At 61.1% G+C, this 906252-nt stretch carries 827 protein-coding genes, 11 tRNA genes, 6 rRNA genes, 2 other RNA genes, 25 pseudogenes and 1 riboswitch (1 of these 872 cut by a window edge); of the genes and pseudogenes, 375 read left to right on the plus strand and 496 right to left on the minus strand.

From position 1 onward, the window contains the following. The 3 genes from ACZ0AI_RS11235 to ACZ0AI_RS11245 form a co-directional block, all read left to right on the plus strand. Nucleotides 1-11, plus strand: the 3' end of a protein-coding gene (locus ACZ0AI_RS11235) for a pilin assembly protein (RefSeq protein WP_463565811.1). It extends 334 nt beyond the left edge of the window; 11 of the gene's 345 nt are visible here — the last part of the coding sequence; the start codon falls outside the window, past its left edge; the stop codon is at nucleotides 9-11. Between the two features lie 251 nt (nucleotides 12-262). After that, the gene (locus ACZ0AI_RS11240) at nucleotides 263-697 is read left to right on the plus strand and encodes a DUF4398 domain-containing protein (RefSeq protein ID WP_463565812.1); all 435 of its coding nucleotides are present in this window, start codon (nucleotides 263-265) and stop codon (nucleotides 695-697) included. 43 nt (nucleotides 698-740) lie between these two features. Then, nucleotides 741-1526, plus strand: coding sequence for an OmpA family protein (locus tag ACZ0AI_RS11245; RefSeq protein ID WP_463565813.1), 786 nt, complete (start codon nucleotides 741-743; stop codon nucleotides 1524-1526). Between the two features lie 100 nt (nucleotides 1527-1626). Here the strand turns inward: ACZ0AI_RS11245 and ACZ0AI_RS11250 are convergent, their stop codons facing one another. From ACZ0AI_RS11250 to prfB, 5 genes are all read right to left on the minus strand, one after another. After that, the gene (locus tag ACZ0AI_RS11250; RefSeq protein WP_463565814.1) at nucleotides 1627-1926 is read right to left on the minus strand and encodes a hypothetical protein; all 300 of its coding nucleotides are present in this window, start codon (nucleotides 1924-1926) and stop codon (nucleotides 1627-1629) included. A gap of 97 nt (nucleotides 1927-2023) precedes the next feature. After that, nucleotides 2024-3319, minus strand: a complete 1296-nt coding sequence (locus ACZ0AI_RS11255; RefSeq protein WP_463565815.1) for a flavohemoglobin expression-modulating QEGLA motif protein — start codon at nucleotides 3317-3319, stop codon at nucleotides 2024-2026. 40 nt (nucleotides 3320-3359) lie between these two features. Continuing rightward, nucleotides 3360-3911 carry a hypothetical protein gene (locus tag ACZ0AI_RS11260; protein WP_042551820.1) on the minus strand — a complete coding sequence of 184 codons (552 nt, stop codon included), beginning with the start codon at nucleotides 3909-3911 and terminating at the stop codon, nucleotides 3360-3362. A 154-nt stretch (nucleotides 3912-4065) separates the two neighbouring features. Beyond that, nucleotides 4066-5568 carry a lysine--tRNA ligase gene (lysS, locus tag ACZ0AI_RS11265; RefSeq protein ID WP_463565816.1) on the minus strand — a complete coding sequence of 501 codons (1503 nt, stop codon included), beginning with the start codon at nucleotides 5566-5568 and terminating at the stop codon, nucleotides 4066-4068. A gap of 60 nt (nucleotides 5569-5628) precedes the next feature. Further along, nucleotides 5629-6724, minus strand: a protein-coding gene (gene prfB, locus ACZ0AI_RS11270) for a peptide chain release factor 2 (RefSeq protein ID WP_463565817.1) whose coding sequence is annotated in 2 segments (ribosomal slippage) — nucleotides 5629-6651 and nucleotides 6653-6724 — 1095 coding nt in all. Because the reading frame shifts where the segments join, the coding sequence is not laid out codon by codon here. Nucleotides 6725-6887: 163 nt separating this feature from the next. Between prfB and ACZ0AI_RS11275 the strand changes: the two genes are divergently transcribed. Further along, the gene (locus ACZ0AI_RS11275; protein WP_463565818.1) at nucleotides 6888-8540 is read left to right on the plus strand and encodes a sensor domain-containing diguanylate cyclase; all 1653 of its coding nucleotides are present in this window, start codon (nucleotides 6888-6890) and stop codon (nucleotides 8538-8540) included. A gap of 1 nt (nucleotide 8541) precedes the next feature. On the opposite strand, the gene ACZ0AI_RS11280 is transcribed toward ACZ0AI_RS11275, so the two are convergent. The 13 genes from ACZ0AI_RS11280 to ACZ0AI_RS11340 form a co-directional block, all read right to left on the minus strand. Further along, on the minus strand, nucleotides 8542-9573 hold the full coding sequence (locus ACZ0AI_RS11280) for a diguanylate cyclase (protein WP_463565819.1): 1032 nt from the start codon (nucleotides 9571-9573) through the stop codon (nucleotides 8542-8544). A 66-nt stretch (nucleotides 9574-9639) separates the two neighbouring features. Next, nucleotides 9640-10644 (minus strand): chemotaxis-specific protein-glutamate methyltransferase CheB, encoded by a 1005-nt coding sequence (gene cheB, locus ACZ0AI_RS11285; RefSeq protein WP_463565820.1) that lies wholly within the window; start codon nucleotides 10642-10644, stop codon nucleotides 9640-9642. Then, nucleotides 10641-12935, minus strand: coding sequence for a response regulator (locus tag ACZ0AI_RS11290; RefSeq protein ID WP_463565821.1), 2295 nt, complete (start codon nucleotides 12933-12935; stop codon nucleotides 10641-10643). The genes cheB and ACZ0AI_RS11290 overlap by 4 nt, the downstream gene beginning before the upstream one ends. Then, the gene (locus ACZ0AI_RS11295; protein WP_463565822.1) at nucleotides 12932-13612 is read right to left on the minus strand and encodes a chemotaxis protein CheW; all 681 of its coding nucleotides are present in this window, start codon (nucleotides 13610-13612) and stop codon (nucleotides 12932-12934) included. Before ACZ0AI_RS11295 ends, ACZ0AI_RS11290 begins: the two co-directional genes overlap by 4 nt. Continuing rightward, on the minus strand, nucleotides 13602-14855 hold the full coding sequence (locus tag ACZ0AI_RS11300) for a CheR family methyltransferase (protein ID WP_463565823.1): 1254 nt from the start codon (nucleotides 14853-14855) through the stop codon (nucleotides 13602-13604). The genes ACZ0AI_RS11295 and ACZ0AI_RS11300 overlap by 11 nt, the downstream gene beginning before the upstream one ends. After that, complete coding sequence (locus ACZ0AI_RS11305) at nucleotides 14852-15367, minus strand: chemotaxis protein CheW (protein ID WP_463565824.1); 516 nt, start codon at nucleotides 15365-15367, stop codon at nucleotides 14852-14854. The genes ACZ0AI_RS11300 and ACZ0AI_RS11305 overlap by 4 nt, the downstream gene beginning before the upstream one ends. A gap of 4 nt (nucleotides 15368-15371) precedes the next feature. Further along, on the minus strand, nucleotides 15372-16994 hold the full coding sequence (locus ACZ0AI_RS11310) for a methyl-accepting chemotaxis protein (RefSeq protein ID WP_463565825.1): 1623 nt from the start codon (nucleotides 16992-16994) through the stop codon (nucleotides 15372-15374). Nucleotides 16995-17195: 201 nt separating this feature from the next. Then, entirely contained in the window at nucleotides 17196-17924 is a 729-nt protein-coding gene (locus ACZ0AI_RS11315; protein ID WP_463565826.1) for a tellurite resistance TerB family protein, read from the minus strand. Nucleotides 17925-18085: 161 nt separating this feature from the next. Continuing rightward, nucleotides 18086-19798, minus strand: a complete 1713-nt coding sequence (recJ, locus tag ACZ0AI_RS11320; RefSeq protein WP_463565827.1) for a single-stranded-DNA-specific exonuclease RecJ — start codon at nucleotides 19796-19798, stop codon at nucleotides 18086-18088. Between the two features lie 70 nt (nucleotides 19799-19868). After that, complete coding sequence (locus tag ACZ0AI_RS11325) at nucleotides 19869-20420, minus strand: YaeQ family protein (protein WP_463565828.1); 552 nt, start codon at nucleotides 20418-20420, stop codon at nucleotides 19869-19871. 96 nt (nucleotides 20421-20516) lie between these two features. Beyond that, nucleotides 20517-22160 carry a glucan biosynthesis protein D gene (locus ACZ0AI_RS11330; RefSeq protein WP_463565829.1) on the minus strand — a complete coding sequence of 548 codons (1644 nt, stop codon included), beginning with the start codon at nucleotides 22158-22160 and terminating at the stop codon, nucleotides 20517-20519. 122 nt (nucleotides 22161-22282) lie between these two features. After that, a complete protein-coding gene (locus ACZ0AI_RS11335) occupies nucleotides 22283-22747 on the minus strand; it encodes a hypothetical protein (RefSeq protein ID WP_463565830.1) in 465 nt (154 codons plus the stop codon). Continuing rightward, entirely contained in the window at nucleotides 22737-26150 is a 3414-nt protein-coding gene (locus ACZ0AI_RS11340; RefSeq protein ID WP_463565831.1) for an AAA family ATPase, read from the minus strand. Before ACZ0AI_RS11340 ends, ACZ0AI_RS11335 begins: the two co-directional genes overlap by 11 nt. 173 nt (nucleotides 26151-26323) lie before the next feature. On the opposite strand from ACZ0AI_RS11340, the gene ACZ0AI_RS11345 reads away from it, so the two are divergent. Further along, entirely contained in the window at nucleotides 26324-27451 is a 1128-nt protein-coding gene (locus ACZ0AI_RS11345; RefSeq protein WP_463565832.1) for a PQQ-dependent sugar dehydrogenase, read from the plus strand. 114 nt (nucleotides 27452-27565) lie between these two features. Here ACZ0AI_RS11345 and ACZ0AI_RS11350 read toward each other — a convergent pair whose 3' ends face one another. After that, on the minus strand, nucleotides 27566-28867 hold the full coding sequence (locus tag ACZ0AI_RS11350; protein WP_463565833.1) for an SLC13 family permease: 1302 nt from the start codon (nucleotides 28865-28867) through the stop codon (nucleotides 27566-27568). A gap of 33 nt (nucleotides 28868-28900) precedes the next feature. After that, nucleotides 28901-29731: an amidohydrolase family protein gene (locus tag ACZ0AI_RS11355; RefSeq protein WP_463565834.1), complete on the minus strand. Its 831-nt coding sequence runs from the start codon at nucleotides 29729-29731 to the stop codon at nucleotides 28901-28903. Nucleotides 29732-29905: 174 nt separating this feature from the next. On the opposite strand from ACZ0AI_RS11355, the gene ACZ0AI_RS11360 reads away from it, so the two are divergent. The 4 genes and pseudogenes from ACZ0AI_RS11360 (at nucleotide 29906) to ACZ0AI_RS11375 (ending at nucleotide 34518) form a co-directional block, all read left to right on the plus strand. Then, complete coding sequence (locus ACZ0AI_RS11360) at nucleotides 29906-30643, plus strand: GntR family transcriptional regulator (RefSeq protein ID WP_463565835.1); 738 nt, start codon at nucleotides 29906-29908, stop codon at nucleotides 30641-30643. Nucleotides 30644-31045: 402 nt separating this feature from the next. Continuing rightward, nucleotides 31046-31732 (plus strand): annotated as a pseudogene (locus ACZ0AI_RS11365) (cache domain-containing protein); the annotation flags it as partial. 123 nt (nucleotides 31733-31855) lie between these two features. Beyond that, nucleotides 31856-32590, plus strand: coding sequence for a methyl-accepting chemotaxis protein (locus ACZ0AI_RS11370; RefSeq protein ID WP_463566104.1), 735 nt, complete (start codon nucleotides 31856-31858; stop codon nucleotides 32588-32590). A 290-nt stretch (nucleotides 32591-32880) separates the two neighbouring features. Then, a complete protein-coding gene (locus ACZ0AI_RS11375) occupies nucleotides 32881-34518 on the plus strand; it encodes a methyl-accepting chemotaxis protein (RefSeq protein ID WP_463565836.1) in 1638 nt (545 codons plus the stop codon). A 223-nt stretch (nucleotides 34519-34741) separates the two neighbouring features. Here ACZ0AI_RS11375 and sbcD read toward each other — a convergent pair whose 3' ends face one another. Then, nucleotides 34742-35959 (minus strand): exonuclease subunit SbcD, encoded by a 1218-nt coding sequence (gene sbcD / locus ACZ0AI_RS11380; RefSeq protein WP_463565837.1) that lies wholly within the window; start codon nucleotides 35957-35959, stop codon nucleotides 34742-34744. A gap of 234 nt (nucleotides 35960-36193) precedes the next feature. Here sbcD and ACZ0AI_RS11385 point away from each other — a divergent pair, with 234 nt between their 5' ends. The 3 genes from ACZ0AI_RS11385 to ACZ0AI_RS11395 are packed head-to-tail and all read left to right on the plus strand — an operon-like array spanning nucleotide 36194 to nucleotide 39093. Then, nucleotides 36194-36988, plus strand: a complete 795-nt coding sequence (locus ACZ0AI_RS11385; protein WP_463565838.1) for a methyltransferase domain-containing protein — start codon at nucleotides 36194-36196, stop codon at nucleotides 36986-36988. 3 nt (nucleotides 36989-36991) lie between these two features. Further along, nucleotides 36992-38356 (plus strand): APC family permease, encoded by a 1365-nt coding sequence (locus tag ACZ0AI_RS11390; protein ID WP_463565839.1) that lies wholly within the window; start codon nucleotides 36992-36994, stop codon nucleotides 38354-38356. A 50-nt stretch (nucleotides 38357-38406) separates the two neighbouring features. Next, nucleotides 38407-39093 carry an HAD family hydrolase gene (locus ACZ0AI_RS11395; RefSeq protein ID WP_463565840.1) on the plus strand — a complete coding sequence of 229 codons (687 nt, stop codon included), beginning with the start codon at nucleotides 38407-38409 and terminating at the stop codon, nucleotides 39091-39093. A 50-nt stretch (nucleotides 39094-39143) separates the two neighbouring features. Here the strand turns inward: ACZ0AI_RS11395 and ACZ0AI_RS11400 are convergent, their stop codons facing one another. From ACZ0AI_RS11400 to ACZ0AI_RS11425, 6 genes are all read right to left on the minus strand, one after another. After that, complete coding sequence (locus ACZ0AI_RS11400; protein WP_463565841.1) at nucleotides 39144-39350, minus strand: DUF6434 domain-containing protein; 207 nt, start codon at nucleotides 39348-39350, stop codon at nucleotides 39144-39146. A gap of 30 nt (nucleotides 39351-39380) precedes the next feature. Continuing rightward, nucleotides 39381-40577, minus strand: coding sequence for a chromate efflux transporter (chrA, locus tag ACZ0AI_RS11405; protein WP_463565842.1), 1197 nt, complete (start codon nucleotides 40575-40577; stop codon nucleotides 39381-39383). Between the two features lie 722 nt (nucleotides 40578-41299). After that, the gene (locus tag ACZ0AI_RS11410) at nucleotides 41300-41674 is read right to left on the minus strand and encodes a hypothetical protein (RefSeq protein ID WP_463565843.1); all 375 of its coding nucleotides are present in this window, start codon (nucleotides 41672-41674) and stop codon (nucleotides 41300-41302) included. A 10-nt stretch (nucleotides 41675-41684) separates the two neighbouring features. Beyond that, nucleotides 41685-42335 carry a dual specificity protein phosphatase family protein gene (locus ACZ0AI_RS11415; RefSeq protein ID WP_463565844.1) on the minus strand — a complete coding sequence of 217 codons (651 nt, stop codon included), beginning with the start codon at nucleotides 42333-42335 and terminating at the stop codon, nucleotides 41685-41687. After that, a complete protein-coding gene (locus ACZ0AI_RS11420) occupies nucleotides 42332-43099 on the minus strand; it encodes a phosphatase PAP2 family protein (RefSeq protein ID WP_463565845.1) in 768 nt (255 codons plus the stop codon). Before ACZ0AI_RS11420 ends, ACZ0AI_RS11415 begins: the two co-directional genes overlap by 4 nt. Before the next feature lie 27 nt (nucleotides 43100-43126). Then, nucleotides 43127-45082 (minus strand): LTA synthase family protein, encoded by a 1956-nt coding sequence (locus ACZ0AI_RS11425; RefSeq protein WP_463565846.1) that lies wholly within the window; start codon nucleotides 45080-45082, stop codon nucleotides 43127-43129. Between the two features lie 106 nt (nucleotides 45083-45188). Here ACZ0AI_RS11425 and ACZ0AI_RS11430 point away from each other — a divergent pair, with 106 nt between their 5' ends. From ACZ0AI_RS11430 to ACZ0AI_RS11445, 4 genes are all read left to right on the plus strand, one after another. Further along, the gene (locus ACZ0AI_RS11430; RefSeq protein ID WP_463565847.1) at nucleotides 45189-45872 is read left to right on the plus strand and encodes a response regulator transcription factor; all 684 of its coding nucleotides are present in this window, start codon (nucleotides 45189-45191) and stop codon (nucleotides 45870-45872) included. Further along, entirely contained in the window at nucleotides 45862-47133 is a 1272-nt protein-coding gene (locus ACZ0AI_RS11435) for a sensor histidine kinase (RefSeq protein ID WP_463565848.1), read from the plus strand. Before ACZ0AI_RS11430 ends, ACZ0AI_RS11435 begins: the two co-directional genes overlap by 11 nt. A gap of 79 nt (nucleotides 47134-47212) precedes the next feature. Continuing rightward, nucleotides 47213-47890 carry a class I SAM-dependent methyltransferase gene (locus ACZ0AI_RS11440; RefSeq protein ID WP_463565849.1) on the plus strand — a complete coding sequence of 226 codons (678 nt, stop codon included), beginning with the start codon at nucleotides 47213-47215 and terminating at the stop codon, nucleotides 47888-47890. Then, the gene (locus tag ACZ0AI_RS11445) at nucleotides 47890-48585 is read left to right on the plus strand and encodes a lipopolysaccharide kinase InaA family protein (protein WP_463565850.1); all 696 of its coding nucleotides are present in this window, start codon (nucleotides 47890-47892) and stop codon (nucleotides 48583-48585) included. The genes ACZ0AI_RS11440 and ACZ0AI_RS11445 overlap by 1 nt, the downstream gene beginning before the upstream one ends. A gap of 228 nt (nucleotides 48586-48813) precedes the next feature. Here ACZ0AI_RS11445 and ACZ0AI_RS11450 read toward each other — a convergent pair whose 3' ends face one another. The 15 genes from ACZ0AI_RS11450 to ACZ0AI_RS11520 all read right to left on the minus strand — a co-directional run bounded on the left by ACZ0AI_RS11450 (nucleotide 48814) and on the right by ACZ0AI_RS11520 (nucleotide 57066). Continuing rightward, a complete protein-coding gene (locus tag ACZ0AI_RS11450; RefSeq protein WP_463565851.1) occupies nucleotides 48814-49230 on the minus strand; it encodes a hypothetical protein in 417 nt (138 codons plus the stop codon). A gap of 94 nt (nucleotides 49231-49324) precedes the next feature. Beyond that, entirely contained in the window at nucleotides 49325-49675 is a 351-nt protein-coding gene (locus tag ACZ0AI_RS11455; protein ID WP_463565852.1) for a DUF3147 family protein, read from the minus strand. A 118-nt stretch (nucleotides 49676-49793) separates the two neighbouring features. Continuing rightward, nucleotides 49794-50243 carry a GNAT family N-acetyltransferase gene (locus ACZ0AI_RS11460; protein WP_463565853.1) on the minus strand — a complete coding sequence of 150 codons (450 nt, stop codon included), beginning with the start codon at nucleotides 50241-50243 and terminating at the stop codon, nucleotides 49794-49796. Between the two features lie 119 nt (nucleotides 50244-50362). Further along, on the minus strand, nucleotides 50363-50644 hold the full coding sequence (locus tag ACZ0AI_RS11465; protein WP_463565854.1) for a putative quinol monooxygenase: 282 nt from the start codon (nucleotides 50642-50644) through the stop codon (nucleotides 50363-50365). Nucleotides 50645-50731: 87 nt separating this feature from the next. After that, nucleotides 50732-51157, minus strand: a complete 426-nt coding sequence (locus ACZ0AI_RS11470) for a hypothetical protein (protein WP_463565855.1) — start codon at nucleotides 51155-51157, stop codon at nucleotides 50732-50734. 90 nt (nucleotides 51158-51247) lie between these two features. Continuing rightward, a complete protein-coding gene (locus ACZ0AI_RS11475; RefSeq protein WP_463565856.1) occupies nucleotides 51248-51973 on the minus strand; it encodes a hypothetical protein in 726 nt (241 codons plus the stop codon). A 76-nt stretch (nucleotides 51974-52049) separates the two neighbouring features. Further along, nucleotides 52050-52457, minus strand: coding sequence for a GFA family protein (locus ACZ0AI_RS11480; protein ID WP_463565857.1), 408 nt, complete (start codon nucleotides 52455-52457; stop codon nucleotides 52050-52052). A 98-nt stretch (nucleotides 52458-52555) separates the two neighbouring features. Beyond that, nucleotides 52556-52978, minus strand: a complete 423-nt coding sequence (locus ACZ0AI_RS11485) for a VOC family protein (RefSeq protein ID WP_463565858.1) — start codon at nucleotides 52976-52978, stop codon at nucleotides 52556-52558. 98 nt (nucleotides 52979-53076) lie between these two features. Continuing rightward, nucleotides 53077-54231, minus strand: coding sequence for a Shedu immune nuclease family protein (locus ACZ0AI_RS11490; protein WP_463565859.1), 1155 nt, complete (start codon nucleotides 54229-54231; stop codon nucleotides 53077-53079). Between the two features lie 93 nt (nucleotides 54232-54324). Continuing rightward, the gene (locus ACZ0AI_RS11495) at nucleotides 54325-54651 is read right to left on the minus strand and encodes a hypothetical protein (protein ID WP_463565860.1); all 327 of its coding nucleotides are present in this window, start codon (nucleotides 54649-54651) and stop codon (nucleotides 54325-54327) included. A gap of 80 nt (nucleotides 54652-54731) precedes the next feature. Then, a complete protein-coding gene (locus tag ACZ0AI_RS11500; RefSeq protein WP_463565861.1) occupies nucleotides 54732-55091 on the minus strand; it encodes a hypothetical protein in 360 nt (119 codons plus the stop codon). Nucleotides 55092-55201: 110 nt separating this feature from the next. After that, nucleotides 55202-55588, minus strand: a complete 387-nt coding sequence (locus ACZ0AI_RS11505; protein WP_463565862.1) for a DUF6896 domain-containing protein — start codon at nucleotides 55586-55588, stop codon at nucleotides 55202-55204. A gap of 79 nt (nucleotides 55589-55667) precedes the next feature. Then, entirely contained in the window at nucleotides 55668-56090 is a 423-nt protein-coding gene (locus ACZ0AI_RS11510; protein WP_463565858.1) for a VOC family protein, read from the minus strand. 97 nt (nucleotides 56091-56187) lie between these two features. Continuing rightward, the gene (locus tag ACZ0AI_RS11515) at nucleotides 56188-56565 is read right to left on the minus strand and encodes a hypothetical protein (protein ID WP_463565863.1); all 378 of its coding nucleotides are present in this window, start codon (nucleotides 56563-56565) and stop codon (nucleotides 56188-56190) included. 78 nt (nucleotides 56566-56643) lie between these two features. Beyond that, nucleotides 56644-57066, minus strand: coding sequence for a hypothetical protein (locus ACZ0AI_RS11520; RefSeq protein ID WP_463565864.1), 423 nt, complete (start codon nucleotides 57064-57066; stop codon nucleotides 56644-56646). 217 nt (nucleotides 57067-57283) lie between these two features. On the opposite strand from ACZ0AI_RS11520, the gene ACZ0AI_RS11525 reads away from it, so the two are divergent. Continuing rightward, a complete protein-coding gene (locus ACZ0AI_RS11525) occupies nucleotides 57284-58249 on the plus strand; it encodes an integron integrase (protein WP_463565865.1) in 966 nt (321 codons plus the stop codon). 58 nt (nucleotides 58250-58307) lie between these two features. Here ACZ0AI_RS11525 and ACZ0AI_RS11530 read toward each other — a convergent pair whose 3' ends face one another. After that, nucleotides 58308-58727, minus strand: a complete 420-nt coding sequence (locus tag ACZ0AI_RS11530) for an Lrp/AsnC family transcriptional regulator (protein WP_463565866.1) — start codon at nucleotides 58725-58727, stop codon at nucleotides 58308-58310. Nucleotides 58728-58906: 179 nt separating this feature from the next. Here ACZ0AI_RS11530 and yjeH point away from each other — a divergent pair, with 179 nt between their 5' ends. From yjeH to ACZ0AI_RS11550, 4 genes are all read left to right on the plus strand, one after another. After that, a complete protein-coding gene (gene yjeH, locus ACZ0AI_RS11535) occupies nucleotides 58907-60187 on the plus strand; it encodes an L-methionine/branched-chain amino acid transporter (RefSeq protein WP_463565867.1) in 1281 nt (426 codons plus the stop codon). Between the two features lie 53 nt (nucleotides 60188-60240). Beyond that, the gene (locus ACZ0AI_RS11540) at nucleotides 60241-61578 is read left to right on the plus strand and encodes a TAXI family TRAP transporter solute-binding subunit (RefSeq protein WP_463565868.1); all 1338 of its coding nucleotides are present in this window, start codon (nucleotides 60241-60243) and stop codon (nucleotides 61576-61578) included. Between the two features lie 63 nt (nucleotides 61579-61641). Next, nucleotides 61642-62649 carry a nucleoid-associated protein YejK gene (yejK, locus tag ACZ0AI_RS11545; protein ID WP_463565869.1) on the plus strand — a complete coding sequence of 336 codons (1008 nt, stop codon included), beginning with the start codon at nucleotides 61642-61644 and terminating at the stop codon, nucleotides 62647-62649. A gap of 41 nt (nucleotides 62650-62690) precedes the next feature. Then, nucleotides 62691-63014: a glutaredoxin family protein gene (locus tag ACZ0AI_RS11550; RefSeq protein ID WP_463565870.1), complete on the plus strand. Its 324-nt coding sequence runs from the start codon at nucleotides 62691-62693 to the stop codon at nucleotides 63012-63014. A 246-nt stretch (nucleotides 63015-63260) separates the two neighbouring features. On the opposite strand, the gene ACZ0AI_RS11555 is transcribed toward ACZ0AI_RS11550, so the two are convergent. Both ACZ0AI_RS11555 and ACZ0AI_RS11560 read right to left on the minus strand, forming a co-directional pair. Continuing rightward, nucleotides 63261-63650 carry a helix-turn-helix domain-containing protein gene (locus ACZ0AI_RS11555; protein WP_463565871.1) on the minus strand — a complete coding sequence of 130 codons (390 nt, stop codon included), beginning with the start codon at nucleotides 63648-63650 and terminating at the stop codon, nucleotides 63261-63263. 250 nt (nucleotides 63651-63900) lie between these two features. Then, a complete protein-coding gene (locus ACZ0AI_RS11560) occupies nucleotides 63901-64587 on the minus strand; it encodes a hydrolase (protein WP_463565872.1) in 687 nt (228 codons plus the stop codon). Nucleotides 64588-64862: 275 nt separating this feature from the next. On the opposite strand from ACZ0AI_RS11560, the gene ACZ0AI_RS11565 reads away from it, so the two are divergent. Next, nucleotides 64863-65324: a Rid family hydrolase gene (locus ACZ0AI_RS11565; RefSeq protein WP_463565873.1), complete on the plus strand. Its 462-nt coding sequence runs from the start codon at nucleotides 64863-64865 to the stop codon at nucleotides 65322-65324. Nucleotides 65325-65342: 18 nt separating this feature from the next. Here ACZ0AI_RS11565 and ACZ0AI_RS11570 read toward each other — a convergent pair whose 3' ends face one another. After that, nucleotides 65343-66353 carry a LysR family transcriptional regulator gene (locus tag ACZ0AI_RS11570; protein ID WP_463566105.1) on the minus strand — a complete coding sequence of 337 codons (1011 nt, stop codon included), beginning with the start codon at nucleotides 66351-66353 and terminating at the stop codon, nucleotides 65343-65345. 223 nt (nucleotides 66354-66576) lie between these two features. Between ACZ0AI_RS11570 and ACZ0AI_RS11575 the strand changes: the two genes are divergently transcribed. The 7 genes from ACZ0AI_RS11575 to ACZ0AI_RS11605 all read left to right on the plus strand — a co-directional run bounded on the left by ACZ0AI_RS11575 (nucleotide 66577) and on the right by ACZ0AI_RS11605 (nucleotide 71549). Beyond that, complete coding sequence (locus tag ACZ0AI_RS11575) at nucleotides 66577-67155, plus strand: TetR/AcrR family transcriptional regulator (protein ID WP_092367979.1); 579 nt, start codon at nucleotides 66577-66579, stop codon at nucleotides 67153-67155. Between the two features lie 54 nt (nucleotides 67156-67209). After that, complete coding sequence (locus tag ACZ0AI_RS11580; RefSeq protein WP_463565874.1) at nucleotides 67210-68313, plus strand: alkene reductase; 1104 nt, start codon at nucleotides 67210-67212, stop codon at nucleotides 68311-68313. A gap of 105 nt (nucleotides 68314-68418) precedes the next feature. Further along, nucleotides 68419-69162, plus strand: coding sequence for an SDR family oxidoreductase (locus ACZ0AI_RS11585; protein ID WP_463565875.1), 744 nt, complete (start codon nucleotides 68419-68421; stop codon nucleotides 69160-69162). Between the two features lie 98 nt (nucleotides 69163-69260). Next, nucleotides 69261-69647 carry a nuclear transport factor 2 family protein gene (locus ACZ0AI_RS11590; RefSeq protein ID WP_463565876.1) on the plus strand — a complete coding sequence of 129 codons (387 nt, stop codon included), beginning with the start codon at nucleotides 69261-69263 and terminating at the stop codon, nucleotides 69645-69647. A gap of 45 nt (nucleotides 69648-69692) precedes the next feature. Further along, the gene (locus ACZ0AI_RS11595; RefSeq protein ID WP_463565877.1) at nucleotides 69693-70079 is read left to right on the plus strand and encodes a nuclear transport factor 2 family protein; all 387 of its coding nucleotides are present in this window, start codon (nucleotides 69693-69695) and stop codon (nucleotides 70077-70079) included. A 104-nt stretch (nucleotides 70080-70183) separates the two neighbouring features. Continuing rightward, nucleotides 70184-70843, plus strand: coding sequence for an NAD(P)-binding oxidoreductase (locus ACZ0AI_RS11600; RefSeq protein WP_463565878.1), 660 nt, complete (start codon nucleotides 70184-70186; stop codon nucleotides 70841-70843). 268 nt (nucleotides 70844-71111) lie between these two features. Next, the gene (locus ACZ0AI_RS11605; protein ID WP_463565879.1) at nucleotides 71112-71549 is read left to right on the plus strand and encodes an SRPBCC family protein; all 438 of its coding nucleotides are present in this window, start codon (nucleotides 71112-71114) and stop codon (nucleotides 71547-71549) included. Nucleotides 71550-71627: 78 nt separating this feature from the next. Here ACZ0AI_RS11605 and qhpR read toward each other — a convergent pair whose 3' ends face one another. Then, nucleotides 71628-72719, minus strand: a complete 1092-nt coding sequence (gene qhpR, locus ACZ0AI_RS11610; protein ID WP_463565880.1) for an AraC-like transcriptional regulator QhpR — start codon at nucleotides 72717-72719, stop codon at nucleotides 71628-71630. A gap of 349 nt (nucleotides 72720-73068) precedes the next feature. Here qhpR and exaC point away from each other — a divergent pair, with 349 nt between their 5' ends. From exaC to eutC, 4 genes are all read left to right on the plus strand, one after another. Further along, a complete protein-coding gene (gene exaC, locus ACZ0AI_RS11615; RefSeq protein ID WP_463565881.1) occupies nucleotides 73069-74589 on the plus strand; it encodes an acetaldehyde dehydrogenase ExaC in 1521 nt (506 codons plus the stop codon). A 76-nt stretch (nucleotides 74590-74665) separates the two neighbouring features. Then, nucleotides 74666-76111, plus strand: a complete 1446-nt coding sequence (gene eat, locus ACZ0AI_RS11620) for an ethanolamine permease (protein WP_463565882.1) — start codon at nucleotides 74666-74668, stop codon at nucleotides 76109-76111. Nucleotides 76112-76301: 190 nt separating this feature from the next. Further along, a complete protein-coding gene (locus ACZ0AI_RS11625) occupies nucleotides 76302-77696 on the plus strand; it encodes an ethanolamine ammonia-lyase subunit EutB (RefSeq protein WP_463565883.1) in 1395 nt (464 codons plus the stop codon). A gap of 9 nt (nucleotides 77697-77705) precedes the next feature. Beyond that, nucleotides 77706-78515, plus strand: a complete 810-nt coding sequence (gene eutC, locus ACZ0AI_RS11630; protein ID WP_463565884.1) for an ethanolamine ammonia-lyase subunit EutC — start codon at nucleotides 77706-77708, stop codon at nucleotides 78513-78515. A gap of 331 nt (nucleotides 78516-78846) precedes the next feature. On the opposite strand, the gene ACZ0AI_RS11635 is transcribed toward eutC, so the two are convergent. From ACZ0AI_RS11635 to ACZ0AI_RS11670, 8 genes are all read right to left on the minus strand, one after another. Then, a complete protein-coding gene (locus ACZ0AI_RS11635) occupies nucleotides 78847-79782 on the minus strand; it encodes a glutathione S-transferase family protein (RefSeq protein WP_463565885.1) in 936 nt (311 codons plus the stop codon). A gap of 55 nt (nucleotides 79783-79837) precedes the next feature. Continuing rightward, nucleotides 79838-80152: a GIY-YIG nuclease family protein gene (locus tag ACZ0AI_RS11640; RefSeq protein ID WP_463565886.1), complete on the minus strand. Its 315-nt coding sequence runs from the start codon at nucleotides 80150-80152 to the stop codon at nucleotides 79838-79840. A gap of 9 nt (nucleotides 80153-80161) precedes the next feature. Next, a complete protein-coding gene (pcsA, locus tag ACZ0AI_RS11645; protein WP_463565887.1) occupies nucleotides 80162-80872 on the minus strand; it encodes a phosphatidylcholine synthase in 711 nt (236 codons plus the stop codon). A gap of 105 nt (nucleotides 80873-80977) precedes the next feature. After that, the gene (locus ACZ0AI_RS11650) at nucleotides 80978-81484 is read right to left on the minus strand and encodes a nuclear transport factor 2 family protein (RefSeq protein ID WP_463566132.1); all 507 of its coding nucleotides are present in this window, start codon (nucleotides 81482-81484) and stop codon (nucleotides 80978-80980) included. A gap of 276 nt (nucleotides 81485-81760) precedes the next feature. After that, on the minus strand, nucleotides 81761-82522 hold the full coding sequence (locus ACZ0AI_RS11655; protein WP_463565889.1) for an amino acid ABC transporter ATP-binding protein: 762 nt from the start codon (nucleotides 82520-82522) through the stop codon (nucleotides 81761-81763). Nucleotides 82523-82533: 11 nt separating this feature from the next. Further along, the gene (locus ACZ0AI_RS11660; protein ID WP_463565890.1) at nucleotides 82534-83634 is read right to left on the minus strand and encodes an amino acid ABC transporter permease; all 1101 of its coding nucleotides are present in this window, start codon (nucleotides 83632-83634) and stop codon (nucleotides 82534-82536) included. A gap of 13 nt (nucleotides 83635-83647) precedes the next feature. Next, entirely contained in the window at nucleotides 83648-84826 is a 1179-nt protein-coding gene (locus tag ACZ0AI_RS11665; RefSeq protein WP_463565891.1) for an amino acid ABC transporter permease, read from the minus strand. A 64-nt stretch (nucleotides 84827-84890) separates the two neighbouring features. Next, nucleotides 84891-85919, minus strand: coding sequence for an amino acid ABC transporter substrate-binding protein (locus tag ACZ0AI_RS11670; protein WP_225838937.1), 1029 nt, complete (start codon nucleotides 85917-85919; stop codon nucleotides 84891-84893). Nucleotides 85920-86398: 479 nt separating this feature from the next. Here ACZ0AI_RS11670 and ACZ0AI_RS11675 point away from each other — a divergent pair, with 479 nt between their 5' ends. The 5 genes from ACZ0AI_RS11675 to ACZ0AI_RS11695 all read left to right on the plus strand — a co-directional run bounded on the left by ACZ0AI_RS11675 (nucleotide 86399) and on the right by ACZ0AI_RS11695 (nucleotide 92117). After that, the gene (locus ACZ0AI_RS11675; RefSeq protein ID WP_463565892.1) at nucleotides 86399-87058 is read left to right on the plus strand and encodes an alpha/beta hydrolase; all 660 of its coding nucleotides are present in this window, start codon (nucleotides 86399-86401) and stop codon (nucleotides 87056-87058) included. 204 nt (nucleotides 87059-87262) lie between these two features. After that, nucleotides 87263-88201 (plus strand): GGDEF domain-containing protein, encoded by a 939-nt coding sequence (locus ACZ0AI_RS11680; protein WP_463565893.1) that lies wholly within the window; start codon nucleotides 87263-87265, stop codon nucleotides 88199-88201. A 57-nt stretch (nucleotides 88202-88258) separates the two neighbouring features. Then, nucleotides 88259-89422, plus strand: a complete 1164-nt coding sequence (locus ACZ0AI_RS11685) for a dipeptidase (RefSeq protein WP_463565894.1) — start codon at nucleotides 88259-88261, stop codon at nucleotides 89420-89422. A gap of 96 nt (nucleotides 89423-89518) precedes the next feature. After that, the gene (gene rhlB / locus ACZ0AI_RS11690; protein WP_463565895.1) at nucleotides 89519-90949 is read left to right on the plus strand and encodes an ATP-dependent RNA helicase RhlB; all 1431 of its coding nucleotides are present in this window, start codon (nucleotides 89519-89521) and stop codon (nucleotides 90947-90949) included. A gap of 127 nt (nucleotides 90950-91076) precedes the next feature. Beyond that, nucleotides 91077-92117 (plus strand): DUF2157 domain-containing protein, encoded by a 1041-nt coding sequence (locus ACZ0AI_RS11695; RefSeq protein WP_463565896.1) that lies wholly within the window; start codon nucleotides 91077-91079, stop codon nucleotides 92115-92117. A gap of 27 nt (nucleotides 92118-92144) precedes the next feature. On the opposite strand, the gene ACZ0AI_RS11700 is transcribed toward ACZ0AI_RS11695, so the two are convergent. The 9 genes from ACZ0AI_RS11700 to bacA all read right to left on the minus strand — a co-directional run bounded on the left by ACZ0AI_RS11700 (nucleotide 92145) and on the right by bacA (nucleotide 103761). Then, nucleotides 92145-92831, minus strand: a complete 687-nt coding sequence (locus ACZ0AI_RS11700; protein WP_463565897.1) for a phospholipase D-like domain-containing protein — start codon at nucleotides 92829-92831, stop codon at nucleotides 92145-92147. A gap of 9 nt (nucleotides 92832-92840) precedes the next feature. Then, a complete protein-coding gene (locus ACZ0AI_RS11705) occupies nucleotides 92841-93410 on the minus strand; it encodes a rhomboid family intramembrane serine protease (protein WP_463565898.1) in 570 nt (189 codons plus the stop codon). Then, nucleotides 93407-98638 (minus strand): DNA repair ATPase, encoded by a 5232-nt coding sequence (locus ACZ0AI_RS11710; RefSeq protein ID WP_463565899.1) that lies wholly within the window; start codon nucleotides 98636-98638, stop codon nucleotides 93407-93409. The genes ACZ0AI_RS11705 and ACZ0AI_RS11710 overlap by 4 nt, the downstream gene beginning before the upstream one ends. An 85-nt stretch (nucleotides 98639-98723) precedes the next feature. Further along, nucleotides 98724-98963, minus strand: coding sequence for a hypothetical protein (locus tag ACZ0AI_RS11715; protein WP_042555433.1), 240 nt, complete (start codon nucleotides 98961-98963; stop codon nucleotides 98724-98726). 71 nt (nucleotides 98964-99034) lie between these two features. After that, complete coding sequence (locus ACZ0AI_RS11720) at nucleotides 99035-99406, minus strand: TFIIB-type zinc ribbon-containing protein (protein WP_463565900.1); 372 nt, start codon at nucleotides 99404-99406, stop codon at nucleotides 99035-99037. Nucleotides 99407-99580: 174 nt separating this feature from the next. Next, entirely contained in the window at nucleotides 99581-101632 is a 2052-nt protein-coding gene (locus tag ACZ0AI_RS11725) for a flotillin family protein (RefSeq protein ID WP_463565901.1), read from the minus strand. A 90-nt stretch (nucleotides 101633-101722) separates the two neighbouring features. Beyond that, nucleotides 101723-102349 carry a hypothetical protein gene (locus tag ACZ0AI_RS11730; RefSeq protein WP_463565902.1) on the minus strand — a complete coding sequence of 209 codons (627 nt, stop codon included), beginning with the start codon at nucleotides 102347-102349 and terminating at the stop codon, nucleotides 101723-101725. Between the two features lie 89 nt (nucleotides 102350-102438). Beyond that, complete coding sequence (locus ACZ0AI_RS11735) at nucleotides 102439-103134, minus strand: PspA/IM30 family protein (protein ID WP_463565903.1); 696 nt, start codon at nucleotides 103132-103134, stop codon at nucleotides 102439-102441. Between the two features lie 12 nt (nucleotides 103135-103146). Then, complete coding sequence (bacA, locus tag ACZ0AI_RS11740; RefSeq protein ID WP_463565904.1) at nucleotides 103147-103761, minus strand: biofilm formation regulator BacA; 615 nt, start codon at nucleotides 103759-103761, stop codon at nucleotides 103147-103149. 262 nt (nucleotides 103762-104023) lie between these two features. Here bacA and ACZ0AI_RS11745 point away from each other — a divergent pair, with 262 nt between their 5' ends. Continuing rightward, nucleotides 104024-104746 carry an endonuclease gene (locus tag ACZ0AI_RS11745; protein ID WP_463565905.1) on the plus strand — a complete coding sequence of 241 codons (723 nt, stop codon included), beginning with the start codon at nucleotides 104024-104026 and terminating at the stop codon, nucleotides 104744-104746. 196 nt (nucleotides 104747-104942) lie between these two features. On the opposite strand, the gene thrC is transcribed toward ACZ0AI_RS11745, so the two are convergent. The 10 genes from thrC to ffh all read right to left on the minus strand — a co-directional run bounded on the left by thrC (nucleotide 104943) and on the right by ffh (nucleotide 113752). Next, entirely contained in the window at nucleotides 104943-106352 is a 1410-nt protein-coding gene (thrC, locus tag ACZ0AI_RS11750; RefSeq protein ID WP_463565906.1) for a threonine synthase, read from the minus strand. Between the two features lie 59 nt (nucleotides 106353-106411). Beyond that, nucleotides 106412-107716 (minus strand): homoserine dehydrogenase, encoded by a 1305-nt coding sequence (locus ACZ0AI_RS11755; protein WP_225838920.1) that lies wholly within the window; start codon nucleotides 107714-107716, stop codon nucleotides 106412-106414. A 112-nt stretch (nucleotides 107717-107828) separates the two neighbouring features. Continuing rightward, nucleotides 107829-108554: a DsbC family protein gene (locus ACZ0AI_RS11760; RefSeq protein WP_463565907.1), complete on the minus strand. Its 726-nt coding sequence runs from the start codon at nucleotides 108552-108554 to the stop codon at nucleotides 107829-107831. A gap of 107 nt (nucleotides 108555-108661) precedes the next feature. Then, the gene (xerD, locus tag ACZ0AI_RS11765) at nucleotides 108662-109558 is read right to left on the minus strand and encodes a site-specific tyrosine recombinase XerD (protein ID WP_463565908.1); all 897 of its coding nucleotides are present in this window, start codon (nucleotides 109556-109558) and stop codon (nucleotides 108662-108664) included. 52 nt (nucleotides 109559-109610) lie between these two features. Continuing rightward, the gene (locus ACZ0AI_RS11770) at nucleotides 109611-110018 is read right to left on the minus strand and encodes an acyl-CoA thioesterase (RefSeq protein ID WP_225838915.1); all 408 of its coding nucleotides are present in this window, start codon (nucleotides 110016-110018) and stop codon (nucleotides 109611-109613) included. A gap of 268 nt (nucleotides 110019-110286) precedes the next feature. Then, entirely contained in the window at nucleotides 110287-110637 is a 351-nt protein-coding gene (rplS, locus tag ACZ0AI_RS11775; RefSeq protein ID WP_225838913.1) for a 50S ribosomal protein L19, read from the minus strand. Between the two features lie 42 nt (nucleotides 110638-110679). After that, on the minus strand, nucleotides 110680-111432 hold the full coding sequence (gene trmD / locus ACZ0AI_RS11780) for a tRNA (guanosine(37)-N1)-methyltransferase TrmD (RefSeq protein ID WP_225838911.1): 753 nt from the start codon (nucleotides 111430-111432) through the stop codon (nucleotides 110680-110682). Nucleotides 111433-111436: 4 nt separating this feature from the next. Further along, a complete protein-coding gene (rimM, locus tag ACZ0AI_RS11785) occupies nucleotides 111437-111973 on the minus strand; it encodes a ribosome maturation factor RimM (RefSeq protein ID WP_463565909.1) in 537 nt (178 codons plus the stop codon). A 7-nt stretch (nucleotides 111974-111980) separates the two neighbouring features. Continuing rightward, complete coding sequence (gene rpsP, locus ACZ0AI_RS11790) at nucleotides 111981-112232, minus strand: 30S ribosomal protein S16 (RefSeq protein ID WP_042555419.1); 252 nt, start codon at nucleotides 112230-112232, stop codon at nucleotides 111981-111983. A gap of 143 nt (nucleotides 112233-112375) precedes the next feature. After that, nucleotides 112376-113752: a signal recognition particle protein gene (ffh, locus tag ACZ0AI_RS11795; RefSeq protein ID WP_463565910.1), complete on the minus strand. Its 1377-nt coding sequence runs from the start codon at nucleotides 113750-113752 to the stop codon at nucleotides 112376-112378. Nucleotides 113753-113936: 184 nt separating this feature from the next. On the opposite strand from ffh, the gene ACZ0AI_RS11800 reads away from it, so the two are divergent. Both ACZ0AI_RS11800 and ACZ0AI_RS11805 read left to right on the plus strand, forming a co-directional pair. Further along, on the plus strand, nucleotides 113937-114737 hold the full coding sequence (locus tag ACZ0AI_RS11800) for a cytochrome C assembly family protein (RefSeq protein WP_463565911.1): 801 nt from the start codon (nucleotides 113937-113939) through the stop codon (nucleotides 114735-114737). A 2-nt stretch (nucleotides 114738-114739) separates the two neighbouring features. Continuing rightward, a complete protein-coding gene (locus ACZ0AI_RS11805) occupies nucleotides 114740-115987 on the plus strand; it encodes a CNNM domain-containing protein (protein WP_463565912.1) in 1248 nt (415 codons plus the stop codon). 180 nt (nucleotides 115988-116167) lie between these two features. Here the strand turns inward: ACZ0AI_RS11805 and purT are convergent, their stop codons facing one another. Further along, entirely contained in the window at nucleotides 116168-117349 is a 1182-nt protein-coding gene (gene purT / locus ACZ0AI_RS11810; RefSeq protein ID WP_225838899.1) for a formate-dependent phosphoribosylglycinamide formyltransferase, read from the minus strand. 441 nt (nucleotides 117350-117790) lie between these two features. Here purT and ACZ0AI_RS11815 point away from each other — a divergent pair, with 441 nt between their 5' ends. Further along, on the plus strand, nucleotides 117791-117955 hold the full coding sequence (locus ACZ0AI_RS11815; RefSeq protein ID WP_225838897.1) for a hypothetical protein: 165 nt from the start codon (nucleotides 117791-117793) through the stop codon (nucleotides 117953-117955). A gap of 33 nt (nucleotides 117956-117988) precedes the next feature. On the opposite strand, the gene moaE is transcribed toward ACZ0AI_RS11815, so the two are convergent. From moaE to ACZ0AI_RS11835, 4 genes are all read right to left on the minus strand, one after another. Continuing rightward, on the minus strand, nucleotides 117989-118447 hold the full coding sequence (moaE, locus tag ACZ0AI_RS11820; protein ID WP_463565913.1) for a molybdopterin synthase catalytic subunit MoaE: 459 nt from the start codon (nucleotides 118445-118447) through the stop codon (nucleotides 117989-117991). 1 nt (nucleotide 118448) lies between these two features. Beyond that, nucleotides 118449-118691 carry a MoaD/ThiS family protein gene (locus ACZ0AI_RS11825; protein WP_225838894.1) on the minus strand — a complete coding sequence of 81 codons (243 nt, stop codon included), beginning with the start codon at nucleotides 118689-118691 and terminating at the stop codon, nucleotides 118449-118451. Continuing rightward, nucleotides 118688-119167, minus strand: a complete 480-nt coding sequence (gene moaC / locus ACZ0AI_RS11830) for a cyclic pyranopterin monophosphate synthase MoaC (RefSeq protein WP_225838892.1) — start codon at nucleotides 119165-119167, stop codon at nucleotides 118688-118690. The genes ACZ0AI_RS11825 and moaC overlap by 4 nt, the downstream gene beginning before the upstream one ends. Before the next feature lie 121 nt (nucleotides 119168-119288). Next, nucleotides 119289-120680 (minus strand): PhoH family protein, encoded by a 1392-nt coding sequence (locus ACZ0AI_RS11835; protein ID WP_463565914.1) that lies wholly within the window; start codon nucleotides 120678-120680, stop codon nucleotides 119289-119291. 420 nt (nucleotides 120681-121100) lie between these two features. Between ACZ0AI_RS11835 and yaaA the strand changes: the two genes are divergently transcribed. The 7 genes from yaaA (at nucleotide 121101) to ACZ0AI_RS11870 (ending at nucleotide 128349) form a co-directional block, all read left to right on the plus strand. Then, nucleotides 121101-121880, plus strand: coding sequence for a peroxide stress protein YaaA (yaaA, locus tag ACZ0AI_RS11840; protein ID WP_463565915.1), 780 nt, complete (start codon nucleotides 121101-121103; stop codon nucleotides 121878-121880). Between the two features lie 93 nt (nucleotides 121881-121973). Further along, nucleotides 121974-122438: a multidrug transporter gene (locus ACZ0AI_RS11845; RefSeq protein ID WP_225838886.1), complete on the plus strand. Its 465-nt coding sequence runs from the start codon at nucleotides 121974-121976 to the stop codon at nucleotides 122436-122438. Nucleotides 122439-122484: 46 nt separating this feature from the next. Beyond that, complete coding sequence (locus tag ACZ0AI_RS11850; protein WP_463565916.1) at nucleotides 122485-123315, plus strand: SDR family oxidoreductase; 831 nt, start codon at nucleotides 122485-122487, stop codon at nucleotides 123313-123315. Nucleotides 123316-123372: 57 nt separating this feature from the next. Then, nucleotides 123373-123759 (plus strand): hypothetical protein, encoded by a 387-nt coding sequence (locus ACZ0AI_RS11855; RefSeq protein ID WP_463565917.1) that lies wholly within the window; start codon nucleotides 123373-123375, stop codon nucleotides 123757-123759. Nucleotides 123760-123867: 108 nt separating this feature from the next. Next, nucleotides 123868-125247 carry a GGDEF domain-containing protein gene (locus ACZ0AI_RS11860; RefSeq protein ID WP_463565918.1) on the plus strand — a complete coding sequence of 460 codons (1380 nt, stop codon included), beginning with the start codon at nucleotides 123868-123870 and terminating at the stop codon, nucleotides 125245-125247. A gap of 65 nt (nucleotides 125248-125312) precedes the next feature. Next, on the plus strand, nucleotides 125313-125546 hold the full coding sequence (locus ACZ0AI_RS11865) for a hypothetical protein (protein WP_225838866.1): 234 nt from the start codon (nucleotides 125313-125315) through the stop codon (nucleotides 125544-125546). 169 nt (nucleotides 125547-125715) lie between these two features. Further along, nucleotides 125716-128349, plus strand: a complete 2634-nt coding sequence (locus ACZ0AI_RS11870) for a DEAD/DEAH box helicase (protein ID WP_463565919.1) — start codon at nucleotides 125716-125718, stop codon at nucleotides 128347-128349. Here the strand turns inward: ACZ0AI_RS11870 and ACZ0AI_RS11875 are convergent, their stop codons facing one another. Beyond that, nucleotides 128350-128823, minus strand: a complete 474-nt coding sequence (locus tag ACZ0AI_RS11875; protein WP_463565920.1) for a phosphate-starvation-inducible protein PsiE — start codon at nucleotides 128821-128823, stop codon at nucleotides 128350-128352. A gap of 298 nt (nucleotides 128824-129121) precedes the next feature. Here ACZ0AI_RS11875 and ACZ0AI_RS11880 point away from each other — a divergent pair, with 298 nt between their 5' ends. The 5 genes from ACZ0AI_RS11880 to gcvT (ACZ0AI_RS11900) all read left to right on the plus strand — a co-directional run bounded on the left by ACZ0AI_RS11880 (nucleotide 129122) and on the right by gcvT (ACZ0AI_RS11900) (nucleotide 135050). Continuing rightward, nucleotides 129122-129385, plus strand: a complete 264-nt coding sequence (locus ACZ0AI_RS11880) for a YebG family protein (RefSeq protein ID WP_463565921.1) — start codon at nucleotides 129122-129124, stop codon at nucleotides 129383-129385. A 106-nt stretch (nucleotides 129386-129491) separates the two neighbouring features. Next, nucleotides 129492-130295, plus strand: coding sequence for a SirB1 family protein (locus tag ACZ0AI_RS11885; protein ID WP_463565922.1), 804 nt, complete (start codon nucleotides 129492-129494; stop codon nucleotides 130293-130295). Nucleotides 130296-130591: 296 nt separating this feature from the next. Further along, nucleotides 130592-130975, plus strand: coding sequence for a glycine cleavage system protein GcvH (gcvH, locus tag ACZ0AI_RS11890; RefSeq protein ID WP_463565923.1), 384 nt, complete (start codon nucleotides 130592-130594; stop codon nucleotides 130973-130975). A 9-nt stretch (nucleotides 130976-130984) separates the two neighbouring features. After that, nucleotides 130985-133837, plus strand: a complete 2853-nt coding sequence (gene gcvP, locus ACZ0AI_RS11895) for an aminomethyl-transferring glycine dehydrogenase (RefSeq protein WP_463565924.1) — start codon at nucleotides 130985-130987, stop codon at nucleotides 133835-133837. A gap of 91 nt (nucleotides 133838-133928) precedes the next feature. After that, nucleotides 133929-135050 carry a glycine cleavage system aminomethyltransferase GcvT gene (gcvT, locus tag ACZ0AI_RS11900; protein WP_463565925.1) on the plus strand — a complete coding sequence of 374 codons (1122 nt, stop codon included), beginning with the start codon at nucleotides 133929-133931 and terminating at the stop codon, nucleotides 135048-135050. A 41-nt stretch (nucleotides 135051-135091) separates the two neighbouring features. Here the strand turns inward: gcvT (ACZ0AI_RS11900) and ACZ0AI_RS11905 are convergent, their stop codons facing one another. Beyond that, the gene (locus ACZ0AI_RS11905) at nucleotides 135092-135448 is read right to left on the minus strand and encodes a 5-carboxymethyl-2-hydroxymuconate Delta-isomerase (RefSeq protein ID WP_463565926.1); all 357 of its coding nucleotides are present in this window, start codon (nucleotides 135446-135448) and stop codon (nucleotides 135092-135094) included. Nucleotides 135449-135990: 542 nt separating this feature from the next. Here ACZ0AI_RS11905 and ACZ0AI_RS11910 point away from each other — a divergent pair. Next, nucleotides 135991-137253, plus strand: coding sequence for an OprD family porin (locus tag ACZ0AI_RS11910; RefSeq protein WP_463565927.1), 1263 nt, complete (start codon nucleotides 135991-135993; stop codon nucleotides 137251-137253). A gap of 150 nt (nucleotides 137254-137403) precedes the next feature. Beyond that, nucleotides 137404-138342 (plus strand): class I SAM-dependent methyltransferase, encoded by a 939-nt coding sequence (locus ACZ0AI_RS11915; protein ID WP_463562087.1) that lies wholly within the window; start codon nucleotides 137404-137406, stop codon nucleotides 138340-138342. Here ACZ0AI_RS11915 and ACZ0AI_RS11920 read toward each other — a convergent pair. The 8 genes and pseudogenes from ACZ0AI_RS11920 to ACZ0AI_RS11955 all read right to left on the minus strand — a co-directional run bounded on the left by ACZ0AI_RS11920 (nucleotide 138329) and on the right by ACZ0AI_RS11955 (nucleotide 144979). Beyond that, entirely contained in the window at nucleotides 138329-138745 is a 417-nt protein-coding gene (locus ACZ0AI_RS11920) for a 3-phosphoshikimate 1-carboxyvinyltransferase (protein ID WP_463562088.1), read from the minus strand. The two genes, ACZ0AI_RS11915 and ACZ0AI_RS11920, sit on opposite strands and share 14 nt — an antisense overlap. A gap of 80 nt (nucleotides 138746-138825) precedes the next feature. Further along, nucleotides 138826-139770, minus strand: a complete 945-nt coding sequence (gene cyoE, locus ACZ0AI_RS11925; protein WP_463565928.1) for a heme o synthase — start codon at nucleotides 139768-139770, stop codon at nucleotides 138826-138828. Between the two features lie 12 nt (nucleotides 139771-139782). After that, nucleotides 139783-140115, minus strand: a complete 333-nt coding sequence (locus ACZ0AI_RS11930) for a cytochrome o ubiquinol oxidase subunit IV (RefSeq protein ID WP_042555392.1) — start codon at nucleotides 140113-140115, stop codon at nucleotides 139783-139785. Continuing rightward, a pseudogene (gene cyoC / locus ACZ0AI_RS11935) lies at nucleotides 140115-140740 on the minus strand (cytochrome o ubiquinol oxidase subunit III). The gene ACZ0AI_RS11930 and the pseudogene cyoC overlap by 1 nt, the downstream one beginning before the upstream one ends. A gap of 3 nt (nucleotides 140741-140743) precedes the next feature. Further along, nucleotides 140744-142717, minus strand: coding sequence for a cytochrome o ubiquinol oxidase subunit I (gene cyoB, locus ACZ0AI_RS11940; protein ID WP_463562089.1), 1974 nt, complete (start codon nucleotides 142715-142717; stop codon nucleotides 140744-140746). Between the two features lie 3 nt (nucleotides 142718-142720). Beyond that, nucleotides 142721-143617: a ubiquinol oxidase subunit II gene (gene cyoA / locus ACZ0AI_RS11945; protein ID WP_463562090.1), complete on the minus strand. Its 897-nt coding sequence runs from the start codon at nucleotides 143615-143617 to the stop codon at nucleotides 142721-142723. A gap of 450 nt (nucleotides 143618-144067) precedes the next feature. Next, a complete protein-coding gene (locus ACZ0AI_RS11950) occupies nucleotides 144068-144676 on the minus strand; it encodes a DUF6436 domain-containing protein (protein ID WP_463562091.1) in 609 nt (202 codons plus the stop codon). Then, nucleotides 144677-144979: a hypothetical protein gene (locus tag ACZ0AI_RS11955; protein ID WP_463562092.1), complete on the minus strand. Its 303-nt coding sequence runs from the start codon at nucleotides 144977-144979 to the stop codon at nucleotides 144677-144679. Between the two features lie 432 nt (nucleotides 144980-145411). Between ACZ0AI_RS11955 and ACZ0AI_RS11960 the strand changes: the two genes are divergently transcribed. Further along, nucleotides 145412-146023, plus strand: a complete 612-nt coding sequence (locus ACZ0AI_RS11960; RefSeq protein WP_463562093.1) for a Yip1 family protein — start codon at nucleotides 145412-145414, stop codon at nucleotides 146021-146023. Between the two features lie 57 nt (nucleotides 146024-146080). On the opposite strand, the gene ACZ0AI_RS11965 is transcribed toward ACZ0AI_RS11960, so the two are convergent. Genes ACZ0AI_RS11965 through ACZ0AI_RS11975 form a run of 3 tightly spaced genes read right to left on the minus strand, consistent with a single transcriptional unit; the run spans nucleotide 146081 to nucleotide 149300 of the window. Next, a complete protein-coding gene (locus ACZ0AI_RS11965; protein WP_463562094.1) occupies nucleotides 146081-147421 on the minus strand; it encodes a glutamine synthetase family protein in 1341 nt (446 codons plus the stop codon). A 20-nt stretch (nucleotides 147422-147441) separates the two neighbouring features. Further along, on the minus strand, nucleotides 147442-147999 hold the full coding sequence (locus tag ACZ0AI_RS11970) for a helix-turn-helix domain-containing protein (RefSeq protein ID WP_463562095.1): 558 nt from the start codon (nucleotides 147997-147999) through the stop codon (nucleotides 147442-147444). 11 nt (nucleotides 148000-148010) lie between these two features. After that, nucleotides 148011-149300 (minus strand): NAD(P)/FAD-dependent oxidoreductase, encoded by a 1290-nt coding sequence (locus tag ACZ0AI_RS11975; RefSeq protein ID WP_463562096.1) that lies wholly within the window; start codon nucleotides 149298-149300, stop codon nucleotides 148011-148013. Between the two features lie 198 nt (nucleotides 149301-149498). Here ACZ0AI_RS11975 and ACZ0AI_RS11980 point away from each other — a divergent pair, with 198 nt between their 5' ends. After that, a complete protein-coding gene (locus ACZ0AI_RS11980; protein WP_463562097.1) occupies nucleotides 149499-150062 on the plus strand; it encodes a tetratricopeptide repeat protein in 564 nt (187 codons plus the stop codon). 6 nt (nucleotides 150063-150068) lie between these two features. Here ACZ0AI_RS11980 and ACZ0AI_RS11985 read toward each other — a convergent pair whose 3' ends face one another. The 4 genes from ACZ0AI_RS11985 to ACZ0AI_RS12000 all read right to left on the minus strand — a co-directional run bounded on the left by ACZ0AI_RS11985 (nucleotide 150069) and on the right by ACZ0AI_RS12000 (nucleotide 154116). Then, nucleotides 150069-150515, minus strand: a complete 447-nt coding sequence (locus ACZ0AI_RS11985; RefSeq protein WP_463562098.1) for a YybH family protein — start codon at nucleotides 150513-150515, stop codon at nucleotides 150069-150071. Nucleotides 150516-150629: 114 nt separating this feature from the next. Continuing rightward, on the minus strand, nucleotides 150630-151949 hold the full coding sequence (locus ACZ0AI_RS11990; RefSeq protein WP_463562099.1) for an aspartate aminotransferase family protein: 1320 nt from the start codon (nucleotides 151947-151949) through the stop codon (nucleotides 150630-150632). After that, on the minus strand, nucleotides 151946-153013 hold the full coding sequence (locus tag ACZ0AI_RS11995) for a phosphotransferase (RefSeq protein WP_463562100.1): 1068 nt from the start codon (nucleotides 153011-153013) through the stop codon (nucleotides 151946-151948). Before ACZ0AI_RS11995 ends, ACZ0AI_RS11990 begins: the two co-directional genes overlap by 4 nt. 71 nt (nucleotides 153014-153084) lie before the next feature. Next, nucleotides 153085-154116, minus strand: a complete 1032-nt coding sequence (locus tag ACZ0AI_RS12000; protein ID WP_463562101.1) for an ABC transporter substrate-binding protein — start codon at nucleotides 154114-154116, stop codon at nucleotides 153085-153087. A 289-nt stretch (nucleotides 154117-154405) separates the two neighbouring features. Between ACZ0AI_RS12000 and ACZ0AI_RS12005 the strand changes: the two genes are divergently transcribed. Both ACZ0AI_RS12005 and ACZ0AI_RS12010 read left to right on the plus strand, forming a co-directional pair. Further along, nucleotides 154406-155140 (plus strand): SDR family NAD(P)-dependent oxidoreductase, encoded by a 735-nt coding sequence (locus ACZ0AI_RS12005; protein WP_225838817.1) that lies wholly within the window; start codon nucleotides 154406-154408, stop codon nucleotides 155138-155140. 48 nt (nucleotides 155141-155188) lie between these two features. Next, a complete protein-coding gene (locus ACZ0AI_RS12010) occupies nucleotides 155189-155866 on the plus strand; it encodes a GntR family transcriptional regulator (RefSeq protein ID WP_463562102.1) in 678 nt (225 codons plus the stop codon). Nucleotides 155867-156146: 280 nt separating this feature from the next. Here the strand turns inward: ACZ0AI_RS12010 and ACZ0AI_RS12015 are convergent, their stop codons facing one another. The 5 genes from ACZ0AI_RS12015 to kdgD (ACZ0AI_RS12035) all read right to left on the minus strand — a co-directional run bounded on the left by ACZ0AI_RS12015 (nucleotide 156147) and on the right by kdgD (ACZ0AI_RS12035) (nucleotide 162835). After that, entirely contained in the window at nucleotides 156147-157079 is a 933-nt protein-coding gene (locus tag ACZ0AI_RS12015; RefSeq protein WP_463562103.1) for a 2-hydroxyacid dehydrogenase, read from the minus strand. A gap of 230 nt (nucleotides 157080-157309) precedes the next feature. After that, nucleotides 157310-158866, minus strand: a complete 1557-nt coding sequence (gene garD, locus ACZ0AI_RS12020; RefSeq protein ID WP_463562104.1) for a galactarate dehydratase — start codon at nucleotides 158864-158866, stop codon at nucleotides 157310-157312. A 77-nt stretch (nucleotides 158867-158943) separates the two neighbouring features. Then, nucleotides 158944-160296 carry an MFS transporter gene (locus ACZ0AI_RS12025; RefSeq protein WP_463570008.1) on the minus strand — a complete coding sequence of 451 codons (1353 nt, stop codon included), beginning with the start codon at nucleotides 160294-160296 and terminating at the stop codon, nucleotides 158944-158946. Between the two features lie 420 nt (nucleotides 160297-160716). Next, nucleotides 160717-161760, minus strand: a complete 1044-nt coding sequence (locus tag ACZ0AI_RS12030) for a LacI family DNA-binding transcriptional regulator (RefSeq protein WP_463562106.1) — start codon at nucleotides 161758-161760, stop codon at nucleotides 160717-160719. A gap of 163 nt (nucleotides 161761-161923) precedes the next feature. Next, complete coding sequence (kdgD, locus tag ACZ0AI_RS12035) at nucleotides 161924-162835, minus strand: 5-dehydro-4-deoxyglucarate dehydratase (protein ID WP_463562107.1); 912 nt, start codon at nucleotides 162833-162835, stop codon at nucleotides 161924-161926. Nucleotides 162836-163431: 596 nt separating this feature from the next. On the opposite strand from kdgD (ACZ0AI_RS12035), the gene ACZ0AI_RS12040 reads away from it, so the two are divergent. The 4 genes from ACZ0AI_RS12040 to ACZ0AI_RS12055 all read left to right on the plus strand — a co-directional run bounded on the left by ACZ0AI_RS12040 (nucleotide 163432) and on the right by ACZ0AI_RS12055 (nucleotide 167434). Continuing rightward, a complete protein-coding gene (locus tag ACZ0AI_RS12040) occupies nucleotides 163432-164400 on the plus strand; it encodes a tripartite tricarboxylate transporter substrate binding protein (protein WP_463562108.1) in 969 nt (322 codons plus the stop codon). Between the two features lie 63 nt (nucleotides 164401-164463). Further along, complete coding sequence (locus ACZ0AI_RS12045) at nucleotides 164464-164964, plus strand: tripartite tricarboxylate transporter TctB family protein (protein WP_463562109.1); 501 nt, start codon at nucleotides 164464-164466, stop codon at nucleotides 164962-164964. Between the two features lie 10 nt (nucleotides 164965-164974). Continuing rightward, complete coding sequence (locus tag ACZ0AI_RS12050; RefSeq protein ID WP_463566135.1) at nucleotides 164975-166480, plus strand: tripartite tricarboxylate transporter permease; 1506 nt, start codon at nucleotides 164975-164977, stop codon at nucleotides 166478-166480. A 15-nt stretch (nucleotides 166481-166495) separates the two neighbouring features. Next, on the plus strand, nucleotides 166496-167434 hold the full coding sequence (locus ACZ0AI_RS12055) for a 2-hydroxyacid dehydrogenase (RefSeq protein WP_463562110.1): 939 nt from the start codon (nucleotides 166496-166498) through the stop codon (nucleotides 167432-167434). A gap of 352 nt (nucleotides 167435-167786) precedes the next feature. On the opposite strand, the gene kdgD (ACZ0AI_RS12060) is transcribed toward ACZ0AI_RS12055, so the two are convergent. Next, complete coding sequence (gene kdgD, locus ACZ0AI_RS12060; protein ID WP_463562111.1) at nucleotides 167787-168698, minus strand: 5-dehydro-4-deoxyglucarate dehydratase; 912 nt, start codon at nucleotides 168696-168698, stop codon at nucleotides 167787-167789. A gap of 335 nt (nucleotides 168699-169033) precedes the next feature. On the opposite strand from kdgD (ACZ0AI_RS12060), the gene ACZ0AI_RS12065 reads away from it, so the two are divergent. The 9 genes from ACZ0AI_RS12065 (at nucleotide 169034) to ACZ0AI_RS12105 (ending at nucleotide 177894) form a co-directional block, all read left to right on the plus strand. Next, entirely contained in the window at nucleotides 169034-170005 is a 972-nt protein-coding gene (locus tag ACZ0AI_RS12065) for a TRAP transporter substrate-binding protein (protein WP_463562112.1), read from the plus strand. Between the two features lie 64 nt (nucleotides 170006-170069). Continuing rightward, the gene (locus ACZ0AI_RS12070; RefSeq protein WP_463562113.1) at nucleotides 170070-170885 is read left to right on the plus strand and encodes an amidohydrolase family protein; all 816 of its coding nucleotides are present in this window, start codon (nucleotides 170070-170072) and stop codon (nucleotides 170883-170885) included. A gap of 16 nt (nucleotides 170886-170901) precedes the next feature. After that, the gene (locus tag ACZ0AI_RS12075; RefSeq protein ID WP_463562114.1) at nucleotides 170902-171894 is read left to right on the plus strand and encodes an NAD(P)-dependent oxidoreductase; all 993 of its coding nucleotides are present in this window, start codon (nucleotides 170902-170904) and stop codon (nucleotides 171892-171894) included. A 278-nt stretch (nucleotides 171895-172172) separates the two neighbouring features. Further along, entirely contained in the window at nucleotides 172173-173000 is an 828-nt protein-coding gene (locus tag ACZ0AI_RS12080) for an NAD-dependent epimerase/dehydratase family protein (RefSeq protein WP_463562115.1), read from the plus strand. A 37-nt stretch (nucleotides 173001-173037) separates the two neighbouring features. Further along, a complete protein-coding gene (locus tag ACZ0AI_RS12085; RefSeq protein WP_463562116.1) occupies nucleotides 173038-173931 on the plus strand; it encodes an SMP-30/gluconolactonase/LRE family protein in 894 nt (297 codons plus the stop codon). 88 nt (nucleotides 173932-174019) lie between these two features. Further along, entirely contained in the window at nucleotides 174020-174988 is a 969-nt protein-coding gene (locus ACZ0AI_RS12090) for a TRAP transporter substrate-binding protein (RefSeq protein WP_463562117.1), read from the plus strand. A 60-nt stretch (nucleotides 174989-175048) separates the two neighbouring features. Then, complete coding sequence (locus ACZ0AI_RS12095) at nucleotides 175049-175576, plus strand: TRAP transporter small permease (protein ID WP_463562118.1); 528 nt, start codon at nucleotides 175049-175051, stop codon at nucleotides 175574-175576. Further along, nucleotides 175576-176856: a TRAP transporter large permease gene (locus tag ACZ0AI_RS12100; protein ID WP_463562119.1), complete on the plus strand. Its 1281-nt coding sequence runs from the start codon at nucleotides 175576-175578 to the stop codon at nucleotides 176854-176856. The genes ACZ0AI_RS12095 and ACZ0AI_RS12100 overlap by 1 nt, the downstream gene beginning before the upstream one ends. A gap of 126 nt (nucleotides 176857-176982) precedes the next feature. Then, nucleotides 176983-177894, plus strand: coding sequence for an EamA family transporter (locus ACZ0AI_RS12105; protein ID WP_463562120.1), 912 nt, complete (start codon nucleotides 176983-176985; stop codon nucleotides 177892-177894). A gap of 83 nt (nucleotides 177895-177977) precedes the next feature. Here ACZ0AI_RS12105 and ACZ0AI_RS12110 read toward each other — a convergent pair whose 3' ends face one another. Beyond that, the gene (locus ACZ0AI_RS12110) at nucleotides 177978-178733 is read right to left on the minus strand and encodes a FadR/GntR family transcriptional regulator (protein ID WP_463562121.1); all 756 of its coding nucleotides are present in this window, start codon (nucleotides 178731-178733) and stop codon (nucleotides 177978-177980) included. Nucleotides 178734-178847: 114 nt separating this feature from the next. On the opposite strand from ACZ0AI_RS12110, the gene ACZ0AI_RS12115 reads away from it, so the two are divergent. Further along, nucleotides 178848-179720 (plus strand): aldose 1-epimerase, encoded by an 873-nt coding sequence (locus ACZ0AI_RS12115; RefSeq protein WP_463562122.1) that lies wholly within the window; start codon nucleotides 178848-178850, stop codon nucleotides 179718-179720. A gap of 215 nt (nucleotides 179721-179935) precedes the next feature. Continuing rightward, nucleotides 179936-180154 carry a hypothetical protein gene (locus ACZ0AI_RS12120; protein WP_042556287.1) on the plus strand — a complete coding sequence of 73 codons (219 nt, stop codon included), beginning with the start codon at nucleotides 179936-179938 and terminating at the stop codon, nucleotides 180152-180154. A 54-nt stretch (nucleotides 180155-180208) separates the two neighbouring features. Here the strand turns inward: ACZ0AI_RS12120 and ACZ0AI_RS12125 are convergent, their stop codons facing one another. After that, nucleotides 180209-181693 carry a helicase HerA-like domain-containing protein gene (locus ACZ0AI_RS12125; RefSeq protein WP_463562123.1) on the minus strand — a complete coding sequence of 495 codons (1485 nt, stop codon included), beginning with the start codon at nucleotides 181691-181693 and terminating at the stop codon, nucleotides 180209-180211. Nucleotides 181694-181847: 154 nt separating this feature from the next. Here ACZ0AI_RS12125 and ACZ0AI_RS12130 point away from each other — a divergent pair, with 154 nt between their 5' ends. Further along, a complete protein-coding gene (locus ACZ0AI_RS12130) occupies nucleotides 181848-183743 on the plus strand; it encodes a methyl-accepting chemotaxis protein (RefSeq protein WP_463562124.1) in 1896 nt (631 codons plus the stop codon). A 53-nt stretch (nucleotides 183744-183796) separates the two neighbouring features. Here the strand turns inward: ACZ0AI_RS12130 and ACZ0AI_RS12135 are convergent, their stop codons facing one another. After that, the gene (locus ACZ0AI_RS12135; RefSeq protein ID WP_463562125.1) at nucleotides 183797-183976 is read right to left on the minus strand and encodes a hypothetical protein; all 180 of its coding nucleotides are present in this window, start codon (nucleotides 183974-183976) and stop codon (nucleotides 183797-183799) included. 91 nt (nucleotides 183977-184067) lie between these two features. Beyond that, entirely contained in the window at nucleotides 184068-184919 is an 852-nt protein-coding gene (gene purU, locus ACZ0AI_RS12140; protein ID WP_463562126.1) for a formyltetrahydrofolate deformylase, read from the minus strand. Between the two features lie 332 nt (nucleotides 184920-185251). Between purU and mvaT the strand changes: the two genes are divergently transcribed. After that, nucleotides 185252-185632, plus strand: a complete 381-nt coding sequence (gene mvaT, locus ACZ0AI_RS12145; RefSeq protein WP_225838763.1) for a histone-like nucleoid-structuring protein MvaT — start codon at nucleotides 185252-185254, stop codon at nucleotides 185630-185632. 175 nt (nucleotides 185633-185807) lie between these two features. Here the strand turns inward: mvaT and sbcB are convergent, their stop codons facing one another. Continuing rightward, nucleotides 185808-187238 carry an exodeoxyribonuclease I gene (gene sbcB / locus ACZ0AI_RS12150; protein WP_463562127.1) on the minus strand — a complete coding sequence of 477 codons (1431 nt, stop codon included), beginning with the start codon at nucleotides 187236-187238 and terminating at the stop codon, nucleotides 185808-185810. Nucleotides 187239-187427: 189 nt separating this feature from the next. Between sbcB and ACZ0AI_RS12155 the strand changes: the two are divergent. The 8 genes and pseudogenes from ACZ0AI_RS12155 to ACZ0AI_RS12190 all read left to right on the plus strand — a co-directional run bounded on the left by ACZ0AI_RS12155 (nucleotide 187428) and on the right by ACZ0AI_RS12190 (nucleotide 195622). Then, a pseudogene (locus ACZ0AI_RS12155) lies at nucleotides 187428-188189 on the plus strand (DUF2189 domain-containing protein). A gap of 90 nt (nucleotides 188190-188279) precedes the next feature. Beyond that, nucleotides 188280-189005, plus strand: coding sequence for an RDD family protein (locus tag ACZ0AI_RS12160; RefSeq protein WP_463562129.1), 726 nt, complete (start codon nucleotides 188280-188282; stop codon nucleotides 189003-189005). Next, nucleotides 189002-189982 carry a stage II sporulation protein M gene (locus ACZ0AI_RS12165; RefSeq protein WP_463562130.1) on the plus strand — a complete coding sequence of 327 codons (981 nt, stop codon included), beginning with the start codon at nucleotides 189002-189004 and terminating at the stop codon, nucleotides 189980-189982. Before ACZ0AI_RS12160 ends, ACZ0AI_RS12165 begins: the two co-directional genes overlap by 4 nt. Continuing rightward, nucleotides 189969-191537, plus strand: coding sequence for a DUF4129 domain-containing protein (locus ACZ0AI_RS12170; protein ID WP_463562131.1), 1569 nt, complete (start codon nucleotides 189969-189971; stop codon nucleotides 191535-191537). Before ACZ0AI_RS12165 ends, ACZ0AI_RS12170 begins: the two co-directional genes overlap by 14 nt. Beyond that, nucleotides 191534-192754, plus strand: a complete 1221-nt coding sequence (locus ACZ0AI_RS12175; protein WP_463562132.1) for a DUF4350 domain-containing protein — start codon at nucleotides 191534-191536, stop codon at nucleotides 192752-192754. Before ACZ0AI_RS12170 ends, ACZ0AI_RS12175 begins: the two co-directional genes overlap by 4 nt. Next, nucleotides 192751-193797, plus strand: a complete 1047-nt coding sequence (locus ACZ0AI_RS12180; protein ID WP_463562133.1) for an AAA family ATPase — start codon at nucleotides 192751-192753, stop codon at nucleotides 193795-193797. The genes ACZ0AI_RS12175 and ACZ0AI_RS12180 overlap by 4 nt, the downstream gene beginning before the upstream one ends. A 25-nt stretch (nucleotides 193798-193822) precedes the next feature. Continuing rightward, nucleotides 193823-195154 carry a DUF58 domain-containing protein gene (locus ACZ0AI_RS12185; RefSeq protein ID WP_463562134.1) on the plus strand — a complete coding sequence of 444 codons (1332 nt, stop codon included), beginning with the start codon at nucleotides 193823-193825 and terminating at the stop codon, nucleotides 195152-195154. Between the two features lie 174 nt (nucleotides 195155-195328). Further along, nucleotides 195329-195622, plus strand: coding sequence for a hypothetical protein (locus tag ACZ0AI_RS12190; RefSeq protein ID WP_225838744.1), 294 nt, complete (start codon nucleotides 195329-195331; stop codon nucleotides 195620-195622). A 34-nt stretch (nucleotides 195623-195656) separates the two neighbouring features. On the opposite strand, the gene ACZ0AI_RS12195 is transcribed toward ACZ0AI_RS12190, so the two are convergent. The 3 genes from ACZ0AI_RS12195 to ACZ0AI_RS12205 all read right to left on the minus strand — a co-directional run bounded on the left by ACZ0AI_RS12195 (nucleotide 195657) and on the right by ACZ0AI_RS12205 (nucleotide 202466). Then, nucleotides 195657-196553 (minus strand): transglutaminase family protein, encoded by an 897-nt coding sequence (locus tag ACZ0AI_RS12195; RefSeq protein WP_463562135.1) that lies wholly within the window; start codon nucleotides 196551-196553, stop codon nucleotides 195657-195659. Next, nucleotides 196550-199042 carry a circularly permuted type 2 ATP-grasp protein gene (locus ACZ0AI_RS12200; RefSeq protein WP_463562136.1) on the minus strand — a complete coding sequence of 831 codons (2493 nt, stop codon included), beginning with the start codon at nucleotides 199040-199042 and terminating at the stop codon, nucleotides 196550-196552. Before ACZ0AI_RS12200 ends, ACZ0AI_RS12195 begins: the two co-directional genes overlap by 4 nt. Before the next feature lie 133 nt (nucleotides 199043-199175). Then, nucleotides 199176-202466, minus strand: a complete 3291-nt coding sequence (locus ACZ0AI_RS12205; protein ID WP_463562137.1) for a transglutaminase family protein — start codon at nucleotides 202464-202466, stop codon at nucleotides 199176-199178. Nucleotides 202467-202676: 210 nt separating this feature from the next. Between ACZ0AI_RS12205 and ACZ0AI_RS12210 the strand changes: the two genes are divergently transcribed. From ACZ0AI_RS12210 to ACZ0AI_RS12275, 14 genes are all read left to right on the plus strand, one after another. Beyond that, nucleotides 202677-202853, plus strand: a complete 177-nt coding sequence (locus ACZ0AI_RS12210) for a hypothetical protein (protein WP_042556252.1) — start codon at nucleotides 202677-202679, stop codon at nucleotides 202851-202853. Further along, nucleotides 202837-205791 (plus strand): sensor histidine kinase, encoded by a 2955-nt coding sequence (locus ACZ0AI_RS12215; RefSeq protein ID WP_463562138.1) that lies wholly within the window; start codon nucleotides 202837-202839, stop codon nucleotides 205789-205791. The genes ACZ0AI_RS12210 and ACZ0AI_RS12215 overlap by 17 nt, the downstream gene beginning before the upstream one ends. 96 nt (nucleotides 205792-205887) lie before the next feature. Continuing rightward, nucleotides 205888-207312, plus strand: a complete 1425-nt coding sequence (locus tag ACZ0AI_RS12220; RefSeq protein ID WP_463562139.1) for a sigma-54-dependent transcriptional regulator — start codon at nucleotides 205888-205890, stop codon at nucleotides 207310-207312. Nucleotides 207313-207969: 657 nt separating this feature from the next. After that, nucleotides 207970-209367: a polynucleotide adenylyltransferase PcnB gene (locus ACZ0AI_RS12225; RefSeq protein WP_463562140.1), complete on the plus strand. Its 1398-nt coding sequence runs from the start codon at nucleotides 207970-207972 to the stop codon at nucleotides 209365-209367. A 2-nt stretch (nucleotides 209368-209369) separates the two neighbouring features. Next, nucleotides 209370-209849 carry a 2-amino-4-hydroxy-6-hydroxymethyldihydropteridine diphosphokinase gene (gene folK / locus ACZ0AI_RS12230; protein ID WP_463562141.1) on the plus strand — a complete coding sequence of 160 codons (480 nt, stop codon included), beginning with the start codon at nucleotides 209370-209372 and terminating at the stop codon, nucleotides 209847-209849. A 233-nt stretch (nucleotides 209850-210082) separates the two neighbouring features. Next, nucleotides 210083-210883: a 3-methyl-2-oxobutanoate hydroxymethyltransferase gene (gene panB / locus ACZ0AI_RS12235; RefSeq protein WP_225838728.1), complete on the plus strand. Its 801-nt coding sequence runs from the start codon at nucleotides 210083-210085 to the stop codon at nucleotides 210881-210883. Next, complete coding sequence (panC, locus tag ACZ0AI_RS12240) at nucleotides 210880-211740, plus strand: pantoate--beta-alanine ligase (RefSeq protein WP_463562142.1); 861 nt, start codon at nucleotides 210880-210882, stop codon at nucleotides 211738-211740. The genes panB and panC overlap by 4 nt, the downstream gene beginning before the upstream one ends. Before the next feature lie 121 nt (nucleotides 211741-211861). After that, complete coding sequence (gene pgi / locus ACZ0AI_RS12245) at nucleotides 211862-213526, plus strand: glucose-6-phosphate isomerase (protein ID WP_463562143.1); 1665 nt, start codon at nucleotides 211862-211864, stop codon at nucleotides 213524-213526. Between the two features lie 291 nt (nucleotides 213527-213817). Next, on the plus strand, nucleotides 213818-215755 hold the full coding sequence (gene acs, locus ACZ0AI_RS12250) for an acetate--CoA ligase (protein ID WP_463562144.1): 1938 nt from the start codon (nucleotides 213818-213820) through the stop codon (nucleotides 215753-215755). 141 nt (nucleotides 215756-215896) lie between these two features. Then, on the plus strand, nucleotides 215897-216772 hold the full coding sequence (locus tag ACZ0AI_RS12255) for an oxygenase MpaB family protein (RefSeq protein ID WP_463562145.1): 876 nt from the start codon (nucleotides 215897-215899) through the stop codon (nucleotides 216770-216772). Nucleotides 216773-216815: 43 nt separating this feature from the next. Then, nucleotides 216816-217832, plus strand: a complete 1017-nt coding sequence (locus ACZ0AI_RS12260; RefSeq protein ID WP_463562146.1) for a class I SAM-dependent rRNA methyltransferase — start codon at nucleotides 216816-216818, stop codon at nucleotides 217830-217832. Between the two features lie 77 nt (nucleotides 217833-217909). After that, nucleotides 217910-220852 carry a DUF748 domain-containing protein gene (locus ACZ0AI_RS12265; RefSeq protein ID WP_463562147.1) on the plus strand — a complete coding sequence of 981 codons (2943 nt, stop codon included), beginning with the start codon at nucleotides 217910-217912 and terminating at the stop codon, nucleotides 220850-220852. 4 nt (nucleotides 220853-220856) lie between these two features. Next, nucleotides 220857-221147: a DUF2845 domain-containing protein gene (locus ACZ0AI_RS12270; protein WP_042556240.1), complete on the plus strand. Its 291-nt coding sequence runs from the start codon at nucleotides 220857-220859 to the stop codon at nucleotides 221145-221147. After that, nucleotides 221144-221452, plus strand: a complete 309-nt coding sequence (locus ACZ0AI_RS12275) for a DUF2845 domain-containing protein (RefSeq protein WP_463562148.1) — start codon at nucleotides 221144-221146, stop codon at nucleotides 221450-221452. The genes ACZ0AI_RS12270 and ACZ0AI_RS12275 overlap by 4 nt, the downstream gene beginning before the upstream one ends. A gap of 51 nt (nucleotides 221453-221503) precedes the next feature. On the opposite strand, the gene ACZ0AI_RS12280 is transcribed toward ACZ0AI_RS12275, so the two are convergent. Beyond that, nucleotides 221504-221791 (minus strand): PA4642 family protein, encoded by a 288-nt coding sequence (locus tag ACZ0AI_RS12280; protein WP_463562149.1) that lies wholly within the window; start codon nucleotides 221789-221791, stop codon nucleotides 221504-221506. A gap of 196 nt (nucleotides 221792-221987) precedes the next feature. On the opposite strand from ACZ0AI_RS12280, the gene dauA reads away from it, so the two are divergent. Next, complete coding sequence (gene dauA, locus ACZ0AI_RS12285) at nucleotides 221988-223709, plus strand: C4-dicarboxylic acid transporter DauA (protein ID WP_463562150.1); 1722 nt, start codon at nucleotides 221988-221990, stop codon at nucleotides 223707-223709. Here the strand turns inward: dauA and ACZ0AI_RS12290 are convergent. Further along, nucleotides 223706-224263, minus strand: a complete 558-nt coding sequence (locus tag ACZ0AI_RS12290; protein ID WP_225838703.1) for a hypoxanthine-guanine phosphoribosyltransferase — start codon at nucleotides 224261-224263, stop codon at nucleotides 223706-223708. The genes dauA and ACZ0AI_RS12290 overlap by 4 nt on opposite strands. Nucleotides 224264-224543: 280 nt before the next feature. Between ACZ0AI_RS12290 and upp the strand changes: the two genes are divergently transcribed. Then, complete coding sequence (gene upp / locus ACZ0AI_RS12295) at nucleotides 224544-225182, plus strand: uracil phosphoribosyltransferase (RefSeq protein WP_225838701.1); 639 nt, start codon at nucleotides 224544-224546, stop codon at nucleotides 225180-225182. A gap of 3 nt (nucleotides 225183-225185) precedes the next feature. Beyond that, a complete protein-coding gene (locus ACZ0AI_RS12300) occupies nucleotides 225186-226463 on the plus strand; it encodes a uracil-xanthine permease family protein (RefSeq protein WP_463562151.1) in 1278 nt (425 codons plus the stop codon). 57 nt (nucleotides 226464-226520) lie between these two features. Here ACZ0AI_RS12300 and hemH read toward each other — a convergent pair whose 3' ends face one another. Next, nucleotides 226521-227546 carry a ferrochelatase gene (gene hemH, locus ACZ0AI_RS12305; protein WP_463562152.1) on the minus strand — a complete coding sequence of 342 codons (1026 nt, stop codon included), beginning with the start codon at nucleotides 227544-227546 and terminating at the stop codon, nucleotides 226521-226523. A 14-nt stretch (nucleotides 227547-227560) separates the two neighbouring features. Then, complete coding sequence (locus ACZ0AI_RS12310) at nucleotides 227561-228460, minus strand: TIGR01777 family oxidoreductase (protein ID WP_463570011.1); 900 nt, start codon at nucleotides 228458-228460, stop codon at nucleotides 227561-227563. Nucleotides 228461-228743: 283 nt separating this feature from the next. Here ACZ0AI_RS12310 and ACZ0AI_RS12315 point away from each other — a divergent pair, with 283 nt between their 5' ends. The 12 genes from ACZ0AI_RS12315 to ACZ0AI_RS12370 all read left to right on the plus strand — a co-directional run bounded on the left by ACZ0AI_RS12315 (nucleotide 228744) and on the right by ACZ0AI_RS12370 (nucleotide 238796). Beyond that, a complete protein-coding gene (locus ACZ0AI_RS12315; protein WP_463562153.1) occupies nucleotides 228744-229736 on the plus strand; it encodes an NAD(P)/FAD-dependent oxidoreductase in 993 nt (330 codons plus the stop codon). Next, entirely contained in the window at nucleotides 229733-229960 is a 228-nt protein-coding gene (locus ACZ0AI_RS12320) for a TIGR02450 family Trp-rich protein (RefSeq protein WP_463562154.1), read from the plus strand. The genes ACZ0AI_RS12315 and ACZ0AI_RS12320 overlap by 4 nt, the downstream gene beginning before the upstream one ends. A gap of 130 nt (nucleotides 229961-230090) precedes the next feature. Further along, complete coding sequence (locus tag ACZ0AI_RS12325; protein ID WP_463562155.1) at nucleotides 230091-231050, plus strand: YbgA family protein; 960 nt, start codon at nucleotides 230091-230093, stop codon at nucleotides 231048-231050. Then, nucleotides 231047-231991, plus strand: a complete 945-nt coding sequence (locus ACZ0AI_RS12330; protein ID WP_463562156.1) for a MerR family transcriptional regulator — start codon at nucleotides 231047-231049, stop codon at nucleotides 231989-231991. Before ACZ0AI_RS12325 ends, ACZ0AI_RS12330 begins: the two co-directional genes overlap by 4 nt. Before the next feature lie 11 nt (nucleotides 231992-232002). Next, on the plus strand, nucleotides 232003-233451 hold the full coding sequence (gene phrB / locus ACZ0AI_RS12335; RefSeq protein ID WP_463565930.1) for a deoxyribodipyrimidine photo-lyase: 1449 nt from the start codon (nucleotides 232003-232005) through the stop codon (nucleotides 233449-233451). Then, a complete protein-coding gene (locus ACZ0AI_RS12340; protein ID WP_463562157.1) occupies nucleotides 233448-233873 on the plus strand; it encodes a nuclear transport factor 2 family protein in 426 nt (141 codons plus the stop codon). Before phrB ends, ACZ0AI_RS12340 begins: the two co-directional genes overlap by 4 nt. Then, nucleotides 233870-234640 (plus strand): SDR family NAD(P)-dependent oxidoreductase, encoded by a 771-nt coding sequence (locus tag ACZ0AI_RS12345; protein ID WP_463562158.1) that lies wholly within the window; start codon nucleotides 233870-233872, stop codon nucleotides 234638-234640. The genes ACZ0AI_RS12340 and ACZ0AI_RS12345 overlap by 4 nt, the downstream gene beginning before the upstream one ends. Further along, complete coding sequence (locus tag ACZ0AI_RS12350) at nucleotides 234637-235884, plus strand: NAD(P)/FAD-dependent oxidoreductase (RefSeq protein WP_463562159.1); 1248 nt, start codon at nucleotides 234637-234639, stop codon at nucleotides 235882-235884. The genes ACZ0AI_RS12345 and ACZ0AI_RS12350 overlap by 4 nt, the downstream gene beginning before the upstream one ends. Beyond that, nucleotides 235884-236681: a DUF1365 domain-containing protein gene (locus ACZ0AI_RS12355; RefSeq protein WP_463562160.1), complete on the plus strand. Its 798-nt coding sequence runs from the start codon at nucleotides 235884-235886 to the stop codon at nucleotides 236679-236681. Before ACZ0AI_RS12350 ends, ACZ0AI_RS12355 begins: the two co-directional genes overlap by 1 nt. Further along, complete coding sequence (locus tag ACZ0AI_RS12360; RefSeq protein ID WP_463562161.1) at nucleotides 236668-237942, plus strand: class I SAM-dependent methyltransferase; 1275 nt, start codon at nucleotides 236668-236670, stop codon at nucleotides 237940-237942. The genes ACZ0AI_RS12355 and ACZ0AI_RS12360 overlap by 14 nt, the downstream gene beginning before the upstream one ends. Beyond that, nucleotides 237935-238438, plus strand: coding sequence for a DUF2878 domain-containing protein (locus ACZ0AI_RS12365; protein WP_463570013.1), 504 nt, complete (start codon nucleotides 237935-237937; stop codon nucleotides 238436-238438). The genes ACZ0AI_RS12360 and ACZ0AI_RS12365 overlap by 8 nt, the downstream gene beginning before the upstream one ends. Before the next feature lie 40 nt (nucleotides 238439-238478). Next, nucleotides 238479-238796 (plus strand): YkgJ family cysteine cluster protein, encoded by a 318-nt coding sequence (locus ACZ0AI_RS12370; RefSeq protein ID WP_463562162.1) that lies wholly within the window; start codon nucleotides 238479-238481, stop codon nucleotides 238794-238796. Nucleotides 238797-238891: 95 nt separating this feature from the next. Here ACZ0AI_RS12370 and ACZ0AI_RS12375 read toward each other — a convergent pair whose 3' ends face one another. The 6 genes from ACZ0AI_RS12375 to hemA form a co-directional block, all read right to left on the minus strand. Further along, complete coding sequence (locus ACZ0AI_RS12375; RefSeq protein WP_463562163.1) at nucleotides 238892-239410, minus strand: acyloxyacyl hydrolase; 519 nt, start codon at nucleotides 239408-239410, stop codon at nucleotides 238892-238894. Between the two features lie 125 nt (nucleotides 239411-239535). Beyond that, nucleotides 239536-240333: a glutamate racemase gene (murI, locus tag ACZ0AI_RS12380; RefSeq protein ID WP_463562164.1), complete on the minus strand. Its 798-nt coding sequence runs from the start codon at nucleotides 240331-240333 to the stop codon at nucleotides 239536-239538. After that, nucleotides 240326-241093 carry a molybdopterin-synthase adenylyltransferase MoeB gene (locus ACZ0AI_RS12385; RefSeq protein WP_463562165.1) on the minus strand — a complete coding sequence of 256 codons (768 nt, stop codon included), beginning with the start codon at nucleotides 241091-241093 and terminating at the stop codon, nucleotides 240326-240328. The genes murI and ACZ0AI_RS12385 overlap by 8 nt, the downstream gene beginning before the upstream one ends. Further along, nucleotides 241086-241919: a peptide chain release factor N(5)-glutamine methyltransferase gene (gene prmC, locus ACZ0AI_RS12390; protein WP_463565931.1), complete on the minus strand. Its 834-nt coding sequence runs from the start codon at nucleotides 241917-241919 to the stop codon at nucleotides 241086-241088. The genes ACZ0AI_RS12385 and prmC overlap by 8 nt, the downstream gene beginning before the upstream one ends. Before the next feature lie 166 nt (nucleotides 241920-242085). Then, nucleotides 242086-243168 carry a peptide chain release factor 1 gene (gene prfA, locus ACZ0AI_RS12395; RefSeq protein ID WP_463562166.1) on the minus strand — a complete coding sequence of 361 codons (1083 nt, stop codon included), beginning with the start codon at nucleotides 243166-243168 and terminating at the stop codon, nucleotides 242086-242088. Between the two features lie 10 nt (nucleotides 243169-243178). Continuing rightward, entirely contained in the window at nucleotides 243179-244459 is a 1281-nt protein-coding gene (gene hemA, locus ACZ0AI_RS12400) for a glutamyl-tRNA reductase (protein ID WP_463562167.1), read from the minus strand. A gap of 295 nt (nucleotides 244460-244754) precedes the next feature. Here hemA and ACZ0AI_RS12405 point away from each other — a divergent pair, with 295 nt between their 5' ends. The 11 genes from ACZ0AI_RS12405 to ACZ0AI_RS12455 all read left to right on the plus strand — a co-directional run bounded on the left by ACZ0AI_RS12405 (nucleotide 244755) and on the right by ACZ0AI_RS12455 (nucleotide 254061). After that, nucleotides 244755-246485, plus strand: coding sequence for a tetratricopeptide repeat protein (locus ACZ0AI_RS12405; RefSeq protein WP_463562168.1), 1731 nt, complete (start codon nucleotides 244755-244757; stop codon nucleotides 246483-246485). Further along, on the plus strand, nucleotides 246485-247105 hold the full coding sequence (gene lolB / locus ACZ0AI_RS12410) for a lipoprotein insertase outer membrane protein LolB (protein WP_463562169.1): 621 nt from the start codon (nucleotides 246485-246487) through the stop codon (nucleotides 247103-247105). The genes ACZ0AI_RS12405 and lolB overlap by 1 nt, the downstream gene beginning before the upstream one ends. A gap of 148 nt (nucleotides 247106-247253) precedes the next feature. Beyond that, complete coding sequence (gene ispE / locus ACZ0AI_RS12415) at nucleotides 247254-248129, plus strand: 4-(cytidine 5'-diphospho)-2-C-methyl-D-erythritol kinase (RefSeq protein ID WP_463565932.1); 876 nt, start codon at nucleotides 247254-247256, stop codon at nucleotides 248127-248129. A gap of 25 nt (nucleotides 248130-248154) precedes the next feature. Then, a tRNA-Gln gene (locus tag ACZ0AI_RS12420) sits at nucleotides 248155-248229 on the plus strand. 59 nt (nucleotides 248230-248288) lie between these two features. After that, nucleotides 248289-248363: transfer RNA gene (locus ACZ0AI_RS12425), tRNA-Gln, on the plus strand. A gap of 42 nt (nucleotides 248364-248405) precedes the next feature. Beyond that, complete coding sequence (locus ACZ0AI_RS12430) at nucleotides 248406-249347, plus strand: ribose-phosphate pyrophosphokinase (RefSeq protein WP_463562170.1); 942 nt, start codon at nucleotides 248406-248408, stop codon at nucleotides 249345-249347. Nucleotides 249348-249459: 112 nt separating this feature from the next. Then, nucleotides 249460-250080: a 50S ribosomal protein L25/general stress protein Ctc gene (locus ACZ0AI_RS12435; protein ID WP_463562171.1), complete on the plus strand. Its 621-nt coding sequence runs from the start codon at nucleotides 249460-249462 to the stop codon at nucleotides 250078-250080. A 53-nt stretch (nucleotides 250081-250133) separates the two neighbouring features. Further along, a complete protein-coding gene (gene pth / locus ACZ0AI_RS12440) occupies nucleotides 250134-250724 on the plus strand; it encodes an aminoacyl-tRNA hydrolase (protein WP_463562172.1) in 591 nt (196 codons plus the stop codon). 34 nt (nucleotides 250725-250758) lie between these two features. After that, nucleotides 250759-251859 (plus strand): redox-regulated ATPase YchF, encoded by a 1101-nt coding sequence (gene ychF / locus ACZ0AI_RS12445; protein ID WP_463562173.1) that lies wholly within the window; start codon nucleotides 250759-250761, stop codon nucleotides 251857-251859. Between the two features lie 243 nt (nucleotides 251860-252102). Continuing rightward, complete coding sequence (locus tag ACZ0AI_RS12450; RefSeq protein ID WP_463562174.1) at nucleotides 252103-253857, plus strand: sensor domain-containing diguanylate cyclase; 1755 nt, start codon at nucleotides 252103-252105, stop codon at nucleotides 253855-253857. A gap of 127 nt (nucleotides 253858-253984) precedes the next feature. Continuing rightward, nucleotides 253985-254061, plus strand: a tRNA-Met gene (locus ACZ0AI_RS12455). An 83-nt stretch (nucleotides 254062-254144) separates the two neighbouring features. Here the strand turns inward: ACZ0AI_RS12455 and ACZ0AI_RS12460 are convergent. The 9 genes and pseudogenes from ACZ0AI_RS12460 to ACZ0AI_RS12500 all read right to left on the minus strand — a co-directional run bounded on the left by ACZ0AI_RS12460 (nucleotide 254145) and on the right by ACZ0AI_RS12500 (nucleotide 258402). Further along, nucleotides 254145-254561, minus strand: a complete 417-nt coding sequence (locus tag ACZ0AI_RS12460; protein ID WP_463562175.1) for a PIN domain-containing protein — start codon at nucleotides 254559-254561, stop codon at nucleotides 254145-254147. Next, on the minus strand, nucleotides 254558-254803 hold the full coding sequence (locus ACZ0AI_RS12465; RefSeq protein WP_463562176.1) for a FitA-like ribbon-helix-helix domain-containing protein: 246 nt from the start codon (nucleotides 254801-254803) through the stop codon (nucleotides 254558-254560). The genes ACZ0AI_RS12460 and ACZ0AI_RS12465 overlap by 4 nt, the downstream gene beginning before the upstream one ends. Before the next feature lie 70 nt (nucleotides 254804-254873). Further along, nucleotides 254874-255070 (minus strand): annotated as a pseudogene (locus ACZ0AI_RS12470) (tyrosine-type recombinase/integrase); the annotation flags it as partial. 83 nt (nucleotides 255071-255153) lie between these two features. Further along, the gene (locus ACZ0AI_RS12475; protein WP_463562177.1) at nucleotides 255154-255366 is read right to left on the minus strand and encodes a hypothetical protein; all 213 of its coding nucleotides are present in this window, start codon (nucleotides 255364-255366) and stop codon (nucleotides 255154-255156) included. A gap of 42 nt (nucleotides 255367-255408) precedes the next feature. Further along, nucleotides 255409-255780, minus strand: coding sequence for an excalibur calcium-binding domain-containing protein (locus tag ACZ0AI_RS12480; RefSeq protein ID WP_463562178.1), 372 nt, complete (start codon nucleotides 255778-255780; stop codon nucleotides 255409-255411). Between the two features lie 296 nt (nucleotides 255781-256076). Then, nucleotides 256077-257222, minus strand: coding sequence for a hypothetical protein (locus ACZ0AI_RS12485; RefSeq protein ID WP_463562179.1), 1146 nt, complete (start codon nucleotides 257220-257222; stop codon nucleotides 256077-256079). 79 nt (nucleotides 257223-257301) lie between these two features. Next, nucleotides 257302-257589 carry a HigA family addiction module antitoxin gene (locus ACZ0AI_RS12490; RefSeq protein WP_463562180.1) on the minus strand — a complete coding sequence of 96 codons (288 nt, stop codon included), beginning with the start codon at nucleotides 257587-257589 and terminating at the stop codon, nucleotides 257302-257304. After that, nucleotides 257589-257867, minus strand: coding sequence for a type II toxin-antitoxin system RelE/ParE family toxin (locus ACZ0AI_RS12495; protein WP_463562181.1), 279 nt, complete (start codon nucleotides 257865-257867; stop codon nucleotides 257589-257591). The genes ACZ0AI_RS12490 and ACZ0AI_RS12495 overlap by 1 nt, the downstream gene beginning before the upstream one ends. A 247-nt stretch (nucleotides 257868-258114) precedes the next feature. Next, nucleotides 258115-258402: a hypothetical protein gene (locus ACZ0AI_RS12500; RefSeq protein ID WP_463562182.1), complete on the minus strand. Its 288-nt coding sequence runs from the start codon at nucleotides 258400-258402 to the stop codon at nucleotides 258115-258117. A 312-nt stretch (nucleotides 258403-258714) separates the two neighbouring features. On the opposite strand from ACZ0AI_RS12500, the gene ACZ0AI_RS12505 reads away from it, so the two are divergent. From ACZ0AI_RS12505 to ACZ0AI_RS12515, 3 genes are all read left to right on the plus strand, one after another. Further along, nucleotides 258715-261687 carry a sensor histidine kinase gene (locus ACZ0AI_RS12505; RefSeq protein WP_463562183.1) on the plus strand — a complete coding sequence of 991 codons (2973 nt, stop codon included), beginning with the start codon at nucleotides 258715-258717 and terminating at the stop codon, nucleotides 261685-261687. Further along, a complete protein-coding gene (locus ACZ0AI_RS12510; RefSeq protein ID WP_463562184.1) occupies nucleotides 261684-262322 on the plus strand; it encodes a response regulator in 639 nt (212 codons plus the stop codon). The genes ACZ0AI_RS12505 and ACZ0AI_RS12510 overlap by 4 nt, the downstream gene beginning before the upstream one ends. 158 nt (nucleotides 262323-262480) lie before the next feature. Then, nucleotides 262481-262912, plus strand: a complete 432-nt coding sequence (locus tag ACZ0AI_RS12515) for a helix-turn-helix domain-containing protein (RefSeq protein ID WP_463562185.1) — start codon at nucleotides 262481-262483, stop codon at nucleotides 262910-262912. Here the strand turns inward: ACZ0AI_RS12515 and ACZ0AI_RS12520 are convergent. From ACZ0AI_RS12520 to ACZ0AI_RS12560, 9 genes are all read right to left on the minus strand, one after another. After that, nucleotides 262909-264354: an ATP-binding protein gene (locus ACZ0AI_RS12520; RefSeq protein WP_463562186.1), complete on the minus strand. Its 1446-nt coding sequence runs from the start codon at nucleotides 264352-264354 to the stop codon at nucleotides 262909-262911. The genes ACZ0AI_RS12515 and ACZ0AI_RS12520 overlap by 4 nt on opposite strands. A gap of 285 nt (nucleotides 264355-264639) precedes the next feature. After that, entirely contained in the window at nucleotides 264640-265596 is a 957-nt protein-coding gene (locus ACZ0AI_RS12525) for a GlxA family transcriptional regulator (RefSeq protein ID WP_463562187.1), read from the minus strand. A 167-nt stretch (nucleotides 265597-265763) separates the two neighbouring features. Next, on the minus strand, nucleotides 265764-266666 hold the full coding sequence (locus tag ACZ0AI_RS12530) for a LysR family transcriptional regulator (RefSeq protein WP_463562188.1): 903 nt from the start codon (nucleotides 266664-266666) through the stop codon (nucleotides 265764-265766). 52 nt (nucleotides 266667-266718) lie between these two features. Next, nucleotides 266719-267345 (minus strand): isochorismate family cysteine hydrolase YcaC, encoded by a 627-nt coding sequence (gene ycaC, locus ACZ0AI_RS12535; RefSeq protein WP_225838612.1) that lies wholly within the window; start codon nucleotides 267343-267345, stop codon nucleotides 266719-266721. Next, on the minus strand, nucleotides 267342-268994 hold the full coding sequence (locus ACZ0AI_RS12540) for an MFS transporter (protein WP_463562189.1): 1653 nt from the start codon (nucleotides 268992-268994) through the stop codon (nucleotides 267342-267344). Before ACZ0AI_RS12540 ends, ycaC begins: the two co-directional genes overlap by 4 nt. A 700-nt stretch (nucleotides 268995-269694) precedes the next feature. Beyond that, on the minus strand, nucleotides 269695-271536 hold the full coding sequence (locus ACZ0AI_RS12545; RefSeq protein ID WP_463565933.1) for an amidohydrolase: 1842 nt from the start codon (nucleotides 271534-271536) through the stop codon (nucleotides 269695-269697). A gap of 148 nt (nucleotides 271537-271684) precedes the next feature. Next, nucleotides 271685-272503, minus strand: coding sequence for an alpha/beta fold hydrolase (locus ACZ0AI_RS12550; protein WP_463562190.1), 819 nt, complete (start codon nucleotides 272501-272503; stop codon nucleotides 271685-271687). A 37-nt stretch (nucleotides 272504-272540) separates the two neighbouring features. Next, the gene (locus tag ACZ0AI_RS12555) at nucleotides 272541-273104 is read right to left on the minus strand and encodes an antibiotic biosynthesis monooxygenase (protein ID WP_463562191.1); all 564 of its coding nucleotides are present in this window, start codon (nucleotides 273102-273104) and stop codon (nucleotides 272541-272543) included. Between the two features lie 268 nt (nucleotides 273105-273372). Further along, nucleotides 273373-273762 carry a DUF3592 domain-containing protein gene (locus tag ACZ0AI_RS12560; protein ID WP_463562192.1) on the minus strand — a complete coding sequence of 130 codons (390 nt, stop codon included), beginning with the start codon at nucleotides 273760-273762 and terminating at the stop codon, nucleotides 273373-273375. 219 nt (nucleotides 273763-273981) lie between these two features. Here ACZ0AI_RS12560 and ACZ0AI_RS12565 point away from each other — a divergent pair, with 219 nt between their 5' ends. The 3 genes from ACZ0AI_RS12565 to ACZ0AI_RS12575 all read left to right on the plus strand — a co-directional run bounded on the left by ACZ0AI_RS12565 (nucleotide 273982) and on the right by ACZ0AI_RS12575 (nucleotide 275761). Beyond that, a complete protein-coding gene (locus tag ACZ0AI_RS12565) occupies nucleotides 273982-274344 on the plus strand; it encodes an RcnB family protein (RefSeq protein ID WP_463562193.1) in 363 nt (120 codons plus the stop codon). Nucleotides 274345-274463: 119 nt separating this feature from the next. Next, nucleotides 274464-274907 (plus strand): hypothetical protein, encoded by a 444-nt coding sequence (locus ACZ0AI_RS12570; protein WP_463562194.1) that lies wholly within the window; start codon nucleotides 274464-274466, stop codon nucleotides 274905-274907. A 194-nt stretch (nucleotides 274908-275101) separates the two neighbouring features. After that, nucleotides 275102-275761: a DedA family protein gene (locus ACZ0AI_RS12575; RefSeq protein WP_463562195.1), complete on the plus strand. Its 660-nt coding sequence runs from the start codon at nucleotides 275102-275104 to the stop codon at nucleotides 275759-275761. Between the two features lie 66 nt (nucleotides 275762-275827). Here the strand turns inward: ACZ0AI_RS12575 and ACZ0AI_RS12580 are convergent, their stop codons facing one another. The 3 genes and pseudogenes from ACZ0AI_RS12580 to ACZ0AI_RS12590 all read right to left on the minus strand — a co-directional run bounded on the left by ACZ0AI_RS12580 (nucleotide 275828) and on the right by ACZ0AI_RS12590 (nucleotide 281579). Next, nucleotides 275828-277279 carry an AdeC/AdeK/OprM family multidrug efflux complex outer membrane factor gene (locus ACZ0AI_RS12580; protein WP_463562196.1) on the minus strand — a complete coding sequence of 484 codons (1452 nt, stop codon included), beginning with the start codon at nucleotides 277277-277279 and terminating at the stop codon, nucleotides 275828-275830. Further along, nucleotides 277276-280419: pseudogene (locus tag ACZ0AI_RS12585) on the minus strand (efflux RND transporter permease subunit). Before ACZ0AI_RS12585 ends, ACZ0AI_RS12580 begins: the two are co-directional and overlap by 4 nt. A gap of 14 nt (nucleotides 280420-280433) precedes the next feature. Continuing rightward, nucleotides 280434-281579 carry an efflux RND transporter periplasmic adaptor subunit gene (locus tag ACZ0AI_RS12590; protein ID WP_463562198.1) on the minus strand — a complete coding sequence of 382 codons (1146 nt, stop codon included), beginning with the start codon at nucleotides 281577-281579 and terminating at the stop codon, nucleotides 280434-280436. A 200-nt stretch (nucleotides 281580-281779) separates the two neighbouring features. Here ACZ0AI_RS12590 and ACZ0AI_RS12595 point away from each other — a divergent pair, with 200 nt between their 5' ends. The 3 genes from ACZ0AI_RS12595 to ACZ0AI_RS12605 all read left to right on the plus strand — a co-directional run bounded on the left by ACZ0AI_RS12595 (nucleotide 281780) and on the right by ACZ0AI_RS12605 (nucleotide 283958). Beyond that, on the plus strand, nucleotides 281780-282415 hold the full coding sequence (locus ACZ0AI_RS12595; protein ID WP_463562199.1) for a TetR family transcriptional regulator: 636 nt from the start codon (nucleotides 281780-281782) through the stop codon (nucleotides 282413-282415). Between the two features lie 157 nt (nucleotides 282416-282572). Continuing rightward, nucleotides 282573-283418 (plus strand): EamA family transporter, encoded by an 846-nt coding sequence (locus ACZ0AI_RS12600; protein ID WP_463562200.1) that lies wholly within the window; start codon nucleotides 282573-282575, stop codon nucleotides 283416-283418. A 57-nt stretch (nucleotides 283419-283475) separates the two neighbouring features. Next, nucleotides 283476-283958 carry an LEA/WHy family protein gene (locus ACZ0AI_RS12605; protein WP_463562201.1) on the plus strand — a complete coding sequence of 161 codons (483 nt, stop codon included), beginning with the start codon at nucleotides 283476-283478 and terminating at the stop codon, nucleotides 283956-283958. Here ACZ0AI_RS12605 and ACZ0AI_RS12610 read toward each other — a convergent pair. Further along, on the minus strand, nucleotides 283951-284844 hold the full coding sequence (locus tag ACZ0AI_RS12610) for a YihY/virulence factor BrkB family protein (protein ID WP_463562202.1): 894 nt from the start codon (nucleotides 284842-284844) through the stop codon (nucleotides 283951-283953). The two genes, ACZ0AI_RS12605 and ACZ0AI_RS12610, sit on opposite strands and share 8 nt — an antisense overlap. A gap of 228 nt (nucleotides 284845-285072) precedes the next feature. Here ACZ0AI_RS12610 and ACZ0AI_RS12615 point away from each other — a divergent pair, with 228 nt between their 5' ends. Both ACZ0AI_RS12615 and ACZ0AI_RS12620 read left to right on the plus strand, forming a co-directional pair. Then, nucleotides 285073-285477, plus strand: a complete 405-nt coding sequence (locus tag ACZ0AI_RS12615) for a RidA family protein (protein ID WP_463562203.1) — start codon at nucleotides 285073-285075, stop codon at nucleotides 285475-285477. 77 nt (nucleotides 285478-285554) lie between these two features. Next, nucleotides 285555-285893 carry a zinc ribbon domain-containing protein YjdM gene (locus ACZ0AI_RS12620; RefSeq protein ID WP_463562204.1) on the plus strand — a complete coding sequence of 113 codons (339 nt, stop codon included), beginning with the start codon at nucleotides 285555-285557 and terminating at the stop codon, nucleotides 285891-285893. Between the two features lie 29 nt (nucleotides 285894-285922). Here ACZ0AI_RS12620 and ACZ0AI_RS12625 read toward each other — a convergent pair whose 3' ends face one another. Continuing rightward, a complete protein-coding gene (locus ACZ0AI_RS12625) occupies nucleotides 285923-286720 on the minus strand; it encodes a hypothetical protein (RefSeq protein WP_463562205.1) in 798 nt (265 codons plus the stop codon). A 300-nt stretch (nucleotides 286721-287020) separates the two neighbouring features. On the opposite strand from ACZ0AI_RS12625, the gene ACZ0AI_RS12630 reads away from it, so the two are divergent. Continuing rightward, a complete protein-coding gene (locus tag ACZ0AI_RS12630; RefSeq protein WP_463562206.1) occupies nucleotides 287021-287938 on the plus strand; it encodes an ABC transporter substrate-binding protein in 918 nt (305 codons plus the stop codon). 30 nt (nucleotides 287939-287968) lie between these two features. Here the strand turns inward: ACZ0AI_RS12630 and ACZ0AI_RS12635 are convergent, their stop codons facing one another. Beyond that, nucleotides 287969-288895, minus strand: a complete 927-nt coding sequence (locus tag ACZ0AI_RS12635) for a DMT family transporter (RefSeq protein WP_463562207.1) — start codon at nucleotides 288893-288895, stop codon at nucleotides 287969-287971. Next, nucleotides 288892-289533 carry a carbonate dehydratase gene (can, locus tag ACZ0AI_RS12640; RefSeq protein ID WP_463562208.1) on the minus strand — a complete coding sequence of 214 codons (642 nt, stop codon included), beginning with the start codon at nucleotides 289531-289533 and terminating at the stop codon, nucleotides 288892-288894. Before can ends, ACZ0AI_RS12635 begins: the two co-directional genes overlap by 4 nt. 174 nt (nucleotides 289534-289707) lie before the next feature. Between can and ACZ0AI_RS12645 the strand changes: the two genes are divergently transcribed. Continuing rightward, complete coding sequence (locus ACZ0AI_RS12645) at nucleotides 289708-289983, plus strand: hypothetical protein (protein ID WP_463562209.1); 276 nt, start codon at nucleotides 289708-289710, stop codon at nucleotides 289981-289983. A gap of 1 nt (nucleotide 289984) precedes the next feature. Here the strand turns inward: ACZ0AI_RS12645 and rimI are convergent, their stop codons facing one another. From rimI to ACZ0AI_RS12660, 3 genes are all read right to left on the minus strand, one after another. Then, the gene (gene rimI, locus ACZ0AI_RS12650) at nucleotides 289985-290437 is read right to left on the minus strand and encodes a ribosomal protein S18-alanine N-acetyltransferase (protein ID WP_463565934.1); all 453 of its coding nucleotides are present in this window, start codon (nucleotides 290435-290437) and stop codon (nucleotides 289985-289987) included. Continuing rightward, a complete protein-coding gene (locus tag ACZ0AI_RS12655) occupies nucleotides 290437-291240 on the minus strand; it encodes an energy transducer TonB (RefSeq protein WP_463562210.1) in 804 nt (267 codons plus the stop codon). The genes rimI and ACZ0AI_RS12655 overlap by 1 nt, the downstream gene beginning before the upstream one ends. An 86-nt stretch (nucleotides 291241-291326) precedes the next feature. Further along, nucleotides 291327-292220 carry a LysR family transcriptional regulator gene (locus ACZ0AI_RS12660; protein ID WP_463562211.1) on the minus strand — a complete coding sequence of 298 codons (894 nt, stop codon included), beginning with the start codon at nucleotides 292218-292220 and terminating at the stop codon, nucleotides 291327-291329. A gap of 105 nt (nucleotides 292221-292325) precedes the next feature. Between ACZ0AI_RS12660 and ACZ0AI_RS12665 the strand changes: the two genes are divergently transcribed. Genes ACZ0AI_RS12665 through ACZ0AI_RS12675 form a run of 3 tightly spaced genes read left to right on the plus strand, consistent with a single transcriptional unit; the run spans nucleotide 292326 to nucleotide 295360 of the window. Beyond that, on the plus strand, nucleotides 292326-293675 hold the full coding sequence (locus ACZ0AI_RS12665) for an acyclic terpene utilization AtuA family protein (RefSeq protein WP_463562212.1): 1350 nt from the start codon (nucleotides 292326-292328) through the stop codon (nucleotides 293673-293675). After that, a complete protein-coding gene (locus ACZ0AI_RS12670; RefSeq protein ID WP_463562213.1) occupies nucleotides 293675-293995 on the plus strand; it encodes an AtuA-related protein in 321 nt (106 codons plus the stop codon). Before ACZ0AI_RS12665 ends, ACZ0AI_RS12670 begins: the two co-directional genes overlap by 1 nt. 57 nt (nucleotides 293996-294052) lie before the next feature. Further along, nucleotides 294053-295360, plus strand: coding sequence for a CitMHS family transporter (locus ACZ0AI_RS12675; protein ID WP_463562214.1), 1308 nt, complete (start codon nucleotides 294053-294055; stop codon nucleotides 295358-295360). A gap of 95 nt (nucleotides 295361-295455) precedes the next feature. On the opposite strand, the gene ACZ0AI_RS12680 is transcribed toward ACZ0AI_RS12675, so the two are convergent. After that, a complete protein-coding gene (locus ACZ0AI_RS12680; protein ID WP_463562215.1) occupies nucleotides 295456-296589 on the minus strand; it encodes a lactonase family protein in 1134 nt (377 codons plus the stop codon). A gap of 190 nt (nucleotides 296590-296779) precedes the next feature. Here ACZ0AI_RS12680 and ACZ0AI_RS12685 point away from each other — a divergent pair, with 190 nt between their 5' ends. Continuing rightward, entirely contained in the window at nucleotides 296780-298405 is a 1626-nt protein-coding gene (locus ACZ0AI_RS12685; protein ID WP_463562216.1) for a HAMP domain-containing methyl-accepting chemotaxis protein, read from the plus strand. Between the two features lie 62 nt (nucleotides 298406-298467). Here the strand turns inward: ACZ0AI_RS12685 and ACZ0AI_RS12690 are convergent, their stop codons facing one another. Then, complete coding sequence (locus ACZ0AI_RS12690; protein ID WP_463562217.1) at nucleotides 298468-299712, minus strand: saccharopine dehydrogenase family protein; 1245 nt, start codon at nucleotides 299710-299712, stop codon at nucleotides 298468-298470. A gap of 252 nt (nucleotides 299713-299964) precedes the next feature. Further along, entirely contained in the window at nucleotides 299965-301062 is a 1098-nt protein-coding gene (locus tag ACZ0AI_RS12695) for a carboxynorspermidine decarboxylase (protein ID WP_463562218.1), read from the minus strand. 270 nt (nucleotides 301063-301332) lie between these two features. Between ACZ0AI_RS12695 and mksB the strand changes: the two genes are divergently transcribed. The 3 genes from mksB to mksF all read left to right on the plus strand — a co-directional run bounded on the left by mksB (nucleotide 301333) and on the right by mksF (nucleotide 306176). Further along, nucleotides 301333-302577 (plus strand): Mks condensin complex protein MksB, encoded by a 1245-nt coding sequence (gene mksB, locus ACZ0AI_RS12700; protein WP_225838559.1) that lies wholly within the window; start codon nucleotides 301333-301335, stop codon nucleotides 302575-302577. Nucleotides 302578-302649: 72 nt separating this feature from the next. Further along, complete coding sequence (gene mksE / locus ACZ0AI_RS12705; protein ID WP_463562219.1) at nucleotides 302650-303345, plus strand: Mks condensin complex protein MksE; 696 nt, start codon at nucleotides 302650-302652, stop codon at nucleotides 303343-303345. Further along, entirely contained in the window at nucleotides 303342-306176 is a 2835-nt protein-coding gene (gene mksF / locus ACZ0AI_RS12710; RefSeq protein ID WP_463562220.1) for an Mks condensin complex protein MksF, read from the plus strand. Before mksE ends, mksF begins: the two co-directional genes overlap by 4 nt. 60 nt (nucleotides 306177-306236) lie before the next feature. Here the strand turns inward: mksF and ACZ0AI_RS12715 are convergent, their stop codons facing one another. The 12 genes from ACZ0AI_RS12715 to ilvC all read right to left on the minus strand — a co-directional run bounded on the left by ACZ0AI_RS12715 (nucleotide 306237) and on the right by ilvC (nucleotide 319710). After that, nucleotides 306237-308534 carry a PqiB family protein gene (locus ACZ0AI_RS12715; protein WP_463562221.1) on the minus strand — a complete coding sequence of 766 codons (2298 nt, stop codon included), beginning with the start codon at nucleotides 308532-308534 and terminating at the stop codon, nucleotides 306237-306239. Continuing rightward, nucleotides 308527-309150 carry a paraquat-inducible protein A gene (locus tag ACZ0AI_RS12720; protein ID WP_463562222.1) on the minus strand — a complete coding sequence of 208 codons (624 nt, stop codon included), beginning with the start codon at nucleotides 309148-309150 and terminating at the stop codon, nucleotides 308527-308529. The genes ACZ0AI_RS12715 and ACZ0AI_RS12720 overlap by 8 nt, the downstream gene beginning before the upstream one ends. Then, nucleotides 309137-309796, minus strand: coding sequence for a paraquat-inducible protein A (locus ACZ0AI_RS12725; protein ID WP_463562223.1), 660 nt, complete (start codon nucleotides 309794-309796; stop codon nucleotides 309137-309139). The genes ACZ0AI_RS12720 and ACZ0AI_RS12725 overlap by 14 nt, the downstream gene beginning before the upstream one ends. A gap of 480 nt (nucleotides 309797-310276) precedes the next feature. Beyond that, a 5S ribosomal RNA gene (gene rrf, locus ACZ0AI_RS12730) occupies nucleotides 310277-310392 on the minus strand. Nucleotides 310393-310532: 140 nt separating this feature from the next. Continuing rightward, a 23S ribosomal RNA gene (locus ACZ0AI_RS12735) occupies nucleotides 310533-313426 on the minus strand. 259 nt (nucleotides 313427-313685) lie between these two features. Next, nucleotides 313686-313761 (minus strand) — tRNA-Ala (locus tag ACZ0AI_RS12740). Nucleotides 313762-313791: 30 nt separating this feature from the next. Beyond that, nucleotides 313792-313868 (minus strand) — tRNA-Ile (locus ACZ0AI_RS12745). Between the two features lie 66 nt (nucleotides 313869-313934). Then, nucleotides 313935-315471, minus strand: a 16S ribosomal RNA gene (locus ACZ0AI_RS12750). Together the 16S, 23S and 5S rRNA genes with 2 tRNA genes alongside form the textbook arrangement of a ribosomal RNA operon. Before the next feature lie 553 nt (nucleotides 315472-316024). Further along, nucleotides 316025-316648: a protein-methionine-sulfoxide reductase heme-binding subunit MsrQ gene (gene msrQ, locus ACZ0AI_RS12755; protein ID WP_463562224.1), complete on the minus strand. Its 624-nt coding sequence runs from the start codon at nucleotides 316646-316648 to the stop codon at nucleotides 316025-316027. Next, nucleotides 316648-317661 (minus strand): protein-methionine-sulfoxide reductase catalytic subunit MsrP, encoded by a 1014-nt coding sequence (gene msrP, locus ACZ0AI_RS12760; protein WP_463562225.1) that lies wholly within the window; start codon nucleotides 317659-317661, stop codon nucleotides 316648-316650. The genes msrQ and msrP overlap by 1 nt, the downstream gene beginning before the upstream one ends. 62 nt (nucleotides 317662-317723) lie before the next feature. Then, nucleotides 317724-318539, minus strand: a complete 816-nt coding sequence (gene pssA, locus ACZ0AI_RS12765; protein ID WP_463562226.1) for a CDP-diacylglycerol--serine O-phosphatidyltransferase — start codon at nucleotides 318537-318539, stop codon at nucleotides 317724-317726. 154 nt (nucleotides 318540-318693) lie between these two features. Next, on the minus strand, nucleotides 318694-319710 hold the full coding sequence (gene ilvC, locus ACZ0AI_RS12770) for a ketol-acid reductoisomerase (protein ID WP_463562227.1): 1017 nt from the start codon (nucleotides 319708-319710) through the stop codon (nucleotides 318694-318696). A 125-nt stretch (nucleotides 319711-319835) separates the two neighbouring features. Between ilvC and ilvY the strand changes: the two genes are divergently transcribed. Beyond that, nucleotides 319836-320717: an HTH-type transcriptional activator IlvY gene (ilvY, locus tag ACZ0AI_RS12775; protein WP_463562228.1), complete on the plus strand. Its 882-nt coding sequence runs from the start codon at nucleotides 319836-319838 to the stop codon at nucleotides 320715-320717. 51 nt (nucleotides 320718-320768) lie between these two features. Here the strand turns inward: ilvY and ilvN are convergent, their stop codons facing one another. Next, entirely contained in the window at nucleotides 320769-321260 is a 492-nt protein-coding gene (ilvN, locus tag ACZ0AI_RS12780) for an acetolactate synthase small subunit (protein WP_463562229.1), read from the minus strand. Between the two features lies 1 nt (nucleotide 321261). Then, nucleotides 321262-322992 carry an acetolactate synthase 3 large subunit gene (locus ACZ0AI_RS12785; RefSeq protein ID WP_463562230.1) on the minus strand — a complete coding sequence of 577 codons (1731 nt, stop codon included), beginning with the start codon at nucleotides 322990-322992 and terminating at the stop codon, nucleotides 321262-321264. Nucleotides 322993-323535: 543 nt separating this feature from the next. Between ACZ0AI_RS12785 and ACZ0AI_RS12790 the strand changes: the two genes are divergently transcribed. Beyond that, complete coding sequence (locus ACZ0AI_RS12790) at nucleotides 323536-323970, plus strand: DUF4124 domain-containing protein (protein ID WP_463562231.1); 435 nt, start codon at nucleotides 323536-323538, stop codon at nucleotides 323968-323970. A gap of 18 nt (nucleotides 323971-323988) precedes the next feature. On the opposite strand, the gene ACZ0AI_RS12795 is transcribed toward ACZ0AI_RS12790, so the two are convergent. From ACZ0AI_RS12795 to mrcB, 3 genes are read right to left on the minus strand one after another with little or no spacing between them, the layout of a single operon-like run. After that, nucleotides 323989-324318, minus strand: a complete 330-nt coding sequence (locus ACZ0AI_RS12795; RefSeq protein ID WP_463562232.1) for a YqcC family protein — start codon at nucleotides 324316-324318, stop codon at nucleotides 323989-323991. Beyond that, complete coding sequence (locus tag ACZ0AI_RS12800; RefSeq protein ID WP_463562233.1) at nucleotides 324315-325058, minus strand: tetratricopeptide repeat protein; 744 nt, start codon at nucleotides 325056-325058, stop codon at nucleotides 324315-324317. The genes ACZ0AI_RS12795 and ACZ0AI_RS12800 overlap by 4 nt, the downstream gene beginning before the upstream one ends. A 13-nt stretch (nucleotides 325059-325071) precedes the next feature. Next, nucleotides 325072-327390 (minus strand): penicillin-binding protein 1B, encoded by a 2319-nt coding sequence (gene mrcB, locus ACZ0AI_RS12805; RefSeq protein ID WP_463562234.1) that lies wholly within the window; start codon nucleotides 327388-327390, stop codon nucleotides 325072-325074. Between the two features lie 178 nt (nucleotides 327391-327568). Between mrcB and ACZ0AI_RS12810 the strand changes: the two genes are divergently transcribed. From ACZ0AI_RS12810 to ACZ0AI_RS12830, 5 genes are all read left to right on the plus strand, one after another. Further along, nucleotides 327569-329131 carry a bifunctional aminoglycoside phosphotransferase/ATP-binding protein gene (locus ACZ0AI_RS12810; protein ID WP_463562235.1) on the plus strand — a complete coding sequence of 521 codons (1563 nt, stop codon included), beginning with the start codon at nucleotides 327569-327571 and terminating at the stop codon, nucleotides 329129-329131. 66 nt (nucleotides 329132-329197) lie between these two features. Continuing rightward, on the plus strand, nucleotides 329198-329554 hold the full coding sequence (locus ACZ0AI_RS12815) for a pentapeptide repeat-containing protein (RefSeq protein WP_463562236.1): 357 nt from the start codon (nucleotides 329198-329200) through the stop codon (nucleotides 329552-329554). A 109-nt stretch (nucleotides 329555-329663) separates the two neighbouring features. Next, on the plus strand, nucleotides 329664-329936 hold the full coding sequence (locus tag ACZ0AI_RS12820) for a TfoX/Sxy family protein (RefSeq protein WP_225838519.1): 273 nt from the start codon (nucleotides 329664-329666) through the stop codon (nucleotides 329934-329936). Nucleotides 329937-330194: 258 nt separating this feature from the next. Then, on the plus strand, nucleotides 330195-330986 hold the full coding sequence (locus tag ACZ0AI_RS12825; RefSeq protein ID WP_225838517.1) for a Crp/Fnr family transcriptional regulator: 792 nt from the start codon (nucleotides 330195-330197) through the stop codon (nucleotides 330984-330986). A 382-nt stretch (nucleotides 330987-331368) separates the two neighbouring features. Next, entirely contained in the window at nucleotides 331369-331545 is a 177-nt protein-coding gene (locus ACZ0AI_RS12830; protein ID WP_463562237.1) for a hypothetical protein, read from the plus strand. A gap of 8 nt (nucleotides 331546-331553) precedes the next feature. Here the strand turns inward: ACZ0AI_RS12830 and ACZ0AI_RS12835 are convergent, their stop codons facing one another. Further along, nucleotides 331554-332744 (minus strand): multidrug effflux MFS transporter, encoded by a 1191-nt coding sequence (locus tag ACZ0AI_RS12835; protein ID WP_463562238.1) that lies wholly within the window; start codon nucleotides 332742-332744, stop codon nucleotides 331554-331556. Between the two features lie 172 nt (nucleotides 332745-332916). On the opposite strand from ACZ0AI_RS12835, the gene ACZ0AI_RS12840 reads away from it, so the two are divergent. After that, a complete protein-coding gene (locus ACZ0AI_RS12840) occupies nucleotides 332917-333537 on the plus strand; it encodes a TetR family transcriptional regulator (protein ID WP_463562239.1) in 621 nt (206 codons plus the stop codon). 76 nt (nucleotides 333538-333613) lie between these two features. Here ACZ0AI_RS12840 and ACZ0AI_RS12845 read toward each other — a convergent pair whose 3' ends face one another. Continuing rightward, nucleotides 333614-333796, minus strand: coding sequence for a heavy-metal-associated domain-containing protein (locus ACZ0AI_RS12845; protein ID WP_463562240.1), 183 nt, complete (start codon nucleotides 333794-333796; stop codon nucleotides 333614-333616). A gap of 145 nt (nucleotides 333797-333941) precedes the next feature. On the opposite strand from ACZ0AI_RS12845, the gene ACZ0AI_RS12850 reads away from it, so the two are divergent. The 3 genes from ACZ0AI_RS12850 (at nucleotide 333942) to cueR (ending at nucleotide 337256) form a co-directional block, all read left to right on the plus strand. Continuing rightward, complete coding sequence (locus ACZ0AI_RS12850) at nucleotides 333942-334328, plus strand: hypothetical protein (protein ID WP_225838505.1); 387 nt, start codon at nucleotides 333942-333944, stop codon at nucleotides 334326-334328. A gap of 98 nt (nucleotides 334329-334426) precedes the next feature. Next, entirely contained in the window at nucleotides 334427-336820 is a 2394-nt protein-coding gene (locus ACZ0AI_RS12855; protein ID WP_463562241.1) for a heavy metal translocating P-type ATPase, read from the plus strand. 4 nt (nucleotides 336821-336824) lie between these two features. After that, complete coding sequence (gene cueR, locus ACZ0AI_RS12860; protein WP_463562242.1) at nucleotides 336825-337256, plus strand: Cu(I)-responsive transcriptional regulator; 432 nt, start codon at nucleotides 336825-336827, stop codon at nucleotides 337254-337256. On the opposite strand, the gene ACZ0AI_RS12865 is transcribed toward cueR, so the two are convergent. The 10 genes from ACZ0AI_RS12865 to ACZ0AI_RS12910 form a co-directional block, all read right to left on the minus strand. Further along, complete coding sequence (locus ACZ0AI_RS12865; protein ID WP_463562243.1) at nucleotides 337223-337828, minus strand: HAD family hydrolase; 606 nt, start codon at nucleotides 337826-337828, stop codon at nucleotides 337223-337225. The two genes, cueR and ACZ0AI_RS12865, sit on opposite strands and share 34 nt — an antisense overlap. Nucleotides 337829-337871: 43 nt before the next feature. Then, the gene (locus tag ACZ0AI_RS12870; protein WP_463562244.1) at nucleotides 337872-338831 is read right to left on the minus strand and encodes a Csu type fimbrial protein; all 960 of its coding nucleotides are present in this window, start codon (nucleotides 338829-338831) and stop codon (nucleotides 337872-337874) included. Between the two features lie 11 nt (nucleotides 338832-338842). After that, nucleotides 338843-341158 carry a fimbria/pilus outer membrane usher protein gene (locus ACZ0AI_RS12875; RefSeq protein ID WP_463562245.1) on the minus strand — a complete coding sequence of 772 codons (2316 nt, stop codon included), beginning with the start codon at nucleotides 341156-341158 and terminating at the stop codon, nucleotides 338843-338845. A gap of 38 nt (nucleotides 341159-341196) precedes the next feature. Further along, the gene (locus ACZ0AI_RS12880) at nucleotides 341197-341976 is read right to left on the minus strand and encodes a fimbrial biogenesis chaperone (protein WP_463562246.1); all 780 of its coding nucleotides are present in this window, start codon (nucleotides 341974-341976) and stop codon (nucleotides 341197-341199) included. 14 nt (nucleotides 341977-341990) lie between these two features. After that, a complete protein-coding gene (locus tag ACZ0AI_RS12885) occupies nucleotides 341991-342230 on the minus strand; it encodes a spore coat protein U domain-containing protein (RefSeq protein WP_463562247.1) in 240 nt (79 codons plus the stop codon). Beyond that, nucleotides 342172-342534 (minus strand): spore coat protein U domain-containing protein, encoded by a 363-nt coding sequence (locus tag ACZ0AI_RS12890; RefSeq protein WP_463570016.1) that lies wholly within the window; start codon nucleotides 342532-342534, stop codon nucleotides 342172-342174. The genes ACZ0AI_RS12885 and ACZ0AI_RS12890 overlap by 59 nt, the downstream gene beginning before the upstream one ends. 5 nt (nucleotides 342535-342539) lie before the next feature. Further along, complete coding sequence (locus ACZ0AI_RS12895) at nucleotides 342540-343052, minus strand: Csu type fimbrial protein (RefSeq protein WP_463562249.1); 513 nt, start codon at nucleotides 343050-343052, stop codon at nucleotides 342540-342542. Between the two features lie 58 nt (nucleotides 343053-343110). Continuing rightward, entirely contained in the window at nucleotides 343111-343644 is a 534-nt protein-coding gene (locus ACZ0AI_RS12900; protein WP_042553014.1) for a Csu type fimbrial protein, read from the minus strand. Nucleotides 343645-343956: 312 nt separating this feature from the next. Then, entirely contained in the window at nucleotides 343957-344826 is an 870-nt protein-coding gene (tesB, locus tag ACZ0AI_RS12905) for an acyl-CoA thioesterase II (RefSeq protein WP_225838489.1), read from the minus strand. Between the two features lie 122 nt (nucleotides 344827-344948). Continuing rightward, a complete protein-coding gene (locus ACZ0AI_RS12910; protein WP_463562250.1) occupies nucleotides 344949-345503 on the minus strand; it encodes a GNAT family N-acetyltransferase in 555 nt (184 codons plus the stop codon). Nucleotides 345504-345551: 48 nt separating this feature from the next. On the opposite strand from ACZ0AI_RS12910, the gene ACZ0AI_RS12915 reads away from it, so the two are divergent. The 4 genes from ACZ0AI_RS12915 to ACZ0AI_RS12930 are packed head-to-tail and all read left to right on the plus strand — an operon-like array spanning nucleotide 345552 to nucleotide 348735. After that, nucleotides 345552-346472, plus strand: coding sequence for a histone deacetylase family protein (locus ACZ0AI_RS12915; RefSeq protein WP_463562251.1), 921 nt, complete (start codon nucleotides 345552-345554; stop codon nucleotides 346470-346472). A gap of 29 nt (nucleotides 346473-346501) precedes the next feature. After that, nucleotides 346502-347746, plus strand: a complete 1245-nt coding sequence (locus tag ACZ0AI_RS12920; RefSeq protein ID WP_463562252.1) for a TIGR03862 family flavoprotein — start codon at nucleotides 346502-346504, stop codon at nucleotides 347744-347746. A 22-nt stretch (nucleotides 347747-347768) separates the two neighbouring features. After that, a complete protein-coding gene (locus tag ACZ0AI_RS12925) occupies nucleotides 347769-348131 on the plus strand; it encodes a VOC family protein (RefSeq protein ID WP_463562253.1) in 363 nt (120 codons plus the stop codon). Nucleotides 348132-348168: 37 nt separating this feature from the next. Further along, nucleotides 348169-348735, plus strand: a complete 567-nt coding sequence (locus ACZ0AI_RS12930) for a nucleotidyltransferase family protein (protein ID WP_463562254.1) — start codon at nucleotides 348169-348171, stop codon at nucleotides 348733-348735. Between the two features lie 56 nt (nucleotides 348736-348791). On the opposite strand, the gene ACZ0AI_RS12935 is transcribed toward ACZ0AI_RS12930, so the two are convergent. The 7 genes from ACZ0AI_RS12935 to ACZ0AI_RS12965 all read right to left on the minus strand — a co-directional run bounded on the left by ACZ0AI_RS12935 (nucleotide 348792) and on the right by ACZ0AI_RS12965 (nucleotide 355822). Further along, on the minus strand, nucleotides 348792-349250 hold the full coding sequence (locus ACZ0AI_RS12935) for a GNAT family N-acetyltransferase (RefSeq protein ID WP_463562255.1): 459 nt from the start codon (nucleotides 349248-349250) through the stop codon (nucleotides 348792-348794). Beyond that, the gene (locus ACZ0AI_RS12940) at nucleotides 349250-350578 is read right to left on the minus strand and encodes a DEAD/DEAH box helicase (RefSeq protein ID WP_463565935.1); all 1329 of its coding nucleotides are present in this window, start codon (nucleotides 350576-350578) and stop codon (nucleotides 349250-349252) included. Before ACZ0AI_RS12940 ends, ACZ0AI_RS12935 begins: the two co-directional genes overlap by 1 nt. A gap of 148 nt (nucleotides 350579-350726) precedes the next feature. Continuing rightward, nucleotides 350727-353108: a TonB-dependent siderophore receptor gene (locus ACZ0AI_RS12945; protein ID WP_463562256.1), complete on the minus strand. Its 2382-nt coding sequence runs from the start codon at nucleotides 353106-353108 to the stop codon at nucleotides 350727-350729. 76 nt (nucleotides 353109-353184) lie between these two features. Further along, nucleotides 353185-354102, minus strand: coding sequence for a FecR family protein (locus ACZ0AI_RS12950; protein WP_463562257.1), 918 nt, complete (start codon nucleotides 354100-354102; stop codon nucleotides 353185-353187). Beyond that, on the minus strand, nucleotides 354099-354590 hold the full coding sequence (locus ACZ0AI_RS12955; protein WP_463562258.1) for a sigma-70 family RNA polymerase sigma factor: 492 nt from the start codon (nucleotides 354588-354590) through the stop codon (nucleotides 354099-354101). Before ACZ0AI_RS12955 ends, ACZ0AI_RS12950 begins: the two co-directional genes overlap by 4 nt. 138 nt (nucleotides 354591-354728) lie before the next feature. Further along, entirely contained in the window at nucleotides 354729-355334 is a 606-nt protein-coding gene (locus tag ACZ0AI_RS12960; RefSeq protein WP_463562259.1) for a 3'-5' exonuclease, read from the minus strand. A gap of 8 nt (nucleotides 355335-355342) precedes the next feature. Then, complete coding sequence (locus ACZ0AI_RS12965; RefSeq protein WP_463562260.1) at nucleotides 355343-355822, minus strand: NYN domain-containing protein; 480 nt, start codon at nucleotides 355820-355822, stop codon at nucleotides 355343-355345. Nucleotides 355823-355981: 159 nt separating this feature from the next. On the opposite strand from ACZ0AI_RS12965, the gene ACZ0AI_RS12970 reads away from it, so the two are divergent. From ACZ0AI_RS12970 to gudD, 3 genes are all read left to right on the plus strand, one after another. Next, entirely contained in the window at nucleotides 355982-356641 is a 660-nt protein-coding gene (locus tag ACZ0AI_RS12970) for a YciC family protein (protein ID WP_463562261.1), read from the plus strand. Between the two features lie 39 nt (nucleotides 356642-356680). Beyond that, the gene (locus tag ACZ0AI_RS12975; RefSeq protein ID WP_463562262.1) at nucleotides 356681-357721 is read left to right on the plus strand and encodes a LacI family DNA-binding transcriptional regulator; all 1041 of its coding nucleotides are present in this window, start codon (nucleotides 356681-356683) and stop codon (nucleotides 357719-357721) included. Between the two features lie 239 nt (nucleotides 357722-357960). Continuing rightward, complete coding sequence (gene gudD, locus ACZ0AI_RS12980) at nucleotides 357961-359307, plus strand: glucarate dehydratase (protein WP_463566141.1); 1347 nt, start codon at nucleotides 357961-357963, stop codon at nucleotides 359305-359307. 195 nt (nucleotides 359308-359502) lie between these two features. On the opposite strand, the gene ACZ0AI_RS12985 is transcribed toward gudD, so the two are convergent. The 5 genes and pseudogenes from ACZ0AI_RS12985 to ACZ0AI_RS13005 all read right to left on the minus strand — a co-directional run bounded on the left by ACZ0AI_RS12985 (nucleotide 359503) and on the right by ACZ0AI_RS13005 (nucleotide 366004). Next, nucleotides 359503-360306 (minus strand): energy transducer TonB, encoded by an 804-nt coding sequence (locus tag ACZ0AI_RS12985; RefSeq protein WP_463562264.1) that lies wholly within the window; start codon nucleotides 360304-360306, stop codon nucleotides 359503-359505. A gap of 1 nt (nucleotide 360307) precedes the next feature. Beyond that, the gene (tolR, locus tag ACZ0AI_RS12990; RefSeq protein WP_463562265.1) at nucleotides 360308-360751 is read right to left on the minus strand and encodes a protein TolR; all 444 of its coding nucleotides are present in this window, start codon (nucleotides 360749-360751) and stop codon (nucleotides 360308-360310) included. Between the two features lie 14 nt (nucleotides 360752-360765). Beyond that, entirely contained in the window at nucleotides 360766-361482 is a 717-nt protein-coding gene (tolQ, locus tag ACZ0AI_RS12995) for a protein TolQ (protein WP_463562266.1), read from the minus strand. Nucleotides 361483-361570: 88 nt separating this feature from the next. Beyond that, complete coding sequence (locus ACZ0AI_RS13000; protein WP_463562267.1) at nucleotides 361571-363484, minus strand: phytase; 1914 nt, start codon at nucleotides 363482-363484, stop codon at nucleotides 361571-361573. Nucleotides 363485-363532: 48 nt separating this feature from the next. Then, nucleotides 363533-366004, minus strand: a pseudogene (locus tag ACZ0AI_RS13005) (TonB-dependent receptor). 486 nt (nucleotides 366005-366490) lie between these two features. On the opposite strand from ACZ0AI_RS13005, the gene ACZ0AI_RS13010 reads away from it, so the two are divergent. The 3 genes from ACZ0AI_RS13010 (at nucleotide 366491) to ACZ0AI_RS13020 (ending at nucleotide 369911) form a co-directional block, all read left to right on the plus strand. Beyond that, nucleotides 366491-367891: a purple acid phosphatase family protein gene (locus ACZ0AI_RS13010; RefSeq protein ID WP_463562268.1), complete on the plus strand. Its 1401-nt coding sequence runs from the start codon at nucleotides 366491-366493 to the stop codon at nucleotides 367889-367891. Between the two features lie 68 nt (nucleotides 367892-367959). Next, entirely contained in the window at nucleotides 367960-368874 is a 915-nt protein-coding gene (locus ACZ0AI_RS13015) for a GGDEF domain-containing protein (RefSeq protein ID WP_463562269.1), read from the plus strand. Then, nucleotides 368871-369911, plus strand: a complete 1041-nt coding sequence (locus ACZ0AI_RS13020) for an AraC family transcriptional regulator ligand-binding domain-containing protein (protein WP_463562270.1) — start codon at nucleotides 368871-368873, stop codon at nucleotides 369909-369911. The genes ACZ0AI_RS13015 and ACZ0AI_RS13020 overlap by 4 nt, the downstream gene beginning before the upstream one ends. A 216-nt stretch (nucleotides 369912-370127) precedes the next feature. Here ACZ0AI_RS13020 and hrpB read toward each other — a convergent pair whose 3' ends face one another. Continuing rightward, complete coding sequence (hrpB, locus tag ACZ0AI_RS13025) at nucleotides 370128-372665, minus strand: ATP-dependent helicase HrpB (RefSeq protein WP_463562271.1); 2538 nt, start codon at nucleotides 372663-372665, stop codon at nucleotides 370128-370130. Nucleotides 372666-372816: 151 nt separating this feature from the next. On the opposite strand from hrpB, the gene ACZ0AI_RS13030 reads away from it, so the two are divergent. The 7 genes and pseudogenes from ACZ0AI_RS13030 (at nucleotide 372817) to ACZ0AI_RS13060 (ending at nucleotide 378064) form a co-directional block, all read left to right on the plus strand. Beyond that, nucleotides 372817-373236 carry a polyribonucleotide nucleotidyltransferase gene (locus ACZ0AI_RS13030; protein ID WP_463562272.1) on the plus strand — a complete coding sequence of 140 codons (420 nt, stop codon included), beginning with the start codon at nucleotides 372817-372819 and terminating at the stop codon, nucleotides 373234-373236. A gap of 59 nt (nucleotides 373237-373295) precedes the next feature. After that, a complete protein-coding gene (locus tag ACZ0AI_RS13035; protein WP_463562273.1) occupies nucleotides 373296-374183 on the plus strand; it encodes a cation diffusion facilitator family transporter in 888 nt (295 codons plus the stop codon). 155 nt (nucleotides 374184-374338) lie between these two features. Beyond that, the gene (locus ACZ0AI_RS13040) at nucleotides 374339-374614 is read left to right on the plus strand and encodes a hypothetical protein (RefSeq protein ID WP_225838458.1); all 276 of its coding nucleotides are present in this window, start codon (nucleotides 374339-374341) and stop codon (nucleotides 374612-374614) included. A gap of 104 nt (nucleotides 374615-374718) precedes the next feature. Beyond that, nucleotides 374719-375110, plus strand: a transfer-messenger RNA (tmRNA) gene (gene ssrA, locus ACZ0AI_RS13045). 514 nt (nucleotides 375111-375624) lie between these two features. Then, nucleotides 375625-375891: a DUF4212 domain-containing protein gene (locus ACZ0AI_RS13050; protein ID WP_463562274.1), complete on the plus strand. Its 267-nt coding sequence runs from the start codon at nucleotides 375625-375627 to the stop codon at nucleotides 375889-375891. 10 nt (nucleotides 375892-375901) lie between these two features. Beyond that, a pseudogene (locus ACZ0AI_RS13055) lies at nucleotides 375902-377668 on the plus strand (sodium:solute symporter family protein). 171 nt (nucleotides 377669-377839) lie between these two features. Continuing rightward, nucleotides 377840-378064, plus strand: coding sequence for a hypothetical protein (locus ACZ0AI_RS13060; protein ID WP_463562276.1), 225 nt, complete (start codon nucleotides 377840-377842; stop codon nucleotides 378062-378064). A 42-nt stretch (nucleotides 378065-378106) separates the two neighbouring features. Here ACZ0AI_RS13060 and amn read toward each other — a convergent pair whose 3' ends face one another. Then, nucleotides 378107-379615 (minus strand): AMP nucleosidase, encoded by a 1509-nt coding sequence (amn, locus tag ACZ0AI_RS13065; protein ID WP_463562277.1) that lies wholly within the window; start codon nucleotides 379613-379615, stop codon nucleotides 378107-378109. A gap of 44 nt (nucleotides 379616-379659) precedes the next feature. Continuing rightward, nucleotides 379660-381000 carry an aminotransferase-like domain-containing protein gene (locus ACZ0AI_RS13070; protein WP_463562278.1) on the minus strand — a complete coding sequence of 447 codons (1341 nt, stop codon included), beginning with the start codon at nucleotides 380998-381000 and terminating at the stop codon, nucleotides 379660-379662. 80 nt (nucleotides 381001-381080) lie between these two features. Here ACZ0AI_RS13070 and ACZ0AI_RS13075 point away from each other — a divergent pair, with 80 nt between their 5' ends. Beyond that, the gene (locus ACZ0AI_RS13075) at nucleotides 381081-382031 is read left to right on the plus strand and encodes a threonine dehydratase (RefSeq protein ID WP_463562279.1); all 951 of its coding nucleotides are present in this window, start codon (nucleotides 381081-381083) and stop codon (nucleotides 382029-382031) included. Between the two features lie 31 nt (nucleotides 382032-382062). On the opposite strand, the gene ACZ0AI_RS13080 is transcribed toward ACZ0AI_RS13075, so the two are convergent. The 10 genes from ACZ0AI_RS13080 to rplM form a co-directional block, all read right to left on the minus strand. Next, complete coding sequence (locus ACZ0AI_RS13080) at nucleotides 382063-382929, minus strand: hypothetical protein (protein ID WP_463562280.1); 867 nt, start codon at nucleotides 382927-382929, stop codon at nucleotides 382063-382065. A gap of 170 nt (nucleotides 382930-383099) precedes the next feature. Continuing rightward, on the minus strand, nucleotides 383100-383297 hold the full coding sequence (locus ACZ0AI_RS13085; protein WP_042556357.1) for a CsbD family protein: 198 nt from the start codon (nucleotides 383295-383297) through the stop codon (nucleotides 383100-383102). 62 nt (nucleotides 383298-383359) lie between these two features. Further along, on the minus strand, nucleotides 383360-383725 hold the full coding sequence (locus ACZ0AI_RS13090; protein ID WP_463562281.1) for a BON domain-containing protein: 366 nt from the start codon (nucleotides 383723-383725) through the stop codon (nucleotides 383360-383362). Between the two features lie 294 nt (nucleotides 383726-384019). Further along, entirely contained in the window at nucleotides 384020-384433 is a 414-nt protein-coding gene (locus ACZ0AI_RS13095; RefSeq protein ID WP_463562282.1) for a ClpXP protease specificity-enhancing factor, read from the minus strand. Nucleotides 384434-384483: 50 nt separating this feature from the next. Next, nucleotides 384484-385101 carry a glutathione S-transferase N-terminal domain-containing protein gene (locus tag ACZ0AI_RS13100; protein ID WP_463562283.1) on the minus strand — a complete coding sequence of 206 codons (618 nt, stop codon included), beginning with the start codon at nucleotides 385099-385101 and terminating at the stop codon, nucleotides 384484-384486. Nucleotides 385102-385331: 230 nt separating this feature from the next. Further along, nucleotides 385332-386114 (minus strand): cytochrome c1, encoded by a 783-nt coding sequence (locus ACZ0AI_RS13105; protein WP_463562284.1) that lies wholly within the window; start codon nucleotides 386112-386114, stop codon nucleotides 385332-385334. Then, nucleotides 386114-387340 carry a cytochrome b gene (locus ACZ0AI_RS13110; protein WP_463565936.1) on the minus strand — a complete coding sequence of 409 codons (1227 nt, stop codon included), beginning with the start codon at nucleotides 387338-387340 and terminating at the stop codon, nucleotides 386114-386116. The genes ACZ0AI_RS13105 and ACZ0AI_RS13110 overlap by 1 nt, the downstream gene beginning before the upstream one ends. Continuing rightward, nucleotides 387340-387933 (minus strand): ubiquinol-cytochrome c reductase iron-sulfur subunit, encoded by a 594-nt coding sequence (petA, locus tag ACZ0AI_RS13115; RefSeq protein ID WP_225838390.1) that lies wholly within the window; start codon nucleotides 387931-387933, stop codon nucleotides 387340-387342. Before petA ends, ACZ0AI_RS13110 begins: the two co-directional genes overlap by 1 nt. A 479-nt stretch (nucleotides 387934-388412) precedes the next feature. Then, nucleotides 388413-388805: a 30S ribosomal protein S9 gene (gene rpsI / locus ACZ0AI_RS13120; protein ID WP_463562285.1), complete on the minus strand. Its 393-nt coding sequence runs from the start codon at nucleotides 388803-388805 to the stop codon at nucleotides 388413-388415. A gap of 14 nt (nucleotides 388806-388819) precedes the next feature. Continuing rightward, entirely contained in the window at nucleotides 388820-389248 is a 429-nt protein-coding gene (gene rplM / locus ACZ0AI_RS13125; RefSeq protein ID WP_225838386.1) for a 50S ribosomal protein L13, read from the minus strand. A gap of 246 nt (nucleotides 389249-389494) precedes the next feature. Here rplM and ACZ0AI_RS13130 point away from each other — a divergent pair, with 246 nt between their 5' ends. Beyond that, the gene (locus ACZ0AI_RS13130; protein WP_463562286.1) at nucleotides 389495-390532 is read left to right on the plus strand and encodes an NADP(H)-dependent aldo-keto reductase; all 1038 of its coding nucleotides are present in this window, start codon (nucleotides 389495-389497) and stop codon (nucleotides 390530-390532) included. Between the two features lie 150 nt (nucleotides 390533-390682). Here ACZ0AI_RS13130 and nfi read toward each other — a convergent pair whose 3' ends face one another. After that, a complete protein-coding gene (nfi, locus tag ACZ0AI_RS13135) occupies nucleotides 390683-391390 on the minus strand; it encodes a deoxyribonuclease V (RefSeq protein WP_463562287.1) in 708 nt (235 codons plus the stop codon). Between the two features lie 224 nt (nucleotides 391391-391614). On the opposite strand from nfi, the gene ACZ0AI_RS13140 reads away from it, so the two are divergent. Then, entirely contained in the window at nucleotides 391615-392532 is a 918-nt protein-coding gene (locus ACZ0AI_RS13140) for a GlxA family transcriptional regulator (protein ID WP_463565937.1), read from the plus strand. 71 nt (nucleotides 392533-392603) lie between these two features. Here the strand turns inward: ACZ0AI_RS13140 and zapE are convergent, their stop codons facing one another. From zapE to ACZ0AI_RS13155, 3 genes are all read right to left on the minus strand, one after another. Continuing rightward, nucleotides 392604-393698 carry a cell division protein ZapE gene (zapE, locus tag ACZ0AI_RS13145; protein WP_463562288.1) on the minus strand — a complete coding sequence of 365 codons (1095 nt, stop codon included), beginning with the start codon at nucleotides 393696-393698 and terminating at the stop codon, nucleotides 392604-392606. Between the two features lie 119 nt (nucleotides 393699-393817). Next, nucleotides 393818-395167 (minus strand): tryptophan--tRNA ligase, encoded by a 1350-nt coding sequence (locus ACZ0AI_RS13150; RefSeq protein WP_463562289.1) that lies wholly within the window; start codon nucleotides 395165-395167, stop codon nucleotides 393818-393820. A gap of 38 nt (nucleotides 395168-395205) precedes the next feature. Further along, nucleotides 395206-395835, minus strand: a complete 630-nt coding sequence (locus ACZ0AI_RS13155; protein ID WP_463562290.1) for an alpha/beta hydrolase — start codon at nucleotides 395833-395835, stop codon at nucleotides 395206-395208. Between the two features lie 130 nt (nucleotides 395836-395965). Between ACZ0AI_RS13155 and ACZ0AI_RS13160 the strand changes: the two genes are divergently transcribed. Both ACZ0AI_RS13160 and ACZ0AI_RS13165 read left to right on the plus strand, forming a co-directional pair. Further along, nucleotides 395966-396406 carry a Z-ring associated ZapG family protein gene (locus tag ACZ0AI_RS13160; protein WP_463562291.1) on the plus strand — a complete coding sequence of 147 codons (441 nt, stop codon included), beginning with the start codon at nucleotides 395966-395968 and terminating at the stop codon, nucleotides 396404-396406. Between the two features lie 85 nt (nucleotides 396407-396491). After that, entirely contained in the window at nucleotides 396492-397133 is a 642-nt protein-coding gene (locus ACZ0AI_RS13165) for a TetR family transcriptional regulator (RefSeq protein WP_225838376.1), read from the plus strand. A 559-nt stretch (nucleotides 397134-397692) separates the two neighbouring features. On the opposite strand, the gene azu is transcribed toward ACZ0AI_RS13165, so the two are convergent. The 7 genes from azu to ACZ0AI_RS13200 all read right to left on the minus strand — a co-directional run bounded on the left by azu (nucleotide 397693) and on the right by ACZ0AI_RS13200 (nucleotide 405189). Further along, a complete protein-coding gene (gene azu / locus ACZ0AI_RS13170) occupies nucleotides 397693-398142 on the minus strand; it encodes an azurin (RefSeq protein ID WP_463562292.1) in 450 nt (149 codons plus the stop codon). A 414-nt stretch (nucleotides 398143-398556) separates the two neighbouring features. Then, on the minus strand, nucleotides 398557-399285 hold the full coding sequence (locus ACZ0AI_RS13175; RefSeq protein WP_463562293.1) for an ABC transporter ATP-binding protein: 729 nt from the start codon (nucleotides 399283-399285) through the stop codon (nucleotides 398557-398559). After that, entirely contained in the window at nucleotides 399282-400154 is an 873-nt protein-coding gene (locus ACZ0AI_RS13180; RefSeq protein ID WP_463562294.1) for an ABC transporter ATP-binding protein, read from the minus strand. Before ACZ0AI_RS13180 ends, ACZ0AI_RS13175 begins: the two co-directional genes overlap by 4 nt. Then, a complete protein-coding gene (gene livM / locus ACZ0AI_RS13185) occupies nucleotides 400151-401428 on the minus strand; it encodes a high-affinity branched-chain amino acid ABC transporter permease LivM (protein ID WP_082045906.1) in 1278 nt (425 codons plus the stop codon). The genes ACZ0AI_RS13180 and livM overlap by 4 nt, the downstream gene beginning before the upstream one ends. Before the next feature lie 3 nt (nucleotides 401429-401431). Further along, nucleotides 401432-402346, minus strand: coding sequence for an ABC transporter permease subunit (locus ACZ0AI_RS13190; RefSeq protein ID WP_042556336.1), 915 nt, complete (start codon nucleotides 402344-402346; stop codon nucleotides 401432-401434). 389 nt (nucleotides 402347-402735) lie between these two features. After that, nucleotides 402736-403857: a branched-chain amino acid ABC transporter substrate-binding protein gene (locus tag ACZ0AI_RS13195; protein ID WP_463562295.1), complete on the minus strand. Its 1122-nt coding sequence runs from the start codon at nucleotides 403855-403857 to the stop codon at nucleotides 402736-402738. Between the two features lie 441 nt (nucleotides 403858-404298). Further along, nucleotides 404299-405189: an MBL fold metallo-hydrolase gene (locus ACZ0AI_RS13200; protein WP_463562296.1), complete on the minus strand. Its 891-nt coding sequence runs from the start codon at nucleotides 405187-405189 to the stop codon at nucleotides 404299-404301. 447 nt (nucleotides 405190-405636) lie between these two features. Between ACZ0AI_RS13200 and ACZ0AI_RS13205 the strand changes: the two genes are divergently transcribed. Beyond that, on the plus strand, nucleotides 405637-406392 hold the full coding sequence (locus tag ACZ0AI_RS13205; protein WP_463562297.1) for a hypothetical protein: 756 nt from the start codon (nucleotides 405637-405639) through the stop codon (nucleotides 406390-406392). A 615-nt stretch (nucleotides 406393-407007) separates the two neighbouring features. Further along, nucleotides 407008-407451: pseudogene (locus ACZ0AI_RS13210) on the plus strand (REP-associated tyrosine transposase); the annotation flags it as partial. 253 nt (nucleotides 407452-407704) lie between these two features. Here the strand turns inward: ACZ0AI_RS13210 and ACZ0AI_RS13215 are convergent. From ACZ0AI_RS13215 to aptA, 3 genes are all read right to left on the minus strand, one after another. Then, nucleotides 407705-409204, minus strand: coding sequence for a CoA-acylating methylmalonate-semialdehyde dehydrogenase (locus tag ACZ0AI_RS13215; protein WP_463562298.1), 1500 nt, complete (start codon nucleotides 409202-409204; stop codon nucleotides 407705-407707). 78 nt (nucleotides 409205-409282) lie between these two features. Continuing rightward, nucleotides 409283-409576, minus strand: coding sequence for a cupin domain-containing protein (locus ACZ0AI_RS13220; RefSeq protein ID WP_463562299.1), 294 nt, complete (start codon nucleotides 409574-409576; stop codon nucleotides 409283-409285). Next, nucleotides 409576-410922: an omega-aminotransferase AptA gene (aptA, locus tag ACZ0AI_RS13225; protein ID WP_463562300.1), complete on the minus strand. Its 1347-nt coding sequence runs from the start codon at nucleotides 410920-410922 to the stop codon at nucleotides 409576-409578. The genes ACZ0AI_RS13220 and aptA overlap by 1 nt, the downstream gene beginning before the upstream one ends. 188 nt (nucleotides 410923-411110) lie before the next feature. Here aptA and ACZ0AI_RS13230 point away from each other — a divergent pair, with 188 nt between their 5' ends. Then, on the plus strand, nucleotides 411111-412031 hold the full coding sequence (locus tag ACZ0AI_RS13230) for a LysR family transcriptional regulator (RefSeq protein ID WP_463562301.1): 921 nt from the start codon (nucleotides 411111-411113) through the stop codon (nucleotides 412029-412031). Between the two features lie 193 nt (nucleotides 412032-412224). On the opposite strand, the gene ACZ0AI_RS13235 is transcribed toward ACZ0AI_RS13230, so the two are convergent. Next, entirely contained in the window at nucleotides 412225-412581 is a 357-nt protein-coding gene (locus ACZ0AI_RS13235) for a hypothetical protein (protein WP_463562302.1), read from the minus strand. 221 nt (nucleotides 412582-412802) lie between these two features. Between ACZ0AI_RS13235 and ACZ0AI_RS13240 the strand changes: the two genes are divergently transcribed. From ACZ0AI_RS13240 to ACZ0AI_RS13265, 6 genes are all read left to right on the plus strand, one after another. Beyond that, a complete protein-coding gene (locus ACZ0AI_RS13240) occupies nucleotides 412803-413726 on the plus strand; it encodes an aldo/keto reductase (RefSeq protein ID WP_463562303.1) in 924 nt (307 codons plus the stop codon). A gap of 122 nt (nucleotides 413727-413848) precedes the next feature. After that, nucleotides 413849-414508 carry a TetR family transcriptional regulator C-terminal domain-containing protein gene (locus ACZ0AI_RS13245; RefSeq protein WP_463562304.1) on the plus strand — a complete coding sequence of 220 codons (660 nt, stop codon included), beginning with the start codon at nucleotides 413849-413851 and terminating at the stop codon, nucleotides 414506-414508. Further along, nucleotides 414508-415095: an IMPACT family protein gene (locus ACZ0AI_RS13250; RefSeq protein WP_463562305.1), complete on the plus strand. Its 588-nt coding sequence runs from the start codon at nucleotides 414508-414510 to the stop codon at nucleotides 415093-415095. Before ACZ0AI_RS13245 ends, ACZ0AI_RS13250 begins: the two co-directional genes overlap by 1 nt. Nucleotides 415096-415296: 201 nt before the next feature. Beyond that, nucleotides 415297-415791, plus strand: coding sequence for a YbaK/EbsC family protein (locus ACZ0AI_RS13255; RefSeq protein ID WP_463562306.1), 495 nt, complete (start codon nucleotides 415297-415299; stop codon nucleotides 415789-415791). Between the two features lie 13 nt (nucleotides 415792-415804). Continuing rightward, nucleotides 415805-416737: a 2-hydroxyacid dehydrogenase gene (locus ACZ0AI_RS13260; RefSeq protein ID WP_463562307.1), complete on the plus strand. Its 933-nt coding sequence runs from the start codon at nucleotides 415805-415807 to the stop codon at nucleotides 416735-416737. Between the two features lie 119 nt (nucleotides 416738-416856). Beyond that, nucleotides 416857-418287: an IS1182 family transposase gene (locus ACZ0AI_RS13265; RefSeq protein ID WP_463562308.1), complete on the plus strand. Its 1431-nt coding sequence runs from the start codon at nucleotides 416857-416859 to the stop codon at nucleotides 418285-418287. Nucleotides 418288-418644: 357 nt separating this feature from the next. Here the strand turns inward: ACZ0AI_RS13265 and ACZ0AI_RS13270 are convergent, their stop codons facing one another. The 3 genes from ACZ0AI_RS13270 to mpl are packed head-to-tail and all read right to left on the minus strand — an operon-like array spanning nucleotide 418645 to nucleotide 420918. Further along, nucleotides 418645-418938 carry a YceK/YidQ family lipoprotein gene (locus ACZ0AI_RS13270; RefSeq protein WP_463562309.1) on the minus strand — a complete coding sequence of 98 codons (294 nt, stop codon included), beginning with the start codon at nucleotides 418936-418938 and terminating at the stop codon, nucleotides 418645-418647. Next, on the minus strand, nucleotides 418931-419563 hold the full coding sequence (gene ubiX, locus ACZ0AI_RS13275) for a flavin prenyltransferase UbiX (protein WP_225839624.1): 633 nt from the start codon (nucleotides 419561-419563) through the stop codon (nucleotides 418931-418933). The genes ACZ0AI_RS13270 and ubiX overlap by 8 nt, the downstream gene beginning before the upstream one ends. Nucleotides 419564-419565: 2 nt before the next feature. Then, nucleotides 419566-420918 (minus strand): UDP-N-acetylmuramate:L-alanyl-gamma-D-glutamyl-meso-diaminopimelate ligase, encoded by a 1353-nt coding sequence (mpl, locus tag ACZ0AI_RS13280; RefSeq protein WP_463562310.1) that lies wholly within the window; start codon nucleotides 420916-420918, stop codon nucleotides 419566-419568. Nucleotides 420919-421173: 255 nt separating this feature from the next. Between mpl and ACZ0AI_RS13285 the strand changes: the two genes are divergently transcribed. After that, nucleotides 421174-422043, plus strand: coding sequence for a M90 family metallopeptidase (locus ACZ0AI_RS13285; protein ID WP_463562311.1), 870 nt, complete (start codon nucleotides 421174-421176; stop codon nucleotides 422041-422043). 38 nt (nucleotides 422044-422081) lie between these two features. Continuing rightward, on the plus strand, nucleotides 422082-422609 hold the full coding sequence (gene ppa / locus ACZ0AI_RS13290) for an inorganic diphosphatase (RefSeq protein ID WP_463562312.1): 528 nt from the start codon (nucleotides 422082-422084) through the stop codon (nucleotides 422607-422609). Nucleotides 422610-422669: 60 nt separating this feature from the next. On the opposite strand, the gene ACZ0AI_RS13295 is transcribed toward ppa, so the two are convergent. From ACZ0AI_RS13295 to murJ, 7 genes are all read right to left on the minus strand, one after another. Beyond that, nucleotides 422670-423404, minus strand: coding sequence for a dienelactone hydrolase family protein (locus tag ACZ0AI_RS13295; protein ID WP_463562313.1), 735 nt, complete (start codon nucleotides 423402-423404; stop codon nucleotides 422670-422672). A 276-nt stretch (nucleotides 423405-423680) separates the two neighbouring features. Next, nucleotides 423681-424625, minus strand: a complete 945-nt coding sequence (gene ispH / locus ACZ0AI_RS13300) for a 4-hydroxy-3-methylbut-2-enyl diphosphate reductase (protein WP_463566143.1) — start codon at nucleotides 424623-424625, stop codon at nucleotides 423681-423683. 112 nt (nucleotides 424626-424737) lie between these two features. Next, nucleotides 424738-425175 (minus strand): FKBP-type peptidyl-prolyl cis-trans isomerase, encoded by a 438-nt coding sequence (locus ACZ0AI_RS13305; protein ID WP_463562315.1) that lies wholly within the window; start codon nucleotides 425173-425175, stop codon nucleotides 424738-424740. Continuing rightward, entirely contained in the window at nucleotides 425168-425674 is a 507-nt protein-coding gene (gene lspA / locus ACZ0AI_RS13310; protein ID WP_463562316.1) for a signal peptidase II, read from the minus strand. Before lspA ends, ACZ0AI_RS13305 begins: the two co-directional genes overlap by 8 nt. A 30-nt stretch (nucleotides 425675-425704) precedes the next feature. Then, nucleotides 425705-428539, minus strand: coding sequence for an isoleucine--tRNA ligase (gene ileS / locus ACZ0AI_RS13315; protein WP_463562317.1), 2835 nt, complete (start codon nucleotides 428537-428539; stop codon nucleotides 425705-425707). Nucleotides 428540-428548: 9 nt separating this feature from the next. Then, entirely contained in the window at nucleotides 428549-429487 is a 939-nt protein-coding gene (gene ribF / locus ACZ0AI_RS13320; RefSeq protein ID WP_463562318.1) for a bifunctional riboflavin kinase/FAD synthetase, read from the minus strand. Nucleotides 429488-429596: 109 nt separating this feature from the next. Further along, nucleotides 429597-431141 carry a murein biosynthesis integral membrane protein MurJ gene (gene murJ, locus ACZ0AI_RS13325; RefSeq protein ID WP_463562319.1) on the minus strand — a complete coding sequence of 515 codons (1545 nt, stop codon included), beginning with the start codon at nucleotides 431139-431141 and terminating at the stop codon, nucleotides 429597-429599. 283 nt (nucleotides 431142-431424) lie between these two features. Here murJ and rpsT point away from each other — a divergent pair, with 283 nt between their 5' ends. Both rpsT and ACZ0AI_RS13335 read left to right on the plus strand, forming a co-directional pair. Continuing rightward, on the plus strand, nucleotides 431425-431700 hold the full coding sequence (rpsT, locus tag ACZ0AI_RS13330; RefSeq protein ID WP_042556309.1) for a 30S ribosomal protein S20: 276 nt from the start codon (nucleotides 431425-431427) through the stop codon (nucleotides 431698-431700). 161 nt (nucleotides 431701-431861) lie between these two features. Beyond that, entirely contained in the window at nucleotides 431862-433487 is a 1626-nt protein-coding gene (locus ACZ0AI_RS13335) for a methyl-accepting chemotaxis protein (RefSeq protein WP_463562320.1), read from the plus strand. A gap of 65 nt (nucleotides 433488-433552) precedes the next feature. Here ACZ0AI_RS13335 and ACZ0AI_RS13340 read toward each other — a convergent pair whose 3' ends face one another. From ACZ0AI_RS13340 to rplU, 5 genes and pseudogenes are all read right to left on the minus strand, one after another. Next, nucleotides 433553-434017: a CreA family protein gene (locus ACZ0AI_RS13340; protein ID WP_463562321.1), complete on the minus strand. Its 465-nt coding sequence runs from the start codon at nucleotides 434015-434017 to the stop codon at nucleotides 433553-433555. A 21-nt stretch (nucleotides 434018-434038) separates the two neighbouring features. After that, nucleotides 434039-435157, minus strand: coding sequence for a glutamate 5-kinase (gene proB / locus ACZ0AI_RS13345; protein WP_225838319.1), 1119 nt, complete (start codon nucleotides 435155-435157; stop codon nucleotides 434039-434041). Between the two features lie 100 nt (nucleotides 435158-435257). Continuing rightward, nucleotides 435258-436481 (minus strand): annotated as a pseudogene (cgtA, locus tag ACZ0AI_RS13350) (Obg family GTPase CgtA). Nucleotides 436482-436707: 226 nt separating this feature from the next. Continuing rightward, the gene (gene rpmA, locus ACZ0AI_RS13355) at nucleotides 436708-436965 is read right to left on the minus strand and encodes a 50S ribosomal protein L27 (protein WP_003176049.1); all 258 of its coding nucleotides are present in this window, start codon (nucleotides 436963-436965) and stop codon (nucleotides 436708-436710) included. 38 nt (nucleotides 436966-437003) lie between these two features. Beyond that, nucleotides 437004-437315 (minus strand): 50S ribosomal protein L21, encoded by a 312-nt coding sequence (gene rplU, locus ACZ0AI_RS13360; RefSeq protein WP_225838316.1) that lies wholly within the window; start codon nucleotides 437313-437315, stop codon nucleotides 437004-437006. 312 nt (nucleotides 437316-437627) lie between these two features. Between rplU and ACZ0AI_RS13365 the strand changes: the two genes are divergently transcribed. Both ACZ0AI_RS13365 and ACZ0AI_RS13370 read left to right on the plus strand, forming a co-directional pair. Further along, nucleotides 437628-438596, plus strand: coding sequence for a polyprenyl synthetase family protein (locus ACZ0AI_RS13365; RefSeq protein ID WP_463562322.1), 969 nt, complete (start codon nucleotides 437628-437630; stop codon nucleotides 438594-438596). Nucleotides 438597-438798: 202 nt separating this feature from the next. Next, a complete protein-coding gene (locus ACZ0AI_RS13370) occupies nucleotides 438799-439026 on the plus strand; it encodes a PA4570 family protein (protein WP_084306976.1) in 228 nt (75 codons plus the stop codon). A 114-nt stretch (nucleotides 439027-439140) separates the two neighbouring features. On the opposite strand, the gene ACZ0AI_RS13375 is transcribed toward ACZ0AI_RS13370, so the two are convergent. The 9 genes and pseudogenes from ACZ0AI_RS13375 to ACZ0AI_RS13415 form a co-directional block, all read right to left on the minus strand. Then, nucleotides 439141-439758, minus strand: coding sequence for an FKBP-type peptidyl-prolyl cis-trans isomerase (locus tag ACZ0AI_RS13375; protein ID WP_463570020.1), 618 nt, complete (start codon nucleotides 439756-439758; stop codon nucleotides 439141-439143). Between the two features lie 47 nt (nucleotides 439759-439805). After that, on the minus strand, nucleotides 439806-440111 hold the full coding sequence (locus ACZ0AI_RS13380) for a DUF6482 family protein (protein WP_463562323.1): 306 nt from the start codon (nucleotides 440109-440111) through the stop codon (nucleotides 439806-439808). A 107-nt stretch (nucleotides 440112-440218) separates the two neighbouring features. Further along, nucleotides 440219-440710, minus strand: coding sequence for a TIGR00645 family protein (locus ACZ0AI_RS13385; protein ID WP_463562324.1), 492 nt, complete (start codon nucleotides 440708-440710; stop codon nucleotides 440219-440221). Nucleotides 440711-440903: 193 nt separating this feature from the next. Further along, entirely contained in the window at nucleotides 440904-441245 is a 342-nt protein-coding gene (locus ACZ0AI_RS13390) for a PA4575 family protein (protein WP_463562325.1), read from the minus strand. 184 nt (nucleotides 441246-441429) lie between these two features. After that, nucleotides 441430-443901 (minus strand): Lon protease family protein, encoded by a 2472-nt coding sequence (locus ACZ0AI_RS13395; RefSeq protein ID WP_463562326.1) that lies wholly within the window; start codon nucleotides 443899-443901, stop codon nucleotides 441430-441432. A gap of 149 nt (nucleotides 443902-444050) precedes the next feature. Then, nucleotides 444051-445215: pseudogene (locus ACZ0AI_RS13400) on the minus strand (type III PLP-dependent enzyme). Between the two features lie 526 nt (nucleotides 445216-445741). Beyond that, nucleotides 445742-446602 carry a methyl-accepting chemotaxis protein gene (locus ACZ0AI_RS13405; protein WP_463565938.1) on the minus strand — a complete coding sequence of 287 codons (861 nt, stop codon included), beginning with the start codon at nucleotides 446600-446602 and terminating at the stop codon, nucleotides 445742-445744. Continuing rightward, a pseudogene (locus tag ACZ0AI_RS13410) lies at nucleotides 446597-447718 on the minus strand (Cache 3/Cache 2 fusion domain-containing protein); the annotation flags it as partial. The gene ACZ0AI_RS13405 and the pseudogene ACZ0AI_RS13410, both read right to left, overlap by 6 nt. A gap of 450 nt (nucleotides 447719-448168) precedes the next feature. Continuing rightward, the gene (locus ACZ0AI_RS13415) at nucleotides 448169-449089 is read right to left on the minus strand and encodes a LysR substrate-binding domain-containing protein (protein WP_463562327.1); all 921 of its coding nucleotides are present in this window, start codon (nucleotides 449087-449089) and stop codon (nucleotides 448169-448171) included. Nucleotides 449090-449228: 139 nt separating this feature from the next. On the opposite strand from ACZ0AI_RS13415, the gene ACZ0AI_RS13420 reads away from it, so the two are divergent. Then, nucleotides 449229-450605, plus strand: a complete 1377-nt coding sequence (locus ACZ0AI_RS13420) for a NorM family multidrug efflux MATE transporter (protein WP_463562328.1) — start codon at nucleotides 449229-449231, stop codon at nucleotides 450603-450605. Between the two features lie 30 nt (nucleotides 450606-450635). Here the strand turns inward: ACZ0AI_RS13420 and ACZ0AI_RS13425 are convergent, their stop codons facing one another. After that, nucleotides 450636-452306: a putative bifunctional diguanylate cyclase/phosphodiesterase gene (locus ACZ0AI_RS13425; RefSeq protein WP_463562329.1), complete on the minus strand. Its 1671-nt coding sequence runs from the start codon at nucleotides 452304-452306 to the stop codon at nucleotides 450636-450638. A gap of 288 nt (nucleotides 452307-452594) precedes the next feature. Here ACZ0AI_RS13425 and rep point away from each other — a divergent pair, with 288 nt between their 5' ends. The 3 genes from rep (at nucleotide 452595) to ACZ0AI_RS13440 (ending at nucleotide 455971) form a co-directional block, all read left to right on the plus strand. After that, nucleotides 452595-454604 (plus strand): DNA helicase Rep, encoded by a 2010-nt coding sequence (gene rep / locus ACZ0AI_RS13430; protein ID WP_463562330.1) that lies wholly within the window; start codon nucleotides 452595-452597, stop codon nucleotides 454602-454604. A gap of 194 nt (nucleotides 454605-454798) precedes the next feature. Beyond that, a complete protein-coding gene (locus ACZ0AI_RS13435) occupies nucleotides 454799-455281 on the plus strand; it encodes a UPF0158 family protein (protein ID WP_463562331.1) in 483 nt (160 codons plus the stop codon). A 117-nt stretch (nucleotides 455282-455398) separates the two neighbouring features. Next, complete coding sequence (locus tag ACZ0AI_RS13440) at nucleotides 455399-455971, plus strand: xanthine phosphoribosyltransferase (RefSeq protein ID WP_463562332.1); 573 nt, start codon at nucleotides 455399-455401, stop codon at nucleotides 455969-455971. Here ACZ0AI_RS13440 and ACZ0AI_RS13445 read toward each other — a convergent pair. The 6 genes and pseudogenes from ACZ0AI_RS13445 to dadA all read right to left on the minus strand — a co-directional run bounded on the left by ACZ0AI_RS13445 (nucleotide 455955) and on the right by dadA (nucleotide 462332). Then, a complete protein-coding gene (locus ACZ0AI_RS13445; protein WP_463562333.1) occupies nucleotides 455955-458093 on the minus strand; it encodes an acetyl-CoA hydrolase/transferase C-terminal domain-containing protein in 2139 nt (712 codons plus the stop codon). The genes ACZ0AI_RS13440 and ACZ0AI_RS13445 overlap by 17 nt on opposite strands. 131 nt (nucleotides 458094-458224) lie before the next feature. Further along, nucleotides 458225-458647, minus strand: a complete 423-nt coding sequence (locus tag ACZ0AI_RS13450) for a c-type cytochrome (RefSeq protein ID WP_463562334.1) — start codon at nucleotides 458645-458647, stop codon at nucleotides 458225-458227. Between the two features lie 167 nt (nucleotides 458648-458814). After that, the gene (locus ACZ0AI_RS13455) at nucleotides 458815-459363 is read right to left on the minus strand and encodes a cupin domain-containing protein (protein ID WP_225838279.1); all 549 of its coding nucleotides are present in this window, start codon (nucleotides 459361-459363) and stop codon (nucleotides 458815-458817) included. An 89-nt stretch (nucleotides 459364-459452) separates the two neighbouring features. Beyond that, a complete protein-coding gene (gene alr / locus ACZ0AI_RS13460; protein ID WP_463562335.1) occupies nucleotides 459453-460526 on the minus strand; it encodes an alanine racemase in 1074 nt (357 codons plus the stop codon). 182 nt (nucleotides 460527-460708) lie between these two features. After that, nucleotides 460709-461059 (minus strand): RidA family protein, encoded by a 351-nt coding sequence (locus tag ACZ0AI_RS13465; RefSeq protein WP_042553259.1) that lies wholly within the window; start codon nucleotides 461057-461059, stop codon nucleotides 460709-460711. Beyond that, a pseudogene (gene dadA, locus ACZ0AI_RS13470) lies at nucleotides 461034-462332 on the minus strand (D-amino acid dehydrogenase). Before dadA ends, ACZ0AI_RS13465 begins: the two are co-directional and overlap by 26 nt. Before the next feature lie 154 nt (nucleotides 462333-462486). Between dadA and ACZ0AI_RS13475 the strand changes: the two are divergent. Beyond that, nucleotides 462487-462975, plus strand: a complete 489-nt coding sequence (locus ACZ0AI_RS13475) for an Lrp/AsnC ligand binding domain-containing protein (RefSeq protein WP_070882667.1) — start codon at nucleotides 462487-462489, stop codon at nucleotides 462973-462975. 209 nt (nucleotides 462976-463184) lie between these two features. Here the strand turns inward: ACZ0AI_RS13475 and ACZ0AI_RS13480 are convergent, their stop codons facing one another. Next, on the minus strand, nucleotides 463185-463538 hold the full coding sequence (locus tag ACZ0AI_RS13480) for a YkgJ family cysteine cluster protein (protein WP_463562336.1): 354 nt from the start codon (nucleotides 463536-463538) through the stop codon (nucleotides 463185-463187). Nucleotides 463539-463701: 163 nt separating this feature from the next. Here ACZ0AI_RS13480 and ACZ0AI_RS13485 point away from each other — a divergent pair, with 163 nt between their 5' ends. Continuing rightward, nucleotides 463702-465015 (plus strand): NAD(P)/FAD-dependent oxidoreductase, encoded by a 1314-nt coding sequence (locus ACZ0AI_RS13485; protein WP_463562337.1) that lies wholly within the window; start codon nucleotides 463702-463704, stop codon nucleotides 465013-465015. Nucleotides 465016-465134: 119 nt separating this feature from the next. On the opposite strand, the gene ACZ0AI_RS13490 is transcribed toward ACZ0AI_RS13485, so the two are convergent. Further along, entirely contained in the window at nucleotides 465135-465377 is a 243-nt protein-coding gene (locus ACZ0AI_RS13490; RefSeq protein WP_463565939.1) for a DUF1127 domain-containing protein, read from the minus strand. Between the two features lie 178 nt (nucleotides 465378-465555). Here ACZ0AI_RS13490 and ACZ0AI_RS13495 point away from each other — a divergent pair, with 178 nt between their 5' ends. Both ACZ0AI_RS13495 and ACZ0AI_RS13500 read left to right on the plus strand, forming a co-directional pair. Beyond that, a complete protein-coding gene (locus tag ACZ0AI_RS13495; protein ID WP_225838269.1) occupies nucleotides 465556-466980 on the plus strand; it encodes an aminotransferase-like domain-containing protein in 1425 nt (474 codons plus the stop codon). A gap of 48 nt (nucleotides 466981-467028) precedes the next feature. Further along, a complete protein-coding gene (locus ACZ0AI_RS13500) occupies nucleotides 467029-468594 on the plus strand; it encodes a phospholipase D family protein (protein ID WP_463562338.1) in 1566 nt (521 codons plus the stop codon). Here ACZ0AI_RS13500 and ACZ0AI_RS13505 read toward each other — a convergent pair. Together ACZ0AI_RS13505 and ACZ0AI_RS13510 are read right to left on the minus strand one after the other, a co-directional pair. Beyond that, complete coding sequence (locus tag ACZ0AI_RS13505; RefSeq protein ID WP_225838266.1) at nucleotides 468589-469731, minus strand: MFS transporter; 1143 nt, start codon at nucleotides 469729-469731, stop codon at nucleotides 468589-468591. The two genes, ACZ0AI_RS13500 and ACZ0AI_RS13505, sit on opposite strands and share 6 nt — an antisense overlap. A 97-nt stretch (nucleotides 469732-469828) precedes the next feature. After that, nucleotides 469829-471322 carry an aldehyde dehydrogenase gene (locus tag ACZ0AI_RS13510; protein WP_463562339.1) on the minus strand — a complete coding sequence of 498 codons (1494 nt, stop codon included), beginning with the start codon at nucleotides 471320-471322 and terminating at the stop codon, nucleotides 469829-469831. Nucleotides 471323-471595: 273 nt separating this feature from the next. Between ACZ0AI_RS13510 and ACZ0AI_RS13515 the strand changes: the two genes are divergently transcribed. Beyond that, nucleotides 471596-471955, plus strand: a complete 360-nt coding sequence (locus tag ACZ0AI_RS13515) for a cupin domain-containing protein (protein WP_463562340.1) — start codon at nucleotides 471596-471598, stop codon at nucleotides 471953-471955. Between the two features lie 26 nt (nucleotides 471956-471981). On the opposite strand, the gene ACZ0AI_RS13520 is transcribed toward ACZ0AI_RS13515, so the two are convergent. The 10 genes from ACZ0AI_RS13520 to ACZ0AI_RS13565 all read right to left on the minus strand — a co-directional run bounded on the left by ACZ0AI_RS13520 (nucleotide 471982) and on the right by ACZ0AI_RS13565 (nucleotide 482764). Further along, the gene (locus tag ACZ0AI_RS13520) at nucleotides 471982-472749 is read right to left on the minus strand and encodes an ABC transporter ATP-binding protein (protein WP_463562341.1); all 768 of its coding nucleotides are present in this window, start codon (nucleotides 472747-472749) and stop codon (nucleotides 471982-471984) included. Continuing rightward, the gene (locus ACZ0AI_RS13525) at nucleotides 472746-473795 is read right to left on the minus strand and encodes a FecCD family ABC transporter permease (RefSeq protein ID WP_463562342.1); all 1050 of its coding nucleotides are present in this window, start codon (nucleotides 473793-473795) and stop codon (nucleotides 472746-472748) included. The genes ACZ0AI_RS13520 and ACZ0AI_RS13525 overlap by 4 nt, the downstream gene beginning before the upstream one ends. Continuing rightward, entirely contained in the window at nucleotides 473792-474922 is a 1131-nt protein-coding gene (locus ACZ0AI_RS13530; RefSeq protein ID WP_463562343.1) for an ABC transporter substrate-binding protein, read from the minus strand. The genes ACZ0AI_RS13525 and ACZ0AI_RS13530 overlap by 4 nt, the downstream gene beginning before the upstream one ends. Continuing rightward, nucleotides 474922-476877 (minus strand): TonB-dependent receptor domain-containing protein, encoded by a 1956-nt coding sequence (locus ACZ0AI_RS13535; RefSeq protein ID WP_463562344.1) that lies wholly within the window; start codon nucleotides 476875-476877, stop codon nucleotides 474922-474924. Before ACZ0AI_RS13535 ends, ACZ0AI_RS13530 begins: the two co-directional genes overlap by 1 nt. A gap of 90 nt (nucleotides 476878-476967) precedes the next feature. Further along, entirely contained in the window at nucleotides 476968-478308 is a 1341-nt protein-coding gene (locus ACZ0AI_RS13540; protein WP_463562345.1) for a sensor histidine kinase, read from the minus strand. Further along, nucleotides 478305-479003 (minus strand): response regulator, encoded by a 699-nt coding sequence (locus ACZ0AI_RS13545; protein ID WP_463562346.1) that lies wholly within the window; start codon nucleotides 479001-479003, stop codon nucleotides 478305-478307. Before ACZ0AI_RS13545 ends, ACZ0AI_RS13540 begins: the two co-directional genes overlap by 4 nt. Nucleotides 479004-479322: 319 nt before the next feature. Further along, on the minus strand, nucleotides 479323-480477 hold the full coding sequence (locus ACZ0AI_RS13550; protein WP_463562347.1) for an ABC transporter ATP-binding protein: 1155 nt from the start codon (nucleotides 480475-480477) through the stop codon (nucleotides 479323-479325). 10 nt (nucleotides 480478-480487) lie between these two features. Further along, a complete protein-coding gene (locus tag ACZ0AI_RS13555) occupies nucleotides 480488-481147 on the minus strand; it encodes an ABC transporter permease (RefSeq protein ID WP_463562348.1) in 660 nt (219 codons plus the stop codon). A 1-nt stretch (nucleotide 481148) separates the two neighbouring features. After that, nucleotides 481149-482039, minus strand: a complete 891-nt coding sequence (locus tag ACZ0AI_RS13560; protein ID WP_463562349.1) for a glycine betaine ABC transporter substrate-binding protein — start codon at nucleotides 482037-482039, stop codon at nucleotides 481149-481151. Between the two features lie 11 nt (nucleotides 482040-482050). Then, nucleotides 482051-482764, minus strand: coding sequence for an ABC transporter permease (locus ACZ0AI_RS13565; protein ID WP_463562350.1), 714 nt, complete (start codon nucleotides 482762-482764; stop codon nucleotides 482051-482053). Nucleotides 482765-483070: 306 nt separating this feature from the next. Here ACZ0AI_RS13565 and ACZ0AI_RS13570 point away from each other — a divergent pair, with 306 nt between their 5' ends. After that, on the plus strand, nucleotides 483071-484345 hold the full coding sequence (locus tag ACZ0AI_RS13570) for a cation:proton antiporter (protein ID WP_463562351.1): 1275 nt from the start codon (nucleotides 483071-483073) through the stop codon (nucleotides 484343-484345). Nucleotides 484346-484390: 45 nt separating this feature from the next. On the opposite strand, the gene ACZ0AI_RS13575 is transcribed toward ACZ0AI_RS13570, so the two are convergent. The 11 genes from ACZ0AI_RS13575 to nrdR all read right to left on the minus strand — a co-directional run bounded on the left by ACZ0AI_RS13575 (nucleotide 484391) and on the right by nrdR (nucleotide 492496). Next, nucleotides 484391-485035 (minus strand): retropepsin-like aspartic protease family protein, encoded by a 645-nt coding sequence (locus ACZ0AI_RS13575; RefSeq protein WP_463562352.1) that lies wholly within the window; start codon nucleotides 485033-485035, stop codon nucleotides 484391-484393. A 15-nt stretch (nucleotides 485036-485050) separates the two neighbouring features. Then, nucleotides 485051-485776 carry an ABC transporter substrate-binding protein gene (locus tag ACZ0AI_RS13580; protein WP_463562353.1) on the minus strand — a complete coding sequence of 242 codons (726 nt, stop codon included), beginning with the start codon at nucleotides 485774-485776 and terminating at the stop codon, nucleotides 485051-485053. Between the two features lie 13 nt (nucleotides 485777-485789). Then, entirely contained in the window at nucleotides 485790-486323 is a 534-nt protein-coding gene (locus ACZ0AI_RS13585; RefSeq protein WP_225838237.1) for a phosphatidylglycerophosphatase A family protein, read from the minus strand. Continuing rightward, a complete protein-coding gene (gene thiL, locus ACZ0AI_RS13590; RefSeq protein WP_463565940.1) occupies nucleotides 486316-487281 on the minus strand; it encodes a thiamine-phosphate kinase in 966 nt (321 codons plus the stop codon). Before thiL ends, ACZ0AI_RS13585 begins: the two co-directional genes overlap by 8 nt. 5 nt (nucleotides 487282-487286) lie before the next feature. Beyond that, nucleotides 487287-487769, minus strand: a complete 483-nt coding sequence (gene nusB / locus ACZ0AI_RS13595) for a transcription antitermination factor NusB (protein WP_463562354.1) — start codon at nucleotides 487767-487769, stop codon at nucleotides 487287-487289. Further along, the gene (gene ribH / locus ACZ0AI_RS13600) at nucleotides 487766-488242 is read right to left on the minus strand and encodes a 6,7-dimethyl-8-ribityllumazine synthase (RefSeq protein WP_225838233.1); all 477 of its coding nucleotides are present in this window, start codon (nucleotides 488240-488242) and stop codon (nucleotides 487766-487768) included. The genes nusB and ribH overlap by 4 nt, the downstream gene beginning before the upstream one ends. A gap of 100 nt (nucleotides 488243-488342) precedes the next feature. Beyond that, complete coding sequence (gene ribBA / locus ACZ0AI_RS13605) at nucleotides 488343-489431, minus strand: bifunctional 3,4-dihydroxy-2-butanone-4-phosphate synthase/GTP cyclohydrolase II (RefSeq protein WP_463562355.1); 1089 nt, start codon at nucleotides 489429-489431, stop codon at nucleotides 488343-488345. Between the two features lie 13 nt (nucleotides 489432-489444). Next, a complete protein-coding gene (locus ACZ0AI_RS13610) occupies nucleotides 489445-490107 on the minus strand; it encodes a riboflavin synthase (protein WP_463562356.1) in 663 nt (220 codons plus the stop codon). A 13-nt stretch (nucleotides 490108-490120) separates the two neighbouring features. Next, a complete protein-coding gene (locus ACZ0AI_RS13615; protein WP_463562357.1) occupies nucleotides 490121-490582 on the minus strand; it encodes a 6,7-dimethyl-8-ribityllumazine synthase in 462 nt (153 codons plus the stop codon). A 92-nt stretch (nucleotides 490583-490674) separates the two neighbouring features. Beyond that, nucleotides 490675-490832: riboswitch (FMN riboswitch) on the minus strand. A 79-nt stretch (nucleotides 490833-490911) separates the two neighbouring features. Beyond that, nucleotides 490912-492030, minus strand: a complete 1119-nt coding sequence (gene ribD, locus ACZ0AI_RS13620; protein ID WP_463562358.1) for a bifunctional diaminohydroxyphosphoribosylaminopyrimidine deaminase/5-amino-6-(5-phosphoribosylamino)uracil reductase RibD — start codon at nucleotides 492028-492030, stop codon at nucleotides 490912-490914. Between the two features lies 1 nt (nucleotide 492031). Further along, a complete protein-coding gene (gene nrdR, locus ACZ0AI_RS13625; protein ID WP_042553289.1) occupies nucleotides 492032-492496 on the minus strand; it encodes a transcriptional regulator NrdR in 465 nt (154 codons plus the stop codon). Between the two features lie 141 nt (nucleotides 492497-492637). Between nrdR and ACZ0AI_RS13630 the strand changes: the two genes are divergently transcribed. From ACZ0AI_RS13630 to trxA (ACZ0AI_RS13640), 3 genes are read left to right on the plus strand one after another with little or no spacing between them, the layout of a single operon-like run. Beyond that, on the plus strand, nucleotides 492638-493075 hold the full coding sequence (locus ACZ0AI_RS13630; protein ID WP_463562359.1) for a YbaY family lipoprotein: 438 nt from the start codon (nucleotides 492638-492640) through the stop codon (nucleotides 493073-493075). Continuing rightward, nucleotides 493072-493734 carry a class I SAM-dependent methyltransferase gene (locus ACZ0AI_RS13635; protein ID WP_463562360.1) on the plus strand — a complete coding sequence of 221 codons (663 nt, stop codon included), beginning with the start codon at nucleotides 493072-493074 and terminating at the stop codon, nucleotides 493732-493734. The genes ACZ0AI_RS13630 and ACZ0AI_RS13635 overlap by 4 nt, the downstream gene beginning before the upstream one ends. A 60-nt stretch (nucleotides 493735-493794) precedes the next feature. Further along, nucleotides 493795-494667 (plus strand): thioredoxin, encoded by an 873-nt coding sequence (gene trxA / locus ACZ0AI_RS13640; protein ID WP_463562361.1) that lies wholly within the window; start codon nucleotides 493795-493797, stop codon nucleotides 494665-494667. 143 nt (nucleotides 494668-494810) lie between these two features. Here trxA (ACZ0AI_RS13640) and ACZ0AI_RS13645 read toward each other — a convergent pair whose 3' ends face one another. Then, nucleotides 494811-495149: a hypothetical protein gene (locus ACZ0AI_RS13645; protein WP_463562362.1), complete on the minus strand. Its 339-nt coding sequence runs from the start codon at nucleotides 495147-495149 to the stop codon at nucleotides 494811-494813. A gap of 120 nt (nucleotides 495150-495269) precedes the next feature. Here ACZ0AI_RS13645 and ACZ0AI_RS13650 point away from each other — a divergent pair, with 120 nt between their 5' ends. From ACZ0AI_RS13650 to ACZ0AI_RS13670, 5 genes are all read left to right on the plus strand, one after another. Next, complete coding sequence (locus ACZ0AI_RS13650) at nucleotides 495270-495863, plus strand: DUF2796 domain-containing protein (RefSeq protein ID WP_463562363.1); 594 nt, start codon at nucleotides 495270-495272, stop codon at nucleotides 495861-495863. 128 nt (nucleotides 495864-495991) lie between these two features. Beyond that, a complete protein-coding gene (locus ACZ0AI_RS13655) occupies nucleotides 495992-496699 on the plus strand; it encodes an ABC transporter ATP-binding protein (RefSeq protein WP_042553295.1) in 708 nt (235 codons plus the stop codon). A 1-nt stretch (nucleotide 496700) separates the two neighbouring features. Beyond that, on the plus strand, nucleotides 496701-497963 hold the full coding sequence (locus ACZ0AI_RS13660) for an ABC transporter permease (RefSeq protein WP_463562364.1): 1263 nt from the start codon (nucleotides 496701-496703) through the stop codon (nucleotides 497961-497963). 49 nt (nucleotides 497964-498012) lie between these two features. Then, nucleotides 498013-498534: a DUF3299 domain-containing protein gene (locus ACZ0AI_RS13665; RefSeq protein ID WP_463562365.1), complete on the plus strand. Its 522-nt coding sequence runs from the start codon at nucleotides 498013-498015 to the stop codon at nucleotides 498532-498534. Between the two features lie 122 nt (nucleotides 498535-498656). Further along, the gene (locus ACZ0AI_RS13670) at nucleotides 498657-499349 is read left to right on the plus strand and encodes an OmpW/AlkL family protein (RefSeq protein WP_463562366.1); all 693 of its coding nucleotides are present in this window, start codon (nucleotides 498657-498659) and stop codon (nucleotides 499347-499349) included. A gap of 253 nt (nucleotides 499350-499602) precedes the next feature. Here ACZ0AI_RS13670 and ACZ0AI_RS13675 read toward each other — a convergent pair whose 3' ends face one another. Both ACZ0AI_RS13675 and ACZ0AI_RS13680 read right to left on the minus strand, forming a co-directional pair. Then, entirely contained in the window at nucleotides 499603-500532 is a 930-nt protein-coding gene (locus ACZ0AI_RS13675) for an NAD-dependent epimerase/dehydratase family protein (RefSeq protein ID WP_463562367.1), read from the minus strand. Then, a complete protein-coding gene (locus ACZ0AI_RS13680) occupies nucleotides 500525-501409 on the minus strand; it encodes a sugar nucleotide-binding protein (protein WP_463562368.1) in 885 nt (294 codons plus the stop codon). Before ACZ0AI_RS13680 ends, ACZ0AI_RS13675 begins: the two co-directional genes overlap by 8 nt. Nucleotides 501410-501673: 264 nt before the next feature. On the opposite strand from ACZ0AI_RS13680, the gene ACZ0AI_RS13685 reads away from it, so the two are divergent. Then, the gene (locus tag ACZ0AI_RS13685) at nucleotides 501674-502021 is read left to right on the plus strand and encodes a VanZ family protein (RefSeq protein ID WP_463562369.1); all 348 of its coding nucleotides are present in this window, start codon (nucleotides 501674-501676) and stop codon (nucleotides 502019-502021) included. A 66-nt stretch (nucleotides 502022-502087) separates the two neighbouring features. Here ACZ0AI_RS13685 and ACZ0AI_RS13690 read toward each other — a convergent pair whose 3' ends face one another. Further along, a complete protein-coding gene (locus ACZ0AI_RS13690) occupies nucleotides 502088-502591 on the minus strand; it encodes a single-stranded DNA-binding protein (RefSeq protein WP_463562370.1) in 504 nt (167 codons plus the stop codon). Between the two features lie 15 nt (nucleotides 502592-502606). Continuing rightward, complete coding sequence (locus tag ACZ0AI_RS13695) at nucleotides 502607-503995, minus strand: MFS transporter (protein WP_463562371.1); 1389 nt, start codon at nucleotides 503993-503995, stop codon at nucleotides 502607-502609. Nucleotides 503996-504127: 132 nt separating this feature from the next. Between ACZ0AI_RS13695 and uvrA the strand changes: the two genes are divergently transcribed. Then, nucleotides 504128-506962 carry an excinuclease ABC subunit UvrA gene (gene uvrA / locus ACZ0AI_RS13700; protein ID WP_463562372.1) on the plus strand — a complete coding sequence of 945 codons (2835 nt, stop codon included), beginning with the start codon at nucleotides 504128-504130 and terminating at the stop codon, nucleotides 506960-506962. Between the two features lie 55 nt (nucleotides 506963-507017). Here the strand turns inward: uvrA and bfr are convergent, their stop codons facing one another. The 56 genes and pseudogenes from bfr to tyrS all read right to left on the minus strand — a co-directional run bounded on the left by bfr (nucleotide 507018) and on the right by tyrS (nucleotide 551857). Continuing rightward, entirely contained in the window at nucleotides 507018-507482 is a 465-nt protein-coding gene (gene bfr / locus ACZ0AI_RS13705) for a bacterioferritin (RefSeq protein ID WP_225838200.1), read from the minus strand. A gap of 143 nt (nucleotides 507483-507625) precedes the next feature. Next, nucleotides 507626-509917 (minus strand): catalase/peroxidase HPI, encoded by a 2292-nt coding sequence (katG, locus tag ACZ0AI_RS13710; protein ID WP_463562373.1) that lies wholly within the window; start codon nucleotides 509915-509917, stop codon nucleotides 507626-507628. A gap of 172 nt (nucleotides 509918-510089) precedes the next feature. Further along, complete coding sequence (gene rplQ, locus ACZ0AI_RS13715) at nucleotides 510090-510476, minus strand: 50S ribosomal protein L17 (RefSeq protein ID WP_116549740.1); 387 nt, start codon at nucleotides 510474-510476, stop codon at nucleotides 510090-510092. 43 nt (nucleotides 510477-510519) lie between these two features. After that, entirely contained in the window at nucleotides 510520-511521 is a 1002-nt protein-coding gene (locus ACZ0AI_RS13720) for a DNA-directed RNA polymerase subunit alpha (RefSeq protein ID WP_131182235.1), read from the minus strand. A gap of 22 nt (nucleotides 511522-511543) precedes the next feature. Continuing rightward, nucleotides 511544-512164 carry a 30S ribosomal protein S4 gene (gene rpsD, locus ACZ0AI_RS13725; protein ID WP_070882618.1) on the minus strand — a complete coding sequence of 207 codons (621 nt, stop codon included), beginning with the start codon at nucleotides 512162-512164 and terminating at the stop codon, nucleotides 511544-511546. Between the two features lie 17 nt (nucleotides 512165-512181). Beyond that, complete coding sequence (rpsK, locus tag ACZ0AI_RS13730; protein ID WP_013789773.1) at nucleotides 512182-512571, minus strand: 30S ribosomal protein S11; 390 nt, start codon at nucleotides 512569-512571, stop codon at nucleotides 512182-512184. Between the two features lie 30 nt (nucleotides 512572-512601). Next, nucleotides 512602-512958: a 30S ribosomal protein S13 gene (rpsM, locus tag ACZ0AI_RS13735; RefSeq protein WP_010487012.1), complete on the minus strand. Its 357-nt coding sequence runs from the start codon at nucleotides 512956-512958 to the stop codon at nucleotides 512602-512604. A 131-nt stretch (nucleotides 512959-513089) separates the two neighbouring features. Continuing rightward, nucleotides 513090-513206, minus strand: coding sequence for a 50S ribosomal protein L36 (gene rpmJ, locus ACZ0AI_RS13740; RefSeq protein ID WP_046788135.1), 117 nt, complete (start codon nucleotides 513204-513206; stop codon nucleotides 513090-513092). Nucleotides 513207-513234: 28 nt separating this feature from the next. After that, nucleotides 513235-514562, minus strand: a pseudogene (gene secY, locus ACZ0AI_RS13745) (preprotein translocase subunit SecY). Next, nucleotides 514563-514997, minus strand: coding sequence for a 50S ribosomal protein L15 (gene rplO, locus ACZ0AI_RS13750; protein WP_013789770.1), 435 nt, complete (start codon nucleotides 514995-514997; stop codon nucleotides 514563-514565). Nucleotides 514998-515000: 3 nt separating this feature from the next. Then, a complete protein-coding gene (rpmD, locus tag ACZ0AI_RS13755; protein ID WP_013789769.1) occupies nucleotides 515001-515180 on the minus strand; it encodes a 50S ribosomal protein L30 in 180 nt (59 codons plus the stop codon). Nucleotides 515181-515182: 2 nt separating this feature from the next. Beyond that, entirely contained in the window at nucleotides 515183-515683 is a 501-nt protein-coding gene (rpsE, locus tag ACZ0AI_RS13760; RefSeq protein WP_225838194.1) for a 30S ribosomal protein S5, read from the minus strand. Nucleotides 515684-515686: 3 nt separating this feature from the next. Continuing rightward, entirely contained in the window at nucleotides 515687-516037 is a 351-nt protein-coding gene (gene rplR / locus ACZ0AI_RS13765; RefSeq protein ID WP_225838192.1) for a 50S ribosomal protein L18, read from the minus strand. A gap of 11 nt (nucleotides 516038-516048) precedes the next feature. Beyond that, a complete protein-coding gene (gene rplF / locus ACZ0AI_RS13770) occupies nucleotides 516049-516582 on the minus strand; it encodes a 50S ribosomal protein L6 (RefSeq protein ID WP_463562374.1) in 534 nt (177 codons plus the stop codon). Nucleotides 516583-516594: 12 nt separating this feature from the next. Then, complete coding sequence (rpsH, locus tag ACZ0AI_RS13775) at nucleotides 516595-516987, minus strand: 30S ribosomal protein S8 (RefSeq protein ID WP_463562375.1); 393 nt, start codon at nucleotides 516985-516987, stop codon at nucleotides 516595-516597. A 184-nt stretch (nucleotides 516988-517171) separates the two neighbouring features. Then, nucleotides 517172-517477, minus strand: coding sequence for a 30S ribosomal protein S14 (gene rpsN / locus ACZ0AI_RS13780; RefSeq protein ID WP_225838190.1), 306 nt, complete (start codon nucleotides 517475-517477; stop codon nucleotides 517172-517174). A 13-nt stretch (nucleotides 517478-517490) separates the two neighbouring features. Next, complete coding sequence (gene rplE / locus ACZ0AI_RS13785; protein ID WP_090243100.1) at nucleotides 517491-518030, minus strand: 50S ribosomal protein L5; 540 nt, start codon at nucleotides 518028-518030, stop codon at nucleotides 517491-517493. A gap of 19 nt (nucleotides 518031-518049) precedes the next feature. Beyond that, nucleotides 518050-518364, minus strand: a complete 315-nt coding sequence (rplX, locus tag ACZ0AI_RS13790) for a 50S ribosomal protein L24 (RefSeq protein ID WP_225838188.1) — start codon at nucleotides 518362-518364, stop codon at nucleotides 518050-518052. 11 nt (nucleotides 518365-518375) lie between these two features. Continuing rightward, nucleotides 518376-518744, minus strand: a complete 369-nt coding sequence (rplN, locus tag ACZ0AI_RS13795; protein WP_002555479.1) for a 50S ribosomal protein L14 — start codon at nucleotides 518742-518744, stop codon at nucleotides 518376-518378. 23 nt (nucleotides 518745-518767) lie between these two features. Next, nucleotides 518768-519034 (minus strand): 30S ribosomal protein S17, encoded by a 267-nt coding sequence (gene rpsQ, locus ACZ0AI_RS13800; protein WP_131182239.1) that lies wholly within the window; start codon nucleotides 519032-519034, stop codon nucleotides 518768-518770. Between the two features lie 2 nt (nucleotides 519035-519036). Then, nucleotides 519037-519228 (minus strand): 50S ribosomal protein L29, encoded by a 192-nt coding sequence (gene rpmC / locus ACZ0AI_RS13805; RefSeq protein WP_002555481.1) that lies wholly within the window; start codon nucleotides 519226-519228, stop codon nucleotides 519037-519039. Continuing rightward, on the minus strand, nucleotides 519228-519641 hold the full coding sequence (gene rplP / locus ACZ0AI_RS13810) for a 50S ribosomal protein L16 (RefSeq protein ID WP_090255798.1): 414 nt from the start codon (nucleotides 519639-519641) through the stop codon (nucleotides 519228-519230). Before rplP ends, rpmC begins: the two co-directional genes overlap by 1 nt. Nucleotides 519642-519653: 12 nt before the next feature. Then, entirely contained in the window at nucleotides 519654-520340 is a 687-nt protein-coding gene (gene rpsC, locus ACZ0AI_RS13815) for a 30S ribosomal protein S3 (protein ID WP_463562376.1), read from the minus strand. Nucleotides 520341-520353: 13 nt separating this feature from the next. Beyond that, entirely contained in the window at nucleotides 520354-520686 is a 333-nt protein-coding gene (gene rplV / locus ACZ0AI_RS13820) for a 50S ribosomal protein L22 (protein ID WP_003210077.1), read from the minus strand. Between the two features lie 11 nt (nucleotides 520687-520697). Beyond that, entirely contained in the window at nucleotides 520698-520973 is a 276-nt protein-coding gene (gene rpsS, locus ACZ0AI_RS13825) for a 30S ribosomal protein S19 (protein WP_463570023.1), read from the minus strand. A 16-nt stretch (nucleotides 520974-520989) separates the two neighbouring features. Next, nucleotides 520990-521814 carry a 50S ribosomal protein L2 gene (gene rplB, locus ACZ0AI_RS13830; RefSeq protein WP_042552941.1) on the minus strand — a complete coding sequence of 275 codons (825 nt, stop codon included), beginning with the start codon at nucleotides 521812-521814 and terminating at the stop codon, nucleotides 520990-520992. Nucleotides 521815-521828: 14 nt separating this feature from the next. Then, nucleotides 521829-522131, minus strand: coding sequence for a 50S ribosomal protein L23 (gene rplW, locus ACZ0AI_RS13835; RefSeq protein WP_013789759.1), 303 nt, complete (start codon nucleotides 522129-522131; stop codon nucleotides 521829-521831). Continuing rightward, entirely contained in the window at nucleotides 522128-522730 is a 603-nt protein-coding gene (gene rplD, locus ACZ0AI_RS13840) for a 50S ribosomal protein L4 (RefSeq protein WP_463562377.1), read from the minus strand. Before rplD ends, rplW begins: the two co-directional genes overlap by 4 nt. 12 nt (nucleotides 522731-522742) lie before the next feature. Continuing rightward, a complete protein-coding gene (rplC, locus tag ACZ0AI_RS13845; RefSeq protein ID WP_463562378.1) occupies nucleotides 522743-523378 on the minus strand; it encodes a 50S ribosomal protein L3 in 636 nt (211 codons plus the stop codon). 82 nt (nucleotides 523379-523460) lie between these two features. Continuing rightward, nucleotides 523461-523772 carry a 30S ribosomal protein S10 gene (gene rpsJ / locus ACZ0AI_RS13850; protein WP_010486970.1) on the minus strand — a complete coding sequence of 104 codons (312 nt, stop codon included), beginning with the start codon at nucleotides 523770-523772 and terminating at the stop codon, nucleotides 523461-523463. Between the two features lie 141 nt (nucleotides 523773-523913). Further along, complete coding sequence (gene tuf / locus ACZ0AI_RS13855; RefSeq protein ID WP_415754459.1) at nucleotides 523914-525107, minus strand: elongation factor Tu; 1194 nt, start codon at nucleotides 525105-525107, stop codon at nucleotides 523914-523916. A 30-nt stretch (nucleotides 525108-525137) separates the two neighbouring features. Continuing rightward, complete coding sequence (gene fusA / locus ACZ0AI_RS13860; protein ID WP_463566145.1) at nucleotides 525138-527243, minus strand: elongation factor G; 2106 nt, start codon at nucleotides 527241-527243, stop codon at nucleotides 525138-525140. 30 nt (nucleotides 527244-527273) lie between these two features. Then, a complete protein-coding gene (gene rpsG, locus ACZ0AI_RS13865; protein ID WP_002555493.1) occupies nucleotides 527274-527744 on the minus strand; it encodes a 30S ribosomal protein S7 in 471 nt (156 codons plus the stop codon). Nucleotides 527745-527861: 117 nt separating this feature from the next. Further along, nucleotides 527862-528233 (minus strand): 30S ribosomal protein S12, encoded by a 372-nt coding sequence (gene rpsL, locus ACZ0AI_RS13870; protein WP_003186084.1) that lies wholly within the window; start codon nucleotides 528231-528233, stop codon nucleotides 527862-527864. 158 nt (nucleotides 528234-528391) lie between these two features. After that, nucleotides 528392-532591 carry a DNA-directed RNA polymerase subunit beta' gene (gene rpoC / locus ACZ0AI_RS13875; RefSeq protein WP_463562379.1) on the minus strand — a complete coding sequence of 1400 codons (4200 nt, stop codon included), beginning with the start codon at nucleotides 532589-532591 and terminating at the stop codon, nucleotides 528392-528394. A 61-nt stretch (nucleotides 532592-532652) separates the two neighbouring features. Then, entirely contained in the window at nucleotides 532653-536726 is a 4074-nt protein-coding gene (rpoB, locus tag ACZ0AI_RS13880; protein ID WP_463562380.1) for a DNA-directed RNA polymerase subunit beta, read from the minus strand. Nucleotides 536727-536946: 220 nt separating this feature from the next. After that, nucleotides 536947-537312, minus strand: coding sequence for a 50S ribosomal protein L7/L12 (rplL, locus tag ACZ0AI_RS13885; protein WP_463562381.1), 366 nt, complete (start codon nucleotides 537310-537312; stop codon nucleotides 536947-536949). A gap of 77 nt (nucleotides 537313-537389) precedes the next feature. Beyond that, entirely contained in the window at nucleotides 537390-537890 is a 501-nt protein-coding gene (rplJ, locus tag ACZ0AI_RS13890; protein ID WP_225838159.1) for a 50S ribosomal protein L10, read from the minus strand. Nucleotides 537891-538103: 213 nt separating this feature from the next. Next, nucleotides 538104-538799, minus strand: coding sequence for a 50S ribosomal protein L1 (gene rplA / locus ACZ0AI_RS13895; protein WP_225838157.1), 696 nt, complete (start codon nucleotides 538797-538799; stop codon nucleotides 538104-538106). Then, nucleotides 538799-539230 (minus strand): 50S ribosomal protein L11, encoded by a 432-nt coding sequence (gene rplK / locus ACZ0AI_RS13900; RefSeq protein ID WP_025167734.1) that lies wholly within the window; start codon nucleotides 539228-539230, stop codon nucleotides 538799-538801. The genes rplA and rplK overlap by 1 nt, the downstream gene beginning before the upstream one ends. A gap of 116 nt (nucleotides 539231-539346) precedes the next feature. Then, on the minus strand, nucleotides 539347-539880 hold the full coding sequence (gene nusG / locus ACZ0AI_RS13905) for a transcription termination/antitermination protein NusG (protein ID WP_225838154.1): 534 nt from the start codon (nucleotides 539878-539880) through the stop codon (nucleotides 539347-539349). Nucleotides 539881-539893: 13 nt separating this feature from the next. Further along, nucleotides 539894-540263 (minus strand): annotated as a pseudogene (secE, locus tag ACZ0AI_RS13910) (preprotein translocase subunit SecE). 43 nt (nucleotides 540264-540306) lie between these two features. Then, nucleotides 540307-540382 (minus strand) — tRNA-Trp (locus tag ACZ0AI_RS13915). Between the two features lie 53 nt (nucleotides 540383-540435). After that, nucleotides 540436-541629 carry an elongation factor Tu gene (gene tuf, locus ACZ0AI_RS13920; protein WP_463562382.1) on the minus strand — a complete coding sequence of 398 codons (1194 nt, stop codon included), beginning with the start codon at nucleotides 541627-541629 and terminating at the stop codon, nucleotides 540436-540438. A gap of 84 nt (nucleotides 541630-541713) precedes the next feature. Further along, nucleotides 541714-541789, minus strand: a tRNA-Thr gene (locus tag ACZ0AI_RS13925). 25 nt (nucleotides 541790-541814) lie between these two features. Further along, nucleotides 541815-541888 (minus strand) — tRNA-Gly (locus tag ACZ0AI_RS13930). Nucleotides 541889-541913: 25 nt separating this feature from the next. Beyond that, a tRNA-Tyr gene (locus ACZ0AI_RS13935) sits at nucleotides 541914-541998 on the minus strand. Nucleotides 541999-542144: 146 nt separating this feature from the next. After that, nucleotides 542145-542822 carry an SPOR domain-containing protein gene (locus ACZ0AI_RS13940; RefSeq protein ID WP_463562383.1) on the minus strand — a complete coding sequence of 226 codons (678 nt, stop codon included), beginning with the start codon at nucleotides 542820-542822 and terminating at the stop codon, nucleotides 542145-542147. A gap of 3 nt (nucleotides 542823-542825) precedes the next feature. Next, complete coding sequence (locus tag ACZ0AI_RS13945) at nucleotides 542826-543584, minus strand: pantothenate kinase (RefSeq protein ID WP_463562384.1); 759 nt, start codon at nucleotides 543582-543584, stop codon at nucleotides 542826-542828. Further along, complete coding sequence (birA, locus tag ACZ0AI_RS13950; RefSeq protein ID WP_463566269.1) at nucleotides 543574-544530, minus strand: bifunctional biotin--[acetyl-CoA-carboxylase] ligase/biotin operon repressor BirA; 957 nt, start codon at nucleotides 544528-544530, stop codon at nucleotides 543574-543576. Before birA ends, ACZ0AI_RS13945 begins: the two co-directional genes overlap by 11 nt. Before the next feature lie 367 nt (nucleotides 544531-544897). Beyond that, nucleotides 544898-545013: ribosomal RNA gene (gene rrf, locus ACZ0AI_RS13955) — 5S ribosomal RNA — on the minus strand. Between the two features lie 140 nt (nucleotides 545014-545153). After that, nucleotides 545154-548048: ribosomal RNA gene (locus ACZ0AI_RS13960) — 23S ribosomal RNA — on the minus strand. A gap of 259 nt (nucleotides 548049-548307) precedes the next feature. Beyond that, nucleotides 548308-548383: transfer RNA gene (locus ACZ0AI_RS13965), tRNA-Ala, on the minus strand. Nucleotides 548384-548413: 30 nt separating this feature from the next. After that, nucleotides 548414-548490: transfer RNA gene (locus ACZ0AI_RS13970), tRNA-Ile, on the minus strand. Nucleotides 548491-548556: 66 nt separating this feature from the next. Beyond that, nucleotides 548557-550093: ribosomal RNA gene (locus ACZ0AI_RS13975) — 16S ribosomal RNA — on the minus strand. Between the two features lie 564 nt (nucleotides 550094-550657). Next, complete coding sequence (gene tyrS / locus ACZ0AI_RS13980) at nucleotides 550658-551857, minus strand: tyrosine--tRNA ligase (RefSeq protein ID WP_463562385.1); 1200 nt, start codon at nucleotides 551855-551857, stop codon at nucleotides 550658-550660. Between the two features lie 209 nt (nucleotides 551858-552066). Between tyrS and ACZ0AI_RS13985 the strand changes: the two genes are divergently transcribed. Further along, a complete protein-coding gene (locus ACZ0AI_RS13985; RefSeq protein WP_463562386.1) occupies nucleotides 552067-553485 on the plus strand; it encodes a peptidoglycan DD-metalloendopeptidase family protein in 1419 nt (472 codons plus the stop codon). Between the two features lie 4 nt (nucleotides 553486-553489). Then, nucleotides 553490-554578 carry an anhydro-N-acetylmuramic acid kinase gene (locus ACZ0AI_RS13990; RefSeq protein WP_463562387.1) on the plus strand — a complete coding sequence of 363 codons (1089 nt, stop codon included), beginning with the start codon at nucleotides 553490-553492 and terminating at the stop codon, nucleotides 554576-554578. 60 nt (nucleotides 554579-554638) lie between these two features. On the opposite strand, the gene erpA is transcribed toward ACZ0AI_RS13990, so the two are convergent. From erpA to ACZ0AI_RS14005, 3 genes are all read right to left on the minus strand, one after another. After that, nucleotides 554639-554992, minus strand: coding sequence for an iron-sulfur cluster insertion protein ErpA (gene erpA / locus ACZ0AI_RS13995; protein ID WP_463562388.1), 354 nt, complete (start codon nucleotides 554990-554992; stop codon nucleotides 554639-554641). A 74-nt stretch (nucleotides 554993-555066) separates the two neighbouring features. Continuing rightward, a complete protein-coding gene (locus ACZ0AI_RS14000; RefSeq protein WP_463562389.1) occupies nucleotides 555067-555477 on the minus strand; it encodes a bactofilin family protein in 411 nt (136 codons plus the stop codon). Nucleotides 555478-555493: 16 nt separating this feature from the next. Further along, nucleotides 555494-556219, minus strand: a complete 726-nt coding sequence (locus tag ACZ0AI_RS14005) for a DUF6776 family protein (RefSeq protein ID WP_463562390.1) — start codon at nucleotides 556217-556219, stop codon at nucleotides 555494-555496. A 196-nt stretch (nucleotides 556220-556415) separates the two neighbouring features. Between ACZ0AI_RS14005 and hemJ the strand changes: the two genes are divergently transcribed. From hemJ to ACZ0AI_RS14025, 4 genes are all read left to right on the plus strand, one after another. Next, entirely contained in the window at nucleotides 556416-556841 is a 426-nt protein-coding gene (gene hemJ / locus ACZ0AI_RS14010) for a protoporphyrinogen oxidase HemJ (protein WP_225838127.1), read from the plus strand. 24 nt (nucleotides 556842-556865) lie between these two features. Then, on the plus strand, nucleotides 556866-557804 hold the full coding sequence (locus ACZ0AI_RS14015; RefSeq protein WP_463562391.1) for an NAD(P)H-dependent flavin oxidoreductase: 939 nt from the start codon (nucleotides 556866-556868) through the stop codon (nucleotides 557802-557804). A gap of 106 nt (nucleotides 557805-557910) precedes the next feature. After that, nucleotides 557911-558906 (plus strand): DUF805 domain-containing protein, encoded by a 996-nt coding sequence (locus ACZ0AI_RS14020; protein WP_463562392.1) that lies wholly within the window; start codon nucleotides 557911-557913, stop codon nucleotides 558904-558906. Between the two features lie 106 nt (nucleotides 558907-559012). Further along, entirely contained in the window at nucleotides 559013-559801 is a 789-nt protein-coding gene (locus tag ACZ0AI_RS14025; RefSeq protein WP_463562393.1) for an SDR family NAD(P)-dependent oxidoreductase, read from the plus strand. Between the two features lie 9 nt (nucleotides 559802-559810). Here ACZ0AI_RS14025 and ACZ0AI_RS14030 read toward each other — a convergent pair whose 3' ends face one another. After that, a complete protein-coding gene (locus ACZ0AI_RS14030) occupies nucleotides 559811-561292 on the minus strand; it encodes an AAA family ATPase (RefSeq protein WP_225838117.1) in 1482 nt (493 codons plus the stop codon). Nucleotides 561293-561472: 180 nt separating this feature from the next. Here ACZ0AI_RS14030 and coq7 point away from each other — a divergent pair, with 180 nt between their 5' ends. After that, entirely contained in the window at nucleotides 561473-562120 is a 648-nt protein-coding gene (gene coq7 / locus ACZ0AI_RS14035; RefSeq protein ID WP_463562394.1) for a 2-polyprenyl-3-methyl-6-methoxy-1,4-benzoquinone monooxygenase, read from the plus strand. 39 nt (nucleotides 562121-562159) lie between these two features. Here coq7 and ACZ0AI_RS14040 read toward each other — a convergent pair whose 3' ends face one another. Continuing rightward, nucleotides 562160-562585, minus strand: coding sequence for an OsmC family protein (locus tag ACZ0AI_RS14040; RefSeq protein ID WP_463562395.1), 426 nt, complete (start codon nucleotides 562583-562585; stop codon nucleotides 562160-562162). A gap of 427 nt (nucleotides 562586-563012) precedes the next feature. Here ACZ0AI_RS14040 and crp point away from each other — a divergent pair, with 427 nt between their 5' ends. Then, nucleotides 563013-563657, plus strand: coding sequence for a cAMP-activated global transcriptional regulator CRP (crp, locus tag ACZ0AI_RS14045; protein WP_225838111.1), 645 nt, complete (start codon nucleotides 563013-563015; stop codon nucleotides 563655-563657). A gap of 38 nt (nucleotides 563658-563695) precedes the next feature. Here the strand turns inward: crp and ACZ0AI_RS14050 are convergent, their stop codons facing one another. From ACZ0AI_RS14050 to ptsP, 3 genes are read right to left on the minus strand one after another with little or no spacing between them, the layout of a single operon-like run. After that, nucleotides 563696-565435 (minus strand): PTS fructose-like transporter subunit IIB, encoded by a 1740-nt coding sequence (locus tag ACZ0AI_RS14050; protein ID WP_463562396.1) that lies wholly within the window; start codon nucleotides 565433-565435, stop codon nucleotides 563696-563698. Nucleotides 565436-565450: 15 nt separating this feature from the next. Next, nucleotides 565451-566386 carry a 1-phosphofructokinase gene (gene pfkB / locus ACZ0AI_RS14055; protein ID WP_225838100.1) on the minus strand — a complete coding sequence of 312 codons (936 nt, stop codon included), beginning with the start codon at nucleotides 566384-566386 and terminating at the stop codon, nucleotides 565451-565453. Then, nucleotides 566386-569262 (minus strand): phosphoenolpyruvate--protein phosphotransferase, encoded by a 2877-nt coding sequence (gene ptsP, locus ACZ0AI_RS14060; protein ID WP_463562397.1) that lies wholly within the window; start codon nucleotides 569260-569262, stop codon nucleotides 566386-566388. Before ptsP ends, pfkB begins: the two co-directional genes overlap by 1 nt. A 151-nt stretch (nucleotides 569263-569413) precedes the next feature. Between ptsP and cra the strand changes: the two genes are divergently transcribed. Continuing rightward, complete coding sequence (gene cra, locus ACZ0AI_RS14065) at nucleotides 569414-570403, plus strand: catabolite repressor/activator (protein ID WP_463562398.1); 990 nt, start codon at nucleotides 569414-569416, stop codon at nucleotides 570401-570403. Here the strand turns inward: cra and ACZ0AI_RS14070 are convergent. Beyond that, nucleotides 570393-572450, minus strand: a pseudogene (locus ACZ0AI_RS14070) (AsmA family protein). The gene cra and the pseudogene ACZ0AI_RS14070 sit on opposite strands and share 11 nt — an antisense overlap. A 147-nt stretch (nucleotides 572451-572597) precedes the next feature. Between ACZ0AI_RS14070 and ACZ0AI_RS14075 the strand changes: the two are divergent. Next, complete coding sequence (locus tag ACZ0AI_RS14075) at nucleotides 572598-573380, plus strand: TatD family hydrolase (RefSeq protein WP_463562399.1); 783 nt, start codon at nucleotides 572598-572600, stop codon at nucleotides 573378-573380. Here the strand turns inward: ACZ0AI_RS14075 and ampE are convergent. From ampE to ACZ0AI_RS14090, 3 genes are all read right to left on the minus strand, one after another. Next, nucleotides 573377-574213, minus strand: a complete 837-nt coding sequence (gene ampE, locus ACZ0AI_RS14080; protein WP_225838092.1) for a regulatory signaling modulator protein AmpE — start codon at nucleotides 574211-574213, stop codon at nucleotides 573377-573379. The two genes, ACZ0AI_RS14075 and ampE, sit on opposite strands and share 4 nt — an antisense overlap. Further along, complete coding sequence (gene ampD, locus ACZ0AI_RS14085; protein ID WP_463562400.1) at nucleotides 574210-574773, minus strand: 1,6-anhydro-N-acetylmuramyl-L-alanine amidase AmpD; 564 nt, start codon at nucleotides 574771-574773, stop codon at nucleotides 574210-574212. Before ampD ends, ampE begins: the two co-directional genes overlap by 4 nt. 147 nt (nucleotides 574774-574920) lie before the next feature. Continuing rightward, on the minus strand, nucleotides 574921-577218 hold the full coding sequence (locus tag ACZ0AI_RS14090) for a DUF1631 domain-containing protein (RefSeq protein ID WP_463562401.1): 2298 nt from the start codon (nucleotides 577216-577218) through the stop codon (nucleotides 574921-574923). A gap of 292 nt (nucleotides 577219-577510) precedes the next feature. On the opposite strand from ACZ0AI_RS14090, the gene nadC reads away from it, so the two are divergent. Then, nucleotides 577511-578359 (plus strand): carboxylating nicotinate-nucleotide diphosphorylase, encoded by an 849-nt coding sequence (gene nadC / locus ACZ0AI_RS14095; RefSeq protein ID WP_463562402.1) that lies wholly within the window; start codon nucleotides 577511-577513, stop codon nucleotides 578357-578359. Nucleotides 578360-578411: 52 nt separating this feature from the next. Here the strand turns inward: nadC and trpC are convergent, their stop codons facing one another. The 3 genes from trpC to ACZ0AI_RS14110 are packed head-to-tail and all read right to left on the minus strand — an operon-like array spanning nucleotide 578412 to nucleotide 580884. Further along, on the minus strand, nucleotides 578412-579248 hold the full coding sequence (gene trpC, locus ACZ0AI_RS14100; RefSeq protein ID WP_463562403.1) for an indole-3-glycerol phosphate synthase TrpC: 837 nt from the start codon (nucleotides 579246-579248) through the stop codon (nucleotides 578412-578414). Continuing rightward, nucleotides 579245-580291, minus strand: coding sequence for an anthranilate phosphoribosyltransferase (gene trpD / locus ACZ0AI_RS14105; protein ID WP_463562404.1), 1047 nt, complete (start codon nucleotides 580289-580291; stop codon nucleotides 579245-579247). The genes trpC and trpD overlap by 4 nt, the downstream gene beginning before the upstream one ends. Beyond that, nucleotides 580288-580884 (minus strand): aminodeoxychorismate/anthranilate synthase component II, encoded by a 597-nt coding sequence (locus ACZ0AI_RS14110; protein ID WP_463562405.1) that lies wholly within the window; start codon nucleotides 580882-580884, stop codon nucleotides 580288-580290. Before ACZ0AI_RS14110 ends, trpD begins: the two co-directional genes overlap by 4 nt. Nucleotides 580885-581241: 357 nt before the next feature. On the opposite strand from ACZ0AI_RS14110, the gene ACZ0AI_RS14115 reads away from it, so the two are divergent. Then, entirely contained in the window at nucleotides 581242-582510 is a 1269-nt protein-coding gene (locus tag ACZ0AI_RS14115) for a GAF domain-containing sensor histidine kinase (protein WP_463562406.1), read from the plus strand. A 16-nt stretch (nucleotides 582511-582526) separates the two neighbouring features. On the opposite strand, the gene ACZ0AI_RS14120 is transcribed toward ACZ0AI_RS14115, so the two are convergent. The 6 genes from ACZ0AI_RS14120 to ACZ0AI_RS14145 all read right to left on the minus strand — a co-directional run bounded on the left by ACZ0AI_RS14120 (nucleotide 582527) and on the right by ACZ0AI_RS14145 (nucleotide 586551). Then, a complete protein-coding gene (locus tag ACZ0AI_RS14120; RefSeq protein ID WP_463562407.1) occupies nucleotides 582527-583108 on the minus strand; it encodes a lysis protein in 582 nt (193 codons plus the stop codon). Further along, complete coding sequence (locus ACZ0AI_RS14125; protein ID WP_463562408.1) at nucleotides 583105-583644, minus strand: glycoside hydrolase family 24 protein; 540 nt, start codon at nucleotides 583642-583644, stop codon at nucleotides 583105-583107. Before ACZ0AI_RS14125 ends, ACZ0AI_RS14120 begins: the two co-directional genes overlap by 4 nt. A 51-nt stretch (nucleotides 583645-583695) precedes the next feature. Beyond that, nucleotides 583696-584832, minus strand: a complete 1137-nt coding sequence (locus tag ACZ0AI_RS14130; protein WP_463562409.1) for a glycoside hydrolase family 5 protein — start codon at nucleotides 584830-584832, stop codon at nucleotides 583696-583698. 177 nt (nucleotides 584833-585009) lie between these two features. Next, nucleotides 585010-585327: a phage holin family protein gene (locus ACZ0AI_RS14135; protein WP_463562410.1), complete on the minus strand. Its 318-nt coding sequence runs from the start codon at nucleotides 585325-585327 to the stop codon at nucleotides 585010-585012. Then, on the minus strand, nucleotides 585320-585679 hold the full coding sequence (locus ACZ0AI_RS14140) for a putative holin (RefSeq protein WP_463562411.1): 360 nt from the start codon (nucleotides 585677-585679) through the stop codon (nucleotides 585320-585322). Before ACZ0AI_RS14140 ends, ACZ0AI_RS14135 begins: the two co-directional genes overlap by 8 nt. 509 nt (nucleotides 585680-586188) lie before the next feature. Further along, nucleotides 586189-586551: a PA0613 family protein gene (locus ACZ0AI_RS14145; RefSeq protein ID WP_463562412.1), complete on the minus strand. Its 363-nt coding sequence runs from the start codon at nucleotides 586549-586551 to the stop codon at nucleotides 586189-586191. A gap of 187 nt (nucleotides 586552-586738) precedes the next feature. On the opposite strand from ACZ0AI_RS14145, the gene ACZ0AI_RS14150 reads away from it, so the two are divergent. Then, entirely contained in the window at nucleotides 586739-587401 is a 663-nt protein-coding gene (locus ACZ0AI_RS14150) for an XRE family transcriptional regulator (RefSeq protein WP_463562413.1), read from the plus strand. A 43-nt stretch (nucleotides 587402-587444) separates the two neighbouring features. Next, nucleotides 587445-587777, plus strand: coding sequence for a pyocin activator PrtN family protein (locus ACZ0AI_RS14155; protein ID WP_463562414.1), 333 nt, complete (start codon nucleotides 587445-587447; stop codon nucleotides 587775-587777). Here the strand turns inward: ACZ0AI_RS14155 and ACZ0AI_RS14160 are convergent. Continuing rightward, the gene (locus ACZ0AI_RS14160; RefSeq protein WP_463562415.1) at nucleotides 587759-588418 is read right to left on the minus strand and encodes a GntR family transcriptional regulator; all 660 of its coding nucleotides are present in this window, start codon (nucleotides 588416-588418) and stop codon (nucleotides 587759-587761) included. The two genes, ACZ0AI_RS14155 and ACZ0AI_RS14160, sit on opposite strands and share 19 nt — an antisense overlap. A 293-nt stretch (nucleotides 588419-588711) precedes the next feature. Here ACZ0AI_RS14160 and ACZ0AI_RS14165 point away from each other — a divergent pair, with 293 nt between their 5' ends. The 5 genes and pseudogenes from ACZ0AI_RS14165 (at nucleotide 588712) to ACZ0AI_RS14185 (ending at nucleotide 594890) form a co-directional block, all read left to right on the plus strand. Then, nucleotides 588712-589947 carry an NRAMP family divalent metal transporter gene (locus ACZ0AI_RS14165; protein WP_463562416.1) on the plus strand — a complete coding sequence of 412 codons (1236 nt, stop codon included), beginning with the start codon at nucleotides 588712-588714 and terminating at the stop codon, nucleotides 589945-589947. A 15-nt stretch (nucleotides 589948-589962) separates the two neighbouring features. Beyond that, nucleotides 589963-590733, plus strand: coding sequence for a LamB/YcsF family protein (locus tag ACZ0AI_RS14170; RefSeq protein ID WP_463562417.1), 771 nt, complete (start codon nucleotides 589963-589965; stop codon nucleotides 590731-590733). Beyond that, nucleotides 590730-591536, plus strand: a complete 807-nt coding sequence (locus ACZ0AI_RS14175; protein WP_463562418.1) for a putative hydro-lyase — start codon at nucleotides 590730-590732, stop codon at nucleotides 591534-591536. The genes ACZ0AI_RS14170 and ACZ0AI_RS14175 overlap by 4 nt, the downstream gene beginning before the upstream one ends. 9 nt (nucleotides 591537-591545) lie before the next feature. Beyond that, a pseudogene (locus ACZ0AI_RS14180) lies at nucleotides 591546-593160 on the plus strand (5-oxoprolinase subunit B/C family protein). Continuing rightward, nucleotides 593157-594890 (plus strand): acetyl/propionyl/methylcrotonyl-CoA carboxylase subunit alpha, encoded by a 1734-nt coding sequence (locus ACZ0AI_RS14185; protein ID WP_463562420.1) that lies wholly within the window; start codon nucleotides 593157-593159, stop codon nucleotides 594888-594890. Before ACZ0AI_RS14180 ends, ACZ0AI_RS14185 begins: the two are co-directional and overlap by 4 nt. Before the next feature lie 147 nt (nucleotides 594891-595037). Here ACZ0AI_RS14185 and trpE read toward each other — a convergent pair whose 3' ends face one another. From trpE to ACZ0AI_RS14250, 13 genes and pseudogenes are all read right to left on the minus strand, one after another. Then, nucleotides 595038-596516 (minus strand): anthranilate synthase component I, encoded by a 1479-nt coding sequence (gene trpE / locus ACZ0AI_RS14190; protein WP_463562421.1) that lies wholly within the window; start codon nucleotides 596514-596516, stop codon nucleotides 595038-595040. A gap of 64 nt (nucleotides 596517-596580) precedes the next feature. Next, a pseudogene (locus tag ACZ0AI_RS14195) lies at nucleotides 596581-597403 on the minus strand (phosphoglycolate phosphatase). Next, nucleotides 597400-598074: a ribulose-phosphate 3-epimerase gene (gene rpe, locus ACZ0AI_RS14200; protein WP_463562422.1), complete on the minus strand. Its 675-nt coding sequence runs from the start codon at nucleotides 598072-598074 to the stop codon at nucleotides 597400-597402. The pseudogene ACZ0AI_RS14195 and the gene rpe overlap by 4 nt, the downstream one beginning before the upstream one ends. A gap of 195 nt (nucleotides 598075-598269) precedes the next feature. Further along, nucleotides 598270-599721, minus strand: coding sequence for an NADP-dependent succinate-semialdehyde dehydrogenase (gene gabD, locus ACZ0AI_RS14205; protein ID WP_463562423.1), 1452 nt, complete (start codon nucleotides 599719-599721; stop codon nucleotides 598270-598272). Between the two features lie 47 nt (nucleotides 599722-599768). Continuing rightward, nucleotides 599769-601175, minus strand: coding sequence for a hypothetical protein (locus ACZ0AI_RS14210; RefSeq protein ID WP_463562424.1), 1407 nt, complete (start codon nucleotides 601173-601175; stop codon nucleotides 599769-599771). A gap of 79 nt (nucleotides 601176-601254) precedes the next feature. Beyond that, on the minus strand, nucleotides 601255-602403 hold the full coding sequence (locus ACZ0AI_RS14215) for an iron-containing alcohol dehydrogenase (RefSeq protein WP_463562425.1): 1149 nt from the start codon (nucleotides 602401-602403) through the stop codon (nucleotides 601255-601257). 177 nt (nucleotides 602404-602580) lie between these two features. Next, nucleotides 602581-603951: a sigma-54 interaction domain-containing protein gene (locus tag ACZ0AI_RS14220; RefSeq protein ID WP_463562426.1), complete on the minus strand. Its 1371-nt coding sequence runs from the start codon at nucleotides 603949-603951 to the stop codon at nucleotides 602581-602583. Nucleotides 603952-604110: 159 nt separating this feature from the next. Then, on the minus strand, nucleotides 604111-604935 hold the full coding sequence (locus ACZ0AI_RS14225) for an ABC transporter permease (protein WP_463562427.1): 825 nt from the start codon (nucleotides 604933-604935) through the stop codon (nucleotides 604111-604113). Nucleotides 604936-605016: 81 nt separating this feature from the next. Further along, nucleotides 605017-606264: an ABC transporter permease gene (locus ACZ0AI_RS14230; protein ID WP_463562428.1), complete on the minus strand. Its 1248-nt coding sequence runs from the start codon at nucleotides 606262-606264 to the stop codon at nucleotides 605017-605019. Nucleotides 606265-606368: 104 nt separating this feature from the next. Continuing rightward, complete coding sequence (locus ACZ0AI_RS14235) at nucleotides 606369-607403, minus strand: ABC transporter substrate-binding protein (RefSeq protein ID WP_463562429.1); 1035 nt, start codon at nucleotides 607401-607403, stop codon at nucleotides 606369-606371. A gap of 44 nt (nucleotides 607404-607447) precedes the next feature. Next, nucleotides 607448-608557 carry an ABC transporter ATP-binding protein gene (locus ACZ0AI_RS14240; protein ID WP_463562430.1) on the minus strand — a complete coding sequence of 370 codons (1110 nt, stop codon included), beginning with the start codon at nucleotides 608555-608557 and terminating at the stop codon, nucleotides 607448-607450. A 218-nt stretch (nucleotides 608558-608775) separates the two neighbouring features. After that, nucleotides 608776-609405, minus strand: coding sequence for a response regulator (locus ACZ0AI_RS14245; RefSeq protein WP_463562431.1), 630 nt, complete (start codon nucleotides 609403-609405; stop codon nucleotides 608776-608778). A gap of 15 nt (nucleotides 609406-609420) precedes the next feature. Beyond that, entirely contained in the window at nucleotides 609421-611823 is a 2403-nt protein-coding gene (locus tag ACZ0AI_RS14250; RefSeq protein ID WP_463562432.1) for a PAS domain-containing sensor histidine kinase, read from the minus strand. 189 nt (nucleotides 611824-612012) lie between these two features. Between ACZ0AI_RS14250 and ACZ0AI_RS14255 the strand changes: the two genes are divergently transcribed. After that, the gene (locus ACZ0AI_RS14255; RefSeq protein WP_463562433.1) at nucleotides 612013-612984 is read left to right on the plus strand and encodes an alpha/beta hydrolase family protein; all 972 of its coding nucleotides are present in this window, start codon (nucleotides 612013-612015) and stop codon (nucleotides 612982-612984) included. Nucleotides 612985-613052: 68 nt separating this feature from the next. Here ACZ0AI_RS14255 and ACZ0AI_RS14260 read toward each other — a convergent pair whose 3' ends face one another. From ACZ0AI_RS14260 to ACZ0AI_RS14270, 3 genes are read right to left on the minus strand one after another with little or no spacing between them, the layout of a single operon-like run. Next, nucleotides 613053-613811: a DnaJ domain-containing protein gene (locus ACZ0AI_RS14260; protein ID WP_463566149.1), complete on the minus strand. Its 759-nt coding sequence runs from the start codon at nucleotides 613809-613811 to the stop codon at nucleotides 613053-613055. A 1-nt stretch (nucleotide 613812) separates the two neighbouring features. Continuing rightward, on the minus strand, nucleotides 613813-614484 hold the full coding sequence (murU, locus tag ACZ0AI_RS14265; protein WP_463562434.1) for an N-acetylmuramate alpha-1-phosphate uridylyltransferase MurU: 672 nt from the start codon (nucleotides 614482-614484) through the stop codon (nucleotides 613813-613815). Continuing rightward, on the minus strand, nucleotides 614481-615506 hold the full coding sequence (locus ACZ0AI_RS14270) for an aminoglycoside phosphotransferase family protein (protein WP_463562435.1): 1026 nt from the start codon (nucleotides 615504-615506) through the stop codon (nucleotides 614481-614483). The genes murU and ACZ0AI_RS14270 overlap by 4 nt, the downstream gene beginning before the upstream one ends. A gap of 125 nt (nucleotides 615507-615631) precedes the next feature. Here ACZ0AI_RS14270 and ACZ0AI_RS14275 point away from each other — a divergent pair, with 125 nt between their 5' ends. The 11 genes and pseudogenes from ACZ0AI_RS14275 to ACZ0AI_RS14325 all read left to right on the plus strand — a co-directional run bounded on the left by ACZ0AI_RS14275 (nucleotide 615632) and on the right by ACZ0AI_RS14325 (nucleotide 629813). Then, nucleotides 615632-618397 (plus strand): LPS-assembly protein LptD, encoded by a 2766-nt coding sequence (locus tag ACZ0AI_RS14275; RefSeq protein WP_463562436.1) that lies wholly within the window; start codon nucleotides 615632-615634, stop codon nucleotides 618395-618397. Then, complete coding sequence (locus tag ACZ0AI_RS14280) at nucleotides 618378-619673, plus strand: peptidylprolyl isomerase (RefSeq protein ID WP_463562437.1); 1296 nt, start codon at nucleotides 618378-618380, stop codon at nucleotides 619671-619673. The genes ACZ0AI_RS14275 and ACZ0AI_RS14280 overlap by 20 nt, the downstream gene beginning before the upstream one ends. A gap of 99 nt (nucleotides 619674-619772) precedes the next feature. Further along, nucleotides 619773-620777, plus strand: coding sequence for a 4-hydroxythreonine-4-phosphate dehydrogenase PdxA (pdxA, locus tag ACZ0AI_RS14285; RefSeq protein WP_463562438.1), 1005 nt, complete (start codon nucleotides 619773-619775; stop codon nucleotides 620775-620777). A 121-nt stretch (nucleotides 620778-620898) separates the two neighbouring features. Continuing rightward, nucleotides 620899-621711, plus strand: coding sequence for a 16S rRNA (adenine(1518)-N(6)/adenine(1519)-N(6))-dimethyltransferase RsmA (gene rsmA, locus ACZ0AI_RS14290; RefSeq protein ID WP_463562439.1), 813 nt, complete (start codon nucleotides 620899-620901; stop codon nucleotides 621709-621711). 14 nt (nucleotides 621712-621725) lie between these two features. Beyond that, entirely contained in the window at nucleotides 621726-622106 is a 381-nt protein-coding gene (gene apaG, locus ACZ0AI_RS14295) for a Co2+/Mg2+ efflux protein ApaG (RefSeq protein WP_463562440.1), read from the plus strand. After that, a complete protein-coding gene (locus ACZ0AI_RS14300; protein ID WP_463562441.1) occupies nucleotides 622106-622930 on the plus strand; it encodes a symmetrical bis(5'-nucleosyl)-tetraphosphatase in 825 nt (274 codons plus the stop codon). The genes apaG and ACZ0AI_RS14300 overlap by 1 nt, the downstream gene beginning before the upstream one ends. After that, a complete protein-coding gene (glpE, locus tag ACZ0AI_RS14305; RefSeq protein WP_463562442.1) occupies nucleotides 622927-623256 on the plus strand; it encodes a thiosulfate sulfurtransferase GlpE in 330 nt (109 codons plus the stop codon). The genes ACZ0AI_RS14300 and glpE overlap by 4 nt, the downstream gene beginning before the upstream one ends. A 417-nt stretch (nucleotides 623257-623673) precedes the next feature. Beyond that, nucleotides 623674-625596, plus strand: coding sequence for a PrkA family serine protein kinase (locus tag ACZ0AI_RS14310; RefSeq protein WP_463562443.1), 1923 nt, complete (start codon nucleotides 623674-623676; stop codon nucleotides 625594-625596). A gap of 72 nt (nucleotides 625597-625668) precedes the next feature. Then, nucleotides 625669-626940 (plus strand): YeaH/YhbH family protein, encoded by a 1272-nt coding sequence (locus tag ACZ0AI_RS14315; RefSeq protein WP_463562444.1) that lies wholly within the window; start codon nucleotides 625669-625671, stop codon nucleotides 626938-626940. Next, nucleotides 626937-628506 (plus strand): annotated as a pseudogene (locus ACZ0AI_RS14320) (SpoVR family protein). Before ACZ0AI_RS14315 ends, ACZ0AI_RS14320 begins: the two are co-directional and overlap by 4 nt. 86 nt (nucleotides 628507-628592) lie before the next feature. Then, complete coding sequence (locus ACZ0AI_RS14325; protein ID WP_463562445.1) at nucleotides 628593-629813, plus strand: multifunctional CCA addition/repair protein; 1221 nt, start codon at nucleotides 628593-628595, stop codon at nucleotides 629811-629813. A 262-nt stretch (nucleotides 629814-630075) separates the two neighbouring features. Here ACZ0AI_RS14325 and folK (ACZ0AI_RS14330) read toward each other — a convergent pair whose 3' ends face one another. Then, entirely contained in the window at nucleotides 630076-630603 is a 528-nt protein-coding gene (gene folK / locus ACZ0AI_RS14330; protein ID WP_225838007.1) for a 2-amino-4-hydroxy-6-hydroxymethyldihydropteridine diphosphokinase, read from the minus strand. Then, nucleotides 630594-630950, minus strand: coding sequence for a dihydroneopterin aldolase (gene folB, locus ACZ0AI_RS14335; protein ID WP_225838005.1), 357 nt, complete (start codon nucleotides 630948-630950; stop codon nucleotides 630594-630596). The genes folK (ACZ0AI_RS14330) and folB overlap by 10 nt, the downstream gene beginning before the upstream one ends. A gap of 74 nt (nucleotides 630951-631024) precedes the next feature. Here folB and plsY point away from each other — a divergent pair, with 74 nt between their 5' ends. Then, nucleotides 631025-631594, plus strand: coding sequence for a glycerol-3-phosphate 1-O-acyltransferase PlsY (gene plsY, locus ACZ0AI_RS14340; protein ID WP_463565941.1), 570 nt, complete (start codon nucleotides 631025-631027; stop codon nucleotides 631592-631594). Between the two features lie 39 nt (nucleotides 631595-631633). Here plsY and tsaD read toward each other — a convergent pair whose 3' ends face one another. Beyond that, nucleotides 631634-632659, minus strand: coding sequence for a tRNA (adenosine(37)-N6)-threonylcarbamoyltransferase complex transferase subunit TsaD (gene tsaD / locus ACZ0AI_RS14345; RefSeq protein WP_463562446.1), 1026 nt, complete (start codon nucleotides 632657-632659; stop codon nucleotides 631634-631636). A 207-nt stretch (nucleotides 632660-632866) separates the two neighbouring features. On the opposite strand from tsaD, the gene rpsU reads away from it, so the two are divergent. The 3 genes from rpsU (at nucleotide 632867) to rpoD (ending at nucleotide 637119) form a co-directional block, all read left to right on the plus strand. Then, on the plus strand, nucleotides 632867-633082 hold the full coding sequence (rpsU, locus tag ACZ0AI_RS14350) for a 30S ribosomal protein S21 (protein WP_003296736.1): 216 nt from the start codon (nucleotides 632867-632869) through the stop codon (nucleotides 633080-633082). Between the two features lie 142 nt (nucleotides 633083-633224). Beyond that, nucleotides 633225-635204 carry a DNA primase gene (dnaG, locus tag ACZ0AI_RS14355; RefSeq protein ID WP_463562447.1) on the plus strand — a complete coding sequence of 660 codons (1980 nt, stop codon included), beginning with the start codon at nucleotides 633225-633227 and terminating at the stop codon, nucleotides 635202-635204. Between the two features lie 67 nt (nucleotides 635205-635271). Continuing rightward, nucleotides 635272-637119 (plus strand): RNA polymerase sigma factor RpoD, encoded by a 1848-nt coding sequence (gene rpoD / locus ACZ0AI_RS14360; protein WP_463566151.1) that lies wholly within the window; start codon nucleotides 635272-635274, stop codon nucleotides 637117-637119. Nucleotides 637120-637185: 66 nt separating this feature from the next. Here rpoD and yjiA read toward each other — a convergent pair whose 3' ends face one another. The 3 genes from yjiA to ACZ0AI_RS14375 form a co-directional block, all read right to left on the minus strand. Next, a complete protein-coding gene (yjiA, locus tag ACZ0AI_RS14365) occupies nucleotides 637186-638151 on the minus strand; it encodes a GTPase (protein WP_463562449.1) in 966 nt (321 codons plus the stop codon). 85 nt (nucleotides 638152-638236) lie between these two features. Continuing rightward, nucleotides 638237-638440: a YbdD/YjiX family protein gene (locus tag ACZ0AI_RS14370; RefSeq protein WP_042556574.1), complete on the minus strand. Its 204-nt coding sequence runs from the start codon at nucleotides 638438-638440 to the stop codon at nucleotides 638237-638239. Next, nucleotides 638430-640511 carry a carbon starvation CstA family protein gene (locus ACZ0AI_RS14375; protein ID WP_463562450.1) on the minus strand — a complete coding sequence of 694 codons (2082 nt, stop codon included), beginning with the start codon at nucleotides 640509-640511 and terminating at the stop codon, nucleotides 638430-638432. The genes ACZ0AI_RS14370 and ACZ0AI_RS14375 overlap by 11 nt, the downstream gene beginning before the upstream one ends. A gap of 270 nt (nucleotides 640512-640781) precedes the next feature. Here ACZ0AI_RS14375 and ACZ0AI_RS14380 point away from each other — a divergent pair, with 270 nt between their 5' ends. The 4 genes from ACZ0AI_RS14380 to ACZ0AI_RS14395 all read left to right on the plus strand — a co-directional run bounded on the left by ACZ0AI_RS14380 (nucleotide 640782) and on the right by ACZ0AI_RS14395 (nucleotide 643565). Continuing rightward, nucleotides 640782-642158: a cache domain-containing protein gene (locus ACZ0AI_RS14380; RefSeq protein ID WP_463562451.1), complete on the plus strand. Its 1377-nt coding sequence runs from the start codon at nucleotides 640782-640784 to the stop codon at nucleotides 642156-642158. Continuing rightward, on the plus strand, nucleotides 642155-642781 hold the full coding sequence (locus ACZ0AI_RS14385; protein WP_463562452.1) for a response regulator: 627 nt from the start codon (nucleotides 642155-642157) through the stop codon (nucleotides 642779-642781). Before ACZ0AI_RS14380 ends, ACZ0AI_RS14385 begins: the two co-directional genes overlap by 4 nt. Before the next feature lie 141 nt (nucleotides 642782-642922). Beyond that, a complete protein-coding gene (locus ACZ0AI_RS14390) occupies nucleotides 642923-643291 on the plus strand; it encodes a PilZ domain-containing protein (protein ID WP_463562453.1) in 369 nt (122 codons plus the stop codon). Between the two features lie 127 nt (nucleotides 643292-643418). Then, nucleotides 643419-643565 (plus strand): hypothetical protein, encoded by a 147-nt coding sequence (locus ACZ0AI_RS14395; RefSeq protein WP_463562454.1) that lies wholly within the window; start codon nucleotides 643419-643421, stop codon nucleotides 643563-643565. A 25-nt stretch (nucleotides 643566-643590) separates the two neighbouring features. Here the strand turns inward: ACZ0AI_RS14395 and radA are convergent, their stop codons facing one another. Beyond that, a complete protein-coding gene (gene radA / locus ACZ0AI_RS14400) occupies nucleotides 643591-644955 on the minus strand; it encodes a DNA repair protein RadA (RefSeq protein ID WP_463562455.1) in 1365 nt (454 codons plus the stop codon). Between the two features lie 135 nt (nucleotides 644956-645090). Between radA and ACZ0AI_RS14405 the strand changes: the two genes are divergently transcribed. Continuing rightward, complete coding sequence (locus tag ACZ0AI_RS14405; protein WP_463562456.1) at nucleotides 645091-645576, plus strand: GNAT family N-acetyltransferase; 486 nt, start codon at nucleotides 645091-645093, stop codon at nucleotides 645574-645576. An 82-nt stretch (nucleotides 645577-645658) separates the two neighbouring features. Here the strand turns inward: ACZ0AI_RS14405 and ACZ0AI_RS14410 are convergent, their stop codons facing one another. Further along, nucleotides 645659-645925: a DUF465 domain-containing protein gene (locus tag ACZ0AI_RS14410; protein WP_463562457.1), complete on the minus strand. Its 267-nt coding sequence runs from the start codon at nucleotides 645923-645925 to the stop codon at nucleotides 645659-645661. Nucleotides 645926-646214: 289 nt separating this feature from the next. Here ACZ0AI_RS14410 and mscL point away from each other — a divergent pair, with 289 nt between their 5' ends. After that, entirely contained in the window at nucleotides 646215-646628 is a 414-nt protein-coding gene (mscL, locus tag ACZ0AI_RS14415) for a large-conductance mechanosensitive channel protein MscL (protein WP_463562458.1), read from the plus strand. A gap of 60 nt (nucleotides 646629-646688) precedes the next feature. Here the strand turns inward: mscL and ACZ0AI_RS14420 are convergent, their stop codons facing one another. From ACZ0AI_RS14420 to araD1, 4 genes are all read right to left on the minus strand, one after another. Next, the gene (locus ACZ0AI_RS14420) at nucleotides 646689-648254 is read right to left on the minus strand and encodes a TerC family protein (RefSeq protein ID WP_463562459.1); all 1566 of its coding nucleotides are present in this window, start codon (nucleotides 648252-648254) and stop codon (nucleotides 646689-646691) included. Between the two features lie 282 nt (nucleotides 648255-648536). Further along, nucleotides 648537-649310 (minus strand): ferredoxin--NADP reductase, encoded by a 774-nt coding sequence (locus ACZ0AI_RS14425; RefSeq protein ID WP_463562460.1) that lies wholly within the window; start codon nucleotides 649308-649310, stop codon nucleotides 648537-648539. A 346-nt stretch (nucleotides 649311-649656) separates the two neighbouring features. Then, nucleotides 649657-651234, minus strand: a complete 1578-nt coding sequence (locus ACZ0AI_RS14430; RefSeq protein WP_463562461.1) for an aldehyde dehydrogenase (NADP(+)) — start codon at nucleotides 651232-651234, stop codon at nucleotides 649657-649659. A gap of 66 nt (nucleotides 651235-651300) precedes the next feature. Beyond that, complete coding sequence (gene araD1, locus ACZ0AI_RS14435; protein ID WP_463562462.1) at nucleotides 651301-652296, minus strand: AraD1 family protein; 996 nt, start codon at nucleotides 652294-652296, stop codon at nucleotides 651301-651303. Nucleotides 652297-652412: 116 nt separating this feature from the next. On the opposite strand from araD1, the gene ACZ0AI_RS14440 reads away from it, so the two are divergent. Next, nucleotides 652413-653333 carry a LysR family transcriptional regulator gene (locus ACZ0AI_RS14440; protein ID WP_463562463.1) on the plus strand — a complete coding sequence of 307 codons (921 nt, stop codon included), beginning with the start codon at nucleotides 652413-652415 and terminating at the stop codon, nucleotides 653331-653333. Nucleotides 653334-653501: 168 nt separating this feature from the next. Here the strand turns inward: ACZ0AI_RS14440 and ACZ0AI_RS14445 are convergent, their stop codons facing one another. Next, nucleotides 653502-654491: a DctP family TRAP transporter solute-binding subunit gene (locus ACZ0AI_RS14445; RefSeq protein ID WP_463562464.1), complete on the minus strand. Its 990-nt coding sequence runs from the start codon at nucleotides 654489-654491 to the stop codon at nucleotides 653502-653504. Between the two features lie 313 nt (nucleotides 654492-654804). Between ACZ0AI_RS14445 and ACZ0AI_RS14450 the strand changes: the two genes are divergently transcribed. Next, on the plus strand, nucleotides 654805-655926 hold the full coding sequence (locus tag ACZ0AI_RS14450) for a methyltransferase (protein WP_463562465.1): 1122 nt from the start codon (nucleotides 654805-654807) through the stop codon (nucleotides 655924-655926). A 101-nt stretch (nucleotides 655927-656027) separates the two neighbouring features. On the opposite strand, the gene ACZ0AI_RS14455 is transcribed toward ACZ0AI_RS14450, so the two are convergent. Together ACZ0AI_RS14455 and ACZ0AI_RS14460 are read right to left on the minus strand one after the other, a co-directional pair. Then, the gene (locus ACZ0AI_RS14455; RefSeq protein ID WP_463562466.1) at nucleotides 656028-657347 is read right to left on the minus strand and encodes a TldD/PmbA family protein; all 1320 of its coding nucleotides are present in this window, start codon (nucleotides 657345-657347) and stop codon (nucleotides 656028-656030) included. Further along, the gene (locus tag ACZ0AI_RS14460) at nucleotides 657347-658789 is read right to left on the minus strand and encodes a TldD/PmbA family protein (RefSeq protein ID WP_463562467.1); all 1443 of its coding nucleotides are present in this window, start codon (nucleotides 658787-658789) and stop codon (nucleotides 657347-657349) included. The genes ACZ0AI_RS14455 and ACZ0AI_RS14460 overlap by 1 nt, the downstream gene beginning before the upstream one ends. 356 nt (nucleotides 658790-659145) lie before the next feature. Here ACZ0AI_RS14460 and ACZ0AI_RS14465 point away from each other — a divergent pair, with 356 nt between their 5' ends. Next, the gene (locus ACZ0AI_RS14465; RefSeq protein WP_463565942.1) at nucleotides 659146-659934 is read left to right on the plus strand and encodes a transporter substrate-binding domain-containing protein; all 789 of its coding nucleotides are present in this window, start codon (nucleotides 659146-659148) and stop codon (nucleotides 659932-659934) included. Nucleotides 659935-660518: 584 nt separating this feature from the next. Here ACZ0AI_RS14465 and ACZ0AI_RS14470 read toward each other — a convergent pair. Genes ACZ0AI_RS14470 through ACZ0AI_RS14480 form a run of 3 tightly spaced genes read right to left on the minus strand, consistent with a single transcriptional unit; the run spans nucleotide 660519 to nucleotide 663117 of the window. Then, on the minus strand, nucleotides 660519-660662 hold the full coding sequence (locus ACZ0AI_RS14470) for a DUF2474 domain-containing protein (RefSeq protein ID WP_225837963.1): 144 nt from the start codon (nucleotides 660660-660662) through the stop codon (nucleotides 660519-660521). Next, entirely contained in the window at nucleotides 660662-661669 is a 1008-nt protein-coding gene (gene cydB / locus ACZ0AI_RS14475; RefSeq protein ID WP_463562468.1) for a cytochrome d ubiquinol oxidase subunit II, read from the minus strand. The genes ACZ0AI_RS14470 and cydB overlap by 1 nt, the downstream gene beginning before the upstream one ends. A gap of 2 nt (nucleotides 661670-661671) precedes the next feature. Then, complete coding sequence (locus tag ACZ0AI_RS14480) at nucleotides 661672-663117, minus strand: cytochrome ubiquinol oxidase subunit I (RefSeq protein ID WP_463562469.1); 1446 nt, start codon at nucleotides 663115-663117, stop codon at nucleotides 661672-661674. Nucleotides 663118-663616: 499 nt separating this feature from the next. Between ACZ0AI_RS14480 and ACZ0AI_RS14485 the strand changes: the two genes are divergently transcribed. The 4 genes from ACZ0AI_RS14485 to ACZ0AI_RS14500 all read left to right on the plus strand — a co-directional run bounded on the left by ACZ0AI_RS14485 (nucleotide 663617) and on the right by ACZ0AI_RS14500 (nucleotide 669963). Beyond that, nucleotides 663617-665776: a TonB-dependent receptor family protein gene (locus ACZ0AI_RS14485; RefSeq protein ID WP_463562470.1), complete on the plus strand. Its 2160-nt coding sequence runs from the start codon at nucleotides 663617-663619 to the stop codon at nucleotides 665774-665776. A 170-nt stretch (nucleotides 665777-665946) separates the two neighbouring features. Further along, complete coding sequence (locus ACZ0AI_RS14490) at nucleotides 665947-666501, plus strand: RNA polymerase sigma factor (protein WP_225837956.1); 555 nt, start codon at nucleotides 665947-665949, stop codon at nucleotides 666499-666501. After that, nucleotides 666498-667427 (plus strand): FecR family protein, encoded by a 930-nt coding sequence (locus tag ACZ0AI_RS14495; protein WP_463562471.1) that lies wholly within the window; start codon nucleotides 666498-666500, stop codon nucleotides 667425-667427. Before ACZ0AI_RS14490 ends, ACZ0AI_RS14495 begins: the two co-directional genes overlap by 4 nt. Before the next feature lie 133 nt (nucleotides 667428-667560). Next, the gene (locus ACZ0AI_RS14500; protein ID WP_463562472.1) at nucleotides 667561-669963 is read left to right on the plus strand and encodes a TonB-dependent siderophore receptor; all 2403 of its coding nucleotides are present in this window, start codon (nucleotides 667561-667563) and stop codon (nucleotides 669961-669963) included. Between the two features lie 44 nt (nucleotides 669964-670007). Here ACZ0AI_RS14500 and ACZ0AI_RS14505 read toward each other — a convergent pair whose 3' ends face one another. The 6 genes from ACZ0AI_RS14505 to ACZ0AI_RS14530 form a co-directional block, all read right to left on the minus strand. Next, complete coding sequence (locus ACZ0AI_RS14505) at nucleotides 670008-672404, minus strand: TonB-dependent receptor (RefSeq protein WP_463562473.1); 2397 nt, start codon at nucleotides 672402-672404, stop codon at nucleotides 670008-670010. Between the two features lie 180 nt (nucleotides 672405-672584). Then, nucleotides 672585-673529, minus strand: coding sequence for a FecR family protein (locus ACZ0AI_RS14510; RefSeq protein WP_463562474.1), 945 nt, complete (start codon nucleotides 673527-673529; stop codon nucleotides 672585-672587). After that, nucleotides 673526-674029, minus strand: a complete 504-nt coding sequence (locus ACZ0AI_RS14515; RefSeq protein ID WP_463562475.1) for an RNA polymerase sigma factor — start codon at nucleotides 674027-674029, stop codon at nucleotides 673526-673528. The genes ACZ0AI_RS14510 and ACZ0AI_RS14515 overlap by 4 nt, the downstream gene beginning before the upstream one ends. A 181-nt stretch (nucleotides 674030-674210) precedes the next feature. Then, nucleotides 674211-675509, minus strand: coding sequence for a TRAP transporter large permease (locus tag ACZ0AI_RS14520; protein ID WP_463562476.1), 1299 nt, complete (start codon nucleotides 675507-675509; stop codon nucleotides 674211-674213). Further along, nucleotides 675499-675975, minus strand: coding sequence for a TRAP transporter small permease (locus tag ACZ0AI_RS14525; RefSeq protein WP_463562477.1), 477 nt, complete (start codon nucleotides 675973-675975; stop codon nucleotides 675499-675501). The genes ACZ0AI_RS14520 and ACZ0AI_RS14525 overlap by 11 nt, the downstream gene beginning before the upstream one ends. Before the next feature lie 42 nt (nucleotides 675976-676017). Further along, a complete protein-coding gene (locus tag ACZ0AI_RS14530; RefSeq protein ID WP_463562478.1) occupies nucleotides 676018-677016 on the minus strand; it encodes a DctP family TRAP transporter solute-binding subunit in 999 nt (332 codons plus the stop codon). Nucleotides 677017-677351: 335 nt separating this feature from the next. Here ACZ0AI_RS14530 and ACZ0AI_RS14535 point away from each other — a divergent pair, with 335 nt between their 5' ends. The 13 genes from ACZ0AI_RS14535 to ACZ0AI_RS14595 all read left to right on the plus strand — a co-directional run bounded on the left by ACZ0AI_RS14535 (nucleotide 677352) and on the right by ACZ0AI_RS14595 (nucleotide 694315). Continuing rightward, the gene (locus tag ACZ0AI_RS14535; protein ID WP_463562479.1) at nucleotides 677352-678698 is read left to right on the plus strand and encodes an MATE family efflux transporter; all 1347 of its coding nucleotides are present in this window, start codon (nucleotides 677352-677354) and stop codon (nucleotides 678696-678698) included. A 270-nt stretch (nucleotides 678699-678968) separates the two neighbouring features. Continuing rightward, the gene (locus tag ACZ0AI_RS14540) at nucleotides 678969-680738 is read left to right on the plus strand and encodes a protein-disulfide reductase DsbD (protein WP_463562480.1); all 1770 of its coding nucleotides are present in this window, start codon (nucleotides 678969-678971) and stop codon (nucleotides 680736-680738) included. Between the two features lie 120 nt (nucleotides 680739-680858). Further along, a complete protein-coding gene (gene aroQ, locus ACZ0AI_RS14545) occupies nucleotides 680859-681308 on the plus strand; it encodes a type II 3-dehydroquinate dehydratase (RefSeq protein ID WP_225837939.1) in 450 nt (149 codons plus the stop codon). Nucleotides 681309-681380: 72 nt separating this feature from the next. After that, on the plus strand, nucleotides 681381-681830 hold the full coding sequence (gene accB / locus ACZ0AI_RS14550; RefSeq protein WP_225837937.1) for an acetyl-CoA carboxylase biotin carboxyl carrier protein: 450 nt from the start codon (nucleotides 681381-681383) through the stop codon (nucleotides 681828-681830). Nucleotides 681831-681847: 17 nt separating this feature from the next. Further along, on the plus strand, nucleotides 681848-683203 hold the full coding sequence (gene accC / locus ACZ0AI_RS14555) for an acetyl-CoA carboxylase biotin carboxylase subunit (protein ID WP_225837935.1): 1356 nt from the start codon (nucleotides 681848-681850) through the stop codon (nucleotides 683201-683203). Nucleotides 683204-683340: 137 nt separating this feature from the next. Continuing rightward, on the plus strand, nucleotides 683341-684219 hold the full coding sequence (prmA, locus tag ACZ0AI_RS14560) for a 50S ribosomal protein L11 methyltransferase (protein WP_463562481.1): 879 nt from the start codon (nucleotides 683341-683343) through the stop codon (nucleotides 684217-684219). Between the two features lie 165 nt (nucleotides 684220-684384). Further along, nucleotides 684385-685767, plus strand: coding sequence for a DUF3426 domain-containing protein (locus ACZ0AI_RS14565; protein ID WP_463566152.1), 1383 nt, complete (start codon nucleotides 684385-684387; stop codon nucleotides 685765-685767). Between the two features lie 203 nt (nucleotides 685768-685970). Then, nucleotides 685971-686969 carry a tRNA dihydrouridine synthase DusB gene (gene dusB, locus ACZ0AI_RS14570; protein ID WP_463562482.1) on the plus strand — a complete coding sequence of 333 codons (999 nt, stop codon included), beginning with the start codon at nucleotides 685971-685973 and terminating at the stop codon, nucleotides 686967-686969. Continuing rightward, nucleotides 686966-687286, plus strand: coding sequence for a DNA-binding transcriptional regulator Fis (fis, locus tag ACZ0AI_RS14575; RefSeq protein WP_131174301.1), 321 nt, complete (start codon nucleotides 686966-686968; stop codon nucleotides 687284-687286). The genes dusB and fis overlap by 4 nt, the downstream gene beginning before the upstream one ends. Before the next feature lie 73 nt (nucleotides 687287-687359). Beyond that, nucleotides 687360-688964, plus strand: a complete 1605-nt coding sequence (gene purH / locus ACZ0AI_RS14580; protein ID WP_463562483.1) for a bifunctional phosphoribosylaminoimidazolecarboxamide formyltransferase/IMP cyclohydrolase — start codon at nucleotides 687360-687362, stop codon at nucleotides 688962-688964. A gap of 138 nt (nucleotides 688965-689102) precedes the next feature. Beyond that, nucleotides 689103-690392: a phosphoribosylamine--glycine ligase gene (gene purD / locus ACZ0AI_RS14585; protein WP_463570028.1), complete on the plus strand. Its 1290-nt coding sequence runs from the start codon at nucleotides 689103-689105 to the stop codon at nucleotides 690390-690392. A gap of 160 nt (nucleotides 690393-690552) precedes the next feature. Further along, a complete protein-coding gene (locus ACZ0AI_RS14590; RefSeq protein ID WP_463562484.1) occupies nucleotides 690553-693342 on the plus strand; it encodes a hybrid sensor histidine kinase/response regulator in 2790 nt (929 codons plus the stop codon). Nucleotides 693343-693430: 88 nt separating this feature from the next. Beyond that, entirely contained in the window at nucleotides 693431-694315 is an 885-nt protein-coding gene (locus tag ACZ0AI_RS14595) for a LysR family transcriptional regulator (protein WP_463562485.1), read from the plus strand. Here the strand turns inward: ACZ0AI_RS14595 and ACZ0AI_RS14600 are convergent. The 4 genes and pseudogenes from ACZ0AI_RS14600 to hslO form a co-directional block, all read right to left on the minus strand. Then, the gene (locus ACZ0AI_RS14600; protein WP_463562486.1) at nucleotides 694305-695633 is read right to left on the minus strand and encodes an NTP/NDP exchange transporter; all 1329 of its coding nucleotides are present in this window, start codon (nucleotides 695631-695633) and stop codon (nucleotides 694305-694307) included. The two genes, ACZ0AI_RS14595 and ACZ0AI_RS14600, sit on opposite strands and share 11 nt — an antisense overlap. A 68-nt stretch (nucleotides 695634-695701) precedes the next feature. Beyond that, nucleotides 695702-697627: a RecQ family ATP-dependent DNA helicase gene (locus ACZ0AI_RS14605; protein ID WP_463562487.1), complete on the minus strand. Its 1926-nt coding sequence runs from the start codon at nucleotides 697625-697627 to the stop codon at nucleotides 695702-695704. Nucleotides 697628-697776: 149 nt separating this feature from the next. Continuing rightward, nucleotides 697777-699317: pseudogene (locus ACZ0AI_RS14610) on the minus strand (phosphoenolpyruvate carboxykinase). 152 nt (nucleotides 699318-699469) lie between these two features. After that, nucleotides 699470-700358: pseudogene (gene hslO, locus ACZ0AI_RS14615) on the minus strand (Hsp33 family molecular chaperone HslO). A gap of 218 nt (nucleotides 700359-700576) precedes the next feature. Here hslO and ACZ0AI_RS14620 point away from each other — a divergent pair. Further along, nucleotides 700577-701368 (plus strand): phosphatase PAP2 family protein, encoded by a 792-nt coding sequence (locus ACZ0AI_RS14620; RefSeq protein ID WP_463562490.1) that lies wholly within the window; start codon nucleotides 700577-700579, stop codon nucleotides 701366-701368. Between the two features lie 6 nt (nucleotides 701369-701374). Here ACZ0AI_RS14620 and ACZ0AI_RS14625 read toward each other — a convergent pair whose 3' ends face one another. Further along, nucleotides 701375-701788, minus strand: a complete 414-nt coding sequence (locus ACZ0AI_RS14625) for an RNA-binding S4 domain-containing protein (protein WP_463565943.1) — start codon at nucleotides 701786-701788, stop codon at nucleotides 701375-701377. Nucleotides 701789-701897: 109 nt separating this feature from the next. Here ACZ0AI_RS14625 and rimA point away from each other — a divergent pair, with 109 nt between their 5' ends. The 4 genes from rimA to ACZ0AI_RS14645 all read left to right on the plus strand — a co-directional run bounded on the left by rimA (nucleotide 701898) and on the right by ACZ0AI_RS14645 (nucleotide 705025). Next, nucleotides 701898-702680, plus strand: a complete 783-nt coding sequence (gene rimA, locus ACZ0AI_RS14630) for a S6 modification regulatory phosphodiesterase RimA (protein ID WP_463562491.1) — start codon at nucleotides 701898-701900, stop codon at nucleotides 702678-702680. Nucleotides 702681-702762: 82 nt separating this feature from the next. Beyond that, on the plus strand, nucleotides 702763-703230 hold the full coding sequence (gene rimB / locus ACZ0AI_RS14635; protein ID WP_442963975.1) for a retropepsin-like aspartic endopeptidase RimB: 468 nt from the start codon (nucleotides 702763-702765) through the stop codon (nucleotides 703228-703230). Next, nucleotides 703227-704132, plus strand: coding sequence for a 30S ribosomal protein S6--L-glutamate ligase (gene rimK / locus ACZ0AI_RS14640; RefSeq protein WP_042554499.1), 906 nt, complete (start codon nucleotides 703227-703229; stop codon nucleotides 704130-704132). The genes rimB and rimK overlap by 4 nt, the downstream gene beginning before the upstream one ends. Further along, nucleotides 704129-705025, plus strand: a complete 897-nt coding sequence (locus tag ACZ0AI_RS14645) for a S66 peptidase family protein (protein ID WP_463562492.1) — start codon at nucleotides 704129-704131, stop codon at nucleotides 705023-705025. Before rimK ends, ACZ0AI_RS14645 begins: the two co-directional genes overlap by 4 nt. Nucleotides 705026-705031: 6 nt before the next feature. Here ACZ0AI_RS14645 and ACZ0AI_RS14650 read toward each other — a convergent pair whose 3' ends face one another. From ACZ0AI_RS14650 to ompR, 3 genes are all read right to left on the minus strand, one after another. Continuing rightward, nucleotides 705032-708820, minus strand: coding sequence for a bifunctional diguanylate cyclase/phosphodiesterase (locus ACZ0AI_RS14650; RefSeq protein ID WP_463562493.1), 3789 nt, complete (start codon nucleotides 708818-708820; stop codon nucleotides 705032-705034). An 89-nt stretch (nucleotides 708821-708909) separates the two neighbouring features. Beyond that, nucleotides 708910-710223 (minus strand): ATP-binding protein, encoded by a 1314-nt coding sequence (locus ACZ0AI_RS14655; protein ID WP_463562494.1) that lies wholly within the window; start codon nucleotides 710221-710223, stop codon nucleotides 708910-708912. Nucleotides 710224-710319: 96 nt separating this feature from the next. Continuing rightward, nucleotides 710320-711057: an osmolarity response regulator transcription factor OmpR gene (ompR, locus tag ACZ0AI_RS14660; protein WP_131180899.1), complete on the minus strand. Its 738-nt coding sequence runs from the start codon at nucleotides 711055-711057 to the stop codon at nucleotides 710320-710322. Nucleotides 711058-711320: 263 nt separating this feature from the next. Between ompR and ACZ0AI_RS14665 the strand changes: the two genes are divergently transcribed. From ACZ0AI_RS14665 to rmf, 4 genes are all read left to right on the plus strand, one after another. After that, nucleotides 711321-713648, plus strand: coding sequence for a Tex family protein (locus ACZ0AI_RS14665; RefSeq protein WP_463566153.1), 2328 nt, complete (start codon nucleotides 711321-711323; stop codon nucleotides 713646-713648). Nucleotides 713649-713651: 3 nt separating this feature from the next. After that, nucleotides 713652-714041, plus strand: coding sequence for a PaaI family thioesterase (locus ACZ0AI_RS14670; RefSeq protein ID WP_463562495.1), 390 nt, complete (start codon nucleotides 713652-713654; stop codon nucleotides 714039-714041). Between the two features lie 217 nt (nucleotides 714042-714258). Further along, nucleotides 714259-715839 (plus strand): glutamate--cysteine ligase, encoded by a 1581-nt coding sequence (gshA, locus tag ACZ0AI_RS14675; protein ID WP_463562496.1) that lies wholly within the window; start codon nucleotides 714259-714261, stop codon nucleotides 715837-715839. A 132-nt stretch (nucleotides 715840-715971) separates the two neighbouring features. Further along, complete coding sequence (gene rmf, locus ACZ0AI_RS14680) at nucleotides 715972-716208, plus strand: ribosome modulation factor (protein WP_463562497.1); 237 nt, start codon at nucleotides 715972-715974, stop codon at nucleotides 716206-716208. A 58-nt stretch (nucleotides 716209-716266) separates the two neighbouring features. Here the strand turns inward: rmf and argA are convergent, their stop codons facing one another. From argA to ACZ0AI_RS14700, 4 genes are all read right to left on the minus strand, one after another. Next, the gene (gene argA, locus ACZ0AI_RS14685) at nucleotides 716267-717565 is read right to left on the minus strand and encodes an amino-acid N-acetyltransferase (RefSeq protein WP_463562498.1); all 1299 of its coding nucleotides are present in this window, start codon (nucleotides 717563-717565) and stop codon (nucleotides 716267-716269) included. Between the two features lie 118 nt (nucleotides 717566-717683). Next, nucleotides 717684-718829 carry an acetylornithine deacetylase gene (argE, locus tag ACZ0AI_RS14690; RefSeq protein ID WP_463562499.1) on the minus strand — a complete coding sequence of 382 codons (1146 nt, stop codon included), beginning with the start codon at nucleotides 718827-718829 and terminating at the stop codon, nucleotides 717684-717686. An 80-nt stretch (nucleotides 718830-718909) separates the two neighbouring features. Then, entirely contained in the window at nucleotides 718910-720175 is a 1266-nt protein-coding gene (locus ACZ0AI_RS14695; RefSeq protein WP_463562500.1) for an inorganic phosphate transporter, read from the minus strand. Between the two features lie 38 nt (nucleotides 720176-720213). Further along, the gene (locus ACZ0AI_RS14700; protein ID WP_463562501.1) at nucleotides 720214-720894 is read right to left on the minus strand and encodes a TIGR00153 family protein; all 681 of its coding nucleotides are present in this window, start codon (nucleotides 720892-720894) and stop codon (nucleotides 720214-720216) included. 299 nt (nucleotides 720895-721193) lie between these two features. On the opposite strand from ACZ0AI_RS14700, the gene ACZ0AI_RS14705 reads away from it, so the two are divergent. The 8 genes and pseudogenes from ACZ0AI_RS14705 (at nucleotide 721194) to ACZ0AI_RS14740 (ending at nucleotide 728882) form a co-directional block, all read left to right on the plus strand. Further along, nucleotides 721194-722564 carry a CYTH domain-containing protein gene (locus tag ACZ0AI_RS14705; RefSeq protein WP_463562502.1) on the plus strand — a complete coding sequence of 457 codons (1371 nt, stop codon included), beginning with the start codon at nucleotides 721194-721196 and terminating at the stop codon, nucleotides 722562-722564. A gap of 67 nt (nucleotides 722565-722631) precedes the next feature. Beyond that, nucleotides 722632-723372, plus strand: a complete 741-nt coding sequence (locus ACZ0AI_RS14710; RefSeq protein ID WP_463562503.1) for a DUF502 domain-containing protein — start codon at nucleotides 722632-722634, stop codon at nucleotides 723370-723372. Nucleotides 723373-723567: 195 nt separating this feature from the next. Further along, nucleotides 723568-725352: a type IV pilus assembly ATPase TfpB gene (gene tfpB / locus ACZ0AI_RS14715; protein ID WP_463562504.1), complete on the plus strand. Its 1785-nt coding sequence runs from the start codon at nucleotides 723568-723570 to the stop codon at nucleotides 725350-725352. A 579-nt stretch (nucleotides 725353-725931) separates the two neighbouring features. Continuing rightward, a pseudogene (locus ACZ0AI_RS14720) lies at nucleotides 725932-726150 on the plus strand (HAMP domain-containing protein); the annotation flags it as partial. A 144-nt stretch (nucleotides 726151-726294) separates the two neighbouring features. Continuing rightward, nucleotides 726295-727008 carry a methyl-accepting chemotaxis protein gene (locus tag ACZ0AI_RS14725; RefSeq protein WP_463565944.1) on the plus strand — a complete coding sequence of 238 codons (714 nt, stop codon included), beginning with the start codon at nucleotides 726295-726297 and terminating at the stop codon, nucleotides 727006-727008. Between the two features lie 76 nt (nucleotides 727009-727084). Continuing rightward, the gene (locus tag ACZ0AI_RS14730) at nucleotides 727085-728008 is read left to right on the plus strand and encodes an SPFH domain-containing protein (RefSeq protein WP_463562505.1); all 924 of its coding nucleotides are present in this window, start codon (nucleotides 727085-727087) and stop codon (nucleotides 728006-728008) included. A gap of 3 nt (nucleotides 728009-728011) precedes the next feature. Beyond that, entirely contained in the window at nucleotides 728012-728464 is a 453-nt protein-coding gene (locus tag ACZ0AI_RS14735; RefSeq protein WP_463562506.1) for an NfeD family protein, read from the plus strand. Between the two features lie 115 nt (nucleotides 728465-728579). Further along, the gene (locus tag ACZ0AI_RS14740) at nucleotides 728580-728882 is read left to right on the plus strand and encodes a DUF2388 domain-containing protein (RefSeq protein ID WP_463562507.1); all 303 of its coding nucleotides are present in this window, start codon (nucleotides 728580-728582) and stop codon (nucleotides 728880-728882) included. Between the two features lie 192 nt (nucleotides 728883-729074). Here ACZ0AI_RS14740 and gcvH (ACZ0AI_RS14745) read toward each other — a convergent pair whose 3' ends face one another. The 12 genes from gcvH (ACZ0AI_RS14745) to ACZ0AI_RS14800 form a co-directional block, all read right to left on the minus strand. Continuing rightward, on the minus strand, nucleotides 729075-729458 hold the full coding sequence (gene gcvH, locus ACZ0AI_RS14745; protein WP_463562508.1) for a glycine cleavage system protein GcvH: 384 nt from the start codon (nucleotides 729456-729458) through the stop codon (nucleotides 729075-729077). A 112-nt stretch (nucleotides 729459-729570) separates the two neighbouring features. Next, the gene (gene gcvT, locus ACZ0AI_RS14750; RefSeq protein ID WP_463562509.1) at nucleotides 729571-730665 is read right to left on the minus strand and encodes a glycine cleavage system aminomethyltransferase GcvT; all 1095 of its coding nucleotides are present in this window, start codon (nucleotides 730663-730665) and stop codon (nucleotides 729571-729573) included. 207 nt (nucleotides 730666-730872) lie between these two features. Continuing rightward, nucleotides 730873-732489, minus strand: coding sequence for an ABC transporter permease (locus ACZ0AI_RS14755; protein WP_463562510.1), 1617 nt, complete (start codon nucleotides 732487-732489; stop codon nucleotides 730873-730875). A 108-nt stretch (nucleotides 732490-732597) separates the two neighbouring features. After that, the gene (locus ACZ0AI_RS14760) at nucleotides 732598-733599 is read right to left on the minus strand and encodes an extracellular solute-binding protein (protein ID WP_463562511.1); all 1002 of its coding nucleotides are present in this window, start codon (nucleotides 733597-733599) and stop codon (nucleotides 732598-732600) included. A 138-nt stretch (nucleotides 733600-733737) separates the two neighbouring features. Beyond that, nucleotides 733738-736179 (minus strand): TonB-dependent siderophore receptor, encoded by a 2442-nt coding sequence (locus tag ACZ0AI_RS14765; RefSeq protein ID WP_463562512.1) that lies wholly within the window; start codon nucleotides 736177-736179, stop codon nucleotides 733738-733740. Between the two features lie 116 nt (nucleotides 736180-736295). After that, complete coding sequence (locus ACZ0AI_RS14770) at nucleotides 736296-737231, minus strand: FecR domain-containing protein (protein WP_463562513.1); 936 nt, start codon at nucleotides 737229-737231, stop codon at nucleotides 736296-736298. Nucleotides 737232-737234: 3 nt separating this feature from the next. Continuing rightward, nucleotides 737235-737735: a sigma-70 family RNA polymerase sigma factor gene (locus ACZ0AI_RS14775; protein WP_463562514.1), complete on the minus strand. Its 501-nt coding sequence runs from the start codon at nucleotides 737733-737735 to the stop codon at nucleotides 737235-737237. An 86-nt stretch (nucleotides 737736-737821) separates the two neighbouring features. Then, nucleotides 737822-739042, minus strand: coding sequence for a 2-octaprenyl-3-methyl-6-methoxy-1,4-benzoquinol hydroxylase (locus ACZ0AI_RS14780; protein WP_463562515.1), 1221 nt, complete (start codon nucleotides 739040-739042; stop codon nucleotides 737822-737824). Nucleotides 739043-739054: 12 nt separating this feature from the next. Next, nucleotides 739055-739537: a DUF4442 domain-containing protein gene (locus ACZ0AI_RS14785; RefSeq protein WP_225837843.1), complete on the minus strand. Its 483-nt coding sequence runs from the start codon at nucleotides 739535-739537 to the stop codon at nucleotides 739055-739057. Further along, nucleotides 739534-740724: a 2-octaprenyl-6-methoxyphenyl hydroxylase gene (gene ubiH, locus ACZ0AI_RS14790; RefSeq protein WP_463562516.1), complete on the minus strand. Its 1191-nt coding sequence runs from the start codon at nucleotides 740722-740724 to the stop codon at nucleotides 739534-739536. Before ubiH ends, ACZ0AI_RS14785 begins: the two co-directional genes overlap by 4 nt. A 4-nt stretch (nucleotides 740725-740728) precedes the next feature. Beyond that, the gene (gene pepP, locus ACZ0AI_RS14795) at nucleotides 740729-742063 is read right to left on the minus strand and encodes a Xaa-Pro aminopeptidase (RefSeq protein ID WP_463562517.1); all 1335 of its coding nucleotides are present in this window, start codon (nucleotides 742061-742063) and stop codon (nucleotides 740729-740731) included. Nucleotides 742064-742102: 39 nt separating this feature from the next. Continuing rightward, nucleotides 742103-742657: a YecA/YgfB family protein gene (locus tag ACZ0AI_RS14800; RefSeq protein ID WP_463562518.1), complete on the minus strand. Its 555-nt coding sequence runs from the start codon at nucleotides 742655-742657 to the stop codon at nucleotides 742103-742105. A gap of 141 nt (nucleotides 742658-742798) precedes the next feature. Between ACZ0AI_RS14800 and ACZ0AI_RS14805 the strand changes: the two genes are divergently transcribed. The 5 genes from ACZ0AI_RS14805 to ACZ0AI_RS14825 all read left to right on the plus strand — a co-directional run bounded on the left by ACZ0AI_RS14805 (nucleotide 742799) and on the right by ACZ0AI_RS14825 (nucleotide 744941). Beyond that, nucleotides 742799-743008 carry a TIGR02449 family protein gene (locus ACZ0AI_RS14805; RefSeq protein WP_027908823.1) on the plus strand — a complete coding sequence of 70 codons (210 nt, stop codon included), beginning with the start codon at nucleotides 742799-742801 and terminating at the stop codon, nucleotides 743006-743008. After that, nucleotides 743005-743319, plus strand: a complete 315-nt coding sequence (locus tag ACZ0AI_RS14810; RefSeq protein WP_225837836.1) for a cell division protein ZapA — start codon at nucleotides 743005-743007, stop codon at nucleotides 743317-743319. Before ACZ0AI_RS14805 ends, ACZ0AI_RS14810 begins: the two co-directional genes overlap by 4 nt. Before the next feature lie 33 nt (nucleotides 743320-743352). Beyond that, a non-coding RNA gene (gene ssrS / locus ACZ0AI_RS14815) (6S RNA) lies at nucleotides 743353-743531 on the plus strand. A 127-nt stretch (nucleotides 743532-743658) separates the two neighbouring features. Beyond that, a complete protein-coding gene (locus ACZ0AI_RS14820) occupies nucleotides 743659-744255 on the plus strand; it encodes a 5-formyltetrahydrofolate cyclo-ligase (RefSeq protein ID WP_463562519.1) in 597 nt (198 codons plus the stop codon). A gap of 236 nt (nucleotides 744256-744491) precedes the next feature. Next, on the plus strand, nucleotides 744492-744941 hold the full coding sequence (locus ACZ0AI_RS14825; RefSeq protein WP_463562520.1) for an EVE domain-containing protein: 450 nt from the start codon (nucleotides 744492-744494) through the stop codon (nucleotides 744939-744941). Here the strand turns inward: ACZ0AI_RS14825 and ACZ0AI_RS14830 are convergent, their stop codons facing one another. Then, nucleotides 744942-745361, minus strand: a complete 420-nt coding sequence (locus ACZ0AI_RS14830; RefSeq protein WP_463562521.1) for a flagellar basal body-associated protein FliL — start codon at nucleotides 745359-745361, stop codon at nucleotides 744942-744944. It lies immediately after the preceding gene. A gap of 150 nt (nucleotides 745362-745511) precedes the next feature. On the opposite strand from ACZ0AI_RS14830, the gene ACZ0AI_RS14835 reads away from it, so the two are divergent. The 4 genes and pseudogenes from ACZ0AI_RS14835 to fecA all read left to right on the plus strand — a co-directional run bounded on the left by ACZ0AI_RS14835 (nucleotide 745512) and on the right by fecA (nucleotide 750497). Then, on the plus strand, nucleotides 745512-746489 hold the full coding sequence (locus ACZ0AI_RS14835) for an NADPH:quinone oxidoreductase family protein (RefSeq protein WP_463562522.1): 978 nt from the start codon (nucleotides 745512-745514) through the stop codon (nucleotides 746487-746489). Nucleotides 746490-746573: 84 nt separating this feature from the next. Beyond that, the gene (locus ACZ0AI_RS14840) at nucleotides 746574-747086 is read left to right on the plus strand and encodes a sigma-70 family RNA polymerase sigma factor (protein ID WP_463562523.1); all 513 of its coding nucleotides are present in this window, start codon (nucleotides 746574-746576) and stop codon (nucleotides 747084-747086) included. A 2-nt stretch (nucleotides 747087-747088) separates the two neighbouring features. Next, entirely contained in the window at nucleotides 747089-748048 is a 960-nt protein-coding gene (locus tag ACZ0AI_RS14845) for a FecR domain-containing protein (RefSeq protein WP_463562524.1), read from the plus strand. Between the two features lie 127 nt (nucleotides 748049-748175). Further along, a pseudogene (gene fecA, locus ACZ0AI_RS14850) lies at nucleotides 748176-750497 on the plus strand (TonB-dependent Fe(3+) dicitrate receptor FecA). Nucleotides 750498-750640: 143 nt separating this feature from the next. Here fecA and ACZ0AI_RS14855 read toward each other — a convergent pair. The 4 genes from ACZ0AI_RS14855 to trxA (ACZ0AI_RS14870) all read right to left on the minus strand — a co-directional run bounded on the left by ACZ0AI_RS14855 (nucleotide 750641) and on the right by trxA (ACZ0AI_RS14870) (nucleotide 755142). After that, the gene (locus ACZ0AI_RS14855) at nucleotides 750641-751606 is read right to left on the minus strand and encodes a CDP-6-deoxy-delta-3,4-glucoseen reductase (protein WP_463562525.1); all 966 of its coding nucleotides are present in this window, start codon (nucleotides 751604-751606) and stop codon (nucleotides 750641-750643) included. Then, entirely contained in the window at nucleotides 751606-753072 is a 1467-nt protein-coding gene (gene ubiD / locus ACZ0AI_RS14860; RefSeq protein ID WP_463562526.1) for a 4-hydroxy-3-polyprenylbenzoate decarboxylase, read from the minus strand. Before ubiD ends, ACZ0AI_RS14855 begins: the two co-directional genes overlap by 1 nt. Nucleotides 753073-753316: 244 nt before the next feature. Further along, on the minus strand, nucleotides 753317-754576 hold the full coding sequence (gene rho / locus ACZ0AI_RS14865; RefSeq protein WP_042552300.1) for a transcription termination factor Rho: 1260 nt from the start codon (nucleotides 754574-754576) through the stop codon (nucleotides 753317-753319). Nucleotides 754577-754815: 239 nt separating this feature from the next. Continuing rightward, complete coding sequence (gene trxA, locus ACZ0AI_RS14870) at nucleotides 754816-755142, minus strand: thioredoxin TrxA (protein ID WP_073262724.1); 327 nt, start codon at nucleotides 755140-755142, stop codon at nucleotides 754816-754818. Between the two features lie 254 nt (nucleotides 755143-755396). On the opposite strand from trxA (ACZ0AI_RS14870), the gene ppx reads away from it, so the two are divergent. The 13 genes from ppx to ACZ0AI_RS14935 all read left to right on the plus strand — a co-directional run bounded on the left by ppx (nucleotide 755397) and on the right by ACZ0AI_RS14935 (nucleotide 771747). Beyond that, complete coding sequence (ppx, locus tag ACZ0AI_RS14875; protein WP_463562527.1) at nucleotides 755397-756902, plus strand: exopolyphosphatase; 1506 nt, start codon at nucleotides 755397-755399, stop codon at nucleotides 756900-756902. 283 nt (nucleotides 756903-757185) lie between these two features. Then, complete coding sequence (locus tag ACZ0AI_RS14880) at nucleotides 757186-758937, plus strand: potassium/proton antiporter (RefSeq protein WP_463562528.1); 1752 nt, start codon at nucleotides 757186-757188, stop codon at nucleotides 758935-758937. 147 nt (nucleotides 758938-759084) lie between these two features. Beyond that, a complete protein-coding gene (gene mscK, locus ACZ0AI_RS14885) occupies nucleotides 759085-762423 on the plus strand; it encodes a mechanosensitive channel MscK (RefSeq protein WP_463562529.1) in 3339 nt (1112 codons plus the stop codon). Then, nucleotides 762420-763883: a protein adenylyltransferase SelO gene (gene selO / locus ACZ0AI_RS14890; protein ID WP_463562530.1), complete on the plus strand. Its 1464-nt coding sequence runs from the start codon at nucleotides 762420-762422 to the stop codon at nucleotides 763881-763883. The genes mscK and selO overlap by 4 nt, the downstream gene beginning before the upstream one ends. Before the next feature lie 10 nt (nucleotides 763884-763893). Beyond that, a complete protein-coding gene (locus ACZ0AI_RS14895) occupies nucleotides 763894-764403 on the plus strand; it encodes a CbrC family protein (RefSeq protein ID WP_463562531.1) in 510 nt (169 codons plus the stop codon). A 428-nt stretch (nucleotides 764404-764831) separates the two neighbouring features. Continuing rightward, a complete protein-coding gene (locus ACZ0AI_RS14900) occupies nucleotides 764832-765173 on the plus strand; it encodes a hypothetical protein (RefSeq protein WP_042555651.1) in 342 nt (113 codons plus the stop codon). Between the two features lie 125 nt (nucleotides 765174-765298). Next, a complete protein-coding gene (locus tag ACZ0AI_RS14905; RefSeq protein ID WP_463562532.1) occupies nucleotides 765299-766117 on the plus strand; it encodes a hypothetical protein in 819 nt (272 codons plus the stop codon). Nucleotides 766118-766349: 232 nt separating this feature from the next. After that, the gene (locus ACZ0AI_RS14910) at nucleotides 766350-766505 is read left to right on the plus strand and encodes a hypothetical protein (RefSeq protein WP_463562533.1); all 156 of its coding nucleotides are present in this window, start codon (nucleotides 766350-766352) and stop codon (nucleotides 766503-766505) included. 528 nt (nucleotides 766506-767033) lie between these two features. Beyond that, on the plus strand, nucleotides 767034-767315 hold the full coding sequence (locus tag ACZ0AI_RS14915) for a hypothetical protein (protein WP_463562534.1): 282 nt from the start codon (nucleotides 767034-767036) through the stop codon (nucleotides 767313-767315). A gap of 160 nt (nucleotides 767316-767475) precedes the next feature. Beyond that, complete coding sequence (locus ACZ0AI_RS14920; RefSeq protein ID WP_463562535.1) at nucleotides 767476-768192, plus strand: hypothetical protein; 717 nt, start codon at nucleotides 767476-767478, stop codon at nucleotides 768190-768192. A 74-nt stretch (nucleotides 768193-768266) separates the two neighbouring features. Further along, nucleotides 768267-768809 carry a restriction endonuclease gene (locus ACZ0AI_RS14925; protein WP_463562536.1) on the plus strand — a complete coding sequence of 181 codons (543 nt, stop codon included), beginning with the start codon at nucleotides 768267-768269 and terminating at the stop codon, nucleotides 768807-768809. Between the two features lie 119 nt (nucleotides 768810-768928). Further along, complete coding sequence (locus ACZ0AI_RS14930) at nucleotides 768929-769393, plus strand: hypothetical protein (RefSeq protein WP_463562537.1); 465 nt, start codon at nucleotides 768929-768931, stop codon at nucleotides 769391-769393. 164 nt (nucleotides 769394-769557) lie between these two features. After that, nucleotides 769558-771747 (plus strand): OsmC domain/YcaO domain-containing protein, encoded by a 2190-nt coding sequence (locus tag ACZ0AI_RS14935; protein ID WP_463562538.1) that lies wholly within the window; start codon nucleotides 769558-769560, stop codon nucleotides 771745-771747. Between the two features lie 285 nt (nucleotides 771748-772032). Here the strand turns inward: ACZ0AI_RS14935 and ACZ0AI_RS14940 are convergent, their stop codons facing one another. After that, nucleotides 772033-773496, minus strand: coding sequence for an alpha/beta hydrolase (locus ACZ0AI_RS14940; RefSeq protein WP_463562539.1), 1464 nt, complete (start codon nucleotides 773494-773496; stop codon nucleotides 772033-772035). A gap of 221 nt (nucleotides 773497-773717) precedes the next feature. Between ACZ0AI_RS14940 and ACZ0AI_RS14945 the strand changes: the two genes are divergently transcribed. Together ACZ0AI_RS14945 and trxC are read left to right on the plus strand one after the other, a co-directional pair. Beyond that, a complete protein-coding gene (locus ACZ0AI_RS14945; protein WP_225837780.1) occupies nucleotides 773718-774695 on the plus strand; it encodes a sulfite exporter TauE/SafE family protein in 978 nt (325 codons plus the stop codon). A gap of 75 nt (nucleotides 774696-774770) precedes the next feature. Further along, on the plus strand, nucleotides 774771-775205 hold the full coding sequence (gene trxC / locus ACZ0AI_RS14950; RefSeq protein ID WP_463562540.1) for a thioredoxin TrxC: 435 nt from the start codon (nucleotides 774771-774773) through the stop codon (nucleotides 775203-775205). A gap of 111 nt (nucleotides 775206-775316) precedes the next feature. Here the strand turns inward: trxC and ACZ0AI_RS14955 are convergent, their stop codons facing one another. Next, nucleotides 775317-776087: a ParA family protein gene (locus ACZ0AI_RS14955; protein WP_463562541.1), complete on the minus strand. Its 771-nt coding sequence runs from the start codon at nucleotides 776085-776087 to the stop codon at nucleotides 775317-775319. Nucleotides 776088-776317: 230 nt separating this feature from the next. On the opposite strand from ACZ0AI_RS14955, the gene ACZ0AI_RS14960 reads away from it, so the two are divergent. The 23 genes from ACZ0AI_RS14960 (at nucleotide 776318) to ACZ0AI_RS15070 (ending at nucleotide 795875) form a co-directional block, all read left to right on the plus strand. Next, nucleotides 776318-777031, plus strand: a complete 714-nt coding sequence (locus ACZ0AI_RS14960) for a beta-ketoacyl synthase chain length factor (RefSeq protein ID WP_463562542.1) — start codon at nucleotides 776318-776320, stop codon at nucleotides 777029-777031. Further along, on the plus strand, nucleotides 777004-777813 hold the full coding sequence (locus ACZ0AI_RS14965; protein ID WP_463562543.1) for a lysophospholipid acyltransferase family protein: 810 nt from the start codon (nucleotides 777004-777006) through the stop codon (nucleotides 777811-777813). Before ACZ0AI_RS14960 ends, ACZ0AI_RS14965 begins: the two co-directional genes overlap by 28 nt. Beyond that, nucleotides 777794-778054, plus strand: coding sequence for a phosphopantetheine-binding protein (locus ACZ0AI_RS14970; protein ID WP_463562544.1), 261 nt, complete (start codon nucleotides 777794-777796; stop codon nucleotides 778052-778054). The genes ACZ0AI_RS14965 and ACZ0AI_RS14970 overlap by 20 nt, the downstream gene beginning before the upstream one ends. Nucleotides 778055-778065: 11 nt before the next feature. Next, on the plus strand, nucleotides 778066-778323 hold the full coding sequence (locus ACZ0AI_RS14975) for an acyl carrier protein (RefSeq protein ID WP_463562545.1): 258 nt from the start codon (nucleotides 778066-778068) through the stop codon (nucleotides 778321-778323). Continuing rightward, nucleotides 778320-778865 carry a COG4648 family protein gene (locus tag ACZ0AI_RS14980; RefSeq protein WP_463562546.1) on the plus strand — a complete coding sequence of 182 codons (546 nt, stop codon included), beginning with the start codon at nucleotides 778320-778322 and terminating at the stop codon, nucleotides 778863-778865. The genes ACZ0AI_RS14975 and ACZ0AI_RS14980 overlap by 4 nt, the downstream gene beginning before the upstream one ends. After that, on the plus strand, nucleotides 778862-780520 hold the full coding sequence (locus ACZ0AI_RS14985) for an AMP-binding protein (RefSeq protein ID WP_463562547.1): 1659 nt from the start codon (nucleotides 778862-778864) through the stop codon (nucleotides 780518-780520). The genes ACZ0AI_RS14980 and ACZ0AI_RS14985 overlap by 4 nt, the downstream gene beginning before the upstream one ends. Nucleotides 780521-780534: 14 nt before the next feature. Then, nucleotides 780535-781266 carry a glycosyltransferase family 2 protein gene (locus tag ACZ0AI_RS14990; protein ID WP_463565945.1) on the plus strand — a complete coding sequence of 244 codons (732 nt, stop codon included), beginning with the start codon at nucleotides 780535-780537 and terminating at the stop codon, nucleotides 781264-781266. Continuing rightward, on the plus strand, nucleotides 781266-782201 hold the full coding sequence (locus ACZ0AI_RS14995; RefSeq protein WP_463562548.1) for an LpxL/LpxP family acyltransferase: 936 nt from the start codon (nucleotides 781266-781268) through the stop codon (nucleotides 782199-782201). The genes ACZ0AI_RS14990 and ACZ0AI_RS14995 overlap by 1 nt, the downstream gene beginning before the upstream one ends. Continuing rightward, nucleotides 782182-783726: an HAL/PAL/TAL family ammonia-lyase gene (locus tag ACZ0AI_RS15000; RefSeq protein ID WP_463562549.1), complete on the plus strand. Its 1545-nt coding sequence runs from the start codon at nucleotides 782182-782184 to the stop codon at nucleotides 783724-783726. Before ACZ0AI_RS14995 ends, ACZ0AI_RS15000 begins: the two co-directional genes overlap by 20 nt. After that, nucleotides 783716-784141 carry an acyl-CoA thioesterase gene (locus ACZ0AI_RS15005; RefSeq protein WP_463562550.1) on the plus strand — a complete coding sequence of 142 codons (426 nt, stop codon included), beginning with the start codon at nucleotides 783716-783718 and terminating at the stop codon, nucleotides 784139-784141. The genes ACZ0AI_RS15000 and ACZ0AI_RS15005 overlap by 11 nt, the downstream gene beginning before the upstream one ends. Beyond that, nucleotides 784138-784746, plus strand: a complete 609-nt coding sequence (locus tag ACZ0AI_RS15010) for an outer membrane lipoprotein carrier protein LolA (protein WP_463562551.1) — start codon at nucleotides 784138-784140, stop codon at nucleotides 784744-784746. The genes ACZ0AI_RS15005 and ACZ0AI_RS15010 overlap by 4 nt, the downstream gene beginning before the upstream one ends. Further along, on the plus strand, nucleotides 784736-787078 hold the full coding sequence (locus tag ACZ0AI_RS15015) for an MMPL family transporter (RefSeq protein ID WP_463562552.1): 2343 nt from the start codon (nucleotides 784736-784738) through the stop codon (nucleotides 787076-787078). Before ACZ0AI_RS15010 ends, ACZ0AI_RS15015 begins: the two co-directional genes overlap by 11 nt. Next, nucleotides 787075-788223, plus strand: coding sequence for a cation:proton antiporter (locus ACZ0AI_RS15020; RefSeq protein ID WP_463562553.1), 1149 nt, complete (start codon nucleotides 787075-787077; stop codon nucleotides 788221-788223). Before ACZ0AI_RS15015 ends, ACZ0AI_RS15020 begins: the two co-directional genes overlap by 4 nt. Then, a complete protein-coding gene (locus ACZ0AI_RS15025; protein ID WP_463562554.1) occupies nucleotides 788210-789454 on the plus strand; it encodes an NAD(P)/FAD-dependent oxidoreductase in 1245 nt (414 codons plus the stop codon). Before ACZ0AI_RS15020 ends, ACZ0AI_RS15025 begins: the two co-directional genes overlap by 14 nt. A gap of 10 nt (nucleotides 789455-789464) precedes the next feature. Next, entirely contained in the window at nucleotides 789465-790193 is a 729-nt protein-coding gene (locus tag ACZ0AI_RS15030; protein ID WP_463562555.1) for a class I SAM-dependent methyltransferase, read from the plus strand. After that, entirely contained in the window at nucleotides 790190-790672 is a 483-nt protein-coding gene (locus tag ACZ0AI_RS15035) for a DUF3261 domain-containing protein (RefSeq protein ID WP_463562556.1), read from the plus strand. The genes ACZ0AI_RS15030 and ACZ0AI_RS15035 overlap by 4 nt, the downstream gene beginning before the upstream one ends. Next, nucleotides 790669-791877 (plus strand): beta-ketoacyl-[acyl-carrier-protein] synthase family protein, encoded by a 1209-nt coding sequence (locus ACZ0AI_RS15040; RefSeq protein WP_463562557.1) that lies wholly within the window; start codon nucleotides 790669-790671, stop codon nucleotides 791875-791877. The genes ACZ0AI_RS15035 and ACZ0AI_RS15040 overlap by 4 nt, the downstream gene beginning before the upstream one ends. Next, nucleotides 791874-792344, plus strand: a complete 471-nt coding sequence (locus tag ACZ0AI_RS15045; RefSeq protein WP_463562558.1) for an ApeP family dehydratase — start codon at nucleotides 791874-791876, stop codon at nucleotides 792342-792344. Before ACZ0AI_RS15040 ends, ACZ0AI_RS15045 begins: the two co-directional genes overlap by 4 nt. After that, nucleotides 792341-793069: a 3-oxoacyl-ACP reductase FabG gene (fabG, locus tag ACZ0AI_RS15050; RefSeq protein WP_463562559.1), complete on the plus strand. Its 729-nt coding sequence runs from the start codon at nucleotides 792341-792343 to the stop codon at nucleotides 793067-793069. Before ACZ0AI_RS15045 ends, fabG begins: the two co-directional genes overlap by 4 nt. A gap of 19 nt (nucleotides 793070-793088) precedes the next feature. Then, nucleotides 793089-794315, plus strand: a complete 1227-nt coding sequence (locus ACZ0AI_RS15055; RefSeq protein WP_225837734.1) for a beta-ketoacyl-ACP synthase — start codon at nucleotides 793089-793091, stop codon at nucleotides 794313-794315. A gap of 37 nt (nucleotides 794316-794352) precedes the next feature. Further along, nucleotides 794353-794754 (plus strand): hypothetical protein, encoded by a 402-nt coding sequence (locus ACZ0AI_RS15060; RefSeq protein WP_463562560.1) that lies wholly within the window; start codon nucleotides 794353-794355, stop codon nucleotides 794752-794754. A gap of 18 nt (nucleotides 794755-794772) precedes the next feature. Continuing rightward, nucleotides 794773-795213, plus strand: coding sequence for an excinuclease (locus tag ACZ0AI_RS15065; RefSeq protein ID WP_463562561.1), 441 nt, complete (start codon nucleotides 794773-794775; stop codon nucleotides 795211-795213). 68 nt (nucleotides 795214-795281) lie between these two features. Beyond that, entirely contained in the window at nucleotides 795282-795875 is a 594-nt protein-coding gene (locus ACZ0AI_RS15070) for an Sbal_3080 family lipoprotein (RefSeq protein WP_463562562.1), read from the plus strand. Between the two features lie 9 nt (nucleotides 795876-795884). Here ACZ0AI_RS15070 and ACZ0AI_RS15075 read toward each other — a convergent pair whose 3' ends face one another. Next, a complete protein-coding gene (locus ACZ0AI_RS15075) occupies nucleotides 795885-796574 on the minus strand; it encodes a methyltransferase family protein (RefSeq protein WP_463562563.1) in 690 nt (229 codons plus the stop codon). Here ACZ0AI_RS15075 and ACZ0AI_RS15080 point away from each other — a divergent pair. Genes ACZ0AI_RS15080 through ACZ0AI_RS15105 form a run of 6 tightly spaced genes read left to right on the plus strand, consistent with a single transcriptional unit; the run spans nucleotide 796554 to nucleotide 800864 of the window. Further along, nucleotides 796554-796907 (plus strand): beta-hydroxyacyl-ACP dehydratase, encoded by a 354-nt coding sequence (locus ACZ0AI_RS15080; protein WP_463562564.1) that lies wholly within the window; start codon nucleotides 796554-796556, stop codon nucleotides 796905-796907. The genes ACZ0AI_RS15075 and ACZ0AI_RS15080 overlap by 21 nt on opposite strands. After that, nucleotides 796900-797784 (plus strand): ABC transporter ATP-binding protein, encoded by an 885-nt coding sequence (locus ACZ0AI_RS15085; protein WP_463562565.1) that lies wholly within the window; start codon nucleotides 796900-796902, stop codon nucleotides 797782-797784. The genes ACZ0AI_RS15080 and ACZ0AI_RS15085 overlap by 8 nt, the downstream gene beginning before the upstream one ends. Further along, nucleotides 797781-798968: an ABC transporter permease gene (locus ACZ0AI_RS15090; protein WP_463562566.1), complete on the plus strand. Its 1188-nt coding sequence runs from the start codon at nucleotides 797781-797783 to the stop codon at nucleotides 798966-798968. Before ACZ0AI_RS15085 ends, ACZ0AI_RS15090 begins: the two co-directional genes overlap by 4 nt. After that, on the plus strand, nucleotides 798950-799216 hold the full coding sequence (locus ACZ0AI_RS15095) for an acyl carrier protein (protein ID WP_084304607.1): 267 nt from the start codon (nucleotides 798950-798952) through the stop codon (nucleotides 799214-799216). Before ACZ0AI_RS15090 ends, ACZ0AI_RS15095 begins: the two co-directional genes overlap by 19 nt. Continuing rightward, on the plus strand, nucleotides 799213-800316 hold the full coding sequence (locus ACZ0AI_RS15100) for a beta-ketoacyl synthase N-terminal-like domain-containing protein (RefSeq protein ID WP_463562567.1): 1104 nt from the start codon (nucleotides 799213-799215) through the stop codon (nucleotides 800314-800316). Before ACZ0AI_RS15095 ends, ACZ0AI_RS15100 begins: the two co-directional genes overlap by 4 nt. Next, nucleotides 800313-800864: a hypothetical protein gene (locus tag ACZ0AI_RS15105; protein ID WP_463562568.1), complete on the plus strand. Its 552-nt coding sequence runs from the start codon at nucleotides 800313-800315 to the stop codon at nucleotides 800862-800864. The genes ACZ0AI_RS15100 and ACZ0AI_RS15105 overlap by 4 nt, the downstream gene beginning before the upstream one ends. A gap of 165 nt (nucleotides 800865-801029) precedes the next feature. Here the strand turns inward: ACZ0AI_RS15105 and darH are convergent, their stop codons facing one another. The 4 genes from darH to ACZ0AI_RS15125 are packed head-to-tail and all read right to left on the minus strand — an operon-like array spanning nucleotide 801030 to nucleotide 804519. Then, nucleotides 801030-802031, minus strand: coding sequence for a BtrH-related acyltransferase DarH (gene darH, locus ACZ0AI_RS15110; protein WP_463562569.1), 1002 nt, complete (start codon nucleotides 802029-802031; stop codon nucleotides 801030-801032). Next, nucleotides 802028-802435 carry a DarG family dialkylresorcinol biosynthesis protein gene (locus ACZ0AI_RS15115; protein WP_463562570.1) on the minus strand — a complete coding sequence of 136 codons (408 nt, stop codon included), beginning with the start codon at nucleotides 802433-802435 and terminating at the stop codon, nucleotides 802028-802030. Before ACZ0AI_RS15115 ends, darH begins: the two co-directional genes overlap by 4 nt. Further along, a complete protein-coding gene (locus ACZ0AI_RS15120; RefSeq protein ID WP_463565946.1) occupies nucleotides 802425-803582 on the minus strand; it encodes a beta-ketoacyl-ACP synthase III in 1158 nt (385 codons plus the stop codon). Before ACZ0AI_RS15120 ends, ACZ0AI_RS15115 begins: the two co-directional genes overlap by 11 nt. Before the next feature lie 19 nt (nucleotides 803583-803601). After that, complete coding sequence (locus tag ACZ0AI_RS15125) at nucleotides 803602-804519, minus strand: dialkylrecorsinol condensing enzyme (RefSeq protein ID WP_463562571.1); 918 nt, start codon at nucleotides 804517-804519, stop codon at nucleotides 803602-803604. A gap of 82 nt (nucleotides 804520-804601) precedes the next feature. Between ACZ0AI_RS15125 and ACZ0AI_RS15130 the strand changes: the two genes are divergently transcribed. Beyond that, on the plus strand, nucleotides 804602-805003 hold the full coding sequence (locus ACZ0AI_RS15130) for a DUF2141 domain-containing protein (RefSeq protein WP_463562572.1): 402 nt from the start codon (nucleotides 804602-804604) through the stop codon (nucleotides 805001-805003). 6 nt (nucleotides 805004-805009) lie between these two features. On the opposite strand, the gene hemE is transcribed toward ACZ0AI_RS15130, so the two are convergent. The 11 genes from hemE to ACZ0AI_RS15185 all read right to left on the minus strand — a co-directional run bounded on the left by hemE (nucleotide 805010) and on the right by ACZ0AI_RS15185 (nucleotide 820741). After that, a complete protein-coding gene (hemE, locus tag ACZ0AI_RS15135; protein ID WP_463562573.1) occupies nucleotides 805010-806077 on the minus strand; it encodes a uroporphyrinogen decarboxylase in 1068 nt (355 codons plus the stop codon). Between the two features lie 199 nt (nucleotides 806078-806276). Beyond that, nucleotides 806277-807695: an FAD-dependent oxidoreductase gene (locus tag ACZ0AI_RS15140; protein ID WP_225837691.1), complete on the minus strand. Its 1419-nt coding sequence runs from the start codon at nucleotides 807693-807695 to the stop codon at nucleotides 806277-806279. A 115-nt stretch (nucleotides 807696-807810) separates the two neighbouring features. Beyond that, on the minus strand, nucleotides 807811-812259 hold the full coding sequence (gene gltB, locus ACZ0AI_RS15145; RefSeq protein ID WP_463562574.1) for a glutamate synthase large subunit: 4449 nt from the start codon (nucleotides 812257-812259) through the stop codon (nucleotides 807811-807813). Between the two features lie 222 nt (nucleotides 812260-812481). Beyond that, the gene (locus ACZ0AI_RS15150) at nucleotides 812482-814086 is read right to left on the minus strand and encodes an AAA family ATPase (protein WP_463562575.1); all 1605 of its coding nucleotides are present in this window, start codon (nucleotides 814084-814086) and stop codon (nucleotides 812482-812484) included. 7 nt (nucleotides 814087-814093) lie between these two features. Beyond that, entirely contained in the window at nucleotides 814094-815200 is a 1107-nt protein-coding gene (aroB, locus tag ACZ0AI_RS15155; protein WP_463562576.1) for a 3-dehydroquinate synthase, read from the minus strand. Between the two features lie 51 nt (nucleotides 815201-815251). Continuing rightward, nucleotides 815252-815770 carry a shikimate kinase AroK gene (aroK, locus tag ACZ0AI_RS15160; protein ID WP_463562577.1) on the minus strand — a complete coding sequence of 173 codons (519 nt, stop codon included), beginning with the start codon at nucleotides 815768-815770 and terminating at the stop codon, nucleotides 815252-815254. 3 nt (nucleotides 815771-815773) lie between these two features. After that, nucleotides 815774-817915, minus strand: a complete 2142-nt coding sequence (gene pilQ / locus ACZ0AI_RS15165) for a type IV pilus secretin PilQ (protein ID WP_463562578.1) — start codon at nucleotides 817913-817915, stop codon at nucleotides 815774-815776. A gap of 54 nt (nucleotides 817916-817969) precedes the next feature. Next, entirely contained in the window at nucleotides 817970-818488 is a 519-nt protein-coding gene (gene pilP, locus ACZ0AI_RS15170; RefSeq protein WP_463562579.1) for a type 4a pilus biogenesis lipoprotein PilP, read from the minus strand. Next, nucleotides 818485-819108: a type 4a pilus biogenesis protein PilO gene (pilO, locus tag ACZ0AI_RS15175; protein ID WP_463562580.1), complete on the minus strand. Its 624-nt coding sequence runs from the start codon at nucleotides 819106-819108 to the stop codon at nucleotides 818485-818487. The genes pilP and pilO overlap by 4 nt, the downstream gene beginning before the upstream one ends. Further along, on the minus strand, nucleotides 819105-819677 hold the full coding sequence (locus ACZ0AI_RS15180) for a PilN domain-containing protein (protein WP_463562581.1): 573 nt from the start codon (nucleotides 819675-819677) through the stop codon (nucleotides 819105-819107). Before ACZ0AI_RS15180 ends, pilO begins: the two co-directional genes overlap by 4 nt. After that, nucleotides 819677-820741, minus strand: a complete 1065-nt coding sequence (locus tag ACZ0AI_RS15185; RefSeq protein WP_463562582.1) for a pilus assembly protein PilM — start codon at nucleotides 820739-820741, stop codon at nucleotides 819677-819679. The genes ACZ0AI_RS15180 and ACZ0AI_RS15185 overlap by 1 nt, the downstream gene beginning before the upstream one ends. A gap of 181 nt (nucleotides 820742-820922) precedes the next feature. On the opposite strand from ACZ0AI_RS15185, the gene ACZ0AI_RS15190 reads away from it, so the two are divergent. Further along, nucleotides 820923-823361 (plus strand): penicillin-binding protein 1A, encoded by a 2439-nt coding sequence (locus ACZ0AI_RS15190; protein WP_463562583.1) that lies wholly within the window; start codon nucleotides 820923-820925, stop codon nucleotides 823359-823361. Nucleotides 823362-823591: 230 nt separating this feature from the next. On the opposite strand, the gene ACZ0AI_RS15195 is transcribed toward ACZ0AI_RS15190, so the two are convergent. From ACZ0AI_RS15195 to rpmE, 4 genes are all read right to left on the minus strand, one after another. Then, nucleotides 823592-824860 carry a malic enzyme-like NAD(P)-binding protein gene (locus ACZ0AI_RS15195; protein WP_463562584.1) on the minus strand — a complete coding sequence of 423 codons (1269 nt, stop codon included), beginning with the start codon at nucleotides 824858-824860 and terminating at the stop codon, nucleotides 823592-823594. A gap of 102 nt (nucleotides 824861-824962) precedes the next feature. After that, entirely contained in the window at nucleotides 824963-826399 is a 1437-nt protein-coding gene (locus ACZ0AI_RS15200; protein WP_463565947.1) for a M48 family metalloprotease, read from the minus strand. Beyond that, a complete protein-coding gene (locus tag ACZ0AI_RS15205; RefSeq protein WP_463562585.1) occupies nucleotides 826399-827196 on the minus strand; it encodes a thermonuclease family protein in 798 nt (265 codons plus the stop codon). Before ACZ0AI_RS15205 ends, ACZ0AI_RS15200 begins: the two co-directional genes overlap by 1 nt. 25 nt (nucleotides 827197-827221) lie before the next feature. Beyond that, nucleotides 827222-827437, minus strand: coding sequence for a 50S ribosomal protein L31 (rpmE, locus tag ACZ0AI_RS15210; RefSeq protein ID WP_463562586.1), 216 nt, complete (start codon nucleotides 827435-827437; stop codon nucleotides 827222-827224). A gap of 167 nt (nucleotides 827438-827604) precedes the next feature. Between rpmE and ACZ0AI_RS15215 the strand changes: the two genes are divergently transcribed. From ACZ0AI_RS15215 to ACZ0AI_RS15240, 6 genes are all read left to right on the plus strand, one after another. Then, nucleotides 827605-829824, plus strand: coding sequence for a primosomal protein N' (locus ACZ0AI_RS15215; RefSeq protein WP_463562587.1), 2220 nt, complete (start codon nucleotides 827605-827607; stop codon nucleotides 829822-829824). Nucleotides 829825-829976: 152 nt separating this feature from the next. Next, nucleotides 829977-831740 (plus strand): arginine--tRNA ligase, encoded by a 1764-nt coding sequence (gene argS / locus ACZ0AI_RS15220; protein WP_463562588.1) that lies wholly within the window; start codon nucleotides 829977-829979, stop codon nucleotides 831738-831740. Next, nucleotides 831741-832436 carry an SPOR domain-containing protein gene (locus ACZ0AI_RS15225; protein WP_463562589.1) on the plus strand — a complete coding sequence of 232 codons (696 nt, stop codon included), beginning with the start codon at nucleotides 831741-831743 and terminating at the stop codon, nucleotides 832434-832436. It begins immediately after the preceding gene. Nucleotides 832437-832656: 220 nt separating this feature from the next. After that, on the plus strand, nucleotides 832657-833193 hold the full coding sequence (hslV, locus tag ACZ0AI_RS15230) for an ATP-dependent protease subunit HslV (protein ID WP_225837659.1): 537 nt from the start codon (nucleotides 832657-832659) through the stop codon (nucleotides 833191-833193). A gap of 24 nt (nucleotides 833194-833217) precedes the next feature. Beyond that, nucleotides 833218-834558, plus strand: coding sequence for an HslU--HslV peptidase ATPase subunit (hslU, locus tag ACZ0AI_RS15235; protein WP_463562590.1), 1341 nt, complete (start codon nucleotides 833218-833220; stop codon nucleotides 834556-834558). A gap of 89 nt (nucleotides 834559-834647) precedes the next feature. Further along, nucleotides 834648-835019: a gamma-butyrobetaine hydroxylase family protein gene (locus tag ACZ0AI_RS15240; protein ID WP_463562591.1), complete on the plus strand. Its 372-nt coding sequence runs from the start codon at nucleotides 834648-834650 to the stop codon at nucleotides 835017-835019. A gap of 95 nt (nucleotides 835020-835114) precedes the next feature. Here the strand turns inward: ACZ0AI_RS15240 and ACZ0AI_RS15245 are convergent, their stop codons facing one another. The 9 genes and pseudogenes from ACZ0AI_RS15245 to ACZ0AI_RS15285 form a co-directional block, all read right to left on the minus strand. Beyond that, entirely contained in the window at nucleotides 835115-835894 is a 780-nt protein-coding gene (locus ACZ0AI_RS15245) for a phasin family protein (protein WP_463562592.1), read from the minus strand. Nucleotides 835895-836430: 536 nt separating this feature from the next. Next, the gene (locus ACZ0AI_RS15250; RefSeq protein WP_463562593.1) at nucleotides 836431-837543 is read right to left on the minus strand and encodes an AlgP family protein; all 1113 of its coding nucleotides are present in this window, start codon (nucleotides 837541-837543) and stop codon (nucleotides 836431-836433) included. 158 nt (nucleotides 837544-837701) lie between these two features. Next, nucleotides 837702-838163 carry a sigma D regulator gene (gene rsd / locus ACZ0AI_RS15255; protein WP_225837649.1) on the minus strand — a complete coding sequence of 154 codons (462 nt, stop codon included), beginning with the start codon at nucleotides 838161-838163 and terminating at the stop codon, nucleotides 837702-837704. Nucleotides 838164-838490: 327 nt separating this feature from the next. Beyond that, on the minus strand, nucleotides 838491-839765 hold the full coding sequence (locus ACZ0AI_RS15260; protein ID WP_463562594.1) for a heme biosynthesis HemY N-terminal domain-containing protein: 1275 nt from the start codon (nucleotides 839763-839765) through the stop codon (nucleotides 838491-838493). Further along, nucleotides 839762-840907 (minus strand): uroporphyrinogen-III C-methyltransferase, encoded by a 1146-nt coding sequence (locus tag ACZ0AI_RS15265; RefSeq protein ID WP_463562595.1) that lies wholly within the window; start codon nucleotides 840905-840907, stop codon nucleotides 839762-839764. Before ACZ0AI_RS15265 ends, ACZ0AI_RS15260 begins: the two co-directional genes overlap by 4 nt. Before the next feature lie 16 nt (nucleotides 840908-840923). Continuing rightward, nucleotides 840924-841697, minus strand: coding sequence for a uroporphyrinogen-III synthase (locus ACZ0AI_RS15270; RefSeq protein ID WP_463562596.1), 774 nt, complete (start codon nucleotides 841695-841697; stop codon nucleotides 840924-840926). Continuing rightward, nucleotides 841694-842633, minus strand: a pseudogene (hemC, locus tag ACZ0AI_RS15275) (hydroxymethylbilane synthase). Before hemC ends, ACZ0AI_RS15270 begins: the two are co-directional and overlap by 4 nt. 98 nt (nucleotides 842634-842731) lie before the next feature. Continuing rightward, complete coding sequence (locus ACZ0AI_RS15280; protein WP_463562598.1) at nucleotides 842732-843478, minus strand: LytR/AlgR family response regulator transcription factor; 747 nt, start codon at nucleotides 843476-843478, stop codon at nucleotides 842732-842734. Beyond that, complete coding sequence (locus tag ACZ0AI_RS15285) at nucleotides 843475-844551, minus strand: sensor histidine kinase (RefSeq protein WP_225839611.1); 1077 nt, start codon at nucleotides 844549-844551, stop codon at nucleotides 843475-843477. The genes ACZ0AI_RS15280 and ACZ0AI_RS15285 overlap by 4 nt, the downstream gene beginning before the upstream one ends. A gap of 217 nt (nucleotides 844552-844768) precedes the next feature. On the opposite strand from ACZ0AI_RS15285, the gene argH reads away from it, so the two are divergent. Genes argH through ACZ0AI_RS15300 form a run of 3 tightly spaced genes read left to right on the plus strand, consistent with a single transcriptional unit; the run spans nucleotide 844769 to nucleotide 847225 of the window. Further along, nucleotides 844769-846163, plus strand: coding sequence for an argininosuccinate lyase (gene argH, locus ACZ0AI_RS15290; protein WP_463562599.1), 1395 nt, complete (start codon nucleotides 844769-844771; stop codon nucleotides 846161-846163). Then, nucleotides 846163-846717, plus strand: a complete 555-nt coding sequence (locus ACZ0AI_RS15295; protein WP_463562600.1) for an AAA family ATPase — start codon at nucleotides 846163-846165, stop codon at nucleotides 846715-846717. Before argH ends, ACZ0AI_RS15295 begins: the two co-directional genes overlap by 1 nt. Before the next feature lie 28 nt (nucleotides 846718-846745). Continuing rightward, complete coding sequence (locus ACZ0AI_RS15300; protein ID WP_463562601.1) at nucleotides 846746-847225, plus strand: GNAT family N-acetyltransferase; 480 nt, start codon at nucleotides 846746-846748, stop codon at nucleotides 847223-847225. On the opposite strand, the gene ACZ0AI_RS15305 is transcribed toward ACZ0AI_RS15300, so the two are convergent. After that, nucleotides 847226-847891 (minus strand): glutathione S-transferase family protein, encoded by a 666-nt coding sequence (locus tag ACZ0AI_RS15305; protein ID WP_463562602.1) that lies wholly within the window; start codon nucleotides 847889-847891, stop codon nucleotides 847226-847228. Nucleotides 847892-848039: 148 nt separating this feature from the next. Between ACZ0AI_RS15305 and ACZ0AI_RS15310 the strand changes: the two genes are divergently transcribed. Then, nucleotides 848040-848300 (plus strand): DUF4282 domain-containing protein, encoded by a 261-nt coding sequence (locus tag ACZ0AI_RS15310; protein ID WP_463562603.1) that lies wholly within the window; start codon nucleotides 848040-848042, stop codon nucleotides 848298-848300. 41 nt (nucleotides 848301-848341) lie between these two features. On the opposite strand, the gene ACZ0AI_RS15315 is transcribed toward ACZ0AI_RS15310, so the two are convergent. The 8 genes and pseudogenes from ACZ0AI_RS15315 to ACZ0AI_RS15350 form a co-directional block, all read right to left on the minus strand. Beyond that, nucleotides 848342-848782, minus strand: coding sequence for a GlcG/HbpS family heme-binding protein (locus ACZ0AI_RS15315; RefSeq protein ID WP_463562604.1), 441 nt, complete (start codon nucleotides 848780-848782; stop codon nucleotides 848342-848344). Next, complete coding sequence (locus ACZ0AI_RS15320; RefSeq protein WP_463562605.1) at nucleotides 848779-849558, minus strand: SDR family NAD(P)-dependent oxidoreductase; 780 nt, start codon at nucleotides 849556-849558, stop codon at nucleotides 848779-848781. Before ACZ0AI_RS15320 ends, ACZ0AI_RS15315 begins: the two co-directional genes overlap by 4 nt. Then, a pseudogene (locus ACZ0AI_RS15325) lies at nucleotides 849555-851065 on the minus strand (tripartite tricarboxylate transporter permease). Before ACZ0AI_RS15325 ends, ACZ0AI_RS15320 begins: the two are co-directional and overlap by 4 nt. 29 nt (nucleotides 851066-851094) lie before the next feature. Continuing rightward, complete coding sequence (locus ACZ0AI_RS15330) at nucleotides 851095-851586, minus strand: tripartite tricarboxylate transporter TctB family protein (RefSeq protein ID WP_463562606.1); 492 nt, start codon at nucleotides 851584-851586, stop codon at nucleotides 851095-851097. A gap of 67 nt (nucleotides 851587-851653) precedes the next feature. Further along, the gene (locus ACZ0AI_RS15335) at nucleotides 851654-852670 is read right to left on the minus strand and encodes a Bug family tripartite tricarboxylate transporter substrate binding protein (protein ID WP_463562607.1); all 1017 of its coding nucleotides are present in this window, start codon (nucleotides 852668-852670) and stop codon (nucleotides 851654-851656) included. Nucleotides 852671-852731: 61 nt separating this feature from the next. After that, complete coding sequence (locus ACZ0AI_RS15340; RefSeq protein ID WP_463562608.1) at nucleotides 852732-853355, minus strand: 2-dehydro-3-deoxy-6-phosphogalactonate aldolase; 624 nt, start codon at nucleotides 853353-853355, stop codon at nucleotides 852732-852734. After that, nucleotides 853348-854325 (minus strand): 2-dehydro-3-deoxygalactonokinase, encoded by a 978-nt coding sequence (locus tag ACZ0AI_RS15345; RefSeq protein WP_463562609.1) that lies wholly within the window; start codon nucleotides 854323-854325, stop codon nucleotides 853348-853350. The genes ACZ0AI_RS15340 and ACZ0AI_RS15345 overlap by 8 nt, the downstream gene beginning before the upstream one ends. After that, nucleotides 854322-855119 (minus strand): IclR family transcriptional regulator, encoded by a 798-nt coding sequence (locus ACZ0AI_RS15350; protein ID WP_463562610.1) that lies wholly within the window; start codon nucleotides 855117-855119, stop codon nucleotides 854322-854324. The genes ACZ0AI_RS15345 and ACZ0AI_RS15350 overlap by 4 nt, the downstream gene beginning before the upstream one ends. A gap of 165 nt (nucleotides 855120-855284) precedes the next feature. Between ACZ0AI_RS15350 and ACZ0AI_RS15355 the strand changes: the two genes are divergently transcribed. The 4 genes from ACZ0AI_RS15355 (at nucleotide 855285) to ACZ0AI_RS15370 (ending at nucleotide 859747) form a co-directional block, all read left to right on the plus strand. Further along, on the plus strand, nucleotides 855285-855560 hold the full coding sequence (locus ACZ0AI_RS15355) for a hypothetical protein (RefSeq protein WP_463562611.1): 276 nt from the start codon (nucleotides 855285-855287) through the stop codon (nucleotides 855558-855560). Between the two features lie 83 nt (nucleotides 855561-855643). Next, on the plus strand, nucleotides 855644-856402 hold the full coding sequence (locus ACZ0AI_RS15360) for a substrate-binding periplasmic protein (protein WP_463562612.1): 759 nt from the start codon (nucleotides 855644-855646) through the stop codon (nucleotides 856400-856402). Between the two features lie 92 nt (nucleotides 856403-856494). Next, nucleotides 856495-856740: a TIGR02647 family protein gene (locus ACZ0AI_RS15365; protein WP_225837605.1), complete on the plus strand. Its 246-nt coding sequence runs from the start codon at nucleotides 856495-856497 to the stop codon at nucleotides 856738-856740. Between the two features lie 166 nt (nucleotides 856741-856906). Then, entirely contained in the window at nucleotides 856907-859747 is a 2841-nt protein-coding gene (locus ACZ0AI_RS15370) for a class I adenylate cyclase (RefSeq protein WP_463562613.1), read from the plus strand. A gap of 183 nt (nucleotides 859748-859930) precedes the next feature. Here the strand turns inward: ACZ0AI_RS15370 and rnk are convergent, their stop codons facing one another. The 3 genes from rnk to cyaY all read right to left on the minus strand — a co-directional run bounded on the left by rnk (nucleotide 859931) and on the right by cyaY (nucleotide 860983). Beyond that, nucleotides 859931-860338 (minus strand): nucleoside diphosphate kinase regulator, encoded by a 408-nt coding sequence (gene rnk, locus ACZ0AI_RS15375; RefSeq protein ID WP_463562614.1) that lies wholly within the window; start codon nucleotides 860336-860338, stop codon nucleotides 859931-859933. Between the two features lie 116 nt (nucleotides 860339-860454). Beyond that, nucleotides 860455-860661 (minus strand): DUF1289 domain-containing protein, encoded by a 207-nt coding sequence (locus tag ACZ0AI_RS15380; protein WP_463565948.1) that lies wholly within the window; start codon nucleotides 860659-860661, stop codon nucleotides 860455-860457. After that, on the minus strand, nucleotides 860651-860983 hold the full coding sequence (cyaY, locus tag ACZ0AI_RS15385; RefSeq protein ID WP_225837598.1) for an iron donor protein CyaY: 333 nt from the start codon (nucleotides 860981-860983) through the stop codon (nucleotides 860651-860653). The genes ACZ0AI_RS15380 and cyaY overlap by 11 nt, the downstream gene beginning before the upstream one ends. A gap of 168 nt (nucleotides 860984-861151) precedes the next feature. On the opposite strand from cyaY, the gene lptM reads away from it, so the two are divergent. The 6 genes from lptM (at nucleotide 861152) to ACZ0AI_RS15415 (ending at nucleotide 865799) form a co-directional block, all read left to right on the plus strand. After that, the gene (gene lptM, locus ACZ0AI_RS15390; protein ID WP_082045717.1) at nucleotides 861152-861277 is read left to right on the plus strand and encodes an LPS translocon maturation chaperone LptM; all 126 of its coding nucleotides are present in this window, start codon (nucleotides 861152-861154) and stop codon (nucleotides 861275-861277) included. A gap of 9 nt (nucleotides 861278-861286) precedes the next feature. Further along, nucleotides 861287-862534, plus strand: coding sequence for a diaminopimelate decarboxylase (lysA, locus tag ACZ0AI_RS15395; RefSeq protein WP_463562615.1), 1248 nt, complete (start codon nucleotides 861287-861289; stop codon nucleotides 862532-862534). A 5-nt stretch (nucleotides 862535-862539) separates the two neighbouring features. Next, nucleotides 862540-863370 (plus strand): diaminopimelate epimerase, encoded by an 831-nt coding sequence (gene dapF / locus ACZ0AI_RS15400; RefSeq protein WP_463562616.1) that lies wholly within the window; start codon nucleotides 862540-862542, stop codon nucleotides 863368-863370. Continuing rightward, on the plus strand, nucleotides 863367-864062 hold the full coding sequence (locus ACZ0AI_RS15405) for a DUF484 family protein (RefSeq protein WP_463562617.1): 696 nt from the start codon (nucleotides 863367-863369) through the stop codon (nucleotides 864060-864062). The genes dapF and ACZ0AI_RS15405 overlap by 4 nt, the downstream gene beginning before the upstream one ends. 139 nt (nucleotides 864063-864201) lie before the next feature. Then, on the plus strand, nucleotides 864202-865107 hold the full coding sequence (gene xerC, locus ACZ0AI_RS15410; RefSeq protein ID WP_463562618.1) for a tyrosine recombinase XerC: 906 nt from the start codon (nucleotides 864202-864204) through the stop codon (nucleotides 865105-865107). Next, the gene (locus ACZ0AI_RS15415) at nucleotides 865104-865799 is read left to right on the plus strand and encodes an HAD family hydrolase (protein WP_463562619.1); all 696 of its coding nucleotides are present in this window, start codon (nucleotides 865104-865106) and stop codon (nucleotides 865797-865799) included. Before xerC ends, ACZ0AI_RS15415 begins: the two co-directional genes overlap by 4 nt. A gap of 87 nt (nucleotides 865800-865886) precedes the next feature. Here the strand turns inward: ACZ0AI_RS15415 and sutA are convergent, their stop codons facing one another. The 5 genes from sutA to glnK all read right to left on the minus strand — a co-directional run bounded on the left by sutA (nucleotide 865887) and on the right by glnK (nucleotide 869918). Further along, nucleotides 865887-866207 carry a transcriptional regulator SutA gene (gene sutA, locus ACZ0AI_RS15420; protein WP_463562620.1) on the minus strand — a complete coding sequence of 107 codons (321 nt, stop codon included), beginning with the start codon at nucleotides 866205-866207 and terminating at the stop codon, nucleotides 865887-865889. A 76-nt stretch (nucleotides 866208-866283) separates the two neighbouring features. After that, nucleotides 866284-866709, minus strand: coding sequence for a secondary thiamine-phosphate synthase enzyme YjbQ (locus ACZ0AI_RS15425; RefSeq protein WP_463562621.1), 426 nt, complete (start codon nucleotides 866707-866709; stop codon nucleotides 866284-866286). A 148-nt stretch (nucleotides 866710-866857) separates the two neighbouring features. Beyond that, entirely contained in the window at nucleotides 866858-868108 is a 1251-nt protein-coding gene (locus ACZ0AI_RS15430) for an ammonium transporter (protein WP_463562622.1), read from the minus strand. A 114-nt stretch (nucleotides 868109-868222) separates the two neighbouring features. Beyond that, entirely contained in the window at nucleotides 868223-869539 is a 1317-nt protein-coding gene (locus ACZ0AI_RS15435; RefSeq protein WP_463562623.1) for an ammonium transporter, read from the minus strand. Nucleotides 869540-869579: 40 nt separating this feature from the next. After that, the gene (glnK, locus tag ACZ0AI_RS15440) at nucleotides 869580-869918 is read right to left on the minus strand and encodes a P-II family nitrogen regulator (RefSeq protein WP_003096476.1); all 339 of its coding nucleotides are present in this window, start codon (nucleotides 869916-869918) and stop codon (nucleotides 869580-869582) included. Nucleotides 869919-870318: 400 nt separating this feature from the next. On the opposite strand from glnK, the gene ACZ0AI_RS15445 reads away from it, so the two are divergent. The 3 genes from ACZ0AI_RS15445 (at nucleotide 870319) to ACZ0AI_RS15455 (ending at nucleotide 874364) form a co-directional block, all read left to right on the plus strand. Beyond that, the gene (locus ACZ0AI_RS15445; protein WP_463562624.1) at nucleotides 870319-870591 is read left to right on the plus strand and encodes an accessory factor UbiK family protein; all 273 of its coding nucleotides are present in this window, start codon (nucleotides 870319-870321) and stop codon (nucleotides 870589-870591) included. Nucleotides 870592-870677: 86 nt separating this feature from the next. Next, nucleotides 870678-872168, plus strand: coding sequence for a YifB family Mg chelatase-like AAA ATPase (locus ACZ0AI_RS15450; RefSeq protein ID WP_463562625.1), 1491 nt, complete (start codon nucleotides 870678-870680; stop codon nucleotides 872166-872168). 222 nt (nucleotides 872169-872390) lie between these two features. After that, the gene (locus ACZ0AI_RS15455; RefSeq protein WP_463562626.1) at nucleotides 872391-874364 is read left to right on the plus strand and encodes a BCCT family transporter; all 1974 of its coding nucleotides are present in this window, start codon (nucleotides 872391-872393) and stop codon (nucleotides 874362-874364) included. A 258-nt stretch (nucleotides 874365-874622) separates the two neighbouring features. Here the strand turns inward: ACZ0AI_RS15455 and ACZ0AI_RS15460 are convergent, their stop codons facing one another. From ACZ0AI_RS15460 to ACZ0AI_RS15490, 7 genes are all read right to left on the minus strand, one after another. Continuing rightward, the gene (locus ACZ0AI_RS15460) at nucleotides 874623-875498 is read right to left on the minus strand and encodes an ABC transporter permease subunit (protein ID WP_463562627.1); all 876 of its coding nucleotides are present in this window, start codon (nucleotides 875496-875498) and stop codon (nucleotides 874623-874625) included. Continuing rightward, the gene (locus ACZ0AI_RS15465) at nucleotides 875495-876376 is read right to left on the minus strand and encodes an ABC transporter permease subunit (RefSeq protein WP_463565949.1); all 882 of its coding nucleotides are present in this window, start codon (nucleotides 876374-876376) and stop codon (nucleotides 875495-875497) included. The genes ACZ0AI_RS15460 and ACZ0AI_RS15465 overlap by 4 nt, the downstream gene beginning before the upstream one ends. A gap of 23 nt (nucleotides 876377-876399) precedes the next feature. After that, nucleotides 876400-877554 (minus strand): polyamine ABC transporter ATP-binding protein, encoded by a 1155-nt coding sequence (gene potA / locus ACZ0AI_RS15470; protein WP_463562628.1) that lies wholly within the window; start codon nucleotides 877552-877554, stop codon nucleotides 876400-876402. Nucleotides 877555-877609: 55 nt separating this feature from the next. Beyond that, nucleotides 877610-878692: a polyamine ABC transporter substrate-binding protein gene (locus ACZ0AI_RS15475; RefSeq protein WP_463565950.1), complete on the minus strand. Its 1083-nt coding sequence runs from the start codon at nucleotides 878690-878692 to the stop codon at nucleotides 877610-877612. Between the two features lie 171 nt (nucleotides 878693-878863). Then, the gene (locus ACZ0AI_RS15480; protein ID WP_463562629.1) at nucleotides 878864-879964 is read right to left on the minus strand and encodes a polyamine ABC transporter substrate-binding protein; all 1101 of its coding nucleotides are present in this window, start codon (nucleotides 879962-879964) and stop codon (nucleotides 878864-878866) included. A 107-nt stretch (nucleotides 879965-880071) separates the two neighbouring features. After that, nucleotides 880072-881439: an aspartate aminotransferase family protein gene (locus ACZ0AI_RS15485; RefSeq protein WP_463562630.1), complete on the minus strand. Its 1368-nt coding sequence runs from the start codon at nucleotides 881437-881439 to the stop codon at nucleotides 880072-880074. A 55-nt stretch (nucleotides 881440-881494) separates the two neighbouring features. Then, nucleotides 881495-882853, minus strand: coding sequence for a glutamine synthetase family protein (locus ACZ0AI_RS15490; protein ID WP_463562631.1), 1359 nt, complete (start codon nucleotides 882851-882853; stop codon nucleotides 881495-881497). A 950-nt stretch (nucleotides 882854-883803) separates the two neighbouring features. Between ACZ0AI_RS15490 and aguA the strand changes: the two genes are divergently transcribed. Beyond that, nucleotides 883804-884913, plus strand: coding sequence for an agmatine deiminase (aguA, locus tag ACZ0AI_RS15495; protein WP_463562632.1), 1110 nt, complete (start codon nucleotides 883804-883806; stop codon nucleotides 884911-884913). A gap of 96 nt (nucleotides 884914-885009) precedes the next feature. Here the strand turns inward: aguA and ACZ0AI_RS15500 are convergent, their stop codons facing one another. The 3 genes and pseudogenes from ACZ0AI_RS15500 to desA form a co-directional block, all read right to left on the minus strand. Then, nucleotides 885010-886338, minus strand: coding sequence for an OprD family porin (locus ACZ0AI_RS15500; protein ID WP_463562633.1), 1329 nt, complete (start codon nucleotides 886336-886338; stop codon nucleotides 885010-885012). 428 nt (nucleotides 886339-886766) lie between these two features. Further along, nucleotides 886767-887732 carry a GGDEF domain-containing protein gene (locus tag ACZ0AI_RS15505; RefSeq protein WP_463562634.1) on the minus strand — a complete coding sequence of 322 codons (966 nt, stop codon included), beginning with the start codon at nucleotides 887730-887732 and terminating at the stop codon, nucleotides 886767-886769. A gap of 159 nt (nucleotides 887733-887891) precedes the next feature. Further along, nucleotides 887892-889077: pseudogene (gene desA, locus ACZ0AI_RS15510) on the minus strand (delta-9 fatty acid desaturase DesA). Between the two features lie 165 nt (nucleotides 889078-889242). Here desA and ACZ0AI_RS15515 point away from each other — a divergent pair. Beyond that, the gene (locus ACZ0AI_RS15515) at nucleotides 889243-891504 is read left to right on the plus strand and encodes a sensor domain-containing protein (RefSeq protein ID WP_463566155.1); all 2262 of its coding nucleotides are present in this window, start codon (nucleotides 889243-889245) and stop codon (nucleotides 891502-891504) included. 81 nt (nucleotides 891505-891585) lie between these two features. Here the strand turns inward: ACZ0AI_RS15515 and ACZ0AI_RS15520 are convergent, their stop codons facing one another. Beyond that, nucleotides 891586-892263, minus strand: coding sequence for a glutathione S-transferase N-terminal domain-containing protein (locus ACZ0AI_RS15520; protein ID WP_463562636.1), 678 nt, complete (start codon nucleotides 892261-892263; stop codon nucleotides 891586-891588). 276 nt (nucleotides 892264-892539) lie between these two features. On the opposite strand from ACZ0AI_RS15520, the gene yccS reads away from it, so the two are divergent. Continuing rightward, nucleotides 892540-894723, plus strand: coding sequence for a YccS family putative transporter (gene yccS / locus ACZ0AI_RS15525; protein ID WP_463570033.1), 2184 nt, complete (start codon nucleotides 892540-892542; stop codon nucleotides 894721-894723). Next, on the plus strand, nucleotides 894723-895205 hold the full coding sequence (locus tag ACZ0AI_RS15530) for a GreA/GreB family elongation factor (protein WP_463562638.1): 483 nt from the start codon (nucleotides 894723-894725) through the stop codon (nucleotides 895203-895205). Before yccS ends, ACZ0AI_RS15530 begins: the two co-directional genes overlap by 1 nt. A gap of 15 nt (nucleotides 895206-895220) precedes the next feature. On the opposite strand, the gene ACZ0AI_RS15535 is transcribed toward ACZ0AI_RS15530, so the two are convergent. The 9 genes from ACZ0AI_RS15535 to tkt all read right to left on the minus strand — a co-directional run bounded on the left by ACZ0AI_RS15535 (nucleotide 895221) and on the right by tkt (nucleotide 903698). Beyond that, a complete protein-coding gene (locus ACZ0AI_RS15535) occupies nucleotides 895221-895727 on the minus strand; it encodes a M48 metallopeptidase family protein (RefSeq protein WP_463562639.1) in 507 nt (168 codons plus the stop codon). Nucleotides 895728-895770: 43 nt separating this feature from the next. Beyond that, nucleotides 895771-896859 (minus strand): PQQ-dependent sugar dehydrogenase, encoded by a 1089-nt coding sequence (locus tag ACZ0AI_RS15540; RefSeq protein ID WP_463565951.1) that lies wholly within the window; start codon nucleotides 896857-896859, stop codon nucleotides 895771-895773. A 26-nt stretch (nucleotides 896860-896885) separates the two neighbouring features. Further along, the gene (locus ACZ0AI_RS15545; RefSeq protein WP_463562640.1) at nucleotides 896886-897329 is read right to left on the minus strand and encodes a hypothetical protein; all 444 of its coding nucleotides are present in this window, start codon (nucleotides 897327-897329) and stop codon (nucleotides 896886-896888) included. Between the two features lie 299 nt (nucleotides 897330-897628). Continuing rightward, entirely contained in the window at nucleotides 897629-898693 is a 1065-nt protein-coding gene (gene fba / locus ACZ0AI_RS15550) for a class II fructose-bisphosphate aldolase (protein WP_070880313.1), read from the minus strand. Nucleotides 898694-898768: 75 nt separating this feature from the next. Next, nucleotides 898769-899098, minus strand: a complete 330-nt coding sequence (locus tag ACZ0AI_RS15555; RefSeq protein ID WP_463562641.1) for an MliC family protein — start codon at nucleotides 899096-899098, stop codon at nucleotides 898769-898771. 17 nt (nucleotides 899099-899115) lie between these two features. Next, complete coding sequence (locus tag ACZ0AI_RS15560) at nucleotides 899116-899310, minus strand: hypothetical protein (RefSeq protein ID WP_463562642.1); 195 nt, start codon at nucleotides 899308-899310, stop codon at nucleotides 899116-899118. 75 nt (nucleotides 899311-899385) lie between these two features. Next, nucleotides 899386-900564 (minus strand): phosphoglycerate kinase, encoded by a 1179-nt coding sequence (locus ACZ0AI_RS15565; protein WP_463562643.1) that lies wholly within the window; start codon nucleotides 900562-900564, stop codon nucleotides 899386-899388. A 4-nt stretch (nucleotides 900565-900568) separates the two neighbouring features. After that, nucleotides 900569-901633: an erythrose-4-phosphate dehydrogenase gene (gene epd / locus ACZ0AI_RS15570; RefSeq protein WP_463562644.1), complete on the minus strand. Its 1065-nt coding sequence runs from the start codon at nucleotides 901631-901633 to the stop codon at nucleotides 900569-900571. Nucleotides 901634-901700: 67 nt separating this feature from the next. After that, on the minus strand, nucleotides 901701-903698 hold the full coding sequence (gene tkt / locus ACZ0AI_RS15575; RefSeq protein ID WP_463562645.1) for a transketolase: 1998 nt from the start codon (nucleotides 903696-903698) through the stop codon (nucleotides 901701-901703). Between the two features lie 269 nt (nucleotides 903699-903967). Here tkt and ACZ0AI_RS15580 point away from each other — a divergent pair, with 269 nt between their 5' ends. Together ACZ0AI_RS15580 and metK are read left to right on the plus strand one after the other, a co-directional pair. Next, on the plus strand, nucleotides 903968-904996 hold the full coding sequence (locus tag ACZ0AI_RS15580) for an ArsR/SmtB family transcription factor (protein ID WP_463562646.1): 1029 nt from the start codon (nucleotides 903968-903970) through the stop codon (nucleotides 904994-904996). Beyond that, the gene (gene metK, locus ACZ0AI_RS15585) at nucleotides 904993-906183 is read left to right on the plus strand and encodes a methionine adenosyltransferase (protein ID WP_463562647.1); all 1191 of its coding nucleotides are present in this window, start codon (nucleotides 904993-904995) and stop codon (nucleotides 906181-906183) included. Before ACZ0AI_RS15580 ends, metK begins: the two co-directional genes overlap by 4 nt. Nucleotides 906184-906252 lie beyond the last annotated feature (69 nt).

Consider the following 906252-nt stretch of genomic DNA (forward strand, 5'->3'; position numbering starts at 1 on the left):
CAGGTCATTAAGAGCCTGCCAGGATCTTGCGCTCTGGACACCGGAAAGCGCCGAATGACGAGGCATCCGACATTTTTCTGGCGACGCGATCCTGGCAACACGAACTTTTTTGCTGAACGTTTCCTGTCTAAGCCAACTCACAGGGTTATGCCGTGATGACCGCTGGTCGCCGGGGAAAAACTTACTCAGCTGCTATCGCTCCTGAGTTGCCCGAACGGCAGGTGACCATTGTGGGAACCGACTGTTTGCCAGGAATTTACCAATGGAGTTGCACACCATGACCACTAAAACTGCCCCAAACGCTCGTACTCAACTAGCCGGCTGGAAGGTTGCGGCACTGGCTATCGGCAGCAGCTTGCTGCTTGTCGGTTGCGCGGGCAATCCGCCCAGCGAGCAACTGGCTGTGACCAAGTCGGCCGTCAACGAAGCCGTAAGCTCCGGCGGTACCGAATTCGCCGCGGTGGAAACCAAGTCGGCTCAGGACAAGCTGAAGCAGGCTGAGCTCGAAGTCATCGAGAAGAACTACGAAGAAGCCAAGCGCCTGGCTGAACAAGCCGAGTGGGATGCACGCGTAGCCGTTCGTAAAACCCAAGCGGCCAAGGCCGACAAAGCGCTGAAAGATGCCCAACAAGGCATCGAGGAACTGCGTCAGGAAGGTATGCGCAGTGCTCAGCCGGCTCCGACCCAGGGCCAGTAACGGCCTCGTCAGACTTCGCCAATTGAATAAAGGATGAACGACCATGCGTAAACAAGTGATGATTCCCGCCCTGCTGGCTCTGAGCGTTGGCTTGGCTGCCTGCTCCTCTCAACCTAACGTGAACCTGGAACAGGCACGTAGCGGCTACTCCACCCTGCAAACTGACCCGCAAGCGGTGAAGGTTGCAGCACTGGAAACCAAGGATGCCGGTGAAGCGCTGGAGAAAGCCGAGCGCGCTTACCGTGAGAAGGAAGACGAGAAGAAAGTCGACCAGCTCTCCTACCTGGCCAACCAACGCATCGAAGTCGCGCGTCAGACCATTGCCCTGCGCACCACCGAGGCGAGTCTGGAACAAACTGGCGCCCAACGTGCTCAGGCTCGCCTGGAAGCCCGTGACGCGCAGATCAAGCAACTGCAGAACAGCCTCAACGCCAAGCAGACCGAGCGCGGCACACTGGTCACCTTTGGTGACGTGCTGTTCGACTTGGATCGCTCCGAGTTGAAGCCAGGTGGCATGCACAACATCACCAAGCTCGCCCAGTTCCTGCAGGAAAACCCTGATCGCAAGGTAATCGTCGAAGGCTACACCGACAGCACTGGTGCAGCTAGCTACAACCAGACCCTGTCGGAGCGCCGCGCAAATTCCGTACGTACTGCACTGGTACGTCAGGGCGTAGGCCCTGAGCGCATCGTCGCCCAAGGCTATGGTAAGGAATACCCGGTCGCCAGCAACGCCGACTCTGCCGGTCGTGCGATGAACCGTCGTGTGGAAGTCACCATTTCCAACGACAACAAGCCGGTTGCTCCACGTTCGTCGATGAGCAACTAAAGGCCCCGGCCTGCCTAGGACTCTCTGCGCTCCTCTCGAGGAACGCAGATTTTCTACCCAACAAACCCCGCTTTTGCGGGGTTTGTTGTTTCTCGGCTCCTCACTCGTTACAGCGCACGGCCCGTTTGCGGTCATCCACCAGCACGCCGCTGAGCCCCTTCTGCTGAAGATCGAACAGCACCAATACGCCGTCAATGCATTGGGCAACCTGATCGGCCGGTTTCAGACTCACCTTGTAGTCCTCGCCGGGAACGGTCTTGAGCATGGTGAACTCGGACAACAGCAAGGCATCCTCCGGTTTGGCGAAGTGCAGGTAGCCGTAGTAGCCAAGCACCATGACCGTAGCAGCGATGCTGCCGATGGCGGTGAGAATCAGGGGAATGGAGTTGCGCTCGCTCATGCACACATCTCGAAAAACACCCTGACAGAGGATGACAGGGAGCATTGAAGTGGGGATCGGCGAAGCGAAACGCCGCCAATCCCCCTCTGGCATGCAATCAGAGAATATTGGCGTAGTCGGCTTCGATCCGATCCAGGCTCAGGTGGTTGAGGAAGTTGGAGAAGCACATCCAGGCCGACAGCGAGTTGAGGTCACGGAACTGCTGCGGCAGGTATTTGGGTGGGCTCACCAGCCCCTCATCGACCAGTTGGCGTAGCGTACGCATATCTTCGAGCGTGGTCTTGCCACAGAACAATAAAGGGATCTGTTCCAGCTTGCCTTTGCGCACCGCGAGCTGGATGTAGTTGTAGACCATGATGAAACCCTTCAGATAAGACAGATCCTTGGTGAAGGGCAGACCGTTCGGGGCGGAGCCTCGGAAGGCGCGACTGGCGTTGCTGTAGCTGTCTTCCAGGCTGAAGCCCTGCTCCCGGTAAAAATCACAGACCTGCAAAAAGTCCGCACCCTGCTCGGCCATATGAATGGCACGAGTACGGTTGGTGAGCTTGCGCAGACGGCTGGGATAGGAGGCGAAGGCGATCACTTCCATGAGGATGGCCAGGCCTTCCTGGGTGACCGTCGACGAGGGCGGCCCCTTGGCCAGGAAGGTGCAGATCGGCTGGTTCTGGCCATTGAGCGTGGTGGCCACGTGCACCAGGCCTTCGTGTACTTCCAGCGCTTTGACGTCGCGCTCGTTGAACATGGCGTCGCTACGGATCTTGATGTAATCGGCACCGGCGGCCGCATCGGCAAGAATGCCGTCGGACTCGAACACGCGAATGGTGCTGTCGCTCTCCCCGAACACCAGGTTCAGTCGGTTCTGCAGCAGTGCGACGGCATCCTTGGCGTTCAGCGTCTTGGGTTCGTCCTTGAGGTCGCCACGGCTGTCGATGTTGTTCAGGTAACCGGAAAACATCAGCCCCAGATCGGCCAGGGTCGGGTCACCGGCATGGAAGGCGTCGGACGCCGCGCCGTACAGCTCCTGGGAAATCAGCCCGAAATCCGAGGTACCACGAGCCTCCAGCATGCGGATGACCATGCGGTACTCGCGGCACATGCGCCGCATGATCTGCCCCACCGGGTTGAACTGGCCGAGCTGACGGGTGATGTCGCGCTCGATGTTCTGCAGCTCCAGCTTCTTCGCGGCCGGGTCAAAGGCCAGCGGCCGGCTGTCGTAGTAGCTACGATCGATCGCCGGTAGCTCCTTGCCCTTGTGCTTGAGAAAGGTCTGCCGAATGGAGTCGTCCCATTTCACCGCATCGAGTACACGGATCGGCGTCTGCGCCTCGACGATACGATCGGACAGCGCGCGCACGACCAGTTGGTAACCGTCGAGCCCTGTGTGGCTGTTCATGAGAATCCTCTTTGCGTTGCTGGAATTGCCGAACCGGCTCTCATGGCCCGGTTCGCTGATAGCGCGCCACCTCGACAAACACATCGGAGTTAGCCGGATCATTGAGGTAGGCGAACACCTGTTCCAGGCCACTGGAGACCAGAACGCCATCGCCCTGCGGCATCTCCACGGTGCTGCCCTTCAGCTCACCGTTGTCGATGGCCTGGAGAATGCGTTCAACGTCGAGGTTGAACAGCACCAGTTCATTATTGTGGGTCAGCTCGAAACCGCCGATGGCGAAATTCGCGCCCATGCGCTTGGGCACACCCGCCGACAGGTACCAGCGCCGGCCATGGTGGGCGACGGTAAAGCTGTAGCTCTGCAGGCTGGCGACGTTGTCGATGCTGTCGGTATAGGCATCGGCCTTGTACAGATTGGAGCCCGAACGGCTGATGTCCAGAAAGCGCAGCTCGCCCCACTCGTCGGTGCGCGACCAGGTGCCAAGCAGCGGAATTGGCGCTGCTTCGTTAGCCGGGATCGGCTCCTTGAAGGTCACCAGGCAACCGCTCAACAATAGAAACGACAGCACCACCAGTGCGCGCCAGGCTTTCATCATGCTCTCCTTGAAACGATCGAGGGATCGCCACGCGCTGATAGTCCATTCCCTCGACGCAGCACGTCAAGCATCCAAACCAGTTGTCCATCAACAGGATAGGCGCTGAATCACAGGTAATAAAAAGCCGCCCGAAGGCGGCTCTGGTAAACCCTTAGAGTTCCGGACGCATGTGCGGGAACAGGATGACGTCGCGAATCGACGGTGAGTCCGTCAGCAACATCACCAGGCGGTCAATGCCGATGCCCTCACCGGCAGTGGGCGGCATGCCGTATTCGAGGGCGCGAACGAAGTCGGCGTCGAAATGCATGGCCTCGTCATCACCGGCGTCCTTGTCGGCCACCTGCTGCTGGAAGCGCTCGGCCTGATCTTGCGCGTCGTTCAACTCGGAATAGGCGTTGGCGATCTCGCGGCCACCGATGAACAGCTCAAAGCGATCGGTCACGCTAGGATCATCGTCGCTGCGACGGGCCAGTGGCGACACTTCGAACGGATAACGGGTAATGAAGTGCGGCTGCTCAAGCTTGTGCTCGACCAGCTCTTCGAAAATCATCACCTGCAGTTTGCCCAGTCCCTCGAAACCGAGCACCTTGGCGCCGGCTTTCTTGGCGATCTCGCGCGCCTTGTCCAGATCCTGCAGATCGGCGGCGGTGATGTCCGGGTTGTACTTGAGGATCGAGTCGAATACCGACAGGCGCACGAAAGGCTCACCGAAGTGGAACACCTTGTCGCCGTACGGCACGTCGGTGGTGCCCAGCACGCTCTGGGCCAGCTCGCGGAACAGTTCCTCGGTCAGGTCCATGTTGTCTTCGTAATCGGCATAGGCCTGGTAGAACTCGAGCATGGTGAACTCGGGGTTATGCCGGGTCGAAACGCCTTCGTTACGGAAGTTACGGTTGATCTCGAAGACTTTCTCAAACCCGCCAACAACAAGCCGCTTGAGGTACAGCTCCGGCGCGATACGCAGGAACATGCCCATGTCCAGCGCATTGTGGTGGGTTTCGAAAGGCTTGGCCGCGGCGCCGCCGGGAATGGTCTGCAGCATCGGCGTTTCCACTTCGAGGAAGTTGCGCTCGGCGAGGAAACGGCGGATGTGGGCGATCACCTGGGAACGCACGCGGAAGGTTTCGCGCACTTCCTCGTTGACGATCAGGTCAACGTAGCGCTGGCGATAGCGCTGCTCGGTGTCGGTCAGGCCGTGGTGCTTGTCCGGCAGCGGACGCAGCGACTTGGTCAGCAGACGCACGTCGGTCATCTCGACGTACAGGTCGCCCTTGCCGCTGCGGGCCAGGGTGCCGACAGCGGCGATGATGTCGCCCATGTCCCACGATTTGACCGCTGCCAGGGTTTCTTCAGGCAGGGTCTTGCGGTTGACGTAGACCTGGATGCGCCCGCTCATGTCCTGGATGACCATGAAGGAGCCACGGTTGAGCATGATGCGACCGGCAACCTTGACCGGAATGGCAGCGGCTTCGAGCTCTTCCTTGGTCTTGTCGACGTACTGTTTCTGCAGGTCGGCGCAGAGGTTGTCGCGACGAAAGTCGTTGGGGAAGGCGTTGCCCTGCTCACGGATGGCAGCAAGCTTTTCCTTGCGCTGGGCAATCAGCTTGTTCTCTTCCTGTTGCAGTTGCTGCTGGTCGGGTTGTTGGTCGCTCATGTTCGTCGGGATTCCATCACGGGATAGTCGCCGCCCCCACTGGGGCGGAACCAAAAGGTATTACAGGCCTTGTTTCAAGCTGGCTTCGAGGTACTGGTCGAGGTCGCCATCGAGAACCTTCTGGCAGTCGCTACGTTCGACGCCAGTACGCAGGTCCTTGATGCGCGAGTCATCGAGCACGTAGGAGCGGATCTGATGACCCCAGCCGATATCGGACTTGGTGTCTTCCAGCGCCTGGGAAGCCGCGTTGCGCTTCTGCATTTCCTGCTCGTACAACCGGGCCCGCAGCATTTTCATGGCGGTGTCCTTGTTGGCGTGCTGGGAACGTTCGTTCTGACACGCCACCACGGTATTGGTCGGCACGTGGGTGATACGTACCGCCGAGTCTGTGGTGTTGACGTGCTGACCACCCGCACCAGAGGAGCGGTAGGTATCGATGCGCAGATCGGACGGGTTGATGTCGATCTCGACCTTGTCGTCGATCTCGGGCGACACGAACACCGCCGAGAACGAAGTATGGCGACGGGCGCCAGAGTCGAACGGGCTTTTGCGTACCAGGCGGTGCACGCCGATTTCGGTGCGCAGCCAGCCAAAGGCGTACTCACCCTTGATGTGCACGGTGGCGCCCTTGATGCCGGCGACTTCACCTTCGGACAGCTCGACGATCTCGGCACTGAAGCCGCGCTTGTCAGCCCAACGCAGGTACATGCGCAGCAGGATATTGGCCCAATCCTGCGCCTCGGTACCACCGGAGCCAGCCTGGATATCCAGATAGGCGTTGTTGGGATCCATCTCGTGGCTGAACATGCGGCGGAATTCCAGCTTTTCGAGTATGCCGCGCAGGCGCTCAATCTCGCTGGCGACATCGTCGGCCGCGCCCTGATCGTCTTCTTCGACGGCCATGTCGAGCAGGTCGCGGGAATCGGCCAGGCTGCCGGTCAGGTCGTCGATGGTCTCGACGATCAGCGCCAGCGTGGCACGCTCACGGCCCAGGCTCTGGGCGTATTCCGGCTTGTTCCAGACGTTCGGGTCTTCGAGTTCGCGGTTTACTTCGACGAGACGATCATGCTTGTGATCGTAGTCAAAGATACCCCCGAATAGTCTGGGTGCGCTCGGACAGGTCCTTGATGCTGTTCAGGATCGGGTTGATTTCCATGGCTGTCGGCACTCGCAGGTAAAACTTCGGAAAAGCCGACGAGTATACCCGACTCGCTGTTCCCTGGCAGCATGCCGAGCGCTATCAATCGACCTGCGACAGACCAATGGCCATCTATACTCGAGAGGCTGCCCACTCAGCCGTTGAAGGATCATCGCGCACCATGTTTCGTGCCCAAAGCCTGCGTAGCCGTCTCGCCCTGTCGATCGCCCTGCTGGTGAGCCTGTTGAGCTGGCTGCTGGGCAGCCTGATCAGCCAGGATTCCGCACAGCGCATTCGCGAGGACGTGGGCCGCGACCTGGCTGAAGCGTCCTACATGATGATTGACCGCCTCGACCGCGACATGCAGAGCCGCGCCAGCATGCTGCAGGTCATCGGTAGCCTGCGCGTGCTGCGCCAGCCGGATGACATCGATGACGTACGCCGCCTGCTCGATCACCTGCAAGGCGAATTCCCCAGCATCGCGTGGATCGGCTTCACCGACCCCCAGGGCACGGTACTGGCCTCCAGCAACCGTATTCTGGAAGGCGCCAGCGTTGCTCAGCGCCCGGTATTCCTGGAGGGTAGCAAGGGCCTGTTCATAGGTGACGTGCACGAGGCTGTGCTGCTGGCCAAGCTGCTGCCCAACCCGACGGGCGAGGCGATGAAGTTCGTCGATATCAGCCTGCCGGTATACGCCCCGGACGGCAGTCTGGTCGGCGTACTGGCCTCGCACCTGTCATGGTCATGGGCCGACGAGGTGCGCCAGGCGATTCTCAAACCCATCGAAGATCGTCGGCAGATCGAGTTCTTCGTGGTCGGTCGCGACCGTACCCTGCTGCTGGCCCCCACGAAAATGATCGGCCAGCGCCTGCACCTTCCCGCCATGCAGGCTCTGCCGGGCAAAAACACCGACTGGGCCGTGCAGCAGTGGCCAGACGGCGACCAGTACCTGACCGGCCTAGCGCTCAGCCAAGGTTATCTCGACTATCAGGGCCTGGGCTGGATGGTCGTCGCCCGTCAGGCCGTGGCGCTGGCCGACGCACCGGTACGGGCGATCCACACCACCATCGTACTCTGGGGCAGCGCTCTAGCGCTGCTGTTCGCAGCCTGTGGCTGGTTGCTGGCGACTTACATCACCCGACCGCTACGCACCATCGCCAATGCTGCGGATAGCCTCGCCAATGGCGAGATCACCGTAATTCCGGAAATCGACAGTCCGCGGGAAATCGCTCAGCTCAGCCACTCCATCCGCCATCTGGTGGAAAGCCTGACCCATCAGCACGCCGAGCTCGGTGCCCTGGACAACCGTGCCCACCATGACCCGTTGACCGGCCTGCCGAACCGCGCAGCCCTGGCCAGGTACCTGCCGCGGGCTGAGCAGCGTAGCCAGGGCACGCCATACGGGCTGGCGGTGCTGTATCTGGATCTGGACGGTTTCAAGCCGGTCAACGATCAGCACGGCCACGCCGTGGGTGATCACGTTCTGCGTGAGTCGGCCTCACGTATGCGCGGCTGCCTGCGTGCAGGGGATCTGGTGGTGCGCCTGGGCGGTGACGAGTTTCTGATGATCCTGCAGGTACCGCTCGATGAAGCGGCCGGGCAAGCCCGCCAAGTTGCCGAGCGGGCGATTCAGACACTCGGCGCAGTGATCGAATTGGAGGGTCGCGAACTGCAGATCGGCTGCAGCATCGGTGGCGCGCTGTGGCCGCAGGATGATGCCGATCTGGAGCAGGTGGTAGAGCAGGCGGATCAGGCCCTGTATCGCGCCAAGCAGAATGGCCGCGGTCGTGCGGTGTTTCATGGTGAGCCGCAGATCGACAGCTCGCCTGCTTGATTCAGGCCAGGGAGCTGGTGTCGTTCACCAGACCAACCTGGTCGCGACCCGCTTGCTTCGCCATGTAAAGGCCGCGATCCGCCAGGTTGACCAGTTGCAGGGAGGTCTGCCCGGCACGCGGTACCAGGGTCGCAACGCCCAGACTGGTGGTCAACACCGAGCCCGGCTCAGGCTTGTCGTGGGCAATACCTAGATCGGTGACCGCACGACGAACCTTCTCGGCCAGCAGCCGTGCGCCCCCCGCCGACGTGCTAGGCAACACCATGGCGAACTCTTCGCCGCCGTAGCGGGCCGGCATATCGCTGGAACGGCTGCAGCAGCTGCGTAGCGCCTCGGCAACACGCCGCAGGGCATCATCGCCGGCGACATGGCCAAAGTTGTCGTTAAAGCTCTTGAAGAAGTCGACATCGATCATCAGCAACGACATCGGCGTCTGCTCGCGCAGAGCGCGGCGCCACTCCATCTCCAGGTATTCGTCGAAGTGCCGGCGGTTGGACAGTCCGGTCAGCCCATCAGAGTTCATCAGGCGCTGCAGCACCAGGTTGGTTTCCAGAAGCTGCTGCTGGCTTTCACGCAGGGCGCGGTAGGCTTCGTCGCGCTGCTGCAACGCGGTGTAAGAGCGAGAGTGATAGCGAATGCGCGCTACCAGCTCGATGGTGTCCGGCAACTTGACCAGATAATCATTGGCACCCGATGCGAAAGCGGTGCTCTTGACGGTCGCATCGTCCTTGGTCGACAGCACGATGATCGGCACATCACGCAGCGAGGGCCGCGCCCGATAGGCACCCAGCAGGGTCAGACCATCGACGCCAGGCATCACCAGATCCTGCAGGATCACCGTCGGACGTAGCTGTTCGGCCACCGCGACTGCCTGAGTGGGATCGGCGCAATAATGAAAGTCGATGCCGCCCTCGCCCAATAGCTCGCGGCGCACTGCCTCGCCGATCATCGCCTGATCGTCGACGAGCAGCACCATGACCGCGCCTTCCTTGGGTGAGCCAAGTTCTTCCGTGGAATTTGGGGGGGCTTGCATATTGGTCTCCAGACCCCACCCAGATTGAAGGCGAGTCTCTAAAAATTTAACCGCAGGGTAAATCTATCAGCCAAATAGCTCAACGATACGGGCCGCGATGCGCTCTAGCGCAAGTATTTCCTTCGCAGCATCGAGTTCCGCAGCCGCTTTTGGCATGCCATACACCGCACAACTGGCCTGGTTCTGGGCAATGGTGAGAAACCCTCGCGCGCGCATGTTCTTCAGGCCCAGAGCACCATCGCGCCCCATGCCGGTGAGCAAGACGCCAATGGCTTCACCCGTCCAGTGCTCGACCACGCTGTCGAAGAACACGTCGATGGAGGGCCGATAGACATAGCTGCTTGGCTCTTCGGTATAAGTCAGTTCGCCATTACGCTGCAGACGCATATGGTTGTTGGTTCCCGCCAGCAGCACCACGCCTGGCTGCGGCTGCTCACCGTCGCGGGCCAGGCGCACCGGCAGCGCCGACTCACTGGCCAGCCAATCGGCCATGCCGGCAGCGAACACTTCATCGACATGCTGCACCAGCATCACCGCGGCGTTGAAGTCGCCTGGTAGCTGTTTGAGCAGCGACGCCAACGCCGCCGGGCCACCTGCCGAGGCACCGATAGCTACCAGCCGACGAGTCACAGACCTGCCTGGCACCTGCGCAGGAACACTGCGCTTACGGCTGGTGTTCTGGCCGATAAGCCAGCCAATGTTCTGGATCTTGCGCAACAACGTAGCCGCATCCGCCGTTCTATCGCCACCCAGCGACGGCGTATTGACCGCGTCCAGGGCGCCGTAACCCATGGCTTCAAACACGCGGTTGACGTGCTGTTCGATATCCACCGAGACGATCAGGATCGCGCAAGGGCTCTGCGCCATGATGCGCCGAGTGGCCTCGACGCCGTCCATGACCGGCATCAGCAGATCCATCAGCAGCAGATCCGGCAGTTCGACTTCGCAGTGCTGCAGCGCTTCGGCGCCGTTGCCCGCGACCCAGACGATGCGATGCTCAGGCTCCAGAGCGAGGGCCCGGCGCAAGGCCTCCACCGCCAGCGGCATGTCGTTGACGATCCCTATCCTCATTCGTGCGGCTCTCCAACCAGATCGACCACGGCGTCGAGCAACGCCTCGTCATGGAAACTGGCCTTGGCAAGATAATAGTCGGCTCCGGCATCCAGACCACGCCGGCGGTCTTCTTCGCGATCCTTGTAGGACACCACCATCACCGGCAGCGACTGCAGACGGCTGTCGCGGCGCACCAGGGTGACCAGTTCGATACCGTCCATGCGCGGCATGTCGATATCGGTGATCAGCAGATCGAAGTGCTCGGCGCGCAGGGCGTTCCAGCCATCCATGCCGTCGACCGCCACCGCCACGTCATAACCACGACCAAGCAGCAGCTTGCGTTCCAGCTCGCGCACGGTCAGTGAGTCGTCGACCACCAGTACGCGCTTGCGCTGAACACCGGCGAGCTGGCGGACGCTACGGTCGACCCGCTCCAGGCGACCACTGCCGAGCAGTTTGGCCACCGACATCAGCATGTCCTCGACGTCGAGAATCAGCACCGGCGTACCGTCGTCCAGCAACGCGCCTGCCGACACATCCTGCACCTTGCCGAGCCGTGCATCCAACGGCATCACCACCAGCGTGCGCTCACCGACGAAACGCTCCACCACCAGACCGAACAGGTTGTCGCGATCACGGATCAGCACCACAGGGATGCCGTTGTCGCTGGGTTTGCCTTCGGGCCGCTGAAGAATCTGGCTGGCCGCGATCAAGCCGACATGCTGCCCCTCGCTCCAGAAATGCTGACGTCCTTCCAGTTGAACGATGTCCTCGGCCTGCAGGCGCGTCATTCTCTCGATATGCGCCAGCGGCAAGGCATAGGCCTCGCCACCGACCTCGACGACCAGACTGCGCACCACCGACAACGTCAGCGGCACCTCCAGGTGGAAGGTCGAACCCTGCCCCTGGCGTTGCTGCATGCGTACACCGCCGCGCAGTTGCCGCACCATATGCTGAACGGCATCCAGGCCAACACCACGGCCGGACACCTCGGTGACCTGATCACGCATGCTGAAGCCGGGCAGGAACAGGAAGGCCAGCAGCTCCTCCTCGGTCAGTTGCTCGCCGGTCTGCTCGGTGGCGAAACCTCGGCTGATCACCGCACTGCGCAGCTTGTCCAGATCAACGCCGCCACCATCGTCACTGAGTTCCAGCAATAGCATGCCGGCATGGTGGCGGGCGCGAATCAGTATCTGGCCGTCAGGGTCTTTACCGCGTGCCAGACGTAACTCGGGCGGCTCGATGCCATGATCCAGAGCATTGCGCAGCAAATGCGTCAGCGGTGCCTCGAGGCGCTCCAGCACGTCGCGGTCGACCTGAGTGCTTTCACCCTCGATCACCAACCTCACCTGCTTGCCGAGCGCGCGAGCAAGATCGCGCAACATGCGCTCATGGCCGGACAGCACATCGGCGAACGGTCGCATGCGTGAAGACAGCGCGGCGTCGTACAGGGACTGGGCACGCTGGCCGCCCTGCCAGCCGAAATCGTCCAGATCGGTCATGTGCTGGGCCAGCACCTGCTGGCACTCGGTGAGCGCCTGGCGGGTTTCCACCAGCATGGCTTCGGCCTGCGCATCGATGCTGCCTGCGGGGAGCGCTTCACGGGCGACATCGAGGGCACGGCGCGCGACGGTTTGCAGACGTTTGAGGCGCTGCAGGCCATCGCCGAGAGGTTTGATGCGCTGGAACTCGACCAGCGACTTGCTGGAGATATCCAGCAGATGATCGAGTCGCTCCGCGCTGACGCGCAGGATACGACTACGCCCCTCGCCCGATGCTTCGCTACTTTCGGGCCTGCTCTGCCTGGCAGGTGTCGCTTGCGGCTCCATCGGTACCTGAATAACGGGCTCCGGCTCCGGCTCTGGCGTAGTAGCGGATTGCGGCGGCACCAGCGGGCGGGGGCTCGACACGTACCCACCCCGTGCCAACGTACCGAGGCGTTCGACCAATGCGTCGACTTCGCCGTTCGCCCCGTTCGATACCCCTGATGGCGAGCCCAGGCTCAACAAAATGTCGGCCCCCTGCAACAGTGCATCGATATGTTCGGACTGCAGCAACAAGCGCCCTTCCTGGGCTTCGACCAGGCAATCCTCCATTACGTGGGCGACTTTCACCCCGGCGTCGAGACCGACGATGCGCGCTGCGCCCTTTAGGGAATGGGCTGCGCGCATGCAGGCCTCGAGGGAATCAGCGTGACGCGGATCGCGTTCGAGTACCAGCAAGCCGTTGTTGAGTACCTGGGTCTGGGCCTCGGCTTCGAGCTTGAACAACTCCAGCAGCGAAGCGTCGCGCATCTGATCGGGCGTCATCCAAGGCTCCTGGCGATGGTTTGCTGCAATATCTGCTCATCGAGCAGGGTCACGCTGCGACCTTTCCACTGCAGAACCCCGGAGGCGAAACGCCGTGCCATCGGCACACTGCCATTGCCCGCCTCGACCACCTGAATAACGGCGATGGCTTCGATGCCTTCCACCTCGTCGACCGGCATGACCACGGGGCCGTCCGTAAGGCTGAAAATCAGCATGCGCGGCACCACGCGACGCTCGGTAGCCATCTCGGCGCTGTCCAGCCCAAGCATTTCAGCCAATGAGACACAGGCCACCAGGGCGCCACGTACGTTGGTCACCCCCATCAAGCCCAGTGAGCGTTGGTGTGGTAAAGAGTGGATCGAGGTGCGCGTCGCCACCTCGCTCAATGCACGGGTCGGCAGCGCCAACCAGGCCTCGCCAACGCGAAAGATCAGAATCGAGCGGCGCTCGCAGCTGTCCTCCTCTACCCACTCACGCTCCGGCTCATCCTCGTTGCGCTGCAGAGCGAAGCGATCCAGCAGGCGGGTGGCCAGAGATGCGTGAACCTCGCAGTTGCGGCAGTGGATGTGCTGCACCAGGCGCTCGCAGGACTTGTCGCCCTGCACGCCAATACGGTTCCAGCAATCGTCGATATCCGCCCGTTCGATATCGCTCAGCGGCAGAAGACTATCGGTCATCGCGGCTCACTCCACGCCCGGCACGTTGCTGCAGGCGCTTGGCGCCAGCCAGATCACCACGGGAGGCGAGTAGCGCCGACAGGTGAGCAAGCGCCTCGGCGTGCTTGGGCGCCAGGTACAAGGTTTTACGATAATAGTCCTGGGCCTCGCTGCTACGCCCGGCCACATCACTGAGCAGGCCCAGCCAGTAGAACGCCTGGGCCGTCGGCCCGTACGCGGCGAGATAGCGTTCGCAGGCCGTGCGGGCTTCGGCGCTGCGCCCGGCGTTGGCAAGCGTGGCGATTTCAGCCAGGGCGGCATCGCCTGCGCCAGCAGCCACGGGCGGAGGTACTGCGGCAGGCACCCGGCGCACTGGCGGCTTGTTCGGGACAGCGACAGGTGCTGCGACCCTGGCACGCGCGGGTATGACCGGGGCGACTTGGCTCAGCGAGGCAGCGAGGCGCGGCGCCTTGTCACTGGCTCGGCGAAACACGAAGGCCAGCGGGATGTTCAAGGCCTGCATGCCGACTTGGCTGAACAGGCTGGCCTCGGCCGGGCCAATGAACAACGCACCGTCGTCACGCATCAGCCGTTGCAGCACGGCCGCCACGGCTTGCTGGGTCGGTCGGTCGAAGTAGATCAGCAGATTGCGACAGAACACGAAATCGTAGGGCGCCTCGCCGGCCAGCAGACCGGGGGCCAGCAGGTTGCCGGCGAGCAGACGCACCTTGCGACGTACTTCGTCCTTGAGCTGAAAGCCTTCCGGGGTCTCGACAAAGTGACGATCACGAAAGCTCAGGTTGTCGCCACGGAACGAATTGCGCCCGTACAGCGCTCGCTGTGCACGAACCAGTATCAGCTCGCTGATGTCCATGGCGTCGATGCGAAAGGTGTCGCCCGGCAGCCCGGCATCGAGCAGCGCCATGGCAATGGAATACGGTTCTTCGCCACTCGAACAGGGCAGGCTGAGTATGCGCAGTGGGCGAACGCCCATGATCTGCGCGACCCGCTCGCGGGCCAGTTGCGCGAGCGCGACGAAGGATTCCGGATAGCGAAAGAACCAGGTCTCTGGCACCACCACGGCTTCGACCAATGCCTGCTGCTCGATGGCGGAGGCCTGCAGTTGCAGCCAATAGGCCTCTTCGTCGGCACAGCCAAGGGCGGCGACGCGCTGGCGAACCGCACGCTCGATCACCACCTGGCCAACCGACTCGGCATCGAGGCCGATCAGGCCATGCAACAGGCGCTCGAAACGGCCGCTCATACACCGGCCTCCAGAGTCGCCGCGAACAGCAGATCACGCACCGGTTCGTCGAGCAGATCGGCCACGCGAACCCATTGCACCAGACCCTGTTCGGCCTTGAGCACCGGCCCCAGGTAACGGGCGTCCGGCAAGCTCACGCCTGAGTCGACAAACGCTTCGGCGGGGCTGCGCAAGGTATCGCTGGCCTGTTCCAGAATCAGCCCCAGCATGCGCGCAGGCTGGCTCGCCTGGGGTTGGTAGTTGACGATCACCAGACGTGTGCTGGTGCGCACGATGGCCGCCCGCCCGAGCGCCTGGAAAGACAGGTCGAGCACCGGCACCGGCTTGCCGCGATAGGCGAACAACCCAGCGACCCAATCCGGCGCTGCTGGAATCTGCTTGAAGCTGCGCAGCGGCATCACCTCGACGACCTCGCGAACATCCAAGGCGTAACGATCCGTGCCCATGCTGAACAACAGGAACAGCTGACCGGGGCTACGCCGCCCCGGCGATGGCCTGCCCGTTTCGCTCACCGGCTCAGACCTTGAATCGGCTGACGCCGGTACGCAAACCGTTCGCCACCAGATTGAGGTCATCGATCGATGCGCTGGCCTGGCGTAGCGACTCGACGGTCTGCGACGAGGCTTCGCTGAGCTGCACCAGCGCCTGATTGATCTGTTCGGCACCGGTGGACTGCGCCTGCATGCCTTCATTGACCATCAGCACACGCGGCGCCAAGGCCTGCACTTGATGAATGATCTGTGCGAGCTGCTCGCCAACCTGGCCGACTTCGCCGATGCCGCGGCGCACTTCCTCGGAGAACTTGTCCATGCCCATCACCCCGGCGGAAACCGCCGACTGGATTTCGCGCACCATCTGCTCGATATCGTAAGTGGCGACGGCAGTCTGGTCGGCCAGGCGACGCACTTCGGTGGCGACCACCGCGAAGCCACGGCCGTACTCGCCGGCCTTCTCCGCTTCGATGGCGGCGTTGAGCGACAGCAGGTTGGTCTGGTCGGCGACTTTGACGATGGTGGTGACCACGTGATTGATGTTGCCGGCCTTCTCGTTGAGGATCGCCAGCTTGGCGTTGACCAGCTCGGCGGCGCTCATCACCTGATGCATGGTGTCTTCCATGCGAGCCAGGCCCAACTGCCCTGCCCCGGCCAGTGTCGAGGTTTGTTCGGCGGCGCCGGATACCTCGGTCATGGTGCGCACCAGATCACGCGACGTGGCAGCGATTTCCCGGGACGTAGCACCGATCTCCGTGGTGGTGGCCGCGGTTTCCGTCGCGGTGGCCTGTTGCTGCTTCGAGGTAGCGGCGATCTCGGTCACCGAGGTGGTCACTTGTACCGACGAGCGCTGCGCCTGCGCGACCAGGGTTTTGATCTCTTCGGCCATGCCATTGAATCCGGTTTCGATGGCCCCGAACTCGTCGCGGCGCCCCAGGTTCAGGCGCGCGGTCAGATCCCCGCTGGCCAGCGCTTGCAGGGTGTGCACCACTTGCTGAACCGGACGGGTGATCGCCTGCATCAGAAAGTAACCACAGACGAATGCAGCGATGATCGCCAGCACCACCGAAATAGCCATGCTCAGCTCGGCGCGGTCGACTGCGGAGACGATGCCCTCGGCCGAGGAGTAGGCCACGTCGCGATTGAGTTCGATCATTGAAGTGAGCTGAGTACGCCCAACGTTCCAGGTATCGGTCAGTTGCCCAGCCAGCAGGGCTCTCGCTTCGACGGGACGCCCCTCGTCGTATACAGCCAGTACGCTGGCCTGCTGCTGAGCGAACAATTCGCGGGTCTGATTGAAAGCCTCGAGTGCACTACGATCGCTGTCATCGCGGATAGTGGCCCGGTAATCGGCAAGAGACGCGACCAGCTTGTCGCTGGCCACCTTGATCAGCTGACGGTCGGCGTCGCTGAGGGTGTGCTGCTCCCTGATGCTCACCTGCACGATGGTCTGGTGGAACATTTCCGTCCAAGCACTGCGCACCTGGGTGATGTGGAACATGCCGGGCATGGCATCGTCCAGCAGGCGAGTAGCCCCGCCTTCGACCTTGAGCAGACGCTCGAAGGATGCTGCGGCCATCAACAGCATGATCGCGATGATGATCGCAAAACTTGCCTGGATACGCTGGCGAACAGTCCAGTTCTTCACATTCAACCCCATCTGCCGAGACTCTAAATGAAGCCTGCGAGCAGCGCCCACAGGTCATGCGCCGGACTCTATGGGCGTTGCGCTTACAGCGCAAGCAAGACAGGCCTATTTACTGTAGCAACAGGCGCTTGAGTGTCAGGAGGGAGGAAGAAATATGGCTGCCGGACGGCTTGGAACCGCCGGCAGCATGATGCGGCGGGGTTACTGCAGATCCTGGCGAACCTGAGCTTCGAGTTCGGCCTTGAGGGCCGGGTCTAGCTTCAGTTGACGGGCCAGCTCTTCCAGATAAGCGCGCTCCATGAAGTGCTCTTCGTCGACCATCAGCACGCTGGCAACGTACATTTCCGCGGCCATTTCCGGCGTGGTGGCTGAACGTGCCACATCAGCGGGATCCAGCGGTTTGTTCAGCTCAGCCTGCAGCCAGCGCTGTGTTTCGGCGTCGCTGGCCAGTTTGCTGAACTCGCCTTCGATCAGTTCGCGCTCACGCTCGTCAACGTGGCCGTCGGCCTTGGCCGCGGCCACCAGCGCCTTGAGAATGCCCTGGCTGTGCAGCTCCACCTGAGGAGCAGGCAGACGGTCGAGGGTTTGCGGCTCGCCCTGTGGCGCACCGGCCTGCTTGGCCTGCCAGTTGCCATAGGCCTTGTAGGCGATCACGCCCAGCGCGGCGAGGCCACCATAGGTAATCACCTTGCCACCGATCTTGCGGGCACTCTTGTTGCCCAGCAGCATGGCCAGCGCGGCACCGCCACCGGCGCCCTTGAGCATCGAGCCGATGCCACCGTTGTCACCTTTGCCGGCGCCGCCACTGCTGCCGCCCAGCAATCCACCCAGCGCTCCGCCAAGCCCCGAAGAGGACTTGCCGCCGGTTTTCTGTTGCAGCAATTCCTGCCCGGACTTCAGCAGTTGATCGAGCAAGCCGCGCGTATTCATGGAGATCTCCAATGGTTCAAGAACGAACGAATCTACTGCGAAGCCTGGCCGCCGTTGGTTACAGATTGCGTCAAGATATTGCGCGTACGGCCGAGTCGCACAGGCAGATAGACAATCGGCCTGTGGGCAACGTTCAAGAGACGTGAAGAACCAGAGGCTGGTTAACGCGGCGCCAGATGAGAGATCAGCAACTGCACCGATTCCTGGCCACGGAATTCGTTGACGTCCAGTTTGTAGGCCAGCTCGACCCAGCGCACGGTCGGGTTGGGCCAGACCTCACGGTCGACACCAAAGGCGATGCCGTCCAGCTGCAGGCTGCCGCACTCGCTCTTGAGCACCACCTTGAGGTGGCGCTCACCGACGATGCGCTGCTGCACCAGCTGGAACGCGCCATGGAACAGCGGCTCGGGAAAGTGCTGCCCCCAGGGCCCGGCATTGCGCAGCTCGCGGGCCAGCGGCAGATTGAATTCGTCGATGCTCAGTACACCGTCGGACAGCAGCCGCCCGGTCAGGTCATCCTCGCAGAGCTGACGACGAACTTCTTCATCGAACGCCTTGGCGAAGGTCTCGAAGTGCTCGGCTGGCAGTGACAAACCAGCAGCCATGGCATGCCCACCGAACTTGCTGATCAGCCCCGGATGGCGCGAGGCCACGGCATCCAGCGCGTCGCGGATATGAAAGCCCGGCACCGAGCGCGCGGAGCCCTTGAACAGGCCCTCGCCGGCATCGGCGAAGGCGATGGTCGGGCGGTGATAGCGCTCTTTCAGGCGCGAGGCGAGGATGCCGATCACCCCCTGGTGCCAGTCGGCCTCGAACAGGCACAGCCCGAACGGCAGGTTTTCCAGGGGCAGATCCTTGAGCTGAGCCAGCGCCTCGCGCTGCATGCCCTGCTCGATGGCCTTGCGATCCTGGTTGAACTGATCGAGCTGCACGGCCATGTCACGGGCCAGGCCTTCGTCCTCGCAGAGCAGGCATTCGATACCCAGGCTCATGTCGTCGAGACGCCCGGCGGCGTTCAGGCGCGGGCCGAGAATGAAGCCCAGGTCGGTCGAGGTGATGCGCCCATGTTGCTTGCCGGCGACTTCCAACAACGCCCGCAACCCCGGCCGCGCGCGGCCGGCACGGATGCGAGCGAGGCCCTGGTGCACCAGAATGCGGTTGTTGGCGTCCAGCGGCACCACGTCGGCCACGCTGCCCAGGGCGACCAGATCGAGCAGCTCGCCCAGGTTGGGCTCGGGGCGCTCGGCGGTGAACCAGCCCAGTTCGCGCAGCCGCGCACGCAGCGCCAGCAGCACATAGAAAATCACCCCGACGCCGGCCAGCGACTTGCTCGGGAAAGTGCAGCCGGGCTGGTTGGGATTGACGATGGCATCCGCGTCAGGCAATTCGTGGCCCGGCAGGTGATGGTCGGTGACCAGCACCTTCAGCCCGGCCGCCTTGGCCGCCGCGACGCCCTCGATGCTGGAGATGCCGTTGTCCACGGTGATCAGCAGTTCTGGCTCGCGGGTCAGCGCCACGGCGACGATTTCCGGCGTCAGGCCATAGCCGTACTCGAAGCGGTTCGGCACCAGGTAATCGACATGGGCAGCGCCCAGCATGCGCAGCCCGAGCATGCCGACGGTGCTCGCGGTGGCGCCATCTGCATCGAAATCGCCGACGATCAACAGGCGCTGGCGCTCGCGCAGACCTTCGACCAGTAGCGCTACTGCCGCATCGATGCCCTTGAGCTGGGTGAACGGGATCAGCCGCGCCAGGCCTTTTTCCAGCTCCACTGCCGAGAGCACCCCTCGGGCCGCGTAAAGGCGGGTCAACAACGGTGGCAGATTACCCAGGTCGGGAAGAGAAGCAGGAAGCGGGCGGGACTCGATACGCATGGACGTCGGATTCTACTCTTGCGGTGAAACAGGGGGCCGCGCCAGGCCAAAAGACGTGTCGCGGCTCGGATCAGTTGCCCAGCGCTCGCTCGCCGGCCAGCCATTCCACGGGGATTTCGTGCTGGCCACGCTCGTCGGTGACGAACAGCTCGCCATCACTGATCATCACGCTCCAGCTCAGTGCGCGAGGCATATCCAGGCAAAGATCGGCCAATGCTTCCTGCCCCAGGGCGACCACGTTGATGTTCTTCAGGGTGCGCACCGGGTCGAGGCACTTGGTCTGCCACACGCGCAGGTTGCCGTAGGCCACCAGGCTGAACTTCTCGGTACGGCGCGAGCACCAGGTGATGCGCTCGCTGTCCGGCTGGCCGACTTCGATCCAGTGCAGCACGCGACCGTCCAGGCTTTTCTCCCACAGCGCCGGTTCGTCAACGTCGGACAGGCCGCGCCCGAAGGCCAGATGCTCCTGATAGAACAACGCATAGGCGATCAGCCGCGCCGCGAGACGCTCCTCGGTTTCCGAAGGATGGCGGGCCACGGTGAAACGCAGGTTTTCATAGATGCTGCGATCGATATCGGTCAGGTTGAGATCGATCTTGTAGGTCGTGGACGGCTGGGCCATTGCGCACTTCTTGGAATTCGGGAAAGTGCGCCAGTCTATCAGGCCAGCTGGAAGCGTGGGCAGAGCGCCGCCCAAAGGGGCGCCTGCCCTGACTCGTTAGGACTCGGCTTTCCAGTCCGGATAGCGACGCTCTGCTGGCGCCGGCGGGAAGTACTGGTACAGCCAGGTTTCGCTGAGCACCTCCTTGTTGTCGACGCGGCGCAGATAGGCACGCATGTTCACCGGCTCGACGCTGTCGCTGGTCGGGAACCAGTCGAACTGCGCGCGGAAACCTTCGACGTCCGGGTACAGGGCGAGAATGCTGTAATCCTTTACCTCGCCATGAGAGGCCTCGACCACCACCTCGACCTGCGCCTTGGCGTCCATCTTGGCCAGCGGGCCGCCGCCGAAGTCGATGGCGAAGCGTCGTGCCCACTCTTTCGGCCAGTGCTCGCCCGGCGCCCAGCCGAGGGTGAAACCGCCCATGCCGGAGCGGGTTGCATGCACTTGCGCCAGGGTCGGTTTGACCGGCGGCAGCGCAGCCCAATGCAGCTTGTAGCCGAAGTTCAGCGAGGTGCCGGGCTCGATGGCCTGCTTGGGGTTCCAGAAGCAGACGATGTTGTCCATGGTCTCGCCAGTGGTGGGAATCTCCAGCAGATCGATGCTGCCCTCGCCCCACGGGGTGGTCGGCTCGACCCACAGGCTTGGCCGGCGGCTGTACCAGACCACGGTGTCCTGGTAGGACTTGAAGTCATGGTCGAACTGCACCAGGCCGAAGCCTTTCGGGTTGGTATCGGCGAAGGCGTTGAACTGCAGTTTCTCCGGATTGTTCAGTGGTCGGCAGACCCACTCGCCGTTGCCACGCCACATGGACAGGCGGTCGCTGTCATGAATCGCCGTGGTGACGAAATCACACATGCGGCGTTCATGGCCGCCGCAGGAGAACATGCTGGTCATCGGCGAGATGCCCAGTTGCTTGATGGTCTTGCGGGCATTGATGTGGGCGTCGATGTCCATCACCACGCGGTCTTCCAGGCAATCGATATCGAAGCGGAAGGCGCCGGTCGCGCTCGGTGAGTCGAGCAGCGCGTAGAGCACGAAACGGGTGGCGTTCTTGTCCGGTGTTTCGAACCAGAACTCAGTGAAATCGGGGAATTCTTCCGGCGTGTCGGTGAAGGTATCGACTGCCAGGCCGCGAGCGGACAGGCCGTACTGGCCGGTGTTGTCTACGGCGCGGAAGTAGCTGGCACCGAGGAAGGACAAAATGTCGTACTTGGCGATGTTCGGCTGCTTGAACACCTTGAGGCCAGCGAAGCCCAGGTCACCCTTGAGCTGCGCTACGTCCACACCGCTCTTGCCGTATTCGAACAGGTCGGGGCGAAAATGCACTTCGCGGGCGACCCGGCTCTTGGCGTCGACGGCGTGCATGCGCACTGGCTGACGGAAGCCCATGCCGACGTGGAAGAACTGCACATCCAGTTGCCCGCCCAGTTCGTTCCACAGCGAATGCGCCGGGTCGTACTGGATGGCATTGAACTGCTGGGGCGTCAGCTCGGCGAGGGTCTTGGGCAACACCTCAGCGGTGCTCTTGTAGGCGCTGCCGGCCATGCTCTTGGCACGCCCCTGCAGTTGCTTGAAATCGAAAGGCTCGGCCTTGCCGTCAGCGGTTTCGGCGAAGCTGCGCAGGCTGAACAGCCCGGCTGGAAGTCCGGCACAAGCGGCCATCATCATGGAGGCTTTCAGGAGGTTACGTCTTTGCATGGGCGTACCCGAATAGGTGAGAAATATCTGCACGGAGGCGATTAAAAATACCTACAACAGATAGCCCTAGCCGCCACATGGTTCCGCGGAGAATTTGCAACCGCCGATGTCTTGCCAAACACTTACAAACGCTTGGCCTCTAGCAACGCCTTGATGGCTTTACGATCTCGCTTGCCGTCGCGCTTGCCGAGCAGCTCGAGAAAGGCAAAAGAATCGAGGCCATTGAGCGTGGTCTTCGGGCTGACGATCTTGCGCCGCGGATCGGCGCCGCCTTCGAGCAGCAGCTTCACCAGCTCAGGCTCGTCATAGAGGATGGCGCCATTGAGGGCGGACAGGCCCACCTGGTCAGGCTCATCGACCGGGCAGCCGGCCTCCAGGGCCTCTTTCATCTGCGACAACGCCATGGCCTTGCGCGCCTCCGACTCGCTATAGGCAGCGGCCATCAGGGTCAGGGTCGGCGCCTGCATGTTCGCGTTGCCAAGCACGCACCCTCGCTCGTCCATCACCTGCAAGCCATGATCCTTCTGTGCATCCTCGGCGTGGGCAAAGCCCGCCAGCAGGCACAGCAGCAGAACTTTAAACCGCATAACGTTTCTCCAGCGTGCTGTAACCCATCCCAACCCCCTTGCTGACTTTGAGCTGCACGGCGACACGCTCCTTGAGCGCTTCGACGTGGCTGATCACACCGATCATCTTGCCGCTGGCGTTGAGGTTATCCAGCGCATCGAGAGCCACTTCCAGGGTTTCTCCGTCCAGGGTACCGAAGCCTTCATCGAGAAACAGCGAATCGATGCGCGTCTTGTGGCTGACCAGATCGGACAGCGCCAGAGCCAGGGCCAGGCTGACCAGAAAACTTTCGCCGCCGGACAAGGTGCGAGTATCCCTGGCCACATCGCCCTGCCAGGTATCGATCACCTCCAGCTCCAGCTCGCCCAGAGACTTGCGCGCCAACTGGTAACGACCATGCAGACGCTGCAGTTGACCATTGGCCAGGTGCACCAGATGGCCGAGGGTCAGCCCCTGGGCGAAACGCCGGTACTTGGCGCCATCGGCCGAGCCGATCAGGCTATTGAGTTGCTGCCAGCTGTCGTACTCGCGGCGCTGTGCCTCGATGGCCTCGAACAACGCCTGCTGATTGAGGCGGCGCTGTTCGTCGCCCTGCAACTGCCCGCGAATTTCGCCCTGCCGCTGGCCGAGCTGTCTCAATGTCGCCTGCAAGGCCTGCAGCTGTTCGTCCAGATGCTCAGCACTATGCTCTGTCTGCGGCTCGGTACGCAGCACGGCCAACTGAGCCTGAGCCGATGCTTGCAGCGCGCGCGCTTCGGTCTGGGCTTTTTCCAGGCGCTGCCTGAGCGCGTGCAGTTGTTCGCGCTGGCTATCATCGAGCAAGGCGCCCAGAAACTCGCCTTCATCGCTGAATGGGCTGCCTGCCAGTGCTGCCTGCCAATGAGCCGCAGCGCTCTGCTCGGCCTCGTTCAGGGCGACCTGCCGCTGCGCGAAACCGTCCAGGGTGATGCGCAACTCCAGGCAGCGCCGCTCTGCACTCTGCCAGCTTGCCTGGGCAGATTCGAGGCTTGCAGCGGCCTGATCCAGCAACACGGCAACCAGCGGTTCGCCACCCACTTCCTGCCAGCGTGCCTGCCACTGATGTGCCTGTTTGTCCGCATCGGCGACCTGATGCTGCAAGCCTGGTTGCTGCTGTGCCAGCGCCTGACGCCGCTGCTGCGCCTCCTGCCAGCGCCCGGCGTCGGCCTTGCGATCGGCCAGCCAAGCGGCACCGTCATCGGGTAGCGCATGACCAAAGGCGGCCAATTGTGCCGTCAGTTCGGCTTCGACCTGGCCGTGATGCTCGCGCTGCACCCGGAGCTGTTCGTCCAGTGCCTGCGCCGCCGCCTGGGCGAGATCACGGTCGCGCTCGACGGCATTCAGTTGCTGCTGGGCAGCGGCATGTTTTTGGCTGCAGATATTGGCACCCTGACGAGCACGCTCCAGTTCCTGCTTGAGGCCATCGAGCCGTTTCAGGGTAGCGTCGACCTCGACGCGTTCGGCGATCTGCCGGGTTTGCGCGGCAGCGAGTGCCGGCTCGTCATCGGGCAATGGATCGAGCACCTCACCTTGACGTTGCCAGGCAGCCGCCAGCGCATCGAGCTGGCGCTGCAGTTCCTGCTCCTGCTCCCTGCTCTGCGCCACTTGGGCCTGCAGAGCGGCAAGCTGATTGCCGAGATTCTGCCCCTGCTCGGTCAGTGCCTCGAGCGTCTGCCGCGCCTCATCGCGCTCGCGCTGGGTCGCCGATACGTCCAGTGCCTGATAGGCGGCGATGGCCGGATGTTCGGTGGAGCCGCACAACGGGCAAGCCTCGCCAACCTGGAGCTGAGTGCGGTAGGCCTCCAGCGCCTGGATACGCTGCTCCTGCTCAAGCAACTTGTCCTGATCGGTCAGCCGCTGTTTCACCTCGCGGTAGCGCTCGCGCAGCGCCAATAGCTCGGCCTCGCGCTCGCTCAGGCCTTGCTGCTGGCGGGCAAGACCGGTCGCAACACGCTGCTGTTGCTGCCGGAGTTGGCTACGTCGCTCGGCCAGTTGGCCAAGCTGCTCCAGTGCGCTGCCGCGGGCGTGCACCTGCTGCCAGTGATTGCGCCAGTCGGTTTCACTGCGCCCGGCCAGGGCCTTCTGCCAACGCTCGTCCACCTCGGCCACACGCTGCTCGGCATCGGCCTTGGCCTGAGTGGCAGTCTGCACCGACCGGGAAAGATCGTCCAGGCTGAGTTGAAACCGCTGCAATTGATCGGCGCCAACCTGCTGCTTGACCTGCAGAGCGGCAATGGCCTGCTGTGCCTGATCGCGCGCTTCGAAGGCGTGTTGCCAGCCGCTGAGCTGGGCGCTCAGTCGTTCATGGTCGGCAGAGGCCTGCAACTGCACATCGAGGGCCCGGCATTCATCGCCCAGTTGCTGCAACGCCTCGTGCTTTTCCAGGGCAATCGCAGCACTGGCCTGCGCTGCCAGCTTCAGGTTGGCGTGCAGGCCTGCACTGGCCTCGGCAAGTTCCTGACGATGCGCTCGCTGTTGATCTTCACTGGCCGCCAACGCTTGGGCAGCCTCGCGCCGCGCCTGATACGCCGGCTGCAGCCGCTGCGCGGGTTCGCTCTTGTGCAAGCGCGTGAGCTCGCTGGCCACCTCGTGTTCGGCCTGGGTCGCGGCCTCGACCTGACTGGCAGCTGCTGTGACCTGCGCCTCGGCGCGCGCCAGATCGGTCAGCCACTGCCGCTGTCGGCCCGCTTCGGCGAACGCGCTCTGCGTCTCGCCCTCCGCGACCACCAGTTGCGCCGCCTCGTCACCAAGGGCTTGGCGCTGCTCGTCGCCAAGCAGCTCGACGCCCTCGGCACGGGCGCGCAATTGATCGAGATGGGTTTTCACATCGCGGGTCTGCTCGAACACCCGCTGGGAAATCAGCCCGTAGATGTCGGTACCGGTCAGCTCTTCCAGCAGCTCGGCGCGCTGGTTGGCGGAGGCTTCCAGAAAAGCGGCGAAGCCGCCTTGGGCCAGCAGCATCGATTTGGTGAAACGGCCGAAGTCGAGGCCAGTCAGGCGCTCCACTTCGCGAGGCTTCTCGCTGAGCTTGTCGGTGATGATCTCTCCATCCAGCCGCGCCAGCTCTGCCTTGGCGCCCTGCAACGCGCCATCGGATTTATCCCGCGCGCGCCGCTGACTCCAGAACGCGCGATAGCCCTGCCCCCTCACCTCGAACTCGACCTCGGCCAGGCACTCGGCCGTGTGCCGGGTCATCAGCTCGTTCTCGCCGCCGACCCGTTCCATGCGCGGCGTACGGTGATACAGCGCCAGGCAGATGGCATCGAGCAAGGTGGTCTTGCCCGCGCCAGTCGGCCCGGTGATGGCGAACAGGCCATTGCTGGCGAAGGGCTCGGCGGTGAAATCGATCTTCCACTCGCCCTTGAGCGAGTTGAGGTTTTTCAGGCGCAGGCTGAGGATTTTCATGGAAACGGTGCTTAGCTCGGATCAATGGCAGGCCTCTATTGTGGCACTGTTGCCGAGCTGCGGGGATCGGACTCGAACCAACGCGCTTGACGTGCGTCGTAACAAAAACGTCCGGCTACCCCCGCAAGGCGCGGGTAACGTGTGAGATCCGTCCTTAAGGAGAGAGATTCGCCATGGTTCGTCCCGTCCACCACCTGCTCGGTGGTATCGCACTCAGTCTCGCCACCCTCAGCGCCCAGGCTGCCGACGCCCTGCCCCAGGCACAATGGCCGTTCACCGCCGAACCCCGTGCCACCCTCGACGAGCCCTGGGCGATGACCTTCCTGCCCGACGGCACTTTGCTGGTCACCGAAAAGCGTGGCGCGCTCAAGCATGTCGACCCGAAAAGCGGCGCGACCCACGATATCGCCGGTGTACCGGAAGTCGCCTATGGCGGCCAAGGTGGCTTCGGTGACGTGATCCTGCACCCGGATTTCGCCAACAACGGCTGGGTCTACATCAGCTATGCCGAAGCCGGTGATGGCGATACCCGTGGCGCCGCCGTGGCCCGCGCCAAGCTGCAGCTCAACGACGACGGCAGCGGTGCGCTGACCGAGCTGAGCGTGATCTGGCAGCAGACGCCAAAAGTCAGCGGCAGCGGCCACTACGGCCATCGCCTGGCCTTCGGCCCGGACGGCAAGCTGTGGATCACCTCCAGCGAGCGGCAGAAATTCACCCCGGCCCAGGACATGAAAGCCAATCTCGGCAAATTGGTGCGCCTGAACGATGACGGCAGCCTACCTGGCGACAACCCGTTCGCCGATCAGGGCGGCGTCGCTGCCCAGATCTGGTCGCTGGGCCATCGCAACATGCTCGGCATTGCCTTCGACGCCCAGGACAAGCTGTGGGTACACGAAATGGGCCCGGCTGGCGGCGACGAACTGAACTTGATCGTACGTGGCGAAAACTACGGCTATCCGGAGGTTTCCAACGGCGATCACTACGGCGGCAAGCCAATCCCCGATCACGACACCCGCCCCGAGTTCGAAGCACCAAAGATCACCTGGAACCCGGTCATCTCGCCGGCTGGCTTCGTCATCTATCAAGGTGAGCACTTTCCGGGCTGGGACGGTGCGGGTCTGATCGGCGGGCTGTCCTCGCAGGCACTGGTGCGTGTCGCCTTCGACGGCGACAACGCCCGCGAGACCGAGCGTTACGACATGGGCGCACGCATCCGCGAAGTGCAGGAAGGCCCGGACGGCAGCATCTGGCTGCTGGAAGATGGCAGCGGCGGTCGTCTGCTGGAGCTGCAGCCCAAGTAGTCGAACGGCATTTAACCGTCCCTGGGTATCGCTTCGCTCAACACCAGGCTACGTAAATACGTCGCACACAAAAAACCGCAGCCTGGCTGCGGTTTTTTGTGTCTGGCGCTGGCCTCAGTAGACGAACGTCAGCAGCACGTTGAACACCAGAGCGGCGACGAAGCCGATGGGCGCGGCCTTGAACAGCAGTTGCGGGAACAGCGAGGCACGGCTCTGCTCCGACGTACAGGAGCCAAGAATCAGGCTGCCGCCCGACGAAAATGGCGAAATCGAGGTGGCTTGAGCGCCAACCACAATGGCGATGAACAGCACCATCGGCTCCAGCCCCAGAGCCGAGGCAATCGGCAGCACCATGGGAAACAATGCGGGGGTCACAACGCCCAGGGTGCTGGAGAACAGCGACATGAACGCCGCCACCACGCCAAACACCACAGGGACTAGCACCGGAGGGATGCTGCCGCCGATCCACGACGCCAGTACATCGATGGTGCCGGCCTTGATCGCCACCGAAATCAGCATGCCCACACCGCAGATCATGATCAGCGTGCCCCAGGGCACCGAAGCCATGGCCTTGCGTTCGTCACCCAGTTTCAACAGCAATGCGATCACCGAGAAGATGCTGGCGATCAGGCCAATATCCATCTTCGCGTTGATGAAGCTGATGGTGGTATTGCCAGGCAGTGCGATATGGGCAATCGGCGCAGCCAGGACGATGGCCATCATGGCCAGGGTCAGCCACAAGGTGATCTTCTGCTCACGATTCAGCGCCGTTGGCTCGCTAACATCGAACACGGCGGTTTTCATCGCGCGGCCCTGACGGGTCAGAAACACGAAGGCGGAAATCACCAGCAACGGAATGACCAGGGTACTGACGAAGATCCCGATCGCATTGATGAACGCATCGTTGTCGCTGATACCGGCGTTGGTCATAAGTCCGCGGAAGATGATGCCGCTCTGGCTGGACATGAAATTGGCGCCGCTCAAGGCACCATAGTTCACTGCCATGCCGCCGACGATCAGACTCATGCCGGTGCGCTGGCAGAGCAACAGGGTGATCGGCGCCATGAACGCCAACACCGTGTAATACCCTGCGCCCATTGCAGCGATCACGGTGGCGGTGAAGAACACCGCGAACGGCAGCAACTGCGGCACGCTACGGCAGCGATAAATCAAGTGCTCAGAGAGCTTCTCCAATGTGCCGTTGACCGTGGCGAAGCTGTAGAAGAGGCATACAGAAAAGATGATGAAGAAAATCTTCACCGGCCACATGCTGATGACCTCGGATGGGCTCAGACCCATGCCGAAACAACCGATCAGGTAGGCAAAGGCAATGGCGAACAGACCGATGTTGATCTTGGTCTTGTAGCCGAGGGCTACGGCAGCGACGATCGCCGCAACGACGAGCAGGCTCATCATGATGAAGGCTTCCTATTTGTTGTTCGAATGGGATCAGCAGGTACTGGTAAAGCCGAAAAGTTTGCCGGGGTTATGCACCAACACCTGATGACGCTCGGCCGCATCCGGCAACAGCGTCTTGATCAACTCGAACTGACCGGCATAGTTTGTCCGATCTTCGAACTGGGTGTTGGGCCAGTCGCTGCCCCACAGGAAGCGCTCGACGCCACCCGCCGCCTGGCGCACCTGGGCCAGTAGTGCAGTTGCCCTGAGCGGGTCGGATTTGCTGCGGTATGCGGCCGACAACTTGAGCCATACGCGCGAATCGCCCAGCAGTTGCAGGAAAACCTGGTGGCCGGGGTTATGCGGGTCGATGCCACCAGTCGGCAGGCCGAAGTGGTCGATCACTACGTTCCCACCGGTGGCGACGATGGCCGGCACGATCTGCGCAAGGTCATCGATGCCGCGCTGAATTTCCACCTGCCAGCCACGGCTCGCCAAGCGAACGAAAAGCGCCGTCCACTCAGGCCCGGTGTAGTCCTCCAGCGCCTTGCCAATCAGGTTCAAGCGAATGCCTACCACGCCGGCTGCAGCGAGCTCGTCCAACTGCGCGTCACTGACAGACGCATCAACCACCGCCACACCGCGCAGACGCTCCGGATGACGGCGCAGAGCCTCAAGCATGAAGCTATTGTCAGTGCCTAGAAAGCTCGGTTGGATCAACACCCCGTGGGACAGATCGTGGCTATTCAGATGCTCGAGGTACTGCTCGACCAACGCATCGTAATGCGGGCTGTAACGACGATTGGCAACCATGGGCAGATCTTGGCGAAAGATGTGCGCATGGGTGTCGACGCCGGTAATGGCAGGGCTGGGAATGCTCATGAAGGAAATACCTGATCGATTGTTGTAGAGGCCGGCATCAAGGCCGCCTGCTGTTATAACGACATCCAGTCATATATATGAATAGTTGACCATATATCTGACTCGGACATTCTGTCAATCGACCCGCCGGTGGTAGAGTGGCGCCAGCCTGTGGCAACCGGACAACAACACGCTATGAACGCCTCGACACTCGGATACGACCAACGCCTGCCGCTGTACCAACGTTTGCGTGAGGAGATGCTGGCCAAGATCGCTGCGGGCGAATGGTCGCCCGGTGCGCCGATTCCCACCGAAGCGGAACTGACCAAGCTGTATGGCGTGGCCATCGGCACGGTGCGCAAGGCGGTCGATACGCTGGTCAACGAAGGGCTGCTGCTGCGTAGCCAGGGGCGCGGCACCTTCGTGCGCCGACCGAATTTCGATTCGTCGCTGGCTCGCTTCTTTCGTCAGGTGAATGCCAGCGGCGGCCGGGAGACGCCCAGCAGCCAAATCCTCTCGAAGGAACTGCAGAAGCCCTCCAAGGAGGTTGCCAAGGCACTCGCCCTGAAAAGCGGCGAGCAGGTATTGCGCATGGAGCGTCTGCGGGTAATCGAAGACCGCACCCTGTTCCACGAGGAAATCTGGCTGCCCGCTTCACGTTTCATCGTGTTGCTGGATATCGACTCGAATACCTTCGGTGACCTGCTCTACCCCTTCTACGAAAGGCAGTGCGGCCAGTGCATCGCCTCGGCACGGGAAACGCTCACGGTTGGTTCGGCAAACGCCGAGATTGCCCAGACGCTGTCCATTGGCCAGGGTGACGCTATCGTGGTGATCGAGCGCACCGCCCTGGGCTACGACCGCAGCCCGCTGGAATACCGCCTGTCGCGGGCTGCGGCGGACAACTTTCGCTACCAGATCGATATCTGCTGACCTCCACGAGGCCCTGCTGAGCAGGCGCCTCGCAACTGTTCGTCGCCCTCCAGTCTCCCCCCTCCCGACAAGAGCCAGGCTCGGCCTGACAGCTGCGCCCTTTTCGCGGTCAGGCCAGTGCCTTCTGCTCCTTTCAAGCGCTCACCTGAATAGCCGCCAGAGCCTCTGCCATGGGGCTGCGGTCATTTTCTGACAGGAAAATCTCGGCCGCCCACTATTTAGATTTACGCGGTGCTGCCGAAGTGCTATCAGGTGCTGAAAGAAAGTGTCGCGCGGCAGAAAACAATAATTCCAACAATCAGGAATGCGCCCATGAACAGCTTACGTCGCTTGCCGATAAACCGTCGCCTGTGGCTCATCATGGTGCTGCCGATCCTGATGCTGGTGCTGCTTGGCGGCTACATGCTCAATCAGATCAGCATCGGTCTGTATGCGGGAAAGGCCGAGAAGACCCAGCACGTGGTACAGAGCGCCGTTGGCCTGCTCAAGTACTACCAGGGCCTGGAAGCCAACGGCAGCCTGAGCCGCGAACAGGCGCAGAAACAGGCGATGGAAGTTATTCGCGGGTTGCGCTACGGCGGCCAGGAGTACTTCTGGATCAACGACCAGACGCCGACCATGATCATGCACCCGACCAACCCCAAGCTCGAAGGGCAGAACCTCTCCGGGCTCAAGGATCCGGACGGCAAGGCGCTGTTCAACGACATGGTCGCCATCACCAGAAGCCAGGGCGCAGGCGCGGTCAACTACCGCTGGCCAAAACCAGGCAGCGTCGATCCGGTACCGAAGATTTCCTACGTCGAGCTGTTCCAGCCTTGGGGCTGGATCATTGGTTCCGGCGTGTATGTCGATGACGTGCAGGCCGAATTCAAATCCCAGGCCCTGCGCGCCCTGGCTATCGGCGTACCCGCTACCCTGCTGCTGATCGTTCTGGTGGTGATGATCTCGCGCAGTATCTCCCTGCCCTTGCAGCAAGCGGTAACCGCGATGTCCAACATCGCCAGCGGCGAAGGCGACCTGACCCATACCCTCGACGATCAGGGGCGCGACGAACTGGCCGCCCTGGCCGGACACTTCAACGCCTTCACCGGCAAGATGCGTCAGGTAATCCGCCAGTTGCTCGACTCTGCAGGCTCCCTGGATCAGGCCGCGCGCTCGCTGGGCGAAATTTCCAGCGCTGCGCAGCAGCACAGCCAGCAGCAGGCCCAGCAGATGGAACTGGTCGCCACCGCCGTCAACGAAGTGACCTACGGCGTACAGGACGTGGCGAAGAACGCCGAACACGCCTCCAGCGAAGTGCACACCGCCGAGGAGCAGGCCAAACAGGGCCAGCGCAATATCGACGCCAGCCTGAAGCAGATCGACCAGTTGTCCGGCACCATCGACAAGGCCGTGACGGTGATCCAGTCACTGGCCACGGAAAGCACGCAGATCGGTGGCGTACTGGAGGTCATCCGCTCGATCGCCGAACAGACCAATCTGCTGGCGCTCAACGCCGCCATCGAAGCGGCACGCGCCGGCGAACAGGGCCGTGGGTTTGCCGTGGTGGCCGACGAGGTTCGCCTGCTGGCCCAGCGCACGCAGAAATCCACCGCAGAAATCCAGGGCATGATCGAACGCCTGCAGGGCAACTCCGAGGCCGCGGTAAAAGCCATCAGCGACAGCAGCCGGGCGTCGCAGTTGACGGTCGAACAGGCCAGCCAGGCTGGCGAAAGCCTGGTGCTGATCGCCCAATCGCTGCGCAACCTGACTGGGCTCAACGCCTCCATCGCCAGCGCCACGCTGCAGCAGTCCCATGTGGTCGACGACATCAACCAGAACGTCACCCACACCGCCGGGCTGGCCCACAGCGCCGCCGAGTCGGCCGAGCAATCGAGTGCCGCCAGCCAGCATCTCAAGCAACTGGCCGAGCAGCTCAGCCGCCTGCTGGGGCAATTCCGCGTTTGATGGGAGCTGAATGATCAAGCCCGTATTCGGCCCGGCAGCGGGCCGAATACCTCACGCAGCGAAACCGCCTAAGAAGCTCGTCTCCCTCCCCGACGGAAATGCCGCCCCCTCGTTTGCAAACGTCGGCACCATGCACGATAGACGCCCGCTATAGCATCAATTAGCCATCATTAAACGCTTGCTTTCCCGTACAGAAACAATAGCCTCAGCGTCCTCAGGCCGCCCTTCAGCGCATGCACCTCACTCTGCTCGACGGGGATGGCCACACCCCTCCTAAAGGTACGCTGCACATGTCTCAACCGTTAACGATCGCCCAGCGTTTGGCAATGGGATTCGGTCTGGTGCTTTCGCTGATGATTCTGATCGCGCTGGTGGGCATTCAGCGTGTTCAAGTCATCGACAGCAGTCTTAGCGAGGTCAGCGAAGGTGCCAGCCTCAAACAGCGCTATGCCATCAATTTCCGGGGCAGTGTGCACGACCGCGCGATTGCCATTCGCGATCTGGTACTGGCCCGCGACGCCGCAGCGCTGGATAGCCAATTGCGGAACATCGAGCGGCTGAATGCCTTCTACCAAGAGTCCGCCGCGCCCCTCGACAAGCTGGTTGCGGCCAGCAATTCGAGCGCGGAAGAACAACGCCAGCTCACCCAGATCAAGGCCATCGAGGGCAGTACTCGCGAGCTTACCCAGCGCCTGATAAGCCTGCGCCAAACCGGTGATGTCGAGGGGGCGCAAACGCTGCTGTCCCGAGAGGTTGCAGCCGCCTACCTGGAATGGCTGAAGCGCATCAATACCTTCATCGACTTGCAGGAACGGGAAGTCACCACCAGCCTGGGTGGCGTGCGCGAAACGGCCGGCAGTTTCGCCCTGCTGATCGTGGCGGTGACCACCGTGGCAATTCTGCTCAGCGTGATCGTTTCGATGCTGATCATCCGCCAGATGCGCTCGACCCTCGGTGCCGAGCCCCACGAGGTGGCCCAGGTCATTCAGCGTCTGGCAGGCGGCGCCCTCGACCAGAAAATCGAAACCCGCTACGCCAATAGCGTGATGGGCGCGGTCAAGGACATGAGTGCACGTCTGAGCGATACCATCAGCCAGGTGCGTAGCGCTGCCAACGAGTTGAATCAGTCGTCGGATCAATTACGGGCCACCTCGGCCAGCAACAACCGGCAGTTGCAGGCTCAGTCCGAAGAGGCTGAACAGATGGCAGCGGCTATCAACCAGATGGCTGCAACGGTCAACGAAGTTGCCGGGTATGCCGGCACCGCTGCAGCGGCAACACGCGCCGCCGACACGGAAGTGGAGAATGGCAGCCACCTGGTGATGCAAGGTGGCCAGGCGATTCAGGAGCTGGCCAGCGTGCTCGATTCGGCCGCGGACAGGGTCGAGCAACTCGCCCGCGACAGCAGCAACATCGAAACCATCATCGCAGTGATTACCGCCATCGCCGACCAGACCAACCTGCTCGCGCTGAACGCCGCAATCGAAGCGGCGCGTGCCGGTGAACATGGCCGCGGCTTTGCCGTAGTGGCCGACGAGGTGCGCTCCCTGGCCAACCGAACCCAGGCCTCGACCCGAGAAATCAGCGCAATGATCGAAAAACTCCAGGCCGGCGCCAGCGGCGCCGCGCAGATCATGCAGACCAGCAGTCAGATGGCGCGCAAGACCGTCGAACAGACCACCGCGACCGAGCAGGCGCTAGAGCGCATTCGCCAGGAGGTCGGCGCGATCAAGGACATGAGCGCGCAGATCGCCAGCGCCGCACAGCAGCAAAGCCTGGTGGCCGAGGACGTCAACCAGAACATCAGTCGCATCCACGCCAGTACGGTGGAAACCACTGCCGGCTCCACTCAGGTGTCTGCGGCCAGCCAGGAGTTGTCTTCTCTGGCACGCCGCCTGATGGAGCGGGTGAGTTTCTTCAAGGCCTGATAGCCTGTTCATGACCTTTATGAGCATGAAGCGGCAGCTACAACTTGACGGCGGGCTTTGAGCGAATTCGTAGGAGGGGCTTTAGCCCCGAGCTCTTTACGCCTAGGCAGGCACAATCGCGGCTAAAGCCCCTCCCACTAAAACACGATCGCGACCGGCTGCTCTCGCCACCTAGCTGCCAAAATCGACGAACCTGGGCTAAAAGATCATAAACAGGTCTGAATCAGGCCGACTCGTCGCGCAGGTCAGCCACCACCTGGTTGTAGAGGCCATGCAGCCGCTGCGCCTGATCCGGCTCGAAGGTTTCGCCAAGCAGACGCTGCTCGAACACCTGCTCCGGCGTCAGCTCATCAAGGGTGCTCTGCTCACCGTGCAGGCTGGCCACCGCGGTGCCGCGGGCGCGACGGATACGCAGCACCTCCACCGGCAAGCCTTCGCATAACGCGGCGATACGCACCTGCAGGTCGCTGAGGTAATCGTCGCCTTCGACCTGCACTTCCAGCCAGACCGGGCGCTCGGGCGTGCCGTCGATGGCAGCTTCGGCGAGGGTGGCAGGTAGCGTTTTCAGGGAACCGCGTATCGATTGCAAGGCCTGGAAGCGCGGCACGGGCAGCGCACGCACCTCACGCAAGCCGCCTTCGCCCACGTCCACCAACAGCACCTCCTTCTGCTGGCGGGCTTCGTCGAAACTCAGGGGAATTGGCGAGCCGCTGTAGCGGATATGTTCGAGGCCGCCGACTTTCTGCGGCCGATGAATATGGCCAAGCGCGATGTAATCGGCGGCAGGAAAGGAGGACGTCGGGAAGGCTTCCAGCGCGCCGACGTAGATTTCCCGCACCGACTCGCTGGCACTGGCGCCAACGGTGGTCAGGTGCCCGGTGGCGATGATCGGCAAGGCCGCGCCCAGTTCGGCACGACGCGCCATGGCCAGCTCAAAGAGCGCCTGATAATGCCCGTGGATGGCCTGTTGCAGCGACAGTTGCTTGTCCGCCGCGCTCTGCCCCGCCTCGCTGCGCAACACATCACGCGGGCGGATGAAGGGAATGGCGCAGAGCAGCGCCGCCGGCTGGCCATCGGCGCCAGCGAGCACCAGCAACTGATCCTGCAGGTGAACGCCAACGCCGGGAATCACCCGGGTGCCGAGCTGAGCCAGCAAGGTACGGCTCTCACCGAGCATGGCCACCGAATCATGATTACCGCCGAGCACCACCAGCTGGCAGCCAGTGTCGCGCAAGGCCACGACGAAATGGTTGTACTGCTCACGGGCATAACTGGGTGGCGAGCCGGTGTCGAAAATGTCCCCGGCCACCAGCACCACCTGCACGTCGTGCTCGCGCACCTGGTCGATCAGCCAGGCGCAGAACGCCTGGTGCTCGGCCTGGCGCGTCTTGCCCATGAAGTGCTGGCCCAGGTGCCAGTCGGAGGTGTGCAGAAGGCGCATGAATGGCCCGATCCCGTGACTGAAAAATCCGGCCACCATGCCTTTTCGGCGCTGCCAAGGCAATGGTTTCACATCAGGTAACACACCCTGCAGCGACCGTACCACCTGCGCTGCGAGCCTATTTGCGGCGAATTGCCCGGCACGGGCCGGATCACGGGTCGAACCCTGGCGCCAAGACCTCGGTCGGAAAATCGTTCCCCTCCCCTTACCGATCCCGCTGAGGAGTATCCGCCGATGAGAACCGCGTCCGCCCGCCCCTTCTCCCTGTGCGCCACTGCACTGGCCCTGTTTGGTCTGCTGCACAGTGCCACCGCCCACGCCCAGACGATCGCCCTCGACGTGCCCTACGTGCCCACGCCCGAACCGGTAGTGGCGCGCATGCTGGAAATGGCCAATGTCGGCCCGGATGACTACGTGGTGGATCTCGGATCAGGTGACGGTCGCATCGCCATCTCGGCGGTGAAGGATCGCGGCGCCAAGGCTGCCTACGGTATCGACCTGAACCCGCAGCGCATCGAAGAGGCCGAAGCCAACGCGCAGCAAGCCGGTGTCGCGGACAAGGTGGTGTTCGAGCAAGGCGACCTGTTCAAGAAGGACATCGCCGATGCCGACGTGTTGACCATGTACCTGCTGAACTCCGTCAACATGCGCCTGCGCCCGGTGATCCTCGACACCCTGGAACCCGGAACTCGCGTGGTTTCCCACGCCTTCAGCATGGAGGATTGGGAGCCGGATCGCAGCGATATCGTCGAAGGCGCACGCATCTACCTGTGGATAGTCCCGGCCAAGATTGCCGGCAACTGGCAGATCGAGAGTGAAGGCGAAACCTTTCATGTCGACCTGCAGCAGCGCTTCCAGGAGATCAGCGGCACCACCCAACATCAGGAAAACCTGCGCGGCCGCCTGAATGGCACCGAGCTGCGCTTCGAGGTCGACGGCAAGCTGTACGTCGGCCAGGTCGAGGGTGATCGCATCGAACCGATTTCCGCCGAAGGCGCGGTGACCGGCTGGAGCGCACGACGGAGCTAAGTCATGAACGCACGCACAGCGGCACGACAACCCGGCCTGTCGGTCATCGACGGCGTCGCCATGCTGGTCGGCGTGGTGATCGGCGTCGGCATCTTCGGCTTCCCACCACTGGTGGCCCAGCACGCCGACAATGCCTTCGTGTATATCGGCCTGTGGCTGGCCGGTGGCCTGGTGATGCTGGTCGGCGCGCTGTGCTATGCGGAGCTTGGCGCCAGCTACCCGGATCGCGGCGGTGAATACCACTACCTCAACCTGGCCTGGGGCCGGCAGGTCAGCCTGTTGTTCGCCTGGGCCAGAGGCACGGTGATCCAGACCGGCGCAATCGCCGTGGTGGCGTTCATCTATGGCGATTACGCCCAGCGCCTGCTGCCGTTGGGTGAATATGGCAGCGCCTGGCACGCCACCTTGGTGGTGCTGGCGCTGACCGCACTGAATATCCTCGGCACCCATGAATCCAAACGCCTGCAGGTGCTGTTCACCAGCATCACGCTGGCGTCGCTGGTCACGGTGACCCTCGCCGGCCTGCTGCTGGCCGAGCCGGTTGCGGACATGACGGTCGCGGCCGTGCCTGCGGTAGCGACACAAGCCAGCGGCAACCTGGCGGGCATGCTCGGCATGGGCATGGTTTTCGTGCTGCTCACCTACGGCGGCTGGAACGAGGCGGCCTATCTCTCCGGCGAGCTGCGCAACCCGGCACGCAACATGAGCCGCGTGCTGCTGTTCGGCACGCTGGTGGTGACCGCCGTGTACCTGCTGGCCAATCTGGTGTTCATCAACATCTTCGGCCTCGAAGGCCTGCGCCAGTCGACCGCCATCGGTGCCGACCTGATGACCATCGTCGCCGGCCCCTGGGGCGGCGTGCTGCTCAGCGTGCTGATCTGCATCACCGCGATCAGCACGCTGAACGCCACCATTCTCACCGGCTCGCGGGTGTATTACGCGCTGGGGCGGGACGTACCGCAGTTGTCGATGCTCGGCGCCTGGAACGACCGCGCGGCAACGCCGGTACGGGCATTGCTGGTGCAGTGCCTGATTACCCTGCCGCTGATCCTCTTCGGTGCGTTGAGCGAGAACGGCGTGCAGAGCATGGTGGCCTACACCGCACCAGTGTTCTGGCTGTTCATGTGCCTGACCGCTCTTTCTCTGCTGCGCCTGCGCCGTCTACAGCCGAATCGCGAACGGCCGTTCAGTGTGCCGCTGTATCCACTGATGCCGGTGTTGTTCGCGGGTAGCTGCCTGGCGCTGTTCGTCTCCAGCGCGCTGTATGCGGGTGCGGGAGCGCTGCTTGGCTTGGTGGTGCTAGGCGTCGGGTTGCCGTTGCTGCTGTTGCAAAGGCCTGCTGAGGTGATGCCCAGCGGTTCGAACTGAGGTGGGATCTGTGTTACACAATCTTCCCGCCTTTTAGGAGACTGCTTGCCATGCAGCCGAAACTGCCCATCGAACTGCTGATCTGCGACTGCGACGGCGTACTGATCGACAGCGAGATCATCGCCGAGCGCCACCTGCACGCGGCACTGGCCGAACACTACCCGGCCCATGAGCTGGACGTAGTATTGGCCGGCACCTTCGGCCTGCAGAGCCGTGACATTCTCGCGCGGGTCGAGGCGCACTTCGGCAAACGCCTGCCCGAGGGTTTTCTGGAAGAAAACCGAACCCGCATCAAGGCGCTGATCCGCGCTGAAGTACAGCCGATCGAAGGCGTACGCGATGCCCTGCTGAAGATCGACCTGCCGCTGGCCGTGGCCTCCAACAGCTATGCAGACGCGGTGGCCTTTGCGCTGCAACGCTGCGAGCTGGTCGAACGGGTCAACCGTGGTGCGTTCAGCGCCGACCAGGTCGAGCGCCCTAAACCTGCACCGGACCTGTACCTGCTCGCTGCGGAAAGTGCTGGCGTCGATCCACGCAACTGCCTGGTCGTGGAAGACAGCGTCACCGGCGCGACCGCCGCATTGACGGCCGGCATGCAGGTAGTCGGCTTTCTGGGCGCCAGCCACATTCCACCAGAGCATGGCGTAACTCTGAGCCAGCTTGGCGTTGAGCACCTGATCGAACGTATGAGTGAACTACCGCCATTGGTACAGCGCCTGCAGAACGGCGGCACTTGAGGCGCTAACAGAGCCTGTGCAGCGTCTTACTGCAAGGCGCTCGCCCCGGTTTAGCCGTTAAGACGCTTCCACTCGTCCACCACATCGCCCATGGTGCGTGGCGCTCCGCTGCGAATCCAGGCCATGAACGGCCGGTCGAAACGGAAGCCTGCCCCGCACTGTTCAGACATGAAACGGCGTACTTTCTGGGTACTTCGATAATCGTCGCCAATGGGCGTATCGCGGGTGATGGTGCCGCCATGCCAGTCGAAAGCCATTGCTGCCTCTCTTATTGATCAAAGTCTACGCTACGTTACTAGCCAGGCGATCAGCGCGCCAGCCAGCACCACCAGCCAGGGCGGCAATTTGCCAGCCATGAGTGCGATCAGGGCAAGCAGCGCGAGCACGAAATCCACAGGGCTGAGAATCGTGCTGGTGCCGACCGGCTGGTACAGCGTGGCCAGCAGCAGACCAACCACACCGGCGTTAACGCCGAGCATCGCTGCCTGCACCCGCGGGCGGGTGCGCAGCCGAGCCCAGAACGGCAGCACGCCCGCCAGCAGCAGGAACGACGGCGCGAAGATCGCCAATAGGCATAGCAGGCCGCCGCCCCAACCCGATAGCGGCGCCGGTATGGCGCTGCCGAGAAACGCCGCGAAGGTGAACAACGGGCCAGGCACGGCCTGAGTGGCACCATAGCCGGCCAGGAACAGGTCGTTGCTCACCCAGCCGCTTGCCACCACGTCGGCCTGCAACAGCGGCAGCATCACGTGGCCACCGCCGAACACCAGTGATCCCGTGCGGTAGAACACGTCCACCACGCTCAGAATCGGGCTTTCCAGCGAGAGGGCCAGCACGGGCAAGCCGAACAGCAGCGCCACGAACACCAGCAACCAGAGGGCGCCCGCTTGTTTGCTGATGCTGATGGGCAACCCATCACCCGCGCTTTGCTTGGCGGGCTTGAACAGCACCGCACCCAGCAAGCCGGCGCTGATGATCACCGCCAGTTGCCCCACAACCCCAGGCACCAGCAATGCCAGGCCGGCCGCCGCCAGCATCAGCGCTCGGCGTGGGGTATCCGGGCAAAGCGTGCGGGCCATGCCCCATACGGCTTGGGCGACAACAGCCAGGGCGACGATCTTCAAACCCTGTAGCGCACCAGACGTCAGGGCATCGCCCTGCCCGGCAATGCCCTGAGCGAACAGAATTAGCAGCACCGCAGAGGGCAAGGTAAAGCCGAGCCAGGCGGCCAGCGCACCACGATAGCCGGCCTGGGACAAGCCAATCGCCATGCCCACCTGGCTACTGGCCGGGCCAGGCAAAAACTGACAAAGCGCGATCAACTCCGCATAGCTGCGCTCATCGAGCCAGCGGCGACGGCTGACGAACTCGTCGCGAAAATAACCGAGATGCGCAACCGGACCACCGAAGGACGTCAGCCCCAGGCGCAGAAAAATCAAGAAGATCGACCACGCCCGGCGGTCGTCACGGGAGGCATCAGGCATGCGCTATCTCAATACGAAGCTGCGGCATCAAGCGCTACGCATCGGCATAGCCGCGCTTCTGCGCCTAAATCGTGGGTAAATACGCGCTCCAATGTGCCCTGCCTGTGTGACTTTTTAAAGACACGCTGATCACCCAGAACCTGCTCACGATCTCGGCTGCCCCTCGAGCCAGCACGTTTTTTGAGCCGCACCCTCGCGGCGAATCGTGGTCACACCGCTGTAGCGCAGGATGGCCGCTATCGCTTCGCGCCGGGGGCGACGCTCCTACACGATTGGCGTCCGGCGCTCATCTTGCGTGTAACTCGAGATTGTAGGAGTCGCGCCCTCGCGGCGAATGGTGGTCACACCGCTGGAGCGCAGGATGGCCGCTATCGCTTCGCGTCGGGGGCGACGCTCCTACACGATTGGCGTCGGACGCTCATCTTGCGTGTAACTCGAGATTGTAGGAGTCGCGCCCCCGCGGCGAATGGTGGTCACACCGCTGGAGCGCAGGATGGCTGCTATCGCTTCGCGCCGGGGGCGACGCTCCTACACAATTGGCGTCGGACGCTCATCTTGCGTGTAACTCGAGATTGTAGGAGTCGCGACCCCGCGGCGAATGGTGGTCACACAGTTGTAGCGCAGGATGGCTGCTATCGCTTCGCGCCAGGGGCAACGCTTAGAGGCTGTTCATCATCTGCTGCGCGTCGGCCCTTGCAGAGAAAAGAATCGTGAACCGGTGCTCAGTCGTGCTTCAACGAGCGACTCAGTGCCTTGGCCATATCCTGATCCACGTGCCGGCGCCACTCACGGTCGTCGTCGCTGTCGGGCTGCAAACGCCGTTCGATTTCTGCGTTGGCGCTGGCCTGGCATTGGCGAAACCCGTCATCCCAGCCAGTGGCGTATTGAGGCTCTTTGAGATACACCGGCACGTTTTTGCGAAACGCGCCGAGCGCCTTGGCCGCACTGTTGCCGCTCACGCAACCGTCCTCATACCCGGTGGCGAAGGCCGCAGAGTAGCCCTGCGCCAGCATATAATCGCGGGTGCTCTGGCACGCACTCAGCAACAGCACGAGCAGCACCGCCAGTAACAGCCGGCTCGCGTTGTTCATCGTCATGGCTTCCTCCTTACCCGTTAAGGGCATCGAGCAGTTTTTCCTTCAGCGCGCAGTAGGCCCAGGGGCTGGTGCTGCACGCACCACTGTTCAAGGCAGTACGAAAGCGCAGCAGGTCGACCTGCTGCAGGTAACGCTCGGCGTCCTCGAAGCGCTCGCTGCCACCGAAGCCGCCCTCGCGCATTTCATCAATGGCCTGCTGCTTGCTCCAGCCCTGATAGACGATGCGGTACATGGCGGCTACCAGCCCCGTGCGGTTTTGCCCGTGCTTGCAGTGAATCAACACCGGGCCGTCAGCCTGGGCCTGACGAATGCTGCGCAGCGCCTGCAGCACATCGGCGTCGTCCATACGATCCGCGTGCAACGGTTGATGGATCTGGCGGATGCGCGGGTCGCTCAGCCACTCGGCATCGCTGCGCTGATAGAAGTTGATCACCGTGGCGATTTTCAACTGCTGCAGCTCGCCTTGCTGCGCGGCATTGGGCAAGGCACTGCGATACAGGTCGGGCTGCATGCGGTAGAGATTGAAGGTCTTGTCGACCGTCATCGCCCAACGTGGATCTGCCGGCTTGGCAACGCCCGACTGAACGCCACTCCAGGCAGACGTCAGCGGCAGGCAACAAACAATCGCGAGCAACAGTGCCCGAGGGCTGAAAAGGCTCATCGGCGCTCTCCTTCGCGGGTTGCCTGCAAGCGCATCGGCACTCGCCTCGGGGTCGAGGTTGCGAGGGCAGCCGGGCGATACAGCAGCGCGCGGTAACCGACCACGGCGATCACCCAGTCGAACAGCAGCGTCCACAGGTTGTGGGAGAGGAAGTGCGCGCCTTGCAGCATGCGCCCAAGCGATAACACGCAGCCCAACGTCAACGCGAAGGCGAGTGTCCACCGAGCCAAACGTGGGCGGCGATCACGCAGCGCGAAAAACAGCGCGAGCAGGGAAAAGCCCGAAGACGCATGCCCGCCCGGCCAGCAACGCCCTGGTTTGTCGGTCACGGGGCGCGCACCGATCAGCGGGCTGAACGCCTCTTTACCGCCAAACGCCGTAAGGCTCCACGGGCACTGCACACCGGTGAGGGTTTTCAGCGGCACAACGATGCTCGTCGCCAGGCTCAGCATGAGCACCAAGTACCCCAACTCACGGCGCCAGCTACGCAGTTTCACGGGTAACAGGCTGAACAGGAATGCAGCGATACACAGCACACCCAGAGCGATCACCAGGTTCTTGGCTTGATCGTGCAACACATCTTCCAGCCAGAAACTGCCCTTGCCGATAAACCCCATCGCGGGATCGTAGAAGAGCCTGGCCAAGGCGAAATCCAGCGGCGCGGGATCGATCACCAACAGCAAGGCCATCAAGCCAAGCGGAATGCCCAGCCACAGCTTGAAATCGAAGGGCCGCGAATCGGTTGGCTTAGCGGAAATCAGCATGGTGAAACTCCTCGGCAATCGACGCGATCAGGGATGCTTGGCAACGATTTGCGGCGTGCTCGCTTGCCAGCTCAGCAGGCCTTGGGTAAAGGCGTGACTGGCACCCTGGTAGTAGGCAATGTCGCGCGCCACCAGCGGGTCGTCAGCCTTGACCACGCTTTCGTGGCTGAGCCCCAGCGCATCGTCATGGCGGCGCATGGCTCGCTTGGGGCTGAGGATGGCCAGGTCATGACCGTCGAACAGCCCAAGGTGCTGGTAGTTGCCGATTAACGCCCGGCCCGCGCCAGCGTTGCCGCGCAACACGTTGCGGCCAAAGAAGGTCGAGGTGTAATCGAAGCCCAGCAGCCCTATCAGCGTGGGCGCAATATCGATCTGGCTGGTCAGCGTGGACACCTCGGCCGGCTTGATGATGCCGGGGGCGTAGATGAACAACGGGATGTGGTAATTGGCCACGGGCAGGTCTTCCTTGCCCGCACTGCCGGCGGTGTGGTCGGCGACGAACAGGAACACGGTGTCGGCAAACCAGGGCTTGTTCTTCGCCTCGGCGAGAAAGCGGCCAATGGCGTAATCGGTGTACTTCAGCGCGCCCTCGCGACCACTGCCGGAGGGAATGTCGACGCGGCCGTCCGGGTAGGTATAGGGGCGGTGGTTGGAGGTGGTCATCAATTGCAGGAAGAACGGCTTGCCGGCAGCGTGATCCGCATCGGCGGTGCGCAGGGTTTGCTCGTACAGATCCTCGTCACACATGCCCCAGGCGTTCTGGAAGGTCATGTCGGCAGCAGCCACGCTGCTCTGGTCGATGATCCGGTAACCGTTGCCACTGAAAAACGCGTTCATGTTGTCGAAGTAACCGCGGCCACCGTAGATGAACACGCTGTCATAGCCTTTGTCTTTGAACTGCTGCCCCAGACTGGCATAGCCAGACTCGCGGCCGATGCGCTTGACGATGGAACGCCCCGGTGTCGGCGGCACGGAAAGCGTAATCGCCTCCAGGCCCCGGTCGGTTCGCGTGCCGGTGGCGTAAAGGTTGTTGAAAAACAGGCTCTGGCTACGCAGCGCGTCCAGGTTGGGCGTCAGGCCACGGCTGTCGCCGAAGCTGCCCAGGTAACGGGCACTGAGGCTCTCGATGGTAACCAGCACGACATTGTGGTGCTGCTCAGCCCCCGGATTATCGATAACCCGGCGAATATCCTCCGGGTCTTGGGTGACGAAGCGCGCGTTGCCCTCCGCCACCTCGTTGCGTAACAGCGAACCCACCTGCTGATCAGGCTCGGTGGCATAAAACGTCAAGTAGTCGAGTTCGTTGTTGCGAAACGCGGCAAAGAACTGGAACGGGCCATTACTGGCAAGCTCGTTCTGGTAGGCATTACCGCCCAGGCCACGGGGGAAGCTCTGATTGATCGCCAGCGTCACCAGCAACGCACTGGCGAGCACCGCCCCCCAGGCGCCCAATGCAGCTTTCTTGGGCATTAGCGGTGCGGATACGGCGCGAGTCACGATCCTGTTCATGGCCAGAGTCAGCATCAAGGCCACCATCGCCAGGGCCGCGATCAGCGGATACACCGGATAGGACTCGAGAATGTTGTTGATCACCTCCTCCGAGTAAACCAGGTAATCCACGGCGATGAAGTTGAAGCGCACGCCGAACTCGTCCCAGAACAGCCACTCCGCAGTGGCCGTGAACAGCATGGCGAACAGGCTGACGCCCAGTAAAAGATGAAGAAAAACTACATGCCCGCGGCTGCGCCACACACGATGCGGGCACATCAGCAGATACAGCGAGATCGGCAGCGCCGCATACAACAGGAAGGCCGCGTCGTAGACCACACCGACCGCATAGAGCCGCAGGATCTCGGCGCCACTGGCACCCGCCTCGCCCCAATAGCCAATCAGCAGTGCGCTGCGGGTGAGCAGGAAGGTAACCGCCCAGGCGAGCAGAATAATCGACAGGTAGCGTAGTTGGGCATATCGGAGCTGTGGCATCGTATGATCCTGGCTGGATGAACGAGCGACAGTCTTGCGCTGACCCTGTGAGGGCCTCGTCAATGCCTCGTGAAGAAAACGTCAATTACGGTGAAGAGAACGTTGTATGCGCATTCTGGTAATCGAAGACAACCGTGACATCCTCGCCAATATCCTGGATTACCTGCAGCTCAAGGGTTACGCGGCAGATTGTGCCCAGGACGGATTATCCGGCCTGCACCTGGCCACGCAGGGCCATTACGACCTGATCGTGCTGGATATCATGCTACCCGGCCTGGATGGCTATCAGCTGTGCCGGCGCTTGCGCGAAGAAGCGCGCAGCAGCATTCCGATCCTGATGCTCACCGCACGCGACGCCCTGGAAGATCGCCTGCAAGGGCTGAGCGCCGGGGCCGACGACTACCTGGTCAAGCCCTTCGCGCTGTCCGAACTGGTCGCCCGCATCGAAGCCATCCTGCGCCGCTCCAATGGCAATCGCCAACGGATGCTGGAAGTTGCCGACCTCACCTACGACCTCGACACGTTGAACGTGACCCGCGCCGGTATCCCCATCAAGCTCAACCCACTGGGCATGAAACTGCTCGCCGTACTGATGCAGCGCTCGCCCGCCGTGGTGCGCCGCGAGGCGCTTGAAGAGGCCTTGTGGGGCGACGATTGCCCGGACAGCGACAGCTTGCGCAGCCACATCCACCAGCTACGCCAGGCCATCGACAAACCCTTTGCCACGCCGCTGCTGCAAACCCTGCACGGCGTGGGTTACCGCCTGGTGGCGAATCGCGATGGGCACTAAGCAACCGTTCCGGCGGCGCATTCTTATCGCCTTCGTGACCATGACCATACTGGTCAGCGGCATCTTTTCCCTGAGCATCGTGGCTATCGTTCACCTGATCGAAGAGCACCTGGTTTCCGAAGAACTTGCCCTCGAACTGGGCGCGGTTCTGGAGCAGGACTTGAAGAACGACCAGGCCCCACGCCTTGACGCTAAAACCCGCTTCTATGCCTCGGGCTATCCGCAATACGCTATCCCCAGCCGCTATGCCGACCTGCCGGAGGGCTTCAGCGAGCAGGTCGAGGGCGAGCGAGCGTTCTACATCTTCACCCAGTTCATCGGCGGCGGGCGTTATCTGCTGGTACAGGAACAGAGCGAGTTCGAAAAGCGCGAACAGGTGCTGTTCAACGTCGTGCTGGCCGGTTTTCTGCTCTCCGTACTCGGCGCCCTGGGCCTGGGCTGGATCATGTCCGAACGGGTAATGCGCCCGGTGAGCAAGCTGGCCAATCAGGTACGTCACCGCGACCAGTTGCTGCCACTGGCGCCCGCCCTGGCACCGGAATACCCGGACGACGAAGTCGGCCAGCTCGCGGCGGCCTTCGACAGCACCCTGGGGCGCCTGCGCCAATCTCTGGAGCGCGAACGCCTGTTCACCAGCGACGTCAGCCATGAGCTCCGCACGCCGTTGATGGTCATCGCCAGCTCGTGCGAGCTGCTCGCCCAAGTCGCCCTCGAACCCACCCAACGCAAACAACTGGAGCGCATCGAAAGAGCCAGCGCCGAAATGCAGGATCTGGTGCAGACCTTCCTGCAACTGGCTCGGGTCAAGGGCAACGAAAGCCTCTTCGCGGGCAGCGCCAGCCTGCGGCAGATCGCCGATGAGCAGGTCGATATCTGGTCACCGCTGATGCGCGAGAAAGGTCTCGATTTCCGCCTGGACGTGGAGGCGCAGAACGATGCCGTCTACAACCCGACCTTGCTGCGTACGGTGATGGCCAATCTGCTGCGCAATGCCCTGCACTACACCGAAACGGGCTTTGTGACGTTGACCCTGCACGCCAACGGATTTCGCGTCGAGGACAGCGGCGTGGGCATTCCAGAGCAGCATCATGAGCAGATTTTCGACCCCTTCGTGCGCGGCGAACAGGCCCGTGGCGAAGGGTTGGGCCTGGGCCTCTCGCTGGTCAAACGCATCTGCGCGCACCAGGGCTGGCACATATCGCTACACAGCCTGCCGGTTGCCGGCAGCTGTTTTCAGGTGTCGTTCAAGGTGCCGGCCTAACGCTTTTTTCACATCCTTTTAACGGGTTCATCAGAAGCCGCTTCATAAGATCGGGGCACAACCACCAAGGTGCCTCGCCATGTCCAAACCCAGATCCATCGATCTCGCCTTTTCCGGCAAATACGATCAGAAACATGCTCAGGGTTATCTGCACAAACACCAGGATGGGCTGGCCCGGCGCCTCTCTCACTGGCGCGACGTTCAGGTCGGTCGCAGTGCCTTGCGCCTGGCCAGCGACCCCAACCTGGTACTGGATCTGCCCTGTGGGGCGGGCCGCTTCTGGCCAATGCTCGCCGAACACCCGAACCGGGTGATCCTGGCAGCCGACAACTCCGCCGACATGCTCGCCACCGCCCTCGCCGCCCAGCCGCCAGAAGTGGTCGCCCGGGTGAAAACCTTCAAGACGTCAGCCTTCGATATCGGCCTTGGCAACAGCTCGGTCGACTGCGTGTTCTGCATTCGCCTGCTGCATCACTTCAAGTCGGCCGAGCATCGTCTGGCTGCACTCCGCGAGTTTCATCGGGTCACCCGCGACACGGTGATCGTCTCACTGTGGGTCGATGGCAACTACAAAGCCTGGCGGCGCAATCGCCTGGAACGTCGCCGTGGCGCTGGCGAAAACCGCTTCGTGGTAAGCCGCGACGAGATCGAGCGCGAGTTTCTCGACGCAGGCTTCCAGGTGCTCGGCCACCGCGACTTTCTGCCCGGTTATGCCATGTGGCGCACCTACGTACTGCGCAAGCGCGAGGTGCTGTGATGGCCACGCTACTCGGCTTTCAATCGGCCGTTCAGCCCAGCTCCACCTTCGAGCGCTGGTGGCAGCGCAGCGGCACCTGGGTGGAACCCCTAAACCAGCGCCGCGATGGCGAAAGCGGCGTGCAACTGCTGCAACCACGCAACCCGTCATCCCCAGCGCTGTACAGCAAACGCCAGACCGGCCACCTGTATCGCAGCCTGCGCCATCCCTGGGGCCGCCCGACCATCGCCCGTGAGCTGCTGGCCTACCAGGCGTTCGCTCGGCTGGGCGTCACCGTGCCCACACTGGTGTACGGCTCGGCAAGAAAACAAGCCGGGCAATGGCAGGCGCTGTTGATCACCCAGGCACTGCCAGGCTTTATCAGCCTCGACCAGTGGTACGCAGAGGAGCGAAGCGCCGAGCAGTCGATATGCATGCTGACGGCATTGGCCAACACCCTGAAGCGCCTGCATCAGGGCCGTTGGCAGCATGGTTGCTGTTATGCCAAGCATATCTTCGTGAAGGTCAGCGATCTTGAGGACAACTCACCCAGCGCAGAGATCGCCCTACTCGACCTGGAAAAAAGCCGTCGCCGCTGGCGCAAAAAGGATGCCTCACGCCACGACATGCGCCAGCTCAAACGCCATCGCGGGGCGATGCCCGACGAAGATTGGGATTTTCTGATGGAAGCCTATGCATCATTGATGCAGCGCTAAAGTGCGCTGCCGCGCCTGCCGGTAAACGTATTAGCCGAATCAGTGCATCCACGTCAGCGTCAATACTGTTAGAAAACATCGACTGTACGTTGCAAAGCTTCACCATTAACCCAACAAAGTCGTCGCTTCATATTATCTTTAGAGTGATGCACAGGGTCATTCATTGTGCACAACGGTTAATCAAGGGGCAGGCTTTAACGCGAGCCAGTGAGCGATTTGAACGAATGGCTACGCTTTAATGACCTCGATAAACCATTTGGGCTGCATGGCCTCAAAGTCTTGGCGAATATTGGAAGGCAGATAGCTAGCTGAATCCAGTACGAAAGGCTGATCATCCACACGTTTGAACACAACCCAATGCCAGAAATTTACACCCTTTTCTCGATGATGCTTGATGGACAACAACGCCAGATCAGGCAATGCCTCCCAAGATACAAAAGGAACTTCGCTTTTTGATGTTTGAACGCCAGCGCAGGCCAGCAGGCGACGAACATACTGCGTGTCAGACCACAACGCCTCATCTGACGCATGAATATTCATGCCGTTGGCTATGGCCTTCATTTCTGAATATGTTTTGCCGAGAATATTAGCCACCGATGCAATCCCACAACCACTGATTTCTTCTTGTACTACTGGCGCACTCATTGTCAGACCTTAATGAATAGTGCTTGGTTAAAAGGCAGACGCTAGTCCTGCCTACGGGAATGTAGGCGAACTACTTTAACCGCTTATCACGCTACTACAGAAGCACAATTCCAAAGCGGCGAACGGTAAAAGCCAGAAAACCGAAACAACCTACCGTAATGATGCAACAGGCAAACAAGGCAGGCCAAAACCCGATGCGTGGAAGCAATATGGGAAAAATCAAAAACATAGGTAGCGTCGGAAGCACATACCAAAACGTATACCATGCATGGTTTTCTATTTTTGCTGAGGGTTGGTTTTCGACGTACAACCATATCAGTGTTAACACTGTAGCCAATGGCATGGCCGCAACGAATCCGCCGAGCTTGTCACTACGTCTGGCTAGCTCTGAGACAAGCACCACAATACCTGCGGTGATAAGGTACTTCACGATCAGGTAGTACATAGTAAACGCCCGAGAGAGATAACGTTTGGTTAAGAGGCGGGATTTAGCCCGCCCCAGTGAGCCCAGCGAATGGTTTGAACTACTTGTTAGACGGTGCTAATTATAACCTAACTATTTATTAGGGGTAATATTCGAGTATCTCATCGCCGGCATCATCAAATAGACCAGTGGAACGCCAGCCTAGGTGTCGATAAAAGCCATATGACCGCGTTTTCGGATCGGATGAGCATCCGAGGAAAAGTCTTTCAAACCCTAAAGAGTGGAAAGACTCGATCATTTTATTTAATAGTGCTTTGCCAACACCTTTATTTTCATATGCTGGCAATAGTGCCAAGACAACGATTTCTCCAGTTTCGCTGTCACCGAAGCAATAGCCAATAATTTTCCCTTCACTAACACCAACGCAACCAGGCAAGGAGCCATCGCTAATTCCTGTTTTCCAGCTCTCTAAAGTAATACCGAGCTCTTCCAATTGTTCGACAGAGAAAGCATTTTCTCTCGTCTTTCCTCTCAAAGCGATGCATTCGGCCGTATCGTCAGGCGTTGCTATCCTGTATGCAACTTTCACTAGGAACTCCATATTTAATTATTGGTTGTAGATCTAACGTAGAGCTTTGCGGAAATTTTGTAGCCGCGAAACGGTGGAGAAACTTTCCGGTAAAAGCGACTGGTTATACGGCTGAGCTATCAAAGAGCTTCCGTCACTTTATAGTGCCTTTGAACATTCGCAGCGGCTTTACCCCAATCGGACGAACTGACGCGCTGCTGGTGCGCTTCAAACGCAACCCGGCCGGTGAATTCTTCATAGACATAAAAAATGTTCGCGACATCCGTGCTCTGGGTAACCTCGAAGCACAAACAGCCTTCCTCATCGCGTGTCAGCTCGATATGGGCAGGCAACTCCGCCATCACCTTTGCGAGGTCAGTGTCGGACACCACGATATAGCCTTCAAGAATGAGCTTAGACATGCCAGGCACCTTAAGCCGTATAACGTTTAGTTAAGGGGCGGGCTTTAGCCCGTCCCAGCGAGCACAGCGAGCGATTTGAACCAATTGTTAGAGAGTAATCCGCCGCTTATTGATCTGGTAACCAAAAGCAGCAGATATAGGGACAAGTATTGAATATTGGACTGTAAGAATTACTGCAAAACCCACCTGATCTAGTTTGCTATAAGATTCGTGAGTTTGTGAACTGGCAAGCGCCATATCAATTAGACTCATTGTCGCACCTGAGATTGCACCAGCATATAAGCCGTTTTTAATTGGATTTTTTGTGCAAAGAAAACCGACAACTACACCTGGAAGAAACCATGATAAAGAGTTTATTGGCTGGCTTGACATTGAGTAAAGCAGACGAATAAAACTTTCTGTTTCGGTATAAAAATATCCGGCTAACGCATCGTGCCATTTCAATAGAATTTCCGATGAGCGCTGTGAAATTACTGCAACTACAACTGATATGAAAATTGCGTGGCTTTCCATGATTCTCTCTAACGTTTTGTTAAGGGGCGGGCTTCAGCCCGTCCCAGTGAGCGGAGCGAACGGTTTGAACCAGTTGTTAGATGTTTAAACTTAATTGCTGGATGGTTCTGTGTTTTGAATGTTGAAAAACGTACTTCCAAACTCTGGATTATATTTTCGGGCTTCTTCTAGTGATACTGCTGGGATTTTAACTGTGGCTTTATGACGGCGACTAAATACATCGGTAATTTCTATTTTGACTTTTACTTGCTGTTTGTCGGATTTGGGGAAGCAACCGCCCCAGCTCTCGGGTTGCTCAAAGTAGACAACGCCATTTGTGGACTGTCCTACTTCGAGAAAGGTTTCTGACTTGGCGGGTGACAGATAATTTTTCTGTGTCAGGAATGGGTAGACTTTTATGCTACCTCCGATTCTTGCCTGAAAATCAGTAATTGCTACTGCTTGGTGCTCAATCCAAAACCAGCCAATGGTATTTTTCAACCAAATAAAACCCCATGGCGTTAGGTTCCAATGATAAGCAATTCTGATTTTGTGAATGCTTGATGGTGCAGCGCCAACATTTGAGATATACAAATATATAGCAATGGCTGTTTGATGTGCATCATATTCGTTGTGCTTGTTTCCAGTTAAATATGTGCAGCTGAACGTTGGGCCGGGAATAGTTTCTATTTTGAATTTTGGCTTCCGACGCAAAGCTGAAAAAATACCGCTAAACCAGCCAAAAATAATGGTGACTATAAAAAGTGCGACAGTGAGAACACCCTGATTCTCATTTGTCCAAGTCGACGCATTTGTGAACAATTCGATTATTGGCATAAATATCTAACGCCAACAACAGCGGGCGGCAAACGCGCTAGCGTTTGACGATCCACTGTTTGTTTTTGTTAGCTGCCTACGGCTGTTTTTCAAAAGCCACCACGCCTTCGGGAATGGTATACCAATCTTGTTTCTCGCTAGTCCAAACATGGATAGTTGGATTTATGATGGTGGGATCTGAAAGCGTTGAAGGCTTTAACATTAGATGTTGAGGATTGCTCGGGTTGTAATGATAAATGTGATTGGCACAGACGGGGCAGAATTTAGCTACACTAGTGTTTCCGCTGTCAGCAACTCTGCTCCATTCGCTCAACTCTCCATTAATTTCAATAGCATCAGAATCTACCATTGCAGTGATGCTGAATGCGCTAGTTGAAAGCTTCTGACATTGCTTGCAGTGGCATGCTGCTACCGCTATCGGCGGCTTATGGAGCTTGTATGTAACACGACCGCATTGACACGAGCCTGAAATTGGATACTTCATTCTGAGATTTCCTCACGTTTTGGTGTAGCTAACGTTTGGTTAAGGGGCGGGCTTTAGCCCGTCCAGAGTGAGCGAAGCGAACGATCTTGAACCACTTGTTAGACGCTGCTTACGAGGACATTAGCTGCGCCTTCAGGTGCGTGACAAGCAATGCAAATTTTGTTGCCATCAGGATCTCTGAAGTATGCGCCGTAATAATTTTCATGATACTCAGGGCGCAAGCCTGGTTTACCCTCGCAAATACCACTGTTGATTAGTGCTGTTTTATGGGCGGCATCAACTATTGCACGGTTATTGGCTTGAAAAGCCACCATGCTGCCGTTGCCACAATTATGCGGTTGTTCGTTGTATGGTTTCCCTATGAGGAAGAGGGGCTGAGTGCCGCCAGCGCTATGCCAGCCGGCCCAAGGCCTACTTCGATCACAGAAACGAGTTTCTAGGCCCAAGCAAGACATTAAAGGGTTATAGAAAACTAAAGCACGCTCAAAGTCAGTGACACCAAAAAATACATGCGAATACATGAGGGCTCCCTTCGGTGGCTGTGCAGCGTCTAACGATTAAGCTAAGGGGCGGGCTTTAGCCCGTCCCAGCGAACGAAGTGAGCGATTTGAGCGTCTTGTTAGCTTTCACCTGCATCAACTATGTGGAGGGCGCGTTCATAAAGCTCGTCGAATGTTATTACTTCAGGCTGGAAGGTATTCCGGCGATATAATTCAAAGGAGCGGAGCTGCTCTTGGTTGATGCCATTCTCACCAAAAAACTGTGAAAGGCTGCCAATGACGACGAAGGATTTTGGATGAAAATTGAATACTTCTTCGGCAGTGGGGAAACCATTCGAGTCTGTTAGTGAGAGTTTTCCAAATATGCTCTCGCCAGCGTAGGAAACAGTTCCCTGAACTTGTGATACAGCGCCACTTAGTTCATCTGAGGGGCTCCAGCAACCGCTACGGTAGGGAGTAGTGCTCAGTAGCGGTGTTTTGTGTGTTTTTATCTCAACGAAACAAAGTGTCGACGCGAGTGCTTTGGTTTTAAGCAGCGCATCAACGCGCTTCCCGCTTTGCGCCACGTGATAGCCACGCACCACCTGCTCCAATTTTTTATCATCTAGACCTGAGGAATACAGGTAACTCAAGCCGTAACCAAATATCCAAGGGTTTTTTTCAAAGAACTGTTGCCAGAGGGATTCATTTTTGCAATTTTTCTTTGCCTTTAGCTCATCGAAATATTCAGAGTCGTCAAGAAGTTTTCTGAAAATTGCAAGTTGTCGCTTACGGTATGCAATTGCAATAACATCTTTCTTGGTAATGGACTGACGTAGAACCTCTGCAAATAGCTCTTCGTTGTCTATAACTAGATTTTTGGCTTGGTTTGACGTAAGTGCAATTTTCCTGAGTTCTTCATCTGTAATGTTGATCGTGCCATTACTCTGAAAGCTTGCGGATTGGATGTTTGCTAAAAATTCGCAAAACTTTCCTATCTCGTCCCCTACGAAGGAAAAGCCGCTGCCATAAGGCATTCCGCTTTCTGAAATAAATTTTTGAACCGTAAGTACAAATATTTTTCTTGTGTCTTCTAAAAATTTGGCGGAAATGTAAGTGGCTGCATCTGGTTTTTCGCGCAAAACAATTTCGTCGCGTTCCTTTGCATAGTCATATCCATTGACAGATGCAAGTACCTTTGAGGCAATTCTTACTCGTCTTTCCTTGTTCCCAAATGCCGGTAGCGATGGGCTGATATAAGTCTTGCCTGGTTTGGGATTCTGGTAGTTGTCCATGGCCACACCGATTTTGTTGTGAGAGCTAACGTTTGGTTAAGGGGCCGGCTTTAGCCGGTCCCAGTGAGCGAAGCGAACGGTTTGAACCACTTGTTAGGCCGGTGGCAGGAAAACCGGGCTCTCACACCGCACAAATAAAACTTTACTGAGATTATTTGGTCGGGTCGATGCTGGAATTACTAAATATTCTTCTTCAATTTCGGCTAAGCGAAAGGAAACCCCGGCTTCGACTTCGGTGAGAACGCTAGACATATTTTCGAGAGCCATCTCGTGGGGTGATGACGCAAAATTTGTGCGAAATTTTAGCAGGCTCAGGGAGGGAATATAGTCGAAAGAGATTGACCGTATATCTGGGCTAATCATGCCGAGCAGGGCTATCTGAAATGCCGCGCGTAGCTCTAGCTCTTCGATGGTTCTCATATAAGGCCTAACGTTTGGTTAAGGGGCGGGCTGTAGCCCGTCCCAGTGAGCGAAGCGAACGATTTGAACCAATTGTTATGCTAGCTGGTGCTGCCAGTGCAAACTACGTAGCTTTTTGCAGTGGCAATTACCTGCTCTTTGGTGGTAAAGGTAGCAGGTGCATTATTGAAGATTCGAGATTCACAAATTTCGCGATAGTTATTGAGTTTACTCATGCAAGTACTAACGCTAGAGCCTCCGCTTTTTTGGAACTCGGCATCATTGCAGAAAAACTCAGCCAGCATGGTTGAGCCAGTTTTTACCTCTTGTAGGGTTACCTCTGTCGTCTCTACTTTTTTGAGTAGAGCCTGATAGCTGTCCACGGTGGTGTTTTCTACTGCATAGTTTGTGTATGCGTAGTAACCGCCGACAGCTAGCATTATGAGGATGATATATTTCATTTTCTTCCTTGAGGTTTGGGTGGATTGGATCTTGTTTCGAGCCTAACGTTTGGTTAAGGGGCGGGCTTTAGCCCGCCCCAGTGAGCGAAGCGAGCGATTTGAACCATTTGTTATAGGGCTTGCCCTTCAAGCGCCATTTTTATGAAGCACTGTAGCAAGTCTTCATTTTCATAAAGTTCTCGATACTCCACGAAAGGCAGATTTCCTTCGTTGTATTGCTTTTCAAAGAAGACTTGTAGGCGCCATGCATCTGGGTCTGCCCTATTAAAATCGAAATCAATTCCGCCTACACCTGCGGTTCGATATATATCCACGCCAACTCCGTGAGTTCGATACATCCAGTTTGTCCCGGGGATTGGGTTATTTCCTCGGTTTTCTGGGTTTAGTATTTCCTCAGCGGATTTCAAATCAAATACACGGATAAGAATTTCCTCGCCCCACTTTCTGTGGGCGTACCACAGCGGTATGAGCTTTCGAACCTTGTCGAGGTTATCCATGTTTGCCCTATAACGTTTGGTTAAGGGGCGGGCTTTAGCCCGTCCAGAGTGAGCGAAGCGAACGATCTTGAACCACTTGTTAGACGCTGCTTACGAGGACATTAGCTGCGCCTTCAGGTGCGTGACAAGCAATGCAAATTTTGTTGCCATCAGGATCTCTGAAGTATGCGCCGTAATAATTTTCATGATACTCAGGGCGCAAGCCTGGTTTACCCTCGCAAATACCACTGTTGATTAGTGCTGTTTTATGGGCGGCATCAACTATTGCACGGTTATTGGCTTGAAAAGCCACCATGCTGCCGTTGCCACAATTATGCGGTTGTTCGTTGTATGGTTTCCCTATGAGGAAGAGGGGCTGAGTGCCGCCAGCGCTATGCCAGCCGGCCCAAGGCCTACTTCGATCACAGAAACGAGTTTCTAGGCCCAAGCAAGACATTAAAGGGTTATAGAAAACTAAAGCACGCTCAAAGTCAGTGACACCAAAAAATACATGCGAATACATGAGGGCTCCCTTCGGTGGCTGTGCAGCGTCTAACGTTTGGCTAAGGGGCGGGCTTTAGCCCGTCCCAGTGAGCGGAGCGAACGACTTGAACCGCTAGTTAGGTGCTCGGGGCACAAGACTTAAACTCGTTGAGGTTTGAAAACAATCCTGAGATTTTTGGCAGATTTCTGATTGATAGAATTTCTAGCTTGAGTTGCTTAGTAATCTCATTACATGGACTTGCTTGTTTCTTGTACGGCCCACCAGGCAAGCACCAATCAAATACATAGAACCCGGCTGCCGCATAGTCTTGCCATATCTGTTTTGTACCATAATTTGGCGTACTTAAACTCTCAGAGAGTGCCGAATGATAGGTGTGATTATCTAGCACCGCAGAGGGGATAAAACCCTCGCCAGCCGTAGCAAAAAGTGCAACTTGACCATTGTCGTCAATCGCGAACCAGTCAAACTCATAACCTTCCAGTTCGTAGTACATGATTGGGCACCTAACGTTTGGTTAAGGGGCGGGCTTTAGCCCGTCCCGGTGAGCGAAGCGAACGATTTGAACCGTTTGTTAGGTGTTGCACCACTCGAATAGAAGTACTGTTTCTTGGTTTTCTAACCAATGTAATAATCTTTTGCTAAAGCTATTTATCGTTGCTGCTTCGCATGCCATGTAGAACGCGCCTTCAGCTTTAAGCGGTGGCGCTAACCTGTTGTTAAACCGCAACTCAAATGCTGAGTGCCCTTGGTTGTTGAGCATCACAGCTGAAAGGTAGAAGTGGCAATAATATTTTGGATCAGCGCCGTATTCTAGGCAGGCCTTATTGCTTTGTATGAAAGGAAATTCGGCTAGTGCTTTGCAAAACTGAATTATCGTTTCTGGATATGCAAAAAAATCTTGCTCGGCTACTTGAGCACCATTAGATGCCTGGATGTCAATTTGCACCATGCCGTTGTCATCAGTCCAGATGTGTTTGACGCGAATATACGGCATTGTTTACACCTAACAGTGATTAGATGGAATTCTTCGTTAAAGCAATAGTAGAGAATTCCGCATAATGCCGCACCACCCAGCACCATCATAATAAAAATACTTATTTATCAGTACCTTAAGCCCACACACCTCACCACCCACCGTACTCGCTTGACTTGTGTATTCCCCTTGCCGCCACTACTGTATATAAAACCAGCAACACCACAGTGGAGTCGACATGGATCGTTCACCCTCCAAGCCTCGCCTGCGAGAGCAGGTCAGCGCAGTGATGCGCGTGCATCACTACAGCATTCGCACCGAGCAATCTTACTGGTACTGGATTCGCTATTTCATCCGTTTCCATCGGTTGCGCCATCCGATGGAGATGGGGGCTGTGGAGGTCAGTGCTTTTCTTACGTGGCTGGCGGTAGATCGCAAGGTGGCTGCCGCGACCCAGAACCTGGCGCTGAACGCGCTGGTGTTTCTTTACAGCAAAGTGCTTGAAGTGCCACTGGGCCAACTAGGTGAGGTGGTGCGCGCCAAACGCTCGACACGCATTCCCTGTGTATTGACGCATGCTGAGGCAACGGCACTGATTGCCCTGCTTGGCCAGCCGTATCAGTTACTGGCCTCACTGATGTACGGTGCCGGTTTGCGCGTGGTGGAGGCTGCTCGCCTGCGTATCAAGGATGTGGATTTTGATCGGCAGGTGATCACCGTACATGACGGCAAGGGCGCCAAGGATCGGACGACCTTGTTACCTTCCTCGCTTATCACGATGCTGCAGGAGCGGCGGGCACGCATGCTCGCGGCTTGGGAGCGACAAGACACTTTTTACCAGGTACCGGTCAGCCTGCCTTTCGCCTTGCACCGCAAATACCCCAATGCGGGGCGCTCACTGGAATGGCAATGGCTGTTTCCTTCCCGAGGTGTGTGCATGGATGAACATGGCAACGTGGTGCGTCATCACATCCACGTCAGCTCGATTCAGAAAGCGGTCAGGCAGGTTGTGCGCCGCTCCGGGCTGCACAAGCCCGCAGGCTGCCATACATTTCGGCATACCTTTGCCACCGAGCTTTTACGCCGGGGCAGCGACATTCGTACCGTGCAGACTTTGCTCGGGCATGCCGATGTGCGAACCACGCAGATTTATACCCATGTATTGGGCCAGGGCTTTGCCGGGGTGGTCAGCCCGCTCGGATGAGCCTTTGCTTGTTCGGCATACCGCTGAGTTGGCAATGCATGGTCGTCACAGCCCTGACTCACATCAGCCAGTCTTTGACGACCATATGGGTTTTTACTTTGTGCACCCCTGGGAAGTTTTCGATCTCGCCACGCACTTGCGCCAGCCGCTCCATGGAGGCGGCTTCGAGGTAGATCAGCATGTCGGTTTCGCCGCTGATGCCAGAGCAGCGGCGCACTTCCGGGAATACGCGCATGCGCTCGACGTATTGTTCGCAGCGCCCGCCCGTATAGAACAGCTCCAGATAGGCCTGCACCACGATGTGGGTGGGCTCGGCAATGCGGGCGTGGTAACCCTGAATCACGCCGCCCGCTTCCAGTTGGCGGATGCGCTCGCTCACGGCGGTGCGTGACAGGTTGACCTGTCGGGCGACCTCGGTGACGGTCAGGCGCGCATCGGCGCGTAGCAAAGCGATGATGCCTTGGTCGAACTTATCCACTCGCGCTCTCTGCACCAATCTGCATAACAGGATGACGGGCATTGCCGCCGTTTCGTCGGTCGTCGCCGACGCTTCGCCAGCAGCGATCGAGGCCGCGCGGCTTTACCATAACTGCCTGGCGAATCAGCGCACCACAACTGGACGCAGCCGCCACTTCAGGACGAGCGAGAGCATACAACATGAGTCGATTGAACAAGGAATTGGGGCTGCTGCAAGGGATCGGCCTGCTGTCGACATCACTGCTCGGCACCGGAGTTTTCGTGATCCCCGCGTTGGCCGCCACGGCAGCCGGCGAAGTTTCCCTGTGGGCCTGGCTGCTGCTGATCGTGCTGATTCTGCCGATGGCATTCACCTTCGCCCAGCTCGGCCGCCACTATCCCCATGCAGGCGGTGCGCCGCACTTGATTGGCCGTGCGTTCGGCGCGCGCATGGAGCGCTTGAGCGCGTTTCTGTTCCTGGCAGTTTTACCCGTGGGCTTACCGGCCGCGCTGAACATTGCCAGTGGGTTCTGGCACGCGCTGTTCGCGCTCAGCGACCTGGCGGTTCTGGCCATTCAACTGGTCACCCTGGGCATCATCCTGCTGCTCGGCCAACGCCCGGCGCGTACCTCGGGTAGCGTGCAGATCGCTATCGCACTGGCCATCGTCGCCACCATCGCACTGATCTGGTGGAAAGCAGACTTGCCCCACACAGAACAACCGTTGCTGCCGCCACTGACGGGCAATTGGCAACTGATGCCAGTGGCGTTGGGCGTGATGTTCTGGTGCTTCGTCGGCATCGAGGCCTTCACCCATCTGGGTGAGGAGTTCAAGAACCCGCAACGCGACTTTCCCTTGGCACTGTTGCTCGGCGTGGTACTTGCCGGCCTGGTGTACTGGGCTTGCTCGGTGGCGGTGCTGAGTTTGCATGCCTACGGCGATGCCCGCACTGACGCCGCGTCCATGCCGCGCATGCTCGCTATGCTGTTCGGTGACCAGGCTCGCTGGCTCAGCGCGAGCATCGGCTACCTGGCGTGTTTCGCTTCCATGAACGTGTATATCCAGGGCTTCGCGCGGCTGATCTGGAGCCTGGCCGACGAAGGCAAGCTGCCGCGCCTGCTGGCTGCCCGTAATACCAATGGTGTGCCGGCCAGGGCGCTGCTGCTGGTGGTGCTCAGTTGCGCACTGAGCACCACGGTGATCTGGAGCCTGGGGCTGCCGCTGGATCAACTGATCCGCTATGCCAATGGCAACTTCATCGTCATCTACCTGCTCAGCATGGCCGCCGGCTGGATACTGCTCAAAGGCCTGTGGCGCTGGCTGGCCGGTATCAGCGCCTTACTCTGCGGCGGCATCCTGCTGATGCTCGGCATCGATGCGCTGTATGCCATTGGCCTGCTGGGTGTGCTGATGCTGCTCGATCGCAGGCGTCACGCGCGCCGTACCGGCATGCCGATGGCCGAAAGTGGCTCCCAGGGGTGACTGACAGCGCGGTAGGGTTCTATCCTTGAGCGGATTCGTCGAAAGGAAGCGCCATGCCACGTGTACTCAACGACCTGAAAATCATGCTGCTGGCCAATTTCTGGCTTATTCCGGTACTCGCGGCACTGGTCGCGGCACTCTTCTACTTCGTGGCGCCGCCGCCGCCCATGCACGCCAGCATGGCGACGGGCAGCGCCAGCGGTGGCTACCATGCCTTCGGCGAGAAACTGCGTGACGAACTGGCGAGGGAGGGGTTTACCCTCGCGCTGATCAACAGTGAAGGCTCGCGGGACAATCTCGACAAACTGCGCAGCAACGAGGTGCAACTGGCGCTGGTGCAGAGCGGCCAAGAGCTGACCCTAACAATGCCCGAGCGTGACGCGCTGCTCGGCCTCGGCGTGATGTACCAAGAGCCATTGTGGCTGTTCGTGCGCAACGCACAGAGCAGCGCCCACTTTAAGGATCTGCTCGGCCAGCGAGTCGCCATCGGCACACCCGGCAGTGGCTCAGGCGCAGTGATTTATGCGCTGCTAGAGGCCAATCGCATCACACCCGATCAGTATCCCGAACAATGGCAGGCCATCGGTGGCAACCGCGCTGCCGATGCACTGATCGCCGGCGAACTGGATGCCGGTTTCTTTCTCGGCCCGGCGGAGAACGCACTGATCCAGCGCCTGGCCAGCGACCCCAATCTGCACCTGATCGGCCTCGGCCGCAGCGCTGCTTATAAGGCACGCCTGCCCTACCTGAGCCGTCTGGAGGTGGGCGAAGGCCTGCTCGACCTGCCCAGCAATACCCCCGACCGCGATATCGTCACCCTGGGCCCTGCCGCCACCCTACTGGCCAATGGCGAGTTCCACGCGTCGCTGACCCCGCTGATTCTCGCCGCCGCTCGCGAAGTGCTGAAGGATGGCAACCTGCTCGACGCCCCTGATCAATACCCGGCGGCGCCACCACGCACCCTGAAGACGCTCGACGAAGCCGAGTATTTCTATAAGAACGGCCTGCCGATCTTGCAGCGCTACCTGCCGTTTCGCATCGCCTCTCTGGCCGACCGGTACATCATCCTTGCCATTCCGCTGCTGGTCTTGCTGTTTCCGCTCATCAAGGCCATCGGCCCGCTATACCGCTGGCGCATCCGAGCGCGCATCTACCGCTGGTACAAACACCTGCGTGAAATAGACCGGCAACTGCACGACGGCACCCTGCCTGCCGATCTCAACCAGGAAATTCAGCGCTTGGAGAACCTGGAGGCGGAAATGGACAAGATTGATGTGCCCCTCTCCTACTCCAGCGAACTGTACGAACTGCACATGCACCTGCGTTATGTCATCGAACGTCTGCAGGCATTACGGCAGTCACGGGCGACCGCTGCGGCAACAGTCGGGTAAACTTTGCATCACTTCGACCGCCTTGCAGCGGCCCCATTGCGTTAACGCCTGAAGAGATCCTCCATGCCGATCCGTCACTGTATCGTCCACCTGATCGACAAGAAGCCTGATGGCAGCCCTGCCGTGCTGCACGCCCGCGACAGCGAGTTGGGCGCCTCCCAGGCCATCGAGAACATGCTGGCCGACCTCAACGAAAGCTATAACGCCAAGCAGGGCAAAGCCTGGGGCTTTTTCCATGAAGAGTCCGGCGCTTACCCGTTCAGTGGCTGGCTGAAAACCTACCTCGATGAAGGTCAGGATTTCACCGCGTTCAGCCGCCAGGCCGTAGAGCATCTGCAGAAGCTGATGGAAGAATCCAACCTGTCCACCGGCGGCCATGTGCTATTCGCTCACTACCAGCAAGGCATGACCGACTACCTGGCCATCGCCCTGCTGCACCACAACGACGGCGTGGCAGTGAACGACGCGCTGGACGTGACCGCCGCCAAGCACCTGGATCTGAGCCAATTGCACCTGGCCGCACGGATCAACATCTCCGAATGGCGCAACAACGCCAACTCCAAGCAGTACATCTCCTTTATCAAGGGCAAGAACGGCAAGAAGGTCTCGGAATACTTCCGTGACTTCATCGGCTGCCAGGAGGGCGTCGACGGCCCTGGCGAAACCCGCACACTGCTCAAGGCGTTCAGCGATTTCGTCGAAAGCGAAGACCTGCCCGAAGAACAGGCCCGCGAGAAGACCAAGACACTGGTCGGCTATGCCTCCAGCCAGGCCAAGATGGGCGAGCCGATCACCCTGACTGAATTGTCAGGGCTGATCGACGAAGAGCGCCCCAAAGCGTTCTACGACCATATCCGCAACAAGGACTACGGCCTGTCACCTGAAATCCCAGCCGATAAGCGTACGCTGAGCCAGTTCCAGCGCTTCACCGGGCGCGCCGAAGGTCTGTCGATCAGCTTCGAAGCCCATCTGCTCGGCTCGAAAGTCGAATACGACGAAACGCAAGGCACCCTGATCATCCGCAACCTGCCGACCCAGCTGACCGACCAGTTGAAACGTCGCAAGGACTGAGCGACTGCATTAGCCGACCTGACAAAACAAAGGACTGCGCGATGAAAAGGATTTTGCTGATTCTCGCGGTACTGGCGACCTGGCAACAGTGGGATCGCATCGAGCCCATGCTGTTTGGCAACAGCCAGCAGGTCGCCGGCCAGGGTGAGGTGATTCTCTACGCCACCAGTTGGTGCGGCTACTGCGCCAAGACCCGGGAGTTTCTCGGCGAGCGCGGTATCGCCTATACCGAGTTGGATATCGAAGAGTCCCCCGAAGCCCGCCGCGCCTACGATGCCTTGGGCGGCCGCGGCGTGCCGGTGCTCAAGGTCAACGACACGGTGATCCACGGCTACAACCCGCAGGGGATTTTGGCGGCGTACTGAGCCCAAGTGACGGGTAAGCATTCAAAATGATTTCTTCTGTAAGGCCGCTCTCGGCATTAGCAGCCTCTATCGTCAACCTCCTCCTTAAGCAGCGCTTCGTCGAGCCCTATTGAAACTACCTGCATACCTTTCACAAATTCCAGGTTTGAAGCCTTCAATAGGAACAAAGTTGGGAACTACTACCTTCAGATTGGCAAACGCCTCGTGACACTGAAGCTGGTGGAGAATCCCGACCTTTGTCGATCGTCACGCAGCGGCCTGCACCCGCAGTTGCCAGGCCAGAGGTGTCATGCCTTCAGCCTTCATGAATACCCGACAGAAGTGCGATTGATCGTAGAACCCACACTCTACTGCAATCTCTATGAGGAGCATCGACGAGTTCTCTAGCAGTTCTTTGCTCCGATAGACGCGCTGTTGACGCAGCCATTCTTGAGGAGCCAAACCGGTGCTCTTTTTGAATTTTCGAGTGAAGTGACTGCGCGATATTGCGCATGCGTCAGCGAGCGTGGATACCGCAATACCAGCCTCTAAGTTGTCCAGCATCATCTGCTTGGCGAGCCTTTCCTGCCACGGTTTGAGCGGCCCAGCCGAAATGCAGGCGACGTTGGAGAGCACAGTGCACTTATCCCTGTTCATGGCGATACCTGTGTGAAGAGCAAATACGTAAAGACGTTGAATGAGGTCAGCGCTGAATACAGAGCGAGAAGTGAACGAAGATCGGTGTCTACCGCCTGGCGCTAACTCACAACAGGCAACTCGTTCTTCGTACTCCCCGCCGACGACTCATCAGCCGGTGCAACGCTACCGTGATGGCGTCGGCAGGGCGGACGACCCGGCGCAGCCGAAGCAGGCAGGTCAGACCCACGTGGTGGAGGCCAAGGCTGGCTCAGCGAGTTGCGGCAACCGGTGCCAGGGTCGGGCCGTGTTCGACGCGCTCAGGCGCGTTGTGCACCATGGTGTAGGCGTAGTCGACACCCATGCCGTAGGCGCCGGAGTGTTCCTTGACCAGATTCATGACCGCGTCATAGGTCTCACGGTTCTTCCAGTCACGCTGCCACTCCAGCAGCACTTGCTGCCATGTCACCGGTACAACGCCGGCCTGAATCATGCGCTGCATGGCGTAATCATGAGCTTCCTTCGTAGTGCCACCGGAGGCATCTGCCACCATGTAGATCTCATAATCGGCATCGTGCATGGCAGACAACGCGAAGGTGGTGTTGCACACCTCAGTCCACAGCCCGGAAACGATGATTTTTTTGCGACCGTTGCCCTTCAACGCGTCGCGCACCTTCTGGTCGTCCCAGGAGTTCATCGAGGTACGCTCTAGCAGCGGCGCATCAGGGAACACTGCAAGCAGTTCGGGGTACGTGTGACCGGAGAAACTTTCGGTCTCCACTGATGTGATGGTGGTGGGTACGTTGAAAATCTTCGCTGCCTTTGCCAGAGCCACGGTGTTGTTCTTCAACGTCTGCCGGTCGATGCTCTGCACACCAAAGGCCATCTGGGGCTGCTGGTCGATGAAAATCAGTTGGCTGTTCAGAGGCGTCAGAACTTCAGTCTTGGAATTGTTCATTGCGATTACCTTCCGGTGGAGTGAGGGTCTTTTCACGATTCCCGGCAGGGGTACTGATGTGTGTTCTGCCAGGGGGCATGCCGTGCTGTTCAAAGCAGCTGCAGCCCGAGTTCGAGTAAAAATCTAACCGAAAGATCGCGAAGCCTCTCGCGCATTATTGCGCTACCGATAGTGCAAAAATGCGCCATAAAGAATGCATCGATGCTGCTAGCCTTTGCCTCGTAATAACTCGCGAAGTCGCACTCCAGCGGCCCGTCACGTGCAAGGAGAATGCAATGGCAGCTTCACAACCGTTCAACGAGCAAACCGCTTACTGGGGCGTTTCATGGGAGGAAAGCTATGGCTATCCACAGGCAAGAAAGGTGGGGAACGAGATCTATATCTCAGGCCAGTTCAATCACGATGAAGACGGCAACCTGGTAGCCCCGGCGCCGCTGGATAGTAATGGCCGACCCAGCGATTTCTCATCGATGGGCGAACAGATGCGTACGTCTTACGAAAACATCGCCAAGCTGCTCGCGCTCTACGGCGCCACACTTGAAGATGTCGTTGAAGAAACGCTGTATGTATTGGACATGGACGCGGCATTCGCCGTCGTTGGTAATGTTCGCAAGGCCGCCTTTGGTACTGAACGTCCGCAGTGCGCGAGCAACATCATTGGTGTATCAAGACTGGCACAGCGCGCGCAGTTGATTGAAATCGTCTGCAAGGCCGTCACTGGCGCGCGGCAGGCGTGAGCAATACTCCCGGTCGAGCTACTCGACCGGGAGAGGCCGCTGCCCCTCGATCAGCGGTTTTAGTTCTGCGACGGCAGCGCCGCAAAAGGTCATGAATGCTTTCACTCGCGACGACTTGCGAATGTCCTGGTGAGTGAGCAGCCACAGCTCGTCCTGGAGTTCAGTCACTACAGGGCCGACGCGCACCAGACCGGGCGTGATATCGCCCAGCATGCAAGGCAGATACCCGAAACCCAGTCCCGCCACGATCGCAGCGCTTGCCGCCGCGACCGAGTCGGTGCGATACGAGATGCAGTGAGCGAGCACTCTGCTTTCCACGTAGCCTGTTGCCTTGAGCCCGCATAAGCCTCCGGAGTAAGACACCCAGGCTTGATCGTCAGCGAAAGGGTCAGACGTTGGCGAGTTTTTAACGCTGCCGTATGACGCCCAGGCGATGGTGGCGAGCTTGCGACCTACCAGGCTTTCGGACGGTTTCTTGGTCGCTCGTACCGCGATATCCGACTCATCACGAGCAAGGCTCAACGTCTGGTTGCCGACCAACACTTCGATCGCTATGCCCCCGTTGAGCGCCTTGAAGTCCGCGATGATGGGCGTTAGGAAATACAGCAGCAATGAGTCACTGGTAGTGATCCTGAGCTTGCCCAGTGGCCCCTCGCCTGCGCGTGATACGCGCCGTGCGACGCTGACGATATCCAGCTCGACGCGCTCGCCTAGTGCGCGCAACTCTTCGCCCTCAGCGGTGAGCATGTATCCCGAACGACGATGATCAAACAGAGCGACCCCAAGCGTTTTCTCGACTTGGGCCACTCGGCGCGACACGGTAGATACGTTGATACTCAGCTTCTTGGCCGTATCAGTGCGATTGCCACACTCGCTGAGCGTTTTGATGATGCGCAAATCGTCCCACGACAACTGACTCACAGCGCTGCTTAGATCCCACTTAGCGCCCGCCTGCAGAGCCGAGCCCGATGGAGCACTTTTAGGTAACGATTTCACGCCGGAAGACTCCAGTATCGGGGTGTCGATCATACGAAAAGCCGCAGGGGGAGCCAAGGCGATGCTGGTATGGGCCCGAGCATGATGACGACCTGAGGCGCCTTGAGGCCTTAGCGACCAGCTTTTCGCCCGGAGAACTACTTCTGACTTATCAGCAACGATCTCTGTGCCATGCAGAACGGCGCCACCCAGCATGATGACCATTGAGCCAAGCCTTATAGACGACTGGTCTAATTGCTGATAGGCTATTTTCACTATGAAGAAACCCGCTAACGAAATGCGCGAGCACATCCTTACTGTTGCCAGGGCGCTGATGACTCACAAAGGCTACACCGCAGTGGGCCTCAACGAAGTGTTGAGTACCGCAGGTGTGCCCAAGGGGTCGTTTTACTACTACTTCAAATCGAAGGAAGAATTCGGGCAGGCATTGCTAGACGAGTATTTCGATGAGTATCTGGCGCGTATAGCCCCGATTCTCAATCAACAGGCCAATGGAGCAGAGAGCCTTCTGGGTTACTTCCAGTACTGGATCGAAACCCAGCATGACGACTCGCTCTACAACAAATGCCTGGTGGTGAAACTGGGTGCGGAAGTTTGCGACCTCTCCGAGGTCATGCGTCAGGTGCTGGATAAAGGTACCGGCAGAATCGTCAAGCTGATTGCCGGGAGCATCGAGCGCGGTATCAGTGATGGCAGCGTCGTTACCACGGACAGCGTTGCGCTAGCCGAGGCCCTTTATCAGATGTGGCTCGGCGCCTCTCTGATGGCCAAAGTAAACCGCTCTACTCGGCCCTTCGAATCAGCACTAACCATGACGAAAAGCCTGCTCGGGTGAGCGGCTTTTTTTTACCTGAAAACTAGACGACTGGTCTACTAAATAGGATTTCACATGACTGACAATACCACTCGTACCGACCTGTTCGAGCCCACCCGCATGGGCGCCATCGAGCTCTCCAACCGCATCGTCATGGCCCCGATCACTCGCAGCCGCTATGCGGAAGACGGTATCCCCAACGAACTGCACGCCACCTACTACGCACAACGCGCTTCGGCTGGCCTGATCATCGCAGAGGCCACGAACATTTCCGCGCAAGGGCGTGGCTATGCCGCTACGCCAGGAATCTGGAGCGAGGAGCAAACCGCTGGCTGGAAGAAAGTGACCGACGCCGTGCATGCCGAGGGGGGCAAAATCGTGCTGCAGCTCTGGCACGTCGGCCGCTTCTCCAGCGTCGCGCTACAGCCTGATGGTCAGGCACCCGTTGCACCCTCGGCGATCAAAGCCGAAGGCGATACCTACACCACCGAGGGGTTCGTGCCAGTGTCCATGCCCCGCGCGCTGGAAACCGGCGAGATCCCCGGGATTATCGAGCAGTACCGCGTCGCAGCCAGCAACGCCAAGCGTGCCGGCTTCGACGGTGTGGAAGTTCATTCGGCCAACAGCTACCTGCTCGACCAGTTCCTGCGCGACTCAACCAACCAGCGCACCGACCAGTACGGCGGCTCTATCGAGAACCGGGCACGCCTGACCCTGGAGGTCACCCGCGCAGTGATCGAGATTTGGGGCAGCGAACGTGTCGGCATCCGCCTTTCCCCCGTGACGCCCGACGCCGGTAATACGCCGCCGGATAGCAACGTAATGGCCCTGTTCGGCTACCTGGTGCCTGAGCTCAATTCACTCAACCTGGCCTACCTGCATTTCGTCGAAGGCGCTACGGCGACCAGTCGCGACGTGCCTGAAGGTGTCGATATGGATGCCTTGAGCGGTCTGTTCGCGGGCCCTTACATCGGCAACAACAACTACGACCTGGACATGGCCATCGAACGCCGCGCCGAGAACAAGATCGACGCCGTCGCATTTGGCCGCCCGTTCATCGCCAACCCGGACCTGGTAAAGCGCCTGCGCAGCGGTGCAGAACTGACCATCGCGCCACGCGAGAGCTACTACGGCGGCGGAGCCAAGGGCTACACCGACTGGCCGGCTGGTAACTACTGAGAGGCGTCCGGCGCCACGCAGCCGGAGCCGTCCATGGCGAGTGCACGGCCATTCGCCACCACTCACGCGCTCGCTGTCGCGGGCGCAGGTATGAAGGGTCGATACATGAATTATCTGGATCAGAAAGTCGTGGTCATTACCGGCGCGTCGTCCGGTCTCGGCGCCGCCGCTGCAAGTGCGCTGGCCGCTTACAACGTGCGCATCGTCGCCGCCTCCATCGACGGTCCGGCGCTTGATTCCTTCGTCGCGGAGCTACGCGCCAACGGCGTTGAGGCGGTCGGCAAGGTAACTGACGTGACCAGCCTCGACGACGCCCATGCCCTGGCGCAATTCGCCAAGGACACATACGGCTCTATCGACATCCTGATCAATAACGCAGGCCTGATGCTGTTCTCCAACTGGGCCGACATCGCCGTCAACGACTGGAACAAGATGATCGACGTCAACATCAAGGGCTATCTCAACATGATCGCTGCGGTACTGCCGCAGATGCTGGCGCAGAAGTCGGGCCACGTACTCAACATGGCCTCCGTCGCGGGTCATCAGGTCGGTGAAGCTGCCGGGGTGTACAGCGCCAGCAAGTTCTTCGTGCAGGCCATGACCGAGTCGATGCGCAAGGAGCTGGGCGTCAAGCATGGCATTCGTGTGGGCACTATCAGCCCTGGCGTGATCGACACCGGCTGGGCAGACAAGGTTGAAGATCCCTCGGGGCGCAAGGCCGCCAAGGAACTCAACAAGATCGCCATCTCCCCTGACGACATCGGCAAAGCAGTGGTTTACGCACTCAACCAGCCGGCCAACGTAACCGTGAACGACCTGATTATCTCGCCAACCCGGCAGGACTGGTGAGGGTTCAAGACGTATTGCGCTGACGCCACGAAGAGGCGGTTTCTCGCACGCGAAGGCCTCACTGGCGTATTCACCAACTCCCAAGAAAGGACGACACCATGAACAAGCCCACCTACGTATATGAATACCAAGCCATTGTCGAAGTACTGAACCAGTACAACGAAGGCGGTAAGCAAGCCAAGAGCAGCATCATGAAACCTGCCTTCAGTGAGCAGGCAACCATCTTCGGCGTCGATGCCGACGGCAAGTTGGCTGGCGGCCCGATTCAGGGTCTGTTCGACACGATCGACAACCCGCCTTTCCGCCCCTCTCCTGAGGCTAAGGGAGTAATCGTCAATATCGATATCGTCGGCACTGCTGCCAGCGCCCGTATCGATACCAACGACATCTCGGGCTTCTGCTTCACCGACTTCTTCAACCTGCTGAAAGTCGAGGGCAGATGGATGGTCGTCAGCAAGATCTACCACACCCACGTCGCACCGTAATTTGTAGCCCGTGTAGGCACGCTCTCTTTGACCTGGAGAAAAGCTATGAGCAAGAACATCAAGGCCGTTGCCACCGGTGAGTACGATGCCGTGATCGCCGTGGCTCAGAAGTACGTCGATGGCCTGCGGGTCGGTAGCGCTGCACGCGTGGCAGAGGCTTTCCACAAGGATGCGGTGATGTACGGTTTCACCAACGGTGAACTCTTGGGTGGCCCGATTGCCAACCTATTCGACTTCATCGAAAAGAACGGCAAAGCCCCCGACATCAGCACCCGCCTGGATGTGCTGGCGATCACCCCGACCACCGCCGTCGTGCGCGTAGATATGGAGAACGATGCCATTGGTGCCGACTACAACGATTACCTGACGCTGATCCGCATCGACGGTGCGTGGAAGGTCATCGCCAAGGTCTATCACCAGTTCGAAGGCTGATTTCTCTGACCAGACGCTGGCCCCGGCAGAGCGGATCGAACTGCCGAGCCGGGGCCTTCACGACCGTGTGTCGCTCGAACCCCACCCCATGAAAGGAGACGAAGATGAGCCAGGTATTCATAGTCGGCGGCGCCGGCAAGATTGGCCGCCGCCTGTCCCAGCAACTGAGCAGGAACGGTCATCGGGCACTGGCCTTGTACCGCAACCCGGAACAGACCGAGGAGCTGAAGTCGCTCGGAGCGACCCCGGTACCGGGCAGCCTGCTGGAGCTGGATGTGGATGCGCTCGCAGCGCTCATGGCTGGCAGCGATGTGGTGGTGTTCAGCGCTGGCGCAGGCGGCAAGGGCGGCCCACAGATGACCAACGCCATCGACGGCCAGGGCCTGGAACTGGCGGTCGCGGCAGCGCGCAAGGCAGGTGTCCCGCGTTTCCTGCTGGTTTCCGCATTCCCCGAAGCCTCTCGCGGCAAGCAAGTATCGGAGACCTTCGAAAACTACATGGCGGTCAAGAAGCTGGCCGACGTGCATCTGGCCGAAAGCGATCTGGACTGGGTCATCCTGCGCCCCGGCACCCTGCTCGACACTGCGGGTACTGGCAAGGTGCGCACCGGCTTGGCGATCCCCTATGACGAAGTGTCACGCGACGACGTGGCTGCCACGCTGTTGGAGATCATCCTTCGCCCTACCGTAAGCAGAGTGATCATCGAACTGACCCAGGGAGACACGCCGATCGGCGAGTCCGTTCAACAGTTGGCGCGACCATAAGCGGCCAAGCCACAGCGGCTTTGAGGTCATGGCCGTAGCTCGCGGCCCGTTCCAGGGCCGCACTATCTGTGCTCGGTGGCCAACGGCTGTTGGCCACCGCCCTGCCCTCGGCGACCCAGTCAGGGACGGCTTAACTCGGCGATGAAAACACGGGCGCTGCTCGACGCAGCCCAGCCCGGCGCCCAGGTCGTGCCCGCAGAACGCGGCCCGGCCTTTATCAATCCCATTCTCAGCAGTTATGCAGGCCACAGCTTGCAGGAGCCCAGCAATGCCTTCAGTCCACTACAACGCACTGATCGACAGCAGCGCCAAACCGGTATGGAACCTGCTCAAGCAATTCGGTGGCATCAGCCAATGGCACCCGGCCATTTCCGAGAGTTCGATCGAGGACAACCAGCCAGACGGCGTGGTTGGCTGTATCCGCCGCCTTACCCTGGAAAACGGCGCCATTCTGCGCGAGCGACTGCTGGCGGTGGATGACAGTCAACTGAGTTTTTCCTACCGCTTCGAGCAAGCACCTTTACCGGTGGACAACTACGTGATGACCGTGAAACTGATCCCCATTTGCGGGCAGGAGCAGAGCTTGATCCAGTGGTTCGCGCGCTTCGATAACCGCGAACCCGATCCTCAGGGCCAGCAGTGCGATGTCATCCGTGACCTGATCATCGGCGGGCACGACAGCTTGCAGGCCTATCTGCGCCCCTGATCAGAACCGGGTGATTTGGTCTGCCCTCGCCATCATGCTCAAGCGGGCGAGCATTGCCGCAACGTACTGAACACGCACTCAGTGAGCACGCCCGCCGACACCATCGCTGTCGTGTCGCCACTGCCGTGGGCTGACGCCGAACCAGCGGCGGAAGGCGCGTGAGAAAGCACTGACTTCCGAGTAACCGAGCAGCGGTGCCAGGTTGGAGATGGGGAGCTGGTGCTGGCGTAGGTAGTGAGTGGCCAGCTCGCAGCGCAGCTTGTCCACCATCGTCGAAAAGCTCAGGCCCTGCTCGCGCAGCCGACGCTGCAGTGACCAACTGCTCATACCGAGCTGTTCGGCAGCCAATTCCAATACAGGCTCGCCCGTCAGCAACTGCTGGCGAATCTGCTCGCGAACGTCATCGGCAATATCCCGCTCTCCTCGCCCGCTCAGGTTGCTGAGCTGGCTGAGCGAGTCCTGCATGACCAGCAGCAACACCGGGTCGCTCTGCGGCATGGCGCGATCCAGGCCGCGTTTGGGAATGACCAGCGAGTTGAATGGCTGCTCGAAGTACACCGGCGCATCGAAGACTTTGCAGTGCTCATGCCAGTGCTCGGGTCGCGGGTGCTCGAAATGCACGGCCCGCGGCGCCCACTGATGGCCGAGTACGTGACGCACCAGATTGAGCACCATGCCCAGGGTCAACTCGGCGTCCTGACGGCGGCAGAGAATGGCGCCATGGCGCACCTGATAGTCGAAGCGGTAGCACTCTCCTTCATCCACCAGGCGAATCAGGCTATTGCGCTGATGCAGGGGGAAGGCACGGGAGAAATTGATTAGCGCCTGCTCGACCGTCGCGGAACAAAGCCCGATATAGCCAAGCAAGCCCAGCGCCTGAGGCTTGAACTGCTGCCCGTAGTAAAGGCCGAAATTGTCGCAGCCGGATTGCCGCGAGGCCTCCTCCAACACCTGACAGTAATTGGGCAAGGCCAGGCTTAGCGTCGGGTGGCGCAGCGACTCAGGGTCGATACCGGAGACGCCAAGAATGCGATCCGCATCGCCACCGTGCTTTGCGATAAAGCCGCACAGGCCGCTGGCTGCAGCCGCCAATACACCGTTATTGGCTTGTCCGCCTGCCAGCAACGACAAACCGGGGGACTGATCGAACTGGGCGATAACGGGGCTCATCAGTGTTTCCTTCGTGACAATTTATGTCTGGAAGCAAGAAGCACGCCGGCCCTTACTCAACAGCCGGGATGCCCGCTGACTAGACCTCTGCCACCGGTCGGTGAAAAAACGTCGATTGGAGAGAGCCCCAAAACGAGTCATTCGGAAACACCTGCACCAAAACGAGGCTCACCATTTGACCCATCACGACACGCTCCCGACGGTTCACGAAATTTGACTTTGCAGAACAGCCAGGCTCGCCTAGCGTCAAGTCGGCCACATGAATTCGTCTCATAGTTCAAGCGCGCTTCGGTTGCACTAGCGACCCGCCCCCTTACAACTACAAGAAACCGTCCTTGGGAGAACTGTCATGATCTACGCCAAACCCGGTACTGCAGGCGCAGTCATCACCCTCAAACCGCGCTACGGCAACTACATCGGTGGCGAATTCGTCGCCCCGGTCGGTGGCCAGTACTTCACCAACACCAGCCCGGTGGATGCCTCGGTGATCGGTGAATTCCCCCGTTCCGACGCCAAGGACATCGACAAGGCCCTGGACGCTGCCCATGCCGCCGCCGATGCCTGGGGCAAAACCTCGGTGCAGGATCGCGCGCTGGTTCTGCTGAAGATCGCCGACCGTATCGAAGCCAACCTCGAACTGCTCGCCGTGGCGGAAACCTGGGACAACGGCAAGGCCGTGCGCGAGACTCTCAACGCCGACGTGCCGCTAGCCGCCGACCACTTCCGTTATTTCGCCGGCTGCATCCGCGCTCAGGAAGGCAGCGCAGCGGAGATCAACGAACACACTGCTTCCTATCACTTCCACGAACCGCTGGGCGTGGTCGGGCAGATCATCCCCTGGAATTTCCCGCTGCTGATGGCCGCCTGGAAGCTCGCGCCAGCCCTGGCGGCCGGCAACTGCGTGGTACTCAAGCCTGCCGAGCAGACGCCGCTGTCGATCACTCTGTTCGCCGAAGTGGTCGGCGATCTGCTGCCGCCGGGCGTGCTCAACATCGTTCAGGGTTATGGTCGTGAAGCCGGCGAAGCGCTGGCCACCAGCACGCGCATCGCCAAGATCGCCTTCACCGGCTCCACGCCGGTTGGTTCGCACATCATGAAATGCGCCGCCGCCAACATCATCCCGAGCACCGTGGAGCTGGGCGGCAAGTCGCCGAACGTGTTCTTCGAAGACATCATGCAGGCCGAGCCGACGTTCATCGAGAAAGCCGCTGAAGGCCTGGTGCTGGCCTTCTTCAACCAGGGCGAGGTGTGTACCTGTCCGTCCCGCGCGCTGGTGCAGGAGTCGATTTTCGAGCCGTTCATGGTCGAGGTGATGAAGAAGATCAAGGTCATCAAGCGCGGCAACCCGCTGGATACCGAAACCATGGTCGGCGCCCAGGCGTCGCAGCAGCAGTACGACAAGATCCTCAGCTACCTGGAGATCGCCCAGCAGGAAGGTGCCGAGCTGCTCACCGGCGGTGCCACCGAGAAGCTCGAGGGTGACCTGGCGGGCGGTTATTACATCCAGCCGACCCTGCTCAAGGGCACCAACAAGATGCGCGTGTTCCAGGAAGAGATCTTCGGCCCGGTGGTCGGCGTGACCACCTTCAAGGACGAAGCCGAGGCCCTGGCCATCGCCAACGACACCGAGTTCGGCCTGGGCGCCGGCGTGTGGACGCGCGACATCAACCGCGCCTACCGCATGGGCCGTGGCATCAAGGCCGGCCGCGTATGGACCAACTGCTACCACCTGTACCCGGCGCACGCTGCCTTTGGCGGCTACAAAAAGTCCGGGGTCGGGCGTGAAACCCACAAAATGATGCTCGACCACTACCAGCAGACCAAGAACCTGCTGATCAGCTACGACATCAATCCGCTGGGCTTCTTCTGATCTGCCGATTTGCCATAGATAGCCAACCCATAAAGCAGCGCTCGCCGCACCGCGGCGGGCGTGAAGGAGTCCTAAAATGTCCAAAGAGACACTGTCCACACCCTCACAGAGTGGTGTGGAAACCGAAGCCGTTGGCGCCGAGTACTTCGCCAACCGACAATTGAAGCAAGGCGCTGCCGGCTGGATCCTGTTGATAGGCCTCGGCGTTGCCTACGTGATTTCCGGCGACTACGCCGGCTGGAACTTCGGCCTGGCGCAAGGCGGCTGGGGCGGCATGTTCATCGCCACGCTGCTGATGGCGACCATGTACTTGTGCATGTGCTTCTCGCTGGCCGAACTGTCCTCGATGATCCCTACCGCAGGCGGCGGCTACGGTTTCACGCGTACCGCCTTCGGCCCGTGGGGCGGCTTCCTCACCGGCACGGCGATCCTCATCGAATACGCCATCGCCCCCGCAGCCATCGCCTGCTTCATCGGCGCCTACTGCGAGTCGCTGTTCGGCATCGGTGGCTGGATCATCTACCTGGTGTTTTACGTGGTGTTCATCGGCATTCACATCCTCGGTGCCGGTGAGGCACTGAAGCTGATGTTCGTCATCACCGCCGTGGCGGCCATCGCCCTGGGCGTGTACATCGTGGCCATGGTGCCGCACTTCCAGGTCGCCAATCTGTTCGATATTCCCGCTACCGAAGCCACTGGCGCCAGCAGCTTCCTGCCGTTCGGCTACCTGGGCATCTGGGCCGCGCTGCCCTACGGCATCTGGTTCTTCCTGGCGGTAGAAGGCGTGCCGCTGGCCGCCGAGGAAACCAAGGATCCCAAGCGCGACCTGCCACGCGGCTTGATCGGCGCCGTACTGGTGCTGCTGGTGTTTGCCGGGCTGATCCTGCTGGTCGGCCCTGGCGCTGCCGGTGCGCAGTCGCTGGTGGCTTCGGGCAACCCGCTGGTCGAATCGCTGGTCAAGGTCTACGGCGGTTCCACCTGGATGAGCCAGTTCGTCAACCTAGTGGGCCTGGCCGGCCTGATCGCCAGCTTCTTCTCGATCATCTACGCCTATTCGCGGCAGATCTTCGCCCTGTCGCGCGCAGGCTATCTGCCACGTAGCCTGTCGCTGACCAACCGCAACAAGGCACCGGTGATGGCTCTGATCGTACCGGGCATCATCGGCTTCGGCCTGTCGCTGACCGGCCAGGGCGACCTGTTGATTCTGGTCGCGGTATTCGGCGCCACAGTGTCCTATGTGCTGATGATGGCGGCGCACATCACCCTGCGCACCCGTCGTCCTGACATGCCACGCCCCTATCGGACACCTGGTGGCGTGGTGACGTCTTCGGTGGCTCTGGTGCTGGCTGCCGTGGCGCTGGTGGCCTGCTTCCTGGTCGACCTGCGCGTCGTGATCGGCGCTGCCATCATCTACGCTCTGTTCATTGCCTACTTCGCCTTGTACAGCCGCCACCACCTGGTGTCCGGCACACCGGAGGAAGAGTTCGCCGCCATCCAGGCCGCCGAACGCTCCCTGCGCTGATTGACCCCAAGTGGCCGCTCCGGCGGCCACGACAATGAGGGCACTTCTAAAAACGTAGGCGAGGCAGTCAGCGCAAGGCGAAAACAGGCGAGGAAGCGGAGTTTACGAGTTGTAAATGAGCATTCCGAGCCTGTTTTCAACGCAGCGATGACAACGCAGGTAGTTTTTAGAGGTGCCCGGGAGAAAGGATATGGCTCGCTTCACTCATACCATCGGCAACATGACCTGGAGCTTCGACAGCCTGCGCGAGCTGATGGCCAAGGCCAGCCCGGCGCGCTCCGGCGACTATCTGGCAGAGGTCGCCGCGCAAAGCGATGCCGAACGCGCCGCGGCACAGATGGCCCTGGCCAACGTACCGCTCAAGCATTTCCTGCAGGAAGCGCTGATCCCCTACGAAAAGGACGAAGTCACCCGGCTGATTATCGACACCCACGATGCAGCCGCCTTCGCCCCGGTTAGCCACCTCACGGTTGGCGGCCTGCGCGACTGGCTGCTCGGTGAAGCCGCCGACGAAAACAGCCTGAGCGCCCTGGCGCCGGGGCTGACGCCGGAGATGGCGGCTGCCGTGTCGAAAATCATGCGTGTGCAGGATCTGGTTTTGGTCGCGCAAAAAATCCGTGTCGTGACGCGTTTTCGCAACACGGTGGGCCTGCGCGGGCGGATGTCCACCCGGCTGCAGCCCAACCACCCCACCGACGACCCGGCCGGCATCGCCGCCAGCATTCTCGACGGCCTGCTCTACGGCAATGGCGATGCGATGATCGGCATCAACCCGGCCACCGACAGCGCGAGTTCGATCCGCGCCCTGCTGGACATGCTCGATGCGATCATCCAGCGCTATGAAATCCCCACCCAATCCTGCGTGCTGACCCACGTCACCAGCTCCATCGCCGCCATCGAGCGCGGCGCACCGCTGGATCTGGTGTTCCAGTCGATCGCCGGCACCGAGGCGGCCAACGCCAGTTTCGGGGTCACCCTCAAGGTGCTGCAGGAAGGTTACGACGCCGGCCTGAGTCTCAAGCGCGGCACCCTGGGCAACAACCTGATGTACTTCGAAACCGGCCAGGGCAGCGCCCTGTCGGCCAACGCCAACCACGACGTCGACCAGCAGACGTGCGAAACCCGCGCCTACGCCGTCGCGCGGCACTTCAACCCGTTTCTGGTCAACACCGTGGTCGGCTTCATCGGCCCCGAGTACCTCTACAACGGCAAGCAGATCATCCGCGCGGGCCTGGAGGATCACTTCTGCGGCAAGCTGCTCGGCGTGCCCATGGGCTGCGACATCTGCTACACCAACCATGCCGAAGCCGATCAGGACGACATGGATACGCTGCTGACCCTGCTCGGCACCGCCGGTATCAACTTCATCATGGGCATTCCCGGCTCCGACGACGTGATGCTCAATTACCAGACCACCTCGTTCCACGATGCCCTCTACGCGCGCAAGGTGCTCGGCCTGCATGTAGCGCCGGAATTCGAACAGTGGCTGGCGCGCATGGGCATCTTCCAGCAACAGGGCGGTCAACTACGCATGGGCGACGAACTGCCGCCGGTGTTCCGCAAAGCCTTGGCGCAACTGGCTTAAGAGGACGTCATGTCAGACAAATCCCCCGCTACCGAAAACCCCTGGCAGCAGTTGCGGCAACTGACCCCGGCCCGTATCGCCCTCGGGCGGGCGGGCACCAGCCTGCCAACTGCCGCGCAGCTGGACTTCCAGTTCGCCCATGCGCAGGCCCGTGACGCCGTGCACCTGCCGTTTGACCATGAGGGCCTGCGTGAGGAGCTGCAGGGGCGTGGGCTCGACACCCTGCTGGTGCACAGTGCCGCGACGGATCGGCACACCTACCTGCAACGCCCGGATCTGGGCCGACGCCTCAACGAGGAGTCCGCCGCCGCGCTGGATGAGTACGCCGCAGAAAAGGGCCGTGGTTACGACCTGGCTATCGTCATCGCCGATGGCCTGTCGTCACTGGCCGTGCGCCGCCACAGCCTGCCGTTTCTGGAAAGGCTGCTCGATCAGCTCGGCGAAGAAGGCTGGACACTGGCGCCCATCACCCTGGTCGAACAGGGCCGGGTCGCGGTGGCGGACGAAGTGGGCGAACGCCTGGGGGCGAAGATGACGGTGATCCTGATCGGCGAACGCCCTGGCCTCAGCTCCCCCGACAGCCTGGGCCTGTACTTCACTTTCGCGCCGCGGGTAGGCCTCAATGACGCCTACCGCAACTGCATTTCCAACGTGCGCCTGGAAGGCCTGAGTTACGGCATGGCGACCTTCCGCCTGATGTACCTGATGCGTGAGGCCTGCCGACGCCAGCTATCGGGCGTCGACCTCAAGGACGAAGCCGAAGTGCCGACCCTGGAAAACGCCGGGCCGGGCAACTTCCTGCTCCCGGATCAGCGTTGAAGCAGTAGACCGATGGGTCAGGCCGACTGCCAAACCTCTCGCGGCTAAAACCGCTCCCACGGTTGATGCTGCTTGTGGGAGGGGCTTTAGCCGCGATCTTTATCGAATTCTCTACCGATCAACGCGCCCTGGTGAGGAAGCCCAGGATGGCAATGGGTTGCACCTACGCGGCCCGGCCCATCCTCCGCCCCGAAAGCTAAATGCGGCCATTGCACAGTACCTGTGGGAGCGGGCCATGCCCGCGAAAAAATCACGGCCATGGACTAGGCGTCCCCGCACGCTCCCACAGGGGAAAGTGGGTTACCGTCCCACCCTTCAGCAACCGCAACGACTAACGCCCTTCAATATGAAACCCAAGCCGTGGAAAATGCACGTGCACGATCCCGGCGCGGGGATCCTCGCGGCGCACAATCAGCTCTTCCACCCCGGCGAACAATAACTCGCCTTCTACGGCATCCACGCCGTAGTCGATGGCCGATATCGCCACGGCCTGACCGCTGGCGAAACCGTTGAGGTCACTGAACGTCTCTGCCGGCAAGGGTGCCGGAGTAGTCTCACGCGCCACCGTGATGGCCTCCTCACTGCTCAACGGCTCGGGCTTGCCGTGCCCACGTGCCAGCACCCGATCCAGCCAGGTCGCGACGGCCGGGTAGCCATCGACCAGTGGCGAGGTCACCGGCGTCGCGCGCAGGAACCACAGCGGGTGAGCCATGGCGATATCGGCCAGGCTCGCCTCACCGAACAGGAAGTCACCACCACCCGCCTCCAGTTGCGCCTGCAGACGTGCCATGAACGCCGGCCACTGGTGCTTGGCCTGCTCGGCGGGCAAACGGCTGGCCTGCCCACCGGCGAACAGCTTGGCGCGGTCAGCGATAAAGGCCTGGACGAACTCCGGGGGTGCCTTGGCAAAGCGCACGGCGATGGACTCGGGCTGGAACACCAGGCTGACCGCATGCTGGAACACCACCGAGTCGGCCCATTGGGCGAAGGCGGTGATGGCGAACGCCCGGTTGTCCGGCAACAGCGCCGGCTGCGGCTGAAAGACTTCCAAGCGGCGCGCGATCAATGCAGTGTCGCAGTAGATATCGGCACCGATCTGCAGCACCGGCGTCTTGCGGTAGCCGCCGGTAAGGGCGGTGAGGTCTGGCTTGGGCATTACCGGTGGAATCTGCACCGAGCGCCAGGCCAGGTCTTTGAAACCCAGCAACAGACGCGCCTTTTCGGCGAAGGGCGACGTGGGGTAATGGTGCAGGATGAGCTCAGACATTGGAGACCTCCGGGAACGGATGAGGCCTGCAGCTTAACTCAGCTTGCTGCTGGCACTAGGCAGAACCCATTGGGGCTGATGAGTGCTCATCAAGGACATGCATCAGGCTACCGGTGGCCACCAGCGCCTCCTTGGCGCCCTTGCCCAGCCGCTTGATCGCCCGCTCACGGCGCAGCGCGTCGCCCTTGCCGGTACAGCTTTCGCTGTAGACCAGGGCCACTGCCGGGCTGGAAAAGAAGAAGCGGGCGCCCTTGCCGCTCTGGTGCTGGGCGAAGCGGCGCAGTGGATCGTCACTGATGCCGCAATAGAGCGCGCCATTGGCGGCGCGCACCAGGTAGACGAACCAGACCTTATCCGGCGTGGCGCTCATTGCCGGCGATCAAGCGAACCATTCGCGGGCAGAGCGCCATACGCACATACCGACGAAGTACGCCGAAGACAGGCCCCACAGTGCCAGCAACCACAGCGGCTGGGTCGGGAACTGGATAATCAGTCCTGCACAGGCGAGCATCCAGATCATCGTCACCGCGATATTCAGCGCCATGAACTGCTTGACCCGGAACGGGTGCAGAAACTTCATGCGGGTCAGCGTCAGGCCCGCCAGTATCATGATGACGAGGAAGGTCACCCACGGCTGGAAGTCGAGCAGATAGAGATACACCACCACCACGTTCCACGCCGCCGGGAAGCCGACGAAGTAGTTGTCCTTGCTCTTCATGTTGACGTTGCAGAAGCAGAACAGCGACGACAGCAGAATGATGCCCACGGACAGCAGCAGCGTGTACTCGGGCAGCGGGATGAAGCGATAGACGAAGATCGCCGGGATGAACACGTAGGTGAGGTAATCGATCACCAGATCGAGGGTCGAACCGTCGAAGTGCGGCAGCACCACCTTGACGTCGTACTTACGTGCCAGCGTGCCGTCCAGGCCATCGACCAGCAGCGCTAATCCCAGCCACAGCAGGCAGCTTTCCGCCCTCCCCTCAATCAGCGCGAGCAGCGCCAACATGCCAAGGATTACCCCGCTGGCGGTTACCGCGTGAACGCTCCATGCCTTGGCTTTACTGGGTGATAGCGACATAACACTCATGATCGAAATACTCTGGTAGACGGACTTTCACGCAACGAACCGACCCTTTACATGCACAGGGCCATTCATCGATGAAGATTCAGACCGAGAAGCCTACCACTCCGTTCAGCTGCGCGCTTCTACACCTTGATGTTCGTCTGACGCACGGGAGGACTGAAACTGACGCAAACCGCTCCTGGCCTTTCGACGCACGGCGTTTTTTAACAACGGCGTCCAGCCGATCAGCATGCCCTGAAAACCCAGCGCCTGCGCGAACCAGCGCCACATATCGAAGTGATCGCGGTGCTCGACGATCAATCCGTCGCGAATCACGAACGACGCCTGGATACGGTTGACCACCGTGCGGCCGGTCTGGCTGAACAGGTAAGTGGCTACCCAGCTGGCGCTACCACCATTGGCATCGGCCTGCACATCACTGAAGGTCAGGGAGAACTTCTTGGCGCGGGTGGTCAGCATGCGCCACATGTCTGCGGCGTCGTCACCGGTCAGGGTGCCAAATGCCGGATCGCTGAAACGGACATCAGGCGCGTAGCAACTCACCATGCGCTCGGCATCCAGCTGCTGGAAGGCCTGGTAGAAACGGGTGATCACATCGGCATTCGGGTGAGACATGGTTGAGCTCCTTGGCGATACGCAGAGTATCGCCGCAAAACGCCAATCCGACGATGGGCATATCGGCCATTGATACGCCCTCATCAGAACGCAAAAGGGAGCCCTGAGGCTCCCTTCAAATACGCATCCACCATCAAGAACGCGCTTTCGATCTAGCGAGCTAGAGCCCTGCAAGGCAAAAACAGGCGAGGAAGCGGAGTGTACTTTTGTACATGAGCATTCCGAGCCTGTTTTTAACGCCGCAGGGCCGACGCGCAGCAGATCGTAAGCTCGTTCTCAGTGCAGGATCTGCCCGAGGAACAGCTTGGTACGCTCGTTCTGCGGATTATCGAAGAAGGCGTTTGGTTCGGCCTCTTCGACGATCTCGCCCTTGTCCATGAAGATCACCCGATCCGCCACGGTACGGGCAAAGCCCATTTCGTGGGTCACACAGAGCATGGTCATACCGTCCTGGGCCAGACCGATCATGGTGTCGAGTACTTCTTTGACCATTTCCGGGTCGAGTGCCGAGGTCGGCTCATCGAACAGCATGATCTTCGGCTTCATGCACAGGGCACGGGCGATGGCCACACGCTGTTGCTGCCCACCGGACAGTTGCCCCGGATACTTGTGGGCCTGCTCGGGAATACGCACGCGCTCGAGGAAGTGCATGGCGATTTCTTCGGCTTTGCGCTTGGGCATCTTGCGAACCCACATCGGCGCCAGCGTGCAGTTTTGCAGCACGGTAAGGTGCGGGAACAGGTTGAAGTGCTGGAACACCATGCCCACTTCGCGGCGCACGGTTTCAATGTGCTTGAGGTCGCGAGTCAGTTCGGTGCCATCGACCACGATGCGACCGGCCTGGTGTTCTTCCAGACGGTTGATGCAACGGATGGTCGTGGACTTGCCCGAGCCCGACGGCCCGCAGAGCACGATGCGCTCGCCCTGACGCACATCCAGGTTGATGTCCTTGAGTACGTGGAACTGCCCATACCACTTGTTCACGCCTTGCAACTGAATGATCGGCTCGGCGCTGGGTTGCTTGTTTGCTTCGCTCATCTAAGTGACTCCTAACGCTTGTGGCCAGTGTCCAGTTTCCTCTCCAGATGGAGGGAATAACGGGACATGCCGAAACAGAAAATCCAGAAAATCAGGGCGGCGAACACATAGCCCTCGGTCGCCATGCCCAGCCACGTCGGGTCGGCTGCTGCCTGTTTGACGCTGTTGAGCAAGTCGAACAGACCGATGATGATCACCAGACTGGTGTCCTTGAACAGGGCGATGAAGGTGTTGACGATGCCCGGGATCACCAGCTTGAGCGCTTGCGGCAGGATCACCAGACCCATCATCCGCCAGTAGCCCAGGCCCATGGCGCCAGCTGCTTCGTATTGCCCCTTGGGAATCGCCTGCAGACCACCACGTACCACTTCGGCGATGTAGGCCGACTGGAACAGAATCACTCCGATCAGCGCCCGCATCAGCTTGTCGAAGCTCATGCCTTCAGGCAGGAACAGCGGCAGCATCACCGAGGACATGAACAGGACGGTGATCAGTGGAACGCCACGCCAGAACTCAATGAACGTCACGCAAACCACTTTTACCGCAGGCAGATTGGAGCGACGCCCCAGGGCAAGCAGAATGCCCAGCGGCAGCGCACCGGCGATACCGACGGCGGCGATCACCAGCGTCAGCATAAGGCCGCCCCAACGGCTGGTCGGTACGGTTTCCAGACCAAACACACCACCGTGCAACAGGCACCAGGCGACGATCGGGTAGATCACCAGAAAACCAATGCCGTAGAAGGCCTTGCGCGGGAACTTGGAAATGAACAGCGGCGCAGCGCCAACGATTGCCAGCACCGCGGTCAGATCCACACGCCAGCGCAGCTCGCTAGGGTAGAAGCCGTACATGAACTGGCTGAAGCGCGCCTGGATGAACACCCAGCAAGCGCCTTCCTTGGTGCAGTCGGCGCGGGTGGTGCCCACCCAGTTGGCGTCGATGAACGCCCACTTGAGCAGCGGTGGCACCATCAGCCAGATGAGGTAGATGGCGAAGAAGGTCAGCAGCGTATTAAGCCAGCTGGAGAACAGGTTGCTACGCATCCAGGCCACCACACCAACGCTGGCGCTGGGTGGTGGCTGATCCGGTTTGAAAGTATGGGTCGTGCTCATTGCGCTAGGTCCATCACCGCTCGATCAGCGCGATGCGCTTGTTGTACCAGTTCATCAGCAGGGAAATGCTGATACTGATCGCCAGGTACACGCTCATGGTGATAGCAATCACCTCGATGGCCTGCCCCGTCTGGTTGAGTACCGTACCGGCAAACAGCGACACCATATCCGGATAGCCGATGCCGGCCGCCAGAGAGGAGTTCTTCGCCAGGTTCAGGTATTGGCTGGTCAGCGGCGGAATGATCACCCGCATGGCCTGGGGAATGATCACCTTGCGCAGGGTCGGGCCCGGGCGCAGGCCCAGAGAGCGAGCCGCTTCGGTCTGCCCGTGGCTGACCGCGTTGATCCCGGAGCGCACGTTTTCGGCGATGAAGGCCGCGGTGTAGACGGTCAGCGCGATGGTCAGCGCCAGCAGTTCCGGGATCATCACCCAGCCGCCAACGAAGTTGAATCCCTTGAGCTCAGGTAGCGACCAGTGCAGCGGGCTGCCGAAGATCAAGGCGAACAGCGTCGGGATGACAATCGCCAATCCCAAACCAACCCAGAACTTGTGGAACGGCACGCCTGTGGCTTCAAAGCGCTTGTTGGCCCAACGGGTCATTAGCACGATGGCAACAATGGTGATCAGCACGCCAACCATGAACGGCCAAAAGGCGCCAGTCGCTTCAGCGGCGGGCATGTTCAAACCACGGTTACTGAGGAAGAAGCTGTCGCCCAAGCTGATACTGGCGCGCGGACCAGGCAGTGGCAGCAGCACGGCGAAGTACCAGAAGAGAATCTGCAGCAACGGCGGAATGTTGCGGAAGATTTCGATGTAGACGGTCGCCAGCTTGCTGATCATCCAGTTCGGCGAAAGCCGCGCGATACCGATAAGGAAGCCGAGGAAGGTGGCCAGCACGATACCGATGATGGACACCAGCAGCGTGTTGAGCAGCCCGATAACGAAAACGCGGGCATAGCTGTCCGCTTCGGTGTAGCTGATCAGGTGTTGGGCGATGCCGAAGCCGGCACTGCGCTCAAGGAAATCGAAGCCGGAGGTAATGCCCCGGTGTTGCAGGTTGGTCTGTGTATTGCTGAACAGGAACCAGCCCATTGCGACCACGGCCACAACGGTAATGATCTGGAATAGCCAGGCACGCACACGTGGATCGCTGAGGGAGAACCCCTGCGGTGCGCCGATGTTTTTCTGCATGGGAATGCCCCAGGTATAACGGAACGAAAATCGCCCGGCAGCAGGCTGCCGGGCGACAGGTCAATCAACGCACTGGAGGAGCGTAGTGCAGACCGCCTTTGTTCCACAGAGCGTTGAGGCCACGCTCGATTTTCAGCTCGCTGCCTTTGCCGATGTTACGGTCGAAGACTTCACCGTAGTTACCGACCTGCTTGACGATCTGGACAACCCAGTCCTTCGGCAGCTTGAGATCTTTACCGTACTCACCATCGGCACCCAGCATACGGGCGACGTCAGGGTTCTTGGTTTCCTTGGCCAGGGCTTCGACGTTCTTCGAGTCGACACCCAGCTCTTCGGAGTTGAGCATGGCGAACAGAGTCCACTTGACGATAGCCATCCAGTCTTCGTCGCCACGACGAACCAGCGGGCCCAGCGGCTCCTTGGAGATCACTTCCGGCAGTACAACCCAATCACCTGGTGCGCCCAGCTTGATGCGCTGTGCGTAGAGTTGCGATTGGTCGGAGGTCAGCACGTCGCAACGGCCAGCTTCAAGAGACTTGGCGCTCTCGTCGGAGGTGTCGAACGTGATGGGGGTGTACTTCAGGCCGTTCGAGCGGAAGTAGTCGGAGACGTTCAGCTCGGTGGTGGTGCCTGCCTGGATACAGATGGTCGCGCCATCCAGTTCCTTGGCGCTGGCAACGCCCAGCTTCTTGTTAACCAGGAAGCCGATGCCGTCGTAGTAAGTCACGCCGGTGAAAACCAGGCCCATGCCGCCGTCGCGCGAGCTGGTCCAAGTGGTGTTACGCGAGAGCATGTCGACTTCACCGGACTGAATCGCGGTGAAACGCTCTTTGGCGGTCAGGGGGCTGTACTTGACCTTGGTCGCGTCACCGAATACCGCTGCGGCTACACCGCGGCAGATATCGACGTCGATACCCTGATAGTTGCCCTTCTCATCTGGTACCGAGAAGCCCGGCAGGCCATCGCTGACGCCGCACTGTACGAAACCTTTCTTTACCACAGCATCAAGGGTGGCACCGGCGTGGGCCATGCCTGCAGCGCCCAGAACGGCGGCGGCGGTCAACATCGCCAGGGTGGTTTTAACCATCTTCATTGAACATTCTCCGGTTGCTTTTGTTGTGTTGGAGTCTCAGTCGGATCGCCGTACCCTTTTGGGGCATGTCGACACTGTTGGCAGCAACGGTGTCGACCAGTGACCAGACCTCGGCGCGAGTGTAGGACCTGTTCGAGTGTGGGTCATCAACTCTCGCACCGGCCCATTGGTGAACGGGCCTGAGACGGATAGCAAATTTGCAAATCGCCTGGCATGCAGCGCCCTGCGAACCTTTTGGAAACCCCATCAAATCGGCTTTCCCGTCTGCTCCGTAACCGTAGGCGGTGTTACCGCATAAGGCCAACGACATCAGTCTTCAGGTTTATAGCAAAGCCCATACCATCCCTTGTTTTTTCCCATGGCATGGGCAGGTCAAGGGCGAAACTTGTAATCTTGCGACATCTTGTTCACGGATTAGCGTAGTGCCTAAAAAGTACATCGCACCAAAAAAGAGCGAAGGCCCCACAATGGAGCAACACATGAACACCACATTGGTACTTCAGTCCCCACTTCCCGCGGACGCCTGCGTCATCTGGCTACACGGTCTGGGTGCAGACCGCTTCGACTTCCAACCGGTAGCCGAAGCGCTGCAGCAGTCGCTACGCAGTACCCGCTTCGTATTGCCCCAGGCACCTACGCGAGCAGTGACCATTAATGGTGGCTGGGAGATGCCGAGTTGGTACGACATTCTCGCCATGAGTCCGGCCCGGGCGATCAATCGCGACCAACTCGAGCAATCGGCACAACAGGTCATCGACCTTATCGAAGCACAGCGCGACGACGGCATCGATCCAGCACGTATCTTCCTTGCCGGCTTTTCGCAGGGCGGTGCAGTGGTGCTACATACCGCGTTTTTGCGCTGGCAGGGCCCACTGGGTGGCGTATTGGCACTTTCCACCTACGCACCGACCTTTTCCGATCAAGTACCGCTGAGCGACCTGCAACGCGGCATACCGGTGCACTGCCTGCACGGCAATCAGGATGCTGTGGTGCTGCCTGATATGGGCCGCGCCGCCTACGATTGGCTTCGCGCGCGCGATGTCGCCGTAACGTGGCAGGAATATTCCATGGGCCATGAAGTGTTACAGGAAGAAATACGCGATATCGGCGCCTGGTTGGCAGCACGTCTGCAACGGTAATTTCCGCGAGACGCGGAGATGTGATGGATATCACAATCCGCACACTGACAACCCAGGCCATTACGCAAGTTCATTGTCAACCCCTCAGCCGCCGGATACTGTCGCTGAGATATGGCTCCTACCTTCGCCATGAATGGGGTCATCGACCCAGGGAGCGTTAGCGGTGCCAATCGTTAATCGTTGTCGAGCAAGGATGCTGATGCCATGAAGGCCGCCCATTGGCAGACCGATCTCCAGCAGATTCGTCATTTGCGATTGTTCAACAACGTCGCACTCAGTAGTTTGACGCGACTGCTCGACTCCTTTCGCCCCTGCGACTTGGATACCGGCGAAGTTCTGCTCTCGCCGTTCGAGCGCAATCAGTACCTCTATATCGTGGTCAACGGCGGCCTCAAGGTTTACCTGGGCTCTCTGGACAACCAGCCGGTCAACACCCTACGCCCAGGCGATTGCGCAGGCGAGATCAGCTTTATCGACAACGGGCACCCCAGCGCTTATGTGGTGGTCACCGAGCCTAGCAGCGTTCTGCGCCTACACCGTGACGCCCTGAGCACACTGTTCCAACAGTCACCGCAGATGATGCAGAATCTGCTGGAAGTGCTCTGCAGCCGTGTACGCCAGGGCAACCGGCAGTTGATCGACAGTGAGCAGAACGCCAATGTCGACAAGCTCACCGGCGCCTTCAATCGGCGCTGGCTTGAGCATATATTCGAACGCGAACGCACCCGCTGCCTATTCAGCTATCAGCCCCTGAACCTGCTGATGCTCGATGTCGACCACTTCAAGGACTACAACGATCAACACGGGCACCTGGCTGGCGACTATGCCCTGTGCCTGGTTACCCACACCCTACGCAAGCAGTTACGCGCACGCGACAGCCTGGTTCGCTTCGGTGGTGAAGAGTTCGTGGTTTTGCTGCCGGAGCTGTCGCTGCAGCAGGCCATTGACATAGCCGAACGCCTGCGTGAAAGCCTGGAGCAGATCAGCGCTTTCTACTCACCGCTCGGCGCCCAGCCGGGTGTAACCATTTCCCTTGGGCTAACGCAGATGACGCAAAAAGACAGCCTGAACAACCTGATCGAGCGCGCCGACCAAGCGCTGTACCGGGCCAAAGACGCAGGCCGCAACCGCCTCTGTCACTGAAATGCCGTCACCGCGTGGCATGCTGCCAGAACCCATATCTTTCTGCGGATGCTCCCGATGCGTAAACGCCTGTTGATCGTTCCGGTTGCCCTTATCGTTGCCGCAGGTATGTTCTTCACCTTGCCCAGCATCCTCGACCGGCGCATGAACAGCGTCGAATCACCAGCGCCTTACCCCGCCAGTGAGGCAGCCACCCGTTTGCATGACACCCTGTTCATCGCCGACTTGCACGACGACGCGCTGCTCTGGGAACGCGATCTGCTCAAGCGATACAGCTACGGGCACTCGGATCTGCCACGCATGCTGGAAGGCCGTGTCGGCCTGCAGGTGTTCTCCACCGTGACCCAATCGCCACGCGGTCTGAACTACGAGAGCAACGCTGCCGATAGCGACACCATCACCCTGCTCGCCATGGCCCAGCGCTGGCCTCGGGCGACCTGGAACAGCCTGCTGCAGCGCGCCCTGCACCAGGCCGAAAAGTTGCGGGAGGCGACGGCAGGCAGCGATGGCCACATGGTGCTGATCAGGACGAGGGCCGATCTGGCCGCCTTCCTGCAAGCCTGGAACCAGGATCCCCGCCGTGTTGCGACCCTGCTGGCCACCGAAGGTCTGCATCCGCTCGAGGGACAACTGGCTAACGTCGACCGTCTCTACGATGCCGGCTTTCGCATGGCTGGCTTGACCCACTTCTTCGACAACGAGATCGGCGGCTCGGCCCACGGCCTGGCAAAGGGTGGCCTGACGCCGCTAGGCAGGCAGGTGATCGCCCGCCTCGAAGAAAAATCCATGCTGATCGATCTGGCTCATGCCTCACGCCCGCTGATGGATGACGTGCTGGCCATCGCCACACGCCCGCTGCTGGTCTCCCACGGCGGCGTCGAAGGCACCTGCCCCGGTACCCGCAACCTGAGCGACCGGCACCTGCGCGCCATTGCTGCCACCGGCGGGGTGATTGGTATCGGCTATTGGGACACGGCCGTCTGCGCGACCTCGGTAGCCGCCATCGTCAAGGCGATTCGCTACACCGCTGATCTGGTCGGCATTCGGCATGTCGCGCTCGGCTCGGACTTCAACGGCACCATCCATGCACCTTTCGATGTCAGCGGCCTCGCACAACTGACCGAAGGCCTGCTCGGCGCCGGTTTCAGTCGGCAAGAGATAGCCGCAATCATGGGTGGCAACGTCCAGCGCCTGCTGCTTGCAAGCCTGCCGCCTGGTTGATCGCTAGCCCTGAAACGGCGCTATCGGTAGGGTACTTCGCCATGTACGCGTCTTGCTTTACACTGACCGCCGTTCATTCCTTAATCAACCGACGAGATGACCGTGCTCAAAGCACTCAAAAAAATATTCGGCAAAACCGAAAATGAGCCACACAGCTCAGTCTCCACGACCCTCGAGCCCTCCCCGCCGCCCGCCAGCCCTGCTCGCGAGGAACGCCAACCGCGGCACGCGAAAGACTCGGCCGCCGCTACGCAGCCCGCCCAGAGCAAGCCGGAAAAACCTCGCCGCGAACGCGTGACCAAGCCCGTCGATACGTGGAAGCTCGAAGACTTCAAGACCGAGCCTGCGCCTGGCAAGACTCGCTTCCACGACTTCAACCTGTCACCGGAGCTGATGCACGCCATCCACGACCTCGGGTTTCCTTATTGCACGCCAATCCAGGCTGGAGTATTGGGCTACACCCTCAAGGGCCAAGACGCCATCGGCCGCGCCCAGACCGGTACAGGCAAAACAGCGGCCTTCCTGATCTCGATCATCACCCAGTTGCAGCAGACCCCGCCGCCCAAAGACCGCTACATGGGTGAGCCACGGGCACTGATTATCGCGCCGACCCGCGAGCTGGTTGTGCAAATCGCCAAAGACGCCGCCGACCTGACCAAGTACAGCAACCTGAATGTGATGAGCTTCGTTGGTGGCATGGATTTCGACAAGCAGCTCAAGCTGCTCGAATCACGCTTCTGCGACATCCTGGTCGCCACCCCGGGCCGTCTGCTGGACTTCAACCAACGCGGTGAAGTGCACCTGGATATGGTCGAGGTGATGGTGCTCGACGAAGCCGACCGCATGCTCGATATGGGCTTTATTCCCCAGGTTCGCCAGATCATCCGCCAAACACCGATGAAGGGTGAGCGCCAGACCCTGCTGTTCTCTGCCACGTTCACCGAAGACGTGATGAACCTGGCCAAGCAGTGGACCACCGCCCCGGCCATCGTCGAGATCGAACCAGAGAACGTCGCCAGCGACACGGTCGAACAGCATGTTTATGCCGTGGCCGGCAGCGATAAATACAAGCTGCTGTACAACCTGATCACCCAGAACGACTGGATTCGCGTCATGGTCTTTGCCAACCGCAAGGACGAAGTGCGGCGCATCGAAGAACGCCTGACCCGCGACGGCATCAGCGCCGTGCAAATGTCTGGTGATGTGCCGCAACACAAACGCATCCGCGCGCTGGAAGGCTTCCGCGAAGGCAAGATCCGCGTGATGGTTGCCACCGACGTTGCCGGCCGTGGCATTCACGTGGATGCCATCAGCCACGTCATCAACTTCACCCTGCCGGAAACCCCGGACGACTACGTACACCGTATCGGTCGTACCGGCCGTGCCGGCAGCAGCGGCACCTCGATCAGCTTTGCTGGCGAAGACGACGCCTACGCACTGCCTGGCATCGAAGCGCTGCTGGGCCGCAAGATCGCCTGTGAAATGCCGCCCGAAGAGCTGCTCAAACCGGTACCGCGCAAGAACTGACAGCAGCCACCAAGCAGTGTCGGCCAGAGTGATTGATCGCTCTGGCCGCTCCATCTACCGCTTCATCGCGTAGCGCCCTGTGCCTGCACCGGCCGACAAGGTGTCACGCCAGTACAGGGATTCGTTCATGACACTCAAGATCGACAGCAGCGACCTGAGCCGCGCCGTCCAGGCCGGCGTTCTGCAGCCCGGCCAGGATCAGGCCCTGCTGGATTTTCTCCAGCACGACCCGCATAGCCGCCCCAGCTTTCAACTCTCCCACGTGGCCTATTACTTCGGTGCGCTGCTGATCATCGGCGCCATGGGCTGGCTGATGACCGAAGCCTGGATGAGTATCGGTGACACCGCTCTGTTGCTGATCAGCAGCACTTACCTACTGCTGTTTCTGCTCACCGGCCGCAGCCTGTGGCAGCGCGGCCAGCCGATTCCCGGCGGGCTGCTGGCAGCGGTGGCAGTGAGCATGACGCCGCTGGTGGTATTCGCCGGGCAGCGGGTATTCGGCTTCTGGCCGCTGGGCGACACGCAAACCGACTACGTCGATTACTACCGCTACATCCAAGGCGGTTGGCTGTTCATGGAGGCGGCGACCATCGTGGTGGGTCTGCTGGTACTTCGCCTGATGCCCTTCCCGTTCATCGTCATGCCGATTGCCGTGGCACTCTGGTTCATGTCGATGGATCTCAGCGAGCTGCTGCATGGCGAGTACTTCAGTTGGGAACAGCGCCGTGATGTCTCCCTGTGGTTCGGCCTGCTGATTCTGCTCGGCAGCCTGCTGGTCGACGGGCGCAGCAAACAGGATTTTGCCTTCTGGGGCTACCTGGCAGGGCTCACCGCCTTCTGGGGCGGTCTGAGCCTGATGGACAGCGGCAGCGAGTTTGGCAAGTTGCTCTACTGCCTGATCAATCTGGGCCTGATCGGCCTCGCCGTGTTGCTGCGTCGGCCGCTGTTCATGGTCTTCGGCGCCTTGGGCGTGGCGGGTTATCTCGGCTACCTGGCCCACGACGTGTTCGAGGACTCGCTGCTGTTCCCGGTGGTGGTCAGTCTGATCGGCCTGGCCGTCATCGGCCTGGGTCTGCTCTACCAGAAACGCCGTGAAGCGATGACCAGCGCCCTGCGCCGACACCTGCCAGACAGCTGGCAGGCGCTTCTGCCAGCGCTGCGTCGCTGATCTCGGAGGCCAACTCCTCGCTACCGCTCAACCGGGGCGGTAGCGCGTCCACAGCTTGTCGAATTCCCGCGCATACTCGACGACCAGATAAGGGTCGTCGGTCACCAGCAGGTTTTCCTCGTTGCTGGTGCTCGCGCTGCGCGTCCAGTTGAAACTACCATTGAGCAGCAGGCGGCGGTCGAACAGGGCGAACTTGTGGTGCATGTGGAAGGGGCTGTCATCGATGCGCAGCGGCACGCCCTGATCAATCAGTCGCTGGATATCGCTGCCCACGTCGAAGCGCTTTTCACTGTCACTGATGATTCGCACGGCCACGCCACGACGGTGCACGGCGATCAGTTCGTCGCTGAGTTGGTCGTCGGAAATGGTATAGACGCACACGTCCACCGACTCTCGGGCCTGCCGACAGAGGTCGCGAATGCGCTGACGGCAACTCTCCCCTGGGCTGAAATGCGCCGTGGCATGCCCGCGAACCGGCGAGCAGCGCACCTCCAGGGTCTTGATCACCTGCTCCAGCCACTTCAGCGCTGGCAGCGCATTCTCTGGGTTGCCGATCAGCTCGCGGGTAAGCGCAAAAGCGCGATTACGCAGGTATCGCACCTGATCGGCCGAGAGGTCGTTGCCAAGTTCGCGTAACTCGTCACGCTCCTCGTTGCTCAGTCTGAGATCGGCGAGGCTATCGCGCAGTTGTTGGTCAAGGCGATTGAAGTCCATTTTGCCCCCTTATCGAGTACGACGTGCGCGGCGCTTCTGCCCGCCACGCTGCCATGAAGCGTAAAGGCCGCCGCACAATGCGCCGGCCAGGTGATATTCGAACGACACGCCCTGCTGCGGCAGCAGGCCGAAGAAGAAGCCGCCATAGAGCACCAGGGCCAGGGCCGCCAGCAGCAGATCCGTGAAACTGCGACGGAACCAGGCGCGCCCCAACAGCAACCCCCACAGCCCGAACAACCAGCCGCTGGAGCCGACATGAATGCCCGGGCGGCCAAACAGCCAGACCAGCAGGCCGCTGGCGACGATGATGAACAGGCTGGCGCGAATGAACTCGCTGCGCGACTCCAGCAGCGCCAGCGCGCCCAGTACCAGGAAGCCGCTGAGATTGCCGAACAGGTGCAGCCAACTGCCGTGCAGCCAGGGCGCCAGAAGTACGCCGGGGAGCGCTTCCAGCACCCGTGGAATCAGCCCCCAGCGGTTCAGGCTATAGCCATCCAGACTGTTGACCAGTTGCAGCACGACCATCAGCGCGGCGATGCCGAGCAGCAGTTTAAGGCGCGGCAGCAGCCAGAGGGTCACGGCGTGTCGCCGCCCTGCCCCATCAGGCGAGCGATCTCACGCAACTGGCTGGCCATGTCGCCCATGCGTTTGTGGGTACCCAGGTCGATATCGATCTTCTTGTCCATGGCATTGATCAACGGCACCACGCCGTCCTGCAAGCCATCGGCGAGGCGTTCGAGCAACGCCTGTACGCCCGGCTGAGGCGCGGCCTGAACGGCGACCTTTACCGACGGTTTCACCTCGCGAAGGCGCTCAAGCCCAGCCAGCAATTCTTGCCACGGCACCTCGGCCGTAGCGGGCTTGCTCTCGCCCAGGCGGCTCAGGCCACGCACACCCTCGACCAGGTCGTTGAGTTGCGCCACCACGCGCCCGCCGATGTCGGAGTCGCTGCCGCCCATGGCTTTGTTGCGCATGAAATCGCGCTTGATCTGCGCCCAGCGCTCGAGCTGTTCAGGCGTCTGGTTGCCACGCAGCTCGGCGAGCTTGAGCAGGTTTTCCTCGGCGCCGGTGGTCAGCAGCTGCGATTCGCCCTGGTAGTGATCGGCGATCAGTTGCAGCAGCTCAGCGTCGTTCATCACCGAAGAGATCTTCTCGGCCATCTTGTTCATGTTGCGGTAGCTGCCCTGCAGCTTGAACGAGGGCTCGGTACGGTACTCGTTGGCCTGGGCAGCACTGGCGATGTACTGCTGATTGACCTTGAGCACCACGTCGCGCACCTGCATCAGGCGCTGCAAGGTGGAGACGATCTCGTTGACCTCGGCGCCGCTGTAACCGTGGCTCAGTTCGTTGCTGGAAAACGGCTTGCCTTCGGCCTTGGCGACGAAGCGATAGACATCGGCCATATCACGAGTGGCCAGCGGCGCCAGCACCGGATTGGAGGTCAGGCCGTTCTCGATGTAGCTGAGCGCGAAAGCCTCTTCCATGCCGCCCAGGGTATCGCCCAGGTTGTAGATATCCGCCCGGTTGGCCAGCATGTCAGGAATCTTGAATACGTCGCCGGACTCGGTATAGGGGTTGCCCGACATCACCACGCAGAACTTCTTGCCGCGCATGTCGTAGGTCTTGGTGCGGCCCTTCCACACGCCCTCGATGCGTCGGGTACCGTCGCACAGCGAGATGAATTTCTGCAGAAATTCCGGGTGGGTGTGCTGGATGTCGTCAACGTAGAGCATCACGTTGTTGCCCATTTCCAGCGCCAGGTTAAGCTTCTCCAGCTCCTGGCGGGAAGTGGCGTCAGGAGCCTGAGCCGGGTCGATGGAACGCACCTCGTGACCGAGGGCCGGGCCGTTGATCTTCATGAAGATCAGACCGAGACGGTGAGCCACATACTCCATCAGGGTGGTCTTGCCGTAGCCAGGCGGCGAGATGAGCATCAGCAGGCCCATCAGATCGGTGCGCTTGCTTTCGCCCGCGGTGCCCATCTGCTTGGTCAGGTTGTCGCCGATGACACCCAGGTATACATCGTTGATCAGCTTGTTACGCACGAAGGAGGACAGCGGCCGTGGCTTGAACTCGCTCAGGCGCAACGCATCGCGCTCGCGATTGACCACCTCCTGACGCAACGCCTGATAACGCTGCAGAGCCGGCAGGAAGGTCTCGCGGTGGTGACGCAGGCGCTGGAAGAAATCGTCCAGAGCGAACGCCAGGGTGCCTTGCTCGATACGTAGATGATCGCCGAGCAGGCCATCGACCCGCACCTGCAGATCCACCTCGGTGACACGAACCGGCAGCTCGGCATCAATCAGGCCGAGGGCCACGGCCTCGGGTACATAGGCCTGGGAGGCCGCACTCTGCTCGGCGCAATAGGCACGCAGCCAGTTCTCTGCCAGTGCCCAGCGCTGATCGGGCCTTCCGCGCAGGCGTTCCTGAGCCTGCAGATAGCCGTCCCACATGTGTGCGCTCTGCAGGTGCTGACGCAGGCCGTCGAGCAGATCGCGGGCGTACTTGCTGACCACGAACTCGACGCGCTCGGCAGCCAGCTCTTCGACCAGATACTCGGCAGCCTCACGCAACAGTGCCGCCTCGAGCTGCATTGGGTGGCGTGCCAGGAAACCCTGCATCGCCGCCAGCACTTCAGCACGCAACTGCACTAGGCCGTCATCGCGACCGAACAGCTTGCGGATGTTGGCGCAGGTGTGGGCGCGCTCGGCCCAGTGGGCGGCGTCCATGTCCTCGCGCCAGCGGTTCCAGAAGAACAGTGCGAAACCACGGGCCAGAGGCGTGTAGGTCAGCAGCCCGGCGCCTTCGCGCAACGCCAGCAACCTGAGCAGGATGGCCATGGCGTCCTGGTCGTGAATGCCCTTCTGGTAGCCTTCCTTGTAGCGCGGGGCCGCGAACTCGCGAATGCGCTTGATCAGTTCCTCGGGCTGGCTCATCTGCACCTTGAGCAGGTCGAGGCTGAGCCCCTCGGCGTTACGCACGGCGGCGTCGAGCACCAGACCGGCGAGGAACTCGCCGCGATACAGCGCGGCCGATTCCGACTCCAGCGCCACCTGCCAGTAATCGCGCAGCGACTCCAGTTCGCGGTCGTGGAGGGGTTCGAGAAAATCGGTGCCGGTCAGGTGCAGGAACAGCGCGTCGCCACGGGGCAGCAGGGTCAGATCCAGCTCCTGGGTGTTGACGGCGAAGCGGTGGCGCGGCCCCAACTTGATGACATCACCGCCCTCTTCGAACAGTTCGCTCTTGTCGCGCAGTGCACGCACGGCCTGATCCCGGGCGCCCTTCAGACGCGCCTCGACATCATCGGCCTTGACGCTGTCCTTGAGCTCGCGCAGGCGTTCGGCCAGTTCACGCAGCTTGAGAATCAGCGGGTCAGCGGCGAAGAACGCATTCAGCTCCTCGGCCTGGTCGAAACGTGCAGTGCGGCGGCCCAAGCTGTCGAGGATGCGCCGGGCGGCATCGAGCAAGGCCTGAGCCTTGCGCTGACGCTCGTCGAGCAGAGTCTGCTTGTGGGCCTCGAAGGTTTCCAGCAGCTCCTCGCGCTTGGCCAGGATGTCGCCGAGAAACTGCTCGTGGTCGCCGAACTGACTCTCCAGTTCTTCAAGCTGCACCAGCAGGCGCGACAGTTGCTCGTCGCAGCGCTCGGGATCCTGGGCCAGCGCCAGGGCGTTGGTGATGCTCTGGCTGAACAGCTTGAACTGGGCACCGAACTGCGCCACGGTTTCCGTCGAGCCAAGCCCCTTGCGGCGCTGCTCGGCTCGCGCCTTGGCCTGGTTGAGCTTGGCGTACACCTCGGAAATGGCGTCGACGATGCGAGTCCGCTCGGTAGCATCGTCGATCTGCAGCGAGGCCATCAGCCCGGAGAGCATGTCCAGGTTGGCGGCCATGCCGCCCAGCCCCGCCAGGGGTTCGGCCAGCTGCGCCACGGTCTCGGCTTTCTGCGCCTGGGCATCGAGTGCCTGCAGATTATCGTGGTACGGCTGTAGCGCGGCATCGCCTGCCAGGTAACGCGAAGTGGCGGCGGCGGTCTGCTCGCGGGCTTCGAGCAGAGCCTGCTCCATGGCGTCGATACGCGCCACGTCGATATAGCGATAATCGCGGATGGTCAGCAACTGGCCGCGCTGGGCGGTGATGGCGTTGAGTACCTCGACGTACTGCTCGACCTTGTCCCAGCTCTCCGAGCGTAGGCTCTCGAGCAGCGCTTTCTGGCGACTTTCCGCACTGGCCATGGCCGTGGCCGACTGCTGGCGAATGCTCTCGACCTTTTCGAACTCGTCGAGCACCAGCTCGCCGGTCGCGGCAATCTCGCGCAGCAACGGTGCCATGCCCGCGCACTGCGGATCGCTGAGCCAGTGATAGACGTCGAACAGCCGCCGGGTGTTCTGACACAGCAGGGTGTAGCGCGGCACCGAGACTTCGCGGCTGTCGATCTCGCGGCTGAGGTTGAACAGGTCGGAGACGCCGCGTACCAGCTCGGCATTGCCGATTCGCCCGAAGAAACCGCTACGTGCCGGCTGACGGGCGGCGTACTCCTCGCTGCAGAATGGCGTTTGCCAGATCTGCATGGGGTGGATGCGCGTCGGCTCAATGCCCTCGGCAGAAAAGATCACCATGCGCCCGTCTTCCAGGCGCGCGTAGCCGTGGCCGAAGATCGGGTTCTGCAGCTGCCGGGTGACCATGTTGTAGGTCAGCAGTACCGCCCGGCCTTCGCCCGGGTGGTAGAAGATGTACTGCACGTCCTCGCCATTGGGCGAACGCACCGAGCGCTTGAAGCGCATGCCGGCCATCGACTGCTCGAAGGTCTTGTGTTGACCGTTCTGCAGGTAATAACCGCCGGGGAAGATGATGCCGTGATCTTCGGGTAGCTGCACGCAGGCCAGGCCGATGGCATCGATGCGCTCGACCTTGCGGGTCAGGCGGTTGAACACCAGATAGCGCCACTGCTCCTCGCGGTACGGCAGGATCTTCAGCAGAATCAGGCTGCCCAGGGCAGCGAATTCGACCTGGGCATCGTCCAGCGACTGGGTCTTGTCCACCACCTCTTCGCGGTAGATGCCCTCGCCCTTCTCGGTGTTGTTCTCGACCTTGATCGTCAGGTCGCCACCGATGGTCTCGACGAATACCGTGTCGAGGATGTTCAGGTGCGGGAAGCGCCCGTTGACGGTCATGTCACGGGTGGTTTTCTGCCATTCGAAATCGAACGGCGCCGGCAGCGCGATATCGCGCTCGCCGCGGTTGTCGATGTAGCGCACGTCCTTGCCGTCGAGTGACAGTGACCAGCGAAACACGCGAATGTCGGTGATGCGCTCGCCGATCTGGAAGCTGGCTAGCAGCTTGCCGTCACGGATCGCCAGCTGCAGCAGCCGGGTGTTCTTGTAGTAGGTGTAGAGCTCGTTGAAGTCGTTGACGAAGCCGCTCTGCGCCAGGAAGGTGCCATCGAGAGCGATCGACTCGGCCTCGTAACCCTCCGGACCTTCCACCAGCCGATAAAGCGAGAACACGTCGGCGACTGCGGTTTCCTTCTTCAGGCCGAGGAACACGTTGTAGCCGAACAGCAGCCAGTCGCCGACCTGGACGATATCGCGGGCGATGCAGTTGTTCTCGGTACGGATGCGAACCCGACCGGTCACCTCCATCTGACTGCTGCCGAACTCCTGCAGACGCTGCTCGTTCAGTGCCTCGGTATTCTGCCGCAGGCGCAGCCCCTGCTCCTGCAGGCGCTTGTGCAGCACCTCATAGGCACCGCCTTCGGCAACGGCTTTGTCGAGAATGTCCTGCTGGGTGTTTTCGGCTTGGGCGTCCGACATCGTGGTCTTCCTGAATCTGCGCTGTCTGCAAGCAAAAGCGCGCCTACCGCGAGAGGGCGGCGCGAAAAGCGATTTCTAGCGGTGCTCAGGCACCGATCTTCCTGGCGACTTCGGCGAGCTTGTCGCGCATCGGCTGGTCGAGTTCTTCCGGCTTGATGCGGGCGATGATCCGCGTCAGCACACGAATCTCGTTGTCATCGATCACGCCGTCGCGCTCAGCGATCGCCAGCAGCGAGCCCAGTTCGTCTGCATCCAGGCGGCCATCGTCGGCAAAGCACTGGATCGAACGAAAGGTCATTTCCAGATGATCTCTTGGTTCTGACATACAAGCTTCCTAATCGGGGGAATACATTTCTTTAGCACTGGCGTGCGCCTGCGCACACAAAAAACGGACGCCTAGGGGCGTGCCGTTAACGAGAAGCGCTTGAAGAAGTCACTCAAGGTCGTCGATGCCAAATCGCGAAACTCGCCAGCGTCAAAAAAACTGCCAAAACAAGTTGGGCAACGCTCGAACCAAATATGCGGCTGGCCAGGGTCGACCATGCGCGTCATCGGGCTATTGGCACACTCCGGGCAATTGATACGGTCGTTCGTGTTCTGCGAGCGCCCCAATTCGGCGCTGCCTATATCAAGCTGCTTGGCGTAGGGCTTCAGGTCTTCGTGTTCGAGCATGTTGAACCACAGCCCTTTACAGGCAATGCAGCGGTCGATCACGCCATCCTGCGTCGGTACTTTTTCCATCGCGGCCTGGCATTTTGGACAGTCCATGTAATTTCCTTATTAAGTGAAGATGGGCATAGCGTCACTGGAAAGCACGACAGCAGCTCGCGTCGAGGAATCGCAGCGCCTAACCGCCCACTTTAGTTTCAGAGGGAGCCCCCTAGAATCCAATCGTGCCTCACTCGCACCCAGCAACATTCCGTACGCTGGGTGCGAGTTCGGTCAGGTATTGGAGCTGTCTACCGCATCCGCCGCTTTGCTTTCGCTGCCGCGACCGTTCAGCAGTCGTGCCAATACGTCCTGCACCACCGGGCTCTTGCCGACCACACCCTCGATGGCCTTGCCCACCGACAGCGACTTGGCGAACGAGTTGAAGAAGTCGCCTTCGCCGCCGACGATCTCGATCTTCGCCTTGGACAGCGCCGCCGAGAGCACCTCGGCCTGATCCTTGGCGATTTCCTTGTTCGCCGCGATGGCGGCCATGGCTTCCTCGAAGCTCTTCTCCAACTGCATGCGGAACTCTTCGTGCTGACGGGCGTTGTCGCTGAGCGCGTCGAGGGCACCGAACTTCTTGCCCAGGCCTTCCGCTTCGGCGTTCAGACGCTCCAGCAGTACCTGCGCCTCGGCCATGCCCAGATCCTGGGTCGCCTTGGCCTTGGCCACACCGAGCTGCTCTTCGCCTCGTGCCTGCGCGCCGAGCTTCTCTTCCAGCACCTTGGCATCGGCCAGGCCGTCCTTCTCTTTGGCTGCCGCCTGCGCTTCGGTCACACGAGCCTGGGCCAGGCCCTTCTCCTGCTCGCCCTTGGCTTCGGCAATCAGACGTTCGGCCTGCACACGAGCCTCGGCAAGACCTTCCTTCTCCTTGGCCGCAGCGGTGACTTCACGCACCCGCGCATCGGCCAGACCCGGCGCAGCGCGCTCGGCTTCGATACCTTCGGCGAGCTTCTTCTTCGCCTCGGCGCTCTTGGCAGCAGCCTCCAGCTCGGCCTGGGCGAGGTTGTTGATTTCCACCGCCTTGTGCTTGGAACGGGTTTCGTCCGCTTCGGCCTGCTTGACCTGGCGCACCAGCTCCTGCTCGGCTTCGGCCTGGGCATTGATCACGGTGACCTGCTTCATGCGCTCGGCTTCGGAAACCTCGCGGACTTCCTTGATGCGCTCTTCTTCCTGAGCCACGGTCTTCTCGACCGCAACCCGCTCGCGCACCACGCTGGCGATGTTCTTGCGCTCTTCTTCCAGCGCCTTTTCCTTCTCGATGCGCTGCAGCTCGACTTCGCGCTCGCGGGCCACCACCTCCAAATCCTTGGCGCGAGTGACTTTCTCCACCTCGATGACCACAGCACGCTGGCGGTTCTGCTGCGCCACTTCCACTTCGCGCTGATGATTCTCGGCGCGGATATCCAGCTCCTGCTGGGTCTGGATACGCGCCTGCTCGGCCTTCAGACGCTCTTCTTCCTTGACCTTGAGGGTCTCCGCCTGTTCACGGGCCTGGATGGTTTCGATCTCGCGTTTCTGGCGTGCTTCGGCATCGGCCTGCTGACGCTCGAGGGCCAGCGTCGCCTCGCGGGTTTCGACGTTCTTCTTCTTGATCGCCAATTCTTCGTTGCGCTCCAGGTCATTGGTGATGACGTTCTGCGCAGCGGTCAGCTGGGTGATCTTGCGGATACCCTCGGCGTCGAGAATGTTGCTCGGATCCAGAGAGCTCTTGGCGGTCTGCTCCAGGTAATCGATGGCCACGTCTTCGAGCACGTAACCATTGAGGTCGTTGCCGATCACTTCGACGATGCGATCACGAAATTCCTGGCGGTTCTCGAACAGCTGGACGAAGTCGAACTGCTTGCCGACGGTCTTCAGGGCTTCGGAGAACTTGGCGTTGAACAGCTCGTTCACCGCCGCGCGATCGGAGGCACGCTCCACGCCGATGGCCTTGGCGACCTTGAGCACGTCTTCCTGAGTCTCGTTGACGCGCAAGTAGAACGCCACGGTGATGTCCGCGCGCATGTTGTCGCGGCAGATCAGCCCGTCCTTGGCGCGGCGGTCGACTTCCAGGGTGATCAGGGAGATCTTCATGAACTCCTTGAGGTGGATGACCGGGTAAACCAACGCGCCGGTGAAGTGCACCTTGGGCGTCGACGACATGTCGTTGACGATCAGCGCGGTTCCCTGGGGAACCTTGATATAGAAGGCCTTGAACAAGGCCAGCAGCCCGACGATCAGCAGGACGACCAGGCCAACCCCGACCAGCACGGGAATCAACGACGGTGGAAGGTTATACATTGCGCTCAATCTCCTTTGAGGCGGATGGAACCGGCTGAAAGCTGGATCACGGCCTGCCGAACTGCTGCCCGGCAGACGCTGATCAGCGCATCAGATACCCCGGAACTCTTCTTCAGTTATCACCCGGTAAGCATGTTGGGCTTCCAGGTATTCCAGTAAAACGACACGGTCGCCACGCTTGAAGCCCAGCTGTTCGTCGGCCCGAACCCGCAGGATCAGCCCGGCACCACCATCTTCGAGTACGGCCTCGCCATGGCTGGCAGTCACCCGACCACTACGCACCACGGCGGTCTGACCGAGCACACTCTTGCTGCTGGTCACTTCCAGCTTGAGGAACAGCGGGCGCAGCGGCGCGCACAGCAGGCGAGTCGCAGGCACGGCAAGAAACAACGCGACCACTGCCACTAGCGCGCCCAGTGGGTAGCGCAGCCACTCCAGCGGCAACAGGCCGAGAAGCCAGAGGTCGGCGAAGTAGCTGATGAACCAGGCGAAGAAGAACAGCAGGGTCAGTACCAGGGTAAGCGGTACGTCACGCAGCTTGAGCTTGGACAGGAGTGCCGCAGCCGAACCTTCCAGTGCGGAGTCGGCTTCGATGTCGAGCACGTCGATCTCGATCAGGCCAAACGCGACGATGACCCAGTACACCACTGCCAGACACAGCAGGAAGCTGAAGATGACAGTGGGGAAAGCCAGCGAGATCTGCAGGAAGATTTCCATGATTTCCTATCCCTGAAAAACATGGCGGAGCCTGTTGGCCCCACCATTCATGACGTACCACAGCCACGTACCGTGGCTGGCCCGATGAATCAGGGCTTGGCCTTGTCCTTGAGACGCGCCAGCACGCTGTCGGCGCTGGTCTTGTCGGCGACGATACCTGCCGCACGCAACTTGGCATCCAGCGAGTCATCCGGGTTGGACGCCTCTGCCAGCTCGGCCGCGGCTTCCATCTTCGCCGCACGCTCGGCCTGCTGCTGTTTGATGCGCTCCAGCGACTCGACCGCAGTATGCAGCTTGGCCTGGGAACCACCGTAGCGCTGAGCCACGGCCATCTGCGCCTTCTGCACGCTTTCGGTCGCCTTGACCGTGTCCACCTGCTGCTTCAGGCGCTTGATGTTGGCCTCGGCCTGGCTCACGGCCTTGCGCAACTGCGCCACGCTGGCGGCATAGCCATCAGCCTGCTCACGATCGCTGGCCAGCTCGATTTCCAGGTTGGCGATCTTGCCGGCCACTTCGCCAGCCAGTGTCTCATTGCCCGCCTCCAGGGCCTTGAGCGCGTACTGCTCGTACTCGGTGACCTTGGCTGCGGATTTACCGGCACGTTCGGCGGCAAGCTTCTGCTTGGCCATGATCTCGGCAAGGGCTTCCTTGGATTTGCGCAGCTCGACATCGGCGTCGCGGATTTCCTGATCGAGAATGCGCAGAGCCTGCCCATCGACCAGCGTCTCACCCAATTCGTTGGCACCGCCACGCAGCGCCGTCAGCAATTTGCTCCAGACGTTCATCAGCGTTTCTCCTTATGCACTGGCCTTGAGGAAGTCTTCGTAGGCTTCGGTCGCCTTGATGACGTTGTCTGCCAGGGTTTCGATCTCCAGCACCACGTTGGGCAGGATCGAAGAGGCACTCAACGCACCGAACATGGTGTAGCAGGCCTGCCCGTCGGGCAGGGTTTCGAGGCCGACGCTGGAGAGCGGAAAAAGCTTGTGGCTACGCAGCACTTCCTCGTTGAAAGCGGCAGTATCGCGCACATCAGTGGCAGGCCAGAGCAGCGCCTCGACGATGATCTGATCACCGAATACCGCGATGAACAGCGGCAGATCACCATAGTCCTTCATGGTCACGTGCAAACTGGCATCGGCGCCCTGAATCAACTCGACGGCTGCGCGGCCATCAGCAAACGGCTCTGCCCCTGAAAGCGCATCCAACAACGTTTGTGCAGTCCAAACCTGAGGCATGCTCACCCCCTCCTCCATTGAAGCCAGCTCCGACTGAGACTGGCGCAGTTTCCGTTCGACCGCCGAGAGCCGCTGGGCATGCTCGGGCAGTATCCAGACTTCCTTTTTCACCAGACCCTGTTCGCGCAAACGCTGGCGAAAGAGACGCTGGTAATGAGCTGACGATTTGTTTTCCATGAAACGCAGACTAGATCATCACATGTGATATTTCAATCCATCACATGTGATTAATTTCAGTCTTGCCAAACAGGCCCGAAATCATAAGAAGGGAAAGACGACGCGGAGAAAATCCCAGCAATTAAATCGGCTCCACGAAGAAAAATCCGCCGACCCTTTCGCAGTTGCGCAAAAGCATGCAGACAAAGGGCGCGCCATCAATTGGCTAGCCTTGGCATCCGGCAGCGAACCGGTATGATTCGCCCCTTTTTCGGAAAGCCGCATGTCGTCCCGCAGCCTCCTCGCTCTGCTCTGCATCACCCTATCCACCCCTCTCCTCGCCGCACCGCCGCAAACCTTCAGCCAAGCCAAGAAGATTGGCTGGAAGCTCTACGAACGTCAGTCGGTGGAGTTCTACTGTGGCTGCAGCTTCAGCGGCAACCGCGTCGACCTGAAAAGCTGCGGCTACACCCCACGCAAGAATGCCAACCGCGCGTCCCGGATCGAGTGGGAGCATATCGTCTCAGCCTGGGAAATCGGCCATCAACGCCAGTGCTGGCAAAACGGCGGCCGCAAGAATTGCAGCAAGAACGACAACGTATTCCGCCGCGCCGAAGCCGACCTGCACAATCTGGTGCCGGCGATTGGCGAAGTGAATGGCGATCGCAGCAACTACGATTTCGGCTGGTTACCGCAACAACCCAGCCAGTACGGCGCCTGTCCGACAGTGGTCGACTTCAAGGCGCGCAAGGTCATGCCCCGCAAGGAAGTACGCGGCATGATCGCCCGCACCTACCTGTACATGAGCGACCGATACAAACTCAGGCTGTCGAAACAGAACCGCCAGCTGTTCAGCGCCTGGAACAAGACCTACCCCGCGCAACACTGGGAGCGCCAACGCAACCAACTGATGGGCTGCGTGATGGGCTGGGCCAACCCCTATGTCGGGCAACTCGACAAACGCGCCTGCCAAAAGGCACCGATCGCCGCAATCAACCGGCACTGAACGGCGTACCTGTAGCCTGGCGTAGAGCGAAGCGAAACCCGGGATCGGTCTAAATTTCAAGCACCCTCCTGGGTATCGCTTCGCTCAACCGCAGGCTACGAGAGCGTTCGCGCCGTCGCCCGCAAGCAGCGAAAACCAAGCACAAAAAAGGCCGGCACCCTGCGGTGGCCGGCCTTTCAAGCGGCAACGCTGTCGCTTAAAGCGGCTTGCCGCGATTACCGTGGGCGGCTACGAATTGCTGCACGGTCTTCAGGTCGTTGGCCAGCACAGTGCAACGCTCATCACGCTCGAACAGGTCAACCAGGTGCGGCGGCAGCTCCGGCGACTGATCGACGGCGGCCTTCTCCACCGCCTCCGGAAACTTGACCGGATGCGCCGTGCCCAGCACCACCATCGGCACAGCCAGGCTGCGACGGCATTCGCGAGCGGCACGCACGCCAATGGCGGTGTGCGGGTCGAGCAGCTCGCCAGTGGCGGCGTACACCTCAGCAATGGTTTCGCAGGTCTGCTCGTCGCTCACGGCGAGGGAGTCGAACAGCTTGCGGGCCTCGGTCCAGCGATCGTCCTCAACGGTAAAGCCGCCGGTCTGGCGGAACTCGGTCATCAGTGCAGCGATCGACGAACCATTGCGACCATGCAGATCGAACAGCAGGCGCTCGAAGTTCGACGACACCATGATGTCCATCGACGGCGATAGGGTCGGATACAGCTCGCCCTTGGCATACTGGTTGCCGCTCATGAAGCGATGCAGGATGTCGTTGCGGTTGGTGGCGACGATCAGCTGGCTGATCGGCAAGCCCATGTTGCGCGCCAGGTAACCGGCGAAGATGTCGCCGAAGTTGCCGGTCGGCACCGAGAAGGCCACCGAACGCGCCGGGCCACCGAGCTGCAGGGCCGCATGGAAGTAGTAAACGATCTGGGCCATGATCCGCGCCCAGTTGATCGAGTTGACCGCAACCAGGCGAGTGCCTTTGAGGAAGCCTTGATCGGCGAAGCTGGCCTTGACCATCTCCTGGCAGTCGTCGAAGTTGCCCTCGATGGCGATGTTGTGGATGTTATCGCCCAGGATGGTGGTCATCTGCCGACGCTGCACCTCAGATACCCGGTTGTGCGGGTGCATGATGAAGATGTCGACATTGTCGCAGGCCTTGCAGCCCTCGATGGCCGCCGAGCCGGTGTCACCCGAGGTGGCACCCATGATCACCACGCGCTCGTTGCGCTTGGCGAGCACGTAATCGAGCAGGCGACCGAGCAGCTGCAGAGCGAAATCCTTGAACGCCAGGGTCGGGCCATGGAACAGCTCAAGCACCCACTCGTTGCCATTCAACTGGCGCAGCGGCGCCACGGCGGAATGCTCGAACACGCCATAGGTGTCTTCGAGGATCTTCTTGAAATCGGCATCCGGAATGCTGCCGGTGACGAACGGGCGCATCACCCGGAACGCCAGCTCGTGGTACGGCAGGCCCGCCCAGGAAGCGATTTCCTCCTGAGTGAAGCGCGGCAGATTTTCCGGCACGTAGAGGCCGCCGTCAGTGGCCAGACCGGCCAGTAAAACATCTTCGAAATTCAGGGCCGGTGCCTGGCCGCGAGTGCTGATATAACGCATTGTCTGCAAACCTTCGGTTGAGCGTCACACCGCGATGCAAAGCGCGGCGTGCGGCTGAATTAGCTGAGTTGTTCGACGCGGATGCGCACGACGTTGCCGACCACATCGGTCAGCGCCTCCAGTGCCGAAATGGCGTCGTTCATGCGCTGCTCGGCAACGCGATGAGTGACCAGGATCATCGGCACCAGGCCATCCTGTTCTTCGACTTCTTTCTGCATGATCGATTCGATATTGATGCCGCGCTCCGACAGAATGCTCGCCACCTGAGCCAGAACGCCAGGGCGATCCTTGGCCTGAATACGCAGGTAATAGGCGCTTTCACATTCAGCGATGGGCAGGATCGGATGGTCGGACAGCGAATCCGGCTGGAAGGCCAGATGCGGTACGCGATTGGTCGGATCGGTGGTCAGGGCACGCACCACATCGACCAGATCCGCCACCACCGCCGAAGCGGTCGCCTCCATGCCAGCGCCAGCACCGTAGAACAGCGTGCTGCCAGCAGCGTCGCCATTGACCATTACCGCATTCATCACGCCATTGACGTTGGCGATCAGACGGTCGGCGGGAATCAGCGTCGGGTGCACGCGCAGCTCGATACCGGCCTCGGTACGGCGTGCAACGCCCAAATGCTTGATGCGATAGCCCAGCGCTTCGGCATAGTTGACGTCAGCGGTGGTCAGTTTGGTGATGCCCTCGGTATAGGCCTTGTCGAACTGCAGCGGAATACCGAACGCGATGGACGCCAGAATGGTCAGCTTATGGGCCGCATCGATACCCTCGACGTCGAAGGTCGGATCAGCTTCGGCATAACCCAGCGCCTGCGCCTCGGCCAGCACGTCTTCAAAGGTACGGCCCTTCTCGCGCATTTCACTGAGGATGAAGTTGCCGGTGCCGTTGATGATCCCCGCCAACCAGTTGATACGGTTGGCCGCCAGGCCTTCGCGAATCGCCTTGATCACCGGGATGCCGCCAGCCACCGCCGCTTCGAAGGCGACGATCACGCCCTTCTCGCGAGCGCGGGCGAAGATCTCGTTGCCGTGCACGGCGATAAGCGCCTTGTTGGCGGTCACCACGTGCTTGCCATTGTCGATGGCCTTGAGCACCAGCTCACGAGCGATGCTGTAGCCGCCGATCAGTTCTACGACGATGTCGATCTCGGGGTTGCTGGCCACCGCGAAGACATCGTCAGTAATTGTAATGCCGGTCGTTTGGTACTGAGGCTTGGGTGTACGGGTAGCGATCTGCGCCACCTCGATGCCACGCCCGGCACGACGCGCGATTTCCTCGGCGTTGCGCTTGAGCACATTAACGGTACCGCCACCGACGGTACCCAGCCCACAGATGCCTACTTTGACCGGATTCACACTAGACTCCCCAACTGCACTGCATAGAACGCCCGGAGCCTGCTCCAGGCGTGGAAAAAGAGCCGCACATTACGAAGCGGCCAATGGATAGTCAATCGACTAGCCCTTCAAATCACTTGGCTTCCAGCGCCAGTTTTGCCAACTGCGCTGCGGGCTGATAGCCCGGAATCATTTTGCCGTTTTCCAGGATGATCGCTGGCGTCCCATTGATGCCGATCATCTGCCCGAGCTGATACTGCTCGGCCACCGGATTCTCGCAGGTAGCCTCAGCCACCGACTGACGCGATTTGGCCTGATTCATCGCCGCCTGGCGATCCTTCGAGCACCAGACGCTGGCCAGATCCTTGGCACCTTTGCTGCCCAACCCCTGACGCGGGAAAGCCAGGTAACGCACTTCGATACCCTGCTTGTTGAGCTCGGATACTTCGCTGTGCAGCTTCTGGCAGTAACCACAGTCGGTGTCGGTGAACACGGTGATATGCGCTTTCGGCTCCTTGGGCGCGAACACCACCATGTCCTTGGCAGGAATGGCATTGATCTGCTTGGCGATGGCGCGGCTCTCTTCAGCCTCGGTCAGGTTGATGGCTTGCCCGTCCTTGAACTGGAACAGATAACCCTGCATGACGAACTGCCCGTCGGCGCTGGCATACAGCTGGCGACCGCCCTTGAGCTGTACCTGATAGACACCGGGCATCGGGCTTTCGGCAATGGCTTCGATCGGCAGATCAGGCTGGATCGACAACAGGTTCTTGCGGATCGTCTGATCCGGATCGGCGGCATGGCCGAGGGTGCTGACCAGGCCAAGGGCCATGGCCGCGAAAATGCGGGTCACACGCATGAATACTCCTATCGAGCGACGGGGTGACGAGGGAAGAACGAAGATTATCACAACCGCAGCTGCAGGCCGCAGAGCCAGGATGCAAAGCGCGAACCACCGCAACCGATTCATCCCCGCGGATGGTGCTGCGCATGCAACGCCTGCAAGCGAGCCCGCGCCACGTGGGTGTAGATTTGCGTGGTGGACAGATCACTGTGCCCCAGAAGCATCTGCACCACACGCAGATCCGCGCCATGGTTGAGCAGATGGGTCGCGAAAGCGTGGCGCAAGGTATGCGGCGACAGCGACTTGGCGATACCGGCCACCTTGGCCTGATGCTTGATGCGGTGCCAGAAGGTCTGCCGGGTCATCTGCTCGCCGCGCAGACTGGGAAACAGCACATCACCTGGTCGCCCGCCGAGCAAAACCGGCCGCGCCTCGCGACAATAACGCTCGACCCAGCGGATCGCTTCCTCACCCATGGGTACCAGGCGCTCTTTACTGCCCTTGCCGAACACACGCACCACCCCCTGACGCAGATTGACCTGCTCCAGGGTCAGGCCGATCAGCTCACTGACCCGCAGCCCACAGGCATACAGCACCTCGAGCATGGCGCGATCACGCAGCCCGATGGGATCACCCAGATCAGGCGCCGCCAGCAGTGCCTCGACATCTGCCTCGGACAGCGACTTGGGCAGCGGCCGACCGAGCTGCGGCATATCCACCTGCAAGGTCGGGTCGGTTTCGATCACACCCTCACGCAGCAGAAATCGGTAAAAACCGCGCATCCCGGAAATCAGCCGCGCCGTGGAGCGCGCCTTGTAGCCCTCATTCATGCGCCAGGCCAGATGATCGAGCAACACTTCGCGCCCCACTGCCTGCAGCTCGACGTCGCGACCTTGCAGCCAACCGTTGAGCAAAGCCAGATCACTGCGGTACGCCGACCGGGTGTGCACGGAAAGGCCTTTCTCCAGCCACAACGTCTCGATGAAACGCTCGATCAGCGGATGGTCGACTGCAGACATCGGTTACCCCTGAAACAGCAAAGGTTTGGCGGCGCCAGTGGCACGCGCACGATCAGAAACCCGGCAGCACCGGCACTGGCTTGCCGTCCTCGCCCATCGCCACGAAGCTGAAAGCACCACGAATGGCGAGCTCTCGACGGGCGCCGTACATGTCCTCGACGAACACGTCGACCTGCACCTTCATGCTGGTGTTACCAACCGCACTCACGCGGCCGACCAGCTCAACGATAGTACCGGCCGGAATCGGATGACTGAAGTCGATACGATCGGAGGACACCGTAACCAGCGGCAGCCGGCAGAAACGGGTAGCAGCGATGAACGAAACCTCGTCCATCCAGGCCATGGCCGTACCACCAAACAGGGTGTTGTGATGATTGGTAGTCGGCGGAAACACCGCCTTGGCCACGCGCGTTTCGGAAAGCTCGGTACGCCGCTGGATTTCCTGCTCTCTGGGGGTCATCACTCAGAACCTGCTCACGACTGTGGTGTGCGTAGTAGATACAAAAATCGCACCTAATAAGAAAGGCCTCTACAAGGCGAGAGCAGCCGTTCGTTGTGGGGCGCCAATTGGTGGGCTGAAGCCCACCCTACAGCCGTGCATCTAACCGTAGGGTGGGCTTCAGCCCACCAAATCGAACGGCGGCTACCGCCACTTTGCTGCCACTTCAACAAACGCCAGAAACGAAAAAAGCAGCCAACGGCTGCTTTTTTCGAGAGGGAAGCGTGGCTTAAGCCAGCTTCTCCTTGATACGTGCTGCCTTGCCGGACAGGTCGCGGAGGTAGTACAGCTTGGCCTTGCGAACGTCACCACGACGCTTGACAGACAGACTGTCAACCAGCGGGCTGTAAGTCTGGAAAGTACGCTCAACGCCTACGCCGCTGGAGATCTTGCGCACGGTGAAAGCGCTGTTCAGACCACGGTTACGCTTGGCGATTACTACACCTTCGAACGCCTGCAGACGCTGACGGTCACCTTCCTTTACTTTTACCTGGACGACTACGGTATCGCCCGGGGCAAAGGTAGGGATCTCTTTACCCATCTGCTCAGCTTCGAGTTGCTGAATGATTTTGTTGGTCATGCTGCGCTCCTAAGACGGGCCGTCAGGCCGGCCATCGATACATTAGTTATCGTCCTGCTGGCGGATGTATTCCTCCAGCAGCTTTTTCTCTTCCCCAGAAAGCGAGCGGCTATCCAGAAGATCGACACGACGTTCCCAGGTACGCCCCAGGGACTGCTGCAAACGCCAGCGCCGGATGTGTTCGTGGTTGCCGCCAAGCAGCACCTCAGGAACACGTTTATCCGCATACACCTCCGGACGGGTGTAATGCGGGCAGTCGAGCAAGCCATCCGTGAAGGAGTCTTCCTCGGCCGAATCTGCATGACCCAATGCACCAGGCAAAAGGCGCGTTACCGCATCGATCAGCACCATGGCCGGCAGCTCACCGCCGGACAGGACGTAGTCGCCAATCGACCATTCCTCGTCGACATGCGTTTCGATGAAACGCTCGTCGACGCCTTCGTAGCGGCCAGCGATAAGGATCAAACGCTCCTCCTTCGCCAGCTCGCGTACCGCCGCCTGCGTCAGCGGGCGGCCTTGTGGCGAAAGGTAGATCACCTTCGCCTGACCGCCGCTGGCCTGCCTGGCATCAGCCAAGGCATCTTCGAGCGGCTTGATCTTCATCACCATGCCAGGACCACCACCGAAGGGGCGGTCGTCAACGGTGTGATGACGATCCGTGGTGTAACTGCGTGGGTTCCAGCAGGTCAGCTGCAACAGCTCCTGCTTGACCGCACGGCTGGTAATGCCGTAATCGCCGATGGCGGCGAACATTTCCGGGAACAGCGTAATGACATCGACGCGCAAGCTAGGCATGGCGTCAGAAATCCGCATCCCAGTCGACCCGCATCTCGCCAGTCTCAAGACTGATCGACAACACACACTGCTGCGTATACGGCAACAGGCGCTCGCGATCATCGAGGCTGCCGATGCACGGCTTGACCGCCATCACATCATTGGCACCGGTCTCGAACAGATGATCGATCTTGCCGAGCAATTGCCCTTCTTGATCGATGACGCTAAGACCTTCCAGCTGATACCAGTAGAACTCGCCGTCTTCCAGTTCCGGTAGCTGGCTGCGGGGAACGCAGATCTCGAAGCCGGCGTAGGTACGCGCAACCTCACGATCATCGAGCCCTTTCAGCCTGGCGACCAGAACCTTGCCCTGCAAGCGTCCACCAGCCAGTTCAACCTGTTTCACCTCGCCATCGCGCCGCAGCGTCCAGCGAGGGTAGTCGAGCACGTTATCCAGAGGATCGGTAAAGGAAAACACCTTCACCTCACCCTTGACGCCATGCACCGAGACAATCTTGCCAAGAACCATCAGATCCTCGGCGGGAGCCGGCGTCGTGCTCATAAAGTGCTTAGGCAGCAGCCTTGGCAGCTTCTTTCAGCAGCTGAGCAACACGCTCAGACGGCTGCGCGCCCTGGCCCAGCCAGTAGGTAGCGCGTTCTTGATTCACGGACAGCTTGATTTCAGCACCCGAAGCGACCGGATTGAAGAAGCCAATACGCTCTACGAAGCGACCGTCGCGCGCATTGCGGCTGTTGGTCACGGTCAGGTGGTAGAAGGGGCGCTTTTTGGAGCCGCCACGAGCGAGACGAATAGTTACCATGTGAACATCGTTCCTGTAGTCGGTGCTAACTTGAGGCACACATCAAAATGGGCCTAGGCCCGAAAGGCCGCATATTCTAAGGATTATGCGGCTGTTTGCAAATCTCTTTTTCCGCCGGCCGTCGATAGACCGGCACAGAAGCTTCAGAACTTCGGCATACCGCCGCCCGGCATCATGCTGCCCATGCCGCGCATCATCTTGGCCATGCCGCCTTTGGCGGTGAATTTCTTCATCATTTTCTGCATTTGCTTATGCTGCTTGATCAGCCGACCAATGTCCTGCACCTGAGTGCCAGAACCCTGGGCAATGCGGCGCTTGCGCGAACCACTGATGATTTCTGGGTCACGGCGCTCGGCAGGCGTCATGGAGTTGATGATCGACTCCATCTGCTTGAATTGCTTTTCTGCCGCGCCCTGGGCGCCGCCCATCTGCGACAGGTTGACGCCACCCATCTGCGGCAGCTTGTCCATCAGGCCGCCAAGGCCGCCCATGTTCTTCATCTGCTGCAACTGGTCACGAAAATCTTCGAGATCAAAGCCCTTGCCCTTTTTCAGCTTCTTGGTGAGCTTCTCGGCCTTGTCACGATCGAGGGTCTGCTCGGCCTGCTCGATCAGACTGAGCACGTCGCCCATGCCGAGGATGCGCGAAGCGATCCGCTCGGGATGGAACGGCTCGAGCGCGTCACTCTTCTCGCCCATGCCGATGAACTTGATCGGTTTGCCGGTGATCGCGCGAACCGATAGTGCGGCACCACCCCGCGCATCACCGTCGACCTTGGTCAACACCACACCGGTGAGCGGCAGAGCGTCGTTGAAGGCCTTGGCGGTGTTGGCGGCATCCTGACCGGTCATGGCGTCGACCACGAACAGGGTTTCCACCGGTTTGACCGCCGCGTGCAACGCCTGGATCTCGGCCATCATCTCGGCATCGATGGCCAGACGACCGGCGGTATCCACCAGCACCACATCGATGTATTTGAGTTTGGCTTCGCGAATCGCCGCTTCAGCGATAGCGACCGGCTTCTGAGTGATATCGGACGGGAAGAACGTCACGCCGATGTCGCTGGCCAGGGTTTCCAGCTGCTTGATCGCGGCGGGACGGTAAACGTCCGCGGACACCACCATCACGCTCTTTTTCTTACGTTCTTTCAGGAACCGCGCCAGCTTGCCAACGGTGGTGGTCTTGCCCGCACCCTGCAGACCGGCCATCAGCACGACCGCTGGCGGCGTAGTGCTCAGGTCAAGATCTTCGTTGGCCGCACCCATGAGGCTTTCCAGCTCCAGGCGCACGATTTTCACAAACGCCTGGCCAGGCGTCAGGCTCTTCGACACCTCGGTGCCGACTGCACGATCCTTGACCCGAGCGACAAAATCCTTGACCACGGGCAGCGCGACGTCGGCCTCGAGTAGCGCCATGCGCACTTCGCGCAGGGTGTCCTTGATATTGTCCTCGGTCAGCTTGGCCTTGCCAGTGACGCTGCGCAGGGTCTGCGAGAGGCGATCTGTTAAATTTTCGAACATGCGCGTTCCTATCGGGCCGGATGTGCTGGCAGTAAACGCGGGATTATAACGGAGACTGCCCTGCTGTTGAGGCTTCTTTATCGGAGCCCCTGCGACATATGAGACCTGATACCACTTGCGGTCTTTTGACAACCACCGTTGTGTGCCACACTCAGCGCCTTTCAGGCCTTGTCATTCAGGATCTATGCACCCTCTGTTGCCCAGCCTCGCCGCAGCCATTTTCTATTTTGGCGCCGCCAGCTACCAAGGCTTGCACCTGACACGCCGCAGCACGCCCAGCAAACGCGTGCTGGCGCTTCTTGGCGTGATTGCCCTGTTCTTCCATGGCGGCAGTCTGTTCATGCAGATGCACAACAGCGCCGGCCTGACTCTGGACTTCTTCAATGCCGCCAGCCTGATCGCCTATACGGTGATCGTGCTCATCCTGCTAGCCTGCCAACGTATGCCGGTGGAAAACCTGCTGCTGTTCCTCTTCCCGCTCGGCGGCCTCACGGTACTGTGCGCTCAGTTCATGCCCAGCGGCACCACCCAGCCGCTCGAAGAAGGCCCCGGCATCCTCGCCCATATCCTGCTGTCGATCGTGGCCTACGGCATGCTGACCATCGCCATGTTCCAGTCGCTGCTGCTACTGGTGCAGGATCATCAGCTCAAGCACAAACATCCGTCCGGACTGATCCGCAACTTCCCCCCGCTGCAGACCATGGAGAGCTTGCTGTTCGGCTTCCTGTGGTGCGGCTGGGCACTGCTCTCGCTGTCGCTGCTGTCCGGGGTGATCTTCATTGATAACCTGTTCACCCAGCATCTGGTGCACAAGACCATTCTGTCCTGCTTTGCCTGGGTGGTGTTCGCTGTGCTGCTGTGGGGCCGTCACCAGCTTGGCTGGCGTGGGCACAAGGCGATCCGCTGGACGCTGGCCGGGTTCTGCCTGCTGATGCTGGCATTCTTCGGCAGCAAGCTGGTTCGCGAATTCATCCTCCACATCTGATCGTGGACACACCCTCTCCCCTACCCCAGCTAGCGCTGCTACTTGTGCTGCTGGGTTGCGCCGCGTTCTTTATCTGCGCGCGTACCGTGCTGTTCAGCCTCAATCGCTATCGCCTGCGCCACCGAGCCCGCCAAGGCCATCGTGCCGCTGCTCGGCTGATCCGCCTACTGGATCAACCACAGCGCCTCTCGGCCACCCTGCGTATCGGCACCATCTGTAGCACCATGGCCGCCTCGGTGGCCGCCACTCTGCTCGCGCTGAACCAGGGCGGCACCGCGACTCTGGCCATTTCACCGTTCCTGCTGACCCTGGCCGCCCTGATGCTGGCCCATCCGCTCGGGCGCGTACTGGCCATTCTGCCGGCGCCGCTGTTCGCCTACCCGGCAAGCCGCCCGCTGACGCTCTTCAGCACACTGCTGTCACCGCTGACCCGCCTGCTGCTGAGCATCAGCCAGGCGCTACGCAGCAGGATCGGCAAACCCGCGCCAGGCCAGCACGATGACCTCAGTCTCGAAGAGCTGCGCAGCGCACTGCAGGCCGACGACCTGCCACTGCCCAGCGAAAGACGCGCCATGCTGCTCGGTGTGCTCGAACTGGATCGGGTCAACGTCGACGACATCATGATTCCGCGCCACGAAGCCACCGGCATCGACCTGCACAGCAGCACGCCGTTGACCGAGCAGATCCGCAATGCCTCGCACACCCGCCTGCCGGTGTATCGCGACAGCCTCAACCAGACCGAAGGCATCCTGCACATGCGGCGCCTGGCGGGCCGTGGCGAGCTGAACGAAAGCAGCCTGCTGCAGGCCTGCGATGCGCCCTATTTCGTGCCGGAGGGGACGACGCTGGCCACCCAGCTGGTGAATTTCCAGCAGCACAAGTACCGCACCGGTATCGTCGTCGACGAGTACGGCGAAGCCATGGGCATCGTCACCGTGGAAGACATTTTGGAAGAGATCGTCGGCGACCTGAGCACCGTGGAAACCGCGCACCCGAGCGAATTTCATGCGCTAGGCGATGGTACCTGGTCGATCAAGGGCAGCGCCTACATACGCGAAGTGAACCGCGGCCTGGGCTGGAGCCTGCCGGTCGACGGACCGAAGACCGTCAATGGCCTGGTGACGGAAATATTGGAGAACATCCCGGACAGCGCCGTATGCCTGCAGGTCGGCCGCTACCGCCTGGAAATCCTCAAGGCCAGCGGCAGCCGGGTACTCGAGGTACGGGCCTGGGAGGCCCTGCAGAGGTGAAGCAGCCAGCAGGAGCAGTACTCCCGCTGACTCTAAGTTTTAGAACCTTTTGAAAGTCTCGCGAGCTAGAGCAATGCAAGGCAAAAACAGGCGAGGAAGCAGAGTGTACTTTTGTACATGAGCATTCCGAGCCTGTTTTTAACGCAGCAGTGCCGACTCGCAGCAGACTTGAACAGGTTCTTACAGCTCGACGTTCACCGCCTGCGCCGAACGCAGCGCCTTGGCGCGTGCAGCCTCCAGCGACTCATCACGGGCCAGCGCCACGCCCATGCGGCGCTGACCGCTGACTTCCGGCTTGCCGAACAGACGCAGTGCGGTATCCGGCTCGGTGAGCGCGGCGCCGAGGTTGCCGAAGCTGACCTGCTGCGACTCGCCTTCGACCAGAATCACCGCCGAGGCCGACGGGCCGAACTGGCGGATCGCCGGGATCGGCAAGCCGAGAATGGCCCGTGCATGCAGAGCGAACTCGGACAGATCCTGAGAAATCAGGGTCACCAGACCGGTGTCATGGGGGCGCGGGGAAATTTCGCAGAACCACACCTGATCACCCTTGACGAACAGCTCGACGCCGAACAGGCCACGGCCACCGAGAGAACCGGTCACGGCCAGGGCGATGCGCTCAGCCTCGGCGCGTGCGGCCGGGCTCATCGCCTGAGGCTGCCAGGACTCCTGATAGTCGCCCTTCTCCTGACGGTGACCGACCGGTGCACAGAAGGTGGTGCCGCCGACGTGGCGCACGGTCAGCAGGGTGATTTCGTAATCGAAGTCGATGAACCCTTCGACGATCACCCGGCCTTTGCCAGCACGACCGCCAGCCTGAGCGTAATCCCAGGCCTTCTGCACGTCATCGGCGCCCTTGAGCACCGACTGGCCCTTGCCCGACGAACTCATGATCGGCTTAACCACGCAGGGGAAACCGATGGCGCTGACCGCAGCCTGGAACTCCTCGAGGGAGTCGGCGAACTGATACGGCGAGGTCGGCACGCCCAGTTCTTCGGCGGCCAGGCGGCGGATGCCTTCACGGTTCATGGTCAATTGCGCGGCACGTGCGCTAGGGATCACCGTGTAGCCTTCGTTTTCCAGCTCGACCAGCGTAGCGGTGGCGATCGCCTCGATCTCCGGCACGATGTAATGCGGCTTCTCCAGCTCGATCACCGCGCGCAACGCCGCGCCATCGAGCATGCTGATCACGTGGCTGCGATGCGCCACCTGCATGGCCGGAGCGTTGGCATAACGGTCGACGGCGATGACTTCGACGCCGAGGCGCTGCAGCTCGATCACCACTTCCTTGCCGAGCTCACCCGAGCCACACAGCAACACACGGGTCGCGCTAGGCGACAGGGGGGTTCCGATACGGGGCATAACAGGATCCTTGGGTAGCAGGAGAATTCACAGGCTGTGTGAAAACTACTGCGCTCGGTCATGCGGCGTTAAAAACCAGCTCAAAATGCTCATTTACAACTCGTAAACTGCGCTTTTTCGCCGGTTTTTGCCTTGCCTGACCTTCGCTCGCTACGTTTTCACACGGCCTGTTCAGGCGGCGATTTTAATCACGGCAGGCGCCGACCGCGAACTAAATCGCTGCACCGTCAATCGGCAAGGCAGCGCAACGGCTCTGAATCGAGGTGTTTCGCCGGCGGCAGGCGGATGCTTGCCAGGGGCATTATTGATCTCGCGAATTGCCATGGATCAACGCGGCAAGATCACGCGTCAGCTACGCTCAAAGTGGATGCCGCCGCTGCGTCAGTAACACACGCAGCGGCGCAGCTCCTGGCAGGCAAGACTTCCAGAGGAGGCATCGCCATGGACGCGTTCCACATCATGATCGTGCTTTTGGTCAGCGGCTTTCTGCTGCTGGGAATCGGCTTCAACAACCGCGAGCAGGAATGGGGCATCTGGCTAACCGGCCTGGGCGCGCTGTCGATGTTTGCGCCACTGTTCTTCAAGGTGTTCATCGAGTTCGGCTGAGGCGTGCAGTTTCGAGCCTGCTCGAAAACCTGATCAGTCGCCGCTCTGCCAGCGTCGGGCGGATGCCTGGTCGCTCTCCCGTCCTTCGACCCAGCGCGGGCCGTCGGCGGTGTCCTCTTTCTTCCAGAACGGTGCCTGGGTCTTCAGGTAGTCCATGATGAACTCACAGGCCTCGAACGCCGCCTGTCGGTGCGCACTGGCTACGCCAACGAAGACGATTGGCTCGCCCGGCTCCAGCCGGCCGACACGGTGAATCACTTCGACGCCCAGCAGCGGCCAGCGCTCGCGCGCCTGGGACTCGATACCGACCAGAGCCTTTTCCGTCATGCCGGGGAAGTGCTCGAGATACATCCCCGCCACATCGCGGCCATCGTTGAAATCACGCACGTAGCCAACGAAACAGGCCACCGCACCGACACCGGTATTGGCCGCATGCACGGCATTGGTCTCCAGCCCCGGATCGAAAACCGCCTGCTGTACACGAATGCCCATCTCAGCCTCCGGTAACCGTGGGGAAGAACGCCACCGCGTCGCCATCGACCAGCGGTTCGCTCAGCGCGCAGAGCTCTTCATTGCGTGCGCACATCAAGCCGCGCTCGGCGAGCACTTCCCACACCCCGCCGCGCGCCAGCAGGTGCAGACGCAGCTCGTCGAGGGTGGCAAAGCCGGGTTGCAGTTGTTCGGCATCCAGACCGAGGGTTTCGCGGTAACGGGCGAAGTACTGCACGCTGATCATCGCTCGCCCTCGTCTGCCAGGAAGTGGCCGCTCTTGCCGCCGACCTTTTCCAGCAAACGCACCTGCTCGATGACCATGCCGCGATCCACCGCCTTGCACATGTCGTAGATGGTCAGCGCGGCGACGCTGGCAGCGGTGAGCGCTTCCATTTCCACCCCGGTCTGCCCGGTGAGTTTGCAGCGGGCGCGAATCAGCACGGCGTCATTACCGTCGGCCTGCAGCTCGACCTTGACGCTGGTCAGCATCAGCGGGTGGCACAGCGGAATCAGATCCGAGGTTTTCTTCGCGGCCTGAATGCCGGCAATGCGTGCTACGGCGAAAACGTCGCCCTTGGGATGCTCGCCGTCGACGATCATCTGCAGCGTCTCGGTACGCATGCGTACGCGAGCCTCGGCCACGGCCTCGCGTATGGTCTGCGCCTTGTCGCTGACGTCGACCATATTGGCGCGCCCCTGGGAGTCGAGATGGGTGAGCACGGGCAATCTCCGAATGAATGATGCGGAGATTGTAAGCCTCAACCCTCAGGCTTCAAGCCAAAAGAGCGTGACGAGGTTGCAGCTCTCGTCACGCTTGCCACTCGAGACAGGTTGCCTGCCGCTACATATGGCTTTCCGCGTACTCGGCGAGTATCGAGCGTGGAACGCCCTGCAGGGTGATGTGCACGCCGTGCTCGAAGCCTTTGAACCGCTCGGTGAGGTAGGTCAGGCCTGAGCTGGGTGCCGACAGATAGGGCGTGTCGATCTGCGCCAGGTTGCCCAGGCAGATCACCTTGGAGCCACTACCGGCGCGGGTGATGATGGTCTTCATCTGGTGCGGGGTGAGGTTCTGACACTCGTCGATGAGGATCAGGCTCTGCTGGAAGCTGCGCCCGCGAATGTAGTTCAGGGATTTGAACTGCAACGGCACCTTCTGCAGGATGTAGTCGACGCTGCCGTGGGTGTTCTCGTCGTCCATGTGCAGGGCTTCGAGGTTATCGGTGATGGCGCCCAGCCAGGGCTCCATCTTCTCGGCCTCGGTACCGGGCAGGAAACCGATCTCCTGATCCAGCCCCTGTACCGAACGAGTGGCGATGATGCGCCGGTAGCGCTTGTTGACCATGGTCTGCTCGATGGCCGCCGCCAGGGCCAGGATGGTCTTGCCGGAGCCTGCAGCGCCGGTCAGGTTGACCAGGTGGATATCGGGGTCGAGCAACGCATAGAGCGCCAGCGCCTGATAGATGTCCCGCGGCTTGAGGCCCCAAGCCTCCTGGTGCATCAGCGGCTCCTGATGCAGATCGAGAATCAGCAGTTCGCCGCCTTCAGCCTCTTTGACCCAGCCGACGAAACCCTGCTCGTCGATGATGAATTCGTTGACGTTGACACCCGGCAGCTCCTCGCTCAACTGCACGCGATGCCAGGTGCGTCCATGGCCCTGACGGGTATCGACCTTGGCGACACGATCCCAGAAGGCGCCTTCGACGTTGTGATAGCCCTTGGAGAGCAGCGAGATGTCGTCGACCAGTTGGTCGGTGTGATAGTCCTCGGAATCCAGACCGCAGCCACGCGCCTTCAGGCGCATGTTGATGTCCTTGGTCACCAGCACCACCGAGGTGCCCGGCCGGCGTGATTTCAGCTCGACCAGCTGGTTGATGATCTTGTTGTCGTTGAGGTCTTCCGGCAGCCAGGTAACCGGCGCCGCACTCTTACTCATGAGAATCGATAGAAAACCGCGGGGCTCGTTCTTGCCACGCTGAATCGGTACACCGTGCTCGACTTCCTCGGGGCTGGCGCCATCGAGGATCTTGTCGATCAGACGAATCGCCTGGCGACACTCGGCGGCGACCCCCTGCTTGCCGGTTTTCAGCTTGTCGAGTTCCTCCAGCACGGTCATCGGAATGGCAACGTGGTGTTCTTGGAAATTGAGTAGCGCGTTGGGATCGTGAATCAGGACATTGGTGTCGAGGGCATACAAGGTTGGGGCGGTGGGCTTGATGCGTCCGTGGTCATCCATACTCGTCACCTCTTGTCGGATCCAGTGACGGAATGCCAGGACGGCGCTCCGCCACACAGGGCCACCGACTCCCCCTTAAAGGAGAGATGCACACGGATGAGGGCCGATGGCCGCCACCTGTCTGCAGGGTTCGGCGGTCTTTCAAGGCGTGGCCTGCGACGGTGGATCATCATGATCGATTCGCGGCAAACCACAGTTCGTTGATACTCCAAAAAATGTGACAGGAAAATGATCTTTTCAGATTTTTGAAGTTTATTTTTCGGTTAGACGAATGACGCTTGGCGCTCGTGCAGCTCACCGCTAAAGTCATAAGTCCTGCTGCAGCGCTCCATTGGCGAACCCTGCCCCCTCTTCCCTGCCGGCTAACTGCTCTTGTCACCGAATCGGCTAGAATCGGCGCTCCGCTGAAGGAGACGACCTATGCTGATGGTGATTTCACCCGCCAAGACCCTGGATTACGACACCGCGCCGGTGACGTCACGCTTCACCCAACCCGAGTTCCTCGACCACTCCCAGGAACTCGTCGCCCAGCTGCGCGAATTCTCCCCCGCGCAAATCGCCGAGCTGATGCACCTGTCGGACAAACTCGCCGGCCTCAATGCCGCGCGCTTCGGCAGCTGGACGCCGGCCTTCGACACGCACAACGCCAAGCAGGCGCTGCTGGCATTCAAGGGCGATGTGTACACCGGCATGGATGCGCAAAGCTTCGCGGAGGCGGATTTCGATTTCGCCCAGCAGCACCTGCGCATGCTTTCCGGCCTGTACGGCCTGCTGCGCCCCCTGGATCTGATGATGCCCTACCGTCTGGAAATGGGTACCAAGCTGATCAACGCCCGCGGCAAGGATCTCTATGCTTTCTGGGGCGAGCACATCAGTGAGTGGCTGAACGAGGCACTGCAGGCTCAGGGCGACGATGTGCTGCTCAACTTGGCCTCCAACGAGTACTTTGGCGCGGTCAAGCGCAAGGTACTCAAGGCGCGCATCATCGATACCGAGTTCAAGGATCTGAAGAACGGCCAATACAAGATCATCAGCTTCTATGCCAAAAAGGCCCGCGGCCTGATGGCTCGCCACGTGATCAGGGAGCGACTGAAGAATCCGCAGGATCTCAAGGACTTCGACGCCCAGGGTTACCGCTTCTCGGCCAAGGACTCCAGCGTCGACAAGCTGGTGTTCCTGCGCGACCACGCCCCGGACTGATCGGCGCTGGAAACATCCGCCAACCCCTGCACGGGTGCCGAGGCAGCCGGGCTTGTGTAGGATTGGCACACATTCGACGTTCAAGGTTTAGCGATGATTTTCGGCGCGATTCTGGTGCTCAGCTGGTTCATCCTGCTGATCCGCTACCCGGCCAAAGCCCTGCCCATTTCCCTTGCCGCACTGGTTGGCCTGGGGCTGGTATCGAGCTGGGTGCTGTGGCAAGAGAGCCGCGAGAATCGCCACCTGGCTCACTTGGAGCTGCGCCTGAGCCATGCGCCGCAAAGCTGCCCGGCAGATCGCCCGCTGAGCGTGCACCTGCACAACGGTAGCCAAGCCGCACTGCTGGAGCTGCGTTGGCAGGTAGCCGCCTACCGCCCAGGCGACAGCGTCAACCTGGCGCAACGGCTTTACGAAACCCCGCGCTACAGCGGCCCTGGCGAATTGCTGCCGGGGGCCGACTGGCAAACCTGCCTGCCCCTGCCTACCCTGCGTAGCGGCTATCGCGCCAGCACCCTGGAGTTTCGTGCCGAACAGCTGCAAGGTACGTTCAGCCGCTGACCGGCGCCTGAAAAGATCCAGATAACAACAAACACAAGGATTGCCCATGAGCCACCCCACGGTTCTGATCACCGGCTGTTCCAGTGGCATCGGCCGCGCACTGGCGGACACCTTTCTGCAGCAGGGCTACCAAGTCTGGGCCAGCGCCCGCAAAGAGGAAGACGTGGCACGCCTGAGCGCAGCCGGCTTCAACGCCGTGCAACTGGACGTGGACGACGCCGACGCTGTCGAGCGACTGGCCGCGACGCTCAAGGAACGCATCGGCGGCCTTGACGTACTGATCAACAACGCCGGCTATGGCGCCATGGGCCCGCTGCTCGATGGCGGTGCCACAGCGATGCGTCGGCAGTTCGAAACCAATGTCTTCGCTATCGTCGACGTGACCCGGGCGCTGTTCCCGTTGCTGCGCTGCAACAAAGGGCTGGTGGTGAACATCGGCAGTGTCTCCGCCGTACTGGTCACCCCGTTCGCGGGCGCCTACTGCGCCTCCAAGGCTGCCGTCCACGCCCTCAGCGATGCCCTGCGCCTGGAGCTGGCGCCTTTCGGCGTCGGTGTGCTGGAAGTGCAGCCCGGCGCCATCGAGTCGAGTTTCGGCTCCCAAGCCAGTCGCCAGGCTGAACAGTTGATCGGCGAGCACTCGCCCTGGTGGCCCATGCGTGAAGGCATCCGCGCCCGCGCCATGGCGTCCCAGGACAATCCGACGCCTGCCAGCCACGTTGCCCGCAACGTGCTCGCGGCTGTGAACAGCGGCAAGCGACCACGAGTATTGCGCCTCGGCAATGGCAGCCGCGCATTGCCGCTGCTCGCTGCTCTGCTGCCCGGCGCACTGCTGGATCGCATACTGAGTCGCCGCTTCGGTCTGGATCGCACCTTGTAGAACCTGGCGCCAGCGGCGAGACTCAGAGCTCCACCTTTTGCACCGAGCCGTGCCGCCATGCCCCCATCCCATTCTTCCGTCGCCATGACTCGTTACGCTGTCATTGGCGTGGTCGCAGCCGTGCTGCTCAACCTGTTGCTGCGCAGCTTCGTCAAACTCGGCGGCGTGCTGGCCACACTGGTGATCGCCGCCAGCGTAGCGGCGCTGATGGCTTTGCTGTTCGCCTGGCAGCAACGCCGCCCGCCAACCCGCGGTGAACGTCGCCGCCTGGTGTGGCTGTACGGCGGCATGCTGGCGCTGCTGTATGTCGGCCTGCTGACCATGATGACGCTGCAGGATGAGCCCAGCCCGATGGGCGTGGTGATCTTCGCGCTGCACTATCTGAGCTATCCGCTGCTCGCCCAGATGCTGTTCTCCGAGCGGATATTCAAAAGAATGCCCTGAGCAAGCGGCACTTGCGGGGCGATCACTGCTCTACACTCGTTACCAATAAGCCTGATCGGAACGTCGATGAGAACCAGCCGGCACCTCAAAACCCAGGAGCGACGCATCATGTTTGCGCTGCTCGCTGCGCTATTGATCGTGCAGATCGTCATTTATCTGGTCAGTGTGCGTACCAATCGCGGCATCGTTGAAGACACCACTGCCACGCAGTTGGCAACCACCGCTCAAGTGGTCGACCAGTTGCTCGAACTACGCCACCGTCAGCTGACTCAGGGTGCGGCCGTGCTAGCGGCGGACTACGGCCTCAAGGAGGCCATCGCCATTGGCGAACGAGCGACTATCGAATCCATGCTGCAGAATCATGGCAGCCGCCTGCAGGCCGATATCGCCGTGCTCAATACCCTCGACCGGCAACTGATCGCCAGTGTCCCCAGCGAGCTGCAACAGGCCGATATCGTTCCCCTCCTCAAGGCCGCCGCACAATCCGGCAGCGCTGACGGGCAGATGCCTATCGCCATGCTGCGCAGCCAGAGCGGCGTGCTCTACCAGTTGATCCACAGCGTGGTAAATATGCCCACGCCACAGGCCGAACTCACCCTGGGCTTCGCCATCGACGACGGCCTGGCCGAGGATCTCAAGCGGGTCACCGACACCGAATTCGTATTCCTCTCCCGTGGCGAGAATGGCGCCTGGCAATTGCATGGCAACACCCTGAACAGTACGTTCGAGCGCTTGCTAGGCAATCCATCGGCACTGGTCGATGGCGCCACCTGGAGGCTGCAAGACGAAGGCAATGAATACCTGATGCGCTCGGTGTCGCTCGCCAACGTCAATGCCCAGGGCGCCAGTGAGGTACTGCTGATCATGGGCAAATCTCTGGGCCGGACCATGGCCGCCCACGCACGCATCGAGACCCTCCAGCTTTATCTGCTAGTAGCCAGCTTGCTGCTTTCTGCGTTGGTGGTGCTGCTGGTCAACCGACACCTGCTGCGCCCGCTCAACACCTTGGCCTACCTGGATGCACTGACCGACCTGCCAAATCGCCGCCTTTTCGACCACAGCGTCGCCAACGCACTGAATGCTAAAGGGCGACGGCGCACCTCTTTCGCGCTGATGATGATCGACCTCGATCATTTCAAACAGATCAACGATCGTTACGGTCACGCCGCCGGGGACGAGGTTCTCAAGGTCAGTGCCAAACGGCTGCGCGGCCTGCTAAGACGTGTCGACATGCCAGCGCGCCTCGGTGGCGACGAGTTTGCAGCGCTGCTGCCGGGCCTCGATCGCGCGGCGGCGATTCGCTTGGGGCAGCGCATTGAAGAGGCCCTCAGCGAGCCAATCGTCTTCAATCAGCAGACCTTGCAAATCGGTATCAGCATCGGTATCGCCATCGCGCCCCAGGACGGTGAAACCGCCAGCGATCTGCTACGCATGGCCGATGACGAGATGTACGCCGACAAGGCGCAGCGAGAGAGCGAGTCGGTCTGAAAAGTCGAACACCCACTCGATAGCCCGGTCGCACCTGAAGTCCTTCTCGGTAAACAGGCGCATTCATGGAGTACATCGACTGGCTGCAATGGCCGGCTATGTTGGTCACCGTCGTGGCGGCCTGGCTGATCGCTTCGAAACAGCGCCAGCGGCGCAACCTGGGCTTCTGGGTATTCATGGCCAGCAATCTGCTGTGGATCATCTGGGGTCTCTACAGCCACGCGTATGCGTTGATCGTGCTGCAATTGTGCCTGGCAGCCATGAACATTCGCGGCGCCATCAAGACCGAAGACAAATAAACGCGGCACCGCGATGACAACGCAGGTCAGTGTTAGACGTGCCTTGGTGCGGGCACGTCAGCCGCATCTGATCTGCCAATCCCGCTCAGGCTGTGAGACCATCGACGGCTTGCCATCGTATTCATCGCCCCATGCCGAAGCCTGCTTTTGACCTCCGAGACGTAGCCTGATGCCAGACATCCTGCACCTGCAGCAGGCCGACTGGCGCGGCGATTTCGATGACGGTGCGCTGCGCCGCGGCCAGGACTACGCCACCCGCGGGCTCAGCCGCCTGCTCAGCCTCAAGGATCACAGCCTGCTCGCCAGTTGCCTGGGCAGCGGCGAACGGCCGTACCAGCAACGCATCACCCTGCATCCCTACGGACAGGGCTGGGGAGTGACGGGTAACTGCAGTTGCCCAGTGGGTTTCAACTGCAAGCATGTCGCCGCCGCCCTGCTCACCCTCGAGGCGCGCCAGCGCTCCGGTGAGGATCTGGGCTCGTTGATCGTCGTCGAAAAGCCCATGGAAGAAACTCGCATCGACAATGTGCCGCCGATCCCCGTGCTGACCTTGGGCAGCCATGTACGCGTGCACTTCGATGCGCGCAAGGGCCGCATGCTGGAACAGACCCAGCACCGCGCAGCACTGGCCTTCGACTATCAGGGCCACAGCGCAGCGGGCAAGCCGGCCAAGGATCTGCTGTATCGCCTCGGCCCGACCCATCAGTTGCGCATCGTGCGTGATGGGGCCCGCGAAGCCGAGCTGCGTCATCGCCTGGAAGAAGGCGGCCTGCGCACGGCCCTGCGGCAGAGCGAGGCGCTCGCCCAGCATCCCGGCGAACACTTCGAACTGCAGGGCGACGCAGCCTGGCTGGCCTTCATGCAGCAGCAGGTACCGGCCCTGCGCGAAGAAGGCTGGCGGGTCGAGGTGCAACCTGATTTTCAGTACAACCTGGCACAGATCGACGACTGGTACGCCGATGTCGATGAGGTTCCCGAACAGGGCTGGTTCGACCTGGAGCTGGGGATCGAAGTGGAAGGCCAGCGCATCAGCCTGCTGCCTATCCTGCTCCAGGCCATTCGACGCACGCCCTGGCTGCTTTCCGGCGAAGCCCTGGCACAGCGCCAGGATGGAGAAATGCTGCTGGTCACCCTGCCCCACAGCCAGCGCCGCGTAGCCCTGCCCTATGCACGGCTCAAGCCGTTGCTGGCAGCGCTCGGTGAACTGTTCATCGGTGACGGCGAAGACATCGGCACCCGGGTGCGCCTGCCCCGCGCCGATGCGACGCGCCTCAACGTGCTGCAGCAGGAACCCGAGCTGAGCTGGCAGGGTGGCGCCGATCTGCGCGATTTCGCCCAGCGTCTGCAGCACACCACGCTGCAGCCGGTCAGCGCGCCGGACGGCCTGGCGGCACAACTGCGCCCCTATCAGCTGCAGGGGCTGGGCTGGATGCAAGCCCTGGCCGAACTCAAGGTAGGCGGCGTGCTGGCCGACGACATGGGCCTGGGCAAGACCCTGCAGACCCTGGCGCATATCCTCCTGGAAAAACAGAACGGCCGCCTGCAGCAACCGGCCCTGATCGTCATGCCCACCAGCCTGATCCCCAACTGGGAGGATGAAGCCGCCCGATTCGCCCCGAGCCTCAAGGTGCTGGCCTTGCACGGTGCCAAGCGCCGCAGCCAGTTCAAGCTGATCGCCGAACACGACATCGTGCTCACCACCTATGCCCTGCTGCCACGCGACCTCAAGACGCTGACCGCGCAACGCTTCCATCTGCTGATTCTCGACGAAGCCCAGAGCATCAAGAACCCGCGCAGCAAGGCCGCTCTCGCCGCCAGCCAGATCAACGCGCAACAACGCCTGTGCCTGAGCGGTACGCCGCTGGAAAACCACCTGGGCGAGCTCTGGTCGCTGTTCAACTTCCTGATGCCGGGCTGGCTCGGCGACAGTAAGAGCTTCACCCGCGACTACCGCACGCCCATCGAGAAGCATGGCAACGAGCAGCGCCTGGCGCATCTGCGTGGACGCATCAAACCCTTCGTGCTGCGCCGCAAGAAGGAACAGGTAGCGCGCGAGCTGCCACCGAAGACCGAGATCACCCAATGGGTGGAACTGACCCCGGCACAGCGCGACCGCTATGAAATTCTGCGCCTGGCCATGGATCGCAAGGTACGTGAGGAAATCACCCGGCAGGGCCTGGCCCGCAGCCAGATCGTCATCCTCGAAGCGTTGCTGCGTCTACGCCAGGTGTGTTGCGACCTGCGCCTGCTGGACGAAGCCCCGGAAGAACTGAGCAGCAGCGATTCCGGCAAGCTCGGCAGCCTGCTGGAAATGCTCGAAGCGCTTATCGGCGAAGGCCGTCGGGTGCTGCTGTTCTCCCAGTTCACCTCGATGCTGGCGCTGATCGAAGCCGAGCTGCAAACCCGCGGTATTGCCTATGCCAAGCTCACCGGCAGCACCCGTGATCGCCGCACGCCGGTACAGCAGTTCCAGGCTGGGCAGTTTCCGGTCTTCCTGATCAGCCTCAAGGCGGGCGGTTCGGGCCTAAACCTTACCGCCGCCGACACCGTGATCCACTTTGACCCCTGGTGGAACCCCGCAGCGGAAGCCCAGGCCAGCGACCGCGCCTACCGGATCGGCCAGGACAAGCCGGTGTTCGTCTACAAGCTGATCGCCCGTGGCAGCGTCGAGGAGAAGATCCAGCAACTGCAGCACGCCAAGGCCAGCCTGGCGCGCGGCCTGTTGGAAGAAGGCGGCAGCCAGGCGCAATGGCAACTCAGCGAAGACGACCTGCAGGCGCTGTTCGCCCCGCTGAATGACTGACTACTTCTCCGAGTAATTATCGCCGACCACGTCGCCAGTCGAATCGATGGCCTTGCTGGACGGAAACTTGTACGACGCGAAGCGTACCGCCAACACCGACAGCGCCAGGAAGAAGATACCGCCACACAGGTACAGTAGGCCGATATCCGGCGCCTTGTGGTGAGACACGTCGCCGATCAGGTAACGGGTCAACGCGGTGATGGCGATGTACAGCAGAAAGCGGATCGGCAGATGATTGGTCTTGAAGTAGATGCCGACCATCGCCCCCAGCTCCAGGTAGATGAACAGCAGCAGAATGTCGTCCACGCTGGCACTGCCCTTTTCCAGCATGCCCATAAAGGCTGCCACGGACGCCCAGGCAGTCGCCCCACCGATGACGAACAGGCCCAGGTAGTGGAAACCCTCGACGAACAGGTTGCCGATCGAATTCGCGCCCTTGTGCATCTGCTTGCGGCCGTTATCTACCCACTTCATACCCTTCCCCTTTAACTATTGATGCAGCCGAAACGTAGCCATCATGGCGCGTCTGCGTGACATTCCCATGCAGGAACAAGACCAGCGAAGCTGGCCCGGAGCGACTGCCTTGGCACAGAGAAGCCCGCCGTCGCCAAAAAGGCACGGATGCGGCAACCTGCAGCGCGTGACAAGATGCCGCGCACAGCAAGATTCACGTTTACCCTGTTCAAATGCAGCGCGGTTCATTATGCTTGCCACAACTGTATGCATACACAGTATATTTTCAACCATTAGCGTGAAGGCGTAGAGGTGATGAATGGCCGTCGAAGTGGTGTACCGCAGCAGTCGAGATCCGGAGCGTTTATTTATGGATAAAGCCGAAGCCGACCGTCACGACAAGATGCTGGAGCTGGCTGAACTACTCAGCGAAGTGCTGCAAAAGGCGGTGCCGTCTCTCAGCGATGAGCAGGGCGAAGAGCTGGGCATCTACATGGCCAGAAACCGCGATGTGTTCGCCAAGGCTTTCAAGAACCAGCCCGATGCCCTTGCCGAGCTGGGCAGTGAGGCACTGGCGGAATGATCACCAGCCGGCGGCGCACAAATCGCCGGCAACATATCCTCGGCCTTCAGCTCTAGACGTCAGGCGCGCGCACGGTTAAAACAGAGGTCACCCACGGGAGGTGACCATGAGTGCGCGTGACCACTGCCTTGCCTGTCTGAACACCGAGCAGCCGGCGCTCTTCGAAGCGGCCTTGTGGGTTGCTGCCGAACACGACATGGCCGTGCAACCCAAACTGATCGTCAGCGAGCTCGACGGCCTGAAACATCAGGTCGATGCAGGCCTCCCCAGCCTCCCCCCGCAGGAACTCGCGCAGCCCCTGTTGCGGCGCCTCAACGACCTGCACTTTTATGCAGACGACGACAACCCGGTTCGGCCGCAGGCAGCGCTGCTGCACAAGGTGCTGCTGCGCCGTCGTGGCCAGCCCCTGAGCATCGCGCTGATCGCTGTGGAGCTGGCAAGGCGCCTGGGCATCCCCCTGCAGGGTGTCAACTTCCCCGGCTACTTCCTGTTGCGTGTTCCCGGTGCCGACCACCTGCTCGATCCCTGTGGCGGGCGGCGGCTCTATACCCGCGACTGCCGTGAACTGCTGCTGCGCTATATCGGCCCCCAGGCACAGCTGAGCGCCGAACACATGTTGGGTTGCGATGCGCGGAGCATGATCGTACGGCTATCACGTAACCTGCGTTATCTGCACATGCAAGACGAGGACTATCTGGCCGCCCTAAAAGATGCCGAGCGCGTGTTACAGCTGGCGCCTCCCAACGTCAGTGATCATCTGGCCAGAGCCGACCTTTATCAGCGCCTCGACTGCCCACAGGCGGAGCGTTTCGATGTCCAGCGTGCCCTGCTGCTGTGCGACGACCCATCGCTGCATGTACGGCTTGGCGATCGACTGCGCCAGCTGAGTACGGGCACTGCGCTGCACTGATTGCGCCTTCCTGCCGCCCTGATTCAGCACTTCCCAGCCATTCGTATTGATTTAGACACAGCGTATTCAATACGACACGGAGTTTGCCAGCTGCGACATTCGGGGCCTTTAAGTGAACCCACATCGAAAGGCGGCGAACTTCGTATCGAAATCGATACAAAGCGCCTGATTTCACTCACTTAAAAACATTATGTCATTGATTTATATACAAAAAACAAACTGGCACCTAGTTTGCTAATGGCTTTACCCATTAACCGCGCCCGCACAGACGGGCCGAAAATCACCAAGGAGTCCCCATGAGCGAATTGCGTTTTACCGTCGAGCACGAATGGCTGCGTCAGGAGGCCGATGGGCTGGTCACCGTAGGGATCACCGCCTACGCTCAAGACGCACTGGGTGACGTGGTGTTCGTTCAACTGCCTGAGCTGCAGGCCTACACCGCCGGCGAAGAAGTAGCCGTGCTTGAGTCGGTAAAGGCAGCGAGCAATATCGGCATGCCGCTCGACGGTGAAGTGGTCGAAGTGAACGCCGACCTCGAAGCCAGCCCTGAGCTGATCAATGCCGAACCGCTGGGACAGGGCTGGTTCTTCCGCTTCCGTCCAACCGACGCCAATGCAGTGGCCGGCCTGCTCGATCAGAACGCCTACGAGCGCCTGCTCAACGCCAAAGCCGACGCTTGAGAGAAAACCATGACCGACTTGACCACCCGCAACGAGTTCATCGCACGCCACATCGGCCCACGTGACCAAGATACCGCTGCCATGCTGGAAACCCTTGGTTTCAGCGACCTCGATGCACTGACCGCCAGCGTCATCCCGGGCAGTATCAAGGGCACCAGCGTGCTACCCGCTGGCGATGGCCAGAGCGAAGCCGATGCGCTGGCAGCCATCAAGGCCATCGCCGCCAAGAACCAGCTGTTTCTCAACTACATCGGCCAGGGTTACTACGGTACTCACACGCCCTCGCCGATCCTGCGCAACCTGCTGGAGAACCCGGCCTGGTACACCGCCTACACGCCTTACCAGCCCGAGATATCCCAAGGCCGCCTGGAGTCGCTGCTGAACTTCCAGACCCTGATCAGCGACCTCACCGGCCTGCCGATCGCCAACGCCTCGCTGCTCGACGAAGGCACCGCCGCCGCCGAAGCCATGACCTTTTGCAAGCGTCTGTCGAAGAACAAGGCCGCCAACGCCTTCTTCGCCTCCCAGCACTGCCACCCGCAGACACTCGACGTACTGCGTACCCGCGCCGAGCCGCTGGGCATCGACGTGGTGGTCGGTGACGAAGCCGCCATCGACGACGCCAGCGCCTTCTTCGGCGCTCTGCTGCAGTACCCGGCGAGCAATGGCGACATCTTCGATTACCGCGAAGTGGTCGAGCGCTTCCACGGCGCCAACGCTCTGGTAGCCGTCGCGGCCGATCTGCTGTCCCTGACCCTGCTGCAAGCGCCAGGTGAATTCGGTGCCGATGTGGCGCTGGGCAGCGCTCAACGCTTTGGCGTGCCACTGGGTTTCGGTGGCCCACATGCCGCCTACTTCGCCACCCGTGACGCGTTCAAACGCGACATGCCGGGTCGCCTGGTCGGCCTTTCGGTGGATCGCTTCGGCAACCCGGCCCTGCGCCTGGCCATGCAGACCCGCGAACAACACATTCGCCGCGAGAAGGCCACCAGCAACATCTGTACCGCTCAGGTGCTGCTGGCCAATATCGCCGCCATGTACGCCGTCTACCATGGCCCGCAGGGGCTCACCCGTATCGCCCAGCGCGTTCACCAGTTGACGCTGATCTTCGCCCGCGGCCTGCAGGCGCTCGGTCTGCAGATCGAGCAACAGGCATTCTTCGATACCCTGACCCTGCGCAGCGGTGAGCAGACCGCAGCGCTGCACCAGAAAGCCCGTGCAGCCGGCATCAACCTGCGCGAAGTGGATGCCGAGCGTATCGGCCTGTCATTCGACGAAACCACCACTCAGGCGGATATCGAACAACTCTGGACACTGTTCGCAGACGGCAAGGCCCTGCCGGACTTCGCGGCCCTCGCCAAGACGGACGATACTGGCCTGCCTGCTGCACAACTGCGTCAGTCGGCGATTCTCGAGCACCCGGTATTCAATCGCTACCACTCGGAAACCGAGTTGATGCGCTACCTGCGCAAGCTCGCCGACAAAGACCTGGCCCTGGATCGCAGCATGATCCCGCTGGGCTCCTGCACCATGAAGCTGAACGCGGCCAGCGAGATGATTCCCGTCACCTGGGCTGAGTTCGGCAACCTGCATCCCTTCGCCCCTGCCGAACAGAGCGCCGGTTATCAGGAACTGACCGACGAGCTGGAAGCCATGCTTTGCGCTGCCACCGGCTATGACGCCGTGTCGCTGCAGCCCAACGCCGGCTCCCAGGGCGAATACGCTGGCCTGCTGGCGATCCGCGCCTATCACCAGAGCCGCGGCGACGATAAGCGCGACATCTGCCTGATCCCGCAATCGGCCCACGGCACCAACCCGGCCACCGCCCACATGGCCGGCATGCGCGTAGTAGTGACTGCCTGCGACGCCCGCGGCAACGTCGACATCGCCGATCTGCGCGCCAAGGCCGAGCAGCACCGCGATCAGTTGGCAGCAATCATGATCACCTACCCGTCCACCCACGGAGTGTTCGAGGAAGGCATTCGCGAGATCTGCGCCATCGTCCATGACAACGGCGGCCAGGTGTATATCGACGGCGCCAACATGAACGCCATGGTCGGCCTCTGTGCACCAGGCAAGTTCGGCGGTGACGTCTCCCACCTCAACCTGCACAAGACCTTCTGCATTCCCCATGGCGGTGGCGGCCCGGGCGTCGGCCCGATCGGCGTGAAATCACACCTGGCGCCGTTCCTCCCCGGCCACGCTCACATGCAACGCAAGGTCGGCGCGGTCAGCGCTGCGCCATTCGGCAGCGCCAGCATCCTGCCGATCACCTGGATGTACATCCGCATGATGGGCGGCAGCGGCCTGCGCCTGGCGTCGCAGATGGCGATCCTCAATGCCAACTACATCGCCCGTCGCCTGGAAGAGCACTACCCAGTGCTGTACAGCGGTGAAGGCGGCCTGGTGGCCCACGAGTGCATCCTTGATCTGCGACCGCTCAAGGACAGCAGCGGCATCAGCGTCGACGATGTAGCCAAGCGCCTGATCGACTTTGGCTTCCATGCCCCCACCATGTCCTTCCCGGTGGCTGGCACGCTGATGATCGAGCCGACCGAAAGTGAGTCCAAGCAAGAGCTGGATCGCTTCTGCGACGCCATGATCGCCATCCGCGAGGAAATTCGTGCGGTCGAGCGCGGCGAGCTGAATGTCGACGACAACCCGCTGAAGAATGCCCCGCACACCGCCGCTGAACTGGTGGGTGAGTGGACGCATCCGTACAGCCGCGAACAGGCGGTCTTCCCGACCCGCAGCCTGATCGACGGCAAATACTGGCCGCCGGTAGGCCGGGTCGACAACGTGTTCGGCGACCGCAATCTGGTCTGCGCCTGCCCGCCCATCGAGGCTTATCAGGACGCCTGATTGCGCCTGGGCTGCCGAGCGCTTCGGCAGCCCGATTCCTCTATGCCCGCACGCTGCTGCGGGCCGCTCACGACCTATACAGGAGAGTGCAATGAGCTCTGAAATTCTGGCGAAAACGCCCCTCCACGCACTGCACCTGGAGCTGGGCGCACGCATGGTGCCGTTCGCCGGCTACGAGATGCCGGTGCAATATCCGCTCGGCGTGATGAAGGAACACCAGCACACCCGCGAAGCCGCCGGCCTGTTCGACGTCTCGCACATGGGCCAGATCATCCTGCGTGGCACGGGCGCCGCCAAGGCCCTGGAAAGCCTGGTGCCGGTGGATATCGTCGACCTGCCGGTGGGTATGCAGCGCTACGCTATGTTCACTGACGAAAACGGCGGCATTCTTGACGACCTGATGGTCGCCAACCTCGGTGACGACACGTTGTTTCTGGTGGTCAATGCGGCCTGCAAGCATCAAGACCTGATGCACCTGCAGCAGCACATCGCCAACCAGTGCCAGATCGAATCGCGCTTCGAACGCGCTCTGCTCGCCCTGCAGGGCCCCAAGGCAGTTGACGTACTTACCCGCCTGGCACCGGAAGTCGCGAAAATGACTTTTATGCAATTCGCGGCAGTGCGCCTGCTCGGGGTCGATTGCTACGTCAGCCGCTCCGGCTATACCGGTGAAGACGGTTACGAAATCTCGGTACCTGCCGCCCATGCAGAAGCGCTGGCGCGCAGCCTGCTGGCCGAACCGGAAGTTCAGGCGATCGGCCTGGGCGCCCGCGATTCGCTGCGCCTGGAAGCCGGCCTGTGCCTGTATGGCCATGACATGAGTGCCGACACCACGCCGGTCGAGGCAAGCCTGCTCTGGGCAGTATCCAAGGCGCGGCGAGCCGATGGCACTCGCCCCGGCGGGTTCCCCGGTGCCGAGCGCATTTTCGCGCAACAGCGCGAAGGGGTCGCCCGCAAACGTGTCGGCCTGCTGCCTCAGGAGCGCACGCCGGTACGTGAGGGTGCGGAGCTGGTGAATGCCGATGGCGAGATCATCGGTCAGGTGTGCAGTGGCGGCTTCGGCCCAAGCCTGGGTGCGCCGCTGGCCATGGGTTACGTGCAGAGCAGTCACGTCGCCGTGGACAGCGATGTGTGGGCCTTGGTACGCGGCAAACGCGTTGCCATGAAGGTCGCCAAGACGCCGTTCGTGGCGCAGCGCTACTACCGCGGTTAAGTACCGCTGGGGCGGCAGTTTCTGCCGCCCTGCTCACTCGATCAGTCTGCGTCCAGGCAACTGCGCCGATTGCTGAAGGCTTCACGGCGCATGTCCCGCACATCCAGAGAAATGCTCTCCACCTCTGGCAGGCGCTCTACCAGCGAACGCACGATGGCCATAGACAAGGTTTTCTTCTGCTCGTCCGTGCGCCCCGCCAGCAGGTAGAAGATCACATGCAGGAAATCATTCTGGCTACCGCCGACACTGTAGTGATCGTAAAGACTCAGCCGCACCTTCACTTCGCCCTCCCTGAACAATCCTGTACCCATTGCGGCGTTATGAACCAGCGCGACCAGCTCACTGCCAGCGAGCGTTTTTTCCAGGGAGCGTGAGCCCTCGACAAGACAATGCGGCATGAGATTTCCTGCACTGATAAATATCGTCATACGTTATCACACAACATTTCTTATCAGTCTGTCTGCGGCCAAGGTCGTATACTCAAGCTCGCACAGATACCCAAGAATAAGCCGTAGCGATAACTGCAAAGCCACAGCCCATGCGGTATTGCTAACATTTAGGAATTGCTTTCTGCGTAAAAAACGTTCCGAACGGAACTTTTTTACAGAGTGCGTTGACAAGCCGATTGAGAGCTGCAGATAATCAGCGGCAATGTTGTATGACAACACAGCCTTATAAAAACAAAAAAGGTCGCACCATGAAGACTGAAGCATTCACGCTCTTCGCACGCCAAATCGACTCGGGTTTCTCTACCAGTCCGTCGCATTCATCTCAATATCTGCGCGCCACTTATTCGCCGACGGCTAGGGCCTGAGGCAGAGTCCTGCGTGTCCGCACGCGGGTCTGTCGCCCTGCACAGGGCTATCCACACCCTCCTCACGGCATGTTGATCACTGATCGACAGAGGATGGTTTGTTCAGAAAACGGGAGCACAACAACAATGAAAATCATCGCCGCACTACCACCTAGCCTCATCGCACTGGCTATCGCAGCAAGCGCCCTGCCAATGGCCGCCCAGGCCGAAGGCTTCGTTGAAGATGCCAAGGTCACCCTCGGCCTGCGCAACTACTACTTCAACCGTAACTATCTGAACGGCACCGATCCGGTGATCCGCGGCGAGCGTCAAGGCCAGGCTGAAGGCTGGACCCAGAGCTTCATTCTCGATGCCCGCTCCGGCTACACCGCCGGCACCATCGGCGTTGGTCTCGACGTACTGGGCCTGTACAGCATCAAGCTGGACGGCAACCGCGGCGCCGCCAACACCCAACTGATGCCGATCCACGGTGATGGCCAGGCCGCTGACAACTTCGGCCGCACCGCCGTTGCTGCCAAGGCCAAGCTCTCCAAGACCGAACTGAAAGTCGGTGAGTGGTTCGCCGTACTGCCAATTCTGCGTGCGGACGATGGTCGTTCCCTGCCGCAGACCTTCCAGGGTGCGCAACTCACCTCCAGCGAAATCGACGGCCTGACCCTGTATGGCGGTCAGTTCTGGAAGAACAGCCAGCGTAACGACGCCAGCCGTGAGGACATCTCCTACAACGGTATCGCCGGCGATGATTTCAACTTCGGTGGTGGTGAATTCAAATTCAACGGCAACAACACCATGGTCGGCGTCTGGCACGCACGACTGGAAGACATCTACCAACAAAGCTACCTGCAACTGACACACAGCCAACCGGTGGGCGACTGGGTACTGGGCGCCAACCTCGGTTATGTAGATGGCAAGGACGAAGGCGCTGCCAAAGCAGGCAAGCTGGACAACAAGGTCTATCAGGGCAGCTTCTCCGCCAAGACCGGCAGCAACACCTTCACCGTGGCGTACCAGAAGCTCAACGGTTCGACCAAGTTCATGCGTGTCGACGGCGCCAGTGGCGGCACCCTGGTCAACGACGGTTTCACCAACAGCTACGACGCTCCGAACGAGCGCTCCTGGCAGGTGCGTCATGACTTCAACTTCGCCGGTGTCGGCGTTCCGGGCCTGACCCTGATGAACCGCTACGTCAGCGGCGACAGCATCCACGCAGCCGATGGCCGCAAGGATGGCGAAGAGTGGGGTCGCGAATCCGAACTGGCCTACACCATCCAGGACGGCACCCTGAAGAACCTCAGCGTGCGCTGGCGTAACTCCGACGTCCGTCGTGACGTTGGCCAGGATCTTCACGAAAACCGCCTGATCTTCAACTACCCGCTGTCGATCCTGTAAGGCTTACACCGCATCGCTTTACTCCAGTGTCATGGCATATTTGGCCCGTCCTCGTGACGGGCTTTTTTATGACACCGCAAAAACGCTGCAACCATGAGCGAGCCACTGCTTTGCTTTAAACTGCTGCGCCCCGGCAAACGATAGAGCCCCATGACACCGGACAACCTTGCTTTTCTGCAGCAGCACCTGAACCACGCCCTGAATGAAGCGCCGACGGATACCAGGCGTCTGTTCCATGGCCGCGGCCGCTGCTGGGAAGGACTTGAACACATCACCGTCGATTGGCTGCAGGGCATCGTGCTGGTGTGCCTGTTCAGAGAGCCAGCAGAAGACCAACTCCAGACACTGCAGACGATGTTGCTGCAGTTGAGCCAGTCCGGCGAATGGCAGCGCAGCCAAGCTCACAGCCTGCTGCTGCAGCATCGTTATCAGACCGACAGCCCGATGCAGTGCCTGGTGGGTGAGTTGCCCGAGGAGTGGGTCATCGAAGAAGACGGCCTGCGCTATCTTCTCGACCTGGGTCGCAAGCAAAACACCGGCCTGTTTCTCGACATGCGCCTGGGACGACACTGGGTACGCGAGAATGCCAAAGACCAACGGGTGCTCAACCTGTTCGCCTACACCTGCGGCTTCTCCATCTCGGCGCTTGCCGGTGGCGCCGAGCATGTGGTCAATCTGGACATGGCCAAGGCGGCGCTGAGCCGTGGCCGCGATAATCATCGCCTCAACGGCCACGACCTGAGCCGAGTCAGCTTTCTTGGCCATGAGCTGTTCAAGTCATGGGGCAAGGTGAAACGCCATGGCCCCTATGATTTGATCATCATCGACCCACCGTCCTTCCAGAAGGGCAGCTTCGCCCTCACCCGCGACTACCAGAAAATCCTCCGTAAGCTCCCCGAACTGCTCAGTGCCGAAGGCCGCGTACTGGCCTGCGTCAACGACCCCAACATCGGCAGCGACTTCCTGATCACCGGCATGGCCGCCGAGGCCCCCGAACTGCGCTTCGATCAGCGTCTGGAAAACCCACCGGAATTTCCGGACGCCGAGCCCGAAGGCGGGCTGAAGGCGCTGCTGTTCAGCCGCTCTTGAACCAGTCCCACAGGCCCAGCGAAAACCCGGAAAACAGGTTGATGCCCAGGGCTGACTTGAGCAGGTAGAGAAACAGCAGACCAAGCGCCAGCGACACCAGCAGGAACAAGCTGATGCCTATCGCCTTGGCGGTCAGCGACAGATCCTGCTGGGCTCGACTGAGGTCGCGCTTGTTGCGACCGGCCAGCAGCACGAAGTAATAGCGCCAGCGCCACAGCTTGAGCGTCCATCGCAGATCCAGAGGATGGCGCCCCCACTGGCGTGCGCCAAAGGCAACCTTTAGCGCATCGAGCTGCTCGTCACTGAACGAATCCTTGAGATCATCGGGCAGGCGCTCCTTGAGCCCCTTGATGAAGGAGTCTTGCTCATTCACGGTCTTTCTCCAAATAGCTGAACCCTTCATGCCAGACACCTTATCAGCCCTGAACGAAAACGGGCCCCGTCATCGGTGATGACGGGGCCCGCTCGATTCACTTGCCGAATTCAGCGCGAGGCGAACGCCGCACAAAAACCACTGAGATTATCGGCGCCACAGATGTGGTTGACCGATGTCATCAGCATCTGGCTCGGCGTGGACTGGGAATCCACCGACATCATCACGCTCAGCGCAGTGATGGTGACGATCGAGAACACGAACAGCTTGCGTGCCCAGACCTTGTCATCGACAGCCTTGTAACCCGACACCCCCATCCACAACCAATAGGCGCCGCTGACCACTGCTACCACGAAGTAGCTGTAACCGGCGTAACCACTGATGGTCAGCATCAAGGTGGCGACCAGGAACGCGGCGATGTACAGGACGATGCTGCGCTTGGCAGCAGGAATGCCCTTGATCACTGGCAACACCGGAATGTTGGCGGCCTGGTAGTCATTGAAACGAAAGATGGCAATAGCGTACGAATGGGGCATCTGCCAGAGACTGAAGATCAGCAGCAGAATCGCTGCTCCCATATCGAACTCGTTGCTTACAGCGCAATAGCCCACAACGGGTGGAGCGGCGCCCGACAGACTGCCAACCAGCGTTCCATAAACCGAATTGCGCTTGAGGTACAGGCTGTAAAGCCCGACGTAGACGACGAAGCCCATCAGGACCAGGCCAACTGCAAGCAGATTCGTAGCTTTATAGAGCAAGGCAACGCCTGCAATCCCGAGGATGCAGGCGTAAATGATGGCATGTGTCGGCGGAACCAGGCCTTTAACTAGCACCCTGTTCTTGGTCCGCTCCATCTTTACATCGATGTCCCTATCGATGTAGTTGTTGAACACGCAACCGGAAGCAATCACCAGAGCGACGCCGAGTGCTGTTGCCAGGAACAGCATCAGGTCGATATCCCCCTTCGAAGCCAGGAAGAAGCCACCGGCGACGGAAATCATGTTTCCGAAGACGATGCCTGGCTTGGTCAGGAGCAGGTATTGCTTGAACATCAGGCTGCTCTCTTTTTAGTTGGCCATCATGTAGTAGTGCATGCTCCAGATGATCCAGATCGAGAGCGCTACGACGATGATGGTGATCAGGATGGTGAACGCGAACGCCACCGTGTTCCAACGCTGCTCGGACGAGGTGTTCATGTGCAGGAAGTACACCAGGTGTACGTAGATCTGCACGACCGCGAAAGCGACGATGGTGAACAGCGTGGCCGCTTTCGACATGACGGGATTCATCACGATCGCGAACGGGATCACGGTGAGGATTACCGACAGTACGAAACCGACGACGTAATCCTTGGTGCTGCCATGGCTCGCGCCTGCGGCAGAGTGGTGATCATGAGCCATTACAGAGCCCCCATCAGATAGACAACGGTAAACACGCAGATCCACACCACGTCGAGGAAGTGCCAGAACAGGCTCAGGCAGCTCAGGCGGGTCTGGGTGACCGGCGTCAGGCCGCGGCTAGCGACCTGATGCATCATCACCGCCATCCACACCAGGCCGGCACTGACGTGCAGACCGTGGGTGCCGACCAGGGTGAAGAACGCGGACCAGTAGGCACTGACCTGCGGAGCGGCACCTTCGTGGATCAGGTGATGGAACTCGTACAGCTCGATCGAGATGAACACCACACCGAACAGGAAGGTAGCTGCCAGCCAGGCCAGCACCTTGCTCTTGTCGCCACGGTACATGGCCAACATGGCCATGCCGTAGGTGATGCTCGAGAACAACAGAGCGAATGTTTCGACCAGAACGAGCTTCAGGTCGATCAGATCTGCCGGAGTTGCAGCACGCCGGCGTACGCGGTGCTGAGCACCGCGAAGCCTGCGAAGATACTCGCGAACAGGATGCAGTCGGTCATCAGGTAAATCCAGAACCCGAAGACCTTCATCTCACCCGCGTCGTGGTGATGTTCGTGCTCATGCTCATCGGCATGAGCAGCGTGGTTGCTGATCACTTCACTAGACATGGTTTAAGCCTGCTTAGCCTTTGCTTGAATGTGTGCCTTCTCGATGCGTTCGATTTCATCGGGCTGCACGTAGTAGTCGACGTCCGTGTTGTAGCTGTTGCGAATCAGAACGGCGAAGGTACCCACGAAGCTCAATGCAGCCAGCCACCAGATGTGCCAGATCAGTGCGAAACCGAAGACCAGAGCGCCTACGGACATGATCAGGCCAACGCCGGTGTTCTTCGGCATGTGGATCGGCGAGTACTTGCTTGGCGCAGCCGGCAGACCGTCACGCTTCATTTCGTGGAACTCGTCGATGCGATCGCCGCGCGGGGTTACCGCGAAGTTGTAGAACGGCGGTGGCGACGAGGTCGACCATTCCAGCGTACGAGCGTCCCATGGGTCGCCAGTTACATCGGCCAGTTCCTTGCGCTTGATGATCGACACAGCGAACTGGATCAAGGTGCACAGAATACCGATACCGATCAGCACGGCGCCTACTACGGCGATGTACAGCCACGGCTCCCACTCTGGGTTGGAAGTACTGTTCAGACGACGGGTCATGCCCATGAAGCCGAGGATGTACAGCGGCATGAACGCCAGGTAGAAACCGACGATCCAGAACCAGAAGGACGCCTTGCCCCAGCCTTCGTGCAGTTTGAAGCCGAACGCTTTCGGGAACCAGAAGGTGATACCGGCCATGTAGCCGAATACCGCACCACCGATGATCACGTTGTGGAAGTGGGCGATCAGGAACAGGCTGTTGTGCAGCAGGAAGTCAGCACCTGGAACGGCCAGCAGTACGCCGGTCATACCACCGATGGAGAAGGTAATGATGAAGCCCAGGGTCCACAGGATCGGCGAAGTGAACTCCAGACGACCGCGGTACATAGTGAACAGCCAGGTGAAAATCTTCACACCGGTCGGGATGGCGATGATCATCGTCGCGATACCGAAGAAGGCGTTGACGCTGGCGCCAGAGCCCATGGTGAAGAAGTGGTGCAGCCATACCACGAACGACAGCACGGTGATCGCCACGGTAGCCCAAACCATCGAGGCATAACCGAACAGACGCTTGCGAGCGAACACCGACGTCACTTCGGAGAACACACCGAAGGCCGGCAGGATCAGGATGTACACCTCAGGGTGGCCCCAGGCCCACAGGAGGTTGACGTACATCATCGGGTTGCCACCAGCTTCGTTAGTGAAGAAGTGGAAATCCAGGTAGCGATCCAGAGTCAGCATGCCGAGTACGGCGGTCAGAATCGGGAAGGCGCCGCAGATGATCACGCTGGTGCACAGAATGGTCCAGGTGAAGATCGGCATTTTCATCAGGGTCATGCCAGGGGCACGCATCTTGATGATGGTCACGAAGAAGTTCACACCGGTCAGCAGCGTACCAATACCGGATATCTGCAAGGCCCATATGTAATAGTCGACCCCGACTCCCGGACTGTACTCGATGCCTGACAACGGTGGATACGCAACCCAGCCGGTCATGGCGAACTCGCCCACGAACAGCGAAATGTTGGTCAGCAGCACACCCACCACGAACAGCCAGAAGCTCAACGAGTTGAGGAACGGGAAGGCAACGTCACGCGCACCGATCTGCAGTGGCGTCACGATGTTCATCAGGCCGACCACCATTGGCATGGCCACGAAGAAAATCATGATCGTACCGTGAGCGGTGAAGATCTGATCGTAGTGGTGCGGTGGCAGATACCCTTCAGAGCCGCCAGTGGCGATAGCCAGCTGGGTACGCATCATGATTGCGTCGGCGAAGCCACGCAGCAGCATGACCAGGGCGACGAGGATGTACATCACGCCGATTTTCTTGTGGTCGACCGAAGTCAGCCATTCATGCCACAGGTAGCCCCACTTCTTGAAGTAGGTCAGGGCGGCGAACAGCCCAAGACCACCCAAAACCACAGCAATCATCGTGATTACCAGGATGGGCTCGTGCAGCGGTATTGCGTCTAGCGTCAGCTTTCCGAACATCGTTTATTCCTCCGCACCTGAATCGTGCGCGGCTTCGCTCACGGGGTTGCTCTTGTAATCGATGTACTGGCCAAGGATCTGACGGAACAGACCTGGCTGAGCGTTGAAGTACTCGACTGGGTTGTTTTCACTCGCTTTGGATAGCAACTGATAGCTGCCATCGAAGGTCAGCGTGTCTGGCGACTGTTTTACCTTGGTCACCCACTGCTCGAACTCTTCGTTACTGGTCGAATGCACCTTGAACTTCATGCCCGAGAAACCATGACCGCTGTAGTTGCCAGACAGGCCGAAGAACTCGCCTGGCTCGTTGGCAATCAGGTGCAGTTGGGTGCGCATGCCGCCCATGGCGTAAACCATGCCGCCCAGCTGCGGGATGAAGAAGGTATTCATCACGCTCTGCGAGGTGATCTGGAAGCTCAGCGGGGTATTTTCTGGTATGTACAGTTCATTGACGGTAGCGATGCCCTGCTCCGGATAGATGAACAGCCATTTCCAGTCCAGCGAAACCACCTCAACGACCAGCGGTTTGACATCGGACTCGATTGGCTTGTACGGGTCGAGCTCGTGGGTAGTTTTCCAGGTGATGACTGCCAGCACGGCAACAATCACGCAGGGAACGCCCCAGACGATAACCTCGATCTTGTGCGAGTGAGCCCACTCAGGCGCGTAGGTCGCGTCCTTGTTCGAGGAGCGATAGCGCCAGGCGAACAGAATGGTCATGAAAATGACGGGTACCACCACGATCAGCATCAGCAGAGTGGCGGTAATGATGAGGTTGCGCTGCTCAATGCCGATCTGGCCTTTCGAATCGAAAAGAATCCAATCGCAGCCACTCAGGGAGACGGCCACGACAATCGTCAGAAGCGTGCGGAACAAGCGGTGGTACTTCTCTTCTCTCATTTCACGACCTTCAGCAAAGTGATATCCCACATAGCGTTCTGTTCAGCCTGATACCCAATACGGCAGGGCATGCCAGGAAAACGGTGCACAGGCGCACCGAAATCGTTTCAGCATCGAAACTACTAAACGGAGGGGGCGACATTTTCGGTTACGCAGCCAAAAAAACCAACCGCATAACGACGATGGGCCTACAAATAGTCGGGGTGTATAGCTCGCCCCGCAATGCCCCAGCCCTACACCGCCGGCCGCAACCCTGCGCCCGGTGACATCTCGCTTAACTCGCAAAGCCCCATATGACCGCACCTACAGCGCGAGACAAAACCGCGGCCCGCTGACGGGCTACGGATAAATGGATATGTTGCGACTCATAATAGTGGCTCATATCACCAGAATTGCGCGGCAATATGTCGCACAGCAATACCCCTTCAAAAGCCAGGGAATTGCCTGAAATCAGGATCCTTCTGCCGGTTTCCAGTCGCAGTAGCAACCTACTGCCATGGTATTGGCTGCGGAAACGCTACGATTGGCTGAAAGCGCGTCGAGGATCGGTTCTACGAAACTGTTCGAGGAGTTGCACACCAGCCCCTCGCTATAAGGGCCGGCATAGGCCAGACGGCCTTGCTGATCCCAGATGGCGATGGCCGGGCTGGCCGGAATCGACTCCATACCTTCCAGAGACTCCAGCGGCGTGAGCTTGCCGCGCAGGAACGGCAGCATTTCGCCCTCGCTCCCCGGCTTTTGCACGCTGTAGAACTCGACCCCGGAGAAACGGTAGAGGCTGATCAGATAATTGAGGTGAGCGTCGGTTTCCTTGTGGCACGGGCACTGGGGATCCCAGAAATGCACCACGCGAATCTTGCCAGGCCCGGCGAGCTCGGCCGGCAGTTTGAGCCCGCCGCCCTGAAAGAATACCGCCTGTTCCTGATCGCCGAAGGGGCGCAGGTACGCGACACCAAAACGCCCCCACACCCACGCGCCGATCGCCAGCACGATGGCCAGCAACAGCAGGCACAGAATCAGCAGAAAGCGCTTCGACGGAGCGGTCTGATCCTTGCTCATCTACTCGGGCTCACGACCGTATTTGATACGGAACTGCTTTTCCATTTCCTTGCAGCTATCGGTCGCGAAAGCGCGCGAGGTTGGCTTGGCCGTGGGGTCGTTTGCCTTGATCCAGCAAGCCTGAATAGCACTTAGTTCATTGGCTTGAATATCGGCAGTCTGCTCACGAGTGATGGCATAGATGATGATGCCGAAGACCAGCACGATAAAAGCCAGACCTAGCAGGGTCAGCCACAGGCAACCGCCGCGCTTGCCAGTATCCAGCTGCTCTGTGGATGGATTGCGTGCCTTATCGTCGCTCATGATCTACCCCTGCCGAAGAGGGTGCGGAACATAGCATTTTTACTCTGGCCGGGGCAGAGGCCAAAAAGCACACACAAAATGAAGGGCTAACACCCTCCCCTGTCTTAATAAGGCCTATAAAGCCTGCCATTGAAGGCCTCAGGGGCAAAGCACCACAAAGTCCATTACGCACAATCGACATACCTCGTTACGACCCATGGCCTAGTGCCGAGAACGCCTGGAGCATCCTGCCCACAGTGGCTATGGCAGGATCATCATGGCTCTCGACGAGGCGATGGCGGCAAACGGCAAATTTCTGGTCAAACCTATTGGGGTGAACTTCACTCATACCTTGTGAGGGCTGAATTGAATTGCGGAAGCCGCACGATCCAGACTGATCAGCTCTCGGATATCTCATACCGGCACGAATGCTGGAGCCAGAGGAGAAGAGTCATGATCAACCACATTTGGGGACTGCTGGCCAACCCAGGCAGCGAATGGCGCAACATCGACCGGGAAAAGGAGAGCATCACGCACCTTTACGCCCATCACGTACTGCTGATGGCGCTTATCCCGGTAATCAGTGCCTTTATCGGCACCACCCAAATCGGTTGGCAGTTGGGTGGAGAGGCTTACAAGGTAGCTGTGCCGACGGGAGCGGTACTGGGCCTCGTATTTTATATTCTGATGCTGTTCGGCGTCGCCATCATGGGTAATGTTATCCACTGGATGTCAGACTCTTTCGCCAGCCGCCCTAGTCGCCGCCGCTGCATCGTTTTTGCCGGCTACGTCGCTACGCCGCTGTTCATCGCCGGCATTGCACTGCTCTACCCGAAAGCCTGGTTGCTGCTGGTGGTTGGAATCATCGCTCTCGCCTACAGCGCTCGCCTCCTTTATATCGGCATGCCGGCATTCTTGCGCATCCCGGTTAATGAGGGGCTGACCATCTCTGGCGGTACCCTAGCCATCGGAGTGCTGCTGCTGGAGCTGATTCTGGCACTGACCGTAGCGCTCTGGGGGCTGGGCTTCAACGACTATGCAGTGAGCTGGTCACTGTTCCGTTAGGGCAGCGAAAAGCTTAGGGGCATGCGTAAAGCGTCAAGCTTGTGGCTTAGAACGTCTTCATAGAAACCAGCGATACTCGCGGGCACTGATGCTCTCCATGAACGCCAGGTGATCCTGGCGTTTGTTCTCGCAATAGACCATAACGAACTCCTCGCCCAACCCGGCGTTCACCGCCGGATGGTGACGCATGGCAGCGACCGCGGAAAGCATGTCCATGGGGAAGTCGATACCGCTCTGACGGTTCTCGTTCAATGGTGCGATGGGCTCAATGCGCTGCTCCAGACCATGTTCCATGGCCGCCAGAATCGCCGCCAGCACCAGATAGGGGTTGGCGTCGGCACCTGCCAAGCGGTGTTCGATGCGCAGGTTACGGGCGTCCGAATCGGGAATACGCACGCAGGCATCGCGGTCTTCATAACCCCAACTGGCACGACTCGCGGCATTCACCCGTGAGCCGTAGCGGCGATAGGCGTTGTGGTGCGCAGCGAAGATCGGCATGCAGTGCGGTAGCCACTCCAGGCAACCCGCCACCGCGTGACGTAGCGGGCGCTGCTCATCGACAGCCAGCAGGTTGTTGCCCTGCTCGTCATAGAGGCTGACGTGCACGTGCATGCCGCTGCCCGGAGCATCGAGGTAGGGCTTGCTCATGAAGCTGGCCCGATGGCCGTTCTTGAGCGCCACGCCGCGGGTAAGCCGCGTGAAGAGCGCCGCCCAGTCCGCCGCCTGCAGGCCATCATCACAATGGCCGAAGTTGATCTCGAACTGCCCGGGACCGATTTCCGCGGTGATCACGTTGGCATCGATGCCCTGCTCCTCGGCCGCCTCGACGATCTCGTGCAGCACTGTGGAAAACCGAGACAGCCGGTCGATGTGCAGAGTGGGCTGATCATCCTCATCGCCACACAGGGTGTCGCGCGGATACTGCGGCAAGCCGTCCTTGAGCGTACGGTCGAACAGATAGAACTCCAGCTCGAAGGCCACCACCGGGCGAATGCCCTTGACCGCCAGCCGTTGCAGCACCCGCGACAGCACCTCCCGTGGCTCGAACTCAATGGGCGATTCGGTGCCATCGGAGCTGATCAGCATCTGACCCAGCGGCTGGCTTTCCCAGCGTACCGGCTTGAGCGTGCCGGGAATCAGCCGGCGCGTTGCGTCGGGGTCGCCATCGTTGAAGCAGTAGTCGCCGATCACGTGCAGGCCGCCCTGGGCGCCGAGCAGCACGCAGTTCTGCGGCAGCTTGAGCAGGCTGCCGGCCGCGACTTTCTCCAGCATGTCGATGGGATAGCGCTTGCCGTAGAAATGCCCGGGAATGTCCAGACAGATCAGATCCACATAACGGACGTCAGGGTGAGCGGCGCGAAAGATACGGACTTCGTCGAGCAGGTTGTCGGTGGTCATGGCGAGGTTCCTGTGTCCGCTTAGCGGAACACCCAGAGTACCCGTGCGGGCTGATCAGTGAGGTTGGCGTAACGAAACTGGCTATGGGGCGGCAACTGGAAGCTGTCGTTGGGGCCCAGCGTGACGGGATCCGGCTGATCGTCCAGCCAGATACTCAACTGCCCTTCGAGCACGAAGCCGCCCTGCTCCGAACTGTCGTTCAGGTGCCCATCACCACTGGTGGCGCCGGGCGCCAGGTGACTTTCCAGCATTGCAAAACCAGCCGACATGCTTGGCGACACCAGCACGTCGGTGATCCCGCCTGCGTAATACAGCGTGCGACGCTCGTCAGGCCGGGTGACCCAAGGCAACACCCGCGGCTTGGCGAGGCTATAGAAATAGGTAGTCGGCACCCCCAGGGTCTCGCTGATGGCGGTGAGATCAGCCACGGTCGGCCGTGATAACCCGCGCTCGACCTGGGACAGAAAGCCCACCGAGCGACCGATACGTGCCGCCAGCTCACCCAGCGTCAGGTTCTTGTGCTTGCGCAGGTCGCGAATCAGGATCGCGAGCCCCTCGATTTCTTCTTGCATGTCCATGGCGCTGTCCTTCAGATGCTGTCGCGCAGCCGGTACCAGGCCTTGCCCGCCGCTTCGAGCGGCGCAGCCAGCCAGGAGCCGCCGGGAAAACGCGGATTGCCGATGCGTTGATAGAGCGCCAGCAACTGCTCATCGCCGAGAATAGAGTCGCTCACTGCCCGCGCCGCAGCCAGGGTCGGCAGCACGCCGTGCCCGGAAAATCCCTGCAGCCAGTAACGCTGGCCCTGGCGACCGATATCGGGTGTGCGCTTCATGGTGACGTCGATATGCCCGCCCCAGCCGAACTCGATATCCACACCGGCGAGCTGCGGAAACACCCGTTCCAGGTAGGGCCGGGTCGCCGCGGGCACGTCGCTGGGCAAGCCCCCCAGATAGGTGCAACCACCGCCGAACAGCAGGCGGTTGTCCGGCGTAAGGCGGAAATAGTCAGGGACGAACTGGTTGTCGATCACGCAGCTGTCATGGGGCAGCAGCGAACGCGCCAGCTGTGGATCGAGCACCGCCGTCGCCACCTGATAGGAGCCCACTGGCAGAATGCGCCGGGACAGGGATCTGTCCAGATCATCGAGATAGGCATTGCACGCCAGCACCAGCACATCGGCCCGCACTTCACCTCGAGCGGTACGCGCACGATAGCCGCCAGGCACCTCTCTGTAACCGAGCACCTGGCTCTGCTCGAAGATCAGCCCTCCAGCCTTTTCGATGGCCCTCGCCAGGCCCTGGGCCAATTTCAGAGGATTGAGATGAGCGCCCCGGGCGTCATGCAGCGCCGCGATGTAGCGTGGGCTATCGACCCACCCGCGTAGCTCCTCGCCCTCGATCAGGCGCAAGTCTTGATAACCCCACTTGTGCTGCGCGTCGCTCTGGGCATCGCGCAACTGAGCGACACGGCGCGCCTGTACGGCAGTCCACAAGCTGCCGACCCGATAATCCACGTCGAAACCATGGCGACCCGGTAGCTCGCGCATTTCTTCGGCTGCCCAGCACATGCTCTCCCAAAGCCGCTGCGCGCCATCGAGGCCAAGCGCCTTTTCCAGCGGCGGCATATCGCAGGACCAACCCAATAAAGCCTGCCCACCGTTACGCCCAGAGGCCGCCCAGGCGATACGGCTGGCCTCCAACAGCACCACACGTTTGCCGCTCAGCGCCAGCCGCAGGCCGGTATGCAACCCGCTGAAGCCGGCGCCGATGATCAGTACGTCACAATCGAGGCTAGCCTCCAGAGCAGGACGAAGTGGAATCGGGCCGGGGTAGGTGCCGGCATAGTAAGTACCGACATGCTGGGCGGATTGCTTGAACATAAAATGAAATTATCGAAATATATTTCATGAAAAAATACACGATTAATTTCACAACGCCAAGCCGATTCGACTTTTACCCAGATGAACGAACCGTTGAGCTGCAACCGGGTCGAACCCCCCACAACAATCGAAGCACTGGCGGCTGCGTGACCAGAACCGGTCACCGAGCACAGCCCGTCCTTGCCCTGGAGCCAAGCAATGAACCGACTTTCACACCTGACCACTCCCCTGTTGCTCGTATGCGGCATCCTGCTGATCGCCGGTTGTGCCAGCCGGGAAGATTCAGACAAGGCACCCGCCGCCACCCAGGATCCAGCCGCAGCGGTGACGCCCGAAAAGCAGGCAGGAGACGCCGACTTCCAGCGCCTGAGCAGCCTGGCGCAACGCGGCGACCTGGACAGCCAGTTCAAGCTCGGCAGTTTCTACTTCGTCGGCAACCCGAAAAAAGATCTCAAACAAGCTGAATATTGGTGGAAACAGGCAGCCGATCGCGGCCATGCCGAAGCGGCCGTCAGCCTCGCCTATCTGTACACCGGGCGCGACAACCCTGAGTTCGGCAACCCGCAGGCCATGCTCAAGTACCTGAACCAGTCCGCCAGTAGCGGCAATCCCATGGCTCAGCACATTCTCGGCAACCTCTATATGCGCGGCATCCAGGGTGTCGAACGTGACCCAAACCAAGCTCGTCGCCTGTTCCAGAGCGCTTGCCGACAGAACTACGCGGCCAGCTGCAAGGCACTGGACAGCAAACCGGGCGCCTGACTGCGCTTAAGGCTGCAGACCGAAAGCCGTCTGCCCGGTGAGCATGTCGAAGGGGATGGAGAAATGCTCATGGGCGATCAGCCAGTGATCGTTCTGCTTGCGATAGCACTGGCTGACCCGCATCCATGAAGACTGCATTTCCCCCTGCTCGTTGGTTCCCCCGCAGTGGCAAAGAAAATAGCCGAAGCCCAAATCCTGCCCCAACTCGATGTGCAACTGCTGCACATCGAACAAGGTAGGGCCTGGGCAGGCGGCCATGCAGGTTTGCCAGTGCGCCATGTAGGCATCGCGCCCTTTGAACTGCAATTGCCCTACCGCATCGAAAGCCACCACATCGTCGCAGTAATGTTCGCGGATACGCGGCAGATCCTTGTCGGTAACGGCCTGACTCCAGTGCTTCAACGTCTGTTCGATGCTGGCGTGATCCGCCGCGTTCTGGGTGATGGTATTCATCGCCTCCTCCACTCATCGTCCACATTCGAAGCGCCCGTGCGCCCCGACGTAGTCCTACTCTAGCCGGGTGATCAGCAGCGGTCGGAGAAGGCGACGAATGCCCTGCCTGGAGCGCTAAGCCAGCGCCTGCAACGCCTCGTCCAATGCCGAGACCAGCAGATCGGCATGCGCCTTCTCGAAGGCCAGCAGTGGGCGAATCTTCAGGATGTTCTCCAGCGGCCCGGCCGCGCTGATCAGCACACCACGTTCACGCATGCCGTTGACCACCCGCCGCGTCTGCTCCGCCGCCGGGGCTTTGCTTTGCCGGTTGCTCACCAGTTCCACGCCGAGGAACATTCCGGCGCCGCGTACATCGCCGATCAGCTCGTGACGCTCGCTGAGCTTGCCAAGCTCGTCGAGCAGATAGCCACCGACCTGCGCCGAACGCTGCTGCAGGCCTTCGTCGCGAATCACATTCAGCACGGCCTGGCCAGCGGCGCAGGACACCGGGTTGCCGCCGAAAGTATTGAAGTAGCGCATGCTGCGCCCGAAAGGCTCGAGCACTTCAGGGCGCACCACTACGCCGGCAATCGGCTGACCATTGCCCATCGGCTTGCCGAGGCTGACCAGGTCGGGCTGCACGGCGTGCCGCTGAAAACCCCACATGTGTTCGCCGGTACGGGCAAAGCCGCACTGCACTTCATCGGCGATATACAGCAGCCCTTCGGCCTGGGCGATGCCCACTGCTTCGCTGATGCAGCCCTTAGGGCCTGGAAATATCCCATCGCTGGCGAAGATGCCGTCGATCAGCAGTGCCGCAGGCTTGATGCCGTTGGCGCGCAGATCGGCGATGGCGGCGCGCACGTCCTCGGCGAACAGCTTGCCCGCCTGCTCGGCCCCCAGACGATAGGCGTCCGGCGCGCGCACGATGCGCGCATGGACGGGCAGCTGGATGCTCGCGCCGAGCGACGGCGACAGAGCGGAAATATCGCCGGTAACGCCATGGTAGGCGAACCGGGTGATGATCACCCCGGTGCCGCCGGTGTAATGGCGAGCAATGCGCAGGGCCAGGTCGTTGGCTTCGCTGCCGGTGCAGGTGAACATCACCTGCTGCAGGCCAGCGGGAAAGGTGGCGAGCAGGTTCTCGGCATAATCGAGAATGCCTTCCTGCAAATAGCGGGTGTGAGTATTCAGGCGCGCCGCCTGCTCGGCGATGGCCTGTACCACGCGCGGGTGGCAATGACCGATGGACGCAACGTTGTTGTAGGCATCCAGATAGGCGCGACCGTTCTCGTCGTACAGCCACACGCCCTCGCCGCGCACCGTGTGCAGCGGGCGTTCGTAGAACAGCCGGTAGGCAGGGCCAAGCAGCCGTTCACGACGCTCGATCAGGCTTTTTTCCCTGTCGCTCAAACGCGCCGCATCGGCGGCGCTGAAACCGTTGATCATGCTCATGGCTGCGACGCTCCCAGACAGGCCTGACGAATTCGATTGCGCGCCGTATCGCTGGAGATGGCCGCCAGGCCGCGTAGGCTGGCACTCGCCTGACGCACGTTGCGCAGGATGTAGTCGCGATTTTCCGGGTGCAGGCTGGCCCGCCAGGCGGTGATGCTGATGGTCATCACCAGCCGGGTGGAGATCAGTTCGGCGAGGATATCCAGCTCGGCATCGTGTAGCGGATTGAGGCGGTGATAAGCGGCGATGAAGGTCAGCGCCGGCGCCAGCACGTCGCCCTCACTGCCCAGCTGATAGGCGGCGGCCACGCCGACTTCATTGATCAGCGGCGCGTGCACCATATCGCCGAAGTCGAGGATGTTGAGCAGTTGCTCCGGACGCAGGGGGTCAACGATGACGTTGTGCGGGTTGAGATCGTTATGGATGACCTGCGCACGCAGCTGCGGGTAACGCGGCTGTGCCTGGCCCTCGAAGGCATCCAGCGCCCGCGTCACCAGATCGCGCAGTTCACCGTCATCGATGTGTTGCAGCAATGGCCGCAACCGCGTGGCTTGCTGCATGTCCCACAGCAGTTCATGGCTGGAGGCAGGATGGTGAAAGTCGCCTAGCGCGCGGTCGAGCCGCGCCATGACCTCGCCCAGGTTATGGCGAAGCGCCGAACTGCGCTGTGCCACCTGGTGCAGCGGCAAGCCCTCGACGAAGGAGAACAGACGCACCAGCATCTGCTGCCCGTCGATATCGACGGAGACCGCATAGCGCCCATCCCGTGCGGCATATACACGCTGCACAGGGAGTTCGGGATCGGCCCGCTGGATATGCAGCAAGGCCTGATTCTGGAAGTCCACCACCTGGGGATTCTCCAGGGGATGGGAAATTTTCAGCAGGTAGGATGAGCCGTCCGCACAGGACAGCTGGAAATTCAGATCGCGCTCTCCAGCCAACGGCCGGATCGCGCCCAGCACGCCAAAGCATTCACTGGCGATGGCGCCAGCTCGCACCGGGCTGACCCGGGCCGGCTGCGCCTGTAACAAGGGATCATGCACAACCAGGGTATTCAGCGACACATCCATACACTCCGCAATAGACTGCTTACTGGCGGTGCCCGGCTGCTTCTAGGCGGCCGGGCACCGCGCGTTTACTTGCTGGCCCAGGCGTTGAAACGCTGCTCCAGATCTTCGCCGTGGTCGATCCAGAACTCGATATCCATGGCCCGTGCGTTCTTCAGGTTCTGCGGCGCCGTTGGCAGGCTGCTCTGGATCGCCGGATCGATCATCGCAGTCGTATGGATATTAGTCGGGCCGTAGGGAATCCCCTCGGCGTAGACTTTCTGCAGTTCCGGCGTGCTGGCCATGGCGATGAATTTCTCGGCCAGCTCCTTGTTCTTGCTGCCTTTGACGATTGCCCAGTGATCGAGGTCGTAGAGGCTGCCGTTCCACTGCATGACGAAATCGCGGCCTTCATTCTGTGCGGTGGTAACCCGACCGTTGTAGGCCGAAGTCATCACCACGTCCCCGGCGGCCAGCCACTGCAACGGCTGCGCGCCGGCTTCCCACCACTGGATGTTCGACTTGATCTGATCGAGTTTGCGAAACGCCCGCTCGACACCTTCGTCGGTACCCAGCACCTTGTAGAGATCGGCCTGCGCCACGCCATCGGCGAGCAGGGCGAACTCGAGCGTGAACTTGGCGCCACGGCGCAGGCCACGCTTGCCGGGGAATTTCTCCACGTCCCAGAAATCCGCCCAACCCGCCGGCGTGCCCTTGAGCTTGCTGCTGTCGTAGGTCAGCACCGTCGACCAGATGAAAATGCCGGCGCCACATTCGCTCACCGCTTCCGGGATGAAATCCTCACGCTTGCCGATGCTTGCCCAGTTCAGCGGCTCGAACAGCCCTTCACTGCAACCACGGATCAGTTCCGGGGTCTCCACTTCTACGACATCCCAGGTGACCTGACCGGTATCGGCCATGACCTTGATCTTGGCCATCTCGCCATTGTACGCGGAGGCTTCGATACGCACCTTCTCGCGCTCTTCGAAGGGTTTGTAGAAGGCTTTTTCCTGAACCACCTTGTTATCACCGCCGAAGGAAACCACGGCGAGCTTTTCCGCCGCTTGCAAGGTCGCGGCGCTACAGGTGATGGCGATCAGTAATGCGGTTTTCTTGAACATTGAGGGTTGCTCCTGGCAGGGCCTCACTTGGCACTGATTGGGTAAGGGCAGCTTCAAGGAAGAAACACCGATGCTTTACCTACAAGAACCATTAGGTACCTGGGGGTGGAGCGGGAGCCTAGCGCTGGGAGGCTGACAACGTTCATCAGGCCATCTAATTGTTGTTATTGGCTTGCACGGCAGGGCCATTAAAACACCCAGAAAATTATGATGCATCATATTTTTAATTGAGCCATGATCCATCCAGGCAGTTGTGCCTGAGCACGCCTTCTATTCCGGGAGATACGCAATGAGCGATCAGAAAACGCTGCTGCTGACCGGCGCCAGCCGCGGCATCGGCCATGCCACGGTGAAGCATTTCAACGCGGCCGGTTGGCGGGTGTTCACCGCCTCGCGGCATGACTGGGTGGCTGAATGCCCGTGGGCGGAAGGCAAGCTCAACCATATCCACCTGGATCTGGAGGACATCGAGCACTTGGAGGAGAGCCTGCCGCTAATACGCGAAAAGCTTGGCGGGCGCCTGGATGCACTGGTCAACAATGCCGGCGTGTCGCCCAAGGGCGACGAAGGCCAGCGCCTCGGCGTGCTGGGCAGCGACTACGCGACCTGGATCCAGGTGTTCAACGTCAACCTGTTCTCCACGGCCCTGCTCGCCCGCGGCCTGTTCGAAGAGCTGAAGGCAGCCAAGGGCAGCATCATCAACGTCACCTCCATCGCCGGTTCACGGGTGCACCCATTCGCGGGCTCGGCCTACGCTGCGTCCAAGGCCGCCCTCTCCGCCCTGACCCGGGAGATGGCGCATGAGTTCGGCTGCCACGGCGTGCGGGTCAATGCCATCGCTCCCGGTGAGATCGACACCTCGATTCTGTCCTCGGGTACCGAGCTGATCGTCGAACGCGACATTCCCATGCATCGCCTGGGCAAACCCGAGGAGGTGGCGTCGCTGGTGCATTTTCTGTGTACCTCGGGCGCGGGTTACGTCAACGGCGCAGAAATTCACGTCAATGGCGGGCAGCACGTGTGACGTTCGCCGCGGTAGAATCCGCGCGCCCGCGCTCCGGAAGTCACTGCCATGAAGTACCCCATCGATGGTCTCAGCCATGCCTACCTGGGCAGTGGCGTTTATGCATTGCTGCGCGAGGCGCTGATCACCGGTCGCTTTCGGCCTGACGATCGCTTGCGCATCCGCGACCTGGCCGAGCAGCTAGGCACCAGCGTCACACCGGTGCGCGACGCCATTCTGCAACTGGCCAAGGAAAAGGCCCTGGTTCTCAAAACGCCGCGAGATATTCGCGTGCCGGTACTGAGCCAGGAGCAGTACGCCGAGATCCGCAGCATCCGTCTGGCGCTTGAAGGTCTGGCGGCGGAAACCGCAGCCGGCAAGGTGACAGCCGAGCAACTGCAGATGCTCGAAAGCAATATTCGCGACAACCTGCAAGCCGTGCACAGCGGTGAACTGGTCGCTGCGCTGAAGCTCAATCAGGCTTTTCATTTTGCCCTGGCCGATATTGCCGGCATGCCGCTGCTGCGCGACGTGCTCGATAGCCTGTGGATGCGTACCGGCCCACTGATCGCCCTGGCCTACGGCGACTTCAACGAACGCATGGCCATCGAACATCATTGGGAAGTGTTGCGCGCCTTGGAAAAAGGCGACGGCGCTGCGGCGCGCCAGGCGATCTGCACCGATATTCTCGATGGCAATCAGAAGATGATGGAATTCATCGCCAGGCGCGAGACCACGCTGGTCTGAGAACAGAGTTACCAACTTTATGCGGTAGTTCGGCGCTACTGGCCACAGAGATACCTGCCCTGGCCAAGACTGTGGGAGCGCGCCATGCGCGCGAAATCACGGGCATCGACTGGGCGTCCCCACTCATTCCCACAGGCGGTGTGCTAACAGGATCGTGAACAGGTTCTGAAGAGACCGGTGCGCTTGTGGCGCACCGGGTGACGCTCAAGGGTAAGAACCGCGGTCAGGCTTGTGGCCCGGCGCGTATAAGCGAGGCCGCCGAGGCGACCCGCCTATTCGGTCAGAGCGCAGTGACCAGCTCACCACGCTCGATAAAGGCATCGAGATTATCGAACACCAGGTTCTCCATGGCCAGCCGGGTTTCCTCGGTGGCGCTGCCAACGTGGGGTAACAGCACCACGTTGGGCATCTCGAACAGTACTTCGGGCACTCGCGGCTCATCTTCGAACACGTCCAGCCCTGCACCGCCAAGAGTACCGGCCTGCAATGCAGCGACCAGCGCCTGCTCATCTATCACGCTGCCCCGGGCGATATTCACGACGATGCCTTGCGGCCCAAGCGCCTCGAGCACCGCGGCATCGATCAGGTGATGGGTCGACGCCCCACCCGGACAGGCCAGCACCAGAAAATCGGCCCAGCCTGCCAGCGCCTTGAGATCGGCCTCGTAGCCATAGTCGGTGGTCGGATCGGGACGGCGATTATGGTAGCGGATGTCCATGTCGAAACCGGCAGCACGCTTGGCGATGTCCTTGCCGATCCGGCCAAAGCCGACGATACCCAGCTTCTTGCCACTGACCTTGCGGGTCAGCGGGTACTGGCCCTTGAGCCATTTGCCCTGCCGCACATGCTGATCGGAAGCGGAGAACTGCCGTGCGGTGTCGATGAGCAGACCGATGGCCGTGTCGGCGACACATTCGTTGAGTACGTCCGGCGTGGTGCTGATCGGGATGCCCCGCGCTTTCGCCTCATCGACGGCAATCGAATCGTAGCCGACACCGAAACTGCAGATGGCCCGCAGGTTGGGCATCTGCGCCAGTTGCTCGGCCGAGCAACCGTAGCGAGCCGAGGTGACCACGATGTCGATATCGGCACCGTGCTCGGCGAGATAATCCTTGGGCTGTTCCCAAAGGCGGGTCAGTTGATAGTCGCGCTGCAGACGCTCGTTGAAGCGACTAGGGAAACGACCGACCTGAAGCACGTTGGGGCGACTCATGCAGCTCTCCTCTGATTCTGGCTGAGAAGCAGATGATACCTGCCACTGCGCAAGCGAAAGCAACGCGGCAGTGATCATCGCGCTATAAAACGAACCGGCCTCAAGTCTTGCGAGCTAGAGCCCTGCAAGGCAAAAAGAGGCGAGGAAGCGGAGTGTACTTTTGTACATGAGCATTCCGAGCCTGTTTTTAACGCCGCAGGGCCGACGCGCAGCTGACTTTAGGCTGGTTCTCAGGTCACTGGAGCCGGATTGAAAAGCACCAAGTCGTTGTGCAGGCGATGCTTCTCCGCCCAGGTCTGCTTCCTGCCGCTGGCGACGTCCAGATAGAGCTGGAAAATGTGCCAGCCCATCTCGTCGAGGGTCATGCGCCCCGAGGTGATCTGCCCGGCATCGACGTCGATCAGATCCGGCCAGCGCTCCGCCAGTTGCGTGCGTGTGGCCACCTTGATCACCGGCACCATGGACAAGCCGTAAGGCGTGCCGCGACCGGTGGTGAAGATGTGCAGGTTCATGCCGGCCGCCAATTGCAGCGTGCCGCAGATGAAATCGCTGGCCGGGGTGGCGCAGAAGTACAGACCTTTGCCACGAATCCGCTCGCCCGGCGAAACCACGCCGACGATGGGGCTGTTGCCCGATTTGGCGATGGAGCCCATGGCCTTTTCGACGATGTTGTTCAGGCCGCCCTTCTTGTTACCTGGCGTGGTGTTGGCACTGCGATCGGCCATGCCGCGTTCCAGGTAACGGTCGTACCAATCCATCTCGCGGATCAGCGCATCGGCCACTTCGGTGGTCGAGGCGCGCGGAGTCAGCAGGTGGATGCCGTCACGCACTTCGGTGTTTTCCGAGAACATCACGGTGGCGCCAGCGCGCACCAGCAGATCCGAGGCTACGCCCAGCGCTGGGTTGGCGGTGATGCCGGAAAACGCGTCGCTACCGCCGCACTGCATGCCGACCACCAGCTCGGAAGCCGGTACGGTTTCGCGGCGACGTTGATCGAGCACCTTCAGGCGCGTCTCGATCATGGCCATGATCTCTTCGACCATGCCGACGAAGCCGGTGCTGGAATCCTGCAAGCGGAACAGCCACTCCTCCTCGTCCATGCCGTTGGTCAACTGGTCGCCATCCATCAACTGGTTGGCCTGCAGTTTTTCGCAACCCAGGCTGATCACCAGCGCCTGGCCGCCGAGGTTGGGATTGCGGCTGATGTTGTAGAGGGTGCGGATGGGCACCACGGCGTCCGGTGCATTGATCGCCACGCCACAGCCGTAGCTGTGCGACAGCGCCACCACGTCGTCGACGTTGGGGTATTTGGGAAGGATTTCCTTGCGCACGCGGTCGACGCAATGGTCGAGCACCCCGACCACACACTGCACCGTGGTGGTTACGCCCAGGATGTTGCGCGTGCCGACGGTGCCGTCCGGGTTACGGAAGCCTTCGAATGTGTAGCCTTCCAGCGGCGCCGGCGCAGGCGCCTTGAGCGTCGCCTTGGGCAGGTTGTCCAGCACTGGCGGTTCGGGCATGCGCAGCACCGCCTCGGTCACCCAGGTGCCGGCAGCGATAGGTTTCAGGGCATAGCCGATCACCTCACCGTAACGCACCACGTTGCCACCTTCGGGAATCGCCACCAGCGATACCTTGTGGCTTTGCGGTATGCCCTCCAGCGCCTCCAGGCCATCGGCGAAACGGCCACCGGCTGCCACACCCTGCTCGTTGACCACGACGCCGACGTTGTCGTCGGCGTGCAGGCGGATGTAACGCGGGGAGTCCAGATGTTGAATGAGTTCCATGAGGCTAATCCTTTTCTTGTTGTCTTAAACACGTTCAAGGCCTCACCTAGGGTTGCCAGGCAAGGCCATGAGCGGAGTCAGGTTGTCAGCGAGGGCGACGCCTGATCATTGATCGCCAGGCCGTTTTCATCCCTCAACACCACGCGCTGGATACGCCCGACGATGAACAGGTAACTGAATACCGCCACCAGTGCGTTGGCGCCTACGTACACCAGCGCCCATTTGAACGAGCCGGTGGCACTGATGATGTAACCAATGACGATCGGGGTGGTGATCGACGCGATATTGCCGAAGGTGTTGAACAACCCACCGGACAGGCCGGCGATCTGCTTGGGCGAAGTATCCGATACCACGGCCCAGCCAAGGGCGCCGAGACCTTTACCAAAGAATGCAAGGGTCATGAAACCGACGACCATCCACTCGGCCGACACGTAGTTGCACAGCACCATGCTGGTCGATAGCAGCAACCCGAAGATGATCGGCAGCTTGCGCGCCAGGGTCAGGCTGTAGCCGCGACGCAGCAGCCAGTCGGAGATCACCCCACCGAGCACACCACCAAAGAACCCCATGATGGCCGGCAAGGAAGCGATGAAGCCAGCCTTGAGAATGGTCATACCGCGCTCCTGCACCAGGTACACGGGGAACCAGGTGAGGAAGAAATAGGTGATGCCATTGATGCAGTACTGACCCAGGTAGACACCGACCATCATGCGATTGGTCAGCAGTTGGACGATGTAATTCCACTTCGGTCCGCCCCCGCTCTTTGCCTGATCCATGTCGACCAGACCACCGTTGCTGGCGATGTGCTCGACTTCAGCAGCACTGATACGCGGGTGTTCCTTGGGGTTGTAGATGGTCTTCATCCATACGCCGGCAAACATGATGCCCAGCACACCCATGACCACGAATACGTGCTCCCAGCCGTAGGTGTAGACGATCCAGCCCATCAACGGCGCGAACAATGCAGTGGCGAAATACTGCGCCGAGTTGAAGATCGCCGATGCCGTGCCCCGTTCCGCCGTTGGGAACCAGGCAGCGACGATGCGCGCGTTCCCCGGGAACGACGGTGCTTCGGCAAAGCCGACCATGAAACGCAGCACGAACAGTGTCACCACGGCCCAGGCCACCGGCATCATGCCGACGAACCCCTGCAACAGGGTGAACAGCGACCAGATGAAGATGCCTGCGGCATACACGCGCTTGGAGCCGAAGCGGTCAAGCAGCCAACCGCCTGGAATTTGACCGATCACGTAGGCCCAGCCGAACGCCGAGAATACATAGCCGAGGGTTACCGCATCGATGCCCAGATCCTTCTGCATACTGGAGCCCGCGATCGCAATGGTCGCTCGGTCCGCGTAGTTGATCGTCGTCACCAGAAACAGCATCAGCAGTATCAGGTAACGGACGTGGGTCTTCTTAGCGTCTCCCATGGAGATTTCACCTCAAGCGTTATTTTTATTACTGAACGGTTGCCACCAAGCACGTGCGGACGCGCCAGCCGCCCGCGGGCGGAATCAACGAAGTTTTGAAAAAGCGGTGCCTGGGCTGCTATCCCGTGGCAGCAGCCGTCATGAAACCCGGGCTGGGTCTCAAGACAATTGGCGCAGAGGCGCGCCGGTGGACATTGCCCGCTGCGGAGCATGGAGAAGGTGTGCGGATACTGATGTTCACGGTTTTATTATCCTTATTGGCTGACGGCGCCCCCCGCTCAGTGACCGGCAACTCTATGATTGCGCAATCAAAACAGCAGATAACAAGGCACCACGCAGTTCGCTACAGAGCCGACTTTACTATGATTGCGCAATCATTCAAGCAATTTCTTGTTACGTTGTCAGTTGTCTGATAAGAGGTTAGGTGGTGGCGCGATCGACCAGCGTGAAACCGGTATCAAGGCGTATCGGTTGCTGCTCGGTGTCGTCGCGAAAACGCTGAAGCAGCGCGCTGGCGACCAGCTTGCCCATGCGCGCGCCGTCGACATTCACCGTCGACAAAGACGGGTGAAAATGAGCGGCGCTGGACAGGTCGCCAAAGCCCATCACCGCCAACTGACCGGGAATTTCGATGCCCTGACACGCCGCTTCGGCCAATATGCCCTGGGCCACGGTGTCCGAACTGCAGACGATCACCTGCGGTGCATGCCCCGCGTCGAGCAACTGGCGCAGCCCTTCCCGGCCACTCTGCATGGTGGCAGGCGCCGCCAGAACGGACATGGGCACTTCATCGATACCCAGCGTGTTGAGTTGCGCGACAACGCTACTGCTACGCCGGAGGGCCCGGACGTCATCGACCGAGACGATGGCGAAACGGCGATAGCCCTTGTGATACAGATGATTGGCAATCGCCTGGCCAACCTTTTCGTGGGAGAACCCTACCTGCATGTCGATGGGCAATGCGCCCAAGTCCCAGGCCTCGACCACAGGAATACCGGCGGCCTGCAAGCGCAAGCGGCTTTCCTCGGTGTGCAGCGTGCCGGTCAGCACGATGCCGTCGGGCCGGCGGCCCAGTACCGCGCCAAGCAGGCGCTCTTCCTGCTCGGCGGAATAGCCGGTGAGGCCGATCATGGTCTGGTAGCCAGCGGCAGTCAGGTGATCCATCAACGACTGCACCGTCTCGGCGAAGATCGAGTGAGCGATGGTCGGCACGAAGATGGCAATCAGGCGGCTCTTGTTCGAGGCCAGGCCGCCGGCCAGCATGTTCGGCACGTAACCGGTCACCCGCACGGCTTCGAGCACTTTCTTGCGGGCATCCTCGCTGACCACCTCGGGCCGGTGCAGCGCCCGCGATACGGTGATCGGCGAAACGCCAGCCACCTTGGCCACATCGATCAGGGTAACGCTCGCGCCCTTGTTGGACGGGGCAAGAGAAGATGAGGAGCGAGAGGATTTCTTTGCCATGAAGGGCCGCAGACTGTGCAAGGGAAGCCGCATCTTAACCAGCGGATCGGACGGCAACTAGCGGCAAGCGTACATAGCACTGTAATCGGCTATTGCTCCCTAGAAACCAAAAAGCCCGGGCAATAGCGCCCGGGCTTTCAACACCTCAGCGAGGTGGTCGTACTTACTGCGGGCCTTGCTTCTTGATCAGTGCAGCCAACTGCTCGTACTCGGCCGGCAGCAGGTCGGTCAGCGGCGCGCGAACCGGACCTGCGTCGTAACCGGAGATTTTCGCGCCGGCCTTGACGATGCTGACCCCGTAACCGGCTGTCAGGTTGCGGATATCCAGGTACGGCAGGAAGAAGTCATCGATGATCTTGCCAACGGTGGCGTGGTCTTCACGGGCGATCGCGCTGTAGAAGTCCATCGCGGTTTTCGGAATGAAGTTGAACACCGCAGACGAGTAAACCGGTACGCCCAGTGCTTTGTAAGCAGCGGCATAGACTTCAGCAGTCGGCAGACCACCCAGGTAGGTGAGACGATCACCCAGACGACGGCGGATCGACACCATCAGTTCGATGTCACCCAGGCCATCCTTGTAACCGATCAGGTTCGGGCAGCGCTCGGCCAGTTGCTCCAGCAGCGGAGCGGTCAGGCGGCAGACGTTACGGTTGTAGACCACCACACCGATCTTCACCGACTTGCACACTTGCTCGACGTGCGCAGCAACACCTTCCTGCGAGGCCTCGGTCAGGTAATGCGGCAGCAGCAGCAGACCTTTGGCGCCCAGGCGCTCGGCTTCCTGTGCGTACTGGATGGCCTGGCGAGTGGAACCACCTACGCCAGCGAGGATTGGCACGCTACCGGAGCAGGTGTCGACGGCAGTTTTGATAATCGACGAGTACTCGTCGGCCGCCAGAGAGAAGAACTCACCGGTACCGCCAGCGGCGAACAGCGCGGTGGCGCCGTACGGGGCCAGCCACTCGAGGCGACGAACGTAGCCTGCCGGGTTGAATTCACCAGCGGCATCGAAGTCGGTCAGCGGGAAAGACAGCAGGCCGGAGGAGAGGACGGTTTTTAATTCTTGTGGAGTCATTCTTCTTACACCTTGGATGAGGACATGAAGGCCGTTACCGGCAACTGAAGTCATACGTTATCGTACAACTGTAAAAATTCAAAGTCCCCGGAAGCATTTTTCTACTAATTGCACCGTTTCAGGGCAATAACCGTAAAGTCCAACGAAATGTCCAAAAAACAGGAAAAACCTCGGTAAATCTCCAATTACATTGGAAATTCCATCCTTTAGATTGGCGAAAAGTCGCTTTCTGGCGAAAAATGTTCCTCCAGCGGGCATGGCTAAAGAACATCTGCAGCCAACCAGTCGTACGACAACACCAGCCAAAAAGCCGTTACGAAACGACAATGACAAAGGTGCGCGACATGACGACACCCATCCGCAATACCTACAGCATCGCCCTCCGTTACGCCGAATCGCGATGCTCCGCACGCAGCGTCTGTCCCACCACGACGCCTTCCCCCATCAACAACATGCAATCGCTCGCGAACTAGAACGCGGCTCTCCAGCTGTTCGATCACGTACCACACCGCTCCGGTGGCCCCATCGACTCAAATCGCTGGAGCCACTCGGCTTGCGCCCCCTTCGCGACACAATAACAAGAGAAGGAAATACCCATGCGAACCACCTCCCTACGCACCGCCATAAGCTTGCTGGCCGCCCTCACCTTCAGCACGGGCGCGGGACTCGCCCAGGCTGACGACAGTTACCCGGCCAAGACCATCCAGATCGTGGTGCCCGTATCACCGGGTGGCGACACCGATACCAATGCCCGCTTATTCAACAAATATCTGGAGAAAGAGCTGGGCCAATCGCTGGTCGTCGTCAACGTCGACGGCGGCGGTGGCACCATCGGTATGCGCCGCGTCATGTCGGCGAAGAAAGACGGTTACACCGCGATGTTCTTCCACGGCGAAGCCATGGTTCCCAAGCTCGCCGGGATTGTAGATGTCGGTATCGATTCGTTGGAAATGGTCGCCATCGCCCTGCTGGACAACACTACCGTGCTGGCGACCCACAAGGACGCGCCCTTCAAGACCATGCCCGAGCTGGTCGAGTACGCCAAAGCCACCCCCCGCAAGGTCGATTTCGGCATGCTCACCGGCGGTTATCCGCACCTGGTGGGGATTGCTGCGCAACAGCAATTGGGCATCGACATGAACCTGGTCGACGTCGGCGGTAACTCGGCGAAAATCGTTGCCCTGCGCGGGCACAAGGTCAACCTGATCAACGTTCAGTACGGCATCGCCAAGGACTATTTCAGCTCCGGCGACTTCATCAACCTGGGCCTGCTGTCCCCTGAACGCAACCCACTGATGCCTGATGTCGCCACCACTGGCGAAGCGGGCTTCCCCATGGAGTTCAACAAGTTCTTCTTCTTCGCCATGCCCAAAGGCACTCCTCAGCCAATCGTCGAGACGTTTTCTGCGGCGGTGAAACGCGTCGTGGAGAACCCCGAGTATCAGCAAGACGCGAAGAAGTTCTTCCTCACGCCCACCTACATGGCACCGGCTGCTGCGACTGATTATGCGCAAAAGCAGTACAGCTACTTCCAGCAGTTCCAGAAGCTGTTCACCGGGCAGTAACAGGTGCCAGGTCGCCCCGACGCTTTCAAGTACCGGGGCGACCGTCGTGACGAGGAAAAGACAATGCGTGTAGCGAAACGATTACCCAGCCCGGATCTGCTGACCGGGATTTTCTTCCTGGCCCTCAGCGCCCTGCTGTTCTGGGCCTGCATGAACATCAGGGAATTTGCCGCCATCGGTGTCGGCTCGGCGTTCGTGCCGCGCCTCACCGCGGCACTGCTGTTGGTCGTGGGCGTGATACTGATCATCGATGGCTGGCGCCAAAAATCCGCGCCAGACGTCCCGAGCGCAGACCAGCCAAGCACACCGACGCCCATGTTCGTAGGCCTGCCCGCCGCTGCAGCGAGCGCGGTCATCATGGGTATCTACCTGGCGTTGCTAGAGCCTCTGGGCTTTCTGCCGGCCTCCGCGCTGTATGGCTTTTTGCAGATGCTGATCCTGGCCAAGGACGCCAAGCGCACCTACCTGAAGTTCGCGGTCATCGCCCTGCTGCCGGCCGCCTGCTTCTACTACCTGTTCGTCAACATATTCGATATCAGCCTGCCCGCTGGAATTCTGGGCTGAGGAGCAACACATGCTTATAGAAGGCATTCTTTCCGTACTCAATATGCAAACGCTGCTATTAATTACCGGCGGCACCCTACTGGGTATCGTCATCGGCGCCATCCCTGGTTTGACGGTGACCATGGGCGTTGCGCTGTTTCTTCCGGTCACGTTCGCCATGTCCCCCGTGGATGGCCTTTCGCTGCTCATGGGCCTGTATATCGGCGGCACATCGGGTGGACTGATTTCAGCGATCTTGCTGAAGATTCCCGGCACACCCGCCTCAATCGCTACCACCTTCGACGGCCACCCCATGGCCTCGCGAGGTCAGGCCGGTAAAGCCTTGTCGGTGTCGATCATCTGTTCATTTCTGGGCGGTATCTTCAGCCTCGCCGTACTGTTCTTCGTCGCTCCCAAGCTGGCTGAAGTGGCGCTGCAGTTCGGCCCCTACGAATACTTCGCTATCGCGCTGTTCTCGCTGACACTGGTAGCAGGTCTCAGCGGTGGATCGCTGGCGCGCGGCCTGGGTGCTGCCGCCGTTGGCCTGGTGATCTCCTTCATTGGCATGGCGCCCATCACTGCATTCCCACGGTTCACTTTCAATTGGGCGGAGCTCGATGGCGGTATCGCCCTGCTCCCGGCACTGATCGGTCTGTTTGCCGTTTCTCAGGTGCTGGAAGAGGCGGAATCGCGAGACAGCAGCAAGCCACCGGCAGCGGCCAACTACAACCTGCGCCAGATGGGTTTTTCCGTACGCGCCGGCTTCAGCCATTTCGGCAACTGGTTGCGCTCTTCGTTAATCGGCACAGGCATCGGCATACTCCCCGGCCTGGGTGGCTCGGTGTGCAACCTGTTGGCGTATGGCGCCGCGAAAAAATACTCCAAGCACCCAGAGAAATTTGGCACGGGTATCACCGATGGATTGGTTGCCAGCGAGTCGTCCAACAACGCGTCGACAGGTGGTGCCCTGGTGCCGCTGATGACGCTCGGGATTCCCGGCGACAACACCGCAGCGATCCTGCTGGCCGGTTTCATGATTCACGGCATCACCCCGGGCCCGATGTTGTTCGAAACCCAGGGGCTGCTGGTGTATGGGATTTTCACCGCGCTGGTGATCGCTAACCTGGTGATGGTGGTGGGCCTGTTCAGCTTCATGCGCGGCTTTGTGCGCCTGTTGTCGGTGCCCAAGCACATCCTCCTGCCGCTGATCATGATGCTCTGCGTGATCGGCGCCTATGGCATCAACAATCGACTGTTCGATGTCGGCTGCATGCTGCTTTTCGGGCTGATTGGCTGGCTGATGAAAAAGGCCTCGATTCCCGTCACGCCCCTGCTGCTCGGCTTCATTCTGGGGCCAATCATCGAGGTCAACCTGCGCCGCGGCCTGATGAGCAGCCAAGGCGATCTGCTGCCCTTTATCACCGAACCGATTTCCGGCGTTGTACTCCTGGCCGCCCTGATCGTGGTGCTCGTGACCGCGTACAAAGAGTTTGCCAAATCGCGTCCCCCTCAAGCACGCCCAGTCACTGACGTCTGATCAGAGGAGCAAGCGATGACTGCTGAAGTTCTACAACTCTGCCCACTCTCACCCACGCTCGATACTGCATTGGCGAGCGACTTCCTGATTCACCGCCTGTGGGAGCAGGCGGATGCGCTGCGCTACCTTGAGGAACATGGCCAACGCATTAGCGGTATCGCCACCGCCGCCCCGACTGGAGTACCCGAGTCGATCATGGCGGCTCTGCCTGATCTTAAAGTGATCTCCTGCCGAGGCGTCGGCCTCGACAAAATCGACCTGCCCAGTGCACAGCAGCGTGGCATACAGGTGGCCGGAACCTTCGGCACCCTGAGCGATTGTGTCGCGGACATGGCCTTCGCCCTGCTGCTCGATTGCGCACGGCAACTCAGCGCAGCCGATCGTTACGTGCGTGCCGGCCAATGGCCGCAAGCCCGCTACCCGTTGACGACACGGCTGAGCGGCAAGCGCCTGGGCATTGTCGGCCTCGGTCAGATCGGCCGCCTGGTGGCCAAACGAGCCAGCGGCTTCGACATGCAGATCGCCTACACCAACCGTAAACGGATCGACGATCTGGATTATCGATTCGAAGCGCAGCTCGTGGAGCTCGCGCGCTGGAGCGATTTTCTGGTGATCACCGTGGCGGGCGGCGCCGAGACCCGTCACCTGATCGATGCGCAGGTACTCCAAGCGCTTGGTTCGAAGGGCTTTGTGATCAACGTTGCCCGTGGTTCAGTCATTGATGAAGCGGCTCTGATCGAGGCCTTGGCGCGGGGCACCATTGCCGGTGCCGGGCTCGATGTATTCGAGCATGAGCCGGATGTGCCCCAGGCATTGCTGACACTCGACAACGTCGTCTTGGCGCCGCATATGGGCAGCGGCACGCGAGAGACTCGCGAGGCCATGGAAGACCTCGTGCTGGAAAATTTGCGCGCGTTCTACACCAAAGGTCAGGTACAGACGCCAGCGTTCTGACCCTCGATGCTGCCAAGCTGCAGCCGCGCTATCCGGGACTGCATAGACATCGATAACTAACCGCAGCGCCGATCATTGAACACTCACCGTCTTCGACGGACGCGTTTACACCCTCCGCCAGTCGAAAAGGGAGTAGATGTCGACGCATTGATTGGTCATGTTCGGCTAACCCCCTGACGGGAGACGCGAGCACCGAAAAATGCAATACAAACACGCGCACCCGAAGGGCGGCATGCAGCGAGAAAGGAAGCATTGCGTACCCTGTTTGCATTTACAGGGCATTGAAAGAAACAACACCCGCTTGCTGCCGCAAAAGGGCAGCAAGCGGGTTTAAAGCATTGTCAAAGAAGGCTTACTGCGGGCCTTGAGCCTTGATCAGCGCTTCCAGCATCTGGTATTCGTTGGGCAGCAGGTCGGTCAGCGGCGCGCGAACCGGGCCTGCATCGTAGCCGGAGATCTTCGCGCCTGCCTTGACGATGCTCACGGCATAACCGGACTTGCGATTACGGATGTCCAGGTACGGCAGGAAGAAGTCGTCGATGATCTTGGCGACGGTGGCGTGATCGTCCTTGGCAATGGCGTGGTAGAAGTCCATCGCGGTTTTCGGGATGAAGTTGAACACCGCCGACGAGTAGACCGGTACGCCCAGTGCCTTGTAGGCAGCGGCATAGACTTCAGCGGTCGGCAGGCCGCCCAGGTAGCTGAAACGATCGCCGAGACGACGACGGATCGACACCATCAGCTCGATGTCGCCCAGACCGTCCTTGTAACCGATCAGGTTCGGGCAGCGCTCGGCCAGTTGCTCGAGCAGCGGAGCGGTCAGGCGGCAGACGTTACGGTTGTAGACGACTACGCCAATCTTCACCGATTTGCAGACCTGCTCAACGTGCGCGGCAACGCCTTCCTGCGACGCTTCGGTCAGGTAGTGCGGCAGCAGCAGCAGGCCTTTGGCACCCAGGCGCTCGGCTTCCTGCGCGTACTGGATAGCCTGGCGAGTGGAACCGCCTACACCAGCGAGAATTGGCACGCTGCCGGCGCAAGTGTCGACTGCAGTCTTGATGACAGACGAGTACTCGTCGGCAGCCAGGGAGAAGAATTCACCAGTACCGCCAGCGGCGAACAGAGCGGTAGCGCCGTACGGGGCCAGCCACTCGAGGCGACGTACATAGCCTTCTGGGTTGAATTCGCCTTGGGCATCGAAATCGGTCAGCGGGAAAGACAGCAGACCGGAGGAGAGGACAGTTTTTAATTCTTGTGGGGTCATTCTTCGAACACCTGTAAAGCGAGCTGAAATGGAGGGCAGCCTCGGCTGCTAGAGATACGTTATCGTACGACAAAAATGAAAGCGAATACTTTCTCCTGAACAACGCCGACCCACTCATGAGGCTTCGCAGAAGCCGGCCCCACGTTGTTGACAAGCTCAGAATTGGCTGAGCAAACTCCGTCATATGACGACCTACAACACGACAGGTACGCCACGCGTTAACGCCCCTTTCCCATTAACCCAAGGCACATGCCGCTCTCCTGCTAGAACCTGCGCTCATTTTGCTGAACACATCGTCATCCAGTTCCCTGACAACAACAAGAAAGGACATGACCATGAAACTCAGACGCACCCTGCTGTCGACCGCACTTCCCCTTGCCTTGCTGCTCCCCTCCCTGGCAAGCGCGATGACCTTGCAAGTTGCCGATACGCAACCCAAGGGCTACCCAGCCATTACAGCCATTGAGCATATGGGGGAAAAGCTCAGCGCCGCGACCAACGGTGAAATCACCATGAAGGTATTCGCCGGCGGCGTACTGGGCGGAGAAAAAGAAGCCATCGAACAGACCCAGATCAACGCCATCCAACTGACGCGTGTCTCCCTAGGTGTTGTGGGCCCCGTAGTACCGGACGTGAACGTCTTCAACATGCCCTTCGTGTTCCGCGACAGCGCACACATGCGTAAGGTCATCGATGGCGAAATCGGCCAAGAGATTCTCGACAAAATCACCAATTCCCAGTTCGAACTGGTTGGCCTGGCATGGATGGACGCCGGCTCGCGCAATTTCTACAGCAAATCTCCCGTCCGCTCGCTCGCCGACCTGAAAGGCAAGAAGATGCGCATGATGGAAAACCCACTGTTTCTCGACACCATGAATGCCCTAGGCGGCAGCGGCATTGCCATGGGCACCGGGGAAACCTTCAGCGCCTTGCAGGCAGGCGTGATCGATGGCGCCGAGAACAATCCTGCGGTCATGCTCGCGCAGAACCACCAACAGGTGGCCAAGTACTTCAGTGAAACCAGCCACCTGATAATTCCCGAACCCTTGGTGATGTCGAAGAAGGCCTGGGAAGCGCTCAGTGCCGAGCAGCAAGCGCTGGTGAAGAAGTTCGCCCGAGAGGCTCAGATCGAGCAACGCGCCCTCTGGGACAAGCAAGTGGCAGAAAGCGAAGAGAAGCTGAAGGCTGCGGGGGTCGAGTTCATCCAGGTGGATCGCAAGCCGTTCTATGACGCCACGGCAGCCGTCCGCGAGAAATACGGCGCACCTTACGCCGAGCTGATCGAGCGTATCGAAGCCGTTCAGTAAACCGGGCATCCGCTGCGGCCACTCGCCGCGGCGGGTCACTGCAGCACAGCAAGAGCCAAAGCCGATGACTCTCCCCATGGACATGATCTGTGATTGCCACGCGCATATTTTCGGTGATCACAGCCGTTACCCGCTGGCAAGCGGGGCTGACTACCGACCGCCTACCGCCACCGCAGACGACTACCAGGCGCAGCTCAACAGCCTGGGTGTAGAACGCTGCGTGCTGGTGCAGCCGAGCGTATACGGCACCGATAACCGTTGCATGCTCGATGCGCTCACCCAGCTTGGCCCCAAGGCGCGAGGCGTGGCGGTCATCGCCCGCGATACGCCACTCGAACAGCTACACGTCATGCACCAACTTGGCGTTCGCGGCGTACGCCTCAATACCCTTGCCGCCAATGGCCCCACACTGGAACAGCTTGCCGATGTCGAAGAGCAGATCAGCAGCCTGCAATGGCACCTGCAACTGCTCCTAAAGCCTGAAGCCCTGCCCAACGCCTTCGAGCACATCGAGCGCCTTGACGGCCCGGTGGTGCTGGATCACTTCGCATCCTGCTCACCCACAACAGATGCGGGCACCCTCGACGCGCTATTCGACTTGGCAAAGCACAAGAAAAATCTGTGGATAAAGCTCTCAGCACCCTATCTGTTCAGCGATTGCTCCGCGTCCGCGTTGGGCCATTATCAAGCCTTCACCGAACGCGCGGCAGCGCTCATGCCCGATCGGCTGCTATGGGCGACCGATTGGCCACATACCGCCCGCGGCGATGCCAGCCTCAGCACATATCAACTCCAGCAATTGCTTTTCGGTTGGCTCGCAAGTCACGAGATGCGAGAGAGAGTTGCCGTGCACAATCCGGCAGAACTTTACGGCTACTGAACCAGGGAGACCGCTAATGGCAAGAATTCTGCTCACCTACCCGCCGTCCAGCGTGAAGACGTGGTACGGCGAAAAAGCCATGAGCGAACTGGCGGAGCTCGGCGAGTTGGTGCTGAGTTCAAAAGAGGGGGTACTGAGCGAGAACGAATTGATCGAACTGGCCAACACCTGTGACCTGATCATCTCCGACAAACCGACCGCCGGGACAGAACGACTGTTTCGCGAAGTACCGAGCTTGCTGGCCTACATACGCTGTGCCATGGACACCAAGAGCATCGATATCGATGCCGCCTCCCGGCACGGCGTACTGGTCACCCAGGCCGGGCCGGGTTTCACTAATGCGGTCAGCGAATGGATCGTCGCCCAGATGATCAACCTCGCACGCCGGCTGCCACATTACTTCAGCGCGTATCAGCATGGCCAAATCCCCGCGCAGCACATGGGCCGCCAGTTAGCCGGTGCAACGGTCGGGATCATTGGCTTTGGCAATATCGCTATCGCCCTTGCACCGGTTCTCCAGGCGCTGGGCATGCAGATCCTTGCCTATGACCCTTACCTGACCAGCAGCCCGGAGGGTATCGAATGCGTTGGTCTCGACACCTTGCTTGAGCGCTCCGATCAGGTGATTTGCCTGGCGCGCTACAGCAAGGAAACTGACAACCTGGCCAACGCGGATTTCTTCGCAAAGATGAAGCCTGGTGCGTTTTTCATCAACGCCTCCCGTGGCGGTCTAGTCGACGAAGCGGCCCTCAGTGCAGCGCTGAGCAATGGTCATCTGGCGGGTGCAGCTATTGACGTAGGGCGGGGCCATGATGATCACCCCACCGCAACCCTGGCCCAACACAGTGAGGTCATTGCCACACCGCACATTGGCGGCATGGTGCCGGAAGCGATTATCTACCAAGTGCAGAGAACCGTGCAGCAGGCACGTGCGATTCTTGCCGGCCGCTTCCCTGAAGGCGCATTGAACCCTGAAACGGCCAGACGCCTGATCGCGCGCATGCGCTGACCCAGCGACTCACGAGCGTCGCATACAGACGCTAAGTTGTCTGACAACCTAGACTTAAGAAGGAGCACGCAATCAATTTGCCAGCAGCGCTGCAAAAACCTGCACAAGCCGCTCTACATCAGGCCAAACAGCCTCATAGAGCGCCTCGATCACACGATATCGTAGTTTTGTGACCGCGTTGACAAACGAATAGATGGATGCCGATAATCCAACCCATGTCATACGACAACAGATGACAATCTCTAAATAACAACAAGCAGAGAACAGGCCTCCCGCCCATGACTACGACTTCCAACGCCCAAGTACCCTTCAATCGTCTGCTGCTCACTGGCGCAGCTGGCGGGCTGGGCAAGGTACTGCGCGAACGTCTGCAGCCCCTGACCAAGATCCTGCGTCTCTCGGACATCGTCGAAATGGCGCCGGCCGAAGGTGAGCACATCGAGGTGCAGCTCTGCGATCTGGCCGACAAGCAGGCCGTTCATCAGCTCGTTGAAGGTGTCGATGCGATCCTGCACTTTGGCGGGGTGTCGGTTGAACGTCCATTCGAGGAAATCCTCGGCCCGAACATCAGCGGCGTTTTCCACATCTACGAAGCCGCACGTCGCCATGGCGTCAAACGTGTGATCTTCGCCAGCTCCAACCATGTCATAGGTTTCCACAAGCAGACCGACACCATCGACGCCAACGCCCCGCGCCGTCCCGATGGTTACTACGGACTGTCGAAGTCCTACGGCGAGGACATGGCCAGCTTCTACTTCGATCGCTACGGTATCGAAACCGTCAGCATCCGCATCGGTTCCTCGTTCACCGAGCCGCTCAACCGCCGCATGATGAGCACCTGGCTGAGCTACGACGACCTGGTGCAACTGATCGAACGTGGCCTCACCACGCCGAATGTCGGCCACACCGTGGTTTACGGCGCGTCGGCGAACAAGACCGTGTGGTGGGACAACAGCAAGGCCGCTCACCTGGGCTACGCGCCCAAGGACAACTCCGAAGTATTCCGCGACAAGGTCGAGACCCAGCCTGCAGTGGCGGCAGACGATCCCAACGCCCTCTACCATGGCGGCGCCTTCACGGCAGCCGGCCCGTTCGGCGACAACTGATACCTCGCATACTCGATAACAATAAAAGAGGTCGGACATGCCCAAGCAAGCCGAACTGATTCTCGATGCCCGCAACAGCGTGGGCGAAAGCCCGGTGTGGAGCGTGCAGGATCAGGCCCTTTACTGGACCGACATCCCCAACAAGCGCCTGTACCGCTGGAACCTGGCCGACGCCACCACACAAAGCTGGGAAGCCGACGAGATGCTCGCCTGCATCGCCCGGAGCGCTGACGGCAGCTGGATAGCTGGCATGGAAAGCGGCATCTTCCAGCTAAGCGCCGGTGACGATGGTCGGCTGACCGGCGAACGCCTGGTCGAAGTCAGCCATGCTCGCGAAGGCATGCGCTTCAACGATGGTCGTTGTGATCGTCAGGGCCGTTTCTGGGCAGGCAGCATGCTTCTGGACATGGCGGCAGGCGCCAACGTCGGCGCGTTGTATCGCTATGATGGTACGGGGCAAAGCACCCTCCCGGTGTTGCTCGATGACCTGATCGTTCCCAATGGCCTGGGCTTCAGCCCGGACGGCCGCACCATGTACCTGTCCGACTCGCACCCGTCGGCGCAGCTCATCTGGGCATTCGATTACGACATCGACAGCGGTACGCCGCACAACCGTCGCCTGTTCGTCGACATGAACGACTACCCCGGCCGCCCTGATGGCGCCGCAGTGGATGCCGATGGCTGCTACTGGATCTGCGGCAACGATGCCGGCCTGATTCACCGTTTCACGCCAGCTGGTCGCCTTGATCGCTCGCTGGAAGTGCCGGTGAAGAAGCCGACCATGTGCGCCTTTGGAGGCCCCAACCTCGATACCCTGTACGTCACTTCGATTCGCCCGGGCGGCAACCTGGACGATCAACCTCTGGCCGGTGGTGTTTTTGCGCTGCAGCCAGACGTTAGTGGCCTTGAAGAAACACCGTTGCGATTCTAATTTCCAACATCCGAGGAACCCGCACACGAAACGGGTCACCCCGGAGCTTCAATCCTGCACGCATACAACAACAAAACGGAGCTTCACAATGAACCTCAAACGCAAGTTTCTCCTCGCTGCACTTCCTCTGGCGCTTGGCCTGTCTAGCGTAGCCAACGCTCTTGAAATCAAGTTCGCCGAAGTCCATCCGGCCGGTTACCCGACCGTGGTCGCCGAAGAGAACATGGGCAAGAAACTGACCGCTAGCGATAGCGATATCACCTTCAAGATGTTCGCCGGTGGCGTGCTCGGCTCCGAGAAGGAAGTGGTTGAACAGGTGCAGATCGGCGCTGTACAGATGACTCGCGTCAGTCTGGGTATCGTCGGCCCGGTAGTACCGGATGTAAACGTGTTCAACATGCCGTTTGTGTTCCGTGACCAAGCCCACATGCGCAAAATCATCGATGGCGAAATCGGTCAGGAAATCCTCGACAAGATCACCAATTCCGAATTCAACCTGGTCGCCCTGGCCTGGATGGACGGCGGTACCCGTAACCTTTACACCAAGAAACCAGTACGCAAGATTGAAGACCTCAAGGGTATGAAGATCCGCGTACAAGGCAACCCGCTGTTCATCGACATGATGAGCGCCATGGGTGCCAACGGTATTGCCATGGATACCGGTGAAATCTTCAGCGCCCTGCAATCGGGCGTGATTGACGGTGCAGAAAACAACCCGCCAACCATGCTTGAGCACAACCACTTCCAGAACGCCAAGTACTACACCCTGACTGGCCACTTGATCCTGCCTGAGCCAATCGTCATGTCCAAGGCAACCTGGAACAAGCTGACGCCAGAACAGCAAGCCCTCGTGACCAAGGTCGCCAAGGAAGCCCAGCTGGAAGAGCGCCAACTGTGGGACGCCAAGTCCGCGGCCAGCGAAGAGAAGCTCAAGGCCGCCGGTGTTGAATTCATCACTGTCGACAAAAAGCCCTTCTATGATGCGACCGCCCCGGTACGTGCCAAATACGGCGCGCCGTATGCTGACCTGATGAAGCGCATTTCCGAAGTCCAGTAATCCCCCTCGCGAATGCGTGGTGCCGACATGCTGTCGGCACCACGCCACCGGTGAAGTCTCATGAAAAACCTGGTTCTAGGCGTCAATGACGCCATTTACCGTGCCTGTATCCTGACTGCCAGCCTGGCAATCGTGATCATGGCTACGATCATCCCCTGGGGCGTCTTCAGCCGTTACGTGCTGGGTCAAGGACTGGGCTGGCCCGAGCCCATCGCCGTGTTGCTAATGGCAATATTCACCTTCGTCGGTGCTGCTGCTGGCTTCCGCGCAGGTGCTCACATGGCTGTGACTTCACTAACCGATCGGCTGCCGGCAAACCTGGAATCGCTGATCACCCTGTTCGTTCGCCTGACCATGGGTGCCGTTGCCCTGTTCATGCTGATTTGGGGCTACAAATTGTGCGTGGCGACCTGGAACCAGTACCTGAGCACCTTGCCATCGGTTCGCGTGGGCATCAGCTACATGCCAATTCCAGTGGGCGGCTTTATCACGTTGCTGTTCGTTATTGAGCAACTGCTCTACGGCGATCAAAGCAAACGCCGCGTCGTTGATTTCGAAGCGGTCGAAGACTCCAAGGAGGCTGTGTAATGGATGCCGCCATTCTCGTAGGCAGTTTCATCGCACTGATCCTGCTACGCGTTCCCGTTGCTTATTCGCTCGGCATCTCGGCTCTGATTGGCGCCTGGTGGATCGATATCCCACTGCATGCCGTAATGATCCAAATCGCTGGTGGCGTGGGCAAATTTTCACTGCTAGCCATTCCCTTCTTCGTTTTGGCCGGTGCGATCATGGCTGAAGGTGGCATGGCTCGTCGCCTGGTCGCCTTTGCCGGCGTACTGGTTGGTTTCGTGCGCGGCGGTCTGTCACTGGTCAACATTACCGCGTCGACATTCTTCGGTGCCATTTCCGGCTCCTCGCTGGCCGATACCGCGTCGGTGGGCTCGGTGCTGATTCCTGAAATGGAGAAGAAGGGCTACCCACGTGAGTTCGCCACTGCCGTGACCGTTGCCGGTTCGGTGCAGGCGCTGCTCACTCCGCCCAGCCACAACTCGGTGATCTACTCGCTCGCCGCTGGCGGTACGGTGTCCATTGCCGCGCTGTTCATGGCCGGCATTGGCCCAGGCCTGCTGATGAGCGCCACCATGGCGGCGCTGTGCCTGTGGTTCGCCAAGAAGCGTAACTACCCGAAAGGTGAAGTGATCCCGCTGCGTCAGGCGATCAAGATCTGCGTCGAAGCCCTGTGGGGTCTGATGACCATGGTCATCATCCTTGGCGGCATCCTCTCTGGCGTGTTTACCGCCACCGAGTCGGCTGCCGTAGCGGTGATCTGGGCATTCTTCGTGACCATGTTCATCTATCGCGACTACAAGTGGCGTGAGGTGCCGAAGATGCTGCATCGCACCGTACGCACGCTGTCGATCGTGATGATCCTGATCGCCTTCGCCGCCGCGTTCGGCTACATCATGACCTTGATGCAAATTCCATCGAAGATCACCACCGCGTTCCTGGCCTTCTCGGACAACCGCTACGTGATCCTGATGTGCGTCAACTTCATGCTGCTGGTTCTGGGCACGCTGATGGACATGGCGCCGCTGATCCTGATCCTCACCCCGATCCTGCTGCCGGTGGTGACCTCGTTCGGCGTCGACCCGGTACACTTCGGCATGATCATGCTGGTCAACCTGGGTATCGGGCTGATCACACCGCCAGTGGGTGCGGTGCTGTTCGTCGGTGCGGCGATCGGCAAAGTGACCATCGAGAACACCGTGAAGGCTCTGCTGCCGTTCTACGCGGCTCTGTTCATGGTGCTGATGGCCGTGACCTACATCCCGGCAATCTCGCTGTGGCTGCCTAGCGTCGTACTCTGATACTGCTACACCCGCGGCGGGTCGCGTGCATAACGCGACCCGCCGTTTTTTTTAGCGAGGCAGAACGGTCACCAAGCCGTCACAACACCTCACTAACCGGCTCAATCAATATGGAAATTGCTGCCAATGACTGCCCCTGCCCTGTTTCCCCGCCATATCGCCGTGCTGTTGCTAGCCCTGCTGGCGTGCTCCTTCGCTGGTAACCACATCGCTGCACGCATCGCTTTCGACAACGACACTGGCCTGCTCCTGGCAATCCTGTGCCGTTCCGGTGTCACCATGCTGGTGCTGCTGGGCATCGTTCTCTGGCAGCGCCAAGCGCTGCAGATGCCACCTGGCGCCTGGCGCTGGCAACTGCTGCTGGGGTTGCTGATCGCCACCCAGAGCATCTGCCTGTACTCCGCCGTGGCGCGCATTCCAGTGGCGCTTGCGCTGCTGATCGGCAATACCTTCCCGATCCTGCTCGCCCTGCTCACCTGGGCGCTAGGTGGCTCGGCACCGACGCGCCGCACGGTGATGCTCATGGGCCTGATTCTGCTCGGCCTGGTGTTCGCCCTGGATCTTCCCGCACGCCTGAGCGCCAGCGAACCGGCCGGCCCGGAATGGGTAGTTGGAGTAAGCGTGTCGTTCCTCGCCGCCTGCGTATTCGCCTGCGCGCTGTGGATCACCGACCACAAGCTGTCGAGCCTGCGCGGCTCGGTGCGCAGCATGCTGACCCTGATGATCGTGTTCAGCAGCATGGCACTGGCTGGCAGCGCCGACCTGATCCCTGGCGGCATGAACCTGCCGGGCAACGAAACCGGCTGGATCGCGCTGGGCGCCTTGGTACTGCTCTACGGCATCGCCTTTTGCATGCTGTTCGTCACCGTGCCGCGCCTGAACATGGCCAAGAACGCACCGGTGATGAATATGGAGCCCATCGCCACGCTGCTGTTCGGCTGGCTGCTGCTGGATCAAGTATTGAGCGGTATACAGATGATCGGCGGCGCGATCGTGCTGGCGGGGATTGTTCTACTGACCTATCGCAAGGACGCCTGAATATCTACCTGCGATCAGTTGTGCGTCGGTACTGCGGTGCTGAAAACGGGCTGGATCACCAGCCCGCTTTTACCTTGCAGGGCTCACGCCTGCTTGACGACCACTTCCGCGGCCTCGTGGGCCTGACGCAGCCGCTCACGGCTGTTGGTCAGGTGCAGGCGCATGGCGGCACGTGCCGCATCGGAGTCCTGGCGGGCGATGGCCTCGAAAATCTGCTCATGCTCGCGCTCCAGGCGCGCCATGTAATGAGAGTGATCGTCATGGGCGATACGCGCCGAGTTCAACCGGGTGCGCGGAATGATGCTGGTGCCCAGATGGCTCATGATATCGGTGAAGTAGCGATTACCGGTGGCATGAGCGATCTGCAGGTGAAACTGGAAATCGGACGACACCGCATCACTTTCGTGGGCGGCGCCTTCATTCAGCGCATCGAGCGCCTGGCGCATGGAAGCCAGCTGCTCAGGGGTACGTCGTTGCGCAGCCAGGCCAGCCGACTCGACTTCCAGGCTGATGCGCAGTTCGAGAACGGCGAGTACTTCACGCAGGGTGACGATGGTCGCCGGATCGATGCGAAAGCCACCCGGATTGGGTGTATCCAGAACGAAGGTACCGATGCCATGGCGGGTTTCCACCAGCCCGGAAGCCTGCAAACGCGACAAGGCCTCGCGCACTACGGTGCGGCTGACGCCCTGCTCTTCCATGATCGCAGACTCGGTCGGCAACTTCTCGCCACGCTTGATCACTCCATCGCGAATGCGCTCGGACAACTCCGCGACCAGCTCCTGAGCCAGGCTGCGATGCTTACGGCGCGCACGTGGTGGTGTGTTCTGATTTTCCATAGCAATCGATATCGTCTGGATGGTCAAACCGCATCATATAACAGGCGGTTGTATGATGACACGTTCTTCGTTTATCTCCGGCAAATGACTCGTTAACTGCACAGGTACCGCACTATGCCGCTCGACACATTGCATCTGCAGGATCGCTTTACCCAGCTCACATTGGCGCCTCGGACTGGCGGCAGTATCGCCAACTGGATGGTCAAAGACAGCGCTCAGCCCCTACTGCGCCACAGCGATGAGCAAGCCCTGCAAGCCGGCACGCCTCGCCAGCTTGGCTGCTACCCGCTGGCACCCTGGTCGAACCGCATCACCGAGGGCGGTTTCGACAACCCCAAAGGCTGGCTCGCGCTGGAGGCCAATGCCGACAACTCGCCACTGCCGATCCACGGCAGCGCCTGGCAGCAACCTTGGCAAGTAGTCGAGCACAGTGAAGATTCGGCACTGCTGCGCCTGGAAAGCCAGACACCGTTCGCTTACATCGCAGAGCAACGCATCCGTCTGCACGAAGGCCGCCTGGACATCCAGCTGCAGGTCACCCACAGGGCCGACGCGCCAATGTGGCATGGGCTGGGCCTGCACCCGTATTTCCCCCGTACGCCGGCGACCCGCCTGCAGGCCCGCGCGAGGCAGGTCTGGAATTGCGACGCGAACAGCCTGCCAACGCAACTGAGCGACCTGCCGGAACATTGGGACTTCAACGAAGCGCGTGATCTCCCGGCGCAGCACACCGACAACGCTTTTATCGATTGGAACGGTCAGGCGCGCATCCTGCAGCCTGACGCCGGCTACAGCCTGGAAATAAGCGCCACAGGCAGCGACCTGTACTTACTGTTCTGCCCGGAGCAAAAGCCGTTCTTCTGCTTCGAACCAGTCAGCCACCCGGTCAACGCACACCATATGCCAGGCAAGCCCGGGCTGGTGCTGTTGCACAAGGGACAGAGCCACAGCCTGACGTTCAGCCTGCAGTACCGCACGCTGGCCTGACACAACATGGGTCACAACTCGCGGCGACTGCGCTGGACTTTCGCTGCACTTTGACGATAATCAGCCACTGTCCCCCTGACTTCCCGCTGCGCTTGATGCCAATAGCCGGAACTTTAGTAGGGGCAAGCGCTTCAAACAGATGTGGCGACCGTATCAGTAAGACCGCCCGGTCTTACGTTGTCGCCCTTCTCCTATCAGAAACCATGGGTACTATCGTGACGAAAGACGAACTGCGCGCCGAACTCGAGCGCCAGGCGCAGCGTTACAAGGATGTATACGGCGGAGAGGTCATTACTTACGCCGCCCAACCGGATCCGGAACGCAAGCCTTGGCGCAAACGAGCCAGCCTGCTCGATCAGGCATTCGATAAAGAAATCGAGAAGATCGAGAAAGACTTGTCCAGCAAGGAAGAAGCCAGAGCCGAAAGCGCCTGAGCCGCTGACCGGTGCCGGCTGGCGTGCCCGAGCACACCGCCGGCGGTGCAGTATTCAGCGTCGCTTGGACGTGGACTTGCTGCCCAGCAAAGACCCCAGCACACCGCGAACCAGCTGCCGACCGAGTTGATTGGCGACCTGGCGCATGGCGCTTTTCATTGCCTGACCAGCCAACCCGCCGAGGAACTCGCCAGCCACGCTGACAGTGGACGGCGGTGCCTTGCCCGCTTGCACCTGCTCACTCGCTTGAGTCGCACGGGCGGTCAGAATCTCGTAGGCCGACTCCCGGTCGAATGCCTTGTCATAGCGCCCTGCCTGCGGTGACTGGCGAATCAGGCCTGCGCGCTCGCTTGCCTCCAGCGGCCCGATACGCGATTGCGGCGGGGCGATGGCGACACGCTGCACCATCGCCGGCGTGCCTTTATCCTCTAGCGTCCCCACCAGGGCCTCACCGATACCCAGCTCGGTCAGCACCGACAGACAGTCGAACGCCGGATTGGGCCGAAAGCCGTCAGCCACTGCGCGCAGCGCCTTCTGCTCCCGGGTGGTGAATGCCCGCAGACCGTGCTGGATACGCAGCCCCAGTTGCGCCAGCACATCGTCCGGCAGGTCACTCGGCGACTGGGTGACGAAATACACGCCCACGCCTTTCGAACGAATCAGCCGCACGACCTGCTCCAGCCGCGCCTGCAGGGCCTTCGGAGTATCGGCGAAAAGCAGGTGGGCCTCGTCGAAGAACAACGCCAGAACCGGTTTGTCCGCATCTCCGCGCTCGGGCAGTTGCTCGAACAATTCCGCCAGCAGCCACAACAGGAAGGTCGCATAGACCTTGGGCGCTTCGTGAACCAGGCGGCTGGCATCGAGCAGGTGAATGCGCCCGCGACCATCACCATCCGGCTGCAGGATGTCCTCGAGCTGCAGCGCCGGCTCACCGAAAAGTGCCTCGCCACCCTGCTGTTCCAGGCTGGCCAGACGCCGCAACAACGCCTGCGCGGAGGTATTGGTGAACAGCGCGCTGTCGGCGCCCAGCACCTGCGGCTGTTCTTTCAGATGAGTCAGCAGGGCTTTGAGGTCTTTCAGGTCGAGCAGCAGCAAACCTTCACGATCGGCCACCTTGAACGCCGCATACAGCGCTGCCTGCTGGCTGTCGGTAAGTTCGAGCAGTGCGCCGAGCAGCAGCGGGCCCATTTCACTCAGGGTGGTACGCAGCGGATGACCGCTTTGCCCGTGCACATCCCACAGGGTGACCGGATAAGCCTTGGGGCTGTGCGCCAGCCAGGGCATGCTGGCGATACGTTCAGCGATCTTTCCTTGAGGAGCCCCGGCGGCGCCAAGACCACACAGATCCCCCTTCACATCCGCGGCGAAGACCGCGACGCCCGCATCACTGAAGTTCTCGATCAGGCGCTGCAGGGTCACCGTCTTGCCGGTTCCCGTGGCGCCTGCGATCAGGCCATGGCGGTTGGCCAGACGCAGTGACTGACCAACTGCCTGGCCATCGCCGCCATCACCCAAAATGAACTGCTGATTCAACGACATGATTCCGTCCTCTGGACTAAAGCTTTGCTACTTCAATGCCGACATAAACGCCGGGCGATGACCGATCAGCCTTCGCCGATCCTCCGCCCCGCTCCACTCGCCAGATGGCGACGCCCCCAAGACTGGTTCCAGTGACTTCCGGACGCAAGATGCCATGACGAGAAACCTGCAGTTCAGCCACAAGATTCTGCTGGCCGCCACCTTGGTGGTCACGCTCGCCTTCGCCTTGTTCAGCCTCTATAACGATAGCCGCCAGCGTAACAGCATCCAGCAGGCACTCCAGAACAACCTGAGCCAGGCCAGCAACGCTGCGGCAGGCAATATCGAAAGCTGGTTGTCGGGCCGTATTCTGCTGGTCGAGAGCCTCGCCCAGAACCTGGAATTGGCCATTGCCGGAGGCAACCTGCAGGAGGTCATCTCCCGCCCGGTGTACAAAAGCGCTTTTCTCTCCACGTATATCGGCCTGGAAAGTGATGGACGTTTCCTTTCCAGCCCGCCCACACAGATGGCCGCCGGCTACGACCCGCGTACACGTCCCTGGTACAAGGACACCGCCCAGGCCAGCCGTACAGTCCTCACCGCGCCCTACGTGGATCAGATCACCAACTCGCTGGTGATTTCGCCAATCGCACCCGTGCGCGGCCCGGACGGCAAACCGTTCGGCATGACCGGCGGCGATGTCAGCCTGGATACGCTGGTGAAGATCATCAACTCCATCGAGCTCGGTGATCTCGGTTACGCCTTCCTGGTCAGCAAGGACGGCACCGTACTGGTTCACCCCCAGGCCGATCTGGTAATGAAAAACCTGCGCGACCTCTACCCCAACACCAGCATCGGCCTCGACCGCAAACTGACCGAGGTCGAACAGGATGGTCAGGATCGGCTGCTGACATTCGCCCCGGTCAAGGGCCTGCCCGATGTGCAGTGGTATGTCGGCCTGTCCATCGACAAGAACCTGGCCTATGCGGAGCTGGATGAATTCCGCCTGTCAGCGGCCATCGCCACGCTGATTGCAGTGGCATTGATCATCGCTCTGCTCGGCGTGCTGATCCGTGTGCTGATGCAGCCGTTGACCACCATGGGCAAGGCCATGGAAGACATCGCCCGCGGCGAGGGCGACCTGACCAAACGCCTGGCCATTCAGTCCAACGATGAATTCGGCGCTCTAGCCAGTTCGTTCAACCGCTTCGTCGAACGTATCCATGCGTCCATTCGCGAGGTGTCCTCGGCCACTGCCCAGGTCAACGAAGTCGCCAAACTGGTGGTCAACGCCTCCAACTCGTCCATCGTCAATTCGGACGAACAGGCCAGCCGCACCAATAGCGTTGCAGCAGCGATCAACGAGCTCGGCGCCGCCGCCCAGGAGATCGCCCGCAACGCCGCAGACGCCTCCAATCAGGCGTCGGACGCCCGCCTGCAGGCCGAGGATGGTGGCAAGGTGGTGCAACAGGCGATCAAATCCATGACCGAGCTGTCGACCAAGGTCATCGACGCCCGCGCCAAGATCGAGATGCTCAACGGCAAGACAGTGGACATCGGGCAGATACTCGAAGTGATCAAGAGCATCTCCCAGCAGACCAACCTGCTCGCTCTCAACGCCGCCATCGAAGCGGCACGCGCCGGTGAGGCAGGTCGCGGTTTCGCAGTGGTCGCCGACGAAGTGCGCAACCTCGCCCACCGCACCCAGGAATCGGCGCAGGAAATCGAGAAGATGATCGCAGAACTGCAGATCGGCTCCCGCGAATCGGTCACTACCATGACCGAGAGCCAGCGCTACAGCGAGGAAAGCGTGGCGGTCGCCAACCAGGCTGGCGAGCGACTGGGCAGTGTTACCACGCGCATTGGCGAGATCGACGGCATGAACCAGTCAGTGGCAACCGCTACGGAAGAACAGACCTCGGTGATCGAGGCGCTGAACATGGACATCACCGAAATCAACACCCTCAATCAGGAAGGCGTGGAAAACCTCCAGGCCACCCTGCGGGCATGCGCGGATCTGGAGCAGCAAGCGGCTCGCCTGACACATCTGGTCGGCAGCTTCCGCATCTGATCGCTGAAAACGAAGAAGGGCGCCATTGGCGCCCTTCTTCGTTGATGTCCGACCTACTTGTCCGACGTAGCGTCATTCTCACGCTGCAAGCGCTGCCATAACGCCTCGGCACCTTCGAACTCGGTGCCATCCTCCTCGCTCAATGCCTCAGGATCGTAACGCCGCACGCATCCTTCACCCAGTGTGGGCGGTGGCGTTGCAGTACCGGGCTGGCGAGGCGTGTCGTCGCTCATGGCCGATCAGCAGTGCTGGTTGTCTTGCTCATACGAGAGCCTCATCACAGAGAGGCACCGATGCAGCACTGTTCGGCCACCTCGACATAGATCAATCGAACACAACGGTCTTGTTGTTGTGCACCAGTACCCGATCTTCCAAGTGATAGCGCAGACCACGGGAAAGCACCATCTTTTCGACATCTTTGCCGAGGCGCACCATCTCTTCGATGCTCTCGCGATGGCTGACGCGCACCACATCCTGCTCGATGATCGGGCCCGCATCCAGCTCTTCGGTCACATAGTGAGAGGTCGCACCGATCAGCTTGACGCCTCGCAGCGAGGCCTGATGGTAAGGCTTGGCTCCCACGAACGACGGCAGAAAGCTGTGGTGAATGTTGATCACCCGGTGGGCATAGTCCTGACACAATTTGGGCGGCAGGATCTGCATGTAGCGGGCCAGCACGATGGCATCGGCACGGTGCTCTTCCACCAGGCGCGCGACCTCATCGAAGGCCGGCTGCTTGTTCTGCGCATCCACCGGCACGTGGATGAACGGAATGCCGTGCCACTCGACCATGCTGCGCAGGTCGTCATGGTTGGAGATCACGCAGGGAATATCGCAATCGAGTTCGTTGCTGTGCCAGCGGTACAGCAGGTCGGCCAGGCAGTGTGACTCGCGGCTGGCCATCAGCACCACACGCTTCTTCTGCGCCGAATCGGTGATCCGCCACTCCATGGAGAATTCCCGAGCGATCGGCGAAAACGCCTGATTGAAGCCATCGAGATCGAAGGGCAACGAATCGGCGCGAATTTCATGACGCATGAAGAACCAGCCGCTCTGCGTATCCGAGTGGTGGCTCGCCTCGGTAATCCAGCCGTTGTAGGTCGCCAGAAAGTTACTGACCTTGGCGACGATGCCGGTACGGTCAGGGCAGGCGATGACCAGCCGAAAAGTGCGCATGAACAACTCCAGAGAAATAGCGAAGGCGCGCATTTTAGCCAGACTAACGAAAAACTGCAGTAGCCCTACTGCACTTACCGCAATCCCTTCGTCTGCATGCCCCACAGGCACTGAAAAAAACCTCGCAGATGGGAGTAATAATGCGCTCGCCGTGCGCTGAAAACAGGATTAATTCCCGCATCTTTCAAGTGCCAATAAACAGTGAATTCGTGCCGCAGTTTGCAACTTAATTTTTTATAACAACACGCTTTACTACAAAGCGGTTTACTTACAATTAACCGATGTCTACTATAAGCAACACTTGGCCACTCCCCTAGATTAAAGGTAAGCACATGTCGTTGATCACCGAATACCGCAGCCTCGAAGAAAACATCAAAGAACTGCAAGAGCGCCTGAAGAACCTGTCGCAAGACGACAAACTGAAAAAAGAACTGGAATTCGAAGGCAAGCTACGCACCTTGATGGGCGAATACCAGAAGTCGCTGCGCGACATCATCGCTCTGCTGGATCCAGATGCCAAAGCCGGCAAAACTACCCGTAATGCCAAAGCTGCAACAACTGGCACCAAGCGCGCTCGTAAAGTTAAGCAGTACAAAAATCCGAATACCGGCGAAGTCATCGAAACCAAAGGTGGCAACCACAAGACGCTGAAAGAGTGGAAAGCCAAGTGGGGCGCTGACGTCGTTGAAAGCTGGGTCACCCTGCTGGGCTGATGCCATGCCGGGGCGGTGAGTCCATGAAAAACGCCAGCACTGCTGGCGTTTTTTATGGGCGCGCTTAAGTTAATCCCGTAGCAAGGATCACCATGAACAGAGCCAGGTTAGCTCAGCGTGCGCTGATCCACAGCCCCATCCTGCCCTTTGCTCACCGCACTATCCATCTATAGATTTACAGCGTGTAACGCTGGCGCAAGTGTTCGGCATACTCTCTCCACCCCTGCAATACCACTCGCTGAGCATCTGTCGCCGTGGCCAGATACTGCACCATTTCCACCTCGAAACTCGCCAGCGTATTAGGTGCACCGAACTCAGGCTGACTCAGGCGCTGCTGACAGAGTTCGTGCCAGCGCTGCCGCTCCTCGTCATTCAAGGTCAGGGGAAAGTTGCGAGCCCGATAACGGAACAGCAATTCGGGCAACCGATGATCATCGAAAGGCCAGCGTTGAGTTGCTAGCTGTTGTGGATCGCAATTGCGCACTTGCTCACACAATCGTCGATCACGATCTCCGATAAAGCCGTCATACAACTGCTGTTCCGGATCAATCCCGGCGGCAAAATTTTCCTCCTCGTAGACCTGCGACAATTTGTCCTGCCACTCGAGCTGACAATCGATCAGACGCTGTGCGCGGGCCATGTAATCGGCTTTATCCAATTGCAGCCGCTGGCAATCCTCAGGGCGTAGCACGCTCAAGGGAGCAACCACCGGACAACGGTTGATATGGATAAGTTTGAGCGGCACCGGTTGCTGCCCTTCGGCCAGCTCGTCTCGACGGGTGTAAAGGCGGCGGCGCAACGTTTCGCCATCTTCGCTCAGCAACGGAGCGGCATCGAGGTGCAAGTCGCAGACGATCAGTGCATTGCGATTACGCGGATGCCAGGCCAGCGGCAATACGATTCCCAGATAGTGACGCGCCCCGGCAAACCTGCCGGACACGTGCACCAACGGCTGCAACAGGCGTATTTGATCCAGCACTTTCTGCTTACCGCGCAGCCCATACAGGTAATTGTAGAGTTTTGGCTGGCGCTCACGCACCAGGCGCGCCAGGGCAATGGTCGCGCGCACGTCGGACAGCGCATCGTGGGCCTGACCATGCGCGATACCGTTGGCAGCGGTCAGTTGCTCGAGTTTGAGACTGACCCCCGTTTCGCCCTGCGGCCACTCGATGCCCTCCGGGCGCAGTGCGTAGGCGGTTCGCACCATGTCGATCAGATCCCAGCGACTATTGCCGCCCTGCCATTCCCGCGCATAGGGATCGAAGAAGTTGCGATACAGGCTGTATCGCGTCACCTCGTCATCGAAACGCAGGCTGTTGTAGCCAACCCCGCAGGTGCCAGGGCGCGCCAGTTCGGCATGCACGCGCGTCATGAACTCGGCCTCGCCCAGCCCGTCATTGGCCAGCCGATCAGGGCCGATGCCGGTAATCAGGCAGGCGGCAGGGTGCGGCAGGATGTCATCACTGGGCTGGCAATATAGGTTGAGTGGTGCCTCTATTTCATTGAGCTGTTCATCGGTGCGGATACCAGCGACCTGCAGTGGCCGATCACGGCGCGGGTCGATGCCGGTGGTTTCATAGTCGTACCAGAAGAGGCTGGTGGGCACGAGGTGCTCCTATGGCGATTGAGCGCTGCAGTCTAGGTTCGTTACAGGTTCATCACAAACCACAAACACGATGAAAAGCTTGACCGACCTCACGCCTGAGCAAAGCGGCAGGGCGCTTGCCCTTGTGACGCTTTAGCCTAGCCATTAATATTACGAAACAATCTTACTCACACTCGCCAAGGATGAATCATGAGTGACACTCTCTCCACGAACCCCTACGCCGTTCCCACCAGTGAATTGCAGGAAACGCCCAACAGCGATCATGCGCCGAGCATCGAGCAGGCCCTGAGCCGTGGCTACGACTTCAGTATCAGCGCGCTGATCAGCGAAGCCTGGCAACTGACCAAGGGCACCAAAGGCATCATCGTCGGCGGCTTTCTGATCTTTTACGTGGTGATGTTTGTCGCCATGTTCGTGATTGGTGGCGCACTCGGCATTTTCACGGTATTCAGCAATAACCTGGCGCTGATCATCATCGGTCAGATCGTTACAACCGTTCTCGCGTCTGCGGTGACCTACCCCTTCATCGCCGGCCTGAACATGATCGGCATTCGCCGCGCTGCAGGCCAGCCATTCAGTTTCAATGAAATCTTCGCCCATTTCGGCCGCACCGTACCGCTGCTGATCGCAGCCGTACTGATGATGCTGCTTATCTACCTCGGCATGATCCTGCTGCTGATTCCGGGCATCTATCTGGCAGTCGCCTACATGCTGGCAATTCCGCTGATCGTCGAGCGTGGCCTGTCGCCCTGGCAGGCCATGGAAGTGTCGCGCAAGGCCATCACTCAGCACTGGTTCAAGGTATTCGGCCTGTTCCTGCTGCTCGGCCTGATCCTCGCCATCAGTGCCATCCCGGTGTTCATCGGCCTGATCTGAACCGTACCGTTGTTCGTAATGGCCATCGGCGTGTTGTACCGCACCATCTTCGGCGTGTTGCCAGCTACTCGCTAAGCCCCCCCTCACCTGGCCGCGTTTCTCGCGGCCAGGTTGCTTCCTGACTCGCTGCTGGCTAGCATCGGGCTTTGCTCATATGACGTGACGATGCCGCCCTCTTCTATTTCCCCTCTCACTCGACAACAGCACCCGGTGCTGGACACGCGCTATCAGGTGGAAACTCCGGAAGGCATCGACTTGGCATTGCGCCCAGCCGGCCTGGTACCACGGGCGCTGGCCTTTACCATCGACCTGCTGATCCGCGGCGCGATTCTCGCGGTCGTCTACCTGACGCTAGGTATGTTCGGCCAACTCGGCATGGGCCTCGCGACTATCGTGCTGTTTCTGGTGACCTGGTGGTACATGGTGCTGTTCGAAGTGCTCAACCAGGGCCGCTCACCCGGCAAGCAACTACTCGGCCTGCGCGTGGTACATGACGATGGCACACCAATCGGCTGGCCGGCCTCGCTGACCCGCAACCTGTTGCGCTTCGTCGACCTGCTGCCATTCGCCTATACCCTGGGCATCATCAGTTGCCTGAGCAATCGCGCTTTCAAACGTCTCGGCGACATTGCTGCCGGTACTCTTGTGGTCTATCGCGATCAGCCCATCGAACGCCCCAATCTGCCCGAGGCCGAAGCATTGCGTGCGCCCTTCCCTCTCGACTTCGCCGAGCAGCGCGCCATGCTCGCCTTCGCCGAACGCGGTGAAGGGCTATCGACTGCTCGGCGCACCGAGCTGGCGGCCATTCTCGCCGCGCCCCTGCAGGTGGATGCCGAGCAGGCGGAAGGCAGAATCAACGGCATCGCCCGCAGCTTGCTGGGTCCGACATGAAGCAGAGTCTTTTCGAATCCAGGCACCAGCCCCAGTGGCAGGCATTCAGCGAGCAGTTAGGTCGATTGGAAAAAGGCAGCGCCGAAGCGGAAAAAAGCCGTACCTTCGCCGCCGACTACCGGCGCCTCTGTCAGCACCTGGCGATGGCCAGGGAGCGCGGCTACAGCAACCACCTGATCGATGAGTTGCAGCAACTGGCGTTGCGCGGCCACCAACAGTTCTATCGTCACCGCAGCGCCATCGGGCCGCAATTGATCGGCTTCGTACTGGCTGGGTTTCCGCGCCTGGTACGTGAGGAATGGCGCCTGGTGACGATCGCCAGCCTGCTGTTCTTCGGCAGCCTGGCTGTCATGGGCACCCTCGTTTACCTGTTTCCGGATCTCGTCTACAGCGTCATGGATCCCGGCCGGGTCAGCGAGATGGAGAGCATGTACGACCCCGACACCTCGCGCCTCGGACGCTTCGGCGAACGCGACTCCGGGGATGACTGGATGATGTTCGGCTACTACATCATGAACAACATCGGCATCGCCTTTCAGACCTTTGCCAGCGGCCTGCTGTTCGGCGTCGGCAGCCTGTTCTTCCTGCTGTTCAACGGGCTGATGATCGGTGCTGTGGCCGGTTACCTGACGCAACTGGGCTACAGCGAAACCTTCTGGTCATTCGTGATCGGTCACGGTGCCTTCGAGCTGACCGCCATCGCCCTGGCCGGCGCCGCGGGCCTCAAGCTCGGTTGGGCGCTGCTCGCCCCCGGGCGCCTGCCGCGTGGCGAAGCCCTACGCCTGGCCGCGACGCGCGCGGTACGCCTGCTGGGCGGCGCTGCGCTGTTTCTGTTGATCGCCGCCTTTATCGAGGCTTATTGGTCGTCCATGACCTTCGCCACCGCGCATATAAAATACGCGGTGGGCGCCGGACTCTGGACGCTAGTGCTGGCTTACCTGTGCCTGGCCGGTCGGGGGCAGCATGCGCCTGACTGATGCCAGCGTGGCGATCCGCCCGCGCACGCCCTGGGAAGCCATCGATCTCGGTGTGCTCATGGCAGGCCGTCATCGCGGCCTGCTGATGGCCAGCTGGGCGGCCGTCACCGTACCGATTTTCGCCCTGCTCTGTGCGCTGCTGTGGCAGTACCCCACCTGGGCCATATTGGTGTTCTGGTGGCTGAAGCCGGCCTACGAACGGCTACCGCTGTACATTCTCTCGCGCGCGCTGTTTGGCGATACGCCGACCTTCAAGCAGGCACTCAAGGCTTTCCCCGGCCTGCTCAAACCGCAGTTGCTGGCCAGCCTGACCTGGCGACGCTTCAGCCCGTCGCGCAGCTTCGACCTGCCAGTACTGCAACTCGAAGGCCTCAAGGGCAAGGAACGTACGCAACGCCTCAACGTGTTGGCGCAACGTGATGCCGGCGCCGCAACCTGGCTGACCGTGGTTGGCGTGCACCTCGAGACGGCCCTGTGGATCGGGCTGGGCAGCCTGGTCTACCTGCTGATACCCACTCAGGTATCCACCGAGTGGGATTGGCAGAGCCTGATCAATGGCGACACCAGCGACTGGTTCTGGCTGGAGCACCTCTCCAACCTGGCCTACGTGCTGTTGCTGATTCTCTGGGAGCCGATCTACGTCGCCTGTGGTTTCAGCCTGTACCTGAACCGTCGCACTGCGCTGGAAGGCTGGGACATCGAACTGACCTTCCGTCGTCTGCGCCAGCGCCTCACCGGTGTCGCCTACGCACTGTTGCTGGGCTGCGGCATGTTGTTGATTAACGTGCCGACGCCAGCCCTGGCAGATACGCCGCACAGCTGCCCGCTGCCCAGCGAAGACCCGAACGGGCCACAGGCTCCGCGCATGCTCGCGCAGCCGCTGAGCAGCGAGGCCTCGCGCGAATCGGTGCTGGCGATTCTCGACGAACCACCCTTCGAGAACCGCGAGACGGTGACGCGCTGGCGCTTTGGCGACGAAGCCAAGCAGGAAGAACCCTCGGAAGACACCCGCAAGGCGCTGGAAAGCCTGTTCGAGATGCTCGAGAACTGGACGGCCTTGAAAGGCATCGCGCTGTTCTTCGAAGCCCTGTTGTGGGCCTTACTGATCGGCATCATCGGCCTGGTGCTCTGGCGCTACCGCGAATGGCTGAGCACCTTCGCTGGCCGTACTCGGCTGCGCATGCCGGTAAAAAATCAATCACCTGACCAACTGTTCGGCCTGGAAGTACTGCCACAGAGCCTGCCGGACGATGTCGCCAGCACCGCCGAACGTCTCTGGCAGGACGACCCACGGGCAGCCCTGGGCCTGCTTTACCGCGCCCTGCTCAGCCGCCTGATTCACGACCACAAGTTGCCGCTCAAGAGTTCTCATACCGAAGCCGAGGTGCTGCCCCTGGTCGACGGCCTCGACGATCCGGAACTCAGCAATTTCAGCCAGACCCTGACCCGTCACTGGCAGAACCTCGCCTACGGCCACCACCTGCCGCCGACAGAGGCGCGCCCGGCCCTATGCAATGACTGGCGACGCCTGATCGAACACGGTGGCCGGCCATGAACCGCACCGCACGTTTCGTCATCGGCGCCCTGCTGGTACTGGGCCTAGGCCTGCTCGGCAGCTACATGCTGAGCCGTGCCGAGCCCTACGAAGATGTAGTGAGCCACGGGCCATCTCCGGAGGCACGTGCCAACCCCTATCTGGCCGCCGAGCACTTTCTGCGCAAACAGGGCCTGGACGTGGCGCGTTCCGACAACCTTGCCGGCCTGGCCGAATTACCCAGCCGCGGCCATACCCTGCTGCTGCTCGGTAACCGCAGCAACCTGACGCCACGCCAGAACGAACGCCTGTTACAGTGGGCAGCACAGGGCGGTCACCTGTTATTTATCGCCGAACGCATGTGGGACGAAGAGCAAGGCAAGAGCGGCGACCTGCTGCTCGATGCCTTGAACGTGCAGCAATACCCGGTCGAGAAACTCGACGAAGACGAGGAAGAAGCAGACAGCGCTGCCGACGAGGAAACCGCGGAGCCCGCTAGTGAGGAAAGCCAGGAAGAGCCGACGGATGCTTATCCGCAGTTGACCAAGCTGTATCTAGAGAACGAGCAGGCACCCGCCTATGTCGATTTCGATACCGACTTCCACCTGTACGACGCCAACAACCTTGCCCATGTCTGGGCCAATAGCGGCGAAGCCACGCACCTGCTGCAGATCTATCACGGCGAAGGGCTGATCAGCATCGTCACCGACGCCTGGGTCTGGCAGAACGCCAACCTGGCCGATTACGACAACGCCTGGCTACTCTGGTACATGACCCAGGACAGCGCGGTGACCCTGGTCTACAACGCCGACCGCGAAAATCTGCTGACCCTCCTGCAGCGTCATTTCACTCCGGCTCTGCTGGCCCTCGGCCTCTTGCTGCTCCTGGGGCTGTGGCACGTCGGTCAGCGCCGCGGCCCACTGCTGCAGCCGCAACCGGCGAGCCGTAGGCAGTTGCAGGAACACCTGCGCGGTGCGGCCGACTTCCTGCTTCGTCACGGAGGCCAGCAGCGCCTGCTGAACAACCTGCAGCAGGACATCCTGCGTCGCGCCCGACGCCGGCATCCCGGCTTCGAGCGCCTGGGCGTCGCCGATCAGTGGCAGATTCTCGGCCGCCTCAGCCGCCAGCCTTCCACAGCCATCAGCCAGGCCATGCGCCCACTGAGCAAGAAACGCCTTTCCGCCAGCGACTTCACCCGTCAGGTCGCCCACCTGCAAACACTCAGGAATGCCCTATGAGCGAACATACGCCCGACCAGCCGAGCAGTCCGATCAGCGAGCCTGCCAGCACCACCGCCGCACCAGCCGCCAGCAATATCGCCCAGCAGCGTCAGCGTGCCAGCCAGTTGGCCCAGGCCTTGCGCCAGGAGCTGCAGAAGGCGGTGATCGGCCAGACGGCAGTCATCGACGACGTACTTACCGCGCTGATCGCTGGAGGTCACGTACTGCTCGAAGGCGTACCCGGCCTCGGCAAGACCCTGCTGGTGCGCGCCCTGGCCCGCTGCTTCGGCGGTGAGTTCGCACGCATCCAGTTCACCCCGGATCTGATGCCCAGCGACATCACCGGCCACGCCGTGTACGACCTGCAGAGCGAACAGTTCAAGCTGCGCAAAGGGCCGATCTTCACCAACCTGCTGCTCGCCGACGAGATCAACCGTGCTCCGGCCAAGACCCAGGCCGCGCTGCTGGAAGTCATGCAGGAGCGCCAGGTGACCCTGGAGGGCCGCGCTCTGGCAGTGCCGCTGCCGTTCATGGTGCTGGCCACTCAGAACCCCATCGAGCAGGAAGGCACCTACCCGCTACCGGAAGCCGAACTCGACCGCTTCATGCTCAAACTGCACATGGATTACCCCGAGCAGGACGAAGAGTTGAGCATGGTGCGGCAGGTATCGCGCTCGACCAAGGCCGACATGCTCGAAGTCACGCCCCTGCGCACCCTGCTGCAGGCCAAGGACGTGCTGATCATGCAGAAGATCGCCGGCGATCTACCGCTGGACGAACAGGTACTCGACTACGCTGTGCGCCTGGCCCGTGCGACCCGCAGCTGGCCAGGCCTGGCCATCGGTGCCGGTCCGCGCGCCTCCATCGCGCTGGTACGCGGCGCCCGCGCACGCGCCCTGCTGCGTGGCGGCGATTTCGTGCTGCCCGATGACGTCAAGGGCTGCGCTCTGGCCGTGTTGCGCCACCGCGTACGCCTGTCGCCGGAGCTGGATATCGAAGGGCTGTCCATCGATCAGGTGCTGCTGCAGTTGCTCGATCAGGTTCCCGCACCCCGTCTATGAACACCTCGACCCTGGATAGCGCGGCATGAAGCCCTCTTCCCTCCTGCTCCGCCTGCTGGCCGGGCTGCTGGTGGTCGCCATCTTCCTCGGCGCGCTGGACGCCCTGTCCATCGCCGTGCCGGAGCGCCTCGTCGCGCTGTGGTGGGGAGCCTTGCTGGTACTGACGGGCGCCGCGCTGATCGACGCCCTGCGCCTGTACCGCCAGGCGTCGCCGCGTCTGCAGCGGCACCTGCCGGGCAACCTGCCACTGGGTCGCTGGAGCGATGTGCAGTTGACCGTCCATCACGCCTACCCGCGTGCGCTGCACATCCAGGTATTCGATCATGTCCCGCAGGACATGGCTGTCGAGCATCTGCCGCAACAGGTCGAACTGCGCCCAGGCGAACAGACCACCTTCAGCTACCGGGTGCGCCCGCTGCTGCGTGGTCATTTCGTCTTTCCACGCTGCGAGGTCAGCCTGCCCAGCCCGCTGCGTCTTTGGCAGTCGCGGCGCTATCTGGACGTGCGCGACGAAGCACGCGTCTACCCGGATTTCGCCCGCCTGTACGGCGCTCAACTGATGGCCGTGGACGACTGGATCGCCCAGTTGGGCGTGCGCCAGCAACAACGTCGTGGCCTTGGGCAGGAATTCCATCAGCTACGCGAATTCCGCGATGGCGACACGCTACGGCAGATCGACTGGAAGGCCACTGCCCGCAAGCGCACGCCTATCGCCCGTGAGTATCAGGACGAACGTGACCAGCAGATCCTGTTCCTGATCGACTGCGGCCGGCGCATGCGCAGCCAGGACGGCGAGCTGTCGCATTTCGACCACGCGCTCAACGCCAGCCTGCTGCTCAGCTACGTGGCGCTGCGCCAGGGCGATGCCGTGGGGTTGATGACTTTCGCCGGCGAGCAAAGCCGCTACCTGGCGCCGGTCAAAGGGCAGGCTCAGGTCAATGTGCTGCTCAACACGGTCTACGACTTGCAGAGCACCCAGCGCCCGGCCGACTACGCCGCGGCGGCGGATACCCTGCTCAGCCGCCAGAGCCGACGCGCCCTGGTGGTACTGATCACCAACCTGCGTGACGAAGACGACGAGGAGTTGCTAGGCGCGGTGAAACGTCTGGAGCGTCGGCACCGGGTGCTGATCGCCAGCCTGCGCGAGGAAGTGCTCGACAGTCTTCGACATACCCAGGTGCGCGACTACGAGTCGGCCTTGAACTACTGCGGCGCCGTGGATTACCTCAACGCACGCAACACCCTGCACGAGCGCCTGGCCGCTCACAACGTCCCGGTGCTGGACGCCCGCCCGGGCGAACTCGGCCCCGAGCTGGTCAACCGTTATCTGGCGTGGAAAAAGGCCGGGGTGTTGTAAAGCACGCCCTTGGTAGCCAGTGTCGAGCGCAGCGATACCTGTAAGATCGCGCCCTGGGTATCGCTGCGCTCAACCGCAGGCTACGGGGGAGGGTTGTTTGTTTCTGGCTACTGCCCTGGAACTCGGCATTCCTTATACTGCGCTCCATCGATTTCGCCTGTGGAGCGTACGCCTGTGAATTTTTCTTCCTGGACACCCAAGGAGCGCCTGATTTCCGGGGCATTCTTCGCCGTGGCCATCGGTTGCCTGCTGTATGGCTTCACATCGGGCGTGCCGCCCATGAGCAGCGAGTTCTTTTCAATGTTCGCCGTGGTTTCGCTGGTCATTGGCCTGGCGCTGACGCCGCAGTTCATGCTCCAGCCGCTGCGCGAAAGCCTGGGCAGCAATCTGTCGAAGCCGATGCGCATCGCCTTGGGATTTTTCTGTGCTTTCCAGCTAATTGCGGTCATTCGTGTAATTCTCGGCTGAGCCCCACAGCCCGCCACTCAGCGGGCTGACACGCTCAGTTGGCTGGCAACGGCATGACCGTCACCTGCACCTCGGGATCATGATCACCGCCACCGAGAATCACCCCACGCAACGGGGAAACATCGGAGAAGTCGCGGCCCCAGGCCAGGGTGATGTGTTCCAGCGCCGGCAGGATGTTGTTGGTCGGGTCGAAGTCCACCCAGCCATTGCGCGGGCAATACACCGACACCCAGGCATGCGAGGCATCGGCACCGATCAGACGCGGCTGGCCGGGAGGCGGTTGGGTGAGCAGATAGCCGCTGACGTAACGCGCTGCCAGGCCTCGGGAGCGCAGGCAGGCGAGCATCAGGTGGGCGAAGTCCTGACAGACCCCGCGACGCTCCTCGAGCACCTTGAGCAACGGCGTCGCCACCTGAGTGGCTTCGGCATCGAAGGTGAACTCGTCGAAGATTTTCTGCATCAGCGCGCGCACCGACAGCAGCAGCGGCTGCTCGGGCAGGAAGCAATCATCAGCGAACAGGCTGAAGGCGCGCTTCAGACGCACGTAGGGTGACTGGAAACGGTAGCGCGTGGCATCCAGCAACTCTGGCTCCCACGGCCGTCCGTGATACCCCAGGGCTTCACAGGTGGACTCCCAGGACGGTGAATCCTGCAGATCCAGATATGCCCGCGGCAGCACTTCGACATTCAGCTTCGCACAGACCTTCAAGGCGTCATGGGGCCGCTCGAAGGCCAGGCGGGTCAACGGATTGCCGAATACATCGACGATATCGTGACGTTGACAGGGCTGCGGGGTGATCTGCAGATGGCGCTCCTCGCAACGTTGCCAGGCACAGTCACGCGGCCACAGGTGGGCCAACTGCTGGGCCAGGGATACCGGCGAAGCGTAGCGATAATGGGTGTCGTGCAACACCTGATAACGTGCACTCATGACGACCGGGTTCCCTGGCTGGCGGCAACGTGCACGAAAAAGCGCAGGCCCAGCTCATCCGATGCCTTGCCGGACGCCTGCCCAATGGCCTCGAGCAGATCGGCCAGGCCGTCGAGTACCGCGCGAATGCCCCGAGCGCCGAACAGCGGGTTTTCCAGGCTGTGCAGATCGACAGCACTCAATTGCCGTTCGAGCTGTGCCAGCGCCGGCGCCTCAGGCAGATGGAAGCGTTCGGCCAGGCGCTCCAGGGAGCGCAACAGCGTACGCACCTGAAACAGTACTGCGTGGGGGTTCTGCTCATCGAGCAGTAGCAGGTCGAGTACCGGAATCAGTTGTGCCGACGCCATGTAGCGGGTGCGGTAGGTGATGCTGCTGTTACCCAGTTCCAGCAGCCACTCCAGAGCCGATTGATCATCCGGCGTACTGCTACGCAGGAAGCTGCCGACGCTGTCGCAGAGGAACTGCAGGCGTTCGATGCAGCGGCCGATCATCAGGAAGCGCCAGCCATCGTCACGGGTCATGTCGTCCAGCGCGAAACCGGAGAGCGCCGCCAGCGACATCAGCAGTCGATTGAGAAAATCCAGCAACTGCCCAAAGTCGCCGCCACGGGCTTCCAGATTCTGCGCATCGCGCTGTAGCTCCACCAGCGCTTGCCAGTTGGCCTGGGACAGCTTGCCACGCACGCTGCCGGCGGTCCATTGTAGGCGTTGCAGATTGGTACGCAGGCTGGCCGGCCATTCGTCCCCAAGCACCGCCTCAAGCAGCCGGGCATCCAGCGCGCCGTGCTCTTCATCCGGCAGCAAGCCGAGACTTTCGCCCAGATCCAGCGCAGCCTCCAAGGCCTGCGGGTCATCATCGTCGTCGACGTAACGGCCGAGCATGATGCGCAGCAGCCGCGCGTTGTTCTCGCAGCGCTCGCTGTAGCGACCGAACCAGAACAGGTTTTCCACCACTCGCGACGGCAGATAGGGGTCGCTGCGCACCAGATCGGCGGCGCCCAGCGGGCGCATACCCTGCCAGGGCTCACCAGGGCCGTGGCGCTCGCCGAGTACCCAGGTGTCCTTGCTGGCTCCGCCGCGCTGCATCGACACCACCTCGGCGTCGGCTTGCGCAGCGACTCGGGTCAGGCCGCCCGCCATCACCCGGTAACCGTCGGCACTGGCCACGGCGAACACGCGCATGCCGATGGCCCGCGATTGCAGCTTGCCTTCCTCGGCTTGCCAGACCGGTGCCTGGGACAGTTGCGCCAGCGCCTGAGCGACATATGCATAAGGGCGCAGCCGCAAGCGTGCGGTCAGTTCAGCACGCTGCGCAGCATCCAGATCACGGCCAAATACCGGGGTGAAACTCTGTGACGGGAAGCTCGGCCGGATCAGCAGCTCCGGTAATTTCTCCAGCGCCTCCTCCAGTACCGGCGGCTCGCCGCACCACCAACTGGCAATGCTGGGCAGCAGCAGCGGCTCACCCAGCAGCTTCTCGCTGATCGCCGGCAGGAAGCCCGGCAGGCCCGGCGCCTCCAGCACGCCACTACCTAGGGCATTGGCAACCAGTACACGGCCCTGACGCACCGCCTCCAGGAGACCGGGCACGCCCAGAGCAGAGTCGGTACGCAGCTCGAGGGGATCGCAAAAATCGTCGTCGAGACGGCGCAGTACCGCATGCACGCGGCGCAACCCGGCCAGCGTCTTGAGATACAGGGTGGCGTCACGCACGGTCAGGTCGCTACCTTCCACCAGCGGATAACCGAGCTGACGGGCCAGGTACAGGTGTTCAAAGTAACTCTCGTTGAATCGCCCAGGGGTCAGCACCACCACCAGCGGCGTCTCGCCATCGGCGGGTGCCTGACGCGCCAGGGTGTCCTGCAGGGTGCGGAAGAACCCGGCCAGGTACTGCACGCCAAGATCACGGTACAGTTCGGGAAAGGCGCGGGAAACGATCTGCCGGTTTTCCAGGGCGTAACCGGCGCCAGAAGGCGCCTGGGTGCGATCGGCCGTCACCCACCAGCGGCCATCGGGGGCCCGCGCCAAGTCAACGGCATACACATGCAGGAAGGTGCCACCCGGTGGCTGCAAGCCCTGGCAAGGCCAGAGAAAGTTCTCGTGACCGAACACCAGCTCTGGCGGCAGCAGGCCGTCGGCCAGCAGCTGTTGTGGTCCGTAAAGGTCGGCCAATACCTTGTCGAGCAACGCGGCACGTTGCGCCACCCCGGCAGCGATGGTCTGCCACTCGGCGGCGGGAATCAGGTTGGGCAGCAGATCCAGCTCCCAGGGGCGATCCGCACCATCAGGATCAGCGTAAACGTTATAGGTAACGCCGTTCTCCTGAATCTGTCGGGTCAGCATGGCCTGACGTTGCTGAAGCTGTGCCGGGCGGCTGCGCTGCAACTGGGCCAGCAATTTGCGCCAGTGCGGACGCACCTCTCCCTTGGCATCGAGCAGCTCATGGTAAGCCGCATCAGTCAGCGGATAATCGGCAAGCAGGTCTGGCATCAAGATCTCGACAGTGTCTTCTCATACCCACAGGCTAGGGGCTGCTCCCGTTTCCAGCTCAGTCATGCCGAAACGGGAACACACCTTAAGCATCGCGGCGTTACAGAATAGCCGCTGCCAACCCGCGCTGTCGTCAGACTCGGCGCAAATCCAGAGTCATGGGCAGTTCGTTATTACTGATGGGTGCCAGCAGCGGCCTTTTACCCGGGCTATGGCCCAGGCGGAAGAAGCGCGCCAGGCGCCGACTTTCAGCTTCATAGGCATTCACCGGCAGGCTTTCATAGCTGCGCCCGCCCGGGTGGGTGACATGATACTGGCATCCGCCGATGGAGCGATTCATCCAGGTATCCACCAAGTCGAATATCAAAGGCGCGTGTACGCCTATCGTTGGCTGTAGGCAGGCCGCCGGCTGCCAGGCACGAAAGCGTACACCGGCGACGAACTCGCCGACCTTGCCCGTACTGCGCAATGGTACCGGCACACCATTGCAGGTCAGTACGTAGCGATCCGGTGTCAGGCCATTGAGCTTGACCTGCATGCGTTCGAGAGACGAATCGACATAACGCACCGCGCCGCCAGCCGCGCCCTCCTCACCCAGTACATGCCAGGGCTCCAGCGCCTGGCGCAGCTCCAGCTCGATGCCTTTGACGTTGAGATCCCCGGCGCGCGGGAAGCGGAATTCGAAGTGCGCGGCAAACCATTCAGCACCCAGGCGGTAGCCGCTCTGCGCCAGTTCCTGAAGCACGTCGGCGAAATCCTGCTCGACAAAATGCGCCAGCAAAAACCGGTCATGCAACTCGGTGCCCCAGCGCACCAGGCGCGCCGGTTTGTAGGGTTCTTTCCAGAAACGCGCGATCAGCGCCCGCAACAGCAGTTGCTGGGCAAGGCTCATGCGCGCATTGGGCGGCATCTCGAAAGCACGCAACTCGAGCAGACCAAGGCGCCCCGAGGCCGAATCCGGCGAATACAGTTTGTCGATGCAGAACTCGGCACGGTGGGTATTGCCGGTGACATCGATCAGCAGATTGCGCAACAACCGGTCAACCAGCCAGGGCGGACACTCGCGCCCCGCTTCGGGCATTTGCGCGAAGGCGATTTCCAGCTCGTAGAGCGAATCGTTACGGGCCTCGTCGACCCTCGGCGCCTGGGAAGTCGGGCCGATAAACAGCCCGGAGAACAGATAGGACAGCGACGGGTGGTTGTGCCAATAGCTGATCAGGCTACGCAGCAGATCCGGACGGCGCAGAAACGGTGAATCGGCCGGCGTGGCCCCGCCAAGGACGAAGTGGTTACCGCCCCCCGTGCCGGTGTGACGGCCGTCGATCATGAACTTCTCGCTGCTCAGGCGACATTGGCGGGCCTGCTCATAAAGGAACTCGGTGCGTTCGACCAACTCGTCCCAACTCGCTGCAGGGTGGATGTTCACCTCGATCACACCGGGATCCGGGGTGACGCGAAAGAATTGCAGGCGCGGGTCATTCGGCGGCTCGCAGCCTTCGAGCAGCACCGGGCACTGCAACTCGGCAGCGGTTTCCTCGATGGCGGCGGCCAGTGCCAGGTAGTCTTCGAGATCGCTCAGCGGCGGCATGAACACGTAAAGGCGACCGCCACGAGGCTCAGTGCACAGCGCAGTCCGCACGACATCCACAGCTGACTGACCACGCTTGGGTTTGCCTGATCCAGTCCCCCGGCCACCATTCCAAACGCCACGTTCCTGGTACTGAAGCTCAGCAGAGGACGGTAGCGGCGCGAATACCTGAGAAGGGTCTGCCGGTGTCACGTAGGGGTATTCCTCAGCCTTGACCCAGGGCAACGAATCCAGTGGCAGGCGGTAACCCAGCGCCGAGTCGCCAGGCACCAGGCGGCAATATTCATCGCGCAGGTACCAGGAACCACTGCGCCAGCCGGCCCGGCGCGTATCGCGCGCCAACGGTAGAACATGCCCGATCACTCGATCCAGCCCCTGATCGAACACCTGGCGCAGGCGCTCACGCTCAAGCGGGTCTTTCAGCCGCGCATCTTCAGGCGAGACGTTGTCGGGCAAGCGCCCTTCGCGCCACAGATAGTAGAGACCATCCTCATAAGCCGGGAAGCAGTGTTGAGCCTCCACACCCAGGCGCTCGGCCAGGTTGGCGAGAAAACGTGCGGCCATTTCCGCATCGGCGCCGTAGTCGCGCCCTTCGTCAGCCAGCAGCTCGGCGTTGCGCCAGACCGGCTGGCCATCGCGGCGCCAGAAGGCATTCAGCGACCAGCGTGGCAACTGCTCACCCGGGTACCACTTGCCCTGGCCGAAATGCACCAGAGCAGCCGGCGCATAATGCTCACGCAGGCGCAGGAACAGATCCGTGGCCAAGCGGCGCTTGTTGGGCCCGAGGGCCGCGGTGTTCCATTCGGCGTCATCGGGGTAATCGAGGGCGACGAAGGTCGGCTCGCCGCCCATCGTCAGACGCACGTCAGCGGCCTGCAGGTCTTGATCTACGCGCTGGCCCAACGCGACGATGTCGCGCCACTGGTCGTCGCTGTAGGGTTTGGTCACCCGCGGCGCTTCCCAGATGCGCTCCACGCGCATCTCGTGGCTGAACTCGCTTTCGCAATCCTCCACCGCCCCACTGATGGGTGCCGCCGACGAGGGCTCCGGGCTACAGGCCAGAGGGATGTGGCCCTCGCCGGCGAACAGCCCGCTGGTAGGGTCAAGCCCGATCCAGCCCGCGCCCGGCAGGTAAACTTCGCACCAGGCGTGCAGGTCGGTGAAATCCACCTCGGTACCCGAAGGCCCATCCAGGGATTTGACGTCGGCACTGAGCTGGATCAAGTACCCGGAGACAAACCGTGCGGCCAGACCCAAATGACGGAACAGTTGTACCAGCAGCCAGGATGAATCGCGGCACGAGCCGGAGGCATTGAGCAGGGTTTGCTCGGGCGTCTGCACGCCCGGCTCCATACGAATCAAGTAATTGATATCGGCAGCCAGGCGCTGATTCAGGGCCACGAGGAAATCCACGCTGGGTCGTGGCGTGCGATCAATGCTCGCCAGGTACTCGGCAAAGCGCGGTTCGCTCGGCAGTTTGACCAGATAGGGTGCCAGCTCGCGCTGCTCGCCTGCCGTATAGGTCAGGGGGATTTGCTCGGCATAGGGTTCCAGGAAGAAGTCGAACGGGTTGAACACCGCCATCTCGGCGACCAGATCCACCTCGACGCGCAACTCGCGGGTCTTCTCCGGGAATACCAGGCGCGCCAGGTAGTTGCCCTGGGGATCCTGCTGCCAATTGATGAAGTGATCGCCCGGTTCGACGCTCAAAGAGTAGGAAAGAATCCGTGTGCGACTGTGCGGTGCCGGGCGCAAGCGAATGATCTGCGGCCCCAGGTTGATGGCACGGTCATAGCGATAATGGGTGACATGGTGCAGCGCGACATGAATCGACACGGCGGCCTCCTACAAGCCTGGGCGATAGAGATGCAAGCGCAAGACTTGTGCCAGCGCCAGCCTGCAGCAGCGAGCAGAACGCTTTGACGAAGACCCTGCCCCAGCAAAGGGCAGGTCATGCCCCACGACGAACATCACGCACCATAACAGCACCTTAGCCAGCGCACTGCGCTTCCGTTACCATCGCCATACTCAGTAGCGAGACGCGGCATGTATATCTATCGATTGGTTCTGATCCTGGTAGTGGGCATCTACCTATTCTCGCCCGCCATCATGGACTGGTGGATCGACCCCAACGGCGCCTGGTACCGGCCTTATATGCTCTGGCTGATTCTCATCGTAGTGACCTTCATTCTGCAGAGTCAGCGTGATGCCGATGAGCTTTAGTCTTACCCAGCTGATGCTGGTCAGCGCCGCGTACCTGCTTGTCCTGTTCAGCGTCGCCTGGTGCGCTGACCGTGGCCTGATTCCGCGCCAACTCATTCGCCACCCACTGACCTACACCTTGTCGCTTGGCGTGTACGCCAGTGCCTGGGCCTTCTATGGCACTGTCGGCCTGGCTTACCAGTACGGCTACGGTTTTCTCGCCAGTTATCTGGGCGTGACAGGGGCATTTCTCCTTGCGCCGGTGCTGCTCTACCCGATTCTGCGCATCACCCGCACCTATCAGCTGTCGTCACTGGCCGATCTGTTCGCCTTTCGCTTTCGCAGTACCTGGGCCGGCGCGCTAAGCACCATTTGCATGCTCGTCGCTGTGCTGCCATTGCTGGCACTGCAAATCCAGGCCGTTACCGACGCCATCAGTATTCTCACCCGCGAACCGGTACAACCGCAGATCGCGCTGGCGTTTTGTGGCTTGTTCATCCTGATCACCATCCTGTTTGGCGCCCGTCACTTGGCCACACGGGAAAAGCACGAAGGGTTGGTGCTCGCTATCGCCTTTGAGTCGATGGTCAAGCTGCTTGCCATGAGCGCTATCGGCCTCTATGCGCTGTATGCGGTATTCGATGGCCCGCGCGATCTGGAACAGTGGCTGGTACTCAACCAGGCAGCCCTGGCCAGCCTGCATACACCGCTACAGGAAGGCCCGTGGCGCACCTTGCTGCTGGTGTTCTTCGCCTCGGCTATTGTCATGCCGCACATGTACCACATGACCTTCACCGAGAACCTCAATCCCCGCGCCCTGGTCAGCGCCAGTTGGGGCCTGCCGCTGTTCCTACTGTTGATGAGCCTGGCGGTACCGCTGATTCTCTGGGCCGGCCTGCGCCTGGGCTCGACCACCAGCCCGGAGTATTTCACCCTGGGCCTGGGTATTGCGGTGGACAGCCCCACGTTGGCACTGATCGCTTACGTCGGCGGGCTTTCGGCCTCCAGCGGTTTGATCATCGTCACCACCCTGGCACTGTCTGGCATGCTGCTCAACCACGTGGTGCTGCCGCTGTACCAGCCACCGGCCGAGGGCAACATCTACCGCTGGCTGAAATGGACGCGCCGCGCACTGATCGTCGCCATCATCCTCGCCAGCTACGCGTTCTATACCCTGCTCGACGCCGAGCAGAACCTGGCCAACCTGGGCATCGTCTCCTTCGTCGCCACCCTGCAGTTTCTTCCGGGCGTGCTATCGGTACTGTACTGGCCGACCGCTAACCGGCGCGGTTTTATCGCCGGGTTGCTGGCCGGTATCGCAGTGTGGGCCGTGAGCATGCTGCTGCCACTGCTGGGCACCCTGCCTGGCCTTTATGTACCGATCCTCGATCTGGTCTACGTACTGGATGACAGCAGCTGGCACCTGGCGGCCATCGCTTCCCTGGCAACCAACGTGCTGGTGTTCACCCTGGTCTCGGTATTCACCGACTCAAGCCCAGAAGAAGACAGCGCCGCCGAAGCCTGCGCCGTGGACAACGTGCGCCGCCCGCAGCGCCGTGAACTGCTGGCCCTGTCGCCCCAGGAGTTCGCCACTCAACTGGCCAAGCCACTGGGCGCCAAGACCGCCCAGCGTGAGATCGAGCAAGCCCTGCGCGATCTGCAACTGCCGTTCGACGAGAGACGCCCTTACGCTCTACGCCGTCTGCGCGACCGCCTGGAGGCCAACCTCTCCGGCCTGATGGGCCCGAGCGTTGCCCAGGACATCGTGGAATCCTTCCTGCCTTACAAGTCCGGCAGCGAGAGTTACGTGGCCGAAGATATCCATTTCATCGAGAGCCGCCTGGAGGACTATCACTCGCGCCTCACCGGCCTTGCCGCCGAACTCGACACCCTGCGCCGCTACCACCGCCAAACGCTGCAGGAATTGCCCATGGGCGTCTGCTCCCTGGCCAAGGATCACGAGATCCTGATGTGGAACAAAGCCATGGAAGAACTTACCGAAATCCCAGCGCAGCATATCGTCGGCTCACGCCTGTCGACCCTCGGGGAGCCCTGGCGTGACCTGCTACAGCGCTTCATCGAGATACCCGACGAACATTTGCACAAACAACGTCTGCCGCTGGACGGCCAGATCCGCTGGCTCAATCTGCACAAGGCAGCGATCGCCGAACCCCTTGCACCGGGCAACAGCGGGCTGGTGCTGCTGGTCGAAGACCTGACCGAAACGCAGATGCTCGAAGACAAACTGGTGCACTCCGAGCGCCTGGCCAGCATCGGCCGTCTCGCCGCTGGCGTCGCTCACGAAATCGGCAACCCGATCACCGGCATCGCCTGCCTGGCGCAGAACCTTCGCGAAGAGCGCGAAGGTGATCCCGAACTGACCGAAATCAGCGGACAGATTCTCGAACAGACCAAACGGGTAACGCGCATCGTCCACTCGCTGATGAACTTTGCTCACTCAGGCAGTCATCAACAGGCCGACGAGCCGGTATGCCTGGCCGAGGTGGCCCAGGAAGCTATTGGTCTGCTGGCGCTTAACCGGCGCAGTGTGGACGTGCAATTCTTCAACCTGTGCAGCCCTGAACACTGGGCAGAAGGCGATCCACAGCGCCTCGCACAAGTGCTGATCAACCTGCTGAGCAACGCTCGCGACGCCTCGCCAGACGGCGGCGCCATTCGGGTGCGCAGCGAAGTCTCGGAGCACACCGTCGACCTGATTGTCGAGGACGAAGGCAGCGGAATCCCCAAGGGCGTGATGGATCAGCTCTTCGAACCGTTCTTCACCACCAAGGATCCCGGTAAAGGAACCGGACTCGGCCTCGCGCTGGTCTATTCCATCGTGGAAGAGCATTATGGCCAGATAATAATCGACAGCCCGATTGACCTTGAGCAGCAACGTGGCACTCGTATCAGGGTGACGCTGCCCAGGCATATCGAGGCAATGCCACTGGCAACCTAAACACCGAAGAACCGCATTCCCGACGACGCGCGTGGCCCGGCTTGGCTGCAGGCACCGTGGAAGCAGGTTCCGAGACCGTCGAGAGAATTCGATTAAATGCCTCATATCCTGATCGTCGAAGACGAAACCATCATCCGCTCTGCCCTGCGTCGCCTGTTAGAACGCAACCAGTACCAGGTCAGCGAGGCCGGTTCGGTGCAGGAAGCCCAGGAGCGTTTCGATATCCCTGGGTTCGACCTAGTGGTCAGTGACCTGCGCCTGCCTGGCGCACCGGGCACCGAGCTGATCAAACTGGCCCAAGGCGCTCCGGTGCTGATAATGACCAGCTATGCCAGCCTGCGCTCGGCGGTCGACTCGATGAAAATGGGCGCGGTGGATTACATCGCCAAACCCTTCGATCATGACGAAATGTTGCAAGCCGTGGCGCGCATCCTGCGTGACCGCCAGGCGGTGCGCAGTCACTCGGGCGACGCCCCCGCAGCAGCCCGTGCGGCGGAAAAAAGCGACAAAGCTGCCAACGGAGAAATCGGCATCATCGGCACCAGCCCTGCGATGCTGGAGCTGTACAGCAAGATCCGCAAAGTCGCCCCGACCGACTCCAACGTACTGGTGCAAGGCGAGTCCGGCACCGGCAAGGAACTGGTCGCACGTGCACTGCACAACCTGTCGAAGCGCGCCAAGGCGCCGATGATTTCAGTCAACTGTGCGGCAATCCCGGAATCGCTGATCGAGTCGGAACTGTTCGGCCATGAAAAAGGCGCCTTCACCGGCGCCAGCGCGAGCCGCGCCGGTCTGGTGGAAGCCGCGGACGGCGGCACGCTGTTTCTCGATGAAATCGGCGAACTGCCCCTCGAAGCCCAGGCGCGCCTGCTGCGGGTACTGCAGGAAGGTGAAATCCGCAGAGTTGGCTCGGTGCAATCGCAGAAGGTCGACGTACGCCTGATCGCGGCCACCCACCGCGACCTGAAAACCCTGTCGAAAATAGGCCAGTTCCGCGAAGACCTTTACTACCGCTTGCATGTCATCGCCCTGAAATTACCGCCACTGCGTGAGCGCGACGGCGATGTGCTGGAAATTGCCCGCGCCTTCCTCCTGCGTCAATCCACACGCATGGGCCGTACTGACCTGCGCTTCGCCCCAGATGCCGAGCAAGCGATCCATCATTACAGCTGGCCGGGAAACGTACGGGAGCTGGAGAACGCCATCGAGCGTTCGGTAATCCTTTGCGAGGGCAGCGTCATCAATGCCGAACTGCTCGGCATCGACATCGAACTGGAAGATCTGGACGACCACGCCTTTATCGGCCTGCCGCCGCATAGCGGGACAGTCAACGCTACCAGCCAGGATCCCAGTGAAGATCTGTCACTGGAGGACTACTTCCAGCACTTCGTACTCGAGCACCAGGATCACATGACCGAGACCGAGCTGGCCCGCAAGCTGGGCATCAGCCGCAAGTGCCTGTGGGAACGCCGCCAGCGCCTGGGCATTCCACGCCGCAAATCGAGTGTCACCAGCGAATAGTGTGCGAAGGCTCTAGGGCGGCTGTTACCGCACCGAGCGAAGCACGTAACAAAGCCGGGGTTTACGGTAACGTAACCCCGGCTTTTTTCTGCTCATAACAAATACTAAAATCACCAAGCCCTTGTTTTTAAATTAAAAATAAAAACTGGCACGCAGAATGCTTTATCTCTTGCACAACAACAATAACAAGCATGACCAAAGACAATAAAAATAAGACGAAGCGACTCCAGCACAATAAGAACAAGACGGCAGGAGACGTAGCTAACTGATTCTTTTGGAGAGGATTTCCTCATAGGGCCTTGCCCTGTAACCAGATAGAGAACAATAAAACTGTCGATAGACAGCACCGGCTCTGGTTGGGTTGAAGACCCGAGGTAGCGTCAGCATCCAAAGTAATCCGTTTGCTCTTGCTCCCGATGACGGGAGGTTTTCCGGACAGCTGGATTCCGGGACGGGCGATCAAACAAAAACAACAAGCCCGCATAACAAGAAAAACGCATAGCAACATTTTATGGGGGAGCTTCGGCTCCCCCAGTAGCTTGCGCACCGGCCTTCCCCTCCCCCGCTTACACCCATCTGCGACTCAATGCTAGAATCCGCGCTATTTCTGCGCCTTTACATTATTCTGGCCATTCATTTCGTCATACAGTGCCCTCCATGCTGAAAAAGCTGTTCAAGTCCCTTCGTTCGCCGTTGCGCCGCGCTCACCAGCCTCACAGTACGCCGCATGTGCTGAACAACAACCAGCACCCCATCCAGCGCGGGCAGATAAGCCGCTACGCCATCAGCGTGGTCGAGCGTTTGCAGACCGCAGGCTACGAGGCCTATCTGGTCGGTGGCTGCGTACGCGATCTGCTGCTGGGCATCGAGCCCAAGGACTTCGACGTCGCCACCAGCGCCACACCCGAGCAGGTCAGGGGCGAGTTCCGCAATGCCCGGGTAATCGGTCGCCGCTTCAAGCTGGTTCACGTGCACTTCGGCCGCGAGATCATCGAGACCGCCACCTTCCGCGCCAATCACCCGCAAGGTGAAGAGGAAGAGGACACCAATCAGTCCTCGCGCAACGAGAGCGGCCGCATTCTGCGTGACAACGTCTACGGCACACTGGAAGACGATGCCCAGCGCCGCGACTTCACCATCAATGCGCTGTACTACGATCCTGTATCCGAGCGGATTCTCGACTACGCCAATGGCATGCACGACATCCGCAACAACCTGGTGCGGCTGATCGGCAACCCCACGCAGCGTTATCAGGAAGATCCGGTGCGCATGCTGCGTGCCGTGCGCTTCGCCGCCAAGCTGGACTTCGATATCGAGAAGCACAGCGCCGATCCTATCTTCGACCTGGCCCCTCTGCTCGGCGGCATTCCTGCGGCGCGTCTGTTCGATGAAGTGCTCAAGCTGTTTCTCAGCGGCTACGCCATCTACACCTATGACCTGCTGGTGGACTACGGCCTGTTCGGCCAACTGTTCCCGGCCAGCGCCGCGGCGCTGAGACAGAACCCGGAATACACCGACACGCTGATCCGCAACGCCCTGGACAACACCGATCTGCGCATTCACCAAGGCAAGCCGGTCACCCCCGCTTTCCTGTTCGCGGCGCTGCTCTGGCCAGCGCTGCCGGCTCGGGTGATCCGCCTCCAGGAACGCGGCATGCCGGCCATTCCGGCCATGCAGGAAGCGGCTCACGAACTGATCGCCGAACAGTGCCAGCGCATCGCCGTGCCGAAACGCTTCACCCTGCCGATCCGCGAGATCTGGGACATGCAGGAGCGCCTGCCACGGCGCAGCGGCAAGCGCGCCGACCTGCTGCTGGAAAACCCTCGCTTCCGTGCCGGTTACGACTTCCTGCTGCTGCGCGAGAGCGCGGGCGAGGAAACCGGCGGCCTCGGCGACTGGTGGACGGATTACCAGGACGCCAGCGACAGCGACCGCCGGGTGATGATCCGCGACCTGTCCAGCAAGGACGACGTACCTGGCGCCCCCCGCAAGCGCCGCCGCAGTGGCGGCAGCAAGCGCAAGCGTAGCCCTCAGGGCGGCGGCACAGCCGAGTAAGCATGGAACGCGTCCACATTGGCCTGGGCAGCAACCTCGCCGAGCCGGCCGAGCAACTGCGCCAGGCGCTCGCCGCGCTCCAGCACCTGCCAGGCACTCGTCTCGCGGCAGTTTCCTCCTTCTATGTCAGCGATTCGCTGTTGCCAGGCCAGCCGCGCTACACCAATGCGGTCGCGGCTCTGGAGACCGATCTGCAACCGCTGCAGCTGCTCGATGCGCTGCAGGCCATCGAACGGGGTCAGGGCCGCGAACGCCACGAACGCTGGGGCCCGCGTACGCTCGACCTGGATATCCTGCTGTTCGGCGCACGCCTGATCGACGAGCCACGACTGCGCGTCCCGCACTACCACATGCACGCGCGAGCCTTCGTGCTCTACCCGCTCGCGGAAATCGCTGCTGGCCTGGAGTTGCCCGATGGACGCAGCCTCGGCGCACTGCTGGCGGCCTGCCCGTTCGAGGGCCTGGAACGCCTGACACCCTGAAGCGGGTGGTTCTGCCGCTGGCGGTAACGACGTAACAGCGCGGTAACACATTCGATTGACTTGCCCCCCCGCCATCGGGACTATAGCCACCCATTGCCCCATGCCGGAGCAAAAAGGGCCGCTAAACAGGCCGAATCGAGGCAGCCCCGCTGCCTCTTGAATGCCAGAAAGAACCTGCTCCACGAGAGCCTGCATTCAACAGGCCCGCACAGGTTCCGAGTGAGGATACGTTCATGCCTGATGTAACCCTGACCACCCTGCGAGCGCTCAAGCAGAAGGGTGAGAAGATCACCATGCTGACCTGCTACGACGCCACTTTTGCCAGCGCCTGCTGCAAAGCCGGTGTGGAAGTGCTGCTGATTGGCGATTCGCTGGGCATGGTGCTACAGGGGCATGACAGCACCCTGCCGGTAAGCATGGCCGATACGGTCTATCACACCGCCAGCGTGAAGCGCGGCAACGAGGGTGCGCTGATCGTCGCCGACCTGCCATTCATGGCCAACGCCACGCTCGAGCTGACATTGCACAATGCCGGCCTGCTGATGCAGGCGGGTGCGCATATGATCAAGGTCGAAGGTACTGCCTGGCTGGCCGAATCCATCACTCGACTGGCCGAGCGCGGTGTACCGGTGTGTGCGCACATGGGGCTGACCCCGCAGGCAGTGAACATTCTCGGCGGTTATAAAGTGCAGGGCCGTGAACAGGCCCAGGCCCGCCAGATGGTGGCGGACGCTATCGCCCTGGAGCAGGCCGGCGCAGCCATGCTGTTGCTCGAATGCGTTCCGAGCGAACTGGCTGGGGAAATCAGCCGCGCGGTGAAGGTTCCAGTGATCGGCATTGGTGCCGGCCCGCAAACCGACGGCCAGGTGCTTGTGCTGCATGACATGCTGGGCCTGTCGCTGAGCGGCCGCGTGCCCAAGTTCGTGAAGAACTTCCTGGCCGGCCAGGCCAGCATTCAGGACGCCCTCGCCGCCTATGTGAGTGAGGTCAAGGCTGTCAGCTTCCCGGCCGCCGAACACGGATTCTCCGCATGAACACCGTGAAGACCGTGCGCGAGCTGCGCGCTGCTGTTGCTCAGGCCCGTGCCGAAGGCAAGCAGATCGGCCTGGTGCCGACCATGGGTAACCTGCACGCCGGCCACGCCGCACTGGTGGAAAAGGCCGCGCAACGCAGCGACTTCGTGGTCGCCAGCATCTTCGTCAACCCGATGCAGTTCGGGCCCTCCGAAGATCTCGACAAGTACCCTCGCACCCTCCAGGCAGACCAGCAGCGCCTGGTCGACGCAGGCTGCCATCTGCTTTTCCACCCGGACGCCCTCGAGATGTACCCGGGCGGCATGGGCGAGCAGACTCGCATCAGCGTGCCTGGCGTGTCCGAGGGGCTTTGCGGTGCCAGCCGTCCTGGTCACTTCGAAGGCGTCGCCACCGTGGTGACCAAACTGTTCAACATGGTGCAGCCTGATCTGGCGGTGTTCGGCCAGAAGGACTTCCAGCAACTGGCGGTGATCCGCACCATGGTGCGCGACCTCAACATGCCGATCCAGATCATCGGCGAGCCCACCGTGCGCGCCGAGAGCGGCCTGGCCCTGTCGTCGCGCAACGGTTACCTGAGCGATGAGCAGCGCGACACCGCCACGGTTCTCTACCGCTCGCTGCAGCAGATTGCCCAGGCTATCCAGACTGGCGAACGCGACCTGCCCGCCCTGATTGCCCAGGCGCAGCGCGAGCATGCCGATGCCGGTCTGCGCGCCGACTACCTGGAAGTGCGCGAAGCACAGAGCCTGCGCCAACTCAGCCCGGGCGACCGCGAGTTGGTGGTGCTGGTAGCGGCCTATCTAGGTAACACCAGGCTGATCGACAACCTGAGTTTCACCCTCGACCAGGGATACTGACGGCCACCTCCACCGGGTACAAAAACCCGGATACACTCGAAAGCCCGGACGATCAGCCGGGCTTTTTGGTATGTAATCATCGCTGAAGCCTGCCAACCGAATGCCTCAACAAGGAAGCCCCATGGCGTATTACCAACAGCCGCTCGATGTTCTCGCCCTCCCCACTTGGCAGGCGCTGCAGCAGCATCGCCAGGCCATGCAGAACTTCAGCATGCGCGACGCCTTCGCTGGCAACCCGCAACGTTTCGAGCAGTTTTCCCTGAGCAGCTGCGGCCTGTTTCTCGACTATTCGAAGAACCTGGCCAGCGACGAGACCATCTCACTGTTGATGGCGCTGGCTCGCGAAGCCGGTCTGGAGCAGTCGATCCGCGCCATGTTCGACGGCGAGAAGCTCAATGCTTCGGAAGGCCGCCCGGCGCTGCACACCGCACTGCGCCGGCCGCTCGGCGACAAGGTATTGGTCGACGGCGTCGACGTGATGCCCCATGTCCAGCGTGTACTGCAGCAAATGACCGAACTGGTCGGGCGCATCCACAATGGCCTGTGGCGCGGCTACACCGAGAAGCCCATCACCGACGTGGTGAACATCGGCATCGGCGGCTCCTTCCTCGGCCCGCAACTGGTTTCCGAGGCGCTGCTGCCATTTGCCCAGCGCGGTGTGCGCTGCCATTACCTGGCCAATATCGACGGCAGCGAGTTCCACGAGCTGTCGGCCAAGCTGCAGGCCGAAACCACCCTGTTCATCGTTTCGTCGAAATCCTTCGGCACCTTGGAAACCCTGAAGAACGCCCAGGCCGCTCGTGGCTGGTACCTGGCTCAGGGCGGCTCCGAGGCCGAGCTCTATCGCCACTTCATCGCCGTTTCGAGTAACCGTGAAGCCGCGGTGGCATTCGGTATCCGCGAAGAGAACATTTTCCCGATGTGGGACTGGGTTGGCGGGCGTTATTCGCTGTGGTCGGCCATCGGCCTGCCGATTGCCCTGTCCATCGGCATGTCCAACTTCAAGGAACTGCTGGCCGGCGCCTACAGCATGGACATGCATTTCAAGACCGCGCCGTTCGAGCAGAACATGCCGATCCTGCTGGCGCTGCTGGGCATCTGGTACGGCAATTTCTGGGACGCCCAGAGCCAGGCCATCCTGCCGTACGACCACTACCTGCGTAACATCACCCGGCACCTGCAGCAGTTGGACATGGAGTCCAACGGCAAGAGCGTGCGCCAGGACGGCAGCCCGGTCAGTGGTTCGACCGGGCCGGTGATCTGGGGCGGCGTGGGCTGTAACGGCCAGCACGCCTATCACCAGTTGCTGCATCAGGGTACCCAGCTGATTCCGGCGGACTTCATCGTCCCGGTGGTCAGTTACAACCCGGTTGCCGACCACCATCAGTGGCTCTACGCCAACTGCCTGTCGCAGAGCCAGGCCCTGATGCTCGGCAAATCCCGCGAGGAAGCCGAGGCCGAACTGCGCGGCAAGGGCCTCAGCGAAGAGGACATCCAGAGCCTGGCACCGCACAAGGTGATCCCCGGCAACCGGCCGAGCAACACTTTGGTACTCGAACGCATCAGCCCCCGCCGCTTAGGCGCGCTGGTGGCCCTGTACGAGCACAAGGTGTTTGCCCAGAGCGCCATCTGGGGCATCAACGCCTTCGATCAGTGGGGCGTGGAACTCGGCAAGGAGCTGGGCAAGGGCGTCTATTCGCGCATGGTCGGCAGCGAGCCAAGCACTGCCGAAGACGGCTCCACTCAGGGGCTGATCAATTACTTCCGCAGTCGCCATCGCGGTTGATCGATTGCCGGCGCTCGCTTATCGGCGAGCGCCCGCAACACTTTGCGTCACTCCCAGGCTCGTCCGAGTCGACCAATAAAACTTGGCTGCTACCCTTAGTGTCTATTGGATACCTCTAAAAACGTCGGCGAGGCAGTCAGCGCAAGGCAAAAACAGGCGAAAAGCGACCGGGGTCGCGCTCGACTTTACTGATGTAAATGAGCATTTTGAGCCTGTTTTTAACGCCGCGATGGCAACGCAGTTAGTTTTTAGAGGTGCCCATTGCGAACATAACAACAAGGGTACCCCGCCATGTTCACGATCAGCCGTCACCCCGTCAGCGACGAAACACGCCAACGTGCCCACATCGACGACGCCGCCTACCAGCGCCTCTACCGCCAATCGGTCGACGACCCCCAGACGTTCTGGGGCGAACAGGCCAAGGCCTTTCTCGACTGGTTCAAGCCCTGGGACGAAGTCTCCAGCGGCAGCCTGAGCAAGGGCGACATTCGCTGGTTTTCCGGCGGCCAGTTGAACATTAGCCACAATTGCATCGACCGCCACCTGGCCAAGCGTGGCGATCAGGTAGCGCTGATCTGGGAAGGCGACGACCCCAAGGACTCGGCCAGCATCACCTACCGGCAGTTACACGAGCAGGTCTGCCGGCTGGCCAACGTGCTCAAACAACGCGGCGTGAAGAAAGGCGATCGCGTGTGCATCTACATGCCGATGATCCCGGAAGCCGCATACGCGATGCTCGCCTGCACCCGCATCGGCGCCGTGCACTCGGTGGTGTTCGGCGGCTTCTCGCCGGATGCCCTGCGAGACCGCATTCTCGATGCCGACTGCCGCACCGTGATCACCGCCGATGAGGCCGTGCGTGGTGGCAAGTACATTCCCCTCAAGAGCAATGTCGACAAGGCCCTGAAGAGCTGCCCCAACGTGTCCACCGTGCTGGTGGTCGAGCGCACCCACAACAAGGTCGACTGGGACGAGAAGCGCGACCTCTGGTACCACGAGGCTGTGCAGCAGGTGAACGCCGACTGCCCCGCCGAGGCCATGGATGCCGAAGACCCGCTGTTCATCCTCTACACCTCCGGCAGCACCGGCAAACCCAAGGGCGTGCTGCATAGCACCGCCGGCTACCTGCTGCAGGCGGCGATGACCCACAAGTACGTGTTCGACTATCACGATGGCGATATCTACTGGTGCACCGCGGATGTCGGCTGGGTCACCGGGCACAGCTACATCGTCTACGGCCCGCTGGCCAATGGCGCCACCAGCCTGATCTTCGAAGGCGTGCCCAACTACCCCGACACGTCGCGCTTCTGGCAGGTGATCGACAAGCACAAGGTGAACATCTTCTACACCGCGCCGACGGCTCTGCGTGCGCTGATGCGCGAAGGCGAAGCACCGGTGAAGAAAACCTCGCGCAGCAGCCTGCGCCTGCTCGGCAGCGTCGGCGAGCCGATCAACCCGGAAGCCTGGGAGTGGTACTTCAACGTGGTCGGCGAAAAGCGCTGTCCCATCGTCGACACCTGGTGGCAGACCGAGACTGGCGCCATCATGATCACCCCACTGCCGGGTGCCACCGACCTCAAGCCCGGCTCGGCGACTCGCCCGTTCTTCGGCGTACAACCGGTGCTGCTGGACGAGCAAGGCAAGGAAATCGATGGCCCCGGTGCCGGCGTACTGGCGATCAAGGCCAGTTGGCCAAGCCAGATTCGCAGTATCTACGGCGATCACCAGCGCATGCTCGAGACCTACTTCACCGCCTACCCCGGTTACTACTTCTGCGGTGACGGCGCACGCCGCGACGAGGACGGCTACTGGTGGATCACCGGTCGCATCGACGACGTGATCAACGTTTCCGGCCACCGTATCGGCACAGCAGAAGTGGAAAGCGCACTGGTGCTGCACGACGCCGTAGCCGAAGCGGCAGTGGTCGGCTACCCCCATGACGTCAAGGGCCAGGGCATCTACGCCTTCGTCACCACCATGAATGGTATCGAGCCGAGCGACGAGTTGAAGAAGGAGTTGCTAAGCCTGGTCGGCAAGGAAATCGGCAGCTTCGCCAAACCGGAGCTGATCCAGTGGGCGCCGGGCCTGCCGAAGACCCGTTCGGGCAAGATCATGCGTCGCATCCTGCGCAAGATCGCCTGCAACGAGCTGGACACTCTGGGCGACACCTCGACCCTGGCCGACCCGGCGGTGGTCGACAGCCTGGTCGCCGAGCGGCTGAATTCCTGACGCAGGCTCCCTGGGTATCGCTACGCTCAACCGCAGGCTACGCAAGGTTCGGTAGCCCGGCGTTGAGCGCAGCGATACCCGGGACGATCTCAAGCCGGCCGCTGACTTGTGGCATGCAGCGGGGCACATTAACCTCGCGCCATGGAAGTCATCCGCCGTCGTATAGAAAGCCAGGTACTCAGCCTCAGCGGCATCGCGCTGGGGCAGATCGATTTCGAGAACCCCAAGGGCGATCCCGGCCTGTTCGGCCCGGATTCGGTGTGCTGGCGCATCCATGGCGACTTCACCAGCATGCTCATCGGCGGGGTCAGTGCCTTGCTGCTGCAGGCCCTGCATCCACTGGCACTGGCTGGCGTGTGGGATCACTCGAATTTCCGCGATGACTTACTGGGTCGCCTGCGCCGTACCGGCCAGTTCGTCTCCGGCACCACTTTCGCCAGTAGCAAAGATGCCGACTGGCTGATCGACAAGGTCAAACGCATTCACCTGCACGTGGTTGGCACCGCGCCGGACGGTCGCCCCTATGCCGCCAGTGACCCGCACCTGCTGACCTGGGTGCATGTGGCAGAGGTGTACAGCTTTCTGCAGGCGCACCTGCGCTACCTGAATCCGCACATGAGCGAAGCCGATCAGGATCGTTACTACGCAGAAATCGCCCTGGTCGCCGAGCGCCTGGGGGCCACCGAGGTACCCCGTAATCGGGTGCAGATAGCAGCCTATCTCGAGCGCATGCGCGGCCAATTGCTGTGCGACGAGCGCTCCCACGAGATCTTGCGCATCCTGCTCGCCGCGCCAGCACCAAGCAGACTGGCCGCCCCGGTTGGCCAACTGTTCCTGCAAGCCGGCATCGACCTGCTACCCGACTGGGCGCAGATCATGCTCGACCAGCGCATGACACCGCTGCGCAGCCGCCTGACCCGCAGTGGCGTGCACGCCATCGCACCGATCATCCGCTGGGCGGTACGCAGTGGCTCATTGCACAAGTCGCGGATACGCATGGGCCTGCCGCCCTATTGAGGGTGATAAACTCCGCACCTTCCAATTTACAGAGTCGCCGCACATGCCGTCTCTCGACCAGGCAGTGCGCAGCGCGCTTGCCAATCGCCACGCCCTGATCGCCGAGCTGCAAGCACAGCAGACCAACTGCTATCGTCTGTTCCACGGTAGCCAGGAAGGTGCTGGCGGCTTGACCATCGACCGTTACGGCCAGCAGTTGATGGTGCAGAGCTTTCACCAGACGCTGACCCGCGACGAACTGCTGGCCTTGCACGAACAAGTCAACGAAACGCTCGGGCTGCACACGCTGCTGGTCTACAACGACCGCTCCAGAGGCAACTCGCGTGTCGACCGCAACGACCCCGTCTATACCGCGAGTGATGAGGCCCTGGCCGATCAGACGGGTCAAGAGTGGGGCCTCGATTACCGCGTCCGCGGCCGCCACGCTGGGCAGGATCCACTATTGTTTCTCGACCTGCGCAATGCCCGTGGCTGGATTCAGCGTCACAGCGCCGGCAGAAGCGTGCTCAATCTGTTCGCCTATACCTGCGGCGTCGGCCTCAATGCGGCGGCCGGTGGCGCACGGGAAGTGGTCAACCTCGATTTCGCCGAGGGCAACCTCGCGGTCGGCCGCGAAAACGGCGCGCTCAACCCAGAGCTGCCACCCATGCAGTTCGTCCAGTCCGACTATTTTCCGGCGATCCGTCAGTGGGCCGGACTGCCCATCGCCGCACGCCGCGGGCAGAAGCTGCCGAGCTACCCACGACTCGAGCAGCGCCAGTTCGACCTGGTGTTTCTCGACCCGCCAGCCTGGGCCAAGAGCGCCTTCGGCACCGTCGATCTCTTGCGTGATTACCAGAGCCTGCTGAAACCGGCGATTCTCGCCACCGCCGAGCATGGCACCCTGGTGTGCTGCAACAACTTGGCGAAAGTACCCATGGCCGACTGGCGCGAGCAGGTGCTGCGTTGCGCCAGCAAACTGGGCCGCCCGGTGCGCGAGCATGAACAGTTGCTGCCAGCTACGGATTTCCCTTCCACCGATGGCAACCCGCCGCTGAAAACTCTCGTCCTGCATTTTTGAACGGGCGCAGCGTCTCGCGGAACCCAGGGCTCATGCCATAATCCAAGGCACTCTCGCCAGGAAGATGAAGCAAGACCATGCCCAAAGGATTGCGACGCGCCACCACCGCCTTATTGGTTACCCTCGGCCTTTACAGCCTGATCGGGTTCCTCATCTTGCCCGGCATTGCGCTGCGCATCGCCAATCAGCAGTTGGAGCAATACGCGAACGAGCCGGCGCGGCTGGATCGCCTGCAACTCAACCCCTTCACACTGGAACTGGATCTTTGGGGCTTGCACTTGGGTGAGCCAGGCAAGGAACAGGTAGCCTTCGAGCATCTGGCCGTGAATCTGCAACTGGACAGCCTGTGGAGCGGCGCCCTGCACCTGGCCGACGTAACGCTGGTGAAGCCCCACACCGAAGTGCGCTTCGACAAGGACGGCACCCTCAACCTGGCGCAATTGTTCAAGCTGCCGGCCAGCGAGCAGCAGCCGGAAGAAGCCAGCGAGCCGTTCCCCCTGCGCATCGACCGCATCGAACTGCTGGGTGGCAATCTGCACTTCCAGGATCTGCGCCCGCAGGAGCCGATCGACATCCACTACGACGACCTCAACCTGGAGTTGCACAACCTCAGCACCCTGCCCGACGACAACGCCGATATGACGCTCGTCGCTACCGGCCCGGCTGGCGGTCGTATCGACTGGAGTGGCGAGCTGAGCCTGAGCCCGATTAGCTCCAGCGGCACGCTGAAGATCACCGACGAACCCATGAAAGCGTTCTGGCCCTACGTGCGCGACGCCGTTCCGCTGGTGCTCGAGAAAGGCGTCGTGAGCCTGTCGACTGACTATCAGTTGAACCTGCGCGACGGCACCGAGCTGCTGCTCAGCAACGCCCGCATCAAGGTCGCGCCATTCGCCATGCAGGCACCGGACGGCAAGCCGCTGGTGAAGCTGGATTCCCTCGAGGTCAGCGAAACGTCTCTGGATCTGGCCAAACAGCAGGTGGTGATCGGCAAGGTACGTGGGCAGAAACTGGAAGCCTGGGCGGCCCGCGAAGCCGATGGCGAACTCGACTGGCAGAAGCTCCTGGCCGGCAAACCGCAGCAAGCCGCGAAGCAGGCGCCAGCGGCAGATGCGCCAGAGCCCGAAGCGACCGCCCCTGCCGGCGACGCCACACAACCAGCTGCGAAAGAGCCTGGCAAACCCTGGCAGGTGCAGGTCAAGGACGTGCAACTGCGCGACTATCACGCCCATTTGATCGACCGTGTACCGAGCGAAGCAGTCGCCGTAGAGCTTGGCCCGCTCGATCTGGACATGCAGAACTTCGACAGCCTCGGCACCTCGCCCTTCGCGCTCAAGCTGGATACCGGCGTCGGCAAACAGGGCAAGCTGCAGGCCGAGGGACAGGTACAACTGAGCCCGACCACCGCCAACCTGAAGGTGGCCACCCGCAATATCGACCTGCGTGTAGCACAGGCCTACCTCAGCCCCTTTGTGCACCTGGAGCTGCGCAGCGGCCTGCTGAGCAGCGATCTTGGCGTTGAACTCACGGCAATCGAGCCACTGGCGCTGCGTGTTCAAGGCAAGGCCCAGATCACTCAGTTGCACACCCTCGACACCCTCAAGGATCGCGACCTGCTGCGCTGGAAGCAGTTGGATCTGGGCGGCATAGACTATCGACACGGCGACCGCCTGGACATCGAGCGAGTCGACCTGGAACAGCCCTACGTACGCTTCATCATCAACGAAGACCTGACCACCAACGTCAACGAGTTGATCATCAAGCAACCTGCCGGCAATGCCGCCCAGGCGCAGTCCTCGGCCACCGCCGACAAGCCGATGGCGATTCGCATCGGCGAGGTCAGCCTGAAGGATGGCTCGGCCAACTTCGCCGACTTCAGCCTCAGGCCCAACTTCGCCACCGCCGTGCAGCAGCTCAATGGCCGCATCGGCACTCTCGACAGCACCAGCAGCAAACCGGCGCCTGTGGATATCAGCGGCAAGGTCGACCGCTACGCACCGGTCAGCATCAAGGGCAGCCTGACGCCTTTCGACCCAATGCAGAGCCTGGATATCGCCACCCAGTTCAAGCAGGTCGAGCTGACCACACTGACGCCCTACTCCGGCAAGTTCGCCGGCTACCGCATCCGCAAGGGCCGCCTCAACCTGGACCTGCACTACCGCATCAACGACGGCAAGCTGAACGCCCAGAACAAGGTACTGGTCGAGCAACTGCAACTCGGTGAAAAGGTCGACAGCCCGGATGCGGTGGATCTGCCGATCCGCCTGGCCGTGGCCCTGCTCAAGGACACCCAGGGGCGCATTTCTATCGAGCTGCCGCTGGAAGGTGACCTCAACAACCCGCAATTCAGTGTCATGCCGATCGTCTGGCAGACCCTGCGCAATCTGGTGCTGCGTGCCGCCCAGGCTCCGTTCAAGTTCATCGGCGGGCTGGTCAGTGGCGGCGCCGAGATGGACTTGAGCACCGTAGTCTTCGCAGCAGGCAGCGACGAACTGGACGGCCAGGCGAAGAAGTCTCTCGACGTACTCTCCAGCGCCCTGCAGGAGCGTCCTACCCTGCGCCTGGAAATCGAAGGCGCCAGCGCACAGAGCAGCGACGGCCCACTGCTGGCCGCGCAGCGCCTCGAGCGCGAGTATCAGGATTATCTATATCGCATCATGCAACGCCGCGGTGATCAGGTGCCGGCCAGCGCCGAGTTGCTGGTAGTGCCTGAGGACGAAAAAGCCCCACTGCTGGAAGGCATCTACCGTGCGCGCCTGAAACAGCAGCCGCCTGCCGAGTGGGCCGACCTGGACAGTGACGAACGCACGCAGCGCCTGCGCGATGCCGTGGTCGAATCCTGGACTGACAGCCGTGGCCTGCTGCGCCAGCTGGCACAGGATCGTGCGGCAGCGATCAAGGACTATCTGGTCGATAGCGGCAAGCTGGCTGCTGAGCGCGTCTATCTGCTCGACGTCAGCTTCGGCGAGGCCACCAGCGACGGCCGTGTGGCCACCCCCCTTCATCTGGGCAGCGAGTGACGACATGAAACGACTGGGTCTGATGCTGGCGCTTTGCGCCGCCCCACTGCTGAGCCAGGCCGATACCCTGCGCTGCGGCAGCAAGCTGGTGAACCTCGGCGATCGCACCTTCGAGGTGATGCAGAAATGCGGCGAGCCGGCGTTCCGCGACCCTGTCGGCTACACCCTGGGCGGCTACGACAGGCGCGAAACGAATATCGAGGAATGGGCCTACGAGCCCAGCAACGGTATGTTCACCATCCTGACTTTCGAGGGCAATCGGCTGACGCGCATCGAGCGCAAACGCCAGCAATGACGACCATGAAGACACTCATCTCTTGCACCCTGCTCATGCTCCTGGCCGGCACCGCCAACGCAGCGACCTGGCGCTGTGGCAGCGCTCTGGCGAGCAGCGGCGACAGCACCGCCGAAGTCCTGTCCAAATGTGGCGAACCAAACAACCGCGCATTCATCGGCTACAAGGAACAGACCGACAGCTACGGCTTCACCCATGAAGTGCAGATAGAGGAATGGAATTACGGCCCGCGCAACGGCATGAACTACTTTCTGCGTTTCGAGGGCAATCGTCTGAACAGGATCGACAGTAAACGCGGCGATTAGCCGTCAGACGATCAGAGCGGGCGACGACAGGACGCCGTCACCCGCTGGCGATCAACCGCGCGCAGCGGTGATTGCCTGGATGTAAGCCTCGGACTGACGCTGATCCTTGATCAGGGCGACGAAGTCATTACCGTCGGCATCCTTGGCATCGAGGTCATAACCGGCTTCGACGAAGAACCCCACGAAACGCTCGAAGTCGTGGTCACGCAGACCGCGGTAGGCCTTGACCAGTTTGTGCAGCGAGGGCTGCGTGGCGTCAGCCGGCTCCACGGCGAGAAACAGCTTGATCTGCTCATCGCTCACTTCGTCGCCAATCACCTGCTTCTTGTCTTTACGCATCGCTCACTCCAACAAACCAGACCACACGGGGCGGGCAGTGTAACCCCGGCGCCGCAACCGCTCAACGCAGGGTGCAGGACTCAGACGCAGCCGACCTTTCTAACACCAGCACGACTTGAGCGGTACGCGACCTAAGTCAACCACCACGCCCTCTACCCGCTCCTATACTGGCGGCAATCTCCCAGGAATTGCCACGATGCCCACCCTGTTCGCCGCTTGTCGCCAGAGCCTGCGCGGTTACTCCTGGGCCAGCCTGCGTGGCGACCTGAGCGCTGGCCTCACGGTGGGCATCATCGCCATCCCGCTGGCCATGGCCCTGGCGATCGCCGTCGGCGTGGCGCCGCAACATGGCCTCTACACCGTGCTGGTCGCAGCGCCGCTGATCGCCCTGTGTGGTGGTTCGCGTTTTAACATTTCCGGCCCCACCGCAGCCTTCGTGGTGATTCTGCTGCCGATCACCGGGCAGTTCGGCATCGGCGGCCTGCTGCTGTGCACCATGCTGGCCGGGCTGATCCTGATCGCCCTGGGCCTGCTCAAGGCCGGTCGCCTGATCGAGTTCGTGCCCTACCCGGTCACGCTTGGCTTCACCGCGGGTATCGGCATCGTCATCGCCACGCTGCAGATCAAGGACTTGCTCGGCCTGCAACTGGCCGGACAACCGAGCCATTACGTGGAGCAATTGCAGTTGCTGTTCCAGGCCCTGCCCGGCATCCATTTGGGCGACAGCCTGGTGGCGCTGGCCTGCTTTGCTGTGTTGCTGCTGTGGCCGCGGCTGGTGCCGCGCATCCCCGGGCATCTGGTGGCACTGACAGTCGGTGCACTGCTGGGCCTGCTGCTGGATCGAGGCGGTCTGTCGGTGTCGACTTTGGGCGAGCGCTTCAGCTACGTCGTCGACGGCGTCAGTTACCCAGGCATTCCACCCTTTCTGCCAACCTTCGCCTGGCCTTGGCATCTGCCTGGCGCCGATGGCCAGCCGTTGATTCTGTCCTTCGAGCTGATCCGCCAGTTGCTGGCCCCGGCGTTCGCCATCGCCATGCTCGGCGCCATCGAATCGCTGCTCTGCGCCGTGGTCGCCGATGGCATGACCGGCAGCAAACACGACCCCAATGCCGAATTGCTCGGCCAGGGCATCGGCAACCTGGTCGCGCCACTGTTCGGCGGTATCACCGCAACCGCGGCCATCGCCCGGAGCGCCGCCAACGTGAGAGCCGGTGCCCGCTCGCCCCTGGCAGCCATCATCCACGCTGCCGTGGTGCTGGCGGCGATCCTGTTTCTCGCCCCGCTGTTCAGCTACCTGCCGATGGCCGCGCTGGCCGCCCTGCTGCTGATGGTCGCCTGGAACATGAGCGAAGCCCACCATGTAGCGCATACCCTGCGCATCGCTCCACGCAGCGACGTGCTGGTATTGCTGACCTGCCTGCTGCTCACGGTGCTGTTCGACATGGTGCTGGCGGTTGGCGTCGGCCTGTTGCTGGCCGCTGGGCTGTTCATCAAGCGCATGAGCGAACTGACCGACACGCGCAGCCTGCCACGGCACAGCCACCAGGCCCTGAATGACCTGCCGGAGCATGTGCAGGCCCTGGCCATTCGCGGCCCGTTGTTCTTCGGCGCAGCGGAGCGCACGCTCGGCGCCCTGCGCCGCCTCGATCCGCATATCCGGGTGGTGATTCTCGACGTCAGCGCCGTGCCTATGCTCGATATGACCGCCCTCGCGGCACTGCACAGCATCGTGCTGGAGTACCGCAAGCACGGCATTTCACTGATCGTCAGCGGCGCCTCGCCGTCGCTGCGCCTGAAGCTGCGCCGTGCCGGCCTGCAGAGTGCCCACGGCCGCCTGAGCTATGCCCAGGATCTACCCCGCGCCCGGGCGATCTGCGAGAGCTGGCGATCAGAGTCCGACGAATCGACGAACCTTTAGAGCCCTTTCACCGCATAAATCCCCGGCGCATTGCGCCAGTAGCCCTTGTAGTCCATGCCGTAACCGAAAATGTAGCGGTCGACGCACGGCAGGCCCACGTAGTCGGCCTTGAGGTCCGGCCGCGCCTTGCGGTCGTGATCCTTGTCGATCAGCACGGCGGTATGCACCTTGGCGGCGCCGGCGTGGTGGCAGAAGTCGATGATCGCGCCCAGGGTGTGCCCTTCGTCGAGGATGTCGTCGATGATCAGCACGTCGCGGTCGATGAACGAGACTTCCGGCTTGGCTTTCCAGAACAGCTCGCCGCCACTGGTCTGGTTGCGGTAGCGGCTGGCATGCAGGTAGGAGGCTTCCAGGGGGAAGTCGAGCTTGGTCAGCAGTTTGCCGGAAAAGATCAGCCCTCCATTCATCACGCAGAACACCACCGGGTTGCGCTCGGCCAGCTCGGCGTTGATGGCAACGGCGACGCGGGCGATGGCGGCTTCCACTTCGGCTTCGCTATACAGGCAGTCGGCTTCGGTCATTACCTGGCGGATGTGGGCGAGATCGGCGGGCATGTCATGTCCTCATTGGCGGCGACTGTGAGCAGAAGCGTGGCTCTGCGGGCGTCGGTTCGCACGGTATGAATGGCTCCGGCGTAAGAGCTGATCACCGGGTCAGAAAAAGGCGGCACGTTACCCATCCGCTAGATGAGGCGCAAGCGTCCACGGATGCGCTCGACAAGTGGCATGGCCGTTGCGAGCGGTTTTTAAAAAGTTCCACATGCGCAGCGCCCACAGCGCTACGCAATGCTTTAATCTAGCGTGTTTTTTGCCCATTTTTGCCGGAGACCCCGCAATGCCAGTCCTCGAGATCCGCCATCCGCTGATTCGCCACAAGATCGGCCTCATGCGCCGCGCGGATATCAGTACCAAGAACTTCCGCGAACTGGCCCAGGAAGTGGGCGCCCTGCTCACTTACGAGGCGACTAAGGATCTGCCGCTGGAAAACTACGAAATCGCCGGCTGGGCAGGCCCCGTGCAGGTCGAGAAGATCTCCGGCAAGAAGATCACCGTGGTGCCGATCCTGCGTGCTGGCATCGGCATGCTCGACGGCGTGCTCAGCCTGATTCCGGGTGCCAAGGTCAGCGCCGTCGGCGTGGCCCGCAACGAAGAAACGCTGAAGGCGCACACCTACCTGGAGAAGCTGGTACCGGAGATCAACGAGCGCCTGGCGATGATCATCGACCCGATGCTGGCCACCGGTGCTTCCATGGTCGCTACCATCGACCTGCTCAAGAAGGCCGGCTGCAAGGAAATCCGCGCCATGGTGCTCGTCGCTGCCCCCGAGGGCATCAAAGCGGTCAACGAAGCCCACCCGGACGTGAAGATCTACACCGCGTCCATCGACCAGCGTCTCAACGAACACGGCTACATCATCCCCGGGCTGGGCGATGCCGGCGACAAGATCTTCGGCACCAAGCAGAAGGACGCCTGATCGATGCGCGACGAATTCAACGATCCGTTGTGGCGTCAGGTGCTGTCCGGCGCGCAGATGCTATTCGTGGCCTTCGGCGCCCTGGTGCTGATGCCGCTGATCACCGGCCTCGACCCTAACGTGGCACTGTTCACCGCGGGTCTGGGCACCCTGCTGTTCCAGATCGTCACGGGCCGTCAGGTACCGGTGTTCCTGGCCTCGAGCTTCGCGTTCATCACCCCGATCATTCTCGCCAAGGGCCAGTTCGGCCTGGCGGAAACCATGGGCGGCGTGGTTGCAGCCGGTTTCGTCTACACCTTTCTCGGCCTGGCCGTGAAGATCAAGGGCACAGGCTTCATCGACCGCCTGCTGCCACCGGTGGTAATCGGCCCGGTGATCATTTCCATCGGCCTGGCCATGGCTCCGATCGCCGCCAACATGGCGATGGGCAAAGCCGGTGACGGCAGCGTACTGCTGCCCTACAGCACGGCGATGTGGATTTCCATGCCGACCCTGCTGACCACCCTGATCGTCGCCGTTTTCGGGCGCGGCATCTTCCGTCTGGTGCCGATCATCTCGGGCATTCTGGTGGGTTTCGCACTGTCGATCTATTTCGGCGCCCTCGACCTCAGCCATGTTGCCGACGCGCCCTGGCTGGCAGTGCCGGCCTTCACCGCACCAGCGTTCAACTGGCAGGCGATTCTGTTCATCGTGCCGGTGGCGTTGGCTCCGGCCATCGAGCACATCGGTGGCGTGATCGCCGTGGGCAGCGTCACCGGCAAGAACTACCTGAAGAAGCCAGGCCTGCACCGCACACTGCTCGGTGACGGCCTGGCTACATCTGCAGCCGGTATGTTCGGCGGCCCGCCCAACACGACTTACGCGGAGGTCACTGGCGCGGTGATGCTGACCAAGGCCTACAACCCGAAGATCATGACCTGGGCGGCGATCTTCGCCGTCACCCTGGCTTTCATTGGTAAGTTCGGCGCTATCTTGCAGAGCATTCCGGTGCCGGTAATGGGCGGTATTCTCTGCCTGCTGTTCGGCTCCATCGCCGCGGTAGGCATGAACACCCTGATCCGCCACAGCGTCGACCTCAGCGAAGCGCGCAACCTGGTGATCGTTTCGGTGACCCTGGTGTTCGGGATCGGTGGCGTGCTGATCGGTACCGGCGACGGCCCGGACGACTTCGGCCTCAAGGGCATCGCCCTGTGCGCCATCGTCGCCATCGTGCTGAACCTGATCCTGCCGGGCAACGACGGCTGGAAGAAGAAATCTGCCGACGACGCGCCAGACATTTAAGATATAAACAAGCCCTGAGATAAGTCGCGCCCAGCTCCAGTAGCTGGGCGCTCGGTCTTAGCCCAGGCTTTGCGGCGCCCGCTCGCAAAGTCGCTTGAGCGCTGCCGCCCAGCCTGGGTGGTCGTTCAGGCAAGGCACCAGCTCCAGGCTCTCGCCGCCGGCCTCCACGAACTGCTCGCGACCGCGATCACCGATCTCTTCCAGCGTCTCGATGCAATCGGCAACGAAGGCCGGGCACATTACCAGCAGCTTTTTCACGCCCTGAGCCGCCAATTCGTCAAGGCGCGCTTCGGTGTAGGGCTCGATCCACTTGTCCTTGCCGAGGCGCGACTGGAACGACACCGACCACTGCTCCGGCCGCAGGCCCATGCGCGTCGCGAAGGCCTCGGCTGTGCGCATACACTGGGCGCGGTAGCAGGTGGACAGCACCTGCGGCGGCGCCGTGCGGCAACAGTCGGGCCCGCGCAGGCAGTGATTGGTCGGGTCTAGCTTGCGCAGGTGCCGCTCCGGCAAGCCGTGGAAGCTCAGCAGCAGGTGATCGAAGTCCTTTTCCAGGTAAGGCCTGGCGCTGTCGGCCAGGGCGTCGATGTAATCGGGATCCTGGAAGAATGGTGGGAGGATGGCGAAGCGGATCGGCAGCTGGCGCTCACGCACCACGCGCTTGGCTTCTTCGATCACGGTGGTGGTGGTGCTGTCGGCGAACTGCGGATACAGCGGCGCAAGGGTGACCTGTTCGATGCCCTGGCTGGCGAGACGGGTCAGCACGGTTTCCAGCGAGGGCTCGCCGTAGCGCATGGCCAGTTCGACCGGCCCCTGGGTCCACTGGATTTTCATCGCCTCCTGCAAACGCTTGCTGAGCACGATCAGCGGCGAACCATCAGGCCACCAGATCGAGGCATAAGCATGGGCCGATTGCGCCGGGCGGCGGATCAGAATCAGCGACACCAGTAACCGCCTTAGCGGCCACGGCAGATCGACCACATAGGGATCCATCAGAAACTGGTTGAGATAACTCCTGACATCCGCGACTTCCGTGGAGGCGGGCGAGCCGAGATTGACCAGTAGTAAGGCGTGATCGGTCATGCAATATCATCCTGTTAATGAAGGCTCAGCAAATCCACCAAAGCCACGTCGAGATGCGTGAAACGAAATTCGAAGCCGGCCTCCTGCGCCCTGACCGGCAGAGCATGCTGGCCACCCAGCAGGAGCAACGACATCTCGCCCAGACCGGCACGCAGCGCAAAGGCCGGTAACGGCACGATGGCAGGCCTGTGCACGGCATGGCCGAGTTCGCTGGCGAATTCACGGTTGCGTACCGGGTGCGGTGAGCAGGCATTATAGGGACCGCGCGCCTGCTCCTGCTGCAAGAGAAAATCAATCAGGGCAATTTGGTCAGCGATATGAATCCACGGCATCCACTGGCGGCCATTGCCTATGCGGCCACCCAACCCAAACCGGAACGGCGTAACCATACGCTTGAGGATGCCACCCTCTTTCGCCAACACCAGACCGGTACGCAGCAGGATCACGCGAATGCCAAAAGCCTCCGCCTGCTGCGCGGTGTCTTCCCAGGCCACACAAAGCTGCGCGGCAAAATCCACTCCAGGCGAAGCCTGCTCATCAATCAGGCGCTCACCACTATCGCCGTACCAGCCGACTGCCGACCCCGACAGCAGTACCGTGGGTTTCTGTTCACGGCTCTGTAGCCAGGCCAGCAATTGCTCGGTCATGTGGATGCGGCTTTCACACAGGAGCTGCTTGCGCGCTTTGCTCCAGGGGCGGTCAGCGATGGGCGCACCGGCCAGGTTGACGACGGCATCCAGCGGCTCGGCACCGATATCCTCCAGCCGCCCGACACCGCGTACACGAGTACCGCAGAGCGCTGCCACCTGCTCCGGGCGGCGACTCCATACCGTCAACTGGTGCCCCTGCTCGAGCCAGTAACGACAAAGCGCGCGGCCAATCAGGCCAGTACCGCCGGTGATCAGGATATGCATGGCAGATTCCTCACTGTGGTGTGCTCACAAGGCTCGACGCTGTTGCAGGATGATGCTCAACAACAATAGCCCGGCAGCACAAGCAGCCGACATAAACAGGGAAACTATTGCCACCCGCACCTATTCTGAAGAATAGATGCCCTGACTGCAGGTACGGTGCTGCTGCGGACATAAGCTTATACAGAAACTGTACATTGTACGACCCATGTCCAAGGCGTAGCCTTGGGGCCCAGTGGGCTGACGACCTTACGGTCGCAACAGCCCGATAGCACACGAGGTAAACATGACCAGTACCGCTCCCATCGCCATCATCGGCACCGGTATCGCCGGATTGTCCGCGGCCGAGGCACTGCATGCCGCCGGATACCCGGTGCAATTGTTCGACAAGAGCCGTGGCAGCGGCGGTCGCATGTCCAGTAAGCGCAGCGACGCTGGAACCCTTGATTTGGGTGCTCAATATTTCACCGCCCGCGACCGCCGCTTCGCTGCCACCGTCCAGCAATGGCAGGCGCGCGGCTGGGTCGAGGAATGGACGCCCAGCCTCTATCAATTCGCCAACGGCACACTTAGCCCGTCAGCCGATGAACAGGTTCGCTGGGTCGGCAAGCCACGCATGAGCGCGATTACACGCGCCATGCTGGGCGCACTCCCGGTGAAATTTTCCTGCCGTATCACCGAGGTATTTCGCGGCGAGCAGCACTGGCACCTGCTCGATGCCGACGGCGAGAGCCACGGCCCATTCAGCCACGTCATCATCGCCACTCCGGCGCCCCAGGCCAGCGCCCTGCTGGCTGCAGCACCGAAACTCGCCGCCACGGTGGCCGGCGTAACGATGGAGCCCACCTGGGCAGTGGCACTGGCTTTCGAAGAGCCGCTGAAGACGCCCCTGGAAGGCTGCTTCGTGCAGGACGAGGTGCTCGACTGGACGGCGCGCAACCGCAGCAAGCCGGGCCGCGATACCACCCTGGACACCTGGGTGCTGCACGCCAGTAGCAGTTGGAGTCGCCAGCACCTGGATCTTTCCAAGGAGCAGGTGATCGAGCATCTGCATGGCGCCTTTGCGGAAATGATCGGCTGCGCAGTACCGGCCCCTGTATTCAGCCTCGCCCACCGCTGGCTGTACGCCCGCCCCACGGCAGCGCATCAACTGGGCGCCCTGGCTGACGCCGACCTGGGCCTCTACGCCTGCGGTGACTGGTGCCTGTCCGGCCGGGTCGAAGGTGCTTGGCTCAGCGGTCAGGAAGCGGCCCGCAAACTCATAGCGCATAACCAATGAATACCGCGAAGCATCGCCTGACCCCGCGCAAGCTGCTGCTCTCCAAATGGACGGCAGCCACGCCACAGAACCGCGAAAAGCACTTTCTGGTCACCGAACTGTTCTGCGACGAGGAAGGCACGGTGCTGGAAGTGGAACTGCAGGCCATACTCAGCAAACGTGGCCAGCGCATCGACTGGCGCGTTCTTCAGGATGCCGACAACTGGAAGATGGGCTGGCGTTGAGACGTCGTTTATTGCACCTGATGCGGACAAAAGCTGTACACAGCATTTGACTTGTACAAGATCGCGCCTAATATGAAATGAAACTTGTACAAAAATAAATCCTTGTACAAGATAATTTCGAAGGTGCGCTATGCCCGTCCACTGCGAAAAACCCAAGCTCGGCGTCAGTGCCTGCCTGCTCGGCGCCGAAGTGCGCTACAACGGCGGGCACAAAGCCTCAAGGCTATGTCTGGATCAACTGAGCGACTATTTCGAGTTCGTGCCCTTCTGCCCCGAAGTCGCCATTGGCCTGGGTACGCCGCGCGAGCCGATCCGCCTGGTCGGTGACCCGGCAGCGCCCCGTGCCGTGGGCACCGTACATCCTGACAAGGATCACACCGAGGCGCTGACCGCCTATGGCGAGCAGGTGGCTGCCGATTTGCCACCGATCTGCGGCTATATCGTCATGCAGCAGTCGCCGTCCTGTGGCCTGGAACGGGTCAAGGTCTATCAGGACAACGGTCACCCCAGCGAGCCGAAAGGCCGCGGCCTGTACACCGCGGTGCTGTGCGAACGCCACCCAAACCTGCCCATCGAGGAAGATGGCCGGCTCAATGACCCGGTGCTGCGTGAGAACTTCCTGACCCGGGTATTCACCTACGCGCAGTGGCAGGCGCTCTGTGAATCCGGCCTGAGCCGCGGCAAGCTGATCGCATTCCATGCCCGCCATAAATACCTGCTGATGGCCACCGACCCACTGCGCTACAAACGCCTCGGTCGCCTACTCAGCGATTTGTCCGGGCAGGGCCTACACAGCCTGGCCGAGCACTACATCGGCGAACTGATGACCGCGCTGAAACGCTGCGCGACGCGCGGCACGCATGCCAACGTGCTGCAACACTTGAGCGGCTACCTGAAAAGCTCCCTGAGCGCCGCGGAAAAGCAGGAAATGCAGCAGCTCATCGAGCAGTACCGGCAGGGCATCGTGCCACTGGTGGTGCCGCTGACCCTGCTCAAGCACCACTTCCGCCAGCACCCCGACAGCTACATCGAGCAGCAGGTCTACCTGCAACCGCACCCGGAAAACCTCAGCCTGCGGAACGCCCTATGAACCAACCAATCTCTCCAGACCCGAGCGCCGAGGCTTACCGCGATGCCATTGCCGACGGCTACCTGCCGATCCGCGACGTGGCCAGCCTGACTGGCGTGAATCCGGTCACCCTGCGCGCCTGGGAGCGCCGTTACGGCCTGATCGTGCCGCACCGTACCGCCAAGGGCCACCGCCTGTACTCTCCGGAGCAGGTGCAGACCATCCACACCGTGCTCGGCTGGCTCAATCGCGGGGTATCGGTCGGCCAGGTCAAGGGCCTGCTGCGTGCCGATCAGCCGCTGCCAGCCGACCAGGCCTCGCAGTGGCAGGAAAAACGCGAGCAGCTGTGCCATGCCATCCACCTACTCGACGAGCGCCAGCTGGACGAACGCTTCAATGCCGAACTGGCTCTCTACCCACCACAGATTCTTTGCCAGCACCTGCTCCTGCCGCTGCTGGCAATCCTGGAGGAGCGCTGGCCACAGCGCGCCGGCGCGAAGACCGAACGGCTGTTCCTGCACAGCTGGTTGCGCAGCAAGCTCGGTGCACGGGTCTACCACGACAACCGCCAGCACAGTGGCAAGCCGCTGCTGCTGATCAATCTCTGCCAAGTACCGATGTCGCCGCAGCTGTGGCTGTGTGCCTGGCTGATCGGCACAGCCGGCTGCCCGGTCGACGCCTTCGACGGGCCGATTCCGCCCAGTGAACTGCCGCTGGCCATCGCCCGCTTGCAACCCCGCGCCCTGCTGCTGTTCTGCGAAGCGGACTCCAACCCCGATGCCGAGTCGTCGCTACATGAGTGGCTGGGCGACCACGGCATTCCCTGCCTGTTGATCGGGGTTCAAGACCAGGCGCGTGGTGAGCAACTGATCGCCAATGCACCAGAGGGCGCAGACATCACTTTCATGGCCGATCCCCTGACAGCGTTGCAAACGCTCGCTGATCGCCATCTGCTCGAATAGGACGACTCATGTTGCAACTGATGTGGTTTCGAACCGACCTGCGCGTCACCGACAACAGCGCGCTGGCTGCGGCCATGCAGGCCGGGCCTACCGTCGCCGTATTCCTGCTCAGCCCGGCTCAGTGGCGCCAGCACGACGATGCACCGAGCAAGGTGGATTTCTGGCTGCGCAACCTGGCCGAATTGAGTGTGGAGCTGCAGCGCCTCAACGTGCCGCTGCTGATTCGCGAGGCGGATGAATGGAGCGCAGCGCCCAGGGTACTTGGCAAGCTGGCCCAGGAACTGGAAGCCACTGCAGTGCACGTCAACGAGGAATACGGCGTCAACGAAACCCGCCGCGACCGTGATGTCGCCGCCGCACTGGACGAACGTGGCGTCAACTTCAACAGCCACCTCGATCGCCTGCTGTTCAAGCCCGGCAGCGTGCTGACTCGCACGGGCACCTACTTCAAGGTCTACAGCCAGTTCCGTGGCGTCTGCTATCAGCGTCTGCACAGCGCGCTGCCGCCCCTGGTAGCACTGCCCAAGGCCCAAGCCAAGCTGAAGATCGACGCCGACCAGGTGCCGGGTAGCGTCGCTGGCTTCGAAACGCCCAGCCAGGCGCTGCGCGATACCTGGCCGGCCGGCGAACAGGTCGCTCGCGAACGACTGCAGCGCTTCGCCGATGAATGGATCGAGGACTATCACGACAACCGCGACTTTCCCGCACGCCCCGGCACCAGCCAGCTGTCCGCTTACCTGGCGGCGGGTGTGGTATCGCCTCGTCAGTGCCTGCACACGGCGCTGAACATCAATCAGGGTGAGTTCGAAAGCGGCAATCAGGGCGCCGTCACCTGGGTCAACGAGCTGATCTGGCGAGAGTTTTACACCCATATTCTGGTCGGCTATCCACGAGTATCCATGCACCGCGCCTTCCGCCCAGACACCGAGGCCCTGCCGTGGCGCAACGCCGGCAAGGAACTGCAGGCCTGGCAGGAAGGCCGCACCGGCATCCCGATCATCGACGCGGCGATGCGCCAGTTGCTGGAAACCGGCTGGATGCACAACCGTCTGCGCATGGTGGTGGCGATGTTCCTGACCAAGAACCTGCTGATCGACTGGCGCGAGGGCGAGCGCTTCTTCATGCGCCACCTGATCGACGGCGACCTTGCCGCCAACAACGGTGGCTGGCAGTGGAGCGCGTCGACCGGCACCGACTCGGTGCCCTACTTCCGCATCTTCAATCCGGTCAGCCAGTCACAGCGTTTCGATCCGGATGGCCGCTTCATCCGCCACTGGCTGCCGGAACTGGCCAAGCTCAGCGACAAGGCGATTCACGACCCGCACGCCGGTAGCAAGGGGCAGAAGGGTCTGTTCGGAAGCAGCCCGGACTACCCGCTGCCCATCGTCGATCTGCGCGCCAGCCGCCAGCGTGCCCTGGATGCGTTCAAGAACCTGCCCTCGGCAAGTGAGCCCTCATGAGCGAATTTCTGCAGCGTTTCGCCAGTGGCTTCGCCGCCCTGGACAAGCACAACCTGGATCGTCTCGGCGAGCTGTACAGCGACGACATTCAGTTTCGCGACCCGCTGCATGAGATTCATGGGTTGGCCGAGCTGCGGCGCTACTTCGGGCAGCTATACGCCAACGTTCGCGAACTGCACTTCGACTTTCAGGGTTATGACCAGGTTACCGAGGGTGAGGGCTATTTGCGCTGGACGATGCGCTATCGCCATCCGCGCCTCAGTGGGGGTGAAGAGATCTGCGTACCCGGCTGCTCCCACTTGCGCTGGCGCGATGGCCGCGTATACAGCCATCGCGATTTCTTCGACGTCGGCAACCTGCTTTACGAACATTTGCCTGTATTCGGCTCGGTCATTCGCTGGCTGAAAGGCAGGCTGGCATGAGCGCCTTCAGCAAACGCATCTGGCTGACCGGCGCCAGCAGCGGCATCGGCAACGCCCTGGCCGAGCGCCTGCTGCGCGATGGCCATCATCTGGCCCTGAGCGCGCGCCGGGAAGAGCCACTGCAGGTGCTGGCCGAGCGCTTCCCCGGCCAGGTACTGGTACTGCCGGGCGATCTCAGCGAAGCCGCCGAGGTCAACGCCATTGCCGAGCGCCTTACCGAACAGTGGGGCGCCCTCGACTGCGCGATTCTCAACGCCGGCACCTGTGAATACATCGACGCCAGTCATTTCGAGGCGGACATGGTCGAGCGCGTGATGCGCGCCAACCTGTTCTCGGCCAGCCACTGCATCGTCGCGGCGCTGCCGCTGCTGCGCCAAGCGAAGTCGGCGCATCTAGTTGGCGTCGCCAGCGCGGTCACCTACCTGCCACTGCCGCGTGCGGGTGCCTATGGGGCGTCCAAGGCGGCGCTGCGTTATCTGCTCGAGTCCCTGCGCGTGGATCTTGCCCACGAAGGCATTGCCGTCACTGTGGTCAGCCCTGGCTTCGTCGATACACCGCTGACCGAGAACAACGACTTTCCCATGCCCATGCGCTGGTCCGTGAGCAAAGCGGCCAACCATATCGCCAACAAACTTGACGCACGCCCCCTGGAAATCGCCTTTCCCGGTCCGTTCATCGCCGCAATGTGCCTGCTTGGCCGGCTGCCCGCACGCCTGCAACTGGCACTGGGCAAACGCCTGGCCCGCACTGACAAGGACGCTTCATGAAGATTGCCATCATCGGCAGCGGTATCTCCGGCCTCACCAGCGCGTACTTGCTCGCGCGGCGTCACGACATCAGTGTGTTCGAGGCCAGCGACTGGGTCGGCGGCCACACTCACACCGTGAATGTCGAAGTAGCGGGCAAGCCCTATGCGATCGATACCGGCTTCATTGTCTTCAACGACTGGACGTACCCCAACTTCATCCGTCTGCTAGATCAATTGGGCGTCGGCTACAAAGCCACCGAGATGAGCTTCTCGGTGAGCGACCCGGTCAGCGGCGTCGAATACAACGGCAACAACCTCAATACCCTGTTCGCCCAGCGCCGTAACCTGTTTTCACCCGCGTTCATCGGCATGGTGCGCGACATCCTGCGCTTTAACCGCGCCGCCCTCGACGACCTGCAACACAATCGTCTGGCGCCAGACACCACGCTGGGCGATTACCTGAAACGCGGCGGCTACAGCCAACGCTTCATCCATCACTACATCGTGCCGATGGGCGCTGCTATCTGGTCGACCTCACTGAGCGATATGCAGGCTTTCCCCCTGCAGTTCTTCGTGCGCTTCTTCAAGAACCACGGCCTGCTTTCGGTCAGCAACCGGCCTCAGTGGTGCGTGGTCGACGGCGGCTCAAGCAGTTACGTGGCGCCGCTCAGCGAATCCTTCAAGGAGCGTATCCGCCTCAATTGCCCAGTGCAGCGAGTGGAGCGCGACAGCGAGGGCGTGACCTTGCACAGCAGCGCTGGTGTGGAGCGTTTCGACAAGGTGATCTTCGCCTGCCACAGCGACCAGGCACTGGCGTTGCTGGCACAACCCAGCGCAGCCGAGCAGGCGATCCTCGGTGATCTGCCCTACTCCAGCAACGACGTGGTGCTGCACACCGATACCCGCCTGCTGCCCAAGCGTCGCCTGGCCTGGGCTAGCTGGAACTACCGGCTGGGCGGCAGCGAACAGCGCCCGGCAGCGGTGACGTACGACATGAACATCCTGCAAGGCATCGTGAGCGACACCACGTTCTGCGTCAGCCTCAACCAGACCGAGGCCATCGACCCAAGCACGATTCTGGCCCGTTACAGCTATGCCCACCCGCAATACAGCCTTGCCGGCATCGCCGCGCAAGCACGCTGGGAAGAACTGCAGGACAGCCAGCACAGCTACTTCTGCGGTGCTTACTGGGCCAACGGTTTCCACGAAGACGGCGTGGTCAGCGCGCTGCGCGTGGCCAGCGCATTTGGCGAGAGCCTCTGATGAACAGCGCGCTGTACAGCGGCTGGGTGCAGCACCGGCGTTTCTCGCCGCGAGCGCACCAGTTTCGTTATCGCATGGGCCTGCTGTACGTGGATCTGGATGAGCTCGACCAGGTGCTGGCGTTATCGCCCCTGTCCGGTCATGGCCGCTGGGCGCCATTTTCCCTGCGCGAACGTGACTTCCTACCGGGGCATATCGACCAGGGCGTACGCCTGATCGAAGCCGTACGCCAACTGGTGGAAAAGGCTCTGGGCAAACGTCCGAACGGGTCGATCTGCCTGTTGGCGCAGCCTCGTAGCTGGGGCCTGGCGTTCAACCCGGCGAGTTTCTTCTACTGCCACGATGAAGCCGGCAGGCTAGTGGCGATTTTGGTCGAGGTGCGCAATACGCCCTGGCGCGAGCGCTACCACTATGTGCTGCCGGTCTCGGGTGATGGTCATCAGCATGTGCGTTTCGATAAAGCATTCCACGTTTCGCCATTTCTGCCTCGCGATCTCGAATACCGCATGGCGTTCAGCCCGGTAGGCGAGCGTTTGGGCATTCACATGGCGGACTGGCAGGCTGACGAAAAACTCTTCGACGCCACCTTGAGTCTGCACCGCCAGCCGCTGCACCGGACAGGCATACACCGCCATCTGGTGAATTTTCCCTGGATGACCGGCAAGACCCTGGCCGCTATCTATTGGCAGGCTTTGCGCCTGCTGTGCAAACGCATCCCCCTATTCAATCACCAAGCTGCCAACGGCAACTTCCAGATAGCCCGCCCAGCCGAGGACGCGCACCATGAAAAGCCCTGATCTGACGAGCGCCAAACGGTCGGTGCGCGCCAGCGCGGGCATCGGCGCCAGCCTGTTGCGCGGCGCAGTGCTTCGCCAGTTACGCGGTTTGCGCCACGGTTCGCTGCACATCACCGAGAGCGGCGAACACCTGCAGTTCGGTGATTCGCACGCCAGCATGAGCGCGCATATCGATGTGCACGACAGTGCGATCTGGGGCATGGTCGCCAGCAATGGCTCGATCGGCGCCGGCGAGGCGTATATCCACGGTTACTGGAGTAGCCCGGATCTAACCGCTGTGATTCGCATATTCGCCAGCAACCTCGACCTGCTCGACGCCTTGGAAGGCGGCCTGGCACGCCTCGGCCGGCCGCTGCTGCACGGCCTGCACTGGCTCAATCGCAATACCCGGCAAGGGTCGCGTGACAACATTGCCGCCCATTACGACCTGGGCAATAGCCTGTTCGAACAGTTTCTCGACCCGACCATGATGTACTCCGCCGCCCAATTCCTGAGTGCAGACGACAGCCTGGAACAGGCTCAGTTGAACAAGCTGGAGCGCATTTGCCAGAAACTGGCGCTGACCGCGGATGACCATCTGCTAGAAATCGGTACCGGTTGGGGCAGCATGGCAATCTACGCCGCGCAGCATTACGGCTGCCGTGTGACCACTACCACCCTGTCGCGCGAACAGCACGCCCACACCGCGCAACGTATCGCCGAACTGGGCTTGCAGGATCGCATCACCCTGCTGCTGGAGGATTACCGCGACCTCAGCGGGCAGTTCGACAAGCTGGTGTCGATCGAGATGATCGAGGCAGTCGGCCACCGCTTTCTGCCCACCTACTTCGACAAATGCGCCAGCCTGCTAAAGCCCAACGGCTTGATGCTGCTGCAGGCCATCACCATTCGCGACCAGCGCTACCAGCAGACGAAACGCAGCGTCGACTTCATCCAGCGCTACATATTCCCCGGTGGTGCCCTGCCATCGCTGCACACCATGCTGCAGATCGTCACAGACAAGACCGATCTGAACCTGCACCACATGGAAGACTTCGGCCTGCACTACGCGCGCACCTTGCGGTTATGGCACGAAAACCTGCAGCAGGCGCGACACAAACTGGAGCACCTGGGTTACGACGAATTCTTCTTCCGCCTGTGGGAGTTCTATCTCTGCTATTGCGAGGGCGGCTTTATCGAGCGCACCATCGGCACCGCTCAACTGCTGCTGGCCAAACCGGCAGCGCGCCCACAACCGCTACTTGGACGATTCGGTGCCTAAAAACCTGCTCAACGCCATCCTCTTTCAAATCGGCTGGTTCGCTTGTGTACTCGGCGGCGGCCCCTGGTTGTGGCTGGTGGCGGTAATCATGCTGGTGCACCTGTTTTACATCGGCAGTTGGCAACGCGAAGGCAAACTGCTGATGAGCGTGTTCCTGGCAGGTAGCGCGCTGGACAGTTTTCTGCTGCAACTCGGCGTATTCGATTTTGGCGAACCTCGCCAGCTCGTTCCTCTGTGGTTGGGTCTACTGTGGCTGCTACTTGGTACCACGCTGTGCCACTGCCTGGCCTGGACCGCGCGGCCCTGGTGGCGCGCCAGCCTGCTCGGCGTTTGCTTCGCGCCGCTGTCTTACTACGCCGGCGCCGCCTTGAGCGGAGTGAGTTTCCCTTACGGCAGCACGATCACCCTGGCTGTGCTGGCGCTAATCTGGGCCGCGGTGCTGCCCGTGCTACATGGTTTCGCCAGGCTTTACGCGGTGGACAACCGACCGGCTTGAATCCACTCCCGTACAGCCGCACCTGGCGTAAACTAGCGCGATGAGCATCGACGACTACATCCCCCATACACAGATTCCCGAAAGCACCGAGGTCAGCTGTAGCACCTGTGCGGCCTGCTGCTGCCAACTGGAAGTGATACTGATCACCGATACCGGTGTGCCGCAGCGCTTTATCGACAACGATGAATGGGGCGGCGAGGTGATGCTCCGCCTGGATGACGGTTGGTGCGCAGCACTGGATCGCGACACCATGCGCTGCACGATCTACTCGGTGCGCCCACTGCTTTGCCGCGAATACGAGATGGGCGCCCCCGAGTGCCTGGAAGAGCGCCAAGGCATCGTCAATGCCTATCGCTGAACACGCCTTGCGCGACTCAGCCGCGAGCTTATTGCGCGCATAAAAAACCGGGCACTCGCCCGGTTTTTTACACGTGGTTTAGCGGTGAATAACGCTTAGAAATTCAGCCGATAGTGCACGGTATACGCCTCAACACCATCGTTAGGGCTCTTGATGCCAGCGTTGGAGTAGTGAATCGCACGAATCCCGACTTCATGACCGCCCGCAAAACGCAGACCAGCACCGATACGATCTTCGAACTGGAACGAAGACCCCAGGTCGTTGGACTCGAGTTTGGTATTGGAGAACGCCGCTACGCCGATACCCGCTTCCAGGTAGGGTTTGACGTTCTGCCCGGCAAACTCGTAAACGAATACTGGCGCAAAGGAAATGCTGTGGTTGGTGGAGGTATCATCACCTTCCCAATAGGTGTAGCCCGCATCCCAGTAGCCACTCAGATGGCCGACACTGCTTTCGAACCAGCGGCTGTTGAAATCGAACTGGGCACCGAGACGGTAGACCATGGTGGAGTCGCCAGACTGACCTACCGAAAAGGTCAATCCTGCAGCATGAACCGCTGTAACCGACCCAAGAGACAACGCAACTGCAGCGGCCAAGCCAACCAGTTTCTTCATTGGAAACACCCTTCTTATAGAAATCACGGACTGTTTTAAGTGAGGCACGGGAAAACTATAGTTACAGAGTTGAGCTAAGTTCCATTTGTTCTAAAAATATTTAATGGCCAATGGCCAATGGCCCATTAGCTCGTTTGGATAAAATCACTCACCTGCTCGGCGCTGCCCCATAGCTGCGGCATGACTCTCTGCATGGCAGACGGTTCACCACTGCACCAGAACCGGTCTGGCGCTGCCGGCCCGCCAGCCAGCAACTCTCTCTCTCCCAGCAAGCGCTGCAGTTGTCGGGCCACTGCGGCGCCGGTGTCGATCAGACTGATCGACGGCCCCAACCATTGGCTTAGCAACGGTTTGAGAAACGGGTAATGGGTGCAGCCGAGAATCAGCGTATCGCAGCCCTCGGCGAGCAGTGGCTCGACATAACCGCGCAGTAACTGGTGCAGTCGCGGATCGTCCAGATCACCCGCCTCGATCAGTTCCACCAATCCAGGACAAGGCTGAGTAATCACCCGCACATCGCTGGCGAACTGGTCGAGCAGCGCGGCAAAGCGGGCGCTTTTCAAAGTGCCGGTAGTGGCCAACACCCCAACCACGCCGGAGCGGGTTGCAGCCGCAGCCGGCTTGACCGCAGGCTCCATGGCGACGATGGGCAACTGAGGGTATAGCGCCCGCAGCTCGGCCACCCCGGCCACTGTGGCAGTGTTGCAGGCCAGCACCAGCGCCTTGGCACCTTGAGCCAGGAGGAATTCGGCAATGGCGCGGCAACGCGCGCGGATGTACTCGGCGCTTTTCTCGCCATAAGGCACGTGCCCGCTGTCGGACACATAGAGCAGCGACTCGTTCGGCAACAGCACACGTATCTCACGCAGCACCGTCAGGCCGCCTACACCGGAATCGAACACGCCAATTGGAGCTTCACTCATGGCCGCGGTTTGCGCATACGGTACAGCCGGGATCACGCTTGACCCGTAGCTCGCGGAATCGCGAGCCAAAGGCATCGATCAGCAGCAGGCGCCCTACCAACGGTTCACCAAAACCGACCAGCACTTTCAATGCTTCCAGCGCTTGCAGGCTACCGACCAGTCCAACCAGCGGCCCTGCCACCCCGGCTTCGCTACAGGTCAGTTCGGCTTCGCTGCCATGGCCGTAAAGGCAGTGGTAACAAGGGCTGTCATCACGACGCGGATCAAAAACGCAAAGCTGCCCCTCCAGACGGATCGCGGCGCCACTGACCAAGGGCCGGCGTGCAGCAACACAAGCAGTGTTGACTGCCTCGCGGGTACTGAAGTTATCCGAGCAATCGAGCACCAGGTCGACCGCAGCGACCGCAGCGGCCAAGGAGCCCGCATCCATTGCCTGCCGATGCGCATGTAAATGAACACCGGGATTGATGGCCACCAGCCGCGCCAGCGCCGAATCCACCTTGCTCTGGCCAATGCTCGCGGTGTCGTGAGCGATCTGCCGCTGCAGATTACTCAGGTCGACGGTATCGAAATCGGCCAGATGCAGCTCACCAACCCCGGCCGCCGCCAGATACAACGCCACCGGTGAGCCGAGCCCACCGAGGCCGACGATCAGCACGCGGCTGCTCTTGAGGCGCAACTGGCCATCGATATCGATCTGCGCTAACAGAATCTGCCGGCTGTAGCGCAGCAGTTCCTCATCGTTCAAGTGTTCACTCATGCGGCCACCGCCCCAGGCTGATGCGCTCATGATTGGCCAGATCGCGTCGGCTGTGAACCTCGGCGAAGCCACGGATCATCAGTAAATCGCGTACTGCCTCGGCCTGATCGAAACCATGTTCCAGCAACAGCCAGCCGGGTGCCGCCAGGTAGTCCGGCGCCTGCTCGATGATCAGTCGGATATCGTCCAGGCCGTCGAGGCCCGAAACTAGCGCACTGCTCGGTTCGAAGCGCACATCGCCCTCCTCCAGATGATGATCATCACTGGCTATATAAGGAGGGTTGCTGACGATCAGCCCATAACACTCGCCGTCCAGCCCAGCGAACCAATGGCTCGATCTGAACGCGGCATTGTCCAGCCCCAGACGCGTACCATTACTTTCCGCCAGAGCCACGGTTTCTTCGACCCGGTCGACACCCATCACTTGCCAAGCCGGTCGTTCACTCGCCAGCGCAAGAGCGATGGCGCCCGTGCCAGTGCCAAGATCGAGCACCCGTGCCGGGCCGCCAGGCAACAGCGCCAGCGTGGTCTCCACCAACAGCTCGGTATCGGGGCGCGGAATCAGGGTATGCGGCGCGACGTCCAGATCCAGGCTCCAGAAGCCCTGGCGCCCGAGAATGTACGCCACCGGCTCGCCGCTACGTCGGCGCGCCAGGCTGGCCGCAAAACGTACCGTAGATTCGGCCTCGACCTCGCGGTCGGCCCAGGTGCGCAGGTAGCTGCGCGGTTTGCCCAGCGCGTGAGCCAGCAACAGCTCGGCGTCCAAACGGGCGCTGGGCGAGTCCGGCAGTTCAGCGGCATTCAATAAAGACTCAATGGAAGCGATGACACACCACCTTTCGAGGGAGCTGAGGGGGACGCCGAGTGCTTGCCAGCGATGCCGTCTTCGCGATGCTCGCCGGCAAGCCGGCTCCTACAGGAGATTTATCGATCACAGTACGAACTGTCGGGTAGATGAGCAGCACGACATCCTTCCTGAACCGACTCAGGGCTTAATCGCTCAGCGCGGCCAACTGGTCGGCCTGGTATTCGGCGAGCAGCGGTTCGATCACCGCATCCACGCCACCGGCGATCACTTCGTTGAGCGAATACAGGGTCAGGTTGATACGGTGATCGGTGACCCGGCCCTGGGGGAAATTGTAGGTACGGATACGCTCGGAGCGGTCACCGGAGCCGACCAATAGCTTGCGCGTGTCGGAGATTTCCTTGTGCGCGGCAGCGTCCTGTTGATCCTTGAGCTTGGCACCCAGCCAGGCCATGGCCTTGGCGCGGTTCTTGTGCTGCGAGCGCTCTTCCTGACACTCGACCACCGTACCGGTGGGAATGTGGGTGATGCGGATCGCCGAGTCGGTGGTGTTGACGTGCTGGCCGCCAGCGCCCGAGGAGCGATAGGTGTCGACGCGCAGATCGGCCGGGTTGATCTCGATGGCCATCTGTTCGTCCGGCTCGGGCAACACCGCCACGGTGCAGGCCGAGGTATGGATACGGCCCTGGGATTCGGTCTCCGGGACGCGCTGCACACGGTGCGCGCCGGATTCGAACTTGAGCTTGGCGAACACATTGTCGCCCTCGACACGGGCAATCACCTCCTTGAAACCGCCGTGCTCGCCTTCGCTGGCAGACAGCACTTCGACGCGCCAGCCCTGCTTCTCGGCATAGCGCGAATACATGCGAAACAGGTCGCCGGAGAAAATTGCCGCCTCGTCGCCGCCGGTACCGGCACGCACCTCGAGAAACACGTTGCGCCCATCGTTGGGGTCTTTGGGCAGCAGCATGCGCTGCAGGCTGTCTTCCAGCTCGATAAGGCGAGCCTTGGCGGTATCGACTTCTTCCACAGCCATTTCGCGCATGTCCGGGTCGCTATCCTTGAGCAGCGCCTGGGCGCCCTCCAGGTCAGCCTGCACCTTGCGGAACTCGCGGAAGGCCATGTTCACCGGCTCGATTTCAGCATATTCCTTGGAATAGGCGCGAAACTGGTTCTGGTTGCCGATCACCTCGGCATCGCCGAGCAGGGCCGTGACCTCTTCGAAACGATCCTGCAGCATGTCGAGTTTGTTGATCAGCGAAGCTTTCATTGCATGCCTTCTATTTATTGACCAAGCCGGACGATGCGCCTTCTTCGAGGGCAAAGAGCTCCTGGGCCACACCCAGTGCGTCGGAGCGCCCGTCGGCGGAGAATTTTTTCAGTTGCACGCTGGGTGCATGGAGCAATTTATTGGTCAGACCACGGGCCAGTTGCGCCAACACATCTTCCGCGGCGGCGCCATTGGCGAGCATGCGTTGGGCGCGGGCCAGTTCATCGTCACGCAGGCGCTCGGCCTGTTGCCGGTAAGCCCTAAGCACGTCCACCACGGCCAGCTCACGCAGGCGCAGCATGAAATCATCGGCACCTGTGGCGACCAGTTGCTCGGCGGCCTGGGCAGCGCCTTGGCGGCTCTTGAGGTTTTCTTCGATGACTTCGTGCAGGTCATCGACGGTATACAGGTAGACGTCGTCCAGCTCACCGACCTGAGCTTCGATGTCCCGCGGCACGGCGATATCGACCATGAAGATCGGCTTGTGCTTGCGCTGCTTCAGAGCGCTTTCCACCGCGCCCTTGCCGAGAATCGGCAACTGGCTGGCAGTAGAGCTGATGACGATATCGCTGTGCACCAGTTCCTGCGGGATATCGGAAAGTAGCACGGCGTGCGCGCCAAACTGCTCAGCCAGGCTGCTGGCACGCTCCAGGGTACGGTTAGCCACGACGATTCGCTTGACCCCTTGATCGTGAAGGTGGCGGGCGACCAGGCTGATGGTCTCGCCCGCGCCGATCAGCAGTGCCTGGCTGCAATGCAGGTCGGCGAAGATCTGCTTGGCCAGGCTGACGGCTGCGAAGGCCACCGATACCGGATTCTCGCCGATGGCGGTATCGGTACGCACCTGCTTGGCGGTGCTGAAGGTCGCCTGAAACAACCGCCCGAGCAACGGCCCCAGGGTGCCGGCTTCGCGAGCCACGGCAAAAGCGGACTTCATCTGGCCAAGGATCTGCGGTTCGCCCAACACCATCGAGTCGAGGCCCGAGGCGACGCGCATCATGTGACGAACTGCCGCATCATCTTCATGGACGTAAGCACAAGCGCGCAGCTCTTCGAGGCTCAAATGATGATAATCGGCCAGCCAACCGAGCACAGCATCGACGCTCAGCCCCTCCTGCTCCAGATACAATTCACTGCGGTTACAGGTCGACAGGATCGCCGCCTCACGGCTTGGCGTATGCCGACAAAGCAGCTGCAAGGCCTCCACTAGCTGCTCTGGGGTAAATGCCACGCGCTCGCGGACATCCACCGAAGCGGTCTTGTGGTTGATACCGAGGGCGATAAAGGCCATGCACGTCGCTGACAGGGGGGTGGAAGCCGACAATTGTCCTACTTCGATCAGTGCAGGACAACCATTGCCCAATGCATGCCGACGATAGTCTGCCTTGATCACAGGCAATGAGAATTACTCAGCCCAACTGATCACGGCAGCGCGCCGTCCAATAAATAAGCCCCCTGATCAGATGCAACACTGCCTGCGTTCGGCAGTCCAAGCTCACATCGCCAGGACACACGGCCAGCCCATGGGCTTGCCCAACGGCTTGTGTCATGATGGCCAAAACCGCAGGTTAGTCGCATTCTCCCTTATGAATAGACCCATCGCATTGCTGACCGCCCTTGCCTTTTTGGGTGGTTGCCAGACTTTTTCGCCGTCCGCTCCGGACGGTAACGTGCCCGTGGAAGAACCAGGCAACGAAGCGCAGGCCTTGGCGCCAGAGGTTTACGGCTCATTCAGCCAGGAAACCCTGCTGGCACTGCTCACCGCCGAACTGGCGGGGCAGCGCAATCGCTTCGACATCGCGCTGAGCAATTACGTCCAGCAGGCCAATTCGACTCAAGATGCAGGCGTCGCCGAGCGCGGTTTCCGTATCGCCGAATACCTGGGGGCTGACGAAGAGGCACTGAACCTTTCGCTGGTCTGGGCCAAGAACGCTCCCAACAATGTCGACGCGCAGCGCGGTGCTGCCGTGCAGTTGGCGCGCGCTGGTCGCTATGACGAATCCATGACGTACATGGAGCGTGTGTTGCAGCGTCAGGGCAACACCCATTTCGACTTCCTCGCCCTGTCGGCGGCGGACTCAGATCCGGACACCCGCGCTGGCCTACTGCAGAGCTTCGACCGCCTGCTCGGCAAGTACCCGAACGACGGCCAACTGCTGTTCGGCAAGGCACTGCTCCTGCAGCAGGACGACCGCCCCGAAGAAGCCCTGAAATTGCTCGAAAATAGCAATGCCAAGCATGACCAGTCGGCTCCCCTGCTGCTACGTGCACGCCTGCTGCAGAGCCTGGGTCGTGGCGAAGAAGCCCTGCCGCTGCTCAAGAAAGGCATGGAGCAGACCCCCAACGACAAGCGCCTGCGCCTCACCTATGCCCGCCAACTGGTCGAATTAGGCCGCATGGATGAGGCACGCAGCGAGTTTTCTTCGCTGCTGCAGCAGTTCCCTGAAGACGACGACCTGCGCTTCTCCCTGGCACTGGTCTGCCTGGAAGCCGAAGCCTGGCGTGAAGCCATCGTTTACCTGGAAGAGTTGGTCGCGCGCGACGCCCATGTCGACCCGGCACAGTACAACCTGGGGCGCGCTCATGAAGCGTTGGGCGAAGTGGACGAAGCCCTGCTCGCCTACTCCATGGTCGGTGGCGGCAACGATTACCTGCCAGCGCAGGCACGCATGACCGACCTGCTGATCGCCAATGGCCGCGGTGCCGAAGCCTCTAAACATCTGGCCGAAGCACGCGACAGTGAGCCGGATTACGCGCTGCAGCTGTACCTGATCGAAGCCGAGTCGCTGTCCAAACAGAACGAGCCGGACAAAGCCTGGGCGCTGATCCAGCAGGCACTGGGGCAATACCCTGGCGATATCAACCTGCTCTACACCCGCGCCATGCTTGCCGAGCCGCGCAACGACCTGAAGCAACTGGAACAGGATCTGCGCACCATTCTCGACCGCGAGCCGGACAACGCCATGGCGCTCAACGCCCTCGGCTACACCTTGGTCGACCGCACCGATCGCCACCAGGAAGGCCTGGAGCTGATCCAGCAGGCTCACGACCTCAACCCCGAAGATCCGGCGATTCTCGACAGCCTGGGCTGGGCGAACTTCCGCCTGGGCAATCTCGCGGAAGCGGAAAAGCTGCTGCGCCAGGCGTTCGAACGCTTCCCGGATCACGAAGTCGCCGCTCACCTGGGCGAAGCACTGTGGGCTCAGAACAAGCAACGCGAGGCCAGAAAGATCTGGCGCGAAGCGCTCAAGGAACAGCCCGAGAGTGAAATCCTGCGCAGCACCGTACAGCGCCTAACCGGATCAGAGAGGCCTTGATGTCGTTTCGCCCCCTACTCGCACTCGCATTGGCAACCCTGCTCGCCGGCTGCTCCGGCCTGTCCACCCGTGAAGCGGTGGAACAGGGCCTCGGCGACCCGGCGCGCTGGCAGGCGCACAAGCAACAGATCAGCACCCTCGATGGCTGGCAGATCAACGGCAAGGTCGGCATCCGCGCACCACGCGATTCCGGCAGCGGCACGCTGTTCTGGCTGCAACGCCAGGACTATGCCGACATCCGCCTATCTGGCCCCCTGGGCCGCGGCGCCGCACGCCTCACCGGGCGCCCTGGCGACGTACAGCTGGAAGTCGCCAACCAGGGACGCTACCAGGCCGAATCGCCCGAAGAACTGCTGCAACAGCAACTGGGCCTCAACCTGCCGGTCTCCCATCTGCTGTGGTGGATTCGTGGCCTGCCTGCGCCGGACAGCAAAAGCCGCCTGACCCTGGACGCCGACAGCCGCCTGGCACAATTAAGCCAGGATGGCTGGGAAGTAAGCTACACGAGCTACGCCGAGCAGAACGGCTACTGGCTGCCCGAGCGCCTGCGCCTCGAAGGCCACGACATTCAGGTGACCCTGGTGATCAAGGACTGGCAACCGCGCCAGCTCGGCCAGTAACCCACCCCAGTGCGTCAGCGTGCGATGCATTCCCGTATCGCGCGCTGACACTGATCGCCGGCAAGCCAGCTCCTACAGTTGGGTGCGGTATTTGGCCGCAACCGTAGCCTGCGGTAATCTCTCATCCCCTCTCGCCAGCCATCGCCCCATGACGACTCACGCCATCCCTGCTCACGCCGAACTGATTCTGCCGGCTCCGGCCAAGCTCAATCTGATGCTGCACATCCTTGGCCGCCGTGCAGACGGTTATCACGAACTGCAGACCCTGTTTCAGTTCCTCGATCACGGTGACGAGCTCGGCTTCAGCTTGCGCGAAGATGGCGTCATCCGCCTGCATACCGAGATTGACGGCGTGCCCCACGACAGCAACCTGATCGTGCGCGCCGCGCGGCAGTTGCAGGAGCAAAGCAGCACGGACCTGGGGGCGGACATCTGGCTGAACAAGCAGCTGCCCATGGGCGGTGGCATAGGCGGCGGCAGCTCGGATGCGGCGACCACCCTGCTCGGCCTCGCTCATCTCTGGAAGCTGGACTGGAGCGAAGATCGCCTGGCAGCACTGGGCCTGGGCCTGGGCGCCGACGTGCCGGTATTCGTGCGCGGCCGTGCGGCATTCGCCGAAGGCGTCGGCGAGAAACTCACGCCGGTGGCGCTACCGGAACCCTGGTTTCTCGTCGCTGTACCGCAAGTGCTTGTCAGCACAGCAGAAGTTTTCTCCGACCCTGAGTTGACACGCGATACGCCGCCCATTAAAGTTCGCAGCCTTCTTGAGGGGGGTGGTCGTAATGACTGCCAGCCGGTCGTTGAGAAGCGTTACTCAGCTGTTCGTAACGCGCTGATCTTGCTGAACAAATTTGTTCCAACAAGATTGACCGGTACTGGAGCTTGTGTGTTTGGGAGCTTCCCAAACAGGGACGATGCTGATAAAGTCGCCCGCCAACTTCCAGCCACACTGCCAAGTTTTGTTGCACAAGGTGCCAACGTTTCGATGTTGCATCGCAGGCTACAAGAACTGGTCAGGAAGTGAATGCGTAGCATCGGTTATACGTTACAGGGGCGTCGCCAAGCGGTAAGGCACCAGGTTTTGATCCTGGCATGCGTTGGTTCGAATCCAGCCGCCCCTGCCATAACCACCCAAGGGTGGCTCGTAATACCGAATTGAGCAGCATTGCGTCACACACGATACAGGGGCGTCGCCAAGCGGTAAGGCACCAGGTTTTGATCCTGGCATGCGTTGGTTCGAATCCAGCCGCCCCTGCCATTTTTACTCATCCAGGTTACCCTCAGCCGACAGGTACTGCGCGTGTCCAAGATGATGGTCTTTACGGGGAACGCTAACCCCGATCTGGCGCGACGTATCGTTCGTCAGCTGCACATCCCCCTCGGTGATGCTTCGGTCGGAAAATTCTCCGACGGCGAAATCATGATTGAAATCAACGAAAACGTCCGCGGTAAAGACGTGTTCCTGATTCAACCGACGTGCGCGCCAACTAATGACAACCTGATGGAACTGGTCGTGATGGCAGACGCCTTCCGCCGCTCCTCAGCCACCCGAATCACGGCTGTCATCCCCTACTTCGGCTATGCACGCCAGGATCGCCGTCCGCGCTCCGCCCGCGTGGCAATCAGCGCCAAAGTTGTGGCCGACATGCTGACCGTCGTAGGCATCGATCGTGTTCTCACCGTCGACCTGCACGCGGATCAGATTCAAGGCTTCTTCGATATCCCGGTAGATAACATCTACGGTTCGCCAGTACTGGTGGACGATATCGAAGATCAGCGCTTCGAAAACCTGATGATCGTCTCCCCGGATATTGGCGGCGTGGTGCGTGCTCGCGCCGTGGCAAAGTCGCTGGGTGTGGATCTGGCGATCATCGACAAGCGTCGTGAGAAAGCCAACCACTCCGAAGTGATGCATATCATCGGTGACGTGGAAGGCCGTACCTGCATCCTGGTCGACGATATGGTCGATACCGCCGGCACCTTGTGCCACGCGGCCAAGGCGCTGAAGGAACACGGTGCTGCCAAAGTGTTCGCCTATGCGACGCACCCGGTGTTGTCGGGCCGCGCCATCGAGAACATCGAGAACTCGGTGCTGGACGAACTGGTGGTGACCAACACCATCCCGTTGTCCGCTGCCGCGCAATCCTGTTCGCGTATTCGTCAACTGGACATCGCGCCGGTTGTCGCTGAAGCGGTACGCCGCATCAGCAATGAAGAATCTATCAGCGCGATGTTCCGCTAACCCGGAACGCCGTTGAGAAAACATGCCTGGCCATTTGGCCAGGTCTTTCACTGAACCGCCCCGTCGCTGGTCGCAAGCGTAACGGGCGGTTTGGTTATTTTGGAGAAGTGAAATGACTGCTGAATTTACTGTGAATGCCGAAGCGCGTTCCGACCTGGGGAAAGGTGCGAGCCGCCGCCTGCGTCGTAACGCCAGCCTGGTTCCTGCCGTAGTTTACGGTGGCGACAAAGCGCCTCTGTCCATCAGCCTGGTTGCTAAAGATTTCGCCAAGCTGCTGGAAAACGAAGCTGCGTTCAGCCACGTGCTGAACCTGACCGTTGATGGCAAGAAAGAAAACGTTCTGATCAAAGCCCTGCAACGCCATCCGGCCAAAGGCTTCGTTCTGCACGCTGACTTCATCCGCGTCGTTGCCGGCCAGAAACTGACCGCCCACGTACCGTTGCACTTCATCAACGAAGCCACTTCGGTTGGCGTCAAGAAAGGCGGCGGTGAAGTGCTGCACAGCACCAACGAAGTCGAAGTTTCCTGCCTGCCGAAAGACCTGCCGGAGTTCATCGAAGTCGACATGGCCAACGTTGAAGTCGACCAGACCGTTCACCTGTCCGACATCAAACTGCCGAAAGGCGTTGAGCTGGTTGCTCTGGCCCACGGTAGCGATCTGCCGGTTGCCAGCATCCACCTGCCGCGCGTTCGTGTAGAAGAAGACAGCGAAGGCGAAAGCACCGCCGAGTAATATCGACGGGCTGTGCACTTAGGTGCACGCCAGCTTCAAGAAAGGGCTCCTGTATGACTGCCGTACAACTGATCGTTGGCCTGGGTAACCCGGGCCCCGAATACGACCAGACCCGGCACAATGCAGGGGCCCTTTTCGTTGAGCGCCTGGCGGATAGCCAGCGCGTCAACCTCAGCGTAGATCGCAAGTATTTCGGCCTGGTGGGCAAGTTCAATCACCAGGGCCGCGAAGTTCGTCTGCTCATCCCCACCACCTTCATGAACCGCAGCGGCCAGTCCGTGGCGGCGTTGGCGAATTTCTTCAAGCTCAAGCCCGAAGAAATCCTGGTGGCCCACGACGAACTCGACATGCCTCCCGGCGTCGCCAAACTCAAACAGGGTGGCGGGCACGGTGGGCATAACGGGCTGCGCGACATCATCGCGCAACTCGGCAACCAGAATACGTTTCACCGCCTGCGGCTCGGCATCGGTCACCCCGGGCACGCCAGCATGGTCTCCAACTTCGTGCTCGGCCGCGCTCCGCGTGGCGAGCAGGAACTGCTGGATACCAGCATCGGCTTCGCCCTCGACGTCCTCCCGGAAATACTCGCCGGTGACTGGACGGTAGCGATGCGCAAGCTGCACAGCCAGAAAGCCACTCTCTAATTTTATCTACCGCCTTTGGCGCGAGGGACACACCATGGGATTCAATTGCGGCATCGTCGGCCTACCCAACGTCGGCAAGTCCACCCTGTTCAATGCCCTCACCAAATCCGGTATCGCGGCCGAGAACTTCCCGTTCTGCACCATCGAGCCGAACAGCGGCATCGTACCGATGCCCGACCCGCGTCTCGACGCCCTGGCGGAGATCGTCAAGCCCGAGCGTGTGATCCCCACCACCATGGAATTCGTCGATATCGCCGGCCTGGTAGCAGGCGCGTCCAAAGGTGAAGGCCTGGGCAACAAGTTCCTCGCCAACATCCGCGAGACCGACGCCATCGCCCACGTGGTGCGCTGCTTCGAAGACGACAACGTCATCCACGTCGCCAACAGCGTCGACCCCAAGCGTGACATCGAGATCATCGACCTCGAACTGATCATGGCCGACCTCGACAGCTGCGAGAAACAACTGCAGCGCGTCACCCGTACCGCCAAGGGCGGCGACAAGGAAGCCGTGGCGCAGAAAGCGTTGCTGGAAAAACTCATCCCGCACTTCACCGAAGCCAAGCCGGCCCGTAGCCTGCTCAAGACCCTGGGTGACGACGAGAAGCGTCTGGCCAAGACCTTCCACCTGCTGACCACCAAGCCGGTGATGTACATCGCCAACGTCGCCGAAGACGGCTTCGAGAACAACCCGCTGCTCGACGTGGTGCAAGCCATCGCCGACGCCGAAGGCGCCATCGTGGTACCGGTGTGCAACAAGATCGAGGCCGAAATCGCCGAGCTGGACGATCTGGAAGAAATGCAGATGTTCCTCGAGACCATGGGCATGACCGAGCCAGGCCTGAACCGCGTGATCCGTGCCGGTTACTCGATGCTCAACCTGCAGACCTACTTCACCGCTGGCGTGAAGGAAGTGCGCGCCTGGACCGTCAAGGTCGGCGCCACTGCACCGCAGTCCGCTGCTGCGATTCACACTGACTTCGAGAAAGGCTTCATCCGCGCCGAGGTCGTCGCCTATGACGACTTCATCCAGTTCAAGGGCGAAGCCGGTGCCAAGGAAGCGGGCAAATGGCGCCTGGAAGGCAAGGAATACATCGTCAAGGACGGCGACGTGATGCACTTCCGCTTTAACGTCTAAGCCGCCCCCGTGACCAGACGAAGCCGCGTAGAAACGCGGCTTCGTCGTTTCTGCATGCCCTCGCCTAGCCTGCTGCACCCGCCTGAAAAGCCCTGAAAGCCTGAAACCACGGCACCTGCAGGCATTCCATCACTGCCAAGCAGACGAACGGCGGTAAAATGGCGGCATTTAGCCATCACCCACCATCGCTTTGCTCTAGCGCCGCAGTATACTGGCCCTGCCCTCACCAGCAGGCGCAGTACCTTGAAACCTGACGATGAGCTGCAGGAATCGTCGAACGCCGCCCCCGCGGAAGCCCGTTTCGACGCTTTGTTCCGGCTCGCAAAACGCCTCAGTGGCGTAACCCTCGCAAGGATCGCAACCGACACCCTCCTCAGCGGCTCTACAGAGCCCGAGCAGCGCCTGCCCGATACATTCAGCGCCTACTTGCAGGAACTGGTCATACGCACCAGCTTCGGCCACTCGCCCCTGCTGCTGCCCGACACCCGACTCGACACCGCGCCACAGGCTGCACCGCCGCCCGGCTTTTTCGCCGGTTATCCGCTGCGCAGCAGTGAGGGTGGCTACCTGGGCGTGTTCTACCTGGCCGACACCAAGCCCCAGCGGCTCAGTGAAGAGCAATTACTGTCCCTGCACGATATCGCCGAGAGCGCCGCCAACCTGCTCGAACAGATCCGCCGTGAAGCCGCTGCCTGCCAGGCCAGCGAAACCCTGCTCGCCGAGGAAAGCCGCATGGCCCTGGCCATTCAGGGCAGCGGTACGGCCATCTGGGATCGCGACGTGGTCACCGGCGAGATCCACTACTCCACCGCCTGGAAAGCGCTGCTCGGCTACGCCGAAGAAGAAGTCAGTAACCGCATCGCGGACAGCTACGAACGCGTCCACCCCGATGACCTCATCTACGTGCAGCAGGCCCTGCAAGCGCACCTGCGCGGCCACACCGAGAACTACGAGGTGGAACACCGCCTGCGGTGCCGCGACGGCAACTACAAATGGGTGTGCAGCCGCGGCAAGGTGGTCACCCGTGACGAGTCGGGCAATGCCCTGCGCATGCTCGGCACCACCACCGACATCACTGCTCTGCGCGAGCTCTCCGAGCGCCTACAGCGCAGTGTCGAGCTGATCACCCGGCTGACCGACCAGGTGCCCGGCATGGTCTTCCAGTTCCGCAGCCTGCCGAACGGCAAAGGCCACATCACCTATGCCAGCGCCGGCGTCTACGACATGTTCGAAGTAACCCGCGAGCAGATACAGCAAGACCCGGAAATCCTCCATGCGCTGGTACACCCGGACGACATCGCGATCTACCAGAAGGCCCGGAAGCAGGCGGAGCACGAGCTCAGCACCTGGCACATCGAATACCGCGTGCTGCTCCCCCGCCAAGGCCTACGCTGGCGTCTGGGCGAAGCACGGCCGCAGCGCGAAGCAGACGGCAGCATCTTCTGGCACGGCGTGGTCACCGACATCACCGAACGCAAGCGCATCGAAAGCGAACTGCAGGAATTCGCCTCCCTCGACGGCCTCACCCAGCTCGCCAACCGCCGGGTATTCATGGGCTACCTGGAAACCGAACTGGCCCGTATCCAGCGCGGCGACGTGGGCGTTTCCAGCTTGCTGATGTGCGATCTGGATCACTTCAAGCGCGTCAACGACAAATGGGGCCACGCAATCGGCGACCAGGCACTACGCCATTTCAGCCGCATCCTCCGCGAGCAGCTGCGCAAGAGTGACCTGGCCGGCCGTGTCGGCGGAGAAGAGTTTGCCGTGGTACTCAGCGGCGCGGGCCTTATCCAGGCCCGAGACTTCGCCTGCCGTGTGCAGCACTGCCTGAAGGACGAGCCACTGTTCATCGGCGACCAACAGATCCGCCTGACCCTGAGCATCGGCATCGCCCTGCTCGACCGCCAGGACACCACCCCGGACACCGCACTGTGCCGCAGCGACGCCGCCCTCTACCGCGCCAAAAAGAACGGCCGCAACCGTATCGAGGTCGGCTGAAGCCACGCCATCACCCAACGCCCACGAAAAAACCGCAGCCGCTCGGCTAAGCAATTGAAAGTGCGTAAATTTATTCTGCCCCAGGGCTTGACACATTAGGGGCAGATGCGGAAAATGCGCGCCACTCGGCTACGTAGCTCAGCTGGTTAGAGCATAGCATTCATAATGCTGGGGTCCGGGGTTCAAGTCCCTGCGTAGCCACCAAACAAAACAAGGGTTTACCGAAAGGTAAGCCCTTTTTTGTGCGCGCTAGTCACTACAAAGTGACTACGGTGTGTCCACTACGATCAATCAACCCAAGGGTTTATGACGCGAACCCCTAGGTGATCGAAGTGCCGGACATTCGTAGCAACAGGCGCATCGTATAAAGCCGCAATGGCAGCGATCTGCGCATCAGCCATATCTGACACTCGCCCCTTCGCCTCGCTAGCTGCAGCCAAACTGGCATAGCGAATCGCTGCATCTGTATCGAACGGCAGAACACGCCCAGAGAAGTCCTCATCGAACATCAACTCCGCCAGATCAGCAAAAGCCGTCTTGCGCTGACCGTCAGGCAGTCGAGCAATTCCATAGAGGATTTCAGCCACAGTAATGGAGCTTATATAAAGCTCACCTGCAGGCTGCTGATCAATCCAGGACAGAACCTCTAGCGCTGGCTTCGCTTTCATCAGCTCCGACAGCACGTTGGTATCTATCAGGATCATTCGTCGAAGCTCGCAGCCTTGGCTTTGGTGATTCGATCAGGCACTTCGAGGTCAGCACCACCCAGCGCAGAAAAACGGGCATGAATGCGGCTACCCAAACCACCTTTTTTGTCTTGCTTGGTCAACGCTTGGCGGATGATCAATCTCGCCTCTTCCTCCATGGAACGCCCGTGGTTAGCAGCAACAACGCGCAGCATGGCCTTGAGGTCATCATCCAGATTTCGAATAGTGATAGTTGCCATGGAGCCCTCCAAATGAAATCAATGCAGTCATTGCTATCATGCTTGCATGCATGTGGACATGCACACATGTTTACAAGGCAATGGCGTAGCTGCTCTGCTGCAGTCGCGATAGTCGAAGGGCCGAGGCTAAGTGATCAGGCGACAGGTGCGCATACCTCATAGTCATCGTGATGGATGAGTGCCCCAGGATGCGCTGCAAACTGAGAATGCCCCTCCCCCCATCATGTAATGACTGGCGAAGGTGTGCCGCAGGATGTGGGTTAGCTTGGCCCGTCGTGTATAAACCACTACACCCGCACGGAGAACCGTTCCGCGAATGCGGCCGTGGCGACTTGCTCTCCTCGTTCGGATTACTCATGAGTGCCGGCCTTGGCTTCGGCGATCAAATCATCGATATCCACCGATACGGTTTCACCACCTGAGCGGGCGCGAACGATCTCGGCCAGCAGGAAGTCCTCAGTGTGGTCTGGGTCGTCTTGCTGGCACTCGCCCGTGATGCAAGCGCCATCCTCAACACCTCTCGGCACCATAAGCAGTGATGGGTTAGAGCCATTCGATTTCATCTGCCGACTCTCTCCGGCCAATAATCTCAGGGATCGGGTATTTCATCGCAAGCCACACCACTGCTGCTCGCAGGGCACGCCATCGTTATTGCCATCCATCTTCGTGCCTGGGCAATTGCGTAAAAAGTAGGTTGCCTCTTCGCAAGAGCTCATCTGCGAGCAGTGCTGACGACCGTCGCAACGAAAGGTCGAGGTGGACTGTGACTGGGGCTTTGGCTGAGCTTCTGTCCCCGCCGAGGCGAACGTGGGTATGAAGCGCTCGAGGGAAAACGCGGGCGCTGGCTGCTCGATCACCGGGTTGCTCAGTACCGAACCATCCGCTCCGATATTGGTGATCACCGGGCTGCTTGGCGGTTTCAGATAGAAATGCCAGACCGCAAAGCCCATAGCCAATAAAACGATGATTTTCTTCATGCTGCACTCCTTTGCCTATGTGTTCTCCACTCCTGCGGCGTAGAGAATAAAGCACCTTATCTCAGGCAGGGTTGGCCGGATCCTATAAAAATGAACAGGGAGTGTTTATCTTGCTAAAGCGAAATGATAATAAAAAAGGGCACATCATATGCCGCAGCAGCAAGAGACATCACCTCCAAAACCTACAAGCTGAAATCGTATTCGAATACATAGCAGCGTTTGATAGTACCGGAGAGACGGCTTTAATTAAAGATATAGAAGAGTATTTAGAATAACATTCTGAGCAAAAAAAACACTCACGAACCCTTATCAGTAGAAGGACGCGGCGGCAGATGAAAACAAAGTTGCTCAACGATTAGAATACCGAGCACTGCTGCTTTTAAAGAATATAGTTCTGCAGGCGCCACACCATGTGAGACAGTATGCCGGGAGAGCGAAGTTACATTATCGGGTGTAAAGGAGGCAAAGTATACGGACTCTAAGAACCTCTGGAACTTTTCAGGAAGCAATCGAGAGTATTGATGCACATGTCTGGATGCAATTATTGAGGGAGCACCGACCAACTTGTCCTGTTTAAAAGAAGTTCCTCCGGATATTGCTTGCATGCCACGCAAGAGCCCCTCAATTCTTGGATAAAGAATTGCAGTGGCACTTATATAATCCTCATGATCAAAACGCTCTAACGCGCATGAAAACAGATCTAAATGTGGCTGAAGAAGATCCTGAGTGGCCCAGACAACTTTAAGCTGCTCAATACGTTCCTTAATGCTAGACGCAATGTCTACCAATAACTGATCAGGATCCCAACCTTGCCGGACATAGGCGATCAAGGATTTTAAAGTACTTGATTGTAAACCGACAAATGGAAACCAACCTGACGTTAATAAGCTATCCCACTCACCATCTGTAATTTTAAAATACTGCTGGAAAGCAAGATAGCTATAGTAACCACCAAGAACCCTAAACAGACTAAAATCTCTCTTAATCGAAGTAGGAAGTATTGGCCCAAAGTCAAAGAAAAGGCCCTTTCTCCAGCCCTGAGAAAATAGAACCATTACCGCTACATCATCAGGAATATCAAGCCCTTCAAAAGTAATCTCCTGAAAGTCAACAATATCACCATCGAAAACAGGATCTCCTTTCTTAACAGAACGTCTTACCCTAGCCCTCCCTATGATTTCCAATTCATTTATATATACATCCGCACTACCATCTGACTTAATCAACACAACAAGATGATCAACTGAAGACGGCTTAATTGCTGGAACCATGTTTAGCAAGTCAAGAACACCGGAAGGAAAACTTTCCAACCGAGAAATAAAAACTTCCCCATCTTCAGAGGAAGTAAATTCACGATATGCAACTGCAACTTCCTCGCCACTTCTACCTGATGAGAGAGCGACTCCCATTGGAGGACATTCAAATTTAATATGATACGGCATGAATACTGCACCTTTATCGAGCTTCACGACTTAGAGACAGTTTAGAGGCTTACTCGCACAAGTAGCTTTCTTAACTCGCTCATGCAAACGCCAGCCTTCCAACCTGCTGCAGGTCTACGTGCTGGCGGGCATTCCATAAGTCGTAAGCATCCTGCATGGCTAGCCAGCTTTCAGGCGAGCGACCAAGTGCTATCGAGAGGCGTAGGGCCATTTCCGGCGTAACACGGCTAGTGCCCTTGAGTACACGGCTTAGGGTCGAGGGGGCTACGCGCAGCTTTTCGGCCAGCTCACGACCGCTGATGCCGTTCGGCTCCAGGTAGATATCGGTGATGAATTCACCGGGATGAGGCGGGTTGTGCATGTTCATCAGTGATAATCCTCATAATCCAGGACATAAGTGTTTCCGTCGCGAAACTCGAACGTCAGCCGCCAGTTGCCATTCACCATGATCGACCAGCGCCCACGCATTTCTCCCTTGAGTGGATGCAAGCGGAAGCCAGGGATATCCATGTCGTCTACCGTCATGGCTGTATCCAGTGCTGCCAGCTGCATCCGTAACCGTTTGGCATGGGTTGCTTGTACACCTGCCGTGCTGCCTGTTTCGAAGAGCCTGCGTAGCCCTTTGTGCTGGAAAGACTTGATCATTGGCGAAGCGTAGCATGTTGCGCAACACGCAACAAATTCAGATATTCCTAGATGAGTATCAGGGACAGCTTAGCGAAGGGGCGCCACCTCGGGAGCCGGCTTGAAGCCCAGTTTTTGCTAGCTTCCAGCTTTAACCGCGGGAAGTGGCGCTTTTTCATAATTCTCAGTATCCGATCTCCCAAAAACAAAAAGGCTTACCAAACAATAAGCCTTCTACTTCATGAGACTGAATCCAGCTAAACAACACCTAAAACACAAAATACCCCACCGCCACCATCGACCCACAGGCGACCACGCCGAGTATCAGCAGCAAGCGGCTGGTGCTGGAGCCTTCGCGGGCGTCGAGGAGCTGTTGGGCGTGTAGGTGCAGATAAGAGGGGGTAACGCGCAGTTTGGCGGGGCGCTGAATTCTGAGGACGCTGGCGTCAGGCGTGGGGGTGTCGTTTTCAGGTTTGGCTCTGAAGTTGTCCCATGATGCGCTATGTCCCTGTTGGCGGCGTTCTTCACGCCACCATTCGTGGTCTTCCAATCCCATGACTCAGCCCTCCTGGCTGGTGATTATCGATGCAGGTGAACATTCAGAGCGGCGTTGGTAGCTCTGAGTTCAGTGCACAGCTGTAAACCGATTCGTGCAGGCCTGTTGGGGGCGGCAATTTTAGTCCCACCCACATTCGTTGTGCTGTGCTGCCTGTCACCCTAACACTATGGCATCGCTGCAAGCCTGGGCGCACAATCGGCGTTTCCGCGTTTACCCTGACTGCCTGCCGTGAACTGCCCTCTCCTGCCCCTAACCGACGGCCTGCCTGTATTGGCAAAGCGCGGCTGCGTCTGGCTGTTGGCTGTGCTGATGAGTTTAGCCGTGCTGACGGCTCACGCGGAACCATTGGCGGTGCGCGAGCATCACCGTTGGACGACGGCGGACGATGACGGCCCCAACCAGGTAGGCGCACTGGCGCAGACGGCAGATGGTTACCTGTGGCTAGGCAGTGATGACGGGCTGCTGCGTTTCGATGGTTTCCACTTCGTGCCCTATCTTCCCAGCGACGATCAGCCACTGGGCACGGTAGCCAGCCTGCTGGCGGTGGATGCTGGCCTGTGGGTGGGGCTGCGGGCCGGTGGCGCACGGCTGATCGAGGGGCAGGCCTCCCGCTACTTCGCGCCTGGGGACGGGCTGCCGACCGGCGCCCTCTACGGTTTCGCGCGCGAGGCCAGCGGCGCGCTCTGGGCTGCCGCCCATGACGGGCTGGCGCGTTTCGATGGGCAGCGCTGGCAACGGGTCAGTGAGGCCGAAGGTTTTATGGCGAATAGCGCCCGCGCGGTGTTCGTCGACCGCAATGGTGGCGTGTGGGCGGCGAGCAGCACGCGGTTGTACCAGCGCCCTGCCGGTGCGCAGCATTTCACTGAAGTAGCGGGCGAGCTCGACTGGGCCAGCCAGATCGCCCAGGCGGCGGACGGCACGTTGTGGGTCGCCGAGCGCTACGTCAATCGCCTGCACCGGGTGCTGCCAGGACGGGCGCCGCGCTTGCAGAGCCAGGCTCTGGACTCGCCCATCAACGGTTTGTTGTTCGACCACAGCGGCGGGCTTTGGACGAGCACACCGGGCAACGGGCTGCGTCGTTATCCGGCCGCTGATGCGCCGTTGAACAAGGCTGATGCCGAACAGCTCACCAGTGCCCAGGGATTGAGTGCCGATTACCTGTGGCCCTTGCTGGAAGATCGCGACGGCACGGTGTGGGCTGGCAGCAGTGGCGGCCTTGATCGTTTTCGCCTCGGCGAGCTGAGCGCCGCACCGCTACCCGCCGGCACGCTGAATGCCGCACTGGCGATAGCGACTGACGGCGCGCTATGGGCGGCCAGCAATAACCAGGGATTGATGCGCCTGCTGGGCAACGACTTGCAGCGCTGGCCGATGCCCGAGCCGGTCACCAGCCTGATCGCCACTACCGCTGGCAATGTCTGGGTCGGCGGCCCCCATGGGGTCTGGCGCGGTACGCCTGCGGGCATCGAGCGGCAGGCCGAACTACCCGCACAGGCACCGGACGATGCCTCGATACGGGCGATGACGGTTGGCGCGGATGGTGCCCTGTGGGTGTCGATCAACCGGCTCGGGCTCTTTGTGCTGCGCGGTGCGGACTGGCAGGCGATAGCCGGCCCCAGCGAGGCGCCAAGCCAACTGATGCCGGTCAGTGCAGGTACCGATGGCGACGGCCGTCTGTGGTTCGGCTACCGGGACAATCTGCTGGTCACACGCCTGGGCGATCAGGTGCGCCAGTGGAGCGCGGCGGATGGCCTGACCATCGGCCACGTTACGGCTCAACTGCATCACGATGGCACGTCCTGGGTGGGCGGCCAGCACGGCCTGGCGCGCTTCGATGGCCAGCGTTTCCAGACCCTGCACCTGCCAGACAACGGCCAGTTCGAGAATATCTACGCAATCCTCCCCGGCGCTGGCGGCGATCTGTGGGTGCATGGCAAGGCCGGCATCGTGCAGCTGCCTACGGCCGAGTTGCAGCGCGCCTTGGCCGAGCCGCAGCACCGCCTGCGCTACCGTTCCATCGGCCTGGACGGCAGCCTGGCCAACGATCCCTACCGGGTGCTGCCCTTGCCCACGGCGGTGGCCGGGCCGGATGGGCGGCTGTGGTTTTCCACCAGCGCCGGGGTGAGTTGGATAGACCCGGCCCGCCAACTGCCCGCCCCGCCGTTGCCGCCGGTGGTGATCGAAGCGCTGCAGGTGGACGGTGCGCCCATGCCGCTGCAAGCCGCACTGCGATTACCTGCCGATACGCAACGCATCGTCATCGATTACACGGCGCTGAACCTGCGGGCACCACAGAGTCTGTCGTTCCGCTACCGCTTGCAGGGCTATGACCGCGACTGGATCGAAGCCGGGCGCCAGCGCCGGGCCATCTATACAGGACTGTCGGCTGGAGACTTCCGCTTCGAGGTGCAGGCCTTCGACCAGGGCGGCGGCGAGCCGGCAGCCCCGAACGTGCTGGCGTTCAGTGTGGAGCCGGTGTTCTACCTGCGCCCGATCTTTTACCTGCCGCTGGGCGCGGCAATGCTGCTTGGCTTGTGGTGGCTGCATCGTCTGGTGGTGCACAGGGATCGACGGCGCCTGCAACTCCGGCTCCAAGCCCAACAGAGCGAACGCGAGCGGATCGCCCGAGAATTACACGACACCCTGCTGCAAGGTTTGCAGGGCCTGATGCTGCGCTTCCAGGCAGCGACCGACACGCTGACAGCCGACCACCCCGCGCGGCCACGCCTGGAGCACGCCCTGGATCGTGCCGACGAGCTGATGCACGAAGGCCGCGAGCGCGTGCAGGAACTGCGTCAGCCGAGCCCAGGTATCGACTTGCCCGCCGCGCTCGAACGCCTGGGGGCAACGCTGGATGAACCGGGCATTGCCTTTACCGTACAGGTCAAAGGCCACAGGCGCGCATTGCAGGCAGCAGTGCACGACGAGGCCTACCGCATCGCCGCCGAAGCCATCGGCAATGCGCTACGCCATGGCGCCGCACGGCGGATAGAGATCGGGCTGGTGTATGGTGCGCGGTGCTTCCAGTTGCGCATCGATGATGATGGCCAGGGCATCCCCGCCTCGTATGCCGCAGCACAAGGCCGGCCAGGGCGCTGGGGCATTCGCGGTATGCACGAGCGCGCCAGCGGTGTCGGCGCACGGCTCGAGGTGCGGCCGCTGCCCGGTACCGGAACCCGCGTGCAGCTGGAACTGAGCGCCCGCCTGGCGTATGCCGGGCCAACCCGAAGTGTCTGGCGGCGCTGGCTGACAGCGCGCCCCCGAACGGAAGACGATGCATGAACTACTCCCCCATTCGCCTGCTGGTAGTCGACGATCACCCGCTACTGCGCGAAGGCATCGCCGCGGTGCTCGAAGCCCACGATGACATCCTGCTGGTTGGCGAGGCCGCCGATGGCCTGCAGGCCGTGGAGCGTTTCGCCGCGCTGCGCCCGGACGTGACCCTGATGGATCTGCAGATGCCCGGCCTCAACGGCACCGAAGCGATTCAGGCGATTCGCCGGCAGTTCAGTGATGCCTGCATCGCCGTGCTCACCACCTACAGCGGCGACGCGCGGGCCTTGCAGGCGGTGCAGGCCGGAGCCCGTGGCTACCTGCTGAAAAGCATGCTGCGCAAGGAACTGGTCACGGCCATCCGCACCCTGGCGGCGGGCAAGCGCTACTTCCCTGAACCGATCGCCAGCGAGCTGTTCGACGCCATCACCCAGGACACCCTCACCGCCCGCGAAATCCAAGTGCTCAGCAGCGTTGCCCAGGGGCTGGGCAATGGCGATATCGCTGCCCAACTGGCGATTTCCGAAGACACGGTGAAGGGCCATATGCGCAGCATCATGGACAAGCTCAAGGCGCGTAACCGCACCCACGCGGTGGCCATCGCCATGCAGCGCGGGGTCATCGATGCCTGGCCGCAGGGCTGAGATGTCGCAACGTTAACCGCCGCCCTTAACCTTAATTAACATTACGCAACTCGCCCCCACCGCTCTGCTCTCCAACAATCCGTATAGCCCGCGGCGTTCCCTGCAACGCCGCGCAGTTCCGCGCTCTTGCGGCGCTGCCAGCGAATACGGACATCACCATGAATCGAGCAACACAGCCCCGCCCCACCCTCGTCGCCCATGTGGCTGCGCCCGTGATCGGCAGGCTCACCGCCTGGCAGGAGGATGTTGCCAAGCAACTGATGCTCGATCATCTGGATGCCGGTATTTCGGTGGCCGAAGTGGCCGAGGCCTGCGCCCTGTCACGCAGCCATTTCACCCGCAAGTTCAAGGAGAGCACCTGCCTGTCGCCCCACGTGTGGTTGCGCCAGCAGCGAGTGGAAAAAGCCAGGGATATGCTGCTGCAATCGTCGCTGTCGCTGACGGCTATCGCCATGGACTGCGGCTTCTTCGATCAGGCGCATTTCTGCCGGGTATTCGCCAAGAGCATGGGCATGAGCCCGCTGGCCTGGAAGCGTCAGCAGATGGCTACGAACCCCATGACGGTAATGCCGCAGCAGGTGGCCTGCTAAGCGGGCGTAGGCAGGGCCTGTGCCGAGACGATGGCAGCCTGGCAACGCTTCTCGGCGGCATAGGCACGGGTGCTGTTGAGCATGTGGTAGTAGACCAGATCGCCGTCGCGGCGCAGGCCAATCAGCGACAGCGAGACCAGCCGCGACAGTGAACCGCAGCGCTCGCTGTCGCTGATCGGCAACCCTGCCAGCGCATTGCGCACATCGGCCACGGTGAAGTATTCGTCGCACACCGACAGCCCATGCAGGCATTGGCGCTGGTGTTCGTCGAGCAACGCGTAGCTCCAGTCCAGCGAGGCCATCAGGCTGGAATGGCGAGCCGGCGTAGTGCGTCGGCCGAGCAGGCTCAGGTAACTGTGGTTTTCCAACTGGGCGAGGATGCCTTCCAGGCTCTGGACGTCGAGCTGCGCTGCGGCCAGTTCGATGGCCAGGGGCAGGCCGTCGAGCCGCCGACAGAGTTCGACGACCCGCGGCACGTCGGTCTCGCGCAGGCGGAAGCCCGACTGCCGTGCGCGGATGCGCCGGGCGAGCAACTTCACGGCGGGATAACGCAAGGCAGCGGCCAGGCGCAAATGGCTGCCCAGCGGTGGCATGTCCAGCGGCGCCAGCGGTTGCACGTACTCCTCGCGGGTGCGCAGGGCCTCGCGGCTGGTGGCGACAATGCGCAGCGCTGGCGCAGCCTGCAGCAGGGCTTCACAGAGCGCGGCGCAGGCGTCGATCAGGTGCTCGCAGTTGTCCAGCAGCACCAGCATGTGACGATCCGCCAGGGTGGCGAGCAGAAAGGCCTGAGCATCCTGACCGGGCGGTAATACGAGGCCCAGCTCCGAAACGAGCGCGGTGGGTAGTTGAGCCGGATCGCTGACCATCGCCAGGTCGACGAAGCGCACACCGTCGCGGAAGTGGCCGAGCTGCTGCTGGGCAACGCGCAGGGCAACGGTGGTCTTGCCGACGCCACCGGGGCCGATCAGCGAGATGTGCCGGCGGCTCTGCAGACGGCGGGTCAGCTCGGCGATCAGCTTATCGCGGCCCTCGATGCGTACCGGCCGCCCAGGCAGGCTCGGTACGCCGCAGGGCTGCAGGTCGAGATCGCCGGTACGCTGGCTGACCTGTTCGACGTAGGCGACGAAGCTGTAGCCGCGCTGGCGCACGTTGGTGATGTAATCCCGCGACTGCGGGCAGACTCCCAGTGCCCGGCGCAGAGCCGAGATGTGTACGCGCAGGTTGATCTCTTCGACGAAGGTCTTCGGCCAGACTTGGGAGATGATGGTCTCCTTGCTGACGATCTTGCCGGCGCTTTCCACCAGCACCAGCAGGATGTCCAGCGCGCGGGCGCCTATCGGCAAAGGGCGGTCGCCATCGAGCAGCAGGCGACGCTGCGGGTGCAGTTCGAAACGGCCGAAACGCAGGACTGTGTCTTCGCCACCGGTGTCGAGATCGTGCATGACCGTTTCAGCGCCCCGCCAAGCCGAACCCCGTGGGTCTCGACCAGTCGGCAATACGCCGCTCCTTGCTGTGATAAGAGAATCATTCTCCGCCGTTCGCCGGCAGCGCGACATCAGTAATAGGGTGTCGATTCGGCCATACAGGTGCCCATCACGGACAACAGGCGAACCGCTCTGGCACGCGGCTTTCGTCAGCGCCAGGAGGTGGCGCCCATGGTGGATTGCGGCGGGCTGCGAGCATGAGCGCCGCAGCGGGTGCGCCTTCACCTAGCCTGCCGACAGCGGTCAGCCGAACTGGTGGCGGTACTGCACCGGGGTCAGCCCCAGGCGTTTATCGAACATCTGGCGCATGTGCCGGGTGCTGCCGAAACCACTGCGAAAAGCCACGGTCTTCAGCGGCAGGTCGGTGCTTTCCAGCAGGCTGCGGGCGTGGTCGATGCGGGCATTGAGCACGAAATCCATGGGCGTCATCTGCAGTTCACGGGTGAATACCCGGGCGAAGTTGCGCACGCTCATGGCGGCCAACTCGGCCAGTTGCTCGACGCTGAAGGGCTCGTGGATGTTATCCAATACATGCTGCTGCACCCGCTCGAGGGGCGTGGCGCCCTGCCCGGTCGGTGGCAATAGAGGGCTGAACTGGGCCTGGCCGCCCTGGCGCTTGATCACCACCAGCAGCACCTTGGCCACATCCAGCGCGAGCTTCTTGCCGTGATCGTCGGCGAGGATCGACAGCGCCAGATCGATACCTGCCGTTACGCCGCCGGAGCTGAGCAGCTTGCCGTCCTTGGTGAACAGTTGATCGCTTTCCAGGTGCGCCTTGGGATATCGCTTGGCCAGGCGATCCAGATAATGCCAATGGGTGGTCACACGATGGCCGTCGAGCAAACCGGCTTCACCGAGGATGAAGGCGCCGGTGCACACCGCGCCATGCCGACGCGACGCCGCAGCGGCGTCACGCAGCCAGGCGTGCAGATGCGGGTGGCTGAAGTTATAGGCACCGGGGCCGCCCGGCACCAGCAGGGTGTCGTAGGCGACCGGCGCCTCTTCGGCCAACTGGTCTGCCTGCATGACGATGCCGTTGGAAGCGCGCACGGCCAGCGACGACGCCCCCAGGGTGACGATGCGGTAGTGATCGCTCTCGGGCAGATAGCGGTTGGCGACCGAAAACACCTCGATAGGGCCGGCCACGTCGAGCATCAGCACGTCGGGAAAGAGCAGGATCGCCACGGTCTTGGTGGGCATGCGGATCTCGAAACACGGAGGGACACGGCCAGGCGTGGATGTCTGGCAGGTGTCGGGTGAGTAATCGTACGTCGATTATCAGGGTACGACAGCCTGCGCGGCAGACCCGCAAGGGCTGCCTCAACGCAACACTAAAGTGTTGCTGGCACGCGGCCAGAAAGGCGGAATCAGACGCCCATGAAACGCAGGATCTGCTCACGCAGCCAGCGCTCGGCGGGATCCATATCCTGGGCGGCACGCCAGACCATGGTCAGTTGCGCGGGGACGATCTCGAACGGCGGCTCTTCCATCACCAGCCCACCGCCCTGCACCAGCGCTGCGGCGGCGTAGTCGGGGATAGTGGCGATCATGTCCGAGTTGCGCAGCAGCGCACCGAGGCCATTGAAGTGCGGTACCGCCAGGGCGATCTTGCGCGAGCGATCGAGGCGCGCCAGATCCTGGTCGATGTTGCCGCACAGGTCGCCGGACATCGACACCAGGGCGTGGGGCCGCGCGCAGTAGTCGTCCAGGCTCAGCGGCGGCGAGCCGTCAGCGGCGCGGATGACCATGGCACGGATGTCGCGCAGGCTGCGGCACTTGGCGTTGGCCGGCAACTGCGTGGTGTAGCTGATGCCGATGGACACCTCGCCCGTAGCGAGCAGCCCCGGCAGCAGCAGGAAGTTGGCGTTGCGTACCACCAGTACGCAATCGGGCGCCTGTTGGCGCAGGTGGGCGAGCAGTTGCGGGAGCAGGCCGCACTCGACATCGTCTGACATGCCGATGCGAAACACCGCGGTGCTGCTGCTCGGGTCGAAGTCCCTCACTTCGCTGATCGCCTGGGAAATGCCATCCAGCGCCGTTGGCAGGCGCCGGAAGATTTCCAGGGCACGGGGCGTGGGCTCCATCTCGCGGCCGTTGCGAACCAGCAGCGGGTCGTTGAAATAGTCGCGCAGACGGGTCAGCGACGCGCTGATCGCCGGCTGGCCGAGGTACAGCTTCTCCGCCGTACGCGTGAGGTTGCGCTCGTGCATCAGGCTTTCGAACACGACCAGCAGGTGCAAGTCGACTTTGCGAAGATCGGTACGGTTCAAAGAGGTGCTCCAGAAGCCGACCGCAGTGCTCGAGCACCGCGGCCGGATGTCATCACTTGTTGGCGGTCAGCGTGAAATAGCTGGTCATCAGGTTGCGGTAGTTGGGGATGTGGTTGGACAGCAGCGCGCCCAGGCCTTCGATATCGTTGCGCCAGTCGCGATGCAGCTCACAGGCCACGGAGAACCAGTTCAGCAGTTGTGCACCGGAAGCGCTCATGCGGTTCCAGGCAGCTTGCTGCACGGTCTTGTCGAAGGTGCCGGATGCATCGGTGACCACGAACACGTCGAAGCCTTCGGCAATGGCCGAGAGGGTCGGGAACGCCACGCAGACGTCGGTCACCACGCCGGCAATGATGATCTGCTTCTTGCCGGTGGCCTTGACTGCCTTGACGAAATCTTCGTTGTCCCAGGCATTGATCTGGCCAGGGCGGGCGATGTACGGCGCGTCCGGGAACAGTTCTTTCAGCTCGGGAACCAGCGGGCCGTTGGGGCCTTGCTCGAAGCTGGTGGTGAGAATGGTCGGCAGGTTGAAGAACTTGGCGCAGTTGGCCAGGGCCAGCACGTTGTTCTTGAAGTCGCTGGGGCTGAAGTCCTGAACCAGGGAGATCAGGCCAGCCTGGTGGTCGACCAGCAGAACGACGGCGTCATCTTTGTTGAGGCGCTTGTAGGGAACGGTCATGGTGATACTCCTGTTGCGTTAGGGGTGTTTGATAAAGGGGTTTGCGGGGCGCGCGGTATGGGTACGCCAAGCAGGTGGCGAATGCGCACGGCGACGCCGTCGCGCTGGTACTGCCGGGCGTTGGCTTCGATGCGCTGCTCGGCGACGGTGACGCGGCCGTGGTGGCGCAGGTGCTCGAGCCAGGACGCATCGAAGAAGAATTCCTGCCAGAGCTGCGGGTTCTCGCTGTCCTGCAGCAGGCCCCAGGACAGCGCGCCGTTGCGCCGGCGCATGGCGCGCACGGCAAGCATGGCCTCACTGAACGCGGCGGCGTGCTCGGCGGGGATGTCGTACTCAAGGGTGACCATCACCGGGCCGCGCTCGCGATCCATATCGGCGCTGAGTACCGGCGCGGGCCAGTGCACGGAAGGCGCCAGGTCTTCGGCGGCGGTGACCGGCAGGTGGAAACGCCAGGACAGCAGCACGCCGAGCAGCAGCATTGCGCCGCCGCCAGCCAGCGCGACGGTCAGCGAAAACTCACTGGCCAGCGAACCCCAGACGATGCCGCCCAGCGCGCTGCAGCCGAAGAACACCAGGATGTATACCGCCAGCGCCCGGGCCCGTACCCAGCTCGGCACTGAAGTCTGCGCGGCCACCTGCAGATTCGACAGCACGCAAATCCAGGCGGCGCCGCTGACCAGCATCACCGGAAGCAGCAGGCTGAAATCGCGGATAAAGGCCAGGCCGAACAGCACCACGGCATAGGCGACACTGGCAGCGGCGACGATTACATCGCTGCGCAGCCGCTCGCGCAGCTTGGGCAGGAACATCGCCCCGGCGATGGCGCCAATGCCCACGCAGCCGAGCAGGATGCCGAAATCCACCGCCGTACCCTGCAGCTCGCGACGCACCAGCAGAGGCAGCAACGACATGCCGGCACTGGCGCCGACAAAGAACGCCAGCGTACGCACCAGTACCGCCTGCAGCGGCTTGGCACTGCGCGCATAACGCACGCCGAGGCGCACCGCACCGAACAGCCGCTCGGCCGGTAGGATGCTCACCATAGGCGTGCGTTTCCAGGCGTACAGCGCGGCGATTACCGCGAAGAACGACACGGCGTTGAGGGCGAAGGTCAGCCAGGGGCCACTGAGGCTGACCAGAATCCCGGCGATGGCCGGCCCGATGGCCCGCGCCACGTTCATGCCCAGGCTGGACAGCGCCACCGCGGCCGGCAGTTCATCCTTGCCGACCAGCTCCGGGGTGAGTGCCGACCAGGCCGGCATCATCAGCGCGGTGCCGATGCCCATGGCCAGGGTCAGCAGGAGCAGCAGCGGCACGTTCATCAGGTCGAGCAGCGTCAGGCTGGCGAGCAGCACCGCCACGCTGGCCATCCACAACTGCACGGTGAGCAGGTAGCGACGCTTGTCGACGATGTCCGCCAGGGCGCCAGCGGGCAGTGCCAGAAAGAACATCGGCAAGGCCGCCGCCACTTGCACCATAGCCACCGCCAGCGGGCTGGCCGACAGCGAGGTCATCAGCCAGCCAGCACCCACCTCGTGCATCCAGGTGCCGATGTTCGAAGCGATGCTGGCCAGCCACAACCAGCGAAACACGCGGCTGCGCAACGGGCTCCAGGGGCTGGCGGGTGTTTGTTTGATGACGCTTTCCATGGCTGCTCTCGTAAACCGCACAATGACGATCGGTGTTCGTTGAAAAAATGCGTGTGCCTGCGGTGGAGACGTCAGCCCCCGTAGGAGCCGGCTTGCCGGCGAAGCGATTTCAGCCGCGACGCCTGCGTGAAACCCACCAGCGCTTTCGCGGGCAAGCCCGCTCCTACAACTCTGTAGGGTGGATGACGCTTCACCCATCCACCGGAACCTCGATAGCGTGGTGGATGAACAATCGTCATCCACCACAAGGCGCTGCAGTGCAGACGCCAGCTCCCGTAGGAGCCGGCTTGCCGGCGAAGCGATTTCAGCCGCGACGCCTGCGTGAAACCCACCAGCGCTTTCGCGGGCAAGCCCGCTCCTACAACTCCGTAGAGTGGATGACGCTTCACCCATCCACCGGAACCTCGATAGCGTGGTGGATGAACAATCGTCATCCACCACAAGGCGCTGCAGTGCAGACGTCAGCCCCGTAGGAGCCGGCTTGCCGGCGAAGCGATTTCAGCCGCGACGCCTGCTTGAAACCCACGACCGCTTTCGTGGGCAAGCCAGCTCCTACAAACCCAGTAGGGTGGGTGACGCCTCACCCATCCACCGGAGCCGCGAGCGTGTGGTGGATGAAAAAAGCGTCGGCTACGCGCCCCGATCCACCCTACGGCGCGCACCACTACCTGCCGATCGCAGTGCGATCAGGTGGAAGGCGTCAGAACGCGAAGCACGAGCAGCCGAAGGCGCCCCAGAAGCCGGCGTAGTCGCTGATTGGCACCTTGCTCTGCCGCGCCCGCTCATGGCTGTGGGCGTGTACCGCGCAAGAGCCGATGCACTGGTGCACGGCGGCTTGCAGCGGTGCGGACGGCTTCCAGTGCCCAGGCACCTTGGCCACCGGCGACCATTCCGGCAGTACCGGCAGCGGCGGAATGCCGAGCGTGTCGAACTCACCCGCACCGTAGACGACCTTGCCGCCAACCACGGTAAGAACCGACTCGAGGTGCTTGATGGCTTCTTCGGTCACGCTGAAGTAATCCGCCGAGAGCACCGCCACGTCGGCCAGTTGCCCGACCTTGATCTGGCCTTTCTTGCCCTGCTCGCTGGAGAACCAGGCGCTGCCCTGGGTGAACAGTTGCAGCGCAACGGCGCGAGACAAGCCTTCGGGATACAGCGCGGTGCCGCCCACGGTCTTGCCGCTGACCAGCCAGTACAGCGATGTCCAGGGGTTGTAGCTGGCCACGCGGGTGGCGTCGGTACCGGCACCGACCGGCACGCCTTCGGCGAGCATGCGTTTGATCGGCGGCGTGGCTTCGGCGGCCTTGGCGCCGTAGCGGTCGACGAAGTACTCGCCCTGGAAGGCCATGCGGTGCTGGATGGCGATGCCGCCACCCAGTGCCCGAACCCGCTCGATGTTGCGCGGGGTGATGGTTTCCGCATGGTCGAAGAACCACGGCAAGCCGTTGAACGGGATGTCGCGGTTGACCTTCTCGAACACGTCGAGCATGCGCGAGATGGATTCGTCATAGGTGGCGTGCAGGCGGAACGGCCAGCGGTGCTCGACCAGGTGGCGCACCACCGGTTCGAGATCGGCCTCCATGCCGGCCGGAAGATCCGGGCGCGGTTCGAGGAAATCTTCGAAGTCGGCAGCGGAGAACGCCAGCATCTCGCCCGCGCCGTTGTGGCGGAAGTAGTCGGTGCCCTGGCCGTAGGTGACGGTCTTCGTCCATTTCTGGAAGTCGGCCAGTTCTTCCTTGGGCTTCTGGGTGAACAGGTTGTAGGCGATGCGCACGGTGAGCTGGTCGGAGTCGGCCAGTTGCTGAATCACCTGGTAGTCGTCCGGGTAGTTCTGGTAACCGCCGCCGGCATCGATGGCGCTGGTCAGGCCCAGGCGGTTGAGTTCGCGCATGAACTGCCGCGTCGAATTGACCTGATATTCCAGAGGCAGCGCAGGCCCCTTCGACAGCGTCGAGTAGAGGATCATGGCGTTAGGGCGGGCGATCAGCATGCCGGTCGGGTCGCCGTTACTGTCACGCTGGATCTCGCCACCGGGCGGGTTCGGCGTGTCCTTGGTGTAGCCGACCACACGCAGTGCGGCGCGGTTGAGCAAGGCACGGTCGTAGAGGTGCAGCAGGAACACCGGGGTGTCCGGCGCCGCCCGGTTGATCTCGGCCAGGGTCGGCATGCGCTTTTCAGCGAACTGGAATTCGTTCCAGCCGCCAACCACGCGTACCCACTGCGGCGTGGGGGTGCGGTCTGCCTGGTTCTTGAGCATGCGCAGGGCATCGGCCAGGGACGGCACGCCCTCCCAGCGCAGCTCCAGGTTGTAGTTCAGGCCACCACGAATCAGGTGCAGGTGCGAGTCGTTGAGGCCGGGAATCGCGGTGCGCTTGTTCAGGTCGATGACCTTGCTGCCTGCGCCCTTGGTGGCCATGGCTTCGGCGTCGCTACCCACGGCGATGAAGCGACCGTTCTTGATGGCGACTGCAGTGGCGTGCGGCCGCTCGGGGTCGACGGTGTGGAATTTACCGTTGAGCAGGATCAGGTCAGCGTCGTTCATGTTCGCTCCGAATGCGTAGCCGGCGCGACCGGCGAAAGGTAAGGCAGACCAGAGCGCGCCAGCGGCGCCAAGCAGGCTGCCGGCAGCGACGACCTGGCGGCGCTTGGGATCTTTGGGATCTGAAGTCATGGCTGGGCGCTCCGGGTGATCAGCGGGACACGAAGGCCAGCAGGTCTTCGTTGAGGCGTTGCTGGTGGGTCACGGCGAAACCGTGGGGCGCGCCCTCGTACACCTTCAGCTCGGAGCCTTCGATCATCTGCGCAGCAAGCCGGCCGGTGGTCTCGAACGGCACGATGGCGTCGGCGTCGCCGTGAATCACCAGGGTCGGCACATCGACCTTGGCCAGGTCGGCACGGAAGTCGGTTTGCGAGAATGCGGTGACGCAATCCACGGTGCCCTTGAGCGATGCCAGCAGGGCGATATTGAGGGTCTGGCTGAGCACGCCATCAGAGACCTGCTGGCCCTTGTCGATGCCATAGAAAGGCGTGGCGAAATCGGCGATGAACTGCGCGCGATCCTTGAGCAGACCGGCCTTGATGCCGGCGAATACCGACTCATCGACACCCTCGGAAAAATCCGCTGCCTTGCCGAAGATCGGCGTGACCGCACCGAGCAGCGCCAGCTTGGCGACCCGCGACGTACCGTGGCGACCGATGTAACGGCTGACGTCGCCGCCGCCCATGGAGAAACCGACCATAGTCACCTCACGCAGGTCAAGGTGCTCGATCAGTTCATGGATGTCGTCGGCGAAGGTGTCGTAGTCGTAGCCTGTCCACGGCTGGCTGGAGCGCCCGAAACCACGGCGGTCGAAGGCGATGGTGCGATAGCCGCGGTTGCTCAGGTACTCCATCTGGTATTCCCACATGTCCGCGTCCAGCGGCCAGCCATGACTGAACAGCACGGGCTTGCCGCTGCCCCAATCCTTGAAATAGATCTCGGTGCCGTCGCGGGTCGTGAAAGTGCTCATGGGCGTGTCCTCTCGGGTATCGCAATGGATGGGGAAATCAACGGGCGCTCAGCCAACCCGCGCAGCAGCGGGTGACCACCGGCATAATCCAGAACACCACCGGCACGACGATGCACAGGGTGATCAGCAGGTTGCTCGCTACCACTCCACCCAGGGCCGGGTACTGCTGGAACAACGGCAGCCACAATTGCGGGATGAGCATGGTCAGCGGGCAGATGACCAGATAGGTCAGTACCGCCTGCTTCCACTTCGGTGGCTGCGGCGCCTGGGCGTGTTCGGGGGTGAACCAGAATTCATGATCGCGGCTGACCTGGGTCTGGTCGCCGCCTTCGAGCAGTGGCAATACCTCGTCGATCAGCAGGCGCCGGCGGTCGGAGGCGATCCACTCATCCAGCTGCCAGCTTTCGGCAAAACGCAGGACGGTGGTGAAGGTGTCGCTCTGGCCGTCCGAACGGATCACGTTCACGCCCAGGTGACCACTCTGCTGCTCGGCGGCCGTCAGGGCACGCTTGAGCCAGGCCTCATAGGCCGGCACATGACCGGGGCGCACCTTGTGCTGGATGACCAAGGTCACCACGTCGCTGGGTTGAACGGCAGTCATGATCACCGGCCTCCTGCCAGATACACGCAGCCAAGCCACGCACTGAGACGCTCGAAGGCGGATGACGACGCGCGGAGCAACGGCTTCAAGGGCATCTCCCGTAGCGAAATCGACGAAACGCATGGCCATGCAAGGGCCAGCGACGTGACAAGTGACGGGCGCTCAGGCGCACGACGACCGTGCAGCCACTATGCCGCCGGGGTCGGCTTATCGATTGGACGTATGTGCTGAATCGTCGCAGGCCGAGGGGATCGGCCGGAGGGAGTGGTTACTGCAGCACCAGCTCGACGAGCAGGAACAGACCGGCGATGCTCAACAGCAGCACGCCCAGCCAGAAGAACGAGGCGCCACGCTGTACCGGGGTGTCGATCACCGCGCGCTTGGGGAAGGCCGGATCGTAGCGCACCGCTACCGCATCGCCTTTGCGGTAGTGGCGCCAGCTGCTCATGCTGCTCTCGTGCATGTGCAGCTTGCCGTGTTCGTCGCGCCATTCGAAACGCGGATAGCGACTCGAGGTATTGAGCCCCCACTCGCTGGCGATGATTCGCCCCTGAACCTGTAGCCAATCCTTGCTGGCGCGGCGACGGGACATGCCAATACCCACCAGCACAGCACCGACACAACCGAAGACCAGGGCGAGAAACACGGAAACAGGCATGATTGACTCGAATAGCTGAACGTCAACAATAGGCGCACTACCGCAGCGAAGGTTCATGGAGAAACAGCACCGTTCGGCGGTTGTATGACCTCCCTCTTGTCGTATGTAACACCGCACGGCTGAAATATCCGGCCGCAGACGGCACCTGAAAATTTAGGTTGAGTTTTCTGCAACCTCCTCCTGTCCATAATCATGGACACGGATTAAGGAGAGTCACCGATGAAAACCACGCCTACCCTCAGCGTTTTGCTTGGCACTTTGATGGTCGCCGGCCTTGCCCACGCGGCCGATCCGGCAGAGCAGGAGCCGGCCCGTGAGGTCTATCAGGAGCAGGTGCTCAAGCAGCAACCTGATCAGGAAGACCCGCAAGCCAAGGATCCGATGCACATCGGCGATCTCAAGGAAGGTACCCCCGCGCCACACAAATACTGGCGTGACGATTACGCCATCAAGGATCTGAAAAAGCACGACCTGCCGGAGCCGGAAGACAAGGATCAGGAGCACTGGGTGAAGATCGGTACCGACTACGTGTTGCTGAACAAAGATACCGGTACTATCCAGCGCATCATCAAGGCCAAGTAACCGCTCTAGCGCAGCATGCCGATACGCAAAAAAGCTTATTAGCTGCGCGGAAGTGGCTATTATTCACGAACGTTTCCGCCATGCGTACGTGTCGGCCTTTTCTCTTCTAGAGATGGATGATGAAAGCTCATTTTAGTAAAGCTTACAGCCCGCGCAACGAGCTGATGCTGGGTGCCGCGGCTGTAGCCGTAGGCGCTGTGTTGGCCTATGGAGGGGCGCTTCTGTTCGCCATGCTGCGCCCTGAGCCACAGCCGGCGGCGCCGCAAACCATCGCAGTGCCAAACATTACTGCGCGCACGACGCCGATCACTGTCGAAGCACCTGCTGTGGGTGAAGATCCATGGTGGCGTGGCGACGCTGCGTTTTGGCAGGATCAGGCACGCCTGAACAGCGCGGCTGTGGCACCTCAGTACCGCGACTTGCAGTTCGCCTGGTCCGAGAAGATGGCGGCCAATGCCAAACAGCGTGCCTTGCAGGATGCAACGGGCAGCGAATCACTCGCCGTACCGGCCAAAGAAGCACAAAACACCGAGTTGCACATTACCGCGCCCCAGCGCCGCTGATTGCTGCGCCCCTCCCTACTTCCTAGTCTTTCGTCGCCGCGCCCCTATTCGACGGAACGCTTGTGCTAAGCACGGCTCAAACGACTGCCTGAACCCTTGTAGCACGCGCCTTTGCACGCTGACGCGAGCATAATGCCGCCCCCAAGCAGCCCGCCCCTGAACGCGCCGGGCCGCGCATATCGTTGGAGCCCTCGATGGAATTCATTCACCTGGTTATCGATTTCATCCTGCATATCGACCAGCACCTGGCGGCCCTGACCGCCCAATACGGCACCTGGATCTACGCGATCCTGTTTCTGATCATTTTTTGCGAAACCGGCCTGGTGGTCACCCCCTTCCTGCCAGGCGACTCGCTGCTGTTCGTGGCCGGCGCCATCGCCGTGCACGGCACCATGAACGTGCACCTGCTGGTGCTGTTGCTAATCACCGCGGCGATCCTCGGCGACGCACTGAACTACACCATCGGCCGCTTCATGGGCCAAAAGCTGTTCAGCAACCCGGACTCGAAAATCTTTCGCCGCAGCCACCTGGAAGTCACCCAGAACTTCTACGCACGGCACGGCGGCAAGACCATCATCCTCGCGCGCTTCGTGCCCATCGTGCGTACCTTCGCGCCCTTCGTCGCCGGCATGGGCCGCATGAACTACGCCCACTTCGCCGCCTACAATGTGGTCGGGGCGATTCTCTGGGTGACCCTGTTTACCTACGGCGGCTACTTCTTCGGCAACCTGCCGGCGGTGCAGAGCAATCTGCATTACTTGATCATCGGCATCATCGTGGTCTCGATCCTGCCGGGCGTGATCCAACTGATCCGCCACAAGATGAACCGTTCGCCCCGTGTGCAGACGCCGTAACCGGCGAATCGCGGATATGAAAAAGCCCCGGAATTCCGGGGCTTTTTTTGGCCTGGCCGCAGTGAATCAGGATTGCGGTGCAGCGACTGGCGCAGGTGCTGCCTGGGTACGTTCGTTCCAGCCACCACCGAGCGCCTTGTACAGGTTGACCTCGCTGGTGAGCTGCGACAGACGCACGCCGATCAGTTCCTGTTGCGCGCTGAACAGCTGACGCTGGGCATCGAGCAGAGTCAGGTAGCTGTCCACCCCGGTGCGGAAGCGGCGATCGGCGAGGTCGTAGTAGTTCTCGGAGGTTTCTACCAGGCTGCGCTGAGCCTGCAGTTGCTCCTCAAAGGTGCCACGAGCGGCCAGGCCGTCGGAAACTTCCTGGAAAGCGGTCTGGATCGCTTTCTCGTAGCTTGCCACCTGGATGTTCTTCTGGATCTCGGCATAGTCGAGGTTGGCGCGCAGACGCCCGGCCGTAAAGATCGGCAGGTTGATCTGCGGCTGGAACAACCAGGTACCCGAACCGCCATCGAACAGACCCGACAGCTGGCTGCTGGCGGTGCCGGCGTTGGCGGTCAGGCTGATGCTCGGGAAGAACGCGGCACGCGCGGCACCAATGCTGGCATTGGCAGCGAGTAGTTCACGCTCGGCCTGCAGCACATCGGGACGACGCTGCAGCAGATCGGATGGCAGTCCCGCCGGTACATCGGCCAACAGTTGCTTGTCCAGGCCTTCACCCTGAGGCAGATCGGCCGGTACGGGGCCACCCAGCAGCACGCCCAGAGCGTTGCGATCCTGGGCGACCAGACGGGTGTACTGCGCCAGGTTGGCCTGGGCGGTCTGCACCGAGGTGCGCGACTGGCTCAGGGCCAGTGCATCGGTCACGCCGACGTCGAAGCTGCGCTGGGTCAGCTCCAGGCTGCGCTGGAAGGTTCCCAGGGTGTCACGCGTCAGCTTCAGCAGCGCCTCGTCAGCCTGCAGGGTCAGGTAGGCGTTGGCCACGCTGGCGATCAGGCTGATCTGCGTGCTGCGCTGCGCTTCTTCAGTTGCGAAGTACTGCTGCAGGGTCTGTTCGTTGAGGCTGCGCAGGCGACCGAAGAAGTCGACTTCCCAGGCATTCACACCAACGGTCGCGCTGTACTGGCCACCAACGGTGGAGCGACCGGTCTGCGACAGATCGGCCGGCGTACGTTGACGGGTACCGCTGCCGTCTGCCGAGATGTTGGGGAACAGCTCGGAGCGCTGGATGCGGTACTGGGCGCGATACGCCTCAACGTTCAACGCGGCGACACGTAGATCGCGGTTGTTGTTCAAAGAGGCTTCCACCAGACGCTGCAGCGCCGGGTCACGCAGGAACTCGCGCCAGCCGAGATCGGCCGCGGCGACCGAGCCCGGCACGGTGCTGCCCTCGTAAGCCTGGCCCTGAGGCCAGGCACCTTCGACTGGCGCCCCGGGGCGCTGGTAGTCGGGGATCATGCTGCAGCCGCTGAGCACGATGCTCGCGACTGCCAGAGACAACAGGGACTGCCTCACAGGCCGGCCTCCTTCTCGTTAGTTTCTTTGACGCTCTTGTCCTTGAACATGGAGCTGACCACCACATAGAACAGCGGAATCCAGAAGATCGCCAGAACCGCCGCAGTCAGCATGCCGCCGATCACGCCCGTACCGATGGCGTGCTTGCTACCGGCACCGGCACCGCTGGAAATCGCCAGCGGAACCACACCGAGGATGAACGCCAGGGAAGTCATGATGATCGGGCGCAGACGCATGCGGCACGCCTCCACTGCAGCTTCAAGATGGCTCATACCCTGTTCGTGCAAGGACTTGGCGAACTCGACGATGAGAATCGCGTTACGCGCTGACAAACCGATGGTCGTGATCAACCCCACCTGGAAGAAGACGTCGTTCGACAGCCCGCGTCCCAAGGTGAACAGCAGCGCACCGATGATGCCCAGCGGAACCACCAATATCACCGAGAACGGAATTGACCAGCTTTCGTACAGGGCTGCCAGAGCCAGGAACACGACCAGCAACGACAGTGCATAGAGTGCCAGCGTTTGCGAGCCCGCCAGGCGCTCCTCGTACGACTGTCCCGTCCAGGCGAAACCGACACCCTGCGGCAACTCGGCAGCAATCCGCTCGACCTCGGCCATGGCCTCACCCGAGCTGTGTCCTGGTGCTGGCGTACCGAGAATCTCGATACCGCTCACCCCGTTATAGCGCGACAGTTTGGGCGAACCATAGGTTCACTCGCCAGAAGCGAAGGCGCTGAACGGCACCATCTGGCCCTGGTCATTACGCACGTGCCATTTATCCAGGTCCTCGGGGTTCATCCGCGAAGAACTCTCGCCCTGCAGATACACCTTCTTGACGCGACCGTGATCGATGAAGTCATTGACGTAACTGCCACCCCAGCCAATCTGCAGGGTGCTGTTCACGTCTGACAACGACACGCCCAGAGTGCGCACCTTCTCGTCGTCGATCAGCAGCTTGTACTGCGGCTCGTCGAGCAGGCCGTTGGCCCGCACGGCGCTGAGCACCGAGCTCTGGTTGGCCAGTTGCAGGAACTTGTCGCGCGCTTCGTTCAGGGTCGCCTGACCGACGCCGGCACGATCCTGCAGGAACAAGTTGAAACCGGTAGCGTTACCCAGCTCCATTACCGCTGGCGGGGCGAAGGCGAAGACCATGGCATCGCGGAACTCACCACCGAAGAATCGGCCCTGAGCACGCTGCGCGAGGTCGAATACGCTGGTGCCTGCGGCGGTACGCTCGGACCATGGCTTGAGCATGATGAACGCCATACCCGAACTCTGCCCACGGCCGGCGAAGTTGAAACCGGTCACGGTGAATACCGAGTTGACCACATCCTTCTCATCCTCGAGCAAGTACTTGCGCATGTCGTCGACGACGGCCTGGGTACGCTCGGCGCTGGAGCCGGACGGGGTTTGTACCTGGGCGAACAGAACGCCCTGATCTTCCTCGGGCAGAAATGCCGACGGGATCAGGGTGAACAGCCAGATCATCGCCCCGACGATCACCGCATAGATGATCAGGAACGGTGCCTTGCGCTTGACCACACTGCGCACACCACGCTCGTAGCTGTTAACACTGCGCTCGAAGGTGCGGTTGAACCAGCCGAAGAAACCGCGCTTCTCGTGATGATCGCCCTTGGCGATGGGTTTAAGCATGGTGGCGCACAGCGCCGGGGTGAAGATCAGTGCAAGAATTACCGAGAGCACCATGGCCGAAACGATGGTGATGGAGAATTGCCGGTAGATAACCCCCACCGAGCCGCCGAAGAAGGCCATCGGCAGCAATACCGCCGACAGCACCACGCCGATGCCCACCAGTGCGCCCTGAATCTGGCCCATGGATTTACGCGTTGCCTCGAGCGGCGAGAGCCCCTCTTCGCGCATCACCCGCTCGACGTTTTCCACCACCACGATGGCATCGTCCACCAGCAGGCCAATGGCCAGAATCATGGCGAACATGGTCAGGGTGTTGATGCTGTAGCCGAATACCGCGAGTACGCCGAAGGTACCCAGCAGAACCACCGGTACGGCGAGGGTCGGAATCAGCGTGGCACGGAAGTTCTGCAGGAACAGGTACATGACCAGGAAGACCAGCACGAACGCTTCGATCAGGGTCATGATCACGCCGTGAATCGACTCTTTCACCACTGGAGTGGAGTCGTATGGCATGACCACTTCCATACCTGCCGGAAAGAAGGGTTTCAGCTCATCGATCGTGGCGCGGATCGCATTGGCGGTATCCAGCGCGTTGGCGCCGGAAGCCAGCTTGATCGCCAGGCCGGATGCTGCGTTGCCATTGAACTGCGCACGGATGTTGTAGTTCTCACCGCCCAACTCGACCTTGGCCACATCACCAAGCCGCACCTGGGAACCGTCACGGTTGACCTTGAGCAGAATATCGCGGAACTGCTCGGGCGTTTGCAGACGGGTCTTGCCGATGATGGTGGCATTGAGTTGCTGACCAGGGCTGGCCGGCAGTCCACCGAACTGACCGGAGGATATCTGCACGTTCTGCGCCTGCACGGCGGTACGTACGTCGACCGGGGTCAGTTGAAAGTTGTTGAGCTTGGCGGGATCCAACCAGATACGCATGGCGTACTGGGCACCGAACACCTGAAAGTCACCGACACCCGAGGTACGGGAGATCGGATCCTGCATGTTGGCGACGATGTAGTTGGACAGATCCTGATTGGTCATGCTGCCATCGGTGGACACTACACCGATTACCAGCAGGAAGTTACGTACCGACTTGGTGACGCGCAGACCCTGCTGTTGCACTTCCTGGGGCAGCAATGGCGTTGCCAGCTGCAACTTGTTCTGTACCTGAACCTGGGCGATATCCGGGTTGGTGCCCTGGTTGAAGGTAACGATGATCTCCATGCTGCCGTCGGAGTTGCTCGCCGAACTGATGTAACGCAGCCCGTCGATACCGTTCATTTGCTGCTCGATCACCTGCACCACGGTGTCCTGCACGGTTTGTGCAGAAGCACCCGGGTAGTTGACCTGGATGCTCACGGCCGGGGCCGCAATACTCGGGTACTGGTTGACCGGCAATTTGAGAATGGACAGACCGCCCGCCAGCATGATCACCAGCGCGATCACCCAGGCAAAAATCGGCCTGTCGATGAAGAAATTCGACATCGTGTAATCGCTCCTTAGCGGTTGTCAGCCTGGTCGGAAGCCGACGCCTGCTGCGGTTCAGCGACATTCTTCGCTTCGGTGGTCTTCACCTCGGCACCTGGCTGCACGAACTGCAGACCTTCGGTGATCAGCTTGTCACCGGCGTTCAGGCCTTCACGAACGACCCAGCGATTGCCTGCGGTACGCTCGGCCTTGAGCTGACGCAGCTCGACCTTGTTTTCCGCATTGACCACCAGTGCGGTCGGATCACCCTTGGGATTGCGCGTTACACCTTGCTGCGGGGCGAGGATGGCTTGTTGATTGACCCCGGCGGCCAGCCGCGCATGCACGAACATGCCGGGCAGCAGATTGTGATCCGGGTTGGGGAACACGGCGCGCAAGGTGACCGAACCAGTGCCCTCGTCGACTGACACTTCGGAGAATTCCAGGGTGCCTTCATGCTCGTAGGTGCTGCCGTCTTCCAAGCGCAGTTGAACCTTGGCGGCATTTTCACCGACCTTTTGCAGCTGGCCACTTTCCAGGTCGCGGCGCAGGCGCAGCAGATCCTTGCTTGGCTGGGTCACATCGACGTAGATCGGATCGAGCTGCTGGATGGTCGCCATGGCGTTGGTCTGGCCGTTGCTGACCAAAGCACCTTCGGTCACCACAGAGCGACCAACCTGACCGGCGATTGGCGCCAGCACCTTGGTGTAACGCACATTGATGCGGGCCTGCTCCAGTGACGCCTCTGCCTGCAGGCGCGCGGCCTGGGCTTCGTCATAGGCTTGTCGGCTCACGGCCTGATCAGCGACCAGATCCTTGTAACGCTCGGCCAGCGACTTGGCGGATGCCAGGGTGGCCTGAGCGCTCTTGGCAGCGGCCTCATAGACCGACGCATCGATCTGATACAGCTGCTGGCCAGCCTTGACTTCCGAGCCTTCCTTGAACAGGCGCTTCTGGATGATGCCATCGACCTGCGGGCGCACCTCGGCAATTCGGTACGCAGCGGTGCGGCCCGGCAATTCGGTGGTCAGGGTGTAGGGTTCGGCCTGCAGCGTGACAATGCCCACAGTAGGCGCTTGGCGGGGCGGCGGCGCGGCATCGTCGCTGCAACCAGCGAGCGTCAGCGTGGCCAGAGCGATAGCGGAAACCATAGCGGCGAAGGCTGGCTTCTTCTGCATCTGAAAGAACCTCATTGTCATATTGATTCGAGCCGTACGGGCGGTACCTGGGCAGATAGCCGAGGTGGATAGTAGGAATAGACGGCAAATATACTTACATCCGAGAATGTTTGTAAACGCATCTTTTATGTAACACTGTGGACGCCTGAGACCCTGCACCAGGGTTTTCATCCACTTTTTCGACCGTGGAAACTGCCCAAATGGCGAGACGCACCAAAGAGGAAGCCGAAGAAACCCGTACGCACATTCTTGATGCGGCCGAGCGAGTGTTCTATGCCAAAGGCGTATCCAGCACTTCGCTGGCCGATATCGCGACCTCGGCCGGTGTGACACGCGGCGCCATCTACTGGCACTTCCAGAACAAGGTCGACGTATTCCAGGCCATGCTCGATCGCCTCATGCTGCCCCAGGAAGAGCTGGCCCGCGCCTGCGAAAGCGAGGACGAGCCCGATCCGTTGGGCAGCATGCGCAAGCTGTTGGTGCAGCTACTCCTGCGCATGTACAGCGACGCCCAGTGCCGCCGGGTTGGAGAAATTCTGCAATACAAATGCGAATACACCGCTGAACTCGGCGACCTGCGCCAACAGATGCAAACATTCAACCAAGATTGCGATCAGCGCATTGCAAAGACGTTACGCAATGCCGTGAACCGCGGCCAACTGCCTGCCGATCTGGACTGCCAGCGTGCGGCCATCTGTCTGCACGCTTATATGGATGGCATCCAGGCACACTGGTTGCTCAACCCCGAGGCCTATGACCTTGGCGCCCATGCTCATGCCATGGTGGAAGCGATGATCGACATGCTGCAGTACAGCAAGGCCCTGCGCAGCGCCTGACCCTAGCAAGCGGCTGTGCTGCTCCAAGACGTTCTGGGCATACTCTCCCAACGCCGGCAGTGTTTACATTCATCCCACCAGTCAACACAGCGGCAATAGGCTGCCGCCGCGCCCAAGCGGCTTGACTCACCGCCAAACCTGCGCAAAAGGATGGCCCATGTCAGCACGCACGCTGCTCCTCACTGCCGTTGCCATGCTCGCCTTCGCGGGCAACTCTCTGCTCTGCCGTCTGGCCTTGAAAACCACGCAGATCGACCCCGCCACCTTTACCAGCCTGCGCCTGTTCAGCGGCGCATTGATGCTGACGCTGCTCTTGCGCCTGCGCCACAGCGGCGCTCCCGTCGGAGGCAGTTGGTATGGCGCCGCCGCTCTGTTCATCTATGCGGCGGCGTTTTCCTTTGCTTACGTCAGCCTGGATGCCGGCACAGGCGCCCTGCTGCTGTTCGGCGCGGTGCAGATCAGCATGTTGCTGTGGGGCTGGCGGCAGGGTGAACGACCAAGCCCGGTGAGCCTTGCCGGTTTGCTGCTGGCCTTCGCCGGGCTGCTGGTACTGCTGCTACCCGGCGCCAGTGCACCCGCACTTGTTCCCTCGTTGCTGATGCTGTTCGCGGGCGCGGCATGGGGCGCTTACTCGCTAATGGGGCGCGGTGCCAGCGATGCACTCGCCGCCACTACCGGCAACTTCCTGCGTTGCGTGCCCGTCGCCGTGCTGCTCAGCCTGGTACTGATCAACAGCGCCAGCTGGGACATGCCCGGCGCTCTCTATGCCCTGGCCTCCGGCGCCCTGGCGTCCGGCCTCGGTTATGCGATCTGGTACACGGCCATCAGCGAGCTCAAGGCCATTCAGGCGGCCACCGTGCAACTGAGCGTGCCGATCATCACCGCCCTGGCTGGCAGCCTGCTCCTCGGCGAAGCACTGAGCCTGCGCTTGAGCTTGAGTTCACTGGCCGTACTGGGCGGAATCGCGCTGGTGCTTGGCGCCAAGCAGCGGGCAAAGGTCTGAGTCGAACGGTGCCATGCGCGGTCACAACTGCATGATCGATTACCCTCGGAGAACGCCATGCGCTTCGTAGCACCCCTGCGCCATCTGACCACCCTGTTTCTAGTCGTGGCTCTCACCGCATGCGCCAGTTGGGCGCCGCGCGACCCGCTGCATATCGACCTGGTCGGCCTCGAGCCACTGCCAGGTGAAGGCCTGGAAGTGCGTTTTGCGGTGAAACTGCGGGTTCAGAACCCCAACGAAAGCGCCATTGATTTCAATGGCGTGTCGCTGCAGCTGGATATCAATGATCAGCCCCTGGCCCGGGGCGTCAGTGACCAGAGCGGCCAGGTACCGCGTTTCGGCGAGACCGTGATCAGCGTGCCGGTCACCATCTCCGCCTACTCGGTGTTCCGTCAGGCCTGGGGCGCCAGTGTCTATCAACCTGGCCAAAGCCTGCCGTATCAGCTACGCGGCAAACTCGCCGACGGCCTGTTCGGTACCCGTCGTTTCAGCGACAGCGGGCAACTGACCTGGCCGACGGCACAGCCCACCGTCAGGTAGTGGGCTCGTTTTCCGGCAGGATTTCCTTGTCGCCCGGCTTCTTGCCTTCTTTCGAGAAATGCTCGATCACGGCATTCAGTTCGGCGCCGAACAACAGCACCGCACAGGAGATATGCAGGTACAGCAGGAAGATGATGATCGCCCCGATACTGCCGTAGGTGGCGTTGTAATTGGCGAAGTTCTGCGCGTAATAGGCGAAGCCCACCGACGCGGCGATCCACACCACCACCGCCAGCACCGAGCCCGGCGTGATGAAGCGAAAGCGTTGCTCGACATCCGGCGCCACGAAGTACACCACCGCCACGACGATCATCAGCAGGGAAATCGCCACCGGCCAGCGCAGCCAGTTCCACAGGGTGACGACAATCTGCTCGATGCCAATCTGCTGCGCCAGCCAGCTCATCACCTGCGGGCCGAGCACCATCAGTGCGGCAGCGGTGAGCAGCGCGGCGGCAATACCGATGGTGTAGAGCAGCGACAGGGGAATACGCTTCCAGGGCTTGCGCCCCTCTTTCACGCCATAGGCCTTGTTCATCGCATCCATGGTCGAGCGCACTGCTGACGATGCTGTCCACAGCGCAACCACGATACCGATCGAGAACAGACCAGCCTTCTGGGTCTGCAACTGATCGATGACCGGGTTGACCAGTTCTACCGTCGATAACGGCAGCACCAGCTCCGCCTGCTGTCGCAGCCAATCGAAGAACGGTTGCATATCCAGTAGGCTGATCAGTGCGACCAGGAACAACAGGAAGGGAAACAGCGAAAAGAACATCTGGAAGGCCAGGGCCGACGCGTAGGTGGGTAGCTCGTCCTCGATAAAGTCGCTCACCGTCTTCTTCATCACCTGAAACAGGCTGACACCCTCTAACTTGGGTAAAAACATAGCGCCTCCACTGGCTATGCCGGATCGCCCGCTCGCGGCCCGGTGAATCATCAACAGGTGCAGCTCCCGATCCCGGATCAAGGGACTGCTAAGAGTTGGAGGTGGCGAACCCAGCATGAGTTCGGGTTATCCATACCCGCATCGTACAACTGGCAACAACTCTCGAATTATCCGATGGTGAAGTCTGCCCTAGACTGCCTGGCCGTTTTTCTAGCCTTGGAGGCATTGATGCACAGGCAGACACTAAACCCGGATTCGGTATTCGACACCCTGCAATATGGTTTCAGCCAGGCGGTGATTAGCCAGGGCGGACGGCGCATTCACCTGTCCGGACAGATCGGGGTGGATGCTCAGGAACGCCTGGTCGGCGAAGACCTGGCCAGTCAGACCCATGCGGCCCTGGACAACATTCGCAAGATCCTTGAACACGCTGGCGGCAGCATGACGAACGTATTGATGCTGCGCATCTATATCGCGGCTGTAGCCCGCAACGAGCAAGCCTGCATCGTTGATGCACTGCGCGAGTTCTTCCCCGAGCGACCTCCCGCAACATCCTGGATCGTGGTCAGCGGCCTTTCGGAGCCCGAGTGGCTGATCGAAATCGAAGCCGAGGCGCTGCTCCCGGACGCCTGAAGCGCCGATCCACCGGCTGGCGATAAAACCCTATATAATCTGCGGCCTTTTTATCATTGGTCTCAGAAGGATCCTCCGTGAGCACGCTGCCACCCTGCCCCGCCTGCAACTCCGAATACACCTACGAAGACGGCACCCAACTGGTCTGCCCGGAATGCGCCCACGAGTGGTCGGCCAATGCCGGCGAGGCGGCCGATGACACCAAGGTGATCAAGGATTCGGTCGGCAATGTCCTGCAGGATGGTGACACCATCACCGTGATTAAGGATCTCAAGGTCAAGGGCTCGTCGCTGGTGGTCAAGGTCGGTACCAAGGTCAAGGGCATCCGCCTGGTCGATGGCGACCACGATATCGACTGCAAGATCGACGGTATCGGCGCGATGAAGCTCAAGTCCGAGTTCGTCAGAAAGGTCTGATCCTAAGCGCTCGCCACGCAGGCGAGTGCTTACTGCACTGGCAGGAAGTTCAGGAACATCAGGCTGTGGGCGTAATTCACGCCGATACGCCGGTAGCGCTCGTCGAGTACGTCGCTGAGGTAATCCAGGCGCGCGACGATCTTGCCGAACTCCACGGCGAAGCTCAGGTTGCGCCCCTGCTCGGACAGCTCGTTGGACAACAGCAACGGATTGCCCTGGGCATCACGCCGGGTCGCCAGCAGCCAGGTGGCCTTCTCGATATTGCGCGCAGCGTTGTGCACGAACTGCGCGTCGATGGTGTCGGTGATGTAGAACTGGGTGTTGCCGCCATGGGCGGTGACCAGCATGCTGCCGATGGCATAGATGAAAGCGCCGACCCTGTCCCCCTGAAACTCCGGGCTCAGCGCGTAGCTGAGGGCGACGATGTCCTGCCTACCGTCCAGTGCGGCTGGCGGCCTGCCCTGCTCGATAGCCTGCTGTACCGCACGCTGGGTGGCCTCGCGATCACCCAGACCACTCTTGCGCCACTCCCGCGGATTACGCTGGTAGAGCTTGCCCATCAGGCGGTAAAGGCTGTTCAGGTTGTTGCGCATACCGATGGTGGCAAGGCGGTCTGAATGCGTCTGGAACAGTTCGCTGGGCGCAGCAGGCGAGCTGTTGCTGAGGAAGGCGCGGTTATCCTGGTTGCGGGCGCAGCCACTCAGAAAAAGCGCCAGCGCCAGCACTATCAGTGCGTGCCAGCGGGCATTGCGCTGAGACACGAAAAACGCCGCCAGCGCAGCGACGGTATTGAGTTTGAAAGCTCGAGAGGCGTGCGAGTAATCCATTAACTCACGATCCATCCTTCCGCAGATGACATAACACTAGCAAGGTTTTGCCGTTATGCCCGTTACGGCGCTGCGTTCGAGACGCACGCCAGCCAACGGCATAGACCTGCGAACATCGTGCAAAGTTTTCCGACGCCGCAAATTAGCCTTACAAAGACCACGGTCAAAGGCTTTCAGCGCGTACGTTTGCAATCTTTACCCGTTGAGAAAGCTTCTCGATCAGCCGTGAGTGCTATGTTCCCCGCCCTGAAGATTTCGGCATATCAGCCGTGATCCAGCACGCCAAGGAGCATCATTGAGGTGAAGAAGGTCACTCTGTTTACACTGCTGGCCATGGCCATTGCCGGCTGCAGCCACGACACCCAGCAACGTGCCAATACCGTCAGCGTCGCCCAGGCCGGTGGGCAGGTCGACATCGCTCGCGACCCGCAGCGGGTCGTCAGCTACGATTACGGCAGCTACGACACGCTGATCGCTCTCGGCGCTGGTGATCGCGTGGTGGCGACTCCCGCCAATGTGCCGCCCTACCTGGCGGACAAGGCCGGTGAGTTGCGCGATGCCGGCGGCATGAAGACCCCGGACGTGAACACGGTGCGTGCCCTGCAGCCGCAACTGATCCTGATCACCGGGCGTCAGGGCGAAAGCCGCGACGCCCTGCAGCAGGTGGCACCGACGCTGGACATGGGCATCACCGCGGGGGATTACTTCGCGGGTGTGGCCCACAACGTCGAGCTGCTCGGGCAGATCTTCGACAAGTCCACCGAAGCGCAACAGGCGCTCGCCACACTGCGCAGCAAAGCCGACAAGGCGCGCCAAGTCGTCGCCTCGTCAGACAAGCGCACCTTGGTGTTGACCCACAATGATGGCCGTTTCTCGCCGACCGAGCAGCCAGTGATCTATTCGCTGCTGCAGGCCCAACGCACCCTGCCCGCTCCGCCCCCTCAGGCAGCGGATGCACCCCGCCAGCGCCCGCAGCCGATGACCGTGGAGACCATCGCCGCCGCCAATCCGCAAGTGATCTTCATCATTGATCGCAGCGCCGCCATTGGCGCAACACCGCTGGACGTCGCCACCCTGGCTCACTCACCACTGGCCAGTACACCAGCAGCCCAGGCCAAACGTATCGTCTACCTGGATCCGGCACTGTGGTACCTCTCCGGCGGCGGCCTGCAGAGCCTGGATCTGCAGATCGACCAAGTGCTGGCGGCTTATCGCTGAGCAATCGGGTGGGCTGGGCGACGATCCACTTCAGCTCACCGCTTGCTGCGAACGCTTCGGCAAGGTCGCCAGCAGCAGGCCAGCGAAGATCATCGCGCCACCGGCCCAGTGGAACAGCAGCAACGCCTCTCCCAGCAAGATCCAGCCGAGAATGGCAGTGAACACCGGCATCAGGTAATTGCCCATGGCGGCCGTCGATGCACCGAGCACTTTCACCCCGTTGTTCCACCCCAAGTAGGCCAGCAGCGAAGCGAATATCGCGGTGTACGCAATGGCGGCCAAGTTAGCAGGCGTCGCCAGCACTTGAGCGCCCGTGGAGACTTCGTAAAGGTACAACGGCAAAATCAGCGGCACCCCCAGTAGCATGAAGATGCCGAGCAGCGCCAACGGTGGGATCGGCGCCAGGTAATGGCGCCAGCGCCGTAGCAACACGGTGTAGAGCGCCCAGTCGAGCACCGCCAGCAACATGATCAGATCGCCACGGTTGAACGCCAGCCCGGCCAGTATCTGCCAGTCGCCCCGACAGATCAGCACCAACAACCCCAACACTGCCAGCGCCATGCCCCACCAGGCACGCCGCGCCGGCCACTCGCCAAGCAGCAGCCCGGCGAAGATGAAGGTCATCAACGGGATGCAGGTGTTGACCAAGGTGATATTGATCGCCGCGGTGGTCTGCGCTGCGCTGTAAAGGAAGGTGTTGTAACCGGCGATACCAAACGCGGCGATTACCAACAAGCGCCAGCTGGCATGCCGCAAGGCGGCACGGTGGCGCCACAAGGGCAGTGCAACGAAGGGCAGCACGAGCACCAGCGCCAGGCTCCAGCGCCAGAACGCCAGGGTAAAGGGCGGAATTTCACCGGCGAAGGCCCGAGCCACCAGCGCATTGCCGGCCCAGCACAGCACGGCCACGAGAACACCGGCAATGGCCAGCTTACGCGACGCTGCTGGCGTACTCATGGCTGCAGCGGGCGCAGGCGGTACTGCTCGGGCAGTTGCTCGGCAGCGCTGACGGTAACGTCGAGATCCTTCCAGCGCCCATCTTTCAAGCCATAGATGCAGCCGTGCACCGACAGCGGCTGACCACGGTGCCAGGCGTTCTGGATGATGCTGGTTCGGCTGACGTTACCCACCTGCTTCATCACGTTCAGCTCGCAAAGCCGATCGACACGCGCCTCCTCGTCGGCGAGAACAGCCAGGTGCTCGTACTGCTCATAGTAGAGATCACGGATGTTGCGAAGCCAGCCATCGATCAAACCGAATTGCGTGTCGTGCATGGCTGCACGTACACCACCGCAACCGTAATGACCGGTGACCAGGATATGCCGAACCTTGAGCACATCGACCGCGTACTGAATCACCGAGAGGCAATTCAGATCCGTATGCAGCACAACGTTTGCCACATTACGGTGCACGAACAACTCGCCGGGGAGCAGCCCGACGATGTCATTGGCCGGCACGCGGGCGTCCGAACAGCCGATCCACAAATACTCCGGCGTCTGCTGGCGAGCCAGGCGGGGAAAGAAGTCCGGGTCATTCTGGGTGATCGTTTCAGCCCAGCGCTCATTGTTGTCGAACAGGTGCTTGAGGTCGCTCATGCCAGCGGCTCCCGGAAAAGGTCGATGCGCACCATACGGATGCACAGCCCTTTTTGACAAGGCGATTTCCATCCACCTCGACGCTTGCCGGCCAAGGGCGGCGCACGAAACGCTGAATCTTTCAGTCCGTGCGGCCGTCTACCCCGATAGCCATCGACAGATTGGGAGTTCGTCATGACTGACAAGACAACAGCAAGCAGCGCACAGGGGGTCATCGAGAAGCGGAGCGAATCACCCGTTCTTCATGATGAGGTAGAGGCGCTTTCGCCCAAGGGCTTGCGCGAAGCCGGGAGCCCGCGCGACGGCATAGTCGCCAAACAGCCTCGGAGCGAGAGCGGTAGAGCCGCTGCCCCGGATAGTGGCAAGCTGTTGCCAACATTTTTGGATGAGTACGACCTGAGCCTCGTCGATGAAGAGCGCGAGATGCGCCTTCAGACACGCCGCTGGTAGATCATTCGACCAGCGTGCAGGCCATCACCAGCGCATCTTCACGACCGCCCGGTGCCGGGTAGTAATCCCGGCGCCTGCCAATTTCATTGAAGCCGTATCGCTCGTACAGACGATAAGCAACCTGATTGCTCGAACGTAGTTCGAGAAAGCACTCCCCAGCCTTGAGCTGAGCGGCGCGCTCCATCAGTTGCTCCAGCAAGCGCAACCCCAGGCCGCGCCCCTGGCTTTCCGGTTTGACGGTAATGTTGAGTAGATGGGCTTCATCGATGATCACGTTGATCACACCGTGGCCCACCTGCTGGCTACCTTCGAACATCAGCCAGACTTCGTAAGACTTCAAACTGTCGAGAAAGATACCGCGCGTCCAAGGGTGGCTGAACGCGGCGTACTCGATCTTCAGCACAGCATCGATATCCGCTTCGGTCGCCCGGCGAAAGGAAATCGCGTCATTGATCATGCCGATGCCTCCAACCAGCGCCGGCGAACTCGCTGCATGGCCTGCCATAGTTCACGTTTGCGCTGCGGCTCATCCATCAACAGCTCAAGGCCCGGAAGCGCCCAGACGGCGCCCAGTTCCTCGACCTGCAGCTCGCGGTTGTAGGCTTCGGCGTCAGCGTCGCCTGCAAAGCGAATCGCCGGCAGACCGATCAGCCACAGGCAGGCACAGGGCTCCTGCTCTTCCAGCCGCGCGCCGATGAAACTCTGCACGAAATCCAGGGCCGCTTGCGGCCCCTGATCCATATTGCCGCGCACCAGTAGTGGCCAGCGCACCGGCTCGCCAATGATCAGCGGAGCGTCCGGCAAGCCAGCGGCGCGCAGCAGATCCTTGAGCAACAGATAGGCCGGATCGCGGCTCTGGAACGGCTCGCCCGTTGGCAGCTCGACCAGCAGCGCGCAACTGCCAGCACGCAATAGCTGCAAGGAAAACCGCGGGGGCGGTGTCGGGCGTACGCGCGGCGGCACCGCACTGACCTCAGCGGCCGTTTCCGGCTCATCGGTCTTGCCTGCCGAACCTGGCTTGGGAACTTCGATGCGAGGCCGCTCGCGCACTACCTCATTACCAGCAGCCACCACCACGGGCAGTGGCGGTCGCGCTGGCGTCGGCGCCTGGGGCGCCACGACTACCTCGGGCTCTGGTTCGAAAGAAACCAGTAACTCAGGCCGCGAGGGCGCCGCAAAAGGTAACTCGACACGCGGCAGCCAACTGGCCACTTGCATGGCATCCAGGTAGGCACGGCGGCGCAACTCGGTATTCAAACGTCAGGTACCTGGCACATCGATTTTCAAGGGCTGTGATTGTCGCGTGAATCGCCTGCTGGGGGTAGCCCCATCTGCATAGAGGGTTACCTGCCAGGCTTGCTAGCATGCTGCTTGAGCAGGCTGACGAAAGCCTGGGCCGGTGGGCTCAGGTAGCAGGGTTTACGCTGCAGCACACCGATGCCACGGGCTGGTGCAGCCGGCAGCGGGTGGACGGATAGATTGCCGTCGCTATTGAAGGTATCCACCACGCTCGCGGGTAACAACGCATAGCCCAGGCCCGCACGCGCCAATGCTGCAGCACTGCTCATGTAGGCGACCTCCCACGCCGGTTCGCGCAGCAGGCCCATGTGCTCGAGAGTCTGGTCGGCCATGGTGCGCAGGCTGGTATCCCGGGTAGTCGCCACATAGTCGAGATCTCGTAACGCGACCACCAGCTTTTCGCCACGCAGCCTGGCCAGGCCTCGCACCAGCAGCACCAGGCTGTCGTCGTAGAGGGGCTGGAAATCCAGCACACCGGGTTCGTCCGCCACCGAGGTGATGGCGAAGTCCACTTCGGCGTTGCTCACCCACTGACGGATTTCCCCGGCGCGGCCATCGCGCAGGCTGATCTCGATCCCCGGATAGCGCTGGCGATAGTCGACCAGCACCCGTGGCAGCGGCTCGATGGCGACCGAGGGCAGCACGCCGATACGTAGCGAACCGCTCTGCAGATGCAACTGTTCATGGGCGTCGTGCACCGCGTTGTGCATGTCGCACAGCAGGCGGCGGGCCTGCTCGAGAAAGCGCACCCCGGCTTCGGTCAGTTCCACGCTGCGGGTGTTGCGCGCGAACAGTGACAACCCCAGCGCCTCTTCGAGCTTGCGCAGGCTGTAACTGAGTGCCGGTTGCGAAAGATGAATCTGCTCGGCAGCGCGACTGAAGCTGCGCTGCTCGGCGATCAGCACGAAGGCTTGAAGCTGGCGAAAGCTGATATCCATGACCACCGACTCATAAAATTAACTTATCAATTCATATCACATTTCGAATTCACAACTAAATCCAGACCCTGCACGCTGCTGGCAGACCATCGACCTGGATCAATAATGATGACAACAGTCCATATCGGTTGTGGGGCAGGTTTCGCCAATGATCGGCCCGATGCCGCCCTGGCGCTGGCCAGCGACCTGGCCGCTCGCGACGGCCGCCGCTTCCTGTTCTTCGAACTGCTCGCCGAGCGCACCCTGGCCGAGGCACAACTGCGGCGCCTGGCCGACGTCGAAAGCGGCTACGCCACCCGGTTGTTCGACTTTCTCGAGCCAGTGCTGGAGATCTGCCTGGATGCCGGCATCCCGATTATCACCAATGGCGGCGCGGCCAATCCCAGTGCCGCGGCCCGGCGCTTGCGCAAGCAACTGCAGGGAAGTCGATTCGCAGCGACGCGCATCGCCTGCGTACTGGGTGACGACCTGCTCGACTCGAGCGAGGCACTGCAACGTTGGCTGCCGGAGACGCTCGACGGCGAGGTGGTGTCGGTCAACGTCTACACCGGTGCCGATGGCATCGTTCAGGCACTGGACGAGGGGGCCGATATCGTTCTCTGCGGTCGCGTGGCCGACCCCAGCCTGGCGGTTGGCCCGCTCCGCCATGCCTTCGGCTGGCAGGCCGAGGATTGGGATCGCATCGCCCTGGCCACCGCGGTTGGCCATTTACTCGAATGCTGCACCCAGGTCAGCGGTGGCTATTTCGCCCATCCGGGCCTCAAGGACGTGCCGGATCTGGCCAACGTCGGTTGCCCGATCGCCAGCATCCAGGCCGATGGCCGCGTGACCATCGGCAAAGCCGCCGGCACCGGTGGCTGCGTCACCGAGCGCACGGTCAAGGAGCAACTGCTCTACGAAGTTCATGACCCGGCCGCCTACCTGACTCCGGACGTGACCCTCGACCTGAGCCAGGCACGAGTCCGCCAGGTCGGCCCTGACCTCGTGCAGGTCGAGGGCATACGCGGTCATCCACGCCCAGCCGAACTCAAAGGGCTGATCGGTCTGCGCGGCAACTGGTTCGCCGAGGCGGAAATCTCTTATGCAGGGCCCGGTGCCCTCGCCCGCGCCGCACTGGCCCGGGACGTTCTGCTACAACGCTGCGCGCGCCTCGCGCCGCGGCTCACGCCGTGGATCGATCTGATCGGCGTCGCCAGCCTGTTCAACGATGCCCGGGGCGAGTGGCTGCAGCAGCGCCTGGCCGAAGCGCGGGATCCGCAGGATGTGCGCCTGCGCATCAGCTTCGTCGACCACGACAAGGCACTGCTGGAAAACCTCCTGCTCGACGCCGAGTCGCTCTATACCAACGGCCCCGCAGGCGGTGGTGGTGTGCGCCGGCACCTGAGTGAATCCCTGGGCACGGCGAGCTTCCTGATCCCACGCACCGCGGTGCAGCAACAGGTGGAGTGGTTCTGATGAGCGACGAAGTATTGCTATGCGACTACGCCCATGCCCGCGCAGGCGACAAGGGCAACATGCTCAGCGTGGCGGTGTTCGCCTATGACCCGGCGCATTACGCCTGGTTGGCGGCCGAACTGACCACGGAACGCGTTGCAAGCTGCCTGGCCCACCGCCAGATCGGCAGCGTGCGCCGTTATGAATTGCCAAACCTGGGCGGCCTCAACTTCGTGGTGGAAAACGCCCTGGAAGGTGGCGTCAATGCCAGCCCCGGCATCGACCGCCACGGTAAGAGCCTCAGCTACAGGCTGCTCGACCTGAGGCTGCCCGCTCCCTGATAACGCCAGCGCTATCAGCCTCACGACTCCAACAATAATAAAATCGGAGAGATCGACATGATCACCGCCCTCGGCTTCACCTTGATGTTCGCCATCGTCGCCCTGATCCTGATGCGGCGCGTTACGCCACTGGTGGCGTTCGTCACGTTGCCTGTCATCGCCTGCGTCATGGCTGGCTTCGGCCTCGGTGAGATCGGCAAATTCATCACCGAAGGTCTGAAGGCGGTCGCGCCAACGGCCACGTTGTTCATCTTCGCCATCCTGTATTTCGGCGTCATGCGCGAACGAGGCCTGTTCGCTCCGCTGGTGACCTTCCTGCTCAAAAGCACCAAGGGCAGACCACTGGCGGTGGCGATCGTCACCGTGGCAGTGACTGCCGTCACGCACCTGGACGGCATCGGCGCGGCGACCTTTCTGCTGGTCATCCCCGCCCTGCTGCCGCTGTACCTGCGCCTGGGTATGAGTCGCGAGATGCTGCTGTGCCTGGTGGTGCTCAGCGCCGGCGTGATGAACATGGTGCCCTGGGGCGGCACCACCGCACGCGCGTCGGCGGTGACCGGCATTGATGCCTCGCAACTGTGGATATCCCTGATCCCGATCCAGGTGATCGGTCTGGCATTGGTCATGAGCCTGGCGGTATTCCTCGGTTTACGCGCCCAGCGCAACCTCGCCAGTAACGGTGGCGTGGCAGGCCATTACACTGCTGACCAAACGCCGGCAGCGGATACTGCGCACCGGCTCAGCCCACGCGACTGGCGCTACTGGGCCAATCTGGCGCTAACGCTGATCATCCTTGTCTGCCTGTTCACCGGGGCGTTTCCGCTCTTCGCCTGCTTCATGGTCGGCCTGGGCATTGCACTGGTCATCAACTACTCAAGCCTGGCAGAACAGAACAACGCGGTGCTACGTCACGCCAGCGACGCCATGCAAATGGCCCTGGTGATGCTCGCTGCGGGCATATTGCTGGGCGTACTGGCCGGCGCCGGTATGTCCGACGGCATGGCACACTGGATGATCAATATCCTGCCGGAAGGCTCGGGCAACTGGCTGCATGTGATCATCGGTGCTTTCGGCGTGCCACTGGGTATGCTGTTCTCGCCAGACGCCTACTACTTCGCACTGCTGCCCGTCATCCGCGATGTCGCCGTAGCGGCAGGTGTTGACCCGGCCGCCGTGGCCAATGCCATGCTGATCGGCGAAAACACCGGCTTCGGCATCAGCCCCGTGGTGCCGAGCGTCTACCTGGCCATTGGCCTGGCAGGCGTCGAGCTGTACAAGCACATCCGCTACACCGTGCTATGGGCCTGGGGCATCAGCTTGATCATGCTGGCTTCGGCGGTACTACTGGGCGTTGTGACGGTATAGTCGAGATAGCTTGCAGCCCACAAAGCGCATCAGCTCTGCGTACAGCAACAAAAAGGATCGCTGCGGCGATCCTTTTTTGTGGGCCTGAAAACCGATCAGGGCTTGGGCTGCAGGATCTCGATCCACAGCGCGCCATCACCAGATGCCGCCTCGCTGACCCGCTTGAGGCTACCCTTTTCGCCGATGGCGTAGCTGCCGATAGTCTGGCTTTTCTCACCGGTAACCAGTAGCCACTTGCCGCCGGGGAAGAACGCGATGTTGCGCGGCTGCTTCTCCTTGACCGGGTAGTTGCCGACGAAACTCAAGCTGCCACTCTCTGGGTCGACTTTGAAGGCCGATACCGAGCTGGTGGTGCGCTCGGTGATGTACAGCAATGTGCCGTCTGGCGACAGGCGAATATCGGCGGCCCAAATACGCGGCGTGGGGTCATCCTTGAGGTCATTGTTGGCGGCGCTGCGGGCTTCGCCGTGAGCAAGCCCCAGGCTTTCGGGAATCCCGTTGGCGTGGCTGACTTCTTTCAAAGCACCGCTCGTGGGGTCGATGGCAAAACCGGTGACCGTACCGCTGAGCTCACCCACCACATACAGGTATTTGCCATTGGGCGAGAACGCGATGTGCCGTGGGCCGGTTTTGGCGGCGGTGCTGGCAAAGCCATCACCGATGGGGGTCAGCGCGCCGGTTTTCTTGTCCTGGCTGAACTGCAGCACCTTGTCGGCGCCCAGATTACCGGCGTAGACGAAACGGTCACTGATATCGCTGCGGATCGAGTGTGCGAACGGGCCGGTTTTGTAGACCTCGGCCTTGTCAGAAACACGCTGCTCGGCATCAATGGCTTGAACGGTGAGCACTGCACCGCCATAGGAAGCGCCCATCAGAAAACGGCCGCTGCGGTCAGTCGATATGTACGCGAGGCTGTCGGCCAATGGCGCCTGACTGCGCTTTTCCAGGTGCCCGGTTTTGGCGTCGATGCTGTAGACCAGCACGGTGAACGGCGCGACGCGTTGCGCGGCGAAGAGCGTCTTGCCGTCTGGCGAAAGCGCCATGGGATTGACCTTATCGCCCGCCTTGGTCTGCTCGACCAGAGTGATGGCACCGTTACTTTCGTCCAGCCGGTACTGGGAAATCAGCCCGTCGTTGGGGCTGGAAATATAGGCAAAGGTATCTGCTGCATGCGCCTGCAACATCATGGACGAAGCAAGAGCGGCAGCGAGTACGAGCGGCTTGAACATAGTCGAACACCTTATTGTTATGGTTATTGTGATCGGTCATCGTACGACCGCCCAATTGCAACTGCAAGTGTCTAAAATTCAAGCAAAGAACGCGTATCCAAAGCCCTCTATCTGCCGTTCAAGCCTGATAGCCAGCAGCCGATATATTGCTCACATTACAACAATACCTGCCCGAGCTAACGAGGCCGTCATGCTATTACGCAACTGGAACATTGCTCCCCGAGCTGCCTTTGGATTTGGTTTGATCGCACTGATGGTGGCCTTTCTAGGCATTTTCTCGCTGCTCACCATGTCGAGCATCCGCGAACGAGCCACTGCCATCGAAACCGACTGGGTGCCCAGCATCCGCAACGTCGACACCATCCGCGAGAACATGCTGCGCATCCGTACGATTTCCCTGCGTGTAGCGCTCGACCCCGATCCCAAAAACATCGACACCTATGTGGGTCAGTACGAGGCGCGCAACAAGGTCCTCATGCAGAACATTCAGGACTTCGAGCCCTTCGTCGATACACCGGACGAGCAGCGCATCTATGACCAGTTTCGCAAGGACTTCGCGGCTTATCAGCGTGGAATGGCCGAGTCGTTCGTACTGGCGCGCAGTGGTGATCGGCAAGCGCTGAACAAACTACTGCTGGTGGACATGAAGCCCGTGGTCGATGGCACTGGCGCACAACTTGCCGAACTGGGCGAAATCTACGGCAAAGGCATCGAACAGGAAGGCAAGGTCTCGGCGGATGAATATGCCCAGTCGCGCCTGGTGGTCATCGCCGTCATCGTGCTTGCCGCGCTGGTCACCGTACTGCTGGCCTGGTTGCTGACCCGCAGCATCGTCGGCCCGCTGAAGAATGCTGTGCAGGCCGCGCAGCACGTAGCCGATGGCGACCTGACCAAACGCATCGAGGTCGATGGCCGCGACGAAGTCAGCCAGTTGCAGACCTCATTGGCGCAGATGCAGCAGCGCCTGCGCGAAACCCTGGCGGAGATTTCCGGCTCCTCGACTCAACTGGCCGCGGCTGCCGAAGAGCTCAACATGGTGACCGAAGAAGCCGGCCGCGGGCTGCAGCAGCAGAACGACGAGATCGAGCAAGCCGCCACTGCCGTCAATGAAATGAGCGCAGCAGTGGATGAAGTGGCGCGCAATGCGGTGTCGACCTCGGAGGCCTCGAAGGCTTCCAACCAGTCCGCCCAGGTCGGGCAAACGCGGGTCTCGGAAACCATTACCGCCATCAGTGGCCTGTTTGGCGAAGTAGAAAGTACCTCGACGCTGGTGCAGCGTGTCGCAGAGCAATCCCAGGAAATCGGCAAGGTGCTGGACGTGATCCGTGCCATCGCCGAACAGACCAACCTGCTGGCGCTCAACGCGGCCATCGAAGCGGCGCGTGCTGGCGAATCCGGCCGCGGTTTTGCGGTGGTGGCCGATGAAGTGCGGGCGCTGGCCCATCGCACGCAGAACTCCACCCAGGAGATCGAGCAGATGGTCTCCAGTATGCGTACCGGCGCCAGCCAGGCGCTGACGTCCATGCAATCGAGCAGCAGCAGAGCCCGCGAGACCCGCGAACTGGCGCAGAGCGCAGGCACGGCGCTGGAAGAGATCACCACCGGGATCGGTGAAATGTACGAGCGCAACCTGGTGATCGCCAGCGCGGCAGAAGAGCAGGCCCAGGTGGCCCGCGAAGTCGACCGTAACCTGGTGAACATTCGCGACCTGTCGGTACAGTCCGCAACCGGCGCCCACCAGACCAGCGCATCCAGCCACGAGCTGTCCCGACTGGCTGCAGACCTCAGCCGATTGGTGAACCGCTTCAGCGTTTAAGCAACCGCCAAGAAACGAAAAAGGATCGCCGAGGCGATCCTTTTTCGTTCAACCGAGGGGGCTCAGAGCGCCTGATCCCAAGGACGGTCGCCGTGCTCATCCTTGATGCGGGTGGGCAGCCCCATCACATCGAGGAGTTTGAGGAACGGCTCGGCCGGCAGCTCCTCGACGTTGACCATGCGCTGCACGTCCCACTCACCACGGGCGACCAGCAGCGCAGCGGCTACGGGCGGTACGCCTGCGGTGTAGGAAATACCCTGGCTGTCGGTCTCGGCGTAGGCTTCTTCGTGGTCGGCCACGTTGTAGATGAACACTTCGCGCGGCTGGCCATTCTTGGTGCCTTTGACCAGATCACCGATGCAGGTCTTGCCGGTGTAGCCCGGCGCCAGCGAGGCGGGATCAGGCAGCACGGCCTTGACCACTTTCAGCGGCACGACTTGCAGACCTTCTGCTGTGGTTACCGGCTGCTCGGAGAGCAGGCCAAGGTTCTTCAGCACGGTGAACACGTTGATGTAGTGCTCGCCGAAACTCATCCAGAAACGCACGTTGGGCACGTTGAGGTTCTTGGAGATCGAGTGCACTTCATCGTGACCGGTCAGGTACAGGTTCTGCTCGCCGACAACGGGCAGATCATCAGTACGCTTGACCTCGAACATGGTGTTGGTCGTCCACTGGCTGTTCTGCCAGCTGTAGACCTGACCGGTGAACTCACGGAAATTGATTTCCGGGTCGAAATTGGTGGCGAAATATTTGCCGTGGGAGCCGGCATTAACGTCGAGGATGTCGATCGAATCAATGCGGTCGAAATGCGCTTGCTGGGCCAGCGCCGCATAGGCATTGACCACACCCGGATCGAAGCCCACGCCGAGAATGGCGGTGACGTTCTTCTGCTGGCATTCCTCGAGGTGTTTCCACTCGTAGTTGCCGTACCAGGGCGGCGTTTCGCAGATCTTGCCCGGTTCTTCGTGAATGGCGGTGTCCAGATAGGCCACGCTGGTATCGATGCAGGCACGCAGCACCGACATGTTGAGGAAGGCGGAACCGACGTTGATGACAATCTGCGATTCGGTCTCGCGGATCAGCGTCTTGGTCGCCTCGATATCCAGAGCATTGAGCGAGAAGGCCTGGATGTCGGCGGGCACCTTGAGGCTACCCTTGGCCTTGACGCTGTCGATGATGGCCTGGCATTTGGAGATGTTCCGTGACGCGATGGCAATACGACCGAGTTCGTCGTTGTGCTGCGCGCACTTGTGGGCCACCACCTTGGCGACACCTCCTGCACCAATGATAAGGACGTTCTGCTTCAATTGTTTCACCTCCAGATACTGCATGTGTTGAGAAAGTTACTGCGCTATCACAAGCCAACTCACCCGCTCACGCCTGAGCACGGCGCTGAAAGCCATTCGATCTGGTGGGCTGAAGCCCACCCTACCCGCACGCTGCGGTATCACTACGCGTGACTTGTAGGGTGGGCGTCGCTTCATCCGTCCACCAAATACGGCGGACAAAAGAAGCGTTGGCTACGCGCCCTGGGCCACCCTACGTCCACACTCCGGCTGTTACGAAAGGCTGGACAGGTAATCGTCGAAACCGAACTCGCGAACCACCTCGACACTACCGTCGAGCTGCTTGACCACGATGGACGGCATCTTCAGGCCGTTGAACCAGTTCTTCTTGACCATGGTGTAACCCGCCGTATCGACGAACGACAGGCGATCGCCGATGGCCAGCGGCGCGGCGAATTGATACTCCCCGAAAATGTCACCGGCCAGGCAGGATTTACCGCACACCATATAGGTGTGCTCACCGTCGCTCGGCGCCAGCTTGGCGTTGAGACGGTAGATGAGCAGGTCGAGAAGGTGAGCCTCGATGGAGCTGTCGACCACCGCCAGGTGCTTGCCGTTGTACAGGGTGTCGAGCACGGTGACTTCCAAGGAAGCGCTGTTGGTGATCGCCGCCTCGCCTGGCTCCAGATAAACCTGCACAGCGTACTTCTCGGAGAACGCCTTGAGGCGCGCGCAGAAGGCATCCAGCGCATAATTTTCGCCGGTGAAGTGGATGCCGCCACCGAGGCTGACCCACTCGACCTTGTGCAACAGATGGCCGAAGCGCTCTTCGATGTGGCTGAGCATCTGATCGAACAGGCCGAAGTCGCCGTTCTCGCAGTTGTTGTGGAACATGAAGCCTGAGATCTGCCCGATGACCGCTTCGATCTTTGCCGGATCCCACTCGCCCAGGCGGCTGAACGGACGCGCCGGGTCGGCCAGCAAATAATCCGAGCTGCTCACCTGCGGATTCACGCGCAAGCCGCGCACTTTGCCCGCGGACGCCTCGGCGAAACGCTCGAGTTGGCCGATGGAGTTGAAGATGATCTTGTCGCAGTTGGCCAGCATCTCCTCGATCTCGTCGTCAGCCCAGGCCACACTGTAGGCGTGGGTCTCGCCGGCGAAGTTCTGGCGACCGAGCTTGAGCTCGTAGAGCGAGCTTGATGTGGTGCCGTCCATGTACTGCTGCATCAGGTCGAACACCGACCAAGTGGCAAAGCATTTGAGTGCCAGCAGCGCCTTGGCCCCGGAGTGTTCGCGCACGTAGGCGATCTTCTCCATGTTGCCCAGCAGCTTCTGTTTGTCGATGAGGTAGTACGGCGTTTTGATCATTGCGCAGTCCGTAATAAAGGTCGGCCAACAGGAGCCCGCCAGCCTCCTGAAAAAAGCGGACGCGAATTGTGCCGACAACCGCCACAGATCGAAAGACCGCTGAGCATATTTTGTCCATTTACGGATATTTCAGGCCACGACCGGAGCAGCATCGTTCAGTCGATTCGCCGCCGAGCATGCCCACCCGCGATGACGGCCGCGTGACAATGCAGCGACATGCCGCTTTCCCGTACAATCGGCGTTTTTTCGAAATCGAGCGACAGCCCCGCGATGATCGATCCCAAACGCGTATTGCGCGCCCTTGCCGAGCACTGGGCGCTGCTCGAACCACTCTGCGAAAGCTTCGATAGCGGCACCCTGAGCCTGGTGGACTTGCGCAAGCAGCTCACCGCGCAGCTACCGCCGCAAAGCACCGCGGTGGACGTCACCGCCCTGCTCGATCAGTGGATCCGCCTTGACATCCTGGTGCCGGTGGCCAAGAGCCCCAACCGCTTCGAGCTCAACGCACAGATCCACGACTTTCTCGCCTACCTGCGCCGCGAGCATCGCCTCGGCCTGTGCCTGGAAATCGAAGCCTACCTGCGCCACCTCGAGCGCCTGGCGGGCTATATCCAGGATGCCTTCGAGATACGTGACGGCAACGACCTGGCCCGTCAGTTGCGCCTGCTCGACATGCGCGTTCGCGACGTCCTGAAGAAGCTCGGCAACGATGAGCAGGCACTGGTAGGCGTGGCCGAACGGGCCAAGACCAGCGACCGGCAGATCCCGCTGCGCCAGCGCTACGCCGAAGTGCTAGCCACCTGGGATGAGTACGTCGAGCCGATGATTCAGCTGGTCGCCGCCGACGGCGCCTTCGAGCAGGGTGTGCGCCGCGTCGAGCAGGTGCTGCTCAAGCTGCTCGGCGAACAGCAGCGCCTCGGCCAACTGGTCGATGACGACCTGCTGCTGCGCACCCACGCCCGTATCCTGGAAATGCAGACCACCGCCCAGTTGACCCTGCGCAAGGCCCGCGAGCTGCTGCTGCCGCTACGCGAGGAAGCACGCAGGCACAACGCCGTGACCCGTGGCGCGGCGCTAGCCCTGTCGGTGATCCGCAAGAAGGGCATAGAGGCGGTGCCGCAGGCAGCGATGCCGATGTTCACCCGCCCGCAGAGCAACTTCCTCGGCAGCGCGTCCCAGGTCGAGGCCTATGTGTATGCCCTGGCTCGCTTCGAGGCCAAGCCCAATCATTTCCCGAAGGCCAGCGGCAAGCGCAAGGGCGACAGCCCACGGGCACCGAAAACCGCCCGGGAAATGATCGACCGCTGCGAGCAGTCGCTGCCGCTGCCGGATCTGATGACCTGGCTGCTGGAGCAGGAGCCCGAAGGCGCCACCGACGAACTGCTCTACTGGTTCTCGCGCCTGTCGCGCGAAGGCCGCTTCCAGCGCGATCGCCTGGAGCGCCAGGTCTACCTGACCCGCGAGCACGAGATCAGTATCAGCTCCTATGCCCTGGTGGGTCGCCCGAGTGCCTAGCCCTTTGTCCACCACCGACCATCACGAATTCTCGGCTGTAGCCCAGGCTCCAGCTGCCAACGAGCACCGCACATGAATATCGACCTGAAAGAAATGACCCAGCTCGCGGCCGCGTTCCGCGACCTGTTCAAGGGCTACCACATCTCCCGCAGCGAGCCCGAGTGCTACGCCCAGCTGTCGAGCATGCAGGATCAATATCGCGCCCTGTTCCGCGCCCTGGGCTTCGAGCTGGTGTGCGACCCACGCGGCTTCTACTACTTTGTCCCGGAACAGGCCGCGCCGCAGGTCAACAAGACCGCCCAGCGCCTGGCGCTGTTCACCTTCATTCTGGTCGAGCACCTGGCTGACCAGGGCCGTGACCCACTGTCCGTACTCGATGGCGGCACCATTGGCCGTGACGAGTTGCCAGCGCTGCTCGACAAGTACCGCGACCTGTTCCTGCAAGCCGAAGTCACCACCCACGAAGAGCTGGAAGACAAGGTCATCCGCCGCCTCACCCAACTCGGCTTCGCCGAAGACAGCAACGGCGTGTACCGCTTCCTGCCGCCGATGCATCGCTTCCTCGATGTCTGTCTGGCGGTGCAGCACGACCGCGACCTGGCCGCCAGCCTGCACAGCACCGACCTGCCGCTGCCGGCCCCGGTACTGATCGACGATGACAGTGGTGACCCGATCATCACCCTCGACGATGCCGTCGAAGAATCCGAGGAAGACGCCATGGCCCGTGCCCTGGCCGAAGAGCGCGCTGCACAGGAGCAAGACGCATGACCCAGGAACGCTACGGCATCCGCCGCTTCGCTCTGCTGAACACCGCTGGCTACAGCCTCGGCCTGTTTCCGCTGGAAAACCCGCTGTCGGTGTATGGCGCCAACAACCTCGGTAAGTCGGCATCGATCAACGCCCTGCAGTTCCCGATCCTGGCGCGCATGTCGGACATGAGTTTCGGCAAGTACAGCCTGGAGCAGTCGCGCAAGTTCTACTTCGCCACCGACACCAGCTACATCCTCGTCGAAGTCGCCCTGCCCCATGGCCCCCACGTGATCGGCGTGGCCGGGCGTGGCCCCGGTGGCGGCTTCGGCCATCAGTTCTTCGCCTATGCGGGCGAGCTGGATCTGGATCACTACCAGCAGGGCGGCACCTGCCTGCGTCAGCGCGAGCTGTTCAAGAACCTCGGCCAGGCCGGCATCACCGCCTATGAGCTCAAGCCCGACGAGCTGCGTCGCCTTTTGGTCGGCGGGCACACCAGCATCCCGCTGGATCTGACCCTGATTCCGCTGCGCTCGACCAGCGAGCAGAGCCTGAAAACCTTCCGCGCGCTGTTCATCAACCTGCTGCACATGCGCGAGATCACCGCCGCCAAGCTCAAGCAGCTGTTCCTCGATGCCTTCGAGCACAGCCTGCGCTCCGGCAGCGTCGACTACATCGCCGCCACCGAAGAAGCCTTCCGCGACGTGCGCCGCATGGAGCAGGACTACCAGGCGCTGGTCACCGCCGGCCCGCTGATCGAGGCCTTGGCATCCGGCGTGAACCAGCGCGAACACCTACGCGGCAAGCTGCATCGCCTGTCGCCGCTGCTCGACTCGCTGCTCGGCACCTGGCACGACTACGCCGATGCACGCAAGGAAGAGCTGGTGATCCAGGCCGAGCACTACCGCAACGAGCAGGACGGCCTGCAGAACGATCAGCGCGGCGGCACTCAGGAACTGATGCGCATGGAGCGCGAGATCAGCGAGATCCAGCGCTGGCTCGGTGAGCTGGCGGTGCTGAAGAACCGCTTCGCGCTGGTCGACGACGTCAAGGTACTGGAGGCCCAGTTGCTGGCCGCCAAGGATGCCCACGACGAACTGGCCGGCGCTCTGGCTCAGTCCCGTCAGTTCTCCAGCGAAGACTTGGACGAACGTCTGCGCGATCTGGAAAAACGCCTCAAGTCGGTCAAGCAGCAGCTCGACCACGCCGACAACAACAGCTACTCGCGCCTGCGCGAAGAGTTCTCCCAGGCTGACGTCGATCGCCTGATGCGCCTGTTCAACGGTCAGTTGTTCAGCCTGCCGCTCGGCGAGAAAGGCATTCAGCTCGACGACGGCGACGTGTGGGTCAAATCCCTGGAAGCGATTCTCGACAGCTTCAAGGGCGAGCATTTCCAGGTGCCCGGTCTGGATATCGACCTCTCGAATATCGAGCCGCCTGCCCTGCAGGCCCTGGCCGACCGCGCTGCCCTGCGTGACCAGAAGGATCGCCTCGACCGCGAATACAAGCAGCTCAAGACCCAGCAGTCGGTGGCAGCCGACCGCGCCGCCAGCAAGGCCCAGGCCGAGCAGCTGTACCAGGCCGTACTCGACGCCCAGAAGGCGCTGGAAGACTTCCGTCGCAGCCAGACGCTAGCTGCCGAGGAAGACGGCAAGCTGGAAAAACTCGCCCAGCTGGAAGGCGCCCAGGACGAACTCAAGCGCGCCAGTGATGCCTTCACCGAGCGCGTCCAGCAACTGTCCGCCAAGCTGCAACTGATCGGCCGTCAGATCGCCGATCTGGAAGCCAAGGAGCGCACGCTGGAAGACGCCCTGCGCCGTCGCCAGTTGCTGCCCGCCAACCTGCCCTTCGGCACCCCCTACATGGAGCCGGTCGACGACTCACTGGACAACCTGCTGCCGCTGCTCAACGACTACCAGGACACCTGGCAGGGCCTGCAACGCATCGACGGGCAGATCGAGGCGCTATACGCCCAGGTGCGCCTCAAGGGCGTCGCCAAGTTCGACAGCGAAGACGACATGGAGCGCCGCCTGAAGCTGCTGGTCAACGCTTATGCCCACCGTCAGGACGAAGCCCTGACCCTGGCCAAGGCACGTCGTGCCGCAGTGACCGACATTGCCCGTACCCTGCGCAACATCCGCAGCGACTACGACAACCTCGAGCACCAGTTGGCGCTGTTCAACCGCGAGATCAACAAGCGTCAGGTGTCCAACCTGCAGAGCTTCCGCATCGTCCTCGCGCCGAACAAGGATGCCCTGCGGCATATCGATCAGATCATCCACAGCGCCGGTCAGTACGAAGAAGGCGAAACCCTGTCGGTATTCGACCTGCAACAGAGCAGCGAGCAGGATGTGAAGAACGAAGAAGCCAAGGACTACCTGTCGCGCCTGGTGGCTGCCAACGGCAACCAACTGGGCCTCAAAGATCTCTTCGAGCTGGCCTTCGAAATCACCAAGGTACACGGCCAGCCGGTGATCCACACCGACATCGACGGCGCCGCTTCCAACGGCACCACGATGACCATCAAGGCGCTGACCAACATGTACCTGCTGCTGCACCTGATGGATCGCGATCAAGCCGGCCGTGTACGCCTGCCCTACTACCTCGACGAGGCAGCGGACATCGACGAGCGCAACCAGCAGGCGCTGATCGAGACCAGCCTGCAGCTCGGTTTCGTGCCGATTCTCGCCTCGGTGAAACCCCAGGTCTCGGCCACCGTGGCCATCGACCTGGAAGGTGGCAGCGGGCCGAACGGCATCTACATCGACGAAGCCGACTGGAAGTACATCAAACGCCGCGAGCAAACCGAAGCACCGGCAAGCAGCGAGCAGGATGCGGCCGAGCCGGCCTGATAGCGCTGCACAACGCAAAAGGCCCGTGTTTTTACGCGGGCCTTTTGCTTTCAGTGACGCTTATCTGGGCAAGGCTATTTTCGGCGCCCACTCCAGCCACTCCGGCTGATACTCGTCGAACAACGCAAAGGTCTGACCAGGCCTGGCGGTATTGCTCTCGGTATCTGGCGTTGCGAAGGCAACACCCCCTGCGACCAGGGTCTCCAGAGACTCGGTGCGCACCGTCATGCCCTTGAACAAGCCGACATCGACACCGAACCCCGAGCTGTTCCAGAAGCGGCTGCCGGTTTTCACCAACCCGGCATAACGCGGCTCGATAAGAATCTGGATCAGCACCCTGTCGGCAGTTGCTCCCAGCTCATAGCCAGTCACTTTGCCAACCTGAATCTCGCGATAGGTGACTGGCGCACCAGCCTTCAGAGAGCCACGCCTCGCGGCGCTCAACACCAGACGCAGCCCCGGCTCATCGATCACCTGCTCAGGAGCACCCTTGAGCGCAACGAACTGGTTCTGCCGACCATCCTTCTGCTCCGATGGCAGCACCTCGATGTATTGGCCGCCGATCAGCGTGTCGAGATTCTGCGCGCCGCTCAAACTGACTTCCGGCTTGACCACCCAGAACCGCGATCCAGGCCGCAACACTTCCCGAGCAGCAGTGGTTATGCGCCCGTGCAGGTTTACCGCTTGCAGATCGTCGGTCAGTTCGACCCGCTCGATCTTGCCGATATCCAGCCCCTTGAAGCGGATGACAGTGCCCGGTGACATGCCGTCGCCACGCTCCACGCGAATGCTGATTACATCGCCTTCCTGCCTGGCCGCTTCTTGGTCGGCAAACAGGTTGAAGCGCTGTACGCGCTTCGGCTCAGCCGGCGCTTTCAAATCATCGGTCTCGAAGGCAATGCCTCCCGATATGAGCGTCTGCAAAGATTCGCTCTTGACCTCGATGCCGGACAAACCACCCTTCAAGGTGATGCCGCTGACGTTCCAGAAGCGCGTGGTTCGATTAACCAGCCCAGCGTATTCAGGCTCGATATGCACGCCGAGCACGATCTGCTTGTTGTCACGCGACAACTGGAAGCTCTGCACCGTACCCACTTTCATCTGCCGGTAGAGAATCGGGCTGCCTACGTCCACCGAGCCGAGGGTATCGCTGAACAGCACCAGGTGCAGCCCTTCGGAACCAAGATCCAGCGGCGGCGCCTTGGCCCGCGCAACGAACTCGCGACGCGGCGAGCCGCCCAGCTCACCGGGACGGATGGCGATGTAGTTACCTTTGACCAGCGCCTCGATACCGGTAATGCCTGCCAGTGAGATCGACGGCTTGACCACCCAGAACTGGCTGCCTTCAACCAGATAATCCTCGGCCAGCGGATCCATGGCCAATTCCGCCGTAGCACTCTTCAAATCTGGATCGACTTTCAGGTTCTTCAACGTACCGGCCTGAATACCTTTGTACATCACAGGCGTACGCCCGGCCTGCAGGCCCTCGAAGTCGGTCAGTTTGACCACGGCCTTGATGCCTGCCTGCGCTGCATCGAAGTCCTCATAAAGCCGGAAGGGTTTGCTAGGATCGGTGGGAGGGCTGTCCTTGCGATGTTCCGGCGTCGCAAAAGCGATGCCGCCTGCCACGATACTGGCCAGGGATTCGCTACGAACCTTCACCCCCGAGAAATTGGCATCGATGCTGATGCCGCTGGCATTCCAGAAACGCGTATGTTTGCGCACAAGATCGGCATAGGCCGGCTCGATGAATACTTTCACATCGACCGAAGTCTGGTCATTGGCGAGCTCATAGCTTTTCACCCGACCGACCTGAATCTGCTTGTAGAACACAGGACTATCACGGTTCAACGAGCCAAGTCGCTCGGCCTTGAGGATCAGGTGCAGGCCGGGTTGTTCATCAGAGAGCGGAGGTGCCTGGGGCAGCGCCTGGAAATCATAGGTCGGCTCACCTGCTCCTGGACTAACGGAGATGTAGTTACCGGAGACCAGCGTCTCCAGTCCAGTGATACCGGCGAGGCTGACGCTCGGCTTGACCAGCCAGAAACGCGTACCGGAACGCAGTTGATACTCGACGTCCTTACTCATCTCCAGCGTGGCGATCACTCCGCGCTGCTTCTCGCTCTGATCCAGGGTCAGGCTCGATACCTTACCGATCGACATCCCCTTGTAGACCACCTCGGTCTTGCCGGCTTCGATGCCTTCACCACTGGCGAACACCACCTGAATCTGGATACCCGCCTCACTGTAGGCACGCCAGCCCAGCCAGCCACCGATCAGCAAAGCAATCAGCGGCAGCACCCATATCGCAGACCAGTTGGAAGCCGGACGCGTCCTGGCCGTGGGCAGATCATTCATGGTCGTCATCCGATTCCGTATTATCCCAAATCAATCGAGGGTCGAAGGTCAGTGCGGCCAGCATGGTCAGGATCACTACACTGGCGAAAGCCACCGCTCCTATTCCTGGCTCGACGCTCGCCAAACTGCCGAATCTGACCACCGCCACCAGAATGGCAATGACGAAGATATCCAGCATCGACCAGCGCCCGATCCATTCGATGAAGCGGTACATCAAAATTCGTTGGCGAGCCGACATCGGCTGATGACGCTGCACCGAATAAAGCAGCAAGCCGATGCCGACCAGCTTGAAGGTAGGCACCAGGATGCTGGCGATGAATACCACCGCAGCGATCGGCAGCATGCCATTTTCTACCAGCGTGATGACACCAGACATGATGGTGTCCGGCTGCCCTTTGCCGAGGGAGTTGACTGTCATGATCGGCAGCAGGTTCGCGGGAATGTAGAGGATGGCTGCGGTCACCAGCAACGCCCAGGTGCGAACCAGACTATTGGGCTGGCGTGGATGTACACGTCCGCCACAGCGCGAACAGAACTGCCGCTTCAGTTCGGGCTCGTGGCGATTGATCTGATGGCATTCGTGGCAGATCAGCAACCCGGCATCAATGGCGCGCACTGATATCCTCCCCCGCCAGGGCTTCCCAGATCTGGTGAGGCGACATAGTCACCTCCAACCAGACCTGCACCAACAGCAGTGCAATGAAACAGACCAGACCGAAGCCCAGAGACAAGGCTGCGATATCGGCCAGTTTGACGATGGAAACCAGAATGCCCATCAGGTAGACCTCAAGCATGCCCCACTCGCGCATGTGATGATAAATGCGGTAGAGCAGCAACCCGTAACCCCGGCCAACCTTCAGACTGATGCTCAGGAGCACCAACAGCTGACAGAGCAGCTTGAGCAGCGGCACCGCCATGCTGCACAGGAACACCACCACGGCAATGCTCTGCATGCCGCTGTCATACAGACCGAGCACCCCGCTCCACACCGTGTCATTAGCGGTTTGCCCCAACAGGGTGAGGTGCATGATCGGCAGGAAATTCGCGGGGACGTACAGCAGAAGCGCCGCCAGCACCAAAGCCAGGCTGCGGCGCACCACCTGATGCCGATGGTTGTAGAGCTCATAACCACAACGTGGGCATTCAACGCTCTCACCGTCGCCGATGTGCGGCTTACGCATGAGCAGATCGCATTCATGGCATGCGACCAGCTCCGTCAGAGGTACTTCAGCTAACGACTGCTGCTCGGCCAACTCTGGCATGGATGGAATTCTCGAAAGTATCGAAGCATTCTAAACGAGACCCCGGCGGCGGCGCACAGTTGTGCTGATTATTTCCGCTTGCAAACATTTCCCGGGCATCACAGGGCTACGTTCGTTGTGCGTAGGCAAGAAGCATGTGAGCGACCCAGTGAACCTCAGGTCGGCTAACCCAGGCAACAGAGGCACTTCAGGACATGCTTAGGGTGGAAGACGCTCCATCCTTCCACCACGGGCCACCACCACGCCAAGGCCATAGGGTTGCGTCTTCCGTAGCCTGGGTCGAGCGCAGCGACACCCAGGAAGGCCCATCAAAACCAAAGCCCCTCACGCGCAGGACGACCTTTGTAGGAGCCGGCTTGCCGGCGAAGCTCTTGATCGTGGCTTGCCGGCGCCTACGCTCGACCTGCTGCAGCGGTCTTTTTTCTGCTCCGCAAAGACGAAACCCCAGACCTCTGTCGAGATCTGGGGTTTCTAGTAGAAGCTTGACGATGACCTACTCTCACATGGGGAAACCCCACACTACCATCGGCGATGCATCGTTTCACTACTGAGTTCGGGATGGGATCAGGTGGTTCCAATGCTCTATGGTCGTCAAGCAATCCGGTTGGGGAGTCGATGTTTAGGTCGCTTCCCCGAATTGGGTATGTGATATCAGTTGGTGTTGCGTGTTCTTTTACAAATTTTCGGCATTACTGTCGACTTCTACCGTCTAACAGCCAAATTGTTTGGGTGTTATATGGTCAAGCCTCACGGGCAATTAGTACTGGTTAGCTCAACGCCTCACAACGCTTACACACCCAGCCTATCAACGTCGTAGTCTTCGACGGCCCTTTAGGGAACTCAAGGTTCCAGTGAGATCTCATCTTGAGGCAAGTTTCCCGCTTAGATGCTTTCAGCGGTTATCTTTCCCGAACATAGCTACCCGGCAATGCCACTGGCGTGACAACCGGAACACCAGAGGTTCGTCCACTCCGGTCCTCTCGTACTAGGAGCAGCCCCTCTCAAATCTCAAACGTCCACGGCAGATAGGACCGAACTGTCTCACGACGTTCTAAACCCAGCTCGCGTACCACTTTAAATGGCGAACAGCCATACCCTTGGGACCGGCTTCAGCCCCAGGATGTGATGAGCCGACATCGAGGTGCCAAACACCGCCGTCGATATGAACTCTTGGGCGGTATCAGCCTGTTATCCCCGGAGTACCTTTTATCCGTTGAGCGATGGCCCTTCCATACAGAACCACCGGATCACTAAGACCTACTTTCGTACCTGCTCGACGTGTCTGTCTCGCAGTCAAGCGCGCTTTTGCCTTTATACTCTACGACCGATTTCCGACCGGTCTGAGCGCACCTTCGTACTCCTCCGTTACTCTTTAGGAGGAGACCGCCCCAGTCAAACTACCCACCATACACTGTCCTCGATCCGGATAACCGAACCAGAGTTAGAACCTCAAGGTTGCCAGGGTGGTATTTCAAGGTTGGCTCCATGAGAACTAGCGTCCCCACTTCAAAGCCTCCCACCTATCCTACACAAGCAAGCTCAAAGTCCAGTGCAAAGCTATAGTAAAGGTTCACGGGGTCTTTCCGTCTAGCCGCGGATACACTGCATCTTCACAGCGATTTCAATTTCACTGAGTCTCGGGTGGAGACAGCGCCGCCATCGTTACGCCATTCGTGCAGGTCGGAACTTACCCGACAAGGAATTTCGCTACCTTAGGACCGTTATAGTTACGGCCGCCGTTTACCGGGGCTTCGATCAAGAGCTTCGCGTTAGCTAACCCCATCAATTAACCTTCCGGCACCGGGCAGGCGTCACACCCTATACGTCCACTTTCGTGTTTGCAGAGTGCTGTGTTTTTAATAAACAGTCGCAGCGGCCTGGTATCTTCGACCGGCATGTGCTTACGGGGTAAACCCTTCACACTCACCGGCGCACCTTCTCCCGAAGTTACGGTGCCATTTTGCCTAGTTCCTTCACCCGAGTTCTCTCAAGCGCCTTGGTATTCTCTACCTAACCACCTGTGTCGGTTTGGGGTACGGTTCCTAATTACCTGAAGCTTAGAAGCTTTTCCTGGAAGCATGGCATCAACCACTTCATCGTCCTAAAGGACAACTCGTCATCAGCTCTCGGCCTTGATCTCCCGGATTTACCTAAGAAATCAGCCTACCACCTTAAACACGGACAACCAACGCCGTGCTGGCCTAGCCTTCTCCGTCCCTCCATCGCAGTAATTAGAAGTACGGGAATATTAACCCGTTTCCCATCGACTACGCATTTCTGCCTCGCCTTAGGGGCCGACTCACCCTGCGTCGATTAACGTTGCGCAGGAAACCTTGGTCTTTCGGCGTGGGAGTTTTTCACTCCCATTGTCGTTACTCATGTCAGCATTCGCACTTCTGATACCTCCAGCAAGCTTCTCAACTCACCTTCACAGGCTTACAGAACGCTCCTCTACCGCTCATCCTAAGATGAACCCGTAGCTTCGGTGTATGGTTTGAGCCCCGTTACATCTTCCGCGCAGGCCGACTCGACTAGTGAGCTATTACGCTTTCTTTAAAGGGTGGCTGCTTCTAAGCCAACCTCCTAGCTGTCTAAGCCTTCCCACATCGTTTCCCACTTAACCATAACTTTGGGACCTTAGCTGACGGTCTGGGTTGTTTCCCTTTTCACGACGGACGTTAGCACCCGCCGTGTGTCTCCCGTGCTGACACTTGCTGGTATTCGGAGTTTGCATCGGTTTGGTAAGTCGGGATGACCCCCTAGCCGAAACAGTGCTCTACCCCCAGCAGTGATACACGAGGCGCTACCTAAATAGCTTTCGAGGAGAACCAGCTATCTCCGAGCTTGATTAGCCTTTCACTCCGATCCACAGGTCATCCGCTAACTTTTCAACGGTAGTCGGTTCGGTTCGTCCAGTTAGTGTTACCCAACCTTCAACCTGCCCATGGATAGATCGCTCGGTTTCGGGTCTATACCCAGCGACTAAACGCCCTATTAAGACTCGCTTTCGCTACGCCTCCCCTATTCGGTTAAGCTCGCCACTGAATATAAGTCGCTGACCCATTATACAAAAGGTACGCAGTCACCCAACAAAGTAGGCTCCCACTGCTTGTACGCATACGGTTTCAGGATCTATTTCACTCCCCTCTCCGGGGTTCTTTTCGCCTTTCCCTCACGGTACTAGTTCACTATCGGTCAGTCAGTAGTATTTAGCCTTGGAGGATCTGCCCCCCCATATTCAGACAAAGTTTCTCGTGCTCCGTCCTACTCGATTTCATTGAAAAGAGATTTTCGTGTACGGGGCTATCACCCACTACGGCGGAACTTTCCAGAACCTTCCACTAATCTCTAATCAACTTAAGGGCTAGTCCCCGTTCGCTCGCCACTACTAAGGGAATCTCGGTTGATTTCTTTTCCTCAGGGTACTTAGATGTTTCAGTTCCCCTGGTTCGCCTCATGCACCTATGTATTCAGTGCATGATACCCAGCTTATGCTAGGTGGGTTCCCCCATTCAGAGATCTCCGGATCAAAGTCTGTTTGCCGACTCCCCGGAGCTTATCGCAGGCTACAACGTCTTTCATCGCCTCTGACTGCCAAGGCATCCACCGTATGCGCTTCTTCACTTGACCATATAACCCCAAGCAATCTGGTTACTGTCTATAACGTGAAGACGACATTCGCCGAAAATTTGCACTTGAGAACAACGCAAATTTTACCTTGACCAAATTAATTACCAGTGAAAGTAATCAATCAGTCACTTCTATCACATACCCAAATTTTTAAAGAACGATTTTTCTGACTGGTCAAAGACCAGAAATCAACACTCATCTGCCTAAACAGGAATGCTCATTTCTGAACTCTATTCACATCAACGTCGAAGGCTGTAAATGGTGGAGCCAAGCGGGATCGAACCGCTGACCTCCTGCGTGCAAGGCAGGCGCTCTCCCAGCTGAGCTATGGCCCCAATACTTCCAAGGCCTGCACCCTCAACAATTGGTGGGTCTGGGCAGATTCGAACTGCCGACCTCACCCTTATCAGGGGTGCGCTCTAACCAACTGAGCTACAGACCCAATCGTCTTTCGCAATGAATCAAGCAATTCGTGTGGGTGCTTATGAATAAGCTGGGATCTTTCGATTAAGGAGGTGATCCAGCCGCAGGTTCCCCTACGGCTACCTTGTTACGACTTCACCCCAGTCATGAATCACACCGTGGTAACCGTCCCCCCGAAGGTTAGACTAGCTACTTCTGGTGCAACCCACTCCCATGGTGTGACGGGCGGTGTGTACAAGGCCCGGGAACGTATTCACCGTGACATTCTGATTCACGATTACTAGCGATTCCGACTTCACGCAGTCGAGTTGCAGACTGCGATCCGGACTACGATCGGTTTTATGGGATTAGCTCCACCTCGCGGCTTGGCAACCCTTTGTACCGACCATTGTAGCACGTGTGTAGCCCAGGCCGTAAGGGCCATGATGACTTGACGTCATCCCCACCTTCCTCCGGTTTGTCACCGGCAGTCTCCTTAGAGTTCCCACCATTACGTGCTGGTAACTAAGGACAAGGGTTGCGCTCGTTACGGGACTTAACCCAACATCTCACGACACGAGCTGACGACAGCCATGCAGCACCTGTGTCTGAGTTCCCGAAGGCACCAATCCATCTCTGGAAAGTTCTCAGCATGTCAAGGCCTGGTAAGGTTCTTCGCGTTGCTTCGAATTAAACCACATGCTCCACCGCTTGTGCGGGCCCCCGTCAATTCATTTGAGTTTTAACCTTGCGGCCGTACTCCCCAGGCGGTCAACTTAATGCGTTAGCTGCGCCACTAAGTCCTCAAGGAACCCAACGGCTAGTTGACATCGTTTACGGCGTGGACTACCAGGGTATCTAATCCTGTTTGCTCCCCACGCTTTCGCACCTCAGTGTCAGTATCAGTCCAGGTGGTCGCCTTCGCCACTGGTGTTCCTTCCTATATCTACGCATTTCACCGCTACACAGGAAATTCCACCACCCTCTACCGTACTCTAGCTTGCCAGTTTTGGATGCAGTTCCCAGGTTGAGCCCGGGGCTTTCACATCCAACTTAACAAACCACCTACGCGCGCTTTACGCCCAGTAATTCCGATTAACGCTTGCACCCTCTGTATTACCGCGGCTGCTGGCACAGAGTTAGCCGGTGCTTATTCTGTCGGTAACGTCAAAACAGCAAAGTATTAATTTACTGCCCTTCCTCCCAACTTAAAGTGCTTTACAATCCGAAGACCTTCTTCACACACGCGGCATGGCTGGATCAGGCTTTCGCCCATTGTCCAATATTCCCCACTGCTGCCTCCCGTAGGAGTCTGGACCGTGTCTCAGTTCCAGTGTGACTGATCATCCTCTCAGACCAGTTACGGATCGTCGCCTTGGTGAGCCTTTACCTCACCAACTAGCTAATCCGACCTAGGCTCATCTATTAGCGCAAGGCCCGAAGGTCCCCTGCTTTCTCCCGTAGGACGTATGCGGTATTAGCGTTCCTTTCGAAACGTTGTCCCCCACTAATAGGCAGATTCCTAGGCATTACTCACCCGTCCGCCGCTGAATCAGGGAGCAAGCTCCCGTCAACCGCTCGACTTGCATGTGTTAGGCCTGCCGCCAGCGTTCAATCTGAGCCATGATCAAACTCTTCAGTTCAATACTGCATGGGTTTTGAGAAAACCCTAAACTTGGCTCAGCAATCGCAAACTCTTCAATTAAGAAGAAAAAACTCTCTATTACGAGTGTTTACTTGTGATGCTGATAATCTTGCGATCCTCAGTCTTAGCTCACAAGCACCCACACGAATTGCTTGATTCAATTGTTAAAGAACGTTTGGTTAAGTCTTTCGTCTCAACCGAGGCGCGCATCTTACAGCAGCCTCACTTCCTGTCAAGTTGTTTTTGAAGAATTTTTTCTTTCTTCTCAACACCTTGCAGCACCCAACCAGATCATCTTCTCTCCAGCGGGAGGCGCATTCTACAGCGTTACAACCTGCTGTCAACACCCTCTTTACCGCCTTCGATCAAACCTGATCGAACCACCAACAGAGCCACTCAAACCACCCTGTCGATGCCGGCGCATTCTACTCGAATTCGCCGTCCGTGCAACCCTTATTTTCTTCTAACTTCCTGATTAACAAGGAGTTTTCAGATCAGGCTGCGCCGGAAGTGGTGCGCATTATAGGCAGCCAGAATCTCAGGTCAATGGTTTATTTCGTTTTTGTTGCCGATTCCACCCTTATCCCTGCAATCCGCGGGATTCGGCGCATTACCGGGGGAATCCGCAGCACCAGCAACAGTCCCCCTATAAGTGCATAGACAGCCCATTCTTCAAGATCCGCACGCACAATCCACAACATATGTAGCAATCCTAGGGGCAGGATCAGATAGATAAGGCGATGCAGCTTCTTCCAAGACTTGCCCAGACGTCGCTGGCTGTATCGATTGGAGGTGACTGCCAATAGCAGCAAGCCGAACAAGGCGATGGCGCCGACGATTATATAAGGCCGCTTACGCAACTCGACGGCTAGTTGCGACCAGTCCAGGCCGAGAATGAATACCGCGTAGGCGATCAGGTGCAGTACGCCATAGGTAAAACACCAGAGCCCGAGCTGGCGACGCACGGAAATCCAGCCAGACCATCCACTCACTTTCTGCAAAGGCGTCATGCTCAAGGTGATGAGCAATAGAATCAGCGTTCCCAGCCCGAGACGCTCAACCAGCACTTTGCCCGGATCGGGCCCCAGGGCGAAGAGCCAGGCTTGGTACAACCAATAGAGCGGCCAGACCGCAACCAGCAAGAACACACAAAGCCGCCAGTACGGATGACGCATCAATAGTTCTTCCGCAGATCGAGGTTGCTATAGAGCCCGGCAACTTCTTCCGCGTAGCCGTTGAACATTTGGGTTTCGCGCACATTGGGACTGAACAGCCCACTGGGCAGACGCCGCTCACGAGCCTGCGTCCAACGTGGGTGGTCGACAGTGGGGTTAACGTTGGCGTAGAAGCCATACTCCTGCGCGGCGATGCTTTGCCAGGTGGTCTGCGGCTGCTCGCTGACCAGACTGATGCGCACGATGGACTTGATGCTCTTGAAGCCATACTTCCATGGCACCACCAACCGCAGCGGCGCGCCGTTCTGGTTAGGCAGTTCACGGCCGTACATGCCCACGGCAAGGATGGCCAGCGGATGCATCGCCTCATCCAGACGCAGCCCTTCCACATAGGGCCAATCGATCAAGCCGAAACGCGAGCGCTGCCCCGGCATGCTGTCCGGATCATTGAGGGTTTCGAAACGAATGAATTTAGCCGCGGAGGTTGGCTCGACTTTATTGAGCAACGCAGAGATAGGAAAACCGATCCAGGGAATCACCATCGACCAGGCCTCGACACAGCGCAGGCGGTAGATGCGCTCCTCTAACTGATAGGGCTTGATGAAGTCTTCCAGCGCGTAACGCCCTGGCTTGCCAACCTCACCATCAATTACTACCGACCATGGTTCGGTTTTCAGGCTACCGGCATTTGCCGCGGGATCCGACTTGTCCGGGCCGAACTCATAGAAGTTGTTGTAGTGGGTGGCATCACGAAACGGCGTCACTGGTTCGTCCTTGACGGTCACCGCCTCCCACTTGGTGGCAGCGATACGCTCGCTCAGCCAGGCCGGCGGCTGACCAGCCTCGACATCCGCATAGCGCTCAGCAGTGGCTGACTGCGCCCAAGCTGGAACGCTGCCGAGCGCCACACCGGCGGCAGTAGCTGACATAAAGGTGCGGCGAGAGAGGTAAACGGACTCGGAGGTAACATCCGACGCGTTGCACTCAGATGCCTGGGGGAGCTTGATTAGCATGATGACTCCGCAGTATCGGGACAGACTTACCCAATAGACTACGGAGTCTGGAGGAAATTACATCACTCGTTGGTCTGACGACGACGCAGACGCAGCAGGTACTGGATTGGACCAGAAGCGGCATAAGCGAGGAAAATCAGCAGCAGAATTCGCGGCGGGTCACTGAACACGACAGCGAACACCAGCACGACAGCGAGAATCGCAACAAAGGGCACGCGCCCCTTCAGGTCGAGATTCTTGAAGCTGTTGTACTTGATATTGCTGACCATCAGCATGCCCGAGGCTGCGACCAAGATGGCCACGACAAAGGACATGTTCGAGCCCTGGATACCGTAATCACTGAACGCCCATACGGTACCCGCCACCACACCAGCTGCAGCCGGGCTGGCGAGACCGATGAAGTAGCGCTTATCGACACTGCCAATCTGCGTATTGAAGCGCGCCAGGCGCAACGCAGCACCTGCTACATAGATGAAGGCGACCATCCAGCCGACCTTGCCCATACTGCCGAGTGCCCACTCGAAAGCCAGCAGCGCCGGCGCCACACCAAAGGCGACCATGTCGGACAGCGAGTCGTATTCGGCGCCGAAGGCACTCTGGGTATTGGTCAGACGTGCGACGCGACCGTCGAGGCCGTCCAGCACCATGGCCACGAACACCGCCGCTGCAGCCACGTAGAAATTGCCGTTCATCGCGTTGATGATGGCGTAGAAGCCGGCGAACAGGTTCGCGGTCGTGAACAGATTGGGCAACAGGTAGATGCCGCGATGGCGAACCTTGCGCCCCTCGTCGTCATGCCCTTCCTCAATATGCTCGTCGATGGGCAGTAAGCTCTCATCGTCCTTGGACGATTTTGGCTCTTGCGGACGCTCGCTCATGAACAACACCTTGTTGCGGATTTGAATTTTCGACCGAGTCGCTGGGCAAGCGTTCGCCCTAACGTCGGCATTAGCGTCCGGGCTTTATACCAGAAGCCTGGCCCATAACGAAAAAACGCGGCCAGGGCCGCGTTCTTTCTTGATCGAATCGGACTCAGTTCTTGGACTTGTCGACGATCTTGTTGGCACCGATCCACGGCATCATCGAGCGCAGTTGCTCGCCGATGATTTCGATACCGTGAGCGGCGTTGTTACGACGCTTGGCGGTCATCGACGGATAGTTGGTGGCGCCTTCACTGATGAACATCTTGGCGTACTCGCCGTCCTGGATGCGCTTGAGTGCATTGCGCATGGCCTGACGGGACTCGGCGTTGATGACTTCAGGGCCGGTCACGTACTCGCCGTACTCGGCATTGTTGGAGATCGAGTAGTTCATGTTGGCGATACCGCCTTCGTACATGAGGTCAACGATCAGCTTCAGCTCGTGCAGGCACTCGAAGTAAGCCATTTCCGGCGCGTAGCCAGCTTCAACCAGGGTTTCGAAACCGGCTTTGACCAGCTCGACGGTACCGCCGCAGAGAACGGCTTGCTCGCCGAACAGGTCGGTTTCTGTCTCGTCCTTGAAGGTGGTTTCGATGATGCCGGTACGGCCACCGCCAACGCCCGAAGCGTAGGACAGGGCGACGTTCTTGGCGTTGCCGGAAGCGTCCTGGTAAACCGCGATCAGGTCAGGGATACCGCCGCCTTTGACGAACTCGGTACGCACGGTGTGGCCCGGTGCTTTCGGCGCGATCATGATCACGTCGAGGTCGCTGCGCGGAACAACCTGGTTGTAGTGGATCGCGAAGCCGTGGGAAAAGGCCAGGGTGGCACCTTGCTTGATGTTCGGCTCGATTTCGTTCTTGTACAGCTGTGACTGGAACTCGTCCGGAGTCAGGATCATGACCAGATCGGCGGCGGCAACGGCAGCAGCAACGTCGGTCACTTTCAGGCCATGGGCCTCAGCCTTGGCAACGGTGGCCGAACCTTTACGCAGACCGACAGTGACGTCGACACCGGAGTCTTTCAGGTTGCACGCCTGAGCGTGGCCCTGGGAGCCGTAACCGATGATGGCAACTTTCTTGCCCTGGATGATGGAGAGGTCACAATCTTTGTCGTAATAAACTTTCATGTTCTTGGCTCTTGTGAATCGAAAGGGAGGGGGTGCGAGCACCGCGACGGAGCCACCTTAAGTGATCCGTCCCATTGCGTAAAATGATATATTTGCAACACAACATGCCGATATATGAAACACCAATGGATAGCCACGCGCTTACACTCTTTCTTTCTCTGGCAGACAACCTGCACTTCGGCAAAACCAGCCGCGAGCAGCACGTCAGTCCCTCCGCGCTCAGTCGCAGCATCAAGCAACTCGAAGAGGAGCTTGGTGCGCCGCTGTTCATCCGCGACAACCGCTCAGTGCGGCTGACTCGCGAGGGACAGCAATTCCGTGAGTACGCCAACGATGTCATGAACGGCTGGCAAGCCATTCGCCAAACCTTCAAGGAAGATCAACTGGTGCTGCATGGGGAGCTCTCCCTGTATTGCTCGGTGACGGCGAGCTACAGCTTCCTCTATGACATCCTGAGCAGCTTCCGCCAGGACTACCCACGCATCGAGATGAAGTTGCACACAGGCGATCCGGCAAAGGCTGTCGAACGCGTGCAGCAGGGGCAGGAAGATCTTGCCATCGGCGCCCTCCCCGACAGCTTGCCAGCCGGCGTCGTCTTCCAATCGATCACCCGTTCGGAGCTGCGCTTCATCGGCCCTCAGTCCCCGCAGCTGTTGAGCGACGAACAACTTAGGCGTCCCGGCGCACAAAGCTGGGAGGATGTGCCGATGATTCTCTCGGAAGAAGGCCTTGCCCGCACTCGCACCGACCGCTGGCTGAAAAGCCACAACATTAAACCGCATATCTATGCCCAGGTGAGCGGCAACGAAGCCATCGTCAGCATGGTGAGCTTGGGGTTCGGTATCGGTGTAGTGCCGCAGATCGTGCTGGACAACAGCCCGCTGGCCGCACGCATCCGCCTCTACGATATCCAGCCGCCACTGACCGCATACGACATCGGCCTGTTCGCGCTGGAAAAGCGCCTCAAGGATCCGCTGATCGCAGCCTTCTGGAACCGCCAACGGTAAATTCCAGGCAAAAAAAACCCCGCACAGGGCGGGGCTTCTTCAGTGCTGCGATCAGATGCTCAGTACCTTATCGCCGCGAGCGATACCGGTGACGCCACTGCGTACGGTTTCCAGGATCAGCGCGGTGCCGATGCCCTGAATGAAACTGTCCAGCTTGTCGCTGGTACCGGCCAGCTGGATGGTGTAGACGCTCGGTGTCACATCGACGATCTGGCCACGGAAGATGTCAGTGGTGCGCTTGACCTCGGCACGCTGGGCGCCAGTGGCCTTGACCTTGACCAGCATCAACTCGCGCTCGATATGCGCGTTTTCCGACAGATCCACCAGCTTGACCACTTCGATCAGCTTATTGAGGTTCTTGGTGATCTGTTCGATCACGTCATCATGGCCAATGGTGGTCAACGTCAGACGCGACAAGGTCGGGTCTTCGGTTGGTGCCACGGTCAGGCTTTCGATGTTGTAGTTACGTTGGGAGAACAGGCCGACCACACGCGACAGCGCTCCCGGTTCGTTTTCCAGCAGCAGGGAAATGATATGACGCATGTCAGGTACGCTCCGTCTTGCTCAGCCACATGTCGCGCATCGCCCCACCCCGAATTTGCATCGGGTAGACGTGCTCGCTGGTATCCACGGCGATGTCGAGGAACACCAAGCGACTCTTCATCGCAAAGGCCTCTTCCATCTTCGGCTTGAGGTCTTTCAGATCAGTGATGCGCATGCCCACGTGCCCGTAAGACTCAGCCAGCTTGACGAAGTCAGGCAACGATTCCATGTAGGAGTGCGAGTAACGGCTGCTGTACTGCATGTCCTGCCACTGGCGAACCATGCCCAGCGCGCCATTGTTCAGGTTGATGATCTTTACCGGCAGGTCGTACTGCAGGCAGGTCGACAGTTCCTGAATGTTCATTTGGATGCTGCCCTCACCGGTGACGCAGGCTACGTCGCTATCCGGGAAGTTCAGCTTGACGCCCATGGCCGCCGGGAAGCCGAAGCCCATGGTGCCCAGGCCACCGGAGTTGATCCAACGGTTTGGCTTGTTGAAACGATAGTACTGGGCTGCGAACATCTGGTGCTGACCGACATCGGAGCTGATGAAGGCATCGCCCTTGGTCACTTCAGACAAGGTCTCGATCACGGTCTGTGGCTTGATGATGCTTCCGTCACCCTCGTTATAAGGGAATAGGCGCCCACCGCCGCGCCATTCTTCGATCTGCTTCCACCAGGTGGCTTGCGACTCGCTGTCCGGACGCAGCTCGATTTCCTTGAGTGCTGCGACCATCTCGATCAACACGCTATCGACCGGGCCGACGATTGGGATATCGGCCTTGACCGTCTTGGAAATCGACGCCGGGTCGATATCGATATGGATGATCTTCGCATTCGGGCAGAACTTGGCCGCGGTTTCACCGTTGATGACCCGGTCGTCGAAGCGCGCACCGACTGCCAAAATCACATCGGCATGGTGCATGGCCAGGTTGGCAGTGTAGCTACCATGCATGCCGAGCATACCGACGAACTGGCGATCATCGCCTGGGTAGGCGCCAAGGCCCATCAAGGTATTGGTGACCGGCACGTTCAGCGCGCGAGCCAGTTCGGTCAGGTGCGCAGACGCGCCACCGAGAATCACACCGCCGCCGGCATAGATGATCGGCCGTTTGGCCGCGATCAGCATTTCCGCGGCTTTGCGAATCTGCCCGGAGTGCCCACGAACCGCAGGGCTATAGGAGCGCAGCTTGACCTTTTTCGGGTAGCTGTATTCGAACTTCTGCGTCGGGTCGCCCATGTCCTTGGGAATATCCACGACCACAGGGCCGGGACGCCCAGACTCGGCAAGATAGAAAGCCTTCTTGATCACTTCGGGGATTTCCGAAGGATGCTTGATGATGAAGCTGTGCTTAACGATCGGGCGAGAAATACCGACCATGTCGACTTCTTGGAAGGCATCAGTGCCAACCACGGTGCTGGCCACCTGACCGGAGAGGATCACCATTGGGATCGAATCCATGTAGGCAGTGGCGATACCGGTAACGGCATTGGTTGCGCCTGGACCGGAGGTAACCAGTACCACACCGGCTTTGCCAGTGGCACGGGCATAACCGTCTGCCATGTGGGTCGCCGCCTGCTCGTGACGAACCAGGATGTGCGTCACTTCCGGCTCTTTGAACAAGGCATCGTAAATGTGCAGGAGGGCACCGCCCGGGTACCCGTAGATGTACTTAACGCCTTCGTCACGCAATGAGCGGACGACCATTTCAGCGCCGGATAAAAGCTCCACGTTGTTCACCTCTAAAACGCCAGAAAACCGCCCTTTTGCAGGTACGGCCCGAGTAGGTTTACTGTCAGCAGAGCATGAGCGACTGTGGTCGCCGACTACGTCAGCTACAACTGAGCAAGTATTGGGACAATCCCTGATGTGTTGCGGGACTTTCCCACCCAGCGCGAGGTAACGCGTTGCGGGTGTAACGAAGGGTCGGCACGGGTAGCGCCTCATGTCTACTGAGCTGGAGCCAGCTTGCGGCTGACCCCACTGCAGCGAGCATTCGATTGTTGTTATTCGAAGACGGCAAGTCAAGTAATCCGTGATGGAATATGCGATTCGCAGGGGATATCCACGCTCGCCGCAGCCAAAGAGTGCCGTGAACCACGAAAATCCCATGCCGATGTGAAGCAGCGCAGGATGGACAACCAACCGATTTGGTTATAGTAATCAGCAGAGACTCCGCACTGCCGCCATGTGCGTCCGCTGCGCGAGGCACTGCCCCTGAAATCCCGTTCCGGCCCTGCAAGGTTCGGCAAAACTGCCCTAAAAGGAATTCCCATGCGCCGCATGCTCATCACCACCAGCTTGGCGCTCGCGCTGAGCACCACCGCCATGGCCGGCCAGGTATACAAGTGGGTCGACGCCCAAGGCGTCACCCATTTCAGCGAACAACCGCCGCAGGGTCAGCAAGCCAGCACCGTCAATAAGGCCACACCGCCACCACCGTCCACGGAGTCGAAGCCAGCACCGACCTTTCAGGACATAGCCGACCCGGAACAGGCAGCAGCCGACGCCAAGGTCAAGAAGGAAGTGGCCGAGCAGCAAGCGCAACTACGCAAGTACTGCGAGAACCAGCGCAACAATCTCGCACAGCTGGAGAACAACCCGCGGGTGCGCGTGGAAGATGGTGGAGAGATGCGCCGTCTCGGCGAAGATGAGCGTCAGCAGCGCATAGCCGATAGCAAGAAAGCGATCGGCGAGAACTGCAAGTAACGAGAAAGGCTGCGGGCTTCAGCCCGCAGTAATCAGCCGGTCGAAATCGCCGAGCGCCTTGAGCAATTCGGCTGCAGCACGGCTGTTCGCACCATAGACCTGCTCAGCCATGGGCAGAATGCCGGATACGGCGGGCAGATCGGCACCAGATTCGATAATGGCCTTCATGCGTGGCAGGAAGATCCACTGCAGCCACTGAGCGAAGTCCAGCGTGTCTACACAGAACGGCTGCTCACTGGCCAGCGCCTCCTCGCTCGGCGGTGCTACGTCCCACCAGCCCTGCACCCGCAACGCGCGCTCGACCAGCAACAGCTGATCGGCGATATGAGTTATTGGTGCAGCCGTCACAGATTGACTCGCGCACGCTCACGAGCCTGGGCCGCACCTGCTGCGTCACCCTGCTGCTCACGGGACTTGGCAATCAGATCCCACAAGCTGGCCTGCAGAGCCGGACGACCGCTGGCGTAGCTAAGGCCACGACGGGCGAACTGCTCGGCTTGAGCGGCATCGCCCTGGGCCAGACGCACCTCGGCAAGACGATAGAGAACCTGCGGTTCACGCGGGGCAATACGCTGCGCGCGCTCCAGACTGGAAGCGGCGCCATTGAGGTCGCCGCCAGTCTGCTGCTGTTGCGCACTGGTCAGCAGTGCCAGTACCGGGCCATCCAGTTGTTCATCGGCAGCCAAGCCACCGCTATTAGCACTGGGGATGCCGCTCGGCGTCGACGGCTGAGACGGCGGCGCACTGCCGTAAGTCGTCGAGCCCAACGGTTCGCTACTCAGCGGTGGCTCGTCGAATGTCAGCCCGCCTCCGTTGGCGGAAGCCCCAGCCGGCGCCGCATAGGTATCGATTGGCGCCGACGGGTTACCGCCGCCTGGCACCATCACCACCACGCCGGCATCATCCGACGAGGGCTGAGCCGGTTGCTGCGTCGCTGCAGGCGCATTGCTGTAGCCATTGCCGGGTCGATCGTCCTGCTCATACGCAGATGTACCGGAATCCACGACCGGAATGGAACCACGCGGCACGCTGGCACAACCTCCCAGCACCACCGAGGCAGTCAAAACGGGAATCAACCACTTACTCACGTCAAACCTCTCTCTATTCCAACCAGCCTTTCACCCAATCCATCACCGAGTCGACGGGGGCCTGAATACCACAACCTGACCCAGGAGCCGGCTCGCTGCCGCGAATATACGGCATCTGTACGGCACCCGGACAATTCTCTGCCGAGCCCTGCCCGGTCGCTGCATCCACCCATGCCTGCACCACGTTGTCCGGCATCGGCATGTCCAGCGGCAGCGGGTCGGCCCGCCGCATGAAGCCCGTCCAGGCCTGCAACGCACCGGTCGCGCCGGTAAACGGAGTCGGCCCGTTGTCGTCACGGCCCATCCACACCACGGCCAAGATGTCTTGGCTGAAACCAGCGAACCAGCTGTCCCGCGAATCGTTACTGGTACCGGTCTTGCCTGCCAGGGTCAGCGAGCCTGGCAGCTGGCTGTAAACCGAGCGGCCAGTGCCTTCACGCATGGTGCGCTGCATGGCGTTTTGCAGCAGGTAAATGGAGCCTGCGTCGAAACGCTGCTGAATCTGATACGGATAGCGCTTGAGCGGCTCGCCTTCGGCGGTCAGTACGCTACGAATCCCGCGCAACGGCGTATTGAAGCCACCGCTAGCCAGCGTCTGGTACATGCCTGTCACTTCCAGCGGCGTCAGCGCACCGGCACCCAGCAACATCGACGGATAGGCTGGCCACTGCCGCGACACACCTAGGCGCTCGAGGGTTTTGAGCACGTTCGGCACGCCCAGTTCCAAGCCTAGTTTGGCGGTGGACAGGTTGTAGGAGTTGGCCAGGCCCTGATACAGATAAATGCTGCCGTGTGCCTTGCGATCGTAGTTCTGTGGTTTCCATACCTGACCATCCTGGCCCTTCACTGAGAACGGTTCGTCCAGCACGCGACTGGTCAGGGTGTACTGGCTGGGGCGCTCGAGAGCGGTCAGATAGATTGCCGGTTTGATCAGCGAGCCAATGGGCCGCACCGCGTCCAACGCACGGTTGAACCCGGCAAAGCGTGGTTGGCGGCTGCCGATCAAGGCCTGGATCTCACCGGTCTCAGGATTGGTGACCACCATGCCAGCTTCGACCTGGTCGGAACCCTTGCGTCCAGCCTGACGTTTGAAGGTTTCAGCCAATGCATCTTCGGCCTTGAGCTGCAGGATCGGATCAAAACTGGTGAAGATGCGCAGCCCTTCTTCGGTTAAATCCTCATCACGGTAATCCTGACGAAGTTGACGGCGAACCAGGTCGAGGAACGCGGGGAACGAACCATTGGCCATGCTGCCGCGCTGGGTGACGCCCAGCGGGCGCTCTTTGGCGGCGGCGGCTTCTTCCGGGGATACCACGCCCTGCTCGGCCAGCAGGTCGAGAATCAGGTTACGCCGGGCCAGTGCCCGCTCAGGGTTGCGGCGCGGGTTATAGAAGGTAGGCCCCTTGACCATACCCACCAACAGCGCCACCTGATCGAGCTTGAGCTCGGAAAGCGGCTGACTGAAGAAATACTGGCTGGCCAGCCCGAAGCCGTGCACGGCGCGTTGGCCGTCCTGACCGAGGAACACCTCGTTGAGGTACGCCTCAAGAATCTCGCGCTTGTCGTAATGCAGTTCCAGCAGCACCGCCATCATGGCTTCGGTGATCTTGCGGGTCAGGCTGCGCTCGTTGGTCAGGTAGAAGTTCTTCACCAACTGCTGAGTCAGGGTACTGCCACCCTGGCGCAATTGGCCGGCAGTGGCGTTGACCCACACGGCACGGGCGATGGACTTCGGCGATACGCCGTAATGATTGAAGAACTCCCGATCCTCGACGGCCACCAGGGTTTCCACCAGATAGGCAGGCACCTGATCGAGTTTGATCAGCACACGGTCTTCCTGATGTGCAGGGTACAGACCGCCGATCAGCATCGGCTCCAGACGCGCCACAGCCAAGTCTTTGCCGTCGGCCCTGGTCAGCGCCGCGACATAATCGCCGGAGAAGCGCACATTGACCTGCTGCGCCTGCTCAGCACTCTCGTAGAACTGGAAGCCGCGCGAATGCAGGGAAATATTATTGCCCGACACGGCCACGGCACCCGGGCCATTTACCGAGCTTTCACGACGATAGCCGAGGGCATCCATCTCCTTGAGCAGATCATCCTTGGCCAGTTTCTGACCAACGAACAACTCCAAAGGCCGGGCATAGACCTTGGCCGGAACAGTCCAGCGCTTGCCGGAGAATTTCTCCTGAACGATGGCATCGAGGTAAACCGCAAAACCGGCGAACAGCACCAAACCCACCAGGCCAAGCTTTACAGCCCAGCCCAGCAAGGGGCGCATGCCACGGGGGCGGCGTTTGGAACGGGAGCGAGAAGATCGGGTACGAGTCATGGCGCGGCATTATACGCACTTTGCGAAACGTCGGCAGGCACTGCCGAGAGGCTGTTCACGTTTCGCAACAGCACTGCAGGTCGCGCTGAAACAGGATTGCCGCCTATCGATTTGCACCCTTGCAGCGAGGCGCCATAATGCGCGCCTGTTCTCCTCCTATCCAAGTCAAGGATCACCCGTGAGCCAAGCCCTGATTACCGCCTTGCAGAACCCGGCCCTTTATCCGCACCCGGTGGACGGTTTCAGTGTCATCGAGACCCATATTTCCTGGGTCGTACTGACCGGCCCTTACGCCTACAAGATCAAGAAACCGGTGGATTTCGGCTTCCTCAACTTCACGTCCCTGGAGTCCCGCCAGCACTTCTGTCAGGAGGAGCTACGCCTCAATCAGCGCCTGACTCAGGATTTGTATCTGGAGGTGCTGCCGATCAGCGGCAGCGCCGATGCCCCACGACTGGATGGCGAAGGCTCAATCATCGAATACGCCCTGAAGATGCGTCAGTTCCCCCAAGAGCAACTTCTGGCTCAGGTACAAGCTCGGGGAGAACTGAACGAAACGCATATCGACGCACTGGCCAAACAGATCGCCGACTTTCACCAGGAAACGCCTCAGGTCGCCAGCGACCACTCGCTGTGCAATGCCACGGCCATCGTTGCGCCGTTACGACAGAACTTCGAGCAGATCCGCCCGATGCTCAACGACAAGGCCGATCTGCAGCAATTGGACGCCCTGGAAAGCTGGGTGGAAACCAGCCTCGAGCGCCTGTGGCCAGATCTTGAGGCCAGAGCCCGCGATGGTTTCATCCGTGAGTGCCACGGTGACATTCACCTCGGCAATGCCACGCTACTGGACGGCCAGGCCACGCTGTTTGACTGCATCGAGTTCAACGAGCCTTTCCGCTTGACCGACATCGCACTGGATACCGCCTTCTTGGTCATGGATCTTGAAGACCGCGGCCTCAAGTGCCTGGCACGGCGCCTGCTCAACGGCTGGCTGGAGCACACTGGCGATTACGGCTCTCTGAAGGTGTTCAATCTCTACAAGACCCACCGCGCGCTGGTACGCGCCAAGGTCGCGCTGTTCCGCCTTGGCCAGGAGCAGGATGCCGTGCAACGAGCGGTGATCCTGCGCCAGTACCGCGGTTACGCCAGCCTGGCGGAAAGTTACAGCGCCATTCCGGCGCGCTTCCTGGCCGTTACTCATGGCGTATCGGCGGTCGGCAAGAGCCAGGTCGCGCTACGCCTGGTCGAGGCCCTCGGCGCAATACGCATCCGTTCGGATGTCGAGCGCAAACGCCTGCTGGGCGAACAAGAGGCGAATGCCGACGATCAGCTGAATACCGGCATTTATAGCGACGATGCCAGCAAGTCGGTGTACGAGCGTCTGAATCAACTGGCCGATCTGGCACTGCATGCGGGTTACCCGGTGGTGCTCGACGCCACCTACCTCAAACGCCCGCAGCGCCAGGCAGCCCAACTGATCGCCGAAGAGACCGGGGTGCCCTTCCTAATCGCCGACTGTCAGGCGCCCGATTCGGTCATCAACAGCTGGCTGCAGCAGCGTCAGCTACAGGGCGATGACCCTTCCGACGCCACGCTGCAGGTGATCGAAGCCCAGCGTGCCGGGCAGGACGCTCTCGACGAAAGCGAACTGGCGCATAGCAAGCGTGTAGACACCCACGACAGCGCTAGCCTCAACGAACTGGTCAACGTCATTCGCCTGCGCTTCCCAAACCTGTAAACCTGTCGAGCAACGCCGCCAAGCCGCTCTATACTGGCAGTGAGCCCCCATCGGATCACTGCCATCATGAGTCAACCCAGCCAGCTGGATAGTCCCCTCTACCGCCTTCTGCATAACGATGATGTCGCCGCCTTCAACGCGCAGCGGCCGCAAGGCGTTGACATCGACCTGAGCGGTGGCGATTTTCGCGGCCTTGATCTGCGTACCCTTAACGCCGAAAGCATCGACTTTCGCAATGCCTACTTCCGTGGGGCCGACCTGCGCGGCGTAGACCTACGTACTGCACAGCTCGAAGGCGCCAGCATTGCCCATGCGCAAATATCCGGCGCCTATTTCCCTGCCGAGTTGAGTGCCGATGAAATTCTCATGTCGATGAACTTTGGCACACGCTTGCGATACCGCACGCATCCCAACCACCTGTAGCAGCGTGTAACGCACCATTCGAGCACCTGCCCCAACGGCCGCTACACTTTCTCCCAATAGGGCGGCCACGCAGCACCCATCTGCAAAACGGCTGCGAAAAGGAGATTCAGTGAACGACGAACTGCAGCATCTTAAAAACTTGGGCAAGACCTCGTCGCAGTGGCTTCACGCCGTCGGCATCCACAATCCAGATGACTTACGCCGCTACGGCGCGGTCGATGCTTATAGAGCCGTCCGGGCACGCGGGTTCAGGGCTTCCAAAGTTCTGCTCTATGCTATTGAAGGCGCCCTGCTGGACGTTCACTGGAGCGAGTTGCCGCCAACCCGCAAGGCGAGTCTCAACCTACAACTCGAAGAAGCGGCCAACGACAGTAAGATCTAATTCTGCTCCATTGCAAAGGGCGCTTCATTCGTAATGATTGGTCTCGCCGCGCTCGCAACGACCAGTCTGTCTGACCCGGCCCGTCAAAATTCATGAGGCTGCATAGCCCCGATAACGCGGGCTTAGGTGTCACTGTACTGGCGTAGAATACGCGTTGGTTCACAACCTCTAGCGAGAGCGATTTACCTGGAGCGCGGCGCAGATTATCGTCTCAGGGATTTTCGTGCGCATCCAGCATGAGTAGCTCAAGGAATCATCATGTATTTACTCGGGGAACAACCGGCCTACGCCGACCAACTGATCAGCCGATTGCAGAGCATCCCCGGGAAATTACTCGACGGGCTAAGCCCATGCGGCGTAGCGCTACAAGTCGAGCGCAGCGAGGATCTGGCGAGCGAACTGCCGGGCAACCAATTATTCATCATCGACAACGGCTTGCTACATGCCCTGGTCGATGAGCGGCCGCTGTTCTACTTGCAGGAAGGCGACCTGGTTGGCTTGCGCCAAGGTATTGATCTACCAACCTGCCGCTATACCAGCGACGAACCAGTGACGCTGATTCCCTATTCGCGCAGCGAAGTGTTCAAGCACATCTATGCCAGCGAGCCTCGTCAGGAACTGTTCATTCAGTACCTGGTGGGCCACACCGCCCTGCTTTCAGACGCACTGGCGCGCATCAAACAGCCGGAAGTACGGCCTGCCACCGGCTTCAAGCACTTTGGCAAAGGCGACTCGCTGATCCATCAGGGCGACGAAGCAGATCACGTATTCATCATCATCGAGGGGCATGCCGAAGCCTTCGTAGACGGTTTGAAGGTAGGCGACGTGCAGAAAGACGAGATTTTCGGCGCCATGGCCGTGTTCACCCATGAAAAGCGCAGTGCCACGGTGGTTGCCAGTGAAGCCTGCACGGTGATGGTGATCCCCAAGGATCAGTTCCTCAGCCTGATGGAAAGCAACCCGCGCATCGCCCATAGCCTCGTCGAGAGCATGGCGCGGCGCATCGACCTGCTCAACAAGGAAGTCACCGGGCTACGTCAGCCCGGTTGAGCTTACAAGCTGTTATCGAACCCCGGCCAAGTACCGGGGTTCGTCGTTTCAAGGCCTGCAAAAGGCTATCGCCGCGATGAATGAAAATAATTTCCAATTAGCCGTTGACTGAGAAATGAGAATTGCTATTATTTACATCAACTGATCGCGAGATCAGCCGATAAGCTAAAGAGACCTTAGGTCGGACTCTTCAGATTATCTCCTCATCAGGCTAATCACGGTTATTGACCCGGCTCTTTGCCGGGTCTTTTTTTGCCTGCAGGAAATGTTTCTACCGCGTTTCACTCGCCGAGAAGTGACGTCCGTCGCCTCGTTGATCTGCATCAGAGCGGTTACCCCAGTTGCGGCTAGACTGTCCGCACGCTCACTGGGAGTCACCCTCATGAATATCCGGATACGTGCGTTAAAAGGCCCTCTCGGCATTCACTGGCAAGTGAGTCTCGGCAAGCATCAGGTCAGTTTTCGCAGCGAAGGGGAAGCGCGCCAGTTCGTGGCGACCCTCGAAGCGAGAGTGCAGGCCCCCCACGCGCTGCCGGAGAGGCAACGCATGGCAAGCTGAACATCGGGTCAGCCGTGGGGGTGCCCGGCGCGCTTCTCAGCCCAGCGGGTGAAGCGCGAAGCCAGCACTGCCAGCATGCCGCAACAGAAGATCACCAACGCCATCGGTACGGCGCTGCCGTCGTGCAGCACGCCGACCATGGACGCGGCAGTGGCGGCGATGGTGAATTGCAGGCTGCCCATCAGTGCCGATGCGCTTCCCGCATGACGCCCCTGCCCTGCCATGGCGCAGGCCGAGGTGTTCGGCAGCAGAATGCCCAGCGACGCAATGCAGCCGAACAGCGGCACCATCAGCGGCCAAAGTGACTGGGTATGCACCCACGACAACAGCAGCAACAGCGTGCCACAACCCAGATAGAACCAGACGATGCGCCTGGCCCAGTAGGCCGGCCCCTGGCGTGATACCAGCCAGGCGTTGACCTGTGCCGCCAGGATGAAGCCAGCGGCGTTGGTACCGAACAGCCAGCCGTAGTGTTCTGGCGCAATGCCATAGAGTTCGATGAACACGAAGGGCGAGCCGGCGATGTACGCAAACATGCCGGCAATCGCCAGCCCCCCCGTCAGGGCATGGCCGATAAAGGGCAGATCGGCGAACAGCCGGCGATATTCACCGAGCGCGCCGCGCAGCGGAGCCGGTTCGACATTGGGGTTCAGGGTTTCCGGCAGCCACAGATACAAGGCGACCAGGCAAGCCGCGCTGAACAGCGTCAGGCAAACGAATATCGATGGCCAGCCGAACAGGTTGAGCAGCAGCCCGCCCGCCACGGGCGCGAGGATCGGCGCTAGCCCCATCACCAGCATCAGTTGCGAGAACACTTTAGCCGAGCTGATCGGGTCACACAGGTCGCGCACCACGGCGCGCGACACCACCATGCCGGCGCAACCGCCCAAGGCCTGCACGAAGCGCGCGACGATCAGCCACTCCAGGCTGGGCGCCACGGCGCAGGCCAGCGAGGCGAGAGTGAACAGTGATACCCCGACGAGCAGCGGAATGCGCCGCCCGAAACGGTCAGCCAACGGGCCATAGAGCAACTGCCCGATGGCCAGACCAGCGAAGTAGGAGGCCAGGGAAAGCTGAACATGCTCGGTGTCAGTATCGAAGGCCAGCGCCAAGGCGGGAAAACTGGGCAGGTAGAAGTCGATGGCCAAGGGGCCGAAGGCACTGAGTGCGCCAAGGATCAGTAACAGGCGAAACGTCATTTGCAAGGTACTCGACGAGAGTCCCGGCTCCGGGCCGGGTCAACGGGCGGAGCGCTGGAGGCTCCTTAAAGAATGGATGCCGACAATTACATACAAGTTCGTCTGTAAAACAAACCTTGGGACAAAAAAATAATTACACTCGCCATTCCTGAACCGATTTGATTCCTGTCGTATGCGTCGAACCAAAGAGCAAGCAGAACTGACCCGCAACACCATTCTGGCATCCGCCGAGATGCTGTTTCTGGAAAAAGGCGTCGCCCACACCAGCCTTGAGCATATCGCTAAGCATGCGGGCGTGACCCGCGGCGCGGTCTATTGGCACTTTCAGAACAAGGCTCATCTGTTTCACGACATGCTCAGCCAGGTGCGCCTGCCCCCGGAGCAACTGGCCAGGCACCTGCAAGAGAGCCAATCCGGCGACGGCTTGCAGTCACTGCGCGAGCTTTGCGTGGAAGGTATCGCGGGTATCGCGCTGGACGAGCAGAAGCGGCGCATCTTCACGATCCTGCTGCATCGCTGCGAGTTCACCGAGGAGCTGCGCGAGGCCGAAGAGCGCCACGAAGCCTTCATCAATCAATTCATCGACCTCTGCGAGGCGATTTTCGCGCATTCGTCCGCGCAGCCTCGGCTTCGACCGGGCATGACGCCGCGTCTCGCAGCGCGCACCTTGCACGCGCTGATCGTCGGCATGCTCAGCGACTGGCTGCGCGACAACAGCCTGTTCGACCCGCAGAACGACGGGCCGGTGATGATCGACGGGCTGTTTCGCGGCCTGATCAGCGATTGGAACTAGCAGCGACTGGCAGTGTGGCCTGACCTGGCATCACTGTTTGCAGGCCTAGGTTCGCCCCGTAGGCAACGCTTCGGCCTTATAGCCCGAGTCGATGATCGCCTTGAGCACCTGATCGACCGGATGCGAGGTCCAGCACCCTGACCTCGCCTGCGCTCAGATCCACCTGCACCTGCGCCGAGGCATCGATCGCCTGTACGGCATCGGTGATCGAGCGCTCACAATGGGCGCATGTCATGCCATCTACCTTGAATATCTGCATCGTCATCTCCTCTGCCCTCGTGGGCAATCATTCGATTAGTGGAAAAGTATCGAGCTTGCCATCGGGTCAAGGTCAACCCTCGAACTTGTTGAACCGGCCAACCTCGGCCAAGCTCTGAAAAACCCCATAGCCATCTGGTCTGACCATGCGCCGCCTCCTCTTCTCATTGTTTCTCGCTCTGCCTTTGCCAGCCCTCGCCCAGGTACTGCCATCGCATACCACCCTGGGAGATGGCTATGCCGTACTGATCATCTCCCGCGAGCGCCTGGAAGTGGCATCGCCATGCGAGTTCGGCGTCTACCTGCAGGATCAGCTGGCCGCACGGCTGTTCCAGGGCCAGTCGGTGTCCTTCAACCTGCCGCCCGGCGATGTGTCGGTGCGCCTGGGCATGATCGGCACCGAAAGCTGCCAGGCCGGTATCACCCCGCTCGACAGCCAGCGGCTGAGCCTGACTGCCGGCGAGATTCGTCGCTATCGCATCGGCCTAAGCCCATCCGGCCCCTACCTGACTCCGGCACCGTCCAGCCAGTAATCCTGCCTGCCTGCCACATGAGCATCTCTGGGGCTTGACCTTCCCCATAGGTCAAGGTTGATCCTGTACATACCCGCCAGGATTCGCCGGAGATGATCATGCCCACGCCGCCCACCCTCGACTTGCCGATCGCCGGTATGACCTGCGCAACCTGCGCCGGTCGGGTCGAGCGCGCCTTGCGAGGTGTCCCTCAGGTCACTGAAGCCAGCGTCAACCTGGCCAGCGAGCGTGCGCGTGTCGAAGCACCTGCCGAGCAACTACCGGCATTGGTGGCGGCCGTACAGAAAGCTGGCTACGAGATACCCAGTGAAAGCCTGGATCTGGCTATTTCCGGCATGACCTGCGCCAGTTGCGCGGGTCGCGTCGAGCGCGCGCTGAGCAGGCAGCCCGGCGTGCTGGCGGTCAGCGTCAACCTGGCCACCGAGCAAGCCCGCGTGCAGGTGGTCACCGGTGTCGATACCCAGGCGCTGCTGGCGGCGGTGTCGGCCGTCGGCTATTTGGCCAGCACAGTGGATGCACCAAAGGCGCATGGCGACGCCAACGACCGCCGCTTGCAGGCCGAGCGCTGGCGACTGGCACTGGCCTTGCTGCTCGCCGCGCCGCTGGTCTTGCCGATGCTGCTGGTGCCCTTCGGCGTGCACCTGATGCTGCCAGCCTGGGCACAATTCCTACTCGCTACACCGGTGCAGTTCGTCCTCGGTGCGCGCTTTTACCGAGCCGCCTGGAACGCCCTGCGCAGCGGCTCCGGCAATATGGATCAGCTGGTCGCCCTGGGCACCAGCGCCGGTTACGGCCTGAGCCTCTATCAGTGGGCGATCACCCCGGCGGGGGGCACACCCCATCTGTATTTCGAAGCCTCTGCAGTGATCATCGCCCTGATCCTGCTGGGCAAATACCTGGAAAGCCGCGCCAAGCGTCAGACCACCAGTGCCATCCGTGCGCTGCAGGCGTTACGCCCCGATGAGGCCACGCGCCTGCAGGGCGGCATCGAGCAACGAGTTGCCGTCAGTGCACTGAGCTTGGGCGACCAGGTACTGGTCAGGCCGGGCGAGCGATTTCCGGTCGACGGCAAAGTGCTCGAAGGCGACAGCCACGCCGACGAGGCACTGATCAGTGGTGAAAGCCTGCCGCAAGCCAAGGCACCGGGCGACTCGGTAACAGCCGGGGCGATCAACGGCGAGGGTCGTCTGCTGATCGAGACCACCGCTCTGGGTGCAGAAACCGTGCTTTCACGGATCATCCGCCTGGTCGAGGACGCCCAAGCCGCCAAGGCGCCGATCCAGAAGCTGGTGGACAGGGTCAGCCAGGTATTCGTGCCAGTGGTGCTGCTGATCGCGCTGCTGACCTTGATCGTCTGGCTGAGCCTGGGGGCGGGCCTAGAAAACGCGCTGCTCAATGCCGTGGCCGTTCTGGTGATCGCCTGCCCCTGCGCCCTGGGCCTGGCAACGCCAACGGCAATCATGGCCGGCACCGGCGTGGCGGCCCGGCACGGCATCCTGATCAAGGATGCCGAAGCCCTGGAGATCGCCCATGGCGTGACGGTGGTGGCGTTCGACAAGACCGGTACCCTGACCTCCGGCGCACCGCGTATCGCCCACCTACAAACCGTCGACCTCGATGCCAACCAGGCACTACGCCTGGCCGGGGCGCTACAGCAAGGCAGCGAGCACCCACTAGCCAAGGCGGTGTTGCAGGCTTGTCAGGAGGCAGCGTTGACGCTTGCGCCTGTCAGCGCCAGCCAGGCGTTGGCCGGCCTCGGCATTGCCGGTCAGGCCGAGGGCCGGTCGCTGCAACTGGGCAATCGTCGCCTGCTGCAGGAAAGCGGCGCCAGCGAGCCACACGAACTGGCCATGGCGGCCCAGGCCTGGGAAGCCGAGGGGCGCACCCTGTCCTGGCTGATCGAGTCGGGCTCCAAGCCGCGTGTGCTTGCCCTGTTCGCCTTTGGCGATACCTTGAAAGAAGGCGCCCGTGAAGCGATCGGAGCGCTAAGCAGCCGGCATATCGCCAGCCACCTGATCAGCGGCGACAACCAAGGCAGTGCACAGGCTGTCGCCAGGCAGTTGGGGATCGACTCGGTTCATGCTCAGGTTCTGCCTGCGGACAAGGCGCGGATCATCAGTGAGCTGAAAGCCGCTGGTGTGGTGGCCATGGTCGGCGACGGCATCAACGACGCCCCTGCCCTGGCTGCAGCGGATGTCGGCATCGCCATGGGCGGCGGCACCGATGTGGCGATGCAGGCGGCCGGCATCACCCTGATGCGCGGTGATCCGCGACTGGTACCCGCCGCCCTGGATATCGCCCGGCGCACCTACGCGAAAATCCGCCAGAATCTGTTCTGGGCCTTCATCTACAACCTAGTGGGCATTCCCCTGGCCGCCTTCGGGCTCCTCGACCCGATGCTCGCGGGCGCGGCCATGGCGCTGTCGAGCGTCAGCGTTGTGAGCAATGCCCTGCTGCTGAAAACCTGGCGGCCCAAGCACCTCGAGGAGTAAAACGATGAATATCGGTCAGGCGGCCAAGCACACCGGGCTCAGTGCCAAGATGATCCGTTACTACGAAGCCATCGGCCTGCTGCCCAGCGCCGGGCGCAGCGAAAGTGGCTATCGCCAGTACGGCGACGATGACCTGCAGCGCCTGCGCTTCATCCGCCGAGCTCGTGACCTGGGCTTCTCGTTGGCCGAGTCGGGCAAGCTGCTGGCCCTGTGGCACGACCGCGAACGGGCCAGCGCCGATGTAAAAGCCCTGGCCGTGGAGCATATTGACGCGCTCAACGGCAAGATCGCCGAGCTCGAAGCCCTGCGCGACACGCTGCAGAGTCTGGTGGATCACTGTCAGGGCGACCACCGCCCCGACTGCCCGATTCTCGATGACCTGCAGGCTGGTGATGCCTGTTGTCAGACGGCCGGAGCGCCCACGGCCAGACGCTGAAGAGCCGTGCAATCGGCGACGAAGTGATCGCTCAATTCCGGCCAGGGATTGGTCGGCAGATTCACCAGCACGGTAGCGCTGCCGGCGGCACGGCCACAGGCCAGATCATGGCGATGGTCGCCGACCATGACCATGTCCTGGGGCGCCACCTGCCAGCGGTCAGCCAAGTGCAGCAGGCCGCCGGGGTCGGGTTTCGGCGGTGCTTCGTCGCGACCGAGAATGTCGGCCGGTGCGAAGCAGTCGTCCACGCCAATGGCCTGCAGGGTCAACAGCGCCAGCTCACGGGCATTGCGGGTCAGGATGCCGAGGCGCAGCCCGCGCGCGTGCAACCCGCGCACCAACGCAACTGCCCCTGCCGCTGGCCGCGCGGCGACGGCCAGTTCGCGCTCATGCTCGAGCAGCCAGGCATGCTTGGCCCGTGAGACATCCGCGGGAAGCGCGGCCAGGTGATGAAGAATGTCGTCCTCGGCCGGGATATCCAACGCTACGCGGATGGCAGCGAAATCATGCACGGCGATGGTCAGGGTGCCGTCCATATCGAAAACCCAATGGGTGTAGCGCTGCAGACTCATCGCCCCTCCGGCAACTGCAGAATCGAGAGCGCAGCATACCTGCTCAGTACATGATGATCACCGTCACGTTGTCCGTGTAGGTGCCGACCGGTACGTTGGCCTGGTTGGGATCGATGATGCCCAGGAACGGCACGCTCTGCTGCAGACCGTTGCCGACCATCGGTTGCGTCTGGCTGGTAGTCCAGACGGTGGTGGTGTTGGGGAAATACAGGTTGTAGTTGAGCCGATTGCTGCCGCTGGCCATGCGCCGCCAAGGCCCCTGGTAGTTCTGGCCGTTGTCGAAGCCCACGGTATAGCCCTCGGTATTGGTGCAGGTGACACCGATGTTGCGGGTAACCGGCGCGAACTGGCTGACCAGCGCCTGGGTACCGAAATCCATCACCAGCTCGCTATTGCTGATCACACAGGCCTTGGTGACCACCAGGCTGACCGTCACCGTAACCGGGCTGCCCGTTCCCCAGGAGGCCGGCGGGTTGCAGACCAGCACCACACAGGTTGGCAGTGGCACCCCTGGGCTGCGACTCCAGTTCGTGCATATACCCAGAGCGCTGAGGCCTGTGCACACGGCGTACTGCCAGGTCAGGCTCAGGGTGGCGGTATAGGTGCCGGCCTGTACGTTGGCGCCAGTGGCGGTACGAAAATACAGCGGCACCGTCGCGCCACTGCCACCCAGGTTCAACAGGGTCGCGCCATTGAGGGTAACGGGCTGGCCAGGCTGCAGGGCGTTGGTGTAACCGGAGTTGGTGAACACCTGCAACGGAATCTGCCGGCCATCGCGGCTTAGAACCGCTGCGCCGTTCAGGGTGACGCGCATGAAGTTGTTGGCCAGCAGCGTCAGGCTACCCGTACACAGAATGCCACCGCTACCGGCTGCCTGGGGTGCGGTGGTGATCAGGCTCAGGGAGTTGGTGGTGCCCAGCGACACCGTCGATCCCGGCGCGGTGCATTCCGCCGCGGCAAGCCCCGGCAACGTCAGCAGTAACGCCAGCAGAATCGCTCTCACCTTCGCCTCCTTCAACGACATGTCAGTGGCCCCACCAGGGACATTTCCTCATCGAGGCTTTCCAGTTCAAACCCCGCGGCGCACTGACCGCCATCGGGCAACGCCACCTGCAAGCGATTGTTTTTCTGCAGCCCTTCAAAATACACCAGGCCGTCCCAGCCAACGGTGGCCTGCCGGTCACTATCCTGCAAAGTCACCTGACTGCCACGGGGCAACACTTCACCGCGACTGTCGATCAGCACGATGCTCGCCGCCACCACCCGGCGCAGCTCGAAGTCGAGCATTGCACCGCTGCCCTCGTGCACCGCGATGCTGCGCTCGACCTCCGGGGTGCGAATATTGGCCGGCAGCCCCAGTGAATCGATGGCGTACTGGCCCGGGTAGTAAGAAGGCACCCAGGGCACCAGCAGATGCCCTCGGGAATTGGTTTCGCCGAGCAACTGGTGCTCGAAACTCACCGGCACCCCGGCATAGCCATCGGTGCTGACCAGTACGAAGGCGTCGTCGATGCGGTTGCTGGCATACACCCCGCCGCCCATTGCCACCACGGAGCCGCTGACATCGCCCCAGTAGGTGCGCCGCCCGCCATCGTCGTAGACGCCAGCCTGATACTGGGCATGCCGCGCGCGCCAGGTCATGTCGGCCTGGGCGTAGCGGTCGCCGTTGCCCGCGGCATAGGCCAGGTTGTAGCCCACGCCACCCTCGCTGGGTGCACTGCGCCCGAAGTTGCTGCGCTGTCGATAGCCACCGTTACGATCACGTTCCACGCCGACGCTGAGGGTCGAGCGCAGGTCGAAGGGAATCATCCACTGCAGCAGCGCGGAATAGCCGGGCTCGCCGATTTCGCGGTTGAGCGACAGGAACAGGTTGCTGTTGCCAGGCAGCCCACGTGACCAGGACAAGTTGATCAGGCGGCTGCGGGTACCGTCATGCATCTCGCTGGCAAAATAGCCGATGCCGATATTGCCGATGCGCCTGGGGTTCAGCGACAGGGTCACCTGATCGGTGGTCTTTGCTAGCCCCGAAATCCCACGGCTGCTCTGCAGGGCGCTGATCACGCTGAGGTCGGCATAGGCTTCGTCGCGCTGCACGCGCTGCATGGCGAGGCCGAACAACGGTGAGTAATAGCTGTAGCCCAGGCTCAGTTGCTGGCCGCGCTGGCCGGCGTGCTCGCTGTAGGAAAGCGAGGTTCCCAGGGTGCCCCAGGTGCCTACCGCGAAGGTGCCGCCCAGACCGCCGAGGCGCAGGTCATCACCGCTTTCACCATGACTTTCCAGGGTGAAACCGTCGCTCACGCCATAGCGGAACGTGCCGCTGGCGGCCTGGCTGCCGTAGGCGAAGTTCTCCACACCGTAGTCCTGACGCAGCTTGCCGGCGGACAGCGAGTAATCGTAAAGCCCCTTCTGCAGTAGCGTGTTGGTCACGTAGAACGGCACCTCGGTGGCCACCTGACGTCCCAGTGCATCGGTGGCGACGACAGTCGCGGTGCCCGCGCCGCTGATAAAGGGCACGCTGCTGATGGTGAAGGGGCCGGGGTTGAGCATTTCGCTGCTGACCCGACTGTTGTTGATCAGCAGATCCACCGAGGTCGGTACCGCGGCATCGCCGCTGAAGCTGGGCAACGGATAGGTGATCAGATCCGGGCGCAGACCGAAATTGCGTGACAGCTGCACCCCGCCGATACGCACCGCACGGTTCCAGGTCAGTGCCCCGGTGATCAGGTCACCGGCCTCGTAGCTGAGCATCCGCTGCTGGTCGTTGTAGCGCCAGAAGGTGTCGTAGCGAATGTAGCCATCGCCCTGAGCACTGTTGCCTGAGAAGGCATGGCGATATACGCCGCTGTTGCTGAGCCGCCCCATGCTGCCGAACACCCGCTGCTCCAGCCAGCCGTTAAGCAGGCGCGAGCCTTCGTCACTGTCGCTGTAGTAGAAGTCGTAGTTGAGCAGTGCCCCGAACGAGCTCTGTGCCGCCATCCCGTCATAAACCTGGGTCTGCCCCACCGCCTGGTCGGGCAGCCAATCGCTGGGCAGGGTCAGTTTCAGTTGCTGAAACTCCTGCTGATAGCCGCTCTGCAGCCCCTGGATGTCTGCCAGATCCTGCAACCCGCTGGCATCCTCGGCCAACGGCACGCCGACAGCGCGCAACTCGTCGCTGTCGAGCAGATAGCGGCCGGCGCGATAGGTCACCGGCACGATCCGCTCGGTCGACAGTTCATTGACCACCAGTTCCAGATAGAGAACGTATTCATCGGGCATCTGCTGCGCCTGCAGCCCCTGCCCCACCAGCAACAGCAAAGCGCCGAGCCAATGGGCCAGGGCAACACGCATTGCAAAGGGCATCGTTCAATGACCACCGAGCCGCATGATCACTGCCGTGGTATCGACAGGGGCTCTTTGCGGTCATTGACCATGGCCTCCAGCACCGCGCCATCAGCACCCGGGGGCAACGGCCAGCGCATTTGCGCACCGGGCAACACGTAACCGAGCAGACCCTCGGCGATCACCTGCTGCTTGCCGCCGCCAGCGAACCTCACCGCCGACAATCGCGCATGGGCAGTACCCTCGTTACGCAGTTGCAGGAAGCGTGTGCCGCCTTGCTGCTGAATCTGGTAAACGAGTTTTGGCGCCAGGGTCTGCACGGTCTTGCCTGGCTGCTCGGCGGCGCCCTCCGGCGCAGCGCCGCTGCCGAAAACGAACAGCGGGATGGAATAGCGCATCTGAAACTTCACCCCCAATTGCGGATCAGGGGCCGCATTGCTGTCGAGCATCTCGTCGATCAGCACCCGGTAGGCTCGCTGCACCCCGGCCTGCGGCGCCTGCATAACCATCAGGCGGATCATCTGCCGCTTGCCCGGAGCGATGGTCACCACCGGTGGGCTACCGACCACTTCACGCTGCGCGTCCAGGCGATCCTCGAAGTCCGACTGTTTCCAGTCCATGACCCGTATCTGCAGATTGACCGGTGCCTGGCCACGGTTTTCCAGCCACAGCGCCACTGCTTTCTGCTCGGCCTCGATCACCGGATTGATCGGCCAGATCAACACCGAACTGGCCGCGGCCGCATGGCCCGCGAACATCAGTAGTAAAACTAAAGCCCCTGCTCTGGCATGAAGAAAATCGAGGTGCTGCCATGCCGCTCGGGCCATGTGGATCTCCCTGTTCAATAACTGACGGTAACGGTGACTACATCGCTGTAAATACCCGCGCTGGGCATGGGGGTGACGCTGAACAACCGGGCATAAACCGGAAAGCTTTGAGTACCCCCAGCAGAGGGAAACGTCGCGCTGAGAGCGGTGGCACCGTTGTTGCCGTCCCCCCAGACATCGCTGAAGGCACTGTCTTTATATAGTTGATAACGCAGACGTTCGCTGCCTTTGGCCAGAAACCGCCCGCCTGTCACGCTGCCGGTGTTGGTGCCCGGAACCGATGCCGATGGTCAGCGCGATGCCCGGCGTGCACTGCAGCACGATGGTGCCGCTGCCGGGCGTACTGGTGCGGCTCACCGGGTTGCCGAGGCTGCTGATCTGGCCGAAGTTGATGTTGCCGTAGCTGGTCACATCGCTGCCGCCGCTGCCGAGCAGGCAACCGGCGGTGATCACCGCACGAACCTGAAATTGCCGGTCGACACGTAGCTCGTTGGTGCCGGTATCAGCGAGCGCATCCAGTGCGGCGAGCAGAATCGCGAATGGCCAGGCGCGTCGCATCGACGTCACCACTTCACCGTGACGGTTACCGTATCTCGGTAGATGCCCGCCGCAGGGGAACGCTGCGCCGGTACCCGGCCATAAACCGGCAGCCATTGATCCTGGCCGGTACCGGTGCGGCTAATGCCCACCGTGTTATCCCAAACGGTCTGGTAGCTTGCCGAGGTGTAGAGGTTGTAGGCGATCTGCGCGCTTGGCCCCTGCAGGCGCCGGGCGTTGACGTTGCCACTGCCACCGGCGCTGATCAGCACCTGATAGGGCGTGTTGCTCAGGCAATTGACACGCAGCGCGCCATTGCCCGGTTGGCCGACCACATCCAGTGGAGGGCGCAGAATGGAATGGGTGCCGAGGTCGAAGGTGCCGAACTGGCCAAGGTCGTTCGCTGCCGTGCTGCCCGCGCTGCAGGCAGGCAGTATCTCGGCGAACAGGCCGATGGTAGCGGTCTTGGTCGCGGCAGTGGGTACACCCGGGGCGAGCGCCAGCAGCGCCACCAGTAGGACGGGCCGGTAGCCGGTCATGGCAGTTTCCAGACAGAGAGCGGGTTCGCAAGCGATTGGGCGAATCGCCTGCAGGCGTTTACCAGGCCACCGTCACCTGCACGGTATCGGTGTAGGTGCCCACCGACGGCACGGCAGCGCGAGGCGGCACCTGGCCATAGACGACGATCTCCTGCACTTCGCCGTTGCCGGTCGAATCCAGCGTGTCGCCGCCGTTGCTACCGTCGCCCCAAGGCGTGGTGCGGCCGGCATCCTGGAACAGGTTATAGGCGATCAGATCGGTGCCATTGCTCATGTTGCGCTGGCCGCCGGCGGGATTGCCGCCGCTGTCGAGGGTCACGCTGTAATCGGTGCCGTTGTTGCACGTCACGCTGAACGAGCCACCGCCGCCGGAACCCACGGACTGCGCTTCAAGCGGCGCGGTGATGGCGGCAACGCTGCCGAAGTCGATATTGCCGAAGGTGCCCCCGGCAGAGCCACCATTACCCACGGTGCAGCCATCGGTGATGACCAGTTGAATACCAAGTTGACCGGTAACGGTACCGGCTGCATTCGCCGTCGAGCCAATGGCCAAGGCCAAAAGGGATGAAACCAGTAGCGCTGAACGCCGCATAACCGTCTCCTGCAGACTCGAGAAACTCCCATGCTCAGAGACCCGGACAGTCACATCCGGGCGTTAAGGGGGAGACAGGACAAGGGTCGACCACGTTCAGGCAATTGCACACGTCAACAAAGCAGCCTTATTTTCGAAAGCCGTCCAATATGGCCACCAAAATACTGATTCAAATGGATAATATTTTTTGACGTGAGAGAAGAGCGAGTAAGCCCTGAGCAAATGTCCTACAGAAAAAAAGGACACCCGCTATCAGCGACGATGAAAAAACTGTCCACCAGATCAAGATTTTGGCGTCATTTCCACATCGTTTCAGCGCCAGTCTTCACGCAGACGAATCAGGCCTTCCTGAGCCACCGAGGCGACCAGTTGCCCCTGGCGATTGAACACGCTGCCGCGGGAAAAACCTCGGGCGTTACCGGCCCAGGGGCTGTCCATGGCGTAGAGCAACCAGTCGTCCATGCGCAGGTTGCCGTGGAACCAGATGGAGTGATCGAGGCTGGCCACCTGCATGAACTTCTGCCACACCGATACGCCGTGGGGCAGCATCGAGGTGGTCAGCAGATTGAAGTCCGAGGCATAGCCAAGCAGGTACTTGTGGATGGCAGGTGTGTCCGGCAACTCGCCGTCGGCGCGGAACCACACGTACTTGACCGGCTCACTGACCTTGGGCGCGAATGGGTTATCGACGGTCACCGGGCGAATTTCGATGGGCTTGTCGAACAGCACACGCTCGCGTACTCGAGGCGGCAGCGAGTCGGCCACCAGACTGGCCAGTTCGGTTTCCGAACGCAGCCCTTCAGGGCCCGGTACGTCAGGCATCTGCGCCTGATGGTGGAGCCCTTCTTCTAGGTACTGGAACGAGGCGCTGCAGGTGAAGATCGCCTTGCCCTTCTGCACCGCCGTTACCCGGCGGGTGCTGAAACTGCCGCCGTCACGCACGCGGTCGACTTGATACACCACAGGCAGAGCCGCATCGCCTGGGCGCAGGAAGTAGCCATGCAGCGAGTGCACATGGCGATCAGTCTCGACCGTCTGAGTGGCCGCCGACACGCACTGGCCCAGCACCTGACCGCCGAAGAGTTGGCGAAAACCGAGATCCTGGCTGACGCCACGGAACAGGTTTTCCTCGATGGCCTCGAGGCTCAGCAGCGCCACCAATTCTTGCAGGACTTGACTCATACGGTTCTCCACGGCCCCTCTACCCAGGGCAATACTGCGACACGCGCGGGGTGCGCGGACGGTGAATGGTAATGCCTTTGCCGCCTGTCAGGAATCGTGGCATGAGGACGGAGGCGACAGGCTCAGCCCCGCTTCGGCCATTCGCCGCGCATGATCCGATACAGCAGGTGCGGACGTAGCGGGTGCCCGGGCGCCAGCGCTGGGTGTTCGAAGCTGCCGGCCGGCTGCATGCCGAGCGCCTGCATCACCTGCTGCGAGGGGGCATTCACGGTGGCAGTGAAGGACACCAATCGCTCCAGCTCCAGGCGCTCGAAGGCGCAGTCCAGTGCCGCACGAGCGGCCTCCTGGGCGTATCCCTTTCCCCAATGTTCCGGCAGCAATCGCCAACCGATTTCCACCGCCGGCGTGAAGGCGGCCTCGAAGCCGACATGGGCCAGCCCGGTCATGCCGACGAAGCGTCCGTCCTCTCGACGCCGCAGCGCCCAGAAACAAAACCCATGCTGCCTGAAGTGCTGCTGCAAGCGCGCCAGTAATGCCTGGCTCTGCTCAAGGCTCAACGGCGCCGGAAAATGGCGCATTACCTGCTCGTCAGCGCACAGGGTCGCCAGCTCATTGAGGTCTTCGTCGCGCCAGGCGCTCAGGTAGAGGCGCGGCGTCTGCAGCTCGATCACATCCATTTCGCTTCTCGTGCATACTGCCCAGGGTTCACCAAACGCCGCCATTGTATGCCCCTGCCGCTGATCTACCACGACGACTACAGCCCGCCCTTTCCCGAAGGCCACCGCTTTCCGATGGAGAAATTCCGCCTGCTGCGCGACCACCTGGTGGACAGCGGACTGACCCGGGATGCCGACCTGCTGCGTCCGCAAATCTGCCCTGCGGACATCCTCGCCCTCTGCCATTGCCCCGCCTATATCGAGCGTTACCTGAGCGGCGAGCTGAGCCACCAAGATCAGCGCCGCCTCGGCCTGCCATGGAGCCCGGAGCTGGCACGTCGCACCGTACGAGCAGTGGGCGGCTCGCTGCTGGCGGCCGAACAGGCGCTGCAGCACGGCCTGGCCTGTCACCTGGCAGGCGGCACCCACCACGCCCACTACGATTACCCGGCAGGCTTCTGCATCTTCAACGACCTGGCGGTGATCGCCCGTTACCTGCTGGAAAGCGGCAAGGCGCATCGCGTACTGATCTTCGATTGCGATGTTCACCAGGGTGACGGCACCGCGCGGCTGCTCGAACACGTGGACAACGCCGTCACCGTGTCGCTGCACTGCGAGCAGAATTACCCGGCGCGCAAGGCCCGCAGCGACTGGGATATCCCACTGCCTCGTGGCCTGGGCGACCGCGACTACCTGAAAGTCGTCGACGACACCCTCGATTATCTGCTGCCCCTCTATCAGCCGGATATCGTGCTCTATGACGCCGGCGTCGACGTGCATCGCGACGATGCCCTCGGCTATCTGCAACTCAGCGACGCCGGCCTGGCCGCCCGCGACGAAGCCGTGCTGCATCATTGCCTGGGCCGCGACATTCCAGTGGTCGGCGTGATCGGTGGCGGTTACAGCAAGGATCGCCACGCCCTGGCCCGCCGCCACGGCATACTGCATCACAGCGCCGCGCGGGTATGGCAGCAACGAGGGCTCGGGTAAACTTCCCCCTTTGCCCAGCCGACACCGCCATGACCGATATCCCCACGCCCACCTCCCACTCGGTCGCCATCATCGGCGGCGGCCCAGCCGGCCTGATGGCTGCCGAGGTGCTGGCGAGTGCCGGCCTGCGGGTCGACCTCTACGACGCCATGCCCTCGGTGGGCCGCAAGTTCCTCCTGGCTGGCGTCGGCGGTATGAACATCACCCACTCCGAAGCCTACCCGGCGTTCGTCAGCCGTTACGGCGAGCGCCAAGGGCAGATCGACAGATTGCTGCAAGGCTTCGATGCCGATGCCCTGCGCGACTGGATTCATGGCCTGGGCATCGAGACCTTCGTCGGCACCTCGGGCCGCGTGTTCCCCACCGACATGAAGGCAGCGCCGCTGCTACGCGCCTGGCTCAAACGCCTGCGTGAAGCCGGCGTGCACCTGCACACCCGGCACCGCTGGCTGGGTTGGAATGGCGACGGCAGCCTACGCGTGGGCACCCCCGAAGGTGAGCGCGCGGTGCACGCCGATGCGGTCTTGCTGGCCCTGGGCGGCGGCAGTTGGCCGCGGCTCGGCTCCGACGGCAGCTGGGTCGCCCATCTGCAGCAGGCCGGCGTGCCCGTTGCGCCGCTGCAACCGAGCAACTGCGGTTTCGACGTAGCCGCCTGGAGCCCGCTGCTGCGCGAGAAATTCGCCGGTGCGCCGCTGAAGAACGTGGCCCTGGGGCTGAGCGGTGAAGCGCAGCGCCAGGGTGAATTCGTGCTCACTGCTACAGGCATCGAAGGCAGCCTGGTCTACGCGCTATCAGCCGGCATTCGCCAGCGCATTGCCCGTGACGGTAGCTGCACGGTGCACCTCGACCTGCTGCCACAGCGCAGCGAGGACGCCTTGAGCAAGGCCCTGAGCAAGCCCCGTGGCTCACACTCCATGGCCAAACACCTCCATCGTCAGGCCGGGCTGGATGGCGTCAAGGCTGCACTACTGCGCGAGCTGACCCCCGCCGAGCACTACGCCAATCCCCAGCGCCTGGCCGCCTCGATCAAGGCCCTGCCCATCGAACTGCGCCAACCGCGCCCGCTGGAGGAAGCGATCAGCAGCGCTGGTGGCGTGCCTTTCGAAGCACTCGACAAAGGGTTGATGCTGACCGCTCTGCCCGGCACCTTCTGCGCGGGGGAAATGCTCGACTGGGAAGCGCCTACCGGCGGCTACCTGCTCACCGCCTGCTTCGCCAGTGGCCGCATGGCCGGCCAGGGCATCGCCCGCTGGCTGCGAACCAAAAACCGATAACCCACGGATCGGGAGGATCCCCATGCTGACCAGCGTCGAACTCAAGACTTTCATTCCGGCAAAGGACTACCCACTCAGCCAGGCCTTCTACACCGCACTGGGTTTCAAACCCGGCTGGCAGTCGGATGAAATGAGCTACTTCAGCAACGGCGAACACAACGCTTTCCTGCTGCAGAATTTCTACGTCAAGGAGCAGGCAGACAACTTCGTCATGCACCTGCTGGTCGATGACGTCGAAGCCTGGTGGGCCAACGTGCAGAAGGAAAACCTCGCCGAACGCTTCGGTGTGCGCACCATCGAACCCCAAGACCAGCCCTGGGGCATCCGCGAGTTCATCATCTTCGACCCGAGCGGCGTGCTGTGGCGGATCGGGCAGAATATCTGAACCCGGGAACGCCATGACCACGGCTGGGGACGTCTCCATGAACACCGCCATCAGTGGTCAACAACTGCTCGAGGCGGCCCTCAGCAACCCTGTGAATCAGGCGCTGCTGCAGCTACTTCCCAAGCTCGATATTCCAGCCTGCACGCTCACTGCCGGCTGCCTGTTCCAAGCCGTTTGGAACCTGCAAGCGGGTCAGCCTGCGGATTGGGGCATCAAGGATTACGATGTTTTCTACTTCGACCAGGATGTGTCTTGGGAAGCCGAAAACCAGATCATCGAGCGAGTGCAGAGAGCCTGCGCTCACCTAGCGAGCAATATCGAAGTACGCAACCAGGCCCGTGTGCACCTTTGGTACGAGCAGAGGTTCGGCGCTCCATGCCCACGACTGCAGAGCGTCTTTGATGGCATCGACCGCTACTTGATCAAGGCAACCTGTGTGGGCGTAGATGTCAGTAGTGGCGAGGTATACAGCACCCACGGCCTGGATGAGCTGCAACAAGGAATACTGCGCATCAATCCGCTAAATCCGCACCCTGCGATGTTTATGCACAAGGCACAGAGTTACCAAGCGCGCTGGCCTTGGCTGAAAATAGAGATGCCTTGAACGGGGTGAAACAGGCGTAGCCTGGGTTGAGCGAAGCGATACCCAGGGCCTCTGCGTTACGCATCCTGGCCCTGGATCGCCTTTCGAAAGAACACCCGGGCGTAACCGTCTTCAACTGCCCGGCGTGTTTCCCGGTATCCCAAACGCGGGTAGAAGAGGATGTTCTCGGTCATCCGTTCGTTGGTGTACAGCTCGATGGCCACACAACCCAGCTCCCGAGCCTGGTCTTCGGCGAAGCTCATCAGTTGCCTGCCCAGCCCCTGGCCACGGCCCTGATCGCACACCGCGACGTTCTGCACATGCAGGACATCGCCCTCATGCTCCAGCACCAAAACGCCCCTCACCGCACCGTCCAATTCCAATACGAACACCCTGCATTGCTCAATGACCTGGCGGTAATCATTGAGCATCGGCGCCGGCTCTTTGCCGATCCGCGGAATGTAGGGTGCGTAGGCTTCGTGGACTATCGCGGTGATCGCGTCGACATCCACCTCGCTGGCGCGGCGTATCAGCACTAACGCCCGCTCTTCGGCTTTCCGCCGAAGCTCGGCACCTTGCGGATGGCCTTGACCGGCGGTGCGGCGGGCTCGTCGTTTTCCATCCAGCGGCCCAGGCTGCCGGATTTACCACCGCCCACCACCTTGGACTTTTTCGGTTTCTTCGGTTTCTTTACTACCTGGCCGCCAGCGAGCGTCTGCGGCACACGGTGATCGGGAATGAAATCCGGCTCGTCGACACGCTGCAGCACCTGCTGGATCAGTGCCTCGATGGCCGAGAGCAACTGCACCTCGTCGGCGCAGACCAGCGACACCGCCTGGCCGGTGGCGCCAGCACGCCCGGTACGGCCGATGCGGTGCACGTAATCTTCGGCAACGATGGGCAGATCGAAGTTGACCACCATCGGCAGGTCGTCGATATCCAGACCACGAGCGGCCACGTCGGTGGCGACCAGCACGTCGACTTCGCCGGCCTTGAAGCGCTGCAGTGCGCGCAGGCGAGTCGGCTGTGGCTTGTCGCCGTGGATCGCGTCGGCGCGAATGCCCGCGGCCAGCAGTTCCTGCTCCAGCTCGTCGACGCCCTTGCGGGTCTTGACGAAGACCAGCACCTGCGACCATTTCTTGCTGCGATACAGATGCAGGAACAGCTCGGCCTTGCGCTTCTTGTCGACCGGAATCAGCCACTGTTTGACCGACTTGGCGGCGGCATTACGCGGGCTGACTTCGATGCTCAGCGGGTCGTGCAGCATTTCGCCGGCCAGGGTGCGAATGGCCTCGGAGAAGGTCGCGGAAAACAGCAGGGTCTGGCGCTTCTTCGGCAAGGCGGCGAACAGGTCATCCAGTTCGCGGGCAAAGCCCAGGTCGAGCATGCGATCGGCTTCGTCGAGCACCAGCACCTGCAACTGGGAAAACTTAACTGCGTTCTGGCGGTACAGGTCGAGCAACCGGCCGGGGGTGGCAACCAGTACGTCGAGGCCTTTGCGCAGCTTCATCATCTGCGGGTTGATGCTCACGCCGCCGTACACCGCGTAACTGCTCAGGGGCAGAAACTGCGAGTAGGTCTGCACGCTCTGCTGCACCTGCTCGGCCAGCTCACGGGTCGGTACCAGCACCAGGGCGCGCACCGAATTGCTGGCGACGGTCGGGCCTTCCATCATCAGGCGCTGCAGGATCGGCAGGGTGAAGGCGGCGGTCTTGCCGGTACCGGTCTGCGCCGCGGCCATCAGATCGCGGCCCTTGATGATCGGGCCGATGGCCTGGGCCTGGACGGGCGTCGGGGTCTTGTAATCGAGGCCGTCGAGGCAGCGCAGCAGGGGTTCGATCAGGCCGAGGGAAGCGAAGGTCATGGCGGGCAACGTGGTGGGCAATGGAGATGCCGCACAGTTTATCCTGTCCGGGTAGCGGCCGCTCAGCAGTTGCAGCGCGGCGATACCCGGAGTGGACATCCTGGGTATCGCTTCGCTCAACGCCAGGCTACGTGTTCCAGCACGCGGCTTAGAACTCGCCGCGCAGGGTCAGCATGTAACTGCGTGGATCGCCGTAGTAATTACCGCGACGCAGCTCACCCACGGACTTGTAGTACTTCTTGTCGAACAGGTTCTTGGCGTCGAGGCCGATAGTCCAGTGCTGGTCGATTTTCCAGGTGGCCAGTGCATCGTAGACCGCACGGCCGGCGTTGCTTACCTCTGGGCCGTAGGTATCGGTGCTGTAGCCGCTCTGTGCGGAAACGGCGCCACCAACGGTCAGGCGATTGAGCGCGCCGGGCAACTGGTAGGTGGTGGAAGCGCGCAGCAGGTGCTTCGGAGTCTGATAGTCGGTGGGGCCACCGCTGGCCTTGCTGGTCTGGTTGAAGGTGTAGCCAGCAGCCACCTGCCAGCCGGACAGCAGTTCGCCGCTGGCCTCCAGCTCGTAACCCTTGCTGCGTTGGATCTCGGCGTTGAGGTAGCAAAGGCCATCGATGTTCGAATCGCAGAGCGCGCCACTGGGGTCTTCTGCCGCCACGTCATCCTGCTTGATGTAGAACAGCGCGGCGGAGAGGTTCAGGCGTCCGTCATACAGCTCGCCCTTGATACCGGTTTCGTAGTTGACGCCAACAGCTGGCTCCAGCAGCGAGCCCGCTGCCGTGCGGTAATCGCTTTGCGGCTGGAAGATATCGGCGTAGCTGGCGTACCAGGACCACTGGTCATTGAGGTCGTAGATGATGCCGACGAAGGGCGTGAATTCATGATCCTGACGATTCGCCGCCTTGACTCCACTGATGGTCTCTTCCGTTTCGTACTCGTACCAGCTCAACCGCCCCCCCAGCACCACGCTCAGTGGCTCGCTCAGATACAGCCGCGTGTTGGCATAAACCCCATAACGCGTCTCGGCGCTGTCGTTGATCGCCGTCCAGCCATTGCGTGTCGGCCTGGTCAGTGCCTGATGACTCGGGTTGAAGACGTCGATGGCGCCAGCACCAGCAGCGGTATTGATATTGGCGTTCTTGCTGTACTGGTTCTCGCGGGACCAGTTGGCGCCAACCATCAGCGTGTGGCGCAGGCCGAAGGCCTCGAAGTTGCCGGATAGGTTGCTGTCGATGCCGGTGTTGGTCACGTCATCGCTGCGGTAAAGCGTTCGAAACAGCCGCGAGCCCGTGTTGGTGGCCGGGTTGATCGCGCCTTGCGGCAGTGCCGAACGCTGATCGAAGCCCCCTTCGGCACGGGTCAGCGAGGTCTTGCTGGTCCAGTCCTCGTTGAGACGATATTCCAGGTCGGCGAAGACTTCCGTCTGCTCGCTTTCGTGGCGGTTCCAGTCCTGCGCCAGCGAGGTGGAACGGGAAACGTCGAGGGCCTTGCCATTGCTGTAACGCGGCAGGCCGAAGATCGAATAGCCACTGGTGACACCCGTCTGCCGACGCAGGCCGACGGACAGGGTCGAGGCATCATTCAGATCGGCTTCGACGATGCCGTAGAACAGTGGCTTGCGGCTGGCTTCGCGGTCGTAGAAATACTGACGATCCTCATAGGCCACCAAGGCACGACCGCGCAGGGTGCGGGACTCGTTCAGCGCACCACTGCCGTCCAGGTCCACGCGGTAGAAATCGTCGGAGCCGGCGCGGGTGGTCACCGAAAAGTGTGGCTCGGCAGTCGGCCGTTTGCGCACCAGATTGACCGCGCCGCCCGGGTTGCCGTTGCCGACCAGCAGGCCGGCGGCGCCGCGAAGAATCTCCACGCGGTCGTAGACGGCGGTGTCCGGGGTCATCCAGCCAGTGGGGCTGTGAATCACGCCGGGCATGCCATCGACCAGATAGGCATCGGCGCCCAGCTCGAAGCCCCGGGAGTTGTACTGATGGTCGCCGAAGTTGCGCGTCTGCAGGGTGATGCCCGGTGCGCTGTAGAGCACCTGATCCAGCGAAGTGAAGTTGCGGTCGTCCATCTGCTGGCGGGTGATCACGCTGACCGACTGCGGAGTTTCACGCAGCGATTGCGCGCCCTTGCCCAGGGTGACCGCACGGGTGGTGTAGGAACCGGTACCCTCGGTAGTGCTGTTCGCCAGATCACTGCTGATGGTGGTGGCCTGCAGGTCGAGCGCCGCGGACGGCGCGCGCTCCATGATCAGCCAGACATCGCCGCTGCGCTGCACTACCAGCCCCGAACCGGCGAGCAGACGCTGCAATGCGTCGTCGATGGCGAAGGTGCCCTTGAGCGCAGGCGCCGAGCGGCTTGCGACCAGCCGATCATCGACGGCGAGGGTCACCCCGGCCTGGCTGGCGAGCTGCTTCAAGGTTGCGGCCAGTGGCTGCGCCGGCAGATCCAGTTCGACAGGGGCGGCCTGTACGCCCAGTGCCAGCGTCAGGGCGCTGGCGGTAACCAGTGTTCTCAGGGATGTGCGCAGCATGATGGGTCTCGTGATGATCTCGGATACCCCTTGACGGAGCAGGCCCCGAAAAGCCCAACCTGGAACGCGAAAATTTTTAGCGCGGCAGCAAGAGGGTGCTGTCGGCACGCTCCTGCAGGCGTACCCCGGCAAGCTGCGGCAAGGCCTGAACGAATGCCTCGATATCGGCGATTTGCACAACGGCGGTGATGGTCTGCGGCATGACAGGCTGCTCAAGGCGCAGCGGCTTTTCGCGATAACGGGCAAGACCGGCCACCACCTCGCCCAGGTCGGCCTGTTCAAAAACCAGGCTGCCGCTGCTGAAGCCGAAAGCGCCCGCCGCCTTGCGATCGGAACGCCGCAGCCCGACAGACTCAAGATAAAGGCCGACCTGATCGGCACCCAGTTCGATGCGCCGCTCGCCGCTGGTCATCGCGACCCGGCCACGGGCCACGCTGACCTGCACGCGCCGGTCGAACTTCTCGACCACGAAACGGGTTCCCAGCACCCGCACTTGTGCCGCGCCGGCATCCACCACAAAGGGGCGTTGCGGGTCGTGGCGCACGTCGAAGATGGCTCGCCCACGCAACAGCGTCAGATGCCGCACGCGGTCATCGAAGAGCACCTGAATGCGTGTATCGGCATCCAGCTGCACCTCGCTACCGTCGGCCAGTTGCATGCGCCGCAACGCACCGATACCGGTGAACAGCTGCAGCTCCTGGCGCGCGGCATTGCGGGCCAGCAGCCAGGAGCCCAGGCCGCCGAGCAGCAAGCCGCCGAGCATGCCGTTGCGCAGGAAGCGCCGACGCCCGACGTTTTCCATGGCGCCAGCCAGGGCACGGGTCTGGTCGGTGCTGGAGAAGTCGCCCCACAGGCGCTTGAAGCTGTGAAATTCCTGAGCGTTGCGCGGGTCGGCGGCCAGCCAGTTGGCGAAGACCTGACGCTCGGGGTGATCGTCCGGCAACTCGAGCAGCCGCGCGAACCAGTGCGCCGCCTCACGACGCCGCGCGCTCATGGGCAAAGCAGCTCACGGGCCTCGTGCAGATCGAGCAAGGCACGCACCAGGTGGCGCTCGACCATCGTGGTGCTGATCTGCAGCATCGCGGCGACTTCCACCTGGCGGTGCCCTTCGATGCGCACCAGCCAGAATACTTCACGACAGCGCGGCGGCAGGCAATCGAGAATGCGCTGCAGGGCGTCCAGACGCTGTTGGATATCGGCCAGATGCTCAGCCGAAGGGACGAACGAGGCGCCATCGTCCAAATCCATGCGCGGCTCGCTACCAGCCTCGGGAAACTGCTGATAGCGCGAGGCGTCGCGGTAATGGTCGATCAGTACAGAATGGGCGATGCGCCGCAGGTAGGCGTTGGGCTGTTCGATGACGCCACGCTGGTTGGCGAGCACGAAGCGAATGAAGGCATCGTGCAGCACGTCATAGGCACGTTGCACGCAATGGGTACGCCGGCTCAGGCTCAGCAGCAGATCGGTGTAGGCCCAGCGCAAATTGATTCCGCCCCACTCCATCATCCACCTCGGCCATGTTTCGACGGCGTCAGCCATCAGGGGGCGGGCAGTATAGAGAGCGCCTCGAGGCAAAGTAAATGAGAACTATTAGTAGCCGACTGACTGCTCGACCGGCACTTAGCTCGCTGAGCCGAGCAGCGCGCGTACCTTGGCTGCGGACATGCCCTGCAGCTGACGCAGAAAATCATGATCGACCACGTTGCGGCCGTACTGCTCACGCAGCAGGCTGCACAGGTGCAGGGTCAGGTTGGCAGCCATTTCCGCGTCCGCCAGGGCCCGGTGAGCCTTGCCAGTATCTGGAAGCCGCGCCCAGCGATTGAGGTTGCCGAGCTTATGGCTCGGTGCGCCAGGCAGCAGACGCCGCGACAACAGCAGCGAGCAGGCAAAAGGCTGGACACGCGCGCGGCCGATCAGGCCCAGCTCGGCGTCCCAGAACTTCTGATCGAATGAGGCGTTGTGCGCCAGCATCGGAATGTCGCCAACGAACTCGGCGACCTCATGCATCACCTCGGCTGCCGGGGGAGCGCTGCGCAGCATGGCATTACTGATGCCGGTCAGTTGCTCGATGAATGGCGGCACCCAGGCGCCGCTGTTCATCAGGCTCTGGTAGCGAGCAGTAATCTGCCCGTTCTCGATGATCACCACACCGATTTCGGTGGCGCGCGCCTGCTGAACCGGCGACATGCCGGTGGTTTCGAAGTCGATGACAGCAATGGGTTTCACGTAAAGCCTCAGTGTTTCAACAACAGATGCCCCTCGATGGGCACATAACGAGTGGCCGCGCGCACCAGCGATTGTGCGGTAAGCCCGGGAACACCATAGGCCACGGCCTCGACGCCATGACGTTGGCGAATGCGTTCGAGCAGCAGGTCGAAATCACCATCACCGGAAGCCAGCACCACGCTGTCGACGTTCGCCGCCGCGTCCATCACGTCGATGGTGATGCCCACGTCCCAGTCCCCTTTTGCCGAACCGTCACTGCGCTGAATGTAGGGTTTGAGCTTCACGGTGAAGCCGAGGTTGCGCAGGATCTGCTGGAACTGCTGCTGCTTGGGATCGCCGCGGTCGATGGCATAGGCGTACGCCTCGACTATCTCGCCGCCGCCGGCCAGCTCGTTCCACAACGCCGTGTAATTGAAGTGACAGCCATAGGCCTGGCGCACGGTGTAATAGAGATTCTGTACGTCGGCGAACACGGCTATTTTCTTCACCGGACATCCTCACAAGGGCTCGCGCGGTTTGCACGGCGGCCAGTATGCCAGTCTCGCGCCCTTCGGGTCGAAAGCCATTACCCGATGGTAATCGGATCACTGGTCGAGAAACCGACGCCCTCGTATGATGACGGCCTGTTTTTCTGGCCGCGATTTTCCATGAATCCCCTCGACGCCCTGCGTGACGCTTTGTTCTTCTTCAAGCAAAACCTGCTGCAGATCATTCTCCTGTGCCTGCCCTTCCTGCTACTAGAAGCCGCGCTGAGCATGCAGCTAGAAGGTCTGGTCGCAGCCGCTAAGGTACCGCTTTACGATGTGCTGCTCGGGCTGCTCTTCTACCCGCTGTACAGCGCCGCGCTGATCCTCTTCATCGACGCACGCAGCCGCGGCGAGCTGCCGGCCAGGGGCGCGCTGGTCGCCATGAGCCTGAGCCTGTGGCCGCGCTTCGTGCTGCTGGCCGGCATCGGAACCCTGGCGATCATGCTCGGCGCCTCGCTGTTCATCCTGCCGGGGCTATGGCTGATGGTGCGCCTGGTGTTTTCCGACTACCTGCTGGTGCTGCGCGGGATGTCGCCACTGCAGGCGCTGCACCAGAGCCTGCAACTGACCCAAGGGCATTTCTGGCCGATTCTCACCTGCGTGATGCTGGTCATGGTGCCGCCGTGGCTGGTTGGTTTCTGGGCCGGCGATATCGCGGCAGAGCCTGCCGGGCGCCTGCTGCTGGATCTGCTGCTTGGCCTCTTTCAGCTATTCACCACCGTGGTGGTGTTCCGCCTGTACATGTTGCGCACGGGCGACAACGCCGCGCCCCTGCCGTAACCTGCCGGACAATCCACCGTTCAAGACCGAGACGACCCCGTGGCAAGAAAATCGCGCAGAGAGCTGGCCAAAGACCGCGGAGACCTCAGCGCCCTGCCGATCACGGTCAAGGACGTGGCGCTCAAGGCCGGTGTGTCGCCGATCACCGTGTCGCGGGCGATCCAGCGCCCGGAGCTGGTCAGCGATGCCACCCGCGAGCACGTGTTGGAAGTGGTGCGAGCCATGGGTTACGTGCCCAACCTGATGGCTGGTGGCCTGGCGACCAGCAAAAGCCGCCTGGTGGCCATCGTGCTGCCGACCATCGCCAACTCGATCTACGCCAGCGTGGTGCAGGCAATCATGGATCGCCTCGCCGAAGCCGGTTATCACACCCTGGTCGGGCCAAGTGGCTACACCCCCGAATATGAGGAAGCCTTGCTCGCGGCGATTCTCGGCCGCCGCCCTGACGGCATCGTGCTCACCGGCACCTTTCATACCCAGGCCAGCCGCGAGCGTCTGGCGGCTGCCGGGATTCCGGTGGTCGAAGCCTGGGATTTAAGCGATGACGGGCTGGGTATGCAGGTGGGCTTCTCCCACGAGCGGGTTGGCGCCGCCGTGGCCGAGCACTTCTTCGCCCAAGGGTATCGCCGCTGGGCAGTAATCGGCGTCGATGATCCTCGTGCCTTGCGACGCTGCAACGCGGTGATCGAACGGCTTAGCACCCTGGGCGCCGACACTGTCGCGGTGCAGACACTGCCGCTGCCCGCCACCTGGGAAGTCGGCCGTAAAGGTCTGGCCAACTTGCTGGATGCCGGTGAAACGCCGGACTTCATCTTCTGCAGTTCCGATACCGTAGCCCTCGGCGTGCTGGCAGAGGCTGCGAGCCGAGGCCTGAGTGTGCCCGGCGACCTCGCAGTACTGGGCTTCGGCGACACCCTCAACGGCCAGTTCGCCAACCCTGCGCTTTCAACAGTGAGCGTCAATGCCACGGAGATGGGCCGGCAGGTCGCCGAAGCCCTGCTGCGCCGCTTCGACGGCCAAAGCGCCGAGGCGCCAATGGACACCGGGTTCGCAATCATCGAACGCGGCAGCACGGCCTGACGGGAAACCGCCTCTCGTAGCCTGGGTATCGCGCGGCTCAACCCAGGCTACGGGCTATCGCATGCGACCACATCTTGAACACTACCGTGAGCAAAAATCACAAAGTTCGTGCTTGAATGATAACGTTATCTGTCTATGATGATAACGTTATCTTTTTCACCACCTGCGACACCGTTACTGCTGCCCGGCGAGGCAGCCAGACCATCCGCAACGCCGACCACGGCAACAGGAGTCAAGCGATGAACAATAACAACACTCATACAGGTACCCCGGTCATCACCTCTCTGGAGGTCATCCCGGTTGCCGGGCACGACAGCATGCTCCTCAACCTGAGCGGTGGTCACGCGCCCTACTTCACCCGCAACCTGCTGATCCTGCGCGACAACGCAGGCCACGTCGGCGTCGGTGAAGTGCCGGGCGGCGAGGCCATTCGCCAGACCCTGGAAGACGCCCGCCAACTGCTGATCGGCCAATCCATCGGCCAGTACCAGAAGCTGCTCGGCCAGGTGCGCCAGGCCTTCGCCGACCGCGATTCCGGCGGCCGTGGCCTGCAGACCTTCGACCTGCGCATCACCATCCACGCCGTCACCGCCGTGGAGGCCGCCCTGCTCGACCTGCTCGGCCAGCACCTGGAAGTCCCGGTGGCCGCCTTGCTCGGTGAAGGCCAGCAGCGCGATGCCGTGGAAATGCTCGGCTACCTGTTCTATATCGGCGACCGCAAGAAAACCGACCTGCCCTATCGCCAGGAAGCCGATGCCGACAACGCCTGGTTCCAGGTGCGCAACGAAGAAGCGCTGGACGCCCAGGGCGTGGTGCGCCTCGCCGAAGCCGCCTACGAGCGTTATGGCTTCAAGGACTTCAAACTCAAGGGCGGCGTGCTGCGCGGCGATGAGGAAATCGAAGCGGTCACCGCATTGGCCGAACGCTTCCCGGATGCACGCATCACCCTCGACCCCAACGGCGCCTGGTCGCTGCAGGAAGCCATCCGCCTGTGCCGTGACCAACATCACGTGCTCGCCTATGCCGAAGACCCTTGCGGCGCCGAAAATGGCTACTCGGGCCGTGAGGTGATGGCCGAGTTCCGCCGTGCCACCGGCCTGCCGACCGCGACCAACATGATCGCCACCGACTGGCGCCAGATGGGCCATGCGATCCAGCTGCAATCGGTCGACATTCCCCTCGCCGACCCGCACTTCTGGACCATGCAGGGTTCGGTGCGTGTGGCGCAGATGTGCAACGACTGGGGCCTGACCTGGGGCTCGCACTCGAACAACCACTTCGACGTATCGCTGGCCATGTTCACCCACGTGGCTGCCGCCGCGCCGGGCAAGATCACCGCCATCGACACCCACTGGATCTGGCAGGACGGCCAGCGCCTGACCAAGGAGCCGTTCCGTATCGAAGGGGGGCTGGTCAAGGTGCCTCAGAAACCGGGCCTCGGCGTGGAGCTGGACATGGACGCCGTGGCGAAGGCCCACGAGTGCTACAAGGGCATGGGCCTGGGCGCGCGCAACGACGCCGTGGCCATGCAGTACCTGATTAGCGGCTGGACCTTCGATAACAAGAAGCCCTGCCTGGTGCGCTGAGCAGCCTCCTGAGCGATCGTGATACCCGGGGATATTGCCCTGGGTATCGCTTCGCTCAACCACAGGCTACGGTTCTAAGCGACATTCGCCCTTGTAGCCTGGGTCGAGCGCAGCGACACCCGGGGACTCGCAATCCTGGGTTTCGCTTCTCTCGACCCAGGCTACGTTGCGCCCCCCCCTTTTACGGGGATCGTCTTACTGAATCTTGTAGGTGAAGGTGTTCTTCACGCTCGCCACGGCGACCGCCTGGCCGTTGACCACCTTTGGTTGGTAGCGAAAGCTCTTCGCTGCTGCCAGTGAGGGTTTGACGAACAGCGGGTGGCAGTCGCCTACCACCTGAGGGTCTTCCACCCGGCCCTGGACGTTCACTCGATAAGCCACGGTGCACTCCCCTTCGATTTTGCGATCCAGGGCGCGCTGGGGATAGTCCGGGGCATCCTTGGCGATCGGCAGGTACTGACGGCTGACAGCAGCTGCTTCGGCACGCGCGGCCGCGGCGGCTGTTTGTCGCTGCGCCTCAGCCTGCCGGGCCTGGGCGAGTTGCTGTTCATGCACGCGCGTCTGACGCTGCTGCTCCTCTCGCACAACCTGCTCTTGGCGCAGGGCTTCGTCACGGCGTTGCTGCTGGCGATCACGTTCGATGCGCTGCTGCTTTTCCTGCTGTTCCTGTTGCACACGCTTGAGCGCCAGATCCGCCTTCTGTACCTGAGGCTTCTCGACCACCGGTTCCGGCATTGGCGCCGGTTCTGGCGCTGTCACTGTCGGCATGGGTGCAGCGGCTGGCGGCGGTGGTTGCACGGCCGGCGCGGGCAGCGAGACCAACTGAGTGGTGATCACCGCAGAAACCACAGGCGGCATCGGTGCGTTGTGCGACAGGTTGAGCAACACGAACGCCAGACCGATATGCAACGCCACCGCCACACCCAACGCGAAACTGTGCTCGCGCCAGGCAGGCCAGGAGAAACGCGGCTCGTGCAGTTCCAGGGTCTGGGTATTCATCTCAGGGCGCCTCGGTGATCAGCCCGAGACGGCTGACGCCGCCACGCTGCAGTTCGGCGATACCAGCGACCACGGCGCCATAGTCGGCATTCTGGTCGGCACGGATATACACCTGGGTCTCCGGGTTTTCGGCAACGATACTGGCGATCTTGGCGCCCATCTGCGCCTTGTCCACTGCGCTGTCGGTTTGCGACTCGGTGTCCACTTCGCTGCCCAGGTTCCAGTAGTAAGTGCCGTCATCCTTGACCGAGAGCGTGACGATGCGCTGCTCGTTCGGCGTCGGCAGCGCTTCGGCGGGCACCTTGGGCAGTTCGATCTGTACACCCTGCACCAGCATCGGCGCGGTGACCATGAAGATCACCAGCAGTACCAGCATCACGTCGATGTAAGGCACCACGTTCATTTCGGCTTTCAGGCCGTGTTTTTTCGTCGGTCTGACCAGCATGGGAAAATCCCTCCTCAGGCAGCGGCGGCCATGCTTGGCGCCGTACCGTTAAGACGACGGTGCAGACGGCCCTGCAGTTCGTTGCCAAAGGCGTAGTAGCGGGCGATCAGGGTCTGGGTGCGCGCCGAGAAACGGTTGTAAGCCATCACCGCCGGGATGGCTGCGAACAGGCCGATGGCAGTGGCGATCAGCGCCTCGGCGATACCTGGCGCCACGGTCGAGAGGGTCGCCTGCTGCACCTGGGACAGACCGAGAAATGAATTCATGATCCCCCACACGGTGCCGAACAGGCCGATGTACGGGCTGACCGACCCCACGGTGGCAAGGAACGGCAGACCTTTTTCCAGGCGCTCCTCCTGCTCGGCGATGGCCACGTGCAGGCTGCGCTCCACGCCGTCGAGCACGCTGTCCGGGTTGTTGCCGGCATGCGGCTGCAACTGGTTGAAGGTCTGATAACCGGCGAGAAAGATACGCTGCAGGGCGGCGTCCGCCGGTAGTTCCTGCTGTGTGCCTTCGCGGTAGAGCCCGCCGATTTCATCACTGCGAAAACGCTTGAGAAAGGTCTTCGCCAGACGCTCGCTACGGCGCAGCACCGCGCCGCGCTGAACGATCAGGTACCAGCTGATCAGCGATGCCAGCACCAGGCAGAGCATCACGGCCTGCACCACGATGCTGGCCTCGGTGATGAGGCCCCAGACGGTCATGTGTTCGAGGTGGGGTTGGTTTTGCATCATGGATTCCTTCGGTTGCACGAGCACCATGGCTCACATTGGAAGACAGGGACGTTGCGCGCTGATGACAGGCGCGACGTCCGGCACCTCATTCCAGCCCCAGCGCGTCGGCGACCGCCGACCAGGGCACGTATTTGTAGTTCTGATTACCTTCGGGCATGCGCTTGCGACCGTCCTGCACCACCAGCAGGCCGGCGCTCCATGGCCCACCAAGGTTGGCCGAGGTGACTTCCAGGCCGTCGGTTTCCGAAGCGCCGTCGATGCCCAGCTCGGCATTCAGGCCAACCTTGAAACTGCCGCGTAGCGTGTAGGGCGCCTTGGCCTCGACCACTACGTAGCTGTCGTTGCCCTGGCTGGAAATCACCAGGTAGTCGCGCTGCTTGCCGTGATAGAGCCCTAGCCCCTCGATGTCGTCCTTGAGCGGGCCACCAATGGCGATGACTTTCTCCAGCGAGGTCTGCGCATCGCCGCGGGCATCCAGCGCCCACACCGCCACGTCTTCCTCACCGATGTACAGGCGCTCGTTACGGTCATCGGCCACGCAGCCTTCCGGCTGGGTCTCGGTCTTGAAGCGCCTCACCAACTGGCCGGTCGCCTTGCCGCTATTACCGGCGAGGCGGTATTGAAGGAAGGTACCGTCCTTGTCGTTGGCGATAGCGTGGATGGCGCCCTGGCGATCCTTGAAAAGACACAGCCCGTAGATTTCCTCGAGCGGCGTGGCGAGCTGGCCGATATCGCTGAGCTCGCCGCTGGCCTGATCGATGGCGAACAGGTGCAGGCTGTTGTGATCGCGGTTACTGGCCACAGCCAGATCCACCTGACGATTGCCAAGCTGGAAGCCGGGACGGATATCGACGTTGTTGAGGCGGCCTACGCGCAGGTTCTGCACCTGCTTGCCCGCCAAGTCATAAGCCAGCAAGCCACCTTTCTTGTCGGTGCCCAGCACGCGGCTGCGTTCGGGATGAAGGGTGTTGACCCAGATCGCCGGATCATCCGCTGCATCGCCAAGGCTGGGCACGCCATCGGTCTGAACCAGCGGGGCGATCTGCGCGATGACTGTCGCTTGCGGCGTCACTTTCGGCGCCCAATTCAGGGTTGCGCTACGTGTTCCGTCATCATCGATCAGTAGTAGCTCAAGGCCCTTGGCCGTGGCCCGGGCGCTGACCTGCTCCGGCTCCTTGAGGCCATCTAGCTTCACCACACCAGCACGCTGCCACTGCTCGGCACTGCGCTGATACAGATGCAGGTTCGCCGCTGCAGAATCGAGCAGCAACAGGGCATCGGGCAGCACCGCCATGCCCGCTGCACTTTCAACCAGCGCACCAAAAGGTGCGAGCAGCTCGACCGGCGCACGCACTAGCGGCGCTTCGGCGCCAGCCTGGTAACGCCAGACACCGACATTTTCCTCGTTGACGTACAGGCTTTCGCTGCGGTCATCGACCTGACAGAAGCCGCTTTCCGGCGGCAGGCTCAAAGCGCGAACCTGGCGCGCTTCATTCAGCGGCCGTCCGTTTTCGGCAACCAGCCATTGCTCGCCAATGCCCTCTTCGCCCACCAGAAACAGATAGTCGTTGCGCGCGCTGTCGCGGTACAGGCACAGCCCCTCGATGGCAAAACGTGTTTTCGGCAGGTAATGGGCGTTGCCCCACGCATCGCCTTGCAGCCTTGTCACCAGCGCCTGCTGACGCTTCTTGTCGAGGGTGGCGACCAGCAGGCCACTATCATCTGCACGATGGTCGAGCGTTTCGAAACGGCCGGAAAACTCGCTGAGCACCTTAGCGTTGCGGTCGATCACCTGCAGGGCTTTGGGGCCGATTTGCAGGCGTTCGGCGTTTGCCAGGAATGACTGCGGTGCGAGCCACTGGGTGCTTTCGGTCTCGATCAGCGCATCGTTGATAGAGATCGTTGGCGCCAGGGTAGACACCGGTTGTGTCGCGGTAGTGCTCTGGCAAGCGGCCAGCGCAACGCACAGCCCCAACAGGGACAGATTGAACATACGCATGGGAACAAGGAGTCCTTGAGAGGGCGCACCGGGCGCCCTCGATGATCATCAGAAATGCGTGAGGGTCAGGCCAACCTTGTAGGTCGGGCCGTACTCTTCGTACTGGGCGTTGTAGCCGTGGCGCCCGGTGTAGACGTAGTAGGACTCGTCGGTGATGTTCTGGGCCTCGAAGGTCAGTTGCAGATCCGGCGTGAGGAAGTAACCGGCCTTGAAGTCGACGAACAGTTGATCGTCGACATACAGATCCTGATTCTTGTCTTCAATGGAGCCGATCTCGTACAGGTAGCTGGACTTGTAGTTGGCCGCCACACGCATGTTGAAGCGATCGTTCTCCCAGCCGAGCATGACGTTGCCGACGGTATCGGACTGGTTGGGCATCTCGATGGAACGTTTGGCGCTTTGACCCTCGATGCTCGCGTCGGATTTGCTCAGGGTCAGGTTGGCGCCCGCCAGCACGCCATTCCAGGGCTCAGGCAGCCAGTCGAATTTCTGCGAGTAGGCCAACTCGACGCCGTAGAGCTTGGCGCTGCTGCCGTTCTCGAAGCTCAGCGCTTCATCGAAATCGGCCCAGGCTCCGGTACCGGCGAGGTCGGTGTTGTAGATGAAATTGTCGATGTCCTTGTAGAACACGAACCCGGACAGCACACCGGCGCGGCCCATGTAATGCTCGATGCCAAGGTCGAAGTTCATCGACTCCAGTGGCTTGAGATCAGGATTGCCGAAGGAAGCATCGCCACCGTCGATGGCGAAGCCCGGCGCCAGTTGGCCGAAGGTCGGCCGCACCACGGTATTGGTTCAGGCAGCGCGGATGGCCGTGGAAGGCGACAACTGATAACGCGCATGCAAGCCAGGCAACCAATGGTCATAGCGGTTCTTGCTCTGGGTGTTTTCGTACACACCGTCACGCAGGCCGGTACCCTTGGCTTCAAACTCGGTGCCTTCGTAGCGCAGGCCCGCGATGAAGCGCCAGTCATCGACGTCGAGGCTGTTCATCAGGTAGGCGGCGTTGATGTCTTCGCGCATGTCGAAGTCATTGATGCGCGAGTTTTCCTCGTCGTAGAACGCATCCCGATCCAGGCCGCCGATCAGATCCTTGATCGCCCCGGCGCTGATGCCATTGCCATAGTTGCCCAGGGAGTAATCGACGTTGCCGCTCTGGAAACCACCCAGATCGACGCCGGAAAAGTCGTCGTAGACCCAGACCTCGGTATCGCTGGTCTTGTCACGCCGGCTGAGCTTGCCGCCGAATTTGACCTGTGCGGCGTTGCCGCTGAGGTCATAGTCACGGGCCAGATCCAGGCGAATGTTCTTTTCCTGATCCTTGCCGTTGACCTTCTCCACCTCTACCTCATCGAGCGTGAAGGAAGCCGGGTCGTAGAAATCGCTACCCACGCTGACATAGGGTTTGCGCGTGCCATCGAAGCCGACGTTTTCGAAATCCCCCACGAACTTGGCACCGGCAATACCGCCCGGATCCTTTTCGGTGGCCTGGCTGTAACCGGCCTGGCCGCTGAGCGTCCACAGGTCGATCATGCGTTCACCGCCGATCACGTAGGACTGGATCTCCTGAGTGTCCTGGCGCGATTTCAGGTCGCGCCAGCCCTCGGCATCGCCGCGTTCGCCGGAAGCTTGTGGGTCGGCGAACTCGACACCTGCCGCGTTGCGGGTCTCGGTGTCCTTGAACTTGCTGTACAGGGTGCGCAGGTAGTAGTTGGAGTAGTCGTCCGGCTGGTAGTCGAAGTTCAGACCGAAGCCAGTGCGCTCACGGGTGATTTCATAATCACGCTGCTCAACCTCATTGAGCCGGGCGCCATCGGAGAAATCCCAGTTGCCGCCGGTCTCGACGTTTTCCGATCCGAACTTGCGCTTCTGCCAGCTGAACGCCGCAGCCACGCCAAAGTTGTCGGTGCCGTCACCGAGGCTGAAGCGGTCGCTGATCGCGCCGGAGAATTTCGGGCTGTTCTCGCTGACGTTGGTGTCGTGGCTGCCTTCGGCGGAGAAGGTGTAGAACAGGCCGTCATGGTCGAACGCCGAGAGACTTTCCACCTCGATGGTGCCGCCGAGGGAGTTGGCATCCATGTCCGGAGTCAGGCTCTTGACCACCGACAGCGACTGCACCAGTTCGGCCGGCAGAACATCGAGCGCCACGGCGCGACGATCGCCTTCCGGGGCAGGTACCAGGGTGCCATTGATAGTCACGCTGTTCAGATCCGGCGCGATACCACGCACGCTGACGAAACGGCCTTCGCCCTGATCGCGCTCGACCGACAGGCCGGGGATGCGTTGCAGCGCTTCGGCGGCGTTGTCGTCCGGCAGCTGGCCGACGCCATCGGCATGCACCACGCTCTTGATGCTGTCGGCGCTCTTCTGCTCGCGCAGTGCCTTGTCGATACTCGCGGCCTGGCCGATCACCTCGACACGCTCGACCGCTTCTTCCTCTGCCCAGGCTGGCGCAGCGCTTATGGCGATGGTCAGCAGGCTGACCCTGAATCCGGCATTACGGATTTGACGAAAAGGCATTGCCACCTTGAATCCCTCGTTCCAATGGCCCCTGGCGATACCAGGAATGGCTGCGGACGTTAGAAATCATTTGTGGCACTTGCATGACACACGGCGTGGCAATGCCTCTAAAGCGGTATTTTCAAACGCAATTCAGCGCGTTTTGAGCTCGATTGACCCCCAACTCCCGCAGGCGAGCGTGACCTCTCGACGACTGAGCAGCCTTTCATCAACGAGGGATGACAACACCCACAATGCTCGCGAACGGGCGGGCTCGACGCATCTCCCATCAAGAAACATGAGCATCTAACCTTGCCCACGATGGGCCATCCACCTCGCTATCGCCGTGCAGGTGCACACGCGCCAAGCTGAATTCATCCTGAAAAAAGTGCCCTCGCCTGCAGCGATCAGATGAGCCGAATCGACCCCCCATGAATTCACCGAACCGTCATGTGGCTTTGTTTCCGTGACGCCCCATCACGCCGAACGGCTCATGAGGAATCGCGAATGTCTCGCTCCCTGTTGTATGCATCATTGCTCGCCTGTGCACTGGCCGCCTCGTCAACGCTTGCCAACGAGGCCGTACCGCGCTCCGTAGGCCAGCCCTATGCAGCGGGCAATCTCGCCGACCGCATCGTGCTAACGCCCGGCCAGAACGCAGCCGTGCAAATGGCGGTCAGCTTCCGTACGGATGTGCAGCAAAGCGAAGCACTGCTGGAGTTCGGGCCGGCGCTTGCCGGGCCGCAACTCACCGCCCAGGCCAAGCAGCTCAGCGGCACCACCCGTCGCCTGGACAGCGACAACGGCCCGTCCAATTACCACCAGGTGCGCCTAGAACAACTGACGCCCGATACTACCTACGTGTACCGCGTGAAAGGCAGTGCTGGCTGGAGCGAGTGGCAACAATTTCGCACCGCGCGGGAAGACTTCGCGCCGTTCACCTTCCTGTATCTGGGTGATACCCAGAACAACATCCTCGCCGTCGCCTCGCGCACCATTCGCCAGGCGTTACGCAGCGTGGCGCGTCCTGCGCTGGTGGTGCATGCTGGTGACCTAGTCGCCTCACGGGAAGAACTTGCCCACGACGACGAATGGGGCGAATGGAACCAGGCAGGCGGCTGGGCCTACGCCGCCATTCCGCAAGTGACGGCAGCCGGCAACCATGAATACATCGACACCCTGCTGGCCGACGGCAGCGAAAGCCGCACCCTCGGCCCGCACTTTCCCGCCCAGTTCGCCCTGCCACGCAACGGCGCGCAAGGTGTCAGTGACACCAGCTTCTTCACCGATTATCAGGGGGTTCGTTTCGTGGTGCTCGATGGCACCTCGGCACTAGACCTCGGCACGCTCGACGCACAAACCAGCTGGCTGGAGAACGCGCTGAAAAGCAGCCAGGCAACCTGGAACATCGTGGTCATGCACCAGCCGATCTACACCTGCGCCCGCCCCGAAGACACTGAAGAACTCAAGGCCGCCTGGAAGCCGCTGCTCGAACGCTACAAGGTGGACCTGGTGCTGCAGGGCCACGACCACTGCTACAGCCGCCTGACCCACGAAGCAGGCCGCGATGCCAGCGCCAAGGCACAGCAGACCAATCAGCCTATCGGCCCGGTGTACATGGTCTCGGTTACCGGCTCGAAAATGTACGGCCTCAATGATCGCGCCCGTACGCAGCCTGATCGCACTGCCGAAGACACCCAACTGTTCCAGACCATCAGCGTCGAGCAGAACCGCCTGAGCGTGCGCGCCTACACGGCTGACGACCGGCTCTACGACGCCTTCGATATACAGCGCGATGCCAGCGGCAACAAAACCCTGCACGAGCCACGGCTGCAAAAGCAGAACGAGCGCTTCTGCCAGGGCGAGACCGGGCCGGATGGTTTGCCCTGCTCTGCCAAGGACAAGTGAGCGTCATCGTTCTGAGATATTCGCCGGGCATGCTCGGCGCACCCGCAATCGGCGGCAGGAGATGCACCATGAAGTCGCTGTTGAAAATGCATGGCATGACCCTTGGCGGTTTATTCCTGGCGGCCAACGGCGGCCTGCTGATCTACCTGGCGGCCGGCAACATCAAGTACTGGGCCGAGATCAACTGGATGGATGTGGCCGGCGAAGGCGGCACCTGCGTGATTCTCTGCGGCTGGCTGTACATGCTGCTGCGTGGCCGACCCGCCGGGCGGGTGACCCGTCTGCTGTCGCTGGGCCTGTGCTGCACCGCGTTTTCGATGTGGATGGACACCTTGGACGAGTTCATTCGCCTGCCATCTGAAGCCGTGTGGGACAACTGGTTGGAAACCGCCCCCATGCCGGTGGGCATGTTGTTGCTGACTCTGGGCATGTATCACCTGCAACAGGAACAACGCGCCATCAGCGCGCAGATGAGCAAGCGCGAACAGCTGTTCCGCGAGCATCGTCTGTTCGACACGCTCATCCCCCTCGCCGGCGCTCAATACCTGCGCCAGCACTTGCAACAGGCGCTTGAGCAGGCAGAGGCCGAGCAGCGCCCGTTGTCGCTGATCGCTATCGACCTGGACGATTTCAACCAGATCAACCAGCGCTACGGCCAGGAAGAAGGCGACCAGGTGCTGCAGGTGATGGCGCAGTTGCTGCTGTTCAACCTGCGCCAGCAAGACATGCTCTGCCGACTGGCCGGCGACCGCTTCGTCGCGGTGCTGCCGGACACCGGCGAGAGCCAGGCAAGGATAATGGCCGACGACATGCGCCAGAGCATCGCCAACCTTGCTCATCGCACTCAACGCCACGGTGAGCGCCTGTACTTGCAGGCCACAACCGCTGTGGTAATGGCGCTGGACGAAGACGAAGCGCAGTTGCTCAAACGCCTTAATACCTCCCTCGCTCAGGCCAAACCTCGCCTGGCGCGCAGCGCATGAGCCTGCCCCCGCTGCAAGGCGGCTATGACGCCGATAACCGTTTCATCGCCGCGCACCATCTGCCCGCGGTGTTGATAGACCTTGCCAGGTCGCGACGCATCGACACGCATAACCTGTTGCGTGGCTGCGAGCTGTTCTATGACGATGTGGTCACCGGTCGTGCGCTGATCAGCCCGCAACAATTCCTGCGTTTGATTGACAACGCAAGGCGTCTGCTCGGCTCGCCCGACACCAGCTTTCTATTCGGTCAACGTCTGTGGCCCGGGCATTACGGCGCAGGTAGCCAACTACTCGAACAGGCTGACAATCTGCTGCAGGCACTGGATCGGATCAGTGAATACCGGGCACTGCTTTCACCGCTGCTGACGCCCGTCATGCACCTGGACGAGCACTATCTGCACCTCTACTGGCGCGACAGTTGCGGCGCTGGCGAGCTGACCACCTTCTTGCTCGAAGCGAGCATGACCGCAGTGGTCGCCCTCGCCCGACGCCAGCAGCACGAACGCCTGCCATGGCGCTTCCAGTTTGCCTACATGGAGCCTGCCTACGTCGAGCAGTATTGGGTGCACCTGGGCGATAGCCTGAGCTTCGAGCGCCCATCGACCGTCATGAGCCTGCCTCGCGAATACCTGCTGCGCGCCTGGCCAGCCGCTGGTTCCACTGGCGCCTTGGTGGCTCGTCACAGCTGCAGCGAGCAACTACATGCCTGGGGCTGGCAGGCCAGTTTTCTTGATCGCTTGCACGAGCACCTCAGCCAGCACATCCGCCATCCACTGAGCCTGGAACGGGTCGCCGCAGCCTTCGATACCAGCCCGGCGTCCTTCAAACGCCGGCTCGGCAAACACCACACGCACTTTCAGGAGCAACTCGACCACACGCGTCGCGACCTCGCTCTGTACCTCTACCAGGTAAAGGGCTACAGCAACGAAGAAGTCGCCCAGTACCTGGGCTTCAACGACATCACCAACTTGCGCCGCTCATTCAAACGCTGGACTGGGCGCGTGCCAAGCGACCTGGGCGGGCTGCTGTGTGGGTGAGGATCAAGCCGCGCGACTTCGGCTGACAGAGCCCCGCCAGGTGACCCGAATCCCGTAGCCTGTGGTTGAGCGAAGCGATACCCGGGAAATCGCAACCCTGGGTATCGCTTCGCTCAACCACAGGCTACGAAGCGGCGGTCGCTCTGAATAAAGGCTCGGGCCGCGTGAGTAAAGCTCTCGGCCAGATTGCCCTAGCGCCTAGGTTGAGCCGCACAGTTACTTACGCGGTTTGACCCGCGCCGTGGGCTCGGCGATCAATGGATCGTCCGGCCAGTAGTGCTTCGGGTACCGCCCCTTCAAATCCTTCTTCACCTCGGCATAGGTGGTGCGCCAGAAGTTGGCAAGGTCCTGGGTCACCTGCACCGGTCGGCGTGCCGGGGATAGCAGATGCAGCAGTACCTGCTGCCGGCCATTGGCGATGCGCGGCGTCTCGCCCAGGCCGAACAGTTCCTGCAGGCGCACCGCCAAGACCGGTGGGTGTTCGCTGTAATCCAGGCCGATGCGCGAGCCGGAGGGCACCGGCAGGCTGCGCGGTGCCCATTCGTCTAGGCGCTGGGGCAACGGCCAGGGCAACAGGGTTTGCAGCATCGACGGCAGGTCGAGGTTGCCGAAGTGGCTCAGCCGGGTGACCTTGCCCAGATACGGCGCCAGCCAGGCATCCAGGCTGGCGAGCAGTGCCGGATCCGAAACGTCCGGCCACTCGCTGCTTGCCTGGCTCCGCAGATCGAGCCCGCGCAGCAGCATGACCCGCGCCTGCCACTGGCGCAGCTCGGGCGTCCACGGCAGCAGCGCCAGGCCCTTGCGGCGCACCAAATTGACCAACGCGGCGGTGCGCGCTTCAGCACTCAGCCCTGCCAGCGCCTCGCTGGACAACACCAGATCGCCCACCTTGCGCTGCCGCTCGGCACGCAACACACCTTCGCGCTCATCCCACTCGAGCAGATCCTGGTTGGCCACCTGTTCGACCAGCACCGAATCGAACAGCGCCGGCTCCAGTTCACCGGCCAGGTAGATGCGCTCTTCGCGCTGTCCCTGGCGGCTGCCCAGGTCGGCGACCACCAGCCAGGCGTGCTTCATCAGAGCATCTGCTTCGTTGAACAGCGCCGCGCGGCCATTGGCCAGGCGGTATTCGGCGCCGCCCTCGCGACGCTGCCGGGCGACACGATCCGGGTAGGCGAAGGCCAGTAACGCACCCAGCCAGCGGCCATGCGCGGGGTCGCTGACCGCCTCGCTGACCGGTACGCGGCGCAGGTAGCCCTGGAACTGCCGAGCCAGTTGCCGGGTTCGCTGCACGCCACCTCGGGCGGCGCCTCCCCCTGCGCTGCGCTCCCCAGAGAGCAGGGCCAGGCGACTGTGCAGATCGGCGCCAGCTCCGCGCAGTATGTCGCGCTCGCCCAGCAGTGCCGCCAGATCACAGGCCAGTTCGCCCAGACCAAGGGCCTGCCCACGCAGCAACAGATGAGCGATACGCGGATGCGCCGGCAGCTCGGCCATGGCCTGGCCATGGGCGGTCAGCGCGCCACGGACATCGAGTGCGCCGAGGCGCTGCAGCAGCTCTCGAGCCTGGGCGTAGGCAGCGGCAGGCGGTGGGTCGAGCCACACCAGTTCGTCGACTTCAACGCCCCAGCGCGCCAGTTGCAGCGCCAGCCCCGCCAGGTCGGCCTGGAGAATTTCCGCCGAGGAATAGGCAGACAATTGCTCATGCTGAGCCTGCGACCACAGCCGGTAGCACACACCCGGCTGCAGACGCCCGGCACGGCCGGCGCGCTGGGTGGCAGAAGCTCGGGAAATGCGCTGGGTATCCAAACGCGTCATGCCGCTGCCCGGGTCGAAACGCGGCACTCGTGCCAAGCCGGCGTCCACCACCACGCGCACGCCGTCGATGGTCAGGCTGGTCTCGGCGATATTGGTCGCCAACACCACCTTGCGCAGCCCGGCCGGTGCCGGTTCGATGGCAGCACGCTGGGCCGACAGCTCCAGCTCACCATGCAGAGGACAGACGCGCACATCGGATCGCTCGGCCAGCGCCTCGCCCAATTGTTCGGCCACCCGCCGGATCTCCGCCTGACCGGGCAGGAACACCAGCAGGCTGCCCGGTTCATCGGCCAGCGCCTGCAACACGGTTTGCAATACTTTCGGCTCCAGCCACTCGCCCGCCTGCCAGGGTGCGCCCCAGCGGGTATCCACCGGGTACATATGCCCTTCGCTGCGCAGCACCGGGGCATCGTCGAGCAACTCGGCCAGGCGTTCGCCCTCCAGGGTGGCCGACATCAGCAACACCTTGAGCGGCGCCTCGCCACTGTCGGCGCCGCGAAACATCGCTCGACCGTTGAGGGTCAGCGCCAGGGCCAGATCAGCGTCCAGGCTACGCTCGTGGAATTCGTCGAAGATCACCAGGCCAACGCCCTCCAGCGCTGGGTCATCCTGCAGGCGCCGGGCGAGGATGCCCTCGGTGACCACCTCGATACGCGTGCGCGGGCCGACCTTGCTGTCCAGGCGAATGCGATAACCCACGGTCTCGCCGACCGCCTCGCCAAGCTCGCTGGCCAGCCGCTCGGCAGCGGCACGCGCGGCCAGACGACGAGGTTCGAGCATGATGATGCGCTGCCCGGCCAGCCACGGCTGATCGAGCACAGCCAACGGCACGCGGGTGGTCTTGCCGGCGCCAGGCGGCGCTTCGAGCACCACCTCATCGCGGTCGGCCAGGGCGCGGCAGAGGTCGGGCAGCAGGGAATCGATCGGCAGGTTATTCATCAAGGCTCCATCATCGGCCGGCGATTATACGGCGAACCGCCTCCTGGCTTCGCCGGTCAGATGGCATCGGAAGCTACGTGTTCGCAGCGCCACAGCAGCTTTGCAATCAGTGCCTTGCTATAGTGGCGTCCACTTTTTCTGGAGGTGCTCGATGCGCACGAAATCCCGTGTTATCGGCGGCGTTCTCGCCGTTACGTTGTTCACTCAACTTACCGCCTGCGGCACCCTCTTCTATCCGGATCGTCGCGGGCAGATCGAAGGCCGTGTCGACCCGCTCATCGTCGGCCTCAACGCCATCGGCATCCTGTTCTACGTGATCCCCGGCCTGATCGCCTTCGGTGTCGACTTCGCCACTGGCGCGATCTACCTGCCAGGTGGCCTCAGCGCCCAGGTCAGCCCAGACTCCCTAAAGGACGTGGTCGATGCCGATGGCAAGGTCGACACCGCCAAGCTCAAGGCCCTGATCGAAACCCAAACCGGCCACAGCCTGCCGCTCGACGATCCGCGCCTGATCCAGCACAGCGGCAGCAGCGAACAATTAGCCGCTTACGGCCTGCGCCCCGCTGCCTGACCTGCCTGCGGCCCGTTGCAGACGACGGGCTCGCCCTCCGCTTACAGCATGGATAACCCATGAGCGTCGACCGCCAGCACGCCCGCCTGATGCGTCAAGCTACTGCCGCCGCACTTTGCGTAGCGCTGACGCTGGTGCTGTGCAAGGCCGTCGCCTGGTGGGCCAGTGGCTCGGTCAGCTTGCTGGCCGGCCTCACCGACTCGCTGCTCGACAGCGCCGCCTCACTGCTCAATCTGATCGCTGTGAACATCGCCCTGCGTCCCGCCGATGACGATCACCGTTACGGCCATGGCAAGGCCGAAGCCCTCGCCGGATTGGGCCAGGCACTGTTCATCGGCGCCAGCGCGATACTCGTCGCGGTACAGGGCGTCGACCGCCTGCGCCACCCCGAGCCGCTCAATGCGCAGGCGCTGGGTATCGCGGTGATGCTGCTGTCCATGGCGCTCACCGTGGCCCTGCTGCTGTTCCAGCGCCATGTAGTGCAGCAGACCGGCTCCACGGCGATCCATGCCGACTCGCTGCACTACCGCTCCGACCTGCTGCTCAACGGCGGCATCCTCCTCGCTCTGCTGCTCGCCTATTTCGGCTGGCAACAGGGCGACGCCCTGTTCGCCATCGGCATCGCCGCCTACATCCTGTGGAGCGCCTTCAGCATCGCCCGCCAGTCGGTCAGCGTGCTGATGGATCAGGAGCTCGACCCCGACGTCAGCACGCGCATGAGCGAACTGGCCTGCGCGGTGCCCGGCGTCATCGGCATCCACGACCTGCGCACGCGCCTGTCCGGCACCCGCTGGTTCGTGCAGTTGCACGTCGATCTGCCGGGCAGCCTGAGCCTCAATGAAGCCCATGCGCTGTGCGAACAGGTCGAGGATGCTATCCGCAGCGAATTCGCCCAGGCAGAGGTGCTGGTACACGCCGATCCACTGGATTTATCTGCACCAACTTGATGCAGGCCATGCGCCACCAGAAAAACACTGAACCCTCGGCACGAAAGGCCAGTCAGCTTCAGTAAGCCCAAATGATTTGGGTTGGTCGCTCCCGGCTCTCCTCACCCTCAAGCAGGGCGGCACCGGGAACCTATTCGTGATGAGAGGATTACCACATGAAGCGCGTATCCATGTTCGTCATTGCTGCCGTACTGGCCGCACCAGCCTTCGCAGCCGATGACCTGTGCACCGTCAACCTGCAGAAACTCGACAATGCCGTGGCCGCCAAAGCCACCATCGCCGACCCGCTGAAATCCCAGGTTGAAGAAGCCAAGAAGCAAGCCACCGATGCTCAGGCTGCTGGCGACCTGAAAGCCTGTGGCACTCACGCTGAGCGTGCTCTGCAACTGCTCGACGCCCCAGGCGACGACGGCAGCGGCGCAACCAGCTGATGAGAACCAGGCCAGCCGTAACGCTGGCCTGATTCAGCAGGGGCAGTGCATGCCGGTCGACTCCACCTGACCTTTGGCGTACACTGCACGCCTTGCACGCTTTTGGGGCCGATTAGGATTCGACGCCGGTAGCGAAGCTCGAGGTGCATGCCGACTTGGTAACAGAAGTCGTAAATCCACTGTTGCAACTTTCTATAGTTGCCAATGACGAAAACTACGAGGGCTACGCTCTCGCTGCGTAAGCGGCGCGACTAGTCCTTCTGGTAGCTTCGGCTCCAGCGATCACTAGGGGATGCCTGTAAACCTGAAGTGATTGTCATGCAGAACAGGATCGCCGCGTAGTACGTTGTGGACGAAGCGGCTAAAACTCACACAACTCGTCCAAAGCACCCTGCCCGTCGGGCGGCTGAGGATTAACTTAATAGACACGGCTAAGCATGTAGTACCGACAGTGGAGAACTGGCGGACGGGGGTTCAAATCCCCCCGGCTCCACCAAATAAACCCCTGATTTTCCTAGCGAAAGTCAGGGGTTTTTCTTTGGGTGTCGAAAAGTCGTCGTAACCTCACTACAGCCGTACCGGTATGCAAGTCATTGTCCAGCAGATCATTGACGCGGGGTTGCCCGCACAACCTCAGTAGACATTACTCGACAAGTACCTGACCTCCCTCTCAAACGTCAGCCCCACTGCGACCTTAATGCTGGCGTTCGCAAGACTGGCAGTGGTGCGAAGTCCCTCACACCATCGCCGTATAGGTTTACGCGGAAAGTCTCGCCATGTGTCGTAGGAAGACTTGGCAAGGGAAAACCCGGGCACTTATCCCTTGCCAGCATGCTGCGCCAAACCAGTCGCCCCCCGGCACGGAGGAGATTGCGCAGAGCAACACGACTTACGCTGGAACGGTAACAGCGCTGGCGAAGCACCGTACGACCAAAGTCGTACCTGCATAAAACCGCATGCCTGCTAGTTTCATAGTGCCATAACAAAAATAACAACCTATGGAGGCTCACATGGCCCTGTCCAAGCAAGAGGCTGCCACAGCCTATTGGAAAGAGAACCTACGGCTGATGCTCTGGCTGCTGGTGATCTGGTTCGCCGTATCATTCGGCTGCGGAATACTCTTCGTCGATCAGTTGAACACCATCAATGCGTTCGGCTTCCCCCTGGGATTCTGGTTCGCTCAGCAAGGCTCCATCTACGTGTTTGTGCTCGAGATCTTCTTCTATGTCTGGAAGATGAATCGCCTCGACCGCAAGTACAACGTACACGAAGAGTGAGGCCGCCAATATGAGTACTCAGTTTCTAATCTATTTGTTCGTTGGCGGCACTTTCGCGCTCTATATCGGTATTGCTCTCTGGACCCGAGCAGGCTCCACCAGCGAGTATTACGTCGCCAGCAAAGGCGTGCATCCCGTACTCAACGGTATGGCCACCGGTGCGGACTGGATGTCCGCCGCCTCCTTCATTTCAATGGCGGGGATCATTGCCTTTGCCGGTTACGATGGCTCGGTCTACCTGATGGGCTGAACCGGCGGCTACGTGCTGTTGGCCATGTGCCTGGCGCCCTACCTGCGCAAGTTCGGCAAATTCACCGTTCCAGAGTTTATCGGTACACGCTACTACTCCCAGACGGCACGGATGGTGGCGGTGGTGTGCGTTATCTTCATTTCGTTCACCTATGTTGCCGGACAGATGCGCGGCGTTGGCATCGTGTTCTCGCGCTACCTGGAAGTGGACATCGAAACCGGCGTAATCATTGGCATGGCTATCGTGTTCTTCTACTCCGTGCTCGGCGGTATGAAGGGCATCACCTATACCCAGGTGGCGCAATACTGCGTGATGATCTTCGCCTACATGGTTCCAGCGATCTTCATTTCGATGATGATCACAGGCAATCCGATCCCACAACTGGGTTTCGGTAGCGAGGTTACCGGTACCGGCCAGAGCGTTGTCGAACGCCTCAATGGCCTGGGCGCCGAGCTGGGCTTCACGCCCTACACCGATGGCAGCAAGTCCACCACCGATGTGTTCTTCATCACCATGGCATTGATGGTCGGTACCGCTGGCCTGCCACACGTCATTGTGCGTTTCTTCACCACTCCGACGGTGAAGGATGCGCGCAAGTCAGCGGGCTACGCCCTGCTGTTCATCGCCATCCTCTACACCACGGCGCCAGCGGTTGCGGCATTCGCCCGTATCAACCTGCTGAACAGCGTGCCCAATACAAGCTACGAAGAAGTCCCTACCTGGTTCAAAACCTGGGAAAACGCCGGGCTTATTGGCTGGCTGGATAAAAACAACGATGGCGTCATCCAGTATGGCCCAGGTGCCGCCTTCGCAGGCAAGCCGACCTACACCGCCGAACGAGGCGACGTAGGCCAGCGGTTACTCACCAACGCACCAACTGCGGCTACCAATGAGGTGTATGTCGATAACGACATCATGGTACTGGCCAACCCGGAAATCGCCGGGCTGCCGGGCTGGGTGATCGCACTGATCGCCGCGGGCGGCTTGGCGGCGGCGTTGTCCACCGCTGCCGGTCTGTTACTGGTGATATCCACGTCAATCTCTCATGACTTGCTCAAGAGCAACCTGATGCCTGGCATCAGCGAGAAGAAGGAGCTACTCGCCGCACGTATCGCTGCGGGTGTCGCGGTGGTGATTGCCGGTCTGTTTGGCATCTATCCACCGGGCTTCGTGGCGCAGGTGGTGGCGTTCGCCTTCGGCCTGGCTGCGGCCTCGTTCTTCCCTGCCATCGTCATGGGGATCTTCTACAAGCGCATGAACAAGGAGGGTGCAATCGCCGGGATGGTGGTCGGTCTGGCCTTCACCTTCGGCTACATCGTCTACTTCAAGTTCATCGACCCGACGGCAACCGCCGCCGACTGGTGGTTCGGTATTTCGCCAGAAGGGATCGGTACCCTGGGGATGATCTTCAACTTCGTCATCGCGTTCGTGGTTTCGCGCATGACAGCACCGCCGCCGGAGCACATCCAGCACCTGGTGGAAGACATCCGCGTACCACGTGGCGCTGGAGCTGCAGTGGATCACTGAGGTATCTCGAGAAATAAAAGACGCCGGAGAAATCCGGCGTTTTTTTTCGTACCAATTACGCAAAAACGCGTTACCGGACATCGACACGCACCGCACGTGTGGCGACAGCGACTGGCGAAGCCACCGATTCCGGGTTAGTTTGGCCGCCCGTTATCCATGACGATTTCTGCCATGTCTCTACGCAATCTTCATCGCCTGACCATTCTCGGCCTGGTGTTCTTCATCCTTGGCCTGATCGGCGTCGTGTATGCCCTGTACGCCATCTACAACGGGCCGAGCCCGACTGACCCGGATCTGACCCGTAGCCTGATGATAGCTGCGGGCATGCAACTGACCGGTTACGTGCTGCTCAACCGCAACCGCTGGCGGATGATGGTCGGCAAGCCGAAGAAGTAGCTCCAAGCCCACCTCGCTTGAGCCTGGAGCCTTCGGCGACCTTCAGCGGAACGGCGGCTCATCGAAACTGCGCAGCTTGCGCGAGTGCAACGAGTTGAGTTGCCCGCGCAGCAAATCCAGGGCGGCGATGCCGATGTGCAGGTGCTGAGTCACCGCCCGCTCATAAAAGGCCCCCGCTGCGCCCGGCAGCTTGATCTCGCTGTGCAGCGGCTTATCCGACACGCACAGCAAAGTGCCGTACGGTACGCGCAGGCGATAGCCCTGAGCGGCAATGGTGCCGCTTTCCATGTCCACCGCGACGGCCCGTGACAGGTTGATCAGCGGACGCTCCTGCGCCCAACGCAGCTCCCAGTTACGGTCGTCGTAGGTCAGTACGGTGCCGGTGCGCAGCCGACGTTTGAGATCATCACCACGCTCGCCGGTCACCTGCGCGGCGGCATCTTGCAGCGCCTGCTGCACCTCGGCCAGGGCCGGCAGCGGAATGTGCGGTGGCAGCACCCGGTCGAGAATGCCGTCGCGACGCATGTAGGCGTGAGCCAGCACGTAGTCCCCGATGGTCTGCGACTGACGCAGGCCACCGCAGTGGCCGATCATCAGCCAGCAATGCGGACGCAGCACGGCCAGGTGGTCGGTGATGTTCTTGGCGTTGGACGGGCCGACGCCAATATTGACCAGGGTGATGCCATCGCCATCGGCGGCCTGCAGGTGGTAGGCCGGCATCTGGTAGCGGTGCCAAACCACGGTCTCGATGATCGCCTGCATCTCGCCTTCGGGCATGCCCCGCTCGATCACCACGTTGCCCGGTAGCACCATGCGCTCGAAGCGCGACTCGCCATTGAGCATGTCCAGACCATTGCGAATGAACTGGTCGACGTAGCGGTGATAGTTGGTCAGCAGAATCCATGGCTGCACGTGGCGCCAGTCGCTGCCGGTGTAATGCACCAGGCGACGCAGGGAGAAGTCCACCCGGGCGGCGTCGAACAGCGCCAGCGGCAGCGGGTCGGTATTTTCCCAGTCGTAGAGGCCGTCGGCGGTGCCATCGGTGGCGGCCGACAGGTCGGTGCTGGGGAATACCCGCGCCAGCTCTGCCGCGGTCACGCCGGAGCCGGCCAGCTCATCGCCCTGCTCCACCACGTACGGATAGGGAATGTACTGCTGGCTGACACCCACTTCGACGGTCAGGGTGAAATCCGCCATCAACGGCCGCAGTTGCTCCAGCAGGTATTTGCGGAAGGCAGCCGGATGGGTGATGGTGATGCTGTAGGTGCCCGGCACCTGCACCTTGGCGTAGGCGCGCACGGTGGTCGGCACCTCGCCCTGGCAATCGTAGGTCACACGCAGTTCGGGGTAGCGAAACAGCTCTTGCTGCTCGGCATCAGGACGGATGCGATCTTTCAGGTAGCGCTTGAGCGCCTGGCTCAGGCCTTCGGTGGCGCGCTGGTGCAGCTCGGCCAGACGGTCGACGGCTTCTTCGGCAGAGTTGACGACGATAAAAGCACCGTCTGTAGAAAGGGACATGCATGGATCCTTATCGTGGAATTCACGCAGCATAGCTGACACGCATTACAGCCAGGGTGCAAGTGCGCGAGCGTCGCTCATTGCGGCCATGCGCCGACGATGCACTCCAGTGCCTGTTTGAGCTCCACGCGGCTGCGGGCAGCAGCCAGGCTGATGCGAATCGCGCTGGCCGCAGCCGGGCCAACGGCGAACACCTCGGCGGGCACCACGTCGACACCTGCGGCCCGGCAAGCGGCAGCCAGGTCACGGCTATCGGGCCCCTCCAGCCACAGGTGCGGGGCGACCTCGCGCCCCTGAGGCATACGTGCACCGAGCACCCGCGCGGCGAGCCGCCAGCGCTGCTGCAACTCGTCACGTTGCCAGGCCAATTTGCGCGCTGCGGTGCCGTCCTCTATCCACTCGCAGGCCAGGGTCAAGCACAACGGCGAGACCGCCCAGCCGGTGGCGTGCCCTTGCGGATCGATGCGTTTGAGCAGCGCTTCCGGGCCATGCACGAACCCCAATCGCAGCCCCGGCGCAACAGTTTTCGACAGGCTGGTAATCAACAGGCTGCGCGCCTCTACCGCTGCGGTCAGCGGCGCCTGATTGCCCAACGCGCCGTAGACGTCATCCTCGATCAGCCACAGGCCGTGGCGCTCCACCAGTTCGGCGATACGCTGGCGTCGTTCGGCGTCCATGCTGCTGCCCGTGGGGTTCTGCAGGCAAGGCGTGAGCACCAGCACCTTTGCGCCTGTGGCGCGGATCTGGCGATCAAGCTCTTGGGGCACAATTCCGCGCTCATCCATTCCCACACCGTGCAGCGGCAGCCGTAGCTGACGCGCGGCGGCTTTGATGCCCGGCGCAGTGAAGGCTTCGACCAACACCGGATCGCCCGGCTCACACAACGCCAGTAGCGCCGCCGTGACACCTTGTTGAGCGCCGGCACAGAGCAGCACCTGCGAAGGCGGATAGTGCAGACCGCGCTGCTGCAGCCACAGGCTGCCAGCCAGCCGCCCACGCAGCTCCAGCTCGGCCGGCGCGTAGGCCTGCAACGCATCAATGCGGCCCTCCACGATAAGGTGCTGCAAGGTGCGCGACAGGTCATCGCTGTCGCCGTCGTGCACAGGCACGTTGGTCGACAGGTCGATGCCCTGCGCCGGCTGGCCGGGCTGCTTGAGGTGGAACAGGCTGGCTTCGTGGCTATCCGCCAATACGTAGGTGCCGCGCCCAACCTCGCCGGACACCAGGTGCCGCCGCGCAGCTTCGCGATAGGCCTGCATCACCGTGCTCGGGTTGATGCCCAACGTCCAGGCGAGCCGGCGCTGCGGCGGCAGGCGCTCACCGGGTTTGAGTTCGCCCTTGCCGATGGCGCTGGAAATCGCTTCGACCAGCGCCAGATAAGTCGGCAGCGAGCTGCCTTGCAGATCAGGTAACCACATTGCTTGCCATGCAATATAAACATTTACCCATACAATGACAGGGCCGTAGCATCAGGTCAAAGCCAACCGGGAGCTCCCAGATGTTCGACCTTGCAGCGCTACGCCAAGCCGCCACCCTGATTCGCCCGAACGTCCCGGCGACGCCGCAGTTCGCCTGGCCGCTGCTGGCCGAACGGCTGGGCTGCGAAGTGTGGGTCAAGCACGAGAACCACACGCCGACGGGCGCTTTCAAGGTGCGCGGCGGGCTGGTCTATGTGGATGCGCTGCTGCGCCGCGAACCGGCAATCGTAGGACTGGTGTCGGCCACCCGAGGCAACCACGGGCAAAGCATGGCACTGGCCGCCCGCAAGGCCGGGCTGTCGATCAGCATCGTGGTACCGCAAGGCAACGCCCGTGAAAAGAATGCAGCCATGGCCGCCCTGGGCGCCGAGGTGATCGAATACGGTCGCGACTTCGACGAGGCCCGCGCCAAAGCCGCGGAACTGGCAGAGCAGCGCGGCCTACACTTTGTACCCTCGCTGCACCCGGATCTGATCCGCGGTGTGGCCACCTACGCCCTGGAACTGTTCGAGGCAGCACCGCCACTCCAGCGCATCTATGTGCCCATTGGCCTGGGCTCAGGCATCTGCGGGGTAATCCGCACCCGTGACCTGCTCGGCCTGGATACCGAAGTGATCGGGGTGGTGAGCAGTGCCGCCGATGCCTACGCACAGAGTTTCGCCGCCGGGCGGGTCATCTGTACCGACAGTGCCGACACTATCGCTGATGGCATGGCCTGCCGTATGCCACAGCCAGAAGCGCTGGAGATCATCCGAGCCGGTGCCGCGCGCATCGTGCGGGTCGATGACGACGAGATCCGCCAGGCAATTCGCATTCTCCACGAAGACACCCACAACCTCGCCGAAGGCGCTGGAGCGGCCGCCCTGGCGGCACTGATCCAGGAGCGTGAAATCAACCAGGGCGCGCGCGCGGCGGTGGTGCTCAGCGGTGCCAATATCGACCGCGCAGCCCTGGCCTCGATTCTCGCGTAACCCGCAGCGAAGCCAGCCCTACCGCTGCGATTCAAACGCTGATCGACACCGTCGAACCGACAGAAACCGAAATGGAAACGCCGCCACCACCCATGTCGCTGGCGGCCTTTTCGACGTCGGCTAGCTGCTTGTCGATATCGCCGAGCAGCTTCTTGCTCTCCTCGTCCGGCGCGGCGCTGAGCTGCGCCTTGACCATGGCCAGCAGTTGCTTGAGCTGACGGGCGACCTTTTTCAGTTCTTCGGCATCGGCGCGGCGTTGCTGGTCGTCGCGGTCATTACGGGTTCGCTCCATGGGGGGTTGCGCCTGCTCATCGCCGTCGCCTTCACCCTCGGCATCGCCATCCTCGGTAGACGGTTCTTCCGTTGCAGCGGCGCTACCCATCGCAGTTTCGGGGTCGGCCTCGACATCCGGCAGCACCTCGCTGGCCGCATCGACCGCAGTGGCCGTTTCAGTTGCCTGAGCACCTTCGCGAGTGCCGATCGATGCCTGAGCGCCGCCGCCGCTGCCGCCGGAAGGCTCTTTAAGCACTGAAGCCGCCTGGCCGAGCTCCTGAGCCAGCTGCTTGATCTGTCGCAGTGCTCCCTTCGCAGCGCTCGGCCCGAGGGCCATGACCAACTGCTTGAGCATCTCGATGCGTTTTTTGATGTCTTCAAGGCGCTGGCGGGCGGCCTCCTTACGGGACTCCTGCTGGTTAGCCTGCATGGCGCGCAACTTGGCCGACGCTTCGCGCATGGTCTTCATGCGCTTTTGCGCGTAGTCGCTGAGGGTAACGGTGACCGAGGGCCGCTGCTGTTCAGGCTCGCTGGCAGCGCTCGACGTTGTCGCGGATGCGTCACCGCTGGCACGAGCGGCCGAGGTCTTGACGGGCGCCGTGGTGGTGGGCGTGATAGTCGACATGCTACGTCCTGTGCCCGACGAATGTGTCAATGTAATCGGCTCGTTGAAGGCAAACTTGAACCTGCGGTGCAACCAGGCGTTACCGGTCATGACACCTGAAAACAAAAAGCCCCGGCATCGCGGCCGGGGCTTTTTGTGAAAACGGTGGCGTATCGAGCGCCAGCGGCAAGTCAGTACTTGCTGCGGAAATCGCGCAACTCGTCTTCTGCCTTTTCCTTGGTCCAGCCGTAGCGTTCCTGCAGCTTGCCAGCCAGGTATTCGCTATGGCCTTCGGCGACATCCACGTCGTCGTTGGTCAGCTTGCCCCAGCGGGTTTTGATATCGCCGCTGAGCTGCTTCCACTTACCTTTGATAATGTCGGAATTCATGATTCAGCTCTCCTGTATCCAGGGAAGAAAGCAGACTCATACGAGCCTGCTCGAAAACATGATCAATCGGCAGATTTCAGGCCATCAGCGGAAACCGCTTGTACGCCTTTGATTTCTTTAGCCTTGGCTACAGCCAGGTCACGCTCAGCATCGGTCTTGACTACACCAGACAGGGAAACCACACCTTTGTTGGTTTCAACCTTGATGTCCAGAGCGCTAAGGCCGTCATCTGCCAGGAAGGTGGACTTCACTTTGCTGGTGATCCAAGTATCGGACACAGCTTCTTCAGCTTTGTCCATGGTATTGGCGGCCAGCATGGTTGGCTGGGTGCTGCTGTAGGTATCGGCGAAAGCGGTACCCGCCACGGACAAGCTCAGGGCGGTCGCAGTGATAGCGGCAAAAGCGAACTTATTGATTGGCTGTTTCATGGGTAACACTCCTGATTATTCGAGTTGGCCACATCCAACTACCGGCTGTGGCTTCCCCTTAGTTATCGCAAGTGCTGTGCCACTTCCCATAAACAAAAATAAACCTTAAAAAACAAATACTTATAAAATAACCACAGACTCATTTCCCGTGCAAACTGCATGTTCGAACCAAACAGCTCAGGCAGATTGCACGAAATTTCAAAGCACGCTTACTGCGCTTGATACAGCATGGATAGCAGCCATAAAAAAGCCGGTCAATTGACCGGCTTTTCGACTCAAGCACGAGCGCTTCTCTTACTTGACGACCTTGAGGCTCGGTCGTCCGCTGGGCCGTGGCGGCGCATCGTCAGGTGGCCCCTGCTCGTCCTCCACATCTTCGACCTCGGGTTGCGTAACCGGCGGCTCCAGGTCAAAGACCATGCCTTGGCCATTCTCCCGCGCATAAATGGCCAGCACCGCAGACGATGGCACGAACAGGCTATGCGCAACGCCACCAAAGCGGCCCTCGAAACTCACTGCTTCGTTTTTGATGGCCAATTCGCGTATAGCGCTAGGCGATACGTTGAGCACGATCTGCCCGTCGCTGACGAAACCCGTAGGTACCTTGACGCCCGGATACTCGGCGTTAACCAGCAGATGAGGCGTGCAATCGTTGTCGACGATCCACTCGTAGAGTGCACGAATCAGATAGGGACGACTGGAGTTCATCAAACCTCCTGGGCTTGGACACGCCGCCTGCGGCGCGCACAGAAAATGGGTTAACGCATGTCACGTTCGACGTCGGACAGGCTCTGGCGAAAACTCTCGCGGGCAAACTGCCGATCCATGTAGTCGAGCAGCGGCTTGGCCGGCTTTGGCAATTCGATCCCCAACACCGGCAGGCGCCAGAGAATCGGTAGCAAGCAGCAGTCTACCAAGCTCAACTCATCACTGAGAAAAAATGACTTCTCGGCAAACAGCGGTGAGACGCCAGTCAGGCTCTCGCGCAACTCCTTGCGCGCCTGCACGCGGGCGGCTTCCTTGCTGCGTGGGTCGAGGATAAGGTCGACCAGCGAGCACCAGTCACGCTGAATGCGGTGCATCAACAGTCGCGTGTTGCCGCGGGCCACCGGATATACCGGCATCAATGGAGGATGAGGGTAACGCTCATCCAGGTACTCCATGATCACCGTCGGCTCGTACAGCGCCAGGTCACGGTCGACCAGAGTCGGCAGGCTCGCGTAGGGATTGGCCTCCAGCAACTTGGTCGGGGAACGCCCCCGCTCGACACTGATGATCTCCGCGGCGACGCTCTTTTCGGCGAGCACGATACGTACGCGGTGGGAATAGTGGTCGGCAGAGTCGGAATAACAAGCCAACCTATTGGTCGCAGCCAAGGCGATCCTCCAGTTTTTAGAGCACAAAAAATCGCCGGGAGAGACGTTCGAAGTCACTCGCGACGGCCCGTAAGGGCGACCGCCAGGGATGGTAGGTCATAACAAATCGCCAGGAGCGTTTTTGACGTTACTCGCGACGGCCTCAAAAGTGGCCAGCGTAAATGGCAGGCCACAAAAAACCTGCGCAACCCCAGAGGAATCGCGCAGGTCGGCCATGATACCGGATGCGGTCAGTGCACGTCTTTCCAGTACTCGCGCTTGAGCAGATAGGCAAAGACGAAGAAGACTGCCAGGTACAACAACACATAGGTGCCGATGCGCTGCAGATGCAGTTTGTTGGGGTCTGCCGAGTAGGCGAGAAAGGTCACCAGATTGCGTACCTTGTCATCGAACGCCTGCGAGCTGAGCTGGCCGCTGTTCGGCTCGAGCACCAGTTGATCGCAGGCCTCAATGGTGAGCGGCGTACCGGTCAACGGGTCGTACTGCTTCTTGCCGTTGTCCACCACCTGCACCTGCTTGCAGCCCATGTACTGGCGACCTTGCAGGCCACCCAGCACGTTGGGCATGCCAACGTTGGGGAACACCAGGTTGTTGACACCCAGCGGCCGCGCCGGATCGTCGTAGAAGGTACGCAGGTAGGTGTACAGCCAGTCGTTGCCGCGCACCCGAGCAACCAGCGTCAGGTCGGGCGGTGCGGCACCGAACCAGCGCTTGGCGTCTTCGGGTTTCATGCCGATGTTCATGTGATCGCCAATCTTGGCATCGGTGAACACCAGGTTTTCCATCATCTGCTCTGCGGAAACGCCAATGTCCGCAGCGACGCGCTCGTAGCGCTGGAACTTGGCACTGTGGCAACCCATGCAATAGTTGGCGAACGTACGCGCGCCATCCTGCAGCGCCGCCTTGTCGGTCAGGTCGATATCAGCCTTGTCCAGCGTCACGCCATGACCACCGGCCGCCAGAGACAGAGCCGGCAGCAATGCGACCACACATGCAGCAAATAGCTTTCTCATCAGCCTGTCACCCTTTCAGGAACCGGTTTGGTCTTTTCCATCCTGGTGTAGAACGGCATCAGGATGAAGTACGCGAAGTACAGGAAGGTGCACACCTGCGACAGCAACGTACCGCCCGGGCTCGGCGGCAAAACGCCCAGCACACCGAGGATGACGAAGGACACGCAGAACACCAGCAACCACAGCTTGCTGAGCCAGCCCTTGTAACGCATCGACCGAACCGGGCTGCGATCCAGCCAGGGCAGCACGAACAGCACGGCGATGGCGGCGCCCATGGCGATCACGCCCATGAGCTTGTCGGGGATCGCCCGCAAGATTGCGTAGAAGGGTGTGAAGTACCAGACCGGGGCGATGTGCTCGGGCGTCTTGAACGGGTTGGCCTGCTCGAAGTTAGGCTTCTCGAGGAAGTAGCCGCCCATTTCCGGGAAGAAGAACACCACGAAGCAGAACACGAAGAGGAACACCACCACGCCGACGATATCCTTCACCGTGTAGTACGGGTGGAAGGGGATGCCGTCGAGTGGAATGCCGTTCTCGTCCGTGTACTTCTTGATGTCGATGCCATCCGGATTGTTCGAGCCGACTTCGTGCAGCGCCAGAATGTGCAGCACTACCAGCCCGAGAATGACGATCGGCAGGGCCACCACATGCAGGGCGAAGAAACGGTTCAGGGTGATACCGGAGATCAGATAGTCGCCACGAATCCACTCGGTCAGCGCATCGCCGATGAACGGAATGGCGCCGAACAGCGAGATGATCACCTGGGCGCCCCAGTAGGACATCTGCCCCCACGGCAGCAGGTAGCCCATGAAGGCTTCGGCCATCAGCATCAGGTAGATCAGCATGCCGAAGATCCACACCAGCTCGCGGGGTTTCTGGTAAGAGCCGTAGAGCAGACCGCGGAACATGTGCAGATAAACGACGATAAAGAACGCCGACGCGCCGGTCGAGTGCATGTAGCGCAGGATCGCGCCGTGCGGCGTATCACCGGTGCGCACATCACGCATCAAGCCTTCAACCGAGGCGAAGGCACCTTCGGCGGTGGGCGTGTAGCTCATGGTCAGCCACACGCCGGTGAGCAGCTGGTTGACCAGCACCAGCAGGGCCAGGGAGCCGAAGAAGTACAGGAAATTGAAGTTCTTCGGTGCGTAGTACTTAGCGAGGTGGTCGTTCCACATCTTGGTGGCGGGAAAGCGTGCGTCCACCCACTCCATGAATTTGCTCATCATGCTTGCTCCTGATCCACGCCGATGATGATCACGTCAGCCGACTCGTAGGTATGCGGCGGCACCGGCAGGTTCAGCGGCGCCGGCTGCGACTTGTAGACACGTCCGGCGAGGTCGTAACGGGAACCGTGGCACGGACAGAAATAGCCACCGACCCAATTTTCGCCGAGATCGGCAGGCGCTACCTCAGGACGGAATGACGGTGCGCAGCCCAGGTGCGTGCACAGCCCGACCAGCAGGAGGATTTCCGGTTTTATCGAGCGGGTCTTCGGATCGACGTAGGTGGGCTGCACCGAGCTTTTCGAGTCCGCGTCAGCCAGTTGCCCCTCGATCTTGCCGAGGTTGCTCAATATCTCCTCGGTGCGCCGCATGATGAATACCGGCTGCCCGCGCCACTCGGCGACCATCTGCTGGCCAGGTTCGATCTTGCCAACATTCACCTTGACCGGAGCACCTGCGGCTTTGGCCTTGGCGCTCGGATACCACGACCCCACAAACGGAACTGCAGCCCCCACCGCTCCAGCAGCCCCAACCACTGAAGTGGCTGCCACCAGAAAGCGACGCCGGCCCGCATTCACGCCGTCATTGCTCATTCAGTCGTCTCCCATCGGCTTTCCAGCCTGTTTTTCAGGCCTTTAATAAGTAAGTGTTGGGTGCGCAGAAAAGCGGCCAGACGGTAATGAAGAAGCCATCCAGAAAATGCTTATGCCCGCTTTCAAGAAGCTGAAAACAGTGCAGAACAGAGCGTCACGCGGCCGTATCCATTCAGGGGTCATCGCAGACTTTAATCCATTCCCAGGTCTCAGCCGCTGAAGCAGGTTATTACCTGCTACGTCACTCAAGGGAATTGATGTAAAAGTCCAGATGGTCGCGTACATCGATAAGCCTGACTGCAACCCGGCGCGAGATTCGCACAGGCAGGCACGCTGACTCATGACGCGCATCAACGAAGCGATAGGTAGGCCGAAAACGCAGCGCTCGAGCGGAGCAGGCAAGAAAGCCTGGCCGAAAGTAGAAATAAAAAACGCCCAGCTCCGTGAGGAAACTGGGCGTTTTTGAGTACCGAAGCGAATTAACGCTTGGAGTACTGAGGACGCTTACGCGCTTTACGCAGACCAACTTTCTTACGTTCTACTTCACGAGCATCGCGAGTCACGAAGCCTGCTTTACGCAGAGCCGGACGCAGAGTCTCGTCGTAGTCCATCAGAGCGCGGGTGATACCGTGACGGATCGCACCGGCTTGACCGCTCACACCACCACCGACAACGGTGACGTAGATGTCGAATTTCTCGACCATCTCGGTCAGCTCCAGCGGCTGGCGAACTACCATGCGGGCAGTTTCACGACCGAAGAAGGTGTCCAGGGTGCGGTTGTTGATGGAGATTTTGCCAGTGCCCGGACGCAGGAAAACGCGTGCGGTTGCAGTTTTGCGACGGCCAGTGCCGTAATTTTGAGTCGCCGACATAATGAACTATTCCGTTAAAACTTCAGTTCTTGGGGCTGCTGAGCAGTATGAGGGTGAGCAGCGCCCGCATAGACTTTCAGCTTACGGTACATGTCGCGACCCAGCGGGTTCTTCGGCAGCATGCCTTTAACCGCGGTCTCGATCACGCGCTCAGGCGCCTTGGCGATCAGCTTGTCGAAGCTGATCGACTTGATGCCACCCGGGAAACCGGAGTGAGAGTAGTACATTTTGTCGGTGGTTTTAGCACCGGTCACACGAACCTGCTCGGCGTTGATAACGACGATGTAGTCGCCGGTGTCAACGTGAGGGGTGTACTCAGGCTTGTGCTTGCCACGCAGGCGGCTAGCGATTTCAGTAGCCAGACGACCCAGGGTCTGGCCAGCAGCGTCGATCACAAACCAGTCGCGCTTTACTGTTTCTGGTTTAGCGGTAAAAGTTTTCATTCTTTATAGCCTCAGGGGCCGCCCTGCAAAATTAGACGGCGGATCTTACTGAATAGTGCTTACTTTGACAAGTCAAAGGCAGCCGAATTCGGGCGCTATCGGGGGCTCGGGTCAGCGCGACCGCGTACGGCAAGATTCTTCGGCAGGCGGCGCATCACTTCCACCGCAGAAAGAGGTGCGGAATTATGACGATTGCGAAAAAAATTTCAACCTGCTTGTATGCGCTTTTTATCAGAGGGCTCTCCAATGGAATACCGCCAGCTCGGCCGAACCGATCTCAATGTCAGCGCCCTGTGCCTGGGCACCATGACCTGGGGCGAACAGAACGACGCCCCTGAGGCGTTTGCGCAGATTGATCGCGCCAAGGCCTACGGCATCAATTTCATCGACACTGCGGAGATGTACCCGGTCCCGCCGCGTGCCGAAACCTATAGCAAGACCGAACAGATCATCGGCGAATACTTCAAGCAGCGTGGCGACCGCGCCGACTGGATCCTGGCCAGCAAGATCGCCGGCCCCGGCAACGGCATCACCCATATCCGCGACGGCCAGCTCAAACACAACCGCCAGCACATCGTTGCTGCCTTGGACGCCAGCCTCAAGCGCCTGCAGACCGACTGGATCGACCTTTATCAGTTGCACTGGCCAGAGCGTCCGACCAATTTCTTCGGTCAGCTCGGCTACAACCATCAGGACAGCGACTTCACGCCCATCGAGGAAATTCTCGATGCCCTGGATGAGCAGGTCAAAGCCGGCAAGATCCGCCACATCGGCCTGTCCAACGAAACGCCATGGGGCACCATGAAATTCCTGCAAGCCGCAGAACGCCGCGGCATGTCCCGCGTGGTCTCCATCCAGAACCCCTACAACCTGCTCAACCGCAGCTTCGAAGTGGGCCTGGCGGAAGTGGCGATTCGTGAACAGTGCGGCCTGCTGGCCTACTCGCCCCTGGCGTTCGGCATGCTGTCCGGCAAATACGAAAACGGCGCTCGTCCGGAAAACGCCCGCCTGACCCTGTTCAGCCGCTTCGCCCGCTACAACAGCCCAGAAACCGTAGCAGCCTGCTCGCGCTATGTGGCCCTGGCCCGCGAACATGGCCTGGATCCAGCACAGATGGCCCTTGCGTTCGTCACCAGCCGCCCGTTCGTGACCAGCAACATCATCGGTGCCACCTCGTTGCAGCAACTGGAGTCAAACCTGGCGAGCAGCGAGCTGAAACTCAGCGATGCCGTGCTGGAAGGTATCGAGGTGATCCACAAGACCCAGCCGAATCCGGCGCCCTGACGGCGGTTGTTTTCCGGACGAGCGGTGGCAGTTGCCAGTGGTGGGCTGAAGCCCACCCTACGACTGACTCGTACCTCGCAAGCGCCAATTGAGTATCCATTGAGTAGGGTGGGCTTCAGCCCACCAAATCCGCAACACAGGTAACCCTGGCTAAAGAAGTTTCGGCCCCTTGGTATCGCGGCGCGATGCCAAGCGGTCGGCTAGGCGGGTTGGTTCAGGCAGCCGATAACCTTTATCCCAGCTCATCACCAGCTCCACGGCTCGATCCATGCTGACCCGGTGGCCCGGCGAGACGATCAGTGGCCGCACCTTGCGTTTGCTGCGCAGCATCCAAGCGATCTGTCGCCCCTGACGGTCGAGCAATTCGACCTTGTCGCCCCGCTCTTCCCCCAATTCTGCGTGATGGCCGGTAAGAATATTCTTCGCCACGCCGATGGTCGGCCGGCCGCTGACCACCCCAAGATGCGCTGCGATCCCCAGCCCCCGCGGGTGGGCGATGCCATGACCGTCGACCACGATCAGATCCGGCTCCTGCGGCAAGCCCGCCAGCGCCGTGATCAACGCCGGCAGTTCGCGAAAGGACAGCAGGCCCGGCACGTAAGGCATGCTGGTGGGAATGCGCGCCACGCACTCGGCAAGCGGCTGCAAGGTGTCGGCATCCAGCAATATCGCCGCAGCGCGAGTGATCTCACCGCCGTCCTCGAAGCCGACATCGACACCCGCCAGCAGCCGCAGCGGCGGGTAGTCATCCTCCAGACGAACCTGCTCGGCCAGTTGTTTCTGCAGGGTTCTCGCAGCAGCCGGCGTGCCATCCCAGTCGGCGAATGGCGAAGCGGCAAGTTCGGAAAAGGCAATCATGTCGACGGCTCCCTGGACGAAGATTACAAAACCAGACTGGACGCAGCCGGAATAAAAGAAGACGATTCAGCCACAGCCTGACGGCTTTACCATCAGCTGACCCAATCACTAGAACAAGAAAAACAGCCATGCCCAGCCTGCCCTCCACGCTCACTCGCGTGAGCATTCTCGCCACGCCCGGCGTATTTGCTTCGACCCTCATGCAAGCCAGAGATTTCTTTCATATGGCCGGCCTGCGCCACGGCAAACAGCAGGGACTGGGGTTGGTACCGACCTTCGAGGTTCGCCTGGTCAGTCCGGACGGCTTGCCAGTGCGCAGCTTCAGCGATGTGCAGCTACCCGTCGATGGCCCACTGGACGACAAGGCAGAGCTGATTATTCTGCCGGCATTCTGGGACGATTACGACGCGCTGTGCGAGCGTTACCCGCAGGTGTTCGACTGGCTGCGCGAACGTCATGCCGCGGGCGCCAGCCTGTGCGGGGAAGCTAACGGGGTATTCTGGATGGCGGCCAGCGGCCTGCTCGACGGCAAGGAAGCGACCACCTGCTGGCGCTTCTTCAGTGAGTTCACCACGCGTTTTCCGGCCGTGGTACTTAACCAGGACAAACACCTGACCGACGCCGACAATCTCTATTGCGTGGCTGGCCCGACCTCGGCCTGCGACCTGTATATCTACCTGATCGAACGCTTCTGCGGCACCAGCGTGGCACAGAGCGTAGCCCGCGACATCCTTTACGAGGTGCGCCGCAACTACACGCCAGGGCGCATCGGCTTCGGCGGCCAGAAGCAGCATCAGGATCCAAAGATCCTGCAGATCCAGCAATGGCTCGAAGATCACTTCGCCGAGCGCTTTCGTTTCGAAGACATGGCCCGCGATCACGGCATGAGCATCCGCAATTTCATGCGCCGCTTCCACGCCGCCACGGGTGACAAACCGCTGTATTACCTACAACGGCTGCGCATCGAAACGGCCAAGGGGCTGTTGTCCTCGTCACCGAAAAGCATCAAGACCATCAGCTACGAAATCGGTTACGACGACGCCAGCTTCTTCGCCCGACTGTTCCGACAGCACACGGGCCTGTCGCCGAACCATTATCGCCAGCAGTTCCAGCAACAGGCACAGCAGGCCAGCAGCACCTGAAACGAAAAGGCCGCGAGCCGTGCTTCTAGTCCAGAAGCGGGCTTGCGGCCTTTGGCATTGCAGTCAGCCGATCAGGGCTTGTGCGGGCGTGACAGGAACTCGTGGGACTGCATTTCCAGCAGACGGCTGAGGGTACGCTGGAACTCGAAGCTCAGCCGACCACCGGTGTAAAGATCCTTGAGCTCCACTTCGGCGGAGATGATCAGTTTGACGTTGCGGTCGTAGAACTCGTCCACCAGGTTGATGAAGCGGCGCGCCATGTCTTCCTTGGCTACGCTCATCTGCTCGACGTTGGAAAGGATCACCGAATGGAAGATCTTGCCCAGCTCGATGTAATCGTTCTGGCTACGCGGGCCGTCGCACAGCTCGCGGAAGTCGAACCAGCCCACGTCGCCACCCACACGCCGAGCGGTAATGGCGCGATTCTCGATCATCAGCGCTTCATTTTCCTGCACGCTGGCGTTTTCGTGCAGCAGGCTCTTGAAGCTTTTTTCCAGCCCTTGCTCAGCCGCCTCGTTCAACGGGAAGTGGAACAACTCGGCCTGCTCCAGCGCGCGCAGACGGTAGTCGATACCGCTGTCGACGTTGACGATCTCGGTGTGCACCTTGAGCAGCTCGATGGCCGGCAGGAAGCGAGCACGCTGCAGGCCGTCCTTGTAGAGACCGTCCGGAACGATGTTGGAGGTCGATACCAGGGTCACGCCGTTCTTGAACATTTCCTCAAGAAGGGTCGCCAGGATCATCGCGTCGGTGATGTCGGAAACGAAGAACTCGTCGAAGCAGATCACCCGGAACTGCTCGGAGAAGCGCTTGCCGATCACGGTCAGCGGGTTCTTGACGTCCTTGAGAGTGCGCATCTCTTCGTGCACGCGCTTCATGAAGCGGTGGAAGTGAGTACGTTCCTTTTCCTTGAACGGCAGTGCGTCGAAGAAGGTGTCGACCAGATAGGTCTTGCCGCGGCCGACGCCGCCCCAGAAGTACAGGCCCTTGACCGGGGTGACGGTCTTCTTGCCGAACAACTTGCCGAGCACGCCGGGCTTGCTGCGATCATCAGCGATCAGCTCGTCGTACAGACGCTGCAGGTGGCGCACGGCCTTTTCCTGAGCGGCATCGTGAAAGAAGTCCGGACGTTTGAGGTCGGCCTGGTAGCGTTCGAGCGGAGTCATAGTGCGTAAACCGGGCAAATGAAGCGGGGGCGACACTTTAACGACGCCCCCGAGGATTGGCAAATTGGCCCTATCAGCAGCGGGGCTATGGTCTCAGACCGCCCGACTGCTTATAGGTGTCAGGCTTCTTCCGGCGCCAGCGCTTCGCGCAAGCGCGCGACAGCAGCTTCGGCGGCTGCCGCATCGGCGAATGCGGGGCTTTCGCCGACCCGTTGCTCATCCAGCCACACGCCAAAGGTGTTGCCCTGCACGCGAATATCCAGCGGTTCGCCGGCCTGCAGGCGTTTGCTCACCTGGCCTGCCGCCTTGCCATCGGCGAAGGATGGCGACAGCAGCAGCTGCTCGCCGTCGGCATCCAGCAGACGGAAACGGAAGCTGCCGTCTTCGTCGCGGAAGCTGACGAAACGGGCGCGCTTGGCAGCCTTCTTCTTCACGCTCTCGCTACCTGCTGCCTGGCTACGGAACGAGCGCAGGCCAACCGCTTCGCGCAGCTCACCGAGGAACGGCGTCGCGGTACGCCGAGCCTTGGCGGCGCCAGCCAGCAGAATGTCCTCGAGGTCAGCCGGGCGGGCGATCAGCGTGTGGTAACGCTCGCGCGCTTCACCCAGCTCGGCATCCAGCAGCTCATAAAGCGCATGCTTGGCTTCGCCCCAGGCCAGCCCGCCGATCAGCGCGGCACGGAAGTCGGCCTGCTGGGTCGGTGCGGCAAAAGCTTGGTAGAGGGTGAACAGGTGAGAGTTGTCCGGATCTTTCGCCTCGCCGGGCAGCTTGGAGTCGGTGACGATGCGCGCCACGGCGTCCTTCAACTGCTTGGGGCTGGAGAACAGAGGAATGGTGTTGTCGTAGCTCTTCGACATCTTGCGGCCGTCGAGGCCCGGCAAAGTCGCCACGTCTTCCTCGATCACCGCCTCGGGCAGCTTGAACAGATCCTTGCCCTGGCCAAACAGGTGGTTGAAACGCTGGCCAATATCGCGGGCCATTTCCACGTGCTGGATCTGGTCACGACCGACCGGCACCTTCTGCGCATTGAACATCAGGATGTCCGCGGCCATCAGGATCGGGTAGCTGAACAGGCCCATGGTCACGCCCGCATCCGGGTCTTCACCGCTCTCGACGTTCTTGTCGACCGAGGCCTTGTAAGCGTGGGCACGATTGAGCAAGCCCTTGCCCGCGACGCAAGTCAGCAGCCAGCACAGCTCGGGGATTTCCGGGATATCGGACTGCCGATAGAACGTCGCCTTGTCGGTATCCAACCCCAGCGCCAGCCAGGTGGCCGCAATTTCCAGACGCGAACGCTGAATGCGCGCCGGGTCATCGCACTTGATCAGCGCGTGATAGTCGGCGAGGAAATAGAAGGAGTCCATATCGGCACTGCGGCTGGCAACGATGGCCGGGCGAATGGCGCCAGCGTAGTTACCCAGGTGCGGCGTGCCGGTGGTGGTGATACCGGTAAGGATACGAGTGGTCATGAAGATCGCTTAAATCAAAAGGGGAAGACGGCTGCGCCTCACAGACGCGGCAGCAGTAAATCTTTGAGATCAGTCAGCTTGCCGTGGAAGAAGTGTCCGCATTCTGCCACTTTCAACAGCTCGTGGGCACGCCCGAGGTTGGCTGACCAGTCGTAGACCAGCTGCGGCTCGACCACTTCGTCGGCATCCGGCTGGATCACCACCAGCGGGCAGCGCTCGGCAGGCGGATTGTCGGCGCCCAGGCGCATCACCGCCGGAGCGATCATGAACAGTTGCGCGGGCTCGATGCCCTGCTGTTCCAGGCGCGCGCCGAGGCTGGCGGCGACGAACCCTCCAAAGGAAAACCCGAGCAAGGTCAGCGGCAATTCGGGATAACGCGCGCGCAACCAGTGAGCGACAGCTTCAGCATCATCGACCTCACCCGTACCCATGTCATGGCTGCCAGCACTGGCACCGACACCGCGGTAGTTGAAACGCAGAGTATGAAAGCCCGCATCACGAGCGGTACGCTGCAACGTCGACACCACTTTGTTGAGCATGGTGCCGCCCTGCACGGGATTCGGGTGGCAGATCAGCGCGACACCGCGCGCTTCGGCCACCTCCAGGCAAAGGGCTTCCAGCTGGCCACTCGGGCCATCGATCATTACGGGGGTTTCGCGGATGAGCAACAGTGAACTCCGTGACCTCGAACAGGGTCGACTCGTCTAGCATTTATCCTGCGCACACCAGCACTTAGCGGTGTACAGCGCAGGTTCCAGCCGTTAACGTAAAGCAAAGCCGTTTAGAGAGGAAGGACTCGTGGAACAGACGCTCACCGCCTGGTTGCTACCGGCACTTACCCTGGTCGCTGGCATTGCCATCGGTTTCCTGATCGCTCGCGTGGCACCTCACGCTGCGCCCAGCCGCACCCAGCGCCAACTGGACGAAATGCAGGAACGTTTCGAGGCCTACCAAAGTGAAGTAGTCACCCACTTCACGACCACCGCTAATCTGGTAAAAAAACTGACCCAGAGTTACCACGATGTACAGGAGCACCTGTCCCACGGTGCCGATCGCCTGGCCCTCGACGAAGTGACCCGTCAACGCCTGCTCGCCACCCTGCATGCCGAGCCAAGCACCGAGAAGCGCGAACGCCTGACGCCGCCGCGCGACATGGAAATGCCCAAAGACTACGCACCTAAAACTGCCGACGTTCCCGGCATGCTCGACGAAGGTTACGGCCTGAAGAACCGCCACTAAGTGGCGGCGTGAGCACTCCGAACCCCGCCGCATGGCGGGGTTTTGCTTTACGATTCCGGATCGAGCTGAACAGGGAAGCGATTCGATGGCAGCAAACAGTTCACACCACCCTACCCGCCAGGCGCTGATGGATGCAGCCCGTCAGTTGCTGGACAGCGGCCGCGCCTTCAGCAGCCTCAGCCTGCGCGAAGTGACACGCGTCGCCGGTATCGTGCCGACCGGCTTCTACCGGCACTTCAAGGACATGGACGCCCTGGGCCTCGCCCTGGTGGCCGAAGTGGGCGAAACCTTCCGCATCACCCTGCGCCAGGTACGGCGCAACGAATTCGAGCTGGGCGGCATCATCGACGCCTCGGTGCAGATCTTTCTCAGCGCCGTGGAGCAGAACCGTGGCCAGTTCCTGTTTCTCGCCCGCGAGCAGTTTGGCGGCTCGCTGCCCGTGCGCCTGGCACTGGCCACCTTCCGTGAAGATATCGCCGCCGACCTGGCCAGCGACCTCAGCCTGATGCCCAAGCTGCAGCACCTCGATGAGCCGGCGCGCAGCATGCTGGCGGATCTGGTGGTGAAAACCGTGTTCGCCACCCTGCCGGAACTGATCGACGCGCAGTCTTCTTCTCTGCCCCTGCACAAGCGCCCTGAGACCAAGATGATCGAGCAATTGCGCTTCATCCTGATCGGTGCCAAACGCTGGCGTGGGCTGGGCCTGAGCGACTCTGCAGAAGACTGAACCGGCGCCTGCCGCGATTGGCTGAAAAAACATCAGCCCGCGGCAGGCCCCAGATCCATTGGCCTGCACCAGGCTACTCCCACTTTATCCACAGCTTGCTCCACAGCTGTCGTGGATAACCCTCCGCTCATCGCTAGATGGTTTTACTCAAGCAGCTGAAATCATTGAAGTATTTCTTGACTTCGAAAGCCTTTCGCTAGGCTTTTTCCAGCCGCCATGCAACTGATCAGATAATGATCATCGCGCTACAAGCCACGTCGCTCGTGCCCTGCAGACAGGCATGCTCATCTTATCCACAGCCCTGCCCACAGGAGTCGTGGACAATCTGACTCGCATCCAGGCGATGAATATAAGTCGCTGTTTTTAATCAAAAAATTGCCTGATCAAAAAAAGCGCTAAAGGCTACAGCCCAGGCGCGAGCGGCGCTACGTCGTGTTGCTCACACCTTCGAAACAGGCTTATCAACAGGCTTTGTGTGTAACTCTGCGGCAGCCAGGCTTTTTACACAGATGCAAAAAAGCCGCTGACGAAGCAGCGGCCTTTGCTGTACTCGGGATGCTTAGTCGACCAAGGTCAGCGCGCCTTTCATCAGCGCCGCGTGGCCTGGGAACGAGCAGAAGAACTGATAGCTTTGCGCTGCGTCCAGCTTGCTGACGTCGAAGGTCACCGAATCGGACTCGCCACCGCCGATCAGCTTGGTATGCGCGATCACACGCTCGTCGCCTTCCTTCAGGTAACCCTTGTCGACACCGGCTGCAATACCATCGGTGCTGACGCCCTGCACGTCAGCAGTTTTCGCCAGCACCAGGTTATGCCCCATCACATGCTTGGGTAGATTGCCGACGTGCTTGAGCTCGATGGTGAAGGTCTTGCAGCTCTTGCTGACCTCGATCTCCTTGGTATCGAAGGTCATCTGGTCGGTGGAGTGCACTTCCACCGAACACTCGGCAGCCAACAACGGGGCACTGGCGAGAACCAGCACGGAGGCGACGACAAACTTGCGAATCATGGGAGTCTCCTTGGCAGTAGATGGGTGCAGCGTGCCCTATCGGAGCGCGCTTGCCCATGACCTGAGGCAACAGACCGCAGCGTCATCCGTAAAACCTATCGACGCGATCCAGACAAACAAGCGGCCATGACGCAGGCGCAGGCCTACCCTGAGGCCATGTTCGAGAGGAGAAATGTCATGACACTGATGGAAAACCTGCAGCAGTGGTTTGCCGCTTATGCGCAGGGCGCGAGCGGTAGTTCCAGTTAAGCGTTTCTTTTGGATGACGTGAGCACGGGCAAATGACTGCATTCATTCTGCAAAACTGCGTCGGCCCCATCATTCGCCGCGGGGTCGCGGCTCCTACAGGGAATTGCGTATCCCGTAGGAGCGTCGCCCTCGGCGCGAAGGGGTTTGGCTAGCCTGCGATGATGCTCAGTGCCCACCTAAATAGGCGTTACGTACTTCCTGGTTGCCGAGCAGCTCCTGCCCTGTGCCGGTCATGCGGATTTCGCCGGTGACCATCACGTAGGCGCGGTCGCTGAGGCGCAGGGCGTGGTTGGCGTTCTGCTCGACCAGGAAGATGGTCATGCCGGTCTGCGCCAGCTCGCGCAGCGTGGCGAAGATCTGCTTGACCACGATGGGTGCCAACCCCAGCGACGGCTCGTCGAGCAGCAGTAGCTTGGGTCGGCTCATCAGCGCCCGGGCGATAGCCAACATCTGCTGCTCGCCACCGGACATCGTCATCGCCCGCTGATTGCGCCGCTCCTTGAGCCGTGGGAACAGCTCGAACATCCGCTGCATGTCCTCGGCGGCATGCTTGGTGCCGATGGGGATGGTGCCCATCAGCAGGTTCTCTTCGACGCTCATGTCAGGAAACACCCGGCGCCCTTCCGGGGACTGGGCGATGCCGTTGGAGGCCACGAAGTGGGTGCTCTTACGGGTTATGTCTTCTCCTTGATAGAGAATCTGCCCGCCACTGGCCCGCGGCTGGCCGAAGATCGACATCAGCAGCGTCGACTTGCCCGCACCGTTGGCGCCGATCAGGCTCACCGTCTCGCCTGGATTGATATGCAGGTTGACCTTCTTCAGCGCCTGGATCTGCCCGTAATGCACGTCGACGTCCTTGAACGCCAGAATCGGAGCCACGTTGATGTCGGTCATGCCACCTCCTCCTCGTCCGCACCGAGGTAGGCGGCGATCACTTTCGGGTCGTTCTTGATGGCGTCAGGGCCGCCCTGGGCGATGACCAGACCGTGGTCGAGCACGATGATGTGGTCGGAAATGCTCATCACCATGCCCATGTCGTGCTCAATCAGCAGCACGGTCAGGCCGTGTTCGTCGCGCAGCAGGCGGATGATCTTGCTCAGCGCGTGAGTTTCAGACGGGTTGAGGCCGGCGGCCGGTTCATCCAGGCAGATCAGCTCGGGGCCCGTGCACATGGCCCGGGCGATTTCCAGGCGGCGCTGCTGGCCGTAGGAGAGTTCGCCCGCTAGGTGGTTGGCGTGGTCGACCAGGTTGACCACCTCCAGCCAGTAGAACGCCGTATCCAGCAGCTTGCTTTCGGTGCGCCGGTAACCGGGGGTGTTGAGGATACCGGCGATCAGGCTGCGCTGGGCGAGCATGTGCTGGGCCACCAGCAGGTTCTCCAGCACGGTCATTTCCTTGAACAGGCGAATGTTCTGGAAGGTGCGTGCCAGGCCGGCGCGGTTGACCAGGTGGGTACCGCCGAACATCTTGTACCAGATCCGGGAGCCGAACTGCCGGGGCTTGATGAAATCGTCCGCGGCGAAGGGCTCGCCGAGGATGCGGATCACATCGGTCTGCTTGCTCTGCGCATTGAGCAGGATCTTGCCGCCAGTGGCCGAGTAGAAGCCGGTAAGGCAGTTGAATACCGTGGTCTTGCCGGCGCCATTGGGGCCGATCAGCGCCGAGATCGAGTTGCGTTTGATGGAGAAGTTGACGTCGTTGAGCGCCTTGATGCCACCGAAATGCATCATCAGGCTGTCGACCGAGAGGATGTTGTCGCTCATGGCGCGACTCCTTTACGCGGGGCGATGCCGATGCGGTTGATGCGGATCAGCCCACGAGGCCGCCAGATCATCATCACCACCATGAGAATGCCGAACAGCAGCACCCGATAGTCGGCGAAGCTGCGCAGCAGTTCCGGGGTGATGGTCAGCACGAAGGCGGCGATCACCACCCCAACCGTCGACCCCATGCCGCCGAGCACCACGATGGCGAGAATCAGCGCCGACTCGAAGAAGGTGAACGAGGTCGGGTTGACGAAGCCCTGATAGGTGGCGAAGAACACGCCGGCGATACCGGCGGTGGACGCCCCCAGGGTGAAGGCCGAGAGCTTGACCAGCACGTGATTCAAGCCCATGGAGCGACAGGCGATTTCATCCTCGCGCAGCGCTTCCCAGGCGCGGCCGACCGGCATGCGCGTGAGGCGATGCTTGACGTACAGCACCAGCAGCACGACCAGCACCAGCACCGCATAGATGAACAGGAACTTCATGTTGGGGTTGTAGGCCACGCCAAAGAACTCGTGGTACGGCACGCCGCCATCCTTGGCACGACGGGCGAACTCCAGACCGAAGAAGGTCGGAGCCGGCGCGCTCATGCCGTTGGGGCCGCCAGTGAGTTCCAGCCAGTTGGTCAGTACCAGGCGGATGATCTCGCCAAAACCCAGGGTGACGATGGCCAGGTAATCCCCGTGCATTCGCAACACCGGAAAGCCCAGTATCGTACCGGCGAAGGCCGCCATCAGCGCCGCCAGCGGCAGCATGCTCCAGAAGCCCAGGCCCAGGTACTCATAGCCCATGGTCAGGCCGTAGGCACCGATGGCGTAGAAGCCGACGAAGCCCAGATCGAGCAGCCCGGCGAGGCCGACCACGATGTTCAGGCCCAGGCCGAGCAGCACGTAGATCAGGCCGAGGATGATCACCGTCAGCAAGTACTTGTTGGCGAAGAACGGAAAGATGATCGCCAGCACGATCAGCGCCGGAATGATCCAGCGCATCCGCGACACGTAGCCCGGTGGCTGCACGCCGACACCACCGCCGGAGCGCTCGAAGCCCTCCAGCACCGTGCGCCCTTTGCCTGTCTGCAGGAACAGGCTGAGCAGCAGGCGGCCGACCATCACCGCGCCGACCATCCACGCCACGCGGTCGATCCGCATGTTGAAGTCATACCCCTGCAGCACTACGCCGACCACGGGGCCAAACACGATGAGCGCGATCAGGCCAGCCATCAGGCTGTCGATCAGGCTCTTTTTCACATCGATAGAAGAAGTCGTACTCACGGCTTACACCTTGGTTACCTGAGGACGGCCCAGCAGGCCCTGGGGACGGAAGATCAGGATCAGCACCAGCAGCGAGAAACTGAACACGTCCTTGTAATCGGAATTCACCATGCCGGAGAACTGCGCCTCGGCAACGCCGAGAATCAGCCCGCCGAGCATCGCACCAGGCAGCGAACCGATGCCGCCGAGCACCGCTGCGGTGAAGGCCTTGATGCCGATGATGAAGCCGGCGTAGAAGTCGAAAGTGCCGTAGTTGAGGGTGATCAGCACCCCCGCCAGCGCGCCCATGGAAGCGCCGATGACGAACACGTAGGAAATCACCCGGTCGGTATTGATGCCGAGGATCTGCGCCATCTTGCGATCCTGCTGAGTGGCGCGGCACATGCGCCCCAGGCGGGTGTTTTGGATGATGAAGGTCAGCGCCAGCATGCCGATGATGGCCGCCGCGATGATGAACAGTTTGGTGTAGGTGATCATCACGTAACCGTCACCCACGTGCAGACGCAACGCGCCTTCGAGCATGGTCGGAATACCCTGCTGCCGCGCGCCCTGGCTGAGCTGCACATAGTTCTGCAAGATCAGCGACATGCCGATGGCGCTGATCAGCGGCGCCAGCCGTGTGGAGTTGCGCAGCGGTTTGTAGGCGATGCGTTCGATGGCGAAGCCGTACACCCCGGTGACCACGATGGTGAAGACCAGCGTGCCGAGGATCACCAGCGGGAAGGAATGCACACCGAAGAAACCGAGTAGCGCGATGGCAATGGCCGCCAGGTAGGCGGAGACCATATACACCTCGCCGTGGGCGAAGTTGATCATGCCGATGATGCCGTAAACCATGGTGTAGCCAATGGCGATCAAGCCGTAGACCGAACCGAGGGTCAGGCCGTTGACCAGTTGCTGCAGGAAAATGCCGTCCATTGAAGAATCTCTGAGTCAGTGACGGAAAAAAGCGCGCAGCCGCCAGGCGACCGCAGCAGCCCCGGCAGGCCATGACCCACCGGGTTTGGAGTTTCGTTCACGATCGGCATGAGCCGTAGGATGGCGTTGAGCGAAGCGATACCCATCAGAAAAAGCGGTGCACCTTCATCGGATCGTTCCTCACGCTCTGCGTGGGAATACCTGGAAGGACGCTCTGCGTCCGAGATCGAACGCAGTAGCTCATTCCTATGGGCACTGAGCGCCCTTACCAAAATCGGTGGGCTGAAGCCCATCCTACGGCTCATGCGGATCCGGTAGGGTGGGCCGCTTCAGCCCACCTAATCGAATGCCGCCCTCGCCTGCCCTGAAGACCGTGAACTGGCTCTCTCTTAAAGCTGCTTGTATTTGCCGTCAGCGCCCCACTGATACATCACGTAGTCAGAGACTTTCAGGTCGCCCTTCTCGTCGAATTCCTTCTTGCCCATCACGGTGGCGACTGGGTTGGCCTTCAGCCACTCGGCGGCCTTGACGCCGTCGGTGCCCTTGATGCCGGTGAATGCGGCGGCAACCACTTGCATGGAGGCGTAGGAATACAGGGTGTAACCCTCTGGCTCGTAGCCGTTGGCGCGGAATTTCTCGAGCACTGACTTGCCATCAGGAATCAGACGCGGGTCGGCGCCGAAGGTCATCAGCACGCCATCGACGTATTGCGGGCCGCCAGCGGTGCCGACCAGTTCGTCGGTAACGATGCCGTCGCCGGAGACGAACTTGGCGGTCACGCCCTGCTCGCGCATCTGCCGAACCAGCGGGCCGGCCTCGGCATGCAGGCCACCGAAGTAGACGACCTCGGCACCGCTCGCGCGGATTTTGGTGACCAGAGCGTTGAAGTCCTTCTCGCCACGGGTCAGACCTTCGTACATCACTTCCTTCACGCCACGCTTGTTGAGCTGCGCGCGGGTAGCGTCGGCCAGGCCCTGGCCGTAGGTGTCCTTGTCGTGCACCACGGCGATCTTGGTAGCCTTGAGCTGATCGACGATGTAATCACCGGCGACGATGCCCTGCTGGTCGTCGCGGCCGCACATGCGCAGCATCGCGGACAGGCCGCGCTCAGTGACCTGCGGGTTGGTCGAAGCCGGAGTAATAGCAAGAATGCCCGCCTCGTCATACACCTCGGAAGCGGGCATGGTGGAGGACGAGCAGAAGTGCCCGATCACTGCGACCACCTTGTCCGAGTCGACCATGCGGTTGGCTACGGAAACGGCCTGCTTCGGCTCACAGGCATCGTCGCCCTTGACCAGCTTGATCTGCTCGCCATTGATGCCGCCCGCGGCGTTGATATCCGCCGCCGCCTGCTCGGCGCCACGCCACAGCTGATCACCGAAAGCCGCGTTGCCGCCGGTCATGGGGCCGCCCACACCTATAACGATATCGGCATGCGCAAGAGAGGAAAAACCCAATGCGCCGGTAACCGCTAGCGCCAGGAAAGCTTTCTGAAAAGACTTGTGAGGCATGGACGTGCTCCTGAGGAGTTTTAGGATTGGCCCTGCTGCAAGAGCAAGCCCTATGCCACTTCCACGTCCAACGGCCGAAGGTATAACTGAAATACGTGCTGGGAATGCTCAACGGCATAAGCGTGGATAGTCGTTCCAAAGAATGCGTCATTTTCGATTAAAAAGGCGCCACGATCGCTGCAGACTGCCACCAACTACGCACCTCAACCGAGCAAGGCATCGTCCAAGCTGGTGCAACAATCCGAAACACCGGGTTTATAAGTGCACGGTTGGTGAGCGCTAACTGGAATCGTGTTTGAGAGACCCGAGGGTGATTCCAGAGCGGTCGCCATACCGGTGAGGGTTGCGATGGGGAGAAGTCGTCCGTTGTAACCGGTAACAACGCGAAATCGCCCTGCACCGTTGCCGGGCAGGGCGATTTCATTTCGGTTCAGGCGGGGCTTATTGCGGCCACTTCATTTCGCCCTTGATGACCTTGGCGCTCAGCTCCAGCGATGACTCTTCCGCGAGATTCGGGTAGCGCTCGCGCATCGCTGCGATCAGCTGCGCCGAGTCTTTGGCCTTTTTTGCTTCTTGCTCGAAAGCCAACAGATAGTCGCGGGTATCGGTAATCGCTTGCGGCGAATCCGGCACGCTGCCATCGGCATTGTTCAGGTAATGGCCCGGTACCACCTTGGTCGGTTTCAGCGCAGTGATGGCGTCCAGGGTGCCCAGCCAGTCGCGGCGCGATTGCTCGGTCTGAGTATCGGCCAGCCACACATGGATATTGGCCGACACCGGAATGCCACCCACCACCGTCTTCAGCGACGGGATCCACACAAAGGTACGCTTGGGCTCCGGCCCACGAATCTCCAGCACCTGGCCGTCCACCGTCAGCTTCGGCTCGCTCAGCGCCTGCGGCACCACCAGAGCCTTCGGCGCGTTGTCCTTGAGGATCGGCCCCCAATGCGCCAGCTTGCCGTCCTTGTTCGCCTTGATGGCCGCCACGGTTTCGGCAGTGGCGACGATCTTCGCGTCCGGGAAGGCGCGGTGAATCACATCCAGGCCGAAGTAGTAATCCGGGTCACTGTGGCTGATATAGACAGTGGTGAGCTTCTTGCCCGTGGCACGCACCTTCTCGACCAGCGCCTGCGCATCGTTGCTCTGGAACTGCGCATCGATCAGCACCGCCTCGGTCGGCCCGGAAACGATCTGCGACGACACAGGGAAAATCGAGCGCTCGCCCGGGTTGTACAACTCCAGCTTCAACGGCTCGGCCGCCAATGTATGGCCAGCCATGGACAGCACGACACTACCGAACAACAAAGGGCGCAACAGACGCAGAGCACTCATGGCATAGCCTCGAAGAGAAAGATTCCGGGCCATCATAGGGTGACGAATTGATTCGAAATACGGCCTTATCTGCAATGCTTTGTTGCTCATACCGGAGCAAATTACAGCCCAGCGGGAGCACGCTCGCCTAATCTCATGCAACGCTCTGCGACCAAAAGCCATCAGCAGTTAGTGGCGCACCGCCAGTATTTCGCAGTAAGGTCGGCCATCGCCTCTCAAGGAAGAACCATGGCCAGCAAGAACGCGCCTGCCGCCCACCAAAAACACCTCGCCGTCCTGATTGACGCCGACGAGCCTCATAAATCTGGATATTAGGTCAACGGCATCAGCCTTGAATTCGGTAATAGCTTCGAATTGTCGTGCTGCGTAGGCTAAAACACGCCGAACCACTTAAAGATTAAAAAACATCAAACGCCTTCAATAAAAAAATCCAAAAGAGCATCATTAATGAAAAGCCTGTCACTACCAGTTTTATTCCTAGCATTGCTTTCCGGATGTACAACCGAGATAGCTAATGTACAAAAGCCACCTCAAGACCAAGGCATGCCACTACCGCGAGAAACTATTGCTGATGCTCAAAAAAATATAGCTGCTGTTGGTGAGGACATGATTACTGGAGGCAACCTTATACTTGCCCCGGCAAAAACCTCATTCTTAGTTGTTTCAATGGGAGCCTCCGCCACATCTGATATCACGCATAAGCTGAGCAAAATTTCTTTTACCTTATATCCCACAACTCTTCGTTCGGAAGGCATATCTGTAGACGGTCACTTCTTCCGTTACCCTGGAGTATTCAAAACATCTGACGGGAAGCTTGCCGAAGGTGGTCTGTTATCTAGTAGCGGCCGTGTAGATAAAGCCGACAAAATCTATTGGAAATGGCTCGAATCGAAGGGCACAACCTACTACACAGCTAGGCTAAATTCAGCGACGAACCTTAAGGCAGACAAAATTACAGAGGTAGTCTCAGGCGCTGAGCAGTATCCGGTTCGTAGCGAACTTATCTATTCTGGAATTCTTGACGGGAAAATTCGTTTCCTATACCGAGAGTTCACTGTAGCAGGAACGCTAAAACCCTCGTTCACTCAGGACGTGACATTAGACTATCTGCCAGGAACAGAGTACGGATTTAAAAAATCACGATTTATCATCCACAAAGCTGGCCCAGCCACTATTGAGTATACCTTGTTACATAGCCTGTAACTTCAAAAGAGGACAACACAAAAAACTCCAACAGCAAAACCTCGCGCAATATATTCAAGCAAGTAGGGTGGACAACACGAACCTTTCCGCAATTGAACTCAGCACAATATGTCAGACATACGCCAATCGCCCCTTCAGGAGGCCGAACGGAATCGTTGTGTAGAGGGTTGAGCGGCATGGATGCCGCGAGAGCCGCGATGGGCCAGGGATGGCCCTTCGCGGCGGGCCCTCGGAGCAATGATGGAGTGAGGGAAGTCGAGCGCAGCGAGACCCGGATGATGGGGCACAGCGTTTTTGCTTACTTTTTTGGCGTTTGAAAAAAGTGAGTCGCCGTAAGGGCGAAACCAAATAATCAGGCGACGAATAAGCGGCGCCGGAATGCAATCTAGACCGTAGACTGAATTGAGCTTAGCGATACACGGGACACCGCCACTCGGGTGTCGCTTCGCTCGACCCAGGCTACCCATTCGAGAGTGGGCTCCGCAAAATCACACGAACAACAAAGCCCGTAGCCTGGGTTGAGCGAAGCGATACCTAGGAGGCCGATTCACGGGTGTCGCTCCGCTCGACCCGGGCTACATTGAATGGTGTTTCTTCTGCAAGGGACTGCAGACAATGGTGCTTTACCGCCGCGACAAAACGCCTGGCGCTACCTGGTTTTTCACGGTCAATCTAGCTAAACGCGATAGCGATTTGCTAATTACCCATGTTGATTTGCTGCGCGCCAGCTTCACGCATGTGATGCGCCTGCATCCCTGGCGCATCGACGCCATCGTTATCCTCCCCGATCACTTGCATGCGCTCTGCACCTTGCCAACGGGCGATGCGGATTTCGCGGTGCGTTGGCGGCTGATTAAGAGCGGCTTTTCACGGGCCCTGTTACCGGGCGAGCGCCTATCATCCAGCCGGCAACGCAAGGGGGAGCGAGGTATCTGGCAGCAGCGGTTTTGGGAGCACCGGATTCGTGACGACGAGGACTTTGCCCGGCATGTCGATTACATCCATCACAATCCGCGCAAGCATGGGCATGTGGAGCGGGTGGTGGATTGGCCGTGGTCGTAGTTTCATCGTTATGTGGCGGCGGGGTTGTTATCGGCGGATTGGGCGGGGGATGGTAATGACGAGATGTTTACCGGGGAAGGATTGTAGGGCGGCGTGGAGATTCCCGGGTGTCGCTTCGCTCGACGCCGGGCTACGGGGTAGCGCGTAGCCTGCGGTTGAGCGTAGCGATACCCAGGAATTGCCGACGCAATTATCGCCACTAATGAAAAGGCCGATCTCTCGACCGGCCTTTCATCTATCTCACATCCCCTCAGCTATTACTCGGAAACGCAAACTGCGCGGCCTCGTGGGTCTTGCGCTGTGGCCAGCGCTGGGTGATGGATTTGCGGCGGGTGTAGAAGCGCACACCGTCAGGGCCATAGGCATGCAGGTCGCCGAATAGGGAGCGCTTCCAGCCGCCGAAGCTATGGTAGGCCACCGGTACCGGCAGGGGTACGTTGACGCCGACCATGCCGACTTCGATCTCGTCGCAGAACAGCCGCGCGGCTTCGCCGTCGCGGGTGAAGATGCAGGTGCCGTTGCCATACTCGTGATCGTTGATCAGTTGCATGGCCGCTTCCAGGCTGTCGACGCGGACGATGCACAGCACCGGGCCGAAGATCTCGTCGGTGTAGATGATCATGTCCGCCGTCACCCGGTCGAACAGGGTGCCGCCGAGGAAGAAGCCGTTTTCGTTGCCGGACACGCTCAGGCCACGGCCATCCACCACCAGCTCGGCACCCGCCTGCACGCCGGCGTCGATATAGCCGGTGACCTTGTCCTTCGCCGCGGCGGTGACCAGCGGGCCCATGTCGAGGCCGCACTGGGTGCCGGCGCCGATCTTCAGGGCCTTGATCTGCGGAACGATCTTGTCGACCAGCGCATCGGCGATCTGGTCGCCCACGCACACGGCCACGGAGATGGCCATGCAGCGTTCGCCGCAGGAACCGTAGGCGGCGCCCATCAGTGCGCTGACGGCGTTATCCAGGTCGGCATCGGGCATCAGCACCGCGTGGTTCTTGGCGCCGCCCAGGGCCTGCACGCGTTTGCCGCGCTTGCTGCCTTCGGCGTAGATGTACTCGGCGATCGGCGTGGAGCCGACGAAGCTCAGGGCCTTGACCTCCGGCGCCTGGATCAATGCATCCACTGCGGTCTTGTCGCCGTGCACGACGTTGAGCACGCCTTTGGGCAGGCCGGCTTCGTGCAGCAACTGGGCGATGTAAAGGGTAGAACTGGGGTCGCGCTCGGAGGGTTTGAGGATGAAGCAGTTGCCGCAGACGATGGCCAGCGGATACATCCACAGCGGCACCATGGCCGGGAAGTTGAACGGGGTGATGCCAGCGACCACGCCCACCGGCTGGAAGTCGCTCCAGGCGTCGATGTTGGGGCCGACGTTGCGGGTGTATTCACCCTTGAGAATTTCCGGCGCAGAGCAGGCGTATTCGACGTTTTCGATACCGCGCTTGAGTTCGCCGGCCGCGTCTTCGACGGTCTTGCCGTGCTCTTCGCTGATCAGTTTGGCGATCGCGTCCTCGTGCTGCTCAAGCAGTTGCTTGAAGCGGAACATGACCTGAGCGCGCTTGGCCGGCGGCGTGTTGCGCCAGACCGGGAACGCCTCCTTGGCGGAGTCGATGGCCTGCTGCACGGTGGCCACATCGGCCAGGGCGACGCGGCGTACCGCTTCACCAGTGGCGGGGTTGAAAACCTCGGCGCTGCGGCCGCCCTGGCCGTCGGTGAGTTCGCCGTGGATCAGGTGCTGGATGGTGGTCATGAAAATTCCTCGTTATGCGTATCTGTGCAGGAGCGGCGTGACACTTGGCTTAGCCGGCTAGCTCCTGCATGAATGGTTTCAATGCGCTTTGATTTCGGTTTCGACGAGGATCACTTCATGGTCGCTGGCATTGATCACGTTGTGTTCCACCCCCGCCTTGCGGAAGTAGCTCTGCCCGGCCACCAGCGGGGCGTGCTTGTCGCCTTCCGGGGTTTCCAGCAGCAGCGTGCCGTCGGTCATGGGCACCACCACGTAATCGTAACCATGCCGGTGGCTACCGGTTTCGCTACCCGGCGCGAACCGCCATTCGGTGACGATCACCTCGTCGTTATCCACCTGCACGGTGGCTACCGCCTGCTGTCGGACAGCCATCAGTCGATCCTTTGCAGGACATCGCCCACGGCGCTGAACACGCGGTCGAGGTCTTCGATCTTGGCGTTGAACATCGGCCCGAACTGCAGGCCGTCGCCGCCGAAGCGTACGTAGAAGCCGGCTTTCCAAAGTGCCACACCGGCCTCGAAGGGACGGATCGACGGGTCGCCATCACGGGGCGCCAGCTGGATCGCGCCAGCGAGGCCGCAGTTGCGGATGTCGACGATGTGCTTGGCGCCCTTGAGACCATGGATGGCGTTCTCGAATTTCGGCGCCAGCTCGGCGGACTGCTGCACCAGGTTCTCGCGCTTGAGCAGCTCCAGCGAAGCCAGGCCGGCAGCGCAGGCGACCGGGTGGGCGGAGTAGGTGTAGCCGTGGGTAAATTCGATCATGTGCTCGGGCGTCGGCTGGCCCATGAACGTCTGGTAGATCTCCCGCGTGGCGATCACCGCGCCCATGGGCACGGCGCCGTTGGTGATCTGCTTGGCGACGTTGACGATGTCCGGGGTGACGCCGAAGTACTCAGCGCCCGTCCATTTGCCCATGCGCCCGAACGCGGTGATCACTTCGTCGAAGATCAGCAGGATGTTGTGCTGGGTGCAGATCTCGCGCAGGCGCTGCAGATAACCGGCAGGCGGCACGAGGACGCCGGCCGAGCCGGACATCGGCTCGACGATCACCGCGGCAATGTTGGAGGCGTCATGCAGCTCGATCAGCTTGAGCATCTCGTTGGCCAGTTCGACGCCGCCAGTCTCGGCCGCACCCTTGGTGAAGGCCATGCCCGGCTGCAGGGTATGCGGCAGGTGATCCACATCCATCAACTGGCCGTACATCTTGCGGTTGCCACCAATGCCGCCGAGCGCGGTGCCGGCGATGTTGACGCCGTGGTAACCACGGGCGCGGCCGATCATGCGGGTCTTGCTGGCCTGGCCCTTCAGGCGCCAGTAGGCCTTGGCCATCTTCACGGCGGTATCGGCGCACTCGGAGCCGGAGCCGGTGAAGAATACGTGGTTGAGGTCGCCCGGCATCAGGTCGGCGACTTCCTCGGCCAGCTTGAACGACAGCGGGTGGGCGTACTGAAAACCCGGCGAGTAATCGAGGGTGCCGAGCTGCTTGGCCACGGCCTCCTGAATCTCCTTGCGGCAGTGACCGGCGCCGCAAGTCCACAGGCCGGACAGGCTGTCGTAGACCTTGCGACCGGAGTCGTCGGTCAGCCAGGAGCCTTCGGCGCTGACGATGATCCGCGGGTCGCGCTGAAAGCTGCGGTTGGCGGAAAACGGCATCCAGTGGGCGTCCAACTTGAGCTGGCTGGCCAGGGGCGGCGTGGCGGTCTGCGGCATGTTCATGGCGATGGCCTCGGCAGTGGCGGCGTGATCGGGAGTAACGTGGGAGCGGCTTTAGCCGCGAGAATCGACAGCAATCGCGGCTGAAGCCGCTCCCACAAGTAAGTGCATCAGTTGCCAGCAAAGGTGCCACGGGCATAGAGTCAGTAAAACAGCACTCTTCTTATCTTCAGTTCAAGGCTTACTAAACAATGAGTGCCCGACGCCCCGAACCTCTCGCCCAGGTCAGCGATTTCGATATCCGCCTGCTCAAGCTGTTTCGCAGCGTGGTCGAGTGTGGCGGTTTTTCCGCTGCGGAGAGCGCGCTGGGCATCGGCCGCTCGGCGATCAGCCAGCAGATGAGCGACCTGGAGCAGCGCCTCGGCCTGCGCCTGTGCCAGCGCGGCCGTGCTGGCTTCGCCCTGACCGAAGAAGGGCGCGAGGTCTACCAGTCGACCCAGCAGTTGCTGGCCGCGCTGGAGAGCTTTCGCACCGAGGTCAACGGCCTGCACCAGCACCTGCGCGGCGAGCTGAATATCGGCCTGACCGACAACCTAGTGACGGTGCCGCACATGCGCATCACCGGCGCCCTCGCCCGCCTCAAGGATCGCGGCCCGGACGTGCGCGTGCATATCCGCATGACGCCGCCCAGCGAGGTCGAACAGGGCGTGCTCGACGGGCGCCTGCACGTGGGCGTGGTGCCGATGGTGGGCGGCCTTTCCGGCCTCGATTACCAACCGCTGTACGACGAGCGCTCGCTGCTCTACTGCGCCGTCGGCCACCCGCTGTTCTATGTGGATGACAAGGAACTGCCGGACGAACGCCTCAATGCACAGGACGCCATCGCCCCGACCTTTCGCCTGCCGCCGGACATCCAGAATCACTACCAGGCCCTGAACTGCACGGCCAGCGCCTCGGACCGCGAAGGCATGGCCTTTCTGATCCTCACCGGGCGCTATATCGGCTACCTGCCGGATCACTATGCTGCCGCCTGGATCAAGGAAGGCCGCCTGCGTGCACTGAAAGCCGACACGCGCTTCTACGACCTCAACCTCGCCTCGGTGACGCGCAAGGGCCGCCGCCCGCACCTGGTGCTGGAGACTTTTCTCGATGAGCTGGCGGCGAGCGCGTGAGAGGTCGTTTTTGAACAGTTAGATGTGCGTTTGAATTGGCTGCTACAAGGCGAAAGCGGCCGTTCGCGTAACTTGTAGGAGGGGCTTTAGCCGCGAGCTCTTTACGCCTAGCTAGACAAAATCGAGGCTAAAGCCTCTCCCACAAAAGCACTCAACAAACGGCTGCTATCGCAACCACCCTGCCATGCAGCGCTTACTCGATCTTCTCGTAGCTGCCGCCACATTTGACGAAGCAGTTCTTGTAGACCTCCGAGCAGATTCGGTAGTCAGGCCCGTCGATTGCCGTGGGCTTCGGGCACAGCGTTTTGAGATTGGGATCTTCGGTGGAATGCAGGCAGTTCTGGTAGCTCTGGTTCTGGCTGTCATAGATGACTTTGAAGCCTTGGTAGGACTCATCCTCACTGCGCTCACAGGCCCGCTGCGTTTCGTTGCACTGCTGGACGCAGGCCTGGCCTTCGGCAGTTTGCGGCGGCACTTCGCGGTACTGGGTACAACCGCCCAGCAGTGTCAGCAGAGCAAATACGGGTAAAAACAGATGGCGAGACAACACGGGTTGCAGGATCCTTCGGCAACGGTTCAGGCAGGCAACCTAAACATTCCAGACGTATCAGAGAAGCTGATGGGCTCTGCTGTGATGGCCTTCGCAAAGGTTGGTTCCTTCTTCGCCGGCCAATCGCTAGCGACATACTCGGTAACAGGCTGTCGACAATCCATGAGGCTGGGCGTCTAGTCTCAAGCCATTGTCTCTTCGATCAGCCAACGGAGCACGTCATGCCCAATCGTCGCCATTTCCTGCAGGGCAGCGCTGCCCTGATGACCCTCGCGGCCGGTAGCCAGTTGTTGCCGGGCTTCGCTTTCGCTGTGAATCCGGCCCCGCTGCTGCAACGCAAGATTCCGTCGAGTGGCGAGGCGCTGCCGGTGATCGGCCTGGGCACGTCGCAAACCTTCAATGTGAGCCTCGACGATGCCAGCCTGAAACCGCTGGACGAGGTAGTGCGAGCTTTCATCAATGGCGGCGCCACGCTGATCGATACCGCGCCCAGCTACGGCGCTGCCGAGGCGGTGACCGGCGAGCTGCTCAGGCGCACCAAAACCCAGGGCAAGGCATTTCTCGCCTCCAAACTGTCGAGCACCGGCCGCGAGCGCGGCCTGGCGCAGTTCGAGGCGAGCCTCAAGGCCCTGCAGACCGACAAGATGGATTTGCTGCAGGTGCACAACCTGCAGGACACCACCACGCAGTTGGCGTTGGCCCGTGAGCTGCGCGAGCAGGGCAAGGTGCGCTACATCGGTATCACCCATTACATCGAGTCGGCCCAAGACGACCTGCTCGAGGTGCTGGCCAAGGAGAAGGTCGACTTCGTCCAACTCAACTATTCGGTGGCCGAGCGCAATGCCGAGAAACGCCTGCTGCCTTACTGCGCCGAGCACGGCATCGCCACGCTGATCAACCGCCCGTTCCAGCGGGCGCAATTGCTCAGCCGGGTCAAAGGCAAATCGCTGCCGGAGTGGGCCACCGAAATCGACGCGACTTCTTGGGCGCAGTTGCTGCTCAAGTTCATCCTCGCCAACGAAGCGGTTACCGCAGTGATTCCGGCCACCTCGAACCCGCGCTACGTGGTCGACAACCTCAAGGCCGGCCAGGGTCGACTACCCAATACCGAGCTGCGTGAGCGCATCGTCCAGGCCTTCAGTTGAGCGAATACCTTGGCCGGCAGTGAGACCGGCCAGATATTTTCGGCGGCAAGCGCTTGTCACGTCGGCGGGTTCTGGAGTATCTGTTCTTGCGCTGTGCCCTCTGACCAGAACGGAAGCCTCCGATGTCCCTCGACGCCCCCGCCAATAGCGCCACCTCCGGCAAGCCGAATGGCCGGATCCGGCAGAAGAACATAGAAGCGATCATCACCGCTGCCGAAGACGAGTTCGCCCGGCACGGCTTCAAGGGCACCAGCATGAACACCATCGCCCAGGCGGTGGGCCTGCCCAAGGCCAACCTGCATTATTACTTCAGCAGTAAGCAGGGCCTGTATTTGGCGGTGCTGAACAACATACTCACCCTGTGGGACAGCGCCTTTAGCAACCTGCGCGCCGAGGATGACCCGTCCGAAGCCCTTGAGCGCTACATTCGCGCCAAGATGGAATACTCGCGCCGCTACCCCAAGGCCTCACGCATCTTCGCCATGGAAGTGATAAGCGGCGGCGCATGCCTGTCGCAGCATTTCGGCAAGGATCACCAGAGCTGGTTTCGCGAGCGTGCGGCCGTGTTCGAAAGCTGGATCGCCGTCGGCAAGATGGATGCGGTGGATCCCATGCACCTGATTTTTCTGCTCTGGGGCAGCACCCAGCATTACGCCGATTTCGCCTCCGAGATCTGCCGTGTCAGTGGCCGCTCGCGCCTGACCAAGCAGGATTACCAGACAGCTGCCGATAATCTGGTGCGCATCATCCTCAAGGGCTGCGGACTGAAACCGAGCGTCTGATGTCCTTTCTGTTACTCGCTCCTTGCGACTACCGCGAGGAAATCCGCAAGAGCCGCTTTCTCGCCCAGGCCCGCGCCATCAACAATACAGCGGATGCTCAGGCGCTCGTCGAGCAGCTCAGCGACCCGAGCGCATCGCACAACTGCTGGGCCTGGAAGCTCGGCCAACAATATCGTTTCAGCGACGACGGCGAGCCCGGCGGCACCGCAGGCCGGCCGATCCTCGCCGCCATCGAAGCTCAAGGTTTCGATGGCGTGGCCGTGGTGGTGACGCGCTGGTACGGCGGCATCCAGCTCGGTACCGGCGGCCTGGCCCGCGCCTATGGCGGCAGCGCCAACAAATGCCTGCAAAACGCCGAGCGCCAGGAGCAGGTTGCGCGCCTCTCCTGCTCCTGCCATTGCGGGTTCGCCGAGCTGGCGTTGCTCAAATCGCGCCTGGGCGAATTCGATGCCGTACTGGAGCAGGAAACCTTCGACGCCCATGGCGCCGAACTGCACCTGGCCGTGCCGCAGGCGCACATCGACGCCCTGCAGCGCCTGCTCGCCGACATCAGCCGCGGGCGCAGCCGCCTGCAATTGCCTGACTAGGGTCTGTTCGAAAAGTTTCCGAGCGAAGGTCAGGCGAGGCAAAAAGCAGTGAGGAAGCGGAGTTTACGAGCTGTAAATGAGCATTCCGAGCTGCTTTTTAACGAAGCATCACCGAGCGCAGGTACTTTTCGTACAGAGCCTGGGCTTGACCTCCCCGCACATGACGCGACAAGGTTGTGGCTTTGCACCGGGAGCCGCCCCATGAGCCTGCAATCCGTTCGTGCCTTCTTCGCCGAGAAGGCGCCCGAGCTGCACGTCATCGAACTCGACACCAGCACCGCTACCGTGGCCCTGGCCGCCGAGGCACATGGCGTGGAGCCCGGGCAGATCGCCAAGACCCTGGCCTTTCGCATGGGCGAGCGCAATCTGCTGATCGTCGCCCGCGGCGATGCGCGCATCGATAACCGCAAGATCAAGGAAACCTTCGGCAGCAAGGCCAAGATGCTCGATGCCGACAGCGTACTCGCCCTCACCAGCCACCCGGTCGGCGGTGTGTGCCCGTTCGGGCTCGCCACGCCACTGCCGGTGTATTGCGATGTGTCGTTGCGCGCGTTCGAAGAAGTAGTGCCGGCTGCGGGCAGTATCCACAGCGCAGTGCGTATCAGCCCGGCGCGCATGGCCGAGCTGGTCGAAGCCGAGTGGGTGGACGTGTGCCAGTCGCTGCCCGTTGCAAGCCACGAAGTCGCGGCCCCCTGAAACTGGAGAAACCATGAAACCGCACCTGCTGATTCTCAACCCGCTCAGCGAGGCCAGTCTGGCGCGTATCGCCGAGCGCTTCGAAGTAACCCATGCGCCCAATGCCGCAGCGCGGGAAGCGGCCATCTCGGAGCACGCCGACAACGTGCAGGCGGTACTGACCATCGGCACCATCGGCCTGACCGGCGAAGAAATCGCTCGCCTGCCGAAACTGGGCTTCGTCGGCACCCTCGGGGTGGGCTATGAAAAGGTCGATCTCGAGGCAGCCCGTGCCCGTGGCATCGCCATGAGCAACGGCGCCGGCAGCAATGCCGACTGCGTCGCCGATCACGCCATGGCTCTGCTGCTGGCTGCCATTCGCGATGTGCGTCGCCTGGACGTTGCCTGCCGCGCCGGCATCTGGCGCGATGCGCTGCCGATGACCGATGGTGTGTGCGGCAAGCGCCTGGGCATTCTCGGCCTCGGTGCCATCGGCGAAAAACTCGCCCGCCGCGCAGCAGCCTTCGACATGCCGGTGGGCTATCACAATCGCTCGGCCAAAGCGGACAGCCCGCACCGCTACTTCGCCAGCGCCCTGGAACTGGCGCGCTGGAGCGACTGCCTGGTGGTAGCCATTCCTGGCGGCGCCTCGACCTTCCATCTGGTCAACGCCGAGGTGCTCGACGCGCTGGGGCCGCAGGGTTATCTGGTCAACGTGGCGCGTGGCAGCGTGGTGGACACCGCCGCGCTAGGCAGTGCACTGCGTGAAAAACGCATCCGTGCCGCGGCGCTGGATGTCTACGAAAGCGAGCCGCTACCGCCCAACGAGCTGCTTGACCTCGACAACCTGATCGTCACCCCGCACGTCGGCGGCAACTCGCCCCAGGCGCTGGAACAGTCGTTGACGCAGTTCCTCGAGAATATCGACCGGCATTTCCGTGGTGAGCCGCTGCTGACGCCGATCTAAGAATCTGTTCACGATCTTTTTAGGCGACATTAAAGAGGCTGCTACAAGGCCAGAGTGTGTAAAAACGCCCGGACATACCCTTGCTATGATTTCTGAGAACTTCATCGCAAGGGAAGCCCATGAAACGGTTTATCCAGGGTGAGCACCGAGGGCAAAGCGCCTTACTTCCCGAGAGCCTCGACGACTACGTCAGCGATACCAACCCGGTACGTGTGGTTGATGTCTTCGTCGATGAACTCAACTTGGCCACGCTGGGTTTTGATGGCGTCATTCCAGCCGAAACCGGCAGACCGGCATACCACCCTGCGATCCTCCTGAAGATCTATATCTACGGCTATCTGAACCGCATCCAATCGAGCCGACGCCTTGAGCGAGAAGCTCAGCGCAATGTCGAGCTGATGTGGTTAGCCGGGCGCTTGATGCCCGACTTCAAAACCATCGCCAACTTCCGAAAAGACAACAGCAAAGCCATTCGCGGCGCGTGCCGCCAGTTCGTTGTGCTGTGCCAGCAGCTGGGGCTGTTTAGCGAAAACCTAGTGGCCATCGACGGGAGCAAATTCAAGGCAGTGAACAACCGCGACCGCAATTTCACCAGCGCCAAACTGAAGCGGCGAATGGAAGAAATCGAGTCGAGCATCAACCGTTACCTGACCTCCCTTGATGCAGCTGATCGGCAAGTGCCAAGCGCCGCTGAGCCAGATGCTACGCGCCTGGAAGAGAAAATCGCCAAGCTCAAAGCTCAGATGAAAGAGCTTCAGGCAATCGAATCTCAGCTCAACGACTCTCCAGACAAACAGGTTTCACTGACTGACCCCGATGCCCGCTCGATGATGACGCGTGGCAATGGCATCGTCGGCTACAACGTACAGACGGCGGTCGATACCCAGCACCATTTGATCGTTGCTCACGAGGTCACGAACGTTGGCTCTGACCGCGACCAACTCAGCTCGATGGCTAAGCAGGCGCGGGAAGCCATTGGTTCAGAAACGCTGTCGGTCGTGGCTGATCGAGGCTACTTCAAAAGCGAGGAAATCCTGGCCTGCCATGATGCAAAAATTACCGCCTATGTACCCAAGCCGATGACTTCAGGAGCTAAAGCGGACGGGCGTTTCAACAAAGATGCCTTCGTTTTTAACGCAGCTAAAAATGAATACGTTTGCCCAGCTGGTGAGGAATTGATTTGGCGTTTCTCCAGCGTCGAGAAAGGCCTGAACATGCACTGCTACTGGAGTTCGAACTGCCAGAGCTGCGCCCTGAAAACTCAGTGCACGCCGAGCAAGCAGCGACGAGTGCGGCGTTGGGAGCATGAAGCCGTGCTAGACGAAATGCAGAACCGGCTGAACCATGCGCCGGACATGATGCGAGTCCGAAAGCGCACTGTTGAGCATCCCTTCGGGACGCTCAAACAATGGATGGGATCCACACATTTCCTCACACGTAGGCTGGCCGGCGTCAGCGCGGAGATGAGTCTGAATGTGCTCGCCTACAACATGAAGCGGGTCATGAGAATCATCGGTGCCGAAGGCTTGTTGAAGGCAATGGCGGTGTAAAAGCCCCCGGCTTTTGCTGCTCCAGGTGGAGCTAAAACGCTTCATAAGCGCTCCGGAGCGTTACCGGTGCTGATCGTGGCAAATGCGTGGGCAATCGACTCGCCCAACTGCGCTGGGCCGAGGCATCCACGATACGAAAGTGTTTTTACACACTCTGGGGCAGAAGCGGACGTTTGCGCAACGTGTAGGAGGGGCCGGGCGGCGATCCGCTTTAGCCCCGAGCTTTTTATCAAGGCAAACAAAGAGCTCGGGGCTAAAGCCCCTCCTACAAAAGCCAGGCATTCACCGGCCGCTTGCGCCTTTTTGAAGTCAAGGCGCTGAAGTCGAGCCGAAAGATCGTGAACTGGCTCTCATACTTCAACCTCCCCCACTGACCTGCAAACCAATACCCAGAGCCTTGGCCAGAGAAAGCGGCAACAGCAGGGTATCGAGCAAGGCGCTGGCCGGCAGGTCAACCGCAGCATAGGCAGGCGCCTCGGCCCCGAAACGCTCGACCGGGCAGCAACCGCCTTGCAGCGCATACCAGTCCAGCCGAGTACCGGCGTAAACCACCGGCGCACCTGGCTTTGCGGCGTCCAGGGTACGCGCGGTGGCGCAGCCGCCCACATGCAGACAGGCCAGCAACACCGCGCAAAGCGCGTGCTTACTCATCGCCACTGTTGAGGTGATGCTCGCCCCAGCGCGGCAGCATGTCCTGAGGGATATTCAGGCAGTTGAGAATCCGTGCGACGACGAAGTCGACCAGGTCATCCACCGTCTGCGGCTGGTGATAGAAACCAGGCGAGGCCGGCAGGATGGTCACGCCCAGGTTGGAAAGCTTGAGCATGTGCTCGAGATGAATGCTCGAATACGGCGCCTCGCGCGGTACCAGAATCAGCTGGCGGCGCTCCTTGAGGGCCACGTCGGCGGCACGTTCGATCAGGTTGTTGCAGGCGCCGGTGGCGATCGCCGACAGGGTGCCAGTGCTGCACGGCACCACCACCATGGCCGAGGGTGCGCCGGAGCCGGAGGCCACCGGGGCCATCCAGTCTTCCTTGCCGTAGACACGAATCTGCCCATCGGTGGCGCCGGTGTATTCGGTGAGAAACGCCTGCATGGCCTGGGGTTTGGCCGGCAGGCTGACGTCCGTTTCGGTGGCCATCACCAACTGCGCAGCCTTGGAGATCAGGAAGTGCACTTCCCGATCCTCACGCACCAGGCAGTCGAGCAGCCGCAACCCATACTGCGCGCCGGAGGCGCCGGTCATGGCGAGAGTGATGCGCTCCGGGCCAGCCACGCTCATGCCTCCAGCGCCGCGGCCAGCTTGCCGTGCAGGCCGCCGAAGCCACCATTGCTCATGATCACTACCTGGGTGCCGGGACGCACCAGCGCCTTGACCCCATCGATGATCGCCTCCAGCGAATCGCAGACCTGAGTCGGATTGGCAGCGCCAGCCACGGTAGCCGCCAGATCCCAGCCCAGATTCGGCGGCGCGTACCAGAACACCGCATCGGCCTGCTCGGCGGATTGCGCCAGGCCATCGCGATGGGCGCCGAGTTTCATGGAGTTGGAGCGCGGTTCGATGATCGCGATGACCTGCTCGTCACCAACCCGCTTGCGCAGGCCGTCGAGGGTGGTGGCGATGGCTGTCGGGTGGTGGGCGAAGTCGTCATAGACGGTCACGCCCCTCACTTCGGCGACCTTTTCCATACGCCGCTTGGCATTGATGAAACGTCCCAGCGCCTCGATGCCCAGCGCCGGCACCACACCGACATGCCGCGCCGCAGCCAGCACGGCCAAGGCATTGGCGACGTTGTGCTGGCCGGTCAGGCCCCACTCCACCACGCCCTCGACCTTGCCGTCGAAACTCACCTCGAACCGCGAGCCGTCGGCAGCCAGCAGACGTGCCTGCCACTGCCCACCTTCGCCAGTAGTCTGCACGGGCGTCCAGCAGCCCATGCCGATCACCCGCGCCAGCGCGGTTTCGCTGGCCGGGTGGATGACCAGGCCTTCGCCGGGGATGATCCGTACCAGATGATGGAACTGGCGCTCGATGGCCGCCAGATCCGGGAAGATATCCGCGTGGTCGAACTCGAGGTTATTGAGGATCGCGGTGCGCGGGCGGTAGTGAACGAACTTGCTGCGCTTGTCGAAGAACGCGCTGTCGTATTCATCGGCCTCGACGACGAAGAACGGCGTATCGCCCAGACGCGCGGAAATGCCGAAGTTCTGCGGCACGCCACCAATCAGGAAGCCCGGCGCCATGCCCGCATGCTCGAGCACCCAGGCGAGCATGCTCGAACTGCTGGTCTTGCCGTGGGTGCCCGCCACCGCCATCACCCAACGCCCCTGCAGCACATGGTCGGCCAGCCACTGCGGCCCGGACACGTAGGGCAGCCCCTTGTTGAGCACGTACTCGACCGCCGGGTTGCCGCGGCTCATGGCATTGCCTACCACCACCAGATCGGGTGCAGGCTGCAGGTGAGCAGGATCGTAGCCCTGCATCAGCTCGATGCCCTGAGCTTCGAGCTGGGTACTCATGGGCGGATAGACATTGGCATCGGAACCGGTGACGCGATGGCCCAGTTCCTTGGCCAGTACTGCCAGCGACCCCATGAACGTGCCGCAGATGCCGAGAATGTGGATATGCATGAAAACCTCGAAAACAGGCGCGCCGAAAGCCGGGCGAACCGAGTGAAAACATGGCCGCAGATTAGCACAGCAGCGCCCCGCACCCTGCCTGCCAGGAGTGCCCAGGCGAGCAAGACTCAGTCGCGTGGCGCTGCCAGGTGCACCTGCCTGGCAAACAGGCATCCCTTTGCCCTTCAACAGCGCGTAACGCCTGCGCGCTTGCGGTAAGCGGATGGCCTGCTTAAGGTGACGCCACCCTGCAATCGAGCTTTTGTCATGTGGTCGTTTAGCGCCTGGCGCCGTCGGCGCATCCTCTCCCGCAACCCTGTCAGCGACAGCAGCTGGGCCATCGTGCGCCAGCGCTTGCCGATTCTCGACGGATTCAGCGAAGAAGAAGAGCAGCGCCTGCGCGAGCGCGCCGTGCTGTTTCTGCACAACAAACACCTGACTACCCTGCCCGGCCTCGAACTCGACCACGACGACCGACTGGCCCTGGCAACGCTGGCGGAACTGCCACTGCTCGGCCTAGCCGATCTCAACTGGTATCAGGGCTTTCACGAGGTCATCCTCTATCCGGACGACTTCGTCAGCCCGCAACGCCATCGCGACTCAGGCGGTATCGAACATGAGTGGGATGGCGAGCACAGCGGTGAAGCCTGGCAACAGGGTCCGGTGATCCTCGCCTGGCCCGGCGTACAGGCCAGCGGCGGCTGGGAAGGCTACAACCTGGTGATCCACGAACTAACACACAAGCTGGACATGCTCGGTGGCGACGCCAACGGCCTGCCGCCGCTGCACAGCAATATGGATATCCAGCAATGGGCCCTTGCCATGCAGCAAGCGTTCGACAGCATGAACGCCGAGCTGGACGCCGATGAGGAGGCGCAGACCGCTATCGATCCCTATGCAGCGGAAAACCCCGCCGAGTTCTTTGCGGTGACCAGCGAGTATTTCTTCAACGCTCCCGACCTGCTCGACGAGGCCTTTCCAGCGGTCTACGCCCAGTTGCGTCTGTTCTATCGACAGGATCCGCTGGCACGTTTGCGCCGCCTGCAGGTCGAACACCCGGACTATCAGGAACCCAACCCCGCCCAGCCGGATACGACCAATGGCTGTAATGGCAACGACGCGGGAATCCACCTATAATCGCGCCACTTTTTTTGGCGCACATCAGGGAGTCACCCATGAGCTACAGCAAGGTTCCGGCCGGTAAAGACCTGCCGAATGACATCTACGTCGCTATCGAGATCCCGGCCAACCACGCGCCGATCAAATACGAAATCGATCACGACACCGACTGCCTGTTCGTCGACCGTTTCATGGCCACCCCGATGTTCTACCCGGCCAACTACGGTTTCATCCCGCACACCCTGGCCGACGACGGCGACCCCCTCGACGTGCTGGTCGTGACGCCGTACCCGGTGGCCCCAGGCTCGGTGATCCGCGCCCGCCCGGTTGGCGTCCTGCACATGACCGACGAAGCCGGTGGCGACGCCAAACTGATCGCCGTCCCGCACGACAAGCTGACCACCATCTACAAAGACATCCAGGAATACACCGACCTGCCCCCACTGCTGATCGAGCAGATCAAGCACTTCTTCGAGAACTACAAAGATCTCGAGAAAGGCAAGTGGGTCAAAGTCGAAGGCTGGGGCAACGCAGAAGCCGCCCGCGCCGAAATCACCAAGGCGGCTGCTGCTTATCAAAAGTAAGCACAACCTGCCTTACGAAAGCCGGCCACAAGCCGGCTTTTTTATGGGCGCAATTTGCCTTCAGCCCAGAGTACGGCCGAAGAACGCGAGCAGTTGGCGCCAGCCATGTTCGGCGGCGTCCTGGTCGTAGACGGGAAAGTCCGGCTTCATCCAACCGTGCTTGGCGGGGTAGGTTTGCGAATTGAAGGTCACGCCGGCATCGTTCAGTGCTTTCTCGAAACGCTCGGCCATCTCCGGCGGGTAACTGCCATCGCCCTCGGCCGCAGCAATATAGAGTTCGGCCTGGAGCGCAGGCGCAGAGCGGTGTGGACTGTCAGCGGCGTCGGTCGCCAGGTTGCCACCGTGAAAGCTGGCGATGGCCGCGAAACGCTCGGGTCGCGTACCACCTGCAGAGATCGCCATACCGCCACCCATACAGAAGCCCACCGCGCCGACCCGCTGCCCATGCACGTCACTGCGCTGATCAAGGTAGGCGAGATAGGCATCGGTGTCCGCTGCTGCCTTGGCATTGCCAGTGGTTGCCATCAGTGGCCCGAGGATCACACGGAAGTCACCCTTGAACACTTCTCTGGGGTCGAACGGCCCGTATGCGCCGTAGCGGTAATACAGATCCGGCAGTAGCACCACGTAGCCCGCATCGGCCAGCCGCTGAGCCATGGCGAGCTCCGCGGGGCGGATGCCGCCGGCGTCCATGTAGAAGATGACCGCCGGGCCGCCCTGCCCACCAGCCGGCGTGAACACGTGGGCCGGGCATCGGCCGTCTGGCGTGGTGATGACGATTTGCTCGTGAGCCATGTTGATCCTCCTGTTGAATGCTCCCCCCCAGCGCCAGGCGATGGCGGGCATAAGTGAACGAGGCTAGGTATTGGTCAACAGGATGGCAATCGAGTGCCCAGTGATTTCAAAGCGCCGCTCTTAGAACCCAAGCCACCAACAACACGTGAAACAGGCAATTGCCGTGGGCAGCGGTAACTCCCGGCACCGCTGACGGGCTGTGTGTGGCAAGACCTTTTACGGCGCCCATAAAAAAGCCAGGGCATCTGCCCTGGCTTCGAGTGCACTGCATCAGCGCTACACCGCTTTCAGGCGCAGTTCCTTCGGCATGGAAAAGGTCACGTTCTCGGGGCGGCCGTCGAGTTCCTGGACGTTGCTGGCGCCCCACTCGCCAAGCTTGTCGATCACACCGCGCACTAGCACTTCAGGGGCAGAGGCGCCGGCGGTGATGCCGATGCCTTGGGCACCCTCGAACCACTCGCGCTTGAGGTCTTCTGCGCCGTCGATCAGGTAAGCAGGTGTGCCCATACGCTCGGCCAGCTCGCGCAGGCGATTGGAGTTGGAGCTATTGGGGCTGCCGACCACCAGCAGTACGTCACACTCGTCAGCCAGTTGCTTGACCGCATCCTGGCGGTTCTGGGTGGCGTAGCAGATGTCGTCCTTGCGCGGGCCACCGATAGCGGGGAAGCGTGTGCGCAAGGCATCAATGACCTTGCTGGTGTCGTCCATCGACAGCGTGGTCTGGGTCACGAAGGCCAGGGAGTCGGGGTCGCGTACCTGCAGCTTGGCGACATCCTCTTCATCTTCTACCAGGTAGATGGCGCCGCCATTGCTGGCGTCGTACTGGCCCATGGTGCCTTCGACTTCCGGGTGACCGGCATGGCCGATAAGGATGCACTCGCGGCCGTCACGGCTGTAGCGCACCACTTCCAGGTGTACCTTGGTGACCAGCGGGCAGGTGGCGTCGAACACTTTCAGGCCACGGTTGGTGGCTTCGTTGCGCACGGCCTGGGATACGCCGTGGGCGCTGAAGATGACGATGACGTCATCGGGCACCTGATCCAGCTCTTCGACGAATATCGCGCCGCGGGAGCGCAGATCCTCGACCACGAACTTGTTGTGCACCACTTCGTGACGCACGTAGATCGGCGAACCGAACACCTCGAGGGCGCGGTTGACGATCTCGATGGCGCGGTCGACACCGGCGCAGAAACCGCGGGGATTGGCGAGTTTGATATGCATGGCACGCTCGGCACGGAAGCTTGAGTGGAGAGTGTATCGCGTAAGCCCAAAAGACCTTACGCGATAGACAGCGCGTTCACGAGGAATGTCCGTCTGATCCGCTGGCGTCTCGTCAGATCGCCTGGACGTCGATGATCTCGACGTCGAACGTCAGCGTCTTGCCAGCCAGCGGGTGGTTGAAGTCGATGGTCACCTGAGCGTCATCGAAGGCTTTGACCACACCGGGCAGCTCGGTATTGGCAGCGTCGTTGAAGATCACCAGCAGCCCTTCCGACAGCTCCATGTCCTGGAACTGCGAGCGCGGCATGACCTGAACGTTCTGCGGGTTCGGCTGACCGAAGCCCTGCTCCGGCAGCACCGTCACGCTGCGCTTGTCGCCGGCCTTGAAGCCATACAGCGCGGACTCGAACCCCGGCAGCAGGTTGCCGTCACCGACCTTGAAGGTGGGCGGCTGCTTGTCGAAGGTGCTGTCGACGACATCACCGTTGTCCAGCTTCAGCGCGAAATGCAGGGTTACCTGCCGATCCGGGCCGATACGTACATCAGTCACGTGCCACCTCTTCTTCCGACTTCTTGCTCTTGAACATGTCCAGCGCCAGCAGTACGGCACCGACGGTGATCGCGCTATCGGCCAGGTTGAACGCCGGGAAATACCAGCGGTTCTGCCAGTGCACCAGGATGAAGTCGACCACGTGGCCGAACACCACGCGATCCACCAGGTTGCCCAGCGCACCGCCGAGCACCAGGGCCAGGCCGACGGCCAGCCAGGTCTCGTCGGGCTTCAGACGCTTGAGCCACACCACCAGCACCACGCTGACCACCAGGGCGATCAGGGTGAACAGCCAGCGCTGCCAGCCGCCCGCACCGGCCAGGAAGCTGAAGGCCGCGCCGGTGTTGTAGGCCAGCGTCCAGCTGAAGTAGTCGGGGATGACCACGATGCGCTCGTACATCTGCAGGTTGTTGTCGAACCAGTACTTGGTGATCTGATCGACCACGAAGACCACCACACTCAACCACACCCAGCCGAGCTTGCCGAAACGCGCGCTCATGACGGCTTCTCCGTGGTGCGGGCCGGGGCGTTACGCATGATGGCGTACCTCGCCCTTGCCTTCGATGTTGTCCACGCAACGGCCACAGATCTCCGGGTGGTTGGCATGGGTACCGACGTCGGCGCAGAAGTGCCAGCAGCGCGCGCACTTGGTCAGGCCGGATTTGACGATATTCAGCTTCAGGCCGGCAACTTCGGTCTGCACCGCTTCAACCGGCGCGGCGTCCAATGGTGCCAGGCTGGCGCCGGAGGTGATCAGCACGAAGCGCAGTTCATCGCCCAGACGGGTCAGGTCGGCAACCAGCGAGGCTTCACCGTACAGGGTCACTTCGGCCTGCAGGTTGCCACCGATCAGCTTGGCGCTGCGCTGGTTCTCCAGTTCCTTGTTGACCGCGGTCTTGACCGCCATGACACGATCCCAGAAGGCGCGATCCAGCTCGAAACCGGCTGGCAGCTCGCTCAGCCCCTGGTACCAGGTATTGAGCATTACCGACTCGTTGCGCTCGCCCGGCAGGTACTGCCAGATTTCGTCCGCGGTGAACGACAGGATCGGCGCGATCCAGCGCACCAGCGCTTCGGCAATATGGAACATGGCGGTCTGGCAGGAACGACGCGCCACGCTGTCGGCGGCGGTGGTGTACTGACGATCCTTGATGATGTCGAGGTAGAAGCCGCCCAGTTCCTGCACGCAGAAGTTGTGCACTTTCTGGTACACGTTCCAGAAGCGATAGCTGGTGTAAGCCTCTTCGATCTCGCGCTGCAGCAGCAGGGCGCGATCCACGGCCCAGCGATCCAGCGCCAGCATGTCCTCGGGGGCCAGCAGGTGCTGAGCCGGATCGAAGCCGCTGAGGTTGGAGAGCAGGAAGCGTGCAGTATTGCGGATACGCCGGTAGGCATCGGCGCTGCGCTGCAGGATCTGGTCGGAGACCGCCATCTCGCCCGAATAATCGGTGGAGGAAACCCACAGGCGCAGGATGTCGGCGCCCAGGCTGTCGATGACCTTCTGCGGCGCGACCACGTTGCCCAGCGACTTGGACTGCTTGCGGCCCTGCTCGTCGACGGTGAAACCGTGAGTCAGCAGTTCCTTGTACGGCGCGTGACCGTCGATGGCACAACCGGTCAGCAAGGATGAGTGGAACCAGCCGCGGTGCTGGTCGGAGCCTTCCAGATAGAGGTCGGCGGCCGGGCCATTCGGATGCGCCAGCTCGGCATGGGAGCCGCGCAGCACATGCCAGTGAGTGGTACCCGAATCGAACCAGACGTCCAGGGTGTCACGGCTCTTGTCGTACTGGCCGGCTTCGTCACCCAGCAGCTCGGCGGTGTCGAGCTTGAACCAGGCTTCGATGCCTTCCTGCTCGACGCGCTGCGCCACCTGCTCCATCAGCTCGGCGGTACGCGGGTGCAGCTCGCCGCTTTCCTTGTGCGTGAAGAACGGGATCGGTACGCCCCAGTTGCGCTGACGCGAGATGCACCAGTCAGGGCGACCAGCGATCATGCTGTGCAGACGCGCCTGGCCCCAGGCCGGTACGAACTGGGTTTCTTCGATGGCCGCCAGCGAGCGCTCACGCAGAGTCGACCCCTCGTTCGGCTGCTTGTCCATGCCGATGAACCACTGCGCAGTGGCGCGGTAGATCAGTGGTGTTTTGTGGCGCCAGCAGTGCATGTAGCTGTGGTTGATCGCTTCGTGCTTGAGCAGCGCGCCGACTTCTTCGAGCTTAGCGACGATGGCCGGGTTGGCCTTCCAGATGAACTGGCCACCAAAGAACGGCAGCGAGTCGACATAGACGCCGTTGCTCTGTACCGGGTTGAGGATGTCGTCGTTGCTCATGCCGTAGCGCTTGCAACTGTAGAAGTCGTCCTCACCGTAGGCAGGCGCGGAGTGCACGATACCGGTGCCGGCACCCAACTCGACGTAGTCGGCCAGGTAAAGCGGCGACAGGCGATCGTAGAACGGATGACGGAAATTGATCAGTTCCAGCTTGGCGCCCGCCGCGATGGCGACGACTTCGCCCTGCAGGCCGTAGCGTTGCAGGCTGCTCTCGACCATTTCTTCGGCCAGCAGCAGCAGGCGATCACCGACGTCCACCAGGGCGTAGTTGAATTCCGGGTGCACGTTCAGCGCCTGGTTGGCCGGAATGGTCCAGGGCGTGGTGGTCCAGATGACGATGCTGGTCGGCTTGCTCAGGCTGGCCAGCCCGAATGCGGCGGCCAACTTGTCGGCATCTTCGACCGGGAAGGCAACGTCGATGGCGTCGGACTTCTTGTCCTGATACTCGACCTCGGCCTCGGCCAGTGCCGAGCCGCAGTCGAAGCAGAAGTTGACCGGTTTCAGGCCCTTGAACACGAAGCCTTTCTTGACGATCTCCGCCAGGGCACGGATTTCACCGGCCTCGTTGGCGAAGTTCATGGTCAGGTAGGGGTTGTTCCACTCGCCCAGCACGCCGAGACGGATGAAATTGCCCTTCTGCTCCTCGACCTGCTCGCCGGCGTAGGTGCGGCAACGCTCGCGGGTCAGATCGGCAGGCTGATTCTTGCCGAAGGTGGTTTCGACCTTGTGCTCGATCGGCAGGCCATGGCAATCCCAACCCGGAACGTAAGGCGCATCGAAGCCCGCGATGGTCTTGGAACGGGTGATGATGTCCTTGAGGATCTTGTTCAGCGCGTGACCGATATGAATGCTGCCGTTCGCATAGGGCGGGCCGTCGTGCAGGACGAACTTCGGCCGGTCGGCGCCAATCTCACGCAGCTTCTGATACAGACCAATGTCGTCCCAGCGTTGCAGGATTTGCGGCTCGCGCTGCGGCAGGCCGGCCTTCATCGGGAACTGGGTATCAGGAAGATTCAACGTGGCTTTATAGTCGGTCATCTCGGCTCTTCACTTAAGCGGTTGGCCGTGCCAATGGGCGCGGGCGGCGGCAATATCGGCAGCAATTGCCGTCTTCAGTGCCTCGAGTGAGGCGAAACGCTGCTCATCGCGCAGCTTGTGGTGGAATGCCACCGTCAAACGCCGGCCATACAGGTCGCCGGCAAAATCCAGCAGGTGCACCTCGAGGTGGGCGCTCCCGTCACCGGCCACGCTGGGGCGCACGCCAATATTGGCGACGCCCGGCCATGGCCGGCCATCTATATCGGCGCTGACCAGGTAGACCCCGGTCAGCGGTGCGCGCTTGCGCTTGAGCTGCACGTTGGCGGTCGGCGCATTCAATTGACGCCCAAGCTTCTGCCCGTGCAGCACCCGCCCGACGATTCGGAACGGCCGCCCGAGCATGCCTTCGGCGACCTTGAAATCACCGTTGGCCAGGGCCTCACGCACGCGCGTACTGCTGACCCGCTGACCATCGACCTCCACGGTCTTGGCCGCCTCGACGGTAAAGCCTTCGCGCTGTGCGGCCTCGGCCAGAAAGGCGAAATCACCGGCGCGGTCGCAACCAAAGCGGAAATCGTCACCCACTTCCAGATGCAGAACACCCAGGCCATCGAGCAATACGCGCTGCACGAACTCGGCCGCGCTCAACTCGCGCAAGCGTGGGTTGAAGGCCAGGCACAGCACACGGTCGACACCCTCGGCAGCCAGCAGCGCGAGCTTGTCACGCAGACGGCTCAACCGAGCAGGTGCGCCCTTGGGGTCGAAGTATTCACGCGGTTGCGGCTCGAACAGCACCACGCAACTCGGTACGCCAAGCTCCGCCGAACGCTCACGTAAACGCGCCAGAATCGCCTGGTGGCCACGATGAACGCCGTCGAAATTACCGATGGTGGCGACGCAGCCCCGATGCTGGGGCCGCAGATTATGAAGGCCTCGAACCAGCTGCATAACGCACTTCTTGCTCACAAAGTGGCCAATTATACGCACAGCGGCTGGCGCCGGGTAGGTTGATACGGTGCTCTATTACTGGCACCACAGATTAGCGCGGCACACTCACTCAACCGACCGAACGACGGGCGAAGTCGCGCAGACGAAAACCGAGAATGCCCAGCACCGCGAAATAGCTCAACGCCCCAGCCGCAACCAATGCGCCCAGCCGCAGCAAGCGCTGCAACATATTGCCATCGGCCCAAGCCGGCATCAGCCACAGCATGCCGCTCAGCACCACGACCATCACCAGCACCGCCGCCAGCAGCTTGCCGGCAAACAAGCCCCAGCCAGGCTGCGGCTGGTAGAAGCCGCGCGCGCGCAATTTCCAGAACAGCAGCCCCGCATTCAGACAGGCCGCCAAGCCGATGGACAGGGCCAGGCCAGCATGAGCCAGCGGGATAACGAAGACGAACAGCACGTTCATCACCTGCGTCATCAGCAGGGTAAACATGGCGATGCGCACGGGTGTGCGAATATCCTGGCGGGCATAGAACGCAGGGGCCAGCACCTTGACCAGCAGCATGCCGAGCAGGCCCACCGAGTAGGCGAGCAAGGCGCGCTGGGTCATGTCGGCGTCGGCAGCGGTGAACTTGCCGTACTGAAACAGTGCCACCACCAATGGCTCGGACAGCAGCGCCAAAGCCAACGCACAGGGCAGCGCGAGCAGAACGCAAAGACGCAGCCCCCAGTCGAGTAGCTTCGAGTAGGCGGCAGGATCCTCGCCAGCATGGGTCTTCGCCAGCGACGGCAGCAGAATCGTACCCAGCGCCACGCCCAGCACACCGGCAGGCAACTCCATCAGGCGGTCGGCGTAATACATCCACGACACGGAGCCGGCCACCAGGAAGGAGGCGAATATGGTGTTGATGATCAGGGATATCTGCGCCACCGACACGCCGAGAATCGCCGGGCCCATCTGCCGCAACACACGCCACACGCCGCTGTCGCGAAGATTGAGACGCGGCAGCACCAGCAAGCCAATCTTGCGCAAATGCGGCAATTGATAGAGCAACTGCAGCAACCCGCCAACCAGCACGGCCCAGCCCATGGCCATGATCGGCGGGTCGAAATAGGGGGTCAGGAACAGCGCAAAGAAAATCATGCTGACGTTGAGCAGCGTCGGCACGAAAGCCGGTACGGCGAAGCGGTTCCAGGTATTGAGCAGCGCGCCGACGAAGGACGACAGCGAAATCAGGAATATATAAGGAAAGGTCACTCGCAAAAGATCGCTGGTCAGCTCGAAACGCTCGGGGTTATCGCTGAAGCCCGGCGCCGACGCCCAGACGATCCACGGCGCGGCCAGCACGCCAAGCAGCGTCACCAGGGCCAGCACCAGAGTCAGCTGACCGGCCACGTAAGCGACGAAGGTTCGGGTTGCTTCCTCGCCCTTCTGCGTCTTGTACTCCGCCAGGATCGGCACGAAGGCCTGAGAAAAGGCGCCTTCGGCAAATATGCGACGTAGCAGATTAGGCAGCTTGAAGGCCACCACGAAGGCATCCGAGGCGATACCGGCGCCAAATATCCTGGCCATGATGGTGTCGCGCACGAAGCCGAGAACCCGCGACAGCATGGTGATCGAGCTGACAGCAGCCAGCGACTTGAGTAAGTTCATTCAGCGAAAGCGCCCTGATTCAGGTTCGAAGCGTTGGTCAACGTCATGCACATCAACCAGGGGCGGTTGCTGCATTGCGCCAGACACAGACCACAAAATTTCCTGCTCGTGCGGCATTCACCTGCACGGGCGGCGAGTGTAGAATCCCCACGCCGAGAAAGCACCCTTCCCGTCCGGCAGTTCGTAATGATCGAGCAGTGATCCGCCTTGACAAGCACGCCACTCGCCTGCATGATTCGCGGCCTTATTTGTTTGTAACCCATAGTTTTCGAGGAGCTTGACGGTGGCCAATACACCTTCTGCCAAAAAACGCGCAAAACAGGCTGAGAAGCGTCGTAGCCATAACGCCAGCCTGCGCTCCATGGTTCGTACCTACATCAAGAACGTAGTCAAGGCTATCGACGCCAAAGACCACGAGAAAGCACAAGCTGCTTACGTTCTGGCTGTGCCTGTTATCGACCGTATGGCCGACAAAGGCATCATCCACAAGAACAAGGCCGCTCGTCACAAGAGCCGCCTGAACGGTCACGTTAAAGCACTCAGCCAAGCTGCTGCTTAAACGACCCGTTTCGTGAAAAACCGACCTCAGGGTCGGTTTTTTATTGCCTGTAAAAAAGTACAACCGACCTGCCCCCGAACCACTTCAAGCCCAAGATCGATCTGCCGATACCCTGACATCGTCCGCTGCATGGTGCGCGGATAACGAAAGGGATGTTCGTTATGTGGCTGAGAAGATTGAATATAGGAAAGCGCGCTGGCCTGGCGTTCGCATTACTGGCAGCCCTGCTGCTGGGGCTTGGGGCCTTTGCGCTGTCACAGATGAACCGCATGGACACCGCGTCGGATCAGATCCGCGATAACTGGCTGCCATCACTGATCACCGCCGAAGGCCTGGCCACTAACATAGGCCGCATCCGCGCCCTGACACTGCGCAGCGTGCTGCTGACCGACGAAGCCGAACGGCAGAGCACCCTCAGTACGATCGACGGCCTGGTAAAGGCGGTTCCGCAACAGTTCGACGCTTACGCCAAGCTGGTCGGCTCGCCGCAGGAGCAGGCCCTGCTCGATCAACTTCACAAGGCCTACGACGAATACGCCAACCTGCAGCAGCAGGTGACAGGCGCGGCGGGCGCCGGACGCCTCGACGAAGCCACTCGCTTGGCCAACGGCCCCTTGTCCACTTATGCCGACGGGTTGGCGGCGGCCATCAAGAACATTTCCAGCTTCAACAATGACGGCGCCATAAAGTCCACGGACGCCAGCCAAGCTACGTTTGACGACGCCGAACGAATGGTCATCACCACGCTGGTCATCAGCCTTGCCCTCACCGTGCTACTGGCCGTCGTACTGACCCGCAGCATCGTCGGGCCACTGGGCGAATCCCTGCGCGTCGCCGAGGTCATCGCCGCCGGCGACCTGACCCAGAGCATTCAGGTGAAGGGCACGGACGAGCCAGCCCGCCTGATGACCGCCCTGCAGGCCATGCAAAAGAACCTGCACGCCGCCATTCAGAGTATTTCCGACTCGTCGAACCAACTCGCATCGGCCTCCGAAGAACTGCATGCGGTCACTGAAGATTCGACGCGCGGCCTGCATCAACAAAACACCGAAATCGAACAGGCCGCTACAGCGGTCAACGAAATGACCGCTGCCGTGGAAGAAGTGGCGCGCAACGCGGTGAGCACCTCGGAAGCCTCCCAGGCATCGAACACCACGGCACTGAAGGGCCGTGAGCAGGTACGCGAAACGGTCGAATCGATCAGCCAACTGACCCAGGATGTAACTGCCACCTCCAGCGAAGTCGAGCAACTCGCCGAGCGTATTCGTGAAATCAGCAAAGTGCTCGATGTGATCCGCTCGATTGCCGAGCAGACCAATCTACTGGCGCTCAACGCCGCTATCGAGGCAGCTCGAGCCGGCGATGCCGGGCGCGGCTTCGCCGTGGTCGCTGACGAGGTTCGCGCTCTGGCGCATCGCACTCAGCAGTCGACCCAGGAAATCGAGGGCATGATCGGCGGCATTCAGGCGGGCACCGAGAAAACCGTCGTCGCCATGCAGAACAGCAATGACCGGGCACGCTCGACACTGGAAGTTGCGAAAGGCGCCGGCAGCGCCCTGGAGCAGATCACCGAAGCGATCGCCATGATCAACGAACGCAACCTGGTGATCGCCAGCGCCTCGGAAGAGCAGGCTCAGGTCGCCCGGGAAGTCGATCGCAACCTGGTGAACATTCGCGACCTGTCGCTGCAGACGTCCGCCGGCGCCAACCAGACCAGCGCGGCCAGCCAGGAGCTCTCACGCCTGGCCGTCGACCTCAACACACTGGTGGCGCGGTTCCGGATCTGAGACCGGCAAAAGGAACGTGCTCACAGACACCCAAGGCGCGCGGCGAATGCTGCGCGCCAGGGGAGTTACTGCGCTTCCGGCCAGGGCAGAATCGGAATGGCGGTCACCGCATTCTGCGGACTGCCTTCGATGATCCGGTCGCTATAGACCAGATACACCAAGGTGTTGCGTCTCTGATCGAAGAACCGCACCACCTGCATGGTCTTGAACACCAGCGACGTACGCTCGCGAAAGACTTCCTCACCATCCTTGAGCTCACCGGCGAAGCTGATCGGGCCAACCTGCCGGCAGGCAATCGATGCCTCGGCACGGTCTTCCGCCAGACCGAGACCACCCTTCACACCACCGGTTTTGGCCCGCGACAGGTAACAGGTCACGCCCGCCACCTTTGGATCATCAAACGCCTCGACGACGATCTTGTCGTTCGGCCCCACCCACTTGAAGACGGTAGACACCTGGCCGATCTCTTCGGCCATAGCCCCCAGGGGCAAAGCCATCAACGTTGCTGCAACCAACAGAAGCCTACGCATCGCAACCTCCAAAGCAGCCATTTACACCAGAATCAGGTTATCGCGATGCACCAGCTCGGTCTCATCGACGTAGCCCAGCAGCCGCTCGATCTCATCCGAAGGACGGCCAATGATCTTCTGCGCCTCGAGCGCACTGTAGTTAGCCAGGCCGCGGGCGATCTCACGACCGTCCGGCGCCACGCACACCACCATCTCGCCACGCCGGAAACTGCCCTGCACCGCTTTCACGCCAACCGGCAGCAGGCTCTTGCGATCAGACACCAGCGCCTTGACCGCACCGGCATCCAGCACCAGAGTGCCACGCGTCTGCAGATGCCCCGCCAGCCACTGTTTGCGGGCCGCCAGCATGCCGCGCTCCGGCACCAGCAGCGTGCCAAGCAATTCGCCGGCCTTGAGGCGCGCCAGCACCTGCTCGATGGCACCACCAACGATCACTGTATGCGCACCGGAACGGGCCGCCAGTCGTGCAGCGCGGAGCTTGGTCTGCATGCCACCACGCCCCAGCGCGCCGCCTACACCGCCGGCAACGGCATCCAGCGCCGGGTCATCGGCACGCGCCTCGTGGATCAGTTGGGCATCGGGGTTGTTACGTGGATCAGCATCGAACATGCCGTCGCGGTCGGTAAGGATCACCAACAGGTCGGCCTCCACCAGGTTGGCCACCAACGCCGCCAGGGTGTCGTTGTCACCGAAACGAATGCCGTCGGTCACCACGGTATCGTTCTCGTTGATCACCGGTACCACGTCGAGATCGATCAGCGTGCGCAAGGTGCTGCGTGCATTGAGGTAGCGCTTGCGATCGGACAGGTCATCATGGGTCAGCAGGATCTGCGCCGTGCGTCGGCCATGCTCGCCGAAACTCGACTCCCAAGCCTGCACAAGCCCCATCTGCCCGATGGCGGCCGCAGCCTGCAGCTCGTGGATGGCACTCGGTCGCGCAGTCCAGCCGAGACGGCTCATGCCCGCCGCCACCGCACCGGACGATACCAGCACCAGCTCGACGCCCTGCGCACGCAGCGCCACCATCTGCTCGACCCACACCGCCATGGCGCCGCGATCCAAGCCCTTGCCATCAGCAGTCAGCAAGGCACTGCCGATCTTCACCACCCAGCGCTGCGCACCACTTACCTTGTCACGCATGTTGTCCAACCCTAGCCAGAAGCACATTTTCGCAAGCCATCGCCGACGGCAACAGCCGAACTTACAAAAACGCCGCTAAAAAGCGGCGTCTGTCGTCCCATCAGTCCCGGACGTAAATGATTTCCGGGCCATCCTCTTCATCTTCCTCATCCCAGAAGCTGTCATCCTCCTCAGCCTCCGCGACAGGCCGGACACCGGAGCGGCGCAGGGCACGCTTATCATCCAGCGCCTGCAACTGAGCGCGCGCCTCATCTTCGATTCGGGTATCGAGTTCGGCCAACTCAGATGCATATTCCGGATTTTCCTGGATGCGCTCAGCGCGCGCCTCAAGGAAATCCATGATGTCATAGCACAGTTGTTCAGTGCCCTCTCGCGCCAGCGCAGAAACCACATACACAGGGCCGGTTCACTCGATCCGCGCAACGATTTCAGCGACCCGCGCCTCCTGCTCCTCATCGAGGATCTGGTCGGCCTTGTTCAGCACCAACCAACGCTCACGCTCCGCCAGCGACGGGCTGAACTTGGTCAGCTCGGCAACAATGACGGCAGCCGACTCTGCCGGATCGGTCAGATCCAGCGGCGCCATATCGACAAGATGCAGCAGCAAGCGAGTACGCGACAAATGCTTGAGGAAACGAATCCCCAGGCCGGCACCGTCGGAAGCACCTTCGATCAGCCCTGGAATGTCAGCAACCACGAAGCTCTTGTAGCGGTCGACACTCACTACACCCAGATTCGGAATCAAGGTGGTGAAGGGATAATCGGCGACCTTCGGCTTGGCCGCCGAAATCGAACGGATCAAGGTGCTCTTGCCGGCATTGGGCAGGCCGAGCAGGCCAACATCCGCCAACACTTTCAATTCCAGCTTGAGGTCACGCGCATCACCCGGCTTACCTGGCGTGGTCTGCCGCGGCGCACGATTGGTACTGGATTTGAAGCGGGTATTACCCAGGCCATGCCAGCCACCTTGAGCGACCAGCAGCCGCTGCCCGGCTTTGGTCAGGTCGCCAATCACTTCCTGAGTACCAGCATCGATTACCGTGGTGCCAATCGGCACCGGCAGAATCAGATCCTCACCCTTGGCCCCGGTGCAATCGGTGCTACCACCCTTGTCACCATTGGGCGCTTGGAAACGACGGGTATAGCGGTAGTCCACCAACGTATTGAGGTTCGCGGCAGCCTCGATAAAGATCGAGCCGCCGTCACCACCATCACCACCGTTGGGGCCACCGTTCTCGATGAACTTCTCGCGCCGGAAGCTCATCATGCCGTTACCACCATCACCAGCCTTTACAGAAATCGATACTTCATCGACGAATTTCATGGATACGCCTCCCGCTTAAAACGCGGGTCACTGAAACAAGAAACACCGGGTGCTTGCAAAATTGCCCTGAAACCGCCCGCGTTAACCCAGGACAGTTTGGCAAGAACCCACGAAGTACGTGCCTTGCAGCCACCTCCCAGACAGGAAAGCAGAGAGAAGCCACGCCATAGGATACAGAAACAAAAAAGCCCCGTCGCAGGACGGGGCTTTTCCAGCAACGTCGCGATTAAGCTGCGACGACGCTCACGTAACGGCGGTTGAACGCGCCTTTTACTTCAAACTTGATCACGCCTTCGATTTTCGCGAAGAGAGTGTGATCTTTACCCATGCCAACGCCGTAACCAGCGTGGAATTGGGTACCGCGCTGACGCACGATGATGTTGCCAGGAATGATTTTCTGGCCGCCATACATCTTCACGCCAAGGCGTTTAGCTTCTGAGTCGCGACCGTTGCGGGTACTACCGCCAGCTTTTTTGTGTGCCATGAGTTCAATACTCCTATAAAGGGCTCAGACGAGACGTATCAGGCCTGAATACCGGTGATTTTGATCTCAGTGAACCACTGACGGTGGCCCTGACGCTTCATGTGGTGCTTACGACGACGGAACTTGATGATGGTAACTTTATCGTGACGACCTTGCGAAACGACTTCAGCTACAACCTTGGCGCCGTCAACGACGGGTGCGCCGATGGTCACGTCATCACCGTTGCCGATCAGCAACACGCGGTCAAAAGTCACTGCTTCGCCAGTGGCGATTTCCAGTTTCTCGACCTTGAGGTATTCGCCTTCGGTGACTTTGTATTGCTTGCCACCAGTAACAATTACTGCGTACATGGTAAATCTCCGTTAATCCTGCTCACCCAGCGCTTTATAGGAATAAGTGTCGGCTGGCATGGCTGCTTGGGGCCGGAAGGACACCCTTGCAATTGCGTAAGGCAGGGAAATACCCAGGGGGAAGTTCAGGGTGCGCGATTGTACGCAAGCCCCCAGGGCTGTGCAAGCGCCATAAGCGCTCACCTTGACGCCACCACCGCGCCACATAGGCTTTGCCGCCTTTATCAGAGCGCCCCAGTTGCCCTTCGGCTTGCACTGAAACCTCAACAGCACCTAACATGCCGCGCAACCTAGAAGGAGCACGTGTCGCTGATGCAACCCCAGGCTTTTTACAGTGTGGTAGCGGATGACTTTACCGCCGTGGACGGCATTATCCGTCAGCAGCTGGTTTCCCGCGTCCCGCTGGTCGAGAAGATCGGCGACTACATCATTTCCGCTGGTGGCAAACGCCTGCGCCCATTGCTCGTGCTACTCAGTGGCAAGGCTCTGGGCATGAGCGACGACCGGCTGCGCTTACTGGCCGCCACCATCGAGTTCCTGCACACCGCCACCTTGCTGCACGACGATGTGGTCGACATGTCCGACATGCGCCGCGGCCGCAGCACGGCCAACGCGCAATGGGGCAACGCACCGAGCGTGCTGGTCGGCGACTTCCTCTATTCACGCTCGTTCGAGATGATGGTCGAACTCGGCTCGATGCCGGTGATGAAGATCCTCTCCAAGGCCACGCGGGTGATTGCCGAAGGCGAAGTGCTGCAGCTGTCGAAGATCCGCGATGCCAGCACCACCGAAGAAACCTACATGGAAGTCATCCGCGGCAAGACCGCCATGTTGTTCGAGGCCTCGACCCAGAGCGCTGCCGCGCTGGCCGAGGCCACGCCCGAGCAGAACGAAGCACTGCGCACCTTCGGTGACCACCTGGGCGTCGCCTTCCAACTGGTCGACGATCTGCTCGATTACAAGGGCGATGCGGCCACCCTGGGCAAGAACGTCGGTGACGACCTGGCCGAAGGCAAGCCCACCCTGCCGCTGATCTACACCATGCGCGAAGGCCAGCCGGAACAGGCTGCCCTGGTACGCAAGGCGATTCAGAAAGGTGGCCTGGAAGACCTGGAAAGCATCCGTAATGCCGTGGAAGCGGCTGGCGCCCTGGATTACACCGCCAACCTGGCCCGCGACTACGCCGAGCGCGCCATCACCTGCCTGGAAGTCCTGCCAGCCAGCAAGTACCGCGACGCGCTGGTGGAGCTGAGCCACTTTGCGGTAGCTCGCACGCACTAGCTAGCAAGAGCAGCGTACCGAAGCCCGTCTACATGACGGGCTTTTTTGTGGCCCGCGCTCTGAGTTTGCCGTCCGCCGCACATCATCAGAGACTGGAAACCACTGCTGACGATTGGATCGACGAAAGGCCACGATTAAAGCTTGCTATTAACGTAATAAGAATTATTCTCATATCTACCACTGACTCAGGGAGATGATGAGCATGACTTACTTGATAGATGCCTGGCTGGATCGCCCTCATCCCTATCTGCGCATCCTGCACAGGGAAACAGGCGAAGTCTGCGCCGTTCTCGAGGAAGAGGCGCTGGATGAACTGCGTAAACAGGGTGACCTGGATCTGCACGAACTGAGCTCCAGCGAGCCGCTGGTACTCAAGGAGCTGGTTCGTAGCCTGTTCCTGTACTGCTATGCACGAGCCTTGCGCCCGTGACAGGTGGCGATAGTCGCCTCAAAGCTTAAGGTGGACGTTTCACCGCCCACCTTGTGCCATCGCGATGGTGGGCGGAAGGAACGGGCCAAGCGCCCGATCCGCCCCATGCAACGATTACAAAATGTCGAGCAGCTCGACATCGAAAACCAGCACGCTGTGCGGTGGGATGCTGCCAACGCCCTGGGCGCCGTAGGCCAGTTCGCTCGGCACGTACAGGCGCCATTTGCTGCCGGTACCCATGAGTTGCAGGGCCTCGGTCCAGCCAGCGATCACGCCACCGACCGGGAATTCGGCCGGCTGGCCGCGCTCGTAGGAGCTGTCGAATACGCTGCCGTCGATCAGGGTGCCATGGTAGTGAGTGCGCACGCTGTCGTCGCGCGATGGCTTGGCGCCCTCGCCTGCGGTCAGTACTTCGTACTGCAGGCCGGACCCCAGCACGGTGATGCCTTGGCGCTTGGCGTTCTCGGCCAGGAAGGCCAGGCCTTCACCGGCAGCCGCGTCGGCCTTGGCCTTGGCTTCAGCCTGCATGACATCGCGGATCACCTTGAAGCTGGCCGACAGTTCGGCTTCGCTGACACGGCTTTCCTGACCGGCGAACGCATCGGACAGACCAGCCAATACGGCGTCAAGGCTGACGCCCGGCGGCGGGTTGTCACGCAGCTGGCCACCGAGTTGACGGCCAATGCCGTAGCTGACGCGCGCTTCGTCAGTAGAAAGATTGAGTTCGGACATATTGCCGCTCCGCAAGCTGGGAAAAAGGCCGGCTAGCCTAGCACGGCTCACCAGCTACTGCGCAGGCTGACAGGCACGCGTAGCGCGTCGCGGGTTCCGCCTGGCAGGCCGCACATTTCGTCGTAGGCCGACGCATGCACCAGGAACAACGGCACCTCCGGCAACTCCTGCAGCAGATCCCTGGCGTGCTCAACCGAACGCAGGCGCAGATTGCGGCCGGCGTCATCGACGAGGTGACAACGCCGCTGGGCACCAATGATCTGCAGCAGGTAGATGCCGCCTTCCAGGGAAATCAGTTCGAATTCGCTTACCGCGCCACTGCGAGCCGAGCGCAGCAATTCGGGCAAAGTCATGGCATGTCCTCGATAGTGGGAGCAGCCACTATAAGATTACTGCCACACAGATAACAAAACGCCCGGTCTTCCAGTGGAAAGCCGGGCGTCCTTGACCATGTCGACGATCAGTCGTGCTTGGTCAGTTTGTCCAGATAACCCATGGCGAAGGCTGAAACGACGAAGGTCATGTGGATGATCACATACCACTTCAGGTGCTCGGGATCGTGGTTACGCGCATCCATGAACACCCGCAGCAGGTGAATCGAGGAGATCGCCACGATGGAGGCCGCCACCTTCATTTTCAGCGAGCTGGAATCCATCTTGCCCAGCCAGCTGAGCTTTTCCTTGCCTTCGTCGATATCCAGCTGCGAAACGAAGTTCTCGTAGCCGGACATCATCACCATCACCAGCAGACCACCGACCAGGGCCATGTCGACCAGCGACAGCAGCACCAGAATCAACTCGGCTTCAGCCATGGCGAAGATGTTGGGCAGGATGTGGATGATTTCCTGGAAGAACTTCAATGCCAGCGCCAGCAGGCCAAGCGACAGGCCGAAATAGATGGGGGCCAGCAGCCAGCGCGATGCGTACATCGCGTTTTCGATAAAGCGTTCCATGGACTCTCACAGATGATTGAAACAGCGCGCGAGTATACCCAGCGCTGGAGCGCAGGCAAGCCACAACCGGCAGTCGCAAAGAAGCCCATATAACGCAAAGCGTGGCTGTCATGCAGATTGTGGATAAAAACTGCGACGCAACGCCGCAGCAGACCGTTTGCCGCCCCGAAAAGGTGCCTGATACGCCTTGCGGTCAGTTATCGGGCCCGGACAAGTGGATAACACTTGAATGGCTACTGTCACCATTGAGGCGGCGTAACTCCGCCTGGGCATGCAGGCGCCAGATAAGCGGTTCGCTGCAGGCACCGTAGCCTTGCACAGCCAGGCTTTCGGCGATCTCATCAAGCAGTTCTTCGACCACCAAAGGCCCGTGGAATGGGCCTTGCGCCTTGACAGCGGAGGGTTGTCTGGCAGACATGCCGGCGATGCAGATCAATGTCCACAGCCCGCGCTCACCCGCCAGCGGCAGCACCGCGCATTCGATGCGGGTGGTTACGCCCAGGTACTCGCGGGTCAGGCAGAGGCTACGCGACATGGCGGCAATCCTCGCGGGAACAGACTTGCAGCCTACACCCGTAACCCTCATCGGCAAAGGTAGCTTTATTCACAGAACCTGTGGATAACTCTGTGCATGACAGGTGAGCAAGCGCGGCCATCTAGCAGACTGGGTAGCCGCGGGCGAGGCGTTCATGAATTGATCAACTTGCCCGCGTCCCCACTCACTCGACCGACGGCTTTTTCACCCGCGGCTTCTTCGGCGCCTTCTCTGGCAGCGCAGCGGTCAGCGCTTCCTTGGCCTGCTCGGGTTTGTCTTCCTCGCCCATGCCGATTTCGGCGATCTCACGCAGGCGCTCGACCACTCGGGCATTGACGCTGCCTTTTGGGAACACGCCCTTGTCGTCCGGCGTACCCGCATCTTCGCCGACCAGCAGGCTCAGCGCCTCGTCGACATGGCGCACAGAATAGACATGGAATTGCCCGGCACGCACGGCCTGCAGGACGCGCTCGTCGAGCATCAGGGTGGAGACGTTCGAGTGCGGGATGATCGCCCCCTGCTCACCGGTCAGCCCACGCGCCTCGCAGAGACGGAAGAAGCCTTCGATCTTCTCGTTGACCCCACCGACCGCCTGCACTTCGCCGAACTGGTTGATCGACCCGGTGATTGCGAAACACTGCTTGAGCGGCGTGCGCGAGAGGGCCGAGATCAGCGTGCAGACTTCGCCGAGCGAGGCGCTGTCACCGTCCACATAGCCGTAGGACTGCTCCAGAGCGATGCTCGCGGAGATCTCCAGGGGGAATTCCTGGGCGTAACGGCTGCCGAGGAAGCCGGTGAGAATCATCACCCCCTTGGAGTGGATCGGCTGACCGAGATTGACCTCACGTTCGATGTCGACGATACCCGAGCCACCCGGATAGACGGTCGCGGAAATACGCGCCGGCACGCCAAAGGCCGAGTCGCCAACTTCGAGTACGGTCAGGCCGTTGCACTTGCCGATGGCCGCACCGGCGGTGTCGATGAGAATGATACCGGCCAGCATGTCGTCGATGATCCGCGCGGAGACCCGCCCCGTGCGCGTGGCCTTGGCCTTGAGCGCGCGCTCGATATGATCGGCGTCGGTGACGGCTTCACCGGCCAGGTTGCGGATGAAGTCGGCCTCGCTGACCAGTTGGAACAGATCACCGATGCGCGCCGACAGCCGGCCCTGATGTTCTGCCAGGCGTGCGCTGTAGGTCGCCAGACGAGCCACGGCCGCGGCGCTCAACGGCGCCATGCCCTCCTCGTTGGTGCGGGTTTTCATCAACTGGGCGAACTGCTCCAGGCTGTCGTCTGCCAGGGGAATGTCCTCGTCGAAATCGACCAGCACCCGGAACATCTCCTGGAAATCCGGATCGGCGTCCTGCAGCGCGTAATAGAGCTGACGCGAGCCGATGATCACCACCTTGAGCTGCAGCGGGATGGTTTCCGGGTTGAGGGTGACCGTGGCGATACGGCCCAGATCGGCCAACGGCGATTCCATCTTCAGTTTGCGTGACTGCAGGGCGCGCTTCAGGGCCTCCCATACGAACGGCTCGCTGAGAAACTTCTCCGCTTCGAGAATCAGGAAGCCGCCATTGGCACGGTGCAACGCGCCCGGGCGCAGCTGACGATAGCTGGTGTAGAGCGCCCCCTGATCGGTGTTGTATTCGATACGGCCGAACAGGTTGTCGTAGGTCGGGTGGGGTTCGAACACCACCGGCGCACCGCCGTTAGCGTGGTGGCCGACGATCAGGCTGGGCGCGTACAGCTCTTCGAGCATCTTGCGGGTCTGCGCGTCGGCTTTTTCCACTTCGATGAGCAGGTCGACCACGCTTTTCAGCAAGTCCACCTGCATCGCTTGCAGGTAGGCACATACGCCTGCGTTCTCGGCGTATTTCTGCGAGAGCGGCGCCAGCAGCGGCTGCAGCGCGACGGTGATGGTGTCCTCGTTTAGCTGGCGCAGCTGGTTGCTCGATTCGCGCTTCCATTGCGGCAGGCTGGCCAGCTCCTCGTTGAGGCGCTCCTCCAGCATGGATATATCGGCGTGAAAACGCTCGCGATCCGCTTCCGGCAACTGGGCGAATTCGGTCTCGTCCACGGACTTGCCTTCGAGCATCGGCGTGAAGGCGATGTTGGTACTGTCACGGTACAAGGCGATGCCGCGCTCCAGCGACAGCCGCTCGATCACATCCAGTGCCTGGTCGTAGCGCTTGTTAAACGCGCGGTCGATGGCGCTCTTTTTCTGCTGAAACGATGGGTGCTCGAACACTGCGGGAAAGGTCGCCAACAGGTTGTCGATCAGCACGTTGATATCAGCGATGAACTCCCCGGCAGTACCGGCAGCCAGTTCCACGGCACGGGGCTCGCGAGGCTCGTCGAAGTGATTGACGTAGACGCGATCCGGCGGGGTTTCCAGGCGCTTGCCCTCGGCCCGCAGGTAGCGCTTGACGAAGGAGAACCGCCCGGTGCCCGGCTCGCCCATGACGAATACGTTGTAACCAGGGCGCGGCATGGCCACGCCGAACTGCAGCGCCTGGACGGCACGTTCCTGGCCAAGCACGCCACGGAAAGGTTCCAGATCATCGGTGGTGGTGAAGGCGAACTGCTGAGGCGAGAAGGGACGAGTGAGTGCATCGGGCGCCAGGCGCAGGCCGGCTGCAACGGGATCGGGCATCGGAGATCCTTAATTACCGCAGAGAAGTGTCTGCATTCTCGCGCCGCCCGCTTCCCCCTGGCAAGGCACCGATGCCAACCGGTATCGACCTGCCCCGCAGAAACCAAAACGCCCGCAGCAAGTGCGGGCGTCTGGTGTCAGCGTAAGGCTTACAGGTAGAAGGATTTCAGCGGCGGGAAGCCGTTGAATTCAACCGCGCTGTAGCTGGTGGTGTAGGCGCCGGTGGAGAACCAGTACAGGCGATCACCACTGGCCAGGTTCAGCGGCAGGCCGTACTTGTAGTGCTCGTACATGATGTCGGCGCTGTCGCAGGTCGGCCCGGCGATGACCACTTCTTCCATCTCGCCCTTCTTCTCGGTCCAGGACCGGGAATTTGATGGCTTCGTCCATGGTTTCGATCAGGCCGCTGAACTTGCCCACATCGGTGTACACCCAACGCTCGACGGCGGTACGCGACTTGCGCGCGACCAGCACCACTTCGCTGACCAGGATACCGGCGTTGGCGATCAGCGAGCGGCCTGGCTCGAGGATGATTTCCGGCAGTTCGTCGCCGAAATCGTCCTTGAGGAAGCGGATGATTTCTTCAGCGTAGGTTTCCAGGCTGTTGGTACGGGTGATGTAGTTGGCCGGGAAGCCGCCACCCATGTTGATCATCTGCAGCACGATGCCGTCTTCTTCCTTCAGGCGCTCGAAGATCACTTTGACCTTGGCGATGGCAGCGTCCCACACGTCGATGTCGCGCTGCTGCGAGCCCACGTGGAAGGAGATGCCATAAGGCACCAGGCCCAGTTGCTTGGCGAGGATCAGCAGGTCCATGGCCATGTCGGTCTGGCAGCCGAACTTGCGCGACAGTGGCCAGTCGGCAGAAGTCGAGCCTTCGGTGAGGATACGTACGTATATCTTCGAGCCCGGTGCGGCCTTGGCGATGTTGCGCAGGTCGGCTTCCGAGTCGGTGGCGAACAGGCGCACGCCCTTCTCGTAGAAGTAGCGAACGTCACGGGCTTTCTTGATGGTATTGCCGTAGCTCATGCGATCCGGGGTGACGCCAGCCGACAGCACCTTGTCCAGCTCGTAGATCGAGGCGATGTCGAAGTTCGAGCCTTTGTCGCGCAGCAACTCGATGATCTCGATCGCCGGGTTGGCCTTGACGGCGTAGTACACCTTGGCGAATTCGAAACCGGCGCGCAGGTCATCATAGGCCTGCTTGATGATCGCGGTATCGATCACCACGAACGGCGTTTCATGCTGGTCTGCGAAGTTCTTCATGCGGTTGAAGGTTTCGCGTGGGTAGTAATCTTCGACCTTGATCGACATGCGGGGCTCCAAATGGCTAAACCATGAACACTATGATTCGGGCAGTTGAACCGGGCACAGGTTCAACCGGGTGTCGGGGGCGGCCATTAACAACAGGCCGGAAAGCCTGTTGCCAGGCCTGGAACGTCTGATCAGTTTCCCCACTTTGGTTCGCCTACTTCCCAAGGCATGTCGCCGAGAATTGCCGTGCATGGAATCAGGCGCCGCAACCTCTCGTCGTCAGTACTTGAGCCGGATGGATCGTTGCCAGCATGGACGTTCGGCCGCGGACTTTAAGACCATGCCCCGCTCAGATCAATCAAAAATTGTCCCTGAGGGCACTGTCGTTTCCCAAGCGTTTTGGATTCCACACGAAACACAGCGAAATGCTGCACAGCCGCGGCCCCCACACGAAAACCTCGTGCCCGGCATTGAGCCTGGCACAGAGTGCTTTCACGACGATGACAGCGGGGTTTCAGATGCCCAGAACAGGGCAGCAAGGTGGCAAACGCAACTGCCAGACAGTTGCGCGTGCCGTAGCGAGCGCTTAGCGGAAGCGCTCGACTTCGCGGTGCAGATCGGCGGCCAGGGTCTCCAGTTCCTTGGAGGTATGGGCCAGGTTGGCAATCACTTCACGCTGTTCGCCGTTGGCCTGGGCAATGCTCTGCAGGTTGCTGCTGAGCACCGTGGCGGTGCTGCTCTGCTCGCTGGTCGCGGTGGTGATGGCGGCGAACTGCTCGCCAGCGGCGTTGGTCTGCTCGGCGATATGGGTCAGCGCTGCAGCGACCTTGGCGTTGAGCTCCAGACCGTTCTGCATCAACTGACGGCCCTGTTCCATGGTGCTGATCGCACTGCTGGTTTCGCCCTGGATGCTGCCGATCATGCTGGAGATTTCGGTGGTCGCTTCACGGGTACGACCCGCCAGGCTGCGCACTTCGTCGGCGACCACGGCGAAACCACGGCCCTGCTCACCGGCTCGGGCGGCCTCGATGGCCGCGTTGAGCGCCAGCAGGTTGGTCTGGTCAGCGATCGAGGTGATGACGCTGAGGATGCCGCCGATCTCCTGGGAACGCTGACCAAGGCTGTCGATGACCTTGGCGGCGCTGTTCAGCGAGGTAGAAATCTGCTCCAAGGCGTTGGACGCCTCATCCATGGAGGTACGCCCGATACGGGTCTGGCTGGCGTTCTCGCTGGCCATGCGTTCGGTGCTGCGCATGTTGTCGGCGATGTTCAGCGAGGTGGCGCTGAACTCTTCCACTGCACCGGCCATGCTGCTGATCTCACCGGACTGCTGTTCGATCCCTTCATAGGCACCGCGCGACAGACCGGACAGCGCCTCGGCGCGCTGGCTGACATTGCCGGCGGAGCTACGGATGCGGGCGACCATGGTCGACAGCGCTTCGCTCATCTGGTTGAAGCTGCGCGACAGCTCACCGATCTCGTCATGGCTGCTGACTTGCAGACGCACGCTCAGGTCGCCGGCGCCTAGCGCCTGAGCCTGACGCACCAGATCGCCAAGCGGGCGCAGCTTGCGACGCAACAGCCAGATCACCGCGAGCACGGCGAGTACCAGGGTCACCAGGCTGCCGATCGCCAATTGGCTGCCGACGCGCCAGGTCACCGCCTGGATTTCCTCTTCCGGCATGCTCGCCACGACCGTCCACGGGCCGCCGGGAAACGGCACGGCGACACTGTAGAACTGCTGCTCGCCATCGCTCCAGAAACCACCTTTGCCCGGTTTGCCCAGCACGCTGGCCATGTTGGCGGTCAGTTGCTCGGGGCGCTGTGCGGCATAAGGGGGAACCAGCCACTTGCTCTGATCGTCGAGCAGCGCCAGGGAACCGGTGCTGCCAATACGGAAGCGCTGCAGGTTGGCGAACTGGGCGTTCTGCGCATCGGTGTAATCGAAACCGACGAACAGCACGGCGATCACTCGACCCGCGCTGTCACGCACCGGGGTGTACTGGGTCATGTAGAAGCGCTCGAACAGCAGCGCCCGGCCAACATAGTTGTTGCCGGCCAGCAGCCGTGCGTAGGCTGGATGATTGCGGTCGAGCACGGTGCCGATGGCACGGCCGCCGTCCTGCTTGGTCAGCGAGGTGGTCACACGGACGAAATCATCGCCGTCACGCACGAAGATGGTCGCCACACCCGCGGTGAGCTGGCGGAACTCGTCGACTTCCGTGAAGTTGTTATTCAACAGCGTGCTGCCCAAGTACAACGCTGGGGCCTGCAGTGAACCGACCGCAACCCGCTCGTCCGAGCTGACGTTCAACCCGCTGCTGAAGCGCCGCTCGAACAACCCAGCCAGCCGCTGTGTGCTCTCTCGCAGGCTGTCGTGAAAGGTGCTCAGTTGGTCAGCCAGCAGGCGCGCTTCGCTGCCCAGGTGCTCTTCACGGGTAACGAGGTTGGCACTGCTCAGCGAGCGCAGCGCGAACAGCGTGCTGACACTGATCAGCAGCACCAGCATGGCGGCAAGGGCCGTCGCCAGTTGCCAGGCGATACGGGAACGAGGTTGGTTCATGAATATCTCCGAGCTCCATCGTCCCTGTATGGAGTAATTGAATAAATTGTGATCAGCCTGTACGTCGGCGAGCGCGGAGAATACTTGAGAGTTTTAGTGCGTCAATGGCCATCATGACGCTATCACCCCATTTTTTACGTGGAGTAATAAAAACGTCTCGTCGATGAAAGTTTTCAGCGTTTACTAGGCTCTGTTGCCGTTTCACGCACGGCCGCGCCGGAACCCGTTTTGCCGCGAGGCAAGGTACGAGCCGCGAAGTTTAGTGAGCTAAATGAGCCGGCGAGAAACGCTGCATCACGGCAAAACGGGCCCGGCCCTGCGGGTTGCGCGTTAAATCTCGCCATGCGTCGTTGAAGGACTTGAAAAGGGAACGCCATTCCCTACGTCCTCCGCCTCGCCTGGCGAGATTTAACGCGGCAACGCGGCTCGCGTTGAAACGGCAACAGACCCTTAGCGCCGCAACTCGACCTCGGGCAATTGCATGGCCGCCACTTCGGCGAGCAGGAACTCGGCCAGCCGCTCGAAACGCTCCTGACCGCGGCGGGCTTTGGGCCACACCAGATAATAGCTTTCGCCGCTGGACACGGCAGTCGGCCAGGGCAGCGCCAGGCGGCCCAGCAGCACGTCCTCGGCGACCATGGCCAGATCGCCGATCGACACGCCGTAACCACGGGCGGCAGCGACGATGCCCAACTCCAGGGTGTCGAACACCTGGCCGCCCTTGAGCGACACCTGGTCGGTCAGGCCCATGGCCTGCAGCCAGCGGCGCCAGTCACGCCGGTCGGGCGTCGGGTGTACCAGCTCGGCCTGCTGCAGGCGGCTAACGTCCCACGGCTTTTCGCCAGAGGCGCTGGGCGCGTAGACCGGGATCAACCATTCTTCGAACAGCCGCACGCTATGCCATTCGTTGCTGAAGGTGCCCGCACTGAGTAACACGGCGCAGTCAAAAGGCTCATGGAGAAAATCCACACGATCGAGATCCATCCAGGCGCTGGTGAGTTGCACCTCGAAGCCTGCATGCCGGGCGCGAAACAGCGACAGGCGCGCCAGCAGCCAGCGCATGGTCAGGGTCGAAGGCGCCTTGAGACGCAAGGTGCCATCCTCCACGAGCAGGGTCGCGCAGGCCCGCTCCAGGGACTCGAAACCTTCGTGCACGCCCGGCAGCAGCAGACTCGCCGGCTCGGTCAGGTGCACCGCCCGGCCGCGGCGCTCGAACAGCCGGCAGGCGAAGTAATCCTCCAGGCTACGAATGTGCCGGCTCACCGCGCTCTGGGTGATCGCCAGCTCATCAGCGGCACGGGTGAAAGAGCAATGCCGCGCAGCGGCCTCGAAGGCGCGCAGGGCATAGAGAGGTGGCAGGCGCCGCATCACTGCATTGAACCATGAGTTTTAATCATGCCTGGCATCGCTATTTTCCTTTTGTGGGCACCGGCTACAAACCGGAGAATAGCCGTCATTGCTCATCTCCCGACAGTCTGGGGATGCTTACCCTACCGAAGTTTTACTCATCATGAAAAATCCCCTTGGTCACGAGCTGCGTGCACTGCTACGCCTGGCAGGCCCGCTAATCTCCGCGCAGCTGGCCCATGCGCTGATGATCTTCACCGATACATTGATGATGGCCATGCTCGGCCCTGGGCAGTTGGCCGGCGGCGCGCTGGGCGCGACCTGCTACTTCATTTTCTCGATCTTCTGCACGGGGGTGATCGCCGCCGTGGGCAGCATGATCGCCATTCGCCACGGCGCTGGCGACCCTGAGGGCGTCACTCGCCTGCTGCGCAACGGCCTGTGGCTGGCCCTGCTGCTGGGCGTCATCAGCGCGCTGTGCCTCAATAGCCTTGGCCCGCTGCTGCCGCACCTGGGTCAGGATCCCGACGCCGCCAGTCAGGCCATGAATTTCCTGCGCCCGCTGTCGTTGGGCCTGCCCGCTTACCTGTGCTTTATGGCCCTGCGCGGCTTCACCAGCGCCATCGGCCGTCCCGGCCCGGTGATGACCATCAGCATCGTCGGCACCCTTGCCAACTTTGTCATTAACTATGCGTTGATCAAAGGCTGGTTGGGCGTAGACCTGGGCCTGAGCGGTATCGGTCTGACCACCGCGCTGGTCAGCAGCGCCATGGCGCTGGCCCTGGGGCTTTACATTTTGATGTCGCCGAACTACCAGCGTTACAAGCTGCGCGGCGGCCTGGGTCGCCCGCAGCGCGCCGAGATCCGCGCCCTACTTCGCCTCGGCCTGCCGATTGGCGGCACCTATGCCGCGGAGCAAGGCCTGTTCACCTTCGCCACCCTGTGCATGGGTGCCCTGGGCAGCGTGCAGTTGGCGGCGCACCAGATCGCCATGCAGTCGGTCGCCCTGGCCTTTATCGTGCCCCATGGTCTTTCTTATGCGGTGACCTTTCGGGTCGGCATGCATTACGGCGCCGACCGCCTGCACATGTCGCGCCTGGCCGGCCACCTGGGCATGGGTATGGGCGCTGCGCTAATGCTGCTGTTCGCCCTGGCGTTCTGGCTACTGCCGGAGTGGATCATCGGCCTTTTCCTCGACCGCCACGATCCGGCGTTCGCCGATATCGTCACCCTGGCGGTGAGCCTGCTGGCGATCGCCGCCTGGTTCGAGCTGTTCGACGGCCTGCAGAGCATCGCCATGGGCGCGATACGTGGTCTTAACGACGGCCGTCTGACCCTGGTGATCGGCCTGACCGGCTACTGGTGCATTGGCGCGCCGCTGGCCTGGCTGCTGGCCTTCCCGGCCGGCTGGGGCGCCCACGGCGTGTGGTGGGGCTTGGCTGCGGGCCTGGCGGTTACGGCGAGCGGCCTGGTGCTGGGCTTTCGCTGGAAGATTGCGCGCCTGCAACGGCCGAAAGCCATGCAGGCCTACCTGTCATAAGCGGCTGCCTGCGAATCCGGATCGCAGCGGTTAGGGTCGACCGCAGCGGAGCGACTGGTGCACGCCCGCCGACAGAAAGCGCGCCAGCTCGGCCAACGGCATCGCCTTGCTAACCAGATAACCCTGCACTTGATCGCAGCCGAACTCACGCAGCAGTTGCAGCTGCTCGGCATTCTCCACGCCTTCGGCCACCACCTGCAGATCCAGGTTGTGAGCCAGGTTGATCATCGCCTGCACTAGTTGCTGGCTCTGCGGGCGCAACTCCATGCCGGTGACGAAACTGCGGTCGATCTTCAGCAGGGCGATGGGCAGATTGCTCAGGTGTTCGAACGACGAGAAGCCGGTACCGAAATCGTCCAGGGAAAAGCGCACACCGAGATGGCCAAGGCGCCGCATGGTCTGCTGCACGTATTCGCTACGGCGCATCACGGCGGTTTCGGTAAGTTCGAACTCCAGCCAACTACTGTCGATGCCACAGCCCTCGATCAGACGCTCCAGGGTCGGCAGCAACTGGCTGTCCTGAAACTGGCGGAACGACAGGTTGACGGCCATGTGCAGCGCCGGGTGGCCGCGCCCGTTCAACCATTGCATGTCGCGCAGCGCACGGTCGATCACCCAATAACCGAGCGGCACGATCAGCCCACACTCCTCGGCCTGCGGGACAAACTCGCCAGGCATCAACAAACCGTGCTGCTCATGCTTCCAACGCACCAGCGCTTCCAGGCCGACGATTTCGCCCGTATGCAAGCAAAGCCTAGGCTGATAGTGCAGCTGCAACTCCTCACGACGTAGCGCCCGACGCAACTCACGCTGCAGATCGGCCTTGCTGCGCATGTCGCGATCCAGGCGCTCGTCATATAGGTGAAAGGTACAGCCCTGGCGGCTCTTGGCCTGTTGCATGGCAACATGGGCATGCCACATCAGGGTATCGGCATTGCTCTCCGGTTTGGCGTGAACCACGCCGAGACTACACCCCAGCAGCAGGCTTTCTCCCTCAAGCCAATAAGGCTCACCCAAGGCGTCGGCTACCCGCTGCACCCAGCGTTTAGCACGCGCGGGATCGTCCCGGGTATCGAGCAGCAGAGCGAATTCGTCACCACCGAGCCGTGCCAGTTGATCGCCACGCCCGAGGTGCCCCTTGAGGCGCGCGACCACCTGCAAGATCAGATGATCACCGGCACGGTGCCCAAGGGTGTCGTTGGCCTGGTGGAAGTTGTCCATATCCAGATGCACCAGCGCCAAGCCGCGACGACGGTGATCAGCTAGGCGAGTTGCCAGCAGGGTATGGAAACCCTGGCGGTTGGCGATTCCGGTTAGCGCGTCCAACTCGGTCAGGTGCTGCAGGGTGGCCTGCAAGCGACCCTGCTCGCGCACATAGCGTAGGCAGCGACGCACAACGTCATCGCTCAGTTGATCGCGCACCAGCCAATCACACACCTGAGTCGGCGCGTGTTCGGGCTCGCTTTCCAGTAACAGGATAATGGGGGCGCGACATTGCTGCGGGGCAGGCAGATGAGCCGCAGTGGTCAGCAATACCACGTCATGGCTCTGCTCGAGTAACGCTACGGCGGCAGGCCAATTGGCGGCACATATTAACGTGGCTGTGGCGCCCAGAGCCTCCAGGCGCTCGTGCAGCAACTCGCTCCACTGCGGCGTTTCAGCCAGCAGGATCAGGCGCGATGGCTCGACGAATGCGCTCAAGAAACTCCCCCGTTGCACGAAAGTACGGACGAAAAAATCGCCTCTAAATGCGCCATATCCGGCGTCAAATCAAGCACTTCCATGTGAAACGCGGGACATCCTGCGACAAACGCGCAGAGCCGACAAGCCCAGCGGCGAAACTCGCCGCAAACCCGGTCACATAACCGCAAGGGATCGAGCACCGTAAAAGCGCGGCCGTCGGCGGTGGCTAACTTCCGTCATCAAAGCCACGAATGACATAAGACTTTCAGCTAAAATGCGCGGCCATTTCCCTTAGCGGTAGCCTCAATGTCCCGACTCAATCCCCGGCAGCAAGAAGCCGTGAACTACGTCGGCGGCCCTCTTTTGGTGCTTGCCGGCGCAGGCTCCGGCAAGACCAGCGTGATCACCCGCAAGATCGCCCACCTGGTGCAGAACTGCGGTATCCGTGCCCAGCACATCGTCGCCATGACCTTCACCAACAAGGCCGCTCGCGAGATGAAAGAGCGTGTCGGCACCCTGCTCAAAGGCCCCGAGGCCCGCGGCCTGACCGTGTCGACCTTTCACAACCTGGGCATGAACATCATCCGCAAGGAATACGCGCGCCTGGGCTACAAGCCCGGCTTCTCGATCTTCGACGACGGCGACATCAAGGCGCTGCTGACCGACATCATGCAGAAGGAGTACGCAGGCGACGACGGGGCCGATGAGGTGAAAAACACCATCGACAGCTGGAAGAACGACCTGATCCTACCTGACGAAGCCCTGGCCAATGCCCGCGGCCCCAAGGAGCAGACGGCCGCCATCGTCTACCTGCATTACCAGCGCACGCTCAAGGCGTACAACGCGGTGGACTTCAACGACCTGATCCTGCTGCCGGTGAAGCTGTTCCAGGAGCACACCGACATCCTTGAGAAGTGGCAGAACCGCATCCGCTACCTGCTCGTCGACGAATACCAGGACACCAACTCCAGCCAGTACCTGCTTGTGAAGTTGCTGGTGGGCATGCGCAACCAGATCACCGTGGTGGGCGACGACGACCAATCAATCTACGCCTGGCGCGGTGCACGACCGGAGAACCTCAACCTGCTCAAGGAGGATTACCCGTCGTTGAAGGTGGTGATGCTCGAGCAGAACTACCGTTCCACCAGCCGCATCCTCAAGTGCGCCAACACCCTGATCGCCAACAACCCTCATGCGTTCGAAAAGCAGTTGTGGAGCGAGATGGGCATGGGCGACGAGATCCGCGTGATCCGCACCCGCAACGAAGACGCCGAGTGCGAGCGCGTGGCGCTGGAGATTCTCACCGAACACTTGCGCACCCAGCGCCCCTACAGTGATTTCGCCATCCTCTATCGCGGCAACTACCAGGCCAAGCTGATGGAGCTGAAGTTGCAGCACCACCAGATTCCCTATCGCCTCTCCGGCGGCACCAGCTTCTTCGCCCGTCAGGAAGTGAAGGATCTGATGAGTTACTTCCGCCTGCTGGTCAACCCAGACGACGACAACGCCTTCCTGCGGGTCATCAACGTGCCGCGCCGGGAGATCGGCTCCACGACCCTGGAAAAGCTCGGCAACTACGCCAACGAACGCAAGATCAGCATGTACGCCGCCAGTGACGAAATCGGCCTCGGCGAACACTTGGACAGCCGCTACACCGATCGCCTGGCGCGCTTCAAACGCTGGATGGATGGCGTGCGCGAACAGTGCGTGGTCAACGAGCCAATCGCCGCCATCCGCAGCATGGTGATGGACATCGACTACGAGAACTGGCTGCGCCAGAACGCGTCCAGCGACAAGGTCGCGGACGCGCGCATGGGCAACGTCTGGTTCCTGGTCGATGCATTGAAGAACACCCTCGACAAGGACGAAGAGGGCGACATGACCATCGAGGACGCCATCGGCAAGCTGGTACTGCGCGACATGCTCGAACGTCAGCAGGAAGAGGAAGAAGGCGCCGACGGTGTGCAGATGATGACCATGCACGCCTCCAAGGGGCTGGAATTTCCCTCGGTGTACATCATCGGTTTCGAGGAGGAGATTCTCCCCCACCGTTCCAGCATCGAAGCCGACACCATCGAGGAAGAGCGGCGCCTGGCCTACGTAGGCATCACCCGCGCCAAGCGCAACCTGGCCCTGACCTTCGCCGCCAAGCGCAAGCAGTATGGCGAGATCATCGACTGTTCGCCGAGCCGTTTCCTCAACGAACTGCCACCCGAAGACCTTATCTGGGAAGGCATGGAAGAGGCGCCGGTGGAGGTCAAAGCCGCTCGCGGCAACGACGCCCTGGCCAGCATGCGCGCCATGCTCAAGCGCTAAGCCGCCCGGGTCGAGCGCAGCGACATACGCTTAGATTTACCTGGGTATCGCGCAGCTCAACCCAGGCTACGTTTTCACCGAGCCCAGTACCTCGACGGGCACCTGCGTAACATTTCGTAGTCAGAGTGAGAGGCCGGCCATTGCTGCCGGTCATCCGTTATCGTCCAGCTATTTTTTGCAAGAGGCCCGGAACCATGCGCACGCTCACTCTCGACCTCGACACCCTGACCCAGTTGATCAATGGTCGCGAAACCCTGGAGCACTGGCTCGACCTGGAGGCCGGTACCGTGCTGACCTTGTCACCGGAAGATCAGGGCAGCGATGAACATCAGCAGATCCAGCTGAACCCCGAGCGCTACGCCGCCGTGCCCAACCTCGACGGCGCCCAGCGCGTGGCCATGCGCGAGTCCTTTCTGTTCACCCTCAACGACCTCAACGCACACCCGTTGCTCAGCGCAGCCCTGACCGGGCGCAAGCCGCTGCGCGCCTTCGATTACGAAATCGACTACTTCCCTGTGCTGCGCCAGCAATGGCACGACTACGAACAGAAGCAACTGCGCGAATACGCCCTCAACTGGTTGTTCGAACTGGGCCTGGAGCCGGCGCCGGACAAACTGCCACTGGACACCCGCGGCATCCCCAAGGACATCCTGCGGCGGCTAACCAAAAGCGCCTGAGCGCTGAACATATGCCTGCAATGGATGAACGGAACTCTGCGCGTGCGGTTTCGCTACAAATGATCGGCAATTTGAGGGAAAATCCGCCGCTTTGCTCTTGAGCCCAGAGGATCGATCGTGGAGTCGTTGAAACAGAAGATATGCAGTGAAGGTACCGTCCTGTCCGATCAGGTGCTCAAGGTCGATGCCTTTCTCAATCACCAGATCGACCCACAGTTGATGCAGCAGATCGGCCACGAGTTCGCCGAGCGCTTCAAAGATCAGGGCATCACCAAGATCGTCACCATCGAGGCCTCCGGTATCGCCCCGGCGGTGATGGCTGGCCTGGAGCTGGGTGTGCCGGTGATCTTCGCCCGCAAATACCAATCGCTGACGCTCACCGATAACCTCTACATCTCCAAGGTGTTCTCGTTCACCAAGCAGACCGAGAGCACCCTGGCGATTTCCTCCAAGCACCTGAACGCCAATGACCACGTGCTGCTGGTCGACGACTTCCTGGCCAACGGCCACGCCGCCAAGGCGCTGATCGATCTGGTCGGCCAAGCTGGCGCCAGCATCGCCGGTATCGGCGTGGTGATCGAGAAGTCGTTCCAGAGCGGCCGCGCGACGCTGGACGCCGAGGGTTATCGCATCGAATCCCTGGCGCGCATCCAGTCCCTGGCCGGCGGCAAGGTCACTTTCCTCGAGTAACTGTCGCTTTCAATCCTGAGAGCAACAGCCTTTGGTACAGCTCCTCACGCAAGCCGTCGGGCTGTTCCAGCCCCATGCGTTGCAGGTGCGCGGGAAAATCTTCGGCGGGCGGTGGATCGAGCGCCGCCTTGCCCAGCTCCAGCACTTCGCTAAGGCGGAACTTGCCCTTCAACCAGGTAAGGGCGCGCAACAAGTCCTGCTCCTCCGGGCTGAAATCGCTGCCCAGCGGATACTCCGCGAATGACGCCCCATGCCGATTGGCAATCGCCTGCAGGCGCTCGGGTGTGTTGTCCGTGAAGCGCGGATCGAGCCGAAAATCTTTTGGCAGTTTGCCGGCCTCGATCGCCTGCTCCATCAGCTGTGCCTGAAAGCGTGAATCGCTGACGCCCAGCAGGGCTTCGATCACTTGGGCGTCGGTCTTGCCGCGCAGATCGGCGATTCCATATTCGGTGATCACCACGTCGCGCAAATGCCGCGGGATGGTCACGTGACCATATTCCCAGACGATGTTCGAGCTCACCTCGCCTGCGGATTCGCGCCAGCTGCGCAGCAGCAGAATCGAGCGCGCATCCGGCAACGCATGGCCCTGGGCGACGAAGTTGTACTGCCCGCCCACGCCGCTGAGTACACGCCCATCTTCCAGCTGATCGGCAACCGCCGCGCCAAGCAGGGTGACGGTGAACACGCTGTTGATGAAGCGCGCCTCGACGCGCTGCAGGCGCTTGAGCGCCTCCTCGCCGTACAGCTCGTTGATGAAGCCGATGCCGGTCATGCCGAAGCGACTGCGCTGCTGGGCATCCATATCGGCGAGACGCTGATAGAACGACTGCGGGCCCAGAAAGAAGCCGCCATGCACCCACACGCCATGCTTGGCCGGCGTCAGGTAATCGCGCAGGGCCGCTTGACTGAGCGGGTCGGAAAGTTCGGTGGAGCATTGCTGATCGGTTGGCAACAACAGGTTCTCGCCCTGCAGCTTGAGGTTGGCATCCAGCAGCCCGCCCTCCTGCATCCAGTTCAGGGTCGCTTCATCCAGGCGCTCCGGCAGCCCGGCGTCGAGCATGGCCTGCACGCCGCGTGGGTGACCATTGGCATCCAGCGCACCGGCGCTGGCCAGGCGCTGTACCCGCACATCCGGGTAAACGACGCGGCGGATCACCCCGGCGTCGGTCAGCGCCAGCAGGCCGTTGACGAACATTTCGCTGCAACCGTAGAGCCCTACATCGAACGGCTGCTGATCGCCAAGCAGCGCAGTCAGCGGATGCGCCTGCCCTTCCTGCAGATCGGCCACTACCGCACGGTAGCTGGCGTTACTGGCATGGCGGCTCAGTAAAGCGGCGCTGACCGCATCGCCCATCGCGCCGATACCGATCTGCAGGGTGCCGCCATCACGCACCAGGCTGCTGGCGTGCAGGCCGATGCAGTGATCCTGCACCGTCACCGGCATGTTCGGGGTGGAGAACAGCCTGCTGGCTTCGGCGTCCTGCAGCTGAATATCGAAGGTTTCACGGGGCAGTTCGGCATCACCGGGCATGTAGGGCAGATGGTCGTGAACCTGAGCGAGGCAGAGAATGATTTCGCCGCGCTCGCGCCTTGCCTGCACCAAGGGCAACAAATCCAGGGTGATATCCGGGTTGCAGCTCAGACTGAAATGGCCAGGGCGGCTGGCATCCTCGGCAACCAGTTGCGCTATCACATTGACGCCCTTGGCGTTGATGTCGCGGGCGGCGTGGCTGTAGTTGCTGCTGGTGTAGTCCTGCTGGGCGGAATCGCTGTCGAGCAGGCTGCCGGGCTGCAAAAAGAACTGCTCGACGCGCACGTTGGCCGGCAACGTGTCGCCCTGCAGGTCGGCGAGAAAATCCAGCTCTAGATAATCGCCATATACACGCTCGACGAAGGGGTCGAGAAAGCGTCGCTGCAGATCCTGGCCGGCACGTGGACGCCCCAGACACAGGGCGGTGTAGATGGTCAGCTCGCGCTCGGGCATGTCGCGCACCCTTGCATAGAGTGCATTGACCCAGCGATTGGGTTTGCCCAAGCCGAGTGGCAAACCCAGATGGATAGGCCCGTCAATTTCGTTCAGAACGTGGTCAACGGCTTGCTCGATAGAACACTGTTGGGGCATGCAGCTCTCCAGGCAAATGGTCACGGCAGTGTGTGTTGGACTGCCCCATCTGGCCTTTTGCTGCAATTTTGTCATCAAGCGGAAACAACAAAGCCGCCCTGGGGCGGCTCTGGCACACGAGAAACGGCCTCTCAGAGCCCGGACATTTTCTCGATAGCAGCGCGCAATTCGTCGTCCGAGCAGTCGCCACAGGTGCCCCTCGGCGGCATTGCATTGATGCCGGCAATCGCCTTGGCGAGGATGCCGTCAACACCACCCTGCTTGTCCGCGAGGACTTTCCAGGCAGCCGTATCACCAATCTTCGGTGCACCGAGCAGCCCCGGCGTGTGGCACGCCGTGCAGTGCCTGGCGATGATGTCATCGGCGCTGCGTGAAGCACCACCGGTAGCAACCGCAACAGCCTCGATACCTTTGCATTCCTGCCCGGAGACACACACCTGGCCGACGGGCTTGATCCGCTCGGCTATCGCCTCGTCGGTGGTCGCCTGGGCATTCAAGGCCAACAGCGCCAGGGCAAATGCCGGCACCGCCAGCATGCTTCTAATTGGGTTCACACAGATGCCCTCATGGGTGGCTAGTCAAGCTTGCGGCCACGGTTTCGCAAGCCTGCGAATTATAACGACTGGCCCAGATGGCGGAAATGACCCAACTTGTCGCAGGGATATTGAACCCATGACATAGATCAACGGCAGCGTGAATTGCCACGCTGCCGCTCACGGTTTTAGAAGTTTGCCGGGGTGGTGGCACTGATCAACCGGGCCGGTTGATCGAAGGGATTGCGAAAACGATGAGGCTTGCTGCTCTCGAAGTAATAGCTGTCGCCGCTCTCGAGAACGAACACTTCATCACCGACGGTGAGCTCGAGGCGCCCTTCGACCAGCATGCCGGTCTCCTCGCCCTCGTGGGCGTACATCTCCAGGCCGGTGTCGCTGTGCGGCGGGTAGGTTTCGTCGAGAAAGGAAATGGCCCGGCTCGGATGCGCCTTGCCGATCAGCTTCATGGTGATCGCGCCACTGTGAATATCGGTCAACTCGCTGGCGCGGTAGACCACCTGTATCTGATTGTCCTGCTCAGCTTCGGGAGAAAAGAACTCCACCAGCGACATGGGAATGCCAGCCAGCACCTTCTTCAACGAGCTGATCGAGGGGCTTACGCTGTTCTTCTCGATCATCGAGATGGTGCTGTTGGTAACCCCCGCACGCTTGGCGAGTTCGCGCTGGGAAAGCCCTTTGAGCTTACGGATCGATTGCAGGCGTAGACCGACGTCCAATGTTGGATGCCCTCAGGAAAGACATGGAATTGGCCGCATCATGGCAACAGTGTTCAGTATTTACAACAGCCTGAACACTTTGAAACAGCCTAGCCTTCGCTATAGATGAGTGGCACGCGCCGCACGTTGCAGAACAACTGATAGGGAATGGTGCCTGCGGCGATGGCGACATCGCTGGCCAACACGCCCGAGCCCCAGAACTCGACGCGACTGCCCAGCCCGGCAGCGGGCAGATCGCTGAGGTCGACGGTGAGCATGTCCATCGACACACGGCCGATGATCTGCGAAAGCTGACCATCGATAAGTACCGGTGTGCCGGTAGGTGCGTGACGCGGGTAACCGTCGGCATAGCCCATGGCGACCACACCCACGCGGGTCGCGCGTTCACTGGTGAAGCGCGCGCCGTAGCCGACCGGCTCGCCGGCGGGCAGGTCGCGCACGCTGATAACCCGCGACTCCAGCGTCATGACCGGCTTTAACCGGGCAGCGATATCGTGAGCCTGCTCGAAAGGCGTGGCGCCGTAGAGCATGATGCCGGGGCGCGACCAGTCGCTGGGGATGCTTGGCCAACCGAGCAGCGCTGGCGAATTGCGCAGGCTGACCTCGGCGGCAAGCCCTTCGCGGGCCTTGAGGAACACCGCCAGCTGCTCGTCGCTGCGCACGTTGTCGAGTTCGTCAGCGCGGGAGAAGTGGCTCATCAGCACGATCTTCGCCACCTTGCCGCTGGCCAGCAGGCGCCGGTAGGCCGCCTGATAATCAGCAGGGTGGAAACCGACCCGGTGCATGCCGCTGTCGAGTTTCAGCCAGACATTGAGCGGACGCTTGAGACTCGCCTGCTCGATGGCTTCGAGTTGCCATTGTGCGTGTACCACGCACCACAGCTCGTGCCTGTCGATCAGCTCCAGCTCGGCCGCTTCGAAAAAACCCTCGAGCAGCAGGATAGGCCCGCTGATCCCTGCCTCGCGAAGCTGCAAGGCCTCTTCGATACAGGCCACCGCGAAACCATCTGCATCAGGTTGCAGCGCCTGGGCGCAGCGCACCGCCCCGTGCCCGTAGGCATCAGCCTTGACCACCGCTAGCGCGCGCGCGCCGGACAGTTCACGAGCCAGTTGATAGTTGTGACGCAGGGCTTGCAGATCGATCAGGGCACGGGCGGGACGCATGGTTATCTCGAATAACGGAAGAAGACACACTACAAGGCGGTGGCGGTCATTTGTAGGGTGGACGACGCTTCATCCGTCCACCGCTCTGCGATGGCAATGGTGGATGAAAAGAGCGCCATCCACCCTACGTCTGCTTCCGCCTTATTGCAGTCGGGACATCTCGGTAGATCGTGAGCCGGCCCTTAGGGTAAAGCAGCAATCACGGTCATCTCCACAAGCACATCCGGCGAATACAGTTTGGCTTCGACGCAGGCGCGGGCCGGAGACTGGCCAGCCGGTACCCAAGCGTCCCAGACCTTGTTCAGGCCTTCACGATCATCGATGTTCTTCAGGAAGATGGTGATCGACAGGATGCGCGTCTTGTCGGTGCCGGCTTCGGCAAGGAACGCGTCGATGCTGTCCAGGGTCGCCTTGGTCTGGGCCTCGATGCCTTCGCTATGGTCTTCATCCAACTGGCCGGCCAGGTAGACGGTGCCATTGTGAATGACGATTTCGCTCAGACGCGGTTCAGTTCGCAGGCGCTGTATGGACATGGGTGTTCGACTCCTTGGTTGTGCCATAACGGGAAATATCCAGGCCTTCGCTGCTGATCTGCGGGCGCTTCCTGGCGATGATGTCCGCGAGGAACCGCCCGGAGCCACAGGCCATGGTTCAGCCTAGGGTACCGTGTCCGGTGTTCAGAAACAGGTTTCGATACGGTGTTGCGCCAACGATTGGCGTGCCATCCGGGGTTGCCGGGCGCAGGCCCGTCCAGAAATCGGCCTGACTCAGATCGCCGCCCTGTGGATAAAGGTCACCGACGATCATCTCCAGGGTTTCCCGGCGACGTGGATCGAGGCTGAGATCGAAGCCAGCGATTTCGGCCATGCCGCCAACGCGGATGCGCTGGTCGAAACGGGTGATCGCGACCTTGTAGGTCTCGTCGAGGATGGTCGAGGTCGGCGCCATGTCCGGGTTGGTGATCGGCACGGTCAGCGAATAGCCCTTGAGCGGATACACCGGCGCGCGCACGCCCAGCGGCTTGAGTAGTTGCGGGCTGTAGCTGCCCAGCGCCAGCACGTAACGGTCGGCGGTTTCCAGCTTGCCGTCGATCCACACGCCGTTGATGCGGTCACCTGCGAAATCCAGGCGCTGGATGGTCTCACCGAAACGGAACTGCACACCCAACGCAACTGCCATCTCGGCTAGCTTGCGGGTAAACATCTGGCAATCGCCGGTCTGGTCGTTGGGCAGACGCAGGGCACCGGCGAGCTTGTCGGTGACGCTGGCCAGCGCCGGCTCGACCTTGGCGATGCCGGCACGGTCGAGCAACTCGTAGGGCACGCCGGACTGCTCCAGTACGGCGATGTCCTTGGCGGCGTTATCCACCTGCGCCTGAGTGCGGAAGATCTGCGTGGTGCCGAGCTGACGCCCCTCATACGTAAGGCCGGTTTCCGCACGCAGCTCGTCGAGACAGTCACGGCTGTACTCGGACAGGCGCACCATGCGCTCCTTGTTCACCGCATAACGGCTGGCGGTGCAGTTGCGCAGCATCTGCGCCATCCACAGGTACTGGTCGATATCGCCGGTCATCTTGATCGCCAGTGGCGCGTGCTTCTGCAGCAGCCACTTGATGGCTTTGAGCGGCACACCTGGCGCCGCCCAGGGCGAGGCATAGCCCGGCGACACCTGGCCAGCGTTGGCGAAGCTGGTTTCCATGGCAGGGCCATTCTGGCGATCCACGACCACCACCTCAAAACCCTGACGGGCCAGGTAATACGCACTGGCCGTACCGATCACACCGCTACCAAGCACCAGAACCCGCATATTTTCTCCTCGCCGCGACGATGCACTGGCGTATTACGTTCTGAGAAGTCGATGCGTACAGTATAGAAAGTGAATAGCAGTGCTTTTCACTGTATATAGGCCTATATTCAAAAGGAGTTCTTGGTTTAATTGCCTTTCATGGAGGAGGCCAACCATGCGCACCCAACACCAGAGCCGCCGGGAGCTGGACAAGATAGATCGCAACATCCTGCGCATCCTCCAGGAGGACGGGCGCATCTCCTTCACCGAGCTGGGCGAACGGGTCGGCCTGTCCACCACACCCTGCACGGAACGCGTACGCCGCCTGGAGCGCGAAGGCATCATCATGGGCTACCACGCCCGCCTCAATCCGCAGAACCTCAAGGCCAGCCTGCTGGTATTCGTGGAGATCAGCCTGGACTACAAATCCGGCGACACCTTCGACGACTTCCGCCGCGCCGTGCTCAAACTGCCCCACGTACTGGAGTGCCACCTGGTCTCCGGCGACTTCGACTACCTGGTAAAGGCGCGCATCAACGAAATGGCCAGCTACCGCAAACTGCTCGGCGACATCCTCCTCAAGCTGCCCCATGTGCGCGAGTCGAAGAGCTATATCGTGATGGAAGAAGTGAAGGAGAGTTTGGCGCTGCCGGTACCGGAATAAGCAGCGGCAAGTTGCTAGGCGAACGGCAACAGACCGTAGGGTGGAAAACCGCGAAGCGTTTTCCACCGGTTGACCCAACGTCGGCACAGCCTTATGCCGTGATGGGTGGATAAGCTTCGCGTTATCCACCCTACTTGATGTCCGACGCAGCGCCCCCGGTTGAAGTTCTCACACGGGAGCGTGGGTACCATCAGAGCCCCGCCAAATGCCTAGACCAACACCTGCCGCGTACTGGCGATGAGCTGGTGCACCTGGCGCTCGACGCTCGCCTCGATAGGCTGCTCGGGGCCACGCCCATGGGGGCACGGCAGGCTGGCGGTAGTGCCGAACAGGCGGCAGATCAGCGGGCGTTGGTCGTAGACCTGGCAGCCCTGAGGCCCGAGATGGACGCAGTTGTACTCGGCCAGTGCGGCCTCCTGCTCGGCGGCGGTCTTGCGCGGCAGCCGTGACATTTCTTCCGAGGATGCGGTCACCGGGCCGCAGCAATCGTGACAACCCGGCACGCAGTCGAAACGCGGAATCTGTCGGCGCAGCAGGTCGATCTTACGGCTGGTGCAGCTCATGGTCACGGCTCGGAAATGGATGGCGCGCATGGTACAGGCGAGCCCGCCTGCGGCAAAGGATGCGACGCCAGCATCCTCTGCGCGCCATCGCGGGTTGGCGCAGGGCAAAGTCAGCGCTTATGCTTCGTCAATTTTTACAAACACAAAACTCAGGATTTCGCACATGACCGCCCGTGCCCACCCGCCGGTTCATAGCGCCGAGCATGCCCCGTCCTACTACGCCGCGAGCGCCAACCTGCAGGTCGATTATCCGCCGTTGCAGGGCGAGCAGCGCGCCGATGTATGCATCGTTGGCGGTGGTTTCTCCGGCCTGAACACGGCCATCGAACTTGCCCAGAAGGGCCTGTCGGTGGTGTTGCTGGAGGCCCATCGGATCGGTTGGGGCGCCAGCGGGCGTAACGGCGGGCAGTTGATTCGCGGCGTCGGCCACGACGTCGAGCAGTTCGAGTCGGTGATCGGCGCCAGCGGCGTGCGCGAACTGAAACTGATGGGCCTCGAAGCGGTGGAGATCGTGCGCCGCCGGGTCGAGCAGTTCGGCATCGCCTGCGACCTGACCTGGGGGTATTGCGACCTGGCCAACAAGCCCCGCGACCTCGCCGGTTTCGCCGAGGACGCCGCCGAGCTGCAAAGCCTCGGCTATCGTCACGAACTGCGTCTGCTGCAACCGGAACAAATGCACGAAGTGGTCGGTTCGGGCCGCTATGTCGGCGGACTGATCGACATGGGTTCGGGGCACCTGCACCCACTCAACCTGGCCCTCGGCGAAGCCGCTGCGGCGCACAGCCTGGGCGTGCGGCTGTACGAGCATTCGGCGGCCACACGCATCGACTACGGCAGTGAAATCCGTGTGCACACGGCTCAGGGCGTGGTGCGTGCCGGGCAACTGGTGCTGGGTTGCAATGCCTATATCCGCGACCTGAACCCGACCCTGGGCGGCAAGGTGCTGCCGGCCGGTAGCTACATCATCGCCACCGAGCCATTGAGCGAAGAGCAGGCCAGCGCGCTGATCCCGCAGAACATGGCGCTCTGTGATCAACGGGTGGCGGTCGATTATTACCGCCTGTCCGCCGATCGCCGCCTGCTGTTCGGGGGCGCCTGCCATTACTCCGGCAGTGATCCTGCGGATATTGCCGCCTACATGCGGCCAAAGATGCTGGCCGTCTTTCCGCAGCTGGACGATGTGCGTATCGACTTCCAGTGGGGCGGGATGATCGGCATCGGCGCGAACCGCCTGCCGCAGATTGGTCAACTGAAGGATCAGCCCAACGTCTTTTATGCCCAGGCCTACGCGGGCCACGGCGTGAACGCCACGCACCTGGCCGGCAAGCTGCTCGCCGAGGCCATCACCGGGCAGGCTGGCGGCGGCTTCGAGCTGTTCGCCAAAGTGCCGCACATGACCTTTCCTGGCGGCCGCTACCTGCGCTCGCCACTGCTGGCGCTGGGCATGCTCTGGCACCGACTAAAAGAGCTGGCCTGAGCGCCAGCGCTCCAAACGCGGGTGGTGATTGTTGTCCGTAGCCTGCGGTTGAGCGCAGCGATACCCAGGGCATCCCATCCCGGGTATCGCTACGCTCAACGCCGGGCTACGTGACCTACTCAGAGTTTCCAGAACGGCAGCGAAGCTTCTCTGCGGGCTTGATCCTGGGTCAGACCGATATCGCGAAGTTGCGCATCGCTCAGCTCGAGCAGCGCGCGGCGGGTCACCAGGCGGCGCATGAACAGTTTCCAGCGATGGGTCAGCACCTCATGTGATGGCACCAGCGCCGCCACAGGTTGCCGTGCCGAGCCATTCAGTTCGCTGCTACTGAGGGTCAATCGCACATCGCTTAATCCGTTCATCTTGCTCTCCTGCACCGGGTGGTCATGGGAGATCATGATGGCAAGTGATGAAAGTGCATGACAGATCCAAAAAAACGGAATTAAATCCATACAGATCTCAGCGAAACCCAACTGAATGGTTGGTTGCGCGGCCATCTGTACCGGTCTCCGATTCACTTTCTGCATACAGGCGCTGCCCATGACCCTCTATACCAACCTGGCCGAGCTGATTGGCGAGCGGATCGAACAGGGGCTGTATCGCCCGGGCGATCGCCTGCCGTCGGTACGCGCCCTCAGCCAGGAGCACGGGGTCAGCCTGAGCACCGTGCAGCAGGCTTATCGGCACCTGGAAGATCGCGGCCTCGCCCTGCCGAAGCCGAAATCCGGCTATTTCGTCCCCCAGGGCCGTGCCAAACCAGCGCTGCCGAAGATCAGTCGGGCACCCCAACGACCAGTCGAGGTGTCGCAGTGGGATCAGGTGCTGGAGCAGATCGCCTTTGCACCGCGCAACGATTTCATCCAACTGGGTCGCGGCCGACCGGACATCGACAGCCCGACCCTCAAGCCACTGCTGCGCTCGCTGTCGCGCCTGAGCCGCAAGCAGGATCTGCAGACCCTGACCTACGGCAGCATTCACGGTGACCAGCGCCTGCGCGAACAGATCGCCCGCCTGACGCTCGACTCAGGCTGCCAGCTGAGCCATGAAGACATCGTCATCACCACCGGCTGTCATGAAGCGCTATCCGCAGCGATCCGCGCGATCTGCGAGCCTGGCGATATCGTCGCCGTCGACTCGCCGAGTTTCCATGGCGTGATGCAGGCGCTCAAAGGCTTCGGAATGAAGGCCCTGGAGCTGCCGACCGACCCGCTCACCGGCATCAGCCTGGAAGCGCTGGAGTTGGCTCTGGAGCAGTGGCCGATCAAGGCCATACAGCTCACCCCCACCTGCAACAACCCGCTGGGCTATATCATGCCGGAGGCCAACAAACGCGCACTGCTGGCACTCGCCCAGCGCCACGACGTGGCGATCATCGAAGACGATGTATATGGCGAGCTGGCCTTCCACTACCCGCGCCCGCGCACCATCAAGTCCTACGACGACGACGGCCGAGTACTGCTCTGCAGCTCGTTCTCCAAGACGCTGGCGCCGGGCTTCCGGGTCGGCTGGATCGCCCCAGGCCGCTACCTGGATCAGGTACTGCACATGAAGTACATGGGTACTGGCGCCACCGCCCAATTGCCGCAGCTGGCGCTGGCCGAGTACATCGAAGGCGGTCATTACGAGCCGCATCTGCGCCGTATGCGCGCGCAGTATGCCCGTGGCCTGGATCAGATGAGCGACTGGGTAAGCCGCTACTTTCCGCCTTCGGTACGGGTCAGCCAGCCCCAGGGCGGTTTCATGATCTGGGTGGAAATGCCGGAGGGCTTCGACAGCCAGCGCCTGAACCGCGAACTGGCGGTGCACAAGGTGCAGATCGCGCCGGGCAGCATCTTTTCTGCCGCCGGCAAGTACCGCAACTGCCTGCGCATGAACTTCGCCTCACGGCATACCGCAAGCATCGAAGCGGCCGTGCGCAAGGTCGGCGAAACCGTGGCGGCCATGTTGGAAGAATCTAGAGACTGAATCTTTTCAAGCGCAGCGGCGTCCTATCAGCACTCCCCCAGACAGCCGATGGAGGCTGCGACTGTGCCCTTGCGCTTGCTCTTTATTCTTCTGCTGAGCCTCGCTGGCTGCGCCAATCAGGTGCCCATCGTGCCCAGTCAGGCCATCCCTGCAGCCGACTCTTCTTTCGGCGCAGCGCTTGAAGCACGTGCTGCCGAGCATCAGGGGCATTCTGGGTTTCGCCTGTTGCCGGCGAGCAACGAGGCCTTCGCAGCCCGCGCCGAACTGATTCGCGCGGCGCAGCACAGCCTCGATCTGCAGTACTACATCGTGCATGACGGCTTGAGTACTCGGGCACTGGTCAAGGAGTTGCTGCAAGCGGCGGATCGTGGCGTGCGGATCCGCTTTCTGCTCGACGACACCACCAGCGACGGCAAGGACTACCAGATCGCCCTGCTGGCGGCCCATCCGAATATCCAGATCCGCGTGTTCAACCCGCTGCACCTCGGCCGCATGACCGGCGTCACGCGCCTGCTCGGCCGTGGCCTGAACCTGTCACAGCAGCACCGGCGCATGCACAACAAACTGTGGCTGGCCGACAGCGCCGCGGCCATCGTCGGTGGCCGCAACCTGGGCGACGAATACTTCGACGCCGAGCCGAACATGAACTTCACCGACATCGACATGCTGGCCGTCGGCCCCGTGGCGCATGATCTGTCGCAGAGTTTCGACCAGTACTGGAACAGCTCGCTGAGCAAACCCATCGAGCAGTTCGTCTGGCAGCAACCTTCGCAAAAGGATCTGGACAAGGCACGCAAGGGACTGCGTGATTACCTGGACACCGCCCGCGTGGAACAGCCGACACTCTACAAGCGCCTGCTCGCTTACCAACAGGAACCACAGTTGCAGAAGTGGCTGGGGGAGCTGATCTGGGCGCCCGGCTTCGCCCTGTGGGATGCGCCGAGCAAGGTGCTGGCCAGTGGCGAGCCGGATCCGCACCTGCTGCTAACCACCCAATTAGGCCCCCATTTGCAGGCCACCAAGAGTGATCTGGTGATGGTTTCTGCCTACTTCGTGCCGGCTCAGGCGGGCCTGGAATTCCTCACGGGCCTGGCCGACCAGGACGTGGATATCCGCTTGTTGACCAATGCCCTGGAGGCCACCGACGTACCCGCCGTGCACGGTGGCTACGCGCCCTACCGGCAGGCAATGCTCGAGCACGGCATCCGCCTGTTCGAGCTGCGCCGTCAACCGGGCGCCGACTCACCCCCGGCTTACAGTTTCAGTGGCGGTTCCGATTCCAGCCTGCACAGCAAGGCGCTGGTGATCGACCGGCAGAAATCCTTCGTCGGCTCCTTCAACGTCGACCCGCGCTCGGTGCTCTGGAACACTGAGGTGGGCGTGCTGGTGGACAGCCCCAAGCTGGCGGCCTACCTGCGTGAACTGGCCCTACAGGGCATGAAACCCTCGGTCAGCTACGAAGTGCGCCTGCAGCCTGACGGCGACGGCACACGCATGGTCTGGGTCGGTGAGGACGACGGCAAAACCTTCGAGCTGCACGAAGAACCCGGCAACCGCTGGCAGCATTTCAACGCCTGGTTCTCGCGGGTTATCGGGCTGGAGAAGATGCTATAGGGTGACGCGCTCGTCGAACGCATCAGGCCGCCAGGCCAGCCACACGAACCCCGCCGCGCCGAGCGCCATGAGGATCGGCAAGGCATGCCCGCTGACCCACTGGCTAACCGCCCCGGTCGCCAGCGGGCCGATCAGGCAGCCGATGCCCCATAGCTGAGCCACGTGGGAGTTGGCTCGAACCAATTGATCATCTCGAAAGCGCTCGCCGATCAGAATCAGCGACAGGGTGAACAGGCCGCCAGCACTGGCGCCGAACAGCACCAGCACCGGCCAGATCAGCGGTGTATGCAGGAGCAGCGGAATGCCCAGGCTGGAGAACAGCAGCACCACGCCGCAGCCACGGAACAGCGTGACCCGCGAGATGCGATCGGCGAGCAGGCCGATGGGTAACTGCAACGCCGCATCACCAACCACCACCACACTGGCCATGAACAGCGCGACTTCCTGGGTGAACCCCTGACGCAGGCCGTAGATCGGCAGCAGGGTGAGCATCATCGCCTCGAAGGCCGCGAACAGCGCCACCGCCCAGGCGATTGCCGGCATACGCTGGCAGAACACCAGCAAACCGCGCCCCGAAGCGCTGTGGGCATCGACCACGGGTGCACCGGTACGGCCGATCAGCAGCAGCGAGCCGCCGATCAGCAAGGTGATACCGAACCAGAAGCCCAGATCCGTATCGGTGCCGAGCACGCTCAGCAGCAACGGCCCACACAGCTGGCTCAGCGCATAACCGGTGCCGTACAGCGCGACCAGGCGGCCACGCCACTTCTCCACGGCCAACTGGTTGATCCAGCTTTCACCGAGGATGAACACCACGGTCAGGGTCACGCCAAGCAGCAGGCGCAACAGCAGCCACACGGCGTAGCTCTGCATCAGCGCCAACCCGGCGACCGACAGCGCACCCACCAATAGGCATAGCTGCATCAGCCGCGGCGTGGGGCACCGCGAAGCCAGCCGTCCGGCCAGCGAGGCGCCCAGCAGCACGCCGATGGCCGGCGTGGCCGCCATGATGCCGATGGCGAACGAGCCATAACCCCAGCTCTCCAGACGCAAGGACACCAGCGGCATGGTGGTGCCCATCGCCAAGCCGATGCTGATGACCGCCGCGCAAACGGCGAAGTAGGTTCCCCAACGCATTGCTGACTCCAGAGCTAAAGCACAGCGGCCGGGCTCTATGGAGCCCGGCCGCTGGGTCAATCACGCTCACCTGCTGGCGAGCCTCACCGTCATGGGATCAGAGTTTGATCCAGGTCGATTTCAGTTCGGTGTACTTTTCAAAGGCATGCAGCGACTTGTCACGGCCGTTACCCGACTGTTTGAAGCCACCGAACGGCGCGGTCATGTCGCCACCGTCATACTGGTTGACCCACACGCTACCGGCACGCAGCGCGCGGGCAGTCAAGTGCGCCTTGGACAGGTCTGCCGTCCACACCGCCGCGGCCAGGCCGTAAATGGTGTCGTTGGCGATTTGTACGGCCTGTTCGGCGCTGTCGAAACCAATGACCGACAGCACCGGCCCGAAGATTTCCTCGCGGGCGATGGTCATCGCATTGGTCACGCCATCGAAGATGGTCGGCTCGACATAAGTGCCGCCGCTCTCTTCCAGGGTGCGCTTGCCACCGATCACCAGCTTGGCGCCGTCCTTGTGGCCGGCCTCGATGTAGCCGAGCACGGTGTTCATCTGCTGGGTATCGACCAGCGCACCGACAGTGGTGTCCGGATCGAGTGGGTTGCCGGCCTTCCAGCCTTTCAGGGCCTCGACCACCATGGGCACGAAACGCTCCTTGATGGAGTTTTCCACCAACAGACGCGAGCCTGCAGTACACACTTCGCCCTGATTGAAGGCGATGGCGCTGGCGGCGGATTCGGCCGCGGCCTGCAGATCCGGTGCATCGGCGAAGACGATGTTCGGACTCTTGCCGCCGGCTTCCAGCCACACGCGCTTCATGTTCGATTCGCCGGCGTAGATCATCAGTTGCTTGGCGATCTTGGTGGAACCGGTGAACACCAGGGTATCGACGTCCATGTGCAGCGCCAGGGCCTTGCCCACGGTGTGCCCATGGCCGGGCAGCACGTTGAGCACACCAGCCGGAATACCCGCTTCCATAGCCAGAGCCGCAACACGAATGGCGGTCAGCGGGGATTTCTCGGACGGTTTGAGGATCACCGAGTTACCGGTGGCCAGCGCCGGGCCGAGCTTCCAGGAAGCCATCGTCAGCGGGAAATTCCACGGCACGATGGCGGCCACTACGCCGACTGGTTCGCGAGTGACCAGGCCGAGCTGATCGTGGGGCGTCGGCGCGACTTCGTCGTAGACCTTGTCGATGGCCTCGGCGCTCCAGCGGATGGCGTTGGCCGCCGCCGGAATGTCGATGCTCAGCGAATCGCTGATCGGCTTGCCCATGTCGAGGGTTTCCAGCAGCGCCAGCTCCTCGGCATTGGCCAGCAGCAGTTCGGAGAAGCGGATCATCTTCTGCTTGCGCTTGGCCGGTGCAAGGCGCGACCAGGCGCCCGAGTCGAATGCCGCACGCGCCGACTTGACCGCCAGCTCGGCGTCAGCCAGATCGCAACTGGCGACCTGGCCCAGCACCCGGCCGTCGACCGGGCTGATGCACTCAAAGGTTTCGCCACTCTGAGCGGCCTGATACTTACCCTGTACGAAGGCACGGGTCTCGATCTTCAGATCCTTGGCACGCTGTTCCCAGTCGGCACGAGTCAAACGGGTCATTCGGTCATCCTCATTCGTCGGTAAAGGCGCTTAACGCCTTGGAAACTGCGAGCCACACTAAACCAGCGCCCGCAGGATTTTCAATATTCTTGACACTTCGTCGGGGAATCCCCTTGTTACGTTCAATTTATTAAACATAGACTCGAGCCAATCGTTAGCGGCCCGTTGAAAAGCGCAGGTGGTTTTCAACAGCCTGTTACGCCGCGCCGCCCCGGGCCGTCGATGGGCATGGGATGATCGCTGCACGTTCTCGGATTGACCACGGAAGCGAATATGAATATCCAACAGATTGTCGATTTCGCCCAGGGCGGCGGCAGCGGCGAAGAGTACCGCCCCGCCCCTGAAAAAATCCTCAAGGGCGACCCGCTGCAGCAGGTACGCAACCATTACGCCAGCCCTTGCGGCCAGTTCAATGCGGGCGTCTGGGAGGGCGACGTCGGCCAGTGGACGGTGAGCTACACCGAGCACGAATACTGCGAAATCCTCCAGGGCGTTTCCGTGCTGCGCGACGGCGAAGGCAACGCCAAGACCGTGCGCGTCGGCGACCGCTTCGTGATCCCGGCCGGCTTCGTCGGCACCTGGGAAGTGCTGGAGCATTGCCGCAAGGTCTATGTGATCTTCGAGCAGGCCTGACTACTGCCGCTGGTTGAAGCGGAGCCTTAAACGGTTACCGCTCGATCCGCCAGCACCAGCGGCCAGCCGGCGGAGCAACGCTCGATACGCGCCTCGACGCCATATGCCAGCCGTAGCCAGTCGGGATCCAGTACTTGATCTGCCGTGCCCAGCCGATAGTGGCCGCCGGGCGCCAGCAACAGCAGGCGATCACAATGGCGCAGCGCCAGGTTGAGGTCATGGCAGGCGACCAGGGCGATGCAGCCTTGCTCCTGAGTGAGTTCACGTACCACCTGCAACACCCGCAACTGCCAGCGCAGATCCAGGGCGCTGGTCGGCTCGTCGAGCAATAACAGACGTGGCTCGCTGACCAGCACCTGGGCCAGGCCGACCAACTGGCGCTGCCCGCCGGACAGCTCACTGAGGCGCCGCAACGCCAGCGACTCGATGCCCAGCCGTGACAGCACGGCGGAAATGCGAGCGTCCGTATCCCCTGCTGCGCCGCGAGCCCGGCAAGCGCCCTGCAGCAGTTCATAAGCCAGCAGCGAGGTCGCCTGGGGCAGATGCTGCGGCAGATAGCCGACGCGCGCGCTCTGTCGCCAGGGCGCAATACCGAGCAGCGCCTTGTCTCCCAACAGCGCCTCTCCTGTCGCCTTGTGCATGCCCGCCAGGGCTCGGATCAGGGTCGACTTGCCCACCCCGTTCGGCCCCAGCACCGCCACCATGGCGCCGGGTTCGATAGGCTCCAGACTCAGGTTTTCCAGCACCAGTCGCTTGCCGTGAGCCAAGCGCAGATCGCGAATCAGCAGGCTCATCCACTCACGCTCCGCCCACGGGCCAGGATCAACGCCACGAACAGCGGCACCCCGACCACTGCGGTCACCAGGCCGACCGGCAAGATGACGCCGGGCAGCAAGGCGCGGCTGGCCAGCGATGCCAGCGACAGCAGCAAGGCGCCGGCAAGGGCGCTGCCGGGCAGGAAGAAGCGGTGATCCTCCCCGAGCAGCAGGCGCGCTACATGGGGGCCGACCAGGCCGACAAAGCCCACTTCACCAACGAACGCCGTCGCCACCCCGGTCAGCAGGCTGACCCGTAACAGCGCCAGCGCGCGCAGGCGCTCGACACGAATACCGAGGCTGCGCGCCTGCTCCTCCCCTGCTCGCAAGGTGGTCATCGCCCAGGCCTGACTCATGGCCCACAACAGGCACAGCGACAGCACCCCGGCAACCAGCGCGACCCGCTGCAGATCGGCACGCGCCAGGCTGCCGAGCGTCCAGAAGACGATCTGCTGCAAGGCATCGGCGCTGGCTAGAAACTGCAACATGCCGACCAGCGCATTAAGCCCGAACAACAGAGCGATCCCGAACAGCACCAGGGTGTGCAGCGCGGGGCCGAGCAGGCGCGCCATCAGCAGCAACAGCAGGCAAGCAAGCAAGGCGCAAACGAACGCCGCCAGCGGCAACAGCACCTGCTGCCCCAGGCTGCCAAGCGACGGGCTGAACACGATGACCAGCGATGCGCCCAGCGTCGCGGCGGCGCCAACGCCTAGGGTGAAAGGGCTGGCCAGGGAGTTGTTCAAGGCGGTCTGCATTTCCGCGCCGGCCAGCCCGAGGCTGGCACCGACCACCAGGGCCATCAACGCGTACGGTACGCGTACTTCATGAATGATCACCCACTGCGCAGGCGCCAGATTTTCCGGCTGCAGCAACCCCTGCAGCACCTGCCACCAGCCGAGGCCCGCCGGGCCGGTGGCCAGGTCGCTGATGAAGGACGCGCCCAGTAGCAGGGTCAGAATCCCCAGGCAGATCACCCGGCGCCAGGCCAGTCGCCGATAACCACGGCGCAGTTCGCCAGCACTCACAGGCTGATCCAGTAGGTGCCCTGCAGCGGCACCGGCTGAAACTCGGCGTACAACTGCGCGAGCGTGGCTTGAGGGTCGAGGTCGACGAATACGTCGGGATACAGCCAGCGGGCGAATACCTGCACCGCCACCACATTGAAGGGGCTGTTGTAGAAACCGTGCCAGATGGCATGGGTCTGCCCATTGCGGATCGCCGCCAGGTGGCGGATGCCGCCCTTGCTGACCAACCGCTGCAACGACTCACGGGCCGGCTCGGCTTGCACGCCAGGCCCCAGGGCAATGTAGGGCGCGCCCTCGGCCAGGCTGTTCGCCGAACCCACCGCGCTGGCCACGTAATGATCCACCGGCTGGCTGAGCAGCAATTCGAGACTCAACACACCGGCATGCCCCGGCAGATAGTCCGTTGCCAGGCTACGGCCACCGGCTGCTTCCAGCAGGCCGGCGAGCATGCCGCGCGCCATGCTTTCGCAGCAGCCATCGCCCAGCCCGGCTCGGCTATGCAGAAACACCTGGGGGCCGGGCGGGCCTGGCAATTCATCGCTCACCGCAGCAAGTGCCCTGGCGTGGGCCGCGACGAATGCCTCTGCACGCGCTTCGCGCCCCAGAGCACGGCCCAGCAGGCGGATACTCAGCGGCGTATTGATCAGCGGCTGCTCACGGAAATCGACGAACAACACCGCGACGCCAGCACGCTGCAACTGCTCGGTAAGACGCTGCTGGTGGCTGCCGGGGCCATGGCCGGACAGGCTGAAGATCGCCAGATCCGGCGCCAGGCTCAGCACCTGTTCCAGGCTGAAGGTATCGGCCGAGCCCTGGCCAATGCGCGGCACCTGCTGCAACGCCGGAAAGGCTTCGCGGTACTGCCGGTCGGTGCCGGGATCGATCAGCGCCAGGTCAGCCGGCATACCCACCAGACGGTCGAGCACCTGCTGGCCCTCGAGAATCCCCAGCACCGGCAACAGGCGCCCCTCGCCGAGGACGATGCGCTGCACCTGCGCGGGCACTTCGACCTGACGCCCGGCGATATCGGTGAGCACCTGCCCGGCGTTAGCCAAGGTGGACTGCAGTGCCAGCAAGATGAGCAAAACGCCCGGCATCACACCGGGCGCACGGATCGACCAACCCATCAGATACGCAGCGCCACACCGAGGCGCACTTCACGACCTGGCTCGTAGGAACCACGAACGCCCTCGAAGTCGGGTATGTGGGTGAAGTCTTCGTTGCTGGCGTGATCCAGGTACTGCTTGTCGAACAGGTTCTTCAGGGTCAGGGTCAAGGTCAGGCGATCCGCCGCCAGCGGCAGCCACTCCGCGTACAGGTCATGCACGCCATACCCCGGTTTGCTCACCGTGCCCTCCCCGGTGTGCAACGAGTCGATGCTCTCCACGAAACGGCCCTGCCAGCCAACCGTGAGGTTCTCGGTGGCGCGGTAATCGGCGAAGGTCGTCCAGGTGTCGCCAAGGCTGGTGCCCTGGCCGTTGTGTTCGTAGACGTTCAGGCGGCGGCCATCGAGCCGGGCATTGTTGTGGTGGTAGCTCAGCCCGGCACTCACGCGCTGCCAGTGGTAGGCGGTCTGCAGCAGCACGCCTTCGCTCTTCAGGTCACCGATGTTGCCGTAAACGTTGGGCGCGCCGATGGGGTCGGCGACGGCGTCCTTGATGCGCGTCTCGTAGAGTTTGCCGGACAGCTCCCAGCTGGCCAGCCGATACTCGAAACCGACCTCGCTGGTGCGAGCGCGCTCGGCCTTGGTGTTCGGGTCATTGCGCGAGGAGTCCATCTTGAAGGCATCGCGTACCTGCGGGCCACGCAGGGCACGGGTATGACCGGCGAGTAGGGTCAGCTCGGGGGTCAGCGCATAGCGCGCGCTGAGGTTGGGGCTGACGCCGTCTTCGCGGAAGCGTTGGTCGTCGCGATCATCGAGCTTGTAACGGTCATAGCGCAGGCCGGCGCCGATCTGCAGGCGCTCGGTCAGTTGCAGGCTGTCCTGCACATAGAGGCCGAGGATGCTGCCATCTTCGCTGGTCTCTTCACGATTACCCTCTGGGCCGAGGGTGCCACGGTCGTCGCGATAATCGACGCCGTAGGTCAGCGTGTGACGCCCCAAGTGGCTGGTGTTGCGCATGTCGAAACCGCTGCTGCGTGTGCCGCCGAAGTACAGGCCGAAACGCCCGTCCTGCTGCAGCTCGACTTCGTTATGGAAGGTGGTCAGCTCGACATCGACGAGGTCGTTGTCCAGCGGTTTGAAGGCGTAGTTGAGCGTCCAGGTTTCCCGCTCGCTGCGCATTGGATACAGGCGGTTGAAGCCGCTGGGAATCCACTGCGGGCGCTGGCTACGCTCGCCGTCGTCGGTGCGCTGCTCGTAGCTCAGGCGCAGGGTCTGGGATTCGCTGAGCTTGCCCACCAGCTTGGTGAAGCCGAGCTTTTGCCGCGCGCCGGTGCCCAGCACGTCGTCGTTGTTGCCGTCTTCGTAATCGTTCTGATCCTGATAACTGGCCACCGCCAGCGCCGACCAGCTCTCGTTGAAGCGGCCGTACAGGCTGGTACTGCTTTTGTAGCCTTCGCCGTTGCTGAAGTAACCGCCCTTGACCAACGCGCCAAAGGACTCGCCCTCGCGCAGCAGATCGTCCGGGTCTTTGGTCACGAAACGGATAGAGCCACCCAGCGCACCCGGGCCAGCGGTGGCATCGCCGGTACCGGCCTGCACTTCGGCGCGCTTGAGCAGCTCGGGCTCGATGCCGATGCGACCGGTGTGGTGGAAGGTCTGCCCGGCCTGGCTGGCACCGTCGATGGTGATGTTCAGTTGAGTATCTTCGAAACCGCGCAGGTAGAGCTTCTGGGCGATCCCTGCACCGCCGCCGACGGTGACTTCCGGGTTGCTCTCGAACACGTCCTGCAGATCGTTGGCCTGCAGGCGCTGGATCTGCTCGGCCTCGACGGTTTCAGCGCGCTCGCTGGCCACCGCCGTCACCGAACTGGGTGCCAGCTCCAGCGACGAAGCAGTGCTCTGCGCCTGGGCATTGCCCAGAAAACCGCCGGTGACCAAGGCGCCCAGCAATGACAGTCGATAAGGACAACGGTGCATGAATGATCCCTCCCCAAGAAAGATGCAAATATTTCGTATTTGCAAATTCTTATCGAATATAGCGCTGGGGACGTACAACTTTTACAACTGTTACGACTGGCCGCTCGCCTGCTGCGGCAGGCAGATGGTCATCTGCAGGCCGCCACCCTCTCGATTGCTCGCCCGGATGCTGCCGCCAGTGGCACGAATCTGCCGTTGCGCCAGCGCCAATCCGAGGCCGTAACCGGCACGCTCGCTGCCCGCCCGGAAGAACGGCTGGAAGATCCGCTCCAGCCACTGTTCGTCAACGCCCGGGCCATGATCACGGATCTGCAGTTGCCAGGCCTGCTCATCGGCCTGCAGGTCGACCTCGACCACCCCACCTGGCGGCGTGTGGTCGAGGGCATTGCGCACCACGTTCTCGATGGCCTGCCCCAGCGCGCGATGACTGCTGCCAGCCAGCACCGCCTGCCCCGGCAGATGCGCCAGCAGTTGACGATCCGGGTACTCGAAGCGCGCATCATCGAGAATGCTGTCGAGCAGTTCGGTGAGATCGAGGGTTTCGTCACGCAACTGCGGCCGTTCGTTCTCCAGCCAGCTGAGGGTCAGGGCATCCTCGACCAACTGGCGCATGCCGTTGCAATCGTCACGGATGCGCTCGAGCAGCACGCGGCTGTCGGCGCCCTGCTCGGCCAGGCTGACCGCCATTTCGATGCGGGTCAGCGGCGTACGCAATTCGTGGGACATGTCCGCCAGACGCTGGCGCTGGTCGATGATCAGTTGCCCGGTACGCTCGGCCATGGCGTCGAAGGTATCCGCCAGGCTGGTCAGCTCGTCGTTGCGCGAGCCGAGCAACGAGCGCACCCGTACGTCGTAGCGGCCATCGCTGAACTGCCGCGTGGCCTGTTCGAGTCGCCGTAGCGGCTGCATCAAGTGGCGGTACAGCACCAGGCAGACGATCAGTAGCAGCACCAGCGGCACCACCAGTTGCAACAACAATTTGGCGTAGTGCCAGTTAAGGCCGGGGCGCATGCGCTGGGGCAGCTGGATCAGAAAGCTGGCACTGCGATCACTGAAGGGAATATCCATGATCGGGTTTTCCGCAAAATACAGGTGGATCTTCCAACTGACATCACGGCCCAGGCCGAAACCTTCTTGAAAGCGTGGCGACAGCTCGCCGGCCAGCGGCCGCACCTCGGCTTGCACCACAGCGGCCCAGGTCTGCTCCTGCTGCTGCAACGTATTGAGCCAGCGCTCCAGCGCCTGGTGATCGCCACCGCGATACAGCGACTCGGCCTGTTCGCCATAGTGCCGCAGCGTGCGCTGGTGCTCGGCGTCGATAAAGCTCATGCGCTCTTCGGTCTGCCAGGCGACCCGGGCGATGATCCAGAACAGCCCGACGCTGCCCACGGCGATGACGATGCACAGCTTCCAGAACAGGCGCCGGTTCATTGGAATACGTAACCCCGGCCATGCAGGGTCTGCAGGCGATCCGTCGCCAGGCCCGCCTCTCCCAGCAACCGGCGTATGCGGCTGATGTGCATGTCCAGGCTACGGTCGTAGCTGCTGTAATCGCGTTCCAGCACCGTGCGATACAGGTAGGGCTTGCTGAGCGCTTCACCACGGTGGCTGACCAGATGCCAGAGCACACGAAACTGGATCGGCGTGAGGCTGACCTCGCGCTCGTTGACCGTGACCCGCTGGGCATGACGCTCGAGGCGCAATTCGTCGACCTGCAGTTGCTGCACGTCTGCCGGGCGCACGCTGTCCGTCACCCGGGTACGCCGCAACACGGCATCGATGCGCAGTTGCAGCTCGGTGATGTTGAACGGTTTGGGCAGGTAGTCATCGGCGCCATGGCGCAGGCCACGAATGCGTTCTTCCTCGGCGCCACAGGCAGTCAGCATGATCACCGGCGTCTGCTGGTGCTCACGCAGGCGGCGCAGAACGGAAAAGCCATTGAGATCCGGCAGCAGCACGTCCAGCAGCACCAGATCCGGCGCATCGCTGATCGCCATGCCGAGCCCCGCTTCGCCCAGATGGCTGGAGCTGGTGGCATATCCCTGCCCGCGCAGCAGCTCACCAAGCTGTGCACACAGGGTACGGTCGTCCTCGATGATCAGAATGCGTGCCAGGCTGGCCGACATTGCCGCTCCCAGGGGCCGGGAGCGGCACCCATCAAAGATAATAATTCTCAGATAGATTACGCGAGTTGCGGTCACGAGGTAATGGCATCGTCAGGAGACCAAGCCATTGCAGCTACGCCGCTCGCCGAAACGATGGCAGGCGTACCTTGAGCTTTGCCAAACAGCCGCGATCGCTTCGCCCCGAGGTCGGGGCTCCTACGGAGTTGCGGATGCTCAAGATCCTGTAGGAGCCGCGACCCCGCGGCGAATGATGGGCATACCGTGGTTTCGCGGAGCGGACACGGTCACTGCGCCCCAAGGCAGGGCGCCACCCCCCTGTTTAGACCGCCACCTGCTCAGCCGGCGAGACGATACTGCTCTTGCCGCGCGAGCGCCCGGAGCTGAGGTAGTCGGCGATGGATTCCTGGGTGACTTCGCCGAGGAAGTCGTTGTCGGCGCTGAGCACCGGCAGCCAGGAGCGGTTGAACTCGTACATGCGCGACAGCAGGATGCGCAGGTGTTCGTCGTGGGAGGCGGTGGCGTTGAATGGCTGCAGGAAGGGCTGTACCGAACCGCCCTGCCCGCGCAGGTCACGGCGGCGGATGTAGCCGAGGGCCTTTTTCTGCGCGTCGGTCACCACCAGGTGGCGGCGGTCGTGCTCTTCCATCAGTTCGACGGCATCGGCGACCGCGGTTTCCGGCAACACGGACGGTGCATCGTCGGCGGCGTCTTCGGCACGGATCAGCAGCAGCCGCTTGAGGGTGCTGTCCTGACCGACGAAACCGCTGACGAAGTCGTCTGCCGGATGTGCCAGCAGGGTATCCGGATGATCGAACTGGAGCAGCTTGCCGTCCTTGAAGATGGCGATCTTGTCGCCCAGTTTGATGGCTTCGTCGATGTCGTGGCTGACCATGATCACGGTCTTGTTGAGCGCCCGCTGCATCTGGAAGAACTCGTTCTGGATGGCATCGCGGTTGACCGGGTCGACTGCGCCGAAGGGCTCGTCCATCAGCAGAACCGGTGCATCGGCTGCGAGGGCGCGGATCACGCCGATACGCTGCTGCTGGCCACCGGACAGCTCACGGGGATAGCGCGACAGGTACTGCTTGGGCTCCAGCTGCACCATGCTCATCAGCTCGACTGCACGCTCGTGGCAACGCTTCTTGTCCCAGCCGAGCAGCTTGGGCACCACGGTGATGTTTTCCTCGATGGTCATGTTGGGGAACAGACCGATCTGCTGGATCACGTAGCCGATGTTGCGGCGCAGGGTCACTTCGTCGATGCCGGTGGTGTCTTCGCCGTTGATACGCACGCGCCCGGAGGTCGGTTCGATCAGCCGGTTGATCATCTTCAGGGTTGTGCTCTTGCCGCAACCGGATGGGCCGAGGAACACGCAGATCTGCCCTTCGTCGACGGTCAGGCTGACTTCGTTGACGGCAACGACGTCCTTGCCTTTCTGGTGAAATGTCTTGGTGAGTTTGTCGAGTTCGATCATGTTCGGGTCCTCAGTGGGCGGCTTTCAGGCCACGGGGAGTGAGCGTTTTCTGCAGCCACTGCAAAAACAGGTCGGCAACGATGGCGAGCAGGCTCACCAGCACTGCACCGACGAAAAGGGTGGCCATGTCGCTGCGACTGATGGCCGTGAGAATCAGCACGCCAAGGCCGCCGGCGCCGATGGTCGCGGCGATGGTCATCACTCCGATGTTCATCACCACGGCGGTGCGTACACCGGCCAGGATCACCGGCACGGCGATGGGCAGATCGACCATGCGCAAACGCTGCCAGAAACTCATGCCGATACCTTTACCCGCCTCGCGGATGCCCGGTTCGACGCTGGTCAACGCCAGGTAGGTGTTGCGCAGGATCGGCAGCAGCGAATAGAGGAACACGGCAGTGACGGCCGGCAGCGGGCCGAGGCCCTGACCGAACTGCGAGTAGAACGGCAGCAACAGGCCGAACAGCGCGATGGCCGGCAACGTCAGTACGACGGTAGCGGCGCCCTGCAGCGGCCCGGCAATCCATGGGAAACGGGTCATCAGAATGCCCAGCGGCACGCCGATGATGATCGCCAGGCCGACGGCAATGCCCACCAGGGCGATGTGCTCGCCGGTCAGGCTGGCGACTTGCGCCCAGTCGATGTGCTGGAAAGCGGTCATGAAATCCATATCAACGATCCCCCTCGATCAGTTTCTGTTCACGAAGGAAATCGGCGGCCACCGTAGCAGGCGTCACGCGATCGACATCGACGCGGGCGTTGAGGCGACGCATGGTGGCGTCATCCAGGCTCTCGGCCAGGGGTTTGAGCAGCGCTTCCAATTCGGGGTGTTCCTTCAGGTAGTCGGCATTCACTACCGGAGCGGCGGTGTAGTCCGGGAAGTAACCCTTGTCGTCCTCAAGCAGGCGCAGGCCAAAGGAGTCCAGACGGCCATCGGTGGTGTACACCAGGCCAACGAACACCTGGCCATTGCGCAGTGCGGTGTAGACCAGGCCAGGATCCATCTGGCGAATCTCGTTACGGGTGAAGGTCAGACCGTATTCCTTGACCAGCCCATCGAGGCCGTCGGAGCGGTTGGCGAATTCGATATCCAGTGCCAGCAGGCGATTGCCATCACCCGGCTGCCTGGTGACCGCAGCCAGGTCGCTGATGCTGTTGATATCAGGGTGTTCCTCGGCGACCTTTTCCGGCAGCGCCAGGGCATAGGTATTGTTGAAGCGGGTAGGCGCCAGCCAGATCGCGCCGGTCTTGGCATCCAGCTCCTTGACGCGCTGGTAGGCGGCTTCCTTGTCGAGGCGCTCGGTGACCTTGTTGTAGGCCACCAGCGAAGTGCCGGTGTATTCCCAGGTCAGATCCAGCTGGCCGCTCTTCATGGCGTTCCAGGCGATGGTGCTGCCCAGGTTGCCGACGATGCGCGACTGATAGCCGTGGGGCCGCAGATACTGCGCGGTGAGCTCGGAGAGGATCGCCTGCTCGGTGAACACCTTGGCGCCGATACGGATCTCGGCCGCCTGGCTGGTGGTAGCCAGCAGCAGGCCGAGGCACAGAACTAAAGACTTCATCATGGATTCCTTCAACGGGCCACCCCACGCTCGAACCAGAAACGGCTGACGGCCGCTACCAGGCCGTCGAGCAGCAGTGCCAGCAAGGCAGTGGCTGCCGCGCCGAGAATCAGCAACGGCTGGTTCTCCAGGGCGATGGCCGGGAAGATCAGGCTACCCAGGCTGTTGGCGCCGATCAGGAAGGCCAGTGGCGCGGTACCGACGTTCAGCGCCAGCGCGACGCGCACGCCGCCGACCATGATCGGCACGGCACTCGGCAGTTCGACCTGCCAGAGCACCTGGCCGGGCGTCATGCCAATCCCGGTGGCCGCTTCCTTGAGCGAGCTCGGTACGTTGCGCAGGCCTTCATAGGTGTTGCGCACGATAGGCAGCAACGAGGCGAGAAACAGCGCTAGCACGGCCGGGCCATTGCCGATACCGACGATGGACAGGGCAATCGCCAGCACCGCCAGCGGCGGCACGGTATTGCCCACGTTGAACACCTGCATGAAGCGTTCGGCGCTGTGCTCGCGGCCGGGTCGGCTCAGCAGGATGCCGGCAGGAATGCCCACGGCCAGTGCAGCGAACATCGACATGAACACCAGATACAGATGCGCCTGCAGGTAGTACGCCAGGTCTTCGCGGTGCTCTTCGAACACAGCGGGGGTGATCCAGTGGATCAGCAAGGCCAGTACCGCAACCAGCGCCACCGCGCCCAGCAGCACCTTGCCCAAGCTTTTCAGCATGTTTCGACTCCAATCGACAACGGGCAACAGCCCGTCGAGCTGGCCGAACGCGTTGCGCGCCAGCCGTCAAACACCGGAAGGGAAAATCGCTCGCCAGACGTTCTGCATGCCTCTGCAAATACGCCTCGCAGCCTCCCGGCCCATGTGTACTCGACCCCTCATACGCCGCTACGGTTCAACCCTTTTGCCATCGTTCTGCCATGTACAAACGCCCACTATCGCCACACATCCAGTTACAAGGCAGGTATCATCGGGCCTCCAAGGTATTCGCCGGGATGGCGAACACCAGCCCTCAAAGGAGACCCTGTGCTCGACCTCGTAGCCGCCTTCATCGTCCTCACCACCCTGCTCACCTACGTCAACTATCGCTTCATACGCCTGCCGCCGAGCATCGGTGTGATGGCCACCGCGCTGATCTTTTCGCTGATCGTTCAGGGCCTGAGCCAACTCGGCTACCCGCTGATCGAGATCGAAGCACAGGAAATCATCCGCCGCATCGATTTCTCCGACATCCTCATGACCTGGTTCCTACCGGCACTGCTGTTCGCCGGCGCGCTGCACGTGGACTTGAGCGACCTGCGCAGCTACAAATGGCCCATCGGCCTGCTGGCCACCGTGGGCGTACTGATCGCCACCAGCGTGATCGGCACACTGGCGTTCTACATCTTTGCCCTGTTCGGCTGGCACGTGGACTTCATCTACTGCCTGCTGTTTGGCGCGCTGATCTCACCCACCGACCCGATCGCGGTGATGGGCATCCTCAAGTCGTCGGGCGCGCCGAAGCCGCTGGCGACCACCATCGTGGGCGAGTCGCTGTTCAATGACGGCACCGCTGTCGTGGTGTTCACCATCCTGCTCGGCATTCTGCAACTGGGTAGTACGCCGACGCTGGGCGCCATCAGTTGGCTGTTCATCCACGAAGCGATTGGCGGGTTGCTGCTGGGCGCGGCGATGGGCTACGGCGTGCTGCTGATGATCCGTAGCATCGATCAGTACCAGGTCGAAGTGATGCTGACCCTGGCGCTGGTGTTCGGCGGCGCGGCACTGGCTGCACGGCTGCACGTTTCCGGGCCGATCGCCATGGTGGTGGCCGGTCTGATCATCGGCAACATGGGCCGCAAGCATGCGATGTCGGACGAATCACGCCGCTACGTGGACGGTTTCTGGGAGTTGATCGATGAAATCCTCAATGCCCTGCTGTTCGCCCTGATCGGCCTGGAACTGCTGCTCCTGCCGTTCTCCTGGCTGCACATCATCGCGGCGTTCGTGCTGGGCGGCGCGGTGCTGATGGCCCGCCTGCTGACGGTTGCACCGGCCATTCTGATCATGCGACGCAGTGCTGGCGGGCGCAGGCAGGTGTCACACGGTGCGATCCGCATCCTCACCTGGGGCGGCTTACGCGGTGGCGTCTCGGTGGCCCTGGCGTTGTCGCTGCCGCTGGGTGAGGAACGTGACCTGCTACTGAGCCTAACCTATATCGTCGTGCTCACGTCGATCCTGCTGCAGGGATTGTCCATCGGGCCGTTGGTCAGCCGGCTGTACCGCGACATGCCGAAAGCCGCTACTGACGATCATCACTAGCCGCGTAAGCAAACTGGCGACATACGTGCCGCCAGCTCTTCAGGTCTAAAGACGTGACTCCAACACCAGCAGGTTATTTTCCACCCGCCAGCCAATCCGGTTGAGATAGCTCATGCCAAGCAGTGCCTCCTTCGGCGATGAGCCTTCCAGCACCACGGCTTCAACGCCCAGCACCTGCAGTGCGCCGACACTCACCTTGTCGAGCGTGATGCGCCATCCGCGGGCGGTACCACTCGCAGTATTGACCTGAATCGGCTGCCCGCGCGTGCGGTAGTCGATGCCAAGACGGCGGGCCTGGGTTTCGTTGAGGGCAACAGAAGTAGCACCGGTATCGACCAGAAACTGCTGCGAGCGGCCATTGATCGCGCCCTCAGCCCAGTAATGGCCACCGTTGCTGCGGGCTATACTCAGGGTCTGTTTCTGCGGCTCAACGAAACCGCTGGTGTTGTATTCACGGCTCAGGCTGTAGCTGCGCTCCACGCCGTCGACTCGCAACACGGCGCTGCGGCTGTCGGCGCTCACCACCTGCACGCCCCCAGGCCCACTTTGCCCAACACGCACCAACTTGCGCTGGCCATCGACCGAAATGACTGCAGCGCCCGGGAACAGGCCGACGACCTGCACCTGCGGCGCAGCCAGAGTCAACTGAGCAGCCAACAGGCCTGCTATGCCACAGATCAATCGACGCATCCCTGCCTCTCTTGCCTAATCGAAGGGGTAGTGTTGGCCCCAGCGCTCGAAGACCGGACGCAACGCGTCGTGCTCAACGAGCTCGGCCATGCGCTGGTCATACAGTTTCGCCAGTGCTCGGCCGCGCGGGGTATCGGCAAAGCCGATGTACAACGGTAAACGAATCAGGTCGGTGACCCGGTACTTCGACGGCTCGGAAGCACCCGCAAGCACCTCCTGAACCTCGGGCTGGGCATCGATGTAGTAATCGGCATGATCGTAGGCAAGCATCGGCAGGATGCCGCCACGGCGCAGCAGCTCGTTGTAGTGTTTGAGGCCAGGAATGTAGCGCTGGTACTCGTAACCGCGCATCCACACCAGACGGGAAGCGGAGAGCGCTTTCTGATCTGGCAGGGGCTTGCTGGCCAGACTCAGGGCGCTGATCAAGTCCGAGTCGTAGTGCCAGGTCGGGTACACCACACCGCCGCTGACCTCGTTCTGGTAGGACGCCACCCAGGCATCCGCCTCACCACGCTGCACAAGGCCTACAGAGCGGGTGTAGGGCACGATCTGCATGTCCAGCTTGACCCCGGCGGGCTCGAACACCAGGCGCAGGATGTCCCAGGACAGGCCCGTGCCGTCAGCATTGATGCGATCCACCCAGACATCGCTGGCCATGCGGATGTTCGCGGGCACCTCGCTGCTCGCCTGGGCGCAGACGCTCAACGACAACAGTAAAGCCAGCCAGAAACCGTGAATCATCGCACCTCCAGGGTTAGGCGAAACCCAGGCTGGTCGCCAGGCCGTTGCCCCAGCCCCACACCAGCAACTGCATGGCCAGCCAGGCGAAAACACCTGCCAACACATCATCAAGCATGATGCCGAAACCGCCGTGAACGTGCCGGTCAATCCAGCGAATGGGCCATGGTTTGAGGATGTCGAAAAAGCGGAACATCAGGAAACCCACCAGCACCCAGCCCCAACCTTCCGGGACCAGCCACAGGGTGATCCACATACCGACCATTTCGTCCCAGACGATGCCCTCGTGGTCGTGTACGCGCAGATCTTCGGCCACCTTGCCGCACAGCCAGACACCGAACAGCATGGTGACGCCCAGCATCAACCAGTACCCCCAGTCCGGCAACATCTGCCACAGCGGGATGAACGGCACCGCGACCATCGAGCCCCAGGTGCCAGGCGCTTTCGGCAGAGTACCTGAGCCGAAGCCAAAGGCGAGGAAATGCCAAGGGTTGCGCCACACGGAGGGCGGCACGAATTCCGCGGGGACTTGTTTGGGATGATCAGTCACGTTGCGATCCGAAATGTTGGTAGCCACTTTTCAGCGGCTGGATGGCTCGGCCTTCGGCGTCCTGCACATGTACGCCCTGCCCGGCCTCGACCCGACCGATCACGTGTACAGGCTGCCCCATGGCGCGCAGCCCGTCCAGTTTCTCGGCAGGCAGAGTAAAGGCAAGCACGTAGTCATCGCCACCACCAAGCGCCAGCTGGCGTGCAGTTTCGTCGCCCGCGCAGGCACGCAGAGCCGTGGACAACGGCACGCGCTGCTGCTCGACGATCAACGCCACACTGGATGCTCTGGCGATATGCCCGCAGTCGGCGAGCAGGCCGTCGGAGATGTCCAGCGCCGCCGTGGCCAGCCCACGCAAGGCCTGGCCGAGTACCAGCTGCGGTGACGGCGACCAATAGTGCGCCAGCAATTCACTAGTACCGTCCTGCTCCTCACACTCGCCCAGCACGAAGGGCAAAGCGCCCGCCGCATCGCCAAGCGAACCACCGACACACAGCAGATCACCTGCGCGCGCCCCAGAGCGGGTCAGCGCAAGGCCTTTCGGCACTCGGCCGAATACGGTGAGGGTCAGGCTCAAGGGCCCGCGTGTGGTATCACCACCGACCAAGCACATGCCGCACTGGCTCGCCATGCTTTCCAGCCCGGCCGTGAAGTCGGCCAGCCAGTCAGGGGAAACATCAGGGAGGGTCAGCGCCAGGGTAAAGGCTAGAGGCGTCGCGCCCATGGCGGCCAGATCACTGGCCGAGACGGCCAACGCGCGCTGGCCCAGTAAGCGCCCAGCAGCATCAGCAGGAAAATGCACGCCAGCGACCAGGGTATCGGTGGACACCGCCAGTTGTTCACCAGCGGGCACTTCCAGCAGGGCGCAGTCGTCGCCAATCCCCAGCACCACACCATCGGCCGCCCGCGCGCAGGCGGCAGCAGCGAAGTAATGACGGATCAGCTCGAACTCGCCCAACACACTCAGCGCTTGCTGTTGAAGTCGCGGACTTCGTCGGCACGCAGCGTCGGCGCCAGCTTATCCAGCACGCCATTGACGAACTTGTGCCCGTCGGTGGCGCCAAAGATCTTGGCCAGCTCGATGCCTTCGTTGATCACCACGCGGTACGGCACATCGATGCGGTTACGCAGCTCGTAGGTGGACAGACGCAGGATGGACAGCTCGACCGGGTCGATCTCGGCCAACGGACGATCGAGCAATGGCTCGAACGCGCTGTCGATCTCGGTCTTCTGACGCGGCACGCCATGCAGAATTTCGTGGAAGTAAGCCCCGTCGACCGCACTGAAGTCGTTGTCGACCCGGAACTGGGCCTCGATCTCGTTGAGCGCCTGCCCGGCGATATGCCAGGAGTACAGTGCCTGCATTGCCAGCGTACGCGCCTGACGGCGGGCAAGTACCTTGGCGCTTGGGCCCTTTTTGACTGGCTTACTGTCGTTCTGGCTCACTTGGCCTCCAACTGTGCCAGCAGGCTGACCATTTCCAGCGCGGACAGGGCAGCTTCGGCGCCTTTGTTGCCGGCCTTGGTGCCGGAACGCTCGATGGCCTGCTCGATAGAGTCGACGGTCAGCACGCCGAAAGCGACCGGTACGCCGAACTCCATGGACACCTGGGCCAAGCCCTTGGTGCATTCACCCGCCACGTATTCGAAGTGCGGCGTGCCGCCACGGATCACTGCGCCAAGGGCGATGATCGCGTTGTACTCGCCGCGCTGGGCGACTTTTTGAGCGACCAGCGGAATTTCGAAGGCGCCTGGCGCACGGATGATGGTGATGTCGCTTTCGCTCACGCCATGGCGTACCAGGGCGTCGACGGCACCACTGACCAGGCTCTCGACCACGAAGCTGTTGAAGCGGCCGACCACCAGGGCGAAGCGACCCTCGGGAGCGATGAAATTACCTTCGATAGTCTTGAGTGTCATAGCGAGTTCTCGAGCTGTCTTTAAAGAGCCAGGGCCTGCCATGGCAGGCCCTGAAAATAGTGTCGGTGGGCTAAAGGTAGCTCACCGCGATAGTCACCCGTTATTTCGGGGGCAGGTATTCTACAACTTCCAGATCGAAACCGGATATCGCATTGAACTTCATCGGCGCACTCATCAGGCGCATCTTGCGCACACCGAGGTCACGCAGAATCTGCGAACCGGCACCGACCGTGCTGTAGGTACTCGGCGTCTTGCTGGTGGCACCATCCGCTTCACGGATATGCGCCAGCACTTCGTCGCCGTCCAGCGAATGGCCGAGCAGCAGCACCACGCCGCTACCGGCATTGGCCACTTCGGTCATCGCCGCGCGCAGGCTCCAGCGGCCAGGCTGGCGCACCATCAGCAGGTCGCGCATCGGATCCATGTTGTGTACGCGCACCAGGGTCGGCTCTTCCGGGCAGATGGTGCCCAGGGTCAACGCCATGTGCACATCGCCTTCCACCGAATCGCGATAGGTGACCAGATGGAACTGACCGACTTCGCTATCCAGCGGCTGCTCGGTCACGCGGGTAACGGTGCGCTCGTGCAGCATGCGGTAGTGGATCAGGTCGGCGATGGTGCCGATCTTGATGCCATGTTGCTCGGCGAATACTTCCAGCTCCGGGCGACGAGCCATAGTGCCGTCGTCATTCATGATCTCGCAGATCACCCCACTCGGCTCATAGCCGCCCATGCGAGCTAGGTCGCAGGCCGCTTCGGTGTGGCCGGCGCGCGCCAACACGCCACCTGGCTGAGCCATCAGCGGAAAGATATGGCCGGGGCTGACGATGTCTTCGGCAACCGCGTTCTTCGCGGCAGCAGCCTGCACGGTGCGGGCACGGTCAGCGGCGGAAATGCCGGTGGTGACGCCCTCGGCGGCTTCGATGGAGACGGTGAACTTGGTGCCAAAGCCGGAACCGTTGCGCGGTGCCATGAGCGGCAGCTTGAGGGTTTCGCAGCGTTCACGGGTCATCGGCATGCAGATCAGGCCACGGGCAAAGCGCGCCATGAAGTTGATGTGCTCGGCGGTCACGCATTCGGAGGCGATGATCAAGTCGCCTTCGTTCTCGCGGTCTTCGTCATCCATGAGGATGACCATCTTGCCGGCACGAATGTCTTCGACCAGCTCTTCGATACTGTTGAGTGCCATGGTGGCGGTGTCCTTAATTCTTCAGGTAGCCGTGTTCGGCGAGAAAACCTTCGGTGAGCCCGGCACTGCTGGGCTCGGCGGCCTTGTCACCGAGCAGCAGGCGCTCCAGGTAACGGGCCAGCAGGTCGACCTCGAGATTGACCCGGCGCCCGGGGCGGTAGTTGGCCATGATGGTTTCGGCCAAGGTGTGCGGCACGATGGTCAGTTCGAACTCGGCACCATCCACGGCATTCACCGTGAGGCTGGTACCGTCGACGGTAATCGAACCCTTGTGGGCGATGTACTTGGCCAACTCGCGCGGGGCACGCACCTTGAACTGGATGGCGCGGGCGTTCTCCTCACGGGAAATGATCTCGCCGACGCCATCGACATGACCGCTAACCAGATGGCCACCCAGGCGAGTGGTCGGCGTCAGGGCCTTTTCCAGATTGACCGGGCTACCGGTCTTGAGATCGATAAAGGCAGTACGCGCCAGGGTTTCGCGGCTGACATCGGCCCAAAAGCCGTCGCCTGGCAATTCGACCGCGGTCAGGCACACACCATTGACCGCGATGCTATCGCCCAGAGCCACATCAGCCAGATCGAGCTTGGCGGTCTTGACGTAGACACGCACATCGCCGCCCTTGGGGGTGATGGCGGCAATGCTGCCGATGGATGCGATGATTCCAGTGAACATTAAGTGCTCCTCGTCAGACCGGCAGTTCTTTGAGCTTGCGCAGCGTATCGGCACAAGTACGCGCCGCTTCGGCACCCTTGACCAGGAAATGCTCGCGGAAGAACGTCTGGTGCTCTTCGCCGGCATGGAAATGGTGGGGCGTGAGCACTGCCGAGAACACCGGCACGTCGGTTTCCAGCTGCACCTGCATCAAGCCCTCGATCACCGCCTGGGCGACGAACTCGTGACGGTAGATGCCACCATCGACCACCAGCCCGGCAGCGACGATGCCAGCATAGCGGCCGCTCTTGGCCAGACGCTTGGCATGCAGGGGAATTTCGAAGGCGCCGCCGACTTCGAAGCAGTCGATCTCGCCAGCGGCATAGCCCTGGCGCTGCATTTCTTCGAGAAAGGCATTGCGGGACTGATCGACGATTTCGCGGTGCCAGCAGGCCTGCACGAAGGCGACCCGGCGTACTTGAGAAGTAATGGACATGTTCAACTCCTGTTTATGGCTAAAACAGGGCAGTTTTGATCGATAGGGACAGTACAGACATGCGGCAGCCACAAGGGCGCCCAGCCAGGCAATCCCGCTCTCTCTTCATCCGGACTATACCGTCGGCTCCGGAATCACACCGGATCTGCTTGTCCCCGGGCGGCTGGTGGCCATACCGGGCGCTCGCGGGCTAGGAGCATTGCGCGCCATTACCGCCGGTGGGGAATTACACCCCGCCCTGAGAACGTTGTGGCCGCGCTGTGCGGCCGAGAGGCGTTTTACCATAGTTGCCGTGGCGGTGCACGGAGGGCGTGTGCCAACGGCGAACCTTACGTGGCGGACTCGGGCACCGCGATTATCCGCCAATCGTCGCCCACAGCACGTATGTCGACGATCTTCAACGGTTTGGCCTCGGCCATCCGCGCCAGAGGTAGATCGAGTAGCGGCCTGGCGCTGGAGCCAAGGAATTTGGGTGCGACGAACAACTGATATTCATCGACCAGGCCCAGCCGGGCGAAAGCGCCAGCCAGTTTCGGCCCGGCCTCGACCAACACCTCATTGGCCCCCCGGCTAGCAAGCTCTAGCAGCAGCTTGCGCAGATCGACATGGCCGTTGTTGCCCGGTATCGCCAGCAGTTCGTGACCCTCATCGAGGTAGCGATCCCGCGAGGCCGCCGCCGCGCATGTCGCCACCAGCGCCGAACCGGCCTGGAAGAACGGCGCACTCAGCGGAACACGCAAACGCCCATCGACCAGTACGCGCAGCGGCGGACGCGCCTGAGCCAAGGCCGTGAGTTCGGCGCCCAGACCCAGTTCGTCGGGCCTTACCGTCAAGCGGGCGGCATCGGCCAACAGCGTATCGGCACCACTCAGAACCACGCTCGAACGCGCGCGCAGCCGTTGTACTGCTGCACGAGCAGCCGGCCCAGTGATCCATTGGCTTTCGCCGCTGGCCATGGCCGTGCGCCCGTCCAGGCTCATGGCGAGCTTGACGCGCACCAGCGGCAGGCCCTTTTCCATTCGCTTGACGAAGCCGGCGTTCAGCGCCCGCGCCTCACTTTCCAATACACCGCCTTGCACCGAGATGCCGGCATTCATCAGCCTCAACAGCCCCCTGCCGGCCACCTGCGGGTTGGGATCCTGCATCGCCGCGACCACGCGGGCGACACCGGCCTCAAGCAGAGCGTCGGCACAAGGCGGCGTACGCCCATGGTGGCTACAGGGTTCCAGGGTGACGTAGGCGGTGGCGCCGCGCGCTTTGTCGCCAGCCTGACGCAAGGCGTACACCTCGGCATGGGGCTCGCCAGCCTTGGCGTGCCAACCTTCGCCGATGATCTTGCCGTCGCGCACGATCACACAACCGACACGGGGATTAGGGTGAGTGGAATACAGCCCCTTGCGCGCCAACTCGAGCGCGCGAGCCATGAATGCCTGATCGCTGGTGCTCATCTCAGTCCTGATTGGGCTCGCGGGAAAGACGGTCGATTTCCTCACGGAATTCATTGAGATCCTGGAAGCGGCGATACACCGAAGCGAAGCGGATATAGGCCACTTCGTCGAGTTTCTGCAGCTCGGTCATCACCAGCTCGCCAAGCACCAGCGACTTGATCTCGCGCTCGCCAGTGGCCCGTAGTCGATGCTTGATATGGGCGATGGCCGCCTCCAGCCGCTCGATGCTCACCGGGCGTTTTTCCAGCGCACGCTGCATGCCGGCGCGCAGCTTGTCTTCGTCGAAGGGCTGGCGGCTGCCGTCCTGCTTGATCAGGCGCGGCATCACCAGCTCGGCGGTCTCGAAGGTGGTGAAACGCTCACCACAGGCCAGGCATTCTCGCCGGCGACGCACCTGATCGCCCTCGGCGACCAGACGCGAATCGATGACCTTGGTGTCGTTGGCAGAGCAGAAGGGGCAGTGCATGGTCGGAACAGCCAGGCGGGAAAGCCCGCATGGTAGCGCATCCACCCAACCCGGTGCCAAGCGCCGCAGGGCCACTTTCCTTTGCATTCGCCGGTGGCTATGGGGAGAATCCAGGCATTGCCCGCCTGCCAGGATCCCTCCATGCCATTGCGCCCGCTCGCCCTGCTCAGTTTCGCCGCCTTGCTCGTCGCTTGCGCCGGCGAAACACCACCACCTGCGGCCCCACCCGCAGCGCCTGCGCCCAAACAGGAGCCTGCTGCGACGCCGGCGCATCTGCGCGACCTCACTGGCACCCTGCTCGACGTGCCCGCGGGCGCCGATGTGGAACTGGCCCTGCTGACCATAAACGAACGCGGTCTACCTCACAAACTGCTGGGCAATATCCAACTGCGTGGAACGGGTACGCCGCTGCCGTTCCGCCTGCAGTTCAACCCCGAGAACTTCGACCAGGGCATTCGCGTGGAGCTGCGCGGTCGCGTGCATCAGTCGGGCAAGCTGGTGTTGCACATGCCTAGCCAGTTGATCCGTGAGCCGCAGAGCCAGACGCTCGGTGAAATCCGCGTAACGCCTGCGCTGTGACTCCACCGCACCACCTGCAAGCAGCCCTGGGCGAATTGCTCGGCGATGCCCGCCTGAGCGCGACCATTCTGCCGGGTACCGACCTGCGCCTGTGGTTAATCGACCCGGCGAACATGGATCGCTGCTTTAGCCCCGAGGAAACCCGACGGATTCTCGAGGAGCCGCCTTACTGGTGCTTCTGCTGGGCCAGCGGCCTGGTGCTGGTGGACTGGCTGGCCCAGCACCCGGAATGGGTGCGCGGCAAGCGGGTTCTGGATGTCGGCAGCGGCTCGGGTGTGGCAGCCATCGCTGCCGCGCGGGCTGGTGCGGCGCAGGTGGTAGCCTGCGACCTTGATCCGCTGGCGCTTGCCGCCTGCCAGGCCAATGCCGAACTCAATGGCGTGCAGCTGGAGTATTCGAGCGATCTGTTCGCCGAGCGCCGCGACTACGATCTGGCGATCGTCGCCGACGTGCTCTACGACCGCGCCAACCTGCCGCTGCTCGATCGTGTTCTCGAACATGCCCGCCAGGTGTTGGTTGCTGACTCTCGCGTGCGGGATTTCAGTCATCCGGCCTATCGCCGCATCGGCGGCCTGGAGGGCTGCACCTGGCCGGATCTGGCGGAGCCGGAAACCTTCCGCCACGTCAGCCTCTATCATGCCGACGGCGGCCCCTTGTAGCCGCGCACCTGCGCCCACATTTATAGTCACACCCACTTTTCGCCCGGACAGAGACCGACCATGAGCGACACCCCGTACATCTTCGATATCAATGGCGCCGTCCAGTTTGAACAGCTGGTGATCGAGAACTCGTTCAGCAAGCCGGTACTGGTGGATTTCTGGGCCGAGTGGTGTGCGCCCTGCAAGGCGCTGATGCCGCTGCTGACACAGATCACCGAGGGCTATCAGGGCGAGCTGCTGCTGGCCAAGGTGAACTGCGATATCGAGCAGGAAATCGTCGCCCGTTTCGGCATCCGCAGCTTGCCGACAGTGGTGCTGTTCAAGAATGGCCAGCCGGTCGACGGTTTCCAGGGCGCGCAACCCGAATCGGCGATACGCGCCCTGCTGCAGCCCCATGTTCCAGAGCCTCAAGCGCCCGAGGCCGATCTGCTGGAAGTCGCCCAGCAAGCCTTCGCCGATGGCCGCATCGGCGAGGCTGAAGCCCTGCTCAAGCAGAAGCTCGGCGAGGACAACAGCAACGCTGCCGCGCTGATTCTGTATGCGCGCTGCCTGGCAGAGCGCGGCGAGCTGGGCGAGGCACAACAGGTACTCGATGCAGTCAAGGGTGATGAACACAAACAGGCCCTGGCCGGAGCCCGCGCACAACTGACCTTCTTGCGTGAAGCGGCCAACCTGCCGGATGCCGCCACGCTGAAAAGCCGCCTGGCGCAGAATGCGGAGGACGACGAAGCCGCCTACCAGTTGGCCATTCAGCAGCTCGCCCGCCAGCAGTACGAACCGGCTCTGGACGCTCTGCTGAAACTCTTCGTGCGCAACCGCAACTACGCTGATGGCCTGCCGCACAAGACGTTGTTGCAGGTGTTCGACCTGCTCGGCAACGAGCATCCGCTGGTGACCACCTACCGTCGCCGGGTGTATCAGGCGCTCTATTGATTCCGAGAACCTGTCCCGCAGCAGACTGTGCGAAAACTACTGCGCTCGGTCATGCGGCCTGGTAGGAGCCCGCTTGCGGGCGATGCAATGTTGATTTCAACATCGCTATCGCCGGCAAGCCGGCTCCTACCGATACCTGCCGGCTACCGCTGCTCTACCCAGCAATAAACCGGCGCGTCCGGGCCGGTTTCCATGCGTACCTGCTCGCAATGACGCAGGCGCACCAACAAACGCTTACCCGCCACCTCACCGCCAGCCAGAGCGGCCAGCTGCGCCAGCAACTGCGGCCCCTCGACACGTCCGGCACGGCGCAACAGCTCAAGCACCGTTTGCCATTGCACGTCCTGATCCGGCTGAACGGCCTGGGGTGTAACAACCGGCGACACCGGTACAGCGGCCGCCAACTGCGCCCAGTCCTGTGGATCGAGCTCCACCGTCAAATCCACCGGCCAGTCGCCGATCCGTCCACGAATACGCACCATCACCACCTCCAAACTATCCGGACGCCATGCTCCCACAGGCAGGCAAACCAAGCATCCCTCTATCTCCGTCCATAAATTTGTTATAACGTATCAATACCTTCAACGCATCGGAGCCTTTTCATGCGCCGCCTATTGCTCGCCCTGCCCTTCGCCCTGCTTCCCTTGGCCGCTGCTCACGCGCAGAACCATGACCACGATCACGACCATGAACACGGCAGCCTCGGCAAGCATGAGCATGGCGTCGCCACGCTGAACGTCGCGCTCGAGGGCAACGAGCTGGAGATCGAACTGGAAAGCCCGGCCATGAACATCGTCGGCTTCGAGCACGCCGCAACCAGCGAGGCCGACAAGAAAACCGTCGCCGCCGCTCGCGCTCTGCTGGAAAAACCACTCGCGCTGTTCGGCCTGCCCGCTGCTGCCGGTTGCAGCCTCACCGAGCATGAACTGCAAAGCCCGCTGTTCGGCAACGCTGAAGCCGACCACGACCACGACCACGATGAACATGCTGACGGCGACGAGCATCACCACGAGCACAGCGATATCGATGCCGACTACAGCTTCACCTGCAAACAGCCGGACGCCTTGAAGACACTTGACCTGTCGGCCTTCTACAAACAGTTCCCGGCGACCCAGAAGATCAACGTGCAACTGATCGGCCCAAGCGGCCAGCAGGGTGTCGAGTCGACGCCGGCCAATGCACAACTGACGCTCTGATCGGCTTGGCGGATGCCTCCAGCAGGAGGCATCCGCATTCGCACACGTCCTGCAACACCCCTCGGGTCAGCATTTCGCGCCCATGACTGGCACACTTGCCCCCGTCACCTCCATCGCCAGCAGCCCCCATGACCTCAGCACTGATCGAACTCACCGACCTCGGTTTCGCCTGGCCCGGCCAGGACGAGCTTCTGGATATCCCGAATTTTCACCTGCAGCGCGGCGAAACCCTGTTTCTCAAGGGCCCCAGCGGCAGCGGCAAAACCACCCTGCTCGGCCTGCTCGGCGGCGTGCAGAAGCCTGGCCGAGGCAACATTCGCCTACTCGGCGAGGATCTCGCCGCCCTCTCGGCCGCGCGCCGGGATCGTTTCCGTGTCGACCACACCGGCTACATCTTTCAGCAATTCAACTTGCTGCCGTTCCTCAGCGTTCGCGCCAACGTCGAACTGCCCTGCCGTTTCTCCAGCCTCCGTGCACAACGCGCGGCGCAGCGCTATGGCAGCGTTGATCAGGCGGCGGCGAAACTGTTGGAGCACCTCGGCCTGCGCCCGGAGCTGCTCGAACGGCGCGCGGATTCGCTGTCCATCGGCCAACAGCAACGCGTAGCGGCGGCCCGCGCACTGATCGGCCAACCGGAACTGGTGATCGCCGACGAACCGACCTCGGCACTGGACGCCGATGCACGCCAAGCCTTCCTCGAACTGCTGTTCGGCGAATGCCGTGATGTCGGCGCCAGCCTGCTGTTCGTCAGCCACGACCAGAGCCTGGCCCCGCTGTTCGACCGCAGCCTGTCGCTGGCCGAGCTCAACCGCGCCAGCAAACCCCAGGAGGTCTGAGGTGTTCCTGTTACGACTCGCTCTGGCCAGCCTGGCCAACCGCCGCTTCACCGCTCTGCTCACGGTCTTCGCCATCGCCCTGTCGGTGTGTCTGCTGCTCGCCGTGGAGCGGGTGCGCACCGAAGCACGCGCCAGTTTCGCCAATACCATCAGTGGTACCGACCTGATCGTAGGTGCCCGCTCCGGCAGCGTGAACCTGCTGCTGTACTCGGTATTCCGTATCGGCAACGCCACCAACAACATCCGCTGGGACAGTTTCGAGAAGCTCGCCGCGCACCGCCAGGTCGACTGGGCCATCCCGATTTCCCTGGGCGACTCGCACCGTGGCTACCGGGTGATGGGCACCGACGCGGGTTATTTCGACCATTACCACTACGGTCGCGGCCAGGCATTGCAGGTTGCCCAGGGCGAACGCTTTCACGATCTGTTCGACGTGGTGCTTGGCGCCGAAGTGGCCCAGGCCCTGAACTACAAGCTCGGCGACAAACTGGTGCTGTCCCATGGCGTGGCGGCCATCAGCCTGCAGCAACACGATGACAAGCCGTTCGTGGTCAGCGGCATCCTCGCCCGGACCGGTACGCCGGTGGATCGCACCCTGCATATTTCCCTGGAGGGCATGGAGTCGCTACACGTCGACTGGCAGAACGGCGTACCTGCCCGCGGCGCCGGCAAGATAAGCGCCGACCAGGCTCGGGAGATGAACCTGCAGCCCAAGGCCATCACCGCGGTGATGCTCGGTCTGAAGAGCAAGATCGCCACCTTCGCAGTACAGCGCGAGGTCAACGAGTACCGCGGCGAACCGCTGCTGGCGATTCTCCCTGGCGTTGCCTTGCAAGAGCTGTGGAGCCTGATGGGCACGGCAGAAAAGGCGCTGTTCGTGGTGTCGCTGTTTGTCGTACTGACGGGGTTGATCGGCATGCTCACGGCCATCCTCACCAGCCTCAACGAGCGGCGCCGGGAGATGGCCATCCTGCGTTCGGTGGGGGCGCGGCCGTGGCACGTCGCCAGCCTGCTGATCCTCGAAGCCTTCTCCCTGGCCGTGGCGGGCGTCGTCGCCGGTGTCGCCCTGCTGTACAGCAGCATCGCCAGCGCACAGAGCTATGTGCAGGCCAACTACGGGCTGTATCTGCCATTGAGTGCACCGACACCCTATGAGTGGACGCTGCTCGGCGCTATTCTGGCGGCCGCTCTGCTGATGGGCTGCGTGCCGGCCTGGCGGGCCTATCGGCAGTCGTTGGCAGATGGCCTGTCTATCCGCCTCTGAATATATTCGGAGCCGGCAGCGGCTCCGTTTTCAATCAAGAGGTAGTGTCATGCTTCGCGCTCTGCTCATCGCCCTTCTCATGACCCTAGCGGCTCCGCTATGGGCGGCCGAACTGCGCACACTGAACTGGCAGGAACTGATCCCCAAGGACGCACCGCCCCAGGTCGCCCAGATGACGCCGATGCACGACATGTCACAGTTGGGCGATGCACTTTCAGAAGGGGGAGCTGTCTCCTTGCAGCAGTTCCCATCGGCTCCAGTAGTCAAGGAGATGGACGGCCAGCAAGTCAAGATTCCGGGCTATATCGTGCCGCTGGACGTGACCGAGGAGGGCCGCGTCACCGAGTTCCTGCTGGTGCCCTACTTCGGCGCCTGCATCCATGTGCCGCCACCGCCGTCCAACCAGATCATCCATGTCACCGCCGAACTGGGCGTGCTGCTCGACGCGCTGTATCAGCCGTTCTGGATCGAGGGCCCAGTGAAGGTCGAGCACAGCAGCAGCGACCTGGCCGAAGTCGGTTATCAGATGGCAGCGGACAAGATCTACCCGTACGAGCTGCCGGCCAACTGACATCGTGGCAAAAAGTCGCACCTTGCAGTCCACGAGCATTGAGCTGAGTCAAAGGACGCTTCGCCATGCGCCCTAACCTGACGTCATCCGAGATTACTCGCATGACCCGTTAGGAGCTCACCATGTACAAGTCGCTGTTCTCTGCCCCTCTGATCGCCCTGGCGCTGGCTGCCCCTGCGGCGCAGGCGCACCAGGCCGGAGATATCCTCATTCGCGCTGGCGCCATCACGGTCAACCCGAAAGCCGACAGCTCCACGGTCAAGGTGGACCGCGGCGGCCTTGCCGGCACTGACCTGGACGGCAAGGCGACCATGAGCAGCGACACTCAGTTGGGCCTCAACTTCGCCTACATGCTCACCGACAACATCGGCATCGAGTTACTCGCCGCCACGCCGTTCGAACATGACGTGAAGATCAAGGGCACCGCGCTGGATGCCGCCAACGGCAAACTCGGCACCTTGAAACACCTGCCACCGACCCTGAGCGTCGTCTACTACCCGCTCGACTCGAAATCGGTGTTCCAGCCCTATGTCGGCGCTGGCATCAACTACACCTGGATCTACGACGAACACGTGGGCAGCCGCGCCAGCACAGCCGGCTTCGATAATTTCCGGGCGAAGAATTCCTGGGGCCTGGCCTGGCAGGTCGGTGCCGACTACATGCTCACCGACAACCTGCTGGTCAACGCCCAGGCGCGCTACATCGACATCGACACCACGGCCTACGTCGATCACCCCGGCCTCGGCGTACGCGCCAAGGTAGACGTCGACGTCGATCCGTTCGTGTACATGGTTGGCCTGGGCTACAAGTTCTAGGAACCTGCTTACGAGCGCAATGTGGCGGGAGCGGCCGTTCTCGATCTCGTGGGAGGGGCTTTAGCCGCGAGCTCTTTACGCCTAGCTAGGCAAAATCGAGGCTAAAGCCTCTCCCACAAAAGCTCTGCTCACCGTCCGCTTTCGCCTTGTAGCGGCCATTTGCCCAGGTCGAAAGTCCGTGCACAGCTGCCAAGCCCCCCTAAAACGCATAAAGCCGGCAACGCCGGCTTTCTGCTTTCTGGTATCTGACGACTCAGCTATTGAGCAAAGCAGCCAACCCATCGCGCAGTGTGGTCTGCGCCGGCAACTGGTAGTGCTCGGCCAGGCGACCATTGTCTGCACGGGAATGACGGATATCACCCGCGCGTGGATCGAGGTAGGTAACTGCCGGCAGGCCGCCAAGCAATTCGCCGATCTGCGCCAGCAGTTGCTTGAGGCTCACCGTCTCGTTCCATCCGACATTCACCGCGCCCTGTGCCACCTGCTTGGCGTCCAGCGCCTGCTGCAGCAACTCGACCAGATCGGCGACATAGAAGAAATCGCGGGTCTGCTCGCCGTCACCGAACACACTGATCGGCAGGCCCTGCTGGGCACGCTGGGTGAAGATGCTGATCACCCCGGAATACGGCGAGGACGGATCCTGACGCGGGCCAAAAACGTTGAAGAAGCGGAAGATCGCCGGTTCCAGGCCATGCTGACGCGCGTAAAACTCCAGGTAATGCTCGCTGGCCAACTTGTCGGCCGCATAGGGGGTCAGCGGTGTCTTGGCGGTGTTTTCATCGATCGCCTGACCTTCGCCATTGTTGCCGTACACCGCGGCGCTGGAGGCGAATACAACGCGGCGCACGCCGTGCTCGCGCATCGCTTCGCAGATATTCAGAGTACCGATGAAGTTGCTCTGGTGGGTGCTGACCGGATCGTCCACCGATGCCTGCACCGACGCCACGGCAGCGAGATGCACCACTGCGCCACACCCGGCAACGGCCCGACTGACGAGCCCCGCGTCCGCCACATTACCTTCGATGAAGGTCAGCCGTGGATCATCCACCGGCAGATTGGCCAGCTTGCCCATGGACAGATTGTCCAGCACGCGAACGCTATGGCCACGCGCCAGAAGGGCGTCGACCAGGTTGGAGCCGATGAAACCGGCACCGCCGGTAACGAGAATGGGTTGATCAGACATGACGATAGTACTGCTCCAGCAGGCTCGGCAGACCGGCACGCCAAGCGCGCGGCTTGACGCCGAAAGTGTGAAGGATCTTCTTGCACGACAGCACCCCGTGCTGCGGCTCATCAGCGGCATCCCCGCGCACGGCGTGGGCCTGGCCGGAGATGTCCTCGAGGAGGTTTTGACGGATGTGCCTGGCTTCGCTCAGGATCGCCTGGCCGAGCGCCAGCGACGTGGTCGCCTCATGCCCACCATAGTGATAGGTGCCCCACAGCGGCGCGGCGCAGTCGAGCTGCTTGAGCACGGCCAGGATGACCCGCGCAGCATCGTCTACCGGAGTCGGATTGCCCCGCCGATCATCGGCCAGGAATAGCGCCTCTGCACGCTCGGCTCGAACCAGGAAGCGCGCCAGCAACCCGTCCGGGCTGTCATCGAGCACCCAGCCGAAGCGCAGCAACACATGCCGCGGGCACAGGGCGCGAACGCTCTGTTCCATGCGCGCCAGCACCTGCCCACGCAGGCCAAGGGGCTGCGCCTCATCCTTCTCGCTGTATGCAGTGGCGCGGGCGCCATCGAACACGCGATAGCTGGAGGGCTGCAGCAGACGAATATCATGGTGCTGACACAGCTCAGCCAGGCGCTCCACAGCACGTTCCTGAGCGACGAAGCGCTCCTCGCTGACCTGCGAGGCCTGAAACCAGTCGAAATAATAGGCGAGGTTGATCACCGCATCGGGGCGGGTATCGTCGACCAACTGAGTCAGGCTGGCGGCATCCCAACCCTGGGCCGGCGGACGGGGTGCGAGGAAACCGATATCTTCTTCGGCTCCCAGGCGAATCAACGCCCGACCCAGCGTACTGCCACCACCCAGCAACAACAGGCGCATGCGCATAACGAAACTAGAGGCTCCACAATCGGGTTTAAGCGTGCACCGCGCAATGGCGCGCCAACCGCTAAATTCTCGGCAGATCCCGGACGGTTCAGCCCTATGGCCTGCATTTTGCTGTTTTTACCCCGCGGCGTCATCAACCACGCACAACCTTGACGCCCATCGATGGATCGAGGACACCTGATCACCCAATCGGCATCGCCGGCAACCCGAGCCGGATGCAGTGGTCATAGTGCCAAGCAAAGAGACAATGAAAGGACGAAAAATTTGAGAAAGCTGATGTTCCTGGCCTGCTGTGCGGTGCTCGCCTACGGCCTGTTCCGCCCCGAGCCACCGCCGGATCTGTTCGACGAATCGGACAAGTTCCTGCACCTGCTGGCCTTTGCCGGCCTGTCACTGGTCAGCCGTATCGCCTTCCCTACGGTACCCGGCTGGCTGCTGTGGAGCCTGCTCTACATCCAGGCGCCGCTACTGGAATGGCTGCAGCACTACTTGCAGCCTAGTCGCGAATTCAGCCAGCTGGACGTTCTTGCCAACCTGTGCGGCATCAGCATCGCGCTGGTGTTATGGATCTGCCAGGGTCTGCTGCGTAAACGCCTCTTCAGCCCTGCCTAAACGCGGGCAACAAGCAGAACGGAAAAGGCCCCGCATTGCGGGGCCTTTTGCTGTCACGGCTGACGATCAGAACGGGATATCGTCATCGAAGCTGTCGTAGTCCTGAGCCGGCTGCGGCTTCTGCTGCTGCTGCGGAGCGGACTGACGCGGAGCCTGTTGCTGCGGCTCGCGCTGCGGTGCCGGGCGCGACTGACGCGGGGCGGAGTCGCCACCGCCAGCGTTGTCTGGACGGCCGCCAAGCAGCTGCATGGTGCCCTGCATGTCGACGATGATTTCGGTGGTGTAACGCTTCACACCGTCTTTTTCCCACTCGCGGGTCTGCAGCTTGCCCTCGATGTAGACCTGAGAACCCTTGCGCAGATACTCACCGGCAATTTCCGCAACCTTGCCGAACAGCGAAACGCGGTGCCACTCGGTCTTTTCGACCTTCTGCCCAGTCTGCTTGTCCGTCCACTGCTCGCTGGTAGCCAGGCTCAGGTTGGTCACGGCATTGCCGCTGGGCAGATAGCGCGTTTCCGGATCCTGTCCGCAGGTACCGACCAGAATAACTTTGTTAACCCCACGGGCCATAACGCTCTCCTACTTTCAGCACGTCACCGGCGCCGCTTCGATCAAGCGCTGCAGCGACGTGCGATCCAATTGTTGGGTATCCACTTTCACATAGATGGCAGCCTCTTCGGCCACCACTACGGCATCCGCCACTCCGGGCACTGCCTGAATTCGCTCGGCCAAGCCTGCTTCCTGCAACGCCGCGATCGATAGCGGCAAACGCAGGCTGGTTACATACGGCGGTTCGCGCATAGTAACAGCAAAGGCAAGCCAAAGAAGCGTCAACAGCGCACAGCCGCCGAACACGCCGGCCAACCCGTAATGCTGATACAGCCAGCCGCCCATGATGCCGCCAAGGGCCGAGCCGAGGAACTGGCTGGTCGAATAAACGCCCATGGCAGTGCCTTTGCCGCCCGCTGGTGCCACCTTGCTGATCAGCGATGGCAGCGAGGCCTCCAATAGGTTGAACGCGGTGAAGAACACCACGATACCAAGCACCAGATTGCGCAAACCATGGCCGAACGCCCAGAAATACAGTTCACAGCAAAGCAGTACGATCACCGAGCCGATCAGCACGCGGCGCATCTGGCGCTTCTTTTCGCCGTAAATGATGAAAGGCACCATCAGGAAAAAACCACCGAGCAGAGCGGTTAGGTAAACCCACCAGTGCTGCTCCTTGGGCAGGCCGCCCTGCTCCACCAGCGCCAGAGGCAGGGCGATGAAGCTGGCCATCAGGATGGCGTGCAATGCGAAGATGGCAAAGTCCAGACGCAGCAGGTCAGGATGTTTCAGGGTCGGCCACAGCGCCTGCTTGGCGACCCCCGATTCACGGTGCTGCAGCTGCCCGGTGCTGGCAGGCACCATGCCGGCAACGATGATGATCCCCAGCAGAGCCATGGCGCCGGTGGCCAGAAACAGGCCGGACAGCCCGAACGCGCGGGTCAGCAGTGGCCCGACCACCATGGCGACGGCGAAGGACAGGCCGATGCTCATGCCGATCATGGCCATGGCCTTGGTACGGTGCTGCTCACGGGTCAGGTCGGACAATAGCGCCATCACCGCCGCGGAAATCGCCCCTGCACCCTGCAGCACGCGACCGGCGATCACCCCCCAGATGGAATCGGCATTGGCTGCCAGCAGACTACCCGCGGCGAACACCACGAGGCCGAAGTAGATCACCGGTCGCCGACCGATACGATCGGACAGCACGCCAAAGGGGATCTGCAGAAAGGCCTGGGTCAGACCATAGGCGCCAATGGCCAAGCCGATCAGGGCCGGGGTTGAACCGGCGAGCTCTTGCCCATAGGTAGCCAATACCGGCAGTACCATGAACATGCCCAGCATGCGGAATGCGAACACCAGTGCCAGCCCACCGGCTGCCCGAGTCTCCGCGCCACTCATGCGTTCGCTGTGCGAATCGCGCATCGTCGATAACCTGTTGAAACAAGCCGGCGATTCTACCAGTCGAAGCCCTACGGGCACAGCAGCGGCGCTTTGCCGCACGGCTGTCGCCCCCCGTATACTCGGCGGTTTATCCGCCCGCCACGCGAGGCTGTTTTGGACAAGATTCTGATCCGGGGTGCACGCACCCATAATCTCAAGAACATCGACCTGACCCTGCCACGCGACAAGCTGATCGTGATCACCGGTCTGTCTGGCTCGGGCAAGTCGTCCCTGGCCTTCGACACCCTGTACGCAGAGGGCCAGCGCCGCTACGTCGAATCGCTGTCGGCCTACGCCCGGCAATTCCTGTCGATGATGGAAAAGCCTGACGTCGACACCATCGAAGGCTTGTCGCCAGCCATCTCCATCGAGCAGAAATCGACCTCGCACAACCCACGCTCGACGGTCGGCACCATCACCGAGATCTACGATTACCTGCGCCTGCTCTACGCCCGAGCTGGCCAACCACGCTGCCCGGATCACGACCTGCCACTGGAAGCGCAAACCGTCAGCCAGATGGTCGACCAGGTGCTTGCCCTGCCCGAAGGCAGCAAGCTGATGCTCTTGGCCCCGGTGATTCGCGAGCGCAAAGGCGAGCACCTCGCCGTGTTCGACGAACTACGCGCCCAGGGTTTCGTGCGCGTACGGGTCAACGGCAAGCTCTATGAGCTGGACGAACTACCGAAGCTCGACAAGCAGAAGAAGCACAGCATCGATGCCGTGGTCGACCGCTTCAAAGCCCGCGGCGATCTGCAGCAGCGCCTGGCCGAATCCTTCGAGACGGCCCTCAAGCTGGCCGACGGGCTGGCGCTGATCGCGCCGATGGAGGGCGAAGAAGGTGAAGAAATCATCTTCTCCGCGCGCTTCGCCTGCCCGGTTTGCGGTCACTCGATCAGCGAGCTGGAACCCAAGTTGTTTTCCTTCAACAACCCGGCTGGGGCCTGCCCGACCTGCGACGGTCTGGGTGTGAAGCAGTTCTTCGATAACAAACGCCTGGTCAACGGTGAGCTCACCCTGGCCGAAGGCGCAATACGCGGCTGGGACAGACGTAACGTCTACTACTTCCAAATGCTCGGCTCCCTGGCCTCCCACTATGGCTTCAGCCTGGAGAAACCCTTCGCAGAGCTGGACAGTGATCACCAGAAGGTGATTCTCGCCGGTAGCGGATCGCAGAACGTCGACTTCAAGTACCTCAACGACCGTGGCGATATCGTCAAGCGCTCGCATCCGTTCGAAGGCATCGTGCCCAACCTCGAGCGGCGCTATCGCGAGACCGAATCGACCAGCGTGCGTGAAGAACTCGCCAAGTTCCTCAGCACCCAGCCCTGCCCGGACTGCCGTGGCACTCGCCTGCGCCGCGAGGCTCGCCACGTGTGGGTCGGTGAAAAGACCCTGCCAGCGGTCACTGGAATGCCGATCGGTTCGGCCAGCGACTACTTCGGCAGCCTGACCCTGGAAGGTCGACGTGGTGAGATCGCCAGCAAGATTCTCAAGGAAATCTGCGAACGCCTGCAGTTCCTGGTCAACGTCGGCCTCGACTACCTGACCCTGGATCGCAGCGCCGATACCCTGTCCGGTGGCGAGGCGCAGCGTATCCGTCTGGCCAGCCAGATCGGCGCCGGTTTGGTGGGTGTCATGTACATCCTCGACGAGCCCTCCATCGGTCTGCACCAGCGCGATAACGAACGCCTGCTCGGCACCCTGCGCCACCTGCGCGATATAGGTAACACGGTGATCGTGGTCGAGCACGACGAGGACGCAATCCGCATGGCCGACTACGTGGTCGATATCGGCCCAGGCGCTGGCGTGCATGGCGGCCAGATCGTCGCAGAAGGTACCGCCGCCGAAGTCATGGCTCACCCGGACTCGCTGACCGGCATGTACCTGTCAGGTCGCAAGAAGATCGCCGTACCGGCCAAACGCACACAGCGTGATAAGAAGCTGTCGCTGAAAATCAAAGGCGCTCGCGGTAACAACCTGCAGAACGTCAACCTGGATATTCCCATCGGCTTGCTGACCTGCGTGACGGGCGTATCCGGCTCAGGCAAGTCGACGCTGATCAACAACACCCTATTTCCGCTCAGCGCCACCGCCCTGAACGGCGCCACTACGCTGGAAGCAGCAACTCACGACAGCATCGACGGCTTGCAGCATCTGGACAAGGTCGTGGATATCGATCAGAGCCCGATCGGACGTACGCCACGTTCAAACCCGGCCACTTACACCGGGCTGTTCACGCCGATTCGCGAGCTGTTCGCCGGCGTGCCTGAATCCCGCTCGCGGGGTTACGGTCCTGGCCGTTTTTCATTCAACGTCAAGGGTGGGCGCTGCGAGGCTTGCCAGGGCGATGGTCTGATCAAGGTGGAGATGCACTTCCTGCCGGATATCTACGTGCCCTGTGACGTGTGCAAGAGCAAGCGTTACAACCGCGAAACGCTGGAGATCAAGTACAAGGGCAAGAGCATCCACGAAGTGCTGGAGATGACCATCGAAGACGCCCGTGGCTTCTTCGATGCAGTGCCGGCGCTGGCGCGCAAGCTGCAGACATTGATGGACGTGGGCCTTTCGTACATCAAGCTCGGGCAATCGGCGACCACTCTTTCCGGGGGCGAGGCGCAGCGGGTCAAGCTGTCACGCGAGCTGTCCAAGCGTGATACCGGCAAGACCCTGTACATCCTCGACGAACCGACCACTGGTCTGCACTTCGCCGATATCCAGCAGTTGCTGGACGTGCTGCACCGCCTGCGCGATCACGGCAACACCGTCGTGGTGATCGAGCACAACCTAGACGTGATCAAGACCGCCGACTGGTTGGTGGATCTAGGTCCGGAGGGTGGCTCCAAAGGCGGCCAGATCATCGCCTACGGTACGCCGGAAGAGGTTGCGGAAATGCCGCAATCACACACAGGGCACTTCCTCAAGCCGCTGCTGGAGCGTGACAGGGCCTGATCACCCTCGCTAACGAAAAAGCCCCGCATGTGCGGGGCTTTTTCTTGCCTGCGATTTACATCTGGCCCTGCAGATACTTTTCCAGGCCCAGCTTGCCGATCAGCTGCAGCTGAATCTCCAGCCAGTAGGCGTGATCCTCTTCGGTATCCTTGAGCTGCAGCAGCAGAATATCGCGGCTCTGGTAATCCTGATGCCGCTCGCACAGCTCGATGCCTTTGCTCAGCGCAGCACGCACCTGGTACTCCAGCGCCAGATCCAGCTTCAGCGCATCGGGCACGGTTTGGCCGAAGGTGAAGGCGTCGGGCACCATGTCCGGCACACCCTCGAGGAAGATGATGCGCTTGAGCAGCGCGTCAGCGTGCTGCGTCTCTTCTTCCATCTCGTGATTGATGCGCTCGTAGAGCTTGCTGAAACCCCAGTCCTCGTAAAGCCGCGAGTGAATGAAGTACTGATCGCGCGCCGCCAGCTCACCCTTGAGCAGCACTTTCAGATAATCGATAACTTCAATATGGCCTTTCATGCCTAGGAATCCTTGCTGCACTCGGTGGAATGGATGAATGCTCCGCTCCACATACGCTACGGTCAAGTAAAAAGCACAACGCCTCCATTAAGGAGGCGCTGGCTGTATCGACTCGAAAGACCGGGCGGGCGCCCGGTCAGCCGTCAGGCAAGATCGAAACGGTCGAGGTTCATCACCTTGGTCCATGCCGCCACGAAGTCCTCGATGAAGCGAGCGTCGGCACTGGCATAGACTTCCGCCTGAGCACGCAGGATGGCGTTGGAGCCGAACACCAGATCGACACGGGTGCCAGTCCACTTCAGCTCACCGCTCTTGCGGTCACGTCCTTCATAAAGGTTGTCATTACCCGGCACTGCCTTCCACGCCGTGCCCATGTCGAGCAGGTTGACGAAGAAGTCGTTGCTCAGCGCCCCCGGCTTGACGGTGAACACCCCATGGCCCGCTCCACCCACGTTGATATTGATCGCACGCAGGCCGCCGATCAGCACCGTCAATTCCGGCGCGGTCAAGGTCAACAGCTGCGCCTTGTCGATCAGCAACGCCTCGGCAGGCACGCTGTAGCGCCCCTTGAGGTAGTTGCGGAAACCGTCGGCGATCGGTTCGAGCACAGCGAAGGACTCGACGTCAGTCTGCTCCTGCGAGGCATCTACCCTCCCGGCAGAGAACGGTACGCTTACCGCGTGACCGGCCTTGCTGGCGGCCTGCTCGATACCGGCACTACCGGCCAGCACGATCAGATCGGCCAGACTCAACTGCTTGCCGCCGGTGGCGGTGCGGTTGAACTCGCCACGGATACCCTCAAGAATCGCCAGAACGCTGGCCAGCTGCTCAGGCTGGTTGGCGGCCCACTCCTTCTGTGGCGCGAGGCGCAGACGTGCACCATTGGCACCGCCGCGTTTGTCGGATCCACGGAAGGTAGACGCCGAAGCCCAGGCCGTTCCGACCAGCTCGGACACCGAAAGACCAGAGGCCAGTACACGTTCTTTGAGCGCCGCGACGTCAGCATCGTCAATCAATGGGTGATGGACGGCCGGCAGTGGGTCTTGCCAGAGCAGGTCTTCCTTCGGTACTTCCGGCCCCAAGTAGCGCGACTTCGGACCGAGGTCACGGTGGGTCAGCTTGAACCAGGCGCGGGCGAATGCTTCCGCGAATGCCTGCGGGTTCTCCAGGAAACGTCGGGAGATTTTCTCGTATGCGGGGTCGACACGCAGCGACAGGTCGGTGGTCAGCATGGTCGGCAGATGCTTCTTCGAAGGATCGTGCGCATCAGGAATGATCGCATCCGCGCCCTTGGCTACCCACTGGTGGGCGCCCGCCGGGCTCTTGGTCAGCTCCCACTCGAACTTGAACAGGTTCTCGAAGAAGTTGTTGCTCCACTGCGCAGGCGTGGTCGTCCAGGTCACTTCCAGGCCACTGGTGATCGCATCGCCGGCCTTGCCACTGCCAAATGCGCTCGCCCAGCCCAGGCCCTGCTCCTCGAGACCGGCGGCCTCGGGCTCGGCGCCGACGTTGTCCGCCGGCCCGGCGCCATGGGTCTTGCCGAAGGTATGGCCACCGGCGATCAGCGCGACAGTTTCTTCGTCGTTCATGGCCATGCGCGCGAAAGTCTCGCGGATGTCATGGGCCGCCGCGAGCGGATCGGGATTTCCCTCTGGGCCTTCAGGGTTGACGTAGATCAGCCCCATCTGCACGGCAGCGAGCGGATTTTCCAGGTTGCGCCCCTGGTCGTCGGTGCGATCATGCTCCTGGCCATGCAGCTCTTCATCGGCCACGACCACGCCTGTATCGTCATTATCGCCGGCCGCACCCTTGCCATAGCGGCTATCGCCGCCCAGCCAGGTCTTCTCGGTACCCCAGTAGACGTCCTGATCCGGCTCCCACGTGTCCACACGTCCGCCAGCAAAGCCGAAAGTCCGGAAGCCCATAGTCTCAAGGGCGACATTACCGGTGAGCACCAGCAGGTCGGCCCAGGAAATCTTCTGGCCATACTTCTGCTTGATCGGCCACAGCAGGCGGCGCGACTTGTCGATATTGACGTTGTCCGGCCAGCTGTTGAGCGGTGCGAAACGCTGCTGCCCACGCCCTGCGCCGCCGCGGCCATCGCCGGTACGGTAGGTGCCGGCGGCGTGCCAGGCCATGCGGATGAATTGCGGGCCGTAGTGGCCGAAGTCGGCCGGCCACCAGTCCTGCGTGTCGGTCATCAATGCACGCAAATCTTTTTTCAGCGCCTCGTAATCAAGCGACTGAAAAGCTTCGGCATAGTCGAAAGTCTCGCCCAATGGGTTGGACTTGGAGGAGTGCTGGTGCAGCAGGTCGACACGCAGCTGGTTCGGCCACCAGTCGCGGTTACCGGTGCCGCCGCCAGCGGTATGCTTCGGTGTTTTCTCGGAAGCGCTCCCTGAGAAAGGGCATTTGCCTTCAGTCTTCTCACTCATCGTCTATCTCCTTACCAAGCCTAATCGTTCCCGACTGAGCGGGATTGGCATTGAGTATCGACGAGCGATAGCGAACTCTCAAATGAATAAGGCCTTACAGACCGATAGTTTTTAACTAAAAATGAGGCATAAAAAAACCGGGCCTAAGCCCGGTTCTTCTTGCAACGATGCCTTACTCGGCAGCTTCTACTGCGCCGCCGACCGGACGGTCAACCAGCTCAACATAAGCCATCGGAGCATTGTCGCCAGCGCGGAAACCGCACTTGAGGATACGCAGGTAACCGCCCTGACGGGTGGCGTAGCGCTTACCCAGATCGTTGAACAGTTTACCGACGATTTCTTTCGAACGAGTACGGTCGAAAGCCAGACGACGGTTGGCAACGCTGTCTTCCTTGGCCAGGGTGATCAGCGGCTCGGCAACGCGGCGCAGTTCCTTGGCTTTCGGCAGGGTAGTTTTGATCAACTCGTGCTCGAACAGCGACACCGCCATGTTTTGAAACATAGCTTTACGGTGAGAGCTGGTACGGCTCAGGTGACGTCCACTTTTACGATGACGCATGGTTCAATTCCTTACCAAACTTCACGTTCGGTGATGATGACGATCAGGCAGTAGCCTTATCGTCTTTCTTCAGACTTGCCGGCGGCCAGTTGTCGAGGCGCATACCGAGGGACAGACCACGGGAAGCCAGAACGTCCTTGATTTCAGTCAGGGATTTCTTGCCCAGGTTCGGCGTTTTCAACAGCTCTACTTCGGTGCGCTGGATCAGGTCACCGATGTAGTAGATGTTTTCTGCCTTGAGGCAGTTGGCCGAACGAACGGTCAGTTCCAGGTCATCAACCGGGCGAAGCAGGATCGGATCGATCTCGTCTTCCTGTTCGATTACAACAGGCTCGCTGTCACCTTTGAGGTCGACGAATGCAGCCAACTGCTGTTGCAGAATGGTTGCAGCACGACGGATGGCCTCTTCAGGATCCAGGGTACCGTTGGTCTCGAGGTCGATAACCAGTTTGTCCAGGTTGGTACGCTGCTCAACACGAGCGTTTTCCACCACGTACGACACGCGACGCACCGGGCTGAAGGAAGAGTCGAGCTGCAAGCGACCAATGCTGCGGCTTTCGTCTTCATCACTCTGGCGCGAATCAGCTGGCTCATAGCCGCGACCACGAGCTACGACGAGCTTCATGTTCAACGCGCCATTAGAGGCCAGGTTGGCGATTACGTGGTCGCCATTGACGATTTCAACATCATGATCCAGCTGAATATCGGCAGCGGTTACGACGCCAGAGCCCTTCTTCGCCAGAGTCAGTGTAACTTCGTCTCGACCGTGCAGCTTGATTGCCAGACCTTTAAGGTTAAGCAGGATTTCAATTACGTCTTCCTGAATACCTTCGATGGCGCTGTACTCATGGAGTACACCATCAATCTCGGCCTCGACTACTGCACAGCCAGGCATGGAGGACAACAGGATGCGACGCAGCGCGTTGCCCAGGGTATGGCCGAAACCACGCTCGAGAGGCTCGAGAGTGATCTTGGCGCGGGTCGGACTGACCACCTGCACATCGATATGGCGGGGGGTCAGGAACTCATTTACCGAAATCTGCATGGATGCACCTATTTTCTAGCCCTTACTTGGAGTAGAGCTCGACAATCAGGCTTTCGTTGATGTCAGCGGAGAGATCACCACGAGCCGGGACGCTTTTGAAAACGCCAGACTTCTTCTCGGTGTCTACATCTACCCATTCAACGCGGCCACGCTGGGCACACAGCTCGAGAGCTTGAACGATGCGCAGCTGATTCTTCGATTTCTCACGAACTGCAACCACGTCGCCAGCTTTAACCTGGTACGACGGTACGTTTACAGTTTTACCGTTAACGCTGATCGCTTTGTGCGAAACCAGCTGACGGGACTCAGCGCGGGTAGCACCGTAGCCCATGCGGTAAACAACGTTATCCAGACGGCATTCGAGCAGTTGCAGCAGGTTCTCACCAGTAGCGCCTTTCTTGCCGGCAGCTTCTTTGTAGTAACCGCTGAATTGACGCTCGAGTACGCCATAGATACGACGAACTTTTTGCTTCTCACGCAGCTGGGTGCCGTAGTCGGACTGACGGCCACGGCGCTGGCCGTGAATACCTGGGGCTGCTTCGAGGTTGCACTTCGATTCCAGGGCGCGAACGCCGCTTTTCAGGAAAAGATCTGTGCCTTCACGACGAGACAGTTTGCATTTGGGACCAATGTAACGAGCCATTTCTCACTGTCTCCTGATTACACGCGACGCTTCTTCGAAGGACGGCATCCGTTATGCGGGATGGGCGTCACATCGGTGATGCTGGCGATCTTGTAACCGCAACCGTTAAGAGCACGGACTGCGGACTCACGACCCGGACCTGGGCCCTTGACGTTTACGTCGAGGTTCTTCAGGCCATATTCCAGCGCAGCTTGACCAGCACGCTCAGCAGCCACCTGGGCAGCGAACGGGGTGGACTTGCGAGAACCGCGGAAACCCGAGCCACCGGAGGTAGCCCAAGACAGGGCGTTACCTTGACGGTCGGTAATGGTCACGATTGTGTTGTTGAAAGAAGCGTGGATGTGGGCGATGCCATCAACCACCGTCTTTTTGACTTTCTTACGAGTACGAGCAGCAGGTTTTGCCATGACTAAATTCCTGTCGATTCGCGAACGCGATTACTTGCGGATCGGCTTACGCGGGCCCTTACGGGTGCGCGCGTTGGTCTTGGTACGCTGACCGCGCACCGGGAGGCCGCGACGATGACGCAGACCGCGGTAGCAGCCCAGATCCATCAAGCGCTTGATTTTCATGTTCACTTCACGGCGCAGATCACCTTCGGTATTAACCTTGGCGACTTCACCACGCAGCTGCTCGATCTGCTCGTCAGAGAGATCTTTGATCTTTGCCGCCGGATTTACACCGGTAGCTGCACAGATTTTCTGTGCGGTGGTGCGACCAACACCAAAGATGTAGGTCAACGAGATAACAGTGTGCTTGTTATCCGGAATGTTAACGCCTGCAATACGGGCCATTCAGTGGAACTCCAATTGACAGCTACCTACGCCCCGGAAGCCAAGAAATGGGGCGCAAGATATTATCGCTGTAGAAACAAATAATCAACCCGGCAGCGCACTAGCTGCCGGGCTTATAGCTTCGATCACACTCAGCCTTGGCGCTGTTTGTGACGCGGTTCCGAGCTGCAAATCACCCGCACAACACCTTCACGGCGAATAATTTTGCAGTTACGGCACAGCTTTTTCACCGATGCACGAACTTTCATCACCAACTCCTCGAACCTTATGGACACTTCAGCGGAGCATGCCGCTGCCGTAGCCCTTCAGGTTGGCTTTCTTCATCAGGGATTCGTACTGGTGCGAAACGAGGTGCGATTGTACTTGCGACATGAAGTCCATCACAACCACTACCACGATCAGCAACGAGGTCCCGCCAAGGTAGAACGGTACGTTGGCCGCCACCACCAGGAACTGGGGCAACAAGCATACGGCCGTCATGTACAGAGCACCGAACATGGTCAAGCGAGTCAGAACGCCATCGATATAGCGTGCAGACTGCTCACCGGGACGGATACCCGGAATAAAGGCACCGGACTTCTTCAGGTTTTCCGCTACGTCTTTCGGGTTGAACATCAGCGCTGTGTAGAAGAAGCAGAAAAAAACGATCCCTGCACTAAACAGCAAAATGTTCAACGGCTGACCAGGAGCGATAGCCTGCGAAATATCCTGCAGCCAGCCCATACCTTCGGACTGACCAAACCAGGCACCCAGCGAGGCCGGGAACAACAGAAGGCTGCTAGCGAAAATGGCCGGGATTACGCCCGCCATGTTCACCTTCAACGGCAGGTGGCTGGTCTGCGCCGCGAAGACCTTGCGGCCCTGCTGACGCTTGGCGTAGTGCACAGCTATACGACGCTGGCCACGCTCAATGAACACCACAAAACCGATAATCGCTACTGCCAACAAACCGATGGCGATGAGGGCGAAGATATTGATATCGCCCTGCCGAGCAGACTCGAAAGACTGCCCAATCGCCGACGGCAGACCGGCTACGATGCCCGCAAAAATCAGCATCGAAATACCGTTGCCAACACCGCGCTCGGTGATTTGTTCGCCCAACCACATCATGAACATCGCACCCGCCACAAACGTGGTGACTGCAACGAAGTGGAAGCCGAAATCGACCGAAAACGCTACACCCTGACTCGCCAGACCAACGGACATGCCGATAGCTTGGACGAAAGCCAGGATCAAGGTGCCGTAGCGGGTGTATTGACTGATCTTGCGACGACCAGCCTCACCTTCCTTCTTCAACTGTTCCAGCTGCGGACTGACGGCGGTCATCAACTGCATGATGATCGATGCCGAGATGTACGGCATGATCCCCAGTGCAAAGATGCTCATCCGTTCCAGCGCGCCGCCGGAAAACATGTTGAACAAGCTAAGAATGGTCCCTCATTCTGTCGAAACAGATCAGCCAGACGATCAGGGTTTATGCCTGGAACTGGGATATGCGCACCGATTCGATAGACGATGATCGCCATGAACAGAAAGCGCAGACGAGCCCAGAGCTCGGACAACCCGCCACCAGCCAGCGCAGAGAGAGCACCTTGCTTAGCCATTTATTCCTCGAACTTACCGCCAGCTGCTTCGATAGCCGCGCGCGCACCTTTGGTGGCGGCGATACCTTTAAGGGTGACCGCACGAGTAATCTCACCGGACAGCATGACTTTCACACGCTGTACGTTTTGATTAATCAGATTGGCATCCTTCAGCGCTTGCAGAGTAACTACGTCGCCTTCGATCTTGTTCAGCTCGGAAGTACGCACTTCTGCGCGATCCATAGCTTTCAGAGACACGAAACCGAACTTAGGAAGACGACGGTGCAGAGGCTGCTGGCCGCCTTCGAAACCCGGAGCAATAGTGCCACCGGAGCGGGAGGTTTGACCCTTGTGGCCACGGCCACCAGTCTTACCCAAGCCACTACCGATACCACGGCCCGGACGGTGCTTCTCGCGACGGGAACCCGGCGCTGGACTCAAATCGTTCAGGTACATGGATCAACCCTCCACACGGAGAAGGTAATAAGCCTTGTTAATCATGCCGCGATTTTCTGGGGTATCCAGAACTTCGACGGTGTGATTGATGCGACGCAGGCCAAGACCCTTGACGCAGGCTTTATGGTTGGCCAAACGGCCATTGGTGCTCTTGATCAGAGTCACTTTGACGGTATTAGCCATGATTAGAGAATCTCCCCGACACTCTTGCCACGCTTGGCTGCAACCGAATCCGGAGACTGCATAGCCTTCAGACCTTTGAAAGTGGCATGAACCACGTTCACAGGGTTGGTAGAGCCGTAGCACTTGGCCAGAACGTTCTGCACACCGGCGACTTCCAGGACGGCACGCATTGCGCCACCAGCGATGATGCCGGTACCTTCGGAAGCAGGCTGCATGTAAACCTTCGAAGCGCCATGGGCGGACTTCATTGCGTACTGCAGGGTGGTGCCGTTCAGATCGACTTGAATCATGTTGCGACGAGCAGCTTCCATAGCTTTCTGGATAGCAGCCGGCACTTCACGAGATTTGCCACGGCCGAAACCTACACGACCCTTACCATCACCTACCACGGTCAACGCGGTGAAAGTGAAGATACGGCCGCCTTTAACGGTCTTGGCAACGCGGTTCACTTGAACCAGCTTCTCGATATAGCCTTCGTCGCGCTTTTGGTCGTTATTTGCCATAACTTAGAACTCCAGCCCGCCTTCACGAGCAGCATCAGCCAGCGCTTTGACGCGGCCGTGGTACTTGAAGCCAGAACGGTCGAATGCAACCTGAGTCACACCTGCGGCTTTCGCACGCTCAGCAACCAGCTCACCAACTTTCTTGGCCGCGTCAACGTTGCCAGTGGCTTCGTCACGCAGTGCTTTGTCCAAGGTAGAGGCGCTGGCCAGAACCTTGCTGCCGTCGGCCGAGATGACCTGGGCATAGATGTGCTGCGAAGAGCGGTACACGCAGAGACGCACGGCTTCGAGCTCGTGCATTTTCAGGCGTGCTTTGCGAGCGCGACGCAGACGAGTAACTTTTTTGTCGGTCATTTCCTAGCCCCTTACTTCTTCTTGGCTTCTTTACGGCGGACGACTTCGTCAGCGTAACGAACACCTTTGCCCTTGTAAGGCTCAGGACGACGGAAATCACGAATCTCCGCAGCAACCTGACCAACCAGCTGCTTGTCGACACCCTTGATGAGGATCTCGGTCTGGTTCGGGGTTTCGGCCACAACGCCTTCCGGCAGTTGATAGTCGATAGGGTGAGAGAAGCCCAACGCCAGATTGAGTACCTGGCCCTTGGCCTGTGCCTTGTAACCAACACCCACCAGCTGGAGCTTGCGCTCGAAGCCTTGGCTTACGCCGATGACCATGTTGTTAACCAATGCACGGGTAGTACCAGCCATCGCACGAGTCTGCTGATCACCATTGCGAGCAGCGAAACGCAGCTCACCGGATTCTTGCAGAACTTCAACGGACGAGTGAACGTTCAGTTCCAGAGCGCCCTTGGCACCCTTCACCGAAAGCTGTTGGCCGGCGAGTTTGATCTCTACACCAGCTGGCAGCTTGACGGGGTTTTTAGCAACGCGAGACATGCTTATCCCCCCTTAGAACACAGTGCAAAGCACTTCGCCGCCGACACCGGCAGCGCGCGCAGCGCGGTCCGTCATCACACCTTTGTTGGTGGAGACGATGGAAACACCGAGACCGCCACGAACTTTCGGCAGATCATCGACGGATTTGTACTGGCGAAGGCCAGGACGGCTGACGCGCTTCACTTCTTCGATAACCGGACGGCCTTCGAAGTACTTAAGCTCGATGGACAGCTGCGGCTTTGCTTCGCCGCTGATCTGATAACCCGCAACATAACCTTCGTCTTTGAGAACTTTGGCTACGGCCACCTTCAGGGTAGAAGAAGGCATGCTTACGACGGACTTTTCAGCCATCTGGGCATTACGGATACGAGTTAGCATGTCCGCTAACGGGTCCTGCATACTCATGGGCTAGACGCTCCTGATACAAAAAGAATTAGCCTCTCGGCTAAGAATCACCAGAACTCACGGAAATCCGGACTCAGGCGAGCCGGGCATTCTAGAGACTGATCAAAAATGAATCAAGCCCCAAAAGGGGCTTGATTCATATTGCTTGTCCGCCGGAGCTAACTCCGGCGGTTTCCGCAGCGGCTTACCAGCTGGCTTTAACCAGACCTGGTACGTCGCCACGCATGGCTGCTTCACGCAGCTTGATGCGCGACAGACCGAACTTGCGGAAGACACCGTGCGGGCGACCAGTGATGCGGCAGCGGTTGCGCAGGCGCGAAGCGCTGGCATCACGGGGTTGCTTCTGCAGGGCGACCTGAGCTTCCCAACGCGCTTCCGGAGAGGCTTCCGGATTGACGATGGTAGCTTTCAGCTCGGCACGCTTTTTGGCGTACTTGGCGACCGTGAGCTGACGCTTCAGCTCGCGGTTTTTCATGCTCGTCTTGGCCATGTTCCTACTCCAATCAGTTACGGAACGGGAATTTGAAAGCACGCAGCAGAGCGCGGCCTTCATCATCCGAACGGGCGGTAGTGGTCAGAGTGATGTCCAGACCACGCAGCGCATCGATCTTGTCGTAATCGATTTCCGGGAAAATGATCTGCTCTTTCACGCCCATGCTGTAGTTACCACGACCATCGAAGGACTTGGCATTCAGGCCGCGGAAGTCACGCACGCGCGGCAGGGAGATAGACAGCAGACGATCCAGGAACTCGTACATACGTTCGCGACGCAGAGTAACCTTGACGCCAATCGGCCAGCCTTCACGAACTTTGAAACCAGCGATCGACTTACGGGCATAAGTCACGATGACTTTCTGACCGGTAATCTTCTCGAGGTCGGCAACTGCGTGCTCGATGATTTTCTTATCACCGATCGCTTCGCCCAAGCCCATGTTCAGGGTGATCTTGGTGATGCGCGGAACTTCCATCACGTTACCCAGCTTCAGTTCTTCCTTCAGCTTGGGCGCGATTTCCTTCCGGTAAATCTCTTTTAGTCGTGCCATGGTGTTTTACCTATGATTCTCAAGCGCCAACCGGCTTCTGGGTGGACTTGAAGACACGAATTTTCTTGCCGTCTTCAACTTTGAAACCAACGCGATCAGCCTTGTTGGTTTCGCCGTTGAAAATGGCAACGTTGGAAGCACTCAGCGGCGCTTCTTTCTCGACGATACCGCCTTGAACGCCCGACATCGGGTTCGGCTTGGTATGACGCTTCACCAGGTTGATACCACCGACGACCAGACGGTCGTCAGCGAGAACCTTGAGCACCTTACCGCGCTTACCTTTGTCTTTGCCGGCGATCACGATGATCTCGTCGTCACGACGAATCTTTTGCATGTCGGATCTCCTTAAAGCACTTCAGGGGCGAGCGAGACGATCTTCATGAACTTCTCAGTACGAAGTTCACGGGTCACTGGCCCGAAGATACGGGTACCAATCGGCTCTTGCTTGTTGTTCAGAAGAACAGCAGCGTTGCCGTCGAAGCGGATGATCGAACCGTCGGCACGGCGAACGCCGTGACGGGTGCGAACCACAACCGCGGTCATGACCTGACCTTTCTTCACTTTGCCGCGCGGAATTGCTTCCTTGACGGTGACCTTGATGATGTCGCCGATGCCAGCGTAGCGGCGATGCGAGCCACCCAGCACCTTGATGCACATGACGCGGCGTGCACCACTGTTGTCGGCCACATCGAGCATGGATTGAGTCTGAATCATATAATTTCTCCGACCCCTAGTCCTTAGACTTCCACTGCGCGTTCGAGAACTTCAACCAGAGCCCAAGACTTGGTCTTGGCCAGCGGACGTGTTTCGGTAATCGAAACTTTGTCGCCGATCTTGCACTGATTGCTTTCGTCGTGCGCGTGCAGCTTGGTCGAACGCTTGACATATTTACCGTAGATCGGGTGCTTAACGCGACGCTCGATCAGTACGGTGATGGTCTTGTCCATCTTGTCGCTGACAACACGGCCAGTCAGCGTACGGACTGTTTTTTCGGCTTCAGCCATGATTACTTACCTGCCTGCTGGTTGAGCACAGTCTTCACACGAGCGATGTCGCGCTTAACTTGCGAGAGCAGGTGAGACTGCCCCAACTGGCCAGTTGCTTTCTGCATACGCAGATTGAACTGGTCGCGCAGCAGGCCGAGCAGCTGCTCGTTCAACTGCTGTGCTGATTTTTCACGAAGTTCATTCGCCTTCATCACATCACCGTCCGCTTAACAAAAGTGGTGGCGAGCGGCAGCTTTGCAGCAGCCAGGGCGAAAGCCTCACGCGCCAACTCTTCAGAAACGCCTTCGATCTCGTACAGGACTTTACCTGGCTGGATCTGGGCTACCCAATACTCGACGCTACCCTTGCCTTTACCCATCCGCACTTCGAGAGGCTTCTTGGAAATTGGCTTGTCAGGGAACACGCGAATCCAGATTTTCCCGCCACGCTTAACGTGACGAGTCAGAGCACGACGAGCGGACTCGATCTGACGGGCGGTGAGACGACCGCGGGCAACAGACTTCAGCGCAAACTCGCCGAAGCTGACTTTGCTACCGCGCTGTGCCAGACCACGGTTGTGGCCTGTCATCTGCTTGCGGAACTTCGTACGCTTTGGTTGCAACATGTGGCGTACCCCTTACTTAGCAGCTTTTTTACGAGGCGCAGGTGCTTGCGGTTTCAGTTCTTCATGGCGGCCACCAATGACCTCACCCTTGAAGATCCAAACCTTGACACCGATCACACCGTAGGTGGTGTGCGCTTCGTACGTGGCATAGTCGATATCGGCACGCAGGGTGTGCAACGGCACACGACCTTCGCGATACCATTCGGTACGTGCGATTTCCGCACCGCCGAGACGACCGCTCACCTGGATTTTGATGCCCTTGGCACCAATACGCATGGCGTTCTGTACCGCGCGCTTCATAGCACGACGGAACATCACACGACGCTCCAGCTGCTGAGCAACGCTCTGCGCAACCAACATACCGTCGAGTTCCGGTTTACGGATCTCTTCGATATTGATGTGCACAGGCACGCCCATTTGCTTGGTCAGGTCCTGACGCAGCTTTTCAACATCTTCACCTTTCTTGCCGATCACGATGCCGGGACGAGCGGTGTGGATGGTGATGCGTGCGGTTTGAGCCGGACGAGCGATCTCGACACGGCTTACGGACGCGCTTTTTAGTTTGTCGAGGAGGTATTCACGCACCTTCAGATCAGCGAACAGGTAGTCCGCATAAGTCCGGCCGTCTGCATACCAGACGGAGGTGTGTTCCTTGACGATTCCCAGGCGTATGCCAGTGGGATGTACTTTCTGACCCATCTGAACGACTCCGTTACTTGTCGGCAACCTTGACAGTGATATGGCAAGACCGCTTGACGATGCGATCAGCGCGGCCTTTGGCACGCGGCATGATGCGCTTAAGCGAACGCCCCTCGTTGACGAAAACGGTGCTGACCTTCAGGTCATCAACGTCTGCGCCTTCGTTGTGCTCGGCGTTGGCTACTGCCGACTCCAGCACTTTCTTGATGATTTCCGCGGCTTTCTTACTGCTAAAAGCCAGCAGGTTGAGCGCTTCGCCCACCTTCTTCCCGCGGATCTGGTCGGCGACCAAGCGGGCTTTCTGGGCGGAGATGCGAGCGCCCGACAACTTAGCGGCTACTTCCATTTCCCTACCCCTTAACGCTTGGCTTTCTTGTCAGCCACGTGCCCACGATAGGTACGAGTGCCGGCAAATTCGCCCAGTTTGTGGCCGACCATGTCTTCGTTCACAAGAACTGGGACGTGTAGGCGACCGTTATGCACGGCGATGGTCAAACCGACCATTTGCGGCAGAATCATCGAACGACGCGACCAGGTTTTAACCGGCTTGCGATCATTCTTTTCTGCTGCTACTTCGACCTTCTTCAGTAGGTGAAGATCGATGAAGTGACCTTTTTTCAGAGAACGTGGCACTGTCGTATCCCTCTAGTTACTTGCGACGACGGACGATCATGTTGTCGGTGCGTTTGTTACCACGAGTCTTCGCGCCCTTAGTCGGGAAGCCCCATGGAGACACCGGATGACGACCACCAGAGGTACGACCTTCACCACCACCGTGTGGGTGGTCGACCGGGTTCATGGCAACACCACGAACGGTCGGGCGAACGCCACGCCAGCGCTTGGCACCAGCTTTACCCAGCGAACGCAGGCTGTGCTCGGAGTTCGAGACTTCACCCAGGGTCGCGCGGCATTCGGCCAGCACTTTACGCATTTCACCACTGCGCAGACGCAGGGTGACGTAGACGCCTTCACGAGCGATCAGCTGAGCCGAAGCACCAGCGGAACGAGCGATTTGAGCACCTTTACCCGGCTTCAGCTCGATACCGTGAACGGTCGAACCAACCGGAATGTTACGCAGCGGCAGACTGTTGCCAGCCTTGATCGGCGCCATCGAACCTGCGACCAGCTGATCGCCGGCGCTCACACCTTTCGGTGCGATGATGTAACGACGCTCACCATCTGCATATTTCAGCAGAGCGATGTGCGCGGTACGGTTCGGGTCATATTCAACGCGTTCGACAGTGGCAGGGATGCCATCTTTGTCGTTGCGACGGAAATCGACCAGACGATAGTGCTGCTTGTGACCACCACCGATATGACGGGTAGTGATACGGCCGTTGTTGTTACGACCGCCAGTCTTCGACTTCTTCTCGAGCAGTGGAGCATGAGGAGCGCCTTTATGCAGCTCCTGATTGACCACCTTGACCACAAAACGGCGGCCCGGGGAAGTCGGTTTGCATTTAACGATTGCCATGATGCACCCCTTCCTTACTCAGCACTGCTGGTGGCGAAATCGAGATCCTGGCCTGGCTGAAGGGAGATGATCGCCTTCTTCCAGTCGTTACGCTTGCCCAGACCGCGAGCGGTGCGCTTGCTCTTACCCAGAACGTTCTGAGTAGTCACATGCTGAACCTTCACGCTGAACAGGCTTTCGACGGCCTTCTTGATTTCCAGCTTGGTTGCGTCAGTTGCAACCTTGAAAACGAACTGGCTTTTCTTGTCTGCCAGAGTCGTGGCCTTCTCGGAGATGTGCGGGCCAAGCAGCACTTTGAATACGCGTTCCTGGTTCATCCCAGCAGCTCCTCGAATTTCTTCACGGCAGAAACGGTGATCAGCACCTTTTCATACGCGATCAGACTGACCGGATCGGAACCCTGCACATCACGAACATCAACATGCGGCAGGTTGCGAGCAGCCAGGTACAGATTTTGATCGACAGCGTCAGACACGATCAGAACGTCAGTCAGACCCATGTCGTTCAGCTTGCCCAGCAGCTCTTTGGTTTTCGGAGCTTCGACAGCGAAGTCTTCAACCACTACCAGACGGTCGCTACGGACCAGCTCAGCAAGAATCGACCGGATCGCAGCGCGATACATCTTCTTGTTCAGCTTCTGATCATGGTTCTGCGGACGAGCTGCGAAGGTCACACCACCGCCACGCCAGATCGGGCCACGAGTGGTACCAGCACGCGCACGGCCAGTACCCTTCTGACGCCACGGGCGCTTACCGCCACCGGAAACGTCGGAACGAGTCTTCTGCTGCTTGCTGCCCTGACGGCCGCCAGCCATGTAGGCTACGACAGCTTGGTGAACCAGGGTCTCGTTGTAGTCGCCACCGAAAGTCGCATCAGAGACTTCGATCGCTTGAGCGCCATTTACATTTAATTGCATGTCAGCTTCCCCTTAACCGCGAGCCTTGGCAGCCGGACGTACAACCAAGTTGCCGCCAGTAGCGCCAGGAACGGCACCCTTGACCAGCAGCAGGTTGCGTTCAGCATCCACGCGCACTACTTCCAGGGACTGCACAGTCACGCGCTCAGCACCCATGTGACCGGACATTTTCTTGCCCTTGAAGACACGACCGGGAGTCTGGCACTGGCCAATCGAACCCGGAACGCGGTGGGACACGGAGTTACCGTGAGTATTGTCCTGGCCGCGGAAATTCCAACGCTTGATGGTACCGGCAAAGCCTTTACCTTTGGACTGACCAGTCACATCGACCAGTTGACCAGCTTGGAATATTTCAGCGTTGATCAGATCACCAGCCTGGTAGTCGCCTTCTTCAAGACGGAATTCCAGAACAGTGCGACCTGCCGCGACGTTCGCCTTGGCGAAGTGACCTGCCTGAGCAGCGGTAACGCGAGAAGCACGACGCTCACCGACAGTGACTTGCACTGCACGATAGCCATCGGATTCTTCAGTTTTGAACTGGGTGACGCGATTCGGCTCGATCTCAATGACCGTAACCGGAATGGAGACACCTTCTTCGGTGAAAATACGGGTCATACCCGCCTTTCGACCGACTACACCAATAGTCATGTTGTAACCTCATGAGTGTACGGGGCTTTCACCCGCTATGGCCGCCCATTTCAGAGCGTTACACGACTAAAACCGACAGGTTTTAGCCGAGGCTGATCTGCACTTCCACGCCAGCCGCAAGATCGAGCTTCATCAGCGCATCAACGGTTTTATCCGTTGGCTGGACAATGTCCAGTACGCGCTTGTGAGTACGGATTTCGAACTGATCGCGCGCGTCTTTGTTGACGTGTGGCGAAGTCAGAACGGTAAACCGCTCTTTGCGAGTTGGCAGAGGAATCGGACCACGCACCTGAGCACCAGTACGTTTCGCGGTTTCCACGATTTCCTGGGTTGATTGATCGATCAGGCGATGGTCAAAAGCCTTCAACCGTATACGGATTTGTTGGTTTTGCATTTTGACCTCAGATTCCAAGCTGCTATTCCCAACGGACGCAATACGCCCGTTAAAAGGAGGCGTGATTCTATAGACGCCCCTAGCAGGTGTCAACCCAATAAAAAAGCCCCCGCAAGCGGGGGCTTTTTCTTAAATCATCACTTACGCGATGATTTTGGCTACGACGCCGGCGCCGACGGTACGACCGCCTTCACGAATGGCGAAACGCAGACCTTCTTCCATTGCGATGGTTTTGATCAGAGTGACAGTCATCTGAATGTTGTCACCTGGCATTACCATTTCAACGCCTTCCGGCAGCTCACAGTTACCAGTCACGTCAGTAGTACGGAAGTAGAACTGAGGACGGTAGCCTTTGAAGAACGGAGTATGACGGCCGCCTTCTTCTTTGCTCAACACGTACACTTCTGCAGTGAAGGTAGTGTGCGGCTTGACAGAACCCGGCTTGACCAGAACCTGACCACGCTCTACGTCGTCACGCTTGGTGCCGCGCAGCAGAACGCCGCAGTTCTCACCAGCACGACCTTCGTCGAGCAGCTTGCGGAACATCTCAACACCAGTACAGGTGGTTTTGACGGTATCACGCAGACCAACAATTTCCAGTTCTTCCTGGATCTTGATGATGCCACGCTCGATACGGCCAGTTACCACGGTGCCACGACCGGAGATCGAGAACACGTCTTCGATTGGCATCAGGAACGGCTTGTCGATAGCGCGCACTGGATCTGGGATGTAGCTGTCCAGAGTCTCAACCAACTTCTTGACGGCAGTGGTGCCCATCTCGTTGTCGTCTTGACCATTCAGCGCCATCAGAGCCGAACCGATGATGATCGGAGTGTCGTCGCCCGGGAAATCGTAAGTGCTGAGCAGGTCACGCACTTCCATTTCCACCAGCTCCAGCAGCTCGGCGTCGTCAACCATGTCAGCCTTGTTCAGGAAGACAACGATGTACGGAACACCTACCTGACGGGACAGCAGGATGTGCTCGCGAGTCTGCGGCATCGGGCCGTCAGCAGCGGAGCAAACCAGGATAGCGCCGTCCATCTGCGCAGCACCGGTGATCATGTTCTTCACATAGTCAGCGTGACCCGGGCAGTCAACGTGCGCGTAGTGGCGAATCGAAGAGTTGTACTCAACGTGCGCAGTGTTGATGGTGATACCACGAGCCTTCTCTTCCGGCGCGCTGTCGATCTTGTCGAAAGCAACTACGGCGCTACCGAAAACTTCGGAGCAAACGCGAGTCAGAGCGGCGGTCAGCGTGGTTTTACCATGGTCAACGTGACCGATAGTGCCAACGTTGACGTGAGGTTTGCTACGTTCAAATTTTTCTTTAGCCACGACAATTAACTCCTTGCCTAAAGGGCTGAATCAGCCTTGTTTTTTGGTTACAGACTCGACGATGTGCGACGGAGCTGTATTGTATTTTTTGAATTCCATAGAGTAGCTTGCGCGACCCTGAGACATGGAACGGACGTCGGTCGCATAACCGAACATCTCGCCCAGCGGAACTTCAGCACGAATAACCTTACCGGAGATCGTGTCTTCCATACCGAGGATCATGCCGCGACGGCGGTTAAGGTCGCCCATCACGTCACCCATGTAGTCTTCAGGGGTAACAACCTCTACCGCCATGATCGGCTCGAGCAACTCACCACCACCCTTCTGGGCCAGTTGCTTGGTCGCCATGGAAGCAGCCACCTTGAACGCCATCTCGTTGGAGTCGACGTCGTGGTAAGAGCCATCGTACACGGTAGCCTTCAGGCCGATCAGCGGATAGCCGGCAACGACGCCGTTCTTCATCTGCTCTTCGATACCCTTCTGGATAGCCGGGATGTATTCCTTCGGAATCACACCGCCCACTACTTCGTTCACGAACTGCAGACCTTCCTGACCTTCATCAGCAGGCGCAAAACGGATCCAGCAGTGACCGAACTGACCACGACCACCGGACTGACGCACGAACTTGCCTTCGATTTCACAGTTCTTCGTGATGCGCTCACGATAGGAAACCTGAGGCTTACCGATGTTGGCTTCGACGTTGAACTCACGGCGCATCCGGTCAACCAGGATGTCCAAGTGCAGCTCGCCCATGCCAGAGATGATCGTTTGACCAGTCTCTTCGTCGGTCTTGACGCGGAAAGACGGGTCTTCCTGAGCGAGTTTGCCCAGAGCGATACCCATTTTTTCCTGGTCATCCTTGGTCTTGGGCTCTACGGCAACCGAAATAACCGGCTCCGGGAAGTCCATGCGAACCAGGATGATTGGCTTGTCAGCGTTGCACAGAGTCTCACCAGTGGTGACGTCCTTCATGCCGATCAGAGCAGCGATGTCGCCAGCGCGTACTTCTTTGATCTCTTCGCGGGCGTTTGCGTGCATCTGCACCATACGACCCACACGCTCTTTCTTGCCTTTGACCGAGTTGATCACGCCGTCGCCGGATGCCAACACGCCCGAGTAAACGCGGACGAAGGTCAGGGTACCCACGAATGGGTCGGTAGCGATCTTGAACGCCAGAGCCGAGAAAGGCTCGCTGTCGTCCGCATGACGCTCCATCTCTTCTTCCTCGTTATCAGGGTTGGAACCCTTGATAGCAGGAATGTCGGTAGGCGCAGGCAGGAAGTCGATAACGGCGTCGAGAACCAGGGGAACACCCTTGTTCTTGAACGAAGAACCGCAAACAGCCAGAACGATCTCACCAGCAATAGTACGCTGACGCAGAGCGGCCTTGATTTCCTCGTTGGTGAGCTCCTCACCTTCGAGGTACTTGTTCATCAGCTCTTCGTTGGCTTCAGCCGCAGCTTCTACCATGTTGCCGCGCCATTTTTCGGCCTCTTCCAGCAACTCGGCAGGGATGTCCTTGCGAACAGGAACCATGCCCTTGTCGGAATCGTTCCAGTACACAGCCTGCATGTTGATCAGATCGATCTGACCCTGGAAGTTATCTTCCGAGCCGATAGCCAACTGAATCGGCACCGGAGTGTGACCCAGACGCTGTTTGATCTGACCGATAACGCGCAGGAAGTCTGCACCGGCACGGTCGATCTTGTTTACGTAAACAAGACGCGGAACGCCGTACTTGTTGGCTTGACGCCATACGGTTTCCGACTGAGGCTCAACGCCCGAGGTACCGCAGAACACAACGACCGCGCCGTCGAGTACGCGCAGAGAACGCTCAACTTCAATGGTGAAGTCTACGTGCCCGGGGGTATCGATGACGTTGAAGCGGTGCTCGTCCTTGTACTGCTTCTCGGAGCCTTTCCAGAAGGCGGTGATAGCAGCGGAAGTGATGGTAATACCACGCTCCTGCTCCTGCACCATCCAGTCTGTGGTCGCGGCGCCATCATGCACCTCGCCCATTTTGTGGCTTTTGCCGGTGTAAAAAAGGACGCGCTCGGTGGTAGTGGTTTTACCAGCATCCACGTGAGCCACGATACCGATGTTACGGTAGCGATTAATCGGTGTAGTACGAGCCATAAAGCCCTCGCAAATTGAGTGACGCTAAAATTAGAAGCGGTAGTGCGAGAAAGCCTTGTTGGCTTCAGCCATACGGTGCACGTCTTCACGCTTCTTAACTGCAGCACCTTTGCCTTCTGCAGCATCCAACAGTTCACCAGCCAAACGCAGGGCCATGGATTTCTCGCCACGCTTACGGGCGAAATCCACCAACCAGCGCATGGCCAGGGCGTTACGACGGGACGGACGAACTTCGACCGGAACCTGGTAAGTAGCACCGCCTACACGGCGCGACTTCACTTCGACCAGCGGAGCGATGGCGTCGAGAGCTTTCTCGAAGATTTCCAGGGGATCGCTGTTCTTACGCTCTTTAACCTTCTCCAGGGCGCCATAAACGATACGCTCGGCAACGGCTTTCTTGCCGCTTTCCATCACGTGGTTCATGAACTTGGCCAGGATTTGGCTTCCGTATTTTGGATCGTCAAGCACTTCGCGCTTGGCTGCTACACGACGTCTTGGCATTTGATAAGCCCTCAAACGGTCTTCAGGTTAGCCCGGAACTGTAACCATCAGGTTACGCCCGACCTTACTCTTATCGACTCAATAAAATTAGAAACTGCATTCAGTACCGACGGCCGATTACTTCGGACGCTTGGTACCGTACTTCGAACGACCCTGGTTACGGCCTTTGACACCCGAGGTGTCCAGCGAGCCGCGAACGGTGTGATAACGCACACCTGGCAAGTCTTTTACACGACCGCCACGGATCAGCACGACGCTGTGCTCTTGCAGGTTGTGGCCTTCACCGCCGATGTACGAGGAAACCTCGAAACCGTTGGTCAGGCGAACACGGCAAACTTTACGCAGTGCCGAGTTAGGTTTTTTCGGCGTGGTGGTATACACACGAGTGCATACGCCACGACGCTGGGGGCAGTTCTGCAGCGCAGGTACGTCGGATTTCTCGACGATACGCTTGCGCGGCTGACGCACCAGCTGGTTGATAGTTGCCATCTACTAGCTCCACTGTCCGTCTTTCGACGCTATTTATTTACACCATAAATAAATGGCAGGGCTTATGCCCTGCCATATTTAGGGGTGCATGAGTCTAAAGAGACTCGCCCCCCTAGTCAAGACACGGGCCCCGACTGCCAAGCAGTCAGGGCTCGCTCTCAATTTTCGCTGGAGTTCAACGCTTCGGTCAGCGCCGCTTCCACTTCGCTCGCGCTCACACGCACAGGCTTGTCAGCCTCGCGACGACGTTTGCGCTCACTGTGGTAAGCAAGGCCGGTACCTGCCGGGATCAGACGACCCACGACCACGTTCTCCTTCAGGCCACGCAGGAAGTCGCGCTTGCCAGTAACCGCGGCCTCGGTGAGGACGCGAGTGGTTTCCTGGAAGGATGCCGCCGAGATGAACGACTCGGTGGACAGCGACGCCTTGGTGATACCCAGCAGTACGCGGGAATACTTGGCGATGAACTTGTCCTGTTCGGACAGACGCTCGTTCTCGCCCAGTACGTGGGTCAGCTCCATCTGGTCGCCCTTGATGAAGGTGGAATCCCCCGACTCGGCGATCTCGACCTTGCGCAGCATCTGGCGCAGGATGGTCTCGATGTGCTTGTCGTTGATCTTCACGCCTTGCAGGCGATAAACGTCCTGGATCTCGTTGACGATGTACTTGGCCAAGGCGCTGACACCCAGCAGACGCAGGATGTCATGCGGATCGCTCGGACCGTCGGAGATAACTTCACCCTTGTTGACCTGCTCACCTTCGAACACGTTCAGGTGACGCCATTTCGGGATCAGCTCTTCGTACGGATCACTGCCATCGGTCGGCGTAATGACCAAGCGGCGCTTGCCTTTGGTCTCTTTACCGAACGCGATGGTGCCGCTGATCTCCGCCAGAATCGACGCTTCTTTCGGACGACGCGCTTCGAACAAGTCAGCAACGCGCGGCAGACCACCGGTGATGTCACGGGTCTTCGAAGTTTCTTGCGGGATACGGGCGATAACGTCACCGACCGCAACCTGAGCACCGTCTGCCACACCAACAAGGGCGTTAGCAGGCAGGAAGTACTGTGCTGGCACGTCAGTACCTGGCAGCAGCAGATCCTTGCCATTGGCATCAACCAGTTTCACGGCCGGACGGATGTCCTTGCCAGCAACCGGACGATCCTTGGCATCGAGAACTTCGATGTTGGTCAAACCAGTCAACTCGTCGGTCTGACGCTTGATGGTGATGCCGTCCTCCATACCTACGAAGGTGACGGTACCTTTCATCTCGGTAACGATCGGGTGGGTGTGCGGATCCCACTTGGCGACGATGGCGCCAGCGTCGACCTTGTCGCCTTCCTTGACGGAAATGACCGCACCGTACGGCAGCTTGTAGCGCTCGCGCTCGCGACCGAACTCGTCAGCGATGGCCAACTCACCGGAACGCGATACCGCGATCAGGTTACCGTCCAGACGCTCAACGTGCTTCAGGTTGTGCAGACGAACCGCACCGCCGTTCTTCACCTGTACGCTGTCGGCAGCCGAAGTCCGGCTTGCCGCACCACCGATGTGGAACGTACGCATGGTCAGCTGGGTACCCGGCTCACCGATCGACTGTGCAGCGATGACGCCGACTGCTTCACCGATGTTGATCTGATGACCACGAGCCAGGTCGCGACCGTAGCACTTGGCGCAGATGCCATAGCGGGTTTCACAGCTGATCGGCGAACGCACGACCACTTCGTCGATGCTGTTCAGCTCGATGAACTCGACCCACTGCTCGTCGACCAAGGTGCCGGCCGGGACGATGACTTCTTCGGTGCCAGGCTTGAACACGTCTCGGGCAATGACACGGCCCAGTACGCGCTCACCGAGCGGCTCGACGACGTCGCCGCCTTCAATGTGCGGAGTCATGTAAAGACCCTGCTCAGTGCCGCAATCGACCTCGGTCACTACCAGATCCTGGGCTACGTCGACGAGACGACGAGTCAGGTAACCGGAGTTCGCGGTTTTCAGTGCGGTATCCGCCAAACCTTTACGCGCACCGTGAGTGGAGATGAAGTACTGAAGTACCGACAGACCTTCACGGAAGTTCGCAGTAATCGGCGTTTCGATGATCGAGCCGTCCGGCTTGGCCATCAGACCACGCATACCGGCCAACTGACGGATCTGCGCAGCAGAACCCCGCGCACCAGAGTCGGCCATCATGTACATCGAGTTGAAGGATTCTTGCTCGACTTCTTTGCCATCGCGGTCGATAACCTTCTCTTTCGAGAGGTTCGACATCATCGCTTTGGACACTTCGTCGTTAGCCTTGGACCAGAGGTCGATCACTTTGTTGTACTTCTCGCCCTGAGTTACCAGGCCGGAGGCGTACTGCGATTCGATCTCTTTAACTTCCTCGGTGGCGGCGTCAATGATGTGCGCCTTCTCATCCGGGATAACGAAGTCGTTGACGCCAATCGACACACCCGAGATGGTCGAGTAGGCGAAACCGGTGTACATCAACTGGTCAGCGAAGATCACCGTGTCTTTCAAGCCAACGGTGCGGTAGCACTGGTTGATGAGCTTGGAGATGGCCTTCTTCTTCATCGAGTGGTTGACCACGTCATACGACAGGCCAGCCGGCACGATTTGGAACAACAGCGCACGGCCGACAGTGGTGTCGACAATACGGGTGTTCTTGGTGATGCTGCCGTCGCGGTCTTTGATCACTTCGTTGATGCGAACTTTTACGCGAGCATGCAGCGACGCCTGACCACCACGGAAAACCCGGTCAACTTCCTGCAGATCTGCGAATACACGGCCTTCGCCTTTGGCGTTGATCGCCTCACGGGTCATGTAGTACAGACCCAATACAACGTCCTGCGACGGAACGATGATTGGCTCACCGTTGGCTGGCGACAGAATGTTGTTGGTCGACATCATCAACGCGCGCGCTTCCAACTGGGCTTCCAGTGTCAGCGGTACGTGCACGGCCATTTGGTCGCCGTCGAAGTCGGCGTTGTACGCAGCACAGACCAGCGGGTGCAGCTGGATAGCCTTACCTTCGATCAGTACTGGTTCAAACGCCTGGATGCCCAGACGGTGAAGGGTCGGTGCACGGTTGAGGAGAACCGGGTGCTCACGGATCACTTCAGCGAGAACGTCCCAAACCTCTGGCAGTTCGCGCTCGACCATTTTCTTGGCCGCTTTGATGGTGGTCGCGAGACCGCGCATTTCCAGCTTGCCGAAGATGAATGGCTTGAACAGCTCAAGTGCCATCTTCTTCGGCAGACCGCACTGGTGCAGACGCAGAGTCGGGCCTACGGTAATTACCGAACGACCGGAGTAGTCAACACGCTTACCGAGCAAGTTCTGACGGAAACGACCCTGCTTACCCTTGATCATGTCAGCCAAGGATTTCAGAGGACGCTTGTTCGAACCGGTGATAGCGCGACCACGACGACCGTTGTCGAGCAGTGCATCGACAGCTTCCTGCAACATACGCTTTTCGTTGCGCACGATGATGTCCGGAGCGGACAGATCGAGCAGGCGCTTCAAGCGGTTGTTACGGTTGATCACGCGGCGATACAGGTCGTTGAGGTCGGACGTCGCGAAACGACCACCATCAAGCGGAACCAACGGACGCAGATCTGGCGGCAGAACAGGCAGAACGGTCAGCACCATCCACTCAGGCAGGTTGCCCGAGCCGAGGAACGCTTCCATCAGTTTCAGACGCTTGGACAGCTTCTTGATCTTGGTTTCCGAGTTGGTTTGCGGAATCTCTTCGCGCAGACGACCAATCTCGTGCTCCAGATCAATAGCGTGAAGCAGCTCGCGAACAGCCTCAGCACCCATACGGGCGTCGAAGTCATCACCGAACTCCTCCAGCGCTTCGAAATACTGCTCGTCGTTCAGCAGCTGACCTTTTTCGAGGGTGGTCATGCCTGGATCGATAACGACATAGCTCTCGAAGTAGAGAACGCGTTCGATATCACGCAGGGTCATGTCCATCAGCAAACCAATACGGCTCGGCAGGGACTTCAGGAACCAGATGTGAGCAACCGGCGAAGCCAGTTCGATGTGCGCCATGCGCTCACGACGAACCTTGGCCAGCGCGACTTCAACACCGCACTTCTCGCAGATAACACCACGGTGCTTCAGGCGCTTGTACTTACCGCACAGGCACTCGTAGTCCTTTACCGGGCCAAAGATCTTGGCGCAGAACAGGCCGTCACGCTCGGGCTTGAACGTACGGTAGTTGATGGTTTCCGGCTTTTTAACTTCACCGAACGACCACGAACGGATCATCTCCGGCGAAGCCAATGCAATGCGGATGGCGTCGAATTCTTCGACTTGACCCTGGTTTTTCAGCAAATTCAGTAGGTCTTTCAAGGCCTTTCCTCCTGGCGGAGCAGGCAGCGGGCATAAAGCCCCGCTGCCGATTCACGTCGTGTTATTCGGTTTCCAGATCGATATCGATACCGAGCGAACGGATCTCTTTGATCAACACGTTGAAGGACTCGGGCATGCCCGGCTCCATGCGGTGATCGCCATCCACGATGTTCTTGTACATCTTGGTACGGCCGTTCACGTCGTCCGACTTGACGGTCAACATTTCCTGCAGGGTGTAGGCGGCGCCGTAAGCTTCCAAAGCCCAGACCTCCATCTCCCCGAAGCGCTGACCACCGAACTGCGCCTTACCACCCAGCGGCTGCTGAGTAACCAGGCTGTAGGAACCCGTGGAACGCGCGTGCATCTTGTCGTCCACCAGGTGGTTCAGTTTCAGCATGTACATGTAACCAACAGTGGTCGTACGTTCGAACTGGTTGCCGGTACGCCCGTCGATAAGCTGCATCTGACCGCTTTCTGGCAGATCTGCCAGTTTCAGCATGGCCTTGATTTCGCTTTCCTTGGCGCCATCGAACACCGGCGTCGCCATTGGCACGCCGCCACGCAGGTTCTTCGCCAGATCCAGAATTTCCTGATCCGAGAAAGTGTCCAGCTGTTCGTTGCGACCGCCGATCTCGTTGTAGATCTCGTGCAGGAACTTACGCAGCTCAGCGACCTTGCGTTGCTCTTCGAGCATACGGTTGATCTTCTCGCCCAACCCTTTGGCCGCGAGGCCCAGGTGGGTTTCGAGGATCTGACCGACGTTCATACGCGACGGTACGCCCAGCGGGTTCAGAACGATGTCGACCGGCGTGCCATGCACGTCATGCGGCATGTCTTCGACCGGCATGATCACCGAGACCACACCCTTGTTACCGTGACGACCGGCCATCTTGTCACCCGGCTGGATGCGACGACGGATTGCCAGGTAGACCTTGACGATCTTCAGTACGCCTGGAGCCAGGTCATCGCCCTGCTGCAGCTTGCGCTTCTTGTCTTCGAACTTGTCGTCGAGCAGCTGACGGCGGTCGGAGATGTAGGCCTGAGCCTTTTCCAACTGCTCGTTCAGTGCATCTTCAGCCATGCGCAGCTTGAACCACTGGCCACGCTCCAGACCGTCGAGCACTTCGTCAGTGATCGCAGCACCTTTCTTCAGGCCAGCGCCGCCTTCGGCGACCTTGCCAACCAGAGCGGCACGCAGACGCTCGAAGGTCGCGCCTTCGACGATGCGGAACTCTTCGTTCAGATCCTTGCGGATCTCGTCCAGCTGGCTCTTCTCGATCGACAGAGCACGAGCATCACGCTCGACGCCGTCACGGGTGAAGACCTGTACGTCGATGACAGTACCTTTGGTGCCGGTCGGCACGCGCAGGGAGGTGTCCTTAACGTCGCTGGCCTTCTCACCGAAGATCGCACGCAGCAGCTTCTCTTCTGGCGTCAGCTGGGTTTCGCCCTTCGGCGTTACCTTGCCAACCAGAATGTCGCCAGGGCCAACTTCAGCACCAACGTAGACGATACCGGCTTCGTCGAGCTTGTTCAGTGCAGCTTCACCGACGTTCGGGATGTCCGCAGAGATTTCCTCTGGGCCGAGCTTGGTGTCACGCGCCACACAGGTCAGTTCCTGGATGTGGATCGTGGTGAAGCGGTCTTCCTGAACCACGCGCTCGGAGAGCAGGATGGAGTCTTCGAAGTTGTAACCGTTCCACGGCATGAACGCGACGCGCATGTTCTGACCCAGCGCCAGTTCACCCATGTCGGTGGACGGGCCGTCAGCCATGATGTCGCTACGCACCACCACATCACCCTTCTTCACCAGCGGACGCTGGTTGATGCAGGTGTTCTGGTTGGAGCGGGTGTATTTGGTCAGGTTGTAGATGTCGACACCAGCTTCACCAGTTTCGACTTCATCGTTGGCAACGCGAACCACGATACGGCTGGCATCGACGGAGTCGATCACGCCACCGCGGCGAGCCACGACGCAAACGCCCGAGTCGCGCGCTACGTTGCGCTCCATGCCGGTACCAACCAGCGGCTTGTCAGCACGCAGGGTGGGTACAGCCTGACGCTGCATGTTGGAACCCATCAACGCACGGTTGGCGTCATCGTGTTCCAGGAACGGGATCAGCGACGCTGCAACCGAAACAACCTGCTTCGGCGAAACGTCCATCAAGGTGACGTCTTCCGGCGCCTTGACGGTGAACTCGTTGAGGTGACGAACAGCTACCAGTTCGTCGATCAGCTGACCTTTGTCATTCAGGGTCGCCGATGCCTGGGCGATAACGTGGTCAGCCTCTTCGATAGCGGACAGGAACACGATCTCGTCGGTAACCTTGCCTTCCTGAACAACGCGGTATGGGCTTTCCAAGAAGCCATACTGGTTGGTGCGGGCATAGGCTGCCAGGGAGTTGATCAGACCGATGTTCGGGCCTTCCGGCGTTTCGATCGGGCACACACGGCCGTAGTGGGTCGGGTGTACGTCGCGGACTTCGAAGCCTGCGCGCTCACGGGTCAGACCGCCCGGGCCAAGAGCCGAAACACGGCGCTTGTGGGTGATCTCGGAGAGCGGGTTGTTCTGGTCCATGAACTGGGAAAGCTGGCTGGAACCGAAGAACTCTTTCACCGCCGCCGCAACCGGCTTGGCGTTGATCAGATCCTGCGGCATCAGGCCTTCGCTTTCGGCCATCGACAGACGCTCTTTGACCGCACGCTCAACACGTACCAGGCCAACGCGGAACTGATTCTCGGCCATCTCACCGACGCAACGTACACGGCGGTTACCCAGGTGGTCGATGTCATCGACGATGCCCTTGCCGTTACGGATGTCGACCAGCGTCTTCAGAACGGCAACGATGTCTTCTTTGCACAACACGCCCGAACCTTCGATCTCGGTACGACCGATACGACGGTTGAACTTCATCCGGCCGACCGCAGACAGGTCATAGCGCTCAGGGCTGAAGAACAGGTTGTTGAACAGCGTTTCAGCGGCATCCTTGGTAGGTGGCTCGCCTGGACGCATCATGCGGTAGATCTCGACCAGCGCTTCCAGCTGATTGGTGGTGCTGTCGATCTTCAGCGTGTCACTGATGAACGGGCCACAGTCGATGTCGTTGGTGTACAGGGTCTCGATACGGACGACCTGAGCCTTGGCGATCTTGGCCAGCAGCTCGACCGACAGCTCGGTATTGCACTCGCAGAGGATCTCACCGGTAGCCGGGTGCACGATCGCCTTGGCGCTGGTGCGGCCGATCAGGTAGTCGAACGGCACGTCCAGTTCTTTGATACCGGCCTTGTCCAACTGGTTGATGTGGCGAGCGGTGATACGACGCCCCTGCTCGACAATCACCTTGCCAGCGCCATCCAGGATGTCCTGGCTGGCGATTTCACCGCGCAGGCGATGCGGAACGAGTTCCAGGCTCAGGCCTTCGCCTTTTACATGGAAAACGTTGGTGGTATAGAAAGCATCCAGCACTTCTTCAGTGCTATAGCCCAGCGCACGCAGCAGAACCGAAGCCGGCAGTTTGCGGCGGCGGTCGATACGTACGAATACCGCATCCTTAGGATCGAACTCGAAGTCCAACCAGGAACCGCGGTAAGGAATGATGCGAGCGGAATACAGCAGCTTGCCCGAGCTGTGAGTCTTGCCACGGTCGTGGTCGAAGAACACACCTGGGGAACGGTGCAACTGGGAAACGATCACTCGCTCGGTACCGTTGATAACGAAGGTACCGTTCTCGGTCATGAGCGGAATTTCGCCCATGTACACTTCCTGCTCCTTGATGTCCTTGATCGCTTTGTTCGACGATTCTTTGTCGAAAATGATCAGGCGCACTTTTACACGCAGCGGGACGGCATAGGTCACGCCACGCAGCGTGCACTCTTTGACATCAAAGGCTGGATCGCCGAGACGATAGCCGACGTATTCCAGGGCAGCGTTGCCGGAGTAGCTGATGATCGGAAATACAGATTTGAAGGCCGCATGCAGGCCGATGTCGCGGAACTGTTCCTTGCTCGCGCCTTGCTGCAGGAATTCGCGGTACGAATCCAGCTGAATGGCCAGGAGGTAAGGCACATCCATGACATCCGGCAACTTGCTAAAGTCCTTGCGGATACGTTTTTTCTCAGTATATGAGTAAGCCATCAGCGTTCCCCAGCTTGGTCACCTGCTTATTTGGCTTCTCCGACGGGAGCAGCCAGAAACTCGTGCAAACCCTAGGTTTGCTCCACCTCGTTGGTGGGTTTTTCACGTTCCAAGCCTGGGCTACCGAAGAGCCGAGTTAGAACGGAAAAAGGCCGGTGGCAAGAGCCACCAGCCGTCAGCCTTATGCGATTCGCGCGGGCTGTAGACGCAATGTCGTCGCTTACTTGAGCTCGACTTTGGCGCCTGCTTCTTCCAGAACCTTTTTGGCAGCTTCGGCTTCGTCTTTCGACACGCCTTCTTTGACCACGCCAGGAGCGCCGTCAACAACTGCTTTAGCTTCTTTCAGACCCAGACCGGTCAGTTCGCGAACAGCCTTGATGACGTTCACTTTCTTCTCGCCAGCTTCGGTCAGGATGACGTTGAACTCGGTTTGCTCTTCGGCAACAGCAGCAACAGCAGCTGAACCAGCGGAAGCAGCAGCGGCAGTAACGCCAAACTTCTCTTCCATTGCTTTGATCAGTTCAACAACTTCCAGAACGGTTTTCTGGCCGATTGCTTCGATGATGTCTTCGTTAGACAGAGCCATGACTCTAATTCCTGTATTGGGGGACAGCCTTCGCGACCGTCAAATTAAACAAATAGCGTGAGAAAGAATGGCGTGCCTTAAGCGGCGGCGGCTTCTTTCTGATCGCGAACGGCCGCCAAAGTACGAGCCAGTTTGCTGGTAGCGCCTTGAATCACGCTCATCAGCTGGGAAATGGCTTCGTCATAAGTCGGCAGAGTTGCCAGTACGTCGATCTGATTGGCTGCGAGGAACTGACCCTCGAACGCAGCTGCCTTGATCTCGAACTTGTCCTGACCCTTGGCGAACTCTTTGAAGATACGGGCAGCAGCGCCCGGATGTTCGTTGGAGAAAGCAATCAGGGTCGGGCCTTTGAACACGTCGTTGAGCACATCATACTGAGTGCCTTCAACAGCGCGGCGCAACAGGGTATTACGTACAACACGTACGTACACACCAGATGCGCGGGCCTCTTTACGGAGTCCGGTCATAGCGCTTACGGTCACGCCGCGGGCATCAGCCACAACAGCAGACAGGGCAGCTTTGGCAGCCTCGTTGACTTCAGCGACGATGGCCTTCTTGTCTTCGAGTTTAATTGCCACGGGTTTACTCCTGGATGTTACCGTTTCGCCCGACCAAGGCCGGACGGCGTTTTGGTGTCTGATTCGGTAAGAATCGGGAGCACCATCTGCGTAGGGTTGAAGATTGCTCTTCGGGTTTGAGGCTTGCGCCCCCTACGGTCTTGGATAGCCCCCGCCAGGCAGGGACCCCAATTTTTTCGCTGCAGGCGCACTACATGCGCCTGCAGTCATTCATTAAGCGTCCAGCGAACCTTGGTCAATCACCAGACCCGGGCCCATAGTGGTGCTCAGGGTCACGCGCTTGACGTAGATGCCTTTCGAGGTCGAAGGCTTCAGGCGCTTCAGGTCGGCCAGCAGTGCTTCCACGTTCTGTTTCAGCTTGTCGGCTTCAAAGCCAACCTTGCCAACGGAGCTATGGATAATGCCGTTCTTGTCAGTACGGAAACGCACCTGACCAGCCTTGGCATTCTTGACTGCAGTAGCAACGTCCGGAGTCACAGTGCCGACTTTCGGGTTAGGCATCAGGCCGCGCGGGCCGAGAACCTGGCCCAACTGGCCAACAACGCGCATGGCATCCGGAGAGGCGATGACCACGTCATAGTTCAGGTCGCCGGCTTTCATTTCAGCAGCCAGATCGTCCATGCCTACACGGTCAGCGCCGGCAGCCAGAGCAGCTTCAGCGCCCGGGCCCTGGGTGAACACGGCAACGCGAACGCTTTTGCCAGTGCCGTTCGGCAGCACGGTAGCGCCACGAACAACCTGATCTGATTTACGCGGGTCAACACCGAGGTTGATAGCGATATCAACGGACTCGGAGAACTTGACAGCAGAGATTTCAGCCAGCAGAGCAGCAGCTTCGACGAAGCTGTAAGCCTTGCCCGGCTCTACTTTGGCCGCGATAGCCTTTTGGCGCTTAGTCAGCTTAGCCATTACACACCCTCCACGTTGAGGCCCATGCTACGAGCAGAACCGGCGATAGTACGCACGGCTGCATCCATATCAGCTGCAGTCAGATCAGCCTGCTTGGTCTTGGCGATCTCTTCGAGCTGGGCACGAGTAACGGTACCGACCTTGACGGTATTCGGACGAGCCGAACCACTGGTCAGACCGGCTGCTTTTTTCAGCAGCACGGAAGCTGGGGTGCTCTTAGTTTCAAAGGTGAAGCTACGGTCGCTGTAAACAGTGATGATCACTGGAGTCGGCAGACCAGGTTCCATGCCCTGAGTCTTGGCGTTGAACGCCTTGCAGAATTCCATGATATTCACGCCGTGCTGACCCAGAGCCGGGCCGACGGGTGGCGACGGGTTGGCCTGAGCGGCCTTTACTTGCAGCTTGATATAAGCCGTGATTTTCTTAGCCATTAGCTACTCCAGTTACGGGTTCTAGCGCCTCGCGGCTCCCCGGTTATTGCCTGTTTATCCCAGTGACAACAAAACCCCGCAGTCTATGACTGCGGGGTATGGGATGCGGTTGTCAGTTACGACTTCTCGACCTGACTAAACTCCAGCTCGACCGGTGTTGAACGACCAAAAATGGTCACTGCCACCTGGATACGGCTTTTCTCGTAATTCACTTCTTCGACGACGCCACTGAAATCAGCAAACGGGCCATCGACCACACGAACCATCTCGCCCGGCTCGAACAAGGTTTTTGGCTTCGGCTTGTCACCATTATCGGCAACACGACGCAGAATAGCGTCAGCTTCTTTTTCAGTGATAGGCGCAGGCTTATCGGCAGTACCGCCAATGAACCCCATGACGCGCGGGGTATCTTTGATCAAGTGCCAGGTAGCCTCGTTCATTTCCATCTGCACTAACACATAACCTGGAAAGAACTTTCGCTCGCTCTTGCGCTTCTGGCCATTACGCATTTCCACCACTTCTTCAGTGGGAACCAGAATCTCGCCGAAATCATCTTCCATTCCGGCGAACTTTACGCGCTCGATCAGCGAACGCATTACATGCTTCTCGTAGCCCGAGTAAGCATGCACAACGTACCAACGCTTAGCCACGGGAAATCCTATTTCAACTTACGATAAACGACACAAGCCAACCGAGGAGCGAATCGAGCCCCCACAACATCAAAGCCATGACCAGCACGACTAGGACGACGATCAGCGTGGTTTGCGTGGTTTCCTGACGACTTGGCCAGACAACCTTGCGAATCTCGACGCGGGCTTCTTTGACCAGTGCGAAAAACGCCTGACCTTTTGCCGTCTGCAGGGCAACAGCAGCAGCAGCTACCGCCAGAACCAGCAATGCAACGACACGGTACAGAATCGGCTCACCGAGAGAAGTACTGATTACCGACCACCCCTACAACCACAAGCAGGGCCGCCACAATCCACTTAAGCAGATCGAAGCGAGAGTCTTTGGCTTCAGACTTAACATTCATGAACAAGGATCCTGTGAGAAGACACGCCAAATTCACTAGAAAATGGCAGGTCAGGAGGGAATCGAACCCCCAACCTACGGTTTTGGAGACCGTCGCTCTGCCAATTGAGCTACTGACCTAATACAAAATCAGGCCGACCATTATGCCGGCCCGACGGGGACAGATCAAACGATTATTCGATGATCTTTGCTACGACGCCGGCGCCGACGGTACGACCGCCTTCACGAATGGCGAAACGCAGACCTTCTTCCATTGCGATGGTTTTGATCAGAGTGACAGTCATCTGAATGTTGTCACCTGGCATTACCATTTCAACGCCTTCCGGCAGCTCACAGTTACCAGTCACGTCAGTAGTACGGAAGTAGAACTGAGGACGGTAGCCTTTGAAGAACGGAGTATGACGGCCGCCTTCTTCTTTGCTCAACACGTACACTTCTGCAGTGAAGGTAGTGTGCGGCTTGACAGAACCCGGCTTGACCAGAACCTGACCACGCTCTACGTCGTCACGCTTGGTGCCGCGCAGCAGAACGCCGCAGTTCTCACCAGCACGACCTTCGTCGAGCAGCTTGCGGAACATCTCAACACCAGTACAGGTGGTTTTGACGGTATCACGCAGACCAACAATTTCCAGTTCTTCCTGGATCTTGATGATGCCACGCTCGATACGGCCAGTTACCACGGTGCCACGACCGGAGATCGAGAACACGTCTTCGATTGGCATCAGGAACGGCTTGTCGATAGCGCGCACTGGATCTGGGATGTAGCTGTCCAGAGTCTCAACCAACTTCTTGACGGCAGTGGTGCCCATCTCGTTGTCGTCTTGACCATTCAGCGCCATCAGAGCCGAACCGATGATGATCGGAGTGTCGTCGCCCGGGAAATCGTAAGTGCTGAGCAGGTCACGCACTTCCATTTCCACCAGCTCCAGCAGCTCGGCGTCGTCAACCATGTCAGCCTTGTTCAGGAAGACAACGATGTACGGAACACCTACCTGACGGGACAGCAGGATGTGCTCGCGAGTCTGCGGCATCGGGCCGTCAGCAGCGGAGCAAACCAGGATAGCGCCGTCCATCTGCGCAGCACCGGTGATCATGTTCTTCACATAGTCAGCGTGACCCGGGCAGTCAACGTGCGCGTAGTGGCGAATCGAAGAGTTGTACTCAACGTGCGCAGTGTTGATGGTGATACCACGAGCCTTCTCTTCCGGCGCGCTGTCGATCTTGTCGAAAGCAACTACGGCGCTACCGAAAACTTCGGAGCAAACGCGAGTCAGAGCGGCGGTCAGCGTGGTTTTACCATGGTCAACGTGACCGATAGTGCCAACGTTGACGTGAGGTTTGCTACGTTCAAATTTTTCTTTAGCCATTTTGACCGCCTCCGAACGAAGAATTCAGCGAGTGATAGCACCATTAAAACAAAGGCAGATACTCGCATATCTGCCTTTATTAAATGGAGCTCATGAGCGGATTCGAACCGCTGACCTCACCCTTACCAAGGGTGTGCTCTACCAACTGAGCTACATGAGCAAATATGTTGCACGAACAACTAAGCTGGAGCGGGCAGCGGGAATCGAACCCGCATCATCAGCTTGGAAGGCTGAGGTTCTACCACTAAACTATGCCCGCGTAGCCTGCAGCTCACGCCTAAATCTGGTGGAGGGAGAAGGATTCGAACCTTCGAAGTCGTAGACGTCAGATTTACAGTCTGATCCCTTTGGCCGCTCGGGAATCCCTCCATAAGGAGGCGGCATTTTCAATATCTGCCACCCTACTGTCAAGCACTTTCTCATTTAAAAACCAGAGCTTAGCGACACTAACAGTAACTTCGCATACCCACCGATTAAGATGGCCACCCTGCGAAGCGGGCGCCATTCTATGCATTCTATTGAGAGCTTGCAACCCCCTCACACGGCATTAATTGGTGTTGTAAACCTTTGAAGTCCAAAGACAAACGCTCGAGCAGTGAATCATCGACCAAACGCCGGCTTTCTGGGGCGATGCGCACCCAGTGACGGCGGTTCGCCCGCGGTAGCTCACGCAGCAATGGCTCGTAACCCGAACCACGCAGTCGCGAAATCACACTGTCGGCAGAGTCATGACGGGGAAAGATCCCCAAGGAGATACCGTTGGATAGATCGCCCTGAGTAATGATGTAGCTATCGATCTTGCGCGCCTGCAGCTCTCGCAACTGCCTCAGTGACGCCTGGCGGGAAGCCAGCGGCGGCAGATAAACCCAATAATCGACAGCACCCGCAGACTCGACGACCTGAGTCTGCGAGCGAATATCCAGACTGAGCAGGCGCTGCTCGACCTGCTCGGCCCCCGCATCTTCCTCAAAACTACCCAAGAACAAACACACTGTCTCCCCAGCCGGCGCTTCGTTAACTACAGGAGCACGTCGCTGTCGAGGCTCGGACTCACTGAGCAACTGAATATCACGGCGACTGTCCTGGTAGAGCGACAAGGGAGCGACCTCCTTTGCATGCAATGGGGCCTGCTGTTGGTGCCACACGTAATAGAAGGCATTCAGCACCACCAACAGCATGAAAAACCAGCGCATAACTTATTCCCTCACCAGCGGACAGGCGATAGCCAAGCCAATGAACACAAGATCCGGCACCACATTCGCCGCAGCCACCCAGTCTGCGGCCAATGCTGCATCTCCACCAGTAAGGAGCACCGCTACATCACCACCACATTGCTGGCGAGCCAGCTCGAGCTGCGTATCGACGAAGCCACGCAACATCAACAGGCAACCTCGCTCTACAGCTTCGGCGGTAGAACGACCAGGCGAAAGACTGTGCTGCGCGAGCTCAGCAACAGCATCGTCATAGCGAATACGCCGAGTATGGGTACGCAGTTGATTACGCATGAGCGGCATCCCTGGGCAGATGAACCCCCCCAGGTGATTGCCGGTCGCATCAATGAAGTCAGAGGTAATTGCAGTTCCCAAGTCAAGAACTAGACAAGCACGGCGCTCTACGCTGTAAGCACCGACGACTGCAAGCCAGCGATCAAGCCCCAAACGCTGATATTCATCATAGCCATTGCTCACACCCGCCAGTAACTTCGCAGGCGCGGCAATCATGCAGTCAATACCGAAACGCACCTCCAAGGCCTCTACCAAGCCCCGAGTTTCATCCTCTGTGCGCACACTAACGAGACGGCAGGCGGAAACCCCTCCAGGAAAGCGAGAGATCAGAACGCTGAGCAACTCTTCATCGCTGCCAACAACCCCACCTTCAAGCACCTGAATACCGTCGCGCCGGGCAAGGACACGCCATTTGATAAAGCTGTTACCGCAATCAAGCTCAAGAATCATCACGCAACCTCAAACTGAGCTCACCGCCACTGAAAACGCGCTCATCACCATCAACCTCGAGCCGCAGCGCACCGGCGTCATCCACTCCTAGTACACGGCCGTCCACCGACTGCACACCGGCTGTAAGTGACACCATTCGGCCCTGCCATAGATGGCTAGCCTCCCACTGTCCACGCAAAGCGGTAAAACCATGCAGACGGTGCAACTCCAGGTAGCGCTCAAGCTGTATACCCAGACTGCTCAAAAAACCATTGCGGTCAATTTGCTCCCCCAAGATCTGCCTAATCGACGTCCATGGTTGATCAATGACATCACCCGCCACTACCCGCATATTGATATTGACACCAATTCCGATGACCACATGGCATACGTCAGCAGGGTCACCGGATAACTCCAGGAGTATCCCGGCGATCTTGCGCCCCCCCACAAGTAAGTCATTGGGCCACTTCAGGCCAACATCCGAAACACCGGAGTCTCGAATGGTATGCAGTAAGGCAAGACCAACAACCAGGCTTAAGCCCTCGATTTGGCGCATACCGCCAGTGATACGGAGCACCAGACTGTAGTAAAGATTTTCCCCGAAGGGACTGACCCAACTTCGCCCTCGGCGCCCGCGCCCCGCTATCTGCTGCTCGGCAACAACCAAGAAAGGAGGAATAGCACCAGCGACCAGACGGCGCATGGCTTCTGCGTTTGTGGAGTCAACCTGCTGCAGAAGCGTGATAGGCCACACCGTGGAGAATTCGGGAGCATCACACGCCAATAGAGAAAGAGGAGCCTCAAGGCGATAACCGCGACCACGCACCTTATGGATCCGGAGGTCAAATTCAGCCTCAAGCAACTGCAGCCGCTTCCAGATCGCTGCGCGGCTCACACCAATCGCAACACCGAGCTCTTCACCAGAATGAAACTGGCCGTCTTGTAAAAGTCGCAATAAAGGCTGCATGCCGAACCTGCCGTGCAATAAGGTGCGCATGATAGCGACGAGGTTCGTCCCTGCCTACCGAGGCCGGAAGTGCAATTGCATCGCTCTATCCAAAAACGCTTCCGGGAAGCAGATCTCCGCGCGCCCTTATCAATTTTACGAGCCTTGCCGATCAGCCGATAACCCCTGCAACCAAGATCGAGACCCGCTGAGTGCCGGGTGAAGCGAACCAGGGAAGGGCCTCCGATCGTTGTAGGAGGCGGCTTGCCGGCGAAGCTCGTGCCCGTGGCTCGCCGACTCCTACGCTCGACCTGCTGCAGCGGTCTTTTTCCTTCGCCGCAAAGACGAAACCCCAGACCTCTGTCGAGATCTGGGGTTTCTAGTAGAAGCTTGACGATGACCTACTCTCACATGGGGAAACCCCACACTACCATCGGCGATGCATCGTTTCACTACTGAGTTCGGGATGGGATCAGGTGGTTCCAATGCTCTATGGTCGTCAAGCAATCCGGTTGGGGAGTCGATGTTTAGGTCGCTTCCCCGAATTGGGTATGTGATATCAGTTGGTGTTGCGTGTTCTTTTACAAATTTTCGGCATTACTGTCGACTTCTACCGTCTAACAGCCAAATTGTTTGGGTGTTATATGGTCAAGCCTCACGGGCAATTAGTACTGGTTAGCTCAACGCCTCACAACGCTTACACACCCAGCCTATCAACGTCGTAGTCTTCGACGGCCCTTTAGGGAACTCAAGGTTCCAGTGAGATCTCATCTTGAGGCAAGTTTCCCGCTTAGATGCTTTCAGCGGTTATCTTTCCCGAACATAGCTACCCGGCAATGCCACTGGCGTGACAACCGGAACACCAGAGGTTCGTCCACTCCGGTCCTCTCGTACTAGGAGCAGCCCCTCTCAAATCTCAAACGTCCACGGCAGATAGGGACCGAACTGTCTCACGACGTTCTAAACCCAGCTCGCGTACCACTTTAAATGGCGAACAGCCATACCCTTGGGACCGGCTTCAGCCCCAGGATGTGATGAGCCGACATCGAGGTGCCAAACACCGCCGTCGATATGAACTCTTGGGCGGTATCAGCCTGTTATCCCCGGAGTACCTTTTATCCGTTGAGCGATGGCCCTTCCATACAGAACCACCGGATCACTAAGACCTACTTTCGTACCTGCTCGACGTGTCTGTCTCGCAGTCAAGCGCGCTTTTGCCTTTATACTCTACGACCGATTTCCGACCGGTCTGAGCGCACCTTCGTACTCCTCCGTTACTCTTTAGGAGGAGACCGCCCCAGTCAAACTACCCACCATACACTGTCCTCGATCCGGATAACCGAACCAGAGTTAGAACCTCAAGGTTGCCAGGGTGGTATTTCAAGGTTGGCTCCATGAGAACTAGCGTCCCCACTTCAAAGCCTCCCACCTATCCTACACAAGCAAGCTCAAAGTCCAGTGCAAAGCTATAGTAAAGGTTCACGGGGTCTTTCCGTCTAGCCGCGGATACACTGCATCTTCACAGCGATTTCAATTTCACTGAGTCTCGGGTGGAGACAGCGCCGCCATCGTTACGCCATTCGTGCAGGTCGGAACTTACCCGACAAGGAATTTCGCTACCTTAGGACCGTTATAGTTACGGCCGCCGTTTACCGGGGCTTCGATCAAGAGCTTCGCGTTAGCTAACCCCATCAATTAACCTTCCGGCACCGGGCAGGCGTCACACCCTATACGTCCACTTTCGTGTTTGCAGAGTGCTGTGTTTTTAATAAACAGTCGCAGCGGCCTGGTATCTTCGACCGGCATGTGCTTACGGGGTAAACCCTTCACACTCACCGGCGCACCTTCTCCCGAAGTTACGGTGCCATTTTGCCTAGTTCCTTCACCCGAGTTCTCTCAAGCGCCTTGGTATTCTCTACCTAACCACCTGTGTCGGTTTGGGGTACGGTTCCTAATTACCTGAAGCTTAGAAGCTTTTCCTGGAAGCATGGCATCAACCACTTCATCGTCCTAAAGGACAACTCGTCATCAGCTCTCGGCCTTGATCTCCCGGATTTACCTAAGAAATCAGCCTACCACCTTAAACACGGACAACCAACGCCGTGCTGGCCTAGCCTTCTCCGTCCCTCCATCGCAGTAATTAGAAGTACGGGAATATTAACCCGTTTCCCATCGACTACGCATTTCTGCCTCGCCTTAGGGGCCGACTCACCCTGCGTCGATTAACGTTGCGCAGGAAACCTTGGTCTTTCGGCGTGGGAGTTTTTCACTCCCATTGTCGTTACTCATGTCAGCATTCGCACTTCTGATACCTCCAGCAAGCTTCTCAACTCACCTTCACAGGCTTACAGAACGCTCCTCTACCGCTCATCCTAAGATGAACCCGTAGCTTCGGTGTATGGTTTGAGCCCCGTTACATCTTCCGCGCAGGCCGACTCGACTAGTGAGCTATTACGCTTTCTTTAAAGGGTGGCTGCTTCTAAGCCAACCTCCTAGCTGTCTAAGCCTTCCCACATCGTTTCCCACTTAACCATAACTTTGGGACCTTAGCTGACGGTCTGGGTTGTTTCCCTTTTCACGACGGACGTTAGCACCCGCCGTGTGTCTCCCGTGCTGACACTTGCTGGTATTCGGAGTTTGCATCGGTTTGGTAAGTCGGGATGACCCCCTAGCCGAAACAGTGCTCTACCCCCAGCAGTGATACACGAGGCGCTACCTAAATAGCTTTCGAGGAGAACCAGCTATCTCCGAGCTTGATTAGCCTTTCACTCCGATCCACAGGTCATCCGCTAACTTTTCAACGGTAGTCGGTTCGGTTCATCCAGTTAGTGTTACCCAACCTTCAACCTGCCCATGGATAGATCGCCCGGTTTCGGGTCTATACCCAGCGACTAAACGCCCTATTAAGACTCGCTTTCGCTACGCCTCCCCTATTCGGTTAAGCTCGCCACTGAATATAAGTCGCTGACCCATTATACAAAAGGTACGCAGTCACCCAACAAAGTAGGCTCCCACTGCTTGTACGCATACGGTTTCAGGATCTATTTCACTCCCCTCTCCGGGGTTCTTTTCGCCTTTCCCTCACGGTACTAGTTCACTATCGGTCAGTCAGTAGTATTTAGCCTTGGAGGATGTGTCCCCCCATATTCAGACAAAGTTTCTCGTGCTCCGTCCTACTCGATTTCATTGAAAAGAGATTTTCGTGTACGGGGCTATCACCCACTACGGCGGAACTTTCCAGAACCTTCCACTAATCTCTAATCAACTTAAGGGCTAGTCCCCGTTCGCTCGCCACTACTAAGGGAATCTCGGTTGATTTCTTTTCCTCAGGGTACTTAGATGTTTCAGTTCCCCTGGTTCGCCTCATGCACCTATGTATTCAGTGCATGATACCCAGCTTATGCTAGGTGGGTTCCCCCATTCAGAGATCTCCGGATCAAAGTCTGTTTGCCGACTCCCCGGAGCTTATCGCAGGCTACAACGTCTTTCATCGCCTCTGACTGCCAAGGCATCCACCGTATGCGCTTCTTCACTTGACCATATAACCCCAAGCAATCTGGTTACTGTCTATAACGTGAAGACGACATTCGCCGAAAATTTGCACTTGAGAACAACGCAAATTTTACCTTGACCAAATTAATTACCAGTGAAAGTAATCAATCAGTCACTTCTATCACATACCCAAATTTTTAAAGAACGATTTTTCTGACTGGTCAAAGACCAGAAATCAACACTCATCTGCCTAAACAGGAATGCTCATTTCTGAACTCTATTCACATCAACGTCGAAGGCTGTAAATGGTGGAGCCAAGCGGGATCGAACCGCTGACCTCCTGCGTGCAAGGCAGGCGCTCTCCCAGCTGAGCTATGGCCCCAATACTTCCAAGGCCTGCACCCTCAACAATTGGTGGGTCTGGGCAGATTCGAACTGCCGACCTCACCCTTATCAGGGGTGCGCTCTAACCAACTGAGCTACAGACCCAATCGTCTTTCGCAATGAATCAAGCAATTCGTGTGGGTGCTTATGAATAAGCTGGGATCTTTCGATTAAGGAGGTGATCCAGCCGCAGGTTCCCCTACGGCTACCTTGTTACGACTTCACCCCAGTCATGAATCACACCGTGGTAACCGTCCCCCCGAAGGTTAGACTAGCTACTTCTGGTGCAACCCACTCCCATGGTGTGACGGGCGGTGTGTACAAGGCCCGGGAACGTATTCACCGTGACATTCTGATTCACGATTACTAGCGATTCCGACTTCACGCAGTCGAGTTGCAGACTGCGATCCGGACTACGATCGGTTTTATGGGATTAGCTCCACCTCGCGGCTTGGCAACCCTTTGTACCGACCATTGTAGCACGTGTGTAGCCCAGGCCGTAAGGGCCATGATGACTTGACGTCATCCCCACCTTCCTCCGGTTTGTCACCGGCAGTCTCCTTAGAGTTCCCACCATTACGTGCTGGTAACTAAGGACAAGGGTTGCGCTCGTTACGGGACTTAACCCAACATCTCACGACACGAGCTGACGACAGCCATGCAGCACCTGTGTCTGAGTTCCCGAAGGCACCAATCCATCTCTGGAAAGTTCTCAGCATGTCAAGGCCTGGTAAGGTTCTTCGCGTTGCTTCGAATTAAACCACATGCTCCACCGCTTGTGCGGGCCCCCGTCAATTCATTTGAGTTTTAACCTTGCGGCCGTACTCCCCAGGCGGTCAACTTAATGCGTTAGCTGCGCCACTAAGTCCTCAAGGAACCCAACGGCTAGTTGACATCGTTTACGGCGTGGACTACCAGGGTATCTAATCCTGTTTGCTCCCCACGCTTTCGCACCTCAGTGTCAGTATCAGTCCAGGTGGTCGCCTTCGCCACTGGTGTTCCTTCCTATATCTACGCATTTCACCGCTACACAGGAAATTCCACCACCCTCTACCGTACTCTAGCTTGCCAGTTTTGGATGCAGTTCCCAGGTTGAGCCCGGGGCTTTCACATCCAACTTAACAAACCACCTACGCGCGCTTTACGCCCAGTAATTCCGATTAACGCTTGCACCCTCTGTATTACCGCGGCTGCTGGCACAGAGTTAGCCGGTGCTTATTCTGTCGGTAACGTCAAAACAGCAAAGTATTAATTTACTGCCCTTCCTCCCAACTTAAAGTGCTTTACAATCCGAAGACCTTCTTCACACACGCGGCATGGCTGGATCAGGCTTTCGCCCATTGTCCAATATTCCCCACTGCTGCCTCCCGTAGGAGTCTGGACCGTGTCTCAGTTCCAGTGTGACTGATCATCCTCTCAGACCAGTTACGGATCGTCGCCTTGGTGAGCCTTTACCTCACCAACTAGCTAATCCGACCTAGGCTCATCTATTAGCGCAAGGCCCGAAGGTCCCCTGCTTTCTCCCGTAGGACGTATGCGGTATTAGCGTTCCTTTCGAAACGTTGTCCCCCACTAATAGGCAGATTCCTAGGCATTACTCACCCGTCCGCCGCTGAATCAGGGAGCAAGCTCCCGTCAACCGCTCGACTTGCATGTGTTAGGCCTGCCGCCAGCGTTCAATCTGAGCCATGATCAAACTCTTCAGTTCAATACTGCATGGGTTTTGAGAAAACCCTAAACTTGGCTCAGCAATCGCAAACTCTTCAATTAAGAAGAAAAAACTCTCTATTACGAGTGTTTACTTGTGATGCTGATAATCTTGCGATCCTCAGTCTTAGCTCACAAGCACCCACACGAATTGCTTGATTCAATTGTTAAAGAACGTTTGGTTAAGTCTTTCGTCTCAACCGAGGCGCGCATCTTACAGCAGCCTCACTTCCTGTCAAGTTGTTTTTGAAGAATTTTTTCTTTCTTCTCAACACCTTGCAGCACCCAACCAGATCATCTTCTCTCCAGCGGGAGGCGCATTCTACAGCGTTACAACCTGCTGTCAACACCCTCTTTACCGCCTTCGATCAAACCTGATCGAACCACCAACAGAGCCACTCAAACCACCCTGTCGATGCCGGCGCATTCTACTCGAATTCGCCGTCCGTGCAACCCTTATTTTCTTCTAACTTCCTGATTAACAAGGAGTTTTCAGATCAGGCTGCGCCGGAAGTGGTGCGCATTATAGGCAGCCAGAATCTCAGGTCAATGGTTTATTTCAGATTTATTCGGATTTTAGTGAAACCCGAGCAAAGGCCTTCTTCCCGGCCTGACAAACATGGGTCGCGCCCAGCTTGAATACGAAAGCACGGTCAACTACCTCGCCATCTACCCGCACACCGCCGGATCCCAGTAAATCGCGAGCGACTGCAGCATTCTTTACCAACCCTACCTTATTAAGGAGAGCTGCAATCGGCATGTCCTCGGCAGAGGCAAGCTCGAGCTCAGGCAGATCCTCCGGCAACTCACCATCCTTCATTCGGTTACCGGCAGAACGGTGCGCACTGGCAGCAGCCTCCTCACCATGGAAACGCGCCACGATCTCTTCGGCCAATTTGATCTTGATGTCGCGAGGGTTGGCGCCGCTCTCGACATCCTTCTTGAACTGCTCGATCTCATCCATGGAACGGAAGCTCAGCAATTCGAAGTAACGCCACATCAGCGCATCCGGCATAGACACCAGCTTGTTGTACATGACGCCGGGCGCTTCCTGGATACCTATATAGTTGCCCAGAGACTTGGACATCTTTTTCACACCATCCAGACCTTCGAGCAGCGGCATGGTGACCACGCACTGAGACGCCTGACCATAAGCGCGCTGCAGCTCACGCCCCATCAGCAGGTTGAATTTCTGATCGGTGCCGCCCAACTCGACATCGGCACGCAACGCAACGGAGTCATAGCCCTGCACCAGCGGGTAAAGGAACTCATGGATGGCGATAGGCTGATTGCCGGAGTAGCGTTTGTCGAAGTCATCGCGCTCGAGCATCCGCGCCACGGTGTACTGGGAAGCCAGGCGAATGAAGTCGGCAGGCGTCAGCTCATTGATCCAAGTGGAGTTGAAGGCAACCTCGGTCTTTGCAGGGTCGAGGATCTTGAACACCTGCTGCTTATAGGTTTCGGCGTTATCCAGAACCTGCTCGCGGGTAAGCGGCGGACGGGTAGCGCTCTTGCCGCTAGGATCGCCGATCATTCCGGTGAAGTCGCCAATCAGGAAGATCACCTGGTGCCCCAGCTCCTGAAACTGGCGCAGCTTATTAATAAGCACGGTATGGCCCAGATGCAGATCTGGCGCAGTCGGGTCGAAGCCGGCCTTGATACGCAGCGGCTCGCCACGCTTGAGCTTCTCAATCAGCTCTGCTTCAACCAGGACTTCTTCCGCACCGCGCTTGATCAGCGCGAGCTGCTCTTCAACCGACTTCATAGGGACTCACAATCACCGAATTCAAAAGGGAACCAACCATACAAGATCACGGACAAATGACAAGTTTTGCCCAGAGTAAAACCAGAGGCGTGCCAGCCATCACTTTCAGGGTTGCCTCAAGGTGGATTTGGTTATATTTTATACAGTTACTGCATATTCATCAGTTTCTTCTTTTTCCTCTTCATCTTTTCACTTCAAAAAGCAGCCCTATGACCTCGACAACTAAAGCGCCGCCGCTCTACCCCAAAACCCACATCATCGCAGCGAGCGGCGTAGCCGCGCTGCTCAGCCTAGCTCTCTTGGTCTTCCCTTCCCGGGAAGTAGAAGCGAAAAAGACCTTTCTCAATCTCGACATGGACAACGGCTCGGAGCAGGTTCAGCAAAACCTGCCAACGCCTCCGGCGGACGTGGCACAAGAGCAACCCGCCGATGAGTCGCCTTTCGCACAAATTGAAGGTAGCGAAGACACCCAGAACGCCGAGCTGGAGGCCGAGCCTCAGGTAGCCGAACAGCCACCCGAGGATCCGCTCAGCAAAACCGTTGCAGTGGCCAATGGCGATACGCTTTCCACGGTATTCAGCAAGGTCGGCTTGTCCGCAAACACCCTGCATGACGTGATCAACAGCAGCAAGGAAGCCAAGCAACTGAGCCGCCTTAAGGTCGGCCAGGAGTTGCAGTTCAAACTCACCGAAGACGGCCAGCTGGAAAGCCTGCACAGCAAGCTCAGCGACCTGGAAAGCGTCAGCCTGAGCAAGACGGAAAAGGGCTATGACTTCAAGCGCGAGCTGGTCAAGCCGGATGTTCGTGACGCTTACGCTCACGGCGTGATCAACAGTTCGCTGTTCGTATCCGCGAAGCGCGCCGGTCTGTCGCACAACCTGACCATGGATCTGGCCAACATCTTTGGCTATGACATCGACTTCGCTATGGATATTCGCCAGGGCGACGAGTTTGAAGTCATCTACCAAGATAAGGTCGTTGCCGACAAGTCGGTCGGTACAGGTAACATTCTCTCAGCACGCTTCACCAACCGGGGCAAGACCTATACCGCCGTGCGTTATACCGACAAGCAGGGCAACGTCAGCTACTACGATGCCGACGGCAACAGCATGCGCAAGGCCTTCATCCGTACCCCAGTAGACTTCGCCCGCATCAGCTCGCGTTTCTCCAACGGTCGCAAGCATCCGATCCTCAACAAGATTCGCGCCCATAAAGGTGTGGATTACGCGGCGCCACGCGGCACGCCTATCAAGGCGGCAGGTGATGGCAAGGTCATTCTGGCCGGGCGTAAAGGCGGTTATGGCAATACCATCGTGCTGCAACACGGCAGCCGCTATCGCACGCTCTACGCTCATATGCAGGGCTTCGCCAAAGGCGTACGCACAGGCGGTAGCGTCAAGCAGGGCCAAATCATCGGTTATATCGGGACTACCGGTTTGTCCACAGGGCCACACCTGCACTACGAGTTCCAGGTCAACGGCACTCACGTAGATCCGCTGAGCCAAAAACTCCCAATGTCCGATCCGATCGCCCGTCAGGACAAACAGCGCTTCCTGCAGATGAGCAAGCCACTTATGGCACGCATGGATCAGGAAAAAGCCACAACGCTCGCGCTGAACAAGCGTTAAGCCGATGCTCTACCTTGGCGTGATGTCCGGCACCAGTCTCGACGGGCTGGACATCGCCCTTATCGAGCAAGGCGAGCACACCAAGCTGCTCGCCCATCATTACCAGCCCCTCCCCGACTCGCTCCGTGAACAGTTGCTGGCACTCTGCAGCTCTGGCCCGGACGAGCTCGCGCGCGCGGCCATCGCCGAACAGCAATGGGCACAGCTGGTCGCCGAAGGCGTGCATAGCCTGCTGGCCAAACAGAACCTCCAACCACAGGCCATCCGCGCCATTGGCAGCCATGGCCAGACCGTGCGCCACGAGCCAGCGCGGGGTTTCACCATCCAGATCAGCAATGCCGCCCTGCTTGCCGAACTCACTGGCATCAGCGTGGTTGCCGATTTCCGTCGCCGTGATGTCGCGGCGGGCGGCCAGGGTGCACCACTGGTGCCGGCATTTCACGAGGCACTGTTCGCCAGCCCCGATTCGGCACGGGCAATCCTGAATGTGGGCGGCTTCAGCAACCTGAGCCTACTCGAAGAAGGCAAGCCGGCACTGGGTTTCGATTGTGGCCCAGGCAACGTATTGATGGACGCCTGGATTCACCATCATCAAGGGCACGCCTACGACCGCGATGGGTCCTGGGCTGCGAGCGGACAGGTACAGGACGCGCTGCTCAGGGCACTTCTCAGCGATCCCTTCTTCCAGGCAACCGGCCCGAAAAGCACCGGTCGCGAATTGTTCAACCTGCCATGGCTGATGGAGCAGTTGGAAAAGCAGCCGGGGTACAAGGCGACAGATGTGCAGGCCACGCTGCTCGAGCTGACGGCAACCAGCATCGTCTTCTCGCTACAACAGGCCCAACCGCATTGCAGCGAATTGCTGGTCTGTGGCGGCGGTGCGCACAACAAGACATTGATCGCTCGCTTGCAGGCGCTGCTACCTAGCGCGAAGGTCAGCAGCACGGACGATCATGGCGTACCGGCCGACTGGGTGGAGGCCATGGCATTCGCGTGGCTCGCCCATTGCTGCCTCAATGGCATTCCCGGTAACCGTCCGGAGGTTACCGGGGCACGCGGGTTACGAGTACTAGGTGCGATCTACCCAGCCTGATTACAGCAAACAGAACGAAAAACGCCGCGCAAATGCGCGGCGTTTTTATGAATGGCAAACTCAAATCGAGAACGATGAACCGCAACCACAGGTGGTGGTGGCGTTAGGGTTTTTGATCACGAAACGCGACCCCTCCAGGCCCTCCTGATAATCCACCTCGGAGCCCACCAGATACTGGAAACTCATCGGGTCGACCACCAGAGCGACACCTTCACGCTCAATGATGGTGTCATCATCGGCAACGTCTTCATCGAAGGTAAAACCGTATTGGAAACCGGAGCAGCCGCCGCCGGTGACGAACACGCGCAGCTTCAGACGCGGGTTGCCTTCTTCATCAACCAGGTTCTTAACCTTGCTTGCCGCCCCTTGCGTGAACTGCATCGCTGCGGTGGGGGTGAAGGTTTCGACGCTCATGTTTCTCTCCCGGCGCCAGGCGCCATACTGCGTTGTAGCGCTACATTATCCGCTTACCCGAGAAAAGCGGTCAACTATTCTACGTCGTCCACGCTCTCGGGTAGCTCCAACGGTCTGCCCTGCTCCTTGATAGGCCGCAAACCACCCTCGACCTGCGCACCCATGGCCATTTCCATCAGCCCGTAATAAAGGTTTCCGCGCACCCGAGCCCGCGGCCCTAGCTCAACGTGCTGGCTGGCGTAGACATCACCGATGATCTCGCCATCGATCACTATATGGGGGGCCCGCACCTCACCTTCAACCTGCCCGTCAACGCTGACCCGCACCAGCCCTTCCTCGGTGCGGATATCGCCGAGCACCTTGCCATCGATCTGCACGGCGCCCTGAAACTCTAGGTCACCGCGAAATACCGCGCCCGCTGCAATCAGGCTGGTTTTACCAGTGAAGCGCTGCATGTCTGCCTTGCCTTTGCCTTTATTCCACATCGCGAACCATCACTTATCAGTCAGTCCATTCGATTTGACGTTCGACGGGCTTGCTACCCTCGACATCCGCCTTGATACGTATCTGCTGCGGTTCGAACCCTTCGGGGAGCTGCAGCTCCCCGAGGCGCCCGCCTTCCGGAATCGCTTGCAGGTGCTTGAAGGCGAACGGAATCGACTGTTCGGTCGAACCGTCCGGCAAATCACCACTCAATTGCGCCAGTTGCAGGCTTTTCGCCTTGCCGGCCTGGCGCCCCTCCACCTGCACATGCAAACGCCCCTGCATGGGTTTGTCATCCTTGCCTACCCGACTGAGCATGATCTTGAAACGGAACAGACCCGGCTGCTCGGTGGGGTGGATGTCAAAGCTGCGGATAAGCAGCCCATCGACCCGGCTATCTGGAGCCAAGACACCCTTATAGAAGGCTAGCTCCTGCTGCTGCTTGAAGTTCTGTTCTTCCAACAGCTTGATGGTCTGGCGACTCTGCTCGTTGGACTGCTGGGCCAGTTGCTCGCCACTGCTGAGTACCGCCATGCGCTGACGCAGCTCGTCCAACTCCCGCACCTGCTCGTCGAGTCGAGCCTGCATTGCCTGTGATTCGACGCCCTGATCCTGCATCGCTCGGGTCTGCCACCAACTTCCCAGATAGAAAGCGCTGGGTACGGCCATCAACAGAAGGATCAGCGCAACACGAAGGCGCCGCTCATGGGCGCGATTGCTGGGGCGGACTTCCCAACCCGACATCAGACCAGCCACCCGCGCGCGCCGCGATGGCGGGCAGGCAGTGTTGTCGAAGTGATGGCGGATACAGGCATCGGGTGCCTCGAGGCTGGTAAGAGATGACGATCATAAAGGCGGACCCGCCTGCGGCCAACCGTCTTGATGACTATTGAGACCATGGGCACTAGTATCGAAGCACTTATTACCGAGAGGAACGGCAATGCTCTACCTGTGGATCAAAGCTCTGCATATCGTCGCCATGGTCTGCTGGTTTGCCGGGCTGTTCTATCTGCCACGCCTGTTCGTGTATCACGCAATGAGCGAGGACGCGCCAAGCCGCGAGCGCTTCAGCGTCATGCAGCGCAAGCTGTACCGCGGCATCATGACCCCGGCCATGATAGCCACTCTGGTATTCGGCATTGGCTTGTTGGTGATGGTACCGGGCTGGATGAGTCAGGGCTGGATGCACGCCAAGCTGACACTGGTGTTGCTGCTGGTGGGCTACCACCATGTCTGCGGCGCCATGTACAAGCGCCTTGCCCGCGGCGAGAACAAGCGTAGTCATGTGTTCTATCGCTGGTTCAACGAAGTACCGGTATTGCTGCTGATCGCCATCGTCATCCTGGTGGTGGTCAAACCGTTCTGACCAAGACCTGCCAAGGAGCCCTCCATGTCTCTGCCCGCTTTGCTGGAAAAGCGTCTGCGTTTGCCGCTGGTCGCCGCACCGATGTTCCTGGTTTCCAACCCTGCGCTGGTGACCGCTTGCTGCAACAACGGCATCGTCGGCAGCTTCCCGGCCCTGAACCAGCGTGACAGCGCAGGTTTCGAGGCCTGGCTGGATGAGATCGAAACAGGCCTACAGGAAGATAGCGCACCCTACGCCGTCAACCTGATCGTACACGCCAGTAACCCGCGCCTGGAGCAAGACCTCGCCATCTGCGCAGCCCACCGGGTGCCGATCATCATCACCAGCCTCGGTGCGGTGAAGGAGGTCGTCGATACCGTACATGCCTATGGCGGCCTGGTCTTCCATGACGTCACCACCCGCCGGCATGCGCAAAAGGCCGCCGAGGCGGGTGTCGACGGCCTGATCGCCGTCGCAGCGGGAGCCGGTGGCCATGCAGGAACCTGGAGCCCCTTTGCGCTGATCGCGGAGATCCGTCAGTTCTTCGACAAGACCGTGCTACTGGCGGGCGCCCTCAACAGCGGTCATGAAATCCTCGCAGCACAAATACTTGGAGCCGACCTGGCGTACATGGGCACTCGTTTCGTCGCCACTCAGGAGAGTACTGCGGGCCAGGACTACAAGCAGATGATCATCGAGGCCCGTGCCAGCGACATCATCCACACACCAGCGGTCTCCGGCGTCCCTGCCAGCTTCATGCGCCAGAGCCTGGAACGAGCAGGTTTCGACATGCAGACCCTACAAGGCGCTCACCCTGGCGCCAAGCTCAAGCCACTCGATGAGGAAGCCAAGGCTTGGAAGAACGTCTGGTCGGCGGGTCAGGGCGTAGGCGGAATTGCTGATGTGCCCTCGGTCAGCGAGCTGATTACCCGCCTGGATCGCGAGTATCAGTTGGCCCTAACGTCGAAGCTGCCAGCAAGCTGAGAACCAACACTCAGCCGTGTTCGAAAGTCGCCCATGGTCACTTGTCGAAGGCATGATGGAACGATAGGGTCTGCCAACTCTCTCCCGTGCAGACAAGGACGCGCGCATGAGCCAGCTCCGCTACAAAATCGTCTTCGATGGCAGCCTGATGCCCGACACCTCGATGGACACAGTCAAGGCCAATCTGGCCAGCCTGTTCAAGAGTGACCGCGCGCGCATCGACAGCCTGTTCGGTCGGGGGCCCATCGCCCTGAAGCGCGACCTGGCAGAAGACGAAGCCAACCAGTATTTGACCGTACTGCAGCGTGCCGGCGCCCAAGCACGCAAGGAGCCCGACCTGTCAGCTGCGCTGAGTCTCGTGGAAACGGACGAGGAGAAGACCGTCAGCGCTGCACCCCTGACACAGGCGCAACCACAACAATCGATGGTTTGCCCGAAATGCGGCCACCAACAAGATAACGCGGCTGAATGCTCGGCCTGCGGCGTGATCATCGAAAAGTACCTGGCTCGCCAGGCGACCCTCGCCGACAGCACGCTGACGCAACCGGCGCCGATCGTGTCGAATCTGCAGCAAACGCCCTACACACCACCTCGCGCCAATATCGACACCTACGCCGGTCAGGTCGGCGAATTGAAAGTCAACTCGTTCAATGGGCGTATTGGCCGCATGCGCTACCTGGCCTGGTCACTGGTGCTTATGTTTGGCTTCACTGTGCTGATCGCCGCGCTATCCGCTGTCAGCCTGCTGTCGGAAATTCTGGGCAGTATCCTGATCATCGGCGCGGCTATCGGCATGCTGGTAATCAGTGTGCAGATCGGCGTGCAGCGGCTGCACGACATGGGCTGGACGGGCTGGCTGTGGCTGCTCAACCTGGTGCCGATCGTCAACAGTGTGTTCTGGATCATCATGCTGGTAGTACCAGGCACCGTCGGCAGCAATCGCTTCGGCCCGGAACCGCCGCCCAACAGCCTGGCAGTCAATCTGCTGGCCGGCCTGTTTATCGTTCTGATGGTCGGCGGGTTGCTGACGCTGTTCCTAAGCGGTTTTGCCATCCTGGCCGTGCTCAGCATGTTCTTCGACCAGATGGTGAGCGGATCCTGATCGATCCCGCTGCATTTATTTTCCCTGTCGGCGTTGCCACTGCAGCGCTGACAGGCCTGTTGCGGATAGGCTATACGCCCGTCACGGACAGCATCAGGAGAACGCCATGCCCCGCTATGCCCTGGTCACCGGTGCTTCCAGTGGTATCGGCCTTGCCCTGGCCGAAGCATTGGCACGCCGCGGGCGTAACCTGATCCTCATCGCACGCCATCGTGACGCACTGGAAAGCATCGCCTACGAGCTGACGCAGCGCTTTTCCGTCGAAGTCCTGTTCCGTGTTTGCGACCTCAGTGAACCCCTGCAGTTATCCGGACTGATGCACGAGCTCGAGCAGAACGGTCTGGTCATCGAGCTGCTGGTAAACAATGCGGGGCTCGGCAGCGCCGGCGCATTCGTTGCCCAGGACTGGAGCCGTGAACAGGAGTTGCTGGAAGTGAACGTGCTGGCCCTGGCGCGCCTGTGCCACTCCATCGGCACGGTAATGGCCGGGCGTGGCAGCGGGCAGATCCTCAACGTGGCATCGATAGCTGCTTTCCAGCCAGGGCCATGGATGAGCAATTACTACGCGAGCAAGGCTTACGTCCTGCACTTCTCCGAAGGCTTGCGCGAAGAGCTGCGACCTTACGGCGTCAAGGTGTCGGTGCTCTGCCCCGGGCCGACGCGCAGCGCGTTCTTCCGCAACGCCCAACTCGATGCCAGTGCGCTGGAGAACGGCAAACTGATGCTCAGCGCCGAGGAAGTTGCACTGATCGCGGTGCGTGGTCTGGACAAGAACCGCGCGATCATCATTCCCGGCTGGCGTAATCGCCTGCTGAGCCTGGCGCCACGGTTCTTCCCACGGCTGTTGGTGCGCCGATTCGCGGCGCGGCTCAACCGGCGTTTTGGCCGCGCTTGATCGACCACTTCAATTTGCGCTGACCGTCCGCCCCCGCGCCCAGTCCCGCAACTCGGCCAGTGGCTCAGCCATGATCACCGACAAAGGCGACGTGGCCTGGATACCACGCAACAGCATGCCATGGTCGACGGACTGCTGCTGCGCCTGAGAGGCGTACAGCGCGCTGACCACCACCTGCTCGATCTCCGCCCCGGAAAAACCGCTGCTTGCCGCCGCCAACTGCGGCAGGTCGTAGGCCGTGGCATCCAGCTCGCGGCGTTGCAGATGGATACGGAAGATCTCGGCGCGGGTTTCCACGTCCGGCAGGTCGACGAAGAACAACTCGTCGAAGCGACCCTTGCGCACCAGCTCGGGCGGCAGGCGACCAATGACATTGGCCGTAGCGACCATGAACACCGATGATTTTCGCTCGGCCATCCAGGTCAGCAGCGTACCGAGCACGCGCTGGCTAACGCCGCCGTCCTGATCGCCGCTTGCCAGGCCTTTCTCGATCTCGTCGACCCACAGCACGCAGGGCGACATCTGCTCGGCCAGCTTCAGTGCCTCGCGCAGGTTGCGTTCGGTTTCCCCGAAGAACTTGTTGTATAGGCAGGCGAAATCCAGGCGCAGCAGCGGCAAGCCCCACAGCCCGGCTACCGCTTTGGCCGCCAGGCTCTTGCCCGAGCCTTGTACGCCGACCAGCAGCACGCCCTTTGGCAGGTCGACACCTGTGCCGTCGAAGAAGATTCGCTGGCGCTCGCCGAGCCAGCGCTTGAGGTTGCTCAGGCCACCGACATCGGCGAAACGCGCAGTGTCGTACTCGTAACTGAGTACGCCATCGAGGTCGAGCAGCTCGAACTTGGCCTTGTTGAGCTCCGGCAGGTCTTCCTGGGTGATAGCACCGTCGTCGCAGATCAGGTTGCGCGCCAGCAGCCGTGCTTCTGCGTGGCTCATACCACGCAAGTTCTTCACCACCTGCTGCAAGGTGCGGTTGTCGGTGCGGACACGGCGATTGCGGTTGCGCTCGCTCCAGCGCGTGGCCTCATCGCGGACGATCCCCAGCAGTTCGTCCTCCCCAGGCAACGCCAGGTTGAAACGCGCCGCATAGCGCTGCACTTCAGGCGGTAACTTGCAGGCGTGGGACACCAGCACCACCGTAGGCGCCTGGCTGCCATCAGCCATGGCGATTTCCTTGAGCAGGCGCACCAGCTTAGGATTATCGACCATAAAGGGATGCAGGTCGCACAACACGTAGAGGTTTGCCTGAGGGTCGGCCTTGATCAGCCGCAACGCAGCTTCCGGTTCGGTACTACCGCTTTCGGCGAAAGTCTCTCCGGCAAAGCCGGCGCGCTGCAGCCCTTCGGTGACCGACCAAGTGAGCAGACCCAGGCCACGGCGTACCGCCAGACCGGTAAGCGTCTCCAGTACGCGCCGTTCATCCCATGATTCGATGAGCACCAGCTTGACCTTGGAATCGAGTACCAATCCCAGGTCGTGAATATCGTTCTTCACAGCAACTCCTTATGCCCTAGAGGCAGCGCCATACTCCCGCCAACCGACAGCGCCGAGCAAGTGCCGAATGCACAACTGGAGAGGCAGCACACGTTTGCGCCTCGATGCTACTGCCGACCGCCGAACACGGCAGTCCTTTTGCGGTAAACTGCTCGCTCATGTCCTCGCCGGAGAACCCTCATGGCCAAAGACCGCCATTATTCGCCCGTCGACCGCCTGCTGCTGCAAGCCGACATGGCGCTGCGCACGCTGCTGCCTTTCAGTGGCCAGCCGAGCCGTCCATCGCCAGCCATCGTCGAACCCGAGGCGCAGCTCGACGCGAAACAGACTCGCCACATCGCTGGTCTGATGCGCATCAATCACACTGGGGAAGTCTGCGCGCAGGCGCTGTATCAGGGTCAGGCACTGACCGCCAAGCTGCCACGCGTGCGTGCGGCGATGGAGCATGCGGCAGATGAAGAAATCGATCACCTGGCCTGGTGCGAACAACGCATTCGCCAGTTGGGCAGTCACCCGAGCGTGCTGAATCCGCTGTTCTACGGGCTGTCATTCGGTGTTGGCGCCGTGGCCGGTCTGATCAGCGACCGGGTAAGCCTGGGTTTCGTCGCGGCAACGGAAGACCAGGTGGTCAAGCACCTGGATGAACACCTCGAACAGATTCCCGAAGAAGACGGCAAATCCAGAGCCATCCTCGAACAGATGCGCCGCGACGAGCAGGAACACGCCAACAGCGCGCTGGATGCCGGCGGTGCGCGCTTCCCGGCACCAGTCAAACTGGGCATGACGCTACTCTCGAAGTTCATGACCAAGACCACCTACCGGATCTGACCAATAGAAGAAGGGCGATCAATGGATCGCCCTTCTTCTTCAAGCACCCAGTTCGACGATTTCGTAATTGTGGGTGATTTCCACACCGGCACGGCCGAGCATGATCGAGGCCGAGCAGTATTTCTCGGCAGACAGCTCAACCGCACGCTTGACCTGGGCCTCTTTCAAACCACGGCCTTTCACCACGAAATGCAGATGGATCTTGGTGAAAACCTTGGGATCCTCAGTGGCGCGCTCGGCTTCAAGAAAGGCTTCGCAGCTTTCAACTGGCTGGCGGGATTTCTTGAGGATGCTCACCACATCGAAATTGCTGCAGCCACCCAGGCCGATCAGCAACATCTCCATCGGGCGCACGCCCAGATTGCGGCCGCCATTTTCCGGCGGGCCGTCCATCACCACCGCATGGCCACTACCCGACTCGCCTAGAAACAGCGCTTCGCCTGCCCATTGAACGCGAGCTTTCATCGTTGCGGCCCCTCCTTTTAAAAGACCAAAAGCTTATCACAGGGCGACTTTTACGACGGGTGCCACAGATGCTGCTAGAGTTCACAAGCGGAACGTGCAATACCTCACAAAACAGTTCCTCTGGAAGTATCCCTGTTCATGATGATGCCGTTTTAGTGGCACAATCACTGATATCGAAGCGCGACACATCGTTATCAGTCGATAAGAACAAGATATCCACCAGGGCGCTATCGATCACAACGCATTGCATGCAACGTCATATTCCGCTGCAAAAATGTGGGCATCTGCTGTGTTAAAGGCGCTTTCAGATATCGCTATACACACCAGAGAGCCGGCATCTGCCTTGCGAGATAGTCAAGCACTTGGGTCTAGGCGGCGTCACTTACCGCGTCTGTCAGGCTTATCTTTCTATATTCGGGACTCAGGCATGGTCGCAATCACTCTCACACCTAAAGTCAAAAACTTCGACAAACTCCTCGCGAATTGTCATCGCCGTCGCTATACAGCCAAAAGCACCATCATTTATGCAGGCGATCGCAGCGAAACGCTGTATTTCATCGTCAAGGGCTCGGTCACCATCCTGATCGAAGACGATGATGGCCGTGAGATGATCATCGCCTACCTCAATCCCGGGGATTTCTTCGGCGAGATGGGGCTCTTTGGCAAGGAAGGTGTAGAGAAAGAGCGTAGCGCCTGGGTTCGTGCGAAGACTGAATGTGAAGTCGGCGAACTGAGCTACACCAAGTTCCGCGAACTGACTCAGCAAGATCCGGACATCCTCTTCGCGCTGGGCACACAGATGGCCGAGCGACTGCGCAACACGACTCGCAAGGTAGGCGACCTGGCGTTTCTCGACGTTACCGGTCGCGTTGCCCGCACCCTCCTCGACCTCTGCAAACAGCCCGATGCGATGACTCATCCGGATGGCATGCAGATCAAGATCACCCGTCAGGAAATCGGCCGTATTGTCGGTTGTTCTCGGGAGATGGTCGGGCGCGTACTCAAGGCTCTGGAAGAACAGGGCCTGGTGCACGTCAAAGGCAAGACCATGGTGGTCTTCGGCACTCGCTGAACCACTGGCAGGGCATCCGTGGATGCCCTGCCCTACTTTCAAGCCTTGGCAGCGACCGTCAGGGCTTCGACTTCAGGGCGCTTGATCAGCGCATAGACCACGCCGGTCACCAGACTGCCCGCCACGATTGCCAGCAGATACAGCAACGCATGGTTGATCGCGTTGGGGATCAGCAGCACGAACAAGCCACCGTGCGGCGCCATCAGCTTGCAGCCGAAGTACATCGACAGCGCACCAGTCAGCGCGCCACCGGCGATGCTGGCTGGAATGACCCGCAGCGGATCCTTCGCGGCGAAGGGAATCGCCCCTTCGGAAATGAAGCACAACCCCAGCACACCCGCCGCCTTGCCAGCTTCGCGCTCTGTCTGGCTGAACTTGCGGCGCGCCAGCACAGTGGCGATGGCCATGCCGATGGGCGGCACCATCCCGGCGGCCATGGTCGCGGCCATCGGTGCGTAACTCTGCGATGCCAGCAGGCCAACGGAAAACGCGTAGGCTGCCTTGTTGATCGGCCCACCTAGATCCACACACATCATGCCGCCGAGCAGCAGCCCGAGCAGAATTGCATTGGTAGTGCCCATGTTCTGCAGGAACACTTCCAGCGCCGCCATGATCCCGGCGACTGGCGTACCGATCACGTAGATCATCGCCAGGCCGGTGACCAGGCTGGCCAGCAGCGGTATCAGCAGGATCGGTTTCAACGCCTCAATGCTCTGCGGCAGGCGCAACCAGCGATTCAGCGCCAAGGCTAGATAACCCGCAAGGAAGCCGGCGATGATGCCCCCCAGGAAACCGGTACCCAGGGCACTGGCCAACATGCCACCAATCATCCCTGGCGCCAGCCCCGGGCGGTCCGCGATCGAATAGGCGATGTAACCTGCCAACACGGGAATCATCAGCGCGAAGGCTGCTTCGCCACCGATCTTCATCAGCGCGGCAGGCAACGTGCCCTCCTGCTTGAACGCCTCGATACCGAACACGAAGGACAGGGCGATCAACAGACCACCCGCCACCACCATCGGCAACATGAACGACACGCCGGTCAGCAGATGCTTGTATGGGCCGCTCTTGCTGCCCGACTTGCCGGCATCGGCGCTCTGCGACTGCCCAGCCCCCTGCTGCGCAACGCCCTCGGCCAGCGCCTTCTGCAGAGTTTGCTTGGGCTGTTTCAAGGCAACGCCGGTGCCGCAGCGATAGACTTTCTTGCCGGCGAAACGCTCGGTCTCGACCTCGATATCCGTGGCCAGCAGCACCACATCAGCGGCGGCAATGCTGGCGTCGTCGAGCAGATTGCGCGCACCAACCGAACCGCGGGTTTCAACTTTCAGGTCGTAACCCAACTGCTCGGCAGCCTGTTGCAGCGCTTCGGCAGCCATGAAGGTGTGGGCGACACCGGTTGGGCAGGCGGTAATCGCCACCAGCTTCGGCTTGCCACCAGACGAGGCAGCCGCCACCGGCGCGGCCTTTTCAAGCACCTGCGCCTGCTCGGCAGCGACCAGCAGAAACTGCTTCGGGTCGGCCAGCGCTTCGGACGGCGTGGATTGCACCACGCGCTTGCCAACGAAGCGTTGCAGATCCAGCTCGCCGGTTTTCACCACCAGCACCAGTTCGGCCGCGGCGATATCGGTTTCGCTCAAGGGCGAGCCGATCGCCTTGGGATCATGCACTTCAACCTGGGTAGACCAACCCAGACGCTCGGCGGCGGCTTGCAACAGGCGCGAACACAGAACGCTGGTGACCTGGCCGTTGGGGCAGGCGGTAATGATCAGCACATTCATTGCAACGACCTCTTGTTATTGTTTCGACGTCACAGCCACCGCCGCTTCCAGGCGGGCCAGCTGTTGCCGATCGTGAATTCCGAATCCGATTTGCGTGACCGCCTGGGCGGCCACCGCCGTCGCCAGGCGCAGCGTGCGCTCGGCAGGCCAGTCACTGAGCAGGCCATGCAAGGTAGCGGCGAGCAGCGAGTCGCCAGCACCAACGGTGCTGACCACCTCGACCTGTGGCGGCTGCGCATGCAGCACGCCATGGGGGCCGAACCAGTCAGCGCCCTGCGCGCCGCGCGACAGCAGCACATGTTTGATGCCCCCCTCCTGCAACTCACGGATGGCGTCATCCAGGCGCTCGGGAGATGCCGACGCCAGGTCGCAGGCCTCGGCCAGTTCCTCTTCATTGGGTTTGATCAGCCAGGGTTCCGCCGTCAAGCCGGCACGCAAGGCTGCACCACTGGTGTCCAGCGCCAGCGGCAAGCCGAGGCTAACCAGGCGACGCAGCAGTGCGCCGAACCACTCGATCGTCACACCGCGCGGCAGACTGCCGGCGACGACGACAGCGTCGTGCCCAACGGCGATCTGTTCCAACTGATCCAGCAGTTGCTGCTGATGCGCCGCATCGACTTCCGGCCCGGGGCCATTGAGATCGGTGACACAGCCGTCACGCTCGGCAAGTTTGATGTTGCTACGGGTCTCGCCGGGCACCCGCACGAACGCGTCGATGAAACCACGACGCTGAAACAACTGCTCGAACGGCGCAGCATTGGCCTGGCCGAGAAAGCCGCTGACGGTGACTTTGTGGCCGAGATCGGCGAGCACCTGGGAGACGTTGAGCCCCTTGCCTGCCGCATGACTGCTCATCCCCAGACTGCGATTGACCGCACCGGGCTGCAGGGTATCGAGGCTGACGGTGAGATCCAGCGCCGGGTTCAGGGTCAGGGTGAGAATGCGCGCCATCAGTGTGTCTCCTCGACCAGCGCCCGCACCGCAGCGGCGCTGCCCAGGGTCAGGGCCTGCTGCGCCTGCACCTGGCTGTGATGAAGATCCAGTTCACGGACTCGCGCCTTGACCAGCGGGATGCTGCGTGCGGCGACACTCAGTTCGTCGACACCCAGCCCGACCAGCAGCGGGATGGCGAGCATGTCGGCCGCCAGCTCACCGCAGACGCCGACCCACTTACCTTCAGCGTGGGCAGCCTCAACGGTCATGCCGATCAGGCGCAGCACCGATGGATGCAAGCCGTCCGCCTGGGCCGACAGGGTGGGATGGCCGCGGTCGATGGCCAGGGTGTACTGGGTCAGGTCGTTGGTACCGATACTGAAGAAGTCCACCTCGCGCGCCAACACCGGCGCCATCAGAGCGGCGGATGGCACCTCGATCATGATGCCCAGCTGCAGGTCGTCCAGCGGAATTTCCTGACGCAGCCTTTCAACCATCTCGCGCGCTGCGCGCCATTCTTCGATCTGTCCGACCATCGGGAACATGATGCGCAAGGGGCGCCCATTGGCAGCCTGCAGCAAGGCGCGCAGCTGGGTTTCCATGATGTCCGGGCGTTGCAGGGTCAGGCGTATGCCGCGCACACCGAGGAAGGGGTTTTCCTCCTCCGGCATAGGCCAGTAGGGCAAGGGCTTGTCGCCCCCCACATCCAGCGTGCGCACTACCAGCGGCCGGCCTTGCAGGGCATCGAGCACACGTCGGTACTCGGCCTCCTGAGTCGCCACGTCCGGCGCCTGGGAGTGATCCATGAACACCAGCTCGGTACGCAGCAGGCCCACAGCCTCGGCGCCCAGCTCGACCGCAGCGGCAGCTTCACCGCTGGCGCCAATGTTCACGGCGACCTCGACTGCGTGACCATCACGGGTACGCGCCGGATGCATGCGCTCACCATGGGCACGTTCGCGACGCTGCTCGCTGGCCTGCCGTTCACGCTCGGCCTGAGCCAGGGTAGCATCGTCCGGCGCGACCCAGACCTGACCGCGGTCACCGTCGAGCAGCAGTCGAGTGCCCTGCTGCAAGGCCAGCAGGCCTTCACCGGCACCAACCACACTGGGAATCCCCAGAGCGCGGGCGATGATCGCGCTGTGCGCAGTAGCACCACCGCGAGCGGTGACGATACCGGCGACGCGTTTACGGTCGAGGCTGGCGACGTCCGAAGGGCCGACCTCGCCCATCACCAGAATGTAGGGTTCGGCGGGTTCTTGAGGCGCCTCGACGCCACAGAGATGCGCCAGCACACGGCGACCGATATCACGCAGGTCGGCGGCGCGCTCCGCCAACAATGCATCGTGGAGCGATTCCTGCTGAGTCGCGGCCGCCTCGATCTCGCCGATCCACGCGGCCTGCGCACTGGCGCCCGCCGCCAGGCGCGCATCGACGTCTTCACGCAGGGCAGGATCGCGCAGCATCGCCTGGTGGGTGACGAAAATGTCGCGCACGCTGGCTTCCTGGCTACGCTCGACCAGCCGTTGAATCTCGCCATCGATATGCTGCAGAGCGGCATCCAGGCGCGCCCGCTCTACGCTGACGCCCTCACCCTCGGCTGGATAATCGAGGCGCGGCACTCGGCGCACGAAAGCAGGGCCGCTGGCGATACCCGGCGACGCGGCGACTGCCTGCAAACGGGTGCCGGCAGATGGCGCGCTGGGCGCTGCGTCCACTTCAGGCGGGGGCGGCGAATCGACTACCTGCTCGGCTGACTCCGGCGGCAGCGGCTCGACCTCTTCACCCAGACCGGCACGAACAGCCGCTTCGATAGCCGGCAATGCGTCGTCAGCGATCGTGGGCTCGGCACTGAACTCCAGTACCTGACCACGTCGTGCGCCCAGCGCCAGCAGCTTGCTCAAGCTCTTCGCCGAAACGCCGGCCGCAGCGCCCTCGGCCAGACGCACGCGGATGTCACCACTGAAACTTTGCGCGAGCTCGCTCAGTGTTTTGGCCGGACGGGCGTGCAGCCCGTGAGCATTGGCCAGAGTGATGCGCAACAGCGGCCAATAAGGAGGCAGCTCGGCGCCCAGGGCTTCGAGCACGCCGCGGCTGGTGGTGGCGTGTGCCAGGGCATCGCCCTGCCCGGCGATCAGCAGATCGCAGAGACGCTCGAGCACTTTACGATGCCCTTCACCCAGACAGGCGAGGCAGAACAACCCGGCTACCGGCTGACCAGCCTGCTGCAGCGGCTGCGACGGGGTCACGAAAGCAAGGCCCGGGCGTTCGACGCCCTGCTCGCTGCTCAGCCACCACAGCCCGTTACCCAACGGCAACGGCTCGCCCTGAACCAGGCTGCCGGAAAAGCCGGAGGCTGTGCAGCCGGCCTTCTTCAGCAGGCGGGCGCCTTGCCAGGCCAGTTCGTCCAGATCCTCAGCGTTGACGCTCAGCCCCACCAGTTGGCTATCCAGAGCCAACTCCTGAGGTGCGCCCTGCAGCAGAGCAAGAATGGCATCTGCATCCTGAGCCTCGCGCAACGCCTGACTCAGGTCACCTTCGCCAAGCGCACGAGTGAGCAGTTGCAGCAAACGCAGATGTTCGTCGGAGCGTGCGGCAATCGCGATGGCCAGGTACACACGCTGGCCGTCGCCCCAGTCCACGCCCTGCGGGTACTGGATCAGGCGCATGCCGGTCTGGAACACCTGATCGCGGGTTTCCGGCGTGCCATGCGGAATGGCGATGCCCTGCCCCAGGTAGGTCGAGCCCTGCCGTTCGCGGGCCTGCATGCCATCCAGATAGCCGGACGCGACCAGGCCGTCAGCGACCAGGCTATCGGCCAGTTCGGCCAGCGCCTGCTGCTTGTCCGCGGCCTGTCGGCCCATCTGGATCTGCGAAGGGTGTAGTTCGAGCATGACGTTTCTCCTCGAGCAAGACCGGCGCGCTGCACGGACTTGGCGGACATTCTTGTTAGCTTAGTCGACTCGTTTGCTGAATCGTTTCATCTAGCGCTGGCACGTTACCTGATAATCGGTAATCCTTGAAGTCCGCCAGAGGAGACGCACCTTGAAACTGACCGACATCGCCCGCCTGGCTGGCGTATCGCTGACCACCGCCAGCTACGTGATCAACGGCCAGGCTGCCAAGCGCCGGATCAGTGCGGCTACCGTGCAGCGGGTACTGGAAGTGGTGGAGAAGCACGACTACCGCCCCAACTCACAAGCCGCCGGCCTGCGACGTGGAGAAAGCCGCTGCCTCGGCTTCATCCTCCCGGATCTGGAAAACCCCAGTTACGCGCGCCTGGCCAAGCTGCTCGAACAGCGCGCCCGGGAAGCGGGTTATCAGTTACTGATCGCTAGTTCCGATGACCGGCCGGACAGCGAGCGGCAACTGCTCGAGCTGTTCCGCTCGCGCCGCTGCGATGCGCTGATCGTCGCCAGTTGCTTGCCTCAGGACGCCCCCGAATACCGTCAACTGATTGCGGCCGGCACTCCGGTGATCGCGGTGAACCGCGCCCTGGATCCCAGCCACCTGTACTCGGTGATCAGCGATGATCGTCAGGCCGGCGAGTTGCTGACCAGAAGCCTGCTGCAGCCGCTGCCACGCCAGGCCGCCCTGATCGGCGCCCGCCCGGAACTGCCAATCAGCCAGGCTCGCGAACAGGGCTTTCGCGACGCCCTGGCGGATTTTGATGGCCTGATCAGCGTCAGTCATGGTGAACAGTTCAGCCGCCAATGGGGCCATCGGCAGATGCGTGAGCTGATGGCTCAGGGCAGCTTGCCAGACGTACTGGTGACCACCGCTTATGTGCTGCTCGAGGGTGTATTGGATGCGCTGTACGAGCACCCGGAAATGGATACCAGCCGCCTGCGCCTCGGCACGTTCGGGGATGCCCAGCTACTGGATTTCCTGCCCATGCGCGTCAACGCGATTTCACAGCAGCACGAGCGCATTGCCGACCGGGTATTCCAACGCCTGCTCGACGCTCTGGACGGAACTTATCAGCCCGGCCTGGACGCCATCGAGCGGCACCTGAAAATCCGTTTCAACGATTAGCGCCCTGGCGCATCTGTTCCAATAGCGGTGCGCATTCGTTGGGCTGGTCGCCGCTCGGCGCCACCAGCGCAACCAACCCCGCAGCGGGCGCCACCAGCGCGCCCAGCGCCAGCATGCCGGCGCCACGTAGCAGCAGAGGGCCAGCCTTCACGCCCGGGCGAGGTTCCTTGAAGGTACCGCGCACGTAGAGCGGCGAGCGCAGCGAGAAGACCCGGAAGCCCTTGGACTCGGGGGTGATGGTCAGGTCGAGCTGCTCGTTAGCGAAATTCACCGTGCCATCGATGCCGATCAATGCATTTTCGGTGTCGATCACCATCAACTCCGGCTTCAACACGCCTTGCCTGATATTCAGGTTGGCGGCTGCGCAGTTGATCTCCACATCGTCGTCACCGAACAGGCGACCGACCACATAGTTACCGACGTTCAGGCCGGCGATCTCCATCAGGTTGCGACTGACCCGGCCATCGTTGATCAGCAGTTTGATGCGGCCATTGGAGCTGCCCAGCAGGGTCGCCACCGAATTGCCGGCGCCACTGATCGTCGCGTCGCCATTAAGAGCTCCCAGGCTGCTCTGCATCACCTCCACACTGGGGAACAACTGGCGCAGGCGGAAATTGCGGGCGCGCAACTGCGCCTCCGCCTTGAGCGGCGTACCGCGGCCATCCAGGCGCAGGGTTGAATCCAGACGCCCACCGGCCACGCCGAAACGCAGGGGCTCGAGACTGAGCATGCCTTCGTTGAGTACCACGTGGGTAAATAGGTCGGTGAATGGCAACTCCTCGCTGTGTACGATGCGTTTACCGGTGAAGCTGACGTCGGCATCCATGTCGCGCCAGCGCTCGGTCTGGAACTCTTCGACCGGCAATACCTTATTGCCCGGCTGAACGCTGGCGGCGCCGCGCTCCTTCTTCTCAGCGTTCGAGTCCGCACCGATCAAAGGCGCCAGGTCGGCGAAACGCAGTTGGTTGGAGACCAGCGCGCCGGACAGTTTGGGACGCGGCTCGCGAGCCACGAACGTCAGGTCACCATGGATGTCGCTGTCGCCGATACGTCCATTGAATTTCTCGTAGCGGAACAGCGGCCCGTCGACGTCCTGCAGCTGCGCGACCAGACGGCCATCGGTGGAATAGGCTGGAGTGTCCGGCAGCGTCACGCCGGTCAATGGATAGAGATTGCCAAGGCTGGCGCCCGACAGCCGCAGGCGCAGATCGAGAGCACCGAGGTTCTTCGGATCGGTCAATGTACCGGCGACCTGTACACGCGTGGTTCCAGCCCGTACGTCAGCCTGCACCGGGAATGGCTGGCGAGCATCCTGCAGGGCCAGCAGGCCGCCGATCTTACCGCTGCCGGTCAGCGCCTGGCCCTTGTAACGGCCCTTGGCCTGCCAGGCGAAGGCGTAATCCTGCGGCGTCACTGCGGTTTCGTCTTGTTGACTGGCGGTCTTGCCGACGATTTCGTTGAAGGCGATAGGTGCGCCAAGCGGCTCCACAAGTAGATTCACGCTGGCTTGCAGGGTCTGGTCGTCGTAGCGCACCTGCGCCTTGTCGAAACCGATGGTGCCGATATCCATCACCCAGGGTGCTGCCGGCTCCTCGTCCGACTGCTCCTGTGCACTGAGATCGAAGGTTCAGTTGTCACGGCCATCGGCGAGCCGCTCCAGCGCCGCGTCGGCGCCGGTCAGGTGAATGCGCGGGATGGAAACGGTTTTCCACAAAAGCGGCAGCGGTGACAGACTGGCCTCGACACGTTGCAGGCTGACGAAGTGATCGCCCTTGGCCCACTCGGGATTACCCAAGCTAAGCTGCTCGGCGGAGACGTGCGGCCAGGGTATCCAGGCACGCAGACCGGGCTCTTCGCGTTCGCGTTGCCAGGTCACGGCCAAGTTGCCTTCGATGGCGAAGGGACGGTTGAGCGCTTCGGACACTCGCGAATTAATCGTTGGCTTGAGCAGGTTCCAGTCGAACAGCACCAGAAACAACATCAGCGCTGCGATCAACAACAACAGACTGGCAAGGCACCAGCCAAGTATCTTGCGAAGACGCATCATGCGGCCGCCCTTTGCTTTCGACGATCCCCACAACCGCCGTCCCTTTGAGGTTCGACTGGCCAACGGCGGGAATGACTCACAGAATGTTGCACCCCATTTGTACGCAGGCACTGCTCAACCCACTCTTCACCTGCCCGGCAGAACACTATGCAACTGATCGACACCCACACCCATCTCGACTTTCCCGACTTCGATAACGACCGCATCGAGGTACTGGCGCAAGCCCGCACGCTCGGCGTAGAGCGGCTCGTGGTACTGGGTGTCGAGCACGGCAACTGGCAACGCCTGTGGGATCAGGTGCAGCAACATGAGGGGTTGTACGCGGCTTTCGGCCTACATCCGGTTTACCTGAATGAGCACCGTACGGAGGATCTTCAGCTATTGCAGGACTGGCTGGAGCGCCTGCACGGCCATGAAAAGCTCTGCGCCATCGGCGAGTTCGGCCTGGATTACTATCTGGAAGAACTGAACCGCGAGCGCCAGCAAATGCTTTTCGAGACGCAACTGGCGCTGGCCGAGAGTTTCGGGTTGCCGGCACTGCTGCATGTGCGCCGCGCCCATGCACCGGTGATCAAGGCACTGAAGCGTTTCAGGCTACCCCGCGCCGGCATCATCCATGCCTTTACCGGCAGCTACGAGGAGGCCAGGGAATACCTGAAGCTGGGGTTCAAGCTGGGCCTCGGCGGGGCACCGACCTGGCCCCAGGCCAAACGCCTGCGCCAAGTGATTGCAAGGCTACCGCTGGATGCCATCGTGCTTGAGACCGACTCACCGGACATGGCGCCGGCCATGCATCCTAATCTGCGCAACAGCCCCGTTCACCTGCCAGACATCTGCTGTGCACTGGCACCGCTGCTCGGGGTTGCCCCAGAAGTGCTGGCCACGGCCAGCAGCCGCAACGCCATGCAGCTGTTCGGCTGGCAGGACTAAAACAACAGCGTCCACAGGGCAATGGCGGCGAACCAGAGGATGGCAGTGCGCACCAGCAATTGCCACAGGCTGTCCAGCGTGGCCACGCCGGCTTCGCCTAGCAGCGGCTCCGGTGTCTCGGCTGCGGCGCGGGCGGCCCCGGAGGCCAGTTGGGCAGCAGAAATGTCCCAGCTGAGGGCTTCGTGGAGCAGAGCACGGCTCACAGCGATGAAATTGCCGACCAGCGCAAAGCTGGCAGCCAGCACACGCACCGGCAACCAGTCGAAGGCATGACGCAACTGACCAGCACGCTCACGCAGGGCATCGGACTGAGTGTGCTCGACGAGCAACGCCAGCAACCGATAAGCCAGCGCAGCCAGAGGCCCGAGCAGGACATACCAGAAGATCACCGCGAAAAAGCTCTGGTACGCCTGCCAGACCATGAAGGTCTGTACGTTGGGCAGCAGCGTCGCTTCACCCTCGCCGTCGACACCCAGATCACGCTGCGCCACCAGGTAGGCCGCCTCGCCATCACCGCGCCGCCAGCTGTCACGAAAAGGCCCGAGGGCGGCCAGCAGGTCGCCACGGCCAAGGCTGTAGGTCACCACCAGCAGGTGTAACGGCAAAAGCAGCCAGCCATAGGCCAGCGGCGCGAGCAGCTTCAGGATCAACGCCAGTATCAACAGCGGCACACCAACCAGCAGGATGATCGCCAGCCACGGCGAATCGCTGGTCGTGCCGCTACGCTCCAGGCGCCCGAGCGCACGCAGCCAGGGCTCGTCATGTTGAACACGCTGGCGCCAGGAGGAGAACTTTTCGATCCACAGCACCAGCAGCAACACCAGGAAACTCATGATGCCTCCTTATCAGTCATCAATGCGCGGCGCAGCCGCGTCCAGTCGAATGCAGGCCCCGGATCGGTCTTGCGCCCAGGCGCGATATCGCTATGCCCGCAGATACGTTCGACGCTAATCGCCGGATACGCGCTCTGCAGCACGCGGGTCAATTCGGTCAACGCAGCGTACTGCGCGTCCGTGAACGGCAGGTGATCGGTTCCTTCGAGCTCGATTCCCAGAGAGAAGTCGTTGCAGTTCTCCCTGCCATCAAAACAGGAAACACCGGCATGCCAGGCACGATCCAGGCACGATACGAACTGGATAACGGTACCGTCACGCTCGATCAGAAAGTGCGCTGACACCGTCATGCTGGCGATACCGGCAAAGTACGGATGCGCATCAGCTTGCAGACAGTTACTGAAGAACGCCTGCACCTGTCCGGTGCCGAACTGGCCAGGCGGCAGGCTGATGTTATGAATCACCAGCAAGGAAATCTCAGCCTGCGGGCGCTCATTGAAATTGGGCGAAGGACAGTGCTGAATCCCTTGATACCAGCCGTCTTCGAGTTGCTTGTGCATACGTGCTCCCCGAACGAGCGCACACTCTAGGGGCTGTTCAGGCTGCAGCGCAAGTTGCGGCGAGGTGAAAGCGTTTACAGGCGGCTGAAACGACTTGCGGCCTAATTAGGCCGCAAGGGGGAGGAACGGGTTGCGCAGAGAGCGGGCTCAGGCGTTCTTTAGACGGCGCAAATTGCCGATTACCGACTCCAACGCACGGTCGAACAGCAACGCATCGTCCAGCAGGCGCACGGCATTGCGATGAAACTCGATTGCCAGGCCAGCGCGGGACTTCTCCAATACCTTCATCCCCGTACGATTGACGAAGATGAATTTACCGGTTGGCTTGATGATCGCGGCCAATTTACAGCGCAACTTGTGTTCTTCGTCTTCCTGAAACTCTACCCAGCTACCGACGCGCAGTGCATCTACATGCTGCAGCGCCTCGTCATCGCTGGCGAGTACCGGCTCTTCTTCTTCGACACGCGTCTGCCCTGGCGCCAGCAAGACGATCTCTTCGAGCACCTCGACCATGGCCGAAACGCTCTCTTCATCTTCAGGAGGCAATTCAAGCAAAGGCAACTCAATGCCGACGGCAGAGAGCGCCGTACGCTGAACATCATCCGACTCGATTGGAGAACTGCGCTCGACATCAGGCATGGATCGCTTGAAGCGCTGGAATGCCTGCACGTGTAAAGCTTCGAGCTGTGCAAAGAATTCACTGGTGGAGAAAGGATCGAACGCCGCACTGGCCATACCTTCACGCAGTGCCTTGAGCAACCCGGGCACCAGTTCAAGCAGATGCAGACGCGCCTCGGGGTTCTCATGGAGCTCCACACTCCAGATCAACTCGTCCATGGTGGCCAGCGATGCCTGCCATTGTTCGGAATCGGTGCCGTGCTTGAGGCACGTCAGCATCATCACCTTGCTCCACGCCTCACGCAGCAGGCGCACGACCACTTCCGGCATTGTCTTGCCCAGCAGCCGCTCGTTCAGCGCCTGCTCAACTTCCCGGCGCGCCAACTCGGCACGGGCACTGCCCTCTTCTGCATCGCGGGTACGCTGTTCGAGCAGTTCGCTGCGCCGACGCTCATCGCCAGTGAAGGCCAGGAAATCCGCCAACAACTCGGAGAAGATCGCAGGATCGTCGGTAAAGTCGTTGAGCAACCGCTGCACCACCTGTTCGATCTTCTGATACAGGCTGTCGCGCTGGCTGTGGTCATGCTCGCCCCAACCCAACGCCGCAGTCGCGATTTCATTGAGCAAGCGGCGCGCTGGGTGGCTACCACGACTGAAAAAGGTCTTGTCGAGAACGGCGACCTTGAGCATGGGAATCTGTAGACGCGCGATCAGCGCTTTCAGCGAATCCGGCAGGCTGCGATCATCAAGAATGAATTCGAACAGCATCGACACCAAGTTGATGACATCTTCATCGACTTCGCCAACCACCCGCACCCGACCACTCTTGGCACTGGCGCGGGTCAGCAGATGTTCCAGTTGCCCGCGCAGATCGACATCCATTGAAGCCTGAATGGGCGCACGCTGTTGCATGTGCGACAGCAAACGCATCAGGTCGTTGGTGGAAATCGGCATCGCATTGGCCGGGGCCTGGCGCCGCGCGAATTCGCCATCACGGGACTGCGAAAGCAGCTCCTGCAATGCACTGAAGACCTCACGCACCTCGTCATCCCCATAGCCGGCGGAGGACAAGTCGACGCTTTCTGCCTGCTCATGGCGAGCCGGACGATTGGAGTTGGTACTACGGCGAGCCGGCGCGGACTTCAACTCGGGTAGCACTCCAGCCTCGACCAGAATGCTGTTGGCATCGCCATACAACTGCTCGAGACCACTCAGTACGTATTTCTCGAACAACTTGAGGATGATCAGTTTGACTTTGATCTCGACGCCCAAACCGCTGCACGAATCGAGGAACAGCTCGCTAAGCGAAACCGGCCCAAGCGGGTTGGATTTGTCATCGAGTTTCTTGCTGACCACGGCATTGAGGCGAGTGGTCAAGTGGGTGAGCGCCACTTGGTCGCGGCTCATCACCTTGGCAATCATGGAATCCAGTGCGACGGTTTCTTCAAGCTCATCGTTCTGCACAAGCGACAGACTGTCGAAGGAAACTGCATCGAGTGTCGGCGCTTTGCCAACCACATATTGATTCAGACTGGCGAAGGACTCGAAAACCTTCTGCAGAAAGCCACGCTCGATACCTTTGCGCTTGAGACGCAGGTCACGCATGGCTTCGAAAAACGCATTCTGCTCGGCGTTGCTCGTGGCGCGGTCAGCCATGTCGAACAGGGTATCGTCAGCATTGTCAAATAACGCTTGCAGAGCCTGTTTGAGCTGCGTGGCAGCCCGGTCACGAACCTGAACAAGAGACGCAGGTAGCCTAACAGCCGCCGTTTGAGCCGTGTCAGAAACCATTTTGTTCAGATGCACCACGTTGGCATCGGTTTTCATCACGATCTCCTGCGCACGGCGCTGGCGGAGCAAGCTGGAACAGGAATGCGAGCGTCATCTTAACGTCAACGATGTGACGTCAATACTTCCATGGCAGAACATTATAGGAATGCTGCTGGAGATACCAAAACAAATACTTGCGGATATGACGTGCGTCACAGGTGCCTGGGGCTGTCTTCACCAGACTCGCGTATGTGACCGGGCGTTACCTTCAGGGTTCATTTTTAGCCGATGAACGTAACAGCAACGATCTCTGCCCCTATAATCGCCGCCTCAGCCAATCGGAGGCCCCATGCCGAACCTACTGCTCACCGAACTTCGCGCCGAAATCGAGGCTAACGTCCGCCGCAGTTTGCGCGAGGACATCGGCAGTGGCGACATCACCGCTCAACTGATCCCCGAATCGCGCTTAGCCCATGCCACGGTGATTACCCGGGAAGATGCAGTGATCTGCGGCACCGCCTGGGTGGACGAAGTATTCCGCCAACTCGACCCGCGCGTAGCGGTGCACTGGCAGGTGCAGGATGGCCAGCGGGTAACGCCGAACCAGGCGCTGTTCCACCTCGAAGGGCCCGCACGGGCGCTGCTTAGTGGCGAACGCAGCGCGCTGAACTTCCTGCAGACCCTATCGGCAGTGGCGACCCGCTGCCAGCACTACGCCGAGCTGGTGCAGAGCACCGGAGTGAAGCTGCTCGATACCCGCAAGACCCTGCCCGGCCTGCGCCTGGCGCAGAAGTATGCAGTCACCCAGGGCGGCTGCCACAACCATCGCATCGGGCTGTTCGACGCCTTCCTTATAAAGGAGAACCACATCGCCGCGTGTGGAGGTATCGAAGCCGCAGTGGCTGCTGCACGCGACATCGCACCCGGCAAACCGGTCGAAGTGGAAGTGGAAAGCCTGGAAGAACTAGAACAGGCCCTGGCTGCTGGCGCCGATATCGTCATGCTCGATGAGCTGTCGCTCGAGGATATGCGCCGCGCCGTGAGCATTAATGCCGGCCGCGCCAAACTCGAAGCCTCTGGAGGCGTGAACGAAATCACCTTGCGCAGCATTGCCGAGACTGGCGTGGACTACGTATCCATCGGCACCTTGACCAAGGACGTCAAGGCGGTGGATCTGTCCATGCGCCTGTCGCTCTAAGGCGGCCACCAGATACTACAACGGCGCCCTCGAGCGCCGTTGTAGTATTCAGTCAGTCAACATCATGACTGACGACAAAGCGCTTACGTTCGGGAAAGAACAAACGCTCCAGTTCGGCACCGGGATTATCCGCACGCATGAACGCTTCACCGACCAGGAAGGCAAACACGTCGCTGATTTCCATCAGCTCCACGTCGGCACGGTTGAGGATGCCGCTTTCGGTCACTACCAGGCGGTCGCGGGGAATGCGCGGCAGCAGGTCGAGAGTGGTTTCCAGGTTGACCTCGAAGGTGTGCAGGTTGCGGTTGTTCACGCCGACCAGCGGCGTATCGAGCACGTTCAGCGCACGCTCGAGTTCGTCACCGTCATGCACCTCCACCAACACGTCGAGATCGAAGGCCTTGGCCGTCGCCGCCAGCTCGCCCATCTGCGCATCGGACAGCGCCGAGACAATCAGCAGCACGCAGTCGGCGCCTAGCGCCCGCGCTTCGACGATCTGATAAGGATCGATCATGAAATCCTTGCGGATCACCGGCAGGGAACAAGCGCTGCGCCCTTCCTGCAGGTAGCGGTCAGCGCCCTGAAAGAAGTCGATATCAGTGAGGATAGACAGACAGGTCGCACCGCCATCCTGATAGCTCAGGGCAATTTCTGCCGGCACGAAGTTCTCGCGCAGCACACCTTTGCTGGGCGATGCCTTCTTGATTTCGGCGATCACCGCCGGCTGCCTGCTTTTGGCCTTTTCGATCAATGCGGCGGCAAAGCCACGTGGTGCATCGGCCGCGCGGGCTTCGCGCTCGACCTCGGCCAAGCTGACGATCGCACGTCGGGCCGCGACTTCCTCGGCTTTGCGGGCGAGGATCTTCTCCAGAACGGTGGGAATGCTCACCCTTCATTCTCCTGTTTGAATACCGCGGTAAAGGACACCAATTCTTCCATTTTCTCTCGGGCCAGGCCGGTGTGCAGCGCGTCATGGGCCAGGCTCATTCCATCGCTCAGGTTGTCGGCATGGTCTGCAGCATAGAGTGCAGCACCAGCATTGAGCACGATGATGTCGGCAGCCTTCTGCCCGACCTCACTCTTACGCCGGCCCAGTGCATCGCGGATCAGTTCCAACGACTGCCCCGCGCCATCGACGGTCAGGCCGATCAGACTCTGGCTCTTGATACCAAAATCCTCGGGCTGGATGCGGTATTCGCTGACCACACCGTTCTTCAGTTCGGCAACGAAGGTCGGAGCGGCCAGGCTGATCTCATCGAGGCCATCCTGAGCATGCACCACCAGTACGTGCTCACTGCCAAGCCGCTGCAGCACTTCAGCCATCGGCCGGCACAGCGCCTGACTGAATACGCCAACCACCTGGTGCTTGGCGCCAGCCGGATTGGTCATCGGGCCAAGCATGTTGAACAGCGTGCGCAGACCGAGCTCACGCCGCGGGCCGATGGCGTGCTTCATCGCGCCATGGTGCGAGGGGGCAAACATGAAGCCAACGCCGACGGTCTCGACGCAGCGCGCCACTTGCACCGGCGTGAGACCCAGGTAGATGCCAGCGGCCTCGAGCAGGTCGGCACTTCCGCTTTTGCCCGAGACTGCGCGGTTGCCGTGCTTGGCCACCTTGCCGCCCGCCGCTGCGACGACGAAGGCTGCCGCGGTGGAGACGTTGAAGATGTTCATGCCATCGCCGCCGGTGCCGCAGGTGTCGACCAGCCGTTCGGCGGCGATCTCCACTGGCGCGGCCAGCTCACGCATCACGCTGGCGGCACCGACGATCTCATCGATGGTCTCGCTCTTCATGCGCATGCCCATGAGAAAAGCGCCGATCTGCGCGTCGGTGCACTGCCCGGTCATGATCTCGCGCATCACGTCGCGCATTTCTTCGGTGGACAGATCCAGCTGGGTGACGATGCGGTTGAGGGCTTCCTTGATGTTCATGCGCGCATGCCTCCGGTCTGCTTGAGGAAGTTGGCGAACAGTTCGTGGCCCTGCTCGGTAAGAATCGACTCGGGGTGAAACTGCACGCCTTCAACGTTCAGGGTCTTGTGGCGCAGGCCCATGATCTCGTCGACGGAGCCGTCTTCATTGGCCGTCCAGGCGGTGATTTCCAGGCAGTCCGGCAGGCTGTCGCGCTTGACCACCAAGGAGTGATAGCGGGTCACGGTGAGTGGATTGTTGAGGCCGGCGAACACGCCTTTGTCCTCATGGAAGAGCGGGCTGGTCTTGCCGTGCATCACTTGACGGGCGCGCACCACATCACCGCCATAGGCCTGGCCGATGCTCTGGTGGCCCAGGCAGACGCCGAGAATCGGCAGCTTGCCAGCGAAATGCAAAATGGCCTCGATGGACACTCCAGCTTCGGTGGGCGTACACGGGCCCGGAGAAACGACGATGCGCTCGGGCTGCAGGGCCTCGATCTGGGCAATGGTCAGTTCGTCGTTACGGATAACGTGGACATCGGCACCCAGCTCGCCCAGGTACTGCACCACGTTGTAGGTAAAGGAATCGTAGTTGTCGATCATCAGCAGCATTTTAGATTTAACCCTTTGATTTACTGCTCTTCAGCCAATCGCCTTGTTATCAACACCCTCATTGGCACCCGCATTATTTCATGCTGGGAACACTGACTGTCTGGGGCTGGAGCAAGGCAGAGAGAATCTTCCGGCATGGCCGGAGAAAAAGAGATCAGGCGCGCCAACGCCAACGGGCGTGGGCTTTGATGATTTGCATCAGAAGGGTGCTGCTGGCATTCACGGGGAAGGTCTCGCGTTTATCTGCCCGCACAGTAGCCCAGCGCGTTACAGCGTGCAATATCACACTGCTCGTCATGCAACGGAGCTAGGGCCACTGTAAAGTTCGGTGAGCGGTAAAAGCGACTGCTGTACTCTGTGCTCTTTGCAATCGGAACGGCCAAAATGTCGACGATAAATTTTGGCCCCGACCTTCGCGCCGTTGCGAAGATCGAGGCAATTCCGATGATCCTGCGCATGGTCAAGCATGTGACCGGCCTGCGCTTCGCGGCCGTTGCCCGGGTCACCGACAAACAGTGGGTCACCTGCGCGGTCGATGACTCGATCGAATTCGGGCTCCAGCCCGGCGACGAGCTCGCACTGGAAACCACCATCTGCGACGAGATCCGCCAACACCGTACGCCGGTGCTGTTCGGTCACGCCAGTGAACATCCCGTGTTCTCCCTGCACCACACGCCCAAATTCTATGGGCTGGAGAGCTACGTCTCGATCCCGATCATCCGCGCCAATGGAGAGTTTTTCGGCACGCTCTGCGCTATCGACCCGGCGCCAGCCAACCTTGATATAGATGTGATTACCGAAACGCTCACGCTTTTCGCACAGCTGATCGCGGCTAATCTGGATATGCAGGCCTCCGTGGAGCGAAGCCAGCGAGAGCTGGAGGTCGAGAAAGAGACCGGGCATCTGCGTGAACAGTTGATCGCAGTGCTCGGCCACGACCTGCGTACGCCATTGAGCGCGGTCAGGATGGGTGCCGACATTCTCGAATCCAAGCTGTTGGATCGCCCAGAACGTCGACTCGCCACGGCGATTCAAAGCAGTGCCAAACGTATGGGCTCGCTGATCGAGAACATCCTCGACTTCGCTCGCGGGCGGCTTGGCAGCGGTATTCCGGTCGAGCCCAAAATGGTTGCCAACCTGCAGGATGACTTCGAGCGCGTCATCAACGAAATTGCTGAGGCCTATCCTGCCGCGGTCATCGAGCACTCGGTGAACGTGCCACGGGCGAACCTGTGCGACCCGGTGCGCCTCTGCCAGCTGCTTTCCAACCTGCTGGCCAACGCCGTCACCCACGGTCGCCACGGCACCACGATGAAGGTGAATGTCGGCGTGGAAGATGGCCATCTGGTGCTCTGTGTGTGGAATGAGGGCGTGCCGATCGATCCCGAATTGATGCCCAAACTCTTTCAGCCCTACACCCGCTCGGAACTGGGACAGCGCGAGGGCCTGGGTTTGGGTCTGTATATCGCCGCAGAGATCGTCAGGGGACACAACGGCACGATTTGCGTCGTCTCGAATGAAGCGGACGGCACCTCCTTCACCGCCCGGCTGCCCACTCTGGTCGCCGGCGATCAGCAGACGCTGCTGACCGGGGCCGAGCCGCCCTCGGCGGATCTCCACCCATAGCGAGTGGCCGGCAGCGCTAGTGATCCAGGCTTATCTCTCGCGCATAGGCCTGACACATTGCTAGGGCGATGATCGCCCGGTCTCCTCGCTCGACGATGCCGACAATTCGTTGAGCAGATCCTGCGTCAATGTCGGCTCGGTGGGTTCCATCCACCAAACGTCCGGCAGCGGCGGTGGAAGACATTGCGCTACCACCGGCATCTGTGGCGTCAGAACTGGCGAGGAGGACTGACAACCGTAGCTCAGCAGTAGCGAGACGATCACGCAGGCGCGCAGCAGTTTTTTCGGCATCGGTAAGTCTCCTGTGTTGGTTCTGGGATGTGGCCTGCAGCTGCTGTTCCAGCGTCAGGCGTTTTTCGTGCGCGCGTCGGGCCTCGCTGGCTGCGGCTCTCTGGGCCATGGCCAGCGTGTCGGCATACCCTTTTTCGAGTGCGGCGATCTGCTGTTCGAACTCGCGGCCCTGCTCGGCCATCCGTTCACCCAGTCTCCAGCCTTGGGCAAGCCAGCCAAGGCCGGCGGCGCCAACCAGTAGCGCCACAGCCAGGCCAGCGCTCGCGAGTACGCGATAGTTGAGCGGGATCAGCGATAGCCAGCTCATGCGGCCACCTGTCCGCCGCATGCGCTGTACCTGGCCAGCAGGTCGTGCTGGTCGCAGGCTTCAGCAGCGCGCTCTTGTTCGTAGTTGCACAACAGAGCACTCAGCTTATGTTCACGCTGACCGTAGCCCGCGCCAGGCAGGCTGGCCCAGATTGGCGCGGCAGCGGTGATGGCGCGCTCGATGCGCCCGCCGCGGATATGTGCAAGCGCGCCGCACTCATCGAGCAGTTTCACCGCAGCCAGGTCTTGAGCCTCTGGCGTGAAACGGCCATGGAAGTGGTAAAGGCTGACGATCGAGTCCCAGGTGCGGGCCAGAAACTGGTAGCGCCCGGCCGCCGTGGACTTGATGCGATAGCGCGGCAGGTCGATCAGCTTTCGCGGGTGCGCGCGGTAATCACCGAACAGCGTACCGCCCACGAGCACGTTGTAGCCGTCATCACTGTGGGGGATGGTCGAGGTGCCTTCGCTCCAGGCGAGCATGTCGAGAAATGCGAGCACGTTGGTGCCGCCCGCCTGGGCAGCAGTAATACGAGCCATGAGAATTCTCCTATCAGGAATGGCCCGCCGAAGCGGGCCATGTCGATGGGTTTAACGAGGCCCGTAGGCGGTGGTGGTGTTGCCGATGCGCGCCATCAGCGAGCGCGTGTTCGGCTTCAAGGTGCCGTCGTTGCGATCCATGCCATTGGGCGCGTCGTCGGCATCACCCGGGCCTGCCAGCCATTGGAAGCGCAAGATGTGGTTGGCATCGAAGTACTTGTGCAGCTCGGTGAAGTAGCTACGCATGCCAGGCACATGATCCGGCCCACCGAACTCCCCGGCGATACCCCGCTTGCCGTTGGCCTTGAGCCAATCGACGTACGGACGCCAGTCCGCAACACGATCGCGATAGCTGATCGACTCGCTGGCAGTCGTCCACTTACCGCCGCCGGCACCTTCCTTGTCCGGGTACTGGTGCGCCTCGTAAAGCAGGCGACCAGCAGGGTCAGTGAGGTTCTTGAGCACATCCGAGCGAGCCGGCCAGTGCAGTGCCGAACTGAAGGCATTGCCCGCCACGGTGATGAAATGCCGCGAGTCCTCGGCACGAACCGCGTTGATGAGGCGCTGTGCATTGGCACTCCACAAGGCTTCGACGTTCACCCCGCCATCGGCTTGAGTGCCCGCATTGTGCGGCTCGTTCATCAGCCCGTAGCCGAGCATGCCGGGCTCGTCCTTGAACGTCTGCGCAATGGCCGCCCAGATGCGTGCCAGCAGTGGGTAATCAACCGGGCAGTCAGACGCGCCGATCGATGTCCACAGCGCATAGCCGCCGCCCCAGGACTGTACCGTTCGCCCGGCTACCGGGCCGGAGGCACGGACATACCAGCGAGCGTAGTTGTGCATGTCGAGCAGGCAATACCCGCCCCAGCTATGCACATGGCGGATGGCCTTGCGAATTTCCTCGATGTAGCCCTGGCGCAAGGTGAAATTCCCCCCAGCGCCGAGAATCGCGATTCGTTCACCAGCGAATGGCAGGCGAACGGCGAATGGCTTGCCATTCAAACCGCCCGCATAGGACTTGATGTAGTCGGGTTGATGGCCTCGCGGTGCGATGGTGCGGTAGTGCGTGTCGAGGGAAGCCGTGGTGATGGGATCCACGTAGGGGTTGTTACCCAACCCTGCAGCGTTGAAACCGATAAGCGGAAACTCACCGGCTGCGGCCATTTGATCAAAGGTTTTAATGCTCATGGTATTTCCTCCAGACGAAAAAAAGCCCGCATGCTGCGGGCTTGATGAAGTGGAACGGTTGAATGAAAGGGCCAGCCAGCGGCCCCAAGGGGTGATGCCACGCAATCGCAGACAGGCTGCGCCGCATGCTCGTTACAGGCCGACGTCAGCGCAGCAACGCGCCAGCCTGGTAAATCTTTACGTCCGATCCTCGGCGGGCGCGTCCGAACAGCCGGGGTGGCTCTCACGGATGACGCCTGCCAGGTTGCCGCCCGAGCGAAACACCGCCACGGCGAACACCGCCAGTAACAGCACCAGCGACCATGCCTGGGCCGGCAACCACAGGTCGCCCAGGGCGATCTGCAACATCGCCGATCCCGAGCTGCCCATCAGCAACATCGCCATGCAACTCATACCGCGTCTGAAACGTGCCCCCTGCCGGCGGTAGGTGAACAAGCGCACGAATACAGCGCCACACAGGCAGAACGTCGCATGCGTGAGTACGAGACTAATCATCGTTGCCTCCTCGCGCCTCGGCTCCAGGCGGAGCCCCTCGACGCTTGATTGCCGCCAGCATGATCGTTACCACCAGTCCCGCACCGGCAAAACCTGCCGGTCCGGAATAGGCGAAAGGACGCATCCCGTAGAATTCGAAATCGACGATCGCCGGGGTGAACAGATACCCCATCACGAAGGACGTCATGAAGAACGTCAGGCGATTCCATAACGGCAGCTCTTGTGTCGTGGTGAAGTAAACCAGTGCTCCAAACAAGGCCCCGACCGCAGCCTCTCCGTTGATGCTATTCAAGATCGCGGGCAGATTGACTCCCAAGGTGCCAGCCATTAACACGCTACCGGGCTCGCTCACTTTCAAAATCCTCCCCGTGGCCAGCGGCCACGACGATGTCCCCCTATGCTGCGGAGGTTGTTATTAGAGGCCGCAGCAACGAGCGGCGGCTTGCCTGGTAGCGAGCCCCTGCGCCTCGTTGAGCGGCGGACATAAAAAAGCCCCGCACGTCTGCAGGGCCCTTGGTCATCGCTTGCCAGGCGACGACAGAAACAAAAAGCCCGGCGCTGACAGGCCGGGCTTTACGAGGCTGCCTACTGGCCCACCTCGTTGACGTTGATCAATTTATATCCCCCGATTCCCAGGGTCACAAGGCACCTGCGGCCATCAGCGGAAACGCGTTGAGAAAAAGCGGATACGACCAGGTTTGGTACACGCAACGCCTCGATAAATCAGACGCGCACGCCTCCACCGACACGCTGATCGAAACCGTGTCGGTGAACAGTCGGGCGTATTGGAAGGATTTGACGCAAGCCGAGCCTGGGGTTTCCAGCGGTCAAACTCGCTAGGGAGGGATGTGAAAAGCGCGCTCAGGCGGCGCGCTTCAGGAGGTGCAACTGGATGGCCTTATGCGCCTGCCCAAGGCGCCGATAGAACTGTGAGCGACTGCAACCGCACGCCACCCATTTTTCGCTCTGTGAATTGGCCTGGCCACAGTATTGCTCGTTGACGACCAGCCGCTGTTCGGATGACAGGTGCTTGCTGACGATCCATTCGATCTCGGCGGTTCTGTCTAGCAACACCCGGCTCCCCCGCTCGCCGCGAATCAACACGCCTTGTGTAGCCATCAGCGAAGCGATGACATTGCCCCCGAAGCCGGAAGAAAGATCGCGCGCCATGCCCAGCCTTTTGTCAGCCCAGATCTGTAGCGCGTCGTCGATATAGGAAATCATGATACTCCTCCTGCCGCCCTACTGACGGCGATAGCGGGTAAGCCCCTCGCGCTCGCTGCGCATGCCAGGCCAAAACTCGTCGAGTCCTACCGGAGATCGACAAAACAAAAATAATCACGAAACGTGTTTTATTCAAGGCGCAAATTGCGCTATAAATATTTCACACCGTGATTAATGGAGCGTCATCATGGAAACCCTCGGCAAACGCATCAAGCGCCTACGCAAGAGCAGAGGCTTTAGCCAACAGTTGCTGGCCGAGGCCTGTGGCTGGTCGTCCCAATCGCGAATCGGTAATTACGAAAGTGATTTGCGCGAGCCCAGCCTGGCCGATCTGCTGCTGCTTGCACCGGCGCTTGGCGTCAGCATCGCCGAGCTCGCTGGCAGCGAGGCACTGCCCGAGCCTGCCAATGCGGCAAATGACACGCTGGATGTGGGCCATGCCCGCGGCGGCGCAGTGCCGGTGGTGGGGCATGCGCAGCTGGGCACCCATGGGTATTTCGAAGAAATCGACTTTCCCGTCGGCCATGGAGACGGCTACCTGCGCATCCACAGTGACGACCCGAACGCCTACGGCCTACGGGTCAGTGGCGACAGCATGCATCCACGGATCAAGAACGGTGAGTACGTGCTGATCGAACCGAACAAGGCCTTCCATGCCGGCGATGAAGTGATGGTGCGCACCCTCGATGGCCAGGCGATGATCAAGGAATACATCTACCTGCGTGATGGCATGTACCGCTTCGACAGCGTCAACCAGAACCATCCGCCCATTCACATCACGCAGGATAACGTCAGCAAAATTCACCTGGTGGGCGGCATCCTCAAATCGTCGCGCTTTGCCGAAGATTGACCACACCTATCAACCGGGAGTCACCCGATACCGAGCCCTTGCCATGAACACTCAGCCTGAGCCGCCTCTGCCGCTCCAGACGCTGGAGCTACTTTTCCGCACCCACGGCGACGTGCTGGTGCCCATCGACCGAGTGCGTACGGTGTACTTTCGTCACCTGAGCCCGGACAACTTCATTCGCGCCATCGCGTCCGGGCGCCTGAACCTGCCGATCACCACCCTGGACAGCAGCGCCAAGGCGCCCAAATTCATCGAACTGCATCACCTGGCTGCCTACATCGACAGCCGAGCCAGCACAGCTGGCAACACTGACAGGCTATGCGCCGAGGAGCCAGGCGCTTACGCGCTTAGCGACGCTCAGCCGCGCCGCGCATAAGCCGCCAGGATGGTGCGTTCGGATTGCACCAGGTAGGCATCCAGCGCTTTGGCCGCCTCGTCCGGGCGCCCAGCTTCCAGATGTTCGAGAATCGCCGCGTTCATATCGATGTACGGCGCGTGCAGGAACTCAGGGTCGTTGAGCAGCCCGAACACCAGGCGCAGCTCGGCAGACAGGTGCCCATAAAAGGTGTTCAGTCGCTGGCTGTCGGCGAGTTCGACGATGGCGGCATGGAAGGCCATGTTGGCCGTGCCCACCGCGCCCCAGTGCGCCTGCTCAGCGCTACGTTGCGCCGCGCTTACCGCCTCGCGCATGCGTTTGACCGCCGGGTGCTTGGGATAAGCCTGCACCAGCGCCTGGCACTCGACGAAACGCCGCGCCCGGTAAATTTCGATGATCGACGCCATGTCAGGCACCGCGACGAACACCCCGCGATTGGGCTCGTGCTTAAGCAGGCCTTCCTGGGTCAGCACGCGAAAGGCCTCGCGCAGCGTATTGCGGGAAATATCCAGGCTTTCACTCAACGCCGCCTCGGACAACCGCTGCCCAGGTACCAGCTCGCCGTCGACCAGCTTGCGGCGGATTTCCGCAGTCACGGTCTCGCCAAGGGTTCGTGGGCTGTCAGGCACGTCTTTGTTCATCACCAATCCACCAAGCAAACGCTGGGCTCCGCACACACGGGCAAGAGCCGAAGGGGGCTGATGGTCTCCGAGCCGGCCGCTGCAAGCAAGCGCCATGCATTGTCACCGCGCGCACCATACTGCAACACAGCTGAGTAACGAGGTAACAAAACGGTGCAAATAGATCATCAATATAAATGGTATTGTTGAACAATAAAGCCAAGTAAAATCAACAACTGAGCGTTATTCCTGGGCAGATGGCACGGTGCTTGCCTTACACCCTGCACACGTTACCCAGCCCTCAGGAGTGTTCCATGCAGGCCAAGACCACCGGCGAATTCGCCCGCTCACGTCGTTCCTCCTTGCTTGCAGCCGTCTTTTTGATGGCGACCTCGGCCATCGGCCCGGGCTTCATCACCCAAACTGCGACCTTCACGGCGAACATGGGCGCGGCGTTCGCGTTCGGCATCCTGGCGTCGATCCTCATCGACTTCGTGGTGCAACTGAACGTCTGGCGCATCGTCACCCTGACTCGCATGCGCGCCTCGGAGGTCGCCAACGCGGCGATTCCCGGCAGCGGCTACCTGCTCGCCTTACTGGTGATCTTCGGCGGCCTGGTCTTCAACGTCGGCAACATCGCCGGGGCTGGCTTAGGCCTCAATGCACTGATGGGCCTTGATCCGAAATGGGGCGGTGCACTGAGCGCCCTGGTGGCGATTGGCATCTTCATGTCGCATCGCGCGGGCTTGGCCATCGACCGCATGATCGTCGTGCTCGGCGTGGTGATGATTCTCCTGACCCTGTTCGTCGCCTTCGCCTCCAACCCACCGCTGGGCGAAGCACTGCGCCAGACGGTGTGGCCGGACACCATCAACTTCGCCACCATCACCACCATCGTCGGCGGTACGGTGGGCGGTTATATCACCTACGCCGGCGCCCATCGCCTGCTCGATCGCGGCCTGACCGGCGTGGAAAACATCAAGGAGGTCACGCGCGCAGCCTTGAGCGGCATTCTGGTCACCGGAGTGATGCGTTACGTGCTGTTCCTGGCCATCCTCGGCGTGGTCGCCAGCGGCGTGGTCATCGACACCTCAGGCCAGGGCGCCAACCCTGCCGCACAGGCCTTCCAGGCGGCCGCGGGAAATATTGGCTTGCGCGCCTTCGGGTTGATCATGTGGGCGGCCGCCATCACCAGCGTGATCGGCGCGGCCTACACTTCGATGTCGTTCATTACCGTGTTCCGCGACTCCATCGACGAGCGCGGCCGTAACCGCGCGACGGTGGTGTTCATCGCCATTTCGTTAACGATTTACCTGATGCTGGGCACCGCGCCAGCCGCCCTGCTGCTGTTCGCAGGCGGCTTCAACGGCCTGATTCTGCCCATCGGCCTGAGCATTTTCACCTACGTGGGCTGGCGCCGAAGCGACCTCATGGGTGATTACCACTACCCACGCTGGCTGCTGGTGCTCGGCGCCATCGTCTGCGCACTGACCTGGTACATGGCCGCCAAATCGGTCGGCCCGATCTTCGCCTTCATCAACGTGACCTGATTCAGGAGACCCACCATGCCGAACATCGACCTCAACAGCGACCTGGGCGAAAGCTTTGGCCAGTGGCGCATGGGCGACGATGCCGCCATGCTCGACATCGTCACCAGCGCCAACGTCGCCTGCGGATTTCACGCCGGCGACCCGGCCGGCATTTTGCGCACCCTGAAAGCCGCCACGGCCAAAGGCGTGACCATCGGCGCCCACGTGGCCTATCCGGATCTGGTCGGCTTCGGCCGCCGCAACATGGACGTGGCCAGTGACGAGTTGACCGCCGACGTGATCTACCAGATCGGTGCGCTACAGGCGCTGGCCCATGCGGCCGGCACGTCGGTGCGCTACGTCAAACCCCACGGCGCGCTGTACAACACCATTGCCCACGACAAGCGCCAAGCCCTGGCGGTGATCGAGGCCATTCGCGCCGTCGATTCGAGCCTGGTGCTGGTCGCCCTGGCCGGCTCCAGCCTGATCGAACTGGCCCGCGGCGAAGGCCTAAGCTGCGTGGCCGAAGCCTTCGCCGACCGTGCCTACACCCCGCAAGGCACCCTGGTGTCACGCCGTGAGCCAGGCGCCGTGCTGCACGACGCCGAGCAGGTCGCGCAACGCATGCTGCGCCTGGTGGAGAGCGGCACGCTAGAAGCCATCGACGGCAGCCTGACGCGCATCAATGCAGATTCGATCTGCGTGCACGGCGACAGCCCCGGCGCCATCGAGATGGCCCGCCAGGTGCGCCAGCTACTGGAACAAGCCGGCGTGTCCCTGCAATCCTTTGCCGGTGCGGCCCGATGAACGCCCTGCAGCGTGCCCAACAAGCCGCCATTGCCGCCGCGCGCGACGCCCGTGCGCAATACCGTAACGGCCTGGTCGCCCCGTCCGCCGGCATCGCGCCAGGCATGACCCAGGCCAACCTGATCGCCCTGCCCCGCGACTGGGCCTACGATTTTTTGCTCTACGCGCAACGCAACCCGAAGGCCTGCCCAGTGCTGGACGTCAGCGACGCCGGCAGCCCACACACGGTATTGGCCCAAGGCGCCGACCTGCGTAGCGACCTGCCGCTGTACCGCATCTGGCGCGACGGCAAACTGGCCGAGGAAGTCAGCGATGCGAGTGCGGCCTGGGCTGAACACCCGGATCTGGTGGCCTTTCTGATCGGCTGCAGCTTCACCTTCGAGACCGGGCTGCAGGAAGCCGGCATCGACGTGCGACACATCACCGATGGCTGCAACGTACCGATGTACCGCAGCAACCGCGCCTGCCGCCCGGCGGGCCGTCTGCATGGTGAGATGGTCGTATCGATGCGGCCGATTCCTGCGGATCGCGTCGCCGAAGCAGCGGGGATTTCCGCGCGCTACCCGTCGGTGCATGGCGCCCCGGTGCATATCGGCGAGCCGCAACGCCTGGGCATCGCCGACCTGCAGCGCCCCGATTTCGGCGACGCGGTGCGCATCGAGCCTGGTGAAATCCCGGTGTTCTGGGCCTGCGGCGTGACCCCCCAGGCAGCCGTCATGGCCTCCGGTGTGCCCTTCGCCATCACCCATTCGCCGGGCCATATGTTCATCACCGACGTGCCTGACAGCACGTACCATGTGTAGGAGCTTCCAGTGCGTTTTCTCCCCGTCAATCTGGATGCGCTGCTGGTGGAACTGGCCGATCTGGACGAAACACTGGCGTTGTTTGACTCGCTGCAAGCCGAGCCCATCGCCGGCATCGATGAAATCATCCCCGCTGCACGTACCCTGCTGATCCAGTACCGTCCCAGCACTATCGACCGGCAGGTGCTGATCAACGGCATAGCCCGCCGCGACCTGAGCAAGCGCAGCACGCGGGACAGCCGCAGGGTCGAGATCCCCGTGCATTACAACGGCGAGGATCTAGACGAGGTCGCCGGTTTGCTGGGCATCAGCCGTGAAGAAGTAATCAGCCGCCATACCAGCGCGGACTACGAGGTCGCCTTCTGCGGCTTCGCACCGGGCTTCGGCTATCTCAACGGCGGCGCTGGCTTTCAGGTGCCGCGCCGACAAACCCCACGCACGCGCATCCCGGCTGGAGCCGTGGCGCTGGCGGGCAACTTCAGCGGCATCTACCCCAAGGCCAGCCCCGGCGGCTGGCAGATCATCGGCGTCACGCCGCTGCAGATGTGGGATCTGAGCCGCGACGAACCGGCCCTGCTCCGCCCTGGCTACAAAGTGCGTTTCAAGGATGCCGGGCCATTGCCAGCCGGCGGTCTTCCTGCCCACGAACAGCCTGCAGCCCGCGAAGCGCCCAGTGGCGCCCATCTGGAAATTCTCACCCCCGGCCTGCAAAGCGTGCTGCAGGGCCTCAGGCCGTGCCGGCCATACCGATCAGGGTGTATCGATGTCCGGCGCACTGGACCGTGGCGCGCTGCGAGCGGCCAACCGTGCAGTGGGAAACCCGTCGTCCAGCGCGTGCCTGGAGGTGGTGCTCGGCGGCCTGAGCTTCGTTTGCCATGGCCGTACGTTGATCGCCGTCACCGGCGCGCAGACACCACTTACCGTGACCACCACCAGCGGCCTGCAATGGCAGCCCGGCAATTACCAGCCCATCGAATTGGAAGACGGCGACCAGGTCAGCCTCGGCGCCCCTAAAGCCGGGCTGCGCAGCTACCTGGCAATTCGCGGCGGCTTCGCTGTTGCGCCCGTATTGGGCAGCCTGGCCACCGACACCTTGGCCCAGGTTGGCCCACCGGCTCTGGCAGCAGGCGACCAGCTGGGCTTCAACGAAACCATCGGTGGCAGCAGCGTATCGGTGAGCGAAACACCAGCCTTTGCCCTGCCCAGCGCCACCGATATCGTCACCCTCGATGTGGTGATGGGCCCGCGCAGCGACTGGTTTACCAGCGCCGCCATCGAACGGCTGAGCAGCCAGCTGTGGCGCGTCACTGCGCAATCCAATCGCGTAGGCATTCGCCTGGCGGGTGAGATACCGCTGGAGCGCTGCAATCATGACGAGTTGCCCAGCGAAGGCACCTCACTCGGCGCCATTCAGGTGCCTGCCAGTGGCCAGCCGGTGCTGTTCCTTGCCGACCACCCGCTGACTGGCGGCTACCCGGTGATTGCCGCCGTGGCCAGCCATCACCTGGACCTGGCCGGGCAAATACCGATCAATGCGCAGATCCGCTTCAACCCGATCGATGCGTTCGCCGAGCTGCAGGCCGACGCCCTCCTTTCCACTGCCGACGCGAAAGAGATCCCATGAAAAAAGTACTGATCGCCAACCGTGGTGAAATCGCCGTGCGCATCGCCCGTGCCTGCCGCGACCATGGCGTTGGCTCGGTGGCCGTGTACGCCAACGCCGACATCGACGCCCTGCACGTCCGCCAGGCCGACGAAGCTTACGCCCTGGACGGCGAGCGCCCCGCCGACACCTACCTCGACATCGGCAAACTGCTGGCCATCGCCAAGCGCGCCGGTGCCGATGCTGTACACCCCGGCTACGGTTTTCTCTCCGAGCGTGCCGACTTCGCCCGTGCCGTGCAGGATGCGGGTCTGATCTGGATCGGCCCCAATCCGGAAACCATCGACGTGCTCGGCGACAAGGTCGAGGCCCGCAAGCTCGCCCAGCAGGTCGGCGCGCCTCTGGTGGCCGGTACTCCCGGCCCGGTACAAAGCGCTGCCGAAGTGGTGGCCTTCGCCGAGCAGCATGGTCTGCCAATCGCCATCAAGGCCGCATTCGGCGGCGGCGGTCGCGGCATGAAAGTCGCCTGGCGCATGGACGAAGTCGCCGAGCTGTACGCCTCGGCGGTACGCGAAGCCGAGGCGGCGTTCGGCCGCGGTGAGTGCTTCGTCGAACAGTTCCTCGACCGCCCACGGCACATCGAGGCACAAATTCTCGGCGACACCCACGGCAACGTGGTGGTGGTCGGCACCCGCGATTGCTCACTGCAACGCCGTAACCAGAAGTTGGTGGAAGAAGCGCCAGCGCCGTTCATCAGCGACGAACAGCGCCAGCGCATTCACCAGGCCGCCCACGACATTTGCGCCAAGGCTGGCTACGTCGGCGCCGGTACCGTGGAGTTTCTGCTCAGCGGCGACGGCACCCTGTCGTTCCTGGAAGTGAACACCCGCCTGCAGGTCGAGCACCCGGTGACCGAAGAAACCAGCGGCGTCGACCTGGTGATCGAGCAACTGCGCATTGCCGACGGCTTGCCGCTGTCATTCAGCGAAACGCCGACACCTCGTGGCCACAGCTTCGAATTCCGCATCAATGCCGAAGATGCAGGCAAGGGCTTCCTGCCCACCCCTGGGCAGATCGATGCATTCCGCCCCCCGAGCGGCCCCGGCGTGCGCCTGGACAGCGGCGTGGAAAGCGGCTCGAAAGTGCCCGGCACTTTCGACTCGATGATGGCCAAGCTGATCGTCACCGGCGCCACCCGCGAACAGGCCATCGCTCGCGCCCGCCGAGCACTGGCTGAATTCCAAATCGAAGGCATCGCTTCGGTTCTGCCGTTCCACCAGGCGGTCATGGCCCACGACGACTTCACCGGCCCCGAGCGCTTCGCCGTGCACACGCGCTGGATCGAGACCGACTTCGCCGAGCAGATCACCCTGGCGCCGCGCACCCTGCCGGACGCTGGCGCAGCGGTGCTGCGCACCTTTATCGAGATCGATGGCAAACGCCATGAGCTGGGCCTGCCCAGCGCCTTGCTACAAGGCCTAGCGCCGCTGGCCGGTGGCACGCAAGCGGCGCCCCAGGCAGCGCCCCCCGCAGCGGAAGAAGGCCTGGTGACCGCGCCGATTTCCGGCAACCTGCATGCCTGGCTTGTCGAGGACGGTGCCCAGATAGCCGCCGGCGAGGTGATCGCGGTGATGGAGGCGATGAAGATGGAAACGCAAATCACCGCACCCGCCAGCGGCAAGCTGGCCATCCGCGAACAGGCCGGCGCGTACCTGGATGCAGGCGCCGCGCTGGCCAAGCTGGAGGGCTGAGATCGGCCCTGGGTATCGCTGCGCTCAACGCCAGGCTACGCAGACCGAAATGTAGCCCGGCGTCGAGCGCAGCGACACCCGGGAACCGTCCTCGTGACCCATAAAAAAACGGGTAGCCTAGGCCACCCGTTTTTTATGGGCATCGGCTTAAAGCGAGCCTTGCTCCGCCAAAGCAACGGCCTTGAACATGGCGCGGCGTTTGTTGAGGGTTTCTTCCCACTCCAGCGCAGGAACCGAGTCGGCGACAATGCCGGCACCGGCCTGGACGTGCAGTTCGCCGTCCTTGATTACCGCGGTGCGGATGGCGATGGCGGTGTCCATGTTGCCGTTCCAGGCGTAGTAACCGACTGCACCTCCGTAAATACCACGCTTGACGGGTTCGAGTTCGTCGATGATTTCCATGGCGCGGATCTTGGGTGCGCCAGACAGGGTGCCGGCCGGCAGGATGGCGCGCAGGGCATCCATCGACGTCAGCCCCTTTTTCAGCTCGCCGGTGACGTTGGAGACGATGTGCATGACGTTGGAATAACGCTCGATGACCATCTTCTCGGTCAGCTTCACCGAGCCGATTTCGGAGACGCGCCCAGTGTCGTTGCGGCCCAGGTCGATCAGCATCAGGTGCTCGGCGACTTCCTTGGCATCGGAGAGCAGATCCTCTTCCAGCGCCAAGTCGGCCTCTTCGGTGGCGCCCCGCGGACGAGTACCGGCGATGGGGCGGACGGTGACCAGGTTGTCTTCCACGCGCACCAACACTTCCGGCGACGAGCCGACGACGTGGAAGTCGCCGAAATTGAAGAAGTACATGTACGGCGTCGGGTTGATGCAACGCAGCGCCCGGTACAGATCGATAGGTGCCGCCTTGAACGGAATCGACATGCGCTGGGAGATCACCACCTGCATGCAGTCGCCGGCGAGGATGTAATCCTTGATGGCATTGACCGAACGCTCGTAATCCTCGCGGCTGAAGCTGGAACGGAAGGCTGGCTCCTCACCGGCGGCACGGTTCAGGTCTACCCCCAAGCGCGGTGTGAACGGCTGCCGCAGTTTGTGCAGGATGGCCTGCAGTTGCTCTTGGCCACGCGCGAAGGCGTCGGGCTCGGCTGGGTCGACCAGCACGATGGCGTGCATCTTGCCGGCCAGGTTGTCGAACACCACCACCGCGTCGGAGACCATCAGCAGGATGTCCGGGGTTCCCAGGGTGTCCGGGTTGGCGCCGCCGGCCAGCTTCGGTTCCACGTAGCGCACGCTGTCATAAGCGAAGTAACCGACCAGGCCGCCGTTAAAGCGCGGCAGACCGGCAATGGTCGGTACGTTGTAGCGCGCCTTGAAAGTCTCGACGAAATCCAGCGGGTCAGCGCATTGGTGGCGCTCGACTTCGATGCCATCAGTGCTGACCACCACCTCGTGGTCGTGCACACGCATCACGGTACGCGCCGGCAGGCCGATGATCGAATAACGGCCCCATTTCTCGCCGCCCTGCACCGACTCGAGCAGGTAGGAATTGGGCGCGTCGGCCAGCTTCAGGTAGATCGACAGTGGCGTGTCGAAGTCGGCGATGGTTTCGCAGGCAAGCGGAATGCGGTTGTAGCCTTCAGCGGCTAAACGCAGGAATTCTTCATGGATCATGATCAGCCTCGTGGCTTGGAAAATCGGTCGGAGCGAACGGGCCGCCTGTCGCGGCAGATGAATGTCAGGCGCGCCAGCGCCAACGGGCCAGGGCCTTGATGACTTTCATCCAGAGTTTGCCGGTGACCACCACGGGAGCATCTCGAAGAGGGGAATAACGAGCGGCCAAGGTAGCGCAGCCGCTCGGTTCAGGCAACTACATGCCGTTAGAGCAGTTCGGCGAGACTATCGACGACCATAGTTGGCTCTTCTTCGGCCACCGGCCGACCGTGGTTGTAGCCGTAGCTCACTGCCACACAGGGCACACCAGCAGCGCGGGCAGCCAGCACATCGCTGCGCGAATCACCGATGAACAGCGACTGCGCTGTAGTGACACCGGCCAGGTGCATCACCTGCAGCAACGCAGCCGGGTCGGGCTTCTGCTGTGGCAGGGTGTCGCCGCCGATGATCCAGCGGAAATAACCGCCCAGGCCAACCTGCTCGAGCAGCGGCGCGACGAAACGCTCCGGTTTGTTGGTGACCACGGCCAGCTCGACGGCCTCAGTGCTCAGGGCCTCCAGCAGTTCGTGGACACCTGGATAGAGGGTAATCAGCTCATGGCAATCGGTATAGATATCGAGAAAGCGCGCCAGGGCGACATCCGTCTCGGCATCGCTGACAGCAGCGTGCTCGATGCCGCCGGCCAGGGCGCGGCGAACCAGCACCCGCACACCATTGCCGACCCATGTGCGCACCTGTTCGACGCCAGCCGGCTCACGACCCAGCTCGGTCAGCATGCGGTCGACGGCGGTGGCCAGATCCGGCACCGAATCGACCAGCGTACCGTCCAGGTCGAACATCACCAGACGCGGCAGCTCACCGGCGCACAGCGCGCGCAGCGGTTTCATCCACGCACCTGGGCCAGCTCGGCACGCATGGCGTCGATCACGGTTTTGTAGTCCGGCTGATTGAAGATCGCCGAGCCGGCGACGAAGGTATCGGCGCCAGCTTCGGCTATCTCGCGGATGTTCTTGGCGCTGACACCACCATCGATTTCCAGGCGGATATCACGGCCGCTGGCATCGATCAGGGCGCGGGCTTCACGCAGCTTGTCGAGGGTGCCGGGAATGAACTTCTGACCACCAAAACCGGGGTTGACGCTCATCAGCAGGATCATGTCGACCTTGTCCATCACGTACTTCAGTGATTCCAGCGAGGTCGCCGGGTTGAACACCAGGCCGCACTTGGCGCCGCCGTCCTTGACCAACTGCAGGGAACGGTCGATGTGCAGCGTCGCTTCGGGGTGGAAGGTGATGTAGCTGGCACCGGCTTCGAGAAAGTCGCCGATGATGCGATCCACCGGGCTGACCATCAGGTGCACGTCAATCGGCGCAGTCACGCCGTGTTTGCGCAGCGCCGTGCAGACCATCGGGCCAATGGTCAGGTTGGGCACGTAGTGGTTGTCCATCACATCGAAGTGAACGATATCGGCGCCGGCAGCGAGCACGTTATCCACTTCCTCACCCAGGCGGGCGAAGTTGGCGGAAAGGATCGACGGGGCGATGGCGAAGGGTTGCATGGCGCACCTCTTGGGGGGCATGGGTCACGGTGGCGCGCATTGTAACGACTGGCACGCCGTTGATCGACAGGCACACGGCTGGCGGCTGGATCGCACGTAGCCTGTGGTTGAGCGCAGCGATACCCAGGGGCGTTCCCGGATTGTCACCGCGCTCGATCCATGCTGGCTTTCCTAGTAACGCCTCGGCAGAGCCGCTCAGATACCGATGCAGAGGTACTTGATCTCCAGATACTCATCGAGGCCGTACTTGGAGCCCTCGCGGCCAAGGCCGGAAGCTTTCATGCCGCCGAACGGCGCCACTTCGTTGGAGATCAGCCCGGTATTGATGCCAACCATGCCGTACTCCAGCGCCTCGGCCACCCGGAAGGTACGGCCCAGATCGCGGGTGTAGAAGTAGCAGGCCAGGCCAAACTCGGTGTCGTTGGCCTGGCGTACCACGTCCGCTTCGTCGCTGAAGCGGAACAGCGGCGCCAGCGGGCCGAAGGTCTCCTCGCGAGCCACGCGCATCTCGGTGGTTACGTCTGCCAGCACGGTCGGCTCGAAAAAGTTGCCGCCCAATGCCTTGCCGCCCTGCACGACCCTGGCACCCTTCTCCAGCGCATCGGCCAGGTGCGCTTGCACCTTGGCCACGGCGTTGCCGTCGATCAGCGGGCCGGTGGTCACGCCCGCCTCGGAGCCCTGACCGACCTTGAGTTTGCCAACAGCTGCCGCGAGCTTCTCGGCGAAGGCGTCGTACACCGCATCGTGGACATAGATGCGATTGGCGCAGACGCAGGTCTGCCCGGCGTTGCGGTACTTGGCGACCATGGCGCCCTCGACCGCAGCATCCAGATCAGCATCGGCGAAGACGATGAAGGGCGCGTTGCCGCCCAGTTCCAGGGACAGCTTCTTGAGCGTCGGCGCGCACTGTTCCATGAGTTTGATGCCCACACCGGTAGAGCCGGTGAACGACAGCTTGCGCACGATGGGGTTGGCGCACAGCTCAAAGCCCACTTCACGGGAGCGCTCGGCGTCGGCCGGCAATACGCTGAACAGCCCGGCCGGGATGCCGGCACGCTCCGCCAGCACGGCCAGAGCCAGGGCACTGAACGGCGTTTGCGGCGCAGGCTTGAGCACCATGGCGCAGCCGGCTGCCAGGGCCGGGCCAGCCTTGCGGGTGATCATCGCCGCCGGGAAATTCCAGGGCGTGATCGCAGCGGTCACGCCGACCGGCTCCTTGGTCACAAGCAGACGCTTGTCGGCCTGATGACCAGGAATGGTATCGCCATAGACACGCTTGGCTTCCTCGGCGAACCACTCGATGAACGAGGCGGCATACAGCACTTCGCCGCGCGCTTCGCTCAGTGGCTTGCCCTGCTCGGCCGTCATGATCTGCGCCAGGTCTTCCTGGTTGGCGAGCATCAGCTCGTACCAGTTGCGCAGCCGCGCAGCGCGTTCTTTGGCAGTCAGCGCGCGCCAGGCCGGCTGGGCATCACGAGCAGCCTCAATGGCGGCGCGGGTCTGGGCGGCGCTCAGATTCGGCACACGGCCCAGGGATTCACCGTTGGCCGGGTTGAAGATTTCCGTGGTGGCGCCATCGCTGGCGTCGCTCCACTGACCATTGATGTAGGCCTGGTGGCGCAGCAGTTGGGGGTCATTCAGTTGCATGCAATCTCTCCTGTACAGCGGGAGCAGCAGCTCCCGCCACTATGGTTTCAGTCTGGCTGAGTGGCCTTGGCGGCTGGCTCGGCAGGTGGAAGATCCTTGCTGAAGGTCTGGTCATTCTCGCCGCGGAAGAAGCGCGCGCCATAGATCAGCAGGCACAGGCCAAGACCGATGGCGAAGGCCCAGCCGGCGCCCTTGATTGCCAATATCGCGCCGATCACCCCGGCAATACCCAGGTCGCGCTGACTGCGTGCTTCCATGATGCCCAGGCGCACGCTGACATAGCCCTGAATCAGCAGGGTCAACGCCAGGGCCACACCAAGAATTGGCTGCACCAGGGTCACCACCGGCAACAGCAGCAGCCCGGTGTTGGTGCCCCAGCGGAACGAACCAACGCCGCCGTAGATGGATTTCATCGCCTTGGGGCCGCCTTTGAAGCGCTCGGTGATCACCACCTGCATGGCCGACCACTGCGGCCCGCACATGGCGACATCCGGCCCGAAGAAACTCATGAAGGCATTGCGCCCGCCAAAGATCAGGTGGGAACGGTTGGGATCGAAATCGACTTTCTCGTCTCGGCGAATGTCGTCCGCCTCGGAGAGAATCGCCTTGGCACCCAGCACATCGCCGAACACCACCAGGTAAGCGGCAAACACCGTAGGCAGCGCGGTAACGAACATCATCAGTGGTGGCATGCCCAGACCGAAGACCGTGTACTCGTTCCACAGGGTGACGAAGTCCGGCTTGCTGAACCCCCACTCGATGCTCGGCCAGGCCGCTTCACCGAACAGCGGTGCGACGATCACAGCCAGCAGGATGATCGGAAAAATGCCCAGTTTGGCGAAATTCCACCAGAAGCGATTGCGCTGCTTCAGCTCTTGGAAATGGATGGAAAACACCAGGTAGAAGGCGATGCCGATGGCAATCGAGATCGTCCAGGGGAAGGCGTCGAAGCGACCGCCTTCCTTGAATACGGTGACCACCGCACTGAGGCCCGCCCCCATGATGATCCCGGCCTTGAGCGCCGAGGGCACCAGCGACACCACCTTGCGCGCCATGCCGGTCATGCCCAGGCCGATGGAAAACACCCCCAGCATCAACTGGAAGGCGATCAGCGCATGCACCCGCTCCGGGCCCTCCGGGAACTGACTGCAGTACGCCATCAACAAAGGAATCGCCGGAGTGATCCAGCCCGGCACCACCGGATCGCCCAACAGATGATGGGTCAGGTACAACAGGCCGTTGAGCATGACCACCGCCAGCGCCACCTCGAACGGCATGCCGAGAAATTCGGTCATCAGCGGGATCGCCGCCAGATCCACCGCACACATCAGCAGGCCCTGCATGTAGTCGGAGACTTCGAAGCGGTAATGGATGAAAGGCAGTCGCACCTTGAATGGCCCCACCGGCCAGTAGGGGGCTTCTACACCAAGTTCGTGTTGATGCAGTTCGGACATTTGAGTTACCCATTTTATTAGACTTGTAAGCAGCAAGCCCCGGCGCTGCCGGGGCTTTTCATCGGTTGTTGCAGATGACTCAGTAGGCGGCGCGGTAGATCTGCTCGATATCGCCGGCAGTCAGGCGACGCGGGTTGTTGCGCATCAGGCGGTCGATCTTGCTGGCCTCCTCGGCCATGGCCGGGATGGCGTCTTCCGGCACGCCGAAACTGCGCATGCCCTTGGGGATATCGACGCTGGCGCACAGCTCGGCCATGGCCTCGACCGCTAGGTCGGCAGCGGCCTTGTCGCTCAGACCAAAGGTCTGCACGCCCATGGCGGTAGCGATCTCGGCCATGCGCTCGACGCAGGCCAGCTTGTTCCAGGCCATCACGTAGGGCAGCAGCAGCGCGTTGCTGACCCCGTGGGCGATATTGAAACGCCCGCCCAACGGATAGGCCAGGGCATGCACCGCACCGACGCCGGCGTTGCCGAATGCCATGCCGGCCATCAGGCTGGCGGTGGCCATGTCTTCGCGCGCGGCGAGGTCGGCCGGGTTGGCGTAGGCCTTGGGCAGCGCCTTGCTGATCAGCTTGATGGCGCCAATGGCCAGCGCATCGGTGATCGGCGAGGCATTCACCGACAGGTACGACTCCACGGCATGCACCAGAGCATCGACGCCACTGGCCGCCGTCACGCTGCGCGGGCAGGTCAGGGTCATCAGCGGGCTGACGAGGGCGACGTCGGGCAACAGGTAGTCACTGACGATGCCTTTTTTCAGTTGCGCCTTCTTGTCCGACAGGATGGACACGTTGGTCACTTCCGAACCGGTACCGGCGGTGGTCGGGATGGCGATCAGCGGCGGGCCCTTGCGCTTGACCTGATCGACGCCGAACAGCTCTTCCAGCGCGCCGTCATGGCCGACGTAACCGGCCACCGCCTTGGCGATATCGATGGCGCTGCCGCCACCGACGCCGATCAGGCCATCATGGCCACCCTCGCGGTACACCTTGGCGCATGCCTCGACGATGGCGATCTCCGGCTCCGGCTCGACACCATCGAAGATGCCGTAGGCGCGCTCGCCGAGTTGCTTGAGGACATGATCGACGGTGCCCGACTTGATCAGGATGGCATCGGTGACGATCAGCGGGTTCTCTATGTTCAGACGGGGCAGTTCGCTCGCCAGTTGCTCGACGGCGCCTTGGCCGGTCAGCAGCTTATTGGCGATCTTGAATGCGGCAATACTCATCATCAGGCCCTTTTGTATGGTGTTCAGCTGTACGGGTTCGGGCCTGTCATAGCGATTCCTGTGCCAGCCTGACGAAACCCTTGCCGTAGACGGGTTGCGTCGATTTGCCACAGGCTATCTGGGTGCCGAAGCGATCAGAAAATGGATCAGAAATGTGTAACTTGATCCATTTCTCAATCAACCTTGCTCCCAGCGCTTCATCTTCTGCACCAGGGTGGCCTGGCTCAGGCCGAGCACACGGGCTGCTTCACGGGTGGTCTTGTGCTGCACCAGGGCCTTGCGAATCAACCGCCGCTCGAGCTGTTCGACCTGCTTGCGCAATGGCAGCAAGCTGTCGTCACCGGCGTCTCGCTCACTGCTACGCATCTCTTCGGGCAGATCGAAGAGCTCGACGGCAGCCCCGCTGCAGGTGACCACCTGGCGTTCGACCAGATTGATCAGTTCGCGAATGTTGCCCGGCCAGGAATAGTCGGTCAGCGCATCCAGAGCCTCCAGCTCCCACTCGAGCTCGCGCCCGTAGCGCTGATTGAATTCGGCCAGGTAGAAGTCGAGCAGCGGCTGGATTTCCTCGGGCCGCTCACGCAGTGCCGGAATGTGGATCGGTACCACGTTGAGCCGGTAATAGAGATCGGCGCGGAAACGCCCTTCACCGACCATGGCGCGCAGGTCATGGTGGGTGGCGGTGATGATGCGCACGTCCACTTCCTTCAACTCCAGGCCGCCGACCGGAATGAAGCGGCTTTCCTCGATGACCTTGAGCAACTTCACCTGCAGCGCCAGCGGCAGGTCGCCAATCTCGTCGAGAAACACCGTGCCATGGTGCGCCAGCTCCAGCAGACCACGCTTGCCTTTGCTGCCGGCGCCGGTGAAAGCACCCGCGACGTAACCGAACAGCTCGGCTTCGATCAGGTTTTCCGGCAAGGCGCCGCAATTCAGCGCCAGAAAGGGCTGCGCGGCCCGCGGGCTGCTCTTGTGGATGTACTGGGCGATCAGCGTCTTGCCGACACCGGTCTCGCCCTGCAGCAGCACCTTCACATCACTGGCAGCGACCTGGCGGGCCTGAGCGAACACCCGCCCGGAAGCCGGGTGATCGGCCACCGGTGAGGCGTCGAGCAGATCGTCACGCTGGCCGGCATGCAGCCGCGCGGTGCTGTTGCGCAGCTGCTTGAGCTGTTGCAACTCGTCGCGCTCGTGCTTCATGCGCAGCAGCTCGGTCATGTCGCGCACGGTGCTTACCACGTAACGCACCTGGCCTTCGGCGGTGAAAATCGGCGTGCCACTGACCAGCAACCGCTTGCCCTGGCTGACGCTTTGCATCAGCGACAGCGCCCTGCCCTCCTTGAGCACCCGCAGCGACACGGACTGGGAAATCACCCCCTGCTCGACCAGCGCCTGCATGTGCTGACCGACCACATCCTCGCTGCGCAGCCCGGTGAGGCGCTCGTAGGCGCTGTTGACCTTGAGGGTGATGCCATCGGCATCGGTGATATAGACGCCGTCGTGCAGCGCATCGAGCAGCTCGCGAAAACTGGGATCGTCGAAATCCATGGGGTTTTCCGGGAAACGCGGGAGAGCGCAGCAGTTTACCCGCATGCACTCACCAGGCATAAAAAATGGCCGGGAGCCATTTTTAACGTCGCGTGCGATGGGCCATAAAAAAACCGCCGCAACCGAAGGGTGCGGCGGTTACGGCTGGGCTGTGAAGACTTATTCGGCTTGAGTGCGCAACTTCTCGCTACGCCCGCGCAGCCACTCCAGAGTCAGCAATAGCAGGATCGAGAAGCCGATAAGCAGGGTCGCCGCAGCGGCGATGGTCGGGCTGAGGTTTTCGCGGATGCCGCTGAACATCTGCCGTGGCAGAGTGACCTGCTCAGGGCCGGCGAGGAACAGGGTCACCACCACTTCATCGAAGGAGGTGGCAAAGGCGAACAGGGCACCACTGATCACGCCTGGGGCGATCAGCGGTAGGGTCACCCGGCGGAACGCGGTGATCGGCGATGCGCCGAGGCTGGCCGCGGCACGCACCAGATTGTAGTTGAACCCCTGCAACGTGGCCGACACGGTGATGATCACGAACGGTACGCCAAGCACCGCATGCACTACGATCAGCGACAAGTAGCCGTTGGCCAGGCCGAGCGGCGCGAAGAACAGGTAGCTGGCGACACCGACGATCACCACCGGCACTACCATCGGCGAAATCAGCAAGCTCATCACCAACGCTTTGCCGCGGAACTCCGAGCGGGTCAGGCCAATGGCTGCCAGGGTACCCAGAACCATGGCCAGCACGGTCGCCGCGGGGGCGATGATCATGCTGTTCTTCAGCGCACGCATCCAGCCAGCCGAGCCGAAGAAGTCCTCGTACCAGCGCATCGAGAACCCCTGCATCGGATAGATCAGGAAGGTGCCGGAGTTGAACGACAGCGGCACGATCACCAGGATCGGCAGTACCAGGAACAACAGCACCAGACCGCAGAGCAGGCGCAGGCCGTAGTACCAGGCGCGCTCGACGGGAGACATGTAGGGGCTCAGCATTTTTCAATCTCCATTCCATAAGCAGGTCGTTGAAAAACCACCTGCGTTGCCGCTACTTCGTTAATTTTTTTCAATCGCCTGCTAACCCAGACGCAGGCGACCAGCGCCAACCAGCCAGCTGTACACCACATAAAGCAGCAGCGTGGCGACCAGCAGCAAGCCGCCCAACGCGGTGGCCATGCCCCAGTTAATGGTGGTGTTGGTGTAGAAGGCGACGAAGTAGCTGACCATCTGATCACTCGGACTGCCGAGCAGCGCCGGGGTGATGTAGTAGCCGATGGACAGGATGAACACCAGCAGACAGCCCGCGCCGACGCCGGCCAGGGTCTGCGGGAAATACACCCGCCAGAAGCTGGCGAACGGATGACAGCCGAGGGAGATCGCCGCACGCATGTAGCTGGGCGAGATGCCCTTCATCACGCTGTAGATCGGCAGGATCATGAACGGCAGCATGATGTGCACCATGGAGATGTACACACCGGCGCGGTTGAACACCAGTTCAAGGGGCTGGTCGATGATGCCGATTTTTATAAGCGCGGAGTTGATCAGACCGCCGGACTGCAACAGCACGATCCAGGCGGCGACGCGCACCAGAATCGACGTCCAGAACGGCAGCAACACCATGATCATCAGCAGGTTGCCCTGGCGAGTCGGCAGGTTGGCCAGCAGGTAAGCCAGCGGATAGGCCAATGCCAGGCAAATGGCGGTGATCACCGCACCCATCCAGAAAGTACGGACGAAGATGTCCAGGTAGATGGCCTGATCCGGGGTGGTCTTGACCACGGCACCGCTGTCGTCGACGCGATGATCGAGCGAGGCCAGCAGGTAGTAAGGTGTCCAGGAGCTGGTATTGCGACGGATCACCTGCCAGTAGGCGGGGTCACCCCAGCGCTCATCGAAGGACTCCAGCGCATCCTTGTAGGATGCCGGCTCGACCTCGAACGGCAAGGCACGTCCCGTCTTGGCCAGCAGGCTGCGATAGCCGGCCAGCTCCATGTTCAGGCGCTTGGACAGATCACCAATGCTCTGCTTCTCGCGGGCCTCGGCCAGATCCAGCGCCAGTGCCTGGTAGACCGGTTCGGCGGGCAGACCACGACCGTCCCACGACTCAATGGCGGTAACGGTTCTCGGCATCGAGCCGATCACGTCCGGGTTATCCACACTGCGGTTGAGCAGTGCCACGATAGGCACCAGAAAGGTGAAGACGAGAAACAGCACCAGCGGCAGGATCAGCGCCTGGGACTTGAGGCGATTCATCCGCTCGGCGCGCGCCAGACGCTGCTTGAGCGAGGGGCCGGCAACCTCGGCATGGGGCACTGCTAGGGCCATGGGGCTAACTCCGGTGAAGCGAATAATGAATTCAGGGGTGAAGCCAGAGCGCCTGCATGCAGGCGCTCCTCACAACCTTGCTCGTGTAACGACTTACTCAGGCGTTACTTCGCAGCCCAGGAGTTGAACCGCTGCTCCAGCACTTCACCGAAGTCAGCCCAGAAGGTCACGTCCATGGCGACCTGATTGGCGATGTTCTGCGGTGCGGTCGGCAGGTCGGCGGCGACCTTGGCGTCCAGCAGATCGACTGCTTTCGGGTTAACCGGCCCGTAGGCGATGCTTTCCGAATAGGTCTTCTGATTTTCCGCCTGCAGGGTGTAGGCGATGAACTTCAGGGCTTCATCCTTGTTCTTCGCACCTTTCGGGATGGCCCAGGCGTCGAAGTCGTAAATGCCACCGTCCCACACCACCTTCAGGCTGCTGCCTTCTTTCTGGGTAGCGGCGATGCGCCCGTTGTAGGCCGAACTCATGACCACGTCACCGGAAGCGAGATACTGCGGCGGCTGAGCGCCGGCTTCCCACCACTGGATATAGGGTTTTAGCTCGTCCAGTTTCTTGAACGCGCGCTCTTGGCCGTCCTTGCTCGCCAGCACCTTGTAGACGTCTTTCGGCGCGACGCCGTCGGCCATCAGAGCGAACTCGAGGGTGTACTTGGCCCCCTTGCGCAGGCCACGCTTGCCCGGGAATTTCTTCACGTCCCAGAAGTCGGCCCAACTGGTCGGTGCGGTGGTCAGCTTGTCGGCGTTGTAGGCCATGACGGTCGACCAGACGAAGAAACCGACACCACACAGCGATGCTGCGCCAGGTACCAGGGCATTCTTGTCGCCGACCACCGAGTAGTCGATCTCTTCGAACAAGTCTTCGTCGCAACCGCGAGCCAGCTCAGGCGACTCCACTTCGACCAGATCCCACGATACGCTGTTGGTGTCGACCATGGCTTTGACCTTGGCCATTTCACCGTTGTACTCGCCCGCGATGATCTTGCCGTTACCCGCCGCTTCCCACGGCTGGTAGTAGGCCTTGATCTGGGCGTCCTTGTTGGCGCCACCGAAGTTGATGACGGTGAGGTCTGCAGCATGAACCTGTGCAGCGCAGACCAGGCCCAGTGTCAGCGCGGAAAGGGAGAATAGCTTCGACATTTTTATGTTGGCTCCAAGTGCTGTGGTAAAGCGCAAAACGCCGATCATTCCGCCGACAGCGGATCGAGGGCGCGAACGTGCTCGACCTGCCAGCCGAGCGGGATCACGTCACCGACGGCGAGCGCAGGATCGAGCTCGGCAATCGGCTGTTTGACGAAGAAATCAGTCTTGCCGCACACCTCGAGGCGCACCCGAACGTGGTCGCCGAGGTAGATGAATTCGGAGACGCGACCGGAAAAACGGTTGTCGCAGGTCTGCGCAGCGGCATTCAGGCGAACGCGCTCCGGGCGGATCGACAGACTCACCGCGTCGCCGGGCTGGCCAACGTTGACCGCCAGGGCCTGCACCTTCTCGCCACGGCTCAGTTGCACCGTACAGTTGTCGCCATTGCGCTCGACCAGTTGGCCAGCGAAACGGTTGTTTTCACCGATGAATTGCGCGACGAAAGTATTGCTTGGCGACTCATAGAGATCCCGCGGCGCGGCGATCTGCTGAATCTCACCCTGGTGGAACACGGCCACGCGGTCGGACATGGTCAACGCTTCGCTCTGGTCGTGGGTAACGTACACCACGGTCACGCCCAGACGCTGGTGGATGTGCTTGATCTCCATCTGCATGTGCTCGCGCAACTGCTTGTCCAGCGCCCCGAGTGGTTCGTCCATCAGCACCAGTTGTGGTTCGAACACCAGGGCACGAGCCAACGCCACGCGCTGCTGCTGACCACCGGACAACTGCGCCGGATAACGGCTGGCGAAAGCATCGAGCTGTACCATCGACAGGGCACGTTTGACCCGCTCACTGACGTCGGCCTTGCTCATGCCGCGTACGGTCAGCGGAAACGCCAGGTTTTCCAGCACGGTCATGTGCGGGAACAGTGCGTAATTCTGGAACACCATGCCGATGTCGCGCTTGTGCGGCGGCACGTTGTTCAAACGCTTGCCGGCCAGGGTGATCTCACCAGCCGTGGGCGTTTCGAAACCGGCCAGCATCATCAGGCTGGTGGTCTTGCCGGAGCCGGATGGCCCGAGCAGAGTCAGGAACTCGCCTTTGCGAATTTCCAGGTTGAGGTCTTTGACGATCAGGTTCTCGCCGTCGTAGCTCTTTTGCACGCCACGAAAGCTGACCAGGATGTCGCTCGAAGAAGTGTCGCCCATCACCGCACCTGCCTGTTGTTCTACCGTGGCTCAAGACTAAAACCGACGTTAGAACCTGCAAATCGGGCGTAATGACTCTTTGCTATAAGGCAGGCGGAAAGGCAGTTGTAGGGCGAACCCTACAGCGATGTCGCAAATGGATAAGTCGACGACCGGCAGACCTCAATCAACGGGGCGTAAACCTTAGAGAGCGTGTCGCTGATAGATAACCCGGTCTTTTAGACCAGCTTGTGCTCGACCGCGTAGCGCACCAGATCAGCGACTGAATGCAGGTTGAGCTTCTGCATCAGGCGCGCCTTGTGGGTGCTGATGGTCTTGCTGCTGAGCGCCAGGTGGGCGGCGATCTCGTTGACGCCCTCACCTTGTACCAGGCGCTCGAACACCGAAAACTCGCGCTCGGAAAGTCGCGCGTGGGGCGGCCGTGCATCAGTCAGGCCAACCTCGAAGACCATACGATCAGCCAGATCAGGGTCGATGTAGCGACCGCCACCAGCAACCTTGCGAATCGCGGTGAGCAGCAGGGCCGGATCGCTGTCCTTGGTAGCGTAACCGGCAGCGCCGACCTTCAGCGCACGGGCCGCCATCTGTGCTTCGTTGTGCATCGACAGCACCAGGATCGCCGGAGCTTGGGGCAATGCGCGAATCCGCGGAATCGCTTCCAGGCCATTGACGCCAGGCATGGAGATATCCAGCAGTACCACCTCACAGGGCGTGTGACGCAGGGTTTCCAGCAGTTGCTCACCGTTACTCGCCTCGCCGACCACTTGCAGGTCGCGGGCCATGCCGATCAGTTGCTTGATGCCTTCGCGGACGATGGTGTGGTCTTCGGCCACCAGTACTCGGATCACGTGCTCAACCTCTGCTCAGTCATTGGGCACACACTCATGCAGCGGCACCCTGACCCGCAACAGAGTACCTTCGCCGGGACGGCTGTCGAGGGTCAATTGTCCGCCGAGCATCAGCACCCGCTCGCGCATGCCCACCAAACCGAAGGAGTCGGCACGTACGGTAGCTGGATTGAAACCACGGCCGTCGTCACTGATCGACAGGCGCAAGCTGTCGCCCAGCAGTTCCAGGCGCACCGTCACCGTGTGTGCGTCGGCATGGCGCATGACGTTGGTCAGCGACTCCTGCAGGATGCGAAATAACCCAGTCGCCTTGGCATCGCTCAGCGGCGGTACGTTCTCCGGCACTTCGACCAGGCAGGGAATCTGCGTACGCGCTTCGAAGCGCCGCGCCTGCCACTCGATGGCCGAGGCGATGCCCGCGTCCAGAATTGGCGGGCGCAGTGCAGTGGCCACATCGCGCACCAACTGGAACAACTGGGCGATCAGCTTCTTCATGTTGTTCAGGCGATCACGCAGGCCGGGGTCAAGATCGGCGTAACCCAGTTCGCACATCGAGGTTTCCAGCTTGAGTACGGTCAGCACCTGGCCCAGCTCGTCGTGCACTTCGCGGGCGATGCGTGCTTTCTCCTCCTCACGCACGCTCTCCAGGTGCGCCGACAGATCGCGCAGGCGCATCTGCGATTCGGCCAACGCCAGTTCGTTGCGCTTGTTCTCGCTGATGTCCCAGACCACCCCGTCCCAGATCAGCCGACCATCGGCCATGCGCCGGGCCATGGCCTTGATGTCAACCCAGCGCGACTCGCCGAGGTGGGTGAGCATGCGTCCCTGCCAGTGCCAGTCGCTGTCGCTGTCGAAGGCGCGATCCTGGACGCGGTGGTAATCGGCCTTGTCGTCCGGATGCACCAGGCTGCGTAACCCATGATCGGGCGCCAGCAATGTCGATGCCCGATAGCCGACCAGGCTTTCGCTGCCCTCGCCGATGAAGGCGAATAGCGCCAAATCACCCGGACGCGCGCGCTCCAGGCGAAATACCACGCCGGGCACGTTGGCAGCGATGCCCTGCAGCCGCGCCTCGCTCTCCTGCAGCGCGGCCAGGGCACGGCGGCGCTCGGTGACATCAGTGATAAACACCACCAGGTATTCGGTATCGCGGTACTGCAGAAAACTCAGCGATACGTCCACCGGCAAACGGCTGCCATCGGCCCGCAGGCATTCGGTCTCGAAGCTCGGCGGCCGCTCGTCACCACTGCGCGCCAACCGCCACAGGTTGAGCCAGCGATCCATGTTCAGGTTCGGCTCGAAATCACTCAATGGCCGGTCGACCACGCCGCCGCTGCGGCAGCCCAGCATCGCCTCCGCCGCACGATTGGCGTAACGCACATGGCTGTCCCAATTGACCCAGAGAATGCCCACCGTGCTGTTGTCGATGGAAAATTGCGACAGCCGCAGTGCATCGCGGGCGACCTCACGCAGTTCGATCTCGTGACGCGCGGCGAGCAGACGAAACTCCAGGGTGTCGCGTTGACGCCTCATCAACAGCGCCAGCAATAGTGCGAAGATCAGCAGCAGGCCAAGCAGCAGGCTGATACCACGCCAGAAGCTCGATGAGCCTTCCTGCTGCAGGTAGCTCGGCGGCAGCCAGCGGTTGTGCAGATCATCCAGCTCGCGGGCGGACACGCTGCGCAGCGCAACATCGACGATGGCCGAGAGCTCCGGCCAGTCACGCCGGGTGGCGACGCGCAGCAGCTGTGGAAAACCGATATCGCCGACGATCGCCAGACCAAGAAACTCCGGCTCACGGGATAGACGGCCTAGTTGCGCTTCATCGAGCACCGCGTAGTTGGCCTGCTGATTGAGCACCCGCTGCAGGGCCTGACGCGGTGAACTGACGGTATCCAACTTGAGTTTCGGGTAGCTGCTGCGCAGGTAATCGAGCACCGCCTCCGACACTTTCAAGGCAATGGGCGAGCGTCCGTCGAGCTGCTCCAGATCGACCGCCCCACTGCTGTCCCGCTCGCCAATCAGCAAATGCGACACGCGCATGAAAGGGTCGGAAAATACCCAGCGACGCAGCCCTGCGGGCGTCTGGCCAAGGCCACTGGCGAGGTCGATCTGATCGTTGTGCAACGCCTGTTCCAGCTCTTCCTGAGTCTGGAAGGTTCGCCAACGCAGTTGCACACCCATCAGCGCGGCCAGCGTATTCATCATCTCGACATTGGCGCCCGTGAGACGGTGCACGCGACGGTCGAGCTGGGCATAGGGCGCCTGCAATACCACCCCAGCTCGCAATATGGGGTGGCTGGCGAGCCACTGCTGCTGCTCGACATCGAAGATCGGCGCGCGCGCAGGCGGCGACTCATCCGCCCACAGCACGGTCGGCAAGCTCAGCAGCAGGAGAAACAGCCAGCGGTGGATCATGCTCGGGCACCGAAAAAGCAAGGAGACACTGGGGGGCGAACGCCCGCCGCAAAGGCAGTATTAGGCTACATCAGGATCCGATAAATCCACGACAAGTTGGCGAGCACCATGCTTTCGACAAGGCCGCGTCTTGCACTGAAACGCCAACAGACCCTAGTCTCTAAGCGCTATCCACATGCGAGCCATACGATGACGCGCTTTCGACACTCGCCACGCTACGTGCTGTGCCTTGCGCTCCTGGCAGGCTGCTTGCCTGCCCTGGGCGATCAGAGTCCACCGGCCGAAGCCGGCGAAAAAACTGAAGCCAAGCCCGAGCAACGCGCGCCCTTGGCCGAACGCAGTGACCTCGAAGCACTGGCCCTTGAGCGTCAGTTGGCCGCCAGTGAACAACAACAGCTCGACGCCGCCGGTACGCCGTTTCTCGCGCTCTGGCTGCCAGCCAATGATCCGGCCCCCAAGGGAGCAGTGGTTCTGCTGCCGGGTGATGAGGAGAGTGCCGATGCGCCAAGGGTCATCGCCCCTTTGCGGCAAAAGCTGCCGGATACCGGCTGGCACAGTTTGAGTCTGAGTCTGCCGGATCCCCAAGGCGCCAACCTTCCACTGCGCGTCGCCGAACCCGCCCCGGCGGCTGGCGAGGCGCTGGCCGAGAAACCTGCGGAGCCGGCCACGACCGAGCCGACACCAGCACCAGCTACCGAGCCAGCCCAGAACGCAGAGGCCGCGCGCACCGCGCATGTCGAGCGCGTGTTCGCCCGAATCGATGCAGGCATCGCCTTTGCCGCGCAACAACAAGCCAAGACGGTGGTACTGCTGGGCCACGGCAGCGGCGCCTATTGGGCCGCCCGCTATATCGCCGAACGTACACCCGCCAACATCACCAACCTGCTGTTGGTGGATATCCGCCAGCCAGAAGGCTTCGATTCGCCGATCAATGACCTGCTGGCGCAACTCAAGGCCAGTGTCGGTGACTTCTATTACCGCGACAGCCCTACCGCTCGACAGGCCGCGCTATTGCGCAAGCAGCTCAGTCAGCGACAGAAGCAACCCACGTACGTCCAGATTGGCCTGGACGCTCTACCGGGCAACCCTCGCGTAGCCGAAGAGCAATTGTTCAGACGCCTGCGCGGTTGGCTGGATAAGCAGGTGGGGGGCGGCAAGTAAGCAGTTCGCAGCGCCACCGTTGCGCTATCGCTGAGCCGGATGAGCGCCCGACTACGCGACAGGCTTGCTCAGCGGAATCCGCGGCGCTGGCGAATCAGCGCATAGGCATTGTGTAGTTCGCGGGTCGCTTCGGTTGCTTCACGCACCTTCTCAGGCGATGCGCCACTACCAGCAATTTTGTCCGGATGATGACGACTGAGTAGGCGGCGGTAAGCTTTCTTGATCTGCAGAGCATCGCTGTCGGCATTTACACCGAGCAGCCTCAGCGCCTGCTGATAGCCATCGGGGGCCGCAGTTGGTGGGCCACGACGCGGCGAGCAGTCCGCACTCAACGCCTCCTGGACATCGGCTGAAACACCCAACCACTTCCCCCACAACAGAATCAGTTCGCGCTCGGCCTGCCCCACCTTGCCATCGGTCCAGGCCATGCGCCAGCAAGCACGCAGCAGTGCATCCGCATCGGCGCGCCGGCGCTGTATGGCGCCACGCAGATTATCCTGCCCCGTCTTGCCACGAGAAAAGGCCTCGATGGCACTTGCCTTGGCTGCCTCGCCAACGGCCAGGCGCTGCATCTCGGCACGGGCCTGACGGATATGCGCCTGCTGCACCACACCATCGCTTTTCGCCAGGCGACCGAGCATGACGAACAGCAACTGTTCATCACCCACGGTTGATGAGCTACGCAGTCGCTCCCCCAACACCTTCCAGCCACGCAGACCGAGGCGCCGGTCGAGTACCTGCCCCAGCAGCCCGCCGAGCATCAGCCCGGGGATGCTCGCCAGTGCATAGCCCGCCACGGCACCTACCAGCGTCAGTGGCCAGTACATCTCAGCGCTCGCCCGTCAGCAGGCGTTCGACTTCGGCCAGCCGCTCGTGGGTACCGACATCGACCCAGCACCCGGAGAAACACTCACCACTGACTTGCCCGGCCGCCATGGCGTCGCGCAGCAGAGGGGCGAGTTTGAAGGCACCCGGCGGGCTGCTCGCGAACAGTGCCGCGCTCAGCACGGCGATACCGCTGTAGGTGAAGCTGTCGCGGCCTGCGACGGCATCTTCGACCTGGCCGCCCTGCAGCTGGAAGTCGCCTTTCGGGTGGTGAGGCGGGTTGTCCACCAGCACCAAATGCGCCTGCCCGCTCAGCGGACGGCGCAGATTGGCGAAATCGTAATCCGTGAAGATATCGCCATTGACCACCACGAAAGGCTCATCACCCAGCAGCGGCAGCGCCTTGAAGATCCCACCGCCGGTTTCCAGCGGCTCGCCCTCGGGCGAGTAGTGAATGCTTACGCCATAGCGCTCGCCATCACCAAGATAATCCTCGATCTGCTGGCCGAGCCAGGCGTGGTTGATCACCAGCTCGGTAAAACCGGCACGAGCCAGAGCCCGCACGTGGTATTCGATCAGCGGCACACCGGCGGCCTTAACCAGGGGCTTGGGCGTATGCAGCGTCAGCGGCCGCAGCCGCTCGCCCTTGCCGGCGGCGAGGATCATCGCCTTCATCGGGCAGCCCCCGCAGCTTGCTTGAGCTGGGAAATCAGTTCGCCAAGCTCTGCCAGTTCCGGCCGCCTGCCGAGTACCGCTTCTATATAGGCGAAGAAACGCGGCACATCAGCCAGGTAGCGGGGCTTGCCGTCCCGGTGGCAGATGCGCGCGAAGATACCGATCACCTTGAGGTGGCGCTGCACGCCCATCAGGTCGCTGGCCCTCAGAAAGTCCTGCACATCGTCCTGCACCGGTACGCCTGCTGCACGGGCCTGCTGCCAATAATCTTCCAACCAGGCCTGCACGCGCGCTTCCGGCCAACTGAGAAAGGCATCCTTGAACAGGCTGGTGATGTCGTAGGTGACGGGGCCATAGACGGCGTCCTGAAAGTCCAGCACGCCGGGGTTGGGCTCACTGATCATCAGGTTGCGCGGCATGTAGTCGCGGTGCACCAACACCTTGGGCTGGGCCAGGGCACTGTCGATCAGCAGCGTACAAATACGCCCCCAGGCTGCCTGCTGCGCGGCATCGAAGGTAATGCCCAGCTCTCGGGCAACATACCAATCCGGGAACAATTGCAGCTCGCGGCGCAGCAAGGCGTCATCGTAGTGCGGCAATGGTTCGTCCATCGGCAGCCGCTGATAGGCGAGCAATGCGTCGATTGCGGGGCTGAACAGACTGTCGGCGTTGTCGCTGTCGATCACATCCAGGTATGTCTGTCGGCCAAGATCGCTGAGCAGCAGAAAGCCCTGCTCGAGATCCGCGGCATGGATAAGCGGCACGTTGAGATCGGCGCGTGCCAGCAAGCTGGCGATACCGACGAACGGTCGGCAATTTTCCTGCGGCGGCGGCGCATCCATCACGATCAGGCTGCGGCCAGCGGCCTGCCAACGGAAATATCGGCGGAAGCTGGCGTCGCTACTGGCTGGCTGCAATGAGGCATGTGGCACCTCTCCCCAGTGTTTTGAAGCGAATAATTCCTGCAACTGGGGCGCCAGCCACTGTTGCAGACGCTGCAGACGTACATCTTGATCAGGCATTACAAGGGTCTCCGACGGCGCTAGCCGTTGCGCGGGTCATGCTTTATTATCCAGCATCTTTTTCAGCCCATCGAGAGGCGTGCGGCCCCTGGGGCCAAAAGCGCACAGGAAGCCCGGAAAACAAGATGGCAGTAAAATACCCCGCTTTTCGCAAGAAATTCCCGCTTCTGGTAACGGGCGGCCTGTTGGCCCTTCAGCCTTTCGCCAGCCCATTCGCCACAGCTGCCGAACAGTTCAACTGTCAGGCATCGCCTACCGGCGGCTGGGCCTGTGCGCCTAAAACCAGTACGGCCAATCTGCCTATTCGCCCGACGCACAGCACCAATGCGGTGAGCGCAGGCACGGCTACTGCGGCAGCTGCTAAGCCTGAGACCAAGGCCGCGCCAACGCAAGTCACCGAAAGTGGTGGCCGAGCGCTGGCTTCACGCAGCGCCGATTACAGTCACCTGGACTGGGTGCCGCGCGAGCAACTGACCAGCGCACAGCTGGCCGAGATCGGCCCATCCTGCTCTGGCTCTTATATCGAGCCGAGCCGCCCAGGCATGAACGACACTACGCCGATGAGCGAAGCGCCGATGTTCGTGTCGGCCAAGGCTTCTCGCTATCAGCAGGAAGAGCAGGTCGCCACCCTCGCGGGTGACGTGGTCGTGCGCCAGGCTGGCATGCAGGTCGAGGCTGACGAAGCCAACCTGCATCAGGCAGAAAATCGTGGTGAGCTGGTCGGCAATGTGCGCCTGCGCGACAAAGGCGCCCTGGTCGTCGGTGACCGTGCCGAGCTGCAACTGGACAATGGTGAAGCGCAAATCGAAAACGCCGAATACGTGATGCATGCCGCTCACGTACGTGGCAGCGCGGCCTACGCCAAGCGCGAAGAAACCGCAATCATCCGCCTCAAGGATGGCACCTACACCAGCTGCGAGCCTGGCAGCAACGCGTGGCACCTGACGGGTAACAACATCACCCTGAACCCAGCCACGGGTTTCGGGCCCGCGACCAACGTCACCCTGCGGGTCAAGGATTTCCCGGTGTTCTACACACCGTATATCTACTTCCCGATCGATGACCGTCGCCAGTCCGGCTTCCTGCCACCCAGTTTCGGTAGTTCAAGCGACAGCGGTCTGACCCTGCAGACGCCGTACTATTTCAACCTGGCACCAAACTTCGACGCCACGCTGTATCCGACCTATATGGCGGATCGTGGCCTGCTGCTCGAAGGCGAGTTCCGCTACCTGACCCGCAACAGCGAAGGTCAGATTGGCGCCGCCTATCTCGATGACAGCAATGATGACCGCAAACTGCAGTCGGACTACAAAGATCAACGCTGGATGTACAGCTGGCAGCACAGGCAGGGCTTGAATAACCGCTTACTTGCCGAGGTCGATTACACCGACATCAGCGATCCTTACTATTTTCAGGATCTGAGCACTGATCTAGGCATTGATACCACCCGTTACGTCAACCAGCGCGGCACCCTGACTTGGCGCGGCGATAGCTACACCGCGCGGCTCAATGCTCATGCCTATGAGCTGGCCACCATTACCGATCTGACCCCTTATAACCGTCTGCCGCAGATCACCCTCGATGGCAAACTTCCAGTTGAGCCGGGTGGCCTCAATTTTACCTACGGCACGGAACTAGTGCGCTTTGATCGTGATCTGCGCAGCGGCAACTTCATCAACGAAGATGGTGTATCCGAGGGCCCTTGGTATGACGCCCGGCTGCGCGGCTTGAAGCGCGCCAACGGTACGCGCTTACACGTCGAGCCAGGCGTCAGTCTGCCGCTGGACTGGAGCTGGGGTTTCGTCAAACCCCAGGTCAAGTATCTGCAAACCAACTATGATCTGGATCTCGACCAGCGAGGTAAGAGCACGCTACTTGCCGATGAACAATACAACCGCAGCCAGAGTCGTGGCGTCGGCATGTTCAGCGTCGACAGCGGCCTGTATTTCGACCGCGACACCTCAATGTTCGGTCGTGAAGCTCGCCAGACTCTCGAACCACGCCTGTTCTACCTCTATGTCCCCGAGGAAGACCAGAGCGATATCCCGGTATTCGACACTGGCGAAAGCAGCTTCAGCTATGCATCGCTGTGGCGCGAAAACCGTTTCAGCGGCAAGGATCGTATCGGCGACGAGAACAAGTTGTCTTTGGGCGTAACCAGTCGCTGGATCGAAGCGAACGGTTTTGAGCGTCAGCGCTTCAGTATCGGCCAGGCCTTCTACTTCGAAGACCGCACGGTGCAGATGCCCGGCATCGACTATCGCACTCGCGATGAAGCACAGTCGTCGGTATCGCCGTACGCACTGGAATACATGTATCGCTACAATCAGGACTGGCGCTTCACCTCGGACTTCAACTGGGATCCGGATAGCCATCGCACCCGTTCGGGCAGCGCCATGTTCCATTACCAGCCAGCCGACAATCCACGCAAGATCGTCAACGCCGGCTATCGCTACCGTAATGACACAATGCGTTTCGACCAGAGTACTGGCACGTGGACTTATGGTGGTGATTACGGTACGCCCGGTAACCCGAACTACATCAAGGACTACTACAAGATCAGCCAGCATGACTTCTCTGTCATCTGGCCGCTTGGCCCGCAATGGAGCGTCATCTCCCGCTGGCAGTACGACTACGGCCGCAACCGTACACTGGAAGCCTTCGGCGGCTTCGAGTACGACAGCTGCTGCTGGAAGCTGCGCGTCATCAACCGTTACTGGATCGACTACGACGAGGTCAGCCTCAATCCCTCGCGTAACGATGAACCAGACACCGGCATCTTCCTGCAAATCGTCCTCAAAGGCCTGGGCGGCGTGACTGGCAGCAACGTTGAGACATTCCTCGACCAAGGCATTCAAGGTTATCGTGAACGTGAAGATCAAGCTTTCTGAGTGCGTGCGCCCGCTGCTGTTGGGCGCGCTGTTTCTGGGTACCGCGGCACACGCCGATGTACAGCCCCTCAACCGCGTGGTGGCGATCGTCGACAACGACGTGATCATGCAGACCCAACTCGACGCCCGTGTCCGCGAGGTTCAACAGACCATCGCCAAGCGCGGCGCCGAGGTGCCACCGGCCAATGTCCTGGCCCAGCAAGTACTGGATCGTCTGATCATCGAGAATATTCAGTTGCAGATGGGCGAGCGCTCCGGCATTCGCATCAGTGACGAAGAACTCAACCAGGCCATCACCACCATTGCCCAGCGTAATGGCATGAGCATCGAGCAATTCCGTGCTGCCTTGGCCCAGGACGGCTTGTCGTTCAATGAAGCACGTGATCAGGTTTCCCGTGAAATGGTCATCAGCCGCGTGCGCCAGCGCCGCGTGGCCGAGCGCATTCAGGTAACGGATCAGGAAGTGAAAAACTTCCTGGCCTCCGACCTGGGCAAGATGCAACTCTCCGAAGAGTTCCGCCTGGCCAACATCGTCATCCCGGTGCAGGAAGACGCTTCTTCCGATGCCCTGCAGACCGCCGAACGTCGCGCCCAGGACATCTACCAGCAAGCGCGTCAGGGCGCCGACTTCGGCCAACTGGCCATCGCCAACTCGGCCAGTGAAACGGCGCTCGAAGGCGGCGACATGGGCTGGCGCAAAGCGGCTCAACTGCCGCCGCCGTTCGATAGCATGCTTGGCGCCATGAGTGTTGGCGACGTGAGCGAGCCAATCCGCACACCGGGCGGTTTCATTCTGCTCAAAGTACTCGAGAAGCGTGGTGGCGAGGCTGCAGCCGTACGTGACGAAGTCAACGTGCGCCATATCCTGATCAAACCCAGCGAGATCCGCAGCGAAGCCGAAGCTCAGGTTCTGGCAGAGCGCCTCTACCAACGCATCCAATCTGGGGAAGACTTCGCCGAGCTGGCGAAAAGCTTCTCCGAAGACCCGGGCTCGGCACTCAACGGCGGCAGCCTGAGCTGGATTGACCCGAACGCCTTGGTGCCTGAGTTCCGCGAAGTGATGAACAACACTGCCAGCGGAGAAGTCTCCAAGCCATTCAAGAGCCAGTTCGGCTGGCATGTGCTGCAGGTCATGGGCCGGCGCGCCACCGACAGCAGCGAGCAGATGCGCGAGCAACAGGCGCTGAATCTGCTGCGCAACCGCAAGTACGAGGAAGAGCTGCAGACTTGGCTGCGCCAGATCCGCGATGAAGCCTACGTGGAAACCAAGCTGTAAGCTTGGTTGTATGCTGCACGACTAAGCCCGGCCCAGCGCCGGGCTTTTTCATTTCCGCCTGCGCTAGAATCGCTAGCGACCTGCCTTCGAGAATTGATCATGCCCAACTGCCTGCGCTTCGCCATCACTCCCGGAGAACCTGCAGGCATTGGCCCTGACTTATGCCTGCTGCTTGCCCGCGAGCCCCAGGCGCATGCTCTGATCTGTATCGCCAGCGCCGCGTTGCTACGTGAGCGCGCCATGGAGCTGGGCCTGGATATCGCGCTGATCAACACCGGGCCTGGTCAATGGCCGACACAACCGGCCGCCGTCGGCAGCCTATATGTGTGGGACACGCCACTGGCCCAGCCGGTCAGAACCGGCCATCTGGATAAAGCCAACGCTGCCTACGTGCTGCAAACCCTGACCCGCGCCGGGCAGGGCTGCATCAACAGCGACTTCGCAGGCTTGATCACGGCGCCAGTGCATAAAGGTGTGATCAACGATGCTGGCATCACCTTTTCCGGCCATACCGAGTTTCTTGCCGAGCTGACACATACCCCACAAGTGGTGATGATGCTGGCGACGCGGGGATTACGCGTTGCCCTGGTGACGACGCATCTGCCGCTCAAAGACGTCGCAAGCGCGATTACCCATGAGCGTCTGCAGCGCGTGACACGCATCCTGCACGCCGACCTACGTGACAAGTTCGGCATTGCCGAGCCGCGCATCCTGGTCTGCGGCCTCAATCCACACGCAGGCGAAGGTGGCCACCTGGGCCGCGAAGAAATCGACGTGATCGAGCCGGCGCTGCAGCAATTGCGCGCAGAGGGCATGAACCTGATCGGCCCATTGCCCGCCGATACACTGTTTACCCCCAAACACCTGGATCACTGCGATGCGGTGCTGGCCATGTACCACGACCAAGGATTGCCGGTGCTCAAATACAAAGGTTTCGGGGCTGCGGTGAACGTGACCTTGGGCTTGCCGATCATCCGCACATCGGTCGATCACGGCACCGCGCTGGATCTGGCCGGTACTGGACGAATCGATTGCGGCAGCCTGCAGGTGGCACTGGAGACGGCCTATGAAATGGCCCAAAGCAGCGATACACGCAGCACCTGAAGCCTACAGAGTCCTTCCAGCAAAGCGCTTGACGGTTGTTCCCTGCTAAACTGCGCGTTTTCGCCTGATCGCTTTACGCTCTTGCTTGACGCTTGCAGCTTGAAGCTTGGAGCTGCTTCTGATGTCCGAGCCCTACCAACACCGTGCGCGTAAACGTTTCGGCCAGAATTTTCTTCATGATGCCGGGGTGATCCATCGCATCCTGCGGGCCATCCATGCGCGCGATAGCGAACATCTGCTGGAAATCGGCCCAGGCCAGGGCGCACTCACCGAAGGGTTGCTAAACAGCGGTGCACAACTCGACGTGATCGAACTGGATCTCGACCTGATCCCCATCCTGGAGGCAAAATTCGGTGGAGAGCCACGCTTTCGCCTGAATCAGGGCGACGCCTTGAAGTTCGATTTCGCTCGCCTGCAAGCCGAACCCAGCAGCCTGCGCGTCGTCGGCAACCTGCCCTACAACATCTCCACCCCGCTGATTTTCCACCTGCTGGCCAATGCCCACCTGATCCGCGATATGCACTTCATGCTGCAGAAGGAAGTGGTCGAGCGCTTGGCTGCCGGCCCCGGCGGCGGTGACTGGGGGCGGTTGTCGATCATGGTGCAGTACCATTGTTCAGTGGAGCACCTATTCAACGTCGGCCCCGGCGCCTTCAATCCGCCCCCCAAGGTAGATTCGGCGATCGTCCGCCTGACACCACACAAACAGTTGCCCCACCCGGCCAAGGATCACCATCTGCTCGAACGTGTAGTGCGCGAGGCGTTCAATCAGCGCCGCAAGACTCTGCGCAACACTCTCAAGGCTCTACTTCCAGCCAGCGAGATCGAAGCGGCAGGCGTCGATGGCAGCTTGCGCCCGGAACAGCTGGATCTGGCCGCATTTGTGCGCCTGGCAGACCAGTTAGCCGAACAACCCGTTCCCTCGCTCACCTGACTTACCGAGTGCCCATGTCCGACTCTCGCTACCAGATCGACGTCAGCATCATCACCCGTTACCTGCCGGAGCAGTCACAGCCGCAGCAGAATCGCTTCGCTTTTGCTTACGACGTGACCATCGCCAACAACGGCGAACTGTCAGCGCAACTATTGTCGCGCCACTGGCTGATCACCGATGGCAATGGCCAGGTGCAGGAAGTACGCGGCGTGGGCGTGATTGGTGAGCAACCACTGATCGAGCCTGGCACCAGCCACAGCTATAGCAGCGGTACATTGATGGCGACCCAGGTTGGCACCATGCAGGGCAGTTACCAAATGATCGCCAATGACGGCCAGCGTTTCGATGCCCTCATCGCCCCCTTCCGCCTCGCGGTGCCGGGTGCCCTGCACTGATGGCAACCTATGCCGTTGGTGATCTACAAGGATGCCTGAAGCCGCTGCAATGCTTACTGGAGCGTGTCGCCTTCGATCCCCAGCGGGATCGGCTGTGGCTGGTCGGCGACCTGGTCAATCGCGGGCCCGAATCGCTGGAAACCTTACGGTTTCTGTACCGAATGCGTGATTCGCTGGTCTGTGTACTGGGCAATCACGACCTGCACCTGCTGGCCGCATCACGCAATATTGAACGGCTCAAGCGTGGCGACACCTTACGGGAAATTCTCGAGGCAGCCGATCGCGACGATTTACTCGACTGGCTGCGCAAACAGAAGCTGCTGCATTACGATGAGCAGCGCGATATAGCTCTGGTGCATGCTGGCATTCCCCCGCAGTGGAACATGGCCAAGGCGCTCAGGCGCTCTGAAGAAGTCGAGAACGCCCTGCGTGACGACGCCCTTTACCCAATGTTCCTCGATGGCATGTACGGCAACGAACCCGCGCGCTGGAACAAGGAGCTGCAAGGTGTGACGCGGCTGCGGGTGATCACCAACTACTTCACCCGCATGCGTTTCTGCAAGGCGGACGGCACCCTGGATCTGAAAAGCAAGGAAGGCCTCGGCACCGCGCCCGCCGGCTACCTTCCCTGGTTCAGCCACAAACAGCGCAAAACCCGTGGCCATAAGATCGTCTTCGGCCACTGGGCCTCCCTGGAGGGACACTGCGATGAACCTGGAGTATTTGCCTTGGACTCGGGCTGTGTGTGGGGGGGTAGTTTGACCCTGATGAATATCGATAGCGGCGAATACCATCGCTGCGACTGTAGCGAGGAAACAGCATGAGCGAGTTCAAACGCATCCCCCCGGAGCAGGCCAAGGCCCTGCGTGAGAATGGTGCGGTGGTGGTCGACATCCGTGACCCGCAAAGTTTCGCTGCCGGGCATATCAGCGGCTCGCAGCACCTGGACAACTACTCCTTGGCCGATTTCATCGCCAAGGCCGATCTCGATGGGCCAGTGATCGTCGCCTGCTACCACGGCAACTCCAGCCAGAGCGCAGCCGCCTACCTGATCGGGCAAGGATTCTCTGACGTTTACAGCCTCGACGGCGGCTTCGAACTCTGGCGCAACACTTACCCACAGGAAACCGCATCCAGCCCGGCGGAATAAAATTTTTCATCTGCCGGGCCCGCGTCAGCACTGGGCTCGGCTCCCCCCAGAGTGCTGCAACAGCACTACTGCCCGCGATTGCGCCTTGACCTTGGCGATTCCGAACTATCCTTACCTCAGGCCATCCCAATTCAGGTAGCCGGCCAATCGGCCGAACGGGCCATCGGTAACCACCTTCAGCAGACAGTCAGGCCATGCAACGAATGGTCATGGCGGGAGAAGGCAGCCGATACGCCGCGCGGGTAGTATCAGCGCGGCGGCTGTCCTTGAACCTGCCACGCCACGGACAGGCCGACCACGAGGTTCTGACTAGCTGCGGGGTGCTCGGGGGATTCATCTCGGTAGCGCAAGCACCGAGTCTGCATGCACCCGCTCGACCGATCCCGGCCGGCTCCAAGCATCGAGCGAGGTGAAGTCATGAGCATTTTCAGTCACTTCCAGCAACGATTCGAGGCGACCCGCCAGGAGGAGTACTCGCTGCAAGAGTACCTCGAACTGTGCAAACAGGATCGCAGCACCTACGCCAGTGCTTCCGAACGCCTGCTAATGGCAATCGGCGAACCGGAGCTGCTCGATACGTCGCACAACTCGCGCTTATCACGCATATTTTCCAATAAGGTTATCCGCCGCTACCCCGCCTTCGCCGATTTCCATGGCATGGAAGAGTGCATCGAGCAGATCGTTTCCTACTTCCGCCACGCGGCTCAGGGGCTGGAGGAAAAGAAACAGATCCTTTATCTGCTGGGCCCCGTTGGCGGCGGTAAATCGTCCCTGGCAGAGAAGCTAAAGCAACTGATGGAGAAGGTGCCCTTCTACGCCATCAAAGGCTCACCGGTATTCGAATCTCCGCTAGGACTGTTCAATGCAGACGAGGATGCCGCAATCCTCGAAGAGGATTACGGCATTGAACGACGCTATCTGGGCAGCATCATGTCGCCTTGGGCCAGCAAGCGTCTGGCCGAATTCGGTGGCGATATCAGCCAGTTCCGCGTGGTCAAGCTCTACCCCTCGATTCTCAACCAGATCGCCATTGCCAAGACCGAACCCGGCGACGAGAACAACCAGGATATCTCCGCCCTAGTCGGCAAGGTGGACATTCGCAAGCTTGAGGAATACCCGCAGAACGATGCCGATGCCTACAGCTACTCGGGCGCACTGTGCCGGGCAAACCAGGGCCTGATGGAATTCGTCGAGATGTTCAAGGCACCTATCAAGGTGCTGCATCCACTGCTCACTGCTACCCAGGAAGGCAACTACAACAGCACCGAAGGTTTGGGGGCGATTCCCTATAACGGCATCCTGCTGGCCCACTCCAACGAATCGGAATGGCACACCTTCCGCAACAACAAGAACAACGAAGCGTTCATCGACCGTATCTACATCGTCAAGGTGCCCTACTGCCTGCGCGTCAACGACGAGATCAAGATCTACGACAAGCTGTTGATCAGCAGCTCGCTGGCCAACGCCCACTGCGCGCCTGACACCCTGAAGATGCTCGCCCAGTTCTCTACCCTGTCGCGCCTCAAGGAACCGGACAACTCCAACATATACTCGAAGATGCGCGTCTACGACGGCGAGAACCTCAAAGACACCGACCCCAAGGCCAAATCGATTCAGGAGTACCGCGACGCCGCCGGCGTCGACGAGGGCATGAATGGTCTGTCGACCCGCTTCGCCTTCAAGATTCTCTCCAAGGTGTTCAACTTCGACCCCCATGAAATCGCCGCCAACCCGGTGCATCTGCTCTACGTGCTGGAACAGCAGATCGAACAGGAGCAGTTCCCGGGCGAAGTGCGCGAACGTTATCTGCGCTTTATCAAGGAGTACCTGGCGCCGCGCTACATCGAGTTCATCGGCAAGGAGATCCAGACCGCTTACCTGGAGTCCTACAGTGAGTACGGACAGAACATTTTCGACCGCTATGTGCTGTACGCCGATTTTTGGATTCAGGATCAGGAATACCGCGACCCGGAGACCGGTGAGATCCTCAACCGCGTAGCCCTCAACGAGGAGCTGGAGAAGATCGAGAAACCAGCTGGCATCAGCAACCCGAAAGACTTCCGCAACGAAATCGTCAACTTCGTGCTGCGCGCCCGAGCCAACAACAACGGCAAGAATCCCACCTGGCTGAGCTACGAGAAGCTGCGTGTGGTAATCGAGAAGAAGATGTTCTCCAACACCGAGGATCTGCTGCCCGTCATCAGTTTCAACGCCAAAGCCAGCAAAGAGGATCAGCAGAAGCACAACGACTTCGTCAACCGCATGGTCGAGCGCGGCTACACCGAGAAGCAGGTTCGCCTGCTGTCCGAATGGTATTTGCGCGTACGTAAATCGCAGTAAGCGGCCTCAGGCTTCAGGCCATGGCGGCTCAGCCGCCCGTGGTTTGAAGCCTGTAGCGCCCGGAGGGCTTGTATGAGCTACGTGATCGACCGTCGCCTGAATGGCAAGAACAAGAGCACGGTGAACCGTCAGCGGTTCATCCGTCGTTACCGTGATCACATCAAGAAGGCCGTGGAAGAAGCGGTCAGCCGCCGCTCCATCACCGACATGGAACACGGCGAGCAGATCAGCATTCCCGGCCGCGATATCGACGAACCGGTATTGCACCATGGCCGGGGCGGCAAACAGACCGTCGTGCATCCCGGCAACAAGGATTTCATCGCTGGCGAACGCATCCCACGGCCGCAGGGCGGTGGTGGCGGCCAGGGTGCTGGCAAGGCCAGCAATTCCGGCGACGGCATGGATGAATTCGTCTTTCAGATCACTCAGGAAGAGTTTCTCGATTTCATGTTCGAGGATCTGGAGCTGCCCAATCTGGTAAAACGCCATCTGACCGGCGCCGAGACCTTCAAGACCGTACGCGCCGGTATCAGCAGCGAGGGCAACCCGTCGCGGATCAACATCATCCGCACCCTGCGCTCGGCCCATGCCAGGCGCATCGCGCTGTCCGGCAGCAGCCGGGCAAAATTGCGTGAAGCCAAGGCAGAGCTGGAACGCCTGCGCCGTGAAGAACCCGACAACTTCGGCGACATTCAGCTCCTGGAAGCCGAAATCGAACGGCTCAGCGCGCGTATTCACCGCGTTCCGTTTCTCGACACGTTCGACCTCAAGTACAACTTGCTGGTCAAACACCCCACTCCCAGCTCCAAGGCGGTGATGTTCTGCCTGATGGACGTATCCGGCTCCATGACCCAGGCGACCAAAGATGTCGCCAAGCGCTTCTTCATCCTTCTCTACCTGTTCCTCAAGCGCAATTACGACAAGATCGACGTGGTCTTCATCCGCCACCACACCAGCGCCAAGGAAGTGGACGAGGAAGAGTTCTTCTACTCGCGTGAGACCGGCGGCACCATCGTATCCAGTGCCCTGAAAATGATGCAGGAGATCATGGCCGAGCGTTATCCCGTCAACGAATGGAACATCTACGGCGCCCAGGCTTCCGACGGCGACAACTGGAATGACGATTCGCCGGTGTGCCGGGACATCCTGATCAAGCAGATCATGCCCTTCGTGCAGTACTTCACCTACGTGGAAATTACCCCACGCGAACACCAGGCCCTGTGGTTCGAATACGAACGAGTCGCCGAAGCGTTCGAGGAAACCTTCGCCCAGCAGCAACTGGTATCGGCGGGCGACATCTACCCGGTATTCCGCGAACTGTTCCAGCGGAGGCTTTCGACATGAGCAGCAACGCCAGCAGCAGGAAACGCCAGCCCCTGTCCACTGGCTCGGAATCGGACCTTCGAGCTGATCCGCGACTACGACCGGGAAATCAGCCGGCTCGCCGAACGCTACGCACTGGATACCTACCCGAACCAGATTGAGGTGATCACCGCCGAGCAGATGATGGATGCCTATGCCTCCGTGGGCATGCCGCTGGGCTATCACCACTGGTCGTACGGCAAGCAGTTTCTCAGCACCGAGAAATCCTACAGCCGTGGGCAGATGGGCCTGGCCTACGAAATCGTGATCAACTCCGACCCTTGCATCGCCTACCTGATGGAGGAAAACACCATCACCATGCAGGCGCTGGTGATCGCTCATGCCTGCTATGGACACAACAGCTTCTTCAAGGGTAATTACCTGTTCCGCACCTGGACGGACGCCAGTTCGATCATCGATTACCTAGTGTTCGCCAAGCAGTACATCACCCAGTGCGAAGAGCGCCATGGCATCGATGCGGTCGAGGATCTGATCGACTCCTGCCATGCGCTGATGAATTATGGCGTGGATCGCTACAAACGCCCTTACCCGATATCAGCCGAGGAAGAGCGCCGTCGTCAGAAAGATCGAGAAGAGCACCTGCAGCGCCAGATCAACGACCTGTGGCGTACCATCCCCAAGAGCGCCAGCAAGGCCGGCGATGAGGACAACAAGCGCTTTCCGGCAGAGCCTCAGGAAAACATCCTCTATTTTCTGGAAAAACATGCGCCACTGCTTGAGCCCTGGCAGCGCGAAGTGATCCGCATCGTGCGCAAGATCGCCCAGTACTTCTACCCGCAGCGTCAGACCCAGGTCATGAACGAAGGCTGGGCAACGTTCTGGCATTACACCCTGATGAACGACCTCTACGACGAGGGCCTCGTTACCGAGGGCTTCATGATGGAGTTTTTGCAATCACACACCAGCGTGGTGCTTCAGCCGTCTTTCGACAGCCCTTACTACAGCGGCATCAACCCCTACGCCCTGGGGTTTGCCATGTACCGCGACATCCGCCGCATCTGCGAGGAGCCGACCGAGGAGGATCGCCACTGGTTCCCCGACATCGCCGGCAGCGACTGGCTGAGCACACTGAAATTCGCCATGACCAGCTTCAAAGACGAGAGCTTCATCCTTCAGTACCTGTCGCCCAAGGTAATCCGCGACCTCAAGCTGTTCAGCATTCTCGACGACGACCAGAAAGACGAATTGAGCGTACCCGCCATCCACGATGAACCCGGCTACCAGGTCATTCGCGAAACCCTGGCTGCCCAGTACAACCTGGGCAATCGCGAACCCAACGTACAGATATGGAACATCGACCGACGTGGCGATCGCTCACTGACCTTGCGCCACTTCCAACACGATCGCAGACCACTGGGCAACTCCACCGAAGACGTGCTCAAACACCTGCACCGCTTGTGGGGTTTCGATATTCACCTGCAAACGCTGCAAGGTGAACAGATCGTCAATACTCACCACGTACCACCGAAGAACGCTGCCTCGGACGGCGACTTGCCACGTCTGGATCTGCACATCCCTCCCCTCTGAACACCGGGCCCAACCTGGGCCCAGTGATGCCTCGCGACGACAGGCTCCGACGCAGCGGTTATCCTCTGCCCATGACGGAGATCCCTATGCATATCTACAAAGTGGGCGGCGCGGTACGCGACCGCCTACTCGGGCGGCCGGTCACCGAGATCGACTGGGTCGTGGTTGGCAGCACTGCAGAGGCCATGCTGGAAGCGGGCTATCGCCCGGTCGGTGCAGATTTCCCGGTGTTTCTGCACCCGCAAACCGGTGAGGAATATGCGCTGGCGCGCACCGAACGCAAGAGTGGCCGCGGCTACGGCGGTTTCACCTTCCACGCCAGCCCGGAAGTAACTCTGGAAGAGGATCTGATCCGCCGCGACCTGACCATCAACGCCATCGCCGAAGACCAATACGGCCAGCTTATTGACCCGTACGGCGGGCAACGTGACCTCGCCGCCAAACATCTGCGCCATGTATCTCCAGCTTTTGCCGAAGATCCGCTGCGCGTTCTGCGCGTGGCCCGCTTCGCTGCCCGCTATGCACCGCTAGGCTTTAGCGTGGCAGCCGAGACCCTGACGCTGATGCGCCAGCTTGCCGAATCCGGTGAGTTGGACGCTCTCACGCCCGAGCGCAGCTGGAAGGAGATATCCCGCGCGCTGATGGAACCGAGGCCTGATGTTTTCATTCAGGTGCTGCGCGATTGCGGCGCCTTGGCGGCCATGCTGCCAGAGGTGGACGCCCTGTTTGGTGTGCCGCAGCCAGCGGCACACCACCCGGAGGTCGACACCGGTATTCATGTGCTGGCCGTGCTGCGCCAGTGCGCCGAGCACGGGCAACCTCTGCCGGTGCGCTGGGCCTGCCTGCTGCATGACGTGGGTAAGGGGCTGACCAAACCTGCCGATTGGCCCCGACACATAGCCCATGAGCACCGAGGTATCCCGCTGATCAAGGCGATCAACAGCCGCTGCAAGGTGCCTCGGGAGTGCCAGGAGTTGGCCGAGCTGGTCGGCGAGTTTCACACCCACGCTCACCGTGCCCTGGAATTGCGCGCATCGACTCTACTGGAGCTGATGCAGCGCTTTGACGTGTTCCGCCGCCCGCAACGCTTCGAAGCCTTTGTCGCGGCCAGCGAGATGGATGCCCGTGGCCGGCATGGGTTGGAACAGCGTGAATATCCGCAGGCCGCCTACCTGCTGGACGCCATGCAGGCGGTTCGCCAAGTGGCCGTGCAACCGTTACTGGAGCGCGGCTACAAGGGCGCGGAACTGGGCGAAGCGCTCAATCGCGAGCGCCTTGCCGCACTGAAGGCATTCAAGGGAGCCTAGGGTCTGTTGCCGTTTCACGCACGGCCGCGCCGGAGCCCGTTTTACCGCGAGGCAAGGCACGAGCCGCGAAGTTTAGCTGGCTAAATGAGCTGGCGAGAAACGCAGCATCGCGGCAAAACGGGCCCGGCCCTGCGGGTTGCGCGGGAAATCTCGCCATGTGTCGTTGGAGGACTTGAAAAGGGAACGCCATTCCCTGCGTCCTCCGCCTAACCTGGCGAGATTTCTCGCGGCAACGCGGCTCGCGTTGAAACGGCAACAGACCCTAGGGCGACGGCAGCAACTCGTCAGGCGTCAGCTCGGCACCGCGCCACTGGAAGGAAACCGGCCACAGTTGCTGCTCGATCCGCGCCTCGCGCCACAACTGGGCGAAGCTGCGACCTACACCCGGATGCTCGACATCGGGCACCAGCAGAGCCAGCGGCCTGAGCACGAAGGCATTCCTGAGAATCTCCGCACGCGGTAGCACCAACCCATCGAAACTGCCGACCAGCGTGTCATACATCAGCACGTCGATATCCAGCGGCAAGCCCTTTCGATCCGGCGCATAGCGACCGTTATCAGCTTCGATGAATTTCAGCCGGCGATCCAGTTCAAGCAGCGGTAACTCGGTATATCCAGCAATCACCAGATTGAAGAACGGGCCACTCTTGATGCCAACCGCCAGGCTTTCGAAGACTGGCGAGCAGCGCATGTCGGTGATGATATCGGCCAGGGCATCGAGACCAGCGCGCAGGTGCACTTCGCGCTCCATGTTGCTGCCCAGGCCCAGCAGTATCGGGGTTAGCGACATCCGCGCTCGATCTCCACGCCAACACCACCACGGGCAGCAGGCACAGCGCCCGGCTTGGTCAGGCGCAGGCGCACCCAGGGAATGCCGAACTCGCTCATCAGCAGTGCGGCCAGGCGCTCGGCGAAGGTTTCCACGAGGATGAACTGCGACTCGCTGGCGAAGGCCTGGATACGCGTGGACACCGAGGCGTAATCCAGCGCCTTGCTCAAGTCATCATCTTCGGCCGCCGGACGGTTGTCCCAACCCAGCCACAGATCAAGCTGCAGGCATTGGCGAATGGTGCGCTCCCAGTCGTAGGCACCGATAACGGTGTCGACTTCCAGACCCGCGATAAACACTGTGTCCAAGCATGCTCTCCATGGCACGACAAGCTCGCCGTACCTCGTTAGAATCGGGCATCCCCCGGCGCGGAATGGATACCATGTTTTGGTTGCTGGCGATCCTCGCCTACCTGCTCGGCTCGCTGTCCTTCGCTATCCTGCTCAGCCGCATGACCGGCTTGGCAGACCCGCGCGCCAGCGGTTCGGGCAATCCCGGCGCCACCAATATGCTACGGGTGGCCGGCAAACGCCTGGCCATTCTCACGCTGATTGGCGATCTGTTCAAAGGTTTGCTGCCGGTTCTGTTTGCCGCCCACCTTGGATTCGAGCTGCAACAGCAGGCTTGGCTGGGGCTGGCGGCCGTGGTCGGGCACCTTTACCCGATCTACTTCCGCTTTCGCGGTGGCAAAGGCGTCGCCACCGCAGCCGGCATGCTGCTGGGCCTGTATCCACCCGCGGCGCTGCTGGCGCTCTGCACCTGGCTGTTGACCTTCACACTGACCCGTACCAGCTCCCTCGCGGCACTGACCGCAGCGCCGCTGACCTTGCCCCTGCTAGCCTGGCAACAGCCGGCCGCGCTGCTGCCGATGTGCGTACTCAGCGGGCTGATCGTCTGGCGTCACCGCAGCAATCTACGCGATCTGTGGGCCGGCCGTGAGCGGCATTTCTAGATACTAGCCATGAGCGAACTTCATGCAGCCTGGGCGGAGTCACAACGCCGGTAACTGCTCCATCGGCCAGCGCGCCTGCACGCTGATCGCCAGATCCTGATGCTGCCCGGCCAGCAGACGCTGGCACCCGGCGTAGGCGATCATCGCACCGTTGTCGGTACAGAATGCCGGACGGGCATAAAAGACCTTGCCCTTCAGCGCTGCAAGCATGTCTTCCAGCGACAGGCGCAGTGCCTGATTGGCGCTTACGCCGCCGGCGATCACCAGGCTGTTGAGGCCCGTCTGTTTGAGCGCCCGCCGGCATTTGATGGTCAGCGTCTCGACCACTGCCTGCTGGAACGCCAAGGCCACGTCACAACGGGTCTGCTCGCTGTCGTCGCCATTGGCGCAGCATTGCTGCCAGGTATTGAGGGTGAAGGTCTTCAAGCCACTGAAGCTGAAATCCAGGCCAGGGCGATCGGTCATCGGCTTCGGGAACACGAAGCGTCCTGGCGTGCCGCGCTCGGCGAGCCGGGCGATCTCCGGGCCACCGGGATAACGCAGGCCCATCAGCTTGGCGGTCTTGTCGAACGCTTCGCCGGCAGCATCATCCAGGGACTCACCGAGCAACTGGTATTCACCGATTCCGTCGACCCGAACCAGTTGGGTATGCCCGCCTGAAACCAACAAAGCGACGAACGGAAAGGCCGGTGGAGTAGGCTCAAGCATGGGCGCCAGCAGGTGGCCTTCCATGTGGTGCACGCCAATCGCCGGCACATCCCAGGCAAAGGCCAGCGCCTGGGCACAGGACGCCCCGACCAGCAGTGCGCCGACCAAGCCAGGGCCCGCCGTGTAGGCAATGGCGTCGATATCGGTTGCCACGCAGCCGGCCTCTTCCAGCACCTGACGGATCAGCGGCAGCATGCGTTTGACGTGGTCGCGCGAGGCCAACTCCGGCACCACGCCGCCATAAGCGCGATGCAGGTCGATCTGACTGAACAGTGCGTCGGCGAGCAGACCTCGCTCGCTGTCGTAGAGTGCGACACCGGTCTCGTCGCACGAAGTTTCCAATCCCAGCACCAGCATGGTTTCGCCTTGAATTTAAACAGCCCGCAGGGCGTGAAAGGTCGGCATAATAATCGTCGCTAAGCGGCACAGACCAGCGCTTTTCGATCAGAGGCTTTGCATTCCGCCTGACTAGGCGGTAACATCCGCAACCCTTAAAAACCTGTGATCTTTCCGTGCTATTGCCAGGAAGACACAAACCTCCGGTAATAAAGAAGGTAGCTCTGGATGCCAGCCGTCAAAGTTAAAGAGAACGAACCCTTCGACGTAGCTCTGCGTCGTTTCAAGCGCTCCTGCGAAAAAGCCGGTGTTCTGGCCGAAGTTCGTAGCCGCGAATTCTATGAAAAACCGACTTCCGAGCGTAAGCGTAAAGCCGCCGCCGCGGTCAAGCGTCACGCGAAGAAAGTGCAGCGCGAGCAGCGCCGCAGCGTTCGCCTGTACTAATACAGTACTCGCAACGCCTGAATGCCCGGCGCAAGCCGGGCATTATCGCCAAAAACTCCGCATAGCCCACGGGCGAATGTTCGGAGTTTTTGCGTTTTTGCCGCTATTGTTCCCTACAGCGCTGCAGCAGTACTGAGCATTTATGGCTGGCCTGATCCCGCAATCCTTTATTGATGACCTACTTAACCGCACCGACATCGTCGACGTGGTGAGTTCGCGTATCCAACTGAAGAAGACCGGCAAGAACTACAGCGCCTGCTGCCCGTTCCACAAGGAAAAATCGCCATCCTTCACCGTCAGCCCAGATAAGCAGTTCTATTACTGCTTCGGCTGTGGTGCTGGTGGTAACGCCCTGGGCTTCGTGATGGATCACGACCAAATGGAGTTTCCCCAGGCGATCGAGGAACTGGCCAAACGCGCCGGCATGGACGTCCCGCGAGAGGACGGCGGGCGCGGCGGCAAACCGCGCCAGCCCAGCGACTCGCCGCTCTACGCCCTACTCAAGGCGGCCGGGGACTTTTATCGCCAGGCACTCAAAAGCCACCCGCAACGCCGCGCCGCAGTCGACTATCTGAAAGGCCGCGGACTATCAGGCGAAATCGCCCGCGACTTCGGCCTCGGCTTCGCCCCACCGGGCTGGGACAACCTGCTCAAACATCTGGCCGGCGACAGCCTGCAGCACAAGGCAATGATCGACGCCGGCCTTCTGGTGGAAAACCCGGATAGCGGCAAACGTTACGACCGCTTCCGTGATCGGGTGATTTTCCCCATTCACGATAGCCGTGGCCGAGTTATCGCCTTTGGCGGAAGGGTGCTAGGTGACGACAAACCCAAGTACCTGAACTCCCCGGAAACCCCGGTATTCCACAAGGGCCAGGAACTCTACGGCCTGTACGAGGCGCGCAAGCACAACCGCAATCTCGACGAAGTCATGGTGGTCGAGGGCTACATGGATGTCATCGCCCTCGCCCAACAAGGCCTGCGCAACGCCGTGGCAACCCTGGGCACCGCCACCAGCGAGGAACACCTCAAGCGCCTGTTTCGCCTGGTACCAAGCGTATTGTTCTGCTTCGACGGCGACCAGGCCGGCCGCAATGCAGCCTGGCGTGCACTGGAAGCCGCCCTGCCAAACCTGCAGGATGGCCGTCGAGCCCGCTTCCTTTTCCTGCCTGAAGGCGAAGACCCGGACACCCTGGTACGCAGCGAGGGTACCGATGCATTCCGCGCACGCATTCAACAGCACGCCCAACCACTGGCTGATTATTTCTTCCAGCAACTGAGTGAAGAAGCCGACCCACGCTCGCTGGAAGGCAAAGCACACCTGGTGACGCTGGCCGCACCGCTGATCGAAAAGATCCCCGGTAACACCCTGCGCGCCCTGATGCGCCAACGCCTGACCCAGATTACCGGCCTCAGCAGCGACGCCCTGAGCCAGATATCCGCGCCACCCGCTCGACAAGCATCCGCGCTCCCTCAGCAAGAGGGCAATAGCCCTGCACCGCACTTCGAAGCCATCCCCGACAGCGCCTACTACGACGCAGCGCCTGGCCATGATGAGCACCCAGCCGCCCCGGCATTCGAGCGCCCAACCAGAAAACAGGGTAAGGGCGATTGGAAAAAAGAGGGTGGCAAGTGGAGCAAGAAAGGCCGTGATGACTACCACCCACCGCGCACCGCAGTGAGCGTCGAGTCGCCCCACCTGAGCGCTCTGCGTAGCCTGTTACACCACCCCGAACTGGCGCAGAGGGTTGATGATGTCAGCAATTTCGCTGCCGAAGGCGACACCTATGCTCAGCTGCTGGTAGCCCTGGTGGGCACATTACAGAAGCAGCCCACCCTGCGCTCGCTGCAACTGATCGCTCGCTGGCACGGCACCGAACAAGGCCGACTACTCAAGGTTCTGGCAGAAAAAGAATGGTTAATCGATCAAGACAACCTTGAACGGCAGTTTTTCGACACCATAACTACACTTGTCCATAGTCAGTCATTACGACGCCGCGAAACCGCTCTGCGTAGCATCATGCAGAAAGGCCCTAGCGAACTCACCGACGAGGAAAAGGCTCTGCTGCGTGAGCATTACAGCAGTCTTTCCTCGCCCAGCAAGACCCCAACTGGCGCCTGAGCGCCGAGCTGAGGTATAATCCTCGGCTTGTTTTTAGCCCGCCAAGACCTTCAGTGGATAGGGTGTTATGTCCGGAAAAGCGCAACAGCAATCTCGTATCAAAGAGTTGATCACCCTGGGTCGTGAGCAGAAGTATCTGACTTACGCAGAGGTCAACGACCACCTGCCTGAGGATATTTCAGATCCTGAGCAGGTGGAAGACATCATCCGCATGATCAATGACATGGGGATCCCGGTACACGAGAGTGCTCCGGATGCAGACGCCCTGATGCTGGCCGATGCCGACACCGACGAAGCCGCCGCTGAAGAAGCTGCTGCTGCGTTGGCTGCGGTTGAAACCGATATCGGTCGCACCACCGACCCGGTGCGCATGTACATGCGCGAAATGGGTACTGTGGAGCTGCTGACCCGTGAAGGCGAGATCGAAATCGCCAAGCGGATCGAGGAAGGCATCCGTGAAGTAATGGGTTCAATTGCCCACTTCCCAGGTACCGTCGACAGCATTCTCGCCGAATACACCCGCGTCACCACCGAGGGCGGCCGCTTGGTCGAAGTCCTCAGTGGCTACATCGACCCGGATGACGGCATCGTTCCTGCTGAAGCTGCTGCTCCCGTGCCTGCGGCCGGCGATGCCGCTGCCGAAGAAAAGGGCGACGATGAAGAAGACGGCGATAGCGACGACGAGGAAGAAGAAGGCGACGGTGGACCGGATCCTGAAGAGGCTCTGCGCCGCTTCACCGCAGTCTCCGATCAGCTGGAAATCGCCAAGAAAGCGCTGAAGAAGCATGGCCGCAGCAGCAAACAGGCCATCGCAGAGCTCAAGGCATTGGCCGAGCTGTTCATGCCGATCAAGCTGGTGCCCAAGCAGTACGAAGCCCTGGTGGTTCGCGTACGTGAAGCGCTGGATCGTCTGCGTGGCCAGGAGCGCGCCATCATGCAGCTGTGCGTACGTGATGCACGTATGCCGCGCGCCGACTTCTTGCGCCTGTTCCCGGGTAATGAAGTTGATCTGGACTGGGCTGCTGGCCTGGCCAAAGGCAAATCCAAGTATGCGGAAGCCATCGGCAACCTGCAGGCCGACATTCAGCGCTGCCAGCAGAAGCTGATTGCCCTGCAGACCGAAAGCGACCTGACGCTGGCCGAGATCAAGGACATCAACCGTCGCATGTCGATCGGTGAGGCGAAAGCCCGCCGCGCGAAGAAAGAGATGGTCGAAGCCAACCTGCGTCTGGTGATTTCGATCGCCAAGAAGTACACCAACCGTGGCTTGCAATTCCTCGATCTGATCCAGGAAGGCAACATCGGCCTGATGAAGGCGGTGGACAAGTTCGAATACCGTCGCGGCTACAAGTTCTCGACCTATGCAACCTGGTGGATCCGTCAGGCGATCACTCGCTCGATCGCCGACCAAGCACGCACCATCCGTATTCCGGTGCACATGATCGAGACGATCAACAAGCTCAACCGCATCTCCCGTCAGATGCTTCAGGAGATGGGCCGCGAGCCTACTCCGGAAGAGCTGGGTGAGCGCATGGAAATGCCTGAGGACAAGATCCGCAAGGTATTGAAGATCGCCAAAGAGCCGATCTCCATGGAAACCCCGATCGGCGACGACGAAGACTCGCACCTGGGCGACTTCATCGAGGACAGCACCATGCAGTCCCCGATCGACGTAGCCACCGTGGAAAGTCTCAAGGAAGCCACTCGCGAAGTGCTTTCCGGCCTGACTGCCCGCGAAGCCAAGGTGCTGCGCATGCGCTTCGGGATCGACATGAACACTGACCACACCCTTGAGGAAGTGGGCAAGCAGTTCGATGTTACCCGTGAGCGTATTCGTCAGATCGAAGCCAAGGCGCTGCGCAAGCTGCGTCACCCTACCCGTAGCGAACACCTGCGCTCGTTCCTCGACGAGTAAGGTTTCACGGGAATAAAAAATGCCGGACAGCGCGAGCTGACCGGCATTTTTTTGTCTGCGATAAAGCTAGGCGCTTAGCTCGGCGAAGCCCTGGCGAATCGCGTCTTCAGGCAGGTTGTCGCCGATGAAGACGATCACGCTCTCACGCTTCTCGTCAGCCCTCCACTCGCTGTCCCAATCGAAACCATAGAGCCGCAACACGCCCTGGAACACCATGCGGCGGTCTTCCTCGGCAATGCTCAGCACGCCTTTGTAACGCAGCAGTGAATTACCGTGCTCCTCCAGCAGTTCTTCCATGAAGCCCGAAAGCCGATCCAGATCCAACGGCGTATCGCTGGTGAGCACCAGCGTGGAGATACGGTCGCTGTTCTTGCCAGGTGCAACCGGGCGCAGGCTCGGTGCGATATCGGCATTGAGGTTGAAACCACGCACGTCGAGCAGCTCGCCCAGGTCGATACGGCCGTGCTCGACTACACGGATTGGCGCCCGCCGGTTGATGCGCTGCAAACGCGCGATCAACGCCTCACGGCTGGCTTCATCGACCAGATCGGTCTTGCTCAGCAGGATGCGGTCAGCGAAGCCGACCTGAGCCTGGGCGATGGTTTCCTGCAGGTGGCGCTCGGCGTTGGCGGCATCCACCAGGGTGATGATGCCATCCAGCACGTAGCGCTCGCACAACTCCTCCGTAGCGAAGAAGGTCTGCGCTACCGGCGCTGGGTCAGCGAGGCCGGTGCATTCGATCACCAGACGGTCGAATACCAGTTCGCCGCTGTCGAGCTTTTCCAGCAGCAGGAACAGCGCCTTCTCCAGCTCAACGTGGATGGAACAGCATACGCAGCCATTGGCGAGGGTCATCACCTGCACTGGCTCGCTGCCGAGCAACTGGCTGTCGATCGGCACTTCGCTGTATTCGTTTTCGATTACGGCGATCTTCAGGCCGTGCTCGGCCTTCAGAACATGGCGCAACAGGGTGGTCTTGCCGGCACCGAGAAAGCCACTGAGCACGGTGACCGGAATGGGGGAAAAGGACATAAAACACATTCCTCTGAATGACACACGCCACGACTAGGCGTGGCGTGTGGTTCTTGAACCGGGCGGCAAAACCCGGCAGCTGGAATCAACAGCAGCGGATAGGCCGCCCCTTGCCGCCACCATAACGCGCTTCCTGGCGCTCGCGGAAGAAGGCTTCGTAGCTCATCACCGGCTTGTCCGGATGCTTCTTGGCCATGTGCTCGACATAGGTGTCGTAGTCAGGCATGCCCACCAGCATCCGCGCGGCCTGGCCGAGGTACTTGCCCATGCGGCTGAGGTCATTGAACACGGGCTACCTCCGGTGCGTCGGCAGGAATGGCCTGATACGGCGCCTCATTGTCGCTGCGCGAATCCTTTTGCCAGGCGGCACGGCCGACCTTGACGGCATAGAACAGCACACTGACGACCACGAACAGGAACAGCACGGTCAAGGTGGCGTTGGTGTAGGCGTTGAAGATCACGTGCTGCATCTGGCCAAGATCCTTGGCCGGAGCGAGGATCTGACCGGCATCTACCGCAGCCTGATATTTCTTGGCCAGGGCCAGGAAGCCGACGGCCGGGTTCGGGTCGAGCAGTTTGATCAGCCCTGCAGTGGTGGTGCAGATCAGCAGCCAGGTGGCCGGGATCAGTGTCACCCACACGTAGCGCTCACGCTTCATCTTGATCAGTACCACGGTACCGAGCATCAGCGCGATGCCGGCAAGCATCTGGTTGGAGATGCCGAACAGCGGCCACAGGGTATTGATCCCGCCCAGCGGATCGATCACGCCTTGATAGAGCAGCCAACCCCACAGCGCCACGCAGCCAGCGGTGGCGATGACGTTGGCGAACCAGGACTCGGTCTTCTTCAGCGAAGGCACGAAATTGCCCAGCAGATCCTGCAGCATGAAGCGCCCGGCACGGGTACCGGCATCGACCGCGGTGAGGATGAATAGAGCCTCGAACAGGATCGCGAAGTGGTACCAGAAGGCCATGGTGTTCTCACCCGGCAGCAGATTGTGGAGGATCTGCGCGATCCCCACAGCCAGGGTCGGCGCACCACCGGCACGCGCCAGGATGGTGTTCTCGCCGATATCCCGAGCGACCGCTTCCAGCTCTTCGGGGGTAATCAAGAAACCCCAGCTGCTGACCGCGGCGGCAACCGACTGCACATCCGAGCCGACCAGCGCAGCAGGGCTGTTCATGGCGAAGTACACACCCGGCTCGATCACCGAAGCGGCGACCATCGCCATGATGGCCACGAAGGACTCCATCAGCATGCCGCCATAACCGATGTAACGGGCATGGGACTCGTTGGCGAGCAGCTTGGGCGTGGTGCCTGAGCTGATCAGAGCGTGGAAGCCGGAGACCGCACCGCAGGCGATGGTGATGAACAGGAAGGGGAACAGCGTGCCCTTCCACACCGGCCCGGTGCCATCGGTGAACTGGGTCAGCGCCGGCATTTTCAGCTCGGGCATGACCACCAGAATGCCGATAGCCAGAGCGATGATGGTGCCGATTTTCAGGAAGGTCGACAGGTAGTCACGTGGTGCCAGGATCAGCCATACCGGCAATACCGCGGCGACGAAGCCGTAACCGATCAGCATCCAGGTGATCTGCACACCGGTGAAGGTGAAGGCCGGGCCCCACACAGGATCGGCAGCGATCACGCCACCCAGCCAGATCGAACCGAGCAGCAAGATCACCCCGATCAGGGAAATCTCACCAATGCGGCCGGGCCGGATATAGCGCATGTAAATGCCCATGAACATGGCGATGGGAATGGTGGCCATTACCGTGAACATGCCCCACGGGCTTTCCGCCAACGCCTTGACCACGATCAGCGACAGCACCGCGAGGATAATGATCATGATCATGAAGGCGCCGAACAGCGCGATGGTACCGGGCACCTGGCCCATTTCCTCGCGCACCAGCTCGCCCAGGGAGCGGCCGTTACGGCGCGTGGAAATGAACAGCACCATGAAGTCCTGCACCGCACCGGCCAGAACCACACCGGCAATCAGCCAGAGCGTGCCGGGCAGATAGCCCATTTGCGCGGCGAGCACCGGGCCGACCAACGGACCGGCGCCAGCAATGGCGGCGAAGTGGTGACCGAAGAGGATGTGCTTGTTGGTGGGAACGTAGTCCAGGCCGTCGTTGTTGAGTACGGCGGGGGTCGCGCGACTGGGGTCGAGTTGCATCACCTTGGTGGCGATGAACAGGCTGTAGTAGCGATAGACGACGAGATAGATCGCCACGGCAGCGACGACAATCCACAAGGCATTGATCGACTCACCACGATTCAGCGCCACGGTACCTAGCGCGAAGGCGCCCAGTAAGGCGACGGCAAACCAGGCGAGATGGCTAGCCATTCTGGTCATTTGGCCTCTCCTGCCGCAGACCTTGGCCCACGGCGTTCATTGTTATTGTTGTGCCCCGCAAATCAGAGCCCAGCAACTATCCCTCTAAGTTCCCTTGCCGGTAATTCGCAAAACTACCCACGGCCCTCTACGTAGAACTACGCAGCTCGGCACCAAGCCTACCGACCGGTCACCGCCAGCTTTTGTGTATGCTCTGCCGGCCGCAGCCCCAGGGATGATCAATGCACCCTGCTCTACCCCGCCGGCGAACCTCCCCTCCGGAGTGAATCGATGCAACTCAAACACAAGATCGTCGCCCTGAGCCTGTTGCCCATGCTGTTAGCAGTGGCCGTGGTCTGCCTGCTGGTACTGGTGCAAAACCAGCGCCTGGGCAATCAGCAGGCGCAACTCATCGAGCGCAGCATCCTTAGCAGCAAGCAGGCCGAGCTCAAGCACTATGTGGAAATGGCCCTGAGCACCATCGAGCCGCTGTACGAGAATGGCCTCGACGACGACGAAACCAAACGTCAGGTGCTTGCCCTGCTGGCTCGGATCAATTTCGGCAGCGACGGTTACTTCTTCGTCTACGACCGCAACGGCAAAAGCCTGATGCACCCGCGCCAGGGCGCTCTGGTGGGTAAAGACCTGTGGAACATGACTGACTCCAAAGGCTTGCTGGTGATCCAGGCGCTGATCCGCAGCGCCCAACAGGGCGATGGCTTTCAGCGCTACGGCTGGCAGAAACCCTCCACCGGACAGATGGCGGACAAGCTCGCCTACGTGACCCTGCTCGATCGTTGGGGCTGGATGCTCGGCACCGGTATCTATCTGGAGGACGTCGACAACGCCATCGCCCAGGTTCGCCATGACGTTGGCAGCGGTATTCGTACCACCATGCTGGCCATCGCGGTGGTCGCCCTGATCGCCGTGCTAGTGGTGTTCGCCAGTGGGCTGACGCTCAACGTCAGCGAACATCGCCTCGCCGACCGCAAACTGCAGCAACTTACCCAACGCATCATCACCTCTCAGGAAGATGAGCGATCCCGGCTGTCCCGCGAGCTGCACGACGGCATCAGCCAGTTGCTGGTATCGATCAAATTCAAGTTCGAACTGGCAGGCCACGAACTGGAGGCCGGCAAGGCCAGCGCCGCGCAAACACTGCACCAAGGAATCGAGCGCCTGGCGGGAGCGATTGGCGAAGTCCGGCGCATCTCCCACGACTTGCACCCATCACTACTCGACACCCTCGGTCTCGCCTCGGCCATCGGCCAACTGGCCAGCGAATTCGAGCAGCGCAGCGGGCTCAGCGTGAACTATCACAACAGCCTGGGTGATACCCGGCTGAGCGATGACATGAACGTGGCGCTGTTCCGGATTTTGCAGGAGGCGCTAACCAACATCGAACGGCATGCCCAGGCCAGCCGGGTGGCAATCAGCCTGACGGGCAACAGCCGAAGTGTAAACCTGCGGATCAGTGATGACGGTGCCGGCTTCAGCCCACGCAAGGCCGAACAGCACAGCGGCGGCATCGGCCTGCGCAATATCCGCGAGCGGGTCGAACATTTCGGCGGGGACTTCAACGTCACCTCGACGTCATCCGGCACCAAGCTCGACGTTGCCCTGTTACTCTCCGCCGCCACGCCACCTACTCAGGATCAGCCGCTATGAAGACGATCCGTATCGCGCTCGTCGACGACCACGTGCTGGTGCGCGACGGCATACGTACGCTGCTGTCGATGGTCGAGCACTTCGACATCGTCGGCGAAGCCGGCAGTGGCAGCGAAGCACTGGAACTGGTGGCCCGTGAGCAGCCCGACATTCTGCTGATGGACATCGGCCTCAAGGACATCAACGGCCTGGAACTGACCGGCATCATCAAAAAGCGCCACCCGGCCATCAAGGTGCTGATTCTGAGCATGTACGACAACCAGGAATACGTCAGCAGTTCGCTGCGCATGGGCGCATCGGGTTATGTGCTGAAAGAGGCGCCGTCGCAGGAAATCATCTCCGCTATCGATGTGCTGGCGGTTGGCGGTCGGTTCTACAGCGGCGATGTCGCGCAGAAGCTGTCTCAGGAAGAAACCGAAGAAGGCGAACTCACGCCGCGCGAGCGCCAGGTTCTGCTGATGATGGCGCAAGGGCTCAACAATAAGGCCATGGCCGGAGAACTGCAGATCAGCGTGCGTACCGTAGAAACCTACCGCCTGAACATTCGTCGCAAGCTCGATATCGAAAAGCCAGCCGATCTGGTCAAGCACGCCATCCAATACGGATGGGCGCCGGAAACCTGACAACAAACCGCGGAATGTTTGCTTACCGCGGTGATCATATGCAGATGCGCGATCACTCCCACATACGACAGTGATCCACCGATTGGCGGCGGCGATAAGCTCGCTTGGCTATAGTGGACAAAACAAATAGAGGATGCCCCCATGAGCAACACCCATGAACGCCGACGCTTCCAGCGCATCGACTTCGATGCCCCTGCGGAGATCGTCCAGGGCGAACGAGTCTGGCAAGTGGAGCTTCACGACATCTCGTTCAAGGGCGTTCTGGTACGTCGCCCATGGAACTGGGATGGCGGTACCGGTGAAGATTATCTGGTGCGCGTCACCCTCGACGACAAGCTACAGGTGGCGATGCAGGTCGAGCTGGTGCATCTCGAGGAGCGTGTACTGGGCTTTCAGTGCCACCACATCGACCTTGATTCCATGAGCCATCTGCGGCGTCTGGTCGAGCTCAATCTGGGTGATGAGCAACTGCTCGAACGGGAGCTGGCTGCGCTTTGCGAGGAAGACTGAACGCCATGCGGCGTCCTGTCGCGCACGTGCGCCGGCAATGATTGACCTTGATCAAGGTTCTCCGAAGGGGCGAATCGCAGGATAGAGACGAACCCAACAGGGGAACATTCCCCACGGAGGCATCGTCATGATCAGCGCCCCTATCGCCAAGGCAATCGACTTCCCCTCGCAACGTCAGGCACAGCGCCCGGCTCGCCCGAATGCCTGGCTGGCACGCATCGGCCAGCGCCTGCAGCGCCGCCAATACACGGATGCCGTCTGCCCAATACACTGAGCAAAGCAGCTGACCGAGGACGCGCTTACTCGAAGAGCGCGTCCAACGCCTGCTCCAGACGGGTAACGGCGACTATCTGCAGGCCCGGCGGCGCTTCTTTCGGCGCGTTGCCTTTGGGCACGATGGCGCGCTTGAAGCCATGCTTGGCGGCCTCTTTGAGACGTTCCTGGCCACTCGGCACCGGCCTTATCTCACCTGATAAACCAACCTCGCCAAACACCAGCAGATCGTGAGGCAACGGCCGATTGCGCAAGCTGGATATGACGGCCGCCATCAACGCCAGGTCGGATGCCGTTTCCAGCACCTTCACCCCGCCGACCACGTTGAGAAACACGTCCTGATCATAGGTAGGAATGCCGCCGTGACGGTGCAGCACCGCCAGCAGCATGGCCAGGCGATTCTGATCCAGCCCCAGGGTGACCCGGCGCGGATTGCCCATATGGCTGGTGTCGACCAGCGCCTGCACCTCCACCAGCATCGGCCGAGTGCCTTCCCAGGTCGCCATGACCACGCTGCCCGGTACTTCTTCCTGAGCACGGGTCAGGAAGATCGCTGATGGGTTGCTCACTTCCTTGAGGCCCTTGTCGGTCATGCCGAACACGCCCAATTCGTTGATCGCGCCAAAACGATTCTTCACCGCCCGCAGCAGACGTAATCGGCCATCCGGGTCGCCTTCGAAATACAGCACGGTATCGACCATGTGCTCCAGCACCCGCGGCCCGGCTAGCGAGCCTTCCTTGGTGACGTGGCCGACAAGGAAGATCGCCGTCCCACTTTGTTTAGCGAAACGCACCAGCAGCGCCGCGCTCTCGCGCACCTGAGCAACACCACCAGGTGCCGACTGCAGCTGCTCGGTGAAGATGGTCTGAATCGAGTCGATCACCATCACCTTGGGCTTTTCCTGGCGGGCGGTGGCGATGATGCTTTCGATGCAGGTTTCGGTCATCACCTTGAGCTTGTCTTCAGGCAGCCCCAAGCGCCGGGCGCGCATCGCCACCTGCTGCTGGGATTCCTCGCCGGTGACGTAAAGCGCCGGGAAGCGCTGGGCCACATTGCACAACGTCTGCAGGAGGATGGTCGACTTACCGATGCCAGGGTCGCCACCAATCAGCACCACAGAGCCGTCCACCAGGCCGCCACCGAGCACCCGGTCGAGCTCCGCCGAGGCGGTGGAAAAGCGTGGCATTTCCTCGACGCTGACTTCGGCCAGGGTCTTGAGCTGAGCCTGCGCGCCCGTCCAACCCGTTCGCCCGCTGGGCGCCGCCGCGCCGGCTTCGATCATGGTTTCGGTCAGCGTGTTCCACGCACCGCACTCACCGCACTGCCCGGCCCACTTGGGAAAGGTCGCGCCGCACTCGGTGCAGCCATACAAGCGTTTGGCCTTGGCCATGAGAGTCGTCCTGCTGGAAAGCGAAGCCCGAAACGATACCGAACAACTGGATAAATTTACAGACATTCGGCACGCAGGCTATCAGCGGCCGGCGCAGGGGCCGATAATGCGCCGTTCACTCGCGAGATACCTTCCATGTCCATCGAACTCGTTCCCGCCAGCGCCGAGCAACTGCCGCTGATCCGCAACCTCTACCAGTTCTACGCCTACGAGTCGTCGGACTGGGAGAAGGAGGACGTCGAAATCGACGGGCGTTTTTATGTTCATGAACCGCATCTGCAGCGCTACTGGCAGGACGAAGGCTGGAGCGCGCTGCTGATTCTGGTCGATGGTTTCATCGCGGGTTTTCTATTGCTCGAACGATGCGACGACCCGAGCGTGGCCGAGATGGAATTCGCCGACCTGTTCGTTCTACGCAAATACCGCCGCCTGGGCATCGGGCGGGCGGTGTTGCAGCAGGTGGTAAGCGACGGGCGCACCTGGCTGACCTGCTGTTACGAGCAGGACGAACTGGCGAGCGCCTTCTGCAAGCAGGTGCTGAGCGAGCTACCGCAGAACGTGAGAGAACTGGACGCCACCGAGGCCGAACCCGGTCTGCGCCGCTTCGTGCTGCACCCGTAGCCTGCGGTTGAGCGATACCCGGGGATGGTGACAAAGCCGAGATCGCTTCCTGGGTATCGCTTCGCTCAACGCAAGGCTACGTCTATTTACGAGTTCCGCACTGCTTGCCACAGTTGCAGCATCCACCATCGGCCTTGCGGATCTGCCGAGCCAGATCCTCGCCCAGACCGGAGCGCCGCAGCTTGAGTGCGGAAAGCGGCACACCATCAGGCCGCTCGATGCCGTTTTCGATGCGCGCGATACGCCGGTCGGCATCGTCGTGTTGTTCGGCCAACGCGGCGTAGGCAGGATTGCGGCGCTGCAGCATCTGCGACTGCGTTTCGGGGTGAGCGGAGTAATCGATATGCATGGCTGGGCTCCTGCCAAATGAATTAGCACCACTGTAGCCCGGTAGCACGTGCTGGTTTTTGATCCTCGTCAACGCCCCTCAAGCAACGGATCAACCTCCCGTCGACTAGCCAGGAGAAGCGAAGCAGAGCGGCCCTTACGAGCCCCCCGAGTAATTGGCCGGTAATAAATTCGGACAATATCCCGACACTGGGGTCACAACCGATACACGCGGCCTGGAGGCGGTGTATGGCAGATAAGCGGGAGTGATTTACACTTCACTGCACGAATCAGACTAATGGGGGTTGTACATGGGCATCATCAACGAATTCAAGGCGTTCGCCGTCAAAGGCAATGTCGTCGATATGGCGGTCGGTATCATCATCGGCGCCGCCTTCGGCAAGATCGTATCGTCGTTCGTTGGCGATGTGATCATGCCGCCGCTGGGCTTGTTGATCGGTGGGGTGGACTTCTCCGATCTGGCGATCACCCTGAAGGCCGCCGAAGGCGATCTGCCCGCCGTAATGCTGGCTTATGGCAAGTTCATCCAGACAGTCATCGATTTCGTCATCGTCGCCTTCGCCATCTTCATGGGCGTCAAGGCGATCAACCGCCTCAAGCGCGAAGAAGCCGTGGCGCCCTCGGTACCGCCAGCGCCGACTCCTCAAGAGCTGCTGCTGGGCGAGATCCGCGATCTGCTCAAGGATCAGCAGCGCAAAGATTGACCCGAACACCGCAAACAATAACGGCGCCTCGAGGGCGCCGTTATTGTTTATGCCAACCGGTTACACGGCCAGTTCGGTGCTACCAGGCTTCAGCAGCACCCGCGTTATACGACGCTCCTTGACCTCGATCACGGTCAGCTCCCAGCCCAGATAATCGACTTTGTCACCGATCAGCGGCAGGCGGTCGAGCAGGCTCATGGCCAGGCCGGCAAGGGTCTGATAGTCGTCCGTAGGGCGCGCAGCGAAATCCAGCCGGTCGCGCAATACCGCCAGGTTTACCGCACCGTTGACGCGATAACCGCCCTCCACTTCCTCGACATCCGGGCCATCCACTTCGCTGGCATCCGGCAGCTCACCGGCAATTGCTTCAAGAATGTCGGTCAGCGTCAGCAAGCCTTCGAAACCACCGAACTCGTTGACCACGAAGGCCACGTGAGTGGAGCCCTGGCGCATCTGCTCCAGGGCGCTGAGCACGCTGGAGCTGTCCGGCAGGTTGATCGGCGCACGCACAAGGTTCTCGATATCCGGTTGCTGGCCCTTGAGCAGCTCCTTGAACAGCTCCTTCTTGTGGATGTAACCCAGCGGCTCATCACGGGAGTCGTTGCGGGTAACCACAAGGCGCGAGTGCGGTGAGTCGAGCAGCGCCTGGTGGATCTTCTCAGGGGCGTCGTCGAGGTTGATGCGGTCGACTTCCATGCGGTCGGTCATGACCTTCTGGATCGACATTTCCGCCATGTTCAGCACGCCACTGATCATCACCCGCTCGCGGCGGTCGAACAGCGCGGTTTCGCCCTGCTCTCCGTCGAGCATGTCGGCGATGTCCTCACCCACTTCGTCGGCCTGCACCTTGCCGCCCAGCATGCGCATCACCGCATGTGCAGTGCGGTCACGCAGACCACGCTGGCCCTGCAGGCTGCGCTTGCGGCGCGAACGAGCGATCTGGTTGAACAGCTCGATCAGAATCGAGAAACCGATAGCCGCGTACAGATAGCCCTTCGGAATGTGGAAGCCCAGGCCTTCGGCCGTCAGGCTGAAGCCGATCATCATCAGGAAGCCCAGACACAGCATGATCACCGTCGGGCGTGCGTTGACGAACGCGGTCAGTGGTTTGCTGGCGACGATCATCAAGCCCATGGAGATCACCACGGCGATCATCATCACCTGCAGGTGCTCGACCATGCCCACGGCGGTGATCACCGCGTCCAGAGAGAACACTGCGTCGAGCACGATGATCTGCGCCACCACTGGCCAGAAACGCGCATACACCTTGCTGCCGCCATGCTGATGGGTACGCCCCTCGAGCCGTTCGTGCAGCTCCATGGTGGCCTTGAACAGCAGGAACACACCACCGAACAGCATGATCAGGTCACGGCCGGAGAAGGTCTTGCCGAACACCTCGATCAGCGGCTCGGTCAAGGTGACCAGCCACGCGATACTGGCCAGCAGACCCAAACGCATGATCATCGCCAGGCTCAGGCCGATCAGTCGGGCACGGTCACGCTGCTCGGGCGGCAACTTGTCGGCGAGGATGGCAATGAACACCAGGTTGTCGATGCCCAGGACGATTTCCAGGACGATCAGGGTCAACAGGCCTAACCAGGCCGTCGGATCAGCGATCCATTCCATTTAGTGTGTAGCTCTCTCTAGGGGAAAACAAAGGCAGCCGAAAGCGCCACGCATGCACAGGGCAGGCACGGGAAACCTCGGCTGACGGGAAGAATGTGCAACGTTCGGCTGCACGGAAGGCTCGCACCGGGCGGCGCCGCCTTTGGGAAGTACCGCCCTCGTCCATAACGGCGAGGGCGATCGTCTACTGTCGCTGTCCATGAAGACCGGATAGTGGAAAACAGACCACGCAATCTACTGGAGCGCGAGTCACACTGAAAGCGCTGAGTTTGTAACGGCGCTTTACCAGTAGTTTTCCACGGCCACCTGCCCAGGACGCCGGGTCAGGCTCAAGTTGAGGCCCCGCGCCTTCAGGCGCTGGCGGATGTCATCGATCATCTGCGGGTTGCCACAGATCATCAGCCGCGAATGCTCAGGCGCCAGTTCCAGACCAGCGGCGCGCTCCAGCTCGCCGCTGTCGAGCAGTTCGGTGATGCGGGCATTCAGGCAACCTGGCGCTTGCTCGCGGGTAACCACCGGCAGGTAGGTGAGTTTGTGGGTGTACTCGGCCAGGTGCTCGAGTTCGGCAAAACCGTGGATCATCGGCTGGTAAGCCAGCTCGTCGAGCGACCGTGCGCTGTATACCAGCACGATGCGCTCGAAACGCTCCCAGACCTCGAAGTCCTGCAGCATCGACAGGAACGGCGCGATGCCGGTGCCGCTGCCGAGCAACCACAGATCGCGGCCATCGATGAAACGGTCGAGGGTCAGGTAACCCGTGGCCATCTTCTCCACCAGCAACGTATCGCCTACGCGCAAACGGCTCAGTTCACTGGTGAACTCACCACCTGGCACGACGATGGAAAAGAACTCCAGATGCTCGTCGTGGGGCGCCGAGACCAGCGAGTAGGCACGCCAGACCACGGTGCCGTCAGCCTTTTCCACCCCGAGACGGACGAACTGCCCGGCGCGGAAACGAAACCCCGCATCCCGGGTGGTACGCAGGGTGAACAGGCTCGGGGTCAGGGTCTGCACCTCGAGCAAGGTCTGGCGGGTGAACTTGTCTTCGCTGCTCATCGACGGCTCCATCAGGACTCATGCCCCTAGTGTCGCGCAAAGCCACGCGGCTAAACACCGGCAAAGATCAGGGACAACGGCACCCAAAACCACGCAACCAACTTTGTAGGAGCGTCGACCCCGGCGCGATGCGAGGGTGGCCGTCCAACAGAATCTGCTGCGCGCCTTCCATTCGCCGCGAGGTCGCGGCTCCTACAGACCGGTAGCCTGGGGTGAGCGAAGAGATACCCGGGAAAGGCCTTGCCTTACAACGCCAATCAATCCGGGCACACGAAAAAGCCGACCCTGAGGTCGGCTTTCTCTTTACCGCTTAGAGCGGGCTGGCGCCGTGTCGGTGAGCCGTTTCTTACAGCGCGTCGCGGCTGCTGGCGCCATCCACAAGACGGGCGATGCCCAGCGGGTTGGCATTCTTCAGTGCGTCGGGCAGCAGAGCGTCCGGGCAGTTCTGGTAGCACACCGGACGCAGAAAGCGGTCGATGGCCAGGGTGCCGACCGACGTACCACGGGCATCGGACGTCGCCGGGTACGGGCCGCCGTGCACCATGGAGTCGCAGACTTCCACGCCAGTCGGGTAGCCATTGAACAGCACGCGCCCGACCTTCTGCTCGAGCAGCGCGAACAGTTCTTCGCTGCCGACCAGATCGCCCGGCTCGGTGATCAACGTGGCGGTCAATTGACCATGCAGCCCCTTGATGGCGGTCAGCAGCTCGGCCTTGTCGGCCACTTCGACGACGACAGTAGTCGGGCCGAAGACTTCTTCCTGCAGTCGTTCGTCGCCGTTCAGCAGCAGGCTGACGTCGGCCTTGAACAGTTGCGGGCGAGCCTGGCTGCCTTCTTGTTTAGCGCCGCTCAGATGGCTGATGCCGGGGTGTGCAGCGAGTGCTGCAACGCCCTTGCCGTAACTCTCTAGGCCGACAGGATTGAGCAGGGTCTGCGCCGGCTGTTCGGCCATTTGGGCGGTCAGGCTCTGCAGAAAGGCGTCGAACTCTGGCGAGCGGATACCAATCACCAGGCCGGGATTGGTGCAGAACTGGCCAGCTCCCAGCACTACCGAAGCGGCCAGCTCGCCAGCGACCTGTTCGCCGCGCGCCTTGAGGGCTTCGGGCAGCAGGATGACCGGGTTGATGCTGCTCATCTCGGCGAACACCGGGATCGGCTGCGGGCGGGCTGCTGCCATATCGCACAGGGCACGGCCACCACGCAGCGAGCCGGTGAAGCCGACAGCCTGAATGGCCGGGTGCTTGACCAGCGCGGCACCGACGATGCCCCCGTAGATCATGTTGAACACGCCTTTCGGCATGCCGGTTTTCTCAGCGGCGCGCAGCAGTGCCGCGCCAACCAGTGCGGTGGTAGCCATATGGCCGGGGTGAGCCTTGAACACCACCGGGCAGCCAGCGGCCAGCGCGGAAGCGGTGTCACCACCCGCTGTGGAGAAGGCCAGCGGGAAGTTGCTGGCGCCAAACACGGCCACCGGGCCGAGGCCGATGCGGTACTGGCGAATGTCCGGGCGCGGCAGCGGCTGACGATCCGGCAACGCACGGTCGATGCGCGCGCCGAAGAAATCGCCACGGCGCAGCACCTTGGCGAACAGGCGCATCTGGCCGCTGGTACGGCCACGCTCGCCCTGGATACGACCAGCGGGCAGCGCGGTTTCCTTGCACACGGTGGCGACGAAATCGTCACCCAGGGCGTCCAACTCGTCGGCGATTGCATCGAGGAAATCGGCGCGCTTGGCCGCCGGCAAGCTGCGGTAAGTCGGGTAGGCGGCGGCTGCAGCTTCGGCAGCGGCGTCGACTTCTTCGGCGGTGGCCTCGACGAATTCATACGGCAGCGTTTCGCCGCTGGTGGCGTCGACGCTCTGCAGCTTCACGGAGCCGCGGGCACTGTAGGCGCCGCCGATGATGTTATGGCCGTTAACGGACATGAAATATTCCTCCTGGTCAGAACCGGGTCGGGGCCCTGAGGCCCCGCGGTGAATGACGGCTGGTGGTTACAGGGCAGTCACGCCGCCCGGCTCGAGCGGCTCGTCGGCCGCCACCAGCCCATTGCGCAAAGGTGCGCCAAACTCGTTCATTTCGATCTCGAAGGTATCACCCGGCTGGGCCTTGATACCGTCGGCATAGGACAGCGTAGCGGTTCCGAAATAATGCACATGCACATCACCCGGACGCAGGAACTGCTGGTACTTGAAGTGGTGGAACTCCAGGTTCTCCAGACTGTGGCACATGTTCTCCTCGCCACTGAGGAACTCCTTCTCCCACAACACCTCGTTGCCACGGTGAATGCGGCTGGTGCCGGACAGATGGGCCGGCAGCTGGCCTACGCGCAGCTCAGGGCCATAGGCGCAGAAACGCAGCTTGGAGTGAGCCAGGTACAGGTAGCTGCGGCGTTCCAGCACGTGGTCGGAAAACTCGTTGCCCAGTGCGTAACCGAGGCGGTAGGGCTTGCCGTCATCACCGATGACGTACAGACCGACCAGCTCGGGCTCTTCGCCGCCGTCCTCGGCGAACACCGGCACCGGCAGATCGGCGCCCGGGCGCACGACGATGCTGCCATCGCCCTTGTAGAACCACTCTGGCTGGGCGCCAATCTTGCCAGCGCCAGGCTTGCCGCCTTCGAGCCCCCAGCGAAACATGCGCATGGTGTCGGTCAGGGTGGCTTCGTCCTGGGCCTTGTGCTGGTGCATCTTGTCACGGGTCGAGGCGCTGCCGAGGTGGGTCAGGCCGGTACCGGTGACCAGGCAATGGGCCGGGTCCTCATGATCCAGCGGCGGCAGGATGCGCCCGCCTTTCTGCAGATCGGCATACGCCGGGCCAGCCTCGGTACCTAGGCCGTTCACTTCATCCTGCAGGCTGTGCCCGGCACGGATCGCCGCCAGCGCCAACTCACGGGTGCTGCTGATGCCGCGAACGGTGCGGATGGCATCGCCTTCGACAACACCAACCTGACGCTGGCCTTCGGTGGATTCGAACTGGATCAGTCGCATGGCTTATCTCTCTTATTGGTTCGCTTGCCCGAAAGGGTACAGAGCAGACTTTACGAACTGCGCGCCAGCCTGCCTAATGACAGCCTCTGATCAAGCAATAACTATTGGTTATCCCCATGATCGCTTCGCTACCCGCTTTGGTTTCCCGGCTGCGCCTGAAACAGCTGCGCCTGCTGATCGCCCTCGACGAACAGGGCTCGCTGCACAAGGCCGCGGACGCCGTGGCGATCAGCCAGCCCGGCGCGACGAAAGCCCTCAACGAAATAGAGTCGGCGTTCGGCATGCGCCTGTTCACGCGCACCAGCCAGGGGCTGGAAGCCAATGACCTGGGGCGTTGCGCGATTCGCTACGCACGGCTGATCCACAGTGACCTGGCTCACCTGCGCGAAGAAATGCTGGGCATTCTGCAGGGCCAAGGCGGCCGCTTGGTGGTGGGCGTGATCATGGGCGCGGTGCCACAGCTGACTCGTGCACTGTCGCGGCTGCGGGCGCGCCAACCGGAGCTATCGGTGGAAATCGTCGAAGACACCAGCGCACGCCTGCTCAGCCTGATCGACCAGGGCCGTCTGGATCTGGCGATCTGCCGCACCAGCGTCAGCCGCAGGCCGGACGACTACGATTGCCTGAGCCTGCATCAGGAACAGCTGAAAGTGGTCGCCAACCCCGCGCACCCGCTAGCAGCCACTCCGGGCTTGAGCCTGGAGCAGCTGGCAGCCTACAGCTGGGTGGTGTTCCCGGCGAACATGCCCATGCGCCTGGTGCTGGAGCGGGCGTTTAGCGATGCCGAGTTGGAGTTTCCGCGCTACCCACTGGAGACCGCCTCGACCTTCGCCACCCTGATGCTGCTGCAGGAAGACCCCAACCTGGTCGCGCTGATGCCGCGGGAGACGGCGCAGTCGGCGGCACGCTTCGGCCAATTGGCGTGCCTAGAGCTCTCCCAGGTACTGCGCAGCGAGCCCTATGGCGTGATCAGCCGCCATGGTTCGCCTCTGTCGTCGCCTGCCCGCTTGCTGCTGGAGGAGTTGCGGGCTTCGTAAGATGGGTCGGGCCACGTGGGTGTAACCCATCACCATGGAGGAGCTGTGCACCCATCCTACGGCCGCGAATTCTAGTGAGAGCGGGCCATGCGCGCGGAAAAATCGCGGGCATGGACTAGGCGTCCCCGCCCGCTCCCACAGGAATACGCATTAAACCGACGTAATCGATCAGCGACGATTGACCGTCTGCGCCGCGCGCAGCACGTCGGCACCGATCTCGGCTTCGAAGGCCTGCCAGACCGGGCGCATCGCTTCACGCCAAGCGCTGCGCTGCTCGGGGGTCAGCGGCAGGATCTGGCTGCGACCGCCAGCGACGATCTGCTCGCGGCTCTTGCGGTTCTGCTCTTCGGCGTCCTGATTCACCTTGAAGCTGACCTCTTCGATGATCGCTTCCAGCTGCACGCGCACCTGATACGGAATACCGACCCAGAACTTGGAATTGCTGATCAGCATGTAGTTGAGCGAGCCGTGATTGGTTTCGGTGATGAACGGCTGGGCGCTGTCGAGTTTCTGGCTCGCCAGGTTCGACCAGGGGTTTTCCGCGCCTTGCACGGTGCCCTTCTGCAACGCCGCCAGGGTTTCACTGAAAGCGATCTTGCTGGTGCTGGCGCCGATCTGCGCGAACTGCGCTTCCAGTACCGGCGACGGCTGAATGCGGAAGGTCAGGCCCTTGGCATCGGCAGGCAACTTCAACGCGCGGTTGGCGGAGAGCTGCTTCATGCCGTTGTTCCAGTACGCCAGGCCGTAGATGTCGTAGCTGGCCATGGAGCGCAGCAGCTCGCGGCTCTTCTCGCGCTTCTGGAAGCGCTTGACGGCTTCCAGATCGTCGAACAGGAACGGCAGGTCGAATACCTGCAGTTGCTTGGTGTAGGCATCGAATTTCGACAGCGAAGGCGCCAGCAGTTGCACCTTGCCGTCGCGCAGAGCCTGCAGCTCGTCGTCGTCACCGAACAGGGTGGAGTTGGGGTAGACCTCGACCTTCACTTGGGCACCGAGGCGCTCCTCCACCAGTTGTTTGAACAGTAGGGCGCCTCGGCCCTTGGGCGTATCGTCGGCAACCACGTGGGAGAACTTGATGACGATGGGTTCCGCGGCGGATACCGATGTGCAGACCAGCAGCAGAGCAGACAGGGCAATGGTGACAACGGATTTGAACATGCAACACCTTGGCAATGGCAGGCACAGGCGCATGCGCGAGGCAGGCACCTGAAGGAAATGGGTTATCGAGTGACCTCAACGAGGCATCGGCAAAGCGCTGTCGGCTACGCCCGGCGCATGGCGCGGGTGTGCGACTATTATTGGAAGGGCTGCGGCAAAGGGTCAGTGGGCTTGACCTTATAGGCAGGGGCGCGATTCTTGTCGATCCCCTGCCGCGGAACAAGCGGCAATAACGCCAACTGCTGCACAGCTTGAAGATTCGCCGACCGCGCCATGGCAGAATGCGCACCGCCACGCACACCACGAGATCAGCATGTCGTCGTCTTTCGTCACTCCTTTCGCCACCCTGGAACTGCAGCGCCAGCCCGAGCAACCCGGCATGCCGCTGCAGGCCTTCGATGCAGCCGACGCCTACCTGCTCGAACAGGTACAGACGCTTTCAGGCAGCACCCGCGTGCTGCTGCTCAACGACAGCTTCGGTGCCCTGGCCTGCGCGCTGGCCGGCTGCGCCCAGGTGACCAGCAGCGGCGACTCGCATCTGGGCCACCTGGCGCTGCGTCTCAACCTGACGCGTAACGGCCTTGCCGAAGATGCGGTGAACTTCGTGCCGGCCAGCGAGGGGGTCAGTGGCCCGTTCGATCTGGTGCTGATCCGCGTGCCGAAAACCCTGGCGCTGCTCGAGGAACAGCTGATCCGCCTACACGGCCAGCTAGCGCCTGAGGCCCAGGTGATCGCTGGCGGCATGATCAAGCATCTACCCCGTGCGGCTGGTGATCTGCTGGAGAAATACATAGGCCCGGTGCAGGCTTCGCTGGCGGTGAAAAAAGCCCGCCTGCTGCATGCCACGCCAGAAGCTAAAGCGACGCCGACGTCGCCCTACCCGACCCGCTATCGCCTCGACAAACCGGCACTCGAACTGAGCAACCACGCCAACCTGTTCTGCCGCGAAGGGCTAGATATCGGCACCCGCGCCTTTCTGCCTCACTTGCCAAAGCACCTGGACAACCGTCGAGTCGCCGACCTTGGCTGCGGCAACGGTGTGCTGGGCATCGCCTACGCATTGAGCAGCCCCAGCGCCGAGCTGACCCTGGTGGACGAGTCCTACATGGCCGTGCAATCGGCCGCGGAAAACTGGCGTGCCGCGCTGGGCGATCGCCCGGTGACCGTCCGCGCCGGTGACGGCCTGGCCGAGCAAGAAGCCGACTCGCTGGATCTGGTGCTGTGCAACCCGCCCTTCCATCAGCAGCAGGTGGTCGGCGACTTTCTCGCCTGGCGCATGTTCCAGCAAGCCCGCAACGCATTGGTCACCGGCGGTGAACTGTGGATCGTCGGCAACCGCCACCTGGGGTATCACACCAAGCTGGCGCGCCTGTTCCGGGGTGTCGAGCAGGTGGCGGCAACGCCGAAGTTCGTGGTGCTCAAGGCGACCAAGTAATCGCCGCGGCCCCGGGTATCGCTACGCTCAACGCCGGGCTACCAGAGTCACTCGTAGCCTGCGGTTGAGCGCAGCGATACCCAGGAACGGGCAGCGCCGCGCTACAAGGTCAGGGTAAACCGCGACAGCAACGCGCCAGGCAAAGCCATCGAGCCGGTCTGCCGCGCGCCGTAAGTGCCGCCGGGCAACAGCAGTTCCGGCTCGCGGGTCAGGGCTTCCAGATTCGGGCCGAGGAAATCGAACAGCGAATCGTCGAAGCGCATAGTGTTGACCGGTGCCTGGATGCGGCCGTCTTCGACCCAGAAAGTGGCAAAGCGGGTCATTCCGGTCAGACGCCCGGCCGGCAGGTCGGAGAAGTTGCTGTACCACAGGTTGCCGATATACAGCCCGGTGCCGAGACGTTGCAGGGCCTCGCTGTCGTCCAGATCGCCGCCATGCATACGCAGCGACAATGGATATTCACCACTCCCTGCGCCGTTGGCGATCAAGCCATATTCGGCGGCGCTGCGTGAGCTGACCAGGCGCTCGCCGGGCTGCCCTTCGCTCAGCAGCCGCAGCGGCTGACGCGGGCCCTCGCGGGTAAACGCCGGTGCCAAACCGCCTTCGATACGCTCGTCGAGGGTCACCTTGGCACTGAGGCTGGCGCTCCCGACGAACAAGCGCTGCAAGGGGCTGCTGCCGGTGGCCAGCGCCTGGGCGGAAAAACCCCAGGCGAACAGGCCGAACAACTCTTCCAGTGCAGCAGGCGTCAGATAGGCGCGATAAGCCCCCGGTTTCAGTTCATGGGCGGGCTTGCCGAGATGCTCCAACTGCTCGCGGGCGAACGCCAGTTTGCGATTGAAGGCCTGGGCATCCCAGTGCTCCCCGGCGTAGTTGCTTTTCACCGCCTGACCATTTTCATGGAACAGGCTGAATTCGAAATTGAAGCTACTCGCCTCGTGCCAGCCGAAGGCGCCCCAGGAGCTGGCGAAGCCCTGATATTGCGGCCCGGCGGCATAGAAGCCGACCAGATCCAGCCCGGCTGACGCCTCATTGATCTGGGCGATGGCGGCCTGGCTGTCCTGAATCCCCTGACCCGCAGCGGTTTCACAGCGCCAGGCTTCACGATTCAGGCGCAGGTAAGGATCGTCGGCCAGTGTCGGCAGTACCGCGCGCAGGCGCTGCAGGGCCTGATCGAGGCGCAGTTGGTCATCCGCGAACACCCCGCTCAGGGCCAGCTCGAAATTGCCATGCCGCTCACCCTGATACAGGGCCAGGGTGGCGTATGCCTGCTGCACCTGGCCAGCCTGGCGCACACGGGCATGGTTGAACCGGATGAAGTCGGAGGCTTCGGCCTCGTAGGCCAGGGTGAACCCCTCGCCGGTCTGCAGGCGGGTATTCAGGTAAGCGAGCAGACGCTCGAAATGCTGACGCGCTTCCATCAGGCAACCCCTCCAAAAACATCGATATCGGCGAACACGCACGCCGGCGTGGCGTGGCCGACACGGATCACCTGATTCGGCTCGCCCTTGCCGCAGTAGGGCGTGCCCAGCACCTCGAAGGTACTGGCGTCGCCGACCGCCTTGAGGTTACGCCAGAAGCGCGCGGAGATGCCTCGGTAGTTGGGGTTCTTCACTACGCCCTTGAGTTCGCCGTTCTCGATCAACTGACCCCACTCGCAACCGAACTGGAATTTGTTGCGCGCATCATCAATCGACCAGGAGCGGTTGTTACTCATCAGAATGCCGTGCTCGATGCCGGCGATCATCTGCTCCAGGCGCTGCGTGCCGGGCTCGACATTGAGGTTGGCCATGCGGTCGAGGGTCGGCCGGTTCCAACTGCAGGCACGGCTGTTGGCGACACCTTCCAGGCCGCTGCGCCACTGCGACAGCGCACCACCAAGCGGTCGCTGCAGGATGCCCTCGCGTATCAGGTATTCGCGCTGCGCCGGGGTGCCGTCATCGTCATGGCGATAGCTGGCCAACTCGCCCGCCACCGTCGGGTCGAAGGTCACGTTGAGCAGCGGCGAGCCGTATTGGTAACGGCCGAAATCCTCCTGACGGATAAAGCTGGTACCGGCGAAATTGCGCTCGTCACCGAGGATGCGATCCAGCTCCAGCGGATGGCCGATGGACTCGTGGATCTGCAGGATCATCTGATCCGGCATCAGTAACAGGTCACGGTGACCGCTCGGCGTGTTGTGCGCCAGCAGCAATTGCAGCGCCTCATCGGCGATACGCGTAGCGGTACCAACCAGCCCCAACTGATCGATCACCTCGGCACCGCCCTGGCGAGCCAGGTGAGTACCACCGAAGCTGCGGCTCTGGCTGTCGGCGCCATCGCTGGCGGTCACCCCCAGTTGCGGAAACACGTAGTGCTGGGCACGCCGCAAACGGGCACCGGCGCTGTTGAGGTAGATCTGCTCGGTGGCGGTAAAACTCAGGCCGGCGTACCAGTCCACTAGGCGCTCGTCACGCGGCACCCGCGCCGACTCGGCCGCCAGCAACTCGTACCAGTGGGCAGGGCTGGCCAGGGATCGCTCGTAGCCGGGCATCACGTCATCAGCCTGCCCATGGGGCACCGGTAGCTCATGCATATCGAGCAGATTACGACCCGCGAGCTGCCGAGCCAGTTGCTCGGCCTTGTCGAGGGCTGTCTGCAGCCCGGCTTGGCTGAGATCACTGGTCGCCGAGTAGGCCTCTACGCCAGCGATACGCACACTGAGCATGGCGCCGGCATCGTCACCGAACGACGGCGCCAACGCCACGTTGCGGCGCACCCAATAGCGCTCGGTGGTTTCCCGCACATGGCGCAACGACCAGAAGTCGGCGGTGGAGTGCAGCGCGGCAAAGCGGCGTTGCAGGGTTTCGCTGAAGGCGAACATCGGGGCTCCCTTTGGCTGGTGGCAAAGGGGGCAGTATGGGAACGATTGTCGGGATGGATCAACTCGGAATGAGTGGATCGTTCCCACGCTCCGCGTGGGAACGCCTCGGCAAGGTGCTCTGCGTCAGCGACATCGTCAGCTCAGCCTGCAGGGGCTGCATTTCAACGTGGCTAGTTGATGGACATACGTAGCGTGGACAACGCGAAGCTTGTCCACCATTTTCACAGCACGTTGTCCCGAATGAATTCGGGTTAGTCTGGGTCAGTGTCTCGCTCAGGGGCTTGGCTCCGTGGCACCTCATCCTTACTGTGTCTTGCAAGATTGCCCCTTCCTCCAACCGCGAGCATCGACTCATGATGAAAAACCTGAAACACAGCGCCATAGCCGCCTTGCTTATCGGCCTGTCGAGTTTTGCCCAGGCTCAGGAAACGCCATCGCATCTGGACAAGGTGCTGGAGAAGGGGCAACTGGCGGTGTGCACCACCGGCGATTACAAGCCCTATACCTTTCTGCGCCAAGACGGCGGGTACGAAGGCATCGATATCGAGATGGCCCAGTCCCTCGCGCAAAGTCTTGGGGTGAAGGTGCAGTGGGTGCCGACCACCTGGAAAACCCTGATGCCGGATATGGTGGCGGGCAAATGCGATATCGGCATGGGCGGTATCTCGGTGACGCTCGAGCGCCAGAAGAAGGCCTTTTTCAGCAGCACGCTGGATGTCGACGGCAAGATTCCTTTGGTTCGCTGCGAAGACGTTTCGCGTTACCAAACCGTCGAGCAGATCAACCAGCCTTCGGTGCGCCTGATCGAGCCGGCCGGCGGCACCAACGAAGCCTTTGCGCGGGCATATCTACCGAAGGCTCAGCTGAACTTCCACGACAACAAGACGATCTTTCAGGAGCTGCTGGATAAGCGCGCCGACGTGATGATCACCGACTCGTCCGAAGCCCTGTATCAGCAGAAACGCATGCCCGGCCTGTGCGCCGTCAACCCGACGGACTACATGCAATACGGCGAGAAAGCTTACCTGCTGCCTCGCGACGACATGACCTGGAAGAGCTATGTGGATCAGTGGCTGCACTTGAGCAAGGCCACCGGCGCGTATCAGAAGACGCTCGGCCACTGGTTAGCGGTGCCGGCGCAGTAACTGAATCGCGCCTGCGCAGAGCCTGGGAACGATCAAAAAATAACGTCACCGATTCTAATCGTCATGTGAAAAATTTTATAAACAACGCGGATTTTACTGATATGAAACTCATGAACCTAGAAGGGACTTGCCCTCACTGCCACTCTGCCATTCATATTAGAAAACTGCGACGCATCCCTTTTTCGGGTTCGCTTAATTGGTACGAGTTCACCCCTACGCCTAAACAGGCTTGCCCGCATTGTAATAGGTTAATAAAGCACACACTGAACAACTCAAAGTGGCTTTTCTTGCCATTTTTAATGATATCAATAACTCTTGGATACATTCTTGCTGGAGCAGGGACTTCAATACTCGGGAAATTCACACTTATTGTCTTTTCGGCCATCGGCATATATATGGCTTTGCGTTCTGGAGCTTTTATCTCAAACGAAATCGTCAAGACCGATCAAACGGTTTAATACATGACAGCAAGTAGGGTGGACAACGCGAAGCTTGTCCACCGCTTCTCAGGGTTAATCGCGGCTAGCCCATGGTGGATGGGTAAAGCGTCAGCTACGCGCCCCGATCCACCCTACGGGGTGCCTTTACGGCGTACTCAGCCCCGCCGCATTCATGAACAGCCGCAGCAGATACGACACCAGCCCCAGGCTCAGCACGCTGACCGTCCAGATGCCGGCCAGCCAGGCGATGCGTTGCCAGAGTGGTTTCTTCTCGGTCGATCTTTCCATCAGTGGTACCCCTGATCAGGCGTCACCTTGCCGCGGAATACGTAGTAGCTCCAGGCGGTGTATACGAGGATGAACGGAATGATGAACAGCGCGCCGACCAAGGCGAAGCCCTGGCTCTGCGGAGGCGCGGCGGCCTGCCAGATGGTCAGCGAGCCAGGCACTATGTTCGGCCACAGACTGATGCCCAGGCCGCTGTAGCCGAGGAAGATCAGTACCAGGGTCAGCACGAACGGCTTGCTGTTGTCGTGGTTGGCCACCGAGCGCAGCAGGTAGAAGAAGGTCGCCAGCACCAACAGCGGCACGGGCGCGAACCAGAACAGGTTGGGCAGGCTGAACCAGCGCTCGGCAATGTTCGATTGAGACAGTGGCGTCCATAAGCTGACGATGCCGATCACGGCCAGCAACAGCAGCGCCAGGGGCCGGGCCATCCTGTGCATCTGTTGTTGCAGGCGCCCTTCGGTTTTCATGATCAGCCAGGTGCAGCCGAGCAGTGCATAGGCGGCGATCAGCCCCAGGCCGCTGAACAGCGGGAACGGCGCCAGCCAATCCAGCGAACCGCCGGAAAACGCCCGGCCTTCGACCGGAATACCCTCGATGAACGCCCCCAGCGCCACGCCCTGAAAGAAGGTCGCGGCGATGGAGCCGCCGATGAACGCCTTGTCCCAGATATGCCGTTTGTGATCCCTGGCCTTGAAGCGAAACTCGAAGGCTACGCCGCGAAAAACCAGGCCCAGCAGCATGAACATCAGCGGCAGGTACAACGCACTGAGCACCACCGAGTAGGCCAGCGGGAACGCGGCGAACAGCCCGGCGCCGCCCATCACCAGCCAGGTTTCGTTGCCGTCCCACACGGGCGCCACGGTGTTCATCATCACGTCGCGTTCGCCCTTGTCCGGCACGAATGGAAAGAGGATGCCGATGCCCAGGTCGAAGCCGTCCATGATCACGTACATCATCACGCCGAAGACGATGATCACCGCCCAGATGACGGAAAGATCGATACCCATGGTCATACCCTCCCGCTCGCAGTGCTGGTGATCGAATCGCTGTCGTCCAGGCCTTCCTTCGCGGCGGACAATGGTCGTGCCTGTGTGTGCCGGGTGCCCGGCCCGCCGTCATCCTGATGATCGCCTTCGCCGCTGACCGGCCCTTTGCGCACCAGGCGCATCACGTAGCTCATGCCGGCGCCGAACACAGCGAAGTAGACGACCACGAACAGCACCAGGGTGATCCCCAGTTGCGCCGCGCTGTGCATCGACACGCCATCGGCGGTACGCATCAGCCCGTAAACCACCCACGGCTGGCGGCCGATCTCGGTGGTGAACCAGCCGGCGAGGATCGCGATCAGGCCAGACGGCCCCATCCATAAACAGAAGTACAGGAACGGGCGCGACTGATAGAGACTGCCGCGCCAGCGCAGCCACAGGCTCCACAGCCCAGCCAGGATCATCAGCATGCCCATGGCGACCATCACCCGAAACGACCAGAACACGATGGTCGAGTTGGGCCGGTCATCCTTGGCGAATTCCTTCAGCGCGGGCACCTGCTTGTCGAGGCTGTGGGTCAGGATCAGGCTGCCGAGGTACGGCACCTCGACCTTGAAGCGGGTTTCCTCGCGCTCCATGTCCGGCCAGCCGAACAGGATCAGCGGCGTCGGCTCACCGGAGCTGTTGTCCCAGTGGCCCTCGATGGCGGCGATCTTCGCCGGTTGATGCTCGAGGGTATTGAGGCCATGGAAGTCGCCGATCACCGCCTGTACCGGAGCGACCAGCAGGGCCATCCACAGCGCCATGGAGAACATCTTGCGCATCGCCGGGGTGTCGCGCCCACGCAGCAGGTGCCAGGCCGCCGACGCGCCGACGAAGAACGCGGTGGCGAGAAACGCGGCAGTGGCCATGTGCGCCAGGCGGTAGGGGAACGAGGGGTTGAATACTACGGCGAACCAATCCACCGGAATGACCCGGCCGTCGACGATCTCGAAGCCCTGGGGCGTTTGCATCCAGCTGTTGGAGGCGAGAATCCAGAAGGTCGAGATCAGCGTGCCGATCGCCACCATGATCGTCGAGAAGAAGTGCAGCCCCGGCCCGACGCGGCTCCAGCCAAATAGCATGACGCCGAGAAAACCCGCCTCGAGGAAGAATGCGGTCAGCACTTCGTAAGCCAGCAGCGGCCCGGTGACCGAACCGGCGAAATCCGAGAAGGCGCTCCAGTTGGTGCCGAACTGGTAGGCCATCACCAGGCCGGAGACAACGCCCATGCCGAAGTTGACGGCGAAGATCTTCGCCCAGAAATGGTAGAGGTCGCGGTACACCGTTTCGCCGGTCTTCAGCCAAAGCCCTTCGAGCACAGCCAGGTAACTGGCCAGGCCGATGGTGATGGCCGGAAAGATGATGTGGAAGGAAATGGTGAAGGCGAACTGGATGCGCGCGAGATCCAAAGCCTCTAGGCCGAACATGGACGTGCCCCTCGATCAAAGTTATCGGTTATCGAATTCTTGTAGTGATTGCAGACGCCAACAGCCAAGGCGAAAGGCGCCTTGATCTGGATCAATGGATCAGTTTCAGATTACGCCTTGCGGTGCCACTTACCAGCGTGGCCGGATGCCGCGCGACAGGCTGTCGCTGTGGCGTTGTGCCTTAGTCTGCTCGATTTCGGCGCTTTGCCTGCAAAGTGGCGATACCAACCCGTGGGAGAGGCTTTAGCCTCGAGCCTTGTAAGCCTATCCAGGCAAAATCGAGGCTAAAGCCTCTCCCACAAAAGTGTTCAACGAATGGCCGTTTTTACCTTTTAGCAGTCGCTTTATGTCGCCTAAAAAAGATCGTGAACAGGCTTTAAGTTCTTCAGTTATCGCGCACCGTGCGCGTGATCGGACGAGGTGCAGAAGTGGCCTGGCACACGCGGGCGCCGTCCTACCCCGCGCTATCCCAAATACCGCTCCACGGAGAACTTCCCGAATGCCTTGCCTGCCCCCCTTCGCCCTGCGCCATCGCCACCTGCTGGCCGCCAGCCTGCTGACCTGCGCAGCGTTGCCTGCCGCCTATGCCGAAACCAGGCCGGGCACCGTGCAACTGGAAGGCGTGCAGGTGACCGACCGGGTGCTGACCGAGCAGCAGGCGGCCGAAGAGCAGCTCAAGCAGGTACCGGGCGGCACCAACCTGGTGGACATGAGGCGCGTCGAGCAGGGCCGCGTGGCCGGCAACCAGGATGTGCTGGCCTACCAGCCGGGCGTGTACGCACAGTCGCCTGGCAACGAGGGCATCAAGATCGCCATCCGCGGCTCGGGCATCAATCGCGGCACCGGCTCTCACGCTTCCGGCAACCACATCATGCTCGACGGTTTGCCGCTGACCGGCTCGGGCGGCACGCCTTATGAGCTGCTGGAGCCGCTGTGGATAAGCCGCGCCGAAGTGCTGCGCGGCGCCAATGGTTTCGACAAGGGATCACTGGCCCTGGGCGGCGCCATCGACTACATCACCCGCACCGGCCGTGATGCCGACAAGCTACAACTGCGCTACGAAGCCGGCAGCCACGGTTACCAGAAACGCAGCATCAGCTCCGGTCAGGTGCTAGGCGATTTCGATTACTACATCAACCTCACCGACAGCCATTACGACGGTTATCAGGATCATGCCTCGGGCAAAGGCAAGGGCGTGGCTGCGAACGTTGGTTATCGCCTCAACGACAACCTGGAAACGCGCTTCTACCTGCGCTATCGGGAAACCGAGCATGACGTCCCGGGCCGCCTGACCAAAGCGCAGATCAAGCACGACCCACGGGCTGCCGCCGCCAACAACCTGCGCATCGATGCGCACCGCGACCAACCCGGCAGCACCTGGCTGGCCAACAAGACCACCTGGCAGATCGACGACGACTCGACGCTGGTAGCGGGCCTGGCCTATCACCACTACCCGATGGATATCGTCGAGAACAGCTCCCCGAATGGCAACACCTACCGGGTGCGCGTGGATTACAGCGACGTCAGTGGCACCCTGAACTACAACCGCCGCCACACCCTGTTCGGGCTCGACAGCAATACCACCATCGGTTTTCGCAGCACCACCAATCTGCCAAGTAGCAAGTCCAAGGAAAATGCCGCGCTACCGATCAGCGTCGGTGGCACCGATTACCCGGCCGGCACCCTGATGCGCGCCTATGAACACCTGGGCTCGGACAACGTGCTGCACGCCAGCAACGAAACCGAGCTGGTGCCCGATCTGTGGCTGACCACCGGTTTGGCGCTGATCTATACCCGCCGTCAGGTCGAGGTGACCTGGCCAGCCACCGACGACACGCTCAGCGAACACACCTGGGACTACGCGCCGCGCATCGGCCTGCGCTATCAGCTCAACCCCGAGGTGCAGCTGTACGGCAATATCAGCCGCTCCGTCGAACCGCCCCACGCCTGGTCGATGCTCTGGAGTTCGCCACTGCGTTTCCCGGCCAGCAACCAGCCGTACAGCGCTCGCCAGCGCGCGCCGATCTCGATGGACAACCAGACCGCCACCACCTTCGAAGTTGGCGGGCGCGGCGACTCCGTGCTGGGTCAGTGGGATGTGGCCTATTACTACTCGGTCGTGCGCCACGAGCTGCTGACCGTGCAGGTCGAGAACAATGTGTTCTCCGAATCCAACGCCAGCCCCACCATCCACCAAGGCATTGAGTTGGGCCTCGACAGCCCGCTGTGGCAAGGCGGCGCAGCCGGTGATCTGGCCTTGCGCCAGGCGTATACCTTCAGCGATTTCCACTACCGCGACGACGACACCTACGGCGATAACCGCCTGCCGGGCCTGCCGCGTCATTACTACCAGGCCGAGCTGCGCTACAGCCACCCGAACGGTTTCTACGCCGGGCTCAACACCCAGTACGCCTCGAAGGTTGCCGTGGATTACGCCAACTCCTACTACGCCGATGCCTACGCCATTTTCGGCGCGACCCTGGGCTACGCCTCGCCGAAAGATGACTGGCAGACCTGGCTGGACTTGCGCAACCTGACCGACAAGCGCTACGCCGCCACCGTCACGCCGGGCTACAACGACAACGGCGCAGACGCCGCTCGCTCCACGCCGGGCGACGGTTTTGGCGCCTTCGTCGGGGTGTCTTACAGCTTCAACTGACGCGACTCGCCTGGCTGACTGCGCCGTGTATCGCAGCGAGTCAGCCAGGCGATGGCCGACCTCAAGACCAATCGCGCTAACGCCCGCCACACCAATAGCAATAATTGTTATTTACGAATCATTGCCAATTGCCTATCCTCTGGCCGCTTCCAACACCCAGAGGGCTTATCGTGCCGATTGCCACGCTGCAGGCCAGCCAACCCGCGCTCCGCGACGCCGCCAAGGTCGACTGGCAAGGCATCGACCTTGGCTGGGCCTACAGCGATCTGCTGCTCAGCCTCAGCCGTCGCACCCGCTGCGTGCAACGCGCTTACGATGTGCTTCACGACGCCCTGCTGCGCTTTGCTCTGGCGCAACATCAGCGCCGTATCGAGCAGCCCAACGCCTACCTGCGCCGTGTCGCCCACTCGGTACTGATCGATTTCTACCGCAGCGAGTGGCGGCTGGAATCGCTGGAATCGCACAACCCGGAAGATCTCGCCCCCGATCAGGTGGCGCCGTCCTGCGAACACCTGCTCGATATCCAGCAGCGCCTCAAGGCGTTGCAGCGCATCCTCGACTGCCTGCCCGAGCGCTGCGCGGAGGTGTTCTGGATGGCCCGTATCGAGGGTTATACCCAGCCGGATATCGCCACGCGCCTGGGCATCAGCCTGAACATGGTCGAACGGCACATGATGCGCGCCCTGCTCGACCTGCGCCGCGCCCGCGACCTGCTGCAATCATGAGTGACCCGACCGAACAGGCCGCCGCCTGGTTTCTGCGCCTGCGCGGCGATGCGCGACTGGCGGAGCAGGCGGAATTCCGCAGCTGGCTGGCAGCCGACCCGGCGAACGCCGAGGAATACCGTGCCTTCGAAGCGCTCTGGGACGACTTCGGCAGTACCCGCCAGACCGAGGCGCTGGCCATGGCCATGGAGCGCCAGCAACGCGGGCAGCCACGTTACCTGCGCCGGGGCGTCTATGCGCTGGTGCTGATGCTCGCCTCGGCTGCGGGCTGGCTCGGTTATCGGCAGAGCCCTCAGCAGCTCGCGTTGCACACGCCGATTGGCGAGCGCCAGCAGATCACCCTGCGCGATGGCAGCGAACTGCAGTTGAACGCCGCTACCCGGATCGACGTCCGTTATGGCTGGCGCCAACGCAGGATCGACCTGCGGCAGGGCGAGGCGCTGTTCGATGTCGCACGCAACCCTCTGCGCCCCTTCGTGATCGATAGCGGCCTGGCGCAAATCACCGTGCGCGGCACCCGCTTCGTGGTCAACCGCCTGCCGGATCGGCTGCGGGTCAGCGTCGATCATGGCCGAGTCGAAGTGGCCAGCACTCGCCACCCGAACGAAACCTGGCAGGTGGGTGCCGGCCAGGTCGTGGAAGTCGATGCCAGTGGCCACCTGCGCAAGCTCGACCTGCCGGCCGACAATGCCCTGGCCTTCACCCGCGGCAACCTGGTGTTCGAAGACGCCGATCTTGGCGAGATCGCCGCCAGCTTGTCGCGCTATCGCGAACGGCCACTGCAAGCCCACGCTGGCTACCCGAGCCCGCGCATCAGTGCCGTGCTGCAACTGAGCGACGTGGAGGACTTCATCCGCGCCCTGCCGACCATCGCCCCGGTACGCGTGACCGAAGACAGCCAAAGCACCGAGCTGAGCGCGCGTTAGCGATTCGCTTCGCCACGGCCACGGCCACGGCCACGAAGATAACGGCATAGCGGCGACCATTCGTCGCCGCTACATCAGGGGAAACGCAATGCGTTCCGTCCTTCAGGCAAATTCCCATAAGAAGGATGTCTCGATGCGTCATTCGTTTGCGCTACGCAACCCGCTGGCCGTTGCCAGTTTCGCCTTGGTTGCGCCCGTGCTGGCTGCCCCTGTCGGTCTGAACCTGCCCGCCCAGCCCCTGAGTATGTCGCTGCGCCAACTGGGCGAAGCCGCCGGTTTGAGCATCGCCGCCGACAGCAGCCTGACAGGGCATCTGCACGCCCCTGCCGTGAACGGCACGCTGGAACCCACGGTGGCGCTGCAGCGCCTCCTCGATGGCAGCGGCCTGACTTACCAGCGTGCGGGCAACACCCTGATCATCACCCGCCAGAGCGATACCGGCGCTTCGCTGGAACTGGGCGCCACCAGCATCACCGGCGCAGGCCTGGGTGACACCACCGACGGCACGGGCTCGTACACCACCGGTTCGACCAGCACAGCGACCAAGATGCCGCTGACCATCCGCGAAACGCCGCAGTCGATCAGCGTGATGAGCCGCCAGCGTATGGATGACCAGAACCTGACGCAGCTGACCGATGCGGTGCGTCAGACCCCTGGCCTGAGCGTGAACCAGAGCGGCAACATGGGCTCGGACAGCAGCGCCATCTACTCCCGGGGCTTTCAGGTCGAAAACTACCAGATCGACGGCGAGCCGCTGCTCAACAGCGCCTACAACTCGATGTTCCAGACCAATGACCTGGCGCTCTACGACCGCATCGAAGTGATCCGAGGCGCTACGGGGCTGACCAATGGCATCGGCACCCCGGGCGCCACGATCAATCTGGTGCGCAAGCGCCCGACCAGCGAATGGAAGAGCAGCATTGGCCTGCAGGCAGGCTCCTGGGATAACAACGCCATCGAACTGGACAGCGGCGGGCCACTCAATGAAAGCGGTAGTGTGCGGGGGCGCATGGTCGCCGTTTACCGCGATGCCGGTTCTTATATCGACCGCCTGCAGGAGCGGCACAAAGTGCTGTACGGCATTGTGGAGGCCGACCTGACGCCAGACACCTTGCTCACCATCGGTGCAGATGCACAGCAGCACGACGCCAACAATCACGCCCGCGGCGGTCTGCCGCTGTATTTCAGCGATGGTTCGCGCACCGACTGGTCTCGCTCGGCCTCGGCAGCCAGTACCTGGGCTTACTCTGAACGTCACTTCGCCTCGGGCTTTGCGTCTATCGACCAGCAACTGAACGACGACTGGAAAGCCAAGATGACCGTCAGCCGGGGTCGTTATGCCTACGATGAAGTGCTCGGTTATGCAGGCGCGCGTGTCTATCCGAATCGTGAAACCGGAAGTGGTGGCATGCTCTATGGCGGCCGCTGGGGGGCCAAGCCGGTGCAGGACAGCCTCGACATGCACCTGCGCGGCAGCTTCGAGCTGCTGGGCCAGCAGCATGATCTGGTGATCGGTCATTCCCGCCAACAGACTCGCTACAAGGCCGATAACTACGACCTGTGGAGCTTCACCGGCTGGGACAGCTCGATCCCCAGCTACTACGGCTGGGATGGCAAGACGCCGGTCGAGCCGAACATTCCGGTCAACGGCCGCACCAACTACAACGAGAAACAGCAAGCGACTTATGCCAGCTTGCGCCTGCGCGCCACGGATCAACTGTCAGTCTTCCTCGGCGCCCGCGTGACCGACTGGGAGAACGTACAGAAGACCGACAACTACGGTGGCGTCGACGATGAAACCACCCGGCGCACCGAAACCGGTGTGTTCACGCCTTTCGCGGGCGTGGTCTACGAAATCGACAACACCTGGTCGGCCTATGCCAGCTATACCAGCATCTTCAAACCGCAGAACAATCGCACGGCCACCGGCAGCTTTATCGACCCGTTGGAAGGTGTCGGTTACGAAGTCGGCATCAAGGCGGGGTTCTTCGAAGATCGCCTGAATTTCTCCACGGCGATCTACCAGATCGAGCAGGACAACTTTGCGGTCTCCATACCGGGCGAGTTCGCTCCTAATGGTGACCAGGCGTACCGCGCCGAATCCGGCACCAAAACCCGTGGTTTCGAGGTGGAGCTCAGCGGCGAGCTGCTGCCGGACTGGCAACTGACGGCCAGCTATTCGCGCAATATCGTCCAGGACAGTAACGGCAGAGCGCTGAATACCGATATCCCGCAAAACACCGCCAAGCTGTTCACCAGCTATCTGCTCGACAACCTTGGCAATGGCCTGACCGTGGGCGGCGGAGTGAACTGGCAGCATGCAATCTACAGCGATGCCATGGGGCCCAACAGGGTGCGCTTCACCCAAGGCAGCTACGCGGTGGTCGACCTGATGGCCCGCTACCCCATCACCGAGCAACTCAGCGCAACACTCAACCTCAACAACCTGCTCGACAAGACGTACTACACCAGTACGTCGTCGGCTTACTACGGCACGCCGCGCAATGCCTCGCTGGGGTTGCGGCTGACGTTCTGAGCGAAACCAGCCTGGCGTGCGAATGCGCCGGGCTGAGCGTGGCCTCAGAAGTCCAGAGTGGCCGAGACCTTCAGGGTGCGCGGCTCGCCCTGGGTCAGGTAGCCACCGTTGGTGGACGCCCAATAGGCCTTGTCAGCGACGTTTTCCAGGCCCGCACGCAGGGTCAACTTGCGCTCTTCATCGAGTTTCATCCCATAACGAGCACCGAGATCTACCCTCGTCCAGGCGGGGATGCTCAGAGTATTGGCAGAGTCGTAGTACTGGCCGCCGGTGCGCAGCAACAGCCCGTTGAAACTCAGGCCCGAAACACCTGGCACGTCCCAGTCGGCGCCGACGTTGTACTGAAACTCCGGGATGCCGACAGCGCGGTTGCCATCATTGGCGCCACCGGCAGTGCCGCGCAATTCGGTATCCATCAGGGTCGCGCCAGCAAGCAGGCGCAAGCCAGACAGCGGCTCACCGAACAGATTCAGCTCCACGCCGCGGTTACGCTGCTCGGCATCCACACTGTAGATATTGTTAGTTCCGGTAACGCCCTGGGGTTGCTCAATCTGGTACACGCCCAGGCTGCCACCGAAGGTGCCCCAATCTAGCTTGAGCCCCGTCTCGACCTGTTTCGTGCGGTAAGGCGCGAACATTGCTCCACGATTGAGCGCGCCAGCAGGAGCGGTTGGCCCCTGCTGAAGCGACTCGATGCTATTGGCATACAACGAAACCACGTCGCTCGCCTTGAACACCAAGCCATACGCCGGCGTGGTGATGCTGTCTTCATAATTGGCGGTACGCGCACCGGTACCAGCACTCCAGGCATCGGCGCCAATGGACTGGTGGCGTAGCCCAAGGGTCAGCAACAGCCGATCGTCGAAGAAACCCAGGGTGTCGGAAACGGCCACGCTGCGGGTGATTACCTTGGCGGTCTTGCGGGGGTCGTGCAGATCTCCGCTGACGCTCGCCACCGGTTCATTCACGGGTTGAGGGTCGTAAAGATTGCCGGGCAGGCGATTGGCTAGAGTCGTCGACTCGAAGGCATTGCGCCGCTCCTGCCAAAGACCATTGGTGGAGACATTCAGTTGGTGGCTGACAGGACCAGTCTGCAGAAGGCCACGCAATCCAGCCACGCTGCTGAAGGTTTCCTGATCGAGCGGTGAATAGAGCCGACCAACCTGCCCGCTAGCATCCTGAGAGGCGACATACACCGAGGAGTACACGCCATTTTCCCGCGTGTACTTGCCTCCGCCGGCGAGGTAGGCAGTCCAGTTGTCGCTCAGATCGTACTCGGCGTTGAACATGCCGTAGGTATCTTCCAACTGCGACCAGCTCCAGGGCTGGGAGTAATTGGCGTCCGAATCCGGCACCTTCGGTACCTTGCCGCCCAGCCCTGCGGGGGTCAGATAGACCACCGAACGGCCTTCGTTGATGCGCTGCTTCTGGTAACCGAAATCGGTCGACAGGCGCAGCCGCTCACCGCGGTAGTCGAGGCCAACAGCGGCCAGGCTGAAGTGCGAGTGCTCGCCGTCAACCGCCGTTTCACCATCACGTTTGGCCACATTGATCCGCGCTCCGAAGCGATTGTCTTCACCAAAACGCCGCCCCAGATCCACATGACCACCCGCACGCGCGCTACTGGCGTAATCGAGGGTGATACTGCGATTGGGCGTGTCCTCGGCACGCTTGGAGACCACGTTGATCGCGCCGCCAACCCCACTTCCGCCCGGTGCAACGCCATTGAGAAAAGCGTTGGCGCCTTTGAACACTTCGACACGCTCGACAGCTTCGGTGGAAATGATCTGCCGCGGCAGAATCCCGTACAGGCCATTGAACGCAATATCGTCGGTGTAGAGCTGGAAACCGCGCACCACGAACACCTGGGAGAAGTTGCCGAAGCCGTTGGACTGGCGAATCGCCGGATCGCTGGTCAGCACTTCGCCGAGGCTGCGCGCCTGACGGTTCTCGATCAGTTCGCTCGTGTAGCTGGCCGCACTGAACGGCACATCCTGCATATCCTGATTACCCAGCATGCCGATACGCGCACCTCGGGCGACCTGGCCACCTGCGTATTCCACTGGCAGCTCGAGACGCCCTTCGGCCTGGCCGCTGACGGTGGTGGCACCGAGTTGCAGCGCGTCGTTGCCCTGACCGAGCGGCACTAGGGTCACGGTACCCTGCTGGTCGATCTGGTAGCTGAGGCCACTGCCCTGCAGCAGCAACTGCAGGCCTTCGGCAACCGAGTAGTCGCCCTTCAAAGCCGGCGCCTGGCGATCGCTCTGGGTCAGGCTGGCGTCGTAGAGCAGACGCACATTGGCCTGTTCGGCGAAATCGGTCAGCGCAGCATCGAGGCGCTGGGCAGGCAGGTCGAACTCCAGCGCTGACGCGGTCGTGGCAACGAGCAGCAGGTGGGCGGCAGCCAGTGCCTGGAAAAGAGGAGAACGCGTCATGCGCATGCTGGGTTTCCTGTGTTCTGCCAAAGTTCATGCGAAAAAGTCGCATTTGCAGAAACGGAAGACGAAACGCCGATGCGTTTCTGAACCAGGAACGTAAGTATTTTTACGTCAGCCGCTAAATATCTATCGTGGCACCTGCAAGACCGGCCCGGCATCGCTGAAGACCGCGCGGCGAAAACCTTAGCTGCGGCTTACCAGCAGCAGCCCGGGCAGCCGCACCAGGCGCACCTGCAGGTTGCTTTCGATGGCGCGCAGCACCGCCTGCGGGTCGTCGTGGGCGAAAACGCCGGTCACCTTCAGGTCACGCACGCTCTGGTCGAGAAAGATCACCCGCTGGCTCTGGCTGCGCTCTAGCTCGGCGAACACCTCGCTCAGAGGCTGTGCACGAAACACCAGTTTGCCGCGCTGCCAGGCCAGTTGCTGACGGGCATCGAGTGGCTGCACAGGCTCCAGTTGATCACCGCTCCAGCGCACCTGCTGGTTCGCACCTACTGGCAGCGGTTGCTCGCGGGCATCGCTGGCCTGCACCTGCCCTTCGGTCACAGCCAGTACCACCTGGCCACCGCTGTAGTCGACATCGAAGCGCGTACCGGTCACGCGAATACGCGCTGGCCCGGCCTCGACGAAGAACGGCCGGCTGGCATCCTTGGCCACCTGGAAGTCCGCTTCACCGCGATACAGACGAATGCTCCGGCGCCCTTCGCTGATGCTCCAGTCCAGCGCGGTGGCGCCATTGAGCGTCAGAATCGTGCCATCTTCCAATTCGACGATGCGCACTTCGCCCGGAGCGGTCGCCAGGTCGGCATACCAGCCCACCCAGGAGCCCTGGGGCAGCCAAAGTGCCAGGAGCAGCATGGCGGCGCTGGCCAGCGGTACCGCCCAACGCAGCCGCCGGCCACGGCGCAGTGGCAGAACCAGCGCCGGCGAGTCCGCAACCGCGGGCTGCTCGCCAAGCTGCCCCAACAAAGCCCACAACCGATCCACCTCACTGGCGGCCTGCTCATGGGCCGGCGAAGCACAGCGCCATGCATTAGCGGCGGTCCGGTCGGCAGCGCTGGCGCGGCCGGAATGCAGCAGTACCTGCCACTCTCGAGCCTGGGCGTGAAGCGAAGAATCGGTGGTCACGACATCAAGTCCATTTTCTGCTGACACTGTTCCAGGGCCTTGAGGATATAGCGCCCGGCCATGCTTTCGGAAACACCGAGACGCTGACCGATTTCCTTCTGGGTCAGGCCATCGAGGCGGTTCCACAGCAGCGCCTGGCTCAAATGTGGGGGCAGATCGTGAAGAATATCTTGCAGGCGGGCAAGCTGTTGACCATCACCGACGATCTGCTCGGGACCAGGCTGATCCGACTCCAGTTCCACCGACACGCTTTCCTGCACGGGCCGCGCCTGTTGCTGACGACGGTGATCGATGATCAGGTTACGGGCGATGCGATACAGGAAGGCACGCAAGTTCTCCACCTCACCACTGCCATGGCGCTGAAAGCGCAGCCAGGTTTCCTGACGCAGATCCGCCGCCAGCTCGTCGCACTTCACCTGGCGGGTAAAGAAGCGCAGCAACTCGCCGGCATAGCATTGGAACTGGCCTTCCTGGGCATCGAAGTCATGGGGCGGGCGCACTCGGCAATCTCGTGCTGGAAACGGGTTGCGAACATATATCCGCTGATAATAATTTTCAATCAGCCAAGGCAACCCCTCGTCGGCCACCAGGCAGCACAAGCGCATTGCTCGACCAGCCCGGTAACCTCTTGAGGGTTCACGCCAGCCGCCTGCAACCCAGGCGCCAACCCTCAACCCCTCATCAATCCACCGCGTAGCCAAGTACCCGTGGCAGCCACAGGGCGATTTCTGGGAACACGGCAACCAGCACCAGTGCACAGCCCATCACCACGACGAATAACAGCGCCCAGCCGATGGTCTGCTCGAGGCGAATCTTCGCGACTTCGGCGGTGACCATCAGGTTGATCGCCACTGGCGGCGTGAACTGGCCAATGGCGATGTTCATGGCCAGCAGAATGCCGAACCACACCGGGTTCCAGCCGAAGTGCTGCATCACCGGAATCAGGATCGGCATGAGGATCAGGTAGATCGATATGGCGTCCAGCAACATGCCCGCCAGCAGCACCGCGACCATCACCAAAATCAGCAAGACCGTGCCGTTATCGGACAGCGAGATCAGCCATTCGGCCATGTGCCGGAACGTGCCAAGCATGGTGCCGGCCCAGGCGAAGATGCCGGCCAGGGCGATGATCAGCATCACCACACCGGAAATTACCCCCGCCTCGCCACACAGGCGCCACAGGCTGCGCCAGTCCAACTCCCGGGTGACGAACAGCCCCACCGCCACGCCATAGGCAACCCCGACCACCGCCGCTTCCGTAGGGGTGAACAGGCCACTGCGCAAACCACCCAGAATCAGCACCGGCGCCAGCAGTGCCGGAATCGCCTGCTTAAAGCTTGGCCACAGCGGTGGCCGCTCAGCACCTTCGGGCGACTCCCAGCCGTAGTGACGCGCCAGCAGCCAGATCGGCAGCAACAACACCGCACCGGCCAGAATCCCGGGAAACAGACCGGCGGCGAACAGCGCACGCAGGTCGACACCGGGCACCACGATTGAATAGAGAATCAGCGCAATCGAGGGCGGAATCAGAATGGCCGTCGACGCCGATGCGGCGATCAGCGTCGCGGAAAAGGGCTTGGGGTAACCGGCTTTGGTCATGCTCGGCAGCATCACCATGGCCACCGCAGCGGCATCCGCCGGCCCGGAGCCACTCATGCCGCCCATGATCAGGCAGACCAGCACCGCGACCATCGCCAACCCGCCATGCCGCGGGCCGATCATCGCCTGGGCAAAGCGCACCAGACGCAATGCTACGCCGGCCTTTTCGAACACCAGGCCGGTGAGGATGAACAGCGGAATGGCGATCAGCGGGTACTTGGCCACACCGTTATAAGTGTTGGTGCCCAAGGTCGCGAGCATGTCCGGCGACAAGCCGGCAATGATGCCAATCGCACCGGACAGGCCGAGGGCGAAGGCCACTGGTACACCGATCAGCAATAGCAGCAGAAAACTGGCGATCAGCCAGAGATCAGGACTCATCGTGTTCGCTCCCACGCAAGCGATCCAGAGTCATCTGGCTCAGGCGCACGAACATCAACAGGCTCAGCAGCGGCAGCCAGACCACGTACCACCAGTTGGGCAGACCCAGGCCAGGGGACTCGGATTGCCATTGGTATTCCTCGAGGGCGAATTGCCCGCCGAACCACAGCACCAGTCCGAGCACCAGCGTGCAGGCCAGCCATTGCACGATGATCAGCGGCGTGCGCAGGGCCGGGCACAGGCGCTCGAGAAAGCCGATACGAATGTGCCGGTTGCGGCGCAGCGCCACCGAGGCACCGGCAAAGGTCAGCACCACCAGCAGAAAGACCGACAGTTCTTCGGTAAAGGCAAAGGATGCATTGGTGAAATAACGCACCACCACGTTGGCCAGGCTGATCAGGCTGATGATCAGCAGCGCCAGGGTGGCGAGTCCGCGCTCGAGCGGCGCGTCCGCTGGTTTGTTCATGACGTCCTCACAACGGGAGCCGGCGCCGGCTCCCTACAACGATCAGGGTTTGGCAATGGCGCTACGGGCCGCGTCGAGCAGTTTGTCACCGATCTTCGGCGCCCACTTTTCGTGAACACTCTGGGTCGCGTCGACGAACGTCTGACGCTCGGCAGCGCTCAGCTCGACCACCTCGACACCCCGGCTGCGGATGTCTTCCAGGCGCTTGGCCTGCTGGCTGCGCGACAGCTCGACTTCCCACTTGCCGGCGTCGATTGCCGCCTGCTCGAGCAATTTGCGATCAGCCTCTGGCAGGGTTTTCCACACGCGCTGGTTGACCGCGAAGATCAGCGGGTCGGCCATGTAGTGCCACAGCGTCAGGTACTTCTGGCCAACCTGATCGACCCGCGCCACATCGAATACCGACAGCGGGTTTTCCTGGCCGTCCACCGCGCCGGTGGTCAGCGCCGGTTTGGCATCCGCCCAGCTCATCTGCGTAGGGTTGGCACCCAGTGCGCTGAAGGTGTCCTGGAACAACGGCGAGCCGACCACGCGGATCTTCATGCCAGCCAGATCGGCCGGTGCGCGCACCGGTTTTGATGAGTTGGAGACCTCACGAAAACCATTCTCGCCCCAGGCCAGGGGCACGATACCGCGCGCCTCGATAGCGGCGAACGACAGTTTGCCCGCCTCGCCCTGGGTGATGGCATCCAGATCAGCGTTGTCGCGCATCAAGAATGGCAGGGAAAACAGGTTCAGCTCAGGCACCTGCGGCGACCAGTTGATGGTCGAGCCCACGGCCATGTCGATCAGCCCGGAGCGCATCGCCGAGAACTCCTTGGTCTGATCACCGGCAACCAGTTGCGCGTTCGGGTAGACCCGCAAAGTGATGCGTCCTTCGGAGCGCTCATTGACCAGATCCGCCCACTTCTGCGCGGCCTGCCCCCAGGGGAACGCATCCGACAATACGGTGGACACGGAATATTCACGCGCCTGCGCAGAAAAGCCTGCAGTCAGTGCAGCAGTCGCGGCCACAGCCGCGAAAAAACCAGTGAGTTTCATGATGCGTCCTTTATTGGATCGTGGTTCTAGTTGTTTTAAGCGCTTACGCCTCGGCAGCAGCCAGGGACGCAGCAGATCCAGCGGCGAGTGGATGCCTCGCCTGGTAGTGCCGGATTGGCACGAAGAGAGCACCGACGGTGCCAGAGCGGCCGTTTTCGTCTTGTGAACGACTGGCCGCCGCCTTGCGGGTTGCGCTGAGCCTGGCAACTATCCCAGAAGCGCCGCACGCATGCCATCTCCACTGCCGCCGAAAAACGTTCAACGGCCACATCCCTAAAGCTGCCCGCTGTCATCGCACGCCGCTTTATACTGCGCAACCCCGATGGAGCCCCCGCATGTTTCGTGATGCCTGGCGCCACGCGCCGACCCACCGCAAGGTCTGGGCGCTGGCTGCACCGATGATTCTTTCCAACCTGTCCGTGCCACTGGTGGCGCTGGTCGATACAGCCGTGGTCGGTCACCTGCCCCACGCTCATCAATTGGGCGCCGTGGCGGTGGGCAGCAGCCTGTATATCCTGATCGTCGGGCTGCTCGGTTTTCTGCGCATGGGCACCACGGGCTTCGCCGCCCAGGCTTGTGGCCGGGGGGATGGCGGCGCGTTGCGTCAGGTGCTGGTACAAGGCCTGCTGCTCGCCGCATTGCTGGCACTGGCCCTCGGTGCGCTGGCGGTTCCCTTCAGCGGTCTGGCCTTGGGGCTGATGAATCCATCGGCCGAGCTGGATGCACTAACCCGCGAATTTCTGCATACCCGCCTGCTCGGCCTGCCGGCCGCACTGGCCAACTTCGCCTTGATCGGCTGGCTGCTCGGCGCCCAGAACGCGCGCGCGCCCCTGGTGATGCTGCTGGTCACCAACCTGCTGAACATCGTGCTGTCGCTGTGGTTCGTGCTGGGCCTCGACTGGGAAGTCGTTGGCGCTGCCCGCGCGGCGGTGCTGGCTGAATGGGGTGGGCTGCTGCTGGGCCTGGCGCTGACCCGTGGCGCCCTGCGCCGTCATCCTGGCAGCACGCAATGGGCGGCGATGGGCAAGTGGCAGAGCTGGAGCGCGCTGCTGGGCGTCAATCGCGATATCTTCCTGCGCTCTCTGGCGCTGCAGGCGGTGTTTCTACTGATCACCATCCAGGGCGCACGCCTGGGCGACGCCACCGTGGCAGCCAACGCGCTGCTACTCAATGGCCTGCTGGTAACCGCCTATGCCCTGGACGGGCTGGCCCACGCGGTCGAGGCACTGTGCGGTCACGCCATCGGCGCGCGCGACCGCCTGGCGCTCAGGCGCAGCCTGATCGTCGCCGGTTTCTGGTCGCTGCTGGCCAGCCTGCTTTTCTCGCTGGCGTTTGGCGCGGGCGGCCACCTGTTCGTCAACCTGCAGACGAACATCCCTGTGGTACGCGAAACGGCCGGGCATTACCTGCCCTACCTCGCCCTGCTGCCGCTGTTCGCGGTCTGGAGCTACCTGCTCGACGGCCTGTTCATCGGCGCCACCCGTGCCCGGGAGATGCGCAACGCCATGCTCGTGGCCCTGGCCCTCGGCCTGCCAATCGCCCTGGCACTGCAGGGCTTTGGCAACCACGGCCTGTGGATGGCGTTCCTGGCCTTCATGGCCCTGCGCGGCCTGACGCTGGGCGCCCTGGCCTGGCACCTTGGACGCCGCGACCTGTGGCTAGCAGCCCCCGGCGGCCGGTAATACCAGGTTGCTATTGTTCGATCTGAAGGCGTGCTCAATAGAAGGCTGGTGGGCTTCGGCCCAGCCATTTTCGTGGATCGGCCGCTAACCGCGTCAACATCCCCCGTTTTGCGCTCCAGCCAGCGCCCTTATGCTCGCGGCCTTATGCCGCAGCAGCCGAACGCAACGGCTGCTGCCAGCCACCTGGCGCACCCACCACTTACAGCACACCCCATGGCGTAGCTCGCTGGCTCCGTTATGATGGCGCCATCAACGCCCCACGAGATGCCCATGCCACGTTTCCTCTGCCTGCTGCTGTTGCTCGTCGTCCTGCCTGCTGGAGCGGGTGTTTTCGATAGCCGCCCGAATGCGGCGCCGCTCGGCCAGGCGCTGAACAACAGCGCGGATTTCCTGCCCGTACGCGAGGCGTTCAAGCTAAGCCTGGTGAACAGCACGCCCACTTCCGCGACCCTGCGTTTCGTCGCGGCCGAGGGCTATTACCTCTATCGTCACCAGTTCAAGTTCAAGGTCGAACCCGCTGCGCTGGCCGGCGCGCCCGTGGAAGTGCCGGAAGGCCTGCACAAGAACGACCAGTATTTTGGCGACGTGCAGGTGTTCTACGAGGTGCTGGATGTCGAGGTGCCGCTCGACAATCCGGACAATCGCCCACTCAACCTCGCCGTCACCTACCAGGGCTGCGCCGATAAAGGCCTGTGCTATCCACCGGAAACCGAGACACTGGCCATCAATGGCGGGGTTACCGGTTCGAGCGGCGAAGCGCTGCCGAGCAAAGCTGGGTGGAGCTGGGCCGATCTGGCGCTGATGTTCGCAGCCGGCCTGACGCTGACCTTCACGCCCTGCGTGCTGCCAATGCTGCCAATCCTCTCCGGCGTAGTGCTGCGTGGCCGCCCGAGCAGAGGTCGCGGACTGGCGCTGTCGCTGGCCTACGTGTTGCCGATGGCGGCCTGCTATGCCGCCCTCGGTGCCCTGATGGGGCTGTTCGGCGCCAAGCTCAACCTGCAGGCAATGCTGCAATCCCCATGGATTCTGGTGCCGTTCGCGCTTTTCTTCGCGGTGTTCGCGGTGGCCATGTTCGGCGTCTTCGAACTGCGCCTGCCGGCCTTCATCCGCGAGCGTCTGGATCGCAGGGCAGCGCAGACACAAGGTGGCACTCTGGCCGGCGCAGCGACGCTGGGCGTGCTTTCCAGCCTGATCGTTTCCCCCTGCATCACCGCGCCGTTCACCGCGCTGCTGCTCTATATCAGTAGCACTGGCGATGCAGTCGGTGGTGCGTTGCAACTATTCGCTCTCGGCTTGGGCATGGGCACGCCGCTGGTGATCTTCGCAGCTGGCGGCGGCGCGCTGCTGCCCAAATCCGGTACCTGGATGGTCGCTGTGCGCAACGCCTTTGGTGTGATGTTGCTGGCGGTATCGGTGTGGCTGCTCGAACGAGTCTTGCCCGGCAGTTTGTCGCTGGCGCTATGGGGCCTGCTGGCCGCTGGCGTCGCGCTGTTCCTGGGAGCGCTGGAGTTCACGCCGAAAAGCGCGCGGGACAAACTGGCCCAGCTCGCCGGCCTGGTTTTGCTGGTCTACGCCCTGGCAGCCTGGACGGGCGCCCTGCAAGGCCGCGACGACCCGCTGCGACCGCTGGGCAGTGGTTCGGCGGGCGCCGAGCAGAACACCACGACAGCCGGCAGTTGGCAAACCATCAGCACCCCTGCGGAACTGGACGCAGCCCTGGCGCAGGCCAAGGGCGCAGGCCAGCCACTGCTGCTCGACTGGTATGCCGACTGGTGCATCAGCTGCAAGAAAATCGAGCGCGAGGTGTTCAATTCACCACAGGTCGGCCCGCAGTTGGCTGACTATCATCTGCTGCGTTTCGACATGACAGACAGCACGGCAGCCCAACGCGCGCTGCTCGACCGCTATCAGCTGTTCGGTTCGCCGGCGATCCAGCTGTTCGATGGCCGCGGCCAGGAATTGCACGACCTGCGGGTGGTCGGCGAGATTGACGCTGCGGGCTTTTCCGAACGCCTGAATCAAGCACGAGAACGTTTTTAGGCAATTCGGTCACATCTTCGGCGAAAGATGCGGACATCGTGCCGACTACTCCCGAAAACTGGACATCCCTACGGCACTTCTGGCAGAGTCCGCGCAGCTAAAAAGAAGGAAGCCCGGATCATGTCGACCCTACTGGTTTTGCACGGCCCCAATTTGAACCTGCTCGGTACCCGAGAGCCCGGCACCTATGGCGCCACGACCCTCGAGCAGATCAATCTCGACCTGGAGCAACGTGCCCGCGAGGCCGGCCATCATCTGCTGTACCTGCAGAGCAATGCCGAGTATGAGTTGATCGACCGTATCCATGCTGCCAGAGGCGAAGGCGTCGACTTCATCATCATCAACCCTGCCGCCTTCACTCACACCAGCGTCGCATTACGTGACGCGTTGCTGGCGGTGAGCATCCCATTCATCGAAGTGCACCTCTCCAATGTGCACAAGCGCGAGCCTTTCCGGCATCACTCCTACTTTTCCGACGTGGCGGTAGGCGTGATCTGCGGTCTCGGCGCCAGCGGTTATCGGCTGGCCCTCGAGGCGGCCCTGGAAAACCTGGCGAGCCAAAACACCTGAAACCGGCGCCTTGAAGCGGCGGTTCATTCGCACAACTTGAACGACCCTGACCAGACTGGGAGTTGAACACCTATGGATATTCGCAAAGTCAAAAAACTGATCGAGCTGCTGGAAGAGTCCGGCATCGACGAACTGGAAATCAAGGAAGGCGAAGAGTCCGTACGCATCAGCCGTCACGGCAAACAACCGGCCTATGCCCAGCCTGTCTATGCACCGGCTCCGGCACCAGTTGCAGCAGCCGCTCCGGTTGCTGCCGAAGCCGCCGCACCAGTTGCTGCCAAGCTGAACGGCACCGTAGTGCGTTCGCCAATGGTCGGTACTTTCTACCGCGCTGCTTCGCCAACCTCGGGCAACTTCGTTGAAGTCGGTTCGACCGTGAAGAAAGGCGACATCCTCTGCATCGTTGAAGCGATGAAGATGATGAACCACATCGAGGCCGAAACCAGCGGCACGATCGAATCCATCCTGGGCGAAAACGGCCAGCCGGTGGAATACGATCAACCGCTGTTCACCATCGTCTGATGCACGGGGAACCCGTAATGCAGAAGCTGGAAAAAGTTCTGATCGCCAACCGCGGCGAGATTGCCCTGCGCATCCTGCGTGCCTGTAAAGAACTGGGCATCAAGACCGTAGCGGTGCACTCCACTGCCGACCGCGAACTGATGCACCTGGCCCTGGCCGATGAGTCGGTCTGCATCGGCCCGGCACCCGGCAACCTGTCGTACCTGAACATCCCGGCGATCATCAGTGCCGCGGAAGTCACCGGTGCGACCGCCATCCACCCCGGCTACGGCTTCCTCGCGGAAAACGCCGATTTCGCCGAGCAGGTGGAAAACTCCGGTTTTGCCTTCATCGGCCCGAAAGCCGACACCATTCGCCTGATGGGTGACAAAGTGTCGGCCAAGCAGGCCATGATCAAAGCTGGCGTACCGGTGGTGCCTGGCTCTGACGGCCCGCTGCCAGAGGACGAAGCAACCGCTCTGGCGATTGCCCGCGAAGTCGGCTACCCAGTGATCATCAAGGCCGCTGGCGGCGGCGGTGGTCGCGGCATGCGCGTGGTGTGGAAAGAAGAAGAGCTGATCAAGTCGGCTCGACTGACCCGCAGCGAAGCCGGTTCGGTGTTCGGTAACCCAATGGTCTACCTGGAGAAATTCCTCGGCAATCCACGTCACGTGGAAGTCCAGGTGCTCTCCGACGGCCAAGGTAACGCCATCCACCTCTATGACCGCGATTGCTCACTGCAGCGCCGTCACCAGAAGGTACTGGAAGAAGCCCCGGCTCCGATGATCGACGAGAAGGCCCGCGCCGAAGTGCTCAAGCGCTGCGTCGATGCCTGTATCGAAATCGGCTATCGCGGTGCCGGCACGTTCGAATTCCTCTATGAAGACGGTCGTTTCTACTTCATCGAGATGAACACCCGCGTACAGGTCGAGCACCCGGTTACCGAAATGGTCACCGGCATCGACATCGTCAAGGAGATGCTCAGCATCGCCGCGGGTAACAAGCTTTCGTACAAGCAGGAAGATGTGAAGCTTCTGGGCCACGCCCTGGAGTGCCGCATCAACGCCGAAGACCCGGATACCTTCATGCCTTGCCCCGGCAAGGTGAAGCACTTCCACGCGCCAGGCGGTTTCGGCGTACGTGTCGACTCGCACCTGTACAGCGGCTACACCGTACCGCCGAACTACGACTCGCTGATCGGCAAGCTGATCACCTACGGCACCACTCGTGACGAGGCCCTGGCCCGCATGCGCAATGCCCTGGAAGAAATCGTCGTCGACGGCATCAAGACCAACGTGCCTCTGCACCGCAACCTGGTTGTGGACAAGGGCTTCTGCGAAGGCGGCGTGAATATCCACTACCTGGAAAAGAAACTGGGTATGGATAAGCACTAAGCAACGAGCAGTATGTTGTGTGCATGACAGGGAGCGGCTAAGGCCGCTCCCTTGTTTTTTCCGGTCGTATTATCATTGACCGCCTTTTTTCTGCAGCCCGAGCCTCCGCCTCGAGGCTGCCTGCACGGGAGCCATCCATGCCCTGGTTACAACTGCGCCTCGCCATCACCCCAGAACAGGCTGAAACCTACGAAGATGCCCTGCTCGAAGTTGGCGCGGTATCGGTTACCTTCATGGATGCCGAAGATCAGCCTATCTTCGAGCCGGATCTGGGCACCACGCCCCTGTGGAGCAACACCCATCTGCTCGCCCTGTTCGAAGCCGACACCGATGCCGAGGCCCTGAGCGCCCATTTGCAGCTGCTGACCGGCGGCGAATTGCCCGAGCATCACTTCGAGGCGATTGCCGACCAGGATTGGGAGCGCAGCTGGATGGACGGCTTCGCGCCGATGCGCTTCGGCCAACGCCTGTGGATCGTACCCAGCTGGCACGAAGCACCCGAGCCGGACGCAGTCAACCTGCTGCTCGACCCCGGCCTGGCGTTTGGCACCGGCACCCACCCAACCACCTCGCTGTGCCTGCAATGGCTCGATGGCCAGGAACTGGAAGGCTGCAGCGTGCTGGACTTCGGCTGCGGCTCGGGAATCCTGGCGATCGCCGCACTGCTGCTCGGCGCACCACGCGCAGTCGGTACCGATATCGACCCCCAGGCACTGGAGGCCTCCCGTGACAATGCCGGGCGCAATGGCATCGCCGAGGAACGCTTCCCGGTCTACCTGCCGGCCGACCTGCCCCAAGAAGCCGCAGATGTGGTGGTGGCCAACATTCTCGCCGGGCCACTGGTCAGCCTGGCACCGCAGATCACTCGCCTGGTGAAAAACGGCGGCCGTCTGGCACTGTCAGGCATTCTCGCCGAGCAGGCCGAGGAAGTGCGCGCTGCCTACGCGTCAGAGTTTCTGCTTGACCCAACCGCAACGCTGGATGGCTGGGTACGTATCAGCGGTGTACGCCGCTGATCAGAGCAAGTGACTGACTGGCCGCCCCCGGATTACGCCCTTGGCTAATCCAGGCTACGCAGGTCGCAATCGCCCGACGCCACTGATGCCGAAGTGTTGGCTCGTCAGGCAGTTGAGTTAGACTAACCGACCGTTTTCGCCGCCACGCCGGCCGCCGGATTGCGCATGACCGAAAGTTTCATCACCCAATGCCCGAACTGCAGCACCAGCTTCCGTGTGAACCTGGCTCAGCTCGGTATTGCCCAGGGTTCAGTGCGCTGTGGCGCCTGCCTGCAGGTGTTCAACGCCGCTCGCCAGTTGCGCGAGCAGGGTCATAACATCCCGGACATGCGTGCGGCCGCGCCTACAGCACCCAAGGTACCTGCACCTGCACCTGCACCTGCACCTGCACCTGCACCTGCACCGAGTATTGCGCCAGAAGCGGCGACGCCAGCCAAGCCTGCCAGCAAGCTCGATGACGAGACGCTGTGGATTCACGACGACCTCGATCTCGATGATCTGGATCTGGACGAAGAGCTGGCCAAGCTCGAAGCACAGGAACAGCAGCTCTCTCGCCAGTTCCTGGAGCTTGACCAGCTTTCGCGACAGACGCCACGCTTCGACCAACCGGAAGAAGATAACGAGCCCGCCGATGACGAGCGCTGGGCCGAGGCACTGCTGCGCGACGATCCGCCGGTCAGCAAACTGGAGCTCGAACCGCTGATCGAGCAGTCATTCGTTGACTCGCCGGACTTCGGTCAGCCGCCACCGCCCAGCACCAGCGTGCCTGACGATGTGCCACCGATTCCAAAGACACCCGGCATCCGCGACCTGATCGACGCCCCCCAAAAACGCAGCACGACGCGCGAAGAGGCTGAACCGAGCTTCAGCCTTAGCGCGCAACGCGATAACGAACCTGCCACCATCGAGCCTGAACACCCGGACGACGATCTGGATGAACCGCAGCCACCCAAACAGAAGAGCGTCCCACGCACTCGCTCACGCAGCGAACCGAACCTGCGTGACGACGCGCTCTTCGAGCTTGAGGAAGAGCCGCTGCAGCTCGACTGGCAGCCACCGCGCAAACCCTGGGGCCGCTGGCTGGGCTGGGGCCTGCTCAACCTACTCGCGGTTAGCGCGCTGGCCGGCCAATACGTGATTTACCACTACGCCGAACTGGCGCGCCAGGATCAATACCGCCCCTGGTTCGAACAAGCCTGCCCGGTGCTCGGCTGCAGCCTGCCATCCAAGGTCGATATCGACCAAATCAAGAGCAGCAACCTAGTGGTACGCAGCCACCCTGAATTCAGCGGGGCACTGGTAGTCGACGCGATCCTCTACAATCGCGCGCCCTTCTCCCAGCCATTCCCGCTATTGGAGATGCGCTTTGCCGACCTTAACGGCCAGTTGATCGCCAGTCGCCGCTTCAAACCCAGCGAATACCTGGCAGGCGAACTGGCCGGCCAGGCGGAAATGCCGCCGCAAACACCGATCCATATCGCCCTCGACATCCTCGACCCTGGTGCTCGGGCAGTGAACTACAGCCTCAATTTCCACTCGCCGGAGTAAGGCGCGCCTAGCCGATCAACGGCTTTCAGTAGAAAGCCGTCTGCAACAAGGCAATCGGGCAGCGCGACCGGAAGCCACAGGCCAACTGTTCAGATTTTGTTCAAAACGATCTTTATCCGGTCATTCAGAGCGGGTATGATCTCCACCCTTTTTCGCACTCTCCTACTGGCCTCAACAGCACGTCTCTTGAGCAGGGAAGCCCTATGTCGGCGCTAAGCATCGGCCCCTATACATTGCCCAATCGACTGATCCTGGCCCCAATGGCCGGCGTCACCGATCAGCCGTTCCGACAGCTTTGCCGCCGCCTTGGCGCCGGTATGGTGGTGTCGGAGATGGTTACCAGCGATGTGCGCCTGTGGAATACGCGTAAATCGAGCCTGCGCATGATCCACAGCGGCGATCCGGAGCCACGCTCCGTACAGATCGCCGGTGGCGACCCGCAGATGCTCGCAGAGGCAGCCCGAGCCAACGTGCAACTGGGCGCCCAGATCATCGACATCAACATGGGTTGCCCGGCCAAGAAGGTCTGCAACAAGGCAGCTGGCTCTGCCCTGCTCAAGGATCAGCCGCTGGTGCAGGCGATCCTCGAAGCGGTAGTGGCTGCGGTAGACGTCCCGGTCACGCTGAAGATCCGCACCGGCTGGGACAGACAGAACAAGAACGGTGTCGACGTGGCGCGTATCGCCGAACAATGCGGCATCGTCGCCCTGGCCGTACATGGCCGCACCCGCGTCGACCTGTACACCGGCGACGCCGAATACGACACCATCGCCGCGATCAAACAGGCGGTATCCATCCCGGTATTGGCCAATGGCGACATCGACTCACCGGAAAAGGCCGCTCATGTACTGGCAGCCACCGGAGCCGATGGTTTGCTGATCGGCAGGGCAGCCCAGGGCCGCCCATGGATTTTCAGAGAAATAGAGCATTACCTGCGCACCGGCGCCCACTGCCCCGCCCCTGCGCTGACCGAGATTGAACGCATTCTGCTCGAGCACTTGGCCGCCCTCCACGCCTTCTACGGCGATGTGATGGGTGTGCGCATCGCCCGCAAGCACGTCGGTTGGTACCTCTCGACGTTGCCCGGCGCCCGCGAATTCCGAGCTGAGTTCAATCGTCTGGATAGCCAGGAGGCGCAGTGTGCAAGCGTTCGCCAGTTCTTCGGTGAGCGCTATAACGATGAAGATGGGGTGGCCGCATGACCATGTTGAACGAGACCTTAGGAAGTGGGATTGCACCCGTGAGCGACAACACCAGTTTGAAACAACACCTCAACACGCCGAGCGAAGAAGGCCAGACCCTGCGCGGCAGCGTCGAAAAAGCCTTGCATAACTATTTCGCTCACCTTGAAGGTGCGGACGTTACCGACGTCTACAACCTGGTGCTCACCGAAGTGGAAGCCCCGCTGCTGGAAACCGTCATGAATTACGTGAAAGGTAACCAGACCAAAGCCTCCGAACTGCTTGGTCTGAACCGCGGCACCCTGCGCAAGAAGCTCAAGCAGTACGACCTTCTCTGATCCTGCATTCCGGAAAAAGGCGACTCGATGAAGTCGCCTTTTTTGCTAATACTCTGCTCTGATGGACTCTGAAATGACCGACCAGACCACCCGCCTCCCCGTCCGCCGCGCGCTGATCAGTGTCTCCGACAAGACCGGCATCCTCGAATTCGCCCGCGAACTCGTCGCCCTAAACGTGGAAATCCTCTCCACCGGCGGCACCTACAAGCTGCTCAAGGACAATGGTGTGGCAGCAGTGGAAGTGGCCGACTACACCGGCTTCCCGGAAATGATGGACGGCCGGGTGAAGACCCTGCACCCGAAAATCCATGGTGGCATCCTTGGCCGTCGCGCCCTCGACGGCGCGGTGATGGACGAGCACGGCATCAAGCCGATCGACCTGGTGGCAGTCAACCTGTATCCCTTCGCCGCCACCGTCGCCAAGCCGGGCTGTGACCTCGCCGACGCCATCGAGAACATTGATATCGGCGGGCCGACCATGGTGCGTTCGGCTGCGAAAAACCACAAAGACGTGGCCATCGTGGTCAATGCCGGCGACTACGCCGCGGTCATCGACTCCTTGAAAATCGGTGGCCTGTGCTACGCGCAGCGCTTCGACCTGGCCCTCAAAGCCTTCGAGCACACCGCGGCCTATGACGGCATGATCGCCAACTACCTGGGCACCATCGACCAGGGCCGCGACACACTGTCCACCGAAGACCGCAGTTTGTTCCCACGCACCTTCAGCGCTCAGTTCATCAAGGCGCAAGACATGCGCTACGGTGAAAATCCGCACCAGAAAGCCGCCTTCTACGTCGAGCATGCCAGCGAAGCCTGCGTGGCGACCGCGGTGCAGCTACAGGGCAAGGAACTGTCGTTCAACAACGTGGCCGACACCGACGCCGCACTGGAATGCGTGAAGAGCTTCGTCAAGCCGGCCTGCGTGATCGTCAAGCACGCCAACCCGTGCGGCGTGGCAGTGGCCCTGGACAGCGAAGGCGGCATCCGACAGGCCTACGAACTGGCTTACGCCACCGACACCGAATCGGCGTTCGGCGGCATTATCGCCTTCAACCGCGAACTGGATGGCGAAACCGCCAAAGCCATCGTCGAGCGCCAGTTCGTCGAAGTGATCATCGCCCCGAAAATCAGCGCCGCGGCTCGTGAAGTGGTCGCCGCCAAAGCCAACGTGCGCCTGCTCGAGTGCGGCGAATGGCCGACCGAACGCGCGGCGGGCTGGGACTACAAACGCGTCAACGGCGGTCTGCTACTGCAGAGCCGTGATATCGGAATGATTACCGCCGATGACCTGAAGATCGTCACCCAGCGCGCGCCAAGTGAGCAGGAAGTCCACGACCTGATCTTTGCCTGGAAAGTGGCCAAGTTCGTCAAGTCCAATGCCATCGTCTACGCCAAGGGCCGCCAGACCATCGGCGTCGGCGCCGGCCAGATGAGCCGCGTCAACTCCGCGCGCATCGCCGCGATCAAAGCTGAGCATGCCGGCTTGCAAGTCGCTGGCTCGGTGATGGCATCCGATGCTTTCTTCCCGTTCCGCGATGGCCTGGATAACGCCGCCGCCAATGGCATCACTGCAGTGATTCAGCCAGGCGGTTCGATGCGCGATGCGGAAGTGATCGCTGCCGCCGACGAAGCCGGTATTGCCATGGTGTTTACCGGCATGCGCCACTTTAGGCACTAAATCGGCCTCACTCGGACAGGCATCTGCGGCGTTGCCTGGTACCTACCAGCCCGATCGCGACCTCGATATTTGCAGGGTGAATAGTAAAAGCACTATCCACCGAACGGGCCCAAGGCCCGCCTCCATTGGGAGAAAGACATGAATGTATTGATCATCGGCAGCGGCGGTCGTGAACACGCCCTGGCCTGGAAAGTGGCGCAGGACAAGCGCATCGAGAAAGTCTTCATCGCCCCGGGTAACGCTGGCACCGCCACCGAAACCAAGTGCGAAAACATCGCCATCGACGTCCTGGATATTCAGGCACTGGCCGATTTCGCCGAGAAGAACGTGCAACTGACCATCGTTGGTCCGGAAGCGCCACTGGTCAAAGGCGTGGTCGACCTGTTCCGCACCCGCAAGCTGGATATCTTCGGCCCCACCGCCGCGGCGGCTCAGCTGGAAGGCTCCAAGGCCTTCACCAAGGACTTCCTGGCGCGCCAGAATATCCCTACCGCCGATTACCAGAATTTCACCGAAGTGGAGCCAGCCCTGGCCTACCTGCGTGAGAAGGGCGCACCAATCGTCATCAAGGCCGACGGTTTGGCAGCAGGCAAAGGCGTGATCGTCGCCATGACGCTGCAGGAAGCCGAAGATGCCGTGCGTGACATGCTCGCCGGCAATGCCTTCGGTGAAGCCGGCTCACGGGTAGTGATCGAGGAATTCCTCGACGGCGAAGAAGCCAGCTTCATCGTCATGGTCGACGGCGAGAACGTGCTGCCGATGGCCACCAGCCAGGATCACAAGCGCGTTGGTGATGCCGACAGCGGCCCGAACACCGGCGGCATGGGCGCCTACTCGCCGGCCCCGGTGGTCACCGCTGAAGTGCATAAACGGGTGATGGACGAAGTCATCTACCCCACCGTGCGTGGCATGGCGGCCGAAGGCAATGTCTACACCGGTTTCCTGTACGCGGGCCTGATGATCGACAAGGCCGGCAAGCCCAAGGTCATCGAATTCAACTGCCGTTTCGGCGACCCGGAAACCCAGCCGATCATGGTGCGCCTCGAGTCGTCGCTGGTGCTGCTGGTCGAGGCCGCGCTGGCCAAAGCGCTGGACAAGGTCGAAGCACGCTGGGATCCACGCCCAACCGTCGGCGTCGTGCTGGCGGCTGGCGGCTACCCGGGCGACTACGGCAAAGGTGACGTGATCGAAGGCCTCGACGAGGCCGCGACCCTCGAAGGCAAGGTGTTCCACGCCGGTACTGCGCTCAAAGACGGCAAGGTCGTCACTGCTGGCGGCCGCGTGCTCTGTGCCACAGCCATCGGTGCGAGCGTTGCCGACGCCCAGCAGCAGGCTTACCGCCTGGCCGAGAAGATTCGCTGGAACGGCATGTTCCACCGCAACGATATCGGCTACCGTGCTATCGCACGCGAGCGCGGCGAAAACTGATGTAACAAGACAGCGGCATCAATCGATGCCGCCCGTCCGCAATACTCGAGCACCACGGATCATCAGGGTGCTCAGGCTGTCAGGATAGCGTCTCAGTGTCATAGTTTGCGCCACCACGGCCGGCTATAATCCAGCCGTATCACCTCAAAGGGACTGCCTCGTGCGACGGCTCAGGATTGCCATAGGTTTACTCGTTAGCCTGCTATTGGCCGGCGCCTGCCTGTCGAGCATGGCAGCGCCATATCAAGCCTCGGCGCCTTATGCCAGCGGCTGGTCGGTCTTCGTCGACGACAGCGCCCAGATGACCCTGGATGACGTGCGCAACCGGCGTAACCAGTTCCTTGCGCTCGATAACCTCGCCTTTACTTACCCCCCCAGCCAGAAAGCCGTCTGGTTGCGTTTCGACGTGCCTGAACACCAAGCACCCTATTGGCTTTGGGTGTTCGCCCCTCGTGTGCAATTGCTTGATTACTACCTGCTGCAGGGCGCGCAGGTTGAGCAAAGCGTACACACCGGTGAATCGATGCCGCTGAGTTCGCGCCCGCTGCCCTCGCGTGCGTACCTGATGTCCCTCCCCAATGACGGGCAGGCGCGGGAGGTCTATGTACGGATGACCTCCAACCACCCGCTGATGGCCTGGTTCAAGGTCATCGACGAGAGCGAACTGGTCAGCCTGGAAAAACCGGCCTACCTGTTTGGCGCACTGCTCGGCGCCCTGCTGCTGGTGGTGGTCTACAACCTGATCCGCTTCGCCTACGCGCGCTCGGTCTGCAGCCTGTGGCTGGCAGGGCTGCACGCAGGCCTGGCAACCTGTGCAGCGGCCAACCTGGGCATGCTCGCGGCCTGGGTGCCAAGCCTCGGTTACAACCAATCACTGATCGCCGATATCAGCGCGTTGATCGCCGCGTTCTGCCTGTCATCGTTCGCCCTCGGTTTCTTCCGCAATACACCGATGCAGCGCAGCAAGCTCAACTGGCTGCTGCAGGGGCATGCGCTGCTGACCCTGGCGCTGGGCCTGACCATTCTGATCACCGGCCTGCTCTGGTACAGCTCGCTGGTGTACCTGACGGTATTCCTCGGCACCTTGTTCGTGCTGCTAGTCAGCGCTGTGCACTGGCATAACGGCTACCAGTCGGCACGGCTGATCGTCAGTGGCATGGTGGTGTTCAACGTTGGCTTCGGCCTCTTCATTCCGATTCTGCTCGGTTTCGATCAGCTCGATCCCGGCTGGCTGGTAACCGGGGTATTCACCATCGCCACCCTCAGCGGCGTGGTACTCAGCGCAGCATTGGCCGAACATCAGCGGCAGTTGCAGCGTGCTGCCTCACGAGCACGCACCGCACTGGCTGCCAATGACGCCGAGCTAAAAGCCAAGGCCGAGTTCCTGGCCAAGATCAGCCACGAGATCCGCACCCCCATGAATGGCGTACTGGGCATGACCGAGCTGCTGCTCGGTACGCCCCTGTCGGCGAAACAGCGCGACTATGTACAAACCATCCACAGTTCCGGCAACGAGCTGCTCAACCTGATCAACGAGATTCTCGACATTTCCAAACTGGAATCCGGGCAGATCGAACTGGATGACGTGCAATTCGACCTCAACGCTCTCACGGAAGACTGCCTGGATATCTTCCGTGCCAAGGCCGAATTGCAAAAAATCGAGCTGATCAGCTTTATTCAGCCACAGGTGCCACGGATCGTCAGCGGTGATCCCACACGCCTGCGCCAGACGTTGCTGAGCCTGCTCGACAATGCCTTCAAGCAGACCAGCGAAGGCGAGATTCTCCTGGTGGTGGCACTCGATACCAGTGGTGAGCAACCACGCCTGCGCTTCGCCGTGCAGGACAGCGGCCACCCACTCAATGCCAGCGAGCGCGACGCATTGCTGAACACCGAACTACAGAGCCGCGATTTTCTGTCGGCTACCCGCATGGGCGGTCGCCTTGGGCTGATCATCGCGCGCCAGTTGATTCGTCTGATGGGCGGGGAGTTCGGCATTCAGAATGGCGGTAACCAGGGGTCGACGCTGTGGTTGACCCTCCCCCTGGACAACGCCCGCCTGCAACAGCCAGGCACTGATATCGACGGTACGCTACAGGGCACCCGCCTACTGGTGGTAGACGACAACGACACCTGCCGCAAAGTGTTGCTGCAGCAGTGCAATGCCTGGGGTATGAACGTCAGCAGCGTGCCATCGGGCAAGGAAGCGCTGGCCCTGCTGCGCACCAAGGCGCACATGCGCGAATACTTCGACGCGGTACTACTCGATCAGGACATGCCCGGCATGAGTGGCATGCAGTTGGCGGCGAAGATCAAGGAAGACCCAAGCCTCAACAACGATATCCTGATCATCATGCTCACCGGCATCAGCCATGCACCGAGCAAGGTCATTGCCCGCAATGCCGGCATCAAGCGCATCCTCGCCAAACCGGTGGCAGGCTACACCCTCAAGGCCACCCTGGCTGACGAACTGGCCCAGCGTCAGCGTGGGCAGAGTGTTCCCATGGCCCTCAGTACCACGCCGCTGAGGGTACCGGAAGATTTTCGCATCCTTGTCGCCGAAGACAACAGCATTTCCACCAAGGTGATTCGCGGCATGCTCGGCAAGCTCAACGTGCAGCCCGATACGGCCAGCAATGGTGAAGAAGCGCTGAGTGCGATGAAAGCGCAGCGCTACGACCTGGTGCTGATGGATTGCGAAATGCCGGTGCTTGATGGCTTCTCCGCAACAGAGCAACTGCGCGCCTGGGAAATTGCCGAACGCCGCCAACGTACTCCGGTGGTTGCATTGACCGCGCATATCCTCAACGAGCACAAGGAACGCGCGCGGCAGGTCGGCATGGACGGTCACATGGCCAAACCAGTAGAGATGTCACAACTGCGCGACCTGATCGAGCACTGGGTCGGCGAACGCCGGGATCAGCCCGAGGACGACACCGTGCCGAATTGAGTGGCCTGCTAGAATCGCGCTTGAACACTGCTGAGCAGGCGCGCCCTACGCGCCGCGACAGCGTCGCCACCGTCACGACGAAGCGCCCATGGATATCAAGCAGCTCAAGTTTCTGATCGCCCTCGACGAGACCCGTCACTTCGGCCAAGCGGCAGCACGCTGCCACATAACGCAGCCGACGTTGTCGATGCGTCTGCGCAAGCTGGAAGACGAGCTAGGCCTGGAACTGGTGCGACGCGGACAGCGCTTCGAAGGTTTCAGCGCCGAAGGTGAACGCATCCTCGCCTGGGCCCGCAGCTTGATGGCGGCTCATGATGGGCTGTACGCAGAAGCAGCCGCCTGCCGTGGGCAACTGGTCGGCACCCTGCGCCTTGGCGTGGTGCCGCTGTCAGGTTTCGATCCGATGGATCTGGTACAGCTATTCGCCGAGCAACATCCAGGGCTGCGCTTCCAGTTGTTCGCCCTGAGCAGCGATCAAATCCTTGAGCGCCTTGGCAGCAATCAGCTCGACCTCGGGCTGTCGTACCTCGACCGTCTCGACCGCGAACATTTCGACAGCCTGGAACTGGCCGCGACACACATGGGGCTGCTGTATGACCGTCGCCATTTTCAGTTCACGGAAACCACCCTGCGCTGGGAAAGCCTGGTCGACCTGCCGCTGGGCCTGCTGTCTGCCGGTATGCACTTTCGCCAGTCGATCGACCACAGCTTCCGCTCACGGGGCCTGACGCCACTGCCGAAGCTGGAAACCGATGCCGTTCACCAGTTGCTGCAGGCCGTCAGCGCCGGCCTGTGCTGCTCGATCATGCCGCTGCGCAATGGCCTTGCCGAATTCACCAACGACTTGGTGCTGACGCCCATCGAGGACGCCCATACCCTGGCGCCACTAGGCCTGATCATGCGCCGCAGCGCACCTCGCTCGGCGCTGGCCGAAGCCTGCTTCGCCGAGGCACGCTCGCTAATCAGTGCATGAGCGGAGGCTCGCCGCTCTCGCTCGGTGGCTGCACGCCGGTTTCACCGCGATCGGCGCGACCGCCCAGGTACCAGCCGAGCAGCCCCCAGATAGCCGCACACAGCGCTCCGATCACCGCGATCAACGCCACGCCGTAACCGAGCATGTCGATCAGGCTCTTGGCCCAACCGCTGACCGCATCACCGCCGCGATAGACCACGGTGTCGATGAAGTTCTTGGCCTTGTACTTGCTCTCGGCATCCAGCGGCGCGAAGAGCATTTCCCGCCCCGGCCGTACGAATGCGTATTCACCGATACGTCGCACGATCATTAGCCCCGCCAGCACGGCGAAGGTGGGTGCCATGGCCAGGGCGAGAAAACCCACGCACATCAGCACCGGCACCGCCGCCAGCAGCGCGCGTACGCCCAGGCGCTGAGCGACCCGCCCGGTGATGAACAACTGGGCCAGTAGCGCACCCGCCTGCACCACAAAGTCGATCAGCCCGAACACCCGCACCTGCTCGTCACGATCCGGGAACAGCTCGGCCACCAGTCGCGCCTGCTCGAAATACAGAAAGGTGGTGACCGTGGCGAGTAGGATGACGAAAGCGGATATCCCCAGCAGGTAGGACGACTGGAACACCCGAGTCATGCCGCTGAACGGATTGCCCGCCACCGGGCGCCGTGGATTTTCCGCCTGGCTGGCGCCCGGTCGACCTGCCCCGGCACGCTCGCGCCAGCCCATCAGGTAATGTTTGAGCGCCAGGGCACCAGCTAGCAGCGATGCAGCCAGCAACGCCAGGCCACTGGCACCGACGGCGCCCACCAGCAGCGCACTGAGCGCCGGACCAGCCAGGCCACCGACGCTGGCACCGGCAGCGATGAAAGCGAACAGCCGCTTAGCCTGCGGTGAGTCGAAGACATCGGCCATCAGGCTCCAGGCCACAGACACCACGAACAGGTTGTAGACCGAGATCCACACGTAGAACACCCGCGCCATCCATAGGTTCTCGGCCATGACGCTGAACGCCACAGCGAAGGCCAGCAGGTTGAGGCAGAAGAAGCCGTAGACCCAGTCGATGAAATGGATGCGTGGCACCCTGGAGTTGAGCCAGGCGAACAGCGGCACGGCCAGCAACATAACCACGAAGGTCGCGGTGAACAGCCACTGCAGGTTCTCCACACCGGCCTGGATGCCCATCGACTCACGGATCGGCCGGAGCATGAAATAGCCGCAGAACAAGCAGAAAAACAGAGCAAAGCCCACCAGAGCCGCTGCCAGCTCACCGGGCTGTGCATTGATCGCGCGGGCCACGCGCTGCGGCAGAGAAAGGGACATGGCAACGCTCTCGGAGTCGAAGCGTTGCAGTATGGCCTACTCGGGCGAGTGGTATTTCGACAGCCGGCTCAACCCGCGCTCAACCAGGCCCTGATCTCGCCGTACGGATAATCCTCCAACGCCGCGAAACCGCTGATCTGCCGGGCCTTGAGGCGGGTGAACAGTGGAACGCTGATGCCGCACAGAAAGCGCGCCAGACATTCGTTACTGGGCAATTCACCACCGCGGGCGCTTTGGTACTTGCTGATGAATGCACCACACAGCGGGTCACGATCACGACCGGCCAGTGGCGCAAGCGATGGGGGCTCGGGCAAGTGGGCGACCTGGCCGCGACAGACAGAACAGTGCCCGCACTGCCGTGGCGCACGCTCGTCACCGAAGTAGACCGCCAGGCGCTGGCTCAGGCACTGCTCACTGGCGAACAGCTCCAGCATGGCCTGGATACGGCGGATTTCACTGCCCTCCTGGGCCAGGAAGTAATCATGCAGCTCGCTGGCCAGGGCCTGCGTGTCGTAGTCCTGCAGCACGGCATAGACATCGGTCATCTGCTTGCTTTCCAGTTCGATCCAGCCGCGCTCCTGGAAGAAGTCCAATGCCTTGACCACCCGCCCCCGCTCCGCCTGGTGACCGCGATACAGGGCATCGAAATCCACCGTGCACCAGGTTCGCGCTCGGGTCGAGGCGTTGACGATGGCCTCGACGAACTGCCGCCGCTCACCTTCGAATCGCGCCAGCAAGGCCTCGGGCTCGATCAGGTACTTGAAGCGGTATTCGGCGAAATACGCATAGCGCGGCGCGATGATGCCGCGCAGCTCCAGCTGTACGAGCAGCGTCTTGAGCGGCAACTGGCGGATATTGCTGTGATCGCTCAGGGCATTGATGGTCATTTCCCACTGCCCGCCACTGGCGTTCGCGCGAATTTCCTCGAGTACCCTGGCTATGCCCTCTTGCTCCGGCGTATCGCCGTAGACGAAGTTCTCCAGCACGTTGAGGCTGTCGCGATTGGCCAGCACCAGGCAATCGGAGGATTCGCCATCGCGGCCTGCCCGGCCGATCTCCTGGCTGTAGTTCTCAACCGACTTGGGCAGGTCGAAATGCACCACGTTGCGAATGTCACGCTTGTCGATGCCCATGCCGAAGGCGATGGTCGCGACGATGCAGCTCAGTTCGCCGGCCATGAATCGACGCTGGATCGCCTCACGGATCTCATGCCCCATACCGGCATGGTAGGCACTGACGGACAGACCCTGCTGACTGAGCTGCTCGGCCACCTGCTCAGCGGTTTTCTGCTGGGTGACGTAGACGATGCTCGGCTCTCCCCGCTTGGCGCCCAGCCACTGCTGAAGGCGCCTTTGCTTGTCACGGCCCGCCACGGGCTCGACCAGCAGGTTCAGGTTGGCGCGGTAGAAACCGGTGGTGACCACATCATCGGCGGCAATGGCGAACTTCTTCTGCATATCGGCAATCACCGGCGGCGTGGCCGTGGCGGTGAGCAGTAGCACCTGGGCAATACCGAACTGACGCTGGTAATCCGGTAGTTTCAGGTAGTCCGGGCGAAAGTTGTGGCCCCACTCGGAGATACAGTGAGCCTCGTCGACCACCAACAGCGAGATCGGCACATCGGCGATGAAGTTTCGGAACCGCTCGTTTTTCAGGCGCTCGACCGAAATCATCAGGATCTTCAGCTCACCGGACTTGGCCTTGGCCATGGTTTCGCTGACCTGCTCGCGGCTCTGCGCCGAATCGATGCTGGCCGCACTGATACCGTGTCGATGCAGAAAAGCGAGCTGGTCCTGCATCAGCGCCAACAGCGGCGAGATCACCACGGTCAGGTGCGGCAAATGCAATGCCGGCAACTGGTAGCACAGCGACTTACCCGAGCCGGTGGGGAAGATCGCCGCCGCCGAGCGCCCGGCGAGTACGGCGCTGATCACCGCTTCCTGGCCGGGACGCAGCTGGCTGAAACCGAAGACACGTTCGAGGGTGCTGGGCATGCGCTGTCACTCCGTTGACCGCTGAATGGCCAATAACCGTAACCTGTGTGGAAGGACTTTTACAGGGCGCAATCGCCTGCCCTGCTGAAAGCCTTGCGGCATAAATGACAAAGCCGCCCGAAGGCGGCTTTGTCGAACACGGCGCGAGCTTAGAGCTGCGGGCCGGCCTTCTTGATGGCATCGCTGACATCGAACTTGGTGAAGTTGTCGATGAACAGCTTGGCCAGGCCTTTGGCGGCCTCGTCGTAGGCGTTCTGGTCAGCCCAGGTGTTGCGCGGGTTGAGCAGGTTGGTCTCGACGCCTGGAACGGCCTTCGGCACGCTCAGGTTGATAATCGGCAGTTGCTCGGTTTCGGTACCAATCAGCGCGCCGCTCTGGATCGCTGCGATCACGCCACGCGTGGTCGGGATGTTGAAACGCTTGCCGACGCCGTAGCCACCGCCAGTCCAACCGGTGTTAACCAGATAGACCTTGGAGCCGAACGCCTGGATGCGCTTGATCAGCAGCTCGGCGTAAACGCCAGCAGGGCGCGGGAAGAACGGCGCGCCGAAGCAGGTGGAGAAGGTCGACTTGATGCCAGGCCCGAACCCATTTCGGTAGAACCGACCAGGGCGGTGTAACCGGACAGGAAGTGATAGGCCGCCTGCTCTTCGTTGAGGATCGACACCGGTGGCAGCACGCCAGTCAGGTCGCAGGTCAGGAAGATCACTGCATTCGGCTCGCCACCGAGGTTCTTCTCGCTGCGCTTCTCGACGAACTCCAGCGGGTAGGCGGCGCGGCTGTTCTGGGTCAGGCTGTCGTCGGTGTAATCCGGCGCGCGCTGCTCGTCGAGCACCACGTTCTCCAGCACGGTGCCGAACTTGATGGCTTTCCAGATGACCGGCTCGTTCTTCTCGGACAGGTCGATGCACTTGGCATAGCAACCGCCTTCGATGTTGAACACCACGCCAGTGCCCCAGCCGTGCTCGTCGTCACCGATCAGGTAACGGCTCTCATCAGCGGATAAGGTGGTCTTGCCAGTGCCGGACAGGCCGAAGAACAGGGTCACGTCGCCTTCTTCGCCGATGTTGGCAGCGCAGTGCATCGGCAGCACGTCGGCAGCCGGCAGCAGGAAGTTCTGCACGCTGAACATGGCTTTCTTCATTTCACCGGCGTAACGCATGCCAGCGATCAGCACCTTCTTCTGAGCGAAGTTGATGATCACGCAACCGTCGGAGTTGGTGCCGTCACGCTCAGGCACGCATTCGAAGTTGGCAACGTTAAGTACTTGCCATTCCTGCTTGGCGGACGGGTTGTACTGGGTCGGTTCGATGAACAGCTGACGGCCGAAGAGGTTCTGCCAGGCGGTGGCAGTGGTCATCTTGACGGGCAGGTAGTGAGCTTCGGCGGAACCTACATGAACGTGGGAAACGAAGCTGTCCTGGGCGTCGGAAAACGCCTGGACACGATCCCACAGGGCGTCGAACTTGTCGGCTGGGAACTTGCGGTTGATCGGGCCCCAGCCGATGTCGGCCGAAGTGCTCGGCTCATCGACGATGAAGCGATCGACCGGAGAACGCCCGGTACGGTGGCCGGTGCGTACAACCAGAGCACCAGTGGACGCCAGTTCGCCCTCACCGCGACGAAGGGCTTCTTCGACCAGTTGAGCGGTGCTGATGTCGGTGTACACAGCGTTATTGGCTTGCGTCATGTGAGTCCCCGTCGGCCAACGGCCGAGTCTTCCAAACGTTTTGTAGCCCTGCCAGAGCAGGACTACAGCTAAAAAAGTGCGCGGATTATGCCAGAAAAGCGGGCGGCGAGTGCAGCCCCCAATCAGAACATCCTGCGCGTTGCTGGCAGCTCTCAGTGACGGGTGTCAGAAGGGCTGCTGACTGCCACCACCGGCAAACAGCTGAGCGATGTCAGTGGCATCAAACCCATAGCGCTCGTTGCAGAATTGGCAGTCGACTTCCACGCGGCCGTGATGCTCGCTGAGCAAGAGCTCGGCATCGGCCTGCCCTAAACTGACCAGCGCTTTGGCTGAGCGTTCACGAGAGCAGCTACAACCGAACTGCAGGAGGCGCGGATCGAACAGTCGAACCGACTCCTGATGGTAGAGACGATGCAGCAGGGTTTCGTTGTCCAACCCCAGCAGTTCCTCGCTCTGCAGGGTGTCAGCGAGGATCACCAGTTGCTCCCAACTGGCAGCGCGCTCTTCGTCATCGGTAAGGCGATCGGCCGGCAGTTGCTGCAACAGGAACCCGCGGGCACGCAGGCCGTCGGCACACAACCAGAAGCGCGTGGCCAGTTGCTCGGAAGTGGCGAAATAGCTGGTCAGGCAGTCGGCCAGGGTGTCACCGTCCAGAGCGACAATGCCCTGATAACGCTGCCCCTGCTTTGGATCCACGGTCATGGCCATCACGCCTTCGGGCATCAGTTGCGCCAGGCCGTCATCATCGGTAATGCGCTCAGCTTCATAGCGGGCGATGCCACGCAGCTCGCCATCACTGGAACACTCCACCATCAGCAGCGGCACCGGGCCTTCCGAACGTATCTGCAGTACCAGCAAACCGTCGAACTTCAGCGTACCGACCAGCAAAGACGCAGCCGCCAGCAATTCACCGAGCAATTGCGCCACTGGCCGGGGGTACTCATGCTTGGCCAGCACCTGCTGGTAGCTGCCAGACAGCCCGACCAATTCACCGCGCACATCGGTATCGTCGAAAAGAAAGCGTTGGGTGAAGTCGGACATAACGGATCGCCTGCTCAAAGATGCGTAGCAGACCAGGGGACGGCGCCACTGGCCTGGAGGCCGGCAATTTTAGGCGCAAACGCGGCGCCGACCAAGCTGAATGCGAAGAACGGCTGAGGTGCGCCCCGCTGAACGAAGGCTGAACGAGAGCCTGAAAGGCACCAAGGCGGCGCCCAGGCTGCCTAGAATCGGCGGTTTTCCTCGAAAGCCCTTCCGCCATGCACCTCAGTTTAAATGCCCAATGGCGCCCTCGCGCCCTGATCATCAGCCATCTGCTTATCGTCCTCCTGTTCGCCAGTTGGCTATGGCCGGTGACTCGTATTTACTGGAATCAGTTCGATCTGTGGCTGTTCCACCTGCTCAACGACCCGGTACATGCCGGCGGCATGTGGGCGCACATCTGGGCCATCGGCAGCATGCGCCCGGTAGACGCGGGTGTGGGCCTGGTGATGCTAGCAATCATGCTGCGCGCCGGCCTGGTATTTCCGGCCGCCCAGGTACGCACTGGGCTGTATGCGTTTCTGGTGGCGCTGACTGTCATGCTGCTGATGCGTGTGCTGTTCGCCGATCTGGTCGAGTACATGGGCTGGCAGCACGCCAGCCCCTCGCTGCTGGTGGAAGGCAGCGCGCGACTCACCGAAATGTTCCCGGCCTGGGAAGAACGCTGGGATCTGAAGGACAGCGCCAGCCGCAGCTTCCCCGGTGATCACGCCTCGGTGCTGATGATCTGGGCAATATTCTGCAGCCTCTTCGTCAGCGGCTGGCGTCGGGCATTGGTCTGGGCGGTCGCGCTAATCGGCTCGATGCCGCGCCTGGTCGCCGGGGCCCACTGGGGTGCGGACGCCTTGGTCGGCGGCGTGCTGCTCAGCGTCCTGGGAATCGCCTGGAGTTGCTACACCCCGCTGGCCTTCCGCGCCAGCGCGGCAATAGAGCGTGTGACGCTGCCGCTGATGCGCAGCCTGGCAAGAGTGCCATTGCTGGGATCGTTCAGCGTGATCAGCGCGCGCTGACCCCGACTACTCCACCCAATCGCCGGAGCCGCCGCGCAGGTAGAAAAGCTGCCGGCGCTGCTTCTTGCTGGGCCGCCCATCGGTTTGCACGCCCAAGGCGCCAGCCTTGCGCTGCTCCGCGGCCAACTCGCGCCGCACGATGCTCTCGCCGGTCTCGGCATACAGCGTCTGGGCCTCTGGTGCGCCGCGGCGCACCACGGAGAGCGCCTGCACGGTCACCGTACGCTCCTCATAACCGGTGCGAATCACATACTCCTCGCCTACTTTCGGCTCCTTGCCCGGCTTGCAACGCTCGCCACGGCAATGCACCTTGCCGCCTTCGATCGCCGCCTTGGCCAGCGCACGCGTCTTGAAGAAGCGCGCGGCCCACAGCCACTTGTCCAAACGTACCTTGTCATCGGCATCCTGCTTTGCCACCATCACCTCACTGTAGATTGAATTGCCATCACAATTTTGCTGCCACATCAGCCTGTCCATATTGTCATACGGATACAAGCATTGATCGTGCAACCGCTATATCGGAGCAGCAGTGACCCATTTTCCCAGCGATCTCACCCATCCCGAAAAATGTCGCGGCTGCCAGAGTAGTCCGCAGCTGGATTTCGACTTCAACTTCGCCTTCCAGCCCATCGTCGACATCCGCACTCGGCAGGTGTTCGCCCATGAAGCACTGGTTCGCGGCACGGCAGGTGAAGGTGCGCTAAGCATTCTGGAACGCGTCAACGACGACAACCGCTACCGTTTCGACCAGCGCTGCCGTACCCAGGCGATTGCCGAAGCGACGCAATTAGGCATGGACACTTATCTGTCGATCAACTTCCTGCCCAATGCCGTGTACCGCCCCGAGTTATGCATCCGCAGCACTCTGGAAGCGGCTCGCCAACATAATTTCCCGCTGGATCGGCTGATTTTCGAGACGCTGGAAAGCGATCACATGCGCGACAGCAAGCACCTGACCCATATCCTGCGTCAGTATCAGGAGTTCGGTTTCAAGACCGCCATCGACGACTTCGGCGCCGGGCATTCAGGCCTTACCCTGCTTGCCGACTTTCAGCCTGATCTGATCAAGCTGGACATGGCGCTGATGCGCGGTGTCGATCAGGACAAGGCGCGCCAGGCCATCGTGCGCGGCATCATCGCCATTTGCCGTGACCTGAACATCCAGGTGATCGCCGAAGGGATAGAGACGCCAGGAGAGCGGGACTTCTTGGCCGCCAGCGGGATTGATCTGATGCAAGGTTACCTGTTCGCCAAGCCACTGTTCAAAGGCCTACCGGCAATCGCAGAGGCAGCCTGGCCGGCGACGGATTAGACTCGCTGACAGGCGCGCAAAGCGGCTCATTTCAGTACCATAAGCGCCTCATTGCCGACCTCAGCCGCTACGGAATTCCTGCTTGAAAACATTCGACCACCTCAACGTGATCGGCCTGCGCGAATGGGTCAACTTGCCGGAACTGGGCATCATCGGCCTGCGCGCCAAGATTGATACCGGCGCCAGCACCTCGAGCCTGCATGCCAGCGATATCCAGCCATTCGAACGCGACGGCGAACGCTGGGTGCGGTTCACTGCCTATATCGGCACTCAGGTGCAGCGTCGTCATCGTTGCGAAGCGCGTCTGGTCGCCTACAAGAGCATCAAAAGCTCCAATGGTCTGGCGCAGAGCCGTTACGTAATTCGCACTAGTTTGATGTTGGGCGATCTACAGTGGCCGGTGGAGTTCACCCTGGCCAGCCGCAAGACCATGCGCTACCGCATGTTGCTGGGCTCCAAAGCGCTGATCGAGGGCCAACTGGTGGTCAATCCGGCGCTCACTTATGTACAAGACAAACCCGTGCTTCCCGACCCGAGCGGTGCCCAATGAAAATCGCTGTGCTGTCGCGCAACCCGCGCCTGTATTCCACCCGCCGCCTGGTCGAAGCCGGGCAGCAGCGCGGCCATGAAATGGTGGTGATCGACACCCTTCGGGCCTACATGAACATCGCCAGCCACAAGCCGCAGATCCACTACCGCGGCAAGCCGCTGGAGGGCTTCGACGCGGTAATCCCGCGCATCGGCGCCTCGGTGACCTTCTACGGCTGCGCGGTACTGCGCCAGTTCGAGATGATGGGCGTGGTACCACTCAACGAATCGGTGGCCATCGCCCGCTCGCGAGACAAACTGCGCTCGTTGCAGCTACTGTCGCGCCGCGGCATCGGCTTGCCAGTGACCGGCTTCGCCCACTCGCCGGACGACATCCCCGACCTGATCGACATGGTCAACGGCGCACCGCTGGTGATCAAAGTGCTGGAAGGCACCCAGGGCATCGGCGTGGTGCTTTGCGAGACGGAGAAGGCGGCCGAGTCGGTGATCGAGGCCTTCATGGGCCTCAAACAGAACATCATGGTGCAGGAATACATCAAGGAAGCCGGCGGCGCTGACATCCGCTGTTTCGTGGTCGGAGACAAGGTCATCGCGGCAATGAAGCGTCAGGCCAAGCCCGGTGAATTCCGCTCCAACCTGCACCGCGGCGGCACCGCCAGCCTGATCAAGATCACCCCGGAAGAACGCATGACCGCCATCCGCGCCGCCAAGGTCATGGGGCTGTCGGTAGCGGGGGTCGATATCCTGCGCTCCAACCACGGCCCGCTGGTGATGGAGGTGAACTCCTCGCCCGGCCTGGAAGGTATCGAAGTGACCACCGGCAAGGACGTCGCCGGGATGATCATCCAGTTCCTGGAGAAGAACGGCGGCCCCAACCTGACGCGAACCAAGGGTAAAGGATGAGTAAACCATTCGCAGGCCGCCTGGCGCTGATCGCTCCCGCCTCGGCCATCGCCGACGACGTATTCGAAGCGACCTTGGCGCAGCTCGAGGTGCAGGGCATCGACTACCACCTGGGCCGCAATGCGCGCGCCCGCCATCGCTACCTGGCCGGCACGCCTGCGCAGCGTCTGGATGACCTTCACGAAGCGTTCAGCCTGCCGGATATCGACGCCGTATGGTGCCTGCGCGGCGGCTACGGCTGCGCGCAATTGCTGCCAGGGGTCGACTGGACGCTGCTGCAGAAAGCCAGCCCGCGCCCGCTGATCGGCTATTCCGACCTGTCGCTGCTGCTCGATGCCTTCGGCAATAATGGGCTGCCCGCCATTCACGGCCCGGTCACTACTGCGCTTGGTCTGCAGACGCTATCCGCACCGAGCGGCCAGCGCGAGCGCCTGGCCTCCATGCGCTCGCTATGGGATCTGTTGCAAGGCCGTAGCCATTCACTGCCGGTGCGCCATATCAGCGGCCCGCAATCTGCCGTTGAAGGCTCGCTGGTTGGCGGCAACCTCACCGCACTGGCCAGCGGCTGTGGCACCGTCGCTGGCATGCAACTGCCCAACGATGCCATCCTCATTCTCGAAGACGTCGGCGAGCCCTACTACCGCCTGGAGCGCAGTTTCTGGCAGCTGTTCGAAAGCTTCGGCGAGCGGCGCCCGGCAGCGATATGCCTGGGCAGCTTCACCGACTGCCCGCGACGCGGTGTGCAGCACAGCATCGAGGAAATCATCGGTGAGTACCTTGCGCCGTTCGATATTCCGCTATACGGCAACTTGCCCAGCGGCCACGGCGATCTCAATCTTGCCTGGCCCTACCGCCGCCAGGCGCGCCTGCAGGGCGCGAGTCTTGCCTGGTAACGCGGCCTAGGGAAGCACCCGCAACGGCGTGTCCAGCCTGGCCAGAAAGTCCGCTTCGACCACTGGCCTGCCCAACAGGTAGCCCTGGCCGAACTCACAGCCCAGCGCCTTGAGGTGCTCGAGCTGCTCAGCCGTCTCGATGCCTTCGGCTACGCATTCCAGATCAAGATTACGGGCGATCATCAGGATGGTTTCGACCAGCATCACGTTGCTACCGGCATCACCATTACCGAGATCCTGGGTAAAGCTGCGGTCTATTTTCAACCGATCCAGCGGCAACCGCTTGAGATACGTGAGCGATGAGTAGCCGGTACCAAAATCGTCGATGGAGAAGCGCACACCCAACACCTTGAGCGCCTGCATATTGGCGATGCACTGCTCGACATCCTCGAGCAGAACACCCTCGGTAAGCTCCAGTTCCAGCGCTGCGGCAGGCACTGCATAGCGTTGCAGGCAACCGCTGACCCGAGCAACACAACCTCGACTGCGCAGCTCACGCGGGCTGAGGTTAACCGCCAGCACCAATTGTGGTCGCTCCGGCAACCAGCGCTGCAGGGTTGCACAGGCCTGCTCCAGCACCCAGTTGCCGATGTCCTGAATCAGCCCGGTTTCCTCGGCCAGGGGGATGAACTGACCCGGCATTATCTCGCCACGTTCAGGGTGCGCCCAACGCACCAGCACTTCGGCGCCGATGACACTGCCATCGGTGAGTCGCAGCTGTGGTTGGAACGCCAGGTACAGCTGGTTGCGCGAGATCGCCTGGCGCAACTCACCCTGCAGCTGCAACCGCTGATCGATGGCAGCCTGCATTTCCGGTGCAAAGAAATGCAGGGCATTGCGGCCTGCCTGCTTGGCCCGATACATGGCGGTATCCGCCTGTTTCAGTACATCAGCGGCGTTCTGTGCGCCGAATGGATGCAGGGCAATACCGATACTGGCGCTGACCGACAATTCATGACCGTCGATCAGGCAGGGTGCCTCAAGGCTCTTGAGCAACCTCTCCGCCGTCAGGGCTGCCTGCTCACCTGCCAGTTGAGCATTGGCATCCAGTGCTTCGAGCAGCACGACGAACTCATCCCCTCCCATTCGCGCCAGCGTGTCTTCAGGACGCAACTGGCTGGCCAAACGCGTCGTGACCTCACGCAACAGACTGTCCCCCACCAGATGGCCGAGGCTATCGTTGACGTTTTTGAAATGATCGAGATCGATAAACAACAAGGCGCCCAGGCTGCCCTCACGCATTTCACGATCCATGGCGTGCTGCAGGCGATCGAGCAGCAGACGGCGATTGGGTAACCCTGTCAGCTCATCACTGTAAGCCAGGCGTTCGATTTCCCGCTGATAGCGCTGGCGCTCCGATATATCAGAGATGCTACAGCGAATCAGCACCGGCTCGCCCGGCAGACGTACCAGGCGTACTTCACAAGGAAAATGGCGCCCACTGCTGTCGCGGTGCGTCCATTCGAACACCGGTGCATCACCCTGCAGGGCAGCCTCGACATACCCTTTGCCGGCCTGGGCCGACAGCGCCCCGCTAGGCTGCCGCAGGGGGCTCAATTCGAAGGGCAGGCGGCGGAGCAGATCTTCGCGGCGACAGGCGAACATGCGCAGGGCGTTCTCGTTGAAATCGACCATTCCACCATCCTCGGTGTACAGCAAGATGGCTTCTGGGGCATGTTCGACGATGGTGCGATAGCGCGCTTCGGCCTCGAAGCGCGCACTGATGTCCTCGACCAGCAGCAGGAACATGCTGATGGCACCGTTGCCACGCCGCACGGCGCGCAAGTTGAGCCGCGTCTGTACTTCGCTGCCATCGGGGCGCAGGAAACGCCGGTCACGCTCGAAGCCTTCCCGGCTACATTGCAGCACATCATCGAGCAGCAATTGTTCGATCTCAAGATCATCAGCGACGCTGATACTTTCCCAGTTGCAGTCCAATAACTGCTCACGGCTGCGCCCGAGAATGCTGCACAGCTTGAGGTTGACCTCTTCCCAGCCAAACGTAGGCGTGATCAACGCCATGCCGATCAGAGGCGCCTCGAAGAACAACCGCAGGCGATCATCGCGCTCGCGCAACTGCTGCTCAGTACGGCGCCGCGCAGTGATGTCCTGAACGGCGCCATACAGACGAACCAATTGCGTACCATCTCTCTCAGCAGCACCACGCAGGCGAATCCAGCGTGTCTTGCCAAGAAAGGTGGTCACTCGTACTTCGAGGTCGAAACGCTCACCGCCCTCGATCATCTCCTGCAGGGTTCGATAAACCAACGCCTGCCCGGTGGCATCGAACCGGCTCACCGATTCGTCGAAGGTAAGCGCTGCCTTTCGCGGATCCAATTCATAGATCGTGAAGCAGCCAGCACTCCAGTACATGCTCATATCGTGCATGTTGAGCACCCAACCGCCGATATTGGCCAGGTCTTCTGTCTGGCTGAACAGGTGGCTCTGCTGAAGCAGCTCCTCACGCTGACGAGTTACCTCCTGGGCCAACTGCTCACGGGCACTGACATCCTGCTGCATGACGATGAAATGACTGAGCCCCGACTCATCATGCATCGGCGCCAGAATCACCTCACTCCAGAACGGCTGACCGTCCTTGCGCTGCAGGTGCAGCACCGCATTACCCGGGGTGCCACGGCGGATAGCCGTTTCCAACACCCGCATCTCGTCATGTCGCCGGTCATCGCGCAGCAACCGGCGCAGGCTTAGCCCCAGGCTGCCTTGCACATCACGACCGGTAATCCGCTCGAACGACGGGTTGCAGTAGATCAGCGGTAAATCTTCGCGCCTGGCATCGGCGATCACCACCCCGAGCGGGCTGGCGTCAAGCGCTAGGTTGGCCAACGCAAGCTGTTGCTGCATCGCTGCGCTACGGACGAGCGCCAGGCGCAGATCACTGAGGCTACGCCCCACCAACATGGCCGCCAGGGTAAACAGCAGAATGCTGAAGTGCAGCTCCAGCCGCTGCGGCTCGATCCAGCTGGCATTGGAAGCCACGCCATGAAACCAGGGCAGTGCGAGAATGCTCAGCACGCTCATCGCGGCACCGCACAAAGCACCGGCAAAGCCCCACACCAGCGCCAGGCTCAGCATGACCAAGCCAATCAACGGCAGCTTCAGGGGCAGCGGCAGAAACTCCAGAAGAACCGGCAAACAGATCAGCAAGACCACAAGCAGTGACTTGGATGGCACCAAGCGCAGCACCTCGGGCACGCGCAGCAGCGGCACCAGAATGCCTTCAACGTGCATCAACCAGCCACGACGACGCAACCACGGGGTAACGTAGGTCAGCAGCGGAATCGAGATAACCAGCGCGGTCAGGCTATCGGCCAGCCACATAGTGAGTGCCACCTGCGGCGCCGCATAGGCGGATAGGCTGCCCAACAGTAACAATGTGCCCAACAATGACAAGCACGTCAGCGCCGCAGGTAGCAATACGCCCAGCAGGATGAAGCGCAGCAAATGGCTGATATCTGGCAAGGCCGCATCGAATGGCCGCCAGCGCAACAGCAGATAACAGAACGCAACGCCCATTGTCTCCGGTAGTGCATGCACGGGAGCCCAGTGCCAATCGAGCCCCCATAGGGGCACACAGAGCATCGCATTGACGTAAAGCGCAAACAGCACGCGCGGCCCCCACCAGAGCGTCAGCACCAAACCCAGGGCAAAAGGCAGATACAGGATTGCTATGCCACCCTCGAACTGGGTGGTTAGGGAAAGCAGAGTGGCCAGGTGGAGCGCCGGGAGCGGCAACCACCATGTCCAGAACGGCAGGCGCTCGGAAGTGGGGGGCATGCAGACCTCATATCGATACGCCAGTACAGCATAAATCAGCCAGCGTGCACTGGGCAGCTGCCTGCCTCGAAATAAAGCCTAGCCGAGAATCACGCTGCGTCGCGCGGCAGCAGCAGCCCCAATGGCAGGCATATCCGCGCCTCCAGGCCACCGCCAATGCGGTTGCGCAGCTCGACGCTCCCTCCATGTAATGAGGCAATGCGCTTGACGATAGCCAGACCAAGTCCAGCCCCTTGGCCACCGCGCGCACGGTCACCGCGTATGAACGGGTTGACGATGTTGCCAAGCTCGCTCGGGTCGATGCCGTTGCCGCGATCCATCACGCTGAGCACCACATAGGGTGCACTGTGGTCATCGGCCACCGAGAGAACGATTTCCACGGCACTGCCGCCATAGCGCAGGGCGTTTTCGATCAGGTTGACGATCAGCCGCTTGATCGAGACTCGGCGCAACGGGAATGCGGGCACCGCTTCCAGAAACAGGCTCACCTGCTCCTGTTTCTGGTTGTAAGGGGCCACCACTTCGCGGATAAGCTCGGGCAGATTCAACTCTTCCACCGGTTCGTCTCGACCATCGCGGATAAAGGCCAGGAACTGATCGAGGATGGCATCCATATCCTCGATATCACGCACCATGTCGTCGGTCAGTTCGGAGTCGTTATTGAGGAATTCCAACGACAGACGCAAGCGCGTCAAGGGCGTACGCAGATCATGGGAAACACCGGCCAACATCAGTTCCCGCTCGCGGGCCGCCTGTTCGACATCCTCGGCCATCTGATTGAAGGCCCGATAGACCTCGGTCATCTCGCTTGGCGTATCACTGACTGGCAAGCGCACACTGCGTCCCTGGCCAAACTGCCGGGCGGCGAATACCAGGCGCTTGAGTGGCGCGCTGAGCTGGCGCACGAAAATCCAGGCGGCCGCAGTAGAAAGCAAGCCGATACCGAGGAACCAACCCAGTACGCTCCAGATACGCTGACCGCGCAGCGGATGGGGATAGAGCGGCACGCGCAGCCAGTCATCGCCCAGCGTCGGCGCGTGCACCCACAAGGCAGGCGGGCTCTTGGCACGCACGCGGGTTTCAGTATCAGGGCCAAGCTCGGACTGCATCTGCCGCTGGAAGATCTCGCTGTAGGGCCAGTGCTCCTCGCTGGCTGGCACCTCGGTGCGCGGCACCCGCTTGAGGCCAGCAGCCTCGGCAATATTGGCCCGATCCTCGGGATTAGCCGCCCAATAGGCGCGTAGCGTCAATGCGGCACCGTGGCTGTACTGACGGTCGACCAGCACGTCCTCGTTCATCATCAGATAAACCAGGGTCAGCGCTTTGGAAAACAGCACGACGATCAGCACCAACCAGAGGGTGCGCGAGAAGAAGCTTTGCGGGAACCACAGTGGGGCTTTCATGGAGAACACACAATCCGTAGGTGTCAGCTAACTGGCGATCAGGGTGCAAGGATCGCCAGCAAGCTGGCTCCTAGATAGGTTTTGCCGTACGAACTGTTACTTGTTGCCGTCCGGCACGAACACGTAGCCCACGCCCCAGACGGTCTGGATATACCGTGGTTTGGAAGGATCCGGCTCGATCAACCGGCGCAAACGGGAAATCTGCACGTCGATGGAACGCTCCAGCGCATCCCACTCACGACCGCGCGCCAGGTTCATCAACTTGTCACGGGTCAGCGGCTCGCGGGCGTGTTGCACCAGCGCCTTGAGCACGGCGAACTCACCGGTGGTGAGCATGTGTACCTCTTCGCCCTTCTTCAACTCTCGGGTCGCCAGGGACAGTTCATAGTCACCGAAAGTGACGCTCTCGTCCTCGCTGCCCGGTGCGCCCGGTACCACCGGTGCCTGACGACGCAGCACGGCCTTGATCCGCGCCAGCAGCTCACGCGGGTTGAATGGTTTGGCTAGGTAATCGTCGGCACCCAGTTCCAGGCCCTGGATACGGCTGCTCTCGTCGCCCTTGGCGGTGAGCATGATGATCGGCACCTGATTGTTCGAGGCGCGCAGGCGGCGGCAGGCGCTCAGGCCATCTTCGCCGGGTAGCATCAGGTCGAGAACCACCAGATTGAACAGTTCGCGCGACAGTAGTCGATCCATCTGCTCGACATTCTCCACCGCACGTACGCGATAGCCTTGCTCGTCGAAGAAACGCTCGAGCAAACGCCGCAGACGGGCATCGTCGTCGACAATCAGGATTTTCTCACCTTCGACCGGTTGTGCTGCAGTGCTGCTCATAGGGGCTCCTTGATCGAGAATCCGCGACGCGACGCGCCCGACTTCAACGCGGCATTATGGCTCAGAGGCCGTATAGACCACGTATTGTCCATTGTTAGCAGATTTTTCGCTGCCCTTGGCGCACTTAACTGACTTTCACAGTCTGACAGCAGCTTGTGGCGTGGCATGCGCGCCTTCATGCATGGCTATAATGCGCCGCTTTATCATCCGGCCAATCATGAGCGAGGCCGGTTTTCGTCGTTTCAGGGTGGATTCTTCTTTCTATGCTCAGCATCAACAACCGTATCGCCGAAGAACTGGGCGTACGCCCGCAACAGGTCGCCGCTGCCGTCGCACTGCTCGACGAAGGCTCCACCGTGCCGTTCATCGCACGCTACCGTAAGGAAATTACTGGCAGTCTCGACGATACCCAGCTGCGTAATCTGGAAGAACGGCTGCGCTACCTGCGCGAACTCGACGAGCGTCGCGCCAGCATCCTCGCCAGCATCGAGGAGCAGGGCAAGCTTACCCCCGAGCTGACCCGTGAAATCAACCTCGCCGATACCAAGACCCGCCTCGAAGACCTTTACCTGCCCTACAAGCAGAAACGTCGCACCAAGGGCCAGATCGCGCTGGAGGCCGGCCTCGGCGAGTTGGCAGACGCACTGTTCAATGACCAGAACCTGACCCCGGAAACCGAGGCGGTGCGTTTTATCGATGCCGAGAAAGGCTTCGCCGACACCAAGGCAGTGCTCGAGGGCGCCAAGTACATCCTCATGGAGCGTTTTGCCGAGGACGCCAGCCTGCTCACTAACCTGCGCGGCTTCCTCAAGGACAACGCCACCCTCAGCGCCCGCGTGATTGCCGGCAAGGAAGCGGAAGGCGCCAAGTTCCGTGACTACTTCGAGCATGACGAGAAGCTCAAGGGCGCCCCTTCACACCGCGCCCTGGCGATTTTCCGTGGCCGCAACGAGGGCATCCTCAGCGCCAGCCTCAAAGTTGGCGAAGAACTACCAGGCACCCTGCATCCGTGCGAGGGCATGATCGCCGAGCGTTTCGGCATTTCCAACCAGGGTCGCGCCGCCGACAAATGGCTGGGCGAAGTGGTGCGCTGGACCTGGAAGGTCAAACTCTACACGCACCTGGAAACCGACCTGCTGGGCGAACTACGCGAAGGCGCCGAGCACGAAGCCATCAGCGTTTTTGCCCGTAACCTGCACGACCTGCTGCTGGCCGCACCGGCCGGCCCGCGCGCCACCCTGGGCCTCGACCCGGGCCTGCGCACCGGCTGCAAAGTGGCCGTGGTCGACGCCACCGGCAAGGTACTGGATACCGCAACCGTCTACCCCCACGTGCCGCGTAACGACTGGGACGGCACCCTCAACGTGCTGGCCAAACTGTGCGCCAAGCACGGTGTCGATCTGATCGCCATCGGTAACGGCACCGCCAGCCGCGAGACAGACAAATTAGCCATCGAGCTGATCAAGAAATATCCAGGCCTGAAGATGACCAAGATCATGGTCAGCGAAGCCGGAGCGTCGGTGTATTCGGCTTCGGAACTGGCTGCCAAGGAATTCCCGGATCTCGACGTTTCCCTGCGTGGCGCCGTGTCCATCGCTCGCCGTCTACAGGATCCGCTGGCCGAACTGGTGAAGATCGACCCGAAATCCATCGGCGTGGGCCAGTACCAGCACGACGTTTCGCAGCTCAAGCTGGCGCGCAGCCTGGACGCCGTGGTCGAGGACTGCGTGAACGCCGTTGGCGTAGACGTGAACACCGCCTCTAGCGCACTGCTTGCGCGCATCTCCGGCCTCAACGCGACCCTCGCCCAGAACATCGTTGCCCACCGCGATACCCACGGTGCCTTCAAGACCCGTGACGCGCTGAAGAAAGTCCCACGCCTCGGCGATAAAACCTTCGAACAGGCCGCGGGTTTCCTGCGCGTGATGAACGGTGACAACCCGCTGGACGCCTCGGCAGTGCACCCGGAAACCTACCCGCTGGTGCAACGCATTGCCGTCGATACCGGCCGTGATATCCGCTCACTGATCGGTGATGGTGGGTTTCTCAAGCGCCTGGATGCGAAAAAATTCACCGACGAGACGTTCGGTCTGGTAACTGTCGGCGACATCCTCAGCGAACTGGAAAAACCTGGCCGCGACCCGCGTCCCGAATTCAAGACTGCCGAGTTCCAGGAAGGCGTGGAAACCCTCAAGGATCTCGAGCTGGGGATGATCCTCGAAGGCGTTGTGACCAACGTGACCAACTTCGGCGCCTTCGTCGATATTGGCGTCCATCAGGACGGCTTGGTACACATTTCGGCGCTGTCCGAGAAGTTCATCAAGGATCCGCACGAGGCGGTCAAGGCCGGCGACGTGGTCAAGGTCAAGGTCATGGAAGTGGACATCCCGCGCAACCGCATTGCTCTGTCGATGCGCATGGGCGACACCCCCGGCGAGAAAGTCGAGGGCCCACGTGGTGGCGCTCGCCAGGGTGGCGGCAAAGGCGGCCAGGCACCGCGCAGTGAGCGTCACTCCGGCCAGGAAAAGCCTGCACCGGCCAATGCCGCCATGGCCTCGCTATTCGCCAATGCCAAGCAACTGAGGAAGTGATCCGTGAACGAATCCTTGGAAGAAATCGGCAAGAGCAGCGCCTTCGGGCGCCTGCTTGGCCTGCAGATCGTCAAAGCCCAAGCCGGCGAAGCGGTGATCAAGCTGAGCATGCACGACGGCCTGCGCAACCTGCACGGCAAGCTGCACGGTGGCGCTCTTTTCTCACTGATCGACACCGCCATGGGCCAGGCCAGCCACAGTCTCAGTGACGGCGAGCCGACCAGCGTCACTCTGGAGTGCAAGGTCAACTACATCCGTGGGGTTACCGAGGGTGAGCTGAGCTGCCGCGCCTGGGTGGTGCACGCGGGGCGCCGCACCCAGGTGATCGAGGCAGAGGTGCATCAGCACGACAAGCTGGTCGCCAAGGCTCAGGCCACCTTCGCCTGCCTGTAAGTGAGCCGCCGTTAAAGCTGGCTCTGCCTGCCAACAGCCTGCAGAACCGGCAGGTCGGCCCGAACCCCACGCCGGGCAGTAGCCCTTCGCCAGAGCGCCTTGCAGCGTTAGAATGCACACTCTATTTCGCCAGACGACCAACGTCAGCAATCCGCCCCTTGTAGAGTGCAGAATCCACCCCCATATTGGGGCGACCGCTGCGTGAAGGAATGCAATCTTGAGCGACCTGTTCTCCCGCCGTCTGGCACTGCTCGGTGAGCACGCCAACCTTTCCCTGCTTTCCCAGTGCCTGCACGGCATCGAGCGCGAGTGCCTGCGCGTCGATAGTGAAGGCGAGCTGGCGCTGAGCGAACATCCGGTCGCCCTCGGCTCGGCGCTCACCAACGCACAGATCACTACGGATTACTCCGAGTCGCTGCTCGAGTTCATCACCTCGACCGCCGTCGACCCGAGCGACACGCTGGACGAGCTCGACCTCATCCACCGTTTCGTCTACAGCAAACTCGACGGCGAATACCTGTGGAGCCCGTCGATGCCCGGCCCGCTGCCGGACGAAGAGACCATTCCGATCGCCCGCTATGGCCACTCCCATATCGGCCAGCTCAAGTACGTCTACCGCAAAGGGCTGGCCTTGCGTTACGGCAAAACCATGCAGTGTATCGCTGGCATTCACTACAACTTCTCCCTACCGGAGCAGTTGTGGGCTGTGCTACAGGAGGCCGAGGGCGACACGCGCAGTGCCCGCGACTATCAGTCGTCGCGCTACATCGCGCTGATCCGCAACTTCCGCCGCTACAGCTGGCTGTTGATGTACCTGTTTGGCGCGTCACCGGCACTGGACAAGAACTTCATGCGTGGCCGTGCCCACCAGTTGCAGGAACTCGACGCCGACACGCTGTACCTGCCCTACGCCACCAGCCTGCGCATGAGCGACCTGGGTTATCAGAGCGAGGCCCAGGCCGGGCTGACGCCCTGTTACAACGACCTGGCCAGCTACACCGACAGCCTGCGCCAGGCGGTCGGCACGCCCTACCCGCCCTACGTCGATATCGGCACCAAGAAGGACGGTGACTGGCTGCAGCTCAACACCAATATTCTGCAGATCGAAAACGAGTACTACTCCAACATCCGCCCGAAGCGGGTGACCTACAGCGGCGAGCGACCGATCCAGGCACTCATGGCCCGCGGCGTTCAATACGTGGAAGCTCGCTGCCTGGACATCAACCCGTTCCTGCCGTTGGGCATCGACCTCGCCGAATCGCGTTTCCTCGACGCTTTCCTGCTGTTTTGCGCCCTCCAAGAGAGCCCGCAGTTGAGCAATGGCGAGTGCGGCAACTGCTCCGACAACTTCCTCAAGGTGGTCAAGGAAGGTCGCCGTCCCGGCCTGCACCTGCATCGCCAAGGCGGGCCGGTGGTGCTGCAGAGCTGGGCTCATGAGCTGCTCGACGGTATCGAAGCGATCACCCGGCTGCTCGACAGCAGCCAGGGTGGCGAAGCCCACGCCAGCGCCCTGCAGGCGCAGCGCGCGAAAATCGATGACGCTAGCCTGACGCCATCGGCACAGGTGCTGGCAGAACTGCAGAAAGGTGAAAGCTTTTCGGCCTTCTCCCTGCGCCAGAGCAAACGTCACGCCGAACACTTCCGCGCACAGCCGCTGAGCGCCGAGCAACAGGCCGAATTCGAGCAGGCGGCGCAACGTTCGCTGCAAGAGCAGGCTGAGCTGGAGGTGCATGAGGATGGTAACTTCGACAGCTTCGCAGCTGCCTATCAGGCCAGCATTCTGGCGCTGGCGGTATGAGGAACTGACGGGCCGCTCACGCCAACCCCGTCACAAAAAAAGCCAACGGTCATAAATCCGAGACCAGCGGCCCGTTTCTATCGGATGGATTTGGCTAGCATTGATTGCAGGCACTCAATGCGAACCCATCTCATGACCCACAGCGAAAAAGACCAGCACTGGAGCCTGGAGAGCCTTACCAAGGCCTACCAACAAGGCTACATGGCTGGCCTGGCAGGCCACTCCTCAGACGCACAGCCCTTCGCTGACAGCGTCCCCGCTGCCGCCTGGGAAGCCGGCTGGGTCGACGGAGAGGGCCAACGCCGACTCAGCGCAGAGAAGATCAACCGCGCCGCACCCAATCCCTCTTTCACCAAAAAACGCGCCTGACTCGAACCCCAAAGCTGCCATGGCTCCTACGACTTGCAGGAACCATGGATAGCCCGCCCTAAAGCGCTTTCTCGAAGATCTTCGAATTACGTTGGAAGTTGTACAGCGAAGCGCGCGCCGCCGGCATGCGCTCGACGCTGCTTGGCTCGAAACCGCGCTCGCGGAACCAGTGCGCCGTGCGGGTGGTGAGCACGAACAGGGTGTTGATACCTTTGGCCTTGGCCCGCTCCTCGATGCGTTCGAGCAGTTCGTCGCCGCGCCCGCCGTGGCGGTACTCGGGATTGACCGCCAGGCACGCAAGCTCACCACAGGTCGAGTCGGCGATTGGGTAGAGCGCGGCGCAAGCGATGATCATGCCGTCGCGTTCGACGATGCTGAATTGGCCGATCTCGCGCTCAAGCACTTCCCGGGAGCGGCGCACCAGAATGCCCTGCTCTTCCAGTGGGCTGATCAGCTCGATCAGGCCGCCAACGTCCCCGATATTCGCCTCGCGCAGCGATTCGAACTGCTCGGGGTCGACCAGGGTGCCGCCCCCATCGCGGGTGAACAACTCCGTCAGCAGCGAGCCGTCGCCGGTGTAGCTAACGATATGGCTGCGCTTGACGCCGCTGCGGCAGGCCTGGGCTGCGGCATCCAGCAGCTCCCCCTGATAGTCGCTACCCAGGCGCGAAACATGGGCTGGAACCTGTTGCGGGCGTAGTTCACGGATCAGCTTGCCGTCGTCGTCGAGCAGGCCCTGCTGGCTGCTGAACAGGATCAGCTTGTCGGCAGCCAGATCGATGGCCGCGCGCATGGCCACGTCCTCGCAGGCCAGGTTGAATATTTCGCCAGTTGGCGAATACCCCAGCGGCGACAGCAGCACGATATTGCGCTCGTCGAGCTGACGGTTGATGCCCTTGCGGTCGATACGCCGCACCTCGCCGGTGTGGTGATAGTCGACGCCATCCAGCACGCCGATGGGCCGCGCGGTGACGTAGTTACCGCTGCTCACCCGCAGGCGCGAGCCCTGCATCGGCGAGGCGGCGATATCCATGGACAGACGTGCTTCGATAGCGATGCGTAGTTGGCCGACCGCATCGATCACACACTCCAGGGTCGGGCTGTCGGTCACGCGCAGGTCGCGGTGGTAAACCGGTGTCAGCCCACGACTGGTCAGGCGTGCCTCGATCTGCGGGCGCGAGCCGTGCACCAGCACCAGACGCACACCGAGACTGTGCAGCAGCACCAGATCGTGGACGATATTGCCGAAATTCGGATGAGCGACCCCTTCGCCCGGCAGCATGACCACGAAGGTGCAGTCACGGTGAGCGTTGATATAGGGCGAAGCGTGGCGAAGCCAGTTGACGTAGTCGTGCATGTGCAGCGGAACCCTTGTGAAAACGAAGGAAGCATCAATGGGCGCGAAGCAAGACGCTTCGCTGGCGTACTCGGTGCGTTATCGTCGTCGCAACGGCATCAGGGGGACGCTCCTCGTATCAGTTCGGGGTCAGGCAATAGTGCTGGATCAGTTGGCGCAGCAACTGCACCGTCGGCACCAGGCGGTCAGTATCCAGATACTCACCGGGCTGGTGCGCGCAGTCGATATCACCGGGGCCAAGTATCAGCGTCTCGCAACCAAGCTGCTGAAAATACGGGGCTTCGGTACCAAAGGCTACCGCCGCTGCAGTATGCCCGGTCAAGCGCTCGGCAAGGCGCACCAGCTCGGCGTCGGCGACCTGCTCGAAAGGCGGCACGCTGGGGAACAACGGTGCGAAGTCGATGCTCACCTGATGCTGCTCGGCCAGGGGCTGCAGCTTCTGGCGAATCGCCGCGCGCAGCGCTTCCGGCTGCATGCCCGGTAACGGGCGCAGATCGAACTCCAGTGAGCATTGACCACAAATTCGATTGGGGTTGTCGCCGCCATGGATGCAACCGAAGTTGAGGGTCGGTTGCGGTACGCTGAATTGCGGGTTGCGGTACTCCTGCTGCCATTGGCGGCGCAGTTGCATCAGCTCACCCATGACGTCGTGCATGGCATCCAGCGCGCTATGGCCCAGCGCCGGATTGGAGGAGTGCCCGCTCTGCCCGAGGATGTCGATGCGCTCCATCATCACACCCTTATGCAGGCGGATCGGTTTGAGCCCGGTCGGCTCACCGATCACCGCAGCGCGGCCAAGCGGCCGCCCGGCTTCGGCCAGGGCCCGCGCGCCCGACATCGAACTCTCTTCATCGCAAGTGGCGAGGATGATCAGCGGCTGCTTGAACGGCTGGTCGAGCAGCCCCTGAACGGCCTCGATGATCAGCGCGAAGAAGCCCTTCATGTCACACACGCCCAGGCCTACCCAACGATCACCCGTGTCGGTCAGCTTGAGCGGGTCGCTTTGCCACAAGGCTTCGTCGAAGGGAACGGTGTCGCTGTGCCCGGCCAGCACCAGACCACCAGGCCCGCTACCCAAGGTCGCGATCAGATTGAATTTGCCTGGCTCGACCTGCTGCTTCTCGCAGGCGAAGCCCAGGTCGCTCAGCCAGTTGGCCAGCAGATCGATGACCTGAAGGTTCGATTGATCCAGCGCAGGCTGCGTGCAACTGACCGATGGCGCGGCAATCAGCGCCGCGAAACGATCCTTGAGGGTAAATGACATGGCGGCTCTCTCGGGTCGGTCGCTTCATCATAAAGAGAAGCAACGCCCGCGAGAACCGCCAATGGGGAATTGCTGCTCCCTTACAGGAAGATCAGCATGAAGATTTCCAGATAAATGATCGCCAGCGCAGCACCGATAGGAAGCGTTACAACCCACGAGGTGAAGATTTTACCAACCACGGCCAAATTCAATGCACCGATGCCACGGGCCATGCCGATACCCAGGACCGCACCGACCAGCGTGTGCGTGGTGGAGATCGGCAAGCCAATACCGGAAGCGGAGACTACGGTGGCGGCAGTGGCCAGTTCGGCAGCGAAGCCACGGCTTGGAGTCAGCTCGGTGATCTTCTTGCCAATAGTGGCGATCACCTTCCAGCCATAGGTGGCCAGACCGATGACGATACCCACGGCCCCCATCAGCAGCACCCAGCCTGGCACCGACGACTGGCCACCGATGACCATGTCGCCACCGGCTTCGATCACACCGACCACCGCAGCCAGCGGGCCGACTGCGTTGGAAACGTCACTGGCACCATGGGCGAAGGCCATGGAGCAGGCAGTGAAGATCATCAGCACCGCGAAGACTTTCTCGACGCTGGCGAAGTGAAAATCCTTATCGGCTTCCGGATCCAGCTTGATGCGGCGCAACAGCAGAATGCCCAGACCGGCTACCAGCAGACCGACACCGGCTGACAGCAGAATGCTCTGGCCAGTGGTGAAGTTCAGACCAACGTGCTTGAGGCCTTTGGTGAAGGTCATCAGCGCCAGCATGAAGCCGGTCAGGAACATGTACACCGGTACCCAACGCTTGGCATTGCGGAACGGGTCTTCGGTATCGAAGATCAACCACTGAACGCTCATGAACAGGCCGAAAGCGAGCAACCCGGAAATGAACGGGGTGACCACCCAGCTCGACACAATGGGTACCAGGCCGCCCCAATTCACTGCATCGACCGACACGCTGACCGAAGCGAAACCGATAATCGCACCAACGATCGAGTGCGTGGTTGACACCGGCCAGCCGCGCAACGAGGCGATCAGCAACCAGGTACCGGCCGACAACAACGACGCCATCATGCCCAGCACGAACATGTCGGCGGGAATCACCGATGCATCGACGATGCCGTTCTTGATGGTTTCGGTCACCTGGCCACCAGCCAGGTAGGCACCGCAGAATTCGAAGACCATGGCGATGAGAATCGCCTGCTTGATGGTCAGTGCCTTCGCACCCACCGAAGTGCCCATGGCATTGGACACATCATTAGCACCGACACCCCACGCCATGAACAAACCAAAGCAGCAGGCCATCACGAGGAGTACGAAACCGTAGTCCGCGACAAGAGACATAGAGATTTACCTGTAAACCCAGAAAGGATGCTGGCGGCTTAGCGCGCCAGCAGTTGTTCCAGCCGGTTGCCCACGCGCTCGGCGCGATCGGCAATGTCTCCGACCCAGTCGATGATCCGATAGAGGAACATCACATCGACTGCGGGAAGATCCTTTTCCAGTTTGAACAAGGTGCGGCGCACCTCGATCTGCTGGCGGTCGGTCTCGCGCTCGATTTCTTCGAGCTCCTCGACCATGCGCTCGACCAGGGTGGCCTCACGACCGGCGAAACCGGCCTCGAGCAGCGAATCCAGCTCCTTCATTGCCTTCAGCGCCTGGGCGCTGGCATCCACGCAACGACGCACGTACGCCAGCATCAGCGGTTGCAGGTCGACGGGAATGGTCATGGAGCGGCCCAGCATCAGCCCGGCAATGTCCTTGGCACGGTTGGCCACTTTGTCCTGAGTGCTGAGCAACTCCAGCAGATCGGAACGTGGCACGGGCAGGAACAAGCTCTTGGGCAGGTGCATGCGCACATTCTTCTTGAGTTTGTCCGCTTCGTTCTCGAGGCGAACCATCTCTTGCTGCACCTGCTCGACGCGCGCCCAGTCTTCGGCCATTACCGCCTCGAAGAATGGCACCAGATTGGCGGCGCACTCATGAGCCTTGGCGATATGCTGCTGCATCGGCCCGATCGGCGAGCGGCCAAAAAGGCTGCTGATGAACGGATTGCTTGGCATGGGGGTGACCCCTGTCTGTCAAAGAGGCGGCAAGTATACGGATGACATCCGAGGCAAGCCAGCACGTGTCATCGTTCCGTCACAATGTCGCATTTCCTCACGGATTTTCAGCGAACACCGGGGAAATATCAGCGAAACTATAACCATGCATAGCTTAGCCAAGCCGTTATCGACAGCCAGTACCGTTCGCCGACCTGCATCCGCCGCGCTTTTCCACTACCCTGTACGCCCTAACGTGCCGGGCAGCGTCCAGCACCGTGCAACCCCCGCCGCCGTCGCCGTTTCACCGAGCCCTCGCAATGAATAAAGAAACCGAAATCAAACTGCGCGCCAGTCGCGAAACCCTGGCTGCCCTGCAAACCCACCCACTGCTGAAGAAACGCAGCAAGGCTGGCTGGGAGACAAGCGAGCTGTTCAACCAATACTTTGACACCGAAGCGCGTGACCTCGCTGGCGCCAAGGTCGCCCTGCGCATTCGCAAGGATGGCGATCAGGTAATCCAGACCCTGAAGAGCCGTGGCCAGAGCGTGGCCGGGTTGTCCGAGCGTAACGAGTGGGACTGGAATCTGGCCAAGGCCAAGCTGGATCTGAAAAAACTCGACGACAGCTGCTGGCCAGCCAGCCTGACGGAGCTGGACAAAAAACAACTGAAGCCGCTCTTCACTACTGATTTCGTTCGCCAACGCACGGAGATCGCCTGGGGCCGCGGCAAGGCCCGAGTGATCATCGAGGCCGCTCTGGATCTGGGCAAGGTGGTCGCTGGCAAGCAACAGGAAGAAATCTGCGAGCTGGAACTCGAGCTGCGCCAGGGTGAACCCGAAGCACTGCTGGAGCTGGCCGCCGAACTGGCCGCCGACCTGCCATTGATGCCCTGTGACATCAGCAAGGCCGAGCGTGGTTACCGGCTGTTCGACGAAGGTAGCTACAACCTGCACTTCCCTACACCGGAACTGCCGTCCGAGCAGAGTCTGGACGACAGCGTCGCCGCCATCGGCTGGTTCCTGCTCGGCAGCAGCCAGCGCCTCGCCGAGCAGTATCGTCACAACGGCCACTGGCGCCTGCTGGTTGAGTGGCAGCAGTGCCTGATCGACCTGCGTGCCCTGCTCGGCAGCCTCGGCCAAGCGGCACCGCGTGCAAGCAGCAGCGAGCTGCGCAAACTGCTCGACGCGCTTCTGGAAGACTGGCGCCCACGAGTGCTCGCCGGCCAGGAGGACGACGCGGCACGCCAGGATGCGCCTGCACAATTCACTGCCGAACTGGCACAAACCCGCTGGGGCCTGTTCTCGCTGAACGCCTCGCGCTGGTTGCTGAGCCGTGCCTGGACGGCCTCGCGCAACAAGCGTGGTGACCGCCAGGGCGCTGCCGCCCTGCAAAGCTGGTTGCCGACCTTCATCGCTGAAGAAGGCCGTGATCTGCAGCTCAAGCGCTACCAACAGCAGCCTGAGGATCTCGCCGAGCAACTGCCACGTCTTGAGCGCCTGTTGCTTTGGCTGCATCTGGCACGTGGCGTGCTCGAGGTTGCCGAGACCGACCGACTGTTTGGTGAGCTGAACAAACTGGCTGAACTGGCCAAGCGTCCGCTGAGTCAAGAAGAGTTGGAGCCGCGCATGACTCAGACCCAGATCATCATGAGTCTGAAACCCTGGAAAACGCTGCTGAAAAACGGCTGATAGCGGGTGACAAAAACAGGCAGGTAGCCCCCTACCTGCCTCGCTTCGACGACAGGATTCTCCCTCGATGTTCAAACTCAGCCTGAAATCCATCATCGCAACCTGGCTCACCGGCCTGCTGGCCTTGCTGCCACTGGCGCTGACCATGGTAGTGTTGGCCTGGATCGTCAGCCTCCTGAACAACCTGATCGGCCCGTCCACCGCCATCGGCAGGCTATTCGCCGCCCTCGGTACACCGTTCGCCAGCAACCCCTTTCTGGCCTACCTGCTCGGCAGCCTGGTGTTGCTGATCAGTCTCTATCCACTGGGACTGGCGGTAAAACTGGGCTTACGCCGCCCCCTCGGCTGGCTGATCGACGTGACCTTGCGCCGTACACCACTGATCGGCAATTTCTACAACCTGGCCGACCGCTTCGTCGGCCTGCTGGACAAGAAGAACACCGACATCACCAGTATGCGCCCCGTGTGGTGCTTCTTCGGCGGTGATGGCGTAGCGGTTCTAGCGCTGCAACCCAGCTCGCAACCGGTGATACTGGAAGGCCGCCCGCACTTCGCGATTCTGGTGCCCACCGCGCCGATCCCCATCGGCGGCGGCTTACTGTATGTACCGGTTGAGTGGGTGAAATCAGCCAATATGGGCGTCGACGCACTGACCAGCATTTACGTGTCCATGGGACTGACGCCACCGCCAGCGCTTCCCGTACAGGGCCTAGAAGACGACAGCGCCAAGGACAGAACAGAAGATCGCCCCCCCTCGCAAGAGCAGTTGCCCCTCAACAACGAGCAGCCACCCGCGCCGAGGGTATGACACGACCCGCAGGGCCTGCTCGATAGCCTGACCCACTTCGGGCCGCGCGAGACAACCAGTAGCCTGCTAGATGTGTTTCACCGTGCGGGGCCGACAGCAGCAAACCTTGAACAGGCGCTTAGTCAGCACCACGACAATCAGGCATGCTGGCACCCCGCACGGAGCACCCCACTCAACGGATATCCAGGAGCCCGCATGTCCAGCCTCTCGCCTTCCGCCCCCGACCGCCTGCTGGATCTCAACGAGCTGTTGCGCGAGCTGGTTGCCCAAGGGCGGGTCTCCCAGGAGAATGCCGAGCAATGCCTGGCGATCCGCCGTAGTGGTGCCAATAACGACCTGCATCCGCTGGAGTTTATGGCTGCTCAGCAACTCGACGATCTGTCGAGACCGGGACGCAAGCACGATCTGGAAGGTCTGACCCTGTGGTTGGCAGAGCTTGCGGGCCAGCCTTATCTGCGTATCGACCCACTGAAGATCGACGCCGCAGCGGTCACGCCGCTGATGTCCTACGCCTTCGCCCAGCGGCACAAGATCCTGGCCGTCGCGGTGAACGCCGAATCGGTGACCATCGCCAGCGCCCAGCCCTTCATGCACGGTTGGGAAGCCAACCTCACCCACGTACTGAAGCGCTCGATCAAGCGTGTGGTAGCCAACCCGGCGGACATCCAACGTTTCACCGTGGAGTTCTATCGCCTGGCCCGCTCGGTCAGCGGCGCAACGAACAGCGATGCGAAGATCAGCAACGTCGGCAACTTCGAGCAACTGCTCAACCTCGGCGCTCAGGATCAGGAGCCGGACGCCAACGACGCCCACGTGGTGAACATCGTCGACTGGCTGTTCCAGTACGCTTTCCAGCAGCGCGCCAGTGACATCCACATCGAGCCGCGACGGGAACAAGGCAGCGTGCGCTTTCGCATCGACGGCGTGCTGCACACCGTCTACCAGTTCCCGGCCCAGGTCACCATGGCTATCGTCAGCCGTCTGAAGACGCTGGGGCGGATGAACGTCGCCGAAAAGCGCAAGCCCCAGGACGGCCGGGTGAAAACCAAAACGCCCGCCGGTAACGAGGTCGAGCTGCGCCTGTCGACCCTGCCGACCGCCTTCGGCGAGAAGATGGTGATGCGGATCTTCGACCCGGACGTGCTGCTGCGCGGCTTCGACCAGTTGGGCTTCAGCCCGGACGACCTCAAACGTTGGGAGAGCATGACCCGCCAGCCCAACGGCATCATTCTGGTTACCGGCCCCACCGGCTCGGGCAAGACCACCACGCTGTACACCACACTCAAACAGCTGGCGACCGACGAGGTGAACGTGTGCACCATCGAAGACCCCATCGAGATGATCGAGGGCGCCTTCAACCAGATGCAGGTGCAACACAACATCGACCTGACCTTCGCCAGCGGCGTACGCGCGCTGATGCGCCAGGACCCGGACATCATCATGGTCGGCGAGATCCGCGACCTGGAAACCGCCGAGATGGCCATCCAGGCAGCACTGACCGGCCATCTGGTGCTGTCGACCTTGCACACCAACGACGCGCCAAGCGCCATCACGCGCCTGCTCGAACTGGGCGTGCCGCACTACCTGCTCAAGGCCACCTTGCTCGGCGTCATGGCCCAGCGTCTGGTACGTACGCTGTGCCCACACTGCAAGGCGCCTCTCGAGCTCGAAGAAGCAGACTGGCAGGAGTTGACCCGGCCCTGGAACGCACCGCTGCCAACCGGCGCGCACCGCGCCGTGGGCTGCGTGGAGTGTCGGGAAACCGGTTACCGCGGACGCGCTGGGGTGTATGAAATCATGGTGCTGAACGACAGCCTCAAGCCATTGATCAGCTCTGACACTGACCTCACCCCACTGCGCCGCCAGGCCTTCAAGGACGGTATGCGCAGCCTTCGCCTGTCCGGCGCGCAGAAGATCGCCGCAGGCCAGACCACCATCGAGGAAGTGTTGCGCGTGACACCGCAAAGCGAGCAGCGTTAATCTCAGCTAAACGGGCTCACCGGGCCCGATTCAGCCAGGAGCGGCGCCATGAATATCCGCCAGAAGATGCTTGCCTGCGGGGCTGTCAGCATCATTGCCACACTTCTGGTGGGAGGCATCGGCCTCTGGGGCCAGGCACTGCTGGGAAATGCCCTGGCCGCCAACGAAGTGAATGCCAACGCACTGCGCAATCACATGGACGGCGACATGATGCACGACGCCTTGCGCGCCGATGTGCTGGGAGCATTCCTCACCGTACCCGGTGACAGCGCTGCGGCCACTCAGGTGCGCGATGACCTGAAAGAACACAGCGATCGCTTTCGTCAGGCCATGGCAGAAAACAGCAAGCTGCCGCTGGCTGCCAACACTCGCAAGGCCATCGATGAGCTCGGCCCGGCGCTGGAAAACTACATCCAGTCAGCGACCCGCATCGTCGAGCAAGCCCTCGTTGATCCCACAACAGCACGAACGCTGATGCTCGAGTTCTCGCGCAGCTTCAGCGAGCTGGAAGAGCGCAATGAAACCGTCAGCGCGCTGATAGAAGCCAGCGTGGCACAGACCCGAACGGACAGCGAGGCCATGGTGCGCAAGGCATCATGGTGGCAATGGATCGGCCTGGGTCTGGCGTGCCTACTGATCCTGTGGATTACCCGGCGCCTGCTGCATTCGGTACTGCAGCCCTTGGCGAAGGTCATCCACGCTGCGCGTACCATGGCCCAGGGCAACCTGAGCACGACCATCAGCGTCGATAGCAATGACGAAGCCGGCCAACTGCAACAGGCCCTGGCGGATATGCAGATCAGCCTGCGCAAGATGATCGAGACGATTCGTAGCGAGAGTGAAGAGCTGCGCAAGACGTCCCAGAACATCAGTCGAACCTCCAGCTCGGTGGCCAGAGGCGCCAGCGAGCAAGCCGACAGCGCGACCAGCATGGCCGCCGCCATGGAGCAGATGATCGGTAATATCGCGCAGATCGCCGAACACGCACGCAGCGCCCGCGACATTTCCGAACAGTCGGAGCACCTGACCAACAGTGGCGGGCAGGTCATTCTCGGCGTGGTAGAGGGCATGAATCACATTGCCGATGCGGTCAATCAGTCCTCACAGACCATTACCGCACTGGGCCAGTCATCCGAGGAAATCAACTCGATCATCCAGGTGATCCGAGGCATCGCCGAGCAGACCAACCTGCTCGCACTCAATGCTGCCATCGAGGCGGCACGTGCCGGTGAGGCCGGGCGGGGCTTTGCCGTGGTGGCCGACGAAGTGCGCAGCCTGGCAGCGCGTACCGCGCAGTCGACCCAGGAAATTACCGGGATGATCCATCGCATTCGCGAATCCACCGCGCAGGCCGTCAAGAGCATGGATTCGGGTGTCAGCCGGGTGAACGACGGCGTCGGCATGGCGCAGCAGGCCAACACCTCGATCAGCGATATTCGCCAGGGCGTGCAGCGCTCGGCGCAGATGGTCGATGAGATTTCCCACACCATCAGCGAACAATCCAAGGCTAGCAACGAAGTCGCCAAACGTGTGGAGATGATCAGTGAGGTGGCCCAACATAACAATCTGGCCATGCAGGATCTGGCCACCATGTTGGTGCACATGAATAACTCGGCCGAAGCGGTGCAGGCCTCGGTGAAACGTTTCGAACTCTAAGTCCGCATCATTGCAACGCAATCTCCAGTACGCTTGCAGCCCATTCGAATAGACATTCAACAGGGATCTTCTTTTTATGGAAATCGGTACTGCAGTCGTCTTCCTCTTCGTTGGCTTGGCATTCGCCATTGTCTTCATGGGCTTCAAGGTCGTCCCGCAAGGGTCGGAATGGACAGTCGAGCGCTTTGGACGCTACACCACCACACTCAAACCCGGCCTGAATATCATCGTGCCGGTGATGGATCGCGTCGGCCGCAAACTCAATGTAATGGAAAGCGTGCTCGACATTCCGCCTCAGGAAGTCATCACAGCGGACAACGCCACCGTGCAGATCGATGCGGTGTGCTTCTTTCAGGTGATCAATTCAGCCCAGGCCGCCTACGAGGTGAACAACCTCGAACACGCCATTCGCAACCTGCTGCAGACCAACATCCGTACCGTGCTCGGTTCCATGGAGCTGGACGCCATGCTCAGCCAGCGTGACGGCATCAACGAGAAGTTGCTGAGAACCGTTGACGAGGCTACCGCGCCCTGGGGCATCAAGATCACCCGGATCGAGATCAAGGACATCAGCCCGCCTGCCGACTTGATGGCGGCGATGTCCGGCCAGATGAAAGCCGAACGCATCAAACGTGCGCAAATTCTCGAGGCTGAAGGCCTGCGTGCCGCCGCCATCCTCACTGCGGAAGGCAAGAAACAAGCGCAGATCCTCGAGGCAGAGGGCGAGCGCCAGGCGGCGTTTCTCGAGGCAGAAGCGCGTGAACGGGCTGCCGCTGCAGAGGCCGAGGCGACGCGCGTGGTCTCGGTGGCAATTGCCGAGGGTAATGTGCAGGCGGTCAATTACTTCGTTGCCCAGAAGTACATCGACGCCCTCGGTAAACTGGCCAGCGCCAACAACAGCAAGGTTATCCTGATGCCACTGGAAGCCAGCCAGATGATCGGCTCGATCGGTGGTATTGGCGAGATCGTCAAAGCTACATTTTCCGACAAGAAGGCCTGAGTCATGCTGGCTTATCTGCAGAACCTGACGTTCTGGGACTGGCTGGCACTCGGCACCGTGCTGCTGATTCTCGAGGTGTTCGGTGCGGGCGGTTACTTGCTGTGGATAGGCATCGCCGCGGCCAGTATCGGTGTATTGACCTACGTGATCCCCGACACGCCATGGGCGCTGCAATTCATCCTGTTCGGCAGCCTGTCCGTGCTGACGGCAGTGTTCTGGTGGCGGCGCCAGCGCAGTTCTGGTCAAACCTCCGAGCAGCCGGGCCTGAACCGCCGCGGGCAGGAACTACAGGGACGACGCTTCGTGCTGCATGAAGCTATCGCTGGGGGGCGCGGCAAGATCAAGGCAGGAGACTCACTGTGGCTGGTGGTTGGCCCGGACATGCCGGCCGGCACCCTGATAGAAGTGATTGGCCAGGACGGTGTCTTGCTGAAGGTTCGTGCGGCAGACACCTGAAACGACTCACTCGCGATACCAGCACTGCATGCAGACCGCTATCCGAGAATACGGTGGAACCAGTCGCAGCGCTGCACACTCCTAAGCAATAGGAAAATCAACAGGAGTTACTGCTATGCGCCGTTTAAGTTCGTTGTTGTTCGCCGGCCTGTTCTTGGCCGCATCCTCCCAGGCATTCTCCGCCAACCTGCGCGATATCCTCTCGTCGGGTGCGACCACTGCGTCGACCTACCTGACGTTCAAGGACAACAAGATGATCATCCCTGCGCAGGATGACGCCAGCAGTTATGTCGCAAGTAATGGCGAGATCCGCGGGCCATACCTGGAAGCCGCACTGCAGAAAATCCGTGCGGATCATCCTGATCTGCAAGCCAGCGACCTGGAGCTGGCTACCGCGATCCTCACTGCCCAGCAGTGATAAAAAAGCCGGCTCGAAACAGGCCGTGTGAAAACGTAGCGAGCGAAGGTCAGGCAAGGCAAAAACCGGCGAAAAAGCGCAGTTTACGAGTTGTAAATGAGCATTTTGAGCCGGTTTTTAACGCCGCATGACCGAGCGCAGTAGTTTTCACACAGCCTGGATAGCCGGCTTTTTCTATACAGCCTCGAAGACTCAGCCGTCGATGCTCGCCTCATAACCAGCGCTGTCGAGCAGCTTCTCCAGTTGCGCGGCGTCGCTAGGCTGCAGTTTGAAGAACCAGCTGCCGTACGGATCGTTGTTGACGCTTTCCGGGCTGTCAGCGAGTGCCTCGTTGATCGCGATCACTTCACCACCGACCGGCGAATAAATGTCGGATGCGGCCTTCACCGATTCCACCACACCAGCGTCCTGGCCAGCTTCCAGCACCTTGCCGACTTCCGGCAATTCGATGAACACCACATCGCCCAGAGCTTCCTGAGCATGATCGGAGATGCCCACGGTTACGCTGCCGTCGGCCTCCAGTCGCGCCCACTCGTGGCTGGTGGCGTAACGCAGATCGGCGGGGATAGAGCTCATGTTGTCGTTCCTCATCAGACAGGACGGCGACCGCGCCGTCAGGGAAATTTAGCAGGTGCGCACAGGTTGCATCCAGCCGCTCGCATGCAGCGACCGTAACGAGTCGACCGTATCAGATCAACACTTTACCGTGGCGTACGAAATTCGGCTGCACAACGCGTAGCGGGTACCACTTGCCGCGGATTTCCACCTCGGCGCGATCCCCTGTCTTGGCCGGCACACGAGCCAGGGCGATGGACTTGCCCAGTGTGGGCGAAAAGCTGCCGCTGGTGATTTCACCTTCGCCCACGCCATCGACCCGCACCACCTGCTGAGCTCGCAGCACGCCACGCTCTTCTAGCACCACACCAACCAGACGCGAGTGCGAGCCATCCTGATACTGACGCAATAACGCATCACGGCCGATGAAAGCGCGCTCGGCTGGCTCCCAGGCCAACGTCCAGGCCAGGTTGGCGGCCAGCGGGGAAACCTGCTCGTCCATGTCCTGGCCGTAGAGATTCATGCCGGCTTCCAGGCGCAACGTATCGCGTGCACCCAGGCCGATCGGTGAAATACCCGCGCCGACCAGGTCATTGAAAAAGGTCACCGCTTCGCCAGCCGGCAACATGATTTCCAGACCATCTTCACCGGTGTAGCCGGTACGCGCGATGAACCATTCACCATCGGGCAACCCCTGGAACGGCTTGAGCTCGTGGATCAGGCTGGCACGGGCCTGGCTCACCAGCTCGCTGGTCTTGGGGCGTGCCTTGGGCCCCTGGATGGCGAACATCGCCAGATCGCTGCGCTCGCGCAGTTCGACAGCGAAGTCGGTGCTCTGCGCACGCATCCAGGCCAGATCCTTGTCGCGGGTCGCGGCATTGACTACCAACCGGTAGGTCGGCGCACTCGAGGCCTCGAGCAGATAGACGATCAGGTCATCGATCACGCCGCCTTCTTCGTTGAGCATGGCGCTGTACAGCGCCTTGCCCGGCGCTTGCAGACGCGCCACATCGTTGGCCAGCAGGTGCTGCAGGTAGACTTGGGCTTCGCCCCCCAGCACATCGACGACGGTCATGTGCGAGACGTCGAAAACCCCGCAGTCACGACGCACCTGGTGGTGCTCCTCGACCTGCGAGCCATAGTGCAGCGGCATGTCCCAGCCGCCGAAGTCGACCATCTTCGCGCCGAGCGCGAGGTGCAGGTCGTAAAGAGGTGTGCGCTGTCCCATGGGATCTCCTTCCGGGCGTTGCAAGGCCGTGGCGCGCACTGATCGGGCCATTCCAGATGATTTTGGAAATGGCTGCATGACGGGCCGCAGCGAATGGCGCGCATTGTAGCCGCATGGTCGGGGCCGGTCATCTTGGACATTGGCAAGCCTTGTAACAAAGCCCGCCAGGCGGGCCATGGAGCGGCTCTGCGCCTGCCTGGAGACCGTTTATCCGAATCGCCGGGCAGAGCGGCGGATGAGCAGAATCACCGGTAGCAGGCCCACCAGCACCAGCGTCAGCGCCGGCAATGCGGCCCGCGCCCACTCACCTTCACTGGTCATTTCGAAGATGCGTACGGCCAGGGTGTCCCAGCCGAACGGGCGCATCAACAGCGTGGCGGGCATTTCCTTGAGCACATCGACGAACACCAGCAGCGCCGCGGCCAAAGCGCCGGGCATCAGCAGTGGCAGATACACACGCAAAAACAGCGGCACACCGCCGACGCCCAAGCTGCGCGATGCTTGAGGTAGCGAAGGGCGAATCCGCGCCAGGCTGTTTTCCAGCGGCCCGTAGGCCACTGCCAGAAAGCGGATCAGATAAGCCAGCAACAACGCGCCAAGGCTGCCGAGCAGCAGGGCTCTGCCGGCGCCACCCAGCCATGTCGACAGCGGGATGACCACCCCGTTGTCCAGGCCGCTGAAGGCCAGCATGATCGCCACGGCCAGCATCGAACCAGGTAGCGCATAGCCGAGGTTGGCCAGACCGACGGTGGCGCCCATCAGCCGCGTAGGTGCCAGACGCCGGGCGAACGCCAGCAGCAACGCCACAGACACCGTGATCAGTGCCGCCATTACGCCCAGATACAGGGTGTGCAGGATCAGCGCCAGGTAACGCTCATCCAGATCGAAGCGCCCGCGCTGCCAGAACCACACCAGCAGTTGCAGCACCGGGATGACGAACCCGCAGGCGAACACCAGCAGGCACCCGCCACTGGCTGCGAACGCGCGCCATCCACGAAGATGGTACAGCGCCCCGCTACGCGCTCGCTCGGCGCAAGGCCGCACCGCACCACGTGCGCGACGCTCGCCGTAAAGCACCAGCATCACCGCGAACAGCAGCAGGCAAGCCAGCTGCGCGGCGCTGCCCAGACTATAGAAGCCGTACCAGGTCTTGTAGATGGCCGTGGTGAAGGTATCGAAATTGAAGACCGACACGGCGCCGAAGTCGGCCAGGGTCTCCATCAGCGCCAGCGCCAGCCCGGCACCAATGGCGGGTCGTGCCACGGGCAGGGCGACCCGCCAGAAAGCTTGCCAAGGCGAATGACCGAGGGTGCGTGCCGCCTCCATCAGCCCCCGGCCCTGGGCCAGGAATGCATTGCGCGCGAGCAGGTAAACGTAGGGGTAGAACACCAGCACCAGAACGATGATCACCCCGCCGGTGGAACGCACTCGCGGAAACCGCACGCCACTGCCGAACCATTCACGCGCCAGGGTTTGTACCGGCCCGGAGAAATCCAGCAGGCCGACGAACACGAACGCCAGTACATACGCGGGAATGGCGAATGGCAGCATCAGCGCCCAGTCCAGCCAGCGCCGCCCGGGGAATTCGCAAAGGCTGGTCAGCCAGGCCAGGCTCACGCCCAGCACCGTTACGCCAACGCCCACGCCAAGCACCAGGGTCAGGGTGTTGCCGATCAGCCGTGGCAGTTGCGTCTGCCACAGGTGCGACCAGATCTGCCGATCCACCTCGTGCCAGCTGGCCAGCAGAACCAGCAGGGGCATGAGCACCAACAGGGCCACGGCAAAGGCGATGGGATACCAGCGGCGCTGGGCGGGATGAGCCACGCAAACTCCTAGAAAGCGCAAAGCACGATGCCCCGGACGGGCCGGGGCATCGAATTACCAGCGCCTGACGAGCGGTTTACTGGCTCGTTCAGGCACAGCAGTCAGTGATCAGTTCCAGCCAGCGCGATCCATCAGGCGGATGGCTTCGGCCTGGCGCTTACCTGCCACTTCCACGGCGATGCTGTCGGCCTTGAACTCACCCCAAGAGGCGACTTCGGCAGATGGCTTGACCTTTGGATTGGCCGGAAACTCCTTATTGGCGTCGGCAAAGATATTTTGCGCCTCGGCACTGGTCATCCACTCGACCAGCTTCTGAGCGGCTTCGGGATTCGGCGCGTTCTTGGTCAGGCCTACACCGGACAGGTTGACGTGCACTCCACGATCGCTCTGATTCGGCCAGAACAGCTTGGCTTTCAGGTCGGGCTTCTGCTCGTGCAGGCGGCCGAAGTAGTAGGTATTGACGATGCCCACGTCGCACTGGCCAGCGGCAACGGCGTTGATTACCGAGTTGTCATCCGGGAATACGTCGGTGGCCAGGTTGTTGACCCAACCCTTGATGATGGCTTCGGTCTTGGCCTCGCCATGGGTTTCGATCAGCGTGGCGGTGAGCGACTGGTTGTAGACCTTCTTGCTGGTACGCAGGCACAGACGGCCTTCCCAGTTCTTGTCGGCCAGTGCTTCGTAGGTGGTCAGCTCGCCATCTTTCACACGCTCAGGCGAAAACACGATGGTACGCGCACGCACAGAAAGCCCCGTCCAGGCACCGCTGCTGGCGCGGTACTGAGCAGGAATGTTGGCGTCGACGACGCTGGATTTCATGGGCTGCAGAATACCCATCTGCTCGGCTTGCCAGAGGTTGCCGGCATCCACGGTGAGCAGCAGATCCGCTGGCGTGTTCTCGCCTTCGGCCTTGATGCGCTCCATCAGCGGCGCTTCCTTGTCGGTGATGAACTTCACCGCAACCCCGGTCTTGGCGGTGTAGGCATCGAACACCGGCTTGATCAACTCGTCGATACGCGAGGAGTAGACGACCACTTCATCGGCAGCCTGCACAGCGCTGGCAAGCGTACTTAGGGTGAAAACAGCGAGAAGCGCGCGGCGTACCGACATGACAGAGACCTATTGGAGTTGGAAGAGCGAGGATGATAGTGACTCGCATCTACAACGCACACCGTTAGGTCATTGCCAGATATTACCGCTGCCCCTGAACAGCGAGCGCCCAAATCCGTGTGGGCACTCGACGCCTGATCAGTAGTTGTACTGCAGGCTGGTCATGACGTTGCGCGGCGCGCCATACAAACCTGCCGCCGTGGTGGTGAGGTACTCCTTGTCGAACAGGTTGTTGAGGTTCACCGATGCCGACAGCGCCGGCGTGAGCTGGTATTTGGCCATGAGGTTGACCAGCGCGTAGCTGCTCTGCGTGGTCGCATAACTGAGGTCGTAGCCACTCTCGCTCTGCCAGTTCACGCCGCCGCCGACGGTCAGCTTGTCCAGAGCACCCGGCAGCCGATAGCTGGTGAAAAGCTTGACGCTGTTGCGCGGGATCTCGGTGACGATGCGTTTGTCGTCATCATTGAAACTGACGCTGTAGGAGTAGCCACCCGTGAGCTGCCAACCGTCGGCCAGCTCACCATTGACCTCCAGCTCCACACCTTCGCTGGTGGTGCCATTTTCCGCCTTGTAGGCCTGGAAGCCGTTGGGCTGCAGCAAGCTGCCGTTAGCCACCGCGAGGTTGTCCTGCTCAACACGAAACACCGCCACGCTGCCATTGAGGCGTCCGTCGTAGAAGTCGGCCTTCAGCCCGAGCTCGTAGCCAGTGCCTTCCTGAGGATCCAGAGGTGTGCCATTGACGTCGCGGATGTTGGCGTTCTGCGGGTTGAAGATTTGCGTGTAGCTCGCATAGGCCGTCCAGGTGTCGCTGAGGTCGTAGACGAAGCCGGCATAGGGAATGACGATGCCGGTTTCGGTGCGCTCCGTTTTGCTGGTGGCGCCTCCATACAAGCGGCTTTTGCTTTCGCGATTCCAGTCCACCACACGCGTACCAAGGATCAGGCTGGCCGCATCGGTCAGGTGCCAGCGCGACGTCAGGTAGGCGGCGTACTGGGTTTCGGTCAGGTCACTCTCGCCGATCTTGTTGAATACCGGCTTCGGCGCCTGGCCGTCCCAGCCGTAGATGTTGTCGATGCTGCCGGCATAGCCGGAGCCCGGACGCTGCCAGCCGCCATAGTTGGAGGTTCCCCGCTCCTCGAGGCGCGACAGGGTCACCCCGCCGATAAGCTCATGCTCGCGGCCCAGCAGTGGGAAGAAGCCAGTGAGATAGGCGTCGAGATTGTCCTGCTCGGGCGTCGCCTGCCAGCGGGTCGGCATGATGTAGGCACCTGAACCGGTGGCCGGGTTGATGAGGCCATCCATGTAGCTGACCACGGTGTCGTAATCGTTGCGCGCGTGGCTGTACTCCACCTTGCCGCTCCAGCCATTGGCAAACTGCTGCTCGACGGAGGTGAACAGCGTGCTCTGCTGGCGATCGTAGTACGTCCAGTCAGGCGAGCTGTTGAACGAGCGCTTGATGTCGGTTCTTTCGCCGCTGGTAGTGAACAGCGGAAAACCAGTACGCATTGGTGCGTTGCTGTTGGTCGTCTGATGGCTGAAACCCAGGGTCAGCAAGGTGGATTCGCTCAGATCCAGCTCGGTAATCCCGTACAAGGTACTCACCTCCTGGCTGAAGCGGTCGATCCAAGCGTGCTGATCTTTGTGATCGACGACGAAACGCCCGCGTACGTTGCCACTCTCGGTCAACGCGCCGCCGACATCCACACCCAGGCCATAACGATCCCAGCTACCGGCTTCTGCCGACAACTGCACCTGAGGCTCAATGCCCGGGCGCTTGCGGATCAGGTTGATGGTCGCGGAAGGATTGCCCAGGCCGCTAACCAACCCCGTGGCGCCACGCACCACCTCTATCCGGTCGTACATGGCGGTGTTCTGGGTGTAGTTGTCCATCCCCGCCGACGTCGGCACGCCGTCGATGGCGAAGTTGCGGATGGCGAAGCCGCGCGACAGATAGCTCGTGCTGTCGGCGCCCAGGCTTTCGCGGATCACGGTGATGCCGGTGGTGGCATCCAGGGCATCGGTCAGGCTGTCGAGGTTCTGGTCATCCAGACGCTGGCGGGTCAGCACGGTGACCGATTGCGGCGTTTCCTTGAGGGACAGGTTCAGGCGTGTCGAGCTGCTGGACGACTCCGTGGTGTAGGAGCCCGTGCCCTCGGTGGTCGACCCCGGCGCCTTGCCGGAAATGCTCAGTGCAGACAGCTCCAACCCCTTTCCCTGAACCTGACGGGTCGGCACCAGTACATAGCTGCCATTGCCCTGACGCTGGGCCTGCAAACCGCTACCCTGCAGCAGGCGAGCGAGCCCTTCGTCCACGCCGTAATCGCCCTGCAGGCCTGGCGAGTCGAGCCCGTCGGTTTGTACGGCAGCGAATGAAAGCGTTACTCCGGCTACCGTCGCGAACTGGCTCAGCGCGGTGCCCAGCGAGCCTGGGGCAATGCGGTAGCTCTGTACCGCCGCCTCCTGCGCCAGAACCTGGCCTGGCATTGCAAAGAGAAGAGGTATCGACGCGCAGGTCAACCCGAACAGGGCCAGGTGAACGGCGCGGGCCATCGGCTTGGCCGACGAGAGAAAGCGGGGCATGGTCATTTCCTTGTCATGAGCTGGGCAGATCCGCGGTGATGCAAAACCGCTTCATGTGCTTGGCCGAATGAGAATGAAAATCGGCAACCCCCAATAGCTATTTTTTGCAAAACCGTTCAGGCAGGCTCGATACGCGCCCAATAGCGACTCAGGTAACGCACCCGAATGGGCAGCGAGGCGCCCAGGTTTTCCAGAATGATGTCCGTGTCGTCGATCCGAAAAGCGCCAGACAGGCGCAGACCAGCCACCGCATCGGCACACTTCAGATAACCGGGACGGTAGCGCGCCAACTCGGCGATGAAGGCATCCAGGCGCCAGTCGATCACCGTCAGCATGCCCTGGGCCCAGGCACCCGCTCCCGGCGGCAATGTGTCGGGCGTACCGACCGCAGCGGCCTCGACAGCGACCCGTTGATTGGCGCCGATGCGCACCGCCCGATTGGGCTGCCGGGCGGCACGTACCTCGACCGCATCCTCCAGCACCGCAACCTGAGTGCTGTCGCCCTCGCAGCGCACGCTGAAACACGTGCCCAACGCTCGTACGCTGCCCTGTGCGGTATGTACCACGAAGGGCCGTCCGGCCGGATCGGCAGCGGTACGCACGAGTATCTCGCCGCGATGCAGCTGCAATTGACGCAGGCTGGTGTCGAAACGGATATCCACTGCCGTCGCGGTATTCAGATCGAGCACGCTGCCATCGCTCAGTTGCAGGTGGCGGCGCTCGCCGGTAGCCGTGCGCTGATCGGCAAGCCAGCCCTGCTTCGGCGCCAGGTCAAAGGACGCCCAGCCCGCCGCCCCGGAGGCGAGCAGCAAGCCCAGCGTCTTCAGCACCACACGCCGGCGCGCCCGCACGCCGTCCAGCGCCGGTAGCGCGACATCGGCAGGCAAGCCGCCGAGCTGATGCTGCAAGCGCTCCACCCGCGCCCAGGCCTGGCGATGCCGGGGGTGCTGCGCCAGCCACTCACGGTGCGCCTTGCACTCGGCTTCGCTCGGCGGCGTGGCGTTGAGTTGCACGTACCAGGTGGCGGCCGCTTCCAGGGTCTGGCGATCCATGGCTCAGTCTTCCATCAGCAACAGGCAATGGGTCATGGCGCGGATCATGTGCTTCTTCACCGTGGTCACCGACACGCACAGGCGCTCGCCGGTGGCGACATAACTGAGCCCTTCCAGCTGCACCGCCAGAAAGATCCGCCGCGTGCGCTCGCCAAGGCCGTCAAGCATGGCGTCGACTGCCGTGAGGGTTTCGAGGATCAGCAAACGGGTTTCCGGTGAGATGTCCATCGGCTCCGGACGCAGTGCCAGCACATCGAGGTAGGCCTGCTCGACGGCCTGCCGACGGAACTTGTCGATCATCAGCGCCCGGGCGATGGCGCTCAGATAGGTGCGCGGCTCGCGGATGGCCTGCACGTCGCGAGCACTGAGCACCCGCAGGAAGGTGTCTTGGGCGAGGTCAGCAGCATCGCTGGTATTGCCCAGGCGTGCCCGCAGCCAGCTCTTGAGCCAGCCGTTGTGTTCGCTGTAGAGAAGATGCAACGCGGAATGATCCGGGCCGGACATGGCAGCACCAGGGCGAAAGATGATAATGCATCGCATTGTCTTCCAGCCACAGGTATGACGCAAGGCCTGAACGCCCCGTGCAGCGCTTAGCGGGCCCTGGCCAGATCCGGCAGATCGCCGCTCAGGCCCAGTGCCTGGCGCACGAACAACGCTTTGGCCTCGTCCAGGCCATCAACCAGTCCCAGGCCGGTGTTGCGCAGCAAGCGCAGCGTTAAGGAGTCGCTCTGGAATAGCCGCTGGAAGCCTTCCATCGCCGCCATCATCGCCAGGTTGTGAGGCATGCGGCGGCGCTCGTAGCGGCTCAGTACGCGCTCGTCGGCCAGTCGTTCACCACGCCCGGCTGCCTGCGCCAGCACCTCGGCGAGCACCGCGGCGTCGAGAAAGCCCAGGTTGACCCCCTGGCCGGCCAGCGGATGGATGGTATGGGCGGCATCGCCGATCAGCGCCAGGCCGGGTTCGACATAACGCTTGGCGTGGCGCTGACGCAGCGGAATGCAAAGGCGTCGATCCACGTGCAGCACCTCGCCAAGGCGATATTCGAACGCCTGCCCCAGGGCTGTGGAAAACTCATCGTCAGTCAGCGCCATCAACTGAGTCGCTTGCTCCGGCGTGGTCGACCAGACGATCGAGCACCAGTGCTCGCCATCGCGCTCGCCCAGCGGCAGAAAGGCCAGCGGGCCGTCGTCGGTGAAGCGCTGCCAGGCGGTGGCCTGGTGCGCATTGGCACAGCGCACGCTGGTGACGATGGCGTGGTGCAGGTAATCCCACTCGCGGGTTTCACAGCCCGCCAGGCGACGTACCGCCGAGTTGGCGCCATCTGCCGCGACCACCAGCGGAGTGCGCAATTCGCGGCCGTCGGCCAGGGTCAGCAGCCAGTCGTCACCGGAGTGGCGCAGACGCTCCAGTCGCGCATCGGCAAGCAGGCGCACGTCGCTGGCGTGCAGGCGCTCAAGCAGAGCGTCCTGCACCACGCGGTTCTCGACGATATGGCCGAGGATAGTGGCATGCACACTGGCGGCGCTGAAATGGATGCTGCCGGTGCCGCTGCCATCCCACACGCGCATATCGCGGTACGGGCAACTGCGTCGAGCCAGCACGCCGGGCCATGCGCCAAGGCGTTCGAGGATGCGCTGGCTGGCCATCGACAGTGCGCTGACCCGCGGCTCATAGGCCGCGCTGCCCTCAAACGGCTCGACCTGCAGCGGCCCGCCGTCCAGTACCAGGCAATCCAGCCCCTGCTCGCGCAGCGCCAGAGCCAGGGCGCTGCCGACCATTCCGGCACCGACGATGATCAGATCTGCATGCATGTCGTCCATTCCTCAGGCTGCCTGCCGCAGGCGCGGCTTGAGCCGCACGTAAAGAGTCTTGTGTACTCGCGCTACCAGGGTGCCATCGCCATCGCGCACTTCCACCTGCAACTCGGGCAGGTACTTCTCACCCGCAGCGGTGTGCTGTCGCACTTCGTCGACGAATGCCTGGTCAATGGCGAACGAGGCAAATACCGGGCCTCTGCCGGGCGCGATGAAGTCGATGCTGGCGGCCTTGTCCCAGACCACGTAATCGCGCCCCAGGTTCTCCATCAGCATCAACATGTAGAAAGGATCGGTCATCGAATACAGGCTGCCGCCGAACTGGGTGCCCACGTAATTGCGGTTGTACCAGCCCAGGCGCATCTTCACGTCGACCTGGCGAAAATCCGCTGCGATGCGCCGAATCCATACCCCGGCGCCCAGATAGGGCGGGTAGCAATTCATGACCCAGCGCAGCAGGCGAGCCTTGCGCGCCAGCCGGCGGGCGTTCATCGCTGGGTACCGCGAGTACCCATGCCCATGGCCTGACGCGCAAACCAGCGCTTGGCCGGCGGCAGCAATTCCAGGCCGAGCAGGCCAAGGTTGCGCCCCGCAGCGAGCAGCGGCTGGTCGGTACTGAACAGCCGGGTGACCTGGTCCGAGAAACCGACGGTGAACGCCTGGTCGCCAGCCTGAGCGCTGGCGTAGCGCTGCAGAGTAGCCAGGTCGCCAAGCGGCGCGGAGCCTGCCAGCACGACATCGGCCAGGGCACGCACATCGCGCAGCGAGAGGTTGAAGCCTTGCCCGGCTATCGGGTGCAGGCTGTGCGCGGCATTGCCCAGCACCACCAGATTGGCGCGTACCTGCTCGGCCGCCTCGACCAGCACCAGCGGATAAGGCAGCCGTGCGCCGACTTGGCGCAAAGCACCGAGGCGATAACCGAAGGCTTCCTGCAGCTCGGCGAGGAAGGCGCGCTCATCCAGCTTGAGCAGCCGCTCGACATCGCCGCTCGGGTGCGTCCACACCAGCGCACAGCGATTCTCGGACAGCGGCAGCAGCGCCAGCGGCCCGGACTCGGTGAAGCGTTCGAAGGCTTCGCCAGCATGCGGGCGGGAAGGCGTGATATTGGCGATCAGCGCGGTCTGGTCATAAGGCCGTTGATTCACCGTAATGCCGAGCTGCTCACGCAGCGAGGAGCGCCCGCCATCGGCGAGCACCGCCAGGGAGCAGTCGATCAGGCTTTCGTCATCGAGGGTCAGGCGATAGCCATCCGGCAGCGCGTCCATCCGCTCGACCTGGGCCGGGCAGCGCCACTGGATCACCTCGGCGTCCAGTGCCTGCCACAGGCAGTGGCCAAGCCAGGCGTTTTCCACCACATAGCCCAGGGCCGGAACACCTTCCTCCTCGGCATTCAACCGCGCGGCGGCGAAGCGGCCGCGATCCGATACGTGTATCTGCTCGATGGGAGTGGCATGCTCGGCGATCGCCGGCCACAGGCCAAGATCTTCGTAGATCAGCCGCGAGCCGTAGGACAGTGCCGTGGAGCGGGCATCGTAGCTTGGCTGATAGCCTTCGCCGGGAGCGAATGGCTCGATCAAAGCGATTTTCCAGCCGCGCTTGCGCGCCTCGCCCTGCAGTGCCAGCGCCAGACTGGCACCGACCAGACCACCGCCGATGATCGCCAGATCGACCCGCAGCATGGCCTCAGGCCACCTGCGCGCGGGCGGCGGCCATCAGTGCCTCGATCTCGTCGACGGCCTTGGGCACGTCGCCGGTGAGAATCTCGCAACCGGTCTTGGTCACGACGACGTCGTCCTCGATGCGCACGCCGATGCCACGCCATTTCTTGGCGACATTCTGGTTATCCACGGCAATGTAAATACCCGGTTCGACAGTCATGGCCATGCCCACTTCGAGCACACGCCATTCGCCACCGACCTTGTACTCGCCGACGTCATGCACGTCCATGCCCAGCCAGTGGCCGGCGCGGTGCATGTAGAACGGTTTGTAGGCTTCCGCGGCGATCAGCTCATCGACGTTGCCCTTGAGCAGACCCAACTCGACCAGGCCGGCGGTGATCACCCGCACCGTGGCCTCATGCGCTTCGTTCCAGTGACGACCCGGCGCGATGTGTTTGAAGGCTTCCATGTTGGCCGCCAGCACGATCTCGTAGATGGCCTTCTGCTCGGGCGTGAAGGTACCGCTGACCGGAAAGGTACGGGTGATGTCGCTGGCATAGCAGTCGATCTCGCAGCCGGCGTCGATCAGCAACACGTCACCGTCCTTCAGCAGAGCGTCGTTCTCGCGGTAATGCAGAATGCAGGCGTTTTTGCCCGCCGCGACGATGGAGCCGTAGGCCGGCATCTTCGAGCCGCCCTTGCGGAACTCGTAATCCAGCTCAGCTTCCAGGTGGTACTCGTACAGCCCGGCGCGGCTGGCCTGCATCGCCTTGATATGGGCACGGGCGGAAATCTGCGCCGCTTCGCGCATCACCTTCACCTCCCCGGCCGACTTGTACAAACGCAGGTCGTGGAGGAAGTGGTTGAGGGCGACGAATTCTTTCGGCGGCGTGGCGCCCTGGCGGGCCTTGGAGCGGATCACGTTGACCCACTCCATCAGGTGGCGATCGAACTCCGGGTTGGTACCCACGGCGTAATAGACACGCTCACGACCTTCGATCAGCCCCGGCAGGATGTCGTCGATATCGCCGATGGGAAAGGCATCGTCCGCTCCGTAGCGGCTGATGGCGCCTTCCTGACCGGCACGCAGGCCATCCCACAGCTCACGCTCAGGATCACGCTCGCGGCAGAACAGCACGTATTCACCGTGCTCGCGGCCGGGAATCAACGCGATCACCGCATCGGGCTCGGGAAAGCCGGACAGGTATTGGAAGTCACTGTCCTGGCGATACACATGTTCAACATCACGGTTGCGGATGAACACAGGCGCCGCCGGCAGAATGGCGATGCTGTTGGGTTCCATCAACGCCATCAGCGCCTTGCGTCGACGGGCGTATTCCGCTTTGGAGATGCTGGTCATGGGCAGGCTAGGTTCCGATCAGTCGAATAAAGGGCGGGATCAGTGCAGCGAAGGCTTCGGCGCTGGGGCAGCCGGCTTGTTGCACTCGGCGAACAGCAGTAACGGCGCCACACGCAGGTACTCGGTGACCTCCATGTAATCGTTCTCGCCGTCCTCGGACTCATCCAGGGCATTTTGCACTTGAGCGATGGCGGACAAATCCTGCAGCACTTCCATGGCTTCGCCGCTCAGCGCTGCATCGCCAGAGGTCAGACCGAAACCACCGAGGAAGCCCTGGCACCATTGGCCTAGAGCGGCGGCACGCTCGGCCAGCGGGGCCTCGTCGGAGGGCAGCAGCAAAACCACGGTGACATCGTCACCGGTCAACTCGCCACGAACCATCTCCTGCAGGCCAATCAGCGCCTGGCGGACGTTGTCCGGCGGCTCGCTGCCGAGCAATTCGATGGCGTCGACCAGCCAGGGGCCGGCCTCGAAGCCGGCACCCGCACAACTGCGGCCCAGCAACAGGCCATGCAATTCGGCAGGAGAAACAGAGGAACCACCACTGGCGAGCAAGGTGGCGAATGCAGCGTAGGGAGAACTGGAAGTCGGCATCGATCACTAGGCGCCAAGAGGCGCAATCACTAGAATGGAGGGCTTGTATCCTAGCATCGGCAGACGCGCCAAGACCATCAACGGGTTTTTACTCCGCTGCCGACGCGCCTATACACTCTGAACATGCCAAAGCGAGAGCCAATGGAAGACGCCGATTTACAAGCCCTGACGGCCAAGTTGGAGTTGCTTATCCAGCGCGTCGAACGCCTCAAGGCTCAAAACCGTCTCTTGCTGGAGAGTGAACAGGCTTGGCGTGAAGAACGCGCTCATCTGATCGAAAAGAACGAAATGGCTCGGCACAAGGTCGAATCGATGATTTCGCGCCTTAAGGCCCTGGAGCAGGACTCATGACCCAATCGAATACCGTTACCGTTCAGATCCTGGACAAAGAATATTGCATCACCTGCCCTGCAGATGAGCGCAGCAACCTGCAAAGTGCCGCCCGCTACCTGGACGGCAAGATGCGTGAGATCCGCAGCGGCGGCAAAGTGATCGGCGCCGACCGCGTGGCCGTGATGGCCGCACTGAATATCACCCACGACTTGCTGCACAAACAGCAACACCTGGATCAGCAGGCCACTGCGAGCCGCGATCACGTACGTGACCTGCTTGGGCGGGTCGACAATGCCTTGGTCGATGATGCCGATGGCCGTGGCGTCTGACCAACGGTCGTCACTTTGCGTTATACTCGCCGCAGCTCCCTGGAGTGTGCGCCAGTTGGTGATGTCCCTGAGCCGATACGCACAACCCTGGGGGTTGTCAGTTGATGCCGGTGTGCATGTCCGCTCGACGGAAAGCCTTAAGGTTTCCTGCAACCTCCACCTTGAACTTTCGGGTTCAAGGGCCAAACCGACAGCGGCACGCTGGGGAGTCACAATTTATAGCCTGTTGCTGGCTCACGCTGGCAGCGGGCTTTTTGTTGCCTGCCTTTTGTCGCAGCAACGCTGCGGGCCGTCGCCCGTGACGTTAAAAATCGCTCCCCGCGATATGTTCATCTGCGCATGATCGGAACCGATAACCTCACTCGCGCCCAACTGCGCCGCAAACTGCGCCAGCAACGCCGCGCGCTGAGCCCAGCAGCTCAACGAAACGCCGCCCTGGCGCTGTATCGTCAGCTGGCCCAACACCCGCTGTTTCGCCGCTCCCGGCATATTGCGCTGTACCTGGCTAACGACGGGGAAATCGATCCGCACCTGCTCATCGCGGCAGCTCATGCCCGCGGCAAGCAGGTCTATCTGCCCGTACTGAAATCCTGGCCGCGCACCAGCATGGTGTTTCAGCGCATCGATGCGCACGAGAAATTGGCAGGCAATCGCTTCGGCATCCTCGAACCCCGGCGCAACAATCAGCGCCAGCGTAAAACCTGGGCACTGGACCTGATTCTGCTGCCACTGGTTGGCTTCGACCAGCATGGCGGCCGGCTAGGCATGGGCGGTGGCTTCTACGACCGCAGCCTGGCCTATCGCACACGGCGCAAAAATTGGCACAAACCGACGCTACTTGGGCTGGCTCACACTTGCCAGCAAGTGGACAGCCTGTCCATGGCAAGTTGGGACATACCGCTAAATGCCACCGTTACCGATGAAGGCTGGCACTAACGCTTGATGAAGCCTGACTGAGCACCGACCGGCAGCATGGAGTCTTGCTGCCACTGGCTTTGCGTATACCCGGTCGTCATCACGCCCAGGCTGAACACCACAACCAACACCCACAATAAATCCGGTTTTCTCTTCACCACCACCGCCCCTCCGGATCAATCGCCCGGGACTAAAAAGGTATATTTGCCGAAATCCCTTCGCACACTCACCGCCCTGATACCCCGAGAGCAAAGTTCATGCCCTACTGGCTGATGAAATCCGAACCCGACGAGCTGTCCATTCACGACCTGCAGCGCTTGGGCGAAACGCGCTGGGATGGCGTACGCAATTATCAGGCGCGCAACTTCATTCGCAGCATGCAGGAAGGCGATCAGTTTCTGTTCTATCACTCGAGCTGCCCGCAGCCGGGGGTAGCCGGCATTGCCCGCATAGCAGGCAGTCCCTATGCAGACCCAGCGGCGCTGGACTCGAAAAGTCACTACTTTGATGCCAAGGCCAGCGCGGATAAGAACCCCTGGACGGCCATCGACGTGGCATTCGTCGAAGCCTTCCCACGGGTCATCCCACTAGCCGAACTGAAGGCTCAGGGCGCGCTGGAGGAGTTGGCGCTGGTACAAAAAGGCAGCCGCCTGTCGGTGATGCCGGTTACCGAAGCTCAGTGGACGGCGATCCTGCTGCTGCGTTGATCAGCCCTGCAGAATCAGGTTGTTGAACAGCAGGTCTTCGACCAGTGGCTGGCCTTCCTCGTCGCTGAGCACCTGCTGCACCTGCTTGAGGGCTTCCTGACGGAGCTTTTCCTTGGCGTCGGGCGTAGCCAGGCTTTCCTCGGTCTGCTGGGAGAACAGCATCACCAGTTGGTTGCGAATCAGCGGCTCATGGTGCGTGACCTTGGCTTCGGCCTCCGCGCCAGTAACGCGTAGTGCGACGTCAGCCTTGTAGTACTTGAGCTTCGGGCCGGCGCCGAAGTTACCGACCAACGCGGGCGTCAGGCTGTGGTAGATGACCTGCGGCGCGGCGCCCTCGCCTTCTCCTTCCTTCTTTTCCTCATTGGCGAAAGCCGAGATCGACAGCGCGCAGGCAAGCAGAAGCGTGATGAGGGTTTTCACAGGGCGATCTCCATTGAGTTGCCCGCAAGCATAGCAACGCCTGCGGCGGATCCCAACGCTTATACCAAGCCATCAGACCAAGCCATGCTCGTTGACCCGCACAGCAGCCTACCTAAACTGCAGGGCCAACCGGCTAAAGAGTGGACTGCGATGAAAGCGCTGCTGTGCAAAGCCTTCGGTACCGCCGAAACCCTGGTACTCGAAGACCTCGAGAGCCCACGCCCCAAGGCCAACGAGGTGTTGATCGAGGTTCAGGCCGCTGGCGTAAATTTCCCCGACACGCTGATCATCGAAGGCAAATACCAGTTCAAGCCGCCCTTCCCCTTTGCGCCCGGTGGCGAGGTGGCTGGCGTGATCAGCGCGGTGGGCGACAAGGTTACCCACCTGCAGGTCGGCGCCCGGGTCATGGCGCTGACTGGCTGGGGCGGCTTCGCCGAGCAGGTCGCAGTGCCGGCCTACAATGTCCTGCCAATGCCCGACAGCATGGACTTTATCAGCGCCGCCGCCTTCGGCATGACCTACGGCACCTCCATGCACGCCCTCAAGCAGCGCGCAGCCTTGCAGCCAGGTGAAACCCTACTGGTGCTCGGCGCGTCCGGCGGCGTTGGCCTGGCGGCGGTGGAAATCGGCAAGGCAATGGGCGCCCGAGTGATCGCCGCAGCGAGCAGCGTCGCCAAGCTGGAAGTCGCCAAACAGGCGGGTGCCGATGAGCTGATCGACTACAGCACGCAGAACCTCAAGGAGGAAGTGAAGCGCCTGACCAACGGCCAGGGTGCCGACGTGATCTACGACCCGGTGGGTGGCGACCTGTTCGACCAGGCAGCACGCAGCATCGCCTGGAACGGCCGGCTGCTGGTGGTCGGCTTCGCCAGCGGGCGTATCCCGGAACTGCCGGTGAACCTGATGCTGCTCAAGGGCGCTGCAGTGGTCGGCGTGTTCTGGGGTGCCTTCGCCCAACGTCAGCCCGCCGACAACGCCGCCAATTTCGGCCAGCTGTTCGTCTGGCATGCCGAGGGCAAGCTCAAGCCACTGGTCTCACAGACCTATGCGCTGGCAGATGGCGGCGCGGCCATCGATGCCCTCGCGCAGCGCAAGGCGGTCGGTAAACTGGTGGTCACAGTGCGCTGAGGATATCGGCACAAAGCGATCATGCTATGCAAATAAGAACCATTGCTATATAAAGCGCGCTTTATTTCTCCGGATATTGCGCGCATGTCGACCTTGTCCAGCCTGCACGACGGCCCTGCTGCTGCGCATCACCTCTACAGTGAGCATCACAGCTGGCTGCGCCTGCGCCTGCAGCATCGCCTGGGTTGCGCCTTCGATGCGGCCGACCTGGCCCATGACACCTTCCTGCGCATTCTTGCCCGCCGCGATCTTGCCGATATCCGCGAACCGCGGCCCTATCTGGCCACCGTCGCCAAAGGCCTGATGGTCAATCACCTGCGTCGCAAGGCGCTGGAGCGCGCGTATCTGGAGAGCCTGGCAAACCTACCCGAAGACCTGCTGCCAGGCCCGGAAGCGCGTTATCTACTGTTGGAAACGCTGCTGGAAATCGATGCCCTGCTCGATGGTCTGCCCACCAAGGTGCGTCAGGCCTTTCTGCTATCGCAACTCGACGGCCTGACTTACCAGCAGATCGCCGAGCACCTGGGCGTGTCGCTCAGTTCGGTGAAGCAGTACATGTTCAAGGCAATCCGCCACTGCATGCAGCCAGGCCTCTGAGCATGAGCTCCCGAGCACCCTATCAACCGCTGTCCGAGACCGCGCTCGACCAGGCCGCACACTGGTTCGTCACCCTGCATGCCGGCGATGCCAGCGAACAGGATCAGCAGCATTGGCGGCTATGGCTCGAAGCCTCACCCGAGAATGCCCGCGCCTGGGCCTGCGCCAATGGCGTGGGCGGCCACTTCAAGGGGCTGCCGGCCGATCTGGCCAGAGCCACGCTGAACGTCCCGGCGGGTATCGGCCGTCGCCGTGCGATCAAGAACCTGGCAGTGCTGATCGGCGTTGCCGGCAGCGGCTGGTTCGCCCTGCGCGAGCAGCCCTGGCAGCGTTGGACTGCCGACTATCAGACAGGCCTGGCCGAGCAGGGTGAATGGCGCCTGGCCGACGGTAGCTTGCTGAACCTCAACAGCAGCAGCGCAGTGCGTGTCGAATTCAGCCGCGCAGAGCGCATCCTGCATCTGCTCGATGGCGAACTGCTGCTGGAAACCGGCCGCGATCCCCGTCCGCTAAGGGTGATCACCGCCGAAGGCAGCGTACGCCCTATCGGCACACGCTTCTCCGTCACCCAGCAAGCCGGGCACACACGGGTCGCGGTATTCAGCGGCCGCGTAGAGCTCACGCCGAGTGCCGCCCCGGCCAGCAAGCGCCAGCTCGACAGTGGACAGACGTCACGCCTGTATCGCACCGGCAGCGAAATCCCGACCGCCGCCAGCGATGACCTGCTCGCCTGGCTGCACGGCATGCTGATCGCCGACGACATGCCCCTCGGCGAATTCGCCAGCGCCTTCGACCGCCAGCGCCGTGGCAGGGTGACCTGCGCCGCTGCGGTGGCCGACCTGCGCATATCCGGTGCATTCCCGCTGAGCGACAGTGACCGCGCTCTCGATTCGCTGACCGCCAACCTGCCGGTGCGCATTCGCCGCTTCACCCGCTACTGGGTGCATATCGAGCCACGCTGAAAAATCCTCTGCGCGGCCTGTACCTTTTCGATTCTCGACTGGCCCTTCAATACACCACCCATTGGAGGGCAACATGGTCTCGCTCACGTTCTTTACCGCACGTCATCCGCTTACCCTCGCCATAGGCATGACCCTTGGCACTCTGAGCGCAATTCCCGCCAACCTGGCCGTGGCCGCCGAGAACCCCGCGACCAGCACGGCAACTCGCAACTATGACGTGCCCGCCGGCCCGCTGGGTGCGGCACTGTCGCGCTTCGCAGCGCAGAGTGGCGTGCTGCTGTCCTTCGATCCCGCGCTGACTGCCCACAAGAGCAGCGCCGGCTTGAAGGGCAGCTACGGGATCGATGAAGGCTTTGCCCAGCTACTGCAGGGTAGCGATCTGAGCACCGAGCGGGACGCCAACGGCGGTTACCGCCTGCAGGCGCTGAGCAGCGTTGCCAGTAGCGAACCCCTGGAGTTGCGGGCCTCCAGCGTCGTGGGTGACTGGCTGGGCAGCGCCGATGCGCTCGATGTGTACAACCACCCGGGCGCTCGCGACGTGATCCGCCGCGAAACTTTCGAGCAAGTGGGCGCCAGCAGTGCCCGGGAAGTACTCAACCGCATTCCCGGCGTCAATGCGCCGGAAAACAATGGCACCGGCAGCCATGACCTGGCGCTCAACTTCGGTATCCGCGGCCTCAATCCGCGCCTGGCTTCGCGCTCCACGGTACTGATGGATGGCATTCCGGTGCCCTTCGCGCCTTATGGCCAGCCACAGCTATCCCTGGCCCCGATCTCCCTGGGCAACATGGACGCCATCGACGTGGTTCGCGGCGGCGGCGCGGTGCGTTACGGCCCACAGAACGTCGGCGGCATCGTCAACTTCGTGACCCGCGCTATCCCTGACCAGCCGACCATCAAGGGCGGTCTGCAGACCGAAGTCAGCCCTTCCAGCAGCCAGGACGGCTTCAAGAAGACCGGCAATCTGCTGATCGGCGGCACCAACGAAAATGGCCTGGGCGGCGCCCTGCTCTACTCGGGCACCCGCGGCAGCGACTGGCGCGAGCACAGCGACACGCAGATCGACGACCTGATCCTCAAGGGCAAATACAGCGCCGACGATGTGCACACCTTCTCGGCCATGGGTCAGTACTACGAAGGTGAAGCCGACATGCCTGGCGGCCTCACTACCGCGGCCTTCGCTGCCGACCCGTACCAGTCCACCCGCCCCTACGACAGCTTCTGGGGCCGCCGCACCCTGGCCAGCGCCAGCTACTCCTACACACCGGACGCCGATCGCGAGCTGACCGTGACCAGCTTCTTCACCAAGACCCTGCGCAGTGGTTTCCTCGAACAGGGCAACTTCCTCTCCCTGTCGCCGCGCGAGTACTGGGTGCGCGGTATCGAGACCCGCTACTCACAGGCCTTCGAGACGGGCGCCCTGAACCATGAAGTGGGCGTGGGCTATCGCTATGTCAGCGAAGAAAGCCACGAAGAGCGCTTCCGCAATCCGACCAGCACCGGTGTGCTGCCCAGCACGGCCAGCCTGCGTGATCGCAACAGCCGCGGCGAAACCGAAGCCAGCGCGGTGTATATCGATGACCGTATCGATATCGGCAACTGAACCATTACCCCTGGCGTGCGCTACGAGAAGATCGCCTCGCGCCAAGACAACAAGCTCAACGGCACCCGTGCCGCCGGGCGCTACAACACCGCCCTGCCGGCGCTGAACGTGCTGTACCGGGTCAATGATCGGGTCAACCTGTACGCCAACACCGAGGGCTCGTTCGGCGCCGTGCAGTACAGCCAGATGGGCAAGGCGCTGGCCAGCGGCGACGTCGAGCCGGAGAAGGCACGCACCTGGGAACTCGGCACACGCTATGACGACGGCCTGCTGCAGGCAGAAATCGGCGCCTTCCTGATCAACTTCGACAACCAGTACGAGAGCAACCAGCAGACCAACGACCTGACCGCACGCGGCGAGACCCGCCATCGCGGCGTGGAAAGCAGCCTCAATTACGCCCTGGAGGCACTGAATCCTGCACTCAGCGGCCTGTCGGTGTACGCCACCTACACCTTCGTCGATGCCGAGATCCGCGAGAACGGCGCCAACAAGGGAAATCAGGTGCCCTTCTCGTCGCGTCACAAGGGCGTGGTGGGCGCTCGCTATGAAACCGGCCCGTGGCAGTGGGGCGTGGATGGCAGCTACCAGAGCAGCCAATTCGCCGACAACGCCAATACCAAAGCGGAAAACGCGGCAGGCAACAACGGCGAGATTCCCGGCTACATGGCCTGGGGACTGCGCGGTGCTTACGATTTCGGCCCGCAGCTGTCCGACCTGACGGTCGCGGCGGGGGTCAAGAACGTGTTCGGTCGTGAGTACTACACGCGCTCGTTCGACGACAACAACAGCGGCAAGTACCTCGGCCAACCGCGCACCGTCTATGTGCAAACGTCGCTGGCGTTCTGATCGGCGGCGGTGAACGTCAAACCGTAGCCCGTCGCTGAGCGCAGCGATGTGCGGGAGCGTTCGTCAGGCATGCACCTATGTCACGACGAACACTTCCCTGGGTTTCGCTGCGCTCTACGCCAGGCTAAGCGGCGTTGCGCGGGTCAACGTGGCGCGTAGGCGAATACGTCGGCGCGCATCTGATGGGCATCCATGCCGGCTTCGACCAGCGCGTCCAGCGTGGCATAGACCATGCTCGGCGAGCCGCTAGCGTAGACATGCAGTGCGCCAAGGTCGTCGAAGTCCTCGCGGATCGCTTCGTGCAGTAGGCCGCAACGGCCCTGCCAGCCACATTGGTCGCTGACCACCTGATGCAGGAACAGATTGGGCAGCGCCTGCCATTCGTCCCAGTGCGGCAAGCTGTAGAAATCCTCCGGCTGCCGCGCCCCCCAGTACAGGTGAACCGGATGCGAGAAGCCGCGCGAGCGGCATTCCTCGATCAGGCTGTGCATCTGCGCCATGCCAGTGCCGGCGGCGATCAGCACCAACGGCCCGTCCGGCAACTCGGCCAGATGGGCATCGCCGAACGGCAGTTGCACCCGCGCCACACCGTCCTCGCGCAGTTGCTCCAGCAGGTTCAGAGCACTCGCTTCGCGGCCAAGGATATGCAGTTCCAGATCACGACCGTCCTGAGGCGCCGAGGCCAGGGAAAACGCCGATTTCTCGCCGCCCTGCCGCTCGATCAACAGGTACTGGCCGGCGTGGTAGCGCGGCGGTTTACCGGCCGGTGCACGCAGACGCACGCGCCAGACGTCGCCACCGGCGTCGATGCATGCCAGCACCTGGCAGCCCAGGCTGCGCACGGCCAGTTCACCCGGCGCCAGCACGCCATCCCAGTGCAGCACGCAGTCTTCCAACGGTTCGGCAATGCAGGTGTACAGCTCGCCGTGGTCGAGTTCGGCATCGCCTTGGCGCACGCGCCCTTCGACCAGCAGCGCCATACACACATGGCAATTGCCATTACGGCAGCTCTGCGGGCAGGTATAGCCGAGGCGCCGGGCAGCATCGAGGATGCGCTCGCCGGCGTCGACATCGAGAACCGCACCGGACGGTTGCAGGGTGACCTTCATCAATCGATTCCCAACTCGCTCCAGATTTCATCCACACGACGCGTGACCGCATCGTCCTTGACGATCGCCCGCCCCCACTCGCGATTGGTCTCGCCGGGCCACTTGTGGGTGGCATCGAGGCCCATCTTCGAGCCCAGGCCGGAAATCGGTGAGGCGAAATCCAGGTAGTCGATCGGCGTGTTCTCGATCATCACCGTGTCGCGCTTGGGATCCATGCGCGTGGTGATGGCCCAGATCACGTCGTTCCAGTCGCGGGCGTTGATGTCGTCATCGGTGACGATAACGAACTTGGTGTACATGAACTGTCGCAGGAACGACCACACACCGAGCATCACGCGCTTGGCATGGCCGGGGTACTGCTTCTTGATGGTCACCACCGCCATGCGGTAGGAACAGCCTTCCGGCGGCAGATAGAAGTCAGTGATCTCGGGAAATTGCTTCTGCAGAATCGGCACGAACACTTCATTCAGCGCCACGCCGAGAATCGCCGGTTCATCCGGCGGCCGACCGGTGTAAGTCGAGTGATAGATCGGATCACGACGCCGGGTGATGCGCTCGATGGTGAACACGGGGAAGGTGTCGACTTCGTTGTAGTAGCCGGTGTGATCGCCGTACGGTTCCTCTGGTGCGGTCTCGCCCGGATGGATAACGCCTTCGAGGACGATCTCGGCACTGGCCGGCACCTGCAGGTCATTGCCGATGGCCTTGACCAGCTCGGTGCGGTGGCCGCGCAAGAGGCCGGCAAACGCATATTCGGACAAGCTATCGGGCACCGGTGTCACCGCGCCGAGAATGGTCGCCGGGTCAGCGCCCAGGGCCACGCACACCGGATAGGGCTTGCCCGGATGCTTCTCGCACCACTCGCGGTAGTCCAGCGCGCCACCACGGTGACTGAGCCAGCGCATGATCACCTTGTTACGACCGATGACCTGCTGGCGGTAGATGCCGAGGTTCTGGCGCTCCTTGTTTGGCCCTTTGGTGATCGTCAGCCCCCAGGTGATCAGCGGTGCCACATCGCCCGGCCAGCAATGCTGGATCGGCAGTTTGCCGAGGTCGACATCATCGCCCTCCTCGATCACTTCGTGGCACGGCGCATCCTTGAGCACCTTGGGCGCCATGCTGATGATCTTTCTGAAGATCGGCAGCTTGCTCCAGGCATCCTTGAGCCCCTTCGGCGGCTCAGGTTCCTTGAGAAATGCCAGCAGCTTGCCGATTTCGCGCAGCTCCGACACCTCTTCCGCGCCCATGCCCAGCGCCACGCGCTTCGGCGTGCCAAACAGGTTGCCGAGTACCGGCACGTTATGGCCAGTGGGGTTCTCGAACAGCAATGCCGGGCCGCCCTTGCGCAGGGTACGGTCGCAAATCTCGGTCATTTCCAGGATTGGCGACACCGGCGCCTGAATGCGCTTGAGCTCGCCGCGCTGTTCCAGGCCGCGGATAAAGTCGCGCAGGTCGCGATACTGCATGCTGGAGCCTCTCGAATCGGGGCGCAAAGTTTAGCGCCGAAGTCGGTATTGCAGAAGAATAGCGATACTACAGACAGACAAAAGCCGGGTTTCCCCGGCTTTTGGAGTGCAACAAATAAGCATCGGATCGTAGCGAGCGAAGGTCAGGCAAGGCGAAAGCAGGCGAAAAAGCGGAGTGTACTGTTGTACATGAGCATTTTGAGCCTGTTTTCAACGCAGCATCACCTTCGCGCAGTAGATCCTCTTACTTGCGCTTCATGGACATGAAGAACTCGTCGTTGGTTTTAGTAGCCTTGAGCTTGTCGATCAGGAACTCGATGGCGGCGATCTCGTCCATCGGGTGCAGCAGCTTGCGCAGAATCCACATGCGCTGCAGCTCATCTTCGGCGGTCAGCAACTCTTCGCGACGGGTACCGGCGCGGTTGATGTTGATGGCCGGGAACACGCGCTTCTCGGCGATGCGACGATCCAGGGGCAGCTCCATGTTGCCGGTACCCTTGAATTCCTCGTAGATCACTTCGTCCATCTTCGAGCCGGTCTCGACCAGCGCGGTAGCGATGATGGTCAGCGAACCGCCTTCCTCGATGTTACGCGCGGCACCGAAGAAGCGCTTCGGCTTCTCGAGAGCGTGGGCGTCGACACCACCGGTCAGCACCTTGCCGGAGCTCGGGATCACGGTGTTGTAGGCACGTGCCAGACGGGTGATGGAGTCGAGCAGGATGACTACATCCTTTTTGTGCTCGACCAGGCGCTTGGCCTTCTCGATCACCATCTCGGCAACCTGCACGTGACGGGTTGGCGGCTCGTCGAAGGTCGACGCAACCACTTCGCCGCGCACGGTGCGCTGCATCTCGGTCACTTCTTCCGGGCGCTCGTCGATCAGCAGAACGATCAGGTGGCACTCGGGGTTGTTACGCGCAATGTTCGCTGCGATGTTCTGCAGCATGATGGTCTTACCGGCTTTCGGCGGTGCGACGATCAAGCCACGCTGGCCCTTGCCAATCGGCGCGCAGAGGTCGATCACACGGCCGGTGATGTCCTCGGTGGAGCCGTTGCCGGCTTCCATGGTCAGGCGCTTGTTGGGGAACAGCGGTGTCAGGTTTTCGAACAGAATCTTGTTCTTCGCGTTTTCGGGACGATCAAAGTTGATCGTGTCGACCTTGAGCAGCGCGAAATAACGCTCGCCTTCCTTTGGAGGGCGGATCTTGCCAACGATGGTGTCACCGGTGCGCAAGTTGAAGCGACGGATCTGGCTCGGCGAGACGTAGATATCGTCTGGGCCGGCGAGATAGGAAGCGTCTGCAGAGCGGAGGAAGCCGAAGCCGTCCTGGAGAATCTCCAGCACGCCATCACCAGAGATTTCCTCGCCGCTTTTCGCGTGCTTTTTCAGCAGGGAGAAAATCACGTCCTGCTTGCGCGAACGGGCCATATTTTCTATGCCCATCTGTTCGGCCAATTCGAGCAGTTCGGTAATCGGCTTTTGCTTGAGTTCAGTCAGATTCATATAGGAATGACGTAATCGTAAAGGAGGGGATGGTAAGCATTGAGCTTGAGAGGCCGCGGCGCAGATAGGCGACAGGCGCCCGCTTTATTGTCGAATGTTCGATTAGGAATGCGTCGGCAGCGGCGTGCAGGGGGTCACTTAGGAAAAGCAACGGCCCCGAATGTAACATCGGCTTTACGAATGCGTCTAGCCTTTACACAGAAAAAAGCCCCGCTGTCTACGGGGCCTTTCGCGGCAGCTTACAGGTTGGCGTCGATGAAAGCCGCCAGCTGCGACTTCGACAAGGCACCAACCTTGGTGGCTTCAACACTGCCGTTCTTGAACAGCATCAGGGTCGGGATGCCACGCACGCCGTACTTCGGCGGGGTGTCCTGGTTTTCGTCGATGTTCAGTTTGCAGATCTTCAGCTTGCCCTGGTATTCCTTGGAAATTTCGTCCAGAACCGGTGCGATCATTTTGCACGGGCCGCACCACTCAGCCCAGTAGTCGACCAGTACCGGGCCATCTGCCTGGATGACATCCTGGTCGAAGCTGGCATCGCTGACGTTGGTGATGAATTCACTCATGGGAAGTCTCCGTGTTCGCAGGCAATAACGATAAAGTGACGGCCATCATAGCCCGGCTAGGCTGACACAGGAAGGCGCGCGCCATTGAGCGTAACCATGTCACCTATCAACAATAACGATGGGAAATACCCCAGGCAGGCCACACCGCACAACGTATCAACCGCACAATCCACCCTCCCACAGCCGCAGTATGCGTTGGCGCGCGCGCCCTATCGTGGCACGATGACGGGGTTCTGCCTCGAGATAAACTGATCATGCCGCACACCCATGCCGAGTCCTTTCCCCTGGTCGCAGCCATCGACCTGGGCTCCAACAGTTTCCACATGGTGCTGGCCAAGGCCGACCATGGCGAAATCCGTATTCTCGAGCGGCTCGGTGACAAGGTGCAGTTGGCGGCGGGTATCGATGAACAGCGCCTGCTCAGCGAAGAGGCCATGCAGCGTGGTCTCGACTGTCTGCGTCGCTTCGCCCAACTGACCAACAGCCTGCCCCAGGGCGCAGTGCGTATCGTCGGCACCAACGCGCTGCGCGAAGCTCGTAACCGAGCCGAGTTCATTCGTCGCGCGGAAGCCCTGCTGGGTCATCAGGTGGAAGTCATCTCCGGGCGCGAAGAAGCGCGGCTGATCTACCTCGGCGTCTCCCACACCATTGCCGACACACCTGGCAAACGTCTGGTGGCCGATATCGGCGGCGGCAGCACCGAATTCATCATTGGCCAGCGCTTCGAACCGCTGCTGCGCGAGAGCCTGCAGATGGGTTGCGTGAGCTACACCCAGCGCTACTTCAAGGACGGCAAGATCACCCCTGCCCGCTATGCACAGGCGTACACCGCTGCGCGCCTGGAAATAATGGGCATCGAGCACGGCCTTACCCGCCTCGGCTGGCAAGACGCAGTGGGCGCTTCGGGCACCATCAAGGCCATCGGCCTGGCGATCCAGTCTGCCGGGCTGAGCAATAATGGCGAAGTGACCAGCGAAGGCCTCGCCTGGCTCAAGCGCAAAGTGTTCAAGTGCGGTGACGTCGAGCGCCTCGACCTGGATGGCCTGAAGCCGGATCGCCGGCCAATCTTCCCGGCGGGGCTGGCGATTCTCGAGGCTATCTTCGATGCCTGTGAGCTGAACCGCATGAGCCACTCCGAGGGCGCCCTGCGCGAGGGCGTACTCTATGACCTGCTCGGCCGCCACCAACATGAAGACGTACGCGAGAGAACCCTGTCGGCCTTTATGGAGCGCTACCACGTCGACCAGGAACAGGCCGTCCGTGTCGAGGCCAAAGCACTTTCTGCGCTGGATAAAGTCGCCGCGGATTGGCAGCTGACCGAAGACTGGCATCGCGAGTTGCTCAGCTGGGCCGCCAAGGTGCATGAGGTCGGCCTGGACATCGCCCACTATCAGTACCACAAGCATGGCGCCTACCTGATCGAGCACTCGGATCTGTCTGGCTTCTCGCGCCAGGATCAGCAGATGCTCGCGCTGCTGGTGCGCGGCCACCGACGCAATATTCCCAAGGACAAACTCAGCGAGCTCGGTGAGGACGGCGTGAAGCTGGTTCGCCTGTGCGTGCTGCTGCGTTTCGCCATTTTGTTTCACCACATTCGCGGCAGCCAGAACATGCCAAGCGTGCGCTTGAAAGCGGGCCCCACAAGCCTGGCAATTCAATTCCCCGATGGCTGGCTGGCCGCCAATCCGCTGACTCAGGCGGACTTCGAAAGCGAAGCCGAGTGGCTCAAGCGTATCGATATCACGCTGACCGTTCGCTGACGCCACATACGGGCACCGTATCCGCGATGCCCGCTCATCCAAACCGCACTCAAGCGCTTTGTGACGGTAGCCTGCAGCGCTACCTGCGCGCCAAACGCAGCAGATGTCCATCAACGACCGCAGGCATTCTGGCGACAGCCTCGGCGGCCAGTGCCTGACGCCGAAACCGGTTCGCTCACCGCTGTCGACACGCTCTTGGTAATGCCCCGCAACCACCTATTTTTGACAGTTCCAATATCCATCAGGATAGAATCGGGATTGACTTCGCACCTTACTAAGAGAGATGACGTTGGATAGCACCACAGTTAACAGCCTATTTCTAATCGGGGCCTTAATGGTGGGTGCAAGCATCGCCGTCAGTTCCCTCTCCACACGCTTAGGCGTTCCAATCCTCGTCATCTTTCTTGCAGTGGGCATGCTGGCCGGCGTCGACGGCATCGGCGGTATTGCATTCAACGACTACTCGCTCGCCTACCTGATCAGTAACCTGGCCCTGGCCGTGATCCTGCTCGATGGCGGCATGCGTACGCGCAAGGCGACATTCCGTGTAGCGCTGTGGCCCGCACTCTCGCTGGCGACCGTAGGCGTCGCCATCACGGCCGGGCTGACGGGCCTGGCGGCGGCGTGGCTGTTCAACCTGACGCTCATCGAAGGTTTGCTGATCGGCGCAATCGTCGGCTCCACCGACGCAGCCGTGGTCTTCAACCTGCTCAATGGCAAAGGTCTTAACGAGCGCGTCGGCTCCACACTGGAAATCGAATCGGGCAGCAACGACCCGATGGCGATGTTCCTGACCGTCTCGCTGATCGCCATGCTGGCCAGCGGACAAACCAGCTTCAGCTGGGGGCTGCTGACCGACCTCATCTGGCAGTTCGGCGTCGGTATCTTGCTGGGCGCGGCAGGCGGCTGGCTGTTGCTGCAACTGATCAACCGTCTGACCATTGCCGACGGCCTCTATCCGTTGCTGGCCGTCAGTGGCGGCATCCTCATCTATGCACTATCCGGCACGCTGGGCGGCAGCGGCATCCTCGCCGTATATGTCTGCGGCCTGCTGCTAGGCAACCAGCCGATCCAGAACCGCAACGGCATTCTGCACATGTTCGATGGCCTGGCCTGGCTGAGCCAGATCGGCATGTTCCTGGTGCTCGGCCTGCTGCTCACACCGAGCGATCTGCTGCCTATCGCGATACCGGCCCTGGCCTTGTCGCTGTGGATGATCCTGTTTGCACGCCCGCTGTCGGTGTTCATCGGCCTGCTGCCCTTCAAGGTGTTCCACCTGCGCGAGCGCCTGTTCATTTCCTGGATTGGCCTGCGCGGCGCCGTGCCGGTCATTCTCGCGGTCTTTCCGCTCATGGCAGGCCTGGAAAACGCCCAGTTGTTCTTCAACGTAGCGTTCTTCATCGTGCTGGTTTCATTGTTGCTGCAAGGCACTTCCCTCGGCTGGGCCGCTCGCAAGGCAAAGGTGGAAGTTCCACCGTCGCCCTCGCCGATTTCGCGTAGCGGCCTGATGATCCACCCCACCAGCCAGTGGGAAATGTTCATCTATCGCCTGGGCGCGGAAAAATGGTGCATCGGCGCGCCGCTGCGTGAGCTGAACATGCCCAAGGACACGCGTATCGCCGCTCTGTTTCGCGACCATCAACTGCTCCATCCGTCAGGTAGTACCCGCCTGGAGGCCGACGATCTGCTCTGCGTGATCGGCCACGAGCACAACCTGACGGCGCTCGGCAATCTGTTCAGCCAGGCACCGAAGCGCGCCAAGGATCTGCGTTTCTTTGGCGACTTCGTGCTCGAAGGCGACGCCGAGCTCGATGCCGTGGCCGCCCTCTACGGTTTGACCCTGGAAGAGCAGGATCGCGGCCAGTCGCTGGCCCAGTTCATCGGCCACCTGATCGACAGCGAAACCGTCGTCGGCGATCAGGTCGAGTGGCAGGGGCTGACCTGGACGGTCGCCGAGATGGAAGGGAACAAGATCCGCAAAGTCGGCGTCAGATTCCCCGAAGGCGCCCGCCCGGGCCCCAGTCTGTCGTTCTGACCTGAATGAGATTGCGTCAACCAGCGCCCTGCCACTCAGCAGCAGGGCCGGCGTACTGCAGATCATGAAAGGGGCCTGACAGATCGCCGCGCGGGACTCCTCACCAGTCTGTAGACTCACCAGGACTCCACCCCCGCGATCATGATCATGCTCTCATTCCGTCGTTTTCTTGCCGTTTCCTTGCTGGGCTTCTGTCTGGTTCAGTCGCCCGCCTGGGCCGATGCCAACCCCACCAGCGCCGAGGTGCAGCGCAGCCTGGACACCCTGGCCGAGCGCAAGTTGGTCGAGCCGGAACAGTCGCTGGTGCGCCAGACACTGGAAAAGACCCTGGCGTCGCTCAACGCCCAGGCGGAAATCCAGCAGAAGTTGGTCGCCCTCGACAAGCAGCTGGCACAAGCGCCGCGCCAGACCCAGGACGCTCACCGCGAGCTGGAAAAGCTCAAAGCGACCAAAGTGGTGCCTGTGGCACAGCGCTACGCCAGCAACAGCGTCGCCCAACTGGAGCAAATTCTCAGCCAGCGTAGCGCCCAACTGAGCGACTGGCAGAAGCAGGTCAACGATGCCAACACCCTGATCATCACTGCCCAGACTCGCCCGGAGCGGGCCCAGGCGGAGATCGGCAGCAGCCAGACGCGTGCTCAGCAGATCAATACTCTGCTCAAGGGCGGCCGCGAAAATGGCAAACCGTTGACCAAGGAGCGCAACAATCAGCTCACCGCGGAACTCGCCCAGCTCAGCGCCCAGACCCAACTGCGCCGCCAGGAGATGGCCGGTAATAGCGTACTGCAGGATCTGGGCACGGCTCAGCGCGACTTGCTCGATGAGCAGATCAAGCGCCTCGACGTCGAGCTGCAGGATCTGCAGACACTGATCAACGAAAAGCGCCGCGACCAGTCCGAACGAACCGTCGCCGAGCAATCTATCGAAGCGCAAAAGGTTGGCGGCTCCGATACCGTGCTGTCGCGTGAAAGTGCACTCAACGTCAAGCTATCCGACTACCTGCTGCGCGGCACCGATCGCCTCAACGAACTAACCCAGCTAAACCTGCGCACCCAACAGCAGTTGGACAACCTGAACCAGACGGATCAGGCCCTCGACGAGCAGATCAGCGTGCTACAGGGCAGCTTGCTGCTGTCGAAGATTCTTTATAAACAAAAGCAGGCACTGCCCAAGCTCAAGCTCGACAAAGGCCTGGCTGACGAAATCGCCGACATCCGCCTCTACCAATTCGAGCTCAACCAGCAGCGCGAACAGATCGCCAACCCCAGCGCCTATGTCGACAAACTGCTGGCCGCCGAGCCGCCAGAGAACGTCACACCGAAGCTGCGCGAAGACCTGCTGGATCTGCTCGACACCCGCCGCGCGCTGCACGACAGCCTGAACCGCGAACTCAACGCGCTGCTCAACGAGTCAATCACCCTGCAGTTGAACCAGAAACAGTTGCAGGACACCGCCACAGCGCTGCGCGCCACCCTCGATGAGCAGATGTTCTGGATACCCAGTAACAACCCGCTCAACCTCGACTGGTTCAGGGGCGTACCGACTCAGTTGCAGAGGCAGATCGCCGACCTGCCCTGGCTCGATAACCTGAGCCAGCTCGGCGCCGGCCTGATCGAGCGCCCCCTGCTGTTTCTGCCGCTGCTGCTGGTGATCGGCCTGGTGCTCTACAACCGCCGCTACCTGAGCCACAAGCTCACGGCTCTGCACAAAGACATCGGCCACTTCAAACGTGACAGCCAGTTGCACACACCCGTGGCGATTTTTCTCAATGTGCTGCTGGCACTGCCCGGCACATTGTTCCTGGCGTTGTGCGGCTTCGCCCTGCAGATGGACGCCCGCGGGCTCAACGTCAACCTCGGCTCGGCGTTCCTGGGCATGGCTCAGGCGTGGCTGGTGTTCTACACCGTGTACCGCATCTTCACGCCAGGCGGTGTGGCCGAGCTGCACTTCCACTGGGCGCGCTCCCACGTCGCTTACTTGCACAGGCAGATCCGCTGGCTCGGCGTGGTGGTCATGGCGCTGGTGGCAGTGGTCACCGTGGCCGAACACCAGCCGTCGAGCCTCTCCGATGACGTGATCGGCATCGCCGTGGTGTTGACCTGCTACGGCCTGATGATCTGGCTACTGCAAAAGCTGCTGCTGCGCGGCCCAGCCCGGGAGAACGCCTCGTCTTTCCGCATGTTCATCGGCGTGCTGTTCAGCATGCTGCCGCTGGGCCTGTTCCTGGCGGTGTGCTTTGGCTATTACTACACCGCGCTGAAGCTCAGCGACCGGTTGATCGACACCCTGTATCTGCTGCTCATCTGGCTGGTGGTCGAAGCGGTGTTCGTCCGCGGTTTGGCCGTTGCTGCGCGACGCCTGGCCTACCAGCGCGCCACTGCCAAGCGCGAAGCACAGACGGCGGAAAACGGTGAAGGCACGGAGATTCAGCTCGAAGCGCCGACCCTGGATATCGAACAGGTCAACCAGCAATCCATGCGCCTGATCCGCCTGACCCTGCTTGGCACCTTCATCGCCGCCATGTACTGGGTCTGGGCTGATCTGATCTCGGTCTTCGCCTACCTCGATAACATCAACCTTTACGAATACAACAGCAGCAACGTGGTTGGCAGCGCCGCCTCGCTGGTACCAATCAGCCTGCTCGACGTGCTGTATGCGCTGATTATCGCGGCCATCACCATGGCCCTCGGCCGCAACCTGCCGGGCCTGCTGGAAGTGCTGGTGCTGTCACGCCTGCGCCTGGCTCAGGGCAGCGCCTATGCCACCACCACGTTGTTGTCGTACGTGATTTTCGGCACCGGCATCGTGGTTACCCTGTCGACCCTGGGGGTGAGCTGGAACAAGCTGCAATGGCTGGTCGCCGCGTTGTCGGTGGGGATCGGTTTCGGTATGCAGGAGATCTTCGCCAACTTTATTTCCGGCCTGATCATCCTCTTCGAGCGCCCAGTGCGGATCGGCGACCTGGTGACAATCGGCGGCGTGACCGGCACGGTGAAGCGCATCCATATCCGCGCCACACACATCATCGACAGCGATCGCAAAGAGGTGATCGTGCCGAACAAAACCTTCGTCACCAGCCAGTTGATCAACTGGACGCTGACCGACACCGTAACCCGTATCGTGCTGACCTTCGTGGTCAACCGCGGCGCTGACCTGGAGAAGGTGCGTGCCCTGCTGCTGCAAGCCGCCCAGGAAAACTCGCGGGTGATGCGCGACCCGGCACCGACCGCTCAGTTGAGCCTGTATACGCCGTCTGGCCTGACCCACGAACTGAAATTCTACGTCAAGGAGCTCGGCGACCGTGGTGCCGCGACCGACGAACTCAACCGCCGCGTTGATCAACTGTTTGCAGACAACGACATCAACCTGTCCGGCACACCGAAAATGGACATCGTATTGAGCCGCGCCACAGCGCCCCACGACACGCTGAAACTGGACGAAACCCAGGCCGCGATGATTGAAAAAGACGGCGAGGCCAAGCCATGAAAACCCTCGACAGCCTGACCTTCGATAATCGCTTCGCCAACCTTGGCGATAGCTTTTCAACTCATGTGCTGCCCGAGCCCATCGCCGAGCCGCGCCTGGTGGTGGTCAGCAAAGACGCCATGGCGCTGCTCGATCTCGACCCACAGGAAGCGCAGCGCGAGGTATTCGCCGAACTGTTCTCCGGCAACCAGCTGTGGAGCGATGCCGAACCACGCGCCATGGTCTATTCCGGCCACCAGTTCGGCGGCTACTCACCTCGCCTCGGCGATGGCCGCGGCCTGCTGCTGGGCGAAGTACTCAATCACGCGGGCGAGCACTGGGATCTGCACCTCAAGGGCGCCGGCCTGACGCCCTACTCGCGCATGGGCGACGGCCGCGCCGTGCTGCGCAGCTCGATCCGTGAATTCCTCGCCAGCGAAGCCCTGCAGGCCCTCGGCATACCCACTTCGCGAGCGCTGTGCGTCACCGGTTCGAGCACGCCGGTATGGCGCGAGAAGCAGGAGACCGCGGCCATGCTAGTACGCCTGGCGCAGAGCCACATCCGCTTCGGCAGCTTCGAGTACTTCTATTACACCCGCCAGCACGACCAGCTCAAGCAACTCGCCGATCACGTGCTGGCCAACCATTACCCGCAGTGCCTGGAACAACCGCAGCCCTACGAGGCCTTGTTACGTACCGTGCTGGAGCGCAACGCCGAGCTGATCGCCCGCTGGCAGACCTACGGTTTCTGCCACGGCGTGATGAACACCGACAACATGTCGATTCTCGGCATCACCTTCGACTTTGGCCCCTACGCCTTCCTCGACGACTTCGATGCCAAGCACATCTGTAACCACTCCGACGATACCGGCCGCTACAGCTTCAGCAACCAGGTGCCCATCGCCCACTGGAACCTCTCGGCACTGGCCCAGGCGCTGACACCGCTGGTGGAGGTCGATACGTTGCGATCAATCCTCGACCTGTTCCTGCCGCTGTACCAGGCCCACTACAACGACCTGATGCGCAAACGCCTGGGCTTCACCACGGCCGAGGACGGCGACGAAGAACTGATCCAGCGTCTGCTGACACTCATGCAAGCGGGCAAATCCACGGACTACCACCTGTTCTTCCGCCACCTCGGTAAGCAGGCGCCAGCCGATGCACTGCAAGTGGTGCGCAACGACTTCGTCGACCTCCAGGGCTTCGACGCCTGGGGCGCCGACTACCTGACCCGCAGCAACCGCGAGGGCAGTGATCAGGCCGCTCGCCAGGCGCGCATGCACGCCGTCAATCCGCTCTACGTACTACGCAACTACCTCGCCCAGGAAGCCATCGCCGCTGCCGAACAGGGCGACTATGCCCCCGTACGGGAACTGCACGAGGTGCTGAGCCGCCCCTTCGAGGAGCAAGCGGGCAAAGAACGCTACGCACAGCGGCCACCGGATTGGGGCAAGCATCTGGAAATCAGCTGTTCGTCGTGAGGCCGTGCTAATGCTCTTTCCCTACTTTAGAGACCCCGACAACTTCGCCTATCGCCTCGCCGAGGCAGCGCCCTGCTCGCTGTGCAGTGCGCCTGGGCTGTGGTTCTCAGCCGGAGGCTTCTACGGCCGCGAGACGATCAACTGCATCTGCGACACCTGCCTGGCTTCCGGCAAACTCAAGGCACTGGGGATCGAAACCAATGACGCCATGGAAGGTTCGCAGGAAGAGATAGACATCATCGTCTACGCCACACCGGCACTACCGACCTGGCAAGACCGTGTCTGGCCGCGGATCGACGGCCATTTCTGCGTCTTCGAGCGCTTCGCTTCTCAGGAAGACTTCGTCGACAAGGCTGAATTCACAGCATCCTTCGGCGACCGCTACCCAGGCTCCGACCTGGACTGGCTCTGGGAAATTCTCCCAGCGAAGCGCCTGACCCATCACCGCCAGGGAGGCGACGTGACTGTGTACCTGTTCACCAGCAACGGCACCAAGCACTGCACTTGGGACGCTAACTGACAGCTACGTAGCGCCTATTAGCCAAAGGCGTAATCCGCCAGCATGCCTGCACTTACCGTCCCGCAACGCAATGTGCAGCATATTGCTCAGCAAGCACTTGCCGTTTGTCTGGCAACCTCTTATCGTCAAAACCCTCTGCGGGTGGATGCCTGCACGCGTAAACCATTGCCAAAAGGAACTTGCAGTGCACCTCGCCTATCTTCGTACCTCCGTCCCGACCTCGCCGCCTGCATCGCCTGCATCGCCGGGCAGAAATGCTGTGCTAAACACAAGTCGCGCGAATATGCGGGGCACTGCATATCCACATATCAACTTATTGTTTTCTATGGAAATCCAGTCTGTACCGTTAATGAGGCAGGGGCGTTATGCGGAATTCCTCCATAACGCATTAATGAAGAACTCCATCTAATCACTGTTAGGCATACCAAATGAGCTTCGATATCATCATTTTGAAACCTACAGACCCGGCGGTTGATGACATATCGGCAGTTGAAGACGTTATCCCGCTTGGAGCAACGGATATCGTATCCAAGGTGTTCAACCATTCCTTTCCAGGCTGCACTGAAGGAGCGTTCATCTCTGGCAATGACTTCTCAGTTGAACTCATGTTGAGCGGGGAACCCGTCGAATCAGCTCACCTCACACTGCAGTTTGGAAAGTCGTGGGCTGATAAATCAGAAAGAAATTTTCAGGTACTACTTGCCGAAGCGTGCCGAGCCTTGGGTGTGGTTGCTTTTGCTGTTTCTGATAACTCGCGTATCGCGCCATAACCCATGCCTAACAACTGGTTCAAACCGTTCGCTTCGCTCACTGGGACGGGCTAAAGCCCGCCCCTTAACCAAACGTTATATTTTCTGCTTACCCTCATATTATTTAATGTTGATAAGGAGCTGTAATGGCCGAAAGCTTTTATTACCAATCAAATGACTATGATAGAAACGCTCAGAGGTTCGTTGTACCTTTATACATAAAAGATGATTTAGAGAATTATGAATTCTCATCTACTGGGACACTAGCAAAATACAACGGACATCATTATATGTTTTTTGCGGCACATGCATTATCAGGAGGTATTACACCCGATAAAGTATATATGTTTTTATCAGATGGGAATTTTTACCAGATCAGTAAAGACGCTATTGGCTGCAAAGTTTTTGAAGGCGATGATATTGCTATAGTAGATTATTTAAACATATTTTTCGACGGCAAGAATTATTTTGATTTGAACCTGAGCAGCCTTAATGGATTTGAAAAGAAATATTTTTCATGGACAGGGTTTCCGGCAAGCAAATCAAAATCAAAAAAAATTCACAAGTCTAAATCAAGTGACTCTTTACGAGATCAATATGTTCACTCTGGAGAGGATGGGGACTATTTTACAAACGTCAAGTATTTTACTATTTGCTCAAAATTAATTAGCAACAACAATGCAGAAATCACAGGAAAATATGACCGCAAGAATACAAATCTAAAATACGCTGGCCCTGTCAGCATGGCGCCACATCCAGCGGGAATGAGCGGCGGTGCTATGTATTTTTTCTCCAAAAACCAGAAATTAAAAGACAGCGTTGACGACACATTTAGATTTGCTGGGGTTGGAATTGAATACAGAAGAGACAACAGTATTGTCGGTGTTCCGAAATCAAAAATCATTGAACTGTTGGAAAGATTTGATAATGAAAGTCCATTAATTTTTGAAATGATAGCAAGTTAGGACATTCTAAATCGATATGAAAATATAACAACTGGTTCAAATCGTTCGCTGCGCTCACTGGGACGGGCTGAAGCCCGCCCCTTAACCAAACGTTAGGCTTCTCATGGACCTTCATCGCAACCTCGAGCCTTGCCCCAAGTGTGGTCGCTTAGAGGATGTTCGACCCAAGACCCTTCTCATTGGGAAAGAGAGCCCGAGTAAGAAATTTCGCGGCGAGGAACGAGCGGGCTATATGCGGCCTGATCAACTGGCGGTAGACGAAGTTGTACCGGACAAGCTACGTGCCGAGCCGCTATCCCAGTTCATCGATGGGTTGTTCTGCGACGCATGTGGCGTCGGCTTCGTTGCCGATCAGCTCCTGGCGTCCAAGTCTGGCCACAGCGCATAGCCATTCTGCCCTCGCCCCCATCTGGCATGTCGATCCGAAGCCTAACTATGCGCTCAATCGGATCTGCGCGGAGTAAGCTACTCGCTCGATCCAAAAAATCGGCCGCGCAGGCCGCTTAGCTCAGGCGTTAGGTCATAATGCAACCTGTGTTCTTCGCTGATATATATTTACTTCCCACCGACGTTGGCGGCAGACAGTGGCCGTTAGTCTCGGGCGAGTGGCGCACGATACTTAGCATCAATAAGGAGCACTGGTCTGCTCGCCTCACCTTTGAGGGGCAGCCTGCACCAGGCGAAACCTTCTATGCGGCTGTGCAACTTTTGCTTCCTGAGCAGGCCTTGTCATACTTTGCCGTAGGTGCCGAGTTCACTGTCTGGGAGGGCGGCACCAAGGGTACTGGGCGGGTTGTGTCGCGAGCAACCTAACTAGTGGCTCAAACCGCTCGCTACGCTCACTGGGACGGGCTAAAGCCCGCCCCTTAACCAAACGTTAAATGCCTAATCAAAAATCAGCGCCAGGGCAGAAAGCATGAAGTTTAAACATGGCGACAAAGTAACAATTGAGCCACATATCTGGTGGCCAGACGGAGGCGTGGGTATAGTATCCTTGCCTCCTGAGTTCGTAACTGCAGCATTAGAAGCGGAGGCAGATTTTTTTGGAATCCAGAGAACATTTGCAACTAACAGTAACATTACAACTAGTTTCTGGGTAGAGTTCGACGAACCAACAATGGACTGTAGCGATGACGGCCCATATACATCCGGCGAAGTTGGTCTTGAATTTCTTAGCCATATTCACGTAAAAATTTAAACGATATGTAATCGAACGCAGCGTTTCAAGCTATTTTTCACTCGTTTCGTCCATCGAAACCGGCATCTAACTAGCGGTTCAAATCGTTCGCTGCGCTCTCTGGGACGGGCTAAAGCCCGCCCCTTAACCAAACGTTATATTTTAAGAGAATAATTGAGCGATGATCGACGCCATCCTATACAAAGACATAGTAAAGTCAGTCAATAATCAATTTTTAGAACAACCTAAACGTGTAGTATTTTTTGATGGCGTTAGTCCTGCGTCATCAAAAGCAATGACTGACATCAACGCAAAAACCCATAAGAGAAGCCTGGTTGCAATTTTGTTTTGCAACCCAAATTCGCAGTTTTGTAAAAGTGAAATCCTAGAGTCTCTCAGCTACTTCCATCACCGTTCAAAAGAGCATATCGATATATTTTGCTGCGGCTACGGAGCTTATTGGCCGCAAGACAAATACCCTGACCTTAAAGTCGTAACAAATATAAATGGAGTAAACTGGAGCTATAGTGATAATTCTTTTGTAGCAGCTCTGGATGATTTTGAGAGTAAAACAAGGTGGCGCTATAGTGGGGAGAATGAGCTCCTGCTATTGGACGTAAGTCCCTCTAGCAATCCTGATGAGCTTAATATAAATAGCGCAATTGTTTGCAACTTGGAGCAAATGAAAAAAGACGAGGCATTTACCTCTGTTCGCGCATTATTTGAAAGTATTATTCGTTATGCAGCAAATAACAAAGGCGGCGCGTGGGGGTTTAGCGACCAAAAAGGTATGGACGTTGCATCCTCTTTTTTAAAAGACGCGTTCTTAGAGTTGCTACCCAAGTCACTTCAGAGTAGTTACCGTAAAGCTGAAAGCTATGCAGTCAAAAAAATATAACAACCGCTTCAAATCGTTCGCTTCGCTCACTGGGACGGGCTAAAGCCCTCCCCTTAACCAAACGTTAGGCTTTCATGAAACAATTCCCACGAGTCGAAGAAATTACCCCAGAGAAATTCGAGCTTCAGGTCAAATCCTGGCTTGAGTCGAGTGCATCGAAGTTGGAGTCATTTTCCGCGGAGCACCGGAAGGATCTTCAAGGACATGATGGGGAGTATGAAATTGATGTTGTGGCTAGATTTAGAGCCTTTGCTGGCGCAGAGTTCCTGATGATCGTTGAGTGTAAGAAACACAAAAACCCGATTAAACGTGAAGTCGTTCAAGCTCTCAGACAAAAGCAACTCAGCCTCGGCGCCCATAAAGCCATGGTTGTAAGCACTGCAAAATTCCAGAGTGGAGCCATTGAGTTTGCACGAAACCACGGCGTGTCCCTCGTTCAGCTCATCAGCGGGGCTGCAGCTTATATTCAAGCTTCCGCAATTAAACGAGAGCTGCCTGTACCAGAGTCAGCGGAAGACTATGCAGGGATTTTTTATGGGTTTATACCTAAGATGATTCCGCAGCCGTTCACGGTCAAAAGGAACTATGGCCTGGCGGGCTACTTAGAGAGTTTGTGAATAACAAGCCGAAATCGATAGGATCAGAGTCGTTGATTACGCATCCCAGAATCAATCACTCTGGCCCTACCGACTGGGATGATTGTTGACCACCGACCACAGCTCAATCAGGAGCCCTTATGCCCTTACACGCCCTCAAACTATTCGCCGACTACCATCAGTTCTATCTGCAGGATGAAGCGGCCGAGGGTGACCTATCCCAGTCTTGGGGCACTGAAGCCGTCGAACGGATGCTCGCGGTAGCCGATGGTGTGGTGGGTATAGGCACGCTGCGCAATATGGAGGTTTCGGTGACGCTCGAATTCCTCGACGCGGAACCAACCGTCGAACCGGCGAGTTTCGATCATATTGCCGAGGCCTCGCTCGTGCTTTGCAGTGGCAAGCTGGTGATCGCCGGCTGCACGGACTATTTCCCGGACGCGGCGCGCTTCGGTCTGGCGGCTGGGAGCTACAGGGTGCGGCTGTCGATTTCCGGTTTCGACACGCTCTCCGAGGACGGCCTCGATGGAGAGGATCACTACCTTGTGCAGCTGTGGCAGGCGCCGTTGATCGAGCCGGTGGTACTCAAGCAAGGTGAGTTCTAGCTCCATCGTCTAGCAGGCACGAGTGTCCGAAGCGCCAGTGACTGGCGCGGTGCGCTGCAGAGCTGGCAGTAGAACTTGCGGAAGTGCTGGCTGATCAGCGGCAAGACTTCCTGGCGAAAACCCGGATAATGCCGGCCATTCGTTTTACTCGCTGGTGCCCGCTCATGGAAATTAAGGTCAATTTTCTCGACAACCTTCGACTTGAAGCCAAGTTCGATGACTTCACGGTGATCGCCGATCAGCCCATCCGCTACAAGGGCGACGGCTCGGCGCCGGGGCCGTTCGACTATTTCCTGGCTTCGTCGGCGTTATGTGCGGCCTACTTCGTCAAGCTGTACTGCCAGACGCGGGACATTCCCACCGAGAACATTCGCCTGTCGCAGAACAACATCGTCGACCCGGAAAACCGCTACGCGCAGATTTTCAAGATTCAGGTCGAGCTGCCCGCCGATATCTCGGAGAAGGATCGCTTGGGCATCCTGCGTTCCATTGATCGCTGCACGGTCAAGAAGGTGGTGCAGCAGGGCCCCGAATTCATCATCGAGGAAGTCGACAACCTCGACGCCGATGCCCAGGCGCTGTTGATGCCGGTGTCCGACACCACCACCTACATTGCGGGCAAGGATCTGCCGCTCGAGCAGACCATCGCCAACATGTCGGGCATCCTCGCCGACCTGGGGATGAAGATCGAGATTGCCTCCTGGCGCAACATCGTGCCCAACGTCTGGTCGCTGCATATTCGCGACGCGCAGTCGCCGATGTGCTTCACCAACGGCAAGGGCTCGACCAAGGAAAGCGCCCTGGCCTCGGCGCTTGGCGAGTTCATCGAACGGCTGAACTGCAATTTCTTCTATAACGACCAGTTCTGGGGCGAGGACATCGCCAATGCCGAGTTCGTCCATTACCCCAATGAGCGCTGGTTCAAGCCGGGCCCGAAAGATGCGTTGCCCGAAGAGATCCTCGACGCCCATTGCCTGGCCATCTACAACCCGGATGGCGAGCTGCGCGGCTCGCACCTGCACGACACCAACTCGGGCAACACGCTGCGCGGCATCTGCTCGCTACCCTTCGTGCGCCAGAGCGATGGAGAGACGGTGTATTTCCCGTCCAACCTGATCGAGAACCTGTACCTCTCCAACGGCATGAGCGCTGGCAACACCCTGGCCGAAGCGCAGGTGCAGTGTTTGTCGGAGATTTTCGAGCGGGCGGTGAAACGCGAGATTCTCGAAGACGAGCTGTGCCTGCCGGACGTGCCGCAGGACGTACTGGCCAAATACCCGGGCATCGTCGCCGGAATCCAGGGCCTGGAAGAACAAGGCTTCCCGGTGCTGGTCAAGGATGCGTCCCTGGGCGGTGAATTTCCGGTGATGTGCGTCACCCTGATGAACCCGCGTACCGGCGGTGTGTTCGCCTCCTTCGGCGCGCACCCCAGCCTTGAGGTGGCGGTGGAGCGCAGCCTCACCGAACTGCTGCAAGGCCGCAGTTTCGAGGGCCTCAACGACCTGCCGCAGCCGACGTTCGACAGCCTGGCGCTGACCGAGCCGAACAACTTCGTCGAGCACTTCATCGACTCCAGCGGCGTGGTGTCCTGGCGCTTCTTCGGCGCCAAGGCCGACTTCGAATTCGTCGAGTGGGATTTCTCCGGACAAGGCGCCGACTCCAACGAGCAGGAGGCAGCCACCCTGTTCGGCATCCTCGAAGACCTCGGCAAGGAGGTGTACGTAGCGACCTACGATGACCTCGGCGCCAACGCCTGCCGCATCCTGGTGCCGGGTTACTCGGAGATCTATCCAGTCGAAGACCTGATCTGGGATAACACCAACAAGGCACTGCTGTTCCGCAAGGACATCCTCAACCTGCATGCCCTGAGCGACCGCGAACTCAAGTCGCTGCTGCGCAACCTGAACAACACCGAGGTCGACGACTACACCGATATCAGCACATTGATCGGCATCGAATTCGACGACAACACGGTGTGGGGCCAGCTGACCATTCTCGAGCTGAAGCTGATGATCCACCTGGCGCTGAAGAAATACGACGATGCCAAGGAGCTGGTCGAGGCCTTCCTGCAATACAACGACAACACCGTCGAGCGCGGGCTGTTCTATCAGGCGGTTAACGCGGTGCTGGAGATCCAATTGGAGGACGATCTCGAGCTGAGCAACTTCGAACACAACCTGCGGCGCATGTTCGGCGGCGAGCGCATGGACGCGGCAATCGGCTCAGTGGACGGCAGCGTGCGCTTCCATGGCCTGACGCCGACCAGCATGAAGCTCGAAGGCCTCGACCGGCATCTGCGCCTGATCGACAGCTACAAGAAGCTGCATGCGGCACGGGCCAACGCAGTGGCTTGAGCCAGCTGACAGCGGCCAAAAAGCGGTGAAACGCCACCACTGCAGAATCGTCGACCTCGGCGCGATGCGATGGCGGTCATTTCGCAAGTACGCGCCATGGCCGCTATTCGCCGGCAAGCCGGCTCCTACATGATGGTAGTGTGCGTCACCAACTCCGTAGGAGCCCGCTTGCGGGCGATGCGATGATGGTCATTGCGTAAGTACGCGCCACAGCCGTCCTTCGCCGCAGGGTCGTGCGCCTGCAGAGCCTGCCTTGCTCGCGCCCACCCGCATGGGCGATACGAACTACTGCCTAGTCGTCTCGAACCCGGCATGCTCAGCTAACCGCTCAACCATGTAGGGATAGAACGGATTGGACGTCACTCGCTGTAGCGCCTCCATGCTGACCAGCAGCACGCCCCGCTCACCGCGCACGGACAACGCGCCGAGGTGCACGCCGTAATTCTCCGGCTCGTCAGGCTGCAAGCCGTACAACGAATCGCTCAGCGGAAATGGCAGGGCGACGTGGGACAGCGAGAACACCTCGCGGGGAAATGCCAGGCCGAGTGGCGTCACCTGCTCCTCAGTGGCGCCCGCTTCAGTGATGCGGGCTGCGGCATCCAGCGTCTGCGACGAGGTATTGCCGATCAGCGTGGTGCGGTAATGACGCGGCGTGGCTGGCAGCAGGTTGGTAGGTGATTTGGCGTGAGTACCCAGCAACGGCCCGAAGTCGACGAATCGATTGAGGTCGAACAGCACCAACTCGCTGCCATTGGCGGGCAACTGCGCGTACAGGGCGTTGACCACAGCGGGCGTGCTGACCGTGTAATCGACCAGCGACTGGAATGTCAGCAGCGGCGGCAGCTCCTGCAACGCACCACGCTCGCTCAGCGTGGCGATCTGCTCCTGCAGTGCCGAGGTGAACAGATAGGACTGCCGCGCGGCATTGAGGGCGAAGGAGTTGTACTTGAACGGGTTGTACTCGGGCAGCACATCCAGCCAGGCGGCCTTGGCGAAAGCGGGGAATATGGCAGGTAACCCCGCTAGCCCGGCAAAGCGGGCATAACCGGCCACGCCGATCATCGGCGAGATCAGGGTCAGGCGATCCGGCCGCGCCAGTTCATCGTTGCCGAGGGCATCGAGAGCGTACTTGAGGGCCAGGCCACCGCCTGCCGAATAGCCGACCAGATGCAGCGGATCGCCAGCGTTGGTAAGGCGCCTGGCCTCGCGAACGGCCAGGCGCGTGGCGGCCAGCCAGTCCTGCCAGGTCACGTCGGTGAGCGCGCCAGGCGTGGTGCCGTGCCCCGGTAGACGCAGGCCGACGACGATGAAACCGGCGTCGCGATACAGCTTGGCGATGTGCCGCAGGCTGTAGGGTGAATCGGTAAGCCCGTGAAGCATCACGGCGGCGCCTTTCGGCTCGCCATCAGGCTCCAGCACGTAGGATCGGTTCCAGTCCCATTCGAAGCGCGAGGCGTTCAGCGGGCTGTCGGCGAAGTAGCGGTTATCCGGCACGCGCTCGGCATCGTCGAGGCGCTGGTAGACCCTGTCCGGCAGCGAGGCGAACAGTGCCTGTTCGGCCAGCAGGTAATCCTGCCAACTGGCGGAGTCCAGTTCATCGGCATTCAGTTCGTGGGGGACGAAGGTATGCCAGGGGCTCAGGTCAGGCTTGCTCTGGGCGTCGTAAATCCGCAGGGCGAAGAAGGTCACGGCAGTCACGGCAACTACCAGCCCAGTCAGGCGCACCCACTTTTTCACCACTGCCCTCATGCCTCAGCCTCCAACCGCAAACGATCCATGATAACCCTCACCGCACGCGAACGCTGGTGCGCAGTCTTGGTATAGCCGACTGGTGAACATTTGCTTATCTATTAAACCGAATAGGCATATAGACCTTTCCAAAGGTTCTTAGACCTATAGGCAAAAGCCGTTTATCGTCGCGCCGCTTCAACTCGCCTGTTCTACCACCCGCTGTCAGGCCTTTACACCGCATGAAAATTCGCAATCTCGATCTCAGCAACAGCCCGGTCAACGACGAACATCAGGCGCTGGGATTGCCCCCTCTGGAAGACCACGTCTCCCACCCGGATAACCATCCGATCCTGCGCGCCGCCATGTGGTTCGCCATCCTCACCCTGGCTGGCCTGCTGCTGTTCCTTGCCTGGCGCCTGTTCTTCGGCAACCACGAAAGCACCGGCCTGGAGATCATCGAAGATGCCCTGACCAGCCGCGCCTTCTGGAGCGCCGTGGCAGTCGGTTTCTTCGCTCAGGTCATCGACGGTGCGCTGGGCATGGCCTATGGCATCACGGCCACGACCTTCCTGCTGAGTACCGGCGCCACGCCGGCTGCAGCCAGCGCTAGCGTGCATATCGCCGAAGTGTTCACCACCGGGCTGTCGGGGATTTCCCACGCCAAGCTGGGCAACGTCAACAAGGCGCTTTTTCTGCGCCTGCTGCTGCCGGGCATGATCGGTGCGATTCTCGGCGCGGTGCTGATCACCACCTTCGACGGCGACGTGATGAAGCCCTTCATCTCGGCCTACCTGCTGCTGATGGGCCTGTACATCCTGCACAAAGCCTATCGCCACGTGCGACTGGTGAAGAAGGAGCCCAAGCACGTCGGCAAGCTGGCGCTGTTCGGTGGTTTCGTCGACGCCGCTGGCGGTGGTGGCTGGGGCCCGGTGGTCACCAGCAGCCTGCTCGGCTCGGGCAGCGACCCGCGCACTACCATCGGCTCGGTAAACTTCGCCGAATTCTTCCTGACCATCACCAGCGCCACCTCCTTCATCCTGCTGGCGGGTCAGCCGGATACCTGGCTGATGGTAGCCGGACTGGTATTCGGCGGCATGTTCGCTGCGCCGCTGGCGGCACTGCTGTGCAAGAAACTCTCTGCACGCACCCTGCTGACCATCGTTGGCTGCCTGATTACCTGTATCAGCGCCTATAACATCTACGCCAGCCTGACTTGAGAACGACCTGCGCCTTGCGATGCCAGGGCGCAGTCCATAGGCTGCAGAGAGTTGTATGACTTTGCGGAGCCTGTCATGAGTGATTCACCGATCATCCCCTGCCCCAGCTGCAGCAGCCTCAACCGTATCCCCGCCGCCCGCCTGAGTGAGGCGCCGCGTTGCGGCCATTGCAAGGCCGAGGTGCTTCCGGGTGCGCCGTTCGACCTCAGCCAGGGCAACTTCGCCGCACAACTCAAGGGCGACCTGCCGTTGCTGGTCGACGTATGGGCCTCGTGGTGCGGCCCTTGCCGCAGTTTCGCGCCGACGTTCACGCAAGCAGCCAGCGAACTGCGCACCCGCTGCCGACTGGGAAAACTGGACAGCGAAGCCAACCCGCAGCTATCCACCCAGTTGGTTATCCGCTCGATTCCCAGCCTGATTCTGTTTCGTGACGGCAAGGAAGTGGCCAGGCAGAGCGGCGCCCTGCCCTTGCCGCAACTGCTGGCCTGGCTGAACACTCAAGGCGTTTAACAGGCGACAACCCGGGTATCGCTTCGCTCAACGCCGGGCTACCAAAGCAGGCTCGTCGTAGCCTGTGGTTGAGCGCAGCGATACCCAGGGATGTTTCGAGGGGCGCCGCGATCAGCGCTGCTGCAGAAAGTCGTGCAGCTCGACGTACTGCAGGGTCAGTTTGTGCCGTGGGTCGAGATAGATAAGCGGCTTACAGGCCTGGTGTGATTCTCGCATCTTCACCGAGCTCATCAGGTTCACCGGCAGCACCGGCAGGCCTTCGGCGATCAGTTCGTCGAGCAGTTGCTGCGGCAGCGTCGCGCGTGGCTGGAACTGGTTGACCACGATGCCTTCCACTTCCAGCGTTTCGTTGTGATCCTCCTTCAATTCTTCGATCTCGCGCAGCAGGCCGAACAGGGCGTTGCGCGAGAAGGTGTCGCAATCGAAGGGAATCAGCACGCGATCAGCGGCGATCAACGCGGAAACGGTATAGAAATTCAGCGCTGGCGGCGTATCCAGATAGATCTGCTCGTAGTCCTCGGAAAGCTCCTCGAGCAGTTTGCGCAGCTTGTTGATCTTGTGCTTCTGCTCCAGCTTGGGCTGCAGCTCCGCCAACTCGGCGGTGGCGGTGATCACGTGCAGGTTGTCGAAGGGCGTTTCGTAGATATCGACTTTGCCCTTCTTGGCAGTCAGCCCGCTGGACAGGGTCTGCTTGAAGAAATCGGCGATGCCCATGGGGATGTCATCGCCAGTCAACCCGGTCAGGTAGTGGGACGAGTTGGCCTGAGCATCCAGATCGACCAGCAGTGTCCGATAGCCTTGGGACGCACTCACCGCAGCCAGGTTGCAAGCAATGCTGGATTTGCCCACGCCACCCTTCTGATTGAAAACTACGCGCCGCATCTGCACTTCCTCCTGTCTAGTACATTGATACTAGGCATATGTTCTTGACAGTAGCGAGAACGAGGAGAAACGCGTCACGCATCAGAAAATCGCTACTTAATGTTTGCGAGGCCAAGTTATCACCCGGATAATGCCAACGCAGCATCGCTCTCCACGACAGGCTCTTGTCGCACAGGACAGTCTTTCAGACAAGGAATTGCCCGGCGGGCCAAGCAGAGTTTCATCTAGACATGCATTTCAGGATCGATCAATGGCGTGCCTGGGCTCCTGGCCTGGACAGTACGGATAACTGGCTCGCCTGGAGCAAGGCGCCCGAACGCCTGCACGATAGTGGCGAACAGCCCGATGTCAGCTTCCTCCCCGCCTTGCAACGCCGTCGCTTGAGCCGTCTCGCTCGCATGGTTTTCCAGGTCGCCTGGCCGCTTGCCGAAGGTCACTCGGCGCTGCCGCTGGTGTTCGCTTCGCGCCATGGCGAAACGCCGCGAAGTCTGGCCATTCTTCAAGACCTTGCAGTAGCAGAGCCGCTGTCGCCGACTCAGTTCAGTCTTTCGGTACACAACGCGATAATCGGCCAGTGGTCGATTATGCGCGGCGACACCAGTGAGATGACCGCGCTGGCCGGAGAAGGTGATGGCCTCGAAATGGCCATGCTGGAAGCCGCTACGCTGCTCGCCGAGGGTGCTCCCGCGGTGTTGCTGGTGATCGGCGAAGAAGCGCAGCCGGAGCTTTACGCCCCATTCATCGATGATGTGCCGTTCCCCTATGCGCTGGCTTTGCTACTGGTACCTGGCGACGACTGGGATTTGCAGCTACGCACGGGCAGCGGCCCGCGCACGCAGTGGCCACATCCACTGAGCCTGATACAAGCCCTGTGCAATGGCTGCGCAACCATCGAACACACCTGGAAAGAGCGCCAATGGATCTGGTCACACAAAAGCCTGTGAAGCGCTACAGCGCGCCTTACTGGTGGCGGCTAATCGCCACGGCGGCGAGCTTTACCCTGTTCGGTATAGGCGGCGTGATGCTGCGCGTGCTGGTGTTTCCCGCGCTGTCGCTGCTTCCCGGCGATGCCGCGGCTCATCAACGCCGCGCCCGCCAGGTGGTGAGCTGGAATTTCCGCACTTTCGTCAAGTTCATGCACCGCAGCGGCGTGCTCACCTATGAAGTCGAGAATGCCGAACGCCTGGGCCGCCCCGGGCAAATGATCATTGCCAACCACCCCTCGCTGATCGACGTGGTGGTGACCATCGCCTTTACCCGCAACGCCAACTGCGTGGTGAAGCAGAGCCTGTGGAACAACCCCTGTATGCGTGGGCCGATCCGCTCAGCGGGTTACATCAGCAACAGCGGTAGCATGGATATGCTCGACGAAGCGGCCGGTGTGCTGCAGCAAGGCCAGACTCTGGTCATCTTTCCGGAAGGCACGCGCACCACGCCCGGCCGGGCGCCGGAGTTCCACCGCGGCGCCGCGGCCATCGCCTTGCGGGGCGCCCGTGTGATTACCCCGGTGGTGATCAGCGTCTCACCTACCACGCTAACCAAAGCGGAGCCCTGGTACCGGATTCCAGCGCGGCGTTTTCATATTCATTTGCGCGTGGGCGAGGACATCGACCCGGCGCAATTTACAGCCATGGGCGCTGCCCCAGTAGCGTCGCGCAAACTCAACGACCATTTGCATCAGCATTTCATTAAGGAGCTCGCAAGCGATGAGCGCTCTACAGCTTGAGATCAAACACCTGATCATCGATTCCCTGGGACTCGAAGACATCACGCCCCAGGATATCGGTGACGACCTCACCCTATTCGGTGAAGGCCTCGGCCTGGACTCGGTCGACGCCCTGGAACTGGGCCTGGCAATCCAGAAGCGTTTCGGTATCAAGATCGACGCCGAAGCCAAGGACACCCGCACCCACTTCGCCAACGTGGCCAGCCTGGCAGCCTTCGTTGCCAGTCGCCAGGCAATCTGAGGACAACCACCATGCAAACCCGTGACGAAATCTTCGCCACCTTGCGCGACGCTCTGGTGGAGCTGTTCGAGCTGAGCCCCGAGCGCATCAGCCTGGACGCCAACCTCTACGATGATCTGGAAATCGACAGCATCGACGCCGTCGACCTGATCGATCATATCAAGCGCCAGACCGGCAAGAAGATTGCCGCCGAAGCGTTCAAGTCGGTGCGCACCGTCGGTGACGTGGTCGAAGCGGTGCATCAATTGGTCAACGCGGACCCCGCATGAGCCGTTTGCTCGGCCTGTTGGTCGCGCTGGTCAGCGTGGCCTATCCGTTCGCCGTGTATTTCGGCGCGGGCCACCTTTCGCCGGCGTTGTTCGCCGGGCTACTGGGCGGCCTGTGGCTGGCCCGACTGCTCGCTAACCCGAGTGACCGCAACAGCCGCAGGATGACCGGTGCGGTGCTGGTGTTCTGCCTGCTGCTGGCCCTGGCCGACGAGCCGGCGCTACTGCGCTGGTATCCGGTGCTGGTCAGCGCGCTGTTAATGGCGCTTTTCGCCAGCAGCCTGAAGATCGGCATGCCGATGGTCGAGCGCCTGGCACGCCTGCGCGAGCCCGAACTACCTGAAGTAGCGGTGCGTTACACGCGTCGGGTCACCGAAGTGTGGGCGCTGTTTATGTTGGCCAACGGCCTGGTGGTAGTCGCCCTGAACCTGTGGGCACCACTGTCCTGGTGGGCGCTCTACACCGGGCTGATTTCTTACCTGCTGATGGGCCTGCTATTCGCCGGCGAATGGCTGGTGCGTCAACGTGTAAGGAGATTCGAATGAACTGGCTAAGCCTCGAGAACCTACTGCTGGAGGCAGATGCCAGCCGTCAGGTTACCCCGGCGCTCGATCACGCACAGCTGTGCCTGCGCGCACTGAGCCTGGCGGCGCACTGGCAGGCCGCGGGCGTGAAACGCATCGCCCTGCACCTGGAAGACGCCTCCGAGCTGGCCATCGCCTTGCTCGCTGCCTGGCAGGCTGACATTCACGTGCTGCTGCCTGCCGATGCCCAATCGCAAACCCGCCAGCGCCTGGGTGCCCAGGTCGACCTCTGGCTGGAGCGCCTCGATGACTCGATGGCCGCAACATCGCTGACGGCTCGTACGCTCGATCGTGAACGCTGCCGCCTGACCCTGTGCACATCAGGCTCCAGTGGCGAGCCCAAGCTGATCGACAAGAGCCTCGGCCAACTGGCCAACGAAGTGCAGGCATTGGAAGACCTGTGGGGCGAACGCCTCGGCGATGCGCTGATCATCGGCAGCGTGGCTGCCCAGCATATCTACGGGCTGTTGTTCCGCGTGCTCTGGCCGCTGTGCGCCGGACGGGTATTTCTGCCCAAAGCAATGCCCTTCCCCGAAGACCTGCAACTGGCCAGCCTGCCTCATCCGGCTTTCGCCTGGATCACCAGCCCGGCGCTGCTCAAGCGCATGGGCGACAACCTCGACTGGGCGGCACTGAGCCGCGTACGTCAGGTGTTTTCTTCCGGAGGTGCATTGCCTGCCGAAGCGGCCGCCTCCGTGCAGCAGCGTCTGGGCCAGTGGCCGACGGAAATCTACGGCAGCTCGGAAACGGGCGGCATCGCCTGGCGTCAGGGTGGCGAACACTGGCTGCCTTTCGCTGACGTAAGACTCGAGCTGAACAACGAAGGTGCACTGCGCCTGAGCTCGCCTTATCTGCCTGCCGGGCACTGGGAACAGATGGCCGATGCCGCGCAAATCGAGACCGATGGCCGCTTCATTCTCGGTGCGCGCCTGGATCGCATCGTCAAGCTGGAAGAAAAACGCATTTCCCTGCCCCTACTGGAACAGGCCCTGGCGCTGCATGACTGGGTCAGCGAGGCGCGCCTCGGCGTAGTGCAGCAGGGGCGTGCCTTTCTCGGTGCGCTGGTGGCGCTGTCCCCCGAAGGCCTGCACGTGCTGCGCAACCAGGGTCGCCGTCATCTGACCGAGGGCCTGCGCCAACACCTGGCCGGCCATTGCGAGACTATCGCCCTGCCACGCCGCTGGCGCCTGCTGCCCCATCTGCCGTACAGCAGCCAGGGCAAGCTGGGTCAGGTGCAGGTCAATGACCTGCTGGCCGCCGACCGCCCCACGCGGGTAGAGCCGGTCAGCGCGCGGGAAGAGCAAGGCGAATGGCACCTGGAGCTGGACGTGCCTCTAGATCTGGCGCATTTCAGCGGCCACTTCCCAGGCACGCCAGTGTTGCCAGGTGTGGTGCAGATCGACTGGGCGCAGCAGCTGGCGCGCACCCTGATCAGCGATCTGCCGCCATTGTTCGGTGGCATGGAAGTGCTCAAGTTCCAGCAACTGGTACGCCCTGGCGACCGCCTGCAACTGACCCTGCGTTTCGACGGAGAACGCAACAAGCTGTACTTCACCTTCCGCAACGGCGAGGCCAACTGCTCCTCCGGGCGCATCCTGCTCAAGGCCGCGCCATGACTGCGCTTGCAGCCATTCATCGCCCTTGCGCGCTGATCCCGGTGTACAACCATGAAGGGCCGCTGCCCAACGTGGTCGCTGCGCTGCTCGAGGCCGACCTACCTTGCGTATTGGTCGACGATGCATCCAGCCCGAGCTGTGCGGCGGTGATGGACGAACTGGCCAAGCAGGCCGATGTTCACCTCTTGCGCCTAGCGGACAACCAAGGCAAAGGCGGTGCGGTAATGGCCGGCCTGCGCGAGGCGCAGCGCCTGGGTTTCAGCCATGCCCTGCAAGTGGACGCCGATGGCCAGCACGATCTGCTGGCGGTACAGGCCTTTCTCGACGAATCCCGCACCCATCCCGAGGCGATCATCTGTGGCTACCCGCAGTACGACGCCAGCGTGCCCAAGGGCCGCCTGTACGCCCGCTACCTGACCCACGTCTGGGTGTGGATCAACAGCCTGTCGCTGCAGATCCGCGATTCCATGTGCGGCTTTCGTGTCTACCCGCTGGCCGCCAGCGTGGCGCTGATCGACTCGGCGAAGCTCGGCACGCGCATGGATTTCGACTCGGAAATTCTCGTACGTCTGTCATGGCGCGGGCAGCCCATGCAGTGGCTGCCGACCCGCGTGCATTACCCGGCGGACGGCGTGTCGCATTTCCGTCTGTGGCAGGACAACGTGCTGATCTCGAAAATGCATGCGCGGCTGTTCTTCGGCATGCTCTGCCGGGCGCCCATGCTGCTCTACCGGCGGTGGCGCTGATGGATCGCAGCAGACACTGGGCCGGCCAGCGCGAGCGCGGCAGCTTCGCCCTGATGAAATTCACCGCCCTGGCCTCCCGCTACCTGGGCCGCCGTGCGCTGAGCCCGTTGCTGCACCTGATCGTCGCTTACTTCTTCCTGTTCGGCGCCAAGGCGCGGCGCAGCGTTCGCCAGTATCAGCACAACCTCGCAAGCTGGAGCGCCCGCCCTGAGCTGCGCCCGACCCGTCGCTCGGTATTCGCCCAGTTCATGGCATTCGCCGACAGCCTGCTGGACAAGCTGGACGTATGGAGTGGCCGCCTGAATTTCAGCGACATCGAGCTGATCGACCCACACGGCTTGCACGGCCAGATGAGCGGAACACGCGGCCAGCTGCTGGTCGGTGCCCACCTCGGCAACCTCGAAGTGTGCCGTGCCCTGGCCGAGCTGAGCGCCCAGGTGCGCATGAACGTGCTCGTTCACACGCGGCATGCCGAGCAGTTCAATCGCCTGCTCAAGGAAACCGGCGCCAACAACCTGCGGCTGATCCAGGTCAGCGAGCTCGACCCCGCGGTGATGATGCGCCTGGCCGATCACCTGGAGCGCGGCGAATGGCTGGCGATTGCCGGTGATCGCGTACCGCTGCACGGCGAGCGCACCGTGAACGTCGACTTTCTCGGCCAGTCGGCCCCTCTGCCCCAGGGCCCCTGGCTACTCGCCGGGCTGCTGCAATGCCCGGTCAACCTGATCGACTGCCTGAAGATCGATGGCCACTATCAGGTCATGCTGCAACCCTTTACCGATGCCGTGCAGTGGAAACGCAGCGAGCGCGAAGCGGTCATTCAGGAATGGGCGCAACGCTACGCCGATCACCTGGCCCAACGCTGCCTGCAAGCCCCGCAGCAGTGGTTCAATTTCTATCCGTTCTGGAACGACCATGACAACCCATCAGCCTGAAACGGTGACCTTCGGCGCTCAGCCGCTGCGTCTTGAACAGATCGTCAGCCTGGCCCAGCGCACTGCGCGCGGCGAGCTGGACAGCAGTGTCGAATGGCGCGATCGCATCGGCCGCGGCGCACGCTTCGTCGACAGCCTGCTCGACCGCGAAGGCATGATCTACGGTATCACCACCGGCTACGGCGACTCCTGCGTGGTGGCGGTGCCGTTGCATCAGGTCGAGGCGCTGCCGCGTCATCTGTACACCTTCCACGGCTGCGGCCTGGGCAAGTTACTCGACGAACAAGCTACCCGTGCGGTGCTGGCGGCCCGTTTGCAGTCGCTGTGCCAGGGGATGTCCGGGGTTCGCCTGGAGTTGCTGGAGCGCCTGCAGGCGTTCATCGAACACGATGTGCTGCCGCTGATCCCGGAAGAGGGCTCGGTCGGTGCCAGTGGCGACCTGACGCCACTGTCCTACATTGCCGCGACCCTGTGTGGCGAGCGCGAAGTGATGTACCGCGGCGAGCGCCGCAGCGCCGCTGACGTGCATGCCGAGCTGGGCTGGACGCCGCTGGTGCTGCGCCCCAAGGAAGCGCTGGCGCTGATGAACGGCACCGCGGTGATGACCGCACTGGCCTGCCAGGCCTATTCCCGTGCCGATTACCTGCTCAAGCTGGCGACGCGCATTACCGCGCTCAACGTGATCGCCCTGCAGGGCAACCCGGAGCACTTCGACGAACGCCTGTTCGCCGCCAAACCGCACCCGGGCCAGAATCAGGTCGCCGCTTGGATTCGCCAGGATCTGGCCATCGATGCGCCGACCGCCCCGCTGCACCGCCTGCAGGATCGCTACTCGATCCGCTGCGCACCGCACGTGCTGGGCGTGCTGGCCGACAGCCTGGGGCTGCTGCGCCAGTTCATCGAAACCGAGCTGAACAGCGCCAACGACAACCCACTGATCGATCCCGATGAAGAGCGCGTGCTGCATGGTGGGCACTTCTACGGCGGGCATATCGCCTTTGCCATGGACAGCCTGAAGAACCTGATCGGCAACCTCGCCGACCTGCTCGACCGCCAGCTCGCCCTGCTGGTCGACACCCGTTACAACCATGGCCTGCCAAGCAACCTGTCCGGTGCTCCGACGGAAACCGCGATGATCAACCATGGCTTCAAGGCCGTGCAGATCGGCGCCAGCGCCTGGACGGCCGAAGCCCTGAAGAACACCATGCCGGCGAGCGTGTTCTCGCGCTCCACCGAATGCCACAACCAGGACAAGGTGAGCATGGGCACCATCGCCGCCCGCGACGCCCTGCGCAGCCTGGAACTAGCCGAACAGGTCGCCGCGGCCACGCTGCTGGCTGCCAACCAGGGTGTCTGGTTGCGCCAGCGCGCCGAATCCACCGTCTTGCCAGCAGCCCTGGCGGACATGCACGTGACACTGGGCGAAGACTTCCCGCCGCTGATCGAAGATCGCGCTCTGGAAGGCGAACTGCGCCTGTGCCTGCAACGTATCCGTGCTCAGCACTGGAGCCTGTATGCGCAGTAAAGGCGTACTCCAGGCCGAGGTGGAAATCCTCGTGCCGTTCTTCGACGTGGACATGATGGAAATCGTCTGGCACGGCCACTACGTCAAATACTTCGAGCAGGCCCGTTGTGCGCTGCTCGAGCGCCTCGACCACGGCTACCCGCAGATGCGCGACAGCGGTTACGCCTGGCCAGTGATCGACCTGCAGCTGCGCTATATCCGCGGTGCCCAGTTCGGCCAGCGCATTACCGTGTGCGCCGATCTGGTGGAGTGGGAAAATCGCCTGAAGATCCACTACCTGATCAGTGACACCGTCACTGGCGAGCGCATGACCCGTGGTAGCAGCGTGCAGGTGGCGGTGGAAATTGCCAGTAAGGAAATGCTGCTGGCCTCACCTCAGGTATTTATCGATGCCGTGCAGCGGGTGATCGGATGAGTCGCATGGCACGCGTCACCCTGCTGTTCAGCCTGATACTGACAGCCCTGAGCAGCCAGGCCGAGTCCTTCACTCTCGACGGCCTCAGCAAACAATTGGCGCAACACCCGGTGGTGCGCGGGCCCTTCATTCAGGAGAAACACCTGCGCGCCCTGCCCCAGCCACTTACCAGCAGTGGCGAGTTCGTGCTCGCCGCCGACTCGGGTCTGCTCTGGAAACTGCAGAAACCACTGCAGCAGGAATACCGCATTGACACCAAGGGCATTGCCCGACGTAGCGCCGACGGCTGGCAGATGCAACCGGGGCGCGACGTCGCCGCCCAGCAGAGCCGCTTGTTTCTCGATGTGCTCAAGGGCAACCACAGCGGCCTGGCGCGGGATTTCGACCTGCAACTGAGCGGCGACGCCAAGGCCTGGACGCTGACCCTGTTGCCAACCTCGATGCTGCTCAAGCAAGTGTTCAGCCGTATCGAGATCAGCGGTGGCGAGCTGGTCGAGCGCATCGAACTGCACGAAACCCAGGGTGACCGCACGCTGATGCGCATGCCCGCCAGCGTTTCGGCCAATGCACTGAGCGAGCAGGAGCGCAGCGACTTTGCCCGCTGAAGCTGGAAAAGCACTTATAGAACGCCGCCTGCCGCGGCTGTTCGCCGTGCTGCTACTGGCGCTGCTCGCGCTGACTGCCTGGCAGTGGCGCAGCGGCCCGCCAGTGGCCGCCAGCATGCTCGCCCTGCTACCCAGCGGTGCGGGCGATGCGCGGTTGCAACAGGCCGAGGCGCGTATGCAGGAGCCTATTCAGCGCGACCTACTGGTATTGGTCGGTCATCCACAGCGCGAACGGGCCGTCGCTCTAGCCGCGACCCTGGGCCAGCAATGGCGCGACGGTGGTAATTTCCAACAGGTGCGCTGGCAACTCGACAGCGATCTCGAGGCCCTGCGTCAGCACTTGCGCGACAGCAGCCTGAACCTGCTGCCTGCGGCTGACCGTCAGTTGCTCAGTGAGCAGCCGGAAACCTTTATTCAGCAACGCGCTGCCGAACTGTTCGATCCGTTTGCGTCTTTCAGCCTACTGCCGCCGGAACAGGACTGGCTAGGCCTGGGCGGACGCGCACAGCAGGCACTCAATTTTGGCGGCCGAGTACAGCCCGATCTGGCCAGCGGCACTCTGCTGGTTCAGGAGACCGGCATGAGCTGGGCCGTGCTGTACTTGCGCAGCCGTGGCGATGCCTTCGACATGCAGGCGCCGTTAGACATCGCGCAGAGTATCGACGCTGCGCGCGCCACCACCGAAGCGGCAGGCGGTCAGTTGCTTGCCACTGGCGGCGTGCTGTACGCCGCGGCAGGCCAGAACAAGGCCATGAGCGAGATGACCCTGATCGGCGGTGCCGCCAGCCTCGGCATGCTGTTACTGTTGCTGCTGGCCTTCCGCCGAGTACGCGTGCTGCTCAGCCTGCTGCCGATCGCCGTGGCCCTGCTCGCCGGTAGCGCCGCCTGCGTACTGATATTTGGCCAGATCAACGCACTGACTCTGGTACTCGGCGCCAGCCTGATCGGCGTCGCGGCCGACTACCCGCTGCATTACCTGAGCAAGAGCTGGGGCCATAACCAATGGCGCAGCTGGAGCGCATTACACAGCACCCTACCGGGCCTGAGCCTGAGCCTGGGTACCAACCTGATCGGCTACCTGGCACTGGCCTTCACGCCGTTCCCGGCCCTCACACAGATCGCGGCGTTCTCCGCCGCAGGCCTGATTGGTGCCTATCTCTGCTCGGTCTGCCTGCTCCCCGCCTGGCTGGATGGCATGCAACTGCGCCCGGCGCCGCGTCTGGTGGCGTTAGCCACACGCCTGCTGGGCTGGCACTCCCGTGTGCAGAGAGGCAACGGTAATTTCTGGCTGCTCGGCCTGTTCCTGCTGTTCTGCGCCGGCGGCATCTGGCAGTTGCACAGCCAGAACGATCTGCGCCAATGGCTGGGCAAAGACCCGGCGCTGTTCGCCCAGTCACAACGCATCGTCGAACTCACCGGGCAGCAGCCTACAAGCCAGTTCTTCCTGGTGCGCGCCAACGACGAGGCGCAACTGCTGCAGCGCCAGCAAGCGCTGGGCGCACGCCTGGATACGCTGGTGCAGAACCAACAATTACGCAGCTACCTGTCGCTCAATCAACTGGTAGCGCCTGACGCCCAGCTGCAATCACTGCGTGCTGCCCTGACAGAGCTGCCGAAGCATTGGCAGGCGCTGCTCGACCTGGGCGTGCCGGCAAGCGCCTTGCAAGCCGAGCTGCAGCAGTTGCTGGAACAGCCGCAAACCAATCTGGATCAAGCCCTCGCCGGCCCTCTGGGCGAGCCATGGCGAACCCTGTGGCTCGGCCGCGATGACAATGGCGTGGCGGCCATCGTCAGCCTGCAGGGCCAGACCGACAGTGCCCTGCTGCAAACCGCCGCAAACGGCCTCGACGGCGTGCAACTGGTCGACCGCCTGGGTGAGTTGAACAGCCTGTTCGCCGCCACTCAGATCAGCGCTGCCGAACTCAAGCTGATCTCCTGCCTGGCGATCGTGCTGCTGTTGTGCATCCCGTTCGGCATCGGCGGCGCGCTGCGGGTGGTCTGCCTGCCGTTGCTGGCCGCCCTCGCCGCGCTGGCCTGCCTGGGCTGGCTGGGCCAGCCACTGACCCTGTTCAGTCTTTTCGGCCTGCTGTTGATCACCGCCATCGGCGTCGATTACGCCATCCTGATGCGCGAAAACATCGGCGGCCCCGCCGTCAGCCTGCTCGGTACGCTGCTCTCGGCCATCTCCAGCTGGCTGTCGTTCGGCCTGCTGCTGATCAGCCAGACGCCCGCCATCGCCAACTTCGGCCTGGCCATCAGCCTCGGCCTGATGTTCTGTTTCCTGCTGTCGCCTTGGGCCGCAACGCGGTCTGACAAGGAGGTCGCAGCGTGACCGTGCTCGGTTTCTGGCTGCTGGCCCTGGCGATCTACGCGCTGGTCGGCATCCTTGGCGGTCGTCGCCTGATTCCCATCGTCGGCCAGTTGCTGGTCGCCAGTCTCGCGGTTCCCGCGCTGCTGCTCGGCTGGGTCGAGCCGCACCTGCAGCTCAGCGCCGCCGACCTGCTCGCGCCCATCTGGATAGACCTGCTGTACGGCCTGTGCTTCGCCCTGCTGCTGGGTTATATCCTCAGCGATGTGATCGATCTGGAGCTGAGCCCGGCATGCCTGAAGATCGCCCTGCCAAGCTTTCTGATTCCGCTGCTGGCCGGCCTGGCCTGCGCGCTGTGGGTGCTGCCCGGTGATTACGGCTGGCTGAGCGCGGTGGGCATCGGCCTGCTGTTCTCGATCACCGCTATTCCGGTGCTCTATCTGTTCCTGCAGAGCATCGACTATCCGCCTGCGGCGACCAAGCGCCTGCTGCACGCGGCGATCCTGATGGATTTCATGTGCTGGAGCCTGTTTGGTCTGGCCCAGGGCAGCAGCCACCCAATCAGCCTGCTGTGGCCGTTGCTGGCTGCCGCCCTGCCGCTGCTGTTGCACGTACTGAAGCTGCGCCATCCGCTGTTCTACAGCCTGCCGTTCTTCGCGCTGATGGTGCTGCTGCACAACCTCAAGCTCAACGCGCTGGTATTCGGCATCGCCTACATGCTGTGCCTCGCCGCGATCCGCGTACCGTTCCGCCTGCCGCTGCCAGAGCGCCAGTGGAAGCTGCTGATGAATGGCCTGGCCGTTCCGCTGATTCTCACCTGCGGCGTCCTGCGCGTGGACTTCCACGGCATTGACGCCACGGACTCCTGGTTCGCCGTCAGCGTGCTGCTGGTGGCGCCAGTGGGCAGCAAGGTCGTGGGCAGCTGGCTTGGCCTGCACTGGGCCGACCCGGCCGCATCGGCTCAGATCAAGTGGCGCGAAAGCATGCTGCTGAATATTCGTGGCCTGACCGAAATTGTATTCCTCAACCTGCTCCTGCAATTGCAGCTGATCGACGCCATGGTCTATTTCGGCCTGCTGCTGATGAGCCTGTTCTCTACCCTGCTGCCAGCCCTGTTGGGCCGGCGTGCGTACACACGCGAGGCGAAAAGCCGCTATGAAGTCTCCTGAAGTCCAACAGCATCAGATCGTCGTAGTCGGTGCGGGCCCATCCGGCGCCATCGCTGCCGCTATCCTCAAACGCAAGGGCCACGAGGTGCTGATCCTCGAGCGCCAGCGTTTCCCGCGCTTCTCGATTGGCGAGAGCCTGCTGTCACACTGCCTGGACTTCGTCGAAGAAGCCGGAATGATCGACGCGGTGCGCGCTGCCGGCTTCCAGACCAAGCACGGCGCCGCTTTCGCCTGGGGCGATCGCTACACCGATTTCGACTTCCGCGAGACCTTCACGAAAAGCTTCGGCTCGACCTTTCAGGTGCAACGCGCCAATTTCGACAAGGTGCTGGCCGACGACGCCGAGCGCCAGGGCGTGACCATCCGCTATGAAGAGGAAATCGTCGCCGTGGACTTCAGCGGCGCGCAGCCGCTGCTGTCGGTGCGCCGCCTGGCCGATGGCTACGAGTACCAGGTGAGCTGCACCTTCGTATTCGACGCCAGTGGCTATGGCCGCCTGCTGCCGCGCCTGCTCGACCTCGAACTGCCGTCCAACCTGCCGATGCGCAAGGCGCTGTTCACCCATATCGAAGACCGTATCGACCACCCGGCCTTCGACCGCGAGAAGATCCTCATCACCACCCATCCGACCCTGCGCGATGTGTGGTTCTGGACCATTCCGTTCAGCAACGGTCGCTGCTCCCTGGGCGTGGTCGGCCTGGCCGAGCGCTTCGATGGTTACCCGGAAGACAAGGACGCGGCGCTCAAGCAGTTCGTCGCCGAGACGCCGAGCCTGACCAAGGTGCTGGGCAACGCCGTCTGGGATACCCCGGTGGGCGAGATCAAGGGCTACTCGGCCAACGTCAAAACCCTGCACGGCCCTGGCTTCGCGCTGCTCGGCAACGCCGCCGAGTTCCTCGACCCAGTGTTCTCTTCCGGCGTGACCATCGCCATGCGTTCGGCGAGCATGGCCGCCAACCTGCTGCACCGTCAGTTGAGCGGGGAAAGCGTGGATTGGGAACTGGACTTCGCCGTGCCGCTCAAACGCGGCGTCGATACCTTCCGCGTCTACGTGGAAGGCTGGTACGACGGCAGCTTCCAGGACGTGATCTATTACCCCAATGCCTCACCCGAAATCCGCGCCATGATCAGCTCCATCCTCGCCGGCTATGCCTGGGACGAACGCAACCCTTACGTTGCCGAGCCGCGCCGTCGCCTGCGGGTTCTCGCCGAGTTGTGCGCCAATGCCTGAGGAGATTGCGATGGATCGCGCCGCATCCAACTACGTCGAGGAAACCGGTTTCGGCTTCTGGTTTCTGCAAAGCCACGTGTGGCAGCACCATGTGCTGCGCGTGGCCATCGATGATCTGCACACGCTGATCAGCGGCCCGCTGCCGAGCGCTCCAGTGCTGCTGGACGCCGGCTGTGGCCAGGGCAAATCGTTCTCCCTGCTGCAGCGGGCCTTTCACCCAGCCAGCATCATCGGCCTGGATGCCGATCCGCACAGCCTCGACTGCTCGCGCGCCGAAGCACAGCGCCTGGGCCTGGACGTACAGCTCATCGCCAGTGACTGCGCGGCGATCCAGCTGCCCGATGCCAGTGTCGACATCCTCTTCTGTCACCAGACGTTCCACCATCTTGTCGAGCAGGAACAAGCCCTCGCCGAGTTCTGGCGAGTGCTCAAGCCGGGCGGCCTGCTGCTGTTCGCCGAGTCGACCAAGTACTACATCGATACCTGGGTGATTCGCTGGCTGTTCCGCCACCCGATGGAGGTGCAGAAGAGCGCCGACGAATACCTTGGCATGTTGCGTGACCAAGGCTTCGAGTTCAGTGAGCGCAATGTCTCCTACCCCTACCTGTGGTGGAGTCGCTCCCAGGACTTCGGTCTGCTCGAACGCTGGGGCATTCGTCGGCCGAAGGCCTTTGGCCAGCGCAATGAAACCCTGGTCAATGCGGCGGTGCGCAAACCTTTCGAGCAGACGCCGACATGAACAAACTGTTGCTGCTCGCCTGCGTGCTGTTGCTGACGGCCTGTACCGCACGCACGCCGCTGCCCGACTCATCGCCAGCGCTGGTTGCTCCCCTACCGATATCGCTGCAAGTAAGCACAGCCGATGGTCAGGACTGGCTGCTGGTGATTCAGGCTGAGGGCAGCAGCCTGCGCTGGTCACTGTTCGATCCGCTTGGCGTGCCGTTGGCCCGGCAGTCGCTGATCGCCGGCTCCTGGCACAATGACGGCCTGCTGCCGCCCAACGGGGACGCCCGCGAACTGTTCGCCGCGCTGCTGTTCGCCCTCACGCCTGCCGATCAGCTGGCCCACGCCTACGATCAGGCCGATTGGCAGCAGCAAGGCGCCGACAGCCGTCAGCTGGCGCCCAACTGGCGCATCCAGTACACGGCGCCGCTGGCCATCCGCCTGGATAACGGTAAACAGCGCTACCGGGTGAGCCCACTGGAGACACAACCATGATCGCTCGACTCGACGCCCTCGGCGTGGTCTGCGCCCTTGGCCAGGGCAAGCAAGCAGTGGCTGATGCCCTGTTCGCCGGCGATACCAGCGGCATGCGCCGCCAGGCCGGCTGGATAGCGGAGCGCAGCGTGACCGTTGGCGCGGTCGAGACGCCGTTGCCGGACATGCCCGCCGACCAGGAACACGCCTCGACCCGCAACAACCGGCTGCTGCTGGCCGCGGCGCTGGAAATCCACGACGAGATTCAGGCCGCCATCGCCCGTCATGGTGCCGGGCGCATCGCCGTGATGCTCGGCACCAGCACCTCGGGCATCGCCGAAGCGGGCGAGCATATCGCGGCCTACGTGAACGACGGCGTGCTGCCTGCCGAGTACCACTACAGCCACCAGGAAATCGCCGCACCGGCCACCTTCCTCGCCGACTGGCTGGGGCTGAGCGGGCCGGTTTACTGCCAGTCCACCGCCTGCACCTCCAGCGCTCGCGCCCTGCTCAGTGCCCAGCGCCTGCTGCAACTGGGCGTGTGCGATGCCGTACTGTGCGGCGGTGTCGACAGCCTCTGCAAGCTCACCCTGAACGGTTTCGCCAGCCTGGAGGCGGTATCCGACGAGCGCTGCAACCCGTTCTCGATCAACCGCCACGGGATCAATATCGGTGAAGCCGCAGCCCTGTTCCTGATGACCCGCACGAGCGACGACGATCACGCACCAGGTATCGCCCTGCTCGGCGGCGGCGCCAGCTCTGACGCCCACCATATTTCCGCGCCTCATCCCGAAGGGCTGGGCGCCCAGCAGGCCATGCGCAAGGCGCTGATCGCGGCAGGGCTGGCGGCCGAGCAGATCAGTTATCTGAACTTGCATGGCACCGCCACCACCCACAACGACGCCATGGAAAGCATCGCCGTGCAGGCGCTGTTCCCGGCGGGCGTGGCCTGCTCATCGAGCAAATCACTGACCGGCCATACCCTCGGCGCTGCCGGGGCACTGGAGGCTGCGTTCTGCTGGCTGACCCTGAGCGATTACAACGCTGCCAATCGACTGCCGCCTCATGTCTGGGATGGCCAGGCCGATACGCAACTGCCGCGCCTGAACCTGGTCGATGCGACCGCCCCTGCACTATTGCCAACGGATGGGCGCCGTTACCTGATGAGCAACTCGTTCGCCTTTGGCGGCAACAACCTGTCCTTGATTTTAGGAGACCTGCCGTGAGTGTTTGGCCCGTCGCCGAGCTGGTGCCCCACGCTGGCGACATGATTCTGATCGACGAAGTGCTGGCGTTTGGCGCCGAGCATATCGAGACCCGCCTGGTGGTACGCCCGGGCGGGCTGTTCAGTCATTCGGACGGCAGCCTGCCCGCATCGGTCGGCATCGAGCTGATGGCCCAGAGCGTTGCGGCCTTCGCAGGTTGCCACGCACGCCAGGAAGGCCGCCCGGTGGAACTCGGCTTCCTGCTCGGCACCCGTAATTTCACCTGCAACGTGGATCGTTTTCCGGCCGGCAGTACACTGCACATCACCGCCACCCGCTCGCTGCAGGATGACAACGGCATGTGCGTATTCGAATGCCGCCTTCAAGGCCCGGACATTCTCGTCGAGGCCAGACTGAACGTGTTTCAGCCTCGCGACGTGGCCACCTATATTCAGGAACCCCCCCTTTCTCAGGAGCCGTCTGCATGAGCGAGACCATTCTGGTCACCGGATCGAGCCGCGGTATCGGCCGTGCCATTGCATTGCGCCTGGCGCGCGCCGGTTACAACCTGGTGCTGCATTGCCGTTCGCGCCGCGATGAGGCCGAAGCGGTGCAGGCGCAGATCGAAGCCCTCGGCCAGAGCGCCCGCATCCTGCAATTCGACGTGGCCGACCGCGCCGCTTGCCGCGACGCCTTGGAAGCAGACGTGGAAGCCCACGGCGCCTATTACGGCGTCGTGTGCAACGCCGGCCTGACCCGTGACGGCGCCTTCCCGGCGCTCAGCGAAGAGGACTGGGATGTGGTGCTACGCACAAATCTGGACGGTTTCTACAATGTCCTGCATCCATTGACGATGCCCATGGTGCGCCGCCGCAAACCTGGGCGTATCGTCTGTATCACCTCGGTTTCCGGGCTGATCGGCAATCGCGGCCAGGTCAATTACAGTGCCTCCAAAGCCGGTATCATCGGTGCGGCCAAGGCGCTGGCCATCGAGCTGGGCAAACGCAAGATCACCGTCAACTGCGTGGCACCGGGGCTGATCGATACCGAGATTCTCGACGAGCACGTACCGCTGGAGGAGATTCTCAAGATGATCCCGGCGGCGCGCATGGGCACTCCGGAAGAAGTGGCCGGCACGGTGAATTTTCTGATGTCCGAAGAGGCGGCTTACATCACCCGCCAGGTAATCGCCGTGAATGGCGGTCTGTGTTGATCAAGAGTGAAGTTGCACGATGAAGCGCGTAGTCGTTACCGGCATGGCCGGCATTACCTCCCTGGGCGATAGCTGGGACAGTATCTCGGCGAATTTTCGCGCCAACCGCAACGGCATTCGTGTCATGCACGAGTGGGATCGCTTCAGCGAAATGAACACCCGCCTGGGCGGCCCGGTGGATGACTTCGTCGTGCCCAGCCATTGGACGCGCAAGCAGCTGCGCAGCATGGGCCGCGTATCGAAGCTGTCCGTCTATGCCGCCGAACGCGCACTGGCCCACGCTGGCCTGCTCGGCGATCCGCTGATCGGTGACGGCCGCATGGGCGTGGCCTGCGGCTCGTCCACCGGCAGTACCGACGAGATCAAGGCGTTCGGCAACATGCTGCTCAACTCGATCGCCGACGGCCTCAACGCCAACTCCTACATCCGCATGATGCCGCACACCACGGCAGCCAATATCAGCATCTTCTTCGGCCTTACCGGCCGGCTGATTCCGACCTCCAGCGCCTGCACCAGCGGTAGCCAGGGCATTGGCTATGCCTACGAAGCGATCAAGTTCGGCCGCTTGCCGCTGATGCTTGCCGGCGGTGCCGAGGAGCTGTGCCCGACCGAAGCCATGGTCTTCGACGCGCTCTACGCCACCAGCCTGAAAAACGATGCGCCGCACACCAGCCCGCGCCCCTACGACCAGGGTCGCGATGGCCTGGTGATCGGTGAAGGCGCTGGCATGCTGGTACTCGAAGAGCTCGAACATGCGCTCGCCCGCGGCGCCACCATCTACGCCGAAATCGTCGGTTTCGGCTGCAACGCCGACGGCCAGCACGCCACCAAACCGGTGCAGGCCACCATGCGCCGGGCCATGGAGCTGGCGCTGGAAGACGCCGCGCTGGCGCCGGATGCCATCGGCTACGTCAACGGCCATGGCACCGCTACCGAGCAGGGCGACGTAGCGGAAACCCAGGCCACCAGCAGCCTGTTCGGCACGCGCATGCCGATCAGCTCGCAGAAGAGTTACCTCGGCCACACCCTGGGCGCCTGCGGCTCGCTGGAATCCTGGTTCAGCATCGAAATGCTCAACAGCGACAGCTACGTGCACACGCTCAATCTGGATCAGATCGACCCACGCTGCGGCGAACTGGACTATCTGCGCGGTGAATTCCGCGAGATGAACAATGAATACGTGATGAACAACAATTTCGCCTTTGGCGGTGTCAATACGTCGTTGATCTTCCGACGCTGGCACTGAAAAACCGTAACTTCTTCACTGACAAGGAACATGGATGATGTCTCGTTTCAACCGCATTGCCCTGCTCGCCCTGCTGGTACTGGGCATCACCGCCTGCACCTCAAAGCCGGTGGTAAACATCGAAAACAGCGCACCACCTGCCGCGGTCAAGGGCCAGGATGACATGCGCCGGGCGATTCTCACCGCCCTGCAACGCCGTCAATGGACGGTCGAGAGCGCGGATCAGGGACAAATCCTGGCGTCGGTCACGCGCCGCAGCCACCAGGCGAAAGTCACCATTCCCTATACCGCATCGACTTACTCGATCCGCTACCGCGACAGTCGCAACCTCGACTACCGCAACGGCAAGATCCACCGGAACTACAACACGTGGATCCAGAACCTGGATCGCAGCATTCAGCAGGAATTGAGCAGCCCTTCCCTTTACATGCCCCAGTAAACACTCAAGGAGTTACCCATGAACGCAAAAACCTGGATCGCTGCTGCACTTATCACCGCCGCCCTGCTGCCTGCCGTCAGCCAGGCCCGTGACACCGCCCACTTCCTGGACTTCCAGTCGGTGGTCAACGAAGCCACCCAGGCTGGCCGTCTCGATGGATCGGTGAAGTTCTACCTGAACAAGACCCCGGCTGGCGCCAAGATCATCAACGCCAACGTCACCACCAGCCAGAAGACCAACGCCTTCAACAAGACCGACGAAGCTGCCTGCAGCTGGGCGCTGCAATCGGCGCTGATCAAATTGCAGAATTCGGCCAAAGCCGCCGGCGCCAACGCCGTGGTCGACCTGGCCAGCAACTACAAGAACAAGGAATACCGCGACAACAGCAAGTACGAATGCCATGCCGGCGCCATCATGGCCGGCGTCGCGCTGAAGGCCAAGTACGCTCGCGTCAAGTAAGCGCTGCGAGGCTTCAGCAAGCCAAGCCGCCTGCGGGCGGCTTTTTCATATCAAGGAAGAAGCTCATCATGCCCAATGCCTTAGCCGCTATACCGGCTGCACTGGTAATCGATCTGAGTGCCTGCACCGCAGTGCGTGTGACACCGCTGCAAAGTGCATCGAACACGATGTGTATCGAGGAAAACCTCAAGGTAAAAGTCAGTGACTTCGTACCGGTGCTGCAAGAGGGCTTCGCTCGGCACGGCATCTCTACGCAGCTGTATTCGCAGATACCCTGGGCCCAATGCCCTTACGTGGTGACCTACACGGCAAGGCGCTCCTGGGATATGGCGCCTTATCTGTCGAGTGCGGAGCTGACCATCCTCGGCCCACGGCGCCAGACGTTGGCAAAAGCCAACTACCACCTGCGCGGCAAGGGCGGCCTCTCCCTGATGAAATGGCAAGGCACGCAAAGCAAGATGGATCCGGTTATCGATGAGCTACTGAGCGAGGCCCAGTTGATTACCGAGCCTACCCCGAGCGCATCGGCGAAACCCCCTGTCGCGAGCACCACCCGTCTCGATGAACGACTGCGCGAACTGCAGCAGCAAAACCTCGACTATGAGGCCTATCAGCGAGCTTATCGCCAACTGATGCTCGAGAGTCAGCCAGTAACTCCCTGAACGCGGGGCTCAGAAAATGAACGGGACGAACATCCGGCTGCGCGCCATATAGTCGCGATAGGCATCGCCGAAGTAGGCCTGGCACTCCCGTTCTTCGCACCTAGCGGCGAGCCATAGCGCCACACTCGACAGCAATGCCAGTACCAGCGTCAGCGCAGTCGGCTGCTTCCAGGCAATGCCCCAGGCGAGCAGCAGCAGCGAGCAGTACATCGGATGGCGGATATAGCGAAAGATGCCGCTGGTGACCAGCTTCGACGTGCGCTCGAAGGCGAACAACTCATCATCCTGGCGCCGCTCGTCGGCACGCCCGAAGCGACGCATCTGGTATATGCCGGCGAACAGCACCAGCAGTGAAACCGTCAGTAATACCCAGGAAACCTGTTGATGCGTCGCATCGCGGTTCTCGAACCAGAACGGCGCATTGAGCACCAACAACACCAGCATCAGTTCCCAGGCGATAAAGCGATAAAATCCATGACTACGCGGGTTACCCAGCGAGCGCCAGGAAATGCCCGTCAGAACGATGCTCAGTACCACGAAAACCAGTAATTGCCAGACCCCCACCACATTCCTCCCCAATCGCCCTCTGTTACACTGCTGCGCTCGCACGCCCAGACGCTCGCCATGGATCGCACCCAACTGCACACACTGCTGCCACACCAGGGCAAAGCACTCTGGTTGGACGCGCTGCTCGAACACGATGCGAGCAGCATCCAAGGTCTGAGCGGCTGGCACCACCTCGACAGCCTGGGCGAAAACGCTTCGCCTTGTCTGCTGTTCGAAGCAGCCGCCCAATTATGTGCCGCGCATGGTGCCTTATACGGCAACGACAGCGCCATCAAAATGGCCCTGGTGGGCAAACTCTCGCAGCTGCAATTGCATGATCACCCCGCGCAACGTCAAGGCGATCTGCTGGTAAGCGCCACCCAAGAAGCAATGAGCCCGGCGGGCGCCCTGTATGGCTTCAGTGTGCACGCTGAACAACGTTTATTGCTCGATGGCAAACTCCTGCTGGTGCTCGTCCGTGCTTGAACTCAAGAACCTCGGCTATCGCTACCCGGAAGCCCAACAACCTGCACTGCAAAATATCGACCTGCACCTGCAAGCCGGGCAATGCCTGGGGCTGCTCGGCAGCAACGGCGCAGGCAAAACGACCCTGCTGTCACTGCTCAGCGGAGTGCTGCAGCCGCTGAGTGGCGAAATCGTTTGGCAGGGTGAGCGGCGCCTGGGCCTGGTGCCGCAGCAACTGGCGTTCTATGCCGGGCTGAAGGTGAAGGAAAACCTCGAGCTGTTCGCCGATCTCTATGAGCTGCGCGGCCCAGAGCGTCGTCGAAGCCTCGATCGCTGCATCGCCAGTACGGCGCTGGAAGACAAACTCGAACGCCGTGCAGAACGTCTTTCCGGCGGTGAGCAGCGACGCCTGAACTTCGCCATCGGCCTGCTACAACCGGCAGAGCTGTATCTGTTCGACGAAGCCACCGTGGGCGTCGATGCCGCCAGCCGGCAGATGCTCCTTGAAGCCGTCCAGTTGCTGACTGCCGAGGGCAAGGCGGTGATTTACACCAGTCATTATCTCGACGAGGTGGAGCGGGTGGCGGATCGCATCCTGCTGCTCCACGAAGGTCGCGTGCAGCTGGATATCGACAAGCATCAGTTGCTCGGCGATCAGCCGGGGCTGTTTCTGGAATGGCCAGAGCGCCAGCCTGAAGCCTTGCTGCCGCTGCTCGACAGCCTGGGCCTGAGTGTCGAACAGCTGGCCAATGGCGTGCGCATCGCGGAACTGGATGTATCGCAGTTGCTGGCGATCACCGGTTTCATCGCCGAACAGCCGCAAGCCCCCAGCCTGCTGCGCTTCGGCCGCCCGTCACTCGAGCAGCTCTACCTGCGCCTAAATGGAGGCCGGTTATGAGGCTGCGCGCCCTGGTTCGCAAGGAAATCCTTCTGCTGCTGCGTGACCCGCACGCGCTGGCCGTGCTGTTCATCATGCCGACGCTGTTTCTGGTGATCATGGCCGGGGCCATGTCCAGCTACCTGCAGGATCGCCTGCCGCCCCTGCAGTTGGTGATCGATGCGCCGCAGCAAAGCGATTCCAGCCGTTTTTTCCACAGCGCACTGCAGGCGCAACTGCCTGACAGCCAGTTGCTGGCCAGCGGCCCGCCCGAGATGACACGCATCAGCCTGGCCGCTGACTTCGACGACAGGCTGCTGGATACACCTCACCAGGGCCCGACCCTGAGCTTTCCCGCGCAGTTCGACCGTCTCTCGCGCCAGCGCCTGCATGGCGCCGTCACCATCGCCCTGGCGCAGACCCGACTGCTCGCCTACCTGCAGGACAGCGGTGCGCTGGATGAGGGGCTCACCCAGGCCGAACAGCTCGAGCTGATCCAGCAACGTACCGAGAGCCAGATCAATGAGCAGGAGCGCCTGGCCAGCGGCGACCTGAGCAACCAGGCCAACGCCACGCAGATGAGCGTCCCGGCCTGGCTGATCTTCGGCATGTTCTTCGTCGTGCTGCCGATGGCTGGCAGCTTTCAGCGCGAGCAGCAGAGTGGCGCACTGCTGCGCTTCCGCTGCCTGGGGCTGGGGCTCGACACCCTGGCACTGAGCAAGATGCTGCCTTACCTGGCCATCAACCTATTGCAGTTCGTGCTGCTGCTGAGCATTGGCATGCATGGCCTACCACTGGTCGGTCTGCCGGCGCTGGAGCTCAATGGCAGCCTGCCCGCTTACGCCCTGCTGGCGGCGAGTATCGCACTGGCCACCAGCAGCCTGGGTCTGCTGCTGGCGGCATTGGCACGCAGTAGTGAACAAGCCCTATTGCTTGGCGGCGGGATCAATATCATCCTCGCCGCCATCGGCGGCATCATGGTGCCCAAGAGCGTGATGCCGGAGGCCATGCGCCAACTGGCGGAAGTTTCCCCGATGAGTTGGGCGCTCGACGCCTTTCTCACCCTGCTGGTGGGCCATGGCTCACTGAACGACATAGCCCCCTGGTGCGTACGCCTGCTGCTGTTCGCAGCACTGGCCGGAGCCAGCGGCTTGTTCCTGTTCCACAAACGAGTACAGCAAACGCAATGGACCACACACTACTAGAAGAAAAGCTCAAGCAATTGCTGATTCGCGAGTGCGACAAGGAAGACGACATCGACTGGCAAAGCATCGACGATGACGAGCCGCTGTTCGGCCAGCAGAGCCGCATCCAGATGGACAGCCTGGACGCGCTGCAAGTCTCGCTCGCGCTGCAGCAGCACTACGGCGTACGCATCGAAGGCGCCAAGGACGGTCGGCGCATTCTCAATAGCATCGCCAGTATCGCGGCCTTCATCAGGCAGAAACAGTGACGCCCATCTACCTCCAGAGAGGCGCTCTGCACAGTGTACTTGGCGCGGATCTACGCGCGGCTGGTGAGGCGCTGCAGCGCGGCGTGCTGCCTGAGGCGGACACCTTTGTACTGCATGAACTGCGGCAGCCACGCCCTTACCTGGCCGTAGCGGCAGGCGAGAGCCGAGACCAGCACTTCGACCGATTGATCCGCGAGACCCTTGGCGACGACAGTGCGCTGGACGATTGCCTGTTGATCGTGGCCAGCACCAGCCTGGACATCAATGAACTGGAAGACCTGGCGAAACAGGACGGCGGCTTTCGCCCCGATCATTCGACCTCCCTCGACCTGATCGCCGAGCAGCTGCGCGAGCGCTGGGGCTTCGCCGACGCCTTTACCCTCAATACCGCCTGTACCAGCGCCGCCAACGGGCTGCTGTACGGCGCCCGACTGCTCGGCGCCAAGCTTTATCGCCGCGCTCTGGTGCTGGCTTTCGAAACGCCCAGCGCGATAGCCCAGCAAGGCTTCGGCGCACTGGATCTGATTTCGCCCAGTGGCCTCTACCGACCCTTTCACCCGCAGCGTGATGGCCTGGTGCTCGGTGAAGCCTACGTGGCCACGCTGCTGGCACTGGAACCTGGCCCGGCACCGCTGGCCAGGCTGCTTGGCGGTTTCAGCGCCTGCGACACCAGCAACCTGACCACCACCCGCGAAGACGGCAGCCACATCGACTGGGTGATGCGCGAGGCCTTGCGCAGCGCAGACACCAGCGTCGAGCAGATCGGCCTGGTGAAACTGCACGGCACCGCCACCGGCGCCAATGATCGCGCCGAGAGCAACGGTGTACGCCTGCTGTTTGGCGAGGCGCTGCCGCCGCTGTGCGTGCTCAAACCGTGGATTGGCCACACCCTGGGCGCCTGCGGCCTCGCTGAAACCCTGCTGCTGGTGCAGAACCTCGGGCACCTACCGGCTTGTGATTACGCCAGTGAAGCCCTGCTACCGCTACCAGGCGAGCCACTCGCCATTGCCGATGACAGCCTGCTGTTGGCCAACTTCTTCGGCTTTGGCGGCAACAACGCCAGCCTGGTGCTGCAGCGCTGCACGGGAGAGACACCATGAGCACAGTCATCGCCGCGTGCAGCGTCAGTGGTGACGCCAGCGCTTCCGACAAGGATCTGAAGGCTACCCTGAGCCAATGGCTGGCCAGCCCGCCTCGACGCATCGACCGGCTGATCCTCCAGGCGCTGCTGTGCACCGCTCCACTCAAGGCGAAGGTACGCAGTGACTGCGGGCTTTATCTGGCATCCCGCCATCCCGCCAGAGGGACGATGGGGTCGCTACTGGATGCGGTATGCGTACATCAGTTGCAGCCCAAGCCGTTTGAGTTCGTCAACAGTGTGAGCAACGCCGCGGGCTTCCACGTCGCAGCACAGCTGGGCCTGGAGGGGCCGAACCTGTTCATCGGTGCCGGGCCGCGTGCCTGGAAACAGCTGCAGGCATTGGCAGGGTTGGATCTGGCAGATGGCGTGGTCAGCCAGGCGCTGCTGGTGGTGATCGACGAGAACGGCGAGTTTCAGGCACAGGCTGTGCTGATCGACAGGCCAAGTCAGGCAGCAGGTTTTGCCGAGCTAACGGCCGGGATCGACGTGCTGCAGTTGCCGCTATAAAACAGTGACTGCTGTGTGGCGGAAGCGGCCGGTGAGCAGAGCTTTTGTGGGAGAGGCTTTAGCCTCGATTTTGCCTAGCTAGGCGTAAAGAGCTCGCGGCTAAAGCCTCTCCTACAAAAAGAAAGCTCTGCTCACCGTCCGTTTCTGCCTTTCTGCAGCCCTCGCTTACCCCTTGCGCTTGGCCCAGGCGCCAAGCTCTTTCATCAGTGCGCGTTCCTGGCCGGCAATGCCGCGCAGCCTATCGGCGATCGGCCGGAAGTCCGGCGCTTCGCCCTTGCTACGGCTGGCCCGTACGCACGCCGAGGCGAACTGGCGCCAATCATCGCCTACGGCGGTCATGCGCACCGAAGCTTCCTGCAGCGTGGTATCGCCAATCTTCTCGCCGGCCTCCTGCAGGAAGCTCGCGTACATGAAGCGGAAGCCTGCACCACCGGTACCGATCTCCTCCTGCATGCGCACGATATGGGTGAGGTACAGGCGGTTGTACTTGGCCTGAGCCGGATCGAGTGCCTCGACGCGTTTAGCCAGGTGACCAATGCCGCGAATGCCGATCCACGGCAGCGGCATGCCATCGAGGATACGCGCAGTCGACAGCACGCTTTTGCGAATCAGCCGCTCCCAGTCCTGATCGGGCGACACGTCGTCCAGGTAATACATCAGCCCTTTGGCCGCCAGCGCGCCCTTGGCGAAACGCGCCTTCTGCAGATCTTCGGCGGCACAACGTACCGGCGCCTCGAACACCGGGTCGCTGAGCAGGTATTCGTTGCCCTCGCGACCATAGGCCAGCAGGTTGTGGGCGTTGAAGTGAAAGCGCATTTCTGGCGGAAAGTACGGCAGCCAGAACACCGAGCTTTGCAGCCCAGCCAGGCGCCCACTGTCGAGTGCGGCATCGAGGGCGATGCGTCCCTGCTCGGGATTGGCAAAGGTACGGCTGGTCAGGCGCACGCCCAGGCGCTTGCTCAGGGTCTTGATCAGGTGGCGGGGCGGCATGCGATAGGCAATCAGCGGCATGCCGCCGAGCTTGACGATCGGCAGGTAGGCGAACGCCAGGCCCGATGCCAGGCCGAACGCCATCGGCTCGCTCATCGGCAGGCCGGCGTGGGTCAGCAGACTGGCCATCACGCCGCTTTCGCAGTGGGCGCTCTGGCGGTGCTCGAACGCGCTCATGGCAGTTCCTTCTGATAGCGACGCAATTCGTCGACGGACAGGCCAAAGGCCTCGGCATAGCGGGCCAGCAGCGAATCGCTCAGGCGTCGGTAGATCTCAGGCCGGAAATGCCGACGCACGCGCCATTGCCAGAGCCCGGAGATCTGCGCCAGTGCCGGCTCATCCATGCGATAGCGATACATCAGGCACTTTAGCGGCGACAGCTCTCCACGGCGCCAGGCTGCTTCGGCCTCGGCCTCCTGAGCCTCCAACTCGGCGACCGCGAGCTGAGTGGAGTACGACTCGGGCTCCCAGCCATCGCTCTGGGTGCCCTGGTAATGGCCGCTGGCATCCACGGCGTAGACCAGCTTGCTGTGGCCACCGTAGGTGGAGCTGTGATCCTGAGGAACCTCGTCAAGCTTCATCGCCGACCACCGTGAGGTGCATGAATGCACTGGAGAAGCGCCCACTTTCCGGCACGTAGCACAGCAGCTTCTGGCCACTGCGCAGCTGCCCGCCATTGAACAGCTCTTCAAGGATGATGAAGATCGACGCTGCGCCAGTGTTGCCCTTGCTGGTCAGGTTGGTGAACCAGCGCTCCATCGGGATTGGCAGGTCGACATTGGCCAGCCCCACGGCCAGACGGTCGCGGAAGAACTCCGAAGAGTAATGCGGCAGGAACCAGTCGATGTCCGCCACGCGCAGCTCACGGCGCGCCATGATGCGCCGCAACGCCTCTTCCACGGTGTATTTGACGATGTTCTCGTTGAGCAGTTTGACGTCCTGCTTGATCGCCATCACCGACTGCCGGGCGCGCTCATCGGCGTCATAGCGGCTCCAGCCACGCAGGCTGCCGTCTTGCATTTCGGCCCCGGCGTACATGCAGGCCGGCATCCGGTCGGCGAACGAGAGGATATCCAGCCAGTCGACACGCAGGCTCAGCCCGCGGGCGTTGGGATGATCCTGCAGCAGCACGGCGCCAGCACCGTCGGAAAGCATCCAGCGCAGGAAATCCTTCTCGAAAGCGATCTCCGGATGGTTCTCCAGCTCCTCGACGCGGCTTTCGTACTCGGCATTGAAGTTGCGCGCCTGCATCAGCGTCGAAGCGACTTCGGAGCCGCAGGCCACGGCGCTGCGGCTTTCACCACTGGCCACGCTCATCCAGGCGTATTTCAGCGCGGTCATCCCGCACAGACAGATACCCGCCGTAGTGGCGACCTCGCAAGATGGGTTGCCCAGTTCACCATGCACCATCACCCCGTGGCCGGGCATTACCTGGTCGGGCGACGAGGTGCTAGCAACCAGACAATCCACGCTGTCCAGCGTGAAATCCTCGCCTACCAAACCACGGATCGCCTCGGCGCTGAGCTGCGCATTGCTCATGCTCGGCTCACCGGTGAGCGGGTCGATGACGTAGTGGCGCTGCTGAATGCCATTACGGCGCAAGACCAACTTGCGCGCGCGCGATGGTTGGCCGCCGACCATGCCGAGACGAGTTTCCATTTGCTCGTTGTCGACCGGGTCATGTGGCAGGCATGCGCTGATGCGGTTAATGAATACGGGTTGTACCACGGAGATACCTCGGGTCACTTCACTCGCCGGACGGGCCGGCGTAGTAGGCCTTTTCACGCTGGATTCGCGCCTTGAACAGCGGGGCCAACAACTTTTTCAACAGGGCGCTGATCGGCACCACGGTCAGAATCAGGCAGATCAGGAAGACGATATAAACCACCAACCCGGCGCCACGCCGCCTGCTCTGCTGAGGGCCGAGCGCGGTAAGCAGTCGACTCCACAGCGTGAAGCTGCGATTACCGACCTTCTCGCTGGCAATCAGCTTTTCATCCACTTTGACGGCGCCAAGACCACTGAGCATCGGCTGCTCGACCGGCTGCTCGTCTGCAAGCAGGCGGCGCGCCATGGCATCACCGAAGCGGCCGGCATTGGCCATTTCTGTCTCGTCGATACCGGCGCGCGGCACCCAGCTGTAAGGTTTCTGCCGGCCGGTGAACATCCACAACGGCGTGGCCAGGAAACTCGCCGCCGTACCACAAGCATCGGTGAGTACCACATTGTCGACCAACTTCGCGCCCAGTGCCTGCAGGCGTGCCTTGACCTTTTCCTGGGCCATCAGCCACATGTTGCGACAACCGATCAGGGTCACCACTGGCGTACCCTTCAACAGCTGCGCGGCTTCAGGCGACGCGAGGAAACTCGTGAACGGCAGCGACGGTGACAGGAACCACACCTGATAGGCGAGAATGATCAGGTCGTAGCGTTTCTCGGGATCGACCGTTAGCGGCAGCAACGACTGCGGCTTCATCAACACGGTTTCCGGGAAGATCCGGAAGAAGCCAAGAAAAGGCCACGGAAAGGGAAACGGCTTGGCCGGTTGCAGCGCCAGGAAATCCACCTGCATGCCCTCACTCGCCTGCAACGGCGCACAGACCGATTGCACCAAACGGTTCAATTGGCCAGTCTGTGAAAAGTGAACGACTAAAACCTGACGCATTTCAAGCGAATCCCTGCGAAATAGGCGGATTATGCCACAGCGAATTCTTCAAATCGTAACCAAACGCTGCATGGTCTGCGCAGTGGTTCTCCTGTTCGGCTGTTTATCAGCCCACGCTGGGGATCTACTGATACGCGTGGAAGGCAACGAGAGTGCCGCCAAGCTTTATCTGGCACTGGTCGCTGCCGACCAGGAAAGCTGGGAACCGATGCTGCGCGAGCAGCAAGGTGAAGGCGAGCAACTGATCCTGAAAGACGTACCGCCTGGGCAATACGCTCTGCAACTGTTTCAGGACAGCAACGGTAACGGGCGTCTCGACCTCAGCCCGCGAGGCATTCCGCTCGAGCCAGTGGGCTTCTCCGGTAATCCGTCACTCCTGAAAGGCAAGCCTAAGCCTCAAGGCGCCAGATTCGAGCATAGCGAAGACGACACCCTGATCGACATACGCCTGAGCCAACCTCGCGGTGGGCTTCAGGCGGACTGATGTCGATCAGCGGTGATAGTCGGCAGACAGCTCGTGCACCGCTTCGAGGAAGGCACCGGCATGGCTCGGGTCGACTTCCGGGGTGATGCCGTGCCCCAGATTGAACACATGACCACTGCCAGTGCCGTAGCTGGCGAGGATACGCGCCACCTCGGCGCGAATCGCCGCAGGCTTGGCATACAGCACGGTAGGATCCATGTTGCCTTGCAAAGCCACTTGGCTACCGACACGGCGGCGCGCCTCGCCGATATCACAGCTCCAGTCCAACCCCAGCGCATCGGCGCCAGTGGCCGCCATCGACTCCAACCATAGCCCGCCATTTTTGGTGAACAGGATCACCGGGATCTTGCGCCCGTCATGCTCACGGATCAGGCCGTCAACGATCTTCTGCATGTAAGCCAGGGAGAACGTCTGGTAGGCCGCTGAAGACAGGTTTCCGCCCCAGGTATCGAAGATCTGTACCGCCTGGGCACCGGCGAGGATCTGCCCATTGAGATAGGCCGTGACCGACTGCGCCAGCTTGTCGAGCAGCGCGTGCATGGCCTCGGGCTGGTCGTAAAGCATCGCCTTGATCTTGCGAAAGTCTTTCGACGAGCCGCCCTCGACCATGTAGGTCGCCAGCGTCCACGGGCTGCCGGAAAAGCCGATCAGCGGCACACGACCATTCAACGCCGATTTGATGGTGCGCACCGCGTCCATCACATAGCCCAGATCCTTCTCGGGATCAGGAATCGGCAGCGCGTCGATATCGGCGGCGCTGCTGATCACCTTGCGAAAACGCGGCCCCTCACCGGTCTCGAAATACAGCCCCTGCCCCATCGCGTGGGGGATGGTGAGGATATCGGAGAAGAGGATGGCAGCGTCGAGTTGCGGATAACGATCCAGCGGCTGCAGGGTGACTTCGCAGGCAAACTCAGGGTTCATCATCAGCTTCATGAAATCCCCGGCCTTGGCCCGGCTGGCCCGATATTCCGGCAGGTAACGACCGGCCTGACGCATCATCCAAACCGGCGTAACGTCGACGGGTTGCTTGAGCAGGGCACGTAGGAAACGGTCGTTCTTCAAGGCGGTCATGGGTATTTCCCGAACAGAAGCGGTGAACAAAAAGTGTGCACATTGTCGCAGAGCAAGCCGTAAAAGGCACGGCATGGGACGCCGTGCCGCAGGTTCGGGAGCATAAGCGAGCGCGCTGAGCGGCGTATTGCCTCAGGTCAGCCAAGGGTCGGAAACGACGAGGCCGGCATTAAGCCGGCCTCGTCGGGAAGCGTGATGCTCAGACACCGAGGTAGTCGAGAATCCCTTCCGCCGCATTGCGGCCTTCGTAGATGGCGGTTACCACCAGGTCGGAACCACGCACCATGTCGCCGCCAGCGAACACCTTCGGGTTGCTGGTCTGGTGCTTGAAGGTAGACTTCTCCGGCGCAACCACACGACCCTGGGTATCGATACGGATATCGAACTCATCGAACCACGGCGCCGGGCTCGGACGGAAACCGAAGGCGATCAGCACGGCTTCCGCCGGGATGATTTCCTCTGAGCCTGGGATTGGCTCGGGGCTGCGGCGGCCACGGGCATCGGGTTCGCCGAGACGGGTCTCGACCACCTTCACGCCTTCGACCTTGTCCTCGCCGACGATGGCAATGGGCTGGCGGTTGAAGAGGAACTTCACGCCCTCTTCCTTGGCATTCTTCACTTCCTTGCGCGAGCCCGGCATGTTCGCTTCGTCACGGCGATAGGCGCAGGTCACGGCCTTGGCGCCCTGGCGGATCGAAGTACGGTTACAGTCCATCGCCGTATCACCACCACCGAGAACCACGACGCGCTTGCCCTTCAGGTCAACGAAATCTTCCGGCGCCTTCTCGAAACCGAGGTTGCGATTGACGTTGGCGATCAGGAAATCCAGCGCATCGTGTACGCCCGGCAGGTCTTCGCCCGGGAAGCCGCCCTTCATGTAAGTGTAGGTGCCCATGCCCATGAACACGGCATCGTACTCATCCAGCAACTGCTGCAGGGTGATGTCCTTGCCAATCTCGGTGTTCAAACGGAATTCGATGCCCATGCCGGTGAAGACTTCGCGGCGATTGCTCAGCACGCTCTTTTCCAGCTTGAACTCGGGAATGCCGAAGGTCAGCAGCCCGCCAATCTCCGGGTTCTTGTCGAATACCACTGGCGTCACGCCATTACGTACCAGCACGTCGGCGCAACCGAGGCCGGCAGGGCCGGCACCGATCACCGCAACACGCTTGCCGGTCGGCTTGACCTTAGACATGTCCGGGCGCCAGCCCATGGCGAAGGCGGTATCGGTGATGTACTTCTCCACCGAGCCGATGGTTACCGCGCCAAAGCCGTCGTTGAGGGTGCAGGCACCTTCGCAGAGACGATCCTGCGGGCATACACGGCCGCAGACTTCCGGCAGCGTGTTGGTCTGGTGGCTCAGCTCGGCGGCAGCGAGAATGTTGCCCTCCGAGACCAGCTTCAACCAGTTGGGGATGTAGTTGTGTACCGGGCACTTCCACTCGCAATAAGGGTTGCCGCAGCCGAGGCAGCGGTGCGCCTGGTCGCCAGCCTGGGCCGGCTTGAAGGTGTCGTAGATTTCCACGAACTCTTTCTTGCGCTGACGCAGCAGTTTCTTTTTCGGGTCTTTGCGCCCGACTTCGATGAACTGGAAGTCGTTATTCAGACGTTCAGCCATGTCATAAACCTCTTAGCAGCAGCTACACGCCATAAGCCTGAAGCTGCGAAGACAATCACGTTGAGCTGCAAGCCGGTCACTGCCAGGCAGCTTGGGCTCGCAGCTTGAAGCTGCTTTATTGCGGGTTGGCGCGGATGCTGGAGAGCAGCGACTTGAGGTTCGCGGCCTTGGGTTTTACCAGCCAGAACTTGCGCAGGTAGTCGTCCAGGTTCTCCAGCAGATTGCGGCCCCACTCGCTCGACGTCTCTTCGACGTACTCGGCCAACACACGCTCCAGGTGGCTACGGTAAGCCTCCATGGACTCGTTGTTGATCCGTTGAATCTCCACCAGCTCGTGGTTCACGCGGTCGTAGAAGCTGTTGTCCAGGTCCAGTACGTAGGCGAAACCACCGGTCATGCCTGAGCCGAAGTTGTAGCCGGTCTTGCCCAGCACACAGACGAAACCACCGGTCATGTACTCACAGCAGTGGTCACCCACGCCTTCCACAACGGTATGTGCACCAGAGTTGCGCACCGCGAAACGCTCGCCCGCGGTACCCGCTGCGAACAGCTTGCCACCGGTAGCGCCGTACAGGCAGGTGTTGCCGATAATGGCGCTCTCCTGGGTTTTGTACGGGCTGCCCTTCGGCGGCACGATCACCAGCTTGCCAGCGGCCATGCCCTTGCCGACGTAATCGTTGGCGTCGCCTTCGAGGTACAGGTTCAGGCCACCAGCGTTCCACACGCCGAAGCTCTGCCCGGCAGTACCCTTGAAGCGGAAAGTGATCGGCGCTTTGACCATACCGTGATTGCCATGCACCCGAGCGATTTCGCCGGACAAACGGGCACCAATGGAGCGGTCGCAGTTACAGATGTCCAGCTCATACTCGCCACCACTGGCGCTGTCGATCGCCGACTTGGCCATGGACAGCATCTCTTCAGCCAGCAAACCCTTGTCGAACGGCGGGTTGCGGTCGACCTCACAGAACTGCGGCTTATCCGCGGGGATGTAATCGCTGCCGAGCAGCGGCGTCAGATCCAGATTGTTCTGCTTGGCGCTTTCCCCCGGCAGGATTTCCAGCAAATCGGTACGCCCGATCAGCTCGCCCAGGCTGCGCACGCCGAGCTTGGCCAGCCATTCGCGGGTTTCTTCGGCGATGTAGGTGAAGAAATTCACCACCATGTCGACAGTACCGATGAAGTGATCCTTGCGCAGCTTGTCATTCTGCGTCGCCACGCCGGTGGCGCAGTTGTTCAGGTGACAGATACGCAGGTATTTGCAGCCCAGGGCAACCATCGGCGCGGTGCCGAAGCCGAAGCTCTCGGCGCCGAGGATTGCGGCCTTGATCACGTCCAGGCCAGTTTTCAGGCCGCCGTCGGTCTGCACCCGCACCTTGCCGCGCAGGTCGTTGCCGCGCAGGGTCTGGTGGGTTTCCGCCAGGCCCAATTCCCACGGCGAACCGGCGTATTTGATCGAGCTCAGCGGCGAAGCGCCGGTGCCGCCGTCATAACCGGAAATGGTGATCAGGTCGGCGTAGGCTTTGGCGACACCGGCCGCGATGGTGCCAACGCCCGCTTCGGATACCAGTTTGACCGAAACCAGCGCACTGGGGTTGACCTGCTTGAGGTCATAGATCAGCTGCGCCAGGTCTTCGATGGAGTAGATGTCGTGGTGCGGCGGTGGCGAGATCAGCGTCACGCCCGGCACCGCATAGCGCAGCTTGGCGATCAGGCCGTTGACCTTGCCGCCTGGCAGCTGACCGCCCTCGCCTGGCTTGGCGCCCTGAGCCACCTTGATCTGCAGCACTTCGGCGTTGACCAGGTATTCCGGGGTCACGCCGAAACGGCCGGTGGCGATCTGCTTGATCTTCGAGCTCTTGATGGTGCCGTAGCGCGCCGGGTCTTCACCGCCTTCGCCGGAGTTGGAGCGCGCGCCCAGGCGGTTCATCGCCTCGGCCAGGGCTTCGTGAGCTTCTGGCGACAGTGCGCCCAGGGAGATACCAGCCGCATCGAAGCGCTTGAAGATCGACTCCAGCGGTTCGATTTCTTCGAGCGCCAGTGGCGTATCGGCCAGCTTGACCTGCAACAGGTCGCGCAGCATCGACACCGGGCGGGTATCTACCAGTTTGGTGTATTCCTTGAAGGTTTCGTAGCTGCCCTGCTTCACCGCCGCCTGCAGGGTGTTGACGACATCTGGGTTGTAGGCGTGGTACTCGCCGCCGTAGACGAACTTCAGCAGGCCGCCCTGCTGGATCGACTTGCGGTTGTTCCAGGCTTCGCCCGCCAGTGCCTTCTGCTCGGCTTCCAGGTCGACGAAGCGCGCGCCCTTGAGGCGGCTCGGCACACCACGGAAGCACAGCTCGGTAACCTCGTCGGCCAGACCAACCGCTTCGAACAGCTGAGCGCCGCGGTAGGAACCGACGGTGGAGATGCCCATCTTCGAGAGAATCTTCAGCAGGCCCTTGGAAATGCCCTTGCGGTAGTACTTGAACACTTCGTAAAGATCGCCCAGCACTTCGCCGGTACGGATCAGGTCGCCCAGCACTTCATAGGCCAGGAACGGGTAAACCGCCGAGGCGCCGAAGCCGATCAGCACCGCATAGTGGTGCGGGTCACGGGCAGTGGCAGTTTCGACCAGGATGTTGCAATCGCAACGCAGGCCGGTTTCGGTCAGACGATGGTGCACCGCGCCAGTGACCAGCGCAGCATGAGCCGGCAGCTTGCCCGGCGCAATGTGACGGTCAGTCAGCACCAGCAGCACTTTGCCGGAACGCACGGCTTCTTCGGCTTGGTCGGCCATGTTGCGCACGGCCGCTTCCAGGCCGATCGACTCGTCGTAGTTGAGGTCGATGACCTGCCGCTCGAAACCTGGCCTCTCCAGGTTCATCAGGGTGCGCCACTTGGCCGGAGAGATTACTGGCGAGCTGAGGATCACCCGCGATGCGTGCTCCGGCGACTCTTCGAAGATGTTGCGCTCGGCACCGAGGCAGATCTCCAGCGACATGACGATGGCTTCGCGCAGCGGGTCGATCGGCGGGTTGGTGACCTGCGCGAACTGCTGGCGGAAGTAGTCGTACGGCGAGCGCACGCGCTGGCTCAGCACCGCCATCGGTGTGTCGTCACCCATGGAGCCGACCGCTTCCTGGCCCTGCTCGGCGAGCGGACGCAGCACTTGGTCACGTTCCTCGAAGGTGACCTGGAACATCTTCATGTACTGCTTGAGCTGATCGGCCTCATAGAAGGCCGAACCATGGTCATTGTCTTCCATGGTCGCGCGGATGCGCAGCGCGCTCTTGCGCAGCCACTGCTTGTAGGGGTGACGCGACTTGAGGCGGTTGTCGATGTCGTCGGTGGTCAGCACCTGACCGGTTTCGGTATCGACGGCAAGGATCTGGCCCGGGCCGACACGGCCTTTGGCGACCACGTCTTCGGGCTGGTAATTCCACACACCGATTTCCGAGGCCAGGGTGATGTAGCCATTGGTGGTGGTCACCCAGCGCGCCGGGCGCAGACCATTACGGTCGAGCAGGCACACGGCGTGACGACCATCGGTCAGCACGACGCCGGCCGGGCCATCCCAGGGTTCCATGTGCATGGAGTTGTATTCGTAGAACGCCCGCAGGTCGGCGTCCATGGTTTCGACGTTCTGCCACGCTGGCGGAATGATCATGCGCACGCCGCGGAACAGGTCGATGCCGCCGGTGACCATCAGTTCGAGCATGTTGTCCATGCTCGAGGAGTCGGAGCCCACGCGGTTGACCAGCGGACCGAGCTCTTCGAGGGCAGGAATCTGACCATTCTCGAATTTGGTACGGCGCGCCTGTGCCCAGTTGCGGTTACCGGTGATGGTGTTGATCTCGCCGTTGTGGGCGAGGAAACGGAACGGCTGAGCCAGCGGCCACTTTGGCAGAGTGTTGGTGGAGAAGCGCTGGTGGAACACGCAGATCGCGGTCTGCAGGCGCTCGTCACCCAGATCCGGGTAGAACTGCTGCAGGTCGGCCGGCATCATCAGGCCTTTATAGATGATGGTCTTGTGCGAGAAGCTGCAGATGTAGTGCTCGCTGTCTGCGGCATTGGCCACCGAGGAACGGCGGCGAGCACAGAACAGTTTGATGGCGAAGTCCTGATCGCTCAGGCCATCGGCGCTGATGAACACCTGTTCGATCTGCGGCAGGCGTTCCAAAGCCAGACGGCCGAGTACGCTGGTATCAATCGGCACCTTGCGCCAGCCGACCAGAGTCAGGCCGGCAGCCTGGATTTCGCGATTCATATTGTCGCGGGCAGCACTGGCCTTGGTCTCGTCCTGATTGAGAAAGACCATGCCTACGGCATATTGCTTGGGCAGCTCGACGCCAAAGGTGTCCTTGGCGACGGCGCGCAGGAACAGATCGGGTTTTTGAATCAGCAAACCACAGCCATCACCCGTCTTGCCGTCGGCATTGATGCCGCCACGGTGGGTCATGCAGGTCAGTGCTTCTATCGCCGTCTGCAACAGGTGATGGCTTGCCTCACCTTGCATGTGGGCGATCAGGCCGAAGCCACAGTTATCCTTGAACTCATCAGGATGGTACAGACCTGCTTTCATAGGGAACTCTCACCAGACTGCCTTACTCGGCATTTTTCTTTCTAATTTCAATCAATTACCCTGCGCGCAGGTCAATGCGCCCAGCTTTGCGCAGGCAAACGGAGGTCATTGTACATAGCGAGATAAGCGTCACAAAGAACAATGTGACGAAAAACAGGAATAAAATGTCGCAAAAATGAAAGAGCCCGTTACGACAATTACACCGTAACGGGCACGTTTCTATCAGGGCGCCATTTCTTGGGTGACGCTGGCGAAGGTTTTCGGCCAGGGCTTACCGGCCTGAACCTTGGCTGGCAAAGTCTTCACGGCTGCCTGGGCGGCATCGCGGCTGGCAAAACTACCATAAGTGATGACGAAAAGCGGCTTACCCTGGTGCATCTTCTTGAAGTAGCGGTATTGCGCGCCGTTCTGACTCACGAATGAGCGTGCACTGCTTTCCGAGCTGGTACCGAGAATCTGCAGGGTGTAATGGCTCTTGGTCTGCGTCGCATACCAGCCGCTGCCCTGCGTTGCGCCGGCTGTTGTAGGCGCCGGAGGTGCAGGAGCGGGCTTGGGTGCTGGCGCAGGGGTCGGCTTCGGCTGCTCAGCCGGCTTGGGTTGCTGCGCAACTGGCGGCGCTGCCTGAGGAGCGGGGACGGGAGCAGGCGCAGCGGGCGGCGTAGTCTCGGGGGCTGACTGGGACGCCACTGGCGGCACGGTCACCGGCGTGCTTGCCACTGGCTCGGGCAACTCCACATTGGCCTCACCATCAGTCTCGCCGGCTGCCTGAGCCAGAGGCTGACGGATCACTGGCTGGGACTGCCCAACCAAAGGCAGCGGCAGCGGCTGATTGCTACCGGCGAACTCAATGGCAGGCCGGCCATCCGCTCCCTGCTCGGCGCCTGGCTGAGCCGCCTGAGCTTCGGGCGGCTGTTGCGGCTGTTGCGTGGCATCGATAGGCAACTGCGCCTGAGTTTCCGGAGCATCCGAGGAGCCCGAACGGCCTTGCATCAGCAGGGCCGCTACCACACCGAGAGCGACCACACCCAAGGCGAGCAGATGCTTCCTCGGCAGATTGAAGGAGAAACCACCGGCCTTAGCCGCTCCGCGGCGCGACGCCATAGCATCGACCAAGACGTCACGGGCCACCCGATTGATCTCGCCCGGCCAGCCGCCGGAACGATCGTGAATCAATTCGACCTGCTCCTCGGAAAGCAACTCTATACCCTGCGCGGCACCCTCCAAACGTAACGCCAAGTATTCACGCGTCTCATCCTCTGCATAAGGCTGCAGTTCGATGACGTGGAATGCCTCTTCTGCGCCTGCCAACGCCTCCAGGCGCGAGATCAGATCCGTATCGGCGAATAGAAAGACATGGGGACGCCCGTCAGAATTGCCTTGGGTGAGCACCAGCAACGCTTCCAGCGACGCTTCACTGAGCTCCTCGGCATCGTCGATGAGCAGATAAACTTCCTGCCCTGTCAGCGACAACTGGCCGACCTGAGCCAATAACGACGCGCGATCCGTCTGCTGAGTATTGAGGCCCTGCGCGATATGGCGCATCAGTGTCGCAGGGTCTGCCGCGCCCTGAGCAGAAACCACCACGTTGTGCACGGCTTGCTTGTTGGTACTGGCGACCAACGCCTGCCGCAGCAAGGTCTTGCCACTGCCTTCAGGCCCCGTCACCACCAGCAGCAACTGGCTATAACGCGCCAGATGGTGCAACTGCCCAAGCACAGGCTTGCGCTGCGCCGGGAAGAACTTGAAGCCCGGCACCCGCGCCGCGAACGGGTCATGGGTGAACTGATAGTGGTCGAGAAACGCTTCGTCGGCGTGCAAACTGGTCATTGAATACTCACTGATTGTTAAGCCGAGCCACCAGCGCCGAGTAATCGGCAGCCAGGGTGGCACTCAAGATGTCTCGCGGGTAATCGCTGGTCACTACCGCTTCGCCTAGCGAACGCAGCAGTACCAGTCGCAACTGGCCATCCAACACTTTCTTGTCGACTGCCATGTGCTCAAGAAAGTGCGCCGAGGTCATTTCCCGCGGCGGCACTACGGGCAGGCCAGCCGCCTGAAACAGGCGAACACCACGGTCACGCTCATCGGCATTGATCCACCCCAGTCGATGAGACATCTCCAACGCCATCACCGTTCCGGCGGCTACCGCTTCACCATGCAACCAGACGCCATAGCCCATATGAGTCTCGATGGCATGGCCAAAGGTGTGACCGAGATTCAACGTGGCTCGCACACCCGTTTCTCGTTCGTCAGCGCCAACCACTCGCGCCTTGGCAGCGCAGGAGCGCTCAATGGCTTGGGTCAATGCAACCTGATCCAACGCGCGCAATGCAGCCATATTGGCCTCGAGCCAGCCAAGAAAGGGCTCATCGCAGATCAACCCATACTTGATTACTTCGGCCAGTCCTGCCGACAACTCACGCGGCGGCAGCGTATCCAAGCTACGCGTATCGATCAGCACCACCTGTGGCTGATAGAAAGCACCAACCATGTTCTTGCCCATTGGGTGATTGATGCCGGTCTTGCCGCCTACGGAGGAGTCCACCTGGGACAACAGTGTGGTAGGAATCTGGATGAAATTCACGCCACGCTGATAGCAGGCTGCCGCGAAGCCAGCCATGTCACCAATCACACCACCACCCAAAGCAATGACCGTCGTGCGACGATCATGACGAGCACCGAGCAGGCCATCGAAGATAGTTTGCAGCGTTTGCCAGTTTTTGAACCCTTCGCCATCGGGTAGTACGATCGAAGTGACGCGATAATCCGCCAACGTCGCCTCCAATCCCGCTAAATACAGCGGTGCGATGGTTTCATTGGTGACAATGGCAACTTGGCGACCGACGATATATGGCGCCAGCAAATCGGCACGACTGAGCAATCCAGCACCGATATGAATGGGGTAGCTGCGCTCAGCGAGATCAACATGGAGTGTTTGCATGGAGCCCCCAATTTAAAAAGGGCTCTAGGATAACGCAGTTCGCCCCAGTCATTAACGGGGCGCTAGCGCTTCCAGCCTCTCGAGAATTTCCTGAACCACCAAACGCGGCGGGCGCTCATCGGTTTCAATGATCACATCGGCAATTTCCCGATACAGCGGATCACGAATAGCAAGCAGATCAGCCAACACCTTGCCAGGGTTGGGCGTGCGCAGTAATGGGCGATTTCGATCACGTGCCGTGCGGTCGATCTGCTGCTCGACGGAGGCATGCAGATAGACCACTCGCCCGCCAGCATGCAAGGCCTGGCGGTTCTGCGGTCGTAATACGGCGCCGCCCCCGGTAGCCAAGACCAGACCATCAGACTCGCAAAGCGAGCAGATCACTGCCTGCTCACGCTCACGAAAGCCCTGCTCACCCTCGACATCGAAAATCCAGGGAATATCAGCACCGGTACGCTGCTCGATCTCCTTGTCGGAGTCCTTGAATGGCAACCGCAACTCTTTGGCAAGTAAGCGCCCGATGGTGCTTTTTCCAGCACCCATCGGGCCGACAAGGATCAGATTACGCACAAATTACCGACTCACGGCCACCGCGGAAGTGTTCATGATGCGCGGAGTGATGAAAACCAGCAACTCGGTCTTGTTGTCCTGCACGATATCACGGCGGAACAGGCGACCCAGATAAGGCACATCGCCCAAGAAAGGCACTTTGCTTACCGCCTTACTTTGCGTGTTTTCAAACACACCACCGATAACAATAGTCTCACCATCGGCGACCAACACCTTGGCATTCACCTCGTTCTTATTGATCGGCGGAGCCCCACCATTGATGGCACGCTGATAATCTGCGGAGTCTTTAGTAACCCGAACCTCCATGATGATTCGATTATCCGGAGTAATTTGCGGGGTAACCTCTAATGAAAGGGCTGCCTCCTTGAAAGAGGTAGAGGTGGCGCCACTGGAACTCGCTTCTTGATAGGGCACTTCCTGGCCTTTAAGAATTTTAGCCGTTTCTTTATCTGAGGTGACTACTTTTGGCTGAGAAACAATCTCACCATTGCCCGAGCTTTCCATCGCCGAAAGCTGAAGGTCTAGCACGACGTTGTTGCTAAGGAAGCCAATACCGATACCGGAGGTGCTACCGGCAACGCCCATATCAACGAAAGGCAAACGCGCCAATCCATCCTCTAAAGTAGTGCTACCAACCCGATCAGTTCCCACGTTTAACCGCTGGCCAGTATCTTCATCAAATGCTTGAACCCCATCCTTGCCACTAACATCCCATGCCCCGTTTCTCGCGCCACCGCCCCAACGCACACCCAGCGCTTTGTCATAGTTCACATTGGCTTCGACGATACGTGCCTCGATCATCACTTGGCGCACCGCCACATCCAGCTGCGCCACGATTCGACGCAGTTCGTCCAGACGCTCCTGAGTCTGATACGCGATGATGCTATTGGTGCGCTCATCGACAGTGATCGAACCCCGATCATCCGCTACGCCGCCATTGGCACTGGTCACCGACTGGAACAGCTTGGCCATATCAGCCGCTTTGGCGTAGTTGACCTGAATCAGCTCGCGGCGCAGCGGTGCCAGCTCGGCAATCTGCTTCTGCGACTCCAGCTCCTGACGCTCACGCGCGGCGATTTCTTCAGCAGGCGCAACCAGCAGCACGTTGCCAATCTGGCGCTTGTCCAATCCCTTGGTTTTCAGCACCAGATCCAGTGCCTGATCCCATGGCACGTTCTGCAGGCGCAGGGTGATATTGCCAGCCACCGTGTCACTGGCGACCAGATTAAGGTCAGTAAAGTCAGCAATCAGCTGCAGTACTGAGCGCACGTCGATGTCCTGGAAGTTCAGCGACAGTTTTTCGCCGGTGTAGGCAAAGCGCTCGGCCTGACGCTTCTCGGCATCTTCCGGGGTCAGCGGCTTGACGCTCAGGGTCAGCTTGTTCTCGGTCTGATAGGCCAGGTAGTCGAAAGCGCCGACGGGTTCGATAACGATACTCGCATCATTTCCCGTGCCGCTGGCACTGACGAATTGCACCGGTGTCGCGAAGTCCTTCACGTCCAGGCGCACGCGCAGTGCTTCGGGCAATTGAGTACGGTTGAAATTGAGGATGATCTTGCCACCGCGCTCCTGAATATCAGGGCTCACAGAGGCATCGGACAAATCGATAACAATGTTGCCCTCACCCTGCTCGCCACGCTGGAAGTCGATATTGCTGATCGCCTTGTTCACCGCGCCGAACACCTTGGGGGCGGCCGGAGCGGCGACAGGTGTTGCCGGCTGGGCAGCGGCTGCCGTATTCACCGGGACAGCAGCGGTCGTGGCAACACCCGCTCCGACCTGTACAAACAGGTTATTGCCTTCAGTACGGGTGTTATACGGCGACAGACTGGTCAAATTGATGATCAGGCGGGTGCGGTCTTTGGCTTCGACTACAGTCACGCTGCGGGCATTGCCCATCCCCAACTCGCGATTCTTGACGCCGAGTTTGTTGGCAACCCCTGGCAGATCCAGCGCGATACGCGCGGGTTGCTCAATGGTATAGCCACGCGGAGCCGTGACCGGCTCATCGAAGGACAGCTTCAGCTCGACGCGGTCACCCGGCAGAGCAGCCACATCCAGCGCCTGCAGGTTGGCGGCCAGGACGGCAGGAGAGAGCATAGCCACCAGCAGCGAAATGCTTAGGCGAGATAGAGAGCTGTTCATGCTTGGGTTCCGTTTGGCAGACCGGTTATTTCTATTCATGCTTCACCTCGCTCCTCAGGAGCGCTCCTTCAGAGTGAGGGTACGGGGGCGTTCGAGCCAGCCACCATCACCGTCAGGGACGATTTCGACCACGTCGATCTTGGCACTGTCGATGGATACGATTCGGCCATCATTGCGTCCCAGGTAATCCCCGACCTTGACGCGATGAACGCCGCCCGCCCCGTTAACCAAGGCGAATGAACCGTTGTCATTGGCAAGCGTACCCACCATTTCGAAGAGCTCGATATTGAACCCTTCGAGAAACTGCTTGACCCGTGTTTCGTCCGGTTTTACTTCCTTGTCGCCTTTCACCCGACTAACCAAATCAATTTTCACGGGCGGCTGGAATGGACTACGCATCGCTGCAGCGCTATAGGTGAAACTCTCGTAAGGCTGAGGCTGAGGGAGAGGCTCGATCTGACCTTTCGGCCGCGCTCTCACTTCGTCCATGTAAGCCTGAAGATCAGTAAAGTCACCGCCACCGCAGCCCCCCAGGCTAAGCAGTAGCATGCTCGACAAGAAGACGCGCTTCATGGCTGTGCTCCCTTGTCGTTGTAGCGATAGGTTTTCGCCAGGATACTCATGCGCAGCTTGGAGGTACTGCCCTGTTCCGCAGGAACGAGCTCGAAATTATGCAGCGTTACGATACGCGGCTGACTGGCAACACCGCTGACGAAGGTAGCCAGGTCGTGATAGCCGCCAACCACCTTAATCTGGATGGGCAACTCGATGTAGAAAGGCTGAGTGACTTCCGGTAGCAACTTGATCTCTTCGAACTCCAGACCGCTGTCCAAGCCGGTTCGAGTGATGTCCTCCAGCAAGCCTGGCACTTCAGTGTCGCTAGGCAGCTGCTTGAGCAGAGCACCGAATGACACTTCCGCTTCCTTCATCTGCTCGCGATAGGCCTCAAGGTTGGCAGCTTGAAAGGCCTTGGTAGAGAACTGCTGCTTTAGCGTCCCCTCCTCAGCTTGCAAGCGCTCCAGATTGGCTTGCAAATCCTTCAAATGGAAGTTGTACCCGAGAGCCAGAACAAGCACCACAGTCAGAATACCAGCAATAACTTTGACTGCTGCAGGCCAAGAGCCGATGTTGTTGAGATCAAGATCGTTGAAGTCGATCTTGCGCAAGCCGGCCAGTGAATCGTTCAGGCTCATGGCTTGACCTCCGTTTCTTGCTTGACTGGTTGCGCTTGCTGAACGGTCAACTGGAAGGTATTGGCTTGATCTACCGCACCGGCGGTGACTGCCTTAACCTCGGTCAGGTTAGGCGCTGCCAGCCAGTCGGATGCATCCATATCACGCATTAACTTGGAAACCCGGCTGTTCGATTCAGCCGCGCCCACAATGGCAATGGTTTTGCCGGTCATTTTCACCCCAGTGAAATACACACCATCCGGCAAGGTACGAACCATCTGATCGAATACGCGGCCGATAATCGGACGATTACCCTGCAAATCCTGAATAATTTTCATCCGTTCTAACAACTGCTGACGGCGTGTCCGCAGCTCGCTGATTTCAGCGATACGCGTATCCAGTACAGCTATTTCCTTACGCACGTATGCATTGCGCGCTTGCTGGTTCTCAATCTCGCCATTGAGGTACTGATCACCAAAGAACACCACCGCAGCGGCAGCAATCAACAGACCACCAAGAGCAACCAGAAAGCGCTGCTTGCGCTCTTCGCGCAGTTGTTCGCGCCAGGGAAGGAGGTTAATCCGCGCCATCAGTCGAAACTCCTCATCGCCAGGCCGCAGGCAATCATCAGTGCCGGCGCATCACTGGCCAGCGCACCCGCATTGACCTTGCCACTCAGGGCCATGTCCGCGAATGGATTGGCGACCAACGTCTGGGTACCGATTTTCTGCTGAATGAGTCGATCAAGATCCGGGATCGACGCCGTCCCGCCCGCCAACAGGATGTAATCGACATCGTTGTACTGGCCGGCGGCAAAGAAGAATTGCAGCGAACGAGAGACCTGCTGCACAAGTGCATCCTTGAACGGCTGCAGTACCTCGCTTTCGTAATCGTCGGGCAGGCCACCCTGTTTTTTCGCGAGACCCGCTTCGTCGACGGAAAGGCCATAGCGGCGCTGAATCTCTTCAGTCAATTGCCGACCACCGAACAGTTGCTCGCGAGTGTAGATGGTGCGCCCGTTATGCAGCACGCTGAGCGTGGTCATGGTCGCGCCGATGTCGACCACCGCAACGGTCAGCTCATCATGGACACCACCAAGCTGCTCGGAGAGCAAGTTGTAGGCACGCTCCAAAGCGTAGGCTTCGACATCCACTACTTTGGCAGTCAGACCAGCCAGCGCCAGGGCGGCCTCGCGGACTTCGACGTTTTCCTTGCGGCAGGCGGCCAGCAGCACTTCGACCCGATCCGAGTTGCGCGGGGACGTACCCTGAACCTCGAAATCGATCGCCACCTCTTCCAGCGGATAAGGGATGTACTGGTCAGCTTCCAACTTCAGCTGATTTTCCAACTCGTCATCCGAAAGTCCGGACTCCATCTCAATGGTCTTGGTGATGACCGCAGAGCCGGCGACAGCGACTGCCACCGTGCGCACATTGGTCTTCGCCTTCGTCAGCAAGCGCGACAGCGCCTCACCGACACCCTCGAGCTCGGCGATATTTTTTTCGACGACAGCATTGGCGGGGAGCGGCTCTACAGCATAAGCCTCTACCTTGTAGCGGCTTCCTGAGCGACTCAATTCGAGGAGCTTGACTGAGGTCGAACTTATATCGATCCCCAAAAGCGTATTCGCTTTCTTACTGAAGAGCCCTAGCACGACCGATTTCCTATTCACATCCATAACTTACGGACGATTTATGTTTTTCCACATTAAATAGCAGACTTGACAGAAGCGCAAATGGCTCCCCAGCAAAAAAAACGCTTATAATGTGATCCGTTTTTGCCTTTTCGCTTTGTCTTCCGCTTAACTCATTCTTTTATCTGGAAATCCAAAAATCTTGATGCGTTTGCTGAAGTTTTTCTGCTGGTCCGTTATCGCTGTTTTTTGTGCGCTATTACTCAGCCTCAGCGGTGCCTTTCTCTATCTGAGCCCGACTCTACCCTCTGTCGATGCCTTGCGCAGCATAGAGCTACAGATTCCGCTTCGGGTCTACAGCAGCGATGGAAAACTCATTGCCGAATTCGGGGAAATGCGCCGTTCACCCATCGCATTCGCCGACATACCGCCTGACTTCACCAGTGCCCTGCTCGCTGCAGAGGACGACAACTTCGCAAACCATTATGGCGTTGATCTTACAAGCCTGATGCGTGCTGCCACGCAATTATTGAAAACGGGGCAAATTCAATCGGGCGGCAGCACCATCACCATGCAGGTGGCGAAGAACTTCTTCCTCACCAGCGAGCGTAGCTTCTCACGCAAGATCACCGAAATCCTCCTGGCCCTGCAGATCGAACGCGAGCTGAGCAAGAACGAAATCCTCGAGCTCTACGTCAACAAGATCTACCTGGGTCACCGTGCCTATGGCATTGAGGCTGCTGCTCAAGTCTATTACGGCAAATCCATCAAAGACTTGAGCCTATCGCAGCTTGCGACGATAGCCGGTCTGCCCAAGGCACCTTCGAGCTTCAACCCGCTGACCAACCCGACTCGCGCCAAAGAGCGTCGAGACTGGATTCTCGGCCGCATGCTCCGACTGGGCCGCATCGACCAGGCCCGCTACGAGACCGCGCTCGCCGAGCCGGTAGACGCCAGCTACCACGTGAAAACACCGGAAGTGCCTGCCCCTTATGTCGCCGAGATGGCACGTGCCGAGATGGTCGGCCGCTACGGCAGCGATGCGTACACCCAAGGCTTCAACGTCACCACCACGGTGCCCAGCGATCTGCAGATGATGGCCAACCAAGCGCTGCGGGACGGTCTCATCGATTACGACCAGCGCCACGGCTACCGTGGCCCGGAAAGCCGCCTCCCCGGAATGACTCGGGAGACCTGGCAGGCGGAGCTGAGCAAACAGGGCACAAGGGGCGGACTGGATCCCGCGATCGTTACTCAGGTCGAGAAAAGCGGCATTCTGGTGCTGACTCGTAGCGGCAGCGAAGAAGCCGTGTCCTGGGACAGCATGAAATGGGCTCGCCCCTTCCTCAACACCAACAGCCTTGGCCCACGACCACAGCAACCCGCTGACGTGGTACAGATCGGCGACCTGGTTCGTGTGCAGCGCCAAGACGATCAGAGCCTGCGCTTCGTGCAACTACCCAGCGCGCAGAGTGCCTTGGTTTCCCTAGACCCGCAGAATGGTGCGATTCGCGCCCTGGTCGGTGGTTTCTCCTTCGAGCAGAGCAACTACAACCGTGCCATCCAGGCTAAACGTCAGCCGGGGTCAAGCTTCAAGCCATTCATTTACAGCGCGGCACTGGACAACGGCTACACCGCGTCCAGCCTGCTCAACGATGCCCCTATCGTCTTTGTCGACGATTACATGGATCAAGTCTGGCGCCCGAAGAATGATAACAATACCTTCCTCGGCCCCATCCGCTTGCGTGAAGCGCTGTACAAGTCGCGCAACCTGGTGTCGATTCGCCTACTACAGGCCATGGGCATCGAGCAGACACTGACCTATATCGAGCGCTTTGGCTTTAACCGCCAAGACCTGCCACGCAATCTATCTCTGGCGCTAGGCACCGCGAACCTAACACCCATGGAAATCGCTACCGGCTGGACGACGTTCGCCAACGGCGGGCACAAGGTTCAGCCTTACCTGATCCAACGCATCGACAACCGCCACGGTGATCCGCAGTTCATCGCCAACCCACCTACCGTACCCAACAGTACGCAAGTCGAAGTACCGCCCCCGGTGAATGAAGAAGGCGTAATGAGCACCACAGAGGCTGCTCCGACGCAGCTGCCGGAAGCGCCAGAGCCGGTAGCAGCCGAGCGCATTCTTGACGAGCGCACCGCCTACATCATGACCAGCATGCTGCAAGACGTGATCAAGCGTGGCACCGGACGCCGCGCCATGGCACTGGGACGAACCGATCTGGCAGGCAAGACCGGTACCACCAACGAATCGAAAGATAGTTGGTTCTCCGGCTACAACGCCGACTACGTGACGACCGTGTGGGCTGGCTTCGACCAGCCGGAAAGCCTAGGCCGTAATGAGTACGGTGGCACCGTAGCGCTGCCAATCTGGATGGGCTACATGGGCGCCGCGCTCAAAGACAAGCCCAACCATACGCCGAGCGAGCCGGACGGCATCCTCACCCTGCGCGTCGATCCGCACAGCGGCCGTGCAGCAGCACCAGGTACACCGGACGCCTACTTCGAACTGTTCAAGAGCGAAGACTCGCCGCCACCGATGAACGAGCTCGACCCAGGCATGGGCGCGCCAGGCAGCCCACTGCCTGCCGATGAAGCCGCGCCGATCGACCTGTTCTGACGAGGCTCCGGCAACTGCAAGCTCACGCGTGCAGTTGCCGGATCAACGACCACTGCAGAGTCGCAGCGCTCTCACTTGTCTCCACCCGCTTCTGCATCAGCAACCGCTGCAGGCCAAAGCCCACCGCATTACTGGCCAGACTATGACTCCTTGCCATAGGTACCTCGCCACTAAAACCGAGCCATGAAAAAACCCGCCGAAGCGGGTTTCTTATTTCACCAGCCGATCACTCAGCCGTTGAACACGTCGTTGACCGACTGCAGCGGGTAGTGCTTTGGATACGGCAGAGTCGCCACACCACTTTCGATAGCAGCCTTGGCCACGGCATCGCAAACCACGGTGATCAGACGGGCATCCATCGGTTTCGGAATGATGTACTCACGACCGAACTCCAAGGCGATACCGCCATAGGCGTCGCAGACTTCCTGTGGCACCGGCAGCTTGGCCAGTTCACGCAGGGCATTGGCAGCGGCGATTTTCATCTCTTCGTTGATGCGGGTGGCACGAACGTCCAGAGCACCACGGAAGATGAACGGGAAACCCAGTACGTTGTTGACCTGGTTCGGGTAGTCGGAACGACCGGTGGCCATGATCACATCATCGCGAGTGGCGTGTGCCAGTTCCGGCTTGATTTCCGGATCCGGATTGGAGCACGCGAACACGATCGGGTTGGGTGCCATCAGCTTGAGACCTTCGGCACTCAGCAGATCCGGGCCGGACAGACCGACGAATACGTCAGCACCAGTCAGCGCGTCATCCAGAGTACGCTTGGTGGTTTCGGTAGCGAATACCGCCTTGTACTGGTTCAGATCATCACGGCCTGCATGGATCACACCGTTACGGTCGATCATGAAGATGTTCTCGACCTTGGCACCCATGCTCACCAGCAGCTTCATGCAGGAGATGGCTGCGGCGCCAGCACCCAGGCAGACGATCTTGGCTTCCGGCAGGGTCTTACCGGCGATTTCCAGTGCATTGAGCATGCCGGCGGCGGTCACGATCGCGGTACCGTGCTGGTCGTCGTGGAAAACCGGGATATCGCACTGCTCGATCAGGGCGCGCTCGATCTCGAAGCACTCGGGCGCCTTGATATCTTCCAGGTTGATGCCGCCGAAGGTGATGGAGATACGCTTGACGGTGTCGATGAAAGCCTGCGGGCTCTCGGCATCGACTTCGATGTCGAACACGTCGACACCGGCGAAACGCTTGAACAGTACACCCTTGCCTTCCATAACGGGCTTGGAGGCCAGCGGGCCGAGGTTGCCCAGGCCAAGAATCGCGGTGCCGTCGGAAATGACTGCTACCAGGTTGCCTTTACCGGTGTAACGGTAGGCAAGCTCCGGATCGCGAGCGATCTCACGCACCGGCTCGGCGACGCCCGGGCTATAGGCCAGCGAGAGATCACGGGCAGTGGCGGTGGGCTTGGTGAGCTCGACGCTCAACTTACCCGGACGGGGCTTCTCATGGTATTCGAGAGCGGCAGTTTTCAGATCAGACATAGTGGCATTTCCGCTTTTTTGGGCTATTGACTGGCAGGCGGCCGAGGATACGCAAGTTGCAGGGACCTGCACAAGACTATGCAGTCAGCCTGCAAACGTGCCTCAACGAACCGTCTTGAACCATTCGCCTGGGCGTGGCTCGCCCTGTGGATAAAGATTATTGAGCAAGCGCAGCCGGCCTTCGCCATCGCCTGAAAGGCCGCTTTCGGCCGCCAGGGCCTTGAGCGTCTGGTCGTTACCCACACGCACCAACTGCAGCCTCAACGGCTCGGCCAGCTTGCGTTCGGCTGCCGGCAAGGATCGGAAACTTTTGATCGCAGCGATGAACTGCGCATCGTCCTCTGCTCGCACTGCGCGGCCCTTGACCGCGCCGACGAACAGATACGCCTTGCCACCCTTGAGGATAGCCGCCACCCGGCGCGGCGCACTACCATCGATCACTCCCATGTGTCCTTGCAAACCGGCCTGCTGCAAAGGCGCCTCGTCGCGTAAGCGATTGCCGCCGATACGCTGACGCAGCAGAGTCGCAGCATCGAGGCCGCCTGGACTGTCTTCCAGGGTCATGGCGACGAAGAGCTGCTCGTCAGGCGAATGACCAATCAACACCTGAGGCTGATTGACGATGCTCCAGCCTTTGGCAAAGGCCAGCGTGAAGTCGAGGTCACGGTGGTAGAAGCGCTCACCACGACGAATGCCGCTCTCGGCCGAATCGCCGAACGGCAGATTCTGCAGGCGCTGCAGAAAAGCATCACGGTTGACCTCCTGCTGCCCGGTGGCCAGTGCGCGCGCCGGCCCGAGAACTTCCTGCAAGCGCCGGTCGTTATCCGGATGGGTATCGAACAAGCCATGGTAACCACTGACCGGCTGTTCCTCGCCGCGGCTGGCAGCCTGATCACGGGCGAAATCCTCCTGCAGCTTGAGCACCTTCACCACTTCGATCATCGCCTGTGGGTCATAGCCGCCGCGCGCCAGGTACTGCGCCCCCAGGCCATCGGCTTCCAGTTCCATGTCACGCCCATAACCGCGCACGAAAGCACTGCCCAGAGCACCGGTCACATCGCCTGCTGCGCCCACGCCAGTTCCCATCGCCACGGCCTGACCGAGAATGCTCCAGGCCGTCGACTGACTTTGTTGGCGAACCCCGTGGCGCGCGGTGACGTGGCCGACCTCATGACCAAGTACCGCCGCCAACTCCGCTTCCGACCCCAGATACGCCAGCAGACCACGGTGGATATAGATGTACCCGCCGGGCAGAGCGAACGCGTTGATGTCCGGACTGTCGATCACCGTGAAATGGTAGTCCAGCTGACCACGGTGGCTGTAGCGAGCTACTCGCTCGCCCACGCCTTGTACATAGGTCTGCAACGCCTCGTCGGCGTAGCGCGGGTATTGTTGAAGAATCTGCTGATGGGCATCGCGTCCCAGCGCCAGCTCCTGGGCCTCGCTCATCATCACAAAATCGCTGCGCCCGGTGGCGGGGTTCACTGCACACCCTACCAATGGCGCCAGCACCGATAGCATACAAAGCAGACGCAGCATCATGGCAACACCTCCAGCATGGCCCCGTGGGTCAGCGGCAACATCCAGCGTGCTTGGCCCGTTTTGAGGCCACCACCGCGGGAGCGATCGATCATCCAGCCGCGCCCCTCGATGCGCTTGCCCTGCAGATTACGCAACAGTGCAGGCTCAAAGGTGCCAAGTACCTGTGGCGCGATACGCAGCACCACAGAGTTGCCCAGCTCTATCCAGACGCCACCACGGTTTCGCTCAACCCGCTGCACCTGCCCCTCAAGCAACACAAAGCCGCCGTTGCGAACTGCACGGGCCGGCAAGGGCCGCAACTGTGCCCAAAGCCCAGCCCGCGCACTACGAGCCTTGCGCTCGGCTTGGCGATGACAAGCGACCAGGGCCACATTCGGCGTAATCGCCACCAACTGGCCAAAACCCTCGGCCAGCATCTGTGCCTCCAGGTTATTGCCGGCTCTGTCGTAAAGATGGGCCAGGGTTCGGCCGTAACGATCCTGCTTCTGCTCGCCAGTCTTCACGCCCACACGCCCGCCATTGGCCGTGACCAGCTGGCTCAGGCGATCGCGCGCGGCTGCAGCAAACGGCTCCGCGGGCCGCCCCTTGCGCGCCAGTTCTGGGCTGTTGAGGCCAATCAGGCGAATACTGCGCCCATCCGCCAGGCGCACGGTGTCACCATCCACCACACGCTGCACCTTGATCTGCGCCAGCTCGCCTGGCGAGGGGCAGAGCGCGTATGCGGGTAGACAAAGCACAGAAATGAAAAAGGCGCCCACTAGGGACGCCTTCTTCAGTAGCGCGGCACAGCCCATAAGGCCTCCGTCGCTGCGCGCAAGCTTACTGCTTGGCGCCGAACATGCCGAAACGCTGCTTGAAGCGATCAACACGGCCGCCAGTATCCAGCATTTTTTGCTTGCCGGTGTAGAACGGGTGGCACTCGGAACATACGTCCAGGCTCAATGGCTTGGCCAGAGTGGAACGCGTGTTGATGACGTTACCGCAGCTGCAGGTAGCGGCGATGGCGACGTATTCCGGATGGATATCGGCTTTCATGATTGTTTCCTCAGGTCTTGTGCCGCCACCAGACTGGATGCCCGGTACCGCACGTAGGTTGGTCGCGGATCATACCAGAGCGTACCGCCGATGCAACTCGGCAGCGGCTACCGGCCGTCGCACATGAGCATGCTAAGATCGCGCCTCGCCCGCCTGGAGCCCTCCGCGTGCCCGACGCCATCCTGCGACTCGCTCTGCCCTCGCCACTGCGCCGCCTGTTCGACTACCTCGCCCCGCCTGGCGTGTCGGCCCGCGACCTGCAGCCTGGCGCACGGCTGCGCGTGCCGTTCGGCCGCCGCGAGATGATCGGCGTACTGATAGAGGTCAGCGACCACAGCGACGTACCGGCCGACAAGCTCAAGCCCGCCCTGCAACTGCTCGACCTGCAAGCGCCCATGCCACCAGCGTTGCTACGCCTCTGCCAGTGGACGGCGCAGTACTACCAGCACAGCCTGGGCGACACGCTGAGCTGGGCGCTGCCGGTACTATTGCGCCAGGGTGAGCCGGCCGAAGCGCGCCAGGAGCGCTTCTGGCTGATTGCCAAGGACGCGCAACTGGACGACCCACGCCTGACCAGGGCTCCACGTCAGCGTGAAGCGCTGAAGACCATCGCCCAGCACCCCCACGGCGTCGCCCATCAGTTGATCAGCCAACTGCAGATTAACCGCGACAGCCTGCAATTACTGCAGGAGAAAGATCTGGTGTGCGTCGAAGTGCGCCGCCTGAGCAGCCCCGAGCGCCACGCCAACTGGCTGGCTCAACCGGAGCTGCCACTCAACCCCGAGCAGCGCGCCGCGGCCGAAGCGATACGCGCCGGGCTGGGCAGCTTCAACGCGTTTCTGCTTGCAGGGGTCACGGGTAGCGGCAAGACCGAGGTCTACCTGCAACTGATCCGCGAAACGCTGGAGGCCGGCAAGCAGGCGTTGGTGCTGATTCCCGAGATCAACCTCGGCCCACAGACCCTGGCGCGCTTCGAGCGCCGCTTCAACGCGCGTATCGCCCTGCTGCACTCGGCGGTCAACGACCGCGAGCGCCTTGATGCCTGGCTGGCCGCCCGCGACGGTGAGGCGGATATCATCATCGGCACCCGCTCAGCGCTATTCACCCCGATGAAGCGCCCAGGGCTGATCATCATCGACGAAGAGCACGACGCCTCCTATAAACAGCAGGAAGGTCTGCGTTACCACGCCCGTGACCTGGCCGTGGTACGCGCCCATCAGGAGAACGTACCGATCGTTCTCGGCTCGGCCACTCCCTCGTTGGAGAGCCTGCACAACGCCCATAGCGGCCGCTACGCCCTGCTGCGCATGAATCAGCGTGCCGGTGGTGCTCATCCGCCACGTTTCCTGCGCCTGGATATCAAGAGCCGTCCGCTCGACGCCGGCATGTCGCCACCGCTACAGCAAGCCATCGGCAAAACCCTGGCGGCCGGCCAACAAGTGCTGGTGTTTCTCAATCGCCGCGGCTTCGCGCCCACCTTGCTCTGTCACGAATGCGGCTGGCTCTCGCAGTGCCCACGCTGCGACGCGCGCATGACCGTGCACCAACGCAGCCGCGAACTGCGCTGCCATCACTGCGGCCACGCCGAACGCCAGCCGAGCAACTGCCCGAGCTGCAACAATGTCGACCTGCGCCCGGTCGGCGCCGGCACCGAGCGCGCCGAGGAGCGCTTGGAAATTCTCTTCCCCGAGGTACCGGTGCTAAGAGTGGATCGCGACAGCACCTCGCGCAAGGAAGCGATGACCAACCTGTTCAACACCGTGCAACGCGGCGAGCCATGCATCCTGGTCGGCACCCAGATGCTCGCCAAGGGACACCATTTCCCGCGGGTGACCCTGGTGGCCATCCTCGACGCGGATGGCGGCCTGTTCTCCGCCGACTTCCGCGCCAGCGAGCGCATGGCCCAACTGATCGTCCAGGTGGCGGGGCGTGCCGGGCGCGCGGAGGAGCCGGGCAAGGTAATCATCCAGAGTCACCTGGCCGACCATCCCCTACTGGTGCAGTTGACCGAGCAAGGCTACTTCGCCTTCGCCGACCAGGCCCTCAGCGAGCGTCGTGCCGCCGGCCTACCGCCGTTCTGTCATCTGGCCCTATTGCGCGCCGAAGCGCACAAGCCTGGCCAGGCGGAAGGATTTCTCGACGAAGCGTGCAACGAAGCCGAGCGATTGCTGGCAGAGCTGGGCCTGACCGGGGTCGAGCTGCTTGGCCCAGTGCCTGCACCCATGGAGCGCCGCGCTGGCCGCTACCGAGCCCAGCTGCTGCTGCAAGGCAACGCCCGCGCACCTCTGCACAAGCTGCTCGCCCATTGGCTGCTGGTGCTGGAAAGCCTGCCCAGCGGGCGCGCCGTACGCTGGTCGCTGGATGTCGATCCGATAGACCTTTTTTGAGCGGCAAGCCTCAAGCTGCAAGGCTTGAGGCAACACTGAGGCATGCTTTTACTTGTGGCTGGTGGCTTGCTGCTTGCGGCTGCTTTTATAATGCCCCGTTTTCCACCCACGCTTTCGAGCGGCGCCGCATCTCGCGGCCGAATGAGCAGACCATGAAAGACAGTATTCGCCACCTGATCCAGCAAGCCCTGACCCGCCTGACCGCCGAAGGCGTTCTGCCAGAAGGCCTGAGCCCGACGATCCAGGTGGAGAACACCCGCGACAAGACCCACGGCGACTTCGCCAGCAACATCGCCATGATGCTGGCCAAGCCCGCGGCGATGAAGCCACGCGACCTGGCTCAGAAGCTGATTGATGCGCTGCCTGCAGATCCGCAAGTCAGCAAGGTCGAAATCGCCGGCCCGGGCTTCCTCAACTTCTTCCAGAACAGCGACTCCCTGGCTGAGCGTCTGGAAGCCGCGCTGGCCGACGAGCGCCTTGGCGTACGCAAGGACGGCGCAGTGGAGCGTGTGATCGTCGACCTGTCCTCGCCGAACCTGGCCAAGGAAATGCACGTCGGCCACCTGCGTTCGACCATCATTGGCGACGCCGTGGCGAGAGTGCTGGAGTTTCTCGGCGACGAGGTGATTCGCCAGAACCACGTCGGCGATTGGGGCACCCAGTTCGGCATGCTGCTGGCCTTTATGGAAGAGAACCCGGCCGCCGCAGAAAGCGAACTGGCCGACCTCGAAGGTTTCTACCGTGCCGCCAAGAAGCGCTTCGATGACTCCGCAGAGTTCGCCGAACGCGCCCGCGCCCTAGTCGTACAACTACAGGCCGGTGAGCCGGAGTGCATGCGCCTGTGGCACCGTTTCAACAGCATTTCCCTGAGCCATTGCCAGAAGGCCTACGACCGCCTGAACGTCAAACTGACCCCGGCCGACATCAAAGGCGAAAGCGCCTACAACGCCGAGCTACCCGGCGTGATCGAAGCCTTGCGCGAAAAAGGCCTGCTGACCGAGAACAACGGCGCCCAGTGCGTCTTCCTCGACGACTACAAGAACGCCGAAGGCAATCCGCTACCGGTAATCGTGCAGAAGGCTGGCGGCGGCTACCTGTACTCGACCACCGACCTGGCCGCCATGCGTTACCGCAGCCAGCAGCTCAATGCTGACCGCGCGCTGTATTTCGTCGACCAGCGCCAGGCCCTGCACTTCCAGATGGCCTTCGAAGTCGCGCGTCGTGCCGGCTTCGTGCATGAAGGCATGCAGCTCGAACACATGGGCTTCGGCACCATGAACGGTGCCGACGGACGCCCGTTCAAGACCCGCGATGGCGGCACGGTAAAACTCATCGACCTGCTCGACGAAGCTGAAACCCGCGCCTACGAGCTGGTCAAGGAGCGCAACGACCAGCGCGCGGCCAAGGGTGAGACGCCGTTCGACGAAGCCGAACTGCGCGAAATTGGCCGAGTTGTGGGCATTGCCTCGGTGAAGTACGCCGATCTGTCCAAGCACCGCACCAGCGACTACAGCTTCAACTTCGAGCTGATGCTTAGCTTCGAGGGCAATACCGCGCCCTATCTGCTTTACGCCTATACCCGCACGGCAAGCATCTTCCGCAAGCTGGGCAAGAGCGCCGATCAGCTCGACGGCCGCATCGAACTTCAAGCGTCCCAGGAAATCGAACTGGCCGGCAAGCTCGCGCAGTTCGGCGAAGTGCTGGGCGGCGTCGCGGACAAAGGCACACCGCACGTGCTTTGTACCTACCTGTACGATGTTGCCGGGCTGTTCTCCAGCTTCTACGAGCATTGCCCGGTGCTCAGCGCCGAGGACGAGAGCACACGACAGAGCCGCCTGCGCCTTGCCGCGCTGACCGGTCGCACCCTCAAGCAAGGCCTGCAACTGCTCGGCCTGGAAACCCTGGAGCGCATGTAAGTGGCAGCCCGCAAGAAGCCCGCACCGAAACGCGGCGCCAGCCGTTACAAGGCTCCGAGCAAACGCCCGGTACCGGGCTGGATCTGGCTGGCCTGCGGGCTGGTGGTTGGCGTGTTCGCCATGCTGCTGTTCAACCTGCAGCCGGGCAGCGATGCGATCAAGCGCGAGAAACCGCAGCCAGAGCGCGCCAGCACCACGCCCAAGGCGACGCCATCGGCGACCAGCCAGGAACCTGGCAAGCCCAAATACGACTTCTACACCCTACTGCCGGAGTCGGAAGTCATCGTGCCACCGGACGCCGTACCACCGCCCGCCACGCCGACCCCGCCGCCAGTAACCCCCGAAGAAGCGGCGAAGATCGACGCGGCCCGCGCCCAGGCTGCGCTCAACGGCGAAACCCCGCCGCCAGCTCCGCCCGTTGCGACACCGACTCCCGCCGTGCAAGCGCCTTTGGCCACGCAGTTCTTCCTGCAGGCCGGTTCATTCCGCCGCAAGGACGACGCCGAAGGCGTGCGCGCGCAGATCACCCTGCTCGGCCAGAACGTACGCGTCGAGTCCGGCACGGTGCGTGACGAAACCTGGCACCGCGTCCTGGTTGGCCCGTTCGCCAACCGCGAGCAACTGGCTCAGTCGCAGAAAGCCCTGGCTGCCAACGGCTTCAGTAACCTCCTGTTGCAACAGCGCCAGAGCCGCTAAACCTCGCTCGCCCTGTGGATTTGGTGGGCTGAAGCCCACAACAGGGGCCCCCTCTGTAGGGTGGCCCGGGCGGCGATCCGTTTCAGCCCACCGGCCCAGACCTTACCCGCCACCCAGCAGCCACGGCCATTCTTCTACCGTTCATGCCGGCCGCCTTGAAGCGCGCACAAGCCATCCCCATATAACAGGTCAACCCCGGAGCTGCCGAAGGAGCACGCCCTTGACCACTATCGTTTCAGTCCGCCGCCACGGCAAAGTCGTCATGGGTGGCGACGGCCAGGTTTCCCTCGGCAATACCGTGATGAAAGGCAACGCGAAAAAAGTCCGTCGCCTGTACCACGGTCAGGTCATCGCCGGTTTCGCCGGCGCCACCGCCGATGCCTTCACCCTGTTCGAACGTTTCGAGTCGCAGCTGGAAAGGCATCAGGGCCACCTGGTTCGTGCCGCCGTAGAGCTGGCCAAAGACTGGCGTACCGACCGTTCCCTGAGCCGCCTGGAAGCCATGCTGGCCGTGGCCAACAAAGATGCCTCGCTGATCATCACCGGTAACGGAGACGTGGTCGAACCCGAGCATGGCCTGATCGCCATGGGTTCTGGCGGTGGCTTCGCCCAGGCCGCAGCCATGGCTCTGCTGCAAAAAGGCAGTGAAGACCTCGACGCCCGCGAGATCGCCGAAACCGCGCTGAAAATCGCCGGTTCCATTTGCGTCTTCACCAATCAGAATCTGACCATCGAGGAGCTGGACTCGGCCATCTAGGCCAGTCCTGATCGGAGCCCGCTCATGTCCATGACACCCCGCGAGATCGTCCACGAACTCAACCGCCACATCATCGGCCAGGATGACGCCAAGCGCGCCGTGGCCATCGCCCTGCGCAACCGCTGGCGGCGCATGCAGCTGCCAGCCGAGCTGCGCGCCGAGGTCACCCCCAAGAACATCCTGATGATCGGCCCGACCGGCGTCGGCAAGACCGAAATCGCCCGGCGCCTGGCCAAGCTGGCCAATGCGCCCTTCCTGAAAGTGGAAGCGACCAAGTTCACCGAGGTCGGCTATGTCGGCCGTGATGTCGAATCGATCATCCGCGACCTGGCCGATGCTGCACTCAAGCTGCTGCGCGAGCAGGAAATCGTCCGCGTGCGCCACCGCGCCGAAGACGCCGCCGAAGACCGCATTCTCGATGCCCTGCTGCCACCGGCACGCAACGGCTTCGCCGAGGAAGCTGCATCGGGCAATGATTCCAATACTCGCCAGCTGTTCCGCAAGCGCCTGCGCGAAGGCCAGCTGGACGACAAGGAAATCGAAATCGAAGTGGCGGACAGCCCTGCCGGTATCGAAATAATGACGCCGCCCGGCATGGAAGAAATGACCAGCCAGTTGCAGAACCTGTTCTCCAACATGGGCAAGGGCAAGAAGAAGAGCCGCAAGCTCAAGGTCAAGGACGCACTGAAGCTGGTGCGTGAAGAGGAAGCCGGGCGCCTGGTCAATGAGGAAGAACTCAAGGCCAAGGCCCTGGAGGCAGTCGAGCAGCACGGTATCGTGTTCATCGACGAGATCGACAAGGTGGCCAAGCGAGCCAACGCCGGCGGCGCCGACGTTTCCCGCGAGGGCGTACAGCGCGATCTGCTGCCACTGATCGAGGGCTGCACCGTCAACACCAAACTGGGCATGGTCAAGACCGACCACATCCTGTTCATCGCATCCGGCGCCTTCCACCTCAGTAAGCCGAGCGATCTGGTGCCGGAGCTGCAGGGTCGCCTGCCAATCCGTGTCGAGCTCAAGGCGCTGTCGCCAGAAGACTTCGAGCGCATTCTCAGCGAGCCCCATGCATCGCTCACCGAGCAGTACGTGGCGCTGCTGCAGACCGAAGGTCTGGGCGTGGAGTTTGCCGAAGACGGTATCAAGCGTCTGGCCGAGATCGCCTGGCAGGTCAACGAGAAGACCGAGAACATCGGTGCCCGTCGTCTGCACACGCTGCTGGAGCGTCTGCTGGAGGAAGTGTCCTTCAGTGCCGGTGATCTGGCTGGGCAGCAGAATGGCGAGGTCATCCGCATCGACGCGGCCTACGTCAACAGCCACCTCGGCGAGCTGGCCGAGGACGAAGACCTGTCACGCTATATCCTCTAAGAGCAGCCACAAGCTGCAAGCTGCGAGTCGCAAGCACATCCGCTTCGGCTCTTCTTGCGGCTTGTAGCATGTGGTTTGGAGCTACCATCATGCTCGTCCCTACCTCGATCAAGCTGCACAAGGCGTCGCGCATACTGGAACTGCAATACGGCAACGATAGCTACAGGTTGCCGGCAGAATTCCTGCGCGTGCATTCGCCGTCGGCCGAGGTGCAGGGCCATGGCAAACCGATTCTGCAGACCGGCAAACTCAATGTCGCATTGATCGGCATCGAGCCGGCAGGCAATTACGCGCTCAAGCTGACCTTCGATGACGGCCATGACAGCGGGCTGTTCAGCTGGGATTACCTTCAGCAACTGGCGCTGCGCCAGGACGACCTCTGGCGTGACTATCTGGCCGAGCTCGCCGCCGCGGGCAGATCTCGCGACCCCGATGAGTCGGTCGTGCGCCTGATGCTCTGATGCGCAGTCATCCGTAACGATTTGGCGCAGCTATTTTCCTGCTGCAATGAAAACGCCCGGCACAAGACCGGGCGTTTTCGTTACCGCGTGCACCCTCAGGACTGATTGCCCGAGGCTGGCGTTGTAGCGCTTGCCGGTGAGGCGGCAGGCGTCGGTGTGCTAACAGGCACAGGCTTGGCCACCGCTGGCTTCTTCGCCGCAGGCTTGCGTACCGGCTTGGCAGCTGGTTTAGGCGCAGCCTTCGCTGCCGGCTTGGCTGCAGGTTTGGCGGGACTCTTGGTGGCAGACGCAGGCTTGGCAGCTACCGCTTTGCCCGCTGCCGCTTTGGCGGCCGGTTTCACAGGCGCTTTCGCCGCAGGCTTGCTGGCAACTTTGCTCGCCGTCGCAGGCTTGGTAGCGGCAGGCTTGCTCGCGGGCTTGGCGGCAGTGGACTTAGTAGCCGGTTTAGCGGCTGCCTTTGCGGGCAGGCCGGTAAGCGCCTCCAGTTGCCTGGTCAACAGCTCGACCTTGTCGTTGAGTGACTTGACCTCGCTGCGACTCGGCACGCCCAGGCGCGAGATGGCGCTATTGAGGCGTTTATCGAAAGCCTCCTCGAGCTCGCCCCACTTGCCGATTGCCCTGTCCTTGACCTCATCGACACGGGATCTGGCACTACCGGTCGAAGGCTTCGTTGCATCGGCTTGCTGGCCTGCATCGCTCTTGGCAGCCTTCTCGGCTCTCTCGCCATCCTTGACCAGCGTGTCGAACAGCTTGGTGCCGTCCTTGCTGACCTTGGAATACGCGCCCAAGCCCGCCAACCAGATCTGCCGCGAGTACTTTTCAACCTCGCCGACCCACGAGCCGGTCTGTTTCTCGGATTTCTTTTTGACAGCCATCCTGCTCTCCTTATTGGGTAAGCGCGACGTGCTCGAACAACGCGCTCAGCTCATCCAGCGTAGCAGACAGGGCTGGGGAGCCTGTCGCGCGGGGATGCCGAGCCGGTTGGGGGCGCCTGCCACGCTAGGATCCAGGGCCCGCTCGATCTTTCGATACTCACGACGACCCTGCTCTTCACGAAGGACACTCTGTTTCTGACTCCGTCGGCTGGCCTGTTGACCCATTCGACTCCTTCATTGACCCGCTTCTTGGCGCGCTGTTCCGCTGCATCGCCAATCCAGGCCTGCGCTCGGGAGAAGTACGAGCCCAGGCACACCACAGGATTTACATCCCCAGGCCAGTTACCTGCAGCTTGCGAAACATGGAAGCGACGACAGAGGAAACGGGCGCAACTGGCAGGCGCGGTAGAGAGGCGCCGAAACAGCAGGAAGGCAAGACAAGGATGTAGCAGCGAATCGATGCAAGCCATACGCTCGCGGGAGACAGCCCGCGAACACTCCGACAGGGAGTGCTCGCAGGCTTTCAGACAGCTGAATCAGCTGGCGTTAGGCGGGGTTACACCATTGGTATTGCTCGCCGCCGGAGCTGGAGCCGGGCTCGACTCGCTGGCAGGTTTGCCTGCAGCAGGGGCAGCGGCAGCCGGCTTGTCAGCTACAACTGGCTTGGCCGCAGGTTTCGCCGCTGCTGGTTTCGCTGGTGCTTTGGCAGCAGGTTTCGCGGCAGTAGGTGCTGGCTTGGCTGCGGTCTTGGTAGCAGCAGGTTTGGCAGTTGGCTTGGCAGCAGCGGGTTTAGCGGCGGCTTTAGCAGTTGGCTTGGCTACAGCAGGTTTTGCAGCGGTTTTAGCAGCTGGCTTGGCGGCTGCAGGTTTCGCGGCGGCCTTGGCAGCTGGCTTGGCGGCTGCAGGTTTCGCGGCGGCCTTGGCAGCTGGCTTGGCGACAGCAGGTTTCGCAGCGGCTTTAGCTGCCGGCTTGGCAGCAGCAGGTTTCGTGGCGGCTTTGGCGGCTGGCTTGGCGGCAGCAGGTTTCGCGGCGGCTTTAGTAGCCGGCTTGGCAGCAGCAGGTTTCGCGGCAACTTTGGCGACTGACTTGGCAGCAGCAGGTTTCGCGGCGACTTTGGCGACTGGCTTGGCGGCAGCGGGCTTAGCTGCGGCTTTGACAGCTGGCTTGGCAGCAGCAGGTTTCGCAGCGACTTTGACAGCTGGCTTGGCGGCAGCGGCAGGTTTGGCTGGGGCCTTGCTGCGAGTGGCCAGAACCTTGCTGGCAGCTTCACGAACCTTGCCGACGCCTTGGGCCAGTTTCAGGCTTTCCTGAGCATCACGCTTGAGCTGCACGATGTACTGACGGGTTTCGCTCTGGCGAGCCTGCAGCCCATCCAGTACGCCTTCCAGCTCGCCGACGGCGGACTTGGCCTTGGACTGAGCCTTGGCTTTGCCTGCAGCAACGGAGGCTTGCAGTTTACCGCGAGCCTTGTGCAGTTTTTCCTGTGCAGCACCGCGTTGCTTTTCCAGTTTGGCGAGCACTTTTTCAGCGTCGACCAAGGCTTGCGAGCAGGCACTTTCGAGGTGCTCGAGCAAGCTTCCGGAAAGCTGTTGAAGCAGGTGCAGCGGAGTGGTGACCGATTTCTTTTTCACGTTTTTCGTGGCCGACATGGCGCGCCTCCTGGCGGATGAGATGAAGCCATACTAGACCTGTGAATTTGCGCCCGCTAGCGGCGCTTTGCAAGCACATGCGTACAGCAACCGGAGCGGGCACCCGCACACAGAATCGGAGGAGACTAAAACGCCGCGAACTCGCGCGGCGTTGAGCGTCATACCGCGTCGGCGGTGGCCTGCTGCTGGTGAGCGGTGTGCAGCACTTCGATCAGGCAGTCTTCGAGCTCGAAGCGCTCATGCAGCATCTGCCCGAGGCGTTTGAGTTCGGCACTGACTGCCTCGACATCGCCACAATCACCTTCATCACAGCGATCATTGAACGCCAGTGCGGCTTCGGTGATCACTTCGAGGCGCGGGTAGATCTGCTTGGCCAGCTCAAGACCGCGCTGGTCACCGAACGCTCGGGCCTCTTCGGTAAGCTGCTGGTAGACCTCGAAATGCCCGGCGGAAACGTAGTCGACGAGGATCTCGCAGAAACGCTGCACGACGGCCTTGTCGCTGACATCATCGATGGCCGCATAAGCCTTGATCAGTTCAGCACGCTCCTGCAACCAGCGATCGATCAACAGGTGTACGCCGCCCCACCGCTCCTGTGCATTCTGGCAACTCTCGAGCATGGTGATCTCCCTCCCTTATCGGTATTTCCTGTAGGCATCCGGGCAACGATCATCGTTCAGCAAGTCGTCGTCGCCCCGAATCGGAAGTTGGCTGATCGCCCCTATCGGCAGCATTCACCTGCTGCCGCTTTGGTGTGAGCCCTGCTCGTGCACCGACAACGACGAAAGCGTCACGTACCGATCCCTGAACGTGTAGCCGAGTCTGGACACTAGCATGATTCGTATTGCAGTCCGAACACTCATTTCGGCTCAGGTTGTGGGCCCTCACCCAAGGCATCAAAGCGCCTCGTCATAAACGCCGGTGCAGGGCCGGCAGGTCATCACGGGTCAACTTGCAGGGCGCACAGCGTGCGGCTCGACGGTAGCGACCGCGGGAACGCTGACGACCTGCCCACTGAGGCGGCGATCGAGCAGGCCGAGACCTTCCTGAAACAAGCGGTTACTACGTTCCACGTCGCCCAGTTGCGCGAGCAGCCGTGCAAGCTCGGCACAGGTTTCCGGATGACGCTCTAAGGTCAAGCTGCTCTCGAAATAATCGCGGGCCTTGCCCCACAGCTGGTTGTGCAGGCTCAGACGACCAAGGGTCAGCAGCAAGCCGGCATCGTTGGGGTGCTGTTTCAGCCAGCCCTCGGCAGCCTGCAGTTGGCGGGCAGGATCACGGCCATGCAGTAGGCCGTACAGACGCGCCAGGCGACTGTCGTATTCGCGATTCAGTGCCTTGCTGAGCAATTCCTCGGCCCCCGGTTCGGCCCCCAGCATACGCAGACGATCGGCATATACCGCAAGCAGTTCGGGCTCGCCGCGCAGATTGGGCGACAGTCGCTCCCAGGCCTGCGCCAGCGAAGGCAAGGTGCTTTCATCGGCAGCGTTCAGGTCTATGGCAGTGAGGTATTCACGCCAGGCACTACGCTCCAGCATCATCAGCTCGGCAGGAGCCAGCGCTTTCTCCTTGCGCAACACCGGCAGCAGTTTGAGCAGTGCTTGCCAGTCGCCACGTATCACGTACAGATCCTGCAATTGGCGTAACACTTGCGGGTTACGCGGATGACGCTCCTGCATCACCAGCAGAGTTTCCTGAGCGGTGTCCACCTGCCCACGCGCCAGTTGCAGCTCAGCGTGGGTCAGGGCGATGGCCAGCTCGGCGTTGGGCTGGCGCTCCAGTGCCTCGGCCAACAGCGCGTCGCTTTCCTCGTAGTGCTCGAGATTATGGGCGGCGCGGGCAGCGCCGAGGTAATGAATCAGCGGGCGCGGCTCATTGCGGGCAATTCGGCTCAGATGCGTCTGAGCCTTGGCCCAGCGGCCCTCGATCAGCTCCTGAAAGCCGTGTTCCGAGGCGCTGCGCACACGGCGTTCACGGTGCAGGCGTGACCACGGATTGACCAGCCCAAGCGAGGTCAACAGCGCACGAATGACCAGGCGCAGCAGCCACAGCGTCAGCCATACCGCCACGATCAGCAGCACGAATGCCCACAGCGTCGACTCGTAGCGGAAGCCCTGGTAGGCGAACAGCACATAGCCCTTGTGTTCGGAGATGGCCAGGCCAAGCAGCGCCAGGCCACCGATCACCACCAAGGCGAGCAGCAGCAGGTAAACGCGCTTCATGGGCGCCCCTCCTCGTTGCCAGTTGCCTCATCGGTCGGCGCATCCTTGAGACGCTCACGTGCCGACTGCTTGTGCTCGATGTAGGCCTGCACCGCGTTGAGCGACTGCGTCAACTCAGGCACCTTGACTTCAATGGGCTTGTCGACCAGTTCGCCAACCCGCATACGCAGGGCACGGCTGTCCGGATTGTCACGGTTGAAGTTGGCGTCCAGCACCTCGCCAGCCTGCTGCAGCGCCTGACGATAGACCTGCGTCTCGCCATGCAGCGCCGCCCATTGTGCCTGCTCAAGAGCAAGACTCAGTGCCAGGCGTACCTGGGTCAGGCTTTGTCCGGCGAGCAGCGGGCGAATATTCTGATCGGCATTGAAATCGAGACGGAAGTACTGCGACAGTGTTTGCAGACCGTGACTCCACCAGGTGCCTGGCGCGCTGTCCGCAGCCAGTTCACCGAGCACACCACCGTCTGCCACGAATTTCGGATTCAGCGAGTTCAATTGCGACGCCTGCTCGCGCAGGGCACCAAGTTGCAGGAATAGCCCTGTACGATCCGGGTTTTCGGTCGAGCGCAGCGCCTCCAGGCTCCTGGCCAGTTGCTCGCGAGCCGCGAACGCTGCCGGGTCATCCTGATCACGGACAATCTCGTCGGCCGCCTGCACCAGCGCCGTGGCGCTGTTGGTGTCCTGCAACGCCGACAAGCGCAGACTAGCCAGACGCAGCAGATGTTCGGCCTCGGCCAGGCGCCAGTCCTGACGGCTGGCGCCGAGAACGGTTTCCAGGCGCTGGTTGAGCAGTTGCTGATCCCCCTGCAACTGGGCCACCAGGCGACGGCGTTCTTCCAGCTCCTCGACGGTCGGCAGCTGCCCGAAACGGTTGTCCAGAGTATTGGTACGCTGCGACAGCGCCTGGGTCTGGCTACGCGCCTCCTCGAGCTGCCCTGACTGCTGCGCCGCCTCGGCCTGCAAGGTACGCAGTTGCCAAGCACTCCAGCCGCCGACACCAACGCCGATCGCGCCGATCAGCAGGGCCACGGCCGCCAACGCAGAGCCCCGTGAGGCGGGTCTGGCTTCGCCGGCAGCCGGAGAAGATTCGAGGGCGGGTTGTACAGGCTGCTCCTGCTCTTTCGGGGTAGTCGCTTCGCTCACGTATCCATCCTTTGCTTCACAAGTCGGGCGAAGCCTGCGAACGCAAGGCCGCCAACAACGCCGCGGTATCAGCACCACGGCAATCCACAACATTCAACGCACCCATCTCGCGGGCCATGATGGCGACTCGCGGGCTGGGTACGAACAAGGGTAGTTGCGCCAGCTGCGGCCAGTCATCCGCTGCCAGTTGGCGCAGATGCATCAGACCCTGCCCACTGCTGACCGCCACGCCATTCAAGCGTTCCACCTGAAATAGCCGCTGCAGGGTGCCAACAGGATAACCCGGCAGCACGCGCCGATAGACCGGCAGGTAGTCGACCTCGACGCCATGCCCACGCAATTGCTCGGCTAGCAGGGTGCGCCCATCCTCGCCACGAATGATCAATACCCGGGGAAACAACGCATCCTGCAGCGCCGTTTGCAGTGCTGGCAAGGCCAGTAACGCCTCGCTGTCGTCACCACCCTCTGGCCAAGTTACCGGCAGCCCGTAGTCGGCGAGAATCTGTCCGGTTCCCGCCCCTACGGTGAACCAGGGCTGATCGGCCAGCGGTTGTGGCCAGTAGCGATCGAGCAGATCGAGGCCGAAACGCGCAGCCGGCTTGCTGACCACGATGACCGCGGTATAGCGAGGCAGGTCACAGATGATTGCGCTCTGTTCCGGGGTTTCAGGCAGCGGTTCGATGCCCAGCAGCGGCAGGCAGGCGCCGTGGACGCCCTCGCCTGCGAGCGCCGCCGCCAGCGCCTGGCATTCCTGCTCGGGGCGCGTCAGCAGCAGGCGCCACGCACTCACTCGGCAGCAGCCTCGCCGTAAATGGCCTGCAGAATCTCGCCAGCCCCTTGGGCCAGCAGCGCTTCGGCCACCTCGATACCCAGGCGTTCGGCATCCTCCGCAGCACCGCGCTGCTCGGCACGCAACAAACTGCTGCCATCGGGCTCGCCGACCAGGCCGCGCAACCACAGCTGCTCGCCTTCGAGAATCGCGTAGCAGGCGATAGGCACCTGGCAACCGCCATTGAGGCGCTTGTTCATCGCTCGCTCGGCAGTGACCCGCAGCGCGGTCGCGGTGTGATTGAGCGGCGCCAGCAAGGCCTGCAGCTGGGCATCGCCAACTCGGCATTCGATGCCGACCGCACCCTGACCACCTGCGGGCAGACTGTGTTCGATAGCGATGGAATCGCGGATGCGTGCCTCGAAGCCGAGGCGAATCAGACCAGCCGCCGCGAGGATGATGGCGTCGTACTCACCGGCATCCAGCTTGGCCAGGCGAGTGTTGACGTTGCCGCGCAGGAAGTGGATTTTCAGATCGGGACGACGCGCCAGCAACTGCGCCTGACGACGCAGGCTCGACGTGCCGACCACGCTGCCCTGGGGGAGTGCGTCGAGGCTGTCGAAATGGTTGGAGACGAAGGCATCGCGCGGATCTTCGCGCTCGCAGATGCAATACAGCCCAAGGCCTTCAGGGAAGTCCATCGGCACATCCTTCATCGAATGCACGGCGATGTCGGCCTGGTCCCTCCAGCAGCGCGGTTTCCAACTCCTTGACGAACAGCCCCTTGCCACCAATCTTCGCAAGCGGCGCGTCGAGCAGTTTGTCGCCGCGACTGACCATCGGCACCAGGCTCACCAGCAGCCCCGGGTGGGCCTGCTCAAGACGAGTTTTGACGTATTCGGCCTGCCAAAGGGCCAGGGCACTCTTGCGCGTTGCGATGCGAATTTCGCGGGGCATGGGGCAATTCCAGAAAACCAATTGCCACCGATGATAACAGGCTCTCGGGTCGCCAGCCCGAAGCCTCCTGCGACCCGTCGCCCTAGTCGGTGCGCGTCCTAGATGTGATTCATCATCTTGCGCACACCCGCCACATGACGACGACTGACTACCAGCGCATCACCATTGAGGCCTTTCAGGAAGAGCTGAAAATGCCCCAGTGGCGTGCGTTGCAGTCGCTCGATGCGCTCACGAGCCACCAAGGCGTTACGGTGGATGCGCACGAAACGGTCACCGAATTCGTCTTCCAACGCTTTGAGCGGCTCGTCCAGCAGCACTTCACCGCCCTCATGACGGAGGGTCACGTACTTATGGTCAGCGATGAAATAGATCACATGATCCAACGGGATCAGCTCGATGCCCTTGCGGGTGCGGGCGCTGATATGGCTGCGCGGGCCAACGCCACTTTCTGCAGCGGGACGGGTGAGTGCAGCCAATTGCACGCGATTGAGACGCTCGGCTTTTTTCAGGGCCTCTTCGAGATGCTCGGGGCGTACTGGTTTAACCAGATAACCCACGGCACTGACCCGAAACGCCTCCAAGGCAAACTCATCATGAGCGGTGCAGAAGATCACCGCGGGTGGTGCTTCACGCTCGCAAAGCCGAGCAGCAGCCTGGAGACCATCAAGGCCTGGCATGCGGATATCGAGCAGCACCACATCGGGCTTGAGGCTCTCGACCAGAGCGAGTGCCTCTTCACCGTTGCTCGCAGAGGGCTCGACAACACGATAACCCTCCAGCGCAGCAACCATGCGGCTCAAGCGCTCTCGGGCAAGGGGTTCGTCATCGACGATCAAGACATTCATAATGATCTGGCTTCCTGCATGGGTCTTGCACATGGGTAGCGTAGACGGGTGTAGTGTCGGCCATCACGACGCTCCACGCTGAGACTGGCTTGCGAACCGAAAAGTGCCGCAAGACGCGCGTCAATATTGGCAAGCGCCTGGTGGGTACCGCGCGAGACCAAAGGCGTACCGCTGTCCTCGTATGGATTGCTGACGCTGAGATGGAACACACCGTCGATGTAATTGGCCGATATCTGCACCAGTCCCCCTTCGATACGTGGTTGGATACCATAGATCAAAGCATTCTCCAGCAGCGGCTGCAGAGTCAGCTGCGGAATGGGTAAATCCGCGGGAACCTCATCAATCTCCCATTGCAACTGTAGTCGCTCGCCGAGCCTATAGTGCTCGATCGACAAGTATCGCTGCGCCAACTCCAGTTCCTCACTCCAACTTACGAGGGTACCGGGCCTGGCCAGACTTGCACGAAACAGGTCGGAAAGATCCAACACAGCCTGTTCCGCCCTGACAGAGTCTGTGACAACCAGGCTAGCGATGCTGTTCAAACTGTTGAACAGGAAATGCGGGCGGATCCTTGCCTGCAATGACTCGATGCGCGCACGCAGCTCCGCCTGCTCCTGGCGCCGCCACTGGCTTTGCAGATAGAAATAGCGCAGCAGCAGTGCCGACATGATCAGACTGATCAGGGCGTGACGCAGGTACAGGTTCACCTCGCCCTCGTGAGGTAGCGGCCCGCCAAGGTCGTAGTAATCGGCGACCGCCGTACAGCCGAGCGTCAGGCCGACCACCAAGGCGCAGCACGCCGCCCCGGCCCACATGGCCTGCAGCCGGGCGAGCAGGGGCCGCAAGCGGCACAGCAGCGCCGAGGACAACAGTACGATCCACTGCACGAACAACGATGTCAGCGCCAGGCGCACCCAGTCGAAACCGGGCAGCATCGGCTCGGCGAGTACCAGCACGAGCACCAGCAGTTCGGCTAGCAGTACGGTGGTGAGCAGCGCCTCGGGCTGGCACAGCTCGGGCACGAAAAAATCATCGGGCGCGGAGGGGGTCGAGGTCTTTCGATTGGTGTTCATCGCCGCAGTGTCCGCGCGCGCCTCAAAGCGAGCAAGAGAGCCCACCGCAAGCGGGCGAAATAACCCACCGAAATGCGTTACTGCTGATGAAATTGTGATCCAGCCAACACTCGCCCGAGCCGCTGCGCAGGCCGACGTGTCTGTTATCATCAGCAGACTTTTCCGTCGTGCCGGAAACTTCCGGCCCGTCCGCACCTGCATACAGCCGAGTCAGACCATGAGCATCGAAAAAACCAATCAGTCCTGGGGCGGCCGCTTCAGCGAGCCCGTCGACGCCTTCGTCGCCCGTTTCACCGCCTCGGTGGAATTCGACAAGCGCCTGTATCGCCACGACATCATGGGCTCCATCGCCCACGCCACCATGCTGGCCAAGGCGGGCGTGCTGACCGATGCGGAGCGCGATGCGATCATCGACGGCCTGACCCAGATTCAGGGCGAAATCGAAGCTGGCCAGTTCGACTGGCGCGTCGACCTGGAAGACGTGCACATGAACATCGAGGCACGCCTGACCGACCGTATCGGCGTGACCGGCAAGAAGCTGCACACCGGCCGCTCGCGCAACGACCAAGTGGCCACCGACATCCGCCTGTGGCTGCGTGACGAGATCGACCTGATCCTCGCCGAGATCACCCGCCTGCAACAGGGTCTGCTGGAGCAGGCCGAGCGTGAAGCCGAGACCATCATGCCTGGCTTCACCCACCTGCAGACCGCCCAGCCGGTAACCTTCGGCCACCACCTGCTGGCCTGGTTCGAAATGCTCAGCCGTGACCACGAACGGCTGGTCGATTGCCGCAAGCGCACCAACCGCATGCCCCTGGGCAGCGCCGCACTGGCGGGCACTACCTACCCGATCCAGCGTGAAATTACCGCTGAACTGCTCGGCTTCGACGCCGTGGGTGGCAACTCACTGGACGGCGTGTCGGATCGCGATTTCGCCATCGAATTCTGCGCCGCCGCCTCCATCGCCATGATGCACCTGTCGCGCTTCTCGGAAGAGCTGGTGCTGTGGACCAGCGCCCAGTTTCAGTTCATCGACCTGCCGGATCGTTTCTGCACCGGCTCCTCGATCATGCCGCAGAAGAAGAACCCGGACGTACCCGAGTTGGTACGCGGCAAGACCGGCCGCGTGTTCGGCGCCCTGACCGGCCTGCTGACCCTGATGAAAGGCCAGCCGCTGGCCTACAACAAGGACAACCAGGAAGACAAGGAGCCGCTGTTCGACGCCGCCGATACCCTGCGCGACTCGCTACGCGCCTTCGCCGACATGATTCCGGCGATCAAGCCCAAGCACGCCATCATGCGCGAAGCGGCCCTGCGCGGCTTCTCCACCGCCACCGATCTCGCCGACTACCTGGTGCGCAAGGGTCTGCCGTTCCGGGACTGCCACGAAATCGTCGGCCATGCGGTGAAGTACGGTGTGGACAATGGCAAGGATCTGGCCGAGATGAGCCTCGAAGAACTGCGCCGCTTCAGCGATCAGATCGAACAAGATGTATTCGCCGTACTGACCCTGGAAGGCTCGGTGAACGCCCGCGACCATATCGGTGGCACCGCACCACGCCAAGTACGCCTGGCTGTGGAACGCGGCCGGGCCCTGCTCGCCTCGCGCTGATGATTGCCGGCCGACGCATTTCGGTGGTCGGCTGTTCGGGCGCGGGCAAGACCACGCTGTCGCGCCGCCTGGCACGGCAGCTTGGTTATCGCCATGTCGAGCTGGATGCGCTGTATCACCAGCCCGACTGGCAAACCCTGCCCACTGAGCAGTTTCAGGCACAGGTCGCCGAGGCGATAGAGGGCGATGGCTGGGTCGTGGAAGGCAACTACTCCTCGGCTCGCCCTCTGGTGCTGGAGCGCACGGACATGGTGATCTGGCTCGATTTACCGCGGCCAACCGTGATGCGCCAGGTGCTGTGGCGCACATTGCGACGGTTGTTCAACCGCCAGGTACTGTGGAACGGCAACCGCGAGCGCTGGAGCAACCTGTTCAGCCTCAAGCCCGAACAGTCGATTCTCGTCTGGGCGTGGACACGCCATGCCACCTACCGACAGCGTTACGGCGAAGAAATGCGCAACGCCCCAGCTCATCGTCATTACCTGCGGCTGGATTCACGCCAGGCAGTCGAACGTTTCCTGACCAGCCTGCCGGCTGACACGACGCCCCGATAACACGATTCACTCTTTCCGGAAGAACCAGATGCCACTCAACATTCGCCCCGCGGTACGCGAAGACGCCGCCCTGATCCTGCGTTTCATCACCGACCTGGCCATCTACGAAAAGGCCGAGCATGAAGTGAAGACCGATGTCGCCGGTATCGAAAACAGCCTGTTCGCCGACGGCGGCACCGCCCACGGTCTGATCTGCGAACTGGACGGCGAGCCTATCGGTTACGCCGTGTACTTCTTCAACTACTCGACCTGGCTGGGCAAGCATGGCCTGTACCTGGAAGACCTCTACGTCACCCCGCAGCAACGTGGTGTCGGCGCCGGCAAGGCCCTGCTGCGCCACCTGGCCAAGCTGGCAGTGGCGCGTGGTTGCGGTCGCTTCGAATGGTCGGTACTGGACTGGAATCAGCCGGCCATCGACTTCTACGAGTCCATCGGCGCCAAACCCCAGAACGAGTGGATCGGCTACCGCCTGACCGGCGAAGCGCTGACCCGCTTCGCCGCCGGCTGATCAGCCGGCCAGGCGTGCCTTCATGTGCGCCATGAACGGCCCGAACGCCGCCTCTTTGTCAGCCGCTATGCGCTGGACATGGGGGTTCGTGGCGAAACGCTCGAGCAGTGCGCCAGCCTCGGGAAAATCGCCGAGCAGGTCGATCTCGAACAGCTTGTGCGCCACGGCGGCGGCCAGGTCGATGCTGTACAGGAAGTACAGGTCGGCCAAGCTCATGCTGTCACCGGCCACGTAAGGCGAGAACACACCCAGGCGCTTTAGCGAGTCGACACCGGCGAGCAATTCCTCGCGACCCTTTTTGAGAATCGCCGGATCCAGCTGCATGCCGAAAAACGCCTGGGTGTAGCAGTAGCGCGCCGGCAACTCGATATACAGCTCGATGTGCCTGGCCAGCTCACGCGCCTTCGCCTGCTCGAACGCACCCTGCGGCAATAGCGCGGTGCCCTTCCCCAGCGCCTCGAGGTACTCGAGGATCGCCGAAGTTTCGCTGATAAAGCCCTCGTCGCACTCCAGCACCGGCACCTTGCCGCGTGGGCTGATGGCCAGGAAGGCTTGCTCGCGGCATGCGTAGGCACGCACCTCTTCAAAGGGCAGCCCCTTTTCCAGCAGGGCGAGCTTGACCATGTTGTAGTAATTGCTGACGGCGAAACCGTGGAGCCTGAGCATGGATAGGTATCCTCTGATAGACAGCCGGGACGAGCACGCTAACCTCATTTCAGGCGCTTTACCACGAGCGCTCCAGGCCAACTGGCTGCGACCGCTCTGGCCTGCTACTCTGCCGCCGCCTCGGGCTCGACGCTCGGGAATCCCTACCATGGACTGGAGTTACACCATGAAGAACCTGTTCTTCTTCGACGCGATGCTCACCCCGAAAATCATCACCTTCGTCTACTGGCTGTTGCTGCTCAGCGTGGCGGTCAGTGGCCTGACGATGATGTTCAGCGGTTATGGCAGTTTTCTCGGCGGCCTCGGCACCCTGATCGGTGGCGCCATCGGCGCGCGTATTTGGTGCGAGCTGATGATCGTGCTGTTCAAGATCCACGAAAACCTGCAGAAGATCGCCAACCGCGCGTAATATGAGCACGCCCGCGCACCTTGCATGCGCGGGCGCTGCAGCTACTCCAGCGCGGCGGCTCCTGCCAGCGCTACCTGCCCGTCCTGAGTCGGGTGCATCCCCGACACGCCAATGGCGCCGATGACCTTGCCGTCCTGCACCAGCGGTACACCGCCCTCCAGCAGAATAGCGTTGTGCATCGACAACAGCCGCAGTGCCGCTCCACCGGTGGCCAGGGTCTCTTCGAAGCCCTTGGTAGAGCGCTTGAACAGCGCAGCGGTGGAAGCCTTCTTGATCGCCACCTCGACACTGCCCAGCGCCGCTTCATCGAGCTTGTGCAACAGCACCAGATGGCCACCGCTGTCGGCCACGGCAATCACCATCGGCCAGCCATTGGCGCGGGCCTCCCGCTCGGCAGCCGCTGCAATGTGCTGCGCTAGCGCCAGGCCGATAGGCATGCCATAGCTCAACACCCCAGGGGCGAACGCGACTGGCGCACTCATGGCATCGCCTGCCCGCCGTTGACGTCGAGCACCTGACCAGTGATGTAGCCACTGCAGGCATGAGAGGCAAGGAACAGGTACGACGGTGCCATTTCTTCCGGAGTGCCGAAGCGGCCCATGGGAATGGTGGTGCTGACCGCAGCGCGTGCGGCGTCGTCCTTGTCGGCATGGAAGGCGGTGTCCACGGTGCCCGGAGAGACAATGTTGAAGCGGACATTGGCCGGGGTGAATTCACGCACCCAGTTGCGCTGAATGTTGTGCAGCCAGGCTTTGGCTGCCGCATACAGGCTCGCACCCGGGCCGCCACCGCCATGCGCGGCGATCGAGCCGGTGGTGATCACCGCCGCGCTCTGCCCGCTGGCCTTGGCCGAAGCGCGCAGATGCGGAATAGCCTCACGGGTGACCATCAGTGCCGAGCGCAGGTTGACGTCGATCATAGCGTCGAAGAACGCGTCGTCGATGTTCTCCAGACCACGGCGCTCCAGCAGCGCACCGGCGTTGTTGATCAGCACGTCGATGCCGCCGAAGCGTTCGACGAACGCCGCGACCGTGGCCACGCAGGCGTCGGTTTTACCGAGATCGCCGGCGAAAAACGCAGCCTGGCCGCCATCGGCCGACAGCTCGCTGAGCAGTGCATCAAGATCGGCCGGCGTGTTGCGCGCGGTGATGCCGACATGGGCGCCAAGCTTGGCGAAGGCACGCGCGGTAGCCAGGCCGATGCCGAGGGTGGAGCCGGTGATCAGTACGCGCTTGCCGCGCAGGTCATTGAAAGTCATTGGGTACATTCCTCTTTGCGATGAGCAGGTGGTTGCGGGGCGATGCCGGCACGGCGCTTGAGCACGCGCAGTAGCAACGGCAACATCCACAGCGACAGGGTGATGATGGCCAGCACCAGGGAGACCGGACGTTCGAAGAACACCATCAGGTCGCCCTGGGCGCGCATCATCGAGGTGATAAAGGTTTCCTCGAGCATCGGCCCGAGAACGATGCCGAGAATCATCGGCGCCAACGGGAAGCCGTTCTCTTCCATCAGGAAGCCGACGATGCCGAAGGCGAGAATGGTGACGATGGCGAACAAGGTGTTTTCCACGGCGAAGGCGCCGACGATGGAGAACGCCAAGATCACCGGCATGAGGATGCTCTGCGGCACCTGAAGCACACGTTTGAACAGCTTGATGGCGAGAAAACCGAAGGGAATCAGCAGGATGTTGGCGAGCAGGAAGGCCAGGAACACCGCGTTGATCATGTCGGCGTTCTCAGTGAAGATCGTCGGCCCCGGGTTCAGGCCCTTCATGAACAGCACGCCAATGACGATGGCGGTCAGCGAGTCGCCGGGAATACCGAACACCGTGGCCGGGATGAAGCTCCCCCCACCGCCGCGTTATTGGCTGCGGTAGCCGGGACGATCTTGGCCATGTTGACCTCATCCGGCGTGGTGCGTTTGGCCGCTGCGCGCTTGGACATGGCGTAGGAAATGTATGCCGCCACATCGGAGCCGGCGCCCGGCAGAATACCTACCAGCACACCGACGAATGAACCCTGAGCAACGCCCACCTTGTACTTGAAAATGTCGCGCAGCGCCTGCAGCAACATGGGCTTCTGCGGCACCAGCGCGGCCTGCCGGGAGTTGCCGGCGCGGCTGTTGCGGGTGCAGAAACGCAGAATCTCCGCCACCGCGAACAGACCGATGATCACCGGGATAAAACCCAGGCCGCCGAGCAGGTCGGCATTGCCGAAGGTGAAGCGCGCCTCGCCAGACACCGGATCCAACCCCACGCTGGCCACCAGCAAACCGAGCAGCAGCGATACTGCGCCCTTGACCGGCGAGCTGTCGGACACCGCAATGGCAGCGGTCAGGCCCATGCAGGCCAGCCAAAAATATTCGAACGAGCTGAAATTGAGGGCGAATTCGGCCAGAAACGGCGCACACAGAATCAGTGCCAGTACGCCGATGCTGCCGCCGATTGCCGAACTGATCGCGCTCATGCTCAGGGCGTATTCGCCCAGGCCACGTTGTGCCAGGCTGTAGCAAGGCTCGGTGTAGGCCGCCGAAGCCGGTGTGCCGGGCATGCGCATGTACACCGCCGGCAGATCACCGGAAAAGATCGCCATGGCCGCCATGGTGACGATCGCGGCGATTGCTGGCACCGGATCCATGAAGAAGGTCACCGGCACCATCAGCGCCACGGCCATGGTCGCGGTGAGGCCGGGGATGGCACCGACGAACAGCCCGTAGATGGCAGCCACCACCATCACCGCCAGGACTTCGAACGTCATCACCATGCCGAAAGCATTGATTATCGCGTCCACACTCAGCCTCCTAGGTAGTCGGTTAGAAAGCCCATGGGCAACTGCACGCTCATCACCTGCTGAAAGAACAGGTAGAGGAATAGAGTGACCAGCACAGCGGTCACCCACGACAGCAGCGGCCGACCACTGAAACGCTGGCACAGCACACCGACCACTATCACGCTGCACAGCGGGAAACCGACGGTTTCGATGGTCGCCACCAAGGCCAGCACCAGCAACGGCACTAACACAACGTTGATCAGTTGCTCGCGGTTACGAAACCAGGGCTCAGCCTGCACCAGCCAGAAACCATCACCCTCCGAACTGCGTGCCAGGCGTACACCTTTGACCAGCAAGATCACGCCACACAAGGCCAGCAAACCGCCGATGATGGACGGGAAGAACCCCGCCCCGTACTGAAAGAATGGGGACACTTTCATCTGCTGGCCATTGAGCAATACGCCCAGGCCAAGCAGGGTGAAGAGCACCCCGAGAGTGATGTCGCTGAGTTTCATGCTGCGCTCCTGTCGACCAACCGATGCACCGCACCTGCCCTCTACGAGCAGGCGGGTGGCACAGCGATTACGGATTGAGCTTGCTGATCAGGGCCTGGACGTCACGGGTGTGCTGCTCCAGGTACTCACCGAAGGCTTCGGCATTGCGCCACTGCGGACGGAAGCCACGGGCCTCCATTTCCTTGCGCCATTCGGGGTCGTTGTAGATCTTCTCCAGAGTGGCCTCAAGCTTGACCTTGATGTCGTCCGGCAGGCCGGCAGGTGCCACCAGCGCACGGAACGAACCCAGCTCCAGATCCAGACCGGTTTCCTCTTTCAGGGTCGGCACATCCGGGTAGGCAGCCTGGCGCTCGGAACCGAATACCGCGAGGCTGCGCACCTTGTTGGAACGCAGCAGCGCATCGGCCTCCGGCAGCGAGCACGGCACGAAGTCGACGCCTCCGGCAGCCAGATCCTGCATCGCCGCAGCGGCGCCCTGGCCGGGAATCATGCGGATCTTCTGCAGATCGACCTGCCAGGCATCCAGCAGCCCGGCCACGGCCATCGGCCAGGAGCCGCCGCAACCGCCAGCACAGGCGATGGTGTACTTGGCGGGGTCGGCTTTCAGCGCATCGAGCGCCTGACGCAGGCTGGTGAAGGGTGAGTCGGTATTGACCTGGAAGCCGGCCAGGTCGAAGTTGTACTGGCCGATGGGCGTGAAGTCGCTGGCCTTGAAGTCGGCCTGGCCCATTTCCTTGTAGTGGGCATAGTTGAACAGGATGCCCAGGGTGTAACCATCGGCCTTGGAGCTGATGATTTTCTGGATGCCGACCACGCCACCGCCCTGCCCCAGGTTGATGACGTTGAACTGCTGCCCCAGCTCCTGCTTGAGGTACTTGGACAGGATGCGGGCAGTACCGTCGGAGCCTCCGCCCGCGCCGGCCGGCACGATAATGCTCACCGGGCGGCTCGGCCATTCGGCGGCCATCGCCGGCATGGCCAGGCCCAGCGCCAGGGTCAGTGCGGCCAGCTTGCAGCCGGCGCGGCTCAGCAGTTTGCCGAGGGTAGAAGACTGCGACATGCGAGGTGCATGGTTAACGAGCATAACGAGCTCTCCTTTTATTATTGTCGAGTACGGCTGTCATGTTGATCGGGTGCAGCGAATCTCAGTGTTGCGTCGTCCTCCAAGCCGCCACGAAGGCCTTGCCGTTTTCGCCCACTTCAGCAGCGCTCATGCCTGGCTTGTACAGCGCCGAACCGAGTCCAAAGCCGCTGGCACCCGCGTCCACGTAGGCCGCCATGCCGGCAGGCGTGATACCGCCGACCGGCAGCAAGGCGGTATCCCGCGAGAACACCGCGCGCCATGCCTTGACGATCGACGGGTTGAACTGCTCGGCGGGAAACAGCTTGAGTACTTGGGCGCCGGCTTCTAGCGCGGCAAAACCTTCACTGGGCGTGGCCACCCCAGGCGAGCTGAACAGCCCGGCGCGGCGTGTGGCGCGAATCACCTCAGGGTTGCAATTGGGCGACACGATCAGCCGGCCACCGGCCTGCGCCACCTCCTCGACCTGCCCGGTACTGAGCACGGTGCCGGCCCCGATCAGCGCGCGATCACCCAGTTCAGCGGCCAGCAAGCCGATGCTCTTCAAGGGTTGCGGCGAGTTGAGCGGAATCTCGATCAAGCGGAAGCCGGCCTCATATAGCGCTAGGCCGACCGGCACGATCTCCTCGGGCTTAACGCCACGCAGGATGGCGATCAGTGGCAATTGCTGCAGATAGGAATCAGACATGCAGAGCACTCCTCGAAACGACGGTGGGCGTTGCGGTGACAAGCGCGGCGGCGCAGGCCAGGTGCCAGAGCCCTGCGACCCCGGCGTTTTCCAGAGTACGCACAGAGTCGATGCCAAAGCGGGCCAGGGCCAGGCGATAGCGCTCGCACAAATGCGCATCGCCAATCAGTACCAGCGGCGGACAGGCACCGCCCTCAAGGCCGGCGAGCACGCTGCGCAGTTCCTCACCAATCAGCAGCCCAGAGAGGTAATCCAGGCTCTCACCTGCGGTCAGGCGTTCGGTCAGCAACAGGCTGCGGGTGCTGAACAGGCGCCCGGAAACGCCTTCGGCGGCACTCTGCCGGGCGGCGTCAAGGCCACGAAAGAATGCCTCATCGCTGCGCTCGCTACCCTGCTCACGGGCCGGGCGGCCAAGAATCGAATGATCACGCAAGACCGCGAACAGCTCGCCGGTCATATGGGTGGTGAAGTGGCTGATCGCGCCGTCGCGTACCGTCACCCATTTGCTGTGGGTGCCAGGCAACACCAGCAAGGCATTCTCACGCAGTTCCGGGGCCAGTTGCAGGGCGCCGAACACCTGGGTTTCCTCACCACGAATCACGTTGGGCAGTGCGCTGGCATCGAGCACACCGGGCAGCAGATGCAGCGTGCCGCAGGCGGTATCCAGCGCCAACAGCCCATCGACCAGATCACTCGCAGTGGCCGGGCAGCGTGCATAGGGAACCTCGCGCCAGCCCTGGCGGCTGCCAATCATGCCGCACGCCAGCGCAGGCAGGCCAGGCCATTGGCGGTACCAATCACCTACCAGTTCTTCATAGGCGCGGGCGAAGTCGCCATCCGGCGTGTGCTGGATGCCCCAGGGCCGGCTTTGCGTGGCCAGCACCCGGCCGCTCTCACCGAGCAGATAGGCGCGTAGCGACGAGGTGCCCCAGTCGAGGGCGATCAGCGTCGGCGTGAGGCGTTCGGTCATGAGGCACTCCAGCCCAGTTCTCGGGAAATGGCGACGGCACAGGCGATCACGTCCGGGCGCAACTCGTGCAAGCGCGCTTCGGGCATGTAAGGAATGGCACTGGCGACACTCAGCGCGGCGACGATCTGCCCGCTGGCATCGCGCACTGGCGCAGCGACACAACGCACGCCCAGCTCGTTCTCTTCCAGATCAAAGCTGAAGCCACCTTCGGCATAGCGGCTCATGAGCCCACGGAAATCGTCCCAGGGAGTGAATTCTTCACGCAGACCAGACTGCCCGGCGCGACGCTGCAGGCCCTGTTCATAGAACTCAAGCCATTGCGCTTCAGGCAGATCGAGCATCAGTGACTTGCCGATGCCAGTCAGCGCCAGCGGCATGCGCAGACCAATCCGCGAGCGCATTTCCAGGCCGCGGCTACTCGGCAGTTTCTCGATGTAGAGCACATCGCCGTCGTCTCGAATACCCAAGTGCACAGTGTCCTGTGTAAGGCGTGCCAGCGCTTCGAGATGGGGCCGCGCAACGTTTGCCAACGGCATTTGCGCACGGGCCTTGTAGCCCAGCTCGATGAGCTTGGGGCCGAGCTGATAGCCACCGGCACTGCCACCGATGGCACGCAGGTAACCGGCCTGTACCAAGGCGGCGATCAGACGATGGGTTGTACTACGCGTGCAGCCGATAGTCGCGCCGATGTCGACCAGGCTACTGGCGCCTTGGGCAACGGCGTCGATTACTGCCAGGCCTCTGAACAGCGCCTGGGCACCCGTAGGTGCTTGATTGTTGTTTTTATCGGGCATGGGGCTCTCCTGGCGATGGACTCTAATAGGCTTTTTCGCAATTCTCAATATGCGAAACAAACTCCCATATTATAGGAATTAACTGCGCGCACGGTATTTCGCGTGGCCAGCCTGTGCGCGCCCTGTCTAAACTGGCAGCTTCTTCCCGCTACATGGATCTGCAACATGAGCACTGCCGACGAACACGACGACGAAACCTTCACCGAGCACACCCTGGTTCAGGCCATCGAGAATCAGTTGGAATCCGGCGAGCCGGCCTTCACTCAGTCTGTACTGAACAAGCTGACGCTGGTGGGCTACGAGCGCGAAGAGATCGTGCAGATGATGGCCATGGTGCTCGCCCACGAAGTGGACGCCATGCTGCGCGAGGATCGTCCCTTCGATGCCGAAGGTTACGAGCAGGCGCTACGTGCACTGCCGACGCTGCCCGAGGAAAACTGAGCCAGCAATGACCGCGAAGCCACCTTCTCCGCCGCGCAGCTCGCTGGTAAGGTGCTTCAATAGCCCACGTGGATTAGCTACGGATGCGCCATTCCACCTCTATCCGCTTCTGCCTTGCGCTGCTGCTGGTTGCAGCGAACAGTTCGGTGCGGAGCCAGGAAACCCTGCGCATCGGCGCCGAAGACGACTGGTATCCCTACACCGCGTACCGTGACGGCAAGATTCAGGGCATGTCAGTGGATATCGTCGAAGCGGCCTTCGGCGCCAGCGACATTCCCATCGAACTGGTGCCATACCCCTATTCGCGCTGCATGCAGATGGCTCACGACGGCCAACTGGCAGCATGCTTCAACACCTCGCCGGACAAGCGCATCGACAGTGACTTCCTGATCCCACGCGAGCCATTATTCAGTGATGACATCCTGCTCTGGGCACCACGCAATAGCGCACCCGACGAAAAGCTCGAGCATCTGGACGGACGCAAGGTTGCCGTGACCATCGGCTACGAGTACGGCCCACGCCTGGATGACGATCCGCAGGTCATCCGCGTGCCGGTGCGCCGCGACCTCAGCGGTTTTCTGATGCTGCAACATGGCCGTGTCGACTTCGTCGCCGCCTACCGCGGCACTGCACAGGCGCTGTTTCGCGAAAACCCGGAGCTGCAAGGGCAGTTCGTGGCGGTGGCGACCCTGCATCGCCCCAAGCTGTACCTGAGTTTCTCGCGTCACCAACCCAACGCGGCGGAGCTGGTCAAGCGCTTCGAGCAGGGCATGCGCACCATCCATGACAATGGCCGTTATCAACAGATTCTCGATCGATGGCAACACGCCCCGGCGAACTGACGCCAGCTTGACTACACTTGCTCTGCGGGGCGCCAGACACCCCCGGAGCCCACGGCAGACGCCGTGTACGACAACAACAGGCAGGAGTCACCATGGCATTTACCGCCGAACTGGTCGCCGAACTGGAAATCCTTTTGCTGTTCAATCTGGACAACGGTCAGGAGGGATTGAAGATCCACCATACTGCAGCACCCTCTGCCGTCGCCGCTGCCGGGCGCCTGCACGAGAAGGGGCTAATCAGCCTCAGCGATGGCGGCTACCTGACCCGCCTGGGTCACGAGGCAGCCGAGCATGCGCAAAGCCTGCGGGCCATTCTCACCGCGCCACAACCCGCCTGATCGCTGACCAACGCCTGCTGCCCTGATGGCGGCAGGCACCTCTCCGCATAACGTTTCGACCAAGTACTCAGCATCTATCAGGGCGACTGCTCAGCCCTTCGCAACACAGCTTGCGCTGAAACGGAAACACACCCTAGTCTTGCTCACCATTCGGCCGAGCCTGAGCATGAAGCGCCACCCGCCCCTACGCCCAGATATTGACGACGGCATTGACCGCAAGGTGCTCACCCAGTTGCGCGCACGCTTCATGCGCATCAATCACGGGCGCCAAGAGCGGGCCATGCAGGCATTATCGAGTCGCCAGCAGCGGGTGCTCACACTTCTGCCACTGCTGTTTCACGTCAATCATCCGCTGCTGCCCGGTTACGTCTCCGCACAGACACCTGCCGGCCTCAGCGGCTTCGAGCCCAGCGCCGAGCTGCTCGCCGAGGCACAGCGCCTGACTCGCTCCTTCGTCTACAAACCAGCCCACGGCCCAGCGCCCACGCCAATCCATGGCCTGTTCCTGATGGGCAGCCTCGGTACCGTGGCACAGGCCGAGCAGAGCGACATGGATCTGTGGCTCTGCCATGCCAGCGACCTTACCGCCGCTGCCCGTGACGAGCTGCGCCGCAAATGCGACCTGCTGCAAACCTGGGCCGCCAGCCAAGGCACCGAGGCGCATTTCTTCCTGATCGATCCGCAGCGTTTTCGTGCTGGAGAACGCGAGGCGCGACTCACGTCAGACGACTGCGGCACCACTCAACACTTTCTGCTGCTCGACGAGTTCTACCGAACGGCGATCTGGCTGGGTGGCCGCACACCGCTCTGGTGGCTTGTGCCTACCATCGACGAACACCGCTACGAGCTATTTACCGCAACCCTGCTGAGCAAGCGTTTCATCCGCGCCGAGGAAGTACTCGACCTCGGTCACCTGGCCCATGTGCCTTCCGGGGAATTCATCGGCGCGGGCATGTGGCAGCTCTTCAAGGGCATCGAGTCGCCTTATAAGTCGGCGCTCAAGTTACTGCTCACAGAGGTCTACGCCAGCGAGCACCCACGGGTGGAATGCCTGTCGCTACGCTTCAAGCAGTCGGTATACGACGGCCAACTGGATCTTGACGAGCTCGACCCTTACGTCCTGATCTACCGTCGGCTGGAGGAGTACCTCAAGGCTCGCAGCGAGCCCGAGCGCCTTGAACTAATGCGTCGCTGCCTGTACCTGAAGGTCAACAAAAAGGTCAGCAAACCGCCGCGTAGCCGCGCCAAGAGCTGGCAGCGCCTGTTGCTGGAACGCCTGACCGCCGAGTGGGGTTGGGGCGAACGCCAATTGGTAATGCTCGACAGCCGCAGCCAATGGAAAGTCCGCCAGGTAAGCGCCGAACGCCGAGCACTGGTCAACGAACTCAATTACAGCTACCGCTTTCTATCCTTATTCGCACGCAACCATGCCGGTGCTGCAGCACCTGATACCCGTGAACTGGCGGTGCTCGGCCGGCGTCTGTATGCCGCGTTCGAGCGGCGGGCCGGCAAGGTGGAGTTCATCAACCCGGGTATCGCTCCGGATCTGGGCGAAGACACCCTGACCCTGGTGTACTGCCCCGCGCCGAAGGGCAGCCACTGGGCGCTCTTCAACGGCAGCCTTGGCGCTCAAGAATGGCTGGACTTCGCACCACTGCGACAAGCCCGTAGCCTGATCGAACTGCTTGCCTGGGGCCACCGCAACGGCGTCATCGACAGCGGCACGCACCTGTCATTGCACCCAAACGACAGCGACCTCAGCGAATTCGAACTCAGCAACCTCCTCACCAGCCTGGCGCAGACACTGCCCATGCCGCTGGACAGCGTGCCGGAAAGCGCCCTGCTGCGCGCGCGCCAGCCTAGAGAAGTGCTATTGCTGATCAACGTCGGCGTCGACCCGCTAAAACAGCACAGTCAGATGAATGTGCACATGACCAGCGAGCGCACGGATCCGCTGGGTTACTCCGGCGTGCGTGAGAACCTGGTGTTGACCCTTGATCTGATCACCCTCAACAGCTGGAACGAGCTCTTGGTGGAGCGCTACGAAGGCCCCAATGCCCTGCTCGACTGCATCGCCGGCCTGCTCAACACGCTGCCTGCCAATGGCGATCGCCCCACCCTCCATGTGCGCTGTTTCTGCCGCAATCGCGCGGTGACCATCGCCGAGCGTGTAGAGGATCTGCTGCGCGAGCTGATCGCCAGCGTCGACAGCGGCGAGCGACAGCGCTATCTGCTGCAAATCACCCGGCGTTATCACCTGCTCGAATTGACGCCTGGCCAGGTTCGTCACATCACACTGGACGACCTGCCAGCGCTGCTCGAACACCTGGCCCAGGATCGTCTTGAGTACACCCCCCTAAGGCTCGACCGTAACGCCCTAGAAGGCGAGGATCTGGCGCTGATCCTCAGCGCGGGGCGACCCGCCTGCATTCAAGTTTTCTATCGTCTGTACGAAGCGGGTACCCAGGCGCAAATCAATGTGCTAGACGAGCATGGCGCGGTGTGGCGCACTCAGGCAACCTTCCATGACGAAGCCAGCCTGCTGGCCCCCCTGCAGCGTTTTCTGCAGTCGCTGCTGTACCGGCGCAACGCCACGCTCGCCCTGGAAAACCCACAGGCACCGCTAGAGATCATCTATCAGCAGTTGCAGCCCGCCGCACCACTGCGAGCCCAACGCCTCGAGCCGCGACCCGCGCCACTGACACAAGTGAGCCAGCCGTTTTACGACGTGCAGGCAATCGTCGAACCCGGCAGCGGCCAGCGCGCCTACATCAGCCTGTACTGCAACCACCGGGAATTCTCCGAACTCGAATACGGCGACAACCTGTTCAGCGCCGTCGCCCGGCATATCCTTGCCCTGCGCAGCGAGGCAGAGCGCTACCCCTGCTACATCACCGACCTGGATCTTTCCGCTCTGCTGGGCGACCGGCAGCCGTCGGTGGTGCACTACTTGCGCTACAAAGCCAGCCTGGAAGAGGCGCTGAACAATGCCCTGCGTGCTCTCTAACGCAGATCGGCGTCAGCCACCAGCCAGCGGTGCGGCGCCTGTTCGAGCGCAGCATTGATCTTCAGGAGTGTGGAGCGGCCTGCGAACCGATAGAGCTGGGACTTGCGCCCGCCTGAGCAGATTCCCGGGTCGCGGCGCTCGACCCGGGCTACGGAGCACTGACTCGTTACGAGTCAGGCCGCCTTAACGGACGTATTCGCCTGCCGCTTCCGGCTGATACTCCACCGCCAGCAGGGTCAGTTTGAGTTGCTTACCACCCGGCGCCGGCCAATCGATATGCTGGCCAACGCTCAGGCCCAGCAAGGCCGTGCCAACCGGCGCAAGGATCGAGACTTTGCCTTCGCCGCCTGCGTCCTGCGGGTAAACCAGGGTCAGGTGATAGTCCTTGCCGCTGCCTTCTTCGCGACAATGTACGCGCGAATTCATGGTCACCACGCCCGCTGGCACCTGGTCATGGCTGACCACCTCAGCCCGATCCAATTCGGCCTGCAAAGCTTCGGCAGCCGGGCCGATATCATCGAGGCTGTCGAGCAATTGCTCCAAACGCTGCAGATCGAGGCGGGTAATGGTGATGGACGTTGTGCTGGCCATGGTGCGTGCATATCTCCTTTGCAGGACGCTAAAAAAGCAAAACCCCATCGAGACGACGGGGTTTTGCACAGATTGAGCCGACCGTAACACAGCCACCCAAATAAACAAGAGCAGGCTCAGCTGGCCCCAAGGCGCTCTTTGGCCAGCGCTCGGATAACGCGCCGGCGCCCCTCATCGGCATAGCCCCACTCGAGAATTTCCGCCATCAGACGCCCACATCCCAGACACCTGTCAACTGCGTTCAAGCAGCAGCGCCGCACACAAGGAGACGCAATGGGCGAATCAGCCAAAGAACGATCAGCAGCAACGATTTCAGATTTCATCGAAATCAAGATTAGCGCCTGATTGTTCAGCAACGATGCGATCAAGCATCTCGCTCAAGAGCTCGTCACTGGTGTCGCATATCCAACGCTGGTTGTCCTCTTCGTAATCGAAGTGGAAGCCACCAGAGCGGGCCGCCAACCAGAGCTGACGCAGCGCAGGCTGACGGCTGAAAATCAGCTGCGAGCCATTTTCGAAGCGCACCGTCAGCACGCCAGCGGAGTTTTCCAGATCGAGATCCAGATCGCTGTCGTCGAAGATGTCTTCCACCGCCTGCTGCACGGCATCGACCAGGTCGTGGAAACGGGCTTCGGTCAAACTCATTGCACTTACCTCAAGAAAGATTCAGCAACATCGTACGCAAAAGAAACAACTGGCGCGCGTCAGTGTGCCAAGACAAAGCCCCGCCGGACGGGAGCCCCACTGCATAGGCAACATGCCGGGGGGTCGGTATACTCCGGGGCAATTATGCTTTATTACAAGGATTTGACCATGAAGCGGCTGTTCACTGCCCTCATCGCGCTCGTCGCCGTCACCACCCTGCTCAGTGGCTGTGGCCAGAAAGGCCCACTGTACCTGCCGGATGATACCCAGTCCGCACCTGCGCAAGACAGATAAGGACAGCTCATGAACACCTTCGAATACCGCGACGGCTCGCTGTTCGCGGAAGGTGTGGCGTTGTCCGCCGTTGCCCAGCGCTTCGGCACGCCTACCTATGTCTACTCTCGCGCTCACATCGAGGCGCAGTACCGCGCCTACGCCGATGCGCTGGCCGGCACGCCACACTTGGTGTGTTTCGCCGTCAAGGCCAACTCCAACCTCGGCGTGCTGAACGTTCTGGCGCGCCTGGGCGCGGGCTTCGACATCGTCTCGCGCGGTGAGCTGGAACGCGTTCTGGCCGCTGGCGGCACTGCCGACAAGATCGTCTTCTCCGGCGTCGGCAAGAGCCGTGACGATATGCGCCGTGCTCTGGAAGTGGGCGTGCACTGTTTCAACGTCGAGTCCACCGACGAGCTGGAGCGCCTGCAGCAGGTCGCAGCCGAGCTCGGCAAGACCGCGGCGGTCTCCCTGCGCGTCAACCCGGACGTGGACGCGGGCACTCACCCGTACATATCCACCGGCCTGAAAGAAAACAAGTTCGGTATCGCCATCGCCGATGCCGAGGCGGTTTACGCCCGCGCTGCCGCCCTGCCCAACCTGGTGGTGGTCGGCGTCGATTGCCATATCGGTTCGCAGCTGACCAGTCTGCCGCCATTTCTCGATGCGCTCGACCGCCTGCTGGTGCTGGTCGACCGCCTTGCCGAGCAGGGTATCCACCTTCGTCATATCGACCTGGGCGGCGGCCTCGGCGTGCAATACCGCGATGAGCAACCACCACTGGCCGGTGACTACATCCAGGCGGTGCGCCAGCGCATCGAAGGCCGCGATCTGGCACTGGTGTTCGAGCCGGGTCGCTTCATCGTCGCCAACGCCGGCGTGCTGCTGACCCGCGTGGAATACCTCAAGCATACCGAGCACAAGGATTTCGCCATCGTCGATGCGGCGATGAACGACCTGATCCGCCCGGCCCTGTATCAGGCCTGGATGGACGTGGTGCCGGTACAGCCGCGCGAAGGCGCCAGCCGTCAGTACGATATCGTTGGGCCGATCTGCGAAACCGGTGATTTCCTCGCCAAGGAACGCGACCTGACGCTGGCCGAAGGTGACCTGCTGGCCGTGCGCTCGGCGGGTGCCTATGGCTTCGTGATGAGCTCCAACTACAACACCCGCGGGCGCGCCGCCGAGGTGATGGTGGATGGCGAGCAGGTCTTCGAGGTGCGTCGGCGAGAAACTCTGGACGAACTCTTCGCGGGCGAAAGCCGCCTGCCGGAGTGATGCCGATGTTATTGCGATTTACCAAGATGCATGGCCTGGGTAACGACTTCATGGTTCTCGACCTGGTCAGCCAGCATGCCCATATCCAGCCCAAGCACGCCAAGCAGTGGGGCGATCGCCACACCGGCGTCGGCTTCGATCAGTTGCTGCTGGTCGAACCGCCGCAGCATCCGGACGTGGATTTCCGTTACCGCATCTTCAATTCCGACGGCAGCGAAGTGGAACAGTGCGGCAACGGCGCGCGCTGTTTCGCCCGCTTCGTACTGGACAAGCGCCTGACGGTGAAGAAAACCATCCGTGTGGAAACCAAGGGCGGCATCATCGAGCTGCAGGTTCGCGCTGACGGCCTGATCACCGTGGACATGGGGGCGCCGCGCCTGGTGCCCGAGCAGATCCCCTTCCAGGCCGACGCCGAAGCCCTGAGCTACGCCGTCGAGGTTGAAGGCAAAGCACACGAGCTGGCGGCAGTCTCCATGGGCAACCCCCATGCCGTGCTGCGTGTCGATGATGTCGACAGCGCGCCAGTGCACGAACTGGGGCCAAAGCTGGAGCATCACCCGCGTTTTCCACAGCGGGTAAACGTCGGTTTCCTGCAGGTTGTCGATCGCCAGCGCGGCCGCTTGCGCGTCTGGGAACGCGGCGCCGGGGAAACCCAGGCCTGTGGTACCGGGGCCTGCGCCGCAGCCGTCGCCGCGATCCGCCAGGGCTGGATGGACTCGCCCGTGCAACTGGAACTGCCAGGCGGCAAGCTGACCATCGAGTGGGCAGGCCCTGGCCAGCCGGTTATGATGACCGGCCCCACCGTGCGCGTGTACGAAGGACAGGTTCGCCTATGACAGACCAGCAGGATTCGCCCAAACCCCTGGACTCGGCAACCGTCGCCGCCTACCTGCGCCTGCACCCCGAGTTCTTCATCGACCACGATGAACTGATCCCTGAACTGCGTATTCCGCACCAGCGCGGCGATACCGTGTCGCTGGTCGAGCGTCAGGTCAAACTGCTACGCGAACGCAATATCGAGATGCGCCAGCGTCTGTCGCACCTGATGGACGTGGCCCGCGACAACGACCGGCTGTTCGACAAGACGCGCCGCCTGATACTCGATCTGATGGACGCCAGCAGCCTCGAAGAAGTGGTCAGTTGCGTCGAGGACAGCCTGCGCCGTGAGTTCCAGGTGCCCTTCGTGGGGTTGATCCTGTTCAGTGACACACCGCTGCCGGTCGGCCGCAGCGTCAGCAGCGCGGAGGCCCATCAGGCCATCGGTGGCCTGCTGGCGGGCGGCAAGACCATCTGCGGTGTGCTGCGCGAGCACGAGTTGAACTTTCTGTTCGGCGAGGCCGGCGCGGACGTCGGCTCGGCGGCCGTGGTTGGCCTGTCGTATCAGGGCCTGCATGGCGTGCTGGCAATCGGCAGTGCCGATTCGCAGCATTACAAGAGCTCTCTGGGCACGCTGTTTCTAGGCTATATCGCCGAAGTCCTGTCGCGAGTGTTGCCACGGTTCTCCACACCGCTGCGTTCGGTCAGGTAATACCCAGACATTCGGAGCACTCGAAGGTCGGGCGTAAGCCTCACGCCTGAGCACTCGATGGGTTAAGTCGCGCGCGAATGTCTGAAGACACCAAGGGCTTGTACCAGGCGCCGCTAACCCATCCAACGGAGTTTTTAGCGTGAAGCTTGCCGCCGACCTTGAGGCCTATCTCGAACACTTGCGTAGCGAGCGCCAGGTGTCTGTCCATACCCTGGATGGCTACCGCCGCGACCTCAACAAGCTGCTTGCCTACTGCGAGAAGGAACAACTCGCCGATTGGGGCGCCCTCGATACCTCACGTCTGCGTCGCCAGGTGGCTCGCCTGCACATGGAAGGCCAGTCGGCACGCAGCCTCGCGCGCCTGCTTTCGGCCACTCGTGGCCTGTATCGCTATCTGATCCGTGAAAACCATTGCCGCCACGACCCCGCCAGCGGCCTGACACCGCCCAAGGGCGAGCGCAGGCTGCCAAAGGTGCTGGATGTGGATCGCGCCAGCCAATTGCTCGATGGCGCTCAGGAAGACGACCTCATCGCCCGCCGCGATCACGCCATGCTCGAACTGTTCTATTCCTCGGGGCTGCGCCTGTCGGAGCTAGTCGCGCTCGACCTCGACGGCCTCGACCTGCCTGCTGGCCTGGTGCGAGTGGTCGGCAAGGGCAACAAGGTGCGTGAGCTGCCGGTCGGCAGCAAGGCCCGTGAAGCCCTGGAGCAATGGCTGCCACTGCGTGCCCTGGCCAACCCGGCGGATGGCGCGGTATTCATCAGCCGTCAGGGGCGACGCATCGGCGCCCGCGCCGTGCAGTTGCGAGTGCGCCAGGCGGGCATCAGCGAACTCGGTCAGCACATTCATCCGCACATGCTGCGTCACTCCTTCGCCAGTCATATGCTCGAATCCTCTCAGGATCTGCGCGCGGTGCAAGAGCTACTGGGGCATGCCGACATCGCCACCACGCAGATCTACACCCATCTGGACTTCCAGCACCTGAGCAAGGTCTACGACAGTGCTCATCCACGGGCCAAACGCCGCAAGGAACAGGACTCATGAGTATCCGCCTGGTCACCTTCGACCTCGACGACACCCTGTGGGACAACCGCCCGGTGATTTTGGGCGCCGAGACCGCTATGCGTGACTGGATCAGCGCCCACGCACCGCGCCTGGCAAGCCAGCCGGTGGATTACCTGGGGCAGACCCGCGGCCGCCTGCTGGAGGCCGAACCCAGCCTGAAATATCGCCTTAGCGAGCTACGCCGCCGAACCCTGCGTCACGCCCTGGAAGGCGTTGGTCATGCTCCTGACGAAGCCCAACACCTGGCCGAAGGCGCCTTCCAGGCCATGCTCGAGGCACGGCATGCGATCACCTTCTTTGCCGATACGGTTACCACACTAGAGCAGTTGGCCAACCAGTATCATCTCGGGGTAATCACCAACGGCAACGCCGACGTACGCCGCCTGGGCTTGGCCGACTACTTCAGCTTTATCCTCTGCGCCGAAGAGTTGGGCGTCGGCAAACCTGACCCCAAGCCGTTCCAGGAGGCGCTCAGCCGCTCCGGCATGCAGGCCGAACAGGCCGTGCATATTGGTGATCATCCCGGCGACGATATCGCCGGCGCACGCGCAGCGGGCTGGCGCGCGGTATGGTTCAACCCGGAAGGCAAAGCCTGGGCTGGTGACGACGAGGCCGACGCACAGATCCACAGCCTCAGCGAGCTGCCAGCATTGCTGCAGCGCTGGGCGTAGCGCCCCACCGCCACTGCATTTTCGAACCCCTAAAACGCAAAAGCCCACCTTCTCAGGCGGGCTTTTGCGTGTGCAACCGGCTTTGCCTCAGATGGGGCGACTGCCGTATTTGCTGTCTGGCTTCTTGGGCGGATCGGACACCACATTGGGCTCCACCTCCTGCACCCTGCCGCCACGCGACAAGAACTCGTCCATGGCGCGAGCCAGGGCATCACGCTCCTTCTGCTTGGCTTCGACACTCGGCAGCTCTTCTACCTCTACCGCCTTCTTGGCCTTGCCCTTGGCAGGCGCTGCGCTGCTGGATTCGCTTTCGTCATCGCCATCATCGCTATCCGCGGCCGCCAGCTCCTCACCGTCGTCCTCGTCAGCACCTTCCAGCTCGTCTTGTTCCAGTTCTTCGTCGCTCATGTTCAGCCTCATGACTTGCGAAAAGCAGGTTAGTTATAGCCCAGTCGTCCGTCATTGCCGAACACCTGGAAAAAATTCAATTTGCCGTACCTTGCAAGGTCGCCAGCACTCGACGCGCACCACCCTGCTCACGGTGCTCGCCGAGATAAATCCCCTGCCAGGTACCCAGCGCCAGACGCCCATGACTCACGGGGATCTGCAACTGAACACCCAACAGGCTCGACTTGAAGTGCGCCGGTAGATCATCCGGGCCTTCGTCGCAGTGCTCGTAGCCCACCGCGTCCTCAGGGACGAGACGGCGAAAAAAGCGCTCGAAGTCGCGGCGTACCGCCGGGTCGGCATTCTCGTTGACAGTCAGAGACGCCGACGTGTGCTGCAGCCACAGGTGTAACAGACCCACCCTATAGCTCGCCAGTTCCGGTAACGCATCCTGCAATTCATCGGTTACGAGGTGAAAGCCTCGCGCCCGTGGACGCAGGGTGATCAGCCGTTGCTGCCACATGTTCGTCGTCCTCTTTTCAACGGGCGCATTCTAGCGCGCCGCAGAAAAAAACAAAGGGCGCCTGAGCGCCCTTTGCGATTGTTCGACCATCATTTTTCGTGATGAGGTGCTGGAAGGTCGAAACCTTCCGGCCCTGACGATTAGATCACTACTTGTTGGTGAACTCGGGATAGGCTTCCATCCCGCACTCGACCAGGTCGACACCGTCGTATTCCTCCTCCTCGGATACCCGCAGGCCAACCGTTGCCTTGATGATGCCCCAGACGATCAGGCTGGCAATGAACACCCAGGCGAAGATGCTGCCAATACCCAACAGTTGTGCGCCAAGGCTGGCGTCGCCATTAGTCAGGCAGACAGCCAGAGTGCCCCAGATACCGGCAGCGCCGTGTACGGAGATGGCACCGACCGGATCGTCGATCTTGATCTTGTCGAAGCCAAGGATGGCGAACACCACCAGCACGCCACCGACACCACCAATCAGCGTGGCCTGCAGTGCGGTCGGCGTCAGCGGCTCCGCGGTGATCGATACCAAACCAGCCAGAGCGCCGTTGATGGCCATGGTCAGGTCAGCCTTGCCGAACAGGATGCGTGCCACAATCAGTGCGGCGATCAGGCCACCGGCAGCGGCCATGTTGGTGTTGACGAACACCTGAGCCACGGCGTTGGCGTCCTCGATGGTGCTCATCTTCAGCTGCGAGCCACCGTTGAAGCCGAACCAGCCCATCCACAGGATGAACATGCCCAACGCTGCCAATGGCAGGTTGGATCCCGGAATGGCATTTATCTGCCCATTGGCGCCGTATTTACCCTTGCGCGCACCGAGCAGGATCACCCCGGCCAGCGCAGCTGCAGCGCCAGCCATGTGCACGACACTGGAGCCGGCGAAATCGAGGAAACCGGCTGCATCGAGGAAACCACCGCCCCATTTCCAGAAGCCCTGAACCGGATAGATGATGGCGGTCATGACCACTGCGAAGGCGATGAACGCCCACAGCTTCATGCGCTCAGCTACGGCGCCAGACACGATGGACATACAGGTAGCGGCGAACACGACCTGGAAGAAGAAGTCAGAACGTGCGGCATAATAAGGGACGTCTTCGCCACCAGCCAGCACGGACTCGACGCTGTTCTCGTCGCCGATCAGAAAGCCGAAGCTCGGCAGGATGCCGCCTTCAGGGCTGGAATACATGATGAAGTAGCCGATCAGCAGATACATGACGCAGGCAATGGCGAACAGGGCCACGTTCTTGGTCAGGATTTCGGTGGTGTTCTTGGCACGCACCAGGCCAGCTTCGAGCATGGCGAAACCAGCGGCCATCCACATCACCAGGGCGCCGCAAATCAGAAAGTAGAAAGTATCGAAACCGTACTGCAAAGCAGTCAGTGCTGTGTTGTCCATTTTTCACCTCTAGCCGTCGCGCTTGTCTGTGCGCTGTTCGGTCGAGGCGCCCGGGTTGGCTCCGGGCGCACTCCGTGTGCTTTGGGCCCGCCACACGCGGCGAGCCCCTGAGACTTACAGGATGTAACCGCGCTCGTTGTGCTGAGCCAGGTCGAGGCCGACCGACTCTTCTTCTTCGGTGACACGCAGCCCCATGACCACATCGATGACCTTGAGGATCACGAAGGTGACGATGGCGGTGTAGATCACGGTGAAGGCAACGCCTTTGAACTGGATCCACAGCTGCAGGCCGATGTTCTCGACTTCGCCGAAACCGCCCAGGGCAGGCGCTGCGAAGATACCGGTCAGCAGTGCACCGACGATGCCGCCCACGCCATGTACGCCGAAGACGTCCAGGGAGTCGTCGTAACCCAGTTTGCGCTTGAGGCTGGTGGCACAGAAGAAGCAGATCACGCCGGAAGCCAGACCGATGATCATCGCGCCCATCGGGCCGACGGTGCCGGCAGCAGGGGTGATGGCGACCAGGCCTGCAACCACACCAGAGGCAATGCCCAGAGCGCTAGGTTTGCCGTGGGCGACCCACTCGGCGAACATCCAGCTCAGTGCAGCGGCGGCGGTGGCGATCTGGGTAACCAGCATGGCCATACCCGCGGTCTGGTCAGCGGCAGCAGCGGAGCCAGCGTTGAAGCCGAACCAGCCGACCCACAGCATCGCAGCACCGATCAGGGTATAGCCCAGGTTGTGCGGCGCCATGGCTACGCTCGGGAAGCCCTTACGCTTGCCCAGCACGATGCACGCCACCAGACCGGCGATACCGGCGTTGATGTGCACAACGGTGCCGCCAGCGAAGTCCAGCACGCCCCAGTCCCACATCAGGGCACCGTCGCCACCCCAGACCATGTGCGCGATTGGCGCATAGACGAGGGTGAACCAAACGGTCATGAACACCAGCATCGCCGAGAACTTCATGCGCTCGGCGAAGGCACCGACGATCAGTGCAGGGGTGATGATGGCGAAGGTCATCTGGAAGGTGACGAATACGCTTTCCGGGAAGGCCGCGGTCAGCGATTCTTTGGTCAGGTTGCCGAGGAACATGTTGCCCAAACCGCCCACGAAGGAGCTGAAGTTGGTCACGCCGGCTTCCATCCCGGTGGTGTCGAACGCCAGGCTGTAGCCGTAGGCGAACCACAGGAGGCTCATCAACGCGGTGATGGCGAAGCACTGCATCATGACCGACAGAACGTTCTTGGAACGCACCATACCTGCATAGAACAGCGCCAAGCCGGGAATGGTCATGAACAGCACCAGGGCAGTGGCGGTCAGCATCCAGGCGGTGTCACCGGAATTCAGCGTCGCTTCCTGCGCCATGGCCATGCCGGGGAAAAACAGGGACGAAAGGGCTCCGAGCCCTGCGACTTTTCGCAGAGTCATGATTTAACTCCTGGGACGATTTTGGGGGTGGGGGCGGAGCTTAGATCGCGTCGGTATCGGTTTCGCCGGTACGGATGCGGATCGCCTGTTCCAGGTTTACAACGAAAATCTTGCCGTCACCGATCTTGCCGGTGTTGGCAGCTTTGGTAATGGCTTCGATGACACGATCCAACTGATCGTCGGCGATGGCCACGTCGATCTTCACCTTGGGCAGGAAATCGACGACATATTCGGCACCGCGGTACAGCTCGGTGTGACCCTTCTGACGGCCGAAGCCTTTCACTTCGGTCACGGTGATGCCTTGCACCCCGATTTCCGACAGCGACTCGCGGACGTCGTCCAGCTTGAACGGCTTGATGATGGCAGTGACTAGTTTCATGAAACTCTCTCCCGTGTAAGGTGGACTTGCCCCAGGAATTTTTACCCCGCTGCAAGTCTAAGCTCAGTGTCTGGCTTTTGTATGCATCGGTTGCCAAGACAGGCTGATCCGATACCACCAACTGCTCCCGGCGAAACATTCCCCGCCCGCACGATACAACCGAACCGCATCGGTGCATGGGTCAGTAGCGACTAAGCAGAAAGCTTGCCAATAACGGCAAAGCGCCTCCTTATCAGGATGTTACGGGCATACAGAGGTTTGCCTGGAAACATCCCGAGCGGATGACGCACCAGAACAGCGCCACACCACCCCTCGACACGCACAGAGTTGGTGCACCCACCTCAGGCAGCCCCCAAAAATGCCGTGCTACACTGCCGACACTCGTTTTCGGAAGGTTCTTATGCTGCCACCCAAAGCTCTGCTCGACGCCCTTAGCAGCCAGGCCACGCGCCTGCTCAGCGGCGATACTCCCTTGCCACGCAGCGAAATCGAGAGCCAGCTCAAGGCTCTATTGCAGAGCACATTCAGCAAGCTGGATCTAGTCAGCCGCGAAGAATTCGATAGCCAAATGGTAGTGCTGGCTCGCACTCGTGCACGCCTTGAAGCTCTGGAAGCCAAGGTCGCGGAAATCGAGTCGCGCAACACGACAGCACAGCAAACATCGGCCGAGTAACGTACGCGGTAAATAAGTAGTACCTGTTGAAGCTTCAGTGCGCTCGCACAGCAGCGCCAGCAGCCCCAAAGATCAAGGAGTGATCGATGTCATTGGCCGTAGTCCACAGCCGCGCCCAAGTCGGCGTAGACGCCCCCGCTGTTACCGTCGAAGCCCATTTGGCCAACGGCCTGCCATCACTTGCGCTGGTCGGTTTGCCGGAAGCGGCCGTCAAGGAAAGTAAGGATCGCGTGCGCAGTGCCATCCTCAACTGCGCACTGGATTTCCCGCCACGCCGTATCACGCTGAACCTGGCCCCGGCTGATTTACCGAAGGACGGAGGCCGTTTCGACCTGGCCATTGCCTTGGGTATTCTGGCGGCCAGCGGACAATTGCCAGCAGACTCCCTGACCCCACTCGAATGCCTTGGCGAACTGGCGTTATCTGGCGCCATCCGCCCAGTACAAGGCGTGCTGCCTGCGGCCCTGGCGGCCCGGGGAGCCGGGCGCACCCTTGTGGTGCCCAAGGAAAACGCCGAAGAGGCCAGCCTTGCATCCGGGCTGACGGTGCTGGCGGCAGGGCATCTTCTGGAGCTGGTCGCGCACCTGAACGGCCAGACGCCATTGGCCGCTTATCAGGCGCAGGGCCTGCTACGCCACACTCAACCTTATCCAGACCTAGCCGAAGTGCAAGGGCAAACCGCTGCCAAGCGTGCCCTTCTGGTGGCCGCTGCCGGGGGCCACAATCTGCTACTGAGCGGGCCACCCGGCACGGGCAAAACGCTACTGGCGAGCCGCCTACCCGGCTTGCTACCACCACTGACAGAGGAAGAGGCCCTACAGGTTGCAGCGATTCGCTCGGTGGCCAGCCACACCCCTTTACAGAGCTGGCCACAACGACCATTTAGACACCCTCATCACAGCGCATCGGGGCCGGCATTGGTGGGTGGCGGCAGTCGTCCTCAACCCGGAGAAATCACCCTCGCCCACCACGGTGTGCTTTTTTTGGATGAACTGCCGGAATTCGACAGACGCGTCCTTGAAGTGCTTAGAGAGCCACTCGAAAGCGGCCAGATCGTGATAGCCCGAGCTCGCGACAAAGTCAGCTTCCCCGCCCGCTTCCAGCTCGTCGCTGCCATGAATCCCTGCCCGTGTGGTTTCCTGGGCGACCCCAGCGGGCGCTGCCGCTGCAGCCCGGAACAGATTCAGCGCTACCGCGGCAAACTGTCTGGCCCACTACTCGACCGTATCGACTTGCATATCACCGTTGCGCGGGAAAGCACTGCGCTCAGCACACCGCCGGACAGTGGTGAAAGCAGCGCAACGGCGGCTGCCTGGGTCGCTACAGCGCGGGATATCCAACTGCAGCGCCAGGGCATGGCCAATGCCTTTCTCGACCTGCCAGGGCTGCGTGAGCACTGCGCACTGAGTGACATCGATCGGCAGTGGTTAGAGCACGCCTGCGAACGCCTGACCTTATCGCTGCGCTCGGCTCATCGTGTGCTCAAGGTCGCACGCACGCTGGCAGATCTGCAGGCGCAAAAGGCGATCAGCCGCCAGCACCTGGCAGAGGCCCTGCAGTACCGCACCAACCTGTGAAACACGCAGAAATAAGCTGAACGAATCCACATGCAAACCTATCGATAGCTGGCACATTCAAGAAACCGTCTATCGCGGTGGTACAATGCCCGGCCTTCCGCCTTTGGCGGCCATCCGATAAACCGAGTCGATTCTCCATCCGCCCGTCAGCCGATCTGGCCTATGCTCGATCAGGTAGGCGCGTACGTCATGGACTGACTCTGAACAAGGAGAGCTAGCTCGATGGAGGCACCACAGTCTTCCCGCTCCACCCTCAACCCGCCGGTCTTTTTCGGCTCTACGTTCCTGATCGCCTGCCTGGTGATCTACAGCACCGTGTTCAAGGACAATGCACAGAGCGTATTCAGCGCTACTCAGGCGTGGATCATCGAAAACGCCAGCTGGGTCTACATCCTCTCCGTTGCGCTGATTTTGCTCTTCGTGGTGTTTCTCGCGGTGAGTCGCTATGGCGATATCAAGCTAGGCCCTGACCACAGCGAGCCCGAATACAACAACACCACCTGGTTCTCCATGCTGTTCTGCGCCGGCATGGGCATCGGCCTGATGTTCTTCGGTGTCGCTGAGCCGGTGATGCACTTCATCGCACCACCGGTGGGCGACCCACAGACCGTCCAGGCAGCCAAGGAGGCAATGAAGCTAACCTTCTTCCACTGGGGTCTGCATGCCTGGGCAATCTATGCCGTCGTCGCACTGATCCTGGCGTACTTCGCCTACCGGCATAATTTGCCGCTGACCCTGCGTTCGGCGCTTTACCCGCTGATTGGTGACCGTATCTATGGCCCGATCGGACATGCGGTGGACATTTTCGCGGTGATCGGCACCGTTCTCGGCGTGGCGACTTCGCTGGGTTATGGCGTGCTACAGATCAACACAGGCCTCAACCACCTGTACGGTTTACCGACCACCACGACCGTGCAGATTGGCCTGCTGATTGGCACCATGGGGTTGGCGACCCTCTCTGTAGTGAGCGGGCTGGACAAGGGTATCCGTCGTCTCTCCGAGATGAACATGATCCTCGCCGTTATCCTGCTGTTGTTCGTGCTGGTACTCGGCCCCACCGTGTTCATTTTGCAGACATTCGTGCAGAACACTGGCGCCTACCTCTCGGAGATCGTCAGCAAGACCTTCAACCTCTATGCGTACGAGCCTACAGACTGGATCGGTGGCTGGACACTGTTCTACTGGGGCTGGTGGCTGTCCTGGTCACCGTTCGTGGGCCTGTTCATCGCACGTATTTCCCGCGGTCGCACGATTCGCCAGTTCATCAGCGGCGTGTTGGTCGTACCCGCCGGTTTCACCCTGCTGTGGATGACCGTATTCGGCGACACGGCGATTCATATGATCATGGTCGACGGGTTCACCGACCTTGCCCTAGCAGTCGACAAGGACAGCTCACTAGCACTGTTCGCCTTCCTCGAACACTTCCCGCTGTCGATGATCCTGTCGCAGATAGCGATCATCATGGTCGTGGTGTTCTTCGTCACCTCGGCGGACTCGGGTGCCATGGTGGTGGATATGCTAGCCTCGGGCGGCCAGGATCGGACACCGGTCTGGCAGCGCATCTTCTGGGCAGTGCTGATGGGCGTAGTAGCCGCTTCGCTGCTGCTGGCCGATGGCCTCAAGGCCCTGCAGACCGCGACCATCGCCAGCGCCCTGCCCTTCGTGATTGCGCTGCTGGCTTCCATGTGGGGTCTACTGCGAGCCCTGCGACTGGATGCCGCCAAGCGTGGCCTGCGTGATCAGGTCTCGCTCAGCTCGCGCGGCAGCACCAGCCCTGGAGGCTGGCAACGTCGCCTGCGTAGCATGGTCATGTTGCCGCGCCGCGCCCACGTAAACCGCTTCATCGTCGATACCGTTCTGCCCGCCTGTGAGCAGGTGGCAGAGGAGCTGCGCAAGCAAGGTCGAGAATCCAAAGTGGAAAGCGGTGAAGATGGCCGCGTAACGCTATCGGTCAGCCACGGCACCGAGACGGATTTCGAGTATCAAGTGCGCCCACGCGCTTTGATCCAGCCAAGCTTCGTGATGCGCGATACCAGCGATGACAGCAACGAAGAGCGCAAGTACTTCCGCGCCGAAGTTCACCTCAACGAGGGCGGCCAGGATTACGACGTGATGGGCTGGAACCGCGAAGAAGTGATTGGCGATATCCTCGACCAGTACGAGCGTCACATGCACTTCCTGCATCTGACTCGCTGACGCGTCGCGCAAGACAAAACGCCCGGGCCAATGCCCGGGCGTTTTCGTTGGGGCCTCGCATTCGTCTCGGCAGGCGGCTCCACCTGGCGCGTTGATGACATCCATGGCGAGTAGGAGCCGGCTTGCCGGCGATGCTCTGGATACACGTCTCGCCAGCAAGCCGGCTCCTACGATGTCGACAGCGAAGCAACGCCCTCAGAAACAACAATGCCCGCCCTGCTGACGCAGATGGCGGGCATTGCTTGCGACCGCAAAAACTCAGTGAGCGGGCTTAGCCTCTGGCCGTGCGGAGATCGCCGCTTGGCTTTCTTCCATGACCTGCTGAATCGCCTTGCGACGCCGCTCTTCCGCGCGGTGGGCGAAGAACCACACCAGGAAGGTGGCGAGCGACACCGCCAGCAGAATCAAGCTGGCCACGGCGTTGATCGCCGGGGTCACGCCTAGGCGTACCTTGGAGAAAACCTCCATCGGCAGCGTGGTGGCACCAGGGCCGGAGACAAAGCTGGCCAGCACCAAGTCATCCAGGGACAAGGCGAAGGACATCATGCCGCCAGCCATCAACGATGGCGCAATCATTGGAATAGTGATCAGGAAGAACACCTTCCAAGGCCGCGCGCCAAGATCCATGGCGGCTTCCTCGATGGACAGATCCAGCTCGCGTAAACGCGCGGAGACCACCACGGCCACATAGGCCGAGCAGAAGGTGGTGTGCGCAATCCAGATGGTCATCATGCCGCGTTCTGCAGGCCAGCCGACCAGTTGCGCCATGGCCACGAACAGCAGCAGCAACGATAGACCGGTGATCACCTCGGGCATGACCAGCGGCGCCGTGACCAGGCCGCCAAACAGCGTGCGTCCCTTGAAGCGATGCACCCGGGTCAGTACGAAGGCCGCCATGGTGCCCAGCGCCACTGCGGCGATTGCCGTGTAGCAGGCGATTTCCAGGGAGCGCCACACCGCGCCCATCAACTGCCGATCATCGAGGAGGCTGACGTACCACTTGGTCGACCAACCACCCCAGACAGTTACCAGCCGCGAGGCGTTGAACGAGTAGATCACCAGGATGAACATCGGCAGATAGATGAACGCGAAACCGACCCAAAGCATGAAGGTGGAGAAGCGGAAGTTTTTCATGCTTTGCCCTCCATTTCTTTCGCTTGGTTCTTGTTGAATAGAATGATCGGAATCAACAGCAGCGCCAGCATCACCACCGCCAGAGCGGATGCTACCGGCCAGTCGCGGTTGTTGAAGAACTCTTGCCACAACACCTTGCCGATCATCAGCGTTTCAGGGCCGCCAAGCAGCTCGGGAATGACGAACTCGCCGACCACCGGAATGAACACCAGCATGCAGCCGGCGATGATGCCATTCTTGGACAGTGGCACGGTGATTTTCCAGAAGCTGTTGAAGTTGCTCGAGCCGAGATCCGACGCGGCCTCCAGCAGGCTCTGATCATGCTTCACCAGGTTGGCGAACAGCGGCAGGATCATGAAGGGCAAGTACGAGTAAACGATGCCGATGTACACCGCGGTGTTGGTGTTGAGGATCTGCAACGGCGAGTCGATCAGACCAATACTCTGCAAAAAACCATTGAGCAGGCCGTTGTTGCTGAGAATCCCCATCCAGGCGTAGACGCGGATCAGGATCGCAGTCCACGTTGGCATCATCACCAACAGCAGCAGCACCATCTGGGTTTCTTTTTTTGCCCGGGCGATGGCATAGGCCATCGGATAGCCGATCAACAGGCAAGCCAGGGTGCTGAAAAAAGCGATTTTCAAGGAACCGAGGTAAGCGGCTATATACAGGTCATCCTCGCTGAGGAAGATGTAGTTGCCCAGGTTCAATACCATCGACAACGTGTTATCCACCCAGGTGAAAACCTCGGTATACGGCGGAATCGCCACATCGGCTTCGGCGAAACTGATCTTCAGGACGATGATGAACGGCAGCAGAAAGAACAGGAACAGCCAGATGAACGGAACGCCGATCACCAGGTGTCGGCCGGTAGGCATGCGCTTGGTCAGGCTGCTCATCTTCATGACTGCAGTACCACGCCGCTGTCGTCTTCCCAGAACACCACCACCGGGTCATCCCAGGTCGGCCGCTTGCCGCGGCGTTCGGCGTTGGCAATGAAACACTGCACGATCTGCCCCGAGGTGAGCTTGACGTAGTACACCGAGTGGCCGCCCAGGTAGGCGATATCGTGAACGCTGCCATGGCTCCAGTTGTACTCCGGGTGCTCGTGGTCGCTGGGCAGTTGCGTGGCCATCAGCAGCTTTTCCGGGCGCAATGCGTAGGTGACCTGGGTCTCCTGAGCTCGGGTGCTGATGCCGTGGCCGATGTAGATCGGCTTGTCCAGCTGCGGACAGTCGATCACGGCGTGGTCGGTGTCATCGTGAACGAGCTGACCTTCGAACAGGTTGACGTTGCCGATGAACTCGCATACCAGGCGGCTGGCCGGCGTCTCGTAGATATCGATCGGGCTGCCGATCTGCGCGATCCAGCCCAGGTGCATGATGGCGATGCGCTGGGCCATGGTCATGGCCTCTTCCTGATCGTGGGTGACCATCACGCAGGTCACGCCCACGCGCTCGATGATTTCCACCAACTCAAGTTGCATCTGCGAACGCAGCTTCTTGTCCAACGCGCCCATGGGCTCGTCGAGCAGCAGCAGCTTGGGCTTCTTCGCCAGGGAGCGGGCCAGGGCCACGCGCTGGCGCTGCCCGCCGGAAAGCTGATGAGGTTTGCGCTTGGCGTACTGGCTCATCTGTACCAGCTTGAGCATCTCCGCCACGCGCGCATCGATTTCAGCCTTGGGCAGCTTGTCCTGCTTGAGACCGAAGGCGATGTTGTCAGCCACGCTCATGTGCGGGAACAGCGCGTAAGACTGGAACATCATGTTGATCGGCCGCTCGTAGGCCGGCATATCGGTAATGTCTTGCCCATCGAGGAAGATGCGCCCTTCGGTGGGTCGTTCGAAGCCGGCGAGCATGCGCAGCAGCGTCGACTTTCCCGAGCCTGAACCGCCGAGCAGGGCAAATATCTCGCCTTTGTTGATGGTCAGTGACACATCCTCGACGGCGATAGTCTCGTCGAATTTCTTGGTCACTCGCTCGATCTTGACCAGCACCTCTTTCGGTTGCTGACTTCCTTCGATGACCTTCTTATAGGTGCTGGAAGCAACTGACATTAACAAAACTCCCGCTGCAAAAATGGCGCCCGGCAAGGGCCGGGCGCGAATAGACTCATCTTCCGGACTTGATCTTCGTCCAGCTTCGGGTCATCAGACGCTGCGCCGTAGGCGGCAATTCGGCTGAGATATACAACTTGTCCAGAACACTCTGCGGCGGATAAACCGACTCATCCTGGCGAATGTCCTGATCCATCAACTCCCCCGCCTTGGTGTTGGGGTTGGCATAACCGACATAATCACTGACACCGGCGATCACTTGCGGATCGAGCAGGTAGTTGATGAAGGCATGGGCCTGCTCGACATTGCCGGCGTCCTTGGGAATGGCGAGCATGTCGAACCACAGGTTGGCGCCTTCCTTGGGAATCGCATAGGCGATTTCGACGCCCTTTCCGGCCTCCGCGGCACGATCTGCGGCCTGTAAAACATCACCGGAATAGCCGAACGCCACGCAGATGTTGCCGTTGGCCAGATCGCTGATGTATTTCGAGGAGTGGAAGTAGCTCACGTAGGGGCGCACTTCCAGCAGCTTGGCTTCGGCTTTGGCGTAATCGTCGCCACTCTGGCTGTTCGGATCGAGGCCCAGGTAATTGAGCACCGAGGGAATCATCTCGTCCGCCGAGTCGAGGAACGACACACCACAAGTGGCCAGCTTCTTCATGTTTTCCGGCTCGAAGAGCACGGCCCAAGAGTCGATTTCGTCGACGCCCAGCACTTCCTTGACCTTGGCCACGTTGTAGCCAATGCCGTTGGTACCCCACAGATAGGGCACCGCATATTGATTGCCCGGATCGTTGGCTTCGAGCTGCTTGAGCAGCGCCGGGTCGAGGTTTTTCCAGTTCGGTAGCTTGCTACGGTCGAGCTTCTGGAACGCGCCCGCCTTGATCTGCTTGCCGAGAAAATGGTTGGACGGCACCACCACATCGTAGCCAGTACGGCCGGCGAGCAGTTTGCCTTCCAGGGTTTCGTTGGAGTCGAAGACGTCGTAGACCGGCTTGATACCCGTGGCCTCCTGGAACTCGGCCAAGGTTTCCTCGCCGATGTAGTCGCTCCAGTTGTAGATATGCACGGTGCCATCCGCATGTGCCAGGGTTGCCAAGCCAACCGAAAGCGCGGTCGTTGTCAGAATCTTGCCCAGGGGAAAATGCACAGGTCGTCCTCTTTGTTATGGCTCATCACCAGGCGGTGACGCATCGCAATTCGAGTGAGCGTCACGACAGGGCCGCAACGCTCGGCGGGCGGCGATCCGCCCGTTATCCCTGCAGAAGCGCGAACCGCAGCGCCAGACAGCGCTGCGGTCGCGGCTCGATCAACGGCCGGACTTGATCTTCGTCCAGCTACGGGTGATCGCGCGCTGAGCTGCCGGCGGTAGATCCGGGAAAGCGTACAGTTTGGTCAGGGTTTCCTCGCTCGGGTAAACGCCCGGGTCATTACGGATGGCCTCGTCCACCAGAGGCGTGGCCTTGGCGTTGCCGTTGGGGAACTGCACCTCGTTGGTGATCTCAGCCATGACTTCCGGCTTCATCAGGAAATTCATGAAGGCGTAAGCAGACTCAACGTTTTCCGCATCAGCGGGGATTGCCACCATGTCAAAGAAGGTACCGGCACCTTCCTTCGGAATGTTGTAAGCCACTTTGACCTTGTCGCCAGCTTCTTCAGCGCGAGACTTGGCCTGGTACACGTCCCCCGAATAACCCACAGCGACGCAGAGGTTGCCATTGGCCAAATCGGAAATGTACTTGGACGAGTGGAAGTAGGTGATCGAAGGACGAATCTTCAGGAATAGCGCCTCGGCTTCCTTGAGTTCTTTCGGATCAGTGCTGGTTGGATCGTAGCCCAGGTACTGCAGCGCAATCGGCAAAATCTCGGTCGGCGAGTCGAGGAAGGCTACACCGCAGGATTTCAGCTTCTCGATGTTTTCCGGTTTGAACAGCAGATCCCAGGAATCCACCGGGGCATTCTCGCCCAACGCGGCCTTGACCTTCTCCGGGTTGAAGCCGATACCGATCGAGCCCCACATGTACGGGAAGGCGTACTGGTTGCCCGGGTCGCTGATTTCAACGGTTTTCAGCAGGTTCTTGTCGAGGTTGCTCCAGTTCGGCAGCTTGGATTTGTCCAGCGGCTGATAAACCTTGGCCTTGATCTGCTTGGCCAGGAAGTTGTTCGACGGCACCACGATGTCGTAACCGGACTTGCCGGCTAACAGCTTGGCTTCCAGGGTTTCGTTGGAATCGAAAACGTCGTAGGTGACCTTGATGCCGGTTTCCTGGGTGAACTTGGCCACGGTGTCCGCAGCGATGTAGTCCGACCAGTTGTAGACGTTCAGTACCTTGCTATCTGCCTGCGCCATACCGGCCACGGTGCCGGCCAGCGTCACGGCTAGCAGAGTCTTGCCGAAAGTCTTGATCATGCGGTTCAGCTCCATTTGTGGTGTTGATTATTCGGGTTGCCACGCGCTGCTGCGTGGCCCCTTTATGGCCGGCGCAGTCTGGCGATAACTGCCTTATCGCTCAAGCCTTATGCCAGTAAAGCACGGGCAGTGAGATCCAGGCACTTGCGCGCCTTGTCCACCAACTCGTCGATTTCGGTCTTGCTGATCACCAGCGGCGGCGAAATGATCATGGTGTCGCCCACGGCGCGCATGATCAGCCCGCTCTCGAAGCAATGACCGCGGCAGATCATACCGACAGCCTTGTCGCTCGGATAACGCTCGCGGGTCTGCTTGTCTTTAACCAGTTCGATGGCGCCAAGCATGCCGACTCCACGCACTTCCCCCACGAGCGGGTGATCCGCCAGTTCACGCAATCGCTTTTGCAAATACGGTGCCGTTTCCTCTCTGACTCGCTCGAGGATCTTTTCTTCGCGCAAAATTCGGATGTTTTCCAGCGCCACGGCAGCTGCCACCGGGTGCCCGGAGTAGGTGAAACCGTGGTTGAAGTCGCCGCCTTCGTTGAGCACCTCGACGATCTCGTCACGCACCACCAGGCCGCCCATTGGCACATAGCCCGAGGTCAGGCCCTTGGCGATGGTCATCATGTCCGGCGTATTGCCGTAATAATCGCTACCGAACCACTCACCCGTGCGGCCGAACCCACAGATCACCTCATCGGCGACAAAGAGGATTTCGTACTTGGCGAGAATCTCACGCACCTTCGGCCAGTAGCTGTCTGGCGGGATGACCACACCGCCAGCGCCCTGGATCGGCTCAGCGATGAACGCCGCAACGTTGTCTTCGCCGACCTCGAGAATCTTCTTCTCCAGTTCCTCGGCTGCCCAGATGCCGAAAGCCTCCGGGGTCATATCGCCACCTTCGCCGAACCAGTAAGGCTGAGCGATGTGCACGATGCCGGGGATCGGCAGATCACCCTGTTCATGCATACCTTTCATACCGCCCAGGCTTGCCCCGGCAACGGTGGAGCCGTGGTAACCGTTCTCACGGGCGATGATGACCTTCTTGCTCGGCTTACCTTTAAGTGCCCAATAGTGGCGCACCATACGCAACATGGTGTCGTTGCCTTCCGAACCAGAACCGGTGAATACCACATGATTCATGCCCGCCGGGGTGACTTCGGAGAGCGCCTTGGCCAGTTCAAGCACAGGCGGATGAGCGGTCTGAAAGAAGGTGTTGTAGAACGGCAACTCACGCATCTGCCGGCTGGCGGCCTGCACCAACTCTTCACGCCCATAACCCAGTGCGACACACCACAGCCCAGCCATACCGTCGAGAATCTTGTTGCCTTCGCTGTCCCACAGGTGCACGCCTTCTCCGCGGGTAATAATGCGCGGGCCTTTCTCGGCCAATTGTTTGAAATCACTGAAAGGCGCCAGGTGATGGTCGCGGCTCATGGCCTGCCATTGCTGGGTTTTCGGGTTGTTTACCGTCATGTTCACCTCTTTATATAGTCAGGGCCGTGCGGATCACGCACCGGCCCCGGTTAACTCAGACCGAGAGCAGCAGGAACTCGCGCTCCCAAGAACTGATCACGCGCTTGAAGTTCTCGTGCTCAGCACGCTTGACCGCCACGTAACCACTGACGAACTTTTTGCCCAGATACTGCTCGACCACCTGGCAGGTTTCCATGCGTTCCAGCGCGGCCTCGAGGGTCAGCGGCAAGCGCAGATTACGGCGCTCGTAACCGCGCCCCACGACCGGCGCGCTCGGCTCGATGCCTTCGACCATACCGATGTAACCGCACAACAAGCTGGCCGCCAGCGCCAGATAAGGGTTGGCGTCAGCGCCAGCGAGGCGGTTCTCGACCCGGCGGTTCTGCGGCGTAGCGTCCGGTACGCGCAGGCCAACGGTGCGGTTCTCCTCGCCCCACTCGACGTTTACCGGTGCCGAGGTGTCCGGCAGGAAGCGGCGGAACGAGTTGACGTTGGGGGCGAACAGCGGCAGCAATTCCGGGATGTATTTCTGCAGGCCGCCGATGTGGTGCATGAACAGCTCGCTCATCGAGCCGTCGTCATTGGAGAAGATGTTCTTGCCGGTATTCTTGTCGATGATGCTCTGGTGAAGGTGCATGGCGCTGCCGGGCTCGTCGGTGATCGGCTTGGCCATGAAGGTCGCCGCCACGTCGTGCTTGAGTGCCGCCTCACGCATGGTGCGCTTGAACACCAGAATCTGGTCAGCAAGGTGCAGGGCTTCGCCGTGACGGAAGTTGATCTCCATCTGCGCCGGGCCTTCTTCGTGGATCAGGGTGTCCAGATCCAGGCCTTGCAGCTCGCACCAGTCGTACATGTCCTCGAACAGCGGGTCGAATTCGTTGGCCGCATCGATCGAGAAGCTCTGCCGGCCGGTTTCCGGACGCCCGGACCGACCCATCGGCGCCACCAGCGGGAAGTCCGGGTCGCTGTTGCGCTTGGTCAGGTAGAACTCCATCTCCGGCGCCACAATCGGCTGCCAGCCCTTGTCGGCGTATAGACGCAGGACTTTCTTGAGGATGTTGCGCGGCGACAGTTCGATCGGATTGCCCTGTTTGTCGTAGGTGTCGTGGATCACCTGAGCGGTCGGCTCGATGGCCCAGGGCACGATGAACACGGCGTTCTCATCCGGCCGGCAGATCATGTCGATGTCGGCCGGGTCGAGCAGATCGTAATAGACGTCGTCTTCGACATAATCGCCGGTAACGGTCTGCAGCAACACACTTTCGGGCAGGCGCATGCCCTTTTCGTCGAGGAATTTATTGGTCGGCGAGATCTTGCCACGGGCGATACCCGTCAGGTCGCTGACCAGACATTCGACTTCGGTGATCTTGCGTTCTTTCAGCCAGCTGGAGAGCTGGTCCAATTTGGTACTCATAGAGACCTCAGGTTTTTTTAAAACCGGCATCCTCGGCCGGCTCGACATGCCCTGCCCACTCGCAAATCTCGGCTGGAGGTTGGCCAGAGCGCAGGAAAATCCGAATTGTCACGTGGCCTCCGGTAAAACGCCCATTAGGCCATCCAGATAAGCCCGGCCAGCATGCATGGGCAGCACGCCTTCGCCACACGGATCCAGACTGTAACTGACCTTTGTTGCACTCGACAGACCCAGCCTCACCTGCAAAGCATGGGCCGCTAGGCCAAGGCACGCCCCCGCGTCACTAACAGCGAAAGCGCACTCGCGAACCAACCAACGACATAAAGAAGCACCAAGCCACTCTGGCTTGCGAAGCGAAGTGCCCGGAAGAGGATAGGGAAAACTGACGGAGTGTGCAGATTTTCGAGCGGGGTAAGCAACTTGAGCTGCGTTCTGGCAGCAGCGCTGATAACGCGTAGCCGTGTCCTGATGATGAGCGCGATCAGCAGCAGCCCCAGGATAAGCTGGACAGTGCAGGGCACGAACGATGGCGCTGGAGAGCCACAGGCACGTCATGAAACACCCGTATTGTTGGATTATTAGGGGTTTGTCCGAGCTTAGCCTTGTTCATTTTTTTATACAACACAGCGAAACTCAAACGCAGCCCCGCCATATGAATGACCAACACGGTGGCAAAGAATCACTCAAAAAGCCCTTAAAACGCCCTATAAATGGTCACTGCGCTCTCCTTTAGGGCGTCCCACCTTGTCTTGACGGTACATTGCGCTGGGATCGATGCTCCGAGGCGTGAGTCATTGATTGAAATTTTCAACAAGATGGATCCTCCATCATGAATGGAAGCCCAGCGTGCCATTGCGCGCTCCTCAAGGAACATCCTGAAGTTCAGTTCAACGACCTGCTGAGATAAAATCCCTCCTTATTTCAGCCGCACGCCGTCACGGAGTAACGCCATGTCGACCCTAAGCACCACCCCTCGCACCGATGGCTTTCGCATGCCCGCGGAGTGGGAACCGCACAGCCAGACATGGATGGTCTGGCCGGAACGGCCGGACAACTGGCGCCTGGGTGGCAAACCCGCACAGCACGCGTTCACGGCCGTGGCCAGAGCCATCGCCGAGTTCGAACCGGTGACTGTCTGCGTGTCTGCCGGGCAGTACGAGAATGCCAGTGCACACCTGCAGCATGCGCGTATCCGTGTAGTGGAAATGACCACTGACGATGCCTGGGTGCGCGACACGGGGCCCACCTTCGTGACCAGCACAAGTGGCGAGCTGCGTGGTGTCGATTGGGGCTTCAACGCCTGGGGCGGCTTCGAAGGTGGTTTATATTTCCCGTGGCTGCGCGATGATCAAGTTGCCAGCAAGATCCTTGGCCTGGAAGGCTGCGACGGTTATCGCACCGAAGGCTTCGTGCTCGAAGGCGGATCGATTCACGTCGACGGTGAAGGCACTCTGGTTACCACCGAGGAATGCCTGCTCAACCACAACCGCAACCCGCACCTGAACCGCGAGCAGATCGAAGCCGTGCTGGCCGATCATTTGGCCATCGACAAAGTCATCTGGCTGCCGGACGGTTTGTTCAACGACGAGACCGACGGCCACGTCGACAACTTCTGCTGCTACGTGCGACCAGGCGAAGTGCTGCTGGCCTGGACGGACGATCCGGAAAACCCCAATTACTCTCGCTGCCAGGCCGCCCTGCGCGTGCTGGAAAGCACCCGCGACGCCAAAGGCCGTATCCTGACCGTACACAAGATGCCGATTCCCGGCCCGCTGCATGCGAGCGAAGAAGAATGCGCGGGTGTCGACCGCGTACTGGGCAGCCAGGAGCGCAGCCCCGACGTACGCCTGGCCGGCTCCTACGTGAACTTCCTGATCGTCAACGGCGGCATCATCGCGCCGAGTTTCGATGACCCCAAAGACGAGGAAGCCAAGGCCATCCTCGAACGCCTATTCCCCGAGCACCGCGTGGTCATGGTACCGGGCCGCGAGATTCTGCTGGGCGGTGGCAATATTCATTGCATCACTCAGCAACAGCCGGCGGTGGTTGCCGCGGGCTGACGGCTGCTCTCGGAACCCAGACAAGCAAAAGCCCGGAACCAGTCCGGGCTTTTGCATTGAGACGAGCCGCCGCGTGGTGCGGCTCGACACTCCAGCTTAGAGCAGCGGGATGCTGTAGCTGACGATCAGGCGGTTTTGATCGATATCGCCACCCGGCTGGCTGCGCAGCGAAGCGTTACGCCAGGCAAAGCCCATACCTTTCAACGAGCCTTGCTGCAGCACGTAGCTGACAGTCAGGTCGCGTTCCCACTCTTTCAGGTCGCCAGTTGCCGACTTGATGTTGTCGCCTTTCATGTACAGCACGTTGGCGGTCAGGCCAGGAACACCGATCTTGCCGAAGTCATAACCGTACTGAGTGATCCAGGTACGTTCGCCAGCGCGGGCGAAGTTGGTGATCTGACGGTCGGTGATCAGATAGGTAGTTGCACCACCCTGGCCAGGAATCGAGCCTTGGTTTAGCTGAATGAAGTTGCTGTCACCGGAAACCTGCTGGTAGCCGGCGCTCAGTGCGTGACCCTCCAGACTGTAGGTGAAGAAAGCACTCCAGGTGCGGTTGTCAGCTTCACCATCAAAACCCGCCTTGCCACTTGCGGCGCGGTAGCCATCGGCACGACCAGCAGCACTGCCGTTCTTGCCATCGGAACCAGTGTCGAAGTAACGCAGGTCAGACTTCAGCGAGCCGGCACCCAGCGCCAGCGTGTGGGTCAGACCCAGAAAGTGCTGCTTGTAGAAGTCATCCAGGTTACCGTAGTAGTACTGAACCAGAAGATCCTTGTTGATCTTGTAGTCAGCACCACCGTAATAGAACTTGTTGCTGTCCGCCCCAGCGCCCGCACCGGCAATGGCCAGAGACTCGGCATTGCTGGAGGTACGGCCTTTAGCATGCTCCAGTTGGCCGGCGACCAGTGTCAGGTTGTCGATTTCATTGGAGGTGACCTGAGCACCTTCGAAAGTCTGCGGGATCAGACGACCGTCGTTGAAGGTAACGACTGGCAGCTTCGGCTGCAGAGTGCCGACATGTGCCACGGTCTTGGAAACGCGAATCTTGCCGGTCAGGCCCAGGCTGCTGAACTCGTCAACGGCACTGTTATCACTATCAGTTGGGAACAGAACGCCCGGTGTGCGGCTACGACCCGCTTTGTTGGTACGACCACCGGAATCTAGCTTGACGCCCACAAGACCAAGTGCATCGACGCCGACACCAACAGTACCTTCAGTAAAGCCCGACTGCAGGTTCAGTTGGAACGCCTGGCCCCACTCCTTGTTGCTGGGGCTATCAGTATCGCGAACATCGTTATTGAAATAGAAGTTACGCAGATCCAACTTGGCGGTGCTGTCTTCGATAAAGGCAGCGTTAGCAACGTTGCCCAGGGTCAGACCCAGAGTGCCGGCAGCTACGGCCAGCGCCAGGGAAGCTTTTTTCATCGTGATCTCTCCAGTGTGTTTTCTTTTATTGGTTGCAACACATCGGTCTGATGGGTGATGCCTCAGCGGCACTAAATCAGCCGAATTCGGGCACGACCGTCGAACACCAGGCAGCCAGAAGACGCCACAGGTAATTGGACGGCAGTACGAAATACTCAGAAATTAAGACGAATCAGGTGGGTACGAAAGCTAAGGCGACAGGGAAAGGGCATCGTTCGATTCTCTGCATTGTTATTGTCAGCCTCTAGGGGCCGCTGCTGTATGAATCTAGCACAGCAGGTTACGTGCCATTGGCGAACAGAGTCGCACAAAGCACGATCTTTCAATATGTTACAGAAAATAGCGAAATAGCTGACGGCCGCTCACCAGACAAAATAAGCGAGTAACCGCCGATGAAAAGACAGTGCAGGGCGGATTTTCGCCACGCCTCAGCTCGTGACGATCTGATTTTTTCCCTGACGCTTGGCCTGGTACATGGCAGCGTCCGCACGGGCGTAGAGCACATCGAGACCAGGATCACCACTGCGCAACGAAGTCAGCCCTTGGCTAACGGTGATACCAAAAGCGCTGCCTTCATGACTGAAGGCCAAGCGCTGAATTTCTCGCTGCAGACGCTGGGCGATCTGCGACGCCAGCTCTGGCTCGCAGCCTGGAAATAGCGCCGCGAACTCCTCACCACCGATGCGCCCGAACAGATCACCGCGGCGCAAGACCGAGCTGGCGCAACTGGCCAGTTGCTGGAGTACCTGGTCGCCCGCCTGATGGCCATAGCTGTCGTTTATATGCTTGAAATCATCCAGATCCAGCAGCAGAAAGGCCAGCGGTTGCCCCTGATTACGGGCCAGTTCGAACTCACTCTGCGCGCATTCGAAGAAGTGTCGGCGGTTGCTGCTTTGAGTGAGCACGTCGGTAGTAGCCAGGCGATGCAACTCGCCTTCGAGCTGTTTCTTCTCGGTGATATCTTCAGCGATACCAAAGATAATCGGCGACGCCAGGCTGTCACTGTGCCGGCCGATAAAGCACTTATCACTGAGCCAGCGAATTTCGCCATCGGCACGGATGATGCGGTATTCACGGGCCTCGACTGCACCGGTATCCAGAACCTGGGCCATGCTCTCGGCGGCAAACTCCAGATCGTCAGGGTAGATGCTGTTACGCCACTCGCCGTAATCGGCCAGTAGCAAACCTGCTGAACGGCCAAAGACCAGTTCATAGGCCGGACTGACATAAATGATCTGCTGGGTTTCCCAATCGAACGCCCAGAGCACAGCGTTGACGCTGCCTAATAGTGTGCTGAACAGCTGCTCGCGCTCGCGCAAACGGGTACCTTCCGCGCGGCTGTGCAACAGCGCCATGGTCAGCTCTTCCAGGTCGATAGTGCCGAGTTCATCCATATACCGATCCTGAGCAACGCCAAATAGATTGCGGTGAGGGCTGCCAAACGGGATCAAAAAAGCCCGCCGTGTGGCGGGCTTTTGGGTGGCAACCGGGTCACTGCTATGACCATAGTCACCGCGGGCGGTTCAAAGCCCCGTGTGCGATTGCGTGCTACGTCACACTGTGGCAGGCCGCAACGAGTAGGTTTTGAGCTGCTCGGCGAAATCGCGCAGGGACTGAATGCCACTGGCTTCGGCGTCCTGCACCCAGTGTTTCATCGCTTCAAGCATGTCGTGGCCATTGGCGCTGGTCTTGGCCCAGATCTGCTGCAACGCCAGGCGTTTCTCATAAATGACCTTGAGCGCCTGACTGTGCGCCAGCATGGCGTCAATGTGCACCTGCTGCTTGTCCTGCAACAGACTCGGCTCCCGCGACAGCAAGCGCTTGGCACGACGGAACTGGTGCCGCACGGACTCGTCGGCCTTGGCCAGTTCCTGCTTGACCAGTGGGCCAATCACCAACTTGCGGTACTGGGCCATGATCTGGAAACGGTTGTTGAGGATCGCCATGGCGGTATCCATATCCAGAATGCCCTTGCCAGGCACCCGGTGCGCGATCGGCGCGACCCGCTGCACCTTGGCCAGGCGCAGGAAGCTGAACAGCTGTATCCAGGCCCAGCCCATATCGAACTCCCAGCGCTTGACCGACAGCTTGGCCGAATTGGGATAGGTGTGGTGATTGTTGTGCAGCTCTTCACCGCCCACGATGATGCCCCAAGGCAACAGATTGGTGGCCGCGTCGCGGCACTCGAAGTTGCGATAGCCGACTGCGTGGCCAAGGCCGTTGATGACACCGGCGGCCCAGAACGGAATCCACATCATCTGAATCGCCCAGACGGTAAGACCCAGCGCGCCGAACAGCGCCACGTCGATGACCATCATCAACGCAATACCGCCCATGGGAAAACGCGAGTAAATCTTGCGTTCTACCCAGTCATCAGGGCAATTTTTGCCATAAATACGCAAGGTATCCTGATTCTTCGCCTCTTCGGCATACAATTCAGCACCTTTACGCATGACCGTTCCCAACCCCTTTACCACCGGGCTGTGAGGGTCTTCTGCGGTTTCACACTTGGCGTGGTGCTTACGATGGATGGCGGTCGCATTCGCGGGTGTTCATGGCCGTGCTTAGCCACAACCAGAAGCGGAAGAAATGTTTGAGCGCAGGATGCAGCTCCAGGGAGCGGTGCGCCGAGTAACGGTGCAGGTAGACCGTTACGCTGACAATGGTGACGTGGGTCATCAGCAAGGTAACGATGATGAGTTGCCAGACCGACAGGTCGAGAAAGCCGTTGTACCACATAGGTCGGGGTACCTCTTGCAGAGAAAAACGCGGGTCGGCGAAAAGGCCGACGCCTGCATTATCAACATCAACCGTTGGAAAACCACTTGGTCTTTTGGCTGAGAATGTTACAACGCAGGCTCCACTAGTGACCTTTACTCGAGATCAAGAACCGAGCCATCCGTTATGAGCACTCGCCAAGGCGCATTACGCCTGACTTTCAACTACCTGGTGGCAGCAGGCCTGTGGATTATCTTCAGCGACATGCTGCTAGCGTCGCTCGGCCTGACTGTCCGACAGACGGAGCAGGTTCAGGTCTGGAAAGGCCTGATCTTCGTCCTGCTGACCAGCGCTCTGCTGTATCTGACGATACGCCATCACCTCGAACGGCAGGCACTCATCGGTACAGCTCTGCGCGCCAGCGAAGAGCGTCTCAGCCTGGCCCTGTCGGCTACCGAGGACGGTCTTTGGGATTGGGATCTGCGTCGCCAAAACGTTTACTACTCGACGGGCTATCACACCCTGCTGGGCATGAAGGATGGCGAGCTGAGCACGGATCGCCAGCAGTGGGAACAACTGTTGCACCCCGAAGATCGACCACATTACCACCGCGCCATCGCCGAAATCATGCAGGCGACAAGCGATACGTCTTACGAGAATACTTACCGCCTACGCCATCGCGACGGCAGCTATCGCTGGGTAATGTCACACGGCCGCCTGCGCCTCGATGCCCAGGGCCACCCGGAACGCTTCATCGGCACGATACGAGACATCACCCAGCGCCGCGCCGATGCCGACAGCCTGCGACAGGCATCAGCGGTGTTCGAGTCCACCCAAGAGGGCGTACTGGTCACGGACGCGCGGCAGAACATCGTGCACATCAACCCGGCGTTCAGTCGGATCACCGGCTACAGCGAAGCGGAAATCCTCGGCAAGCACCCAACGCTGCTGAAATCCGGCCGCCACGACGCCGCTTTCTACCAGCACCTCTGGCACACCCTGCAGACCCAGGGCGCCTGGAGTGGCGAAGTCTGGAACCGCCGCAAGAACGGTGAAATCTACCCGCAGTGGCAATGCATCCGTGCCATACACGACGACAACGGGCTGCTCAGCCACTATGTCGCCGTGTTCTCCGATATCAGCGTGCTCAAACATTCCCAGCATGAGCTGGATTACCTGGCCCACCACGACCCACTGAGCAATCTGCCCAACCGCCTGCTGTTCACCGAACGTGTCGAACACGCCCTCGATCGGGTGCAAAGCGAAGCCCATCGGGGCGCCGTGCTGGTAGTCGATCTGGATCACTTCAAGCACATCAATGAGAGCCTCGGCCATAACGTCGGCGACCTGCTGCTCAAGGCCACCGGCGAACGGCTCGCCAAGCATCTCGATAAAGGCACCACACTGGCGCGACTGGGCGGCGATGAATTCGGCCTGCTCAGTGAAGACTGCGCCGAGGCCGAACAGGCTGCCCATTTGGCTCAACGGTTAATCGATTGCCTTAACGAGCCTTTTATTCTAGACGGCCAGGAACTGTTCATTTCCGCCAGCATCGGCATCTGCCTGTATCCGGACAATGCACAAACCGTCGAACAAGTACTGCGCAATGTGGATTCGGCCCTGTTCAAGGCCAAGAGCAGTGGCCGCGAAGGCTTTGCCTTCTATGATCTGGCTCAGACCAAGTATGCGCGCCAGCGCTTAGAGCTCGTCGCAGGCCTGCGCCATGCGCTTGAGAACGACGAACTGCGCGTGCACTACCAACCGCTGATCTGCCTCGCCGAGGGGCGGATGATTGGGGTGGAAGCTCTGGTGCGCTGGCAGCATCCGCAGCGCGGCCTAGTACCGCCTGGTGAGTTCATCCCGATTGCCGAAGACAGCGGCATGATCAGCGCCATCGATGCTTGGGTGCTCGAGCATGCCTGCCGGCAGATGGTCGCCTGGCGGGCTTCGGGCAGCAGCCTACAGTTCGTAGCAGTGAACATTTCCAGCCGCCTGTTCAGCCGTGGCGAGATTGATCAGCGAGTCGCTCAGGTGCTCACCGATACCGGCCTACCGGCCGAATGCCTGGAGCTGGAAGTGACCGAGAGCGCGGTGATGGACAACCCGGATCAGGCCCAGGCGCTGCTTGAGCGCTTGCGCGTACTCGGCGTGCGCTTGGCCATCGACGATTTCGGCACCGGTTACAGCTCACTGGCACGCCTCAAGCGCCTGCCGGTGCAAAAGCTCAAGCTCGACCAGAGCTTCGTCGCCGGCTTGCCCCATGACAAGGACGATCGGGCGATCACCCGCGCCGTCATCGCCCTTGCCCACAGCATGGAAATGAAGGTGCTCGCAGAAGGTGTGGAGCGCGGTGAGCAGCAGGACTACCTGCGCCAGCTGGGTTGCGATTATGCCCAGGGCTACTTCATCGGCCGGCCCGTGCCAGCCGACGTTCTGGAACAGAAGTAGCGATGCCTCACCCGGCGAGCCCAGTCGACGGTGCTGGGTTCGCCACGGCCTGGCGGCGCCCGGAGTCGCTGCCAGGCAGGCTCAGAACAGCGCTTTGCGCGCTTCGCTGCTGAGCACTTCTTCAGGGCGCTGGGAAATCGCCTCGGCGACCTGATAGGCACGCTGTACCGCAGAGCGGTTGCCCATGCGCGCCAGCCAGGCGGCCATATTGGGGAAGTCTTCGAGACGCTGACGCTGCAGCTCCCAGCCTTTGGCCCAAGGGTAGATGGCGATGTCCGCTATCGAATAATCGCCTGCCACGTACTCCTGACCTTCGAGCTGGCGATCCAAAACCCCGTACAGGCGGGCGGTCTCCTTAACGTAGCGGTCGATGGCGTAAGGAATCTCCTCAGGCGCGAAACGCACGAAGTGATGATTCTGCCCGGCCATCGGCCCTAGACCGCCCATCTGCCAGTGCAGCCATTGCTGAACCTGAACGCGCATCCGCGGCTGCAGCGGCATGAACCGCCCGACCTTGTCGGCCAGGTACTCGAGAATCGCGCCGGACTCGAATACCGAGATCGGCTCACCGCCATCACTGGGGTTGTTGTCGACGATGGCCGGAATCCGATTGTTCGGCGAGATTTTCAGGAATTCCGGCTCGAACTGCTGGCCGGTACCGATATTCACCGGGTGCACGTTGTAGTCCAGGCCGCTTTCCTCGAGAAAGATGCTGATCTTGTGGCCGTTGGGGGTCGTCCAGTAATGAAGGTCGATCATGGGGCGCTCCTGTCGATCGGGCGCAGCTGCACTGCAGCTGCCGATTGCAATGGGTAGAGCTTGGAGCCGGGCCAGCCGCGCAGAGTTCAGACCCGGTGACCTGCGCGGCCCACGAGTCGTCCAGCATGCCTGTCGGTGCCGTGACGGGCAGCGATACTTTTAACCAGATGGCGCGAACCGCCTCTCGCCCTGCACACTCCAAGCGAGGCACAATCGAAGCGCCGTATGCCGATGGCTGCGGCTCAGTCCATTCACCCGTGAAGGTCGCCAACCCGGATGTCGTCCCCCTCCCTGCGCCACTCCCTGCGTCGTCTCTGGGCAATGGACAAGTTCAGCTACAGCCTGCGGGTTTTCATCGCCCTCGGCGGCAGCCTGGCGCTGTGCTGGTACCAGGGCTGGATGCACAGCCTGATACCGCTGTTCCTCGGTGTGATCGCCAGCGCCCTGGCGGAAACCGACGACAGCTGGCAGGGCCGCCTGACCGCGCTGCTGGTGACCCTAGGCTGCTTCAGCGCCGCGGCCTACACGGTGGAGTTCCTGTTCCCCTACCCGTGGCTGTTCGTCAGCGCCCTGGCCCTGTCGGCGTTCTCTCTGACCATGCTTGGCGCCCTGGGTGAACGCTTCGCGACCCTCGGCTCGGCGACGCTGATCCTCGCCGTGTACAGCATGATTGGCGTGGAACAGCGCGGCGGCATCGCCGGGCTGTGGCTGGAGCCCTTGCTGCTGGTCGCCGGCGCTGCCTGGTACGGCGTGCTGTCGGTGCTATGGAACGCACTGTTCGCCCATCAGCCGGTGCAGCACAGCCTGGCACGGTTGTTCCGTGAGCTCGGCCTGTACCTCAAGCTCAAGGCGGCGCTGTTCGAACCCTTGCGCCAGCTCGACGTGGAAGCTCGCCGCCTGGCCCTGGCCAAGCAGAACGGGCGTGTGGTGGCAGCACTCAACGCGACCAAGGAAATAATCCTGCACCGGGTCGGCAATGGCCGCCCCGAACCGAAAGTCAGTCGCTACCTGAAGCTCTACTTTCTCGCCCAGGATATCCACGAGCGCGCCAGCTCGTCGCACTATCCGTATAACGCCCTGGCCGAAGCGTTCTTCCATAGCGACGTGATGTTCCGTTGCCAACGCCTGCTGCGCCTGCATGGCAAGGCTTGCCACGCTCTGGCGCAGGCCATCGAACTGCGTCAACCGTTCGAATACGGCGAGCAGTACGGTCAGGCCCTGGCAGATCTGCAGGCCTCGCTGGAGCACCTGCGCATCCAGAGCAACCCGGCATGGCGCCACCTGCTGCGCTCGCTTGGCGCCCTGGCGGGCAACCTTGGCACCCTCGACCGCCTGCTGGGCAGCGCCAGCAACCCCGACGCCCTGGCCGAGGAGCAGGACAGCTCCCTGCTCGACCGCGAGCCGCAATCGCTGCGTGACGTCTGGGAACGCATCCGCCTGCAGCTGACTCCCACATCCCTGCTGTTCCGTCACGCCCTGCGCCTGTCCATCGCCCTGGCTGCCGGCTATGGCGTGCTGCACTGGATTCACCCGACCCAGGGCTACTGGATTCTGCTGACCACCCTGTTCGTCTGTCAGCCGAACTATGGTGCGACGCGAATGAAGCTGGTGCAGCGCATCATCGGTACCGTGCTGGGCCTGCTGCTTGGCTGGGCATTGATCGACCTGTTCCCGGCTCCGCTGATCCAGGCGTTCTTTGCCGTCGCAGCCGGCGTGGTGTTCTTCGCCACCCGCTCGAGCCGCTACACCGTGGCGACGGCGGCCATTACCCTGCTAGTGCTGTTCTGCTTCAACCAGGTGGGTGACGGCTACGGGCTGATCCTGCCGCGCCTGTTCGATACCCTGCTCGGCAGCCTGATCGCCGGCCTCGCGGTATTCCTGATCCTGCCGGACTGGCAGGGCCGACGCCTGAATCGCGTGGTCGCCAACACCCTGAGCTGCAACAGCACCTACCTGAGGCAGATCATTCGCCAGTACGCCGAGGGCAAGCGCGACGACCTCGCCTACCGCCTGGCCCGTCGCAACGCCCACAACGCCGACGCGGCGCTGTCCACCACCCTTGGCAACATGCTCATGGAGCCGGGGCATTTCCGTAAGGAAGCGGATATTGGCTTCCGCTTTCTGGTGCTCTCGCACACCCTGCTCAGCTACCTCTCGGGCCTTGGCGCGCACCGTGGCGAAACCCTGCTGGCCGACGAGCAGAGTGAGCTGCTGAGTAGCGCCGGGCGTATCGCCGAAAGCCTCGATGAAATCGCTCGCGGTCTCAACGAACAGAGCCCGATAGCCATTCAGAGCGACAGCGAGGAACACCTGGCCGCTACACTGGAGCAGATACCGGAGGAGCTGGAGGACGCGCAGCGGCTGGTACAGACCCAGTTGTCACTGATTGCCCGGCAGCTCGCCCCGTTGCGCACGCTGGCCGTTCACCTGCTGAAGAATCGTCCCAAGGCGACTACATGATGGATAAGCAACCCATCGTCCAGCAGGTCATCGAGCAACTGACTGCCGACCTGCTGGCCGCCGAACAGGCGGCGCGGGTCGCCCACGAAACGGCGACCCACGAAGAGAACATCGCCGAAAACAAGTACGACACCCTGGGCCTGGAGGCTGCCTACCTGGCTGCCGGGCAGGCACGCCGGGTGGAGGAAATCGGCCAGAGCCTGCGGGCCTGGCGGCAGTTGCAGCTGCGCCCCTACGACGAGGCACTGGGTATCCGCATTACCGCTCTGGTGTTGTTGGCTGACGAGGATGGCCGTGAACAGTGGCTGTTCCTCGGCCCGGATGGTGCAGCCATCAAGGTACGCGCCCAGCAGCGGGAAATCCTCGTGCTAAGCCCTAACGCGCCACTCGGTCAGCGCCTGCTGGGGCGTCACCCCGGCGACGAGATCGAGCTGAAGATCGCTGGGCGGATACAGCATCACGAGATCATCGAAGCACACTGACCAATGTCAGCGGCCTCAGCCCGGGGCGTTCGACTGCAGATCGCGCCAGGTCAGGTAAACGCGCAAATCGAACTCCAACTGCTGGTAGTCCGGTAGCATGTATTCGCAGAGTTTGTAGAACGCCTTGTTGTGGTCGCTCTCTTTCAGGTGCGCCAACTCGTGCACCACGATCATCTGCAGAAACTGCGGTGCGGCGTCGCGAAACAGCGAGGCCACACGGATCTCTTTCTTGGCCTTGAGCTTGCCACCCTGCACCCGCGAGATCGTGGTATGCAGACCGAGGGCTCGATGGGTCAGGTCGAGGCGATTGTCGAACAGCACCTTGTCGATGGCCGGCGCGTTCTTCAGGTGCTCCTGCTTGAGCGCCATGACGTAGGCGTACAGCGCCTTATCGCTTTGGATCGTGTGGCGGCCCTCATAACGCTGCGCCAGGTAATCGCCCAGGCGCTCACCGGCAATCATCTGACGCACCTGATCCTGTAGCGAGGTGGGATAACCCTGGAGATACTTCAATGGCGTCATAACTGCTCAACGGTCGAGGCTAGCGGCGGGATTATGCCTCAACCTACAGCGGAACCACCCGCAGTAGCCTGCCTTCGGCACTATCGGTCAGCAGGTACAGCGCGCCATCAGGACCATTGTAAACGCCACGGATGCGCTCCTCTAGCTCCTGGAACAGCACATCTTCGCCAGCCAGCCGGCCCTTCACCAGGCGCACACGGCGTACGCTCTTTTCGGCCAGTGTCGAAACGAACAGATCACCTTTCCAGTGCGGGAAGCGATCACCGGTGTATAGCGCCAGCCCGGATGGCGCCACTGACGGCGTCCAGTGCAATTGCGGGGACAGATAGCCCGGCAGCTCGGTAAAAGGCGTGACCATTGCGCCGGTGTAGTCGACCCCAAAGGACGCCAGCGGCCAGCCGTAATTACCGCCAGCCTGGATCAGGTTCAGCTCATCGCCGCCCTTGGGGCCGTGCTCGTGGCTGTAGAGGCGCTTGCGCTTGCCGTCGTAGACGAGGCCCTGCACATTGCGATGGCCAAGGCTGTAGATCTCTTCAGCAGCGCCGGGCTGACCGCGCAGCGGATTGTCCTCGGGGATGCTGCCGTCACGGTTCAAGCGCACCGTCTTGCCCAGGTGATTGGCCGGGTTCTGCGCCTGCTCGCGCCAGTCGAAGCCGTCTCCCAGGGTCAACACCAGAGTCTCGTCGGGCAGAAAGGCGATCCGCCCGCCGTAGTGCGAGGCGCCGGCCTTGGCCGGCTGGGCGGTGAACAGCACCTCGAAGTCGCGCAATTCGCCGTCTACCAGGCGAGCCCGCGCCAGCCGCGTATTGTTGGCGTCGATATCACCATGGGCATAGCTCAGGTAGATCCAGGGATCTTTGACGAACGCAGGATCCAGCACCACCTCCATCAAGCCTGCCTGAGTGGCGACGAAGGGCGCCGGCATCCCCTTGATCGGCTCGGCCTGCAGCTTGCCCTGGGCATCGATCAGGCGCAGTTGCCCGGTACGCTCGGTAACCAGCATGCGGCCATCGGGCAGGAAGGCCAGCGACCAGGGATGCTCGAGACCGCCAGTGACGGTTTCGATCCGGTAATCGGCATGGGCCAGGACACCTGCGCAAAGGCCCAGCATCAGCAGGACAGCTTTCAACATCACACCCTTGATTCGAAGAAAGATCATCAACGGCCAGCACCGCTGAAACGCGCGAAAGCCAGGCTACCAAGGCTGCCGCAGGTCATTAGCGCCAGCGTTCCCGCCAAGGTGCGATTGGCACCGATCAGTGTTGGCATAGGCGCCACGGCATTGGCCACACTTAGCGCCAACCAGACGGCCAAGGCTCCCGCGAGCAGGAAAACCAACCAGCGCAGGACACCTAGGCTGGGCGCGAGCCAGGCTGCCAATGGCAGCGCGACAATAAATGCAGCGATAACCAGCGCCGCGAACGTAGGGCTGAAGCCCAGCAGATCATGCAGGGTGGTCTGCATACGCACGTCCAGCGAAATATTGGCGCCGAGCTGTTGCAAAGCAGCGAGGTTGAATTGGGTTTGAACGATGCTGCCGAGCAACGTGGCCACAAGAACGGCCAAGCAGAACGGCTGCCAGGGACGGGAATTTTGAGGCATGGGAGCCGACATCCTGAAACGCGTGGCGGCAGTATGGCGTAGAGCACGCACCAGAGCGGCGCAGGTGTTTTACATGGTTTTACGCGATCCCACCGCAAGCCGGAAAACAGAGAGGCATGCCGGGTTGGAAAGGCTGTTTCAAGACCAAGAACGGTTGATCCGTCGAGCCATCATCAGCGCGCAGGTGGTGGGCAGAGCGGCTCGCAGCCTGGCCATCCTACAGGCCTGCGGGAGGACATAAAAAAGCCGCTTATCCATGAAGGACAAGCGGCTTCTCGGTGCGAGGAGGGACGCTTCGATCAGTTGATCTTGGCGGCCAACTCACCTTTTGCGTAACGCTGGAACATGCCTTCCAGGGAGATCGGCTTGATCTTCGAGGCATTGCCAGCGGTACCGAAGGCTTCGTAGCGAGCGATGCAGATATCACGCATGGCAGTGATGGTATGGGCAAAGTACTTGCGCGGGTCGAACTCGCTCGGATGCTCGGCCAGGAAGCGGCGGATAGCGCCGGTAGAAGCCAGACGCAGGTCGGTATCGATGTTGACCTTGCGCACGCCGTATTTGATGCCTTCGACGATCTCTTCGACCGGCACGCCGTAGGTCTCTTTGATCTCGCCACCATGCTCGTTGATGATCGCCAACCAATCCTGCGGTACCGAGCTGGAACCGTGCATCACCAGGTGAGTGTTGGGGATGCGCTTGTGGATGGCCTTGATACGCTCGATCGACAGCACGTCACCGGTTGGCGGCTTGGTGAACTTGTAGGCGCCGTGGCTGGTGCCGATGGCGATGGCCAAGGCATCGACCTGAGTCTTCTTGACGAAGTCGGCGGCTTCTTCCGGGTCGGTCAGCAGTTGGCTGTGGTCGAGCACGCCCTCTGCACCAACGCCGTCTTCTTCACCGGCCATGCCGGTTTCCAGGCTACCCAGGCAGCCCAGCTCACCTTCAACCGACACGCCGCAGGCGTGAGCGAAGGCAACGGTCTGCTGCGTGACGCGCACGTTGTAGTCGTAGTCGGCGGGGGTTTTGCCATCTTCTTTCAGCGAGCCGTCCATCATCACCGAGCTGAAGCCCAGCTGGATGGAGCGCTGGCAGATGTCAGGGCTGGTGCCGTGATCCTGGTGCATGCACACCGGGATATGCGGGAACTCTTCGATCGCAGCGAGAATCAGGTGGCGCAGGAACGGCGCACCCGCGTACTTGCGGGCACCAGCGGAGGCCTGGACGATGACCGGCGAATCGGTCTTGTCGGCAGCTTCCATGATGGCGCGCATCTGCTCGAGGTTGTTGACGTTGAAGGCCGGCACGCCATAGCCGAATTCGGCTGCGTGGTCGAGCATCTGGCGCATGCTGATAAGTGCCATGTTTTGCTATCTCCCGATAGGGCTCGTTAATCGTTCAAGCCTGCCGCAGTGGCAGGCGCTATTCAAGTACTGCTGTCAGGGCGCCTTGCAGCCGCGCCCCAGCAAATCGTCATTGGCGGTACGGTAGATCAGACCTTCCTCACCCTTGGTGTGAAAGGACAGCGTACCGTCGCTGTACAACACGCCGGAACCCGCGGGCTCCTGGCTCAAGCGGTGGACAACATCGCTGCCACCCATCCGCACATCGACTTTCTCGTGGGCACTGTCGGCATAGCGCCAGAACACTTCGGCCTGGCTGTCACACACCCAGCGGTTCCATTCCTGGCTGTCGGCATAGTCCTTCCCGGCACAGCCAGCGAGCATTGCCAGGCCGAACAACACGGCGGCACCTTTATAACGGTTCATCGCACTCTCCTTGTTACCTAGCAGTTCTGCTCACCAACGGGCGGCGTCGAATCACCGGTGCTCTGCCCTTCGATGCGCGGTTCGTCGCGCGTGGTCGGCAGATCGATTTGTGCCGGGCTAAGCACATCGCACGCTTGTTCGCGGGGCGATCCACCACCGGCACACCCACCCAGAACAGCACACACCACCACTACCATGGCCATGTTACGCATGAGGTCACTCCTTGCTGGCTAGTTTCCGTACAAGGTAATGACCGCCCGTAGGAGCCAAGGTTTAGCCGTTCTGCCTTACTTGGCTGCGCGTTGCTGCAACACTTCGACTGCCGGCAGTACCTTGCCCTCGACAAACTCGAGGAAAGCGCCGCCACCGGTAGAGATGTAGGAAATCCGCGACGCCACATCGTACTTGTCGATGGCCGCGAGGGTGTCGCCACCACCGGCAATGGAGAACGCCGGGCTTTCCGCGATGGCCAGGGCCAAGGTCTTGGTACCTTCACCGAACTGATCGAACTCGAACACACCAACCGGACCGTTCCACAGAATGGTCTTCGAGGCCTTGAGCAGCTCGGCGAACTGCGCTGCAGTTTGCGGGCCGATGTCGAGGATCATGTCGTCGTCAGCCACATCGGCCACCGCCTTGACGGTCGCAGTCGCGGCTTCGGAAAACTCCTTGGCGACCACTACGTCCACAGGCAGCGGCACGCTGACCTTGGCGGCGATGGCCTTGGCGGTATCGACCAGATCGGCCTCGTAAAGGGATTTGCCGACCGGATAACCGGCAGCGGCGAGAAAGGTATTGGCGATGCCACCACCGACGATCAGCTGATCGCAGATGCTGCTCAGGCTGTTCAGCACGTCCAGCTTGGTCGACACCTTGGAGCCAGCGACGATCGCCGCCATCGGCTGAGCGGGGGCACCCAGTGCCTTGCCCAGTGCATCCAGCTCGGCGGCCAGCAGGGGGCCGGCAGCGGCGACCTTGGCGAACTTGGCCACGCCATGGGTCGAGCCCTCGGCACGGTGGGCGGTACCGAAGGCATCCATCACGAACACGTCGCACAGCGCAGCGTATTGCTGGGCCAACTCGTCGGCATTCTTCTTCTCGCCCTTGTTGAAACGTACGTTCTCGAACAGCACCAGATCACCGGCTTTCAGTTCAACGCCGCTCAGGTAGTCCTTGATCAGCGGTACTTCGCGGCCCAGGGCCTTGCTCAGGTAATCGGCGACCGGCTTGAGGCTGTTCTCTTCGCTGAATTCGCCTTCGGTCGGGCGCCCCAGGTGCGAGCAGACCATTACCGCAGCGCCCTTCTCCAGGGCCAGTTTGATGGTCGGCAGGGCCGCGAGGATGCGCGCATCGCTCTTCACCACGCCGTCCTTGACCGGCACATTGAGGTCTTCGCGGATCAGCACGCGCTTACCTTGCAGGTCGAGGTCGGCCATTTTCGTGATGTTTACGGAAGCTGCAGTCATTGAGTCAGTCCTTAACAGGGGCTGGTGAAAGGGGAGCGGCGGCATCGAGAAAATGCACGGCCATGTCGAGCATGCGGTTGGCGAAACCCCATTCGTTGTCGAACCAGGCCAGCAGGTTGACCAGGCGTGGCCCGGAAACCCGCGTCTGACTGCCGTCGACGATCGCCGAGTGGGGATCATGATTGAAGTCGCAACTGGCGTGCGGCAACTCGGTGTACGCCAGCAGACCTTGCAGCGGCCCCTGTTCGGAAGCCTGGCGCAAGATCCGGTTAATCTCTTCGGTGCTGGTGTCACGGGAGGTCTGCAAGGTGATATCCAGGCAGGACACGTTGACCGTCGGCACCCGAATGGCTTTGGCCTGAATTCGCCCGGCAAGTTCCGGAAGCAGCCGTTCGATGCCTCGAGCCAGGCCCGTGGAGACCGGAATCACCGACTGAAAGGCCGAGCGCGTACGGCGCAAATCCTCGTCGTGATAGGCATCGATCACCGGCTGGTCGTTCATCGCCGAGTGAATGGTGGTGATCGAAATATACTCCAGTCCGATCGCCTCATTGAGCACCTTGAGCAGCGGCACCCCGCAGTTGGTGGTACAGGAAGCGTTCGACACCAGGCGCTCGGTACCATCGAGGCACTGCTGATTGACGCCATAAACCACCGTAGCATCGACATCGCTCTCGCTGGCCATCGGCTGGGACAACAACACCCGAGGCGCACCGGCTTGTAGGAAACGCTCGGCCTGCTCGCGCGTGGTGTACTGGCCGGAGCATTCGAGTAGCAGATCGATATCCAGCGCAGCCCAGTTGACACCTTCCGGCTCACGCTCGCGCAGTACGCGCACGCGTTCGCCGTTGATGTGCAGGCAATCGCCAACCACCTTCACCTCGCCGGGAAAACGCCCGTGGGTGGAGTCGAAGCGGGTCAGGTACTCGATGCTGGCCTGATCGGCCAGATCGTTGAGCGCGACGATTTCCAGACGCGCAGCGCCAGCACGCTCGTGCAGGGCACGCAGCACGCAACGGCCGATGCGGCCGTAGCCGTTCAGAGCAACGCGATAGGGGCGATGGGACATGGCGATCTCGGAGCGAGTCGATCATGGGGAAGGGACGAACCGCGCAGGCTCGTCCCTTCCTGCGGGGTCAAGCGTCCAGCAGCTCTTCGGCAGTGCCGATGATATTCTCGACGGTGAAACCGAAATGCTCGAACAGCTCACCGGCAGGAGCCGATTCACCGTAGGTTTCCATACCGATGACGCGACCTTCGAGGCCAACGTACTTGTACCAGAAGTCGGCGTGGGCAGCCTCGATGGCGATCCGCGCGGTGACCTGCAGCGGCAGTACAGACTGCTTGTAGCCAGCGTCCTGCTGGTCGAAGACGTTGGTCGACGGCATCGACACCACGCGAACCTTGCGGCCCTGCTCGGTCAGTTTGTCGGCAGCCTGGATGGCCAGACCGACTTCCGAACCGGTGGAGATCAGGATCAACTCTGGCTCGCCGGCGCAATCCTTCAACACGTAACCGCCACGGCTGATGGCCGCTTCGGTTTCATGGTCGCGCAGGTTATGCGGCAAGTTCTGGCGCGAGAAGATCAGCGCGCTCGGGCCGTCCTTGCGCTCGACCGAATGCTTCCAGGCCACTGCGGCCTCGACGGTATCCGCCGGGCGCCAGGTGTCCAGGTTCGGCGTGGTGCGCAGGCTGGTCAGTTGCTCGACCGGCTGGTGCGTCGGGCCGTCTTCGCCCAGGCCGATGGAATCGTGGGTGAACACGTAGAGCACGCGCAGCTTCATCAACGCGGACATGCGTACCGCATTGCGGGCGTATTCCATGAACATCAGGAAGGTCGCGCCGTAAGGCACCAGGCCACCATGCAGGGCAACGCCGTTCATGATCGCGCTCATGCCGAATTCACGCACGCCGTAGTACATGTAGTTGCCCGAAGCGTCTTCGGCGACCACCGGCTTGCAGCCTTTCCACAGGGTCAGGTTGGAACCGGCCAGGTCGGCCGAGCCGCCCAGCAGTTCCGGCAGCAGCGGGCCGAAGGCATTCAGGCAGTTCTGGCTGGCCTTGCGGCTGGCGATCGTTTCGCCTTTCTCGGCCACGGCGCGGATGAACTCGCTGGCCTTGGCGGAGAAATCGGCAGGCAGTTCACCGGCCATGCGGCGGATGAATTCGTTGGCCAGTTCCGGGTAAGCAGCGGAATAGGCAGCGAAACGCTGATCCCATTCGGCTTCGGCAGCCAGACCGGCTTCCTTGGCATCCCACTCGGCATAGATGTCGGCCGGGATTTCGAACGGCGCGTGGCTCCAGTTCAGAGCGGCACGGGTCAGGGCGATTTCGTCATGGCCCAGCGCGGCGCCGTGGGACTCTTCCTTACCCTGCTTGTTCGGCGAACCGAAGCCGATGATGGTCTTGCAGCAGATCAGGGTTGGCTGCTCGCTCTTGCGAGCGGTGTCGATGGCCATCTTGATCTCTTCGGGATCGTGGCCGTCGACATTGCGGATCACCTGCCAGCCGTAGGCTTCGAAGCGCGCCGGGGTATCGTCGGTGAACCAGCCGTGGACTTCGCCATCGATGGAGATGCCGTTGTCATCGTAGAACGCGATCAGCTTGCCCAAGCCCAGGGTACCGGCCAGCGAGCAGACTTCGTGGCTGATGCCTTCCATCATGCAACCGTCGCCCAGGAAGGCGTAGGTGTGGTGATCGACGATGTTATGGCCATCGCGGTTGAACTGCGCCGCCATGATCTTCTCAGCTAAGGCGAAGCCCACGGCGTTGGCGATGCCCTGGCCGAGCGGGCCGGTGGTGGTCTCGACGCCTGGCGCGTAGCCGTATTCCGGGTGACCCGGGGTGCGGCTGTGCAACTGACGGAAGTTCTTCAGGTCGTCGATGGACAGGTCGTAGCCGGTCAGGTGCAGCAACGAATAGATCAGCATCGAGCCATGGCCGTTGGACAGTACGAAACGGTCACGGTCAGCGAATTTCGGGTTGGCCGGGTTGTGTTTCAGGTAGTCACGCCACAGCACTTCGGCGATGTCCGCCATGCCCATAGGGGCACCCGGGTGGCCGCTGTTGGCTTTTTGCACGGCATCCATGCTCAGAGCACGAATGGCATTGGCACGCTCACGACGGCTGGGCATCGCTAATCTCCTGCGGGTGGCTGCCGTTAGGCAGCGGGGGTCGAAAAAGGCGGCCATTTTCGCCCAGCAGGCACTGCGGGGGCAATGACAGATGGTCGTTAGCCGAACGATTCCCGTGGTTTTCCTGGATAAAAGTGCTCAGCCTCTGGAAGCGAAGCGGTTTATCTCCCGTCGTGAGTAGCCAGGCAAGCGCGCGGCGAAGACCAATATCAAAACTTTTTGATATTGGTCTTGCTGCACAAAAAATCACCGACTAGACTGCGCGGCTTATGACTGTGCGCGCCTCTCAGCTCGACTTCGAGCCCGCCGATGCTCTCTCCGCCCTGTGCAAGGCAGCGGGCGATCCGCTGCGCCTGAATGTTTTGCGCGCACTGGCCAACGATTCGTTCGGCGTACTGGAGCTGGCGCAGATCTTCGCCATTGGCCAGTCCGGCATCAGCCACCACTTGAAGGTGCTGGCCCAGGCCGGCCTGGTGGCGACGCGCCGGGAAGGCAACGCGATTTTCTATCGCCGCGCCCTGGCCCAGATGGAAACTGTTGGCGGTACGCTGCACGGCGCCCTGCTCCAGGAAGTCGATCGGCTGACTCTGCCGCTCGAGGTGCGCGAACGCATCGCCCAGGTGCATCAGCAGCGCGCGGCTGCCAGTCAGGATTTCTTTGCCCGTAGCGCCGAGCGCTTCCAGGCTCAGCAGGATCTGATCGCCGGCCTGCCGCAATACCGCGACAGCGTGCTGGCCCTGCTCGACTCACTGGACTTTCCTGCCAACGCCCGCGCCCTGGAGATCGGCCCCGGCGATGGCAGCTTTCTGCCCGAACTGGCGCGCCGCTTCGGCCAAGTCACCGCACTGGATAACAGCCCGGCTATGCTTGAGCTGGCACGTCTGCGCTGTGAGCACGACGGCCTGGATAACGTGCAGTTGCAACTTGCCGACGCCCTGCTCGACGACTACCCCAGCGCCGACTGCGTAGTGTTGAACATGGTACTGCATCACTTCGCCGCACCGGCTCAGGCCCTGCAGACACTCGCAGGCCGCGTGAACGATGGCGGCAGCCTGTTGATCACAGAACTGTGCAGCCACAACCAAAGTTGGGCCCGGGACACCTGCGGTGATCTCTGGCTAGGCTTCGAACAGGACGACTTGGCCCACTGGGCCGTCGCCGCCGGCCTGACGCAAGGCGAGAGCCTGTATGTCGGCCTGCGCAATGGCTTTCAAATTCAGGTGCGCCATTTCCAGCGCACGCCATCACTCCCGTACGTGGCCGAAAGGCCCTCACTCGCCAGGACAATCGATAGATGAGCGAATACTCCCTGTTTACCTCCGAGTCCGTGTCCGAAGGTCATCCGGACAAGATCGCCGACCAGATTTCCGATGCCGTCCTTGACGCCATCATCACCCAGGACAAACACGCCCGCGTGGCCGTCGAAACACTGGTCAAGACCGGCGTGGCGATCATCGCCGGCGAAGTCACCACCAGCGCCTGGGTCGACCTCGAGCAGATCGTTCGCGACGTGATCTGCAACATCGGCTACACCAGCTCCGACGTCGGCTTTGACGGCGCGACCTGCGGCGTGATGAACATCATTGGCAAGCAGTCCCCGGACATCAACCAAGGTGTCGACCGCGCCAAGCCGGAAGATCAGGGCGCAGGCGACCAGGGCTTGATGTTCGGCTATGCCAGCAACGAAACCGACGTGCTGATGCCTGCGCCGATCCGTTTCTCCCACGCACTGGTTCAGCGACAGGCCGAGGCGCGTAAATCCGGCCTGCTGCCGTGGCTGCGCCCGGACGCCAAGAGCCAGGTCACCTGCCGTTACGAGCATGGCAAAGTGGTGGGCATCGACGCCGTGGTGCTGTCCACTCAGCACAACCCGGATGTCAGCCTGAGCGACCTGCGTGAAGCGGTGATGGAGCTAGTGATCAAGCACAGCCTGCCCGCCGAGCTGCTGCACAAGGACACTCAGTACCACATCAACCCGACCGGCAACTTCGTGATTGGCGGCCCAGTGGGCGACTGCGGCCTGACTGGCCGCAAGATCATCGTCGACAGTTATGGCGGCATGGCTCGCCACGGCGGTGGCGCTTTCTCCGGCAAGGATCCATCCAAGGTCGACCGCAGCGCGGCTTATGCCGGCCGCTATGTCGCCAAGAACATCGTCGCTGCCGGTCTGGCCGAGCGCTGCGAGATTCAGGTGTCCTACGCCATCGGCGTCGCCCAGCCGACGTCCATCTCGATCAACACCTTTGGCACCAACAAGGTCGCTGAAGAGACCATCATCAAGCTGGTACGCGAGGTGTTCGACCTGCGCCCGTACGCCATCACCAAGATGCTCGACCTGCTGCACCCGATGTACCAGCCGACCGCCGCCTACGGCCACTTCGGGCGCGAGCCACAGCAACTGACCGTCGGCGACGACAGCTTCACCAGCTTCACCTGGGAAAAGACCGACAAGGCCGCCGACCTGCGCGCCGCTGCAGGCCTCTAAGCCCTGCAAGACCCGGCGACCGCCGGGCCACAAAAAAGCCTCCGAGGACGTCGTGTCCACGGAGGCTTT

It is taken from the genome of Pseudomonas sp. AC355 (genome assembly GCF_979258205.1).

Excerpts from the sequence above, each read along its gene's own strand:
- ACZ0AI_RS11330 (WP_463565829.1), bottom strand. The coding sequence starts at position 22,160 with ATGCAAAGACGTAACCTCCTGAAAGCCTCCATGATGATGGCCGCTTGT.
- ACZ0AI_RS11875 (WP_463565920.1), bottom strand. The coding sequence starts at position 128,823 with ATGAAGTGGGTAGATAACGGCCGCAAGCAGATGCACAAGGGCGCGAAT.
- fis (WP_131174301.1), top strand. The coding sequence starts at position 686,966 with ATGACCATGTTGAACGAGACCTTAGGAAGTGGGATTGCACCCGTGAGC.
- ACZ0AI_RS12135 (WP_463562125.1), bottom strand. The coding sequence starts at position 183,976 with ATGAGCGACGACACGCCTCGCCAGCCCGGTACTGCAACGCCACCGCCC.
- aroQ (WP_225837939.1), top strand. The coding sequence starts at position 680,859 with ATGTCGACCCTACTGGTTTTGCACGGCCCCAATTTGAACCTGCTCGGT.
- nadC (WP_463562402.1), top strand. The coding sequence starts at position 577,511 with ATGCCGAACCTACTGCTCACCGAACTTCGCGCCGAAATCGAGGCTAAC.
- ACZ0AI_RS14785 (WP_225837843.1), bottom strand. The coding sequence starts at position 739,537 with ATGAACGCCCGCCGGCTGGCGCGCAAGGCTCGCCTGCTGCGCTGGGTC.
- ACZ0AI_RS14015 (WP_463562391.1), top strand. The coding sequence starts at position 556,866 with ATGTCTCTGCCCGCTTTGCTGGAAAAGCGTCTGCGTTTGCCGCTGGTC.
- ACZ0AI_RS13650 (WP_463562363.1), top strand. The coding sequence starts at position 495,270 with ATGCGCCGCCTATTGCTCGCCCTGCCCTTCGCCCTGCTTCCCTTGGCC.
- ACZ0AI_RS14600 (WP_463562486.1), bottom strand. The coding sequence starts at position 695,633 with ATGTCCCTTTCTCTGCCGCAGCGCGTGGCCCGCGCGATCAATGCACAG.
- ACZ0AI_RS11700 (WP_463565897.1), bottom strand. The coding sequence starts at position 92,831 with ATGGACTTCAATCGCCTTGACCAACAACTGCGCGATAGCCTCGCCGAT.
- ACZ0AI_RS12945 (WP_463562256.1), bottom strand. The coding sequence starts at position 353,108 with ATGCTGCGCACATCCCTGAGAACACTGGTTACCGCCAGCGCCCTGACG.
- ACZ0AI_RS13610 (WP_463562356.1), bottom strand. The coding sequence starts at position 490,107 with ATGTTCACTGGAATCATCGCATCCATCGGCAGCATTGCCGCCATCACC.
- cheB (WP_463565820.1), bottom strand. The coding sequence starts at position 10,644 with ATGAGGATAGGGATCGTCAACGACATGCCGCTGGCGGTGGAGGCCTTG.
- rplK (WP_025167734.1), bottom strand. The coding sequence starts at position 539,230 with ATGGCTAAGAAAATCACGGCTTATATCAAGCTGCAAGTAAAGGCCGCT.
- hemA (WP_463562167.1), bottom strand. The coding sequence starts at position 244,459 with ATGGCCTTTATCGCCCTCGGTATCAACCACAAGACCGCTTCGGTGGAT.
- ACZ0AI_RS12875 (WP_463562245.1), bottom strand. The coding sequence starts at position 341,158 with ATGCGTGTTGCCCTGGCCCATTGGCTCGGCGCTTTGCTGTTGCTGGTG.
- ACZ0AI_RS12920 (WP_463562252.1), top strand. The coding sequence starts at position 346,502 with ATGACCGATATCCCCACGCCCACCTCCCACTCGGTCGCCATCATCGGC.
- rsmA (WP_463562439.1), top strand. The coding sequence starts at position 620,899 with ATGTCCGAGCCCTACCAACACCGTGCGCGTAAACGTTTCGGCCAGAAT.
- ACZ0AI_RS11390 (WP_463565839.1), top strand. The coding sequence starts at position 36,992 with ATGAACGCACGCACAGCGGCACGACAACCCGGCCTGTCGGTCATCGAC.
- ACZ0AI_RS12080 (WP_463562115.1), top strand. The coding sequence starts at position 172,173 with ATGACTACGACTTCCAACGCCCAAGTACCCTTCAATCGTCTGCTGCTC.
- ACZ0AI_RS14905 (WP_463562532.1), top strand. The coding sequence starts at position 765,299 with ATGGCCGAAAGCTTTTATTACCAATCAAATGACTATGATAGAAACGCT.
- ACZ0AI_RS15305 (WP_463562602.1), bottom strand. The coding sequence starts at position 847,891 with ATGCTCAGGCTCCACGGTTTCGCCGTCAGCAATTACTACAACATGGTC.
- mpl (WP_463562310.1), bottom strand. The coding sequence starts at position 420,918 with ATGCATATCCACATTCTCGGCATCTGCGGCACGTTCATGGGGTCGCTG.
- cyoA (WP_463562090.1), bottom strand. The coding sequence starts at position 143,617 with ATGAGAGAAGAGAAGTACCACCGCTTGTTCCGCACGCTTCTGACGATT.
- ACZ0AI_RS14835 (WP_463562522.1), top strand. The coding sequence starts at position 745,512 with ATGAAAGCGCTGCTGTGCAAAGCCTTCGGTACCGCCGAAACCCTGGTA.
- ACZ0AI_RS13985 (WP_463562386.1), top strand. The coding sequence starts at position 552,067 with ATGACCTCGACAACTAAAGCGCCGCCGCTCTACCCCAAAACCCACATC.
- ACZ0AI_RS12105 (WP_463562120.1), top strand. The coding sequence starts at position 176,983 with ATGACTGCCCCTGCCCTGTTTCCCCGCCATATCGCCGTGCTGTTGCTA.
- yccS (WP_463570033.1), top strand. The coding sequence starts at position 892,540 with ATGTCGTCCCCCTCCCTGCGCCACTCCCTGCGTCGTCTCTGGGCAATG.
- mksF (WP_463562220.1), top strand. The coding sequence starts at position 303,342 with ATGACCCAGGAACGCTACGGCATCCGCCGCTTCGCTCTGCTGAACACC.
- ACZ0AI_RS13335 (WP_463562320.1), top strand. The coding sequence starts at position 431,862 with ATGTGGCTGAGAAGATTGAATATAGGAAAGCGCGCTGGCCTGGCGTTC.
- ACZ0AI_RS11525 (WP_463565865.1), top strand. The coding sequence starts at position 57,284 with ATGGATCGTTCACCCTCCAAGCCTCGCCTGCGAGAGCAGGTCAGCGCA.
- rpsG (WP_002555493.1), bottom strand. The coding sequence starts at position 527,744 with ATGCCAAGACGTCGTGTAGCAGCCAAGCGCGAAGTGCTTGACGATCCA.
- rnk (WP_463562614.1), bottom strand. The coding sequence starts at position 860,338 with ATGGCCAGCACAACGTCCATCACCATTACCCGCCTCGATCTGCAGCGT.
- mscK (WP_463562529.1), top strand. The coding sequence starts at position 759,085 with ATGCTCTCATTCCGTCGTTTTCTTGCCGTTTCCTTGCTGGGCTTCTGT.
- ACZ0AI_RS13175 (WP_463562293.1), bottom strand. The coding sequence starts at position 399,285 with ATGACCGACATCAACGTGGCTCCGATTCTGGCGTTCAAGGACGTCGAC.
- rplX (WP_225838188.1), bottom strand. The coding sequence starts at position 518,364 with ATGCAAAAGATTCGTCGTGACGACGAGATCATCGTGATCGCCGGCAAA.
- eat (WP_463565882.1), top strand. The coding sequence starts at position 74,666 with ATGTCCAAAGAGACACTGTCCACACCCTCACAGAGTGGTGTGGAAACC.
- ACZ0AI_RS14425 (WP_463562460.1), bottom strand. The coding sequence starts at position 649,310 with ATGAGCAGCGAAGACAAGTTCACCCGCCAGACCTTGCTCGAGGTGCAG.
- ychF (WP_463562173.1), top strand. The coding sequence starts at position 250,759 with ATGGGATTCAATTGCGGCATCGTCGGCCTACCCAACGTCGGCAAGTCC.
- ubiD (WP_463562526.1), bottom strand. The coding sequence starts at position 753,072 with ATGCAGTATCGCGACCTGCGCGACTTTATCCGCGGCCTGGAACAGCGC.
- ACZ0AI_RS12085 (WP_463562116.1), top strand. The coding sequence starts at position 173,038 with ATGCCCAAGCAAGCCGAACTGATTCTCGATGCCCGCAACAGCGTGGGC.
- ACZ0AI_RS15310 (WP_463562603.1), top strand. The coding sequence starts at position 848,040 with ATGGACTGGAGTTACACCATGAAGAACCTGTTCTTCTTCGACGCGATG.
- ACZ0AI_RS12500 (WP_463562182.1), bottom strand. The coding sequence starts at position 258,402 with ATGGGATTGGAAGACCACGAATGGTGGCGTGAAGAACGCCGCCAACAG.
- ACZ0AI_RS12065 (WP_463562112.1), top strand. The coding sequence starts at position 169,034 with ATGAAACTCAGACGCACCCTGCTGTCGACCGCACTTCCCCTTGCCTTG.
- ACZ0AI_RS14250 (WP_463562432.1), bottom strand. The coding sequence starts at position 611,823 with ATGATCCACCGCTGGCTGTTTCTCCTGCTGCTGAGCTTGCCGACCGTG.
- ACZ0AI_RS15330 (WP_463562606.1), bottom strand. The coding sequence starts at position 851,586 with ATGAAACTCAGCGACATCACTCTCGGGGTGCTCTTCACCCTGCTTGGC.
- ACZ0AI_RS14175 (WP_463562418.1), top strand. The coding sequence starts at position 590,730 with ATGAACGCCCTGCAGCGTGCCCAACAAGCCGCCATTGCCGCCGCGCGC.
- ACZ0AI_RS12830 (WP_463562237.1), top strand. The coding sequence starts at position 331,369 with ATGAATATCCGGATACGTGCGTTAAAAGGCCCTCTCGGCATTCACTGG.
- ACZ0AI_RS14975 (WP_463562545.1), top strand. The coding sequence starts at position 778,066 with ATGCAAACCCGTGACGAAATCTTCGCCACCTTGCGCGACGCTCTGGTG.
- ACZ0AI_RS14520 (WP_463562476.1), bottom strand. The coding sequence starts at position 675,509 with ATGAGTCCTGATCTCTGGCTGATCGCCAGTTTTCTGCTGCTATTGCTG.
- ACZ0AI_RS14465 (WP_463565942.1), top strand. The coding sequence starts at position 659,146 with ATGAAAAACCTGAAACACAGCGCCATAGCCGCCTTGCTTATCGGCCTG.
- trxA (WP_073262724.1), bottom strand. The coding sequence starts at position 755,142 with ATGAGTGAATTCATCACCAACGTCAGCGATGCCAGCTTCGACCAGGAT.
- ACZ0AI_RS14125 (WP_463562408.1), bottom strand. The coding sequence starts at position 583,644 with ATGGCTCGTATTACTGCTGCCCAGGCGGGCGGCACCAACGTGCTCGCA.
- xerD (WP_463565908.1), bottom strand. The coding sequence starts at position 109,558 with ATGTCTGCAGTCGACCATCCGCTGATCGAGCGTTTCATCGAGACGTTG.
- aguA (WP_463562632.1), top strand. The coding sequence starts at position 883,804 with ATGTCGACCCTAAGCACCACCCCTCGCACCGATGGCTTTCGCATGCCC.
- ACZ0AI_RS12195 (WP_463562135.1), bottom strand. The coding sequence starts at position 196,553 with ATGAGTGCACGTTATCAGGTGTTGCACGACACCCATTATCGCTACGCT.
- ACZ0AI_RS12930 (WP_463562254.1), top strand. The coding sequence starts at position 348,169 with ATGAACACCGCCATCAGTGGTCAACAACTGCTCGAGGCGGCCCTCAGC.
- sutA (WP_463562620.1), bottom strand. The coding sequence starts at position 866,207 with ATGAGCGACGAAGAACTGGAACAAGACGAGCTGGAAGGTGCTGACGAG.
- ACZ0AI_RS14005 (WP_463562390.1), bottom strand. The coding sequence starts at position 556,219 with ATGTCGGGTTGGGAAGTCCGCCCCAGCAATCGCGCCCATGAGCGGCGC.
- rplB (WP_042552941.1), bottom strand. The coding sequence starts at position 521,814 with ATGGCAATCGTTAAATGCAAACCGACTTCCCCGGGCCGCCGTTTTGTG.
- ACZ0AI_RS15090 (WP_463562566.1), top strand. The coding sequence starts at position 797,781 with ATGAGGCTGCGCGCCCTGGTTCGCAAGGAAATCCTTCTGCTGCTGCGT.
- epd (WP_463562644.1), bottom strand. The coding sequence starts at position 901,633 with ATGTCCCATCGCCCCTATCGCGTTGCTCTGAACGGCTACGGCCGCATC.
- hrpB (WP_463562271.1), bottom strand. The coding sequence starts at position 372,665 with ATGAATAACCTGCCGATCGATTCCCTGCTGCCCGACCTCTGCCGCGCC.
- ACZ0AI_RS11425 (WP_463565846.1), bottom strand. The coding sequence starts at position 45,082 with ATGCCACAGCTCCGATATGCCCAACTACGCTACCTGTCGATTATTCTG.
- ACZ0AI_RS11745 (WP_463565905.1), top strand. The coding sequence starts at position 104,024 with ATGTCGTCCCGCAGCCTCCTCGCTCTGCTCTGCATCACCCTATCCACC.
- mrcB (WP_463562234.1), bottom strand. The coding sequence starts at position 327,390 with ATGACTCGTACCCGATCTTCTCGCTCCCGTTCCAAACGCCGCCCCCGT.
- ACZ0AI_RS12130 (WP_463562124.1), top strand. The coding sequence starts at position 181,848 with ATGACGAGAAACCTGCAGTTCAGCCACAAGATTCTGCTGGCCGCCACC.
- ACZ0AI_RS15340 (WP_463562608.1), bottom strand. The coding sequence starts at position 853,355 with ATGTCTGATTCCTATCTGCAGCAATTGCCACTGATCGCCATCCTGCGT.
- birA (WP_463566269.1), bottom strand. The coding sequence starts at position 544,530 with ATGCAGCCTTTATTGCGACTTTTACAAGACGGCCAGTTTCATTCTGGT.
- ACZ0AI_RS12040 (WP_463562108.1), top strand. The coding sequence starts at position 163,432 with ATGCGAACCACCTCCCTACGCACCGCCATAAGCTTGCTGGCCGCCCTC.
- ACZ0AI_RS11455 (WP_463565852.1), bottom strand. The coding sequence starts at position 49,675 with ATGTACTACCTGATCGTGAAGTACCTTATCACCGCAGGTATTGTGGTG.
- ACZ0AI_RS14935 (WP_463562538.1), top strand. The coding sequence starts at position 769,558 with ATGGAAATTAAGGTCAATTTTCTCGACAACCTTCGACTTGAAGCCAAG.
- pilO (WP_463562580.1), bottom strand. The coding sequence starts at position 819,108 with ATGAGCCTGAACGATTCACTGGCCGGCTTGCGCAAGATCGACTTCAAC.
- ACZ0AI_RS13140 (WP_463565937.1), top strand. The coding sequence starts at position 391,615 with ATGGCCGGCCTGCGCCACGGCAAACAGCAGGGACTGGGGTTGGTACCG.
- ACZ0AI_RS15355 (WP_463562611.1), top strand. The coding sequence starts at position 855,285 with ATGAGCACTGCCGACGAACACGACGACGAAACCTTCACCGAGCACACC.
- ACZ0AI_RS11520 (WP_463565864.1), bottom strand. The coding sequence starts at position 57,066 with ATGCCGTATATTCGCGTCAAACACATCTGGACTGATGACAACGGCATG.
- exaC (WP_463565881.1), top strand. The coding sequence starts at position 73,069 with ATGATCTACGCCAAACCCGGTACTGCAGGCGCAGTCATCACCCTCAAA.
- ACZ0AI_RS12340 (WP_463562157.1), top strand. The coding sequence starts at position 233,448 with ATGAGCGAATTTCTGCAGCGTTTCGCCAGTGGCTTCGCCGCCCTGGAC.
- pdxA (WP_463562438.1), top strand. The coding sequence starts at position 619,773 with ATGCCCAACTGCCTGCGCTTCGCCATCACTCCCGGAGAACCTGCAGGC.
- ACZ0AI_RS13645 (WP_463562362.1), bottom strand. The coding sequence starts at position 495,149 with ATGGTGCGTATTCGTGGACGGATCGGCGACTGGCCGGTGGATTTGACG.
- ACZ0AI_RS14735 (WP_463562506.1), top strand. The coding sequence starts at position 728,012 with ATGCTGGCTTATCTGCAGAACCTGACGTTCTGGGACTGGCTGGCACTC.
- rplU (WP_225838316.1), bottom strand. The coding sequence starts at position 437,315 with ATGTACGCAGTAATTGTTACTGGTGGCAAGCAATACAAAGTCACCGAA.
- ACZ0AI_RS14450 (WP_463562465.1), top strand. The coding sequence starts at position 654,805 with ATGTCGTCGTCTTTCGTCACTCCTTTCGCCACCCTGGAACTGCAGCGC.
- ACZ0AI_RS13405 (WP_463565938.1), bottom strand. The coding sequence starts at position 446,602 with ATGAGCGAAGCGCTGTCGACCATGGTCGCCCGCATCCGTAGCTCCGCC.
- rplR (WP_225838192.1), bottom strand. The coding sequence starts at position 516,037 with ATGACCGACAAAAAAGTTACTCGTCTGCGTCGCGCTCGCAAAGCACGC.
- ACZ0AI_RS12900 (WP_042553014.1), bottom strand. The coding sequence starts at position 343,644 with ATGCGGCGTTCAGCGCTACTGGTTTCATCCCTTTTGGCCTTGGCCATT.
- ribF (WP_463562318.1), bottom strand. The coding sequence starts at position 429,487 with ATGCAGCTGGTTCGAGGCCTTCATAATCTGCGGCCCCAGCATCGGGGC.
- murU (WP_463562434.1), bottom strand. The coding sequence starts at position 614,484 with ATGAAGGCGATGATCCTCGCCGCCGGCAAGGGCGAGCGGCTGCGGCCG.
- acs (WP_463562144.1), top strand. The coding sequence starts at position 213,818 with ATGTTCACGATCAGCCGTCACCCCGTCAGCGACGAAACACGCCAACGT.
- ACZ0AI_RS12125 (WP_463562123.1), bottom strand. The coding sequence starts at position 181,693 with ATGTCGTTGAATCAGCAGTTCATTTTGGGTGATGGCGGCGATGGCCAG.
- ACZ0AI_RS12175 (WP_463562132.1), top strand. The coding sequence starts at position 191,534 with ATGAACCGCACCGCACGTTTCGTCATCGGCGCCCTGCTGGTACTGGGC.
- ACZ0AI_RS12555 (WP_463562191.1), bottom strand. The coding sequence starts at position 273,104 with ATGACTGCCGTTCAACCCAGCGACGTGGTGACCTTGGTCATCCAGCAC.
- ACZ0AI_RS15280 (WP_463562598.1), bottom strand. The coding sequence starts at position 843,478 with ATGAATGTCTTGATCGTCGATGACGAACCCCTTGCCCGAGAGCGCTTG.
- glpE (WP_463562442.1), top strand. The coding sequence starts at position 622,927 with ATGAGCGAGTTCAAACGCATCCCCCCGGAGCAGGCCAAGGCCCTGCGT.
- ACZ0AI_RS11865 (WP_225838866.1), top strand. The coding sequence starts at position 125,313 with ATGGAGTACATCGACTGGCTGCAATGGCCGGCTATGTTGGTCACCGTC.
- erpA (WP_463562388.1), bottom strand. The coding sequence starts at position 554,992 with ATGAGCGTCGAAACCTTCACCCCCACCGCAGCGATGCAGTTCACGCAA.
- rplD (WP_463562377.1), bottom strand. The coding sequence starts at position 522,730 with ATGCAATTAAATGTAAATGGCGCTCAAGCGATCGAAGTCTCTGATGCG.
- ACZ0AI_RS13295 (WP_463562313.1), bottom strand. The coding sequence starts at position 423,404 with ATGGCTCACGAGCAAATCGTCATCACCACGCCAGACGGCCGATGCCCG.
- ACZ0AI_RS12970 (WP_463562261.1), top strand. The coding sequence starts at position 355,982 with ATGAATCCCCTCGACGCCCTGCGTGACGCTTTGTTCTTCTTCAAGCAA.
- ACZ0AI_RS12565 (WP_463562193.1), top strand. The coding sequence starts at position 273,982 with ATGAAAACCACGCCTACCCTCAGCGTTTTGCTTGGCACTTTGATGGTC.
- ACZ0AI_RS11280 (WP_463565819.1), bottom strand. The coding sequence starts at position 9,573 with ATGCAAGCCCCCCCAAATTCCACGGAAGAACTTGGCTCACCCAAGGAA.
- pilP (WP_463562579.1), bottom strand. The coding sequence starts at position 818,488 with ATGAAGCGCGTCTTCTTGTCGAGCATGCTACTGCTTAGCCTGGGGGGC.
- ACZ0AI_RS14985 (WP_463562547.1), top strand. The coding sequence starts at position 778,862 with ATGAACTGGCTAAGCCTCGAGAACCTACTGCTGGAGGCAGATGCCAGC.
- ACZ0AI_RS11355 (WP_463565834.1), bottom strand. The coding sequence starts at position 29,731 with ATGAGCATTCCCAGCCCTGCCATTACCGGCGTCGACACCCATGCGCAC.
- ACZ0AI_RS11950 (WP_463562091.1), bottom strand. The coding sequence starts at position 144,676 with ATGAGCAAGGATCAGACCGCTCCGTCGAAGCGCTTTCTGCTGATTCTG.
- ACZ0AI_RS14540 (WP_463562480.1), top strand. The coding sequence starts at position 678,969 with ATGCCACGTTTCCTCTGCCTGCTGCTGTTGCTCGTCGTCCTGCCTGCT.
- thrC (WP_463565906.1), bottom strand. The coding sequence starts at position 106,352 with ATGCGTTATATCAGCACTCGCGGCCAGGCACCGGCCCTGAATTTCGAA.
- ACZ0AI_RS11570 (WP_463566105.1), bottom strand. The coding sequence starts at position 66,353 with ATGATCGACACCCCGATACTGGAGTCTTCCGGCGTGAAATCGTTACCT.
- ACZ0AI_RS12475 (WP_463562177.1), bottom strand. The coding sequence starts at position 255,366 with ATGAAATCGAATGGCTCTAACCCATCACTGCTTATGGTGCCGAGAGGT.
- ACZ0AI_RS12255 (WP_463562145.1), top strand. The coding sequence starts at position 215,897 with ATGGAAGTCATCCGCCGTCGTATAGAAAGCCAGGTACTCAGCCTCAGC.
- rplC (WP_463562378.1), bottom strand. The coding sequence starts at position 523,378 with ATGACTATTGGTGTAGTCGGTCGAAAGGCGGGTATGACCCGTATTTTC.
- ACZ0AI_RS12185 (WP_463562134.1), top strand. The coding sequence starts at position 193,823 with ATGAAGCCCTCTTCCCTCCTGCTCCGCCTGCTGGCCGGGCTGCTGGTG.
- ACZ0AI_RS12625 (WP_463562205.1), bottom strand. The coding sequence starts at position 286,720 with ATGGATTACTCGCACGCCTCTCGAGCTTTCAAACTCAATACCGTCGCT.
- ACZ0AI_RS13535 (WP_463562344.1), bottom strand. The coding sequence starts at position 476,877 with ATGCACCGTTGTCCTTATCGACTGTCATTGCTGGGCGCCTTGGTCACC.
- ilvY (WP_463562228.1), top strand. The coding sequence starts at position 319,836 with ATGGATAGCCACGCGCTTACACTCTTTCTTTCTCTGGCAGACAACCTG.
- ACZ0AI_RS14980 (WP_463562546.1), top strand. The coding sequence starts at position 778,320 with ATGAGCCGTTTGCTCGGCCTGTTGGTCGCGCTGGTCAGCGTGGCCTAT.
- ubiH (WP_463562516.1), bottom strand. The coding sequence starts at position 740,724 with ATGCTGCGGGTCGATCTGGCGATCATCGGCGGTGGTCTGGTCGGTGCC.
- katG (WP_463562373.1), bottom strand. The coding sequence starts at position 509,917 with ATGAGTGAGAAGACTGAAGGCAAATGCCCTTTCTCAGGGAGCGCTTCC.
- rplM (WP_225838386.1), bottom strand. The coding sequence starts at position 389,248 with ATGAAAACTTTTACCGCTAAACCAGAAACAGTAAAGCGCGACTGGTTT.
- ACZ0AI_RS14805 (WP_027908823.1), top strand. The coding sequence starts at position 742,799 with ATGGAAGACGCCGATTTACAAGCCCTGACGGCCAAGTTGGAGTTGCTT.
- rpsL (WP_003186084.1), bottom strand. The coding sequence starts at position 528,233 with ATGGCAACTATCAACCAGCTGGTGCGTCAGCCGCGCAAGCGTATCGTC.
- ACZ0AI_RS12465 (WP_463562176.1), bottom strand. The coding sequence starts at position 254,803 with ATGGCAACTATCACTATTCGAAATCTGGATGATGACCTCAAGGCCATG.
- kdgD (WP_463562107.1), bottom strand. The coding sequence starts at position 162,835 with ATGACTCCACAAGAATTAAAAACCGTCCTCTCCTCCGGCCTGCTGTCT.
- ACZ0AI_RS11885 (WP_463565922.1), top strand. The coding sequence starts at position 129,492 with ATGAGTGCGCGTGACCACTGCCTTGCCTGTCTGAACACCGAGCAGCCG.
- ACZ0AI_RS13480 (WP_463562336.1), bottom strand. The coding sequence starts at position 463,538 with ATGAGCTGCACCAGCCGTAAGATCGACCTGCTGCGCCGACAGATTCCG.
- moaE (WP_463565913.1), bottom strand. The coding sequence starts at position 118,447 with ATGGGCATTCGTGTACAGCAGGCGGTTTTCGATCCGGGGCTGGAGACC.
- ACZ0AI_RS12490 (WP_463562180.1), bottom strand. The coding sequence starts at position 257,589 with ATGAACATGCACAACCCGCCTCATCCCGGTGAATTCATCACCGATATC.
- ACZ0AI_RS15200 (WP_463565947.1), bottom strand. The coding sequence starts at position 826,399 with ATGCTGCGTCTGCTTTGTATGCTATCGGTGCTGGCGCCATTGGTAGGG.
- rplW (WP_013789759.1), bottom strand. The coding sequence starts at position 522,131 with ATGAACCAGGAACGCGTATTCAAAGTGCTGCTTGGCCCGCACATCTCC.
- ACZ0AI_RS13475 (WP_070882667.1), top strand. The coding sequence starts at position 462,487 with ATGCGCACCCAACACCAGAGCCGCCGGGAGCTGGACAAGATAGATCGC.
- ACZ0AI_RS13075 (WP_463562279.1), top strand. The coding sequence starts at position 381,081 with ATGTTCGACCTTGCAGCGCTACGCCAAGCCGCCACCCTGATTCGCCCG.
- ACZ0AI_RS14695 (WP_463562500.1), bottom strand. The coding sequence starts at position 720,175 with ATGTCTCTTGTCGCGGACTACGGTTTCGTACTCCTCGTGATGGCCTGC.
- ACZ0AI_RS12405 (WP_463562168.1), top strand. The coding sequence starts at position 244,755 with ATGAATAGACCCATCGCATTGCTGACCGCCCTTGCCTTTTTGGGTGGT.
- ACZ0AI_RS11565 (WP_463565873.1), top strand. The coding sequence starts at position 64,863 with ATGGCAGCTTCACAACCGTTCAACGAGCAAACCGCTTACTGGGGCGTT.
- dauA (WP_463562150.1), top strand. The coding sequence starts at position 221,988 with ATGCCCACCCTGTTCGCCGCTTGTCGCCAGAGCCTGCGCGGTTACTCC.
- ACZ0AI_RS14410 (WP_463562457.1), bottom strand. The coding sequence starts at position 645,925 with ATGCATATCGATTACTCCGCTCACCCCGAAACGCAGTCGCAGATGCTG.
- ACZ0AI_RS11370 (WP_463566104.1), top strand. The coding sequence starts at position 31,856 with ATGGAACTGGTCGCCACCGCCGTCAACGAAGTGACCTACGGCGTACAG.
- rpoD (WP_463566151.1), top strand. The coding sequence starts at position 635,272 with ATGTCCGGAAAAGCGCAACAGCAATCTCGTATCAAAGAGTTGATCACC.
- ACZ0AI_RS13370 (WP_084306976.1), top strand. The coding sequence starts at position 438,799 with ATGACTTACTTGATAGATGCCTGGCTGGATCGCCCTCATCCCTATCTG.
- ACZ0AI_RS14130 (WP_463562409.1), bottom strand. The coding sequence starts at position 584,832 with ATGAGCATTAAAACCTTTGATCAAATGGCCGCAGCCGGTGAGTTTCCG.
- ACZ0AI_RS11450 (WP_463565851.1), bottom strand. The coding sequence starts at position 49,230 with ATGAGTGCGCCAGTAGTACAAGAAGAAATCAGTGGTTGTGGGATTGCA.
- ACZ0AI_RS15055 (WP_225837734.1), top strand. The coding sequence starts at position 793,089 with ATGAAGCGCGTAGTCGTTACCGGCATGGCCGGCATTACCTCCCTGGGC.
- ACZ0AI_RS13070 (WP_463562278.1), bottom strand. The coding sequence starts at position 381,000 with ATGTGGTTACCTGATCTGCAAGGCAGCTCGCTGCCGACTTATCTGGCG.
- ACZ0AI_RS12070 (WP_463562113.1), top strand. The coding sequence starts at position 170,070 with ATGACTCTCCCCATGGACATGATCTGTGATTGCCACGCGCATATTTTC.
- ACZ0AI_RS14645 (WP_463562492.1), top strand. The coding sequence starts at position 704,129 with ATGAGTAAACCATTCGCAGGCCGCCTGGCGCTGATCGCTCCCGCCTCG.
- rplN (WP_002555479.1), bottom strand. The coding sequence starts at position 518,744 with ATGATTCAGACTCAATCCATGCTCGATGTGGCCGACAACAGTGGTGCA.
- ACZ0AI_RS12045 (WP_463562109.1), top strand. The coding sequence starts at position 164,464 with ATGCGTGTAGCGAAACGATTACCCAGCCCGGATCTGCTGACCGGGATT.
- ACZ0AI_RS14970 (WP_463562544.1), top strand. The coding sequence starts at position 777,794 with ATGAGCGCTCTACAGCTTGAGATCAAACACCTGATCATCGATTCCCTG.
- ACZ0AI_RS14495 (WP_463562471.1), top strand. The coding sequence starts at position 666,498 with ATGAGTGACCCGACCGAACAGGCCGCCGCCTGGTTTCTGCGCCTGCGC.
- ACZ0AI_RS13260 (WP_463562307.1), top strand. The coding sequence starts at position 415,805 with ATGAAACCGCACCTGCTGATTCTCAACCCGCTCAGCGAGGCCAGTCTG.
- ACZ0AI_RS13245 (WP_463562304.1), top strand. The coding sequence starts at position 413,849 with ATGTCCCTCGACGCCCCCGCCAATAGCGCCACCTCCGGCAAGCCGAAT.
- ACZ0AI_RS12345 (WP_463562158.1), top strand. The coding sequence starts at position 233,870 with ATGAGCGCCTTCAGCAAACGCATCTGGCTGACCGGCGCCAGCAGCGGC.
- ACZ0AI_RS13030 (WP_463562272.1), top strand. The coding sequence starts at position 372,817 with ATGCGCACGAAATCCCGTGTTATCGGCGGCGTTCTCGCCGTTACGTTG.
- garD (WP_463562104.1), bottom strand. The coding sequence starts at position 158,866 with ATGGAACTCATTCAACATCTGGACTCCCCGCGTTACATCCGCCTGCAC.
- ribH (WP_225838233.1), bottom strand. The coding sequence starts at position 488,242 with ATGACACTCAAGACTATCGAAGGTAATTTCATCGCTCCCGAGGGTCGC.
- ACZ0AI_RS11985 (WP_463562098.1), bottom strand. The coding sequence starts at position 150,515 with ATGAATACCATCACCCAGAACGCGGCGGATCACGCCAGCATCGAACAG.
- ACZ0AI_RS12290 (WP_225838703.1), bottom strand. The coding sequence starts at position 224,263 with ATGCCCGCCGATCTCGCCCACATCCGCCAGGTAATGACCGAAGCCGAC.
- ampE (WP_225838092.1), bottom strand. The coding sequence starts at position 574,213 with ATGAGTTTCCTGGTGTTGCTGCTGGTGCTGTGGATCGAAAAGTTCTCC.
- ACZ0AI_RS11345 (WP_463565832.1), top strand. The coding sequence starts at position 26,324 with ATGGTTCGTCCCGTCCACCACCTGCTCGGTGGTATCGCACTCAGTCTC.
- ACZ0AI_RS15485 (WP_463562630.1), bottom strand. The coding sequence starts at position 881,439 with ATGACGGTAAACAACCCGAAAACCCAGCAATGGCAGGCCATGAGCCGC.
- ACZ0AI_RS12575 (WP_463562195.1), top strand. The coding sequence starts at position 275,102 with ATGGAATTCATTCACCTGGTTATCGATTTCATCCTGCATATCGACCAG.
- ACZ0AI_RS11465 (WP_463565854.1), bottom strand. The coding sequence starts at position 50,644 with ATGTCTAAGCTCATTCTTGAAGGCTATATCGTGGTGTCCGACACTGAC.
- ACZ0AI_RS15360 (WP_463562612.1), top strand. The coding sequence starts at position 855,644 with ATGCGCCATTCCACCTCTATCCGCTTCTGCCTTGCGCTGCTGCTGGTT.
- ACZ0AI_RS12660 (WP_463562211.1), bottom strand. The coding sequence starts at position 292,220 with ATGGATATCAGCTTTCGCCAGCTTCAAGCCTTCGTGCTGATCGCCGAG.
- ACZ0AI_RS14375 (WP_463562450.1), bottom strand. The coding sequence starts at position 640,511 with ATGACCAGAATGGCTAGCCATCTCGCCTGGTTTGCCGTCGCCTTACTG.
- ACZ0AI_RS14840 (WP_463562523.1), top strand. The coding sequence starts at position 746,574 with ATGTCGACCTTGTCCAGCCTGCACGACGGCCCTGCTGCTGCGCATCAC.
- zapE (WP_463562288.1), bottom strand. The coding sequence starts at position 393,698 with ATGACTCCGCTCGAACGCTACCAGGCCGACCTCAAACGTCCGGACTTC.
- ACZ0AI_RS13375 (WP_463570020.1), bottom strand. The coding sequence starts at position 439,758 with ATGTCCGAACTCAATCTTTCTACTGACGAAGCGCGCGTCAGCTACGGC.
- dnaG (WP_463562447.1), top strand. The coding sequence starts at position 633,225 with ATGGCTGGCCTGATCCCGCAATCCTTTATTGATGACCTACTTAACCGC.
- ACZ0AI_RS12940 (WP_463565935.1), bottom strand. The coding sequence starts at position 350,578 with ATGACCTTCGCTTCCCTCGGCCTGATCGAACCCCTGCTGCGCTGCCTC.
- ACZ0AI_RS13195 (WP_463562295.1), bottom strand. The coding sequence starts at position 403,857 with ATGCCTCACAAGTCTTTTCAGAAAGCTTTCCTGGCGCTAGCGGTTACC.
- proB (WP_225838319.1), bottom strand. The coding sequence starts at position 435,157 with ATGCGTGACAAGGTAAGTGGTGCGCAGCGCTGGGTGGTGAAGATCGGC.
- ACZ0AI_RS13555 (WP_463562348.1), bottom strand. The coding sequence starts at position 481,147 with ATGGATTTCATGACCGCTTTCCAGCACATCGACTGGGCGCAAGTCGCC.
- trpD (WP_463562404.1), bottom strand. The coding sequence starts at position 580,291 with ATGAACATCAAGGAAGCCCTCAACCGCATCGTCACCCAGCTGGATCTG.
- ACZ0AI_RS15490 (WP_463562631.1), bottom strand. The coding sequence starts at position 882,853 with ATGAGTACCAAATTGGACCAGCTCTCCAGCTGGCTGAAAGAACGCAAG.
- ACZ0AI_RS13630 (WP_463562359.1), top strand. The coding sequence starts at position 492,638 with ATGCCATTGCGCCCGCTCGCCCTGCTCAGTTTCGCCGCCTTGCTCGTC.
- ACZ0AI_RS14155 (WP_463562414.1), top strand. The coding sequence starts at position 587,445 with ATGAACACTCAGCCTGAGCCGCCTCTGCCGCTCCAGACGCTGGAGCTA.
- can (WP_463562208.1), bottom strand. The coding sequence starts at position 289,533 with ATGAGCGACCTCAAGCACCTGTTCGACAACAATGAGCGCTGGGCTGAA.
- ACZ0AI_RS13435 (WP_463562331.1), top strand. The coding sequence starts at position 454,799 with ATGCGCACGCTCACTCTCGACCTCGACACCCTGACCCAGTTGATCAAT.
- ACZ0AI_RS13680 (WP_463562368.1), bottom strand. The coding sequence starts at position 501,409 with ATGCGCATGCGCCTGTTGTTGCTGGGTGGTGGCAGTACGCTGGGTCGG.
- ACZ0AI_RS12360 (WP_463562161.1), top strand. The coding sequence starts at position 236,668 with ATGAAAAGCCCTGATCTGACGAGCGCCAAACGGTCGGTGCGCGCCAGC.
- ACZ0AI_RS12275 (WP_463562148.1), top strand. The coding sequence starts at position 221,144 with ATGACGACCATGAAGACACTCATCTCTTGCACCCTGCTCATGCTCCTG.
- ACZ0AI_RS11835 (WP_463565914.1), bottom strand. The coding sequence starts at position 120,680 with ATGGATGACCACGGACGCATCAAGCCCACCGCCCCAACCTTGTATGCC.
- fusA (WP_463566145.1), bottom strand. The coding sequence starts at position 527,243 with ATGGCTCGTACTACACCGATTAATCGCTACCGTAACATCGGTATCGTG.
- cyaY (WP_225837598.1), bottom strand. The coding sequence starts at position 860,983 with ATGAGTTTGACCGAAGCCCGTTTCCACGACCTGGTCGATGCCGTGCAG.
- mvaT (WP_225838763.1), top strand. The coding sequence starts at position 185,252 with ATGTCGTTGATCACCGAATACCGCAGCCTCGAAGAAAACATCAAAGAA.
- ACZ0AI_RS13465 (WP_042553259.1), bottom strand. The coding sequence starts at position 461,059 with ATGTCCATACAGCGCCTGCGAACTGAACCGCGTCTGAGCGAAATCGTC.
- ACZ0AI_RS13695 (WP_463562371.1), bottom strand. The coding sequence starts at position 503,995 with ATGCGCGATTCGCACAGCGAACGCATGAGTGGCGCGGAGACTCGGGCA.
- ACZ0AI_RS14945 (WP_225837780.1), top strand. The coding sequence starts at position 773,718 with ATGAAAATTCGCAATCTCGATCTCAGCAACAGCCCGGTCAACGACGAA.
- ACZ0AI_RS15250 (WP_463562593.1), bottom strand. The coding sequence starts at position 837,543 with ATGTCGGCCACGAAAAACGTGAAAAAGAAATCGGTCACCACTCCGCTG.
- rplP (WP_090255798.1), bottom strand. The coding sequence starts at position 519,641 with ATGTTGCAACCAAAGCGTACGAAGTTCCGCAAGCAGATGACAGGCCAC.
- ACZ0AI_RS15580 (WP_463562646.1), top strand. The coding sequence starts at position 903,968 with ATGACTGTGCGCGCCTCTCAGCTCGACTTCGAGCCCGCCGATGCTCTC.
- ACZ0AI_RS14665 (WP_463566153.1), top strand. The coding sequence starts at position 711,321 with ATGCTCAGCATCAACAACCGTATCGCCGAAGAACTGGGCGTACGCCCG.
- ACZ0AI_RS11855 (WP_463565917.1), top strand. The coding sequence starts at position 123,373 with ATGCCCCCATCCCATTCTTCCGTCGCCATGACTCGTTACGCTGTCATT.
- ACZ0AI_RS14775 (WP_463562514.1), bottom strand. The coding sequence starts at position 737,735 with ATGTCCGGCCCGGATCATTCCGCGTTGCATCTTCTCTACAGCGAACAC.
- cueR (WP_463562242.1), top strand. The coding sequence starts at position 336,825 with ATGAATATCGGTCAGGCGGCCAAGCACACCGGGCTCAGTGCCAAGATG.
- ACZ0AI_RS11480 (WP_463565857.1), bottom strand. The coding sequence starts at position 52,457 with ATGAAGTATCCAATTTCAGGCTCGTGTCAATGCGGTCGTGTTACATAC.
- ACZ0AI_RS11575 (WP_092367979.1), top strand. The coding sequence starts at position 66,577 with ATGAAGAAACCCGCTAACGAAATGCGCGAGCACATCCTTACTGTTGCC.
- gabD (WP_463562423.1), bottom strand. The coding sequence starts at position 599,721 with ATGCAACTGAATGACCCCCAACTGCTGCGCCACCAGGCCTACATCAAT.
- ACZ0AI_RS12815 (WP_463562236.1), top strand. The coding sequence starts at position 329,198 with ATGAGTCAACCCAGCCAGCTGGATAGTCCCCTCTACCGCCTTCTGCAT.
- ilvN (WP_463562229.1), bottom strand. The coding sequence starts at position 321,260 with ATGCGTCATATCATTTCCCTGCTGCTGGAAAACGAACCGGGAGCGCTG.
- ACZ0AI_RS11360 (WP_463565835.1), top strand. The coding sequence starts at position 29,906 with ATGAACGCCTCGACACTCGGATACGACCAACGCCTGCCGCTGTACCAA.
- ACZ0AI_RS12215 (WP_463562138.1), top strand. The coding sequence starts at position 202,837 with ATGCCGATGAGCTTTAGTCTTACCCAGCTGATGCTGGTCAGCGCCGCG.
- ACZ0AI_RS13080 (WP_463562280.1), bottom strand. The coding sequence starts at position 382,929 with ATGTCGACTATCACGCCCACCACCACGGCGCCCGTCAAGACCTCGGCC.
- ACZ0AI_RS14230 (WP_463562428.1), bottom strand. The coding sequence starts at position 606,264 with ATGGCCCTAGCAGTGCCCCATGCCGAGGTTGCCGGCCCCTCGCTCAAG.
- ACZ0AI_RS14275 (WP_463562436.1), top strand. The coding sequence starts at position 615,632 with ATGGCAGTAAAATACCCCGCTTTTCGCAAGAAATTCCCGCTTCTGGTA.
- ACZ0AI_RS13150 (WP_463562289.1), bottom strand. The coding sequence starts at position 395,167 with ATGACCACTCGTATCCTTACCGGTATCACCACCACCGGCACGCCGCAC.
- ACZ0AI_RS12685 (WP_463562216.1), top strand. The coding sequence starts at position 296,780 with ATGCTATTACGCAACTGGAACATTGCTCCCCGAGCTGCCTTTGGATTT.
- ACZ0AI_RS15500 (WP_463562633.1), bottom strand. The coding sequence starts at position 886,338 with ATGAAAAAAGCTTCCCTGGCGCTGGCCGTAGCTGCCGGCACTCTGGGT.
- ACZ0AI_RS11635 (WP_463565885.1), bottom strand. The coding sequence starts at position 79,782 with ATGTCTGAGCTCATCCTGCACCATTACCCCACGTCGCCCTTCGCCGAA.
- mksE (WP_463562219.1), top strand. The coding sequence starts at position 302,650 with ATGAATATCGACCTGAAAGAAATGACCCAGCTCGCGGCCGCGTTCCGC.
- rpsE (WP_225838194.1), bottom strand. The coding sequence starts at position 515,683 with ATGGCAAATAACGACCAAAAGCGCGACGAAGGCTATATCGAGAAGCTG.
- ispE (WP_463565932.1), top strand. The coding sequence starts at position 247,254 with ATGACGACTCACGCCATCCCTGCTCACGCCGAACTGATTCTGCCGGCT.
- ACZ0AI_RS15560 (WP_463562642.1), bottom strand. The coding sequence starts at position 899,310 with ATGCGTAACATGGCCATGGTAGTGGTGGTGTGTGCTGTTCTGGGTGGG.
- rpsK (WP_013789773.1), bottom strand. The coding sequence starts at position 512,571 with ATGGCAAAACCTGCTGCTCGTACTCGTAAGAAAGTCAAAAAGACGGTG.
- ACZ0AI_RS11955 (WP_463562092.1), bottom strand. The coding sequence starts at position 144,979 with ATGAGCGACGATAAGGCACGCAATCCATCCACAGAGCAGCTGGATACT.
- ACZ0AI_RS12090 (WP_463562117.1), top strand. The coding sequence starts at position 174,020 with ATGAACCTCAAACGCAAGTTTCTCCTCGCTGCACTTCCTCTGGCGCTT.
- ACZ0AI_RS13285 (WP_463562311.1), top strand. The coding sequence starts at position 421,174 with ATGTGGTCGTTTAGCGCCTGGCGCCGTCGGCGCATCCTCTCCCGCAAC.
- ACZ0AI_RS14390 (WP_463562453.1), top strand. The coding sequence starts at position 642,923 with ATGAGCAACACCCATGAACGCCGACGCTTCCAGCGCATCGACTTCGAT.
- ispH (WP_463566143.1), bottom strand. The coding sequence starts at position 424,625 with ATGCATATCAAACTCGCCAATCCCCGCGGTTTCTGCGCCGGTGTCGAC.
- ACZ0AI_RS15005 (WP_463562550.1), top strand. The coding sequence starts at position 783,716 with ATGCGCAGTAAAGGCGTACTCCAGGCCGAGGTGGAAATCCTCGTGCCG.
- ACZ0AI_RS15530 (WP_463562638.1), top strand. The coding sequence starts at position 894,723 with ATGGATAAGCAACCCATCGTCCAGCAGGTCATCGAGCAACTGACTGCC.
- ACZ0AI_RS14470 (WP_225837963.1), bottom strand. The coding sequence starts at position 660,662 with ATGGAAAGATCGACCGAGAAGAAACCACTCTGGCAACGCATCGCCTGG.
- folK (WP_225838007.1), bottom strand. The coding sequence starts at position 630,603 with ATGTCGCTAACCCCGATACTGCTGGGCCTGGGCAGCAACATGGAGCGC.
- ACZ0AI_RS14260 (WP_463566149.1), bottom strand. The coding sequence starts at position 613,811 with ATGTACTGGCCACTGACGCTGGTAGGTGCCGTGGCGGGCTATGCACTG.
- ACZ0AI_RS14530 (WP_463562478.1), bottom strand. The coding sequence starts at position 677,016 with ATGAAACTCACTGGTTTTTTCGCGGCTGTGGCCGCGACTGCTGCACTG.
- ilvC (WP_463562227.1), bottom strand. The coding sequence starts at position 319,710 with ATGAAAGTTTATTACGACAAAGATTGTGACCTCTCCATCATCCAGGGC.
- ACZ0AI_RS12520 (WP_463562186.1), bottom strand. The coding sequence starts at position 264,354 with ATGCACGATCTCGACACCGGTGGCGAAGACACAGTCCTGCGTTTCGGC.
- ACZ0AI_RS12075 (WP_463562114.1), top strand. The coding sequence starts at position 170,902 with ATGGCAAGAATTCTGCTCACCTACCCGCCGTCCAGCGTGAAGACGTGG.
- ACZ0AI_RS12825 (WP_225838517.1), top strand. The coding sequence starts at position 330,195 with ATGTATTTACTCGGGGAACAACCGGCCTACGCCGACCAACTGATCAGC.
- nrdR (WP_042553289.1), bottom strand. The coding sequence starts at position 492,496 with ATGCACTGCCCCTTCTGCTCTGCCAACGACACCAAGGTCATCGATTCG.
- pfkB (WP_225838100.1), bottom strand. The coding sequence starts at position 566,386 with ATGGCGCGCATTCTCACCCTGACCCTGAACCCGGCGCTGGATCTCACC.
- ACZ0AI_RS13215 (WP_463562298.1), bottom strand. The coding sequence starts at position 409,204 with ATGACCACCATCCAGCACCTGATCCACGGCGAACTCACCGACGGCCAG.
- ACZ0AI_RS11375 (WP_463565836.1), top strand. The coding sequence starts at position 32,881 with ATGTCTCAACCGTTAACGATCGCCCAGCGTTTGGCAATGGGATTCGGT.
- rpmD (WP_013789769.1), bottom strand. The coding sequence starts at position 515,180 with ATGGCTAATACCGTCAAAGTGACTCTGATCAAGAGCACCAATGGCCGT.
- ACZ0AI_RS14505 (WP_463562473.1), bottom strand. The coding sequence starts at position 672,404 with ATGCGCATGACGCGTTCTCCTCTTTTCCAGGCACTGGCTGCCGCCCAC.
- ffh (WP_463565910.1), bottom strand. The coding sequence starts at position 113,752 with ATGTTCGAAAATTTAACAGATCGCCTCTCGCAGACCCTGCGCAGCGTC.
- tyrS (WP_463562385.1), bottom strand. The coding sequence starts at position 551,857 with ATGAAGTCGGTTGAAGAGCAGCTCGCGCTGATCAAGCGCGGTGCGGAA.
- qhpR (WP_463565880.1), bottom strand. The coding sequence starts at position 72,719 with ATGAGCCCCGTTATCGCCCAGTTCGATCAGTCCCCCGGTTTGTCGTTG.
- ACZ0AI_RS15025 (WP_463562554.1), top strand. The coding sequence starts at position 788,210 with ATGAAGTCTCCTGAAGTCCAACAGCATCAGATCGTCGTAGTCGGTGCG.
- ACZ0AI_RS15540 (WP_463565951.1), bottom strand. The coding sequence starts at position 896,859 with ATGTTGAAAGCTGTCCTGCTGATGCTGGGCCTTTGCGCAGGTGTCCTG.
- ACZ0AI_RS13050 (WP_463562274.1), top strand. The coding sequence starts at position 375,625 with ATGGCCCTGTCCAAGCAAGAGGCTGCCACAGCCTATTGGAAAGAGAAC.
- ACZ0AI_RS11255 (WP_463565815.1), bottom strand. The coding sequence starts at position 3,319 with ATGAACAGCCACACAGGGCTCGACGGTTACCAACTGGTCGTGCGCGCG.
- ACZ0AI_RS12110 (WP_463562121.1), bottom strand. The coding sequence starts at position 178,733 with ATGGAAAATCAGAACACACCACCACGTGCGCGCCGTAAGCATCGCAGC.
- ACZ0AI_RS11495 (WP_463565860.1), bottom strand. The coding sequence starts at position 54,651 with ATGAGAACCATCGAAGAGCTAGAGCTACGCGCGGCATTTCAGATAGCC.
- rpsI (WP_463562285.1), bottom strand. The coding sequence starts at position 388,805 with ATGTCGGCGACTCAAAATTACGGCACTGGCCGTCGCAAAACTGCAACC.
- ACZ0AI_RS12315 (WP_463562153.1), top strand. The coding sequence starts at position 228,744 with ATGACCAGTACCGCTCCCATCGCCATCATCGGCACCGGTATCGCCGGA.
- ACZ0AI_RS12220 (WP_463562139.1), top strand. The coding sequence starts at position 205,888 with ATGCCTCATATCCTGATCGTCGAAGACGAAACCATCATCCGCTCTGCC.
- ACZ0AI_RS12355 (WP_463562160.1), top strand. The coding sequence starts at position 235,884 with ATGAACAGCGCGCTGTACAGCGGCTGGGTGCAGCACCGGCGTTTCTCG.
- ACZ0AI_RS14235 (WP_463562429.1), bottom strand. The coding sequence starts at position 607,403 with ATGTCGAAGCTATTCTCCCTTTCCGCGCTGACACTGGGCCTGGTCTGC.
- rplS (WP_225838913.1), bottom strand. The coding sequence starts at position 110,637 with ATGACCAACAAAATCATTCAGCAACTCGAAGCTGAGCAGATGGGTAAA.
- ACZ0AI_RS13165 (WP_225838376.1), top strand. The coding sequence starts at position 396,492 with ATGGCAGCAAACAGTTCACACCACCCTACCCGCCAGGCGCTGATGGAT.
- ACZ0AI_RS12370 (WP_463562162.1), top strand. The coding sequence starts at position 238,479 with ATGAGCATCGACGACTACATCCCCCATACACAGATTCCCGAAAGCACC.
- ACZ0AI_RS14025 (WP_463562393.1), top strand. The coding sequence starts at position 559,013 with ATGCCCCGCTATGCCCTGGTCACCGGTGCTTCCAGTGGTATCGGCCTT.
- ACZ0AI_RS11665 (WP_463565891.1), bottom strand. The coding sequence starts at position 84,826 with ATGCAGAAAAACATCGGCGCACCGCAGGGGTTCTCCCTCAGCGATCCA.
- ACZ0AI_RS12845 (WP_463562240.1), bottom strand. The coding sequence starts at position 333,796 with ATGCAGATATTCAAGGTAGATGGCATGACATGCGCCCATTGTGAGCGC.
- ACZ0AI_RS13090 (WP_463562281.1), bottom strand. The coding sequence starts at position 383,725 with ATGAAACAGCCAATCAATAAGTTCGCTTTTGCCGCTATCACTGCGACC.
- ACZ0AI_RS12300 (WP_463562151.1), top strand. The coding sequence starts at position 225,186 with ATGCGCGACGAATTCAACGATCCGTTGTGGCGTCAGGTGCTGTCCGGC.
- ACZ0AI_RS14110 (WP_463562405.1), bottom strand. The coding sequence starts at position 580,884 with ATGCTGCTGATGATCGACAACTACGATTCCTTTACCTACAACGTGGTG.
- pilQ (WP_463562578.1), bottom strand. The coding sequence starts at position 817,915 with ATGAACAGCTCTCTATCTCGCCTAAGCATTTCGCTGCTGGTGGCTATG.
- ACZ0AI_RS13240 (WP_463562303.1), top strand. The coding sequence starts at position 412,803 with ATGCCCAATCGTCGCCATTTCCTGCAGGGCAGCGCTGCCCTGATGACC.
- ACZ0AI_RS12480 (WP_463562178.1), bottom strand. The coding sequence starts at position 255,780 with ATGAAGAAAATCATCGTTTTATTGGCTATGGGCTTTGCGGTCTGGCAT.
- rhlB (WP_463565895.1), top strand. The coding sequence starts at position 89,519 with ATGACCGTGCTCAAAGCACTCAAAAAAATATTCGGCAAAACCGAAAAT.
- ACZ0AI_RS13180 (WP_463562294.1), bottom strand. The coding sequence starts at position 400,154 with ATGAGCGACAACATCCTCTCGGTCGACAGCCTGATGATGCATTTCGGT.
- ACZ0AI_RS12570 (WP_463562194.1), top strand. The coding sequence starts at position 274,464 with ATGAAAGCTCATTTTAGTAAAGCTTACAGCCCGCGCAACGAGCTGATG.
- ACZ0AI_RS13095 (WP_463562282.1), bottom strand. The coding sequence starts at position 384,433 with ATGAACTCCAGTCGTCCCTATCTGATTCGTGCACTCTACGAGTGGATC.
- ACZ0AI_RS12595 (WP_463562199.1), top strand. The coding sequence starts at position 281,780 with ATGGCGAGACGCACCAAAGAGGAAGCCGAAGAAACCCGTACGCACATT.
- rpsJ (WP_010486970.1), bottom strand. The coding sequence starts at position 523,772 with ATGCAAAACCAACAAATCCGTATACGGTTGAAGGCTTTTGACCATCGC.
- dusB (WP_463562482.1), top strand. The coding sequence starts at position 685,971 with ATGTCGGCGCTAAGCATCGGCCCCTATACATTGCCCAATCGACTGATC.
- ACZ0AI_RS14020 (WP_463562392.1), top strand. The coding sequence starts at position 557,911 with ATGAGCCAGCTCCGCTACAAAATCGTCTTCGATGGCAGCCTGATGCCC.
- ACZ0AI_RS14730 (WP_463562505.1), top strand. The coding sequence starts at position 727,085 with ATGGAAATCGGTACTGCAGTCGTCTTCCTCTTCGTTGGCTTGGCATTC.
- ACZ0AI_RS11400 (WP_463565841.1), bottom strand. The coding sequence starts at position 39,350 with ATGGCTTTCGACTGGCATGGCGGCACCATCACCCGCGATACGCCCATT.
- ACZ0AI_RS15505 (WP_463562634.1), bottom strand. The coding sequence starts at position 887,732 with ATGGATGAACTCGGCACTATCGACCTGGAAGAGCTGACCATGGCGCTG.
- ACZ0AI_RS14145 (WP_463562412.1), bottom strand. The coding sequence starts at position 586,551 with ATGATTTCCTATATCGACGACGCGCTACAGATCTGGGCTGACAAAAGG.
- ACZ0AI_RS13060 (WP_463562276.1), top strand. The coding sequence starts at position 377,840 with ATGTCTCTACGCAATCTTCATCGCCTGACCATTCTCGGCCTGGTGTTC.
- argH (WP_463562599.1), top strand. The coding sequence starts at position 844,769 with ATGAGCATCGAAAAAACCAATCAGTCCTGGGGCGGCCGCTTCAGCGAG.
- rep (WP_463562330.1), top strand. The coding sequence starts at position 452,595 with ATGTCCCGACTCAATCCCCGGCAGCAAGAAGCCGTGAACTACGTCGGC.
- tsaD (WP_463562446.1), bottom strand. The coding sequence starts at position 632,659 with ATGCTGGTGCTGGGATTGGAAACTTCGTGCGACGAGACCGGTGTCGCA.
- ACZ0AI_RS14940 (WP_463562539.1), bottom strand. The coding sequence starts at position 773,496 with ATGAGGGCAGTGGTGAAAAAGTGGGTGCGCCTGACTGGGCTGGTAGTT.
- purU (WP_463562126.1), bottom strand. The coding sequence starts at position 184,919 with ATGCGCACTTTTCGGCTGGTCATCGCCTGCCCTGACCGTACCGGCATC.
- ACZ0AI_RS13200 (WP_463562296.1), bottom strand. The coding sequence starts at position 405,189 with ATGAGTGCTCTGCGTCTGTTGCGCCCTTTGTTGTTCGGTAGTGTCGTG.
- ACZ0AI_RS14820 (WP_463562519.1), top strand. The coding sequence starts at position 743,659 with ATGATCGGAACCGATAACCTCACTCGCGCCCAACTGCGCCGCAAACTG.
- ACZ0AI_RS13040 (WP_225838458.1), top strand. The coding sequence starts at position 374,339 with ATGAAGCGCGTATCCATGTTCGTCATTGCTGCCGTACTGGCCGCACCA.
- ACZ0AI_RS11720 (WP_463565900.1), bottom strand. The coding sequence starts at position 99,406 with ATGGACTGTCCAAAATGCCAGGCCGCGATGGAAAAAGTACCGACGCAG.
- ACZ0AI_RS13945 (WP_463562384.1), bottom strand. The coding sequence starts at position 543,584 with ATGATTCTTGAGCTTGATTGCGGTAACAGCTTTATCAAATGGCGTGTC.
- ACZ0AI_RS14700 (WP_463562501.1), bottom strand. The coding sequence starts at position 720,894 with ATGCCAAGCAATCCGTTCATCAGCAGCCTTTTTGGCCGCTCGCCGATC.
- mksB (WP_225838559.1), top strand. The coding sequence starts at position 301,333 with ATGATCGATCCCAAACGCGTATTGCGCGCCCTTGCCGAGCACTGGGCG.
- ACZ0AI_RS14895 (WP_463562531.1), top strand. The coding sequence starts at position 763,894 with ATGCTCTTTCCCTACTTTAGAGACCCCGACAACTTCGCCTATCGCCTC.
- aroB (WP_463562576.1), bottom strand. The coding sequence starts at position 815,200 with ATGCAAACACTCCATGTTGATCTCGCTGAGCGCAGCTACCCCATTCAT.
- ACZ0AI_RS11680 (WP_463565893.1), top strand. The coding sequence starts at position 87,263 with ATGAAGGCCGCCCATTGGCAGACCGATCTCCAGCAGATTCGTCATTTG.
- ACZ0AI_RS13550 (WP_463562347.1), bottom strand. The coding sequence starts at position 480,477 with ATGATCGAACTCGACAAACTCACCAAGACATTTCACCAGAAAGGCAAG.
- ACZ0AI_RS11420 (WP_463565845.1), bottom strand. The coding sequence starts at position 43,099 with ATGCTGATTTCCGCTAAGCCAACCGATTCGCGGCCCTTCGATTTCAAG.
- hemH (WP_463562152.1), bottom strand. The coding sequence starts at position 227,546 with ATGACCGATCACGCCTTACTACTGGTCAATCTCGGCTCGCCCGCCTCC.
- ACZ0AI_RS14240 (WP_463562430.1), bottom strand. The coding sequence starts at position 608,557 with ATGGGCGACACTTCTTCGAGCGACATCCTGGTCAGCTTTCGTGGCGTG.
- ACZ0AI_RS13205 (WP_463562297.1), top strand. The coding sequence starts at position 405,637 with ATGAAAAGCCTGTCACTACCAGTTTTATTCCTAGCATTGCTTTCCGGA.
- rpsH (WP_463562375.1), bottom strand. The coding sequence starts at position 516,987 with ATGAGTATGCAGGACCCGTTAGCGGACATGCTAACTCGTATCCGTAAT.
- aptA (WP_463562300.1), bottom strand. The coding sequence starts at position 410,922 with ATGAACATGCCGCAGACCGCCACGCCGCCCCTGGCCAGCCAGCTCAAG.
- ACZ0AI_RS13545 (WP_463562346.1), bottom strand. The coding sequence starts at position 479,003 with ATGTCGGCCAGCCTGGCACGCATTCTGATCATCGAGGACGACCGTACC.
- darH (WP_463562569.1), bottom strand. The coding sequence starts at position 802,031 with ATGAGCGCGTTCGAGCACCGCCAGAGCGCCCACTGCGAAAGCGGCGTG.
- ACZ0AI_RS13010 (WP_463562268.1), top strand. The coding sequence starts at position 366,491 with ATGTCTCGCTCCCTGTTGTATGCATCATTGCTCGCCTGTGCACTGGCC.
- ACZ0AI_RS14810 (WP_225837836.1), top strand. The coding sequence starts at position 743,005 with ATGACCCAATCGAATACCGTTACCGTTCAGATCCTGGACAAAGAATAT.
- lptM (WP_082045717.1), top strand. The coding sequence starts at position 861,152 with ATGAAGCGGCTGTTCACTGCCCTCATCGCGCTCGTCGCCGTCACCACC.
- upp (WP_225838701.1), top strand. The coding sequence starts at position 224,544 with ATGCCAGTCCTCGAGATCCGCCATCCGCTGATTCGCCACAAGATCGGC.
- gcvH (WP_463565923.1), top strand. The coding sequence starts at position 130,592 with ATGAGCGAATTGCGTTTTACCGTCGAGCACGAATGGCTGCGTCAGGAG.
- pssA (WP_463562226.1), bottom strand. The coding sequence starts at position 318,539 with ATGAGCGAGCGTCCGCAAGAGCCAAAATCGTCCAAGGACGATGAGAGC.
- ACZ0AI_RS15035 (WP_463562556.1), top strand. The coding sequence starts at position 790,190 with ATGAACAAACTGTTGCTGCTCGCCTGCGTGCTGTTGCTGACGGCCTGT.
- ACZ0AI_RS14910 (WP_463562533.1), top strand. The coding sequence starts at position 766,350 with ATGCGGCCTGATCAACTGGCGGTAGACGAAGTTGTACCGGACAAGCTA.
- rpe (WP_463562422.1), bottom strand. The coding sequence starts at position 598,074 with ATGCAACCCTTCGCCATCGCCCCGTCGATCCTTTCCGCCAACTTCGCC.
- accB (WP_225837937.1), top strand. The coding sequence starts at position 681,381 with ATGGATATTCGCAAAGTCAAAAAACTGATCGAGCTGCTGGAAGAGTCC.
- ptsP (WP_463562397.1), bottom strand. The coding sequence starts at position 569,262 with ATGCTCGAACTACACCCTTCGCAGATCCAGATGGGCCGACAGGCCGCG.
- ACZ0AI_RS12325 (WP_463562155.1), top strand. The coding sequence starts at position 230,091 with ATGCCCGTCCACTGCGAAAAACCCAAGCTCGGCGTCAGTGCCTGCCTG.
- ACZ0AI_RS11725 (WP_463565901.1), bottom strand. The coding sequence starts at position 101,632 with ATGTATAACCTTCCACCGTCGTTGATTCCCGTGCTGGTCGGGGTTGGC.
- ACZ0AI_RS14565 (WP_463566152.1), top strand. The coding sequence starts at position 684,385 with ATGACCGAAAGTTTCATCACCCAATGCCCGAACTGCAGCACCAGCTTC.
- purT (WP_225838899.1), bottom strand. The coding sequence starts at position 117,349 with ATGCCCCGTATCGGAACCCCCCTGTCGCCTAGCGCGACCCGTGTGTTG.
- ACZ0AI_RS11350 (WP_463565833.1), bottom strand. The coding sequence starts at position 28,867 with ATGATGAGCCTGCTCGTCGTTGCGGCGATCGTCGCTGCCGTAGCCCTC.
- ACZ0AI_RS11650 (WP_463566132.1), bottom strand. The coding sequence starts at position 81,484 with ATGTCTCACCCGAATGCCGATGTGATCACCCGTTTCTACCAGGCCTTC.
- ACZ0AI_RS15430 (WP_463562622.1), bottom strand. The coding sequence starts at position 868,108 with ATGGACAACACAGCACTGACTGCTTTGCAGTACGGTTTCGATACTTTC.
- trpE (WP_463562421.1), bottom strand. The coding sequence starts at position 596,516 with ATGATCCATGAAGAATTCCTGCGTTTAGCCGCTGAAGGCTACAACCGC.
- ACZ0AI_RS12000 (WP_463562101.1), bottom strand. The coding sequence starts at position 154,116 with ATGTTCAAGAAAACCGCATTACTGATCGCCATCACCTGTAGCGCCGCG.
- ACZ0AI_RS12265 (WP_463562147.1), top strand. The coding sequence starts at position 217,910 with ATGCCCAAAGGATTGCGACGCGCCACCACCGCCTTATTGGTTACCCTC.
- prmA (WP_463562481.1), top strand. The coding sequence starts at position 683,341 with ATGCCCTGGTTACAACTGCGCCTCGCCATCACCCCAGAACAGGCTGAA.
- ACZ0AI_RS14740 (WP_463562507.1), top strand. The coding sequence starts at position 728,580 with ATGCGCCGTTTAAGTTCGTTGTTGTTCGCCGGCCTGTTCTTGGCCGCA.
- ACZ0AI_RS12115 (WP_463562122.1), top strand. The coding sequence starts at position 178,848 with ATGCCGCTCGACACATTGCATCTGCAGGATCGCTTTACCCAGCTCACA.
- rsd (WP_225837649.1), bottom strand. The coding sequence starts at position 838,163 with ATGCTCGAGAGTTGCCAGAATGCACAGGAGCGGTGGGGCGGCGTACAC.
- rimK (WP_042554499.1), top strand. The coding sequence starts at position 703,227 with ATGAAAATCGCTGTGCTGTCGCGCAACCCGCGCCTGTATTCCACCCGC.
- potA (WP_463562628.1), bottom strand. The coding sequence starts at position 877,554 with ATGTCAGTTGCTTCCAGCACCTATAAGAAGGTCATCGAAGGAAGTCAG.
- ACZ0AI_RS13940 (WP_463562383.1), bottom strand. The coding sequence starts at position 542,822 with ATGCGCTGGTTTTTCATGCTGTTGGTGGTGCTGAATGCCTTCTATTAC.
- ACZ0AI_RS12910 (WP_463562250.1), bottom strand. The coding sequence starts at position 345,503 with ATGGATGTGATCGAGCTGCAGACGCCGCGCCTCTACCTGAGCGCCTGG.
- ACZ0AI_RS12010 (WP_463562102.1), top strand. The coding sequence starts at position 155,189 with ATGAAGTACCCCATCGATGGTCTCAGCCATGCCTACCTGGGCAGTGGC.
- ACZ0AI_RS12545 (WP_463565933.1), bottom strand. The coding sequence starts at position 271,536 with ATGAACGACGCTGACCTGATCCTGCTCAACGGTAAATTCCACACCGTC.
- ACZ0AI_RS15040 (WP_463562557.1), top strand. The coding sequence starts at position 790,669 with ATGATCGCTCGACTCGACGCCCTCGGCGTGGTCTGCGCCCTTGGCCAG.
- ACZ0AI_RS13655 (WP_042553295.1), top strand. The coding sequence starts at position 495,992 with ATGACCTCAGCACTGATCGAACTCACCGACCTCGGTTTCGCCTGGCCC.
- gltB (WP_463562574.1), bottom strand. The coding sequence starts at position 812,259 with ATGAAAGCAGGTCTGTACCATCCTGATGAGTTCAAGGATAACTGTGGC.
- ACZ0AI_RS12550 (WP_463562190.1), bottom strand. The coding sequence starts at position 272,503 with ATGAGCACTTTCACGACCCGCGACGGCACCGAGATCTATTTCAAGGAT.
- ACZ0AI_RS14000 (WP_463562389.1), bottom strand. The coding sequence starts at position 555,477 with ATGTGGAATAAAGGCAAAGGCAAGGCAGACATGCAGCGCTTCACTGGT.
- ACZ0AI_RS13035 (WP_463562273.1), top strand. The coding sequence starts at position 373,296 with ATGAGCGTCGACCGCCAGCACGCCCGCCTGATGCGTCAAGCTACTGCC.
- rpsM (WP_010487012.1), bottom strand. The coding sequence starts at position 512,958 with ATGGCCCGTATTGCAGGCGTTAACATTCCGGATAACAAGCACACTGTT.
- ACZ0AI_RS12895 (WP_463562249.1), bottom strand. The coding sequence starts at position 343,052 with ATGACCGGCTACCGGCCCGTCCTACTGGTGGCGCTGCTGGCGCTCGCC.
- rpsC (WP_463562376.1), bottom strand. The coding sequence starts at position 520,340 with ATGGGTCAGAAAGTACATCCCACTGGCATACGCCTGGGAATCGTCAAG.
- rpmC (WP_002555481.1), bottom strand. The coding sequence starts at position 519,228 with ATGAAGGCGAATGAACTTCGTGAAAAATCAGCACAGCAGTTGAACGAG.
- ACZ0AI_RS12375 (WP_463562163.1), bottom strand. The coding sequence starts at position 239,410 with ATGAAGAAACTGGTTGGCTTGGCCGCTGCAGTTGCGTTGTCTCTTGGG.
- yjiA (WP_463562449.1), bottom strand. The coding sequence starts at position 638,151 with ATGTCCTTTTCCCCCATTCCGGTCACCGTGCTCAGTGGCTTTCTCGGT.
- ACZ0AI_RS12890 (WP_463570016.1), bottom strand. The coding sequence starts at position 342,534 with ATGCGACGCGCCTGGCCATTCGCGATTCTGCTCGCCGCACTGGATGCG.
- ACZ0AI_RS12435 (WP_463562171.1), top strand. The coding sequence starts at position 249,460 with ATGACTGCTGAATTTACTGTGAATGCCGAAGCGCGTTCCGACCTGGGG.
- coq7 (WP_463562394.1), top strand. The coding sequence starts at position 561,473 with ATGGCCAAAGACCGCCATTATTCGCCCGTCGACCGCCTGCTGCTGCAA.
- ACZ0AI_RS15435 (WP_463562623.1), bottom strand. The coding sequence starts at position 869,539 with ATGACTCTGCGAAAAGTCGCAGGGCTCGGAGCCCTTTCGTCCCTGTTT.
- ACZ0AI_RS11300 (WP_463565823.1), bottom strand. The coding sequence starts at position 14,855 with ATGAGCGGCCGTTTCGAGCGCCTGTTGCATGGCCTGATCGGCCTCGAT.
- ACZ0AI_RS12485 (WP_463562179.1), bottom strand. The coding sequence starts at position 257,222 with ATGCCGTATCATATTAAATTTGAATGTCCTCCAATGGGAGTCGCTCTC.
- ACZ0AI_RS15455 (WP_463562626.1), top strand. The coding sequence starts at position 872,391 with ATGGAGGCACCACAGTCTTCCCGCTCCACCCTCAACCCGCCGGTCTTT.
- gcvT (WP_463562509.1), bottom strand. The coding sequence starts at position 730,665 with ATGGGACAGCGCACACCTCTTTACGACCTGCACCTCGCGCTCGGCGCG.
- ppx (WP_463562527.1), top strand. The coding sequence starts at position 755,397 with ATGCCGCACACCCATGCCGAGTCCTTTCCCCTGGTCGCAGCCATCGAC.
- ACZ0AI_RS11550 (WP_463565870.1), top strand. The coding sequence starts at position 62,691 with ATGAAAAGGATTTTGCTGATTCTCGCGGTACTGGCGACCTGGCAACAG.
- rpsQ (WP_131182239.1), bottom strand. The coding sequence starts at position 519,034 with ATGGCTGAAGCCGAAAAAACAGTCCGTACGCTGACTGGCCGTGTTGTC.
- ACZ0AI_RS15205 (WP_463562585.1), bottom strand. The coding sequence starts at position 827,196 with ATGGGCTGTGCCGCGCTACTGAAGAAGGCGTCCCTAGTGGGCGCCTTT.
- ACZ0AI_RS11770 (WP_225838915.1), bottom strand. The coding sequence starts at position 110,018 with ATGACCCCCAGAGAGCAGGAAATCCAGCGGCGTACCGAGCTTTCCGAA.
- ACZ0AI_RS13110 (WP_463565936.1), bottom strand. The coding sequence starts at position 387,340 with ATGAGCAAATTCATGGAGTGGGTGGACGCACGCTTTCCCGCCACCAAG.
- ACZ0AI_RS13490 (WP_463565939.1), bottom strand. The coding sequence starts at position 465,377 with ATGAACGGATTAAGCGATGTGCGATTGACCCTCAGTAGCAGCGAACTG.
- glnK (WP_003096476.1), bottom strand. The coding sequence starts at position 869,918 with ATGAAACTAGTCACTGCCATCATCAAGCCGTTCAAGCTGGACGACGTC.
- ACZ0AI_RS12460 (WP_463562175.1), bottom strand. The coding sequence starts at position 254,561 with ATGATCCTGATAGATACCAACGTGCTGTCGGAGCTGATGAAAGCGAAG.
- ACZ0AI_RS14210 (WP_463562424.1), bottom strand. The coding sequence starts at position 601,175 with ATGTCCGAACTGCATCAACACGAACTTGGTGTAGAAGCCCCCTACTGG.
- lspA (WP_463562316.1), bottom strand. The coding sequence starts at position 425,674 with ATGAGCGCGCGTTTCGGCAAGCTCGGCTGGGTGTGGTTGAGTGTGGTG.
- ACZ0AI_RS12170 (WP_463562131.1), top strand. The coding sequence starts at position 189,969 with ATGCGCCTGACTGATGCCAGCGTGGCGATCCGCCCGCGCACGCCCTGG.
- ileS (WP_463562317.1), bottom strand. The coding sequence starts at position 428,539 with ATGACCGACTATAAAGCCACGTTGAATCTTCCTGATACCCAGTTCCCG.
- ACZ0AI_RS12515 (WP_463562185.1), top strand. The coding sequence starts at position 262,481 with ATGAATCGAGCAACACAGCCCCGCCCCACCCTCGTCGCCCATGTGGCT.
- ACZ0AI_RS11500 (WP_463565861.1), bottom strand. The coding sequence starts at position 55,091 with ATGAAATATATCATCCTCATAATGCTAGCTGTCGGCGGTTACTACGCA.
- rpmA (WP_003176049.1), bottom strand. The coding sequence starts at position 436,965 with ATGGCACACAAAAAAGCTGGCGGTAGTACCCGCAACGGTCGCGACTCA.
- ACZ0AI_RS12925 (WP_463562253.1), top strand. The coding sequence starts at position 347,769 with ATGCTGACCAGCGTCGAACTCAAGACTTTCATTCCGGCAAAGGACTAC.
- amn (WP_463562277.1), bottom strand. The coding sequence starts at position 379,615 with ATGCTGCGTGAATTCCACGATAAGGATCCATGCATGTCCCTTTCTACA.
- ACZ0AI_RS11735 (WP_463565903.1), bottom strand. The coding sequence starts at position 103,134 with ATGAACGTCTGGAGCAAATTGCTGACGGCGCTGCGTGGCGGTGCCAAC.
- ACZ0AI_RS13690 (WP_463562370.1), bottom strand. The coding sequence starts at position 502,591 with ATGGCCCGTGGGGTTAACAAAGTTATTCTGGTCGGTACCTGCGGACAG.
- ACZ0AI_RS13505 (WP_225838266.1), bottom strand. The coding sequence starts at position 469,731 with ATGCGTTGGGGAACCTACTTCGCCGTTTGCGCGGCGGTCATCAGCATC.
- ACZ0AI_RS11990 (WP_463562099.1), bottom strand. The coding sequence starts at position 151,949 with ATGAGCATGATCAACGGTTTCAGCGCCGCCGATGCGGCGCGTTTGAGC.
- eutC (WP_463565884.1), top strand. The coding sequence starts at position 77,706 with ATGTCAGACAAATCCCCCGCTACCGAAAACCCCTGGCAGCAGTTGCGG.
- argA (WP_463562498.1), bottom strand. The coding sequence starts at position 717,565 with ATGCACGACTACGTCAACTGGCTTCGCCACGCTTCGCCCTATATCAAC.
- ACZ0AI_RS13495 (WP_225838269.1), top strand. The coding sequence starts at position 465,556 with ATGACCCTCTATACCAACCTGGCCGAGCTGATTGGCGAGCGGATCGAA.
- purD (WP_463570028.1), top strand. The coding sequence starts at position 689,103 with ATGAATGTATTGATCATCGGCAGCGGCGGTCGTGAACACGCCCTGGCC.
- ACZ0AI_RS15535 (WP_463562639.1), bottom strand. The coding sequence starts at position 895,727 with ATGACGCCATTGAAGTATCTCCAGGGTTATCCCACCTCGCTACAGGAT.
- ACZ0AI_RS12675 (WP_463562214.1), top strand. The coding sequence starts at position 294,053 with ATGATCACCGCCCTCGGCTTCACCTTGATGTTCGCCATCGTCGCCCTG.
- nfi (WP_463562287.1), bottom strand. The coding sequence starts at position 391,390 with ATGATTGCCTTTTCCGAACTTGCCGCTTCGCCATTCGCCGACTGGGAT.
- ACZ0AI_RS11515 (WP_463565863.1), bottom strand. The coding sequence starts at position 56,565 with ATGTACTACGAACTGGAAGGTTATGAGTTTGACTGGTTCGCGATTGAC.
- ACZ0AI_RS12350 (WP_463562159.1), top strand. The coding sequence starts at position 234,637 with ATGAAGATTGCCATCATCGGCAGCGGTATCTCCGGCCTCACCAGCGCG.
- ACZ0AI_RS12225 (WP_463562140.1), top strand. The coding sequence starts at position 207,970 with ATGCTGAAAAAGCTGTTCAAGTCCCTTCGTTCGCCGTTGCGCCGCGCT.
- ACZ0AI_RS14120 (WP_463562407.1), bottom strand. The coding sequence starts at position 583,108 with ATGAGCTGGCTATCGCTGATCCCGCTCAACTATCGCGTACTCGCGAGC.
- yaaA (WP_463565915.1), top strand. The coding sequence starts at position 121,101 with ATGCTGATGGTGATTTCACCCGCCAAGACCCTGGATTACGACACCGCG.
- ACZ0AI_RS11800 (WP_463565911.1), top strand. The coding sequence starts at position 113,937 with ATGCACCCTCTGTTGCCCAGCCTCGCCGCAGCCATTTTCTATTTTGGC.
- ACZ0AI_RS14650 (WP_463562493.1), bottom strand. The coding sequence starts at position 708,820 with ATGCCCCCCACTTCCGAGCGCCTGCCGTTCTGGACATGGTGGTTGCCG.
- ACZ0AI_RS12505 (WP_463562183.1), top strand. The coding sequence starts at position 258,715 with ATGAGTTTAGCCGTGCTGACGGCTCACGCGGAACCATTGGCGGTGCGC.
- ACZ0AI_RS12865 (WP_463562243.1), bottom strand. The coding sequence starts at position 337,828 with ATGAGTCTGCAGCGCTACACCCATTGGGTTTTCGATATGGACGGCACC.
- panB (WP_225838728.1), top strand. The coding sequence starts at position 210,083 with ATGCCTGATGTAACCCTGACCACCCTGCGAGCGCTCAAGCAGAAGGGT.
- ACZ0AI_RS14420 (WP_463562459.1), bottom strand. The coding sequence starts at position 648,254 with ATGGAATGGATCGCTGATCCGACGGCCTGGTTAGGCCTGTTGACCCTG.
- ACZ0AI_RS14270 (WP_463562435.1), bottom strand. The coding sequence starts at position 615,506 with ATGCCTGATCAAGATGTACGTCTGCAGCGTCTGCAACAGTGGCTGGCG.
- ACZ0AI_RS13105 (WP_463562284.1), bottom strand. The coding sequence starts at position 386,114 with ATGAGAAAGCTATTTGCTGCATGTGTGGTCGCATTGCTGCCGGCTCTG.
- ampD (WP_463562400.1), bottom strand. The coding sequence starts at position 574,773 with ATGCACAAGCAACTCGAAGACGGCTGGTATCAAGGGATTCAGCACTGT.
- ACZ0AI_RS14535 (WP_463562479.1), top strand. The coding sequence starts at position 677,352 with ATGTTTCGTGATGCCTGGCGCCACGCGCCGACCCACCGCAAGGTCTGG.
- ACZ0AI_RS13520 (WP_463562341.1), bottom strand. The coding sequence starts at position 472,749 with ATGAGCCTGCTGATTCGCGATCTGCGCTTGGCTCACGGCAAGCGACTG.
- ACZ0AI_RS12165 (WP_463562130.1), top strand. The coding sequence starts at position 189,002 with ATGAAGCAGAGTCTTTTCGAATCCAGGCACCAGCCCCAGTGGCAGGCA.
- ACZ0AI_RS12260 (WP_463562146.1), top strand. The coding sequence starts at position 216,816 with ATGCCGTCTCTCGACCAGGCAGTGCGCAGCGCGCTTGCCAATCGCCAC.
- ACZ0AI_RS11385 (WP_463565838.1), top strand. The coding sequence starts at position 36,194 with ATGAGAACCGCGTCCGCCCGCCCCTTCTCCCTGTGCGCCACTGCACTG.
- ACZ0AI_RS12055 (WP_463562110.1), top strand. The coding sequence starts at position 166,496 with ATGACTGCTGAAGTTCTACAACTCTGCCCACTCTCACCCACGCTCGAT.
- ACZ0AI_RS14845 (WP_463562524.1), top strand. The coding sequence starts at position 747,089 with ATGAGCTCCCGAGCACCCTATCAACCGCTGTCCGAGACCGCGCTCGAC.
- ACZ0AI_RS15555 (WP_463562641.1), bottom strand. The coding sequence starts at position 899,098 with ATGAACCGTTATAAAGGTGCCGCCGTGTTGTTCGGCCTGGCAATGCTC.
- ACZ0AI_RS11505 (WP_463565862.1), bottom strand. The coding sequence starts at position 55,588 with ATGGATAACCTCGACAAGGTTCGAAAGCTCATACCGCTGTGGTACGCC.
- ACZ0AI_RS13380 (WP_463562323.1), bottom strand. The coding sequence starts at position 440,111 with ATGACTTTGCCCGAATTGCTGCGCTCGGCTCGCAGTGGCGCGGTAAGC.
- ACZ0AI_RS15300 (WP_463562601.1), top strand. The coding sequence starts at position 846,746 with ATGCCACTCAACATTCGCCCCGCGGTACGCGAAGACGCCGCCCTGATC.
- panC (WP_463562142.1), top strand. The coding sequence starts at position 210,880 with ATGAACACCGTGAAGACCGTGCGCGAGCTGCGCGCTGCTGTTGCTCAG.
- ACZ0AI_RS11595 (WP_463565877.1), top strand. The coding sequence starts at position 69,693 with ATGAGCAAGAACATCAAGGCCGTTGCCACCGGTGAGTACGATGCCGTG.
- ACZ0AI_RS12840 (WP_463562239.1), top strand. The coding sequence starts at position 332,917 with ATGCGTCGAACCAAAGAGCAAGCAGAACTGACCCGCAACACCATTCTG.
- ACZ0AI_RS12835 (WP_463562238.1), bottom strand. The coding sequence starts at position 332,744 with ATGACGTTTCGCCTGTTACTGATCCTTGGCGCACTCAGTGCCTTCGGC.
- ACZ0AI_RS14220 (WP_463562426.1), bottom strand. The coding sequence starts at position 603,951 with ATGGATTTCGACGATCCCAGTTTTCGCGAGCTGCTCGATGCGCTGCAC.
- cydB (WP_463562468.1), bottom strand. The coding sequence starts at position 661,669 with ATGGGTATCGATCTTTCCGTCATCTGGGCGGTGATCATCGTCTTCGGC.
- ACZ0AI_RS15520 (WP_463562636.1), bottom strand. The coding sequence starts at position 892,263 with ATGATCGACCTTCATTACTGGACGACCCCCAACGGCCACAAGATCAGC.
- ACZ0AI_RS14455 (WP_463562466.1), bottom strand. The coding sequence starts at position 657,347 with ATGGAAGCGCGTCAGCATTTCGAGCGTCTGCTCGCTTACCTGAATACC.
- ACZ0AI_RS11975 (WP_463562096.1), bottom strand. The coding sequence starts at position 149,300 with ATGTTCAAGCAATCCGCCCAGCATGTCGGTACTTACTATGCCGGCACC.
- ACZ0AI_RS14050 (WP_463562396.1), bottom strand. The coding sequence starts at position 565,435 with ATGAATGTGCTGATCATTACCGCCTGCCCCAACGGCCAGGTCACCAGC.
- ACZ0AI_RS15545 (WP_463562640.1), bottom strand. The coding sequence starts at position 897,329 with ATGCCTCAAAATTCCCGTCCCTGGCAGCCGTTCTGCTTGGCCGTTCTT.
- ACZ0AI_RS13000 (WP_463562267.1), bottom strand. The coding sequence starts at position 363,484 with ATGCGTATGTTCAATCTGTCCCTGTTGGGGCTGTGCGTTGCGCTGGCC.
- bfr (WP_225838200.1), bottom strand. The coding sequence starts at position 507,482 with ATGAAAGGCCATATTGAAGTTATCGATTATCTGAAAGTGCTGCTCAAG.
- ACZ0AI_RS12320 (WP_463562154.1), top strand. The coding sequence starts at position 229,733 with ATGAATACCGCGAAGCATCGCCTGACCCCGCGCAAGCTGCTGCTCTCC.
- ACZ0AI_RS11965 (WP_463562094.1), bottom strand. The coding sequence starts at position 147,421 with ATGACCACCGACAACCTGCTCGACGAAGTCCGTATCTTTCGCGCCGCT.
- ACZ0AI_RS11510 (WP_463565858.1), bottom strand. The coding sequence starts at position 56,090 with ATGTATTCGCATGTATTTTTTGGTGTCACTGACTTTGAGCGTGCTTTA.
- ACZ0AI_RS14595 (WP_463562485.1), top strand. The coding sequence starts at position 693,431 with ATGGATATCAAGCAGCTCAAGTTTCTGATCGCCCTCGACGAGACCCGT.
- ACZ0AI_RS11445 (WP_463565850.1), top strand. The coding sequence starts at position 47,890 with ATGGCCACGCTACTCGGCTTTCAATCGGCCGTTCAGCCCAGCTCCACC.
- bacA (WP_463565904.1), bottom strand. The coding sequence starts at position 103,761 with ATGGAAAACAAATCGTCAGCTCATTACCAGCGTCTCTTTCGCCAGCGT.
- ACZ0AI_RS15105 (WP_463562568.1), top strand. The coding sequence starts at position 800,313 with ATGAGCACAGTCATCGCCGCGTGCAGCGTCAGTGGTGACGCCAGCGCT.
- rplA (WP_225838157.1), bottom strand. The coding sequence starts at position 538,799 with ATGGCTAAGCTGACTAAGCGCCAAAAGGCTATCGCGGCCAAAGTAGAG.
- ACZ0AI_RS14915 (WP_463562534.1), top strand. The coding sequence starts at position 767,034 with ATGAAGTTTAAACATGGCGACAAAGTAACAATTGAGCCACATATCTGG.
- ACZ0AI_RS14310 (WP_463562443.1), top strand. The coding sequence starts at position 623,674 with ATGAGCATTTTCAGTCACTTCCAGCAACGATTCGAGGCGACCCGCCAG.
- ACZ0AI_RS15245 (WP_463562592.1), bottom strand. The coding sequence starts at position 835,894 with ATGGCTGTCAAAAAGAAATCCGAGAAACAGACCGGCTCGTGGGTCGGC.
- ACZ0AI_RS15365 (WP_225837605.1), top strand. The coding sequence starts at position 856,495 with ATGGCATTTACCGCCGAACTGGTCGCCGAACTGGAAATCCTTTTGCTG.
- argS (WP_463562588.1), top strand. The coding sequence starts at position 829,977 with ATGAAAGACAGTATTCGCCACCTGATCCAGCAAGCCCTGACCCGCCTG.
- ACZ0AI_RS13565 (WP_463562350.1), bottom strand. The coding sequence starts at position 482,764 with ATGCTGAAAAGCTTGGGCAAGGTGCTGCTGGGCGCGGTGGCGCTGGTT.
- ACZ0AI_RS13220 (WP_463562299.1), bottom strand. The coding sequence starts at position 409,576 with ATGGCTGTCCGACAGCAGGCGGTAGCCACCGTGCAGGTGGATAACGAC.
- ACZ0AI_RS11920 (WP_463562088.1), bottom strand. The coding sequence starts at position 138,745 with ATGAAGGGTTCAGCTATTTGGAGAAAGACCGTGAATGAGCAAGACTCC.
- ACZ0AI_RS15060 (WP_463562560.1), top strand. The coding sequence starts at position 794,353 with ATGTCTCGTTTCAACCGCATTGCCCTGCTCGCCCTGCTGGTACTGGGC.
- fabG (WP_463562559.1), top strand. The coding sequence starts at position 792,341 with ATGAGCGAGACCATTCTGGTCACCGGATCGAGCCGCGGTATCGGCCGT.
- ACZ0AI_RS14920 (WP_463562535.1), top strand. The coding sequence starts at position 767,476 with ATGATCGACGCCATCCTATACAAAGACATAGTAAAGTCAGTCAATAAT.
- tesB (WP_225838489.1), bottom strand. The coding sequence starts at position 344,826 with ATGAGTCAAGTCCTGCAAGAATTGGTGGCGCTGCTGAGCCTCGAGGCC.
- ACZ0AI_RS11590 (WP_463565876.1), top strand. The coding sequence starts at position 69,261 with ATGAACAAGCCCACCTACGTATATGAATACCAAGCCATTGTCGAAGTA.
- ACZ0AI_RS14960 (WP_463562542.1), top strand. The coding sequence starts at position 776,318 with ATGCATTTCAGGATCGATCAATGGCGTGCCTGGGCTCCTGGCCTGGAC.
- chrA (WP_463565842.1), bottom strand. The coding sequence starts at position 40,577 with ATGCCTGATGCCTCCCGTGACGACCGCCGGGCGTGGTCGATCTTCTTG.
- ACZ0AI_RS13540 (WP_463562345.1), bottom strand. The coding sequence starts at position 478,308 with ATGAACCGGCGCCTGTTCTGGAAGCTGTGCATCGTCATCGCCGTGGGC.
- ACZ0AI_RS11605 (WP_463565879.1), top strand. The coding sequence starts at position 71,112 with ATGCCTTCAGTCCACTACAACGCACTGATCGACAGCAGCGCCAAACCG.
- ACZ0AI_RS13015 (WP_463562269.1), top strand. The coding sequence starts at position 367,960 with ATGAAGTCGCTGTTGAAAATGCATGGCATGACCCTTGGCGGTTTATTC.
- ACZ0AI_RS14485 (WP_463562470.1), top strand. The coding sequence starts at position 663,617 with ATGCCTTGCCTGCCCCCCTTCGCCCTGCGCCATCGCCACCTGCTGGCC.
- ACZ0AI_RS12665 (WP_463562212.1), top strand. The coding sequence starts at position 292,326 with ATGATGACAACAGTCCATATCGGTTGTGGGGCAGGTTTCGCCAATGAT.
- ACZ0AI_RS14325 (WP_463562445.1), top strand. The coding sequence starts at position 628,593 with ATGCATATCTACAAAGTGGGCGGCGCGGTACGCGACCGCCTACTCGGG.
- ycaC (WP_225838612.1), bottom strand. The coding sequence starts at position 267,345 with ATGACCGTTCCCTACAAGCGCCTCAACAAAGATGACGCCGTCGTTCTG.
- ACZ0AI_RS15030 (WP_463562555.1), top strand. The coding sequence starts at position 789,465 with ATGGATCGCGCCGCATCCAACTACGTCGAGGAAACCGGTTTCGGCTTC.
- ACZ0AI_RS14655 (WP_463562494.1), bottom strand. The coding sequence starts at position 710,223 with ATGAAAGCCCCACTGTGGTTCCCGCAAAGCTTCTTCTCGCGCACCCTC.
- crp (WP_225838111.1), top strand. The coding sequence starts at position 563,013 with ATGGTCGCAATCACTCTCACACCTAAAGTCAAAAACTTCGACAAACTC.
- ACZ0AI_RS12600 (WP_463562200.1), top strand. The coding sequence starts at position 282,573 with ATGTCAGCACGCACGCTGCTCCTCACTGCCGTTGCCATGCTCGCCTTC.
- ACZ0AI_RS11980 (WP_463562097.1), top strand. The coding sequence starts at position 149,499 with ATGAACCGACTTTCACACCTGACCACTCCCCTGTTGCTCGTATGCGGC.
- ACZ0AI_RS13130 (WP_463562286.1), top strand. The coding sequence starts at position 389,495 with ATGGAATACCGCCAGCTCGGCCGAACCGATCTCAATGTCAGCGCCCTG.
- ACZ0AI_RS12880 (WP_463562246.1), bottom strand. The coding sequence starts at position 341,976 with ATGGCCCGAGCGGCATGGCAGCACCTCGATTTTCTTCATGCCAGAGCA.
- ACZ0AI_RS14430 (WP_463562461.1), bottom strand. The coding sequence starts at position 651,234 with ATGTCCGTTAACGGCCATAACATCATCGGCGGCGCCTACAGTGCCCGC.
- ACZ0AI_RS11655 (WP_463565889.1), bottom strand. The coding sequence starts at position 82,522 with ATGAGCGAAGCAAACAAGCAACCCAGCGCCGAGCCGATCATTCAGTTG.
- ACZ0AI_RS14300 (WP_463562441.1), top strand. The coding sequence starts at position 622,106 with ATGGCAACCTATGCCGTTGGTGATCTACAAGGATGCCTGAAGCCGCTG.
- ACZ0AI_RS11600 (WP_463565878.1), top strand. The coding sequence starts at position 70,184 with ATGAGCCAGGTATTCATAGTCGGCGGCGCCGGCAAGATTGGCCGCCGC.
- ACZ0AI_RS15465 (WP_463565949.1), bottom strand. The coding sequence starts at position 876,376 with ATGCCTACCGGCCGACACCTGGTGATCGGCGTTCCGTTCATCTGGCTG.
- ACZ0AI_RS11585 (WP_463565875.1), top strand. The coding sequence starts at position 68,419 with ATGAATTATCTGGATCAGAAAGTCGTGGTCATTACCGGCGCGTCGTCC.
- ACZ0AI_RS14705 (WP_463562502.1), top strand. The coding sequence starts at position 721,194 with ATGAATAAAGAAACCGAAATCAAACTGCGCGCCAGTCGCGAAACCCTG.
- ACZ0AI_RS11260 (WP_042551820.1), bottom strand. The coding sequence starts at position 3,911 with ATGAAAGCCTGGCGCGCACTGGTGGTGCTGTCGTTTCTATTGTTGAGC.
- accC (WP_225837935.1), top strand. The coding sequence starts at position 681,848 with ATGCAGAAGCTGGAAAAAGTTCTGATCGCCAACCGCGGCGAGATTGCC.
- rplV (WP_003210077.1), bottom strand. The coding sequence starts at position 520,686 with ATGGAAGTAGCCGCTAAGTTGTCGGGCGCTCGCATCTCCGCCCAGAAA.
- rmf (WP_463562497.1), top strand. The coding sequence starts at position 715,972 with ATGACCCACAGCGAAAAAGACCAGCACTGGAGCCTGGAGAGCCTTACC.
- argE (WP_463562499.1), bottom strand. The coding sequence starts at position 718,829 with ATGTCATTTACCCTCAAGGATCGTTTCGCGGCGCTGATTGCCGCGCCA.
- mscL (WP_463562458.1), top strand. The coding sequence starts at position 646,215 with ATGGGCATCATCAACGAATTCAAGGCGTTCGCCGTCAAAGGCAATGTC.
- ACZ0AI_RS14825 (WP_463562520.1), top strand. The coding sequence starts at position 744,492 with ATGCCCTACTGGCTGATGAAATCCGAACCCGACGAGCTGTCCATTCAC.
- ACZ0AI_RS14090 (WP_463562401.1), bottom strand. The coding sequence starts at position 577,218 with ATGAAAACCGATGCCAACGTGGTGCATCTGAACAAAATGGTTTCTGAC.
- murJ (WP_463562319.1), bottom strand. The coding sequence starts at position 431,141 with ATGAACTTACTCAAGTCGCTGGCTGCTGTCAGCTCGATCACCATGCTG.
- ACZ0AI_RS13395 (WP_463562326.1), bottom strand. The coding sequence starts at position 443,901 with ATGCCCGATCCCGTTGCAGCCGGCCTGCGCCTGGCGCCCGATGCACTC.
- ACZ0AI_RS14255 (WP_463562433.1), top strand. The coding sequence starts at position 612,013 with ATGACGCGCTTTCGACACTCGCCACGCTACGTGCTGTGCCTTGCGCTC.
- ACZ0AI_RS11470 (WP_463565855.1), bottom strand. The coding sequence starts at position 51,157 with ATGGAAAGCCACGCAATTTTCATATCAGTTGTAGTTGCAGTAATTTCA.
- ACZ0AI_RS15065 (WP_463562561.1), top strand. The coding sequence starts at position 794,773 with ATGAACGCAAAAACCTGGATCGCTGCTGCACTTATCACCGCCGCCCTG.
- ACZ0AI_RS14965 (WP_463562543.1), top strand. The coding sequence starts at position 777,004 with ATGGATCTGGTCACACAAAAGCCTGTGAAGCGCTACAGCGCGCCTTAC.
- kdgD (WP_463562111.1), bottom strand. The coding sequence starts at position 168,698 with ATGACCCCACAAGAATTAAAAACTGTCCTCTCCTCCGGTCTGCTGTCT.
- ACZ0AI_RS15460 (WP_463562627.1), bottom strand. The coding sequence starts at position 875,498 with ATGAAAAACTTCCGCTTCTCCACCTTCATGCTTTGGGTCGGTTTCGCG.
- ACZ0AI_RS14770 (WP_463562513.1), bottom strand. The coding sequence starts at position 737,231 with ATGGATCGCCAGACCCTGGAAGCGGCCGCCACCTGGTACGTGCAACTC.
- yjeH (WP_463565867.1), top strand. The coding sequence starts at position 58,907 with ATGAGTCGATTGAACAAGGAATTGGGGCTGCTGCAAGGGATCGGCCTG.
- lysS (WP_463565816.1), bottom strand. The coding sequence starts at position 5,568 with ATGAGCGACCAACAACCCGACCAGCAGCAACTGCAACAGGAAGAGAAC.
- ACZ0AI_RS13230 (WP_463562301.1), top strand. The coding sequence starts at position 411,111 with ATGAGTGCCCGACGCCCCGAACCTCTCGCCCAGGTCAGCGATTTCGAT.
- ACZ0AI_RS12790 (WP_463562231.1), top strand. The coding sequence starts at position 323,536 with ATGCGCCGCATGCTCATCACCACCAGCTTGGCGCTCGCGCTGAGCACC.
- ACZ0AI_RS13615 (WP_463562357.1), bottom strand. The coding sequence starts at position 490,582 with ATGTCCATTACTTCTCAAGTACGCCGGGTCGCCTTCGTGCAGGCCTGC.
- ACZ0AI_RS12615 (WP_463562203.1), top strand. The coding sequence starts at position 285,073 with ATGCACAGGCAGACACTAAACCCGGATTCGGTATTCGACACCCTGCAA.
- ACZ0AI_RS14170 (WP_463562417.1), top strand. The coding sequence starts at position 589,963 with ATGCCGAACATCGACCTCAACAGCGACCTGGGCGAAAGCTTTGGCCAG.
- gcvT (WP_463565925.1), top strand. The coding sequence starts at position 133,929 with ATGAGCTCTGAAATTCTGGCGAAAACGCCCCTCCACGCACTGCACCTG.
- ACZ0AI_RS11560 (WP_463565872.1), bottom strand. The coding sequence starts at position 64,587 with ATGAACAATTCCAAGACTGAAGTTCTGACGCCTCTGAACAGCCAACTG.
- sbcD (WP_463565837.1), bottom strand. The coding sequence starts at position 35,959 with ATGCGCCTTCTGCACACCTCCGACTGGCACCTGGGCCAGCACTTCATG.
- ACZ0AI_RS15180 (WP_463562581.1), bottom strand. The coding sequence starts at position 819,677 with ATGGCGCGGATTAACCTCCTTCCCTGGCGCGAACAACTGCGCGAAGAG.
- ACZ0AI_RS12695 (WP_463562218.1), bottom strand. The coding sequence starts at position 301,062 with ATGATCAAAACGCCGTACTACCTCATCGACAAACAGAAGCTGCTGGGC.
- ACZ0AI_RS13675 (WP_463562367.1), bottom strand. The coding sequence starts at position 500,532 with ATGTCTGATCAACCCATTCTCGTTACCGGCGGTGCCGGTTTCATCGGC.
- ACZ0AI_RS12160 (WP_463562129.1), top strand. The coding sequence starts at position 188,280 with ATGCCGCCCTCTTCTATTTCCCCTCTCACTCGACAACAGCACCCGGTG.
- murI (WP_463562164.1), bottom strand. The coding sequence starts at position 240,333 with ATGAGTGAAGCTCCAATTGGCGTGTTCGATTCCGGTGTAGGCGGCCTG.
- ACZ0AI_RS11675 (WP_463565892.1), top strand. The coding sequence starts at position 86,399 with ATGAACACCACATTGGTACTTCAGTCCCCACTTCCCGCGGACGCCTGC.
- pth (WP_463562172.1), top strand. The coding sequence starts at position 250,134 with ATGACTGCCGTACAACTGATCGTTGGCCTGGGTAACCCGGGCCCCGAA.
- ACZ0AI_RS15095 (WP_084304607.1), top strand. The coding sequence starts at position 798,950 with ATGGACCACACACTACTAGAAGAAAAGCTCAAGCAATTGCTGATTCGC.
- ACZ0AI_RS15380 (WP_463565948.1), bottom strand. The coding sequence starts at position 860,661 with ATGAAATCTGAAATCGTTGCTGCTGATCGTTCTTTGGCTGATTCGCCC.
- ACZ0AI_RS15295 (WP_463562600.1), top strand. The coding sequence starts at position 846,163 with ATGATTGCCGGCCGACGCATTTCGGTGGTCGGCTGTTCGGGCGCGGGC.
- ACZ0AI_RS13720 (WP_131182235.1), bottom strand. The coding sequence starts at position 511,521 with ATGCAGATTTCGGTAAATGAGTTCCTGACCCCCCGCCATATCGATGTG.
- folK (WP_463562141.1), top strand. The coding sequence starts at position 209,370 with ATGGAACGCGTCCACATTGGCCTGGGCAGCAACCTCGCCGAGCCGGCC.
- ACZ0AI_RS14725 (WP_463565944.1), top strand. The coding sequence starts at position 726,295 with ATGGAGCAGATGATCGGTAATATCGCGCAGATCGCCGAACACGCACGC.
- rpoB (WP_463562380.1), bottom strand. The coding sequence starts at position 536,726 with ATGGCTTACTCATATACTGAGAAAAAACGTATCCGCAAGGACTTTAGC.
- ACZ0AI_RS13580 (WP_463562353.1), bottom strand. The coding sequence starts at position 485,776 with ATGATTCACGGTTTCTGGCTGGCTTTACTGTTGTCGTTGAGCGTCTGC.
- ACZ0AI_RS13445 (WP_463562333.1), bottom strand. The coding sequence starts at position 458,093 with ATGCCCCAACAGTGTTCTATCGAGCAAGCCGTTGACCACGTTCTGAAC.
- ACZ0AI_RS11640 (WP_463565886.1), bottom strand. The coding sequence starts at position 80,152 with ATGAGCGCCACGCCGGATAAGGTCTGGTTCGTCTACCTGGTGCGCGCC.
- ACZ0AI_RS12100 (WP_463562119.1), top strand. The coding sequence starts at position 175,576 with ATGGATGCCGCCATTCTCGTAGGCAGTTTCATCGCACTGATCCTGCTA.
- ACZ0AI_RS12050 (WP_463566135.1), top strand. The coding sequence starts at position 164,975 with ATGCTTATAGAAGGCATTCTTTCCGTACTCAATATGCAAACGCTGCTA.
- ACZ0AI_RS11905 (WP_463565926.1), bottom strand. The coding sequence starts at position 135,448 with ATGCCGCATTGTCTTGTCGAGGGCTCACGCTCCCTGGAAAAAACGCTC.
- ACZ0AI_RS12385 (WP_463562165.1), bottom strand. The coding sequence starts at position 241,093 with ATGAGTGAACACTTGAACGATGAGGAACTGCTGCGCTACAGCCGGCAG.
- ACZ0AI_RS13575 (WP_463562352.1), bottom strand. The coding sequence starts at position 485,035 with ATGCGTCGATTGATCTGTGGCATAGCAGGCCTGTTGGCTGCTCAGTTG.
- ACZ0AI_RS11710 (WP_463565899.1), bottom strand. The coding sequence starts at position 98,638 with ATGTCGGACGCCCAAGCCGAAAACACCCAGCAGGACATTCTCGACAAA.
- gcvP (WP_463565924.1), top strand. The coding sequence starts at position 130,985 with ATGACCGACTTGACCACCCGCAACGAGTTCATCGCACGCCACATCGGC.
- pgi (WP_463562143.1), top strand. The coding sequence starts at position 211,862 with ATGGCGTATTACCAACAGCCGCTCGATGTTCTCGCCCTCCCCACTTGG.
- ACZ0AI_RS11845 (WP_225838886.1), top strand. The coding sequence starts at position 121,974 with ATGATTTTCGGCGCGATTCTGGTGCTCAGCTGGTTCATCCTGCTGATC.
- ACZ0AI_RS12330 (WP_463562156.1), top strand. The coding sequence starts at position 231,047 with ATGAACCAACCAATCTCTCCAGACCCGAGCGCCGAGGCTTACCGCGAT.
- ACZ0AI_RS14185 (WP_463562420.1), top strand. The coding sequence starts at position 593,157 with ATGAAAAAAGTACTGATCGCCAACCGTGGTGAAATCGCCGTGCGCATC.
- ACZ0AI_RS14215 (WP_463562425.1), bottom strand. The coding sequence starts at position 602,403 with ATGAGTATTGCCGCATTCAAGATCGCCAATAAGCTGCTGACCGGCCAA.
- ACZ0AI_RS11825 (WP_225838894.1), bottom strand. The coding sequence starts at position 118,691 with ATGATCAGCGTGCAGTACTTCGCCCGTTACCGCGAAACCCTCGGTCTG.
- araD1 (WP_463562462.1), bottom strand. The coding sequence starts at position 652,296 with ATGCGACTGATCCAGTTCGAATCCACCGAAGGCCAGCGTCAGGTTGGT.
- ribD (WP_463562358.1), bottom strand. The coding sequence starts at position 492,030 with ATGAGCACCAGCGATCAGGCATTCATGGCTCGCGCGCTCGAGTTGGCG.
- rplQ (WP_116549740.1), bottom strand. The coding sequence starts at position 510,476 with ATGCGTCATCGTAAAAGTGGACGTCACCTGAGCCGTACCAGCTCTCAC.
- ACZ0AI_RS15515 (WP_463566155.1), top strand. The coding sequence starts at position 889,243 with ATGAGCACTCGCCAAGGCGCATTACGCCTGACTTTCAACTACCTGGTG.
- ACZ0AI_RS12310 (WP_463570011.1), bottom strand. The coding sequence starts at position 228,460 with ATGCATATCCTGATCACCGGCGGTACTGGCCTGATTGGCCGCGCGCTT.
- ACZ0AI_RS11415 (WP_463565844.1), bottom strand. The coding sequence starts at position 42,335 with ATGAGCCTTTTCAGCCCTCGGGCACTGTTGCTCGCGATTGTTTGTTGC.
- ACZ0AI_RS12680 (WP_463562215.1), bottom strand. The coding sequence starts at position 296,589 with ATGTTCAAGCCGCTCGTACTCGCTGCCGCTCTTGCTTCGTCCATGATG.
- ACZ0AI_RS15345 (WP_463562609.1), bottom strand. The coding sequence starts at position 854,325 with ATGACCGAACGCCTCACGCCGACGCTGATCGCCCTCGACTGGGGCACC.
- ACZ0AI_RS12280 (WP_463562149.1), bottom strand. The coding sequence starts at position 221,791 with ATGCGTAAAGACAAGAAGCAGGTGATTGGCGACGAAGTGAGCGATGAG.
- ACZ0AI_RS12850 (WP_225838505.1), top strand. The coding sequence starts at position 333,942 with ATGCGCCGCCTCCTCTTCTCATTGTTTCTCGCTCTGCCTTTGCCAGCC.
- ACZ0AI_RS13500 (WP_463562338.1), top strand. The coding sequence starts at position 467,029 with ATGGAGGCTGCGACTGTGCCCTTGCGCTTGCTCTTTATTCTTCTGCTG.
- rplO (WP_013789770.1), bottom strand. The coding sequence starts at position 514,997 with ATGTACCTGAACGATTTGAGTCCAGCGCCGGGTTCCCGTCGCGAGAAG.
- rplF (WP_463562374.1), bottom strand. The coding sequence starts at position 516,582 with ATGTCTCGCGTTGCTAAAAACCCCGTCAAGCTGCCAGCTGGTGTAGAG.
- ACZ0AI_RS12270 (WP_042556240.1), top strand. The coding sequence starts at position 220,857 with ATGAAACGACTGGGTCTGATGCTGGCGCTTTGCGCCGCCCCACTGCTG.
- ACZ0AI_RS15125 (WP_463562571.1), bottom strand. The coding sequence starts at position 804,519 with ATGCGTCAGGTTTTAGTCGTTCACTTTTCACAGACTGGCCAATTGAAC.
- ACZ0AI_RS13665 (WP_463562365.1), top strand. The coding sequence starts at position 498,013 with ATGCTTCGCGCTCTGCTCATCGCCCTTCTCATGACCCTAGCGGCTCCG.
- alr (WP_463562335.1), bottom strand. The coding sequence starts at position 460,526 with ATGCGTCCCGCCCGTGCCCTGATCGATCTGCAAGCCCTGCGTCACAAC.
- ACZ0AI_RS14405 (WP_463562456.1), top strand. The coding sequence starts at position 645,091 with ATGTCCATCGAACTCGTTCCCGCCAGCGCCGAGCAACTGCCGCTGATC.
- rpmJ (WP_046788135.1), bottom strand. The coding sequence starts at position 513,206 with ATGAAAGTTCGTGCATCGGTGAAAAAGCTGTGCCGTAACTGCAAAATT.
- ACZ0AI_RS11245 (WP_463565813.1), top strand. The coding sequence starts at position 741 with ATGCGTAAACAAGTGATGATTCCCGCCCTGCTGGCTCTGAGCGTTGGC.
- ACZ0AI_RS11430 (WP_463565847.1), top strand. The coding sequence starts at position 45,189 with ATGCGCATTCTGGTAATCGAAGACAACCGTGACATCCTCGCCAATATC.
- rplL (WP_463562381.1), bottom strand. The coding sequence starts at position 537,312 with ATGGCTCTGTCTAACGAAGACATCATCGAAGCAATCGGCCAGAAAACC.
- ACZ0AI_RS13670 (WP_463562366.1), top strand. The coding sequence starts at position 498,657 with ATGTACAAGTCGCTGTTCTCTGCCCCTCTGATCGCCCTGGCGCTGGCT.
- dapF (WP_463562616.1), top strand. The coding sequence starts at position 862,540 with ATGTTATTGCGATTTACCAAGATGCATGGCCTGGGTAACGACTTCATG.
- ACZ0AI_RS14900 (WP_042555651.1), top strand. The coding sequence starts at position 764,832 with ATGAGCTTCGATATCATCATTTTGAAACCTACAGACCCGGCGGTTGAT.
- ACZ0AI_RS11685 (WP_463565894.1), top strand. The coding sequence starts at position 88,259 with ATGCGTAAACGCCTGTTGATCGTTCCGGTTGCCCTTATCGTTGCCGCA.
- trmD (WP_225838911.1), bottom strand. The coding sequence starts at position 111,432 with ATGCCTAGCTTGCGCGTCGATGTCATTACGCTGTTCCCGGAAATGTTC.
- ACZ0AI_RS13340 (WP_463562321.1), bottom strand. The coding sequence starts at position 434,017 with ATGCGTAGGCTTCTGTTGGTTGCAGCAACGTTGATGGCTTTGCCCCTG.
- yejK (WP_463565869.1), top strand. The coding sequence starts at position 61,642 with ATGCCGATCCGTCACTGTATCGTCCACCTGATCGACAAGAAGCCTGAT.
- ACZ0AI_RS13420 (WP_463562328.1), top strand. The coding sequence starts at position 449,229 with ATGAAAAATCCCCTTGGTCACGAGCTGCGTGCACTGCTACGCCTGGCA.
- ACZ0AI_RS14500 (WP_463562472.1), top strand. The coding sequence starts at position 667,561 with ATGCGTCATTCGTTTGCGCTACGCAACCCGCTGGCCGTTGCCAGTTTC.
- ACZ0AI_RS15320 (WP_463562605.1), bottom strand. The coding sequence starts at position 849,558 with ATGACTTTCAATGACCTGCGCGGCAAGCGCGTACTGATCACCGGCTCC.
- ACZ0AI_RS12670 (WP_463562213.1), top strand. The coding sequence starts at position 293,675 with ATGAGCGACGAAGTATTGCTATGCGACTACGCCCATGCCCGCGCAGGC.
- ACZ0AI_RS11475 (WP_463565856.1), bottom strand. The coding sequence starts at position 51,973 with ATGCCAATAATCGAATTGTTCACAAATGCGTCGACTTGGACAAATGAG.
- ACZ0AI_RS15115 (WP_463562570.1), bottom strand. The coding sequence starts at position 802,435 with ATGAAGCTTGACGAGGTTCCTCAGGATCACAGCTCCACCTACGGTGGC.
- azu (WP_463562292.1), bottom strand. The coding sequence starts at position 398,142 with ATGATTCGCAAGTTTGTCGTCGCCTCCGTGCTGGTTCTCGCCAGTGCC.
- purH (WP_463562483.1), top strand. The coding sequence starts at position 687,360 with ATGACCGACCAGACCACCCGCCTCCCCGTCCGCCGCGCGCTGATCAGT.
- ACZ0AI_RS13390 (WP_463562325.1), bottom strand. The coding sequence starts at position 441,245 with ATGTCGCGTAGCCTCTGCCTGACCCGCGAGTACCTGGGCGTAACCACC.
- hemJ (WP_225838127.1), top strand. The coding sequence starts at position 556,416 with ATGCTCTACCTGTGGATCAAAGCTCTGCATATCGTCGCCATGGTCTGC.
- radA (WP_463562455.1), bottom strand. The coding sequence starts at position 644,955 with ATGGCCAAGGCCAAACGCTTGTATGGCTGCACCGAGTGCGGCGCGACC.
- ACZ0AI_RS14880 (WP_463562528.1), top strand. The coding sequence starts at position 757,186 with ATGACGTTGGATAGCACCACAGTTAACAGCCTATTTCTAATCGGGGCC.
- ACZ0AI_RS12715 (WP_463562221.1), bottom strand. The coding sequence starts at position 308,534 with ATGAATGATCTGCCCACGGCCAGGACGCGTCCGGCTTCCAACTGGTCT.
- ACZ0AI_RS15415 (WP_463562619.1), top strand. The coding sequence starts at position 865,104 with ATGAGTATCCGCCTGGTCACCTTCGACCTCGACGACACCCTGTGGGAC.
- ACZ0AI_RS11295 (WP_463565822.1), bottom strand. The coding sequence starts at position 13,612 with ATGACCGATAGTCTTCTGCCGCTGAGCGATATCGAACGGGCGGATATC.
- tkt (WP_463562645.1), bottom strand. The coding sequence starts at position 903,698 with ATGCCCAGCCGTCGTGAGCGTGCCAATGCCATTCGTGCTCTGAGCATG.
- ACZ0AI_RS13560 (WP_463562349.1), bottom strand. The coding sequence starts at position 482,039 with ATGAAGTCTTTAGTTCTGTGCCTCGGCCTGCTGCTGGCTACCACCAGC.
- ACZ0AI_RS14625 (WP_463565943.1), bottom strand. The coding sequence starts at position 701,788 with ATGGTGGCAAAGCAGGATGCCGATGACAAGGTACGTTTGGACAAGTGG.
- ACZ0AI_RS14620 (WP_463562490.1), top strand. The coding sequence starts at position 700,577 with ATGCACCTCAGTTTAAATGCCCAATGGCGCCCTCGCGCCCTGATCATC.
- ACZ0AI_RS12540 (WP_463562189.1), bottom strand. The coding sequence starts at position 268,994 with ATGGAAAGCGTCATCAAACAAACACCCGCCAGCCCCTGGAGCCCGTTG.
- ACZ0AI_RS14395 (WP_463562454.1), top strand. The coding sequence starts at position 643,419 with ATGATCAGCGCCCCTATCGCCAAGGCAATCGACTTCCCCTCGCAACGT.
- ACZ0AI_RS11915 (WP_463562087.1), top strand. The coding sequence starts at position 137,404 with ATGACACCGGACAACCTTGCTTTTCTGCAGCAGCACCTGAACCACGCC.
- ACZ0AI_RS12525 (WP_463562187.1), bottom strand. The coding sequence starts at position 265,596 with ATGCCCACCAAGACCGTGGCGATCCTGCTCTTTCCCGACGTGCTGATG.
- ACZ0AI_RS11395 (WP_463565840.1), top strand. The coding sequence starts at position 38,407 with ATGCAGCCGAAACTGCCCATCGAACTGCTGATCTGCGACTGCGACGGC.
- ACZ0AI_RS14930 (WP_463562537.1), top strand. The coding sequence starts at position 768,929 with ATGCCCTTACACGCCCTCAAACTATTCGCCGACTACCATCAGTTCTAT.
- tuf (WP_463562382.1), bottom strand. The coding sequence starts at position 541,629 with ATGGCTAAAGAAAAATTTGAACGTAGCAAACCTCACGTCAACGTTGGC.
- ACZ0AI_RS12560 (WP_463562192.1), bottom strand. The coding sequence starts at position 273,762 with ATGCCTGTTTCCGTGTTTCTCGCCCTGGTCTTCGGTTGTGTCGGTGCT.
- ACZ0AI_RS14445 (WP_463562464.1), bottom strand. The coding sequence starts at position 654,491 with ATGTTCAAATCCGTTGTCACCATTGCCCTGTCTGCTCTGCTGCTGGTC.
- tolQ (WP_463562266.1), bottom strand. The coding sequence starts at position 361,482 with ATGCAAAACCAACCCCACCTCGAACACATGACCGTCTGGGGCCTCATC.
- ACZ0AI_RS14525 (WP_463562477.1), bottom strand. The coding sequence starts at position 675,975 with ATGAACAAACCAGCGGACGCGCCGCTCGAGCGCGGACTCGCCACCCTG.
- rpsU (WP_003296736.1), top strand. The coding sequence starts at position 632,867 with ATGCCAGCCGTCAAAGTTAAAGAGAACGAACCCTTCGACGTAGCTCTG.
- ACZ0AI_RS14710 (WP_463562503.1), top strand. The coding sequence starts at position 722,632 with ATGTTCAAACTCAGCCTGAAATCCATCATCGCAACCTGGCTCACCGGC.
- ACZ0AI_RS11730 (WP_463565902.1), bottom strand. The coding sequence starts at position 102,349 with ATGGAAATCTTCCTGCAGATCTCGCTGGCTTTCCCCACTGTCATCTTC.
- ACZ0AI_RS11240 (WP_463565812.1), top strand. The coding sequence starts at position 263 with ATGGAGTTGCACACCATGACCACTAAAACTGCCCCAAACGCTCGTACT.
- ACZ0AI_RS15070 (WP_463562562.1), top strand. The coding sequence starts at position 795,282 with ATGCCCAATGCCTTAGCCGCTATACCGGCTGCACTGGTAATCGATCTG.
- ACZ0AI_RS12915 (WP_463562251.1), top strand. The coding sequence starts at position 345,552 with ATGCCCCTGCCGCTGATCTACCACGACGACTACAGCCCGCCCTTTCCC.
- ACZ0AI_RS14160 (WP_463562415.1), bottom strand. The coding sequence starts at position 588,418 with ATGAACAAAGACGTGCCTGACAGCCCACGAACCCTTGGCGAGACCGTG.
- ACZ0AI_RS13190 (WP_042556336.1), bottom strand. The coding sequence starts at position 402,346 with ATGGACGGCATTTTCCTGCAGCAACTGGTCAACGGCCTGACCCTCGGT.
- trxC (WP_463562540.1), top strand. The coding sequence starts at position 774,771 with ATGAGTGATTCACCGATCATCCCCTGCCCCAGCTGCAGCAGCCTCAAC.
- ACZ0AI_RS14605 (WP_463562487.1), bottom strand. The coding sequence starts at position 697,627 with ATGCCCAGCACCCTCGAACGTGTCTTCGGTTTCAGCCAGCTGCGTCCC.
- ACZ0AI_RS13020 (WP_463562270.1), top strand. The coding sequence starts at position 368,871 with ATGAGCCTGCCCCCGCTGCAAGGCGGCTATGACGCCGATAACCGTTTC.
- ACZ0AI_RS11315 (WP_463565826.1), bottom strand. The coding sequence starts at position 17,924 with ATGAATACGCGCGGCTTGCTCGATCAACTGCTGAAGTCCGGGCAGGAA.
- ACZ0AI_RS14380 (WP_463562451.1), top strand. The coding sequence starts at position 640,782 with ATGCAACTCAAACACAAGATCGTCGCCCTGAGCCTGTTGCCCATGCTG.
- ACZ0AI_RS13530 (WP_463562343.1), bottom strand. The coding sequence starts at position 474,922 with ATGGGTTGGTCGATCCGTGCGCCCGGTGTGATGCCGGGCGTTTTGCTC.
- ACZ0AI_RS12590 (WP_463562198.1), bottom strand. The coding sequence starts at position 281,579 with ATGCAGAAGAAGCCAGCCTTCGCCGCTATGGTTTCCGCTATCGCTCTG.
- recJ (WP_463565827.1), bottom strand. The coding sequence starts at position 19,798 with ATGCGTATCGAGTCCCGCCCGCTTCCTGCTTCTCTTCCCGACCTGGGT.
- ACZ0AI_RS11660 (WP_463565890.1), bottom strand. The coding sequence starts at position 83,634 with ATGAGCACGACCCATACTTTCAAACCGGATCAGCCACCACCCAGCGCC.
- fba (WP_070880313.1), bottom strand. The coding sequence starts at position 898,693 with ATGGCACTTATCAGCATGCGCCAGATGCTCGACCACGCAGCCGAATTC.
- ACZ0AI_RS11910 (WP_463565927.1), top strand. The coding sequence starts at position 135,991 with ATGAAAATCATCGCCGCACTACCACCTAGCCTCATCGCACTGGCTATC.
- ACZ0AI_RS11670 (WP_225838937.1), bottom strand. The coding sequence starts at position 85,919 with ATGAAGATGGTTAAAACCACCCTGGCGATGTTGACCGCCGCCGCCGTT.
- ACZ0AI_RS15010 (WP_463562551.1), top strand. The coding sequence starts at position 784,138 with ATGAGTCGCATGGCACGCGTCACCCTGCTGTTCAGCCTGATACTGACA.
- ACZ0AI_RS14150 (WP_463562413.1), top strand. The coding sequence starts at position 586,739 with ATGGAAACCCTCGGCAAACGCATCAAGCGCCTACGCAAGAGCAGAGGC.
- ACZ0AI_RS13990 (WP_463562387.1), top strand. The coding sequence starts at position 553,490 with ATGCTCTACCTTGGCGTGATGTCCGGCACCAGTCTCGACGGGCTGGAC.
- ACZ0AI_RS13255 (WP_463562306.1), top strand. The coding sequence starts at position 415,297 with ATGAGCCTGCAATCCGTTCGTGCCTTCTTCGCCGAGAAGGCGCCCGAG.
- ACZ0AI_RS14925 (WP_463562536.1), top strand. The coding sequence starts at position 768,267 with ATGAAACAATTCCCACGAGTCGAAGAAATTACCCCAGAGAAATTCGAG.
- ACZ0AI_RS11870 (WP_463565919.1), top strand. The coding sequence starts at position 125,716 with ATGCCAGACATCCTGCACCTGCAGCAGGCCGACTGGCGCGGCGATTTC.
- msrQ (WP_463562224.1), bottom strand. The coding sequence starts at position 316,648 with ATGCGTCATCCGTACTGGCGGCTTTGTGTGTTCTTGCTGGTTGCGGTC.
- lolB (WP_463562169.1), top strand. The coding sequence starts at position 246,485 with ATGTCGTTTCGCCCCCTACTCGCACTCGCATTGGCAACCCTGCTCGCC.
- ACZ0AI_RS14040 (WP_463562395.1), bottom strand. The coding sequence starts at position 562,585 with ATGAAAGCTCGCGTTCAATGGGCAGGCGAAGCGCTGTTTCTAGGCGAG.
- ACZ0AI_RS12025 (WP_463570008.1), bottom strand. The coding sequence starts at position 160,296 with ATGGGAGACGCTAAGAAGACCCACGTCCGTTACCTGATACTGCTGATG.
- ACZ0AI_RS11335 (WP_463565830.1), bottom strand. The coding sequence starts at position 22,747 with ATGCGGTTTAAAGTTCTGCTGCTGTGCCTGCTGGCGGGCTTTGCCCAC.
- ACZ0AI_RS11880 (WP_463565921.1), top strand. The coding sequence starts at position 129,122 with ATGGCCGTCGAAGTGGTGTACCGCAGCAGTCGAGATCCGGAGCGTTTA.
- cyoB (WP_463562089.1), bottom strand. The coding sequence starts at position 142,717 with ATGTTCGGAAAGCTGACGCTAGACGCAATACCGCTGCACGAGCCCATC.
- rpsN (WP_225838190.1), bottom strand. The coding sequence starts at position 517,477 with ATGGCCAAGACGAGCATGAAAAACCGCGAGCTGAAGCGTCAGCTCACG.
- plsY (WP_463565941.1), top strand. The coding sequence starts at position 631,025 with ATGTTTTGGTTGCTGGCGATCCTCGCCTACCTGCTCGGCTCGCTGTCC.
- ACZ0AI_RS12030 (WP_463562106.1), bottom strand. The coding sequence starts at position 161,760 with ATGGCAAAGAAATCCTCTCGCTCCTCATCTTCTCTTGCCCCGTCCAAC.
- ACZ0AI_RS14315 (WP_463562444.1), top strand. The coding sequence starts at position 625,669 with ATGAGCTACGTGATCGACCGTCGCCTGAATGGCAAGAACAAGAGCACG.
- ACZ0AI_RS11290 (WP_463565821.1), bottom strand. The coding sequence starts at position 12,935 with ATGACGCCCGATCAGATGCGCGACGCTTCGCTGCTGGAGTTGTTCAAG.
- ACZ0AI_RS14855 (WP_463562525.1), bottom strand. The coding sequence starts at position 751,606 with ATGAAGGTCACCCTGCAACCGTCCGGTGCGGTTCTCGATGTCGACGCC.
- ACZ0AI_RS11695 (WP_463565896.1), top strand. The coding sequence starts at position 91,077 with ATGACACTCAAGATCGACAGCAGCGACCTGAGCCGCGCCGTCCAGGCC.
- rplE (WP_090243100.1), bottom strand. The coding sequence starts at position 518,030 with ATGGCACGACTAAAAGAGATTTACCGGAAGGAAATCGCGCCCAAGCTG.
- ACZ0AI_RS15480 (WP_463562629.1), bottom strand. The coding sequence starts at position 879,964 with ATGATCAAGACTTTCGGCAAGACTCTGCTAGCCGTGACGCTGGCCGGC.
- ACZ0AI_RS15195 (WP_463562584.1), bottom strand. The coding sequence starts at position 824,860 with ATGTCTGATCTGAAAACTGCCGCTCTCGAATACCATGAGAAGCCCCGT.
- ACZ0AI_RS14135 (WP_463562410.1), bottom strand. The coding sequence starts at position 585,327 with ATGATTAGTCTCGTACTCACGCATGCGACGTTCTGCCTGTGTGGCGCT.
- ribBA (WP_463562355.1), bottom strand. The coding sequence starts at position 489,431 with ATGGCACTCAACAGTATCGAAGAGCTGGTCGAAGACATTCGTGCCGGC.
- ACZ0AI_RS11930 (WP_042555392.1), bottom strand. The coding sequence starts at position 140,115 with ATGGCTCATGATCACCACTCTGCCGCAGGCGCGAGCCATGGCAGCACC.
- ACZ0AI_RS11540 (WP_463565868.1), top strand. The coding sequence starts at position 60,241 with ATGCCACGTGTACTCAACGACCTGAAAATCATGCTGCTGGCCAATTTC.
- ACZ0AI_RS13265 (WP_463562308.1), top strand. The coding sequence starts at position 416,857 with ATGAAACGGTTTATCCAGGGTGAGCACCGAGGGCAAAGCGCCTTACTT.
- ACZ0AI_RS11440 (WP_463565849.1), top strand. The coding sequence starts at position 47,213 with ATGTCCAAACCCAGATCCATCGATCTCGCCTTTTCCGGCAAATACGAT.
- tolR (WP_463562265.1), bottom strand. The coding sequence starts at position 360,751 with ATGCTGGTCAGACCGACGAAAAAACACGGCCTGAAAGCCGAAATGAAC.
- ACZ0AI_RS11815 (WP_225838897.1), top strand. The coding sequence starts at position 117,791 with ATGGACGCGTTCCACATCATGATCGTGCTTTTGGTCAGCGGCTTTCTG.
- ACZ0AI_RS11275 (WP_463565818.1), top strand. The coding sequence starts at position 6,888 with ATGTTTCGTGCCCAAAGCCTGCGTAGCCGTCTCGCCCTGTCGATCGCC.
- ACZ0AI_RS14385 (WP_463562452.1), top strand. The coding sequence starts at position 642,155 with ATGAAGACGATCCGTATCGCGCTCGTCGACGACCACGTGCTGGTGCGC.
- ACZ0AI_RS15140 (WP_225837691.1), bottom strand. The coding sequence starts at position 807,695 with ATGGCTGAACGTCTGAATAACGACTTCCAGTTCATCGAAGTCGGGCGC.
- selO (WP_463562530.1), top strand. The coding sequence starts at position 762,420 with ATGAAAACCCTCGACAGCCTGACCTTCGATAATCGCTTCGCCAACCTT.
- pepP (WP_463562517.1), bottom strand. The coding sequence starts at position 742,063 with ATGACCAGCATCTCCAAAGCGGAATACGCCCGTCGACGCAAGGCGCTG.
- ACZ0AI_RS14225 (WP_463562427.1), bottom strand. The coding sequence starts at position 604,935 with ATGCTGAGCCCCTACATGTCTCCCGTCGAGCGCGCCTGGTACTACGGC.
- rho (WP_042552300.1), bottom strand. The coding sequence starts at position 754,576 with ATGAATCTGACTGAACTCAAGCAAAAGCCGATTACCGAACTGCTCGAA.
- ACZ0AI_RS15370 (WP_463562613.1), top strand. The coding sequence starts at position 856,907 with ATGAAGCGCCACCCGCCCCTACGCCCAGATATTGACGACGGCATTGAC.
- ACZ0AI_RS13385 (WP_463562324.1), bottom strand. The coding sequence starts at position 440,710 with ATGGAACGCTTTATCGAAAACGCGATGTACGCATCGCGCTGGCTGCTG.
- ACZ0AI_RS13085 (WP_042556357.1), bottom strand. The coding sequence starts at position 383,297 with ATGAATTCCGACATTATCAAAGGTAAGTGGAAGCAGCTCAGCGGCGAT.
- ACZ0AI_RS14800 (WP_463562518.1), bottom strand. The coding sequence starts at position 742,657 with ATGCCGACTTCCAGTTCTCCCTACGCTGCATTCGCCACCTTGCTCGCC.
- ACZ0AI_RS11555 (WP_463565871.1), bottom strand. The coding sequence starts at position 63,650 with ATGAACAGGGATAAGTGCACTGTGCTCTCCAACGTCGCCTGCATTTCG.
- ACZ0AI_RS15350 (WP_463562610.1), bottom strand. The coding sequence starts at position 855,119 with ATGCCCGATAAAAACAACAATCAAGCACCTACGGGTGCCCAGGCGCTG.
- ACZ0AI_RS11435 (WP_463565848.1), top strand. The coding sequence starts at position 45,862 with ATGGGCACTAAGCAACCGTTCCGGCGGCGCATTCTTATCGCCTTCGTG.
- ACZ0AI_RS15450 (WP_463562625.1), top strand. The coding sequence starts at position 870,678 with ATGTCATTGGCCGTAGTCCACAGCCGCGCCCAAGTCGGCGTAGACGCC.
- ACZ0AI_RS13365 (WP_463562322.1), top strand. The coding sequence starts at position 437,628 with ATGCAACCCCAGGCTTTTTACAGTGTGGTAGCGGATGACTTTACCGCC.
- ACZ0AI_RS13485 (WP_463562337.1), top strand. The coding sequence starts at position 463,702 with ATGACCGCCCGTGCCCACCCGCCGGTTCATAGCGCCGAGCATGCCCCG.
- ACZ0AI_RS14165 (WP_463562416.1), top strand. The coding sequence starts at position 588,712 with ATGCAGGCCAAGACCACCGGCGAATTCGCCCGCTCACGTCGTTCCTCC.
- ACZ0AI_RS12725 (WP_463562223.1), bottom strand. The coding sequence starts at position 309,796 with ATGCCAGAGTTGGCCGAGCAGCAGTCGTTAGCTGAAGTACCTCTGACG.
- ACZ0AI_RS14075 (WP_463562399.1), top strand. The coding sequence starts at position 572,598 with ATGCAACTGATCGACACCCACACCCATCTCGACTTTCCCGACTTCGAT.
- ACZ0AI_RS11485 (WP_463565858.1), bottom strand. The coding sequence starts at position 52,978 with ATGTATTCGCATGTATTTTTTGGTGTCACTGACTTTGAGCGTGCTTTA.
- ACZ0AI_RS14440 (WP_463562463.1), top strand. The coding sequence starts at position 652,413 with ATGATCGCTTCGCTACCCGCTTTGGTTTCCCGGCTGCGCCTGAAACAG.
- ACZ0AI_RS11410 (WP_463565843.1), bottom strand. The coding sequence starts at position 41,674 with ATGACGATGAACAACGCGAGCCGGCTGTTACTGGCGGTGCTGCTCGTG.
- ACZ0AI_RS11490 (WP_463565859.1), bottom strand. The coding sequence starts at position 54,231 with ATGGACAACTACCAGAATCCCAAACCAGGCAAGACTTATATCAGCCCA.
- ACZ0AI_RS12985 (WP_463562264.1), bottom strand. The coding sequence starts at position 360,306 with ATGAATACCCAGACCCTGGAACTGCACGAGCCGCGTTTCTCCTGGCCT.
- ompR (WP_131180899.1), bottom strand. The coding sequence starts at position 711,057 with ATGAGCAGCACTGCAGCACAACCGGTCGAAGGTGAGAAAATCCTGATT.
- ACZ0AI_RS12510 (WP_463562184.1), top strand. The coding sequence starts at position 261,684 with ATGAACTACTCCCCCATTCGCCTGCTGGTAGTCGACGATCACCCGCTA.
- ACZ0AI_RS12645 (WP_463562209.1), top strand. The coding sequence starts at position 289,708 with ATGACTGACAAGACAACAGCAAGCAGCGCACAGGGGGTCATCGAGAAG.
- ACZ0AI_RS14995 (WP_463562548.1), top strand. The coding sequence starts at position 781,266 with ATGGATCGCAGCAGACACTGGGCCGGCCAGCGCGAGCGCGGCAGCTTC.
- ACZ0AI_RS11250 (WP_463565814.1), bottom strand. The coding sequence starts at position 1,926 with ATGAGCGAGCGCAACTCCATTCCCCTGATTCTCACCGCCATCGGCAGC.
- ACZ0AI_RS11580 (WP_463565874.1), top strand. The coding sequence starts at position 67,210 with ATGACTGACAATACCACTCGTACCGACCTGTTCGAGCCCACCCGCATG.
- rpsD (WP_070882618.1), bottom strand. The coding sequence starts at position 512,164 with ATGGCTCGTTACATTGGTCCCAAATGCAAACTGTCTCGTCGTGAAGGC.
- prfA (WP_463562166.1), bottom strand. The coding sequence starts at position 243,168 with ATGAAAGCTTCGCTGATCAACAAACTCGACATGCTGCAGGATCGTTTC.
- ppa (WP_463562312.1), top strand. The coding sequence starts at position 422,082 with ATGAGCTACAGCAAGGTTCCGGCCGGTAAAGACCTGCCGAATGACATC.
- hslU (WP_463562590.1), top strand. The coding sequence starts at position 833,218 with ATGTCCATGACACCCCGCGAGATCGTCCACGAACTCAACCGCCACATC.
- ACZ0AI_RS15285 (WP_225839611.1), bottom strand. The coding sequence starts at position 844,551 with ATGAACACCAATCGAAAGACCTCGACCCCCTCCGCGCCCGATGATTTT.
- rpmE (WP_463562586.1), bottom strand. The coding sequence starts at position 827,437 with ATGAAAGCCGATATCCATCCGGAATACGTCGCCATCGCCGCTACCTGC.
- ACZ0AI_RS13515 (WP_463562340.1), top strand. The coding sequence starts at position 471,596 with ATGAATATCCAACAGATTGTCGATTTCGCCCAGGGCGGCGGCAGCGGC.
- ACZ0AI_RS14760 (WP_463562511.1), bottom strand. The coding sequence starts at position 733,599 with ATGTCGGTACGCCGCGCGCTTCTCGCTGTTTTCACCCTAAGTACGCTT.
- ACZ0AI_RS15260 (WP_463562594.1), bottom strand. The coding sequence starts at position 839,765 with ATGAAGCGCGTTTACCTGCTGCTGCTCGCCTTGGTGGTGATCGGTGGC.
- ACZ0AI_RS12005 (WP_225838817.1), top strand. The coding sequence starts at position 154,406 with ATGAGCGATCAGAAAACGCTGCTGCTGACCGGCGCCAGCCGCGGCATC.
- ACZ0AI_RS13510 (WP_463562339.1), bottom strand. The coding sequence starts at position 471,322 with ATGACCCGTTTGACTCGTGCCGACTGGGAACAGCGTGCCAAGGATCTG.
- ACZ0AI_RS12605 (WP_463562201.1), top strand. The coding sequence starts at position 283,476 with ATGCGCTTCGTAGCACCCCTGCGCCATCTGACCACCCTGTTTCTAGTC.
- ACZ0AI_RS13270 (WP_463562309.1), bottom strand. The coding sequence starts at position 418,938 with ATGAGTAAGCACGCGCTTTGCGCGGTGTTGCTGGCCTGTCTGCATGTG.
- ACZ0AI_RS11860 (WP_463565918.1), top strand. The coding sequence starts at position 123,868 with ATGTTTGCGCTGCTCGCTGCGCTATTGATCGTGCAGATCGTCATTTAT.
- ACZ0AI_RS12495 (WP_463562181.1), bottom strand. The coding sequence starts at position 257,867 with ATGATCAAGTCTTTCCAGCACAAAGGGCTACGCAGGCTCTTCGAAACA.
- ACZ0AI_RS15240 (WP_463562591.1), top strand. The coding sequence starts at position 834,648 with ATGCTCGTCCCTACCTCGATCAAGCTGCACAAGGCGTCGCGCATACTG.
- ACZ0AI_RS11625 (WP_463565883.1), top strand. The coding sequence starts at position 76,302 with ATGGCTCGCTTCACTCATACCATCGGCAACATGACCTGGAGCTTCGAC.
- pcsA (WP_463565887.1), bottom strand. The coding sequence starts at position 80,872 with ATGAGTGTTATGTCGCTATCACCCAGTAAAGCCAAGGCATGGAGCGTT.
- ACZ0AI_RS11760 (WP_463565907.1), bottom strand. The coding sequence starts at position 108,554 with ATGCGTGTGACCCGCATTTTCGCGGCCATGGCCCTTGGCCTGGTCAGC.
- ACZ0AI_RS14460 (WP_463562467.1), bottom strand. The coding sequence starts at position 658,789 with ATGTTCGCCTTCAGCGAAACCCTGCAACGCCGCTTTGCCGCGCTGCAC.
- hemE (WP_463562573.1), bottom strand. The coding sequence starts at position 806,077 with ATGACCGCCTTGAAGAACGACCGTTTCCTACGTGCCCTGCTCAAGCAA.
- ACZ0AI_RS12950 (WP_463562257.1), bottom strand. The coding sequence starts at position 354,102 with ATGAGCGCGCGGCGTCGTGAGGCGGCGCACTGGTTCGCGCGGCTGCTC.
- lysA (WP_463562615.1), top strand. The coding sequence starts at position 861,287 with ATGAACACCTTCGAATACCGCGACGGCTCGCTGTTCGCGGAAGGTGTG.
- ACZ0AI_RS13250 (WP_463562305.1), top strand. The coding sequence starts at position 414,508 with ATGTCCTTTCTGTTACTCGCTCCTTGCGACTACCGCGAGGAAATCCGC.
- ACZ0AI_RS14780 (WP_463562515.1), bottom strand. The coding sequence starts at position 739,042 with ATGCATGCAGATCTGATCATCGTCGGTGCCGGAATGGTCGGCAGCGCC.
- tfpB (WP_463562504.1), top strand. The coding sequence starts at position 723,568 with ATGTCCAGCCTCTCGCCTTCCGCCCCCGACCGCCTGCTGGATCTCAAC.
- ACZ0AI_RS12015 (WP_463562103.1), bottom strand. The coding sequence starts at position 157,079 with ATGAGTCGCCCCAACGTGCTTCAGGTCGGTCGTTTCCCTAGTCGCTTC.
- rimM (WP_463565909.1), bottom strand. The coding sequence starts at position 111,973 with ATGAGCACGACGCCGGCTCCCGCCGAGGATCTGATGGTTCTTGGCAAG.
- gcvH (WP_463562508.1), bottom strand. The coding sequence starts at position 729,458 with ATGAGCTCTATCCCCGCCGATCTGCGTTACGCCACCAGCCACGAGTGG.
- ACZ0AI_RS15565 (WP_463562643.1), bottom strand. The coding sequence starts at position 900,564 with ATGACTGCAGCTTCCGTAAACATCACGAAAATGGCCGACCTCGACCTG.
- ACZ0AI_RS14480 (WP_463562469.1), bottom strand. The coding sequence starts at position 663,117 with ATGTTCGGCCTAGAGGCTTTGGATCTCGCGCGCATCCAGTTCGCCTTC.
- trxA (WP_463562361.1), top strand. The coding sequence starts at position 493,795 with ATGAGCGACACCCCGTACATCTTCGATATCAATGGCGCCGTCCAGTTT.
- ACZ0AI_RS11325 (WP_463565828.1), bottom strand. The coding sequence starts at position 20,420 with ATGGCCCAGCCGTCCACGACCTACAAGATCGATCTCAACCTGACCGAT.
- petA (WP_225838390.1), bottom strand. The coding sequence starts at position 387,933 with ATGAGCAATGACGGCGTGAATGCGGGCCGGCGTCGCTTTCTGGTGGCA.
- ACZ0AI_RS15150 (WP_463562575.1), bottom strand. The coding sequence starts at position 814,086 with ATGACCAGTTTGCACGCCGACGAAGCGTTTCTCGACCACTATCAGTTC.
- gudD (WP_463566141.1), top strand. The coding sequence starts at position 357,961 with ATGAACAATAACAACACTCATACAGGTACCCCGGTCATCACCTCTCTG.
- ACZ0AI_RS11340 (WP_463565831.1), bottom strand. The coding sequence starts at position 26,150 with ATGAAAATCCTCAGCCTGCGCCTGAAAAACCTCAACTCGCTCAAGGGC.
- ACZ0AI_RS11715 (WP_042555433.1), bottom strand. The coding sequence starts at position 98,963 with ATGTCAGAACCAAGAGATCATCTGGAAATGACCTTTCGTTCGATCCAG.
- ACZ0AI_RS12180 (WP_463562133.1), top strand. The coding sequence starts at position 192,751 with ATGAGCGAACATACGCCCGACCAGCCGAGCAGTCCGATCAGCGAGCCT.
- ACZ0AI_RS11850 (WP_463565916.1), top strand. The coding sequence starts at position 122,485 with ATGAGCCACCCCACGGTTCTGATCACCGGCTGTTCCAGTGGCATCGGC.
- ACZ0AI_RS11960 (WP_463562093.1), top strand. The coding sequence starts at position 145,412 with ATGATCAACCACATTTGGGGACTGCTGGCCAACCCAGGCAGCGAATGG.
- ACZ0AI_RS14765 (WP_463562512.1), bottom strand. The coding sequence starts at position 736,179 with ATGCCCCGCTTTCTCTCGTCGGCCAAGCCGATGGCCCGCGCCGTTCAC.
- ACZ0AI_RS12200 (WP_463562136.1), bottom strand. The coding sequence starts at position 199,042 with ATGCCAGACCTGCTTGCCGATTATCCGCTGACTGATGCGGCTTACCAT.
- ACZ0AI_RS15425 (WP_463562621.1), bottom strand. The coding sequence starts at position 866,709 with ATGTGGCAGCAACGGCTGATCACCCTGCGTCCACGGGCGCGAGGCTTT.
- ACZ0AI_RS12095 (WP_463562118.1), top strand. The coding sequence starts at position 175,049 with ATGAAAAACCTGGTTCTAGGCGTCAATGACGCCATTTACCGTGCCTGT.
- msrP (WP_463562225.1), bottom strand. The coding sequence starts at position 317,661 with ATGCTAATCAAGCTCCCCCAGGCATCTGAGTGCAACGCGTCGGATGTT.
- ACZ0AI_RS12210 (WP_042556252.1), top strand. The coding sequence starts at position 202,677 with ATGTATATCTATCGATTGGTTCTGATCCTGGTAGTGGGCATCTACCTA.
- ACZ0AI_RS12610 (WP_463562202.1), bottom strand. The coding sequence starts at position 284,844 with ATGTTTTTACCCAAGTTAGAGGGTGTCAGCCTGTTTCAGGTGATGAAG.
- ACZ0AI_RS12855 (WP_463562241.1), top strand. The coding sequence starts at position 334,427 with ATGCCCACGCCGCCCACCCTCGACTTGCCGATCGCCGGTATGACCTGC.
- apaG (WP_463562440.1), top strand. The coding sequence starts at position 621,726 with ATGTCCGACTCTCGCTACCAGATCGACGTCAGCATCATCACCCGTTAC.
- metK (WP_463562647.1), top strand. The coding sequence starts at position 904,993 with ATGAGCGAATACTCCCTGTTTACCTCCGAGTCCGTGTCCGAAGGTCAT.
- ACZ0AI_RS15335 (WP_463562607.1), bottom strand. The coding sequence starts at position 852,670 with ATGCTCGTTAACCATGCACCTCGCATGTCGCAGTCTTCTACCCTCGGC.
- ACZ0AI_RS15405 (WP_463562617.1), top strand. The coding sequence starts at position 863,367 with ATGACAGACCAGCAGGATTCGCCCAAACCCCTGGACTCGGCAACCGTC.
- ACZ0AI_RS15315 (WP_463562604.1), bottom strand. The coding sequence starts at position 848,782 with ATGAGTGCGCCAGTCGCGTTCGCCCCTGGGGTGTTGAGCTATGGCATG.
- ACZ0AI_RS15000 (WP_463562549.1), top strand. The coding sequence starts at position 782,182 with ATGACAACCCATCAGCCTGAAACGGTGACCTTCGGCGCTCAGCCGCTG.
- ACZ0AI_RS15445 (WP_463562624.1), top strand. The coding sequence starts at position 870,319 with ATGCTGCCACCCAAAGCTCTGCTCGACGCCCTTAGCAGCCAGGCCACG.
- ACZ0AI_RS12635 (WP_463562207.1), bottom strand. The coding sequence starts at position 288,895 with ATGAGTACGCCAGCAGCGTCGCGTAAGCTGGCCATTGCCGGTGTTCTC.
- ACZ0AI_RS14955 (WP_463562541.1), bottom strand. The coding sequence starts at position 776,087 with ATGCGGCGCGTAGTTTTCAATCAGAAGGGTGGCGTGGGCAAATCCAGC.
- rpsP (WP_042555419.1), bottom strand. The coding sequence starts at position 112,232 with ATGGTAACTATTCGTCTCGCTCGTGGCGGCTCCAAAAAGCGCCCCTTC.
- ACZ0AI_RS11970 (WP_463562095.1), bottom strand. The coding sequence starts at position 147,999 with ATGGACATGCAAGAAGAAATCGAGGGGCTCGCGATCCTGATTCGCGAC.